General features: G+C 63.1%; 824 protein-coding genes, 13 tRNA genes, 1 other RNA gene, 5 pseudogenes and 1 riboswitch (2 of these 844 running past the window's edge). Of the genes and pseudogenes, 346 read left to right on the forward strand and 497 right to left on the reverse strand.

The annotated features are described in order from the left end of the window. The 7 genes from CPI83_RS13960 to CPI83_RS13990 all read right to left on the reverse strand — a co-directional run. On the reverse strand, window positions 1-1,445 hold the 5' portion of the coding sequence (locus CPI83_RS13960; protein ID WP_097387351.1) for a VWA domain-containing protein. The gene continues 250 nt to the left of window position 1, outside the view; the window shows 1,445 of its 1,695 coding nt (coding positions 1-1,445); the start codon lies at window positions 1,443-1,445; its stop codon lies off the left edge, out of view. A gap of 159 nt (window positions 1,446-1,604) precedes the next feature. Further along, a complete protein-coding gene (locus CPI83_RS13965) occupies window positions 1,605-3,788 on the reverse strand; it encodes a malate synthase G (protein WP_097387352.1) in 2,184 nt (727 codons plus the stop codon). A 152-nt stretch (window positions 3,789-3,940) separates the two neighbouring features. Further along, window positions 3,941-5,191 carry a saccharopine dehydrogenase NADP-binding domain-containing protein gene (locus CPI83_RS13970; RefSeq protein ID WP_070386266.1) on the reverse strand — a complete coding sequence of 417 codons (1,251 nt, stop codon included), beginning with the start codon at window positions 5,189-5,191 and terminating at the stop codon, window positions 3,941-3,943. 44 nt (window positions 5,192-5,235) lie between these two features. Further along, window positions 5,236-5,667: a universal stress protein gene (locus CPI83_RS13975; protein ID WP_020723653.1), complete on the reverse strand. Its 432-nt coding sequence runs from the start codon at window positions 5,665-5,667 to the stop codon at window positions 5,236-5,238. A gap of 157 nt (window positions 5,668-5,824) precedes the next feature. Then, complete coding sequence (locus CPI83_RS13980; RefSeq protein WP_003946151.1) at window positions 5,825-7,366, reverse strand: SDR family NAD(P)-dependent oxidoreductase; 1,542 nt, start codon at window positions 7,364-7,366, stop codon at window positions 5,825-5,827. A 108-nt stretch (window positions 7,367-7,474) separates the two neighbouring features. Continuing rightward, a tRNA-Leu gene (locus CPI83_RS13985) sits at window positions 7,475-7,560 on the reverse strand. Window positions 7,561-7,722: 162 nt separating this feature from the next. Continuing rightward, a tRNA-Leu gene (locus tag CPI83_RS13990) sits at window positions 7,723-7,808 on the reverse strand. Between the two features lie 118 nt (window positions 7,809-7,926). On the opposite strand from CPI83_RS13990, the gene CPI83_RS13995 reads away from it, so the two are divergent. Together CPI83_RS13995 and CPI83_RS14000 are read left to right on the forward strand one after the other, a co-directional pair. Continuing rightward, complete coding sequence (locus CPI83_RS13995; RefSeq protein ID WP_069146601.1) at window positions 7,927-9,279, forward strand: M20/M25/M40 family metallo-hydrolase; 1,353 nt, start codon at window positions 7,927-7,929, stop codon at window positions 9,277-9,279. 65 nt (window positions 9,280-9,344) lie between these two features. Then, window positions 9,345-9,881 (forward strand): YbhB/YbcL family Raf kinase inhibitor-like protein, encoded by a 537-nt coding sequence (locus CPI83_RS14000; protein WP_007733394.1) that lies wholly within the window; start codon window positions 9,345-9,347, stop codon window positions 9,879-9,881. 58 nt (window positions 9,882-9,939) lie between these two features. On the opposite strand, the gene CPI83_RS14005 is transcribed toward CPI83_RS14000, so the two are convergent. From CPI83_RS14005 to CPI83_RS14015, 3 genes are all read right to left on the reverse strand, one after another. Then, window positions 9,940-11,010 (reverse strand): quinone-dependent dihydroorotate dehydrogenase, encoded by a 1,071-nt coding sequence (locus CPI83_RS14005; protein ID WP_020907828.1) that lies wholly within the window; start codon window positions 11,008-11,010, stop codon window positions 9,940-9,942. A 75-nt stretch (window positions 11,011-11,085) separates the two neighbouring features. Further along, complete coding sequence (locus CPI83_RS14010) at window positions 11,086-11,334, reverse strand: DUF5703 family protein (protein WP_003946171.1); 249 nt, start codon at window positions 11,332-11,334, stop codon at window positions 11,086-11,088. Then, window positions 11,334-12,359: a hypothetical protein gene (locus CPI83_RS14015; RefSeq protein WP_019748546.1), complete on the reverse strand. Its 1,026-nt coding sequence runs from the start codon at window positions 12,357-12,359 to the stop codon at window positions 11,334-11,336. Before CPI83_RS14015 ends, CPI83_RS14010 begins: the two co-directional genes overlap by 1 nt. Before the next feature lie 183 nt (window positions 12,360-12,542). On the opposite strand from CPI83_RS14015, the gene CPI83_RS14020 reads away from it, so the two are divergent. Then, on the forward strand, window positions 12,543-12,965 hold the full coding sequence (locus tag CPI83_RS14020; protein ID WP_020969683.1) for a hypothetical protein: 423 nt from the start codon (window positions 12,543-12,545) through the stop codon (window positions 12,963-12,965). On the opposite strand, the gene CPI83_RS14025 is transcribed toward CPI83_RS14020, so the two are convergent. The 5 genes from CPI83_RS14025 to CPI83_RS14045 form a co-directional block, all read right to left on the reverse strand. Continuing rightward, complete coding sequence (locus CPI83_RS14025; RefSeq protein ID WP_097387353.1) at window positions 12,946-13,809, reverse strand: heme ABC transporter ATP-binding protein; 864 nt, start codon at window positions 13,807-13,809, stop codon at window positions 12,946-12,948. The genes CPI83_RS14020 and CPI83_RS14025 overlap by 20 nt on opposite strands. Beyond that, window positions 13,806-14,903 (reverse strand): iron ABC transporter permease, encoded by a 1,098-nt coding sequence (locus CPI83_RS14030; RefSeq protein ID WP_019748543.1) that lies wholly within the window; start codon window positions 14,901-14,903, stop codon window positions 13,806-13,808. The genes CPI83_RS14025 and CPI83_RS14030 overlap by 4 nt, the downstream gene beginning before the upstream one ends. 63 nt (window positions 14,904-14,966) lie before the next feature. Beyond that, window positions 14,967-15,974, reverse strand: a complete 1,008-nt coding sequence (locus tag CPI83_RS14035; RefSeq protein ID WP_069146600.1) for an ABC transporter substrate-binding protein — start codon at window positions 15,972-15,974, stop codon at window positions 14,967-14,969. Further along, on the reverse strand, window positions 15,971-16,657 hold the full coding sequence (locus tag CPI83_RS14040; protein WP_003946162.1) for a biliverdin-producing heme oxygenase: 687 nt from the start codon (window positions 16,655-16,657) through the stop codon (window positions 15,971-15,973). The genes CPI83_RS14035 and CPI83_RS14040 overlap by 4 nt, the downstream gene beginning before the upstream one ends. A gap of 92 nt (window positions 16,658-16,749) precedes the next feature. Beyond that, complete coding sequence (locus CPI83_RS14045) at window positions 16,750-17,685, reverse strand: aldo/keto reductase (protein ID WP_003946175.1); 936 nt, start codon at window positions 17,683-17,685, stop codon at window positions 16,750-16,752. A 228-nt stretch (window positions 17,686-17,913) separates the two neighbouring features. Between CPI83_RS14045 and CPI83_RS14050 the strand changes: the two genes are divergently transcribed. Genes CPI83_RS14050 through CPI83_RS14065 form a run of 4 tightly spaced genes read left to right on the forward strand, consistent with a single transcriptional unit; the run spans window position 17,914 to window position 20,979 of the window. Next, window positions 17,914-18,759, forward strand: a complete 846-nt coding sequence (locus tag CPI83_RS14050) for an undecaprenyl-diphosphate phosphatase (RefSeq protein ID WP_019748539.1) — start codon at window positions 17,914-17,916, stop codon at window positions 18,757-18,759. 58 nt (window positions 18,760-18,817) lie between these two features. Continuing rightward, the gene (locus CPI83_RS14055; protein WP_019748538.1) at window positions 18,818-19,513 is read left to right on the forward strand and encodes a histidine phosphatase family protein; all 696 of its coding nucleotides are present in this window, start codon (window positions 18,818-18,820) and stop codon (window positions 19,511-19,513) included. Window positions 19,514-19,568: 55 nt separating this feature from the next. Then, window positions 19,569-20,168 carry a DUF3090 domain-containing protein gene (locus CPI83_RS14060; RefSeq protein ID WP_019748537.1) on the forward strand — a complete coding sequence of 200 codons (600 nt, stop codon included), beginning with the start codon at window positions 19,569-19,571 and terminating at the stop codon, window positions 20,166-20,168. A gap of 4 nt (window positions 20,169-20,172) precedes the next feature. Beyond that, window positions 20,173-20,979, forward strand: a complete 807-nt coding sequence (locus CPI83_RS14065; protein WP_019748536.1) for an SCO1664 family protein — start codon at window positions 20,173-20,175, stop codon at window positions 20,977-20,979. Here the strand turns inward: CPI83_RS14065 and CPI83_RS14070 are convergent. After that, window positions 20,976-21,437: a MarR family transcriptional regulator gene (locus CPI83_RS14070; protein WP_003946187.1), complete on the reverse strand. Its 462-nt coding sequence runs from the start codon at window positions 21,435-21,437 to the stop codon at window positions 20,976-20,978. The genes CPI83_RS14065 and CPI83_RS14070 overlap by 4 nt on opposite strands. Window positions 21,438-21,521: 84 nt before the next feature. Between CPI83_RS14070 and CPI83_RS14075 the strand changes: the two genes are divergently transcribed. Together CPI83_RS14075 and mshC are read left to right on the forward strand one after the other, a co-directional pair. Further along, the gene (locus CPI83_RS14075; protein WP_020907821.1) at window positions 21,522-23,657 is read left to right on the forward strand and encodes an MMPL family transporter; all 2,136 of its coding nucleotides are present in this window, start codon (window positions 21,522-21,524) and stop codon (window positions 23,655-23,657) included. Window positions 23,658-23,667: 10 nt separating this feature from the next. Next, window positions 23,668-24,909, forward strand: coding sequence for a cysteine--1-D-myo-inosityl 2-amino-2-deoxy-alpha-D-glucopyranoside ligase (gene mshC, locus CPI83_RS14080; protein ID WP_020969678.1), 1,242 nt, complete (start codon window positions 23,668-23,670; stop codon window positions 24,907-24,909). 57 nt (window positions 24,910-24,966) lie between these two features. On the opposite strand, the gene CPI83_RS14085 is transcribed toward mshC, so the two are convergent. From CPI83_RS14085 to CPI83_RS14115, 6 genes are all read right to left on the reverse strand, one after another. Further along, window positions 24,967-29,142 carry a TIGR02680 family protein gene (locus CPI83_RS14085; protein WP_047888143.1) on the reverse strand — a complete coding sequence of 1,392 codons (4,176 nt, stop codon included), beginning with the start codon at window positions 29,140-29,142 and terminating at the stop codon, window positions 24,967-24,969. Then, window positions 29,139-30,581 carry a TIGR02678 family protein gene (locus CPI83_RS14090; protein WP_097387354.1) on the reverse strand — a complete coding sequence of 481 codons (1,443 nt, stop codon included), beginning with the start codon at window positions 30,579-30,581 and terminating at the stop codon, window positions 29,139-29,141. The genes CPI83_RS14085 and CPI83_RS14090 overlap by 4 nt, the downstream gene beginning before the upstream one ends. Beyond that, window positions 30,578-32,083, reverse strand: a complete 1,506-nt coding sequence (locus CPI83_RS14095) for a TIGR02677 family protein (RefSeq protein WP_019748531.1) — start codon at window positions 32,081-32,083, stop codon at window positions 30,578-30,580. The genes CPI83_RS14090 and CPI83_RS14095 overlap by 4 nt, the downstream gene beginning before the upstream one ends. 33 nt (window positions 32,084-32,116) lie before the next feature. After that, window positions 32,117-33,202 (reverse strand): hypothetical protein, encoded by a 1,086-nt coding sequence (locus CPI83_RS14100; protein WP_021333491.1) that lies wholly within the window; start codon window positions 33,200-33,202, stop codon window positions 32,117-32,119. A gap of 146 nt (window positions 33,203-33,348) precedes the next feature. Beyond that, window positions 33,349-34,464: an MFS transporter gene (locus CPI83_RS14110; protein ID WP_164840877.1), complete on the reverse strand. Its 1,116-nt coding sequence runs from the start codon at window positions 34,462-34,464 to the stop codon at window positions 33,349-33,351. 41 nt (window positions 34,465-34,505) lie between these two features. Continuing rightward, a complete protein-coding gene (locus CPI83_RS14115; RefSeq protein ID WP_223257810.1) occupies window positions 34,506-35,360 on the reverse strand; it encodes a PAC2 family protein in 855 nt (284 codons plus the stop codon). 168 nt (window positions 35,361-35,528) lie between these two features. Here CPI83_RS14115 and metH point away from each other — a divergent pair, with 168 nt between their 5' ends. The 6 genes from metH (at window position 35,529) to hisG (ending at window position 42,852) form a co-directional block, all read left to right on the forward strand. Further along, entirely contained in the window at window positions 35,529-39,098 is a 3,570-nt protein-coding gene (metH, locus tag CPI83_RS14120) for a methionine synthase (protein ID WP_020907816.1), read from the forward strand. Then, on the forward strand, window positions 39,091-39,789 hold the full coding sequence (locus CPI83_RS14125; protein ID WP_003944849.1) for an HAD family phosphatase: 699 nt from the start codon (window positions 39,091-39,093) through the stop codon (window positions 39,787-39,789). The genes metH and CPI83_RS14125 overlap by 8 nt, the downstream gene beginning before the upstream one ends. 12 nt (window positions 39,790-39,801) lie before the next feature. Next, window positions 39,802-40,662 (forward strand): rhodanese-related sulfurtransferase, encoded by an 861-nt coding sequence (locus tag CPI83_RS14130; RefSeq protein WP_003944828.1) that lies wholly within the window; start codon window positions 39,802-39,804, stop codon window positions 40,660-40,662. A 3-nt stretch (window positions 40,663-40,665) separates the two neighbouring features. Beyond that, window positions 40,666-41,580 carry a pseudouridine synthase gene (locus tag CPI83_RS14135; protein WP_021333490.1) on the forward strand — a complete coding sequence of 305 codons (915 nt, stop codon included), beginning with the start codon at window positions 40,666-40,668 and terminating at the stop codon, window positions 41,578-41,580. A gap of 41 nt (window positions 41,581-41,621) precedes the next feature. Next, window positions 41,622-41,903, forward strand: coding sequence for a phosphoribosyl-ATP diphosphatase (locus CPI83_RS14140; protein WP_020907813.1), 282 nt, complete (start codon window positions 41,622-41,624; stop codon window positions 41,901-41,903). 97 nt (window positions 41,904-42,000) lie between these two features. Continuing rightward, a complete protein-coding gene (gene hisG / locus CPI83_RS14145) occupies window positions 42,001-42,852 on the forward strand; it encodes an ATP phosphoribosyltransferase (RefSeq protein WP_003944905.1) in 852 nt (283 codons plus the stop codon). 46 nt (window positions 42,853-42,898) lie between these two features. Here hisG and CPI83_RS14150 read toward each other — a convergent pair whose 3' ends face one another. Beyond that, window positions 42,899-43,708, reverse strand: coding sequence for a thioesterase family protein (locus CPI83_RS14150; RefSeq protein WP_097387355.1), 810 nt, complete (start codon window positions 43,706-43,708; stop codon window positions 42,899-42,901). A gap of 1 nt (window position 43,709) precedes the next feature. Further along, window positions 43,710-44,771, reverse strand: coding sequence for a RecB family exonuclease (locus tag CPI83_RS14155; RefSeq protein ID WP_031333396.1), 1,062 nt, complete (start codon window positions 44,769-44,771; stop codon window positions 43,710-43,712). On the opposite strand from CPI83_RS14155, the gene CPI83_RS14160 reads away from it, so the two are divergent. Then, on the forward strand, window positions 44,739-45,662 hold the full coding sequence (locus CPI83_RS14160; RefSeq protein ID WP_007729892.1) for a tRNA (adenine-N1)-methyltransferase: 924 nt from the start codon (window positions 44,739-44,741) through the stop codon (window positions 45,660-45,662). The two genes, CPI83_RS14155 and CPI83_RS14160, sit on opposite strands and share 33 nt — an antisense overlap. A 64-nt stretch (window positions 45,663-45,726) precedes the next feature. On the opposite strand, the gene CPI83_RS14165 is transcribed toward CPI83_RS14160, so the two are convergent. Continuing rightward, window positions 45,727-46,251, reverse strand: coding sequence for a hypothetical protein (locus tag CPI83_RS14165; RefSeq protein ID WP_020907811.1), 525 nt, complete (start codon window positions 46,249-46,251; stop codon window positions 45,727-45,729). 195 nt (window positions 46,252-46,446) lie between these two features. Between CPI83_RS14165 and arc the strand changes: the two genes are divergently transcribed. Together arc and CPI83_RS14175 are read left to right on the forward strand one after the other, a co-directional pair. Next, on the forward strand, window positions 46,447-48,222 hold the full coding sequence (gene arc / locus CPI83_RS14170; protein WP_003944870.1) for a proteasome ATPase: 1,776 nt from the start codon (window positions 46,447-46,449) through the stop codon (window positions 48,220-48,222). Window positions 48,223-48,340: 118 nt separating this feature from the next. Then, the gene (locus CPI83_RS14175; protein ID WP_003944961.1) at window positions 48,341-49,018 is read left to right on the forward strand and encodes a TIGR00266 family protein; all 678 of its coding nucleotides are present in this window, start codon (window positions 48,341-48,343) and stop codon (window positions 49,016-49,018) included. Between the two features lie 50 nt (window positions 49,019-49,068). Here the strand turns inward: CPI83_RS14175 and CPI83_RS14180 are convergent, their stop codons facing one another. Further along, the gene (locus CPI83_RS14180; RefSeq protein WP_020969670.1) at window positions 49,069-49,626 is read right to left on the reverse strand and encodes an NUDIX domain-containing protein; all 558 of its coding nucleotides are present in this window, start codon (window positions 49,624-49,626) and stop codon (window positions 49,069-49,071) included. A 58-nt stretch (window positions 49,627-49,684) separates the two neighbouring features. Here CPI83_RS14180 and dop point away from each other — a divergent pair, with 58 nt between their 5' ends. The 4 genes from dop (at window position 49,685) to prcA (ending at window position 53,165) form a co-directional block, all read left to right on the forward strand. Further along, window positions 49,685-51,184: a depupylase/deamidase Dop gene (gene dop, locus CPI83_RS14185; protein WP_019748516.1), complete on the forward strand. Its 1,500-nt coding sequence runs from the start codon at window positions 49,685-49,687 to the stop codon at window positions 51,182-51,184. 147 nt (window positions 51,185-51,331) lie between these two features. Then, a complete protein-coding gene (locus tag CPI83_RS14190; protein ID WP_003944925.1) occupies window positions 51,332-51,526 on the forward strand; it encodes a ubiquitin-like protein Pup in 195 nt (64 codons plus the stop codon). After that, the gene (gene prcB, locus CPI83_RS14195; protein WP_019748515.1) at window positions 51,523-52,401 is read left to right on the forward strand and encodes a proteasome subunit beta; all 879 of its coding nucleotides are present in this window, start codon (window positions 51,523-51,525) and stop codon (window positions 52,399-52,401) included. The genes CPI83_RS14190 and prcB overlap by 4 nt, the downstream gene beginning before the upstream one ends. After that, window positions 52,398-53,165 (forward strand): proteasome subunit alpha, encoded by a 768-nt coding sequence (gene prcA, locus CPI83_RS14200; protein WP_019748514.1) that lies wholly within the window; start codon window positions 52,398-52,400, stop codon window positions 53,163-53,165. Before prcB ends, prcA begins: the two co-directional genes overlap by 4 nt. A gap of 37 nt (window positions 53,166-53,202) precedes the next feature. On the opposite strand, the gene CPI83_RS14205 is transcribed toward prcA, so the two are convergent. Next, window positions 53,203-54,621: a phosphatase PAP2 family protein gene (locus CPI83_RS14205; RefSeq protein WP_021344323.1), complete on the reverse strand. Its 1,419-nt coding sequence runs from the start codon at window positions 54,619-54,621 to the stop codon at window positions 53,203-53,205. 144 nt (window positions 54,622-54,765) lie between these two features. Here CPI83_RS14205 and pafA point away from each other — a divergent pair, with 144 nt between their 5' ends. The 7 genes from pafA (at window position 54,766) to CPI83_RS14240 (ending at window position 63,383) form a co-directional block, all read left to right on the forward strand. Beyond that, on the forward strand, window positions 54,766-56,124 hold the full coding sequence (gene pafA / locus CPI83_RS14210; RefSeq protein WP_007729869.1) for a Pup--protein ligase: 1,359 nt from the start codon (window positions 54,766-54,768) through the stop codon (window positions 56,122-56,124). A gap of 110 nt (window positions 56,125-56,234) precedes the next feature. Next, on the forward strand, window positions 56,235-57,248 hold the full coding sequence (locus CPI83_RS14215) for a YafY family protein (protein WP_046378583.1): 1,014 nt from the start codon (window positions 56,235-56,237) through the stop codon (window positions 57,246-57,248). Then, entirely contained in the window at window positions 57,248-58,225 is a 978-nt protein-coding gene (locus CPI83_RS14220; RefSeq protein ID WP_021344321.1) for a YafY family protein, read from the forward strand. The genes CPI83_RS14215 and CPI83_RS14220 overlap by 1 nt, the downstream gene beginning before the upstream one ends. Before the next feature lie 134 nt (window positions 58,226-58,359). Further along, window positions 58,360-58,635 carry a Sec-independent protein translocase subunit TatA gene (tatA, locus tag CPI83_RS14225; RefSeq protein ID WP_003944836.1) on the forward strand — a complete coding sequence of 92 codons (276 nt, stop codon included), beginning with the start codon at window positions 58,360-58,362 and terminating at the stop codon, window positions 58,633-58,635. A 73-nt stretch (window positions 58,636-58,708) separates the two neighbouring features. Further along, entirely contained in the window at window positions 58,709-59,737 is a 1,029-nt protein-coding gene (tatC, locus tag CPI83_RS14230) for a twin-arginine translocase subunit TatC (RefSeq protein ID WP_019748510.1), read from the forward strand. A 48-nt stretch (window positions 59,738-59,785) separates the two neighbouring features. After that, a complete protein-coding gene (locus CPI83_RS14235; RefSeq protein ID WP_021344319.1) occupies window positions 59,786-62,497 on the forward strand; it encodes an RNA helicase in 2,712 nt (903 codons plus the stop codon). 52 nt (window positions 62,498-62,549) lie between these two features. Next, on the forward strand, window positions 62,550-63,383 hold the full coding sequence (locus CPI83_RS14240) for a DUF4333 domain-containing protein (protein ID WP_020907805.1): 834 nt from the start codon (window positions 62,550-62,552) through the stop codon (window positions 63,381-63,383). A 4-nt stretch (window positions 63,384-63,387) separates the two neighbouring features. Here CPI83_RS14240 and CPI83_RS14245 read toward each other — a convergent pair whose 3' ends face one another. Continuing rightward, a complete protein-coding gene (locus CPI83_RS14245) occupies window positions 63,388-64,353 on the reverse strand; it encodes a 5'-3' exonuclease (RefSeq protein ID WP_029538151.1) in 966 nt (321 codons plus the stop codon). Window positions 64,354-64,390: 37 nt separating this feature from the next. Between CPI83_RS14245 and CPI83_RS14250 the strand changes: the two genes are divergently transcribed. After that, window positions 64,391-65,527 carry a Xaa-Pro peptidase family protein gene (locus CPI83_RS14250; RefSeq protein WP_021344317.1) on the forward strand — a complete coding sequence of 379 codons (1,137 nt, stop codon included), beginning with the start codon at window positions 64,391-64,393 and terminating at the stop codon, window positions 65,525-65,527. On the opposite strand, the gene CPI83_RS14255 is transcribed toward CPI83_RS14250, so the two are convergent. After that, entirely contained in the window at window positions 65,528-65,953 is a 426-nt protein-coding gene (locus CPI83_RS14255) for a PPOX class F420-dependent oxidoreductase (RefSeq protein ID WP_019748505.1), read from the reverse strand. A gap of 30 nt (window positions 65,954-65,983) precedes the next feature. Between CPI83_RS14255 and CPI83_RS14260 the strand changes: the two genes are divergently transcribed. The 9 genes from CPI83_RS14260 (at window position 65,984) to CPI83_RS14300 (ending at window position 73,277) form a co-directional block, all read left to right on the forward strand. Beyond that, window positions 65,984-66,745: an SDR family NAD(P)-dependent oxidoreductase gene (locus tag CPI83_RS14260; RefSeq protein WP_097387356.1), complete on the forward strand. Its 762-nt coding sequence runs from the start codon at window positions 65,984-65,986 to the stop codon at window positions 66,743-66,745. Next, on the forward strand, window positions 66,742-68,025 hold the full coding sequence (locus CPI83_RS14265; RefSeq protein ID WP_029255393.1) for a bifunctional cobalt-precorrin-7 (C(5))-methyltransferase/cobalt-precorrin-6B (C(15))-methyltransferase: 1,284 nt from the start codon (window positions 66,742-66,744) through the stop codon (window positions 68,023-68,025). Before CPI83_RS14260 ends, CPI83_RS14265 begins: the two co-directional genes overlap by 4 nt. Then, entirely contained in the window at window positions 68,022-68,771 is a 750-nt protein-coding gene (gene cobM / locus CPI83_RS14270; protein ID WP_029255392.1) for a precorrin-4 C(11)-methyltransferase, read from the forward strand. The genes CPI83_RS14265 and cobM overlap by 4 nt, the downstream gene beginning before the upstream one ends. Window positions 68,772-68,794: 23 nt before the next feature. Beyond that, the gene (locus CPI83_RS14275; RefSeq protein ID WP_029255391.1) at window positions 68,795-69,541 is read left to right on the forward strand and encodes a cobalt-precorrin-6A reductase; all 747 of its coding nucleotides are present in this window, start codon (window positions 68,795-68,797) and stop codon (window positions 69,539-69,541) included. Between the two features lie 166 nt (window positions 69,542-69,707). After that, the gene (locus tag CPI83_RS14280; RefSeq protein ID WP_225320034.1) at window positions 69,708-70,607 is read left to right on the forward strand and encodes a HAMP domain-containing protein; all 900 of its coding nucleotides are present in this window, start codon (window positions 69,708-69,710) and stop codon (window positions 70,605-70,607) included. 159 nt (window positions 70,608-70,766) lie between these two features. Then, entirely contained in the window at window positions 70,767-71,408 is a 642-nt protein-coding gene (locus tag CPI83_RS14285) for a ScbR family autoregulator-binding transcription factor (RefSeq protein WP_019748499.1), read from the forward strand. A 10-nt stretch (window positions 71,409-71,418) separates the two neighbouring features. Beyond that, window positions 71,419-71,778: a VOC family protein gene (locus CPI83_RS14290; protein ID WP_029255390.1), complete on the forward strand. Its 360-nt coding sequence runs from the start codon at window positions 71,419-71,421 to the stop codon at window positions 71,776-71,778. Then, a complete protein-coding gene (locus tag CPI83_RS14295) occupies window positions 71,778-72,293 on the forward strand; it encodes a DUF1990 domain-containing protein (protein WP_029255389.1) in 516 nt (171 codons plus the stop codon). The genes CPI83_RS14290 and CPI83_RS14295 overlap by 1 nt, the downstream gene beginning before the upstream one ends. Window positions 72,294-72,494: 201 nt before the next feature. Continuing rightward, a complete protein-coding gene (locus CPI83_RS14300; protein WP_037119485.1) occupies window positions 72,495-73,277 on the forward strand; it encodes an alpha/beta hydrolase in 783 nt (260 codons plus the stop codon). A 212-nt stretch (window positions 73,278-73,489) separates the two neighbouring features. Here the strand turns inward: CPI83_RS14300 and CPI83_RS14305 are convergent, their stop codons facing one another. The 11 genes from CPI83_RS14305 to cobG all read right to left on the reverse strand — a co-directional run bounded on the left by CPI83_RS14305 (window position 73,490) and on the right by cobG (window position 81,082). Next, window positions 73,490-74,248 carry a nucleotidyl transferase AbiEii/AbiGii toxin family protein gene (locus CPI83_RS14305; protein WP_029255387.1) on the reverse strand — a complete coding sequence of 253 codons (759 nt, stop codon included), beginning with the start codon at window positions 74,246-74,248 and terminating at the stop codon, window positions 73,490-73,492. Further along, on the reverse strand, window positions 74,238-75,269 hold the full coding sequence (locus tag CPI83_RS14310) for a helix-turn-helix domain-containing protein (protein WP_029255386.1): 1,032 nt from the start codon (window positions 75,267-75,269) through the stop codon (window positions 74,238-74,240). The genes CPI83_RS14305 and CPI83_RS14310 overlap by 11 nt, the downstream gene beginning before the upstream one ends. An 82-nt stretch (window positions 75,270-75,351) precedes the next feature. Continuing rightward, window positions 75,352-75,921 (reverse strand): dihydrofolate reductase family protein, encoded by a 570-nt coding sequence (locus tag CPI83_RS14315; RefSeq protein ID WP_021333484.1) that lies wholly within the window; start codon window positions 75,919-75,921, stop codon window positions 75,352-75,354. Between the two features lie 77 nt (window positions 75,922-75,998). Continuing rightward, window positions 75,999-76,238, reverse strand: coding sequence for a PLDc N-terminal domain-containing protein (locus tag CPI83_RS14320; protein ID WP_046378573.1), 240 nt, complete (start codon window positions 76,236-76,238; stop codon window positions 75,999-76,001). Window positions 76,239-76,336: 98 nt separating this feature from the next. Beyond that, window positions 76,337-76,669, reverse strand: a complete 333-nt coding sequence (locus tag CPI83_RS14325) for a toxin-antitoxin system HicB family antitoxin (protein WP_037119480.1) — start codon at window positions 76,667-76,669, stop codon at window positions 76,337-76,339. Beyond that, window positions 76,666-76,917, reverse strand: a complete 252-nt coding sequence (locus CPI83_RS14330; RefSeq protein ID WP_051636474.1) for a hypothetical protein — start codon at window positions 76,915-76,917, stop codon at window positions 76,666-76,668. The genes CPI83_RS14325 and CPI83_RS14330 overlap by 4 nt, the downstream gene beginning before the upstream one ends. Before the next feature lie 105 nt (window positions 76,918-77,022). Continuing rightward, on the reverse strand, window positions 77,023-77,427 hold the full coding sequence (locus CPI83_RS14335) for a hypothetical protein (RefSeq protein WP_060938579.1): 405 nt from the start codon (window positions 77,425-77,427) through the stop codon (window positions 77,023-77,025). Further along, complete coding sequence (locus CPI83_RS14340; protein WP_078377497.1) at window positions 77,424-77,783, reverse strand: HNH endonuclease signature motif containing protein; 360 nt, start codon at window positions 77,781-77,783, stop codon at window positions 77,424-77,426. Before CPI83_RS14340 ends, CPI83_RS14335 begins: the two co-directional genes overlap by 4 nt. A 26-nt stretch (window positions 77,784-77,809) precedes the next feature. Beyond that, window positions 77,810-79,297 carry a precorrin-3B C(17)-methyltransferase gene (gene cobJ / locus CPI83_RS14345; protein ID WP_097387357.1) on the reverse strand — a complete coding sequence of 496 codons (1,488 nt, stop codon included), beginning with the start codon at window positions 79,295-79,297 and terminating at the stop codon, window positions 77,810-77,812. Beyond that, on the reverse strand, window positions 79,294-79,920 hold the full coding sequence (locus tag CPI83_RS14350) for a precorrin-8X methylmutase (RefSeq protein ID WP_097387358.1): 627 nt from the start codon (window positions 79,918-79,920) through the stop codon (window positions 79,294-79,296). The genes cobJ and CPI83_RS14350 overlap by 4 nt, the downstream gene beginning before the upstream one ends. 19 nt (window positions 79,921-79,939) lie before the next feature. Further along, complete coding sequence (gene cobG, locus CPI83_RS14355; RefSeq protein ID WP_070797026.1) at window positions 79,940-81,082, reverse strand: precorrin-3B synthase; 1,143 nt, start codon at window positions 81,080-81,082, stop codon at window positions 79,940-79,942. Between the two features lie 74 nt (window positions 81,083-81,156). Beyond that, window positions 81,157-81,242, forward strand: a riboswitch (cobalamin riboswitch). Between the two features lie 63 nt (window positions 81,243-81,305). Between cobG and cobN the strand changes: the two genes are divergently transcribed. Beyond that, on the forward strand, window positions 81,306-84,926 hold the full coding sequence (gene cobN / locus CPI83_RS14360) for a cobaltochelatase subunit CobN (protein ID WP_029538136.1): 3,621 nt from the start codon (window positions 81,306-81,308) through the stop codon (window positions 84,924-84,926). 39 nt (window positions 84,927-84,965) lie between these two features. Here the strand turns inward: cobN and CPI83_RS14365 are convergent, their stop codons facing one another. After that, complete coding sequence (locus tag CPI83_RS14365) at window positions 84,966-86,621, reverse strand: GMC oxidoreductase (RefSeq protein WP_020907786.1); 1,656 nt, start codon at window positions 86,619-86,621, stop codon at window positions 84,966-84,968. 203 nt (window positions 86,622-86,824) lie between these two features. Between CPI83_RS14365 and CPI83_RS14370 the strand changes: the two genes are divergently transcribed. Continuing rightward, window positions 86,825-87,205 carry a PPOX class F420-dependent oxidoreductase gene (locus CPI83_RS14370; protein WP_097387359.1) on the forward strand — a complete coding sequence of 127 codons (381 nt, stop codon included), beginning with the start codon at window positions 86,825-86,827 and terminating at the stop codon, window positions 87,203-87,205. Between the two features lie 5 nt (window positions 87,206-87,210). On the opposite strand, the gene CPI83_RS14375 is transcribed toward CPI83_RS14370, so the two are convergent. From CPI83_RS14375 to CPI83_RS14390, 4 genes are read right to left on the reverse strand one after another with little or no spacing between them, the layout of a single operon-like run. Next, window positions 87,211-88,116, reverse strand: a complete 906-nt coding sequence (locus CPI83_RS14375) for a TIGR01777 family oxidoreductase (RefSeq protein ID WP_019748484.1) — start codon at window positions 88,114-88,116, stop codon at window positions 87,211-87,213. Continuing rightward, window positions 88,116-89,474 (reverse strand): metallopeptidase TldD-related protein, encoded by a 1,359-nt coding sequence (locus CPI83_RS14380; protein WP_069146584.1) that lies wholly within the window; start codon window positions 89,472-89,474, stop codon window positions 88,116-88,118. The genes CPI83_RS14375 and CPI83_RS14380 overlap by 1 nt, the downstream gene beginning before the upstream one ends. Then, entirely contained in the window at window positions 89,471-90,991 is a 1,521-nt protein-coding gene (locus tag CPI83_RS14385; RefSeq protein ID WP_029538132.1) for a TldD/PmbA family protein, read from the reverse strand. The genes CPI83_RS14380 and CPI83_RS14385 overlap by 4 nt, the downstream gene beginning before the upstream one ends. A gap of 30 nt (window positions 90,992-91,021) precedes the next feature. After that, complete coding sequence (locus CPI83_RS14390) at window positions 91,022-91,789, reverse strand: TSUP family transporter (protein ID WP_019748481.1); 768 nt, start codon at window positions 91,787-91,789, stop codon at window positions 91,022-91,024. Window positions 91,790-91,827: 38 nt separating this feature from the next. Between CPI83_RS14390 and CPI83_RS14395 the strand changes: the two genes are divergently transcribed. Next, complete coding sequence (locus tag CPI83_RS14395; RefSeq protein WP_020907782.1) at window positions 91,828-92,991, forward strand: sensor histidine kinase; 1,164 nt, start codon at window positions 91,828-91,830, stop codon at window positions 92,989-92,991. 57 nt (window positions 92,992-93,048) lie between these two features. Beyond that, window positions 93,049-93,708, forward strand: a complete 660-nt coding sequence (locus CPI83_RS14400; protein WP_003945024.1) for a response regulator transcription factor — start codon at window positions 93,049-93,051, stop codon at window positions 93,706-93,708. Between the two features lie 37 nt (window positions 93,709-93,745). Here the strand turns inward: CPI83_RS14400 and CPI83_RS14405 are convergent, their stop codons facing one another. After that, window positions 93,746-94,405, reverse strand: coding sequence for a hypothetical protein (locus CPI83_RS14405; RefSeq protein WP_003944837.1), 660 nt, complete (start codon window positions 94,403-94,405; stop codon window positions 93,746-93,748). A gap of 250 nt (window positions 94,406-94,655) precedes the next feature. Here CPI83_RS14405 and CPI83_RS14410 point away from each other — a divergent pair, with 250 nt between their 5' ends. The 6 genes from CPI83_RS14410 (at window position 94,656) to CPI83_RS14435 (ending at window position 101,372) form a co-directional block, all read left to right on the forward strand. Further along, the gene (locus CPI83_RS14410; RefSeq protein WP_003944915.1) at window positions 94,656-95,216 is read left to right on the forward strand and encodes an FxsA family protein; all 561 of its coding nucleotides are present in this window, start codon (window positions 94,656-94,658) and stop codon (window positions 95,214-95,216) included. Window positions 95,217-95,228: 12 nt separating this feature from the next. Beyond that, the gene (locus tag CPI83_RS14415) at window positions 95,229-96,863 is read left to right on the forward strand and encodes an amidohydrolase (protein WP_020907780.1); all 1,635 of its coding nucleotides are present in this window, start codon (window positions 95,229-95,231) and stop codon (window positions 96,861-96,863) included. Window positions 96,864-96,963: 100 nt separating this feature from the next. Further along, window positions 96,964-98,469 (forward strand): apolipoprotein N-acyltransferase, encoded by a 1,506-nt coding sequence (gene lnt, locus CPI83_RS14420; RefSeq protein WP_232816933.1) that lies wholly within the window; start codon window positions 96,964-96,966, stop codon window positions 98,467-98,469. Window positions 98,470-98,561: 92 nt separating this feature from the next. Beyond that, window positions 98,562-99,407 carry a hypothetical protein gene (locus tag CPI83_RS14425; RefSeq protein WP_097387360.1) on the forward strand — a complete coding sequence of 282 codons (846 nt, stop codon included), beginning with the start codon at window positions 98,562-98,564 and terminating at the stop codon, window positions 99,405-99,407. A 136-nt stretch (window positions 99,408-99,543) separates the two neighbouring features. Then, entirely contained in the window at window positions 99,544-100,197 is a 654-nt protein-coding gene (locus tag CPI83_RS14430) for a hypothetical protein (RefSeq protein ID WP_230091154.1), read from the forward strand. After that, on the forward strand, window positions 100,194-101,372 hold the full coding sequence (locus tag CPI83_RS14435) for a PrsW family intramembrane metalloprotease (RefSeq protein ID WP_020969637.1): 1,179 nt from the start codon (window positions 100,194-100,196) through the stop codon (window positions 101,370-101,372). The genes CPI83_RS14430 and CPI83_RS14435 overlap by 4 nt, the downstream gene beginning before the upstream one ends. 358 nt (window positions 101,373-101,730) lie before the next feature. On the opposite strand, the gene CPI83_RS14440 is transcribed toward CPI83_RS14435, so the two are convergent. After that, window positions 101,731-102,069 carry an RNA polymerase-binding protein RbpA gene (locus tag CPI83_RS14440; RefSeq protein WP_019748472.1) on the reverse strand — a complete coding sequence of 113 codons (339 nt, stop codon included), beginning with the start codon at window positions 102,067-102,069 and terminating at the stop codon, window positions 101,731-101,733. A 189-nt stretch (window positions 102,070-102,258) separates the two neighbouring features. On the opposite strand from CPI83_RS14440, the gene CPI83_RS14445 reads away from it, so the two are divergent. The 4 genes from CPI83_RS14445 to CPI83_RS14460 all read left to right on the forward strand — a co-directional run bounded on the left by CPI83_RS14445 (window position 102,259) and on the right by CPI83_RS14460 (window position 131,304). Then, a complete protein-coding gene (locus tag CPI83_RS14445; RefSeq protein WP_080657174.1) occupies window positions 102,259-102,615 on the forward strand; it encodes a hypothetical protein in 357 nt (118 codons plus the stop codon). A 279-nt stretch (window positions 102,616-102,894) separates the two neighbouring features. Next, a complete protein-coding gene (locus CPI83_RS14450) occupies window positions 102,895-129,471 on the forward strand; it encodes a non-ribosomal peptide synthetase (RefSeq protein ID WP_097388188.1) in 26,577 nt (8,858 codons plus the stop codon). Window positions 129,472-129,581: 110 nt separating this feature from the next. After that, the gene (locus CPI83_RS14455) at window positions 129,582-130,757 is read left to right on the forward strand and encodes a lipase family protein (protein WP_153213195.1); all 1,176 of its coding nucleotides are present in this window, start codon (window positions 129,582-129,584) and stop codon (window positions 130,755-130,757) included. A gap of 73 nt (window positions 130,758-130,830) precedes the next feature. Further along, on the forward strand, window positions 130,831-131,304 hold the full coding sequence (locus CPI83_RS14460; RefSeq protein WP_019748468.1) for a DUF5709 domain-containing protein: 474 nt from the start codon (window positions 130,831-130,833) through the stop codon (window positions 131,302-131,304). On the opposite strand, the gene CPI83_RS14465 is transcribed toward CPI83_RS14460, so the two are convergent. Continuing rightward, the gene (locus CPI83_RS14465; protein ID WP_020969633.1) at window positions 131,293-132,426 is read right to left on the reverse strand and encodes a GGDEF domain-containing protein; all 1,134 of its coding nucleotides are present in this window, start codon (window positions 132,424-132,426) and stop codon (window positions 131,293-131,295) included. The genes CPI83_RS14460 and CPI83_RS14465 overlap by 12 nt on opposite strands. Before the next feature lie 487 nt (window positions 132,427-132,913). Between CPI83_RS14465 and CPI83_RS14470 the strand changes: the two genes are divergently transcribed. After that, window positions 132,914-133,750 carry a hypothetical protein gene (locus CPI83_RS14470; RefSeq protein ID WP_232816749.1) on the forward strand — a complete coding sequence of 279 codons (837 nt, stop codon included), beginning with the start codon at window positions 132,914-132,916 and terminating at the stop codon, window positions 133,748-133,750. Between the two features lie 5 nt (window positions 133,751-133,755). Continuing rightward, a complete protein-coding gene (locus CPI83_RS31215) occupies window positions 133,756-133,896 on the forward strand; it encodes a hypothetical protein (protein ID WP_232816750.1) in 141 nt (46 codons plus the stop codon). Here CPI83_RS31215 and galE (CPI83_RS14475) read toward each other — a convergent pair. From galE (CPI83_RS14475) to CPI83_RS14495, 5 genes are all read right to left on the reverse strand, one after another. Next, on the reverse strand, window positions 133,868-134,902 hold the full coding sequence (gene galE / locus CPI83_RS14475) for a UDP-glucose 4-epimerase GalE (protein ID WP_019748465.1): 1,035 nt from the start codon (window positions 134,900-134,902) through the stop codon (window positions 133,868-133,870). The two genes, CPI83_RS31215 and galE (CPI83_RS14475), sit on opposite strands and share 29 nt — an antisense overlap. Next, window positions 134,899-136,029 carry a nucleotidyltransferase family protein gene (locus CPI83_RS14480; RefSeq protein WP_097387361.1) on the reverse strand — a complete coding sequence of 377 codons (1,131 nt, stop codon included), beginning with the start codon at window positions 136,027-136,029 and terminating at the stop codon, window positions 134,899-134,901. The genes galE (CPI83_RS14475) and CPI83_RS14480 overlap by 4 nt, the downstream gene beginning before the upstream one ends. Continuing rightward, window positions 136,008-136,829: a hypothetical protein gene (locus tag CPI83_RS14485; RefSeq protein WP_029255362.1), complete on the reverse strand. Its 822-nt coding sequence runs from the start codon at window positions 136,827-136,829 to the stop codon at window positions 136,008-136,010. Before CPI83_RS14485 ends, CPI83_RS14480 begins: the two co-directional genes overlap by 22 nt. 64 nt (window positions 136,830-136,893) lie before the next feature. Further along, a complete protein-coding gene (locus CPI83_RS14490; protein WP_020969628.1) occupies window positions 136,894-137,166 on the reverse strand; it encodes a PqqD family protein in 273 nt (90 codons plus the stop codon). 61 nt (window positions 137,167-137,227) lie between these two features. Continuing rightward, entirely contained in the window at window positions 137,228-139,315 is a 2,088-nt protein-coding gene (locus CPI83_RS14495) for a glycosyltransferase (RefSeq protein ID WP_019748461.1), read from the reverse strand. Window positions 139,316-139,373: 58 nt separating this feature from the next. Between CPI83_RS14495 and CPI83_RS14500 the strand changes: the two genes are divergently transcribed. Then, window positions 139,374-139,676, forward strand: coding sequence for a hypothetical protein (locus CPI83_RS14500; RefSeq protein ID WP_029255360.1), 303 nt, complete (start codon window positions 139,374-139,376; stop codon window positions 139,674-139,676). Window positions 139,677-140,097: 421 nt separating this feature from the next. Here CPI83_RS14500 and CPI83_RS14505 read toward each other — a convergent pair whose 3' ends face one another. Further along, window positions 140,098-140,895: a metalloregulator ArsR/SmtB family transcription factor gene (locus CPI83_RS14505; RefSeq protein ID WP_021333468.1), complete on the reverse strand. Its 798-nt coding sequence runs from the start codon at window positions 140,893-140,895 to the stop codon at window positions 140,098-140,100. A 410-nt stretch (window positions 140,896-141,305) separates the two neighbouring features. Here CPI83_RS14505 and CPI83_RS14510 point away from each other — a divergent pair, with 410 nt between their 5' ends. Beyond that, window positions 141,306-142,721 carry an NAD(P)/FAD-dependent oxidoreductase gene (locus CPI83_RS14510; RefSeq protein ID WP_019748456.1) on the forward strand — a complete coding sequence of 472 codons (1,416 nt, stop codon included), beginning with the start codon at window positions 141,306-141,308 and terminating at the stop codon, window positions 142,719-142,721. A gap of 87 nt (window positions 142,722-142,808) precedes the next feature. Here CPI83_RS14510 and CPI83_RS14515 read toward each other — a convergent pair whose 3' ends face one another. Continuing rightward, window positions 142,809-143,237, reverse strand: coding sequence for a PaaI family thioesterase (locus CPI83_RS14515; RefSeq protein WP_046378556.1), 429 nt, complete (start codon window positions 143,235-143,237; stop codon window positions 142,809-142,811). 236 nt (window positions 143,238-143,473) lie between these two features. Then, on the reverse strand, window positions 143,474-144,256 hold the full coding sequence (locus tag CPI83_RS14520; protein ID WP_097387362.1) for a hypothetical protein: 783 nt from the start codon (window positions 144,254-144,256) through the stop codon (window positions 143,474-143,476). A gap of 202 nt (window positions 144,257-144,458) precedes the next feature. Here CPI83_RS14520 and CPI83_RS14525 point away from each other — a divergent pair, with 202 nt between their 5' ends. From CPI83_RS14525 to CPI83_RS14535, 3 genes are read left to right on the forward strand one after another with little or no spacing between them, the layout of a single operon-like run. Then, a complete protein-coding gene (locus CPI83_RS14525; protein ID WP_019748453.1) occupies window positions 144,459-145,919 on the forward strand; it encodes an iron ABC transporter permease in 1,461 nt (486 codons plus the stop codon). Beyond that, on the forward strand, window positions 145,916-147,007 hold the full coding sequence (locus CPI83_RS14530) for an iron chelate uptake ABC transporter family permease subunit (RefSeq protein WP_019748452.1): 1,092 nt from the start codon (window positions 145,916-145,918) through the stop codon (window positions 147,005-147,007). Before CPI83_RS14525 ends, CPI83_RS14530 begins: the two co-directional genes overlap by 4 nt. After that, complete coding sequence (locus CPI83_RS14535; protein WP_020907760.1) at window positions 147,004-147,855, forward strand: ABC transporter ATP-binding protein; 852 nt, start codon at window positions 147,004-147,006, stop codon at window positions 147,853-147,855. Before CPI83_RS14530 ends, CPI83_RS14535 begins: the two co-directional genes overlap by 4 nt. Before the next feature lie 10 nt (window positions 147,856-147,865). Here CPI83_RS14535 and CPI83_RS14540 read toward each other — a convergent pair whose 3' ends face one another. Beyond that, window positions 147,866-150,439: a phosphatidylglycerol lysyltransferase domain-containing protein gene (locus tag CPI83_RS14540; protein WP_097387363.1), complete on the reverse strand. Its 2,574-nt coding sequence runs from the start codon at window positions 150,437-150,439 to the stop codon at window positions 147,866-147,868. A gap of 191 nt (window positions 150,440-150,630) precedes the next feature. Between CPI83_RS14540 and CPI83_RS14545 the strand changes: the two genes are divergently transcribed. The 14 genes from CPI83_RS14545 to CPI83_RS14610 all read left to right on the forward strand — a co-directional run bounded on the left by CPI83_RS14545 (window position 150,631) and on the right by CPI83_RS14610 (window position 167,494). After that, window positions 150,631-151,044 (forward strand): BlaI/MecI/CopY family transcriptional regulator, encoded by a 414-nt coding sequence (locus tag CPI83_RS14545; RefSeq protein WP_003944876.1) that lies wholly within the window; start codon window positions 150,631-150,633, stop codon window positions 151,042-151,044. A 25-nt stretch (window positions 151,045-151,069) separates the two neighbouring features. Beyond that, the gene (locus CPI83_RS14550) at window positions 151,070-152,023 is read left to right on the forward strand and encodes a M56 family metallopeptidase (protein ID WP_003944922.1); all 954 of its coding nucleotides are present in this window, start codon (window positions 151,070-151,072) and stop codon (window positions 152,021-152,023) included. Between the two features lie 261 nt (window positions 152,024-152,284). Further along, window positions 152,285-154,225, forward strand: coding sequence for a DEAD/DEAH box helicase (locus CPI83_RS14555; RefSeq protein ID WP_097387364.1), 1,941 nt, complete (start codon window positions 152,285-152,287; stop codon window positions 154,223-154,225). Window positions 154,226-154,443: 218 nt separating this feature from the next. Continuing rightward, window positions 154,444-155,901 (forward strand): NADP-dependent phosphogluconate dehydrogenase, encoded by a 1,458-nt coding sequence (gene gndA / locus CPI83_RS14560; protein WP_007730904.1) that lies wholly within the window; start codon window positions 154,444-154,446, stop codon window positions 155,899-155,901. A gap of 62 nt (window positions 155,902-155,963) precedes the next feature. Continuing rightward, window positions 155,964-157,466, forward strand: coding sequence for a DEAD/DEAH box helicase (locus tag CPI83_RS14565; RefSeq protein ID WP_097387365.1), 1,503 nt, complete (start codon window positions 155,964-155,966; stop codon window positions 157,464-157,466). Window positions 157,467-157,470: 4 nt separating this feature from the next. Further along, a complete protein-coding gene (locus tag CPI83_RS14570; RefSeq protein ID WP_020907757.1) occupies window positions 157,471-158,352 on the forward strand; it encodes a DMT family transporter in 882 nt (293 codons plus the stop codon). Window positions 158,353-158,355: 3 nt separating this feature from the next. Further along, a complete protein-coding gene (locus CPI83_RS14575; protein WP_020907756.1) occupies window positions 158,356-159,792 on the forward strand; it encodes a GuaB1 family IMP dehydrogenase-related protein in 1,437 nt (478 codons plus the stop codon). 311 nt (window positions 159,793-160,103) lie between these two features. Next, on the forward strand, window positions 160,104-161,486 hold the full coding sequence (locus tag CPI83_RS14580; RefSeq protein ID WP_019748444.1) for a hemolysin family protein: 1,383 nt from the start codon (window positions 160,104-160,106) through the stop codon (window positions 161,484-161,486). Then, entirely contained in the window at window positions 161,479-162,567 is a 1,089-nt protein-coding gene (locus tag CPI83_RS14585; RefSeq protein ID WP_070386023.1) for a hemolysin family protein, read from the forward strand. Before CPI83_RS14580 ends, CPI83_RS14585 begins: the two co-directional genes overlap by 8 nt. 3 nt (window positions 162,568-162,570) lie before the next feature. Further along, window positions 162,571-163,449, forward strand: coding sequence for a 3-methyladenine DNA glycosylase (locus CPI83_RS14590; protein ID WP_069146570.1), 879 nt, complete (start codon window positions 162,571-162,573; stop codon window positions 163,447-163,449). An 18-nt stretch (window positions 163,450-163,467) separates the two neighbouring features. Next, the gene (locus CPI83_RS14595; RefSeq protein WP_097387366.1) at window positions 163,468-164,781 is read left to right on the forward strand and encodes a CoA transferase; all 1,314 of its coding nucleotides are present in this window, start codon (window positions 163,468-163,470) and stop codon (window positions 164,779-164,781) included. 31 nt (window positions 164,782-164,812) lie between these two features. Further along, window positions 164,813-165,289, forward strand: coding sequence for an OsmC family protein (locus CPI83_RS14600; protein ID WP_097387367.1), 477 nt, complete (start codon window positions 164,813-164,815; stop codon window positions 165,287-165,289). Continuing rightward, on the forward strand, window positions 165,282-166,316 hold the full coding sequence (locus tag CPI83_RS14605; RefSeq protein ID WP_097387368.1) for a nucleoside hydrolase: 1,035 nt from the start codon (window positions 165,282-165,284) through the stop codon (window positions 166,314-166,316). Before CPI83_RS14600 ends, CPI83_RS14605 begins: the two co-directional genes overlap by 8 nt. 230 nt (window positions 166,317-166,546) lie before the next feature. After that, complete coding sequence (locus tag CPI83_RS14610) at window positions 166,547-167,494, forward strand: sulfite exporter TauE/SafE family protein (protein WP_019748438.1); 948 nt, start codon at window positions 166,547-166,549, stop codon at window positions 167,492-167,494. Between the two features lie 61 nt (window positions 167,495-167,555). Here CPI83_RS14610 and meaB read toward each other — a convergent pair whose 3' ends face one another. The 3 genes from meaB to mutA are packed head-to-tail and all read right to left on the reverse strand — an operon-like array spanning window position 167,556 to window position 172,710. Next, on the reverse strand, window positions 167,556-168,548 hold the full coding sequence (gene meaB, locus CPI83_RS14615) for a methylmalonyl Co-A mutase-associated GTPase MeaB (protein ID WP_003945003.1): 993 nt from the start codon (window positions 168,546-168,548) through the stop codon (window positions 167,556-167,558). A 17-nt stretch (window positions 168,549-168,565) separates the two neighbouring features. After that, a complete protein-coding gene (gene scpA, locus CPI83_RS14620) occupies window positions 168,566-170,818 on the reverse strand; it encodes a methylmalonyl-CoA mutase (RefSeq protein WP_019748436.1) in 2,253 nt (750 codons plus the stop codon). Beyond that, complete coding sequence (gene mutA, locus CPI83_RS14625; RefSeq protein ID WP_097387369.1) at window positions 170,815-172,710, reverse strand: methylmalonyl-CoA mutase small subunit; 1,896 nt, start codon at window positions 172,708-172,710, stop codon at window positions 170,815-170,817. The genes scpA and mutA overlap by 4 nt, the downstream gene beginning before the upstream one ends. A gap of 420 nt (window positions 172,711-173,130) precedes the next feature. Between mutA and CPI83_RS14630 the strand changes: the two genes are divergently transcribed. Genes CPI83_RS14630 through CPI83_RS14640 form a run of 3 tightly spaced genes read left to right on the forward strand, consistent with a single transcriptional unit; the run spans window position 173,131 to window position 175,058 of the window. After that, window positions 173,131-173,841 carry a TVP38/TMEM64 family protein gene (locus CPI83_RS14630; protein WP_003944944.1) on the forward strand — a complete coding sequence of 237 codons (711 nt, stop codon included), beginning with the start codon at window positions 173,131-173,133 and terminating at the stop codon, window positions 173,839-173,841. 31 nt (window positions 173,842-173,872) lie between these two features. Next, window positions 173,873-174,469 (forward strand): hypothetical protein, encoded by a 597-nt coding sequence (locus CPI83_RS14635; protein ID WP_020907749.1) that lies wholly within the window; start codon window positions 173,873-173,875, stop codon window positions 174,467-174,469. Between the two features lie 55 nt (window positions 174,470-174,524). Beyond that, window positions 174,525-175,058 carry a hypothetical protein gene (locus CPI83_RS14640; RefSeq protein ID WP_003944797.1) on the forward strand — a complete coding sequence of 178 codons (534 nt, stop codon included), beginning with the start codon at window positions 174,525-174,527 and terminating at the stop codon, window positions 175,056-175,058. Window positions 175,059-175,094: 36 nt separating this feature from the next. Here the strand turns inward: CPI83_RS14640 and CPI83_RS14645 are convergent, their stop codons facing one another. The 3 genes and pseudogenes from CPI83_RS14645 to CPI83_RS14655 form a co-directional block, all read right to left on the reverse strand. Beyond that, entirely contained in the window at window positions 175,095-176,378 is a 1,284-nt protein-coding gene (locus tag CPI83_RS14645) for an SPFH domain-containing protein (protein ID WP_003944935.1), read from the reverse strand. Then, on the reverse strand, window positions 176,378-176,809 hold the full coding sequence (locus tag CPI83_RS14650) for an NfeD family protein (RefSeq protein ID WP_019748432.1): 432 nt from the start codon (window positions 176,807-176,809) through the stop codon (window positions 176,378-176,380). Before CPI83_RS14650 ends, CPI83_RS14645 begins: the two co-directional genes overlap by 1 nt. Before the next feature lie 42 nt (window positions 176,810-176,851). Continuing rightward, window positions 176,852-177,678, reverse strand: a pseudogene (locus CPI83_RS14655) (DUF3097 domain-containing protein). A gap of 67 nt (window positions 177,679-177,745) precedes the next feature. Between CPI83_RS14655 and CPI83_RS14660 the strand changes: the two are divergent. Beyond that, window positions 177,746-178,537 (forward strand): hypothetical protein, encoded by a 792-nt coding sequence (locus CPI83_RS14660; RefSeq protein WP_042951890.1) that lies wholly within the window; start codon window positions 177,746-177,748, stop codon window positions 178,535-178,537. On the opposite strand, the gene CPI83_RS14665 is transcribed toward CPI83_RS14660, so the two are convergent. Further along, window positions 178,527-180,293: an enoyl-CoA hydratase-related protein gene (locus CPI83_RS14665; RefSeq protein ID WP_225989460.1), complete on the reverse strand. Its 1,767-nt coding sequence runs from the start codon at window positions 180,291-180,293 to the stop codon at window positions 178,527-178,529. The genes CPI83_RS14660 and CPI83_RS14665 overlap by 11 nt on opposite strands. A gap of 181 nt (window positions 180,294-180,474) precedes the next feature. Beyond that, window positions 180,475-180,966 (reverse strand): hypothetical protein, encoded by a 492-nt coding sequence (locus tag CPI83_RS14670; RefSeq protein WP_020907745.1) that lies wholly within the window; start codon window positions 180,964-180,966, stop codon window positions 180,475-180,477. Between the two features lie 77 nt (window positions 180,967-181,043). Here CPI83_RS14670 and CPI83_RS14675 point away from each other — a divergent pair, with 77 nt between their 5' ends. Then, the gene (locus tag CPI83_RS14675; RefSeq protein WP_003944783.1) at window positions 181,044-181,385 is read left to right on the forward strand and encodes a metallopeptidase family protein; all 342 of its coding nucleotides are present in this window, start codon (window positions 181,044-181,046) and stop codon (window positions 181,383-181,385) included. Window positions 181,386-181,491: 106 nt separating this feature from the next. Next, window positions 181,492-182,100, forward strand: a complete 609-nt coding sequence (locus CPI83_RS14680) for a transcriptional regulator (protein WP_084325938.1) — start codon at window positions 181,492-181,494, stop codon at window positions 182,098-182,100. Between the two features lie 17 nt (window positions 182,101-182,117). On the opposite strand, the gene CPI83_RS14685 is transcribed toward CPI83_RS14680, so the two are convergent. The 8 genes from CPI83_RS14685 to CPI83_RS14720 form a co-directional block, all read right to left on the reverse strand. Beyond that, complete coding sequence (locus tag CPI83_RS14685) at window positions 182,118-183,170, reverse strand: ferrochelatase (RefSeq protein WP_021344248.1); 1,053 nt, start codon at window positions 183,168-183,170, stop codon at window positions 182,118-182,120. Window positions 183,171-183,254: 84 nt separating this feature from the next. Next, window positions 183,255-184,052, reverse strand: a complete 798-nt coding sequence (inhA, locus tag CPI83_RS14690) for an NADH-dependent enoyl-ACP reductase InhA (RefSeq protein ID WP_003944803.1) — start codon at window positions 184,050-184,052, stop codon at window positions 183,255-183,257. 54 nt (window positions 184,053-184,106) lie between these two features. Next, on the reverse strand, window positions 184,107-184,856 hold the full coding sequence (fabG1, locus tag CPI83_RS14695; RefSeq protein ID WP_007727875.1) for a 3-oxoacyl-ACP reductase FabG1: 750 nt from the start codon (window positions 184,854-184,856) through the stop codon (window positions 184,107-184,109). Window positions 184,857-184,926: 70 nt separating this feature from the next. Further along, a complete protein-coding gene (locus CPI83_RS14700; RefSeq protein WP_019748426.1) occupies window positions 184,927-185,907 on the reverse strand; it encodes a VWA domain-containing protein in 981 nt (326 codons plus the stop codon). Then, window positions 185,904-186,896, reverse strand: coding sequence for a DUF58 domain-containing protein (locus tag CPI83_RS14705; RefSeq protein WP_003944991.1), 993 nt, complete (start codon window positions 186,894-186,896; stop codon window positions 185,904-185,906). Before CPI83_RS14705 ends, CPI83_RS14700 begins: the two co-directional genes overlap by 4 nt. Next, window positions 186,893-188,011: a MoxR family ATPase gene (locus CPI83_RS14710; protein WP_225989466.1), complete on the reverse strand. Its 1,119-nt coding sequence runs from the start codon at window positions 188,009-188,011 to the stop codon at window positions 186,893-186,895. Before CPI83_RS14710 ends, CPI83_RS14705 begins: the two co-directional genes overlap by 4 nt. Before the next feature lie 228 nt (window positions 188,012-188,239). Continuing rightward, the gene (locus CPI83_RS14715; protein WP_029255350.1) at window positions 188,240-189,787 is read right to left on the reverse strand and encodes an NlpC/P60 family protein; all 1,548 of its coding nucleotides are present in this window, start codon (window positions 189,785-189,787) and stop codon (window positions 188,240-188,242) included. Between the two features lie 451 nt (window positions 189,788-190,238). Continuing rightward, on the reverse strand, window positions 190,239-190,829 hold the full coding sequence (locus tag CPI83_RS14720) for a DUF6676 family protein (RefSeq protein WP_020969605.1): 591 nt from the start codon (window positions 190,827-190,829) through the stop codon (window positions 190,239-190,241). Window positions 190,830-191,285: 456 nt separating this feature from the next. On the opposite strand from CPI83_RS14720, the gene acnA reads away from it, so the two are divergent. Together acnA and CPI83_RS14730 are read left to right on the forward strand one after the other, a co-directional pair. Then, window positions 191,286-194,087 carry an aconitate hydratase AcnA gene (acnA, locus tag CPI83_RS14725; RefSeq protein WP_019748421.1) on the forward strand — a complete coding sequence of 934 codons (2,802 nt, stop codon included), beginning with the start codon at window positions 191,286-191,288 and terminating at the stop codon, window positions 194,085-194,087. Window positions 194,088-194,188: 101 nt separating this feature from the next. Then, window positions 194,189-194,755 carry a TetR/AcrR family transcriptional regulator gene (locus tag CPI83_RS14730; protein ID WP_003944970.1) on the forward strand — a complete coding sequence of 189 codons (567 nt, stop codon included), beginning with the start codon at window positions 194,189-194,191 and terminating at the stop codon, window positions 194,753-194,755. Between the two features lie 60 nt (window positions 194,756-194,815). On the opposite strand, the gene CPI83_RS14735 is transcribed toward CPI83_RS14730, so the two are convergent. Continuing rightward, window positions 194,816-196,447: an ABC-F family ATP-binding cassette domain-containing protein gene (locus tag CPI83_RS14735; RefSeq protein WP_020907739.1), complete on the reverse strand. Its 1,632-nt coding sequence runs from the start codon at window positions 196,445-196,447 to the stop codon at window positions 194,816-194,818. A gap of 129 nt (window positions 196,448-196,576) precedes the next feature. Between CPI83_RS14735 and CPI83_RS14740 the strand changes: the two genes are divergently transcribed. Then, complete coding sequence (locus CPI83_RS14740; RefSeq protein ID WP_019748418.1) at window positions 196,577-197,362, forward strand: SDR family oxidoreductase; 786 nt, start codon at window positions 196,577-196,579, stop codon at window positions 197,360-197,362. A gap of 10 nt (window positions 197,363-197,372) precedes the next feature. Next, window positions 197,373-198,503: a lycopene cyclase family protein gene (locus tag CPI83_RS14745; RefSeq protein ID WP_097387370.1), complete on the forward strand. Its 1,131-nt coding sequence runs from the start codon at window positions 197,373-197,375 to the stop codon at window positions 198,501-198,503. 15 nt (window positions 198,504-198,518) lie between these two features. On the opposite strand, the gene CPI83_RS14750 is transcribed toward CPI83_RS14745, so the two are convergent. Beyond that, on the reverse strand, window positions 198,519-199,490 hold the full coding sequence (locus CPI83_RS14750; protein WP_097387371.1) for an alpha/beta hydrolase family protein: 972 nt from the start codon (window positions 199,488-199,490) through the stop codon (window positions 198,519-198,521). A 140-nt stretch (window positions 199,491-199,630) separates the two neighbouring features. On the opposite strand from CPI83_RS14750, the gene CPI83_RS14755 reads away from it, so the two are divergent. Beyond that, window positions 199,631-200,479 (forward strand): Ku protein, encoded by an 849-nt coding sequence (locus tag CPI83_RS14755; protein WP_020907736.1) that lies wholly within the window; start codon window positions 199,631-199,633, stop codon window positions 200,477-200,479. 1 nt (window position 200,480) lies between these two features. On the opposite strand, the gene CPI83_RS14760 is transcribed toward CPI83_RS14755, so the two are convergent. The 8 genes from CPI83_RS14760 to CPI83_RS14795 all read right to left on the reverse strand — a co-directional run bounded on the left by CPI83_RS14760 (window position 200,481) and on the right by CPI83_RS14795 (window position 221,812). After that, complete coding sequence (locus CPI83_RS14760; RefSeq protein ID WP_097387372.1) at window positions 200,481-214,826, reverse strand: non-ribosomal peptide synthetase; 14,346 nt, start codon at window positions 214,824-214,826, stop codon at window positions 200,481-200,483. A 338-nt stretch (window positions 214,827-215,164) separates the two neighbouring features. Further along, window positions 215,165-215,587, reverse strand: a complete 423-nt coding sequence (locus CPI83_RS14765; RefSeq protein ID WP_003944963.1) for a metal-sulfur cluster assembly factor — start codon at window positions 215,585-215,587, stop codon at window positions 215,165-215,167. Beyond that, window positions 215,584-216,087 carry a Fe-S cluster assembly sulfur transfer protein SufU gene (sufU, locus tag CPI83_RS14770; protein ID WP_003944894.1) on the reverse strand — a complete coding sequence of 168 codons (504 nt, stop codon included), beginning with the start codon at window positions 216,085-216,087 and terminating at the stop codon, window positions 215,584-215,586. The genes CPI83_RS14765 and sufU overlap by 4 nt, the downstream gene beginning before the upstream one ends. Before the next feature lie 3 nt (window positions 216,088-216,090). Then, window positions 216,091-217,356, reverse strand: a complete 1,266-nt coding sequence (locus CPI83_RS14775; protein WP_003944865.1) for a cysteine desulfurase — start codon at window positions 217,354-217,356, stop codon at window positions 216,091-216,093. 5 nt (window positions 217,357-217,361) lie between these two features. Beyond that, window positions 217,362-218,168: a Fe-S cluster assembly ATPase SufC gene (gene sufC, locus CPI83_RS14780; RefSeq protein ID WP_003944795.1), complete on the reverse strand. Its 807-nt coding sequence runs from the start codon at window positions 218,166-218,168 to the stop codon at window positions 217,362-217,364. A 61-nt stretch (window positions 218,169-218,229) separates the two neighbouring features. Continuing rightward, window positions 218,230-219,450, reverse strand: a complete 1,221-nt coding sequence (gene sufD, locus CPI83_RS14785) for a Fe-S cluster assembly protein SufD (RefSeq protein ID WP_020907733.1) — start codon at window positions 219,448-219,450, stop codon at window positions 218,230-218,232. Next, a complete protein-coding gene (sufB, locus tag CPI83_RS14790) occupies window positions 219,450-220,910 on the reverse strand; it encodes a Fe-S cluster assembly protein SufB (RefSeq protein ID WP_097387373.1) in 1,461 nt (486 codons plus the stop codon). The genes sufD and sufB overlap by 1 nt, the downstream gene beginning before the upstream one ends. Before the next feature lie 155 nt (window positions 220,911-221,065). Next, on the reverse strand, window positions 221,066-221,812 hold the full coding sequence (locus CPI83_RS14795; RefSeq protein ID WP_269801274.1) for a metalloregulator ArsR/SmtB family transcription factor: 747 nt from the start codon (window positions 221,810-221,812) through the stop codon (window positions 221,066-221,068). 130 nt (window positions 221,813-221,942) lie between these two features. Between CPI83_RS14795 and mptB the strand changes: the two genes are divergently transcribed. From mptB to CPI83_RS14820, 5 genes are all read left to right on the forward strand, one after another. Further along, on the forward strand, window positions 221,943-223,697 hold the full coding sequence (mptB, locus tag CPI83_RS14800; protein ID WP_080910404.1) for a polyprenol phosphomannose-dependent alpha 1,6 mannosyltransferase MptB: 1,755 nt from the start codon (window positions 221,943-221,945) through the stop codon (window positions 223,695-223,697). After that, the gene (locus tag CPI83_RS14805) at window positions 223,694-224,635 is read left to right on the forward strand and encodes an ABC transporter ATP-binding protein (protein ID WP_007727917.1); all 942 of its coding nucleotides are present in this window, start codon (window positions 223,694-223,696) and stop codon (window positions 224,633-224,635) included. Before mptB ends, CPI83_RS14805 begins: the two co-directional genes overlap by 4 nt. Beyond that, window positions 224,632-225,486, forward strand: coding sequence for an ABC transporter permease (locus CPI83_RS14810; RefSeq protein ID WP_081051166.1), 855 nt, complete (start codon window positions 224,632-224,634; stop codon window positions 225,484-225,486). The genes CPI83_RS14805 and CPI83_RS14810 overlap by 4 nt, the downstream gene beginning before the upstream one ends. 47 nt (window positions 225,487-225,533) lie before the next feature. Continuing rightward, window positions 225,534-226,928: a hypothetical protein gene (locus tag CPI83_RS14815; protein WP_232816934.1), complete on the forward strand. Its 1,395-nt coding sequence runs from the start codon at window positions 225,534-225,536 to the stop codon at window positions 226,926-226,928. 136 nt (window positions 226,929-227,064) lie between these two features. After that, window positions 227,065-228,039 carry a heme A synthase gene (locus CPI83_RS14820; RefSeq protein ID WP_179154704.1) on the forward strand — a complete coding sequence of 325 codons (975 nt, stop codon included), beginning with the start codon at window positions 227,065-227,067 and terminating at the stop codon, window positions 228,037-228,039. Between the two features lie 63 nt (window positions 228,040-228,102). On the opposite strand, the gene CPI83_RS14825 is transcribed toward CPI83_RS14820, so the two are convergent. After that, window positions 228,103-228,465, reverse strand: coding sequence for a hypothetical protein (locus CPI83_RS14825; RefSeq protein WP_020969598.1), 363 nt, complete (start codon window positions 228,463-228,465; stop codon window positions 228,103-228,105). Between the two features lie 83 nt (window positions 228,466-228,548). On the opposite strand from CPI83_RS14825, the gene CPI83_RS14830 reads away from it, so the two are divergent. Then, window positions 228,549-229,514 (forward strand): quinone oxidoreductase, encoded by a 966-nt coding sequence (locus CPI83_RS14830; protein WP_097387376.1) that lies wholly within the window; start codon window positions 228,549-228,551, stop codon window positions 229,512-229,514. Between the two features lie 56 nt (window positions 229,515-229,570). Here the strand turns inward: CPI83_RS14830 and CPI83_RS14835 are convergent, their stop codons facing one another. Continuing rightward, complete coding sequence (locus CPI83_RS14835) at window positions 229,571-230,554, reverse strand: heme o synthase (protein WP_003944994.1); 984 nt, start codon at window positions 230,552-230,554, stop codon at window positions 229,571-229,573. A gap of 201 nt (window positions 230,555-230,755) precedes the next feature. On the opposite strand from CPI83_RS14835, the gene tkt reads away from it, so the two are divergent. From tkt to CPI83_RS14885, 10 genes are all read left to right on the forward strand, one after another. Then, window positions 230,756-232,858 carry a transketolase gene (tkt, locus tag CPI83_RS14840; RefSeq protein WP_019748403.1) on the forward strand — a complete coding sequence of 701 codons (2,103 nt, stop codon included), beginning with the start codon at window positions 230,756-230,758 and terminating at the stop codon, window positions 232,856-232,858. A gap of 5 nt (window positions 232,859-232,863) precedes the next feature. Further along, window positions 232,864-233,988 carry a transaldolase gene (gene tal / locus CPI83_RS14845; protein ID WP_046379904.1) on the forward strand — a complete coding sequence of 375 codons (1,125 nt, stop codon included), beginning with the start codon at window positions 232,864-232,866 and terminating at the stop codon, window positions 233,986-233,988. Between the two features lie 4 nt (window positions 233,989-233,992). Then, window positions 233,993-235,537, forward strand: coding sequence for a glucose-6-phosphate dehydrogenase (zwf, locus tag CPI83_RS14850; protein ID WP_020907722.1), 1,545 nt, complete (start codon window positions 233,993-233,995; stop codon window positions 235,535-235,537). Further along, window positions 235,537-236,445: a glucose-6-phosphate dehydrogenase assembly protein OpcA gene (gene opcA / locus CPI83_RS14855; RefSeq protein ID WP_097388189.1), complete on the forward strand. Its 909-nt coding sequence runs from the start codon at window positions 235,537-235,539 to the stop codon at window positions 236,443-236,445. The genes zwf and opcA overlap by 1 nt, the downstream gene beginning before the upstream one ends. Beyond that, window positions 236,438-237,175, forward strand: a complete 738-nt coding sequence (pgl, locus tag CPI83_RS14860) for a 6-phosphogluconolactonase (RefSeq protein ID WP_020969595.1) — start codon at window positions 236,438-236,440, stop codon at window positions 237,173-237,175. Before opcA ends, pgl begins: the two co-directional genes overlap by 8 nt. Window positions 237,176-237,501: 326 nt before the next feature. Further along, window positions 237,502-238,422: an SDR family oxidoreductase gene (locus CPI83_RS14865; protein WP_046378543.1), complete on the forward strand. Its 921-nt coding sequence runs from the start codon at window positions 237,502-237,504 to the stop codon at window positions 238,420-238,422. Between the two features lie 26 nt (window positions 238,423-238,448). Beyond that, a complete protein-coding gene (locus CPI83_RS14870) occupies window positions 238,449-238,793 on the forward strand; it encodes a DUF1801 domain-containing protein (protein WP_041814994.1) in 345 nt (114 codons plus the stop codon). A 32-nt stretch (window positions 238,794-238,825) separates the two neighbouring features. Beyond that, complete coding sequence (locus tag CPI83_RS14875) at window positions 238,826-239,548, forward strand: AAA family ATPase (RefSeq protein ID WP_046378541.1); 723 nt, start codon at window positions 238,826-238,828, stop codon at window positions 239,546-239,548. Window positions 239,549-239,575: 27 nt separating this feature from the next. Then, the gene (locus tag CPI83_RS14880; protein ID WP_019748395.1) at window positions 239,576-239,896 is read left to right on the forward strand and encodes a TfoX/Sxy family protein; all 321 of its coding nucleotides are present in this window, start codon (window positions 239,576-239,578) and stop codon (window positions 239,894-239,896) included. Between the two features lie 121 nt (window positions 239,897-240,017). After that, window positions 240,018-240,530: a hypothetical protein gene (locus tag CPI83_RS14885; RefSeq protein WP_223257831.1), complete on the forward strand. Its 513-nt coding sequence runs from the start codon at window positions 240,018-240,020 to the stop codon at window positions 240,528-240,530. Here the strand turns inward: CPI83_RS14885 and CPI83_RS14890 are convergent. The 3 genes from CPI83_RS14890 to secG all read right to left on the reverse strand — a co-directional run bounded on the left by CPI83_RS14890 (window position 240,517) and on the right by secG (window position 244,518). Then, window positions 240,517-241,302 carry an oxidoreductase gene (locus CPI83_RS14890; RefSeq protein ID WP_021344228.1) on the reverse strand — a complete coding sequence of 262 codons (786 nt, stop codon included), beginning with the start codon at window positions 241,300-241,302 and terminating at the stop codon, window positions 240,517-240,519. The genes CPI83_RS14885 and CPI83_RS14890 overlap by 14 nt on opposite strands. Before the next feature lie 104 nt (window positions 241,303-241,406). After that, entirely contained in the window at window positions 241,407-244,181 is a 2,775-nt protein-coding gene (gene ppc, locus CPI83_RS14895; RefSeq protein ID WP_020969589.1) for a phosphoenolpyruvate carboxylase, read from the reverse strand. Window positions 244,182-244,284: 103 nt separating this feature from the next. Then, window positions 244,285-244,518, reverse strand: a complete 234-nt coding sequence (gene secG, locus CPI83_RS14900; protein ID WP_003944946.1) for a preprotein translocase subunit SecG — start codon at window positions 244,516-244,518, stop codon at window positions 244,285-244,287. Between the two features lie 209 nt (window positions 244,519-244,727). Here secG and CPI83_RS14905 point away from each other — a divergent pair, with 209 nt between their 5' ends. Continuing rightward, the gene (locus tag CPI83_RS14905; protein WP_097387377.1) at window positions 244,728-245,558 is read left to right on the forward strand and encodes a tyrosine-protein phosphatase; all 831 of its coding nucleotides are present in this window, start codon (window positions 244,728-244,730) and stop codon (window positions 245,556-245,558) included. 141 nt (window positions 245,559-245,699) lie between these two features. Here the strand turns inward: CPI83_RS14905 and tpiA are convergent, their stop codons facing one another. The 16 genes from tpiA to fmt all read right to left on the reverse strand — a co-directional run bounded on the left by tpiA (window position 245,700) and on the right by fmt (window position 261,659). After that, on the reverse strand, window positions 245,700-246,485 hold the full coding sequence (gene tpiA / locus CPI83_RS14910; RefSeq protein WP_019748390.1) for a triose-phosphate isomerase: 786 nt from the start codon (window positions 246,483-246,485) through the stop codon (window positions 245,700-245,702). A 6-nt stretch (window positions 246,486-246,491) separates the two neighbouring features. After that, on the reverse strand, window positions 246,492-247,703 hold the full coding sequence (locus CPI83_RS14915; protein WP_019748389.1) for a phosphoglycerate kinase: 1,212 nt from the start codon (window positions 247,701-247,703) through the stop codon (window positions 246,492-246,494). Window positions 247,704-247,720: 17 nt separating this feature from the next. Next, entirely contained in the window at window positions 247,721-248,740 is a 1,020-nt protein-coding gene (gene gap, locus CPI83_RS14920) for a type I glyceraldehyde-3-phosphate dehydrogenase (protein ID WP_003944851.1), read from the reverse strand. A gap of 158 nt (window positions 248,741-248,898) precedes the next feature. Next, window positions 248,899-249,876 (reverse strand): DNA-binding protein WhiA, encoded by a 978-nt coding sequence (whiA, locus tag CPI83_RS14925; protein ID WP_021344225.1) that lies wholly within the window; start codon window positions 249,874-249,876, stop codon window positions 248,899-248,901. Then, complete coding sequence (yvcK, locus tag CPI83_RS14930) at window positions 249,873-250,937, reverse strand: uridine diphosphate-N-acetylglucosamine-binding protein YvcK (protein ID WP_019748388.1); 1,065 nt, start codon at window positions 250,935-250,937, stop codon at window positions 249,873-249,875. The genes whiA and yvcK overlap by 4 nt, the downstream gene beginning before the upstream one ends. Then, window positions 250,934-251,833: an RNase adapter RapZ gene (gene rapZ / locus CPI83_RS14935; RefSeq protein ID WP_003944872.1), complete on the reverse strand. Its 900-nt coding sequence runs from the start codon at window positions 251,831-251,833 to the stop codon at window positions 250,934-250,936. The genes yvcK and rapZ overlap by 4 nt, the downstream gene beginning before the upstream one ends. Continuing rightward, a complete protein-coding gene (gene uvrC, locus CPI83_RS14940; protein WP_060938546.1) occupies window positions 251,830-254,022 on the reverse strand; it encodes an excinuclease ABC subunit UvrC in 2,193 nt (730 codons plus the stop codon). The genes rapZ and uvrC overlap by 4 nt, the downstream gene beginning before the upstream one ends. 74 nt (window positions 254,023-254,096) lie before the next feature. Further along, window positions 254,097-254,570: a PH domain-containing protein gene (locus tag CPI83_RS14945; RefSeq protein ID WP_007727982.1), complete on the reverse strand. Its 474-nt coding sequence runs from the start codon at window positions 254,568-254,570 to the stop codon at window positions 254,097-254,099. Continuing rightward, a complete protein-coding gene (gene ribH, locus CPI83_RS14950) occupies window positions 254,567-255,064 on the reverse strand; it encodes a 6,7-dimethyl-8-ribityllumazine synthase (RefSeq protein WP_020907710.1) in 498 nt (165 codons plus the stop codon). The genes CPI83_RS14945 and ribH overlap by 4 nt, the downstream gene beginning before the upstream one ends. Further along, the gene (locus CPI83_RS14955; protein WP_003944833.1) at window positions 255,061-256,335 is read right to left on the reverse strand and encodes a bifunctional 3,4-dihydroxy-2-butanone-4-phosphate synthase/GTP cyclohydrolase II; all 1,275 of its coding nucleotides are present in this window, start codon (window positions 256,333-256,335) and stop codon (window positions 255,061-255,063) included. The genes ribH and CPI83_RS14955 overlap by 4 nt, the downstream gene beginning before the upstream one ends. Window positions 256,336-256,445: 110 nt before the next feature. After that, on the reverse strand, window positions 256,446-257,054 hold the full coding sequence (locus CPI83_RS14960; protein ID WP_003944892.1) for a riboflavin synthase: 609 nt from the start codon (window positions 257,052-257,054) through the stop codon (window positions 256,446-256,448). Window positions 257,055-257,059: 5 nt separating this feature from the next. Beyond that, window positions 257,060-258,112 (reverse strand): bifunctional diaminohydroxyphosphoribosylaminopyrimidine deaminase/5-amino-6-(5-phosphoribosylamino)uracil reductase RibD, encoded by a 1,053-nt coding sequence (ribD, locus tag CPI83_RS14965; protein ID WP_019748385.1) that lies wholly within the window; start codon window positions 258,110-258,112, stop codon window positions 257,060-257,062. Between the two features lie 8 nt (window positions 258,113-258,120). Then, on the reverse strand, window positions 258,121-258,804 hold the full coding sequence (gene rpe, locus CPI83_RS14970) for a ribulose-phosphate 3-epimerase (protein WP_019748384.1): 684 nt from the start codon (window positions 258,802-258,804) through the stop codon (window positions 258,121-258,123). A 98-nt stretch (window positions 258,805-258,902) separates the two neighbouring features. Then, window positions 258,903-259,250, reverse strand: a complete 348-nt coding sequence (locus tag CPI83_RS14975; protein WP_019748383.1) for an MmcQ/YjbR family DNA-binding protein — start codon at window positions 259,248-259,250, stop codon at window positions 258,903-258,905. A 40-nt stretch (window positions 259,251-259,290) separates the two neighbouring features. After that, window positions 259,291-260,739 (reverse strand): transcription antitermination factor NusB, encoded by a 1,449-nt coding sequence (locus tag CPI83_RS14980; RefSeq protein ID WP_019748382.1) that lies wholly within the window; start codon window positions 260,737-260,739, stop codon window positions 259,291-259,293. Next, window positions 260,736-261,659 carry a methionyl-tRNA formyltransferase gene (gene fmt, locus CPI83_RS14985; protein ID WP_020907709.1) on the reverse strand — a complete coding sequence of 308 codons (924 nt, stop codon included), beginning with the start codon at window positions 261,657-261,659 and terminating at the stop codon, window positions 260,736-260,738. The genes CPI83_RS14980 and fmt overlap by 4 nt, the downstream gene beginning before the upstream one ends. Window positions 261,660-261,947: 288 nt before the next feature. On the opposite strand from fmt, the gene CPI83_RS14990 reads away from it, so the two are divergent. Then, window positions 261,948-262,154, forward strand: coding sequence for a hypothetical protein (locus CPI83_RS14990; protein WP_003944900.1), 207 nt, complete (start codon window positions 261,948-261,950; stop codon window positions 262,152-262,154). A 57-nt stretch (window positions 262,155-262,211) separates the two neighbouring features. Here CPI83_RS14990 and CPI83_RS14995 read toward each other — a convergent pair whose 3' ends face one another. The 19 genes from CPI83_RS14995 to CPI83_RS15090 form a co-directional block, all read right to left on the reverse strand. Next, on the reverse strand, window positions 262,212-263,231 hold the full coding sequence (locus CPI83_RS14995; protein WP_097387378.1) for an alpha/beta fold hydrolase: 1,020 nt from the start codon (window positions 263,229-263,231) through the stop codon (window positions 262,212-262,214). A 94-nt stretch (window positions 263,232-263,325) separates the two neighbouring features. Next, complete coding sequence (locus CPI83_RS31220; RefSeq protein ID WP_232816751.1) at window positions 263,326-264,081, reverse strand: PadR family transcriptional regulator; 756 nt, start codon at window positions 264,079-264,081, stop codon at window positions 263,326-263,328. 103 nt (window positions 264,082-264,184) lie between these two features. Continuing rightward, window positions 264,185-266,203, reverse strand: a complete 2,019-nt coding sequence (locus CPI83_RS15010) for a primosomal protein N' (RefSeq protein WP_019748377.1) — start codon at window positions 266,201-266,203, stop codon at window positions 264,185-264,187. Between the two features lie 25 nt (window positions 266,204-266,228). After that, the gene (metK, locus tag CPI83_RS15015) at window positions 266,229-267,443 is read right to left on the reverse strand and encodes a methionine adenosyltransferase (RefSeq protein ID WP_003944827.1); all 1,215 of its coding nucleotides are present in this window, start codon (window positions 267,441-267,443) and stop codon (window positions 266,229-266,231) included. A 188-nt stretch (window positions 267,444-267,631) separates the two neighbouring features. After that, window positions 267,632-268,882, reverse strand: a complete 1,251-nt coding sequence (gene coaBC, locus CPI83_RS15020) for a bifunctional phosphopantothenoylcysteine decarboxylase/phosphopantothenate--cysteine ligase CoaBC (protein WP_198586373.1) — start codon at window positions 268,880-268,882, stop codon at window positions 267,632-267,634. 44 nt (window positions 268,883-268,926) lie between these two features. After that, the gene (gene rpoZ / locus CPI83_RS15025; RefSeq protein ID WP_003944996.1) at window positions 268,927-269,226 is read right to left on the reverse strand and encodes a DNA-directed RNA polymerase subunit omega; all 300 of its coding nucleotides are present in this window, start codon (window positions 269,224-269,226) and stop codon (window positions 268,927-268,929) included. A 98-nt stretch (window positions 269,227-269,324) separates the two neighbouring features. Further along, window positions 269,325-269,924 carry a guanylate kinase gene (gene gmk, locus CPI83_RS15030; RefSeq protein ID WP_029255329.1) on the reverse strand — a complete coding sequence of 200 codons (600 nt, stop codon included), beginning with the start codon at window positions 269,922-269,924 and terminating at the stop codon, window positions 269,325-269,327. A gap of 36 nt (window positions 269,925-269,960) precedes the next feature. After that, entirely contained in the window at window positions 269,961-270,281 is a 321-nt protein-coding gene (gene mihF / locus CPI83_RS15035) for an integration host factor, actinobacterial type (protein ID WP_003944825.1), read from the reverse strand. Between the two features lie 369 nt (window positions 270,282-270,650). Continuing rightward, a complete protein-coding gene (locus tag CPI83_RS15040; RefSeq protein WP_232816752.1) occupies window positions 270,651-271,850 on the reverse strand; it encodes a glycosyltransferase 87 family protein in 1,200 nt (399 codons plus the stop codon). A gap of 57 nt (window positions 271,851-271,907) precedes the next feature. Further along, window positions 271,908-272,729: an orotidine-5'-phosphate decarboxylase gene (gene pyrF, locus CPI83_RS15045; protein WP_021332968.1), complete on the reverse strand. Its 822-nt coding sequence runs from the start codon at window positions 272,727-272,729 to the stop codon at window positions 271,908-271,910. Further along, a complete protein-coding gene (gene carB / locus CPI83_RS15050) occupies window positions 272,726-276,082 on the reverse strand; it encodes a carbamoyl-phosphate synthase large subunit (RefSeq protein WP_019748372.1) in 3,357 nt (1,118 codons plus the stop codon). Before carB ends, pyrF begins: the two co-directional genes overlap by 4 nt. Then, entirely contained in the window at window positions 276,082-277,257 is a 1,176-nt protein-coding gene (gene carA / locus CPI83_RS15055; RefSeq protein WP_003944927.1) for a glutamine-hydrolyzing carbamoyl-phosphate synthase small subunit, read from the reverse strand. The genes carB and carA overlap by 1 nt, the downstream gene beginning before the upstream one ends. After that, on the reverse strand, window positions 277,254-277,835 hold the full coding sequence (locus tag CPI83_RS15060; RefSeq protein ID WP_020907699.1) for a hypothetical protein: 582 nt from the start codon (window positions 277,833-277,835) through the stop codon (window positions 277,254-277,256). The genes carA and CPI83_RS15060 overlap by 4 nt, the downstream gene beginning before the upstream one ends. Before the next feature lie 6 nt (window positions 277,836-277,841). After that, a complete protein-coding gene (locus CPI83_RS15065) occupies window positions 277,842-279,179 on the reverse strand; it encodes a dihydroorotase (protein ID WP_007728012.1) in 1,338 nt (445 codons plus the stop codon). Beyond that, on the reverse strand, window positions 279,176-280,120 hold the full coding sequence (locus tag CPI83_RS15070; protein WP_003944883.1) for an aspartate carbamoyltransferase catalytic subunit: 945 nt from the start codon (window positions 280,118-280,120) through the stop codon (window positions 279,176-279,178). The genes CPI83_RS15065 and CPI83_RS15070 overlap by 4 nt, the downstream gene beginning before the upstream one ends. Continuing rightward, entirely contained in the window at window positions 280,117-280,758 is a 642-nt protein-coding gene (gene pyrR, locus CPI83_RS15075; RefSeq protein ID WP_020907698.1) for a bifunctional pyr operon transcriptional regulator/uracil phosphoribosyltransferase PyrR, read from the reverse strand. The genes CPI83_RS15070 and pyrR overlap by 4 nt, the downstream gene beginning before the upstream one ends. Before the next feature lie 173 nt (window positions 280,759-280,931). Further along, a complete protein-coding gene (gene nusB, locus CPI83_RS15080; protein ID WP_007728014.1) occupies window positions 280,932-281,429 on the reverse strand; it encodes a transcription antitermination factor NusB in 498 nt (165 codons plus the stop codon). Next, window positions 281,430-281,993 (reverse strand): elongation factor P, encoded by a 564-nt coding sequence (gene efp / locus CPI83_RS15085; RefSeq protein WP_003944958.1) that lies wholly within the window; start codon window positions 281,991-281,993, stop codon window positions 281,430-281,432. 34 nt (window positions 281,994-282,027) lie between these two features. Next, the gene (locus CPI83_RS15090) at window positions 282,028-283,122 is read right to left on the reverse strand and encodes a Xaa-Pro peptidase family protein (RefSeq protein ID WP_097387379.1); all 1,095 of its coding nucleotides are present in this window, start codon (window positions 283,120-283,122) and stop codon (window positions 282,028-282,030) included. A 111-nt stretch (window positions 283,123-283,233) separates the two neighbouring features. Between CPI83_RS15090 and CPI83_RS15095 the strand changes: the two genes are divergently transcribed. After that, the gene (locus CPI83_RS15095) at window positions 283,234-283,842 is read left to right on the forward strand and encodes a B-4DMT family transporter (protein ID WP_019748369.1); all 609 of its coding nucleotides are present in this window, start codon (window positions 283,234-283,236) and stop codon (window positions 283,840-283,842) included. Between the two features lie 87 nt (window positions 283,843-283,929). Here CPI83_RS15095 and aroQ read toward each other — a convergent pair whose 3' ends face one another. From aroQ to CPI83_RS15150, 11 genes are all read right to left on the reverse strand, one after another. Continuing rightward, the gene (gene aroQ / locus CPI83_RS15100; RefSeq protein WP_003944916.1) at window positions 283,930-284,358 is read right to left on the reverse strand and encodes a type II 3-dehydroquinate dehydratase; all 429 of its coding nucleotides are present in this window, start codon (window positions 284,356-284,358) and stop codon (window positions 283,930-283,932) included. Further along, window positions 284,355-285,464, reverse strand: coding sequence for a 3-dehydroquinate synthase (gene aroB / locus CPI83_RS15105; RefSeq protein ID WP_020907694.1), 1,110 nt, complete (start codon window positions 285,462-285,464; stop codon window positions 284,355-284,357). Before aroB ends, aroQ begins: the two co-directional genes overlap by 4 nt. Window positions 285,465-285,489: 25 nt before the next feature. Next, on the reverse strand, window positions 285,490-285,999 hold the full coding sequence (locus CPI83_RS15110) for a shikimate kinase (protein WP_020907693.1): 510 nt from the start codon (window positions 285,997-285,999) through the stop codon (window positions 285,490-285,492). Between the two features lie 13 nt (window positions 286,000-286,012). After that, entirely contained in the window at window positions 286,013-287,200 is a 1,188-nt protein-coding gene (aroC, locus tag CPI83_RS15115; protein ID WP_024487252.1) for a chorismate synthase, read from the reverse strand. 111 nt (window positions 287,201-287,311) lie between these two features. Beyond that, complete coding sequence (locus tag CPI83_RS15120; RefSeq protein ID WP_020907692.1) at window positions 287,312-288,010, reverse strand: S1 family peptidase; 699 nt, start codon at window positions 288,008-288,010, stop codon at window positions 287,312-287,314. Window positions 288,011-288,235: 225 nt separating this feature from the next. Then, window positions 288,236-288,874 (reverse strand): A24 family peptidase, encoded by a 639-nt coding sequence (locus CPI83_RS15125; protein ID WP_097387380.1) that lies wholly within the window; start codon window positions 288,872-288,874, stop codon window positions 288,236-288,238. A gap of 80 nt (window positions 288,875-288,954) precedes the next feature. Next, window positions 288,955-289,794 carry a shikimate dehydrogenase gene (locus CPI83_RS15130; protein WP_097387381.1) on the reverse strand — a complete coding sequence of 280 codons (840 nt, stop codon included), beginning with the start codon at window positions 289,792-289,794 and terminating at the stop codon, window positions 288,955-288,957. Further along, complete coding sequence (gene mltG, locus CPI83_RS15135) at window positions 289,784-291,094, reverse strand: endolytic transglycosylase MltG (RefSeq protein ID WP_019748362.1); 1,311 nt, start codon at window positions 291,092-291,094, stop codon at window positions 289,784-289,786. Before mltG ends, CPI83_RS15130 begins: the two co-directional genes overlap by 11 nt. Then, the gene (gene ruvX / locus CPI83_RS15140) at window positions 291,091-291,624 is read right to left on the reverse strand and encodes a Holliday junction resolvase RuvX (RefSeq protein WP_003944838.1); all 534 of its coding nucleotides are present in this window, start codon (window positions 291,622-291,624) and stop codon (window positions 291,091-291,093) included. Before ruvX ends, mltG begins: the two co-directional genes overlap by 4 nt. 2 nt (window positions 291,625-291,626) lie before the next feature. Then, window positions 291,627-294,299 (reverse strand): alanine--tRNA ligase, encoded by a 2,673-nt coding sequence (gene alaS, locus CPI83_RS15145; RefSeq protein WP_019748361.1) that lies wholly within the window; start codon window positions 294,297-294,299, stop codon window positions 291,627-291,629. A gap of 77 nt (window positions 294,300-294,376) precedes the next feature. Continuing rightward, window positions 294,377-295,702, reverse strand: a complete 1,326-nt coding sequence (locus CPI83_RS15150) for a replication-associated recombination protein A (RefSeq protein WP_232816935.1) — start codon at window positions 295,700-295,702, stop codon at window positions 294,377-294,379. 210 nt (window positions 295,703-295,912) lie between these two features. Here CPI83_RS15150 and CPI83_RS15155 point away from each other — a divergent pair, with 210 nt between their 5' ends. Then, a complete protein-coding gene (locus CPI83_RS15155) occupies window positions 295,913-296,293 on the forward strand; it encodes a nuclear transport factor 2 family protein (RefSeq protein ID WP_019748359.1) in 381 nt (126 codons plus the stop codon). A 69-nt stretch (window positions 296,294-296,362) separates the two neighbouring features. On the opposite strand, the gene CPI83_RS15160 is transcribed toward CPI83_RS15155, so the two are convergent. From CPI83_RS15160 to aspS, 3 genes are all read right to left on the reverse strand, one after another. Continuing rightward, on the reverse strand, window positions 296,363-297,544 hold the full coding sequence (locus CPI83_RS15160) for a Kae1-associated kinase (protein ID WP_021344212.1): 1,182 nt from the start codon (window positions 297,542-297,544) through the stop codon (window positions 296,363-296,365). Between the two features lie 191 nt (window positions 297,545-297,735). Further along, on the reverse strand, window positions 297,736-298,701 hold the full coding sequence (locus CPI83_RS15165; RefSeq protein ID WP_019748357.1) for a DUF389 domain-containing protein: 966 nt from the start codon (window positions 298,699-298,701) through the stop codon (window positions 297,736-297,738). 18 nt (window positions 298,702-298,719) lie between these two features. Further along, the gene (gene aspS, locus CPI83_RS15170; protein WP_070796954.1) at window positions 298,720-300,528 is read right to left on the reverse strand and encodes an aspartate--tRNA ligase; all 1,809 of its coding nucleotides are present in this window, start codon (window positions 300,526-300,528) and stop codon (window positions 298,720-298,722) included. Window positions 300,529-300,691: 163 nt separating this feature from the next. On the opposite strand from aspS, the gene CPI83_RS15175 reads away from it, so the two are divergent. From CPI83_RS15175 to CPI83_RS15185, 3 genes are all read left to right on the forward strand, one after another. Further along, the gene (locus CPI83_RS15175; RefSeq protein ID WP_003945028.1) at window positions 300,692-301,615 is read left to right on the forward strand and encodes a neutral zinc metallopeptidase; all 924 of its coding nucleotides are present in this window, start codon (window positions 300,692-300,694) and stop codon (window positions 301,613-301,615) included. A 76-nt stretch (window positions 301,616-301,691) separates the two neighbouring features. Then, the gene (locus tag CPI83_RS15180) at window positions 301,692-302,303 is read left to right on the forward strand and encodes a helix-turn-helix domain-containing protein (RefSeq protein ID WP_021332959.1); all 612 of its coding nucleotides are present in this window, start codon (window positions 301,692-301,694) and stop codon (window positions 302,301-302,303) included. Window positions 302,304-302,305: 2 nt separating this feature from the next. Next, on the forward strand, window positions 302,306-303,022 hold the full coding sequence (locus CPI83_RS15185) for an ATPase (protein WP_097387382.1): 717 nt from the start codon (window positions 302,306-302,308) through the stop codon (window positions 303,020-303,022). Between the two features lie 4 nt (window positions 303,023-303,026). Here CPI83_RS15185 and CPI83_RS15190 read toward each other — a convergent pair whose 3' ends face one another. From CPI83_RS15190 to CPI83_RS15205, 4 genes are all read right to left on the reverse strand, one after another. After that, complete coding sequence (locus CPI83_RS15190; protein WP_019748352.1) at window positions 303,027-304,427, reverse strand: DUF2252 domain-containing protein; 1,401 nt, start codon at window positions 304,425-304,427, stop codon at window positions 303,027-303,029. A gap of 31 nt (window positions 304,428-304,458) precedes the next feature. Beyond that, window positions 304,459-304,878 (reverse strand): DUF1622 domain-containing protein, encoded by a 420-nt coding sequence (locus CPI83_RS15195; protein WP_007728052.1) that lies wholly within the window; start codon window positions 304,876-304,878, stop codon window positions 304,459-304,461. 51 nt (window positions 304,879-304,929) lie between these two features. Beyond that, the gene (locus CPI83_RS15200) at window positions 304,930-305,961 is read right to left on the reverse strand and encodes an ABC transporter substrate-binding protein (protein ID WP_232816753.1); all 1,032 of its coding nucleotides are present in this window, start codon (window positions 305,959-305,961) and stop codon (window positions 304,930-304,932) included. A gap of 101 nt (window positions 305,962-306,062) precedes the next feature. Then, on the reverse strand, window positions 306,063-306,422 hold the full coding sequence (locus CPI83_RS15205) for a zinc ribbon domain-containing protein YjdM (RefSeq protein ID WP_020907681.1): 360 nt from the start codon (window positions 306,420-306,422) through the stop codon (window positions 306,063-306,065). 113 nt (window positions 306,423-306,535) lie between these two features. On the opposite strand from CPI83_RS15205, the gene CPI83_RS15210 reads away from it, so the two are divergent. The 4 genes from CPI83_RS15210 to CPI83_RS15225 all read left to right on the forward strand — a co-directional run bounded on the left by CPI83_RS15210 (window position 306,536) and on the right by CPI83_RS15225 (window position 310,334). After that, complete coding sequence (locus CPI83_RS15210; protein ID WP_024487257.1) at window positions 306,536-307,168, forward strand: TetR/AcrR family transcriptional regulator; 633 nt, start codon at window positions 306,536-306,538, stop codon at window positions 307,166-307,168. 43 nt (window positions 307,169-307,211) lie between these two features. Next, on the forward strand, window positions 307,212-308,783 hold the full coding sequence (locus CPI83_RS15215) for an MDR family MFS transporter (RefSeq protein WP_019748347.1): 1,572 nt from the start codon (window positions 307,212-307,214) through the stop codon (window positions 308,781-308,783). A 17-nt stretch (window positions 308,784-308,800) separates the two neighbouring features. Then, window positions 308,801-309,397 carry a CHAP domain-containing protein gene (locus CPI83_RS15220; protein ID WP_021344205.1) on the forward strand — a complete coding sequence of 199 codons (597 nt, stop codon included), beginning with the start codon at window positions 308,801-308,803 and terminating at the stop codon, window positions 309,395-309,397. A gap of 208 nt (window positions 309,398-309,605) precedes the next feature. Further along, the gene (locus CPI83_RS15225; protein WP_020907678.1) at window positions 309,606-310,334 is read left to right on the forward strand and encodes an HD domain-containing protein; all 729 of its coding nucleotides are present in this window, start codon (window positions 309,606-309,608) and stop codon (window positions 310,332-310,334) included. Here CPI83_RS15225 and CPI83_RS15230 read toward each other — a convergent pair whose 3' ends face one another. Beyond that, the gene (locus tag CPI83_RS15230) at window positions 310,335-310,706 is read right to left on the reverse strand and encodes a cupin domain-containing protein (protein WP_020969562.1); all 372 of its coding nucleotides are present in this window, start codon (window positions 310,704-310,706) and stop codon (window positions 310,335-310,337) included. 89 nt (window positions 310,707-310,795) lie between these two features. Between CPI83_RS15230 and CPI83_RS15235 the strand changes: the two genes are divergently transcribed. Next, complete coding sequence (locus tag CPI83_RS15235; protein WP_097387384.1) at window positions 310,796-311,614, forward strand: AraC family transcriptional regulator; 819 nt, start codon at window positions 310,796-310,798, stop codon at window positions 311,612-311,614. A 95-nt stretch (window positions 311,615-311,709) separates the two neighbouring features. On the opposite strand, the gene CPI83_RS15240 is transcribed toward CPI83_RS15235, so the two are convergent. Further along, window positions 311,710-312,363 (reverse strand): hypothetical protein, encoded by a 654-nt coding sequence (locus tag CPI83_RS15240; RefSeq protein WP_084325911.1) that lies wholly within the window; start codon window positions 312,361-312,363, stop codon window positions 311,710-311,712. Next, on the reverse strand, window positions 312,330-313,385 hold the full coding sequence (locus CPI83_RS15245; RefSeq protein WP_228117894.1) for a LacI family DNA-binding transcriptional regulator: 1,056 nt from the start codon (window positions 313,383-313,385) through the stop codon (window positions 312,330-312,332). Before CPI83_RS15245 ends, CPI83_RS15240 begins: the two co-directional genes overlap by 34 nt. A 70-nt stretch (window positions 313,386-313,455) precedes the next feature. Here CPI83_RS15245 and CPI83_RS15250 point away from each other — a divergent pair, with 70 nt between their 5' ends. Then, window positions 313,456-314,685: an MFS transporter gene (locus tag CPI83_RS15250; protein WP_097387385.1), complete on the forward strand. Its 1,230-nt coding sequence runs from the start codon at window positions 313,456-313,458 to the stop codon at window positions 314,683-314,685. Here the strand turns inward: CPI83_RS15250 and CPI83_RS15255 are convergent. Genes CPI83_RS15255 through CPI83_RS15270 form a run of 4 tightly spaced genes read right to left on the reverse strand, consistent with a single transcriptional unit; the run spans window position 314,646 to window position 320,390 of the window. Continuing rightward, a complete protein-coding gene (locus CPI83_RS15255) occupies window positions 314,646-315,314 on the reverse strand; it encodes a class I SAM-dependent methyltransferase (protein ID WP_021332950.1) in 669 nt (222 codons plus the stop codon). The two genes, CPI83_RS15250 and CPI83_RS15255, sit on opposite strands and share 40 nt — an antisense overlap. A 36-nt stretch (window positions 315,315-315,350) precedes the next feature. Further along, window positions 315,351-317,894, reverse strand: coding sequence for a polynucleotide kinase-phosphatase (locus CPI83_RS15260; protein WP_097387386.1), 2,544 nt, complete (start codon window positions 317,892-317,894; stop codon window positions 315,351-315,353). After that, window positions 317,891-319,315 carry a 3' terminal RNA ribose 2'-O-methyltransferase Hen1 gene (locus CPI83_RS15265; protein ID WP_097387387.1) on the reverse strand — a complete coding sequence of 475 codons (1,425 nt, stop codon included), beginning with the start codon at window positions 319,313-319,315 and terminating at the stop codon, window positions 317,891-317,893. Before CPI83_RS15265 ends, CPI83_RS15260 begins: the two co-directional genes overlap by 4 nt. Window positions 319,316-319,352: 37 nt before the next feature. Further along, window positions 319,353-320,390: an Rv2578c family radical SAM protein gene (locus CPI83_RS15270; RefSeq protein ID WP_003944842.1), complete on the reverse strand. Its 1,038-nt coding sequence runs from the start codon at window positions 320,388-320,390 to the stop codon at window positions 319,353-319,355. 98 nt (window positions 320,391-320,488) lie between these two features. On the opposite strand from CPI83_RS15270, the gene CPI83_RS15275 reads away from it, so the two are divergent. Genes CPI83_RS15275 through CPI83_RS15290 form a run of 4 tightly spaced genes read left to right on the forward strand, consistent with a single transcriptional unit; the run spans window position 320,489 to window position 324,054 of the window. After that, window positions 320,489-320,854, forward strand: a complete 366-nt coding sequence (locus CPI83_RS15275) for a RidA family protein (RefSeq protein WP_019748335.1) — start codon at window positions 320,489-320,491, stop codon at window positions 320,852-320,854. Between the two features lie 53 nt (window positions 320,855-320,907). After that, the gene (locus CPI83_RS15280; RefSeq protein WP_082148459.1) at window positions 320,908-321,792 is read left to right on the forward strand and encodes a DUF5995 family protein; all 885 of its coding nucleotides are present in this window, start codon (window positions 320,908-320,910) and stop codon (window positions 321,790-321,792) included. A 49-nt stretch (window positions 321,793-321,841) separates the two neighbouring features. Next, window positions 321,842-323,275 (forward strand): putative nucleotidyltransferase substrate binding domain-containing protein, encoded by a 1,434-nt coding sequence (locus tag CPI83_RS15285; protein WP_223257836.1) that lies wholly within the window; start codon window positions 321,842-321,844, stop codon window positions 323,273-323,275. Then, the gene (locus tag CPI83_RS15290; RefSeq protein WP_092764045.1) at window positions 323,272-324,054 is read left to right on the forward strand and encodes a Fic family protein; all 783 of its coding nucleotides are present in this window, start codon (window positions 323,272-323,274) and stop codon (window positions 324,052-324,054) included. The genes CPI83_RS15285 and CPI83_RS15290 overlap by 4 nt, the downstream gene beginning before the upstream one ends. A 115-nt stretch (window positions 324,055-324,169) precedes the next feature. Here the strand turns inward: CPI83_RS15290 and CPI83_RS15295 are convergent, their stop codons facing one another. Genes CPI83_RS15295 through CPI83_RS15310 form a run of 4 tightly spaced genes read right to left on the reverse strand, consistent with a single transcriptional unit; the run spans window position 324,170 to window position 329,194 of the window. Next, window positions 324,170-326,152 carry a 5-oxoprolinase/urea amidolyase family protein gene (locus CPI83_RS15295; RefSeq protein ID WP_097387388.1) on the reverse strand — a complete coding sequence of 661 codons (1,983 nt, stop codon included), beginning with the start codon at window positions 326,150-326,152 and terminating at the stop codon, window positions 324,170-324,172. Continuing rightward, the gene (locus tag CPI83_RS15300; RefSeq protein WP_070386074.1) at window positions 326,149-326,802 is read right to left on the reverse strand and encodes an urea amidolyase associated protein UAAP2; all 654 of its coding nucleotides are present in this window, start codon (window positions 326,800-326,802) and stop codon (window positions 326,149-326,151) included. The genes CPI83_RS15295 and CPI83_RS15300 overlap by 4 nt, the downstream gene beginning before the upstream one ends. Then, window positions 326,799-327,632 carry an urea amidolyase associated protein UAAP1 gene (locus tag CPI83_RS15305; protein ID WP_069146535.1) on the reverse strand — a complete coding sequence of 278 codons (834 nt, stop codon included), beginning with the start codon at window positions 327,630-327,632 and terminating at the stop codon, window positions 326,799-326,801. Before CPI83_RS15305 ends, CPI83_RS15300 begins: the two co-directional genes overlap by 4 nt. A gap of 2 nt (window positions 327,633-327,634) precedes the next feature. After that, a complete protein-coding gene (locus tag CPI83_RS15310; RefSeq protein ID WP_042951823.1) occupies window positions 327,635-329,194 on the reverse strand; it encodes an amino acid permease in 1,560 nt (519 codons plus the stop codon). A gap of 197 nt (window positions 329,195-329,391) precedes the next feature. Between CPI83_RS15310 and CPI83_RS15315 the strand changes: the two genes are divergently transcribed. Then, window positions 329,392-330,123 carry a TetR/AcrR family transcriptional regulator gene (locus tag CPI83_RS15315; RefSeq protein ID WP_020969550.1) on the forward strand — a complete coding sequence of 244 codons (732 nt, stop codon included), beginning with the start codon at window positions 329,392-329,394 and terminating at the stop codon, window positions 330,121-330,123. 12 nt (window positions 330,124-330,135) lie between these two features. Here the strand turns inward: CPI83_RS15315 and CPI83_RS15320 are convergent, their stop codons facing one another. Then, window positions 330,136-330,690 (reverse strand): transglycosylase family protein, encoded by a 555-nt coding sequence (locus CPI83_RS15320; RefSeq protein WP_019748325.1) that lies wholly within the window; start codon window positions 330,688-330,690, stop codon window positions 330,136-330,138. A 439-nt stretch (window positions 330,691-331,129) separates the two neighbouring features. Here CPI83_RS15320 and CPI83_RS15325 point away from each other — a divergent pair, with 439 nt between their 5' ends. After that, window positions 331,130-331,777 (forward strand): hypothetical protein, encoded by a 648-nt coding sequence (locus tag CPI83_RS15325; RefSeq protein WP_097387389.1) that lies wholly within the window; start codon window positions 331,130-331,132, stop codon window positions 331,775-331,777. Between the two features lie 17 nt (window positions 331,778-331,794). Here CPI83_RS15325 and CPI83_RS15330 read toward each other — a convergent pair whose 3' ends face one another. Genes CPI83_RS15330 through CPI83_RS15340 form a run of 3 tightly spaced genes read right to left on the reverse strand, consistent with a single transcriptional unit; the run spans window position 331,795 to window position 335,876 of the window. Continuing rightward, on the reverse strand, window positions 331,795-333,477 hold the full coding sequence (locus CPI83_RS15330; protein WP_020969548.1) for an ATP-binding cassette domain-containing protein: 1,683 nt from the start codon (window positions 333,475-333,477) through the stop codon (window positions 331,795-331,797). A 15-nt stretch (window positions 333,478-333,492) separates the two neighbouring features. Continuing rightward, entirely contained in the window at window positions 333,493-335,256 is a 1,764-nt protein-coding gene (gene kstD, locus CPI83_RS15335) for a 3-oxosteroid 1-dehydrogenase (protein WP_097387390.1), read from the reverse strand. Next, a complete protein-coding gene (locus CPI83_RS15340; protein ID WP_232816754.1) occupies window positions 335,256-335,876 on the reverse strand; it encodes a TetR/AcrR family transcriptional regulator in 621 nt (206 codons plus the stop codon). Before CPI83_RS15340 ends, kstD begins: the two co-directional genes overlap by 1 nt. 158 nt (window positions 335,877-336,034) lie before the next feature. Here CPI83_RS15340 and CPI83_RS31225 point away from each other — a divergent pair, with 158 nt between their 5' ends. From CPI83_RS31225 to CPI83_RS15365, 5 genes are all read left to right on the forward strand, one after another. Further along, window positions 336,035-336,538 carry a hypothetical protein gene (locus CPI83_RS31225; protein ID WP_232816755.1) on the forward strand — a complete coding sequence of 168 codons (504 nt, stop codon included), beginning with the start codon at window positions 336,035-336,037 and terminating at the stop codon, window positions 336,536-336,538. Next, entirely contained in the window at window positions 336,535-337,590 is a 1,056-nt protein-coding gene (locus CPI83_RS15350; protein ID WP_084325901.1) for a serine/threonine protein phosphatase, read from the forward strand. Before CPI83_RS31225 ends, CPI83_RS15350 begins: the two co-directional genes overlap by 4 nt. A gap of 80 nt (window positions 337,591-337,670) precedes the next feature. Then, a complete protein-coding gene (locus tag CPI83_RS15355; RefSeq protein WP_097387392.1) occupies window positions 337,671-338,645 on the forward strand; it encodes an ATP-binding cassette domain-containing protein in 975 nt (324 codons plus the stop codon). Then, window positions 338,645-339,436, forward strand: coding sequence for an ABC transporter permease (locus CPI83_RS15360; protein ID WP_019748317.1), 792 nt, complete (start codon window positions 338,645-338,647; stop codon window positions 339,434-339,436). The genes CPI83_RS15355 and CPI83_RS15360 overlap by 1 nt, the downstream gene beginning before the upstream one ends. A 133-nt stretch (window positions 339,437-339,569) precedes the next feature. Further along, window positions 339,570-340,370: an alpha/beta hydrolase gene (locus CPI83_RS15365; RefSeq protein ID WP_080910860.1), complete on the forward strand. Its 801-nt coding sequence runs from the start codon at window positions 339,570-339,572 to the stop codon at window positions 340,368-340,370. A gap of 9 nt (window positions 340,371-340,379) precedes the next feature. On the opposite strand, the gene otsB is transcribed toward CPI83_RS15365, so the two are convergent. Beyond that, entirely contained in the window at window positions 340,380-341,168 is a 789-nt protein-coding gene (gene otsB / locus CPI83_RS15370) for a trehalose-phosphatase (RefSeq protein ID WP_019748315.1), read from the reverse strand. Between the two features lie 173 nt (window positions 341,169-341,341). Between otsB and CPI83_RS15375 the strand changes: the two genes are divergently transcribed. Beyond that, complete coding sequence (locus tag CPI83_RS15375) at window positions 341,342-341,671, forward strand: type VII secretion target (RefSeq protein ID WP_232816756.1); 330 nt, start codon at window positions 341,342-341,344, stop codon at window positions 341,669-341,671. After that, the gene (locus CPI83_RS15380; protein WP_069146529.1) at window positions 341,668-342,975 is read left to right on the forward strand and encodes a hypothetical protein; all 1,308 of its coding nucleotides are present in this window, start codon (window positions 341,668-341,670) and stop codon (window positions 342,973-342,975) included. Before CPI83_RS15375 ends, CPI83_RS15380 begins: the two co-directional genes overlap by 4 nt. Before the next feature lie 33 nt (window positions 342,976-343,008). Here the strand turns inward: CPI83_RS15380 and CPI83_RS15385 are convergent, their stop codons facing one another. From CPI83_RS15385 to CPI83_RS15400, 4 genes are all read right to left on the reverse strand, one after another. Further along, a complete protein-coding gene (locus CPI83_RS15385) occupies window positions 343,009-343,998 on the reverse strand; it encodes a malate dehydrogenase (protein WP_019748312.1) in 990 nt (329 codons plus the stop codon). A gap of 66 nt (window positions 343,999-344,064) precedes the next feature. Further along, entirely contained in the window at window positions 344,065-344,694 is a 630-nt protein-coding gene (locus tag CPI83_RS15390) for a hypothetical protein (protein WP_020969537.1), read from the reverse strand. Continuing rightward, window positions 344,684-345,955: a histidine--tRNA ligase gene (gene hisS, locus CPI83_RS15395; protein ID WP_097387394.1), complete on the reverse strand. Its 1,272-nt coding sequence runs from the start codon at window positions 345,953-345,955 to the stop codon at window positions 344,684-344,686. Before hisS ends, CPI83_RS15390 begins: the two co-directional genes overlap by 11 nt. A gap of 15 nt (window positions 345,956-345,970) precedes the next feature. Next, entirely contained in the window at window positions 345,971-346,651 is a 681-nt protein-coding gene (locus tag CPI83_RS15400) for an MBL fold metallo-hydrolase (protein ID WP_019748309.1), read from the reverse strand. 194 nt (window positions 346,652-346,845) lie between these two features. Here CPI83_RS15400 and CPI83_RS15405 point away from each other — a divergent pair, with 194 nt between their 5' ends. Together CPI83_RS15405 and CPI83_RS15410 are read left to right on the forward strand one after the other, a co-directional pair. Continuing rightward, entirely contained in the window at window positions 346,846-347,727 is an 882-nt protein-coding gene (locus CPI83_RS15405) for a peptidylprolyl isomerase (protein ID WP_047888380.1), read from the forward strand. Window positions 347,728-347,744: 17 nt separating this feature from the next. Then, the gene (locus tag CPI83_RS15410) at window positions 347,745-348,539 is read left to right on the forward strand and encodes a peptidylprolyl isomerase (protein WP_097387395.1); all 795 of its coding nucleotides are present in this window, start codon (window positions 347,745-347,747) and stop codon (window positions 348,537-348,539) included. Window positions 348,540-348,591: 52 nt separating this feature from the next. Here CPI83_RS15410 and CPI83_RS15415 read toward each other — a convergent pair whose 3' ends face one another. The 10 genes from CPI83_RS15415 to CPI83_RS15460 all read right to left on the reverse strand — a co-directional run bounded on the left by CPI83_RS15415 (window position 348,592) and on the right by CPI83_RS15460 (window position 360,195). Next, complete coding sequence (locus CPI83_RS15415; RefSeq protein WP_029255290.1) at window positions 348,592-351,003, reverse strand: RelA/SpoT family protein; 2,412 nt, start codon at window positions 351,001-351,003, stop codon at window positions 348,592-348,594. Between the two features lie 98 nt (window positions 351,004-351,101). Next, window positions 351,102-351,635 carry an adenine phosphoribosyltransferase gene (locus CPI83_RS15420; protein ID WP_029255289.1) on the reverse strand — a complete coding sequence of 178 codons (534 nt, stop codon included), beginning with the start codon at window positions 351,633-351,635 and terminating at the stop codon, window positions 351,102-351,104. Between the two features lie 41 nt (window positions 351,636-351,676). Continuing rightward, the gene (locus tag CPI83_RS15425; protein ID WP_020969532.1) at window positions 351,677-353,407 is read right to left on the reverse strand and encodes an ABC transporter substrate-binding protein; all 1,731 of its coding nucleotides are present in this window, start codon (window positions 353,405-353,407) and stop codon (window positions 351,677-351,679) included. Between the two features lie 2 nt (window positions 353,408-353,409). Beyond that, window positions 353,410-354,633: a protein translocase subunit SecF gene (gene secF / locus CPI83_RS15430; protein ID WP_020969531.1), complete on the reverse strand. Its 1,224-nt coding sequence runs from the start codon at window positions 354,631-354,633 to the stop codon at window positions 353,410-353,412. Further along, on the reverse strand, window positions 354,630-356,351 hold the full coding sequence (secD, locus tag CPI83_RS15435; RefSeq protein WP_060938516.1) for a protein translocase subunit SecD: 1,722 nt from the start codon (window positions 356,349-356,351) through the stop codon (window positions 354,630-354,632). The genes secF and secD overlap by 4 nt, the downstream gene beginning before the upstream one ends. 220 nt (window positions 356,352-356,571) lie before the next feature. Beyond that, window positions 356,572-356,919 (reverse strand): preprotein translocase subunit YajC, encoded by a 348-nt coding sequence (yajC, locus tag CPI83_RS15440; RefSeq protein WP_019748301.1) that lies wholly within the window; start codon window positions 356,917-356,919, stop codon window positions 356,572-356,574. Between the two features lie 138 nt (window positions 356,920-357,057). Beyond that, window positions 357,058-358,155, reverse strand: coding sequence for a Holliday junction branch migration DNA helicase RuvB (gene ruvB, locus CPI83_RS15445; protein ID WP_095973598.1), 1,098 nt, complete (start codon window positions 358,153-358,155; stop codon window positions 357,058-357,060). Then, window positions 358,152-358,751 carry a Holliday junction branch migration protein RuvA gene (gene ruvA, locus CPI83_RS15450; RefSeq protein ID WP_007732953.1) on the reverse strand — a complete coding sequence of 200 codons (600 nt, stop codon included), beginning with the start codon at window positions 358,749-358,751 and terminating at the stop codon, window positions 358,152-358,154. The genes ruvB and ruvA overlap by 4 nt, the downstream gene beginning before the upstream one ends. Beyond that, on the reverse strand, window positions 358,748-359,317 hold the full coding sequence (gene ruvC / locus CPI83_RS15455) for a crossover junction endodeoxyribonuclease RuvC (RefSeq protein ID WP_020907638.1): 570 nt from the start codon (window positions 359,315-359,317) through the stop codon (window positions 358,748-358,750). Before ruvC ends, ruvA begins: the two co-directional genes overlap by 4 nt. A gap of 125 nt (window positions 359,318-359,442) precedes the next feature. Further along, on the reverse strand, window positions 359,443-360,195 hold the full coding sequence (locus CPI83_RS15460; RefSeq protein ID WP_007732951.1) for a YebC/PmpR family DNA-binding transcriptional regulator: 753 nt from the start codon (window positions 360,193-360,195) through the stop codon (window positions 359,443-359,445). A gap of 145 nt (window positions 360,196-360,340) precedes the next feature. Here CPI83_RS15460 and CPI83_RS15465 point away from each other — a divergent pair, with 145 nt between their 5' ends. Together CPI83_RS15465 and CPI83_RS15470 are read left to right on the forward strand one after the other, a co-directional pair. Further along, the gene (locus CPI83_RS15465; protein ID WP_003943322.1) at window positions 360,341-360,697 is read left to right on the forward strand and encodes a GntR family transcriptional regulator; all 357 of its coding nucleotides are present in this window, start codon (window positions 360,341-360,343) and stop codon (window positions 360,695-360,697) included. Next, entirely contained in the window at window positions 360,694-361,614 is a 921-nt protein-coding gene (locus CPI83_RS15470) for a hypothetical protein (protein ID WP_097387396.1), read from the forward strand. Before CPI83_RS15465 ends, CPI83_RS15470 begins: the two co-directional genes overlap by 4 nt. Window positions 361,615-361,644: 30 nt before the next feature. On the opposite strand, the gene CPI83_RS15475 is transcribed toward CPI83_RS15470, so the two are convergent. Continuing rightward, on the reverse strand, window positions 361,645-362,346 hold the full coding sequence (locus CPI83_RS15475) for a GAP family protein (protein ID WP_019748297.1): 702 nt from the start codon (window positions 362,344-362,346) through the stop codon (window positions 361,645-361,647). A 1-nt stretch (window position 362,347) separates the two neighbouring features. Next, window positions 362,348-362,548, reverse strand: a complete 201-nt coding sequence (locus CPI83_RS15480) for a hypothetical protein (RefSeq protein ID WP_003943331.1) — start codon at window positions 362,546-362,548, stop codon at window positions 362,348-362,350. Window positions 362,549-362,659: 111 nt separating this feature from the next. Between CPI83_RS15480 and CPI83_RS15485 the strand changes: the two genes are divergently transcribed. After that, a complete protein-coding gene (locus tag CPI83_RS15485; RefSeq protein ID WP_232816757.1) occupies window positions 362,660-363,874 on the forward strand; it encodes a histidine kinase in 1,215 nt (404 codons plus the stop codon). After that, window positions 363,829-364,506 (forward strand): response regulator transcription factor, encoded by a 678-nt coding sequence (locus tag CPI83_RS15490; RefSeq protein WP_046378508.1) that lies wholly within the window; start codon window positions 363,829-363,831, stop codon window positions 364,504-364,506. The genes CPI83_RS15485 and CPI83_RS15490 overlap by 46 nt, the downstream gene beginning before the upstream one ends. A 25-nt stretch (window positions 364,507-364,531) precedes the next feature. Here CPI83_RS15490 and pdxT read toward each other — a convergent pair whose 3' ends face one another. Both pdxT and tesB read right to left on the reverse strand, forming a co-directional pair. Then, complete coding sequence (gene pdxT, locus CPI83_RS15495) at window positions 364,532-365,137, reverse strand: pyridoxal 5'-phosphate synthase glutaminase subunit PdxT (protein ID WP_003943308.1); 606 nt, start codon at window positions 365,135-365,137, stop codon at window positions 364,532-364,534. Next, on the reverse strand, window positions 365,137-365,988 hold the full coding sequence (tesB, locus tag CPI83_RS15500; RefSeq protein WP_020969525.1) for an acyl-CoA thioesterase II: 852 nt from the start codon (window positions 365,986-365,988) through the stop codon (window positions 365,137-365,139). The genes pdxT and tesB overlap by 1 nt, the downstream gene beginning before the upstream one ends. A gap of 35 nt (window positions 365,989-366,023) precedes the next feature. Between tesB and CPI83_RS15505 the strand changes: the two genes are divergently transcribed. Beyond that, entirely contained in the window at window positions 366,024-366,689 is a 666-nt protein-coding gene (locus tag CPI83_RS15505) for a hypothetical protein (protein ID WP_232816758.1), read from the forward strand. A gap of 50 nt (window positions 366,690-366,739) precedes the next feature. Here the strand turns inward: CPI83_RS15505 and CPI83_RS15510 are convergent, their stop codons facing one another. The 3 genes from CPI83_RS15510 to CPI83_RS15520 all read right to left on the reverse strand — a co-directional run bounded on the left by CPI83_RS15510 (window position 366,740) and on the right by CPI83_RS15520 (window position 369,735). Continuing rightward, window positions 366,740-367,561: an acyl-CoA thioesterase II gene (locus CPI83_RS15510; protein ID WP_019748291.1), complete on the reverse strand. Its 822-nt coding sequence runs from the start codon at window positions 367,559-367,561 to the stop codon at window positions 366,740-366,742. Window positions 367,562-367,675: 114 nt separating this feature from the next. After that, window positions 367,676-369,184: an HNH endonuclease signature motif containing protein gene (locus tag CPI83_RS15515; protein ID WP_069146525.1), complete on the reverse strand. Its 1,509-nt coding sequence runs from the start codon at window positions 369,182-369,184 to the stop codon at window positions 367,676-367,678. 128 nt (window positions 369,185-369,312) lie between these two features. Then, window positions 369,313-369,735, reverse strand: a complete 423-nt coding sequence (locus CPI83_RS15520) for an NUDIX domain-containing protein (protein WP_021332940.1) — start codon at window positions 369,733-369,735, stop codon at window positions 369,313-369,315. A gap of 161 nt (window positions 369,736-369,896) precedes the next feature. Between CPI83_RS15520 and CPI83_RS15525 the strand changes: the two genes are divergently transcribed. After that, the gene (locus tag CPI83_RS15525) at window positions 369,897-370,373 is read left to right on the forward strand and encodes a RidA family protein (protein ID WP_020907630.1); all 477 of its coding nucleotides are present in this window, start codon (window positions 369,897-369,899) and stop codon (window positions 370,371-370,373) included. Window positions 370,374-370,473: 100 nt separating this feature from the next. On the opposite strand, the gene pdxS is transcribed toward CPI83_RS15525, so the two are convergent. The 9 genes from pdxS to CPI83_RS15570 form a co-directional block, all read right to left on the reverse strand. Next, on the reverse strand, window positions 370,474-371,382 hold the full coding sequence (gene pdxS / locus CPI83_RS15530) for a pyridoxal 5'-phosphate synthase lyase subunit PdxS (RefSeq protein WP_020969520.1): 909 nt from the start codon (window positions 371,380-371,382) through the stop codon (window positions 370,474-370,476). A gap of 170 nt (window positions 371,383-371,552) precedes the next feature. Beyond that, window positions 371,553-372,575: an NUDIX domain-containing protein gene (locus CPI83_RS15535; RefSeq protein ID WP_020969519.1), complete on the reverse strand. Its 1,023-nt coding sequence runs from the start codon at window positions 372,573-372,575 to the stop codon at window positions 371,553-371,555. Further along, window positions 372,572-373,699, reverse strand: a complete 1,128-nt coding sequence (locus tag CPI83_RS15540; protein WP_003943332.1) for a glycosyltransferase family 4 protein — start codon at window positions 373,697-373,699, stop codon at window positions 372,572-372,574. The genes CPI83_RS15535 and CPI83_RS15540 overlap by 4 nt, the downstream gene beginning before the upstream one ends. Beyond that, entirely contained in the window at window positions 373,696-374,598 is a 903-nt protein-coding gene (locus tag CPI83_RS15545) for a phosphatidylinositol mannoside acyltransferase (RefSeq protein WP_019748286.1), read from the reverse strand. The genes CPI83_RS15540 and CPI83_RS15545 overlap by 4 nt, the downstream gene beginning before the upstream one ends. Then, the gene (gene pgsA / locus CPI83_RS15550; protein WP_020907628.1) at window positions 374,595-375,290 is read right to left on the reverse strand and encodes a phosphatidylinositol phosphate synthase; all 696 of its coding nucleotides are present in this window, start codon (window positions 375,288-375,290) and stop codon (window positions 374,595-374,597) included. The genes CPI83_RS15545 and pgsA (CPI83_RS15550) overlap by 4 nt, the downstream gene beginning before the upstream one ends. An 81-nt stretch (window positions 375,291-375,371) precedes the next feature. Further along, window positions 375,372-375,926, reverse strand: a complete 555-nt coding sequence (locus CPI83_RS15555) for an HIT domain-containing protein (RefSeq protein WP_019748284.1) — start codon at window positions 375,924-375,926, stop codon at window positions 375,372-375,374. After that, window positions 375,923-377,980: a threonine--tRNA ligase gene (gene thrS / locus CPI83_RS15560; RefSeq protein ID WP_007732914.1), complete on the reverse strand. Its 2,058-nt coding sequence runs from the start codon at window positions 377,978-377,980 to the stop codon at window positions 375,923-375,925. The genes CPI83_RS15555 and thrS overlap by 4 nt, the downstream gene beginning before the upstream one ends. A 133-nt stretch (window positions 377,981-378,113) precedes the next feature. Further along, window positions 378,114-378,524, reverse strand: coding sequence for a TIGR02611 family protein (locus CPI83_RS15565; RefSeq protein WP_085989954.1), 411 nt, complete (start codon window positions 378,522-378,524; stop codon window positions 378,114-378,116). A 244-nt stretch (window positions 378,525-378,768) separates the two neighbouring features. Beyond that, window positions 378,769-378,840: transfer RNA gene (locus CPI83_RS15570), tRNA-Val, on the reverse strand. Between the two features lie 293 nt (window positions 378,841-379,133). On the opposite strand from CPI83_RS15570, the gene CPI83_RS15575 reads away from it, so the two are divergent. The 5 genes from CPI83_RS15575 to CPI83_RS15595 all read left to right on the forward strand — a co-directional run bounded on the left by CPI83_RS15575 (window position 379,134) and on the right by CPI83_RS15595 (window position 379,637). Next, window positions 379,134-379,206 (forward strand) — tRNA-Gly (locus tag CPI83_RS15575). Between the two features lie 25 nt (window positions 379,207-379,231). Then, window positions 379,232-379,302, forward strand: a tRNA-Cys gene (locus CPI83_RS15580). A gap of 1 nt (window position 379,303) precedes the next feature. Then, a tRNA-Val gene (locus CPI83_RS15585) sits at window positions 379,304-379,378 on the forward strand. Between the two features lie 92 nt (window positions 379,379-379,470). Further along, a tRNA-Gly gene (locus CPI83_RS15590) sits at window positions 379,471-379,546 on the forward strand. Between the two features lie 16 nt (window positions 379,547-379,562). After that, window positions 379,563-379,637 (forward strand) — tRNA-Val (locus tag CPI83_RS15595). Window positions 379,638-379,783: 146 nt separating this feature from the next. Here CPI83_RS15595 and CPI83_RS15600 read toward each other — a convergent pair. Then, window positions 379,784-380,281, reverse strand: coding sequence for an alpha-isopropylmalate synthase regulatory domain-containing protein (locus tag CPI83_RS15600; protein WP_097387399.1), 498 nt, complete (start codon window positions 380,279-380,281; stop codon window positions 379,784-379,786). Window positions 380,282-380,455: 174 nt separating this feature from the next. Beyond that, complete coding sequence (locus CPI83_RS15605; protein ID WP_097387400.1) at window positions 380,456-381,841, reverse strand: GH1 family beta-glucosidase; 1,386 nt, start codon at window positions 381,839-381,841, stop codon at window positions 380,456-380,458. A 116-nt stretch (window positions 381,842-381,957) separates the two neighbouring features. Here CPI83_RS15605 and CPI83_RS15610 point away from each other — a divergent pair, with 116 nt between their 5' ends. Together CPI83_RS15610 and CPI83_RS15615 are read left to right on the forward strand one after the other, a co-directional pair. Continuing rightward, window positions 381,958-383,154, forward strand: coding sequence for an MFS transporter (locus CPI83_RS15610; RefSeq protein ID WP_019748279.1), 1,197 nt, complete (start codon window positions 381,958-381,960; stop codon window positions 383,152-383,154). 67 nt (window positions 383,155-383,221) lie between these two features. Next, complete coding sequence (locus tag CPI83_RS15615; protein ID WP_060938507.1) at window positions 383,222-383,755, forward strand: GNAT family N-acetyltransferase; 534 nt, start codon at window positions 383,222-383,224, stop codon at window positions 383,753-383,755. A gap of 12 nt (window positions 383,756-383,767) precedes the next feature. On the opposite strand, the gene zapE is transcribed toward CPI83_RS15615, so the two are convergent. Beyond that, window positions 383,768-384,784 carry a cell division protein ZapE gene (gene zapE / locus CPI83_RS15620; RefSeq protein WP_019748277.1) on the reverse strand — a complete coding sequence of 339 codons (1,017 nt, stop codon included), beginning with the start codon at window positions 384,782-384,784 and terminating at the stop codon, window positions 383,768-383,770. Window positions 384,785-384,827: 43 nt separating this feature from the next. Here zapE and CPI83_RS15625 point away from each other — a divergent pair, with 43 nt between their 5' ends. The 4 genes from CPI83_RS15625 to msrB are packed head-to-tail and all read left to right on the forward strand — an operon-like array spanning window position 384,828 to window position 388,935. Further along, entirely contained in the window at window positions 384,828-385,577 is a 750-nt protein-coding gene (locus tag CPI83_RS15625) for a pyrimidine reductase family protein (RefSeq protein WP_097387401.1), read from the forward strand. Between the two features lie 19 nt (window positions 385,578-385,596). Then, entirely contained in the window at window positions 385,597-387,150 is a 1,554-nt protein-coding gene (locus CPI83_RS15630) for an alpha/beta hydrolase (RefSeq protein WP_080910846.1), read from the forward strand. Window positions 387,151-387,210: 60 nt separating this feature from the next. Then, entirely contained in the window at window positions 387,211-388,494 is a 1,284-nt protein-coding gene (locus CPI83_RS15635; protein ID WP_019748274.1) for a glycosyltransferase family 87 protein, read from the forward strand. Window positions 388,495-388,503: 9 nt separating this feature from the next. Beyond that, window positions 388,504-388,935, forward strand: a complete 432-nt coding sequence (gene msrB, locus CPI83_RS15640; RefSeq protein ID WP_080910845.1) for a peptide-methionine (R)-S-oxide reductase MsrB — start codon at window positions 388,504-388,506, stop codon at window positions 388,933-388,935. Window positions 388,936-389,021: 86 nt separating this feature from the next. Here msrB and CPI83_RS15645 read toward each other — a convergent pair whose 3' ends face one another. The 7 genes from CPI83_RS15645 to hemE form a co-directional block, all read right to left on the reverse strand. Beyond that, window positions 389,022-389,942, reverse strand: a complete 921-nt coding sequence (locus CPI83_RS15645; RefSeq protein WP_080910844.1) for a hypothetical protein — start codon at window positions 389,940-389,942, stop codon at window positions 389,022-389,024. Further along, the gene (locus CPI83_RS15650; RefSeq protein ID WP_080910843.1) at window positions 389,942-390,253 is read right to left on the reverse strand and encodes a hypothetical protein; all 312 of its coding nucleotides are present in this window, start codon (window positions 390,251-390,253) and stop codon (window positions 389,942-389,944) included. Before CPI83_RS15650 ends, CPI83_RS15645 begins: the two co-directional genes overlap by 1 nt. Then, window positions 390,246-390,719, reverse strand: a complete 474-nt coding sequence (locus tag CPI83_RS15655; RefSeq protein WP_232816759.1) for a YbaB/EbfC family nucleoid-associated protein — start codon at window positions 390,717-390,719, stop codon at window positions 390,246-390,248. The genes CPI83_RS15650 and CPI83_RS15655 overlap by 8 nt, the downstream gene beginning before the upstream one ends. Window positions 390,720-390,801: 82 nt before the next feature. Further along, complete coding sequence (locus CPI83_RS15660) at window positions 390,802-393,078, reverse strand: molybdopterin guanine dinucleotide-containing S/N-oxide reductase (RefSeq protein ID WP_080910841.1); 2,277 nt, start codon at window positions 393,076-393,078, stop codon at window positions 390,802-390,804. 54 nt (window positions 393,079-393,132) lie between these two features. After that, window positions 393,133-393,828, reverse strand: coding sequence for a hydrogen peroxide-dependent heme synthase (hemQ, locus tag CPI83_RS15665; RefSeq protein ID WP_019748269.1), 696 nt, complete (start codon window positions 393,826-393,828; stop codon window positions 393,133-393,135). 4 nt (window positions 393,829-393,832) lie between these two features. Further along, window positions 393,833-395,194: a protoporphyrinogen oxidase gene (locus tag CPI83_RS15670; RefSeq protein ID WP_097387402.1), complete on the reverse strand. Its 1,362-nt coding sequence runs from the start codon at window positions 395,192-395,194 to the stop codon at window positions 393,833-393,835. Further along, window positions 395,191-396,258 (reverse strand): uroporphyrinogen decarboxylase, encoded by a 1,068-nt coding sequence (gene hemE, locus CPI83_RS15675; RefSeq protein ID WP_020907577.1) that lies wholly within the window; start codon window positions 396,256-396,258, stop codon window positions 395,191-395,193. Before hemE ends, CPI83_RS15670 begins: the two co-directional genes overlap by 4 nt. A gap of 198 nt (window positions 396,259-396,456) precedes the next feature. On the opposite strand from hemE, the gene CPI83_RS15680 reads away from it, so the two are divergent. From CPI83_RS15680 to CPI83_RS15700, 5 genes are all read left to right on the forward strand, one after another. Then, on the forward strand, window positions 396,457-397,047 hold the full coding sequence (locus CPI83_RS15680; RefSeq protein WP_019748266.1) for a DUF3000 domain-containing protein: 591 nt from the start codon (window positions 396,457-396,459) through the stop codon (window positions 397,045-397,047). A 60-nt stretch (window positions 397,048-397,107) separates the two neighbouring features. Then, window positions 397,108-398,514, forward strand: a complete 1,407-nt coding sequence (locus tag CPI83_RS15685; protein ID WP_097387403.1) for a wax ester/triacylglycerol synthase family O-acyltransferase — start codon at window positions 397,108-397,110, stop codon at window positions 398,512-398,514. A gap of 11 nt (window positions 398,515-398,525) precedes the next feature. Beyond that, window positions 398,526-399,815, forward strand: a complete 1,290-nt coding sequence (locus CPI83_RS15690) for a ribonuclease D (RefSeq protein ID WP_020907574.1) — start codon at window positions 398,526-398,528, stop codon at window positions 399,813-399,815. 161 nt (window positions 399,816-399,976) lie between these two features. After that, window positions 399,977-401,197 (forward strand): thiolase family protein, encoded by a 1,221-nt coding sequence (locus CPI83_RS15695; RefSeq protein WP_003942598.1) that lies wholly within the window; start codon window positions 399,977-399,979, stop codon window positions 401,195-401,197. Further along, a complete protein-coding gene (locus CPI83_RS15700; RefSeq protein ID WP_007732875.1) occupies window positions 401,198-403,303 on the forward strand; it encodes a 3-hydroxyacyl-CoA dehydrogenase NAD-binding domain-containing protein in 2,106 nt (701 codons plus the stop codon). It begins immediately after the preceding gene. A gap of 66 nt (window positions 403,304-403,369) precedes the next feature. On the opposite strand, the gene CPI83_RS15705 is transcribed toward CPI83_RS15700, so the two are convergent. Beyond that, a complete protein-coding gene (locus CPI83_RS15705; protein WP_097387404.1) occupies window positions 403,370-404,941 on the reverse strand; it encodes a GMC oxidoreductase in 1,572 nt (523 codons plus the stop codon). Between the two features lie 102 nt (window positions 404,942-405,043). After that, window positions 405,044-405,595 (reverse strand): TetR/AcrR family transcriptional regulator, encoded by a 552-nt coding sequence (locus CPI83_RS15710; RefSeq protein WP_029255269.1) that lies wholly within the window; start codon window positions 405,593-405,595, stop codon window positions 405,044-405,046. Window positions 405,596-405,719: 124 nt separating this feature from the next. On the opposite strand from CPI83_RS15710, the gene CPI83_RS15715 reads away from it, so the two are divergent. The 3 genes from CPI83_RS15715 (at window position 405,720) to CPI83_RS15725 (ending at window position 408,902) form a co-directional block, all read left to right on the forward strand. Beyond that, window positions 405,720-406,736 (forward strand): iron-siderophore ABC transporter substrate-binding protein, encoded by a 1,017-nt coding sequence (locus CPI83_RS15715; RefSeq protein ID WP_020907571.1) that lies wholly within the window; start codon window positions 405,720-405,722, stop codon window positions 406,734-406,736. Between the two features lie 39 nt (window positions 406,737-406,775). After that, window positions 406,776-407,246: an SRPBCC family protein gene (locus CPI83_RS15720; protein WP_020907570.1), complete on the forward strand. Its 471-nt coding sequence runs from the start codon at window positions 406,776-406,778 to the stop codon at window positions 407,244-407,246. Between the two features lie 213 nt (window positions 407,247-407,459). After that, complete coding sequence (locus CPI83_RS15725; protein ID WP_020907569.1) at window positions 407,460-408,902, forward strand: sugar porter family MFS transporter; 1,443 nt, start codon at window positions 407,460-407,462, stop codon at window positions 408,900-408,902. A gap of 88 nt (window positions 408,903-408,990) precedes the next feature. Here the strand turns inward: CPI83_RS15725 and dxs are convergent, their stop codons facing one another. Continuing rightward, on the reverse strand, window positions 408,991-410,937 hold the full coding sequence (gene dxs, locus CPI83_RS15730; RefSeq protein ID WP_097387405.1) for a 1-deoxy-D-xylulose-5-phosphate synthase: 1,947 nt from the start codon (window positions 410,935-410,937) through the stop codon (window positions 408,991-408,993). Window positions 410,938-411,189: 252 nt separating this feature from the next. Between dxs and glsA the strand changes: the two genes are divergently transcribed. Together glsA and CPI83_RS15740 are read left to right on the forward strand one after the other, a co-directional pair. Continuing rightward, on the forward strand, window positions 411,190-413,016 hold the full coding sequence (gene glsA, locus CPI83_RS15735) for a glutaminase A (RefSeq protein ID WP_019748258.1): 1,827 nt from the start codon (window positions 411,190-411,192) through the stop codon (window positions 413,014-413,016). 9 nt (window positions 413,017-413,025) lie between these two features. Next, window positions 413,026-413,691, forward strand: a complete 666-nt coding sequence (locus CPI83_RS15740) for an SIMPL domain-containing protein (RefSeq protein WP_097387406.1) — start codon at window positions 413,026-413,028, stop codon at window positions 413,689-413,691. A 50-nt stretch (window positions 413,692-413,741) separates the two neighbouring features. Here CPI83_RS15740 and CPI83_RS15745 read toward each other — a convergent pair whose 3' ends face one another. The 4 genes from CPI83_RS15745 to CPI83_RS15760 all read right to left on the reverse strand — a co-directional run bounded on the left by CPI83_RS15745 (window position 413,742) and on the right by CPI83_RS15760 (window position 419,348). Continuing rightward, window positions 413,742-415,388, reverse strand: a complete 1,647-nt coding sequence (locus tag CPI83_RS15745; RefSeq protein ID WP_019748256.1) for an MDR family MFS transporter — start codon at window positions 415,386-415,388, stop codon at window positions 413,742-413,744. A gap of 5 nt (window positions 415,389-415,393) precedes the next feature. Beyond that, the gene (locus CPI83_RS15750; RefSeq protein ID WP_003942624.1) at window positions 415,394-415,882 is read right to left on the reverse strand and encodes a MarR family winged helix-turn-helix transcriptional regulator; all 489 of its coding nucleotides are present in this window, start codon (window positions 415,880-415,882) and stop codon (window positions 415,394-415,396) included. 154 nt (window positions 415,883-416,036) lie between these two features. Further along, window positions 416,037-417,305, reverse strand: a complete 1,269-nt coding sequence (locus CPI83_RS15755) for a TRAM domain-containing protein (protein WP_097387407.1) — start codon at window positions 417,303-417,305, stop codon at window positions 416,037-416,039. A gap of 48 nt (window positions 417,306-417,353) precedes the next feature. Continuing rightward, entirely contained in the window at window positions 417,354-419,348 is a 1,995-nt protein-coding gene (locus CPI83_RS15760) for an APC family permease (protein ID WP_097387408.1), read from the reverse strand. Between the two features lie 171 nt (window positions 419,349-419,519). Between CPI83_RS15760 and CPI83_RS15765 the strand changes: the two genes are divergently transcribed. The 3 genes from CPI83_RS15765 to CPI83_RS15775 all read left to right on the forward strand — a co-directional run bounded on the left by CPI83_RS15765 (window position 419,520) and on the right by CPI83_RS15775 (window position 421,261). Next, window positions 419,520-420,185: a TrkA family potassium uptake protein gene (locus CPI83_RS15765; RefSeq protein WP_019748254.1), complete on the forward strand. Its 666-nt coding sequence runs from the start codon at window positions 419,520-419,522 to the stop codon at window positions 420,183-420,185. Between the two features lie 86 nt (window positions 420,186-420,271). Beyond that, window positions 420,272-420,934, forward strand: coding sequence for a TrkA family potassium uptake protein (locus CPI83_RS15770; protein WP_003942632.1), 663 nt, complete (start codon window positions 420,272-420,274; stop codon window positions 420,932-420,934). Between the two features lie 33 nt (window positions 420,935-420,967). Then, window positions 420,968-421,261 carry a GNAT family N-acetyltransferase gene (locus CPI83_RS15775; RefSeq protein ID WP_019748253.1) on the forward strand — a complete coding sequence of 98 codons (294 nt, stop codon included), beginning with the start codon at window positions 420,968-420,970 and terminating at the stop codon, window positions 421,259-421,261. Here the strand turns inward: CPI83_RS15775 and CPI83_RS15780 are convergent. After that, window positions 421,254-421,967: a DUF3159 domain-containing protein gene (locus CPI83_RS15780; RefSeq protein ID WP_019748252.1), complete on the reverse strand. Its 714-nt coding sequence runs from the start codon at window positions 421,965-421,967 to the stop codon at window positions 421,254-421,256. The two genes, CPI83_RS15775 and CPI83_RS15780, sit on opposite strands and share 8 nt — an antisense overlap. A gap of 52 nt (window positions 421,968-422,019) precedes the next feature. Next, window positions 422,020-422,394, reverse strand: coding sequence for an OB-fold nucleic acid binding domain-containing protein (locus CPI83_RS15785; RefSeq protein ID WP_003942613.1), 375 nt, complete (start codon window positions 422,392-422,394; stop codon window positions 422,020-422,022). Window positions 422,395-422,532: 138 nt separating this feature from the next. Here CPI83_RS15785 and CPI83_RS15790 point away from each other — a divergent pair, with 138 nt between their 5' ends. Beyond that, window positions 422,533-423,258 (forward strand): alpha/beta hydrolase, encoded by a 726-nt coding sequence (locus CPI83_RS15790; RefSeq protein ID WP_097387409.1) that lies wholly within the window; start codon window positions 422,533-422,535, stop codon window positions 423,256-423,258. A gap of 11 nt (window positions 423,259-423,269) precedes the next feature. On the opposite strand, the gene CPI83_RS15795 is transcribed toward CPI83_RS15790, so the two are convergent. Beyond that, a complete protein-coding gene (locus CPI83_RS15795; RefSeq protein ID WP_097387410.1) occupies window positions 423,270-424,100 on the reverse strand; it encodes a DUF3710 domain-containing protein in 831 nt (276 codons plus the stop codon). A gap of 3 nt (window positions 424,101-424,103) precedes the next feature. After that, window positions 424,104-424,598 (reverse strand): dUTP diphosphatase, encoded by a 495-nt coding sequence (gene dut, locus CPI83_RS15800; RefSeq protein ID WP_003942635.1) that lies wholly within the window; start codon window positions 424,596-424,598, stop codon window positions 424,104-424,106. A gap of 41 nt (window positions 424,599-424,639) precedes the next feature. Here dut and CPI83_RS15805 point away from each other — a divergent pair, with 41 nt between their 5' ends. Next, window positions 424,640-425,137, forward strand: coding sequence for a DUF3093 domain-containing protein (locus CPI83_RS15805; protein ID WP_019748248.1), 498 nt, complete (start codon window positions 424,640-424,642; stop codon window positions 425,135-425,137). A gap of 80 nt (window positions 425,138-425,217) precedes the next feature. On the opposite strand, the gene CPI83_RS15810 is transcribed toward CPI83_RS15805, so the two are convergent. After that, a complete protein-coding gene (locus CPI83_RS15810; RefSeq protein ID WP_003942593.1) occupies window positions 425,218-425,520 on the reverse strand; it encodes a DUF4193 domain-containing protein in 303 nt (100 codons plus the stop codon). Window positions 425,521-426,053: 533 nt separating this feature from the next. On the opposite strand from CPI83_RS15810, the gene cei reads away from it, so the two are divergent. Beyond that, the gene (cei, locus tag CPI83_RS15815; protein ID WP_003942618.1) at window positions 426,054-426,737 is read left to right on the forward strand and encodes an envelope integrity protein Cei; all 684 of its coding nucleotides are present in this window, start codon (window positions 426,054-426,056) and stop codon (window positions 426,735-426,737) included. Between the two features lie 16 nt (window positions 426,738-426,753). Here the strand turns inward: cei and CPI83_RS15820 are convergent, their stop codons facing one another. Further along, window positions 426,754-427,632 (reverse strand): inositol monophosphatase family protein, encoded by an 879-nt coding sequence (locus tag CPI83_RS15820; RefSeq protein WP_021344118.1) that lies wholly within the window; start codon window positions 427,630-427,632, stop codon window positions 426,754-426,756. A 156-nt stretch (window positions 427,633-427,788) separates the two neighbouring features. Between CPI83_RS15820 and CPI83_RS15825 the strand changes: the two genes are divergently transcribed. Both CPI83_RS15825 and CPI83_RS15830 read left to right on the forward strand, forming a co-directional pair. Next, complete coding sequence (locus CPI83_RS15825) at window positions 427,789-428,556, forward strand: ROK family protein (protein WP_007732834.1); 768 nt, start codon at window positions 427,789-427,791, stop codon at window positions 428,554-428,556. A gap of 178 nt (window positions 428,557-428,734) precedes the next feature. Further along, entirely contained in the window at window positions 428,735-430,093 is a 1,359-nt protein-coding gene (locus CPI83_RS15830; RefSeq protein WP_019748245.1) for an RNA polymerase sigma factor, read from the forward strand. A gap of 69 nt (window positions 430,094-430,162) precedes the next feature. Here CPI83_RS15830 and CPI83_RS15835 read toward each other — a convergent pair whose 3' ends face one another. The 4 genes from CPI83_RS15835 to CPI83_RS15850 form a co-directional block, all read right to left on the reverse strand. Next, window positions 430,163-430,972, reverse strand: a complete 810-nt coding sequence (locus tag CPI83_RS15835) for a tyrosine-protein phosphatase (RefSeq protein ID WP_047888402.1) — start codon at window positions 430,970-430,972, stop codon at window positions 430,163-430,165. A gap of 21 nt (window positions 430,973-430,993) precedes the next feature. Next, window positions 430,994-432,166 carry a cation:proton antiporter gene (locus CPI83_RS15840; RefSeq protein WP_003943778.1) on the reverse strand — a complete coding sequence of 391 codons (1,173 nt, stop codon included), beginning with the start codon at window positions 432,164-432,166 and terminating at the stop codon, window positions 430,994-430,996. 7 nt (window positions 432,167-432,173) lie between these two features. After that, entirely contained in the window at window positions 432,174-432,656 is a 483-nt protein-coding gene (locus CPI83_RS15845) for a cation:proton antiporter regulatory subunit (protein ID WP_021344116.1), read from the reverse strand. Between the two features lie 86 nt (window positions 432,657-432,742). Beyond that, entirely contained in the window at window positions 432,743-433,120 is a 378-nt protein-coding gene (locus CPI83_RS15850; RefSeq protein WP_097387411.1) for a DUF952 domain-containing protein, read from the reverse strand. Window positions 433,121-433,354: 234 nt separating this feature from the next. Between CPI83_RS15850 and CPI83_RS15855 the strand changes: the two genes are divergently transcribed. Continuing rightward, on the forward strand, window positions 433,355-433,546 hold the full coding sequence (locus CPI83_RS15855) for a hypothetical protein (RefSeq protein WP_003942643.1): 192 nt from the start codon (window positions 433,355-433,357) through the stop codon (window positions 433,544-433,546). A gap of 133 nt (window positions 433,547-433,679) precedes the next feature. On the opposite strand, the gene CPI83_RS15860 is transcribed toward CPI83_RS15855, so the two are convergent. Beyond that, complete coding sequence (locus CPI83_RS15860; protein ID WP_097388190.1) at window positions 433,680-435,458, reverse strand: DEAD/DEAH box helicase; 1,779 nt, start codon at window positions 435,456-435,458, stop codon at window positions 433,680-433,682. Window positions 435,459-435,714: 256 nt separating this feature from the next. On the opposite strand from CPI83_RS15860, the gene CPI83_RS15870 reads away from it, so the two are divergent. Next, window positions 435,715-436,962 (forward strand): YihY/virulence factor BrkB family protein, encoded by a 1,248-nt coding sequence (locus CPI83_RS15870; RefSeq protein ID WP_097387412.1) that lies wholly within the window; start codon window positions 435,715-435,717, stop codon window positions 436,960-436,962. Here CPI83_RS15870 and CPI83_RS15875 read toward each other — a convergent pair. Next, window positions 436,935-437,171: a DUF3039 domain-containing protein gene (locus tag CPI83_RS15875; RefSeq protein ID WP_003942602.1), complete on the reverse strand. Its 237-nt coding sequence runs from the start codon at window positions 437,169-437,171 to the stop codon at window positions 436,935-436,937. The two genes, CPI83_RS15870 and CPI83_RS15875, sit on opposite strands and share 28 nt — an antisense overlap. 83 nt (window positions 437,172-437,254) lie before the next feature. On the opposite strand from CPI83_RS15875, the gene CPI83_RS15880 reads away from it, so the two are divergent. The 3 genes from CPI83_RS15880 (at window position 437,255) to CPI83_RS15890 (ending at window position 440,271) form a co-directional block, all read left to right on the forward strand. Further along, complete coding sequence (locus CPI83_RS15880; protein ID WP_019748237.1) at window positions 437,255-437,614, forward strand: DUF3099 domain-containing protein; 360 nt, start codon at window positions 437,255-437,257, stop codon at window positions 437,612-437,614. Window positions 437,615-437,640: 26 nt separating this feature from the next. Continuing rightward, on the forward strand, window positions 437,641-439,140 hold the full coding sequence (locus tag CPI83_RS15885; protein ID WP_019748236.1) for a methyltransferase: 1,500 nt from the start codon (window positions 437,641-437,643) through the stop codon (window positions 439,138-439,140). Window positions 439,141-439,299: 159 nt separating this feature from the next. Further along, window positions 439,300-440,271 carry a sigma-70 family RNA polymerase sigma factor gene (locus CPI83_RS15890; protein WP_003942639.1) on the forward strand — a complete coding sequence of 324 codons (972 nt, stop codon included), beginning with the start codon at window positions 439,300-439,302 and terminating at the stop codon, window positions 440,269-440,271. A gap of 124 nt (window positions 440,272-440,395) precedes the next feature. Here CPI83_RS15890 and CPI83_RS15895 read toward each other — a convergent pair whose 3' ends face one another. Further along, window positions 440,396-443,101 (reverse strand): bifunctional GNAT family N-acetyltransferase/acetate--CoA ligase family protein, encoded by a 2,706-nt coding sequence (locus CPI83_RS15895; protein ID WP_020969494.1) that lies wholly within the window; start codon window positions 443,099-443,101, stop codon window positions 440,396-440,398. Next, on the reverse strand, window positions 443,094-444,365 hold the full coding sequence (locus CPI83_RS15900) for an acetoin utilization protein AcuC (protein ID WP_019748234.1): 1,272 nt from the start codon (window positions 444,363-444,365) through the stop codon (window positions 443,094-443,096). Before CPI83_RS15900 ends, CPI83_RS15895 begins: the two co-directional genes overlap by 8 nt. A gap of 176 nt (window positions 444,366-444,541) precedes the next feature. Between CPI83_RS15900 and CPI83_RS15905 the strand changes: the two genes are divergently transcribed. Continuing rightward, window positions 444,542-445,228, forward strand: a complete 687-nt coding sequence (locus tag CPI83_RS15905) for a metal-dependent transcriptional regulator (RefSeq protein ID WP_003942150.1) — start codon at window positions 444,542-444,544, stop codon at window positions 445,226-445,228. Window positions 445,229-445,236: 8 nt separating this feature from the next. Next, complete coding sequence (galE, locus tag CPI83_RS15910) at window positions 445,237-446,226, forward strand: UDP-glucose 4-epimerase GalE (protein ID WP_019748233.1); 990 nt, start codon at window positions 445,237-445,239, stop codon at window positions 446,224-446,226. Here galE (CPI83_RS15910) and CPI83_RS15915 read toward each other — a convergent pair. After that, window positions 446,223-447,353, reverse strand: coding sequence for a DUF4192 domain-containing protein (locus CPI83_RS15915; protein WP_070385145.1), 1,131 nt, complete (start codon window positions 447,351-447,353; stop codon window positions 446,223-446,225). The two genes, galE (CPI83_RS15910) and CPI83_RS15915, sit on opposite strands and share 4 nt — an antisense overlap. Before the next feature lie 155 nt (window positions 447,354-447,508). Next, window positions 447,509-448,264: a sensor domain-containing protein gene (locus CPI83_RS15920; protein ID WP_029255254.1), complete on the reverse strand. Its 756-nt coding sequence runs from the start codon at window positions 448,262-448,264 to the stop codon at window positions 447,509-447,511. Between the two features lie 361 nt (window positions 448,265-448,625). Here CPI83_RS15920 and CPI83_RS15925 point away from each other — a divergent pair, with 361 nt between their 5' ends. The 3 genes from CPI83_RS15925 (at window position 448,626) to CPI83_RS15935 (ending at window position 453,335) form a co-directional block, all read left to right on the forward strand. Next, complete coding sequence (locus CPI83_RS15925) at window positions 448,626-449,585, forward strand: PAC2 family protein (protein ID WP_003942198.1); 960 nt, start codon at window positions 448,626-448,628, stop codon at window positions 449,583-449,585. Window positions 449,586-449,766: 181 nt separating this feature from the next. Next, the gene (locus CPI83_RS15930) at window positions 449,767-450,804 is read left to right on the forward strand and encodes an alpha/beta hydrolase (protein ID WP_019748230.1); all 1,038 of its coding nucleotides are present in this window, start codon (window positions 449,767-449,769) and stop codon (window positions 450,802-450,804) included. 26 nt (window positions 450,805-450,830) lie between these two features. Next, window positions 450,831-453,335, forward strand: coding sequence for a DEAD/DEAH box helicase (locus tag CPI83_RS15935; RefSeq protein WP_097387413.1), 2,505 nt, complete (start codon window positions 450,831-450,833; stop codon window positions 453,333-453,335). 53 nt (window positions 453,336-453,388) lie between these two features. Here the strand turns inward: CPI83_RS15935 and CPI83_RS15940 are convergent, their stop codons facing one another. Continuing rightward, window positions 453,389-453,796: a DUF5997 family protein gene (locus CPI83_RS15940; protein WP_019748228.1), complete on the reverse strand. Its 408-nt coding sequence runs from the start codon at window positions 453,794-453,796 to the stop codon at window positions 453,389-453,391. 56 nt (window positions 453,797-453,852) lie between these two features. On the opposite strand from CPI83_RS15940, the gene CPI83_RS15945 reads away from it, so the two are divergent. From CPI83_RS15945 to CPI83_RS15965, 5 genes are all read left to right on the forward strand, one after another. Then, window positions 453,853-454,701 (forward strand): LysR substrate-binding domain-containing protein, encoded by an 849-nt coding sequence (locus CPI83_RS15945; RefSeq protein ID WP_003942255.1) that lies wholly within the window; start codon window positions 453,853-453,855, stop codon window positions 454,699-454,701. Window positions 454,702-454,820: 119 nt separating this feature from the next. Further along, the gene (locus CPI83_RS15950) at window positions 454,821-455,129 is read left to right on the forward strand and encodes a type VII secretion target (RefSeq protein ID WP_021334291.1); all 309 of its coding nucleotides are present in this window, start codon (window positions 454,821-454,823) and stop codon (window positions 455,127-455,129) included. Next, window positions 455,126-457,477 (forward strand): hypothetical protein, encoded by a 2,352-nt coding sequence (locus CPI83_RS15955; RefSeq protein WP_097387414.1) that lies wholly within the window; start codon window positions 455,126-455,128, stop codon window positions 457,475-457,477. Before CPI83_RS15950 ends, CPI83_RS15955 begins: the two co-directional genes overlap by 4 nt. Before the next feature lie 163 nt (window positions 457,478-457,640). Next, complete coding sequence (locus CPI83_RS15960) at window positions 457,641-458,285, forward strand: hypothetical protein (RefSeq protein WP_097387415.1); 645 nt, start codon at window positions 457,641-457,643, stop codon at window positions 458,283-458,285. A 77-nt stretch (window positions 458,286-458,362) separates the two neighbouring features. Beyond that, a complete protein-coding gene (locus tag CPI83_RS15965) occupies window positions 458,363-459,763 on the forward strand; it encodes an FAD-linked oxidase C-terminal domain-containing protein (RefSeq protein WP_097387416.1) in 1,401 nt (466 codons plus the stop codon). A 28-nt stretch (window positions 459,764-459,791) separates the two neighbouring features. Here CPI83_RS15965 and CPI83_RS15970 read toward each other — a convergent pair whose 3' ends face one another. Next, a complete protein-coding gene (locus CPI83_RS15970; RefSeq protein ID WP_020907545.1) occupies window positions 459,792-460,712 on the reverse strand; it encodes a hydrogen peroxide-inducible genes activator in 921 nt (306 codons plus the stop codon). 229 nt (window positions 460,713-460,941) lie between these two features. On the opposite strand from CPI83_RS15970, the gene CPI83_RS15975 reads away from it, so the two are divergent. The 3 genes from CPI83_RS15975 to CPI83_RS15985 all read left to right on the forward strand — a co-directional run bounded on the left by CPI83_RS15975 (window position 460,942) and on the right by CPI83_RS15985 (window position 462,832). Beyond that, the gene (locus tag CPI83_RS15975) at window positions 460,942-461,529 is read left to right on the forward strand and encodes a peroxiredoxin (protein WP_003942119.1); all 588 of its coding nucleotides are present in this window, start codon (window positions 460,942-460,944) and stop codon (window positions 461,527-461,529) included. Between the two features lie 2 nt (window positions 461,530-461,531). After that, window positions 461,532-462,071: a carboxymuconolactone decarboxylase family protein gene (locus tag CPI83_RS15980; RefSeq protein WP_003942122.1), complete on the forward strand. Its 540-nt coding sequence runs from the start codon at window positions 461,532-461,534 to the stop codon at window positions 462,069-462,071. Window positions 462,072-462,151: 80 nt separating this feature from the next. After that, window positions 462,152-462,832 (forward strand): PhzF family phenazine biosynthesis protein, encoded by a 681-nt coding sequence (locus tag CPI83_RS15985; protein ID WP_003942237.1) that lies wholly within the window; start codon window positions 462,152-462,154, stop codon window positions 462,830-462,832. Here CPI83_RS15985 and CPI83_RS15990 read toward each other — a convergent pair. Next, window positions 462,818-463,516, reverse strand: a complete 699-nt coding sequence (locus CPI83_RS15990) for a hypothetical protein (protein ID WP_019748222.1) — start codon at window positions 463,514-463,516, stop codon at window positions 462,818-462,820. The two genes, CPI83_RS15985 and CPI83_RS15990, sit on opposite strands and share 15 nt — an antisense overlap. A 17-nt stretch (window positions 463,517-463,533) precedes the next feature. Between CPI83_RS15990 and CPI83_RS15995 the strand changes: the two genes are divergently transcribed. Continuing rightward, window positions 463,534-463,800 (forward strand): hypothetical protein, encoded by a 267-nt coding sequence (locus CPI83_RS15995; protein WP_007732799.1) that lies wholly within the window; start codon window positions 463,534-463,536, stop codon window positions 463,798-463,800. A 2-nt stretch (window positions 463,801-463,802) separates the two neighbouring features. Here the strand turns inward: CPI83_RS15995 and CPI83_RS16000 are convergent, their stop codons facing one another. Continuing rightward, a complete protein-coding gene (locus CPI83_RS16000; protein WP_084326007.1) occupies window positions 463,803-465,026 on the reverse strand; it encodes an aminotransferase class III-fold pyridoxal phosphate-dependent enzyme in 1,224 nt (407 codons plus the stop codon). A gap of 132 nt (window positions 465,027-465,158) precedes the next feature. Between CPI83_RS16000 and CPI83_RS16005 the strand changes: the two genes are divergently transcribed. Beyond that, entirely contained in the window at window positions 465,159-465,476 is a 318-nt protein-coding gene (locus tag CPI83_RS16005; RefSeq protein WP_097388191.1) for a DUF2322 family protein, read from the forward strand. On the opposite strand, the gene CPI83_RS16010 is transcribed toward CPI83_RS16005, so the two are convergent. Further along, window positions 465,447-466,124: a Pr6Pr family membrane protein gene (locus CPI83_RS16010; protein ID WP_070797210.1), complete on the reverse strand. Its 678-nt coding sequence runs from the start codon at window positions 466,122-466,124 to the stop codon at window positions 465,447-465,449. The two genes, CPI83_RS16005 and CPI83_RS16010, sit on opposite strands and share 30 nt — an antisense overlap. A gap of 53 nt (window positions 466,125-466,177) precedes the next feature. Between CPI83_RS16010 and hrpA the strand changes: the two genes are divergently transcribed. Next, entirely contained in the window at window positions 466,178-470,083 is a 3,906-nt protein-coding gene (hrpA, locus tag CPI83_RS16015; protein WP_097387418.1) for an ATP-dependent RNA helicase HrpA, read from the forward strand. Between the two features lie 286 nt (window positions 470,084-470,369). Here the strand turns inward: hrpA and nrdR are convergent, their stop codons facing one another. Continuing rightward, window positions 470,370-470,867, reverse strand: coding sequence for a transcriptional regulator NrdR (gene nrdR / locus CPI83_RS16020; protein WP_020907539.1), 498 nt, complete (start codon window positions 470,865-470,867; stop codon window positions 470,370-470,372). Between the two features lie 195 nt (window positions 470,868-471,062). After that, window positions 471,063-471,803, reverse strand: a complete 741-nt coding sequence (locus CPI83_RS16025; RefSeq protein ID WP_047889278.1) for a LysM peptidoglycan-binding domain-containing protein — start codon at window positions 471,801-471,803, stop codon at window positions 471,063-471,065. A 271-nt stretch (window positions 471,804-472,074) separates the two neighbouring features. Here CPI83_RS16025 and lexA point away from each other — a divergent pair, with 271 nt between their 5' ends. Further along, complete coding sequence (gene lexA, locus CPI83_RS16030; RefSeq protein ID WP_020723648.1) at window positions 472,075-472,803, forward strand: transcriptional repressor LexA; 729 nt, start codon at window positions 472,075-472,077, stop codon at window positions 472,801-472,803. 91 nt (window positions 472,804-472,894) lie between these two features. Here lexA and CPI83_RS16035 read toward each other — a convergent pair whose 3' ends face one another. The 3 genes from CPI83_RS16035 to CPI83_RS16045 form a co-directional block, all read right to left on the reverse strand. Further along, window positions 472,895-474,037, reverse strand: a complete 1,143-nt coding sequence (locus CPI83_RS16035; RefSeq protein WP_019748214.1) for an acyl-CoA dehydrogenase family protein — start codon at window positions 474,035-474,037, stop codon at window positions 472,895-472,897. 185 nt (window positions 474,038-474,222) lie between these two features. Further along, on the reverse strand, window positions 474,223-475,503 hold the full coding sequence (locus tag CPI83_RS16040) for a solute carrier family 23 protein (RefSeq protein ID WP_020907537.1): 1,281 nt from the start codon (window positions 475,501-475,503) through the stop codon (window positions 474,223-474,225). 75 nt (window positions 475,504-475,578) lie between these two features. Beyond that, window positions 475,579-477,252 (reverse strand): putative PEP-binding protein, encoded by a 1,674-nt coding sequence (locus CPI83_RS16045; RefSeq protein WP_060938483.1) that lies wholly within the window; start codon window positions 477,250-477,252, stop codon window positions 475,579-475,581. Between the two features lie 191 nt (window positions 477,253-477,443). Here CPI83_RS16045 and CPI83_RS16050 point away from each other — a divergent pair, with 191 nt between their 5' ends. The 4 genes from CPI83_RS16050 to CPI83_RS16065 all read left to right on the forward strand — a co-directional run bounded on the left by CPI83_RS16050 (window position 477,444) and on the right by CPI83_RS16065 (window position 481,646). Next, window positions 477,444-478,211, forward strand: coding sequence for a DeoR/GlpR family DNA-binding transcription regulator (locus CPI83_RS16050; RefSeq protein ID WP_020969481.1), 768 nt, complete (start codon window positions 477,444-477,446; stop codon window positions 478,209-478,211). Beyond that, on the forward strand, window positions 478,208-479,203 hold the full coding sequence (locus CPI83_RS16055; RefSeq protein ID WP_020969480.1) for a 1-phosphofructokinase family hexose kinase: 996 nt from the start codon (window positions 478,208-478,210) through the stop codon (window positions 479,201-479,203). Before CPI83_RS16050 ends, CPI83_RS16055 begins: the two co-directional genes overlap by 4 nt. 18 nt (window positions 479,204-479,221) lie before the next feature. Further along, window positions 479,222-481,291, forward strand: a complete 2,070-nt coding sequence (locus CPI83_RS16060) for a fructose-specific PTS transporter subunit EIIC (protein ID WP_020969479.1) — start codon at window positions 479,222-479,224, stop codon at window positions 481,289-481,291. A gap of 97 nt (window positions 481,292-481,388) precedes the next feature. Then, entirely contained in the window at window positions 481,389-481,646 is a 258-nt protein-coding gene (locus CPI83_RS16065) for an HPr family phosphocarrier protein (RefSeq protein ID WP_003942144.1), read from the forward strand. A 39-nt stretch (window positions 481,647-481,685) separates the two neighbouring features. Here CPI83_RS16065 and CPI83_RS16070 read toward each other — a convergent pair whose 3' ends face one another. The 7 genes from CPI83_RS16070 to CPI83_RS16100 all read right to left on the reverse strand — a co-directional run bounded on the left by CPI83_RS16070 (window position 481,686) and on the right by CPI83_RS16100 (window position 488,960). After that, a complete protein-coding gene (locus CPI83_RS16070; RefSeq protein ID WP_232816760.1) occupies window positions 481,686-483,011 on the reverse strand; it encodes an alpha/beta hydrolase-fold protein in 1,326 nt (441 codons plus the stop codon). A 55-nt stretch (window positions 483,012-483,066) separates the two neighbouring features. Continuing rightward, window positions 483,067-484,074 carry a hypothetical protein gene (locus CPI83_RS16075; RefSeq protein WP_020907531.1) on the reverse strand — a complete coding sequence of 336 codons (1,008 nt, stop codon included), beginning with the start codon at window positions 484,072-484,074 and terminating at the stop codon, window positions 483,067-483,069. Continuing rightward, window positions 484,067-485,542 carry a GTPase HflX gene (gene hflX, locus CPI83_RS16080; RefSeq protein ID WP_024487621.1) on the reverse strand — a complete coding sequence of 492 codons (1,476 nt, stop codon included), beginning with the start codon at window positions 485,540-485,542 and terminating at the stop codon, window positions 484,067-484,069. The genes CPI83_RS16075 and hflX overlap by 8 nt, the downstream gene beginning before the upstream one ends. 75 nt (window positions 485,543-485,617) lie before the next feature. Next, on the reverse strand, window positions 485,618-486,487 hold the full coding sequence (gene dapF, locus CPI83_RS16085; RefSeq protein WP_097388192.1) for a diaminopimelate epimerase: 870 nt from the start codon (window positions 486,485-486,487) through the stop codon (window positions 485,618-485,620). A gap of 32 nt (window positions 486,488-486,519) precedes the next feature. Continuing rightward, window positions 486,520-487,191: a class F sortase gene (locus CPI83_RS16090; protein ID WP_020907529.1), complete on the reverse strand. Its 672-nt coding sequence runs from the start codon at window positions 487,189-487,191 to the stop codon at window positions 486,520-486,522. Between the two features lie 84 nt (window positions 487,192-487,275). Then, window positions 487,276-488,211: a tRNA (adenosine(37)-N6)-dimethylallyltransferase MiaA gene (miaA, locus tag CPI83_RS16095; RefSeq protein WP_070797205.1), complete on the reverse strand. Its 936-nt coding sequence runs from the start codon at window positions 488,209-488,211 to the stop codon at window positions 487,276-487,278. Next, entirely contained in the window at window positions 488,199-488,960 is a 762-nt protein-coding gene (locus CPI83_RS16100; RefSeq protein ID WP_097387420.1) for a class III extradiol dioxygenase subunit B-like domain-containing protein, read from the reverse strand. Before CPI83_RS16100 ends, miaA begins: the two co-directional genes overlap by 13 nt. 139 nt (window positions 488,961-489,099) lie before the next feature. On the opposite strand from CPI83_RS16100, the gene CPI83_RS16105 reads away from it, so the two are divergent. After that, window positions 489,100-490,485, forward strand: coding sequence for a DUF349 domain-containing protein (locus CPI83_RS16105; RefSeq protein ID WP_019748202.1), 1,386 nt, complete (start codon window positions 489,100-489,102; stop codon window positions 490,483-490,485). A gap of 92 nt (window positions 490,486-490,577) precedes the next feature. Here the strand turns inward: CPI83_RS16105 and CPI83_RS16110 are convergent, their stop codons facing one another. Both CPI83_RS16110 and miaB read right to left on the reverse strand, forming a co-directional pair. Then, window positions 490,578-491,168, reverse strand: a complete 591-nt coding sequence (locus tag CPI83_RS16110) for a hypothetical protein (RefSeq protein WP_020907525.1) — start codon at window positions 491,166-491,168, stop codon at window positions 490,578-490,580. Continuing rightward, the gene (gene miaB, locus CPI83_RS16115) at window positions 491,165-492,712 is read right to left on the reverse strand and encodes a tRNA (N6-isopentenyl adenosine(37)-C2)-methylthiotransferase MiaB (RefSeq protein WP_044480362.1); all 1,548 of its coding nucleotides are present in this window, start codon (window positions 492,710-492,712) and stop codon (window positions 491,165-491,167) included. The genes CPI83_RS16110 and miaB overlap by 4 nt, the downstream gene beginning before the upstream one ends. A 231-nt stretch (window positions 492,713-492,943) precedes the next feature. Here miaB and gluA point away from each other — a divergent pair, with 231 nt between their 5' ends. The 4 genes from gluA (at window position 492,944) to CPI83_RS16135 (ending at window position 496,308) form a co-directional block, all read left to right on the forward strand. After that, on the forward strand, window positions 492,944-493,672 hold the full coding sequence (gluA, locus tag CPI83_RS16120; protein WP_007735175.1) for a glutamate ABC transporter ATP-binding protein GluA: 729 nt from the start codon (window positions 492,944-492,946) through the stop codon (window positions 493,670-493,672). Between the two features lie 126 nt (window positions 493,673-493,798). Then, window positions 493,799-494,635, forward strand: a complete 837-nt coding sequence (locus tag CPI83_RS16125) for a glutamate ABC transporter substrate-binding protein (RefSeq protein ID WP_020907523.1) — start codon at window positions 493,799-493,801, stop codon at window positions 494,633-494,635. Window positions 494,636-494,734: 99 nt separating this feature from the next. Beyond that, on the forward strand, window positions 494,735-495,415 hold the full coding sequence (locus CPI83_RS16130; RefSeq protein WP_019748198.1) for an amino acid ABC transporter permease: 681 nt from the start codon (window positions 494,735-494,737) through the stop codon (window positions 495,413-495,415). Further along, the gene (locus CPI83_RS16135; RefSeq protein ID WP_007735172.1) at window positions 495,412-496,308 is read left to right on the forward strand and encodes an amino acid ABC transporter permease; all 897 of its coding nucleotides are present in this window, start codon (window positions 495,412-495,414) and stop codon (window positions 496,306-496,308) included. The genes CPI83_RS16130 and CPI83_RS16135 overlap by 4 nt, the downstream gene beginning before the upstream one ends. Before the next feature lie 115 nt (window positions 496,309-496,423). On the opposite strand, the gene recX is transcribed toward CPI83_RS16135, so the two are convergent. The 8 genes from recX to CPI83_RS31005 all read right to left on the reverse strand — a co-directional run bounded on the left by recX (window position 496,424) and on the right by CPI83_RS31005 (window position 502,949). After that, entirely contained in the window at window positions 496,424-497,002 is a 579-nt protein-coding gene (gene recX, locus CPI83_RS16140; protein ID WP_020969471.1) for a recombination regulator RecX, read from the reverse strand. 8 nt (window positions 497,003-497,010) lie between these two features. Then, a complete protein-coding gene (recA, locus tag CPI83_RS16145) occupies window positions 497,011-498,048 on the reverse strand; it encodes a recombinase RecA (RefSeq protein ID WP_007735170.1) in 1,038 nt (345 codons plus the stop codon). A gap of 305 nt (window positions 498,049-498,353) precedes the next feature. Next, window positions 498,354-498,548 carry a DUF3046 domain-containing protein gene (locus CPI83_RS16150; protein WP_003942185.1) on the reverse strand — a complete coding sequence of 65 codons (195 nt, stop codon included), beginning with the start codon at window positions 498,546-498,548 and terminating at the stop codon, window positions 498,354-498,356. A gap of 52 nt (window positions 498,549-498,600) precedes the next feature. Continuing rightward, entirely contained in the window at window positions 498,601-499,764 is a 1,164-nt protein-coding gene (locus CPI83_RS16155; protein WP_070797202.1) for a nucleotide disphospho-sugar-binding domain-containing protein, read from the reverse strand. A 12-nt stretch (window positions 499,765-499,776) separates the two neighbouring features. Next, window positions 499,777-501,327: a glycerol-3-phosphate dehydrogenase/oxidase gene (locus tag CPI83_RS16160; RefSeq protein ID WP_029255237.1), complete on the reverse strand. Its 1,551-nt coding sequence runs from the start codon at window positions 501,325-501,327 to the stop codon at window positions 499,777-499,779. Between the two features lie 2 nt (window positions 501,328-501,329). After that, window positions 501,330-501,968 (reverse strand): TetR/AcrR family transcriptional regulator, encoded by a 639-nt coding sequence (locus CPI83_RS16165; protein WP_019748192.1) that lies wholly within the window; start codon window positions 501,966-501,968, stop codon window positions 501,330-501,332. Window positions 501,969-502,041: 73 nt separating this feature from the next. Next, entirely contained in the window at window positions 502,042-502,755 is a 714-nt protein-coding gene (locus CPI83_RS16170) for a PIG-L deacetylase family protein (protein ID WP_019748191.1), read from the reverse strand. Window positions 502,756-502,772: 17 nt separating this feature from the next. After that, on the reverse strand, window positions 502,773-502,949 hold the full coding sequence (locus tag CPI83_RS31005; protein ID WP_198586304.1) for a hypothetical protein: 177 nt from the start codon (window positions 502,947-502,949) through the stop codon (window positions 502,773-502,775). A 237-nt stretch (window positions 502,950-503,186) separates the two neighbouring features. Between CPI83_RS31005 and CPI83_RS16175 the strand changes: the two genes are divergently transcribed. Genes CPI83_RS16175 through CPI83_RS16185 form a run of 3 tightly spaced genes read left to right on the forward strand, consistent with a single transcriptional unit; the run spans window position 503,187 to window position 505,072 of the window. Continuing rightward, the gene (locus tag CPI83_RS16175; protein ID WP_019748189.1) at window positions 503,187-503,783 is read left to right on the forward strand and encodes a biotin transporter BioY; all 597 of its coding nucleotides are present in this window, start codon (window positions 503,187-503,189) and stop codon (window positions 503,781-503,783) included. Window positions 503,784-503,789: 6 nt separating this feature from the next. After that, window positions 503,790-504,470, forward strand: a complete 681-nt coding sequence (locus tag CPI83_RS16180; RefSeq protein ID WP_019748188.1) for an ABC transporter ATP-binding protein — start codon at window positions 503,790-503,792, stop codon at window positions 504,468-504,470. Continuing rightward, window positions 504,467-505,072: an energy-coupling factor transporter transmembrane component T gene (locus CPI83_RS16185; protein WP_019748187.1), complete on the forward strand. Its 606-nt coding sequence runs from the start codon at window positions 504,467-504,469 to the stop codon at window positions 505,070-505,072. Before CPI83_RS16180 ends, CPI83_RS16185 begins: the two co-directional genes overlap by 4 nt. Before the next feature lie 39 nt (window positions 505,073-505,111). On the opposite strand, the gene CPI83_RS16190 is transcribed toward CPI83_RS16185, so the two are convergent. The 5 genes from CPI83_RS16190 to pgsA (CPI83_RS16210) form a co-directional block, all read right to left on the reverse strand. Then, on the reverse strand, window positions 505,112-505,957 hold the full coding sequence (locus CPI83_RS16190; protein ID WP_020907518.1) for a hypothetical protein: 846 nt from the start codon (window positions 505,955-505,957) through the stop codon (window positions 505,112-505,114). A gap of 31 nt (window positions 505,958-505,988) precedes the next feature. Next, complete coding sequence (pspA, locus tag CPI83_RS16195; RefSeq protein WP_003942098.1) at window positions 505,989-506,801, reverse strand: phage shock protein PspA; 813 nt, start codon at window positions 506,799-506,801, stop codon at window positions 505,989-505,991. 156 nt (window positions 506,802-506,957) lie between these two features. Further along, a complete protein-coding gene (locus CPI83_RS16200) occupies window positions 506,958-507,338 on the reverse strand; it encodes a helix-turn-helix transcriptional regulator (protein ID WP_097387421.1) in 381 nt (126 codons plus the stop codon). Window positions 507,339-507,428: 90 nt separating this feature from the next. After that, window positions 507,429-507,926, reverse strand: coding sequence for a CinA family protein (locus CPI83_RS16205; protein ID WP_019748185.1), 498 nt, complete (start codon window positions 507,924-507,926; stop codon window positions 507,429-507,431). Next, a complete protein-coding gene (gene pgsA, locus CPI83_RS16210; protein WP_019748184.1) occupies window positions 507,923-508,564 on the reverse strand; it encodes a CDP-diacylglycerol--glycerol-3-phosphate 3-phosphatidyltransferase in 642 nt (213 codons plus the stop codon). The genes CPI83_RS16205 and pgsA (CPI83_RS16210) overlap by 4 nt, the downstream gene beginning before the upstream one ends. A 120-nt stretch (window positions 508,565-508,684) precedes the next feature. Between pgsA (CPI83_RS16210) and CPI83_RS16215 the strand changes: the two genes are divergently transcribed. Beyond that, window positions 508,685-509,209 (forward strand): amino-acid N-acetyltransferase, encoded by a 525-nt coding sequence (locus tag CPI83_RS16215; protein WP_019748183.1) that lies wholly within the window; start codon window positions 508,685-508,687, stop codon window positions 509,207-509,209. 59 nt (window positions 509,210-509,268) lie between these two features. Then, window positions 509,269-509,553, forward strand: a complete 285-nt coding sequence (locus tag CPI83_RS16220) for a YciI family protein (RefSeq protein ID WP_097387422.1) — start codon at window positions 509,269-509,271, stop codon at window positions 509,551-509,553. Window positions 509,554-509,561: 8 nt separating this feature from the next. On the opposite strand, the gene CPI83_RS16225 is transcribed toward CPI83_RS16220, so the two are convergent. The 6 genes from CPI83_RS16225 to thyX form a co-directional block, all read right to left on the reverse strand. After that, the gene (locus tag CPI83_RS16225; protein WP_097387423.1) at window positions 509,562-510,542 is read right to left on the reverse strand and encodes a TerC family protein; all 981 of its coding nucleotides are present in this window, start codon (window positions 510,540-510,542) and stop codon (window positions 509,562-509,564) included. A gap of 45 nt (window positions 510,543-510,587) precedes the next feature. Then, on the reverse strand, window positions 510,588-513,359 hold the full coding sequence (locus CPI83_RS16230; RefSeq protein ID WP_198586305.1) for a DNA translocase FtsK: 2,772 nt from the start codon (window positions 513,357-513,359) through the stop codon (window positions 510,588-510,590). 124 nt (window positions 513,360-513,483) lie between these two features. Then, on the reverse strand, window positions 513,484-514,107 hold the full coding sequence (locus tag CPI83_RS16240) for a TIGR03085 family metal-binding protein (RefSeq protein WP_020969462.1): 624 nt from the start codon (window positions 514,105-514,107) through the stop codon (window positions 513,484-513,486). A gap of 59 nt (window positions 514,108-514,166) precedes the next feature. Further along, entirely contained in the window at window positions 514,167-516,176 is a 2,010-nt protein-coding gene (locus CPI83_RS16245) for a ribonuclease J (protein WP_019748179.1), read from the reverse strand. Further along, on the reverse strand, window positions 516,177-517,082 hold the full coding sequence (dapA, locus tag CPI83_RS16250; RefSeq protein ID WP_003942142.1) for a 4-hydroxy-tetrahydrodipicolinate synthase: 906 nt from the start codon (window positions 517,080-517,082) through the stop codon (window positions 516,177-516,179). Between the two features lie 43 nt (window positions 517,083-517,125). Continuing rightward, window positions 517,126-517,878 carry an FAD-dependent thymidylate synthase gene (gene thyX / locus CPI83_RS16255; protein WP_020907513.1) on the reverse strand — a complete coding sequence of 251 codons (753 nt, stop codon included), beginning with the start codon at window positions 517,876-517,878 and terminating at the stop codon, window positions 517,126-517,128. Window positions 517,879-518,032: 154 nt separating this feature from the next. Between thyX and CPI83_RS16260 the strand changes: the two genes are divergently transcribed. The 24 genes and pseudogenes from CPI83_RS16260 (at window position 518,033) to CPI83_RS16375 (ending at window position 540,861) form a co-directional block, all read left to right on the forward strand. Then, on the forward strand, window positions 518,033-518,512 hold the full coding sequence (locus CPI83_RS16260) for a toxin-antitoxin system HicB family antitoxin (RefSeq protein WP_019748177.1): 480 nt from the start codon (window positions 518,033-518,035) through the stop codon (window positions 518,510-518,512). Between the two features lie 86 nt (window positions 518,513-518,598). After that, a complete protein-coding gene (locus CPI83_RS16265; protein WP_019748176.1) occupies window positions 518,599-519,033 on the forward strand; it encodes an SRPBCC family protein in 435 nt (144 codons plus the stop codon). A 180-nt stretch (window positions 519,034-519,213) separates the two neighbouring features. Next, complete coding sequence (locus tag CPI83_RS16270; RefSeq protein ID WP_097388194.1) at window positions 519,214-519,606, forward strand: response regulator transcription factor; 393 nt, start codon at window positions 519,214-519,216, stop codon at window positions 519,604-519,606. 245 nt (window positions 519,607-519,851) lie between these two features. Then, the gene (locus CPI83_RS16275) at window positions 519,852-520,211 is read left to right on the forward strand and encodes an NADH-quinone oxidoreductase subunit A (RefSeq protein WP_003942165.1); all 360 of its coding nucleotides are present in this window, start codon (window positions 519,852-519,854) and stop codon (window positions 520,209-520,211) included. 80 nt (window positions 520,212-520,291) lie between these two features. Then, the gene (locus CPI83_RS16280) at window positions 520,292-520,846 is read left to right on the forward strand and encodes an NADH-quinone oxidoreductase subunit B (RefSeq protein ID WP_003942234.1); all 555 of its coding nucleotides are present in this window, start codon (window positions 520,292-520,294) and stop codon (window positions 520,844-520,846) included. Next, window positions 520,843-521,505, forward strand: coding sequence for an NADH-quinone oxidoreductase subunit C (locus tag CPI83_RS16285; RefSeq protein WP_020907509.1), 663 nt, complete (start codon window positions 520,843-520,845; stop codon window positions 521,503-521,505). Before CPI83_RS16280 ends, CPI83_RS16285 begins: the two co-directional genes overlap by 4 nt. Further along, window positions 521,505-522,836: an NADH dehydrogenase (quinone) subunit D gene (gene nuoD / locus CPI83_RS16290; RefSeq protein ID WP_019748173.1), complete on the forward strand. Its 1,332-nt coding sequence runs from the start codon at window positions 521,505-521,507 to the stop codon at window positions 522,834-522,836. Before CPI83_RS16285 ends, nuoD begins: the two co-directional genes overlap by 1 nt. Continuing rightward, window positions 522,833-523,657 (forward strand): NADH-quinone oxidoreductase subunit NuoE, encoded by an 825-nt coding sequence (nuoE, locus tag CPI83_RS16295; RefSeq protein WP_020969458.1) that lies wholly within the window; start codon window positions 522,833-522,835, stop codon window positions 523,655-523,657. Before nuoD ends, nuoE begins: the two co-directional genes overlap by 4 nt. Window position 523,658: 1 nt before the next feature. Then, window positions 523,659-524,978, forward strand: coding sequence for an NADH-quinone oxidoreductase subunit NuoF (gene nuoF, locus CPI83_RS16300; RefSeq protein ID WP_019748171.1), 1,320 nt, complete (start codon window positions 523,659-523,661; stop codon window positions 524,976-524,978). After that, window positions 524,975-527,392, forward strand: a complete 2,418-nt coding sequence (locus tag CPI83_RS16305) for an NADH-quinone oxidoreductase subunit G (protein ID WP_097387425.1) — start codon at window positions 524,975-524,977, stop codon at window positions 527,390-527,392. The genes nuoF and CPI83_RS16305 overlap by 4 nt, the downstream gene beginning before the upstream one ends. Next, window positions 527,389-528,657: pseudogene (gene nuoH / locus CPI83_RS16310) on the forward strand (NADH-quinone oxidoreductase subunit NuoH); the annotation flags it as partial. The gene CPI83_RS16305 and the pseudogene nuoH, both read left to right, overlap by 4 nt. Window positions 528,658-528,736: 79 nt before the next feature. Then, a complete protein-coding gene (nuoI, locus tag CPI83_RS16315) occupies window positions 528,737-529,309 on the forward strand; it encodes an NADH-quinone oxidoreductase subunit NuoI (RefSeq protein ID WP_097387426.1) in 573 nt (190 codons plus the stop codon). After that, a complete protein-coding gene (locus CPI83_RS16320; protein ID WP_020907504.1) occupies window positions 529,306-530,103 on the forward strand; it encodes an NADH-quinone oxidoreductase subunit J in 798 nt (265 codons plus the stop codon). Before nuoI ends, CPI83_RS16320 begins: the two co-directional genes overlap by 4 nt. Then, a complete protein-coding gene (gene nuoK / locus CPI83_RS16325; protein ID WP_003942238.1) occupies window positions 530,100-530,399 on the forward strand; it encodes an NADH-quinone oxidoreductase subunit NuoK in 300 nt (99 codons plus the stop codon). The genes CPI83_RS16320 and nuoK overlap by 4 nt, the downstream gene beginning before the upstream one ends. A 1-nt stretch (window position 530,400) precedes the next feature. Further along, entirely contained in the window at window positions 530,401-532,293 is a 1,893-nt protein-coding gene (gene nuoL / locus CPI83_RS16330) for an NADH-quinone oxidoreductase subunit L (protein WP_097387427.1), read from the forward strand. Further along, window positions 532,287-533,891 carry an NADH-quinone oxidoreductase subunit M gene (locus CPI83_RS16335; protein WP_097387428.1) on the forward strand — a complete coding sequence of 535 codons (1,605 nt, stop codon included), beginning with the start codon at window positions 532,287-532,289 and terminating at the stop codon, window positions 533,889-533,891. Before nuoL ends, CPI83_RS16335 begins: the two co-directional genes overlap by 7 nt. Further along, window positions 533,888-535,483 (forward strand): NADH-quinone oxidoreductase subunit NuoN, encoded by a 1,596-nt coding sequence (nuoN, locus tag CPI83_RS16340; protein WP_097387429.1) that lies wholly within the window; start codon window positions 533,888-533,890, stop codon window positions 535,481-535,483. Before CPI83_RS16335 ends, nuoN begins: the two co-directional genes overlap by 4 nt. A gap of 4 nt (window positions 535,484-535,487) precedes the next feature. Next, window positions 535,488-536,171, forward strand: coding sequence for a lysoplasmalogenase (locus tag CPI83_RS16345; protein WP_097387430.1), 684 nt, complete (start codon window positions 535,488-535,490; stop codon window positions 536,169-536,171). A 30-nt stretch (window positions 536,172-536,201) separates the two neighbouring features. Next, window positions 536,202-536,786, forward strand: a complete 585-nt coding sequence (locus CPI83_RS16350; RefSeq protein WP_021333584.1) for a sigma-70 family RNA polymerase sigma factor — start codon at window positions 536,202-536,204, stop codon at window positions 536,784-536,786. After that, entirely contained in the window at window positions 536,783-537,505 is a 723-nt protein-coding gene (locus tag CPI83_RS16355) for a hypothetical protein (RefSeq protein ID WP_097387431.1), read from the forward strand. The genes CPI83_RS16350 and CPI83_RS16355 overlap by 4 nt, the downstream gene beginning before the upstream one ends. Window positions 537,506-537,525: 20 nt before the next feature. Further along, on the forward strand, window positions 537,526-538,152 hold the full coding sequence (locus tag CPI83_RS16360; RefSeq protein ID WP_019748160.1) for a class I SAM-dependent methyltransferase: 627 nt from the start codon (window positions 537,526-537,528) through the stop codon (window positions 538,150-538,152). Window positions 538,153-538,255: 103 nt separating this feature from the next. Beyond that, window positions 538,256-538,326 (forward strand) — tRNA-Cys (locus CPI83_RS16365). A 121-nt stretch (window positions 538,327-538,447) separates the two neighbouring features. Next, window positions 538,448-539,239, forward strand: a complete 792-nt coding sequence (locus CPI83_RS16370; RefSeq protein ID WP_092764454.1) for an ABC transporter ATP-binding protein — start codon at window positions 538,448-538,450, stop codon at window positions 539,237-539,239. After that, window positions 539,236-540,861 (forward strand): ABC transporter permease, encoded by a 1,626-nt coding sequence (locus tag CPI83_RS16375; RefSeq protein WP_097388195.1) that lies wholly within the window; start codon window positions 539,236-539,238, stop codon window positions 540,859-540,861. Before CPI83_RS16370 ends, CPI83_RS16375 begins: the two co-directional genes overlap by 4 nt. Before the next feature lie 118 nt (window positions 540,862-540,979). Here CPI83_RS16375 and CPI83_RS16380 read toward each other — a convergent pair whose 3' ends face one another. Then, a complete protein-coding gene (locus CPI83_RS16380) occupies window positions 540,980-541,369 on the reverse strand; it encodes a hypothetical protein (RefSeq protein ID WP_097387432.1) in 390 nt (129 codons plus the stop codon). A gap of 522 nt (window positions 541,370-541,891) precedes the next feature. Here CPI83_RS16380 and CPI83_RS16385 point away from each other — a divergent pair. After that, the gene (locus CPI83_RS16385) at window positions 541,892-543,340 is read left to right on the forward strand and encodes an MFS transporter (RefSeq protein ID WP_029255219.1); all 1,449 of its coding nucleotides are present in this window, start codon (window positions 541,892-541,894) and stop codon (window positions 543,338-543,340) included. Here CPI83_RS16385 and CPI83_RS16390 read toward each other — a convergent pair. From CPI83_RS16390 to CPI83_RS16430, 9 genes are all read right to left on the reverse strand, one after another. Next, window positions 543,289-544,134, reverse strand: coding sequence for a siderophore-interacting protein (locus tag CPI83_RS16390; RefSeq protein ID WP_029255218.1), 846 nt, complete (start codon window positions 544,132-544,134; stop codon window positions 543,289-543,291). The genes CPI83_RS16385 and CPI83_RS16390 overlap by 52 nt on opposite strands. After that, complete coding sequence (gene entS, locus CPI83_RS16395) at window positions 544,131-545,432, reverse strand: enterobactin transporter EntS (RefSeq protein ID WP_007735127.1); 1,302 nt, start codon at window positions 545,430-545,432, stop codon at window positions 544,131-544,133. Before entS ends, CPI83_RS16390 begins: the two co-directional genes overlap by 4 nt. Then, window positions 545,429-546,442: an ABC transporter substrate-binding protein gene (locus CPI83_RS16400; RefSeq protein ID WP_029538034.1), complete on the reverse strand. Its 1,014-nt coding sequence runs from the start codon at window positions 546,440-546,442 to the stop codon at window positions 545,429-545,431. The genes entS and CPI83_RS16400 overlap by 4 nt, the downstream gene beginning before the upstream one ends. Before the next feature lie 40 nt (window positions 546,443-546,482). Further along, window positions 546,483-558,944 (reverse strand): non-ribosomal peptide synthetase, encoded by a 12,462-nt coding sequence (locus CPI83_RS16405; protein ID WP_232816761.1) that lies wholly within the window; start codon window positions 558,942-558,944, stop codon window positions 546,483-546,485. A 208-nt stretch (window positions 558,945-559,152) separates the two neighbouring features. Beyond that, window positions 559,153-559,605 (reverse strand): flavodoxin family protein, encoded by a 453-nt coding sequence (locus CPI83_RS16410; protein WP_019748153.1) that lies wholly within the window; start codon window positions 559,603-559,605, stop codon window positions 559,153-559,155. A gap of 47 nt (window positions 559,606-559,652) precedes the next feature. Beyond that, entirely contained in the window at window positions 559,653-560,300 is a 648-nt protein-coding gene (locus tag CPI83_RS16415) for an isochorismatase family protein (RefSeq protein ID WP_019748152.1), read from the reverse strand. A gap of 36 nt (window positions 560,301-560,336) precedes the next feature. Further along, window positions 560,337-562,001, reverse strand: coding sequence for an AMP-binding protein (locus tag CPI83_RS16420; protein ID WP_097387434.1), 1,665 nt, complete (start codon window positions 561,999-562,001; stop codon window positions 560,337-560,339). 41 nt (window positions 562,002-562,042) lie between these two features. Beyond that, window positions 562,043-562,843: a 2,3-dihydro-2,3-dihydroxybenzoate dehydrogenase gene (locus tag CPI83_RS16425; protein ID WP_021344032.1), complete on the reverse strand. Its 801-nt coding sequence runs from the start codon at window positions 562,841-562,843 to the stop codon at window positions 562,043-562,045. Beyond that, on the reverse strand, window positions 562,831-563,061 hold the full coding sequence (locus CPI83_RS16430; RefSeq protein ID WP_003942230.1) for a phosphopantetheine-binding protein: 231 nt from the start codon (window positions 563,059-563,061) through the stop codon (window positions 562,831-562,833). The genes CPI83_RS16425 and CPI83_RS16430 overlap by 13 nt, the downstream gene beginning before the upstream one ends. A gap of 201 nt (window positions 563,062-563,262) precedes the next feature. Between CPI83_RS16430 and CPI83_RS16435 the strand changes: the two genes are divergently transcribed. Further along, the gene (locus CPI83_RS16435) at window positions 563,263-564,420 is read left to right on the forward strand and encodes an isochorismate synthase (RefSeq protein WP_097387435.1); all 1,158 of its coding nucleotides are present in this window, start codon (window positions 563,263-563,265) and stop codon (window positions 564,418-564,420) included. Window positions 564,421-564,427: 7 nt separating this feature from the next. On the opposite strand, the gene CPI83_RS16440 is transcribed toward CPI83_RS16435, so the two are convergent. Beyond that, a complete protein-coding gene (locus CPI83_RS16440; protein ID WP_020907486.1) occupies window positions 564,428-564,826 on the reverse strand; it encodes a DUF1801 domain-containing protein in 399 nt (132 codons plus the stop codon). 202 nt (window positions 564,827-565,028) lie between these two features. Between CPI83_RS16440 and CPI83_RS16445 the strand changes: the two genes are divergently transcribed. Together CPI83_RS16445 and CPI83_RS16450 are read left to right on the forward strand one after the other, a co-directional pair. Beyond that, window positions 565,029-565,976 (forward strand): hypothetical protein, encoded by a 948-nt coding sequence (locus CPI83_RS16445; RefSeq protein WP_153211302.1) that lies wholly within the window; start codon window positions 565,029-565,031, stop codon window positions 565,974-565,976. A 47-nt stretch (window positions 565,977-566,023) separates the two neighbouring features. Further along, a complete protein-coding gene (locus CPI83_RS16450) occupies window positions 566,024-566,680 on the forward strand; it encodes a DUF3105 domain-containing protein (protein WP_019748146.1) in 657 nt (218 codons plus the stop codon). A 35-nt stretch (window positions 566,681-566,715) separates the two neighbouring features. Here the strand turns inward: CPI83_RS16450 and CPI83_RS16455 are convergent, their stop codons facing one another. Then, entirely contained in the window at window positions 566,716-567,180 is a 465-nt protein-coding gene (locus CPI83_RS16455; protein ID WP_042951715.1) for a hypothetical protein, read from the reverse strand. Continuing rightward, on the reverse strand, window positions 567,177-567,941 hold the full coding sequence (dapB, locus tag CPI83_RS16460; RefSeq protein ID WP_019748144.1) for a 4-hydroxy-tetrahydrodipicolinate reductase: 765 nt from the start codon (window positions 567,939-567,941) through the stop codon (window positions 567,177-567,179). Before dapB ends, CPI83_RS16455 begins: the two co-directional genes overlap by 4 nt. Window positions 567,942-568,043: 102 nt before the next feature. Between dapB and CPI83_RS16465 the strand changes: the two genes are divergently transcribed. Continuing rightward, window positions 568,044-570,083, forward strand: coding sequence for an ATP-binding cassette domain-containing protein (locus CPI83_RS16465; protein WP_097387436.1), 2,040 nt, complete (start codon window positions 568,044-568,046; stop codon window positions 570,081-570,083). Then, window positions 570,080-570,814, forward strand: coding sequence for an energy-coupling factor transporter transmembrane protein EcfT (locus CPI83_RS16470; RefSeq protein ID WP_020907480.1), 735 nt, complete (start codon window positions 570,080-570,082; stop codon window positions 570,812-570,814). Before CPI83_RS16465 ends, CPI83_RS16470 begins: the two co-directional genes overlap by 4 nt. Here CPI83_RS16470 and CPI83_RS16475 read toward each other — a convergent pair. Next, window positions 570,780-571,436 carry a TetR/AcrR family transcriptional regulator gene (locus CPI83_RS16475; protein ID WP_097387437.1) on the reverse strand — a complete coding sequence of 219 codons (657 nt, stop codon included), beginning with the start codon at window positions 571,434-571,436 and terminating at the stop codon, window positions 570,780-570,782. The two genes, CPI83_RS16470 and CPI83_RS16475, sit on opposite strands and share 35 nt — an antisense overlap. 225 nt (window positions 571,437-571,661) lie before the next feature. Here CPI83_RS16475 and CPI83_RS16480 point away from each other — a divergent pair, with 225 nt between their 5' ends. Continuing rightward, complete coding sequence (locus tag CPI83_RS16480; protein WP_029255210.1) at window positions 571,662-572,606, forward strand: metal-dependent hydrolase; 945 nt, start codon at window positions 571,662-571,664, stop codon at window positions 572,604-572,606. Continuing rightward, entirely contained in the window at window positions 572,606-573,769 is a 1,164-nt protein-coding gene (locus CPI83_RS16485; protein ID WP_019748139.1) for a hypothetical protein, read from the forward strand. Before CPI83_RS16480 ends, CPI83_RS16485 begins: the two co-directional genes overlap by 1 nt. 62 nt (window positions 573,770-573,831) lie before the next feature. Here CPI83_RS16485 and CPI83_RS16490 read toward each other — a convergent pair whose 3' ends face one another. Further along, window positions 573,832-574,881 carry a biotin/lipoate A/B protein ligase family protein gene (locus CPI83_RS16490; RefSeq protein ID WP_097387438.1) on the reverse strand — a complete coding sequence of 350 codons (1,050 nt, stop codon included), beginning with the start codon at window positions 574,879-574,881 and terminating at the stop codon, window positions 573,832-573,834. A gap of 245 nt (window positions 574,882-575,126) precedes the next feature. On the opposite strand from CPI83_RS16490, the gene CPI83_RS30735 reads away from it, so the two are divergent. After that, the gene (locus tag CPI83_RS30735; protein WP_153211278.1) at window positions 575,127-575,300 is read left to right on the forward strand and encodes a hypothetical protein; all 174 of its coding nucleotides are present in this window, start codon (window positions 575,127-575,129) and stop codon (window positions 575,298-575,300) included. Window positions 575,301-575,319: 19 nt separating this feature from the next. Here the strand turns inward: CPI83_RS30735 and CPI83_RS16495 are convergent, their stop codons facing one another. Together CPI83_RS16495 and CPI83_RS16500 are read right to left on the reverse strand one after the other, a co-directional pair. After that, window positions 575,320-576,150, reverse strand: a complete 831-nt coding sequence (locus tag CPI83_RS16495; RefSeq protein WP_232816762.1) for a MerR family transcriptional regulator — start codon at window positions 576,148-576,150, stop codon at window positions 575,320-575,322. Window positions 576,151-576,202: 52 nt separating this feature from the next. Beyond that, window positions 576,203-576,709, reverse strand: a complete 507-nt coding sequence (locus CPI83_RS16500) for a glyoxalase/bleomycin resistance/dioxygenase family protein (protein WP_029255207.1) — start codon at window positions 576,707-576,709, stop codon at window positions 576,203-576,205. A 169-nt stretch (window positions 576,710-576,878) separates the two neighbouring features. On the opposite strand from CPI83_RS16500, the gene CPI83_RS16505 reads away from it, so the two are divergent. Beyond that, window positions 576,879-577,367 (forward strand): nitroreductase family deazaflavin-dependent oxidoreductase, encoded by a 489-nt coding sequence (locus CPI83_RS16505; protein WP_020969431.1) that lies wholly within the window; start codon window positions 576,879-576,881, stop codon window positions 577,365-577,367. A gap of 31 nt (window positions 577,368-577,398) precedes the next feature. Here CPI83_RS16505 and CPI83_RS16510 read toward each other — a convergent pair whose 3' ends face one another. Then, window positions 577,399-578,580, reverse strand: coding sequence for a GDSL-type esterase/lipase family protein (locus CPI83_RS16510; RefSeq protein ID WP_097387440.1), 1,182 nt, complete (start codon window positions 578,578-578,580; stop codon window positions 577,399-577,401). A 106-nt stretch (window positions 578,581-578,686) separates the two neighbouring features. Here CPI83_RS16510 and CPI83_RS16515 point away from each other — a divergent pair, with 106 nt between their 5' ends. Beyond that, window positions 578,687-579,301 carry a TetR-like C-terminal domain-containing protein gene (locus CPI83_RS16515; RefSeq protein ID WP_080910497.1) on the forward strand — a complete coding sequence of 205 codons (615 nt, stop codon included), beginning with the start codon at window positions 578,687-578,689 and terminating at the stop codon, window positions 579,299-579,301. Here CPI83_RS16515 and CPI83_RS16520 read toward each other — a convergent pair. Further along, window positions 579,288-580,547, reverse strand: coding sequence for an MFS transporter (locus CPI83_RS16520; protein ID WP_097388197.1), 1,260 nt, complete (start codon window positions 580,545-580,547; stop codon window positions 579,288-579,290). The genes CPI83_RS16515 and CPI83_RS16520 overlap by 14 nt on opposite strands. Window positions 580,548-580,668: 121 nt before the next feature. Between CPI83_RS16520 and CPI83_RS16525 the strand changes: the two genes are divergently transcribed. After that, window positions 580,669-581,610, forward strand: coding sequence for a LysR family transcriptional regulator (locus CPI83_RS16525; protein WP_097387441.1), 942 nt, complete (start codon window positions 580,669-580,671; stop codon window positions 581,608-581,610). Here the strand turns inward: CPI83_RS16525 and CPI83_RS16530 are convergent. Further along, a complete protein-coding gene (locus CPI83_RS16530) occupies window positions 581,602-581,931 on the reverse strand; it encodes a hypothetical protein (protein ID WP_133053431.1) in 330 nt (109 codons plus the stop codon). The two genes, CPI83_RS16525 and CPI83_RS16530, sit on opposite strands and share 9 nt — an antisense overlap. A 180-nt stretch (window positions 581,932-582,111) precedes the next feature. Here CPI83_RS16530 and CPI83_RS16535 point away from each other — a divergent pair, with 180 nt between their 5' ends. Then, window positions 582,112-583,575 carry a cellulase family glycosylhydrolase gene (locus CPI83_RS16535; RefSeq protein WP_097387442.1) on the forward strand — a complete coding sequence of 488 codons (1,464 nt, stop codon included), beginning with the start codon at window positions 582,112-582,114 and terminating at the stop codon, window positions 583,573-583,575. 51 nt (window positions 583,576-583,626) lie between these two features. Here CPI83_RS16535 and CPI83_RS16540 read toward each other — a convergent pair whose 3' ends face one another. Both CPI83_RS16540 and CPI83_RS16545 read right to left on the reverse strand, forming a co-directional pair. Next, window positions 583,627-584,289 (reverse strand): GAP family protein, encoded by a 663-nt coding sequence (locus CPI83_RS16540; RefSeq protein WP_097387443.1) that lies wholly within the window; start codon window positions 584,287-584,289, stop codon window positions 583,627-583,629. A 132-nt stretch (window positions 584,290-584,421) separates the two neighbouring features. Next, complete coding sequence (locus CPI83_RS16545) at window positions 584,422-586,014, reverse strand: D-alanyl-D-alanine carboxypeptidase (RefSeq protein WP_097387444.1); 1,593 nt, start codon at window positions 586,012-586,014, stop codon at window positions 584,422-584,424. Window positions 586,015-586,100: 86 nt separating this feature from the next. On the opposite strand from CPI83_RS16545, the gene CPI83_RS16550 reads away from it, so the two are divergent. Together CPI83_RS16550 and CPI83_RS16555 are read left to right on the forward strand one after the other, a co-directional pair. Beyond that, on the forward strand, window positions 586,101-587,426 hold the full coding sequence (locus CPI83_RS16550; RefSeq protein WP_097387445.1) for a serine hydrolase domain-containing protein: 1,326 nt from the start codon (window positions 586,101-586,103) through the stop codon (window positions 587,424-587,426). Window positions 587,427-587,468: 42 nt separating this feature from the next. Then, a complete protein-coding gene (locus tag CPI83_RS16555) occupies window positions 587,469-588,107 on the forward strand; it encodes a PadR family transcriptional regulator (RefSeq protein ID WP_046378434.1) in 639 nt (212 codons plus the stop codon). A gap of 240 nt (window positions 588,108-588,347) precedes the next feature. Here the strand turns inward: CPI83_RS16555 and CPI83_RS16560 are convergent. Then, window positions 588,348-588,707 (reverse strand): annotated as a pseudogene (locus CPI83_RS16560) (VOC family protein); the annotation flags it as partial. 60 nt (window positions 588,708-588,767) lie between these two features. Between CPI83_RS16560 and CPI83_RS16565 the strand changes: the two are divergent. Further along, window positions 588,768-589,175, forward strand: a complete 408-nt coding sequence (locus tag CPI83_RS16565; protein WP_097387447.1) for a hypothetical protein — start codon at window positions 588,768-588,770, stop codon at window positions 589,173-589,175. A gap of 46 nt (window positions 589,176-589,221) precedes the next feature. On the opposite strand, the gene CPI83_RS16570 is transcribed toward CPI83_RS16565, so the two are convergent. The 21 genes from CPI83_RS16570 to CPI83_RS16670 all read right to left on the reverse strand — a co-directional run bounded on the left by CPI83_RS16570 (window position 589,222) and on the right by CPI83_RS16670 (window position 612,186). After that, window positions 589,222-589,965, reverse strand: coding sequence for a DUF6390 family protein (locus CPI83_RS16570; protein ID WP_020969421.1), 744 nt, complete (start codon window positions 589,963-589,965; stop codon window positions 589,222-589,224). After that, window positions 589,965-591,035, reverse strand: a complete 1,071-nt coding sequence (gene hypE / locus CPI83_RS16575; protein ID WP_020969420.1) for a hydrogenase expression/formation protein HypE — start codon at window positions 591,033-591,035, stop codon at window positions 589,965-589,967. Before hypE ends, CPI83_RS16570 begins: the two co-directional genes overlap by 1 nt. Further along, window positions 591,025-592,137 (reverse strand): hydrogenase formation protein HypD, encoded by a 1,113-nt coding sequence (hypD, locus tag CPI83_RS16580; RefSeq protein WP_020969419.1) that lies wholly within the window; start codon window positions 592,135-592,137, stop codon window positions 591,025-591,027. Before hypD ends, hypE begins: the two co-directional genes overlap by 11 nt. Next, window positions 592,134-592,433 (reverse strand): HypC/HybG/HupF family hydrogenase formation chaperone, encoded by a 300-nt coding sequence (locus CPI83_RS16585; RefSeq protein WP_020907459.1) that lies wholly within the window; start codon window positions 592,431-592,433, stop codon window positions 592,134-592,136. Before CPI83_RS16585 ends, hypD begins: the two co-directional genes overlap by 4 nt. A 16-nt stretch (window positions 592,434-592,449) precedes the next feature. Further along, window positions 592,450-594,738, reverse strand: a complete 2,289-nt coding sequence (hypF, locus tag CPI83_RS16590; protein ID WP_097387448.1) for a carbamoyltransferase HypF — start codon at window positions 594,736-594,738, stop codon at window positions 592,450-592,452. Further along, on the reverse strand, window positions 594,735-595,019 hold the full coding sequence (locus tag CPI83_RS16595) for a HypC/HybG/HupF family hydrogenase formation chaperone (protein WP_097387449.1): 285 nt from the start codon (window positions 595,017-595,019) through the stop codon (window positions 594,735-594,737). The genes hypF and CPI83_RS16595 overlap by 4 nt, the downstream gene beginning before the upstream one ends. A 3-nt stretch (window positions 595,020-595,022) precedes the next feature. Further along, window positions 595,023-595,517 (reverse strand): hydrogenase maturation protease, encoded by a 495-nt coding sequence (locus tag CPI83_RS16600; protein ID WP_097387450.1) that lies wholly within the window; start codon window positions 595,515-595,517, stop codon window positions 595,023-595,025. Between the two features lie 206 nt (window positions 595,518-595,723). Then, window positions 595,724-597,088 (reverse strand): hypothetical protein, encoded by a 1,365-nt coding sequence (locus tag CPI83_RS16605; RefSeq protein WP_097387451.1) that lies wholly within the window; start codon window positions 597,086-597,088, stop codon window positions 595,724-595,726. Continuing rightward, window positions 597,085-597,723 carry a DUF6084 family protein gene (locus CPI83_RS16610; RefSeq protein ID WP_019748083.1) on the reverse strand — a complete coding sequence of 213 codons (639 nt, stop codon included), beginning with the start codon at window positions 597,721-597,723 and terminating at the stop codon, window positions 597,085-597,087. The genes CPI83_RS16605 and CPI83_RS16610 overlap by 4 nt, the downstream gene beginning before the upstream one ends. Continuing rightward, window positions 597,720-598,340, reverse strand: a complete 621-nt coding sequence (locus tag CPI83_RS16615) for a DUF5947 family protein (protein ID WP_198586306.1) — start codon at window positions 598,338-598,340, stop codon at window positions 597,720-597,722. The genes CPI83_RS16610 and CPI83_RS16615 overlap by 4 nt, the downstream gene beginning before the upstream one ends. Before the next feature lie 19 nt (window positions 598,341-598,359). Then, window positions 598,360-599,262, reverse strand: a complete 903-nt coding sequence (locus CPI83_RS16620) for a NifU family protein (RefSeq protein ID WP_097387452.1) — start codon at window positions 599,260-599,262, stop codon at window positions 598,360-598,362. A 3-nt stretch (window positions 599,263-599,265) separates the two neighbouring features. After that, the gene (locus tag CPI83_RS16625) at window positions 599,266-601,059 is read right to left on the reverse strand and encodes a nickel-dependent hydrogenase large subunit (RefSeq protein ID WP_019748080.1); all 1,794 of its coding nucleotides are present in this window, start codon (window positions 601,057-601,059) and stop codon (window positions 599,266-599,268) included. Between the two features lie 54 nt (window positions 601,060-601,113). Then, the gene (locus CPI83_RS16630) at window positions 601,114-602,229 is read right to left on the reverse strand and encodes a NiFe hydrogenase small subunit (RefSeq protein ID WP_020969412.1); all 1,116 of its coding nucleotides are present in this window, start codon (window positions 602,227-602,229) and stop codon (window positions 601,114-601,116) included. Window positions 602,230-602,392: 163 nt separating this feature from the next. Then, on the reverse strand, window positions 602,393-603,220 hold the full coding sequence (gene hypB, locus CPI83_RS16635; RefSeq protein ID WP_097387453.1) for a hydrogenase nickel incorporation protein HypB: 828 nt from the start codon (window positions 603,218-603,220) through the stop codon (window positions 602,393-602,395). A 2-nt stretch (window positions 603,221-603,222) separates the two neighbouring features. Continuing rightward, entirely contained in the window at window positions 603,223-603,552 is a 330-nt protein-coding gene (gene hypA / locus CPI83_RS16640; protein WP_095970748.1) for a hydrogenase maturation nickel metallochaperone HypA, read from the reverse strand. A 155-nt stretch (window positions 603,553-603,707) separates the two neighbouring features. After that, window positions 603,708-605,339, reverse strand: coding sequence for a cutinase family protein (locus tag CPI83_RS16645; RefSeq protein WP_097387454.1), 1,632 nt, complete (start codon window positions 605,337-605,339; stop codon window positions 603,708-603,710). A gap of 111 nt (window positions 605,340-605,450) precedes the next feature. Then, window positions 605,451-606,557, reverse strand: coding sequence for an alcohol dehydrogenase catalytic domain-containing protein (locus CPI83_RS16650; protein WP_198586374.1), 1,107 nt, complete (start codon window positions 606,555-606,557; stop codon window positions 605,451-605,453). Window positions 606,558-606,585: 28 nt separating this feature from the next. Beyond that, on the reverse strand, window positions 606,586-607,944 hold the full coding sequence (locus tag CPI83_RS16655; RefSeq protein WP_019748074.1) for a pitrilysin family protein: 1,359 nt from the start codon (window positions 607,942-607,944) through the stop codon (window positions 606,586-606,588). A gap of 125 nt (window positions 607,945-608,069) precedes the next feature. Beyond that, window positions 608,070-610,340, reverse strand: coding sequence for a polyribonucleotide nucleotidyltransferase (locus tag CPI83_RS16660; protein WP_097387456.1), 2,271 nt, complete (start codon window positions 610,338-610,340; stop codon window positions 608,070-608,072). 438 nt (window positions 610,341-610,778) lie between these two features. Beyond that, complete coding sequence (gene rpsO, locus CPI83_RS16665) at window positions 610,779-611,048, reverse strand: 30S ribosomal protein S15 (RefSeq protein WP_003942254.1); 270 nt, start codon at window positions 611,046-611,048, stop codon at window positions 610,779-610,781. Between the two features lie 157 nt (window positions 611,049-611,205). Beyond that, window positions 611,206-612,186, reverse strand: a complete 981-nt coding sequence (locus tag CPI83_RS16670; RefSeq protein ID WP_019748071.1) for a bifunctional riboflavin kinase/FAD synthetase — start codon at window positions 612,184-612,186, stop codon at window positions 611,206-611,208. Window positions 612,187-612,303: 117 nt separating this feature from the next. Here CPI83_RS16670 and CPI83_RS16675 point away from each other — a divergent pair, with 117 nt between their 5' ends. Then, window positions 612,304-613,050: a metal-dependent transcriptional regulator gene (locus CPI83_RS16675; protein WP_019748070.1), complete on the forward strand. Its 747-nt coding sequence runs from the start codon at window positions 612,304-612,306 to the stop codon at window positions 613,048-613,050. Between the two features lie 10 nt (window positions 613,051-613,060). Here the strand turns inward: CPI83_RS16675 and CPI83_RS16680 are convergent, their stop codons facing one another. The 12 genes from CPI83_RS16680 to rimP all read right to left on the reverse strand — a co-directional run bounded on the left by CPI83_RS16680 (window position 613,061) and on the right by rimP (window position 624,736). Further along, a complete protein-coding gene (locus CPI83_RS16680; RefSeq protein ID WP_097387457.1) occupies window positions 613,061-613,537 on the reverse strand; it encodes a GNAT family N-acetyltransferase in 477 nt (158 codons plus the stop codon). Then, on the reverse strand, window positions 613,534-614,454 hold the full coding sequence (truB, locus tag CPI83_RS16685) for a tRNA pseudouridine(55) synthase TruB (protein ID WP_021333527.1): 921 nt from the start codon (window positions 614,452-614,454) through the stop codon (window positions 613,534-613,536). The genes CPI83_RS16680 and truB overlap by 4 nt, the downstream gene beginning before the upstream one ends. A gap of 24 nt (window positions 614,455-614,478) precedes the next feature. After that, entirely contained in the window at window positions 614,479-615,138 is a 660-nt protein-coding gene (locus CPI83_RS16690) for a 4'-phosphopantetheinyl transferase (RefSeq protein ID WP_003942126.1), read from the reverse strand. Window positions 615,139-615,151: 13 nt separating this feature from the next. Further along, entirely contained in the window at window positions 615,152-616,075 is a 924-nt protein-coding gene (locus tag CPI83_RS16695; RefSeq protein WP_003942180.1) for a metallophosphoesterase, read from the reverse strand. Then, window positions 616,060-617,397: an MATE family efflux transporter gene (locus CPI83_RS16700; protein WP_269801286.1), complete on the reverse strand. Its 1,338-nt coding sequence runs from the start codon at window positions 617,395-617,397 to the stop codon at window positions 616,060-616,062. Before CPI83_RS16700 ends, CPI83_RS16695 begins: the two co-directional genes overlap by 16 nt. Window positions 617,398-617,473: 76 nt before the next feature. Beyond that, window positions 617,474-618,466, reverse strand: a complete 993-nt coding sequence (locus CPI83_RS16705) for a bifunctional oligoribonuclease/PAP phosphatase NrnA (RefSeq protein WP_020907440.1) — start codon at window positions 618,464-618,466, stop codon at window positions 617,474-617,476. Between the two features lie 12 nt (window positions 618,467-618,478). Next, window positions 618,479-618,958 (reverse strand): 30S ribosome-binding factor RbfA, encoded by a 480-nt coding sequence (gene rbfA, locus CPI83_RS16710; RefSeq protein WP_003942248.1) that lies wholly within the window; start codon window positions 618,956-618,958, stop codon window positions 618,479-618,481. A gap of 276 nt (window positions 618,959-619,234) precedes the next feature. Then, window positions 619,235-619,525: a DUF503 domain-containing protein gene (locus CPI83_RS16715; RefSeq protein WP_003942205.1), complete on the reverse strand. Its 291-nt coding sequence runs from the start codon at window positions 619,523-619,525 to the stop codon at window positions 619,235-619,237. A gap of 113 nt (window positions 619,526-619,638) precedes the next feature. Continuing rightward, the gene (gene infB / locus CPI83_RS16720) at window positions 619,639-622,584 is read right to left on the reverse strand and encodes a translation initiation factor IF-2 (protein ID WP_020907439.1); all 2,946 of its coding nucleotides are present in this window, start codon (window positions 622,582-622,584) and stop codon (window positions 619,639-619,641) included. Window positions 622,585-622,692: 108 nt separating this feature from the next. Beyond that, window positions 622,693-623,043, reverse strand: a complete 351-nt coding sequence (locus CPI83_RS16725) for a YlxR family protein (RefSeq protein ID WP_019748063.1) — start codon at window positions 623,041-623,043, stop codon at window positions 622,693-622,695. Between the two features lie 44 nt (window positions 623,044-623,087). Further along, window positions 623,088-624,119: a transcription termination factor NusA gene (nusA, locus tag CPI83_RS16730; RefSeq protein WP_003942738.1), complete on the reverse strand. Its 1,032-nt coding sequence runs from the start codon at window positions 624,117-624,119 to the stop codon at window positions 623,088-623,090. Continuing rightward, on the reverse strand, window positions 624,116-624,736 hold the full coding sequence (rimP, locus tag CPI83_RS16735) for a ribosome maturation factor RimP (protein WP_020907437.1): 621 nt from the start codon (window positions 624,734-624,736) through the stop codon (window positions 624,116-624,118). The genes nusA and rimP overlap by 4 nt, the downstream gene beginning before the upstream one ends. Window positions 624,737-625,007: 271 nt before the next feature. On the opposite strand from rimP, the gene CPI83_RS16740 reads away from it, so the two are divergent. Further along, window positions 625,008-625,457, forward strand: coding sequence for a hypothetical protein (locus CPI83_RS16740; RefSeq protein ID WP_019748061.1), 450 nt, complete (start codon window positions 625,008-625,010; stop codon window positions 625,455-625,457). After that, on the forward strand, window positions 625,454-625,909 hold the full coding sequence (locus tag CPI83_RS16745; protein WP_080945658.1) for a ferritin-like domain-containing protein: 456 nt from the start codon (window positions 625,454-625,456) through the stop codon (window positions 625,907-625,909). Before CPI83_RS16740 ends, CPI83_RS16745 begins: the two co-directional genes overlap by 4 nt. 55 nt (window positions 625,910-625,964) lie before the next feature. Here the strand turns inward: CPI83_RS16745 and CPI83_RS16750 are convergent, their stop codons facing one another. Further along, window positions 625,965-627,389: an MFS transporter gene (locus CPI83_RS16750; protein WP_047888852.1), complete on the reverse strand. Its 1,425-nt coding sequence runs from the start codon at window positions 627,387-627,389 to the stop codon at window positions 625,965-625,967. An 84-nt stretch (window positions 627,390-627,473) separates the two neighbouring features. Between CPI83_RS16750 and CPI83_RS16755 the strand changes: the two genes are divergently transcribed. The 3 genes from CPI83_RS16755 (at window position 627,474) to CPI83_RS16765 (ending at window position 629,536) form a co-directional block, all read left to right on the forward strand. Then, window positions 627,474-628,109 (forward strand): helix-turn-helix domain-containing protein, encoded by a 636-nt coding sequence (locus tag CPI83_RS16755; RefSeq protein WP_020969397.1) that lies wholly within the window; start codon window positions 627,474-627,476, stop codon window positions 628,107-628,109. Window positions 628,110-628,202: 93 nt separating this feature from the next. Next, window positions 628,203-628,700 (forward strand): nuclear transport factor 2 family protein, encoded by a 498-nt coding sequence (locus CPI83_RS16760; protein ID WP_097387459.1) that lies wholly within the window; start codon window positions 628,203-628,205, stop codon window positions 628,698-628,700. Then, the gene (locus tag CPI83_RS16765) at window positions 628,697-629,536 is read left to right on the forward strand and encodes an SDR family NAD(P)-dependent oxidoreductase (RefSeq protein ID WP_070386732.1); all 840 of its coding nucleotides are present in this window, start codon (window positions 628,697-628,699) and stop codon (window positions 629,534-629,536) included. The genes CPI83_RS16760 and CPI83_RS16765 overlap by 4 nt, the downstream gene beginning before the upstream one ends. Here CPI83_RS16765 and CPI83_RS16770 read toward each other — a convergent pair. Both CPI83_RS16770 and CPI83_RS16775 read right to left on the reverse strand, forming a co-directional pair. Next, on the reverse strand, window positions 629,498-630,454 hold the full coding sequence (locus CPI83_RS16770) for a DMT family transporter (RefSeq protein WP_097387460.1): 957 nt from the start codon (window positions 630,452-630,454) through the stop codon (window positions 629,498-629,500). The genes CPI83_RS16765 and CPI83_RS16770 overlap by 39 nt on opposite strands. Window positions 630,455-630,545: 91 nt before the next feature. Further along, the gene (locus CPI83_RS16775) at window positions 630,546-631,841 is read right to left on the reverse strand and encodes an aromatic acid/H+ symport family MFS transporter (protein WP_097388199.1); all 1,296 of its coding nucleotides are present in this window, start codon (window positions 631,839-631,841) and stop codon (window positions 630,546-630,548) included. A 159-nt stretch (window positions 631,842-632,000) separates the two neighbouring features. On the opposite strand from CPI83_RS16775, the gene CPI83_RS16780 reads away from it, so the two are divergent. Further along, entirely contained in the window at window positions 632,001-632,426 is a 426-nt protein-coding gene (locus CPI83_RS16780) for a pyridoxamine 5'-phosphate oxidase family protein (RefSeq protein WP_097387461.1), read from the forward strand. Between the two features lie 76 nt (window positions 632,427-632,502). Here CPI83_RS16780 and CPI83_RS16785 read toward each other — a convergent pair whose 3' ends face one another. The 5 genes from CPI83_RS16785 to CPI83_RS16805 all read right to left on the reverse strand — a co-directional run bounded on the left by CPI83_RS16785 (window position 632,503) and on the right by CPI83_RS16805 (window position 638,246). Continuing rightward, on the reverse strand, window positions 632,503-633,282 hold the full coding sequence (locus CPI83_RS16785; protein ID WP_070386973.1) for a ketosteroid isomerase family protein: 780 nt from the start codon (window positions 633,280-633,282) through the stop codon (window positions 632,503-632,505). Next, complete coding sequence (locus CPI83_RS16790) at window positions 633,279-635,009, reverse strand: acyl-CoA dehydrogenase family protein (RefSeq protein WP_097387462.1); 1,731 nt, start codon at window positions 635,007-635,009, stop codon at window positions 633,279-633,281. Before CPI83_RS16790 ends, CPI83_RS16785 begins: the two co-directional genes overlap by 4 nt. Before the next feature lie 58 nt (window positions 635,010-635,067). Then, a complete protein-coding gene (locus CPI83_RS16795; RefSeq protein ID WP_070386971.1) occupies window positions 635,068-635,727 on the reverse strand; it encodes a rhomboid-like protein in 660 nt (219 codons plus the stop codon). A gap of 22 nt (window positions 635,728-635,749) precedes the next feature. Further along, entirely contained in the window at window positions 635,750-636,421 is a 672-nt protein-coding gene (locus CPI83_RS16800) for an O-methyltransferase (RefSeq protein WP_041814959.1), read from the reverse strand. A gap of 79 nt (window positions 636,422-636,500) precedes the next feature. Next, window positions 636,501-638,246, reverse strand: a complete 1,746-nt coding sequence (locus CPI83_RS16805; protein ID WP_020969391.1) for a proline--tRNA ligase — start codon at window positions 638,244-638,246, stop codon at window positions 636,501-636,503. A gap of 55 nt (window positions 638,247-638,301) precedes the next feature. Here CPI83_RS16805 and yaaA point away from each other — a divergent pair, with 55 nt between their 5' ends. Next, window positions 638,302-639,045 (forward strand): peroxide stress protein YaaA, encoded by a 744-nt coding sequence (gene yaaA / locus CPI83_RS16810; RefSeq protein ID WP_007735009.1) that lies wholly within the window; start codon window positions 638,302-638,304, stop codon window positions 639,043-639,045. A gap of 12 nt (window positions 639,046-639,057) precedes the next feature. On the opposite strand, the gene CPI83_RS16815 is transcribed toward yaaA, so the two are convergent. From CPI83_RS16815 to mqo, 10 genes are all read right to left on the reverse strand, one after another. Continuing rightward, a complete protein-coding gene (locus CPI83_RS16815; protein WP_198586307.1) occupies window positions 639,058-640,566 on the reverse strand; it encodes a YdiU family protein in 1,509 nt (502 codons plus the stop codon). Between the two features lie 35 nt (window positions 640,567-640,601). After that, entirely contained in the window at window positions 640,602-641,030 is a 429-nt protein-coding gene (locus tag CPI83_RS16820) for a CBS domain-containing protein (RefSeq protein WP_007735005.1), read from the reverse strand. A gap of 80 nt (window positions 641,031-641,110) precedes the next feature. After that, entirely contained in the window at window positions 641,111-642,511 is a 1,401-nt protein-coding gene (locus CPI83_RS16825; RefSeq protein WP_228118107.1) for an MFS transporter, read from the reverse strand. Between the two features lie 107 nt (window positions 642,512-642,618). Further along, a complete protein-coding gene (gene cobA / locus CPI83_RS16830) occupies window positions 642,619-643,845 on the reverse strand; it encodes a uroporphyrinogen-III C-methyltransferase (protein ID WP_019748046.1) in 1,227 nt (408 codons plus the stop codon). Then, window positions 643,842-644,255, reverse strand: coding sequence for a cobalamin biosynthesis protein (locus CPI83_RS16835; protein ID WP_041814958.1), 414 nt, complete (start codon window positions 644,253-644,255; stop codon window positions 643,842-643,844). Before CPI83_RS16835 ends, cobA begins: the two co-directional genes overlap by 4 nt. Further along, on the reverse strand, window positions 644,239-645,615 hold the full coding sequence (locus CPI83_RS16840) for a cobyrinate a,c-diamide synthase (RefSeq protein ID WP_020907419.1): 1,377 nt from the start codon (window positions 645,613-645,615) through the stop codon (window positions 644,239-644,241). The genes CPI83_RS16835 and CPI83_RS16840 overlap by 17 nt, the downstream gene beginning before the upstream one ends. Beyond that, window positions 645,609-646,223, reverse strand: coding sequence for a cob(I)yrinic acid a,c-diamide adenosyltransferase (gene cobO / locus CPI83_RS16845; RefSeq protein ID WP_019748043.1), 615 nt, complete (start codon window positions 646,221-646,223; stop codon window positions 645,609-645,611). Before cobO ends, CPI83_RS16840 begins: the two co-directional genes overlap by 7 nt. A 21-nt stretch (window positions 646,224-646,244) precedes the next feature. Then, a complete protein-coding gene (locus tag CPI83_RS16850) occupies window positions 646,245-648,209 on the reverse strand; it encodes a magnesium chelatase subunit D family protein (protein WP_232816764.1) in 1,965 nt (654 codons plus the stop codon). Between the two features lie 224 nt (window positions 648,210-648,433). Continuing rightward, a complete protein-coding gene (locus tag CPI83_RS16855; RefSeq protein WP_003942808.1) occupies window positions 648,434-648,910 on the reverse strand; it encodes a GNAT family N-acetyltransferase in 477 nt (158 codons plus the stop codon). An 11-nt stretch (window positions 648,911-648,921) separates the two neighbouring features. Beyond that, on the reverse strand, window positions 648,922-650,460 hold the full coding sequence (gene mqo, locus CPI83_RS16860; RefSeq protein ID WP_020907417.1) for a malate dehydrogenase (quinone): 1,539 nt from the start codon (window positions 650,458-650,460) through the stop codon (window positions 648,922-648,924). A gap of 146 nt (window positions 650,461-650,606) precedes the next feature. Between mqo and CPI83_RS16865 the strand changes: the two genes are divergently transcribed. Together CPI83_RS16865 and mtr are read left to right on the forward strand one after the other, a co-directional pair. Next, window positions 650,607-651,656 carry an alpha/beta hydrolase gene (locus CPI83_RS16865; protein ID WP_020907416.1) on the forward strand — a complete coding sequence of 350 codons (1,050 nt, stop codon included), beginning with the start codon at window positions 650,607-650,609 and terminating at the stop codon, window positions 651,654-651,656. Next, window positions 651,653-653,029 (forward strand): mycothione reductase, encoded by a 1,377-nt coding sequence (gene mtr, locus CPI83_RS16870; RefSeq protein ID WP_097387465.1) that lies wholly within the window; start codon window positions 651,653-651,655, stop codon window positions 653,027-653,029. Before CPI83_RS16865 ends, mtr begins: the two co-directional genes overlap by 4 nt. A 77-nt stretch (window positions 653,030-653,106) precedes the next feature. Here mtr and CPI83_RS16875 read toward each other — a convergent pair whose 3' ends face one another. Next, window positions 653,107-653,652, reverse strand: a complete 546-nt coding sequence (locus CPI83_RS16875) for a hypothetical protein (RefSeq protein ID WP_003942671.1) — start codon at window positions 653,650-653,652, stop codon at window positions 653,107-653,109. Window positions 653,653-653,877: 225 nt separating this feature from the next. After that, a complete protein-coding gene (locus CPI83_RS16880; protein WP_232816765.1) occupies window positions 653,878-654,531 on the reverse strand; it encodes a TetR/AcrR family transcriptional regulator in 654 nt (217 codons plus the stop codon). 102 nt (window positions 654,532-654,633) lie between these two features. On the opposite strand from CPI83_RS16880, the gene CPI83_RS16885 reads away from it, so the two are divergent. Continuing rightward, window positions 654,634-655,779, forward strand: a complete 1,146-nt coding sequence (locus CPI83_RS16885; protein ID WP_021343973.1) for a hypothetical protein — start codon at window positions 654,634-654,636, stop codon at window positions 655,777-655,779. After that, window positions 655,772-656,803 (forward strand): phosphotransferase family protein, encoded by a 1,032-nt coding sequence (locus CPI83_RS16890; RefSeq protein ID WP_020907412.1) that lies wholly within the window; start codon window positions 655,772-655,774, stop codon window positions 656,801-656,803. Before CPI83_RS16885 ends, CPI83_RS16890 begins: the two co-directional genes overlap by 8 nt. A 34-nt stretch (window positions 656,804-656,837) precedes the next feature. Here the strand turns inward: CPI83_RS16890 and CPI83_RS16895 are convergent, their stop codons facing one another. From CPI83_RS16895 to CPI83_RS16905, 3 genes are read right to left on the reverse strand one after another with little or no spacing between them, the layout of a single operon-like run. Next, window positions 656,838-657,644 (reverse strand): enoyl-CoA hydratase-related protein, encoded by an 807-nt coding sequence (locus tag CPI83_RS16895; RefSeq protein ID WP_097387466.1) that lies wholly within the window; start codon window positions 657,642-657,644, stop codon window positions 656,838-656,840. Next, entirely contained in the window at window positions 657,641-658,261 is a 621-nt protein-coding gene (locus tag CPI83_RS16900; RefSeq protein WP_097387467.1) for a TetR/AcrR family transcriptional regulator, read from the reverse strand. The genes CPI83_RS16895 and CPI83_RS16900 overlap by 4 nt, the downstream gene beginning before the upstream one ends. Window positions 658,262-658,306: 45 nt before the next feature. Next, window positions 658,307-658,768 carry a PPOX class F420-dependent oxidoreductase gene (locus tag CPI83_RS16905; RefSeq protein WP_097387468.1) on the reverse strand — a complete coding sequence of 154 codons (462 nt, stop codon included), beginning with the start codon at window positions 658,766-658,768 and terminating at the stop codon, window positions 658,307-658,309. 121 nt (window positions 658,769-658,889) lie between these two features. Here CPI83_RS16905 and CPI83_RS16910 point away from each other — a divergent pair, with 121 nt between their 5' ends. Both CPI83_RS16910 and CPI83_RS16915 read left to right on the forward strand, forming a co-directional pair. Continuing rightward, entirely contained in the window at window positions 658,890-659,759 is an 870-nt protein-coding gene (locus CPI83_RS16910; protein WP_232816766.1) for a PhzF family phenazine biosynthesis protein, read from the forward strand. 88 nt (window positions 659,760-659,847) lie between these two features. Next, a complete protein-coding gene (locus CPI83_RS16915; protein ID WP_029255162.1) occupies window positions 659,848-660,273 on the forward strand; it encodes a DUF6069 family protein in 426 nt (141 codons plus the stop codon). On the opposite strand, the gene CPI83_RS16920 is transcribed toward CPI83_RS16915, so the two are convergent. The 5 genes from CPI83_RS16920 to CPI83_RS16940 form a co-directional block, all read right to left on the reverse strand. Further along, a complete protein-coding gene (locus CPI83_RS16920) occupies window positions 660,270-661,103 on the reverse strand; it encodes a GAF and ANTAR domain-containing protein (RefSeq protein ID WP_053062015.1) in 834 nt (277 codons plus the stop codon). The two genes, CPI83_RS16915 and CPI83_RS16920, sit on opposite strands and share 4 nt — an antisense overlap. Window positions 661,104-661,179: 76 nt before the next feature. Beyond that, window positions 661,180-661,749 carry an RNA polymerase sigma factor gene (locus tag CPI83_RS16925; RefSeq protein WP_020969378.1) on the reverse strand — a complete coding sequence of 190 codons (570 nt, stop codon included), beginning with the start codon at window positions 661,747-661,749 and terminating at the stop codon, window positions 661,180-661,182. Window positions 661,750-661,833: 84 nt separating this feature from the next. Then, a complete protein-coding gene (locus CPI83_RS16930) occupies window positions 661,834-663,345 on the reverse strand; it encodes a cobyric acid synthase (protein ID WP_097387470.1) in 1,512 nt (503 codons plus the stop codon). Between the two features lie 8 nt (window positions 663,346-663,353). Next, window positions 663,354-664,211, reverse strand: a complete 858-nt coding sequence (gene map, locus CPI83_RS16935; protein ID WP_007734970.1) for a type I methionyl aminopeptidase — start codon at window positions 664,209-664,211, stop codon at window positions 663,354-663,356. 29 nt (window positions 664,212-664,240) lie between these two features. After that, on the reverse strand, window positions 664,241-664,960 hold the full coding sequence (locus CPI83_RS16940) for a transglutaminase domain-containing protein (RefSeq protein WP_097387471.1): 720 nt from the start codon (window positions 664,958-664,960) through the stop codon (window positions 664,241-664,243). Between the two features lie 53 nt (window positions 664,961-665,013). On the opposite strand from CPI83_RS16940, the gene CPI83_RS16945 reads away from it, so the two are divergent. From CPI83_RS16945 to CPI83_RS16960, 4 genes are all read left to right on the forward strand, one after another. Then, a complete protein-coding gene (locus CPI83_RS16945) occupies window positions 665,014-665,364 on the forward strand; it encodes an SMR family transporter (RefSeq protein WP_097387472.1) in 351 nt (116 codons plus the stop codon). Then, complete coding sequence (locus CPI83_RS16950; RefSeq protein WP_097387473.1) at window positions 665,361-665,687, forward strand: SMR family transporter; 327 nt, start codon at window positions 665,361-665,363, stop codon at window positions 665,685-665,687. The genes CPI83_RS16945 and CPI83_RS16950 overlap by 4 nt, the downstream gene beginning before the upstream one ends. Before the next feature lie 54 nt (window positions 665,688-665,741). After that, complete coding sequence (locus tag CPI83_RS16955) at window positions 665,742-666,560, forward strand: AraC family transcriptional regulator (protein ID WP_097387474.1); 819 nt, start codon at window positions 665,742-665,744, stop codon at window positions 666,558-666,560. Window positions 666,561-666,702: 142 nt separating this feature from the next. Continuing rightward, window positions 666,703-667,779, forward strand: coding sequence for an ABC transporter substrate-binding protein (locus tag CPI83_RS16960; RefSeq protein WP_225989566.1), 1,077 nt, complete (start codon window positions 666,703-666,705; stop codon window positions 667,777-667,779). 17 nt (window positions 667,780-667,796) lie between these two features. Here CPI83_RS16960 and CPI83_RS16965 read toward each other — a convergent pair. Together CPI83_RS16965 and CPI83_RS16970 are read right to left on the reverse strand one after the other, a co-directional pair. Then, a pseudogene (locus tag CPI83_RS16965) lies at window positions 667,797-668,057 on the reverse strand (GNAT family protein); the annotation flags it as partial. A 57-nt stretch (window positions 668,058-668,114) separates the two neighbouring features. Next, window positions 668,115-669,476 (reverse strand): PIN domain-containing protein, encoded by a 1,362-nt coding sequence (locus CPI83_RS16970; RefSeq protein ID WP_097387475.1) that lies wholly within the window; start codon window positions 669,474-669,476, stop codon window positions 668,115-668,117. 1,551 nt (window positions 669,477-671,027) lie between these two features. On the opposite strand from CPI83_RS16970, the gene CPI83_RS16980 reads away from it, so the two are divergent. Both CPI83_RS16980 and CPI83_RS16985 read left to right on the forward strand, forming a co-directional pair. Next, window positions 671,028-671,426 carry a hypothetical protein gene (locus tag CPI83_RS16980; protein ID WP_019748023.1) on the forward strand — a complete coding sequence of 133 codons (399 nt, stop codon included), beginning with the start codon at window positions 671,028-671,030 and terminating at the stop codon, window positions 671,424-671,426. A 78-nt stretch (window positions 671,427-671,504) separates the two neighbouring features. After that, window positions 671,505-672,950 (forward strand): ABC transporter ATP-binding protein, encoded by a 1,446-nt coding sequence (locus CPI83_RS16985; RefSeq protein WP_046379885.1) that lies wholly within the window; start codon window positions 671,505-671,507, stop codon window positions 672,948-672,950. On the opposite strand, the gene CPI83_RS16990 is transcribed toward CPI83_RS16985, so the two are convergent. After that, window positions 672,928-673,305, reverse strand: coding sequence for an SHOCT domain-containing protein (locus CPI83_RS16990; protein WP_020969370.1), 378 nt, complete (start codon window positions 673,303-673,305; stop codon window positions 672,928-672,930). The genes CPI83_RS16985 and CPI83_RS16990 overlap by 23 nt on opposite strands. Before the next feature lie 131 nt (window positions 673,306-673,436). Beyond that, window positions 673,437-673,688, reverse strand: a complete 252-nt coding sequence (locus CPI83_RS31230) for a hypothetical protein (RefSeq protein ID WP_019748020.1) — start codon at window positions 673,686-673,688, stop codon at window positions 673,437-673,439. A 162-nt stretch (window positions 673,689-673,850) separates the two neighbouring features. Here CPI83_RS31230 and ppk2 point away from each other — a divergent pair, with 162 nt between their 5' ends. The 4 genes from ppk2 to CPI83_RS17015 are packed head-to-tail and all read left to right on the forward strand — an operon-like array spanning window position 673,851 to window position 680,169. Beyond that, the gene (gene ppk2, locus CPI83_RS17000) at window positions 673,851-674,675 is read left to right on the forward strand and encodes a polyphosphate kinase 2 (protein ID WP_020969369.1); all 825 of its coding nucleotides are present in this window, start codon (window positions 673,851-673,853) and stop codon (window positions 674,673-674,675) included. 27 nt (window positions 674,676-674,702) lie between these two features. Then, window positions 674,703-677,465, forward strand: a complete 2,763-nt coding sequence (locus tag CPI83_RS17005) for a cation-transporting P-type ATPase (RefSeq protein WP_097387477.1) — start codon at window positions 674,703-674,705, stop codon at window positions 677,463-677,465. Beyond that, on the forward strand, window positions 677,462-679,156 hold the full coding sequence (locus CPI83_RS17010; RefSeq protein ID WP_019748017.1) for a SulP family inorganic anion transporter: 1,695 nt from the start codon (window positions 677,462-677,464) through the stop codon (window positions 679,154-679,156). The genes CPI83_RS17005 and CPI83_RS17010 overlap by 4 nt, the downstream gene beginning before the upstream one ends. A 47-nt stretch (window positions 679,157-679,203) precedes the next feature. Beyond that, window positions 679,204-680,169: an endonuclease/exonuclease/phosphatase family protein gene (locus tag CPI83_RS17015; protein ID WP_097387478.1), complete on the forward strand. Its 966-nt coding sequence runs from the start codon at window positions 679,204-679,206 to the stop codon at window positions 680,167-680,169. 36 nt (window positions 680,170-680,205) lie between these two features. On the opposite strand, the gene CPI83_RS17020 is transcribed toward CPI83_RS17015, so the two are convergent. Beyond that, on the reverse strand, window positions 680,206-681,204 hold the full coding sequence (locus CPI83_RS17020) for an Lrp/AsnC family transcriptional regulator (RefSeq protein WP_232816768.1): 999 nt from the start codon (window positions 681,202-681,204) through the stop codon (window positions 680,206-680,208). Window positions 681,205-681,340: 136 nt separating this feature from the next. Here CPI83_RS17020 and CPI83_RS17025 point away from each other — a divergent pair, with 136 nt between their 5' ends. From CPI83_RS17025 to CPI83_RS17055, 7 genes are all read left to right on the forward strand, one after another. Then, window positions 681,341-682,684 carry a DUF3100 domain-containing protein gene (locus CPI83_RS17025; protein WP_097388200.1) on the forward strand — a complete coding sequence of 448 codons (1,344 nt, stop codon included), beginning with the start codon at window positions 681,341-681,343 and terminating at the stop codon, window positions 682,682-682,684. An 84-nt stretch (window positions 682,685-682,768) separates the two neighbouring features. Further along, window positions 682,769-683,983 carry an amidohydrolase gene (locus CPI83_RS17030; protein ID WP_069145997.1) on the forward strand — a complete coding sequence of 405 codons (1,215 nt, stop codon included), beginning with the start codon at window positions 682,769-682,771 and terminating at the stop codon, window positions 683,981-683,983. Further along, window positions 683,980-685,338 carry an L-serine ammonia-lyase gene (locus CPI83_RS17035; RefSeq protein ID WP_097387479.1) on the forward strand — a complete coding sequence of 453 codons (1,359 nt, stop codon included), beginning with the start codon at window positions 683,980-683,982 and terminating at the stop codon, window positions 685,336-685,338. The genes CPI83_RS17030 and CPI83_RS17035 overlap by 4 nt, the downstream gene beginning before the upstream one ends. Window positions 685,339-685,481: 143 nt before the next feature. Further along, window positions 685,482-686,387: a hypothetical protein gene (locus CPI83_RS17040; RefSeq protein WP_232816769.1), complete on the forward strand. Its 906-nt coding sequence runs from the start codon at window positions 685,482-685,484 to the stop codon at window positions 686,385-686,387. Window positions 686,388-686,513: 126 nt separating this feature from the next. Then, window positions 686,514-687,662, forward strand: a complete 1,149-nt coding sequence (locus tag CPI83_RS17045) for a serine hydrolase domain-containing protein (protein WP_097387481.1) — start codon at window positions 686,514-686,516, stop codon at window positions 687,660-687,662. A gap of 296 nt (window positions 687,663-687,958) precedes the next feature. Continuing rightward, window positions 687,959-688,645, forward strand: coding sequence for a TetR/AcrR family transcriptional regulator C-terminal domain-containing protein (locus CPI83_RS17050; protein WP_020969360.1), 687 nt, complete (start codon window positions 687,959-687,961; stop codon window positions 688,643-688,645). Between the two features lie 9 nt (window positions 688,646-688,654). After that, on the forward strand, window positions 688,655-689,782 hold the full coding sequence (locus tag CPI83_RS17055) for an NAD(P)/FAD-dependent oxidoreductase (RefSeq protein ID WP_046378404.1): 1,128 nt from the start codon (window positions 688,655-688,657) through the stop codon (window positions 689,780-689,782). Window positions 689,783-689,805: 23 nt separating this feature from the next. On the opposite strand, the gene CPI83_RS17060 is transcribed toward CPI83_RS17055, so the two are convergent. Beyond that, the gene (locus tag CPI83_RS17060; protein ID WP_097387482.1) at window positions 689,806-690,648 is read right to left on the reverse strand and encodes an SDR family NAD(P)-dependent oxidoreductase; all 843 of its coding nucleotides are present in this window, start codon (window positions 690,646-690,648) and stop codon (window positions 689,806-689,808) included. Between the two features lie 102 nt (window positions 690,649-690,750). Further along, a complete protein-coding gene (locus CPI83_RS17065; RefSeq protein ID WP_051720809.1) occupies window positions 690,751-691,494 on the reverse strand; it encodes a GntR family transcriptional regulator in 744 nt (247 codons plus the stop codon). Between the two features lie 96 nt (window positions 691,495-691,590). On the opposite strand from CPI83_RS17065, the gene CPI83_RS17070 reads away from it, so the two are divergent. From CPI83_RS17070 to CPI83_RS17095, 6 genes are read left to right on the forward strand one after another with little or no spacing between them, the layout of a single operon-like run. Beyond that, complete coding sequence (locus CPI83_RS17070; protein WP_060939585.1) at window positions 691,591-692,718, forward strand: TIGR03364 family FAD-dependent oxidoreductase; 1,128 nt, start codon at window positions 691,591-691,593, stop codon at window positions 692,716-692,718. A gap of 25 nt (window positions 692,719-692,743) precedes the next feature. After that, window positions 692,744-693,421, forward strand: coding sequence for a phosphonatase-like hydrolase (locus tag CPI83_RS17075; protein ID WP_097387483.1), 678 nt, complete (start codon window positions 692,744-692,746; stop codon window positions 693,419-693,421). Between the two features lie 25 nt (window positions 693,422-693,446). Beyond that, the gene (locus tag CPI83_RS17080; protein ID WP_019748002.1) at window positions 693,447-694,496 is read left to right on the forward strand and encodes a 2-aminoethylphosphonate ABC transporter substrate-binding protein; all 1,050 of its coding nucleotides are present in this window, start codon (window positions 693,447-693,449) and stop codon (window positions 694,494-694,496) included. Window positions 694,497-694,498: 2 nt separating this feature from the next. Next, the gene (locus CPI83_RS17085; RefSeq protein ID WP_019748001.1) at window positions 694,499-695,674 is read left to right on the forward strand and encodes an ABC transporter ATP-binding protein; all 1,176 of its coding nucleotides are present in this window, start codon (window positions 694,499-694,501) and stop codon (window positions 695,672-695,674) included. Beyond that, window positions 695,671-696,573 carry a 2-aminoethylphosphonate ABC transporter permease subunit gene (locus tag CPI83_RS17090; protein ID WP_097387484.1) on the forward strand — a complete coding sequence of 301 codons (903 nt, stop codon included), beginning with the start codon at window positions 695,671-695,673 and terminating at the stop codon, window positions 696,571-696,573. The genes CPI83_RS17085 and CPI83_RS17090 overlap by 4 nt, the downstream gene beginning before the upstream one ends. Next, window positions 696,548-697,333: an ABC transporter permease subunit gene (locus tag CPI83_RS17095; protein WP_042951639.1), complete on the forward strand. Its 786-nt coding sequence runs from the start codon at window positions 696,548-696,550 to the stop codon at window positions 697,331-697,333. Before CPI83_RS17090 ends, CPI83_RS17095 begins: the two co-directional genes overlap by 26 nt. 57 nt (window positions 697,334-697,390) lie before the next feature. Here the strand turns inward: CPI83_RS17095 and CPI83_RS17100 are convergent, their stop codons facing one another. After that, complete coding sequence (locus CPI83_RS17100; RefSeq protein ID WP_019747998.1) at window positions 697,391-699,013, reverse strand: AMP-binding protein; 1,623 nt, start codon at window positions 699,011-699,013, stop codon at window positions 697,391-697,393. Window positions 699,014-699,191: 178 nt separating this feature from the next. Between CPI83_RS17100 and CPI83_RS17105 the strand changes: the two genes are divergently transcribed. Beyond that, complete coding sequence (locus CPI83_RS17105) at window positions 699,192-700,001, forward strand: LuxR C-terminal-related transcriptional regulator (RefSeq protein ID WP_021343935.1); 810 nt, start codon at window positions 699,192-699,194, stop codon at window positions 699,999-700,001. A 4-nt stretch (window positions 700,002-700,005) separates the two neighbouring features. On the opposite strand, the gene CPI83_RS17110 is transcribed toward CPI83_RS17105, so the two are convergent. From CPI83_RS17110 to dxr, 5 genes are all read right to left on the reverse strand, one after another. Beyond that, complete coding sequence (locus tag CPI83_RS17110) at window positions 700,006-701,820, reverse strand: penicillin-binding transpeptidase domain-containing protein (RefSeq protein ID WP_179154732.1); 1,815 nt, start codon at window positions 701,818-701,820, stop codon at window positions 700,006-700,008. A 69-nt stretch (window positions 701,821-701,889) separates the two neighbouring features. After that, window positions 701,890-702,726 carry a GNAT family N-acetyltransferase gene (locus tag CPI83_RS17115; protein ID WP_003942692.1) on the reverse strand — a complete coding sequence of 279 codons (837 nt, stop codon included), beginning with the start codon at window positions 702,724-702,726 and terminating at the stop codon, window positions 701,890-701,892. 111 nt (window positions 702,727-702,837) lie between these two features. Beyond that, complete coding sequence (gene ispG, locus CPI83_RS17120) at window positions 702,838-703,995, reverse strand: flavodoxin-dependent (E)-4-hydroxy-3-methylbut-2-enyl-diphosphate synthase (protein WP_007734888.1); 1,158 nt, start codon at window positions 703,993-703,995, stop codon at window positions 702,838-702,840. A gap of 87 nt (window positions 703,996-704,082) precedes the next feature. After that, window positions 704,083-705,303: a site-2 protease family protein gene (locus CPI83_RS17125; protein ID WP_019747995.1), complete on the reverse strand. Its 1,221-nt coding sequence runs from the start codon at window positions 705,301-705,303 to the stop codon at window positions 704,083-704,085. Between the two features lie 7 nt (window positions 705,304-705,310). Continuing rightward, window positions 705,311-706,468, reverse strand: coding sequence for a 1-deoxy-D-xylulose-5-phosphate reductoisomerase (gene dxr, locus CPI83_RS17130; RefSeq protein WP_097387485.1), 1,158 nt, complete (start codon window positions 706,466-706,468; stop codon window positions 705,311-705,313). 120 nt (window positions 706,469-706,588) lie between these two features. Here dxr and CPI83_RS17135 point away from each other — a divergent pair, with 120 nt between their 5' ends. Further along, entirely contained in the window at window positions 706,589-706,858 is a 270-nt protein-coding gene (locus tag CPI83_RS17135; RefSeq protein ID WP_019747993.1) for a DUF2631 domain-containing protein, read from the forward strand. Window positions 706,859-706,938: 80 nt separating this feature from the next. Here the strand turns inward: CPI83_RS17135 and rlmN are convergent, their stop codons facing one another. Further along, on the reverse strand, window positions 706,939-708,048 hold the full coding sequence (gene rlmN / locus CPI83_RS17140) for a 23S rRNA (adenine(2503)-C(2))-methyltransferase RlmN (RefSeq protein WP_019747992.1): 1,110 nt from the start codon (window positions 708,046-708,048) through the stop codon (window positions 706,939-706,941). A gap of 102 nt (window positions 708,049-708,150) precedes the next feature. On the opposite strand from rlmN, the gene CPI83_RS17145 reads away from it, so the two are divergent. Then, entirely contained in the window at window positions 708,151-708,561 is a 411-nt protein-coding gene (locus CPI83_RS17145) for a lipopolysaccharide assembly protein LapA domain-containing protein (RefSeq protein ID WP_180279630.1), read from the forward strand. 95 nt (window positions 708,562-708,656) lie between these two features. After that, complete coding sequence (locus tag CPI83_RS17150) at window positions 708,657-709,499, forward strand: CoA ester lyase (RefSeq protein ID WP_030244636.1); 843 nt, start codon at window positions 708,657-708,659, stop codon at window positions 709,497-709,499. Window positions 709,500-709,578: 79 nt separating this feature from the next. Here CPI83_RS17150 and CPI83_RS17155 read toward each other — a convergent pair whose 3' ends face one another. The 6 genes from CPI83_RS17155 to rpsB all read right to left on the reverse strand — a co-directional run bounded on the left by CPI83_RS17155 (window position 709,579) and on the right by rpsB (window position 714,626). Further along, the gene (locus tag CPI83_RS17155) at window positions 709,579-710,307 is read right to left on the reverse strand and encodes a class I SAM-dependent methyltransferase (protein WP_097387486.1); all 729 of its coding nucleotides are present in this window, start codon (window positions 710,305-710,307) and stop codon (window positions 709,579-709,581) included. Between the two features lie 6 nt (window positions 710,308-710,313). Further along, complete coding sequence (locus CPI83_RS17160) at window positions 710,314-711,210, reverse strand: phosphatidate cytidylyltransferase (protein ID WP_003942673.1); 897 nt, start codon at window positions 711,208-711,210, stop codon at window positions 710,314-710,316. A 48-nt stretch (window positions 711,211-711,258) separates the two neighbouring features. Then, window positions 711,259-711,816, reverse strand: a complete 558-nt coding sequence (gene frr, locus CPI83_RS17165) for a ribosome recycling factor (protein WP_003942777.1) — start codon at window positions 711,814-711,816, stop codon at window positions 711,259-711,261. A 43-nt stretch (window positions 711,817-711,859) separates the two neighbouring features. Continuing rightward, window positions 711,860-712,588, reverse strand: coding sequence for a UMP kinase (gene pyrH, locus CPI83_RS17170; RefSeq protein WP_019747988.1), 729 nt, complete (start codon window positions 712,586-712,588; stop codon window positions 711,860-711,862). 200 nt (window positions 712,589-712,788) lie between these two features. After that, window positions 712,789-713,616 carry a translation elongation factor Ts gene (gene tsf, locus CPI83_RS17175; protein WP_019747987.1) on the reverse strand — a complete coding sequence of 276 codons (828 nt, stop codon included), beginning with the start codon at window positions 713,614-713,616 and terminating at the stop codon, window positions 712,789-712,791. A gap of 152 nt (window positions 713,617-713,768) precedes the next feature. After that, entirely contained in the window at window positions 713,769-714,626 is an 858-nt protein-coding gene (rpsB, locus tag CPI83_RS17180) for a 30S ribosomal protein S2 (RefSeq protein ID WP_003942709.1), read from the reverse strand. A 313-nt stretch (window positions 714,627-714,939) separates the two neighbouring features. Here rpsB and CPI83_RS17185 point away from each other — a divergent pair, with 313 nt between their 5' ends. Further along, entirely contained in the window at window positions 714,940-715,434 is a 495-nt protein-coding gene (locus CPI83_RS17185) for a M23 family metallopeptidase (RefSeq protein ID WP_232816770.1), read from the forward strand. Window positions 715,435-715,459: 25 nt separating this feature from the next. Here CPI83_RS17185 and CPI83_RS17190 read toward each other — a convergent pair whose 3' ends face one another. After that, a complete protein-coding gene (locus tag CPI83_RS17190) occupies window positions 715,460-716,569 on the reverse strand; it encodes a MinD/ParA family protein (RefSeq protein WP_019747985.1) in 1,110 nt (369 codons plus the stop codon). Between the two features lie 122 nt (window positions 716,570-716,691). Beyond that, on the reverse strand, window positions 716,692-717,618 hold the full coding sequence (locus CPI83_RS17195; protein ID WP_020969346.1) for a tyrosine recombinase XerC: 927 nt from the start codon (window positions 717,616-717,618) through the stop codon (window positions 716,692-716,694). An 84-nt stretch (window positions 717,619-717,702) separates the two neighbouring features. Here CPI83_RS17195 and CPI83_RS17200 point away from each other — a divergent pair, with 84 nt between their 5' ends. Further along, the gene (locus CPI83_RS17200) at window positions 717,703-718,875 is read left to right on the forward strand and encodes a multidrug effflux MFS transporter (protein ID WP_097388201.1); all 1,173 of its coding nucleotides are present in this window, start codon (window positions 717,703-717,705) and stop codon (window positions 718,873-718,875) included. Here the strand turns inward: CPI83_RS17200 and CPI83_RS17205 are convergent. The 5 genes from CPI83_RS17205 to CPI83_RS17225 all read right to left on the reverse strand — a co-directional run bounded on the left by CPI83_RS17205 (window position 718,872) and on the right by CPI83_RS17225 (window position 723,689). After that, window positions 718,872-719,642, reverse strand: coding sequence for a siderophore-interacting protein (locus CPI83_RS17205; protein ID WP_097387488.1), 771 nt, complete (start codon window positions 719,640-719,642; stop codon window positions 718,872-718,874). The two genes, CPI83_RS17200 and CPI83_RS17205, sit on opposite strands and share 4 nt — an antisense overlap. 295 nt (window positions 719,643-719,937) lie before the next feature. After that, window positions 719,938-720,297 (reverse strand): Lsr2 family protein, encoded by a 360-nt coding sequence (locus CPI83_RS17210; RefSeq protein ID WP_003942721.1) that lies wholly within the window; start codon window positions 720,295-720,297, stop codon window positions 719,938-719,940. 403 nt (window positions 720,298-720,700) lie between these two features. Next, on the reverse strand, window positions 720,701-721,828 hold the full coding sequence (gene dprA, locus CPI83_RS17215; RefSeq protein ID WP_097387489.1) for a DNA-processing protein DprA: 1,128 nt from the start codon (window positions 721,826-721,828) through the stop codon (window positions 720,701-720,703). Beyond that, the gene (locus CPI83_RS17220; protein ID WP_021333044.1) at window positions 721,825-723,333 is read right to left on the reverse strand and encodes a YifB family Mg chelatase-like AAA ATPase; all 1,509 of its coding nucleotides are present in this window, start codon (window positions 723,331-723,333) and stop codon (window positions 721,825-721,827) included. The genes dprA and CPI83_RS17220 overlap by 4 nt, the downstream gene beginning before the upstream one ends. Next, complete coding sequence (locus CPI83_RS17225; protein WP_097388202.1) at window positions 723,333-723,689, reverse strand: YraN family protein; 357 nt, start codon at window positions 723,687-723,689, stop codon at window positions 723,333-723,335. The genes CPI83_RS17220 and CPI83_RS17225 overlap by 1 nt, the downstream gene beginning before the upstream one ends. Before the next feature lie 262 nt (window positions 723,690-723,951). On the opposite strand from CPI83_RS17225, the gene CPI83_RS17230 reads away from it, so the two are divergent. Continuing rightward, the gene (locus CPI83_RS17230) at window positions 723,952-724,686 is read left to right on the forward strand and encodes a hypothetical protein (RefSeq protein WP_003942731.1); all 735 of its coding nucleotides are present in this window, start codon (window positions 723,952-723,954) and stop codon (window positions 724,684-724,686) included. A gap of 115 nt (window positions 724,687-724,801) precedes the next feature. Here CPI83_RS17230 and CPI83_RS17235 read toward each other — a convergent pair whose 3' ends face one another. Beyond that, the gene (locus CPI83_RS17235; protein ID WP_097387490.1) at window positions 724,802-725,608 is read right to left on the reverse strand and encodes an AraC family transcriptional regulator; all 807 of its coding nucleotides are present in this window, start codon (window positions 725,606-725,608) and stop codon (window positions 724,802-724,804) included. Window positions 725,609-725,752: 144 nt separating this feature from the next. Between CPI83_RS17235 and CPI83_RS17240 the strand changes: the two genes are divergently transcribed. From CPI83_RS17240 to CPI83_RS17250, 3 genes are all read left to right on the forward strand, one after another. Further along, on the forward strand, window positions 725,753-726,760 hold the full coding sequence (locus CPI83_RS17240) for an iron-siderophore ABC transporter substrate-binding protein (protein WP_232816771.1): 1,008 nt from the start codon (window positions 725,753-725,755) through the stop codon (window positions 726,758-726,760). Window positions 726,761-726,842: 82 nt separating this feature from the next. After that, entirely contained in the window at window positions 726,843-727,076 is a 234-nt protein-coding gene (locus tag CPI83_RS17245) for a hypothetical protein (RefSeq protein WP_019747974.1), read from the forward strand. Between the two features lie 97 nt (window positions 727,077-727,173). Beyond that, a complete protein-coding gene (locus tag CPI83_RS17250) occupies window positions 727,174-728,355 on the forward strand; it encodes an RtcB family protein (RefSeq protein ID WP_097387491.1) in 1,182 nt (393 codons plus the stop codon). A 65-nt stretch (window positions 728,356-728,420) separates the two neighbouring features. Here CPI83_RS17250 and CPI83_RS17255 read toward each other — a convergent pair whose 3' ends face one another. The 6 genes from CPI83_RS17255 to CPI83_RS17280 form a co-directional block, all read right to left on the reverse strand. Then, on the reverse strand, window positions 728,421-728,726 hold the full coding sequence (locus CPI83_RS17255) for a DUF2469 domain-containing protein (RefSeq protein ID WP_003942715.1): 306 nt from the start codon (window positions 728,724-728,726) through the stop codon (window positions 728,421-728,423). A 37-nt stretch (window positions 728,727-728,763) separates the two neighbouring features. Further along, window positions 728,764-729,444, reverse strand: a complete 681-nt coding sequence (locus CPI83_RS17260) for a ribonuclease HII (RefSeq protein ID WP_020907294.1) — start codon at window positions 729,442-729,444, stop codon at window positions 728,764-728,766. Window positions 729,445-729,494: 50 nt separating this feature from the next. Beyond that, window positions 729,495-730,298, reverse strand: coding sequence for a signal peptidase I (gene lepB, locus CPI83_RS17265; RefSeq protein WP_003942787.1), 804 nt, complete (start codon window positions 730,296-730,298; stop codon window positions 729,495-729,497). A gap of 55 nt (window positions 730,299-730,353) precedes the next feature. Next, window positions 730,354-730,695 carry a 50S ribosomal protein L19 gene (gene rplS, locus CPI83_RS17270; protein WP_003942791.1) on the reverse strand — a complete coding sequence of 114 codons (342 nt, stop codon included), beginning with the start codon at window positions 730,693-730,695 and terminating at the stop codon, window positions 730,354-730,356. A gap of 89 nt (window positions 730,696-730,784) precedes the next feature. After that, window positions 730,785-731,672 (reverse strand): hypothetical protein, encoded by an 888-nt coding sequence (locus tag CPI83_RS17275; RefSeq protein WP_003942742.1) that lies wholly within the window; start codon window positions 731,670-731,672, stop codon window positions 730,785-730,787. A 104-nt stretch (window positions 731,673-731,776) separates the two neighbouring features. Continuing rightward, window positions 731,777-734,122 carry a Tex family protein gene (locus tag CPI83_RS17280; RefSeq protein ID WP_097387492.1) on the reverse strand — a complete coding sequence of 782 codons (2,346 nt, stop codon included), beginning with the start codon at window positions 734,120-734,122 and terminating at the stop codon, window positions 731,777-731,779. 75 nt (window positions 734,123-734,197) lie between these two features. On the opposite strand from CPI83_RS17280, the gene CPI83_RS17285 reads away from it, so the two are divergent. Further along, the gene (locus tag CPI83_RS17285; RefSeq protein WP_042951510.1) at window positions 734,198-735,184 is read left to right on the forward strand and encodes a serine hydrolase; all 987 of its coding nucleotides are present in this window, start codon (window positions 734,198-734,200) and stop codon (window positions 735,182-735,184) included. Window positions 735,185-735,210: 26 nt separating this feature from the next. Here CPI83_RS17285 and rffA read toward each other — a convergent pair whose 3' ends face one another. After that, entirely contained in the window at window positions 735,211-736,353 is a 1,143-nt protein-coding gene (gene rffA, locus CPI83_RS17290) for a dTDP-4-amino-4,6-dideoxygalactose transaminase (protein WP_021343913.1), read from the reverse strand. Continuing rightward, the gene (locus CPI83_RS17295) at window positions 736,343-737,329 is read right to left on the reverse strand and encodes a glycosyltransferase (RefSeq protein WP_019747967.1); all 987 of its coding nucleotides are present in this window, start codon (window positions 737,327-737,329) and stop codon (window positions 736,343-736,345) included. Before CPI83_RS17295 ends, rffA begins: the two co-directional genes overlap by 11 nt. Window positions 737,330-737,501: 172 nt before the next feature. On the opposite strand from CPI83_RS17295, the gene CPI83_RS17300 reads away from it, so the two are divergent. Together CPI83_RS17300 and CPI83_RS17305 are read left to right on the forward strand one after the other, a co-directional pair. Beyond that, complete coding sequence (locus CPI83_RS17300; protein ID WP_097387493.1) at window positions 737,502-739,700, forward strand: hypothetical protein; 2,199 nt, start codon at window positions 737,502-737,504, stop codon at window positions 739,698-739,700. Beyond that, window positions 739,697-740,143 (forward strand): GtrA family protein, encoded by a 447-nt coding sequence (locus CPI83_RS17305; RefSeq protein ID WP_020969332.1) that lies wholly within the window; start codon window positions 739,697-739,699, stop codon window positions 740,141-740,143. The genes CPI83_RS17300 and CPI83_RS17305 overlap by 4 nt, the downstream gene beginning before the upstream one ends. A gap of 4 nt (window positions 740,144-740,147) precedes the next feature. Here the strand turns inward: CPI83_RS17305 and CPI83_RS17310 are convergent, their stop codons facing one another. Continuing rightward, window positions 740,148-740,726 (reverse strand): TetR/AcrR family transcriptional regulator, encoded by a 579-nt coding sequence (locus CPI83_RS17310; RefSeq protein WP_020969331.1) that lies wholly within the window; start codon window positions 740,724-740,726, stop codon window positions 740,148-740,150. Window positions 740,727-740,794: 68 nt separating this feature from the next. Here CPI83_RS17310 and CPI83_RS17315 point away from each other — a divergent pair, with 68 nt between their 5' ends. Further along, entirely contained in the window at window positions 740,795-741,370 is a 576-nt protein-coding gene (locus CPI83_RS17315; protein WP_097387494.1) for a dihydrofolate reductase family protein, read from the forward strand. Here the strand turns inward: CPI83_RS17315 and trmD are convergent. The 24 genes from trmD to CPI83_RS17435 all read right to left on the reverse strand — a co-directional run bounded on the left by trmD (window position 741,367) and on the right by CPI83_RS17435 (window position 769,699). Further along, entirely contained in the window at window positions 741,367-742,071 is a 705-nt protein-coding gene (trmD, locus tag CPI83_RS17320; protein WP_021333055.1) for a tRNA (guanosine(37)-N1)-methyltransferase TrmD, read from the reverse strand. The two genes, CPI83_RS17315 and trmD, sit on opposite strands and share 4 nt — an antisense overlap. Window positions 742,072-742,080: 9 nt before the next feature. Further along, complete coding sequence (rimM, locus tag CPI83_RS17325; protein ID WP_097387495.1) at window positions 742,081-742,653, reverse strand: ribosome maturation factor RimM; 573 nt, start codon at window positions 742,651-742,653, stop codon at window positions 742,081-742,083. Window positions 742,654-742,667: 14 nt separating this feature from the next. Further along, on the reverse strand, window positions 742,668-742,910 hold the full coding sequence (locus CPI83_RS17330) for an RNA-binding protein (RefSeq protein ID WP_003939023.1): 243 nt from the start codon (window positions 742,908-742,910) through the stop codon (window positions 742,668-742,670). Beyond that, window positions 742,907-743,377, reverse strand: a complete 471-nt coding sequence (gene rpsP, locus CPI83_RS17335; protein WP_003942818.1) for a 30S ribosomal protein S16 — start codon at window positions 743,375-743,377, stop codon at window positions 742,907-742,909. Before rpsP ends, CPI83_RS17330 begins: the two co-directional genes overlap by 4 nt. A 209-nt stretch (window positions 743,378-743,586) precedes the next feature. Continuing rightward, the gene (locus CPI83_RS17340) at window positions 743,587-744,669 is read right to left on the reverse strand and encodes an amidohydrolase family protein (RefSeq protein ID WP_097387496.1); all 1,083 of its coding nucleotides are present in this window, start codon (window positions 744,667-744,669) and stop codon (window positions 743,587-743,589) included. Window positions 744,670-744,672: 3 nt separating this feature from the next. Further along, on the reverse strand, window positions 744,673-746,250 hold the full coding sequence (gene ffh / locus CPI83_RS17345; protein ID WP_003942713.1) for a signal recognition particle protein: 1,578 nt from the start codon (window positions 746,248-746,250) through the stop codon (window positions 744,673-744,675). A gap of 115 nt (window positions 746,251-746,365) precedes the next feature. After that, window positions 746,366-748,873 (reverse strand): [protein-PII] uridylyltransferase, encoded by a 2,508-nt coding sequence (locus CPI83_RS17350; protein WP_097388204.1) that lies wholly within the window; start codon window positions 748,871-748,873, stop codon window positions 746,366-746,368. Then, on the reverse strand, window positions 748,863-749,201 hold the full coding sequence (locus tag CPI83_RS17355) for a P-II family nitrogen regulator (RefSeq protein WP_003942772.1): 339 nt from the start codon (window positions 749,199-749,201) through the stop codon (window positions 748,863-748,865). Before CPI83_RS17355 ends, CPI83_RS17350 begins: the two co-directional genes overlap by 11 nt. A gap of 56 nt (window positions 749,202-749,257) precedes the next feature. Continuing rightward, window positions 749,258-750,517: an ammonium transporter gene (locus CPI83_RS17360; RefSeq protein ID WP_042450902.1), complete on the reverse strand. Its 1,260-nt coding sequence runs from the start codon at window positions 750,515-750,517 to the stop codon at window positions 749,258-749,260. A gap of 247 nt (window positions 750,518-750,764) precedes the next feature. After that, a complete protein-coding gene (ftsY, locus tag CPI83_RS17365) occupies window positions 750,765-752,213 on the reverse strand; it encodes a signal recognition particle-docking protein FtsY (RefSeq protein WP_092763627.1) in 1,449 nt (482 codons plus the stop codon). Between the two features lie 42 nt (window positions 752,214-752,255). Continuing rightward, a complete protein-coding gene (gene smc, locus CPI83_RS17370) occupies window positions 752,256-755,843 on the reverse strand; it encodes a chromosome segregation protein SMC (RefSeq protein WP_092763629.1) in 3,588 nt (1,195 codons plus the stop codon). 26 nt (window positions 755,844-755,869) lie between these two features. Then, window positions 755,870-756,154 carry an acylphosphatase gene (locus CPI83_RS17375; RefSeq protein WP_097387497.1) on the reverse strand — a complete coding sequence of 95 codons (285 nt, stop codon included), beginning with the start codon at window positions 756,152-756,154 and terminating at the stop codon, window positions 755,870-755,872. A gap of 5 nt (window positions 756,155-756,159) precedes the next feature. Then, window positions 756,160-757,083 (reverse strand): SMP-30/gluconolactonase/LRE family protein, encoded by a 924-nt coding sequence (locus tag CPI83_RS17380; RefSeq protein ID WP_092763631.1) that lies wholly within the window; start codon window positions 757,081-757,083, stop codon window positions 756,160-756,162. Next, window positions 757,083-757,535, reverse strand: a complete 453-nt coding sequence (locus CPI83_RS17385; RefSeq protein ID WP_020907278.1) for an OsmC family protein — start codon at window positions 757,533-757,535, stop codon at window positions 757,083-757,085. Before CPI83_RS17385 ends, CPI83_RS17380 begins: the two co-directional genes overlap by 1 nt. A gap of 41 nt (window positions 757,536-757,576) precedes the next feature. After that, window positions 757,577-758,446: a bifunctional DNA-formamidopyrimidine glycosylase/DNA-(apurinic or apyrimidinic site) lyase gene (gene mutM, locus CPI83_RS17390; protein ID WP_019747953.1), complete on the reverse strand. Its 870-nt coding sequence runs from the start codon at window positions 758,444-758,446 to the stop codon at window positions 757,577-757,579. An 8-nt stretch (window positions 758,447-758,454) separates the two neighbouring features. After that, a complete protein-coding gene (gene rnc / locus CPI83_RS17395) occupies window positions 758,455-759,228 on the reverse strand; it encodes a ribonuclease III (protein ID WP_019747952.1) in 774 nt (257 codons plus the stop codon). Window positions 759,229-759,247: 19 nt separating this feature from the next. Further along, a complete protein-coding gene (rpmF, locus tag CPI83_RS17400; RefSeq protein WP_007729318.1) occupies window positions 759,248-759,430 on the reverse strand; it encodes a 50S ribosomal protein L32 in 183 nt (60 codons plus the stop codon). A gap of 2 nt (window positions 759,431-759,432) precedes the next feature. Beyond that, window positions 759,433-759,993, reverse strand: a complete 561-nt coding sequence (locus CPI83_RS17405; protein ID WP_007729319.1) for a YceD family protein — start codon at window positions 759,991-759,993, stop codon at window positions 759,433-759,435. Between the two features lie 189 nt (window positions 759,994-760,182). Next, window positions 760,183-760,944 carry a DivIVA domain-containing protein gene (locus CPI83_RS17410; RefSeq protein ID WP_003942696.1) on the reverse strand — a complete coding sequence of 254 codons (762 nt, stop codon included), beginning with the start codon at window positions 760,942-760,944 and terminating at the stop codon, window positions 760,183-760,185. A gap of 131 nt (window positions 760,945-761,075) precedes the next feature. Continuing rightward, window positions 761,076-761,570: a pantetheine-phosphate adenylyltransferase gene (gene coaD, locus CPI83_RS17415; RefSeq protein ID WP_097387498.1), complete on the reverse strand. Its 495-nt coding sequence runs from the start codon at window positions 761,568-761,570 to the stop codon at window positions 761,076-761,078. Beyond that, a complete protein-coding gene (gene rsmD, locus CPI83_RS17420) occupies window positions 761,567-762,133 on the reverse strand; it encodes a 16S rRNA (guanine(966)-N(2))-methyltransferase RsmD (RefSeq protein ID WP_003942746.1) in 567 nt (188 codons plus the stop codon). Before rsmD ends, coaD begins: the two co-directional genes overlap by 4 nt. Beyond that, a complete protein-coding gene (locus tag CPI83_RS17425) occupies window positions 762,130-765,534 on the reverse strand; it encodes a pyruvate carboxylase (RefSeq protein WP_070796216.1) in 3,405 nt (1,134 codons plus the stop codon). Before CPI83_RS17425 ends, rsmD begins: the two co-directional genes overlap by 4 nt. Before the next feature lie 120 nt (window positions 765,535-765,654). Beyond that, on the reverse strand, window positions 765,655-767,916 hold the full coding sequence (recG, locus tag CPI83_RS17430) for an ATP-dependent DNA helicase RecG (protein ID WP_029255116.1): 2,262 nt from the start codon (window positions 767,914-767,916) through the stop codon (window positions 765,655-765,657). A 73-nt stretch (window positions 767,917-767,989) separates the two neighbouring features. Further along, on the reverse strand, window positions 767,990-769,699 hold the full coding sequence (locus CPI83_RS17435) for a DAK2 domain-containing protein (RefSeq protein ID WP_097387499.1): 1,710 nt from the start codon (window positions 769,697-769,699) through the stop codon (window positions 767,990-767,992). 348 nt (window positions 769,700-770,047) lie between these two features. Here CPI83_RS17435 and rpmB point away from each other — a divergent pair, with 348 nt between their 5' ends. Together rpmB and CPI83_RS17445 are read left to right on the forward strand one after the other, a co-directional pair. Then, window positions 770,048-770,239, forward strand: coding sequence for a 50S ribosomal protein L28 (gene rpmB, locus CPI83_RS17440; protein WP_003942669.1), 192 nt, complete (start codon window positions 770,048-770,050; stop codon window positions 770,237-770,239). A gap of 131 nt (window positions 770,240-770,370) precedes the next feature. After that, the gene (locus CPI83_RS17445; RefSeq protein WP_019747947.1) at window positions 770,371-771,165 is read left to right on the forward strand and encodes an enoyl-CoA hydratase-related protein; all 795 of its coding nucleotides are present in this window, start codon (window positions 770,371-770,373) and stop codon (window positions 771,163-771,165) included. A 66-nt stretch (window positions 771,166-771,231) separates the two neighbouring features. On the opposite strand, the gene CPI83_RS17450 is transcribed toward CPI83_RS17445, so the two are convergent. Genes CPI83_RS17450 through CPI83_RS17460 form a run of 3 tightly spaced genes read right to left on the reverse strand, consistent with a single transcriptional unit; the run spans window position 771,232 to window position 773,435 of the window. Further along, window positions 771,232-771,903 carry a uracil-DNA glycosylase gene (locus tag CPI83_RS17450; RefSeq protein ID WP_097387500.1) on the reverse strand — a complete coding sequence of 224 codons (672 nt, stop codon included), beginning with the start codon at window positions 771,901-771,903 and terminating at the stop codon, window positions 771,232-771,234. Then, on the reverse strand, window positions 771,903-772,424 hold the full coding sequence (locus CPI83_RS17455; RefSeq protein WP_097387501.1) for a gamma carbonic anhydrase family protein: 522 nt from the start codon (window positions 772,422-772,424) through the stop codon (window positions 771,903-771,905). Before CPI83_RS17455 ends, CPI83_RS17450 begins: the two co-directional genes overlap by 1 nt. 9 nt (window positions 772,425-772,433) lie before the next feature. Beyond that, complete coding sequence (locus tag CPI83_RS17460; protein ID WP_097388205.1) at window positions 772,434-773,435, reverse strand: thiamine-phosphate kinase; 1,002 nt, start codon at window positions 773,433-773,435, stop codon at window positions 772,434-772,436. 89 nt (window positions 773,436-773,524) lie between these two features. On the opposite strand from CPI83_RS17460, the gene CPI83_RS17465 reads away from it, so the two are divergent. Further along, window positions 773,525-774,217, forward strand: coding sequence for a DUF3515 domain-containing protein (locus tag CPI83_RS17465; protein WP_078377411.1), 693 nt, complete (start codon window positions 773,525-773,527; stop codon window positions 774,215-774,217). Here the strand turns inward: CPI83_RS17465 and CPI83_RS17470 are convergent, their stop codons facing one another. The 3 genes from CPI83_RS17470 to CPI83_RS17480 all read right to left on the reverse strand — a co-directional run bounded on the left by CPI83_RS17470 (window position 774,218) and on the right by CPI83_RS17480 (window position 777,543). Continuing rightward, window positions 774,218-775,324 (reverse strand): D-alanine--D-alanine ligase family protein, encoded by a 1,107-nt coding sequence (locus CPI83_RS17470; protein ID WP_024487352.1) that lies wholly within the window; start codon window positions 775,322-775,324, stop codon window positions 774,218-774,220. It abuts the gene before it with no gap. A gap of 72 nt (window positions 775,325-775,396) precedes the next feature. Further along, window positions 775,397-776,548 (reverse strand): cystathionine gamma-lyase, encoded by a 1,152-nt coding sequence (locus tag CPI83_RS17475; protein WP_097387502.1) that lies wholly within the window; start codon window positions 776,546-776,548, stop codon window positions 775,397-775,399. Continuing rightward, window positions 776,545-777,543, reverse strand: a complete 999-nt coding sequence (locus CPI83_RS17480) for an NAD(P)H-dependent glycerol-3-phosphate dehydrogenase (protein WP_019747941.1) — start codon at window positions 777,541-777,543, stop codon at window positions 776,545-776,547. Before CPI83_RS17480 ends, CPI83_RS17475 begins: the two co-directional genes overlap by 4 nt. Before the next feature lie 126 nt (window positions 777,544-777,669). Here CPI83_RS17480 and cofC point away from each other — a divergent pair, with 126 nt between their 5' ends. The 3 genes from cofC to CPI83_RS17495 are packed head-to-tail and all read left to right on the forward strand — an operon-like array spanning window position 777,670 to window position 781,658. Continuing rightward, entirely contained in the window at window positions 777,670-778,419 is a 750-nt protein-coding gene (gene cofC, locus CPI83_RS17485) for a 2-phospho-L-lactate guanylyltransferase (RefSeq protein WP_097387503.1), read from the forward strand. Between the two features lie 51 nt (window positions 778,420-778,470). Then, the gene (locus CPI83_RS17490) at window positions 778,471-780,714 is read left to right on the forward strand and encodes an RNA degradosome polyphosphate kinase (protein ID WP_003942685.1); all 2,244 of its coding nucleotides are present in this window, start codon (window positions 778,471-778,473) and stop codon (window positions 780,712-780,714) included. Window positions 780,715-780,731: 17 nt separating this feature from the next. After that, window positions 780,732-781,658, forward strand: coding sequence for an NUDIX hydrolase (locus CPI83_RS17495; protein WP_019747939.1), 927 nt, complete (start codon window positions 780,732-780,734; stop codon window positions 781,656-781,658). Between the two features lie 165 nt (window positions 781,659-781,823). On the opposite strand, the gene CPI83_RS17500 is transcribed toward CPI83_RS17495, so the two are convergent. From CPI83_RS17500 to leuC, 3 genes are all read right to left on the reverse strand, one after another. Then, the gene (locus CPI83_RS17500; RefSeq protein ID WP_020907264.1) at window positions 781,824-782,510 is read right to left on the reverse strand and encodes an HU family DNA-binding protein; all 687 of its coding nucleotides are present in this window, start codon (window positions 782,508-782,510) and stop codon (window positions 781,824-781,826) included. A gap of 157 nt (window positions 782,511-782,667) precedes the next feature. Beyond that, a complete protein-coding gene (gene leuD / locus CPI83_RS17505; protein WP_019747937.1) occupies window positions 782,668-783,276 on the reverse strand; it encodes a 3-isopropylmalate dehydratase small subunit in 609 nt (202 codons plus the stop codon). 28 nt (window positions 783,277-783,304) lie between these two features. Next, complete coding sequence (gene leuC / locus CPI83_RS17510) at window positions 783,305-784,726, reverse strand: 3-isopropylmalate dehydratase large subunit (RefSeq protein ID WP_019747936.1); 1,422 nt, start codon at window positions 784,724-784,726, stop codon at window positions 783,305-783,307. A 178-nt stretch (window positions 784,727-784,904) separates the two neighbouring features. On the opposite strand from leuC, the gene CPI83_RS17515 reads away from it, so the two are divergent. From CPI83_RS17515 to CPI83_RS17525, 3 genes are all read left to right on the forward strand, one after another. Continuing rightward, window positions 784,905-785,606, forward strand: coding sequence for an IclR family transcriptional regulator (locus tag CPI83_RS17515; RefSeq protein ID WP_007729342.1), 702 nt, complete (start codon window positions 784,905-784,907; stop codon window positions 785,604-785,606). 55 nt (window positions 785,607-785,661) lie between these two features. After that, window positions 785,662-786,159, forward strand: a complete 498-nt coding sequence (locus CPI83_RS17520) for a PPOX class F420-dependent oxidoreductase (protein ID WP_021333071.1) — start codon at window positions 785,662-785,664, stop codon at window positions 786,157-786,159. An 89-nt stretch (window positions 786,160-786,248) separates the two neighbouring features. Further along, window positions 786,249-786,446: a DUF5302 domain-containing protein gene (locus CPI83_RS17525; protein WP_007729345.1), complete on the forward strand. Its 198-nt coding sequence runs from the start codon at window positions 786,249-786,251 to the stop codon at window positions 786,444-786,446. Between the two features lie 139 nt (window positions 786,447-786,585). On the opposite strand, the gene CPI83_RS17530 is transcribed toward CPI83_RS17525, so the two are convergent. The 10 genes from CPI83_RS17530 to CPI83_RS17575 all read right to left on the reverse strand — a co-directional run bounded on the left by CPI83_RS17530 (window position 786,586) and on the right by CPI83_RS17575 (window position 797,366). Then, window positions 786,586-786,658 (reverse strand) — tRNA-Glu (locus CPI83_RS17530). Window positions 786,659-786,753: 95 nt separating this feature from the next. Further along, window positions 786,754-786,825, reverse strand: a tRNA-Gln gene (locus tag CPI83_RS17535). 156 nt (window positions 786,826-786,981) lie between these two features. Then, window positions 786,982-788,457 (reverse strand): glutamate--tRNA ligase, encoded by a 1,476-nt coding sequence (gene gltX / locus CPI83_RS17540; RefSeq protein ID WP_019747934.1) that lies wholly within the window; start codon window positions 788,455-788,457, stop codon window positions 786,982-786,984. A 73-nt stretch (window positions 788,458-788,530) separates the two neighbouring features. Beyond that, a complete protein-coding gene (locus tag CPI83_RS17545) occupies window positions 788,531-789,691 on the reverse strand; it encodes an alkane 1-monooxygenase (protein WP_021333072.1) in 1,161 nt (386 codons plus the stop codon). A 390-nt stretch (window positions 789,692-790,081) separates the two neighbouring features. Then, window positions 790,082-790,855, reverse strand: a complete 774-nt coding sequence (locus tag CPI83_RS17550) for a fumarylacetoacetate hydrolase family protein (RefSeq protein ID WP_020969311.1) — start codon at window positions 790,853-790,855, stop codon at window positions 790,082-790,084. 84 nt (window positions 790,856-790,939) lie between these two features. Then, window positions 790,940-791,953 carry a 3-isopropylmalate dehydrogenase gene (locus CPI83_RS17555; RefSeq protein WP_019747931.1) on the reverse strand — a complete coding sequence of 338 codons (1,014 nt, stop codon included), beginning with the start codon at window positions 791,951-791,953 and terminating at the stop codon, window positions 790,940-790,942. A 74-nt stretch (window positions 791,954-792,027) separates the two neighbouring features. Beyond that, a complete protein-coding gene (gene serA, locus CPI83_RS17560; protein WP_003944758.1) occupies window positions 792,028-793,620 on the reverse strand; it encodes a phosphoglycerate dehydrogenase in 1,593 nt (530 codons plus the stop codon). A gap of 250 nt (window positions 793,621-793,870) precedes the next feature. Beyond that, window positions 793,871-794,872, reverse strand: coding sequence for a ketol-acid reductoisomerase (gene ilvC, locus CPI83_RS17565; RefSeq protein WP_172436500.1), 1,002 nt, complete (start codon window positions 794,870-794,872; stop codon window positions 793,871-793,873). Between the two features lie 53 nt (window positions 794,873-794,925). After that, on the reverse strand, window positions 794,926-795,429 hold the full coding sequence (gene ilvN, locus CPI83_RS17570) for an acetolactate synthase small subunit (RefSeq protein ID WP_003944718.1): 504 nt from the start codon (window positions 795,427-795,429) through the stop codon (window positions 794,926-794,928). Beyond that, window positions 795,426-797,366, reverse strand: a complete 1,941-nt coding sequence (locus CPI83_RS17575; RefSeq protein ID WP_019747929.1) for an acetolactate synthase large subunit — start codon at window positions 797,364-797,366, stop codon at window positions 795,426-795,428. The genes ilvN and CPI83_RS17575 overlap by 4 nt, the downstream gene beginning before the upstream one ends. 266 nt (window positions 797,367-797,632) lie before the next feature. Here CPI83_RS17575 and CPI83_RS17580 point away from each other — a divergent pair, with 266 nt between their 5' ends. Both CPI83_RS17580 and ilvD read left to right on the forward strand, forming a co-directional pair. After that, entirely contained in the window at window positions 797,633-798,154 is a 522-nt protein-coding gene (locus CPI83_RS17580; RefSeq protein WP_021333074.1) for a PH domain-containing protein, read from the forward strand. 72 nt (window positions 798,155-798,226) lie between these two features. Next, window positions 798,227-800,068: a dihydroxy-acid dehydratase gene (ilvD, locus tag CPI83_RS17585; RefSeq protein ID WP_019747927.1), complete on the forward strand. Its 1,842-nt coding sequence runs from the start codon at window positions 798,227-798,229 to the stop codon at window positions 800,066-800,068. A gap of 109 nt (window positions 800,069-800,177) precedes the next feature. Here ilvD and CPI83_RS31010 read toward each other — a convergent pair whose 3' ends face one another. Then, a complete protein-coding gene (locus CPI83_RS31010; protein WP_047890154.1) occupies window positions 800,178-800,378 on the reverse strand; it encodes a hypothetical protein in 201 nt (66 codons plus the stop codon). Window positions 800,379-800,873: 495 nt separating this feature from the next. Here CPI83_RS31010 and CPI83_RS17595 point away from each other — a divergent pair, with 495 nt between their 5' ends. Then, complete coding sequence (locus tag CPI83_RS17595) at window positions 800,874-802,409, forward strand: amino acid permease (RefSeq protein ID WP_019747924.1); 1,536 nt, start codon at window positions 800,874-800,876, stop codon at window positions 802,407-802,409. 68 nt (window positions 802,410-802,477) lie between these two features. Here CPI83_RS17595 and CPI83_RS17600 read toward each other — a convergent pair whose 3' ends face one another. Beyond that, window positions 802,478-803,305 carry a DoxX family protein gene (locus CPI83_RS17600; protein WP_019747923.1) on the reverse strand — a complete coding sequence of 276 codons (828 nt, stop codon included), beginning with the start codon at window positions 803,303-803,305 and terminating at the stop codon, window positions 802,478-802,480. 90 nt (window positions 803,306-803,395) lie between these two features. Here CPI83_RS17600 and CPI83_RS17605 point away from each other — a divergent pair, with 90 nt between their 5' ends. Together CPI83_RS17605 and CPI83_RS17610 are read left to right on the forward strand one after the other, a co-directional pair. After that, window positions 803,396-804,526 carry a PQQ-dependent sugar dehydrogenase gene (locus CPI83_RS17605; RefSeq protein WP_097387504.1) on the forward strand — a complete coding sequence of 377 codons (1,131 nt, stop codon included), beginning with the start codon at window positions 803,396-803,398 and terminating at the stop codon, window positions 804,524-804,526. A 140-nt stretch (window positions 804,527-804,666) separates the two neighbouring features. Then, window positions 804,667-805,713: an NAD(P)-dependent alcohol dehydrogenase gene (locus CPI83_RS17610; protein WP_019747921.1), complete on the forward strand. Its 1,047-nt coding sequence runs from the start codon at window positions 804,667-804,669 to the stop codon at window positions 805,711-805,713. An 88-nt stretch (window positions 805,714-805,801) separates the two neighbouring features. On the opposite strand, the gene gatB is transcribed toward CPI83_RS17610, so the two are convergent. From gatB to CPI83_RS17630, 4 genes are all read right to left on the reverse strand, one after another. After that, a complete protein-coding gene (gene gatB, locus CPI83_RS17615) occupies window positions 805,802-807,313 on the reverse strand; it encodes an Asp-tRNA(Asn)/Glu-tRNA(Gln) amidotransferase subunit GatB (RefSeq protein WP_019747920.1) in 1,512 nt (503 codons plus the stop codon). A 25-nt stretch (window positions 807,314-807,338) separates the two neighbouring features. After that, complete coding sequence (locus tag CPI83_RS17620) at window positions 807,339-808,370, reverse strand: ATP-dependent 6-phosphofructokinase (RefSeq protein ID WP_019747919.1); 1,032 nt, start codon at window positions 808,368-808,370, stop codon at window positions 807,339-807,341. A gap of 115 nt (window positions 808,371-808,485) precedes the next feature. Beyond that, a complete protein-coding gene (locus tag CPI83_RS17625; protein ID WP_007729374.1) occupies window positions 808,486-809,148 on the reverse strand; it encodes a response regulator transcription factor in 663 nt (220 codons plus the stop codon). A 9-nt stretch (window positions 809,149-809,157) separates the two neighbouring features. Beyond that, window positions 809,158-810,432 carry a histidine kinase gene (locus CPI83_RS17630; protein ID WP_047890156.1) on the reverse strand — a complete coding sequence of 425 codons (1,275 nt, stop codon included), beginning with the start codon at window positions 810,430-810,432 and terminating at the stop codon, window positions 809,158-809,160. Window positions 810,433-810,595: 163 nt separating this feature from the next. On the opposite strand from CPI83_RS17630, the gene CPI83_RS17635 reads away from it, so the two are divergent. Together CPI83_RS17635 and CPI83_RS17640 are read left to right on the forward strand one after the other, a co-directional pair. Continuing rightward, window positions 810,596-811,270 (forward strand): hypothetical protein, encoded by a 675-nt coding sequence (locus tag CPI83_RS17635; protein WP_029255103.1) that lies wholly within the window; start codon window positions 810,596-810,598, stop codon window positions 811,268-811,270. Beyond that, a complete protein-coding gene (locus tag CPI83_RS17640; RefSeq protein ID WP_097387505.1) occupies window positions 811,267-812,667 on the forward strand; it encodes an alpha/beta-hydrolase family protein in 1,401 nt (466 codons plus the stop codon). The genes CPI83_RS17635 and CPI83_RS17640 overlap by 4 nt, the downstream gene beginning before the upstream one ends. A 57-nt stretch (window positions 812,668-812,724) precedes the next feature. Here CPI83_RS17640 and gatA read toward each other — a convergent pair whose 3' ends face one another. After that, window positions 812,725-814,203: an Asp-tRNA(Asn)/Glu-tRNA(Gln) amidotransferase subunit GatA gene (gene gatA / locus CPI83_RS17645; RefSeq protein WP_097387506.1), complete on the reverse strand. Its 1,479-nt coding sequence runs from the start codon at window positions 814,201-814,203 to the stop codon at window positions 812,725-812,727. After that, the gene (gene gatC, locus CPI83_RS17650; protein ID WP_003944747.1) at window positions 814,200-814,499 is read right to left on the reverse strand and encodes an Asp-tRNA(Asn)/Glu-tRNA(Gln) amidotransferase subunit GatC; all 300 of its coding nucleotides are present in this window, start codon (window positions 814,497-814,499) and stop codon (window positions 814,200-814,202) included. Before gatC ends, gatA begins: the two co-directional genes overlap by 4 nt. A 278-nt stretch (window positions 814,500-814,777) precedes the next feature. On the opposite strand from gatC, the gene CPI83_RS17655 reads away from it, so the two are divergent. Further along, a complete protein-coding gene (locus CPI83_RS17655) occupies window positions 814,778-815,428 on the forward strand; it encodes a hypothetical protein (protein WP_020969299.1) in 651 nt (216 codons plus the stop codon). Window positions 815,429-815,441: 13 nt separating this feature from the next. On the opposite strand, the gene CPI83_RS17660 is transcribed toward CPI83_RS17655, so the two are convergent. The 9 genes from CPI83_RS17660 to CPI83_RS17700 form a co-directional block, all read right to left on the reverse strand. Then, window positions 815,442-815,930, reverse strand: coding sequence for a GNAT family N-acetyltransferase (locus CPI83_RS17660; protein WP_097387507.1), 489 nt, complete (start codon window positions 815,928-815,930; stop codon window positions 815,442-815,444). Between the two features lie 47 nt (window positions 815,931-815,977). Beyond that, window positions 815,978-818,080 (reverse strand): NAD-dependent DNA ligase LigA, encoded by a 2,103-nt coding sequence (gene ligA / locus CPI83_RS17665; protein WP_097387508.1) that lies wholly within the window; start codon window positions 818,078-818,080, stop codon window positions 815,978-815,980. 60 nt (window positions 818,081-818,140) lie between these two features. Then, on the reverse strand, window positions 818,141-819,163 hold the full coding sequence (locus CPI83_RS17670; RefSeq protein ID WP_019747910.1) for a methionine synthase: 1,023 nt from the start codon (window positions 819,161-819,163) through the stop codon (window positions 818,141-818,143). Continuing rightward, window positions 819,160-820,272, reverse strand: a complete 1,113-nt coding sequence (gene mnmA / locus CPI83_RS17675; RefSeq protein ID WP_097387509.1) for a tRNA 2-thiouridine(34) synthase MnmA — start codon at window positions 820,270-820,272, stop codon at window positions 819,160-819,162. The genes CPI83_RS17670 and mnmA overlap by 4 nt, the downstream gene beginning before the upstream one ends. Next, a complete protein-coding gene (locus CPI83_RS17680) occupies window positions 820,272-821,501 on the reverse strand; it encodes a cysteine desulfurase family protein (protein ID WP_020907247.1) in 1,230 nt (409 codons plus the stop codon). Before CPI83_RS17680 ends, mnmA begins: the two co-directional genes overlap by 1 nt. Window positions 821,502-821,553: 52 nt before the next feature. Beyond that, the gene (locus CPI83_RS17685) at window positions 821,554-822,453 is read right to left on the reverse strand and encodes a lysophospholipid acyltransferase family protein (RefSeq protein WP_020907246.1); all 900 of its coding nucleotides are present in this window, start codon (window positions 822,451-822,453) and stop codon (window positions 821,554-821,556) included. Then, entirely contained in the window at window positions 822,453-823,289 is an 837-nt protein-coding gene (locus tag CPI83_RS17690; protein ID WP_029255099.1) for a GNAT family N-acyltransferase, read from the reverse strand. Before CPI83_RS17690 ends, CPI83_RS17685 begins: the two co-directional genes overlap by 1 nt. A gap of 135 nt (window positions 823,290-823,424) precedes the next feature. Further along, window positions 823,425-824,381, reverse strand: coding sequence for an electron transfer flavoprotein subunit alpha/FixB family protein (locus CPI83_RS17695; protein ID WP_046378376.1), 957 nt, complete (start codon window positions 824,379-824,381; stop codon window positions 823,425-823,427). Between the two features lie 48 nt (window positions 824,382-824,429). After that, window positions 824,430-825,230 carry an electron transfer flavoprotein subunit beta/FixA family protein gene (locus CPI83_RS17700; RefSeq protein ID WP_019747906.1) on the reverse strand — a complete coding sequence of 267 codons (801 nt, stop codon included), beginning with the start codon at window positions 825,228-825,230 and terminating at the stop codon, window positions 824,430-824,432. A 271-nt stretch (window positions 825,231-825,501) separates the two neighbouring features. Here CPI83_RS17700 and CPI83_RS17705 point away from each other — a divergent pair, with 271 nt between their 5' ends. From CPI83_RS17705 to CPI83_RS17715, 3 genes are read left to right on the forward strand one after another with little or no spacing between them, the layout of a single operon-like run. Continuing rightward, the gene (locus CPI83_RS17705) at window positions 825,502-826,296 is read left to right on the forward strand and encodes a class I SAM-dependent methyltransferase (protein WP_044479608.1); all 795 of its coding nucleotides are present in this window, start codon (window positions 825,502-825,504) and stop codon (window positions 826,294-826,296) included. A gap of 29 nt (window positions 826,297-826,325) precedes the next feature. Next, the gene (locus CPI83_RS17710; RefSeq protein WP_097387510.1) at window positions 826,326-827,861 is read left to right on the forward strand and encodes a glycoside hydrolase family 57 protein; all 1,536 of its coding nucleotides are present in this window, start codon (window positions 826,326-826,328) and stop codon (window positions 827,859-827,861) included. Continuing rightward, the gene (locus CPI83_RS17715) at window positions 827,858-829,102 is read left to right on the forward strand and encodes a glycosyltransferase family 4 protein (protein WP_020969294.1); all 1,245 of its coding nucleotides are present in this window, start codon (window positions 827,858-827,860) and stop codon (window positions 829,100-829,102) included. The genes CPI83_RS17710 and CPI83_RS17715 overlap by 4 nt, the downstream gene beginning before the upstream one ends. A gap of 10 nt (window positions 829,103-829,112) precedes the next feature. Here CPI83_RS17715 and CPI83_RS17720 read toward each other — a convergent pair whose 3' ends face one another. Beyond that, window positions 829,113-829,748, reverse strand: a complete 636-nt coding sequence (locus CPI83_RS17720) for a maleylpyruvate isomerase family mycothiol-dependent enzyme (protein WP_097387511.1) — start codon at window positions 829,746-829,748, stop codon at window positions 829,113-829,115. Window positions 829,749-829,845: 97 nt separating this feature from the next. Beyond that, on the reverse strand, window positions 829,846-830,601 hold the full coding sequence (locus tag CPI83_RS17725) for an acyltransferase (protein ID WP_060938655.1): 756 nt from the start codon (window positions 830,599-830,601) through the stop codon (window positions 829,846-829,848). Between the two features lie 137 nt (window positions 830,602-830,738). On the opposite strand from CPI83_RS17725, the gene CPI83_RS17730 reads away from it, so the two are divergent. Continuing rightward, the gene (locus CPI83_RS17730) at window positions 830,739-832,046 is read left to right on the forward strand and encodes a PQQ-binding-like beta-propeller repeat protein (RefSeq protein ID WP_080910886.1); all 1,308 of its coding nucleotides are present in this window, start codon (window positions 830,739-830,741) and stop codon (window positions 832,044-832,046) included. A 1-nt stretch (window position 832,047) separates the two neighbouring features. On the opposite strand, the gene CPI83_RS17735 is transcribed toward CPI83_RS17730, so the two are convergent. From CPI83_RS17735 to CPI83_RS17755, 5 genes are read right to left on the reverse strand one after another with little or no spacing between them, the layout of a single operon-like run. Next, entirely contained in the window at window positions 832,048-833,205 is a 1,158-nt protein-coding gene (locus CPI83_RS17735; protein ID WP_097387512.1) for an SAM-dependent methyltransferase, read from the reverse strand. Between the two features lies 1 nt (window position 833,206). Then, a complete protein-coding gene (locus CPI83_RS17740; RefSeq protein ID WP_003944733.1) occupies window positions 833,207-834,223 on the reverse strand; it encodes a class I SAM-dependent methyltransferase in 1,017 nt (338 codons plus the stop codon). A gap of 53 nt (window positions 834,224-834,276) precedes the next feature. Next, entirely contained in the window at window positions 834,277-835,056 is a 780-nt protein-coding gene (locus tag CPI83_RS17745; RefSeq protein WP_003944701.1) for an enoyl-CoA hydratase-related protein, read from the reverse strand. 10 nt (window positions 835,057-835,066) lie between these two features. Further along, on the reverse strand, window positions 835,067-835,885 hold the full coding sequence (locus tag CPI83_RS17750; protein WP_097387513.1) for an NUDIX domain-containing protein: 819 nt from the start codon (window positions 835,883-835,885) through the stop codon (window positions 835,067-835,069). Window positions 835,886-835,941: 56 nt separating this feature from the next. Further along, window positions 835,942-836,763: an ABC transporter ATP-binding protein gene (locus tag CPI83_RS17755; protein ID WP_003944728.1), complete on the reverse strand. Its 822-nt coding sequence runs from the start codon at window positions 836,761-836,763 to the stop codon at window positions 835,942-835,944. Between the two features lie 51 nt (window positions 836,764-836,814). Between CPI83_RS17755 and glgX the strand changes: the two are divergent. Next, window positions 836,815-838,857 (forward strand): annotated as a pseudogene (gene glgX, locus CPI83_RS17760) (glycogen debranching protein GlgX); the annotation flags it as partial. Here the strand turns inward: glgX and CPI83_RS31235 are convergent. From CPI83_RS31235 to ctaD, 4 genes are all read right to left on the reverse strand, one after another. Further along, on the reverse strand, window positions 838,770-839,564 hold the full coding sequence (locus CPI83_RS31235; protein ID WP_309599321.1) for a membrane protein: 795 nt from the start codon (window positions 839,562-839,564) through the stop codon (window positions 838,770-838,772). The pseudogene glgX and the gene CPI83_RS31235 sit on opposite strands and share 88 nt — an antisense overlap. Before the next feature lie 37 nt (window positions 839,565-839,601). Then, the gene (locus tag CPI83_RS17770; protein WP_097387515.1) at window positions 839,602-840,405 is read right to left on the reverse strand and encodes a peptidyl-tRNA hydrolase; all 804 of its coding nucleotides are present in this window, start codon (window positions 840,403-840,405) and stop codon (window positions 839,602-839,604) included. Next, entirely contained in the window at window positions 840,402-841,622 is a 1,221-nt protein-coding gene (gene serB / locus CPI83_RS17775) for a phosphoserine phosphatase SerB (RefSeq protein WP_020969288.1), read from the reverse strand. Before serB ends, CPI83_RS17770 begins: the two co-directional genes overlap by 4 nt. Before the next feature lie 116 nt (window positions 841,623-841,738). Next, window positions 841,739-843,529, reverse strand: coding sequence for a cytochrome c oxidase subunit I (gene ctaD, locus CPI83_RS17780; RefSeq protein ID WP_020907234.1), 1,791 nt, complete (start codon window positions 843,527-843,529; stop codon window positions 841,739-841,741). 349 nt (window positions 843,530-843,878) lie between these two features. On the opposite strand from ctaD, the gene CPI83_RS17785 reads away from it, so the two are divergent. The 3 genes from CPI83_RS17785 (at window position 843,879) to CPI83_RS17795 (ending at window position 846,558) form a co-directional block, all read left to right on the forward strand. Next, window positions 843,879-844,874 (forward strand): iron-siderophore ABC transporter substrate-binding protein, encoded by a 996-nt coding sequence (locus tag CPI83_RS17785; protein WP_097387516.1) that lies wholly within the window; start codon window positions 843,879-843,881, stop codon window positions 844,872-844,874. 49 nt (window positions 844,875-844,923) lie between these two features. Further along, window positions 844,924-846,018 carry an iron-siderophore ABC transporter substrate-binding protein gene (locus tag CPI83_RS17790; protein WP_020969287.1) on the forward strand — a complete coding sequence of 365 codons (1,095 nt, stop codon included), beginning with the start codon at window positions 844,924-844,926 and terminating at the stop codon, window positions 846,016-846,018. A gap of 66 nt (window positions 846,019-846,084) precedes the next feature. Next, window positions 846,085-846,558: an NUDIX domain-containing protein gene (locus tag CPI83_RS17795; RefSeq protein ID WP_019747889.1), complete on the forward strand. Its 474-nt coding sequence runs from the start codon at window positions 846,085-846,087 to the stop codon at window positions 846,556-846,558. A gap of 95 nt (window positions 846,559-846,653) precedes the next feature. Here the strand turns inward: CPI83_RS17795 and nrdF are convergent, their stop codons facing one another. Further along, the gene (gene nrdF / locus CPI83_RS17800; protein WP_003944744.1) at window positions 846,654-847,619 is read right to left on the reverse strand and encodes a class 1b ribonucleoside-diphosphate reductase subunit beta; all 966 of its coding nucleotides are present in this window, start codon (window positions 847,617-847,619) and stop codon (window positions 846,654-846,656) included. A gap of 170 nt (window positions 847,620-847,789) precedes the next feature. Between nrdF and CPI83_RS17805 the strand changes: the two genes are divergently transcribed. Then, window positions 847,790-848,707: an SPFH domain-containing protein gene (locus tag CPI83_RS17805; RefSeq protein WP_003944699.1), complete on the forward strand. Its 918-nt coding sequence runs from the start codon at window positions 847,790-847,792 to the stop codon at window positions 848,705-848,707. A gap of 12 nt (window positions 848,708-848,719) precedes the next feature. Further along, window positions 848,720-848,932: a hypothetical protein gene (locus tag CPI83_RS17810; RefSeq protein ID WP_003944723.1), complete on the forward strand. Its 213-nt coding sequence runs from the start codon at window positions 848,720-848,722 to the stop codon at window positions 848,930-848,932. A 60-nt stretch (window positions 848,933-848,992) separates the two neighbouring features. Here CPI83_RS17810 and nrdE read toward each other — a convergent pair whose 3' ends face one another. The 3 genes from nrdE to nrdH form a co-directional block, all read right to left on the reverse strand. Next, on the reverse strand, window positions 848,993-851,074 hold the full coding sequence (gene nrdE, locus CPI83_RS17815) for a class 1b ribonucleoside-diphosphate reductase subunit alpha (protein WP_228118113.1): 2,082 nt from the start codon (window positions 851,072-851,074) through the stop codon (window positions 848,993-848,995). Between the two features lie 59 nt (window positions 851,075-851,133). Further along, on the reverse strand, window positions 851,134-851,613 hold the full coding sequence (gene nrdI / locus CPI83_RS17820) for a class Ib ribonucleoside-diphosphate reductase assembly flavoprotein NrdI (RefSeq protein WP_003944767.1): 480 nt from the start codon (window positions 851,611-851,613) through the stop codon (window positions 851,134-851,136). Between the two features lie 82 nt (window positions 851,614-851,695). Continuing rightward, the gene (gene nrdH, locus CPI83_RS17825; RefSeq protein ID WP_019747886.1) at window positions 851,696-851,926 is read right to left on the reverse strand and encodes a glutaredoxin-like protein NrdH; all 231 of its coding nucleotides are present in this window, start codon (window positions 851,924-851,926) and stop codon (window positions 851,696-851,698) included. Between the two features lie 291 nt (window positions 851,927-852,217). Here nrdH and CPI83_RS17830 point away from each other — a divergent pair, with 291 nt between their 5' ends. Further along, window positions 852,218-853,045 carry a siderophore-interacting protein gene (locus CPI83_RS17830; protein ID WP_092763656.1) on the forward strand — a complete coding sequence of 276 codons (828 nt, stop codon included), beginning with the start codon at window positions 852,218-852,220 and terminating at the stop codon, window positions 853,043-853,045. Between the two features lie 72 nt (window positions 853,046-853,117). Here the strand turns inward: CPI83_RS17830 and CPI83_RS17835 are convergent, their stop codons facing one another. Continuing rightward, entirely contained in the window at window positions 853,118-853,684 is a 567-nt protein-coding gene (locus CPI83_RS17835) for an NAD(P)H-dependent oxidoreductase (protein ID WP_019747884.1), read from the reverse strand. A gap of 106 nt (window positions 853,685-853,790) precedes the next feature. Between CPI83_RS17835 and CPI83_RS17840 the strand changes: the two genes are divergently transcribed. Then, window positions 853,791-854,390 carry a TetR/AcrR family transcriptional regulator gene (locus CPI83_RS17840; protein ID WP_019747883.1) on the forward strand — a complete coding sequence of 200 codons (600 nt, stop codon included), beginning with the start codon at window positions 853,791-853,793 and terminating at the stop codon, window positions 854,388-854,390. Between the two features lie 35 nt (window positions 854,391-854,425). After that, the gene (locus CPI83_RS17845; protein WP_069145928.1) at window positions 854,426-855,205 is read left to right on the forward strand and encodes an META domain-containing protein; all 780 of its coding nucleotides are present in this window, start codon (window positions 854,426-854,428) and stop codon (window positions 855,203-855,205) included. Window positions 855,206-855,224: 19 nt separating this feature from the next. Here CPI83_RS17845 and CPI83_RS17850 read toward each other — a convergent pair whose 3' ends face one another. Continuing rightward, window positions 855,225-855,779: a nucleosidase gene (locus CPI83_RS17850; protein WP_069146074.1), complete on the reverse strand. Its 555-nt coding sequence runs from the start codon at window positions 855,777-855,779 to the stop codon at window positions 855,225-855,227. Between the two features lie 68 nt (window positions 855,780-855,847). Here CPI83_RS17850 and nadE point away from each other — a divergent pair, with 68 nt between their 5' ends. Beyond that, a complete protein-coding gene (gene nadE / locus CPI83_RS17855; protein ID WP_042951470.1) occupies window positions 855,848-856,672 on the forward strand; it encodes an ammonia-dependent NAD(+) synthetase in 825 nt (274 codons plus the stop codon). 13 nt (window positions 856,673-856,685) lie between these two features. Here the strand turns inward: nadE and CPI83_RS17860 are convergent, their stop codons facing one another. From CPI83_RS17860 to moaA, 3 genes are all read right to left on the reverse strand, one after another. Next, on the reverse strand, window positions 856,686-857,441 hold the full coding sequence (locus CPI83_RS17860) for a hypothetical protein (RefSeq protein WP_020969281.1): 756 nt from the start codon (window positions 857,439-857,441) through the stop codon (window positions 856,686-856,688). Window positions 857,442-857,755: 314 nt separating this feature from the next. After that, entirely contained in the window at window positions 857,756-858,013 is a 258-nt protein-coding gene (locus CPI83_RS17865) for a MoaD/ThiS family protein (RefSeq protein WP_003944706.1), read from the reverse strand. Further along, a complete protein-coding gene (gene moaA, locus CPI83_RS17870; RefSeq protein ID WP_020969279.1) occupies window positions 858,006-859,064 on the reverse strand; it encodes a GTP 3',8-cyclase MoaA in 1,059 nt (352 codons plus the stop codon). Before moaA ends, CPI83_RS17865 begins: the two co-directional genes overlap by 8 nt. 111 nt (window positions 859,065-859,175) lie before the next feature. Between moaA and glp the strand changes: the two genes are divergently transcribed. From glp to CPI83_RS17890, 4 genes are all read left to right on the forward strand, one after another. Then, on the forward strand, window positions 859,176-860,378 hold the full coding sequence (gene glp / locus CPI83_RS17875; RefSeq protein ID WP_019747877.1) for a gephyrin-like molybdotransferase Glp: 1,203 nt from the start codon (window positions 859,176-859,178) through the stop codon (window positions 860,376-860,378). A gap of 28 nt (window positions 860,379-860,406) precedes the next feature. Further along, on the forward strand, window positions 860,407-861,393 hold the full coding sequence (gene moaCB / locus CPI83_RS17880) for a bifunctional molybdenum cofactor biosynthesis protein MoaC/MoaB (RefSeq protein ID WP_046378366.1): 987 nt from the start codon (window positions 860,407-860,409) through the stop codon (window positions 861,391-861,393). Then, window positions 861,386-861,799 (forward strand): molybdenum cofactor biosynthesis protein MoaE, encoded by a 414-nt coding sequence (locus CPI83_RS17885; protein WP_007731311.1) that lies wholly within the window; start codon window positions 861,386-861,388, stop codon window positions 861,797-861,799. Before moaCB ends, CPI83_RS17885 begins: the two co-directional genes overlap by 8 nt. A gap of 228 nt (window positions 861,800-862,027) precedes the next feature. Beyond that, window positions 862,028-863,467, forward strand: coding sequence for a DEAD/DEAH box helicase (locus CPI83_RS17890; protein WP_097387517.1), 1,440 nt, complete (start codon window positions 862,028-862,030; stop codon window positions 863,465-863,467). Between the two features lie 15 nt (window positions 863,468-863,482). Here CPI83_RS17890 and bluB read toward each other — a convergent pair whose 3' ends face one another. The 3 genes from bluB to CPI83_RS17905 form a co-directional block, all read right to left on the reverse strand. Continuing rightward, a complete protein-coding gene (gene bluB / locus CPI83_RS17895; protein WP_019747874.1) occupies window positions 863,483-864,112 on the reverse strand; it encodes a 5,6-dimethylbenzimidazole synthase in 630 nt (209 codons plus the stop codon). Further along, entirely contained in the window at window positions 864,109-865,161 is a 1,053-nt protein-coding gene (locus CPI83_RS17900; protein WP_029255081.1) for a GTP-binding protein, read from the reverse strand. Before CPI83_RS17900 ends, bluB begins: the two co-directional genes overlap by 4 nt. A gap of 81 nt (window positions 865,162-865,242) precedes the next feature. Next, window positions 865,243-865,845: a lipocalin family protein gene (locus CPI83_RS17905; protein ID WP_021334361.1), complete on the reverse strand. Its 603-nt coding sequence runs from the start codon at window positions 865,843-865,845 to the stop codon at window positions 865,243-865,245. A gap of 178 nt (window positions 865,846-866,023) precedes the next feature. Here CPI83_RS17905 and CPI83_RS17910 point away from each other — a divergent pair, with 178 nt between their 5' ends. Then, window positions 866,024-868,558, forward strand: a complete 2,535-nt coding sequence (locus tag CPI83_RS17910) for an AMP-binding protein (RefSeq protein ID WP_060938645.1) — start codon at window positions 866,024-866,026, stop codon at window positions 868,556-868,558. Between the two features lie 11 nt (window positions 868,559-868,569). Here the strand turns inward: CPI83_RS17910 and CPI83_RS17915 are convergent, their stop codons facing one another. The 14 genes from CPI83_RS17915 to CPI83_RS17980 form a co-directional block, all read right to left on the reverse strand. Next, on the reverse strand, window positions 868,570-869,685 hold the full coding sequence (locus tag CPI83_RS17915; protein WP_097387518.1) for an FAD-dependent oxidoreductase: 1,116 nt from the start codon (window positions 869,683-869,685) through the stop codon (window positions 868,570-868,572). Window positions 869,686-869,810: 125 nt separating this feature from the next. Beyond that, window positions 869,811-869,883 (reverse strand) — tRNA-Ala (locus CPI83_RS17920). Window positions 869,884-870,028: 145 nt separating this feature from the next. Next, complete coding sequence (locus CPI83_RS17925; RefSeq protein WP_007731305.1) at window positions 870,029-870,772, reverse strand: DsbA family protein; 744 nt, start codon at window positions 870,770-870,772, stop codon at window positions 870,029-870,031. Between the two features lie 42 nt (window positions 870,773-870,814). Further along, window positions 870,815-871,303, reverse strand: a complete 489-nt coding sequence (locus CPI83_RS17930; protein ID WP_019747868.1) for a MauE/DoxX family redox-associated membrane protein — start codon at window positions 871,301-871,303, stop codon at window positions 870,815-870,817. Between the two features lie 25 nt (window positions 871,304-871,328). After that, window positions 871,329-872,582 (reverse strand): MFS transporter, encoded by a 1,254-nt coding sequence (locus CPI83_RS17935; protein WP_097387519.1) that lies wholly within the window; start codon window positions 872,580-872,582, stop codon window positions 871,329-871,331. A 42-nt stretch (window positions 872,583-872,624) separates the two neighbouring features. Continuing rightward, window positions 872,625-874,262, reverse strand: coding sequence for a phosphoglucomutase (alpha-D-glucose-1,6-bisphosphate-dependent) (gene pgm, locus CPI83_RS17940; RefSeq protein ID WP_021334357.1), 1,638 nt, complete (start codon window positions 874,260-874,262; stop codon window positions 872,625-872,627). A 97-nt stretch (window positions 874,263-874,359) separates the two neighbouring features. Continuing rightward, window positions 874,360-874,704, reverse strand: a complete 345-nt coding sequence (gene crcB, locus CPI83_RS17945) for a fluoride efflux transporter CrcB (RefSeq protein ID WP_019747865.1) — start codon at window positions 874,702-874,704, stop codon at window positions 874,360-874,362. Further along, window positions 874,701-875,078 (reverse strand): CrcB family protein, encoded by a 378-nt coding sequence (locus tag CPI83_RS17950; protein ID WP_021334356.1) that lies wholly within the window; start codon window positions 875,076-875,078, stop codon window positions 874,701-874,703. Before CPI83_RS17950 ends, crcB begins: the two co-directional genes overlap by 4 nt. A 23-nt stretch (window positions 875,079-875,101) precedes the next feature. After that, window positions 875,102-875,905 carry a DUF1295 domain-containing protein gene (locus CPI83_RS17955; RefSeq protein ID WP_047889506.1) on the reverse strand — a complete coding sequence of 268 codons (804 nt, stop codon included), beginning with the start codon at window positions 875,903-875,905 and terminating at the stop codon, window positions 875,102-875,104. Further along, window positions 875,902-877,218: a cyclopropane-fatty-acyl-phospholipid synthase family protein gene (locus CPI83_RS17960; RefSeq protein ID WP_092763664.1), complete on the reverse strand. Its 1,317-nt coding sequence runs from the start codon at window positions 877,216-877,218 to the stop codon at window positions 875,902-875,904. Before CPI83_RS17960 ends, CPI83_RS17955 begins: the two co-directional genes overlap by 4 nt. Then, window positions 877,215-878,504: a cyclopropane-fatty-acyl-phospholipid synthase family protein gene (locus CPI83_RS17965; RefSeq protein WP_092763666.1), complete on the reverse strand. Its 1,290-nt coding sequence runs from the start codon at window positions 878,502-878,504 to the stop codon at window positions 877,215-877,217. The genes CPI83_RS17960 and CPI83_RS17965 overlap by 4 nt, the downstream gene beginning before the upstream one ends. Next, complete coding sequence (locus tag CPI83_RS17970; protein WP_024487210.1) at window positions 878,501-879,244, reverse strand: DUF1365 domain-containing protein; 744 nt, start codon at window positions 879,242-879,244, stop codon at window positions 878,501-878,503. Before CPI83_RS17970 ends, CPI83_RS17965 begins: the two co-directional genes overlap by 4 nt. Then, a complete protein-coding gene (locus tag CPI83_RS17975) occupies window positions 879,235-880,515 on the reverse strand; it encodes an FAD-dependent oxidoreductase (RefSeq protein ID WP_019747859.1) in 1,281 nt (426 codons plus the stop codon). Before CPI83_RS17975 ends, CPI83_RS17970 begins: the two co-directional genes overlap by 10 nt. Next, window positions 880,512-881,144, reverse strand: coding sequence for an alpha/beta hydrolase (locus CPI83_RS17980; protein ID WP_097387520.1), 633 nt, complete (start codon window positions 881,142-881,144; stop codon window positions 880,512-880,514). The genes CPI83_RS17975 and CPI83_RS17980 overlap by 4 nt, the downstream gene beginning before the upstream one ends. Before the next feature lie 53 nt (window positions 881,145-881,197). Here CPI83_RS17980 and CPI83_RS17985 point away from each other — a divergent pair, with 53 nt between their 5' ends. The 3 genes from CPI83_RS17985 to CPI83_RS17995 all read left to right on the forward strand — a co-directional run bounded on the left by CPI83_RS17985 (window position 881,198) and on the right by CPI83_RS17995 (window position 884,469). Next, complete coding sequence (locus CPI83_RS17985) at window positions 881,198-882,013, forward strand: GNAT family N-acetyltransferase (protein WP_198586308.1); 816 nt, start codon at window positions 881,198-881,200, stop codon at window positions 882,011-882,013. A gap of 108 nt (window positions 882,014-882,121) precedes the next feature. Continuing rightward, window positions 882,122-883,387, forward strand: coding sequence for an HNH endonuclease signature motif containing protein (locus tag CPI83_RS17990; RefSeq protein WP_097387521.1), 1,266 nt, complete (start codon window positions 882,122-882,124; stop codon window positions 883,385-883,387). A 101-nt stretch (window positions 883,388-883,488) separates the two neighbouring features. Beyond that, window positions 883,489-884,469, forward strand: a complete 981-nt coding sequence (locus tag CPI83_RS17995; protein ID WP_042951448.1) for an alkaline phosphatase family protein — start codon at window positions 883,489-883,491, stop codon at window positions 884,467-884,469. Between the two features lie 89 nt (window positions 884,470-884,558). Here CPI83_RS17995 and ssrA read toward each other — a convergent pair. The 3 genes from ssrA to CPI83_RS18010 form a co-directional block, all read right to left on the reverse strand. After that, window positions 884,559-884,929, reverse strand: a transfer-messenger RNA (tmRNA) gene (gene ssrA / locus CPI83_RS18000). Window positions 884,930-884,995: 66 nt separating this feature from the next. Continuing rightward, window positions 884,996-886,534 carry an SDR family oxidoreductase gene (locus CPI83_RS18005; protein ID WP_060938636.1) on the reverse strand — a complete coding sequence of 513 codons (1,539 nt, stop codon included), beginning with the start codon at window positions 886,532-886,534 and terminating at the stop codon, window positions 884,996-884,998. 20 nt (window positions 886,535-886,554) lie between these two features. Then, entirely contained in the window at window positions 886,555-887,502 is a 948-nt protein-coding gene (locus CPI83_RS18010; RefSeq protein WP_060938676.1) for an NAD(P)/FAD-dependent oxidoreductase, read from the reverse strand. 65 nt (window positions 887,503-887,567) lie between these two features. Between CPI83_RS18010 and CPI83_RS18015 the strand changes: the two genes are divergently transcribed. After that, a complete protein-coding gene (locus CPI83_RS18015; protein ID WP_007731290.1) occupies window positions 887,568-888,152 on the forward strand; it encodes an XRE family transcriptional regulator in 585 nt (194 codons plus the stop codon). A gap of 36 nt (window positions 888,153-888,188) precedes the next feature. Here CPI83_RS18015 and CPI83_RS18020 read toward each other — a convergent pair whose 3' ends face one another. The 7 genes from CPI83_RS18020 to prfB all read right to left on the reverse strand — a co-directional run bounded on the left by CPI83_RS18020 (window position 888,189) and on the right by prfB (window position 893,839). Beyond that, window positions 888,189-889,046, reverse strand: coding sequence for a DMT family transporter (locus tag CPI83_RS18020; protein ID WP_075832889.1), 858 nt, complete (start codon window positions 889,044-889,046; stop codon window positions 888,189-888,191). An 8-nt stretch (window positions 889,047-889,054) separates the two neighbouring features. Beyond that, a complete protein-coding gene (smpB, locus tag CPI83_RS18025) occupies window positions 889,055-889,528 on the reverse strand; it encodes an SsrA-binding protein SmpB (protein WP_003942330.1) in 474 nt (157 codons plus the stop codon). Window positions 889,529-889,604: 76 nt separating this feature from the next. Further along, complete coding sequence (ftsX, locus tag CPI83_RS18030) at window positions 889,605-890,510, reverse strand: permease-like cell division protein FtsX (protein ID WP_003942367.1); 906 nt, start codon at window positions 890,508-890,510, stop codon at window positions 889,605-889,607. Between the two features lie 81 nt (window positions 890,511-890,591). Then, entirely contained in the window at window positions 890,592-891,281 is a 690-nt protein-coding gene (gene ftsE, locus CPI83_RS18035) for a cell division ATP-binding protein FtsE (protein ID WP_003942294.1), read from the reverse strand. 62 nt (window positions 891,282-891,343) lie between these two features. Further along, window positions 891,344-891,829 (reverse strand): hypothetical protein, encoded by a 486-nt coding sequence (locus tag CPI83_RS18040; protein WP_021334337.1) that lies wholly within the window; start codon window positions 891,827-891,829, stop codon window positions 891,344-891,346. Beyond that, window positions 891,826-892,710: a mechanosensitive ion channel family protein gene (locus CPI83_RS18045; protein WP_019747849.1), complete on the reverse strand. Its 885-nt coding sequence runs from the start codon at window positions 892,708-892,710 to the stop codon at window positions 891,826-891,828. The genes CPI83_RS18040 and CPI83_RS18045 overlap by 4 nt, the downstream gene beginning before the upstream one ends. A 22-nt stretch (window positions 892,711-892,732) precedes the next feature. Then, complete coding sequence (gene prfB / locus CPI83_RS18050; RefSeq protein WP_003942364.1) at window positions 892,733-893,839, reverse strand: peptide chain release factor 2; 1,107 nt, start codon at window positions 893,837-893,839, stop codon at window positions 892,733-892,735. A gap of 133 nt (window positions 893,840-893,972) precedes the next feature. Between prfB and CPI83_RS18055 the strand changes: the two genes are divergently transcribed. The 3 genes from CPI83_RS18055 to CPI83_RS18065 all read left to right on the forward strand — a co-directional run bounded on the left by CPI83_RS18055 (window position 893,973) and on the right by CPI83_RS18065 (window position 896,939). Then, on the forward strand, window positions 893,973-894,467 hold the full coding sequence (locus CPI83_RS18055; protein WP_097387522.1) for a carbonic anhydrase: 495 nt from the start codon (window positions 893,973-893,975) through the stop codon (window positions 894,465-894,467). 19 nt (window positions 894,468-894,486) lie between these two features. Further along, a complete protein-coding gene (gene hisN / locus CPI83_RS18060) occupies window positions 894,487-895,269 on the forward strand; it encodes a histidinol-phosphatase (protein ID WP_020969256.1) in 783 nt (260 codons plus the stop codon). A 137-nt stretch (window positions 895,270-895,406) separates the two neighbouring features. After that, window positions 895,407-896,939: a multicopper oxidase domain-containing protein gene (locus CPI83_RS18065; RefSeq protein ID WP_097387523.1), complete on the forward strand. Its 1,533-nt coding sequence runs from the start codon at window positions 895,407-895,409 to the stop codon at window positions 896,937-896,939. On the opposite strand, the gene CPI83_RS18070 is transcribed toward CPI83_RS18065, so the two are convergent. Together CPI83_RS18070 and CPI83_RS18075 are read right to left on the reverse strand one after the other, a co-directional pair. Then, complete coding sequence (locus tag CPI83_RS18070; protein WP_097387524.1) at window positions 896,933-897,571, reverse strand: response regulator transcription factor; 639 nt, start codon at window positions 897,569-897,571, stop codon at window positions 896,933-896,935. The genes CPI83_RS18065 and CPI83_RS18070 overlap by 7 nt on opposite strands. Next, window positions 897,568-898,713 carry a histidine kinase gene (locus CPI83_RS18075; RefSeq protein WP_019747844.1) on the reverse strand — a complete coding sequence of 382 codons (1,146 nt, stop codon included), beginning with the start codon at window positions 898,711-898,713 and terminating at the stop codon, window positions 897,568-897,570. Before CPI83_RS18075 ends, CPI83_RS18070 begins: the two co-directional genes overlap by 4 nt. Before the next feature lie 103 nt (window positions 898,714-898,816). On the opposite strand from CPI83_RS18075, the gene CPI83_RS18080 reads away from it, so the two are divergent. The 3 genes from CPI83_RS18080 to CPI83_RS18090 all read left to right on the forward strand — a co-directional run bounded on the left by CPI83_RS18080 (window position 898,817) and on the right by CPI83_RS18090 (window position 903,306). Further along, on the forward strand, window positions 898,817-900,265 hold the full coding sequence (locus tag CPI83_RS18080; RefSeq protein WP_029255064.1) for an acyl-CoA dehydrogenase family protein: 1,449 nt from the start codon (window positions 898,817-898,819) through the stop codon (window positions 900,263-900,265). Between the two features lie 27 nt (window positions 900,266-900,292). After that, window positions 900,293-901,498, forward strand: coding sequence for an acyl-CoA dehydrogenase family protein (locus CPI83_RS18085; RefSeq protein ID WP_003942363.1), 1,206 nt, complete (start codon window positions 900,293-900,295; stop codon window positions 901,496-901,498). Window positions 901,499-901,671: 173 nt separating this feature from the next. Continuing rightward, window positions 901,672-903,306 (forward strand): acyl-CoA synthetase, encoded by a 1,635-nt coding sequence (locus CPI83_RS18090; RefSeq protein WP_003942348.1) that lies wholly within the window; start codon window positions 901,672-901,674, stop codon window positions 903,304-903,306. Window positions 903,307-903,312: 6 nt separating this feature from the next. Here CPI83_RS18090 and CPI83_RS18095 read toward each other — a convergent pair whose 3' ends face one another. Genes CPI83_RS18095 through CPI83_RS18105 form a run of 3 tightly spaced genes read right to left on the reverse strand, consistent with a single transcriptional unit; the run spans window position 903,313 to window position 906,867 of the window. Next, on the reverse strand, window positions 903,313-904,641 hold the full coding sequence (locus CPI83_RS18095; RefSeq protein WP_097388206.1) for an amidohydrolase family protein: 1,329 nt from the start codon (window positions 904,639-904,641) through the stop codon (window positions 903,313-903,315). Between the two features lie 41 nt (window positions 904,642-904,682). Beyond that, a complete protein-coding gene (locus CPI83_RS18100; RefSeq protein ID WP_020907141.1) occupies window positions 904,683-905,660 on the reverse strand; it encodes a 2-oxoglutarate and iron-dependent oxygenase domain-containing protein in 978 nt (325 codons plus the stop codon). 16 nt (window positions 905,661-905,676) lie between these two features. Continuing rightward, window positions 905,677-906,867 carry a nitrate ABC transporter substrate-binding protein gene (locus CPI83_RS18105; RefSeq protein ID WP_097388207.1) on the reverse strand — a complete coding sequence of 397 codons (1,191 nt, stop codon included), beginning with the start codon at window positions 906,865-906,867 and terminating at the stop codon, window positions 905,677-905,679. Between the two features lie 251 nt (window positions 906,868-907,118). Between CPI83_RS18105 and CPI83_RS18110 the strand changes: the two genes are divergently transcribed. Genes CPI83_RS18110 through CPI83_RS18125 form a run of 4 tightly spaced genes read left to right on the forward strand, consistent with a single transcriptional unit; the run spans window position 907,119 to window position 910,559 of the window. After that, entirely contained in the window at window positions 907,119-907,901 is a 783-nt protein-coding gene (locus CPI83_RS18110; RefSeq protein ID WP_019747838.1) for an ABC transporter ATP-binding protein, read from the forward strand. Beyond that, the gene (locus CPI83_RS18115) at window positions 907,898-908,803 is read left to right on the forward strand and encodes an ABC transporter permease (protein WP_020969249.1); all 906 of its coding nucleotides are present in this window, start codon (window positions 907,898-907,900) and stop codon (window positions 908,801-908,803) included. The genes CPI83_RS18110 and CPI83_RS18115 overlap by 4 nt, the downstream gene beginning before the upstream one ends. Then, on the forward strand, window positions 908,800-909,867 hold the full coding sequence (locus tag CPI83_RS18120; RefSeq protein ID WP_097387525.1) for a 2-oxoglutarate and iron-dependent oxygenase domain-containing protein: 1,068 nt from the start codon (window positions 908,800-908,802) through the stop codon (window positions 909,865-909,867). The genes CPI83_RS18115 and CPI83_RS18120 overlap by 4 nt, the downstream gene beginning before the upstream one ends. A 47-nt stretch (window positions 909,868-909,914) precedes the next feature. Continuing rightward, the gene (locus CPI83_RS18125; protein ID WP_020907137.1) at window positions 909,915-910,559 is read left to right on the forward strand and encodes a GntR family transcriptional regulator; all 645 of its coding nucleotides are present in this window, start codon (window positions 909,915-909,917) and stop codon (window positions 910,557-910,559) included. A 4-nt stretch (window positions 910,560-910,563) separates the two neighbouring features. Here the strand turns inward: CPI83_RS18125 and CPI83_RS18130 are convergent, their stop codons facing one another. Further along, window positions 910,564-911,340, reverse strand: coding sequence for a lipase (locus CPI83_RS18130; protein WP_070796183.1), 777 nt, complete (start codon window positions 911,338-911,340; stop codon window positions 910,564-910,566). Between the two features lie 73 nt (window positions 911,341-911,413). Further along, window positions 911,414-911,487: transfer RNA gene (locus tag CPI83_RS18135), tRNA-Met, on the reverse strand. A 450-nt stretch (window positions 911,488-911,937) separates the two neighbouring features. Here CPI83_RS18135 and CPI83_RS18140 point away from each other — a divergent pair. After that, window positions 911,938-912,492, forward strand: a complete 555-nt coding sequence (locus tag CPI83_RS18140) for a transglycosylase family protein (RefSeq protein WP_019747833.1) — start codon at window positions 911,938-911,940, stop codon at window positions 912,490-912,492. 88 nt (window positions 912,493-912,580) lie between these two features. On the opposite strand, the gene CPI83_RS18145 is transcribed toward CPI83_RS18140, so the two are convergent. Next, window positions 912,581-915,502, reverse strand: coding sequence for a UPF0182 family protein (locus tag CPI83_RS18145; RefSeq protein ID WP_020969246.1), 2,922 nt, complete (start codon window positions 915,500-915,502; stop codon window positions 912,581-912,583). Window positions 915,503-915,685: 183 nt separating this feature from the next. On the opposite strand from CPI83_RS18145, the gene CPI83_RS18150 reads away from it, so the two are divergent. Next, window positions 915,686-916,273, forward strand: a complete 588-nt coding sequence (locus CPI83_RS18150; protein WP_007731266.1) for a PPA1309 family protein — start codon at window positions 915,686-915,688, stop codon at window positions 916,271-916,273. 41 nt (window positions 916,274-916,314) lie between these two features. Here CPI83_RS18150 and CPI83_RS18155 read toward each other — a convergent pair whose 3' ends face one another. Beyond that, entirely contained in the window at window positions 916,315-917,337 is a 1,023-nt protein-coding gene (locus CPI83_RS18155) for a PDZ domain-containing protein (protein WP_198586309.1), read from the reverse strand. Window positions 917,338-917,460: 123 nt separating this feature from the next. Between CPI83_RS18155 and CPI83_RS18160 the strand changes: the two genes are divergently transcribed. The 3 genes from CPI83_RS18160 (at window position 917,461) to CPI83_RS18170 (ending at window position 921,222) form a co-directional block, all read left to right on the forward strand. Next, window positions 917,461-918,861, forward strand: coding sequence for a zinc-dependent metalloprotease (locus CPI83_RS18160; RefSeq protein WP_024487215.1), 1,401 nt, complete (start codon window positions 917,461-917,463; stop codon window positions 918,859-918,861). Window positions 918,862-918,962: 101 nt separating this feature from the next. Further along, window positions 918,963-919,874 carry a hypothetical protein gene (locus CPI83_RS18165; protein ID WP_053062054.1) on the forward strand — a complete coding sequence of 304 codons (912 nt, stop codon included), beginning with the start codon at window positions 918,963-918,965 and terminating at the stop codon, window positions 919,872-919,874. Between the two features lie 4 nt (window positions 919,875-919,878). Continuing rightward, complete coding sequence (locus CPI83_RS18170; RefSeq protein WP_020907132.1) at window positions 919,879-921,222, forward strand: AarF/UbiB family protein; 1,344 nt, start codon at window positions 919,879-919,881, stop codon at window positions 921,220-921,222. A gap of 5 nt (window positions 921,223-921,227) precedes the next feature. On the opposite strand, the gene CPI83_RS18175 is transcribed toward CPI83_RS18170, so the two are convergent. Together CPI83_RS18175 and CPI83_RS18180 are read right to left on the reverse strand one after the other, a co-directional pair. Beyond that, entirely contained in the window at window positions 921,228-921,551 is a 324-nt protein-coding gene (locus CPI83_RS18175; RefSeq protein WP_003942321.1) for a WhiB family transcriptional regulator, read from the reverse strand. Between the two features lie 512 nt (window positions 921,552-922,063). Then, window positions 922,064-922,746, reverse strand: partial view of an ATP-dependent DNA helicase UvrD2 gene (locus CPI83_RS18180; RefSeq protein ID WP_097387527.1) — the 3' portion only. Its footprint extends 1,456 nt past the window's final position; the window shows 683 of its 2,139 coding nt (coding positions 1,457-2,139); its start codon lies beyond the right edge, outside the window; the stop codon is at window positions 922,064-922,066.

A 922,746-nucleotide genomic window follows, 5' to 3' on the forward strand; every position in this document is an offset into this window, starting at 1 on the left:
ACTCGTCCCGCGTCGAAACCGTCAACCGCGGCTTTGTACGAACTGGCAAGCGCCGGGTACTTGGAGGTCTTTCCGCCGGCTCGAAGCCCGTTGAGGAAATCGGTGATGGTGGCACGCCGATTCGGCTCGGACAGTGAACCGCCCGGAACCAGGATGCGCTCGGACGGTTTTCCGTCGGTGCCCGTGCTGAACTCGCGAAGGCCGATGTCCGAAGCGTCAGGGCTGCGACCCAATTGGGCGTTCACCGCCGAGGCAACATTCGCCAAGCGGGTAGTGCCACCGTCGTCGGTACCCATCGACGCCGACGTGTCCATCAGGATGGTGGCACTACGCGGAGAGACCGGATTGGCGACGATGTCACCGAGCGCAGCTGCGGTTTCGGCCGAAGCCGGTTTCAACGTGGACGAGATCTTGGCCGGAGACACCGCACCGAGATCGGGAAGGTCTTGACCCTCGACCCGGAAACCGGCGCCGACGAACAACTGTGACTGATTCGGCTCACGCATGAAATCGGCAAACTGTGCCGCTGCGCGCGAGGCGGTTTCGTCGATTCCGCTGCCCGAGACGATGACCGCCGGATAGTCCGCGACTGGCGTTGCGCCGGCGGGGGAGTACGTCGTCATCGCCGCGTTCGCGCTCTGCGCTATCGACTGTTCCGTGGCCGGAACGGCTTTCACCGAATCCGGTGTTCCGGCGCTCAGTGCTCCGAGGGCTTCGGCGGTGGACGTCGGGGGAGTCGGCAAGGATTGGAACTGCAATGCCCGCGCACTGAGCGCAGCGTTGACCTGCGCGGACTTCGCCTGATCCGTCGTGACCGGACCGGCACCCGCATCGGCGACGTCGGCAGCGATTGCCTGTGCGGCCATCGAGGTTTCGGTACTTCCGACCGGCAGGGCGACCGTCAGATCGGAAGGCAATGACTTCCAACTCGATGCTGCGCCGGCCAATGCTGCCGCGGTCTCGGGGCCGGTTGCCAGAACGATCGGGGAACTCGCGAGCGAGCGAGGATCACCGTTGATCACGGCCTTGCCCGCCAGCGGCGCGAGTTCGAACGAGCTCGTCGGGATCCACAGGGAGGGACGCGGTCCCAATGCTGCGTCGTCCCAGGATGCCGCCGGACCGGCTTCGAGTGCCGTCGAGACCGACGCGGACGGCGCACCGTGCACCACGACGGTGATGCAGTGATCGCGCACGACCGGAGAGGTCTGGGTGTACCGCTTGGCCAGTTCCTCGATCTGTGGGGCGATGGACGGATCCGCGGTGACGTCGAGTGTCTTGTTGCCTTCGACGCACGTACCTGCTGCCTGCTGGCCCTGATCGTCGATCCGGTTGCTGAGGGCCTTCCACCCGAAGAAGCCTGCAACGATCAAGACGATCAGCACGACGACGAGAATCGGCCCCTTGCTGATACCTCTGGCGCCTGACCCGCCGCGATGTTCGCCCACGTACCTTGCCCTACCTTGGTCACTCGAAGAATGTCTGCTGAACGGACTGTGTCCTCGGCCAGTCTAGTGACGAATCTTCGGGGCCTACGCGAACAGCCTCGACACCGGTAGCGGTGCCGAGGCTGTTCGGGTTCAGCTTCGAGTTCGAAGAAGGTGAAATCAGGCGTTGGCAGCCTTGTACTCGCGGCGGCGGCGATGCAGGATCGGCTCCGTGTATCCGCTGGGCTGCTTCGCGCCTTCGAGGATGAGTTCCTTGGCAGCCTGGAACGCGATGTTGGAATCGAAATCAGGTGCCATGTTGCGGTACTCGGCGTCGCCCTCGTTCTGACGGTCGACAACCGGGGCCATGCGCTCGAGTGCACTGACAACGTCGCTCTCGCTGACGATGCCGTGACGCAGCCAGTTGGCGAGCAGCTGGCTCGAGATGCGCAGGGTGGCGCGGTCCTCCATGAGCGCGACATCGTGGATGTCGGGAACCTTGGAGCAGCCGACACCCGCGTCGATCCAGCGGACGACGTAGCCGAGGATGGACTGGCAGTTGTTGTCGAGCTCTTCCTTCTTCTCCGCGTCCGTCCAGTCGGTGCTGGGAGCGAGCGGGATGGTCAGGATGTCGTCGACGCTCGCACGCGGCTTGCCCTTCAGGCTGTCCTGAACAGCGAACACGTCGACGCGGTGGTAGTGCGTCGCGTGCAGCGTTGCGCCGGTCGGCGAAGGAACCCACGCGGTGTTGGCGCCGGCCTTGGGGTGGCCGATCTTCTGCTCGAGCATGTCTGCCATCAGCTCGGTCATGGCCCACATGCCCTTGCCGATCTGCGCCTTGCCCTGCAGGCCGCAGGCCAGTCCGGTGTCGACGTTCCAGTCCTCGTACGCACCGATCCACTTCTGCTTTTTCATCTCGGCCTTGCGCACCATCGCGCCGGCTTCCATGGAGGTGTGGATCTCGTCGCCGGTGCGGTCGAGGAAGCCGGTGTTGATGAACACGACGCGGTCGACGGCTTCCTTGATGCAGGCAGCGAGGTTGACTGTCGTGCGACGCTCCTCGTCCATGATGCCGACCTTGAGCGTGTTCTCGGGAAGCCCGAGGACCTGCTCGACGCGGCCGAACAGTTCGGTGGTGAAGGCAACTTCCTCGGGGCCGTGCTGCTTGGGCTTGACGATGTAGATCGAGCCGGTGCGGCTGTTGTCGAGCGGGCCGTTGGCGTCACTGATCGAGAGGCCGTGCACTGCACAGGTGCTGGTGATCAAAGCGTCGAGAATGCCCTCGGGGACCTCGTTGCCGTCGGCATCGAGGATCGCGGGGTTGGTCATGAGGTGACCGACGTTGCGGACGAACAGGAGCGAACGACCGTGCAGGCTGAGTTCGCTGCCGTCGACGGCGGTGTACTTACGGTCGCCGTTGAGCGTACGAGTGAAGGACTTGGCGCCCTTCTTGATCTCCTCGGACAGATCACCGCGATTGAGGCCCAACCAGTTCCGGTAACCGACAACCTTGTCGTCGGCGTCGACAGCGGCGACCGAGTCCTCGAAGTCCATGATCGTGGTGACGGCCGATTCGAGAACGACGTCCTTGACACCGGCGGCGTCGGTGCTGCCGATCGGGGAGGACGCGTCGATCTGGATCTCGGCGTGCAATCCGTTGTTGAGCAGCAGGATGCTCGTCGGTGCGTCCTTCTCGCCGAGGTAGCCGACGAACTTCTCCGGCTGGGCGAGGGTGGTGACCGTACCGTCTGCCAACGTGATCTTCAGTTCGCTGCCTTCGATCACGTACTTGGTCGAATCTGCATGCGACCCCGACGCGAGAGGTGCTGCCGCGTCGAGGAATTCACGCGCCCAGGCGATGACCTTGTCGCCGCGGACCTTGTTGTAGCCGGAACCCTTCTCGGCGCCGTTCTCCTCCGAGATGGCGTTGGTGCCGTACAGCGCGTCGTACAACGAACCCCAGCGGGCGTTGGACGCGTTGAGAGCGAAGCGCGCGTTGAGGATCGGCACGACCAACTGCGGGCCGGCCGTCGAGGTGATCTCAGTGTCGACGTTCGCGGTGGTGACCGAGAACTCGGCAGGCGTCGGCAGGAGGTAGCCGATCTCCTGCAGGAACGCCTTGTATGCGGCAGCGTCGATGGGAGCGCCGGCATGATCGCGATGCCACTGATCGATCTGAGCCTGCAGATCGTCACGCTTGGCAAGCAAATCGCGGTTCTTCGGTGCGAGCTCGGTGATGACCTTGTCGGCGCCGGCCCAGAACGTCTCGGCGTCTACACCGGTGCCGGGAAGAGCCTCCTCGACCACGAAGTCGTAGAGAACCTTGGCAACCTGAAGACTGCCGACCTGAACGCGCTCAGTCATGAATAGCCTCACTTTTCCGAAAGCGGAGCACCACATATGGATGCCATGAACCAACATCAATGTTACCTGGGAGTATTCCCACCGCTGTCCGCGCCCTGAGCTGCGATAATCGGGCGCGAAGAGCTGAAACGATCAAGTGAAATTCGTTCTGTCTAGAGTTTGCGCGCGGAAATCTCGAAACCGGCCTTGCGTAGACGCTCGGCCAGGACGTCGCCGAGCGCCGTCGCTGGAGTCAAAACGCCGGTAGCCGGGGGGAGATCCTTGTGGTCCTTCGCCAATGACAACGCAGATTCGCCGAGCATTACCGCCGTCGCGCTGTATCCCGGGTCGCCCTTCGCCTTCACTCGTGAGGTGTATCGAGCGCCGGTCGTGGTCGTGGTGAACACATCGAGCGTGAAGTGCCCCTTCTTCTGGGTGCTCTCGCTCGGGCCCTCGCCGGGTGCAGGCAATACCTTGTCGAGAAGGAAACGTGTCGGAGGAAGGGCGAGTCCGGCGACCAGCGCGCCGAGGCCGACTGCGACACCGCCCGCGATTACCGGTGACACCACCGAGGAGCCGACGCTCATCACCTCGCTGTACTTGAACTTCTTGCCGTACGCCCACTCTCGTAGCGCATTGCTGCGACGGACGACTCGTGTGTTGTACGACGCCATCACGAACGGTGCCTTCCAACCCTTCAACGAAGGATCGATCTTCTTGCCGTCGACCACGCTCACGTCGCTCTGTCGTCCGAGGTCAGGCTCGCGGTCACGATCGGGGCTCAATGAATACGGCGAGGCCGCGAGTTTCCTTAGGCGCGCATCGTCTTTCGACACGTCGATCTGATTGCGAAGCGAATCGATCGTGCCACCGCTCACTCCGCCGCGCAGCGCCGTGACCACCAGCGTTGTGTCGGTGAGCTCACCGGCGCCGTCGGCAGTGACCTTCTCGTGGAGGACGTGAACTCCGAGATCGGAAGGGATGGAATCGAATCCGCAGGAATGGACGATCTTTGCGCCGGTCGAGACCGCCAGCTCATGGTTGGCGTCGATGCTCTCGCGGTGGAACAGCACCTCACCGGTGAGGTCAACGTAATGAGTTCCGGCGGAGGCGCATTCGTGAACAAGGGTGTGACCGTACTTGGCGTACGGGCCGACCGTGGTGGCGACGACCCGAGTTCGCTGCGCGAGCGCTTTCAATGCGGTGGCGTCGTCGGCGTCGGCGATGATCAGGGGGAGATCGGCAGCGGCGGTACCCAGATCGGCGCGAGTGGCTGCCAACTTCTCGAGGGAGCGGCCACCGAGGCCGATCTTCGTGCCTTCGGGAGCGTGTTTGACGAGGTAGTCGGCGAGTAGCTTTCCGACGAAGCCGCTCGCTCCGTAGACGATGATGTCGAGTTCTCGGGCGGGCGAGGTTCCAGTCATGGAGCCAGCCTACAAACGCGCACTCGAAAGTGATGTGACCGAGGTCACTCGGCGGGGAGGGGTTCCTTGACGACGAGGATCGGAGCCTCCACTTCGAGCAGGAGACGCTGCAGCGGGCGTTCGAGGAGGAACTTGCCGATGGGGGACATCCGGCGTGTTCCGACGATCAGGAGATCGACACCCGCGCCGTGGACCAGGTTGACGAGCGCGGTCACCGGATCGCCGTCGTGCTCGGTGGTGCGCAGATCCCACTTCGTCTCCGAGAATCCACCGGCGTCGAGCGCTGACTGAATCTCGCCGCGAAGAGCGGCCCGATCGTCCTCGGTGTCTCCGGTGTCGGCCGTGTCCCCGATGTTGACATCGTCCAGGACGTGCAGAACCAGCAGTTCCTCGCTTCGACCCACGGATTCCCGTGCGGCGGCCACGATTGCGGCGCGGCCTTCCGGGCTGTCCTTGTGTACGACGGCGATCGTCATGGTTCCTCCGAGTCGGTGAGCAGGTTCGCAGTCCATTATCGCCTGCAATGCTGTGCCCTACCTGAATTGAGCTACTCGACACGGGGGTTTGGCGGTGACGAGATCGCCACATCGGGGCGCCTAGGTGCTGCCTGTCACCACTACGGGGTGCCGCCCATCACCACGGCGAGGGTTTGTAATCCTTGAGGAAGCAGCCGTGCAGGTCGACGCCCAACTCGCCCTGAACGATTGGGTCGTAGACGCGGGCTGCACCGTCGACGAGGTCGAGCGGCGCGTGGAAACCTTCGTCGGCCAACCGCATCTTGGTGAAGTGCGGGCGTTCGTCGGTGATCCAGCCGGTGTCGACGGCGGTCATGAGGATGCCGTCGTCGAGCATTTCCTTGGAGCTGGTGCGGGTCAGCATGTTCAGTGCTGCCTTGGCCATGTTGGTGTGCGGGTGGCCAGGGCCCTTGTATGCGCGGCTGAACTGGCCTTCCATGGCGGAGACATTCACGACGTACTTGCGTCGCGCAGCTGCCGCGGCCATCGACGGGCGCAGGCGTGAAACGAGGATGAAGGGCGCGACCGAGTTGCAGAGCTGGACTTCGAGAAGCTCGATCGGATCGACCTCCTCGACGGTCTGGACCCAACTGTTGGTGTGCGCGAGGTCCGGCAGCAGCCCGCCGGCGTCGATGGCGATGCCCTGCTCGATGCGATCGGGTGAAGCCGACTTGGCGACGAGTGCGAGCGAACTGACCGCGTCGGCGGACAGATTTCCGGAGGTGATGCTTGCGACGTCCGACAGCGATCCGGCCAGAGCCGCGGGGTGGGCGTCGCTCGTCTTGCCGAAGGTCAGGACATCAGGGAGTTCACCGGCGGGCAGTGCTCCGGACTCGGCGTCAACCAGAGCGCCGTAGGCACCGGGGGAGCGTCGGACGGTCTGCGCGGCGTTGTTGATGAGGATGTCGAGCGGACCCTGTGCGGCAACGGAATCCGCGAGTGCAACAACCTGGGCGGGGTCGCGGAGGTCGATGCCGACGATGCGCAGACGGTGAATCCAGTCGTTGCTGTCTTCCATCGCCTTGAATCGGCGGATCGCGTCGTTGGGGAATCGCGTCGTGATGGTCAGATGTGCGCCGTCACGCAGCAGGCGCAGCGCGATGTACATACCGATCTTCGCGCGGCCGCCGGTCAGAAGTGCGCGTCTGCCGGTGAGATCAGTGCTCGCATCACGTTTGCTGCGGCTGGTGGCAGCGCACTCGGGGCACAGTTGGTGGTAGAAGGCGTCGACTGCGGTGTAGCGCTGCTTGCAGATGTAGCACGGTCGCGCCTTGATGAGCGTGCCGGCGGAAGCGCCGGCGGTGTTCGACTTGATCGGAATGCCTGCGGTCTCGTCGTCGATGCGATCGGGTGAACCTGTGGCAGTCGCGGCGACTACTTGGCGGTCCGCTTCGTTGACGGCTGCGCGCGAGGCGAGGCGGCGCTTCTTCTTGAGTCGCTTGAACAGATGGCCGACAGCGCGCTGCATGGTGATCGAATCGGGATGCTCGTCGTCGAGTTCGGCGGCTTCGGAAAGGACCTTCAGGCAGATTTCGAGTTCTGCGGGGTCGAGGCCGGTGAGTTCGGCTCGAGCAGATTCTGAATCGGCTGTTTCCAGCGAATCTGCCTGCAGTGCATCCGACTTCTTGGTGTCTGTATCCACTTCGAACTTCTGTTCCATCTCGATCGCCGCTCGCGCGGACTGTTCCCTGGTGCGGGAACTTCGCCAATTACGAGAAAAGCTCCGGTTCGATGAACCGGAGCTTTTCCTGTCTGTCTCAACACAGAGTGTCCGAGGGGGGACTTGAACCCCCACGTCCGTTAATAGGACACTAGCACCTCAAGCTAGCGCGTCTGCCATTCCGCCACTCGGACTCGGCCCCGATTTCTCGGTGCTGGGAAAGAGTATCCGATGCCATCGCCAGGTCCCAAATCGCCCCACTGCTGTGCGCCTTTATTAACCGCCGGGGGTTAATAAACGCGCACAGCAAAAAGACCCCAACCTGATCAGGCTGGGGTCTTTCTGCTGTATTCGAGTGTCCGAGGGGGGACTTGAACCCCCACGTCCGTTAATAGGACACTAGCACCTCAAGCTAGCGCGTCTGCCATTCCGCCACTCGGACTCGGCCCCGATTTCTCGGTGCTGGGAAAGAGTATCCGATTAGGTCAGCTGCCCCAAATCGCCAGGTTGCGGGGCATTCCGGTCGCCCGCGTCGTTTGATTCGATGGTAGGAAAGTGGAATGACCACAACCCCGAATAATCCGAATCCGAGCAGAGCCGAAGCAGAAGTAGTCGAACTGGTCAGTTCTCTCATCCGCTTCGACACCTCGAACACGGGAGAACTCGAAACCACCAAGGGTGAGCGTGCGTGCGCGGAGTGGGTTGCCGCGCAGCTTCAAGAAGTCGGCTATGAGACGGAATACGTCGAGTCCGGTGCGCCCGGCCGCGGGAACGTCTTTGCTCGCTTGAAGGGAGCTGAGTCGGGTCGAGGTGCATTGATGCTTCACGGTCACCTCGACGTCGTTCCGGCCGAGCCCGCCGACTGGAGCGTCCATCCCTTTGCCGGCACCGTCCAGGACGGTTACGTCTGGGGGCGCGGCGCCGTGGACATGAAGGACATGGTCGGGATGATCCTGGCCATCGCCAGACAGTTCAAGGCGGAAGGCGTCGTACCGCCGCGTGATCTGGTGTTCGCCTTCGTGGCGGACGAGGAAGCGGGCGGCAAGTACGGATGCCAGTGGCTGGTCGAGCACCGCCCGGATCTGTTCGAGGGAGTGACCGAAGCCGTCGGTGAGGTGGGCGGTTTCTCGCTGACGGTTCCGCGGCCGGACGGAACCGACCGCCGGCTCTACCTCGTGGAGACTGCGGAAAAGGGCCTCGGTTGGATGCGTCTGACGGCCAAGGGACGTGCCGGGCACGGCTCCTTCCTCCACGACGACAACGCAGTCGCGACACTCGCCGGCGCGGTCTCGAGACTCGCTGCTCATCAGTTCCCGATCGTGATCTCGGATTCGGTTGCCGAGTTCCTCACCGCCGTCGGCGAAGAGACCGGATTGGACTTTGATCCGGGATCACCCGACATCGACGGGACTCTCGCGAAGCTGGGGACGATCGCCAACATCATCGGGGCGACGTTCCGTGACACGGCGAACCCGACGATGCTCAAGGCCGGATACAAGGCGAACGTCATTCCGCAGACTGCCGAGGCAGTCTTCGACTGCCGCGTGCTGCCGGGACGTCAGGCCGAATTCGAGCGCACGGTGGACCAGCTGATCGGCCCCGACGTGACCCGCGAGTGGATCACCAAGCTGGATTCGTACGAAACAACGTTCGACGGCCACCTCGTCGACGCCATGAACGAGGCGATCCTCGCCCACGATCCGGAGGCTCGCACAGTTCCGTACATGCTCTCCGGCGGAACCGACGCGAAGGCATTCGCGAAACTGGGCATTCGCTGCTTCGGCTTCGCACCTTTGCAGTTGCCGCCCGAGCTCGATTTCAGTGCGCTGTTCCACGGCGTCGACGAGCGAGTTCCGGTGGACGCACTACTGTTCGGGACACGTGTTCTGGAACATTTCCTGCTCAATTCCTGACGAGCACGTAGATAGATCCGTGAGCTCGACGCACATCGAGCTCTCTTGTCACAGAAAGGATTCGCATGGCGCACGATCCGTACGAACCATTGCCGAAGTTGCCGAGTTTCGAGCTGACCAGTGACGACATCACTGCGGGCCAGCCGCTGAAGCTTGCTCAGGCCAGTGGAGCTTTCGGTGTTCCCGGTGGCGAAGACATCTCACCGCAGCTCTCGTGGTCCGGCTTTCCGGCCGAGACGAAGAGCTTCGTGGTGACGGTGTTCGATCCGGACGCACCGACGGCGTCAGGATTCTGGCACTGGGCCGTGGCGAACATCCCCGCTTCCGTCACCGAACTCCCGGCCGGTGCCGGCGCGGCGGACAGCGATGTCCTGCCTGCCGGAACCGTCACCCTCCGCCACGACGGTGGCGGGTTCGGTTTCATCGGCGCAGGCCCGCCTCCCGGGCACGGTCCGCATCGCTACATCGTGGCGGTGCATGCCCTCGACGTGGAGACGCTCGACGGAGTCACCCCTGACTCGTCGCCGGCGTTCCTCGGTTTCAACGTGTTCCATCACGCGATCGCGCGTGCAACCCTGACCGGGACGTTCGAGGTCGAGTAATCACTTTGCTGTGCGCCTTTATTAACCGCGGGCGGTTAATAAAGGCGCACAGCAGTTCCTAGCGAGGGTTCTCAGCTCCCACTGCCTGGGCGATCGACGAGAAGCCGGCTGCGCGGACCCGCTTGGCTATGCCCTTGTGGATGCTGCGAGCCCAGAACGGTCCGCCGTAGATGAAGCCGGTGTACCCCTGCACCAGCGTCGCGCCGGCGAGGATGCGCTCCCACGCCTGGTCGGCTGTCTCGATACCGCCGACCGAGATGATGGTCATCTTGTCGCCGACTCGGGCGTACAGGCGCCGGAGCACCTCGAGCGAGCGGTCGGCCACCGGTGCACCGGACAGCCCGCCAGCGCCGAGTGCAGCTACCTCGGCATCCGGGGTCTTCAAACCGTCGCGGCGGATCGTGGTGTTGGTCGCGACGATTCCGGCAAGCCCGAGTTCGACTGCCAGATCGGCGACAGCGTCGACGTCCTCGTCCGAGAGATCGGGCGCGATCTTCACCAGTACCGGCACGCTGACGGTGTCGAGCACGGCCTGCAGGATCGGGCGCAGAGATTCGACGGCCTGCAGATCACGGAGTCCGGGTGTGTTCGGCGAGCTGACATTCACGACCATGAAGTCGGCCAGCGGACCCAGAAGCTGGGCGCTGGCCGTGTAGTCGGCAGCGGCGTCGACAGCTTCGACGATCTTGGTCTTGCCGATGTTGGCACCGATCGGCACCGTGACGCGGCGCTGTCGCAGGAAATTCGCCGCGTGACCAGCGCCGTGGTTGTTGAAGCCCATTCGGTTGATCAGAGCGCGGTCGGCCGGAAGTCGGAAGAGACGTGGCGCGGGATTACCGGGCTGAGCTTGGGCTGTCACTGTTCCGACCTCGGCGAAACCGAAGCCCAACGGGCCCCAGGCGTCGACTCCGGTGGCGTCCTTGTCGAATCCTGCGGCCAGGCCGAGAGGTGCCGGGAACGTCAGACCGAAAGCCTGACTGCGCAGAACCGGGTCGTCGACGACAAGGACTTTTGCGACCAGCCAGCGAAGGGGAGCGAACCGTGTCACCAGTTTCATCGCGGTGAAGGCAATGTGGTGGATGCGTTCCGGTGGGACTCGGAACATCAGGCTCAGCAGCAGTTGGTACACGATTCTCCAGCTCTTCGATGGTGTGATTTTGTCAGCGGTTTCGATAGCGGCGGGTTCTGGTCGTCTGTTGAACGATCAGTGCTGAATGCCGTCCGGATCGGTCACGTGCAGCGGCGTCTTCTTTCGCTTGAGGAGCACGCGACGGCTGCCGTCGGGGTAGAGACGGACTCGGGAGAGTTCCCACCCGCCGAACTCGGCGGAGATCGCCAGGCGCATCGACGCCGTGACCCGCGAAACGTTCGGCGGTAGCCGGAGCGGCACGTAGTCGAACTTGTCGTCCGACGTCTCCCACTGCGCGGGGATCCCGCGCGTACGCTTTTCCATCAGTTCTCCCGTGACGGGATGACCTGCAGCCCGTCACCGGTTGCCGATCCGACGATCAGATTGCCGTTGGAAGAGTCTACGGCCAACGAATTCGGCTGTCGCACCGTCTTGAACCGTCCGGTCTCCACGGGGATGCCGGACGACAGATCGAAGCCGACCACTTCGTTGGTCGCCGTCAGTGTCACCCACACCCGATCCGCGGTCTCGTCGTAGGCGACGGCGTAAGGCGATTCGCCGACGGGGTAGCGCTGGTGCATCAGGAGCGGATCGGCAGTGAAGACGAGCAGTTCGTTGCCGGTGGTGTCGGTGACAAGGATGCGTCCGAAGCGATCGGTGGCCAGATGAGTTGCGCCCTCACCGGCGCGAAGAGCGACGCCGAGTTTGCCGTCTTCGAGATTGATCGCCGTCAGCGAGGTCTGACGGTGATCGAGGGCGCTCAGGTTGTCGCCGGTAACCGCAAGTTCGTCGACGGATGCAAACCCCGAAACCGTCTGTGACTGATCGGTCTTCGGGTCGACGATGTGAACTGAACCATTGTCCGTGCCGATCGCGATGCGGCCGTCGGTCAGCTCGACCGCGGAGTTCGCCTGGCCGTCGACCGGTATGGACGTCTGTTCGCCCGATGTCAGATTCAGCTTCACTACCTGGCGATCCATCGCCAGCAGAGCGCTACCGTCGGAGCCGATCGAAACGTCGCGTACGTCTGAATCCAGAGCTATCGGACGACCTGCGGAGGCGGGGTCGGCGCCGGCCAAACTGTCCGAAGGAACGACCAGCACCGATCGTGGGTCGTTGGCAACCAGAACAGCGCTGCGCGTGATCGGGTCGAATGTGATGGAATCGATCAGACCTGAATACGGGTGAACCACGCCGTCCGGGGTGCTGGTGGTGGCCGGTGAGACCGCTGCCGTAGCGGGATCGATCGTGATGAGGTCGTCTCCGCCATCTCCGGAAGAACATCCTGTGACCAGCAGAACCGCCGCCCCCATTGCTGCTGCAGTGGTGCGGATCCCTAGGCGAGCCATGTGTAGTTCCTCTTTTTCTTGTCATCTGTTCTTCACGCAGTGCGACTGTCATCGATCATCCCTGATCGCAGTCGGGCGCCGTTCATCGCGTCGAGGAACTACCGACCATTCCGCTCACACCCTTGACGCGATACCGTACGAACAGCGGTTGCGGTTGACGCTGCAATCACCGAGGAGATCATTGTGATTCCCACAGAACCCACCGATTCCGGCGCACAGCCGCCCGAACCGGCGCGGCCGGGCTTCGAGATCGAGGACCTCACCGTCGGCGCTCATGCACACGGTTTCGGCAGGTCCGACGGTCGAACTTTCGCGTTCCGCGTACGCAAGAGCGTGCTGTTCGTCGAGGTTTACGGCGAATACTGCGAGCACAGTGTGCCGACCCCTTCGGACGTTGTCGCCACGGCGGAGCGATCGGTCACCGACATCGATCTGACCGACGAGCGAAGCATCGCCGGTGTGGTTCGCGACGCAGTTCTCTCGACCGAGACTGATTGGTCACATCCGGACGTCGGTGACGGCGTTCGTCAGGGCGAGGGTCGCAGCCTGCCGACGGTGAGAGCAGTCCTGAACAGGCTGGGATCGATCATCGATTCTGTTCGGTGAATTCTCGGCGCGGGATAACCAGCGTTGCTCCGGTTGTCGGATGCGGGAACACCTCGACCGGATAACCGTAGACGCGGGTCAGAAGCTCTTCGTGTAGCACCGATTCCGGGGGACCGTCGGCGGCGATGCGTCCATTCTCGAGTACGACGATTCGGTCGGCATACGCCGCTGCCAACGCGAGATCGTGCAAAACGACGACGACGGCATCGCCGTCCGCAGCGCGAGCGCGCGCCACGGACATCACCGCTTCCTGGTGTCCGAGATCGAGTGCTGCAGTCGGCTCGTCCAGCAGGATGGTCGACGTTTCCTGTGCCAGTACCCGGGCAAGAGCGACCCGCGCCTGCTCGCCACCGGACAGCACGGCGAACGGCCGATTGGCGAACCCCTCGACATCGCAGGTCTTCATCGCCGCGGTGATAGCAGCGCCGTCGCGGTCTTCTCGGCGCGTTCCGGCCCATGGCGCACGTCCCATGCGAACGACCTGGCGAGCGCTGAACGAAAATCCGATCGTGTGTTTCTGGGGGAGAACCGCGCGTCGGCGCGCCATGTCGATCGGCGCCCACTGAGTGAGGTCGGTGCCTTCGACGTCCACCCGCCCAGCGATGACGGGCTGATCACCGGCCAACGCCGCAAGAAGAGTCGACTTACCGGCGCCGTTCGGTCCGACGAGGACGACGAGCTCGCCTGCCCGGACTTCGATGGATACGCCTTCGAGAATGTGTCGACCACCGCGTTCGACGGTGATGTCGCGCGCTTCGAGGGTGACATCACCGACGCCAGGGCTTTCCGGTTCGGGGGTGACGTGGCCGAACAGTTCGCGCCAGTTTCTTACGAGGCTGCTCATGCCCACCCGCCCTGTTGCGCGCGTGTTCGTCGGAGAAGCCAGAAGAAGAAGGGGCCGCCAACCAGAGCGGTCAGCATTCCGAGGGGCAGGTCTGCGTTGTCGATCAGCGACCGCGAGCCGAGATCTGCGACAAGCAGAACCAGTGCGCCGGCAAGGGCGCTCGCCGGAATCAGCGCGCGGTGGCCGGGGCCGACAAGAATGCGCATCAGGTGCGGAACGATCAGTCCGACGAAGAGGATGATGCCGGTGAAGGCAACACTCGCCGAGACCAGGAGAGCGACGATCAGAACCGCGAACTGGCGCAGCCGTTCGACGTTGACACCCAGGTGACGAGCTGCATGTTCACCGAGTGCGAGAAGGTCCAGACGCGGAGCGATCATGACCGTCGCGGCAATTCCGACAACGGTCATCGGCGCCACGATCATGACGGCATTCCACGACGCTCCGTTGAGTGAGCCGAGTTGCCAGAACACGATCTGATCGCGAGCGGACGGGCTGGCGACGAAGGTGAAGAACGCGATGAGTCCGCCGGCGAACGCATTGATCGCGACGCCGGTCAGCACCAATGTCACTACTTCGGTTCGGCCTTCGTGGCGCGCAAGCAGGTAGACCGCCGCGGTGGTGAACAGCCCGGCGACGAACGCTGCCGCAGCAACGGCCCAGCCGGCCACGAACGTGCCGCCGACGACGATGACAGCGCTCGCGCCAACTGCAGCGCCCGCGGACACTCCGATCACCCCGGGCTCCGCGAGTGGATTGGAGAACACACCCTGCAGGAGCGCACCGGAACATCCCAGCGCCGCGCCGACACAGATGGCGAGCACGACGCGGGGGAAGCGAACCTCCCACAAAGTCACTTCACCGCTGGGATGGGCGGGCATCGGACCGAGATCGATCCCGATGCGGTGCAGGATGCTGCCCAAAACCTCGAGAGGCGATGTCGGAACTTGACCGATGCACGCCGACAGCACTGCGACGATCACCAGGGCGAGAGTCAAGCTGACCAGAACCGCACTCACCCGCGACCGCGACGCGGGGCCAGACGCCGATTTGTCGGCGCCCCCGACGTCATGTGAATCCTCGGCTGCGGACACAGACTTACCTGCTTCGGAACTACCTGTTTCTGTACTCACGAATCAGCACTCACAAATCTTTGCTCACGATCCACCGGGCTCGTAGATCGCTTCGGCGAGTGCCGCCATGACGCGTCCGGTGTTCGGCCCGAAGCTGAGCAGGACACCGTCCTCCATGTCGACTACTCGTTTGTTCTTTCCGGCCGGCGTCTGAGCGATGCCGGGGACCTTTTCGAGGCCGTCGATTCCGCCGATCGATGCCAATCCGTCCGTCATCATCAGCAGGGCGTCAGGCGCTGCGGCGATGAGCGCTTCGCTGGTGATGGGTACGAACTGTTGTGTGATGCCCGAGGCGGTACCCGCATCTGTGGCGCCGAGGGCCTCGATCAAGGAATCGGCACCCGAACCTGCACCGCCGATCATGGTGATGGCCGATCCGCGCATGTAGAGGAACGCGATCTTCAGTGGATCGCCGTCGTTGGGAACCAGATCGCGCGCAGCAGCGATCTCCGATTCGGTTCGATCGATCAGCGCTGCGCCCTGGGCCGGAACGCCGAGCGCGTCGGCGACTGCTTGGATCTGCCCCGGCACACCTTCGAGGGTTCGGGTCGGGTCGAAGAACACCACGGGAACACCGGCGGCGCGCAACTGATCCTGGACGCTCTTGGGCCCGATGCTCGTGTCAGTGAGAACCACGGTGGGATTCAAATCGAGGATGGCTTCGGTATTGAGCGATTGGCCGCCGACCGTGACAACCGGTACGTCCGCGACCGCGGGGAACTTGGCGGCGGTGTCGCGGCCGACAAGGTTGTCACCGAGGCCGAGCGCCACCGTTGTCGTTGCGAGCGTCCCGTAGCGGTCGGCCGCAACGATCCGGCTGTTGTCGGTGATGGTCACGTCGACGCCGTCGAAGCTCTTCACCGTCACGGGCAGCGTTGCGGTCGGGTTGTCGGACACGGGAACCGGGCTGGAATCTTCGAGTACTGCGGTCCGGGCACCCTGAGATGTCGTGGAGTTGTCGCTGGATCCGCAAGCCACCAGACCGAAACCGGCTGCTGCGACCAGTGCCGCCGCGGCCAAGCGCTTCATCATTTGACGAGGTAGCTCTCGATGTCGCCTTCGAGGTCGGCGAACAGGTCACCGTTGAGGCGGTACGCCAGATTCACCTCGTCGATGAAACGCTGCTGTTCTTCGGCCGGAATCTGCAGCGCATCCAGATTCGAGCGGTAGTCGTCCTTGAAAGGCTTCGGCTTGGGGATGCCTTCGAAGATGTAGAAGCGAAGTCCGTCGGTCTCGAATCCGTAGGCGCGCTCGAGCATCCGGCGGATGATCTGTCCGCCCGAGAGGTCACCCATGTATCGCAGGTAGTGATGTGCGACGAAGCCGGCGGGCCAGTCGAACGCCACTTCCTTCAGTCGGGCGATGTAACGCTCGGTTGCCGGCAAGGCCACGAGTTCGTCGCGCCAGTTCGGTCCGCCGAGGAACTCGAGATCGGCTTCGAGCGAAGCCACCCGCAACAGATCCTCGGACAGGAACGGAGCGACCAACTCGTTGTCGGCGTGTGTGCGGCCGGCCTCTTCGAGGCTCGTGTAGACGAGGTACGTCTGTCCCAGAAGAGCGGCGTAGCCAGCCGTGGTCAGCTCACCGCCGAGAAGCGCGCCTACGAATCGGGACTGCTCCGTCTCGCGGTGTGCTGCGTCCGTCTCGGTCTTGATTCGTTCGGAGAAGGCGGGGCCTGCGTCTGCGGAAAGGCTGTCTACGTCGAGCGTGGTCATTGATTCTCCTGAGGCTGTAGTCAAGCGTTGCCTACTAGGTTAGCCTGCCCTCGCCAACACGATACCTTCGGTATTTCGATCAGCGGGACAGATCAAGCGCTCACATCGTCGAGAGCCGCGGCAATCGCTTTCGGAAGTTCCAATTCTTCGGTTGCCAGTACTCCTGTCAACTGGGCGAGATCCCGCGTGCCGACGACGGCGCTGGCCACCCCGGCGCGATCGCGCGCCCAGGCCAGTGCCACCGCCAGTGGGGAAGTACCCAGACCGTCGGCGGCGGTAACGACGGCGTCGACCACCCGGATCGAGGAATCGGTCAGATAACTCTGCACATCCTGCGAATGTGCTTCGTCGGCGCCGCGGGAATCGACGGGAATGCCGTCGCGGTACTTGCCGGTCAGAACACCGCCCGCCAGGGGTACTGCGGCGAACACTCCGACGCCGTGGTGGGCCGCCGCTGCGAACAATTCTTCCTCGACGCCGCGCGCGAGCAACGAGTACTCGGCCTGCGTCGCGGCGAGTGTTGTTGCGCCACCGGCTCCGACGGCCGTCGCGAGCTGCCAGCCGAGGTAGCCGCGCACGCCCACATACCGCACCTTGCCGCTCGAGACCGCGTAGTCGAGGGTTGCTGCAACCTCGTCGACGGGCGTGAGCGGATCCCAGGTTGCGACCTGCCACATGTCGAGGAAGTCGGTTCCGAGTTCACGAAGAGTCGCGTCGAGCTGGCGGAGCAATCCGCGCCGCGAGCAGTCGACGCGGTCGGTGCCGATCGGAGTGGGATCGATGCCGGCGCTCGAGCTGATGATGAGTTCGTCACGTGGAACGACGTCGTCGAGCAACTCGGCGAGGATCCGTTGCGCCGCACCGGCGCCGTATGCGGGCGAGGTGTCGACCAAGGTTCCGCCGGCCTCGGCGAATGCGAGCAGCTGCGCCGCAGCCTCGTCGCCGTCCGTGTCGCGTCCCCATGTCAGTGTGCCGAGCCCAAGTCGCGAGACCCGAAGTCCGCTCGTTCCGACAGATCTGTGCTTCATAACCGCCTGCATCTCGCGCCCGACTCGTGTGCGCAAGTGCGGCACCCGAGAGATCTCACCACGTGCAGACTAGTAGGCGCTCGCCTCGAGTCGGGGTATTCGGACACGGACGTGCCGGGCGCGGCGCGGCGCCGTGGGCCCCGGTAGCGTGGCGCCGGTGAAACGTGAACCCGACACACGAAACCTGTGTGCAGTAACCCCATTCGAATCAGCCGGGATCGGTGAGTGATGGGCGAAGCGATGACCTGGCTCCAGGCCGTGATCCTGGGCCTCGTGCAGGGATTGACCGAGTTCTTGCCCATCTCGTCTTCCGGACATTTGCGAATCGTGTCGGAGATATTCTTCGGCAGTGACGCCGGTGCGTCGTTCACCGCGGTGACGCAGCTCGGCACCGAACTGGCTGTGTTGATCTACTTCGCGCGCGACATCGTGAGGATCATCACTGCCTGGTTCCGGGGTGTGTTCAATGCCGAGCACCGGGGCGATCTCGATTACCGGATGGGCTGGTACGTCATCATCGGTACCATTCCGGTCGGCATCCTCGGGTTTCTGTTCAAAGACCAGATCCGTACCGGCGCACGCAATCTGTGGCTGATTGCCACAATGTTGATCGTGTTCGCGCTCGTCATCGCCGCTGCCGAGTACTACGGACGCAAGACGCGCCCGATCGAATCGCTCACAGCGCGCGACGGCATCATCATGGGTTCGGCTCAGGCACTCGCGCTCATCCCGGGTGTCTCACGTTCGGGTGGCACGATCAGTGCCGGTCTTTTCCTCGGACTCACCCGTGAGGCCGCAGCTCGTTACTCGTTCCTGCTGGCAATCCCGGCGGTTCTCGCCTCCGGTTTGTTCAGCCTCCCGGATGCCTTCGAGCCGGCCGGTGAGGGTCTGAACGCGAGCGGTCCGCAGTTGCTGGTGGCAACCGTCATCGCCTTCGCGGTCGGTTACGCAGCGATCGCCTGGCTGCTTCGATTTGTTGTCGATCACTCCATGTACTGGTTCGTGGGATACAGAATCGCTCTCGGCGTAGTCGTCCTTGCGCTGCTGGCCACAGGGGTCGTGTCCGCGACATAGAGCCCGTTTCGACGTCGACCACCCGTCCGTGCGGCCACCGCCCCATTAGGGTTGTGGAATGACAGTTGTCCTACTGCGGCACGGGCGGTCGACGTCCAACACTGCCCATACCCTGGCCGGTCGAACGCCGGGTGTGGAACTCGACGACCACGGCCGGAAACAGGCCGAAGGCGTCGTCGATCGGCTGGTCGGTCTGGACATCGCGGAGATCGTCCGCTCGCCGCTGTTGCGGTGCGAGCAGACGGTCGGCCCCATTGCCGTCGACCGTGGTCTGACGCCGGTGGTCGAGGATCGCCTGATCGAGGTCGATTACGGCGACTGGACGGGTCGCCCGCTCAAGGAGCTGTTGGAAGAACCGCTCTGGAAAGTGGTGCAGCGCCACGCTTCCGGCGCAGTCTTTCCCGGCGGTGAAGGGCTGGCCCAGGTACAGGCGCGAGCCGTTGCCGCGATCCGAGAGCACGATGCACGGCTGGCCGAAGAGCACGGCAAGGACGTCGTCTGGATCGCCTGCACACACGGTGACGTCATCAAATCGGTTCTCGCCGACGCGTTTGCGATGCACCTCGATTCGTTCCAGCGGATCGTCGCCGAGCCGGCCTCGGTCAGCGTGATTCGCTACACGGCCACACTGCCGTTCGTTCTTCGAGTCAACGACACCGGAGACGTGCTCGCAGCGATCAGTGCAGCGAAGACCGCGACCAACGGTTCGGCTCCCGCGCAGGAGTCCGTCCCCGGTGGAGAGGTCGGTGCGTGAGCTGTGACGGATAATGGGTATTCAGTGATGTTCTGCTCGAACTCGAGGAGGTGCAATGTCGCGCGCGATTCACGTATTTCGCACTCCTGACCGATTTGTCGCAGGAACGGTGGGCGAGCCCGGTGACAGGTCTTTCTATCTCCAAGCCGTGCACGATTCACGGGTGGTGAGTGTGCTGCTCGAGAAGCAGCAGGTTCAGGTCCTCGCCGATCGCATGGGCCTTCTCCTCGAAGAGGTACATCGACGCTTCGGAACCGAGGTTCCGCCGCAGGCCGACGATGTCTCCGATCTCAGCCCGCTGGTCACACCGCTCGACGCGGAGTTCCGGGTCGGCACGATGGGGCTCGGTTGGGACGCCGATGCCGGTGCGGTCGTCGTGGAGTTGCTTGCCGTCAGCGAGACGGAGTTCGACGAATCGGTTGTCCTCGACGACGCCGACGACGGTCCGGACGCGGTCCGTGTGTTCCTGACCCCGGAACAAGCGCGCGAATTCTCGCTCCGATCCGAACGCGTCATCGCGGCGGGACGCGCGCCATGCCCTCTGTGTGGTGAGCCGCTGGCGCCCGAGGGGCACGTGTGCATCCGAACCAACGGATACCGGCGCGGCGAGTCCTTCGGTTTTGCGATCGACGACGCAGACGACGACGAGGTCTGACGTCGTGTCCGAACCTGGAGTGCCGGACGTTCTGCTCGAGGGAGATCTGACCCTGATCGGCCAGATCACCACGGCAAGCAACGCCACGCTGGTGTGCGAGTCGACTCTGGGGGAGCAGTCCACCCGTGTGGTCTACAAACCGGTGCGGGGTGAACGCCCACTGTGGGATTTCCCGGACGGCACTCTGGCCGGGCGTGAGGTTGCGTCGTACCGCGTGTCCGAGGCGCTGGGCTGGGGAGTGATTCCGCGAACAGTGTTGCGGGACGGCCCTTTCGGGACAGGCATGGTGCAGCGCTGGATTGACACCGTCGATCGCCGCGCGGATGGATCTGGCGGACTCGAGATGGTCGACCTGTGCAGTCCCGGCAATGTTCCGCCAGGGTGGTTCGAGGTCCTGCAGGCCTTCGACTCGGAGGGCGAACCAGTCTCTCTGATCCATGCGGACGATCCACGGCTGCAGCGAATGGCCGTTCTGGACGTCCTCATCAACAACGCCGACCGCAAAGGTGGTCACGCCCTCGAAGGCGTCGACGGCTCGGTGTACGGCGTTGATCACGGAATCTGTCTTCACTCGGAGAACAAGCTGCGGACCGTGTTGTGGGGGTGGGCGGGGCAGCCCGTACCCGGTGCTTTGATCGCCGACGTCGCCGAATTCGCGACAACTCTCGATGGAGATCTCGGGGACGAGTTGTCCGAACTGATCACCGAAGAGGAAATCGTGGCCTTGGCGGTCCGGGCGATGCAGTTCGCCGAGTCCGCGGTAATGCCCGAACCGAACGGCCATCGAACGATTCCCTGGCCGGCTTTCTAGTCTCGAGACGTTTCCTGCTGTTCGCGAGTTGCCGTCTTCAATCCGGGTGAGCGAACCAATCGCAGTAGTTGTTCGCGCAGCGCGGCGACGTCCCCGACGCCGACGGTCAACGCCGCATCTTCCTTCTCGAGCGTCAGTAGTCGCTCGTACGTCAGTCTTCCGGCGTCGGTTATCGCGATCACGCGCCGACGCTCGTCCCGCGGATCGGTGTCACGCGTGACGTAACCCGCTCGTTCGAGACGGTCGATCGTGCGGCTCATCGTCTGATCGGTGACGCGGGCGTTCTTCGCGATGTCGCGTTGAGACGCCGCCCCACCGGCGATCGAGTGGAGCACGATCAGGCCCGCGTGCGTCATGTCCTGAGACCGCAGAACCTTCTCCCACGAGTGCTCTACCAGGCGCGCAGCGGTGGACAACAGCCGGCCGGTTGGCCAGTCGTCCAGGCCGTCGCTGCTCATGTTTTTGCCTTCCGTTTGCAATTACTCAGCATGCTGAACAAAATAGTCGGCAAGTCCTCTCTGCTGCCGATCCCTGGAGACCCAGTGAGCACACCAGTACAAAATCGTCCTGTTCGTCGCCTTCGATGGATTGTGCCAGCTCTCCTCGTGATCGGCTGGCTGGCAATCGGAGGATTCGGCGGCCCGTTCGCCGGAAAGCTCAGCACCGTGCAGCAGAACGACAACACGTCGTTCCTGCCGGCGTCGGCCGAAGCCACCGAGGTGGCAAAGCTTCAAGAGAGCTTCACGGACACCCGCTTCGTGCCGGCCATCGTCGTGGCGGAACGACCAGGTGGCCTCGAGCCCACCGACTCCACCTTCCTGTCCCAGACCGTCGATTCGTTTGTCGGTACCGAGGGATTCGGTGACGCGTCATCGCCGCCGATCCCGTCGGCCGACGGCCAGGCGTTGCAGATGTTCCTGCCGGTCGACAGCACCCTCGAGGTCAAGGACAGCGTGAAAGCGCTGCGCGCGGCGCTGGAGTCGAGCCCTGACGGACTGACAGTCAAGGTCACCGGCCCCGCTGGGCAGGTTGCGGATCTGTCGGCAGCATTCGCCGGTATCGACGGACTGCTGTTGTTGGTAGCCGGATCCGTCGTGATCCTGATCCTGATCATCGTCTACCGGAGCCCGATCCTGCCGTTCGTGGTGATCTTTTCGGCGATCTTCGCACTCGGATTGTCGAGCTTGCTCGTGTATCTGCTCGCCGACGCGGACGTCATCGCACTGAACGGTCAGAGCCAGGGCATCCTGTTCATCCTCGTGTTCGGTGCCGCCACCGACTACGCGCTGCTTCTGGTCTCTCGCTACCGTGAGGAATTGCGGATCGAGAAGGACAAGTACGCAGCAATGCGGACTGCGTGGCGCGCGACGCTCGAACCCGTCGCGGCGTCTGCCGGAACGGTCATCGCGGGCGTTCTGTGCCTGTTGCTCTCCGACCTGAACTCGAACCGCGGGCTGGGCCCGGTGGCCGCCATCGGTATCGCCGCGTCCTTCCTCGCATCGATGACGTTCCTACCTGCAGTCCTCGTTCTGTTCGGGCGGACTGCGTACTGGCCGACCAAGCCGAAGTTCGACGCCGACCGCGAGCACCACGACGAGGCGAACGATCACCGGTTCTGGGCCGGGCTCGCTGCTCGAATCGGACGGCACCCGCGCCGCTTCTGGGTGGCGTCGACGCTGGTGCTTGTGATCTTCGCGCTGATGATGCCGCAGTTCAAAGCCAGCGGCGTCTCTTCGTCCGACATCTTCTTGCTCGACGTCGATTCGGTTGCAGGCCAGGAGATTCTCGGCGAGCACTTCGACGCGGGTTCGGGTTCCCCGGCCGTGGTCATCGCGAATGCGGATCAGGTGGACGCCGTCGCGGCAGCCAGTCGCGTGGAGGGCGTCAGCGACGTGAGCGTCGTGCAGAACGGAGGAGCCCCACTGGTTGTCGACGGACGAGTCTCCCTGCAGGCGACGCTGACTGACGCTGCCGACTCACTCGAGGCCGAAGACACCATCGTGCGACTACGTGATGCAGTTCACTCCGTGGACGGTGCCGACGCGTTGGTCGGTGGCGTCACTGCGACCGACCTCGACACGAAGACCACCTCGACACGGGACCGGACACTCATCATTCCCGTGGTGATCATCGTGGTGTTCGTGATTCTCTCCTTGTTGCTGCGTTCGCTTCTCGCACCGCTGCTTCTCATGGGCACCGTTGTGCTCTCGTTTGCTGCGACACTGGGCATTTCGTCGCTGGTGTTCGACCACGTCTTCGGGTTCCCCGGCGCGGATCCGGTGGTCCCGCTGTTTGCGTTCGTGTTCCTGGTGGCTCTGGGAATCGACTACAACATCTTCCTCATGACGAGGGTGCGTGAGGAAGCGCTGAAGATCGGCACTCGGGCGGGTGCGCTGCGGGGACTCACCGTGACCGGCGGGGTGATCACCTCTGCCGGAGTTGTTCTGGCAGCAACCTTCTCGGCGTTGGCGGTGATCCCGCTGTTGTTCCTCGCGCAGATCGCGTTCATCGTGGCGTTCGGTGTCCTGCTCGACGCTCTGATCGTCCGATCCTTGCTGGTCCCGGCCCTGACCTACGACATCGGTCAGAAGATCTGGTGGCCGAGCAAGCTCGCGTCGACGCCCGAACCGGAGCAGGATCAGCCAGCACCTTCCCAGCCTCAGAGCAGTCTCCACTAGGCTCGGCAGCATGCAGTCTTGGTCCGATACCGCACTCCCGTCCGTTCCCGGTCAGGGGCCGCCGTTGCGGCTGTACGACACAGCCGACCGTCAGGTTCGCCCCGTCACCCCGGGCAAGAAGGCGACGATGTACGTCTGCGGCATCACCCCGTACGACGCCACCCACCTCGGTCACGCGGCCACCTACCTCACGTTCGACCTCGTGAACCGCATCTGGCGCGACGCCGGACACGACGTCCATTACGTCCAGAACGTGACCGACGTGGACGACCCGCTGTTCGAGCGCGCAAATCGCGACGGCGAGGACTGGATCGTCCTCGGCATGCGTGAGACCGCGCTCTTCCGGGAGGACATGGAAGCGCTGCGCGTGCTTCCGCCGAAGGACTACATCGGCGCCGTCGAATCGGTGAACGAAGTAGTCGAGTTGGTGGAGAAATTCGTGGCGTCCGGCGCCGCGTACATCGTCGACGACGCGGAGTTCCCCGACGTCTACTTCCGCGCCGACGCGACCGAGCAGTTCGGCTACGAGTCGGGCTACGACCGCGCGACGATGGAGAAGTTCTTTGCCGAACGCGGCGGAGATCCCGATCGCGTCGGAAAGCGCAATCCGCTCGACGCACTCGTCTGGCGGGCGGAGCGTCCGGGCGAGCCCTCGTGGCCCTCACCCTTCGGGCCGGGGCGCCCCGGTTGGCACATCGAGTGCGCGGCCATTGCGCTCAACCGCATCGGCTCCGGCTTCGACGTCCAGGGCGGTGGCAGCGACCTGATCTTTCCGCATCACGAGTTCTCGGCAGCACATGCCGAATCGGCAACGGGTGATCGCCGTTTCGCGCGGCACTACGTGCACACCGGCATGATCGGCCTCGACGGCGAGAAGATGTCGAAGAGTCGCGGAAACCTCGTCTTCGTCTCGAAACTGCGCGGTGAAGGGGTCGATCCCGCAGCAATTCGTCTCGGATTGCTTTCCGGCCATTACCGCCAGGATCGCGCGTGGACCGATCAGGTCCTCGAGGATGCTCAGTCGCGTCTGAAGGTATGGCGCGAGGCAGCGGCTCTCGATTCCGCGCCGTCAGCCACCGACACTGTTGCGCGGTTGCGTCAGCATTTGGCCGACGATCTCGACACTCCGAAGGCGCTCGACGCGCTCGACGGTTGGGCACGGCGCGCCATCGAGGGCGGCGGATCCGACACGCAGGCACCCGGCGAGTTCGCCGATGCCGTCGACGCCCTACTGGGTATTTCGCTTCGCTGAACCCCTGCTGTGCGCCTTTATTAACCGCGGGCGGTTAATAAAGGCGCACAGCAGTTTCTAGGCGTAGTCCAACGCACCTTCGGCTGGTGTCGGCACCCGGCGCCGTAGCGGCGAGCCCAATGCCCGCGCCAGATCCGTTCCGTCGTGCTCGGCGAGTAGTTCACCGTTCGACCACACCAGCAGCGCGGCGCTGACAGCTTGTTCGGCCGTGGAGTGCGCGAGGTCGTAGTGCGCACAGCCGGGGACGTCTGCGTACGTGATCCACAGGTCGTAGCCGGTCATGAAGAGATCCAGGTCGAACTGAACGCTCAAGCCGAGCAGCTCGCTGCGTCCGTTGTCGTCGACACCGGCGAAGGCCTCGTCCAGTGCCAGCAGACGCGGGGCGTGCGGGTCGGCCGAGTCCAGCATGACGTGCGCCGCGGCGAACAAAGGAAGGTGCAGCGAAACCGACTGCTCGCCACCGGACAGCGCGCTGTGCCGCGCGACGGTAAGGCGGTCTTCCTTGCCCTCACCGCTGATGAGGGTGAACGAGAACACGCGCCACTGCCTGTAGTCGAGCGCCGAGGACAGGATTTCCGGGTACGAGCGTTCGGGGTGCGCCGCGCGGGCGGTACGGATCTGGGTCGCGAAATGAGCTCGCAGAGTAGCCAGTTCATCGACGCCGAGGGCTGACGCGTCTCGATCCAGGAGCTTGGAGATCGCCCGTGAGCTGTCGTCGAGGTTGTCGGCGAGCACCCAGTGAACGCCGATGGTGTTGCCCGAGGACATCCGACGCTCACGCATCTCCGTGCCCATCTGTGCGATCAACACGCGTGCATCGACCGTGCGCTCGTGGATCTGCTGAGCCAATCCGGTCAGCAGGGCATCTTCGAGAATGCGACGCTCGGATTCGGTGAGCAACTGCTCCTGATCGCCGCGAGCATCGTGGATCCGCGTTGCGAATTCACCGATCGACGAATAGCCCTGATCGTCCTGCACTCGTACGACGGTCAGTCCGTCCGGTGCATCCCATTGCAGACGGTAGTCCTGTCCGGCCGCTGCGAGTTGGGCGTCGAAGTCCTGCAACGCCGAGGTCAGTGCCGTGCGGGTTGCCTTGCGGGCACCGTCGGTGACGCGTACCGCCGAGGTCGCAGCCTCGAGCGCTCGGTACAACTTGTCGACGTCTTCGGGGAGGACGGGCGGGTGGGCCGCGTCCTCGCTGCGGTCTTCGTTCTGGATGCGGTAGACCAACTGATCGGGGCTCATCCACGCCGCTGAACTTGCCGGCCAGCTCAGATGTTCCTTGACGCCCAACAACTCGAGAAGGTCCGGGCGAGCATAGGGTGCGAGTCGCTCTGCATCACTGCGGGTTTCGGTCAGGGTGTGCCGCAACGTCTCGACGGCGGTGTTGTACGCACCCTCTGCCGTGCCGATCTGGAGGACCGCAGCGTCGTATGCCTTTCGTGCTGCACGCTGTTCGACCTTGCATTCTTCGATCTTCGCGCGGGCTTTTGCCAGGTCCAGGTCGATCTGCTCGGCGCTGGCCCCGAGAGTGTCGCGCAGTGTCTCGAGGCGCTGGACCTGCTGAAGCAGACTCTCCTCGGCGATGGCGGCTTCCTCGGCGAATTCCTCCGCATTGGCGCGTGATTCGTCGAGACGGTCGCGAGACTCGCGTTCGAGTTCGACTTCCTTGGCATGTTCGCGTCGGCAGCGCAGTGCCAGTTCACCCTGCTTCTCGAAATGACGGATCGCCGCCGCGAGGGAGTCGAGTTCACGGCCGATATGCGGGGTCCGGTGCTGCGACGCCGTCGCCCGGAGTTGCTTTTCCTTCGCCGCGAGATCGGCGATCGCCGCATCGAGTTCGCGTTGCGCTGTTTCCGTGGCCTCCGAGCGAGTGCGGAGTGCACCGGCGGATTCGGTGACAGTTTTGAGTGCGCGGAGGATCGACCCTGTCTTCGGTAATTCCTTTGCCGCAGAGTTGATTCGGCTCAGCTGCTCGTTGGTCTGCGTCACCAGTGCCTTGGCTGCATCGACTGCCGCGGCAAGTTCTTCCAGAGCCGCGTCGATCTCGGTGATCCGAGCTTCGCGTCGACGCGCCCGCGCTGTCGTGCCGATGTACTCGGCGTCGGCCTTGACGTGCCGGCCACGCGCGACGCCCTGCCAGAAGCGCCCGTCGACGCCGATCGCGACGCTGGCATCGGAGTCGCCCGGTGCCTCGACGAGACTGATCGACGCGAGAATGTCCTGTACCCGAGCGTCGGGTACGTCGGCATTGCCTTCGACCTCGAGGACGTCGGCCAGCGTTCGTCCCTTCGGGCGCTGCTTGACCGGCAGAGCGGTCAGGAACTGCTCACTGACGTGATCGGGAATCGTTTCGTCGGGGCAGACCCAGCCGTCCAGCAGATTTGCCGCCTGGAGTGCGGATTCGATTCCCGTAGCCACGTCTGGTTCGACTGAATCGGCGAAGCGCACCAGCTGCCACAGCGGCGCCCCACCCAGATCACTGCGGTTGTCGGTCCGTGCGTGGAAGGCCGGCGGAGCATCGTCATGTTCCGCCGAGACGGCCTTGCGCTCGGATTTCAGAGCTGCGATGGAGGCGTGTGATGCAGATATTTCAGCTTCGGCCTCACGACGTCGCTCGCGCAGCGTCTCGGTGCCTGCCTCGGTGTGCTCGGTGAGAACTGCGGACAGCGCCGGAGCGTCCTCGTCGCCGACCTCGGCGAGCGCCGCGTCGAGAGCCTCGAACAGCGACGTGTCCGCGCCGACAGCCGAAAACAGGGAGGAGTGATCGGTCCACCACGCGCGCAGCCCGCTGGCGCACTGACTGCGTGCGAGTTCCACGGCAGCTTCGCCTTCGAGCACAGCGGCCTTGGACGCTTCGAGCAGCTCTTGTCCACGGCGCGAGCTGTTCTCGGCCCGGGTTCGTTCGGTAGCGGCCTTCTCGACGGTCGCGAGCGCAGTGCGGACGACGCGTACGTCGCCGTCACGCTCCTCTGCATGGCCACGCACTGCTGCGGTGATCTGGTCGCTGCGTGAGCCGTCGGGCAGGGGAGTCCAGACGATGCCGGCGTCCTCGGCGGCTGCCTGCAGTTCGTCCTCGGCACGTGAGAGTGCCTCGGCTGCACGCTTGACCGACGATGCAGCCTTGTCGGCTTCGTCGCCGCGCTGCGCGAGTGCAGCCTGCGCCTTCCTCGACTTGTCTGCCTGTTGCTCGGTCGAGAGCTTGAGCGTCGAGACGGCCTGAGCGAGATCGTCGAGTTGCTGTTTGCCTTCGTAGGCGCTCGAGCGTTGCAACGCCTCGACATTGGCGCGCGCGTTCTCGAGTGCCTGCTCGGCCTGGTTGAAGCGCTCCTCGGCTGCTGCCCGGGCTTCACGGCTGCGGGTCTGGGCGAGCGACGACTCGTCCATGGCGGCAACGCCTCTGGTGACTGCTGCGAGGCGGGTGCTGACCTGTTCGATCTCTCCGCGCGACTGCTGACGCAGGTACTTGGTGTAGACGCCGATGAAACTCTGCGCTGCCTGATCGGCGGCTGCGAGCCCCTCGAGAGCGCGGCCGACCTCTTCCATATCGCTGAACGAACGTGCAGCTTCGAGGACGAGTTGGTCGTCGAGTGGACGGAGGCCGTCGGTGAGCGCTTGGGAAAGGCCCTTCGGATCAAGGTTCTTCGCGAGCTGGGGACGGCGAAGCGTGAGAATGAGATTGATCAGCTGGTCGTAGCGCTGCACTCCGAGACCGAACATTCGCGCGTCGATCGCGGTGCGGTAGTCGAGGGGACGGTCGGTGATGGAATCGCTGCCGAGTTGTTCGGCCAACTGCTTCTTGGTGAGAGGACGATCGTCGTTGCCGATCAGCGAGAAGTCGACTCCGACGCGGCCGTCGGCGACGAAGTACCAGCGGGTGACCTTGTCGTTGGTGCGGGTTGCCCGCATGCCGATGCCCACGGTCACCGACTCGGGATCTTCGAGGGAGCCGCGGCAGAACTCCATCCACACGTAGGAGTGCGCGCTGTCCTGGCCCCGGTAGAGCAGGTTGGACTTCATCGTGCGCTCTTCACCGGCGAAGGGGTTGAGGCGCCGCGGTTCGATGCGGCCGTCGAAAACGAACGGGAACAAGACCTCGAGGGCCTTGGTCTTGCCGGATCCGTTTGGCCCTCGTAGGACCAGTCGACCGTCGGCGAACGAGAACTCCTGGTCTCGGTAATCCCAGAGGTTGATGATTCCAGCCCGAGTAGGTCGGAAGCGGGCGTTGCTCATACGTTCTCTACCTCTGATAGTTCGCCGTTGGTGGAAGATTCGGGGCCGAATTCGTCGACCGGATCCGGTGCGGAGTTGTCTACCGCGAAGTCGATCTGAGGATCGCGTTCGCGTACGGAGACCACGACGTCGCGGTACCGGGCAAGGACGGGCAACACCAGTACGCCGCCGTCGACCGCATGCGTCAGGCGCAGACGTTGCAGCAACCCGAGCGCCTGCTTGCGCAGCCCGTTGTGATCGGCCTGCCATTGCGCTGCGAACGTGCGACCGAACTGGTCCACCAACTCGGTGACCTTGTCGGCGAGCCAGTCGTCGTCGATCATCGGGTACGTGACGGGTTCCGGGGGCTCGGCTGGTTCGCCGGCAGGCAGCACGAAATCGTCGTCCTCGTCGGCGAGGTCCTCGAAGATCCCGGCCTCAGGGATGGCGGCATCGAGTTGTTCGATCAGGTGATCGTCCGACACGTGCGGGATCGGAAGTTTCGACAGCTCCGGAGCGTCGACGTCGAGTACGCGGTCGGCAATCTCGCCGGCGAGGAGTAGAGCTACCTGGGCGATAGTTCCGGTGCTCGGGAAGCGGACGTCGGAGAGGCGACCGGTGGGATCGATCATCGCGATTCCCTCGGCGCGACGCTCGGCCACCAACCCCGTCAGTAGTTCGACTTCCGACGCGGTCTTGGGCTGCGCCAAGGCGATCAATTCGTGCTGATCGAGTTCACCCGCCAGTACGACCGGCCGCTCGACCAGAGCCCGACGCACTCGGCGTCCGATCTCTTTCGCGTCCACAGGAATTCCGTCGTCCTCGGCAGCGCTCGAGGTCTCCGTGGCCAGGAGTCCGCGGATGGAGTGCAGGTGCTGCAGGGCGCGCGGCGGACGGAACAGGGCTACGACGACGGAACGGTCGATGTCGTAGAGCGCTTCTCCCGCTTCGGGATTGGACGCCCAGCCGTTTGCGTCACCGTCGGCGAGTGCGATGGCGCCTCTGACGCCGAGCCAGCCCACTGCGTCGACGAAGGCGTCGCGGTCCGACGCACGATCGGTGGAGAGTTCGACGCCGTCCACTTGCGCAGCGTCAGCCGCGACGTGATCCGCCAACTCCGACAACGTGATCTGGTTCCCGGCGCGGCCCAACGCGGCCAGGCACAACGCCAGGTAGGCGTAACGCGTGCGATCGAAGGTTCGCTCGGAGGCAGTTCGGGCCGGTGCCGACGGGTTGAGTCGATCCGACACCGTGAACAGGCGCGCGGTGGTCTCCGTCACCTCGAGGCGGTAGCCGAACAGTTCGAGTAGGTCGTCACGCAGCTCGGTGGCCCAACGGCGCAAGAGCGGCAACGCAATTCGATCCGGGTACGTCGAGGTAATCAGGTGGTTGGACAGGATCACTCGCGCCGCGCGTTGATACAAGTCGAGGGCAAGGGGCGTGATCTCGCGAGCTCTCATCGAACACTGACCTCGATGCCGTCGAGGTGCATACGCCCGCGGGCGGTCTTGATGGTGGTCGAACCGTCCGAGGGACTGAGCGTCAGCTTCACCCCGTTCTCACTACCGGTGGAACTCTTGACGCGTCCCACCACCGGAACACGCGCGGTCAGTGCTGCATTGAGCAGACTCAGCAAAACTTCGGTCTCCTGCTCGTTGAGTTCACGCTGATAGACGCCGTTGGACGCGAGTGATTGCGCCGCAGCGCTGCGCGTACGTTGCGCTGCCAACTGCTCTTCGCGTAGGCGGCGGATGCTGCCGTCGTTGCGGGCGACCTTGCTCGGCAATCCTGGTGAGGGCGGGCGACCGGTTTCGGCGAGTGTTCGCGCGATCTCGACCGGCGGTGCCTCCCACCACGAACGTGAGTGAGAAATGATGTCGGCGTCCGGATGCACCATCGAGAGGTGGCGTGGACGGCCGAGGTCGAACACTGCCTGGAACAGAGCATGAGCTGCGTCTTCGGACGGCGTGGCGGCGAACCAGCCGGCGAGGTGCCGGAGCTGGCTCTCGCGGCTGACGCCGCCGCGACGGGTTTCCGTGACGCGGCGAAGGAGCGCCAGAACCGCGGCGATCGCGCTCATCGTGCCCTCACGTAGACGCTCGGACTCGCTGATCCCCGATTCCGCGGAGACGAACCAGGCGGTCAATCCTCGCCAACGCGCAGCCCAGTCGTCTTCGCGTTCGGTGATCGGGACGAACACCCGTTCGTCACTGGCGGCGGCGAGGCGGATCATGCGATCGACCCCGGTGGATTCGACGTGCTCGATCGCTTCCTTGAGCTTGGGGGCGTAGCGCGCCAGATCGGAGCTGAACTCCCGCATGTGCGTGAGCAGAGCGTCCTTGTGCGTGAGGAAAGCCTGCGGAGTGATCTCCGTGGTCCGTACGAGGTCGCCGAGGGTCAGATAGAAGTGCGCGGCTCGATCGGCCATGTCGGAGAGCGTCGAGTCGAGGCGCTTGAGCTTGCGGAAGATCAGGTCGCCGTCGGAGCTTCGGTTGGCCTCGGCGAGTTCGGACATGTCTGCGAGCAGGTCCGGCAGAGCGAGGCGCGAGAGCGAGGCCGAGTCCAGGCGTGCGGCGAGTACGTCTTCGACTGATCGATAGACCTGGTATCCGGCCTGACCGAACTGGTAGACGAAGTGGCGATTGCGGTACTCGGCCAGCGTGGCCGCGCGGGTGCCGTCGTAGCTGCGCTCGAGGATCTCCCACACATGGAGCTGATCCAACAGGGGAGTGACCTCTGCTGCCGACAGATCGGCCGCCGGATCCGATCCACCGATCTTCTCGAGGATTTGCGCGACGGCTCCGGCATGCAGCAGGACGGTGTAGTTGGCGCGAGCATGGTCGAAGGCACGAAGTACCCAGAGGTACTCGGCCCGTTTTTCCGCGATCGTGAACGAAAACAGCTTCAGTCGATTGGTGTCGGCGTACGCGGCGTAATCGGGCGCACTCGTTTCTTCCACCATGACAGGGTAGGCGAGAGACGCCCCCTCTTTTTCCTACGGGCGATCCGTAGCAGGGGATGCGGCGCGTCGCCACTGCGATTCGTTCTCGATCATCCATGTGAGCAGGTGCTCGGCCGCCGCCTCGTCGGAGTCCGGGCCGACCAGCAGATCGGCGAACGCTTGGCTGGGGGCGACGATGCGGATGCCGTCGCGGGTGAGCAATCGGTCGAAGGCAGACGGTGAGAGGGGAGCGGTGATCCACACGTCACCGCCGGATTCCACACGCCGTAGTCCGAGAGCGTCGGCGAACTGATCGACGTTGTCGGCATGGAAGTGGGCACGTCGAGTGGGCGCGTACCGAGCAAAGGGTGCCGCCGCTATCGATGCGGTACCGGCGTAGATGTGACCGCTGAGCTGACGCAGTTGATCGAAGAGTGCTTCCAACCCGTCCGGCGCGTGAAAGCCGTGAGGCGTCGGCGCTTTGGCGCCGGCTTCAGCCGCCCATTCACGAAGCATCTTCGGCCAGCGGACGTCACCGATCCCACCGCGGGGGAGCCTGGTCACCAGTTCACGATCCGACAGTGTCTGAACCACCCGATAGGTTGCTCCCGTCGACGCACCGGCCAGGCGCACCAAGGCAGTGATCGCCAGTGGCGCCGCGAAATCGGCAAGCGCACGCACGACGCGAGCTGACGGATCGCCCGTCAGTTGTCCGGAAGGACGTCCGGGCCCCCGCCACGGATCGGCGTCGGCTCCGCGTCCACGCACCCAGACGGCGGGTCGATCAGCGGTCAACGACACATTGCCCGTGGCGTCTGCGTACGAGATCGCGTGGGAATCGAGCTGCCGGCGGACCGGCTCGGAGAGATATTTTGCGCACACGAAGCCGGGTTGACCGGTGGGGAAGCGATCGGCGATACCGGGAACGTCACTGCTCAGGACACCGTGAGCGGCGTAGACGCCGAATTTGGCCACCGAACCGTCAGGGGAGCGGAGGTCGAGTCGGAGTGGAGCCTCGGACAGGTCAGGGGAGCGCTGCGTCGACAAAGACCAGGTAGGAGGCAAATTTTCTTCGATGACGGCAACCGATCGCCGAAAAATGTCGATCGGCCGTTCCGGTTCCGACTCAGATTCGCTCATGTTCCAATGGTATCAATATCTGTCGACGACGGAAACACAAGATTTTCCGAATAATGTTCGACCTGAAAGCATCGCGACAACGGTGGTCGCTTTCGCCGACAAACTCACTACCTACACAACTTCAAATTCGAAACTGCCGAGACCGATCAGCGTTGCTTCGGCATGATCAGGGGAGCGACGACGGCGAGCAATAGTGCGGGGATCAGGAAGCTCGCGGCAGGCGAAGAGTCGTAAATCGGTGTCAGGGCCAGGGGAGCAAGAGCGGCGCCGCCGAAGCGCATCGCTTGGACAACGGACACGGCGCCGCCACGGTTGGGCCCCGCGGATCCGAGCACCGCCGCGTTGACGCCGACAAGGACGAACTGGCTCGCGACGCCTGCGACAAACCATGCGATCGCGATCACCGGCACCAAGCCGGCGAGGCCGACGACGGAGACCAGAACTGCTCCGCCCAGGGCGCCGATCATCACGGAGGAGCGTGCGCCGATGCGATCGATGAGGATTCCGATGCGCCGGGCCGAGAGGATGCCGGCCACGCCGAAGACGGTGAGCAGTAGGCCGCGGACGGTGGGGGACAGTCCGAACTCGTCTTCGAAGCGGAAGGCGAGCAGGAAGCTCAGTCCACCGAGGGCGCCCCAGCCGAGCAATGCAGCGATACCGATGCGGAGCACTTCGGGGCGTAATGCATCGCGGAGACGGGCGGGAGTAGTCGCTGCCGGTGCTTCGGACTTCGGAAGTCCGACGGCTCCCAGGATGCCCGCGACCACTGCGATGACGAGAAAGGCCAGACGCCAGTCGAATTCGGCCGCCAGTCCGCCGATCAACGGAGCCGACGACTGCCCTGCAGCCTGGAACGCGCCGAAGGCACCGAGGGCTCGACCCAACCGAGCCTGCGGAGTTGCGGCCGCCAACGAAGCAAGCAGCAGTGGCGTGGTGAATGCGTTCGCGGAGCCCTGCAGTACCCGGGCGGCCAGGAAGATCTCGAGTGTCGGGGCGAGGAAGCATGCCAACGACGCGAAGACATAGACGCCGTATGCGATCCGCACCGTCCGGACCTTGCCCCACCGTGTCCCGAGCGTCCCCGACACCAACATCAGAGCGGCGAAGGGGAGCAGGTACGCGGTGAGGGAGGAGGCGGCCGCCGACGGGCCGACCCCTAGATCGTCACCGATCTCGGGGAGGATCGAAGCAACCACGCCGCCGCCGAACGGGCCGAGGAACCCGCCGGCGTACAGCGCGATCAGTTGAAGCCGGAGGCGCAGTGGGCGCTGCGTACTTCCACCTTCTTCTGGAGTGTTCTTGCTCACAGTCCGAAGCTGCCGGGGCCTCGCCGTCTGAGGTAGCGCTCGAATTCCGCCGCGATGGCGTCGCCGTCGATCTTGGAGATTGCTTCGCTGATGTCGGTTTCGGCGTCTCCGCGCTCTTCCAGGGTGCGCACGTATTCGCCGATTTCCTCGTCGTCCGCGGTCATTTCGTTGACCGCTTCCTCCCAATCCTCCGACTGAGCTGGGAGTTCACCGAGGGGGACCTCGATGTCGAGAACATCCTCGACTCGTTGAAGGAGGGCCACTGTGGCCTTCGGGTTGGGTGGCTGCGAGACGTAGTGCGGAACCGCTGCCCAGAACGAAATAGCGGGTACACCAGCACGAACGCATTCGTCCTGAAGAACTCCGGTGATGCCTGTCGGGCCTTCGTATCGGGTCTGTTCGAGGTTGAATCGTGCCGCGGATTCGCTGCTGTACGCCGTGCCCGTGACCGGCACCGGGCGGGTGTGCGGAGTATCGGCGAGCAGGGCCCCGAGGATGACCACGGTCTTGACGTTCAGTTGGTCGATCAACTCGAGCAGATCCTCGCAGAAACTGCGCCACCGCATGTTGGGTTCGATCCCGCGAAGAAGGACGATGTCGCTCTCACTGCCTGGAGGCGAACAGACCGACAAACGTGTTGCCGGCCACACGATTTCGCGAGTGACACCGTCGACCTGACGGACCGTGGGACGGTTGACCTGGTAGTCGTAGTAGTCCTCGGAATCGAGTTCGGCGAGCGGCTGGGCATCCCAGATCAGCTCGAGATGTTCGACCGCACCGCTGGCTGCGTCACCGGCGTCGTTCCAGCCCTCGAAAGCTGCAACGAGGATGGGATCACGTAGGACAGGGATGTCGCCCTCGAGGCGGTCGCTGCTGTCGACGGCAAAGCCGTCAGGGCTCTCGAAGGCCGCGGAATCGTCGAAATCGACCGGGCCGTCGGGAGTGACGGGGAACTCACTTGGACTCACCCACCCAGCCTACGGCCAGAGCTTGTCGGTGCGCCCACTACTCTGGACGGCATGTCTGCCCCATTTAACTCTGCCCTGCTTGATGCGCTGAAACAGCGCGTTGTCATCGGCGACGGAGCGATGGGCACCATGTTGCAGGCCGCGGACCTCACCCTGGACGACTTCCTCGGCCTCGAGGGGTGCAATGAGATCCTCAACGACACCCGTCCCGACGTGCTCAAAGACATCCACCGTGCGTACTTCGCCGCTGGTGCCGATGCCGTCGAGACCAACACCTTCGGTTGCAACCTGCCCAACCTCGCCGACTACGACATCTCTCACCGGATCCGCGAACTCGCGGAAAAAGGCACTGCTCTCGCCCGTGAAGTAGCGGACGAGATGGGACCAGGCCGCGACGGCATGGCCCGATTCGTACTCGGCTCGATGGGACCGGGAACCAAGCTCCCCAGCCTCGGACACGCACCGTACGCAGTCCTTCGTGACGCGTACACCGAAGCTGCGCTCGGCATGATCGACGGTGGCGCCGACGCCATCCTCGTCGAAACCTGCCAGGACCTGCTTCAGGTGAAGGCGGCCATTCTCGGCAGTCAGCGCGCGATGGAGCAACTCGGACTGCGGTTGCCGATCATCACGCACGTGACGGTAGAGACAACTGGAACGATGCTCCTGGGCAGTGAGATCGGTGCGGCGCTGACGGCACTCGAGCCACTCGGTATCGACATGATCGGCCTGAACTGTGCCACCGGGCCGGCCGAGATGAGCGAACATCTCCGGCACCTGTCCAAGTACTCGACGCTGCCGGTGTCGGTCATGCCCAATGCCGGTCTGCCGCAGCTCGGCCCCAAGGGCGCCGAGTACCCGCTGACCGCCGACGAATTGGCCGAAGCCCTCAGTGGTTTCGTTTCCGAGTTCGGACTCGGCCTCGTAGGCGGCTGCTGCGGTACGACACCCGAGCACATCAGCGCGGTCGCCGACGCGGTCCGTCAGGTCGAGAAGGCCCAGCGCACCCCGATCCACGAGCCGAGTACCTCTTCGCTGTACTCGGCGGTGCCGTTCGAGCAGGACGCCAGCATCCTGATGATCGGTGAACGCACGAACTCCAACGGCTCCAAGGCTTTCCGTGAGGCAATGCTCTCCGCGGACTACCAGAAGTGCCTGGACATCGCCAAGGACCAGACCCGCGACGGCGCACACATGCTCGACCTCAACGTCGACTACGTGGGCCGCGACGGTGCCGCCGACATGTCGGAACTGGCCAGCCGTCTGGCGACGTCCTCGACGCTGCCGATCATGCTCGACTCCACCGAGCCTGCCGTGTTGCAGGCCGGTCTCGAACACCTCGGTGGCCGCTGCGCTGTCAACTCCGTCAACTACGAGGACGGCGCCGGCCCCGAATCGCGTTTTCACAAGATCATGACGTTGGTCAAGGAGCACGGCGCGGCAGTCGTCGCCCTGACCATCGACGAAGAGGGCCAGGCTCGCACCGCCGAGACCAAGGTCGCCATCGCCAAGCGTCTGATCGAGGACATCAAGGGAAACTGGGGACTCGCCGAGTCCGATATCATCGTCGACGCCTTGACCTTCCCCATCTCCACCGGTCAGGAAGAGGTGCGACGCGACGGCATCGAGACCATCGAAGCCATCCGTCAGCTCAAGGCTGCGTACCCGGAACTGCACTTCACCCTGGGTATCTCGAACATTTCGTTCGGTTTGAACCCGGCGGCACGTCAGGTCCTCAACTCGGTGTTCCTGCACGAGTGCACCGAGGCCGGTCTGGACACGGCGATCGTTCACGCGTCCAAGATTCTGCCGATGGCGCGAATTCCGGACGAGCAGCGTGAAACCGCACTCGACCTGGTCTACGACCGTCGTAGCGAGGGCTACGACCCGCTGCAGAAGCTGATGGCTCTGTTCGAGGGTGTCTCGGCTGCGTCGGCGCGCGAGTCCCGTGCGCAGGAACTCGCCGGACTTCCGTTGTTCGACCGGCTCGAGCGTCGCATCGTCGACGGCGAGCGCAACGGCCTCGACGACGATCTCACCGAAGCGATGACGGTCAAGTCCCCGATCGAAATCATCAACGAGACACTGCTTTCGGGCATGAAGACCGTCGGTGAACTGTTCGGTTCCGGACAGATGCAGTTGCCGTTCGTTCTGCAGTCCGCCGAGGTCATGAAGGCAGCAGTTGCGTTCCTCGAGCCGCACATGGAAGCGACGGACGACGACGGCAAGGGCCGCCTCGTCATTGCGACGGTCAAGGGCGACGTCCACGATATCGGTAAGAACCTTGTCGACATCATCTTGAGTAACAACGGTTACGACGTCGTGAACCTCGGCATCAAGCAGCCCATCGCGACCATTCTCGATGCTGCGATCGAGCACAAGGCCGATGTCATCGGCATGTCCGGACTGCTCGTGAAGTCGACAGTGGTCATGAAGGACAACCTCAAGGAACTGAACTCTCGCGGTGTCTCGGAACAGTTCCCGGTTTTGCTGGGTGGTGCCGCGCTGACGCGTTCGTACGTCGAGAACGATCTGCAGGAGGTGTACGAGGGCGACGTCAGCTATGCCCGCGACGCTTTCGAGGGTCTGAACTTGATGGACCAGATCATGACGACCAAGCGCGGCGGCGGCCCGGCGCCGGACAGCCCAGAGGCCATCGCTGCTCGCGAGAAGGCTGCCGAGCGTAAGGCTCGTCACGAGCGTTCCAAGCGCATCGCCGAAAAGCGTAAAGCTGCAGCGGTTCCCGTCGTCCTGCCGGAGCGTTCCGATGTCGCTACCGACATTGCGGTGCCGACACCGCCGTTCTGGGGCTCGCGCATCGTCAAGGGAATCTCTCTGTCCGAGTACTCGGGGCTGCTCGACGAGCGCGCTCTCTTCCTCGGCCAGTGGGGCCTTCGCGGTCAGCGCAAGGGCGACGGTCCGACGTACGAGGAACTGGTCGAGTCGGAAGGCCGTCCGCGGCTCCGGTACTGGCTCGATCGGCTGACGTCCGAGGGCATTCTCGCGCACGCCGCGGTTGTGTACGGCTACTTCCCGGCGATCTCGGAGGGCGATGACGTCATCGTGCTCACCGAACCGAAACCGGATGCACCTGAACGGTTCCGGTTCACCTACCCGCGTCAGCATCGCGACCGTTTCCTGTGCATCGCTGACTTCGTGCGCTCGCGTAAGGAAGCAGAAGCGACCGGCCAGGTGGACGTTCTTCCGTTCCAGTTGGTGACGATGGGTCAGCCGATCGCGGACTTCGCCAACGAGTTGTTCGCGTCGAACTCGTACCGTGATTACCTCGAAGTTCACGGAATCGGCGTCCAGCTCACGGAATCTCTGGCCGAGTACTGGCATCGACGCGTTCGTGAAGAGCTTGTGCTTCCCGAGGGGCATACCGTCGCGGAGCAGGACCCGACCGAGGTTGCCGGCTACTTCGATCTCGAGTACCGCGGCGCTCGTTACTCGTTCGGATACGGCGCGTGCCCGGACCTCGAGGATCGTGCCAAGTTGGTGGCGTTGCTCGAACCCGAGCGAATCGGCGTCGAATTGTCCGAAGAACTGCAGCTGCATCCCGAGCAGTCCACGGACGCTTTTGTCCTGCACCACCCGGAAGCAAAGTATTTCAATGTCTGAGTTGTTGACCGAGGTATCCGAATCGACCCTCGGTGGTGTCCTGTGGGACATGGACGGCACCCTGCTCGATTCGGAGAAGCTGTGGGACATCGCGCTTCGTGAGTTGTCCCTACGCCTGGGCGGACCGATGACGGAAGCGACACGCATCGCCGTCATCGGTGCGTCGAGCCCCTTCGCTCTGGCGACGGTGTTCGACGCGCTCGGCCTGGAGAAGCATCCCGATGCCGTCGCCGAGGCGAAGGACTGGATGTACACCCGCGTCGGCGATCTGTTCGAGGACGGCGTGACCTGGCGGCCGGGTGCTCGCGATGCACTGGCGACCGTGCGTGACGGTGGTCTGCGTTCTGCGCTGGTCACCAACACCGAGCGAGTACTGGTCGATCGGGCACTCGGCATGCTCGGCCGTGAATTCTTCGACCACTCGGTGTGCGGCGACGAGGTTCCCAACGGAAAACCGGCGGCGGATCCGTACCTGCGCGGAGCGCATCTACTCGGACTCGAGCCGGCGCAGTGCCTCGCCATCGAGGACTCGCCGACCGGTACTGCGTCGGCAAGCGCCGCGGGTTGCGCGGTGCTCGTCGTTCCGTGTGAGGTCGATGTCCCGGCCGGCCCTGGACGCGTGTTTCGAGAGTCTCTGGTGGACTTGTCCATTCACGATCTTCACGACGTTCACTCGAGCGCGGCACGTTAGGCGGGATTTGCTGTGGCTATTCCGAAAATTGTTCTGTTCTACCAGTTCACGCCGTTGGCGGACCCGGAAGCTATCAAGCTGTGGCAGCACAGCCTGGCCGAGTCCAACAACCTGACGGGCCGAATCATCGTCTCGCCTCACGGAATCAATGCGACGGTCGGCGGAGACATCGAGGATGTCAAGCGATACGTCCGCGGAACGCGTGGCTACGAGCCGTTCCGTACCGCTGACATCAAGTGGTCGGACGGACTCGGAAACGACTTCCCTCGCCTCAGCGTCAAGGCTCGCTCGGAGATCGTGACGTTCGGAGCCCCCGACGAGCTGAAAGTCGACGAGAACGGTGTTGTCGGTGGCGGAGTTCATCTGGCGCCCAAGGAACTACACGAACTCGTCGACAGTCGCGGTGACGACGTTGTGTTCTTCGACGGCCGCAACGCCTTCGAAGCCGAGATCGGCCGCTTCCGGGATGCGGTAGTTCCGGACGTCGCCACCACCCGCGATTTCGTCGACGAACTCGACAGTGGAAAATACGACCATCTCAAGGGCAAAGCCGTAGTCACGTACTGTACTGGCGGAGTGCGCTGTGAGGTGTTGTCTTCGCTGATGCGCTCACGTGGCTTCGACGAGGTCTACCAGTTGGACGGCGGAATCGTCCGTTACGGCGAGACTTTCGGCGACCGGGGCCTCTGGGACGGCTCCCTGTACGTGTTCGACAAGCGGATGAACATCGAGTTCTCATCCGAAGCCAAGACACTCGGCGTGTGTGTCGATTGTGGTACTCCGACACCGCGGTACCGCAATCGGATCGACGGCGACGGCCGCACCCTCGAATTGCTCTGCGAGAGTTGTTCACCAGACCTCGAGCAGGACTGAGCAGTGCCCAAGGCTCCGTTGCCGATCCGAAACGGTCTCGGACCCGACCGGTTGCGGATGCCGGCGGAGTCGTCGGCGCATACCGTCCTCGAGCATCTGATCGGCGAGCACCCGGGGGAGCGGGACCTGTGGGCGGACCTCGTGAATGCCGGAGACGTCGTCGACGAGCACGGGCGGAAGATCACGAGCCGAACGCCCTATCAGCCGACCCGTTTCGTGTACTTCTACCGCGAGCCGGCCCCCGAGATTCCGGTTCCGCACGAGATCGAGATCTTGTACCGCGACGACTCCATTCTCGTGATCGACAAACCGCACTTCCTGGCGACCATTCCACGGGGAGCGCACATCGTCGAAAGCGCCGTCGTGCGACTGCGTCGTGATCTGGATCTTCCGGATCTTGCGCCCGTTCATCGCCTCGACCGAATGACGGCGGGCGTCATCGTGTTCACGGTGACACCGGACCTACGACGGCCGTACCAGGAACTTTTTGCCGAGCAGCGGATCGTCAAGGAATACGAGGCGATTGCAGGGTTCGATCCGGAACTGACTTTCCCCCGCACGGTGCGTAGCCGCATCAACAAAGTTCACGGCGAGATGACGGCTACCGAGATCGATGGCGAGCCGAACAGTGAGACTTCGATCGAACTGATCGAGACGATCACCGACTCGGCCGGCCGGACTCTCGGCCGATACAGGTTGCTCCCACGGACCGGCCGTACCCATCAGCTTCGGCTGCACCTCAACTCGCTGGGCGTCCCGATCGTCGGTGACAATTACTACCCCGAGTACCTTCCCTCGGTGCCCGGCGACTTCTCGACTCCGTTGCGATTGTTGGCGCGGGCGTTGGAATACCCGGATCCGATCACCGGGCAGACTCGCAGGTTCGTGAGTTCGCGCAGCCTCGACGCAGGCCTGTGAACACCGCTGTTCGTGGGCGTGTGCAAACCGCTTCCGTCCTCGTGAAAGAATGTGTACCCGTGAAGACCTTCGAATCCTTGTTCGCCGAATTGACCGAGCGTGCTGCTACTCGCCCCGAGGGGTCCGGCACTGTCGCCGCCCTCGACGCCGGTGTGCATGCTCAGGGCAAAAAGGTCATCGAGGAAGCCGGTGAAGTGTGGATCGCTGCGGAATACCAGAGCGATGAGCAGCTAGCCGAGGAAATTTCCCAGCTGCTGTACTGGACGCAGGTGTTGATGGTCGGTCGCGGACTGACCCTCGAGGACGTGTACCGACATCTGTGATCGGAGCTGACCAGCGAGATGTTCGCCATCTCGCTCGTCCAGGGCTTCCGATTCATGTCGTCTCCCGTCACCCACACCTTCCGAAAGGACATCCACCATGCTGCGCGTAGCAGTTCCCAACAAAGGCTCACTGTCCGAGTCCGCCGCCGAAATTCTCAGCGAGGCCGGCTACCGTCGACGCACCGATTCCCGTGATCTGACGGTCCTCGATCCTGCCAACCAGGTCGAGTTCTTCTTCTTGCGTCCCAAGGACATTGCGATCTACGTCGGCTCCGGTGAGCTGGATCTCGGCATCACTGGTCGTGATCTCGCCGGCGACTCGGGCGCTCCCGTATCCGAGCGTCTGTCACTGGGCTTCGGCCGTTCGTCGTTCCGCTACGCAGCACCGGCAGGCAAGGACTGGGCCGTTGAGGATCTGTCCGGCCTGCGCATTGCGACGTCGTACCCGAACCTTGTCCGCAAGGACCTCACAGATCGTGGACTCGACGCCACCGTCATCCGTCTCGACGGAGCAGTGGAGATTTCGATTCAGCTCGGTGTCGCCGACGCGATCGCCGACGTGGTCGGGTCGGGGCGTACTCTCCGCCAACACAACCTCGTGGCTTTCGGTGAATCGCTCTGCGATTCTGAAGGTGTCCTGATCGAGCGCACCGGCGCTCCGCAGGACGATCCCGCACGCAACCAGCTCATCGAACGCGTACGCGGAATTGTCTTCGCGCAGCAGAATCTGATGATCGACTACGACTGCCCGCGCACCATCCTCGACGACGCCATCAAGATGACTCCGGGTATGGAGTCGCCGACCCTCTCGCCGTTGGCTGACCCCGACTGGGTCGCGGTTCGCGCGATGGTTCCGATCAAGGGACACAACCAGGTGATGGATGCCTTGGCGGAACTCGGCGCCAAGGCCATCCTCGCGTCGAACATCCGCTCGGTACGCGCTTTCTGATCACTGTCTGAATAGATTTACGCGCATTCGCGCCCGTTCCTGGAAATCAGGAACGGGCGCGAATCTGCAAAGTCTGCGCGATACGGCCGACGGCACCCTGCTCGTCGTAGAGCACTCCCGCACACATGCCGACGCCGTCCGGACCGGTCGTGGTTTCGGCGGCGACACCGACCCACTCGCCCTCGGGCACACGGAAGATATGCACCGTGAGATCGGTGTTGAGGAACGTCCAGTGCTCCGGGTCGAGCTTGGCGCCGACGCCGTTGGAGATGTCGGCCACCGCGAACAAACGCTCGAGGGCAGACATCTTCTCGCCCTCGACCAGCTCGGGCTTGGGGCGCGCCCATACCTTCCCGGTTCCCGCGCACCCGATCGGAGCAATCCAGGACCAGTCGAGGGTCTTGAGGTAGCCGACGCTCCAGAGACCCTCGAGAACGCCCGGGGTGCCGCTGTCACGGGGTTCGAGCGGGGGATCGACTACGTGGACGACCTCGCCGGTATCGACGGTCTCCATCCGCCATGCCGTACCGCGCGCAACCGCGCGGGCAGATCCGTCGGCGGTGGTTGCCCACAGCTCGGCGACGATCAATTCGATTCGGCGACCGGGGCGTTCGATCCACGACCGGACTTCGAGGTCGGCAATCGGAATGGGCCCGAGAATCTCGACGACGACGCGCGTCAGACGGGTTTCGTCGCGCGCACCGCACCGCTCGAGGGCTCGTACCAACAGCGCCGACGGGGGAGCACCGTGCTGCAGTGTCGGGCCCCAGATGCTGACAGTCGCCTGCGTGCTCGCGAACCGCTCGTGCCCTTCCTCCGTGGTTCCGAGGTAGCGGTAGTACGAACTGTCCGTCATGTTATGAATTCTCCTTTGCAGCAACAGGTTCGGTGCTCAGCAGGTCCGGCCAACCTGGATACGGCGGTGGTGTTCCGCCGAACGAGGGGCACAGTGACTTGTGATCGCACCAGTCGCACAGTTTGCCAGGCTTGGGTCTGAAGTCTCCGGTCGCACCTGCCGCGAGGATCGCCTTCCAAATGGCGGAGAGGGTCCGCTCGAATCGAATGAGCTCGTCGTGATCCGGGGCGTACGTGAGAATCGAGCCGGAGGCCAGATAGATCAGGCGCAGTTGCGCGGGAACGATTCCGCGAGTGCGCAGTAATACGAGCGCGTAGAACTTCATCTGGAAGAGCGCTTTGGACTCGGTGAACTCGCGGGGTGCCTTTCCGGTCTTGTAGTCGACCACCCTCACCTCACCGGTAGGTGCAACGTCTATCCGGTCGACGAAGCCGCGGAGTCGAACGCCGTTCTCCAACTCGGTCTCGACGTAGACCTCGCACGCCTCGGCATCGAATCGAGTGGGATCTTCGAGCGTGTAGTACGTCGCGACGAGCTTGCCGACTTCGCCGAGAAACGCGTCCAGCTCGTCTTCCGGAATCAGATCAGCTGCCTCGGGAGACTCGGCACTGACACGTTCCCACGCGGGACGGACGAGTTCGGCTGCGCGATCGGGAACCCGGTGACCGGTCGGGAGTGCAAAAAGCGCTTCCAAGGCCGCATGGACGACGGTGCCTCTGACCTGGGCTCTGGTAGGTGTTTCCGGAATTCTGTCGACCGCTCGGAACCGGTAGAGCAGGGGGCATTGCTTGTAGTCACCCGCACGCGAAGGAGAGAGCGCCGGCCGACTACGCGGGCGCTCCTGTGATGTTGCACCCGTTGGAGTGGGGGTTGGCAATTCGACAGAGCTCACACCTGGCAGGCTATGCGGTTGGTCCGACAACTCCGTCGGAGCCGGTGGCGAGGACACCGGAAACAAGCGAACAGGGATCATCTGCGCATGGCGAACGAGCTGCAACCAGAAGAAGGCACGACCGAAGTGGATGAGGTTGTGCAGTCCGCTGTCGCCGAGATTCCCGAACAAGAGCTTCCGGAAGCTGATCTCACTGCGCCGGGCAAGCGGCCGTCGGGGCCGTTTCGCGTCGGCGACCGGGTCCAGCTGACCGACGGCAAGGGACGCCACTACACGATCGTCCTCGAGGCGAACCGCGAGTACCACACCCACAAGGGCGGAATCGTTCACAACGATTTGATCGGCGCCGACGAGGGCAGCGTCGTCAAGTCGGTCAACGGCACGCCCTATCTCGCCCTGCGTCCGCTACTGGTCGACTACGTGCTGTCCATGCCGCGCGGTGCACAGGTCATCTACCCGAAGGACGCAGCTCAGATCGTCCACGAAGGCGACGTGTTTCCAGGAGCACGCGTGCTCGAAGCCGGAGCCGGCTCCGGCGCACTGACGTGTTCACTACTGCGTGCCGTCGGACCCGAGGGCAAGGTCATCTCCTACGAGGTCCGCGACGATCATGCCGAACACGCGGTTCGCAACGTCGAGACCTTTTTCGGTGAACGTCCGCCGAACTGGGAACTGACCATCGCCGATCTGGCGGAGTTCGATCCGGAAGCGCACGGCGGCAAGGTCGATCGCGTCGTACTCGACATGCTGGCTCCATGGGACGTCCTGCCCGCCGTCTCGAAGGCGCTCGTGCCAGGCGGCGTGTTGATCGTCTACGTCGCGACCGTTACTCAGCTCTCGAAGGTCGTCGAAGCGATGCGTGAGCAGGAATGCTGGACCGAGCCACGGTCGTGGGAATCGATCGTGCGCGGTTGGCACGTCGTCGGATTGGCGGTGCGTCCCGAGCATCGGATGCAGGGCCACACCGCGTTCCTCGTGAGCGCTCGTCGTCTGGCCGAAGGAACGGTCACCCCGAAGCCGCAGCGGCGCGCGGGCAAGGGCTCGAACACGGCAGCCAAGTAGTCACACGAAAACAACAAGAGCGGCGATCCGGATTCCGGATCGCCGCTCTTGTCGTAGCTGGAAGTTATGCGGTGCAGGAAGCGCGGCCCATTTCCAGGAGCACGCATGCCGAGGTGTCGGACAGCTTCCAGGAGCCGTCTTCGAGCTCCCAGGTCCACGGGGTGGCGGGTGCGGCGCCGTGCGGGCTGACGACGGCGACGTCTGCGGTTGCGGTCTGACCGTCGACCTTGACGTTGTCCACGTTGAACGTGATCGCGTAGGCCGGGTTACCGCCCAGCGCAGCACTCATCGTCTCGATGTTGGCCTGACGCTTGGTTCCGTCGACCACCAGAGCGGTCTTCTCCTCGATCGGCTTGGCCGGATCGATCAGAGCGACGAGCGAAGCGTTGAGCTCCTCGGCCGTCGGAGCCGTTGCGGCAGCGGCAGCTGACGTCGTGGCGGAAGCCGAGGCCTTGGCCGTGGTGCTCGAGGCGGCGACCGAAGTCGAGCTGGCAGCCGTCGAATCCTTGTTGTCGTCCGAGCTGCATGCGCCCATGGTCAGGACGGCAGCGACGGCACAAGCGCTGATGAGAGTCTTGCGGATGATCACAGCGTTACCTTTCGTTGTAAAGAGAGACAGGCGCTGTCTCCATCTTGTAGGCAAGGCTAACATGACCAAAACCTGGCTCGAGACCAGTCGGCACGGTCCGTACTCACGTGTGAATTCGCACTCGCGCACCGTGTCTGGCGACACTTGGGGCCTTATGCCGGTAGCGTTGATGGATCGCACTGGGAGGAGACGCACATGAGCTCGACAGAGAACCCGGATTCGGTTGCGGCAGCAGAAGAACTCCACGCGCTACGAGTGGAAGCACAAGTACTGCGCCGACAACTTGCACAATCGCCGGAGCAGGTGCGTGAGCTGGAGTCGAAGGTGGACTCGCTGTCCATCCGAAACAGCAAGTTGATGGACACCCTCAAGGAGGCCCGTCAGCAGCTCATCGCACTTCGTGAAGAAGTCGACAGACTCGGTCAGCCGCCGAGCGGTTACGGAGTCCTTCTCTCGGTACACGAGGACAAGACCGTCGACGTGTTCACGTCGGGTCGCAAGATGCGATTGACGTGCTCACCGAACATCGACACGGACACCCTTGCCCTCGGACAGACGGTGCGCCTCAACGAGGCACTCACCATCGTCGAGGCCGGCACCTACGAGCAGGTCGGTGAGATCAGCACGCTCCGTGAGGTACTCGACGACGGCTTGCGCGCACTGGTGGTCGGTCATGCCGACGAAGAGCGCATCGTCTGGCTCGCAGCACCGTTGGCAGCCGTCTTCGCCGACCCCGAAGCCGACATCATCGCGTACGACGCCGATTCTCCGACCAGGAAACTGCGTCCGGGCGACTCGTTGCTCGTCGACACCAAGGCCGGGTACGCCTTCGAGCGCATCCCGAAGGCCGAGGTCGAAGATCTGGTTCTCGAGGAAGTTCCGGATGTTCACTACGACGACATCGGTGGTCTCGGGCGTCAGATCGAACAGATCCGTGATGCCGTCGAACTCCCGTTCCTCCACAAGGACCTGTTCCACGAATACTCGCTGAGGCCGCCGAAGGGTGTACTGCTCTACGGTCCGCCTGGTTGCGGTAAGACGCTCATCGCCAAGGCCGTCGCCAACTCGTTGGCCAAGAAGATCGCCGAAGCTCGCGGTCAGGACAGCAAGGACGCCAAGTCCTACTTCCTGAACATCAAGGGCCCGGAACTTCTGAACAAGTTCGTCGGCGAAACCGAGCGTCACATCCGGATGATCTTCCAGCGTGCTCGTGAGAAGGCGTCCGAGGGGACGCCGGTGATCGTCTTCTTCGACGAGATGGACTCGATCTTCCGTACCCGTGGTTCGGGAGTCTCTTCCGACGTGGAGACAACGGTCGTTCCGCAGCTGCTCAGCGAGATCGACGGCGTGGAAGGGCTCGAGAACGTCATCGTCATCGGCGCCTCCAACCGTGAGGACATGATCGACCCGGCCATCCTGCGTCCCGGCCGACTGGACGTGAAGATCAAGATCGAGCGCCCCGACGCGGAATCCGCTCAGGACATCTTCTCGAAGTACCTGGTGGACGGTCTGCCGATCAATGCGGACGACCTTGCCGAGTTCGGTGGCGATCGCACCGCATGCTTGAAGGCGATGATCGTTCGCGTCGTCGATCGCATGTACGCGGAGAGCGAAGAGAATCGTTTCCTCGAGGTCACCTACGCCAACGGCGACAAGGAAGTTCTGTTCTTCAAGGACTTCAACTCGGGTGCGATGATCCAGAACATCGTCGACCGCGCCAAGAAGTACGCGATCAAGTCGGTACTCGACACCGGTGCTCCTGGCTTGCGTGTGCAGCACCTCTTCGATTCCATCGTCGACGAGTTCGCCGAGAACGAGGATCTGCCCAACACCACCAATCCTGATGACTGGGCACGTATTTCGGGCAAGAAGGGTGAACGGATCGTCTACATCCGCACTCTCGTCACCGGTAAGAACGCCAGTGCCAGCCGCGCGATCGACACAGAGTCGAACACGGGCCAGTACCTGTAACGAAACGAACACCGATCGGGCCGGCCACTCCACGGGAGTCGTCGGCCCGATCTGTGCGTCGCTGCCGTTCCCTCCGTTGCGATTGGACCGGTCGGTCGCGCTGGTTTAGAGTCCCGCCGTGCAGATACATCTTCGACACAATCCGTCGTCCACTGTCGCTCGCTGCTACCTCGCGCCCGGCGAACCGCTGCGCGTGGAGAGCGGGGCAATGCTCGCGCATTCCGCCGGCGTAGTTCTCGAAGCGAAGGCGCAGGGCGGCGTCCTGCAGGGACTCAAGCGGTCGATGCTCAGTGGGGAGTCGTTTTTCGTCACGACGTATACCGCTCCGCCGCAAGGTGGTTGGGTCGACGTGACCGGCGTGCTTCCCGGCGATCTGATCCCACTGACCATCACGTCCGATCGCCCGTTCTTCCTCAACCGTGGAACCTGGTTGGCCAACTCCTACGGCGTGACCGTCGAGTCCAAGTGGGGAGGCATGTCCAACCTCTTCGGCGGTGAGGGTGGATTCGGTCTGCGGGCAAGTGGCGACGGTGAAGTAGTGCTGGCCGTCTACGGCGCGATCGACGTCATCGACTTGCAGCCAGGCGAGACGGTCACGATCGATACCGGTCACGTGGTCGCCTACGACCTCGGGATGAACTTCAACATGCGGCGCGCCGTTCAGGGGCGCACCATTCAGTCGATGAAGTCCGGTGAAGGATTTGTCTTCGACTTCACCGGCCCAGGACGCGTTCTCGCGCAGACCCGCAACCCCAGCGCGTTTGCTGCTTGGCTCTCGGCGATCACCCCGGGCTGATCACGGTCGCAGCAGTGTTCAGTCGCAGCAGTGTTCAGCTCCAGCAGTGTTCAGCTCCAGCAATAGTCGGCCAGCAGCGCGCGTGAGTCCGGAACGAACGGCCACGACGGGTCCTGCAGGTGGGCGCCGAGTTCTTTCGGCGTCCACCACCAACCTTCGGCGATCTCGCTGGGTTGATGTGCCATCGGCCCGTCGTATCTGAGTTCGAACGCAAACAGGTGACAGCGCAACGGAGAGTTGTTCCACTCGCCGTCCCAGGAGATTCGAGCGATCTCCGTCAGTTGGAGTGGCTGATCTGCTGTTCCGAAGATTCCGAGTTCTTCACCGACTTCACGGATCGCGGTTTCCTGCGGCGTCTCACCTGGATCAACGACACCTCCGGCAAGACAGTCGTGATAGCCCCCGAACACCGCTTTTGTATCGGTTCGGCGATGGACGTAGATGCGGGAGCCGTCCCCGGTGCGAACCAGGACGCCCGCACTCGCGTGCCAGAGCCCACCCGAGTAGACGACGGAACGTGGTGCTCGGCCGATCGGATTACCCGTCCGGTCGTACACGGCGACTACCTCGTCCGCGGGATTCAGGTCTGCGGTGAGAGGTTGGTGCATTCCTCCAACTGTGCCACGCCTGTGGGTGCCGCGCCGCAATCACATAGGCTCTTGTGTCATGCAGCGGATCATCGGTGTCGAGGTCGAATACGGAATATCTTCACCCAGTGAGCCGTCGGCGAATCCGATTCTCACTTCAACCCAGGCGGTGCTTGCCTACGCCGCCGCAGCGGGCGTGCCACGGGCCAAGCGCACACGCTGGGATTACGAGGTCGAATCTCCGCTGCGAGATGCCCGAGGCTTCGATCTGGGGCGAATGAGCGGGCCCGCACCGGTCATCGACGCTGACGAGATCGGCGCCGCGAACATGATTCTCACCAACGGGGCACGGTTGTACGTCGACCACGCCCATCCGGAGTATTCGGCCCCCGAGGTCGCCGACCCGCTCGATGCCGTGATCTGGGACAAGGCCGGCGAACGAGTGATGGAGGCAGCTGCGCGGCACGCCTCCAGCGTGCCGGGTGCCCCACGGTTGCAGTTGTACAAGAACAACGTCGACGGCAAGGGTGCGTCGTACGGCACGCACGAGAACTACCTCTGCTCGCGTGACACCCCGTTCGCCTCGATCGTGACCGGCTTGACGCCGTTCTTCGCGTCGCGGCAGGTGATCTGCGGTTCCGGTCGTGTGGGTCTCGGTCAGTCCGGCGACGAGGCCGGATTCCAGCTTTCGCAGCGATCCGACTACATCGAGGTCGAAGTAGGCCTCGAGACCACGCTCAAGCGCGGAATCATCAACACCCGCGACGAACCGCACGCGGATGCGGACAAGTACCGCCGGCTGCACGTCATCATCGGTGACGCGAACCTCGCGGAGATGTCGACCTACCTCAAGGTGGGAACAACCGCGCTGGTACTCGACCTGATCGAGGCGGGCGTCGACCTCACCGATCTGCAACTGGCACGTCCGGTCACCGCCGTCCACCACATCAGCCACGACCCCACTCTTCGCAAGACCGTTGCGCTGGCCGACGGTCGTGAACTGACGGGGCTTGCGCTGCAACGTATTTACCTCGAACGTGTCTCGAAGTTCCTCGATCGCGAGGCGGATCGTGATCCGCGAGCGGACGATATCGTCGCCAAGTGGGCGATGGTTCTCGATCTCCTCGAGCGTGATCCCATGGAGTGCGCGAACATCCTCGACTGGCCGGCCAAACTGCGTCTGCTCGAAGGTTTCCGCAATCGTGAGGGACTCGCGTGGTCGGCGCCGCGATTGCATCTGGTGGATCTGCAGTACTCCGACGTGCGACTCGACAAGGGCCTCTACAACCGTCTGGTTGCTCGCGGCTCCATGGAGCGGCTTGTCACCGAACAGCAGGTTCTCGACGCGGTCACGAACCCTCCCACCGACACTCGCGCATACTTCCGTGGCGAGTGCTTACGCCGATTCGGGGCCGATATCGCGGCCGCGAGCTGGGATTCGGTCATCTTCGATCTCGGCGGCGAGTCGTTGATCCGCATCCCCACCCTCGAGCCGCTTCGAGGTACCAAAGCGCACGTCGGAGCGTTGCTCGACTCCGTTGACAGCGCCGCGGAACTGGTTGATCAGCTCACTCACTGAAACAGCCGATGCGGCTCGCCGTCGCGTCTCTCCACACCTGACGGTGCCGCTCGGTAGGGTGAAGGTCCGAGCGGGATCAGTTACCGACTCTGCTGGGCCGAACAGGATGCTCGCGAGAGCTCCCTTCACACAAGGAGGTCGACGGCGATGGCTCAAGAACAGACGCAGCGTGCCGGTGGCGGCGAAGACGACGAAACCACTGGTGGCGACGGCAGTGCCGGCCAGGAACGTCGTGAGAAGCTCGCTGCAGAAACCGACGACCTGCTCGACGAGATCGACGACGTGTTGGAAGAGAACGCCGAGGACTTCGTCCGTGCCTATGTCCAGAAGGGCGGCCAGTGACGGTGGATCGCGCGCCCCGGATCACCGACGGGGACACACGGTTGAGCTTCGGCTCGAATCTGTCGTCATTCTCGGAATACCTTCGGGTGCATGCACCGGAGCATCTTCCGCAGAACCGCTTCGCCGACACAGGAGGTGTTGTCATGGGCGGGGGAGACGTAGCTCCGCACGGCACCACCATCGTCGCGATCAGCTATGCGGGTGGAGTTCTGCTCGCGGGTGATCGCCGAGCGACGATGGGCAACCTCATCGCCAGCCGTGACGTGCAGAAGGTGTACGTCACGGACGACTACTCGGCTGCGGGTATCGCCGGTACGGCCGGGATCGCAATCGAACTGGTCCGGCTCTTCGCGGTCGAGCTCGAACATTACGAGAAGATCGAAGGCGTCCCACTCACGTTCGACGGCAAGGCTAATCGACTTTCGTCGATGGTTCGAGGAAATCTCGGAGCAGCGATGCAAGGTTTGGCGGTCGTGCCATTGCTCGTGGGTTACGACCTGGACGCGGTCGATCCGTCGAGGGCAGGTCGCATCGTCTCCTACGACGTCGTCGGTGGGCGATACGAGGAGCGCGCGGGCTATCACGCAGTCGGATCCGGTTCCCTGTTCGCGAAATCGGCGCTCAAGAAGCTGTATTCCCCGGGAATCGACGAGGACACCGCGCTTCGGTTCGCAGTCGAGGCGCTGTACGACGCGGCAGATGACGATTCGGCTACCGGTGGTCCTGATCTGACACGCGGGATCTATCCGACAGCGGTCACCATCACCTCGGCCGGTGCCGTGGAGTTGTCGACGGCCAAGGCTGCCGAGATCGCAAGGGAGATCGTCGCGGCTCGTACTGCGACAGCGAGTCCGGAAGGGGAGTCTGCGCTATGACGATGCCGTACTACGCATCAGCCGAACAGATCATGCGCGATCGTTCGGAATTGGCGCGCAAGGGAATTGCCCGCGGACGCAGCGTCGTCGTTCTCACCTACCGCGACGGAGTGCTCTTTGTCGCCGAGAACCCGTCGAGGGCGCTGCACAAGGTCAGTGAACTGTACGACCGTCTCGGATTTGCGGCAGTGGGCAAGTACAACGAGTTCGAGAATCTGCGCCGCGCGGGCATCGTCCACGCCGACATGCGTGGGTACTCGTACGACCGTCGGGACGTCACGGGGCGTTCCCTCGCCAATGCGTACGCACAGACCTTGGGAACGATCTTCACCGAGCAGCCCAAGCCGTACGAGGTCGAGATCTGCGTTGCCGAGATCGGCCGTTTCGGGAGTAGTACGCCGGCTCAGCTCTACCGGATCACGTACGACGGTTCCATCGCGGACGAGCAGGAATTCGTGGTCATGGGCGGTACAACCGAACCGATCGTGACGGCGATGCGCGAGTCCTACCAGCGAGACCTCGACCTCGAATCCGCGGTGCGGCTCGCGGTTGGGGCGCTTCAAAAGGGCGGTCCGGCGCCGGCCGGAACTACTGAGGCGGAACCGCGAACACTCGATGTGAGTGCACTCGAGGTTGCCGTTCTCGACAGCAACCGTCCACGCCGTGCGTTCAAAAGAATCGCTGGTTCGGCATTGGAAGAGATGCTTCCAACTCCGGCAGCAACTGAGGACGCGCCGCCGGCAAACGGCGACGCACCCTCGTAGTTGCTGCGTCGGTCTGGGAGTTACTGCAGGTCTGGAGTTACTGAGTGATTCTGTAGACGGCCACCGCGCCCGGTTCGGTGTCGAAATCGAACCGGCGCGCGTCTGCCACCACTTCACCGTCGGTGGCGATGGCTACCGGTGAATCGGCCACTCGAACCGACATCGAGGACACGAGTTCGCGAACGTAGACCCGCGAGCTGCCCAATGTTCCTGTGGCAGCAGCAAACAGCAGGCGTGAACGCGAGAACTTCTTGTCCGCGCGCAAGTAGCGGACGTCCAGCAGTCCACGGTTCATCTCCGGACGCGACATCGGCACCTGATCAGCGGGGGAGTATCGCCCGTTTCCGACGAACAGCATCCAGATGGTGGTCCGCTTCCCGTCGATGGTGACAGTCATCGGCTCTGCCGCTGCGAGAACCCGGATCATTGCAGCACCAGCGGCCGGCCACTTACCGAAACGCGGTTCCCACTTTTCCCTCAGACGCACAGCGTCCGGGTATCCGCCCAGGCTGGCTGTGTTGAGAAACCGTGCAGTCACTCCGGAATCCGTGCGCACCACCGCGTGGTCGACAAATGCCGCCTGACCGGACTCGACTGCCTGTGCGGTCTCCTCGACATTCACCGCCCCGACGTCGCGGGCGAAATGGTTCAACGTTCCGCCGGGAAAGACGGCAAGTGGTAGCTCGTGCTTTGTCGCCGCGGTCGCGACCGTGACCACTGTTCCGTCGCCGCCGCATACTCCTAACGCTTTCGGCGAGAGTTCGGGGATCTTGGCATCGATCTGCATGTCGAAGTCGATGTCCGCGTCGAACTCGTAGACGATGGCCTCCGGTAGCAGTTCTCGAATCGATTCCACGATCCCGTCGTCCTCGGAGCCTGAACCAGGATTGGTGAAGACCAACAAGCCTTCTCCGCGCGCGAGCGCGGGAACCACGCACTCGGGTCCGAGTTCGGCGGGTTCTTCGTCCCGCACCGCCCACCAACGACGCGTGCCGGCAGCGATTGCGCCGCCGACCGCGAGGCCTGCGAAGACGTCGGACGGCCAGTGCACTCCGTTGTGAACGCGTGAGTACGCCACTGCTGCGGCCAGTGGTGCGAGTGCGGCGCCCGCCGCCGGGGACTCCATGGCCACTGCCGCGGTGAATGCCGCGGCCGAAGACGAATGCCCGGAGGGGAACGAGGACGACGTCGGAATGTCGACGCCTCGCTTCGGGCTCAGCCAGACACGCGCCGGTGGGCGCCGGCGGGGGAAGAGGGGCTTGAGTATGCCGTTGGCCAGCGCGCTCGAACCTGCCAGCGCGAGCATCCCACGTGCCGCTGCCCTCCTGGGGCGGCCACCGATCATCGCGAGCAAGGCTGCGACAACCATCCACAAAACGCCGTGATCGGCAGCTCTGGAGAGAAACCGCATGGTCGGGTCGAGCACGGAAGGGCGCAGTGCTCCAGTGCTTTCCATGACTTTGACGTCGCTTCGGACAACTTTTCGGCGAATAAGGCTCACACCGTCACACTATGCCGCCGCCCGACGTTGTCGAGTCGTGACTTACGACGCGATCGAAGTACACGGGTGAACCTGGCATTCTGGTTGTAGTGTCGAAGTGTGCAGAGACGAATCATGGGTATCGAGACGGAATTCGGCGTTACCTGCACCTTTCACGGGCACAGGCGACTGAGCCCCGACGAGGTTGCTCGTTACCTCTTCCGTCGTGTCGTGTCGTGGGGTCGCAGCTCCAATGTCTTCCTCCGTAACGGAGCCCGCTTGTACCTGGATGTGGGTTCGCACCCGGAGTACGCGACCGCAGAGTGCGACAGCCTCATCCAGTTGGTCAATCACGACCGTGCCGGTGAGCGAGTGCTCGAAGAACTGCTGATCGACGCCGAGGCGAGACTCGCCGAGGAGGGGATCGGCGGCGACATCTACCTCTTCAAGAACAACACCGACTCGGCCGGAAACTCGTACGGATGCCACGAGAACTTTCTCGTCGCGCGCGCCGGTGAGTTCTCCCGCATTTCGGATGTCTTGTTGCCGTTCCTCGTCACGCGCCAGTTGATCTGCGGCGCCGGCAAGGTGCTGCAGACTCCCAAGGCCGCGACGTTCTGCCTCTCGCAGCGCGCGGAACACATCTGGGAAGGTGTCTCGTCGGCGACCACTCGCTCGCGTCCGATCATCAACACCCGCGACGAACCGCATGCCGACGCCGAGAAGTACCGCCGACTGCACGTGATCGTCGGCGATTCGAACATGGCCGAAACAACGACGATGCTCAAGGTCGGTTCTGCAGCACTCGTGCTCGAGATGATCGAAGCCGGGGTTTCGTTCCGCGATTTCGCTTTGGACAACCCGATTCGTGCCATCCGCGAGGTCAGCCACGACGTGACGGGTAAAAAGCCTGTCCGTCTAGCTGGTGGTCGTCAGGCCAGTGCCCTCGATATTCAACGCGAATACCACGCCAAGGCAGTCGAACACCTGCGTAACCGCGAACCGGACCCGCAGGTCGAGCAGGTAGTCGACCTGTGGGGTCGCACCCTCGATGCCGTCGAAGCTCAGGATTTTGCGAAGGTCGACACGGAGATCGACTGGGTCATCAAGCGCAAGCTGTTCCAGCGTTACCAGGACCGTCACGGTTTCGACCTGTCCGATCCCAAGATCGCGCAGCTCGACTTGGCGTACCACGACATCAAACGCGGCCGGGGTGTCTTCGACGTGCTGCAGCGCAAGGGCTTGGTCAAGCGGGTCACCGAGGACGAGACGATCGACGATGCCGTCGAGAATCCGCCGCAGACCACGCGCGCCAAATTGCGAGGCGACTTCATCACTGCAGCCCAGGCCGCAGGCAGGGACTTCACGGTCGACTGGGTTCACCTCAAGCTCAACGACCAGGCGCAGAGAACGGTGCTGTGCAAGGATCCGTTCCGTTCCGTCGACGAGCGTGTCGAGCGTTTGATCGCTTCGATGTAGGTCACCCATTTTCACGATTGACAACACGGCAGGTCTGTTTTGCGGCGACGCGCCGGGCACGAAAGTGTCCGGCGCGCGTTCGGTTATCGGATAGCCACTAGGATTTCGGCGTGGCGACATCAAAAATCGAGCGGTTGATGAACCTGGTGATCGCATTGCTGTCCACCAGACAGTTCCTCACGGCGGAGAAAATCCGCGACAGTGTGGCCGGGTACAACGATTCCGCGAACTACGAAGCGTTCAGTCGCATGTTCGAACGCGACAAGAACGAACTTCGTGACCTGGGTGTCCCGTTGGAAACCGGTCTGGCAGGACGGTTCTCGACGGTCGAGGGTTATCGGATCAATCGCAACGCTTATGAGCTTCCGGACGTGGACCTCACCAGCGAGGAATCTGCTGCGGTTGCTGTCGCCGTGCAGTTGTGGGAGTCGCCGGAACTGATTTCGGCAGCCCAGAGTGCACTACTCAAACTCCGAGCGGCCGGCGTCCAGGTCGACTCAGAAGTCAGTGCCGCGCCGGTCACGGCGATTCCCGCGCGCACCCGCGGTTCGGAGCCCGCGCTCGGCAAGCTGCTTGCAGCCGTCGACGCCGGACGAGCAGTTCATTTTCAGCACCGCGGCGCGTTGAACGAACCGTTCACCGAGCGCACCGTCGAGCCGTGGGGCGTAGTCACGCACAACGGCAAGTGGTATCTGGTCGGGCACGACGTCGACCGTGATGCGGTGAGGACCTTCCGGCTCTCCCGGATCGGTGACGATGTCAGGGAGTTCGGCCCGGCCGGTTCGGTTCACAAACCCGAAGGTGTTGATCTTCGCGAGGTCGTCGACCGCGTGACCGGATCGGGAGTCGTCACCGGAACCGCCACGGTCTGGGTCGCCGACGGCCGCGCACATGAGCTTCGGCGGCTTGCGACGTCGTCGTCCGATCGGCGGCTGACCGATCGTGATGGCAGCGTGCTGGCCATTCCCGTCCGATCCTGGGAATGGACCGCTCGGTTGATCGCCGGTCACGGTTTGGATGCACTGGTGTTGGACCCACCGGATTTGCGTGCTGAGGTCGTCGCGAAGCTTCGCGCCGCCGCGGCGAGCCTGGCCACCAGCAATGACGGACAGGGGGACAACTGATGAGCAATCGACTGTCATCGCGGTTGGCACGGCTGCTCAACCTCGTGCCGTACTTCATCGCGAATCCGGGCATCAGTCCCGCCGAGGCGGCCGAGGAACTCGGCGTCAGCACGACTCAACTGATGACCGATCTGAATCAGCTGTGGGTGTGCGGACTGCCCGGGTACGGTCCCGGCGATCTCATCGACCTGTCCTTCTCCGAGGAAAGTATCGAGGTCACGTTCTCGGCCGGGATCGATCGCCCGCTGCGCCTCACCTCTACCGAAGCGACGGCATTGCTGATCGCCCTTCGGTCGTTGGTGGAAATGCCGGGCATGGTCGATCCGTCGTCGGCCCAGCGCGCTATCGCGAAGATCGAGGACGCAGCAGGCTCGGCCGCGGCACGAGCTATCGGTCAGGACCGGGATACATCGCCGGCGCCGGACATCGCCGAAGACCCGATCGCCGCGACGGTCAGAGCCGCGCTCGCAGACAAGACCGCCCTGCGATTGACGTATTATTCGGCCTCGCGTGACGCGGTCTCCGAGCGCATCGTCGATCCCGTTCGTATCGTGTTGGTCGACAACTACAGCTACCTCCAGGCCTGGTGCCGTCAGGCCGAGGGTGTGCGGTTGTTCCGATTCGATCGGATCGATGCCGCCGTCCAACTCGACGAGCCCGCCGACCCGCCGCCGCAGGCCCTCGAGGAAGATTCGAATCTCGAGTTGTTCAGCGGCGACGGTTCCCTTCCGGAAGCACGGTTGTTCATCACCAAAGAGTGGGTGTGGATGCTCGACTACTACCCGATGGACGTCGAGCACGTGAACGACGACGGGTCGGTCGAGGCGACGATGAGTTTCGGAACACTCGAATGGATGGCAAGGCTGGTGTTGGGATTCGGTGAGGGAGTTCGGGTCCTTCATCCGCCGGAACTGGTCTCCGAAGTCCATGATCGGGCCGTTGCGGCACTCGACGCCTACGACGTAATCGGTTCGTAAAAGTTGGGGAAACTCCGCGTTCAGTGGGTTCGCAGGAAACAAACAGGTAAAAGGTAGCTGAAGTAAGTGCTTTGACACCTCCGAGCGCCGGTTGTGTCCGGTAGCATCGAGGAATCTGATCATGGGAGGTCGTTATGGGTGCAATGCAGCCGATGCATTGGCTGATTGTCGCTGTTGTCGTCGTAATTCTGTTCGGGTCGAAGAAGCTTCCCGATGCAGCACGCGGTCTGGGTCGTTCACTCCGCATCTTCAAGAGCGAAGTCAAGGAAATGCAGAACGACGATGCGGCGCCCGCAAGCGCGCCGGTCGCACAGCCTGCTCCGGCACAGTTGCCGACGGCCAACACCGCGGTGGTCGCAAACGGTGCAGCAGCACCTGTTGCGCAGCCGACCGAAGTCAAGCCGCTCTAGTACACACTGCGTTCTAGCCGGGGTGAAATATTCGTTCACCCCGGTTGTCTGCTGACCAAGACCAGGATGCACAGTGCGTATTCCGTTAGATCCGCGTAACCGCAAGCGGAAGGTCAACCCAGACGGCACCATGTCGTTGGTCGACCACCTGTACGAATTGCGGACTCGTTTGTTGTTCGCATTCCTCGGCGTGATCATCACCACGGCGTTCGGCTTCTTCTGGTACTCACACTCGATACTCGGTCTCGAGAGTCTGGGCGATCTGCTTCGTGGACCGTACTGCGAGCTTCCGTCCGAGAGTCGCGCCAACCTCAGCACCGACGACGCGTGCCGATTGCTGGCGACCGGGCCGTTCGAGCAGTTCATGCTGCGATTCAAAGTGGCGCTCACCGCCGGCATCGTTCTTGCCTGCCCGGTGTGGCTTTACCAATTGTGGGCATTCATCACCCCGGGCCTCTACGCCAAAGAACGTCGATACGCGGTCGGATTCGTCACCGCCGGTGCCGCTCTCTTCATTCTCGGCGCGATCCTGGCGTACCTCGTCGTGGCGAAGGCTTTGCACTTCCTCCTGACCATCGGTGACAACGTCCAGATCACCGCGCTCAGTGGTTCGGAGTACTTCGGCTTCATCATCAACCTGCTGCTCATCTTCGGTGTCAGCTTCGAAATTCCACTGCTCGTCGTCGTGCTGAACTTTGCCGGCATTCTGACGTACGAGCGTTTGAAGGCCTGGCGTCGAGGATTGATCTTCGGGCTTTTCGTATTTGCTGCAGTCGCCACGCCGGGTTCGGATCCGTTCTCGATGCTGGCGCTCGCGCTGGCCCTGACGCTTCTCTTCGAGGTCGCTGTTCAGATCGCTCGCCTCAACGACAAACGTAAGGCCAAGCGAGCCGGTGAAGACTGGGGCGCACTGTCCGACGAGGAAGCGTCCTCCATCTCGTCTCCGTCCGATCTGAACGAGGCTTTCGACAATCCGACCAAACCCAAGGCCGAATCGAGTGGATTGTTCGGACGTAAGTCCAAGTCCAAGGCTCCGGTTGCGGAGAAATCCGACACCGGCGGCGACAACGCGCCCGGTCAGGATTTCACTGACACCCTCTGAGCGCCGTGCCACCACGTCGGCGGCGTGTGAAACCCTGACGAGGTGGTTATGAACAAGAGTGAACTGAGCACGTTTGCGTCCAGCCTGAAGTTCGAACTCGATCCATTCCAGGTGAAGGCATGCGTTGCGCTCGAAGCGGGCCACGGAGTCCTTGTCTGCGCGCCGACCGGTGCAGGCAAGACCGTGGTCGGCGAGTTCGCTGTCCACCTGGCTCTCGCGGCGGGCCGCAAGTGTTTCTACACGACGCCGATCAAGGCGTTGAGTAATCAGAAGTACGCAGAACTCGTCGAGCGGTACGGCCCGAGCGAGGTCGGCCTGCTGACGGGTGATTCGAGTATCAACTCCGACGCACCGGTGGTCGTCATGACCACTGAAGTCCTGCGGAACATGCTCTACGCAAATTCCGAGGCACTGCGCGGGCTTTCGCACGTAGTCATGGACGAAGTGCACTACCTGGCGGACCGGTTCCGTGGTGCGGTGTGGGAGGAAGTGATCCTGCACCTGTCCGAGGATGTTCGGCTGGTGAGTTTGTCGGCGACCGTGAGCAATGCCGAAGAATTCGGCTCCTGGATGGAAACCGTCCGCGGCGACACCACCGTGGTCGTCGACGAGACGCGGCCGATCCCGCTGTGGCAGCACATCATGGTCGGTCGACGGATCTTCGATCTCTTCGACAGCCGCAGTCATCCTGCGGCTGGGCCGAAGACCGTGCTCGTCGACCAGGATCTGGTTCGCCACGTCAAGCAGCGTCAGGCTCTCGAACGCGTCGAGAGCTGGCAGCCGCGTGGCCGCGGGCGTCGTGGCAGCTACCAGAGTTCCAACGATTTCCGGCCCTTGCCACGCCCCGACGTCATCGCGCAGCTGGACCAGTCCGGACTGCTCCCGGCGATCACCTTCATCTTCAGCCGCGCCGGTTGTGATGCGGCTCTTGCACAGTGCCTGCGGTCCCGACTGGATCTGACTTCGCCGGAGCAGGTTCGCGAGATCGACACCATCATCGAGAAACACACCGGGGAACTACCCGAGGAGGATCTCGAAGTTCTCGGATATCGGGACTGGTGCAAGGCACTGCGACGCGGACTGGCCTCTCACCATGCCGGCATGTTGCCGGCATTTCGCCAGACAGTCGAGGAACTGTTCGTCAAGGGTCTCGTGCGTGCGGTCTTCGCGACCGAGACGCTGGCCCTCGGCATCAACATGCCGGCACGCACGGTGGTCCTCGAACGTCTGGTCAAGTACAACGGTGAATCGCATGCCGAACTGACACCGGGGGAGTACACGCAGCTGACCGGTCGGGCAGGCCGACGCGGCATCGACGTCGAAGGGCACGCTGTGGTCCTGTGGCAGCCCGGGGTCGAGCCCACGGATGTCGCCGGCTTGGCGTCGACCCGGACGTTCCCGCTCCGCAGTTCGTTCCGCCCCTCGTACAACATGTCGATCAACCTCGTCGAACGCATGGGCGCGGCCGATTCACGGAAGCTGCTCGAGCGTTCCTTCGCACAATTCCAAGCGGATCGCTCGGTGGTCGGCCTGGTGCGTGGCATCGAGCGGAACGAAGAAGCGCTGAAGGGTTTGCAGGAGAAACTCGGCGGTGCGGACGGCGAATACTTCGAGTACGCGTCGTTGCGTGAGCGGCTCAGTGCGCGCGAGCGCGCGCTCGAACGTAAGGGCCGCGAAGACCGACGCGGAGATGCGGTGGAGTCCCTCCGTGCACTCGCCCGCGGTGACGTGATCGCAATTCCCATCGGTCGTCATTCCGGGGTGGCAGTGGTCCTCGTCCCGGACAACGATCCGAAGGACCCGCGTCCGCTGGTTTTGACTGCCGATCAGTGGGCCGGCCGACTCTCCTCGGGTGATTTCCCGGAAGCAGCCGACGTTCTGGGAAAGATGCGCCTGCCCAAGCATGTCGATCACCACACCGCAAGGATCCGGCGCGATCTGGCCTCGGCATTGCGTAGTACCGGGATCAGTGCCCCCCGGCGGAAGAAGCGCCACAAGGCGGGCGCGTCCGAAGACGCCGAGGTCGCTACTTTGCGACGCGCTATTCGCTCGCATCCGTGCCACAGCTGGCCCGATCGTGAACATCTGAGCCGGATCGGTGAGCGCTACAACCGACTGGCCCGGGAAACGCAGTCGATGAGGGAAAAGGCAGCGGCCACCACCAACTCGTTAGCGCGGACGTTCGACCGCATCATTGCGCTACTCAAAGAGCGTGAGTACATGACTGCCGAAGCAGCGCCCGAAGTCACCGAATCCGGACGACGACTCAGCCGCATCTACTCGGAAAGCGACCTTCTGGTCGCCGAGTGCCTGCGGACCGGGGCGTGGACAGGTCTCAGCCCGGCCGAGTTGGCGGCCGTCGTCTCCTCGGTGGTCTACGAATCACGTCGGGACGGCGACACCGTTGATCGGGTGCCGACAGCGGCGCTTCGTCACGCCCTCAACGACACTCAACGATTGTGGAGCGAACTGCGGTCGGACGAGATTCGTCACAAGCTGCCGCCGACGCGGGAACCGGATCTCGGATTCGTCACCGCCGTTTATCACTGGGCGAGTGAGAACTCGCTTGTCGACGCACTGATCGCGGCCGGAGTGCAGGGCCGTGCGTTGTCTGCGGGTGACTTTGTACGTTGGTGTCGTCAGGTGATCGATCTCCTCGATCAGGTCCGCCTGACATCGACGGATGCCGACGTCGCGAAGACTGCGGCGCGGGCGGTAGCTGCAATTCGTCGCGGGGTAGTTGCTGTCGACGCAGCATGACCGCAACTATGTGGTTTGATTCGCAGACTGGTATTTCGAGTGGGAGGCGAACATGAGCGGGCCTTACGGACCGAACGATCCGAATCGGCAATGGGGTCCTGGTGATCAGCAGCAGCCGAACGAGCAGCAGTGGGGGCAGAATCCTCAGCAGCCGGGCGGTCAGCAGCAGCCTGGTCAGCAGCCCGGCCAGCAGCAGCCGTGGGGTCAGCCTGGTCAAACACCGCAGCCCGGTCAACAACCCGGCCAGCAACAGCCGTGGGGACAACCTGCCTACGGCCAGCCCGGGCAGCCTGGTGGTCAGCCTGCGTACGGTCAGCCGCAGCAACCTGGACAAGGACAACCCGGCCAGCAACAGCCGTGGGGACAACCTCAGCAGCAGCCTCCCGCTCAGCCGTGGGGTCAGCCGGGGCAACAGCAGGCACCTGACGCAACCCAGGCCTGGGGTCAGCCGCCTGCTGCCGCACCTCAGCAGGCATGGGGCGCCGCCGCTCCCGGCCAAGCGCCGGGACAGCAGAATCAGTGGAACCAGGCTCAGCCGTTCCCGAGTCCCGGTGCGCCCGGAAACCAGTCGGGTAAGTCGAAGAAGCCCTTGATCTTCGGTGCGATCGGTGTTCTCGTCGTTCTTGCTGCTGTCGTGGTGGCCCTGGTGTTCGGTGTCTTCGGCAAGAACACACTCGATCAGAGCGCGGCTCAGGCCGGCGTCGAGAAGATCGTCACCGAGTCCTACGGGGCAAAGAACGTGAGCAACGTTCAGTGCCCCGCGGACCAGGAAGTCAAGTCAGGCAACAAGTTCACCTGCACGCTTTCGATCGCGGGTGTGAAGTCGAACGTGACTGTGACGTTTGTCGACGACAACGGCACGTACGAGGTCAGCCGCCCGAGCTGACGCTCTACTGGTCGGAACGGCCTGCCGCCGCAGCCTCGAGCGCGGCGGCAAGTCGTCCGGCCGAACGCTCGATGTTCAGCGAGGCCGCCACTTCCTCGAAGCGTGCGGGATCGACGGGGGCCGCCGGGAGTTGGTCGTCCTTCGAGAACTGAACGTCCGCGTCGCGAACCACTCGTACTACCGGCAACGCAGCATCAAGGTAAGCGATGGCCTCTGGTGAGGTGAGTTTTGCGCGAATTCCCTTGGCCATGTCGGATTCCGGATCAGCTGCGGCCGCGCGAAGTCCGGCCAACGAGCCGTAGCGCAGCATCAGCGTCGACGCAGTCTTCTCACCGACACCCTTGATGCCGGGTAGACCGTCGGAGGCGTCTCCGCGCAGTACCGCGAGTTCGGCGTATGCCTCGCCCGCACGGTCACCGGGTACTCCGTACTTCTCGGCAACCTCGACCGGTCCGAAGAGTTCGGCCTTGGACAAGCCACGGCCCACGTAGAGGACACGAACGGGCACGTACTCGTCGGTGACGACCTGCAAAAGGTCTCGGTCACCACTGACGACGACGGTGAGATCTTCGCGCTCGGTGGCGGCGAGCGTTCCCAGCACGTCGTCGGCTTCGAGTCCGACGGCACCCGCCGTCGCGATTCCTGCTGCTGCGAGCACGTCCATGATCATGTCGACCTGAGGCGTCAACGTGTCCGGAACTTCTTCGGACGAACCGTCAGAGCCTTCTTCGACGCGATGCGCTTTGTACGTCGGGACTGCATCGACGCGGAACTGCGGTCGCCAATCCAAGTCCAGGCACACCGCGAGACGACTCGGCTGGTGTTTGGTGATCAGGGAAGCCACCATGTCGGTGAAACCGCGCACGGCATTGACAGGTCTTCCGTCGGGGTCGACGAATGACTCGGGCAGCGCGTAGAACGCACGAAACCACAGGCTGGCACCGTCGAGGAGAAGCAATGGCCCACTCATGGTCACCATCCTGCCAGTCGGCACTAACCTGTAAGCCATGACGTCTCCAGCCGAACAGGATTCCCGATTCTCCAGCGCCGTGTACGGCGCACGTATCGCTCGCGCCGCGGAGTTGGCTCGATCAGCAGGGCTCGACGGTCTGGTGGTGACTCCAGGCCCGGATCTGCGGTACCTGACGGGTTCTCGGGCCGACTCCTTCGAGCGCTTGACCGCGTTGGTCATCGCTGCGGATACGGCGAAGGCGTCTGTCGTGCTTCCTCGCTTGGAGTTGGCGTCGTTGAAGGAATCGGCGGTGGGCGATCTCGGGCTGACCGTCCTCGACTGGGTCGACGGTGTCGACCCGTATGCGATTGTGGCGGCGCAACTCCCGACCGGCGCCAAGGTTGCGGTGACGGATGCGATGCCTGCATTGCACCTGATCCCGCTCGCAGACACCTTGGGCGCGTTGCCGATCCTCGCTACCGGCGTCTTGCGTGAATTGCGGATGGTCAAGGACGACGCCGAGATCGAGGCGTTGCGACGGGCCGGTGCGGCGATCGACCGTGTTCACGCCCGCATGGCCGAGTTCTTGATCGTCGGCCGTACGGAAGCCGAAGTGGGCGAGGCGATTTCGGAGGCGATTCTCGAAGAGGGGCACACCGAGGCCGCGTTTGTGATCGTCGGATCAGGCCCGCACGGCGCCGATCCGCACCACGAGGTTTCGGACCGGGTGATCGAGAGCGGCGATGTCGTCGTGATCGACATCGGCGGACCGGTCGAGCCCGGCTACAACTCGGATTCCACCCGCACGTACAGCATGGGACAGCCGTCCGCCGAGGTATCAGCGCAGTTCGCGGTACTCGAAGCGGCACAGCAGGCTGCCGTCGATTCGGTGCGGCCAGGAGTATCCGCAGAATCCGTCGACGTTGCCGCCCGCGAAGTGCTTGCCGCACAAGGTCTTGCGGAGGTCTTCGTTCACCGCACCGGTCACGGTATCGGGCTGTCCGTGCACGAGGAGCCGTACATCGTCGAGGGCAACACCATCGAACTCGTCGAAGGTATGGCCTTCAGCATCGAACCGGGAATCTACTTCCGCGGCAGTTGGGGTGCCCGTATCGAGGACATCGTCGTCGTGACCGCGGACGGTTGCGAGTCGTTCAACAACCGTCCGCACGGCCTGACTGTCCTCGGCTGATCAGCTTTCCTTGAACGCCGCGGACCCGAGGATGCGGGTGACGTCGATTTCGATGACCACGCGCGCTGGGTTGACCCGTGGCTGGCGGTACCGCTCGGCATAGCGCCGAACGGCGTCGGCCACGGAGTCCTCGTCGGCGAGCACGCGTGCCGGCCCTTCGAGCGTGAGCCAGCGACCACCGTCGACCGAACTGACTGCGGCGTATCCGCCACGCGCTGCGTTTATCGCCTTCTGTGAACCACCGCTGGTGATCACGCGCGCCTTTCCGGCTTCCTGGTCCCAGGTGAACCCGACGGCCACGACGTGTGGGGTGCCGTTCGGACGCAACGTCGTGAGTGTCGCGAGGTGGTATTCACCGACGAACTTCAGCCCGTCTTCGGTGAGAGTCTGCTGTGCCGATGGCGTGGTGGAGGGGGTGAGCGTCATGCCACGACGGTAATCCAGGACACTGGAGCGGTGACTGCGGGTGCGAACGTGAATGACATCGAGACGGTACTGCTCCTCGGCGGACGAAGTGAGATCGGCCTCGAGATCGCGGTCAGGCTCGCGCCGGGCCGCAACATCGTTCTGGCTGCCAGACGCAGCGGCGAGCTGTCGGAGCAGGAGCAGATGCTCAGGAACGCCGGAGTGGTCGGCGTCTCCACCGTCGAGTTCGACGCCGACGCCGTCGACACGCACGGAGACCTCCTGGACGCCGTAGTCGCCGAGCACGGTCGGATTTCGGTTGCAGTGCTGGCCTTCGGAATTCTCGGCGATCAGGCGCGTGCCGAAACCGACGCGGCGCATGCGGTCGCGGTGGTGCACACCGACTACGTGGCGCAGATCAGCATCCTCACGCACCTCGCGGAGATCATGCGCCGACAGGGAACCGGAAAGATCGTGGTGTTCTCGTCCGTCGCCGGCGTTCGGGTTCGCCGCGCCAACTACGTCTACGGGAGCGCAAAGGCCGGCTTGGAAGGTTTTGCCAGCGGTCTGGGCGACGCGCTGCACGGTTCGGGCGTGCAGTTGATGTTGGTACGGCCAGGGTTCGTCATCGGGAAGATGACCGAGGGAATGTCGCCTGCCCCGATGTCGAGCACTCCGTCGCAGGTCGCCGACGCCGTCGTACGGGGACTGAACTCCGGGGCGACTCGGGTGTGGGTTCCGCGAATTCTGCAGCCGGTGTTCTTCGTCATGCGGCTTCTGCCTCAGACGATCTGGCGCCGGATGCCGCGATGACCGCACACCCGGTGGTGATCGTCGGCATCGGCGCCGACGGCTGGGAAGGGCTGTCCGAGAGCGCGCAGGGTGCAATCCTCGGTGCGGAGGTCCTGATGGGGTCGCCGCGCCAGCTGGACTTGGTCCCGGCGGCACATCTCGGGGCACGGCGTGCGCCCACCCGGCTCACCTGGCCGTCTCCGATGATTCCGGCGTTGCCGTCGATGTTCGCAGAGAACGCGGACCGCAAAGTATGTGTGCTCGCCAGCGGTGACCCGATGTTCCACGGCCTCGGTGTCACGTTGGTCCGGCTGCTCGGCGCGGACAACGTGCGAGTGATCTCGCACCCGTCGTCGGTGGCGTTGGCGAGCGCGCGAATGGGATGGGCATCGGCCGAGGTCGACGTCGTGAGCCTGGTGAACCGAGACTCGGCGACCGTCTTGGCGGCAGTGGTCGATGGCGCACGCCTGTTGGTTCTGAGCAACGGGCGCTCGACACCGGGGGAGGTGGCTCGTCTGTTGTCCGCCGCGGGCTTCGGACGATCGACTCTGACTGTGCTGGCCCAGCTGGGCGGGGCCGAGGAATCGCGGACCGTCACGGTGGCAGACGAGTGGGACCACGCGGACGAGGACGTGGACGCGTTGAACGTTCTGGCCGTCGAGTGCATCTCGGTCGATCATCCGTTGCGGCTGACTCGAATCCCGGGTCTACCGGATGCTGCGTTTGTCGGCGACGGTCAGATGACCAAGCAGGAGATCCGCGCATTGACGTTGTGTGCACTCGCACCGGCGCCGGGAGAACACCTCTGGGACGTCGGCGGAGGGTCGGGAACCGTCGCCATCGAGTGGATGAGAACCCACCCGCGTTGCACTGCAACAGCATTCGAGAAGGTGGCGAGCCGGGTATCGCAGATCGGTGCCAATGCACTCAATCTCGGCGTGCCTGCGTTGGCAGTGAAAGGGACCGCGCCCGAGGCGTTTGCGGAAGAGGTTCGGCGTCCCGATGCGGTGTTCGTCGGCGGCGGCGTCACGCAACCGGGAATGCTCGAAGCGTGCTGGGAGCAGTTGAGCGTGGGCGGGCGTCTGGTTGCCAACGCCGTGACTGCCGAGTCCGAATCGTTGCTGCTCGGCTGGATGAGTCGCCATGGTGGGACGCTGCGACGCTTTCAGGTGCAGCGCGCCGAGCCTTTGGGCGCGTTCAACGTTTGGCGACCACAACTTCCGGTGGTCCAATGGTCCGTCACAAAAAGTCAGCCGTCTGCAGGCGCAGACACAGATACGCCGGAGGAATCCACACAATGACCGTTCATTTCATCGGTGCGGGTCCCGGTGCGGCAGATCTGATCACTGTCCGCGCGCAACGCATCATCGCTGCGAGCCCTGTGTGCTTGTACGCCGGCAGCCTTGTCCCGGCGGAGTTGCTCGAGTGGTGCCCGGTCGGAGCGCAGGTCGTGGACACCGCTCGCCTGAGCCTGGACGAGATCACTGCAATCCTTGTCGAAGCGGATTCCGCCGGGCTGGACGTCGCGCGTCTGCATTCCGGTGATCCGTCGATCTTCAGCGCGGTAGCCGAGCAGGCTCGTCGCCTGGACGCCGCGGGTGTCGATTTCGACATGATTCCCGGTGTTCCTGCATTTACCGCGGCCGCCGCCGCGCTGAGGCGTGAGTTGACCGTCCCAGGCGTCTCGCAGACCATTGTTCTCACCCGAGTCTCCACCTTGTCGACGGCAATGCCGGAGGGCGAGGATCTGCGGTCCCTGGGCCGCAGCGGCGCCACGATGGTGATTCACCTCGGCGCTCATCGCATCGAACAGATCGCATCCGAGTTGGCCGACAATTACGGCGAGGACTGCCCGGTGGCGGTCGTCGCCTTCGCCTCGCGGCCCGAGGAGATCGTTGTTCGAGGCACTTTGAAGACGATCGTCGAACTTGTTCATACAGCCGGCATCACGAAGACGGCCGTTGTGATCGTGGGCCGAGTGTTGACTGCTGAAGGATTCCCGGACAGCTATCTCTACTCGGCGGCGCGTGAGAGAAGCACACACTGACCCCGACGGGTACTCGTCGTCGCGTGCTCCTGCTCGGCGGCACGGGTGAAGGTCGAGTGATCGCTTCTCGGTTGGCCGGTTCAGCCGACCTCGAAGTTGTCACATCGCTGGCCGGCCGGGTTCGTGATCCTCGATGGCAGGAGGGGGAAGTGCGCATCGGTGGGTTCGGGGGAGCCGAAGGACTCTCGGAGTGGTTGTCGAACAACGATATTCGTGCAGTGCTGGACGCCACACATCCGTTTGCCGCTCGCATCACCAAAAATGCATTCGACGCGTGCCTCGCGAATTCCGTTCCGTACGCCATGTACCGACGCCCCCCGTGGCGCGAGCAACTCGGCGACACTTGGCTTCCCGTACGCAGTCTCGATCACGCCGCAGAATTGGTGCCGACGGTCGGCTCACGCGCTTTTCTGACGATCGGGAGGCAAGGAGTTTCGGCGTTCGACCGTGTGAAGGACGTCTCGTTTCTCGTGCGTTCCATCGATCCGCCTTCAGGGACATTGCCGCCTCACTCGCAATTGCTGCTCGCACGTGGCCCATTCGACGTCGAAGCGGAAGTCGATCTGATGAGAACTCACGGCATCGACGTCGTGATCACCAAGAACAGTGGCGGCGAGCAGACGTACGCAAAGATCGCCGCCGCCAGGCAATTGTCGATCCCGGTGATCGTCGTCGAACGACCACCGATCCCGGCGACCGCTCCGGCATTCGACACCGAAGCCGGGGCGGTGGACTGGCTCACGGCTTTCGGTAGTGGAACGGCGCTGTGAGGCCGACATCGCGTTCGCTTCAGGTTCGTCTAAGGTTCCGTGACCATACTGGAGGGATGTTGGGATCTTTCGACGCCGCACTGCGGGACCGCGCATGAGAGTGTCGGTTCCCGGAATGAGCCGTCGAAAACCATCGGGAATTCACGTGCGGACGCTCCATGCGCGCGTGAAATTGCTGACTGCAGGCCTGGTGGCGATCGCGGTGATCGTGTCGGCATCGGCGGTGTACATCGTGTTCAACGCGTATTTGCAAGGCAACGTCGATCGACAACTCGAGCGCACGAGTGACGCGATCACCGACACCGTCAATTTCGGCGGTGTCACACCGGTTCTGGGATTGACGGCCGGCGCGGATACAGCGGTCATCCAGGCGGTGGGGCTTCTCACTGCCGACGGCGCATTGGTGACGGCGACTCCCGGTCTGCCACCGTTCAGCACCAGCGCAGACGCCATCAGGTCGATCGCAGACGGCAATTCGTCGCAGACGATCGCAACCGTCGATGCGTATCGAATTCTTGTCGAGCCCTCGGTTGCGGGCCAAACTTTGGTTGTCGCGCAATCCTTGGGGCCGACACGTTCGGTCCTCAAGCGACTCGCAGTGGTGTTGGCGGCACTCGGGGCGGCCGGTATCGCACTCGCTTACGCGGCCGGAGATGCTGTGGCACGCACAGGATTACGGCCAATTGCGCGACTCACTGCGGCAACGCGGCGGGTTGCCGAAACGGATGATCTTGCGCCGATTCCGGTGACCGGCGACGACGAGTTGGCGTCGTTGACAGTCAGTTTCAATCGGATGCTCGGGACGTTGTCGGAATCGCGGGCGCGCCAGAGAAGTCTGATCACCGAAGCGGGCCAGGACCTTCTGGCTCCGTTGACTGCACTTCGCACCAATATCGAGTTGTTGATGTCTTTCGATACCAAGTCCGGCGCGATTTCCGAGGCAGATGCAACGCAGTTGCGTGAGGAAATCACGGACCAGATGATGGAGTTGACGCTCCTCGTCGGAGAGTTGGTGGACCGTGCGCGGGTTGACGAAAGCACGTTGGGGAGAGGAGATTCCCTCTAAATCGGACGTCTGACCAGCGCCTTTGTTGCATTCGTAATTGAAGCAATGGAAGGAGCGCTGGTAATGTGGGGCAATTGTGAAGTTTTTGGGTATAGCTGGAGTGTGGCGCGAACCGTGGGGTTTGCTGGGCGGGGGCCTTTGGAGGACGAGAGGGATTCAGTGGTCAAGCAAGCACGCGCCGAGCTGACTCGGCAGCAAATCGTTGCCGGCGCGGCCGCGCAGTTCGAGAAGACTGGTTACGGCAGCACCAGCATGGCCGACATAGTCTCGGGGGCCGGTACTACCAAGGGCGCGTTGTACTTCCATTTCGCGTCGAAGGACGAGCTCGCGCAATTCATCATTGCCGAACAGCATCGGCTCTCGATCGAATCGGTGCAGGCGATTTCCGCGACGGGCAAGGACCCGTTGGAACAGATGATCATGCTCACGCACGAAATGGCACGTCAGATTGTCGACGAGCCGATCGTTCGCGCGGGCATTCGCCTGACGCTGGAACTGAGCACGTACGAGGGGCCGGTGGAACCGTACGCCGAATGGATCTCGGCAATCACGGATCTCACCGCCAGAGCTCAGGCGGAAGGTGAAATCCGAAAATCGGTCAGCGCAGAATCGTTCGGCAGGTTCATGCCCTCGGCATTCACCGGGGTACAGCTGGTTTCGAATGTTCTCACCCGACGCTCGGACCTTCCGGATCGTGTCGACGAGATGTGGCAGATCCTGCTTCCGGGAATCGTCAGCGACGAACTTTCCGGTGACATCGAGCGCCTCGTCAAGTCGCGGTGGACTCCGGCGGCGGCGTAGCCTCCGGGACATGGCCGTCACGCGGATAGTTTCGGATCTGTCGAGTAGTTCGCTCGAGGCCGCGCAGCGCTTCTACACCGAAGTGCTGGGCCTCGAAGTTGTCATGGATCACGGGTGGATCGTGACGTTGGCTTCGCCGACGGATCCGTCCTTGCAGATCAGCATCATGACGCACGACGCTCATGCCCCCGTCGTGCCGGACGTCTCCGTCGAGGTGGACGATCTCGATGCGGCGTACGAGGCCGCAGTGCAACGCGGCGACACGATCGTCTATCCCGTCACCGAGGAGCCGTGGGGTGTGCGCAGGTTCTTCGCCACCGACCCCGACGGTCACGTGATCAACATCCTCAGCCACCGACGCGAGCAGTGATGGCGTCCGGCCCGAGCGGACTGACGTACCTCGAGGTGGGCGCGACGGCAGGCGTTCTCCCCGCTGGCTATCACCACGTTCACGAGATCGCGACGGTCGGATCCGGACGTGAAGATTTCGCGGTTGCAGCTCGTACCGTCCTGGAATGGGGAATGCACCGCGGAGCCGGTCTTACCGTCCGCTCGGCAGCCCCGACCGCGGTGGCAGGTCAGGATGCGACTTTCGGACTCGGTCCGGTGACTATTCCGGTTCGGATCGTCTATGTCGTCGACGACCCCAATCGCAAGGGCTTCGCGTACGGAACCCGCGCAGGCCACCCCGAATGCGGGGAGGAATTGTTCGCCGTCCAGTTCGACGAGACCAGCCAAGCGGTTCGTATCGAGATCGTCGCATTCTCCAAGCCTGGAACGTGGTGGGTGCGTCTCGGCGCTCCGATCGGACGTCGAGTTCAGGCGTTTGTGACGCGCCGCTACATCCGTGCCGTCCGCGAGAGCGTCGACCGATCGCGGGTATGACCGCGGTCGGGCGCGCTGGAAAAATGATTGGACGAGCTTCGGTTCGGATTGATAGCTTGTGCGAGACCGTGACAACACGCCAGGAGGTGAGACCCATGAACGCTGTAACCATGTGGGTGCTCCCACTCGTGTTCACGGATCGGCGATTGACGTAGGTGTCGCCGGGAGCGCCTCGAGTAGGCAATCCCGAAAGGTAACACCATGCAATCCAATTCTCAGACCATCGAATTCACTTCCGAGACGACGTTGAACGGGGTCGTCGAACGCCATTTCATTCTGGATGACATCACCGGTGTGCTCTGGTCACCCGCGTCCGGATCTGTCGAATCACCCCTTCTGCTGTCCGGGCACTCCGGCGGCATGCACAAGAAGGCACCCGGACTGATTGCCAGCGCACTCCACAGTGTGAGCTCCCACGGGTTCACAGTCGCCGCGATCGACGCGCCCGGACACGGCGACCGGCCGCGGAGCACACAGGACGAACAGTGGGGCGAGGCAATCCGCCAGGCTAGGGCGGCCCACGAGCCGATCGCCCCGATCGTCGTCGAGTACAACCGATCGTTGGCGGAGCGTGCAGTGCCGGAATGGCAGGCGACCATCGACGCTCTGCAAACGCTGCCCGACGTCAACGCCGACGCTCCGATCGGCTTCGGCGGCGTGTCGCTAGGGGTCGTGACCGGGCTCATGTTGGCCCCGGTCGAATCCAGGATCGCTGCCGTGAGCTTCGGGGGAGTTTTTGTGGACAGCTCCCTCCTCGAGGCAGCGCGAAAGCTCACGGTCCCGGTCGAGTACCGGATCCCTTGGGACGACAAGGATTACGACCGCACGTCAGGGGTGGCGTTGTTCGATGCCTTCGGCTCGAAGGAGAAGACGCTGCACGCCTACTCGGGCAGGCACTATCCGGTGCCCGACTACGAGCGCGACAGTTCGGCTCGGTTCTTCGCCCGCCACCTCGGCGGGAGCGTTGGCGTTTCCGCGAGCTGACGTGAACACGTATCGGCGTCCGGCGGTGTCGGACGCCGATACGAAGTCGAACAGTATGGCGTGACCGCCCGGACTCCGCGACGCGCTCAGAACGGGGAGGACACAGGCCCAGTCGGTGAGCAGATCGTCGAACACGTCGACACCGTACTTACGGGAGTTTTTCACTAATGTCACCCGGGCCGGTTCCCGCGTCCGACATAGCCCGTTTGTGGTCAGCGTTGATGATCTGTTGCGTCAGTTAGCAATTCGGCGACCAGATCGAAGTCGTCGGCGGCGATATCTCGGTCGCCCGCTGCTCGGATCCGCTGGAGAGATTGCTCTCGTCTCTCCTTGAACCACAGATTGACGTGAAGGGCGATGTCGCGGGCAACGGCAATATCGACGGAGCTGATTTGCGCCATCGCCGCGGGGCGGGTGGCTGCGTCGAGCGCGAGGTGCACGATGTCGAGAAGGTCAGTGCCTTGTTTGTCTCCGGAACGATTCATCACCGCCTGAAGTTTCATCGCGATAAGTGGGCCCGGCTCGGCAACTGGGGTGGTGACCTCGACAAGATTGCCGTGGGCCCGGATCACCGCGATGGTCATGTCGCTGGCGGTGTCGTTGGCCCACGCGTGCGCTGAAGCGTGGAGACGATCGCCAGGATCGTCGCTGGGGTGGTCGATCTCGATCTGACGGACTTCGAGCACGTCGACCTTCACTGATCCGTACGGCGTGGGCAGTAAGACGGCTGCCGGCTCGACAGGCTCAGCGCCGTTGGCAGAACGCAGGACTTCGAGTTGGGGGATATCGCCGAGAAGTCGATCCACAAGATCGAGGTCGACCGTGGCTCGGTGGGGATTCGACAACCGCGACAATACAGCGAGTCCGCCTACGATGACAGGCGGCCCCCCGAGCAGTGACCGGACCTCGATAATACCCTGAACTACGGCGGCCATCGCATCACCGGCAAAGGTAACTCGGCTACCAGACACGGGTCCACCGGACGTCGGGTGTCCATGCGTCCAAGATCTCCCGGCCGCGTCCGGCGTCTTGGGCGAGATCGAGTGCGACGAACAACGGATGTGTCAGTGGCCATTCGAGCGCATTGGAGTCGAAATTGACGCGGTGATTCACGGCTGCGGGTACAGGCGCGACCCGCAACGTGGCCTTCGCCTGCATCGCAGAGGCTGAAGTTCCCAGCAGGGTAGTAGCGCGCCGGAGGGTCGGAGGGTCGGGGACAAAGAAGTCGAGGGTTTGGTCTGAGCGGAATGCCAAGGGCGCACCGTACATAGCGGCCGCCGCAGAGTCGGTCAAAGCCCAACCCGGTTCCTTCTCGATTGTGTCGAGATTGAGCCGCAGTGGTCGCATCAAAGTTGCATCGTCCCGAGACGGGAGCGCAGCTAAGTGAACGCGGGGTTTCGGCCAGCGCTCGGCGACCTGCCAGAACAGGTCGGTGCTCGTCGGCATATTCCTCGCATCGACGAAACCGTCGCGGCGGAGGGCAGCCAGTATCTCCGAGACCGTGCTGGGGGAACGACCCAACTCCCGCGCGAGCTCACGCACCGCGAAAGTTCGCTCGGGATGCATGAGCACTGAAACTGCGACCTCGAGGCCGGCCTTGCCGCCGAGTGCTTCCGACCGTTCAAGGCGTTTCTGGAGCGTCTTTACTTCGGCGTCTATGACCATGCTGCCTGTACGTATGGCAAGTCGTCCGCGGAGATCGAGGTAGCCGCAGCGTCGCTGGACGAGGATCGCGCGCGCGGTTTCGGTGAGGCGGTCCGATACGACAAACAATGTCGTGTCCGTGGACTGGTTTTCGGTGAGTAGTCGTTCGGCAACCTGGTCGGTGACCAGAGAGCGGTACTTCATCTGGATTGGGACGGCAAGACCGTCTGGGTCCAGCACAAGGTCGATGCCGGTGCCGGGTTCGCGGATTGGTGGTTGGGCGTCGATGCCTAATTCTGCGAAGGCGTCGATCACGAAAGCCTCAACGGCGGAAGCCTGGTTGTTCACGCGTGTATCGTTTCAGCATGTTCGGTGTTCGGTCAATACCGAACACCGAACATGGTTGATTGCAGCTCTTCGCGCATTCACGTCATGTCGGTACTTGAGCGGGCCGATATCGCACGGCGACTGCACCCGACTGGAACTCGTGGCGGTCTACGAGCTCGAGTTGGATGCGCTCGCGCAGGCCCGCGAGCAACGTCGGTCCGTGTCCGGCGAGGACCGGTTGAACAAGGAACTCGTACTCGTCGATCAGTCCCAGGTCTGCCAATGCCAGGGGGAGTGTCACTCCGCCAACCCACAGGCCTTCGCCGGGCTGCTCCTTGAGTCGCTGAACTGCTGGCCCCAAGTCGCCCGGCACCAGCTCGGCATTCCAATCGACCCCGCTCAGCGTGCTCGACACGACGTACTTCTTCGCCTCGTCGATGGTCTCGGCGAACGGGATCTCCCACTCGTCCATCCAGTCAGGCCATGTGCCCGTTGCGGGCCGCCGCCACGCCGACTCCATCATCTCGTAGGTCGCCCGGCCGAATACAAGGGCGTCGGCTCGTTCCATCTGGGCGGTCCAGTAGCGCATCGACTCCTCGTCGGGTGGGAGCCCCGCCTCGTGATGGCAGCAGCCGTCGAGGGTGACGTTGATCGAGTATCGAAGTGGTCTCATCTCGTTGTTCTCCCCTGATATGCGCAGAGTGACAGCACCGGACCGTACTCAGACTACTGCCGGGCCGTCGGTGTAGATCAGGTTCGGGACCTGGAGTCACGCGGGGGTCGTCCGAACAGCAACCAGACGAGCGCACCGAGTACAGGCACCGCGATCACCAGTGCCGACCACCAGAATTTGCCGCCCGAGCGGTCGAAGTCGGTGCGCACGATCGCCACGAGCACGCTAATCGTGATGAAGATCCAGGCAAGAACGAAGACGGTGAAGGTGATGTCCACCCAAAGCGGAATGGTGGGGTTGTGGATCGATTCGTTCACGCTTACAAATCCCTTTCAACCGCTGTGACTTGATTGGAACAACACGCTCCAGCGCTCGGGCTTACTGCGAGATCGACGTTCCCTCGGTGCCCCGTTGATTACGCGGACGCGAGACGTTCGGAGACCAACGCGTTGAGGGAAACCCCTTCCTCGGCGGCTGCTCTTGCCAGCTTGCGGTGCAAAGTCGGGGTGATCCGGACCTGGAACTTGCCCGAATATCCGCGCTCGCTCAGCGGTTCGGGGATCCGCTCACCTGTCTCTGCCATGTCCGCGAGCGTCTCGGCCACCGCTGTACGGATGCCGTCGAGGGCGGCTGCTTGAGTATCCGCGAGCCACGACAGGCCAGGGAACTCCGTGCAGGTTCCCAGGAACTCTCCGTCGGGTTCGTACCACTCGACTCGGTATGTGTAGTGCTCCACTGCGGGGATCACGGCGAGTCTCCTTCCATGCGTTCGATTGCTGCCAGAACTTGCCCTACCTGGTACTGCTTGGCCTTACCGCCCGAACCCTTTTGAATGTTGATGCGTGGTCCCGGCCACGGCGTCTGGAACTTGGCGTGAGACCCGGCGTTCTGCCTGGCCTGACCGAAGACATCGATGCAGAGTGCGAACAGTTCGTCGTAGGTGACGTTCTGCGGCGCGGTCCGCATTTGCGCGAGCAGCTTGTCTCTCTTCCCCATGCAATATTGATACTGCATCTAGTATCACCGTGGGTCAGCGGAGTGCGCAAGGTGTAAGTGCCCACACCGTGCAATTCTCTCTCCCGAGGCGGAGTCGGGAGCTGTTCACGCTTCCAGACCACTTTCTACGACTGTGCCTTGATGAAACAACACGCTCCATCGATTCTCGGCGAACCGCCAGATGGATGATCGCTCGGTGACACGATGCGCCTGCGCCAGCCGGTACGTCACCAGATACGTGTCAGGCGCGATCCTGCTCAGTGCTGGCCGGTCAACCCTCCACCCGAGTTCGGCGGCGTCGTTCACCTCGCCGCGGAGTCGCCGGCTCGCGACTACCGACTGCGCGTAGTCGCGGGTGTATCGAGCGCCGGAGGCTCCGATCTCCCGGAACTCCGGGTCGACGACCGCATCGAACTCGTCTCGTGACATCGCTACTCGAGTTCGGTGAAACAGAGGTTCGAACTCCATCAACTCGTCGAGGATCGGGCGAAACTCGTGCGGGGTCGTCACGACTGCTCCGAGAACTGCGCCCTCATCTCGATACCTATCTCCGCGTGACGCAGGAGGAAGGCCTTCTCGTCATACCCCTTGCGTCGCAACCAGAGAGTGACCTCGCTGTTGCATTTGCTTGCATTGCACGAGCGACACGCCGGTGCGATGTTGTCGAGCGTGTAGCGCCCACCGCGGGAGATCGCCAGCACACAGTCACGCTGCGGCGACTCGTCCGGCTCGCCGCAGTACGCGCAGCCACCCCAGGCCGCTTTGAGCGCGGACCACTGCTCGACGGACAGGTCGTGCTCCACCAGATCCATTCGGCGTTTGCGTTTGCGCGCGTATCTGGCTTTCCGGGTCCGGTTGACGGGCATGACGCCATGCTATCGCCGAGTGGTGGTTACTCCGGGTAGCGCCGCGGGGTGAACACTTGACGGCCCGAACCGGTTTCGACGACCGTGGTCATCGACGATCCAACGATCAGCAGAGTCCGCATGTCGATTTCGGAAGGCTCGAGCTCGCCGAGGGTTACGACGCGAACTGATTCCTCGGCGCCGGCAACATCGCGCCCGATGACAACAGGAGTCTCGGGGGAGCGGTGCTCGAGCACGAGGTCCTTCATGGCTTGGACCTGCCACGTCCGGGACTTCGACGCCGGGTTGTAGACCGCAAATGCCATGTCTGCGGCTGCAACTGCCGAGATACGGCGAGCGACGACATCCCACGGCTTGAGGCGATCGGAGAGGGAGAGCACCGCATAGTCGTGCCCGAGGGGAGCGCCGACGCGACTGGCGACAGCGTTTGCCGCCGTCATGCCGGGAAGGATGCGCACCGGGACGCCGCGCCACTGGTCTTCGGCGGCAACTTCGAGAACTGCTGCAGCCATGGCGAATACGCCGGGATCTCCCGACGAGACGACAGCTACACGGGCGCCGTTCTTCGCCAGGTCCAACGCCATCGCGGCGCGTTCCGCTTCGACGCGGTTGTCGCTGGAATGGCGCCGCTGGCCCGGACGCGTCGGCACGCGATCGACGTAAGGGCCGTAGCCGACGAGGTCGGTTGCCAACGAAAGCTCATGCGCCACTTCGGGTGTGGTCCAGGCGGTGTCGCCCGGTCCGAGTCCGACCACGACCACCTCGCCGCGGGATTCGGTTGCAGGTCGAGGGTTGTTCGACGGGCTCGGAACGATGGCGATCGAGAAGTACGGAACTCCGTCCGGGTCGACCTCGGCAGCGGATTCGACGCGTTGACGTGTGGTGCTCGCGCGCTCGACGTAGTGCGTTTCATCCAAGCGGCCGGAATCCTCGAGCGATTGCAGGACAGGCGGGAACGTGCGTCCGAGCTTGAGGATGGCAGCGGCGTCGGTTTCCTTGAGCCGCCTGGTCAGCTCGGCCTGCGGCAATGTTCCGGGCAGGATCGTCAGGATTTCTTCACCCTCGACCAGCGGCTTTCCGAGTGCAGCAGATGCCGCGCTGACCGAGGTCACACCGGGAATCACCTCGGCGTCGAAGCGATCGGCCAGCCTCTTGTGCATGTGCATGTAGGAGCTGTAGAAGAGCGGATCGCCGGCGGCGAGCAACGCGACGGTTCGACCGGCCGCGAGGTGAACTGCCAACCGTTCGGCAGCCGCTTCGTAGAATTCGTCCATCGCGCCCTGGTATCCGCCGGGATGATCAACGGTCTCGGTGGTCACGGGGTAGACGAGGTGTTCTTCGATCTGTCCTTCGCGCATGTACGGCGCTGCAACTCCGCGGGAGATGCTCTTGCCGTGCCTCGCGGAGTGGAACGCAACCACATCGGCCTCGCCGATGACGCGAGCGGCTTTGACGGTCACCAATTCGGGATCGCCGGGGCCGATACCGACACCCCAGAGCTTGCCTGCACTCATTCGACCTCGCTCGCAATCGCATTGACGACGGCCGCGGTGATCGCGCTACCGCCGCGTCGGCCGCGGAGAACGAGATGATCGATCCCGCTGGCGTGTTCGATGAGGGCTTCCTTCGACTCGGCAGCGCCGATGAAGCCGACCGGACCTCCGACGATGGCGGCCGGACGGGGTGCGCCGGCTTCGATGAGGTTCAGGAGATGGAACAGTGCGGTGGGTGCGTTTCCGATCGCGACAACAGCGCCCTCGAGCTTGGCTCCCCACAGTTCGAGAGCAGCCGCCGAGCGAGTGTTGTCGATGGTCGACGCCAGCACGGGAACCCGCGGATCGCCGAGGGTGCAGATGACGTCGTTACCGGCGGGCAGACGCTTGCGCGTGATGCCGGCAGCCACCATCTGAGCGTCGCAGAAAATCGGCGCGCCGTCGCACAGAGCTGCGCGCGCAGCCGAGACGACACCGGGTGTGAAGGCGACGTCGTCGACGAGATCGACCTGGCCACTTGCATGAATCATGCGCACTACAGCTTGCGAGACATCCGCCGGGAAACGGCTCAGGTCGGCTTCGGCCCGAATGGTGGCAAAGGACTGGCGATAGATTTCCGCGCCGTCACGGATGTACTCGATCATGTGCCACACGATAGAGGCATCACCGATCGGCCGGATTCACCCGGTAACCGTCACCCGTCGCAATCACATCCGCTACGTCCCCGCGGGGACGTCCGCAGCTGCGGTCGCACCCGGCCCAGTGCTGGCGCCCGACGACAGGCAGTTCTGCCTGCTCGACGGCGGTGATGGCGTCGGTGCGCACATCGGCGAGCGACTTCTCGCATCCCGGGCTTCCGGTGCAGGCGGTGACGTCGAGCCACGGTGAGTTCTCGTCGAAGATCAACCCCATCGGCGCCAACACCCGGACTACCTGCTCGGCAGCCCATTCGTCGAGGTCGAAGATGTGCACCGATCGCCACGGCGTCACGACAACGGGCTTGTCGACGGCGGCCAGGAACTCGGCCAGCCGAGCGTCGAGCAGCCCGAATCGCAAGCCTCCGCCCAGGGCTACGGTCCCGTCGCGCTGCTCGAGCCAGCCGATGGTGGGTCGTGCATCCGGCGTGAGGTCCGCCGCACCGGTGGACTCGGCGCTCAGACCCAGCTGCTCGAGGGTGCGTTCGATTCCGTCCGGAACCTCGGCCAGGCGCCAGTGCTTGTCGCGGACGTCGAGGAATGATCGAGCCGCCTCGAGGAGCAATTCGACGGCGTCGTCCGCCTGGACGAGATGAGTGGTGTGGTGACCGGCGAGCACCAGTGAATGCTCGGTGGCGCTGCGCGCATGGAGTCCGAAATCGCCCCGTAGCCCGGTGATGTCTCCGCGCCCGTCGTCGAGGGTGAACAGGGTTCGCCCTGGCAGATCCGCCAATGCGTGATCCGCTTGGATCGCCGAATCGAGACGGTGGACCAGTTCACGAATGTCGGCTACGCCTCCGATACGGCCGGACAGTGGGGACGCGAGGATGTTGCGCACTCGCTCGTGCGTCGCTGACGGCAGCAGACCGGCCGACGCGATTCGCGCTGCGAAGGCTTCGGGGTCCGAGACCGAGCGCAGTTGGACATTGCCCCTCGAGGTGAGTTCCATCTGCCCGTTGCCGAGATCGCGCGCTGCGTCGGCGAGCGTCTGCAATTGGACCGGGGTGAGGAGTCCGCCGGGTAGGCGCACGCGTGCCAGTGCGCCGTCGGCGGCGTGGTGAACTTGCAGTGCACCCGGGCACGCGTCTGGCTGTGAACGGTCCGTGGGCATGGCTCCAGGGTACGACCTGTCATGAGTGCCTTCTGCGGACCGGTAGCATCACCACCACCAGTGACGGCAGTTGAGGAAACCGGTGAAAGTCCGGTGCGGTCGCGCCACTGTGAGTGTTGCTCGAGCGGGACGTGTTTCCGCTCGGAAACACAAGTCAGACCCTCAACCGCCGTCGATGACAGATCTGTGCCACGGGGCGCGAAACCCCAGGAAGGCTTCACCCGTGATTCTTCTGCTCTCCACGTCCGACACCGATCTGCTGAGCGCCCGCGCCAGCCAGGAAGCCGGCGACGGCGTCTCCTATCGCTGGGCCAACCCCTCACGCTTGCTGGTCTCGGAGGACTTGCCGCCCTTGCTCGACGGCGTCGACCTCGTGATCGTTCGTATCCTCGGCAGCCGTCGCAGCTGGGAAGACGGCTTGGAGATGGTCCTCGCCTCCGGACTCCCCGTAGTCGTTCTCGGCGGCGAGCACGCGCCGGATGCCGACCTCATGGAGTGCTCGACGGTCTCCGCCGGTGTTGCTGCCGAGGCGCACAACTACCTGGCTGAGGGTGGCACGCAGAATCTGGCACAGCTGCACCACTTCCTCTCCGACACCGTCCTGCTCACCGGCCACGGTTTCGAGCCGCCGGCTCACCTGCCTTCCTGGGGCATCGCTGATTTCGCGCCCGATCTCGACTCGGCGAGCGGTCCGGTCATCGCAGTTCTGTACTACCGCGCCCAGCATTTGGCCGGAAACACCCGGTACATCCAGGCGTTGTGCGACGCGGTCGCCGAGGCCGGTGGCACCGCGCTGCCGATCTACTGCGCATCTCTGCGAACCGCAGAAGCCGAACTTCTGAGTACGCTCCGCCGCGCCGACGCCATGGTCGTGACAGTTCTTGCTGCCGGCGGCACCAAGCCCGCCACCGCGTCCGCCGGTGGCGACGACGAAGCCTGGGATGTCGCCGCACTCGCTGCACTCGACGTCCCGATCCTGCAGGGGCTGTGCCTGACCAGTAGCCGCGCCACCTGGGACGAGAACGACGACGGACTGTCGCCTCTCGACGTCGCGACGCAGGTGGCGGTGCCGGAGTTCGACGGTCGCATCATCACCGTCCCGTTCTCCTTCAAGGAAATCGACTCCGACGGGCTGTCCACGTACGTCCCCGATGTCGAGCGCGCTGCCCGTGTCGCCGGCATCGCAGTCCGTCACGGCAAGCTTCGTCACATTCCGACCACCCAGCGTCGCGTTGCTCTGATGCTCTCGGCGTACCCGACCAAGCACGCCCGTATCGGCAATGCCGTCGGCCTCGACACTCCGGCGAGCGCAATCGATCTGCTCACCGAAATGCGTTCTGCCGGTTATGACCTCGGTCCGGTCGACGGTCCTGACGCAGTTCCCGGTCTGGCAGCCAAGGACGGCGATGCGCTGATCCACGCCCTGATCGCGGCCGGCGGACAGGATCCCGACTGGCTCACTGCCGAGCAGCTCGAGGGCAATCCGATCCGCATCTCGGCAGCGAAGTACCGCGACTGGTTCGCCACTCTGCCCGAAGAGTTGCGCAGCGGAGTCGAGGAACACTGGGGCACAGCGCCCGGCGAGTTGTACGTCGATCGCTCGCAGGATCCGGACGGCGAAATCGTCATCGCGGCACTGCGATTCAACAACATCGTCCTCATGGTTCAGCCGCCGCGGGGATTCGGTGAAAAGCCTGTCGCGATCTACCACGACCCGGATCTGCCGCCGAGCCACCACTACCTCGCGGCCTACCGCTGGATCGCTGCCACCCCGGACAACGGCGGATTCGGCGCCGACGCCGTTGTGCACCTCGGCAAGCACGGCAACCTCGAATGGTTGCCGGGCAAGACACTCGGCATGTCCAGCAACTGCGGCACCGACGCAGCGCTCGGCGACCTGCCGCTGATCTACCCGTTCCTGGTCAACGACCCGGGCGAAGGAACACAGGCCAAGCGTCGTGCTCACGCGACGCTCGTCGATCACCTGATCCCGCCGATGGCCCGTGCCGAAAGCTACGGCGACATCTCCCGCCTCGAGCAACTGCTCGACGAGCACTCCAACATTTCCGCACTCGATCCGTCCAAGCTCCCGGCTATTCGCCAGCAGATCTGGACACTGATGCGTGCCGCCAAGATGGACCACGACCTCGGCCTCGCCGAGCGGCCTGAAGAAGACGTGTTCGACGACATGCTCCTGCACGTCGACGGTTGGCTGTGCGAGATCAAGGACGTCCAGATCCGCGACGGTCTGCACATTCTCGGCCGTGCACCCCAGGGCGACGCCGAAATCGAACTGGTCCTCGCCATGCTGCGTGCCCGTCAGATGTGGGGCGGCGAACAGAGCGTCCCCGGTTTGCGTGAAGCACTCGGGCTCAGCGAAGACGGCGACGAGTCGCGCAGCCGTGTCGACGACGTCGAGGAAAAGGCGCACGCACTGGTTCGCGGCATGTACGACGCCGATTGGAACCCCGCTGCGGCAGAACAACTCAGCGACGACGAGACCGTCGTGAAGATCCTGCAGTTCGCGGCCACCGAAGTGGTTCCGCGTCTGCGGCAGACGGACAACGAGATCAAGCAGGTCCTGCACGCGCTCGACGGCGGATTCATCGCCGCGGGTCCGAGCGGTTCGCCGCTGCGCGGCCTGATCAACGTTCTTCCCACTGGTCGTAACTTCTACTCCGTCGACCCCAAGGCAGTTCCTTCACGTCTGGCGTGGGAGACCGGTCAGGCGATGGCCGAGTCGCTCGCCGCTCGCTATCTCGCCGATCACGGCGAATACCCGCGCTCGGTGGGTCTGTCGGTGTGGGGAACCGCCGCCATGCGTACCTCCGGCGACGACATCGCCGAAGTGTTCGCGCTCCTCGGTGTTCGCCCCGTCTGGGACGAAGCAAGCCGACGCGTCGTCAACCTCGAAGTCATCGATCTCGAAGAACTCGGCCGCCCGCGCATCGACGTCACCGTCCGCATCTCCGGATTCTTCCGTGATGCGTTCCCGCACGTGCTCGCACTGCTCGACGACGCCGTTCAGCTGGTCGCGGCACTGGACGAGACGGACGAGCAGAACTACGTGCGCGCCCACGCACAGGCCGACCTTGCCGAGCACGGCGACGCCAGGCGTGCGACCACCCGTATCTTCGGTTCGAAGCCCGGAACCTACGGCGCCGGACTGCTGCAACTCATCGACTCCAAGACCTGGCGCGGTGACGACGACCTCGCCGAGGTGTACACCAACTGGGGCGGCTTCGCGTACGGCCGTGGGCTCGACGGAATCCCGGCAGCCGACGACATGCGCAGTGCTTACCGTCGAATCAACGTGGCGGCCAAGAACACCGACACACGTGAGCACGACATCGCCGATTCGGACGACTACTTCCAGTACCACGGCGGCATGGTTGCCACCGTCCGCGCGCTGACCGGAAAGTCGCCCGAGGCATACATCGGCGACAGCACTAGGCCGGAATCGGTTCGCACACGCACACTTTCGGAAGAGACCGCACGTGTCTTCCGGGCGCGCGTGGTCAATCCCCGCTGGCTCGACGCGATGCGCCGTCATGGGTACAAGGGTGCCTTCGAGATGGCAGCCACGGTCGACTACCTCTTCGGGTACGACGCCACCACCAACGTGGTCGCGGACTGGATGTACGAAAAGCTCGCCGAGACCTACGTTCTGGACGAGCAGAACCAGAAGTTCATGACGCAATCCAATCCGTGGGCACTACACGGAATCGCCGAGCGGCTCCTCGAAGCCGCCGAGCGCAACATGTGGGAGCACCCCGAGCAGAAGACACTCGACGGCTTGCGTCAGGTGTACCTCGAAACCGAAGGCGAACTCGAGGGGGAGTAAACCTCGAGAATCATCAGCAGGTCCGGGCGCTGAAGTGTTTCAGCGTCCGGACTTGATGATCTGAGCGATGTTCCGCTCCGCCAGAGCAGTGATGGTCAGTGACGGATTGACGGTGCCGGTGCTGCCCGGAATGGCAGCGCCGTCCATCACGTACAGGCCGTCGTAGCCCTTGACTCGCCCGTAGCCGTCGGTTGCCTTGCCGAGAACCGCACCGCCGAGGGGATGCGCGGTGAACGAGGAATTGACGTCTTTCGCGAACGGCAAGGCGGACGGCAGCGTGGTGCCGGCGAAGGCCATCTTGTTCTGGACGGCGCGCAGGGCCTCGACGGTGGCGTCGTTGCCGTTCTTCGGCCAGTTCAGCACCACCCGATCGTTGCCCCCGTCGTAGGCGAAGTCGGCGCGCTGCGAATCGAGGGTCATACCCAAGGTTCCGAGCATGCCGATGTTGACGGGTAGGCCGGGGACGTACCAGTTTTCCAGGGAGAGTGGCATTCCCGACTCGTCGACGATCCGTGATGCCGACGGTGCGGCTTGCGCAGTGCCGTCACTGAAGCCGAACGAGCGCACCATCCCGGCGTCGCCGTTCGTTCCCCAGCCCTTACCGACGTGTTCGTTGAGGTTCGGCAGCGCGCCCGTCGCCTGGGCGCGTACCAGCAGTTCGGAGGTGCCGATCGAGCCGGCGCCGAGGAACAGACGGTCACAGGTAAGAGTCTTCCGGGCCAGAACGCCACCCGTCGGATCCGTCGATTCGACGTCGACGACGTAGCGTCCATCACGTTCGCGACTGATCGCGAGCACCTGATGTCCGTAACAGACGGTGGCTCGTCCGGTGGCTTCGGCGGCGGGAATGTAGTTCTGTGTGAGGTCGAACTTCGCGCCGTTGGAGTTACCCATGTTGCTGTCACCGACAGTGGCCGAGGCTCGGGTTCGGCCGTCGAGTTCTGAGCGCACCACGTCCCAGTTCCAGATCCCGTCGATCCGCTGCGGATCGAATCCGGCACGACGAGCGTCCTGATCCCAACGACGCGAGTGACCGAAATTCGGGGTTTGGTAAATGTCTTCGGGCAACGGGCTCAGACGCAGCATCTGGCGCACCTTGGGGTACCAGGTGGACGCCATCTCGTCGTAGTCGAGGGAGTTGCCGAAGACTGCGTCGAAGAATCGGCGCTCGGGCGCGATCATCACGCCGGTGAAGATGATGGAACCACCGCCGACTGCAGCGCCGCGCCAGACCGAGATGTGTTCGTAGTCGGTGGCATCGAGGACGCCGCTGAAGTAGTCGCACACCACCGGGAGTCCGGTGAGGTTGGTGAACGATGTGCGCCGGAAAACTCCGCGGCCGTCGGCCAGCATGTCGGAGGTGTGAATCTCCCGCTGCGGATCATGCGGCCATCGGAGTCCGCGTTCGAGGATGGTGACCTGGGTGCCGCTCTGCGCCAACCGGAGAGCGGTCGCGCTGGCGCCGAAACCTGACCCGATGACGATGGCTTCGGAATGTTCCGGGGGAGTGGGCGAGGGTACGAACAACTCGGGGACGAGTGCGCGGTAGTGATCGGCACCCATCGGTAGCGCACGCAGAGGCGCGGGGGCGGCGTGGCTGATCGAGGTCGACATGAGCGGTGTCGCGGCTGCAACTGCTGCCCCCACTCCGGCCGCTTTGAAAAAGTCACGACGCTGCATGTCACGACGCTGCATGTGTTTGTTCGACTCCCCAGTTCGATGATTTGCCTCAGAATAACTCGAGATGGAGTTTGCGGACGAAACGGCATGTTGAATGCGCGCAGAAACCGGATAAAACGTGCATAAGTGGCGTGTGTCAGCCGATTGCGGAAGGTCGCCGGATGGTCGCGGAAGCTCATCGGTGTCCAGTGAGAGGTTCCCGCCCCTATCCTCGAGGAGTGAACTCCGACTTCAAGCGTGTCTCCGAGGCCAAGTACGTCCTACTCACGACCTTCCGCAAGGATGGAACTCCGGTGGCGACTCCACTCTGGGCCGCGCCGGACGGCGACAAGATCTTGATGTGGACCGTCACCGATTCCTACAAGGTCAAGCGCATCAGGCGAAACCCGTCGGTCACAGTCGCCGCGTGTGACGCGCGGGGAAATCCGAAGGGTGAACCGGTTGCCGCCGTCGCCGAGATCCTCGACGCGCCGGGCACCGATCATGCTCGCGACGCGATCGCGCGTCGCTACGGAATCCTTGGCTGGATCACCATGAAAGGCAGTCTCCTGCGCCGCGGCAAGAACGGAACGATCGGACTTGCCATCACTGCAGCTTGACCGCGTCAGTTGCCGAGCAGATCGTCCAACGCTGAATCGAACCGCGGATAGGTGAAGGGGAAGCCGTTGTCGGTCAGCACTTTCGACACGGCATGACGACCCGTCAGGCCCAAGGCAGCGTCGCTGCGCAGCAGGAACGCGCCGAATCTGACCATGACAGCGGGCGTCGGCGGCGCAGGTGGCCGGTGAAGGTGCTTGCGCAGCCCGGCCATCAATTCTGAATTGCGGACGGGATCCGGGGCAGTCGCGATGACCACGCCCGAGGCAGCCGAATCGGGTTCGAGGGCCCAACGAACGATCGACAGCCAGTCGTCGATGTGAATCCAACTGGTCCATTGTCTACCCGAGGCAACGCGTCCGCCCAGACCGAGACGTACGAGCAACAGGAGTCGCTCGAGCGCCGGTGTGCCCTTCTCCAACACGACACTGGTTCGCAGGATCACTACTCGTGACGTGTTTGCTCCCTCGACCGCTGCCTCCCAGTCCTTTGCTACGTCGGTCATCTGAGGTGGTCCGTCAGCGAGTGGGGAAGCCTCGTCGAGTCGGGTCTCTCCGGCGTCGCCGTAGATTGCGAGCGTGCTCGCTTGGATCCACACCGGAACAGGGTGCGCCAGTAGTTTCGACGCTTCGACCAGCGCGCGGGTCGGACCGACTCGGGAGTTGGTGAGCAGTGCGATGTTTGCCGGGGTGGGTCGGCGATCGACCAACTCGCCGGCCAGATTGATCACCGCGGCGCCGTCGAGTTCTCCTGCCCAGTCGCCGACCGTGACACCGTCCCACTGAACCTGCCTGTGCCTGCCGGGTTTCGGTGACCGAGTCAGGACCACGACGTCATACCCACGGTCGGCGAGATCGTCGCTGATTCGGCGGCCGAGAGCGCCGGTGCCGCCGGCGATCACGACCTTCGTCATCACTGCGCCTGGCTGACCGAGGACATGTGGAAGTCGGGAATCCGCATGGGCGGCATGGCCGTGCGGGTGAACCAGTCTTTCCACTCGCGGGGAAGCGTGATCTCGGTGCGTCCAGCCTCGGTGACCCGCCGCAGGAGATCGAGCGGGCTCTCGTTGAAACGGAAGTTGTTGACGGCGCCGACGATCTTGCCGTCCTCGATCAAATACACCCCGTCACGGGTGAGTCCGGTCAACAGCAGCGTCGTCGGATCCACCTCACGGATGTACCAGAGGGTTGTGAGCAGTAGACCCTTCTCGGTACCTGCGATCATGTCCTCGATCGAGGTGTCGTCACCACCGGTCAGGATGAGATTGTCGCCGGGAACTGCGACAGGTCGACCGAACTCTCGTGCAGCGTGGCGTGGGTACGCCAGTGCATTGACGACGCCGTCTCGGACCCAGTCGACGGGTTCGATCTCCATACCGTTGTCGAACAGTGAGACGGATTCACTCGACGACGTCGTGATCACGAACGGCGCGGACTGCAAGCCCTCGGCGCCGGGGTCGGAGGTGAGTGTCAGTGGCAATCCGAGCTTCTCGCCGATCCGGGTACCACCGGTGGTGGAAAGTGCGGTGTGGCCCTCTTCGGCGCCGCGCCCCTCCATGGTCCACATCAGATAGATCATCAGGTCCGCGACAGCCGAAGGCGGAAGAATCGTCTCGTAGCGGCCGGCGGGCAGACTGACCGAATTTTCCGCCCAGTCGAGTCGAGTGGTCAACTGCGACAAAAGGTTCGGCACTGAAATGTCAGTGAAATCGACAGTTCCGGATCCGACCCAGGCGCTGGCGTCGCCGCGCTTGCCGTTGATCTCCACGGAGCCGGTGGCCTGAGCCGTTCTGCGTCGCACGCCTGTCGAAGTTCCGAGCCAGGTGGTGTGCAACTGGTGGTGAGCGAAGCCGAACAACTGGTCGTCACCGTCGAAGGCCGTGGACAGGTCGGCAGCCAACGGCGCAAAGACACCGATGTCGGTCAGGGCGGCCGGCAGGTCCCAGTCTGTCTCTGCCGCCGACTGCGTGATCAGGTCGGACGCGTCGTCAGCCGGAGTGGCTGTGCGCGCAGCCTGTTCGCTTGCCTGGACGAGCGCAGAAATCTGCTCCGGATCGACACTGCTGGAACTGACAGTGCCCACCTTCGCGATGTCATCCTCGCGCACGATCGAGATCACCGTCCACGTCCGGGACAGCGAGACTCCGTTGGTGGTCATCGAATTGTTGGCCCACCGTAGCGACGCCTCACTCGCATCGGTCACGATCACCAACGATTCGTCTACCGTCCTCGCGGCCAATGCACGCTCGACGACCTGCTGCGGATCGATCACTGCTGAGCCTCCGAACGAGTATTGAGGATGTTGACTCCGCGGAACAGAGCGGACGGGCAGCCGTGGCTGACCGCCGCAACCTGACCGGGTTGCGCCTTGCCGCAGTTGAATGCGCCCTGCAGGCGCCAGGTCGACTCACCGCCAACGGCCTCCATCGAGCCCCAGAAATCCGTCGTCGTCGCCTGATACGCCACGTCACGTACCTGACCGTCGAGCTTTCCGTCACGGATCTTGAAGAACCGCTGACCGGTGAACTGAAAGTTGTAGCGCTGCATGTCGATCGACCAGGACTTGTCACCGACGACGTAGATGCCGTTCTCGACTCGCGAGATCAGGTCTGCGGTCGAGGTGTCCGTAGAAGGGTCGGGGGAGAGCGAGACGTTGGCCATTCGCTGGATGGGAACGTGATGTGCGGAGTCGGCGTACGAGCAGCCGTTGGAACGAGTCAGCCCCAGCCTCGGCGCGAACACGCGGTCTAGTTGATACCCGACCAGTGTTCCGTCTGCCACCAGATCCCACCGTTGAGAGGCGACGCCGTCGTCGTCGAATCCGACGCTGGCCAGGCCGTGCTCTTCGTTACGATCGGCGGTCACGTGCATGAGTGGCGTTCCGTATTTCAGCGTTCCCAGCTTGTCCGGCGTCGCGAACGACGTACCGGCGTAGGCCGCTTCGTAGCCGATCGCGCGGTCGTATTCGGTGGCGTGTCCGATGGATTCGTGGATCGTGAGCCACAGATTGGTCGGATCGATCACGAGGTCGGTCGGACCCGCTTCGACGGTCGGTGCCTTCGTCTTCTCGGCCAGCCACTCCGGGATCTGCGCGAGCTCATCGCCCCAGTTCCACGTGCTCTGCGCCCCGAGGTACTCCCATCCGCGACCTACCGGCGGCGCCAAGGTGCGCATCGATTCGAAGCTGCCGGCCGACTTGTCGACGGCGGTCGCCTCGAATTCGGGGTGCAGACGCACCCGTTGCTGGGTGATCGACGAACCGGCCAGATCCGCGTAGAAAGTCTGCTCCTTGACCTGGAGGACACTCGCCGTGACGTGATCCACACCGTCAGCGGCTTGAAGCCGTCCGGAGTAGTCGACCAGCAGCGCTACCTTGTCGGCCGTCGGTGTCGCGAAGGGATCTTCGAGGTACGGGGACACCCACGTCGCGTCGGCGTAGACGGGTTCGTCGGCGAGGGTGACCGGATCCCGATTGAGCGAGCGTAATGCCTTCGCAACCTCGACCGCTTGGCGTGCCAGCGCAGCCGCGACGTCAGGGGATACCTCGGCGTGCGAGGCGAATCCCCACGTGCCGTCGACGATCACGCGGACGGCGACCCCGATCTCGTCTCCGTCGGACACCGCCTGAACTACGCCGTCGCGCAAGCGGATCGACTGTGTGAGCACGCGGTGGACACGAACATCGGCGTGCTGGGCGCCGGCTGTTCTCGCTGCCGACAGCGCTGCATCAGCGACGGCTCGCAGCGGGAGGGCGAGGAAATCTGCATCGACATCTCGGGTGACGGTCACGCACACGACGCTAGCCGACGACCGCCGATCTCAACCGAACTGCTGCCATCCGAGGCGAATCACCATGGCGATCACGACCACCAACAGCGTGATCCGGACGAATCCGGATCCCTTGCTCAGCGCCATCCGCGAACCGATGACCGCGCCGAGAACGTTGCACACCGCCATCGCCAAACCCAAACTCCACCAGACATGCCCGGTGACGGCGAAGTAGGCGAGCGCGCCGAAATTGGAACCGAGATTGATCACCTTCGCCATGGCCGCGCTCCGAACGAATTCGGTTCCGAGGAAGGTGGCGAAGCTGATGATGAGGAATGTGCCGGTGCCGGGTCCGAGCAGACCGTCGTAAAGCCCGATGAGTCCGGCGGAGAGCAGCAGGACGAGGACGGTCTTGCGCTGCGTCGGACGATGAGTGGCGATCGTGGTGCCCAGCGTCGGCCGCATTGTCACGAAGACGGCGACAGCGACGAGTACGACCATCACGATCGGAATGAAGTACTTCTTGTCGATCAGTGAAACGGCCGCCGCCCCGCACGCGGACGTCACCGCAGCCAAGGCGGCTGCCGGCGCCATCTGCCGCCATTCCATCGGGATTCGACGCGAGAACGTGTACACCGCAGCACTCGTCCCGGTGAATGCCGTCAGTTTGTTGGTGGCCAGTGCGGCCTGCGGGGTCAATTGCGGGGCGACCAGAAAGAGCGCGGGCAACAGAATCAATCCGCCGCCGCCGACGACGGCGTCCACCCAACCCGCCGCCGTTGCTGCCGTCATCAGCAGTCCCCAATCAGCAATATCCACGGCGGTGACTCTTTCACAGCTGTGACACTCTTGAGCACATGCGGAGGTTCAGCCTGTGGCTGCGAGGAAAGCCGATGATCGCGGACAGCGCGCTGGCGCTCGTGTTCTTCGCGCTCGAGGTAGTCACGTTCGTCAGTTCGCCGCGTGAGGAGCGGTGGCCTCAGCTCGTCGTCGGATTTCTGATCTGCCTTCCCGTCGTGTGGCGTCGCAAATATCCGCGTGTGTCCGCTGCGTCCATATTGTCGATGTCGTACTTCGCGACCCTGATGATGTGGGCGACCGGGGATCCGGCTGCGGAACATCCAGGCCTGCTGGCGCTCGGAGTTTCGCTCTACACACTCGTTGCGTACGTCGATCGGCGTACCGGGGCGATATTCGCGTGCTTCCTTGCCCTGGACATGACTTTCTCGTTGCTCGTCATCCGCCAAGACGTGATCCTGACGATCATCATCGCGACGCTGCTCTATGCGCTGGCCTGGATCACCGCCGAGTTCTTGAGCGCGCGACGTGCCTACGACGAGGAAGTGGCCGCCAGACTCGAAGTGGCCGAATACGAACGAGACCGCCGCGCCGAGGATGCGGTGGCGACGGAAAGAACCCGGATCGCCCGCGAACTCCACGACGTCGTTGCCCACGCGGTCAGCGTGATGATCGTTCAAGCGGACGGCGCCTCGTACGCCGTCGATTCCAATCCGGCGTTGGCGAAGAAGGCGCTCGGCAACATCTCCAGCACCGGACGTGACGCGCTTGCCGAGCTTCGCCGGACCGTCTCGCTTCTGCGCACCGAGGTCAGTAGCGATTTGATGCCGCAACACGGAACGGCCGGCCTCGCCAAGGTCGTCGAGATGATGCGGGCTGCCGGTCTCGGCGTGCGCCTCGAGCTGACCGGCGAGCTCGACGACGTCAGTCCATCGGTCAGCCTGGGCATTCATCGCCTCGTTCAGGAATCACTGACCAATGTCCTCCGCCACGCCGGCGCGAACCCGAAGGCCCGAGTCACCGTGCGCCGCACCGAGACCGCGGTACTGCTCGAGGTCGTCGACAACGGAACGTCGAGCTCGACCTTCGCTCACGGTTCGGGCAACGGACTGGTCGGCATGCGTGAGCGGGTGGCGGTACTGCACGGGACACTCGAGACGGGACGACGCCCCGACGGCAGTTGGCGTGTGTACGCAGAGTTGCCGCTCGAGATCCACGATTGATACCGGCTCGCCGCAATCGCATTGGCACCGACGTCTCAGGCCCGATAGGTTTACGCCGTGCCCATCACCGTGCTGCTAGTCGACGACCAGGAACTCATGCGGATGGGCCTGAACATGGTGCTCGAAGCACATGAGGACATCTCGGTCATCGGTGAGGCCGGTGACGGAGCCGCGGCGGTCGCAGCGGCGGTAGCGCTGAAGCCTGACGTCGTGTTGATGGATGTGCGGATGCCGATTGTCGACGGTGTGAAAGCGACGGAGCAGATTCTTGCCTCCGGGATCGAATCCAGGGTCCTGGTCATGACGACGTTCGACCTGGACGAACACGCGCTCGGCGCCCTGCGTGCCGGAGCGAGTGGGTTTCTACTCAAAGACACCCCGCCCGAGGACCTCGTGTCGGCTATCCGCAGCGTGGCGGCCGGTGATGCGGTTGTTTCCCCGAAGGTGACACGTCGTCTGCTGTCGAGGTTCATCGTGGACGGTCCGGCGCCGCGACGCGATCCGGTGGTTCTCGACGTCCTGACCGAACGCGAACGCGAAGTCCTCGGGCACGTGGCCACGGGACTGTCGAACATCGAGATCGCACAGCAGCTGTACCTGTCCGAATCGACGATCAAGTCGCACGTCGGACGCATTCTGACCAAACTCGATCTGCGTGATCGTGTGCAGGCGGTGGTGCTGGCCTACGAGACCGGACTGGTGACTCCGGGCGCGTAGGCCAGCCGCCTGTCAGGCAGCGAGCGTTTCGCTCTGCTCAGGCATCAAAAGCGCCCACTGTCGGCAGCACGATGCAGGTCTTCCCGTCTGCGTAATCGACATTGCCGAACAGAGCGGCAAACACCTTGCCGTCGCCGGTGTCGACGACCTTCGAGAGCAACGGCGTATCGAGTACGGGCAACTTCTCGTCCAACGGGACGATGCCACCCTTGAAGGTGCCGACGTTGATCCAGGCAACACTCAACCCTGAGGTCTTGGGTATGCCGACGTAACCCGGGATTGCCTGGAACCGGAGATGGTCGGCCTCGACCCACGGCGGCAACGGGAAGTTCGGACCGGCCTGTGCGGAGCTGAGGGTGACGGTGACAGGTTCACCGGCCACGCCACACCCGACCGTCGGTGCGGGGTACATGAACGACTGCGGCTTGGTGACGCCGATGTCCGGGAGATCGAGGGCGGTCGTGATCTGATCAGCGCCTGCCGTGCCGATCAACTGCTGAACAGCAGCAGAGGCTTCGGGGGAGATGGCTGCGGCCTGCGCGATCAGCGCGGCAATTCCTTCGGGTACTACCGGTTCTGCGGCCGCGGTTCCCGCGCTGATCATCGCGCTGCCGGCCGTGAGTGCCACGACGGCGGCAGTGCCGGCGATGGCAGCGGGAATGCGTCGGGCGAGTGTCTTGCCGGGGAGTCGGCTCATGTCGGGCTCCTTCATTTCATGAGGCCGGGAAATGCGGCCCGAAGTGACTTGACCATGCGCATAGTCTCAACGTCAACTTGAGGTTTAGAATCGTTAGCGGAGCGTTAGTTAACGCCAGGCAAGTCGCACGTGCGCGAGAGAAAGCCCGTGTGACTCACGGCACTCGCCTGTTTTGCACCTCTACGTCGTTGTCGGGAGAAAATCCGGCCCCTCGAGCGTTGAACGGATAGACCGTCTGAAAGGGGACGTCATGATCGCCGCCGTATTCCTCCTCTACGTGATCGTCGAGATCGCCGCATTGGTCATCGTGGGCAACGCCATCGGTGTCGCCTGGACAGTGCTGCTGTTTCTCGCCGGTTCGCTTGTCGGATTGATCCTCATGCGTTCGCAGTGGCGACGAGTCATGGACGGATTCCGCAAGGCAACGCGAGGTGAGGGATCGCCGTCTCTGGCGGTCGCCGACGGCGCCTTGGTCGCGGCGGGCTCCGCGTTGATGTTCGTACCCGGACTCGTGACTTCGGTTCTGGGCCTTCTGCTTCTGATTCCGCCGACCCGGTGGGCGCTCCGCCCGCTTGCGGTGCTCCTGGCAGGCAAGCGCGCAGCAGCATTTGCCGCCGGTGGTGACGCCTTCGCCGGAACCGTCGGCTACGCGGCGCGCATGCGCGGAAACGGCGAGGTGATCGACGGCGAGATCATCGTCGAGACACCCGAAACCACCGAGTACGTAGCAAGCAACGGCAAGGAACTCGTCCTCGAGGGTGAGATTCTGGACACGGATACACCCACCCGTTCGCGGGGGCCGCAGTACTAACAGGCAGACTGGGTGCTCGTGACTACTCGTCTGCTGGTCAACGGCCGGATCTACAGTTCATTTGCACCTGACGCGACCTCGATCGCCATTACCGACGGCACCGTCGTGTGGGTCGGCGACGAGCGCGCCGGACGGGCGTTGCACCCCGCCGCGGAGATCGAAGACCTGGGCGGTGCGTTTGTCACTCCCGGGTTCGTCGACACCCACGTCCACATCACTGCATTGGGACTCAATCTCGTCGGTCTCGATCTCGTGGGCGCGCCCTCACTGGACGAATGCCTCTCGCGAGTACGAACATTCGCAGCGGCAAACCCCGAAACTGCCCATCCCGACGCAGTCATCTGGGGACACGGTTGGGACGACACCGAGTGGGCAGATCAGACGCCGCCCTCGACCGCGGATCTCGACGCGGCTGCCCCTGGCCGCAAGGTGTATCTCTCGCGGATCGACGTTCACTCGGCCGCGTGCTCGAGCGCATTGCGCGACGGGATCTCCGGCCTCGCCGACACTGCCGGATACTCGGCCGACGGCCCGCTGACCTTCGACGCACACCACCTGGCGCGCAATGCGGCTCGGAACCTGCTGACCGAATCTCAGCGCGCGTCTGCTCGTACCGCGGCGCTCGATCTGTGCGCCTCCCGCGGGATCGTCGCAGTGCACGAGTGCGGCGGACCGGACATCTCGGGACTGACCGATTTCCAGGAACTGCTGGCCCACGACCACGGAGTGGAGGTTCGGGGTTACTGGGGTGAGCGCGTCGACACCGAAGAGGATGCTCGCGCACTCCTCGACAAAACCGGAGCAGACGGACTCGGCGGAGATCTCTTCATCGACGGTTCGCTCGGTTCGCATACCGCGTGGCTGCTCGAACCCTATGCAGACCAACCTGATTCGACGGGCAACGCCTATCTCGACGTCGACGCGATCGCCGCACACATCCGGGCCTGCACCCTCGCGGGTGTCCAGGCCGGCTTCCATGCCATCGGCGACGGTGCCGTCTCGTCGGCAGCGGCCGCGTTCCGCAAGGTCGCCGACGAACTGGGTGGCCCCAAGGTCGCCGCGTTGGGTCACCGCCTCGAGCACGCGGAAATGATGTCGATGGCCGACGCGGAAACCTTCGCGGCCTTGGGTGTCATCGCGAGCGTCCAACCGGTGTTCGACGCACTGTGGGGCGGTACCGACGGTCTGTACGCCACGCGCCTGGGAGTCGACCGCGCAGCAGCGTTGAATCCGTTTGCACCTGCTGCCGGTAAGGGTGTCTCGCTCGCATTCAGCTCCGATGCCCCGGTCACCCCCATCGAGCCGTGGGCGATGCTGCGCGCCGCTGTCCAGCACCGCACCGACGGAAGTGGAATCTCACCGCGTGCGGCCTTCTCCGCCGCAACGCGCGGCGCCTGGCGCGCGGGCGGAGTGCGGGACGGCGCCGCGGGAACGCTCAATCCGGGTGCACCCGCCTCCTACGTGTTGTGGGCGGCAGGCGAACTCGAAGTCAGTGCACCGGCCGATTCGGTTCAGCGATGGTCTACCGATCCGCGCTCGCGAGTACCCGCTCTGCCCAGGCTGGCGGAAGATGCGCCGATTCCGGTCTGCATCAAGTCGGTGCATCGCGGACGCGTCGTCTACCAGCGCGGCTCGACGAGTGAGTGAGGCCGGCGCAGAGGCGCCCAGCAGTGATCGCTCCCGCGTGAGCGCTGTGCTCACCGGTTCGGCATGGCTACGTTCGCTGTACGCAGCCGCAGGCGGATTCATGATCTTCGCCGGGTTCCCACCTCGTCCGCTGTGGTTTCTGGCGCCAGTCGGGATCGCTCTTCTGACGTGCGTGTTGACGAACTTCGGTCGAGGCGGATTGCGTCTTCGTGCCGGCTTCGGTTACGGGTACCTGGCCGGTCTCGGATTCCTGGTGCCGTTGCTTCCGTGGATCGGTGTGTTCGTGGGCGCGGTCCCGTGGATCGCGTTGGCCGCGGTGGAGTCGTTGTTCATCGGACTGTTCGGTTTGCTGGCGGTACTGGTGGCGAGGTTGCCTTGGGCGCCTTTGTGGATTGCCGCGACCTGGACGCTTACCGAGTGGCTTCGCTCCAGCGTCCCTTTCGGCGGATTTCCTTGGGGCAGGCTCGCATTCGGTCAATCCGAAGGGTGGCTCCTCCCACTCGCGAGTATCGGCGGTGCGCCGCTGCTCAGCTTCGCGGTGGCCCTGACCGGTACCGGCTTGGCAGCAGTCGTCGTCGCTGTCGCGGCAAAACGATGGGACCGAGGATTCTTCGGAGCCGTTGCCGCCGCCATCGTGCCCGTGATCGTTGCTCTCGTGGTGTCGCCGTTTCTTGCCACCATGGATTCCGGCGACCGAACGATCACCGTCGCCGCGATCCAGGGCAGCGTTCCGCGGTTGGGCTTGGACTTCAACTCGCAACGCAAGCAGGTCCTCGACAACCACGTCACCGAAACCGTGAAACTGGCAGCCGAGGTGGACGCGGGCCGCGTCGATCAGCCTGACGTCGTGATCTGGCCGGAGAATGCCTCGGACATTGACCCACTGCGAAACGCCGATGCCGCGGCCGACATCACCCGAGCCTCCGAAGCGATCGGAGCCCCGATTCTTGTCGGCACCGTACTCGTGAATGCCGATCGTACGACCACCAATTCAGTGATCGTGTGGGACGGCGCCAATGGTCCTCAGGAACAGCACGACAAGAAGATCATCCAGCCGTTCGGTGAATACCTGCCATACCGAAGCTTCTTCCGGAACTTCTCCTCGTACGCCGATCGTGCGGGCAATTTCGTGCCCGGCGAGGGCAACGGCGTTGTCCACGCAGCGGGTGTACCGATCGGCGTCGCGACTTGTTACGAGGTTGCGTTCGACCGGGCGTTCCAGGAATCGGTGCGCAATGGTGCGCAGCTGCTGGCAGTACCGACCAACAACGCCACCTTCGGGGACACCGAGATGACGTATCAGCAGCTGGCAATGTCCCGTGTGCGGGCAGTCGAGCACGGCCGTGCCGTCGTTGTGGCCGCAACCAGTGGTGTCAGCGCCATCATCGCTCCCGACGGGGCAGTGACGTCGCAGACCGACCTGTTCGTGCCGGCGGCACTTGTGGCCAAGGTGCCGCTCTCGACCAGCTCCACCCTCGCTAGCCGAGTAGGTCCGGCGCCGGAGATCGTGCTCAGCATCATCGCGGTCGGTGCGATTGCCATGGCGCTGGTAGCCCGGCGCCGAGATCGGGCCGAGCAATCACCTGAGGAGACTGCGGCAATCTGACCCGAGCAACGGATATCGGGCTGCCGATGTTCCGAGGGGCGCCTACGCGGGTACTCGCTGTGCCACCCGTTCCTGCGTAAAGGCGGCCTCCTGTGACCGAGCCAGACAAGACCGAGCCAGACAAGACCCAGCCTGAGAAGACCGGGCCCCAGACTGCAGTTCGCAAGACCAGTGTCGTCGACGCGGTGCTGCAGTCACCGCTCGCGGGGCTGTCACCGTGGATCCTGCTGTCCTTGCTCTCCGGGCCGGGAAGGTTCGAGGAATCCGCGGCCGCCGCGCTCGGGTTGTCACTGCTGATCTTGGCGGCCAGTCACCGGCGCGGCGGCACGGTGAAGCTGTTGGAGGTCTTCGACGTCGTGTTCTTCGGCGTTCTGGCGGCCATCGGCCTCCTCGCGTCGGCGAACACGATTCGGTGGTTCGAACTCTGGGGAGGCGAACTGACCAACATCGCGCTGGTGGTCTTTGCCTTCGGATCGATCCTGCTCCGCAATCCTTTCACTTTGCAGTACGCGAAAGAGTCGACGCCTGAAGAGTATTGGACGACGCCACTGTTTCTGCGCATCAACTACGTCATCACCGCAGTGTGGGCGCTCGCCTTCACATGGTCGGCCGCAGTGGGCCTGTTCGGAGACGCACTGCTGCACGACGGAGACAACTTCTGGACCGGATGGATTCTGCAGTTGCTCGGAACCTTCTTCGCCATCTCCTTCACCGAGTGGTACCCCGAGTATGCGCCGAACAAGGCCGCTCAGGCTCAGGGCCTCGAAACCGAACCACCGCAGTCGATTTTCAGGCTGTTCGACTTTTTGCCGGTGTTCGTAGCCGTGACCGGCATCGCGGGGTTGGTGACCGACTCCGTTTCCGTGACCGAAGGCGTCACGTTGATTCTGGTCGGCGTGTTCGGACATCTGGCGATGCGACGGTTCACCGTCGACTAGGAGCTCTCGGTGATCTCGCGCCGACGGGAACTTGGTGCACGATCGTCTCGATGACCGGCAGGTGCCGGCTGATGCACGAAATTTGTCCGTTTCTGCGATAGTCAGTGCACCTGCCGTGCAATGGAAACGAGGGAAATTGAGCGTTATTTCGAGTACTGCACACAAGCACGAGCCCATACACGGACGACGTCCACCAGCGGATCACCGCTTCCTCGGACTCGACACACGCGTCTTCCCACACGCCCTCGCGATCTTGGGGGTGTGGATGCTCTGGACCGTGATCGTGCCCGCCATCGATTCCGCTGTCTCCTCCGAAGATCCAACCGGCGCCGGAGACCGAATGGCCGTGACCGAAACGGTCTCCTTCGCCGCACCTGCGGGCTGGAATGTCGAGAGTGGTTTCCGAACCGACCAACATGGCGCGTCCGATTCGCTCCCACGTGTGACGTTGACCGGCGGCACCGTCACCGTGAGCGTCGACGCCGACACATTCAGTGGAACTGCCGACGAGCTCCTCTCCCAAACAGATGCCGTGAGTCTTGCGACGAACGGCAGTTCCGTGCTTGCGGTCTCCGGTACACGCCAGCCGATCAGCACCGACGGGGGTCTGAGCGGCGTCCAGGTCAGCTTTGACACTCCGCGGTCCGCCGGATCGGTGACCACATTCGTCACCGACGGCGAGGGAATTCGGGTACAGGTAGTCGGCCCACCCGATCAGATCGCCGCCCGCGGTCGAGAAATCACCGACATGATCGCCTCCATCGGCACACATGAGGGAGACACCAAGTGAGCAGCGATCTCCTCGAAACCCGCTCCCGCGCATTCGATACGACGGCCTGGGGCGAGAAATTTCACTTCTTCCAACCACGCAACGTCGTGTTCTGGATATACCTGTGGATGTGCGGATTCGGCCTCGTCAAAGGCTGGCAGATGTTCGCCCCCTTCGCCGGATACTTCGGGCGCGCACTCCTCGTTGCCGGCATCGTCGGCATCATCAGTGCCGCGGTCTGGACATGGTGGTTCCGGCACATCGACCGCTACGAACGCCAACCCGTAGGACTAGTGGTCACCGGCTTCATCTGGGGCGCCACCGCAGCAACGTTCACTATCGCAGTACCCGCGAACGGAGCAGTCGGCTCGCTCTACACGAAGATTTTCGGGCAGGTATGGGCTCAGGACTGGCATGCGGGCCTCTCTGCACCGTTCGTGGAGGAAACCGCCAAAGGCATCGGCATCGTCGTCCTCCTCGCGCTTGCACCGCGACTGGTGCGCACCGCAACCGACGGCCTGCTCCTCGGCGCTTTCATCGGCTTGGGATTTCAGACCAGCGAAGACTTTCTGTACTCGATTGCCGGCGCGACGCAGGGCTTCGGCGCCCACCAAACCGACGGCCTGATCGGTTCCATCGCCACCCGCACCTACTCCGACATCGTCTCTCATCCCCTCTTTACAGCCCTTTTCTGCGCCGGCGTGATCTATCTGATCGGCACCCCGGCCCAGCCCCGGCGGATCGGACGCGGATTGGCGTTGATCGTGGCACCCATCCTGATCCACGGCGTGTGGGATTCGATGCTCGCGATCGCCGGCGGCAGCAGTTCGCTCGTGTTCGTCATCATGATCGGCGACATCGTCTTCGCTTTCACTGCCTTGTGGATCGCGTTCGTCTGGGCGCACCCACGTGAGTCCCACTTCGTCCGTGACATTCTCGCCCCGGAAATCGAGTCCGGCGTCCTGACCGACGCCGAGGTGACAGCCGCCGGCGGATGGCGACAACAACGCACTTACGCGAAAGCCGCACCCACTCGCACCGAACGTCGCCAACGACGACATATCGTTCGTGCCGCGCTGGATCTGTGCAGCGACCTTGCTGTCAGCAAGGGCGACGACAGCTCCCAGGTCGTCGAATCACGCAACGAAATCACCCGCCTCCGCCAAGGAACCGCGGCACAGAGCATCGCTCGGTGACCGCGAAGTAGCGGAAGTACCGTTCAGCACCGTAAGTCATTTACCCACACCCCAGTCGGCGTGAGTGGGGTACCGAAGTTTGGTGTGTCGCGGGGTGGGGGATACAGCTCACACTGGTGCACGAAGCAGTGCCGATGGTTCTCCAGCGCGAATCGCGAATCCGCGCACTGTCGGCTCGCGAGTGCGCCTGGATGCTGAATGACGTTGTCCTGAAGTGCCTTTGAGGACCGCGAAGCATCCTGAAGTTGCCACGTCGAAGAAGGGCCGAAGTATGACGTCGACTTGTGAACGATCACTCCCCGTAGAACGAGAAAGACCGCCCGGTGTAGAACCGGACGGTCTTGATCGAAGTGCTAGTTCATGCGCCGCGACGCTTGGCCTTCAGCAAATCGAGACGCTCTTTGAGCAGCTCTTCGAGTTCCTCGACCGAGCGACGCTCGAGCAGCATGTCCCAGTGGGTGCGGGGAGGCTTGACCTTCTTGGCTTCGGGGGCAGTTCCCTCCATGAGGGCGCCTTCGAGGCCGTTGCGGCACAACCAGGTGCCGGGGATCTCGGCTTCGTCCGCGAACGGGATGTCGAAGATCTCGCCGTTCTCGCACTTGTACTTGGCCATACGACGGGGCGCGAGGTCATGGTCACGGTCGGTCTCGTAGCTCACAGCTCCGAGACGGCTACCTCGAAGTACGCGATCTGCCATGGTGGTGTCCTCTCTTCGTTCGTCACCGCTGGTGGGCGCCCTGACTTGGGGAGTAGACGCTCACACTCATCTACAACGCCACGAGCACCCGATTGGTTCCCGTGTGGCGAGAAGACGCAACCTCTCCATCTTACCGGGTACCGCGCGCGTTCATCGAAGGCGTCCGAATCTCGAGTACAGTGTCGACTCATGGCTGAGAGCACACGCGTCGGATCACCGCAGACTGCGCGTTCCGGAAACCCGTGTGTGTGGTGCGGCCGCGAGGTCGCGGTGACGGGAGTGGGTCGTCGTCGCCGGTACTGCAGCCAGTCTTGTCGCCAGCGCGCGTACGAGCAGCGCAATGCCGTCAAGGGCACGTCCATCCCGGCTGACGCCGTCATCTTGACCGCCGTCGAGGCCGTCGAACTGGTGGATCGGATGTTCGAGGTCCGCTGCGCCGCCGAAGATGTGGCGACTGCTGTTGCCGAGGGAGCCGAAAGTTCGGAACTCGCACAGTTGTGTGAACGGTTGACCGAACTTGCCCGTGAAGCCGAACGTTTCCGGTGAAGCAGGTGTGGGCAACCGGTTTCTAGCCTTGCGTTGAGCACCGCAGCACTGCGGTGCGCCTGACGCCTGACGACGACAAATTCTGATCCTGAGTTCGGACCTTCGGGGAGGTTCGGACTTCGAAGCGACCCTTCGTCGAGGTCGATGACCTTCGGCTGCGCTCTCGCAGGATCGCCACATGGTTTCCACTCGATATCGAGGCGGTGCGATGTTTCTCTTCAATCCCCGAGCCACAGTTCCCGGCGCTGATCGTCACAACGCTGTGTGGGGGTGGTCGTGATGGATACCGACAAGAGGATCGATCCGCTGACCGGATCGCGAAGCCTGCCGGCAGGGGCGTTTCCCCTGTCAGCGGTGCAGCGCAGTATGTGGTTTGCGCAGCAACTTCACCCGACGGTGCCGTATTTCATTGCGCAGTACATCGAGTTCCACGGCGACCTGGACATGCAACTGCTCAGCCGCGCTGCAGTGGAGGCCGCCCACGAGTTCGAGTCGCCATTTCTGCGGTTGATGTACCCCGATGGTGAGCCGTGCCAGATCGTGGACTTCACGATCGATCCGGGTATCGACTACTTCGACTTCCGCGAGCGTGAGAACCCTCGGCAGGCTGCGTCGGAGTGGATGGACAACGATTACGCGACGACGCTCGACTTGACGCGTGATCGTCTCGTCGAGATGACAATTCTCCAAACTGACGATCGAGACTACTTGTGGTACACCAGGATTCACCACGTTGCTCTCGACGGATACAGCGGAATGACGATAGTGAATCGAATTGCCGCGATCTACACCGCAGCAGTCGAGGGCCGGGAGCCTGCGGTAAACAAGGCGCTCGACGTCACGACGCTGTCCGAACTCGATCAGAAGTACCGCGAATCGAGTCGGTTCGAGGCCGACCGCGAATACTGGGCCCAGCGAGTGTCCGGCGTCGAGCACGGTTCTACGTTGGCAACGCGTGAGGGACCTCCGACTGCGCGTAGCGAACTCGTCAGTGCCGCGATGTCGGCGAACAGCCTTGCTGCCTTGGACGAGTGGAATTCGCGTTCCGGTGCCACTGCGGCGGCGGTGCTGATTTCGGCACTGGCGTGCTATTTGTCTCGCAACACCGGCTACGACGACGTTCTGATAAATCTGCCGGTCTCGGCGAGGACCACGGCACCGCTGCAACGCTCCGGCGGAATGCTGGTCAACGTCGCGCCCCTTCACATCCACGTCGACCCCGACGAAAGCGTGGACGATCTGGTCGGGCGGGTCCAACTCGAACTCCTCGGCGCGCTTCGTCATCAGCGATGCAGTCTCGAAGACATCAGGCGCGATGCGGGCTTGGCGGTCGGCGATGCACGACTGTCCGGTCCGATGATGAATGTGATGCTCTTCCGGCAGGAGATAACACTGGGATCACTGACCGGCGAGTTTCACATCGTCACGTCGGGGCCCGTCGAGGATCTCCTGGTCAACGTGTACCAGAGTGGCGACCCAGCTCAGACGTTGATCGACTTTCGTGGCAACCCCAATCGCTACGGTCACGACGAACTGGTTGAACACCACCGGGCGTTCACCGAGTTGGTCGCAGAACTGACAGCAGCACCGGCCGGTACGCCGATGAACCGGATTCATCCGGCAAGCGCCGAGGCCGGGGCACGCAGTGCGCAGCGGAGGGAAACCGAAAGGTTCTGGGCTGGATATCTGGGGGACTCCGACGAGGGTTCGGCGCTGGGGCTCGAGCGAATCGACGCAGAATCGGAGCCGACCACTACGAATCGGCTCAGCTTCCCGCTCGATCCCGCGGTCGCCGAACTTGCACGTACGGAAGATGTCTCACTCTTTGCCGTTGTCCACGCGGCCATTGCGGCATTGTTGTCGAGATCGACCGAGCGCCGTGACGTGTTGATCGGAACGAGGACCGAATGGGGGACTTCGCCGCTGCGCTGCGAGGTCGATCCGGCGGCGCCGTTCGACGAGTTCGTGAGTTTTCTTGCTCGAGAACGCGACACGTTGTTGGTTCGATCGGCGGCAGGTATCCCCGAGCTGCCCGAGTTGCACGTCCATCTCAACGACGGCTCGCAGGAGACCACGATTGCCGGCCTCGATGTGGCGATAGACGTCCACGCGGATACCGGCGCCCTCGAGGTGGCGTACTCCACGCAGCACTACGCCGAATCCACGGTCCAAGCCTTCCTCTCGCGACTGGTGCGGATCCTTGCGGGCGCAGCGGCAGCCCCGCGAACGTCGGTCGGAGATCTCGATCTTCTCGACGAGTTCGAGCGTGAGTCCCTGGTGCCGGCACGGGGAGCGACCGCGTCCGCGCCGTTGACCCTGCCCGATATCCTCCGCCGGGCCGCGGCTGTGAACCCCGATGCCCCGGCGCTCGTTTTCGGTGATCGTGAGGTGAGCTACCGGGAACTCGACGCCGAGTCGAACACACTCGCCCGCGAACTGATCAACAGGGGAGTCGGCCCAGGCACCTACGTCGCCCTTGCACTGTCGAGGTCGATCGAATCGGTGACCGCGACGTGGGCAGTGGCCAAGACCGGCGGCGCCTTCCTTCCGATCGATCCGCACTACCCCGAGGATCGTATTCGGCACATGCTCACCGATTCGGGAGCTGTTGTCGGAATCAGCGTGGGGGAGCACCATGCCGGGCTCGCCGATTCGGTGGACTGGCTGCTTCTGGACGAATTCAGCACCGACGAACCGAACGCGTACCGCTCGGACGCACCGCTCGACGATGGCGAACGTCGCTCACGCGTTCGCTACGACGACCCGGCTTACCTGATCTACACCTCGGGATCTACCGGCGTCCCCAAAGGCGTCGTGGTCAGTCACCGCGGGCTGAGCAGCTTCGCCGACGAAGAACGAATCAGGTTCGGAGTCGAACCAGGCGACCGCACCCTGCATTTCTCGTCGCCGAGCTTCGACGCTTCGGTACTCGAACTTCTCCTTGCCTTCGGCGGCGCGGCGACGATGGTGATAGCGCCGCCCACCGTGTACGGCGGCGACGAACTGGCCCAGGTGATGCGCGTCGGCCGGGTGACACACGCTTTCGTCACCCCGGCCGCGCTGGCAACTGTTGATCCCGCCGGCCTACCGGATCTACGAGTGGTCGTGACCGGCGGCGATGCCTGCTCGCCCGCGCTGGTAGATCAGTGGTCACACGGACGCTCGATGTTCAACGCGTACGGACCGACCGAAACCACCGTCGTCGCCACCCTGACCGGACCGCTGAGCAGCGATGTTCCCGTCACGATCGGAAAGCCGATGCGCGGCGCCGCGGCCGTCCTCCTGGATTCGCGGCTTCAACCGGTGCCGATCGGTGTCGCCGGCGAACTCTATGTGAGCGGTATCGGTTTGGCGCGTGGATACCACGCGCGAGCCACGATCACGGCCGAACGATTCGTCGCCGACCCCAACGGCGTTGCGGGAGAGCGCATGTACCGCACGGGCGACCTCGCGCGGTGGAACGGCGCGGGTGAGCTGGAGTACCTCGGACGGAGCGACTTCCAGATCAAGATCCGCGGTTTCCGCGTCGAACTCGGCGAGATCGACGACGTACTGCGCCGCCATCCGAGCGTCGCGCAGGCCGTCACCGCCGGAGTTTCGGGCCCGAGTGGGGAAACACTGTTGGCGGCGTACGTCACGGCGGCTGAGGGCACGCACATCGACAACTCCGAATTGATCGCCCACGCCGGATCCTCGTTGGCAGCGCACATGGTTCCGTCGCGGATCGTCGTACTCGATTCCATTCCACTGACTCCCGCCGGAAAGATCGACAGGAAAGCATTACCGGACATCGATTCGGCTGGCGGCACGGCCGAATACCGTGCCCCCGAGACCTCGACCGAGAAGCGAATTTCTGCGGTGTTCTGCGATCTGCTCGGCATCACCAGGGCAGGAGCAGACGACAGTTTCTTCGACCTCGGCGGTGACTCGCTGATCGCGACCCGAGTCGTGTCGAGGGTCAACGGAGCACTCGGGACGACGCTGAGCGTTCTCGACCTCTTCGAGGCGCCGACCGTCTCCGCTCTGGCTGCTCGCGCAGACCTCGCGGACTCGCGGAACACGCGCGCCCCAGCACTGACGCGTATCGATCGCCCTGACCGGATACCGGTATCTCTGGCTCAGCAACGTATGTGGCTGACCAATCAACTCGATCCGAGTTCGCCGGCGTACAACATTCCGATCGCGGTTTCGATGACCGGCGATCTCGACGTCGACGCACTGTTCACCGCACTGCGGGACGTGATCGTTCGGCACGAGGTCTTGCGGACCGTTTTCCCCGAGAGCGCCCGTGGTCCGGTCCAGCACGTTCTCGGTGTGGACGAGATGTTCGATCATCTCGAGGTGGAAACGGTGCCTGCCGCAGCGGCCGCAGCGCGGGCGAGCGAACTGGCACGAACGGGATTCGACGTCAGCGAATCGGTGCCGATCCGCGCCACTCTGCTCGAGGTGAACGAACGCGAGCACACGCTGGTCCTCGTCGTTCACCACATTGCAGCGGACGGCCTGTCGATGGCGCCGCTGGCTCGTGACGTGATGGTCGCTTACGCGTCGAGGGCGAGCGGGCGTGTACCGGCGTGGTTGCCGCTCGAAGTGCAGTACGGCGATTTCAGCGAATGGCAACGAGGAGCGCTCGGCGAAGCGTCCGACCCGGATTCGATTCTCGCCGAGCAGTTGCGGTTCTGGTCGCACACGCTCGCCGAACGCGGTGAGCTCGCGGAACTGCCGATGGATCACCCGCGGCCTGCAGGTGTCTCGCTGCGCGGTGGAGATCTCGATTTCCGGATCGACTCCGCGACGTACCGCCGGGTCGGCGAGATCGCGGCGCGATGCGACGTCAGCGTGTTCATGGTGATCCACGCCGCGCTGGCCGTCCTGCTCAGTCGAGAATGTGGAGCGAACGACATCACGATCGGCACCCCGGTGGCCGGGCGTAGCGAGCGCGCCCTCGACGACGTCGTCGGAATGTTCGTCAACACGGTGGTGCTGAGGACGGTTCTCGACGGGGGACTCACCTTCGGTGAAGTTCTCACCCGCGTCCGGGACGTCGACGTGGCGGCCTTGCAGCACACCGAAGTGCCGTACGACGTACTCGTCGAATCCCTCGCAGAGCGCCAGGCACCGCTGTTCCAGGTCATGTTGGTGATGCAAGGCGCTGCTCCCGCCGAGGTCACCTTGCCCGAGCTCGACGTCACTGTTGACGAACTGTCCACGGGTGCAGCGAAGTTCGATCTTCAGGTCATTCTCACCGACCGCGGCGACCATCTCGACGGCCAGTTGAACTATGCCAGCCAACTTTTCGACTCGGACACCATGTCGGGCCTCGCTGATCGCTTCACGATGCTCCTCGACGCGGTAGCGGCCGACCCCGAATCAATCGTCGGCGACGTCGATCTCACAGCTGTGGGCGAGGCGGAACTGGTCCTCGAGCGCTGGAATGCCACCGAACACGCCGTACCGATCACCACCCTCTCCGACCTGGTGGCGGAGCAGGCAGCCCGGACGCCCGAGGGGGCCGCGCTCATCTACGGCGAGCGGACACTGACGTATGCGGAGTTCGACGCGAGGGTCAGTGAACTTGCCAGAACCCTCATCGCCCACGGTGTCGGCCCGGACATGCGCGTCGCGGTGTCGATTCGCCGGTCACCCGAACTACTCGTCGCGGTCCACGCCGTGATCCGTGCCGGCGCGGCGTATGTCCCGGTGGACCCCGACCATCCGGCCGAACGTATCGCGTACGTCTTCGACATCGCCGCACCGATCTGTGTGCTGAGCCGGCCCCAGGACCACGGCGCACTTCCCGCGCGAGTCCCGATCGTCGACGTCGATCTCGATCGTCCCGTGTCCACGACGGTGCCGATCACCGACGCTGATCGGATCCGACCCCTCCTCCCGGACAATGCTGCATACGTGATCTTCACGTCCGGATCGACCGGTCGGCCGAAAGGCGTTGCAGTATCACACCGTTCGATCGTCAATCGCCTTCTGTGGATGCAAGACGCGTACCCACTTCACGCGTCGGACGTGGTGCTGCACAAGACTCCGGTGACCTTCGACGTCTCGGTGTGGGAACTGTTCTGGCCCCTGCAGACTGGTGCGCAGTTGGTGATCGCGGAACCGGAGGGGCACCGTGATCCCGGGTACCTGTCGGCGTTGATGGCCGAAAAAGGCGTCACGACGGCGCACTTCGTTCCGTCGATGCTCGCGGAATTCGTCGCGGTCGCGACTGCCGGGCAGTGCGCAAGCCTGCGTCAGGTGTTCTGCAGCGGTGAAGCTCTCGCTCCCACCACCGCGGAGGCGTTCACCCGTCTGAGTTCTGCAGGATTGTTCAACCTGTACGGACCCACGGAGGCTGCCGTCGACGTGAGCGCCGCCGAATTCACCCCAGACATGACCGTCACCGTTCCCATCGGTGCGCCTGTGTGGAACACCCAGCTCTATGTCCTCGACGGGCGGCTGCATCCCGTTCCGGTCGGCGTTCACGGCGAGCTGTACCTGGCGGGAGTGCAACTGGCGCGTGGATACCTCGGGCGCAGCGATCTCACCGCCGACAGATTCGTGGCCGATCCGTACGGCCCGGCTGGCACCCGGATGTACCGAACCGGTGATGTCGTCCGGTGGCGCGCCGACGGGCTACTCGACTACGTCGGTCGACGCGATTTCCAGGTCAAGATCCGCGGCCAGCGCATCGAGCTCGCCGAGGTCGAAGCAGCGTTGCTCAGGCTGCCCGGTGTCACGCAAGCTGCTGCTCTCGTCCATCACGACGACGTGGTCGGTGACAGCTTGGTCGGCTACGTCATCGCCGAGACAGGCACCTCGATCGACACGGACGGCATGCGCGCCGAGTTGAGAGGTCTCCTTCCCGCCTACATGGTTCCCGCAGTGGTCATCGCCCTCGACGTGTTTCCGCTCGGCTCGACCGGCAAGCTCGATCGGAAAGCTCTGCCCGCGCCCAGCTTCGACAGTTCGCAGACGTATCTGGCGCCGAGAACACCGCTCGAAGCACAGTTGGCGGCGATCTTCGAGGAGCTTCTGGAATCCGGGGCAGTCGGTGTTCACGACAACTTCTTCGAGATCGGCGGAAACAGTCTCGTCGCTGCCCGAGCCGTGGCGCGCGTAAACGATTCACTCTCGTTGAACCTGTCGATCAGAGAGTTGTTCGACGCGCCGACCGTTGCGCAGTTGGCGGTCGAGTGCGCAACGGCGCGAGGGGGAGCAGCCGTTCTTCCGCTCGAGGCGTTGCCGCGGCCGCAGTCGATTCCGCTGTCGCTGGCCCAGAAGCGCATGTGGTTCGTCAATCAATTCGACGTCACCTCCGCGGCGTACAACGTGGCCATAGCGATCAGGCTGAGAGGCCGGTTGGACGTTGCGGCCTTGGAAGGCGCGATCACCGATGTGCTCGATCGCCACGAATCGCTGCGCACGCTGTTTCCCATGATCGAGGGAGTGCCGGCGCAGGTAATCGTGGAACCCGGTGAAGCGTTGGGGTCGCTACCGATTGTCGGCGCGAGCACCGAAGCGGTACTCGGGGAGATCGAACGCGTCACCTCGAGGGGCTTCGACGTGACGCAGGCTCCACCGATCAGGGCGGAACTGATCGAGGTCGACGCAGAAGAGCACGTCCTGGCTGTGGTCGTCCATCACATCTGCGCCGACGGATTCTCGATGGCACCGTTGGCGTTCGACGTGATGAGCGCGTACTCGGCACGGCATCGAGGTGAGGCACCCGACTGGTCTCCTCTCCCGGTCCAGTACGCGGACTTCGCGATCTGGCAGGAAAGGGCTCTCGGACGGATAGACGAAGCGGAGAGCACCCTCGCCGGCCAGCTCGAGTACTGGACACGTCAGCTGGCAAGTGTGCCCGAGCTTCTCGCGCTCCCCGCAGATCGTCCGAGGCCGCGTGTACAGGATCTCTCGGGCGGCGTCGTTCGATTCGACATCGATGCCGGCATTCATCGTCGTCTGAGCGAAACCGCGATCGAACACCGAAGCAGTATGTTCATGGCGATACACGCCGCGTACGCGGTGCTCGTGGCCAGATTGTCCGGCATGGAAGACATCACGATCGGCTCACCGATCGCCGGACGCGGAAATGCCCTTCTGGATCCGATGGTCGGTATGTTCGTCGGAACGTTGGTCCTGCGCGCCGATGTCGACCCCGCAGCCTCTTTCACCGATCTGTTGGCCAGAGTTCGCAGCACCGACCTCGACGCCTTCGCTCACGCAGACGTCCCCTTCGAGCGCGTCGTCGATGCGCTGGCTCCGGAGCGGTCGACTTCGCATTCACCGTTGTTCCAGGTGATGCTGGAGTTCAAGAACACCAGTCGACCAGCAGTTCGTCTGACGGACCTCGAGGTCGAGGTCCTCGAACTCGAATCCGCCGTTTCGAATTTCGATCTGCAACTCACGCTTGCCGAGACATTCGACGAGGAGGGCCGGCCGGCGGGAATCGAGGCCGGGTTCACCTACGCGAGCGCCCTGTTCGACGAGTCGACGGTCGAAGGCTTCGCTCGATATCTAGTTCGGATCCTCGGTGCGGTGACCGAATCACCGCACACGCCGGTCGGCGACATCGATCTCGTGGTCGACACCGACACGATCAGCGTCGTGCCTGCACCGGAACTTCCCGGCCAGGTTCACTTCTCGATGTTGCTCGAGCGGAAGTACGTCGACGAACCGCAGAGAACTGCACTGATTTTCGGCGACCGACATCTGACGTACTCCGATCTGGACCGCCGGGCCAATCGGCTTGCACGACTGTTGATCGGACGCGGGGCAGGTCCGGAATCCGTTGTCGCCCTGGCATTGCCACGCTCACTGGAATCCGTGGTCGCGATCTGGGCGGTTGCTCGGACCGGCGCCGCATTCGTACCCGTCGACCCGGCGTACCCCGTCGACCGCGTGCACCACATGATCAACGACTCGGGAGCGGGCGTCGTCCTCACCACCGCCGAGCATGTGGGTGTCGTCCCCGACGAGGCAGACGCAGTTCTGCTCGATCAGGCCGAGACACTGGCAACCCTCGAACAGTTCGGAGATCAGCGGCTGGAGGCCTCGGAACTGGCGGGAACGGTGTCTCTGGACAATCCCGCCTATGTCATCTACACCTCCGGTTCCACCGGCGTCCCCAAAGGTGTCATGGTCACTCACCGTGGGCTTTCGGCACTCGCCGAACAGGAACGTACTCGATTCGGGGTGGAATCGACTTCGCGCACGCTGCATTTCAGCTCACCGAGCTTCGACGCCTCGATTCTCGAACTCCTGATGGCCGTTGGTGCCGGGGCCACGATGGTCATCGCTCCACCGAGCATCATCGGCGGAACCGAACTGACGAGCCTGATCGCCGATCAGCACGTCACGCACGCCTTCATCACCCCGGCCGCTCTGGCCACGGTCGATCCGAGCGAACTGAACGAGCTGGTTTGCATCGGAACCGGTGGCGACGTCTGCCCGCCCGATCTCGTCGCCGCCTGGGTCAGTGATCACCGGATCATGATCAATGCCTACGGACCGACCGAATCGACAGTCGTCGCCAGCATCACCGAGCCGATGTCCCCGGCCGATCGAGTGACGATCGGTCGCCCGTCGACAGGCATCACTGCGTGGGTCCTCGACAATCGCCTGCACCGCGTCCCGGTCGGAGTGACGGGGGAGCTGTACGTCAGTGGCGACGGACTCGCCCGCGGTTACCGCAACCGCGCCGGCACCACCGCCGAACGTTTCGTGCCCAATCCCGCGGGCAGTGCGGGCACACGGATGTACCGCACCGGCGACCTCGCCAGGTGGAACAAGAACGGCGAACTCGAGTACCAGGGCCGAGGTGATTTCCAGGTCAAGATTCGTGGGTTCCGCATCGAACTCGGCGAGATCGAAGCAGTTCTGGCTCGCTATCCCGGGGTCGCGCATTCCGTGGTGACCACGCTCGAACGTGACGGAGGCGCCGCGCGAATCGTCGGATACGTCGTGCCCGCCAACGATGCTCAGACTGTGGATCCCGAGGCCGTCATCGCGTTCGCGGGCTCGGCTCTGGCCCCGTACATGGTTCCTGCGGCGGTGGTCGTTCTCGACGAACTGCCGATGACTGCCAACGGAAAGCTCGACCGCCGAGCCCTGCCGGTTCCCGACCTGCGAGCAACCCAGGCACGCTCGCGGGCTGCCGAGTCCGATACCGAGCGCACGCTGGCCGCCTTGTTCGTCGATGTCCTCGGTGTCGAATCGGTGGGCGTCGACGACTCGTTCTTCTCGATGGGCGGCGATTCGATCATGTCGATTCAGCTCGTCGCCCGTGCCCGCGACGCCGGGCTCGTGTTCACCCCGCGTGACGTCTTCGAGGTGAAATCGGTCGCCGGTCTTGCGGTTTTGCTGGCATCGACCAAGGACGACGAACCCGAGGTGCTCGAGGAACTTCCCGGAGGCGGCGTCGGCCACGTGCCGTTGTTGCCGGTGGCACAGTGGTGGCTCGACCGGCTCGGCTCCGATCTCCAGGGGCTCGATTCGTTCTCCCAAGCGACCCTTCTCAATGCGCCGCACGGGCTTCGCAGTGTGGAGCAGTTGACCGCAGCGCTTCAAGTCGTTCTCGATCGTCACGACATCCTTCGCGCGCGCCTCGAACTCGACGGCGAGCGCGGGCTCATAGTCGGCGATCCGGGATCTGTTGCAGCCGAGGACATCTGCCGGGTAGTCGAGGTCGAGGCCGAGCCGGGCACCGCCGTGTTCGACGCGGCGATCGTCGCCGCCCTGGGTGATGCACGTCGAGAACTCGACCCCGTCCGGGGCGAGATGGTGCGGGTCGTCTGGTTGTCCGGCGTACGCAACACCGGCCGGTTGCTCCTGGTGATCCACCACCTCGCGGTGGACGGCGTGTCCTGGCGCGTGCTCGTACCGGAACTTGCGTCCGCTTTCCACCGGATCGACGCCGGCGAGGAGCCGGAGCCGTCGTATTCGGGCACGTCGGTTCGTCGTTGGTCGCATGCGCTCCGTGACATCGCGCCCGATCGAAGAGTCGAATTGCCGCGGTGGCGTTCGATCCTCGAAGGTGACGACCCCCTGATCGGAACCCGGCCGCTGGACCCGCGGCTCGACACGTTCGATTCGGTCGGCCGAGTTGTCGCCGACGTGCCCGTCGAACTGTCCGACACAGTCCTGACCACGCTTCCCGCGCTCTTCGGTGGATCCGTCAACGACGGTCTCGTTGCTGCTCTCGCGCTGGCACTGACGCAGTGGAGGCAGGCACAGGGCATACGAACCGACAACGTGCTCGTCTCGATGGAAGGTCACGGACGCGAGGCTCACGTGGTGCCCGGTGCGGACGTCCTGCACACCGTCGGCTGGTTCACCAGTGTCTTCCCGATGCGAATCGACCTCGCCGACATCGACATCGCGAACGTGATGAGCAGCGGCCCCGAGGCAGCGGTGGTTCTCAAGCGGGTCAAGGAAGAACTGTTGGGAGTTCCGGACAGTGGCATCGGGTACGGAGTTCTGCGTTATCTCGACGAGGTGGGCCGAGCGGAACTGGAAGATCTCCGCCAACCGCAGATCTCCTTCAACTATCTCGGTCGTTTCTCCGGCACCGAAGCAGGAGAGTTGCTGGGGGATTGGGCACTGGCCCGTGACGTCGATCTGGAAGCGGCAGCTCGGTCCGAGATGCCCGTGGGTTCGGTCCTGGACGTCAATGTCGTCACCACCGAAATCTCGGGTGCACCGCACATCGGTGCCACTATCGCCTATCCCACCGGCGTGCTGGCAGAGCGCGATGCTCGCGCCATCGCCGAACTCTGGGTGCAGTCGTTGCGCGCTCTGGCCACCTACGCCGAACACAGCGAACGCGGGGGACTCACACCGTCGGACATCGACCTGATCGAACTGGACCAGGAGTCCATCGACCACCTCGAGCGCGAGTTCCCGACACTGACCGACGTCTGGTCCCTTTCACCGCTGCAATCCGGACTGCTCTTCCACGCCCGCTACGCCGAACACACAGTCGACGCGTACACCGTCCAACTCGCACTCGAACTCGACGGCGTCGACGCGTCCAGGTTGCACCGCGCCGCACAGGCGTTGCTCGACCGTCATGAGAACCTGCGCGCGGCGTTCACGACCGACACCGGTGGGCGATCGGTGCAGGTGATCAGCGCCGACGTGGACGTGCCGTGGACCGAGATCGACATCTCTCCGTTGGCCCCCACCGAACAGGCAACCGAGATACGCGAGCTCCTCCATGCGGATCGGGTGCGAGGCTTCGACATGGCCACGCCGCCCCTGCTGCGGTTCCTGCTTCTGCGAACCGGAGACGACGCGTATCGGTTGATCCTGACCAACCACCACATCCTCCTCGACGGATGGTCGATGCCGCTGCTGGTCCGTGACCTACTGACGCTCTACGCCACCGACAGTGATCACAGTGCCATCCCACGCGTGCACCCCTACCGGGACTATCTGAGCTGGATCAGCACTCGCGACGACAGCGAGTCGATCGAAGCCTGGGGCGAAGCACTCCGCGGACTCGACGACCCGACGCTGCTGACCGGAACTCACGCCGTCGACGAGGACGGCGCGACCTCACGCTCGACCACCACAGCCCTCGGAGAACGTGAGACGGAACTTCTGCGTGGATTCGTCCGCTCCCGTGGCCTGACGACAGCCTCCTTGATCCAGGTGGCTTGGGGAATCGTGCTCGCCGAACTCCTCGGCCGCGACGACGTCGTCTTCGGTGGAACCGTCTCCGGCCGACCACCCCAGGTGTCCGGCGTCGAGTCGATGGTGGGTTTGTTCATCAACACTGTCCCCGTCCGAGTTCGCCTTGACCCGCGAGAGTCACTGGCAGCGCTGTGCGTTCGTGTCCAAGCGGAACAGGCGCGGTTGTCCGATCACCATCATGTGGGGCTTTCGCACATCACTTCGGCAGTGGGGGCCGCTGCATCGTTCGACACGCTGACTGTGTTCGAGTCGTATCCCGTTGACCGCGGTGGACTCTCCTCGGGCACCGACATCGCCGGAATGCACGTTCTCGACGTCCACGACGCCGAGGATGCCGCGCACTATCCACTCGCGATCGTTGCCTCTGCGGCAGACGGGCGACTGCGGCTCAAATTCGAGTATTTCCCGGGAGTCCTGGGCGATCACGACATCGACGCGATCGCGGACCGGCTGCTCCGCACCCTCGAACTGATCACCGCACAACCGGATCTTCCGCTGGCGAAACTGCGTTTGATGCCGGATTCGCAAGTGCAGCAATTGGTTCCCGCGCGCGGCCGGCAAGGCCGCTCGGTAAGGACACTCGATCGCATCTTTTCGGACACCGCGAGCAGATTCCCCGAACGGGTCGCACTGTCCTGTGGTGACAGAAAGATGACCTATCGAGAGCTGGACGAGGCGTCGAATCAGTGGGCGCGCGTGCTCATCTCGGAAGGCGCGGGCCCGGACTCACGGGTGGCGATCTGTGTGGAACGGTCCTTCGAATCCGTCGCAGCGGTCTGGGCGATCACCAAGACCGGCGCCGCCTTCGTGCCGATCGATCCTCGCTACCCGAGTGACCGGATCTCGTTCATGCTCGAGGACTCGGCATCATCGCTCGGAATGACCACGGCTGCACACGCACCGGCCGGCGGTGGCGCAACGAAGTGGCTCGAACTCGACGACCCGGAGAACGCCACTCGGCTCTCCGGAGTGTCCACGTCACCGCTACGCGAAGACGAGCGCCGGGGAACCCCGCGGCTGGAGAACACTGCCTACCTCATCTACACATCGGGCTCGACCGGCCGGCCCAAGGGTGTCGTCGTCACGCACACCGGTCTCGAGAACTTCGCCGACGAACAGCGTCATCGCTACGGTCTCACGGAGAATTCACGCGCACTGCATTTCGCCTCGCCGAGTTTCGACGCCTCCGTTCTCGAGTATCTGCTCGCCTTCGCCGTCGGCGGCGAACTGGTCGTAGCTCCCACCACCGTCTACGGAGGGGCCGAACTGGCCGACGTTCTCCGAGAGGGACATGTCACGCACGCGTTCATCACGCCCGCAGCGCTGACGTCGGTGGATCCCGAGGGACTCGACGAACTGACCACCATCACGGTCGGTGGCGAGGCGCCCTCGGCGGACCTGGTGCGCACCTGGGCGCCGGGAAGATCGTTCGTCAACGTCTACGGACCCACCGAAACCACCATCTCCTGCAACCTCAGTGACCCCATCCCAGCCGGTGAGAAGGTCTATCTCGGGCCGCCGAACCGCGGCTTCAGCGAGGTCGTCCTCGATCGCAGACTTCAACCGGTGTCCGTCGGAGTTCCGGGCGAACTGTATGTCGCCGGAGTTGGACTCGCGCGCGGCTATCACGGGCGTTCACCGCTGACGAGCGAACGATTTGTCGCCAACCCGTACGGCGAGCCGGGGGAGCGGATGTACCGCACCGGAGACGTGGTGCGCTGGCGCAGTGACCGCACCATCGAGTACCTCGGACGCAGCGACTTCCAGGTCAAGATCCGCGGGTTCCGTATCGAACTCGGCGAGGTCGACACGGCGTTGGGTCAGCTGCCCGGTGTGGAGTACGCGGTCACATTGGCGGTGCGCGGACCCTCCGACGAGCAGGCCTTGGCGGCATATGTCGTCTGCGACGACGAACGCCCGGTGAGCGCCGAGGACATCCGGGCGGCGGCACGGGAGCTACTGCCGGCACACATGGTGCCAGCGAGCGTCGTCGTGCTCGACGAGCTACCACTGACCGGCGTCGGCAAGGTCGATCGGGCTGCTCTTCCGGCGCCTCGCTTCGACACCGATCCCGAAACACTCGCTGCACCGGCGACCGAGCTCGAACGGCTGGTGGTGGGCGTTTTCGAGGACGTGCTCGGAGTGTCCCCGATCGGTATCGACACTCACTTCTTCGACATCGGCGGAAACTCACTGACCGCGACCCGCGTCATCGCCCGCGTCAACGCACTTCTCGGCACCGACATCGGCGTTCGAGGATTGTTCGAGTCTCCGACAGTTCGGCAGCTGTCTCGTCTGGCGGAGAGTGTCGGCCGCGGCGAGAACCCCAGACCACCGTTGACTCGGCGATCTCGCCCGGATCCACTGCCCGTGTCATTGGCACAGAAGCGGATGTGGTTCCTCAACCAGTTCGACGTGACCTCGCCGGCCTACAACGTTCCCCTGGCAGTGCGCCTCGACGGCGATCTGGACTTCGCCGCATTGCAGGCCGCGGTAGCGGACGTATTGGGTCGCCACGAGAGCTTGCGGACGAAGTTCCCCTCGATCGACGGACAGCCGGTGCAGCAGGTGATGTCCAGCGACGAGGTCATGCCGATCCTGGAGCCGGAAATCGTCACTGCTGCCAGAGTGTCCGATCGAATCCTCGAGCTGGCCTCGGCAGGCTTCGACGCCTCGGCCGAAGTTCCGATCCGCTGCGCGGTCCTGCGCGTCGACGGGGACGAGCGCAGGCACGTACTCGTGATCGTCGTCCACCACATCGTCGCCGACGGGTTCTCGATGAACCCCCTGGCAGCGGACGTGGCAGCGGCATATGCGGCCCGCAGCGCCGGCAGTGCGCCGAGCTGGTCGGAACTGGCCGTGCAGTACGGCGACTTCGCTGTGTGGCAGCACGAAGTGCTCGGCTCCGAGGAAGATCCGGACTCGGCTCTGACCCGTCAGCTCGATTACTGGAAGGACCGACTCGCGGGACTGGGCGAGCCGATCGCCCTGCCGACGTCGTTCCCACGTCCGGCAAAGCCGTCCATGGTCGGCTCTGTTCACCGGTTCGCGGTATCGCCGCAGACCCATCGGGCGCTGACCGATCTGGCCCGCGAGCACGGCAGCACCATGTTCATGGTCGTGCACGCAGCACTGGCGGTACTTGCGGCACGCCTGGCGGGTACCGAGGACATCGCCATCGGTACACCTGTCGCCGGACGCGGCGAGGCCGAACTCGATCACCTGGTCGGAATGTTCGTCAACACTCTTGTGCTGCGGACACAGATCACGCCCGACGCGTCGTTCGAGGACGTACTCGCCCAGGTTCGCGAAGGCGACCTCGGCGCGTTCCAACACACCGACTTGCCCTTCGAAAGGTTGGTCGACGCACTCGCCCCGGAACGCTCGACGTCGCACACTCCGTTGTTCCAGATCCTCATCGAGTTCCGTAACAACGCGCTACCGCAACTCGAACTGCCAGGGCTGTCGGTCTCGGGAGTCGAGTTCGACCTACCCGTCGCCAAGTTCGATCTGCAACTCTCGGTCACCGAGCGTTACGACGCGGATGGCGGAACGGATGGAATCGACGCCGAATTCATCTACGCCACAGACCTGTTCGACGGTAAATTGATCGAATCGTTCTCACGCAGGCTGCTCACCCTCCTCGAGGCGGTCTCCCGAGAGCCGTCGACTCCTACCGGTGACATCGACGTCGTGGGCGCCGGCGAGCGTCGACAGATGCTGACCGAGTGGAACACTCACGCCGAACCGGCTCCGGCCGACAACATCGCGGACCGATTCTTCGAAGCTGTTGCAGCAAATCCGTCGTCGACCGCGGTCAACGACAGCGACGGCGCCATGACGTACGCCGAACTGGACGGGCGCGCGAACCGCCTGGCGCGGCTCCTGATCGGCCGCGGTATCGGTCCGGAATCCGTGGTTGCCGTTGCGATGCCCAGAACCACCGATCTCGTGCTCGCCCTCGTCGCCGTCATCAAAACCGGGGCGGCATATCTGCCGGTCGACATCACCTACCCGGCCGAGCGCATGCGATTCCTCTTCGACGACGCGCGGCCGGTATGCCTGGTCACGACCGGAGACTTCCGAAGCGACCTACCTTCGGAGATCATCGAATCCGGCATCGACATCGTCGAACTCGGATCGCCGGAGATCGCGGTACGCCTCGATCACTCCGCGCCACATCGCATCACCGACGCGGACCGGACGACACCACTTCTGCCCGACGCGATCGCGTACATCATCTACACCTCCGGATCCACAGGGCGCCCCAAAGGTGTCCAGGTCAGCCACCGAAACGTTCTGACTCTGATGGACAACACCTCCCCGACATTCGGGTTCGACAACACGGACGTGTGGACGATGTTCCACTCGTACGCATTCGACTTCTCCGTCTGGGAGCTGTGGGGGCCGCTGCTGCACGGTGGCCGGTTGGTCGTCGTCGACTACTACACGACCAGATCGCCGGACATGTTCCACGAACTGCTCCGCCGTGAGCGAGTGACGGTGCTGAACCAAACACCCACCGCCTTCTACCAACTCGCCGAAGCCGACCGTGCGTACTCACCGAACGGCACCGGTCCCGACCTTGCACTGCGCTACGTCGTCTTCGGTGGAGAAGCGCTCGATCTCGGGCAATTGCGCAAGTGGTACGACCGGCGGGCCGACACGGCGCCGACGCTGGTCAACATGTACGGGATCACCGAGACGACAGTGCACGTCAGTCGAATCGCGCTCGACCGCAACGACAGCGAGCACGCGTCGGCGAGCATCATCGGGCGAGCAGTACCAGGATTGTCCGTCTACGTACTCGATCGGCGACTGAACTTGGTGCCACCAGGTGTTGTCGGCGAAATGTACGTCGCCGGTGACCAGGTGACTCGGGGATACCTCGGGAAACCCGCATTGACTTCGGTGCGGTTCCTTCCCGGTCCATTCGGTAGTTCGGGGGATCGAATGTATCGGAGCGGGGACCTGGCGAGGTGGAACGACGCGGGGCAGTTGGAGTACGTGGGCCGCAGTGATTTCCAGGTGAAGGTGCGTGGTTTCCGCATCGAACTCGGAGAGATCGAAGCCGCAATGCTCCGCTGCCCCGGCGTCGCTGCCTCGGTAGCACTTGTTCGCACAGAGGGAGCGTCACCGCGGATCGTCGGGTACGTGGTCGCCGAAACAGGCAGTACCGTCGATTCAGCGACGGTGACCGACTTCGTCGCCGCCGAACTCGCGGAGTACATGGTGCCCACCGCGATCGTCGTCCTCGAATCGCTTCCACTGACGGTCAACGGAAAGCTCGACCGACGCAGCCTCCCGGCTCCGGACTTCACCGTGACGGGAACAACCGAGGCGACGCGGGCACCAGCCACCGCCACCGAAGCGGTCCTCGCGGACCTCTTCGGAGAGGTTCTGGGGCGGGGCGGTATCGGAGTGGACGATTCCTTCTTCGGCCTCGGCGGCGATTCGATCATGTCGATCCAACTCGTCTCACGGGCGAAGTCCGCAGGCCTCATCTTCACTCCGCGGGACGTCTTCGAAGCGAAGACCGTGGCCGGCCTCACCAAGGTCCTCCTCATCGAATCATCGGAAACGGCAACGGTTCTCACCGAGCTACCCGGCGGGGGAGCCGGCCCGCTACCGCTCACACCGATCATGGAGTGGCTCGTCGAACGTAGTCGCGGCGACCTGAGCGCGATCCGCAGTTACAGTCAGAGCGCGCTGATCGCACTGCCCGCGGATGTGTCCGGCCCCGCGCTGGAGCGCGCACTACAAACGATCCTCGACCGCCACGACGTACTGCGGGCACGTCTGGAGGCCGCGACTCACCAACTCGAGATCAGCGAACCCGGCACCGTCGCAGCCTCCGACATCTTGCACCGAACCCCCATCGTGTCCACCGGCGGCGAAGAATTCCTGCGCGCGGCAGAAGCCGCGATGCAGGACGCATCCAGCCGACTCGATCCCGAGCACGGCAAGATGATCAGCGCAGTCTGGTTGGATCCGGTCAGCGCGAACGGCAACCGGCCTGAGGCGGGACGGTTGCTCCTGGTACTTCATCACCTCGCGGTCGACGGTGTGTCCTGGCGAATGCTGGTCCCCGGCCTGGTCACGGCATATGCGTCGGCGTTCGACGGCGAAACACCGATTCTTCCGCCCGGCGGAACGTCGATACGTCGCTGGGCGACAGCGCTCGCCGAGACCGCCGCAGATCGACGCGACGAGATCGACCTGTGGTCGAGGATGCGGACCGACGAACCAATGCTCGGAACGCGCGGGCTAGACCCCGCGGTCGACGTCGGAGCCACCGTCGACCGCGTCAGCGTCGACGTACCGACCTCGGTGACCGAGAACATCATCTCGGCGGTGCCACGACATTTCGGAGGCTCGGTGAACGACGGGCTGCTTGCTGCTCTCGCGATTGCCGTCACCGCCTGGCGTCGATCGCGCGGACAGCGCAGCGGGGAAGTGCTCGTCAATCTCGAGGGACACGGGCGCGAGGAGAACGCAGCGCCTGGCGCAGACCTCTCGCGCACAGTCGGTTGGTTCACCACCTTGTTCCCCGTCCGGATCGATCTCACCGGACTCAATGTCGTCGATGCACTGTCCGGGGGATCAACCGCGGCCTCCGCTGTGAAAGTCGTCAAGGAAACGCTGCTCGGTCTGCCGGACAACGGCATCGGGTTCGGGATGCTCAAGTACCTCGACCGGAACGAAGAACTACAGGAGTTGCCCACACCTGAGATCTCGTTCAACTACCTCGGACGTTTTGCCGGCTCGGACCCCGAGCACGGCGAGGTGCCGTGGCTGCCGATCTCGGAAGTGACGCTCGACGAAGCGCACAGCGGAGATCTTGCCGCCGCGTCGGTGCTCGACATCAATGCCGTCACCACCGACACCGCGCACGGTCCGATTCTGCGCGCTACGTGGTCCTTCCCCCGCGGCATCCTCAGCGAGGACGAAGTCACGGAACTGGCGGAACTCTGGTCCCGAGCACTCGGCTCGTTGAGTGAATACGTGGACGAACACTCCGAGCGCGAGCTCACGCCCACCGATCTCGATCTCGTCACCGCGGATCAGCAAAGCATCGAACAGCTCGAGCGTAGGTTCCCCGACCTGACCGATATCTGGTCACTGTCACCGCTGCAGTCGGGCATGCTCTTCCACGCCCAGTTCGACGAAACGGAAATCGATCCATACATGGTGCAACTGACCCTCGAGCTCGGGGGTCGAGTGGAGGCACCGCGCCTGCGTCGCGCCGCGCAGGCCTTGGTTGATCGTCATCCGAGCTTGCGCGCGGGATTTGTCTCCGCGCCGGGAGGGCGGGCGCTGCAGGTAATCCGTTCCGGTGTCGAGATCGGCTGGGCCGAGATCGACCTGTCCGGGACCGAGGACAGTGAAGTCGCGTTCGCTCAGCTGCTCGAGCGTGATCGCGCTCAGCGTTTCGACATGGAAACAGCACCCCTGATCCGGTTCATGCTCGTACGATTCGGACCGGACACAGCACGCTTCGTCGTGACGAACCACCACATCCTGCTCGACGGCTGGTCAACCCCTCTGTTACTTCGAGACCTGCTCACTCTCTACGCAACCGACGGCGACCCCGAGATTCTGCCCAGGGTTCAGTCGTATCGCGACTACCTCACCTGGATCTCGAAGCAGCACCCCGACTCTTCTCTGCGAGCCTGGCAGGAAGCGCTACGAGGAGTGGACTCATCCACCCAACTCTCGCAAGCGAGCACCGCCGCCGAAACCGTTGCCAGTGACATTCACTCGTACTCGCTGCCGACCGCACGAGCCGAGACCCTTCGGGCGTTCGCGCGAAGCCGCGGATTGACCATGGCAACCCTGGTCCAAGTGGCCTGGGGAATCGTGCTCGCCGAACTCCTCGGCCGCGACGACGTCGTATTCGGTGGAACCGTTTCCGGACGCCCACCACAGGTGCCCGGTGTGGAATCGATTGTCGGCTTGTTCATCAACACAGTGCCCGTGCGAATCCGCCTCGACGCCCGAGAAACCCTCGCGGAACTGGCCATTCGCGTCCAATCCGAGCAAGCGTCACTACTCGACCACCACCACATCGGACTGTCGGACATCGCGGGAGCAGTGGGCGCCGCCGGTTCATTCGACACCCTGACGGTATTCGAGTCGTATCCCGTCGACGAGGCAGCCCTGACCGCCGAAACCGACATCGCGGGAATGCACGTCCTCGGCATCGACGGACGCGACTCGGCGCACTATCCGATTGCCGTTGTCGCGTCGGAAAGTGACACGCTGAACCTGAAGATGGAATACTTGCCGACGCACTTCTCCGCCCGCGAAGTCGCGAAGATCACCGAGCGCGTGGGCATCGTCCTCGAGCAGCTGGCGTCGGCGCCGGATCAGCCGCTGGCCCGCCTGCAGGTTCTCACGGAGTTCGAGAGCCGTGATCTTGCGCCGGTCTTCGGATCCCCGGGTCGCTCCGCTCGTACGCTCCCGGAAATACTCGCCGACGTCTCCGCCACATATCCCGACCGCATCGCGCTCTCGGCCGGCAGCCGTTCCATGACCTACATCGAACTGGACCGACGCTCGAACCAGTTGGCCAGAGCCATGATCCGCCGCGGCGCCGGGCCCGAGACGTCGGTGGCCATCGGCATCGAAAGATCCGTCGAATCAGTACTCGCGGTGTGGGCAGTGGCCAAGACCGGCGCAGCGTTCGTCCCCGTCGACCCCACCTATCCGGCCGACCGAATCGAACACATGCTCAGCGACTCCGAGGTGTTGTTCGGGTTGACCGTCGTCGACGCCATCGACACATTGCCACCCATCGTGTCCTGGTTGGTGCTCGGAGAGGAAGCATTCGACGACGACGTCGCCACAAGCTGCACGCTGCCGATCGCCCAGGACGAACGGCTTGCACCGGTGGTCATGGACAACGCCGCCTACGTGGTCTACACCTCGGGATCCACCGGCCGACCCAAGGGAGTTGTCGTCACCCACACCGGACTCGACAGCTTCGCGCTCGATCAGCAACGTCGATTCCACGCCGATCACCACTCTCGGACCCTGCACTTCGCCACCCCCAGCTTCGACGGAGCCATCTTCGAGTACCTGCAGGCATTCGGTGTCGGAGCAACCATGGTGATCGTCCCGACCGACATCTACGGCGGCGCCGAACTGGCAAGTCTGATCCGCCGCGAACACGTCACTCACGCGTTCGTCACCACGGCGGCACTCGCCACCGTCGATCCGGCCGGCCTGGACGAATTCCGGCACGTCGTCGTCGGGGGAGAGGCTCTGCCACCGCACCTCGTCGGTCTGTGGGCACCCGGGCGGGAATTCGTCAATGCCTACGGCCCCACCGAGACAACCGTCATGGCAGACATCAGCGAACCCATGACAGTGGGTGCACCCATCACGATCGGTGGCCCGATCCGCGGTGTGCACGAAATGATCCTCGATTCGCGGCTGCAACCGGTGCCCGTCGGAGCTCCCGGTGAGCTGTACATCGCCGGCATCGGACTGGCTCGCGGCTACCACCGGCGTCCCGGCTTGACCAGCGAGCGATTTGTCGCCGACCCCTTCGGCAAGCCAGGCGACCGGATGTACCGCACCGGTGACATCGCCTCCTGGCGAAGCGATCACACCATCGAGTACGTCGGGCGCAGCGACTTCCAGGTCAAGATTCGCGGATTCCGTATCGAACTCGGTGAGGTGGACGCCCAGATCACCGCAATGGCAAGTGTCACGAACTGCGTGACACTCGGCGTCGACGGACCGGCCGGCGCAACCGTTCTCGCGTCTTACCTCACCGTCGAGGAAGGGTCGACGCTGACCGGCGCAGAGATCACCGCGCACCTCGCCGGACGTGTTCCCTCGCACATGGTTCCGGCCAGCATCATGATCGTCGACGAGCTACCGCGAACCGCGGTCGGCAAGCTCGATCGAAAAGCGTTGCCGACCCCGGAGTTCACCGGAACCGGCGTGGAATTCCGGGCTCCCGGCACCAGCCTCGAGCGTCGGATCGCCGACGCCTTCATCGATGTACTCGGCGTCGCGCAGGTAGGCGTCGACGACAACTTCTTCGAACTCGGCGGCAACTCGCTGATCGCCACTCGCGTGGTCTCGCGGCTCAACTCCGCACTGAACATCGACGTCGGGGTGCGCGTGCTGTTCGAGGCACCGACGACAGCTCAGCTCGCCGAACGGCTTGCCGACGCTGTCACTGCCGTCGGCACTGTGCCGCTCACTCCCATGGAGCGCGACGGTAACGTCCCGCTCTCGTTGGCGCAGCAGCGCATGTGGTTCCTGAACCAGTTCGACACACGCTCAGCCGCGTACAACATCCCACTAGCTGTTCGCCTCACCGGTGACCTCGACGTCACCGCCATGCAACAGGCGATCGCCGACGTCGTCGAGCGGCACGAAACCCTGCGGACGGTGTTCCCCGCCGTCGGCGGCGATCCGATTCAGAAAGTGCTCACCGCCGACGAGGCCGTACCGCCGGTTCGTGAAATGACGTTGGGGGAGCACGAACTGGCAGAGCGCATGCAACGACTCGCCACGACCGGCTTCGACGTGTCGGTGGACCTGCCGCTGCGCGTCGCGCTCTTCCGGCTCGACACCGATGAACCCGTTCACATTCTGTTTGTCGTGGTCCATCACATCTGCGCCGACGGTTCGTCGATGGCGCCGCTCGCACGCGACGTGATGACGGCCTACCTGGCGCGCACGGCAGGAACCGAACCCACCTGGGCGCCACTCGAAGTGCAGTACGCGGACTTCACGTTGTGGCAGCACCGCGTCCTCGGATCGGAAGACGATCCGGAATCCGTCATCAGTCGCCAATTGCGCTACTGGAGTGAGCAACTCGCCGGCCTCGACGACGTCATCGCACTGCCCACCGACCACCCGCGGCCCGTGCAACAGACCTTCCACGGCGACCGATTCACCTTCGACATCGACGCCAACACCCACCGCGCCCTCGCGGACCTCACCAGGGCAAACGGAGTGACGATGTTCATGGCTCTGCACGGCGCACTGGCCGTGCTGATGTCGAAGCTGTCCGGCGCCGAAGAGGTCACCATCGGCACACCGATCGCCGGCCGCGGTCAGGCAGCGCTCGACCATCTCGTCGGAATGTTCGTCAACACGCTGGTCCTGCGCACCGGCGTCGACCCCGACATCACGTTTGCCGAACTGGTGGAACACATCCGGGAAATCGATCTGGCCGCATTCCAGAACTCGGATCTGCCATTCGAACGGCTCGTCGACGTCATCAATCCGACCAGATCCACGTCGTACTCACCGTTGTTCCAGGTCGCCCTCGAACTTCAGAACAACGAACCAGCGCATTTCCACTTGCCCGGCCTCGATATCGAAGGCCTCACCGTGGAAACCGAATACGCGAAGGAAGATCTCGAACTGATCGTCGACGAGAAGTTCGACGAGTCCGGCGCCCCGGCCGGGATGTCCGCTGCCTTCGACTTCGCAACCGATCTCTTCGAACCCGCCACCATTCGGCGCTTTGCCGACCGCCTGCGTCTGATCCTCGACACTGTCGGACGCGAACCCGCAACACGTATCGCCGACATCGGCATCCTCGCCGCCGACGAAACAGCAGCCCTGGTGCCGGCATCCGGTGCAGCAGCGACTCGCGTGCAGGTGTGGCCGGAGATCCTCGCCGAGGCAGTCGCCTCGAACCCGGATGCTCCAGCTCTCTCGAGTCGCGAGGGGTCGATGACCTACCGCGAGCTCGACGAGGAATCGACGAAGCTGGCTCGAGCGTTGTGCCAGCGCGGTGTCGGACCCGAAGATTTTGTGGCGCTGGGTCTGCCGCGGTCCACGGCGGAGATCGTCGCCATCTGGGCGGTTACGAAAACCGGAGCAGCATTCTTGCCGGTCGACCCGAACTATCCAGACGATCGCATCAACCACATGCTCGACGATTCGCGGGCCGTACTCGGCATCACCGACGACGCTCACCGCAGTCAACTTCCCGACACGGTCGAGTGGATGGTCCTCGATGAAACGCAGACCGTCGACGAGATCGACGGCCAGAGCGCCGCCGCGATCACCGACCTCGACCGCACGATCCCCTTGCATCACGGGCATCCCGCGTACCTGATCTACACCTCGGGTTCAACCGGGAAGCCCAAGGGCGTCATCGTCACCCACCTCGGTTTGTCCAACCTCAACGCCGAGGAACATCAGAGATTCAACGTCCAGCCCTATTCGCGTATCTCTCACTTGGCATCACCGAGCTTCGACGCCTCGGTCTTCGAACTCATGATGGCGTTCGGCAGCGGAGCCTGCCTGGTCGTCATCCCACCCACGGTCTTCGGCGGATCCGAGTTGGCCGAAATCTTTGCCGACGAACACGTCTCACACGCGTTCATCACGCCGACCGCGCTCAGCTCCATCGAAAGCTCCGCGCTGCCAGAACTCCGCGTGCTCGCAGTCGGTGGCGAAGCCTGCCCACCCGAACTCGTAGACATCTGGGGCCGAGACCGCCGCATGTTCAACGGATACGGACCTACCGAATCCACCATCCAGGCCAGCGTCAGTGAACCCATGCGGCCGGGCAAGGACATCAACATCGGCCGACCGGCCATCGGCTTTGCCGGCCTGGTCCTCGACGGGCACCTCAAGCCCGTGCCAGTGGGAGTCATCGGGGAACTGTACGTGACCGGCCCCGGACTCGCCCGCGGGTACCACAATCGTCCCGACCTCACCGCCGACCGATTTGTCGCCGATCCGTTCGGCGAACCCGGCCAGCGGATGTACCGCACAGGCGACCTGGTGCGCTGGCGCTCCGACAGCACACTCGAATACCTCGGCCGCAGCGACTTCCAGATCAAGGTCCGCGGATTCCGCATCGAGCTGGGCGAAATCGACTCAGTCCTGATGGCACACCCATCCGTCTACTTCGCCGCAACACTTGGGCACGAAGCGCCGTCGGGGGAGACGATGATCGCCTCCTACATCCAGCCTGTGGAAGGACAGACCGTCGACGAGTGGGAGCTTCGCCGCCACCTGTCTTCTCGCCTGCCCGCGCACATGGTTCCCGGCGCGATTGTCGTCGTCGACCGAATTCCGGTGACACCGGTCGGCAAGCTGGACCGTAAAGCACTGCCGACGCCGAGCTTCGAGCGTCGTACAGTCCCGTACGCGCCGCCGACCAACGACACCGAACGAACGGTCGTCGACATCTTCGAGACCGTGCTCGGTCACGAGCACATCGGCGTCGACGACGACTTCTTCGAACTGGGAGGAACGTCGATCGTCGCCACTCGAATAACCATCGAACTCGAGAAGCGCCTCGGGATGCGAGTGCCGTTGCAATCGCTTTTCCTGGATCCGACACCGGCCGGTGTCGCCCGGGCGGCTGACGGAATGGACGCACACTCGCCGGACGATTCTTCGGATCTGCTCGCCCCGATGATCACGCTGCGCGCCGGATCCGATCGAGCACCACTGTTCTTCGTCCATCCGGGTATCGGATTGTCCTGGGGTTATGCAGAATTCGTCAAGCACCTCGAGCTGGATCAACCCGTATACGGTCTTCAGCTACCGTCCCTGAGCGGCGGACCCAGCTTCGACTCGCTGACCGAACTCGCCGACGACTACGCGAATCGCATTGCAGCCGTGGTACCGACCGGCCCGATCCATCTGGCCGGCTGGTCGCTCGGCGGCGTCATCGCACACGCCGTGGCGCACAGTCTCACTCGGAGCGGACGTGACGTGACGTTGTCGATCCTCGACAGCTATCCGTCGTCGGATTCCGATCAGCCCGCAGAACTCTCGGTCTCCGAACTACTGGCCGGGCTCGCGATGCCGGCGGGATCCAAGCCCGTCGAAACCTTCGAAGAAGCGGCGGAATTGCTGGAGCAGACCCTGGGCGCCGGAATCGGAATCGAAGCGGAGCATCTAGCGCGGATCAGTCGCGGTTACTCCCACTCCGTCGAATTGACGAATCGGCACCAACCGCCTGTCCACCTTGGAGCCATCGACTTCTTCGTAGCCGGAAGATCTACGGAGAACGGACACGACGTGGCCGAATGGCGAAGGTTTGTGCAAGGCGACATTCGAGTCACCGAAGTCGATTGTGAACACAACCAGATGATCGAACCGGGTCCGGCGGCAAGCATAGCTGTACGATTGCGGGAAGTTATCGCTCAGTGGGGTGTCTGAACCAGGTTCGACATGGGTATGAGTGAAACACACAGGGTGATGGACCCCGGGTGGGTCCGGACGAGGGGAAAACGTTGAAACTGCGAACCAGACGCGTGTTTACCGGATCGATGCTGACTGCTGCTGCACTGACTGCCGCACTTCTCTCCGGGTGGACTGCACAAGCAGATCCCGCATATCCGGCGCCTGACCCGGACCCGTTCTATTCGCAAGCAGCGGCCGAGGGGACCGCCGGCACGCCGATCTCCGTGCGCCGGGCCCCTGACCTGATGACCTTTCCCGGCGTCGCGATCTGGCAGGTCAGTTACAGGTCCACGAACTCCGAGAACAAGCCGATCGCCGCGGTCAGCACGATCCTGGTCCCGCCGAATCAAGCGCAAGACGGCCCGTTGCTCTCCTATCAGCACATCGTCAACGCACTCGGAACGGGATGTGCGCCATCTCGCGCGCTTTACGCATCGGATCCCAACATCGTCATCCGTGAAGCGCCCATCCTCAACGTCGCGCTTCAACGTGGATGGACCATTGCCCTTCCCGACCATCTCGGACCCAACAGCGCCTACGGCGCCGCACGCCTGGGAGGACAGATCACGCTCGACGGTATCCGCGCCGTTCAGAAAATCCCCGAATTGCGTAGTGCCGCCAGCCCAGTCGGTATGGCCGGTTACTCCGGCGGCGGAATGGCCACCGCCTGGGCGGCCGCACTGGCCCCGACCTACGCACCCGAGGTCAACCTCGTCGGTGTAGCCGAGGGCGGCGTTCCGATGAATCTGTCCAAGATGGCCAACGGCCTCGGACAGGATCCGCACCCGGCATTCGGCCTCGCGTTCGCCGCAGCAATGGGCCTCGAACGCGAGTACCCCGATCTTCTTCCGCTGAGTAATCAACTCAACGACCTCGGTCGGTCGATGCGGACCGAACTCACCAACGCGTGCACCAACGACATCCTGAGAGTTGGCGCAGGACGCAGCGCTTCCCAGGTGTCGACGTCGACTTCCCTGTTGTCCAGCCCCGAAGTGCGAAAGGTTATGGACGACAACAGCGTCGAGCTTTATCCGGGTGTGCCGACTGCCCCGGTATTCGAATGGCACACGCCCGACGACGTCCTTATCCCCATCGATTCGGTGGTCAACACGATTTCTCGGTACTGCGCCGCCGGAGCCACGGTTCAATCTCAGCTGTTCCCCAGCCCGGACCACCTCACCACTGCGGTCCTCGGTCTGCCCACCGCGTTCGAGTACCTGCAGGACCGGTTCGACGGAGTGCCGGCCCCGCGTTCGTGCTGAATGTCTCCGGAGTGATGTATCGAGCAGGCGCGGCACATGGCCAACTCGGTGTGCCCGTGGCATCGTTGATCGTATGAGCGACACGGATGACACCGGCGCGGCCGGCAATGGCGATTACAGTCTCGATCCCGACGACCAGCTTCAACCCGAAGACACCCTGATCGATCGAGGCGTGGACGACATTCTCGACGAGGGAATCTCACCACCGGAACGCCCATTGGGCCTGGACGCCCACGGGTTGACCGGCAGTGAAGAATCGGCGGGGGAGACCCTCGACGAGCGCCTGGCCGAGGAAGAACCTGATCCGTACGCGTCACTGGGAGATCCCCTGAAGGATCCGGCAGATGCCGACGAATTCGAACGGGAAGAAGAATTCCCGAACGGTGACGAAGTCGGAAATCGCCGCGTCGGGCGTCTCGTTGCCGAAGACGAGGGCCGATACGAGGACGAGGAAAGCGAACTCATTGCCGGAGACGTCGGAATCGACGGCGGCGCAGCGTCGGCGGAGGAAGCCGCGATGCATCTGATCGAAGAATCAGACGACTGACCGACCGCCTGACTGTTGTGGCTGTTGATCGGTGAGAACGATGGAGTGGACGTGATTTCCACCCATCCTCTTGCTTTCGTACATCGCCGAATCGGCTAGGCGATGTAGATCGTGAACGCCACTTTCTGCTGCTTGCACGTCTGGCCAGCCGCCGTTGTGTATGGCTATGCCGATGCTTGTCGTCGAGAGTGGTTCGCCCGTAGGGGAGTTCATGATGGGGGCGATCCGTGCGAGCAAGTCGCCGACGTACGGCAACGGCATGATCTGAACGACGACGAACTCGTCACCGCCGATACGAGCGATCGCTGCGTCCGATCTGGCCCAGTCGTGGAGTCGATACGCCGTGCGCAGGATGACGCGGTCGCCGACGTCGTGACCGTAGGTGTCGTTGAAGTGTTTGAAATTGTCGATGTCGATCACCACCACCAGCAAGGACTGGTCGAGGCTGGATTTCGCTTGCAGGAGTTCGGAAGTCCGGCGTGAGAGTCCGCGCCGATTCAGCAGGTCCGTCAACGGATCGAGTTCGGAGCTTTGAGCGTCGTTGCTCAGGAGCGCCAGAGCAATCTGCGTGACCACCGGTATGACGGTGATGACAGGGATGGCAAAGGCAATGCGTCCCAGGACGTCTGAGAGGCCGGAAGGTACATCGGTGAACACGCCAATGCTGGCGATAACGATGACCGCCCCGGAAAACAGCAGGTGCCACAGCTGCGCTCGAAGATTGTGAAAGAACGCTATATACGAGCCGACGAGTCCGAAGACGAGGCACCCCAGCAGCCTTTGATCCGGATTGGCCTCCGCCAGCACGATCACCGCGACAGCGAGGTCGCCCGCGATGACAAAAAGGTACGACCGTTCCCGGGTCGTCGCGGTGAACGGCAGCGCTGTTCCGCCGATCATCACGAGCACTGCGATGACGACGTCCAACGGAAATCCGATGGTCTGTACCGAATGGGTGCCCAGTCGCTTCAGCAGAATCGTGACTCCCAGGAGGAAAACCAATATGCCGATGCCTATCCGAGTCGGCATCAGAATTCCGTTGTCGCGCAAGAATCGCGTGAATCGGTCGAACTGGTCTGGCACTGCAAGCCAGCGGTGCACGGCCTTGGGTGTGTCACTCATCGCGGCCACTGATCATTCGAAGCGACCGGTCGAAATAAAACACATGCGGCGATAGTAGTCCGTGGCGATGACAATGGAACTGCACCCGCTCGCAGCCTGTCGTCCCCAATACGTCACAGTGACGAATTGGGGACGGGTGGCTGGGAGTGGGCGAGACTCATCCATCAACATCAACCCGCGTCAGGCGGCCTGCCGCGCGGCCTGAACACCTGAGCGGCAGGGTTGCTCGGTGGCCGGCCGGGGTCGGACGGCGATCGACGATTGATTGTCCGACGACGGGCACGCCAAGATGATCAGCTGACGCAATGCGTCCAGCGGTTCAGGGCGGAAGCACGCGAATGGTCGACAGATACATCTACGGATCAACGACGCAGGAAACGGATCATGAGCCGATATCGCCAGGTCGACAATTTGCCGATAATCTACATTATGTCAAGTAATGGTTATTCGAACGTCCCCCGTCAGCCTGTCCGCTAGCTTTACCCACATGGATTCCGTTGCACTCGTCCTCGGTTCACCACGTGGCCGTCGCTTCTGTGCGAACGTCGGGCACGCGTGCCGCGCCAGCGCAAGCAACTCCGGTGGACACTGGCCTCAATCGCCGGAACATGCGCTCGAAGTTCTCGGCGCTGTTGATATCCGGGCAATCGCCGAGATGTCCGAACTCGAGATTCTGCACTGTCTTGCGTATGCCGTAGATTGCGCACGCTACTGGGAGCCGCCGGACGAAGAAGACCTGATCTTCGTCCGGCCGGATGTCGCAGCGGCGCTGCGACCGATTGCCGGAGCACTACTCGACTCGCCACACACCGCATGGTGGACCGAGCCGATCGACCGCCTGAACCAGAATCTGGTTGAAAAGCGAAACCCCATTTACGGCTGGTCGGGCCTACCCCTGCGGATTTACCCCACGAAGGACGGCCTCGAACAGTGGCGCGATGAGGCACTCGATACCGAACGCCGGTTTCTGGAATACCAGATCGAAGATCCGGACGGTAACATCGGAGGCGAATGGTGGTCTACCCCTTTTGCCAACGGCACAACCGAAACAACCAGGGCCCGCGACGGTATCGGGGCCCTCGGGGTGTTTCTCGAAGAAGACAGCTCCTCGAACGAGGCGCGGGTGCAGCCGGTAAGGATCTACGGCGCGCCCCGCATCTACGAGATCACCGGTCCGCAGGACTGGGCGAATCTGGTCGATACCTATCCCCTGCCAGTGCCCGCTTCACGTCGCTTCGTTTGGTACGACACGACCGGTGAATACCGTGACTGGTTCATTCCGGACTGGTTTCGGTGGCCGCAGATTACGACGCCGTCCACTTGACCTTGATGGCTTATCTGACCACGCCAGGCATCGCGATCCCGTTGTCGGCCAACTCGGGGGCCACCGTGCTCGCCGGGTGGGATCCGGACGCCACATTCTGGCTACGAAGCAACAACATCACCGTCGAGGGCGAGCCACCAAGCTGACGCTCAGCGGCGCAGAATTCAGCCGGTGCGCCCGTACGGCCAGCCACCGTGCAGTGTCCTCGATCCCCTGTTCCAGGGTGAACGTCGGAACCCACCCGAGTAGTCGTAACGCACGATCGTTCGACGCATAGGCACCGGCAGTGTCACCGGTGCGTCGGTCGGCAGCGACCACGTCGACGTCTTCGCCGAGCACGTTCTCGAATGTGTGTACCAATTCCCACACCGTCGTCCCCCGCCCGCTGCCCAAGTTGACCACAGTCATGCGTGATGAATCAGCGGTGACCCGGTCGAACCTTTCGAGTGCTCGAACATGAGCGTCTGCAAGGTCCCAGACATGAACGTAGTCACGCACTCCCGATCCGTCGCGCGTCGGCCAATCCGTCCCCGTAACCCTGAAAGGCGTTCCTGTCGAATATGATTCGAACAGCTTTCCGAGTGCGTGGGTCGGGCGCGCCGACGCTGGTCCGCTTCGCAATTCCGGATCTGCCCCGACAGGGTTGAAGTAGCGTAGAGATATTGCCGATAATCCTGTGGCTGCCACGATGTCGTCAAGCATCGTTTCGAACTGAGCCTTGCTGTGCGCGTAGGGACTCTGCGGTGCGATCCGCCAATGTTCGTCGACACACCCACCGTCGCTCGGCGCGTACACCGCAGCAGAGGAACTGAACAAGAAGCGCTCACAGCCGTTCCGAAGGACACTCGATACCAGTGTCAGTGACTTGGATACGTTGTTCTCGTAGTACCGCGCCGGGCTACTCACGGAATCTCCGACCACGATCAAGGCCGCACAGTGAACTGTGGCAACGATATCGGGATGATCTGCGAATATCCTGTCGAGCAGTTTCTCGTCCGCGATGTCGCCGCAGTAGAACGGGAATCTGTGCGCAAATTCGGCACGGCCGGTCAGCAGGTTGTCGAGAATCACGACATCGATCCCGGCGTCGACGCACTTCGACGCCACGGTGCTTCCGATGAATCCCGCTCCGCCGGTGATCAGTACTTTCACGCTGCTCCCCCGGCATCTTCGACGGCAGCCCTCGCACGACGGACGAAGTGGGATACGCGTGAGCGTGCCAAGTCCCATCCACGTAGGTCGCGCCCGTCCCGGATGGAAAGCCGATCACGGTCGAGAAAGAGCGGCACCATGACCAGATCGCGGTAGAGCGAGTGCAGACGTGGGCGATCGGCCAACCACAGCGTGCATTGCCACCACCAACGCGCCGACGTAGTCGTCACCCCGGTATTCACTCCGAAGATCGATTCCACCGCAGCCCAGTGGACGTTCACCGCGCGACGGACATCGCGCGGCAATCGGCGTCGCGCGAGCATCGCCGGGAGTGACGGCTCGGAGTCGAACAGGTACCCCACGTCGAAGACGCTGTTCAACGCCAGATCGGCGCGAATCAAGGCCCGATCGGCAAGCCGCGCGTGAGCGATGACATGAAGCGTGACATCGGAAAGGGCAAGCCTGGATCCTTCGGTCTCCGCGCTGAGTCCTCGGACCACGGACTCGCGGGTCAACGCGTGACGGGCGAACCGCGGAAGCAAGTGTGAATGGATTTCGACGGAGCCGTGACGGTCGTCGCGAAGGAGCGCTGGTTCCTGATGATCGTCGTGATCGATGGAATCCCCTGCCACCTCGTCCGGGCGAACCATTCGATAGCCGAAGTCGATGATCGCGTCGTTGGCTGGAACGGCGTGTGCGGGATCTACGACCAAGAGGTCGATGTCCGTCATCCGTCGTGCCGCCGGGTTCGGCCAGATTCTTCGCTCGAGAAGGGCAGCACCTTTCAGCGCGACAGTCGGAAATCCGCTGCTGTGTAACAACTCTTGCAGTTCTACGCGCTGCGCATCGAGGTCCGCGATACGAAGCGCGTTTCGGTGATGGACAAGGCTCAGCGTCAATTCCGGACTCGACGCGCTAGCTGCGGATTCCGACAGCATATCGGCGAAACTCGCCGGCAGGACCGATGCGAAGCCGGCATCGACTGCGCGGGCGGCCAGCAGCGGCAGCACCTTGTGCCTGGCAGCGGCGTCGATGACTCGCGGCCAATCTTGCTGCGAACACGAACGGATGACGTCGGCCCCGCGCTCGGGTTCCAACATGGAAATCAGGTACCGGGTGTCACGCATGACGCCACCAGTTCCTCCACGGTGTCGGCGCCGGTGTCGCCGTGGTGCCGGATCATTCTGTAGCACGGGGCATTCGAGAGCAGGGCAGCGATGTTTCTCAGGGTCAGTCCGTGATTGTCGGACCACAGAGCGGATTGCTCGGCCAGCGACTGTATCGCCTGGGGTGCGGGCATCGGCGCGACACGAGTAGGACCCCCGTCCCATTTATCGAGAATCAGCACCAGATCGATTCCGCGAACCGCCGAATCGACGTTGGGAGTAGCGGGCAATGTCGACGGGTCCAGTGCCCACACCGAAGGGGTATACGGGAGATACAGCGAATCGTGCGCCTTGATGTCCGGGAGAACGTCGAACGTACCGGCTTTCAGGTGGACCCGGCGCGGCAAGCCCACCGCTTCGGTACCGCGAATGAAGACCCCTTCGTCAGCTCGCAGTTGTGCACCCCGTAAGGCAAGGGCAAGCGCCAAGGTGGTTTTACCCGCCCCGGAGTGCCCGGCGATCGCCACTCTCACACCGTTGCAGTCGACCAGAGCGGCATGCAGGCGTGTCCACAGTTCGGTATCTGCGGCCGTCATGACATCCCGGTGCACAGTGCGGTAAACGTTCTCCGCGAGGTGGAGTCCGTCGAGACCGATCAGCGGTTCCTTTCTGCCTCCGATGGTCGAGTCGATGGTGGCGTCCCAGCGACCGAACGTCGATCGATTCCGCTGAATCCGAACTTCGATGTTGTGGTCCGCAGGCCAGGGGCTGGCAATTCGATGCTCGATGACACCGAGTTCGGGTATGGCAGGGCCGCGCACGATCGCATCAACCCATAGGTAGTGCGTTCGGAATTGTGGTACGTGGCTGCCTGTCACGGGATTCTCACACCAGCAGACGCGAGGCGCTCAGCTGTCCATAGGTCTCGCTGACCACCGACTCCGCGTCATGGTCAGGGATCTCGAGTACCTCCGACACCGCCTGGACGATGTCACTGACGGTCCGGCCGTCACACAGTTCCCACACCAAAGTCGCGACGGGGTTGAGGTGATGGGCAACCTCGCTGGAACTGTCGTACAGCACGACACCGTCGGTGAGATCATTGCTCTCCACCGTCTGTGAGCGCTGAGGCCTCGCGTCTTCGAGTAGTTCCGTCAAGATATCTCCTTGTTCCAACCAGTCCGATATTCGTGTTGAGCTATTTGCGTTTGGGGTGGTGTCAGAGCGAGAAGCGTCGTGAGTATTCGGATTCGATTGCGCCCGAACGAATCAGGCTGCGTGTGGAGGCGATGCCGGGTGCGAGCGTCAGACACGTGAGCGCTCCCCCGGCGTTCGCATCCACCAGGTAGTTGCCCAAAGTTTGGTAGTGGCCCGCCCATTTTTCGAATGCTTCGGGGTCTACCTCCGGATCCGCAATCGCGTCCAGAATTCGTTCGAAGGCGCGCGAATGAACGAGGACGGCGTGAACTCCACGGTTCTCCGGACTGGTGCGCAAGAGCGCCGAACCGTCGATCAGCGCTCCGTCGGCCGATTTCGCGTCGTGTCCGAGTTGGACGACATCCCAATCGCGGTGATCGAGGTCTTCACGTGCGTGGTCCAGGATCGACGCAGCCGCATCCAGCAAACTCACGTCGTCAGCTGCAATGAGGACCGAATCCCAGCTCTTCTCGGTCGCCCGAGAAACCGCGCGACGCCATGAGACGGCAAAGGCCGCTTCCTGATTCATCACGTCCTCGAAAGCTGATTCTCTCTCCACCGCTGTTACGCGCGGCAAGCGAATGAATCGATGCCAGGACGCCTTCCATCTGTCGATATCGAGGTCAAGATTCACGACGACAACACCGAGGTCCGACTTCGAATCCTCGACAGCCGGGGTGGGTTCTCCCCCTACTCGGGCAGGCGACAGTGGGCGATCGAGCACAACGTCGACTGCGCCCCGCTCGAGCAGATAGGTCGCCAGTGAAAAGTCGGACCGCACGGGTCCGTCCATGCTCCGAGAGAGTTCGTCTCGCAAGGTTCGGTATGCCGCGGCGCGAACAATCAGTGCAGCCCCGACCAGGTCTTCGCCGTGTGCGTGGATGACGGCCGCATCGGCTTCGGCGGGGAGGTCGTCTGTTATGTTCCGCAGCTTGTACATAACCGCGGGTTCGATCACGCGAGCCTCGTCCAGGAAGACCACCGACTTCCAGCCCAGCAGAATCGCCTTGTCGAGTCCGGCGACGAACGCTGAGGCCGTCCTCCACCCATCCGGACCGTCGTCCTCCGCCGGAATGGCACGGTGAACGGTCAGTTCGATCGACTCGGCCTCCGCCAGGCATGAACGCCACGGAGCTACTCGGCCGTCGTCGCTGAGAACGATCACCCCGCCGAAGACCAACTCGGGTCGCTGGACGCTCAGTTCGGCACGGCGACGAATCTCGGGATACGAATCACCGAGGTACCTGGAGAACTGACGATGGAGTGAGTCGAGATCCCATCCGACCTCACTCCAACCGAGCAGGTAATTGTGAACGCGATCTTCCCAATTTATTCGATACGGGACACCCGCCGGGCGCTCGAATCGATGGTGCCAACCAAATGTCGGAAGGCAGACGACCTTTCCGCCGTTGATCCGGAACTTCTCGTGGATGTATCCCTCCTCACCGCCGAATCCGGTGAAGTGCGAGTTCAATCCCGGCCATGCCTCACGCCTGCAGGCAAATGAGCCGAGGCCCTGCATGATGATCTCGAAAGGCACGTCCGGGTGTTGCTTCGCTCGCGGATCAACTCCCCAGGAGCCGAACATTCCGTTGCGCCACTTGGGGTCCATGTGGGTGGCCGCGATGTGCGAGGAATCCTGGGAGAGCATCGGTCCCTGGATCAGATCGTCAGTTTCCGGATTTGCATCGAAATACGCCAGCAACGCCGACAACGATCCCGGTGCCAGGATCACGTGGGAGTCGAGGACCAGGACATACTTTCCGGTGGCCTTGCGGAACAGGACGTCCCGCACCGCAGTCGATCGAACGTCGGTGAACGGGATGTAGCGGAACCGATCGATGTAACCGGCAAACGATTCGAGCATCGGCGCCGGCAACCCCTCGGGGTTGTTGTCCAACAAGACGAATTCGACTCTGTCCAGAATCTCGCGATGATGGACCAGGATCGAGTGGATCGTGAAGTATGCGCCGTCGAAATCGTCGTAGGTCGCGATTGCAATGGTGAGGTCGGCAGATTCTCCGTGCGGCGGAGTTTCTTTCACCTGTACTGGCACCGCGCTCTGAAGCCTCTTCAGAGCGCGGTGCAGGGCGTCGTCGAACTCGGGCATCGGTGTGCTCCCTGGGAACCCGTGGCGTTGTATCGATTACGTCGGTTACGCAGGTTCCGTGGGATCTGTCGGCTTGGTCGGGCTGGTTGGGAACGTCGGCTCGGTGCGAGTGGTCGGCACAGTTGGGACAGTTGGGACGGTCGGCTCTGTCGGCTCCGTCGGCCCGGTGGGCTTGGCGGTCGTCGTTCCACCCGAACCTGACGAGCTACCGGTTGATCCGGAACCTGTGGAACTTCCAGACGATCCCGAACTCCCGGAACTACCCGAACTTCCCGACGATCCCGAACTTCCCGACGATCCGGGGTTGCCCGGCTCGTTTCCGCCCGGCTGGTTCCCTCCCGGAGTATTACCACCGGGCTGATTCCCGCCTGGTTGCTCGCCTCCTGGTTGATTCGGATTCTGCTGGCCTCGAGTAGGAGCTCCGGAGAGGTTCGGCGTGTCACCGGCCGCGAAGGCCGGTGCCGCACCACCGAGGCTGATCGACGTCACGACCGGAACAGTTACCGCCGAGGCCGCTAGAACTGTCTTGACGAACTTGCGTCGATCAACCGGAACATTCTGAAAAGCGTCGCCGCCCATAGCGTTTCTCCCATGCGTCCGAGACGAGGTCGTCCTCACTCGATGTCGGGCAAAACGCTAGCATCCTTCCGGCAACTTTACAGACTGAACGCGCCGATATTTGACGGGTATGCGAATTTGAGTCCGGACTGCGCCGACTGTTCGGACAGAAGTACGGCGATCTCCTCCTGTTCAGGGGACTCGTTTGTCCCGGTCGACAACCGTCAACCAACCGGCATCTCCCACGGCGCCACCGGAAGAGTATTTCCGGTCTCGAGGTAGGACTTCAGATTCGACAGCACCGCCGACCATCCGCCCGCTACCTCCATGCGAGCCGATTCGTCCGCTAAATCGGTGTGCTTGACGGTCAATCGCACGATCGCGCCGAAGGCTTCGATGTCGAAACTCACCCGCGAGATATCGACGCCCGGTTCACCGTTCGGATCAGCCCAGGTGGTGACCAACCTCGACGGTGGGCTGCTTTCGACTACGGTGCCGACTACATCCGCGATGTTCGAACCGTCGATCCGGCGGTGCTCCCACGTCGATCCCGGCTGCCAGTCGGAGACGTTGCTGTGTCCCCAATACTCTGCAGTGGCCCCCGCGTCCGTGAGTGCTTTCCAGACGTTCTCGGCCGTACTGGCGATGTAGGTGACATATACAAAACTGGGCTTGTCGGTCATGGCTTCCTCCGCGAGTTTCTTGACGGCACTGAGCGCATGCAGGCGCGGTACCTCGAACTTGTTGATCCATCGCTCTCGAATCTCCTCGAGCGCAACGGGATTGAGATAGTGAAGTTTCGTTCTCCCCTGCCGTACCGTGCTGATCAGATTTGCATCCTCGAGCGCCGTGAGGTGTTGCGTGACAGCTTGGCGACTCATCTCGAGGCTCTCGCACAGCTCACCGAGCGACTGCCCGTTGGCTACGAACAGGCGGTCCAGCAGAAGTCTTCGCGTGGGATCGGCAAGTGCTTTGAAGGCTGCATTCATCCGGTCGTTCACAACTTCACGATATGCAAGCATTTGCTTGCATGTCAATGGTTGGGCGTGCCGGGTTTCGGAAGTGGGGACAAATAGGGTGTGATGTCTTCAGGCAGATGTGATCTGAATCCCGGATCGCACCGTAAGAGAGGTTGGGCACATGGACTGGGCAGCAATTGGAGTGGGTGTCGGGTATGCCTCGGTGGCTCTGTCGATCCTGGTTTTCGTCGGCGGGTGCATCGCACTGTTCATTTTGTCGGTCCGCCAGTAGTTGACACCTCGACAAAGTGGTGAACACCCCCGGCGCGACGATCACACGCGTCTCGGGGTGATCGCCGCCGGAGGCTGCTTGATCGATTCGGACACACCGGCGCGCGTCGGACTGCTCGCAGAGAAGCTCGGCCGCGGTGGGACTACCGTAGGACTGTCGCCTAGAACTCGAGGAGTACGGAATGAGCATCCAGTCGGTTGAACCGCACCGCCACCGCGTAGTGGTGATCGGTTCCGGCTTCGGAGGATTGTTCGGCACTCAGGCTCTCAAAAAAGCCGATGCCGACATCACGATGATCGCGCGTACAACCCACCATCTGTTTCAGCCGCTCCTCTATCAGGTTGCGACCGGCATCCTCTCGGTCGGTGACATCGCTCCCGCCACGAGACTGGTGCTGCGCAAGCAGAAGAACGCCCAGGTGTTGCTCGGTGAGGTCGAGACCATTGATCTCGAGAATCAGACCGTGACCTCGCGTCTGCTCGAACGCGTCACGGTTACGCCGTTCGACAGTCTGATCGTGGCAGCAGGTGCCGGTCAGTCGTACTTCGGCAACGATCAGTTCGCGGAGTTCGCCCCCGGAATGAAAACGATCGACGACGCCCTCGAACTGCGCGGACGAATCCTCGGGGCCTTCGAACAGGCCGAACTGTCGGACGATCCCGCCGAGCGCGCGCGCTTGCTCACCTTCGTCGTGGTCGGCGCCGGCCCCACCGGGGTGGAGTTGGCCGGGCAGATCGCCGAGCTTTCCCGTCGAACGCTGGACGGCGCCTTCCGCAAGATCGATCCTCGTGAAGCGCGCGTCGTGCTCCTCGACGGCGCCCCTGCCGTGTTGCCCGTGTATGGCGGGAAGCTCAGCCGCAAGGCTGCCGAGACGCTCGAGAAGCTCGGCGTCGAGATCCAGCTCGACGCAATGGTCACCGACGTCGACAACGACGGTCTGATCATCAAGGAAAAGGACGGCACTCTTCGCCGCATCGAGTCGCAGTGCAAGGTCTGGTCCGCCGGCGTGCAGGCCAGCCCCCTCGGCAAGCAGCTTGCAGAGCAAAGCGGCGGAGAAACCGACCGCGCCGGCCGAGTGATGGTCAATCCTGACCTGTCGCTTCCCGGACACCCCAACGTCTTTGTCATCGGCGACATGATGTCGCTCGACAAGCTTCCAGGACTGGCTCAGGTCGCCATGCAGGGCGGCAAGTATGCGGCCAAACAGATCAAAGCGTCACTGGATGGAAAGTCCCCGTCGGAACGAGTTCCGTTCAAGTACTTCGACAAGGGCAGTATGGCGACGATCTCGCGCTTCAGCGCGGTAGCCAAGGTGGGCAAGCTCGAGATCAGCGGCTTCATCGGGTGGGTTGCCTGGTTGGCAATTCACCTCCTGTACCTCGTCGGATTCCGTTCACGCGCCTCGACGCTCTTGTCGTGGGCAGTGACGTTCTTCGGGCGTGGCCGTGCTCAGATGGCGTCCACCGAGCAGCAGGTCTTCGCGCGAAACGCGATGGGCGAGTTGGAGAAGAAGAACAAGGAAGCGACGGAGTCCGGCAGCACTTCGAATGGCGAAGCCAAGAAGGCTGCCGGCAAGCAGCAGAAGGCCGCCGGCTGATCGATCAGTACCTGGGCGAATAGCGAAGGGCGGCTGTGGAGTTGAACTCCACAGCCGCCCTTCGTTATTTGATCGACTGCCGCGTGGTCAGTTTCCGATCTTCGCCACCTCGGTGATGTTCGCGAGGCGAACCTGTCCCTTGGAAACGAGTCGGCCGTTCTCGTCGGTGATGCGAACTTCCCAGAGTTGCTGGGTGCGTCCGCGATGAATCGGAGTGGCTTCAGCGGTGAGAGTGCCCTCCCGCGTTGCGCGCAGGAAGTCGGTGTTGTTGTTGACTCCGACTACGTGTCCTCGGTCGCCCAGCCACACGGTGCCGCCGACGCTGGCGAGAGACTCCACCACCGAGCAGTACACACCCCCGTGCTGTATCCCGGCGGGCTGGTGCAGCGTGGGCTTGACCGTCCATTGCGCCTTCACACGGTCTGGGCTCAGTTCGGTGTATTCCAGGCCGATGGTGGCGTCGAAGCCCGTCCCGAGCCGTTTCATCATCTCTGCGGTCTCAGCAGTGTCGACCATGCCATCTCCATCTGTGATTCTCTGGCGCCGGTGTGGCTGCCACTCCCTACCTGATTACACGAGAGGTAACTCGAGCTTGGAATCAGGTCTGGAAAAAGAACCGGCGGGTTTCCCATCATTCGATGGGAAACCCGCCGTGGGAAGGACCGGGAGTCTCTGCAGCCCTCAGGACTCCGGCGCGGTCCGGCAGTTTCGTCACTCTCGCGTCGTGTAGCTCTCTGCGAGGTGTTCCACAATCATAGGCAAGGCTGACCTAATTTAGCAAGCCCTTCGTCGAACTGGTTCCAACGAGGGCGTAGCGAGACCTTGCGGCGCGCACGAACCGGCAGCCCGGCGGCGACAAAGGCGTCCAGCAGTCCTTGCCCTCGACGCTGAGCGGCCGATTCGCCCTCACCGGCCAAGATGGGGACGTAGGCCGCTGCACCCAGGATCGACTCCCCTACCAGGCCCCAGAATCTGAACTGGTCGACGGGCGCACACCTGGCGACGGCGTCATAAATGGCTCGGAGTGAAGTCAGGCAACGGTGCGCGGTCCAGACAAGGAGCGCTTCTTCACACGGCATGTCGACGACGCCGTCACTGCCGGACTCCCGTCCGTTGGGCGCAACGCGCAGCGTTTCGTCGACCACGCCGGCCCAGTCGATCCCGCCGTCGCTGTCCATGTGGATGAACAGGTTCTCGAGCCCCGGGTCCCATGCGGACCCCTCGGAGACGATCGACGCGGCCACCCTGCCGACCACGGCGTGAATAAGTGACGTGGCAACCTGGATCGCCGCAGCTTCGGCGCTGTCGAGATCTTGAAGTGAACGGGCGAACATCTGATGCACCCGATCCCCGCACAGGCCGTCGCTCAGTTGCCACCAACGCCGTTTACCTTCGCCCGCCATGGCGGCAACCGCGTAGACGCGCGGATAGTCAGGGTTGAGTGCTCGTAGGCGAACGCTGGTGCGGCTCAATGCGTTCGACCGGAGTTCGAATTCACGAACATCCGCATGCTGGGTGGTCAAGGTGATGGTCACCGTGCACTCCAATCGGCCGAAGTTGTCTTGTGGTTCTTAATGTAGGTTAGCCTCACCATAATTCAAGAGTAAAGAACTGTGACGCTGGGCACCGCATATTCACAGGAACGTCCCCCGCAGGAAGCGCACCCGCATAGGGTTCCGTAACCTAAGATGCGAATTCCCTGCGCACCAAGACCAGGAGCTCGAACCGCCAGTGACGATGATCAAATCTCTCGGGAACGGACATCCCCGAGGACCCAGCGAGACGTACGGACGGCGCATCGTGCCGCGCGGCCCCGCTCCTGTCCGAATGCGTGTCCTGGCTGGACTTTTCGACGCGGCGGTGTTCCTACTTCCGTTGATCGTCGGCTGGTACATCGTCCAGTCGCTCCGTGACGACAACGGTGGCGGCGAGGCCGATCGAGCAGTCTTCGGCGGGACAGCAATAGCCATCGCCGTCGGTCTCCTTGTGTGGAACCTCGGATTCCGTGAGGGGGCAACCGGTCGGACCTCGGGGAAGGGATGGGTTGGCCTGGTCACGCGTGACGCGACCACCAAACAGCCCATCGGTGTCCGCCGGGCTCTGCGCAGACCGTTCGACCGAAGCGGCATCGAGGTGGTCCGAGAAAGCACGGCCCGCGACGAGGGCTTCGAAGAACTCGCACGCGACAACAGCGTCGGTGCAACTCGCCGGCGCCGCCTGATCGGACTCGCGGTCCTCACCGTGCTGCTCGCGCTTGTGATGCTCGCGAGTATCGCAGTGGGTGCTCGTCCACTGACGTTCGCCGAGATCTTCCACGCGCTCTTCAATTCGGACGGAACTCAAACGGACATCATCGTGCGGACGTTGCGCGCCCCACGAACGATTTTGGGTCTTGTTGTCGGAATTGCACTCGGTATCGCCGGTGCCTTGATTCAGGGACACACGCGCAACCCGTTGGCGGATGCCGGTCTACTCGGCCTCAACGCAGGCGCGGCGTTCTTCGTGGTCATGGCGATCTACCTCTTCGGCTTTACGGCACCGAGTCAATACCTCTGGTTCGCGTTCGCAGGATCCTTCGTCGCCAGCATCGTCGTTTTCGGCTTGTCTTCCATCGGAAACGGCGGCGCAAGTCCTCTGAGTCTGGCTCTGGCGGGCGCGGCCGTCGCATTCTTCCTGCAAGCCATGACCAACGCCGTGATAATCCTCGACCAGACGAGCCTGGACGCCTACCGTTTCTGGGTTGTCGGGTCGGTGTCCGGTCGCGGGTTCGACGTCCTCTGGCAGGTCCTGCCGTTCCTGATACTCGGATTGGTCATCGCCTTGGCAAGTACGCCGGGGCTCAACGTCCTCAGCCTGGGTGAAGACGTCGCAAAAGCACTGGGAACTAACATCGCGTTCAGTCGCACACTCGGCATCGTCGCGATCACCCTGCTGACCGGCGCCGCCACCGCGGCGTGTGGTCCGATCGCGTTCATCGGTTTGGTGGTCCCTCACGTGGCCCGGGCCATCACCGGACCCGACTACCGCTGGCTGGTCCCGTACGCGGGCTTACTCGGCGCGGTCATGTTGATCACCGCGGACATCATCGGCCGCGTGGTCGTGCGCCCTGGTGAGTTGCAGGTCGGCATCATCTTGGCCCTGTTCGGCGCTCCGTTCTTCATCGCTCTCGTACGCCGCAGGAAGTTGGCAAGTCTGTGACGCTCAAGCAGGAACTCCGGGTACTCCCCCGGACCGTCCCCTCACGTAAGTCGATCCGCCTCGGTGGATTCTCGCTCGTCTACCGCCCACTCGCGGTGTCGGTGAGCATTGCCCTCGCAGTTGCGCTGTTCCTTCTGCTTTGCATCAACATCGGGCGAGGCGACTATCCGATCTCGATCCCCGATGTCATTTCGGTCCTGCTCGGCAATGGCAGCAAGACACAGAACCTGATCGTCTTCGACCTTCGACTTCCTCGGTCGCTCACCGCGCTCTTCATCGGTATGGCACTCGGCATTGCCGGTGCGGTCACCCAGACGATTGCGCGCAATGCCCTCGCCAGCCCCGACATCCTCGGAATCACGGCTGGATCGAGTGCCGCCGCAGTGGCACTCATCGTACTCGGCGGGGGTGGCTCGTTCGTGGGACTGCTTGCCACACTGGGGATTCCGTTGGCTGCACTCTGCGGCGGCCTACTGACAGCAGTGGTGATCTACGCCTTGGCGTGGCGCAAGGGCGTCGAGGGGTTCCGCCTCATCCTGATCGGTATCGGCATCAACGCCATGCTGGTGGCAGCGACGGGATGGCTCCTCATCTCGGCGGACATCAACGACGCTTCTCGCGCACAGGTCTGGCTCAACGGTTCACTCAACGGTGCCACCTGGAATCAGATGTGGCCGGTCGCAATCGCCGTCGCAGTAGTCGGCGGCTACGCGGTGATCGCATCGTTCACCATGGGAGCGCTGCGGTTGGGCGACGACAACGCAACCTCACTCGGTGTTCGCTTGCAATCATCACAGGCCAAGTTGTTGCTTTCCGCCGTGGCACTGGCCGCCATCGCGACCGCAGCAGCAGGTCCGGTCGGCTTTGTCGCCCTGGCTGCGCCACAGGTCGCCATGCGTCTGGTGCGCTCCGCCGGCCCGCCCATCGTGGCTTCCGCGCTGACCGGTGCTGTACTGGTGGTGGGCAGCGACGTCATCGCTCGAACAATTCTGCCTGTGGAACTCCCCGTCGGAATCGTGACTTCCGCACTGGGCGGCCCGTTCCTGCTCTACCTGTTGGTTCGTAACAATCGGAAGGTCACAGCATGACCACCATCGCCCAGTCCACCGATGCTCCTTCGCGTCTCGTCGCGCAGAATCTGACGCTCGGGTACGGGGATCGCATCATCGTCGACGGACTCGATCTCGAGATCCCCACCGGCGTGATCACGACGGTCATCGGACCCAACGGTTGCGGCAAGTCGACGCTCTTGCGCGCGCTCGGTCGTCTGCTCAAGCCAAAGGGTGGATCGGTCATCCTCGACGGCAAGGCGATCAGTTCGATGAAGACCAAGGAAGTCGCGCGGGTGCTCGGAATGCTCCCCCAGACTCCGGTTGCGCCGGAAGGGCTCACCGTCGCCGATTTGGTCTCACGTGGGCGCCACCCGCACCAGTCGTGGATCAGGCAGTGGTCCGCGGACGACGAGGGCGAGGTCGCCGAAGCGCTCGAGCTGACCGGTGTCTCGGATCTCGCCGATCGGCCCGTCGATCAATTGTCCGGCGGTCAGCGTCAGCGAGCCTGGATCTCGATGGCTCTCGCCCAGGGAACCGACATCCTGCTTCTCGACGAACCGACTACCTATCTGGACCTCGCGCACTCGATGGAAGTCCTCGACCTGGTGGATCAACTCCACGAGGAAATGGGGCGCACCGTGGTGATGGTTCTGCACGACCTCAATCTCGCGGTCAGATACAGCGATCATCTGATCGTGATGCGCGACGGCGCCGTCGTCGCTTCTGGTGTCCCCAAGGACATCATTTCCGCGGAACTTCTGCTCGAGGTGTTCGGTCTCGAAGCCGCGGTCATCGACGATCCCGTCTCGGATCGGCCGCTGATCGTTCCGATCGGAACCCGGCACGTGTTCGGCGCCGTCGGCGGGCCGGCAAAGCCTGCGTGACGATCGCGAATCAGCGACCCAGAATCGTCCGAACGAGTTTGAATCCCTGACCGATCGTCACGGTCGGCAGGTATGCCCGTCCGACCGCGTTGCCGATGCTTGGCAACGCGGCTGGATCGGCGAATGTCATGTGCATCGGCACGTATCGCGGCTGGAACTTCGATTTGAAGGCCAGCAGCGATCGAAATCCGTACACCGGTTCAAGGGTGCGACCGACTAGGTCGAGCACGCTGTCCATCATCGCCGAGAAAGTCGTGGCCTCCGGTTCGTTCGCATTCCTCTCGGAGTCACCGGCGATTGTTGCCAGCGGTGCACCGGACAGACTGAGGAACTCGACGCCCTCCTCCTCCAATTTCAGTGCAGCGGAAGCGATGAGGAACTCCATCGCGGGACGGAACCCTTCGGAGCGTCGCCTCATGAAGTCGAGTGTCCACCCGACGACTTTGCCGTCGCGGTACACCGGTAGCCACGATGTGACACCGTGCACGGTGCGATCCTCGTCGACCGCGATCAGGCATCGCACTTGTTCGTCGTCGACCTCGTCGAGTCCGCCGAGGGTGAATCCCATCTCGGGCATCCCCTTGTCCGCTACCCACTCCTCCGAGATGGCGACTATCTGATCCTTGATCGCGAGAGGTGCATGAGGGAAGGAAATCCACTCGGCGGTGATACCGGACTTCTTCGCCCGGTTCAGTGCTGTGCGCACGTCCTGGAACCGCTTTCCTGTGAACGCGACTTGTCCCAGGTCGAGCACGGTTTCCTCGGCGACCTGTAGACCGCTCCAGCCCATCGAATCGGTGATGGTTCGGGCGTCGTCGGTCACGGAATAGAAGCAGGGAATCCAACCGTTCGACGACGCGAACTCGGCGAACCCCTCGATCGCCGCGCGCATGCGATCTGGAGGACCGACCGGATCACCTGTGGTGAGAGCAACGCCGGCGATGACGCGATACGCGACGTAACTCGAACCGTCCGCGCTGAACCAGTACGTGTTCCCCTTCCACGTCGTCATCCACGACAACGGGCTGCCGGTACCGGCGATCAACATGGATCGCGCTCGTTCGGCGGCTTTGGGATCGGCGGTCTTGACCGGCTTGAGGAAACTCACGAATACCAACACGGCGGCAACGCCCCAGAACACGACGCCGGTCCACTCGAAGAGCAACGTCGACTCGATGTCCACGGGAAGCAGGCGCGGGTCGATCAACTGCAGGTACACCGGCGGTACAAGGCGCTGTGGGAAGTCCGCGAGCAGCAACGTGACCGTGGGCTCGCGGTCGAACCCGTGCCTGGCGAGCATTCCGCCGCCGACGTAGATCACGGCGAGGACCGCGAGCAAGGTCACGATCGCAGCACCGAGACGTCGATACGTCTTGGCCGGGGCCGCGACGTCGAAGTATCGACGTGTGGCGATCAGCAGGATCAGCACGAAGAGCGGTGTCAGGAACGGCACCAGAGTTCGGTACACGTTCGGATCGCTGATTCCGTAGAACAAGCTGTCACTGTCGACGGCGTCGACGAACCTGATGACGAAGTTCCCGATCGAGAGGACGAGTAAGACGACCTGAGCACAGACAGTCGCAATCCAGGCGAATCTGCGGCCACGACGGAGCCCATCGCTCAACACCAGCACAAAAATCGACGGCATCAACGAGAGCAGAGTCGGACCGATCCCCGAGAGTCTCAGCTCGAGGAGGCCGCGTCGGCAGTCCGGATCCGACGCGGATTCGGCGCACAGCTCACGTACTTCTGCGACAGTCCAGGGAACACCACGGAAGAGATCGCGGAGTACGGCGAGTGGGCCAACCGCCTGTGGGGACAGCGCGGCGATCATCGGGCCGATCGCACTTGCCGCGACGACGATGGCGACCAGGACTCGGCCCTCTCGCTGTGTCCCGGCGATGCGTTCACCGCGAGCCGATCGTCCGACGATCCACTGTCCGATCACCAAACCCACCACAGCGGCAAAGAATCGGATGACATCTTGCAGCTGACCACTGAACAAGGCCAAGGTGATGGTCAAAGCCAGGGTTCCGACGCGGATGCGGCGACGCCACAATGTCCCCATGTTCGAGCTGGCGGCCATCGCGGCGCCGACGATCCACGCGCTCGCGCCGACAGCGGAGCCGACATGGAGGCGGAACCCCCAATTGGAGTCGAACACTTTCACGAAGGACGCCCAGCCGAGCCCGAGCAGAACTCCCAAGATTTGAGTGCTTGCGCCGGCGATCGCCAGCTTGATCGTTCCCATCCGCCGTTCGAGAGGTGCAGCGACCGCAATCAGGAGCACGCTCGCGCCGATGTACCCGAGCAGGTTTCCTGCCCACAGCGCGGAGCTCAGTGGAATCCAGACATGTCCGTGCTGGATCGAGCCCATTCCCGCACCGATCGTGTGCTCGAGATCGCGGGACGGTCCGTGAACGAGGCTGCCGGTTGCGGCGCCCAGTATCCACATAGTGAGAAGTAGGACGACCGTCAAGGGTGCGTCGCGAATGCCGAAACGGATGATGCCGGCAGCTTTCTGCGTGACTACCCGCGCCCGTGATGTCGATTCTTCGGTGCCCGGCGAACTGTCGATCGTCATCTACGTGCGGCTACTTTCTGCGGATCGACTGTTGGCTTGCAATTATCGGGCATCGTCATTGTCGGGACTTTGGTCGTCTCACACCACCGTAACCGTCACGCAGATCACTATGGCCAATACCACACCCCCACCGAGGTGGTTACTACTACCAGTAGTACGTATTTCGTCGTGGAAGTCCGTAGAATCGAAGAATGGCAGGTCTAGGTGAACTCGAACGCGCGGTGATGGATCATTTGTGGTCCACATCGGAACCGCAAACTGTGCGACAGGTGCATGAAGCACTCGCGACGCATCGCGAATTGGCGTACACGACGGTAATGACCGTTCTGCAGCGCCTGGCGAAGAAGCATCTGGTGATTCAGCAGCGTGACGATCGCGCCCATCGCTATCTTCCCGTCAACAAGCGCGAAGAACTGGTCGCGAGTCTGATGGTCGACGCGCTGGCCCAGGCCCCGGAGTCCGGCGGTCGCGCTGCGGCACTCGTCCACTTCGTGGGACAGGTCAATGCTGACGAAGCCGATGCTCTCCGCGAAGCGCTCGCTGCCCTCGAGGTGCGCGAGTCCGCGAAAAAGGCTGCGCAGCCCGGAATTTCTAGGCCGAACTGATTTCGTCGTGCATGATGTGTAGGACATGAACGCCACTACTGCACTGGTTTTCGGACTGCTTGCCTTGTTGCTGGCCGGTCCGGTTCCCGCACTCCTGAGCCGCTCCACGTGGCCTTACCGCGCTCCACGCGCGGCGTTGGTTCTGTGGCAAGCCGTCGCAATTGCTGCGGTGCTGTCGGCATTCAGCTCGGGCCTGGCCATTGCCAGCCAGCTGCTCGTTCCCGGCGCTGACGGTAGGCCGACGACGGCCCCGACCGCCGAAATCGATGCACTCGGGCTCCCGCTGTGGATTCTGTACGTGGTTGTTTTTGCCCTGACGCTTCTGATCGGCGCGAAGCTGATCTTCTCGATAATCCAGGTCGCTGTGAGAACCCGACGTCGCCGTGCACGTCACCGCGTGTTGGTGGACCTTCTCGACGACTGCGCCATGCCCGCGTCGGTGGAACGCACACCCGATCTGCGGGTGCTGGACGTGGACGAACCGATCGCATACTGCCTGCCAGGTCTGCGCCAACGCGTGGTTCTCAGCCAAGGCACTCTGCAGAACCTCGATCATGCCGAGGTCAAAGCAATCCTGACCCACGAGCGTTCACACCTGCGAGCTCGTCACGATCTTGTCCTCGAGGCTTTCACGGCCGTCAACCACGCCTTCCCCCGTTTCGTCCGTAGCAAGTCGGCTCTGGGATCGGTACAACTGCTGGTGGAGTTGCTCGCCGACGATTCAGCTGTGCGGGCTACCGGTCCCACTCCCCTCGCGCGGGCACTTGTCGCGTGTGCCGGATCGACGGCACCCCGCGGAGCGATGGCAGCGGGCGGCCCGTCGACGCTCATCCGAGTGCAGCGCCTCTCGGCCGACGATGCAGATCCCCGCATCGCAGTTTTTGCGTATCTCGGGGCGGTCGCGATTCTCGTGGTTCCCACGGTTGCGGTGGCTGTGCCCTGGCTCACCGAACTTCGACTGCTTTTCAACGCATACTGAGTCTTGACCTGCGCAACCCCGTGTAGTAGTGCAGGTCACAGGCGGGGCTACCTGACTTCGGTGTCCCCGGTGGCGTAGAGTGGACCACGGCCACCATCGTGGTCCGTCAACATATAACGGCACACAGCCCAATTCCCCGCAGTATGCGTTCGGATTGCCAGGTGACATGTGCCCTGGCTCGTCCCTTTGCGAACTGTGTCGTGTATTTCAGCATGGCTTCTTCCGCTCCGCGACGTGCCCGTAGTCCGGAGAGGTTTCCGCGTGACCAACGCTGTCCAAATGTCGTCTTCCGAGAACATCGAAGACCCCACCGTCAACACCCCCGCTGCCGAAGAAGCAGTCGCCACCGAGCCGGGTATCACCTTCGCCGAGATCGGCCTGCCCGAGCAGCTTGTTGCCGCATTGGCGCGCAACTCCATCACCGTCCCGTCCCCCATCCAGGCGCAGTCCATCCCGGACGCGCTCGCCGGAACCAACGTTCTCGGCCGCGCACAGACCGGATCGGGTAAGACCCTCGCCTTCGGCCTGCCGATGCTGACCCGCCTCTCACGCCACGAAGATCGCCCGGCCGCAAAGCGTCCCCGCGCACTCGTGCTCGTCCCCACCCGTGAGCTTGCTTTCCAGGTGGTCGACTCCCTCAACTCCTACGCCGGCGCACTCGGACTCACGGTTCGTCCCGCTGTCGGTGGAACGCCGTTCGCCAAGCAGGTCGATCAGCTTCGCCGCGGCGTAGACGTCCTCGTCGCAACGCCGGGTCGCCTGGGCGATCACCTGCGTCAGGGCACCTGCATCCTTGACTCGGTGGAAATCACCGCACTCGACGAAGCCGATCAGATGGCGGACATGGGCTTCCTGCCCGAGGTTCGCTCGATCCTCGGCGAGACCCCCGCAGACGGACAGCGTCTGCTGTTCTCGGCAACCCTCGACCGTGAGGTGCAGTCGCTGGTTCGTCAGTTCCTGGCCAACCACGTCACCCACTCCACCGAAGACGGCCGCGCAAGCGTCGACACGATGGAGCACTACGTCCTCCTCGTCGATCGTGGGCAGAAGGATTCCGTCCTCGCCGAGATCGGTGCCCGTGACGGACGCACCATCATGTTCGCCCGCACCAAGCTCGGTTGCGAGGGAATCACCGATCGCCTCCGCGCCGTCGGCATCGCTGCCGAGTCGCTTCACGGCGGCAAGGCACAGAACCAGCGCACCCGCGTCCTCGAGCGTTTCAAGAACGGCCGCACCCCGGTCCTCGTCGCAACGGACGTCGCAGCACGCGGTATCCACGTCGACGGCATCGACCTCGTCGTTCACGTCGATCCCCCGGCCGACCACAAGGACTACCTGCACCGCGCTGGTCGTACCGCTCGCGCCGGCGAGAAGGGCACCGTTGTCGCCATCGTGCTGCCCAACCAGAAGCGTCAGTTCAAGCGTCTGACCGGAATGGCCGGCGTCAATGCCGCAGCCGTTGCCGTCACCCCGGGTTCTGCTGAACTTGCTCGCATCACCGGCGCCAAGAAGCCGACCGGAGAACCCTTGCGCGAGAGCTCTTCTCGTGGCGAGCGTTCCTTCGGCGATCGTGGCGGAAGCCGTGGCGGCTACCAGGGCAACCGCTCTTCCGGCGGCTACCAGGGCAACCGTGACGGTGATAGCCGCGGCGGATACCAGGGTGATCGCTCCAGCGGTGGTTACCAGGGCAACCGCGACAGCCGCCCCTCGACCGGCTACCAGGGCAACCGCTCTTCGGGTGGATACCAGGGAAGCCGCGACGGCGAGAGCCGCGGCGGATACCAGGGCAACCGCTCTTCCGGTGGATACCAGGGTGATCGCTCCAGCGGTGGTTACCAGGGCAACCGTGACAGCCGTCCGTCCTACGGAGACCGCGACAGCCGCCCGTCGACGGGTTACCAGGGCAACCGCTCGTCGGGCGGATACCAGGGAAGCCGTGACGGCGAGAGCCGCGGCGGATACCAGGGCAACCGTTCGTCCGGTGGTGGATACCAGGGCAGCCGCGACAACAACCGCTCGTACGGCGATCGCGACAGCCGCCCCTCGACCGGATACCAGGGCAACCGCTCTTCCGGTGGCTACCAGGGCAACCGCGACGGCGGCGACAACCGTGCAGCCTCGACCAGCGGTGGCGGCTTCCGCAGCCGCACCGACCGTCGTAGCTATGACGGATTCGACGGCCCGAAGCGCGATCAGCGGTAATACCTGCGCTGAGCTGCGGCTCGACAACTGAACACTGAGAACCTTCCGGCTGTGCCGGAAGCTGTATCGAGACGGATGCAGGTCACTGCAATTAAAGTGATCTGCATCCGTGTTTTGTATGCACGGTCTGAATGTTCACGCGCGTCGCGGCCGCACCGTTTTCGGCTGCGCACAGCGCAGGATTTCACAGCCGCGGACCGAGAGGGAAAGCTGTAAGTATGTCAACCACTAGCACCGAATCACCCCGAGCTCAGATCGGCGTCACCGGCCTGGCCGTCATGGGTTCGAATATTGCCCGCAATTTCGCCCGCCACGGTCACACCGTTGCCCTGCACAACCGCAGCATCGCGAAGACCGATGCCCTGATCGCCGAGCATGGTTCCGAGGGCGATTTCGTGCGCACCGAGACCGTCGAGGAGTTTGTTGCCGCACTGCAGAAGCCGCGACGCGTCCTGATCATGGTCAAGGCCGGTGCCCCGACCGACGCCGTGATCGAAGAGCTCGCGAACGCCATGGAGCCCGGCGACATCATCATCGACGGTGGCAACTCGCTCTACACCGACACGATCCGTCGTGAAGCAGCGATCCGCGCCCGCGGTCTGCACTTCGTCGGCGCTGGAATCTCCGGTGGCGAAGAAGGCGCACTCAACGGTCCGTCGATCATGCCCGGCGGCCCGAAGGAGTCCTACGAGGCTCTCGGCCCGCTTCTCGAGTCCATCTCCGCTCACGTCGACGGCACCCCGTGCTGCACGCACATCGGCCCCGACGGCAGCGGTCACTTCGTCAAGATGGTGCACAACGGCATCGAGTACGCCGACATGCAGCTCATCGGCGAGGCGTACAACCTCTTCCGCGACGCACTCGGTTACGACGCCGGTCAGGTCGCAGACGTCTTCACCGAGTGGAACAAGGGCACGCTCGAGTCCTACCTGATCGAGATCACCGCCGAGGTGCTCCGCCAGGTCGACGCCGAGACGGGCAAGCCGTTGGTCGACGTCATCGTCGACGCTGCCGAGCAGAAGGGCACGGGCCGCTGGACGGTCAAGTCCGCTCTGGATCTGGGCGTGCCGGTCACCGGTATCGCCGAGGCCGTTTTCGCTCGCGCACTGTCCGGTAGCCGCAATCAGCGCGCCGCAGCTCAGGCGCAGGGTCTGGCCGCCGGCTCTCTCGGCGACAAGCCTGCTGACGCCGAGCAGTTCGCCGCCGACATCCAGGCCGCGCTGTACGCGTCGAAGATCGTGGCGTACGCGCAGGGCTTCGATCAGATCGCTGCCGGCAGCGCCGAGTACGACTGGAACCTCAAGCCTGCCGACCTGGCGACGATCTGGCGCGGTGGCTGCATCATCCGTGCGCAGTTCCTCAACCGCATCAAGGACGCGTTCGACGCGGATCCGAGCCTGCCGAGCTTGATTCTGGCACCGTACTTCCGCGAGGCCATCGAGGCAGGCATCGACAGCTGGCGCCGCGTGGTCGCCACCGCGACGATGCTCGGTATTCCGGTACCGGCGTTCGCGTCTTCGCTCTCGTACTACGACGGTCTCCGCGCGGAGCGTCTGCCGGCCGCCCTGACTCAGGGTCAGCGCGACTTCTTCGGCGCGCACACCTACGAGCGCATCGACAAGCCGGGCAAGTTCCACACACTGTGGAGCGGTGACCGCAGCGAAATCGAGGCCTGATTCACAGCGGGTATCGGTAGATGCGGTCATCTGCGTCTACCGATACCCGGTAGCCTGGACAAATGCAGGAATCGACGATCGACTCGCCCACCTCGACCGAAGGGCGTTCGTTCGTCGACCTCGGAATCCCCGCCGTGATGGTGCACGCGTTGCGCCGTAGCGGCATCGATGCCCCCTTCCCCATTCAGTCGGCCACCATCCCCGATGTCCTCGCCGGCCGCGATGTCCTCGGGCGCGGCGCGACGGGTTCCGGAAAGACTCTGGCCTTCGGGCTTCCGATGCTGGTGCGCCTCAAGGGCGGGGCGAGCAAGCGGAATCGTCCGCGCGGTTTGGTGCTCGCTCCCACCCGTGAGCTGGCGATCCAGATCCACAAGGCACTCGACGACGCTGCTACCGAGATCGGTTTGCGTGTGGCAAATGCGGTCGGTGGCGTTCCGATCAAGCGTCAGGCCGACATCCTTGCCCGCGGCGTCGATCTGCTGATCGCGACCCCAGGGCGCCTACTCGACCTACTCGAGCAGAAGTCGGTGATTCTCGACGACGTCGTGATCACGACCATCGACGAAGCCGACCACATGGCAGACATGGGTTTCATCGACGAGGTTGCGAAAATTCTCGACACGACACCGAAAGACGGTCAGCGCCTTCTCTTCTCGGCAACACTCGACGGCAAGGTCGACGATCTGGTCGCGGGTTACCTGCGCAATCCGGCGTCGCACTCGACTGCTCCCCCGGTTGCCACCGTCTCGACCATGGAGCATCACCTGCTCTTCGTCGACCGCGACGACAAGAGATCCGTTGTCGCACATATCGGTTCACGGGCGGGGCGGACCATCATGTTCGTCAAGACCAAGCACGGTGTGGATCGTCTTGCGCAGCAACTACATTTGATCGGTGTCTCGGCCGGCGCCCTGCACGGCGGCAAGACGCAGAACAATCGGACCAAGACCCTCGCGTCGTTCTCCGACGGGACGACACCGGTCCTGGTCGCCACCGATGTCGCCGCGCGCGGAATCCATGTCGACGACGTGACGCTCGTCGTTCACGTCGATCCCCCGGCGGAGGCGAAGGACTACCTGCACCGGGCCGGCCGGACGGCACGCGCCGGGGAATCGGGTGTCGTCGTCACCATAGTCACCGACGACGAACGTGATTCGGTCGAGAAGTTGACCAAGCAGGCAGGCATCAAGGTTCACGGCGTGCGGGTTCGTCCTGACGATCTGGAGCTCACGCGCATCACCGGCGCGATGGAGCCGACGGGAATACCGGTCGAAGCTCCCGATACGACGGTCGCCGTCAAGCACACCGCCAAGCGCGGCCGTCAGGAACACGACACTGCAGGCCGGACCGCTGCCGGAGGACGGATGAAGAAGGACGGCGACAAGCGCGCGGCTTCCTCGCGGCGCGTCACCGATCCGAAGAGTGTGAAGAAGATCCGTGCGGACGGCACTCCGGTCCCGACCCGTTCGGAGCGTCTGGCGTCCAAGGGCTTGACCCCGCGTCGCGGCGCACCCGGCGCAGGAAAGCCGTCTGCCGGAAATCGGGCAGGCAAGCGCGCACACTGAGGGAATGGGTGATCTTCCACTGATCTCTGTTCTCTGCGCACTCGTCGCCGCGCTTCTCTTCGCGTGTGCCTCCGTCGCTCAGCAGCGCGCCGCGTCTGCGGTTCCGGAGGGCGAGGCGTTGGTGGCGTCGTTGATTCGCAGTCCTCGGTGGTGGGCCGGGCTGATCGGTGACGGCGGCGGTTACGTCATGCAGGCCGTTGCACTGTCGTTGGGTTCGGTGTTGGTGGTGCAGCCGCTGATCGTGACCTCGCTGCTGTTCGCGCTGCCACTTTCGGCCAGGTTCTCGGGAATTCGCATCACCCGTTCTGCGTGGTCATTGGCGATCATGCTCGCGATTTCCTTGGCGATCTTCCTCGTCGTCGGCGATCCCACCGAGGGAGACAGCAACGCTCCGTGGTCGGATTGGGCTGTGCCCCTGACGATCACGGTCGCAGTGGCCGTGGTCGCAACTATCGGCGGCTTGTCCAAACTCGACGGTGGCTGGCGCGCTCTGCTTCTCGGCTCTGCGGCCGGAATCTTCTACGGCGTGGCCGTCGCATTCACCAAGTACGTCACCGACCTACTCGGGCACGGTGTCGTCGGGGTGATTTCGGCATGGCAGACGTGGGCGCTGATCGCCTCGGGCGCAATCGGGGTCTACCTCCAACAGCGCGCTTTCCAGGTCGGGCCCCTGTCGGCGTCGCTACCCGCCCTGACGATCGGCGAGCCGATCGCGGCCATCTTCCTGGGGATGACGGTTCTCGACGAACGCCTCCGCGTCGACGGTCCCGGAATTGCTCTCATCGGGTGCGCCGTCGCCGTCATGATCATGACCACGATCGCCCTCTCCCGCTCACAAGCGCGCGATACCGAGGGCGCTACGGCGGAATCGACGGTAGGCTCGTGAAACGTGCAGTTCCTCGAAGGGCAACGCCCCCCATACGACCTGACCTACGACGACGTCTTCCTCGTCCCTAACCGGACCGAGGTCACCTCTCGGTTCGACGTCGATCTCAATTCTTCCGACGGATCCGGAACGACCATTCCCGTCGTCGTCGCCAATATGACCGCAGTCGCCGGCCGCCGCATGGCGGAGACTGTCGCCCGCCGCGGCGGACTGGTCATCATTCCGCAGGACGTCCCCACTGACGCTGTCGCCGAGACCGTGGCGTTCGTCAAGAGCCGCCACCTCGTCGCTGATACGCCGGTCACGCTGAGTCCGGACGACGCCGTCTCCGATGCGCTGGCGCTGCTACCCAAGCGTGCACACGGCGCAGTCGTGGTGGTCGAGGACGGCAAGCCTCTCGGTGTCGTCACCGAGGCTGCCTGCGCGGATGTCGATCGGTTCACTCGCCTACGTACCGTCGCGATCACCGACTTCGTCACCGCCCCGGTCACCGCCACACCGCGTGAGGTCTTCGAACTGCTCGAAACCAAGCACGATCCGTTGGCCGTCATCGTCAACGAGGACGGAACCCTCGCCGGCGTCCTCACCCGCACCGGCGCGATTCGTGCCGGCATCTACGACCCCGCAGTCGACGATCGCGGCGCACTCCGGGTCGCTGCGGCGGTCGGTGTGAACGGTGACGTGGGCGCCAAGGCCAAGGCACTCGTCGACGCCGGTGCCGACGTGATCGTCGTGGACACGGCTCACGGTCACCAGCAGAGAATGATCGATGCGCTCACCACCCTCAAGGCGCTCGACCTCGGCGTCCCGTTGGTTGCAGGCAACGTGGTGTCCGCACAGGGAACCCGTGATCTGATCGCCGCAGGCGCGGACATCGTCAAGGTCGGCGTCGGCCCCGGAGCCATGTGCACGACTCGCATGATGACCGGCGTCGGACGCCCACAGTTCTCGGCCGTCGCGGAATGTGCTGCAGCAGCACGCGAGCTCGGCAAGCACGTCTGGGCCGACGGCGGTGTTCGCCACCCTCGCGACGTTGCACTCGCCCTCGCGGCGGGCGCGTCGAACGTCATGATCGGCTCGTGGTTCGCAGGCACGTACGAGTCCCCCGGCGATCTCAAAGTCGATCAGGCGGGCAACGCGTACAAGGAGAGCTTCGGTATGGCCTCCAAGCGCGCCGTTGCCGCTCGCACCGCCACCGAAACGGCTTTCGATCGCGCCCGTAAGGGATTGTTCGAGGAAGGCATCTCCAGTTCGCGGATGCGTCTCGATCCCGAGCGTCCCGGAGTCGAGGACCTGATCGATCAGATCTGTTCCGGCGTACGCAGTACCTGCACGTACGCGGGTGCGCGCTCACTCGAGGAGCTGCACGAGAAGGCAGTTCTGGGAGTGCAGTCCGCCGCCGGATTCGCCGAAGGACGGCCGCTTCCGTCTGGTTGGTGAACCACGTTTTATGACAGTCGGCGGGTGCTCGGGTCCCTACTCCCGGGCACCCGCCGGTATCATTGGATCCGTAAACAGGAAACAAAACTCGGTCGGGTGCCCATCGGCGACCCGACCGAGCCCGCTACAGCCGAGAAATACTCGGCTTCGACGAGAGGAACCCGGTGCCCGAGGCACCCACACACTTACCCGGCGCTACACCCGTCGTTTTATCCGAGGAATCGTCTGATTCCGCTGGTTCGGAGGGCTCCTCTAGCGAGCCGGGAGACAAACCCGGCGGCCCCCGTGCACACCTCAGGTGGCGATGACACATGGACATCGTTTTCACCATTCTCAGCCTGGTCGGCTTCATCGCGCTGACTGCAGGCACCGCCCTCTTCGTGGCGGCCGAATTCTCACTGACCGCGCTCGAACGCAGCACCGTCGACGAAGCTGCTCGTGGCGGCGACCGACGTTCGCGGCAGGTTCAACACGCGCACAAGACTCTCTCGTTCCAGCTCTCCGGCGCTCAGCTGGGTATCACGATCACAACCCTGATCACCGGTTACCTGGCCGAGCCCGTTCTGGCACGGTTCATCACACCGGTCACGAAGGCCGTCGGGCTCAGCGAATCCGCTGCCTCGACAACGTCTTTGATCCTGGCGCTCGTGATTGCGACCTCGTTCTCCATGATCTTCGGTGAGCTCGTACCGAAGAACCTCGCAATCTCCAAGCCGATGCCCACCGCCCGCGCGACTGCGGGCCTGCAAGCGGGCTTCTCGCTGATCTTCCGGTGGGCCATCAACGGCCTCAACGGAACCGCCAACTGGATTGTGCGACGCCTGGGCATCGAACCCGCGGAAGAATTGCGCTCGGCGCGATCACCGCAGGAACTCGGGTCCCTCGTGCGGACGTCCGCGCAGCGCGGGTCCATCGACAAGGGCACGGCGATGCTCGTCGACCGTTCGCTGCAGTTCGGTGACCGCACCGCAGAAGAGCTGATGACTCCGCGAGTGAAGATCGAATCGCTGGAACTCTCGGACACCGTCGCAGACCTGATCGTGACGGCGTCGCGAACTGGCTACTCGCGCTTCCCCGTCGTTCGCGGCGATCTCGACGACACAGTCGGCGTCGTACACATCAAACACGCGTTCACCGTTCCGGCCGAGCGCAGGCGCACGACGCGCGTCGACAGTCTGGCTCAACGTGTTCCCGTCGTGCCGTCGAGCCTGGACGGAGACACCGTCATGGAGCGGATCCGCTCCGACGGCATGCAGGTCGCGCTTGTCGTCGACGAATACGGCGGAACAGCCGGCATCGTCACGATGGAAGACCTCATCGAGGAAATCGTCGGTGATGTGCGCGACGAACACGACGAACCCGAACTCGACGTACAGCGCGTCGGCGACGGCTGGTCGTGCTCCGGTCTCCTGCGCATCGACGAGGTCACCTCGGCAACCGGATACACCGCGCCCGAAGGCGACTACGACACGCTCGGCGGTCTGGTGCTCACCGAACTGGGCCGAATCCCCGACGAGGGTGACGAAGTGGAATTGCCCGACGTCGACTCGTCCGGTGATTCCCGCGGCAAGTGGATCGCCCGAGTGACCAGTATGGACGGCCGTCGTATCGACCGAGTGACCATCACGCCGGTACCGGCACATGTCGAACCCGAATCCGCAGACGACGACACGAAGGAGTCCGACGATGAATAACCTCTTCGGTGTACTCCTCACCGTCGTGCTGCTCGCCGGTAACGCATTCTTCGTCGGTGCGGAGTTCGCGCTGATCTCCGCACGACGCGACCGCCTCGAGGCACTTGTCGCGCAGGGTAAGAAGCGGGCACTCACGGTCATCAAGGCCGGTGAGAACCTCTCGCTGATGCTTGCGGCAGCTCAGCTGGGCATCACGATCTGCTCGATCCTCCTCGGTAAGGTCGCCGAGCCCGCCATTGCGCATCTCCTCGAGGTGCCGATGAAAGCTGTCGGCCTTCCCGACGGATTGCTGCACCCGATTTCGTTTGCGATCGCGCTCTCACTGGTCGTCGTGCTGCACATCCTGCTCGGCGAGATGGTGCCCAAGAACATCGCGTTGGCGGGCCCCGAGAAGACGGCCATGCTGCTCGTTCCCGTGCATCTGGCGTTCATCAAGATCGCTCGCCCGATCATCGCGTTCTACAACCTCTGCGCCAACGGAGTGCTCAAGCTCCTGCGCGTCGAGCCCAAGGACGAACTCGACGTCACTGTCTCGGCGGTGGAGTTGTCCGCGATGATCGGTGAATCGCGGTCCGAGGGTCTGATCGACGCCGAAGAACACCGGCGGTTGAAGCAGGCACTCGAATCGACGGATCGCACCGTCTCCGAGGTCCTGATCACTCTCGACAAGGTGCGGACCATTCCCCTCACGCCGTCGGGAACAACACTGGGTGAGATCGAGCGTGCGGTCATCGAGACCGGATACTCGCGTTACCCGGTCCGAGCGAGCGATGGATCGCTGGCCGGGTACGTGCACCTCAAGGATGTGCTCGACGAGGTGCTCGACGAAGCTGCCGGGCCGGACACCGTCGTTCCGACATCGGATATCCGCCCGTTGCCCATCGTTCCGCTCAGCACGCCGCTGGCCGAAGCGTTGGCCGGCCTTCGTCGGGCCAGCTCGCACCTCGGCGCAGTCACGGACGCCGACGGAGTCGTGATCGGTATCGTCGCGCTCGAGGATCTGCTCGAGGAGTACGTCGGAACGGTTCGCGACGGCACGCACCGCGGCACAGATGCTGTTCCCGGACAAAGAAACAGCTGATCGATGACACGTTCGGTGCATTCACTCGCACTCGCGCAGAGCGAGTGGACGGCTCGGCGGGCACTTCACCTCGAGGAGGTGGAGAAGCTCGTCGAGCCGCACCGAGCGCGTCGTAGCGCCGGTATCTCTCACCCGGTGCACGACTTCCTTTTCACGTACTACAACTTCAAGCCCGCCCAACTGCGCCGCTGGCACCCCGGGTACGGAGTCGCACTCGAGAACGCCGGCGAATACGCAGCCTTCTCCGGCTACCGCGTCGACGATTCGGGTACTGCGACGGTCGAGGCCGCCGTGCTGGAGCGTCGGCGTCACACAGTCGAATTCGTGTGGAATCTGTTGAATCAGACGTCTGCGCGGCCCGCTGTGCTGGGCTGTTTCGGCCTCCACGAATGGGCGATGGTCTATCGCGGCGGCGAGGACGCGATCCGTCACCAGTCAGTGCCGCTGCGGCTCGGGTTCGCCGGTACCGACGCGGTCGTCGAATCCCTGCCACTCAAATGCACGCACTACGACGCGTTCCGGTTCTTCACACCGGACGCGGCCCCCAAGAACTCGCTCCCGCTTGCACGCGAAACTCAGATCGATCACGAACAGCCGGGCTGCCTGCACGCCGGTATGGATCTGTACAAGTGGAGCTTCAAGTTGTTGCCACTCGTGGATTCCGATCTGGTGATGCGGTGCTTCGAACACGCGCTCCTGGCCCGTGAACTCGACATGCGCGCGAGCCCATACGACCTCGCCGAGTACGGGTACTCCCCCATTCGTATCGAAACTCCCGCGGGCCGCGCCGAATACGTGCGTCAGCAACAACAGTTGGCGGATCGTGCTGCGCCGCTCCGCGATACGCTGGCAGAGAAGTGCCGGGAGCTTCTCGGCCACTGAACTGCCGAAAGGCGCCACATGGATCACGGGTACGGGTTCTATCTCGACGAATACCAACGTGACGTCGGGGTGCACACCGACGACCGACGCGGCCACATCGAATGCCCGGACTCGGCGGGCTTCCTTGCGGCGCACTTGCCGGTGTTCGACCTCGCTGCAGGCTCAGTCGCGGCCCTCGCCTCGGCAATTCATCGGTCAACCGGCCCGGGCGACGGACACTGGACCCTCGATCCCGAGCGCATCGCCGCGTCCTTCTCGAGCGATCGACTGTTCCGGATCGGCGGCGAACCGATCAACGGATTCTCCGAATACTCGGGGTTCTTTGCCGCCCGCGACGGTTGGGTCCGCACGCACGGCAACTATCCACACCATCGCGACCCCCTGCTCGCCATCCTCGAGCTCGACCATGGATCACCTAAAGATGCAGTGGCGCAACGGATATCCGAACTCAGCGCCATCGAGATCGAGCAGCAGGCCGCCGAGATCGGCGCCATCGCGGTCCGTGTTCGTACCGAGACCGAGTGGCGCCTGAGTGAGCAGTGCGCAGCTGCGAGGTCTGAGCCTCTGGTATCCATCCGAGTACGCGACGAGGGAAAACCTCGCACGCATCCGACGCGCCCACGTGTTCTCGACCTGACCCGCGTCATCGCCGGCCCGGTCGCGACCCGTGCCCTCGCGCTGGTCGGCGCTGACGTTCTGCGGATCGACCCTCCGGCGATCCCCGAGATCGGATGGCAGCACCTCGACAGTGGCCAGGGCAAGCGGTCGGCGCTTCTCGACCTGAAGTCCTCGGCGGAAGCGGCAGCATTCCGCGAACTCCTCGACACCGCAGACGTACTGGTCACCGGCTACCGTCCGGGCGCACTCGAAGCACTCATCGGGCAGGATCTTCCCGCCCACCTGATTCACGGGCGCGTCAGCGCATGGGGATGGGAAGGTCCGTGGGCGAATCGCCGCGGCTTCGACAGCATCGTGCAGGCCGCATCCGGTATCTCGTTCCTCGAGGGCGACGAGAAACCGGGCGCACTTCCAGCGCAGGCCCTCGACCACTCCACCGGATACTTCTTGGCAGCTGGGATCCTCGACGCGTTGACGCTGCGCTCGCAGGACGGCCGTGGCCGCGATGTCGACGTGTCATTGGCCAGCACCGGCGCCCGTCTTCTCGACGCACCCGGCCGAACCGTCCATCCCGGTCTACCGACCGCTCCCGGCCTGAATGTTGTTGTCAACCATGCCGACGTGACCACCGCACGACCCGCGCTGGCAGAGTTCGAGGACTACCCCGAACCAGCCCATCCGTGGGGATCGGATCGCGCGGAGTGGGCACACTGAGGGACCGGCACATTCAGGGCAAGATGGACCTGTGAAGTCACATACCTACACACTCGACCTTCAGTGGACGGGCGATCTGGGAACCGGAACGTCCAGCACGCAGGGATATTCGCGCAATCATGCAATATCCGCGGTCGGAAAGCCGGAACTTCTCGGCAGCTCCGATCCCTCGTTCCGCGGTGACGCGCAGCGATGGAACCCCGAGGAACTGCTCGTTGCCTCCCTCGCCCAATGCCACATGCTCTGGTACCTCGGTCTGGCAGCTGCCGCTGGGGTCGTCGTTCTCGACTACAGCGATCAGCCGGTCGGCAGCATGATCGAGGAATCCGATGGCGGCGGCCAGTTCATCGAAGTGACGTTGAATCCGACGGTATTGGTCGCGGAGGCGTCGATGGTCGAGGAGGCCGAGGAGCTTCACGGCCCCGCACACACGAAGTGCTTCATCGCTCGGTCGGTCAACTTCCCTGTCCTGCATTCACCGACGATCCTGGTGGCCACCGATGAGTGATACGCACAAGCTCATCGTCGACGTCGACACCGGCATCGACGACTCGTTGGCGCTTCTCTATCTCCTTGCCAGCCCCGAAGCCGAGATTCTGGGGATAGCGAGCACCGCCGGCAACGTTCCGGTGGAACAGGTCGCGGCCAACAACTTGAACTGGCTTGCGCTCTGCGGCGCCCCGCACATCGAGGTTGCACTCGGCGCCCGCGAGCCACTGGTCATCCCGTTGCGCACCACCGAGGAGACTCACGGTCCGCAAGGGATCGGGCATGCCGTCCTCCCCGATTCGGGTCGCAAGCGCTCGGTCCGAACGGCCACCGACCTCTGGGTGGATCTCGTCCGGGAGTACCCCGGACAACTCACCGGATTGGTGACGGGGCCGCTCACCAACCTTGCGCTGGCGATCAGACGTGAACCCGATCTGCCGTCTCTGCTGAAGCGACTGGTCGTGATGGGTGGGTCGTTCAACTATCCGGGCAACACGACGCCGACCGCGGAGTGGAACGTCTCGGTGGATCCGCACGCCGCCAAGGAGGTGTTCGACGCGTTCTCCGTCGTACCCGCGCACCGGCGCCCGATCATCTGCGGCCTCAACGTCACCGAATCCATCGAGATGTTCCCCGAACATGTGCGTCGGCTCGCCGACGCTGCCGGGAGCACTCCGGAAGAGATCATCTCGCCTGACGACGGCCCCGACGTCCGCAGTTCCGCGTCCAACAGCGTGATCAGGCATATGTCCGACGCGATCCGGTTCTACATGGAATTCCATCGTGAATACGACCAGGGCTTTCTTGCTCACATGCATGATCCCTTTGCTGCTGCCGTCGCGCTCGATCCGAGCTTGGCGACGCTGAAGCCGGCAACGGTAGATGTCGAAACCGAGAGTCCACTGCTGATCGGAACGACGGTCGCGGACTGGGTCGGGCACTGGAAGCGTGAGCCCAACGCGGATATCGCGGTCAGCACCGATCCGGCGGAATTCTTTGATCGACTTGTCCACCGAGTGGGAAATTACGCCCGCGTCGTGGGTTGACCGAGCCGGGCACCGGCTATGCTCGCATGGACAGAACACCAACGAACGAGAACAAAGGACCTGACGTGCAGATTTCCAGCCACGATGCCTCCCCGGCATTTGCGCTCGGATTGATGGCGTTCTGGCCCACTCGTCGTAGCGCATGCTTCGATCAGGCGTGTTGCTGAGCGGCGATTCTGTCTGCCTGCACCCCTGACTTTGTCGCTTCTTCGCTCGGAGTCTGTCTTCTCATGTTCAACCTTCTTTTGTTCACCCTTGTCGGCGTCGGCGCCCAGCTCGTCGACGGCGCCCTCGGTATGGCCTTCGGTGTCACCGCAACCACTCTGTTGATGATCGGTGGCCTCGGTCCGGCTCAGGCCAGCGCCGCTGTTCACCTGGCCGAGGTCGGCACCACCCTCGCTTCGGGCGTGTCGCATTGGAAGTTCAAGAACATCGACTGGAAGCTCGTCGCCAAGCTCGGTGTGCCCGGCGCAGTCGGTGCATTCATCGGCGCAACCGTGCTCTCGGGTCTGTCCACCGAAGCGGCAGTCCCCATCACGGCGACGATCCTGCTGGCCATCGGTATCTATGTGGCACTTCGCTTTTCGGTCCGCCCACCGGCCGTCGCGGATGCTCGTACCACTCCGCACACTGCACGTTTCCTGTCCCCACTCGGCCTGTTCGGTGGTTTCATCGATGCATCCGGCGGTGGTGGTTGGGGTCCGATCACCACCAGCACGCTGCTCTCGCGGGGCAAGACCGCGCCGCGCACCGTGATCGGCTCGGTCAGCGCCTCGGAGTTTCTGGTCGCGTCAGCCGCGTCGCTGGGATTTCTTGTCGGATTGGGTCGTGAGTCTGCTGGAAACCTCCTCGTTGTCGCCGGTCTCGCGCTCGGCGGTGTCATCGCTGCCCCGTTCGCGGCGTGGCTGGTCAGCCGCGTGCCTGCAACCTTGCTCGGAACGGCGGTGGGCGGCGTCATCGTGTTGACCAACGCACAGAAGCTGTTCAAATCCTTCGACATCACCGGGGCGGTCACAGTGGCCGGCTACCTGGCCATTCTCGGCGCGTGGGCAGCGTTGCTGTTTTACGCGTGGAAGCGGTCCACGCTCACCCCAGCCGAGGCAGAAGGCGATTTCACGGGAGTCGAACTCGCTGTCGAGAACGAACTCACCGAGCCTGCGGTCAAACGCGAACGATAGCTCGTCACAGAAGAAATCCCGGGTATCCGCGCTCGGATACCCGGGATTTTGTTTTTTCGCCCTAGTTGCTTCCGTCGAACGCGTCGAGAATTCGCCCCGCCGCCAACGCTGCTGTCAGCGAACCGTCACGCACGCTCTGCTCGACGTCGGCCCGGATCGCACGCACCCGATCGTTGCTCGAGAGCCTGCGTAGCAGCTGATCGTTGACCATCGTCCAGGTCCAATCGACCTGTTGCTTGCGACGCTTCTCCTCGAACTGTCCTGCTTCGGTGAGCACCTCACGGTGTTTGGTGACAGTTCCCCAGAACTCGTCCAGCCCGACACCCTCGAGGCCGCTCATCGTGATGACGGGCGGCTTCCAGATGGCGTCGTGCGGGTAGATCAGGCGAAGCGCTCCGGCCAATTCGCGGGCAGCACCCTTTGCCTCGCGCTCATGCTTTCCATCGGCCTTGTTGACCGCCACCAGATCTGCGAGCTCGAGGACACCCTTCTTGATGCCCTGGAGCTGATCACCGGTACGAGCGAGGGTCAGGAACGTAAAGCAGTCCACCATGTTGGCAACAGTGACTTCGGACTGGCCGACACCCACTGTCTCCACCAGGATGACGTCGAAACCGGCAGCTTCGAGAAGCACGATGGTCTCTCGGGTTGCCTTGGCAACACCACCGAGCGTGCCGGACGTCGGTGACGGCCGGATGTACGCATTCGGTTCGACGGTGAGCCGAGCCATGCGTGTCTTGTCGCCGAGAATCGAGCCGCCGGTGCGGGTGGACGACGGATCGACCGCCAACACCGCAACCCGATGTCCCTTGCCCAGCAAGTACATTCCGAGCGCGTCGATGAACGTCGACTTGCCGACGCCGGGAACGCCGGTGATGCCGATCCGGTGCGCTCCCCCGGCCTCGGGCAGCAACTTCAGTAGAAGCTGCTGCGCAAGGGCCCGGTGGTCGTCGCGAGTGGACTCGACGAGGGTGATCGCCCGAGCGAGGCCGGCACGCTGATTCCCGCGTACCGCCTCGGCGAGGGAATCAATGTCGATGGGCTGACGTGCCATCTTCAGTGACCCCCTTCTCAGCTGTGGTCGTGACCCAGTTGGGCGGAGAGCTTCTCCAACAATCCGCTGGCAGCGTCGGCGATGACGGTTCCGGGCGGGAAGATGGCAGCAGCGCCGGCCTCGTAGAGTTCGTCGAAGTCACCGGGCGGAATGACGCCGCCGACGACGATCATGATGTCGGGACGACCGGCCGCAGCCAGAGCCTCCCGCAGCGCCGGCACCAAGGTGAGGTGACCGGCTGCCAACGACGACACACCGACTACGTGGACGTCGTTGTCGGCCGCCTGATTGGCGACCTCTTCGGGAGTCTGGAACAGCGGTCCGACGTCGACGTCGAATCCGATGTCCGCGAAGGCCGTGGAGATGACCTTCTGGCCACGGTCGTGACCGTCTTGGCCCATCTTCGCGACGAGAATACGGGGACGACGTCCCTCGTCCTCGGCGAACTTCTCGACCAGTTCCATCGCCTTGCTGATGTTGCTCACCGTTCCTGCCTCGTCGCGGTACACACCACTGATGGTGCGGATCTCGGCCTGGTGGCGTCCGTACACCTTTTCGAGGGCGTCGGAAATCTCGCCGACCGTAGCCATCGCACGGGCGGCGACAACAGCGAGGGCGAGGAGGTTGTTCTCCATGCCGCCTTCGGTGGATGCGGCAGCGCGGGTGAGGTTCGCGAGTGCGGCCTCGACGGCTTCCGGATCACGTTCTGCGCGAAGGCGAACCAGCTTCTCGAGCTGTTCCTTGCGGACCTTGGAGTTCTCGACCTTGAGAACTTCGATGGTGTCGACCTCGTCGGGAACGTACTTGTTGACGCCGACGAGCGGCTGCCGACCGGAGTCGATGCGTGCCTGGGTGCGGGCGGCAGCTTCCTCGATGCGCAGCTTCGGGATGCCTTCGTTGATGGCCTGAGCCATTCCGCCGGCTTCCTCGACCTCTTCGATGTGCTTACGAGCCCGGTTGGCGAGTTCGTTGGTGAGCCACTCGACGTAGTACGAGCCGCCCCACGGGTCGATGGGACGCACTGTGCCGGATTCCTGCTGCAGCAGCAACTGGGTGTTACGGGCGATGCGGGCGGAGAAGTCCGTCGGCAGTGCGATGGCCTCGTCGAGTGCGTTGGTGTGCAGCGACTGAGTGTGGCCCTGGGTCGCAGCCATGGCTTCGACGCAGGTACGCGGAACGTTGTTGAAGACGTCCTGCGCGGTCAGAGACCAGCCCGAGGTCTGCGAGTGGGTACGCAGCGAGAGCGACTTCGCGCTCTTGGGATCGAACTTCGCAACAAGCTCGGCCCACAGGAGGCGTCCGGCGCGGAGCTTGGCGACCTCCATGAAGAAGTTCATGCCGATGGCCCAGAAGAAGGACAGGCGCGGTGCGAACTTGTCGATGTCCATACCGGCGTCGAGGCCGGCGCGGATGTACTCGACGCCGTCGGCGAGGGTGTACGCCAGTTCCAGATCGGCCGTCGCTCCGGCTTCCTGGATGTGGTAGCCCGAGATGGAGATGGAGTTGTACTTCGGCATTTCCGCGCTCGAGTACGCGAAGATGTCCGAGATGATCCGCATCGAGGGCTTCGGCGGATAGATGTAGGTGTTACGAACCATGAACTCTTTGAGGATGTCGTTCTGGATCGTTCCGGCCAGCTTGTCCGGGGTGACGCCTTGCTCGCCTGCCGCAGCGACGTACAGCGCGAGAATCGGCAGCACGGCGCCGTTCATCGTCATCGAGACCGACACCTGCGAGAGGTCGATTCCGTCGAAGAGCTGACGCATGTCGAGGATGGAATCGATTGCGACACCGGCCATTCCGACGTCACCCGCAACGCGAGGGTGATCGGAGTCGTAGCCGCGGTGTGTGGCGAGGTCGAAGGCGACCGAGAGGCCCTTCTGACCGGCCGCGAGGTTACGACGGTAGAACGCATTCGACTCCGCGGCAGTGGAGAATCCGGCGTACTGGCGAATGGTCCACGGCTGGTTCACGTACATGGTCGGGTACGGACCACGCAGGAACGGCGCTGCGCCCGGGAAGCTGTCGAGCGGGTAACCGGACTCGGCGGCGGCCGTGCGGTCCGCACCGGTGTACACCGGCTTGACGTCGATGCCTTCCGGGGTGGACCAGACAACCTGCTCGGCGGCGTAGTTGTTGGCGTTTGCGCCCTCTTCGATGAGCGCCTGTGCCTGCTCAACCGACGGCGGTGTGGGTGCCGGAGACTGCGGGTCCTCGAGTGGGACCTCGGCGAAACTGCCGATCACGTGCTTGACCTCTCGTGTCGTCACTTGGAGCTTCCCGTCTCGATGAAGTCGAGCAGTTCGGTCAGAGCCGACACTGCGTCGATGCGGGCTGTGAGGAATCCGTCCGGGCGAGAATCGCCGGTCGCGTCGGCGACTGCCTTTTCCGGTCCTGCGAGCAGCACCTTGGTGATGCCGGCAGCGCGAAGTTCGGCGACGGCCGCTGCGGCGCTCTCGCCGTAGCGCTTGTCCGTGCCGCACAGCACCGCGACGGTGGCACCGGAAGCCTTGACGGCTGCGGAGATGGCTTCTGCGCCTACCTCGAGGGGGCCGGGGTTGACTGCGTCGATACCACCCGAAGCGAGCAGGTTGGACGCAAACGTGGTGCGCACGTTGTGTTCTGCAACCGAGCCCAGCGGCGCGAGAAGCGCAGTGGGACGGGCGCCGCCGGCGGCGAGGAACGCGTCCGAACGGTCACGAAGCGCTTCGAATGCAGCTGCGTAGCGGGCGACGGACTGGCCGGGCTCGACGGCTTCGGCAGACAGCGGCGTTTCGCCGAGGTTCGGGAACTCGTTGACACCGGTGACCGTGGTCTTGCGGTGTGCGATGTCGGAGTCACGCTTGGCCTTCGTGGCAGCGATGCGGCCGGAGACGATTCCCGCTTCGAGTGCCGCCAGATATCCGCCGGCTGCTTCGATTTCCTGGAAGAACTCCCACGCGGTGGCGGCGATCTGCTGCGTCAGGTCCTCGACGTACCAGGAGCCCGCCGACGGATCGAGCACGCGGCCCAGGTGCGACTCCTCGAGGAGAAGCAACTGCGTGTTGCGCGCGATGCGCGAGGAGAAGGACTTGCTGACACCAAGGGTGCCGTCGGCCAGGGCGACGTCGAACGGAAGAACAGTCACTGCATCTGCTCCGCCGACGCCGGCGCCGAATGCGGCGAGGGTCGTGCGCAGCATGTTCACCCAGGGATCACGCTGAGCCATCATCGCGGCGGAGGTGACTGCGTGCTGCGGCGCTCCACCGAAGTCGGAAGCTCCACAGACCTGAGCGATGCGGGCCCACACGAGACGTGCGGCGCGGAACTTCGCGATGGTCTGGAACTGATCGTCGGTTGCCGAGTAGCGGAAAGCCAACTGCGACAACGCAGCACCGATGGTCAGACCGCTCTCTGCGGTGAGTGCGCGGAGGTATTCGAGTCCGGCGGCAATCGCGGCTCCGAGTTCCTCGGCGTCGCCGGCACCCGCGTTGTGGAAGGCCGTGCCGTCGACGGTGATCGCGTGCACGGTTTCCGCGCGAGCTGCAGCGAGGGCGGCCAACTCGACGGCGCCTGCAAATTCGACGTCGGCTGCGCCTGAGAACCAACTGGTCAGCGGCGCTGCACCGAGGTGAACTCGGATACTGCTGCGATCACTGACGCCGTCGCCGGCTTCGCCGCGAGCATCGAGGAGAGAGAAGAGTGCGCGGGCTGCATCGTTCACCTCGGCGCCTGCGTCGAGCGTGAGCGGTGCGAGGTCGAGAAGAACGCCCTCGAGCGCAGCGGCGAGGTCGGTGACCGGAACGCCGTCGGCGCCCACCTTCAACCAGAGTGCGCTGACTCCGTTTTCGAGGGCGTCCAGGATGGCGCGATTAGTCTCGGCCGCCGAAGCGGTTCCGAATGCAGCGGAAACCAACCAACCGGCATTGACATCACGGTGAGCGTCGACGCCACGCACGTACGGAAACGTGCCCGGCAAGCTCTGCTCGGGACGCTCGTCGCGTGGGCTGTAGAGCGGTGCGACAGTGACACCGTCGTAGGTGACGGTTTCGAGCAGTTTCTGTGGCTCGGGGCCCAGCTCTGCCGCATCGACTCTGCGGGACTTGGCGAGCACACCGGCTACGGAGCGCTGCCACTCCGCGTACGCCTGCTCGACAGCCTCGGCTTCTGAAGCTAATGACACTGTGTCCGCTCCCTCTCATTTTTTGCGTGAGCGCTTTACCGATAATCGGATTTGTTCGTTAGTTCTGTGATGCTAACCCGCGGTTGAGCCCAGATATCGTGAGGATCACGTCATGTTCTTCACAGGGCTGTTCGCGGCCACTTTCCGACCGGTCAGACGACGTGCAGATTCGGTCGTTCGTGCACGTGTGACCGGCCCTTACCTAGCGATTGTTCAGCATGTTTACGGGTTACCCGCGAGTTCGTTTCACTGGCCGGGACTACAGGTGAAGGCCACTCCGAAAGCCTAGTGGTTTTCGTCACAGTGCCGTTTCATTGTCGCCTGGAGCACGTCGCTTTCCCGCCCCCGTGGCAATGTTCGACTCACGATTGCGGGTCGGCAGTCGGCCCGGTTCACCGTTCGCAGGTAGCCTTGTGACCTGTGATGGGACGCCTGCTGGACCGAAGATTGATCGCAATAGTCCTGGTAGTGCTCGCTTTGTTCCTCGCAGCCCTCCTCGCCCCACATCCCACGGTGTCCCAGGTGCGAGAGTGGGCGGACTCGGTTGGCCCGGCGTTTCCCCTCGTGTTCTTCCTGGTTCATTCGATAGTCACCGTCGCGCCGTTCCCGCGCACCGTCTTCACCCTCAGTGCGGGGGTTCTTTTCGGCTCGGTGACCGGCATCGCTCTTACCGTGGCGGCAACGACTGTGAGCGCCGTTCTGGCCCTCTACCTGGTCCGCGCCATCGGCCGTGACGTCGTGTGGCAACGGATTTCGAGTCCGACGATCCGGCGGGTGGACGAGCGGATCGAAAAGCGGGGGTGGCTGGCCGTCGGCTCTCTGCGCTTGATCGCGTTTGTCCCCTTCTCGGTGGTGAACTACTGCTGCGGCATTTCGTCGATCCGGATCGTGCCCTACATCCTTGCCACCGTCGTCGGCATCTTGCCCGGCACTGTTGGGATTGTCGTTCTGGGCGATGCGCTCTCCGGCGAAGCCGATCCTCGTCTCCTGATTCTGTCCGGGATCTGCATTGCGATCGGCATCGCCGGTCTGGTGTTCGACGCTCGCCGTCAGCCTTCACCGGGCGAAACCATCGTTGACAACGGTCAACCTCAAGAGGTTGATTTGATTGAGTCAACCCAAAACGATTGACTATTGAAAGTCAACTATCTAGCATTGACTAATGTTCGTACTGACAGTGGATCAGCGAGGTAGCCGACGCGATGTCGACCGCGTCGGGGACATCATCGACGACATGGTCGATCGCAGGCTCCTGCGGCCGTTCGAGCGCACTGCGGGCGACGAGATTCAAGCGGTGACCGACGATCCGGCGCTACTCGTCCTCGTCGCACTCGAGCTGATTCGGCGCGAGCACTGGAGTGTCGGGATCGGGATCGGTCCCGTCGAGCAGCCTCTCCCACGGCAGACCCGGGCCGGACGCGGACCGGCATTCGAAGCTGCTCGGATCGCCGTCGAGCGAGCCAAGCGAGCTCCGGCCAGAATTGCCGTCGAACAGGCGCCGGCCGACAGCTCACGCGACGAACTCGCCGCCGATGTCGATGCCGCGTTCACCTTGCTCGGAACGATTGTCACGAGACAGACGAAGGACGGACGCGAAGCCATCGCTCTGATGGACAGCGGACTCACTCAGGTCAGCGCGGCGGCCCACCTCGGAATCACCAAACAGGCCATGTCCAAGCGACTCCTGACAGCCGGGTGGCACGCAGAACTCGCGGGGCGCAGACTCGCAGAACGACTTTTGGTCAGACTCCAGCCCTAGACTGCTCACGCTCGCACCGGTACAAACTCGTCGACACAGCAGGGGGCTCGAATACATGGTCGTTCTGGCGTTGATCGCGCTCGCCGTCGCCGCCGCGGCACCAGCAGTTGCAGCGGCACTGGGACCGCTCAGTCGTGGTCGACTGGAAGTCCCCGAATGGGCGTCGTCCGTGGTGGCTCTTCCGGCGCTGGGTGTTGCCGCACTGGCATCGACCCGAACGACCCCGGTCACCGGTTTCGCTCTCGGGGCGACGCTTGTCCTGTGCGTACTTGCCGCCGCCACGGCCGGTGCACCGTTGGTACTTGCCACCTTCAAGATCGCTCGTCGCCAACCGGACGGGAGCCCGGCACCGGACGCCGGACCTCTTCGCGGCGGACGTGTGATCGGCATCCTCGAACGGCTCGCGGTGGCGGCGTCGATTCTCGCAACCTGGCCGGAGGGGATCGCGATCGTCTTGGCAGTCAAGGGGCTCGCACGATACCCGGAACTTCGCGAACCTCACGCGTCCGAGCAGTTCATCATGGGAACTTTCGTCAGTGTCCTCTGGGCGATCGCTGTATGCGGAACGGGACGGGCACTCATCACGTAGGTGACGAGTGCCCGTCCCGATTACTACGAGAGGAGCCTACCGGCGCTGGCCGCCCTCCGGCGGCTGATCCTGGTAGGGGTACTTCTGCTGGAACTCTTCGCGTTCGGACGGCAGCGGTAGCTGACCGGGCCAAGGATTTTCACTCTGCTGCGGCAGCGCGGGATCTACGAATCCGGGCTGCTCGGGCGCACTTTCACGGAGGTGCCTGACCGCAGCTGCCGGATCTTCGACGGGAGTACGTGCAGCAACTTCAGCAGCACGGACTGCTTCTGCGATAGCCGGATCGGATTTCGTTTCGAACCACTCCGCCACCTCAGCTGAATCGTCCTCAGGGTTGGGAAGATTCTCTTCGGCGGCCGGCGGCTCGTAACGGAAGACACCGTCCTGCCCCTGCGCGCCAAGCGTTTTCGCAAATCCCTTCAGTGCGTCACCGAAGTCGCTGGGCACGAGCCACACCTTGTTCGCATCGCCTTGCGCCATCTGCGGCAACGTCTGAAGATACTGGTATGCAAGCAATTCCGGAGTCGGCTTACCGGACTTGATAGCAGCAAAGACCTTCTCGATGGCCTTGGCCTCGCCTTGGGCCTGCAAGTACTTGGCCGCGCGGTCACCTTGAGCCCGAAGAATCTGGGACTGACGCTCACCCTCGGCGTTGAGGATCGAGGCCTGCTTGTTGCCCTCGGCGGAAAGAATCTGGCTCTGCTTGGCACCCTCGGCTGTCTTGATAGCGGATTCGCGGTGGCCTTCAGCCGTCAGAATCATCGCGCGCTTCTCGCGGTCCGCCTTCATCTGCTTTTCCATCGACTCCTGGATGGAGGGCGGAGGATCGATGCTCTTGAGTTCGACGCGGGCCACTCGCAGGCCCCAGCGACCGGTCGCCTCGTCGAGGACACCTCGAAGCTGACCATTGATGGAATCACGCGAGGTCAGCGTCTCTTCGAGGGTCATTCCGCCGACGACGTTTCGCAGCGTCGTGGTTGTCAACTGCTCGACGGCAGCGATGTAGTTGCTGATCTCGTACACCGCAGCTTGCGGATTGGTGACCTGGAAGTACACCACCGTGTCGATGGACAGTGTCAGGTTGTCCTGGGTGATCACCGGTTGCGGTGGGAAGGAGACCACCCGCTCACGAAGATCCACCTTGGCGCGCACACGATCGGCGAACGGGATCAAGAATGTGAGCTGACCGGACACCGTCTTCGAATACCTACCGAGCCGCTCGATCACCGCGGCTTCTGCCTGCGGTACCAGTGCTACCGACTTCGCGACCACCAAGATCACGAATAGCACCAACACACCGAGCACTATGAGTGCTGCCATTAAGGTCCCCTCCAGACGACTGCTGTTGCGCCGTTGATTTCCATCACCGTCACCTTGGTGCCCGGCGGGTACACCTCGGTGGTGTCGTACGGCCTGGCAGTCCACACCTCGCCGTTCAACTTGACCTGCCCGGAATGCTCGCCCACTTCTTCCAGAACCAGAGCGTGTTTACCTTCGAGTGCCTGAATTCCGGTCGGGGTCGGTGGCGGACTACCGAAGCGACGCAACATGATCGGTCGCACACCCAGGACGAGGGCGGCGGAGAACACTCCGAACATGACGGCGTCGACCCACACCGGGAAGTCGGTGACAGCACTGACACCGGCAGTAGCGAGCGCCCCACCGGCGAGCATCAGCAGGAAGAAATCCCCCACCAGCGCTTCGGCCCCGGCGAGCACCAGTGCTCCGATCAGCCAAATAAGTGCAGCCACAACACCATCTAACCAGAATGTGTGACCCAGGCCGCCGCTACGTCAGTTCGGCTCGGTAACGAAATCGACAAGTTGTTCGACGGCACCGATCAAGGGAGCTTCCAGATCGCGGAAGCTCTCGACCGAGTTGTAGACCCGCCGCCAGCCCTCCTGAGGTGTCCCCCAGCCCAGTTCGCGGCAGATTCCCGTCTTCCAATCCTCGCCGCGTGGAATCTTCGGCCAGGAGGCGATTCCGACAGATTTGGGACGAACGGCCTCCCACACGTCGATGTACGGGTGTCCGGTCACCAACACGTTCGGGCCGAGGCCCTGAGTCAGTTGGGTTTCCTTGGAACCGGTGACCAGGTGGTCGACGAGGACACCGACACGGCGGCCGGGGCCCGGCCCGAATTCGGCAAGCCGCTCCCCCAGATTGTCGAGCCCTTCGAGATGTTCGACGACAACACCTTCGACGCGAAGGTCATGGCCCCACACCCGCTCGACGAGGGCAGCATCGTGTACTCCCTCCACCCAGATCCGGCTGGGCAGTGCCGTGCGTGCACGTAAGCCTTCGACTCGGGTCGAACCCGAAGCCGATCGTGCGGGTTTGGTGGACGCGGGCTTGGGGCCGGGCGAACGAGGGTGACCGGTGAGCCGTCGATGAGGAAGGCCGCCTCGCGCATCGCGAACAACCGCGTCCGGGAACGCCCGTCCTCGAGTCGCACGAAATCGCCGTCGTACGTGCGCTCGAAACCGACTACCGCACCGCAGAATCCTGTCGCCGCATCCTCGACGACAAGATCACGTTCGGCCGCCACTTCAGGCGTCACGCGCTTCTGTTTGCGGGTATGACCCGCAAAAATGTCACCGTATCCGTTGCCACCGCTCACGCCGGATCACGCTAGGTCACAACGCCGGGGCCGCGCATGTCGCCACGCCGAACTAAACTTCACGGTCATGAGTTCTCCCAGCGCAACCCTCACCGTGTGGGCAGCGTCATGGCTCGCCGGCGACGCTGCGCCGGACGACGTCATCGACGCCCTTGCCGCGTGGGCGCCGATGCACCTGATCGGCGCTGCCGATGCGGAAACCGCGGTCCGTCACGATCTCGAGTGGCCGGGAGTCACGGCTTCGGGTGTGTCCACCCTGTTGAGAATCGCCCGCTCGGAGGCTGCTGAAGTCCGCCTGGTCCTTCCTACGGCCGGCGATGTACGTGGCCTGCCCACTGGCACCGAGTTCGCGCGCGCTGCGATCGCAACGGGTGAAGGGATACAGATCGGCGCCGTCGGGAAGCCGGGAGTCGGCCTCGTGCCGTCGAAGGAAGGTCCGGACGTCTTACGGTGGACGGTTTTCTCCATTCCCACTGTGGCGGGCAGTGCCGAATCGATCGGACTCCGTGAAGCCGAATACGAACTGCGCCAGGCTGTTCGGGACGCAGCGGAGGTGCTCGGCGGGCTTCCGGCCGTAGCCACCGGAATGCCTGGGGGCGACGCTCGTACGCTGGTCGCCGAAGCGCTGCAGGCCCAGGCCGGGTACCGCTGGCCGTCGACACTGTCACCTCGGCATCTACAGGTGATCGACACCGCCGACAACGTGGCAGCCATTCTTACCGTCGCTGCGTCGGTCTCGACCAATCAGGCCCCGAGCGTGTCCACTGCGCAGAGGCGTGACGACCTGCTGCGACGACTGTGGGACGTCGTTCGCACTGCCCGTGTCGCGTCGGCGAACAGCGTGTCGATCAGAGCTTGAGCACGAAGTTCCGGCGTTTCTCGGCAAACCCGTTGCGGTCACCGAACATGTCGATCTTCATCTCTTCGAGCTCACGCTCCTCGTAGGGCTCCACCGGATCACGTTCCAGTCGAAGACGTTTGCGCTCCAGCATCGATTCCATCCGATCTCCTTCGAGCAAGTCGGTGGCGACCTCGTGCAACCACGCCTCGAACAGATCCGGCCGTCTGGGGCCGATCGCGTCGACAAGTCCGATGTCCAAGGCTCGACGGATACCGATCGCACTGCACTCGGCCAGCAGGCTGCGGGCCTGCTCCTCGCCGACCCGAGCCGGAAGTGTGTACGTGTGCAGTTCCGAGCCGAACAGGCCCATCGTGGCGTAATGAGGATTGAGAACCACACCGTCCCTGGCCACGACTACGTCGGCTCCAAGCGGAAGCATGACCCCGCCGGCACCGGCGTTGCCTGTGAATGCCGCCACCACAACCTGTTCCGTACAGGTGACGATCGCTTTCGCGATCTCGTTGATGGCTTTGATGTTGGCCCACGCTTCTCCGGCTTGATCAGACGCGGCCTCGATGACGTTGAGGTGGATACCGTTGCTGAATCTGTCGTAGTCACCCGTCAGGACAAGGATCCTGGTGTCCTGCGCGATCGCCCAGCGGAGCCTGGCGGCCAGTCGGGCGCATTGCTTCGTACTCATCGCACCGTTGTAGAAGCGGAACGAGAGATATCCGATTTCGCCGTCGCGGTGATAGTCGGTCTCGGGGTAACGACTCTCCCAGACCTGTGGAACGAACACGTCCGGACGTACGACCGCGGTCGACGGAAGTTTGACATTGCCGGCGCCGACGAGCCGCGCATGTCCGATCCATACGGAGCCCGCACCGGTGGCGACACGTATCGCCTGGTGGAAGTACTCGACGATGGTGCCGGGCGCTGCATCGACGTGGGTATCGGGGTGAGCGTCGTAGACGTAGACCCGGTCGAGCCCCAACTGAACGGCGACGCCGGGAAACCCGTCGGCGGCGTTGACGGCGCGGACGATGCTCGACGCGTCTTCCTCCCAGCTGAAAACGCGATCGGCCTGTTTCATGCTGGGCCTCGATCGGGCCGATGCCACGGGCCGCGCAACTCGGTCCGATGGGATCGCCTGGAAGTCAGGAGTACGGAAATGTTCGACGACCTCCGTAATGCACTCCATCGCCGCGTCGGTGACTGCCTCGTTGTATACCGAAGATTTGGTTGCACCGCTCTGGAGTTCGAATGTCCGCCACGCCCACACCGCTCCGGCATCGAGTTCCTCGGCGGCCTGCAACGCGGTCACTCCCCAGATCGGTTCGCCATCCGTTATCGCCCAGTCCAGCGACGACGGTCCGCGATCGCCGGGCGGGCCGGGATGGATGATGATCGTTGTCCACCGCTGCCAAATAGATTCCGGTACATAGGCTTTCAGAAACGGGCAGATGATGAGATCGAAATCTCCCGCAGACGTCGCGGCCAGCGCTGCGTCCGCGTCGGCGACGACGGCGGTGCGGACTTGGTGCCCCGCCTCGCGAAGAACAAGACCAGCCCGCTGCGAGAGACCATTGTCGGAGGTGACGAGAAGAAGCACGCTCAACGGTGGCGCGGAAGCCGCGCGTGGGCGTGAGCGCCGGAACAGCGCCGCCGTCGCCGCTCGCAGACGGCCCCTGCCCGTTGCATCTTCGCGTAGCTTCGTCGTTGCTCCAGCGCTGGAAATAGCCACAGAAGTCGTGAATGCGGCCGATTTGGGCATCGGTCTAACTTCGGGGGTCGAAACCATGGATTCCTGCTCGCATGCTCGGGTATCTGCAGCGCAGACCGAACTCCCCCCAGAGCAGGGCCGACGCACCGATAGATTGATTGAGGTATTTAGGGACTTTATACCTACCGTCGGTTTGTTTCAATAGCTATTTTCAGGCAAACCGTTTGATCGGTCAACCCGCAGTCTTGTGATTGATCGCAATATGGCGGTCGATGCGAATATGTTCGTCCAGCGTCGGGTAGCGCAAACCGGTGTCCTGGCTGTACCCCTGACGGCGCAACCAATCCAGAACATCGCCCCAGAACCAGATCCCCCCGGCGACCGAGTTGTACGGAATCGGGAAGGGAGTGGCCGCCTGCCGGACCCCTCGCACCCATTGTCCGACAGCCTGCCTCGTCACCCCCGCACGGTCGGCAATGTCCTGACGTGACACCAAATCGGGATGCGTCCGCTGGGGACGCACGCCTGCAGCCACCAACTGGTCGACCACGGTGATAGCCGTCGTCGCCGCTCGCATACCTTCCGAGGTGAGCGTCAGCAACTGCAGTCCACGCCGGTCCTCGACCCTTCCGCCCAAGCTCTCTTCGATCGCCTGCTCTTGCGAGACTGTCAGCATCTGAACGATGAATGTGAATTCGTAACGGTGATAGAGGTCTTCGGCCACGCAATGAACATAGCCGTAAGCTGCACTGTTTCCACATGGACACACCCGGATCCCGCCCTCGCACGCACAATGGGCAGATGATCGACGTGGACGACAGTCAGTTCGAGGACATGGTCAAGCGGGCGCTCGACAGTCTGCCCCCGAAGTTGGGAGCGGAGATGGCCAACGTCGCGGTGACCGTTCAACTCGAAGGTGGACGACCGGGGCTGCTCGGGTTGTATCAGGGCATCCCACTGACCAAGAGAACCACCACGTACGCCGGCGTCCTCCCCGACCGCATCACGATCTACCGCAGGGCCATCTGTGCGATCTGCAGCACCGAAGACGAGGTGATCGAGCAAGTTCGCCGAACCGTGATCCACGAAATCGGCCACCACTTCGGGATCGGAGATCCCCGGTTGCGTGAACTCGGATGGTGACAACCGACTCATCTACAAGTCGAAAATCAGCTAGAGGTTGATAATCGGCGAATTGTCATGTCAGCTGTACCAAACCCGCAACAATTGAACACTTACAGGAGTTCGCATGGTCAATTTGATCCAGATCGCCCCGAAGAATGCCCCGACGTTTGCGATGAGCCGACAGAAGGCCGCCGACCTGCTGGGCATCTCGGTCGACAGCGTTGCGTTTCTCCTCAAGTCTCGCTATCTCCCGGATCTGGACGCCGGCCGGTTGATCGCGATGGCCAACCAACCCTGGTTGTACTCGGACGGCGACTTTCCCGTGCTACAGCAAGGTGCATCCGAACTTGCACCGAAGAAGATGCTCCCCGCCCGTAAGTACATCGGCGAGAGCGCAATTCACTCCGACGCCGAATGCGTGGAAGCCAACCAGGGACAGTGGGCGGGATTCAACGTCGACCATGTGCTCGGCGCCCGCTTCCTGCCTGTGACGCTGCGCAAGTTTCCGGTGTCAGTGCTGCAGATCCACGACGTCAACGACGACGACGAAGAACGAGTGTCATTTGTAGCGACCCTCGCCGGGCGAGTCCGCGAACTGGGGGCGCCCAAGCTCAACTACATCGACCCGTCACTGAGCCCCGAGGATCGACAGATCGTCGAGACGCTCCTCACCTCACGCAGCACGTCCACCGTTCCGGGACCCTGCGGAAAGCTGAAGCAGCCGAACTCCTGAGCGTCGGAAAGCTTCCGTCAGCGGGGGCGCTGAACGGCGGCGCAGCAGTTCACCGCACACGAGAGACCGTTGGTGGTCGAGCCGAGCAGCGGCTCGACCCCCAATCGCAGTGGCTGCTCGGCGTCGGCCAGTTCCCGAACGAGCGTGGGCACCAGCTGCGCAAAACGCTGATCGCGGCCAGGTGTCGCGGCGCGCACGAAATCCATACCGAGTTCGGCCGCCTTGTCCTTGGCCTCGGTGTCCAGGTCCCACACCACTTCGAGGTGATCGGAGACGAAACCGACAGGACACACGATCACGGCGCGAACGTCCTTGGCGGACAGCGTATCCAGGTGATCACAGATGTCGGGGTCGAGCCACGGAACCTGCGGCGGGCCTGATCGCGACTGCCACACCAGATCAAAATCTTCGACGCCGACGGCCTCGGCAACCAACTTCGCAGCCTCGGCAACCTGTCGGCTGTAGAGGTTTCCGCCCTCTGCCGGCGGCCCTGCATTGCGGTCTGCGGCACTCGGGACCGAATGCGCCGTGAACACGAGGCGCGCGGTATCGCGAGTCGCTTCGGGCAACTCTGCGCGGGCCGCGCGCACGCCGTCGGCGAACGCGCCGACGACGAGCGGATGGTCGTAGTACTGGCGAAGTTTTGTCAGCGTCGGTGCGCCGTCACCGACGGCTTCACGGGCACGGACGATGTCCTCGTGGTACTGCCGACATCCCGAGTAACCGCCCCACGCCGACGTGGCGAACACGGCGGCATTGCGGACACCGTCCTCGCGCATCTTGGCAACGGTGTCTTCGACCATCGGGTGCCAGTTGCGGTTGCCGAAGTACACGGGCAGGTCCACGCCGGCTGCTGCCAACTCACCTTCGACCCGTTCGATCAGGTCTCGGTTGAGCGCGTTGATGGGCGAAACTCCACCGAAATGCATGTAGTGCTCGACAACGGCGTCGAGCCGCTCCGGTGGCACTCCCCTACCGCGCGTGACGTTTTCGAGGAACGGCCGTACGTCTTCGGGTTTTTCGGGACCGCCGAACGACAAAACGAGAAGAGCATCGAACTGCATGTCCATACTTGCGGTCATGAGTTCAATCTTGCGTGATGCCGTTCGGCGGGGGTCACCCGGGTACTCACCTGTGTAGTAGAAGGGGTGCTACTAGCCGACCATCGCGTGGAAGCCGCCGTCGACGTAGATGATCGACGCGGTCGTGCCGGGCAACCAATCCGAGAGAACGGTGCAGACCGTTTTGGCGACCGGCTCGCGATCGTCGACGTCCCAGCCGATGGGCGCAGCACCGTCCCATGCGGTGTTCAGCTTGTCCAACTCCGCGCCCGGACCGGTGCTGTCGCCGGCAATGGCCTTGGCGGCCAGGGTCTTGATCGGGCCGGAGGACACCAGGTTCGAGCGGATACCGCGGACGCCCACCTCTTTGGCCACGTACCGATTGACGGCCTCGAGGGTTGCCTTGGAGACACCCATCCAGTTGTAGAAGGGCATAGCGCGTGCCGGATCGAAATCCATTCCGACGATGGACGCGTTGTCGTTGAGCACCGGCAGCAAGGCCTTGGCCAGTGCGCTGTACGAGTATGCGGACACCTCGAGTGCGACCGCCACGTCTTCCCACGGCGCGTCCATGAACGGGCTTCCCAGGCAGGAGCGGGGAGCGAAGCCGATCGAGTGGACCACGCCGTCGATACCCTCGGGAGCCAGCTCGCGCACACGCTCGGCGAGAGATGCGAGATCCTCCGAGCTCTGGACGTTGAGCGAGATTGCCGGCGGCACGGGCTGCGGCAGTCGCTGGGCGATGCGATCGATGAGGCGCAGACGATCGAATCCGGTGATCAGCACCTTCGCGCCCTGCTCCTGCGCGACCTTGGCCACGTGGAACGCGATCGACGAATCGGTGATGATGCCGGTGACAAGAATGGTCTTACCCTCGAGCAAACCGCCCATGAGATGTCCTCCTGATTTCAGACGTACGAGAAAGGTGTGTGTGCGAAAAGCGGGTCAGTGCCCCATGCCGAGTCCGCCGTCGACGGGGATGACTGCACCCGAGACGTATGCCGAATCGTCGGAGGCGAGGAAACTGACAACTGCTGCAACATCTTCCGGCTTTCCGGTCCGCTGCAACGGGATGAACTCGGTGGCCTTGTCCTTCACGTCGTCGCCCAGTGCTGCCGTCATGTCGGTCTCGATGAAACCCGGTGCGACGACGTTGGCGGTGATCGAACGCGAGCCGAGTTCCCTTGTCAGGGAACGAGCGATACCGACGATGCCTGCCTTGGACGCGGCGTAGTTGACCTGGCCGGCTTGTCCCGCCAGACCCACCACCGAACCGAGGAAGATGAAGCGTCCGAAACGCGCGCGCAGCATCGACCGGGTCGCACGCTTCGAGAGGCGGAACGTACCGGTGAGGTTCGCGTCGACGACGCTCGTGAACTGCTCTTCGCTCATTCGCATGATCAGTGTGTCGTCGGTGACGCCGGCATTGGCGACGATGACCTCGACCGGCCCCTGGTGCGCTTCGACCTCTTTGAATGCACGGTCGATCGACTCGGTGTCGGTGACGTCGCAAACGACGCCGAACAACCCTTCGGGGACACCGGAACCGCGGTGCGTGACGGCTACCTTGTGGCCGTCTGCGGCGAGCCGCTGAGCGACGGCCAAGCCGATTCCGCGGTTACCGCCGGTGACGAGCACCGAGCGCGGTGTGGTGACGGTCCGTTCGGAAACCACTGTCGTGGGAGGGGTAGACATGGCGATCAACCTATCAATTCTCTGCGGGCCGCGTACCAGCGGTATTTGGACAATTCGGAACTGCTCTCGATCAGGGCAGACGCTGCCTGCGTACCAGGGCAATCGTCAGACCAGCGGTCGCGAACACGACGCCGAGGACCAACCACGGTCGACTTGCATCGCCTCGTGTCGTCTCGAAACCGATCTGCTCTTCGAGCGTGTCGTACACCTGGCGCAGTTCTTCGAGGCTCGATGCCGTGAAGAAACTTCCGCCGGACAGGTTGGCGATCTCCTTCAGTGACGCATCGTCGACCGGGACGGGGATTCGGTCTCCTTCGATCTCGACTCGCCCGTATGTCGTTCCGAAGGAAATGGTCGAGATCGGAACGCCCTTGTCCTTGGCCTGACGGGCAGCGGTGAATCCGCCCCTCGGATCGTCCGAGTTCTCGGGAACGGTCTGCTTACCGTCGGACAGCAACACGATGCGCGCCGGTGGCGCCTGATCGCTGCCGCCGAGAACAGCCGACAGCGTGTCGATCGACTGCAACGAGGTGAAGATCGCCTCGCCCGTCGCCGTTCGCTCACTGAGCTTCAGGTTGTCGATGGCGACCTTCGTCGCGTCACGATTCGTGGTGGGCGACACCAGAACCGAAGCGGTTCCGGCAAATGCGACCAACCCGAGGTTGATGCCGGGAGTCAGACCGTCGGCGAACGACTTCGCAGCTTCCTGCGCTGCTGCCAATCGCGTCGGCTCGACGTCGGTGGCCTGCATCGACAGCGACACGTCGATCACGAGGATCACCGTGGCACGGTTTCGCGGGACCTTCTTGTCTGCCGTCGGACCGGCAAGGGCGACGGTGAAGAACACCAACGCGACGACCATCAGAATCGCCGGAATATGACGCCACCGCCCGGGCCGCGAAGGCGCGACCTTCTCCAGTAGCGCGAAGTTCGTGAACCGAAGTGTGTGCTTGGCCCGCTGCTTCTGCACGAGTACGTAACCGACCACCAACGCGGCGATGACAGCGAGGAACAGCAGCCACCACGGTGCGGTGAATTGAGAAAGACTCACGAACGAACGCCCCCAGTTCCGGCGCCGGCACCATAACTGTGTCGGCGTGCCGAGATGAATCTCACGACGTCGGCGATCCAGTCCCGATCGGTGTGCAGGGACATGAGCGGTGCGCCGCAACGACGTAGAGCTTGCCTGACCTCGACGCGGTGCTCGGCGGCGACTCTGGCGAAGTCGGCGCGCAGTTGCGGCGTCGTGGTGAATTCTCTGGTCCGGCCGGACTCGGGATCGTGGAGCACCACGTCGCCGACGTCCGGAAGTTCGAGGTCGCGCGGATCTACCACCTCGACGCCGAGCACGTCGTGCCGTCCCGAAATGGCGCGCAGCGAGCGTTCCCAGTCGATCGGCCCGAGGAAGTCGCTGATGACGACCGCGAGTCCGCGCCGACGCTGTGGGCGTCTGAGCGCTTCGATCGCGCCGACCAGATCACCGCGTACCCCGTCCGGAGCGTGCGGAGTCGTCGCGATCTTGCGGAGCATCGCCTGTGCGTGAATGCGCCCACCGCGGGCCGGAATTCGAGTTGTCTGGGCGCCCGTCGAGATGATGGCGCCGACGCGGTTACCGCCCGAACTGGTCAGGTGAGTGATCGCCGCGGCTGCGGCGACAACCAGGTCGCGCTTCTCGCATCCGGCGGTCCCGAAGTCGAGACTTGCAGACAGGTCGATGACAAGCCACGTCTCGAGCTCACGATCCGCGACCGACTGGCGCACGTGTGGGTGCGTCGTCCGCGCGGTCACGGACCAATCCATCTGCCGCACGTCGTCGCCCGGCTGATACTCGCGGGCGTCACCTGGTTCCGAACCCGGGCCGGGAATCAGGCCGAGGTGATCGCCGTGCAGCACACCGTCGAGGCGACGACGAACCGTCAGCTCGAGGGTGCGCAGCGCAGCGGTGAGTTTGGGATCGCTGAGCTCGCCGGATCGGAACGACGGCGGAGAACCGGTGGATCCGGCGGGTGTCGCCTGGCCACCGTCGCGGCCTTCGGTCACTGCGGGCGACTCATCGTCTCAGCGGTCGCGATCGGCGCGCCGTTTCCCTGTGGATTGACTGTGCCCTGTGGATTCGCGGTGCCCTGTGCGTTGAACTGAGGTGCCTGCGGTGCGCCCTGCTGAGGCGGACCGGGAACGGTGGGAACCGGCCGCGCGGCGATCTGCGGCAGTCCGACGGTCTGCAGCACCCGGGCGATGACGGCGTCGGGAGTCACCTCGTCGGCCATGGCGTCGTAGGAGAGAACGAGGCGGTGGCGCAACACGTCCGGGATCACCTCGATGACGTCCTGCGGCACGACGTAGTCGCGGCCGCGGACGAGAGCGAGAGCCCGCGACGCGGCGATGATGCCGAGCGTCGCGCGGGGTGAGGCGCCGTACGCGATCCAGCCCGCGACGTCCTCGAGTCCGACCTCACGCGGCGTACGCGTAGCGGCGATGACCCTGACCACGTAGTCGACGAGCGCGTGGTGGACGAAGACGTTGCTGGCGACGCGTTGGAGCCTGACCAACTCCTCCGGACCGAGGATCTGGTGCGGCTCCGGGGCTGCCACACCCATCCGGTAGACGATTTCGCGTTCTTCCTCGACAGTCGGGTAGTCGACGAGGATCTTGAACAGGAAGCGGTCGCGCTGCGCCTCGGGGAGCGGATAGACACCCTCGTTCTCGATGGGGTTCTGCGTCGCCATCACCAGGAACGGATCGGGCATGTGGTACCGCTTGCCACCGATCGAGACGTGGCGTTCTGCCATCACCTCGAGGAGCGCGGACTGCACCTTGGCCGGGGCACGGTTGATCTCGTCGGCCAACACGAAGTTGGCGACGACGGGTCCGAGTTCGGTGTCGAACTCCTCGCGGCCCTGACGGTAGATGCGCGTGCCGATGAGGTCGGTTGGCACCAGGTCGGGGGTGAACTGGACGCGGGAGAACGAACCGCCGACGACCTTCGCGAAAGTCTCGACGGCCAGCGTCTTGGCGACACCGGGTACGCCTTCGAGGAGGACGTGCCCCTTGGCGAGAAGTCCGACGAGAATGCGCTCGACAAGCCGGTCCTGCCCGACGATGACTCGCTTGACCTCGTAGATCGCTCGTTCCAAGGTCTGAACGTCGGCTGCCAGGGAAGGTGCTGCTCCGTCCGCACTTCCGCTCGCCTTGCTTACGTCGACCGTTCCGACCGAATCTTCACGTGAGGTCACCAAGAATCCATCGCTTTCACCTAGAAAAGTACCGACAGTAACGTGTTCCCCGTCAACTATTCCAGGTAGTTGCGCTCGATGCCGTAACACCACGTCGGGAACTTGATAGTTCCCTGACAATGCGGGTGTCAGCGGCATTTCCTCTGACGGTCAGGACACCAATCGGACGGCGTACGGCGTCATTCCGCCCCAGCGAACCGGGGAGACCATGACACTCGAACCGGATTGTGGTGCCTCGAGCATCTGCCCGTTACCGAGGTAGAGCGCCACGTGCTGGCTGGCGTTGGGGCCGTAGAAGATCATGTCGCCGCGTTTCATCTCCGAAGACGGAACCTGCGTGCCCGCGGTGTACTGATAGCCGGTGTAGTGCGGCAGCGAGATTCCGATGCCGGCGAAGGCGTAGATCATCAAGCCCGAGCAGTCGAACCCGACTTTGTTGAAGTCGCCGTAACTGTCGGCGACGCCGCCGTCACGGATGCCTCGCGTCGGACCGTTTTCGTCGCCTCCGCCCCAGGCGTACTGCACGCCGAGCTGAGACATTCCGCGGTCGATGACGGATTCGATTGCAGCGCTTCCGGTAACGGAAGGCTTCGGCGTGCTGGGCTTCGGCGTCGTCGGCTTGGGGGTGGTGGGCTTGGGCGTCGTGACCGTTTCCTCTTCGGTACCGGTCTCTTCGTCCGTGCCTGTTTCCTCGTCGGTCCCGGTTTCCTCGTCAGTCCAGGTGTCGTCGTCGTCCGGGATGACGGTCGGAGTCGGGTCTTCCACAGCGGTGTGCGGACGCTGAGCCGCTGCCAGTGCTGCAGCTCGATCCTTGGCGGCCTGGTCGGCAGCTGCGCGGGCAGCAGCCTGTGCGGCAGCTTCCTTGGCGGCAGCTTCGAGAGCCTTCTGATGAGCTTCCTCGGCGCGACGCTGCTCGTCCCACGTCGCATACGCCTGGCGTTGGCCCTGCAAACCTGCGACTGCATTGCGGGCGGCGTCGAGCTGAGCCTGAGCGGAGTTCCGCTCGGCTTCGATCGCGGCCTTCTTGGCAACCTGCTGATCGAGAGCGTTGCGCGCGATCTGAATCGCCTGCTCGGCCAGATCCTTCAGTTGTGCCGCGACCTCGGCGGCGGCGTCGGCCTGCTGCTTTGCCTGGCGGGTCGCGGAGTCCTTGTTCGCCTGCTCGGTACGTGCTCGTTGGAGACCGTCAAGCACTGCGCTTTGCGTATTGGCGAGCAGTTTGAGGACCTGCGCGCGGTCGAGGACATCGCCCGGGCCCTTGGCGTCGAGGAACGACGAGATGGACGCGGTGTTGGTGCCCTTGACGTAGCTCGAGCGTGCGTACTTGTCGAAGTCCGTCTGAGCGACCTCGATCTGCGCCGACGCGTCCTTAAGAGCTTGTTTGGTGACGCCGACGGCCTGCGCTGCGGTGTCTGCGGCGCCGCGAGCGTTCTGCAGATCCACGAGCGTCTTGTTGACGTCTTCACGCTTGATCGCAACTTCGTTGTCGAGTGCCGACAACTGTTCGTTGGCCGATGCGACTTGATTGATGAGCGCGCTGACGGTGCCGACGCTCGACGAGACCTGCGAATCGGCCGCAGCGATGTCCGAGTCACTCGGATTCGGCGGCGGCGGTGGTACGGCCGAGGACATGGCGGGCGTACCGACGATCAGGGACCCGACAACGCCGAATCCGATGACCAGTTGCGCCAGGCGCATCGACTTACGGGAAGGACCACGACGGGACTCGCCGCCACGTGTTACTTGCCTCACAAATAACTCTCCCTCGCGTGTAACGCCACGGCCCGCTGGGTCGCCGATCCGTGCGGGGAGGGAATGCGCAGACCAAGCACCGGTCGCCCACAGCCCGAGAGCTGCTCGTCGACCTGGACGTGCCGTACGAACGCCACCGTCGACACCTCGAGAACAAGGCAACCGACAAGTACGCGTCGAACAACATCAGCCTGTCTGCGACACTTCTTCCCCAAAAAGTGCCAGTTGTACCGTACGACACTCAAGCGTTCTTTGGAAACTTTAGCCACAAATAACACAAAAGGTATTTGAGCTGGTCGAATGGCATGCAGGTACCAAAAAGGGCAGGTACTCACCGCAAACAGCGGTGAGTACCTGTTTTCGACGAGTTACTGAAAATCTCGCAAAAGGACCAAGGTCAGACGGAATCGGCCCGGTGGTCGGAAGATGTCGCCGTTTCTGAAGTCGAAGCGATATGTCTGGTTTGCGCGTTTTCCGGCTCTCGCCGCCACTTGACGGCAAAGGTAATTCCGGCAATAACCGCAACCAGTGCGATCACAAGGACCGTGTAAAGCGTCCACGGCGGACCCGGCGCCACGATCTCGTGCGAGAAGCGGTCCGCGGTCACGCTCGCGCTTTCTCCGAAAGATCGGTCCTGCGCGGTTTCGAGCTGCACACGACTGATCGAGTCGCTGTAGCTACCCATCCAGTCTGGGCTCAGAACGAGAACCGTGCCGCCTTCGGTTTTGCCGACCGTCGTAGCCAGGTCGCGAAGATCGGACGGCCGGCCCGGATTTGCGTCGACCACTACGACGCTCAAGTCGACACCACGTTCACGGGCGTCGGTCACCACCGCAGTCAGCCCCACAACATCGGACTCCGGGGCGGAGACGCCGTCCGTCGAAAGGTCCGCGAGCACGTCGTCGAGATCGACATCCGACGGAACAGCGACGTGCAACGGGGACTTCACGTGCACAGGCGCAAAAGCGTGATTGGTAGGAGCAGACATCTCTCATCCGGGTGCTGTTCGGATTCCGTCCACCGCTGAGATGCGGGGAGTTCTTCCGAGGTCGTTTTTCGGCGGCCGACCCGCGACGGGCCTGCATGCAGCCTACTTCAGGTCGACTGCCACCAGGCGTCACACGCAACCGCCGCGCGTGCCGCCCGAGCGGTAACTGTGGGTGTGGTCACCCAGCCAAGCCTGCGTTGCGCAGGCCCGCAGTCTGCATGAAGATTGTTTCGGTCAACTTGCCCTGAATTCTCACAGGACAAGCGTACTGTTAGACTTGGACCAAGAGGTACCACCGGTCAGGACAGGTTCTACTGCAGCTCCGATGTTCGGACAGTTCTCACGCGAACTGTGCGATTGGCGTGAGCTACGGAGGGTCTTCCCGGCCGAAGTACCTCGCTTCAGCTGCCGACACAGCCCCGTCGGTAGCGACCCTCATAGACGAGTGGAGCAGACGTGAGCACCAGTATCGATTCATTCGGAGCCAAGGGAACCCTCGAGGTCGGTGAGAACTCTTACGAGATCTTCCGCCTCTCGGCCGTCCCCGGCACCGAGAAATTGCCCTATTCCTTGAAGGTTCTCGCCGAGAACCTTCTCCGCACCGAAGACGGTGCCAACATCACCGCGGATCACATCCGCGCAATCGCGAGCTGGGATCCCTCAGCCGAGCCGAGCATCGAAATCCAGTTCACGCCTGCCCGCGTGATCATGCAGGACTTCACCGGTGTTCCCTGCATCGTCGACCTCGCCACCATGCGTGAGGCCGTCACCACCCTCGGCGGCGACCCGAACAAGGTCAACCCGCTCTCCCCCGCCGACATGGTCATCGACCACTCGGTCATCCTCGACGTCTTCGGCCAGGCCGACGCACTCGAGCGCAACGTCGACCTCGAATACGAGCGCAACGGCGAGCGTTACCAGTTCCTCCGTTGGGGCCAGGGCGCATTCGACGACTTCAAGGTTGTCCCCCCGGGAATGGGCATCGTTCACCAGGTCAACATCGAATACCTGGCGCCCACCGTCATGTCCCGTAACGGACAGGCATACCCCGACACCTGTGTCGGCACCGACTCGCACACCACGATGGTCAACGGCCTCGGCGTGCTCGGCTGGGGCGTCGGCGGCATCGAGGCCGAGGCAGCAATGCTCGGCCAGCCCGTCTCCATGCTGATCCCCCGCGTTGTCGGCTTCAAGCTCTCCGGTGAGATCAAGCCCGGCGTCACCGCAACCGACGTCGTGCTCACCGCCACCGAGATGCTCCGTAAGCACGGCGTCGTCGGCAAGTTCGTCGAGTTCTACGGCAACGGTGTTGCCGAGGTTCCGCTCGCGAACCGCGCAACGCTGGGCAACATGAGCCCCGAATTCGGTTCCACCGCAGCGATCTTCCCGATCGACGCCGAGACCATCGAGTACCTGCGCCTCACCGGCCGCAGCGACGAGCAGCTCGCTCTCGTCGAGGCGTACGCCAAGGAACAGGGCCTGTGGCACAACCCTGACAAGGAACCCGTCTTCTCGGAGTACATCGAGCTGGATCTGGGAACCGTTGTTCCCTCGATCGCCGGCCCGAAGCGCCCGCAGGACCGAATCCTGTTGTCGGAGTCCAAGACTGCGTTCCGCAAGGACATCCACAACTACGTGGAAGAGAACTACCCGACCGAGCACACCCAGCTCGACGAGGCCGTCGAGGAGTCCTTCCCGGCTTCCGATCCCGCGGTTCTGTCGTTTGCCGACGACGGAGCGGTCGACGTTCTCTCTGCTGCCAACGGTGCAGAAGGCCGTCCGAGCAAGCCGGTCGTCGTCAAGTCCGACGCCGGTGAGTTCGTTCTCGACCACGGCGCCGTCGTTGTTGCCGGTATCACCTCCTGCACCAACACGTCCAACCCGTCGGTCATGCTCGGTGCTGCACTGCTCGCACGCAACGCCGTCGAAAAGGGCCTCGCCACCAAGCCGTGGGTCAAGACCAACATGGCTCCCGGTTCGCAGGTCGTCACCGATTACTACGAGAAGGCCGGCCTGTGGCCGTACCTCGAGAAGCTCGGTTACTACCTCGGCGGTTACGGCTGCACCACGTGCATCGGTAACACCGGACCCCTGCCCGAGGCAGTCTCGAAGGCCATCAACGACAACGACCTCTCGGTCACCGCGGTGCTCTCGGGTAACCGTAACTTCGAGGGACGTATCTCCCCCGACGTCAAGATGAACTACCTGGCTTCCCCGCCGCTCGTGATTGCATACGGCCTCGCCGGAACCATGGACTTCGACTTCGAGACCGATTCGCTCGGTAACGACACCGACGGAAACCCCGTCTACCTCAAGGACATCTGGCCGTCCACGCAGGAAATCGAAGAGACGATCAAGTCCTCGATCGACCAGGACATGTTCCGCAAGTCGTACGCAACCATCTTTGCGGGCGACAGCCGCTGGCAGAACCTCGAAACCCCGAAGGGTGACACCTTCGAGTGGGACGTGAACTCCACCTACGTGCGGAAGCCACCTTACTTCGACGGCATGACGATGGATCCGGCTCCGGTCAAGGACATCAAGGGCGCTCGCGTCCTCGCACTGCTCGGCGACTCGGTCACCACCGACCACATCAGCCCGGCAGGTCCGATCAAGGTCGGTACCCCCGCTGCGCAGTACCTCGACTCCCACGGCGTTGAGCGTGCGGATTACAACTCGCTCGGCTCGCGTCGCGGTAACCACGAGGTCATGATTCGCGGAACATTCGCGAACATCCGTCTGCGCAACCAGCTCCTCGACGACGTCTCCGGTGGTTACACCCGCGACTTCACGCAGGAAGGCGCACCGCAGGCATTCATCTACGACGCGTCGCAGAATTACCAGGCAGCCGGCATCCCGCTGGTCGTCCTGGGCGGCAAGGAGTACGGCTCCGGATCCTCGCGTGACTGGGCAGCCAAGGGCACCAGCCTGCTCGGCGTCAAGGCCGTCATCACCGAGTCGTTCGAGCGCATCCACCGCTCCAACCTCATCGGCATGGGCGTTGTCCCGCTGCAGTTCCCGGTCGGCGAGTCCGCAGGTTCGCTCAAGCTCGACGGCACCGAGACCTTCGACATCGAAGGCGTCGAGAAGCTCAACGAGGGCGTCACCCCGAAGACCATGAAGGTCACGGCGACGCGCGAGAACGGCGAGAAGGTCGTGTTCGACGCAGTCGTACGCATCGATACCCCCGGCGAAGCGGATTACTACCGCAACGGTGGCATCCTGCAGTACGTGCTTCGCAACATGATCCGGGGCTAGTCAACCGAGCCCTGCTCTAACCCACGTGGCGGACTCAGCGAGGTGCTGAGTCCGCCACGTGCGTTCAGAGCACAAAGAAAGCGCGAGACGAGGACAACAACGTGCCCAAGGTCAGTGAAGACCATCTCGCGGCACGGCGCAGTCAGATCCTTGACGGCGCCCGCCGCTGCTTTGCGGAATACGGCTACGACGGCGCCACAGTTCGCCGTCTCGAAGAAGTCACCGGTTTGTCCCGAGGAGCGATCTTTCATCACTTCAAGGACAAGGACGGCCTGTTCCTCGCTCTCGCAAGCGAGGATGCGAGCCGGATGGCAGATGTCGTCGCCGAAGAGGGACTCGTCCAGGTCATGCGGGACATGCTCGCGCAGCCCGATCAATTCGATTGGCTGGGAACGCGACTGGAGATAGCGCGTCGACTGCGCAATGACGCCGACTTCCGCGAGAAGTGGTCACAGCGCTCCGTAGAACTGACGGAAGCGACCAGTGCGCGCCTCGCCAGACAGAAATCGGCCGGGCGGCTCCGTGACGACGTTCCCACCGAGATTCTGATCGGGTATCTGGATCTGGTGATGGACGGCCTGGTCGCGAGAATCGCCTCCGGCCACGGCGTCGACAACCTGTCAGCTGTTCTCGATCTGGTCGAGGAATCGGTGCGGCGGCGAGATTGAGGGGCTTCGCCCCTGTGAGTGGTTGAGGAGTGCGGGGACTCCCTAACCACTCACAGGGGGTTAGGCGAGCTGGATCAGCTCGAGGTATTCCTGCGACCAGTGGTCCTCGTTGCCGTCGGGCAGGAGGATGACCCGCTCGGGGTTGAGTGCCTCGGCAGCGCCCGGATCGTGGGTGACCAGGACGACGGCACCGGTGTAGCTGCGGAGCGCGTCGAGCACCTGCTCGCGTGAGATCGGGTCCAGGTTGTTGGTGGGCTCGTCGAGAAGCAGAACGTTGGCAGCGGACGACACCAGACCGGCCAGAGCCAGACGCGTCTTTTCACCACCCGAGAGCGTTCCGGCCGGCTGTTCGAGCTGTGGGCCGGTGAACATGAAGGCACCGAGCAGAGAACGCAGTTCCTGCTCCCCTGTATCCGGCGCAGCGTGGCGGATGTTCTCCCACACGGACGCGTCGTCGTCGAGGGTGTCGTGCTCCTGAGCGAAGTAGCCGACCTTGAGTCCGTGACCGGCGATCAGCTCACCCGCGTCCGCCTTCTCCGCGCCCGCGAGGATGCGGAGCAGTGTGGTCTTACCTGCACCGTTGAGTCCGAGGATAACCACACGAGACCCACGATCGATCGCGAGATCGACACCGGTGAAGATCTCGAGCGAGCCGTACACCTTGGTGAGGTTCTTGCCCATCAGCGGAGTCTTGCCACAAGCGGCGGGCTCGGGGAAACGAATCCGCGCAACCTTGTCCGAGACACGTTCGGCATCGAGGTTCGCCATCAACTTGTCGGCTCGCTTGGCCATGTTCTGAGCCGCGACGGCCTTGGTTGCCTTTGCACCCATCTTCGCAGCCTGAATCCGCAGCGCACCGGCCTTCTTCTCGGCGTTCGCGCGCTCGCGGCGACGACGCTGCTCGTCCGTGGCACGAGCGTCGAGGTACTTCTTCCAGTTCATGTTGTAGACGTCGGCCTCACCGCGGACGGCATCGAGGAACCACACACGGTTGACGACGTCGTTGAGCAGGTCGACGTCGTGACTGATGACCACCAGTCCGCCCTCGTGGTTCTGGAGGAATCCACGCAGCCAGGTGATGGAGTCGGCGTCGAGGTGGTTGGTGGGCTCGTCGAGCAGCAGAGTCGTGTCCGAGCGGGCGCCGCTGCCGTCGGAGGCGGCAAAGAGGATTCGCGCCAATTCGACACGACGACGCTGACCGCCGGACAGCGTGCTGAGCGGCTGCCCGAGAATACGGTCTTCGAGGCCGAGGCTGCTGGTGATACGTGCGGCTTCGCTCTCGGCTTCGTAGCCGCCGAGGGCCGAGAATCGATCCTCGAGCTGGCCGTACTTCTTGACCGCGCGGTCCTGAGATTCCTGATCGAGCACCTCGCCCATCAGGATCTGCTGCTTCTCCATCTCGCGGAGCATCGTGTCGAGGCCGCGGGCAGAGAGAACCCGGTCCTTGGCGAGGATGCTCAGGTCGCCCTCTTTGGGGTCCTGCGGGAGGTATCCGAGTTCACCGGTGCGTACGACGCTTCCCGCATATGCCTCACCTTCACCGGCGAGGATGCGCAGAGTGGTCGTCTTTCCGGCTCCGTTGCGTCCGACGAGTCCGATCCGGTCGCCCGGCTGGATGCGCAGCGAAGGCCCGGGAGCTGTGAGAAGGGTGCGGACACCGGCACGAACTTCGAGGTCAGTGGCGGTAATCAAGCAAACTCCTCAGGAAAAACGACGAATACGGGTAAACAAGGCCTGACTACAGACACAAGAACTATCGATTTTACCGTGACCTGACGGTCGTTCCGACCAGGAGCGTGTGAGTCCGCTAACGTTCGGGACATGACTAGCGAAAACAGCACTCGTCCTCGCGACCTCGAAGGCCGCGCCGCCATCGTCACCGGCGCAAGTCGCGGAATCGGCAAAGCTGTCGCCGCCGAACTCCTCGCTCGCGGCGCCGACGTCTTGATCACAGCCCGCAAGCCGGAGCCCCTCGAGGCTGCTGCATCCGAACTGTCCGATCTGGGGCACGGCGGCAAGGTCGTCGCATTCGCGGGCAACGCAGCCGATGCCGAGGCCCGATCCGGTGCCGTCGACCGCGCCGTCGCCGAGTTCGGTTCGCTCGACATTCTGGTCAACAACACCGGAATCAATCCCGTCTTCGGTTCGCTCATGGAGGCGGACCTCGACGCCGTGCGCAAGATCTTCGACGTGAACGTGGTTGCCGCCCTCGGTTACGTCCAACAAGCACATCGGGCGTGGATGGGCGAACACGGTGGAGCCGTCGTGAACCTGGCAAGTGTGGCCGGGATCCGGTCGACGGGCGTCATCGCGGCGTACGGCGCGTCGAAGGCTGCGCTCATCCGGTTGACGGAAGAACTGGCCTGGCAACTGGGACCGAAGATTCGTGTCAATGCCGTAGCTCCCGGGATCGTCAAGACGCAGTTCGCGGCAGCCCTGGTCGCTGCCGGCGAGGACAAGGCGTCGGCGGGCTACCCGATGAAGCGGCTCGGCACCCCCGAGGACGTTGCCGGCTTGGTCGGCTTCCTCGTCTCCGACGCGGCGGCATGGATCACCGGCGAAACGGTCCGGGTCGACGGCGGTCTGCTCGCAACGGGATCGATGTAGTGCGCCGATCATGAGCACACTCGACTCCTCCGCCGACGTGGTGATCGTGGGCGGAGGGCCGGCGGGGCGGGCACTCGCGACGCGCTGTATCGCCCGGCAACTCACCGTTGTCGTTGTCGATCCGCATCCTCATCGGGTGTGGACGCCGACGTACTCGGCGTGGGCAGACGAGTTGCCGTCGTGGCTGCCGGGCGAGGTGATCGCGAGCCGGATCGAGCGCCCGAGCGTGTGGACCAGCGGGCAGAAAACGCTTGATCGCATCTATTGCGTATTGAATACATCTTTACTGCAATCATTTCTCACCGGCACATCCATAAAGGTCAGAGGCTTACGTGCTCAAACACTGTCCCCTACCACCGTCGTGTGCGTGGACGGATCGCAGCTGACGGGATCCGTCGTCGTCGACGCCCGAGGCACCGATCTGGCAGTGACAACCGCGCAGCAGACGGCCTTCGGAATGATCGTGGACCGAGCTCTGGCCGATCCGATTCTGGGCGGCAGCGAGGCCTGGTTCATGGACTGGCGAACAGACAACGGCACCTCCGACGCCGACACTCCGTCGTTTCTCTACGCGGTCCCGCTCGACAACGAGCGAGTCCTCCTCGAGGAGACCTGCCTCGTCGGCCGGCCGGCGTTGGGGTTGCGTGAACTCGAAACACGTCTGCGCACCCGACTTCACAATCGGGGCTGCGAAGTCCCCGACGACGCGCCGATCGAGCGAGTCCGTTTTGCAGTCGAAGGCCCGAGGGACTCGTCCCCGGACGCTGTCCTCCGGTTCGGCGGGCGAGGCGGTCTGATGCATCCGGGAACCGGATACAGCGTTGCCTCCTCACTCGCCGAGGCCGACACTGTCGCGAAAGCAATCGCCGACGGTGAGGATCCGAACGCGGCACTCTGGCCTCGCTCGGCCAAGGCGGTATCCGCTCTCCGCCGCGTTGGTCTGAACGCACTTCTCACCCTCGCCTCGGGCGAAGTCACCACATTCTTCGACAAGTTCTTCGATCTACCGGTCGAGGCTCAGCGGTCATACCTTTCCGATCGGCGGGACGCGGCCGCGACGGCGAAGGTGATGGCAACACTGTTCCGATCGTCACCGTGGCACGTGAGAAAGACGTTGATGCGCGCGCCGTTTTTCCGGTAACTAGATCCGCACCGACTACTGCGCTGCCATCGAGCTGGCGATCATCGGCCAGGAGTTGTGGAGGTCGTCCTGCCAGTAACCCCACGAGTGGGTTCCGGTCGGCTTGAAGTCGAAGGTCGCGGGGATGCCCAGTGCGTTCAGTCGGTCCGCCAATCCGTGTGTGCACCCGTTGACCGCGGATTCGATGATGCCGCCGACGATGATCTGATTCAGGAGTGCTCCGGGATTTCCGTTCACATCGGGCGCCTGAAGGTTGTCGTGCGGACCTGGCAGCCCGGATCCGGTGGAGACGTACAGTTCGGTCCCCCGCAGCTTCTCCGCGTTCACGACGGGATCGTTCTCGCGCCATCCCGGACCGTCGAACGGTCCCCACATGTTTGTCGGATCAGCGCCACCCCGCGCACCGACCACCAGTCGCACGTAGTCCTGACCCGGCTGGGTGGAAGTCTCCGCGCACCCACTGTAGGCCCCGACACTCCGATACAGCCCTGGGGCTGAGATCGCGAGATTGAGTACCGAGGTCGCGGTCATCGAGATCGCCGCGATGGAGTTGACCCCGTTGGTACCGAACTGCGCATCGATGACTGGCGGCAGTTCGCGAGTGAGGAACGTCTGCCACTTGTTGCGTCCGAGTGCGGGATCGTCTTTCTGCCAGTCGGTGTAGTAGCTGAACGCTCCTTCCAGCGGCGTCACGACGTTGACGTTCTTGTCGGCAAAGAAGTCCAGGACATCGGTCCGTCCTTCCCACGTCGCACTGTCCTCGCCACCACCGGCGCCGTTGAGCAGATACAACGTGGGCCGTGGGGCGCTCGTGTCGGCGGGGAGGATCACCTCGAGTGGAATGTCGCGGCCCATCGCATCGGAGTGGACGCTGATGGTTACGGTGCGTGCCGGATCTGCGTTCGCGGGCCAAGGCGCAAACAGCAGTGGAACCAGTGAAATTGCCAGCGCTGCTGCTAGGTGTCGACGGTAGGTTCGGATACTCATCGGAGTATGCCCCCAGGTGTGCGAGTCGGATTCTCGGAGCGGATACCCGCTCGCCGCGCCTCGAACCGGCCCACCCGGACGCAACGGTTCGGGATCAACCGTGAGCGTTTGCCTCGCGCAATCGGCTGGGGGCGACCATCATGGGAGGCATGCGCTCGATTTGGAAAGGCTCGATAGCCTTCGGCCTGGTCAACGTTCCGGTCAAGGTGTACTCGGCGACCGAGGACCACGACATCCGATTTCACCAGGTCCATGCAAAAGACGGTGGCCGCATCAAGTACAACCGTGTGTGTTCCGAGTGCGGAAACACGGTTCAGTTCGCGGACATCGACAAGGCGTACGACTCGGAAGACGGATCGCGCGTCATCTTGAGCGACGAGGACTTCAACAAACTCCCGGCCGCGGAGAAGCACGAGATTCCGGTGCTGGAATTCGTGCCGAACGATCAGATCGATCCGATCTTGTTCGAGAAGAGTTACTTCCTCGAACCGGATTCGGCGTCGCCGAAGGCGTACGTCCTGCTTTCGACTGTGCTCACCGAGAGTGATCGAACGGCACTGGTGCATTTCACTCTGCGACAGAAGACGCGCCTGGCCGCGATGCGCGCTCGCGACGGCGTCCTCGTGATCCAGACGTTGCTGTGGCCCGACGAAGTTCGCGCAGCAGAGTTCCCTTCACTCGACGACGTGGAGAAGCCGAAGGCCAAGGAACTGAAGATGGCGCAGACGCTCGTCGAGAGCATGGCGGGCGATTTCGATCCGACCGAGTTCACCGACGACTACCAGCTCCAACTGCGGCAGTTGCTCGACGAGATGATCGAGAACGGCGGCAAGAAGGTCATCCCCGCCGCCGAGGTCGACCAAGAGGGCACCGATGCAGAGGTGGTCGACCTCGTTGCCGCACTGCAGCGCAGTGTGGACGAAGCGAAGTCGAACGCCTCCAAGGCCGGCTCGTCGAAGTCGACGACGCCGAGGAAGAAACGAGCCTGAGTCAGCCGCGCACGTCTTGGATCTCGATCAGAGCGTCCAACTCAGCGTCGACGTCCGGGGCCGCGTGACGACCGGTTCCGACCGCCAGGTTGATCACGGGCCCGATCGCCTCCAGACCTGCCTCGGTGAACATTTCGGCGTGTGACGTGGGCACCGGACGGTCGATGATCACCCCGGACACGAACGGTCGCCACGCCGACGCCGTTCGCAGCGGGTCAAAGGTGTCGGTCTGTGCCGAGAAGAACAGCAGATCGCCCACGAACTTGCCCGGGCGGTACCGGTGGGCAAGCTCCGCGCCTGCGGAGTATTCCTCGAACAGTCGCTCGATCCGATCGCTCGAGACCAAAGGGTGATCGCCGATGGCCTCATGCAAGAGCGCTTCGGCGTCCTCCGGTGTCAGATCACGCTCGTCGGCGTCCGGGACCGAGATCCCCAACCCGCCGATCAGTTCGGCGAGAGAAGGCTGCGCGCCCGCCATCGTCGGGTCTTCGAGAACGAAGCTGTCGAGCAGAATCAGGTCGGCGACGCTCTCACCCGCTGCTTGCAACTGCACCGCCGCCGCGTGAGCGATCAATCCCCCGATCGACCACCCCAGCAGGTGATACGGACCGTGCGGCTGAACTCCGCGAATTTCCTCGACGTACCGCGCCGCGAAGTCCTCGATCAGCTCCGCCCGGAATTCGGGGTCCGTCAGAATCGGCGACTGCAGGCCGTAGAGCGGCCGGCTGGAATCGACGTACCGATCGAGTGCCCCGTAGCACCAGGCCAAACCGATGGCCGGATGGATGCAGAACAGTGGCTCGGCGCGGCCTTCCGGGCGTAGTGGCAGGACTACCGCAAGTGCGGAGGTATCCGCGTCACTTGTCATAACTGTTGCCTCGAGTTCGAAGAGTCTGCGCGCCAATGCCTCCGGTGTCGGGTCGGAGAATATCCACGCGACGGGGACGGCCATACTGGTGCGTTCCTTGATGGCAGCGACCAAACGCGTTGCCATGAGCGAGTTTCCGCCGAGTTCGAAGAAGCTCGAATCGGCGTACGTGTCTGCGTCGGCGAGATCGAGGACCTCCGCGAAAGCAGCGCAGATCGCAATCTCGTCGCTGCCTTCCGGACTGCGTCCACTCGGCGACTCCCAGAGGGGCGCAGGCAGAGCTGCGCGATCCAGCTTGCCCGCCGGTGTGGTCGGGACTGCACCGATCGTGACAAAAGCGGACGGGATCATGTGCGCAGGCAGGGATGTGCCTGCGTGGCGTCGTAGTGCGGTGACGTCGACGTCCCCGTGTGCCGGGACGACGTACGCGACGATCCGAGCGTCGACGCCGTCGCCGACGACCACGCTCACAGCCGAATGCACGGACGCCTCCGACGCCAGCACCGCGTCGATTTCACCGAGTTCGATCCGGAACCCTCGGACCTTGACCTGGTGGTCCGCGCGTCCGAGATAGACAAGCGACCGTGCGCGATCTTCACGCACAAGATCTCCGGTGCGGTACATCCGAGAGCCTTCGGGTCCGTGCGGGTCGGCGACGAACCGCGCTGCCGTGAGCGCGGGGTTGCGGAGGTACCCGCGGGCGAGACCGTCGCCGCTGACGTAGAGCTCACCGACGACCTGTCCGGGGACCGAGTGCAGTCGGGAATCGAGAACCTTCGCATCCACACCGCGGATCGGACCGCCGATCGTCACAGACTCCCCCGCGACGAGTGAATCGCTGATGGTGACTGCGACGGTGGCCTCGGTCGGGCCGTACGCGTTGAACATTCGGCGCCTCGGCGCCCACCGAGATACGAGGTCGGCGGTGCAGGCGTCGCCACCGACAACGACGGCCTCGAGATGGTCGAGACCGGCGGGATCGACAGTCGCCAGGGCGGCCGGAGTCACGAATGCATGGGTGATCATCTGCTCGTCGAGCAGTTCGTGCAATTCGACACCGCCGAGAACCGTCGGAGGCGCAATCACCATCGTTGCGCCGGCGCCGAATGCCAGAAGGAGCTCGAGGACTGACGCGTCGAAGCTCGTCGAGGCGAAGCTCAGAGCGCGAGAGTGCGCGGTGACGCCGAAACGTTCCCGCTGTTCGTCGGCAAACGCGGCCAATCCCGCGTGAGTGACCAATACGCCCTTGGGTTTTCCGGTCGAGCCCGAGGTGTAGATCAGGTAGGCCGGGTTGTCGAACTCGAGTGGCGCGTCCGGCAGTGTCTCGGAATGGACTGCCTCGATTTCGGTGGTGAATTCGACCGCGTCGAGCTCGATCCACGACGTGGCGGCCGGAAGGCCGGCCACATACTCGCCCCTGGTGATACCGAGTACCGCCCCACTGTCGGTGAGCATGTGCTCGATCCGCTCGGCGGGGTACGCCGGGTCCACGGGAAGAAACACTCCGCCGGCTTTCGCTACGGCCCAGAGCGCGATCACATAGTCGGCCGACCTCGGAAGCGCGAGTGCCACAATCATTTCCGGCGCAATCCCGCGAGCGATCAACGCAAACGCCATTGCGTCGGAGCGTCGGTCGAGTTCGCCGTACGTGAGCGTGGCGGAAGCCGCGACGTCGACGATTGCCGGAGCATGCGGATCGGCCGCGCCGCGAAGCAGCAACTCCGGCAAGGTCAAAGCATCGCCGGCCGGACGTCCGGGCAACGCACGCAGGCCACGTCCCGCAAGATCCACGTCACCGACGACGGCGGAGGGCTGGGCAGTCAGTGTCTCGATGATCGTTTCCAGCATCACCGCAAACGACTCCGCCGTATCGGTGTCGAAGAGGTCCTTCGCGTATGTGAGGGAGGCCTCGTATCCGCCGCCTTCCTCCGCGGTCTGTTCGACAACGGTGAACTGCAGGTCGTACTTGGCGATGTCCGGTGTGATCTCGTGGGCACGAACGGCAAGTCCAGGCAGGTCCCACGTCGTCGGGTGGGCGCCGTGGAACGAGATCATCGTCTGGAACACCGGATGACGGTCGGTGGTCCGGGTCGGCGCCACAACGTCCACGACCTGCTCGAACGGAATGTCCGCGTGGGCGAAGGCGTCGAGATCGACGGAGCGGACAGTACGCAGAACGTCGACGAACGTCGACCCGGGATCGACCGTCGTGCGCAGTCCGACCGTGCCCACGAACATTCCCACGAGGTCGTCGAGAACTCGGTGTCCTCGCCCGGCGACCGGAGATCCGATCACGATGTCCGTGCTTCGACTCAGCCTGGACAGCAGCACGGCATAGGCAGCGTGCAACACCATGAACGGCGTCGCCGCATTCGAGCCGGCGACCGCCTCGACCGCGATCCGGGTGTGCGCCGGAAGCGAGACCGCGGTGTGGCCGCCGCTCAACGACTGGGTGAGCGGGCGCGCTCGATCGCTCGGAAGGTCGATCAGCTCAGGTGCTCCCCGCAACGTCTCCCGCCAGTACGACGCCTGTGCCCCGAGCACGCTCTCGGATTCGTTCACAGAGCCCAGCGCTTCCCGCTGCCAGATGGCGAAGTCCGCGAAGTGCACCTCAAGCGGGGTGAACTCGGGAGCGCGTCCCGAACTTCTCGCGACGTAGGCGGTGAGCACGTCCTTCATCAACGGCGCGATCGACCATCCGTCCGCCGCGATGTGGTGGATCACGATGACAAGTGTGTGGTGCTGCGGCGTCGACTCGAGCAGGAGCGCGCGAACGGGAGATTGGGTCGTGATGTCGAATCCGCGCGACGCGAATTCTCTGGCGAGCTCTGCCGGTTCACGGGTGTCCGCATTTGCGTACTCCAGCGAGGTGAATGCATCCTGGATCACCTGGTGTGGGCCGGTGTCGGAGTCGGGGAACACCGTGCGCAGAATTTCGTGCCTTTCGATCACGTCGAGGACCGCAGCTTCGAGGGCTGGGACGTCGAGTGCACCGTCGAGGGAGATCGCCGCAGGGACGTTGTACGCGGGTGAGCCAGGATCCATCTGGTTGAGGAACCAGATGCGGGCCTGCGCGTAGGACAGCGGAACTTGCTCGGGGCGGTCGACGGCGGTGATCGGTGGTAGCGCCTTCGCCCCGGCGGATGTGTCGAGCACGGTGGCAAGTTCCCGAATTTCGGGGTGCTCGAACAGCATTCGGACAGGTACCTGCCTGCCCAACGATTCGCCGAGTCGCTGGGCCAGTCTGGTGGCGAGCAGTGAGTTGCCGCCGAGTTCGAAGAAACTGTCCGACGCACTGATCTGTTCGATACCCAGCAGTTCCGCCACGACGCCGGCAACCTGGAGTTCGGTCGCGGTGGTCAGCGGCTCGACACTCCGCTCGGACGAACGCAGTGTCGGCGCCGGCAGCGCCGCTCGGTCGAGTTTCCCGACGGGGGTCAGCGGAACGTGCTCGATCGGGGTGATCGCCGACGGCACCATGAAGCCGGGCAGTGAGCGGCGCGCATGGTTCAGCAGTTCGTCCATCTCGACCGCATCGGCGCCGAGCACGACGTACGACGCCAACATCGTCTCACCGGAAGCTGCGTCGATGCCCACGGTGACCGCGAACTCGACGCCGGGGTAAGCGCTGAGCACGGAGTCGATCTCGCCCAGTTCGATGCGGAATCCGCGCACTTTCACCTGATGATCAGAGCGTCCGACGTATTCGATCGTCTCGAGCGGCGTCCACCGAACCAGGTCACCGGTCCGGTACATTCGGGCGCCGGCCGGGCCGAACGGCGCTGCCACGAATCGCGTCGCCGTCAACGCGGGTTGGTCGAGGTAGCCGCGGGCAAGTCCGAGGCCGGCGATGTAGAGCTCACCGGTGACCCCGACGGGTACCGGCTGAGCCGAGCCGTCGAGAATTACCGCGGACACGCCGCGGACGGGTCCGCCGATGGTCACGGTCTCCCCCACCGTCAGGGCATCGCTGATGCACACCATGACCGTGGTTTCCGTCGGCCCGTAACCGTTGAACAACCGGCGACCCGGTGCCCACTTGCGGACCAGTTCGGGTGAACAGGCCTCGCCGCCGACAACGATCGACTGCAAGACGTCCAGCCCGGTGGGATCGACCGAGGCCAGCGCTGCCGGCGTGATGAACGCGTGGCTCACCTGCTGATCGGTGATCAGTTTTGCGAGGTCCTCGCCGCCGTACACATCGGGAGATGCGATCACCATCGTCGCGCCCTCACCCACGGCGAGCAGCAGTTCGAGGATGGATGCGTCGAAGCTCGGTGAGGAGAAGTGCAGCGTCCTCGACTGCGCCGAGATGCCGTAGCGCGCCGTCTGCTCGGCGGCCAATGCGCTCAGGCCACGGTGAGTGACGCTGACACCCTTGGGCTTTCCCGTCGATCCGGAGGTGTAGATGATGTAGGCGAGGTTGTCGATTCGGATCGGCGCGGCAGGAACCGGCTGCCAGACACCGTCGCCGTGGATGTCGTCCATCGTCATCCACGGAACCGGACGGGGCAGTGATTCGATCACCGCTTCCGTTGTCACTCCGCGAGTGGCTCCGGAGTCGGTGAGCATGTGCAGAATGCGATCGGCTGGGTATCGCGGATCGACCGGAACGAACGCGGCGCCGGTCAAGGAAACGCCCCACAACGCGACGATCGAGTCGATCGAACGCGGAATCGCTATCGCCACAATGTCTTCGGCGCCGATACCTTCTGTGGTCAAACGGCGGGCAAGCGCCGATGCACGGGCGAAGAGATCTCGGTAGAGCACGGTGGTGTCACCAGATCGAAGGGCCACCGAATCGCCTGAACGGGTGGCGGTCCGCGTCAATATTTCGGCCAAGGTGCGCGAACTGGTCCACGCCGGACCGCGTACCGGCATCAGCGACGCACGCTCGAGGGTGCTGAGGAATTCCATGTCGTCGATTGCGGTGTCCGGGTCTGCGGCGACGGCGCGGGCCACCGACTGCACACGTGCGGCGATCGTTTCCGCAGTGGAAATGTCGAAGAGCGCCTCGGCAAACCTGAGCGACCCGGTGATCTCCGCGTTCTCGGAATCGCCTGCCAGCAGTGTGAACTCGAGGTCGAACTTCGCGACGGACGGTTCGAGCGCTTGCGCCTCGAGATGCGCGTCGTGGACGGTTACCTGCGGCGAGACCACATTCTGGTGGTACGACAGCATGACCTGAAACAGCGGGTGTCGCGTAGTTGACCGGTCGAGATCGAGGGCGTCGACCAGCACCTCGAATGGCAACTCGGGGTGCGCGAGGGCGGCAAGGTCGCGTTCACGGACGACCTCGAGCAGGGAGGTGAACGACGCTCGGTGATCGACCGGTGTGCGAAGCGGTACCGAATTGACGAACATCCCGATCAGGGAATCCAGTTCGGGTCGGCCGCGGCCAGCCACCGGAGTGCCGACCACCACGTCGTCGGTAGCACCGAGACGCGCCAGAACAACCGTCAAGATCGCGTGTACGACCATGAATTGCGTCGTGCCACTGCGCCTTGCCAAGGCGGCGAGCCGCTCCCCGGTCGCCGCGTCGATGACGATCGGCACCGATCCGACGGCGGTCGTGGTGACAGATCCGCGTGGGCGATCCACCGGTAGCAGTACCTCGTCCGGGGCACCAGCCATGGCAGCGGTCCAGAAGGTCAGCTCGCGGGCAACCAGAGACTCCTGGTCGTCGATCTGCCCGAGCGAATCTTGCTGCCACACCGCGTAGTCGGCGTACTGCACGTCGAGCGGTGTGAAAACCGGGGCGTCTCCGACGACGCGTGCGGAGTACGCCGCGACGAAATCTGTCGCGAAGGGAGTCAGGGACCAACCGTCGAAGGCGATGTGATGGATGACGACGACCAGTACGTGAGCGAAAGTGTCCTCGCGCACCAGCATGGCCCGAATCGGCAGATCCGAACCGAGATCGAACCCACGCGCCGCGAACTCCGTCGTCGCGGATTCGATACCTTCGGATCCGCGGTAGCGCTCGACGGAGAACTGCACGTCGGAAATTGCTCGGATGACCTGGCTCGGGCCGTCGGCGCTGTCGATGTAGATCGTTCGAAGCACCTCATGGCGTGCAATGACGTCCGCAAGCGCCTCCTCGAGTGCATCGCCGTGGATGTCTCCGGTGATCCGGATCGCGAACGGAATGTTGTAGACCGCGGACTGCGGGTCGAAGCGATTGACGAACCACAGCCGCTGTTGCGCAGCGGAGAGCGGTAGTCGGTCCGGGCGAGCACCGGCGCTCAGGGCAGGTCGATCGTCTGATTCTTCGGCGCTCGCCGCCAGACGTGCAGCGAGCGCTTCGACGGTCGGCGCTTCGAAGATCGAGCGCACGTCCACAGCGAGTCCCGTCGCTGCGCTCAACCGCGCGGACACCTGCGTCGCGACGAGGGAGTTGCCCCCGAGATCGAAGAAACTGTCTCCGGCCCGGACCTCGGGTACGTCGAGCAGTGAAGCGAACACGTCGGCGACGGTGCGTTCGAGCCCGGTCTCGGGTTCACGACCCGTACCGAGGACTTCGCGCGGTATCGGCGTCGGCAATGCTCTCCGATCGAGTTTGCCGACCGGAGTCAACGGAATCGCGTCGATCGGGGTGATCGACGACGGAATCATGTACCGCGGCAGCGTGTCGGCGAGTGCCGCAAAGAGCGACTCGATATCAGCGTCGCCGCTGAGCAACACGTACGACGCCAGAGTGGTGCCTGCGGCGGATTCGACGGGAATCGTCGTGGCGAAGTGAACGAGAGGGGAATCCATCAGAGCAGCGTCGATCTCGCCGAGTTCGATGCGGAACCCGCGGATCTTGAGCTGATGATCGCTGCGGCCCACGTAGCGGAGGGTCAGGTCCTTGGTCCAGCGGACCAGGTCACCGGTTCGGTACATCCGGGCACCGGGCGTCGAGTACGGATGCGCGACAAAACGATCCGACGTCAGCGCGGGACGAAGGTGGTAACCACGTGCAAGCCCCGGCCCACCGATGTACAGCTCGCCGACGCCGCCGATCGGGACCGGTTGCAGCCGAGCGTCGAGCACCACGGCGTCGATTCCGCGGATGGGACCGCCGATGGTGATCGGCTCGCCCGGTGAGAGTGGGTCACTGATGGCAACCATGACAGTGGTTTCGGTCGGACCGTATCCGTTGTGCAGTCTGCGCCCGTTGCCCCAGCTCGAGACCAATTCCGGGGTGCACACGTCGCCGCCGACGACTACGCATTCCAGTGCCGTCACGCCCGCCGGATCGACGGTCGCCAGAGCAGCCGGAGTGATGAAGGCATGAGTGACCTCGCGGCTTCGGAGGAACTCGCTCAACGCCTCCCCTCCGTAGATGTCGGGAGGGGCGATCACCATCGTCGCGCCGGTCGAACCGGCGAGCAGTAGCTCGAGTACGGCGCCGTCGAAGCTCGGTGACGCAAAATGCAGAGTCCGCGACCCGGCGGTGATCCGGTACCGATCCTGTTGTTCGCGAGCGAGATTGGCCAAACCTGCGTGAGTGACGACGGTGCCCTTCGGCACTCCGGTCGAGCCGGAGGTGTAGATGACGTACGCAGCCGACGCCGCAGTGATCGACGCTGTTCTGTCCGCGTCGTCGATGGCAGCGTCGTCGATGGCAGCGTCGTCGATGGCAGCGTCGTCGATGGCAGCGTCGGAGTAGGCGGCACATTCTGCAACCGTGTCCGCGTCGCCGAGGTCGATCCAGGCTGCGACGTTCCCGCCGGTTGCCGGACCGGCCGCAACCTCGGCGGACCGAATTCCGATCCGCACACCCGAATCCTCGAGCATGTGCGCAACTCGATCTGCGGGATAACGGGGATCGACCGGGACGAAAACGCCACCGGCTTTGGTGACCGACCAGACTGCGAGCACGGAGTCGACCGATCGGGCGACGGCCAATGCGACCGGTGTCTCGGGGCCGACGCCCAGGTCCATGAGGTATCGAGCGATCCGATTCGATCGACGCTCCAGCTCCCCGTACGAGAGTGAGCGCTCGGAGTCTTCGAGGGCGATCGCGTCGGGATACGTCCTCGCGGTATCCCCGAGGATCTGCGCCAGCGTCGATTCGCCCACCGAAGCCACGCCGCGCCGCGGCAATATCGCGGCACTCTCCCGGGATCCGAGTACACGAAGGTCACCAATCGGTGCAGTCGGTTCCGACACTGCCGATTCCACGAGGGTCACGAAGTTTCGCGCCAAGGCTTCGACGGTCGCGTTGTCGAACAGGTCGGTGGAATAGGTGAACGTGGCATCGATTCCAGCTGCGGTCCCGGACTCGTGACGTTCGGTGACGGTGAGCTCGAGGTCGAACTTGGTCAGCCCCGTCTCGACTGCCCGCGCCGTCATCGACACCCCGGCCAGTTCGGCTGTGTGAGCGGTGGTTATCCGAGAGGTGATGGCAGCTTGAAAGACCGGATGGTGCGCAGGCGAGCGGTCCAGTTCGAGCGCGTCCACGACGACGTCGAAAGGCACGTCCGCATTGTCGAAGGCATCCACGTCGACGGCCCTGACTTGCGACAGGTGCGCGGCGAACGTCGCGTCCCGATCGACGACGGTCCGCAAGGCCAGAGTGTTGACGAACATGCCGACGAGCAGATCGAGAGATCTGTCCCCTCGTCCTGCCACCGGTGTTCCGATGACGATGTCGTCCGTGCCGCTGTACCTGGCCAAAAGCAGGGCGAAGCACGCATGCAGGGCGATGAACGGCGTGGCGTCGTGATCGCCGGCAAGTACAACGAGCTTCTGATGAGTGGAAGCGCCAATTCTGATGTCGACTCCGGCCCCGCGCATGGTCGGGTCGAGTGGGCGCGGACGGTCCGTCGGCAGGTGGAGTTGCTCGGGCGCTCCCGCCAGCTGCTGCTTCCAGAACGCGATCTGTGAGTGGGCAAGCGAATCGGTGGATGCCGCGTCGCCGAGGTGTTCTCGGTGCCAGAGCGTGTAGTCGGCGTACTGCACCGGAAGGGGCGCCCACTGCGGGCTGTTGCCGCCGACGCGGGCGGCGTAAGCGCCGGTGAGATCAGCAGCCAACGGCGCGAGCGACCAGCCGTCGGCCACCATGTGGTGCAGAACTACGACGAGGACTGCTTGCCCGTCATCGCCGTCCTTGCCATCGCCTTCCTCATCGTCGGCGACAGTGATCAGCAGGTAGCGGACCGGGCGTTCGCGGACCAGATCGAAACCCGCCGAGGAGAATTCGAAGATCACACTTTCGAGATTCTCGCGTTCCACTTCGATCGACTCGAGCCCCGCGATACCCTCGCCCAGGCCCAGAACCTTCTGCGTTGCGTTGTCCCCGATTTGAGGAAACACGGTGCGTAGTGACTCGTGACGTGTCACGACGTCCACGATCGCGGCGCTCAGTGCGTCGGGATCGACGTCGCCGCGCAACGACACCGCCAACGGAATGTTGTATGCACCTGATTCCGGTGCGACGCGGTTCAGGAACCACAGTCGCTGCTGCGCGGGAGCGAGAGGTAGTACCGCCGGCCGGGCCACGACCTGGATACCGTCAGCGTCCGGGGTCTGGGCGGCACGCTCGATCGTCGCCGCGATCCCGGACACCGTGGGATGGTCGAAGAGCGCACGCAGTGGCATACGAACTCCGGTGGCTTCGGTCAAGCGCGCCACAGCCGTCGTCGCTACCAGCGAGTTTCCGCCCAAATGAAAGAAATTATCGTCGAGCCCGAGCGGTCCGCTACCCAGGATGTCAGCCAGAACCGCGGCTACCTTGCCCTCGGTCGGGGTCGTCGGGGGCCGGAAGACCCTGGTGGAGGCGAGGATCGGCGACGGCAGCGCACGCCGGTCGAGTTTTCCGTTGGTGGTCAACGGAATCGAATCGATGACCATGAAGGCATCGGGAACCATGTAGGTCGGGAGGGCTTCGGCGGCGTGCGCGCGAAGGGCTTCGGCGTCCACGGCGTCCGAAGCGGTCACATAGGTCACGAGAGCGCCGCCGGCCGGCGTCGGAGCCACGACGGTCACGGCGTCGTCGATTCCCGGCGCGCCGAGGATGACGGAGTCGATTTCGCCGAGTTCGATCCGGAATCCGCGGATCTTGACCTGCGCGTCGCCGCGTCCGAGGTACTCGAGTTGTCCAGGCGCAATCCATCGTGCGCGGTCACCGGACCGGTACAACCGTCGTCCGCCGGCATTGAACGGATCGGCAACGAACCGGCCCGCGGTGAGGTCTGGTCGGCCCAGATAGCCACGGGCGAGTTGACCGCCGGCGACATAGATCTCCCCCGCAATCCCCACCGGGACCGGGGAGAGATGCTCGTCGAGCAGGTACACACGAAGTCCGTCGATCGCGTCACCGATCCGGCTGCCGGTAACCGCACTCGCGCTCGCCCGGTCGATTTCGAGATGGGTGACATGCACCGTCGTCTCGGTGATGCCGTACATGTTGACGAGTGCGGGCCCGGATTCCGTGTGATCGTCGTAGCCCGCGTGATTGTCATACCAGCGCCCGAGGCGACGAAGATCCAAGGCTTCGCCACCGAAGATCACGTACCGGAGCCGGGTCGCCGAATCGGCCCGAAGGTCGGCTTCGATGTACTGGTAGAAGGCCGAGGGCGTCTGATTGAGCACGGTGACGCCTTCTGCGGCGACGAGCGCGCGGAAGGCATCGGGGTCGCGTGAGACTTCGTGATCGACCAGAACCAGCGTTCCACCGTGGAGCAGCGCGCCCCACATTTCCCACACCGAGAAGTCGAAGGCGAACGAGTGGAACATCGTCCACACGTCGTTGCCGTCGAATCCGAATTCGACCTGCGTGTTCTCGAACAATCGCACCACGGTGGCGTGGGTAACCGAGACGCCCTTGGGTCGGCCCGTCGACCCCGAGGTGTAGATCACGTACGCCAGATTGTCGGCTCCGTGCCCGCGCGGGCACTCATCGGTTTCCAGACCCTCACCGGAGTACTCGTCGGAGTCGACCCCGACGACCACCACGTCAGAGTTCGGGAAGGCGGAGTTCGGGAAAGTGGAATCGGAGATGACGCACACCGGTTGCGCATCCTCGACCACGTATGCCAAACGCTCGGCGGGGTGCGCACGATCGAGTGGGAGGTATCCGCCGCCGGCCTTCACTACCGCGACAGCGGCAACGATCATGTCCACCGATTTCGGCAGCATGATTCCGACCAACGACTCGGATTGCACGCCATGCTCGACGAGCTTGCGCGCCAACTGATTCGATCGTCGATCGAGTTCGCGGTACGACACGCGCTCGCTACCTGCGACAACGGCGATCGCTTCCGGGGTCGCCCGAATGCGGTCGGAAAGGATGTCGGAGAGTGTTCGGACCGGGGTAATCGGCAGAACGGGCGGCACCAGCGCCTGGCGCGCGTCCGGGCGGAGTAGATCCACTGAGCCGAGTGCCGAGTGCGGAGCACCGACCATCGCGGTCAAGATTCGTAGATAACGGTCGGCGAGGTCCTCGGCTTGCTCCTTCGTGCCGAGCCAATCCAGAACACCGGAGATCGGCTGATCGAATTCGGCATGCTCACCAGTCGGAATCGCCAGGGAGACAAACAGTTCGGGCACGGTGGCCAGATCCGATCCGATAGGCGCACCGACCATGAGCCCCGGAAATCTCGGGTGAGCATCCAGCGGCTCCTCGAAGCAGACCATCGCCCGGAACAACGGGCCCGTCTCCACCCAGCGGCCGTCACCGAGTGCGGCGGTCACCGAAGACAGAAGAATGTCTGCGTGTTCGAAAGCTTCGATTGCGACGGTGTCCACCGCACCGACCAGGTCGTTGAGCGTCATGGTGTTCGACACCGTCGAGCGAAGCACCAACTGGTTGGCGAACATCGAGACGAAATCGTCCGGGTTCGAGGCACCGTACCCGCGGACCGAGACGCCGATCGACACCTCGTCAGCCGAACCGACGCGGCGCAGCAGTCCCGCCATCGCAGACTGGAACAGCACGAACAGACTCGTGTTCATCGTCGTCGCCATCGTCTCGAGGCGGCGGCAGAGGTCGGCCTCGATCTCGAGGGGCGTGGACGTCCGACCGGATCCGGCGACGACCGGCAAACCCAGATCCTCGGCGGGGTTCGACAATGTCGAAGACCAGTACTCGACGTTGCGGGCGTGTTGAACTTCGGCGATCCACTTCCCCGCGGCGTCCGGGTCGATGTCCATCAATCGAGTTCCCGATTCCGCAGCGCAGAACAATTCGAGGAATTCGAGGAAACGTCGGTGGTGACGCGTGATGTCCTCGTTGGTGTAGAGGTCTGGGTTCGCGGCGAAGTCGATCTGGATCTCTTCGGCTGCGGAAGTCTGATAGACGTTGACCGAGAGGTCTTCGATCGGCCCGGTCGAGATCACGTTCAGTTCGCCGTGCGCGTCCCCGAGAGTGATTCCCGAGTGGAACAGCATGAGGTTGATCAACGGCCCGTGGAAGCCGCGTCCGTCGGCGATGCTGTGATCACCGGCGTTGAGGTCGCGTCGCAGGTCCTCGTGGCGGTACTTCTGATGACGCAGTGCGCCGGTGAGTTCGATCTTCACCTCGTGCAGCAAGTCTCCCACCGCGAAGTGCGGATCGACACTCGCACGTATCGGGACGACGTTCGACATCATTCCGCCGGACCGGCGAGCAGCTTTTGTCGTCCGCCCCGAGACCGGCAAGCTGAGGACCACGTCGCGGGTCCCGGTGGCCCGGGCGAGGTAAGCCGCCAGTGCACCGATCACCACTGACGACGTAGTCACGTGGTGAGCGACGGCAAGCCTTTCGAGGGAGCTTCGCAGTTCCGTAGGTACCGTCGCCGACCGTAGGCGTGACCATGCCTGCGACGGAGCAGTCGAGGACGCGAGCGAGGTTCCGCCCGGCTTGTCGGCCATCTTGGTGTTCCAGTAGTCGCGATCGCGTTCCCACCGGGAAGAGCCCAGATAGTCGGCCTCTGCCTTCACCAACGATTGGAGGGGGGCAGTTACCGCTGGGGGAACTGGCAGATCCCGCACCGCGGCGGTGTAGATCTCGGCTGTGCGGTTCATCATCGACATCGCGCCGAAACCGTCGAGCGCCACATGATGAATACGGCTGTACCAGTAGTAATGGTCGTCGCGAAGCACCAGGACTGCCAGCCTGACCAGGCGATCGGTGAACGGATCGATGGCAGCAGTGTGCTCTTTGCGCATCCATTCTCGCGCCGCCGATTCCGGATCGGATTCGGCGCGCAGGTCGACCACGTCGAGGGAGTCGTCCATGTCGAGATCGAGCCACTGACGCGCAACCCCGTCCACCTCGACCAGGCGCAGGTATCCGGAGCCGATCTCACGGCCGGTCTGTTTACTGGCAGCGGTCAGCAGCTCGATGTCGAGCGGGCCGTCCACGTCGACGTACTGAGCGATGCTGACGGGAATCTCGGGTCGAAGCTGTTGTGCGACAAGCAGGGAAAGTTGCGCGGCAGAAAGAGGGAAGGTGAGTTCGTCGTCCGGACGAGCTGCGGAAACGATTCCTCGGTCGGGACTGCCATCCACACGAATCTCCCTCTTACAACTTGATCATGATGCAAACAGGTATATGCGTCCGCTGGACGCTTCGAACTGATCGGGGCACTTCGAAATGAGACGAATACATTGGAAAGCTCGGGTGGAAACTGGCAAATCGCCCGCCGGAGATCACATCGTGACAATCAGCTGCGATGTTACCGATCAGTCAGCTTCCAGCAAATATTCATCAAACAACCATTTGGGACTATTGTCCTGAATATCATGGCTAAAACGGCCCTATATAACAAACCGAAGCGCCGGTACCCGACGAACGGGCACCGACGCTCCGGTGAAATGTATTCAGTTGATCGTGCCGAGGTTGCTTGTCAGACCGTGAAGCCGAGTGCGCGCAGTTGCTCGCGTCCGTCTTCGGTGATCTTGTCCGGTCCCCACGGCGGCAACCACACCCAGTTGATCTTCATATCGGTACACAGATCGCTACGCACAAGTGCGCCGCGCGCCTGGTCCTCGATCACGTCGGTCAACGGGCACGCCGCCGACGTCAAAGTCATGTCGATCGTGACGACACCGTCGTCTTCGAAGAGTCCGTAGACCAAGCCGAGATCGACGACGTTGATTCCCAGTTCGGGGTCGACGACGTCGCGCATCGCTTCTTCGAGTTCGTCGAGTCGCTCAGGCGACGGGACAGTGCCACTGCCCTGTGCGCCACCGAATTCCGCAGTGGAATCGGGATTCGGATTCACCGGAGCGCCGACCTCGGCGTCCTGCACTGGTTGTGTCTCGGTCATGATCCCTGTCCTTCAGTCGTGTCGACCAATTCACTGCTGCTGTCCGCCGTCGTCACAGCACTGCCGTCGACAATCTGGACTACAGCATCCTTGAATGCCATCCATCCGAGCAAGGCGCACTTCACGCGTGCCGGGTACTTCGAGACACCGACGAACGCGATGCCGTCGCCGAGAACGTCCTCGTCCCCCTCGACGGTGCCCCGACTGCTCACCATCTCGTTGAACGCCGTCACCGTCTTCAGTGCGTCGGTGACCTGCATCCCGATGACGAGGTCGTTCAGCACCGACGTCGACGCCTGGCTGATCGAACAACCCTGACCGTCGTACGAGACGTCGGAGACCGTTCCGTCCTCGGAGATCTGGACGCGCAACGTCACCTCGTCGCCACACGTCGGGTTGACGTGGTGCACCTCGGCGCCGAACGGCTCACGGAGTCCGCGGCCGTGCGGATGTTTGTAGTGATCGAGGATCACTTCCTGATACATCTGCTCCATGCGCATGATTCAGTTCAACTCCCCTGCGACACCGAAAAATTCCTGCGCACGCTTGATCGCTGCAACGAGAACATCGATTTCCGCGGTGGTGTTGTAGAGCGCAAACGACGCACGGGCCGTCGCAGCGACACCGAACTTACGGTGCAGCGGCCACGCGCAATGGTGTCCGACGCGGATCGCGACACCCTCGTCATCGAGGATCTGTCCGAGGTCGTGGGCGTGAATACCGTCCACGACAAAGGAAATCGCTCCGCCGCGGTTCTCGGACGTCTGCGGTCCGATGATGCGCAGACCTTCGATCGCCGACAACTTTTCGAGAGCAGCCTCCACCAACACGTGCTCGTGCGCGGCGACGGCGTCCATCCCGAAGGTGTTCAGGTAATCCACGGCAGCGCCCAGTCCGACCACCTGTGAGGTCATCGGGACGCCGGCTTCGAAACGCTGAGGCGGCGGCGCGTAGGTGCTGACCTCCATGGTGACCGTCTCGATCATCGACCCGCCGGTGATGAACGGAGGCATCGCTGCCAGCAGTTCACGACGGCCGTAGAGAACTCCGACCCCCGAAGGGCCGAGCATCTTGTGGCCCGAGAACGCCGCGTAGTCCACTCCCAGTTCGTGGAAGTCGACGGCCATGTGAGGCACCGACTGGCACGCGTCGAGCACGACGAGTGCACCGACGGCGCGTGCTCGTCGCACCAATTCCTCGACGGGCGCGATCGCGCCGGTCACGTTGGACTGGTGGGTGAACGAAACGACCTTCACCGCGTCTGTCAGCTCCAGCGAATCGAGATCGATCCGGCCGTCGTCGGTGACGCCGTACCACTTGAGCGTCGCACCGGTTCGGCGCGCAAGTTCCTGCCAGGGAACGAGGTTGGCGTGGTGTTCGAGTTCGGTGATGACGATTTCGTCGCCAGGACCGACATGGCGGTCGAAGCGATCGTCACCGAGAACGTAGGTCACCAGATTGAGAGCCTCGGTGGCGTTCTTGGTGAACACCAACTCGTCCGAATCCGCGCCCACGAAAGAAGCGATGGTGGCGCGAGCATTCTCGTACGCGTCCGTCGCCTCTTCTGCGAGCTGATGAGCACCCCGGTGTACTGCCGCGTTACACGTGGTCAGGAAGTCCCGTTCGGCATCGAGAACCTGGACCGGACGCTGCGAGGTAGCGCCGGAATCCAAGTACACCAAAGGTTTTCCGTCGCGCACGGTTCGCGCCAGGATCGGGAAGTCGGCCCGAACCGCTGTGACGTCGAGCTCGCGCACCGAGGTGGTCATCGTGATTACGCTCCCTGGGTAGCTGCGGTGTCCGCGGTGAAACGAACGTAGCCGTTGGTCTCGAGCTCGTCGGCCAGCTCCGGTCCACCCGACTCGACGATGCGGCCACCGACGAACACGTGAACGAAGTCGGGGTTGATGTAGCGCAGAATGCGCGTGTAGTGCGTGATCAGCAGAACGCCGCCGTTCTCGCGCTCCTTGTAGCGGTTGACGCCTTCGGAGACGGTGCGCAGAGCGTCGACGTCGAGGCCGGAGTCGGTCTCGTCGAGGATCGCGATCTTCGGCTTGAGCATGCCCAACTGCAGGATCTCGTGGCGCTTCTTCTCGCCACCGGAGAAGCCTTCGTTGACCGAGCGCTCGATGAACGAGGGATCGATCTCGAGCTCGCTGAGGGCTTCCTTGACTTCCTTGACCCAGTGGCGCAGCTTGGGAGCCTCGCCTCGCACGGCCGTGGCGGCGGTGCGCAGGAAGTTGGACATGGAAACGCCGGGAACCTCGACGGGGTACTGCATCGCCAGGAAGAGCCCGGCACGTGCACGCTCGTCGACGCTCATTGCGAGGACGTCTTCACCGTTGAGGGTGATGGAGCCGGACGTGACCTGGTACTTGGGGTGACCGGCGATGGCGTACGACAGAGTCGACTTGCCGGAGCCGTTGGGGCCCATGATCGCGTGGGTCTCCCCCGAGCGGACCGTCAGGTCGACGCCCTTGAGGATCTGGATGGGCTCGGCGTTGGCATCGGAGTTGGCGACCTCGACGTGCAGGTCACGAACCTCGAGGACCGAGGTGGTGGTGTTGTCACTGGTAGACATGAAATTCCTTCAAGATGAGGCGGGCGAGCGTAGCGACGGGGTGGTGTCGCAGGCGGGGCGGTCAGGAGCCGACGGCTGCGAGTTCGGCTTCGACTGCGGCTTCGAGGCGATCGCGCACCTCGGGAACAGCGATCTTGTTGATGATTTCGTGGAAGAACCCACGTACGACCAGACGACGAGCCTGATCCTCCGGGATACCACGAGCACGCAGGTAGAACAGCTGCTCGTCGTCGAAACGTCCCGTTGCACTTGCGTGGCCGGCACCGACGATCTCACCGGTCTCGATTTCGAGGTTCGGAACCGAGTCGGCGCGGGCGCCGTCGGTCAGCACCAGGTTGCGGTTGAGCTCGAACGTGTCGGTGCCCTCCGCTGCGGCGCGGATGAGAACGTCGCCGATCCACACGGTGTGCGCGTCGGGCTTGCCGGATCCGGGATCGCCCTGAAGCGCACCCTTGTAGACCACGTTGGACTTGCAGTTGGGCTGCGAATGATCCACCAGCAGACGCTGTTCCAGATGCTGGCCGGCGTCGGCGAAGTACAGGCCGAGCAGTTCGGCGTCGCCGCCCGGTCCGTCGTACTTGACGGTGGCGGACAGGCGAACCAGGTCGCCGCCCAGGCTGATCGAGGTGTATCGAAGCACTGCGTCGCGATTCAGGCGAGCGTGGTGTGACGTCACGTGAACTGCGTCGTCCGCCCAGTCCTGGATGGCCACCACGGTCAGCTGCGAACTGTCACCGAGAACGAATTCGATGTTCTCCGCGAAGGTTCCGCTGCCGCGCTGGTCGATCACGAACGTCGCCTTGGCGAACTGTGCCAGGTGAATCTGGGTGTGTCCGTAGGCGACGTTGTCGACTCCGGGGCCGGTCATGGTGACCACGACTGGCTTCTCGACCTCGACCTCGGCGCCCACCGAGATGACCGTTGCAGTCTCGAAGCTCGAATACGCCTGCGCTGCAATGCGATCAGCGGGAACGCCGGCTTTGCCCAGACGCGCGTCGTCACGGCCGACGGTCTCGACGGTGATGTCACTTCCCCCGTCGACCTCGACGGTGACCTGTCCGTTGGCGACGGCGCTGCCGTCATGCAGTCCCCGGAGACGACGCAGCGGGGTGAACCGCCAGATCTCGTCACGTCCGCCGGGAACCTCGAATGCATTGACGTCGAACGAGGAGAACTGCTCGCCCTTGTTCGTGATAGGTGAGCCTGTGGCTGCACCCTTTACAGGAGCGGTCGGGTTCTCCCCGGCAACAGCTCCGATGACTCCGGTCTCTGGCGTGGTCACTAACCCACAGCCCCTTCCATCTGAAGTTCGATAAGGCGGTTGAGCTCGAGCGCGTACTCCATCGGGAGTTCCTTCGCGATGGGCTCGACGAATCCACGCACGATGGTGGCCATCGCCTCGTCCTCGGTCAGTCCGCGGCTCATCAGGTAGAAGAGCTGATCGTCACTGACCTTGGAGACGGTGGCCTCGTGACCCATGGTGACGTCGTCCTCGCGGATGTCGACGTACGGGTAGGTGTCGCTTCGGCTGATCTGGTCGACCAGCAGAGCGTCACACTTGACGGTCGACTTGGAGCCGTGGGCACCCTTGTTGACCTGCACCAGACCGCGGTACGACGCACGTCCACCACCACGGGCGACAGACTTGCTGATGATGGTCGAGGACGTGTGCGGCGCGAGGTGGAGCATCTTGGCGCCGGTGTCCTGGTGCTGGCCCTCGCCGGAGAACGCAACGGAGAGAACCTCACCGCGGGCGTACTCGCCCATCAGCCACACGGCCGGGTACTTCATGGTGACCTTGGAGCCGATGTTGCCGTCGACCCACTCCATGGATCCGCCTGCCTCGACCTTGGTGCGCTTGGTCACCAGGTTGTAGACGTTGTTGGACCAGTTCTGGATGGTCGTGTAGCGGCACTGGCCGCCCTTCTTCACGATGATCTCGACGACGGCCGAGTGCAGTGAATCGGACTTGTAGATCGGCGCGGTGCAACCCTCGACGTAGTGCACGGAGGCATCTTCGTCGACGATGATCAGGGTGCGCTCGAACTGACCCATGTTCTCGGTGTTGATGCGGAAGTACGCCTGCAACGGGATGTCCACGTGGACTCCCGGCGGAACGTAGATGAACGAGCCACCGGACCACACGGCGGTGTTCAGCGCGGAGAACTTGTTGTCGCCGGCCGGGATGACCGATCCGAAGTACTCCTTGAACAGCTCCGGGTGCTGCTTGAGACCGGTGTCCGTGTCGAGGAAGATGACGCCCTGCTCCTCGAGGTCCTCACGGATCGAGTGGTAGACGACCTCGGACTCGTACTGAGCTGCGACGCCGGCAACGAGGCGCTGCTTCTCCGCCTCGGGGATGCCGAGCTTGTCGTACGTGTTCTTGATGTCCTCGGGCAGGTCTTCCCACGACTCGGCCTGCTTCTCGCTGGACCGGACGAAGTACTTGATGTTGTCGAAGTGAATACCTTCGAGGTCGCTGCCCCAGTTCGGCATCGGCTTCTTGTCGAAGGTGCGCAGCGCCTTGAGGCGGATGTCGAGCATCCACTCGGGCTCGCTCTTCTTGGCGGAGATGTCCCGCACGACAGCCTCGGACAACCCGCGCTGCGCGCTGGCTCCGGCTTCGTCGGAATCGGACCAGCCGTAGCCGTAATGACCGAGGGACGCGATGGTCTCTTCCTGCGTGAGCGGCTCGGTGCCTGCTGCCGCAGTGGTAGTCGCCTGGTCTGATGTGACGGTCATGCGAGCTCCTTCCGGAGTCTTGTTTCTTGACGGCTGCTCGGGTTCAGCGAGGGCTGGTCGCTGTGGTCGAGCAGTTCTGACTTTGAAGAACTAGCTGAAAAATCTCTATTCGAACGCTGCACGGTGGCAACGCTCTGTAGAACACTGTGGTCCGGTCATCTACTCCCGGTGGACACGAGGGGCACGTGCGTCGTGCAGGCGCAGTCACCGTTGGCGATGGTCGCCAGACGCTGAACATGAGTCCCGAGCAATTGCCGGAATGCTTGCTGCTCTGCCTCGCACAGTTCCGGAAACTCTTCTGCCACATGGGAAACCGGGCAATGGTGTTGGCAGATCTGCACGCCGTTGCCGACCGGCCGGGTCGACGCTGCGAACCCCACCGAGTTGAAGGCTTCGGCGATTGCGTCCGCTGTCGCCTCGACGTTGTCGACATCTGTCGGATCAGCCGGTTCGACGTCTCCGACGATCGCCTGGACCCGACGCTTGGCGAACTCCTCGATTGCCGCGTCTCCGCCGATTTCACGGAGTTGCCGCATCGCGGCTCCCGCCAGATCGTCGTAGGTGTGGCCGAGGCGGCCGCGACCGGTCGCGGTGATCTGGAACTGCTTGGCGGGACGACCTCGTCCGCGCTGACGCAGCGACGACGCCGAAGCGGTACGGGCTTCGCCCGACTCGATCAACGCATCCAAGTGACGTCGGACACCTGCGGCACTCAAACCGAGGCGTGTGCCGATTTCGGAGGCGGTAATGGGGCCTTCTTCGAGTAGCAGCTTGACCACTGCCGCCCGCGTCTGACCTTCGACGCTCACCGTAACCGGATTTGCGGCAGCACTCGGCGAGGCCGCTACAGTGGGCTGACCTGCAACTTCCTTGCTTCGTGGGTCTGACGCATTTCTTTTCACAACACAAGTGTGACGGAATTCTTTTCGCAGGTCTACTAAGGGCAACCTGCATTACATTCGGGAATATCCGGACAACGTACGTTGTTTGTGCTTGTCTGTCCGGCTGGATGGAGCAGCTACGCTGCCTGGTGTGCCGCAGACCCCCGAGAAGACGACGACCGCGCGATCGGCGCGCGCGATCCTGCTGGAAAAACCCAAGGCACTCGCGCTTTCCACAATCGGCGTTCGACCTTTCGGATCCGCTCCCCGGCAGAGTATGGCCGCGGTGCTGCACGGCGACGAGGACGAGCGCCCGGGCCTGAACGCGAAGGAAACCGCACAACTGCGAGGGATCCGCCGATTCGGCGCGACCGGCGCGGTCTTGATGGCAGTCGGAGCGCTCGGCGCCGGCGCACAACCCGTCCTGCAGAATCCGACCGCAGGACTTCGAGTCCTCAGCCTTCCCGGACGTATGCCGACGGTCTCACTCACCATGACGATGACCGGAACCGTGCTCGTCGTTCTCGCCTGGCTGATGATGGGCCGATTTGCAGTCGGGGACATACGCAGCCGTTCCGGCGCACCGCGGCGCATGACCCGTTCCCAGTTGGACCGCACACTCCTGCTGTGGATCCTGCCGCTCTCGGTCGCACCGCCGATGTTCAGCCGCGACGTCTACTCGTATCTGGCACAAAGCGAAATCGCGGCCCGTGGACTCGATCCGTACGCCATCGGCCCCAAGGCGGCACTGGGCGTCGACCACGTTCTCACCCGCACGGTTCCGACGATCTGGCGCGACACCCCGGCTCCGTACGGTCCGTTCTTCCTGTGGCTGGGACGCGGGATCAGCTCACTGACCGGCGACAACATCGTGGCCGGAATCTTCTTGCACCGCTTGCTCGCATTGGCCGGCGTCGCGCTCATCGTGTGGGCGATACCTCGACTGGCCAAGCGATGCGGTGTCTCTGCCGTCAGTTCGCTCTGGCTCGGTGCCGCGAACCCGCTGTTGCTCTTCCACTTGGTGGCCGGCATCCACAACGAAGCCCTCATGCTCGGGTTGATGCTCGCCGGAATCGAGATCGCCCTCCGCGCAGTCGAAGGGTCCGGGCCGATCCGTGGGCGAGCGCTGTTCTATCTCATTGCGGGATCTGGATTGATCGCGTTGTCGTCGACGGTCAAAATTCCGTCCTTGCTTGCGCTGGGATTTGTCGGCATGGCCTTGGCTCGGCGTTGGGGTGGAACCTGGAAAGCCCTGGCGGGAGCCGCGATTCTCCTGGGCGTCGTTGCCGCTGTCGTCACGTTTGTCATCAGCGTGGCCAGTGGGCTCGGTATGGGTTGGATCAACACCCTCGACACCGCCACCGCAGTCCGGAGTTGGATGTCCATCCCGACGCTCCTGGGCGTCGGCACGGGATTGGCCGGTGTACTACTCGGACTCGGCGATCACACGACGGCGATCCTCACGATCACGCGGCCCATCGCAACTCTCGTCGCCATGCTCGTCACCGCACGGATGATGATCTCGGTGTACATGGGCCGCATACACCCGGTCGGTGGACTCGGCATCGCACTCGGAGCGATCGTTCTCCTGTTCCCCGTCGTTCAGCCGTGGTACCTGCTGTGGGCGATCCTTCCGTTGGCGGCGTGGGCCACCGCACCGATTTTCCGCATCCCTGCCGTCGTCTTCACCTCGATCGTCAGCGTCATGTTGATGTCCAACGGCGCCGAATACCTTCCGTTCATGATCGTGCAGGCCGTCATCGCGACCATCCTCACCGCCGGAACGCTCATCGTCTTCACCCGCAATTCACTCCCCTGGCGTAGCGACAAGCCAGTAGCGGAGATCACGAAAGGCGGACCGGTAGACGAAGACAACTCGGCGGGGGCTTACGCTGATTCCCCGTGACCTCGAGAGCCTCCAGATCGTCTACGCCGGCGGTACAGATCCAGGGTGTCGTCAAGTCCTTCGACGGTGTTCGAGCCGTCGACGGTATCGATCTCACTGTCGAGACGGCCCAGGTCGTTGCCCTGCTCGGCCCCAACGGAGCCGGTAAGACAACCACCGTCGAGATGTGCGAAGGGTTTGTCACCCCCGATGCCGGCACGGTTCGAGTGCTCGGTCTCGACCCCATCGCCGACTCCGGTGAAGTCCGCTCGCGAATCGGCGTCATGCTGCAGGGCGGCGGCGCGTACCCCGGGTCCAAGGCCGGGGAAATGCTCGACCTCGTGGCCGCATACTCGGCCGACCCGCTCGATCCCGCCTGGCTCCTTTCCAAACTCGGCCTCACCGATGCGCGCAAGACCCCGTACCGCCGTCTCTCCGGAGGCCAGCAGCAACGACTGTCACTGGCGTGCGCGCTGGTCGGCCGCCCCGAATTGGTATTTCTGGACGAACCCACCGCTGGGCTCGACGCTCAGGCGCGCCTGCTCGTGTGGGAACTCATCGACGCTCTGCGACGTGACGGCGTGAGCGTCCTGCTCACCACACACCTCATGGACGAGGCCGAAGCACTCGCCGACGAACTGGTCATCATCGACCACGGCAAGATCGTCGCGTCGGGAACGCCGGCCGAGGTCACCAGCAAGGGCGCCGAAGGACAACTCCGTCTGACGACGGTTCCCGGTTTGAGCCTCGATTCGCTGGCCGGTTCACTCGCCGGGTTCCGCATCGAGGAATCCAACCCAGGCACCTACGTCGTCGAAGGTGCAATCGATCCGGCAACCGTGGCAACAGTTGCGACGTGGTGTGCCGATCAGGACGTGCTGATCAACGACATTCGCGTCGATCAACGGAGTCTGGAAGACGTCTTCCTCGAATTGACGGGCCGGGAACTGAGGGGATGACGGAGATCAAGGTCATGAACGAAACAGCGTCGAACGGCCAGAGCAGTCCCATCAGCGTTGCCCGAGACCGGCGGCTCGCCGAGAACCGCTTCGAGCCAGGCACCTTCTCGCCGGATCCCCGCCCCAATTCGGCGGCCAAGATGCTGGCGGCGCAGACCAAACTGGAGCTGACACTTCTGCTCCGCAACGGTGAGCAATTGCTGCTCACCATGTTCATCCCGATCACCCTGCTCATCGGACTGTGTCTACTTCCGATCGGCGATTTGGGCGATTCTCGGGTCGATACCGTGCTCCCTGGTGTCATGATGGTTGCCGTGATGTCGACGGCGTTCACCGGACAGGCCATCGCCGTCGGATTCGATCGCCGATACGGCGCGCTCAAACGACTCGGTGCAACTCCGCTACCGCGGTGGGGAATCATCGCAGGCAAGAGCGCTGCCGTCATCATCGTCGTGGCGCTGCAGTCGCTGTTGCTCGGCGCTATCGGTTTGGCGTTGGGGTGGCGTCCGTCGTTCGTCGAACTTGTACTCGGCGCAGTGGTCATTGCCATCGGTACTGTCACATTTGCCGCGCTTGGCCTCCTGCTCGGCGGTACTTTGCGAGCAGAAATCGTTCTCGCGCTCGCCAACATCCTGTGGTTCATCATGGTGGGCATCGGCAGTGTGGTCTTCGCCAGCGGTGAACTCCCGACCGCTGTTCACACGCTGGTGCGCATTGTTCCGTCCGGCGCACTGGCACACGCACTCGAAGCGGCCCTCGACACCTCGATGGACTGGTTCTCGATTCTCGTACTTCTCGTCTGGGCCGCAGTGGCCGGAGTCTGCGCAGCAAGGTGGTTCAAGTTCACGTGAGTACACGACGGACAGCTCAGATCGTCGGCTGTGTGGCCGCAACAGTGATGTTGTGTGCCGGACCCGCAACGGCGACCCCTTCGGTGTCCGGTCCACTCGCACCTGCAAATCCGCACCTCGGTCCCGTCGGTACTTCCACCATGCACGGTGACGCGGGCTCGTCCGACGTCACGCCGCTGCCTGGTCCAGGAGCCGGCCCACACGAGGTGACAGCTTTCCCGATGATGGCCGCCTGCCCGACGGTCCTCCAGGGGTCCGACGGCATGATCGTCTCGCTCTGCACGACGATGATCGGCCAGATCCCGACCATCCATTTGATCGATCCGAAGGCCGACGCCACACCCTTGGGACGGTCGGTCGCGCAACTGCCGCTCGCGAAGGGCAGCCTGCTCGGCGGCGTCTACGCCTACCTCGACAACGAGAACCGTCTCGTAGCCGTCGACGGAAACCGTCAACTGGTCCGTATTTCCCATGCGCAGAATCCGGACGGCAGTTGGCGGCTGGAACTCGCGGATGTCATCGATCTCAGTGGTGCGGTTGCCGCCGACGACAACGTCACCGGTCTCGCCCCGGATTGGGACGGCAATGTCTGGTTCGCCACCGGGCACGGCACCGTCGGGTATGTCGGCACGGATCGAATCGCGCACAGCATTGCGCTCCCCGAGGGTGAGCAGGTGCAGAACAGCATCTCCACCTCCCCGACGGGCACTGCCGTCGCAACGACCCACGCGCTCTACCAACTGAAGCGAAGTGGCGACGAGGTCGTCATCGACTGGCGTCAGCCGTACGACCGCGGGCCGGCCCGCAATCCGGGTCAGCTCAGCTGGGGAACCGGATCGACTCCGACATACTTCGGCCCGTCGACGGGCAGCGATTTCTTGACCATCGTCGACAACGCCCACCCGACAGTGAGCTTGCATGTCTATCGCGCTGACACGGGCGCCGAGGTGTGCACGCAGCCGGTGTTGTCCGCGGCCAGCAAGGACGGCTCACCGAGTGGCAGCGAGAACTCCCCCGTCGGCATCGGTCATTCGGTCTACGTGGCCGGTACTTACGGATACCCGTACCCCACGACTCCTGACGGTGCCGGTCCAGCGGTCCCCGCCACGGCACCCTTCAACGGCGGAATGACCCGGGTCGACATCGATCCGGTCGGCTGCCATGTCGTGTGGGACAACACGATTCGTAGCTCCGCGGTACCGCACCTCTCGACGGCGGACGGCTCGATCTACACCGTCACGCGGGACGGTAATCCGAGCACCTCTCCGCTCGACGGGTACTCGTTCGCGGTGATCGACTCGAAGGACGGGTCACAGATCGGTTCGACTCCCCTGCCGTCGACGATCCTCAACGACACCCTGCAGATGTCGGCACTCATCACCGAGTCTGGCGAGTACTTCCAGGGAACGATCTCGGGAATCGTGCGCGTTCGCGCGAACTGACGCGAGCTGGTCCCGACGACGCGGGGCAGCTCGCTTCGCGCCTGCTTCAACGCCTGCCCTTAACGACGCGGGGCAGGCGCGGAGCGAGCTGGCCCCAACGACACTGTGTAGTTGATGGGGAACTACGATTGTTGGCGTGGTGAATCGTGTGTATGCCGGATTTTTACGCTTGGTGGATCGACTACCTCTCCCCTCGCTGAAAACGCAGAAAATCATCGCGTTCATCGTGATCCTGACGCAGGGCGGCATCGCTGTCACCGGCGCGGTGGTTCGCGTGACCGCGTCTGGGCTCGGTTGCCCGACGTGGCCGCAGTGCTTCCCCGGCAGCTTCGTCCCGGTCGGCCATGGCGAGGTCGCAGTACTTCACCAAGCCGTCGAGTTCGGCAACCGCCTGCTGACCTTCCTGGTCGTCATCGTCGCCGCCGCGATCGTGCTCGCGGTGACTCGTGCTCGTCGACGGAATGAAGTCCTGATCTATGCCTGGATGATGCCGCTCGGCACTGTCGTTCAGGCAGTGATCGGCGGTATCACGGTCCGAACCGGTCTGCTGTGGTGGACCGTCGCCATTCACCTGGTGGCGTCGATGCTAATGGTCTGGGTTGCCACGGTGATGTACGCGAAGATCGCGGAACCCGACGAGGCAACAACGCTGATCGTGATGCCGAAGCCGCTTCGCTGGCTGACCGCGCTGTCCGCAGTCGCGCTGGCCGGCGTGCTGGTCGCCGGCACCCTCGTAACGGGTGCGGGCCCCCACGCGGGTGACAAGAATATGGATCGGATTGTGCCTCGCCTTGAGGTCGAGATCGTGACCCTGGTTCATCTGCACTCGCAACTGTTGGTCGGCTATCTGGCCTTGGTGGTGGGCCTGACCTTCGGCCTGTATGCAGTCGGGACATCCCCGGCTGTGAAGATCCGCCTGAAGGTCTTGCTGGCTCTCATCGTCGCTCAGGCACTCATCGGTGTCGTTCAGTACTTCACCGACGTACCGGCAGTGCTGGTCGTCTTTCACGTCGCCGGTGCGGGACTGTGCACGGCTGCGACCGCGGCAGTTTGGGCTGCGGGTAAGACCCGCCAGTACACGCCGACCGATTCGCCGATACCGGCTCTCTGACGCTTCAAGACACGTGTGGGGCGTAGGAACACCAAGAAGTGTTCCTACGCCCCACACGTCATTTCAGGCTTCGTTGCGTGCTTTCGGGAACCGAGTCTGGTTGGCGACCCAACCGGCCATCTTCTTGAAGTGACCTTCCTGGGGGGTGACGATGCTCGTCAGCTCACGCTCCCACTCGGCAACGGTGACGGTGTCGAAGGACGCAACGACGGCATTGGCCGTGGCGAGGTCCTCGACGACCTGATCACCGAGGATGCCGTCGGCACCCACGAGAGTGATGCGAACGCCGGCCAGGCCGACCGGCTGAATGACGGCGCTGGCGGTACCGCCGTGCTCGGCGACGAACTTGGTGATGGCGTTCACCGTGGACTTCGGCAGTTCCGGCGCGGACGGGGTGGCGTCCGACTTCTCGGTATCGGTGCTCATGACTCGACAATACTGGTCGGTAGCCCGGAAGCGACACCAGGCATGGACTGAGCGTCGGCCGTCTCGGGTGTAGAACAGAAACCATGCGAGCCATCTACGTGACCGAGACCGGCGGACCAGGGGTTCTGACTCTGACCGAACAACCCGAACCGACACCCGGCCCAGGCGATCTACTCGTCAGGACCGAAGCGATCGGCATCAATTTCATCGACACGTATTTCCGAATGGGCCAGTACAAGCGTCCGCTCCCCTACATTCCCGGCGACGAAGGCAGCGGCGTGGTCGAAGCTGTCGGTTCCGACGTCACCGAATTCGCCGCTGGTGACCGTGTCGCGTGGGCGGCCGCCACGGGCAGCTACGCCGAGAAGGTGGCTGTTCCCGCCGCAGTCGCCGTGAAAGTGCCCGACGGTGTCCCGGCATCGGCCGCAGCGTCGGCGCTCCTGCAGGGGATGACGGCACACTACCTCGCTAAGTCGACGTATCCGATCCAGAGCGGCGACACCGTGCTCGTGCACGCAGGCGCGGGCGGCGTCGGGTTGATCCTGACGCAGATGGCCGTCAGCCTCGGGGCGAAGGTCATCACGACTGTGTCGTCGGATGCGAAGGAAGAACTCTCGCGCGGCGCCGGTGCCTCGGAGGTCCTGCGGTACGACGAGGACATCGCAGCGCGAGTCCGGGAGTTGACCGGCGGCGAAGGAGTAGCGGCGGCATACGACGGCGTCGGCGCGACAACTTTTGATTCGAGCCTGGCTTCCGTCCGTATTCGCGGCACTGTCGCATTGTTCGGTGCGGCCAGTGGACCCGTTCCGCCCGTAGATCCGCAGCGGCTCAATTCATCGGGTTCGCTGTTCCTGACGCGTCCCACGCTCGCGCATCACATTCGCACTCGTGAGGAACTGACCTGGCGTGCCGGTGATGTCTTCGACGCCATTGCGGCCGGGAATCTCGATATTCGCGTCGGCGCCGAGTATCCCCTCGCCGACGCGGCAACAGCCCATCGGGATCTGGAGGGTCGAGCAACGACCGGGTCGATCGTTCTGATTCCCTAGCGAAGTGCTGTGCGCCTTTATTAACCGCCCGCGGTTAATAAAGGCGCACAGCAGAATCAGCTGAGCATGTCGCTGATCGTCTGGAGTCCGAGAACCGAGTCGACAGCGAGGCCGACGAAAACGATCGCAAGATAGTTGTTCGACTGCAGGAACAGGCGCAGCGGCTTGACCTGAGCACCGCCGCGAACGCTGCGGTACAGCTGATGAGCCATGAGCAGGAACCACGCACCGGCGACGATGGTGATTGCGGCGTAGATGACGCCCGACGCAGGGACGAGGACAAGCGTCGTGACGACCATCGCCCAGCTGTAGAACAGGATCTGCTTGGTGACGTGCTCCTCGGTGGCGATCACCGGAAGCATGGGAACACCTGCCGCCTTGTAGTCCTCTTTGTATCGCATCGCGAGCGCCCAGGTGTGCGGCGGCGTCCAGAAGAAGATGATCAGGAACAGCACGACGGGCTGCCAGCTCAGAGACCCGGTGACAGCGGCCCAGCCTACGAGGACGGGCATACATCCGGCTGCGCCACCCCAGATGACGTTCTGCCAGGTGCGACGCTTGAGAACCATCGTGTAGATGAGGACGTAGAACGCGATCGTGATCACGACGAGGATGCCGGCCAAGAGGTTGGCTCGCCACCACAGCCACAGGAACGACGCGAGTCCGAGAAGAAGTCCGAAGACGAGTGCGTTACGGGTCGGCACCGCCTCGCGGGCCAACGGACGCTTCGCGGTGCGCTTCATGACCTTGTCGATGTCGGCGTCGACGACGCAGTTGAGCGAGTTCGCACTCGCTGCGCCCATCCAGCCACCGAAGAGGGTGCTGAGGATCAGAACGATGTCGACCGTTCCGCGATCGGCCAGCAGCATTGCCGGAATGGTTGCCACCAACAACAATTCGATAACTCGCGGCTTCGTGAGCGCGATATAAGCCAGAACCTTGCCCGTTGCGCGACCCCACACCGTATCGGTATTGGTCGCCCGCGGGGCGGCACCTGGGCTGCCGAAGCCATGTCCGCTCGGCTGTTGCCCTGTCCGCACGTTCTCTCCTTGCACCACGCGTTACCGCACTAACTGTTCACGACACACTGCTGACACTGTCCTCTACTACGAACGATGGTAGACCGCAGCCATTGAGGAACCGAATCGACCCGGACAGCCAGGACCATTAGGCTGGGTTACGCAGTGGAGGGACACCCCACCCTCGCAATCCACGTACACCATGTCAGGAGACATCTGCCAGTGTCGATCACAGACGAGATCCACGTCCTCACGCAACCCGTCCACCCCTCGGACTGGACCGACCTGGACACCAAGGCTGTCGATACCGCCCGCGTGCTCGCCGCCGACGCGGTTCAGAAGGTCGGCAACGGCCATCCCGGAACTGCAATGAGCTTGGCGCCGTTGGCATACACCCTCTTTCAGCGCATCATGCGCCACGATCCTTCGGATGCAGAATGGGTCGGCCGTGACCGCTTCGTTCTTTCCTGTGGCCATTCGTCCTTGACGCTGTACACCCAGCTCTACCTGTCGGGCTACGGTCTCGAGCTTGCTGACCTCGAAGCTCTCCGCACATGGGGCGCACTGACCCCCGGTCACCCCGAGGTCGGCCACACCGTCGGCGTCGAGATGACCACCGGTCCGCTCGGCCAGGGCCTTGCGTCCGCAGTCGGCATGGCCATGGCTGCGCGTCGTGAGCGCGGGCTGTTCGATCCGGAGACCCCGGTCGGCTCCTCCCCCTTCGACCATCACATCTACGTGATCGCGTCCGACGGTGACATCGAGGAAGGCGTCACCTCCGAGGCGTCGTCACTCGCCGGTGTCCAGGAACTGGGCAACCTGATCGTCTTCTACGACGACAACAAGATCTCCATCGAGCACGACACCGCCATCGCTCTCGGCGAAGATGTCGGAAAGCGCTACGAGGCGTACGGCTGGCACGTTCAGCACGTCGATGGCGGCGAGAACGTCTCCGGCATCCTCGACGCGGTTGCCGCAGCCAAGGCCGTCGTCGATCGTCCGTCCATCATCTTGCTCCGCACCATCATCGGTTTCCCGGCGCCGAAGAAGATGAACACCGGCGACGTTCACGGCTCCGCACTCGGTGCCGACGAAGTCGCCGCGGTCAAGGAAGCCCTCGGGTTCGATCCGAGCAAGTCCTTCGACGTCGACGCCGACGCTCTGGCTCACGCCCGTGAGGTCGTCTCGCGCGGAGCCGACGCACACAAGGCATGGCAGGTCGAGTTCGACGCGTGGGCCGCACGTGAGTCCGAGCGCAAGGAACTCTTCGACCGCCTGTTCGCCGGTGAGTTCCCCGCCGGCTGGGCCGACGCTCTCCCGACCTACGAAGCCGACGCCAAGGGCGTTGCGACTCGCAAGGCCTCCGGTTCGGCACTCAACGCGCTCGGACCGATCCTGCCCGAACTGTGGGGCGGTTCCGCCGACCTCGCCGGCAGCAACAACACCACCATCAAGGGCGCAGATTCGTTCGGCCCCTTCTCCATCTCCACCAGCGACTGGACTGCGCAGCCTTACGGCCGCACGCTCCACTTCGGTATCCGTGAGCACGCGATGGGCTCGATCCTCAACGGCATCGCGCTGCACGGGCCCACCCGTCCGTACGGCGGAACCTTCATGGTCTTCTCCGACTACATGCGTCCGGCGGTTCGCCTGGCTGCACTGATGAAGACTGCCGTCACCTACGTCTGGACCCACGACTCGATCGGTCTCGGCGAAGACGGCCCGACTCACCAGCCGGTCGAGCACCTCGCTGCTCTTCGTGCGATCCCGAACCTCGCCGTCGTCCGCCCGGGTGACGCCAACGAGACCTCGTTCGCATGGCAGGCAGCACTCGAGAACAAGACGGGCCCGACGGCTCTGGCGCTCACCCGCCAGGACATCCCGGTTCTCGAAGGCACCAAGGAGAAGGCTGCCGAAGGCGTCAAGCGCGGCGCTTACGTCCTCGTCGACGCTGCCAACGGTTCGCCCGAGGTCATCTTGCTTGCGACCGGTTCCGAACTGCATCTGGCCACCGAGGCTCGCGAGACCCTCGAAGCTCAGGGCGTCGCAACCCGCGTCGTTTCCGTGCCGTGCCTCGACTGGTTCCTCGAGCAGGATCAGGCGTACCGCGACGAGGTCATTCCGCCCGCCGTCCGCGCACGCGTGTCCGTCGAAGCCGGTATCGCAATGCCGTGGTGGCGCATCCTCGGCGACGCCGGTCAGGCCGTCTCGCTCGAGCATTACGGCGCTTCCGCCGATTACAAGACCTTGTACCGGGAGTTCGGCATCACTGCCGACGCGACTGTCGAAGCCGCGCAGCGCTCCCTCGCATCTGTGAAGGGATGATCTCGATGACACAGAACGTGAATACCGAAAAACTCTCCGCTGCAGGCGTTTCCATCTGGCTCGACGACCTCTCGCGAGATCGCATCCAGTCCGGCAACCTGCAGAACCTGATCGACACGAAGTCGATCGTGGGTGTCACGACCAACCCGTCGATCTTCCAGGCGGCACTGTCCAAGGGCTCCGACTACGACGCTCAGGTTCGCGAGTTGGCCGAGCGCGGCGCCGATGTCGACGCCACCATCACGGCCGTCACCACCGACGACGTGCGCGCTGCGTGCGACATCCTGGCCCCGCAGTTCGAGGCCTCGAACGGCGTCGACGGCCGCGTGTCCATCGAGGTCGATCCTCGTCTGGCGCACGACACCGACGCGACTGTCGCGCAGGCGATCGAGCTGCACAAGATCGTCGACCGCCCGAACGTCCTCATCAAGATCCCCGCAACGCTGGCCGGTATCCCCGCCATCGCCAAGGTGATCGGTGAAGGCATCAGCGTCAACGTCACTTTGATCTTCTCGGTCGAGCGCTACGAAGCTGTCATGGGCGCCTACCTCGACGGTCTGGACACCGCCAAGGCTGCCGGCCGCGACATCTCGTCCATCGAGTCGGTCGCCTCGTTCTTCGTCTCCCGTGTGGATTCCGAGATCGACAACCGCCTCACGGCGATCGGCACGCCGGAAGCTCTCGAGCTTCGTGGCAAGGCTGCACTCGCAAACGCTCGTCTGGCGTACAACGCGTACCAGCAGATCTTCGAGGTGCAGCCGCGCTTCCAGGCTCTCCTGGCCGATGGCGCCAAGGCTCAGCGCCCGCTGTGGGCGTCGACCGGCGTGAAGAACCCGGATTACCCGGACACGCTCTACGTCACCGAGCTGGTTGCGCCCAACACGGTCAACACCATGCCGGAGAAGACGCTCGACGCTCTCGCCGACCACGGTGAGATCACGGGCGACACGATTTCGGGCACCGCTCAGGACTCGCAGGTCGTCTTCGATCAGCTCGCAGCTGTCGGCATCGATCTTGCGGACGTGTTCAAGGTCCTCGAGACCGAGGGCGTCGACAAGTTCGAGGTGTCCTGGAACGAGTTGCTCGACGCAACTGCCGAGCAGCTTCGCGCAGCAACCCAGAAGAGCTGAGCCTGTGAGCGATTCCGCGGCGGCATCAGATTGGGTGAATCCCCTTCGGGACAGCACCGACAAACGGCTTCCGCACATTGCGGGGCCCTGTGCCCTGGTGATCTTCGGTGTTACCGGCGACCTCGCCAGGCGCAAGCTCATGCCAGCCATCTACGACCTCGCCAACCGTGGACTGTTGCCGCCCGGATTCGCTCTGGTCGGGTTCGCCCGGCGTGAATGGACGGACGAGGACTTCGCGAACGTCGTCCTCGAAGCAGTCAAGGACGGTGCTCGCACCAAGTTCCGTCAGGACGTCTGGGAGAGGCTCGCCGAAGGTATCCGGTTCGTGGAGGGCAGTTTCGACGAGGCCGAGGCCTTCCAGAACCTGTCCGAGACGTTGGCCACCCTCGACAACGAACGTGGTATCGGCGGCAATCACGGGTTCTACCTTGCGATTCCGCCCAACGCGTTTCCTCAGGTGCTCGAGCAACTGTCGGCGTCGGGCCTCGCGCAGGCCGAGGACGGTCAGTGGCGACGAGTTGTCATCGAGAAGCCGTTCGGTCACGACCTCGAGAGCGCTCGCGAACTGAACGCCGTCGTCAACAAGGTGTTCCCCGAGGACACGGTCTTCCGTATCGACCACTACCTCGGCAAGGAAACGGTCCAGAACATCCTGGCTCTGCGCTTCGCGAACCAGTTGTTCGATCCGATCTGGAACGCGCACTACGTCGACCACGTCCAGATCACGATGGCCGAGGACATCGGCCTCGGTGGGCGTGCCGGGTACTACGACGGCATCGGCGCGGCCCGTGACGTGATCCAGAACCACCTGCTCCAATTGCTCGCGTTCACGGCGATGGAAGAACCCATCAGCTTCGAACCGCTCAATCTGCAGGCGGAGAAGATCAAGGTTCTTTCGGCAACGCGTCTGGCCGAACCACTCGACGAGACCACTGCCCGCGGACAATACGAAGGTGGTTGGCAGGGCGGGTTGCCGGTGGTCGGACTCCTCGAAGAAGAGGGCTTCGCAGCGGACTCCACGACGGAGACCTTTGCCGCCATCACCCTCGAGGTCGACACCCGTCGCTGGGCGGGCGTGCCGTTCTACCTGCGCACGGGCAAGCGTCTCGGCCGCCGCGTCACCGAGATCGCGGTGGTCTTCAAGCGCGCACCACACCTGCCGTTCGACAAGACCATGACCGAAGATCTCGGCCAGAACGCACTCGTGATCCGCGTGCAGCCTGACGAGGGCGTCACCATGCGGTTCGGCTCGAAGGTTCCCGGATCGAGCATGGAAGTCCGTGACGTCAACATGGACTTCTCGTACGGTCAGGCTTTCACCGAGTCGTCACCGGAGGCGTACGAGCGACTCATCCTCGACGTGTTGCTCGGCGAGCCGTCTCTCTTCCCCGTCAATGCCGAAGTCGAATTGTCTTGGGAAATCCTCGATCCCGTCCTCGAACACTGGGCAGCCGGCGGCAAGCCGGAACCCTACGAGGCTGGAACGTGGGGACCACCGTCTGCGGACGAAATGATGCAACGCACCGGACGCGAATGGAGGCGACCCTAGTGATTCTCGATTTGCCCTCCACCACCACGGTCCAGGTCAGCAAGAAACTGGTCGAGGTACGTAAGACCGGCGGCGCTGTCACCTTGGGACGTGTGCTCACGCTTGTCGTCTGCACCAGGGACACCGGGAACGCCGAGGCCGCAATCGAGGCCGCCAACGAAGCAAGCCGTGAGCACCCCTGCCGCGTCATCGTGCTTCTGCGTGGCGACGAGCAGAGCGAGCCTCGGCTCGATGCTCAGATCCGCGTCGGTGGGGATGCCGGCGCCTCTGAGGTCGTGGTGCTGCGCCTCTACGGTCCCCTGGCGGACCACGAGAGCAGCGTCGTCATCCCGTTCCTGCTCCCCGACACACCGGTAGTCGCGTGGTGGCCCCTCGAGGCACCCGAGATTCCGGCGAAGGACCCCGTCGGAAAGCTTGCGATCCGTCGTATCACCGACGCCACCGGTGCCCCGGATCCGACTGCCACCATCAAGGGACGACTCGCGTCGTACACCGCCGGTGACACCGATCTCGCCTGGAGTCGCGTCACCTACTGGCGCGCACTGCTCGCGTCGGCTCTCGATCAGCCGCCGCACGAGAAGATCACCTCAGCGGTGGTCTCCGGTCTCAAAACCGAACCGGCACTGGATATTCTCGCCGGTTGGTTGGCTGCCAAGATCGACGGTCCGGTCATCCGACGTACGGGTGAGCTCACCGTCGAGCTGAAGCTGGAGACTCGCAGCATCTCCATCAGCCGCCCACAGGAGGGTACGACCGCAACCCTGATCCGCACCGGTCAGCCCGACTCGCTGGTCTCGCTCGGTCGTCGAGAGACGCGCGATTGCCTCGCCGAGGAATTGCGTCGGCTCGATCCGGACGAGATCTACGAAGAAGCTCTGGCTGGGTTGGACAAGGTGACCTATGAGTGATGTTGTCGTAGAGAAGTTTCCCGACGCCGGCCAACTGGTCGATGCCGCTGCCGCACGCCTGGTCACGACAATCGTTGATGCCCAGAAGGCTCGCGGGTTCGCATCCATCGTGCTGACGGGTGGCGGAACCGGGATCGCACTTCTCGAGAAGTTGCGTGACGCTCCCGGCGACATCGACTGGTCGCAGATCGATCTGTACTGGGGCGACGAACGGTTCCTGCCGTCCGGCGATCCCGAGCGGAATGAAGTCCAGGCTCGTGAGGCGCTTCTCGATCACGTGCCGGTCGATCCCGACAGGGTGCATGCGATGGCCGCCTCCGACGGTATCTACGACGGTGATCCGCACGGGGCGGCGACGGCGTACGAACAACTGCTGGGCGCTCAGGCACACGGCAATCAGGTTCCGACGTTCGACGTGCACCTGCTCGGCATGGGTGGAGAAGGACACGTCAACTCGTTGTTCCCGCACACCGACGCCGTTCGCGAGGAAGCTCGTTTCGTTGTCGCGGTGACGGACTCCCCCAAGCCGCCACCGGTACGGATCACCCTGACGTTGCCTGCTGTTCGGCGTGCCAAAGAGGTCTGGCTGCTCGTCTCGGGTGCTGCAAAGGCCGAGGCCGTTGCCAAAGCTGTCGGAGGTGCTTCGTCCGAGGACTGGCCGTCCGCCGGCGCCACCGGTTTGGTGGCGACGCGTTGGTTCCTCGATACGGACGCTGCCTCGCAGCTCTGATCTGATTTCACGGATCTGATTTCACACCGGGCCGGGAATCGTCTTCAGGCGATTCCCGGCCCGGTGGTACATCGAGGACATTTTCACAGTGGCGAGTCATGACTACCCGCTGAGTCCGGATCCGATGCGAATTTCCTTTTGACGGAACGGAACTCAATCCCGAGATCCCTTGTCTCCAACGGGCACTCTGCCCTGCACAATGATTCATCTCTCCCCCTGTCTCGTTCTTTCGAGCGATTACTACCTTGGACGCCGCGAAGTAGGGTTCGGTTCCGCAGACCGCTTTCACTCTTGAACGAAGCAATCCAGGCGAGAACAATCGAACAATGTCGTGGACACCGAATCCGGATGCACTTCGCGGGCGAGTGGCTGTTGTTGCCGGGGCGACGAGGGGCGCCGGACGCGGAATCGCCGCAGCCCTGGGTGAGGCCGGTGCAACCGTCATCTGCACTGGCCGGAGCACATCTGCCGGAATACTTCAGTCGGACTATCCGCGCGGCGAAACCATCGAGGAGACGGCAGAGCTTGTCACCGAACTGGGCGGCGTCGGCGTGCCGATTGCCGTCGATCATCTCAAGAGCAAACAAGTGGCTGATCTCGCCGAACGCTTGCGCGCCGACTATCAACATATCGACATCTTGGTCAATGACATCTGGGGCGCGGAACTACTCAAGGGTGGGCCGGCGGAGTGGAACACGCCGGTGTGGGAACACGATCTGGACAAGGGCTTTCACATTCTGCGCCTGGCGATCGACACCCACATCACCACGTCGCACCACCTCCTGCCGCTGATGATCGATCGGCCAGGCGGACTGGTCGCCGAAATAACCGACGGCACTACCGAATACAACGCATCGAACTATCGCATCTCGGTGTTCTACGACCTGGCGAAGGTATCCGTGAACAGGCTTGCATTTTCGCAAGGCCACGAACTTGCCCCGTTCGGCTGTACTGCCGTCGCCATCACTCCGGGGTTCCTGCGATCGGAGATGATGCTCGACAATTTTGGTGTCGGCGAATCGAATTGGCGTGACGCTTTGTCGCCGGAGCGGGATGGGCCGACTGCACCTCCGGATTTTGCCCGCTCCGAGTCACCAAGATTCACAGGACGTGCGATCGCCGCCCTCGCCGCCGATTCGAATCGGAAGCGATGGAATCAGCGATCGGTCAGTTCAGGCGAACTCGGAACGGCATACGGGTTCACCGACACCGACGGCAGCCGCCCCGATTTTTGGCGAGCCAACTGAATCCGACAGTGATTAAGATCCGTTTCATGGCCGAATTCGCGACGATCGACGATTACATCGCGTCGTTTCCCACCGACGTGCAGCGATCCCTCGGGAGCATCCGCGAGACGATCCACAGCACTGTTCCCGGCCTCGATGAAACCATCAGCTATCAGATGCCGACCATGACGGTGAATGGGAAGAACCTGGTTCACTTCGCAGGCTGGAAACACCACATCTCGATGTACCCACTCCCGGCAGGTGACGCAGAGTTCGAGAAGTCCGTCGACCCGTACCGGGCTGCGAAATCAACCGTGAAGTTCCCGCTGAACAAACCGATCCCCCTCGATCTCGTGGCTCGAATCGTCGAATTGCTCGCGCAGCGCCACTAACCTCAGTTCCCGTCGGAGCCTTGTGAGAGCGTATGGCCGTGCAGAGACAACCCATCCGACGCATCAAGGCCGGGACATCGTCGGGCGCTGACGTAGGCAGCTGGCCGATGACGGTGCCCGCGGTTGCGCAGATCATTCAGGACGGTCTTGAACTTCCACCGGGTGTCACCATTCTGGTCGGCGAAAACGGAGCGGGGAAGTCGACCGTCATCGAAATTCTTGCCGCCGTTCTCGGTCTCAATGCCGAAGGCGGGTCGACCAATACGCGACATCAGACCAGATCGAGTGAACCGAGCGCCCTCGACCTTGTGGTCGAGCGGAGCCCCGGCGCGTCGAAGTGGGCGTACTACCTCCGAGACGAAACCTTGCACGGGTTGTACACGTATTTGGAGGACAACCCCAATCCCACGCGACCTGAACCGCTTTACCATCACCTCTCCCACGGTGAGGCGCTGCTCGAGATCTTGTCGTCGAGGACCTCCGACGGCGGCTTCTATCTGATCGACGAACCCGATGCCGCACTCTCATTCCAAGGGACCTTGACGCTGGTCGCGCTGCTCGGTGAGCTGGTGGAATCTGGCGCGCAGGCGGTGATCGCGACGCACTCGCCGATCATCGCGGCACTGCCGAACGCCAATCTGCTCGAGATCGGCGAATGGGGAATCCGAGCCGCGAGCTGGGAGGACCTCGATCTGGTCTCGAACTGGCAGCGGTTCCTTCACGACCCGCAGACGTACCTGCGCCACCTGATCTAACCTGGAACTCCACCCCAGGAGGCATCCATGGCATACGACAAGGCGCTGGCTGAGCGTATCCGCGATGCGCTCTCGGGCGAGAGCGACGTCGAAGAAGTAAAGATGTTCGGTGGGCTGAGCTTCATGGTGAACGGGAAGCTGGCCGCCAGTGCGAACTCACACGGCAACATCATGGTTCGGTGTGACCCCGATCGAGTTGACGAACTCCTGACGCACAAGGGTGCAAGTTGGCCCGAGATGCGGGGTAAGCCGATGAGCAAGGGATGGATCGTCGTCGACCGAACCGGGACGAGTTCGAACGTCGAGTTCAATGCGTGGATCAAGGAAGCTCTGGACTTCGTGCACTGACTGGTACTGCCGGTTCGATCAATTTCGCTCGATTCGGCAAAAAGTGAAGTGGGCGGCCCTAGACTCCGAAAAAGCATTGGATTGGGCGCCACGACGGCGCGGAGGAAAGGTGGTCCGTCGCGTGACGTTCACACCCAATCAGCCGGATCACCAACGCGCCTTCGGGTTTCAGCCGCCGTCGACCCGCGCAATTCCCTCCCTCATGCCCGACCGTTTCGGACCTAGCCTCATCGGCTCGCTGTGGGCGTGCGCCGGGATCGTCGCCGGAAGCCTCGGCCCGTGGACGTCGTCCTCCGCCCTCGACCACAGTGGTATCGACGAATGCGGAGTGATCACACTCGTCCTCGCTCTGGGCTCGGTAACCGCGCTTATCACCCTCATGGTTCGAGACGTCACGCCCGAGATGAAGAATCACTGCACGGGACCGCTGGTGGGAATCGCCGTCTTGATCGTTGCCGTCGGAAACGCCGCGTCCATTGTGCGACGTAGTACCGAGGTCGCAGGGCACACCGCCGGACCGTCCATCGGGTGGGGACTGTGGGTGGTCATCGCGTCTGCAGTGATCCTGTGCATCATGTCGTCGTCCGTCGCGCACATGATCAGGTTTCAGGCAGCAATGATCACAAGGTCTTGATCAGCCCGCCGTCGATCACGAAATCCGCGCCCGTCACGTTCCCCGCGCGATCGCTGGCGAGGAACAACACCAGGTCCGCTACCTCTTCGGGAAAGGTGAAGCGGCCCGTCTCGGCGCCGGCGGCGGCACTTTCGACGATATCGTCGGCCGCTGAACCATTCGCCTTCGCCAGCGTCGAGGCCACTCCGTGCTTGCCGAGCCACAACTCCGTCTGCACCGGACCAGGGCTGACGGTATTGACGCGGATCCCCTTCCCTCCCAGTTCTTTCGACAACGACTTCGAGAAGTTGGTCAACGCCGCTTTGGCGGCGCTGTAGTCGATCACCGTGGGATCAGGCAAGAATGCGTTGACCGAACTGATCGTCACGATGCTCCCGCCACCTCTGCGGATCAACTCCGGCAGCGCAGCGCGAACAGTGCGTACAGCCGACAAGAACGTCAGATTGAACGACGACGCCCACTCTTCGTCCGTGATAGCCGCGAAGCCGCTCGTTCTCGGAGTGACGGCGCCGACGTTGTTGACCAAGATGTCGACGCCGCCCCTCGCTGCTGCAACCTCGAGCAGTCGGGTAGATCCTTCGACACTCGCGAGGTCGACGCCGACAAAGGTGACGGCGCCGCCGGACTGCAGCGATTCGAGTTCCGGCGAGAGCGTCCGCGAGCCCGCGACGACGTGGACTCCCTCGGCCACCAAGGCCCGAGTGATCGCCAACCCGATACCTTTTCCCGCGCCGGTAACCACGGCAGTTCGTCCGTCCAATTGCAGATCCACTGCGGTCCCCGTTCGGTCCGGTGCGCAGCGTTGGGTGTGCGTGCGACAGCTCTAGAGTCGCCGCACGCACACCCTGGTAAACCTGCAGAACCAGCCGCTGTTACCTAGCCACTGTTACGAAGCGCAGTGGCCAGGCCGTTCATCGTCAGCTGGATACCCCGACGCACCTGATCGCTCTCGTCGCCGGAACGGTACCGACGGATCAGCTCGACCTGTAGATGGTTGAGAGGTTCGAGGTACGGGAACCGGTTGTGGACCGAACGCTCGAGGCCCGAGTTGTCGGCAAAGAGGTTCTCGTTGCCTGTGATTGCCTTGTACATGCGAATTGTGCGTTCGTGCTCGTCGGTGATCATTCCGAAGACTCGATCGCGCAGTTCGGCGTCGGGCACGAGGTCCGCGTAGCGGGCCGCCAAACCGAGATCAGACTTCGACATCACCATGGCCATGTTCGAGAGCACGGTTCGGAAGAACGGCCACTTCTCGTACAGGCCCGTCAACGTGGCAAGCCGAGTGTCGTCTCCGTCTATCCATCTTTCGAACGCGGCGCCGGTTCCGTACCAACCCGGAAGCATCACGCGAGACTGACTCCACGAGAGCACCCAAGGAATGGCACGCAGATCGGAAATCGCCTTGGTCTGCTTGCGAGAGGCCGGACGAGAGCCGATGTTGAGTGCTCCGATCTCGGCGACCGGCGTCGACGCTTCGAAGTACTGCACGAATCCTGGTGTGTCGTGCACCAATTCGCTGTACGCGGTGCGGGCGAGTGCCGCCAACTCGTCCAACACCGCGTAGGCCGCATCTGCGTCGCTGCCAAGACCTTCGACGTCGAGCAACGTCGACTCGATAGTCGCGGCGATGAGTGTTTCGAGGTTGCGGTGCGCCAGACGCGGTTCGGCGTACTTGGCCGCAATCACCTCACCCTGCTCGGTGATTCGCAGAGAACCAGCGACGGCACCGGGGGGCTGCGCGAGAATCGCTTCGTAGCTCGGTCCGCCGCCACGTCCGACGGTTCCGCCGCGGCCGTGGAAGAGCCTCAACCTGATTCCGCTCTTACGCGCGGCATCGACGAGGTCGAGTTCGGCACGGTACAGCGCCCAGTTGGCGGCCAAGTACCCGCCGTCCTTGTTCGAGTCGGAGTACCCGAGCATCACTTCCTGACTGTCACCGCGCGAACGGACGATCGCACGATAGATCGGGATGTCGAGCGTCGCCAGCAATGTGTCGGCGCCGCCCTGCAGATCCTCGATCGTCTCGAACAACGGGACGATGCCGATCGGGCAGGAGGGTTCGCTACCGACGCCCGGATCGAGCACCCCGACCTCTTTGAGCAGCACCGCAGCTTCGAGCATGTCGCTGACCGAGGTACACATGCTGATGATGTAGTTGGGTACTGCGCCCGCTCCGAGAACCCGCACTGCCTTGGCGCCGGCCGCCATGATGGCCAGTTCCTTGGTGGTCAATTCGCTGAACTCGGCGTCCGGCGAAGTCAGTGGTCGCCGCGTCGTCAACTCGGCCGACAGCAGTTCGACTCGATCGGCTTCCGGCAAGGACGTGTAGTCCGGGTGAACTCCGGCCCACGCCAGAAGTTCTGCGACGACGCTTTCGTGTACCTCGGAGTTCTGCCGCATGTCCAGACCGGACAGGTGAAAGCCGAACACCTCCACCGCTTCTCGGAGCCGATCGAGTCGATCGTCGGCGATGGTCTCGTCGCCGAAACGACGCAACGAGGTGTCAATGATTCCGAGATCCCGCTGCAGTTGTGCCGGGTCGGTGTACGCCTCGAGTCCGTCGTCGGAGCCGTGGGCGGGCAACTCCCCCAGTACCGTCAGTGCGGTTGCGCTCAATCGCCCGCGGATGCCGCGAATCGCGCGACGGTAGGGCTCGTCGGCCCGGAATGCAGAATCGTCGCCGGAGGTAGACGCCAGCAGATCGAGTTCGGGCGTGACGGACACCAACCGCGCCGACATCGACAGTTCACGCTCGAGATGTTCGAGTTCCTCGAGGTGATGCTCGAGAGCAGTCGCCGCAGCGCGCGACGTGGCGCGCTGGACGATTTCGCCGGTCACGTACGGATTGCCGTCCCGGTCACCGCCAATCCACGAACCCGGCCTCAGGATCGGTTCCGGCAGGAGCCCGGCGTCCGGCCAACGCGTGCGCAGAGCTTTGCGGACCTCGGCATTGATCTTCGGAATCACCTCGAACAACGCCGCGTCGTAGTAGCGCAGGCCTACCTCGATTTCATCCTGGATACGGAGGCGGCTGAGCCGGATCAGAGCCGTCTGCCACAGGGTCAGGATCTGACGGCGCAATTGCAGATCGACATCAGCGGTTTCTGCGACGCTCAGCGCCGTGCGCTCGCGGTATCGCATCAACTCGGTGATCCGACTCTGCGTCTCGAACACCGTGCGGCGTCGAGTCTCCGTCGGGTGAGCGGTGATGACGGGTGAGACCAGGGCGCCCCGCAGCGCTTCTTCGACGGTAGCCGAATCGATATCGGCTGCATCGAGTTTGGTGTACGTGGCGGCGAGAGTGCTGTCGCGGGGCGGTTCACCCGCGTTGACGTGGATGGCCCGTCGACGCTCGCGGTGGATGTCCTCGGCCAGGTTGGCAAGCAGCGCGAAGTGACTGAACGCACGAATGACGGGAATGGCGTCGTCCGTACTGATTTCGGCGAACAGCGACACCAGTTCGGCGCGGTCGATCTCCGACCGACGGACTCGGAACGACTCGACACGAGCTCGCTCGACCAGATCGAAAACATTGTCGCCGGCTTGCTCTCGCACTATTTGTCCGAGTATTCCGCCGAGAAGCCGGATGTCTTCGCGCAGCGGCTCGGTGGCCTCTCGCGGTGTTTCTCGATGCGACGCGGTTTCAGTCATCACTCAATTATCGACCGAAACAAAGAACCCCGCTCGATAGGCGGGGTTCCGTGTCTGAAATTCGTGTGTGAAAAACTACCGGCTGCAAGTCATGAGCCGAGAATCAGGCGAACTTGATCTCCAGGCCGATGCCGACGATCGAGATGAGCCAGATCAACGCGGTGAAGACCGTCAACCGGTCGAGGTTCTTCTCGACAACAGTCGATCCGGACAGGCTGGACTGGACACCGCCACCGAACAGACTCGACAAACCGCCGCCCTTACCGCGGTGCAGGAGCACCAAGGCGATGAGGAGCAAGCTGGTGATGACCAGCAGGATATCCAGGAACAGTTTCATGTCTGTCTACGTCCACCAATCCAATAGGGACAACTACAACCGATAACACCATACAGGCGCGCACAGATAGCCTGACCACATACCCGCCTCGCACATGACTTTGCACCCGGCCAGGCACGACTCTTGGTCAGTGGCATCGATCACACTGTCGAGATACCGATTCAGTAGTTTTTCAGTTGACGCGACTCTACCTCCGAAAGGCCGGCTCCATGCTTTCCGACACTGCCCTGCCCGACACTGCCCTGCCCGACACTGCCCTGCTCGACACTGCCCTGCCCGACATACCCTTGCCTGACACACCACGTCTTGCTTCGATTCACAACTTCCGCGACGTGGCCGGCCCCGGGTACGTCACGACCAGCGGACAGGCGATGAGCCGCGGAGTTTTCTACCGCGCAAACGTGCTGACGCCCTCGCCTGAGGATCTTGCAATCGTGGAATCGCTGGGGCTGACCGCCGTCTACGACGTGCGCTCCGAAACCGAAGCGAACGAAACTCCCGACACCGTGCCTGCGCCAGCGATGTACGCCCACATTCCCATCCTGTCCGGCAACATCCACGCCGAAGCGATGGCTCTCCGAACAGCGGACGCTGCAACAGCTTTCATGCAGAACATCAATCGCAGCTTTGTCGCAGACCCCGTCACTCGCAGCGGATTCTCGCAGTTGTTCGCCGCCCTGGCCACTACCGCCGGGCCGCAACTCTTCCACTGCACGGCAGGCAAGGACCGAACAGGCTGGGCAGCAGCACTACTGCAGACACTCGCCGGTGTACCGCGCGAAACGATCATGGCGGACTACCTGCTCACGAATACGTACTCGGCCGAGTACATCGATGCGACGGTCGCAACGATCGCCGCCGCCACAGATGCAGACAAGGGCGAGGTGATCCGGTTGCTGCTGTCCGTCGACGCAAGTTACCTGGGCGCTGCCTTCGAGCAGGTGGAGCACCACTACGGGACCGTCGAGAACTATCTGACCACCGGGTTGGACCTTGCTCCCGAACTCGTCGGCGCTTTGGAAACCAAACTCGTGAGCTGAATCCGGCGAATCAAAAAACTGCGGGCGTGTGACCTACTCGGTCACACGCCCGCAGTTCAGTGTCTTGCAGTTCAGTGTCATGCAGTGACAGTGTCCTGCAGTGACAGTGTCCTGCAGTTTCCAGCTCACTACCCGATCACATCACGGGAGTGGACCGCCTGCAGCGATCGCAGACAGTGTCGCGAACTCGTCAGCCTTGAGCGACGCGCCGCCGACCAGAGCGCCGTCGACGTCAGTCTGGCCGACGATCTCTCCGACGTTCTTGGAGCTGACGCTGCCGCCGTACAGAACGCGAACGCCGGCTGCGACCTCGGCGTCGGCAAGTTCGGCAACTGTTGCTCGTACCGCAGCGCACACTTCCTGTGCATCGGCGGCAGAAGCGACCCGGCCGGTGCCGATGGCCCAAACAGGTTCGTACGCGATGACGATCTTGGAGATCTCCTCCGCGCTCAGGCCCGCCAATGAACCCTTGAGCTGGTCGACGTTGTAGGCAACGTGATCGCCCGCTTCGCGGATCTCGAGGCCTTCACCGATGCACACGATCGGCGTGAGGCCGTTCTTGAGAGCGGCCTTGGTCTTGGCGAGGACGGTCTCGTTGGTCTCACCGTGAAGGGTGCGACGCTCCGAGTGGCCGACCACGACGAAGGTGCATCCGAGCTTGGCCAGCATGGAGCCGCTGATCTCACCCGTGAACGCACCCGAGTCCTGAGCCGAGACATCCTGCGCGCCGTACGTGAGGAGGAGCTTGTCGCCCTCGATCAGCGTCTGGACGCTACGGATGTCGGTGAACGGCGGGATGACCGTGACGTCCACTTTGTCGAAGTACTTCGCAGGCAAGGAGAAAGCGATCTTCTGCACCAGGGCGATAGCCTCGAGGTGGTTCAGATTCATCTTCCAGTTGCCGGCGATCAACGGCTTACGTGCCATGTCGGATCAGCCTTCCAGTACTGCGATGCCAGGCAGCTCTTTGCCCTCGAGGTACTCGAGGGAAGCGCCACCACCGGTGGAAATGTGCGAGAAGCCCTCGTCCGGGATACCGAGCTGACGAACGGCTGCTGCAGAGTCGCCGCCACCGACGACGCTGAAGGCGCCCTTCTCGGTTGCCTCCACGATTGCCTCGGCGACACCGCGGGTGCCTGCCTCGAACTTCGGGAACTCGAACACGCCCATCGGGCCGTTCCAGAACACCGTCTTGGCGCCGGTCAGGATCGCGGCAAAGCGCTTGACCGACTCCGGTCCGATGTCCAGTCCCATCCAGCCGTCGGGAATCTTGTCGAACGGAACGATCTTCGACTCGGCATCGGCCGAGAAGGAGTCCGCGACGACAACATCCTGAGGGATGTGGATGACGTCGGCGTACCGGTCGAGGAGACCCTTGCAGGTCTCGATCATGGACTCTTCGCACAGCGAATTGCCCACGGAGACACCCTGAGCCGCGAGGAACGTGTAGAACATTCCGCCGCCGATCACCAGAGTGTCGACCTTCGGTGCCAGTGCCTCGATGACGGCCAGCTTGTCCGAGACCTTGGAGCCACCGAGCACCACCGCGTACGGACGCGCAGCGTCCTGCGTGAGCTTGGCGAGCACCTCGACCTCGGCGCCGACCAGGTAACCGGCGTAATGCGGGAGCAGCTTCGCGACGTCGAAGACCGACGCCTGCTTACGGTGAACAACACCGAATCCGTCGGAGACGAATGCGCCGTCGTCACCGACCAACTCGACGAGAGCCTTGGCGAGCTTGACCCGCTCGGCTTCGTCCTTGCTGGTCTCGCGAGGGTCGAAACGGATGTTCTCGAGCATCAGGACGTCACCATCGGTGAGTCCTTCGGAACGAGCCAGCGCGTCCTGTCCCACGACGTCACCGGCGAGTTGCACGTTGCGACCGAGGATTTCGGCCAACTTCGCGGCAACCGGTGCGAGGGAGAACTTGGGATCGGGCTGACCGTCGGGGCGCCCGAGGTGCGCGGTCACGATGACCTTCGCTCCACCCTCGGCAAGTGCCCGCAGGGTGGGAGCGGACGCGACGATGCGGCCCGGGTCCGTGATTTCTCCGCCATCCAACGGGACGTTGAGGTCGGAACGCACCAGTACGGTGCGCCCCTCGACCCCAGCGTCCAGCAGATCCTTCAGCGTCTGAACTGCCACTGTTATCGAAACTCCGCTCAGAGAGACTTGGCGACGAGGCCGATGAGGTCGGCGAGGCGGTTGGAGTAGCCCCACTCGTTGTCGTACCAGGAAACGATCTTGACCTGGTCGTCGATGACCTTCGTCAGACCCGAGTCGAAGATCGACGAGTGCGGGTCGGTGACGATGTCCGAGGAGACGATCGGTGCGTCGGTGTACTTCAGGATGCCCTTGAGGGGTCCTTCGGCAGCAGCCTTCATCGCGGCGTTGATCTCGTCGGCGGTGGCCGACTTCTTCAGGTTCGCGGTCAGGTCGGTGACCGAGCCCGTGGGGATCGGCACGCGCAGTGCGTAGCCGTCGAGCTTGCCGAGCAGCTGCGGGAGAACCAGGCCGATTGCCTTGGCTGCACCGGTGCCGGTGGGAACGATGTTGAGGGCAGCTGCGCGGGCGCGACGGAGGTCTGCGTGCGGAGCGTCCTGCAGGTTCTGATCCTGGGTGTACGCGTGGATCGTGGTCATCAGACCCTTGACGATGCCGAACTCGTCGTCGAGAACCTTGGCGATGGGGCCGAGGCAGTTGGTGGTGCACGAGGCGTTGGAGATGATGTTCTGGCTGCCGTCGTACTTGTCGTCGTTGACGCCCATCACGATGGTGATGTCTTCACCCTTGGCCGGAGCCGAGATGATGACCTTCTTGGCGCCGGCTTCGAGGTGTCCCTTGGCCTTTGCGGCGTCGGTGAAGATGCCGGTGGACTCGACGACGACGTCGACGCCCAGCTCGCCCCAGGGAAGCTCGTTCAACGGGCCGCGGTGTGCGAGGGCCTTGATGCGCTGATCGCCGACGACGATCGTGTCGTCACCGTCGAGCGACACGTCGTACGGCAAACGGCCGAGGATGGAGTCGTACTTCAGCAGGTGAGCGAGCGTCGCGTTGTCAGTCAGGTCGTTGACTGCCACGATCTCGATATCGGTGGTTCCGAGCGCCTTCTGCGCATCCACCGCCCTGAAGAAGTTACGTCCGATACGGCCGAAACCGTTTACGCCAACCCGGACAGTCACAATTCGCTCCTTTGACCATGATTCTGGTGTGCAACTTGACCCACGCATACTCCGAATCCGTGTGTGCACGACGCGGACGTGGGGTTCATCGGTCGATGTGACTCATACCCTAATGCGCGTGGCCCGAACGTGCGCAGCCCACCCTGACGGAGGGCAGGTCACCCCTCTTCGAGTAGCTCCACATTCACTGCGGATTCGGTGTCGGGTATGCCCGTTTCCTTGGCCTTGCGATCAGCCATGGACAGCAGGCGACGGATACGTCCGGCAACGGCGTCCTTGGTCATCGGCGGGTCGGCCAACTGGCCGAGTTCTTCGAGGGACGCCTGCCGATGCTCGACGCGCAGTGCGCCCGCCGCCGCGAGGTGATCGGGCACGTCCTCGCCGAGGATCTCCAACGCACGCTCGACGCGCGCAGCAGCCGCAACGGCAGCGCGAGCAGAGCGTCGCAGGTTTGCGTCGTCGAAATTGGCGAGACGATTGGCGGTGGCGCGGACCTCGCGTCGCATCCGTCGCTCCTCCCACACCAGGCGTGTGTCCTGGGCTCCCATTCGGGTCAGGAGATCGCCGATGGCCTCACCGTCGCGGATCACCACACGATCCGTTCCGCGAACCTCACGTGCCTTCGCCGAGATCCCCAGACGCCGCGCAGCTCCGACCAGAGCAAGTGCAGCTTCCGGGCCGGGGCAGCTCACTTCGAGCGCCGACGAACGGCCGGGTTCGGTCAGGGAACCGTGCGCGAGGAACGCACCGCGCCAAGCTGCTTCGGCGTCGCCGACACTTCCGCCGACGACCTGCGCAGGCAAGCCGCGAACCGGGCGCCCGCGAAGATCGAGCAGTCCCGTCTGGCGCGCGAGGGCCTCACCCTCCTTCGCCACACGCACGATGTAGCGAGCGGATTTTCGAAGCCCGCCCGCACTGAGTACGTGAACATCGGCACTGTAGGTGAACAGGTCGAATATCTCCCGACGCAGACGTCGCGCCGTAGAGCCCAGATCCACCTCTGCTTCGACGACCACCCGGCCGCCGACGATGTGGAGCCCACCGGCAAAGCGCAGCAACGCGGAGACCTCTGCCTTGCGGCAGCTGACCTGAGTCACCACTAACCGGCTCAGTTCGTCCTTGACCTCCGCTGTCATTGCCACGAAGCGTTCTCCCTCTGTTCTTCGGATTGCTGTTCTTGCAGGGAAGACTGTGTCGAATCCCCTACTGCCGCACTGCTCGACAGTTCAGCCAGTACATCGGCCAGTTTTGCCGGATCGTGTACATGCGCTGCGCCCGGTGAGGTGTCCGCGACATCCGCGTACCTGACTTCGGCTGAAAATTGATCCGCCGCACGCTGCAGATGTTCACGTTCACGCCCGGCCGGTACCGACGCCGAGTCGACCACCACGTAGTCGACCCGAAAATCGGGCACGTGTTGGGAGAGTACGTGCAGGTGACGCTCTGCGGAGAATCCGGCGGTCTCCCCCGGCTCGGGTGCGAGATTGAGCACCAGCACCTTTCGAGCATTCGTCGACGACAGTGATTCGACAAGTTCGGGTACCAGTACGTGCGGGATCACGCTCGAGAACCACGATCCCGGGCCGAGAACCACGAGATCGGCACGATCGATCGCAGTCACAGCCTCGGGACACGCGGGCGGATTGGACGGGAGCAGTCTCACACGCCGAACCTTGCCCGGCGTGGTCGCGACGGCGACCTGTCCACGAATGCAGCGGCTGACGCGTGGGTCCTCTTCGAGTCCTTGAACGTCGGCTTCGATCTCGAGCGCGATCGGCGACATCGGCAGCACGCGGCCACGGATTCGCAGCAGTCGCGCCATCTCGTCGAGCGCGACGACCGGATCGCCGAGCACCTCGGTGAGTCCGGCCAGGATGAGATTGCCCACCGAGTGCCCGGCAAGTGCGCCGACACCGCCGAAGCGATGCTGAATGGTCCGAGTCCAGTCGACTATCTCGGGTTCGTCCGACGCGAGAGCCGCGAGCGCCATCCGGAGGTCACCGGGCGGGATGACGCCGAGTTCGGCGCGCAGCCGGCCCGACGAACCACCGTCGTCGGCGACCGTGACCACTGCGGTGACGTCGACCGTCAGGCGTCTGACGGCCTGGAGCGTGGCGAACAATCCGTGCCCGCCGCCGAGCGCGACGATGGCCGGCCCATCTGGCTTCTCCCGCGAGCTATGTGTCGGTTCACTCATTCGCGCCCCAGATCCCGGTGCACGATGCTGACCGAGATGTCGTCCTCGGAACCCAAACGCCTCGCGAGAGCTTCGGACATGGCCACGCTTCGGTGCTTACCGCCGGTGCACCCGACCGCAATTGTCATGTAGCGCTTTCCTTCTCGCCGATATCCGGCGATCGTCAAATCGACCAGATGTCGGTAGGTGTCTAGGTAGTCTTCCGCGCCCTCGCGGGACAACACGTAGTCGCGGACGTCGGCATCCTGACCGGTGTGCGGGCGAAGTTCAGGGATCCAGTGGGGATTGGGCAGGAATCGAACGTCACAGACGAGATCGGCGTCCATCGGCAGGCCGTACTTGAATCCGAACGACTGGACCGTCACCTTCATCGTGCGGTTGGCATCGTTCCCGAACGCCGTTTCGATCTTCTGACGCAACTGATGTGCCTTCAGCGCCGACGTGTCAATGACCAGATCGGCGGCCGCCTTCACCACGGCCAACTGCCGACGCTCGGCTGCGATCCCTTCGGACAACGTGCCGTCGATGCCGTCGTTCTGCAACGGATGACTGCGGCGAACCTGTTCGAACCGTCGGATCAACACGTCGTCGGACGCTTCGAGGTACAGCACCCGAGTGTGGATCGGCTCCGCCTCGAGTTCGGTGAGCACCCACCCGAGATCGCCGGTGAAGAGTCGACTCCGCACGTCGATCACGACGGCGAGACGATCGACCGGCGGATCGGAGGTCAAGCTCAGACCGACCATCCGGGAAATGAGCTCAGGTGGCAAATTGTCCGCGACATACCAGCCGAGGTCTTCGAGCACCTTGGCAGCGGTACTCAAACCGGCTCCGGACAATCCCGTCACCAGCAGGAAATCCATCGTTCGACTGTCTTTGGCGCTGTCGGTAGTCACTGTGCACTCGGCCCCGTCGTCGGCATGGACAATTCTCGCGACTCGGAGCCCTCGTCACCGCTACCGGATTCGGCGCTTGGCGCGTCAGCAGAGGTAACAGACGATTCGGATTCCTTGTCCAGCTCATCATCCCCTACCGCGGCTGGCAGCGCTCGAGCTTCAGCACCCGCATCGGTTGCAGCCGAATCCGTGCCGAGTGCGGCCAGAACTGCTGTGGCTGTGGTCTCACCGATACCGGGGACCTGCATGATCTCCTCGACCGTTGCCGTTTTCAGCTTCGCCACGGAACCGAAGTGAGCCACCAGAGCAGTACGGCGAGTTTCACCGAGCCCCTTGACCGAGTCCAGAGCCGAAGCCGTCATCCGCCTCGAGCGCTTGCTGCGATGGAACGTGATCGCGAAGCGGTGGGCTTCGTCTCGGATGCGTTGCAGGAGGTACAACGACTCGCTCGTTCGGGGAAGGATGACCGGATCTTCTTCCCCCGGTACCCACACCTCTTCGAGTCGCTTGGCCAAGCCGACTACCGCGACGTCGGTGACCCCCAGCTCGTCGAGGACCGCCGCTGCGGCCGTGACCTGGGGGGCGCCGCCGTCCACGACGAACAGATTGGGTGGATAGGCGAACCGCCGAGGCCGGCCCGTCGCCGGGTCGATCGCCGCTTCGGGAGCCAGATCCCCACCGTCCGCGTCCATGGTCGACGCCGACGCAGCGAGAATGCCCAGGTCGCGGTTGTGTCGGAGGAACCGCCTGCGAGTGATCTCGGCGATACTCGCCACGTCGTCGGAATGACCGTCGCCGGCAGCTTCCTTGATCGCGTAATGGCGGTAGTCCGACTTACGCGGGAGCCCGTCTTCGAACACGACCAGTGACGCCACGACGTCGGTTCCCTGGACATGACTGATGTCGATGCATTCGATTCGTAGCGGAGCCGAGTCCAGGTCCAGTGCTTCCTGGATGCCCTGAAGCGCCGCAGAACGCGAGGTGAAATCACCGGCGCGTTTGAGCTTGTGCTGCGCCAGAGCCTCTTTCGCGTTTCGCTGGACCGTTTCGGCGAGGTCTTTCTTGTCGCCGCGTTGCGGAACCCGCAGTTGCACTTGCGATCCCCGAAGCTTGCTCAGCCACGCCTGGATCTCGGTCGCGTTGGCGGGCAGGACCGGCACGAGAACTTCCTTGGGGACGGCGCTGATCCCGGCCTCGGAGCCCGCTCCCGGGTCGAGTGCCGCCTGCTCACCGTAGAACTGGGTGAGGAACTGTTCGACCAAGATCGGCAGGTCGGACTCGGCGTCGAGTGCGGCCCAGTCGATGGCATCGCCTGCCTTCTCCACGACCCATCCACGCTGACCCCGCACGCGTCCGCCGCGCACGTGGAACACCTGAACGGCGGCTTCGAGATCATCGGTGGCAAAGGCGACGAGATCGGCGTCGGTGCCGTCACCGAGTACGACGGCCTGCTTCTCGAGCGCCTTGCGCAAAGCGCCGATATCGTCACGCAGACGGGCCGCGGTCTCGAAGTCGAGGTCCTCGGAAGCCTGCTGCATGCGCTTTTCGAGATCTTTGACCAGCTTGTCCGTGCGGCCGGCGAGGAAGTCGCAGAAATCTTCGACGATCTGACGATGCTCCTCGGCGCTGACTCGCCCGACGCAGGGCGCCGAGCACTTGTCGATGTAGCCGAGCAGACACGGCCGGCCGATCTGGTTGTGTCGTTTGAAGACTCCGGACGAGCACGTTCGTGCGGGAAACACTCGCAGCAGCAGATCGAGTGTTTCGCGGATGGCCCAGGCATGGGAGTAGGGACCGAAGTAGCGGACGCCCTTGCGCCGCGGACCGCGGTAGACGAACAGCCGCGGGAACTCTTCGTTGAGCGTCACGGCGAGAACCGGATACGTCTTGTCGTCGCGGTACCGCACGTTGAACCGCGGATCGAATTCCTTGATCCAGTTGTACTCGAGCTGAAGCGCTTCGACTTCGGTACTGACGACGGTCCACTCGACGCTGCCGGCGGTGGTCACCATCTGCCGAGTACGGGGATGAAGTGTCGTGACGTCCGCGAAGTACGAGTTCAAACGTGAACGGAGGCTTTTCGCCTTTCCGACGTAAATGACCCGACCATGCGGATCGCGAAATTTGTAGACGCCCGGCGCAGCCGGAATGGTTCCGGTAGCGGGGCGGTAAGTCGAGGGATCCGGCACGGTTTCAGGTTAGTCGCCGCCACCGACCGACTCGGAAACGCGCAGGATGCGGGCACCGAACCGGTCGGAAGACGTCAGTTGCTCTTGTGCGCGACCGGTGCGTAGCGGTCGGCCAGTTCGCGGAACTTGCCGACCGTGTCGACGGCGTACTCACGGTCGTTGGACTGGATCGCCATCACTGCCATGTACTCGTCGTCGGGCAATTCGATGCGTGCCCAGGCGGCGCCGTCGGGGAACGAGAGTCCCTCGAACAGATCCCAGTCGACGATCTTCTCGCCCAAGATGTTTCGTACGGCGATTCCCTGCTTGCCCACCTTGACCCGGGGCCGCGTCAACATCAGTACACCGAGAGCCAGAATGGTGCCGATGCCTGCCATCGCAAGTTGGTCCGCGGCGCGGAAGTACACGCCGGTGGACCCCTGGCGGAGCAGGAGTGCAAGTGTGACGTGAACGATCACCAGGAGGACAGCAACTCCGATCGCGTATCGCGTCGACTTACGCGGTGACGCAATCAGTTCCCAGTTCTCGTTGTCGCCGGGTGTACTCATCGAAACGAATCCTCGGTCCATGGTGCTCGGAGATGGCGCAGGGTCACTGCGGTGTCCAGTGCGGCGGCGCAGGCCTGTGCGCCCTTGTCCTCGACGCTACCCGGCAGCCCCGAACGGTCAAGAGCCTGCTGCTCGGTGTCGGTGGTCAGGACACCGTTCCCCACGGGAGTGCTTTCGTCGAGCGAGACGCGTGTAAGGCCCGCGGTGACCGCGTCGCACACGTACTCGAAGTGCGGCGTGCCGCCGCGGATGACAACACCGAGTGCGACGACGGCGTCGTGCGTGCGAGCCAATGCCTGCGCAACGACCGGCAGTTCGATCGCGCCGGCGACACGGACCAGTGTCACGTCCTTGATCTGTGCCTCCTGCGCGACGCGCTGCGCGCCGGCGATCAGAGCCTCGGAGATCGTCGCGTGCCACTGCCCGGCAACGATCGCCAGCTTCAGGTCCTTGGCCTCGGCGATCGCGAGCTTCGGCTGACCTTCGCCGCTCACAGTGCGGTTCCCGGCTGTGCGGTGTTCTGGTTCGCCTCGTACTCGTCCAGTCCGATCAGATCGTGACCCATCCGATCGCGCTTGGTGCGCAGGTAGGTGAGGTTCTCCGCATTCGCGCGCAGCGGCATCGGAACGCGATCGGTGATCTGCAGGCCGTAGCCGTCCAGACCCACACGCTTGGCCGGGTTGTTGGTCAGCAGACGCATCGACGAGATCCCCAGATCGACGAGGATCTGCGCACCGATGCCGTAGTCGCGGGCGTCCGCCGGTAGCCCGAGTTCGAGATTGGCGTCGACTGTGTCGGAACCGGCGTCCTGGAGCTGGTAGGCCTGCAGCTTGTGCATGAGGCCGATGCCACGACCCTCGTGTCCGCGCATGTACAGGACAACGCCGCGGCCTTCCTGGGCGACCATGTCCAGTGCGGCGTCGAGCTGCGGGCCGCAATCGCACCGCAGCGAACCGAAGACGTCGCCGGTGAGGCACTCGGAGTGAACGCGGACGAGTACGTCGCTACCGTCTCCGTCGGGGCCTGCGATGTCGCCGCGCACCAGCGCAACGTGCTCGACCTCGTCGTAGATGCTGGTGTAGCCGACAGCGGTGAACTCACCGTGGCGGGTGGGGATGCGCGCCTCGGCGATGCGCAGTACGTGCTTCTCGTGCTTGCGACGCCACGCGATGAGGTCCGCGATCGAGATCAGAGCAAGGTTGTGTTCGTCGGCGAAGACTCGCAACTCGTCGGTCTGAGCCATCGCGCCTTCGTCCTTCTGGCTGACGATTTCGCAGATGACGCCGGCGGGACGCAGGTCCGCCATGCGGGCGAGGTCGACTGCAGCTTCCGTGTGGCCCGGACGACGCAGCACTCCGCCTTCCTTCGCGCGGAGCGGAACGACGTGGCCGGGACGAGTGAAATCGTTGGCACCGGATTCGGGGTTGGCGAGCAGACGCATCGTCGCAGCGCGGTCCGACGCCGAGATGCCGGTACCGATTCCCTCACGGGCGTCGACGGTCACGGTGTAGGCGGTGCCGTGCTTGTCCTGGTTGGTGGCGTACATCGGGGGCAGGCCCAGCCGATCGCAATCGTCACCGTCGAGCGGCACGCACAGGTAGCCGGAGGTGTACCTGACCATGAACGCCACCAGTTCCGGGGTGGCTTTCTCGGCGGCGAAGATGAGGTCGCCCTCGTTCTCGCGATCCTCGTCGTCCACGACGACAACAGCTTTACCTGCAGCGATATCTGCTACTGCGCGCTCGATACTGTCGAACCTGGTCACGTGCTCGCACTCCAAAGTCTTGACTTTTAACATCATCGAATACAACAAGTGCATCCGACGGATGCACTGACAACCCTACGACCAATCGGACGGGTCCGATCAGCCTGGTCCTACCGACCGGCAGAGTGAAGCCGCTCGACGTACTTGGCGATCACGTCCACCTCGAGGTTGACCGGCGTACCGACCACAGCGGTTCCGAGCGTCGTCAACTCGAGCGTTGTCGGGATCAGCGAGATCTCGAAGTACTCGAACCCGCGGTCGCCGCCCAGCGCGGAGACCGTCAGCGAGACTCCGTCGACGGTGATCGAACCCTTCTCCACCACGTATCGGGAAATGGAGTCCGGCAGTGCGATCCGCACTACCTCCCAGTTCTCGGAAGGCGAGCGGGAAATGACGTGGCCAGTTCCGTCGACGTGCCCTTGAACCAAGTGTCCGCCGAGTCGACTGTTCAGCGCCGCGGCACGCTCGAGGTTGACGCGAGAGCCGACGTCCAACTTCGCCAGGCTCGAGCGGTTCAGCGTTTCCTGCATGACGTCTGCGGTGAACGAACCGTCGGCAAGCACATCGACGACCGTCAGGCACACGCCGTTGACCGCGATCGAATCGCCGTGACCGGCGTCGGAGGTGACCAGTGGCCCGCGCACCGTGAAGCGTGCAGCATCGACCAGTTCTTCCTTGGCGACAATTTCGCCGAGTTCTTCCACAATTCCTGTGAACACGCGCCCTACTCCTCGTTCCCCGGAGCAGAACTCTCCGGAACCAGACTCAACAAAATATCGGGGCCGATCGTTACCGCGGACTCCAAACGGAATCGGTGGGCGTCGGTGATGGTGTGCACTCCGGCATCGACGAGCGCGGAAGCGCCCGCGCCGAGCAGTATCGGAGCGATGTACGCCTCGATGACGTCGACATATCCGGCGGCGAGGAATGCTCCGGCCAGACGGGGCCCACCCTCGAGAAGTACGTCTGTGTACTCCCCCAACGCCTCGACAACTTCGTCGATGTTGTCGGTGTTGAGCACCAGAGTCGGTGCGGTGTCATCGAGAACGCTTGCCGTCGAAGGTATTTCACGCTTTCCGACGACAACGCGTACGGGCTGATGCGCCGCGAGCTCACCGGTGGGCTGACGCGCCGTCAGCCACGGATCGTCGGCGAACACGGTGCCGGTGCCGACCACGATCGCATCGATCTGCGCCCGCTGAGCATGCACGCGCGCCCTCGCCTGCGGACCGGTGATCCACTGACTCGTTCCGTCCTCGGCGGCGCTGCGTCCGTCCAGACTGGCCGCGTACTTCCACGTGATGTGCGGGCGACCGGTGCGCTGTTTGTGCAGCCAGGCCCGCAGTGGACCAGCTTCCACCTCGGGTGCTCTCAGTCCGGCCGTGACGCTGATTCCAGCTCGCATGAGCGTCGCTGCGCCGCCGGAAGCCTCGGGATTGGGATCACCGACTGCGTAGACAACCGCCGAGACTCCGGCGTCGATCAATGCCTGCGAGCAGGGCCCGGTTCGCCCCTGGTGATTGCACGGTTCCAGTGTCACCACGGCCGTACCGCCACGTGCCGCATCGCCGGCCTCGTCGAGAGCCACGACCTCCGCGTGCGGTCCACCGGGCGGTTGCGTCATACCGACGCCAGCGATGGTGCCGTCGGCGGCGAGGATGACAGCGCCGACCGGCGGGTTGGGGCTGGTGAATCCGCGCGCAGAATCGGCTGCGGCCAGCGCAATCTGCATCGCGGCGTCAAGATCAGCCGTCGACGCCTGTCCACCCTTTGCCATCGAGCGGCTCAGACCGACAGCGTCAGGTGCGGCGACGCCGAGGCGGCCTGCGCGCGCAGCTTGCGCACCGCCTCACCGGGATCACTCGCTCCGTACACCGCCGAACCGGCGACGAAGCAGTCGATCCCTGCTTCAGCGGCCTGCTCGATCGTGGAAGCGTTGATGCCGCCGTCGATTTCGACGAGGAGCGTCAGCTCACCCGAGTCGACGAGCTTTCGAACTGCGCGTGCCTTGTCGAGCACCTGAGGCATGAAGGACTGACCACCGAATCCGGGTTCGACGCTCATGATCAAGAGGGTGTCGAAGTCCTTGAGGATTTCCAGGTAGTCGTCGATCGGGGTTCCAGGCTTGATGCTCAGCCCCGCCTTGGCACCAGCTGCACGAATATCGCGGGCAACCGAACGCGGGTCGTCGGTGGCCTCGGCGTGGAACGTGACGTTGTACGCACCGGCCTCGGCGTACGGCGGCGCCCAGCGCTCCGGGTTTTCGATCATGAGATGGCAGTCGAGAGGAATGTCCGTCGCCTTCAGCAGACTCTCGACCACCGGCAGACCCAGCGTGAGATTGGGAACAAAATGCGCGTCCATCACGTCGACGTGAAGCCAGTCGGAGCCGGACACGGCAGTCGCTTCATCGGCGAGTCGAGCAAAATCTGCGGACAAAATGGACGGTGCAATCATCGGGGAAGCCACGCCGCCGAGTTTAGCTGTGACTCATCGCCGACCGTGCATGCACATCGGCTGTGACTCATCGCCGACCGTGCATGCACATCGGAGCCGCTGAATTCCGATCAGTTCTTGACGACGGTGCGGAGCTTTCGCACCTTGGCGGGCGCCTTGATCCGCCACGCATCTTCGAGCATCTCGCCCAACTGCACCTCGTCGATCAGTTCGAGGTGCACGAGGATCGATCCGTGCCCGTGATAGTGATCTGTGGTGAAGAAAGCGGCCTCGCCACTGGCGAGTAGCGCCTCCTTCTCGTCCAGACCGCACATCACGACCAAAGCGCCCTCCGCTTCGGTGCGGAGCCGCGCAAAAGTTTTACCTGCCACCTTGAGTGCCGGGGTGTTGTACGAGGTCGACTCTTCCACGGAGGGAAGAGCCGAACCCAGTACTACAACCTGTTCCCACGTAACCATGTAGGCACCATACGACTACCGATGCCCTGAAGTCATCCGATCAGGCCAGCGGCTTGCGCAAAGCGGCCATGAACATAGCGTCCGTGCCGTGTCGATGCGGCCACAACTGAACCGACGATCCGTCTCCGACGTCCGGGACACCTGGCACCAATTCCTTGGTGTCGAGTTCCACGACGCCATGACGCCGCACCGCATCGGCGACCACTGCCAGCGTTTCCGACAAGTGCGGCGAGCACGTGGAGTACAGCACCACTCCGCCGGGGCGAACCAGTTCGATTGCGGCAGCAAGCAATTCACGCTGCAACTTCACGAGCGGAGCCACATCGGACGGCTGGCGACGCCAACGTGCCTCCGGGCGCCGACGCAGCGCACCCAACCCGGTGCAGGGAGCGTCGACGAGGATGCGGTCGTATCCGGGTTCGAGCCCGGATTCGCGGCCGTCCGCCACGTGTACGTCCACGGGAAGCTCGCGAGTGGTCTTGCGAATCAACTCGGCACGGTGTTCGACCGGCTCGACGGCGTCGAGTCGACCACCTTCGATGCCGGCAAGAGCACCGAGAAGTGCCGCTTTTCCTCCTGGACCTGCGCAGAGGTCGAGCCAGCGTCCGGAGTCTTCACCTTCGAGAGGAGCAATGCTGAGGGCGCGGGCAACCAGCTGACTGCCCTCGTCCTGCACTCCTGCCAGGCCTTGGCGGACCGCCTCGAGTTGTCCGGGGTCACCGCCGTCGAGATGCACGGCGTACGGCGAGTACGGCCCGATCTCGCCGCCGGTCACCAGTGCGAGCTCCTCGGCGGAGATCTCACCGGGGCGGGCGACGAGGTGCACGGCGGGGCGGGCGTCGTCGGCGATCAGGACGTCTTCGAGCTCTCCGGCTGCGGCGCCGAGCGAGTCGGCAAATACCTGCGCGATCCACAGGGGATGCGCGTGCTCGAAGGCGAGTCGGCCGACCGGGTCCTTCGGCGCCAGCAGCTCGACCCACTCGTCCTGGGTGCGTTCGGAAACACGGCGCAGGACCGCGTTGACGAATCCTGCTCGGCCCTGGCCGTTTTCGGCGCGGACGAGGTCGACCGAGGTGGCAACAGCAGCGTGCGGTGCGACACGAGTACGCAGTAGTTGGTACGAGCCGAGTCGGAGTACATCGAGCAGGGTTCCGTCGATCTCTTCGATCGGCCGACCCGCTGCATGGGCGATCACCGCATCCAGGAGGCCCTGAGCACGTGCCGCGCCGTACGCGAGTTCGGTTGCCAGCGCCGCATCGCGTGCGTCGAGTTTGCGGTCACGCAGGAGCCCGGGCAGAACCAGGTTCGCGTATGCGTCACGTTCACGGACCGCGCGCAGGACGTCGCGCGCAGCCAGTCGCGGCTGATCGAGCCCGGCGGTTGCCGGATCCGGCCGCTTGGCCTGCTTCGGCTTGGTGTTCTTGCCACCGGTTGCATTCTTGGCTCCGGGACCCTGTGTCCGCCGTGCCGGTCGTCGTGATTCGGTCACTGTGCTCGTACCTCCGCGTCGAGTCGGGCACCGCGTGCCCAGTCCCCTGCCGACATCAATTTCTTGCCCGGGGGCTGAATCTGCCCGAGTCGTACCGCGGTGGTCGCGGTACCGATGTACAGACCATCCTTGCGTACCGAGATCTCACCGACTGCCAGGGTCTCGTCCGTAACGGTGACCGGGCCGACCTTGACTCGAAGATCACCGATCATCGTCCATGCCCCAGGCGCGGGTGTGACTGCTCGGATGTGCCGGTCCACCGTGCGAGCGGGCAATTCCCACCGCACGCGGGCCGCGTCCACAGTCACCTTGGGGGCGTACGAGACGCCGTCGGCAGACTGCGGAACCGCGTTGATCTCTCCGGCCTCCAGGCCGTCGAGTACCGATTCGAGCAGGGCAGCGCCGTTTTCCGCCAGACGCCCGAGCAGGTCGCCTGCCGTATCGGTGTCGCGAATCCGCTCGGTCATCACTCCGTACACGGGGCCGGTATCCATGCCGGCTTCCAAACGGAACGCACTGGCGCCCGTCACTTCGTCACCGGCACTGATCGCGGCCTGCACCGGCGCGGCGCCGCGCCACGCCGGAAGCAGCGAGAAATGCAGATTGACCCAACCGTATTTCGGAATGTCGAGGACGTTCTGCGGCAACAGGTTTCCGTAGGCGACGACGGGTGCGCAGTCCGGTTCCAGGCGGGCGAGTTCGGCTGCGAAGTCGGGATCGGACGCCTTGACCGGTGTCAGGACCGGGATGCCGTGCTCGTCGGCAAGCAGACCGATCGGCGAGCGGGTGACTTTGCGACCGCGGCCCGCCACAGCGTCCGGACGCGTGACGACGGCTACCACTTCGTGGTTGGCGGACTCGATGAGACGCCGCAGCGAAGGAACCGCGGGTTCGGGCGTTCCGGCGAACACGACGCGCATGTCAGCTCTCCCGTTTCGTTGGGCTCTTCGGACTCTGATCAGCCGATCGGCCTGTCGAACGCGGTGGACTGCAACTCACGAAAATGCTCCCGGATGTGTCGGTGGGTGGAACTGTCAGTCTAAGGACTGCGGGAGCTACGACCTACCTCGCGCCACACCGAACCACTTTCTCAGCAATTTCTTTGATCAGAACCCTGCAGATTCACCGGTCCTCGGTATTGACTGTCTCTGTCGTCGCCACTCGGCGGAGGCTGATACGGGATACACCGATCACACGGAGGAACTTAGATGGCAGGCATCGACAGTAAGTTCGACAAGGCCTACGCAGGAAAGTCCGTCGAAGAATTGGCGGACGCCCCGGTCGCGGCACTCAACGGCGTAAGCGATTCGGACGCAGAACATTTGAAGGCAGCGTTCAACATCAAGACCGTCCGCGACCTCGGAACGAACAAGTTCTTCCTGTGGGCGCAGGCCACTGCCAAGCTCGCCGAGTAAACATCCCGACCCACGTGGTCTCGGTGCTCACGAGTTAGCAGCTCACGAATTTGCAGCTCACGAATTTGTGTCGATGACCACTTGCGGAATATCCGTGCCGAGCGGCACCGCGCTGCACGAAGCGTGCCGCTCGGCATCGGGGTCGAGGACCGTCCGGATGACGTCGATCACGTAGGGGTCGTACGGCATGCGGAAGTGGCCGGTCAGGTTCGACGGGCACAGATCCTGGAGGACGATGTTTTCTGCACCGGCGTCACGGAGCGCGATGTTCGAGGACGGCTGGATCATCTCGTCGACAGCGGACCCGATAGTCGTGTAGCGCACTCCGGGTACGGTGTCGCCGCCGTCGTTGAGGGCGTTCAACGTATCCGACCCCTGCATCTGCTCGCGGACAGCTCGCGAAAAGACATCTTCGACAAAGTCTTCTCCGCCGGGGATCGCACGGACGATGGGAACCAACCCGAACATCACCCCGCCGTAGGTCGGCGAAGCCAAGCCGACCCAATGATCGACGTAGGCGTCGCCGCCCATTTTGTTGACGTAGTACCGCGTCACCGTCGCGCCTTGGGAGTAGCCGATCACGTCGACCTTGTCCGCTCCGGTCGCGGTCAGCACCTGATCGACGAAAGAACCGAACGCGGTGGCACTACCGACTATGTCGCCGACGCCGTAAGTCTCGTGTGCGACGTCCCCGTCTTCTTCTTCGATCGCACCGCCGTAATTGAGGGCGAAGACGCAATAGCCGTCAGCTGCCAGTGCCGGCGACAGGGCCGCCCAATCCGCGTACGCCTCGGTGTCGGTTCCGTGGGCGAGTACAACTGGTCGGGGATGCGTGGCGGAAGGCTCACAGGCGAAATCGTTCGACCCGGCAGGTGCGGATCCTGGATGAGCATGCGCATATGCCGTGGCAACGGAACGAGTCGCCTGACCCGGACCGATGTCGAGAGGAACGTCCATCGCGTCGGCACTCGCAGACGGGAGTGTCGGTGCGGCAGCCGATATCGCCGGCGGTGCTCCGATCAGCAGCGCCACTGCTACCGAAAATGTCAGTCCCACAGACCGTTTGACGCCAGCCATTGTTCCTGCTCCTGCTCTGATCCTACGAGGGAGCTGACCGTAACACCAGAAACTTCGGGGCGCATACCCTACCGAACAGTAGGTATCCGACGTCTCAATTGCCGCCTTCATCGGCGTCATCACCGGCAAGCACTCGGTAGAGCGACTTGCGCGCCTCGACAAGCACGTCGGCTGCGGCCTTGACCTGCGCGGGTGTGCCTACAGCGGCCACTTGACCGGCCGCGCCCATCAGCTGGCCGATCAGTTCACGAAGGTCCTGCTCCGGCTCCCCTACGCTGAGACGAACGTCATCCCACGGTGCCCCGAGATCGGCGCGATGCTCCTCGACGTACGCGAGGCCTTCCTCGGTCAGCTTGGCGGTCTTGCGGCCGGCAACCTTTTCGATGATGACCAGTCCCTCGTCCTCGAGTTGGGACAGCGCGGGATAAATGGAACCCGGACTTGGCTTCCAGACGCCGCCGCTGCGCTCGACGATCTGTTGAATCAATTCGTAGCCGTGCATCGGCTCTTCCGCGATCAACAACAGAATCGCAGCGCGCACATCTCCACGACGACCTCGTCCGCCACGTCCTCGCCCGCGACCGAACTGAGCGCCCGGACCGAAGCCGGGGCCGGGTCCGCCGTCTGGACCGAAACGCCCCCGCCGATGGCCTCTGCGTGGCATGTCACCGAAGCCCGGCCGCTCGTGCGGTCGACCGCGTCGTCCACCGTCTCGATCGCCGGGACCATCGCCCGGCGCGCCGTCGTCCGTCGGCACCCACATCACAAATGGTGGCCGTTGCTCACGGCCGAAACCGCCGAAGAAACCGCGTCGGCCGAACATCCCCTCGTTCGGGAAACTTGCATCCATCGTCGAACCTCCATCACTATCGTTGATAGTTCGACGATATATCGCCATATCGGGTTGCGCAACATTTTTGCTGCACACAACCAGGCCTTGGAGAACTCGAAAATCAGCCGATGCGGCGTGGGTCGATCTGAATGCGGACCGGACCCGATGACTTCCGCGCACTGCGCGCGGCCCTCGCATGTGCCAGAGCGTCCGCAAGGCCTCGACCGTCCTTGCGTGGAACGCGGACCAGCATTCGCTCCGGCGCGACACCGCTCTCGTCCTCACCGGAATACGGAAGCCTCTCCCCCGCAGGCAATTCCACTGGTCCGAGTAGTACAGCACTTGCCGGCAGATCAGCTGAGTCCACCAACTCCGCAATTGCTGCGGATCCACCGTCGATCGCAGCCATGTGAACGGCCGGAGGAAAGCCGACCTCGTCCCGTTCCTCGAATTGAGACTGTGCGTGCCCCACTGGATCCCATCGGACCAACGCCTGCACCGTCGGGATACCCGAGTCTGCGACAACCACAACTTCACCGCCTTCGGACAGCGGAATCACCATGGCAGCAGCCGACATCCAGCGTCTGAGTGTTTCCTCGGCGGCGCGAAGATCTGGCCGGCCGAGCAGTGCCCAACCGTCGAGCAAGAGCGCGGCGCCGTAGCCGCCGGTCATCACCGGCTCCGCACCCACTGTCGAGACCACCAACGCGGGCCCGTGTGGCAGTTCCTTGACCACATCACCGCCCCCTGACAGAACAACTTTCACACCGGGAAACGCCCGCCCGAGTTCTTCGGCGGTCCGGCCGGCACCGACTACCACCGCGCGCAACGCTTTCGCCCCGCACGCGTGACATCGGTAGGCGGCATCGGCAACCCCGCACCAGCGGCACGCCGGTGTCCCGGCGCCGTCGGGACCTGCCGCAGCGGGAAGAGCCAGTGGGCCGTTGCACCGACGGCACCGTGCCGGGGCACGGCACTTTCCACAGGCCAGGGTCGGTACGTACCCCCGCCGAGGCACCTGCACCAGGACTCCGTTGCCCTCACCCAGAGCGCGCCGGGCGGCCGCGAATGCAATAGCGGGCAAACGAGCCGCTCTGGCTCCCGGATCGCGGGCCAAGGCTTGATCGCTGTCGGCAAGCGCGGTGATCTTGGGTGCGTGAGCACGAACGACGTCCCGCGTAGCGACCAGATCGTGCGCCCATCCCGAGTCGACGAGTACCTGCGATTCTGCCGTACGGGAGAACCCACCGATCACGACGGCGCACCCGGCGACGTAGCCACGCAGGACGGCAACTTCGCGGGCATGTGGATACGGCGACCGCGGCTCGGACAAGTTGTCGTCGCCGTCGTCCCAGACGACGACAAGACCGGTCTCGGGCGTCGGCGCAAAAACTGCACTGCGCGTGCCGACGACGATCCTGGCGGTCCCGCGCAGTGCAGCGAGCCACCTTCGGTATCGCATGGCCGGCCCCAGGCCTGCGGACAGACCCACCACTGCATCCGCTCCGGAGAGTTCGGTACATGCGGCGACGACGCGGTCCAGGTCGCGTTGATCGGGCACAACCAGAATCGCGGATTTACCACTTGCCGCTACAGCCCCGGCCAATTCGGCCAGGCGCAGTGGCCAGTTTTCACCAGGCAACGCCTGCCAGACCGCACGCGGGCTTTTCGACTCGCGAATCGCGGACAGAAAGGCGTCACCGAATCTGTAGAGATGCCAACCATTTTCGATCGGTTCAGGAGCGGACGGCGGCTCGGCGGGCTCCCACGGTTCCGCCTCGACCTTCGCGTGGCGCGGCGGTACCGCCAAACGGAGAACATCGGCGCGGGTTCCGGCATAACGCTCCGCCACACGATCGACGACTTGCGCGATTTCTGCCGTCAGGACCCGCTCGGACGAGATGACGCGTTCGAGCCAGCCGAACTTCCCCTGATGGTCACTGGTCGCCTCGCGCGAGACGATGAAACCGTCCACCAGACGACCAGCGAAGCGGATGCGCACCCGGACTCCGGGCTGCGCATCCGCTTCGAGTTCACGAGGAACGAGGTAGTCGAATTCACGGTCGAGGTGAGCGAGCGGGAGCATCGGCAGCACCCGGGCGACCGGATCGACTTCTGCCGCTACTCTTTCCGCGCCCACCCGCGCCCCGTCTGTACGTCAGTGATCAGAGACCAGCTGCGCTACGCAGCTTGTCGGCACGATCGGTGCTCTCCCACGGGAGGTCGATGTCGGTGCGACCGAAGTGACCGTATGCCGCCGTCTGCGCGTAGATCGGACGCAGCAGGTCGAGGTCGCGGATGATCGCTCCCGGACGCAGGTCGAAGATCTCGGTGATCGCCTTCTGGATCCGTGCCGGATCGGTCTTCTCGGTGCCGAAGGTTTCGACGAAGAGTCCGACCGGAGCTGCCTTGCCGATGGCGTAGGCGACCTGAACCTCGATGCGGTCGGCCAGACCTGCGGCAACAGCGTTCTTGGCCACCCAACGCATGGCGTAGGCAGCGCTTCGGTCGACCTTTGACGGGTCCTTGCCGGAGAACGCGCCGCCGCCGTGGCGAGCCATTCCGCCGTAGGTGTCGACGATGATCTTGCGGCCGGTCAAACCGGCGTCACCCATCGGGCCACCGAGGACGAACTTGCCCGTCGGGTTCACCAGCAGACGAACATCGGAGGTGTCGAGATCGGTGAGGTTCACGTCGGTCAGCACCGAGTGAAGCACCTTCTCGCGAAGATCGGGCGTCAACAGGTTGTCGAGGTCGATGTCAGCGGCATGCTGGGTGGAGATGACCACGGTGTCGAGACGGACAGCCTTGTCACCGTCGTACTCGATGGTGACCTGGGTCTTGCCGTCCGGGCGCAGGTACGGCAGCACGCCGGACTTACGGACCTCGGTCAACCGGCGAGAGAGACGATGAGCCAACGCGATGGGCAGCGGCATCAGTTCCGGCGTGTCGGTGGTGGCGTAGCCGAACATCAGGCCCTGGTCGCCCGCACCCTGACGGTCGATCTCGTCGTCGCTGATTCCGTCGACGCGAGCCTCGTGCGAGTGATCGACACCCTGCGCGATCTCGGGCGACTGCGCGCCGATCGCGACGTTGACGCCGCAGGAGTTACCGTCGAAGCCCTTTGCCGAGCTGTCGTAGCCGATCTCGAGGACCGTGTCGCGCACGATCTTCGGAATGTCTGCGTACGCAGTGGTCGTGACCTCGCCGGCGACGTGAACCTGGCCGGTGGTGACCAGAGTTTCGACGGCCACGCGGGCGCGCGGGTCCTGGGTGAGCAGCGCGTCGAGGATCGAGTCGCTGATCGCGTCACAGATCTTGTCCGGGTGCCCCTCGGTGACGGACTCGCTGGTGAATAGCCGACTGCCGGACTTGCTCACAGATCTCCCTCTCGACGACTGAGTTCTTGACTACAGCTTATTGAAGTATCCGAATCACCGTTCGGTGACCGTTTTGTCATGCTTTGTTAGCTGGGGGCTGAGCCGACGATAACGGTTGGACCGCCTGCGCAACACCCTTGTGCTCACCCGATTATCGTGGGGTAACTCTCACCACCGGGCGCGTGTCGCTACTCGGGGAAGAGCTTGACCAGGGCGTCGAGTACTCGACTGGCCATCAAAGCCTTGGATCCGTGCTCGAGCGCGGACTCCGAGCCGTCGGAACCGAGCAGCCAACCGTCGTTGTGATCGACCTCGAACGCCTTGCCCTCGCCGACCGCATTGACCACGAGGAGGTCGCAACCTTTGCGGGCAAGCTTGGAGCGGGCGTAACTGAGAACGTCACCATGGGCGTCACCGGTCTCTGCGGCGAATCCGACGATCACCGTTCGAGCGTCCAAATCGCCGTCACGACGCTCTTCGACGAGACCGGCGAGGATGTCGGCGTTTCTGGTGAGGCTGATCGAGTCGGGTTCGTTTGCGCCCTTCTTGATCTTGCTGCCTTCGACGGTGGTGGGGCGGAAGTCCGCGACAGCTGCAGCCATGACGACTCCGTCGTGTCCCGGTGCGTGCTTCTCCACTGCCAACCGGAGATCTTCGGCCGTCTTGATGTGCACGACGTCGACAGCGGCGGGGTCGGCAAGATCGGCCGTGTAACCGGCGATCAGCGTGACGTGAGCGCCGCGTTGGGCGGCCAGACGGGCGAGCGCGTAGCCCTGTTTGCCGGAGCTGCGATTACCGAGAAAGCGCACCGGATCGAGCGGCTCGCGAGTACCGCCGGCGGTGACCAGAATGCGGCGACCTTCCAGGTCGCGCGGCAACGCGTCCGAGCGCTCGAGGAGCAACGATGCCAACCCGACGATCTCGTCGGGTTCGGGAAGTCGACCGGCTCCGGTGTCTTTTCCGGTCAAACGCCCGGAGGCAGGTTCGATCACGTGGACGCCGCGCGAGCGCAGTGTCGCCACGTTGGACACCGTTGCGGGGTGCTCCCACATCTCGGTGTGCATTGCGGGGGCGAAGACGACCGGACAGCGTGCGGTCAACAAGGTGGCTGTCAACAGGTCGTCTGCGCGGCCCATGACAGCTCGCGCCATCAGATCAGCGGTTGCCGGCGCGATGACAACGAGATCGGCTTCCTGTCCGAGGCGGACATGCGGAACCTGCGGGACGTCGTTGAAGACGCCGGTGTGAACCGGGTTGCCGGAGAGTGCTTCGAACGTGGCGCGGCCGACGAACTCCAGAGCGGATTCGGTCGGAATCACGCGGACGTGATGACCGCTCTCGGTGAAGCTGCGGATGATCGAGCACGCTTTGTACGCGGCGATACCCCCACCGACACCGACGACAATGCGCTTACGTATCGATGTGGGCGCGTCGGACACTCCCCCGACACCCGAACGAGGTTCGGGTGCGGCAGACGTGGTGCTCACTCGCCTTCGGTGTGCTCGAGGAGATCAGCGTGGATTTCACGCAACGCGATGGACAGCGGCTTTTCCTGCAGACCGGGCTCGACCAGAGGTCCGACGTATTCGAGGATGCCGTCACCGAGCTGGTTGTAGTAGTCGTTGATCTGGCGCGCACGCTTGGCCGAGTAGATGACCAGGGCGTACTTGGAAGAGGTGCGTTCGAGCAACTCGTCGATCGGCGGGTTGGTGATGCCGAGCGGGGTGTCGTAGGCAGGCAGAGCGCCCTGACCTGCTGCGGACGCGGCTGAAGTGCTGCTCACTCTTGTGTCTCCTGAATTAGATCTTCATTGAAGAACTAGTTTTATCGATCCGGATATCTGAGAAACGGGGCGGAAATCGGTTCCCGAAGGGTGCGGAATCAGTTCCCAACCAACAAGGATACCAACTCATCGCAAGCACGGCTTACATCCTCGTTCACGATGACCGTGTCGAACTCGTCCTGTGCGGCCAATTCCACTCGGGCCGTCTCGAGTCGGCGTGCCACGACGTCTTCCGTTTCGGTTCCCCGTCCGGTCAGCCGTTGCACCAGAACGTCCCAGCTCGGTGGAGCCATGAACACCAACAGAGCTTCGGGCATCGCCTGGCGGACAGCTCGTGCTCCGGCGAGATCGACCTCGACGAGTACGGGCTTTCCAGCTTCGAGCGCTTCTTCGATCGGAGCTGCGGGGGTGCCGGAGCGCTGTAGACCGCCGTGGATTTCCGCCCATTCGAGAAGTTCACCGGAGTCGATCATCCGTTGAAATTCTTCACGGGAGGTGAATCGGTAGTCCTTGCCGTCCACTTCACCGGGACGGGGATCGCGAGTGGTCGCCGAAACGCTGAAAACGAGTTCAGGCAACCGAGTTCTCAGCTCGCGAACGACGCTGGACTTACCGACAGCCGAAGGGCCGGCCAGTACAACCAGCCGACCCCTCCGCACTGCGGTCTTGCTCTCTGACACTGTTGCGTCAGCAATCATCAGACACTGCCGCGTCAGCAATCATCACTTGTCGGCTCAGGCCTCGAAGTCAAACTTGGTGAGCAGAGCCTTGCGCTGCCGATCACCGAGGCCACGAAGGCGACGGGTCGGTGCAATCTCCAGCTCGGTCATGATCTCCTGAGCCTTGACCTTGCCCACCTTGGGCAGCGCCTCGAGCAGTGCCGAAACCTTCATCTTGCCCAAGATTTCGTTGTCTTCGGCGTCCTTGAGGACCTGCTTGAGGTCGGTGCCGCCACGCTTCAGGCGCTCCTTGAGCTCAGCCCTGGCCTTGCGGGCAGCAGCTGCCTTCTCCAAAGCAGCAGCGCGCTGCTCATCAGTCAACTGGGGAAGGGCCACGGTTCCTCCGTCTCGTCGTGTGCAAATTTTGTCTATTCCGCTGATAACCAGCAGCGATAGCGACCGTACTCACGCCTGGCGCGAATTGCTAACCCACCCCCCGCGGTCCGATGCAGATCGCGGTGGGTTATGCGCGTCGAATCGATGTCACACATCGTCGCCGTTTTCGGCTGGATCGAGACGGATTCGACGCAACACGAACGTGCGTACAGTACCGAAATAGACTGTAACACAAAGCATTTCGATACATCGGGTGCGACGTCCCCATGCGTGTGTGCGAAATCGTTACCTGCGGGAATGAACGTGGTCGCCGACACATCCAAAAATTTCGAGCATTTTCGACGCCCATGCGCGTGTCGCGGCCTGTTTTCAGGTCGGCATCGACGATTTCGGATCGTCGGCATCGACCGTGTCCGGTTCGGTGCGGCTCACGCCGGGGGCGGCCAGAGCGAGTACTACCGCGAGGCTCGCCCAGAGCAATGAATTCTCCAGGACGAAGCCGACGACCGGGATATCCATGTCCGCGCCGACCCGAGGAAGCCGAAACAGCACGACCGCAGCGGTGAGGCCGATCGCGATCCAGGACCACGCGGGTACCGATCGGGTGTCCTCCCCCACGCCCGACTTGATCGGAACGAGGAGCACACCCACCGCCGGCACCAACCACACGAAGTGGTGGGTCCAGGCAATGGGAGTCACGATTGCCGCCAGCAGAGCCACCACCGTGAAACCGGCAAGATCACCTCGCAGGCGCTGAGCGCGCCGCGTCGCGACAATTCCGAGGACACCCAACACTGCACAGGCGACGAGCCATGCCGGACCCACCAGGCCCTCGGGGAGTAGCCGTAAGGCCATTCCACGCACGGACTGGTTACCGAACACAGACGGGTCACCGACCGCGACGCGCCCCGAGAGTGAGGCGATGTCACCGAAGTAGTCGATCGTCTGGCGCGGGAGAACGGCAAAGCCGAGTGCCGTGGCGCCGAGGAAGCCGGCGAGGGCGCCCGCAACCGCTTTCCAACGCCCGGTGATCACGTAGTAACCGATGTAGACGAGAGGCACCAGTTTGACGGCCCCGGCGATCCCCACCAGCACACCCTCGGGAATCCACCGTGGTCGAGCCAGCACGTCGATCAGGCACAGGAGTGTCAGGAACAACCCGACCTGCCCGTACCCGAGGTGATCGGAGATCGGCGATGCCGCCGTCCACAGGACCAGGAAACCCACGTAGACGACGACGGGCCGCCTACGTGTGAACGGGACCTCGCGATAGCTGAGCACGATGATCGCGGCCAGCATCAGGAGGCTGACGAAACTCCATCCCCACTGGACCGCACCCCAGGAACCCAAGGCGACCGGAACGGCGACGAGCGCAGCGAAGGGCGGATAAGTGAACGGCAGTCTCGCGTTGAACGACTCGTCGTACAGGTTCGAGCCGTCGAGGACGGCTTGACCTGCCGTCCGGTACACGGCGAGATCGTCGCCGTGTACGCCGGTGACGGATTGGAACCCGGTGGCGAGCAGCGCGCACGCCGCGACGAGAAGTCCGATCTGCCACCAACGATTCACCGACGGACGGTACCACCGGGTTCCACCGCTCGAACGAGCCTCGAGGTCACTCACGGATCAGTGCGCCAATGCGGCTTCGATCTCGTCTCGGTCACGCATTGCTGCCTCCCGAAGTGCCGATACCGAAGGACCATGCTTGAGCACCCCACGGGAAGTGTTCGGCAGCAGGAGCTCGGTCGATCCCGCGAAGATGTCTGCGAGATCCGCTGCCGTCGCACCCTGCGCGCCGAGCCCCGGAGCGAGAATCGGGCCGTTGAACTGCGACAGGTCCAGACCGTGGTCCCGAGTTGCACCGACCACCAGTCCGACGGTGTCGCGTCCGTCGGCGTTCGCGTCGACCGCAGCGTTGACGATCGACTGAGCCACGCTCACACCGTCGGCCGACGACTGTTGAAGTACGCCGCCTTCCGGATTGGAGGTTCGCGCCAGCACGAAGATCCCGCGTGCGTTCTGCCTTGCCAGTTCGAGTGTCGGAGCCAACGCCCCGAATCCCAGGTACGGCGAAACGGTGACCGAGTCGGAGGCCAACGGCGAATCACCCAACCAGGCTTGCGCGTACGCGTCCATCGTCGAACCGATGTCACCGCGCTTGGCGTCCGCGACGACAAGCGTTCCAGCATCGCGAAGAACCGAGATGGTCCGCTCCAACACGGCGAAGCCGGCGCTTCCGTACGCCTCGAAGAACGCAACCTGAGGTTTGACGAGTCCAACCTCACCGGTGAAGGCCTCGACGCAGATCTCGGCGAAAGTCTCCAGACCTTCGGCGGTACGTGGCAGTCCCCACGCGTCGAGAAGCGCGGGATGCGGGTCGATACCGACGCACAGCCGCCCCCGGTCCGCGATCGCGGACCGGAGACGATGCCCCCAACTGTGACTCACGACTGCTGTGCCGGCTGACGAAGACCTGCGTGCAGTTCCTGCAGGGAGTGAACTCCGATGTCGCCGCGGATGGCCGCTTCGATGCCCTGCACGGCGGCCGAGGCGCCCTGGACCGTCGTGATGCACGGGATGTTCGACGCGACTGCTGCGCTTCGGATCTCGTAGCCGTCGACACGCGGACCGTTGTTGCCGTACGGGGTGTTGATGACCATGGCGACCTCGCCGCTGCGGATCTGGTCGACGATGGTCTCGGCACCGGCCGGAACATCCTCACCCGACTGCTTGTACACCTGCTTACACTCGATACCGTTGCGCCGCAACACATCTGCGGTTCCTTCGGTGGCAAGGATGGTGAATCCGAGATCTGCCAGGCGCTTGACCGGGAAGATCAGCGAACGCTTGTCCTTGTTGGCGACCGAGACGAACACCGCGCCTGTGGTGGGCAACGACCCGTAGGCGGCAGTCTGCGACTTGGCAAAAGCCGTACCGAAGTCGAAGTCGATTCCCATGACTTCACCGGTGGACTTCATTTCCGGGCTGAGCAAGGTATCCACGCCGGTACCGTCGGCGCGGCGGAAGCGGTTGAACGGCAGCACAGCTTCCTTGACCGCGATCGGTGCACCGGCCGGGGTGTTTCCACCGTCGCCGGTCGCCGGCAGGATGCCGCTTGCGCGCAGGTCGGCGATGGATTCGCCGAGCATGACGCGGGCGCATGCCTTGGCCAGCTGGACGGCCGTCGCCTTGGAGACGAACGGAACCGTACGGCTGGCGCGGGGATTTGCTTCCAGCACGTAGAGGATGTCGTCCTTGAGTGCGTACTGGACGTTGAGCAGGCCCTTGACGCCGATGCCCTTTGCGAGAGCCTCGGTGGAGCGGCGGACGTTCTCGAGATCCGCCCGGCCCAGAGTGATGGGCGGGAGCGCACACGCCGAGTCACCGGAGTGAATGCCGGCTTCCTCGATGTGCTCCATGACGCCGCCGAGGTACACCTCGGTGCCGTCGCACAGAGCGTCGACGTCGATCTCGACCGCGTCTTCGAGGAAGCGGTCGACCAGGACCGGACGATCGTCGGAGATCTCCGTGGCACGCGAGATGTAGTCGGCGAGTGAAGCCTCGTCGTAGACGATCTCCATGCCGCGTCCACCGAGCACGTACGACGGACGCACCAGCACCGGGTAGCCGATGCCTGCTGCGATCTCGCGGGCGCCGTCGAACGTGGTGGCGGTACCGAACTTCGGGGCAGGCAGACCGGCTTCGGTGAGCACGCGACCGAATTCGCCGCGGTCCTCCGCCAGGTCGATGGCTGCGGGGCTGGTTCCCACGATGGGAACGCCGGCAGCTTCGAGGCGCTTCGCCAATCCGAGCGGGGTCTGGCCGCCGAGCTGGACGATGACGCCGGCAACGGTGCCCGACTGCGCCTCCGCGCGGTAGACCTCGAAGACGTCCTCGAATGTCAGCGGCTCGAAGTACAGGCGATCAGCAGTGTCGTAGTCCGTGGAGACGGTCTCGGGGTTGCAGTTGACCATGACGGTCTCGTACCCGGCTTCGGACAGCGTCTGGGCAGCGTGGACACACGAGTAGTCGAACTCGATGCCCTGGCCGATGCGGTTGGGGCCGGATCCGAGGATCAGAACCTTGGGTCGCTCGGTCTGCGGAGCAACTTCGGACTCGGCCTCGGGATCAAGCTCGTAGGTCGAGTAGTGGTACGGCGTCTTGGCCTCGAACTCTGCGGCGCAGGTGTCGACGGTCTTGTAGACGGGGCGCACGCCCAGCTGATCACGCAGAGCGCGAACGGCGTCCTCACCTGCGTGCGTGTCACCACCGAGTTCGGGGCGCAGAGCCGCGATCTGGCGGTCCGAGATGCCGTGGTACTTGGCCTGACGCAGGGCAGCCTCGTCGAAAGACTCTGCAGCGCGAAGCTTTTCACCGAGCTCGTGAATCTGCTGGAACTGGTCGAGGAACCACGGATCGATCTTGGTGGCGTCGAAGAGCTGCTCGACAGTTGCGCCGAGGGCGAATGCCTTCTCGATGCCGTACATGCGGCCGTCCTGCGGAACGCTCAGATCGGCGAGCAGGGCGTCCAGGCTCTCCGTCTCGATGTCGGCGCCGGTCCAGTAACCCGCACGCTTGGTCTCGAGTGAACGCATGACCTTGCCGAAAGCCTCGGTGAAGTTGCGGCCGATGCTCATGGCCTCGCCTACCGACTTCATCGTGGTGGTCAGGGTTCCGTCGGCACCGGGGAACTTCTCGAAAGCGAACCGCGGAGCCTTGACGACGACGTAGTCGAGTGTCGGCTCGAAGCAAGCCGGGGTTTCCTTGGTGATGTCGTTGACGATCTCGTCGAGCGTGTAGCCGATGGCAAGCTTGGCGGCCATCTTGGCGATCGGGTAACCGGTCGCCTTCGACGCCAGCGCCGACGAGCGGGAAACGCGCGGGTTCATCTCGATGACAACCAGGCGGCCGTCCTTCGGGTCCATCGCGAACTGGATGTTGCAGCCGCCGGTGTCGACGCCCACCTCACGCAGAATATCGATGGAGAGGTCGCGCATCGCCTGGTACTCGCGGTCGGTCAGCGTCATCGCGGGAGCGACGGTGACCGAGTCTCCGGTGTGGACACCGACCGGGTCGACGTTCTCGATGGAGCAGACGATCACGACGTTGTCGCGACTGTCGCGCATCAGCTCGAGTTCGTATTCCTTCCAGCCGAGGATGGATTCCTCGATCAGGACGTTCGCCGTCGGCGACGCGGCCAGACCGCCACCGGCGATGCGGTTGAGATCGTCGACGTCGTACGCCATGCCGGAACCGAGGCCGCCCATGGTGAAGGACGGACGCACGACAACCGGGTAACCGAGTTCGGCGACCGTGGCGTGTACTTCGTCCATCGTGTAGCAAACTGCGGACTTCGCGGATTCGCCACCGACCTTGGCGACGATGTCCTTGAACTTCTGGCGATCCTCGCCGCGCTGGATGGCGTCGAAGTCGGCGCCGATCAGCTCGACGTCGTACTTCTCGAGGATGCCCTGCTCGTGCAGCGCCACAGCGGCGTTGAGAGCGGTCTGACCGCCGAGCGTCGCGAGGACGGCGTCGATCTTGTTGCCCTGCAACGCTTCCTTGGCGATGACCTTCTCGAGGAACTCGGCCGTGATCGGCTCGACGTACGTGGCGTCGGCGAACTCGGGGTCCGTCATGATGGTGGCCGGGTTGGAGTTGACCAGGCTGACGCGCAGGCCCTCCTCCTGGAGGACGCGGCAAGCCTGGGTGCCCGAGTAGTCGAACTCACAGGCCTGACCGATGACGATCGGACCGGAGCCGATTACCAGGATGTGCTTGAGATCTGTACGGCGTGGCATTAGTTCTTGACTCCGGTTTCTTTCCGTGCGGAGAGCAGGCTGGTGAAGCGGTCGAAGAGGTACGCAGCGTCGTGCGGGCCGGCTGCCGCCTCCGGGTGGTACTGCACCGAGAAGGCCGAATCGTCCAGCAGGCGAACACCTTCGACGGCTCCGTCATTGGCGCAGGTGTGGCTTACCACGGCGCGACCGAACGGGGTGTCGAATTCCTGGCCGGCTTCACCTTCGAGTGCGAAGCCGTGGTTCTGCGCGGTGATCGCGATGCGACCCGTCTGATGCTCGATCACCGGGATGTTGATGCCGCGGTGGCCGAACTTCATCTTGTACGTGCTCAGGCCGAGTGCGCGGCCCAGGATCTGGTTGCCGAAGCAGATACCGAACAGCGGCAAGCCCTGTCCGATGACCTCTTTTGTCAGGTGCACTGCGCCGTCGGCGGTGGCCGGGTCACCGGGACCGTTGGAGAGGAACACTCCGTCGGCCTTCAGGTCGAGGATCTGTTCGAGACTCGCATTGGACGGCAACACGTGGACGCGGATACCGCGCTCGGCGAACATACGCGGGGTGTTGGTCTTGATACCGAGGTCGATGGCGGCAACCGTGTACAGCGCCTCCCCGCCCTTCGGCTCGACGACGTAGCCGCTGGTGGTGCTGACTTCACCGGCAAGATCGGCGCCGAGCATGGTCGGCTGATCCTGAACCCGTCGGACCAGTTCGTCATCGGCGGCGATGGCTTCACCGGAGAAGACGCCTGCCTTCATCGAACCGCGAGTACGCAGGTGGCGAACCAGGGCACGAGTGTCGATCCCGGCGATTCCGACGATGCCCTGCTCTTCGAGCTTGGCCTGCAGCGAACCGGTTGCACGCCAGCTCGAGGTGACGCGCGAGGGGTCACGAACGACGTACCCGGCAACCCAGATCTTGGCGCCGGCACTCTCGCCGGTCGGTCCGACCGACTCGTCGTCTTCGTCGTTCCAGCCGGTGTTGCCGATCTGCGGCGCGGTGGAGACCACGATCTGGCGGTGGTAGCTGGGATCGGTGAGCGTTTCCTGGTAGCCGGTCATGCCGGTGCTGAACACCGCTTCGCCCAGGGTCTGTCCAACCGCACCGAAGGTGGTTCCGCGGAACACCCGTCCGTCTTCGAGGACCAGTACTGCGGGGCTGTTGCCAAAGCCGCTCATGCGTTCTTTCCGTTCTGCTCGATGTCGCCAGAGCTTGCGTCTTCGTTGTCATTCGTCTTGTTCGAGGCAGTCTTGTTCGAAGCAGTCTTGTTCGAAGCAGTTACCGGCTTGACCCAGTCCGGATAAACCGTCTTGTCGTCACCGCGCACGCCCGTGTCGATCTCGGTTCCGCTCGGCAATTCCCAGCGAATCACCAGGACGCCGTCCTTGCTCATGACCTTGCCGGCAAGACCGTTCTCCGTGCGGATCGCGCGGATCGACTTCTCCGGAATCCAGATGGCCGACGCACCGTCACGCTCGACCAGAATTCCGCCGCTGTAGCGGCTGATCTCGCAGGTGGCGCGGAAACCGAGGTCGCCGACGGCGATGCGGTCCTGCCAACTGGGTGCGATGGTGCTACCGACGTACAGGCCGGTGGTCGGCAGGACGAGCAGTTCACCCAGGGTTGCCGGTACCGTCGGCAGTTCGCCGATCTTGTCTTTCTGGCGTCGAGCGCGTCCACGCCAACCGACGTACATCAGGCCGATCATCGCGACCCAGAAGATCGCCAGACCGATGATCCACAGTGCTCTGTCCATGACGCGCTACTCCTCGCTACTCCGCAGCCGCACATTCCCGTCGTGTGCGGTGATGCGGCCACGTAACAGTGTGGTCGTGACCCGTGCGGGCAATGTCATCGACTCGTACGGAGTGTTATGCGCGACACTCGCCAGGTCGGGTCCGTGGACCGTCCACTCGGCCGACGGATCGACCAATGTCAGGTTGGCGGGCTCCCCCACCTCGATGGGACGGCCTTGATCGTCGAGTCCGACGATCGCCGCCGGGCGCTCGCTCATGACCCGCGCAACACCGCGCCAGTCCAACAGGCCGGGCTGGACCATCGTCTGCACGATGATCGAGAGCGCGGTCTCGAGGCCGAGCATTCCGGGGCGGGCGGCCGCGAATTCGCAGCACTTGTCCTGCTCGGCGTGCGGTGCATGGTCAGTCGCGACGCAGTCGATGATGCCCTCGGCCAGACCCTTGCGCAGGGCAGCAACATCGCTGGCCTCACGCAACGGCGGGTTGACCTTGTTGATCGCGTCGTACGTCTCGAGACGTGAATCATCGAGGAGCAGGTGATGCGGGGTGACCTCGGCGGTGATCGAAATCCCTTGGCTGCGAGCCCACTTCACGAGTTCGACGGTTCCGGCGGTGGATGCGTGGCAGATGTGAACGCGGGCGCCGGCGTCACGCGCGAGCAGTGCGTCACGGGCCACGATCGATTCTTCGGCTGCTCGCGGCCATCCGGCCAGGCCGAGACGCGCGGCCGTGGGGCCCTCGTGGGCGACCGCACCGACCGTCAAACGCGGTTCTTCCGCGTGCTGCGCGATCAGGACGCCCAGTGAGCTGGAGTATTCGAGCGCGCGACGCATGATCAGTGGGTCGTAGACGCAGTGACCGTCGTCGGAGAACATCTTGACCTTGCCGACGCCTGCGGCCATGGTCGCCATCTCGGCGAGCTGCTTGCCTTCCAGGCCTGCGGTGACTGCGCCGACGGGGTGGACGTCGACGAGGCCGACTTCCTGTCCGCGTCGCCAGACGTGATCGGTGATGACCACCGAATCGGCGACGGGGCTCGTGTTCGCCATCGCGAAGACCGCGGTGTATCCACCCAGAGCGGCCGCGGAGCTTCCGGTTTCGATGGTCTCGGTGTCTTCGCGACCAGGCTCACGTAGATGGGTGTGCAGGTCCACGAAGCCGGGAAGCAGGATCTGCCCGCCGGCATCGATCACCTCGGATGCCGTGGCCGGATCGAGGTCCACGCCGATCTCGAGGATCGTGCCGTCGCCGACGAGTACGTCGGTGGGCTCACCTTCTCCGTAGATCAGGACTCCGCGGAGCAGGACACTCACGGGTGATTCTCCGTTCTCGTTTCTGGTCACAGCGCACCGTCCTCCGACCCGACCAGCAGTCGGAACAAGACAGCCATGCGCATGTGTACGCCGTTGGTAACCTGTTGCAGTACAGCAGTTTTCGAGGAATCGGCGACGGCGGATGCGATCTCCATGCCGCGCAGCATCGGACCGGGGTGCAAGACCACCGCGTGGTCGGCCAGCATCGCCAGTCGCTTCTCGGACAGGCCGTAGTTGATCGAGTACTCGCGCTGCGAAGGGAAGAAGCCGCCGTTCATGCGTTCGGCCTGAACCCGCAGCATCAGCACCGCGTCGAGTCCGGGCAGTTCGGCGTCGAGCGAATGCGAGACCGTGACCGGCCACGTGTGCGCGCCGACCGGCAGCAGTGTCGGAGGCGCCACCAAGACGACCTCCGCGCCGAGCATCGAGAGCAGCAGCGCGTTGGACCGGGCCACACGGCTGTGCAGAATGTCGCCGACGATCGCGATCCGCTTGCCCTCGATGTCGCCGAGGCGCTGGCGAAGGGTCAAAGCGTCGAGAAGCGCCTGAGTTGGATGCTCATGCGTGCCGTCACCTGCGTTGATGACTGCCGGGCCACCGTCGTCGGCCGCTCCGGTCCACTTGGCGATCTGATGGGCGGCACCCGAAGCCGGATGCCGCACGATGAGGGCGTCAGCACCGGCCGCGCGCAGGGTCATCGCGGTATCGCGCAGGGATTCGCCCTTGGACACCGAGGAACTCGATGCGCTGACGTTGATGACGTCCGCGCTCATCCACTTACCGGCCACCTCGAAGGACACCCGGGTGCGCGTCGAGTTCTCGAAGAACACCGTCATGACCGTGCGTCCGCGCAGCGTCGGGAGTTTGCGTACTTCGCGGCCCAGCAGCGCCTGCTCGAAGCGTTCTGCCTCGTCGAGAAGTTCTACCGCGGACTCACGATCGAGGTCCGCGATGGAAAGAAGGTGCTTCACGCGCTCTTACCTCCGGAGATGACTACCGCTTCCCTGCCGTCGTGTTCCTGGAGGAGAACCTTGACGTCTTCTGACCTCGCGGTCGGGACGTTCTTGCCGACGTAGTCGGCGCGCAGCGGCAGTTCGCGATGACCGCGATCGACCAGCACTGCGAGTTGGACGGCCCGGGGGCGACCGAGATCGCGCAACGCATCGAGGGCGGAGCGCACGGTGCGACCGGAGAAGAGGACATCGTCCACCAGGACGACCAGAGCATTGTCGACGCCACCTTCGGGGACGGACGTGCGCTCGAGCGGGCGATGCGGCTTGGTGCGGAGATCATCACGGTAGAGCGTGATGTCGAGAGATCCGATGGGAAGACGCACACCGGAGAATTCTTCGATCTTGGCGCGCAGTCGCGTGGCGAGGGTGGTTCCGCGCGTCGGGATGCCGATCAGGACCACACGAGGGGCTGTTCCCTCGGGTCCGTCGAGTGCGGTTTTCTCGATGATCTCGTGAGCGATCCGCGCGATGGTCCGGCCCACATCCTGGGCGGACAACAATTCACGGGTCTCACTACTTGCCTCGGCACCAGCGGATGCCTTGGCGCTGCCTGGACCTGCAAGATCGGATGGGCGAGACCCTTCGGGCACGCTCATACAGCGACCTCCTTCTCCGCCTCACTGGACGGATCGTTAAAGGATGTCTGACGGTCCCCACCCTATCAGCCGACAGACCTGATCCCGCCGTGCGAGCAGCGACTTCGACCGGTTGTGTGCAGACACACAACGCGCACGGTGACACTCGCACGGCGGTGGTGGAACAGAACTTGCTACTCGGTACCCGAATCCGATTCCTGCGCGCGCTGCGAGGTCGCAGCTGCAGCCGATCGAACCTGCGGCGCAACGAGAACGACCTGACCGAGGATTCCGTTGACGAATCCCGGAGAGTCGTCCGTCGAGAGCTGCTTCGCGAGTTCGACGGCCTCGTCCACGGCGACAACCGGCGGAACGTCCGTCGCATGGAAGAGCTCCCACACGGCGATACGCAGAATCGCACGGTCGACGGCGGGCAGACGCTCGAGCGTCCAATCCTGCAGATGCGAGGAGATGACCTGATCGATCCGGTCCAGATTCTCCGCGACGCCGGACACCAACGTGACGGTGTAGGCCGCGACGGGTGCTACCGCGTCGTCCTTGACGGACAGATCGGAACGCTCCGATGCGAGCGCGACCGGATCGAGGTCACGTGCCTCGGCTTCGAAGAGGAAGTCGACGGCACGCTTGCGCGCCTTGTGGCGTGCACCGAGTTTCTTATGTGTGCCGGACACTCAGGAATTCACACGCCCGAGGTAGTTGCCGTCACGGGAATCGACCTTGAGCTTGTCACCGGTGTTGATGAAGAGCGGCACGTTGATCTCGGCACCGGTCTCGAGGGTGGCAGGCTTGGTGCCGCCGGTGGAGCGGTCGCCCTGCAGGCCCGGATCGGTGTGCTTGACGACGAGCTCGACCGTGACCGGAAGCTCGACGAAGAGGGGAACGTCTTCGTGGGTCGCGACCTGGACGGCCATGTTCTCGAGCAGGAAACGCGACTGGTCGCCGACGGTGGATTCACTGATCGACACCTGGTCGTAGGTGTCGCCGTCCATGAAGATGTAGTCGCTGCCGTCGTGGTACAGGTAGGTCATGTCACGACGGTCGACCGTGGCGGTCTCGACCTTCACACCGGCGTTGAACGTCTTGTCCACTACCTTGCCCGAGAGCACGTTCTTGAGCTTGGTGCGCACGAAGGCAGGGCCCTTGCCGGGCTTGACATGCTGGAACTCGATGATCGTCCACAGCTGGCCTTCGATCTGCAGAACCAGACCATTCTTGAAATCACTGGTGGAAGCCACTTGCTTCGCGTCTCCTAGGGGTCGGGAAACCGTCTCAGACGACGGTAAGGTCTTTTGCGGTCAGTGTGAGCAGCTCTGGCCCCTGCTCACGAACAACGAGCGTGTCCTCGATCCGTACACCTCCGCGCCCGGAGAAGTACACGCCCGGCTCGACGGTCACCGCCGCGCCGGAAAGAAGTGTACCGGTGCCGAGCTTGCCGATTCCCGGTGCTTCGTGGATTTCGAGGCCGACACCGTGGCCGAGGCCGTGCAGGAACAACTCGCCGTAGCCTGCATCGTCGATCACCGAACGGGCGGCGGCGTCCACGGCCGCACATTCGACACCCGGAGCGAGGGCATCGCAACCGGCAGCTTGTGACCGCGCGACGAGTTCGTAAATCTCCCGTTGCCAATCGGAAACGGACTCGAGCACGTACGTCCGGGTCATGTCCGAGTGGTACCCACCGACCTGTGCGCCGAAGTCGAGTTTCACGAAGTCGCCCGACGCCAGGATCGCGTCGGTCGGTCGGTGATGCGGAATCGCCGAGTTGACGCCTGCCGCCACGATCGTCTCGAAGGAAATACCGTCTGCGCCGTTGTCGAGCATCAGGTTTTCCAGTTCACGACCGACCTCTCGTTCGGTTCGGCCAGGTCGCAGACCGCCGCGAGCGATCAACTGCGCCAACGCGACATCGGCTGAAGTGCATGCGGCGCGCAACAAGTCCACCTCGTGCTCGTCCTTGACCATGCGCAACTGTTCGACGAGTCCACTCACCGGTTCGAACCGGATCTTCGGTGCTGCCTCGGTCCATGCGCGATGTTCGGCGAACGTCGCGACGTGTGACTCGAACGCGAGAACGGGCATCGTCGACTTCTCGATCAAGTGCGCAGCACTCGAACGGGCGATTTCAGCGCGCAGGTCCGGAACCTGCTCCGCCACCTGCGTCACGTAACGACCGTCGGTGCAGATCACCGTCGCGCGTTCGTCGGACTCCGAATCGGACGCACTGACGACGAGCGCAGCATTGGAACCGGTGAAACCGGTGAGGTACCTGATGTTGAGGAGATCTGTGACGAGAATCGCGTCGAGTTCGCGCTCCGCGAGGAGGCGTCTGAGGGATTCACGGCGTGTTCTGAAGTCGACCGGCATCCCTCGAACCTACCGCCCTCGCAGACCTGCCGATCAACTCGAAACTCACGGTTACAGCAATAAGTGTGGGTTAGGCCACAAGGTGTAATGGGTTCTAGTTAGGCTGTACCCATGAATGCGTGGTTGGTACGTGGCCTCGGCATGGCCCTGATACATGTTGTGTTTCGTGCGTTGCTCGGTGCAGCAATCGCACAGTGGCCACTTCAGGGGTCCACCCTGCGCTGGCTGTCCCTGTTGATCGTCATCGTCTTCGCCGCGATCTGGGGTGGTATCGACGGCATTCGCGACCGCCGAAACTTCCCCGAACCCGAGGACGGCGCCGATCTGACCATGCTGTGGCTCAAAGCTGCTTTGGTCGGCGGATTCGTCGCCGGCGCTGCCAGCTGGGCACTCAGCCTGGTCCCCTCCCTCGAACTCACTCAGCAGGGCTTGTTCTTCGAGGTGACCTCCGGTGCGGCGTTCACGATCCTTCTCATCTTCGTCCCTGCCATGATCGCCATCACCGTCGGACGTTTCTTCGTCAGTCGTGAGCAGCGCAAGAACGGAACCGCTCCGCAGACCCCGTCCCACGAGCGTCACCACGAACCGGTGCCCGTCAGCGAGGGCTACGACTCCCCCACCGAGCAGCACGCATACAGCGGAGCCGCCATGTCCGTCGAGGAATCCGACGCCGATACCGCGGTCTTCCCAGCGATCGATCTGGGCAAGCGCGAGCAGTAACGCCCGCCGTCTACACAATCGAATGCGGCCCCGAGGAAATTTTCCTCGGGGCCGCATTCGTGTGGTCGGCTTTTCGACTTCCCTCGTTCAGCCTCGCTCGGCGAGGAACCTGATCGCCAGCGGATACGCGGCGACGCCGAGTCCGACGATCACGCCGGTCGCAATCGGACTCAGGTAGGAATGGTGCCGAAACTCTTCTCGCGCATGAACGTTCGAGATGTGCACCTCGACGAGACCTGCGGTCAGTTCGGCGCATGCATCTCGCAGGACCACCGACGTGTGCGTCAAGCCACCGGCATTGAGGATCACCGGTTCCCCCGCGTCCGCCGCGTCGTGGATCCAACCGAGCAGATCGCCTTCGTGATCGCTCTGACGGACGATCACCTCGACGCCGAGCTCCTTACCTGCCGCGACGCACAATTCGATCAGATCGTCGTGTGTGGTCGCGCCGTAGACCTCGGGCTGACGCTTACCCAGACGCCCCAGATTGGGTCCGTTGACGACGTTGATCCTCACAGCAGGACCGTTCCGCCGGCCGGCCTGGGATCACGGGCGATCGCCGAGTACGCCGCGACCAGCAGGCTCGGATCCGGCCCTTCGAGGCGGCCCGGCTTGGCGAGGCCGTCGAGGACCACGAAACGGAGCAGCCCGGCACGGTTCTTCTTGTCGGTCTGCATTCCCTTCATCAGATCGCCGAACGCATCACCGTCGTACGACGTCGGCAGCCCGACGAGATCGAGGATCGACTTGTGACGATCGGCGGTGGCGTCGTCGAGTCGGCCCGCGAGCCGTCCGAGTTCGGCAGCGAAGACCAGCCCGACGGAGACGGCAGCACCGTGGCGCCACTTGTAGCGCTCACGACGTTCGATCGCGTGGCCGAGGGTGTGGCCGTAGTTGAGGATTTCGCGCAGATCCGACTCGCGCAGATCCGCGGCCACGACCTTGGCCTTGACCTCGACGGAGCGCCGAATCAGCTCGGGCAGAACAGTTCCCGACGGATCGAGAGCAGCCTTGGGATCGGCTTCGATGAGGTCCAGGATCACCGGGTCGGCGATGAATCCGGTCTTGATGACCTCGGCCATGCCTGCAACGATCTCGTTGTGCGGCACAGTCTCGAGCGTCGCGAGATCGATGAACACCGCTCCCGGCTCGTGGAACGAACCGACGAGGTTCTTGCCCGCTTCGGTGTTGATACCGGTCTTGCCGCCCACTGCTGCGTCGACCATCGCGAGCAAAGTGGTGGGGACGTGAACAACCTTGACACCACGCATCCACGTAGCCGCGACGAAGCCGGTGAGGTCGGTCGCCGCTCCCCCGCCCAAGCTCATGATCGCGTCGCTGCGAGTCAGGCCGATTCGGCCGAGCACGTCCCAGCAGAAGCCCGCGACGGCAAGATCCTTACCGTCCTCGGCGTCGGGGATTTCGATGCGGTGAGCGTCGATTCCCTTCTCCGCCAACGCAGCCCGTACAGCCTCCGCGGTCTCTGCCAGCGGCGGCTGATGGAAGATCGCGACAGTGCGCGCGCCGTCGAACTCGGCAACAAGGTCACCGAGCAGGCCGCGGCCGATCACGACCGGGTAGGGACTTGCGGTCTTCACCTCTACACGTACGGGTTCGGTCACTGCTCCACTACTCCGCTCCGGTTGTTCATTTGTCTTGAAGTTTCGACACCAATTGCCCGACGACACGCGCCGGGCTTCGGCCGTCGGTCCGAATCCGAATCGTGGCCGAACGCCGGTACAGCGGACGACGACGCCTCATCAGCTCCTGGTACTTGACCTTGGGATCTCCGCCGGCCAGCAGCGGACGATGATTGTTCGCCCCCGTGCGGCGAAGCCCTTCGGCGACACTGATCTCCAGGTAGATGACCGTGTGACCCTGGAGCAGTTCGCGCGTGCGATCGGACAGGATCGCACCACCGCCGAGCGAGACGATTCCGTCGGTGGCCTGCAACGCGTCGCGAACCACCGATTCCTCGATCTCACGAAACCGAGGCTCTCCGTCGTGGGTGAAGATCTCCGGGATCGTTCTACCCGTGGTCCGTTCGATCTCGGCGTCGGTATCGACCAATTCGAGTTCGAGTGCCTGCGCGAGACGTCGACCGATGGTCGATTTGCCGGCACCGGGCGGACCGATGAGTACAGCCTTCGGCTTCATCGATACGTGAGTCCTATCGAGGCGGTCGGGCTGCGATGCCCTCGGCGTAACGACGGTAGTTGGCAGTGGTTTCAGCAATGGAATCACCACCGAACTTTTCGAGTGCGGCCTGAGCCACGACAAGCGCAACCATCGATTCGGCGACGACGCCGGCGGCCGGAACCGCGCACACATCGCTGCGCTGGTGGATGGCAACCGCTTCCTCGCCGCTCTCCATGTCGACCGTCGCCAGAGCGCGCGGAACCGTCGAGATCGGCTTCATCGCGGCGCGAACTCGAAGGGCCTCACCATTGGTCATGCCACCTTCGATACCGCCTGCGCGGTTGGTGGAACGCACGATGCCGTCCGGGCCCGGGCGGATTTCGTCGTGAGCTTCGCTGCCACGACGACGCGCGGTCTCGAAGCCGTCACCAACCTCGACACCCTTGATGGCCTGAATTCCCATGAGAGCTGCGGCAAGTCGTGAATCGAGACGCTCGGCGCCACTGACGAAAGTGCCGAGTCCGACCGGCAGGCCGTGGATGACGACCTCGACGACGCCACCGAGGGTGTCGCCGTCCTTCTTGGCCGATTCGATCTCGGCGATCATCGACTCTTCTGCAGCCTTGTCGAATGCGCGGACCGGGCTCGCGTCGATCGCGTCCAGGTCCTTGCCATCCGGCACGGGCCCGACGTAAGGCTCGGAAGCACCGATGGAAATGACGTGTGAAACGACCTCGGCACCGAATACCTGACGCAGGAACGACCGTGCGACTGTTCCGGCGGCTACACGGGCTGCGGTCTCGCGAGCGCTGGCGCGCTCGAGGACGGGACGCGCGTCGTTGAAGCCGTACTTGAGCATGCCGCTGTAATCGGCGTGACCGGGACGCGGGCGCGTCAGCGGGGCATTGCGAGCCTGATCGGCGAGCAGGTCCGGGTCGACCGGGTCGGCGGACATGATGGTTTCCCACTTGGGCCACTCGGTGTTGCCGATTTCGATGGCCACGGGGCCACCGAGCGTAAATCCGTGGCGGACACCACCGATGATGGTGACCTTGTCGGCCTCGAACTTCATCCGCGCGCCACGGCCGTAACCGAGTCGACGACGGGCAAGTTCGGACGAGATGGCCTCAGAGGTCACTTCGACCCCCGCGACCATGCCCTCGAGCATCGCGACGAGGGCGGGACCATGGGATTCTCCGGCAGTTATCCAACGCAGCACGCCGACCATCTTTCCACGTCGCAGACCTCAGTTGTCACAGTGGCCCTCCGGGTGAACGCAGATGGCCCACACGCACGATGCGTGTGGGCCATCTCAGAGGTTCCTGCGGGTCTAGAACAGGCGGAATCCTCCACCGTTGGCATTGATGTCAGCCAAACCGATGTTGATGTCCGCCGAGTTGTCGGGAGCATGGAACGGCGGCGGGAGCGGCTCGAAGCAGTACGGTTCGAAGCCGTTGCTGATCAAGCCCACCAGGCGATCGCCGACGACGAGTGGTCCACCGGAGTCTCCGGGAATCGAGCACGTGTGCTCGACAATTTCACCGTAGACGGAGTCGTAGCCCCAGGTGATACCGCACGTGTTGCCGGTCGAACGGCCTTCCTTGCACACGATCGTGCCCGGTGCCGGCGGAGCGCCGATTCCGTTGATCGTCGTGCCGCCGACGGTACGTAGCGGGGCTACCTTCGCGTCGTCGAGATCGATCACCGCGATATCCGAGACCGGACTCGAGTAGGAGAACCGACCGATGGGGCCGGCTTCGGGCAGGTATTCGGCGAACACCCGGTCCCCGACAACTCCGCAGTGTCCGGCGGTGAGTGCCACGAGCGAGCCGGCGTTGTCGTATCCGACCGCGGTCAACGTGCACGCCGCAACTTGCTCCGGATCGGAATGATCCACGTCCGGCAGCAGGATTCCTGAGCCCCCGCCCAGTGCCACCGACGAAGGTGCAGGCGCGGCGCCGGCGACGCCCGCCCCTGCAGCCACAGCCGCCAAACAGGCTGCCGCAGCGACGAAAAGCCTTGTGCGCATAGGTTCCCCCGATAATCGAGTGCGAAACGAGATTCGTTTTGTCCCATTTCCGAAGCCTCAGTCAACGTCAGGGAGTGGACATTCGGCAAGTCCGACTCGCCGCATGCTGGGACTGCGCGCCTGCGATACCCGCCTTTATGAAACCGACGGTTACGTCTTTCCTGCAGATCACGGTCCGTCGTTGAACAGTCAATAACGCAAGGTTTTCCGCGGATGTTGCACTCGTCACGTCAACCAGGCAAACGCCGTCGAACCGCAGGCTGCCAGGCACATCGAGGGACCGTGCGCGATGGGCGAATTGTGGGCTACCGGCCCCGACTGTCGCCGGCCCAGTTTTCGCAGTTCGATCACGACACCCAGGGTTGCGGTGAGCACCGATGCAGACACCAACGACCACAGCCAGGCGTCAGCGCCCACCAATCCGGTCAGAGCGCCCAACGGAAGAGAGAGCTTCACATCGCCGAGACCCATGGAACCAGGCGACATCACGTGCGCCAGGAGGTGGATTCCGGCGAGCAGTGCCGATCCCACTGCAGCAACCCACACCGTTCCCGACGCCGCCGCGTAGACCATCACGACGACGTAACCCGGCAGCGTGAAACTGTTGGGCAGCCGGCGCACGGCCAGGTCGACAGTCGAGATTGCGACGCACCACCACACCACGGCAAGACCTGAGATCAGTTGCACCACCGAGGTATTCAGTGCGCCGACGGCAACCCAACCTGTGGCGACACCGCACTGGGGCACACAACAGAGAGCCACGACTGGTCGATAACCGTGTCGTCGCAACCAACTGTCGACGATCGCCCGAGCACCGACACCACCGACTACCCCAGCGCCTGCCAAGACCACCAACGTCCACATGGTTTCGAGCTTGGTGTCTGGCGTTCACCAGCGGCACTCTACGAATCGTCTTGTGGACTACCTCGACACTGTGAACAGAGCTAAGCGATAGCGGCTGCCATCGCCTCTCGCGGAGCGGGCTTGCCCGTGAACTGCTCGACCTGCCCGAAGGCCTGATTGAGCAACATCTCGAGGCCACCGATCACCGTGCCACCAGCCGCCTCGACAGCCGAAGCGAGTGGCGTCGGCCAAGGGTTGTAGATCGCGTCGAGGACAAATCGTGCCCTCCCCAGTTGCTGGGCGAAAGGCGCGGCCGCTTCTGCGGGAACGGTGCTGACCAAGACCGAGGATTCGGCACAGATCCCACCGAGTCGTGCGTCGTCGAAGGAGACCAGATCAATGTCCAACCCGACAGCACTGCCGCATTCGATGGCACCGGATGCTCGCCCCGGATCACGCGCGACCACGGTGACTGTCCGAACTCCCATGTCGGCCAACGCGACCAGTGCCGGCCGCGCGGTGCCTCCCGCGCCGACAACTACCGCCGAAGTGCCGCTGAGATCGCCGACGCCGCCGGCGATCAACGCACCGCTGACTCCGTCGACGTCCGTGCAGTCGGCACGCCAACCGCCGTCGATGCGAACCAAGGTGTTGGCCGAGCCGATGGTCACCGCTCGCGGTGTGCGTTCGGTGGCATATTCGAGTGCTGCGATCTTGCCCGGCATCGTCACGGAGAGGCCGACCCATTCGGGGCCGAGTGAGTCAACGAGGGCAGGCAACTGCTCGCCGGTGCATTCGATCCGCTCGTAGGTCCAATCGCTCAGCCCCAAAGCCTCGTACGCGGCCAGATGCAGCAACGGCGACTTCGAGTGAGCGATCGGACTTCCGAGAACTGCCGCCTTACGCGGCGTCGCGAGCGAAGTCGCGGTACTACCGTCCACTGTCGAGAATCCCACTTTGCTGTGCCAGTTCGATGTTGGCCAGATGCTCCTCGTAACTCTTGGTGAAGAGCGTCTGGCCTTCCTTGTTGATCGTGACGAAGTACAACCAGTCACCGGCCGCCGGCGATTCCACGGCCTTCAGCGCGTCGATGCTCGGTGAAGCAATAGGCGTCGCAGGCAGACCGGGCATTGCGTACGTGTTCCAGGGCGTGACGCGCTCACGGTCCGCATCGGTCGTGGCGACCTCGGTGGTGTCGAGTGAGTAGTTGACCGTGGAGTCGAACTGCAAAGGCTGATCGACTGCGAGTCGGTTGACGATCACCCGCGCGACCTTGGCCATGTCGCCAGGCAATGCCTCACGCTCGACCAGCGACGCTGCCACCAACAACTGGTACGGCGACATTCCGACTCCGCTGCCTGCTGTCAGGATCCCGGTGGCCTCGTACTTAGCGGCGCTGCCCTCGACCAACGAACGCAGGATCTCGGTCGGCGTCGCAGTGGGGTCGAAATCCCAACTGCTGGCGGCGATCAGGCCTTCGAGCTGACGGTCCTTGTCCGGCACGCTCTTGACCGACGACATCGCCCAGTCCGGCACGCCGAGCGAAGCCAGATCGGAAGACGCTCCCGCAGTGTTCAATTCGTCCGTCGAGACGCACTTCTGAGCGGAAACCGGGCCGACACAACTCGCCTCGGAAATGAGGTTGTAGATGCCCTTCTTGAGCGAGCCCGTCTGCGCGTCCGAACTGTCGTGCAGCTGACGCCCTTCGGCGATGACAACACTGCCGACTCGGGAGTCCGGGGCAACCAAACTGTCGAGTGCGCTCGCGGCACTACTCTGCACCGGCACCTGGTAGAAGCCGGGTTGTACCTTCTGGATCTCCGACGGATTGGCGATCGCAGCGTTGTAGAAAGCAGCGGAACTCGCGACGACGTTCTTCGCCTCCAGCGTCGCACCGATCTCCGATGCGGTTTCTCCACTGTTGATCTGGATGACCACGGGTGCGCCGCCCGGGCCGGCGAAGTCCTCCGCGGCCTTGTTGCGATCCATGTACCAGAGGGCACCGTATGCACCGACACCGAGAACCGCGATCACCAACACCAGGAGAGCGAGAACACCAACCTTCTTCCCTCGCTTGGCGCGCTTGTTGCGCGCTTCGCGTTGCTTGCGTGCCTCCGCTCGCGACATATGCGGCGGATCGATGTTCTGCGGCAACGCACGCATGACCATGGTCTCGTCGTTGTCGAAGTCGAACGAACTGGTGGGCCGGCTTCCGCCGCCCTCATCCCACCGCGCGTTCACAGATCGCCCTCCAGTGCAGCGTCCTTCGACGACTCCCCTGGTTTCACAGCTCTACTCCGCTCGTCCAGCCAGCCTTGCAGGATTTCCACCGCCGCAGCCTGATCGATCATCGGCCGCTGGCCGCGTGCCTTGACTCCACTTTCGCGGAGGTTGCGCGCAGCCGTGACGGTCGTCAGTCGTTCGTCGGACAATCTCACCGGGATCGGTTCGACGGCCCGCTGCAGTCGTTTGGCGAATGCAGTCGCGATACCGGCGGCTTTACCTTGCTCACCGCGCAGCGTCTGTGGCAGTCCGACGATAACCTCAACGGCCTCGTATTCGGACACGATGGCGATAATGCGCCGGATATCCGGCGCGTCGGGCCCACGCTCCTTCGAGCGTGGAACCGTTTCCACCGGTGTCGCGAGGATGCCGTCGGGGTCGCTTGACGCGACGCCGATGCGAACACTGCCGACGTCGATGGCGATGCGCCGCCCGCGACCAGGGTCGTCGATGCCGGGGCGATCGGGACCCTGCTGCGTAGCCACCACCGTCAGCTGCCGCCCGCCAGCTCTCCGACTCTGTCCCGGATCGCATCGAGCGCTGCCGGGATTCCGGCGGAGTCCGAACCCGAGCCCTGGGCCATGTCGGGCTTTCCGCCGCCACGGCCACCGATCTTGGGACCGAAGGACGCGACAAGCTCGCCGGCCTTCACACCGAGACCCTGGGCTGCCTTGCTGGATGCGACCACGAACGGGACCTTGCCGTCGACGTCACCGAGGAGAGCTACAACGGCAGGTTCGGAGCCGAGTCGGCCCTTGATGTCCGTGACGAGGCTGCGCAGATCGTTGCCGCCGACTCCCGCGGGAGCAGGCTCGGCAATGACCAGGACGCTACCGATGCGCTTGGCCTTGGCGACGTACTCGCCTGCCGACGCCAGCACAGCCTTGGCCTTGGTCTGCTCGAGTTCCTTCTCGGCCACCTTGAGTCGCTCGACGAGAGCCTCGACTCGGGCAGGCACCTCTTCCGAAGGAACCTTCAGCGAGGAGGAGAGCCCGGCCAGCAGCGCGCGCTCCTTGGCGAGGTAGCGGTAGGAGTCCAAACCGACGTACGCCTCGACGCGTCGGATTCCGGAGCCGACCGACTGCTCACCGAGCAGCGTGACCTGACCGATCTGGGCGGAGCTTCCGACGTGAGTACCGCCGCACAGTTCCATCGAGAAGGGACCGCCGATTTCGACGACACGAACCTCGTCCCCGTAGTTCTCACCGAAGAGTGCCATCGCACCCATCGCCTTGGCCTTGTCGAGATCCGTGACAAATGTGTTGACCGCGTAGTTGGACGCCACGGCTTCGTTGGTGAGTGCCTCGATGTCCTGCTTCTGGGAGTCGGACAGCGCGCCCTGCCAGGAGAAGTCGAAGCGGAGGTAACCCGGCTTGTTGAGCGAACCCGCCTGAACGGCGTTGGGGCCGAGCACCTGACGCAGCGCCGCGTGCACCATGTGGGTACCGGAGTGCCCCTGGGTTGCACCCTTGCGCCACTCGGCGTCGACGTGCGCGAGCACGACGTCGCCCTCGGTGATCTCGCCCTTCTGCACCGTCACCTTGTGCGTCCAGACCTTCTTGGCGATCTTCTGCACGTCGTTGACCTTGGCTTCGAGGCCCGGCGCGGTGAGCGAACCGATGTCGGCGATCTGTCCACCGGACTCGGCGTAGAGCGGGCTGCGGTCGAGGATGACCTCGACGTCCTGACCGGCCTTCGCGACCGGCACGCGGACACCGTCGACGATCAGTGCGAGGACGTGAGCCTCGGAGACGAGCTCGTCGAAACCGGTGAACTCGGTGGCACCTCGATCGAGCAGTTCCTTGTAGACCGTGAGGTCCGCATGCGCGTGCTTACGCGCTTGAGCGTCGTCCTTGGCGCGCTTGCGCTGCTCGGCCATGAGCGTGCGGAAACCGTCTTCGTCGACGGTGAGACCGGCCTCGGATGCCATTTCGAGCGTGAGGTCGATCGGGAAGCCGTAGGTGTCGTGCAGTGCAAACGCCTGATCGCCGGCGATGACCGACTTTCCGGACGACTTGACCGTCTCGGCAGCATTCTCGAACAGGGCCGAACCCGACGCCAGCGTCTTGAGGAACGCGGTCTCCTCACCGACGGCAACGTTCTCGATGCGCGTGAAGTCGGTTTCCAGAACCGGGTACGACGGCGCCATCGTGTCGCGGACGACGATCATGAACTCGCGCATGGTGGGCTGCTCGCTGCCGAGCAGTTTGGCCGAGCGCACGATACGACGCAGCAACCGGCGCAGGACGTATCCGCGGCCGTAGTTGCCGGGGTTCACACCGTCGGCGATCAACATCGCGGCGGTGCGTGCGTGGTCGGCGATGACGCGGAAACGGACGTCAGAAGTGTGATCGGTCCCGTACACGCTGCCGGTCAGTTCGGCGGCCTTGTCGATGACGGGGCGGAGAAGGTCTGTCTCGTAGACGTTTTCGACGCCCTGCAGGAGGAACGCAACGCGCTCGACGCCCATGCCGGTGTCGATGTTCTTCTTCGGCAGCGGTCCGAGGATCGGGTAGTCGCCCTTGTTGGTGCCCTCGCCGCGCTCGTTCTGCATGAACACGAGGTTCCAGATCTCGATGTAGCGATCCTCGTCGGCTTCCGGGCCACCCTCGACGCCGTACTCGGCGCCGCGGTCGTAGAAGATCTCCGAGCAGGGGCCGCACGGTCCGGGAATGCCCATGGACCAGTAGTTGTCCTTCATGCCGCGGCGCTGGATGCGCTCTTCGGGCACACCGACCTCGTCGCGCCAGATCGAGAACGCTTCGTCGTCGTCGAGATAGACGGTTGCCCACAAGCGCGTGGGATCGATGCCGTATCCGCCGTCCTCGACCGAACCTGTCAGCAACTGCCAGGCGTGGGAGATGGCTTCCTTCTTGAAGTAGTCACCGAAGGAGAAGTTGCCCGCCATCTGGAAGAAGGTGTTGTGGCGGGTGGTGATGCCGACCTCTTCGATGTCCAGGGTGCGGACACACTTCTGCACAGACGTCGCGCGCGAGTAGGACGGCGTCTGCTGCCCGAGGAAGAACGGCACGAACGGAACCATGCCCGCGTTGACGAACAGAAGGTTCGGGTCGTCGAGAATCAGCGAGGCGCTGGGCACCTCGGTGTGGCCGGCCTTGACGAAGTGGTCGAGGAATCGCCTGCGGATCTCGTGGGTTTGCACTAACCGGTCCTTACCTTCAAGAGCGTCGAGCTATGGGTGTCCAGACTAACGCGTCGACCGGTGGAACCTGGCAGGCGTCAGCCACGAACGATTCGGCGGAGTTTGCTCACCCGATCGGCGATCTCTCGCTCGTTGCCGTGTGCGGTGGGCTGGTAATAGTCGACACCCACCAGATCGTCCGGTGGATACTGTTGCCGCAGAACACCATCACGTGTGTCGTGCGGGTACTTGTATCCGACTGCGTTGCCCAATTGCTCGGCGCCCTTGTAGTGCCCGTCACGCAGATGCGGCGGTACCAGTCCGGATTTTCCGGCGGCCACGTCGGCCATGGCTGCACCGAGAGCGGCGATCACCGCACCCGATTTGGGAGCCGTCGCCAGATGAATGGTGGCCTGTGCCAGCGCCAGACGAGCCTCCGGCATACCGATCAGCTGCACTGCCTGGGCAGCGGCGGTGGCAGTCTGCAGCGCCATCGGGTCCGCCATGCCGATGTCCTCGCTGGCATGAACCACCAGACGCCTCGCGATGAAACGAGGGTCTTCGCCCGCGGTCAGCATCCGAGCGAGGTAGTGCAGGGCGGCATCGACGTCGGAGCCGCGAATGCTCTTGATGAAGGCGCTGATGACGTCGTAGTGCTGATCTCCGGCACGGTCGTACCGAACCGCGGCCTTGTCGACACTGGCCTCGACGGTCGCGAGGTCGAGCACCACCGGGCCCGAAGAGTCACCGGCCGTGTCCAGTGCAGCTCCGGCAGCGGCCTCGAGTGCCGTCAGGGCTCGGCGTGCGTCACCGGCCGCCAGACGAACGAGGTGTTCCATCGCGTCGTCGTCGATCGCGATCGCTCCCCCGAACCCGCGCTCGTCGGTGACCGCACGCTCGAGCAGTTCCTGGACATCCGCAGCGGTGAGCGATTGCAGTTGCAGGACCAACGAGCGCGACAACAGCGCGGAGACGACCGAGAAGGACGGGTTCTCGGTGGTCGCGCCGACCAGGAGCACGATCCGGTTCTCGACCGCGGCGAGCAAGGCGTCCTGCTGGGTTTTGGAGAAACGATGGACCTCGTCGATGAACAAGACGGTCTGTTCGCCGTTCAGCAGACGACGGCGGGCAAGTTCGATGACACCGCGGACTTCCTTGACGCCGGCGGACAGGGCAGACAATGCCTCGAACCGACGGCCGGTAGCGCCCGAGATCAACGACGCGAGCGTGGTCTTGCCGGTGCCGGGAGGTCCGTACAGAAGTACCGATGCAGCGCCGGACCCCTCGACCATTCTGCGCAGCGGAGCACCAGGGCCGAGCAGGTGCTGTTGACCGACAACTTCACCGAGAGTGAGGGGGCGCATGCGGACAGCCAGAGGAGCACCAGGCGGCACCGAGGACAATGCGCGCTCGGCGACAGACACGACATCGGGTTCGTCGACGATCGCGGATTCCTCCGGAGTTGCCTCGAACAGGCCGTCTTCCGCCACCACGCCGTCTTTCGCCCCCACACTGTCTTCCGCTTGCCAATCGCTCACGAATCGACGCTACTAGAGACCACCGACGCTTGACACAACCCGCAGTTCCGCCAGCCCTCACGTCCTCGGCAAAGGCGCTGTAATAGCGTTGTCGCCATGAGCACCTCCGAGATCGCCACCGTCCTCGCGTGGCACGATGCACTCAACTCCCAAGACATCGACACACTTCTGCAGTTGTCGAGTGACGACATCGAGGTAGGCGGCCCCAAGGGCGCGAGCCAGGGACTCGCTGCCCTGCGCGAGTGGGCCACCAACGCCGGCATCACGCTCGTCCCCGGGAAGATGTACGTCCACCACGGCGTGGTCGTCGTCGAACAGACCGCAACGTGGGCGGCCGAACCGGACAAGTCCGCGACCCTGGCCTCGGCTTTCCGAGTCGTGGCCGACCAGGTGACGTCGACGTTCCGCCATCCTGATCTGGCGACGGCCCTCGCGGCGACGGACCTGTCCGAGAACGATCTGGTCTCCGACAACTGAGCGGACTACCGAAAAAGGGCGCTCGTGCTGCATGCACGGGCGCCCTTCTGCGTGTGATCAGTCAGAGACTCAACTGAACTCGGTGCGCAGCGCCGCCACGACGTCGCGGGCGTGTGCCTCGACGGCGTCGTTGCCGGCGAGCTTCGCCGAACGCGCGAGCCTTGCCCAGCGGCCCACCAGTGCGTCGGCGCGTGGAATCGAGAGATAGTGCTCGCGGACGGCGGCGATACGTGAATGATCCTCGGGCAGGTACAGATAGGTGCTGAGCCAGACCCAGATGAGTTGGGCCTCGACGATCCTGCGCCCCAATTCGGCCTCGTCGGCCAGGGCCGGCCACATCCCGACGACCTCGGCCCGCCAGGCATCGACCATCGCCGACGCCCGCTCTTCGGTCAGGTCGATGTTGCACAGGCAACCGGGGAACGACACCAACGCGTAGGTGATGTCGAGGAGGGCGTCGCGGTAGCCACCCCACTCGTAGTCGAGGAACTGCACGCCGTCGTCGTTGACGATGATGTTGTCTGGGCACAGGTCCGACGGGCTGAAGGCGCGGAATCGACCGCCACTGAACAGTGTCTGCGCGTGCCGAACCTGCTCGAGAATGTCCGAACTCACATCGATGCCGAGACTTTCCACCAACATCGCGGGAACACCGGCCACTGCGCGTCCCACCTGATCCGCCACTTCATCGGAGCAATGGGCGACCTCGGCGCGACGCAGCAGTGCAGTGAAGTCGTCCTCACGGCCGACGGTCGCGGCGTGCATGCGCCCCATGGCCTGCGCCATGGCCATCAGCGTGTGAGTGACGGTGTCCGGGTCGGAGTCTTCGAGTCGGACGCTGATTGCGGTGGCGTCGCCGAGATCACTCAGGATCAAGAGGCGAGCATCGAGGTCGGACGCCAACAGTTCGGCGCCGGGGCGTGCGTCCTTGGCAAGCGCGTTGGCGAACTGATACGACACCGCTTCACGAAGGAAAGCCGTCTCGACGTCGAAGTCACCTTCAGACGCGGCGGGGAGCGCAATCGCGGTTTTGGTGGCTCCCTGAAAGTTGTCGCGGACCTGCTTGATCACCAGCGTTCGAGGCAGCGAGAACGGGTTCTCGGCGACACGTACGCGCAGCACGACGGTGCGGCCACTCCCCCCGAGATCGACTGGATCCACCAGGGTTACGGGTGCCCCTGTGCGGCGTGTCAGCAACTGCTCAGCAGCTGCGACGACTTCGGAAACGGGGTCTGCCAGTAATGCGGTCATCACCGACCAACTTACCCGTTAGTGACTCCGATCATGCCCAGCTCATCCACTCACAGCGGCGAATTCAAGCTCTCACAGCGACAGAAATTGCCGTCTACCTGCGGTGATGACAAAAGTCCCTAATCGCCACACCGGCACACAGTTCTCGCGAGAATTCTGCTGTCGGTGAGCAGAACTCCGAACCGGCGATGTCATGGAGTTTTGTCCTCGTCGACAAATCGAGAAATGCCTTTCAACGCTGCTTCGAATTCCTCGTCGGCCCGGGTTCTGACCCAGAGGACGAGCACGCAGGCAGTGACGATCCCGACCAGGTTGACAGCCAGTTGCAGCGACGACAACCCGGCGATCCGCCATTCTCCGTTTGCTGCCGCAACCACCGCGAAACCGGCGGCAGGAACCGTGGTGACGGAGATGAACACTCCGACCAAGGCAGCGGACTTCGACGAGACGAGTGCCAGCATCCCAGCCGCACCGGCAAGAAGCGCGACGACAAACGAGATGGGCCCGACCTTGTAGACGAAATCGACCTCGTGGAGCGATTCGAGACTCACGACGTCCATCCACCCGAAGAACTTCACCACGAACGTTGCGGCGAGAGTCACGCCCATCGCGATGGGGAATCCGACGGCAAGCGCGAGAATCGAACGTCGACGCAACCGTCGATCCCGCCGTACGAGTGCCACAGCCAGCGCGGCCAGCGGCCCGAACTCCGGGCCGACGACCATGGCTCCCACGATCGTGATCTGAGAGTCGGTGACAACGCCGATTGCCGCGAGCAGACATGCGATCGTCAGGAACGCGACGAACAATCCGTTGAGAGTTGATTCTTCCCGAGTGCGGGACAGCAATTCCTCCCACACGACGGAATCCGCGGGATCACCCGGCACGTCGCGCTCGGCTTTGCGTGCCGCCGCCGACAACACCGTCTCGACCGGTACGAGCGTCATTCCGCCGTCCTCGGCGACGCCGAGAGCGGTCAGAGCATCGACGACGTCGTTGGCCGCCTCACGGGCGACGTCGGCCTCCACCATGTCACCGGCGGGATGAACCGCGACATCACGTAATACGACGATGTGTGTCGCGCCCCGCTGCGACGCGAGCGCACCGAGAACTTGCTCGGTGCGCTCGGTCGGGCAGATCACCCGCAAATGCAGCATGGCGATCCGGTGTCGGCTCTACTTGGCTTCGGCGGTGTCGCCTTCGGACTTCTTGTCCTCTGACTTCTTCTCGGGCTTCGCGTCAATACCCGATTCCTTGCGCTGCTGCGCAGAAATCGGTGCCGGAGCATCCGTCAGCGGGTCGACGCCGCCACCGGATTTCGGGAACGCGATGACCTCACGGATGGAATCCATGCCGGCGAGGAGAGCGGTGATGCGGTCCCAGCCGAAAGCAATTCCGCCGTGCGGAGGCGCGCCGAAGGCGAAGGCGTCGAGAAGGAAGCCGAACTGCTCCTGCGCCTCTTCCTCGGAGATACCCATCACCTTGAACACTCGTTCCTGAATGTCCTTGCGGTGGATACGAATACTGCCGCCGCCGATCTCGTTGCCGTTGCAGACGATGTCGTAGGCGTAGGCGAGAGCGGAATCCGGATCGGTGTCGAACGTGTCGAAGAACTCCGGCTTCGGCGACGTGAACGCATGGTGCACGGCGGTCCAGGCGGAGTGGCCGAGAGCAACGTCACCGGATGCAGTGGCGTCGGCGGTCGGCTCGAACATCGGAGCGTCGACGATCCACACGAAGGCCCACGCGTCGGGATCGATGAGATCCTTCTTGCGGGCGATCTCACCACGGGCAGCGCCGAGGAGAGCGCGCGTCGACTTGGTCGCGCCCGCTCCGAAGAAGATGCAGTCGCCCGGCTGGGCTCCGACGTGAGCGGCCAGGCCCTCACGCTCGGCGTCGGTCAGGTTCTTGGCAACGGGACCACCGAGAGTGCCGTCTTCGCCGACCAACACGTACGCCAGGCCCTTGGAGCCGCGCTGCTTCGCCCACTCCTGCCAGGCATCGAGCTGCTTGCGCGGCTGGCTTGCACCACCGGGCATCACGACGGCGCCAACGTATTCGGCTTGGAAGACGCGGAAGGTCGTGTCCTTGAAGAACTCCGCGCACTCGACGAGTTCGATACCGAAACGCAGGTCCGGCTTGTCGCTGCCGTAACGACGCATTGCCTCGTTGTAGGTCATGCGATCGATCGGCGTCTTGATCTCGTGGCCGACGAGCTTCCAGAGCGCCGTCAGGATTTCCTCGGCAAGCAGGATGATGTCGTCCTGGTTGACGAAAGCCATCTCGATGTCGAGCTGAGTGAACTCGGGCTGACGATCGGCGCGGAAATCCTCGTCGCGGTAGCAACGCGCGATCTGGTAGTAGCGCTCGATGCCGCCGACCATGAGTAGCTGCTTGAACAGCTGCGGGCTCTGCGGCAGTGCGTAGAAGCTACCGGGCTGCAGGCGTGACGGTACGAGGAAGTCACGGGCACCCTCTGGCGTCGAACGCGTAAGCGTCGGAGTCTCGACCTCGACGAACTCGTGGTGCGCGAGAACGCCGCGCGCTGCGGCACTTACCTTGGAACGCAAGCGAATTGCGGATCCGGGCCCTTCACGACGCAAGTCGAGGTATCGGTACTTGAGGCGTGCTTCTTCGCCGACCTGATCGTCGAGCTGGAACGGCAGCGGTGCGCTTTCGTTGAGAACCTCGAGTTCGGTGGCGTTGACCTCGATTGCTCCGGTGGGGATCTCGAAGTTCTGGTTGCCCTCGGGGCGAACCTCGACCGTTCCGGTTACGCGAACGCAGTATTCCGCGCGCAGACGGTGCGCCTGCTCGGCCACGTCACCTGCCCGGAAAACTACCTGCGCAACTCCGGATGCATCACGGAGATCGATGAAGATCACTCCGCCGTGATCACGACGCCTGGCTACCCAACCGGTGAGCGTTACGGTCTGCTCTGCCTGCTCGGGTCGCAATGAACCGGCGAGATGTGTGCGCAGCACGGGATTCCTTTCGAACTACTTCCAATAACCGATGACCGACTACTTTGCCTGCGATCCTACGGAGCGAACTGCGCAGAGCGGAAACGCGGACCCGCATCGCATGCGAAGCTATCTCCAGAAGTGACGGCAAGCACTTGTTCACGACAGCAGAAAGCGGACATAGATGACCTTCAACGAGGGGGCCCGCGGCGAAGCGGGACGCGTTCAGGTTCAAGGCGGCGGGGGCGGCGGTGGCCGCGGCGGCAAGATCGCGATCGGCGGTGGCGCGGGCGGCATCATCGTTCTGATCCTGGCGCTGTTGTTCGGCGGTGACCCCGGCTCACTACTGGGCACGTCCACCGAAACTTCGAGTTCGTCGACCGGACTGTCGTCGGTCGACGAGTGCACCGGCGCTCAGGCAAACGCCGATGTGAACTGCCGCGTCACACTGACCGTCGGAAGCCTCGACGACGTTTGGGAACAGCAGTTGGTCAAGCAGACCGGCACGGCGTACGTGCGACCTGAAGTCATTCTGTTCAGCGGTTCGGTCAACACCGGTTGCGGCCAGGCGTCGAGTGATGTCGGTCCGTTCTACTGCCCGGCGGACCAAACGGCGTACTTCGATACGAGCTTTTTCCAATTGCTCGTCGACCGTTTCGGTTCCAGTGCCGGACCGCTCGCACAGGAGTACGTGGTCGCTCACGAGTTCGGACATCACATCCAGAATCAACTCGGCGACATCGGCCGCGCGCAGGCCGACCCGCAGGGTGAGCAGTCGGGTGCGGTTCGCACCGAACTCCAGGCCGATTGCTACGCCGGCGTCTGGGCGCATTTTGCCGACACGATTCCCGATCAGGCGACCGGTCAACCGTTCCTGAAGCCCTTGTCAAAAGACGACATTCGCGACGCGTTGTCCGCCGCCTCGTCGGTGGGCGACGACCGTATCCAGAAGTCCACGACCGGTCGGGTCAACCCTGAAGGCTGGACACACGGTTCCTCCGCACAGCGTCAGGCGTGGTTCATGACCGGATACCAGACCGGCCAGATCTCGTCGTGTGACACGTACTCGGCGCGGGATCTGAACAATCCGCCCGATCTGAAGCGTTAGAGAACCTCCGAAATAACATCCCGCCGACAATTTCTTCCGTCTTGACAGATTTAGTTGTCGGTGGGATGGTTTTCTCATGTTGGAAGTCGCAGTCATCGATCGTCCCGCAGCTGCCGAGGCCTCGCTCGATCCGATCCGCCAACGGATTCTGGCTGAACTGGCAGTCCCGGCATCAGCATCCTCGCTGGCACCCCGGGTGGGCTTGACGCGCCAGAAGATCAATTACCACTTGCGCACTCTCGAGGAACACGGACTCGTCGAACTCGTCGAGGAGCGCAAGCGGGGAAACATGACGGAGCGGATCATGCAGGCCAGCGCCGCGTCGTACGTCATCTCCCCCGCTGCAATGTCCGCGCTCGCGCCGGACCCGAGCCGGTTCCCGGATCAGCTCTCGGCGCGCTGGCTCGTCACTCTCGCGGCGCGGATCGTCCGAGAGGTCGGCGAACTGATCGCCGGCGCAACTGCGGCCGGAAAACCGTTGGCGTCCTTTGCCATCGACAGCGACATCACCTTTGCCACGGCGGCCGACCGCGCCGCCTTCGCCGGCGAACTCGGCGAGTCGGTCAACTCACTCGTGGCCAAATACCACGACGGCAATTCCGAAGCCGGGCGCAAACACCGCTTGGTTGTCGCCCTGCATCCCAGTCTCACCACACCCCACGTCACCACACCCGAAACGGAGCAGTAGCGATGTCCGAGAAATTCGAAATCCGCCGCGAGGTGGTCGTCCCCGGAACTCCCGAGCAGATCTGGGCCGCGATCTCGGCAGAGACGGCCGGCTGGATGTTCCCGTCCCCGCCCGAAATCCCTGCGGACGGCAGTAGTCCGGACAGCCCGATCATCGCGACGTGGGAGCCGCCCCGCGAGCTAGCCATCCACATGCAAGGCCCCGACGGCTGGTTCAACAACCTCGAGTACGTCGTCGAGGCCCGCGACGAGAGCACCGCCGTTGTCCGCTACGTCCACGCCGGAGTGTTTGCCGAGGACTGGGACAACCAGTACGACGGCGCGAGTAAGCACACGGACTTCTACCTGCACAGTCTCGGCCAATACGTGCGGTACTTCGCCGGCAAACCCGTCACCTATGTCTCAGCCGAAGGCCCGGAATCCTCTTCCTCGCCGCAAGCGATGGGAACGCTTCGCAGCGCCCTCGGAATCACCTCGGGCACCGCTGTCGGTGAAGCCGCGTCGGTGGAAGTCCCCGGAATCGGAACCGTCGACGCGATTGTCGACTACATCAACGACTGGTTCATCGGCTTGCGTACCGAGGACGCATTGCTGCGGTTCTACGGACGAAACGCCTTCGGCGGCACCGTCGACGCGGCCCATCACCTCTTCGCAGAGGGCGCTGACGGTGGATCAGCAACGGCAGCGTGGCAGGCCTGGCTCGACGGCGTGTTCGCCTGAGTCGTCACACTCCCCGCTCTGCTGACACGCGACCGTCGTCGATCGCGGTCAGCAAAGCGGCATGATCGCGTGCGTTGCGTTTGGCGTAGGCAGCCGCGAACTCCCCGATCGCGAAATCGAATTCGGTTCCGTCACCGAGATATTCGGCGATCGCAATCCGATCGGACGAGCGAGCATGCGCATAGGCCAGGACCCTCGCGCATAGTCGCCCGTAGAGTTCCATCCCTTCAGGTTTCATGGTTTCGATGACCGCTGATCCCTTGCCGTCCCGAAGTTGGCGGATGTAGAAGTCGTGCTCATCCTCGTCGAGTCCCGGTCCGCGCTCCCACCCCAGGAAGATGTCACTGGTGGCCTGCATCAGGCGCTGCCCGTTCACTACTCGTTCGCCCTCGTTGGAGAAGGTGGGGCCATCGACGTACGCCGAGAGAACGGACGGCTGCGCCTCCTTGACCTGCAGGATCAACGGATCGTCGTCGTCGACGCCTTTCATCAGGATCATCCACGCGCGCGTTCCGACGCTCCCGACACCGACAACTTTCCGCGCGATGTGCGTCATCTCGAAGCTTTCGAGCAACACCCGACGGTCCCACTGCAACGTGCTTCGATAGGAACGAACGCGCTGACGTAGCAACTCCTCGATCTGAGTGAGGTCGGTGCCCGCGAACAATTCCTCTGCCGGCACGATCAGCGGCGGGTCACTGATGAACCGCCTTCTCCCGTCGACGATTTCGGTGAATTTGCCGGCAGCCTGAGCGCTGTCTCGGCGACGAGCCTTGTCCAACGTCGCCTGGGTCCGCTCGAGCATTCGCTTCTTCAAATCGACGCGAAGTTCTTCCAGTCCGTCTTCGGGTGCGATGTGCGCGTACCAAACTGCGAGGTTCCCCAATCCTGCCTGAGCGATCAGGGTTTCGCGATACTCGGCCGCACACCCGCGAACGATCTTCTTACGCTCTTTGCCGGAGTATCCGTTGTCCTTCGCTGCGATCGCCAAACTGGCGGCCAGCCGTTTCACGTCCCATTCGAACGGCCCCGGGTACGTTTCGTCGAAGTCGTTGATGTCGAACGCGAGCTTTCGCTCGGGCGTCGCATAGATACCGAAGTTGCTCAGGTGTGCGTCGCCGCAGAGTTGGCTGTTCAGGCCGGAATCAGGGCTTCGGGACAAGTCGTCCGTCATCACCAGGGCAGCACCACGGAAGAACGAGAACCGGGACGCCGACATGCGCCCGTATCGGATGGGCACCAGGTCCTGTACCCGCGACTTCGCCTGCAATTCCAGCAGTGATATCGGATCGCGGTCACTCTCTGTCAGATCCGCGAGCGCGGCCAATGGCGTATCTCTACGCGCCTGGCGGCCGCGCGCCCGCCTCTCGTCGACAGTGGGATGCTCGGTACGCACTGCTGTCATCTGCCCGACCTTTCACTCGCAACGGCTATCGCTACGAACTCGACGCGTCGGGCGTCGTTCGGCCTCCTGATCCGCGCGCTGCGCGTACCAGGAGTTCCGGACTTGACACCAACGCCTTGCGCCACGGAAGTACCCCGTCGATCTCGATCTGAATCGACAGGCTCAACACGGTCCGAATCAGAACGATCATGCCCAGAACTGCGGCGTCGGTCAGCGACGGTGAAGACGTCACAGTCTTCACCAGATCAGCGGCGACAAGGATCTCGAGCCCGAGAAGGATGACCGCACCCATCGTCTCGCGCAGAGTGCGAAACGCTGAACTACCGTCGCGCGTTCGACTCCAGGCGCGCCCCGCGATCACGAATGCGAACACGAACCCGAGGACCATGGCGACAACACCGAGTACTTCGAACCATTCGGTGACAAGCTCGAAGAACCTGATTTTGTCCATGATCATGATTCTCGAGGTAATGCACCGATAAGTCGAGGTGACACGACGGAGTCAGCTGAAGATCCGCTCGATGTCGTCGAGTCGCAGCTCGGTCGCGCGAGGAGAATAGCCCGAGCCCCACAGGCTGTCGTCGACGTAATGGACGTTCCCCGAGCGGACAGCGGGAAGACGCTCCCAGAGCGGGTTCATTGCCAACTGCGCGCGGACGTCCTGCTGGTCCTGGAATGCACCCACGATGATCACGTCGCTGGTCACCTGATCGAGTTGCTCCGCTGTGAGTGTGCGGGTGAACTCCTCCGATGTAGCTCGATCGCCCGGGAAACCGAGAGCATCGAGAAGAGCGTCGACCTGGTTGTAGACGACACCGTTTTCGCCGGTACGCAGCAGCGTCACCGACGGTAGCGAGCCGAGGGCCGAGAGCCGATCCTTGATTGTGAGGAGGCGCTCTTCCGTTCTCGCGTTCAATTCCGCAGCAGCTTCTTCCCGTCGGACCGCGACGCCCATCGAGGTGACCAACTTCTTCATCTCGTCCCACGTGAGGTACCCGTTGAAGCCGGCGAACACTGGAACACCGGTCGCAGAGAGTTCGTCGTAGGACTTTGCCGCATAAGCATTTCCGGCGGTCAGGAGCATGACGATCAGATCCGGCGACGCGCCGATGATCGCTTCCTTGTTCCACGTTCCCGCCGTGCCGAGGTTCGGGATGTTCGCCGCCTCCGGCATCGTGCGCAACACCGCGTCGCCGCCCACCCCTTCGAGACCGAAGAAGCCGCCGACGATCTTCTCCGGCGGCACACCGAGGTCGAGGACCGTCGCCATGGCGCTGACGTGGGCGATGACCATTCGCTGCGGATCCGACGGAATCTCGACACTGCCCGTCTCATCCTGCACTGTGACGAGACCACTTGGCGCCGAGCCGTTTTCGTCGCTGCTGCACGCTGCCAGCAATGTCGCAGCCGCGACACCGAGCCCGGCGCCGAACAATCCCCTGCGTGTCAGCGCATCGACGATGCGTTCCCACTGCTCGTCTGTATCGAGTGTGGTGTTATCGAGTGCGGGCGCCAGGCAGATCGAGTTCGGCACAGTTCGGTCCATTCGTTCGAGCGGTCGAAGATCTCCTCGATTGTGGCTATCGAACCGTCGAAACTGAACAGGATTTCGAGCCGACATCTATCGCTGTCCGGTCACACCTTCTTGACGACACTCGACTTCAATTGCATCGGTCCGATGCCGTCGACCTTGCAGTCGATGTCGTGGTCGCCAACGCCCTGAACAAGGCGGATGTTGCGCACTTTCGTACCTGACTTGATGCCGGTCGGACTGCCCTTCACCTTGAGTGTCTTGACGACCGTCACCGTGTCTCCGTCCGCAAGGATGTTTCCTACGGCATCTTTCACCACACCCAGTTTCACCACACCCGAGTCCTCGCCGGCACTACCGGTCGGCGCCCACTCGTGCGCGCAGGACGGGCAGACCATCAACGCGCCCATCTCGTAGGTGTATTCGCCGGCGCATTCGGGGCAAGGGGGCAAGGTGTCTTCCACGCGGTTCATCTTATCCACCAGGCACCCGATCCCCATTTTTGCATTTCATGAGGCATTCTTGGGCGAAATATTGCATTCGATGAAACTTTGCACTCTGTGCAATTATGGATGAAATGGGAACCGAAACTCTCGGATTGCGCGAACGAAAACGAATTGCGACGAGGCAGTTGATCGAGCACACTGCCGTCGAACTCGTCCTCGACCTGGGCTATGACGAAGTGACCGTCGAGAAGATCTGCGAGGCCTGCAATCTGTCGACCCGCACGTTCTTCAACTACTTCCCCACCAAGGACGCGGCGATCGGTGGGCTCATGCTCGTCGTGCCAAGTGAGGCAACCATGCTCACGCTCATCGGCGAGCACCCGGACGATCCGCTGCGCGGCGCCCTCGCGGTCTTCGAGGCGGCGATGCAGATCGTCGACGAGCGACCCGATCTGCTCGCGCATCGACGCGAATTGTTCGAACGTCATCCCACGCTGTTGCAACAACATCTGGCCACCTTCCACGATCTTGAAGACACGCTCACCCGGATCCTCACGCGGGAGTTGTCGCACAGAACCGAGTATCGCCGCCTGCACTCGGATACAGCCGCTGCCGACGAAGCCACGGCAACGGTCATCACCGCAGGCGCCGCGATGCGTTACGTCTTCCGAAAATGGCAGAACAGTGAACGGGCAAGCCCCAGAACCGACTTGCTTGATCCGGCACTACTCCTGATGGCTCGAATACTCAGGTCCGAGAGCTGATCCACACTCTCTCGCACCAGCTGTCACTCAACTAAGGAACTACATGTCCACTCGAGAAGCTGCGACCGTCGAGCCCGACGGCACGCATACCGATACCGAGGCCGCGCCGGACAAACGGTCGATCATCCTCGTTTTTGTCGGGCTTATGATCACGATGCTTCTGGCATCGCTCGACCAGATGATCTTCAGCACCGCGCTCCCGACCATCGTGGGCGAATTGAACGGCGTCAACCACATGGTCTGGGTGACGACGGCATACATCCTCGCCTCGACCGTCATGATGCCGGTGTACGGAAAACTCGGTGACCTGATCGGGCGCAAGGGCCTCTTCATCGGCGCCATCAGCATTTTCATCGTCGGTTCGGTGATCGGCGGTCTGTCCCACGACATGACCACACTCATCGCTGGTCGAGCCGTGCAAGGACTCGGCGGCGGCGGATTGATCCTGCTGTCCCAGGCGATCATCGCCGACGTCGTCCCGGCCAGGCAACGCGGCCGGTACATGGGTGCGATGGGCGGCGTGTTCGCACTGGCTTCGGTTGCCGGCCCCCTTCTCGGTGGATGGTTCACCGAGGGCATCGGCTGGCGCTGGGCATTCTGGATCAACATCCCCCTCGGGCTCCTCGCAATCGCGAGCGCAATGGCATTCCTTCACCTGCGGAAGCCGAACCTCGGCAAACCTCGCATCGACTATCTGGGAATGATCCTCGTCGCAACGGCCGCAACCTGTCTGATCCTGTTCACCACCTGGGGCGGCAACACCTACGCCTGGGGGTCAGGCGTCATCATCGGGTTGATCATCGGCTGCATCGTGACCGCAGTGGCGTTTGTCTTCGTCGAGAAGCGTGCTGACGAACCGGTAATTCCGATGCACCTGTTCGCTCAACGAAACTTCGTGTTGACCACGGTCGCGGGTCTGATCATCGGCATCGCGATGTTCGGTGCGCTCGCATACCTGCCGACCTACATCCAGATGGTGACCGGTAAGAACGCCACCGAAGCAGGACTGATGATGATTCCGATGATGGCAGGCCTGCTGGTCGCCTCCATCGGATCCGGTCAGCTGGTCAGCAAGACCGGCCGCTACAAGATCTTCCCCATCGTCGGAACATCCATCGTCGCAGTCGCTCTTGTCCTGCTCTCACGTCTGACGCCGTCGACCTCACTGCTGGTCTTCGGTTGCTACATCGCACTCATGGGTATCGGCCTCGGCCTCGTCATGCAGATCTTGATCTTGATCGTGCAAAACACCTTCCCCGCGGCCGAAGTGGGAACGGCCACCGCGTCGAACAACTTCTTCCGTCAGATCGGTGCGTCGTTGGGCAGCGCGATCGTGGGCAGCCTGTTCGCCTCGCGTCTGACCAATCTCCTGGCCGAGCGACTCCCCGCGAATGGCGGCGCGGTCGGTGGTGACGAGAACTCCTTGACCCCGGGAATCCTCTGGAAGTTGCCCAGCCAGGTTCGCGAGATCATCGTCGGTGCGTACAACGACGCGCTGGCGCCGATCTTCCTGTACCTCGTCCCCTTGGTCATCGCGGCAGTTGTCCTGTTGCTCTTCGTCAAGGAGAAGCCACTCGCGACGACGATCGATCGCTCGGCACCCCCGCTCGAGTAATTGACTATCGTGGCGTGATGTCGCACGCACCGAATACGCCCAGACGCACTCTCGCTGTTCTGGGCGTATTCGGCGTTGTGGTGGTCGTAGCTGTCGCCGGCGCACTGTGGTGGTTCGCGCGCGGCGACGACGCTCTTGCCGGCGAGAATCTCGATTCGTTCCCGGCCGTCGACCACGGCATTCTCAGCGCTCAGCAGAGTGCGCTACTGGGCGTCCTCGAGCAGGAGTGGGAGTCAGGGAGTCCCGGCACCAAATACGCCGAGGGTGTCGAAGAATCGTGGTGTGCCGATTTCGTGAGCTGGTCGATGAACCAGATCGGCACGCCGTTCTCGAACCCCAACTCAGGGTCGTGGCGCATCCCCGGGGTGTACACGCTGCAGGAGTATTACGAGTCCGTCGACGCGTTTGTCCCCTACGGTCAGGACTACCAGCCCAAGGTCGGCGACACGATCCTGTACGGCGACTCGAGCCCCTTCGGCCAACACGTCAACGTCGTTCTGGTCAACGACGGCGGCACTCTGACGACCGTCGGCGGCAACGAGAACAACAAGGTCATGCTCCATCGCATCGTCCCGTCGGAAGTCCCGGGGATCGTCGGGTTCGGCGTCATCTGAGCCACCCCCGCCGTCTTTGCGTGATGAAACTTGATTGTTGCGAGCGGTGAGATTTCCGAATTGGTTCAACCGTTGATTGGTGCAAACTGATCGACATTGTTCGGATAATTCAGTGTTTCCGTCGTCGACAGATATCTATATCGAACGAAGGATCTGACCTGACAACTAGATTCATATCCAGCTGCCCCCTACCTCAGACAGGAATTCGATGCGCCCTGGTGAGCTGACCACCCTCGAGCAGATACAGCTCATGGCCCGCGCGGCTGCTGCGCAGGCCATGAGCACGCCGTCGATGCTCCGGCTGCGGCTCGGCCGCTACCCCACTCGCACACCCGAGCTGCGCAAACGCCCACTCCCGGACACCAAGCTGTGCAGCGAAGCGCTCGATCACGCCAGAGGAACCCTCTCCCCCGCGGTCTTGAACCACAGCCTGCGCTGCTGGATCTGGGCCGACGCCTTCGCGCAGATCGATGCGATCGAGTACGACCCCGAAGATCTCTTCACTGCGTGCGCCCTTCACGATGTCGGACTGGGCGCAGAAGGATCGGCCGAGCACGGGTGTTTCACCTACATCAGTGCCGCAGACGCAGAAGAACTCGCGACCCGAGTGGGAACTTCGGAGAGGTCGGTACGGCGAATCGGCGAAGCGATCCGTCTACACATGGATCTGACCGTCGACCGCGGCGCGGGCGCTGACGCCTATCTATTGCATGCCGCAGCGCATTTCGACGTTGCCGGTCGGCGTGCGCCCGAAATTCCGCGAGCAACTGTTGATGCAACAATCGCGGAGTACCCGCGAACAGGGTTCACCGACGAGTTCGCGCAATCGATGCGGCGCGAGGTCGAGCTCCGTCCGCACTCTCGCGCGGCGACGCTCTGGAGATCGGGAATGGCCCTGCCGTTGCGTACCAATCCCCTGGATTGGAAGAGCCGGTAACTACGAAAAGTCCTCGAGCACTGCAGTTCGCGGTCCTCCGACGTTCCCGGTATTCACCACGCCGACGGGTTCGATCAACATCACCTCCGCTTCTTCCTCGGCGATCGGGCAATGTTCGACTCCGCGAGGTACCACGAACAGTTCACCGGGCCCCAGTGGAACATCTCCGTTTCGGAGTTGGATTCGAATCTGCCCCTTCGTCACCAGGAACATTTCGTCGGTGTCGGTGTGGGAGTGCCAGACGAATTCACCTTTGATCTTGACGATCTTGATCTCGTAATCATTGAGGACCGCAATCTTCTTGGGCGACCAGTGCTCGGTGAACTGACCGAACTTCTCGCGGAGCGATACCGCTGTTGCCGAACTGTTCATGTTGTTCCTCCCTCGGGCGCGCCACCACCGCGATGACGACCCCGCCACTCTTCGTCACCCGCGGCAGCTGCGTCTTGTACGTTTCTGACATGGATCCCCGCGGCGCACAGATCACCGCGTGGGCACCGGGCCTCGCGGGAATCACCGAGGTCTTCCATGCCGATTTCGTCGGACACGCCTATCCCAAACACACGCACGATCAGTGGTCTCTGATGCTCGTCGACCGCGGCACGATTGCATACGACCTCGATCATCGCGCTCATGGCGCAGCACCCGAGATCGTGACTCTGTTGCCGCCAGGCATCGCACACGACGGAGTTCCGGTCACCGAGGCCGGATTTCGTCAACGAATCCTTTACCTCGACACGTCAGTTCTCGGCGAGGTCCTCATAGGCCCGGCGGTGGACAGCCCCGAGATTCGAGACCCTCTACTGCGCCACCGCATCGATCAACTGCACTCTGCACTCGGCCCGGACGGCGAATCACTCGAAGCCGAAAGTCGCCTGAGGTTCCTCGCTGAAAGATTGAACAAGATCCTCACACCGGCCACAGGTCGATCCCTTCACACGCCGACCGTTGACGAACGCGTTGCCGATCAACTTCGGGACCTGCTCGATGCGCGACTCACAACGGGAATCACGATGCGGGAAGCGTCGAACATCCTGCAACGGAACCCCACGTATCTGATCAAGAACTTCGCGAAGCATTTCGGGCTTCCGCCTCACAAGTACGTGACGGGACGTCGGATCGATCTGGCGCGACGCGCAATCCTCGCCGGTCGCGAATTGGCGGACGTGGCCGTCGACGTCGGATTCCACGATCAATCCCACCTGTCGCGGCACTTCGTCAAGCATGTCGGGGCGCCGCCCGGTAAATACGCACTGAACGTGGTCGGCAGAGCGCGCTAGTCGAAGCACCTGGCACCGGTTTCGTCGAGCAGACACTGGTTCCGATCAGCTGGAGTCTGTGTCCACTGAATGAAAACGGTGTCAGGTCCCAACGATCAAGCAGCCGTCTCGAGGTCGACCAGGAGGAAGTCCTCGCGCCGCGGCCCGTATTCACGATCGGTCAGCTGATACGAGCGCAACGCGCGAGGCGCGCGGGCCAACTCGTAGAACCGCTCGGACCCGGACACGAACTGCCTCGATGCCCAACCCCAGTTCGGGCCGTGCGGAAACTTCGGGTCGGGCAGCATGTCGGACTCCATCGACATCACCCGTAGACGGCGAACCACTCCGGTAGTTGAGGCATTCTCGTCGAAATCGGTCCACGCCTGACGGGCATTTGTGTCGTCACGAGGAGTTCCGGCGCGTAGTTGCAAAGCGCCCGCGGCTTCGATCCGAGACGGCAACGGTGGTTCGGCGTCGAACATGAATTGCAGTGCACCGACGCGACCGACCGCCGGCTGGACCGGCTCCCGGATGTCTGACCCGTCGCGAGGCAGTCTCCACATCAATGGTTTCGAACTCGTTCGCACTTCCGCCGTCAAGAGCCACGCCGGCTCGACTACCGCCCACCTGCTCGGGCTGTCGACATTCCAGGAGAGTCCCCACCGGACGGTCTCCCCCAATTCAGGAGGAACGAACCACCGAAGACGCAGAGCGTCGACCACTACCGGCGTGATCATCGTGTCGAAGTTCGCCGACGCACCGACCACTCGACCGGCTCCACCGCATCGTCCAGCCCGAGAACCACGCGAGCTGCATTGCGTCCTTGATCGAACAGGGACTGGCGAACTGTGGTCAAGCCGGCGTCCGATGCGGCTGTTGTGTCGTCCCATCCGACGACTGCGACATCGTCGGGCAGCGCGAGGCCGAGTTCACGGATCGCGTCCAGAACCCCCAGCGCCAGTTCGTCACTCATCGCCAAGATGACATCGGGCCTTCGGCTCTCGGGAACGTCGAGCAGGGACCGAGCCATCCGCGCACCCTCGCTCCGCTCGTTGACGGTGACGACCCCCACCCGCACCGAGGGCCAATCGAGGCCCGCGTCGCGGACGGCGCGCTCGTAGCCCTCGAGCCGATGGCGGGACACCGGAAAGAAGGCTTCACTTGAAACCACGTCCATCCGAATCTCGGACCGACGCTCACGATCCCACGGAAGGCTGATCACCGCGGGCCGCTGCGCCCCCGACAACCCGACTGCCGCGATCGCAACGGCGCCGGCAACATCGTCCATCCCGACGAGATCCACACCCTCGTGCAACGGCCCACCCTGGATGCATGCGGGTTTTCCGGTGCCGACAATCGCGTCGAGGATGGGATCGTCGAAGACGGTGGTCCAGACGACAAAACCGTCTACTGCCGCGTCGCGAACTCTGTCGACGTCTCCCGGTTTCCCCGAGTTCGGCAGCATCATCAGCCCGGCGTTCGCATCCAGGCACGCTTCGGCGACTCCCGAGAGGAATCGCCGAGCTACTGCGTCTTCGAAGGCGTACGTCAGCTTCTCGCTGAAGACGACCGCGATGTTGTTGAATTTCCCGCTCCGCAAGGACTGCGCCGCCCGGTTAGGGCCCGCGTACTCGAGCTCTTCGGCGGCGGCGAACACCTTGGCTCGCGTTGATTCAGACACGCGCTCGGGCTGAGCGAAGGAGTACGACACCGACATCACCGACACGCCTGCGGCCTTCGCGACGTCGGCCATCGTCGGTCGACTCGAACGCTGCGCACGTATGGCCATGAGCATCAGCATAGCGAGTGCAGAATATCCATTGCGCAGGTGTGTATCGATACATGTATCGTTACACAACATGACTGTTCGACTGCCGAAGGCAACCACGCTACGGCTGATGACACTGGCCGGAGCAGCCTTCGCCTACGTGACGGCCGAAATGCTCCCCGTCGGACTGCTCAGCGAAATCTCGACGGACCTCGACGTCACCGAAGGGCGTGTCGGCCTACTGCTGACCTTCTACGCATACGGTGTCGCGGTCTTGACGCTTCCGCTGATCGGAGCGGTCAAAACCTGGCCGCGCCGACGTGTTGTCGTTCTGACGGTGGCCACCCTCGCGGTGTCGCAACTGGTCGCAGCATTGGCCGTCAACTATCCGATGCTGGTGATCGGACGATTGCTCTGCGCTGCGACGCACGGAGTGTTCTGGGCTGTCGTTGCCCCGGTCGCAGCCACTCTGGTTCCGCGCGGACAACAGGGCAAGGCAATCGCGATGGTGTATGCCGGAACGTCTCTCGCATTTGTTCTCGGAGGTCCACTGTCTTCGGCGATCGGCCAATCCTGGGGTTGGCGGACTGCGTCGGCGGCAATCGGTGTGGTGGCAGTGGTCATCGCTTTCTCACTGCATCGTGCGTTGCCCGAAATGTCGGTCGATCAACACAATCGGAGCAAGCGAGACAAGCCGAAGCCGACACCGGAGATGAAACGGGCACTCGCCGTCATCTGCGCGGCAACGCTGTTTGCCGCCCTGGGGCAGTTCGCTTCGTACACGTTCTTCACACTTCTGGTGGAGGAAAGCCTCGGCTCGTCCGGTGGCATCCGTACCGCGATGCTTCTGGTCTACGGCGCCGCCGGCGCAGTCGGAGTGTGGGTCGCCGGCAAGTACTACGACCGCCGACCGCGTCTCTTCACGCTCATCTCGATCGCGACGGTGGCAGGCGCGCTGGCCATCTTCTGGCTCTTGGCGCCGTCGATGGGAGCGTTCGCAGTTGTCGCCACGATCTTGTGGGGTGCGGCGTTCACCACCGTTCCGATCTGCCTCCAGTCCTCGGTTCTGCGCGCCGTCCCGATCGGGACCGACCGAGCCTCCGCCGTCTACGTGGTCGTTTTCCAAATCGCGATTGCTACGGGTGCCTTGCTCGGCTCTGCCGTCGTCGACGGTGGCGGGCTCTCACATCTGGCGGGCATCGGGGCCACTCTGATGATCGGTTCGTTGGTGATAGTCGGGTTCGGCCGACGCGCATTTCCCCGCGAACCGCAGCGGTCTACTCACTCCCCCACCGACGCGGCAGCGACGGTCGCGTCGTAGATCAGGGTGTATCGCCAGAACAGTCGTCTCCTGATCCGGCTACCTGGCAAATACAACGCGGCCGCGCGTCGGACGTCAGCCATCGACTCACTCGGTTCCGCGGTGGGAACCGTCATCGCCTTCAGTGGCTCGGAGGCAACCCGTCGATGCTTGACGACGCCGACGACGGGATTGCACACGGTCGCCAACACCGACAGGAGTGCGTCGGTGGCTGTGGTCGATCGATAACACCCGACCACGACGAGCCGGCCGCCCGGTTCGAGCAGGCCGCTCAGCCGCTTCATCGACTCTTCGAGTGGAAGATGATGCAACGCCGCGACGACTGTGATCGCGTCGTACTTCGCCTCGGATGCAAAGTCCTCGATCCGCCGTGCTTCGATGATCACGTTCTCGTCGTCGACAAACCTTGCGCGCACGGCGGCAGACGTCGTCAGGTCAGGTTCCACACCGACCACCACGTCGAACCGCCGCCGCAAGAGGTCGATCAGATTGCCGGTCCCGCTCCCCACGTCGAGAGCGCGACCCGACCTGACTCCGCGCAGATTACGTAGAACCCACCGGCCGTAGTGATCGTTGTGACTCCACGGATGGCGTCGGTTGAAACCGTCCAAGCGCGCAATCACACCCATACCCGACGGTATCAATCCGAGCCCGGGCACCGGCCGTCACAACCGCGGGTCGACCGGCTCCGATTCGAGAGCCAACACTGCGAACACGGCCTGGTGCGCTCGCCACAATGGTTCACGGTCGACGAGCCTGGATACCGCCTCCATGCCGAGCGCGTACTCGCGCAGCGCCATCGACTGCTTGTGTCCGAGGTTGCGGTTACGCAATCTCGCAAGCGTCGACGGTTCGAGGTAGTCGGCACCGTAGATCAATCGCAGGTACTCCCGGCCGCGAACCTTGATCCCCGGCTGAACCTTCGCGTTGTACCCCCGCGGTCCGTGAATCTGATTCGCCAGCGGTTTGACGACCATCCCCTCACCACCGTCACCGGTGAGCGACTCCCACCACTTCGTCGCTTCGGACACCGAGTCTTCGGAACCGAGATCGACCACCAGGCGACGTGTAGTGGTAAATCGACTCGGGTCGGCCGCGGCCAGGCGGTCCGAAATACCCAGGTGCCATTCGTGATCCCGTTCCCCGTACGACTTGTCCTCGGCCGCCAGAATCTGGAACGGCGCGATGGTGACGCCGTCCAGTCCGTTCGTCGGCCACACGTACCGTCGGTACGCCTCGCCGAAGCGCTCGATACTGGCGGCCCGAACAGTTGTCTGTTCGAACATCTCCGCCACGTCCAGGCCCCGCGACCCGGCCTGCGCCAACACGGCCTCGCGAGCTGTGAGGTCTGATCGCCCGGCCGCCGCGACCGACGCGTACTGCGAGCGCAACAGACCTTCCGCTTTGACGTTCCACGGCAACAGTTCGCAGTCGAGGAGCAGCCAGTCGGTGCCCAGCTCTTCCCACAACCCAGCGGAGGTGACTGCGGCGGCGATGTCATCGATCAACTGCTGAGTCAGGTCGTCGTCGAAGAACTGGCGGCCGGTGCGGGTGTGCACCATCCCGGTGAGCGCATCCGGTGCGTCGAAGCGGGACTGAGCAACCGATCGATCACGGCACACGAGCACCACTGCCCGCGAACCCATGTGCTTCTCTTCGCAGATCACTGTTCCGATTCCGCCGGCCCGGTATGCGTCGAACGCGGTCGACGGGTGTTCCAGATAGTCATCGGATTGGGCGCTCGCGCAGGGCGCCATGGTCGGCGGTAGGTACCTCAGCCATTGCGGCGCGACCGCGAATCGGCTCATCACTTCCAAGGCGCCGGCAGCGTTGTCGGTGCGAACGGACACTCGACCGCGCAGTTCGGTGTCGACGCCTGTTGTTTCGAGGACGTCGGCGAGATCGAGCACGTCCGGATCGCGAGTCGGCGGTGCCAGCGGTACCACCGGCTCGTACCAAACCTGCTCCGCCGGAACCGACACGATCTCTCGTTCCGGGTATCGAAGGGCGGTGAGGGATCCACCGAACACACAGCCGGTGTCGAGGCACGCGGTGTTGTTGATCCATTCCACCTCGTGCACCGGCGTGTGACCGTAGAGGACCATGGCTGATCCTCGGTAGTCCTGCGCCCACGGGTATCGAACGGGCAAGCCGAATTCGTCCGTCTCACCGGTGGTTTCACCGTAGAGCGCAAAGCTTCGCACTCGGCCGGACGCCCTGTTGTGGTAGTCCTCCTTGAGACCGGCGTGCGCGACAACGAGTTTGCCGTCGTCCAGGACGAGGTGCGCGACGAGACCGTCACAGAAGTCGACGACGCTTTCGCGGAACTCCGCCGACTCGGTGGCCATCTGCTCGAGGGTCTCGGCGAGTCCGTGACTCGGCGTGACCTTCTTACCGCGCAGCGCCTTGACGAGTTTGTTCTCGTGGTTACCCGGAACCGCTATCGCATGTCCCGCCGCGACCATCCCCATGACCAGACGCAGCACACCGACCGAATCCGGACCTCGATCCACGTAGTCACCGAGGAAGACGGCAGTTCGCCCGTCCGGCGGCACCGCATCGACAGCTCTGCCATCCGTCCCGAAGTCGACGGTGTAGCCGAGTTTCACGAGGAGCGTCTCGAGCTCACTTCGACATCCGTGGATGTCACCGATGACGTCGAACGGACCACGCTCGACACGCAGATCGCTGCGGAGCGGGTGGCGCAAGAATGTGGCTTCGGAAACCGCGTCCTCACCTCTGAGGATGTGAACCGAACGGAAGCCTTCCTTACCCAACCCGCGGAGCGAGCGAGTCAACTGTTGGTGCTGGCGGCGAATCACGTCGCGTCCGAACGTCCGATCAGAGCGAGCGTCGTTTCGTGCAGAACAGACCGATTCCGGAACATCGAGCACGACTGCCACCGGCAGTATGTCGTGCTCGCGAGCCAACGCAACGAGTCGCTTGCGCGCAGCGGGCTGCACGTTGGTCGCGTCGACCACCGTGAGGCGTCCGCGTCGCAAACGCTTGGCCGCGACGAACTCCAGCACTTCGAAAGCATCGGACGTCGACTCCTGTGAGTTCGGATCGTCACTGACCCACCCTCTGAATGTGTCACTCGAGAGGGTTTCGTAGTCACCGAAGTGGCGCGCCGCAAAGGTCGACTTTCCCGAGCCACTGACGCCGATGAGTACTACCAGGGCGAGATCTGGAATCTCGTACACTGTCATGACGTTCGTGCCTCCTTCGTGAAGATTGCCATCTGTGTCGGCCCGCCGAGGACCGGATCAATTGCTCCGATAAATTCGAACTCCACGCAATAGCCGTGGACTCGGGCCGTTTCGGTTGCCCAGTCGTCGAATTGGGTCCGTGAGAACTCGAACCTGTGATCGGGGTGCCTGAACTCTCCCGCGGCCAATGCCGGATACAGCACGTTGTAGTCGGCATTCGGAGTAGTCAGCAGCACATACTGCGGTGCTGCGTCCACGAAGACCGATCTGACCAGCGCCGGCAGGCGCGCCGTGTCGACGTGCTCGACCACCTCCATCAGCACGGCTGCGTCGAAGCCTTTCAAGCGTGCGTCGCGGTACGTCGCGGACGACTGCATCAAAGACACACGTTCACGCTGGACGTCGGACATTTCGGTGAACTTCAATCTGCGTTGCGCCCGTGTCAGTTCGCGCGCGCTCACATCGACGCCGACAAGTTTCTCGAATCGAGCGTGCGGCATCAGCGCCTCGAGCAATTTACCTTCGCCACAACCGATATCGACAATTGTTCTCACGTGCAGTCGCTGAAGCGTCGTCAAAACTGCGTCGACGCGAAGGCGTGCCAGCGGCGGATCCGGTCTCGGTGCTTCGATCTGCGCCTCGGCTTGTTCGGGAATCAGTCGATCGACCACCGATTCGACCAGGTCGCGTCGACGAGCCAGGTAGCGGGACATGATCAGCGCGGAATCCGGATGCGACGCCAACCACTCTCCAGCGACGCGGATCAATTTGTCTGCCTCGTCAGGTCCCACCCAGTAGTGCTTCACATCGTCGAGGACGGGCAACAGCACGTAGAGGTGCCGTAGGGCACTCTGCACCGTGTGTTCCCCGGTCAGTGTCAGCGACACGAAGTCGGAGTTTCCCCACGTCGGTAGGTGCGGATCAAGCTGCACCGGTATCGCGGTCACGTCCCAGCCCAGCGGCTCGAACAGCCGACGAGGCAATTCCGCATCGCCGCCACACGGAACCACCGGAATCGAGACGGTCAACGCGAGTTCGGCTCCGACGAGTTCCGGGTGCGACTTGCACGTTCCCGTCAACGCCGTGCGAAACAGCTTCGATAGAGCAACCGAGAGTATGGACGACGCCGCATACGGCCGATCGTTGACGTACTCCCCCAGCGAAAAGTTGTCGCCACTCTTGCCTCGTCGATACCTACTCTGCACAAGTTCGATGGGGTCGACGTCCACAATCACTGCCACCGTGGTCTTTTCGGCCGAGGCCTCCGGGTACAGAACCGTGGCGGTGCCGATCGCCAAGTCGAAGGTTTGCACGCGGTCGGGATGTTTGTGCAGCAGGTAGCTCAACGCGGTCGCATCAGGAGTCTGCGGGGTCGGGGTGGACGTCAGTGTGAGTAGCACCAGGCGAATGTAGCCCGGCAAACGTCCGGGGCGCCTCCGATTTACGCGCCCGCCGCCGTCAGAACAAAGTGAGAGCTGCTCCCGCACCCACCAGTTCCCGAGGCGCCTCACGCGGTTCACTGCCAGCCGCACTGACGTCTCGATGCTCCGAACGACCACCCAACCCATGACGCTCGACCAATGGCTCGACACGGCTTGCGAGCCAACGCTTGTATTCGGGAGTGACATACGCACCCCGCCCGTACAGCTCGCGGTAACGACGGATGAGTGCCGGATGTTCCTGAGCGAGCCAATTCATGAACCAACCCCGAGTACTCCCCCGCAGGTGCATCGGGAAGACCGTCACACTCGTCGCACCGGCTTCGGACAGTGCCTCGAACAGACCGTCGAGGTGACTGGTGGAATCGGTGAGGAACGGAATGACCGGCGCCACCATGACATTGCACGAGAATCCCGCGTCGGTGATGGCCCGGATCATCTCGAGACGCGCCCGCGGTGACGGGGTACCAGGCTCGATCTGCTTCTGAAGTGCAGCGTCGTTGATCGCCAACGACACTCCGATTCCGACGTCGACCTGCGCCGCCGCCATTTTCAACAACGGCAGGTCCCGTCGGAGCAGAGTTCCCTTCGTCAAGATCGAGAAGGGAGTTCCGGATTCGGTCAACGCGCGAATAATGCCGGGCATCAAGCGGTATCGGCCCTCCGCTCGCTGATAAGGATCAGTGTTGGTACCCAGTGCCACCGCCTCCCGTTTCCAGGACTTTCGCGCCAATTCCTTGCGGAGCACCGCGGCAATGTTCGTCTTCACGACCACTTGGGAATCGAAATCCGCGCCGGCGTCGAGGTCGAGGTACTCGTGACTCGGTCTCGCGAAGCAATATCGGCATGCGTGCGAGCAACCACGAAAAGCGTTGACGGTGAAGCTGAACGGCAACGTCGACTCTTCGGGCATCTTGTTGAGCGCGCTCTTGCAGAGCACCTCGTGAAACGTGATTCCCTCGAACTCGGGAGTCTGCACGGAGCGAACCAACCCGGCCCGTTCGAGTCCGGGTAGCGCTCCGTCATCTGCATCCAATGCCTGACCCGACCACCTCATGGCCCCAAGTCGAACACTTGTTCTAAGGTATGTCAAGATGGAGCGAATACCCGACCGTGCCTCACCACGGCCGGGAAGTTGTTGGCAGAATTCGGTGCATGTCGAACAGAATCAATATTTCGTCCGGTTCCGAATGGGAACCCAAGATCGGTTACTCCCGTGCCGTGCGCATCGGTAACCAGATCGCAGTCTCTGGTACCACCGCTCCTGGCGAGACCCTCACAGATCAGACCCGCGCAGCGCTCGAAACAATCAAGGCAGCACTTGCCGAGGCCGGCGCCTCGCTCGACGACGTCATCCGCACTCGCATGTACCTGCGCGACATGACGCAGTGGGAGCAGGCCGCTCTCGCGCACGGTGAAGTGTTCGGCGAGATTCGTCCCGCCACGACCATCCTCGAGGTCAGCTCGCTGATCGACCCCGCTCTGCTCATCGAGATCGAGGCCGACGCGGTTCTCAGCTGATCGTCAATCCGGACATTTGTGAAAGTGGCGCCTAGTCTGAGCCGATGAAACCGATGCGGCTGTATCCGTTGACGCTCGCGCTCGGCATCACCGCCGCTTTCCTCTCGCCCGGTTCTGCACTCGCAGATCCGGGCGAGAGTCTTTCGACGGCTTGCGGTAGCCCTCTGAGCAATGCCGAGGTGGGCCGGATTGCCGAACTCAGCGACGTCACGACGCTGACCGGCACTGGACTACCTCGGCTCGAGACCGCTGTAGAACGTCATCGTGAGATCACGTCGATCCTCGTCTCACACCACGATTGGCGAGGCTTGTTCTCCATCGGCCTCGACGCTGTCGAACACGAGGCGGTGATGCCGCTGCAGCGAGACCCTGCAGCCTTCGCCGATGACGAGTGGGCCCATTCCGTCAGCTTCGAATTGCTGCGCAGGTACCTGGTGAACGTCCATGCGGAGTTCACCGGTACTCCCACCGATCCGGCGTGGAGCAACTACTTCGCCCTGACACGTCAGTGCGACGCCAGTCCAGCACGGGTCGCCATGGCCGGCTACAACGCGCATCTCACCGTCGACCTCGCTCACGCCGTCGCCACGTCCGGAACCACTGCGGAGGATGTCACCGATTTTTACAAGATCGTCGATTCCATTGCCGTCAAGGGTGGTTCGATCGTGACCCTCACCAAGGCCGAGTACGACGCCGATCTGGGGCCGCTCTGGCGGTTCTACTTCGTCGGCGAAGGACTCGACCGATTGGCCGGAAACTCGCAGCCCTCGGAACTGTTGCTCCGCGCCGCCGACAGCGGATACAACACCATCACACTGGCCAACGGATTCGCCCTCCAGAATCCGCAGACACGTCCCGGCGCAGAACAGGAGATCGACGCACTCTGGCGTACTACAGATTCCGCTCTCGACGTACTCTCGCGACTCGGCGGTCTCTGACATCTCACCCTCCGCTGCCTGAAACGGACACACCTGCGACAATGACCCCATGACGGGGCACTCGGCGGGGCAAGGCATCCAGAGTCCCGCCATGCGCCGGGTGCGAGACCTGTTGCGCGGGCCCGCAATTGTCTGCGACGGCCAGGCAACCATCCGCGAGGCCGCGAAGTTGATGACCGATGCGGGCCGCCGTGCTGTTGTGATCCCGACGGAGACAAGCGGTTTCGGAATCTTCACCGAAGGTGACCTACGCGCTCGCGTGGTAGTCGGTGGTATCGACAGCAATCAGCCGGTATCAACAGTGATGACGCCGTCAGCAGTGACAGTCGATCCGGATCGATTGGGCGCCGACGCCGTGACCGACATGCTCGAGTACGGATTGCGCCATCTCCCGGTCGTGACCGAGGCAGGCGCACTGATGGGTGTGCTCGAACTCAGCGACCTCCTGACTTCGGCCACCAATCAGGGTTTCGAACTGCGCGCAGCGCTCGCCACAGCACAGGACGACGCCCACCTCGTCGAAACAGCCCGCGCGGTCCCTGTTCTGGTGACGGAATTGGTGGCGTCACGGGTCTCACCGCTCGACATCGGCGCGACGCTGGCCGTGCTGATCGACGTGACGGTCAGGCGAGCCATCGAATTGGTGGTGGGCGGAGACGAGCGACCGGATTTCGCGTGGCTGTCGCTCGGCAGCGTCGCCAGACGTGAAGCGCTCCCCTCTTCGGATATCGACAGTGCGCTGGTGTGGGGCGGCGAATCTCATCACGAGGGAGCCGACGCCGCGAAGACCATCCACGACATCCTCGATCTCTGCGGGTTCCCTCGCGACACCAAGAACGCCGTCGCAACCCAGGCCAGGTTCGCTCGGACGCTCCCACAATGGCGCACTGCGCTGCGGAAATGGGTATCCAATCCGTACCAGGACCAAGCCCTGGTCATGTTGTCGATGCTGGCGGATGCCCGTGTCGTCGCAGGCGATCCGGCGTTGGATCCTCGTCCCGCGGCGTTGGATCAACTGCGACTGCACCCGGCCGTCATGCGACTGCTCCTTCGCGAAGCGGTCGGCGACAAGGCAAAGCTCCATTCGTTCAAGGACGTGATGACGCGTCGGACCGGAACCGTCGACCTCAAAGCCAGCGCCGTCCAACCGATCGTGAACATCGCTCGATGGGCGGGGATTTCCGTGGGCGCCCGCACGAGTTCGACACTCGAACGCCTCAAGGCTGCAGCAGGAAGCGGTTTCCTACTCGACGACGACGCCCAGGTACTGATCGAATCTTTCGAAGTGTTGCAGCAGATTCGTGTCCGCCACCAGACCGATCAGTTCGCGGCAGGTCGGCCACCGACCGACGAAGTCGTGATCTCCGAACTCACTCCGCTCTCGCGGAGCTTGCTGAGCAATGCAGTGCGCGAGGTCGCAGGTGTGCAACGACGACTCGAATATGCCGCGTCCGCGTCGGCGCTACCCGACATCGACCCGTGAATCGCACTGCGCTCGAACAGGTTCTGGCGGCGGAGCGCCTCGAAGGCTGGGATCCGAGTAACGAGCAGATCGCGGAACTCGAGGCCGTCATGATCGGGATGCTCTCTCGGCGTGAGTATTTCGAGCAGGAATTAGCGCGAGCCGTCGGCCTGTCGTCAGCAATTCCCCCGCGGATCCGCTGGCGAAGATCAGCGCCGTACGTCTATCGCGGTACATCGGTGCTCGAGAACAATTTCGACGTGCGAGATCCCGCCGCACTGCAATCACTCGAGTTCGCGGCGACCGCGCTTCGTCTGGGTGAGGCGCATCTCGGCGGCGACCTCGTACCGCACACGCGAGACACAGCCGAACTTCTCCTACTTCACCAGCACGTTTTCCAAGATCTGTACCAGTGGGCCGGACACATCAGAACCGTCGACATCAGGAAAGGTGCGGCAACGTTTGCTCCGGTCTCGGCGATTCGGAACTACCTGTCCGAGGTGGAAGAGATCATCGCCGCCGTCGATTGGGTAGCGCTCGATCACGGCGCTGCGTCGTTCGCGCTCGCATCGGTGTACTCGACGCTCAATCATGCCCACCCGTTTCGGGAAGGAAACGGGCGAACCGGAACACTCTTCCTGCACCGACTCGCCGCCGACACCCGATATCAGCTCGACTTGTCGCGGGCGAGCAGAACCGAGTGGGTATCCGCGTCGAGGGATTCTGCGCCTTTCCGGCCCACCGGAACCCCGTCGCCTCGCCCGTTCATCGATCTGTTCAATCGCGCTCTGACTCGCTGACGCAAACATCTGCTGCCCGTTCCAGGCGGACTGAACACCGTTACTGCTGAGTGAGCACCACTTCCGACACGCTGGAAGCGGTGCTCACTCGAAGACCACTGTGCTCACTCGACCATCAACCGGGTAGCGCGAACTCTCCTGCGTCGGACCAGCGCTGACGCTCGGCTCCGAATGCGACGGACTGCATCGCGCGGAACTCCTCGATCGAGCGCGAGTTCGACGCGAGGAACTCCTGATGCTCGGCCAGCGAGAAGCTGCCGTCCTCGATCTCGACTCCCCCGCCGCGGCCGGCCGCGGTGTCCGCGCGCAGATCCATCAGCTCTTCCGGCTCGACGGGGTACCAGGAGATCCGGTCGAAGAATCGCAGCAACCAGGGGGTGCCCTCCTCGAACGGGCCCGACTTCGCGGGGTGGCGGTGATTCCACACCTGCGTCGTACGTCCGACGAACTGGTACCCACCTGGGCCTTCCATGCCGTAGATGCAGAGGTAAGCCCCACCGATCCCGACGGCGTTTTCGGGGGTCCAGGTACGGGCGGGGTTGTACTTGGTCGTGACAAGGCGATGACGTGGGTCGAGCGGCGTCGCGACCGGAGCTCCGAGGTAGACGTCGCCGAGTCCGAGCACCATGTATTCGGCGCCGAAAACGGTGTCGAATACGTCGTTCACGGATTCGAGACCGTTCATCCGGCGGATGAACTCGATGTTCCACGGGCACCACGGCGCGTCCGCGCGCACTCCGTGCATGTACCGCTGGATCGCTTCGCGCGTAGCCGGGTCGTCCCACGACAGTGGCATCCGCACAGTGCGACTGGGCACAACGAGTTCGTTGGCCGCAGGCAAGGTGTCCTCCGCCTCGGCGAGCATTCCCATCAGTTTGCCGACGGGCAGCACGTCTGGGTCGACGCGGACCTGCAGGCTACGGATTCCCGGGGTGAGATCGAGTAGTCCGGCCGGCTTCTCGGCTTCGAGTCGCTGATGCAGTGCATGTGCACGCGCACGTAACGCCAGGTCGAGATTCATGTCGCCGTATTCGACCAACACATTGTCATCGCCTGAGCGCCGGTACGTGACCGCGGTGTCGCCGTCACGGCGGGCTATGACGCCGTCGTCGCCGTCACCACCGGAGGAATGCACAACCGAATTGGACGCTCGACGCGATACTCCGAGGTCACGCCGGGAGGCTGCCCGTTCGGCGCGGACCGGCACGAAGCGAATCTTGTTCCCGGGAGCCAACTGTCCAAGCTTCCAGCGATCAGCAGACACCACCGTGATCGGGCAGACGAAGCCGCCGAGGCTCGGTCCGTCGGGCCCGAGGAGGATGGGCGTGTCGCCGGTGAAGTCGAGTGCACCGATCGAATACGCGTTGTCGTGGATGTTCGAAGGGTGAAGTCCCGCTTCGCCGCCGGTGGTTCTGGCCCAGTCAGGTTTCGGACCGATCAACCGGACTCCGGTGCGGTCGGAGTTGAAGTGGACCTCGTACTCGGTCGCGTACAGCGTGTCGATGTCGGAGCGGGTGAAGAACTCCGGCGCCCCGTGCGGGCCCTCGGTCACCGCAAGTTCCCAGCACGTGTGTATCGCCGGAACATGCTCGGCGGGAACACCTCCCGCTGCCCCGGTCGCCTGTCCGAGTTTGAGAACGTCCCCCGCCCGCAAAGTCCTACCTTCGTGTCCACCGAACCTGCCCAGGGTGAAGGTCGACGCACTGCCGAGATAGTCGTCGGTCTCGATTCCGCCCTGTACGAGTACGTAGATGCGCAGTCCTGGGCCGCTGAGCGTCCCGACGTCGAGCACCGCTCCAGCGGGGACGAAAACAGGACGCCACTGACCGTGGGCGATGCCGTCGACGGCCACAGACACCGGAGCGCCCGTGACGCACACCGTGGTGTCCTCGTCGAACGTCATCGCAGGTCCGGCCATCGCGCATTCGATGCCGGGTGCGCCTTCGGGATTTCCGAGTGCGGTGTTTCCCAACCGAAACGACAGGTCGTCCATCGGGCCCGACGGTGGGACACCGATCTGCCAGTACCCGACGCGCCCTGGATAGTCCTGAACCGTCGTCAACATTCCGGGACGCACGATGGTCAGTTTTGCATTCATTCGTCTGCCTCCGGCCGTGTGACGATCATGCGGACGGCCGTCGGATCGAAGCCGTTGCACGGGTTGTTGATCTGCGGGCAGTTGGACACGAGGACGAGCGCGTCGCGTTCGGCACGCAACGCGAGCCGCTTGCCTGGCGCAGACAGTCCGTCGACGATTCCGAGTGTGCCGTCGGGGTCGACCGGGACGTTCATGAAGAAGTTGATGTTGGACACCAGGTCCCGCTTACCGAGCCTCCATTTGGCGCCCTCGACGAGGAAGTTCTCGACGCACGCGTGCTGGTGCTTGGTGTGGTGGCCGTATCGCAGGGTGTTCGATTCCTGTGAGCACGCGCCGCCGACGGTGTCGTGGTTTCCGACCTCGTCCGCGACCAGGGTCATGAGCGGAGTTCCGTCGTCACTGCGGAGCACGGATCCTGTGGTCAGAAACAGATTCTGCTGCGCTGTGACCGTCGCTGCTGCCGAGTACCGAACGCTGTGATCGTCACTGGCATAGACGAGTGTGTCGACGGCTTGATTTCCGTGCAGATCGACGATGGTCAGGACGTCGCCGGCGCGTACAACTGCGGACCACGGCCCGAACGCGTCAGCAATCTCGTCGAGGATCACCGTTCCGGGAACGAGGGCGGGGACATCCAGGGTGGTGGTCATGCGATCTCCTCCAGGTTCGAAGCCGTCCAGGCGTCTCCGGTATTGAGCACTGCGCGTTGGTATTCCGGCCCGAGATCGTCAAGGCTGCCGAGTTCGTCGGCCGCGTTCCACGCGAGCACTTCGAGGGACGTGGTGGGAAACTCCAGCGCCGGATCGAGTGGGTGCGCGGTGTTGGCGATCATCACGATGACCGGCAGGTGGATCAGAAGGTCGACCGTCGCGCCGGCGCCGGCGGAACCCGTACTGGTGAGAGCGCCGTCCGCCTCGACGCGGACACCATGGAAGAAGGACAACGGCGGCGCAATGTCCTGCGGCCCGAGTCCGTTCTTCGCGGCAGCGACGGTGAACAGTTCACGACCGGCGGGTGAGGCACTGTGCAGCGAACCCTGCCCGTACTTCGCCTCGTTGGTAGCGCGTGACGTCGTTCCGCAGAACGCGTCGTGGTGACCCGACGTGTCGGCGACCACCGTCGCGAGTACTCGCCCCTGATCGGAGAGCAACGGGTGCCCGACACCGAGATAGGCCTGCCATGGCACCTTGACGGTATCGGCGACGTTGAGACGCTCCCAGGGGGCGTCGGCGCGGTAGAGCAAGATGTTTGCACAGGCGCTGCCGACGACGTCGCGAAGTCGCAATCGGGTTCCACGGGCGAGAACCTTGGTCGTGTATCGCCCACCTGGCACTGTTTCAGCCCAGGTCAGACGTTCGGGAGCGACGTCGTCGGGCGGGTTCGGCCAGCGGGTGGCCGGCAACACCGGCATGGAGTCTGTGATTGTTCCGGCCTGGGACCGGGCATGCTCGCGCGCTCCGGCGGTGGTCTGAGTACTCATGGTCAGGCTCCGATCGTGACGGGATTCGGGGTGGCGCGGCCACGTGGGAAGCAAGCGACTCCCAGCCCCACGACCAGCGCTACCGTGATGGGCGCGGCCCACTGCAGAATGGGGTACTCCCCGGTGGGGTTGAAGATCTCGGCTCGTGGCCATGACAGGTTGATCACCATCAGCGCGCCGTACACAACCGCGGCGATGTTGACCGGAACTCCCCAGATGCCCAGGGAGAAAAGCTTTTTGCCTTCGGCGTCGAACTTGGGGCCGACTGCCGTGCGAGGCCATCCCTTGAGACGCTGAACTAGCAGCGGCACGGTCACCATGAGGTAGGCCAAGTAGATCAAGATGATGCATACGCTGGACAGGGTTGCGAAAATTGCCGAGTTGCCCACGTTGACGGCCAGGACGGCAATGCAGACCAGACCGATGAGGACGGACGGCGCGATAGGTGTTCCGGTGCGGGGGTTGACCTTTGCCAGTACCTGCGAGGCAGGAAGCCGCCCGTCGCGGGCCATGGAGAACATCAGCCGTGAAGCAGCAGTCTGAATGGCCAAGGTGCACACGAACACTGCGATCGAGACGTCGATCAACAAGACCGTGCCCCACGGCGAACTCAGAATAGAGGTCAGTACGTACGGCAAACCTTCCGTGGCCAGGCGTCCGTCGGTGAGTGAGGGCGCTGCCATCAACGCGCCGAGGATCATCAAGCCGCCGCCGAGTGCGGAAGCGGAGAGTGCAAGGCGGATCGTACGAGGTGCGACGCGTCGGGGGTTGCGGGTCTCCTCGGCCAGTTCGCCTGCCGAACCGAAGCCGACCATGACGTAGGCAGCCATCAGTCCGGACATGATCCACGCCCAGGCGTATCCGGGCTGACCGCCGGCACTGCCGGTGTCGAAGACGACGTCCGGTCCGCGCTGAGCGTGGGTGAAGAACATCCCGATCACCGCGATGACACCGACGATTTCGCAGGTCACGCCGATGTTGTTGATACGCGACATCCAGTTGACGCCGATGCAGTTGATGAAGGTGGTCAGAACCAGAAGTACCGAACCGAGCAGCACGGCATTGGCAGCACCGCTCGAGGAGGTGAGTGCACTGTCCTCACCGATGATCTGGAACCCGCTCCACACATTGGGGAGCACGACCTGCAAGGCGATCGCGGCGGCGGACGCGGTGACGATCTGAGCGAGAATCATGAACCAACCGGCGAACCAGCCGACGATTTCACCACCCATCCGCCGCGACCACTGGTAGATGGCGCCCGAAATCGGATATCTGGCAGCAAGTTCCGCGAAGTTGAGAGCAACCATGAACTGACCGATGAAGACGACGGGCCAGGTCCAGAAGAACGCCGGACCCGCGAAACCGAAACCGAGGCCGAACAATTGGAAGATCGTGGTCAGGATGGAAACGAAGGAGAAGCCCGCGGCGAACGACGCGAACTTTCCCAGCGATCGATGCAGCTGCTGCTCGTAGCCGAACTCCGCGAGGTCACCGTCGTCGTGAGGCGAAGAGGCGAGTGCGGATGCGGTGGTGGGCTGCGCAGCCGGGGTGGTTGCACTCAACGGCGTACTCCTTCGGCGAAGCGATTCAGGGGCGAATAACTGTCGATTGATAGTTTTCGCGAAATCCACTCGCCGCAGGTGACGCCCGCGTATACGATTCGCCTGATTCTGTAACAGGCTCGTTGAGTACGTTTCGAGCACGTGACCGAATGCTCACAGCGACGGCCACCCCGCATGTAAGGCCAGAGCCTGCCACTATGGAAGGCGTGACCAACGCCGGCCCCGGACGACCCCGCCTGACCGCTCGCCGACGCCCGGGTGGGACTGCCCGGGCGGAGATCTTGGATGCAGCCGCTGAACTGTTCACCACCCGAGGCTTCGCCGCGACGTCGACACGCCACATCGCCGAAGCAGTCGGAATGCGTCAGGCGTCGCTGTACAACCATTTCGCCACCAAGGACGACATCCTGGTTGCACTGCTCGCCGACACCGTGACTCCGGCGCTCGACTTCGCGGAGAATCTCAGGCCACTCGGCACCTCACCCGAGGTGAAGCTGTACGCGCTTTCGTACATCGACGCGGCCCAACTGATCACCGGACGGTGGAACCTCGGCGTCCTCTATCTCTTACCGGAACTGAGAAGCGACAGGTTCATGTCGTTCCGAGCCGATCGCGATCGGCTTCGCGAGCAATACCGGGCCCTCGCCCAGGCAGTGCTCGACGCGATTGACGATCCAGCATCAACTCACCTGGCCGAGCTTCCGTTTCGCCTGGTGGAAAGCGTGATCAGCGCGCGAGCCGACGCACTCGAAGGCACCCCGATCCCCAACGCCGCCGTCATCGCCGGGTCGGCACTGCACATTCTGGGGTGGCGCCAGGATCTTGATCCCATCCACACGGAAGCGGCAGAGCTAATTGCGAACGCAGAAACGCCGAAATTGTCCGGGGCTGCATCAGCTCCGGACAATTTCGACGCAATGAGGACCTAAACGGCCACGAGACTAGACCGAGAGGGACTGTCCCGGGAAGATCAGGTTGATGTTCGGGACCTGGCTGGCGAGGTTCTCGAGCGAGATGCCGTGTGCAGCAGCGATCTTCGACAGGGTGTCGCCTGCCTTGACCACGTAGTTGCCGCTTCCGGTGCTTGCTGCCGGAGCCGACTCGACGGAAGCCTCAGCGGTGACGGGGGCTGCTGCGGCCTCGTAGTTCCCTGCGGTGGTGCCGGTGGTCAGGTACTGACCGCAGACGGGCCATGCGCCGACGCCCTGGCCTGCGAGAACGTTCTCGGCGACACGGATCTGCTCAGACTGGCTGGCGTTGGCAGCGTTGCCCGATCCACCGAACGCGTTCCAGGTGCTCTGCGTGAACTGCAGTCCGCCGTAGAAGCCGTTTCCGGTGTTGGCGGCCCAGTTACCGGAGGACTCGCAGTTTGCGACTCCGGACCAGTCGTGGCCGGCTGCCGAAGCGGTGCCGGTGCTCATGGCGAGCGGGATTGCGACGACTGCGCCTGCGGTTGCAACTGCGCCGAGGGCGCGCTTGAAGGTGATGCTGGTCATTGGGTAAATCCTCTCCGCTACCGCGGACGAGGTCGGCCCGGACGCTTTCACGTCTCGTCGATCGACTCGCCTGTTTCACTCCTGCCCCGCGAAGGTTTCGGGAGTACCGGACCCGCGGGGCAGAAGCACGCAGTTGCGGGTCGGTGTTTGCCCGGTAGTTTCGGGCTGTCAACGACCGTAGGCGATGGTCACGGATTGGTCACGGGGCAGTTTTCCGGCGCTGCCGTACCAGATTCAGTCGAGATTCAAAGAATAACCACAGGTCAACTAGTTGATTCGAGCTTCAACCATACCGATCGTTATCCGTCCGTTATGTGGCAACCGTCACTGCGATTTTGTGACCCACCGCACCGAAACGGGCGTGTCGGAACGCAAAACAGCCCCATTCAAATGTTAAGAGAGTCCTGGCAACGAGCAAAAACCAACCGCCCCAATCATTATGGAGAATGAACTGGTGATCGTCGCAGTAGAAGGACCCAGCGCCGCCGGCAAGACCACCTGGTGCCGAACCCAACTCGGTGGACAAACCGCAGCGGAAGGATTCGTCGCCGAGTATCAGCCCACGCGGCGCGAGCCGGACGGCACGGATCTCGACGTCCAGGCAAGTTACTGGGCAACGGTCAATTCGAAGCGATGGTCGCAAGCGGAAGAACTCGAATCGAGAACCGGGATCGCGCTCTGCGACAGCGACCCGCTGAAACTGCACTACAGCTGGTGTCTCGCCGCGGTGGGCGCCGCACCTCGGGAGCGATTCGAGTACGAGCTCGAGGCAGTCGAGACGGCTTTTACGCGCCTCGAACTGGGTCTCGCGGATCTGACCGTCATCTCGATACCGTCACCGAAGCAACTTCGGCTGCAGCGCGAAGGAGACCCCAGCCGCCGACGACGGCATTTCGAGCTTCACGCGGCGCTCGCCGAGCCGCTCACCCACTGGTACTCGGCGGTGGACAGGGTGGATCCAGGTCGCGTTCTGTGGGGCTTCCCGACACTGCTCGATCTTTCGCGCTGTCCCCCACCTCGATCGGATCGCAGCGATCCGGGCCTCCTGCGCGCGATGCTCAACGAGTTGCCGCCACTCCCCAGATAGCAAGCGGCTACTCGATCTCAGCGCGCTCGTTCGACCCTGGCCTCGTCCCACACCGGAGACTCGCTCTCGTACACGTTCCCGTCCGATCCGAATACCAGGAACCTGTCGAACCCGCGCGCGAACCAACGATCGTGGGTTACCGAGATGACGGTGCCGGCAAACTGTGCGATGCCCTGTTCGAGCGCGTCAGCCGAATGAAGGTCGAGGTTGTCGGTCGGCTCGTCGAGCAGCAACATCGTGGCGCCGGAAAGCTCGAGGAGCAGAATCTGCAGGCGCGCCTGCTGTCCGCCGGACAGGTCGTCGTACTTCTGTTCGGCTGCTTGGGACAATCCGTAACGGTCGAGCGCGCGGCTCGCCGCTTCACGCCCCATTCCGTTTCGGTGTTCGTCGCCCATGTGCAGGATCTCGAGCAGCGTGTTCCCGGTCAGATCAGGCCTGGAATGGGTCTGCGCAAACAATCCGGGACGTACCCGGGCACCCAGCGTCGCAGTACCCCCGTGCTCGACCGGCGCGATGTCGAGCGCCTCGACGGGCAGATGCTCGGTCCCCGGATCGGTCCCACCACCCGCCAAGAGACGAAGGAAATGTGACTTCCCGGATCCATTGGAGCCCAGCACGGCAACCCGATCTCCGTACCAGATCTCGGTGTCGAAAGGCTTCATCAATCCGGTCAGCTCGAGATCCTGACATACCAACGCGCGCTTGGCGGTTCGCCCGCCCGCCAGCCGAACTGTCACCTTCTGCTGAAGTGGAATCGCTTCGGGTGGCCCTGCCTCCTCGAACTTCGCCAACCTGGTTTGCGAGGCGTGATACCGCGCAGCGACGCCGTCGTTGAACTTGGCCTTTTCACGCAATCGCAGAACCAGGGCACGCAGTTTCGCGTGCTCCTCGTCCCAGCGTCGACGCAGTTCTTCGAATCGAGCGTTGCGATCCTCGCGGGCCTGGTGGTAGCTGGCCAGCCCAGCGCCGTGGGTCCACGACGTTGCGCCGCTGATTCCGGGCTCGAGCGTCACGATGTGGGTGGCCGCGTTGGCGATCAGTTCGCGGTCGTGGCTGACGAACAAAACCACTTTCGACGATTCCGAGATCGTCTTTTCCAGCCATCGCTTGCCCGGAACATCGAGGTAGTTGTCCGGCTCGTCCAGCAGGAGTGCGTCGTCGGGCCCAGCGAACAGTGCTTCGAGAACCAACCGTTTCTGCTCGCCACCGCTGAGCGAGTTGGCCGCGCGCCACTTCGCACGGTCATAAGGAACACCGAGAGCCGCGGTAGTGACCTTGTCCCAGAAGTCTTCGGTCTCGTAGCCGCCCACATCGGCCCAATCGGCCAGCGCATGCGAATACTTCATTTGAGTTGATTCCTCGTCGCGCTCGATCATCGCGTTTTCTGCCGTATCGAGCGCCAGTGCTGCATCCCGGATCCGCGCCGGAGAGACGGACAACAAAAGATCGCGCACGGTGGACTCGTCGCGAACCTGGCCGACGAATTGCCGCATCACGCCCAGTGTTCCGGATCGAGTGACAGCTCCCTCGTCAGCGACGGCGTCTCCGGCGACAATCCGAAGCAATGTCGTCTTACCAGTCCCGTTGGGCCCGATCAGTGCAGTTTTTGCACCGTTTCCGACCCGAAAGCTGACACCGCTGAGCAGTTGTCGACCATCAGGAAGGAAGTAGTCGACGTCGGCGATGTTGAGGTGGGTCACGCTCTCAAGGGAACCCTACCCACGGCGATCTGCCAAACCATTATTCCTGCCTTCGGTGTCGAGTTCACGACCGTTATGGGATCGTCCGACCGCATCGAGCGCGGCCAGATATCCGAAAACCATTGCGGGACCGATAGTTGCACCTGGACCGGCATAGGTATGACCCATGACCGGCGAGCTGGTATTACCTGCTGCGTAGAGCCCGTCGATGACCGAACCGTCGGCGCGCAACGCTCGCGCGCGAGCGTCCGTGTTGATGCCGCCCTTGGTCCCCAGGTCTCCGGGCACCATCTTCGCGGCATAGAACGGACCCTTCGTGAGTTCTCCGAGGCTGGGGTTGGGCTTGTTGGTGCAGTCGCCGTAGTAGTGGTCGTATCTGCTTGTCCCACGGCCGAAGTCGCGATCGACTCCGTCGCGCGCGTGACTGTTGAATCGTGTGATGGTCGCGGACAGCGCATCGCCCGGCACTCCGATCTCGGCAGCGAGTTCGGCAATCGATCCAGCTCGCACGATCGCACCCGATTCGATCCACGACCGAGGTATCGGCCTGCGCGCCGGCACTCCCGCGAACAGGTAACGGTCACGGTACGTCTGATCGAAGATCAGCCAAGCGGGGATGTTTTCAGCGGGTCCTTCACCTCGGCCGTACTTTCCGCCGAACATGGCGTGCGCGGCTTCGACGTAGGGAAGCGACTCGTTCATGAAGCGCTGACCGCTGGCGTTGACCATCAGGCTTCGAGGCAACGAGCGTTCCGCCAAGGCGAACCACGGGCCTTTGGGCAGCGGAATCGACGGGGCCCACCACGCGTCGTCCATGTACGAAATTGCCGCGTCGACGCGTAGAGCTGCACGGATACCGTCTCCGGTATTGGTCGGTGCCCCGAGAGTCCACTGCGCACTACTCGGCCGGCGCTGATACTCGCCTCGCATGTCGTCGTTGTTGTCGAACCCGCCGCACGCGAGGATGACACCGCATCGAGCGTGCATGGTTCTCTGCACTCCCCCGGACTCGAGTCGCGCACCCACGACACGATCATTGTCGGTAACCAAATCCACAAGCCTCGTTCCGAGCTCGACCGTCACTCCGGCGTCCCGAACTCCGAGCATCAGTTCCGCCATGAGCGCCGGCCCGAGCCCGATCAGCTTCTTCTTCCGAGCTTTTGCGACCAGGGATCTCATGCCCACCCGAAGCATTCGCACCGGCCCCCGCCAATGCCGAACCCCCGTGCTCAGCCAACGGTAATCAGATTGTTGGACAACCATGTTGAGCGGCACCTTCATGTACGGCGGATGAAGGGTCGCGAGATCGTCGCCCAGAGCTCGCGCGTCGAACGGGCGCGGCTCGCACGAGCGGCCGCTTGCAAGTCCGCCGGGTGCCTCGGGAAAGTAGTCGGAGTAACCCTTCACCCATTCGAGCTCGAGTGCAGAGTGCCGAATCAGGAAATCGAGGGCTTCCGGGCCTCGATCGATATACGTGTCGATGCGGTCGGTGTCTGCATCCTCTCCGACAATGCTCTTCAGATATGTTCGCGCAGAGTCGATATCATCCGCCGGCGCCTCGTGGCGAAGTATCGAGTTTCCCGGAATCCACACTCCGCCCCCGGACCGGGACGACGAACCGCCCCAGTACTCCGACTTCTCCACGAGAATTGTCGAGAGTCCGTTGCGGGCTGCAGTGATGGCTGCGGACATGCCGGCAGCCCCCGATCCCACAACGATCACATCCACCACTGGCACATCCACTACCGAGCGCTCGGAGTTTCGAGAGTTCTCGTTCATCACTGGTCACGACCTTTCGTGTCATCGTCATCCTGCGTGCGCCACCGGGATCCCTGAACCGCGTCGAGTGCCCCCTCGACGCACACGGGAAGTGATGCCCCACGCTTCTGGGGGTTACGTATCCATTGCCGATAGCCGAACTCCGCCGCCGCCAACATCAAGTGAACGAGTAGTCCTGGTCGGCTGTCATTTTCAGGATCGAGTTGCATTCGTTGTGCCACCAACTCCACCAACCGATCACGATGCTCGGGCGCGATCAGCGCGACTCGATCCATCAGGTGCGGCGCGGTGCGGAACGCTGCTCGCCACTGATCGATCTCCGCGGACTCGAAAGCATTGGAACGCTCGAGGATTGCCCGCGAGATCGCAAGATCAGCCGACTCAGCTGCCGGGCGATCCTCGAGCAGTGTCACGATCCCGGCACCGCCCTGCCTGACCGGGTCCAACAGCAGATCCTCTTTGTTACGAACGTGCCGGAAGTACGTACTCGCCGACACCCCCGCTGCTGCCGCAATCTGCTCGGTGGTCACATCCTCGAAACCGTCACGCGCGAACAGATCGAATGCCGCACGTTGAATGTCTGCTCGCACCTGCAACCGTTGTCTCTCCCGTAGTGACATCAGCAACGTCCTCCCGCCTCGGCCGAGATCCGGCCATTCTCGATAATGCGAGTCTCACCTATTGTGACAGTCACTGTCAATATCCAATTCTCTGTCAGATATCAGCAGACCCCGGCATTTCGTTGACAGGGCATTCGATGCCACGACAAGCTTCGAAGATGAAACGATGGTTCGCGGCGGGCTTCGGAACGGCGATCGTCTCGCGATCACTTCTGCGCAAAGCACTCATCTTCAAGTTCCGACGCGACGTCCGTGCACTCAATTCCGGCAACTACCGGCCGCTGTTGAATTCCTATCACCACCACGCGGTGCTCAGATTCGCCGAGGGTGATCATCGGTGGGCAGGAGTGCATGCCGGACGGGACCAAATCGAGACGTTTCTCCAGGAATTTGTCGACGCGGGGCTTCAAGGCGCGGTCACCGAAGCGCATTTCGGTGGTCCGCTCTGGCGCATGACACTGCTCGTCCGATTCGACGACCGAGCCCTAGGCCCGGACGGCGCCGTCATCTATCAAAATCGAACAGTGCTTCTCGTTCGAACCAAGTGGGGAAGAATCGTCGAGCAGGAGGACTACTACGAGGACACCGCCAGAATCGGTGACTTCGACAGACGGCTCCGCGAAATCGAAGCCGGACGAGCCTGTGGCACAGTCGCGGAATGACGGACGTCAGGATTGACCGCCACCGGAAACTATCAGCATTCCTGTCTTCCCAGAACGATGTCGAACTGGCCCGACTGGTCGACACCGCTCGAGTCTCGAGCGTAGGCGTGGGCGGCGCCGCAGGACTCGTCGGTGTCTGCGAAAACGGGTTCGACAGCGTTCCGGTATTCACCAAACGCATCCCACTGACCGAACAGGAACTCGCCGACGTGGGCTCTACTTCCAACCATTTCGACTTGCCGACGTTCTGCCAGTACGGCATTGGGGGCCCGAGCTTCAACGCCTGGCGAGAGCTGGCCGCGAACGTCATGGTCACCGAGGCCGTTCTGGCCGGCGAAACACAGTCGTTCCCAATGCTTTACCACTGGCGGGTGCTGCCCGGTCGATCGCCGGTTGCACCCGAACACGCCGACATCGCTTCCGTTCCCACCGCCTGCGCCAGTAGTGAAGCGCGGGTCCGCCTCGAAGCACTCGCCACTGCGCCGTGCAGCCTCGTACTGTTCTGCGAGTACATCGCACACCCGATCTCGGATTGGCTGCAAGACAACCCGGCCGCCAAAGCTGCCGAAGTCGAGCGACAGTTTTCGGAGATCGTGGCGTTCTTACGCGATCGACAGTTGCTGCACATGGACGGACATTTCGGCAACATGCGCACCGATATGGAGCGGATCTATCTCACCGACTTCGGACTGGCCACATCCCCACACTTCGACCTGTCGACTACCGAACATGACTTCGTCCGGCGCCATGCCACCCATGACGCCGACTACGCCGCCATGCTTCTGGTCAACTGGCTGGTCACCGAGGTCTGCGGAGTGCCGAGACCGAAATACGGCGGACCAGTCGCCCGCAACCAGTACGTACGACGATGCGCCACAGGTCATGTCCCAGGTGATGTGGCACCGGAGGTGGCCGCGATCTTGACCCGGCACGCGCCCGCCGCTGCGAGAATGAACGACTTCTACTGGCGATTGTTCGACGGCGACTTCGACGCGCCCTACCCTCATGCCGCGGCAGTTCCGACTTCCGGTCGAGGACAGGGTTTTCCCTGAACTGCCGTCTCCACATCTCAGGGTCCATGTCATCCTCCGGACCGATGTGCTGGTCAGCGCCGTAGGGCACAGTTCTCCTCATGATTGAACTGAGGGGATTGACCAAGGTTTACGGACCGACGAAAGCGGTGGACGATTTGTCGTTCACGGTCAAGCCGGGCATCGTGACGGGCTTTCTGGGCCCCAACGGTGCGGGTAAGTCGACGACGATGCGGATGATCCTGGGTTTGGATCAGCCGACGTCGGGTGCGGCGTTGATCGACGGCAAGCCGTACCGCGAGCTCAAGACGCCGCTGCGGACGGTGGGCGCGTTGTTGGATGCGAAGTGGGTGCATCCCAATCGCAGTGCGCGGGCGCATCTGCAGTGGATGGCTGCTTCGAACGGGATCCCGAAGTCCCGCGTGGACGAGGTGCTCGGGTTGGTCGGGTTGTCCGAGGTGGCGGGCAAGAAGGCCGGCGGGTTCTCGTTGGGTATGTCGCAGCGTCTCGGGTTGGCGGGTGCGTTGTTGGGTGATCCGAAGGTGTTGTTGTTCGACGAGCCGGTCAACGGTCTCGATCCGGAGGGCATCGTCTGGATTCGTAAGTTCATGCAGCGGTTGGCGGCCGAGGGTCGCACGGTGCTGGTGTCGAGTCACCTTCTCTCGGAGATGGCGTTGACGGCGGAGCAGTTGGTGGTGATCGGTCGGGGACGGTTGATTTCGGATTCGACGGTCGCGGAGTTCGTGGATCGCTCGTCGGAGTCGACGGTGCGCGTGCGCAGCCCACAATTGGACGCTCTCCATGCCGCATTGACTGCCCACGGACTGACTGTCCGCGAAGAGCATTCAGGATCGGAGCCGGTGTTGGTGGTCGTGGATTCGACCACTGATGCGATCGGCAGTCTGGCTGGTTCGCAGGGAATCGTGTTGCACGAGTTGGCGTCTGTGCAGGGATCGCTCGAGGATGCGTTCATGAAGTTGACCGGAGACGATGTCCAGTACCACGCATCCGGTATCGATCCGGGTGCCGGAGCCCACCACACAAACACACAGCACGCTATGGGAGGTGCACTGTAATGGCTGTTCTCAGTGCTGAACGTATCAAGATCACCACGACCAAGTCGCCGCTGTGGTGCACGATCACAATCATCGTCCTAGGGTTGGGCGTCGCCTGGATGATCGGGCGTTCGTCGAGTTCGAGCATTCAGGCGTACAACGACGAAGCCGCATCAGGAACTCCTGATTTCGAGAAGTTCCTCCCCACGTTCAATGAAGCGGGACTGGGAGTTTCCGGCTTCGGCGTCATGGTCCTGATGATCATGGCGGCCCTCGCGATTACCAGCGAATACCGCTTCGGCATCATCCGCACCACCTTCCAGGCCATCCCGAGCCGGGCTTCGGTCCTGATCGCCAAAGCCGGCCTGATCGGCGCCTTCGGCGCGGCGCTGTCTTTCGTTCTCATGCTCGGCGCGGTATTCATCACCAAAGCTGCTGCAGGCTCTGAAGGTTCCACCAATCTGGCACTCGACAACGCCGATGCCTGGCGCGCCGTCTACGGCGTACCGATCTTCGCCTTCCTCTGCGTTGTCCTTGCCATCGCCGTCGGAGCACTCCTCCGGCAATCTGCCGGCGCTATTGCATTGCTCCTGCTCTGGCCGCTGCTCATCGAGAGCCTGTTCGGCATGTTCGGATCCTTCGGTAGAAACGTCACACCGTTCCTCCCGTTCGCCAACGCCGACCACTTCCTCTCTTCGGGTTCGAGCACCAATTTCCATTGGGGCCCTTGGGGAAGCCTGTTCTACTTCGCAGCATTTGTGCTGGTGGTTTTCGGAATCAGCATCGCCGTCGTCAACAAGCGCGACGCCTGACCTAACACCAAGACTGGTCGTACCGGAGATGTTCCGGTGCGGCCAGTTTCTTGTTGCCACAACCGCGGTCAATAGAAGTTAGGATAGGCTCACTTCCATCTGATTCGGCAACGAACTGAGGCAACGGACAGCGATGCAGACTCTGACAACCCAGACTATTTCCACTCCGGGCACCGAAATGCGTGTGTGGCGCACGCCGGCGCTCGATCGGAAATGCGTGGTCTTTCTGCATGGCGCCGGAGTTGATCATCGAATGTTCGACGACCAGGTCGCGGAACTCGCGGGCGCCTATTCCCTGGTGCTGCCCGACCTACGCGGTCAAGGGCTGTCGATTCTCGAGGAAGGCCACCGCGCCACTCTCGACACTGTGATCGACGACGTGAAGGTCATGCTCGACTCGCTCGGAATCGATCGCGCAAGCATCGTCGGACACTCGTTCGGCGGAAACATCGCGCAGGAGTTCACCCATCGTCATGCGAATCGAGTAGACAAGCTCGTCATGATCGGCAGCCCTGGCCAGCACCGGGAAATGAGTGGAGCCGCTGCCTCGGCGATCAAAATCGGCACGCATTTGTATCGACGGATTCCGTGGGGTCCCTTTGCCTTTTACAGTGGCCGGTGGTCGAGTCGAAATCCCGCAACTCGCAGGTACGTTGCAGACTGCATGCTGGCCGCCGGACGGCAGACCTGGCTGGATCTGGGAACAAGCGGGTTCGCGTCACTCTGCCCGGTGGATACGGCACCCCGAAAGGAGACCCTCCTGATGCGGGGAGAGGTCGACATGCCGCGCCAACTCGATCGAATCTACGACGCCCTGAGCGATCAACTACCGGACCTGACTCGCCGGGTGGTGATCACCGGCGTCGGACATCAATGCACACAGGACAATCCGGAAGAGGTCAACCGCGCGCTGGTCGAGTTCTTGGCAGACTGACCTCACGTGTCAGCGTTCCAGGTGCGCGGCAAGCTCTTTCATCCAATCGAGGAATGCCGGCGGGCCGTCGAACTGGACGCCGTCGACAGCAGCCACTTCCGGTGCAATGTCATCGCCCTTGACCACCAACGCTTCTCCACCCGAGGCAAGGACAGCAGCAAAGGCAGGTAGGTCACCACGGTCGTCGCCCGCGTACGCGACGACGTCGACGCCTGCGGTGGCGATCGCGCGAAGGAGGCCTGTCCCCTTGTCCTCCTCAACGGGTGGACGCAATTCTTCGACCAACTTGCCGGGCTCACGCCGCAACCCGGTCCGGCTCGCGATTTCTGTCGTCGCTGCTTCCACCAGGCGCTGCGCGACCGCTCGATCCGCGGCCCGACGCCAATGCACAGCCACCGCAAGGCCTTTGCTCTCGACGTGGATGCCAGGAACTGACTGAGAGTCGAACAGGCGACGCAGTTCGGCTTCTGCTTCGGCGACGGCATCACTGAACGCAGCGACGGCCGGAAGCACTTCGATTCCGTTCTCCGTCCAGGTCTCGACGCCGTAGGAACCCATGAGAACAACCGAATCCAGACTCAGTCGTTCTCGCAAGAACGACGCCGGCCGTCCCGAGAGCAAGCCCACCACGCCGAAGTGCCTCGACAAAGTCGCGAGCACCTCCTCGGCACCGGGCAGGAGCGCACTGGCCGACGGATCGTCGACGATAGGTGCAAGCACGCCGTCGAAATCCATCACCAGCCCACACCGAGCTGGATCGGACGTGAGTCGGAGGATGACGTCCGAAGCGGTTCGCATGGTTCGAGTGTGCCAAATCGATCGCACCCGCATAACCAACACCGGATCAGAATGTAATCTCTGCCACTTCGTCCAGGTTGTCCGGAAAGCGCAGGGTGAGCCGTGTCCACTCCCCTCCGGCGCCGCTTCTCTCCGATACAGTTCTCACGACGCTTACCAACTGGGGGGTAATGATGAGCGAATTGACTGTCGTCACTGACGACATCCGAAGGTACGGCTCGACGTCGGCCGAAGCTGCAGGACACATCGCGCAGGCCGCCGCCGTCGATCTGGGCGCCAACATCGCGACAGTCGCACCAGCCGTCGGTCCTGTCGGCATCGAGTTTCTCGCGGCATTCGCGCGCGCCCAGGCAACTCACACCAAAGATGTTGCAGCACTGGCGACCTTCTACGCCGGCAACGCAGCAACGGCGAGTGCAGCCGCTCAGGCCTACGACACCACAGATCTTTCAACCGCGTCAGATCTCGCCGGCATCGCTGGATCGACGGACGTGACCGCGTGAACAGCGATCGCGTCGACACCGATCGCATGAACACCGAAGACGACTCGACGACGGTCCTCGAATTCCTTCAAAGTGGTGCTCCGGCCCCGGCATTGCCGAACAACACGGTCGAATCGATGCTCGCCGGCATACCGGTTCCGGCATTACCCGGAATCGAAGATCTGTTCGCGCCGTTGATCGAACTCGGGAAGAGCCTCGGCACCGGCACTTTTGCCGGCACCGATCCCGTCGGCATCTTCAACCAGGCGTCCACTCTCATCGACCAAGCCATGGGATTGTCCCAAAGGGCGGTCGCCGAGGTGGGCCAGACCTGGAACAGCACCGGCAGTGAAGCCGCGACCGAACTGTCGCGATCCGCCCAGAACAGCGGCGCAGAATTGAGCGAACGCGGAACCGCGATATCGAAAACCGCTGCTGCCGCCGCGGAATCGGTGCAGCGAGGCAACGCGAATCTCGCGGCGATCGCGCAGTCCTTCGCGACCACGGTTGCAGCTGCTGCACCGATCGCGTGGACACCACCAGGACAGGCGATGCTGATTGCCTCCGCAGCCGAACACATGCAGGCAGCCGTCGCGGCGGTGACACAGACTCGCGGGGAAATGCTCGGGCACACCGCTGCCATGAACGCCCTTGCCGGGTCGATCCCCGTGCCGACTCCACCGATCGGTGAGGCTCTCGCCAACCTTGCCACTCCGGGGGCGCTCGCCGACGCCGCCCGTCAGATCGCCCAACCTCTGGCGGCATCAGCCGCGTCGGCATCGCCGCTGTCTGGATCGCAGCTGTCTGGATCGCAGCTGTCTGGATCGACCGATGCCGGCGACGCACCGTTATCCGCGCACTCAGGAACCGATGCCGTTCGGACCGCGGCAGCGCAGGCAGGCGCCGGACTTCCGACCGGCGTCGACAAGCTGTGGGGCGCAGGCAATTCGTCGACGTCACTCGCAGCCGGCGGGTCGCCGTCGCCCAGTGCGACAGCGAGCTCCGGCGGAGCATGGGTGGGTGGAAGCGGCACTACCGGTGGAACGATGAGAGGCGCAGCGGGAGTTGCTGCAGTTCAACCGGTTCCGGTAGCAACGCCCGGCCTGGGTGCACCATCTTCGGCGGTCGGCAGTAGCGGCATATCGCCGGGCGGCATGATGGGCGGCGGTCCTCGCGGAACGCGGGACGACGAGTCGTCACGCACGACTCCGGGGTATCTCGTCAGCGCCGGTGACGAAAACTCGATGGTCGACGATCTACCGATGGTGTCACCGCCCGTGCTCGGTGCCGAGAATCCCGATCAGTACCTGTTCCGAGATCTCTGATCGGGACTCCCCGGCCGGGGCGGCATTACAACCTCAAACGAAGCCCAACTCCCGTACCGCCGCACGCTCCTGCTCCAATTCGCTGACGGACAGGTCAATCCGTTCGCGTGAGAAGTCGTCGATCGCGAGATCCGGAACGATAGCGAATTCACCATCGGCACAGGTCACCGGGAAGGACGAGATCAATCCTTCGGGCACCCCGTAGGAACCGTCCGAACAGACGGCCATGGATACCCAGTCGTCCTCGGCCGTTCCGATCACCCAGTCACGGACGTGGTCGATCGACGCGCTGGCCGCACTTGCCGCAGAGGACGATCCACGCGCAGCAATGATGGCGGTGCCTCGCACCTGCACAGTCGGGATGAAATCGTTCTCCACCCAGTCTCGGTCGTTGATCACCGCGAGCGCAGGCTCACCCGCGACGGTCGCGTGGGACAGGTCCGGGTACTGCGTCGCCGAATGGTTTCCCCAGACGGACACCTTGCGCACCGACGACGCACGAACGCCGGTCTTCTTCACCACCTGCGCAATCGCTCGGTTGTGGTCGAGGCGCGTCAGCGCACTGAACCGAGTATCGGGTACATCCGGCGCGTTGTTCATCGCGATGAGAGCGTTGGTGTTGGCCGGGTTTCCGACGACCAGCACCTTGACGTCCGAGGCTGCGTTGTTGTTGATCGCCTTCCCATGCGCTGTGAAAATAGCGCCGTTCGCGCTCAGCAAGTCGGCGCGCTCCATCCCCTTGCTCCGCGGACGTGCACCGACCAGCATCCCGACGTTCGCGCCGGAGAAGGCGACATCGGGATCGTCGGTGATGTCGATGGAGCTCAGCAAGGGAAATGCGCCGTCTTCGAGCTCCATCGCTACGCCTTCGGCAGCGGACACGGCGGCGGGAATCTCGAGCAGTCGAAGTTTGATCGGTACGTCAGCGCCGAGCATCTCCCCCGCAGCTATGCGGAAAAGCATGCCGTAGGCGATCTGACCCGACGCTCCGGTCACCGTGACGGTTACGGGCGCAATACTCATTGCCGACTCCTCACCTGCCGTTTTCACGACTGTCCGTTCTACAACGCTGTAAGAACGGTTTCCACGCTAGTCGAGTAATCCGGCCACTTCGTGGTCTGTCAGTGTGGTTCTCGGCACTCGTCCCTCCGCCGTCACGAGTTCGACGGCGCGGTAGAGCGGACGCTCGGCCAGTCCGGCGCCGCGGGCTTCGGCACGCAACTGTTCGATCAGCACCGAGGACAACGCGGCAGCCGGTACCAACTCACTGGCCGCCAGGGCGTCGGCGAGCTTGCGGAGTGCAAGGATCTCTAACTCGCGCCCGCCCCCTGCCGTGTAGAGCGCCAGCGGTATTCGCACGGTGGACCGACCGTCGCCGAGTGTCAGGCTGACCTCGCTGATCCGGCCGGATCGCACCGTCAACGCCGCCGTGAGCACCTCGGCCACGTCGACGTCGTTGGTGCGAAAACCAGCTTGTGCTCGAATCCTGTTGCCATACAGGGTGATATGCCGGCGCAGCGTCATCAGAATCGCCAGTGACGTCGGAACCGCGATGACGGCACCGACGATCACTCCGACCGTCACCGTCGAGAACACACTGACGATCAACCCGACGACCACACCGAAGACCACAACAACAACGGCGAACTTCTTCAGCCGCGGCGCGATCAACGCCACGGGAACCAGATCGAGCGAAACCGGTTCAGCCTCAGTGCTCAACGAGATCCCCGAGCTTGTCGACAACTTGGTCGAGCGGCACCGTCTCCTGCTCACCCGTCGCCAATTGTTTGACAACGACAACGCCCTCCTCGAGCTCGCGCTCGCCGAGAACCAACGCGACTGCGGCGCCCGAGCGATCGGCCGCTTTCATCGAGCCCTTGACGCCACGATTTCCGTACGCCAGGTCGACGCGAATCCCATTGGCACGCAACTGGTGTGCGATCTTCACCAGTGCCGCCTTCGCCTCGGCTCCCATCGGTACACAGAAGACGTCGACACGTGCCGGTGGCGCAACCGACTTACCCTCGGCCTCGAGCGCGAGAACCGTGCGGTCGACGCCGATTCCGAACCCGATCCCCGAGAGCGGCTGTCCGCCCAGCTGTTCCATCAGTCCGTCGTAACGACCACCACCACCGATTCCGGACTGCGCGCCCAGTCCGTCGTGCACGAATTCGAAGGTCGTCTTGGTGTAGTAGTCGAGGCCGCGGACCATGCGCGGGTTGACGACGTAGGGAACTCCCAAGGCGTCGAGGTGCGCTAGTACCTCGTCGAAGTGCGCCTTGCAGCTCTCCGAGAGGTGATCGAGCATGAGCGGTGCGCCGGCCGTCATCTCGCGTACATCTGGGCGCTTGTCGTCGAGCACCCGAAGCGGGTTGATCTCGGCGCGTCGACGCGTGTCTTCGTCGAGCGGGAGTGCAAAGAGAAACTCCTGCAGCAGTTCGCGGTACTGCGGTCGGCAGGTGTCATCGCCGAGAGAGGTGATTTCGAGGCGGAAGCCGTCGAGCCCCAACGACCGGAATCCGGCGTCGGCGATCGCGATGACCTCAGCGTCGAGCGCGGGGTCGTCGATCCCGATGGCCTCGACGCCGACCTGCTGCAACTGGCGGTAGCGACCGGCCTGCGGGCGCTCGTAGCGGAAGAACGGGCCCGCGTAGCTGACCTTGACCGGCAACTGTCCACGATCGAGGCTGTGCTCGATGACGGCACGCATGACACCGGCGGTTCCCTCGGGACGCAACGTCACCGAACGGTCACCGCGATCGCCGAACGTGTACATCTCTTTGCTGACGACGTCGGTCGACTCGCCGACACCGCGCGCGAACAGGCCGGTGTCCTCGAAGATCGGCAATTCGATGTGGCCGTACCCGGCCAACCTGGCGGCGCGCGTCAAACCGTCACGAACGGCGACGAATTCGGCTGACTGCGGCGGAACGTAGTCCGGAATTCCCTTGGGTGCAGAGAAGGTGCTGGCTTTACTCACGAGAGGTACTTTTCCTTATTTCTGTGCGCTGAGTCCAACGAGAAACGGGTTCGAGCTTCGCTCGGCGCCGATCGAACTGTTGCCACCGTGCCCGGGCAGGACCACGGTCTCGTCACCGAGTACCAGTAGCTTGCGGGCGATCGAAGCGAGCAGCTGCTCGTGATTTCCGCCTGGCAGGTCGCTGCGCCCGATGGAACCCTGGAACAGGGTGTCACCTGTGAACGCCAAGTCCACGGGCCCGCTCTCGGTGTTCGCCTGGGTGCGGAACACCACCGATCCCTGCGTGTGCCCGGGTGTGTGGTCCACGACGAACGTCATTCCGGCCTCGGTGATCTTGTCTCCGTCGCTCAGTTCGATCACCTCGTCCGGCTCCACGAACGTCATACCCTGAATGAATTCCTTCATCGTCGGGCCGATCCCCCGTGCCGGATCGCTGAGCATGTAGCGATCCTCGGGATGGATGTAGGCGGGCACGGAGTACCGCTCACAGACCTCGCGGGCCGACCACACATGATCGAGGTGACCGTGGGTCAGAAGTACTGCATTGACCGACATGTCCTTGGAGTCGAGATATTCGAAGAGCGGCTCGGCTGCATCCTGACCCGGATCGACGACTACGCATTCGCACGCGTCGTCCTGAGCGAGTATGTAGCAGTTGGTTTGGAACATCCCGGCCGGAAAACCAGTGACGAGCACGGGGGCAACTCCTCTTCGAAGGGTGGAAACGAACAACACGCTGTCGGTTACAGCCTAAGCTGCTGCCCCGCCAGTAAGTTCTCAGGTTGCAATGGGAGACTCTGACGACGAGTAGAGCCGCTTGCCGAAGCCGACCCCAGGGTGTCGCTCGGCGGGCCGACCACGATCCACCCGCGATACGGAGGACTACAGCAGTGCCGAGTAACGAGCAACGCCGCGAGGCGGCGAAACGCAAGCTCGAGCGTCAGCTCGAACGTCGCGCAGAACGTGCCCGCAAGCGCAAGCAGATGACGATAGCCGGAACTGCGCTCGGCGTGGTCGTCGTAGTCGGTGTCGTCGGTGGACTCATCTGGTTCAGCAATCGCAGTGACGACGACGCGAACACCACCAACACTGCTGCCGACGATTCGAGCCTCACGCCGCAGACCGCGGGTGCAATGCCGGCCGGTCTGTCGACGCCGCTGGCCGACACGGTTTCCTGCTCGTACCCGGCTGACGGCGCTACCGCGTCCAAGGCCAACAACCCTCCTCGTACCGACGGGATTCCCACCACCGCGCCGGACGCGACGCCGAGCATCAGCGTCGAGACCTCGCAGGGAAACATCGGGCTCACGCTCGACGGAACGAAGTCTCCGTGCACGGTCAACAGCTTCGTGAGCTTGGCGCAGCAGGATTACTTCAACGACACCACCTGCCACCGCATGACGACGAGCCCCTCGCTCCAGGTGCTGCAGTGCGGTGACCCGTCGGGCACAGGCACCGGCGGACCGGGCTACGGATTCGACAACGAGTTCCCCACCACGGCGTACGCCACCACCGACCCGGCAGCGCAAGAGCCCGTCACCTACGCGCGCGGCACGGTTGCGATGGCCAACACCGGGGCACCCGGTAGTAACGGCAGCCAGTTCTTCCTCGTCTACGGCGACTCACAACTCCCGCCGCAGTACACGGTTTTCGGCACGATCGACGAGACCGGTCTCGCCACTTTGGACAAGGTCGCGGCCGGCGGATCGACACCAGAGGGTGACGGCAAGCCGAATCTGACCACCGACATCAAGACAGTAAGGCTCGACTGATGCGACGTAATCCTGTGATGCGCTTTCCTGTAGTTATTGCCGCTGCAAGCGCCGCAGCGCTGCTTCTGGCTGGTTGTTCCAGTGATTCCGGTAGCTCGGACTCGCCGTCCAGCACCTCCAAGGCGAAGACGACAACGGCTGCCATGCCGCCGCTCGACATGTCACAGTTCGACGCACTCCCGCCTGTCCCGACTCCGGCGTCGGCGACTGTCGACTGCTCGTACCCGAGCGCGGCGGGCGCTGCAAAGACCGTCAATCCGCCGAACTCCACGGGCGTGTCCACCGAGGGAACCGTCAACGTCGCGCTCACGACTACGGCCGGCCCGATCGGGATGGAACTGAATCGCGCAGCAGCCCCCTGCACTGTCAACAGCATCGTGAGCCTGACCGAGCAGAAATTCTTCGACGACACCCCGTGCCATCGACTCTCGACGATGCCGGGTCTGCAGATTCTCCAATGCGGCGACCCGTCGGGTAAGGGCACCGGTGGACCGGGGTACCAGTTTGCAAACGAGTACCCCACGACCACATACGCTGGGAACGACCCGGCGCTGTCGCTGCCGGTCGTCTACCCCCGTGGCACTCTGGCGATGGCTCATTCGTCCGTACCTGACAGCAACGGCAGCCAGTTCTTCCTCGTCTACGAGGATTCGATGCTGCCGCCTGACTACACGGTCTTCGGAAAGATCGACGACGCCGGCCTGGCGACGATCGAGAAGATCGCAGCCGACGGCGACGACGGAGGCATGGGCGCAACCGGTGGCGGCGCACCCAACACCCCGATCACCATCGAGACTGCAGTAGTCGCCTAACCGACTGTGCGCCTTTATTAACCGCCCGCGGTTAATAAAGGCGCACAGCAGTTTACGAAGCAGAGGTCACGCGGTAGACGTCGTAGACGCCTTCCACATTGCGAACCACGTTGAGCACATGACCCAGATGCTTCGGGTCACCCATCTCGAAGGTGAACTTGCTGATCGCCACTCGGTCACCTGAGGTGGTGACCGAGGCCGACAGGATGTTCACCTTCTCGTCGGCTAACGCCTTGGTGACGTCGGAAAGCAACCGATGACGGTCGAGCGCCTCGATCTGGATCGCGACCAGGAACACCGACGTCGCTGAGGGCGCCCATTCGACGTCGATGATTCGCTCGGACTGATCGTGGAGCGAGTTGGCGTTGGTGCAGTCGGTACGGTGCACGCTGACCGCCCCGCCGCGCGTGACGAAGCCCAGAATCGAATCGCCCGGAACCGGCGTGCAACACTTTGCGAGTTTTGCCACCGTGCCGGGTGCTCCGGGAACCAGAATTCCGGAGTCGCCCGTGCTGCGGGTGCGCACCGGCATGGTCGACGGCGTCGAACGCTCGGCCAGTTCCTCCTCGACGGCGCCGACGCCGCCCAGATGAGCAACCAGTCGCTGCACGACGTGGTGCGCCGACACCTGGCTCTCGCCTACCGCCGTGTACAACGCCGAGACGTCGGGATAGCGAAGTTCGTGCGCGATCGTGCTCATCGATTCGGCATTCATCAACCGCTGCAACGGAAGTCCCACACGGCGGACTTCCTTCGCGATCTGATCCTTGCCGGACTCGAGCGCCTCTTCGCGGCGTTCCTTCGCGAACCACTGACGGATCTTCGCCTTGGCACGCGGCGAGACGACAAACGTCTGCCAATCTCGGCTCGGCCCGGCGGTGGCAGCCTTCGACGTGAAGACCTCCACCACTTCGCCGTTTTCGAGAGTTCGTTCCAGCGCGACCAGTCGGCCGTTGACCCTGGCACCGATGCATCGGTGCCCGACCTCGGTGTGCACCGCATACGCGAAATCGACGGGAGTCGATCCGGCAGGCAACGTGATCACGTCACCCTTCGGCGTGAAGACGAAGATCTCCTTGACCGCGAGGTCGTAACGCAACGATTCGAGGAACTCCCCCGGATCGGCCGCTTCACGTTGCCAGTCGAGTAGCTGACGCATCCACGCCATGTCGTCGACCTCGGCGATGTCGCCCGCGTGTTTGCCCTTGGTCTCCTTGTACCGCCAGTGCGCGGCGATACCGAACTCCGCGGTCCGGTGCATGTCCTGGGTCCGGATCTGGACCTCCAGGGGCTTGCCTTCCGGTCCCACGACGGTGGTGTGCAGTGACTGGTAGACGCCGTAGCGCGGCTGTGCGATGTAGTCCTTGAAGCGTCCGGCCATCGGCTGCCACAGTGAGTGGACAACGCCGACCGCGGCGTAACAGTCACGCACTTCTTCACACAGGATGCGGACGCCGACCAGATCATGGATGTCGTCGAAATCGCGGCCCTTGACGATCATCTTCTGATAGATCGACCAGTAATGCTTGGGCCGGCCTTCGACGATGGCGTTGATCCGCGAGGCGGACAGAGTCGAGTTGATCTCGGCGCGAACCTTGGCCAGATAGGTGTCACGAGAAGGCGCGCGATCGGCGACCAGTCGAACGATCTCGTCATACTTCTTCGGGTGCAGGATAGCGAACGAGAGATCCTCGAGTTCCCATTTGACGGTCGCCATTCCAAGTCGATGTGCAAGTGGCGCAATGACTTCGAGAGTCTCTCGCGCCTTACGTGCCTGCTTCTCGGGCGGCAGGAATCGCATCGTGCGCATGTTGTGCAGACGATCCGCAACCTTGATCACGAGCACGCGCGGGTCCCGCGCCATCGCGATGATCATCTTGCGGATGGTTTCGCCCTCGGCGGCGGTGCCCAGAACGACCTTGTCGAGTTTGGTGACTCCGTCGACGAGGTGAGCGACCTCGTCACCGAAGTCCTTGGTCAACTCTTCGAGTGAGTACCCGGTGTCCTCGACGGTGTCGTGCAGCAGGGCTGCGACGAGGGTGGTGGTGTCCATACCCAACTCGGCCAGAATGCTTGCGACGGCCAACGGATGCGTGATGTACGGATCGCCGGACTTGCGACGCTGGCTCGAATGTCTGTCCTCGGCGACGTCGTACGCACGCTGGAGCAGCGCGAGGTCGGCCTTCGGATACAGCTCACGGTGGAGGCTGACCAACGGCTCGAGCACCGGGCGGATGGTGGCGTTGCGCTGACCGGTGATGCGCCGAGCAAGCCGAGCGCGCACCCTACGGGAGGCGGAAGCGGGCACGGCCAGGTTCTGCCCACCCCGATTGCCGGCAGTTTGCGCAGATCCCGAATCGTCGGGCACCGCGGACTTCGATGGTGTCGTCTCCGGAGCCGGATCTGCACCCGTCTCCTGCGACACTGCACCCGAGTTCTGTGATCGATCAAGATTCGACGTCATGTCGCCACCTCCTACCACCGAGTTGGTTGAGGCAACCGCCCTGCATCGGGTAATTGCCCTGGAGGTCTAACTCGACCCCCAGGAGACAACTTTAATACTCAGACCTTCACCAGGGATGTCAGTGGGTACTTCAAGAAGCGATCTCGACCGCGCAGTTCCTCGATCTCGAGCACCACTGCGACGCCGACGACGTTCGCTCCACCCAACTCAACCAACTGTACAGCCGCCTCGAGTGTCCCTCCGGTAGCCAGAACGTCGTCGATCACCAGAACATTCCGCCCGGTGAGATCGAAGCCGTTTGCAGGAATCTCGAGCGTCGAAGATCCGTACTCGAGGCTGTACGAACGAGATAGCACCGGCGGCGGCAGTTTGCCGACCTTCCGCACGGCCACCACCCCAGCACCCATCTTCGCAGCCGCGCCGGCACCGAGCAGGAACCCGCGAGCATCGACGGCGGCAATCGTGTCGGCGTCCGGAGCACAGGCGACAAGGGCGTCGAGCACAGCCCCGAACCCCTCGGCGTCGGCGAACACCGGAGTCAGATCGGCGAACCGAACCCCGGGCCCGGGAAAGTTGTCCGCCCAACGGGTCAGCCGAACAACGGCGTCTCCGGCAGCCCGGTGGATTGCGATCAATTCTTCAGGCGTGTGCAAGGCAACACCATTCGAGACGCTCATCTGCGTAATACCCATCTGTCCATGTTCCAGCCGGTAGCGGCCCGAGTCGGATTGACCAACACTGCCGACATGCCTGGAGCTACAGCGACAGTTCGTAGTTGATTGAACAGTGGAATCGTAGGCACCTGTGTCCACAGGATGTTCTCCGCCTCCACCGAGAGTCCCAATTGCGCACTGGTGCTCGCATCCACGTTCAACTGATCGATGATCTGATCGATCCGTGCATTTCCGTACGTACCGAGGTTTGCGCCGTTGCCCGATCGCAACGCTCCGCGCGCGTCGATCATGCTCGCTGTTCCGCCTGCCCCGACTTTGCCTGCCATGCCGGAAAGCACAGCGTCGACTCCCCCGGACTGCAGACTCGCAGGATCGAAGCTGTCGGTACTCGCGTCCTCGATCGTGATTCCCGCCGGAGCACACGCGGCTTTCGCTTCAGAGACGATCTGCGCCCGCACCGGGTCCGGTGCGAGGTACCCGACCCGGACGGTCAACTGGTCGAGATCGGCTTCCGACAACGACGTCTTCGCGGCATCGACGTCGGCATTGGCGTACCGGTCACCGTCGACCGCAGCGGCGTCGCTGTAAACGAGTGAATCCGGCGCCATCAGTCGCGAATCGACCACGCCGGAACCCAGACCAGCCTGCGGCGCGTTATCCGTCTGCCCGAACTTCTCGAACAGAGTTGTCCGCGGAACACAATGCGCGAACGCTCGACGGGCGGCTTCGTCGCCCAGCGAACCAGACGTCGCGAGAACGAACTGCTCGATCGACCGCGACGGAATCTGTTGGACGTCGAACCCGGACGGAGTACCGAGCTCGCCGGCCGACCCGGAAGCGACGTCGACGACCTCGATCGAGTTCTTGTCGAGATCCTCGGTCAGATTCACACCACGTGGCCAGACGACGATGCGATCGGTCGCGGGCTTGTTGCCCCACCACCGCTCGTTCGCGACCAGCACCAGGCCGTCGTCGGCGCTGTACGAGTCGATTCGATACGGACCAGCGGAAGGCAGTACGGAGGTGTCCACCTGACCTGGAGTCAGGTTCCACCCGGTGTTCCAGAAGTCGGCGATCTTCGACAACGCTTCGGTGTCACCGGCATTCACCGCGCTCACCACGTCGCCGACTCCGGCGCGCTGCGTCACGATGTGTGAAGGCATCAATGCAGTCGCACCGAACAACGATCGCCAATCGGTGAACGATCGTCCGGGTTTGAAGAAGACAGTCGCGTCCTTCGACCCGCTCTGGCAGTCGATCCGGTCGATGTCCGCGTAACCGAGATTGTTCGCCGTGTCGAACATGGGCTTCGCAGCACCATCGACGTCTTTGGTGAACTTGCCACTCGACGCCGCCCAGGTGAGAACCAGATCGTCACAGGACATCGGAATCCCGTCGGAGTACACCGACGCCGGATTGAGCTTGTACGAGACCGTGAGCACGTCACCGGGCAACTCCGACGCCGTTCCGATGTCGGTGTCCGACACAGGTGCTCCGGCCGGGCCGGTGAACGTGAAGCCGGGAAGCACCCGGCCGAACGCAGCCATCGCCCCGGACACCGATCCAGCTGTCGTGTTGGCGTTGTACGTGGAGATGGAGTTGTCGATGGCATATCCGATGGACGGAACCTGCTCGGCGCTTTCCGAGCAGGCCGCCAACGAACCGGCAGCCACAGCGGTGGCCGCAACGAACGTCATCGATCGAACCAGTGTGCGTGTTCTTGGGAGCATGTTCAGTGCCCCTTCTTGTTTCGCTTTCCGGTCGGCCGCACACCCGGCTGCGGAGCAACCGGCGCACGGCGTGCAACTGGTGCGCCGACGGCAACCGTCTGCGTACCCTTCTCGGCCAGCGTAGCCCGGCGCGAGAGCACCTTACGAGTGTGCGCGGCAACGGGTCCCCAGCGTTCCTTCATCGACACCAGGAGCGGCGTCGCAAAGAAGATCGAGGAGTACGCACCCACGATGATGCCGACGAGCTGAACCAGCGCAAGGTCCTTGAGCGTGCCGACGCCGAGCATCCAGACCGCGACAACCATCAGAGCGATCACCGGGAGCACACTGATGACGGTCGTGTTGATCGATCGCATCAAGGTCTGATTCACCGCGAGGTTGGCCTGCTCGCCGTACGTCCGGCGCGTCAGATGCAGAACACCGCGGGTGTTCTCTTCGACCTTGTCGAACACCACCACTGTGTCGTACAGCGAGAAACCGAGAATGGTGAGCAAACCGATCACCGTCGCGGGCGTCACCTCGAAACCGACGAGCGAGTAGACGCCGGCAGTGACGATGATGTCGAAGAACAACGCGACGATCGCAGCTACCGCCATGTCCCGCTCGAAGCGGATGGCGATGTAGATACTCACGATCACCAGGAACACAATCAGCGCGATCAGCGCCTTCTTGGTGATCTGGCCACCCCAGGTTTCACTCACGTCCGCAAAACTGATGGCTTGCGCAGACGGGTTCCCGTTCTTGTCCTTGGGCTGGAACTCGTCGAAGAGAGCCGACTGAAGATCGTTGATCTGCGTCGCGTTCAACGTCTCCGACCGAATCTGTACGGTGGCGCTGGCACCCGAGCCGACCGTCTGCACGCTGACCGGCTCGAACCCGAGTGTGTCGGAGTAGACGGTTTCCACCTCCGACGTCTCGACTCCACCGTCGGCCGGGAACTGAATGCGCGATCCGCCCTCGAAATCGATACCGAAGGTGAAGCCGCGAAGGATGATGCTCAGCAGCGCAATGGCGACCAGAGCGCCGGTCAGTCCGTAGTAGAAGCGACGCCTACCGACGACCTCGAACGCACCCGTACCCGTGTACAGCCGCGAGAGCCAACTGTGCTTGGGCATCGCGCCCTGATCGACGCCGGAGTCGGTGATCTCCGACCGGGCTGCGGCATCGGCGGACTCGGCCGAGGAACTGTTGTTGGACCCCACCGGGGAGTTGTTGGACTCGCTCATGCTCGTGTCTCCTTAGCCGACGCAGCGGCGGCAACCTTACGTTCGCGGGCAACCTCTTGCACTGCGCCGAGACCGTTGACGCTGGGCTTGGACCAGAACGCCGAACGGGACGCCATGCTGACCAGTGGCCACGTCACGAGGAACACGACAATCACGTCGAGAATGGTGGTCAGACCCAAGGTGAAGGCGAAGCCTCGCACCTGTCCGACCGCCAGCACGTACAGAACTGCAGCGGCGATGAAGCTCACCGCGTTGCCGGACAGAATTGTTCGGCGCGCTCGCGCCCAACCGCGTGGCACCGCGGAGCGGAAGCTACGGCCCTCACGCATTTCGTCCTTGATGCGTTCGAAGAACACGACGAACGAGTCGGCGGTCATACCGATACCGATGATCAGACCAGCCATGCCGGCCAAGTCGAGTGTGAAGCCGATGTATCTACCGAGCAGAACCATGATCGCGTAGACCATGACTCCGGAGAGGATCAGCGACAACGCCGTCAGGACGCCGAGCATCCGGTAGTAGACGAGGCAGTACAGCAGAACGAGAACGAGACCGACCGCGCCGGCAATCAATGCCGCCTGAAGTGAGGCCAGGCCGAGCGTTGCCGAGACCGTCTCGGCCTCGGAGGCTGCGAACGAGAGCGGAAGCGAACCGTACTTCAGAGTGTTGGCAAGTTCTTTGGCGCTCTCCGCAGTGAAACTGCCCGTGATCGAGGTCGCGCTACCCGCAGGCGTTGCACCTTGAATCGTGGGAGCGCTGACGACCTTCGAGTCGAGCGTGAACGCTGCCTGCTTGCCGATGTTGGCTGAGGTGAACTCGGCCCAGGTGTTGCTGCCGGTCGTCTTGAACGAGAGGCTGATCTCGTGGCGCGACTGCTGCGAGTTGAAGACCGAAGACGCGTCGGCAATCTCCTGGCCGTCGATGATCGAAGGACCGAGAAGATAGATGTTCAGTCCGTCTTGCGAGCACGCGACCAGCGGAAGAGTCGGGTCGTCGTTTCCACGGAGCGGATCCGCGACGGAGCAGTCGAGGTTCGCCACTGCTTGCTGCTGCACCGTCGGATCGCTGCTCTGTCGGAGGGCGCGCGCTGCGGCGATTTCCGCTGCTGCTGCGTCGCCTTCGTCGGTGCCGTCACTCGATGCGTCCGCGGGGGGAGCCGGTGTTGTCGTCTCCGGCGCCGGGGTTGCCTCCGGAGTGGTCGGGTCCTGAGCCAGGAACGGGCGGTTCTGCGGCGTCTGGGTCCCGTCGGCCGGTACCTCGGGAGCCGGAGCATCAGTGGCCGGAGTTTCGGCCGCCGGCGCCTCAGGGGTAGCTGTCCGATTCGCGTCACGGGTGGCGACATCGATCGAACCCGTCACAGGGCGGATGTACAGACGGGCGGTCTGGCCGAGCGAGCGAGCCTGCGCACTGTCGTCGCCGGGAACGGTGATGACGAGGTTGTCACCGTCGACGACGACCTCGGAGCCGGAAACGCCGAGACCGTTGACGCGGGTCTCGATGATTTCCTGAGCCTGCTTGAGACTGTCCTGACTGGGAGCGCTGCCGTCCGGGGTACGAGCGGTCAACGTGACGCGCGTTCCACCCTGCAGGTCGATGCCGAGTTTCGGCGTGGCCGACTTGTCTCCAGTGAAGAACACCAGGGCATACAGTGCCACCACCAGGACCCCGAAAAGGGCCAGGTAGCGGACCGGATGCACCGTTCCGGTGGAAGGTGCCACGATCTTTAAGTCTCCTCAGTAGGTGCAGAGCTTCAGTAAATGCAGGGCTCGGGCGGTCGACGACCACCCGAGCTGCGGCGTTCGAACTGCAACGATTGATCAACGGGATGAACTGAGCTGCTGGTGAAAGAACTACTCCGATGAAAGAACTACTACAGACCAACCGATCTGGACGTGTGTCCGAGTTCACAACTCTAGAACACGTGCCAGGTCGACGAAGTCAGGACTCCTTGGTGAGCCGGATTTCGGTGTCAGCAGCTGATTCTTCGATCTCGGAAACCGAGTCGTCGTCGTACTCGTCGGTTTCGGTCGTCTCGACAACGCGCTCACGGATGACCAGACGCGACCAGGTGGTGATGACACCGTCGGCGATCTCGAGGTCCACGGTGTCGTCGTCCAGAGAAGCAATCGTGGCATAGAGCCCGGCCGTGGTCTGCACTCGATCGCCGACCTGCAGCGAGTCCTGCATCTCGGAAGTGGCAGCCAAAGCCTTCTTCTGCTTGCGCATGCCCAGGAACATGGGCACCAGCAGTGCGAGGATCAAGAGTGGGAAAAGCAAACTCGACATGTGTTGATCAACCTCGGTTGTGTTGCACGTTTTACGCCGCGATGGTCCCGGATGGACCTACGCAATACACCAGTGTGCCATTAGTTGCTGAGGATTCCTGACAGATCGGCCGTTCAAGTAGGCCTTTCCAGTCGAAATTCACTCTCCGTTCGGATCGAACAACGTGGCCTGCGGTTCGTTGACACGAACCTCGATACCGCCCGCTGCGGCATCCGGCGGCGGTGTCATTCCGAGTTGAGTCCAGGCAGCGGCGGTAGCCACGCGTCCTCGCGGCGTCCGGGCGATCATCCCGGCCCGAACCAGGAACGGCTCGCACACTTCTTCCACCGTCGACGGTTCCTCGCCGACGGCCACCGCAAGCGTCGACACGCCGACGGGCCCGCCGCCGAACGACCGCACCAACGCACTCAGTACGGATCGGTCGAGACGGTCCAAGCCCAACTGGTCCACGTCGTAGACAGCCAAGGCCGCCTGAGCGACGTCCATCGTGACGATTCCGTCGGCGCGAACCTCGGCGAAGTCACGAACCCGGCGCAGCAATCGGTTCGCGATACGCGGCGTCCCTCGCGAGCGTCGTGCGATTTCGGCCCCGGCGTCAACTTCGAGATTGACTCCCAGAATTCCGGCCGAACGCATCAGAATCTGTTGCAGCTCTTCGGGTTCGTAGAAATCCATGTGAGCGGTGAACCCGAAGCGGTCGCGCAACGGACCGGTCAGCGCACCTGACCGCGTAGTCGCACCGACCAGCGTGAACGGTGCAACCTCCAGAGGAATCGACGTGGCACCCGGCCCCTTACCGACGACGACGTCGACACGGAAGTCTTCCATCGCCAGGTACAACATCTCCTCGGCCGGACGAGCGATTCGGTGAATCTCGTCGATGAACAGCACGTCACCCTCGACGAGGTTGCTCAGCATCGCGGCCAGGTCTCCGGCGCGTTCGAGCGCCGGTCCGGACGTCAACCGTAGAGAAGAGCCCAACTCCCCCGCGATGATCATCGCCATCGACGTCTTGCCGAGCCCGGGGGGACCGGACATCAGGATGTGATCAGGTGTGCTGCCGCGAAGTTTTGCTCCGGTGAGCACGAGCTGCAGTTGTTCGCGAACACGGGGTTGCCCGATGAAGTCGTCGAGACTCTTGGGACGCAAACTCGCTTCGACATCGCCGTCTCCCGCCACCAATTCGGCAGAGACCTGCGACTCGTCTTCGAAATCGTCGATCGGGTCGAAGTTCATCGAGTCTTACCGAGCAGCGACAGAGCAGAACGCAGTGCTACCGACGTAGTGGCCTCGGGCGATTCCGCCAGGACCGAATCCGTGGCCTGCTCGGCCTGCTTGATCGGGAAGCCCAGACCTTCGAGAGCCTCGACGATCTGATCACGGATCGAACTGCCGACGACGACACCGGAAGCCGCGCCGGCCGTCGTCGCGACGGCGTCGACCTTGTCGCGCAGTTCGACGACCATGCGCTCGGCGCCGCGTTTCCCGATACCGGGGACCCTCGTCAACGCCGTCAGGTTGCCTTCCGAGAGTGCCCGCCGCAATGCGTCCGGTTCGAGCACTGCAAGAGTTGCCATCGCCAGGCGCGGTCCGACTCCGGAAACCGTCTGCAAGAGGCTGAACAGGTCCTTCGACTCGGTATCGGAAAAACCGTAGAGCGTCATCGAGTCTTCGCGAACGATCATCGTCGTGAACAGTCGCGCTTCGCTTCCCCGGTGCAGTGCACCGAGAGTCACCGGGGTGGCATTGACCCGATAGCCGACACCTGACGCTTCGATGACCGCGTGGTCGAGCGCAATATCGAGTACCTCGCCGCGTACCGACGCGATCATCGTGAACCTGCCTTCTTCATCTCGGCCAATTTTGCCTGATACTTACGCATTTGTTCAGCGGCCATCGCCTCGGCCCGGGCCATTCGCTCGATCATCGGTGCTCGCCAGCAGTGACAGATCGCGAGCGCCAGAGCGTCAGCGGCGTCAGCCGGTTTCGGCGCCGTCTTCAAGTTCAGGATTCGCGTCACCATCGCGGTGACCTGCGCCTTGTCGGCGTTACCGCTGCCGGTAACGGCGGCCTTCACCTCGCTGGGCGTGTGGAAACACACCGGGATGCCGCGTCTGGCGGCAGCGAGCGCGACAACTCCGCCTGCTTGCGCCGTGCCCATCGCGGTACTGACGTTGTGCTGCGCGAATACACGCTCGATCGCGACGACCTCCGGCTTGTACTGCTCGATCCACAGCTCCGCCGCATCGGAGATTCGCAGTAGCCGAGACCCGAGGTCCATCTCGGGCGGGGTCCGCACCACGTCGACGGCAATGGGGCGCACTTTCCTGCCGTTGCTCCCGTCGACCACACCCAAACCGCAGCGAGTCAAGCCTGGGTCCACTCCGAGCACGCGCACTTTGTCACACCTCTCCATACCGAACAGCTGTTCGATAGCTTAGCGGTGCGCGGGCCTACTACCCCGCATCAACACGCAACCCGGCCGAGACGCGGACGTCAGGGCCGGGTTGAGTTGAAAAGCAATCAGTCTTCGAGAGCCGCGAGAACCTCGTCGGACAGATCGATGTTGGTGTAGACGTTCTGCACGTCGTCAGAGTCTTCGAGCGCGTCGACGAGCTTGAAGATCTTGCGTGCGCCGTCGACATCCAAGGGAACCTCGACGGAAGCGCGGAAATCGGCTTCAGCGGAGTCGTAGTCGATGCCGGCTTCCTGAAGTGCCGAACGGACGGCAACCAGATCCTGTGGCTCACTGACGATTTCGAAGGTTTCACCGAGATCGGTGACCTCCTCGGCACCGGCGTCGAGCACAGCCATCAGGACGTCGTCCTCCGACTGGCCGTTCTTCTCGAGCGTGACGACGCCCTTGCGAGCAAACAGGTAGGAGACGGAACCCGGGTCAGCGAGGTTGCCACCGTTACGGGTCATCGCGGTGCGAACTTCACCGGCTGCGCGGTTGCGGTTGTCGGTGAGGCACTCGATCAGAACGGCGACGCCGTTGGGTCCGTAGCCCTCGTACATGATGGTCTGCCAGTCTGCGCCGCCCGCTTCTTCACCGGCGCCGCGCTTGCGCGCACGCTCGATGTTGTCATTGGGAACAGACGTCTTCTTCGCCTTCTGGATGGCGTCGTACAAGGTGGGGTTGCCCGTGGGATCGCCACCGCCGGTTCGTGCCGCCACCTCGATGTTCTTGATCAGCTTCGCGAAGGATTTGCCACGACGTGCGTCGATCACAGCCTTCTTGTGCTTGGTGGTGGCCCATTTTGAGTGGCCGCTCATGCGATTCAAGCCCCTTTCCTGCTGCGTTGCGCACGCCGAATGCGCGTCTTTCAGCTCTGCCGATGTTACCCGTCCCACGTCACAACTCGCTGCATCCCCCGACACGAATTAGTCAAACCGCGCATTGTTTGCATAGAATGCAAACATGTTGGTCCGAATAGATCACGCCTCCACAACTCCACTCGCGGAGCAGATCGCAGCCGGGGTTCGTGGCTCGGTCATCCGCGGTGAGATCGGTCCAGGTGACCGCCTGCCGTCCGCTCGCGCTCTCGCCGAGTCGATCGACGTCAATCTCCACACGGTTCTTCGTGCGTACGCAACACTCCGCGACGAAGGCCTGATCGACCTCCGACGCGGACGTGGCGCCGTCATTCGCGCCGAATTCGACTCGGGAAGAACAGCTCTCAACGAATCTGCGCGCGAGTTCGTACGGCAGGCCCGAAATCTCGGACTCGACACTGCGCACATGCTCGACCTCATCAAGGAGACCAGCACACAATGACGACCAGCAAGATCCGACTCTGGACAGCAGCTTCGCTGACTCTGATCCCGACCCTGATTCTGGTTCTCGCACGCTTCGCGTGGGGTGACCGCCTACCCGAAACCGTCGCGAGCCATTGGTCCGGATCGACCCCGGACGGGTTCAGCACCACGACGACATTTTTCTCCATCGCGCTGGTGATTTCACTGGTGGCAGTCGTTTGCGCGTGTGTCGTCGCGGCCCGTTCGAGCGACAACGCGCCCTTGTTTCTCGCCGTAACCTCGATCTCGAGTGCGACACTGGCGACGATCTGGATTCTGAGCGTCGCCCTGACGATCGACGCCGGGTCGCCGGAAGACGCGCGTATCGGCTGGTGGATTCTTGCGCCGATCGCGGCGGTACTCGTAGGAGTTCTGGCATACGCGCTGCCTGACCAGCAACGAAGCCGCCGGGAGTCGCCACTGCCAACCCCGACGCTCGATACTCCGCTGACGGCCTCCGAACGTGCAGTGTGGGTCGGGCAGGTCCGCAGCGTCTGGCCGTGGATCGTTACCGCCGGCCTCGTAGTTCTCGTGATCGCGACTGCCGCGTACTCGGATTGGTGGGTTGCCGTGATCCTGGGTGTGTCCACCCTCGCCGTCACAGCATTCGCGTCGGTCACCGTGCGCGTCGACCGTCATGGTGTCGGCATCAGTTCCTGGGGCGTTCGATGGAAGAAGATCCCCATCTCGAAGGTGAAGTCCGCATCAGTCGACGCGATACGTCCGGCCGAATGGGGTGGATGGGGTTACCGAATGACACCGCGCGGAACAGCCGTCACTCTCCGCTCGGGTGAGGCCATCGTGGTCACTCTCGAGAACGGACGACTGTTCGCCGTAACCGTCGATCACCCGGAAGACGGTGTGAAGCTGATCAATTCGTTGGTTCAGGCTGGTTGATTCACGAACAACGTCAATTTACGAACAACGTCAATTCACGAACAACACGGCAGCGGCATTGCCGGCGAGGTAGAAGCCGGCAATGCCGAACACCCAACCCATCGCGCTGTCGCCGTGGCGTGAAATGAACGAGTCCACCCCGCTCAGCGGCTTGTCCAGTCGGTCGCCGGCCACGATCCGCCCGCACAACAGAAGCACTGCCGGAGTGGCCATGATCAGGCAGTATCCGGCAAGTATCGACGCAGACGTGACTGCGGACAGCCCAGCAGCGGTGATCATCGCGATCGCCGCCAAGTAGGGCAGCATCGTCACCAATTCGGCGGTCCCGGCAGCAATTGCCAGAAGTACAACACTTCTCGCGGAACTGGCCGAGCCGAGCACCCGCTCTCGCCAAACATGGGTTCGATCGGCTTGACCGGATGTGCGCCTCTTCTCGGAATCGAATCGAAAGCTCCACGCGAACAACGCGATACCGAGTATCAACTGCGCACCGCGGGCGGCGGGGGTTTCGAGCAGCGGGGCGACGACAGGCATACCTGCCCGTGCCGTCGTCCAGACTGCCACCCCGACAACAAAATAGAACGTCGTGATGACCACCAGATACGTCAGCAGCCTGCGAACCTGCGGTCGTCCCGGCATCAACAACATCCAGACCGGGACGACCAAAGTTCCGATGCTCGTACTGTCCAGCAGGGCGAGCCCGCCCAGCGTGGTGAGCAGGACGAGTTCCACGTCAGTCGTTTCGGCGCTCGGGTATCGCTGTCTCCCTCGTTCGGACTGCATTCACGATGTCGAAGGCACCGATGATCGCGAGGATCACGCCGAGTGGTCCGCCGCGAAACCAGAAGAACTCGGCGTCACGCGCGAACAGCCACAGACAGCCGCCACCGACGACCAAGAGAATGCCGATCATCAACTCGAAGCGAATTTTCATACGTCGAGCCTGTCTTCTCTATCGAATCCGCACATCAGCCATCAGAACAACGCCGACCTCATCATTTGGTATGACAAGTCAGGCGCCCCGATGTGCTCTGATAAGTCTGTGGTGACCAGAAGTCGGAGTGTCGGCAAGTGGAACGATCCGCTCATCGCCTTCGGCCTGTTCGCGATCGGGGTACTCCTCTACCTGGTCGGCCTGTACCAAATGTGGACCGATGTCGGAGGTGTCGCCGACGTTCCCGCCGGGGTTCGGATCGGGATGCTGGCTCTGCTGTGTGCGATCGACTCGTTCCGACGGGTGCGTCCGGCAACGGCCTTGGCGGCGGGGGCCGTCATCGTCGCGGTCGACGCCGCCCTGGGACCCACTCTGCCGATGTGGCTGGTCCTCTCGGATCTCACCTACGCCGCAGTTCTGTACGGGACGGCGCGGCTGGGCCGAGTGGTGTGTTCTCTGACCGCGGTGACGGTTGCCGCGCTCACCGCACTCGTCTACCTGTCCACCCAGGACGTCCGCGCTGCGGCTGGGGCAGGCGTCGTGACCGCTCTGTTCTTCGGTACACCGGTGTGGTGGGCACTGGTCATCCGTCGACAAGTCGAACTGACCGAGGCCGAACGCGAGCGTTCCAGAGTCCACGAAGCACTCGCCACTCTGGACCGCGAGGCCGCAGTCGCTCACGAACGAGCAACCATGGCGCGCGATCTTCACGACGTCATCGCAAGCCACCTCTCCGCCATCGCAATCCACTCGGAGGCAGCACTGTCCACCTCAGCTCTCTCCGGTGAACGGGGCGAACCAGACGACGGCTTGCGGGAGATGATCGGAGCGATCAGATCGAGCAGTCTCGCGGGCCTTTCCGAGATGCGGTCGATGATCGAACTGCTCCACGCCGGGGACGACGAGACCCCGGACCCGCGTTCCTCTCCCCCGCGGCTGACCGAGTTGCCCGTCGTCCTGGACGCAGTTCGGGCAGCCGGCGGCACTGTGCACGTTGCGATCGACGTCGATGCTGCCGACCTGCCGAGCGTGGTCGATCACACGGCGTATCGGATCACCCAGGAAGCCTTGACCAACGCACTCAAACATGCGCCCGGTGCGCCGATCTCGATGTCGATCTCTCTCCAGCACAATGCATTACAGATCGAGATCCGAAACCCCGTCGGTCCCGACACATCCCATCCGCGAGCAGGAACGCGCGGACTTGCAAACATGCGTCACCGCGCCGAGCTGCTGGGCGGTTCACTCGACGCACTTCCGGTCGACGGAGAATGGACGGTATGCGCACAGCTACCGGTCCCCGCACCGAACGGAACGGATCGGTGATCACCGTCGCCCTGGTCGACGACCACGCCGCGATCCGCTCCGGCCTGGCGATGATCCTGCGGCAGCACGACGACATCGATGTCGTTGCAGAAGCCGGTGACGGAGCGTCGGCGATCACCGTCACCCGCACGCATCAACCCGACGTCGTACTCATGGACGTCCGGATGCCAGGCACCGACGGCATCGAGGCGACGCGTCAGATCATCGGGACGACCCGCAGCCGGGTTCTGGTGTTGACCACCTTCGACCTCGACGAATACGTCTTCGCGGCCTTGCGCGCCGGCGCGTCGGGATTTCTGCTCAAGACTGCGACCGCGGACGAGCTGACCAGCGCTATCCGCAACGTCGCGGCCGGAGATGCAGTGCTCGCTCCTCGCGCGGCGCGTGCACTGATCGGCGAGTTCGTGCAGCGTGCACCCAAACCCACCGAACCGCTGGGATTGAGCGAGCTCACCGACCGAGAACGCGAGGTGCTCGCGCTGTTGGGGACGGGTATGTCCAATGCCGAACTGTCGCGTGAACTCGGTGTCGGTGCTCCGACGGTGAAGTCGCACGTGTCGCGAGTTCTGTCGAAGTTGCACCTCACCTCACGCGTACAGGCGGCGATCCTTGCCCGCGAACTGGAGCTGTAGGTTCGGACGAGGCTGACTACTCGAGTTATCCGCGAACCAGATCGACGAACATCTCGTGCACTCGACGGTCACCGGTTACCTCGGGATGGAAAGAAGTAGCGATCACCGAGCCCTGCCGAACCGCGACGATCCGGCCCGCGGCCTCCCCCGCGGCGGCGGGAACCTGCGCAAGGACCTCCACGCCCGGTCCAACTCGCTCCACCCACGGCGCGCGGATGAAGACGGCGCGGATGGGATCTCCGATGATGCCCTCGAACTCCAGGTCGGACTCGAAAGAATCGACCTGTCTGCCGAAAGCGTTGCGGCGCACCGTCATGTCGATGGCGCCGAGATGTTCGGCGTCCGGCCGGGTGTCGAGTACCTCGCTCGCCAGCAGAATCATGCCGGCACACGAACCGTAGGCCGGCAGACCGCCGCGAAGACGCTCACGCAGCGGATCCAACAGTTCGAACACCTGCAGAAGCCGGCTCATGGTGGTGGATTCGCCACCCGGAATCACGATTCCGTCTACCTTGTCCAGCTCCTCCGGCCGACGGACACCCACGGCATCCGCACCCGAATCATCAAGTGCAGCAAGGTGCTCGCGAACATCACCCTGGAGAGCGAGTACACCGATCAACGGACGCGTCATCACACAGTTCCTGTCTTGTTCTCACGGCTGTCGGGTTCGCGTTCCAGACGCGTCAAACCCTCCTGAACCACCGCTGCCACCATGTTGCCATCGCGATCGTAGATACGCCCTTGAGTGAGCGCGCGACCGAAACCTGCCGACGGCGATGTCTGGTCGTAGAGCAACCACTCGTCGGCCCGGAACGGACGCAGGAACCACATCGCGTGATCGAGCGAAGCAGTCTGCGTCTTCACGCCCCGGTGCGGGACTTTCGAAGTTCCGAGCAGGGTCATGTCACTGAGGTACGCAAGCGTGCAGATGTGCAACAGCGGACGATCCGGCAGAGCCTCGCGGTAGCGCATCCACACGCGCTGTTGTGCGGCGAGATCCGGCGCTGACGCACTCTGCTCGGCCGGCACAATTCTGATGTCCCAGTTCTTCCACTCTTGGTAGAACTGCGATTCCGCCAACTTGGGAACGGTCTGCGCGTCCTGCAAGTCCTCCGGCGCCGGAACGTAAGGCATCCGATCCTGATGCTCGATACCTTCGTCCTCGACGTGGAACGAGGCCGACATCGTGAAGATCGTCTTGCCGTCTTGGACTGCGTTCACCCGGCGGGTGCAGAACGAGCGCCCGTCGCGGATGCGGTCCACCAGGTAGACCGTCGGAATCTTCGGGTTGCCCGGGCGCAGGAAGTATCCGTGCAACGAGTGCACGTGGTAGCTCTCGTCGACGGTGCTCACGGCAGAAACCAGAGACTGCCCGGCAACCTGCCCGCCGAACGTCCGTTGAAGTGCGGTGGGATGGACCGCACCACGGAAGATGTCCTTCTCCAGGTGTTCGAGCGCGAGGATCTCCTCGATACCAACCATGAGTCCTCCGGAAATAGACCGCCGCAGTGGGCGCGATGACGGTTCACAATATCGCCTCGGCGAGCGGGCACGGCACCATGGTGGGCGTGAGCACATTCATCCCGTCCACTCCCCTCGCCCTGGCCGAGCAGATCGCAACGCTGACCGGATCATTTCCGTCGGTGGCGGTAGTAGCGATCGACGGACCTGATTGTGCGCAGCCGTCTCGGCTCGCGGAACTGGTCCGGGCCGCCGTCGAGTCGCACAGCAGGCCGAGTGCTGTTGTGTCACTGCACGACTACGTGCGGCCGGCTTCGCTGCGATACGAGTTCGGTCACGAGGATGCGCTGAGTTACCGCACCATCTGGTTCGACTATCCGGCACTCGATCGTGAAGTGATCACCGCCGCCCGCACCAAACGAGCGTTCTTGCCGAAACTCTGGGACGAACCCACCGATCGATCGGCTCGCTCGACCCGCGTCCCCGTCCATGAGCGCGCGGTCATCGTGATCGCCGGTCCGATGTTGCTCGGGCGTGGGCTGGAGTTCGACGTCAGCGTCCGCCTGGACATGAGCGAAGCTGCCATGCGGCGGCACACACCGGAGGCGGATCTGTGGACCGTCGACGCACTCCTCGAACACCGATCAGAGGTGTCCGAGGAGGTCGATTTCGAGGTCAGGTACGACCATCCGGCCCGGCCTGCGGTGCGGTCTCGCCCCTGAAGGTCTCACTGCGATTGATCTCACTTCAGGCGACCTCAATTCGGCCGACCTCACTTCGGGCGATACAGCCTGGTCAGGCCTTCCTGGACGACTGCAGCAACCATGTTTCCTCGGCTGTCGAAGATCCGTCCCTGCGTCAATGCGCGACCGAAGCCCGCTGACGGCGACGTCTGGTCGTACAACAGCCACTCGTCGGCCCGGAACGGCCGCAGGAACCACATGGCGTGATCGAGCGAGGCGCTTTGCATGGCGACGTCCATGTGAGGGCCTCGGGAAGATCCGAGCAGCGTCATGTCGCTCATGTACGCAAGCGTGCACACGTGAAATACCGGGTCGTCCGGGAGAGCCTCGCGGGAACGGAACCATACTTGCTGCTGTGCGGCAGCGCCTGGACGTTTGTTGATGTCGGCCTTCGGCACCATCCGGAGGTCCCAATCGGACCACTCGCGAGCCAACCACGCAGTCTCGGGATCTTCCGAATCCTGGGCGATGGCCAAGGTCTCGGGGTCAGGGACCGGTGGCATCTCGTCCTGGTGCTCGATGCCTTCGTCTTGGACGTGGAAGGATGCCGACATCGTGAAAATGGCTTGCCCGTCTTGAATTCCGGTGACCAAGCGGGTCGCGAACGATCGACCGTCCCGAACACGATCGACCAGAAAGACCGTCGGCTCCATCGGATTGCCCGGACGCAGGAAGTATCCGTGCAACGAATGAACTGAATAGGCCGGATCGACCGTGCGTACCGCCGACACCAATGCCTGGCCGGCGACCTGGCCGCCGAAAGTGCGGGTCAGGGTGGTCTCCGCGATGATTCCTCGAAAGATGTCACGCTCGAGGCGTTCCAACTCCAGAATTTCTTCGATCCTCGCCATCGATGCTCCACATCTTCCCGTGTACCGACGTCTACCGACCTTCACACAATGCCTGACGCACCCCCGGCCACCAAAGTGGGCATCCGAAAACACTGAGCGACGGGGCGCATCGACTCAGAACGGCGGTGGATCGTCTCCGCCGTCGAAGGTCCTCCTCTGTGCCTTCTTCATCCGCCGGTGCATCCGTATCCGCTGACGCCGGCGCTCACCCCGCACACGAGAGGCCTTGTTCTCCAGACGTGTGCGCCGACGCCGACCACCCTCGGGCAGTACAGGCTCGAGCATTCCCGCCAGCAGACCTGACGGCCTGGTTCGGTAGCAATGTCCGGTCGGCGAGGTCAGCATGACACTCCGGTCCGGGTTCGAGATGTGCAACCACTGACCGGAATGCTTGAGGCGGTGATGGTTTCGACAATACGCACTCATATTCGACGCCACGGTCTTTCCACCACGAGTGGGATCGCGATGATCAAAGGGCTCCGTGTGATCAAGATCTGAATTCCATGCAGCGACATCGCAGTGCAACCACTGGCAGCTTCCTGCGATCACCCGCACCCAGGTGTCGAGGACAGCGCCTGGGCGGTAGACCGACGCCGAAGGAACAACGGGCGGAGGTACTGGCTCGCCCTCACCGGAAGACTCGAGCGCGGCATCGACTGGTACTTTCACCTTCCGAATCAGCGCACCCGCGGCGATGTCACGCGCATGCTCTGCACTGATCACTCCATAACCGTCAAGGTGAGCGGGTTCGTCTGCACCTGGTGCGTCACCGCCCTGAAGAGTTGATTCCAGCATGACCACGTGAACCAACGGCCGACGCACCACCACAATCCCGCTTCGATCTTGTGGGCACTCGTCCCGGCCGCAATCACACGGCAGAATCGTCGACCCGGATACCAACGCTCCCAATGCGTCAGCTCGTCGTTGCTCGTACTTACGGGAATCGTGTCGACACACCGACATTGCCAACTCCCGCAACCGACGGTCGAAAGCCCGTGCTTCCTCCGCCGGAATACTCCCCAATATCCGCGCCATTCCGTCCTCGGCAGCGCTCACACCCACGAACCGATCAGCCAAGGCGCGGCGTCGACGTTCGCGTATCCCCTCGGGATCCACCACGGCGACGATCCGGTCGATAGCCGCTGTCAATCGGCGACCGGTCAAGCCGGTACCGCCAGGCATCGGTGGCGCCGAGATCTTTTCGAGGAGTTGCCGTTCCACCTCGTCGATCAAATCGTCAGCGACGTTGGCCGTAGCGGAGTCGATCAATCCAACTCGATACAGATCCAGTTCTCCGCGCGCCATGGCGGCACGCGTGCGATGGAGCCGAGACTTGAGAGAAAAGCCGAGACCGATCAACTTTCCCGCTGAGGCACGGCCCATGGTCAATGCCGCGCCGAGCTCGGCCTCAGCCAGTTCGTGAGCGGTAGACGACCAAGCACCATTATCGGTGTGGTCAGCGCTGCGACGCTCGAAAAACTCGGCAATGGCAGCCAGTTTCCGTTCCACGAGCATCGATTCGCGCGCATGCAGATCGGCGATGAGATCGATGAGGGCGCAGTCGGATTCGGCACCGGACAGCAGCGCTGCGGTACCCGAACTTCCTGCTCCGTCATCGAACATTCCTCAACATTATTCGAATATACGTTCGATAGCCATGATTTCCAGGAATCAGTCCGAACAATCCCGATTGACCGAAAATTGTTGCGGAGCAACCTTTGCGGCCACTCGTGTTCCGGCAACGGATTCCCCTACTGAACCAGGGCGTTGATAATGCGGGCAGCTTCGGCCGGGTAGATAGGGCGGTCGGACCCACCACTCAATACCCAGTGGACTGGACTACCTTCGTCGAGGACTCGGAGTTGCACGTCGAGCGGAAACGCATCGATGTCAGCTGAGTCGACTGCAAAGACATGGACAATCTCATGCCCAGGTCGCCCCTCGAACTCGAAGATGTTCTCGACGACCTCGAGCAACTCGACGCTTCCCAACCTGACACCGAGTTCCTCCGCGAACTCGCGTCGCAGCGCTGCCTCGGCCGTCTCACCGAACTCGATACCGCCACCGATCAATCGATGAAAGTTCTCCCCCGTGACAGAGTCCGTGCCGTCGAGCATGAGTACATGACCGGAACGGACAGGTATCCCCAGTGAGATGTTACGAATTGACGACATACGACACAGTTTAGGTGGCCAACTCGAACACCATTTGAATCCGACGACGGCGAATATCACCAAAAGTGATGGGGTGGGCGCAAATACGACTTGGACTTGCCGAGACTCCCGATGACAGACTCGAACACCATTCCCGGACAAAAGAACCCATTGAGGAACCGATGAACGACGCAAATACCTGGACCGCACGACTCGCCGCACTCGACCTGACCCTCCCGCCTGTTGCCACCCCCGCAGGCTCATACCTCCCCGCCGTTCAGACGGGGTCATACGTCTACACATCGGGGCAATTGCCGCTCGTCGACGGCACTACGACGTGCATCGGCAAGTTGGGCGAGGGCGTCTCCGTCGAAGACGCCGCCCAGGCGGCGCGGTTGTGCACTCTCAACGGACTCGCGGCCGTTGATGCCTTGGTCGGTCTCGACCGCATCGTTCGGGTCGTCAAGGTCGTTGGATTTGTTGCTTCGGGATCCGGATTCTCGCAGCAACCCCAGGTGATCAACGGTGCGTCCGACCTGCTGGCCGAGATCTTCGGTACCGCTGGACAACACGCCCGCTCTGCGATCGGCGTGGCCGAACTCCCCCGAAACAGTGCCGTCGAGGTCGAGTTCGTGTTCGAGGTATCGGACAGCATCTGACGGTCCGCCACACCCCGAAGGGGCGGCGGTTGCCAATGCAACCGCCGCCCCTTCTTGTGTAAAGACTTTCAGGCACTGAGCCCGGTCATTGGACCTGCTGTCACCAACCACGCTCTGCGAGGCGGTGTCCGACGGGCAGGTCGTCGACGTTGATGCCGACCATTGCCTCGCCGAGTCCGCGCGAGACCTTGGCGAGCACGTCCGGGTCGTCGTAGAACGTGGTGGCCTTGACGATGGCCTCGGCGCGCTGCTTCGGGTTGCCGGACTTGAAGATGCCCGATCCGACGAACACGCCTTCGGCGCCGAGCTGCATCATCATCGCAGCGTCTGCCGGGGTGGCGATGCCGCCGGCGGTGAACATGGTGACAGGCAGCTTGCCTGCCTTGGCGACCTCGACGACCAGTTCGTACGGGGCCTGCAGTTCCTTGGCGGCTACGTACAGTTCGTCCTCGCTCAGCGAGGTCAACCGGCGGATCTCGCCGCGGATGGTGCGCATGTGTGTGGTGGCGTTGGAGACGTCTCCGGTGCCGGCTTCACCCTTCGAGCGGATCATGGCCGCGCCTTCGTTGATGCGACGGAGCGCTTCACCGAGGTTGGTGGCGCCACACACGAAGGGAGCGGTGAACTTCCACTTGTCGATGTGGTTGGCGTAGTCGGCCGGGGTCAGGACCTCGGACTCGTCGATGTAGTCGACGCCGAGGCTCTGCAGGATCTGCGCTTCGACGAAGTGACCGATGCGTGCCTTCGCCATGACGGGGATGCTGACGGTGGAGATGATGCTGTCGATCATGTCCGGGTCACTCATGCGCGAGACGCCGCCCTGTGCGCGAATGTCTGCGGGGACCCGCTCGAGTGCCATGACGGCGACGGCGCCGGCGTCTTCGGCGATCTTGGCCTGCTCAGCGGTGACCACGTCCATGATCACACCGCCCTTGAGCATTTCAGCCATGCCGCGCTTGACGCGGGCGGTGCCGATGGCGGTGGCGGGGGCAGAGTCGGGGGTGCTCACAGCAAACTCCTGCAGTAGTGGCGTGACGAAAGAAACGAGGCACGGCGAACACACGAGTTCATTCGCTCGGGGGCCTCTGGCCAAAACTCTAGGACTAACCGGCCTTCGATTCCGTATCCAATTTGCCATTGCTGGCCTTAAACGGCCGCGAGCACTGAACGACCGAACGATCAGCGGATGGAACGCACTTCCGGATCCTCGGAGCCGTCCGCAATCGTCGCGGCCTCCACCAGGAGGTTTGCCAGATCCAACGGGTAGACGGGCTCACCGGACTTGGCCAGTCGGCGGATCTCGTCGGCGCTGCACCAGCGATGGCCGGTGATGGCACGCTGTTCCAATTCCGTGTGGCCTTGGAAGACCGGCTCGAAGCCGTGAGTGCGCGTAGCGAAGAACAGCTCTTCCGAACGGATCAGCTCACCGTCGAACGGGAAGATCGCCACCCGACGCCAAAGCGGACCTCGCAGATTCTCCGGCGCCACGACGAATCCGGTCTCCTCCTCGATCTCACGAACTGCGGCCGCTCGCAGATGTTCGCCGCGTTCGAGCCCGCCGCCGACGGTGAACCAGAAGTAAGTGTTCGGGATCTTGGGATCGTGCCCGCGCAACAGCAGCACCCGATCTTCCTCGTCCAGCATCACCACGCGGGCAGAGGTCCGTGACGTATCCACGGTGATTCCCTCGGGCACCGCCGCCGCGGTCGTGCGCTCAGAGATCTCGAAGTATTGAGGCAGTGGCGCCGTTCCGCCGAGATGTAGCCATCGAACAAGTCGTCGGGTACGCAACGCGAGAGTGTCTCGCACCGCGTCGTTGTGGAACCGCCGGGCGATCAGCACGCGCGCCTCGGCATCGGCCAACTCGGCCACCAGTTGAGGTCGCAGCGACGTCGTGCCGTAGGCAGCGAGAGCATTGGACAGCCGGTTCTCGGCAAGCTCGCGATCCTGACGATCCGCCCGTTCGGCGGCGTCCGCCAAGGTGACGAATCTGCGGGCGTCGTCGGCGCTCATGTCCACAGCCGCCGCGCGGACAACCGCGGCACGACGGGACAGAGCCGCATCGAGCGCCAACCACGACTGATCCGAACGCACATGCAGTCGATCGAGTCGGTTCGCCGTCCCGTACGCCCACAGTCCGACGACCAGGACGACGGCAGCGACGAGCCCGAGAATGAAGATCGTCAGAGCGGAGAAGGTCATGACCCCACCACGCGTACGCCGGTGCCGCCAACCGTGACGGTCTCGTAGACACGCAGGATCTGTTCGGCCACCACCGGCCAGTCGTATTCGGCAACAACACTTGTCGCGGTGTTGACCAGCGCGCGTCGTCGATCCGGGTCACCGAGAACGGAATCGATTGCCTCGGCCAAGGCATCGGAGTTCCCGATGGGGACCAGCAAGCCGGCCTGACCGTCGCGAAGAACACGGCGGAAAGCGTCCAACTCACTGGCCACGACGGCAGTGCCAGCCGCCATGGCCTCGACCAGCACGATCCCGAAGCTCTCACCGCCGAGATTGGGCGCGCAGTAGACGTCCGCACTGCGAAGCGCCGACGCTTTCTCCTCGTCACTGACCTGCCCGAGCAGGCGGAGATGCTTGAAGTACTTGCCCGCCTCTTTGCGGAGTTTCTCCTCGTCGCCGCGTCCGACCACGATCACTTCGAGATCCGGGTGACGCTCGACCAACTCCGGCAACGCACCGAGTAGTACGGCCATCCCCTTGCGCGGTTCGTCGTAGCGACCGAGGAACAGAATGGTTCCACCTTCGCGCGGGTAGCCGGGCAACAGATCGGCCTCGGCAAACGCTGCGACATCGACGCCGTTGGGGATCTCGACGGCGTCGGATCCGAGGGACTCGACCTGCCAACGACGCGCCAACTCCGAGACTGCGATCCGGCCACTGATCTTCTCGAGATACGGAGCCAAGACACCCTGAAAAGTGCTCAGCACCAACGACTTCGTGGTCGACGTGTGGAAGGTGGCGACGATCGGGCCTTCCGCGATACGCAACGCGAGCATGGACAGACTCGGCGCATTGGGTTCGTGGATATGTAGAACGTCGAAGTCACCTTCCGCGATGAACTTGCGGAGGCGGTTGTTCGCCGTCGGGCCGAAAGACAACCGCGCAACAGAACCGTTGTAGGGAATCGCGACGGCTTTACCTGCGGAAACCACAAAATCCGGCAACTCGTCGTCATCGGACGACGGCGCAAGCACACTCACTTTGTGACCACGTTCGATCAGCACCTCGGCCAGATCCACCACGTGCGCCTGCACGCCACCGGGGACGTCGAAGGAGTACGGGCAGATCATGCCGATCTTCATTCACCCTCCATGCGGGCGAGCCGCGATTCGGAGAGGTCGGAGCGCCACAGCGGCTGAAGCATGTGCCAGTCAGCGGGGTGCGCTGCGATGTTGACGGCAAAACGGTCGGCAAGTGCCTGCGTGGCTGGGCCGACTCCGCCGGATACGTCGATCGGTGGGTCGATCTTGAAACCCCAACCGTCGGGAGTGAACCAGCAGTGGACCGGAAGTAGCGGCGCGCCGGTGTCGATCGCGAGCTTCGCCGGGCCGGCGGGCATGCGAGTAGGTTCGCCGAAGAAGGTGACGGGCACACCCTTCTTCGCCAGATCGCGCTCCCCCAACAGGCACACGATCTTGTTCTCACGCAGATGCTTGGAGAGTTCGACGAACGGTGGATGCTCCCCGCCGCTCAGCGGGAAGATCTCGAAACCGAGACTCTCGCGGTATTCGACAAACCGTTCGTACAGGGATTCGGGCTTGAGCCGCTCGGCAACGGAGGTCAACCCACCCCATTGCTGAACACACCACACGCCGGCCATGTCCCAATTACCGCTGTGGGGCAGCGCCAATACCGCGCCATGACCTGCCGCCATTGCTTTTTCCAGATGTTCCTGGCCCTCGACCAGCGCATGCAGCGCTTTACCTGTCGCGACCAGGTCCATCGACGGAAGACGGAACGCCTCACGCCAGTACCGGGCGTACGAGCGCATCGAATCCTTGATCAACTGATCCGGAACTTCCGCCGGCGTCGTGCCCAGAACTCTCGCGAGGTTCTTCCTGAGTTGTTCGGGTCCGCCCTTGCGTACCGCGAAATCCGCTCCGGCGTCGAACAGCTTGACCGCCACCGATTCCGGCAGGCTTCTCACCAACCGCCAACCCGCGGCATATCCCAGATCGGTTGCGCGCTCGGAAAAACTCACTGCTCTGCCTCACCTTCAGGCTTGGGATCGCCCTCGGTGCCCGCCGCGCCTTCGACCGTCGATGCCGCCGGGGCGATCGGCAGAAGTTCCCGGGCGCCAGGCGAATTGCGCACCGCGAGCACTCGTTGGAAGACCGTCACGATACTTCCGGCGGCAAGTACCCACATCGCAATGTGAATCGCCCACGGTAGACCCATACCTGTCAGGCCAGATCCGACCAACACGATGATCAGTCGGTCCGGGCGCTCGATCCACCCGCCGTCCGCAGTCAGCCCGCTCGCCTCCGCGCGCGCCTTCGCGTACGAGATGACCTGCGAGGTGACGAGGCAGATGAGAGTCGCGACGAGCAGCCACTTGCTGTTCTCGTGGTAGACCGCCCACCAGGCCAGGCCGGCAAAAATCGCGCCGTCGGCCACGCGGTCGCAGGTCGCGTCCAGTACCGCCCCGTACCGCGTTCCGCCGCCGCGAGCACGAGCCATTGCGCCGTCGAGCATGTCGAACATGACGAAGAACCAGATGAACAAGGTTCCCCAGAACAGATGTCCGGACGGAAACAGCGTCACCGCACCGGCGACGCTTGCCACCGTGCCGATCACCGTCACCGAGTCCGGCGTCAGACCGGTCTTGACCAGCGCCTTCCCCATAGGTGCCGTCACCTTGGACACCGATGCGCGCCCGAAGAAGCTCAACACCGCAGGAACCCTCCCCGTCGTGAGTTCCGGTTCGGAACTCGTTGCAGCAATGCATCCTGCCATGAAGCCGGATGCATCAACCTATTGTTGCCAGGCACCGGCGAGTAGTCCCCTGGTCTCCCGCAGCAATTGCGGCATCACCTTGACCCCACCGAGCACGGTGATGAAGTTGGCGTCGCCGCCCCAACGTGGCACTACGTGTTGGTGAAGGTGCTCGGACAGCGAACCGCCCGCGGCAGCACCGAGATTCAGACCGACGTTGAATCCGTGCGGATTCGACACGCTCTTGATCACCCGCAACGCACGCTGGGTGAACGCCATCAACTCGGCGCTCTCCTCCGGCGTGAGGTCTTCGAGGGCCGCGACCTTGCGGTACGGCACCACCATCAGGTGACCCGGGTTGTACGGGTACAGGTTCAAGACCGCGTAGACGTGTTCACCGCGGGCGACGATCAACCCTTCCTCGTCCGACATTTTCGGAATGTCGATGAACGGTTCACCCGTCGTACCCGGGGTGTTGGGCGCCTCGGTGATGTACGACATCCGATGTGGCGACCAAATACGCTGCAAATGATCAGGATCGCCGACGCCGTGGTCGATCAGCGAACCCGGACCATCGTCACCGGGGGCGCTCACTGCGCCACGCTTGGCTGCACCAGTTCGGCTGTCGGCGAGGCATTCTCGCGGCGGCCGATCCACTCGGTGATGATCCGGACGGCGTCGTCGACGGGAATTCCGTTGATCTGGGTGCCGTCACGGAAACGGAAGCTGACCGCGCCGGCTTCCACGTCACGCTCGCCCGCGAGGAGCATGAACGGGACCTTTTGCGTGGTGTGGTTACGGATCTTCTTCTGCATCCGGTCATCACTGAAATCGACCTCGGCGCGAACACCGGCTGCCTTGAGCTTCTTCGTGACGTCGAACAGGTGATCGGCGAAAGCCTCGGCCACCGGAATTCCGACGACCTGTACCGGCGCCAGCCACGCCGGGAACGCGCCCGCGTAGTGCTCGGTCAAGACACCGAAGAACCGCTCGATCGAGCCGAACAGCGCGCGGTGGATCATGACCGGACGAGTCTTGACGCCGTCGTTGCCGGTGTACTCGAGTTCGAACCGCTCGGGCAGGTTGAAGTCGAGCTGGATGGTCGACATCTGCCAGGTGCGGCCGAGTGCGTCCTTGACCTGAACGGAGATCTTGGGACCGTAGAACGCGGCTCCACCCGGATCCGGCACCAGAGTCAGGCCGGAAGCTTCGCCGACCTCGGCGAGCGTTGCGGTCGCCTCTTCCCAGACGTCGTCGCTACCGACGAACTTGTCCGGGTTCTTGGTGGACAGTTCGAGGTAGAAGTCGTCGAGGCCGTAGTCCTTGAGCAGGTTCAGAACGAACTGCAGGGTGGTGGTCAGCTCGTCGCGCATCTGCTCACGGGTGCAGTAGATGTGAGCGTCGTCCTGGGTCATGCCGCGCACGCGGGTCAGGCCGTGGATGACGCCGGACTTCTCGTAGCGGTAGACCGAGCCGAATTCGAAGAGCCGCAACGGCAATTCACGGTACGAGCGTCCGCGAGCACGGAAGATCAGGTTGTGCATCGGGCAGTTCATCGGCTTGAGGTAGTAGTCCTGGCCCGGCTTGCGCACGGTGCCGTCCTCGTTCAGTTCCTCGTCGACGTGCATCGCCGGGAACATTCCGTCGCGGTACCAGTCGAGGTGACCCGAAACCTCGTACAGATGTCCCTTGGTGATGTGCGGAGTGTTGACGAACTCGTAGCCCGCCTCGATGTGGCGGCTGCGCGAGTAGTTCTCCATCTCGGTGCGGATGATGCCGCCCTTGGGGTGGAACACCGGCAGACCCGAACCGAGCTCGTCGGGGAAGCTGAAGAGGTCCAGTTCGGTACCGAGCTTGCGGTGATCACGACGCTCGGCCTCGGCGAGCAGTTCGAGGTACTCGTCCTGAGCCTCGGTGGACTCCCACGCGGTGCCGTAGACACGCTGAAGATCGGCGTTGTCCTGGTTGCCACGCCAGTAGGCGGCGGAGCTTCGGGTCAACTTGAAGGCCGGAATGTGCTTGGTGGTCGGAATATGCGGGCCGCGGCACAGATCGGACCAGATCTTGTCGCCAGTGCGCGGATCGAGATTGTCGTAGATGGTCAGCTCGTTGCCGCCCACCTCCATGATCTCGGGATCGTCGATGCCGGACTTGTCGTCGATCAGTTCGAGCTTGAAAGGCTCGTCGGCCAACTCGACCCGAGCGTCCTCGATCGAATCGACCACTCGACGCGAGAAGCGCTGTGATCCCTTGATGATCTGCTTCATACGCTTTTCGAGCTTGGCCAGATCCTCCGGAGTGAACGGACGATCCACTGCGAAGTCGTAGTAGAAGCCATCCTTGATCGGCGGACCGATCCCGAGCTTCGCGTCGGGAAATTCTTTCTGGACCGCCTGCGCGAGGACGTGAGCCGCGGAGTGCCGGATGACGCTGCGGCCGTCCTCGGTGGATGCTGCCACCGGCTCGACGTCGACATCGACCTCAGGTGTCCACGACAGATCCTTGAGCGTTCCCTCGCCATCGCGGACAACGACGATCACGTCGGGCCCCTTCGTGGGGTATCCGGCTTCGCGCACTGCAGTCCCGGCGGTCGTCCCCGCGGGCACCCGAAGTGGGGCGGCTGAGTGCTCTGGCGCGGGACTGGTCACGGCGATGTGCTCCTAAAGGTATTGCGACAAGTTAGACAGGCGTCGTACCCACTGCGAGCACGCGCACGATCATGTTATCGGCCCTACCGACATGGTGAGACAACCGAGTGAAGGAAACCGGGCCGCGTTCAGCTCACAGTGGCGACTCGAGCCACGAGTAGTCCAGGCCCACCCATGTCCCGATCAGGCCGAAGGTGCCGAGCACCCACAACGTCGCCAGGACGATCACTGTGGTGAACAGAACGCCCAACCCCTTGACGAACAGCGACTGCTTGCCGAACCATTCCATGAACCTGTCGTATCGAGCCTTCGCGAAATGAAGGAGTCGATGTGCCCACGCGAACTCCGACGCCAGTATGCCGAGGCCGGCGAAGACGATGAGCCAACCGGGCCCGGGGTACGGAATAGCCACGATGCCTGCGGCGAACACGATCGTGCCCACGACTCCCACGCCGATGCGGTACGCAAGATTGAGGGTGGGCCGCGCGGCGATTCCAGCGCGCCACCGCTCCCAGCGGGACTCTGCGTCTTGGAAGACGGACAGGTCTGAATCGTCGACGGGAGAATCGACCTTTTCGGTACTCAAGTCGGTCACCTTTTCGGTCGCGAAATGTCTCTTCGACCAGGCTACCGAAATCGTCGGCCGGCGACCTGCGACGACGGTCTGCATGCCGAAACAACCGTGCCCTCGAACAGCTGTGCTCTCAAACAGCTGTGCTCTCAAACAGCTGTGCTCTCAAACGACTGAAGGCGTCCCCGATGATCGGGAACGCCTTCAGTGTTTTCTGTGGTCCCGGCTGGGATCGAACCAGCGACCTTCCGCGTGTGAAGCGGACGCTCTCCCACTGAGCCACGGGACCGTAAGTCGTTCGAACGCATGCGCTCGAACGAGTTGGAACATTAACACGGCTGCGCGATGAATACGAATCACCAGGTTGGCATTCGTTTTGCTCCAGGCGACCCCGAAATCTACGAATTCGAGCTGATTTCAGACCGTATTCATCGCCAAGACGGACAGTTGCAACGCGCGCGACGGGCCGATTCGACTCCGAACACGCCACTGAGCTGGTGATTTGTGTGTATCCGACACGGTCGGCTAATGTTTCCAACGCACCGAGGAGAGCGAGCAGCTCCCCAAGCAACACGGTGCGATGCGGACGTGGCGCAGCTGGTAGCGCACAACCTTGCCAAGGTTGGGGTCGCGGGTTCGAATCCCGTCGTCCGCTCGAGAGGTGTGACTCAACCTTTTACGGTGGAGTGGCCGAGTGGTGAGGCAACGGCCTGCAAAGCCGTGCACACGGGTTCGATTCCCGTCTCCACCTCGCGCGATTAGCTCAGCGGGAGAGCGCTTCCCTGACACGGAAGAGGTCACTGGTTCAATCCCAGTATCGCGCACCACGTCAGGCCCTCGGGCCTGATGGTCAAGACCTGCTTGCAGGTCTGATAAGTTAGAAAAGTACTGAGTTCCGGTAACGGAGTTCATTGCTCATGCGGACGTGGCGCAGCTGGTAGCGCACAACCTTGCCAAGGTTGGGGTCGCGGGTTCGAATCCCGTCGTCCGCTCCATTTTTCTCCAGAACCCGCGCGATTAGCTCAGCGGGAGAGCGCTTCCCTGACACGGAAGAGGTCACTGGTTCAATCCCAGTATCGCGCACCATTTGAAATTGCAAGAAGCCGGAACCTCAGGGTTCCGGCTTTTTGCGTTCGAGCGCCGAACGCATCAATCGCAGTACTGACGCAAGCCCCCTCGGGAATCCACGTCAGTACTGCGGTTGATGTAGCTGATCAGATTGTTGTAACTGATCAGTGAGAGAAGCGGTTCGCTGCCGAAGTCATCGCGCGCAGCGAGGACTCAGTCGACGACTCCGCAATCCCCATCGCCCAGCTCCGACGGCCGTCGCACTCGGTGAAGATGAACGTCGCCGTGCGGTGGCCGATCTGGTGCTGATGGAAAGACAGGATCTCGAGCGAGATTCCCGCGTCGTGCAGCATCGACGTCATGGCCGAGATCGCGCCAGTCGAGGTGGCGGAAGCCTTCTGGATGCGCTCCCCCAGACCGAGAGTCGCTTCGAAAGTCCAACGACCCGGCGCAATCTTCTCGGAGGACCACGCGCCCAAACGGATCGGGCCGCTCATAGCCGCATACGTGGACTCGAACTCGGTCCAAGACATCGCTGAGCATTCGGCGCGCAGGCCGGCTGGCAGAGATTTTCCGTGACGCGTCGCGAAAGGATCAGCAGCGGTAGAAGAAAAATCAGAAGCGAAGGCAGAATCAGAAGCGAAGGCGAAGTTGTAAGTCATGATCGTGGTCTTCCTGGAATGAAGTGGAGGACCAACTGGTAGCAAGACGACCCGCAGCGAGGGGTCGGTCCGATTCAGACCCCGCTACGGCGGCTTACTACGAGAATTCGCTTCATGAGAGACGAGGCTAGGCGGCCCGGTTCGAGAATGCAACCCGGACCGCCTCCGCACAGGTCAGACCTGAGCCGATTTGTGCCCGGCGATCAGGGCGCGATACCACTCGAACGAGGTCTTCGGTGTGCGCTTCTGGGTATCGAAATCGACGTGGACCAGGCCGAATCGTTCCTGGTAGCCGGCTGCCCACTCGAAGTTGTCGAGGAGTGACCACACAAAATAGCCACGGACGTCGACACCGTCGTCCATTGCCGATCGGAGGGCGCGAAGGTGCGCATCGTGGTAGTCGATTCGCGCTTCGTCCTCGACGACGCCTGCGGCATCCGGTGCGTCGTGGAATGAACATCCGCTTTCCGTGATGTAGATCGGCGGCAGTGCGTCACCGAACCGAGCTCGGAACGTCCGCAGGATCTCACCCAGCCCTTCGGGAACGATCGGCCATCCGAAATCGGTTGTGGGATAACCGGTAATCGCGACAGGCGCAAAGGGCAGGCCCGGCGGTAGGTCGACCTCGAGCACACCTTCGGTCCCCTGGCCTTCCACCGGAGCGGCAATCATCGTCGGCTCGTAGTAGTTGATCCCGTACCAGTCGAGCGGCGCCCCGATGATTTTCAAGTCCTCGTCGACGGGACCGCTGAGCAGCTGGGCGAATTCGTCGGCGGGGTACTTTCCGACCAATACCGGGTCGGCGAACATCCAATTGACGACGTGGTCGTAGATGTCGGCAGCCATCACGTCTTCCGGGGAATCGGAAGCGGCCCGCACCGGTGCATGGTTCGAGGCAATTCCGATGTTCGTGCATCCGGTTGCCCGAAGCGCTTCGACAGCGAGGCCGTGCCCGAGCAGCTGGTGATGTGCGGCTTGGAAAGCCTCGAACCCCAAGGCCAGGCCGGGGGCATGAACTCCCAGGGCATGACCGTAGAGCGTATGCACTACCGGTTCGTTGAGCGGCATCCACATTCCGACTCGATCGGACAACCGTTCGCCGACGACCTGGGCGTACTCCCCCAGCCGGTACGACGTGTCTCGGTTCATCCAGCCGCCCTGCTCTTGCAGTGCGAGGGGCAGATCCCAGTGAAAGAGAGTGACGGCAGGAGTAATTCCCACCGAACACAGTCGATCGATCAGGCGGTCGTAGAAGTCGAGCCCTTTCGCATTCACAGCCCCCGATCCGGTGGGAAGAATTCGCGACCACGACAGGGACAGCCGACAAGCGTCGAGCCCGAGGTCTTTCATCAACTCGATATCCGATTCCCAGCGGTGATAATGATCGGCAGCAACCGCTCCGGTGTCGCCCCCGACGACTACACCGGGGCGGTCACAGAACTCGTCCCAAATCGACGGTCCGCGACCGTCTTCGGCCACAGCTCCTTCGATTTGGTAGGCCGCGGTGGCGGTTCCCCAGACGAAGGAAGACGGAAATTCTGGTGTCGGCTGCCGAGTCATGTCGGTCAGTTAATCAAAGAACCGTGCAAAACACGCAGCTTTGTTGGACACTCGACCAGTATCAAGATCCAGTACCGTTCGGCCTAACCGAACGAACGAGACAAAGGCCCTGCTTGATGACGGATAACACCCGCACCCTGACGAGGGCTCGGATCGCCACTTCGGTGGCCTTCGGACTTCAAGGATTTCTGCTCGCCGCCATTCTGACGCAGCTGCCGCAGTACAAGGACTTGTTCGAGCTGAGCGAGACACTGGTTGTGGTTGCGGTTGTCACCGTGTCCGTCATCGCCGGGCTCGGCAGCGTGCTCGCCGAGATTCTGGCCGTGAGAACGTCGAGCAAGATGACTCTGCGAACCGGACTCGCCGTCATCGCAGTCTTCGGCGGGGCAACCGGAATTGCGCCCAACGCGGCGATGTTCTTCGTCTTCCTGGCGATCTACGGCATCGGACTCGGCATGGTCGACGCGGCCGCCAACATGCAGGCAGTCTCGATCCAACACGCCAAGGGCCGCTTCATCCTCTCCTCGTTCCATGCTTCCTGGAGCGTCGGAGCGATTGTCGGCGCTCTGTTCATCTCTGCTACCGCAAGCCTCGACATCTCGATCCGCATAACGCAGGTGATCGCGGGAGTTGTTGTCGGACTGATGCTTCTGGCCTTCGGCCCGCAACTGCTCGATCGCTCCGAGTCTCCGGTTGCCGATGCAAACATCACGAGCACCGCGAAATTCACCGTACCCACCCGCGCCTTCGTCCTGCTCGGCGTCGCGATGGCATTGTTCTATGCGGTCGACTTCAGCGTCGGAAACTGGTCGACGCTGTACGTCAAGGACGAACTGCTCGCCGACGCCGGGACGGCCGCCCTTTCCGTGGCGGCGTACCAAATCGCGGCATTGGTCGCACGACTGACCGGCGACTACTGGGTCGGCAAGTTCGGTGAGACCACCGTCGTGCGGATCGGCTCTCTCATCGGCGTGGTCGGCATGACGATCGTTGTCCTCGCGCAATCTCCCGCCGTTGCCATCGCCGGCTTCCTGATCGTCGGCCTCGGCGTACCGGTAATCGCCCCGATCTGCTTCAGCGCCGCCGGACGGATGGCTCCCCCGGATCAGGTCGACGCGGTGATCGCACGCATCAACCTCTTCAACTACGTCGGCACGGTGGTCGGCGGCGGCATCGTCGGCGCGGTCGCTGCCTTCAGTGACCTTCGAATCGGGTTCCTGATTCCGCTGGCGTTCTGCGCGATCTTGATAGTCCTTGCTCCCGCGTTCGCACCGAAACGAGCCACGACGCCGGTCGCCGAGAACGCCGCTTGAGCATCACGCTCGACGAAGGTGGTGTACTTGATCAACCGAATCATGTGCGCGAGAGGTAGAAACTGACGTGACGATCACCGTTGACCGGGCCGGAATCTGGGATTCCGAAGCAATCGCCGACGTGGCAGCGGTGACGTTTCCGCTGGCTTGTCCGCCGGGCGCATCCGACGACGACATCAGTGCCTTCATCGACAACGTTCTCTCGGTCGACAAGTTCTCCGAGTACCTGACGGACCCGACACGAACCGTTCTCAAGGTCATTCGCGACGGCTCGATCGTCGGCTACGCGATGCTCGTCGACGACGAGCCCGCCGACCCGGACGTCAAAGCTGCTGTGACACTTCGCCCGACGACGGAACTGAGCAAGTTGTACGTGCTTCCGGGAAACCACGGAACCGGCGCGGCAGCATCCCTGATGGACGCGGTTGTCGACCATGCACGACGCAGCGGAAGTGCCGGGATCTGGCTGGGTGTCAATCAGGAAAATCTGCGCGCCCAGAAGTTCTACGCCAAACACGGCTTCACCCAGGTCGGCACGAAGACTTTTCTCGTGGGGGCACAACTCCACCACGATTTCGTGATGGAGCGTCCCGTCAGCTGACAGGCCTGCTGATCAGCCGGCCGCGACCTCGAAACGAGAAAGTGCGAGCAGACGCGAGGTCGCGCGCAGGTACTTCTTCTTGTACCCACCGGCGAGCATCTCGGGAGTGAAGATCTCGTCGAGGCGTGCGCCGGAAACGGTGACCGGGATGCTCGCGTCGTACAAGCGGTCGGCGAGAACCACGATGCGCAGTGCAACAGACTGATCCGTGGCCGGGTGAACGCCGTCGATGAAGACCGCCTTCACCCCCTCGACCAACTTGTTGTAGCGCGACGGATGCAGTGTGCTGAGGTGCTTGCACAGCTCGTCGAAGTTGTCGAGCGTGGCGCCGTCGATCGCCTCGGCCCGAGAGACCAATTCCTCCGAGGAGATGGGCTCCGGTGCGGGCGGGAGATCGCGGTGACGGTAGTCGGGGCCGTCGACGCGAATCGTCTCGAAGATCGAGCCGAGCTTCTTGATCTCACGCAGGAAGTCCTGAGCCGCGAAGCGACCCTCACCGAGCTGGCCGGGAAGCGTGTTCGACGTCGCGACGATGGACACGCCGCGCGCGGAAAGCTCCGAAAGGAGGCGAGAGACGAGCATGGTGTCGCCCGGATCGTCGAGCTCGAACTCGTCGATGCAGAGAACGCTGTGGTCGGCGAGCGCTTCGACCGCTTTGTTGAAGCCGAGAGCGCCGACGACGTGTGTCAGCTCGACGAAGGTTCCGAAAGCCTTCGGCGACGGGACGCTGTGGAAGATCGACGCCAGCAAGTGAGTCTTACCGACACCGAACCCGCCGTCGAGGTACAGGCCGGCGCCGGTCGCCTGGGTCTTCTTGCCGAACAGTCCGCGGCGTCCACCACTACGGATCTTGGTTACGCGCTTGGAGAATTCCTCGGCCTTGGCGACAGCAGCTGCCTGGCTCGGTTCCTTCGGATCAGGAATGTAGGACGCAAAACTCACCTCGTCGAACATTGCGGGAGGCACCATTTGAGCTACCAATTGATCGGCGGGTACCACCGGGCTGCGATCGACAAGACGTTCATGCATCCGTCAAGGGTATCTACGTGATGTGATCTCTCATGTGCACCGTATGGATATTGCGACCTACTTCACACCAGTCCACGAAGACGAACTCCGCGGCTTGTACGCCTATCCGGAGAACCTCTCCCAACCCTGGATGCGCGTGAACTTCGTTTCCAGCATCGACGGGTGCGTCTCCGTCGACGGAGTGAGCCATGGACTGGGCACCCCTGCAGACAAGTCGGTATTCGGGATCTTGCGCGAACTTTGTGACGTCGTCGTGGTCGGCGCAGGCACAGCGCGAGCCGAGAACTACGGGGGTGTGCAGATCTCGGACGCAGCCCAGGCGCGACGAAAGGCGGGCGGCCTCGCTCCGGTCCCACCGATCCTCGTCGTCTCGGCGCACGCGTCGATCGACCCTGAAAGCCGGCTCCTACGAGATACCGAAATTCCGCCGATTCTTGTTGTCGGTAGCGCCGCGGACAGCGCAGCGATTTCAGCGCTGAGATCGGCCGGATCGCAGGTGGAGGTGACGGACTCACCGAATGTCAGCAGCGGCGACATCGACAGGGCCTTGTCGGCTCGCAAGCTCCGTCGCGTGCTGTGTGAGGGCGGGCCGTCACTTTTCGGGCAGTTGATCGAGGACAATGCCGTCGACGAACTCTGCATCACCACTTCACCTCAACTGGTGGGGAGCAAAGTCGGCCGAATCTCGCTCTCCCCCAATGCAATGCCCACGTCGATGCGTCCCGCTCACATTCTCGGCGATTCGGACGGCACGATCCTCACTCGATGGGTTCGTCAGCAGCCACGTCGGTGAACCTGGCACTCTGGTCGGCATGCGCAGAGTTGCTTTGATGGCCGTCGTCCTCGCGACGTGTTGTGCGTGCGGCGCCGGGCCGTCGCTTCGGCCCGCCGTCGCGGTCGAAGGCCGCACCGACGGCAGCCCTGCCCAGAGCGAGGTACCGTCACCCGATGCGCCGCCGGTTGACCCCGGCGTCCCGACCGACGACATACCGTGGCGAGACTGCACCGGCACGTCACTCGCCGACCAGGCTCTCGCAGCGTCGAGCGCCGGCGTCATCCTCGAATGCGCGGAATTCAGTGCCCCCATCGACGTGACCGGCGCCATCGACGGCAACTTCACTGCCGGCTTGACCCGCGCTCGGACATCCTCGACGCCTGCCAACGCGTATCCGATCGTGTTCACGTCCGGCACCGACCGTTCGTCGGGAAACTCTCTGGCCATGCTCGCTACGTCCGGCTTGACGACGGTGCTCGCGGACCACCCCGTCGTTGCCCTGGATCGACGCGGAATCGACAGGTCCACCGCAATCGACTGCATGACGCCGGAGATTCGGCGCGGCCTTCACGATCTGGGCCAGTTCGACGCAGACTCCACCGGCGACGCCGCCGACGCGGTCGCCGCTCTCGGTCACGATGCAACCATCGCCTGTACCGACTATCTCGATCCTCAAGAACTGAAGTTCGGCGCGGACTCCGCTGCCGAGGACATCGACGCTCTACGTACGCGGTGGGGCGTCGAGACCATCGCTCTGTGGTCGGCAGGGTCCGGCTCTGACATCGCGCTGAGCTACGCGGCAGCCCACCCCGACAACCTCGCGAGGTTGATCCTCGATTCTCCCGCTCCGGTGGCCACCGACGCTGCCACCGAGGCGGAGAGCCGCGTGCAGGGCGAGGAAGCGGCGTTGACCGCATTCGCTCAGCGATGTGTGGCGCTGGGGTGCTCTCTCGGACCTGATCCGAAGAAAGCGGTCACGGACCTGATGGAGCGCGCTCGGGCCGATGAATTCCAGCCGCTGTCCGCCGCTGCGGTGTCGAACGCGATTTCGGCGAGCCTGTGGACTGCCGGAACCAACCGTGAGCAAGAGACCCGCTCGCTCTCAGACGCTCTGTCCGCGCTCGGTACCGGCAACGCTTCGCCGATTCGAGAGCGCGCCGCCCGGGCAGAGAACGAGGTGGACGGTGACGGCCAGTTCATCGGACGATGCACCGACGGCATGCAGTGGCCGGGGATCGGGCGCGTCCGCGAACTGGCGGACACCTGGGGCACCAACTATCCGGTATTCGGTCGAGAAGCCGCGCTCGGTTTGCTCGCATGCGCCAGCTGGCCGTCGACCGCCAACTCTCCCCTGCCGAATCAGTTGAAGCCCGCCGTCCTCGTGCTGAGCGGTCAGGGCGACCCGGCCGTCGGGAACTCCGGACTCTCGACCGTCACCGGCGTCGTGACCAACGCGGGGTCGCGCTTCGCAACCCTGGACTGGCAGGGTGCAGGTCACCCCGCGGCACAATCCACCTGCGCGCAGCAGGCGATGAGGGCATACCTCACCGATGCCTCCCTGCCCAGCAACGGAAGCGTGTGCCCGGCCTGACTCGGGCGCTTGTCCACCACGACGGAAAAGGGGTGCATCCCCCGATCACACCCTGCTCCGGTGTACCGTGCCGAAGTGTTCCTTCGACAGCTCGAGCCGCGTACCGGGCGGACAACCCAACAAGTCGTCAACTTCGTTTTGTGGCCGATCGCCGTGATGACCGTGCTCAATCGTGTCATCGTCACAGCAGTCAACGGCGCCATCACCGATGACTTCCGACCGGTCTACAACGCCGCGCTGGCGTTCTGGAACGGGCGCGACGTCTACACCGCAGATTTCAACTCCGTAGACCCCCATTATCTGTACCCACCATCGGGTTCCTTGTTGATGGCACCCCTGGCGATCCTCGATCCCGAGCGCTCGCGGTGGCTGTTCATCGGTGTCAATGCCGTCGCCATTCTCGTGGCTCTCTACCTGCTGTTGCGCTTGTTCGACCTGACGATCAGTTCCATCGCGGCGCCGATTCTGGTGCTCGGTGCTTTCATGTCGGAGACGGTCACCAACACGTTGGTGTTCACCAACATCAACGGCCTCGTACTGCTCGGCGAAGTTGCCTTCCTCCTGCTGCTGATGCGCAAGAAGGATCTGTGGGCCGGCGCCGCGATCGGTCTCACCATCGCAGTGAAACCCACTCTCGCGCCACTGCTCCTGCTGCCGCTCGTTCGCGGTCAGTGGAAGGTGCTCGTCACCGCCCTGGGCATCCCGTTCATTCTCACGGTCGTGGCATGGCCGCTTGCGTCGGATCCGATGGACTTCGTCCGCCGCACCGTGCCGTACCTGCTCGAATCTCGTGACTACTTCAACAGTTCGATTGTCGGAAACGGCGCTTACTTCGGTCTGCCCGAATGGTTGATCCTGCTGTTGCGCGTCGTGTTGGCCGCCATGGTCGTCGTCTCTCTGTGGCTTCTGTACCGCTATTACCGCAACGACGAACTCTTCTTCCTCACCACCGCGACCGGTGTGATCATGACCGCGTCGTTCCTGCTGCCATCGCTCGGCCAGATGTACTACTCGATGATGCTGTTGCCGCTGTTGATGTCCGTGGTGCTCAAGAACTCGGTCATGCGGAACTGGCCGGCGTGGCTCGCCGTCTACGGCTTCATGACGTTCGACAGCTGGTGGTCGAACCGCTGGCCGACCTTCGGCCGGGCAGCCGAATACACCAAGAGCACCCTCGGCTGGAGCCTTCTGCTGATCGTGATCTTCTGTGTCCTCGGATACCGGTATCTGGTCGCGCGTCGCGAGGGCCGCTTGGATCGCGGAATCGATCCCGCCTACCTCCTCGATCCCCCGCTCGATACCGTCTCACCTGCCGACGAAGCCGAAACGGCGACAAAGCATTAGCGTGGAGGCATGAGTTCTTCACACGATGGTATCGACAGCACACCTGAGGTCACGTACACCGAGAGCGAGTGGCGCGAAAAGCTGACTCCGGAGGAGTTCGCCGTCCTGCGCCAAGCCGGCACCGAACGCCCCTTCGTCGGCGAGTACACCGACACCACCACGGAAGGCGTTTACTCCTGCCGTGCGTGCGGAGCCGAACTGTTCCGCAGCACCGAGAAGTTCGAATCGCACTGCGGGTGGCCGTCCTTCTTCGATCCGGCGGATTCGGATGCCGTGATCCTGAAGGAAGACAGCTCACTCGGGATGCGCCGTATCGAGGTCATCTGCAAGAAGTGCCACAGCCACCTCGGTCACGTCTTCGAGGGCGAGGGATACCCGACGCCGACCGATCAGCGGTACTGCATCAACTCGATCTCACTGGTTCTCAAGCCCGCTCAGTAGCCAGGTCGTGGGCTACCCCGTGTCGCTCAGTAGCCAGGTCGTGGGCTACCCCGTGTCACTGGTAGCCCACGATTCGAGACTTCAACTCAGAAGTCCCAGTTCAGCGCAGTCGGGCTCAGACCAGCCGCGTTCAGGTCCTCGTTTCGAGCGACAAGACCGTCCTTGACTGACCCGATCCCACCACCGATCGCGCCGGAAGTGATGTCCGTCAACGAGGCATCACCGCCCGTGACTTCCTTCGTCACGATCGCAGCGGACGCTCCCGATACCGCATCGTCGAAAGCCCCCCGCGCGATTTGCTGCAATCTCGAACCGGTCGGGAGCGGGTTCGGGTCAGGGCCGACACGATCCGGCGTCGTCTTCAACCCTCCGTTCGCAAGTCCCTTGATGAAACCGTCGCGGCCCTCGGTCACGACCTTGCCACCGTCGATCGACTGGCGATGATCCATCGTCATCTGCCCGAGTTGAATGGCGAGGCCGGAGAAGACGGCAGCGGCAGCTTCCACTGCTGCAGCCTCGATCACTCGTATCAACAATTGCTGCAACAGCATTCGGACCGTGAGTGTTGTTGCCACCTCAGCCGCCACGATTCCGGCGGTACTCGCACCCAGTGTCGGGACAGCGGCCGCCAGCATGGCGGCAATCTCGAGCGCCAGTGCGCCCAGCGCCGCGAGGATCGACAGTTTGGTGTACTCGATGTCCGTGCCGGTATCGGTGCATGACTGACCCAGTTCGGCCGCGGCAGAGGACAACCGCTCGAAGACCTCCGCAACTCCCCCGGCCTCCGACCAATACCGAGACAACGAGTCGCCGGCTCGACCGTCGATCGATGCCAGTACAGTTTGCAATCCGTAACCACCGGCAGCGGCCGAAGCCTCGATCCGATCAGCCGCGCCTGACCAGGCATCACCCAACCTCCACAGTGCCGTTTCGTCTCCTTGCGGCCAGTCACTGCCCACCGCGACCGACGCAACCGCCTGTAACCAGCCCGGAATCTCGAGTCCCATCAGAGCCCACCCGCCATGTCGTCGGCAAGCGAGGTGTCGATCGATTCGAAACGATCGGTGATCTCGATCAGCGTGGCGGTCAATTCGCGGAGCGCGCCCGCGACCAGTGTCATCCCACCGACTGCTGACTCCGCACCGGGAACATACGCGTCCGAGAATGCGGTTCCGAACTGGTCAGCGCCCCAGCGCCCCTCTTCGGCGCCGGCCACTGTTTCCAGAGCACTCCGTGCCTCGTCGAGATCGGCAGCGACCACCTCGAATGCTGGTGCAGCACTTCCCATCGCGGCCACGTCCACGTCCAGTTCAGACATTGCCGGAGCTCCTCAGAACGGTGCGGTCCCAGTGCTCGTCGCCGCCGACCGGCACCGACGCCGGACGAGGCGCGAGAATCTCACGCAATCCGAGCACACCGGGAACGAGGTCAGGCAAATCGATCCTGGCCGCTTCGGTGAACGGCCTCGACATCTCGGCAACCTGTCGGCGCATGTCCTCCGCCGCAGATGTGGCCGTGGCCAGGATCAGATTTCCCAACGCTACCGGCGAATGCTTGCCGTAAGCGCTCCCGGAGAGGGTGACTCCCACGGTCGCCCCCGAAGCGTCTACGACGACTTCCACGCTGCCATCACTCGAGCGCGCGCTCGCCGTCGCTCGTGCGATCTTCTCCTGCATATCCGCCAGCGATCGCGTTCGCTCCAACAGATCAACCTGCATCGAATCGATCTGAGCCCGAAGAACTTCGACCTGTCCCCTCATCGAACCAACATCCGCCCCACTCACGATGGCCCCCACCTTCGATAGATCGTGACACCTGATTCAGGCGCTCACGAGGTTCGACGCGGGAGGTCGCCGATCGGTTCCGTCAGCGCGAACGAAGCACGGGCGGATCGAACGCCTTGACCAGCGGCAGAACCCCTTGGAATTTCTCGATCTGCACCAGAACGTGCTGGCCGGTGCACCCGTGCGAAAGCGAAGACGTGCCGACGTCTGGCGTCAGAACGTTGGGATTTCCGTGAACACACAGCGAATCGGGATCGGCAGGATCGAGCGGGTCGTACCACGCCCCGGTCGACAACTGGACGACGTCGCTCCGCAAATCCGAATCGACGATCACACCAGCCAGGCACGCCCCGCGATCGTTGAATACGCGCACCACGTCCCCAGCCGACACGCCGCGCGCGGCCGCTGCATCCGGGTGCATACGAATCGGCTCGCGTCCCTGAATCTTCGATGCCTGGCTCGCAGCGCCGTGATCGAGTTGGCTGTGCAGCCGCGTCTTGGGCTGGTTGGCGATCAAGTGAAGCGGGAATTGCGTGGCCCGTGGTCCACCCAGCCACTCGTCGGGCTCGTACCAGCGCGGATGGCCGGCGCAGTCGTCGTAGCCGAAAGACTCGATGGTCTCGGAGAAGATCTCGATCTTCCCACTCGGAGTCGAGAGCGGATACTTCTCGGGGTCCTCGCGGAAGTCACCGAAGAGCACGAGGTTGTCTTCGGTTCGCATCCGGTAGTGCCCATCCGACCAGAAATCCTCGAACGTCGGTGTGTTGCCGCCGTCTGCATCGACGAACGGCCGCCATTGACCGTAGAGATGCTCGATCCACTCCTGTGAGGATCTCCCCTCGGTGAACTGCTCCCCGAATCCGAGCGCAGAAGCCAGAGCGGCAAACGTGTCGTAGTCGTCTCGCGAATTCGCGAAAGGTGGAACTACTTGCTGCATCGCGACCAGAAGTGGATCATTTCGTGTGCAGCTCAGGTCATTTCGTTCGAGCGACGTTGTCGACGGGACAACGATGTCGGCATTGCGAGCCATCGGCGTCCAGTAGGGATCGTGAACGACGATCGTGTCCGGACGCGCAAATGCCCGTCGCAGCCTCGGGAGATCCTGGTGGTGATGAAACGGATTGCCACCAGCCCAGTAGACCAACCGAATATCCGGATAGGTCAGGCGCCTGCCGTCGTAGTCGAACTCCTCGCCGGGCGAGAGCAAGAGATCGGAGATCGCGGCCACCGGAATGAAATCGGGCACCGGATTCACACCTTGTGAGAAGGTCGGCAACGGATACGGCACCGGAGCCAGACCCGGCTCGTTCATCGAACCGTAGCCGTGGCCGAAACCGCCACCCGGAAGCCCGAATTGGCCGAGCATCGCGGCGAGTGTCACGCCCATCCACGGAGCCTGTTCACCGTGTTTGATGCGTTGCAACGACCACGTGACGGTCACCAGCGTCCGGCCGGACGCCATTCTCCGAGCCAGGTCGGTGATGAACTCCGCCGGCACCCCGGAGATCTTCTGCGCCCAGCGCGGATCCTTCGGTACACCGTCGGCACGTCCGAGCAGGTAATCCTCGAAGCGTTCGTAGCCGACGCAGAAGCGGTTCAGGAAATCGCGATCGTGCAGGTCCTCCGACGCCAGGACAAACGCCAGGGCAAGCATGATTGCCACGTCGGTTCCCGGAACGGGTGCGATCCACTCGCAGTCGCCATCGACGTCGTCGCGCAACGGACTGAAGGAGACGATCTTTCCGCCGCGGGCACGAAATGCGTCGAGCGCCCCGCGCGTCGGATGATCGCTCGTACCACCGGCATTGACGCCGGTGTTCTTGATCGGTACTCCCCCGAACGAGACGAGAAGATCGGAGTGCTTGGCGATGACGTCCCACGACGTGGAGCGCGCGAACAACTTCCAGTGTGTTCCGACCACACGCGGCATGATGACACCGGTGGCACCGAGCGAGTAGCTGTGGACCGACTTGGTGTATCCACCCAGCTGATTCAGAAATCGGTGAACTTGGCTCTGCGCGTGATGGAATCGACCGGCGCTGGCCCAGCCGTACGAGCCGCCGAAGATCGCTTTGTTCCCGTGCGTGTCGACCACGCGACGCAACTCGCGGGAGAGGAGTTCGGTCAGTTCGTCCCACGAGACCGAGACGAACTCGTCCGCTCCACGTCGGTCGCTGGGACCAGGCCCGTTCTCGAGCCAACCGCGGCGCACCGCCGGGCCCGAAACGCGAGCCCGACTGCGCACCGAACCGGCGAGGTTCCCGAGCATCGGCGAGGGATTCGAATCACCCTCGTACGGATGCACGGCGGTCACCTCGCCGGCGACCGATTCGGCGGTGAACATTCCCCAATGGGACATGTGTTGACGACGCCGGTTCGGTGCAGTTGTCACAGAAACTACTTTCGAAGTAGATCAGGGAAGGGAAAGGACCAGCTTCTCGATGTCCACGCGCGGCCCGGTGAAGAACGGCACCTCTTCGCGAACGTGCAAGCGAGCTTCGGTGGCACGCAGATCGCGCATCAGATCGACGATACGGATGAGCTCAGGCGCTTCGAACGCGAGAATCCACTCGTAGTCCCCCAGAGCGAAGGCCGGGACCGTGTTGGCGCGAACGTCCTTGTACGAACGAGCAGCCATACCGTGATCGGCGAGCATCTTGCGACGCTCCTCGTCGGGGAGCAGGTACCACTCGTACGAGCGGACGAACGGGTAAACGCAGATGTAGTCGCCGGGATCCTCACCCGCGATGAACGAGGGCACGTGGCTCTTGTTGAACTCCGCGGGGCGGTGCACCGCCGAGTTGCTCCAGATGGGAGCACTGGCCTGTCCGAGGACGGTGGTGCGGCGGAAATCCGCGTACGCGGCCTGCAGTTCCTCGATGCTGGCCGCGTGGGTCCAGATCATGAAGTCCGCGTCGGCGCGCAAGCCGGCGACGTCGTAGATGCCGCGAACCACGACGCCCTTGTCTTCGAGACCCTCGAAGAACAAGCGGGCGTCCTTGACCGCAGCTTCCCGATCATCGCCCAGCACACCGGGTTCCACCTGGAACACGGAGAACATGAGGTAACGGATTTCAGAGTTCAGTTTGTCGAAATCAAGGCGTGCCATGGGTCTATCGTGCCACTCGCTCGAATATCCGTGTAGCCGCCGTCGTGCCGACTGCGACACACGCCGGAACCCCGACGCCGTGCAGCCACGACCCGGCCACTTCGAGGCCGTCGAACTGCGTCATCCCGGACTCGATTTCAGCCACGATTTCCGTGTGACCTGGGGAGTACTGGGGAAGACCGCCGTGCCACCGCTGTACGAAGCTCGCTCCTGGCTCCTCGGTGATTCCGGTCACGGTCTCGAGATCGGCGCGCGCAAGTTCGATCAGTTCACCATCCGGCCGGTCGACGATCTCCGATGCGCCGAATCGACCGAACGACACCCGAACGAGATGCTCGCCGCGATCAGCGAGGTGCGTCCACTTTCGGCTCGACAGCGTGAACGCCTTGGCGGTCAGGTCGGCGTCGGTGGCAACCAGGATCCCCGAATTCTGCGGAAGGTCGACCTGACCGGGCAGGCGGAGCGCCACCACCGCGGACGACGCCAGTTCGATCCGCGACGCGATACGCGCAATATCCGCATCGACGCCGGCCAACAGCACCGCTGCGCGCGGCGCCGGAACAGCCAGAATCACCGCGTCGACGCTGCCGAGCGGATCGACGTTCCAACCTTTCCCGTCCCTGCGTAACTCGGAAGCCTCGCCGCGGACGAACGTCGCGTCGGCGGCCTGCCGCAGCGCATCGAGCAAGATGCCGTAACCGTCCCTGAGCGCTCCGAACACTGGTCCGGGTGCAGGTGTCGGCACTGCGGCTGCAACTGCATCCGTGAGGCTCTGAGCGCCCGCATCGAGCGCCGCAGCGAGTGTCGGCAAAGCTGCACGCACTCCGATGGTCTCCGCCAGGCCCGAGTACACCCCGCCGAGAAGGGGATCCACCGATCGGCTGACCACCTGATCACCGAATCGCTGTGAAACCAGTTCGGCAACACTGCAATCGGAACCGCGGGTCCACTCGAACGGAGCGCCTGGTTCGGCAGCTATGCGCGACAGTGTCTGCTCGTCGACTAGATCTCTCACCGACTCGGACGATGCCGGGATTCCCATCAGGGTTCCGGCAGGAAGTCGATTCAGTGAGCCCTGGGACCAGATCAACGGGCTCAACCCCGCGGGGTAAACGATCTGATCGGTCAGTCCCAGCTCGGCGAGAAGCGCAGGGACTTCGGGCCGACGGGCGATGAACGCCTCGGCGCCGATGTCGATCGGGCCACCGCCAAGATCAATCGTTCGCAGCTTCCCGCCCAGTCGCGGAGAGTCGTCGACGACCGTGATGTCGGCAACGGAGCCCAGACTGCGCCGAAGCCGGTACGCGGCAACCAGACCGGAGATTCCGCCTCCGATCACCGCGACCGACGGCCGAGTGGTTGTCACAGCGAGTGCACCAGCTCCACCGCCGAGGTGATCGCCGTGGGATCGGTGTCGGGAAGAACTCCATGGCCGAGGTTGAAGATGTGGCCGATGGCACCGGCTTCGATCGCGCGGTCACCTTCAGCGGCGATCCGGCGCACCTCACGATCGATCACCTCGGGGCCCGCGAACAGTACAGCGGGATCGAGATTGCCTTGCAGCGCCTTGCCCGGACCGACACGACCGGCCGCGACGTCGAGCGGAATCCGCCAGTCGACACCCACGACGTCGGCACCTGCCTCCCCCATCGCGCCGAGAAGTTCACCGGTTCCGACACCGAAGTGGATACGCGGAACGCCGGCAGCGGCAACCTCGGCAAACACCCGTTCGGAATGCGGGAGAACAAATTCCCGGTAATCGGCCAGCGAGAGCGCGCCGGCCCACGAGTCGAACAGCTGAACCGCGTCGACACCCGCCTTGAGCTGCGTCTGCAGGAAGCAGATCGTGGTGTCTGCCAGGCTTCCCAGCAACGCGTGCCAGGTCTTCGGATCGGAGTGCATGAGCGCCTTGGTCTTCTCGTGGTTCCGGCTCGGACCACCCTCGACCAGATACGACGCCAAGGTGAACGGCGCTCCGGCAAAGCCGATCAGCGGAGTCGAGCCCAACTCGGTGGTGAGAAGTCGAACGGCCTGCGCGATCGCCCCGACCTCTTCGGGGACCAACCGCGGGAGGGCTGCGACGTCGGCGATGGAGCGAATCGGATTGGCAACCACCGGTCCGACGCCGGCAACGATGTCGAGATCGATTCCCGCAGCCTTGAGCGGAACAACGATGTCCGAGAACAGGATTGCCGCGTCCACGTCGTGACGGCGCACCGGCTGCATCGTGATCTCACAGACCAGCGCCGGATCGAAACACGACTCCAACATGCCGATCCCCGCGCGGATCTCGCGATACTCCGGCAACGAACGTCCGGCCTGGCGCATGAACCACACCGGCCGTCGACTCGGAGTGCGTCCGGTCGCCGCGGCGAGCAACGGTGCGTCGGGCAAAACTCGCCGAGCGCTGTATTCCGCCGACCCGGTCATGCCTGAATTCATGTTGTCCAACCCGCTCATCAGTCCTCGCGCTCTCCGCCAACGTGTGTCTTCGATCGACTCAATGCTGCCATGTCCCACACTCGGGATCGGACACCCGAGCGGTTCGTGAGCGGCCACACACCCGGACCACACTCGGTCGGCGCGCCTCCACCTACCCGCCCTTATCCCCGACTAACGTCCTGACCTGTGACGACATCCGGATCGACAGCCGACCCGGCCGAGTTCCGTGCCGCCGTGGAGGCGATGACCGCTGCGCGGGTTCGGCCCGAGATAGAGGTCGGTCCCATCCGTCCGCCGCAGCGTCTCGCTCCGTACAGCCACGCAGTGGGAGCCGAGGTTCTGCACCCGGACTCCGACGTCGTGGCCGAGCAGTCCGAAGGCGACGCTTTCGGCCGCCTGATCCTGTTGTTCGATCCGGACGGCGACGAGGCGTGGAACGGCACCATGCGGTTGGTGGCCTACATACAGGCAGATCTTGACGAAGCCGTCGCCGCGGATCCACTACTTCCCGAAGTAGCCTGGAGTTGGCTGGTGGACGCACTCGAAGCCGGACCGGAACCTTTTGTGGCCCTGGGCGGTACGGTCACAGCCACAACTTCCGTGCGATACGGCGACATCGCGGGCCCGCCGCGAGCCCACCAACTCGAGTTACGAGCATCCTGGACTGCAACGTCATCGGAATTGGCTCACCACGTCGAGGCTTTCTGTGAAGTTCTCGCGTACGCGGCAGGACTTCCGCCTGCCGGGATAACCACGCTGTCGCGGCAGGGCGACTAACTCCACTACTCGTTTACGCATTCCCCCGGAAAAATACTAGAACCTGTTCTAAAATGAGTCATGCAACGTCTCAGCGGACTCGACGCGACCTTCCTCTACTTGGAAACACCGACCCAGCTATTGCACGTTTGTGGACTCGTACTGCTCGACCCCTCGACCATTCCGGGCGGTTACGACTACCGGAAGCTGCTTCGCGAGTTGGACTCGCGGATGGCCACGATGCCGACCTTCCGGCGCAAACTCAAAGATTCCCGCCTCAATCTCGACTACCCGGTATGGGTCGACGATCACGATTTCGACATCGAGCGGCACTGCCACCGGACCGCGGTACCTGCTCCGGGCACACACGCGGAACTGGCAGAACTCGCCGGACACATCGCGAGCCAACCGCTGGATCGTTCCCGCCCACTGTGGGAGATGTGGGTCATCGAGGGACTTGCCGACGGACAGATCGCTGTCATGTCGAAGATCCATCACAGCGCTGCCGACGGTGTCACCGGTGCGAACATCCTCGCTCAGCTGTGCAGTCTCGAACCGGATTCACCGGCGCTCGTGGATCCCACCGCACAGGGTGCGGGCGACGCGGGAACGCTGGACATCGCGATCGGCGGACTCATGGCCGTCATCGCCCGACCCGCACGAATTGCCCGTCTGGTCCCCGGCGGAATCGCCATGCTCCCCAAGTGGGTGACACGCGCGCGCAAGGGTGAAGCGATGCCTGCTCCGTTCACCGCGCCACGGACCTCGTTCAACGGCGCGATCACCGGTCACCGCAACGTCGCCTTCAGCCAGCTCGATCTCGCGAAGGTCAAAGCCGTCAAAGACCGTCACGGCGTGAAGGTCAACGACGTGGTTCTCGCGCTGTGCGCGGGTGCTTTGCGGACCTACCTCAAGGACCGCGACGAACTGCCGGAGGACTCACTCGTCGCGATGGTCCCCGTATCGGTCCACGGTAAATCCGATCGGCCGGGCACAAACCAGATCTCGGGCATGTTCACGCAGCTGGGCACCCAGATCGGCGATCCGGTCGAGCGTCTGCACGCGATCAGCGATTACAACGCCACCTCGAAGAACCACAACGAGGCTCTGGGTGCGAACATGCTCCAGGACTGGTCCCAGTTCGCATCGCCGGCGGTGTTCGGCGCCGCCATGCGGGTGTACTCGTCGCTCAAACTCGCCGAGCGTCACCCCGTCGTGTCCAACCTGGTCGTCTCGAACGTGCCCGGGCCGCCGGTCCCGCTCTACTTCCTCGGCGCCCAGATCAAGGGAATGTTCCCGCTCGGCCCGATCTTTCACGGGGCAGGACTCAACGTGACGGTGATGTCACTCGACGGAAAACTCGACGTCGGCATCGTCAGTTGCTCCGATCTGGCACCCGAATTGGACCAGCTCGCGCAAGGTTTCGGAGCCGCACTCGACGAACTGTTCGACGCTGAGGTGACAACCCCGGCCCCGACTGCGACGTAGAGTCAGTGACCATGTCCGAAGTCACCGATGATGCAACCGAGCCCACCTCCGACGTAGTTCCGCTGCTCGTTCCGCGTGACGGAGTTCCGGACGTCATCACCACTGCCGCCGGTGTCGCCGACGCCGCGGCCGCGCTGGCCTCCGGCCACGGCCCGCTCGCCGTGGACGCCGAGCGGGCATCCGGATTCCGTTATTCGGCACGGGCGTACCTGATCCAGCTCCGACGCGAAGGAGCGGGATCGTTCCTGCTCGACCCGATTCCGACAGCGCAGGACCTGCAGCCGTTGGCCGAGGCGATCAACCCGTTGCAATGGGTGCTGCACTCGGCCGATCAGGATCTCCCCGGCCTCGCCGAACTGGGCCTGACACCGGCCGAGCTGTTCGACACCGAACTGGCCGGTCGACTGGCCGGGTTCGAACGAGTCGGACTCGCCGCGATAGTGGAACGAACCCTGCGGGTGGAACTTCGCAAAGGTCACGGGGCCGCGGACTGGTCGACACGTCCGCTCCCGGACGCCTGGTTGAACTACGCTGCCCTCGACGTCGAAGTGCTTCTCGAACTGCGCGACGCCATGGAAGCCGAACTCGAATCCCAGGGCAAGCTCGAGTGGGCGAAGGAGGAGTTCGAGTACATCCGTCTGGCCGGCCCGCCCAAGCCCAAGCCCGACCGTTGGCGTCGTACATCGCACATCACCTCGCTCAAGACCACTCGGCAGTTGGCGGCAGTACGGGCGCTGTGGCAGGCGCGTGAGGATCTCGCGCGCAAGCGCGACGTGTCGCCGAGCCGGGTTCTCCCTGACTCCGCCATCATCGACGCCGCTCTCAAAGATCCTCAGTCGCTGGATGCGCTCCGTTCGCTTCCCGTGTTCGGCGGACCACGTCAACGCCGGTATTCGCGTGTGTGGATGGACGCGCTGGAAGCTGCGCGCAGGCTCCCGGACAGCGAGCTTCCGCCGAAGACCCCGCCGATCGTCGGACCCCCTGCCGCCGGTCGGTGGGCTCGCCAGGACCCGGCTGCGGCCGATCGACTGACGGCGGCTCGGGCAGCACTGTCGGACCTGAGCAAGGAAGTGTCGGTGCCCGTGGAGAATCTGCTCCAACCCGACCTGGTCAGGCGCCTGTGCTGGGACTGGAAGTTGGAACCCGACTCCGACATCACCGAGGTCGAGAGCGCAATCGAGACCAAGCTCACTTCCGGTGGCGCACGTGGCTGGCAACGCACTTTGACGGTTCCCGTCCTCGCCGAGGCACTGAACTCCGTGGTCCCGGCCGAGCCCGAAGCGGAAGAGCCTGAATCCTGACCTGACCCCGGTGTGAGGTTGGAGCAATTCGGCACGTTAAGTTACCGGTCAGTAATGGGCAGTAGTACGCTCGATACGAGGCCGGACGCCTGGCCGTGATCGCCGAACCAACGTCTCACCGCACTTCGGAGTGGTGGGCAGCTCCATCAGGAGGAATTCGCGTGGCTCCATCCACAAACAACCAACGCAACGTCGTCTTCGTCGACGGCATTCGCACCCCGTTCGGCAAGGCCGGCCCGAAAGGCATGTACGCCGACACGCGCGCAGACGATCTCGTCGTCAAGGCGATTCGTGAGCTGCTTCGCCGTAACCCGCAACTCGATCCCGCACGGATCGACGAAGTGGCTGTCGCAGCCACCACGCAGACCGGTGACCAGGGCCTGACCATCGGCCGCACCGCTGCGATCCTCGCCGGTCTCCCCGAAACCGTTCCCGGATTCGCCATCGACCGCATGTGCGCCGGCGCGATGACCGCCGTCACCACCACCGCGTCGGGCATCGGCTTCGGCCAGTACGACGTCGTGATCGCCGGTGGCGTCGAGCACATGGGCCACCACCCGATGGGTGAGGGCGCAGACCCCAACCCGCGCTTCCTCGCCGACCGCCTGGTCGACCCGAGCGCCCTCGTGATGGGTAACACCGCCGAGAACCTGCACGACCGGTTCCCGACCATCACCAAGGACCGCACGGACGCCTACGCCGTCAACAGCCAGAACAAGTACGACGCTGCCAAGAAGGCCGGCTTCATCGCCGACACTTTGGTCCCCGTCGCCACCCGCAGTTCCGCGGGCTGGGGTCTGGCCACCGAAGACGAGCCGCCGCGCCCCGGAACCACCGTCGAAGATCTCGCGAAGCTCAAGACGCCGTTCCGCCCGGCCGGACGCATCACCGCCGGTAACGCCGCCGGACTCAACGACGGTGCCACCGCAGCACTGCTCGCCGGTGAGGACACCGCAGCCGAGCTCGGCCTGCCGGTCGGCATGCGCATGGTGGGCTTCGCCTACCAGGGCGTCGACCCCGCCGTCATGGGTATCGGCCCGGTTCCCGCCACCGAGAAGCTCCTGGCACGCACCGGCCTGAAGATCGAGGACATCGGACTCTTCGAGATCAACGAGGCGTTCGCCGTTCAGGTCCTCGCGTTCCTCGAGCACTACGGAATCGCCGACGACGACCCGCGCGTCAACCAGTGGGGCGGCGCCATCGCGTGTGGCCACCCCCTCGCTTCCTCGGGCGTTCGCCTGATGACGCAGCTCTCCCGCCAGTTCGCGACGCGTCCCGACGTGCGCTACGGCTTGACCACCATGTGCATCGGACTCGGCATGGGCGGCACCGTCATCTGGGAGAACCCGAACCACGCTGACTACCAGGCAGGGGTTAACTAAATGTCTGATATTGCAACAGCATTCGCCGACGAGGTCGTGACGAACGCCTACACGAAGATCATCTCGGTCCCCGGCATCGAGGGCCCGTTTGCACTGATCACCCTCGACAACGGCTTCGACCACACCAAGCCGTCGTCCTTCGGTCCCGGCGGACTCGCAGCATTCGACGCCGCCCTCGACGAAGCCTTCGCAGCCAACCCGGTTGCCATCGCCGTCACCGGCAAGCCGTTCATCTTCGCCGCCGGCGCGGACCTCAAGGGTGTTCCCGCGATCACCTCTCGCGAGCAGGGACTCGAGCTGGGCCGCTTGGGTCACAAGGTGTTCCGACGCCTGCGTGAGTCGTCCGTTCCCACGTTCGCCTTCATCAACGGTGTCGCTCTGGGCGGCGGCCTCGAAGTCGGCCTGCACAGCCACTACCGCACGGTTGCCGCCAATGCGGGCGCACTGGGTCTTCCGGAAGCATTCCTCGGTCTGGTCCCCGGTTGGGGCGGAACGCAGTTGCTCCCCAACCTCGTCGGCCCGTCGAACGCCGTCACCGTGGTGATCGAGAACTCGCTGAACCAGAACAAGGTGCTCTCCCCCAAGAAGGCACTCGAACTCGGCGTCGTCGACGTCGTTCTCGATTCCGCCGACTTCATCGAGCAGTCCCTCGCCTGGGCGTCGCAGGTCCTCGCCGGCACAGTGACCCCCGCTCGCCCCGAGATCGACCGTGGCCAGGGCTGGGACGACGCGATCGCTCGTGCGAAGGCGATCGTCGACGGCAAGACCAAGGGCAACGCTCCCGGCGCCGTCAAGGCCGTCGAGCTGCTCGAACTGGCTCGCAGTACCGACATCACCGATGCCGCTTCGCTCGACAAGGGCTTCGCGGCCGAGGACGAGGCTCTTGCCGATCTCCTCCTGACCGACGAACTCCGTGCAGGTCTGTACGCCTTCGATCTGGTGAACAAGCGCGCCAAGCGCCCCGCCGGAGCACCCGACCGCTCGCTCGCCCGCAAGGTCAGCGGCGTCGGCATCGTCGGTGCCGGTCTCATGGCCAGCCAGCTCGCGCTGCTCTTCGTCCGCCAGCTCAAGGTGCCGGTCATCCTGACCGACATCGACCAGGAGCGCATCGACAAGGGTGTCGGCTACGTCCACACCGAGATCGAGAAGCTCCAGGGCAAGGGGCGCCTGTCCCCCGACGCTGCGAACCGTCTCAAGGCGCTCGTCTCCGGTTCCCTCGACAAGGCCGCGTTCGCCAAGACCGACTTCGTCATCGAAGCCGTCTTCGAGAACATGGACGTCAAGAAGAAGGTCTTCGCGGAACTCGAGCAGTTCATCGCTCCCGAAACCATCCTCGCCACCAACACCTCCTCGCTCTCCATCACGGAGATGGCGTCCGGCCTCGAGCATCCCGAGCGTGTGGTCGGCTTCCACTTCTTCAACCCGGTTGCCGTTCTTCCTCTCCTCGAGATCATCAAGGGCAGCAAGACCGACGATGCCACTCTCGCAACGGCTTTCGCCACCGCGAAGTCGCTGAAGAAGTCCGCCGTCCTCTGCGGCGACAAGGCAGGCTTCGTCTTCAACCGCCTCGTCACCCGCACCTTGGGTGAGGTCATGTCCGCCGTCGACGAAGGCACCCCCTTCGACGTCGCGGACAACGCCATCGCCGAACTCGGCATGCCCATGTCGCCGTTCACCTTGCTGGCCCTCGTCGGACCCGCAGTGGCTCTGCACACCGGTGAGACCCTGCAGGAGTCGTACCCGGACCGGTTCAAGAGCTCACCTGGACTCGAAGCACTCGTCGAGGCTCGCAAGCCCGGCGTGTGGACCTGGGGCGAGAACGGTCAGGCCGTCGATCCCGAGGTCGCCGCACTGTGGCCGCAGGGTGACAAGGTGTCCACTTCGGAAGAGGTCCTCGAGCGCACACGTCGTGCGTTTGCCGAGGAAATTCAGATCATGCTCGACGAGGGCGTCGTAGCGGCAGCCGAGGACATCGACCTCTGCCTGCTGCTCGGCGGCGGGTTCGGATTCTGGAACGGCGGCATCACGCCGTACCTGGACCGGACCGGTACCTCCGAGGCTGTCAACGGCAAGCGCTTCCTCGCGCCTGGTGTTGCCAGCGTCTGAGTCAGTCGATCGACCCGTCACGGACGGCGTGCCTTCGGGTACGCCGTCCGTGGCGTTTGCGCAGGTTCAGAATAGGGTTCCCACATCGTCTTTCACGATGTTCTCGAGCGCACGCTCCGCGACGGCGGCGATAGTCATCGACGGATTGCACGCAGCGGAGTTTCCCGGCAACAGAGCGCCGTCGAGCACGTACAACCCCCGCTGGCCCAGAACCCGACCATCAAGATCGCACACCGAGTTCATGCAGGCACCGCCAAGGGGATGCCAGGTGGACGGCAGTAACGCGTTGGTGTCGGTGAGCAGTCCTCCTGCCGCGATCCGCTGGGCCGCAGGTCCGATGTGGCCTTGCTGGATCGCAGAGTCGCCATCCCTCGGCCAACGGAGCACCGCCTCGCCTCGCGCTGAGTCGTACACGAACCGACCTCGGTCGCTGCTGACCCCGAATCCGACCATCACCGTGCTGTGAGCGTCGAACGCCACCGGCGGGAACGACGCCTGAATGACGGTGAACGCGTTATGCGGGTCGCCCCAGTTCCGGCTGCCGTAGACGACCGGCCCGCCCTGTGTCGCACCGAAATTCTCCGCGAGATCCGACCAGATGTAGATCCGGTCGGCATTGGTCCCCCATCCCGCGCCGAGTTCGTCGGGCAAATCCGTGATCCGCCCCGTTGCTGCGGCGCGGACCAGGAGTTTGGTGGTGTTCATGCTGCCGGCAGCCATCACGAGCGCATCCGTCGTCAAAATCTTGTTCTCGAGAATCTTGCCGGAAATGTCGGTCCGGTCCACGTACACACGCCACCGTCCGTCGGCCGCCCGCTCGACATCGGTGACCTGGTGCAGAGTCTCCACATTCACCAATCCGGTCGCTTCCGCTGCCGCAATGTAGGTGACATCCACCGAATGCTTGCCCCCGTTGTTGACACCGAGCGCGCCGTCACCGTTGGTGTACGACGGCTTCATCTCACCCCGCAGTTCGGCCAACGCGTAGTTCCAGTCGATCGGCATCGGAATCTTCGACACGGGTAGACCGGAACGCGTTGCGTTACGCGCGAATACACGTGCCGCCTCGTAGTTCGGGCTGGAAATCAGTTCGTCGGGTGCAGTTTCCACTTGCAACATCCGCGCCACCCGCGGGTAATGGACGCGGTCCATTCGTGCGTAATCGAGCTCCTCCGGAAAGTGCGTGTTGAAGACCGCTTCTTCCGGTTGCAGCGTCATCCCTTGGTACACAAGCGATCCGCCGCCCACCCCGGCTGCGCAGATCGCGGTCATGTTCTCACCGGTCACCGTCTCCAACAAACCCGCGTATGGCTCGAAGATCGCCGGCCTGCCGAACAGAGTCGGGTTGGACTGATGCCAGAGGATACGCTTGTCCGGACTGGCGGGATGCGGAAAAGTTTCGGCATTCGGCCCGGTCTGCCACCGAATCCCTCTCTCCAGCAGGGTGACCGGAACCCCGGCCTCGGCCAAGCGAAGTGCCGTCACCCCTCCGCCGAACCCCGAACCGATAACCACGACACGGTGCACTTCACGTGTCAGCGGAATCCCTGTTGCAGCCTTGGCAGTGCGTGGCGCCATCATCGCGACTCCCACGGCGGCCGTACCGGCCAAGAACGATCTACGTTTCACTCCGGACATGACTGGTGCTCCCTCGAAGAATGTCGCCAGAGAATTCCGGGCACGCCAAAACTAGACACTCTAACGCTCGAGTGTCAAGGTTTTGGCGGAGCAGGCGAGGAACTACGAGGTCGACCGGATTGCGGGCCCGAGCCACCTCGAGAGAAAGGCCCGCAAGGAGTCATCGGAATGGACGAGGTCACTGTCGAAGGCAACAACCGAAAGCCCCAGTCGCACGGCAATTTCCACTATCTCATCCAACTCCGCCTCCGTGGCGAGGCCACGTTCGACCATAGGGGCGAGCATCTGACCAGCGAAAGGTATTGCTCGACTCATCATTTCGAGATCGAAGACAGGGTTTCCCCGCTCGGCGAGGAGCAGAGTCGCGAGCACCGGGTGAGCACGCACGGCAGTTCGCGCGGCAACGATGAATTCGACGACATAGTCGCACGCCGTGTCGACCGACTCCACCTGTGCCGTGATCTCCCCGAGAACCTCGACAGCGAGACCGCCCATCGCCTGGGAGACGACCTCTTCACGTGTACCGAAAATCGAGTACACCGTCTGGCGCGAGACACCGGCCGCGGTGGCAACTGCGGCAATGTTCACAGCCTCGAATCCGCCACCTTCGATCAGTCCGAGGGCGGCGCCGAGAATCTTCTGCTGTGATCGCACGAGGAAAGTATCGCCCACCGAAACGGCGCCCTGAGAAACGCGGTCCAGATCCGACTCCCACCTGCATAAACGGCACAATCGGTTTCGTTTGGCTGCCGAAATTCAGTAGGTTAGGCTGCCCTTCATGAAAACATCTGTTCGGGGCTTCACTGCCCTCGGTGCGGCTGCAATCGCGGTCACCGCACTTGTCTCGTGCTCCTCGGATTCAGGCACATCCACGACATCCCAAGGTACGGACGGATTCCCCGTCAGCATCGAGAACACCTTCGGCACCACGACCATCGACTCGAAGCCCGAGCGCCTCGTCACCCTCGGATGGAACGCGCAGGACATCCTGTACGCACTCGATCTGACTCCGGTCGGACAGCCCAAGTACACCTACGGTGCGGACGACAACGGCGTCATGCCCTGGGCCCAGGACTACTTCGACGCGGACAAGACAACGCTCTTCGACATGCCGGCCAGCGGAGAACCGCCGATCGAGTCCATCGCGTCGTTGACCCCCGACGTCATCCTGGCGCCGTACGAGGGCTTCGAGGAATCCGTCTACAACCAACTGAGCAAGATCGCACCGACGGCCGCTTATCCCGGCGCAGCGTGGCAGACGTCCTGGCAGGACCAGACCCGCATCGTCGGCAAGGCAGTCGGCAAGAGCGAAGAGGCCGAGAAGCTCGTCGACGGCCTCGACGCGACTCTCGCCGATACCGCCGCAGCCCACCCGGAGTTCGCCGGAAAGACATTGGCAGTGGTCAACTTCGATACCGATTCGAGCAACATCAACGTCTATCTGCCCACCGACCCGCGGGTCCAGGTGCTGACGGAACTCGGATTCGTCAACGCGCCGGGCGTCGAGAAGCTCGCCGCGGACAATGCAGGTGGATCGTTCTTCAAGACGATCTCCTACGAGAACATCGCCGACATCGACGCCGACGTGATCGTCGGCTTCACCGACGGCTCCGGTGATCCGTCCGGCATACCCGCAGTCGGTGGACTCGACGCGGTCAAACGCGGATCCACCGCATTCCTCAGCGACACCCGCGTCATCGGCGGACTGAGCAACGTCAACGTCCTGAGCACGCCTTGGGTCCTCGGCCAGATCACACCGACGTTGAGTGAAGCCGCAAAGCGCACGACCGCCTAGAAAAGTTGCAGTGTCGGCCACGGTCTTTATGCTCACCGCATGGCTGAACTTTCGATCTCCGTAACCAGGCACGTCAACGCACCGGTGGACACCGTGTGGCAGGTCCTCACGGACCTCGACAACGCTGCTGACACCCTCTCCGGTGTGACAAGTATCGAACGGCTCGCCGGAGAGGGCTACGCCGTCGGCACCAAGTGGCGTGAGACTCGGAAGATGATGGGCAAGGAAGCAAGCGAGGACATGTGGGTGGCCGAAGTCGACGCTCCCACCCGCACGGTCGTCAAAGCCAACTCCCACGGCATGAACTACACGAGTGGGTTCACTCTGAAGCCTGACGCCGCAGGCACGATCCTCGAGATGTACTTCTCCGGGGAATCCGAATCCACTTCACGTATCTCGAAGATCTTCACAGCGGTATTCGGTCGATTGGGCGCGCGAGTGACCCGGAAATTCATGGCGAAGGATCTCGAGGACATCGCAGCCAAAGCCGAGAGTCTCGCGGGTAAGTAAACCACCCTCACCTGCACCGACATTATTGTTTGCATAATCACTGCAATCAATACCTTGCCTCTGCGTCCGGTTGTTTCGACCTGCGAATGGACTCAGCTGGATAACGGCGCGTGAGTCCCCGCCAAATCTCGTCCGGTGGGCGTAGCGTGCAGAGTGCTCGCGGATGGATCGACGCATCGGGGTGTCGACCGTAGGGCCTTTGAGGGGGCAGGAATGGCATTCAGCGGAACCGCCTCCGGCGGTGGATCCGGCGCTACTCGCGCCGACGTCGGACATGCAGTGCTCTTCGCCGGCGCCGCCGCGCTCGGCGGTTTTCTGTTCGGATACGACACCGCTGTCATCAACGGGGCAGTCGGTGCGATCCGAGACAAGTACGACATCGGCGCCTCGGGCACCGGGCTCACGGTCTCACTGACTCTGCTCGGCGCAGCACTCGGCGCCTGGATCGCAGGCACACTCGCAGATCGCCTCGGCCGCATCCGCGTCATGCAAATAGCCGCGGTGTTGTTCATAATCGGCGCCGTCGGTTCCGCAGTTCCGTTCAGCGTCTACGACCTCACGTTCTGGCGCGTGGTCGGCGGCCTGGCCGTCGGTTTCGCATCGGTCATCGCTCCGGCGTACATCGCGGAGATCTCTCCCGCTGCGATTCGCGGCCGTCTCGGTTCGATGTACCAATTGGCGATCGTTCTCGGAATCGCTGTGTCGCAGTTGGTCAACTACGCACTCCAGGCCGCGGCCGGCGGTGATCGCAATCAGATCGCGGGCCTCGAGGCCTGGCAGTGGATGTTGATGCTCGAAGCCGTTCCCGCAGTTCTGTATCTGATCATGACGACCACGATTCCCGAGTCGCCGCGATTCCTCGTAGCGCAGGGCAAGGACGATCGCGCTCGCAAGATCATCTCCGACCTGGAAGGCGGCGATCACGACGCCGTCACCGAGCGGATGAACGAGATCCGCGACTCGCTCAGCGAGAAGCAAGCCAAAACCACGGTCCGCCAACTCTTCTCGAAGCGGCTCGGCGTCTCCCACCTGGTGTGGGTCGGCATCGCACTCGCCGCACTGCAGCAGCTGGTCGGCATCAACGTGATCTTCTACTATTCCAGCACCCTCTGGCAGGCAGTGGGATTCGGTGCCGACCGCTCCCTTCTGATCAGCGTCGTGAGCGCCTTGGTCAACATCGTCGGTACGTTTGTCGCCATCGCCGTCATCGACCGGGTCGGTCGAAAGCCGCTGTTGTTGGTCGGTTCCGCCGGTATGGCCATCTCACTGGGCACCGCGGCGTTCTGTTTCCATTCGGCAACAGTGACCAAGAACGAGATCGGCGAATCTGTGGCCACGCTGACCGGAGCCAACGCGACTATCGCACTTATCGGTGCGAACGCATTCGTGTTCTTCTTCGCTCTGTCCTGGGGCCCGGTGGTCTGGGTGTTGATCTCCGAAATGTTCCCCAATCGCGTGCGTGCTGCAGCAGTAGGAATTGCGACCGCCACCAACTGGGTCGCGAACTTCCTGGTCTCCTGGACGTTCCCGGCACTGGCCGATTGGAATCTGTCGTACACCTACGCCGGCTACGCCGTCATGGCAGCGTTGTCACTGTTCGTCGTCCTGCGATTCGTGAAGGAAACGCGAGGCAGCACACTCGAATCCGTCCAGTAGCGAGATCTCACGGTTTCACACCGAAAAGCGGTGGCCCTCGGATTGATCCGAGGGCCACCGCTTTTCGAGATTATCGTGAGACGAGCCGTCAACCTTGCGCGACTTCGCCCTGAGCCGAAGCCGACGACGCGTCTTCCTGGACGTGGACGCCGACGCTGCCCATCCCCGCCACCCAGCCGGTGATCTTGCGGGAGAGGTCCTGAGCCGTGAGTCCGAGTTCCTTGTGGATGGCTTCGCGGCTGGCGTGATCGAGGAACTGCTGAGGAACGCCCATGTCGCGGCACGACGTGTGCACTCCGGCGGCACGCATCGCGGCCGAGACCGTCGAACCGATGCCGCCGTGCAGACCGCCGTCTTCGATGGTGACCACGAGGGCGTACTTGTCCGCCATCTTCACCAGCGAATCCGCGACCGGCAGAACCCAACGCGGATCAACGACGGCAACCGAGATGCCCTGCTTGTCGAGCCGCTCGGCAATCTCGAGTGCCAATGATGCAAACGGGCCCACCGCGACGAGGAGCACGTCGCCGCGCTCACCCTCGCTGGCTTTGAGAACGTCGACCATTCCGTCGAGTCGCTTCACTGCCGGAATCGCTTCGGGTACAGCACCCTTCGGGAACCGTACGACCGTTGGACCGTCGTCGACGAGAAGCGCCTCGTCCAACTCTTCCCGCAGTGTGTCTGCATCACGCGGTGCCGCGACGCGAATCCCCGGGATGATTCCGAGCAGCGAAAGATCCCAGACGCCGTTGTGGCTGGCGCCGTCGACTCCGGTGACCCCGGCGCGGTCGAGCACGACTGTCACCGGTTGTTTGAGCAGTGCGACGTCCATCAACAACTGGTCGAAAGCCCGATTGAGGAAGGTCGAGTAGATAGCAACGACGGGGTGAAGGCCGCCAAGTGCAAGACCGGCGGCCGAGGTCATCGCATGCTGCTCGGCGATACCGACGTCGAAAATCCGATCGGGGAACTTCTCACCGAAGGCCGCGAGGCCGGTGGGCCCGGCCATCGCCGCGGTGATGGCGACAATGTCCTCACGACGCGAAGCCTGCTCGATCAATGCGGCCGAGAAGACCGACGTCCAGTCCGGCGCGGACGACTTGGTGCCGCGACCGGTGACGGGATCGATGACGCCGGTGGCATGCATCTGGTCGGCCACGTCGTTCTCGGCGTGTGCGTAACCGTTGCCCTTACGAGTGACGGCATGCACGATGACCGGTCCGCCGTAGGCCTTCGCCCGGCGCAACGCCGATTCCATGGCGGCTTCGTCGTGTCCGTCGACCGGTCCGAGGTACTTGATACCCAGATCGGTGAACATGACCTGAGGGCTGACCGCGTCCTTGAGACCCGCCTTCATTCCGTGCAGGACGGAGTACGCGGTGCGCCCCACCCAGGGCAGTCTCTTGACCAAGCGTCGGCCACTGTCGAGGGCGCGCTCGTAACTCGGCGCGGTGCGCAGTGCCGAAAGATGGTCGGCGAGGCCGCCGATGGTCGGCGCGTACGAGCGACCGTTGTCGTTGACGACGATCACCACCGAACGGTCTTTTCCGGCTGCGATGTTGTTGAGGGCTTCCCAACACATTCCGCCGGTCAGGGCGCCGTCACCGACGACGGCGACAACGTGGCGATTCTGGCCCGTGAGCGCGAAGGCCTTCGCGAGGCCGTCGGCATAGGACAACGCGGCGGAAGCGTGAGAGGACTCGACCCAGTCGTGTTCGCTCTCGGCGCGGCACGGATACCCGGACAGTCCGCCCTGCTTACGCAGAGTGTCGAACTGATCCTGACGACCGGTGAGGATCTTGTGCACATAGGCCTGATGGCCCGTGTCGAAGATGATCGCGTCCTGCGGCGAGTCGAAAATTCGGTGCAGTGCGAGGGTCAACTCCACGACGCCCAAGTTGGGCCCGAGGTGACCACCGGTCGCAGCGACCTTCAGCACGAGGAACTCACGAATCTCGTCGGCCAACTCCGTCATCTCGGCGTGGCTCAACTGACGTAGATCGTCAGGACCCTGAATGCGGGCAAGAACACCCAACGAGATCGCTCCCTCCGTGCTTCACAGCTGCACCGGTGCGCGCCGCGGCTGTCTTCGCGACAGTGCTGCCAGTCTACGGAGCGTTCCGGCGAACCGACACGCGGACTCGGCCCGAATCCGGTGTGACTTCGCGTAACAGCGAAATCCCACGGATCGCTCGTGATCGCAATCACAGACAAATGGGATCCGTCGCAATCGACTCGACAACTCTTGTTCCACAAAACGACCGCCATGTCGGCTTAAGGTCGACATATGGGAACTGTGGTCGAAGACCTGATAACGCGAGTGTTCGACGAAGTCCGATCACTCGACGAGGGCGAGTTGGCCGACTACATCCCCGAACTCGCGGCGGTCGCCCCCGATTCGTTCGGAATCTGCATCGCCACCGTCGACGGTTACGTCTACGAGATCGGCGACTCGCGAATCCCGTTCACCATTCAGTCGATCTCGAAACCCTTCACCTACGCCTTGGCTCTCGCCGATCGGGGAAGCGAGGCGGTTGCCGCGAAAATCGACGTCGAACCATCCGGCGAGCCGTTCAACGAAATCAGCCTCGACCCGCTCACCGAACGGCCACGAAACCCCATGATCAATGCCGGGGCGATCACCGCTGCATCACTGGTCGCCGGCCCGAATCCCGAGGCCCGCTTCGAGCGCATCCGCTCGGCGTACTCGAGGTACGCGGGCCGCGAACTGGCATTCAACGAGTCGGTCTACACCTCCGAGGCGCGCACCGGTCACCGCAACCGCGCGATCGGACACATGCTGCGATCCTTCGACGTCATCACCGGCAATCCCGACGAGGCCGTCGACCTGTATTTCCGTCAATGCTCGATCGACGTGACCTGCCGCGACCTGAGTCTGATGGCTGCGACGATGGCGAACAACGGTGTCAATCCGCTCACCCACGAGCGCGCGCTGGCTCCCGCGGGCGTCGAACAGGTCCTCAGCGTCATGGCTACGTGCGGAATGTACGACGGCGCCGGCAAGTGGCTGGTAGAGGTCGGATTGCCGGCCAAGAGCGGCGTCGGCGGCGGAGTCCTGGCGGTTCTGCCCGGCCAGATCGGCATCGCGGTGTACTCCCCCAGGCTCGACGTTCACGGAAACAGCGTTCGCGGAGTTGCGTCTGCCCGTGCACTGTCGAAGGAACTCGAACTGCACTTCCTCCACGTGACGCGGGCGTCACGCTCGTCGATCCGGGCCAGATACAGCGTCATCGAAGCACCGTCGCGAGTACGACGCACCCCGACCGAACAGGCTGTGCTCGACGACGTCGGCAAGCGCAGCCGGGTCTACGAACTGCACGGCGATCTCCTCTTCACCGGTGCCGAATCGGCGGTCCGCGAAATCGGCTCGGTGGACGAGGGCCTCGAAGTTGTCGTCATCGACGTCCGCCGTGTCGACGACGCCAGCGACGTCGCAGTACGCATGATCACTGCGCTGCAGGTTCAACTGGCCGAGCAGGCTTGTGCGGTGGCCGTCGTCGATCCGCAAGGACTGCTGGGACAACGAAGTTCGAGCATCGACCCCGCCAGAAGAAGTGGTCGGGTTTTTGCGGATCTCGATTCCGCCATGCAGTGGTGCGAAGACACGTTGCTTGCGGTGCATTGTGAGGCCGAACGGCAGGCGTCGACGATCTCGATCGAGGACCACCCAGTTCTCGATGCTCTGTCAGCGGCACAGATCGAGGGATTCTCGGCAGAGTTGGAGACTCGTACCTATGCCCGCGGCGAGAAGATCGCCCGCCGAGGTGAATCGGCGTCTGGCTTCTACCTGATTCTCAGTGGCCAGGTCAGCACCATGTTCACCGACGCGCACGGGGTCGAGCACCGCATCACGACGCTCTCCGCCGGAATGACGTTCGGCGAGATGACGATGTTCCTCGACACTCCGTTCCTCAACGACATCCGCGCCGATTCCACGGTCACCGTGGCCGTGCTGACTCCGGAGCGATATGCAGAACTGACCGCGCAGGCACCCGAGTTGAAACTTGCGCTGCTCGAACGACTGGCTGCGGGAGCCTACGAGCAATTGGACCTGATGTTGCGGAGTGTCATATCCGCCGGACGAATCGGATAGGAAGTACACATGCCGACCACCGCCCTCACCTCGGGGCCGTCCACTGTCACGGTGACCGGAACTGCCACTGCAACAGCTGTTCCCGACATCGTGCGGCTGACGATCGGAGTTTCGGCGACGCAGACGGCCGTTTCCGACGCATTCGACGCCGTCGCGCGTCTGTCCACTGCTCTGACCGAGACCCTGCACGCGCGCGGTGTGCGCGGAGCGGACCTCACCACCGCCGGGCTGAGCGTCCATCCGCAGACTCACTGGAGTGACGGAGGCCGCCAGGAGACAACAGGATTCACCGCATCGACAACTTTCCGAGTCGTACTGCGAGAGCTGGAGCCGGAAGCGGCGAACTCCCCCGCCGCCGTCATCGCGGCGTGTGTATCGGTGGGCGGCGACGCGATTCGGCTCGACGGGCTCGAGTTCGACCTCGACGACCGCAGCGATCTGGCGACAAAAGCACGCGAATTGGCATGGACGGCAGCCGAATCGAAAGCCAGACAGTTCGCAGACCTGGCAGACAAAGATCTGGTCGAAGTTCTCGAGGTGCTCGAGGACTTCGACCAGATCGTGCCGATGCGCGGACGTGTCGCGGCGATGAAAGCGGATTCGGCCCCGATAGCCGTCGAACGCGGAGAGATCGAAGAATCGATCTCTGTCCGCGTTCGATGGGCTATGGCGTGACAGAACTGTTCAGAAGACGCGGCCGGCGGTAGACCAGCCGGGCATGCGGATCAGCGAGTGAGGTTCTTTTCTTCGTTCTTCTCTTCGCGCTCTTCTTCGTACTTCTGCTCGGCGTCAGGAGTCGCGATGTCGATCGTGGTGCGCAGCGGACGGTTCGGGATGAAGATGACCGACACGAGCGTGACCACAGCGACGACGGCTGCGACCAGGAAGATCCGTCCTGTTGCGTCGCCGTAGGCGAACCGAACGATCTGCGAGACGAAGTCAGGCATATTGCTCAGGTCGAGGCCGTCCTGGAGGCTCTTTCCAGCTACTGCCTGCTGCTCGGGCGGCAAGGTGGAGACCGAATCGACTGTCAGTGTCTTGACGCGAGTCGCAAGAATCGAACCGAGCACCGACACGCCGATCGCGCCGCCGAACGTGCGGAAGAACGCCACGATACTGCTGGCCGCACCGATGTTCTCGACGCTGACCGTGTTCTGCACCGCGAGCACGATGTTCTGCATCAACATGCCGGTACCCAGACCGACGATGGCGATGAAGATTCCGATGGTCCAGAGGCTGGTGGCGTGGTCGATCGTCGACAGCAGCCCGAAACCGACCAGCAGCAGTACCGCGCCGGCGACGATGAAGGGCTTCCACTGACCGAACTTGGTGATCAGCTGTCCCGAGCCGACGGAGGCGACGAGCATGCCTGCGACCATCGGAATGGTGAGCAATCCGGCTTCGGTGGGATCGAATCCGCGTGCGGTCTGGAAGTACTGCGTCAGGAAGGTCGTCGCGCCGAAGAGGCCGACACCGACTGCGATCGAGGCGATGATCGCGAGAGCAGTTGTGCGCTCGGTGATGATCTTGATCGGCAGGATCGGATCCTTGACCTTGGATTCGACGAACATCGTCAGGCCGAGCAGGGCCAGACCACCGATGACGAAGAAGGCCGACTCCTTCGAGAACCAGGCGTAGTAGTCGTCCTGACCGGCAAACGAAACCCAGATCAGCAGGACGCTGACACCGGCGGTGAGCAAGGTGGCGCCCATCCAGTCGATGGAGACGTTGTCCTTCTTCACTGTCTCGACGTGCAGTGTGCGCTGAAGCAGGAACAGTGCGATGACTGCCAACGGAACACACACGTAGAAGCACCAGCGCCAGCCGGCAGTGTCCACGAGGACGCCGCCGAGGATCGGCCCACCGGACATCGAGACGGCCATTGCCGCACCCATGTATCCGGAGTAGCGACCGCGATCTCGCGGCGGGATGATCGTGCCGATGATGGCTACGACGAGAGCGGTCAGGCCGCCCATGCCGATGCCCTGGATGACACGTGCACCGAGCAGCAACGGAACATTGTGCGCCGCGCCGGCGATGACCGAGCCGATCACGAAGATGACGATCGCGGTCTGGACCAGGACCTTCTTGTTGTAAAGGTCGGCCAGTTTGCCCCAGATCGGCGTCGATGCCGCGGTGGCGAGCAGTGCCGTGGTGATGATCCAGGCGTACTGCGTCTGAGTTCCGTGCAGTTCACCGATGATCGTGGGAAGCGCTGTCGAAACGATGGTGCTGCTGAGCAGCGCGGTGAACAGCGCTGCGATGAGTCCGGTGAGTGCTTCGAGAATTTCGCGGTGAGTCATCGCGCCCGCTTCGCGAGCCGATCCGTCACCTCCGGTACTTGCCCGGGTTTCTCCTACTGTTGCTGCCATGTGCCTTATCTCCCAATACTTTCTACGCCCGTGTGCGGAACTGCCGGTGAGGCCTGCCGATTCGATGCGCCGAACGTCTCGTTGAGACGTTGCAGCGATGTCACTGCGGCCATGGCCTCTTCCTGGCTCCAGTCTTCGAGCATGTTGCGCAAACGCGCCGCACGCCGCTGCGTGGTTCTCCGTAAAACGTCGTGTCCCTCTTCCGATACTCGGATGCGGAACGCCCGCTTGTCAGCCGGATCGGGATTTCTCTCGACATACCCCGCGTCGACCAGATCCGACATTTGTCGGCTGAGCGACGACTGACTGACACATAGATCGACGGCCAATTCGTTCTGTCGGCACTCCCCACGCGCTGCCAGCATGAACAACACACTGACCAGCGCAGGCGGCAGCAGGCTGTCTGCACCGGTGGTGACCGCGGCTCGCAGCGATCTGCCGAACATGAAGATCGTGTCGACGAGCGCCTGGGCCGTCTCCGGCTGTACCGACATTGCCTACCCCTGAATTCGAGCGGCCCGAACGAGCCGTGACTTGAAAACGGAAAACTACTTGCAGAACGAAACTATACGATTAGTTGCGTAATGCAAGCAACTGTTCTGAACGCGAGAAGCGTCACACCGTTTCAGGGAAAGACTTCGGGACGCGTCAGCGTTCGAGGAGCGCGATGCACTCCATGTGGTGAGTCTGAGGGAAGGCGTCGAACGCCCGGAGGCCGCCGATTCTGAAGCCCTGCTCCAGGTAGAGACCGATATCGCGGCCGAACGACGCCGGGTCGCACCCGATGTGCACGATCCGTTCAGCGCCCGTTGCGGCGAGAGCTTCCACGACCGGACGGCCGGCTCCCGCACGTGGCGGGTCGAGCACGACGACGGCAGGCGAACGCTCCAGATCCGCGATGACGTTCTCGACGCGGGCGCTGTGGAAGCGCACCTGACCGAGATCGGAAAGAGCTGCCCGCCCGTCCGCGACTGCGCGCGCCGAAGATTCGACTGACTCCACCACGCCGGACGGCCCGACAAGGTCGGCGAGCACGGATGCGAAAACCCCGACTCCGCCGTAGAGATCCCACGCCGTGTCCGCGGTAGCGGCTCCGGCCCACTCCCCGACCACCTGTGAGTACGCGTTCGCAGCGCCGCGATGGGCCTGCCAGAAACCGGTCGCGGCCAGCGCCCATTCTCGATTGCCGACGCGCTCGATCACTGTGTCCGATCCGATGGCCACTCGGGTCTTTCGCGGGCCGCCGCTCGCCGCTCGGCGTGCCATCGCGCCGCGACGCCCCGGCGTCCGCCGTCCTGTCTTGGACACCGCGGGTGCGGCAATTTCCACGACGTGCCGCTGACCGGCAGCGTCGAGAACGACCTGCAGCTCGCTCCCTGGCACCCATTGCGCACCGCCGAGACCGTCGTACGCGCTCTGATCGATCTGGGTGCAGCGCAAGTCCGTGACGATCCGGTTGCTCCGGTACGCGTGGTATCCCGCGACCCCGTGCCCGTCCACCGCCAACCGGACTCGCGTGCGCCAACCCGTTCCGTCTCCGGTTCCAGGTAGTTCCTCTACCGCGACGTCCGATTCGACACGAGCGAGTCGCAGAAGCTGCTCACGCACGACCGAGGTCTTCATCTCACGTTGGACACTCAGATCCGCATGCGAGTAGTCGCAGCAGCCCGCCCCGCCCGGGCCGGAGATCGGGCATGTCGGATCGATGCGATGCGGAGATGCGTCGAGAACTGTGATCGCGTCGGCGCGGCAGAACGATCCGCCCTTGTCCTCCGTCACCCGGACCAGCGCCCGCTCCCCCGGCAAACCGTGACGGACGAACACGACCCGTCCCTCGTGCCGGGCGACGACGAACCCGCCGTGACCGGGGTTGCCCAGATCGACCTCGAAGGTCTGCCCGGTCCAATTCTCACTCAACGAACTACGCCTGCCATTTCGATGTTGCCGATCATTTTTCGCCGGTAATCATTTCTCGCCGGTGTCGTAACCGCGACGCGTGGCGCCTGCGGTCTTCTCGATGTCCAGCGGCTTTGCCTTTGCCGACGAACTCAGCTGCCACGGAACGCTGGTCACCATCACGCCGGGCTGGAAGAGCAGACGACTCTTCAGACGAAGCGCGCTCTGATTGTGCAGGATCTGCTCCCACCAGTGTCCGACGACGTACTCGGGAATGAAGACGGTGACGACATCACGCGGAGCATCGCGTCGTACACGCTTGACGTAATCGAGAACCGGCTTGGTGATTTCGCGGTACGGCGACTCGATCACCTTGAGCGGAACCGTCACGTCGCTCTTCTCCCACTCACGCACGAGTGCACGGGTGTCGGGCTCGTCGACGTTGACCGTGATGGCTTCGAGGGTGTCCAGTCGCGTGGCTCGCGCGTAGGCGAGAGCTCGCATCGTCGGCATGTGCAACTTCGAGACGAGCACGATCGAGTGCGTGCGGCTGGGAAGTACGCCGTCCCACTCCTGCTCCTCGAGCTCGGCTGCGACGCTGTCGTAGTGCTTGCGGATCATCTTCATCACGATGAAGATCGCGACCATCGCGACGATGGCGATCCAGGCGCCGGCAGCGAACTTGGTGATCAGAACGATGATCAGGACGGTGGCGGTCATTGCGAGACCGATCGAATTGATCACTCGCGAGCGCTGCATCCGGGCCCGCTGTGCCTTGTCGGTCTCGGACTTCAGATGCCGAGTCCAGTGCTTGATCATGCCCGTCTGGCTGAGCACGAACGAGACGAAGACGCCGACGATGTACAGCTGGATGAGCTTGGTGACCTCGGCGCCGAACACCACGACGAATGCGATCGCAGCACCGGAGAGGAAGAGGATTCCGTTGCTGAATGCCAGTCGGTCGCCGCGCGTGTGCAGCTGACGCGGTAGGTACCGGTCCTGCGCCAGGATCGATCCGAGTACCGGGAATCCGTTGAACGCGGTGTTCGCGGCCAGAACCAAGATCAGTGCCGTGACGATCGCCATGAAGAAGAATCCGATCGGGAAACCACTGAACACGGCTTCGGCGATCTGCGCGATCAAGGTCTTCTGGTGGTAACCCTCCGGCGCACCGACCAGCTGTTCCTGCGGATTGTGTGCGTAGACGATGCCGATCTTCTGAGCCAGGATGATGATGCCCATCAACAGGACGATGGCGATCGATCCGAGCAGCAGCAAGGTCGTGGCCGCGTTGCGCGATTTCGGCTTCTGGAACGCCGGTACGCCGTTACTGATGGCCTCGACGCCGGTCAATGCAGCACAGCCCGAGGAGAAGGCGCGCGCGATCAGGAACGCGAAGGCAATTCCGTACAGATGCGAATCCTCGGCGTTGAGCGTGAACGACGACGATTCCGCGTGCACGTCCTCGCCGAGGACGTAGATCCGGAAGAACCCCCACCCGAGCATCAGGAACATGCCGACGATGAATGCGTAGGTCGGAATTGCGAACGCGGTACCGGATTCACGGATACCGCGAAGGTTGACCGCGGTCAGCAACACGATCGCCGCAACCGCGAACAACACCTTGTGCTGCGCGACGAACGGCAGAGCCGAGCCGATGTTCGACGCCGCCGACGAGATCGACACGGCGACCGTCAGCACGTAGTCGACCATCAGCGCACTACCGACGGTCAGACCGGCGGTCGGGCCGAGGTTGACCGTTGCAACCTCGTAGTCGCCGCCACCGGACGGGTATGCATGGACGTTCTGGCGGTAGCTCGCCACCACCACAGCCATGACGATGGCGACGGACAATCCGATCCAGGGCGTGTACGCATACGCGGAAATACCCGCGACGGAGAGAACCAGGAAGATTTCTTCGGGGGCATACGCGACGGACGACATCGCGTCGGACGCGAAGACCGGTAGTGCAATTCGCTTGGGTAGCAGCGTGTGCCCGAGTTTGTCGCTTCGGAACGGCCGACCGAGCAGGAGCCGCTTGGTAGCGGTCGAGAGCTTAGACACGTGCAAAGCGTAAGCCGTCTCGCCCGATTCGGAGTCATCAGAGCCCCAACTTCACCTTTTGTCGTGACACCCGGCACGCAGGCGACCGTTGTACTTGCTCTTCCCGTGAGGGGCTGTACCGTTCGATTCGGCGTGCAATCGCGCCATGAGGGTCCATGAACGGAGTAGGGCGTGTATGTCGTCATCATGGGGTGCGGTCGAGTGGGTTCTTCCCTCGCCGCGTCTCTGACCAGGATCGGACATGAGGTCGCCGTCATCGACCGCGATCAGAGTGCGTTTCTGCGTCTCGATCTCGACTTCCCGGGAACCAAGGTTCTGGGAATGGGGTTCGACCGTGACGTGCTGGTCCGGGCGGGCATCGAGCGGGCCGACGCCTTCGCTGCGGTGTCCTCGGGAGACAACTCCAACATCATCGCGGCGCGAGTCGCACGCGAGACTTTCGGCGTCGAACGCGTCGTCGCGCGTATTTACGACGCCAAGCGTGCCGCTGTTTACGAGCGCCTCGGCATCCCCACCGTCGCGACCGTGCCGTGGTCGACGGATCGCTTCCTTCACACGCTGACCAAGGAAAGTCAGACCGCGAAGTGGCGCGATCCTTCGGGCACTGTTGCGATTACCGAACTTGCCCTGCACGAGGATTGGGCCGGCAAGCCGATCGCACTACTCGAGAGCGCGACCAGTTCGAGAGTCGCCTTCATCATCCGATTCGGAACCGGCGTGCTCCCCGATCGCAAGACCGTCATCCAGGCCGACGACCAGGTCTACATCGCCGCGGTATCGGGAACTGTCGCCGAAGCGATCGCACTGGCCGGCAACCCGCCGCCGAGTGACGACTGACGGAGGCCGCAGATGACTGATCCGAACGCCGCCCCTCACAACAAGCCTGCGACTGTGTTGCACTACAACGTGATTGGAAGTTCTCGATGAAGGTCGCCATCGCCGGAGCCGGCGCCGTAGGCCGCTCCATTGCGCGAGAGCTGATTCGAAGCTCACACGACGTCATGCTGATCGAGCGCAAACTCGATCACATCGAACCGGAGTCGGTGCCCGAGGCGAAGTGGGTACACGCGGACGCGTGCGAACTCAGCCGCCTCGAGGACGCGTCGATGGAGTCCTACGAGGTCGTGATCGCCGCAACCGGAGACGACAAGGCCAACCTGGTCCTCAGTCTGCTCGCGAAAACCGAGTTCGGCGTTCGCCGAGTTGTCGCCCGCGTCAATGATCCCCGCAACGAATGGCTCTTCGACGAGTCGTGGGGCGTCGACGTCGCCGTCTCGACACCGCGGATGCTCGCTTCGCTCGTCGAAGAAGCCGTCTCCGTCGGTGACCTGGTCAAACTGATGACACTGCGGCAGGGGCAGGCCAATCTCGTCGAGATCACGTTGCCCGACAACACACCTCTTGCCGGAAAAGCCGTCAAGAAGCTCGAACTTCCGCGGGACTGCGCACTGGTCACCATTCTGCGGGGTGGGCGTGTGATCGTCCCGCAGATGGACGATCCCATCGAAGGTGGAGACGAACTCCTGTTCGTCGCGGCCGTCGACGCCGAGGATCAGTTGCGCGTTGCACTCCGCCTGGAGAATTGACCGACGAACACACTGACGACGAAAGGGAATCACATGGCACAAGCACCCGAAAACACCGTAGTCACCGACAATCCAGCCCAGAGCCGGTACGAGATCCATGCAGACGGCGACCTCGCCGGCATCGAGGACTACACCACGTCCGGTGACGTCGTCTCGTTCAACCACACCGAGATCTACCCGGCCTTCGAAGGTTTCGGGCTGGCCGCGATTCTGGTCCGCCAGGCTCTGGACGACCTACGCGCCCGTGGTCTCAAGGTTCACCCGGTCTGCCCGTACGTCGTGAAGTTTCTCGACAAGCACCCCGAGTACCAGGACCTGATCAGCTGAGATCGCGGTCTTCGCGCGGCTTCGTCAGATTCACCGAGCCCACCTCTTCGGACCCTGCGTCCGTTGCGGTGGGCTCGCTGCTTTCGGGCTCCACAACCGGTTCCGGCTCGACGATGCGATCGGCCTTCCGCACAGCCCAGACCGTCACGAGCAGCACCAAACCGGTCAATGGCCAACCCATGCCGATACGCGCGACTGCGAGCCATCCGGTGTGGTCGGTGTCGTAGAGCTGTGACTGAACGAGATACCGTGCACCGAAGACCAGCGCCCACGCCGCCGTCGCGATGTCGTAGAGCCGGACGGCGGAGCTGTGCTTGCGCCACAGATTGCCGTGCCCGTTGAGATAACCCCAGATGATTCCGACGAGGGGCCAGCGCACGAGGATGGAAATCAGGAAGACCGCACCGTAGGCGAGGCTCGTGTAGATACCGAAGAGGAAATATCCTTTGGCATCGCCGGTGCGATAGGCGATGAACGCGGAAACTCCGACTCCGAGAAACCCGGAAATTGCGGGTTGGAGGGAATCCTTGCGGAAAAGGCGCCAGGCCGCGATAGCGACAGCGACGCCCAATGCGGCCCAGATTGCCGCGGTGAGGTTCCAGATGCTGTTGACCGGGACAAAAATCAGAATCGGCAAAGACGAATAGATCAGACCACTCAGCCCGCCGAGTTGGTCGATTACCGATCGCTGTTGTGTTTCAGTCACCTGTCGAGGGTGCCACAGTCACCGAGTTGCACGGTAAATGCGGGAAACGCGCCTATTCGCCGCGCAGTTCGTAGTAAGGGTTGAAGATCGCCTTGCGACCGTCACGCTCGCCCACACGACCGCGGATCAGCAGGGTCTTACCGGTCTCGATTCCCGGGATCCGGCGACGCCCGATCCAGACGAGATTGATCACCTCGGTGCCGTCGAAGAACTCGGCCTCGATGCTGGCATTTCCCGACTTGGGACACGCGTCGACGCTGCGGAGTCGGCCCACCATCGTGACTTCTTCACCGCGACGACAATCGCAGGCCTTCTGACCTCCGGAAGCCTTGTTGGACTCGGCCATCTCCTGGGCGTCCAACTGGTCGACGTCCTCGGTCAGACGCTGGGTCAGTCGACGAAAATATCCTGCGGCGGCGGGTGCCATTGCGCGCTCCTGCGAACATGTGTGACGCAAGGGTTTCGCGTCACGTGAAGGGCTGTGTGATCGCCACTGTAGACCCATTACGAGCGTGTAACCACACCGGTCAGTCCGCGTCTCGGGGGCACCGGGCAAGATCAAAAGATGCAGAACTCAGAATCGGCGACCGTTGCCGTCGTTCTCCCAGGTACAGGCTCTGACGCCCACTTCGCAGACCGCGCATTCCGGGCGCCGCTAGCGGCTCTGGGTGTGCGCATCGTCGCAATTGAACCGGACCCTCGGCGTGTCGTGGACGGCTATCTGGACGCGATGGACCGAGCCGCGGACACGCACGGCCGAATCATCGTCGGAGGCGTCTCGATCGGGGCCGCCGTGGCGCTCCAGTGGGCCGCCGAGAACCCCGATAGAACCGTGAGTGTGTTGGCAGCGCTTCCGGCCTGGATCGGGTCGGCGGACGACGCACCCGCTGCAGCGAGCGCGAGGTTCACCGCAGCACAACTGCGCTCCGAAGGATTGGAGGCGGTGATCGCAGCGATGCTCGCGTCGAGTCCGGCGTGGCTCGGAGCCGAACTCGAGCGCTCCTGGCGCTCTCAATGGCCCGATCTCCCGGCCGCGCTCGACGAGGCGGCGTCGTACCACTCGCTCAGCGAGAGCGCGTTACAGGCGGTGGGCATTCCGGTCGGCATCGCTTCGGCGGTGGACGATCCGGTTCATCCCGCGGCAGTGGCGAAGGCCTGGGCGAATGCACTCCCCCGCGGCGCAGTCGCCACGACGACGCTCGACATGATCGGGCGCGACCCCGCGGTTCTCGGGGCCACCTGCATCAAAGCGCTCGCGGCGATCGAATCCGATACCACCGCGAGCGCCTGAAAGAAACCCTGCTACTGACCCAATTGCTGCATGGCAGAACCGGATTCGCCGCTACGCGGCGGCGGGGTCGGTCGCGCTGGAGGTGCCGGCGGAGCTGACTGCTGTTGCTGCTGGGCGGCGACCTGTTGCTGCTGCGCTGTCGCCAACTGCTGCTCGTGTGCGGCCGCCAGCTGCTCGGCGAGTACCTGCGGGAGCACGACGGGCAGCGGTGTCCGCACCGGATGCGGCTCTGATCCTCGGTTGACGACGGTGTCGCGCAGGATGTCGCGTGCGATTGCCACCAAAGGGGTGTTCGCGGCGGTGGATCCGCTCGGACCCGCAACCACGCAGCGGACCATCCACCGCGGACCGTCGACGCCGATGAACCGCAGGTCCATGTTGGCCGTCACGGCAGCCAGTTCCCGGCCCCAAGGGCCGTTCTCGACGCTCACCGCAGAATTGTCGTCGCGAAGCGACTGCGCGAGCTCGGCAACGACCTCACGCCACTGACCGGGTGATTTCGGGGCGGCGTATGCAGCAACCGTGATGCGGCCATGTTCGGTGACCAGGTGCACGGCCTGCGGCGAACCGTTGGGTGCCATCTCGACCTGCAACTGTCCGCCGGTCGGCATCGGCACCAGAACGGAACCGAGATCCAGGCGCTGACCGTCACGGCCTGCCGTCGGATCATCGGAATCGATCTCCGTGATGTCGTAAGGGCCTTCCGATTCGTCGCCGAACTCGTCGCCGGCGACATCGAGATCGTCTTCGACCTCGTCGATCTCCACCGACTCGTCGTTCTCGTCACCGAAGAAGCTGGTGGGTTCCTCGTCGACGTCTGTCTTCTTCTTGCGTCCGAACATGATTCAGACTCCCTCTCCGACGACCGCGCCAGGCGCATCGGTATCGAGTATCGCGTGACCGCCGCTGGAACCGTAGCCTCCGGTTCCTCTGGTCGTGTCGTCCAGCGACTCGACTTCCTCGAAAACCGGAAGTTCGACTCGTTGAACCACGAGCTGAGCGATTCGGTCACCGCGGCGGATGTCGATGGCTGTGGCCGGATCGAGATTGATCAAGCAGACCTTGAGTTCGCCCCGGTATCCCGCGTCCACGGTTCCGGGCGCGTTCACGATCGACAGTCCCGATTTTGCGGCAAGTCCGGAACGCGGATGGATCAACCCGACGGTGCCCACCGGCAAAGCGATCGCGATCCCCGTTCCGACCAGTGTTCGGTGGCCGGGTTCGATGGTGACATCGCTGGTGGAGCACAGATCCACACCCGCATCTCCGGGATGCGCACGCTGTGGAACGGGCAGGTCTGGATCCAGTCGCTTCAAGGCGATGGAGAGATGGTCGCTCACGTGGGCCAAGACTACTCGTAGCGACGGACTATCCTTGACAGGTGCCCGAAACATCTCGACCTGACGTCGCCACCACAACGCCCCCGTCCACGACGCTGTTCTCCGAGCGCCTGTGGGTGCCGATCTGGTGGTGGATCGCCGGGCTGGCCGTAGCCGGACTCCTCGCGGCCGAGGTCCACATGGGCCGCCCGGGGCTTCTCTCGTACCTGGCGTACGTCGTGCTGCTCCCCATCCCGATCTGGGCGGCATTCTGGCTCAGCCGGATGCGCGTCGAGGTGGTGGAGACAGCAGGGGTGAAAGAACTGCACGTGGGTCGAGCCCACCTGCCGGTCGAACTGATTTCGCGGGCGGCAGCAGTGCCGGCTTCCGCAAAGAGTGCGGCGATGGGGCGCCAACTCGATCCGTCGGCGTTCGTCCAACATCGCCCATGGGTCAAGACAATGGTGTTGATCGTGCTCGACGACCCGGAGGATCCCACGCCGTACTGGCTGGTGAGCACACGTCGTCCCGCCGATCTGCTGGCTGCGCTGGATCGCTGACCAGCGCGGTCACAGCAAAGCAGTACTTCCCGACCCTTGGTCGACCCGCGAGCTGACGGGTCGACCACCGGGAAGGGAGATCAGGCAGCGCAGTCCATGCATACGAGCTGTCCGTTGGCATCACTGGCCAGGCGGCTGCGGTGATGAACCAGGAAGCAGCTCGAACACGTGAACTCGTCTGCCTGCTTCGGAACAACTCGAACCGAGAGTTCCTCGCCGGAAAGGTCGGCACCCGGCAGCTCGAAGGACTCCGCGGTGTCCGTCTCGTCGATGTCGACGACGGCTGACTGCGCTTCGTTGCGTCGCGCCTTCAGCTCCTCGAGAGAGTCCTCCGAAACCTCGTCGGACTCTGTACGCCTCGGTGCGTCGTAGTCAGTTGCCATCTCGTCTACCCCATCCTCTTCGTGTATCCCGGTCCCGTGTGCGCCGAGAATCCGGTAGATCCTTGATGCGCATGGAAACCGCCGTGGCATCCAGATCATTCCCTGTCGCTGCATAACGCTGCAGGACTGGAATTAGTGCCCGGAAGTTCCTTCCGAGAACGTGATCTGCGCCTCATTTGGTTGTCATTTCGGCGTCCGGCCGATGCCCAGTTGAACGACCTGGGCCGCCAGACAGTAGCCGACGTGAGCACGAAAGTAGTAACCGAATCGGAAATTTCCGAAAAATGACTGCGAATTGTCACCAAGGCAAGAGCAAGCTGTGACCTTTCGGCGACATTTTCAGACCGGATCCGGGTAGAAACTGGCCGCTAGTTGCCCAACTACCGTTGGGCGATCGCCAGCGGCCCGACGCGTCGAGCCGCGCTTCGGCTGTGTCGTCACACAAGCCCTCTAAGGTAGGCACCGAACGTCATGCCGGCGCCGCTCGGCCCGATGGCGAATTAGAAGTTTCGTCAAGAAAGTCGAGGGATACCGTGGTTTCTCTGATCACCGAAGGCAGCTCTACCGATGACCAGGGACGTCCGTTCCGCCGTCGGCGCGCGTGGCCGGTGATCGCCGTGTTCGCGGTACTCGCATTGATCGGCAGTGTCTTGTGGGTCCGCATCCTGAGCGCCGAGGCAGAAGTCAGTGACACCGTCGCCTGCAACCTCCCGCAGCCTTCCTCCGATCCCTCGGCAGCGGCGCCACTACCGCTGGGAACCGTCGTCGACCGTTCGAAGCTGCTCGACGTGGATCCCGCTCCCCTGGCGGCCACCAAGGTTCGTGTGTTCAACGCCAACGGCGAACACGGTCAGGCCGCCCAGGTGGCAGCGCAACTGAGCGAGTTCGGCTTCTCCAGCGCGCCGGACGTCCAGGTCGGAAACGACCCCGTCTACGTCGACCAGAACATGGAGTGCCAGGGTCAGATCCGCTTCGGAGCGAACGGCCTCGCCGCCGCCAGTTCCGTCTGGCTGGTCGCCCCCTGCGCCGAACTGGTCCAGGACGGCCGCGGCGACGACACCGTCGACCTGGCTCTCGGCACCTACAACAAGGGCGCCCTGACCCCCAACACCGACGCCACCGCGATCCTGCATGCTCTGGCCGAGCAGCCCGCAAACGCCGAAGTCGCTCCGATGGACATCGCACTGCTCAAAGCAGCGCGCACGGCGCGCTGCTGACAAACCCGGTTCGGCCTCAGCTCGGAATCGGCTGATCTGCGCCGATCGAACTGAGCATGTGCGCGAACTGCTCGGCGATCGCCGGAGCCACCGCATAGACGACATCGCCGTCGGCCGACGTGGAATTGGGCGCCGGGACGTTGATCACGGCGCCCGCTTCGGAAGCGATCAGGGAGCCCGCGGCCCAGTCCCACGGACTCAGCCCGTGCTCGAAGTGAGCGTCGACCCGGCCGGTGGCAACCATGCACAGATCCAAAGCAGCCGAACCTATGCGTCGGATGTCGCGAACCTGCGGCAGGATCTGCCCGATCAAGGTGCCCTGCACCTTTCGGCGGTCCGCTCCGTAGCCGAAACCGGTGGCCAACAGAGCCATTGACAGTTCGGTCACCTCATTGGCGTGCAGTTCGCTGACGACGCCGTCGGCCGTGGCCATGGTTGCGCCGCCGCCCCGGTGCGCGGAATACGTTGTTTCCAGCGACACGTCGACGACAGCCCCGGCCACTGAGATCCCGTCGATCTGTACGGCCACCGAAATGGCGAACGCGGGGATTCCGTAGAGAAAATTCACCGTGCCGTCGATGGGATCGACAACCCATCGAACTCCCGCGGAATCGTCCGTGTCTCCGCCACCTTCCTCACCCAAGATCGAATCTGCAGGGCGCAATTGCGCCAGAAGGTCGCGAATCACCTGTTCGGTTTCGGTATCGACCACCGTGACGGGATCGGTCGGCGTGCTCTTCGCAGCAACCGAACCACCCTCGGAGGCACCGGAACCCACCAGGCCGAATACCTCGGGCCGACGCACGCGGACGTGTTCGGCTGCGCGTTCGGCGACGGCTACGGCAACTGCCCGCAATTGTGCGGGGTCCAGAGAATCGGCGGAAAAGTCGGGCAACGTTCTTTCTGAAGGGCGCACCGGACCATCGCAACACATCTCTACCGAGGGGCACCACTCGAACGCCTGGAGTCGCACGCGCCCGAGTCCTTGTTCGGGTTAGTGTTTGCAACGGTAGATCGTGACCTCGAATTCGACACTCAGGAGCGCAGGACGATGACAACCACAGGTTTCGGGATCGACGTCGGCGGCAGCGGCGTCAAGGGCGGCACGATCGACCTGAGCACCGGGGAAATGATCGGTGACCGCATCAAGATCCTGACCCCGCAGCCGTCCACTCCCGATGCGATCGCGGGCACTGTGGCCGAGATCGTCGAGCAAGCAAAGTGGACCGGGCCGGTCGGCATCACGTTGCCCGCTGTCGTGACCGGCGGCGTCGCGCGCAGCGCCGCGAACATCGACAAGTCCTGGATCGACACCGACGCGGCCGCGCTCTTCGGCAAGGCCCTGGGCGGGCGCGAAGTCACCGTCCTCAACGACGCCGACGCCGCCGGAATTGCCGAGGACTCGTTCGGAGCGGGCAAGGACACCTCCGGCGTCGTGATCCTCTTGACCTTCGGCACCGGAATCGGATCTGCCGTGTTGCACAACGGAGTTCTGTTGCCCAACACCGAGTTCGGCCACCTCGAGGTCGACGGCAAGGAAGCCGAGCATCGAGCGGCGTCGTCGGTGAAGGAAAAAAAGGACTGGAGCTACAAGGAGTGGGCGGTCGAGGTCTCCCGAGTTCTGACCACCTTCGAGAACCTGCTGTGGCCTGATCTCTTCATCGCCGGAGGCGGAATCAGCCGCAAGCACGAGAAGTGGATTCCGCACCTGACCAACCGCACGAAGGTCGTCCCCGCCACCCTCCTCAACACCGCGGGAATCGCCGGAGCTGCGCTCGCGTCGGTCGGACTGACCAGGCCGGCCCCCGTCGCCGGATGAGAAAACCTGCACGTGAAAAGCGGAAAATCTACCTGTTACGGCCCGCCGTGACGTAAGAGTTTCCTGAGAGTCGTTACAATGGTGAAGTCCGGCTGCGCGCCGGCCAACAACCATTGACCTCTCCGCCGGATCACCACTCTGGCGTGACGCCGCACGACACCGTCACGAAAGGGCGTACGTGGCAGCCACCGATACACGTCAGACTGCTGATTCTCCATCAGAGTCAGAGCCACAATCTCCAGCCGTGGAGGCGGCCACCGTCACCGCTCCGGCAGCCAAGAAGGCTCCGGCGAAAAAGGCTCCCGCCAAGAAGGCAGCAGCAAAGAAGGCTCCGGCCAAGAAAGCTCCGGCCAAGAAGGCAGCAGCTAAGAAGGCCAGCCCCAAGAAGGCCGGCGATCCTGATGCCGAAGACGGCGATGTCGAGTTGGAAGACATCGACATCACGGACGGCGACCTTGCCGAGGTCGAGTCCGATGTCGTCGAGGTCGTAGCAGTCGGCGAAGACGAAGAGACCGCTGCAGAGCCGTCCGAGAAGGACAAGGCTTCCGGCGACTTCGTCTGGGACGAGGAAGAGTCCGAGGCTCTCCGCCAGGCACGCAAGGACGCCGAACTGACGGCGTCCGCCGACTCGGTTCGCGCTTACCTCAAGCAGATCGGCAAGGTCGCACTCCTCAACGCCGAAGAGGAAGTCGAACTGGCCAAGCGCATCGAAGCCGGCCTCTACGCCGTGCAGATCATGCAGGATCTTGCTGACAAGGGCGAGAAGTTGCCTGCAGCTCAGCGACGCGACATGAGCTGGATCTGCCGCGACGGCAACCGCGCCAAGAACCACCTCCTCGAGGCCAACCTTCGCCTGGTCGTCTCGCTGGCCAAGCGCTACACGGGCCGCGGCATGGCGTTCCTGGACCTCATCCAGGAAGGCAACCTCGGTCTGATCCGTGCAGTCGAGAAGTTCGACTACACCAAGGGTTACAAGTTCTCGACCTACGCTACGTGGTGGATCCGTCAGGCCATCACCCGCGCAATGGCCGACCAGGCTCGCACCATCCGCATCCCGGTGCACATGGTCGAGGTCATCAACAAGCTCGGCCGTATCCAGCGTGAGCTGCTCCAGGACCTGGGCCGTGAGCCCACGCCGGAAGAGCTTGCCAAGGAAATGGACATCACGCCGGAGAAGGTGCTGGAAATCCAGCAGTACGCGCGTGAGCCGATCTCTCTCGACCAGACCATCGGCGACGAGGGCGACAGCCAACTCGGTGACTTCATCGAGGACTCCGAAGCTGTTGTCGCAGTCGACGCCGTCTCGTTCACTTTGCTGCAGGATCAGCTGCAGTCGGTACTCGAGACGCTGTCCGAGCGCGAAGCCGGCGTGGTTCGCCTGCGCTTCGGCCTCACCGACGGCCAGCCGAGGACTTTAGACGAAATCGGACAGGTCTACGGCGTCACGCGTGAGCGTATCCGTCAGATCGAATCGAAGACGATGTCGAAGCTGCGCCACCCGTCGCGTTCGCAGGTTCTGCGCGACTACCTCGACTAGTCACACCAGCTACGCGAAGAAGAGCCGCTCTCCGGATTTCCGGAGAGCGGCTCTTCTTCGTTTGCCGCCTCAGGCCAAGAGTGTGTCCCGGAGTTGTGCGATGTCCCCGTCGCTCAACTGCAGGCCGTCCCGGACGTAGTTGTCGAAGTTGCCGTACACCCGATCCACCGTGGCGAAAGACGTGTCCAGCCACGACTGTTCGACGCCGTCGATGAACGCACTCCCGGTGCGAGGTCCGGTGAGGTACTGGTTGCTGAGCATGTAGTCGGCGTTCACGTCGGCGCGGCTCACGCCGAGGAGGGTCAGTAGAACCGCAGTCATCCAGCCGGTACGGTCCTTGCCCGCCGAGCAGTGGTAGAGGACTGCACCCTCGGTGTTCGCGACGTTCACCAGAGCATCGTGGAATGCGCGGCTCGCCCCCGGATCGGTCGCCATCAACGCGTACATCGTGGGCATGTCCACCAGGGCCGGGAGGTTGGCGGGGTTGGTTCCGATGACGTCGAACCAGTTGGTTCGTGCCCCGTTCGGAATGCGGTCTTGCGAGAGCGTCCGTTCGACGACCGTGCGGAAGTCGTCCACCGATTCCACTCCGCGTTCGCTCAACGACGCGAGATCCGACGGCGTCAGCTTGTCGAGGGCATTCGAGCGAAACACCTTCCCCCACCGAACGGTCCGCCCCTCCTCGGTGACGTAGCCGCCGATGTCACGTGCGTTCGACGCACCCTCGAGATGCAGCGATCGGTCTGCGGCAACCTGCGCAGCTGCAGGTCCGGCTTGTTCGAGCGCGGGTATTCCCCCGGCGAGCGCCGGCACCGGACCGCACGAGAGGATCACCGCGCACAGGACTGTCGCGGCGGGACGGGCGATTCTGTTCGACATCCGGACAGAATAGGGCCGCAATCAGGACTTCGTACGAACCTTGATGTACAACGAGGCAACCGGTTCGATAACTCTTGCCGCCACTGGACCGATGACCGCCATCAGGAGCACGTAAGCCGTTGCCAATGCCGCCAGTTCGGCGTCGACCGCACCCGCGGACACCGCCAGCCCGGCGATGATGATGGAGAACTCACCGCGGGCGATCAGGGCGGCACCGGCGCGGGCTTGACCCATTCGCGCGACACCCTGACGTCTGGCCGCCCAGGCGCCGGTGATCAGCTTGGTGATCGCGGTGACGACGGCCAGGATCGCAGCCCACCCGAGGACGGGCGGAATGGAACTGGGATCGGTGTTGAGACCGAAGACCACGAAGAACATTGCAGCGAACAGATCTCGAAGGGGCTCGAGCACGCGACTGGCATTGTGCGCCGTCGACCCCGAGATCGCGATCCCGAGGAGGAACGCGCCCACCGCCGCCGACACCTGCATCGCCGAACTGATGCCGGCAACCAACAGTGCGGCACCGAGCAGCTTGAGCAGGAGCGTCTCACTGTCGGGACTGTCGAGGAGCGCGGAGACGTACCGCCCGTATCGCAGGGCCACAACAAGAACCACGGTGATGACCAACAACGAGATCCCGACCGCTTCGAGCCCGCCCATGAAGCTGACGCCCGCAAGCATCGCGGTCAGAATCGGCAGATACAGCGCCATCGCCAGGTCTTCGAACACCAGAATCGACAGCACGACCGGTGTTTCGCGGTTACCGAGGCGCCCCAGGTCGCTGAGCACCTTGGCGATGATTCCCGAAGACGAGATGTAGGTGACGCCGGCCATGACCGTCGCCCCCACGACGCCCCAGCCGAGAATCAAGCCGACCACCGCGCCGGGAGTCGCGTTGAGGACGATGTCGACGATGCCCGCTACGCGTGAGCGTTTGAGACCGGTCACGAGCTCGGCTGCGGTGTATTCGAGCCCCAACAGCAACAAGAGCAGGACGATCCCGATCTCACTTGCCAGATGGGAGAACTCGCCGATGTCTCCGAGTTGGATGAAACCGCCCTGTCCGAAGCACAGGCCGCCGATCAAGTAGAACGGGATCGGCGACATCCCCACGCGAGCAGCGAGTCGTCCGAGCAGTCCGAGCGCGAAGAAGACCGCGCCGAGTTCGATCAGTGCGAGGGTGGTTGTGTCCACGCGCCAGTCAGCCGTTGGCCAAGATTTTTGCCGCTGCGGCCAAACCGTCCGGCGTTCCGACTGCTACGAGAAGATCTCCCCCGGTGAAGGTGAAGTCGGGGTTCGGGGACGGGCTGACCTGTCCGGCACGCATGACGGCGACGATGGAGACTCCGGTACGCGTGCGCATGCCGGTGTCCCCGAGGGTCTGCCCGTCGTAGCGCGAACCGTCCTTGATGTAGAGCTGTTTGGTTCGAATGCCCGGAAGGTCACGGTGCTCTTCTTCGAGCTGCGCAACGAGCTGTGGGGCACCCAGGAGATTGCTGAGCGCTGCCGCTTCCTCTGTGGTCAGAGGCAGCGAGGCAGCACACGCGTCAGGGTCGTCTGCCTTGGACACGATGAGGTCGGTATGACCGTCCCGATGGGTGACGACACCCACGCGACGACCGGAAGACAGAACAAAATCCTTGCGCGTCCCGATCCCCGGTAGTGGGGTGACTTCTACGTTCATATACCAACGGTAGCGCCGATCGGCGACCTGCATCGCGTGAGGGCCACAATCCGCCGGGAGCACTTCGCGGCGAGCGAACCGGCGACCTACCGAACCGGCGAAAACACGCCGTTCTCGTCCGGAAGATACTCGACGACAGCGGTGACGGCTGTGACCGGAATCGGGGCGTACAGATGCGGGAATCGCATCGATTCCGGGTCAGAAGGGACGCCCGGTTCGTACTTGACCTGACCACCGAGCAGGGCCGGATCGATGGCGAGAAGGACTATGTCGTCGCGGCCGGCGAAGATCCGATTCGCCGGGAGATGAACTTGCGCCGGAGTCGACATGTGAACAAATCCCTCCGCCTCGAATCCGTCGGGGATACGTTCGCCGTGCTGTTGTGCCCGCGCCCATTCCTCGCGCGTGCACATGTGGAGCAACTCGACGCTCTCGTCGACAAGTGGTTCGCGTCCCGGGTTCATCCGCCCAGAATATCGGGCTGAGGTCGGCGATTCGAATCAGCTGTCAGCGAACAATCTTCACCCGAGAATGCCTGTCCAGCGCATTTCCAGTGAGACACAACACTAAGAAACGCCTTCGGGAACAACCCGTAAACCCCAAACGTCTGTAAGAGTGGATCTACCGCGCCATTCCGACGCGGCGGACCAGGCCCCAGGCACGCGGCCCGAATGCCGCAAAGCCAGTACGGAGGAGTCATGCCCGGAACACTGACCAGCCCACAGTTGACCGCTGCCGACCGGTGCGACCGGTGCGGTGCCGGAGCACGCGTACGCGCCGTGCTTCCCACCGGCGGCGAGCTTCTCTTCTGCGGACACCACGCAACCGAACACGCGGATCGACTTCGCGAGATGAATGCCGTCGTCTCCGAAAGCGAACCCGCAATCTGACCTGTCAGCCGGGGGTGGCCTCTTCACGAGGCGCGCCATGAACGCCAGAACGGGCGATCACAGTTACTGTGATCGCCCGTTCTGCCGTTCCGGGGCCGCAAGCACGCGAAGCGTACGGGACCGGTATCGGCTGCTACCAGCTGCGTAGGATCGCGATGCGCTCGGTCAGCTGATCGACAGTCGCGATGGCCGTCGGCGGGCCTCCGCACACTCGGCGAAGTTCCGCGTGAATGATGCCGTGTGGTTTGCCGGTGCGGTGAACGTTCATCGCCACCAACCCGTTCAGCTCTTTGCGGAGCGCTCCGAGCTGATCTGCCGTGGCCGCTCGATCGGATACCACTGCCGCCGTGGGTTGCGGTGCGGCGGCCTTGGCCGAGTTGGCCTCGACCTGTGTCTGCTGGCGTTGACGCAGCAATGCCCGCATCTGATCGGCGTCGAGTAGGCCTGGCAGACCGAGGTAGTCGGCTTCCTCGTCACTTCCGGCGAATGTCGCGGTACCGAAGGACGATCCGTCGTAGATCACCTGGTCGAGTTCGGCATCGGCGCCCAGGGACGTGAACGCCTTCTCCTCCTCGCCCAGCTCGTCCTTCTGCTTGTTCGCATCGGCGAGCAGGTCGTCTTCGAGGCCGTCCTTCTCACGATGCGGCTTGCCGAGTACGTGGTCACGCTGAGCCTCGAGCTGTGCAGCAAGGTCGAGAAGCACCGGCACCGACGGCAGGAAGACGCTGGCAGTTTCGCCCTTACGACGCGAACGCACGAAGCGCCCGATCGCCTGAGCGAAGTACAGCGGGGTCGACGCGCTGGTCGCGTACACACCGACCGCCAGACGGGGAACGTCGACGCCCTCGGACACCATGCGCACCGCGACCATCCATTTCTGGTCGCTCGCACCGAATTCGGCGATTCGCTTGGACGCGGTGGGGTCGTCGGACAGCACGACGGCCGGCTGTTCGCCGGTGATCGCTGTCAACGCCTTCGCGTACTCGCGGGCCACCGTCTGGTCCGTCGCGATGACAAGTCCACCGGCATCGGGCATACCCGTACTGCGCAGCTGCGCCAAACGGGTGTCTGCTGCTTGCAGCACGGCAGGAATCCAGTCGCCGGCAGGGTCCAAGGCCGTACGCCATGCCCGAGTCGTCTGCTCGGCGCTCAGCGGCTCGCCGAGCCGAGCGGTGAATTCCTCGCCGGCGTTGTTTCGCCACCGCGCCTCGCCCGAGTAGGCGAGAAACACGACGGGGCGAACCACGCCGTCCTTGAGGGCATCCGAATATCCGTAGGAGTGATCGGCTTTCGAGCGGAGCAGACCTTCCTTGTCCGGCTCGTACTCGACAAAAGGAATGGCACTGTCGTCACTGCGGAACGGAGTTCCGGTCAGTGCGAGACGCCTGGTCGCGTCGCCGAACGCCTCACGAATGGCGTCGCCCCAGCTCTTGGCGTCGCCGCCGTGGTGGATCTCGTCGAGGATGACCAGCGTCTTGCGGCCCTCGGTGCGCACACGGTGCTTCGACGGGTGCGAGGCAACCTGGGCGTAGGTCAGCACGACGCCGTGATAGTCACTCGAGGTCTGGCCGGTCGAGTTGGAGAACCGCGAGTCCAATGCCAGGCCGGATCGCTGAGCGGACTCCGCCCACTGGTGCTTGAGGTGCTCGGTCGGCGCCACGACGGTTATCTGGTCGACCGTCCGGTCACGGAGCAATTCCGAAGCTACCCGCAGAGCGAAGGTGGTCTTACCTGCTCCAGGCGTTGCGACCGCCAGAAAGTCACGCGGACTGCTGGAAAGGTACTTGGTCAGTGCACGGCGCTGCCATGCACGAAGGGAACCGGTAGGGGCGCCAGGTTGGGTTCCCGCGGATTGAGCTCCGGCGGGTTCGGACGAATTGCCGAACTCGGCTGCCACGGTCTCAGACGTCATAGGCCGCGCCTCCACTGGAATCGCACTGTTGTCTCGCGCTCCTCGAATTTTCATCAATGTCCGGCGACGAGCCTAGCCGCCGCCACCGACGAAAGCCGCACTCGAAGCGCGTACTCATGGCCGTTCTCACTCCGGCCGGCGAGGTTTCGCTGTTCTCGCATCCTGCCGACCTGCACGCGAATTGTCTCAGAAATGTGCGACACGTCGGCGCCATGGTTGGGCAACCGGGTGTGTCGTCAGGGATGCTGGAGACATCATGAGTGAAGCGCGAGGCGAGAAGTCGAGCGGAAGTGATCTGCACCACCGCAGATGGCATCCGCTACGCCGCACCGGGCAGTTGATCGGTCGCACACTGAGCAAGGCCTGGGACGATTCCATCTTCGGAAAGGCGGCTACGGCCGCGTTCTGGCAAACGCTGTCACTGGCTCCCCTGCTGCTGGGCCTTCTCGGAATGATCGGCTACATCGGTGGGTGGTTCGGACCCAACACCGTCGAGATCATCGAATCCAAGATCGTCACGTTCAGCGGAACGATCTTCAGCGAAAGCGTCGTCGACCAGATCATCCGCCCGACGGTGACGGACGTCCTTCAGCGCGGACGACCGGAGATCATCTCGGTGGGCTTCCTGCTCTCCCTGTGGGCGGGATCGTCGGCGATCAGTACGTTCGTCGACTCGATCGTGGAAGCACACGGTCAGCAGGATGCACGCAATCCCATCTGGCAGCGCATCTTCGCCCTGCTGCTCTACGTGATGTTCCTGGTGATGGCTGTGTTCATTCTGCCGCTGGTAGCTCTCGGGCCGACGCTCGTCGGGCGAGCACTGCCGGCCTCCTGGTACGTGGTCGGCTCGAATCTGGTCGACACGTTCTACTACCCCGCTGTCGGTCTGCTGGTGATCATCGGCCTCACGACGCTCTACAAAGTCGCTCTACCGAAGTCGCTGCCGTGGCATCGGCTGCTCGCGGGCGCGCTGGTCGCCGGTGTGTTCTTCATGGCCGCCAGTACCGGATTGCGCTGGTACCTGGGATTTGTCACCAGCACCGGCTACACGTACGGCGCACTGGCAACGCCGATCGCATTTCTGCTCTTCACGTTCTTCCTCGGTTTCGCCGTCGTCCTCGGCGCCGAGTTCAACGCGACGGTTCAGGAGTTCTGGCCGGCTCGTGCCACTCGGATGGAGCAGATGCGAGAGTGGCTTGCGGCTCAGAACACCGACGACGAGACCGGTCCGGTCACCAACCTGACCTGGCACCTGGCCACCAGCCCGATCCGCATCTCGGGCGACAAAGCGGATCCGGCCACAGTCCCCTCGTACGGGCGGCCCCGCAGCAGACAAACGGAGTCGCGCCAGAACTCGTGCGCCGACCAAGATCCCTGCGATGAACCGCACGCAGACGCGAAGAGCCCGGCGGCCGACTGCGTCGAGGCTGTCGATCCGCCGAGCTCCGGAAGTACTCCCGCTCGCGTGACCCGAGGTCAGTCGCCCTTACGGAGTCCTTCGTAAATCTTCTTGCAGTCCGGGCACACCGGTGATCCCGGCTTGGCGGACTTCGTCACGGGAAACACCTCGCCGCACAGCGCGACGACATGGGTTCCCATGACGGCGCTCTCGGCGATCTTGTTCTTCTTCACATAGTGGAAGAACTTCGGGGTGTCGTCGTCGGTCGTTTCGTCGGTGGAGACGTCGGGACGTTCCTTGGTTTGAGTGCTCACCCCTCCAATAATGCCGTCTCCGTCACAGCGGTGCGACCCACGGGTCGTGTGCAATTGTCGGCCGAGAGTGGAACAGTGGAGTCATGGCACGAAATGGCGCGTTCGGCAGGTCCGACGAGGCCGGGACTCCCGATAATCCCGTACTGATCACCGAAGCGCAGAAGTCCGTCGAAGAACAGCACAAAGCCCGAGTGCGCAAGTACATGATCATCATGTCCTTCCGGTTCCCGGCGTTGATCCTCGCGGCGATCGCGTACGGCATCTGGGCCAACGCCTGGATCTCGATGCTCATCATCGGTGCATCCATTCCGCTTCCCTGGATCGCCGTCCTGATCGCCAACGACCGACCACCGCGCACCAAGGACGAACCGAGCCGATACGACGGACGAAAGAAGACCGCAGGCGAGATCGAATCCGCGACGCACCACACCATCGAAGGCTGACAAGTTCCGCCTGCGAGAATGACGGGGTGAGAAGCGAAACGCTCCTGTCCATCACCCCTGCGCTGCGTGAGGCCCTGCTTCGCAATCGATTCGACACGGGAACCATGCTCGAGGCATTGGGTCCCGAAGTTCACGCCGCTCTCGGCCGAAGTGAGCCGGTACCCGTGCGCCGCGCCACCCGAGAACTCGGGGACCTGGGCGTTCTCATCAGACTGTTCCTTCTCGCCGATGATTGCCCAGCAGGCGACGTCGCCGCGGCGTTGACTCCGCTGACAATTGCGCAGTGCGTCGACGCCGGCCTGCTCGAAGGTGAAAACTTCGACAGCGAGAATCCGCTCGTGCGGGCCGCGGTCGATCTTCGCCCCATCGACGTCGGCGACGGCGACCGTTGGGTGATCTCGGATCTCGACGGCGGAATCCGTCCCAAGAAGGCCACGGCCGATCACGTGCTGGGAGTCGGACATGCGTCACTGTCCTTGCTGCAGGCCACGCCCACCGCGAAGGTCGGCAGCGTGCTCGACCTCGGTACGGGATGCGGCATCCAAGCCCTGCACGCGAACACATACGCGGATTCGGTCACCGCAACCGACATCAATCAACGCGCCGTCGACCTCACGGCCGCAACCATGGCGCTCAACGGACTGGACGTCGAACTGCTTCAGGGGTCCTGGTTCGAACCCGTCGAGGGTCGAACCTTCGACCAGGTGGTCGCCAATCCCCCGTTTGTCGTCGGCGAGGCACGCGTCCATCACACGTACCGCGATTCCGGCCTCGATCTCGACGGTGCGAGCGAATTGATGATCTCGCGCTCGATCGACTATCTGAACCCCGGCGGCACGGCAGCACTGTTGGCCTCGTGGGTGCACATCGAAGGACAGGACTGGCGTTCGCGGATCGCGTCGTGGCTGCCGGCGCACGGCGTCGACGCCTGGGTGGTGCAGCGCGACGTGGCGGACCCAGCTCTGTACGTCGGCACGTGGCTCAAGGACGGCGGGCAGGATCCGCGAGATCCGGAATCGGCATCGAGAGCAAACGCCTGGCTGGATCACCTCGAAGAAGCCGATGTCGAGGGCGTCGGCTTCGGTTTCGTGTTCCTTCGCCGCACCGACTCCCCCACCGACCTGATGGCCGAGGACCTCATGCACGGCTTCTCGGACCCGCTCGGGGCCGAGGCGCTCGCTTACTTCGACCGTCTTGCCTGGTTGCGTGAACACGACGTCCTCGAGGAGCGATTCGTCCTGGATCCGGACACGGCTCTCGAACGCGTCTACCTCCCCGGCGACGAGGGATGGCAGCAAGTGGTCACGCGTGTGCACCGCGGCAACGGACCGCACTGGCAGCACGAGATCGACGAACTCGGTGCTGCGCTGCTGGCCGGGCTCCGAGCGGACGGACTGGTGGTCGACGAACTGGTCGAACTTCTCGCCGCGGCGAACGGCGAAGACCCGGACCAGCTACGTGAGGCCGTCGTCACATTGCTGGTCTCGCTTGTCCGGCACGGGTTGGTGCTTCCCGTCACGAACTGAGTTCCCGGTGAGTTGCAGATTTTTGTGTTCTCAGCAACTTCTCAGGACGACTGGGAAATAACTGCAGGTCACGGCGTTTTAGCGGAAATCGGCGCGGGAACTTTCCCGGAACTCTCACACGTTGAACTGTGTGAGAGACCGCCGATAGGGAGGCAAGTCATGACAAGCCCCAGCACCACTACTCGCATTCGTCCGAGCGCCGCAGATCTGGACGCCCAGAGCCCGGCCGCAGACCTGGTCCGCGTCTACCTGAACGGGATCGGTCGTACTGCACTGCTGACAGCAGCAGACGAGGTCGAACTGGCGAAGCGAATCGAAGCGGGGCTGTACGCCAGCCACGTCCTTGCCACGGGAAAGCGCCTGACAGTCGCCAAGAAGAGGGATCTCGCAACGATCGTTCGCGAGGGACAGTCGGCGCGTAGCCACCTCCTGGAAGCGAACCTGCGACTCGTCGTGTCGCTGGCCAAGCGCTACACCGGCCGCGGAATGCCGCTCCTCGATCTCATTCAAGAAGGCAACCTCGGACTCATCCGTGCCATGGAGAAGTTCGACTACGCCAAGGGCTTCAAGTTCTCGACGTACGCCACCTGGTGGATCCGTCAGGCGATCACCCGCGGAATGGCTGATCAGAGCCGCACCATCCGGCTCCCAGTCCACCTCGTGGAGCAGGTCAACAAGCTCGCCCGCATCAAGCGTGAACTGCACCAGCAGCTCGGGCGCGAAGCGACGGACGACGAGTTGGCCGAAGAGTCGGGCATCCCGGCGCACAAGATCGCGGACCTGCTCGACCACAGCCGCGACCCGGTAAGCCTGGACATGCCCGTCGGTAACGACGAAGAAGCACCCTTGGGCGACTTCATCGAAGATTCCGAGGCGACTTCGGCGGAGAACGCCGTCATCGCCGGTCTGCTGCACAGCGATGTGCGCAGCGTGCTCGGGACGCTCGACGAGCGCGAGCAGCAGGTCATCCGACTTCGCTACGGTCTCGACGACGGCCAGCCTCGCACACTCGATCAGATCGGCAAGCTCTTCGGCCTCTCGCGTGAGCGGGTTCGTCAGATCGAGCGTGAGGTCATGGGCAAGCTCCGCGTCGGCGATCGCGCCGAGAAACTGCGTTCCTACGCGAGCTGATCAAACAACACAGCACGTGCGTCAGCGCGCCACACCACTCGCGCTGACGCACCGCACAAAGCACCGGCCACCGCTTATTCCCTCCCCCTCGGGAATGTGCGATGGCCGGTGTTGTTCGTTGTACCTACCGCAGACGCCTGGGCCCCAGGTCGATTGCGCTCGGCTCTGGCCCGATGCGTACTCGCGAATCGGTGATCTCCGCGCCGGTAGCCGAAGCAAGTACCGGCTCACAGGCCAGTTCGCGGACTTCCGGAATGTCGTCGGCCAGCGCCGAGATCCGCTGGACCAGATCGACCAAGGCACCCTTGTTGACCGGAACGGCGTTGCGATATCCGGAGAGCAGCGGCGCTGCCTTGGGTGCGTCGATCAACTCCGTAGCAGCGTCTTCCGTGAGCGGCAGTACGCGATAGGCACGGTCCCCGAGGAGATCGGAGATCACACCGGCGAGACCGAATGAGATCAGCGAACCGAACGACGGGTCGTCTTGGACACCAACCACACACCCGATGCCCTTGGTTGCCATTTTCTGCACGTGCAGCAGCGGTTCACCCGATGCGGCCGCAAGATCTCGGTAAGCGAGGCGCACCGATTCCGGCCCACTCAGATCCAGCCTGACGCCGCCCAGATCCGGTCGGTGGCGCCACATTTCGCCGGTTGCCTTGACCGCGACCGGGTAGCCGACAGCATCCGCTGCCTCTACAGCTTCGTCTTCGCTCAGGACCGAACGGAATTCGACGACTGCAACCCCGTAGCACTCGAGAAGAGCTGCTGCTTCGACGTCCGAAAGCCAACGGCCAGGCGAGTTTTCAAGCCAGGCGGCCACCATCTTCTGGGCTCGTTCGGAGTCGATTCCCGCGGGGCGAACAACCTTCGACGCAGGCTTGCTACGCCACTCCGCGTAACGCCAGGCCCTCGCCAACGCCAGTGCGGCGCGCTCCGGCCCTGGGTAGGACGGCACCGAACCGCGGGTCGGGTTTCCGACTTCGTCGCGGACCGCCAGGACGTCCGGCACACCCTCGGCTGCGAGGAACGTCGTGAGAATCGGCTTGTCCGAGCCGGCGACGGCGTCTTTGAGTGCTTTCGCGAACGGCTCGACCGGAATGGCAACCGGAGGAACGAAGACGGCGATGACGGCATCGACGTCGAACGACGCCAACGCGTCGCGCACGGCAGCGGCGAACAGTTCCGGACTCGCCTGGGCACCAAGGTCGACCGGGTCGCTGACCTGCAAACCTTCACTGCGGGCGGCGTCCGCGGCAAGGACACCGAGCGCGGTCGAGTTGCCGATGACAGCAAGCCGCGGACCCGCCGGCAACGGCTGGTATCCGAAGAGCAAGGCACAGTCGAACAATTGTGAAATGGAGCCGACCTGGATGACGCCCGCCTGTTCGAAGAGGGCGCGGACGATCGAATCGTCGATCTCGACTCCGGTGGCGGCGAGAACCGGCGGAACCGCGTGCCGACCGCTCTTGACCGCGACGATCGGCTTCTTCCGCGCAACTCGGCGGGCGATCCGGGAGAACTTTCGCGGGTTGCCGAAGCTCTCCAGGTAGAGAAGGACCACTTCGGTGGACTGGTCGGAATCCCAGTACTGCAGAAGGTCGTTGCCCGAGACGTCCGCACGGTTGCCGGCAGAAACGAAGGCGGACAACCCGATTCGGCTGCGCGCGGCTTCGTCGAGAATGGCGATACCGAGCGCGCCGGACTGACAGAAGAAACCCACGTTGCCTGCCACCGGCAAGACCGGCGCGAGAGTCGCATTCAACGAGATCGCGGGGTCGTTGTTCGCGACACCCAGCGCATTCGGACCGATGAGGCGCATTCCGTGAGCGCGTGCTGCATGGACCAGTTTGCGTTCGGACGAGCGTCCGTCCGGACCGCTCTCACTGAAGCCCGACGAGACCACCACCAGCGCTTTGACGCCCTTGTCGAGGCAGTCGTCGAGTACCGAATTGATCGATTCCGCAGGTACAGCCACGACGGCGAGATCGACGTCGTCAGGAATGTCACGAACAGTTGGGTACGCCCGCACCCCGTGAACCGAACGATGCTCAGCGTTGACGGGGTAGACCGGTCCGGTGAATCCGCCGCGCAGCAGGTTGGTCAACACCGCGTTACCCACCTTGGCGGGGTCCGCTGATGCGCCGATCACTGCCACCGATCGTGGACTCAGCACGTTTCCCATGCTGCGGGCCTCAGCTGCCCGCTCACGCGAATTACGCACTGAAACAAGCGCTTCCGTCGGGTCGATCGCGAATTCGAGTCGCAGCACGCCACCGTCGAACGAGCGGCTCACCTGATACCCCGCCTCACGGAACACCGTCACCATGTTGCGGTTCTCGGACAGGACCTCGGCGACGAACATCGTCAGGCCGTTCTCAGCCGCTGCTGCTGCCAGGTATTCGAGCAGGATCGGGCCGAGGCCGCGCCCCTGGTGTGCGTCGGCGACGACGAAGGCGACCTCGGCAGACTTTCCGTCACCGACGTCGAGGAGTCGCTCGTAGCGACCCACCGCGATGATCTCGTCTCCGAGCATCATCACGAAGGCGACGCGGTTGTGGTGGTCGACCGTCGTGAAGTTCTTCACGTCGCGCGCCGACATCGTGGGATACGGGCCGAAGTAGCGCAGGTACCGAGTGCGCTCGGAGAGTTTGCCGTGGAATTCGACGAGCTTGTCCGCGTCCTCGGGAACGATGGGTCGCAACGCCACCGCGCCGCCGTCGGAGGCGAGAACGTCGACTACCCACGAATGGGGATAGGTGTGAGCGGGGTCGGTCTTCGGCGCCTGGTCGCTCGCGCCGCCGGCATCGGTATCGGACTGTTCAGTCACGGGGATCCTCCGGGTCGAGTCCGAGTAGCGGGAACGAAGCGCGGCGTGTGGCGATGATCGCCGAGTCGATTCGGGTGAGTGCACGATCTACCGAGGCGACACCTGTCTCCGGTGTACCACCCGGGCCGTCCCACGGGGTGTATGCGACATCTCCGCCGTCGCCCATGGTCGGCGGGAGGTCGACGCTCGGCGCTCGCAGCTTCGTCGATTCCTTCCACTCGTCAGGCACAGCTGTGTCGACGTCGACCTCGCGATCGAGCGCGGCAGCGATCAGGTGAGTCCATGCCCTCGGCACGACGCGAACCAGTCCGTATCCGCCGCCGCCGACTGCCAGCCACCGGCCCTCGGAGTAGCGGTCGGCAAGATCGCGCATTGCCAGGAACGCTGCGCGCTGGCCGTCGACGGTCAGAGCGAGGTCCGCGAGCGGGTCCTCGCGGTGCGAGTCGACTCCACACTGGCTGATGATGATCTGCGGGCGGAAGGCAGCAATGGCCCCCGGTACGACGGCGTGAAATGCGCGCAGCCACAACGCGTCGACGGTTCCGGGAAGCACCGGGATGTTCACTGCAGTGCCTTCGGCGGCCCCGTCGCCGACCTCGCTCGACCATCCGGTGTTCGGCCACAAGGTTGCCGGGTGCTGATGCAGCGAGACCGTGAGCACCCGCGGGTCCCCGAGGAACGCATGTTGCACTCCGTCGCCGTGGTGAGCGTCGACGTCGATGTAGGCGATGCGGTCGTAGCCGTTGTCGAGCAGCCACGAAATCGCAACCGCCGCATCGTTGTAGACGCAGAATCCAGAGGCCCAATCCGCCATCGCATGGTGCATGCCGCCGCCGATGCTGACCGCGCGCCTCGTACGTCCCGAAGCGATTTCCTGCGCTGCGGCCAGCGAGCCGCCGGCGAGGATCGCACTGGCTTCGTGCATGTGCGGGAAGACCGGGTTGTCCTCGGTACCGAGCCCGTGGGGAACATCCTGGCCGCTCACACCGTTGTTCGCAGAGTTACCCGCGTCTTTGACCGCTGCAAGATATGCCGGTGTGTGGATTCTGAGGAGGTCGGCATCGGACGCGGCGCTCGGTTCGAGAAATTCGATGCCCTCGAGAAGTCCGAGGCTTCGCGAGAGTGCCATCGTGAGATCGAGGCGAGTGGGATTCATCGGGTGATCGGCGCTCCACCGATAGCTCAGGTACTCCGGACTCCACACCACGACTCGATTCGCTCGAGACGCCGCGGGGTCCCCGTCAGATCTGATCGACGCGGTCATGGGATCACGCTACTTCCTTCTCGTTTCGTGCCGCACACCACACTCGCGGCCCGCTTCGGAGACCGAGATCGAGTGACACGAATCCAATTCGGACACGCGCTGGACTCGCCGCAGTGGAGGCGGCACCGGAACCACGAACTGAACGGTAGAATGATCAACTGACGAAGGGGTTGAGTGTGAAGGATCTAGTCGACACCACGGAGATGTATCTCCGGACGATCTACGACTTGGAAGAAGAGGGCGTAGTCCCACTCCGGGCGCGGATCGCCGAACGGCTCGAACAGAGCGGACCCACCGTCAGCCAGACAGTTGCGCGTATGGAGCGCGACGGCTTGCTGATGGTCGCCGGCGATCGACATCTGGAACTCACCGACAAGGGTCGCGATCTCGCGATCTCTGTCATGCGTAAGCACCGGTTGGCAGAGCGCCTACTGGTGGACGTCATCGGTCTCAAATGGGAAGACGTACATGCCGAGGCATGCCGTTGGGAGCACGTGATGAGCGAGGAGGTCGAGCGTCGGCTCGTCGTCGTTCTGAACAACCCCACGACGTCGCCATACGGCAACCCGATTCCGGGCTTGGACCAGTTGGGACTCGACGGCCCGGTTGCCACCACCGAAACGTTGGTGCGCCTGACCGATATTCCGCACGGCGCACAGACAGCTGTGGTCGTTCGGCGACTCGCCGAGCACGTGCAGTCCGATCCCGAGGTGATCGCGCAGCTGCGTGACGCCGGCGTCGTTCCCGACGCCAGGGTGACGGTCGAAACCCGTCCGGGCTCGGTGACCATCATCGTGCCGGGTCACAGCGGGTTCGACCTGTCCGAGGAAATGGCTCACGCCGTTCAGGTCAAGCAGGTCTGAGGAACTAGATGAAACTCCTGGTCACCGGCGGCGCCGGTTACGTCGGCAGTGTGTGCAGCACTGTGTTGCTCGAGCGTGGACACGAAGTTGTCGTCATCGACGACCTCTCCACCGGAAATGCCGACGCGGTGCCTGCCGGTGCCGAGTTCATCGAAGGGGATGTGGGGGCGCTGGCCGCCGACATCCTCGGCAATGCGGGTTCTCCGGTTTTCGACGGCGTACTTCACTTCGCTGCGCAGTCGCTGGTCGGCGAATCCGTGCTGCACCCCGAAAAGTACTGGCGCGGAAACGTCGTCACGACCATCGAGCTGCTCGAGGCGATTCGTGTCTCCGGCACTCCCCGGCTCGTGTTCTCTTCCACCGCGGCAACGTACGGCGAGCCGGAGCAGTCCCCCATCGTGGAAACCGCTCCGACCCGCCCTACGAATCCGTACGGCGCGACCAAGCTCGCGATCGATCATGCGATCACCTCGTACTCGATCGCCCACGGCCTCGGCGCTACCAGCTTGCGCTACTTCAACGTCGCGGGTGCGTACAAGTCCGCCGGCGAGAACCGGGTGATCGAAACCCACCTGATTCCGCTCGTCCTTCAGGTCGCACTCGAGCAGCGAGACAAGATCTCGGTATTCGGAACCGACTGGCCCACGCCGGACGGCACCGCGGTACGCGACTACATACACGTGCTTGACCTCGCCGAAGCGCATCTGCTGGCGCTCGAATCCTCGGTTCCCGGCGAGCACCGTATCTACAACCTCGGAAGTGGTGCCGGCTTCAGCGTGCGCGAGGTGATCGCTGCCTGTGCGCGGGTCACCGGCCTGCCGATCAACGTCGAAGACGCGTCACGACGGCTGGGTGATCCGGCCGTACTGATCGCATCGAGCGACAAGGCGATTGCCGAGTTGGGTTGGACGCCCACGCGTACCGATCTCGACGTCATAGTCGCCGATGCATGGCAGTTCCTCCAGGATCTGGGCGACCGCTCACACGCTGCTCGCTAGCTTCCACTCGGCAGTGCCGGCGGCAAACCGGCAATTCCGAGCGATTCCCCGATGGACAATCCGACGGCCGCAAGGTCACGGATCCCATCGGGGTGCACACCGGATTGCAGCGATAAATCCAGCAATCCGGCCAAGGTATGTTCCGAATCGGCCGACAGTGCGGCCGACAGCGCAACACCTGCCAGGGGCCCGTCGCCGCGCACGTATGCAAAGAACCCGAGAAGTGTTGCCGGCCAAGCTCGTTCGGGAGACGGTACTTCATGGGTAAGTACGAGCCACAATTGCTCGGCATGTGCGGCAACCGACGTGATCGCCAGACCCAACACCACGTCGCGCACGTGAACGTCCGTCAAAGCGACCACCAGATCGGCGCATTCCTGCAGGTCAGGGTAGTAAGTGCCTGCCTCCACACGGCGGACATGTTCCAACACCAGATCGACCCGGCGCTGAACTGCTGCATCACGGCCTGATCCCCCGCTGTACTCACCCGATTCTCGGCGGCTCGCGATCAGTCGGGCAATCGCGTCGTGATTACGAGCGGCACCGTGTACCCACCGGACCAGTTCCTCACGCGAACGGCGAATGACCCTCCCGCCCAACACCTGCGCCGCCGCGACCGACGAAGATGCCGGGTCTGGCAGGGTGCCGCAGTGAATCGAACGCGTGACGCTCGTCCACGGCTGGCCAGATTCTATTGCGGCCGTGCACAATACGTCAGCCAGCTCGACGCAGGTTCCGCCGAGCACGTCTTCGAATACCTCGGCCAGCTCGATGGTTTCGTCGATGAGAGTTTCAGCTGTCGAGCAATTGGTGATCACCACGAGAACGACCGCACGCGCTCCTTCCCCGTCACACACGGCGGCGAACTGGCGCAGCGCCACGCTCATCTGCCTCGCAGGCTTTCCCTTGACGCTGGGAAAGTAGTCGTGTCGCATTACCGGGCCGAGCGTCGAGGCGGAGGCGCCCATCAGAGACAGCGCAACGACGGAGTTGGACGGATGGAATCCCAGGAGGGCGGGTATTGCCGCGATCAATTCGCCTGGATCGGAAACACGTTCAACGCGTCCGAAAAGGGCCAGGTCGTCGTCGGAGAATTCGAATTCTCCTGGAAGAGGTGATGTGGTCATGCACAGACCCTCGCCGATCGCCCCGATGCCGCCATCCGCTCGACCAGGGAAAACAGCGACGTCGAAGTCGTCTGTGGATTATCGAGTCAGTTGGGGACGAATTATCGCGCCGCACCGAAAAGGTCCGCTCTGTGTCGGACCCGTGTGCTGCGAAATCACTTGCCTGCTTTGACCTTCTGTACGGCTGCGGTGAACGCTTGATCCAGAGGTGCCGTCGAGGGCGTCGCAGAACCGAACGTCATCAGTGTTGTTGCTACCCGTACGTCGCCGACCTGCGCGATCAATGTCAGCATCGTCTGATCGCCGGCTGCGGCTTTGGGGGACACGACGGTGCGGCGAAGTGACATCGTCTTGTCGGCATCGATCGGCGACGGCGGAAGAATTTCCGTCGTCACTGTAGTGGTGACGCCGTTCGCAGTGACCGTCATGGACGGGCACTGGCGAGTTTGCGCTTCCAACTCGTCCAAGGGCGCGTCGACCTTCGTGAGTTCGACCGAAATCGTTGCCCTCGTCGCATTGTCGGTCCCGACCGCCATCACGGTCCCGTTCGGACCGTAATCCTGTTCCGGTGGCTCACATTCGGATGGATCGACGGTGGCACCGCGTGGGACGCCGACTAGATCCGGCGCTGCCATGGGAACGGCCTGCGGGGGCAGCACAACAGCGCCGAAGGGCTCGGGAAATTCCTCGGGAGTCAGCAGCAGTTCGGACAACGGTGCCGCCGTTTTCGGAGAGGTGGATTTCGGCGTCGAGGATTTGGGTGCAGTCGTCGTACTCGGCGCCGCTGAGCCGCTGTCGGTCGCACCGGCAGTCGCCGGCGCGGAGTCCGGAACGGGTGCACCTTGGACCGACCCGGAGCAGCCCGCGAGTAGTGCAACGGCGGCCACCGCAGCAAGGGAGCATGCGGCCACTCGCCTGGACGATCGTGGACACACCCGCATGTAAGCCTCCGCACTCGACCTCGACCGATCCCGACAATCGACCAATGCATTTCGGACAAATCGGCCGTGCCGACCTTTTCTTCCACTCTGCCATGTCCGAAGCCGCGCACCCGACATCTAGCGAACGCCCAGGCCAAGTGTCGAAAGATACCGCTCGGCTTCGCTCTCGGCGAACGTCCGTCTCGTCGGATCGGGAATGATCGGTCACCGACTCGGTGTTCTTACCGATGAACGTCTGATCCAGTGCTGTCAGGCACCTGACTCCGATGCTGTCGAGCGTGCGCCGATAGTGGACACTTGAGATCAAGACCGAAGAGCGAAGGGGACTGCGATGGACGAACAGTCGAGGATGTACGAGCTGGAATTTCCGGCGCCCCAGTTGGCGGCTGCCGACGGCCAGGGACCGATCCTGATTCACGGACTCGAGGGTTACTCCGACGCCGGTCACGCCGTGAAGTTGGCGACGACGCATCTGCGCGAAAGCCTGGAAACCGAGCTTGTCGCGTCGTTTGCTGTCGACGAGCTGATCGACTACCGCTCACGTCGACCAACGATGACGTTCAAGGCCGATCATTTCTCCGATTACGACGCTCCGGCGCTCAATCTGTACGCACTGCGCGATACGGCCGGCACGCCGTTCCTGCTGCTCGCAGGGATGGAACCGGACCTCAAGTGGGAGCGGTTCACCACAGCCGTTCGTCTGTTGTCCGAACAGCTGGGAGTGCGTCGAACCATCGGGCTCAACGCGATTCCGATGGCAATCCCGCACACCCGACCGCTGGGTGTGACAGCACATTCGACCAACAAGGACCTGATCCAGGACCATCAGCGTTGGTCAGGTGAACTGCAGGTTCCCGGCAGCGCATCGTCACTCCTCGAGCTTCGTATGTCTCAGCACGGGCACGAGGCGATGGGCTTTTCGGTGCATGTCCCCCACTACCTCGCGCAAACGGACTACCCGGGCGCCGCAGAGACTTTGCTCGAAAACGTTTCCGAGGTTTCGGATCTGGAATTGCCCTTGGTTGCACTGGGTGAGGCCGCGGCGCGCGTTCGGGAACAGGTTAACGAGCACATAGCCGGGAACGAAGAAGTTCAGACTGTAGTCCACGCTTTGGAGCGTCAATACGACACTTTTGTCGCCGCTCAGGAACAACAGTCGTCCCTTCTGGCCGGCGAGGCCGACCTTCCCAGCGGTGACGAGATCGGCGCAGAGTTCGAAAAGTTCCTGGCCGAACAGGCAGGAAATGACGACTTCGGCTCAGCTGGAGACCTCGATCGAGGCGACAACTGACGAAAATGTGACGGGCGGGGCGCATAATTCGACATTGTGCGCATTCCGCAACCCCTCCGTTACCTGGGCTGTTGTTCAGGACACATCCGTCGGATAGCCTCAAACTCTGTGTGATTTTCGTTGACGGCTCAACAACTGGAGCAGACAGTCAACGTGGTCACACGCCGAGCCAGGAGGCGACATGAGCAGACCACGGAACCGTCAGCTCCGACCGGTCCCCGACGAGGAACCGCGGATGATGTTCCGGACGATTCACGGCTACCGACGCGCATTTCGGATAGCCGGCGAGGGTCCGGCAGTACTGCTCCTGCACGGAATCGGCGACAACTCGTCTACGTGGACCGAGATCATTCCCCACCTCGCCAAGAAGTACACGGTCATCGCACCTGACCTGTTGGGTCACGGCCGCTCCGACAAGCCGCGCGCCGATTATTCGGTAGCCGCGTACGCCAACGGCATGCGTGATCTCCTGTCGACACTCGGCATCGAGCACGTCACCGTCATCGGGCATTCGCTCGGCGGCGGCGTCGCGATGCAGTTCTCCTACCAATTCCCACACATGGTGGATCGCCTCGTGCTGGTCTCGGCCGGTGGCGTCACCAAGGACGTCCACCCGCTGCTGCGCCTCATGTCCGTTCCGGTGGTCAACGAGGTCGTCAAACTGCTCCGGATACCTGGCGCGATGCCGCTCGTCCGGATGGCCGGAAACCTTGCCGGTGTCGTTCACGGTTCGAATCTGCGCCCCGGCACCATGCTGCACGACACGCCAGACCTGATTCGAGTGCTCGCTGATCTCCCCGACCCCACTGCCTACGAGGCCTACCTTCGTACGCTGCGGGCAGTCGTGGACTGGCGCGGACAGGTCGTCACGATGCTCGACCGCTGTTATCTGACCGAGAATCTGCCGGTTCAACTGATCTGGGGCGACGACGACTCCGTCATTCCCGTCTCCCACGCTCACCTCGCGCACGCAGCGATGCCGAACTCACGTCTCGAAATCTTCCGCGGCTCGGGCCACTTCCCGTTCCGCGACGATCCGATGCGTTTCCTGCAGATCGTCGAAGATTTTCTTTCCAGCACCGCACCACTCGTCTTCGACGAGGCCCGCTGGCGTCACATGCTGATCTCCGGCGTCGGCGAGAACACCATCACCGGAACGTCGTCCACCCGCATGGCAGTGCTCGACGCCATGGGCTCGGACGAGCGAAGCGCAACCTGATCCGCGGTTGCGGCTAGCCTGTACGAGTGCTGCTGACGGAACTTCTCCCCGACAACGCGGATCCTGATTCCGTTTTCGACGCCTTCTCTTCGTGGACCCTCGAACGAGGTTTGACGCTCTATCCTGCCCAGGAAGAGGCCGTCATGGAGTTGGTCTCGGGCGCAAACGTGATCCTTGCGACGCCGACCGGGTCCGGCAAATCGATGGTAGCGATCGGCGCGCATTTCTATGCGATGTCGCTCGGCAAGCGCACCTATTACACAGCGCCGATCAAGGCCTTGGTGAGCGAGAAGTTCTTTGCGCTGTGTGAGGTCTTCGGTGCCGAGAACGTCGGCATGATGACCGGCGACGCCGCCGTGAACTCGTCGGCGCCGATCATTTGTGCGACGGCAGAGATCGTCGCGAATCTCGCACTGCGAGAGGGCCCGAACTCCGATATCGGCCAAGTCGTGATGGACGAGTTCCATTTCTACTCCGAACCCGATCGAGGTTGGGCGTGGCAGGTTCCGCTCATCGAGTTGCCGCACGCGCAGTTCCTCTTGATGTCGGCAACTCTCGGTGAGGTCGACTTCTTCTCCGACGATCTGACGCGTCGCACCGGGAAGCCCACCACCGTCGTCTCCGGCACGGAACGCCCTGTGCCTTTGATGTTCTCGTACGCGACCACGCCGGTCGGCGAAACCATCGAAGATCTGGTGACCACCAACCAGTCCCCCGTCTACATCGTGCATTTCACGCAGGCGGCCGCGCTCGAGCGCGCCCAGGCACTGACGAGCGTCAACTTCTGTTCCAAGGCCGAGAAGGAAGCGATCGCCGAAGCGCTGGGCGGTTTCCGCTTCACCACGGGGTTCGGAAAGACACTCTCGCGCCTGGTCCGGCACGGCATCGGCGTTCACCATGCTGGCATGTTGCCCAAGTACCGACGGCTCATCGAAGTTCTCGCGCAGGACGGGCTTCTCAAGGTGATCTGCGGTACCGACACTCTGGGCGTCGGAATCAACGTCCCGATCCGCACGGTGCTGCTCACCGGTCTCGCCAAGTACGACGGCGTCCGCACACGGCATCTGAAAGCCCGCGAGTTCCATCAGATCGCCGGCCGCGCGGGTCGTGCAGGCTACGACACGATGGGCACCGTTGTCGTCCAGGCACCGGAACACGAAGTGGAGAATCTGCGGGCTGTCGCCAAGGCCGGCGACGATCCGAAGAAGATCAAGAAGATTCAACGCAAGAAGGCTCCCGAGGGGTTTGTGTCCTGGAGCGAAGCGACGTTCGACCGCTTGGTCGCGGCATCGCCCGAACCGTTGGTGTCGCGATTCTCGGTCAGCAACTCGATGCTGCTCAATGTCATTGCCCGCCCGGGCAACTGCTTCGACGCGATGCGGCATCTGTTGGAGGACAACCACGAATCGCGTCCGGCGCAACGCAAGCACATCCTCAAAGCGATCTCGCTGTATCGCGGATTGCTCAGCGCCGGCATCGTGGAACGCCTCGACGAACCCGACGAGTACGGCCGCATGGCTCGGTTGACGATGGACCTGCAACGCGACTTCGCCTTGAACCAGCCACTCTCACCGTTCGCCTTGGCGGCATTCGAACTTCTCGACGTCGAATCCGACAGTTACGCACTCGATGTCGTCTCGATCATCGAGTCGACGCTCGACGATCCGCGTCAGGTTCTGATGGCGCAGCAGCACTTCGCACGCGGCGAAGCGGTGGCGCAGATGAAGGCGGACGGCATCGAGTACGAGGAGCGCATGGAGCTTCTCGAAGAGGTCACCTGGCCGAAACCGTTGTCGGACTTGCTGTTCCCGGCTTTCGAAATGTACCGGGGTGGCCACCCGTGGATCACCGAGTTCGCCCTCTCCCCCAAGTCCGTGGTGCGCGACATGATCGAACGCGCCATGACGTTTGCCGAATTGATCAGCCATTACGGACTTACCCGGTCCGAGGGCCTCGTCCTGCGCTACCTCGCCGACGCCTACCGCGCGCTGAGGCAAACCGTCCCGACCGAAGCGCGCACCGAGGAACTCGAAGACATCATCGAGTGGTTGGGCGAGCTGATCCGTCAGGTCGACTCGAGCCTGCTCGACGAGTGGGAGTCACTCACCGACCCCGGAGCCGAGGCAGACACGGAAGAGGTTGCGTTCGGTGCCGACATTCCCCGTCCCATCTCGGCGAACCCGCGCGCATTCCGCGTCATGGTGCGCAATGCGATGTTCCGACGCATCGATCTCGCGTCGCGTCGACAGTGGAACGAGCTGGAAAACCTCGAGGACGGTATCGAGGCCGCCGAGTGGGAAGAGCAACTACTGCCGTACTTCGAGGAGTACGCAACCATCGGAACCGGGCCGTCGGCGCGCGGTCCGGCGCTCTTCCAGGTCACTGAGGACGGAGAGTTCTGGCGGGTGCGGCAGGTGCTCGAGGATCCGGAGGGCGATCACGGATGGGCGCTGCTTGCCGTCGTCGACATCCCGGAATCGGATGCCGCGGGTGAAATCGTGTTCGACGAGCTGAGCGTCGTAGAAGGCTAGCGCCTGTGCGCCTTTCTGGTAGTCATCGCTACCGGAAAGGCGCACAGGGGGCGTCAGCCCCTTCGAGCCTTCCGCGGCTGGTTACGACGCGCAGCGCGCTTTTCCTTGATGCGAACGTTTTCGGCCCGCACGTCGGCCTGAACAGCGCGTTCCTTTTCGAGCCAATCAGGCTTCTCTTCGAGGAGTGCGGCGATCTGATCCGTGGTGAGTGCTTCTTCGACGCCGCCGCGGGCCAGGCCGGCGATCGATACGCCCAGCTTGGCGGCGATGACCGGGCGAGGGTGCGGTCCGGTGCGTCGCAGCTCCAGCAGCCACTCCGGCGGATCGGTCTGCAGAGCGGTCAGCTCGTCTCGAGTCACGTCGCCTTCCTGGAACTGCGCAGGTGTTGCTTCCAGGTACACACCCAGCTTCTTGGCAGCCGTCGTCGGCTTCATCGTCTGGGGAGTTTTGTTCGACGTCATGCAACAAGAGTAACCAGCCGATACGGGTGCTTTTACCAAGGCGGTAGCCTTGCCTGGTGACAGACGCGGATAGTCAGGCAATTTTTCGACTCGCGTACGCCCCGGGGGTGACGCCCACCAAGTGGGTCCGGGTGTGGCACGAGCGGCTCCCCGAGGTGCGTCTGGAACTTGTTCAGTTCCCGGTTCTCGAACTCGAAGCTGCACTTCGCGCAGGTGAAGCAGATGCAGGGTTGGTTCGCCTGCCGATCGACCGGACCGGCATCAGCGCCATCTCGCTGTATGCGGAAACCCCGGTGGTGGTGGTACCGAAAGATCACGTGTTCACTACTGTCGATCAGATTTCCGTCGACGATCTGGCCGACGAGATAGTGCTCGATCCGCTCGACGACAGACTCGACTGGCCGACCCGTCCCGGAAAGACCGCCGCCGAGCGACCCGCGACCATCGCCGACGCCATCGAGTTGGTGGCCGCCGGCGTCGGAGTTGTCGTGGTTCCCCATTCGCTGGCGCGGTTCCACCATCGCAAGGACCTGACCTTCCGTCCGGTGGACGGTGCGCCCGAGGCTCCTGTGGCTTTGGCATGGATGGAGTCCAAGACCACAGATCTGGTCGAGGAACTTATCGGCATCGTGCGGGGCCGAACGGCGCAGAGTTCCCGCGGCCGAAACGGTGAGCCGGCGGAGAAGATCAAGGGCTCCGTCAAGGCCAAGATCGCGGCCCGCGAGCGTCGCGCAGAAGCTGCCAAGAACGGGCAGAAAGCTAAGGGCGCCGGCACCGCAAAGAACATATCCGGACGCAACGCCGGTTCCGGTAAGGCCAAGGCGGGCGGCAAATCAGGCAGCGGCAAGTCCGGTGGGACCAAGAGTTCGGGTGGCCGGTTCTCCGGAAAGCAGAAGGGCCGCTAGGGCTTTCACACAACCCCCTCGACCGCGAGGACGATGACGCACCCCTCGAGGTCGGGTCATCTGGCATGCTCTATCCTCGATTCACTGTGATCTCGCAGATGAATTCGGGGGATTCGTTCATGGGTGTGGATACTTTTTCAGCTGATCCAGCCGAATTGGCAAGTGCTGCGGAGGGGCTGACGGCATCTGCCGAGGAACTCGGTGGATTCTCGGCTTCGGAGGCCGCTACCGCCGCATCGGCCGGAGCCGCCGGGTCGGCGTTCGCTGCAGCCATAGCCGACAACGTCGTCACCGTCGACGAACTCGGCCGCGCGATCGGTGCGGGGATCACTGCTACCCGCACGAAACTGGAAAACTCCGCACGAGTGTTCGCCCGGGTCGACATCGCCAACGGCGCACGGATCGAGGATTCGGGAGACGTGCGATGACACTGTCGATCTCGCAGATCCGATCCTGGAATCTGGACGCCCTCGACAACTATGCCGGCTCCCTGGGCCGCGGACATGACGTATTCGACAGCAACGTCGACATCGCGCACCGCATCATGGACACCGCAACCAGCGATTGGAGCGGCAGCGCGGCGACCGCAGCATGGGATTCGGCAACCCAGCAGCATGCCTTCGGGCGAGACGCCGTCGCGATAGTCGGAGACGCCGGGCGCTGTGTCGCAGCGCAATCGGCAAACCTCCGGTACACCCGCGAAACACTGGTCAGCCGCGTCGACGACGCGAGCGCCGACGGTTTCACCGTCTCTGACGACGGCTCCGTCACCGCGACGCCCGCAACTCTGGCGAGCACAGATCCGCGCGGGGTAGAAGCCCGCCTCGAATATCACTCGTGGCGCATCGGCACGGCACTCACGGACGTCGACGAGACTGACGCGAGCGCCGCCAGAATCCTCACGGAGATCACCGCCGCAGGCACCTCGCTCATCGACCGCAAGGCCGATTTCGGGATCCCCGATGCAGCGTCGACCACCCCTTCACATCACGTTCGGTTCGATGGTCAGGGAGCCCACGACTCCGACATTCTCGCGCAGTCCCCGGGCGAAACACCCGAGAGCGAGGCGGCCAAGCAACGGTTGATCGCCGCGACGACTTTCACTCCGGAACAACAAGCGCAACTCGCTGCCGGCGGGCCCGTGGTCGTCGACCCGGAACAACTCGCCTACCTACGTGAGTTCTACGCGGATACCAACCTCGACGAGCTGAAGAATATCGGTGCAGGAGCCGAAGGATTCCGCACGGTCAACTTCCCCGATGCGAATGTCCCCGCCGACGCGCGAATCCCCAGCGCCCTCGCCTCGGGCATGTTCACCGTCTCCAATCCCAACGTCACCGACGGCAACGGCAACGCGGGCAGCCTCGACAACCTTCCGCCAGACGTCCGCAGAATCTTCAGCGACCCCGCGTACAGCTCGCAACTCCAACCCGGTGGGTACTCCACCACCGTGAACGTCAACCATTTCGACGATTCGAATGCACTCACGGACATACTTCGAAATGCAGACCCGGCGACACAATCCGGCAGCGCTTTGAGTTCTGCACTGCTCGATCGCAGCGCAGATCTCGCCCCTCTCCAATCGCAAACTTCATCGAGCGCCCCGATGCGATTGGTCTTCGACGACGACGGCCAGCCCGTCAGCAACGATGAGCTCGACTCCAGCCTCACCAAAGCCCTCGACGTTGCCACTCGGGACATACCTTCGAACGCCGACTTCCTCACCACCCCTGCTCATCAGGACGACGTGGTGAATCTGTTCACCCGCGAATGGAACGATGACGGACGAGCCGTCAGCGGCCTCACCGATTGGATCGGACCCGACGCCACCAACTCCAACCCAGCTGTTGCCGAACGGGCCGGCGCCTCTGCCCTTGCACTCGCCCACAATCTCGCCGACAACAAAGGTGCCTACCTCGACATCGCCGGCCTGGACAACAGATCCATCGGAGAAGTGAATCCCGCGTTGACGCAATCCATTGGTTCCGCGGTGACCCCGTACATCGGGAATCTCGTCGGATTGGAACCCGATCAAACCGGTACCCTCGGTTTCGAAAATCTCGATGCCTACGACGACAGATTCGCCAATGCAAAATCGGTGATCGCGATCATCGACAGCGACCCCCACGCAGCCGCAAGTTTCAATTCGAACATGCTCGGAGCCGCGGGCCAACTCCAAGGGACCTTCGTCGAAACCAGCATGAGCGGAGACATCGCCGCGGGTTCTTCGCAATATGCAATATATGCGGGACGCGTCCAGGCACTGATGGACGGCGCTCTGGAGGAAGAAGCCTTCAACCGAACCGGTGACGCTGCGGCGGCGCAACAGGACATCATCAGCAGACGTGGGAAAACATACGACGAACTCGGTTGGCTGATTTCCGGCGGTGCCGCCATGATCCCAGGCTTCGGACCACCGACCAGCGTTGCAGTCAGCATGCTGGGAGTCGAACTCAAAGATCACGTCCTGGGCTCCCCGGTCGAAGTTCCTCCGGCACAACTCAACTTCACAGACCAGCGTTCGGCTTCGACGACCCTTCTCGATTACCGATTGGTTCAGGCACTCGACAACGCCTACGGAAGAGAACACTTCGAGCAACTGAACGGTTTTCGAGTCAATGGCGATCCGAGCGAATCCCTCAGACCAGTCGATCTGGAGACCCTGGGTCTAAACGGCAAATTCGACAGCACGCTGCAGGACTATTTGACGTTTCGGGGATTCAATCGCGATACGTTCATGACCAACATGAGAGACGGACTCGACGATGTCGGTTAGATTTCCTGCGTTTACAAGGCGAAACCACCGCGCCGCAACCGCTCTTGCACTGGCATTCAGCATGGGATCATGTATCGCGGGTTGCGCGGCACCCAACTCAACCGAAAACGTCAGCGCCACAACCACGCCCGCCGCGTCAAACGTCTATGTACTACCGAGCTACATGACCGACTATCACAACCAATGGCTCGCAGACCCCGGCATCGACCTCTTCAGCGAAGAGGCCACCATAATCCGAGCATTCATAGAATCCGACTACATCGTTGACAGTGGTGGCGATCGCAGCGACGCCTACCACGGGTTCTCGAGAATCACTGCGAACACTCGTGGAACGGTCGCGAGCGATCGCCGCTACGGAGAACCCGCAGACACACCACCACGCGTCTACCGAGGTACCAGCATCAACCGGATCTTGAGTATTCAAACAATTCCCGCCGGATACCCTGGCGATTCGACCGTCGTCGCTTACGCCTGCTCCGACGCCTACGATACCGATTACGACGGCCGCAAACCGGATTCGTCGCGACTCCCGAGCAGTAGTTACGAGATCTGGATGCACAACACCGCTTCTACGGCTACCCCCTACCCTCGATTCGAAGGGCCCCGCAATGCACCGGAAGGGGACGTCTTCGGCGGCTGGATCGTCGACAAATTCACCAGCTCCACCAGCGACCGTGTGCAACAGGAGACTTGCTCTGACTGGTTCAAATCGCGTCACGACGGGAATCGACTCCGGATGAGCACCGACTTCGCCCCACCCCTCGTCCTCCCCAACTACCCCGGCTGGCCAGAAGATGCGGCCCGGTAGGGGCCAGGGCAACGGTGCCGCGCCCAAATCTGACCAAGTCAGGACCTCAGCGGCGCTGCCGGACGCATGATGGAGTGATGACGGTCGAAAATTCGCACGCCTTGGACGAACTTGTAGCAGCGCTTCCCGAGGGAGCCGTCCTGCTGGATCCGGATGTGACCGCGGGCTACCGCCAGGACTGGGCCGCCGACCCGACCGCCGGCCATCCCGCTGCCGTGGTTCGCGCAACGTGCACCGAAGACATCCAAGCAGTCATGCGATGGGCAACCGCCAACCGCGTGCCGGTGGTTCCCAGAGGTGCAGGCTCGGGCCTTTCCGGTGGATCCAGCGCCGTCGACGGTTGCATAGTGGTCAGCACCGAGCGAATGCGACAGATCACGATCGACCCGGTCGCCCGTGTGGCGGTTACGCAGCCCGGCTTGATGAATGCGGAGGTCAAGAAAGCCGCTGCAGAGCACGGACTCTGGTACCCACCTGACCCGTCGTCCTTCGAGATCTGTTCCATCGGCGGCAATGCAGCCACCAACGCCGGCGGACTCTGCTGCGTCAAATACGGAGTTACCACCGACTACGTTCTCGGACTCCGGGTCGTACTGGCAGACGGGACAGCTGTCAGCCTCGGAGGTCCACTTCTCAAGGACGTCGCCGGACTCTCCCTCACCAAACTGTTCGTGGGCAGCGAGGGCACTCTCGGCATCATCACGGAAATCACGTTGCGTTTGATTCCCGCGCAGCCGCCCGCATCAACCGTCGTCGCGTCGTTCGACTCGGTACAAGAAGCTGCGGACGCGGTCTTGGCGATCACCAGCAACATGCGTCCGGCGATGCTCGAGTTCATGGATCATGCCAGCATCAATGCCGTCGAGGATTCGGTACGCATGGGTCTGAACCGCAAGGCTCACGCACTGCTGCTCGCGCAGTCCGACGCACCCGGCGCGGCCGGCGTGCTGGAAATCGAGACGATTGTTCAGGCGTGCGAAAACAACGGAGCCACCGAAGTATTCGCCACCGATGACCAGGCCGAAGGTGACGCTTTTGCGGCGGCACGGCGGGCAGTGTTCCCGGCAGTGCTCGCGATGGGAAGTCTGCTTCTCGAAGACGTGGGCGTTCCCATGCGCGCACTCCCCCAGCTGGTAACCGGGGTCGAAGCCATCGCCGACGACCTCGACGTCCTGATCTGCACGGTGGCGCACGCCGGAGACGGAAACACACACCCGCTCATCGTCTTCGACCCCGCAGACCCGGACATGTCCGAACGCGCACAGATCGCATTCGGACGGGTGATGGATCTCGCCATCGCGCTCGGCGGCACGATCACCGGCGAACACGGGGTCGGTCGACTCAAGCGCGACTGGCTGCCGTCACAGTTGGGTGAAGACGTCATGGCCCTCAATCGCAAGGTCAAGGATGCGCTCGACCCGCTGGGAATTCTCAATCCCGGAGCCGTCATTGCCGTGAAAGAAGGCTCTCTCGACTAGCTTTCACGTCGACGTCGAACGAGTTACGTCATCGAGGAACCGTCGGGCTGACCGAACGGACCAGCTCGGCCAGCTGACGGAATCCTTCTGCTCGGCCACTCGACGAGCGGAACACGACGCCGATCGTGCGACCTGGAGCCGGGGAAGCGAAATGCGCCGTCGACAAGTCCCCGCGTCGAACCTCCACTGCAACCGCCGATTCCGGGACCAAAGTCACCCCGAGTCCCCCGGCCACACATTGCACGACTGTCGCGAGAGAGGTAGCCCGCGTGTCGCCGGCAAGCGGATGGGCGTCTACCGAACGGCACAGATCCAACGTCTGGTCGCGCAGGCAGTGGCCGTCGTCGAGCAAGAGCAACGGCAGCGCGTCGAGCACGTCCGCCGTGAGATCGACACGTCCGGCCAAGGAATGATCGTTCGGCACGACCATCACAAAATCCTCTTCGTACACAGGAACTTCCACCAGGCCAGGTGTTCCGGCAGGAAGCGCCAACACCGCGACGTCGAGCGCTCCCGATCGCAGGGCATCAAGCAAGCGCGCCGTTTGATCCTCGACTATTTGCGGCGCCAACGACGGTAGCTTCTCGCGCAGCTCCGGCAACAACCCCGGAAGAATGTACGGCGCAACGGTCGGGATCAACCCGATGCGTAGCGGTCCGGTCAGAGAGTCGCCGGAGCCGGCCGCGCTCGCGACGAAACCGTCGGCAGCCTCGAGGATTTGCTTCGCCTGACCGAGCAAGCGCTGTCCGTCCGCGGTCACGAGCACGCGCCGCGTACTACGTTCGATCAGTTTGACCCCTAGTCCCGCCTCGAGAGCCGCCAGCGCCTGCGACAGTGTGGGTTGGCTCACACCGGAACGTGCTGCGGCAGTACCGAAGTGCCGGTACTCGGCCACCGACACAAAGGCACGCAGCTGTGACAAGGAAGGTTGATAAGTCTGATCAGACATGCCTATCAGTGTAGTGCCACCCATCACCTTTACCTTTTGAACGGTTTGATGCAGAATGGACTCATACCAAAAAGCGCCGGTCACAACCTCGACACTCCAGTCGAAACCGTCCGACCCGCTGACGGTGACAAACCCTCTCGATCCAGCACGTTCGGCCGTCACAGTCCGAACAGCCGGATCGTGTGCGCAAGAAATTCCTGTTCACGAGACACGTAGGAGAATGAGACACATGGCTCTGCTCACAATCGGCGACCAGTTCCCCGCTTACAACCTCACGGCTGTCATCGGCGGCGACCTGTCCAAGGTCGATGCCCAGCAGCCCGATGACTACTTCACCACCGTCACCAGTGACGACTACGCAGGCAAGTGGCGCATCGTCTTCTTCTGGCCCAAGGACTTCACCTTCGTGTGCCCCACCGAGATTGCTGCATTCGGCAAGCTCAACGAAGAGTTCGCAGACCGTGACGCTCAGGTTCTCGGCGCTTCCGTCGACAACGAGTTCGTGCACTTCCAGTGGCGTGCACAGCACGAAGAGCTCAAGACCCTCCCCTTCCCGATGCTCTCGGACCTCAAGCGCGAGCTTGCCGAGGCCACCGGCGTCCTCAACGCCGACGGCGTTGCAGACCGCGCGACGTTCATCGTCGACCCCAACAACGAGATCCAGTTCGTCTCCGTCACAGCCGGTTCCGTCGGCCGTAACGTCGACGAGGTTCTCCGCGTCCTCGACGCTCTCCAGAGCGACGAGCTGTGCGCATGCAACTGGAAGAAGGGCGACCCGACCATCAACGCCGGCGAGCTCCTGACTGCGAGCGTCTGAGTATGAGCGTCGAGAACCTCAAGAACTCGCTTCCCGAGTACGCGAAGGACCTCAAGCTCAACCTGAGTTCCATTGCGCGCACGACGGTCCTGAACGAGCAGCAGTTGTGGGGAACGCTCCTCGCAACGGCCGCAGCCACCAAGTCTGCGTCCACGCTCAAGGAGATTGCTTCCGAGGCTGCCGACAACCTGTCGGCAGAGGCATACAACGCCGCTCTCGGCGCAGCGTCGATCATGGGCATGAACAACGTCTTCTACCGCACCAAGGGCTACCTCGACGGTAAGTACGACGACCTTCGTGCCGGCCTGCGGATGAACATCATCGGCAACCCGGGCGTCGACAAGGCCGACTTCGAATTGTGGTCGCTTGCAGTGTCCGCGATCAACGGCTGCAACCACTGCCTCGAAGCTCACGAGAACACCCTCCGCCAGGAAGGTGTCGACCGCGAGGTCATCTTCGAAGCGATCCGCGCCGGTTCCATCGTCGCGGGCGTCGCACAGGCTGTCGAAGCCAACGAGATCCTCTCTGCCGCACAGGTCTGATCACCCGGACCTGAGTGCAGTTCGACGAGCCCTCCCCACCGTGAAGGTGGGGAGGGCTTTTCGCGCGCTAGGGTGGACCGATGGGTATCGAAGTGAGTGTGGTCCGGGTCTTCACGGACGAGAACGGCAAGCACGGGAATCCGTTGGGAATCGTCGACGCGTCCACGGTTGCAGAATCGGATCGACAAGCCGTCGCGAAGGAACTCGACTACAGCGAGACCATCTTCATCGACGTTCCGGATGACGGCGCCTCGCGTGCGCGGGTCCAGATCTTCACTCCGGCAGCAGAACTCCCCTTCGCCGGACACCCGACCGTCGGTGCCACGTGGTGGCTGGGCGAACAGGGCCGTCGCGTGAGCGCCCTCGACGTTCCTGCCGGCAGTGTCGACGTCCGCCAATCCGGCGCTTTGACGTGGGTACGCGCGCGTGCCGAATGGGCACCGGAATTCGCGATCTATCCGATGGACACGGTCGACGACGTCATCGACGCAGATCCGTCCGACTACGAGGCGGATCATTCGTATCTGTGGGCATGGCAGGACAAGCTCGAAGCTGCCATCCGCGCACGCATGTTCGCACCGGTGATGGGAATCGCCGAGGACGAGGCGACCGGATCTGCAGCGCTGCGCATCACGGACCGATTGAGGAAATCACTGCTCATCACCCAGGGACGCGGATCGGTGCTTCACACCACCTTCTCTCCGGAAGGGTGGCTCGAAGTCGGCGGCCGCGTCGTCGCCGAGCCGTCACGAACCTTGTGAGTACCCGGCGGGATTGCGTCCGGCCTCGAGGTCACGTGCGCTGAGTGACACCGAGATCTCGTCACCGAGCGCAACTCCCGGCGCGAGGGGCAACTGATCTCCACTCCAGAACTTGCCCGGATCGAACCAGTTGATACGACGGTTACCGACAAGCAGACCCATCGCCTCATAGGTCTTGGCAACCACTTCGGCGCAGTAGGCGCTCTCGACGGCCACTGCGGACACGTCGGACTTCTTGCGCAGCTTCGGGATTCGGCCTCCGAACCAGCGTGAGGCAAGCTTGGCCGTCGACGGGAACGGCGTACCGTCCAGCCGTGCGATCGTCTTGAGCAGAGCGTCTTCCTGCTCCCGGGTGACTTCGTGGTCGAGCTGGCGCAACCATCCACGCTGCCCGTACTTGGCGCCCCAGACCTGAACCGCCGATCGCAGATCGTGCAGTTGGACACCACGCTGAAAGCGTCCGGTCCACATGTCCTGCAGCGAGTGACCGAGTTCCGCATGCCACATCAGCGGCGGAAGGTCGTCGATCACGACCGACATTCCGACGTGGTTGACCGGGCTGTTGGTCAGCGTCTGGATGGCCCGGTCCGCCGTCGACTCTCCGCGGAAGATCCAGATGTCGCCCGTGCGGGTCGCCGCGGCGGCCTCCTCGAGACTCACCTGCGAAAGCAATCGTCGGTCCATGCCTCTAGCGTAGAGGGATGAAACTCCCTACTCCTCTGCGCGCCTCGCACGTTTGGAAACTGGTCGGCCTCGCCGGTGCAATGGGCGTTGCCGCCACCGGGGTTCTCGTTGCGCGCGGCGAACGCCAGCGTCGGGCCTACTCTCCGGACGAAATTCGCTCGGTACTGCACGAGCGGTACACCCAGGCCTACGCCAAGCAGTCGGAACAAGAGGTTCTGGAACTCGAACCTGCACCCAACGCTGTGCGGCGCCGAATCGAGAAACTCTTCCGGCGCCGCAACTGAACTCATCCGAGAGCTGCGAGGATCCCTGCTGCCATCTCCGCGACCTGATCGTCGGTCATGACGAACGTCGGCGAAATCTGCATCGCACCCTGACCCGCCGCGCGACCCGAAATACCGTGCTCACGCAACGTCTTCACGAACGGCAACGCCTCCGCCGGATCAGCCAACTGCACCGCAGCAACCGCACCCAGTCCACTACGAACCTCCGCCACCCGCGGATGCTCCGCCAACGGCTGCAGATGCGTATGCAACGACGCCTCCAGACGCTTCGACTCCCCAAGCAAATTCTCACGCTCGAGAATGTCGAGGTTCGCCATCGCCGCCGCAGCAGCACCGGCATGCCCGCCATACGTGTAACCATGACGCCACCACGAACCCGCATAGAACGGCTCCGCCACCCGCGGCGCGATGAACACCGCACCCATCGGAACGTAACCGGACGTCAAACCCTTTGCCGTGGTCATCATGTCGGGCTGCAAATCGAAACGAGTAGACGCGAACCACTCGCCGCCGATACGACCGAAACCGGTCACGACCTCGTCGACGACAAACAGAATGTCGTGCTCGCGGCAGATGTCGCGCACCTCGGCCAGGTACCCCTCCGGCGGAAGATACACCCCACCCGCACCGATGATCGGCTCCGCGAAGAACGCGGCGATCTTGTTCGCACCGATCCTCTCGATCAACTCGAGCAGACTCTTCGCATCATCCCAGCCGACCGTGGCCGCATCCGCCATCAGCTCGCCGTACCCCTCACGGTTCACCGCAATACCCGCCAGAGCCGTTCCCGCAACATGCATTCCGTGGTACGCCTTCTGACGACCGACGATGATCGCCTTCTCCGGCTGCCCCACCTCGTGCCAGTACCGGCGAGCGAGCTTCGCCGCAGTGTCCACCGAATCCGAACCACCCGAAGTGAAGAAGATCTTGCTCCCGGCAACCGGCGCGATCGTCGCCAACCGCTCCGCCAACACCTGCGTGGTCTCGGGAACAAAATCACCGAAATTCGAGAAATGAGCGATCTTCGACAACTGAGCCGCCACCGCATCCGCGATCTCCGTGCGCCCGTGCCCGACATTGGTGAACCACAGGCCCGCCGTCGCATCCAGATACCGAGTGCCCTCGCGGTCCCAGATGTACGCGCCCTCACCGCGAGAGACGACAAACGCGCCGTTCTTCTCCACAGCGCCCATGTCCGCGAACCCGTGCCACAATGCCGAAGCCATCATTGTCCCCTTCGAATACAAACGATGCTGGTGTGCAAACGATGTGCTGCGACTATATCGACACCGGGAATCGGCGCACGACGGCGCTCGCCGGGCACCGGCATTTCCGGGTACACACGTAATCTGTCGACCATGACTTTTGCCGACAATCTCGCCGCACTGCCCCCCATCGATCATCTGGCCGCCATCGAGGTACTCGACGCCGACGGAACCGTCATCGACACCGTCGAGAACAAGCCCGGAAAGTCCGGCTCGGTCAAGGTGTACAACCATCTCGCTCAGGTCTACGGCGCGCTCACACCCGAAGCCGCCTCGGCAGGACTGACGATCTTTGCCGAACACACCGAGGACGCGCGGGCGAACCCCGGTAAGCACCCGAACGTGGACCGCCTCGAGCAGGTGCTCGCCTCCGGCAATCCACTAGGACTTCGCAGCGTTCCGTCCGCGTAGCCCGGCTCCCAGCCGTCCGACGGCATTGACCGCCAACGCCATCAGGGCCATCGCGATGCCCAGTACGACAAATCCGATGAACAGGGCCAGATAGCCCTGGTGGCGAGGATCCATGAACGGATACGGATACCAGTCGACGATCGGCCCTCGAATCAACGTGTACACCGCGTAGATCACTGGAAACAGCAGCCACTGCAGCGAGCGGATTTCGGAGATCCTGTGCCTCGAAGCGAAGAACACCCAGTCGAGGAGCATCACCAGCGGAAGAATGCGGTGGAGCGCCGAGTTGATCCACGCGTCGTTCAAATTGACGTCGATGTTCGCCAGTAGAACGGCGTAGATGATTCCGGTGATCACCATGTAGAGCGTCACCGCACCGCGAACCGACTGCCATGTCCGAGACTGCGGATCCCGAAGGGCGCCGACCAGCAATACGATCACCGCAAGGATGTTGCTCTCGATGGTGAAGTAGCTCAGATAGTTCGACAACGAGAATCCGTCGGCGTTTCGAATCGGAATCCACAGCAGCGCCGTGAGTCCGTAGATCGCGAACAACAAGCGAAGTACTCGCACGGCAACAGGCGTCGACGCGACCGGTGTAACTGCCTCATTTGCGGTATTTGTCGTCACTGGTCGATATTTGCACATCAAAACGATCTGCGAGCGGTAGTTGTGAACGCGTTCGATAGGCTGTCATCAGCATGTCTACAACACCACCGGCCCCACTCTCCCCCAAGCGGAGTGACCTGAAGAGCGCGCTGGCGCAGGTCTCACTCCGCGACGAGAGTCGACTCCGTCGCAAACTCGACCGTGCCCGCACACCAGACGCTTTGGTGGCGCTGGCCGAGGAAATTGAAACGGCGCGCGCACGGTTGGCGGCACGCTCCGCCAATGTTCCCGCAGTCTCGTATCCGGAAGCTCTGCCCGTCAGTCAGCGCAAGGACGACATCGCGACCGCGATCTCGGAGAATCAGGTTGTCATCGTCGCCGGCGAGACCGGCTCGGGTAAGACAACTCAGATCCCGAAGATCTGTCTCGAACTCGGACGTGGCGTCCGCGGCCTGATCGGACATACACAGCCTCGCCGACTGGCAGCACGCACCGTTGCCGAACGTATCGCCGAAGAACTCGACACCGAACTCGGCGACGCCGTCGGATACACCGTGCGGTTCACCGACCAGGTCTCGGACCGCACCTACGTCAAGCTCATGACCGACGGCATTCTCCTCGCCGAAATTCAGCGCGACCGTATGCTCCGACGCTACGACACGCTGATCATCGACGAAGCGCACGAACGCAGCCTCAACATCGACTTCATCCTCGGTTACCTGGCTCAGCTGCTCCCCCGCCGACCCGATCTCAAGGTCATCATCACGTCGGCGACCATCGATCCCGAACGCTTCGCCAAGCACTTCGCTGTCGACGGTAAGCCTGCGCCGATCGTCGAGGTATCCGGTCGAACATTCCCCGTCGAAATGCGTTACCGGCCACTGACCGTCGAGTCCGGCGACATCACCTTCGACCGCGATCCCGTCGACGCGGTCTGCGAGGCGGTCGACGAGCTGAGCGCGGAGGGCGAAGGCGACATCTTGGTCTTCCTCTCCGGCGAACGCGAAATTCGCGACACCGCAGACGCTTTACACGATCGGCGTCTTCGCAACACCGAAATCGTCCCGCTGTACGCGCGGCTGTCTGCTGCCGAGCAACACAAAGTGTTCTCGCCGCACACCGGCCGACGCGTCGTCCTTGCCACCAACGTGGCCGAGACCTCGTTGACCGTTCCCGGCATTCGGTACGTCGTCGATCCGGGAACCGCACGCATTTCGCGATATTCGGTGCGCACCAAGGTTCAGCGGTTGCCGATCGAGCCCATTTCGCAGGCGTCAGCTCGTCAACGTTCCGGGCGTTGCGGCCGCGTCGCCGAAGGAATCTGCATCCGCCTGTATTCCGAGGAGGACTTCGAGTCACGGCCGGCGTTCACCGAGCCGGAAATCCTGCGGACCAATCTCGCATCCGTCATCTTGCAGATGACGGCCCTCGGTCTGGGCGACATCGCCGCCTTCCCCTTCGTCGAACCGCCGGACCAGCGCGCCGTCAAGGACGGAATCGGACTGCTCGAAGAACTCGGCGCCATCGCGCGAGGTTCCGAGGCAAGCCACCCCGAACTGACGCCGGTCGGCCGCGAGCTGGCCCAGATTCCGGTGGATCCGCGGATGGCACGAATGCTGGTGGAAGCCAAGAACAACGGTTGCCTTCACGAAACCCTTGTCATCGTCGCGGCGTTGTCCATCCAGGACGTTCGCGAGCGGCCCGCCGAGTTCCAGCAGGCCGCCGACGAAAAGCACGCCAGGTTCAATGTCGAGAACTCCGACTTCCTGGCATACCTGAAACTGTGGGACTACTTACGCGAACAACGTAACGATCTGTCCTCCAACCAGTTTCGCAAGATGTGCCGGAACGAGTTCCTGCACTGGCTCCGCATCCGCGAATGGCAGGATTTGCACGGGCAACTCCGGCAGATCACCCGCGGCCTCGGCTGGACGGTGGGTGAGACACCCGCAAGCGAGAACGCGATCCATCAGTCACTCCTCGCCGGTTTGCTCTCACACATCGGGCTACGCGAGGGCGAGAAGCGGGACTACCTGGGCGCCAGGGGCAGCCACTTCGCGATCTTCCCCGGATCAGGACTGTTCAAGAAGCCACCACGCTGGGTCATGGCCGCCGAACTCGTGGAAACGTCGAGACTGTGGGCTCGCATGTCCGCGCGCATCGAACCCGAGTGGGCTGAAAAGCTCGCCCCGCACCTGGTGAAACGGACCTATTCCGAACCTCACTGGTCCTCCAAGCGCGGCTCGGCGATGGCATACGAGCGGGTCACTCTCTACGGAGTTCCTCTGGTGACCGGCCGCGCAGTGACGTACTCACGAATCGATCCCGAGGCCTCTCGCGATCTCTTCATCCGCCATGCGCTCGTGCAGGGCGAATGGCAGACGAACCACAAGTTCTTCCACGAGAACCGTGCACTGCTCGACAACGTCGAGGAACTCGAGAACCGCGCGCGCCGCCGCGACATCCTCGTCGACGACGAAACTCTCTACGAGTTCTACGACGAACGTATCGGCCAGGAAGCCGTATCCGCCAAGCATTTCGACCAGTGGTGGAAGACCGAGCGGCGCAAGAATCCGAGTCTGCTGACTTTCACGCCGGAAACGGTGGTCAACTCCGACGCGGCTGCAGTACTGGGCGGCGAGTACCCGGACGCCTGGCGCCAGGGCGACATGCAGTTTCCGCTCACTTACCAATTCGAGCCCGGAAAGGACGACGACGGCGTCAGCGCGCACATCCCGGTCGGCCTGCTCGCGCAACTTCAGCCGGTCGGCTTCGACTGGTTGGTCCCCGGTATGCGCGTCGATCTGGTTACTGCTCTGATCAAGACGTTGCCCAAGAACATCCGACGCGCTGTCGTACCCGCACCTGACTACGCCGCCGCAGCATTGGCAGCAGTCAAACCTCGATCCGAGCCGTTGATGACCGCAATGGCCCGCGAACTCTCGCACTTGGGCGGGATCCAGATCGACGCCAAGGACTTCGATCCCGCCGCGCTGCCCGACCATCTTCGGATGACATTTGTCGTCGAGGACGAATCGGGCACGGTTCTCGCGAAGGGTAAGGATCTGGCGCAGCTACGACGCACGCTCGCCCCGCGCGTACAGAAGGAAGTGGCCAAGGCGGCAACCGGTACCGAACGGGCAGCGGCAACCGTCTGGACATCCGAAACGCTCGGCGCACTGGAACCGACCATCACTCGCTCCATCGGCGGACAGCAGGTAACCGGCTACCCAGCACTGGTGCCGGAAAACGGCGGAGTTGCCGTTCGTGTCCTGAGTACGCCGGCTGCGCAGGCGCAGGCGATGCGGGAAGGCACTCGGGCGCTTCTTCTCGCGGCCGTTCCCACCCAACTCAAGGCCGTGACCGCCGGCTTGTCGAACACTCAGCGTCTGGCTCTCGGCCAGAATCCGGACGGCGGCTTGGAGGCCCTCGTCGAAGATTGCCGGGTGGCAGCTGCCAACGAAGTGATAGCTGCCCACGGCGGACCGGTACGCACGCCTGAGGCGTTCGACGCCCTGGTGAAGATCGCACGCTCCGAACTGGCCGGACGCGTCTCCGCGATCCTGCGCATGATTGTTCCGATCCTCGAACAAGCACACCAACTGAGCGTCGTTCTGGACCGCTCCCGCGGCGAAGCAGCAGACGACGTCCGAGAACAGTTGACCTCACTGCTGTTTCCGGGATTTGTCGCCGAATTGGGCTCGGCCCGCCTACGCGATTTACCGCGGTATCTTGCCGCAGCAAAATTCCGTCTCGAAGCTCTACCCGCAAGTGCACAACGAGATCAGCAGGCGATGGACGTCCTCGACCGGGTGTACGCAGCGTACGACCGGTTGTTGAGTTCACTTCCCGAAGAGCGTCGCACTGCTCGAGATGTCGACTCGATCAGCTGGATGATCGAAGAACTGCGCGTGAGCCTGTTTGCGCAGTCCCTCGGTACACCCACACCGATTTCCGAAAAGCGAGTCCTGAAAGCTATCGAAGCGATCAAGCGTTGACGTTCGGCGAGAATTGCGCGATCAGTAGATTGTCTGAATGTTGACGTTGGTGAGGAAACCACCAAAGGTGGCAACAGTGTTGGCGAACCCGAGGGTTACCAGGCTGTTCACGACTCCGAGAACTGCAACTAAGTTCATAACGCCTCCGTGAAGATCCGAGATGCGGACGAACGTACTTGGTCGACACTAAGCGAATAACTTGCCCGATTTGTTCGATTGTTCGCTTTGTGTTCTCAGCGTTACCTACGGCCGCTTTGTGCTCTCAGCGTTATCTAAGGCAAAGGCCTCAGTCGACGGATACGGTCTCGGCGCCGGAAGCCTTGTCGGCAGCACGGGTCTCGGCATGTTCGCGCATGTCGGTGATCTCACGTTCGAAATCCGCGGCAGAACTGAAGGACTTGTACACCGATGCGAATCGCAGGTATGCAACCTCGTCGAGATTTCGAAGCGGATCGAGAATCGCGAGCCCTACCTCGTTGCTGGGAATTTCGGCAGAACCCGAAGCACGTACGGCATCTTCGACCTGTTGGGCCAGCAAATTCAGCGAATCGTTGTCCACTTGGCGGCCCTGGCATGCGCGACGCACTCCTTTGACCACCTTTTCTCGGCTGAACGGCTCCGTCACGCCGCTGCGCTTCACAACCGAGAGAACTGCCGTCTCAACCGTGGTGAATCGGCGGCCACACTCGGGGCACGAACGGCGCCGCCTGATCGCCTGGCCCTCGTCGGCCTCGCGCGAATCGACCACTCGGGAATCAGGGTGCCGGCAGAACGGGCAATGCATCGGGGTTCCTTCGTTGTCGCCGAAATGGCCGCAACTCAGATTCGCTACCGACTGCAAATCCTCCGACGATTTACAGAGCAGATCCACGTACTCAACGCGACCACCCGAGGTGGTGGGACTGTCAAGTGGACAGCTTACTCGCTGTGAACCGACTGCTCTCACGCTCGGTACGCCCCCGCCTGGCACGGGGTACGGTCAGCGGCCCGAGGCCGGCACGATCAGCGTTTGCCCAACGGACAGTCCGGAACTCGACATCGCATTGAGATCCATGATCTGCTCGATCACCGAGCCGACAGCCTGGCCAGGCGCAACCTTGGCAGCAATATCACTGAGGGATTCACCCGCAGCAACACGAACCACTTCGGTCGCACCGTTTGTCGCAGCGACATCACCACTCGACAAAGCGCCGATCCCCACCAACGCCAACACTGCCAGTGCAGTGAATACGGCGCCAAGGAACACTGTCTTCCAACTGACGTCCTCGGCAGCCACTTCATGTTCGACCCGTGAGACACCGACTCTGTTTCGGTGCGCGAAACTTCCTCCGTACGGGCGTGACGAATCGTGCTCGCCGTCCCACCGGCGAGGAGATTCACGCAATGAACGCGAACCTGAAACCGCGCCAACCGCCGGAACACGACGAACGACGGCCGCCTGCGGTTCGTTGTCGACATACCTGGCCACGCCCCGCATTTCGGCCGTGCCGCGCCGTTCGAACGACACACCGTCAGCGTCGGATCCACCATCGGGCCCATAGAACGAGGGGTGGTACTTCAACGCCGACGTGCCGTCGAAACCAATCGCGTCATCACCAATCGCGTCGTCACCAATCGCGTCGTCGAAAACCCTGTTGCTTCTCAGTGCTGCGTTACCCATCGTGACCTCCGCTGGTCGACACCGATCGATGTGTTCGATCATGCGTTCGATGGAACGCATGTTCGAATTTCTACCACGCCTGGCCGACAATGTCTCTACTTCGAGCGACACGAATCGAACAGATGTTTGAAACCGCGAGCAAATCCGGCTAGATTCGTGTCAGACCACACAGCGGGAATTGCGAAAGCCTCCGTGTTTGTCGACAGCTCGAATGTTGGCAGGAGGCACCGACAGGTTTCTGCGCGATTTGCACCAGGCACTTTTTCAGACACAGCTTTTTCAGACACGACTTCTTCAGACACGACTTCTTCAGACACGGAGGCAACAGGCCATGAAGGACGATCGCTCCAGCACAGCCGCGGAGGCAGGAGCTTCTGCAGTTCCGTCTCCGTCGAGCGAGACGCTCACCGAGCGTCAGCGGCGCGTTCTCGAAGTCATCCGCGATTCGGTGACGGAGCGCGGGTATCCGCCGAGCATTCGCGAGATCGGTGATGCGGTGGGGCTCACCTCCACGTCGTCGGTCGCACATCAACTGCGAACGTTGGAGCGCAAGGGCTTCCTTCGACGCGATCCCAATCGCCCTCGCGCAGTCGATGTTCGAGGTCTCGACGAGGTTGCGGCCGATACCGCCATCGCGTCGGTGTCAAAGCATTCCGGCGAGTACAACAGTGCCGACCCGCTACCGGAGCCGGCGTTCGTCCCCATCCTGGGTCGCATCGCTGCCGGCGGACCGATCCTTGCCGAGGAAGCGGTAGAGGACGTGTTCCCACTCCCCCGCGAACTCGTCGGCCAGGGTTCGCTCTTCATGCTCAAGGTTGTCGGCGAGTCGATGATCGATGCAGCGATCTGCGATGGCGACTGGGTTGTCGTCCGTCAGCAGAACGTCGCGGAGAACGGTGACATCGTGGCCGCCATGATCGACGGCGAAGCCACCGTGAAGACGTTCAAGCGTACGAAGAAGGAGGTGTGGCTGATGCCGCACAACGAACTCTTCGAGCCGATTCCCGGCAACAACGCCGTCATCCTGGGCAAGGTTGTCACCGTCATGCGGAAGATCTGAGTTCGCTCGCACCTCGATCACAAAACTCTGGGCCCCGGCATCAGCTGGGGCCCAGAGTCTTTTCGTGACGATCAGCGGTCCATCACCCGAATCAGAGGTTCAGCGAACGTCCGATGATCTCCTTCATGATCTCGGTTGTGCCACCGTAGATGGTCTGCACACGAGAGTCCATGTACGCCTTGGCAACCGGGTATTCCTTCATGTAGCCGTAGCCTCCGTGCAGCTGGAGGCAGCGGTCGATGAGCTTGACCTGGGCTTCGGTGGTCCACCACTTCGCCATCGCAGCTTCCTGCACGGTCAGCTTCTCGGCATTGAGCTGCTCGATGAACTTGTCCACCAGGATGCGCACTGCCGTGGTCTCCGTTGCCAATTCGGCCAGTACGAATCGGGTGTTCTGGAAGCTGCCGATCGACTTGCCGAATGCCTTGCGGTCGCGGCAGTACTGGATCGTGCTCTCGAGAACCGATTCCATTGCGGCAGCGGCAACGACGGCGATCGAGAGTCGTTCCTGGGGAAGGTTCTTCATCAAGTAGAAGAATCCCATTCCCTCTTCGCCCAGCAGGTTGGCAGCGGGAACGCGTACGTCGGTGAAGCTGAGTTCGGCAGTGTCCTGAGCCTTCATGCCGATCTTGTCGAGGTTGCGTCCACGCTCGAAGCCAGGCATGTCCCGCTCGACCACGAGGAGGCTGAAGCCCTGAGCACCCTTGTCCGGGTCGGTGCACGCGACAACGATGATGATGTCGGCGTTGATTCCGTTGGTGATGAAGGTCTTCGAACCGTTGAGGACCCAGTGGTCCCCGTCGCGAACCGCTTTCGTCTTGATGCCCTGCAAGTCGCTACCGGTACCCGGTTCGGTCATCGCGATCGCCGAGATCAGCTCACCCGACGCGAATCCGGGTAGCCAACGCTGCTTCTGCTCCTCGTTGCTCAACTCCAGGAGGTACGGTGCCACGACGTCGTTGTGCAGCGTGAAGCCGATACCACTGAACCCACCCTTGGTGGTTTCCTCGGTGATGATCGCGTTGTAGCGGAAATCCTTGACACCGCCGCCGCCGAATTCCTCAGGGACCGCAGTTCCCAGGAAGCCCTGCTTTCCGGCCTCGACCCAGACGTCACGATCGACGATGTTCTGCTCTTCCCACTTCTCGTGGTTCGGTGCCACGTGCTGTGCCAAGAACTTCTGGTACGACTCCCGGAAGAGTTCATGTTCCGGTTCGAACAGGGTGCGCTCCACGCCGACTCCTTGCAATTCGATATATGGCACTTCAGTGATGTACCCGCTGGGGATATACCCGCTGGGGTGTATTCGCTGAGACTGGGCACGCCGAAGTGCGCGGGCCCACGTCACTGCCTCCGACGGTAGAACCTGTTGCGATACCCGTCGATGACCCGAACGATCACGATTCGTGACTGTAGCGGTTATCTGTTACTCGAAGTACGGAATTTGGCGAGATATCGCATGATCGGGTACGCGACGAGGATGCCGATCGATCCCCAGGCGATGCCGCCCAACTCGACCGAACCGATGGTCAGCGTCAAGTTCCCGATGCCGGCGACCAACGCCGCCGCGGCGACCGTGAGGTTGACCGGATCGGTGAAGTCGACCTTCGCTTCCATCCAGATGCGCACACCGAGAATGCCGATGAGGCCGTAGAGAACCATCGTTGCGCCGCCGATGACGCCGTTCGGAACCGTGAAGACCAGTGCGCCGAATTTGGGCGAAAATGCCAGGATCACAGCGGTAGCGGCGGCTACCCAGTACGCGGCGGTCGAGTACACACGCGTCGCTGCCATGACACCGATGTTCTCGGCATACGTGGTGGTTCCGGATCCGCCACCGGCGCCCGCCAAGGTAGTGGCGAGACCGTCGGCAAACAGTGCATTGCCGGCCAGATCATCGAGGGACTTACCAGTCATGGCGGACACCGCTTTGACATGTCCGACGTTTTCGGCGACCAGAACGATCACCACGGGGAGCGCGAGCACGATCACCGACCAGTCGAACGACGGTCCGTGCAGACTCGGCAGCCCGAACCAGTCCGCTTCGCGCAGAGCGGACACTCGTTCACTGTCGAGTCCGCCGATGACCGCGGCGAAAACCCAGCCGATCACGACGCCGACCAGAATGCCCAGCCGGCCGAGCAACCCGGGACCGACGACCGTGACCAGCAGGATCGAAACGAGCGTCACCGTGGCGATCAGCGGCTGCGATTCGAAGGAGCCGACCGCCGTCGGAGCGAGGTTGAGACCGATCAGCGCGACGACAGCGCCCGTCACCACCGGCGGCATGACGGCGTCGATGACCCGGCTGCCGATCAGACGTACGGCGACGCCGATCAACATCAACACGATGCCGACGGCCATGACGGCACCGAGTTGCGCGGCCGGGCCCGATCCTGCCGACGCTGTCAGCGGGGCGATGAACGCGAAGGACGAACCGAGATAGCTCGGGATCCGGCCCCGGGTGATGAGCAGGAACAGCGCGGTGCCGATACCCGAGAACAACAGCGTCGTCGTGACGGGGAAGCCGGTGATGGTCGGAACGAGCAGTGTCGCTCCGAACATCGCGATGACGTGTTGCATCCCGATTCCGATGGTGCGCGGCCAACTCAGTCGTTCGTCCGGCGCCACGACGGCTCCGTCGGCGATCCGCTTGCCGTCTCCGTGGACAGTCCAGCCGATTCCGCCGGCCCCGGTCATTGTTTCTCGTTCGATCACAGGTCGAAATACTAGAGGTCAGGCGCTCGGTCTCCGACCGAGACCAACGAAACCAGTTCAGCTGATTGCGTCAGCCGCCGCTTTGCGCGCTGCCACCGGATCACCGGTTGCCAGCACCGCTGCCGCAGCCGCCTCACATTGCGCCATGGTGACGGATCCGACCTTCGCGCCCACACCCGCGACCGACGCCGCAGCACAGGAGAGCGAGGAAACTCCGAGTCCGGCCAGAACACACGCCAACAGTGGATCGGCGGCCGCCTCACCGCAGACGCCGACGCGCTTGCCTGCCGCCTGACCGGCCTGGGCCGTACGTGCGACAAGGGCGAGCACCGCGGGCTGCCACGGATCGGTCAGGTCGGCGAGTTCGGAGGACATCCGATCAGCGGCCATCGTGTACTGAGCGAGGTCGTTGGTACCGATCGAGAGGAATTCGACGTGTTCGAGAATCTGGTCGGCCAACAGCGCCGCCGCCGGGATCTCCACCATCACACCGGGAACAAGATCGCGTGCCCGCACCGCATCGGCAAAACGTTTCGCCTCGGCCGGGGTGGCGATCATCGGTGCCATCACCCACGGCGACGAGTTGGTCGACGCCGCGGCTGCCGCGATCGCGTCGAGCTGCCGGTTTAGAATTCCCATGTCCTGCCAGGCGATTCGGACCCCACGAACGCCGAGTGCCGGATTCGCTTCCTCTTGATGGTTGGCGAATTTGAGCGGCTTGTCCGAACCCGCGTCCAACGTGCGAATGATGACCTTCTTTCCTGCGAAGGCCTCGAGAACCTCGGCGTAGATCGCCGCCTGCTCGTCTACGGTCGGTTCGGTCTCACGGCCGAGGAAGCAGAGTTCGGTCCGGAAGAGCCCGATGCCCCCCGCAGCAGTCGACGCCGCGGCGCGAGCGCCCGCGCCGTCTTGAACGTTGGCGAGAACGTCTACCGGCCGGCCGTCCGCCGTCTGGCCCGGTCCGGTCCAGGTGCTGACGCGTTCGCGATCGATCCGGGATTGTTCGACCAGTTCACGCGCGTGCCCGGGATCCGGCTCCGCGATCACGTCGCCGGTTGTTCCGTCGATCAGAATCGGTATTCCTGCCGAGATGGATTCCAATTCCTTCGCGGCGACGATGCACGGGATGCCCAACTGCCTCGCGATGATTGCCGTATGGCTGGTCGGGCCGCCGTAAATGGTCACGAGTCCGATGATCTTGGTTGCATCGAGGCCCGCGGTGTCTGCAGGAGCCAGATCGTCCGCGCACAGCACCGACGGTGTCTCTGGCATGGGAACTCCAGGTTCGGGTAATCCGGAGAGTTCGGCGATCACGCGATCGCGGATGTCCTCGAGGTCGGTGACGCGCTCGGCCATCAAACCGCCGACCTTGGTGAACAGCACCACGAACTGCTCCGTCGCCGCGATCGCAGCCTGCACCGGGGGCACTCCGCCGGCGATCGACTTCTTGGCCGCCCCGATCCAGCCACGATCAGCTGCCATCGCCGCGTTGGCCTGCAAGACCTCTGCGGCCGCGCCGGTAGCTTCGGCGGCCCGTCCGAGAAGGCGGTTCTCGACAGCCTTCGCCGCTCCGACGAAGGCGTCTACGGCGGCCTCTCGATCGGCCTCGTCGAGTGCCGGCGCATCGGTGACGAGTTCTGGTCGGCTGGACGGCCAGATCGCCGGTCCGTAGGCGATTCCAGGCACCACGGGGGTGCCGTGCACGGTGATTCGGTTGAGCTGTTCGGTCATCTGTCCTCCTTGAGCGATGGGCCCGGTGTCACACCGGATCACCTCGAGCGCGTAAAGCCCTCACCTTCGTTGTGACGAAGATTACTCCCAAGTCTTGACATGTCAACACACTCGGGCGTAAAACAACATAAAGCAACATTCACTGTGATCCACAACGCACCGTCGGATCACACTTCGGAATCGGAGAGCACGTGTACGCGGAAGAACGCCAACAAGCGATCGGCACCATGGTGTCGCAGCGCGGACGCATGTCCGTGGCGGCTCTGTCGGAGACCTTCGGTGTGACCACCGAGACCGTGCGTCGCGATCTGGCCTTCCTCGAGCGGATCGGACAGATCAGGCGTGTACACGGCGGCGCCGTTCCCACCGGATCCCTCCACGTCACCGAACCGGGCATGGCGGAACGCGATCAGACCCGCGCGCAACAGAAGGACCGGATCGCCCGCTGCGCGGTCACCTACCTCCCTCCCACCGGCGGCAGCGTGATCTTCGACGCGGGCACGACCACGGGCCGCATGATCCCCGAACTGCCGACCGAGAACGACTTCACAGCCGTCACCAATTCCGTCCCGATCGGCGCACGCCTGGCATCGATGAACTCGATTTCCCTGATACTGCTCGGCGGTCGAGTACGCGGGGTGACTCAAGCCGTGGTCGGCGAGGACGCCCTACGCCTGCTGAGCACGTTGCGAGTCGACGTCGCCTTCATCGGAACGAACGCGATCAGCGTCGGGCACGGACTCTCCACTCCGGACAGCGAAGAGGCCGCCGTCAAACGAGCAATGGTCAAAGCCGCCAATCACGTTGTGGTGGTGGCCGATTCCACCAAAGTCGGCCGCGAGCACTTGATCAGCTTCGCCCCGCTCGACAGCATCGACGTCCTCATCACCGACGAAGAGATCAGTCCCACAGACACATCCGAGTTCCACGACCACGGAATCGAGGTGGTGATCGCATGATCGTCACACTGACAGCCAACCCGAGTATCGATCGGACCGTGCAACTCGAGCAACGGCTCGAACGAGGCTCCGTCCTACGCGCCCACTCCACTCGCAGCGACCCCGGCGGCAAGGGGGTCAACGTCGCGCGTGTTCTCGCCGCAGCCGACCTCGACGTTCTCGCGGTACTGCCGGGAAACGGTGGTGACCCTCTGCTCTCGGCGCTGGCAGCCGGTGGGATTCCCCACATCGGTGTCGCCACAACGGGTCTGGCTCGCACCAACATCACCATTGCGGAACCGGACGGGACAACGACGAAGATCAACGAACCCGGCGCAACGCTGTCCGGTTCGACGCTCGACGCCCTGGCACAGGAGTTGATTGTCCGCGCCGATACCGCACTGTGGTTCGCGCTGTCCGGCTCACTGCCCCCCGGCGTTCCGCTCGGGTGGTACGGCGAACTCGTCGCGGCGCTGCGCGATCACCCGTGCAAGGTGGCGGTCGACACCTCGGACGCCCCGCTGACGGCACTCGCCGGAGCGTTCCCCGGCGCGGCACCCGACCTGCTCAAACCCAACGGCGAGGAACTCGCACAACTGACCGGCGTCGACGGCCACGTCCTCGAACGTGCTGCCGAGAACGGTGATCCCGGGCCTGCAATCACGGCGGCGCAGCGATTGGTCGACCGCGGCGTCGGCAGTGTGCTCGCCACGCTCGGCGCAGCAGGTGCTGTCCTCGTCACCGCCGACGGCGCGTGGATCGCCACCGCTCCCCCGATTGTCGCAGTCAGTACCGTCGGCGCAGGCGATTCTTCGCTGGCCGGCTACATCCTCGCCGAAGCGGGAGGCGGCTCGGAATCCGAGCGGTTACGTCACGCGGTCGCCTACGGAAGCGCCGCTGCCTCCCTTCCCGGCACAACTCTTCCCACGCCCGAACAGATCGATCTGGCAGCGGTTTCGGTATCTGCAGCCGATGCCTCCTCTCCCATCCCCGTCCCCACCGAACTCGCCTGACGCCCTAAGGAACCTGACATGTCCGATACCAACGCAGCCGGCGGTTCCGGCCCCGAGATCATCAGTCCCGAACTGATCTCACTCGACACCGACCTGGGTACGACCAAGGAAGATGTCATTCGTTCTCTCGCAGCGCGACTGACTGCAGCGGGACGAGCGAGCGACGCCGCGGGGCTGGTCGATGCCGCACTCGCTCGCGAAGCGCAGTCCGCGACCGGACTGCCGGGCGGAATCGCCATTCCCCACTGCCGCGCCGAGGCCGTCTCGTCCGCGTCCCTGGGATTTGCTCGACTGGATCCGAAGGTCGATTTCGGTGCACCCGACGGCCCCGCCGATCTGGTGTTCCTGATCGCGGCACCCGAAGGCGCCGGAGCCGAGCACATGAAGCTGCTCTCGTCCTTGGCCCGAGCGCTCGTCCGACCCGCGTTTGTCACGTCGCTTCGTGAGGCGTCGACGCCGAACGAGATCGTGAGACTGGTCGACGAGGTACTCAATCCCGCGCCGAAGGATGCTCCAGCAAAAGCTGCGGCAGCCACACCCACTCCTCCTGTTTCCACCGGGAAACACGCCACCGAGGAGGCCCCGGCTCCAACGCCCGCGGAGCGTCACATCGTCGCGGTCACCGCGTGCCCGACCGGAATCGCTCATACCTACATGGCTGCGGACTCGCTCGTCGCCGCGGGTGAACGCGCCGGGGTCAAGGTTCACGTCGAAACGCAGGGCTCGAGCGGAAGCACCCCGCTTGACCCTTCGGTCATCGCCGGAGCCGCCGCGGTTATCTTCGCCACCGACGTCGGAGTGAAGGGCCGCGACCGGTTCGCCGGCAAACCCGTTGTCGCTTCCGGTGTGAAGCGGGCGATCAACGAGCCGGACAAGATGCTTGCAGAAGCGTTGCGCGCCTCCGAGAATCCCGCCGCCGCCACCGTGGACGGCACCGCCGCCGCGGCTGCGGATTCCGATGCCGGTTCCGTAGGGTTCGGCACCCACCTCCGTCAGGTCCTCCTGACCGGTGTCAGCTACATGATCCCGTTCGTCGCGGCCGGCGGTCTGCTGATCGCACTCGGCTTCCTGCTCGGCGGATACGAGATCTCCGGTCCTGCCAAGGACATCGTTCTCAACAACTCGATCACCAACCTTCCCGACGGTGGTCTGGCCACCTATCTCGGCGCAGTGCTGTTCCAGATCGGTTCGTTGGCATTCAGCTTCCTGGTGCCCGCGTTGGCCGGCTACATCGCCTTCGCTATCGCCGACCGGCCTGGCATCGCTCCCGGCTTCACAGCCGGCGCGGTCGCCGTGTTTGTCGGTGCCGGATTCATCGGCGGCCTGGTTGGTGGTCTCATCGCCGGTGTCGTCGCGCTCTACATCGGCCGGATCGCCGTCCCGCAGTGGCTGCGGGGCCTGATGCCGGTGGTGATCATTCCGCTGTTCGCGACGCTGGTTGTCGGAGCACTGATGTTCATCGTCCTCGGTCGTCCGCTCGCCGCGATCACCTCCGGTCTCACCGACTGGCTCAACGGACTGTCCGGCAGCTCGGCCATCTTCCTCGGCATCATTCTCGGCCTGATGATGTGCTTCGACCTCGGCGGACCGGTCAACAAGGCGGCTTACGCCTTCGCTGTAGCCGGACTCAACGTCAACGACCCGGCCACTTTGCGCATCATGGCGGCAGTCATGGCTGCCGGTATGGTTCCGCCGCTGGCCATGGCACTTGCCTCGACGGTGCTGCGTCCCAAGCTCTTCAGCGAAGCCGAACGTGAGAACGGAAAGGCTGCCTGGTTGCTGGGCTCGGCATTCATCTCCGAGGGCGCGATTCCGTTCGCCGCTGCCGACCCGCTTCGCGTGATCCCCTCGATGATGGCGGGCGGTGCCGTCACCGGTGCGCTGATCATGGCTTTCGACGTCACTCTCAGCGCCCCGCACGGCGGGATCTTCGTCTTCTTCGCAGTCGGCGGAATCGGCTGGTTCCTGGTCTCGCTCGCCGCGGGAACCGTGGTAGCTGCGCTCGCCGTCGTCGGAGCCAAGGAGTTCTTCCGCAAGGGGCCGTCCGATGCCGAACTCGACCCCGAAATCGTGCCCGCTGCGGCATGATCGACAGCAAGCAACGCTGCAGTCACCACTGTTGTCACCAAATCCGCCCAAAGACCCCACAACGTCCGCACCGATAGATTCACAACGAGGAGATCCCATGCCCAGCAAGACAGTTGCCGTCGGTTCCGCAGTCGGCCTCCACGCCCGCCCCGCCGCTCTCATCGCCGAAGCAGTCGGAGCCTCCGGCGCCACGGTCACCCTCGCAGTCGCCGACGGCGAACCGGTGGATGCAGGTTCGGCACTGATGATCATGACGCTCGGAGCCGCCAAGGACACCGAAGTCACCATCGAGTCCGACGACGCCGACGCACTCGCCAAGGTCGCCGAACTGGTAGCCGCTGATCTCGACGCCTGACCTGATGTCAGTCGGTGCTGTGTAGCGGGCCGGACACTCTCACGGAGTCAGTGCGAGTGTCCGGCCCAGCCAGTCCATTTCGAGTTCCAGAGCAGTGCCCCACACATCACCCGAGTGCCCGCCGGGAAGGGTGTAGTAGTCCACGTTCATGTCGGCGGCGCGCGCAGCCTCGAACATGATCTCCTGCTGAGGGCGGTAGATGTCGTCGTCTTCACCCGCGACGAATACACCAGACAACTGCGGATACCGATTCTGCGCCATCAGGTCTCGGGCGTTGACCGCGTCGAAAGCGTCTTCGTCGCCGTTGAACATCGCAGCCACAGTGTCCTCGTGGTCACCGGTCGACGGTTCGTCCTGGCCGGAGAAGTCCAGGAACGACGGGTATCGGTCCGGGAAGTTCACGGCCATTTCGATCGCGCATGTCCCGCCGTACGAAAACCCACCGATAGCCCATTGCGCAGCGTCCGGATTCACTTGAAGGTTCGATTCGATCCAGTTCGGGACGTCCTGGTCCAGATACGTCGCGACGTTGCCGAGCGCCGAATCCATGCAGCCGGGGTTGGCGTCGTAGTCCCCCAACGCATCGGGCACCACCACCACGGGGGCAAGCCCGGAATGCCTCGATGCATAGGCGTCGACTGTGGTCGCGAGACGGCCACTGTCCAGCCAGTCACTGGGGCTGCCGGGCTCACCCGCCACCAACACCAGGACGGGCAACTCCGCACGTGGATCGGCAAGATAGGCCGGCGGGAGATACAACGTCGCCGGCCTCGCGTCGAAACCCGAGATGTTTCCCGGAATCGACGCTTCCGTCACGACGCCGTTGCTCGGCATCCGCACCGGAACCTCCCAATGAGTTTCGGTGGGAAGTCCCCGCTGTAGCCGAGGTTCGGCCCCGGGGAGTGAATCGAAAGCAACGTGCTCGACCGAGCCGACCGGCCAGTGCCCGACCAGTGATCCGAGCGTGGGGTAAGTGCCGGTCTGGGCATTGACCTGACCCACCGCGACGATCGCGGCCAGACCGGCCAACACCGTCACGGAAAGGCCGCGGGCCAGTCCTGGACGCCGAAGGAGAACAAGCGCCGCGCCGATGACTCCGAATATCGCCAACGCTATCCACACAAAACTCGACAGGGGTAGCTGCGCGGGCAACGGTCGATAACTGAGCCACACGAACATCGCGCCGCTCGCGGACCCGACCACTGACAAGCCCAGTGCGACAAGCACGGCCCGACGCGGCAACCAACGAAGCAAAAGCAGCGCGCCGACGCCGACGCCGACGGAACCAACGAGCAGCGCTGCGGTGATGTGTCCGTGCTCGAGTGAGATACGCGAGAGCCGCGTCAGGAGTTGATGCCCGTGCATTCGTTCCAGTATCCACATCTACCGGCAGTCTGCGAATTCGTGGAATTGGTGGGAATCAGCGGCGTCGTCGAGATCTCACGAACGCCACACCTCCGAGCGCGCATCCTGCCGCGACCAATCCGGCCCACACGAATGTCCATGGATCGACCCCGACGCCGACCGAATCGCCAGACGAGACTGCCGTCGATTCGGTCGCTTCCACGAGCGCGCGCATCACGTGAACCGGCGGCAAAGCTCCACCCGCAGATTCCGATCCGATCAGAACATCGCCCGCGTCGTTGAACGCCACGGCCTCGCCCTGAGGCTCCGTCGGGAGCGGGATCCGCAACGGTTCGGTATCGGTGAGCGTCGCGCCGATTCCGCCGTCCACGACCTCGTACAGGTACAGATCGGAGTAACTCCGAAGCGCGATCGCCGAACCGTCCGACGACACCGCTCCCCCGGTGAACATCACCGACACGGGCTTCTCCGGTCCGAGAGATACGGCTCCGACGCGCTCGAGCGGCGTCGGGCCGGGTTGCGCCAAGTCACTCAGTTTCTGATCCCCGACGGGTGTGTAGACACTGCTGGAGCCGAACAATTCCTTGGTCACGACAAACACATGGCCGTCAGGGTCGAGCAGAATCGATTCGGTGTCGTGCGCGCCGTCCGGGTACGTGAGGCGGTGCAACGTACCGTCACCGGAATCGAGGTCCATCGTGATGAACGCCACCGTGTCGCGGGTTCGGAGGTTGTCGCCGGTATCCGACAGAACGAGCGTTCGACCACTCACCGCAAGATCTTCGACGTCGTATGGATCGATCGGAACCGGAATCTGTTTCTGGACAACACAGTTCAGGTCCATTTCGAATACGAAGTCGTCACTGCCGCCGTCACCCATCGCGTAGATCCGATCGTCGACGACGACCATCCCCGACAACTCCTGGAGCGCAGGATCGGTAGGTGTACAGAGTGGGGCGAACTCGCTCGGCTCGAACGACGACGCCTGTGCGAGCGCTCCGGGAAGCAGTGCGGTTGCCGTAGTCGCAGCAAGCACCGCGACCACGACCCCGAAACTACGCACTAGGTGCGTACTCCACCAATGCCGAGGCCAACATCTGTGGCACGCGTGCGTGCACCCGCGTTCCCGCCTCTTCGTGAGTCGATTCCAAAATCGTTCCGTCCGAGTGGATTCGAGCCATCAGATCACCGCGCGTGTACGGCACCAGCACGTCGACCTCGACCTCCGGCCGAACCAGCACCTCGCTGAGTTGTGCTCGTAGTTCAGCGATTCCTTCACCGGTCCGCGCCGAGACGAACACGGCACCAGGCAACAGACCACGTAGTTGCGTCAAGGTAACCGGATCTGCCGCGTCGATCTTGTTGACCACGATCAACTCCGGCGGAGCCTTCGAATCCGTCTCGCGCAGAACATCGGTGACGACTTCCCGCACAGCCTTGATCTGTTCTGTCGGCAACGGATCCGAACCGTCGACGACGTGCAGAAGCAGATCCGCGTCGGTCACTTCCTCGAGAGTGGACCGGAATGCCTCGACCAACTGAGTCGGAAGGTGTCGCACGAAGCCGACCGTGTCGGTGAGTACGTACTCGCGGCCGTCGTCGAGTGCGGCGCGGCGAGTTGTCGGGTCCAAGGTGGCGAACAACGCGTTCTCCACGAGCACACCGGATCCGGTGAGCGAATTGAGCAGACTCGATTTGCCCGCGTTCGTGTATCCGACGATGGCGATCGACGGGATGTCACTCTGCAGTCGACGGGTCCGCTTGGTGTCGCGGGCGGCCTTCATGCCCTTGATCTCGCGGCGCAGTTTTGCCATGCGCTCACGAATACGGCGACGGTCCGTCTCGATTTTCGTCTCACCGGGACCACGCAGGCCCACACCTCCGTTACTGCCGGCACGGCCACCGGCCTGGCGCGACATCGACTCGCCCCAACCACGCAGACGCGGGAGCATGTACTCCATCTGAGCGAAAGCCACCTGGGCTTTACCCTCACGAGACGTGGCGTGCTGAGCAAAGATGTCGAGAATCAGAGCCGTCCGGTCGATGACCTTGACCTTGACGATCTTCTCCAGCGCCGTGAGCTGCGCCGGCGTCAGCTCACCGTCGCAGACGACGGTGTCGGCGCCGGTCGCCAGGACTACTTCGCGCAGTTCCTGAGCCTTGCCGGAACCGATGTAGGTGGCAGCGTCGGGTTTGTCGCGGCGCTGAACCAGTCCTTCGAGGACCTCGGAGCCGGCCGTCTCTGCCAGTGCGGCCAGCTCGGTCATGCTCGCCTCGGCCTGCTCGGCAGTTCCCTGCGTCCAGACGCCGACCAGGACAACTCTTTCGAGTCGAAGCTGGCGGTACTCGACTTCGGTGACGTCCTCGAGCTCGGTCGACAGACCGGCCACGCGGCGCAGGGCGCCGCGATCTGCGAGTTGCATCTCACCGGTCGACGGGTTGCCCGATGCGGACGCTGCCGTGTATTCGGCTTGCGCGTACTCGGACTGCTCGTGAGCGGTGGACTCTTCGTTTTCATGTGTGTTCGTCATACAAGATCCATGGTCCCACGAAACCTGGCCACGGTGCATCCGTATTTCCTGCAGGCGTATTTCCCGCGGGCGATATCACACGAGCGATTGCCACCAGACATCGCTGATCGTCCCGTTCGCCACCAGAACCGAGGGCCCCCGCAACGACCCTTCGCCGCCTTCGACGGTGACCTGCACTTCGCCGCCGAGCACGCGCACCAGCACCGAGCCTTCGTCGCGGCCGTCGAACTTCAGCGCCGCGGCCGCAGCTGCGACCGTTCCGGTTCCGCAGGAACGAGTCTCGCCCACACCACGCTCGTGTACGCGCATGTGGACCCCACCGTCGTGGATCGGCGTCACGATCTCGATGTTGACCCCGTGCGGGAAGAACCCGGGATCGAAGCCCGGAGAAACACTCAAATCGAGCGCACTCAAAACTTCTGCCGTCACGTGCTCGTCGACACACGCCAAATGCGGATTACCGACGTCGATGCCGACGCCGGCGAAGACGCGGCCGTCGATTGTTGCCGAACTGGTGCCGAGGTCCTTGATCGGGCCCATCGCCACGGTCACGTCACCATGTGTGGCGTCGTAGCCGTGCACCACGACCGGACGCGCTCCGGCACGACTGCCGACCACGAACTCGTCCTTGCTCTCCAAGCCCGAGGCCTTGAGATAGTGGGCGAATACGCGAACTCCGTTTCCGCACATCTCCGCGATGGAGCCGTCGCTGTTGCGGTAGTCCATGAACCAGTCTTCGGCAGCGACGCCGTCGGGCAGCGCACCGAGCACGCCCGCGTCCGCAAGTGCGCCTGCCCGGGCAACACGAAGGATGCCGTCGGCGCCGAGGCCACGCTGACGATCACACAACGCTGAAACTCGCGCCGGCTCGAGATCGACCCGAACGTCGAGGTCAGGGAGAACAACGAAGTCGTTCTGCGTGCCGTGGCCCTTACTGAAATCCATGGTCGCCATCCTATCCGGACCTACCGACCGACTCACGCAGGTGACGCGGTGACCACGACGTTCTGTTCGTACGTGAATCCGGACGGCAACGAGGGGTCGGGCACGGTTGCGCCGCCGCAGGTCACGAGGACCAGCCTGGGCGCACCCGTTTCGGAAAAGAACTCGGCCGGCAAAGCCACCTTTTCGTACAGCTTCAGGCTCGCTGCGTGATAGGTGAACATCGTTCCGGTGTCGTCGCTCACGTAGATCGGGGTTCCGGGCTTCATCTGGTGCAGCGCCCACAAGGCGCCGTGCGTGCGATCACCGTCGTCGACGTGGCCGGCAACAAGATTGGTGCCCTCCGAAGATCCGAACTGCACACCGTTGGTGAAATGCGAAACCTTGTCAGGATGCGGAAGGATCATTCCGCGGTTGGCGCCGAACCCACTGGTCACGATGTCGGCTCGCACATCGAGATCGGGAATCGCGAGCGTATTCGGCGGCAGATCCGTTGGCGCAGGCGCCCAACTCGCCCCTGGATCGGTTGGAGCTCCCACGTCGAAGGGTGCTTCGGGAACAGGTGCGCTGATGGGCTTCCCGGCCGCACTCACCGCAAAATAGACGAGCACCCCGCCGACCGCGAGAAATGTGACGAGCAGTAGGAGAAGCGGCAGCCGACCCGCGCGTCGGCCTCTCGGTCGCGCGTGTGTCCCGGTCTGCGCCATGTTCGTTGTCCTCCAGTCCGTCGATCGCGAAACGAATGGATCGCGAAAGAGCTAACTGTAAGATAGCTGATCGGCACGATCGTGTTACAGGCCGCGATCTGCAAGGGCAGCGAAGGCCGAGCGAGCCAGCTCCGGATCGGCACCGTCGAGCCAGTGCACGCGTGCGTCACGACGGAACCATGATCGTTGGCGGCGAACGTAGCGCCGCGTCCCGATGAACGTCCGTTCGAGTGCTTCGGCCAGATCGTATTCACCGTCGAAATGTGCGAGCACCTGTGCGTAGCCGATGGCTCGCGGCGCTGTGACGCCCTCACGCAATCCTTGCTCGACGAGTACGGCGACTTCGTCGACAAGTCCGCCTGAAAACATCAGCTCGGTTCGCAACCGAATCCGGGCGTCGAGTTCTTCCGTATCCCGATCCACGCCGAGAATGCGGGTTCCCCAACGAGGGTCACCGATCTGCGGAGCTGAGGCCGCGAACGGCAGACCTGTCAGCTCGACGACCTCGAGCGCCCGAACCATCCGCCGGCCGTCCGTCGGCAGTATCGACGCCGCCGCTACCGGATCAGCAGCAACAAGCGCCGTATGCACCGCACCGACCCCACCGTCGGCCAGCACTGCCTCCCACTTCGCACGAACTTCGGGATCCGTTGCCGGAAAGGACCATTCGTCGAGTAGAGACTGGACGTACATCATGGATCCGCCGACGATCACCGGAACCTTGCCCGCCGCGATCAGATTCTCGGCGATCGCGATCGCGTCGCTTTGATAACGCGCGACGGTGGCGGTCTCCTTCACGTCGAGAACGTCGAGCAGGTGATGCGGAATCCCGCGACGCTCGGCCGGCGTCAGTTTGGCAGTCCCGATATCCATGCCGCGATAGAGCTGCATCGCGTCGATGTTGATGATCTCACCGCCGAATTCCTCGGCCAGTGCCAACGCGAGATCGGACTTTCCCGACGCGGTCGGACCGACAACTGCGATCGGGCGAAGTTCTTCAGGGACGTTCACGGCCGCCACGTCCCGACGTGGTAAGCGACGCCGAACGGCGCATCGCTGTAGTCGACCACCGAACGTGTCGTGGTTGACCGAGACGAGTCCATGAAGACACCGGCCAGGACCTGCCACGCCGCGCGTCCCTGGGCTCCGACACTCCGGCAGAGCTGCGGATCGAGAGCAAGAAGCGCCTCCGGATCACCGGCGGTCAGGGCATCGTCGATGGCCGATTGCACGCCAGCGGCGCGCTCGTCGAAGCTTCCGGGCGCCTTGGCCGTCAGCGTGGACGCACCGTCAGCCACGATCAGAAGCCCATGCGGTCGGTTGTCGCTGTCGAGTTGCTTGCGCAGCTGCTGTCCGAATTCACGACATTCATTCACCGACGCCTCTGCACTGACGACGTGCATGTCGACGGTGATCTCCACGTCCGCTCGGGCACGCAGCCAGCCGGCAACAAGGGCGCACAGTTCGAGAGATGGCATCGGTTCACCTGCCGCATCCGCGTCCAGGGACGTCCGGACATCGGCGCCGAATCCCGCGAAAGTACCGATCTGCCCACGTCCGACGCCCGATCGCCAGAGTTCGCCTGCTGCATTCTCGGGTTCTGCATTCTCGGGGCCGACACCGACGCCCACCCAGTGAACCGCCTCGTGAGAGAGCCGGCGCACGGCGGCTATCGCTGCAGCGCGCACCTGAGCGGACTCGGCCGAATCACCGGACAATTCCGGCACGAGTAACGGCGCCGAGGGGACGAGAACAGCGGAAGTCAACACAGTTGCCACGCTAGTCGACCCCGAGGTGGCGACCTCACACCCTCTTACCTGATTCAATAGTCGGAGAACGTGAGTACCGGGTTCAATGGAACCAGGAATGCGATCAGGCAGCCGTGACGCGCGGCAGAGACGAGGACCGATGACCGAGAACAGTGAACCCACCACCGGCGCCGACAGCAGTTCGGCCAGCCCGAGCCCGGCAGCACCCAAACCCGGTGCTCCCAAACCTGGTGGACCACGCCCCGGTGCGCCCCGCCCCGGAGCACCTCGCCCCGGCCCGGCAGCCTCGCATGCCGTCACCGCCGCGCCGGCCAGCGACCCGAGCAAGTTCGGCCGCGTCGAGGAAGACGGAACCGCCTGGGTGAAGACCGCTGACGGTGAACGCCAGATCGGTTCGTGGCAGGCCGGCGACGCCACCGAGGGCCTCGCCCATTTCGGTCGTCGCTACGACGACCTCGCGACGGAGGTCTCACTACTCGAGGCTCGACTGACGTCGGGCGCCGGAGACGCCAAGAAGACCAAGGCTGCCGCCATCGCTCTATCCGAATCCCTCTCCACCGCTGCCGTGATCGGGGACCTCGACGCTCTGGCCCGCCGACTCGACGTGATCGTTGCCGGGTCCGACGAGGCCGCAGCACACGCGAAGGAAGAGAAGGAACAGTCTCGCGCCGCGAGCACCGCCCGCAAGGAGGCCCTCGCAGTCGAGGCCGAACAGATCGGTTCGGAGTCGACCCAGTGGAAGACCGCGGGTGATCGACTGCGCGAGATTCTCGACGAGTGGAAGACGATTCGCGGAATCGACCGCAAAGTCGACGACGCACTGTGGAAGCGGTACTCCAAGGCTCGCGAGTCCTTCAACCGACGGCGTGGAGCGCATTTCGCCGAACTCGATCGTGATCGTGCGAGCGCACGTTCTACGAAGGAAGAACTGGTCGAGCGCGCCGAGAAGCTGTCGACCTCCACTGAATGGGGACAGACCGCTGGAGAATTCCGCGATCTGCTCAGCGAGTGGAAGGCTGCCGGCCGCGCACCGCGCGAGGCCGACGACAACCTGTGGAAGCGCTTCAAGGGCGCTCAGGACGTGTTCTTCGCCGCGCGCAACGCTGCTGCATCCGAGCGCGACGCCGAATTCGAGCAGAACGCGGTTGCAAAGGAAGAGCTGCTCGCAGCGAACGCGAACATCGATCCGGCGCACGGACTCGAGAACGCTCGTGCAGCGCTGCGCGACCTGCAGGAGAAGTGGGACGCGATCGGCAAGGTGCCGCGCGACCGGATGCAGGAACTCGAAGCGAAGCTCCGGGCCATCGAAACCAAGGTGCGCGACGCCGTCGACGCCGAGTGGCGTCGTACCGATCCGGAAGCACTTGCCCGGGTCGCGCAGTTCAAGGAGCGGGTCAGCCAGTTCGAGGAGCAGGCCGCCAAGGCTCAGGCTGCCGGCAAGACGAAGGACGCCGAGAAGGCTCTCGCTCAGGCAAAGCAGTGGCGTGAGTGGGCCGAAGCAGCCGAGAGCGCTGTCAGCGAGTAATCGACGACGAGCTGCTTTGACAACAACGCCGGCTGACTCCGAAAGGAGTCAGCCGGCATTGTCTTGCGCTATTGGCTAAGAGAACTTCCGTGTCAGCCGACGTTCCATTCCTGATGCTTCTCGGCTTCAGCCGCAGCGATCCGGCGTTGTTCCTCGGCAGCGAGCTGAATGTTGGTTCGGGTCCAGACCACCTTGAGCCAATGGAACGTCAAGAACACGACGGCAAACCATCCGATGACCAGCCCGATCGACGGTCCTGCCACGTTGAATCCGGCGGGAATGGTCTGACGTGACCAGACGGCCATCATTCCCAGCGCACTCGCCACGGCACTACCGGCCAGCGCGACCCACGCCAGACTCCAGCGCCGCGTCACGAGTGCGAGCATCGAGAATCCGATGCCGAAGATGACAACGAACCACACGAACAAGCGTGAGAACAGTGCAATTCGTTCACTTTCCGCATCCTGGTTGTACGCGAGCACATCCCAGCCGTTCGCAACTCCCGCATGGGGCAGTGCAAGTGTGCCGACCAGCACGAGCACCGCAACCGCGACAACCATGGCGCGCGCACCCGGATCGATTTCCCCCGCGACCTTGCGTTCCGCGTCGTCGAGGTCCTTGCGGTAGCCCTCGAAGGCGTCGTCGCCCGGCTGAGGTGTCTTGTTCTCGTGTTGCGAGGTCATGCGTTGCATCCCATCTGGACGGGTTGTGGGGCTGGGGCACCGATCTTCGGTAGTCCGAGACCTACGCCGATGGGCGGGGTCTTGGGTGTGATGCCCTTTTCGAACGAATCACCGGCGCGGGTCCGACGGTGTGTGAGCACTCCGTCATCTGCCACGAGGTGATGGGGGGCTCCGTGGGTGACGACGACCGTCACCACGTCGCCGGGTCGGATTGTGCCGTCGAGGTTTCCTTCGGGTCGGAAATGCACCAGGCGGCCGTCTCGCGCGCGACCACTGAGACGGTGAGTCGCTGCGTTCTTGCGGCCCTCCCCCGCGGCCACCAGTAGTTCTACCTCGGTGCCGACGAGTTTGCGATTTTCCTCGATGTTCACTTCTTCCTGAACCGCGAGCAATCGCATGTAGCGTTCCTGGACAACCTCTTTGGGAAGTTGATCAGCCATCTCCGCCGCCGGCGTGCCCGGGCGCTTGGAGTACTGGAAGGTGTAGGCGTTGGAGAATCGCGCCTTACGCACGACGTCCAGCGTCTCCTCGAAATCCTCTTCCGTCTCCCCCGGGAACCCGACGATGATGTCCGTGGTGATGGCGGCGTGCGGCATTGCGGCGCGCACCTTCTCGATGATCCCGAGGTACTTCGACTTGCGGTACGAGCGCTTCATCGCCTTGAGAACCTTGTCCGAACCGGACTGCAACGGCATGTGCAGTTGCGGGCAGACGTTGGGAGTGGTTGCCATAGCTTCGATGACGTCATCGGTGAACTCTGCCGGGTGCGGCGATGTGAACCTGACCCGTTCGAGGCCGTCGATGTGTCCACATGCCTTCAAGAGGGAGGCGAAGGCTCCGCGATCGCGCGGTTGTTCCGGATCGGCGAACGACACGCCGTAGGCGTTGACGTTCTGTCCGAGCAGGGTCACTTCCGAGACACCCTCGTCGACGAGTGCCTGCACCTCGGCCAGAATGTCGCCGGGACGTCGATCCACTTCCTTGCCACGCAAGGCCGGAACGATGCAGAACGTGCACGTGTTGTTACAGCCCACCGAGATGGAAACCCAACCCGCGTAGGCGGATTCGCGCTTGGCTGGCAGTGTCGACGGAAACGCCTCCAGCGCGTCGAGGATTTCGACTTCGGCGCGCTGATTGTGGCGCGCGCGGTCGAGCAGCGCGGGCAGCGAGCCGATGTTGTGAGTGCCGAAGACGACATCGACGAACGGCGCCTTCTTGACGACGGTGTCACGATCCTTCTGCGCCAGGCACCCACCGACCGCGATCTGCATGTCGGGGTTCGCCTCCTTGTTGGGGGCGAGCTGGCTGAGGTTGCCGTACAACTTGTTGTCCGCGTTCTCGCGGACCGCACACGTATTGAAGACGACAAGATCAGGATCGGTTCCGGTCTCCGCCTTCGAATACCCGGCGTCCTCGAGCAGACCGGACAGTCGCTCGGAATCGTGGACGTTCATCTGACAGCCGTACGTCCGCACCTCGTAGGTGCGAACAGGCGTAGCAGTTGCCTCCGGAACTGCAGTCGGCTCCGGAAGTGCAGGGGACATTTCGTCGATCAGTGACACGCTTCAGCCTAGCTCACGTCCACTACGACGTGTAATAACGCCCTGATAAACAGCCGAAACGCGACATAAACGTCGTCACAGTAAAATTTCCATTACATATGGCAAGAACCATGGCGAAATCACGGGCGTCGACGCAAACTACGCCTAAGGTTCTCGTTTATGACCCAAGCCGACGATGCGACGACGCCGACCACCTCCGGCGATTCCACATCCATGATTTCGATGACCTCGGTGAACAAACACTTCGGGGAACTTCACGTCCTGCAAGAGGTCAATCTCGAGGTACCCAAGGGCCAAGTGGTGATCGTCCTCGGTCCGTCGGGCTCCGGTAAATCGACTCTGTGCCGCACCATCAATCGCCTCGAACCCATCGACTCCGGCACCATCGCCGTCGACGGCAAGACGCTCCCTGAAGAGGGCAAAGCACTTGCCGCGCTTCGTGCCGACGTCGGGATGGTCTTTCAGTCTTTCAACCTGTTCGCGCACAAGACGATCCTCGAGAACGTCATGCTCGCACCGATGAAGGTCCGCAAGGCAAAAAAGGACGAAGCCAAGAAGACCGCGCAGGCGTTGCTCGAACGTGTCGGTATCGCCAATCAGGCCGACAAGTACCCGGCGCAGCTTTCCGGCGGTCAGCAACAGCGTGTCGCCATTGCTCGCGCTCTTGCGATGCAGCCGAAGGTGATGTTGTTCGACGAGCCCACCTCCGCTCTCGACCCCGAGATGGTCAACGAAGTCCTCGACGTCATGACCTCCCTCGCGAAGGAAGGCATGACCATGCTCGTGGTCACGCACGAGATGGGCTTCGCGCGCAAAGCCGGCGATCGTGTGCTGTTCATGGCTGACGGCCAGGTCGTCGAAGACACCACGCCCGAAGAGTTCTTCACCCATCCCAAGTCGGATCGGGCCAAGGACTTCCTCGGCAAGATCCTCACGCACTGATTACAGTCTCCCCTCCGACAGTCCTGTCCTCGTCCACAAGACAACTTGCTCGACTGCACCGTTCACCTCGGCTGCACCGTTCATCTCGACTGCACTGTTCGTGTGTCGACAACTGAGAGGATCTTCATGAAGATCAATCGTTCCGTCCGTTTCGGAATCGGAATCATGGCCATCGCGTTCGCTGCCACGGCCTGTGGCGGCGGCGAGGAGAACAAGTCGATCACCGAGAGCGCTTCCGACGGCACTCTCACCGTCGGCATCAAGTTCGATCAGCCCGGCCTCGGTCAGCGCAACCCTGACGGCACCTTCTCCGGCTTCGACGTCGAGGTAGCCCGTTACATCGCAAACGAACTGGGCGTAAAGCCCGAAGGCATCACCTTCAAGGAATCTCCGTCAGCCCAGCGCGAGACCCTGATCCAGAACGGCGAGGTCGACTACATCGTCGCGACATACTCGATCACCGACACGCGCAAGGAAAAGGTCAGCTTCGGCGGCCCGTACTTCATCGCAGGCCAGTCGCTGCTCGTTCGCTCCGACAACACCGACATCACCGGCCCTGATTCCCTGACCGGCGGCAAGAAGCTCTGCTCGGTGTCGGGTTCGACTCCGGCGCAGAACATCCAGGACAACTACGCAAAGGACGTCCAGCTCCAGCCGCTCGACACCTACTCCGCTTGTGTCGAGGCTCTGCGCAACGGCGCTGTCGACGCTGTCACCACCGACGACATCATCCTCGCCGGCTACGCTGCCCAGTACCCGGGCGAGCTGAAGGTCGTCGGAGAACCGTTCACGACCGAAAAGTACGGTGTCGGCCTGGCCAAGGACGATTCCGAGGGTCGCGGCAAGATCAACGATGCCATCGAGAAGATGATCTCCACCGGCGCGTGGGAAGAAGCCTTCAACAACACCGTTGGTGCTTCGGGCTACCCGATCCCGGCCCCGCCCACCGTTGATCGTTACTGACCTGCTTTTTTCACCGTCAATCTCGCTGCGGCTCCCCACTTCGGGAGCCGCAGCGCATGACGCCACCAACGGAGATCCCGTGATCTGGGGAGACGGCAAGTGAACCTTCTGAGCAAGTACGGCGACCAGATTCTGGAAGCCTTCTGGACCACGATCCAGCTGACGTTCTTCTCCGCGATCGGCGCCGTCATCATCGGTGTCCTGATCGCGGCCATGCGCGTGTCACCGGTTCCGGTCGCCCGATTCCTGGGTACCGCGTACGTGACCGTGTTCCGCAACACCCCCCTGACACTGATTCTGCTGTTCTGTCTGTTCGGTCTGTCGCAGACGCTCGGAGTCAATCTCGCCAAGTCGGACTCACCGACGTTCTTGACAGACAACAACTTCCGACTCGCAGTACTCGGCCTCAGTGTCTATACCGCCGCGTTCGTGTGTGAGTCACTTCGATCGGGAATCAATACCGTTCCGGTCGGCCAGGCCGAAGCGGGCCGATCACTCGGTCTGTCGTTTGCACAAAATCTTCGGCTGATCGTCCTGCCTCAGGCATTTCGCGCGGTCACAGCACCGCTGGGTAGCGTGCTGATCGCACTGACCAAGAACTCGACCATCGCCGCGGTGATCGGCGTATCCGAAGCGTCAGCGCTGATGAAGAAGATGATCGAAAACGAAGCGGCGATCTTCGTCGTCGGTGGAATCTTCGCTGTCGGTTTCGTGATCCTGACACTTCCCATGGGCTTGATCTTCGGCAAGCTGAGCAAGCGATTCGAGGTTTCACGATGAGCAACCGCGCAACAGTCCTCTACGACGCGCCAGGTCCCAGAGCGCGAAATCTCTACCGATTCGCATCCCTTGTCGTCGCTGCACTCATGGTCGCAATCGGTTACGTCATCTACCGCGCACTCGACGAAAAGGGCCAGCTGACAGCAGCGAAGTGGGATCCGTTCCTCGAATCCACGTCGTGGACAACGTATCTGATACCCGGCATCCGGGGAACGCTGATCGCGGCTGCGATGTCCATCGTCTTCGCGCTCATCCTCGGTTCTGCCCTGGGTATCGGCCGACTCTCCGAGCACAACATCATTCGGAAGATTTGCGGCGTCATCGTCGAATTGTTCCGAGCAGTACCGGTTCTGATTCTGATGATCTTCTCGTATCAGGTGTTCGCCGAATACGAGGTCTTCAAGTCCAAGTACCTCGCACTCGCGGCAGTCGTCGTGGGTCTGACTCTGTACAACGGGTCAGTGATCGCCGAGATCGTCCGTGCCGGAATCAACTCACTCCCACGAGGGCAAAGTGAGGCCGCCAAGGCACTGGGCATGCGCAAGACGCAGATCATGGTGACGATCCTGCTCCCCCAGGCGGTTACCGCCATGCTCCCGGCACTGATTTCACAGATGGTCGTGGCGTTGAAGGACTCCGCCCTCGGTTACCTGATCGGGTATGTCGAGCTGGTGCGTCAGGCCCAACAGCTCGGCACCTTCTACGGAAACTTCCTGCCGGCGCTCATCGTGGTCGCCGCGATTATGATCGCTCTCAACTCGGCTCTGACCTTCCTGGCAACCAAGGTGGAGAAGCGCCTGCGTTCCGGAAAGCGAAAGGGCAAGGGCCCCATCGCGGCTCCGTCCGCCGACCCAGCCGTTTCGGTTCCGGGCATGGACCTGACCAAGCCGTGAATCAGATGGAGCCGTGAGTCGAATCCAGCCGCGTTAGCGCGAATACACAGCAGGGCGGGGGTACCACCGAATTTCGGTGGTACCCCCGCCCTGTTGTTCTGAATGCTGCACTTCGCTACAAGTCGGTGACCGCCGCCATCTCGGCTTTGACCACCTCGTACGACATCCCAGCTGAATATCCCTTGCGTGCCAGCATCGAGACCAGTCGACGCGTGACCTTGTCACGATCATCGACGGGCTTGTTCTTCAGCTTCCGCCGAACCAGCTCCGCTGCTCGCTCGCGCTCATCTTCCGGATCGATCTGCGACAACGCTTCGGAAGCGACGTCCTGGTCGATTCCTTTGAGCCGCAACTCGACTGCAAGCGCACGCTTTCCCTTGCCCGAGTACGTATGCCGCGAATGAACCCATTGGTTCGCGAAGTCCGCGTCGTCGATCAACCCGATTTCCTGGAGTCGATCGAGGACCTTGGTAATGATCTCGGGTTCGAAGCCGCGTCCGCTCAGCTTGGTTTCCAGTTCGGAGCGGCTGCGCGCCCGGTCGGTCAGAAGGCGCAGGCAAGCATCTTTGGCCTGCGCCTCTGTCCCACCTTCTGCGCGTTGCGACGGCTTCTCGGATCGTTGACGGGATCGACGCCGAGGAGCGCCGTACTCTTCACGAGCATTCTCGCCGTTGTCACCGTCGTCGAAGCTCATGACTGAACTCAGAAGTCGGCGGGAGCTTCGTCGGTTGCAGTGACGTCAGCACCGATACCGAGCTTTTCCTTGATCTTCTTCTCGATCTCGTCACGGATATCGGTGTTCTCCAGCAAGAACTTACGAGCATTTTCCTTGCCCTGACCCAACTGGTCACCTTCGTAGGTGTACCAGGAGCCGGACTTGCGGATGAACCCGTGCTCGACACCCATATCGATGAGCGAGCCTTCCTTGCTGATGCCCTGGCCGTAGAGAATATCGAACTCGGCCTGCTTGAACGGCGGCGCGACCTTGTTCTTGACGACCTTGACTCGAGTGCGGTTACCGACTGCGTCGGTACCGTCCTTGAGAGTTTCGATACGACGGATGTCGAGGCGGACCGAAGCGTAGAACTTCAGTGCCTTACCACCGGTGGTGGTTTCGGGAGAACCGAACATCACGCCGATCTTCTCGCGAAGCTGGTTGATGAAGATGACGGTGGTGCCCGAGTTGTTCATGGCACCGGTGATCTTGCGCAGTGCCTGACTCATCAGTCGAGCCTGCAAACCGACGTGGCTGTCACCCATCTCGCCTTCGATCTCGGCGCGAGGAACAAGAGCGGCCACGGAGTCGATCACGACGATGTCGAGGGCGCCCGAACGGATCAGCATGTCGGTGATTTCGAGAGCCTGCTCACCCGTATCGGGCTGCGAGACCAGGAGTGCATCGGTGTCGACGCCCAGCTTGGCTGCATAGTCGGGATCGAGTGCGTGCTCCGCGTCGATGAACGCCGCGATGCCGCCGTTGGCCTGAGCATTGGCAACTGCGTGCAGTGCCACGGTGGTCTTACCCGAAGATTCCGGGCCGTAGATCTCGATGACGCGGCCACGCGGCAGTCCGCCGATACCCAGCGCGACGTCGAGCGCGATGGAACCGGTGGGAATGACGGCGATGGGCTGACGAACACCCTCGCCCAGGCGCATCACCGAACCCTTGCCGAAGTTCTTGTCGATCTGCGCCAACGCGAGGTCGAGTGCCTTGTCCCGATCAGGTGCCTGTGGTGCCATCGTGATCCCCATCCTTGTTTCAGTCTTCAGTGCCTGCCTGAGCAGACTCCGTCTCTTCAGCGCCTGCCTGAGCCGACCCTGTTGGTGTGTTGCGATCAGAGTAGATCCGGCCACCGACAGACTTTTCGATCTTGCTTTCGCGCTTGTCGATCACTGTGCTTGTCGATCACTGTGCTTGTCGATAACCGTGCTTGTCGATAACCGAAAGTTCGCAGTTACGAAAGGAGCGTCACCACCGAACAGCTTCAGCATAGACGAACACGTGTTCGAACAGAAGATGGGAGACGTTCGACACGCCGAAAAAATCAGCGGCGGGCGGGCGGTACGTCGAACTCCACACAGAGCGCACGCCACACTTCGCGAGGCTCCCAACCTGCTTCGACGGCCTCCGCAGCAGTCATTCCGTCGAGACTCTGGAGTACATGGTCGATCAGCATCGAGTCGCCTCGTACCTGCCCGAACTCTTCGCGCACCATTTCATGAAATTCGGTCAACCGCACAGCCGCCACCGTAGTCCACAGAGCGGTGCACCTGCATTCAGGCGCAACATGCTCACGCCGTCACACCGCCGTTGACCACCTGTCGGCACACCGCCACCGGATCGGTGACCTGCGACGCAGTCGCGGCAGCGGACATCGCAGCTTCCGCGAATCGTTTGTCGGAGAGCACCTGCAGTACGGCATCGCGAATCGAGCGGGCATCTGCGGGCCGCACGATCACCGACGTCCCTGCCCGCGCAGCGCGATTGGCCAACTCCCACTGGTCCCCACCCCCGGGAACGACGACCGTCGGCACGCCGGCCAGCAAGGCCTTCGCCAACATGCCGTGCCCGCCGCCGCACACCAACACCGACGCGTCACGCAGCATCGCGTCCTGGCGTCCGAGACCTGCACGAACCCAATCGGGATGCTCGCCTTCGGCTCCGTCGAGCATCGACGCGATCAGCCGCACACCGGCTCCGCCGAGTCCTTCGACCGTGCCCTCGAACATTCCCACTGCGCCGGTGTGCGCCGTGGAGGGCGCCACCATAACCAGCGGTTCGTCACCTGGCGGTGGATCCAGAATCACCTCGGTCGGCTCCCAGAGAAGCGGGCCGACGACGTGAGCGTGCTCCGGCCAGTCGGGACGTGGCACTTCCAGTGCCGGAAGTGTTGCGATCAGGCGAGCATGCGGGCCTGGATCCAGGGCGGGTAGCCCGATGCCGACACGGGCCTGCGAGCGCTGCGCCAACCCTTGCTTGATCGAACGTCCTGTTGCGGCGCGCATCAGGGTGTCGCGAAGTCGACCACGAATTCCGATGCCGGGCGCGAGCCCACTGCCGATCGGCGGTAACCCCCGCGACGGTGAGTACAGCGGGTGAGGCGAAAGTTCCACCCAGGGGATGCCGAGTCGTTCGGCGGCCAATCCGCCTCCGGCAGTGAGGATGTCGGAGACGACGAGATCCGGGGAGACGGATTTCAGGTCGGGAAGCAGTTCGGTGGAAATATAGGCGGCGCGCGAATGAATCCGAGCGCCTGCATCAAGATCGTCGTCTCCCGGCCGCGGGGCCAAGCCCTTGAGAGGCTCGGATTCCACGCCGGCCGCTCGCGCTGCCTCGACCCACCGGGTCCCCGTGTACAGAATCGGGTCGTCGCCGGCCTGGATCAACGCCAGCGACAACGCTATTGCGGGAAAAGCATGACCCGGGTCCGGCCCGGCAACAACGGCTACACGCACCGGATCAGAGTGTCACACCGAGTGAAAGGCCTGTTCCGCCGCACCCAGTGCGCGTTCGCGATCCGAAGCCACCAATCCGATTCTCGTCCTGCGATCAAGGACGTCGTCGACGTCGAGTGCGCCTTCATGCGATACCGCGAAATCGAACTCGGCGCCGCAGATCTCCAAGTCCGCAACCGATCGGAGTCGATCGCTGCTCGCCGCGGCCACGACCTCGGCCTCTGTGCCGTATCGCGCCACCAACGACGCCGGTGCCTTGATCTTTTTCAATTCCACCGGTGATGCAGCGCCTACCAGCGGCAACGCGCGTGTCCGACACGCCCCGGCGCTCAGCGATCCGACCTCGACCGCGGCGTCGACGGCGTCTTCGGCCATCTTGCGGTACGTCGTGAGTTTTCCGCCCACCACCGTGACCAAGCCCGAGTCCGAACGGACTACAGCGTGATTGCGCGAGAGGTCGGCCGTCGAGCCTTCACCGGTGTCCAGCAGCGGACGCAGACCCGCGAAGGTCCCCAAGACGTCCTCACGGGTCAGCGGAACTTCCAACGCCGTGTTCACGGTGTCGAGCAGGAAGTCGATCTCGTCCTCGGACGCCGTCGGTACGTCGGGCACCGGTCCCGGCGCTGCTTCGTCGGTCAACCCGAGGTAGATCCGGCCGAGCTGCGCGGGCAGCGCGAAGACGAAACGGTTGGTCTCGCCGGGAATCGGCACGGTCAGTGCTGCCGTGGGGTTCCCCAATCGCGCTGCATCGAGCACCAGGTGCGTCCCGCGGCTGGGGCGCAGGGTGATGCTGGAGTCGACCTGATCAGCCCAGACACCGGTCGCATTGACCACGACGCGGGCACGCATCAAGAACTCGGACCCGGTCAGCTCGTCGCGCAAGGTGGCCGACGTTCCGGATACGTCGTATGCACCGACGCGGGTCAGGATTCGCGCGCCGTGGGACGCTGCGGTTCGGGCGATGCCGACGACGAGGCGGGCGTCGTCGATGAGCTGCCCGTCGAACGCGGTCAAGGCGCCTCGTAGGTTCTCCTGCTTGACCGCGGGAGCCAATTCGCGCGCCCGCGCAGCGCTGACCGTCCGTGATCTGGGTAAAACCGAAGCCGGGGTTCGCGCCGACATGCGCAGAGCGTCACCGGCCAGGAAACCGGTACGCACCAGGGCCTTCCCGAAGAACGACGTTTCGGGCAACAGCGGTACGAGTTGAGGCATGGCGCGAACGAGGTGCGGCGCGGTGCGCGTCATGAGAATGCCGCGCTCGACCGCACTTTCACGCGCTATACCGACATTGCCGGAAGCCAGGTACCGAAGGCCGCCGTGTGCCAGTTTCGAACTCCAGCGGCTGGTGCCGAACGCGAGGTCGTGCTTTTCGACCAGCGCAACACTGAGCCCACGAGTCACGGCGTCGAGAGCGACACCGACACCGGTGATTCCGCCGCCGATGACCAGGACGTCAACCGAATCGCCGTTCGCCAACTGCTCGAGCTCACGAGTACGCCTCTGTGCATTGAGAGCTGAATCGCCGCCTGCTGAATCACTGCCTGCTGAATCTCGAGGGTCCACAGCTATTCTCCCGAATTCTTTGCAGGTGCCAGATACGCAGCGACCGCATGTCTGAGTTGCTCGACCGACGCGTCGGCGGAAAGTTCCGGCTCGAGAGTCGGTGCGGAGATGACGACGGACTGAGCCATCAGTAGAACCATCGCCGCAATCTCGTTGACGCTTCCCTCGCGAATCGAACCGTCTTGTTGACCGGCAGCTACGACGGAAGTGATCAGTTCGAGAATCGACTTCTGGCTCGCGCCGAGTCGGTCCACGATGTAGGTGGTGAGCAACTCTTGATCAGCGTGCCGAATCTTCACGAAGAGCGGATGGTCGCGAATCTGGCCGACGACGTCCCCGATCGCTTCCACGAGCAATGTGGCCGCAGACCCGGTGAAGGTCACCTCGGGCAGCACCGATCGAATCTCCCGGGTGAGCAGATCCGCGACGACGGCTCGCGTGTCCGGCCATCGCCGGTAGACGGTCGGCCGGCTCACGCCGGCGCGACGCGAAATCTCCGCAAGTGTGGTTCGCTGCATTCCGAAATCGAGGACACACGACCTTGCTGCGTCGAGAATCACGTCGTCGATCTCGCGGCTGGGGATGCGCTGACCGTCTGCCTTGCGAGGGACAATTGGGCCATCTGCGTTACGGATTACCATCGTGTGTAACACAATACCGGACAAGTCACCGGTAATCCCGTCGGGACTTGCGAGTTCTCTCGCTCAGAGATCATCAGAAATAGTACAACTCGAAACCAACTGCGCGCTCGGCGTCGAATCCAGGCTTCGGTCCGCTGACCATGTCGATCTGTGCGCGCGCCTGTTCCCGGATCGGCGTGGAACTCAACGCCGCCAGATATCGCGCATGTTCTGCGAGCGAATCCACGGCGCGATCGACAGTCGACGTCACGTCGACGCAGTGGGTAGGAGTCATCGTGTTGACCGCAACCCACCGCACACCGGACCACGGCGCCAGTCCCTGAGCCGTCAATGACGGAAAGATCCATTCGTTCGCCGCATCAGCGGTCGCGTCCAGGACGCTGATCCCGAGTGCTCGGTGATCCGCGCTGTTGAGGTAGCCGGGACCCCAGGTATGGGAGAAGTTCATCGTCACCACCAATTCCGGGCGGTGACGACGAATTGCTGCGGCGAGAGTCGAGCGCAACTCCAAGCCTTCCACGAGACGACCGTCGGGCAGGCCGAGGAACTCCACCTCACTGACACCGACGATCGCGGCCGAGCGACGCTCTTCTTCCTCGCGGACCGGGCCGGACTCCTCGGGCGACAGACCGGCAATTCCGGCCTCGCCGCGCGTGGCCAGGACATATCGCACGTCTTTGCCGCGATCGGTCCACTGCGCCACTGCTGCGGCTGCGCCGTATTCGATGTCATCGGGATGCGCCACGATGACAATCGCGCGCTGCCAGTCCTCGGGGAAGTTTTCCATAGGGCAGATCTTGCCCGTCAGAACCGCGAAGCGGGCGAATTGTCCTCACTTCCCGACATCGCCTTCACCAGGAAATAGATTCCGAAGCCGACGGCGCCAACCACCAGAACCCAGAAAAGCCCCTTGATCAGGGCACCGACCACCGCGAGTGCGACCCACACCAGTACGACGGCCAAAACGATCTTCCAAAACATGCTTACCTCCAACGTGCCGTTGAATAATCAGTCGAATCGGACAGGTGCTGCGTCGTCCGTAGAACCAGCCTGACAGGTCTGGCGTGACAAAGCAGCAGCTCAGCGGCAAGTTCAGGTAAAGATCAGGGTTCACCCCGAGACCGGCCCTCACGCAGGTCAGGTGTCCAACCCATCGGAGCTTGCTCCTGGCGTAAACTCGCGAAGTTCGATCCCGTATGCCGAAGGAGCACGTCCGCAGTGTCTACGACCCGTTTCCCCGCTCGCGATCTCGCGCATGTAGCCGTCTTCGCCGCACTCATCATCGCGCTGGGCCTACCCGGGTCGATCAACATCGGCATTTCCGGCGTGCCGATCACACTTCAGTCCATGGGCGTCATGATGGCCGGCGCTCTACTCGGACCGCGCAAGGGTGTTCTCGCCGTCCTGACGGTCATTGCCCTGGGATTGGTCGGTCTACCGGTCCTTGCCGGCGGTCGCACCGCACTCGTGTCTCTCTCCAGCCCGACAGCCGGATTCCTCATCGGTTGGATCCCGACGGCGTTTGTCATCGGATGGCTGACTGCCAAGATGCTGCCCAAGTACCGGATCATCGCGGGCATCGGCATCAACCTTCTCGGCGGCGTGGTCATTCTCTACGCGTTCGGCATCGTCGGAATGATGGTCCGCGGACACATGAGCTTCGTTGCCGCATGGTCGGCCAACGCCGCCTTCATTCCTCTCGACGCCGCAAAAGCGGTCGTCACCGCGTTGGTCGCGTCCCAGGTTCATCGGGCATACCCAGCACTGCTGCGCGACTCGGTGATCTCGTCGAACAAGACCGTGGTGGCGAATTAATCTCCGATGAGTGAGATCGTCTTCGAGAACGTCGGACACAGCTTCGGTGAACGAACGGTCCTGCAGCAGATAAATCTGCGACTGAGCGAGCAGCGAATCGGAATCGTGGGTGCGAACGGAAGCGGCAAGTCGACCCTCGCTCGCATGATCAACGGACTGGTCGTTCCAACGGAAGGACACGTCCACGTCAACGGCTTGGACACGGCGAAGAAGGGCCGCGACGTACGCAAGCAGGTCGGATTCGTCTTCACCGATCCCAACCACCAGATCGTGATGCCGACGGTTGCCGAGGACATCGAATTCTCGCTCCGCCGTAGCGGATTGGGCAAAGCCGAGCGTGCCGCAAAGGTGGCCTCGGTGCTCGAACGCTACGGCCTCGCCGGGCACGCCGACCATCCCACCCACCAGCTTTCGGGCGGGCAGAAACAGCTCCTCGCGCTCGCGGCCATCATGGTGACGGAACCGAACGTACTGGTCGCCGACGAACCCACTACGCTCCTCGACCTTCGCAACTCTCGGCTGATCAGCTCGGTATTCGAGTCACTCGATCAGCAACTGATCGTCGTGACCCACCAACTCGATCTCCTCGAATCCTTCGAACGGGTGTTGGTCGTCGACCAAGGCCGCGTCGTCGCTGACGGCTCCCCCGCCGACTCCATCGATCACTACCGGTCGTTGGTCTCGTGACCACTCTCGGCGTCTACCGACCGGGCTGCTCACTCCTGCACCGGATGCCGACGGGGATCAAGCTCTTCGCCTTGGTCGTGGCCATTCTCGCCGTCTCGATCTTCGTGCGTGAGCCGTGGCAACTGGCAGCTCCCACGATCGTCGTTGTGGCCCTGTACGCGATTGCGCGCATTCCTCCGATGACTGCAATCCGGCAGCTGCGTCCGGCGCTGTGGATGTTGCTCTTCATCGGGGCGTTCCAGCTGGTAGTCGCGGGATGGCAGCGAGCGGCCGTCGTTTGCGGGGTTCTGATCATTTCGATCGCCTTCGCGGCGATCATGGGTCTGACCACACGGATCTCCGAGATGCTCGACGCGATCACCAGATTCCTGACACCCTTGCGACGCTTCGGCGTCAATCCCGAACGGATTGCTTTGCTCCTCGCAATGACGATCCGGTGTATCCCGCTGATGTTCGAGGTCATCACACAGGTGTCCGAGGCACGCAAGGCGCGAGGCCTCGGATTCTCGCTGCGATCCTTCGCAGTGCCGGTCATCGTCGGCACCCTGATGACCGCGGACGCAATGGGTGAAGCATTGGCGGCCCGCGGCGCCGACGACTGAGATTTCGAACAGTGTGCATCGATCAGGCGCGAGAGCCGATCAGTTGTACTTGCGGGTGATGTCGTCCACCTCGCCGATGGCGTCGGCAAGCGCCGAGAGCCGCTCGGCGGCCGCGTGCAGCGCCGAAAGCTCTCGGTTGAATCCCACGAGCGCCGACGGGCTGTGAGGCGCTGTCAGAGCAGCTGCCGAAGTCACCAGATCCTCGTACTGATCCAAGCCCGACTGCAACTCACGGACTGCGCCGTCGATGGTGGGATCAAGAGGTTCGGTTACCTTCGGCGTCGCGGCCACGGCGCGTTCCATCGCGACGACATCCGAAGACACCGCGAACATCGCTCTCAGTGCCGAATCGGCGGTAACAGTGATTTCGTCCAACTCACCGGGGTCGATGGTGTCGGCGCGTCTGAGCACACTCAAGATCTCGAACAGCGAAGTCTCGGCGCCGATGAGGCGCGACATCGGGATGAACGCGCGAGACGACGACGGTGGCAACCGCCGGCGAATCGGCGCGGACGGCGGTGGGCCGGAACTCATCGAACGGTAGCGGCCGACCGCGATCACGGCGGGAACCGCGAACAGTGCCGCTCCCCCGCCTGCCACGACCACCGACCACTCTGGAGCCGACGCGACGGCGAGGCCGGCCGTGCCGACCACGGATCCGCCGGACATGAAACCCCAACGCTGAGCGCGTCGGCGCGCACGGGCACGCTTGCGCTCGAACTTGGCCCGCGGGTCCTGCCACCGCCGAGCGGCATCCGCCGCCGAAAGCCCGACCTCGCGCAATGTATCCGCGGTGCGTCCCAAGGCTCCGAAAGCGCCGGATACGGAAACGGGAACGGCCGACCGGGGCTCACGCCCAGATCGACCGTCTCGTGAAGAAAACATCAGAGCATCACTGCCGATATCGAGGATTCGGCTACTGCCCGGTCTGACCGGCAGCCGGGGGCTGCTTCTCGACGGACGGAGTCGCGGGAGTGGCTGCTGCGCCGCCGGACGGCAGCGCCTCGCCCTTCATGGATGCACGAATCTGCTCGAGGCGACTGTGCCCTGCCATCTGGACCGAGGCCTGCTGGACCTCCATCATGCGGCCCTGAACGGAGTTCTGGGCGAGCTCGGCAGAGCCGAGTGCGTCAGCGTAGCGACGTTCGATCTTGTCGCGCACAGCATCGAGGCTGGGTGTGTTGCCCGGAGCCGACAGCGTGCTGTCCATGGAACGAAGGGACTCGCTCACGCGCTCCTGCATCTTGGCCTGCTCGAGCTGGCTGAGCAGCTTGGTGCGCTCGGCAACCTTTGCCTGCAGAGTCATCGCGTTCTGCTCGACGGCCTTCTTGGCCTGAGCGGCTGCCTGCAAGGACTGGTCGTGCAGTGCCTTCAGATCCTCGACGCCCTGCTCGGCCGTCACCAACTGGGCCGCAAAAGCTTCTGCAGCGTTGGTGTACTGAATCGCCTTGTCGTTGTCGCCGGCAGCAGCGGCCTGATCGGCGAGGTTGACTGCCTGGCGCGCGTTGGCGTTGAGCTTTTCGACCTCGTCGAGTTGACGGCTGAGCTTCATCTCGAGTTGACGCTGATTACCGATCACCGACGCAGCCTGCTGGGACAACGCCTGATGCTGGCGCTGTGCGTCCTCGATCGCCTGCTGAATCTGAACCTTTGGATCTGCCTTCTCATCGATCTTCGAATTGAAGAGCGCCATCAGGTACTTCCAGCCCTTGACGAAAGGATTAGCCATTGGTTTGATCCTGCCTCCATCTGATGCGCCGCGCCGAACGCGACCCGGAGCGCGACCGTCGCGCACCGAAACAAGGGCTGCGCCCTATCTGCTCTGACCCCACCTGCTGGAAACCGGCGGTTACGTACAAAATCTATCGGTTACGGCCGGTAGTGGCTACGCCGCCGCCAACCTTCGAGCGTTCGGTGCCGGAATCACGACGCGGGTATCGCGTGCGATAGTCGGCGAACCGGAAGCCGAGACAGAGCCGGAAGCCGACACGGCAGGTTCGGCAACCTGCCGACCAGCTACCTGAGCGCTCTTCTTCGTGGCCAGGGTCTCGCTCACGTCGACCAGCACGTCGGACAGTGGGACTGCGAGCGCATCACAGATCGCCGCCAACAATTCGCTCGATGCTTCCTTACGTCCACGTTCCACTTCGGACAGATAGCCCAAGCTCACACGCGCGCTGTTCGACACCTCACGTAGCGTGCGGCTCTGCGAAACGCGCGTACGCCGGAGACTGTCACCGATTGCCTCACGCAATAGCAGCGCCATCTCGCTCCTCCTTCATCCGTGACCTCATCGTGCATGGTCGTACGTCTTCACAATCGTCAACGTCCGAACACATCCGATTGGTTCCCGAGCCTATCGTGCCGCACGCTCTACGACACGATCACGCAACCGCGACACGGCAGTCGCGACCGCGGTTGTCCGAATCTCCCACCGTTCGCCGCCGAGCGCGAGCGGTTCGCATTCGGTTCCGTCAGGGCCGGCGATACCGAGAAACACTGTTCCGACCGGGTGTCCGTCCTGCTCACTCGGACCGGCGACTCCGGTCAGACCGATACCCCAGTCCGCACCGCACTTCGTCCGGGCACCGAGCGCCAATGCCACCGCCGTGCTCTCGGACACGGGGCCGTCCGTTGCCAGGCGGCCTGGATCCACACCAGCCAGTGTTGCTTTCAGGTCGGTCGCGTACACGACCAGGCCCCCGCGCAACACCGCGCTCGACCCCGGCACCGACGCGACTGCAGCCGTGAACAACCCTGCTGTCAGAGATTCGGCGGCGGCGACAGTCTGCTTCGCGGCGCCGAGGGCCTCGACAAGTTCGACAACTCCGAGTCCGAGCAGCGGATCGGTCATGACTCGACTGCGCGAACTCCGGCGCGAAGCCTGATCGCCTGCACGATGTATTCGATTCCCGTCGCCACCGTCAGCACGACGGCAGCAGCCATCAGCAGCCCGCTGACGATGTCCCAACTGCTCGGCAGCGGGCAGAGGTAGAACCCGATCGCAACGGCCTGCACGAGGGTCTTGAGCTTGCCGCCCTTGCCCGCCGGGATGACCGCGTGCCGCAGAACCGCGAACCGCAGCAGCGTGATTCCGAGTTCCCTGGCGATGATCACTCCGGTCACCCACCACGACAGATCGCCGAGAACCGAGAGCCCGATCAGCGCGGCTCCGATCAGCGCCTTGTCCGCGATCGGGTCCATGAGTTTGCCGAAATCGGTGACCAGACCGTACTTCCGAGCCAATTGGCCGTCGATCCGATCCGTGATCGCGGCGACGATGAACACGCCCATCGCCCCGAGACGCCACCACGTCGAGTGTCCGCCGTCGACGAACAGAACAACGAGAAACACCGGAACGAGAACCATTCGGATCATCGTGAGAATGTTCGCGATGTTCAGCAACGGAACCGGGTTGTCCGCGACAGGTGTGCCGTCGGACGGGCCGACGGCGGCGCGATGGGCGTCGGTCTGATCGCGCGGGGTACTCATCGGATCACCGCACAGGCGGTGAGCCGAACCCGGGATACAGCCGAGCGGCGCGGGAATTGCGTGGGGCGGACAGGCACGCGACTTAGAATATCGGTAGGGCCATTGACTAATGTGCACCACATGACTTCGACCGCGCCGACCTATACCGAGAGCCAGTTGATCGTGCGTCGCGCGCGAACGTCGGACATCCCCGAAATCAAGCGTCTGATCGACATCTACGCCGGCAAGATCCTCCTCGAGAAGAATCTCGTGACGCTGTACGAGGCAGTCCAGGAGTTCTGGGTCGCCGAGCGGGGCGACCAGGTAATCGCTTGCGGCGCACTGCATGTGCTGTGGGCGGACCTGGGTGAGATCCGCACCGTCGCAGTCGATCCGACTGCGAAAGGGCAGGGCGCAGGTTTCCACGTCGTCGACAAACTCATCGAGGTCGCCAAGGAATTGGAGTTGGAACGGTTGTTCGTTTTGACGTTCGAGACCGAGTTCTTCCACCGTCACGGATTCGCGGAGATCGACGGCACTCCCGTCACCGCCGAGGTCTATGCCGAAATGTGTCGGTCCTACGACGCCGGCGTCGCCGAGTTCCTCGATCTGAGCTATGTGAAACCCAACACACTCGGCAATACTCGCATGCTCCTGACTCTCTGAACCGTTCAGACTCTTCAAACACACCTGTCTCGATCACCAGCCTCCGAAAGCGGTTCACGATGTCGTTGTTCCTCGTCGAATACACCTACGCACCCGAGAAGACCTCTCAGCGCGACGAAGTCCGCAGCGATCACCGCGCCTGGCTCGCGGATCTGGTTTCCCGCTCGATCGTTCTGTCATCTGGCCCGTTTGCAGATGGAAACGGCGCGCTGATCATCGTCGACGCCGCTGACGCCGACACCGTTTCACTCCTCTTCACCCACGACCCGTTCGCGATCGCCGATTTGATCGAGAAGGTCCGGATCACCGAGTGGGTTCCGGTGTTGGGTCAGTTCAGCGCCTGAGCGTCGGCCTACTCCCCGGCCCGGTCGCGAGTCTTCAACAGGCTCGCGACCGTCGTCACCGCCAATACTCCGATGATCACTCCGAGTGAGAGTGCCGTGGAGATTTCCGGCACGGAGACGTGTTCACCTCCGTTGACGAACGAGAGGGTGTTCTCGTGCAACGCGTGAAGTACCAGTTTCACACCGATGAACGCCAAGATTATCGAGAGCCCGTACGAGAGATAGACCAGCCGTTCGAGCAACCCGCCGATCAGGAAGTACAGCTGCCGTAGGCCCATCAGCGCGAAGGCGTTGGCGGTGAAGACCAGATACGGTTCCTGGGTCAGACCGTAGATCGCCGGAATCGAATCGAGCGCGAAGAGCACGTCGGCAAAGCCGATTGCGATGAGCGCCAACAACAACGGAGTCACGACGCGCTTGCCGTCGATCCGGGTGATCAGTTTGTCGCCGTCGTATTCCTCGGTAGTCGGCAGCACCCGTTTCACGAGCGAGATGATGCGACTGTCGCGCTTCTCCTCGGCTTCCTTCTCATGCCCGTGATCGCGGATCAGGGTGTACGCGGTGTAGATCAAGAACGCACCGAAGAGGTAGAACACCCAGCTGTATGCGTTGATGGCGGCGGCACCGACACCGATGAAGATTCCGCGCATCACCAACGCGAGGACGATGCCGATCAGCAATACCTTCTGCTGGAACTCTCGTGGCACCGCGAAGGTCGACATGATGATCACGAAGACGAACAGATTGTCGACCGAGAGCGCCTTTTCCGTGACATAGCCTGCGAAGTACTCACCGCCGTACGTGGTGCCCCAGATCCACATCACGACGAGGCCGAAGACGATGGCGATCGAGATGTAGACCGTCGACCAGAATGCGGACTCCCGGAAGGTCGGCGCATGCGGCGTGCGGACGTGGGCGAAGAAGTCGAAGACGAACAGGCCGAGGATCACCACGACCGTGATTCCCCAAGCCAACGGCGTCACATGCACGGGTTCCTCCGGTCGTCTGTCGACGGCTTGTCCGCCGAGGTGTCCCTACTCGTCTGCGGGTGCCTCATCCGGGTCGCCGCCGCGAATCGACCACAGCAGACCGTCGAGTTCCTCAGGCTTCATGAGTACCTCGCGGGCCTTCGAGCCCTCGCTGGGTCCGACGACGCCACGATTTTCCATGAGGTCCATCAGTCGGCCGGCCTTGGCGAACCCGACTCGCAGCTTGCGCTGAAGCATCGACGTCGAACCGAACTGGCTGGTGACCACCAATTCCACGGCCTGCAAGAGGACATCCATGTCGTCGCCGATGTCGGGGTCGACGTCCTTCTTCTCCCCGGCCTTCTGCGCGGTGACACCTTCGGTGTACTCGGGCTCCGCCTGGTTCTTCGCGAAGTCGACGACCGCCGAGATTTCTTCGTCGGTGATGAACGCGCCCTGCATACGGGTCGGCTTACCCGCACCCATGGGCAGGAAGAGGCCGTCACCCATACCGATGAGCTTCTCGGCGCCTGGCTGATCGAGGATGACTCGCGAGTCCGTCAGTGAAGACGTCGCGAACGCCAGACGAGACGGCACGTTGGTCTTGATCAGGCCGGTGACGACGTCGACGGACGGGCGCTGCGTTGCCAGCACCAGGTGGATACCGGCAGCACGGGCTTTCTGCGTGATGCGGACAATCGCTTCTTCGACGTCGCGGGGAGCGGTCATCATGAGGTCGGCCAGCTCGTCCACAATTGCCAGGATGTACGGGTACGGACGGTAGACGCGCTCGCTGCCCAGCGGGGCGGTGATTTCGCCGGACTTGACCTTGGAGTTGAAGTCGTCGATATGACGCACCCGGTTGGCCTGCATGTCCTGGTAACGCTGTTCCATCTCCTCGACCAACCAGGCCAGCGCTGCCGCGGCCTTCTTCGGCTGAGTGATGATCGGCGTGATCAGGTGCGGGATACCTTCGTACGGCGTGAGCTCGACCATCTTCGGGTCGATGAGGATCATCCGTACTTCTTCCGGCGTTGCTCGGGTGAGCAACGAGACGAGCATCGAGTTCACGAAGCTCGACTTACCCGAGCCGGTCGAACCTGCCACCAGGAGGTGGGGCATCTTCGCGAGGTTGGCACTGACGAAGTCACCTTCGATGTCCTTGCCCAGACCGATCACCAGTGGATGGTGATCGCGTCGGGTGCTCGGCGCGTTCAGCACGTCGGCGAGGCGAACCATTTCGCGGTCGGAGTTCGGTACCTCGATGCCCACGGCGGATTTACCCGGAATAGGGGCCAGTAGACGGACGTTGTCGGTAGCCACTGCATAGGCGATGTTGCGGGCGAGCGCGGTGATCTTCTCGACCTTCACGCCTGGGCCGAGTTCGACCTCGTACCGCGTCACTGTCGGGCCTCGGGTGAATCCGGTAACGGCGGCGTCGATCTTGAACTGTTCGAGGACCTCGCTGATCGCTTCGATCATCGCGTCGTTCGCAGAACTGCGGAGCTTGGGCGGGTCCCCTTCGATCAGCAACGTCGTCGGAGGGAGGTTGTAGTCGCCGTCGGTGACCCGATCGGTGACGAAGTGTTCCTTCTCCTCCGGCTCCGGTTCGGGTTTCGGCACAGGCTTGGCGATAGGGACGGAACGGGCCGGCACCTTGGGGCGCGGCGCCGGAGTCTCCACGACGGGCGCGGCAGCAGCCACGACGGGCTCGTCGGGTACTGCGGTGTCGTCGGCGTTCCACAGACCGAGTACTTCGGTCTTCTTGTCGCCGGATTCGAACTCGTCCGTCGGGTAGTTGTCGATCGGTGCGCGTCGGCTGGTCCGCTTGGCGGGCTTGAGCGGTGGCTCGGCGTAGGTGTCGACCGGGTAGCCGTCGGCGTCGAACAGTGAAGGATCGTAAGCAGATTCGCCGTAGTGGTGCTCGCCGTCCTCGTCGAATTCGGATCCGTAGTCGCCGTATTCGTCCGAGCGATACGAGGCACCGAAGAAGGACTGGAACTTGCTCGGCACCTCACGCAGCGTGGTTCCGGTCAGAAGGAGGATTCCGAATCCGGCGGCGATGACCAGCAGCGGCGCAGACAGCCAGACGGTGAGCCCGTTGGTGAGCGGGCCGCCCACGACGTACCCGACGAACCCTGCTCCGTTGGAGCGACCGGTGGAGTCTGTCGGTGAACCCGAGATGATGTGCCAGAGGCCGAGCGCCGGCAGACCGACCAGCAACGATCCCATGATCAGTCGGGGGCGGATCTCAGGTTTCGGTTCTGTGCGCATCAACAGGATCGCGAGGCCGACGCCGACGATGGGGAGCACGGCCGAGGCCGCGCCGAAGATAGCGCGCACAAGGGTGTCGATGCCGCCGCCGATCGGACCACCGGCCTTGAACCAGACGCCGCCGGCGATGACGACGCTGAATGCGATCAGGCCGAGCGCTATTCCGTCGCGGCGGTGGCCGGCTTCGATCTCGCCGACCTTACTGACGGTGCGTGTGGTGGCGCCGACGCCGCGGGCAGCCAGGGACCACCCGGCTCCGATTCCCTTGCCGACAGCCGCCAACGGGCTGGCCCGCTGTGACGTTTTCGATACCGGGCGGCGCGCGGCCGACGACGTACCGGAGGCCTTCTTGGGCGCTGGCTTGGAGCCTTTGCCCGAGGCCGGGCGCCCACCAGCCCTGGCCGAAGTCGTGACGTTCCGAGGAGTCGACACGGTCCGTGTGGTGCGCGAGGTGCGAGGTTTTGCGGTCGTGCGCGCACTCGGAGTGGAGGCTGACGACCTGGTCGATGCCCTGGACGTGGACGTGCTTGTACTGGATCCCCGGGCGCTCGACTTACCTGCCATGGAGTTCAGGCTAGTCTGTGCGACCCCATCTGGACCATCCGCAACACCAGCAACACTGGTCGCGAGTGCGAAACGTGATCTTCGCAACCCGTCGGTCGAGCGCCACTCAGGTTGAAAAAGGCAATCAGAAACTGCGATCGAGCGCCATCACGGATTGGACGTCGGCCAGTTCACCTTTGGCTTCGATCTTCACTTCGTTGCGACCGAAAGCATGCAGCAGCAACTCGGCGGGTTCGCCCTGCAAGACAACACTGCGAGAGCCGGATTTATGGACGACCGCACTCTCGCCGGAGGGAAGTTCGAAAATTACCTCGACAGCGGCCTTGCGGTAGCCCATCTTGCCGATCTGGCGTGCGTACTTCCACAGTTGAGCCTGCCGACCCTCCGACAACGGACGCGGCGCCCAGTTCAGATGTGCGCGGCGTACGTCTTCGTGGTGAACGAACATCTCGGTGGTGTTGACCTGCGCGTCGAGCCAGTACATCGGCGACCATCGCGGCGGCCCGCTCCGAACGTCGTCGAGGATCTCGTCCCACGGACGCGCCGCTGCGGCCTTTCGCACGCTCTCGGTGTGACCGGCAAGAGGGCTCAACATGATTCCGGGAGCGGCGTCGAGACGCCGCTCCCGGACAATCAGATGTGCTGCCAGGTCACGATTGGTCCACTCCCCACACAGTGTCGGAGCATCGGGGCCGAACTCGACCATGCTGTCCACCAGGGCGAGTCGTTCGTCATGAGCGAAGGTCACCTTCGCCAAAGTACTCGAACCGGACCGCGTTCGAGCGGAAGCGACCTGCTGTGCCGAATCTACGGAACCGCGATGACCGTCGGAATGATCATCGGACGGCGGCGGTACTTGTCCGCGACCCAGCGTCCGACGACGCGGCGCACGGACTGCGCGATGCGATGAGCGTCGATGACGCCTTCGCTCGCCAACCGGGCCAGGTCCGATTCCACGAGATCCGCGGCGGCCTTGAGTGCCGTCGGATCGTCGGAGAAACCGCGACCGGACACCTCGGGAGTGCTGACTGCGCGTCCTGTCGACTCGTTGATGACGATGGTGATGGCGATGAAGCCGCCTTCACCGAGTACGAGGCGATCGGAGAGCGTCGGCTCGCCGACGTCACCGACGGACAGACCGTCGACGTAGACGTGTCCGACCGGTACGCGTCCCACGATCTCGGCGAGGCCGTCGACCATGTCGACCACGACGCCGTCCTCTGCCAGCACGATGCGCTCTTCCGGAACGCCGGTGGCCTTGGCCAGGGCGGCGTTGGCACGCAGGTGCCGCCATTCACCGTGGACGGGCATGGCGTTGGTGGGCCGAACCGCGTTGTACAGGTAGAGCAGCTCACCGGCGGACGCGTGGCCCGAGACGTGAACCTTGGCGCTCTGCTGGGTCACGACGGTGGCACCGCGCTTGGCCAAGCCGTTGACCACGGCAAAAACGGAGTTCTCGTTACCCGGAATCAGCGAGGATGCGAGAACGACCAGGTCGTTGGCACGGATGTTGATCTGGCGGTGTTCGCCGCGTGCCATCCGCGAGAGCGCTGCCAACGGCTCACCCTGCGAACCCGTCGAAATGAGCACCAGGCGATCGTCGGGAAGGGTGGCGGCGGTGTCGATGTCGACGACCAGTCCGTCTGGCACCGTGAGGTAGCCGAGATCCTGGGCGATCTGCATGTTGCGGACCATCGAGCGGCCGACGAAGACGATGCGACGGTTGTACCGAGCGGCAACGTCGACGACCTGCTGGATGCGGTGCACGTGGCTGGCGAACGATGCCACGATGACGCGCTGCTTCGCCTTGCCGATGACGTTGTCGAGCACTCCCCCGATTTCACGCTCGGGCGTGACGAATCCCGGGACCTCGGCGTTGGTCGAGTCCACGAGGAACAGGTCGACCCCCTCGTCGCCCAGACGGGAGAAACCGGCGAGGTCGGTCAGGCGGCCGTCGAGAGGCAGCTGATCGAGCTTGATGTCACCGGTGTGCAGTACAACTCCGGCGTCGGTGCGAATCGCGATTGCGAGCGCGTCGGGAATCGAGTGGTTGACGGCGAAGTACTCGCAGTCGAACGGGCCGTGAGTGGTGGTGTTTCCTTCGACGACCTCGACGAGGTTCGGTCGCAGGCGATGCTCGCGGCACTTGGCGGCAACGAGGGCGAGAGTGAACTTCGCGCCGATGACCGGTATGTCCGCGCGCAAGCGCAGCAAGAACGGCAGAGCACCGATGTGGTCCTCGTGGCCGTGAGTCAAGATGACGGCTTCGACGTCGTCCATACGGTCTTCGATGTAGCGGAAGTCCGGGAGGATCAGGTCGACGCCGGGCTGCTGGTCCTCGGGGAACAGCACACCGCAGTCGACGATCAGCAACTTGCCGCGGTGCTCGAACACCGTCATGTTGCGACCGATTTCGCCGATGCCGCCGAGAGCAACGATGCGCAGACCTGATGCCGGCGCCTTCGGGGGTGTTCCGAGGCGACCGGTGGGATCGACGGCCGGACGGTTCTCGGGGCGCTTGTTTCCGCGCCCGTTGCCCGCCTTCGACGCTGCCGGACGGTTGCCGCCGGCAGATTTGCGTGGCGACCTGTCTTCGGTCGATTTCTTGGGTGCAGCAGATTTAGTGGCTGCGGACTTGGTCGCTGCAGATTTGGCTGCTGCGGCCTTCTTGGGCGGGGCGGCTGCGGCGGGGGCCGCTTCTGCCGCCGGCGCAGCTGGTGCCTCTACCGGTGCGGCCTTCGCGGCCGTTTCGGGAGCCGGAGGCGAAGGCGGACCGGCTTGACGACTGGCACTACGACGTCGGGGGGGACGGGTCATTTACAAAACTCCTGCCGCATGCAGATCGGCGGCAAGACCGTCGATCTGCTCTTTAGTGGGTGCAACCTGCGGAAGGCGTGGTTCTCCGACATCGATTCCGATGAGTCGCAGACCCGCCTTCGAAGCGCTGACACCGCCGAGGCGGGCAACGGAACGAATCACAGGGATCAAACTGAGGTTTATTTCGCGTGCGCGGGCGATGTCGCCGGACACGAACGCGGTGTGGAGGTCGCGGAGGCGACCCGGAACGAGATGGCCGATGACGCTGACGAAGCCGGTAGCACCGACAGCCAGCCACGGCAGGTTCAGCGGGTCGTCACCGGAGAAGAACTGAAGCTCGGTGGTGCCGATCAACTCTGCGCCGGCGTTGAGGTCACCCTTGGCATCCTTGACGGCCTTGATCCGCGGGTGCTCGGCGAGTCGGCGGATCGTTTCGGTCTCGATGGGGACGACGGAGCGGGGCGGAATGTCGTACAACATGACGGGCAGGTCGGTCGCGTTGGCGACGGCGGTGAAGTGTGCAAAGAGTCCGGCCTGGGGCGGACGCGAGTAGTACGGGGTGACGACGAGCAGACCGTGCGCTCCGGCGCGAGCCGCGTCACGGGCGAGTTCGACACTGTGGGCGGTGTCGTTGCTCCCGGCGCCTGCAACGATCTTCGCGCGGTTGCCGACGGCGTCGATCACTGCGCGGAGCAGGTCGAGCTTCTCGGACTCGGTGGTGGTGGGAGACTCACCGGTCGTGCCGGCAAGAACGAGGCCGTCGCAGCCGTTGTCGACGAGATGGGCTGCGAGGCGCACTCCCGCGTCGACGTCCAACTTCCCGTCGGCAGTGAACGGGGTCACCATCGCAACGGAAATGGTGCCGAACGGACGCTCGACAAGAGAAGCGGAATCACCGTAGGTCATGGTCAGAAGGTTACCCGGTTCAGCTCTTACTTCTGCACACGAGTCACGACTCGGCCGCAAATGCACTGACGGCGATTTCCGATCCGTCACTTCCGCGGAGAATCTCGTAGTCCCCGAACACATTTGGCGCGACGTCACGAAGCTGACGTAGGCACTCGATCGCGACTCGCCGGATCTCGACGTCGGCATGTTCGGTGGCGCGCATCTCGACGAAGTGCCGCCAGGCCCGATAGTTCCCGGTCACGACCAAGCGCGTCTCGGTTGCGTTGGGCAGCACCGAGCGCGCAGCTTGCCTGGCTTGCTTCCCACGCATCGGGGCACCGGGCACTGATTGCAATTTCCCCTCGAGGGCGGTCAGCAGTTCGCCGTAAGCGCGACGGCTCTCGTCGGTGGCAGACAGAAACAGTGCTTCGAGCTCGGGATCACCTTCGACCGCGGGAGGCACGACAACGTTCGCATCATTCTCGCGAACGAATCGCTGCGAGAGTTGCGAGTACGAGAAGTGCCGGTGACGAATCAATTCGTGAGTGCACGAGCGCGAGATACCAGTGATGTAGAAGCTCACCGTCGCGTGCTCTAGCACCGAAACGTGTCCGACCTCGAGCAGATGCCTGAGGTAGCCGGCGTTGGTTGCGGTTCGCGGATTCGGCTTGGACCAACTCTGGTAGCAGGCTCGGCCGGAGAACTCGACGAGCGCTTCGCCGCCATCCGCGTCCGTCTCCCACGGAATGTCCTCGGGCGGGAAGAACTCGGACTTCGCCACCAACTGCACTTTCAGCGACACCGTGTTCGGCACAACCCACTCCTCGACAAGCACGAAACGACCAGCACGAAACCCGGGCGCCGTTCGCCTCAGGTGCTGGGCAACTCTATAGCGGTTGCGCTCCCCCGAGATCGAGTGACGTCACCACACCCTTGACTGACGTCACTTTTGACGCCACTCTGGTGTCATGGACATTTCGGAGTACACCGCGAAGCTGCAGAATGACCTCGTCACCGCAGCCGAACTCGGCGACGATCACACGCGCCGGATTGCGGCGTCGTTGTCCGCCGCCATCGAACCCTCGGTCCGCCTGGTCTTGTTGGCCGCGGCGACGGAGTTGGCCAAGGAGATCGGGACCAAACTCGACGGCCGCGAGGTCAGGGTCAATCTCGACGGCAACGAGATCGTGACCGACGTCGTCCGCCCGACGAATTCGACCGGCGGCGAGGGCGGAAACGAGAAGGCAGACGACGAGAAGAAGGACTCCACTTACTCGTTCGACGACGTCAGCGGCGATATCAGCCGAGTGACGTTGAGGATGATGGAGCAGATCAAAGCCCGCGCCGAGGAGGCAGCCAATCAGAACGGAGTCTCCCTCAACTCGTGGGTTTCACAAGCCGTTCAGGGCGCATTGCGGGACCAGATGCGCAAGAACGGCATGGACTAGTTCGACGCCACCCTGATCGCCGATGATCTAATTGCGCAACTGCAGTAATCACGAACCGTTGCCGCAAGGCGAGAAGGAGCACGTTCATGGCCGTTTCGGGCGTCAAGGAATTCGAGATCAAGGCTGATCCGGCGACGGTGATGAAGGCCGTAGCTGCAGTCGATCGGCTGCCGGAGTGGTCGTCTGCGCACAAGAAGATCACCATCGAGAGCACTCACGACGACGGTCGCCCCCATCGCGTTCGCATGGCCGTGTCCATTCTGGGAATCAACGACGAGCAGGTAGTCGACTACACCTTCGAGGGCGACGACAAGGTGACCTGGACACTCGTCGAGAGCGGCCAGCAGAACCAGCAGGACGGCTCGTACGTCTTGACTCCCACCGACGGTGGAACCAAGGTCACCTTCGAACTGACCATCGATCCCAAGATCCCGCTGCCGGGCTTCCTGGTGAAGAAGGCGCAGAAGACGGCCCTGGAAACTGCAAGCAAGGGCCTGACGAAGTTCGTCGAAAACTTCTGAGCGCACACGCAATTCAGGCGGCCCTTACTTCGGCGTTCATCGCCGGGTAGGGGCCGTTTGCTGTGAAGCCCAGCTGCGATTTCTCGGAAGTTCTTGCCGATGTTGAACATTCGCCGGTAGCCGTGGACCGCCCGGAGTAACGTCGGCCGCGTGTCCGCCGAGACCGCAGAGCCCAACTCCATGGCACCCGTGCGCATCCTCGTCTACAGCGACGACGCACACACCCGCGAGCAGGTTCGGCTCGCTCTCGGAGAGCGCCCACACCCTTCGATGCCCACCATCGATTACGTCGAGGTCGCGACGGCGCCGATGGTCGTCGACAAGCTCGATGCCGGCGGAATCGATCTCGCCATCCTCGACGGCGAGGCGAGTCCGGCGGGCGGCATGGGCGTCGCGAAACAACTCAAGGACGAGATCGTCGACTGTCCGCCGATCCTCGTACTGACCGGTCGACCCGACGATGCGTGGCTGGCGTCGTGGTCGCGAGCGGAAGCCTCAGTGCCGCAGCCGATAGATCCGATGGAACTCTCTTCCACCGTCATCGCGCTTCTGCGTCGGCAACTGAGCCGGTGAGCACCCGTTGCAGCGGTGATTCGTTGCGGCGCCGACTACTTCGGACTTTCGAGAGCGAAACTCGGCACCTCGAAAATCAACCCAATGTCGGAGGCCTCCCCTAGTGTGGGTGTCGCAGGTCACATAAGTGTCGAATTGCTGGCAGTATCGAAATCGAACGGCACCTTCGGGTTAACGGCACCTTCGGGTTAACGGCACCTTCGGGCTAGGCGGACATCCGCACAGCGGAGAGGAGTTCGGGTGAGATGAACGCTTACATCCCCATTCTCGTTCTCGGGGTCATCGCGATGGCCTTCGCTGTGGTGTCGGTTGTTCTCGCGTCCGTGGTGGGCCCGAAGCGGTACAACAGGGCGAAACTCGAAGCCTACGAATGCGGAATCGAACCGGCACCCCGTACCGCTGGTGGCGGACGGTTTCCCGTCAAGTTCTATCTGACGGCAATGCTGTTCATCATCTTCGACATCGAGATCGTTTTCCTCTATCCGTGGGCGGTGCATTTCGATTCGCTCGGCTTGTTCGGCCTCGCGGCGATGGGCCTTTTCATAGTCAACGTCTCGGTGGCATACGCATACGAATGGCGACGAGGCGGTCTCGGTTGGGACTAGCTCAGCGAACACAGGAACAGCACACACGAGTCAGACAAAACCGGTCACACCGCAGCTGTTACGACTGAAAAGAGTCGGATATGGGTCTCGAAGAAAAGCTCCCCAGCGGATTTCTACTGACCACGGTCGAGGGCCTGGCAGGTTATGCCCGCAAAGGATCACTGTGGCCTGCCACCTTCGGGCTTGCGTGCTGCGCCATCGAGATGATGGCAACCACGTCGGGTCGCTTCGACCTGGCGCGGTTCGGTATGGAGGCATTCCGCGCGTCGCCGCGACAGGCAGACCTTCTGATCGTGGCCGGGCGGGTCAGTCAAAAGATGGGCCCGGTACTTCGTCAGGTCTACGACCAGATGGCCGAGCCGAAATGGGTTCTGGCCATGGGTGTATGCGCGTCGTCCGGCGGAATGTTCAACAACTACGCAGTGGTTCAGGGCGTCGACCACATCGTGCCGGTCGACATCTACTTGCCCGGCTGTCCACCGCGGCCGGAGATGCTCCTGAACGCGATCATCGAACTGCACCGAAAGATCCAGGAAATGCCCCTCGGCGTGAACCGCGAAGAGGCACGCGCGGCAGCCGAGCGCGCCGCACTGGCATCCACCCCCACCATCGACATGAAGGGGCTGCTGCGATGACCTCGGGTAACACCGGCGCGAGAGGGATGTTCGGGGTCCGCGGCACTGGCGACACCTCGGGCTACAGCAGGCTTGCCCCTCCGATCTCTCTAGAGGACAAGGCTTCTCGACCCTTCGGCGGTTATTTCGATGCAGTCGCGGATTCGTTGGACGCGGCATTGAGCAGCGCGGGTGGCACTTTCGCCGCTGCAGTCGAGCGTGTGGTGATCTTTCGAGACGAGATGACGCTGCACGTCGAACGCTCCCACTTGCCGCAGGTTGCGCGAAGACTGCGCGACGAACCGGACCTTCGCTTCGAGCTCTGCCTGGGTGTCGACGGAGTGCACTACCCGCAGGACACCGGTCGTGAACTGCACGCCGTGTATCCACTTGCCTCGATTACGCACAACCGCCGAATCAGGCTGGAAGTATCTGTGCCGGATTCCGATCCGCATATTCCGTCCATCGTCGGGATCTACCCGACCAATGACTGGCATGAACGCGAGACGTACGACTTCTTCGGGATCGTCTTCGACGGTCATCCGGCCCTGACCCGCATCGAGATGCCCGACGACTGGAAAGGCCACCCCCAGCGGAAGGACTATCCGCTCGGCGGTATCCCGGTCGAGTACAAGGGCGCCCAGACTCCGCCTCCCGACGAGCGTAGGTCGTACAACTGATGAACGAGACGACAGGAAGCAACTCCGGTGCCACGACGGAAACCGTCGTCACGGCATCGGGTCAGGACTGGGACGACATCGTCACCGCGGCCGCCCGCCAGCGAACCGGCGAGGCGGAACGGATCGTGGTCAACATGGGCCCACAGCATCCGTCCACTCACGGGGTCTTGCGCCTCATTCTCGAGATCGAGGGTGAGACGGTCGTGGAAGCTCGATGTGGAATCGGGTACCTGCACACCGGAATCGAGAAGAATCTCGAATTCCGGAACTGGACGCAGGGTGTCACTTTCGTTACTCGAATGGACTACCTGTCACCGTTCTTCAACGAAACCGCGTACTGCCTCGGAGTCGAGAAACTTCTCGACATCACCGACGACATTCCCGAGCGAGCCACCGTCATTCGCGTGATGATGATGGAACTCAATCGGATCTCCTCACATCTCGTGGCCCTGGCGACCGGCGGAATGGAACTCGGCGCCGTAACGGCGATGCTGTTCGGATTCCGCGAACGCGAATTGATTCTGGACGTGTTCGAGACGATCACCGGACTGCGGATGAATCACGCCTACATCAGGCCTGGTGGTCTCGCTCAGGATCTACCCGACGGGTCGGTCGCGAAGGTTCGGGAATTGTTGAAGGTCCTACCGAAACGGTTACGTGACGTCGAACTGATGCTCAGCGACAACTCCATCTGGAAAGCACGTACCCAGGGAATCGGATATCTCGATCTCACCGGCTGTATGGCGCTCGGGGTGACGGGTCCGGTCCTTCGCGCCACAGGTCTCCCCCACGATCAGCGTCGAGCGCAGCCGTACTGCGGCTACGAAAACTACGAGTTCGACGTAGTGACACACGACGGATCCGATTGCTACGGAAGGTACGTCATCCGCGTCGAGGAGATGAAGGAGTCCCTCAAGATCGTCGAACAGTGCCTCGACAAGCTGCAACCGGGCCCGGTCATGGTGGACGACAAGAAGATCGCCTGGCCTGCCGATCTCGCTGTCGGACCGGATGGCCTCGGCAACTCGCAGAAGCACATCGCCAAGATCATGGAGTCCTCCATGGAAGGTCTGATTCACCATTTCAAACTGGTCACCGAGGGTATCCGCGTGCCGCCAGGTCAGGTGTACGTCGCCGTCGAGTCTCCGCGTGGCGAACTGGGGGTGCACATGGTCAGCGACGGGGGAACCCGCCCGTACCGCGTCCATTTCCGGGACCCGTCGTTCACCAACCTTCAAGCGGTCGCCGCGATGTGTGAGGGAGGCATGGTGTCCGACGTGATCGCTTCGGTTGCCAGTATCGATCCCGTCATGGGCGGAGTGGACCGATGACCGGCCCCAACGGCTCGTCACGCGTGTTCATCGAACTCGGGCCGCGCCCGGAGGAGCCCACGCAATTGGTACGCCCTGGCGCACGATCGAGCTATCCACCCGACGTACTCGCCCGACTCGACGCCGACGCCGAAACCGTCATCGCTCGTTACCGTGAGCCTGACGCCGCCGCGACCACCAGCCGATCCGCCCTCTTGCCGCTCCTTCATCTCGTGCAATCCGAGGACGGGTACATCACCCCGGCCGGGATCGATTTCTGCAGTGCCAAGCTGGGTTTGACGGGCGCCGAGGTCGCCGCAGTTTCCACCTTCTACTCCATGTATCGCCGGGGGCCGACGGGTGAGTATCTGGTCGGAGTCTGCACCAACACGCTGTGCGCGATCATGGGCGGCGACGACATCCTCGCGGCACTCGAAGAGCACCTGGGCTCGACAGGCTCCAGAGACGAAGGTGGACACTCCATCTCGACGTCCGACGGTAAGATCACCCTCGAACACATCGAGTGCAATGCGGCGTGCGACTACGCCCCCGTCATGATGATCAACTGGGAGTTCTTCGACAATCAGACTCCGGAATCGGCGCGCTCACTCGTCGATGCGCTCCGCGCCGGAGAGCGCGTGACACCCGATCGCGGTGCCACGCTGTGCTCGTTCCGGCAGACTGCGCGCACTCTGGCTGGTTTTCCGGATACGCGAATCGAGGCAGCCGAAGCTCAGACCGTCGGCGATGCAACTCTTGCCGGACTACGTATCAGCCGATCTCTCGACGACAACCCACCCGGCTCGGCCTCCGCGGCCGACGCTCCCGGCGAAGGGAAGTGACATGACACTCGCCCCCGTCCTGAGTCGATACTGGGATCAACCGAATTCATGGACCCTCGACAGCTACCTTCGCCGCGACGGCTACCAGGCGCTGCGCAAAGCGCTGGCCACGCCCCCCGACGCCGTGATCGAAACCGTCAAGGACGCGGGCCTGCGCGGACGTGGCGGCGCGGGCTTCCCGACCGGCCTCAAGTGGAGCTTCATCCCCCAGGTCTCCGAAGACAAGCCAGGAGACGGCAAGCCTCACTACCTCGTCGTCAATGCCGACGAGTCCGAACCGGGCACATGCAAGGACATGCCGTTGATGATGGCGACCCCACACACGTTGGTGGAGGGAGTGATCATCGCGGCGTACGCAATTCGAGCAGCAAAGGCGTTCATCTACGTCAGAGGTGAGGTTGTCCCGGTTCTGCGGCGCCTACAGACCGCTGTCGCCGAGGCTTACGCGGCTGGATATCTGGGCCGCAACGTCCTCGGTTCGGGTTTCGATCTGGATCTCGTCGTCCATGCCGGAGCCGGCGCCTATATCTGTGGGGAAGAGACGGCCCTCCTCGATTCGTTGGAGGGACGACGCGGTCAGCCCCGACTGCGGCCGCCGTTCCCCGCTGTCGCCGGTCTCTATGCCTGCCCGACCGTCGTCAACAACGTCGAGTCCATCGCGAGTGTTCCGTCGATCGTCCTGGGCGGCCCGGAGTGGTTCCGGTCGATGGGAAGTGAGAAGTCACCGGGATTCACGCTGTATTCGCTCTCGGGTCATGTCACCACACCCGGCCAGTACGAGGCTGAACTCGGGATCACCTTGCGCGAGCTGCTCGAATACGCAGGCGGGGTCCGCGCTGGACACACCCTCAAATTCTGGACTCCCGGCGGATCCTCGACACCGATCTTCACCGACGAACATCTCGATGTCCCACTCGACTACGAAGGCGTCGGCGCCGCGGGATCCATGCTCGGCACCAAGGCCTTGCAGATATTCGACGAGACAACCTGCATCGTGCGTGCGGTGTTGCGATGGACCGAGTTCTACGCTCACGAATCCTGCGGTAAATGCACGCCGTGCCGCGAGGGCACGTACTGGCTGGTGCAGATCCTGCGACGACTCGAAGGCGGAACAGGAACCGAGGCCGATCTCACCAAACTTCTCGATATCTCGGACACGATCCTCGGAAAGTCCTTCTGCGCGTTGGGTGATGGAGCGACCAGCCCGATCATGTCTTCCTTGAAGTACTTCCGCGAGGAATACGTAGCGCATTTCGACGGTAACGGATGCCCGTTCGATCCTCACCGGTCCGTTCTCGCGACAGGAGCGTTCGTCTCATGACTGCAGCCGACGCCGCCACTGGAACCGATGCGGCACCGCCGACCGATCTCGTCACCCTCACCATCGACGGCCGGGAACTCCAGGTCCCCAAGGGCACGTTGATCATTCGCGCTGCGGAGATGATCGGCACCCAGGTTCCGCGGTTCTGCGATCATCCTCTTCTGGACCCGGTCGGTGCTTGCCGCCAGTGCATCGTGGAAGTCGAGGGTCAACGCAAGCCGGTGGCGTCCTGCACGACACCGGTTGCGGACGGAATGGTCGTCACCACACAGCTCACGTCGCCTGTGGCCGAGAAGGCGCAACGCGGGGTGATGGAACTCCTGCTCATCAACCACCCTCTGGACTGCCCCGTGTGCGACAAGGGCGGCGAGTGTCCGCTCCAGAACCAGGCGATGTCGACCGGTCGCACCGAATCCCGGTTCGGTGAGGAGAAAAGGACCTACCCCAAGCCCATCCCCCTCTCGTCCGAGATCCTCCTCGACCGCGAGCGTTGTGTCCTCTGCGCCAGGTGCACGCGATTCTCGAGTCAGATCGCCGGCGACCCGTTCATCGATCTCCTCGAGCGCGGCGCGCTTCAACAGGTCGGGATCTACGCCAACGAGCCCTTCGAGTCCTACTTCTCGGGCAACACCATCCAGGTTTGCCCGGTCGGCGCGCTCACCAGTACGGCATATCGATTCCGGGCGCGACCGTTCGATCTGGTGTCCAGCCCCAGCGTGTGTGAACACTGCGCCGACGGATGTGCTCAGCGCACCGACCACCGTCGCGGAAAGGTTCTCCGTCGTCTCGCCGGGGACGACCCCGACGTCAACGAGGAATGGAACTGCGACAAGGGGCGCTTCGCTTTCACGTACACGACCCAAGGTGATCGGATCACCACTCCCCTGATCCGCAATGCTGACGGCGAATTGATTCCGGCGTCGTGGCCCATGGCACTCGACCTCGTTGCGCGATCCTTCGCGCAGGCCCGCGGTGACGCAGGCGTACTCGTCGGCGGACGCTCTACCTTGGAGGACGCCTACGCCTACGGTAAGTTCGCGCGAGTTGCTCTCGCTACCAACAACATCGACTTCCGAATCCGCGCTCACTCAGCCGAAGAGGAAGATTTCCTCTCAGCTCACGTCGCTGGCCGCACACTTGAAGGGTCGGTGACGTACCAGGACCTCGAATCTGCCCCGACCGCGTTGCTGGTAGCTCTCGAGCCTGAGGAGGAGTCACCGATCATCTTCCTGCGACTGCGCAAGGCCGCACGTTTCGGCAAGACGACGGTGCTCTCCAGCGCGCCATTCGCTACGCGCGGCCTGCAGAAGATGGGCGGTGGTCTACTTCGGACCGTACCCGGAAGTGAAGCAGCTCTGATGGATTCGTTGTCCCACCCCAGCAGTGAGGAGGGTCAGCTCCTCCGGCAGCCCGGTGCTGTGATCCTGCTGGGTGAGCGACTGAGTGCGGTAGCAGGCGGCTTCGCCGCGGCGCTGCGACTCGCCGAATCGACGGGAGCTTCTTTGGCCTGGGTACCACGCCGCGCTGGTGATCGCGGCGCCGTCGAGACCGGCGCGCTACCGGGATTGCTTCCCGGCGGACGCCCCGTTGCGGACCCGGCAGCACGTCAGGAGGTGGAATCAGTGTGGGGGGCCTCCATCCCGGCATCCGACGGTCGCGACGCCGCGAGTCTGCTGGATCCGGGGCAGACGACTGCTGCGCTTCTTGTCGGCGGCGTCGAGTTGAGTGATCTCCCGAACCCGGCGAGGGCAAGGGCCGCGATCGAAGCCGCAGGGTTCGTTGTGAGTTTGGAGATCCGTCACAGCGGAGTCACCGAACTCGCCGACGTCGTCTTCCCGGTGGCACCGGTCGCCGAGAAGCCCGGAACCTTCCTCGACTGGGAAGGCCGCGAGCGCGTGTTCGACACCGCGTTGAGAACGACAGGAGTAATGCCGGATCAGCGCGTTCTCCACGCGATCGCAGCCGAGATGGGCATCGATCTGGGCCTACCCGACGCAGATTCCGCACGCTCGGAGATACACCGCCTCGGCGCTTGGTCCGGATCGCGCCCCACCTCGCCTCAGGTCCCGTCAGGCACCATGCCCACACCGGCACTGGGCGAGGCAGTGTTGTCGAGTTGGCGAATGTTGCTCGACAACGGCCGATTGCAAGACGGCGAGCCCAACCTGGCGGGTACGGCACGGCCGTCGCTCGTGCGTTTGTCGGCCGAGACCGCTGCCGAGATCGGCGCCGACAACGGCGATCACGTTGCGGTGTCGACTGAATCCGGTTCCATCACATTACCGTTGGAGATCACCGACCTCCCGCCTCGAACAGTCTGGCTCCCGCTCAATTCACCGGGTAGCACGATCTACGAAACGCTCTGCGTCACCGCGGGGTCCGTGGTGAAGATTGCGAAGGCGGGAGCGCAATGAACACCCACGAGTACGGGACGGTCGCAGCTCCGGTCGACCTGTCGGCGTTCGGGCACGACCCGTGGTGGTTGGTGATCGGCAAGGCTCTCGCTATCTTCGTGTTCCTCGTACTCACCCCGCTGGTGGCGATCTACGCGGAACGAAAGGTCATGGCACGCATGCAGATGCGTGTCGGACCGAACCGCGTCGGCCCCCGTGGAATGCTCCAGAGCCTCGCTGACGGAATCAAGCTCGCCCTCAAGGAGGGCATCACACCGACCGGCGCCGACAAACCGATTTACCTCCTCGCGCCCGTCATCGCGGTCGTGCCCGCCTTCATGGCGTTTGCTGTCATCCCGTTCGGTCCACAGGTGTCGATTTTCGGAACCCGGTCACCCTTGCAACTGACCGATCTACCGGTCGGCGTTCTGTACATCCTGGCCGTCACTTCTATCGGTGTGTACGGGATCGTCCTTGCCGGCTGGTCTTCGGGATCGACGTATCCCCTACTGGGCGCACTTCGATCGACCGCTCAGGTCATCTCGTACGAGGTAGCGATGGGCCTGTCTTTCGCTGCCGTTTTCCTCTACGCCGGCACGATGTCCACGTCCGGCATCGTCGACGCCCAACAGGGAGCCTGGTACGTCTTTCTCCTCCTGCCGTCCTTCCTGATCTACGTGACAGCCATGGTCGGCGAAACCAACAGGGCTCCCTTCGACCTTCCCGAGGCCGAGGGTGAGCTGGTAGGTGGGTTCCACACCGAGTACTCCTCCCTCAAGTTTGCGATGTTCATGCTGGCCGAGTACGTGAACATGGTGACGGTGTCCGCTCTGGCCACCACGCTGTTTCTGGGCGGGTGGCACGCACCGTTCCCGTTCAATCTTTGGGACGGCGCCAATTCCGGTTGGTGGCCGGTGCTGTGGTTTGTCGCGAAAGTGTGGGGCTTCCTCTTCGTCTTCATCTGGTTGCGCAGCACGCTTCCTCGATTGCGCTACGACCAGTTCATGAATCTCGGCTGGAAGGTTTTGATCCCAGCAGCTTTGGTATGGGTGATGGTGATCGCGACCGTTCGTGCGTTCCGCAACGAGGGCTACAACACCTGGGTCGTACTTCTCTGCGTCGCACTGGTTCTCGGAGCTGCGCTCCTGATCGTGTTGGCCGGGATCTACCGCGGCCGACGCCGAACTGCCGCGTTGGTCACCGCTTCGGGGACCTTGCCTTTCGATGCAATGTCGGGCGGCTTCCCGGTTCCACCGCTGCCTGGTCAAAAACTGCCTGGTCAAAAACTGCCTGGTCAAAAACTGCCTGGTCAGAACGTGCCACCGCCGCGACGCACAGATGTTTCCGACACATCGGAGGACTCCCATGCCTGAATTCCTCGGACCTATCGCGGGTTTCGGAGTGACGCTCTCGACCATGTTCAAGAAACCCGAGACCGAGTTCTATCCGGAGGAGAAGCGCCCCACCGCGCCCGGATACCACGGTCGCCATCAACTCAACCGGTATGCGGACGGACTCGAGAAGTGCATCGGTTGCGAACTGTGTGCCTGGGCCTGCCCCGCCGACGCGATCTATGTCGAGGGTGCTGACAACACCGACGAAGAACGGTTCTCCCCCGGAGAGCGCTACGGGCAGGTGTATCAGATCAACTACCTGCGGTGCATCGGCTGCGGCCTCTGCGTCGAGGCCTGCCCCACTCGGGCACTCACGATGACCAACGAGTACGAGATGGTCGACGACAATCGAGCTGGATTGATCTACGAGAAGGACCGATTGCTCGCGCCCCTGAAACCCGACATGACAGCGCCACCACACGCGCTGCGTCCCGGCACAACTCAGGACGACTACTACCGCGGCGACATCACAGCAGCACCCGAACAAGCAGCACCCGAACAGCCAGCACCCGAGAGAGAGCCGAACCCGGAGACCGAGAAATGATCGCGGCGGTCACGACCACGATCCTGGCGGAGGGAACGATGACATCGACCTCCACCGGCGAGGCGGTGCAGTTCTGGATCCTCGGAACCCTTGCGGTGATCAGCGCTTTGGGTGTCGTCGCCGCTCCCAAGGCCGTCTACTCTGCACTCTTCCTTGCGATGACGATGATCATTCTGGCCGTGTTCTACATCGTCCAGGGCGCGCTGTTCCTGGGTGTCGTCCAGATCGTCGTCTATACCGGCGCGGTGATGATGTTGTTCTTGTTCGTCCTGATGCTGGTGGGCGTGGATTCTTCGGACTCCCTGGTCGAAACGCTACGCGGACAACGAGTCAGCGCGATCGTGATCGGCGTCGGATTCGGGCTACTCCTTATCGGCGGCCTCGGAAATGCGTCGATCTCGGGCTTCACCGGATTCACCGGACTCGACCAGGGCAACATCGACGCTCTCGCCGATCTCATCTTCATCCGCTACGTCTGGGCCTTCGAACTGACCGGCGCACTGCTGATCACGGCGACACTCGGCGCAATGATGCTCGCACATCGGGAGAAGATCGGAGCCACACTCAGCCAACGCGAACTCTCGCAGCAACGATTCGCGTACCTGGGCAGCGATGAAGACAATCCCGAAAAGGGCTCGGCCACTCCACTCCCCAGTCCCGGCGTGTACGCACGTCACAACGCAGTGGACATGCCGGCCTTGTTGCCGGACGGAACGTTCTCGACGCTCTCTGTCAGCAGCGCGCTCACTCCACGTTCCCCGGATCCGAGCACCGGTGAGGAGACTCAGCGATGAATCCCGAGAACTATCTGTATCTGTCCGTCCTGTTGTTCACGATCGGAGCTGCAGGAGTCCTCCTGCGCCGCAACGCCATCGTGGTGTTCATGTGTATCGAATTGATGCTCAACGCCGCCAACTTGGCGTTCGTGACCTTCGCGCGCATGCACGGCAATCTGGACGGCCAGATCTTCGCCTTCTTCACGATGGTGGTCGCTGCGGCCGAAGTAGTCGTCGGCCTGGCAATCATCATGATCATCTTCCGATCTCGGCGTTCTGTATCCGTCGACGACGCAGACCTGCTGAAGTACTGATATGTCAGGAGGAATCACGTCCGCCATCTGGTTGCTCCCCGCCCTGCCGCTGTGCGGCGCCGCTGTCCTTTTGCTGGCCGGTCGTCGCACGAACACGTGGGGTCACCTGCTTGCCTGCGTCATGGCTATTGCGTCGTTTGTCGTCGCAGTGGTGTTTTTCATCGCCATGCTCGGCCGTGACACCGCCGACCGCACCGTCACCGAGCACCTGTTCAGTTGGGTCCCGGTCGACAGTCTTCAGGTCGAGTTCGGACTGCAACTGGACCAACTGTCGATGTGTTTCGTTCTGCTCATCACCGGTGTAGGTTCGCTGATCCACATCTACTCGGTCGGATACATGGCGCACGACCCCGAGCGTCGTAAGTTCTTCGCGTACCTCAATCTTTTCCTCGCTGCAATGCTGCTTCTGGTGCTCGCCGACAACTTCCTCGGACTCTACGTCGGCTGGGAAGGCGTCGGGTTGGCGTCATACCTGCTGATCGGCTTCTGGCAGCACAAGCCGTCGGCGGCGACTGCCGCCAAGAAGGCTTTTGTCGTCAATCGGGTGGGCGACATCGGATTGATGATCGCAATGATGTTGATGTTCAGCACATTCGGCTCGCTCTCGTTCAGCAATGTCTTCGGCGACGCGTCCGGCGCAAGCGAAGGTGTCCTGACGGCGATCGGTCTGATGCTCCTCCTCGCTGCGTGCGCGAAGTCGGCGCAAGTGCCGCTGCAGTCGTGGCTCGGCGACGCGATGGAGGGCCCCACCCCCGTTTCGGCTCTGATTCACGCGGCCACGATGGTCACCGCCGGCGTCTACCTGATCGTGCGCTCCAATCCGATCTTCGATCTCGCGCCCGACGCTCAACTCGTGGTTGTCATCGTCGGTGCCGTGACGCTCCTGTTCGGTGCGATCATCGGCTGTGCGAAGGACGACATCAAGAAAGCGCTCGCCGCATCGACCATGAGTCAGATCGGATACATGGTCCTGGCCGCGGGTCTCGGACCAGCCGGATACGCCTTCGCAATCCTTCATCTGATCACCCACGGATTCTTCAAGGCGGGCCTGTTCCTCGGCGCCGGCTCCGTGATGCACGCGATGAACGACGAAACCGACATGCGGCGCTACGGCGGACTCCGAGCGTTCATGCCACTGACTTTTGTCACGTTCGGGCTCGGATATCTTGCCATCATCGGTGTTCCGCCGTTTGCCGGGTTCTTCTCCAAGGACAAGATCATCGAGGTTGCAATCGGCGAGGGCGGCGTCAAGGGTGTTGTGCTTGGCATCGTCACGCTCTTGGGTGCGGCGCTCACTGCCTTCTACATGAGCCGCGTGATGCTGATGACCTTCTTCGGGAAGGCCCGCTGGGAGAACCAGAAACCTCACGAATCTCCGGCGGTGATGACGTCTCCGATGATCATTCTGGCGGTGGGATCCGTCGGGGCCGGCATGCTCCTGACCATCGGGTCCAGCTTGCAGAACTGGCTGGAACCGGTAGTCGGCTCCCATCACGTCGAACCGCCGATACCCGCATGGTCGATCACCGCGCTGGCGCTGCTCGCAGTCGCCGCCGGCGTCGCGATTGCTTATCGCGAGTACGCCACCCGGGAGATTCCCGTGGTGGCACCGACTCCGGTTTCTCCGTTGACCGTTGCGGCTCGCCGTGATCTGTACGGTGACGCCTTCAACGAGGCGGTGTTCATGAAGCCGGGACAACAACTCACCAAGTCGCTGGAAGTGGTCGACACCAAGGGAATAGGCGGCGTCGTAGGTAGCTTTGCGGTGGTCGTCACCGGGTTGTCCACGCTCACGCGGAAGCTACAGACCGGGTTCGTTCGTTCGTACGCGCTGGTGATGTTTGTCGGAGCAACACTCGTGGTCGCGACAATGATGGCGGTGACACTGTGGTGATCGAAGCGGCGGTGAGCGACTCTGTGAACAATGCCGGCTTCCCTGCGCTGACGGCGCTCTGGCTGCTTCCGCTCATCGGAGCGGGTGTTGTCCTCGCTCTGCCTGCACGGTCGTACCAATTTGCCAAATCTCTCGCGCTGGCAGTGTCCGTGGCAGTCCTGGTGATCGCCGCCGGTCTCGGAGTTGCGTTCGACCGCGGCGGCGAGCAGTTTCAGTTCGTCGAAAGCCACAGCTGGATACCGGCTTTCGGTACCAGCTACACACTCGGACTTGACGGAATCGCACTCGTTCTGGTTCTTCTCACCGCAGTGCTGGTGCCGTTACTACTGATCGCGGGCTGGAACGACGTCCCCGCGGACCCGGCATCACCCAAGCGGATGCCGCACACCTATTTCGCGCTGATCCTTGTTGTCGAGTCCATGGTGATGATTTCGTTCAGCGCCTTGGACATTCTCCTGTTCTACATTTTCTTCGAGGCAATGCTGATACCGATGTATTTCCTCATCGGCGGGTTCGGCGGAGTGGGCAGATCTCGCGCAGCCGTGAAGTTTCTGCTCTACAACCTCCTCGGCGGCCTGATTATGCTCGCTGCGGTCATCGGCCTGTACGTGGTCACCACGCGCGACGAGAGTCCCTTCACCAGCGGCACTTTCGACTTCCGAGCGATCGCGTCCGCGGCGAGCAGCGGTGAACTCGGCGTCGGACCCGGGGTGCTCAACGCCTTGTTCCTCGGATTCATGTTCGCGTTCGCGGTCAAGGCACCGCTCTGGCCGCTGCACAGTTGGTTGCCGGACTCCGCGGTGGAATCGACTCCGTCGTCAGCAGTGTTGATGATGGCGGTCGTGGACAAGGTAGGCACCTTCGCGATGATTCGCTACTGCCTGCAACTGTTCCCGGAGTCGTCGTCGACTTTTGCACCGTGGATCATCACGCTCGCCGTGATCGGAATCGTCTACGGCGCAATACTGGCGATCGCGCAGACAGACGTCATGCGACTGATCGCCTACACGTCGATTTCACACTTCGGCTTCATCATTCTCGGAATCTTCGCGATGACCAGCCAGAGCCAGGCAGGTTCCGCGCTGTACATGGTTAATCACGGAATCTCCACTGCCGCGCTGTTCTTGATTGCGGGCTTCCTGGTCTCGCAGCGAGGTACACGATCGATCGCAGCGTACGGCGGCGTCCAGAAAGTCGCACCCGTCCTGGCCGGCACATTCCTCGTTGCGGGGTTGGCAACACTGTCTCTGCCGGGTCTCGCTCCGTTCGTCAGCGAGTTCCTGGTGCTGATCGGAACGTACTCGCGCTACCACGTGGCCGCTATCGTGGCGACTGTCGCGCTTGTACTGTCCGCGATCTACATACTCTGGCTCTATCAGCGCATGATGGGCGGACCGGTGAAGGAAGGGCAGGGAACGATCCGCGACCTCGCGCGACGCGAACTCGTGGTGGTCGCCCCTCTGATCGCACTCCTCCTGCTTCTCGGCATCTACCCCAAGCCTGCCTTGGACGTCATCACTCCTGCAGTGAGCCACACGGTCGTCTACGAGGCACCGACGCCGCTCGTCGCCGACCACGAAGGAGGTGCCCACAAATGAGTTCCTTCAACGACGTGACCATCCTCGGCTCGGCCGACGCGGCATCACCCAGTATCGAATACAGCCTGCTCGCACCGATGTTGATCGTGTTCGGTGTTGCGGTGGTCGGGGTACTCATCGAAGCCTTTGCACCCCGGCGTATTCGGTACCCAGTGCAACTCGTCCTCGGTGTCGGAGGTTTGGCGGCTGCGTTCGTGGCAGTGCTTCTGCTCGCCGGCACGCGGTCGACGGCGATGATGGGTTCTGTTGCGGTCGACGGACCGACGCTGTTCTTGCAGGCCACGATCCTTCTTGTGTCGATCCCCGCGGTACTGCTGATTGCCGAGCGAGGCTCGGGCAACACCGCCGAAGTGATTGCGCAACATGACGCGCTCAGCAGTTTCACCCCTCAAGCGTCGAGCGTCCCGGGAAGTGTTGCGGAGCAAGAAGCAGTGAAGGTCGGTATCGCCCAGACCGAAGTCTTTCCGCTCACGCTCTTTGCGGTCGGCGGTATGTTGCTGTTTCCGGCTTCGAACGATCTACTGACGATGTTCGTTGCGCTCGAAGTGTTCTCACTGCCTCTGTATCTCCTGTGTGGTCTGGCACGCAGACGTCGCCTGCTCTCCCAGGAAGCTGCGCTCAAGTACTTTCTGCTCGGGGCATTTTCGTCGGCGTTCTTCGTTTTCGGAATTGCGTTGCTGTACGGCTATGCCGGGACGGTCACGCTCTCCGGTATCGCCGACGCAGCACGCATCGGGTCGGGCACCGACGCCTTCCTCTGGCTCGGAACGGCCCTGGTGGCAGTGGGGTTGCTGTTCAAAGTCGGTGCAGTGCCGTTTCATTCGTGGATTCCCGACGTCTATCAAGGGGCGCCGACGCCGATCACCAGTTTCATGGCGACTGCGACCAAGATTGCCGCGTTCGGCGCCATCCTTCGCGTCTTCTACGTGGCCCTGCCCAATGAATACGTGAACTGGCGCCCGCTGATGTGGGCGGTCGCGATTCTCACGATGGCTGTCGGATCGATCGTTGCAGTGACGCAGACCGATATGAAGCGAATGCTGGCCTATTCGGCGATCGCGCACACCGGATTCATTCTGACCGCCGTGGTGGCGGACTCGGATGCCGGCCTCGCCTCGGCGATGTTCTATCTTCTGGCTTACGGATTCAGCACCGTGGGTGCGTTCGCCGTCGTCAGTGTGGTCCGGGACGCTGACGGTGAGGTCGCTGCGCTGTCGCGCTGGGCCGGATTGGGCAGACGCTCACCATTGGTCGGCGTTGTGTTTGCACTGTTCCTGTTGGCTTTCGCCGGGATTCCGTTGACCAGTGGGTTCATCGGAAAGTTCGCGGTGTTCAGCGCGGCCGCCGAGGGTGGGGCCGCGCCTCTCGTGATCGTCGGCGTCCTGTGCAGCGCGATCGCCGCCTACTTCTACGTGCGAGTGATCGTGTTGATGTTCTTCACCGAATCGGCGGAAGACGCACCGACCGTCGTGGTGCCGAGTGCACTGACCAGCAGTGTGATCGGCCTCGGCGCCGGTGTAACGCTCATCCTCGGCATACTCCCCCAGCCGGCGCTCGATCTCGCCGAGCGTGCAGCGGACTTCGTGCACTGAGCCGATGCGTGAATCTGTTCGCGACGCCGGACTGCCGAGTACCTTCCGGTCGCCATGGTTTGTCGGGTTTTCCGCGGTAGCGATTCTTCATCTGATCCTGAATGCCGCTGATGCTGCGCCCTGGGACGGGATCACCAAGGTCATGCTCGCGCCGATTCTGGCTGCCTGGGTTGTCGACCAAGGCGGGCCGAGGATTGTTGCTGCTGCGCTGATTGCCTGCGCTTTCGGAGACCTGTTCCTGATCTGGGACTCCACGTTTGTCATCGGGATGGCCGCCTTCGCGATCGGTCACGTCTGTTTCATCCGATTCTTTCTCTCGCACGGCGCGCTTCGGGAGATACGAAGGCGGCCATGGTTTTTGTGCGCGTACGCCGTTGCCGGAATTGCCCTTGTGTCGTACGCCTGGACCGGTCTCGAACCGGCACTTCGGATTGCCGTCCCTGTGTACGCCGCAATCCTGGTGGGAACCGCGTCCACCGCACTGGCCTACAACACGATCACCGGTATCGGCGGCGCACTGTTCCTCACCTCTGACGCCCTGATCCTGCTCGGTCAGGCGAACAAGTGGCAGCCTGCCGCTGCCGGCATCTCGATCATGACGCTGTACATCCTTGCGTTGTTGCTCCTGACCGTCGGAATCCTCGGCCGGAGTAACACGGCATACCGTCCATTGGCGCCCACGCTGTAAGGATCAGCAACCAGCCGGACATCTCTTCTTATGACGCCGAAATCCGAGGACGGGCCACCACCGAGCGACGAAGAGCGTTTCACCGTCCTGTGGGACGCCTACGCCGGTCGGGTGTTCGCCTATACCTGCCGCCACGTTGATCATCACAGCGCACAGGAAGTTGTCTCCGAGACGTTCCTCGTTGCCTGGCGACGCTTGGACGACGTGCCCGAACAGGCACTTCCATGGCTGTTGGTGGTGGCTCGAAACACCGTGAACAACAACCGTCGAAGCGTTCGGCGACACGATGCGTTGACCGAGAAGATGCGACGAATCGAGCAGATCGCGGCATCGACGCCGGGCGCCGACGTCACTGTCCCCGACCGCACAGAACTGCTCGAAGCACTGACAACACTCACCGTCACCGAGCGTGAAGCCCTACTCCTGACTGCCTGGGACGGATTGACCGCCACCGAAGCAGCGCGGGTCGCCGGGTGTTCGGTTCCAGCCATGCATGTTCGACTCTTTCGCGCTCGTCGTCGATTGAGCACCGGGCTGGCTTCAGAATCCGACACCGCGATCCCGATGAACACCGCCCGACCTTGCGCTGCCGCCGAACACGGGAGTACTCCATGAGCAAAGATCTGCTGACCACCCTCGAGAAGCTGCGGCCGACCGATTCACTTTTCGCCGAGCTCTGGCCCGAGAACGTCCAGGTTGCCGCTCGCATCCGAATCATCGCTGACGAAAACAACATTGGAACGCCCAAGGTTCCACGCCGCCGAGTTGGCGCCGTAGCTCTCGTCGCGATGCTCTGTGCAGCGGGAATGGTGGGCTGCGCCGCTGCCACGGCGATGATGCCAAAACCGTTTACGGATATGTACTCGGGTTGGCAGACCATGCCGGGAACCAACGGCGGAATAGATCCGTCCACCGCCGAGCGGGTCGGGTCCATCCCCGGACCTGACGGAACCCGGTTCAGCGTCTTCGTTGCCCACGGCGCTGATGGCTGGAGGTGCGTCGCCCCGGTTTTCGAGACGTCAGCCGAGACCGACAAGGTTGGTCCGTCAAAATTCATCAGCCTCGGCCACGGCTGCAGATCGAACGACGACTTGTACGGCGCAGATTCATTCGGAGGCGGAGCCGGGATCATGGTTGCTGGTCCGCACGAGGCGACCTACGACGCAGGGGCAGGAGGCGCCGTTCGGGCCGAACTTCACACCGCAGACGGCCAAATCTATCCAACAGTTCTTGCCGAAGACCGCTTCTACGGATGGATTCCCCTCTCACTCACCTCCCCTCGTCCAACCCTCGTCGGATATGCCGCAGACGGGACGGTCGTCGGCACCCGGTGAACTGTCGGTACCCTCGAAAGATGACTGCACAGGCCCCGAACGAGCGCATCCCCAGCCAGTGGGAAGAGATCACTGCAGCCGACTCGACGCATTCCACACGATATGTCGAGCGTTTCCGTTCCATGAGAGCGGACGGCAAGGACATTGTCGGGGAAGCACGTTTGATCGACGCGATGCTCGGACGCGGTGGCCGGGTTCTCGATGCAGGGTGCGGGCCGGGCCGACTCGGCGGTTATCTGCACGACGTCGGGCATGTGGTTGTCGGAGTCGACGTTGACCCGGTTCTCATCGCTGCCGCGGAGGAGGACCACCCCGGCCCTACGTGGCTTGTCGGCGATCTCTCCGAACTCGATCTACCGGCCCGCGGTGTCGAGGCGAATTTCGACGTCATCGTGTCGGCAGGCAACGTGATGGCGTTTCTCGCTCCGTCAACCAGGCAAGCAGTATTGTCAGGATTTGCTCGTCATCTCGCTCCGAGCGGCCGAGTGGTCATCGGATTCGGTGCCGGCCGTGGCTACGAGTTCCCCGAGTTTCTCGCCGACGCGGCCGCGAGTGGCCTCGAGGCTGATCTGCTGCTGTCCACGTGGGACCTGCGCCCGTTCAAGGACAATTCCGAATTCCTGGTCGCGGTGTTCTCCCGCGCCTAGCCCGCCAGTACACCGCCTTCCCCACAATCCGTCACATGGCGATCAATTCACCCTGATCACAATCCTGGCGACTGTTGTTCACTACGAACATAATTGGATCAATGCGGGTGTGGCCGAGCGGCAAGGCAGCGGTCTGCAAAACCGTCCACGCAGGTTCGACTCCTGCCATCCGCTCAGCTTGCGAACCAGCGACTCATGCCGCGACCAACCACCTACCAATGACATTCGGTGCACGCAGCCTGCATCGCTCCGCTCTGTCTCCGCGCACAGGGCTCCGGACAGTTACCCTCGATCGATGCACCCTCTCCCCGAGACAGGCCAGTTGCCTCCCGGACCGATGGCCTTACAGGTGGAACACCTCTGCATGGCGTTCGGCGCGAAAGTTGCTGTGAACGACCTTTCCCTCGCGGTGCCCTCAGGTTCGTTGTTCGGCCTGGTGGGCCCTAACGGTGCGGGAAAAACGACCACACTGTCGATGGCTGTCGGATTGCTTCGCCCGCACTACGGTCGCAGCCTGGTGTACGGCTACGACGTGTGGGACGACCCTGTCGCAGCGAAGAGTCTGCTCGGCGTTCTACCCGACGGTCTGGCGCTACCCGCCCAGTTCACCGGCCATGAACTACTCACCTATTTCGGACGCCTGCGCGGCATGCCAGAGGACGTCATCGCGTCACGACGCGACGAACTGTTGGCCGCGCTCGATCTCGCCGATGCAGGTGGAACGGTCATCGCCGACTATTCAGCGGGCATGACGAAGAAAATCGGGTTGGCCTCGGCCTTGTTGCACGGCCCTCGCTTACTGGTACTGGATGAGCCGTTCGAAGCTGTCGACCCCATTTCTTCGGCCGGAATTCGGAGCATTCTGCTCTCGTTCGTCCACTCAGGTGGCTCGGTCATTCTTTCCAGTCACGTGATGGCCCTTGTCGAACAACTGTGTACTCACATCGGAGTCATCGCAGACGGGCGCGTCGTGGCTTCAGGAACGGTCGACGAGGTGCGCGCAGGCAACACACTCGACGAGGCATTCGTTCGCCTTGTCGGCAGCCGCAGTCCCAATCCCGACGGACTGTCATGGATGCGCGCATGACCACCACCAGCTTTTCACCGACACACTGGAACACGTCGGACTCTGTGTGGCGCACGGTCCTTCGAATGCGCATGACCCTCTACAAACGTCAATTCACCGGCGGCAGAGCCGTCATCAAAGTCGTGGCAGCACTCTTCGGCGTTCTGGGGGCGGCTCTGCTGTGCCTGCAAGCCTCGGGGACGAGCGCGGGCTCTTCCGAACTCGTCAGCGGCACAACCAGTCTCGCACTGTCGGCTATCGGCGTGATGTGGATCTTGATGCCGATCATGTCTGGTCTGTCAGATGACAATCTTCACCCCAGACAGTTCCAACTACTCCCCCTGGAACCCGTCCGACTCGCCAGAGCACTGTTCTCGACGTCGCTGGTCGGTATGACCGTGCCGATTACCGCGTTGACTGCAGCAGCGATTCCAATTTATGCCGCTACACACCACCCTGCCGCACTGCCATTGGCCATTATCGCTTGGCCCGCAACGGTCCTGCTCATTGTCGGCACCTCACGGGTCGCGATGCTGGCGATGTCGCAGCTCCTGCGGAGTCGTCGCAGCCGCGAACTGGGACTGTTGGTATTCGGCACGTTCTTCGGCGGACTGTATCTGCTGCAATTTCCGCTGCAGAGTCGCCTCGGCACGGTCGTGGACGGCGACGTCACGTGGCCGCTCACGGTCGCGCATTCGATACCGTTCGCGTGGGGAATCACCAGTGTCGACGCAGCAGCAGGAGGCGTCTGGCTCCTCGCCGCCGGAGCAGTCCTCGCCCTGGTGCTGGTCGATCTCGCACTGCTGTGGTCATGGCAACGCCTGGTCGTTCGCTACTTCAACGGGAAGGTCGCAGAATCAGCGGGCGCCACTTCCGTGCAATTGAAGAACCAGGGCCGCGACATTCGAACCGGTTGGCGCGCATCCCGACTGGGCACCGTCATCTCTCGCGAGCTTTCGCTCTGGCACGGAGACATGCGCCGACGAACACAACTGCTCTCCGTTGCCATCATGACCTTGGTCTCCGGCTTCGGACCGCTGATCTCGTCATCGATCCCCTTCTCCGCCGCATGGGGTGCCTGGTTCCTGATCTACCTGGCAATGGCAGCCGGATCGAATCTGTACGGATTCGACGGCGCATCGATCTGGCATCTGGTGATGATCCCCGAAGCCGCTGCCGCTGACGTCCGGGGCCGACAAATCGCGTGGGCAATCGTGATGACACCCTTCGTGGTCGTCGCAACAGCTGCTGTACGGATCTTCGGGGACCTCGGGACCGACCGACTGGCCGTGCCGATCGCCGTCGGCATTTCGATGATGGGAGTCGGTGCAGGATTGGTAGTGGCGATATCCGCCAAAGCGCCCTACCCGGTTCCGGAGATGAAGAAGACGTTCTCCTTCAACACCCGCGGGTCCTTCAACGGCTCGTCCTTCGGACTGATCATCCTCGCCATCGTCATCTTCGCCGCGACAACGGCGCCCGGCGTTCTACTCGGGGCGCTGCTACCGAACCCGGTGAACTATTTCGCCATCCCTGTCGCTGTTGCGATTGGTGCACTTGGTGCTTGGATCGGGGGCCGCGTCGCGATCACCCGTATGCAACGCGAGCCGGATCGGATTCTGTTCGCGGTTACCATCACATGATCGTTGCCCAGATAGTCCGAGAATTTCTGGGCGTCAGCGCAGTAGCCGCAGCTTGCACCAAAAAAACTCAGTCTGGGCAATCGGATTATCAGGGAGCCAGGTAGCCAGGTAGCCAGCCTCAACGCGTTCGGTCCTCGCATATCGCCGCCGGCGCTTTCGTGACATAGCTTCCGCTCGAGCCGGACCATTGCCCTGGAAACATCGCACCACCAAGATGTTTGGCATGCCCCCGGAGCACCACGGTTCCGTACGTGTCGCCGAACGTCCCGGCCGATGCGGGAACTGCGCGCACCCGGCCCCTTCGCTCGAGCGCGGCTGGATCGAGCGCTGCCTCAGGTTCGCGCCCCAACCCGCTCGGTGCGCAGAAATCCTGGTGATGGACCACTACACCGGAGCGATGGAATTCTGCCGGTGCCGACATCCGTTCCACGGGTCCTGATCGCGCCGGATCCTCGAGATCCGCTGCCGAGCCGAGTCCCTCGGCGCCCCGGCTCGACAGCGAAATCACACCTGAATCAGCTCAGCGAACTCAGCAGCGGCTCGAGCAGCTTGTAGAGCTCGAAGATGCCGATGATCGTTGAAATAGAACCCATGATGATCCTCCGTGATTCGTGAACTTTCCGTGACGTCGCGTCACAGGCAGAAAGCTAACAAACCCGGCATTCAAACGGGGACCTTGGATGTGTCCGGCAGATGAACTCCCTGCTGGCAGAGCCCTTTTGGTGACCAGCGTCATGTTCGACGAGAAATACGCCTCATCGTCACATCACCTGACCCTGACCGACCACAACAGCGAAAGTCTGCCGGTTGTGGTCTCGCGATACTTCGCGCCAATTCCGCCCCATCCGGCTCTTGCTTTGTGTGCTGAATCCGATTACATTTCTCCACAATAACGGTACGCGTAACGAAATAACAAGACGCTCTACCGCACTGACCTATATACCCAGTGCCACAACCCTTCCGGACTCTTGCTGGGGCGGCGCTTCGTCGTGTCCAGAAGCCCCTCACTCCCCGATCGAAAGAGAGCACGATGACCACAGAGAGCATCTCCGGAAATCAGCCGCGACCGGTAGCAACTATCGCAAGCCTGACCCTGCTGATCGCTGCCGTCGCCGCGCTCGAAAGCATCATCGTCCCCGCACTCCCCCTGATACAGAGAGACTTCGGAGTGACGGCCGACGTCGGAGCGCTCGCATCCGTCGCTCTGACGTTGAGCACTGTTCTCGTCACACCGATGGCCGGGCGAATAGCCGACGTGTACGGCGCCCGCCCCACCTTGCTCGCGATCACGACAATCGTCGTCCTGGGCGGCAGCGTGTCCGCTCTTGCAACGATCTTCCCGCTGTTCGTCCTCGGCCAGTTTCTCCAGGGATTCGGGCTCGGGTTGCTTCCCGTGAGCTTCGTGGTCCTACGACGCACTTTGTCCTCGGACCGACTCAAGACGGCCACGGGTTTGCTCGGGGCTGTCGTCGTGGCCGGCGGCGCTCTGGGAGTCGTATTGGCCGGGCCCGTCGCGGAAAACGTCTCACGCAGCGCGATGTATGCAGTTCCGACCGCGTTCGTTTTGCTCGGGGCAATTGCTTTTGCCGTGAGCGCACCACGAGATCACATGTCGAACGTCGGCGGCCGCCTCGATTGGCCGGGAGCGGGCGGATTGGCGCTGGGGTTGTTGACGCTGACGGCGTGGCTGGCGAGCGCATCGAGCAACGGGTGGGGCGCACCGACGTCGATGCTGCTGCTTCTCGCTTCCGCTGCCGTGTTCACGATCTGGGCCAGGTATCAGAGCCGGACAACCGAGCCGATGGTCGACCTGACGATGATGCGGCATCGTTCGATGTGGAGCGCCGTGGTCGTCGGCGTGGTTTTCGGGTTCACTTACGGCGCTGTTGTCTATCTACTTCCGCAACAACTCGCCGTGCCGGAGGAGAGTGGATTCGGCCGCGGTGCGTCGACCAGCGCCATCGGCTTCCTGCTGTGCGTCGGCTACGGCGCAGCGGTCATCGCGTCGGTGATCTCCGGAAAGCTCGCACAACGGGTCGGCACGAAAGCCATTGCGGTAGCGGGAGTTGCCTTTCTCGGCCTCAGCGGCGCCGTCGGGGTCTTTGCAACCACGATGTGGCAGATCGTTGCGGTGCTGATCCTTGCGGGTACCGGCGTTGCCGCCGCGTCGACGGCAGTGTTCGTCATCTCCGCCGACAGCGCACCGGCAGACCGCGTAGGTGTCACGACGGCAATAGTCACGATCGCCAGATCGCTGGGTTCTGCTGTGGGAACCCAAATTGCCGCCGGGATCATCGCGAGCGCGACTTCATCCGGCGGCCTTCCCCAGCACTCGGCATTCGCCACGGCTTTCGGAGTAGCGGCAATCGTTGCGATTGTCGGACTCGTTGTCGCGGTGACGATGCCGAAACCGGCGTCAACCGATGTTCAGTGGTCGTCGTCGTCCTCGTCGAAGTCTGCGACTCCGCGCTTCCAGTAGCCCGTGATCAGGTGGTCGCCCGAACTCAGGCCGAGTTCGTCGCGTACGAATCTGCGAATCGGCTTGAGACTGGTGGCCTCACCGGAGATCCAGGCGTACAGGCGCTCACCTTCGGGCACGGTGACCGTCCGGACTGCCTGCTCGAGCAGATCCGAGTGACCGGCTGGGACGTCACCGCGGTGCAACCATCGCACCTCGACTCCTTCCGGAACAGTGAGTTCGATTTCCTGTAAAGGGTCGGTGATCTCGACGAACACCCACCCGGCGGCAGCAGCGGGCATCATCTCGAGCCAACGAGCAATGGCAGGAAGGGCGGTGATGTCACCGGCCAGCAGATAGCGGTCGTAAGTCCATGGAACTACGACGCCGCCGGGCGGACCTGCCACGTGCACCCGAGTGCCGACGGTGGCCGCCTGAGCCCAATCAGAGGCGTACCCACCTTCGTGGAGCGCGAAGTCGAGGTCCAGCTCCCCCGCCTCGGCGTCGTATCGACGGACGGTGTACTCACGCGAGATCGGCAATGGACGAGGCCACTTCAGGCTGAATCCGTCGCGTTCGGGTAGACGCAAAGTTCCGTCTGCATCCGGGTAAACCAGGCGGACATGCTCGTCGGGAGCGTGCGATTCGAAGCCCGCCAACTCCGGTCCACCCAAGGTCAGACGCAACAGTCCGGTCCCGACCATTTCGCTGCGAACAACTTCGAGTTCGCGAATGCCGATGGGGTACGGCACTTTTGCGCCGGTGGTTCCCGCCAGAACTTCGGCGATGGTCGCGAGGTGGTCTCCTCGGTTCATGAACTACCTTCCTTTTCCGGCGGAGCATTCCCCACCGGCACAGTGTTTTCGGAGAGATCGACTTCGTTGATCTCCGAAGTTACCCGGCGCACCGAACCCAATGCTGCCAGGAGCACCAGGCCCAGTGTCACACCGGCGAGCCCCAAGACCAGTAGCGCGGCGCCAGGCTCGAGCCACTGCCCGAGGAACCCGGCTGCCATCGAACCGATCGCCGTACCCGTGACGGCTTGCACCATCCACAGACTGGACACGCGTCCGCGCAATTCGTCCGGCGTGTTCTGTTGAAGGACTGCAAATCTCAGAATGTCGTTGAGTGCGCGGCCGAGGCCGAATCCGGCCAGGCCCAGGAACGCGACAATCGCTGCTCCCGACGCACCCAGTACCACCAGGCCGAGAGGCATCAGCGCAACAGAGATCAACATCGCGGCGCCGTTGCGGTGGACTCGTCCCGTCCACCCGCTGGTGAGGGAACCGACCACAGCGCCGACAGCGGGGGCGCCGTAGAGCAGACCGAGCATGGTGGGTCCGCCGCCGAGAACCTGGTCGACGAAGGCAGGCAGCAACACCATCGGCCCGCTGACGAACATGACCAACAGTCCGCTGATCAGGATGCCGCGAATGACTGTGTGCGTGCCGGCGAATTTCACGCCGGTCACAAGCGCGCGCATCGGGCTTTCGTGATTCGTGCCCGGTGCGGGGGAAGGGCCGATGGCTTGGAACAACGTGACAGTTGCTGCGGTGGCCACCGCAGCAACAAAGTATGTCGCGGGGATGCCGCCGGAGGCGATGATCACGCCGGCGATTGCCGGCGAGATCATCGTCCCGATGTCGGTGGTCAGCGCTACCAAAGCGCCGGCCGCAGCCATCTTGTTGCGCGGCAACAACGTCGGCATCAAAGCCATCAAGGCCGAGCTGCTGACACCGCCCGCCAAGCCGTCGACAGCTGCCGCGACGTAGATGACCCACATCGACGGGTGTGGCAAGAGCGCATTGCACCCGAGAATGACAAAGCCGAGACCCGCAGCACTGCGGGCCAACTGGATGGTGCGTCGCCGGTCGTAACGGTCAGCGAGCACGCCGCCGAACAGGCTGCCGAAGAACATGGCGATGGCCATCGCCGTGGACACTCCGGCAACCTGCAAGGTCGAGCCGGTGAGCTGGTACGTCTGCGCGGGAACGGCTACGACGAGCAGTCCGATCCCGAGCAGCGAGATCAATCGCGCGGAAAACGCGTACCTGAATGGACGGCTGGTCCGCAACGGTGAAACATCGATCACCAGCCCACCGAATCGAGTCATGCGAAGGTCTGGCCGATCAGGTCGAGCGTAGCCATTGCGCCGTCATAGTCAGGACGGTAGCTGGTGGCGGGGAGCTCGAACGTCGTGCCTGCCTTGAAGGACGGCAGCTGCGAGTAGAGCGGATCGGTGGCAAGTTCGGCCATCGGGCGACCGGACACCGGAATCACAAAGGCGACAGGAGCATCGGCGACCTGCGAGAGCAGTTCCGGGCTGACCTCGAACGAGTCACCCGAGCCGAAGAGCTGCGGGTTGCCGGCCTTGGCCATGACGTCGTCCGCCTTGAAACCGAGCTCGGCGAGCATTGCGGGGAGCGCTGCCGTCGGCGGCACGAGGTACGGCTTGTTGTTGGCGAGCGAGAGAATGTAGACGACGTTGCCCTCGGGAACCTTGATCTTGCCCTTGACCTCTTTGACCTTGTCGTCGTACGCGCTGATCAGTGCCGGAACCTTGTCCGAACGACCTGCGGCATCGGCGACGATCTCGAGCTGCTTGTCCCAGTTGGCAACCGTCTTGGGGACCAACACGGTGGGTGCGATAGCAGTCAGCTGGTCGTAGAGTTCCTCGGCCTGAACCGAGGTGATGCCCTGTCCACCGCCGATGATCAGGTCGGGTTCAGCCGCCGCGACGGCTTCGATGTTGAGCTGCTCGCCGGCCGGCAATTCCTTGGTGCCCTGCGCCTTTGCGGCATCCGACCATGCCGGCGGGAATCCACCGTCGAGGTTCGTGACACCGAGGACGCGGGTATCGGTGGCAACCACCGGTGCGTCCAGGGCGTACAGGTATCCGGCGAGACCGCCGCTCAGAACCACGATGCGCTCCGCCGACGCGGGCACGGTGACCGAGCCCTTTTCGGTTTCGATCACGCGCGTCGTGGGCTCTGCAGCCTTGGTCGGTTCGTCGTTCGAATCGCTACTGCAACCGATCATCGCCACGAGTGCGACGATCAGCAACCCTGCGATGGCGACGAATCGTCGCCAACTCCGTATCGCGAGGGGCGGTGTGGACTTCATCATTGAGCTCCCATTGTGTTTCAACTGTGTGGTTTTCAAACTATGTGGCCGTGCGTTTCGACAAATGGCTGTCGAGCAGCGGGGCAATTGCCGCCCACCCGGCTGGGGTCACCAATCCGGCGTGGTCGTACGGCAGATGGTGTACTGCCATGTCCCGGTCCCCGCGGACTCTGCGCCAGCGATCGGCCAGCAGCTGTCCGGACGCCTCGGCGTCGGCGGTGATCAGAGTAACCGGTCCGTCGTAGGTTGTGTCAGTCGAGCGGGCCACGAGCAAACGAGTGGCATCAAAACCCGCCCGAACAGCCTCGACCAGTCCCGGTGCCTGAGTGAGGATCTCGGGTGGCAGGGCGGCGGCCAGATCTCGGTCGTCGGCATCGTCGCGACCGCGATCGTCACGATCTCCCAGTGGATGAGTATCGATCAGACCGGCGAACTCCACCCTCTCGCCGGTACCGACCAGCTGAGCCGCCATCGCGGCAACGACGTTGCCACCGAACGAGTAGCCGAGCAGGTGGTACGGCCCGCTCGGCTGAACGCCCCGAATCGTGTCGACGTACATCGCTGCCAGTTGGTCCACGTTCGTCGGTTCGAGTGGCTCACCGGCAACTGTGGGAAGTTGCAGGCCGAACAGTGGACGGTCAGCCTCGAGGACACCGATCAAAGGTGCAAAGGGCCAAGCGAATCCACCGGCCGGATGCACGCAGAACAGTGGTTCTTCGCTGCCTTCGGCTCGGAGTGTCAGAAGGCGATCGCGACTTAAATCGATTTCGGACGCCGACTCGCCAAGGTGTGCTGCAAGTTCTGCAACTGTCGGACGGGCCATCAGCGTTCCCACACCGACGCTCACCGACAGGTCGTGCTCCATCTCCCCCACCAGTCGCATGGCTCGAAGCGAGTCGCCGCCGAGATCGAAGAAGCTCTCTTCGGGATCGACGGCCTCGACGCCGAGTACCCGCGCAAAGACCTGGCACAGTTGCCTTTCCATCTCGGTTCGCGGTGCTCGGGCCGCTGCTCGGGCGGGGGGTGCCGGCAACGCACCGCGGTCCAGTTTTCCGTTGGGCGTCAGCGGGATCGAATCCACGACGACGATGTCCGACGGAACCAGGTGTGCCGGTACGCGTTCCCGCAACGCAGCTCGCAGATCGACTGCATCAGCGCCGGGTTCTTCGATGACGTACCCGACCAGTCGCGGCGGCCCACCGCCTTCGCTACGGACTGACGCTGCCGCTCTCAACACTCCCGGCAACGACGCCAGCGCGGATTCCACTTCACCCAATTCGATCCGAATGCCTCGGATCTTGACCTGATGGTCTGCGCGACCCAGATATTCGAGTTCGCCATCGCGGCGACGCAGAACGACGTCACCCGTGCGGTACATGCGGTGACCGACCGAGTAGGGATCCGCGACGAATACGGAAGATGTCAGCGCGGTCCGGTGAAGGTAACCCATCGCCGTTCCGTCACCGGACATGTACAGCTCGCCCGCCGCTCCGATCGGAACCTCCCGCAGCCCCGAATCGAGTACCCGCGCGGACGCGTTCAGAATCGGACGACCCAAGCACGGTGTCTCGCTCCCCTGAACCGGGGATCCCATCGCGTTGATCGTGAACTCCGTCGGCCCGTAAAGGTCGTACCCGTCGACACCGTCCTGATCGCGCAATCGCGACCACAGTTCGGCAGGTACAGCTTCTCCTCCGAGCATCACCAACACAGGCGTCCGCTCCCCGTCGAGGAGACCGGCGGCCATCAGTTCCCGTGCATACGAGGGGGTTACATTTACGACGTCGATACCGACTTCGCGGTAATGCTTCACCAGAGACGCGGGGTCCAGTCGCGCCTGCTCGTCGATCACGTGAACTTCATGCCCCGCGAGCAACCAGAACAGTTCCTCCCACGACATGTCGAACGAGAACGAGACTGTGTGCGCGATGCGCAAACGTCGGCCACCCACACTGTTTTCGGTCGGAGTGAAGATCTCGGCCTTGTGATTGTGATACATCGTCGTCAACCCGCGGTGACCCACCACAACGCCCTTGGGTTTTCCGGTACTGCCCGAGGTGTAGATGACGTAGGCAGGCTGGTCCGGTGAGGTCGGCCCGCACACCGCGGCCTCGTCGACTACAGGTGCCGGAGACTGCCCGTCGAGTACCCCGGTTACGTCCGGGTCGTCGAGGACCAGACATACCTGTCCATCCGGAACAACGAGGTCACGCGTCTGAGTCGTGGTGATCACCAGCGCCGCATCGCTGTCGAGGATCAGTTCGCGCAGGCGTGCCGGCGGGTGAGCCAGATCCAAGGGAAGGTATGCCGCTCCAGTTCTCATGACGGCGAAGATCGCTACGACGTGATCGGCGGTACGCGGAAGTGCGAGCGCCACAACACGGGTCGATCCCGCGCCTGGCACCGACTGCCCCAGCGCCGAAGCGAGTATCCGTGCCAGCCTGTCCACTCGAGTGTTCATCTCGGCTGCGCTCAGTGTGACGTCTCCGAAGACCAGCGCCGTCTCGTCCGGAGTTGCCGCTGCCCTTTCGCGGAGCAAGGCGTCCACGCTACCGCCTGCCTGGTCCGGCCGCGGCATCACAATGTGCTCCGAAGCGAATTCCGCGGGGGTGTGCGAAAGCGGAACCGCCGTTTCCGCCACCGTGGCGGTATCGGAATTCGCCATCACTTCGAGGATCGTGATGGTGCGTGAAAGAACGTCCCGAGCCACGTCGTGGGGAATCAGGTCGGGACGATTTTCGAGAGTGAGCGCCATCGGCGCATCCCCGACCCCCGGATCCACGTCGAGCGTGAGCGCATAGTGGGTGCCGTCCACTGCGTCGAACCCGACGATTCCACTGCGCCCGAACGTGTCTCGACGTGCCTGTTCGTCACGAGGCGTGTTGCGGAAGACGTAGAGCGTGTCGAACAGTGTTGCGAACCCAGCGCTTCGCTGCACGTCGCCGAGCCCGAGCTGGTGATGCCCCAGCAGCGAACCCTGTTCACGGAACAGGCGTCCGAGCAACGCCGAGATCTCCTCGCCTGGCCGGACCCGGACACGCACGGGAATGGTGTTGAGCGCCAAGCCCACCATGCGGTCGGCGCCCTCGACCTCGGGTGAACGTCCCGAAACCGTCGATCCGAAGACCACGTCGTCACGCCCCGTCACGGCGCGCAATGCCAGGCCCCACGCCGCAGAGACGACGGTGGACACCGTCACTCCGCTACGTCTGGCCAGCTCGCGAACGTGCTCGGTGATGCTCTGTTCGAGCTGAACCCGGGTGAACACCGGCAACGGAGCGCGTCCGCCTGATCCCGTACCACCCACGAGTGTGGGTTGCCCGAGATCCGCGAGGTAGTCCTTCCAGGACGAGAGGGCGTCCGTGCGATCCGCTTCGGCGATCCATCGCAGGTGATCACGGAAGTCCGCAGGCTTGTCGAGCGCGCCGTCGAGTCCAACCGGGTCCGTGCCGTGAGTGCGAGCAAACTCGTAGAGCGCAAACAACTCCGCGTACATCAAGGTCTGCGACCAACCGTCGGTCAGCAGGTGGTGCTGAGTGAAGACGAGATGCGCTCCCCCACCCGGTAACCAGACCAGCACCATTCGAATGAGTGGTGGTGCACTCAAGTCGAAGAGCGTACCGAATTCGGCCTCGTCGACGGCGCGAACCTCGCGATCGATGTCCTCGGTCGCAACTGCGCTCAGATCGATCTCGCGGAAAGGCATTTCGGCTGCCCTGGGCACGAACTGCACCGGAGTGTCGAAACCGGCGTGTGTGAAGCCGGCCCGCAGGTTCGGATAGCGCCGCAAGAGCGCATCCCCCGCTGCTCGGAGTGAGCGAACGTCGACGGCAGCATCGGCGGAGAACTCGAATCGCGGCTGCATGTGATAGACATCCGTACCGCCCGCGCCGTCGAGAACCGACTGGAAGTACATGCCTTCCTGCAAGGGACCGAGTGGCAACACGTCCTGCCAGCCCGGGCTCAGCGACTCGAGCCGTGCCCGACGATCCGCATCGACGTTTACGAGTGGGCTCGGCACACGATCCGGCGCGGTGTCGGGCAATGCCTTTCGGTCCACCTTGCCGTTGAGGGTGAGCGGGAGTGCTTCGAGCACCGTGATGCTCTGCGGCACCATGTGCTCAGGGAGCAGCCGCGCAATCTCCTTGCGCACCAGTACCGAATCGAGCGTGGTTCCACCTTCGGGAACCACATATCCGTGCAGACTTCCGGTGCCCGCCGCATCGACACGGACGGTGGCTGCCGCGCGGAACACACCGGCCACCGATCCGAGCGCGCCTTCGACCTCGCCGAGCTCGATACGGAAACCGCGAACCTTCACCTGATCGTCCGCACGACGAAGGAAGTGCAAAACCCCTCGCCTGCGTCGGACCAGATCGCCGGTGCGGTAGAGACGTGCCCCCGGCAGAGAAGGATCGGCAACGAACCGAGCGACGGTCAGATCGGGGCGATTCAGGTATCCGCGGACCACCTGCGCACCACCCAGATACAGCTCGCCCGCAACGCCTTCCGGAACCTCACGCAGGTCGTCGTCGAGGATTCGCACGTGCACGTCGGTCCAGGGCTGACCGATCGTGACTCGGTCGCCGGTCGTGATGACCGAAGATGTCGCCCACACCGTGGCCTCGGTGGGTCCGTAGACATTCCGGACCGAAGCAGCGTTGGCCACCAGATCGTCAGCCAGATCCTGAGGGAGGGCTTCCCCTCCCACCAGGGCTCGCACCATGGCGAGTCCGACTGCGTTCTCGTGTTCGGTGACCACTCGCCACAGCGCCGGCGTTGCCTGCATCACTGTCGCATCGCTTGCGATGATCAACGCCGACAACGCATCCGGATCGCGAACCGTCCTGCGGTCTGCGATCACGACAGTCGCGCCCGCTGCGAGCGGGCACAGCAACTCGAGTGCGGCGATGTCGAACGACACCGTTGTCACCGCGACGATGCGATCGCCCGGCCTGATCCAGCAATCCTCGAGTACCGTGTCCGCGAAGGCCGCGAGGTTGCCCGTCGAGACCATCACGCCCTTGGGGCGACCCGTCGAACCGGAGGTGTGGATCATGTAGGCGAGGTGATCACCCGCCGCGGGCGGCGAAGGAAGCACAACGCCCGAGTTGGTGAACTCACCGTCCACGAAGACACTCGTGGCGACCGTCGACGGAAGTTGCCCGGCGCTGTCGATACTGGTCAGGACACACACCGGAACCGCGTCCTCGATCATGAACTCGAGCCGCTCACTCGGGTAGTCGACGTCGAGTGGCAGGTACGCCGCACCAATACGCAGTACCGCGAGCAGTCCGGCCACCAGATCCGCATCTCGATCGAGCGCGACGGCGACTACCTTCTCGGGTCCGGCGCCGGCCGCGAGAAGTTCGCGGGCCAGCTCGTCGACGCGCGCCGACAGTTCCCCGTAGGTAATTCCGACCTCGCCGGAGATCACCGCGACGTCGTCGGGGTGGAGACTGGCATGTCGAGCGAACAACTGCGAGATCCCCGACGGCGGCGTCGCGCGTCGGCCCGGGTCGCGATCCGACTTGCTTTCCGACAATCGCAGATCCGCGACGACAGTGCTGTTTTCGTGACCGAGGACCGCGATCACACCGTCGAGCAATGCGTCCGCAGTCGCGGCGTCGAACAGCCCGGCATCAACCGTCAATCGAAGTTCTGTTGCGGTTCGGACGAATTCGAGGTCGACGCTATTTCCGGGCGAGTGACCGACACGGGCAGCGAACAGACTACTCGTCGGACGCCCGAGTAGATCGGCGATTCGGTCGAGGCTGACTTCGGAATGCGCAAGTGACTCAGAGACAGCGTTTTCGACTCGTCGAACGACATCGGCAATTCTCGGCCGACCGGACAGATCGACCCGAATCAGGCTGTCAGTCCCTTCCGAGAAGAGTCCGACCGCAAGGTCCCGACCACCACCGAAGCCGTTCAGCGTCGCCGCCACTGCGGCCAACAGCACCGCGTCGAATCCTGATCCGTCACCGAACCGAGCATCGCGTAGCTGACGAACGTAGGTGTGCGGGCGGTACTCTTCGCCGCGCGGGCGATCGTAGGGAAGGTCCGTTTCGAGGGGCAAGCCCGCGAGCGTGCGAACCCAATACCGCTCGTGATCAGGATTTCCCGCCGCCGCCGGGGCGCGGAACGTCGCCACGGTCACGGCGGGTCGATCGACGACAGCAACCGAATCCGGCGAGAACTTCTTCTGATCGACGCGTGCGGCCACGGCAAGACCGAGGGGGGTCGGGGTGTCGAAGACATCGGAGACGACGACGCGAATTCCCAGCTTCCGCAGACTTCCCACCAACCGCATCGCAGTGAGCGAGTGACCGCCGAGAGTGAAGAAATTGTCACCCGGATCGACGTCGGGAATCTCCAACACCGTTGCGACACAGGCGCACACTGCATCGACGACCGCGGGATCGACATCGATCGCAGGATCGGACGCGGCCACCTTTTTCGTGACAGCCACATTTTTCGTGACAGACACCGCATCGCCAACGGACGCTGCCTGTCGGGCAACCGTGAGCACCGCGGATGCGGGAGCTGTCGGCTCGGTCAGCAACCCACGCAGGATCTCCGCGAGCCGTGTGACCATTCGCTGCGCCGTGGCTTCGGAGACAACTGCCGGATCGTGGTACAGGACCAGATCCAGACCGGTGCTCGGCGGCGCCATCAACGTCATCGGATAGTGCGTGACTCCGCGGTTGGTGAATCCCTCGACTCGAAGTGTGTGCGATGCAGGCTGTCCCGCACCGGAGTTCGGGAAGTTCTCGAACACCAGGAGCGTGTCGAACAGTTGACCGATCCCGGCGATGCGTTCGATCTCGGCCAAACTGGTGTGCTCGACGTCCACGATGTCGAACTGCGCGTTCTGCAGACCGACGAACTGATCCAGCAAGGGCTGATCCGCGACGATGTCGAGGCGGGCCGGAATCGTGTTGCTGAACAACCCGACCATTCCCTCCACCCCGGAGAGTTCGGCAGGTCGGCCGGACACCGTGGCCCCGAACACGACGTCCCACTGTCCCGACGCTTCGGCGAGCGCCGCTGCCCACGCACCCTGAACCAGGGTGTTGACCGTCAGCGCTCGCGCACGACCGAGTTCGATCAGCGCTTCGGCGTCCGATGTCGCGAGAGGAACCTCGAGCGCGACGGGCACACTTCGCGGCGCCCCTGCGTCGGCAACGAGAGTCGGCGCGGTGAGCCCACGCAGACGCTCACTCCACACTGCGCGGGCAGAGTCCTGATCACGGCCGGCGATCCATGCCAAGTAGTCGCGATACGGCGTCGGCGCAGGAAGGTGCGCATCGCCGTCGTGGTAGACGTTCATCAGCTCGCGCAGGACGATCGGAGTCGACCACCCGTCGGTGAGCAGGTGATGTGCATTGAGGACCAAACGGTGCACCCCGCCGGGCAGCCGAATCAGCAGCGCACGCAGCAGAGGCGGTGTACTGACATCGAAGACGTAATCGGCGGCCTCGTCCTCGAGCTGATCTGCAGAGCGGAATGCAGTGTCAGCTGGAACGGAGGTCAGGTCGACCGAACGCCACTCGACTTTTGCACCGCGCGGAATGATCTGAACGGGCCGTTCGAACTGCTCGTAGTGGAAAGCTGCGCGTAGGTTCGGGTGCCTGTCGATCACGGTCTCGAACGCGTCGGCCAACTTCACCTCGTCCAACGGGCCGGAGAGGTCGAAGCGTGCGGTAAGGGTATAGACGTCTGCTTCGCCGTCACGGACCGCGTGGAACAGGAGGCCTTCTTGTAGCGGCGACAGCGGAAGTACATCGGCAAGCGGTCCGTGGACGGCTTCGAGTTCGTTGATCCCGGCTTGATCGACCACCGCGCCCTGGCCGAAGATCGTCGCCGAGCAATCGGAAGGCGTCAAACCACCCTCGAAGAGCGCGGCATGCGCGGTCAGGGCAGCGAGCGCACGTTCCCAATGCTCTTGCAGCGCGACGATCGTTTCGCCGTCGAGCACTGAACCCGCCGCAGTCCACTCGACTGCCAGCGTCGGTGCTCCGTCCTCACGGACAAATGCGTTGAGCGCCAGCACTTCCGACATTGCCTTGCTCGCCGGTTCGATGACCGCGAATGGATCCTGCTCCGGCAATCGCCATCCGGTTCCGGGTAGGGACGGGAAGCGGCCGAGATAGTTGAGCAACAGTTCAGGTGTAGCGCACGCGGAAAGGTCAGGTGCGGTGTCGCGATCCAGATGCCGCAGAACTCCGTAGCCGACTCCACCTCCGGGTACGGCGCGTTTTGCTTCCTTCACCGCACGAAGCAGATGCCCGGCAGCTGCTCCGCCGCTCAGTGCGTCGGCAAGATCGTCTGCGGTGAGCAGTGCATCGGTGGGAACCCGGACGGGGAACTCACTGGTGAACCACCCGATGGTTCCGGCGAAGTCGGTGTCGCTGGTGAGCGCGTCGCGGCCATGGCCTTCGACGGTGACTGTCTGCGCGGGCAGGCCGATGAGGCCGCGGCCGTGCTGCCATGAGCGCAAGGCAAGCATCAAACCCGCGAGTAGCACTTCGTCGGCCTTGGCTCGATACGCCGCCGGAAGCGTGGTCAACAGCGCGTCGGTGACGGCCGGGGGTGCAACAGTTGTCGTGCGAGAGGCGGTTGCGGTGACGTCGACTTTCGGGTCGAGACGACGACTGCCGATCGGCTCGTCGTCCGCCTGTACCGACGCGGACTTCCAGTACTCGAGCTCTGACGCCCTGCTGCCCGAGGCCCCGAATTCTGCGAGCAACCCCGCGTATCGGCGCCACGAACTTCCGCCAGCACCCAGCCGGGCCGACCTACGCTCGCGCGCTGCATCGGTAGCTTCGTGGAGGTCTGGAAGCAGAATTCGCCAGGACACACCGTCGACGATCAAATGGTGAGCCACGACGATCAAGTGGTCGGGTCGACCGGCCGCGGTATTGACCAGTACGACTCGCAGGAGTTCACCGGCGCGCGGGTCGAGACTCGCCGCCGACGCCTCCGCGAGCTCTCTGATCCGGGGCAGCTCCGAGGTGTCGGACACCTCGCGAACGAGTCCCTCGCTGCGCACCGCGCCGGCGTCCCGGACGATCAATTCGGTAGTGCCGCTGTCATTGTCACGGCGCAGGAGCAGACGTAGAGCGTCATGGTGATCAAGGATCGTCTGCACGCCGGACTGCAGGTCGCCCAGCGAGAGGCCGTCGTCGATGCGCACTGCGGTCCACTGCGCGTAGCCCGCAATTGCCTCGTCTGTCGGATTCTTGTCGATCAGTGCCCGGACGATCGGCGGAGCGATCACGGTGCCGGTCGCCACGTCCGCAACCGAGGCTACCGCGTCGGCGTCATCGGCAATCTCACGCGCCGCAGCGGCGATGGTTCCCAGATCTCGCTGTGCAAGTAGCTCTTTCGGAGCGACGACCAGTCCGCGCACCCGCAGGCGACTGCTGACACTGATTGCCGTGATGCTGTCACCACCGAGGCCGAAGAAATCCTCGTCCACGCCGACGCGCTCGCGGCCGAGCACCTCGGCCACCACGTCACAGAGGATTTCCTCGTGTGGTGTCGATGCAGCGCGACCTTCCGATTCGGTAGCCGGCGCAGGTAGTGCCGCACGATCGAGCTTTCCGTTCACCGTGACGGGCAGTTCGTCCAGAACGACGATTGCGGCCGGAACCAAATGATCCGGTACGCGACCGGCGAGGTCTCGGCGCAATTCTTCCTGCGGCGGAAGCGTCGTACCGGCGGCGGCTACAACGTAGCCGACCAGGCTGGGCCGTCCTCCATCCGTACGGATCAGCGCGGCGGCCGCGCCGATTCCGGGCACCGATCCGAGAACAGCCTCGACCTCGCTCAACTCGACGCGATGTCCGCGGATCTTCACCTGCTTGTCGCTACGACCGATGAAGTCGTATCCCCGCCCGGGTACCCAGCGCGCGACGTCCCCGGCGCGGTACATCAGATCCCCCGGAGCCCCGAAAGGATCTGCGACAAAACGCTCGGAGGTCGCTCCGGCGCGACCGAGGTATCCCCTGGCCAATTGCGGTCCGGCCAGATAGAGCTCACCTCGTTCACCGTCGGCGACCGGTTCGAGCGCGCTGTCGAGCAGGTACGCACGGGTTCCCGCGAGCGGGTACCCGATACGCGGTCCGGCACCTTCGACCGTGGTCGCGATCGCGTCGACCGTCGTTTCGGTGGGGCCGTACAGGTTTCGAGCGGGAACACCGGATTCGATGATTGCGTCCCACAGTGCGGGCGGTGCCGCCTCGCCGCCCACGACGAGGAGCTGCAACCGCTGCGTACGCAGCAATCCGTTGTCCACCATCGCTGCCGCCATCGACGGCGTCGTGTCGACCACGTCGACGCAATCTCGCTCGAACGCCGCGACCAGGGCAACGGCGTCCTTCTGCAGTTCTTCGTCGTATACGTGCACCCGATGACCACACAGCAGCCACAGCAGTTGATCGAGAGACGCGTCGAAGGCGAACGACGCCGTATGCGCGGTGTGCAGTTGGCGGTTCCCGACGCGCTCGGCGGTGTCCCGGTAGATGGTGGCGCGGTGGTGGTGAAGCAGGTGCGCCAATCCACCGCTTCTGACCAGCACTCCCTTGGGCTTGCCTGTCGATCCCGAGGTGTAGATGACGTACGCCAGGTGATCACCATGCCGCGCCGTCGCCAGTTCACCGAGTTCGAGTGGAAGCTCGGAATGGGCACGGAGTTCTTCGCGCACTGCGGCGGAATCGAGTACGAGCGGGTCGGGTCGAGAATCTCCGACGAGTTGCTCAGCCAGCGCGGAAGTGGTGAGCACCACCTTCGGTTGCGCGTCGTCGATCAGATCCCGCAATCGCTCGGCCGGGTGCTGCGGATCCAGGGCCACGTACGCTGCGCCCGCGTTCAATGTCGCGAGCAGAGCCACCACTATCTCGGAGGTACGCGGAAGTGCAAGTCCGACAATGTCGTCCGGGCCGACATCGCGAGCCCGAAGCAACCGGGCGAGTTTGTGGACGCGACCACCGAGTTCTGCGCCTGTCAGACGTCCCTCACCGCACACCAGGACCGTGTCATCCGCATGATCGGCGACGATGCGGTCGAAGACGTCCGGGACGAGGGCGACGGAGCCAGGCACAGGTTCAATTTCACGGCCGGCAAGGATCCGCGCAGCTTCGGGTGCCGGCATCATCTGCACCTGTCCGACGGCAGGGTCTCCCTCCCCCACCATCGCGTTGACGATGCTCACGAAACCAGCGAGGCGACGCTGAACCGAATCCCGAGTGTTGGTGCGCGCGTCCACTTCGAACCCGAGGAGAACTTCGCCGTCCGCGATGGGGGTGACCGTCAAACCCAGGTCCTCGGGCGGACCTCCGGCGACGTTACGCAGTACACCCACAGCGCCGGCGAAATCGAGGGCGAAGTCGAAAGCCTTGAGATTGATTCCGATCCCGTGAAGCAGTGCGCCCGTGCCGGCGACGCCCAGGTCCCGAGCAAGATTCTCACCGCGGTAGCGCTGGTGTGCGCGCAGGCTTTTCATCGTGGCGGCCACCTGCTTGCTCAGGTCACCGAGTCGATCGTGGCTGCGAATCGTCAACCGGAGAGGCAGAACGTTGACTGCCATGGCCGGGGTCTTGAGTGCCGTGCGCCCCACGCGCGCCATGAGTGGCATCGCGACGACAACATCCGTCTCACCGAGCAACCGGTGGAGAAACGCGCCGTAGCAGGCGATCAGCGCCTCGGCCCACGTTGTTCCCGTCGCGTCTGCCACCTCTTTGAGGCGGCCGAGGGCGTCGGCACTGATGACCTCGCGAACCTGGATCGTTCGTTCCGCCGGACCGGTGACCTGCTGGCCGCGTCCGTCCAACGCGGGCAAAGGCGTCAGGACATCACGCCAATAGTCACGATCTTCGACGAACTGGTTGCCCGCCCGGTACGCCTCGTCCTCGGCGACCAACGCACTCATCGAACCGAATCGCGTTGGTGCGACGTCGGTTCCCTTCTTCGCCGCCGTGTAGTGCGCGGCGACACGACGCGAAATCATGGCTGCGCTGTATCCGTCGACGATCAGGTGGTGATAGAGCTGGATGCACCAGATCTCGCGATCGGACAGCCTGATCAGCGAGTATGTGTACAGAGGGCGCTCCACCATCAAGCGGCAGTACTCGGACGCTCGGCTGCGCTCGGCGTCGACCAGTGCGTGCGCCACGGCTACGGGATCGCGCTCGTCACGGACGTCGGTGATCGGGATGACGCCAACCGGCTCGTCGGAGATGTACTGACGCGGGCCGTCCGCCGTCTCGATCATCCGCAGCCGCATGGTTTCGGCTTCGCCGATCGTCGCCCTGATGGCGGCCGTCAGAAGTTCGGTGTCGATCGGTTCGTCGCCTGAGATTTCGAGCACCTCGCCGACGAGATAGCTCCGAGATTCGGGATCAAGCCTCTGTGCGTTCCAAATCCCGAGTTGAGCTCCTGTGAGAGCAAACGTAGCTTCGTTTGCCGCTCCGGAGTTCGAACCTGGAAGAACGCTCACACTGATCCCCTCGTCTGTGGACACACGTCACCCAAGGGTGACCTAACGTCGTTTTGGGTAGCCTAAACTAAATGTCGATGAATCGGGGAATCCGCCTCGCCGGTGACCCGAGAACCGACGGCTCCCGACGCGTTCACCAGAGGACACGCGCTTCTACAACCGCTTGCGGGACAGTCTCTTTCGTGAACCGAAACGAGAAAGTGGAAGGCTAGTCCATCAGCGTTGCTGCGACGGTTCCGCCCAGTTCATAACAACCATCGCGGACAGATTTGTCCACGCTCACAGTCACTTCGAGCGGATCCGCCACCGCGACCAACCCGAGCCCTGTCGCGAGTTTGCGCACCGACGACACGGCACCAGCAGTGTCGTTGTTGCCGTGAACCCACAGGCCGTACGGCCGATCCGACACCGCACCGAGACATTGGTAGTACGTGGTGTCGAAGAAGTACTTGAGCGCACCCGACATGTATCCGAAATTGGCGGTGGTACCGAAAAGATAGCCGTCAGCAGCGAGTACGTCGGGCACCGTCGCCGCCAACGCCGGCACCACCTTCACCTCGACGCCCTCGATCTCCGGATCGCGAGCACCGGCAAGGACTGCATCCAACAATTCGTGGGTTGTCGGCGAGGGCGAGTGGTGAACCACCAACAAAGTCTTCACACACCTGACAATACGGCGACGGGTGGCGCACCCGTCGCCGTTCACGCCTACGCCGAAACCGTTTCCGCGCTCATCGCCTTGACCAGGTCATCGGTTCGGGTGACCGAGGCGCAGCGCCCGGCCGCGTACTCGAGGGCGCCGACATGCTCGCCCAGGGAGAAGTCGGCCACCGCGTCGCCCACGAAGAAGATCTGCACGTCTTGCATGAACCCGTCCAAAGCGGTAGTCAGGCAACCGATGTGGGCATAGATTCCGGTGATGATCAGCTGGTCACGCCCACTCTCGCGCAGCCGCTCACGCAGATCCGTTTTGATGAAGGCGCTGTAGCGCCATTTTGTGAGCATCACGTCGTCCGGATGCGGAGCCAACTCGGCGATCACGTCGGTATGAGCGGGATCTGCCTTCAGACCCGGTCCCCAGAAATCCGACAGCAACGCACGCTCCTCGGGATCCTGATCTCCGGGTTGCGCGGTGTAGACGATCGGGATTCCGGCAGCTCGCGCCGACGAACGAAGCCGGTCGATGTTCGGAACCACGGTTTGGAGCGGGTCGACGCTTCGGTCGTACGCATTCACGAAATATTCCTGCATGTCGTGCAGAAGCAGCACCGCTCGGGAAGGATCGAGAGTCCAGTCGACCCGATTCTGCGGAAACTCGGTGGGCATCTCGTATCGCACTGCTGTGGGTAGCGCCATGATGAATCTCCTCGAAAATGTGGGGGTGGGAACCGATCAACTCGACAGAGTCTGTGCGGCAATCGATTCGCTGAGAACACGGCGCAAGGCCGCCTTGCTGGTCTTTCCGACGCCGGTGACGGGGAACTCGGTCACGAACTCCACTCGATCCGGAACCTTGTACGCCGCAACGCCTCGGCCTCGTATGTATCGCTTGATCTCGCCGACGGTCGGTGCATCTCCGGAAATCACCAGAACGGCGCAGGTTCGCTCGCCCAGGTACTCGTCGGGAACAGCGACGACGGCCGCATCGTGGACAGCAGGATGCGAGAGCAGGTGGTTCTCGATCTCCTCGGCGGCCACCTTCTCGCCGCCGCGGTTGATCTGGTCCTTTGCGCGGCCCTCGACAATCAGGTGTCCCGTATCGGTGACGCTGACCAGATCGCCGGTGCGATAGAAACCTTCGGCGTCGAAGACCTCGGCATTGTGCGCATCCGCCCGGTAATAGCCACGGATCGTGTACGGCCCCCGAGTCAGTAAGTGCCCCGTGGTTCCGGGCTCGACGAGCGCGCCATCGTCATCGACTACACGAACCTCGTCGTCCGGTGAAATGGGCCGGCCCTGCGTGCTGACGATCAAATCTTCCGTATCGTCGAGGCGGGTGTAGTTGACCAAACCCTCAGCCATGCCGAACACCTGCTGAAGGGTGCAGCCCAGCTCCGTGGGTACGCGTGCGGCAGCTTCGGCGCTGAACTTCGCTCCGCCGACGCCGAGAACCCGCAAGCTCGACAGGTCGTGATCTGCCTTGCTGGGGGCGGCCATCCAGGCCAATGCGATCGGTGGAACCAGCGACGCGTGCGTGACTCGCTCTGATTCGATCAGACCGAAAGCTGTGGACGGCATGGTGTCCGGCGCCAGAACCACGGTGCCGCCCGCGTGGAAGACACCGAGAATGCCCGGCGAACTCATCGGAAAATTGTGCGCAGCAGGGAGAACCACCAACATGCGCGTCGAATCGTCGACGCCGCAGATCGGGTTGGATGCCCGCACCGAGTAGAGGTAGTCGGCGTGCGTTCGCGGAATCAGCTTCGGAACACCGGTCGTGCCACCGGAAAGCTGAAGAAAGGCGACCGACAACGGATCGACGTCGGCAAGAACGGGAATCTCGTATCCGCGTAGCGAATCGAAACCGACAAACTCTTCGGGCTCGCCGGCCACGATCACAACAGGCGGAGTCTCGAGGCCTTCGTTCACCTCACGCGCCAGTGCGCGGTAGTCGAACCCGCCATGACGCTCGGCGACGATATAGGCAGCGACATCAGCGAACTGGCAGAAGTATCCGATTTCGGTTCGGCGATGCGCCGGCAACCCGAATACCGGCAGGGCGCCGAGCTTCAACACACCGAACAATGCTTCGACGTATTCCACGATGTTCGGTAGCTGCAGAAGCACACGGTCACCGGCGCGAACACCCAACCCGGACAGGCCTCCGGCCACTGCCGAACTGCGACGATCGAGGTCGCAATACGTCAGCCGTGTTTGTGCCCCGGTGGCATCGCTGCCTACTACCGCTTCGTTGTCGGGATGCCGTGCGGCCGCGGCCGTGATGAATCCGGCCAACGTCTCGTCAGTCCAGTAGCCTCGTTCCCGATAATGCGTCACCACTTCGGGTGGATACTGTGCGACAGGCGCCAAGGGCTCGCGAGCGATCCTCGATGTCATGCAAGTGACTCCTCTTCGAAAGTACTGTCAGCAAATACATCTCACGCTTTGAGCGTCGCTCCGCCGTCGACGTACAGCGCCTGCATGGTGATGTGGGCCGCCCGGTCGGACAGCAGGAAGTGCACCGAGTCCGCGATATCGTCTGCGGTGGCAAGTTTTCCGAGCGGAATGCCCAGGCGATAGCCCGCCAGATTGCCTTCGATGACCGCGTCGGCACCCGAATCGTCGGAAGGGTCCGACCACAATGACCGCTGCATCGCTGTGTCTGTGGAACCCGGAGCGACAACGTTGACACGAATCCCGTCGACAGCCAACTCCAGGCCCGCGGTTCGAACCAACATGGTGGCAGCAGCTTTGGACGAACCGTAAGCACCCATCCCGATACGTGGGACACCGGCCGCGTTGGACGAGACCACCACGATCGACCCGGCCCGACGGCGACGCATTTCCAGTCCCACACTTTGCAGCACGTTGAGCAATCCGAAGACGTTGACGCCGAATATCTTCCGCCACTGGTCTGGATCGGAGTCAAGCACCGATCCGGTGTCCAGAATTCCGGCGACGTGCGCGAGCGCGTCGATCCGGCCGAACGTGTCCATCGTGGAGGCCACTGCAGCGTCGACTGCCTGCCGATCGGTCACGTCCACGACGTGACTCTCGATATCGGCGCCTTCGACGATTGTTTCTGCCAATTCCGCAGTTACCCGCTTCAGTTCGACGTCGTCGCGATCGAGAAGCGCCAGCGAATACCCGTCGCGCGCAAGAGTCCGGGCAACTGCGGCGCCGATCCCCGCCGCAGCACCGGTGACCACGGCAATTCGGCGATCGCTCACTGCGGGCACAGCACCTGAACCCAGGCATTGATCGTCGGTTCTTCTGCCAACTCCGCGAAGTCGGCATCCGCGCCCGCTCCTCGCCAACGTTCGACGAGCGTCATCAAGCGAACCGAGTCCAGGCCTTCGTCACCCAGGTCCGCGTCGTCGCCGAGTTGTTCTGCCCTCATCGACAGAACCTCGGCGACGTCGCGCACGATCTGGTCACGGTCCACGGTGTTGCTCATCGGTCTCCTCGAGTAGTGGTCGACGCGCTCAGATCGAGCCAACCCACCCCTCGTGTCGACCCCGTCCGCACGCCATTACTTTAGGCCAGCCTAACCATAACGGTACGGAAGTACACAACCCGGATGCTCACGACACAAATTCATCCGAACTAAGGCTAGCCTCAACATAGCAAGTAATCCTGTCGAACTGGAAGGGTGTCCATGTCAGCACTCGCCGAAGTCTCCGAATTCCCGTTGCGCAACAACCGGACTGACGATGAAACGGACTCCGTTTTCCTGCTCTCACGTAGGCAAACGTCGATCCGCACTTCGGGAGTAGTCGAAGAATTCGACTCGGCCTTCGACGCCGCTGAAGCCCTCAAAACGGGGCGCATCGACTCGGTCGTCGGAGCCCTGCCGTTCTCACCGGAGACGGCGTCCGCCCTCACCGCGCCACTGAGTTTCACACGAGTCCGCGGTGATCTATATCACTCGAACGTACCGACGCTACCCACTTCGCGGGTAGCCGGATTCGAACCCAGCGCGCAGATCCACACCGACAGAGTCCGCGGCGCCATCGAACGTCTTCGAGCAGGCGAACTCGACAAAGTTGTCCTCGCACGCTCCCTGACCATCGAGGCCGAGTCCACGATCTTTCCCGCCGCTCTGGCCGAGAAACTGATTGCACTCGATCACGCGCACAACGGTTTCTGCGTCGACTTGTCCCCCGCCGGAGGAAAGTACCGCGGGCGTTCGCTGGTCGGCTCGACGCCCGAGGTTCTGATCGAACGGCGAGGCGACGTCGTCACCTGCCACCCGTTGGCGGGCTCGATTGCACGGCACCCGAATTCGGATCAGGACGAGGCGAATGCCGAGCAACTCCGCGCGTCGACCAAAGATCTCGCCGAACACGCGTTTGTCGTCGACTCCATCAGCGCGATACTCGGACCACTGTGCACATCATTCACTGCACCCAGCGCACCGGAACTCCTTCGGACACCGCAACTGTGGCACCTCGGGACCAAGATCGAAGGTGTCCTGGCCGATCCGAGCCTGACCTCGCTCGAGCTGGCAATGGCGCTGCACCCGACCCCCGCCGTCTGCGGAACACCGACGGGCGCCGCACGCGAGCACATCACCGCGACCGAAGGGGACCGCGGGTTCTACGCCGGTGCCGTGGGCTGGTGCGACCGAACCGGAGACGGCGAGTGGATGGTGGCTATTCGTTGCGCCGAGATTGCAGCAGACGGCCTCTCGGCGCGGGCGTACGCAGGCGGCGGAATCGTCGCTTCCTCCGATCCGGAAATCGAGCTGAGAGAGACCAGTACAAAATTCCGCACGTTACTCAGTGCGTTCGACCTCGCTGAACATCAGCTCTGACCAGGCATCACTTCTTCGAGGTGTTCAGGGCAATCGCGGCGTGAACGAGTGCCTTGAACGCCTTTTCGTCGACGGCTTCACCTTCGTGAAAATCGATCGCCCGTCTCGTATTGCCCTCGAGGCTGGAGTTGAAGAGACCTGAGGCGTCGTCGAGTGATGCGCCTTTGGCAAAAGTCACCTTCACTGCACTCTTGTAAGTCTCACCGGTACAGATCATTCCGGCGTGGTACCACACGGGAACTCCTCGCCACTTCCATTCCTCCACCACATCCGGATCCACCTCTTTGATCAGAGTTCGTATCCGGGAGAGCATCTCGCCCCGCCAGTCTCCGAGTTCCTCGATTCTCTGGTCGATCAACTGAGACGGGGAATCTGCGCCTTGCTTTTCGGAATCACGCTTCGCCATCGCTTCGTCACTTCCTGCTCGTTGCCGCCGATCTCCGGTGAGTCGAGTATCCCCTCCTGCACCAACATTCACTCAGCGAATCACTGACGCATCACGACGTCTCGGCAAGCGCGATTTCTTGGAATTCGGACAAAGTGAGACGGACGTCCAGTATTCTCTGGGCACTGAGTCCCGATTCTTCGGCCCGGAGGACTGCATCGTGATGTGGAATCGCCCGCTCGCCCATTCAGTCGCTGCGGCTGCCGGATCGGTTCTTCTCGCCGCCGCAGTCGTCGGCGTTCACACTGTTCCGGCGGCGGCGCAACAGGCCCCGCGCGTCTTCGACGTACTGTGCACACCCACCGATGAAGGCCTTTCCGAGCTGTCCGGACTCACCGTCACCGCGGCCGGGATATACGCAATCGGCGACAGCGGCTCCGATGATCGAGTCGCCGAACTCGATTCGAACTGCCACGTTCAGCGCTGGATCAGCGTGGGCACCCCTCGTGTCGATGTCGAGGATCTCTCGTCGACTCCCGACGGCCACCTGTGGCTGGCAGACATCGGCGACAACAACGCGGTACGAACGTCGATCGGGCTGATCGAACTCGATCCGACTTCAGGTGCCGCGACCTCCTACCCCCTGGTTTATCCGGACGGGGCGCACGATGCCGAGACACTGCTGATCCAGAGCAACGGGCTTCCCGTCATCGTCACCAAGGATTACCTGGGCGCAAGCGTGGTCTACACAACCGCTGAACGACAGCAGGTTCAGGATCTGAGTGCGGCGTCGCCGACCATGTTGGCCAAGGTAGGTCAGCTCAGATTTACTCCCACCCTCACTTCCGGTGGACCGGTCCCCCACGCCGGAACGATGGCTGTCACCGGAGGCGCCGTGAGCAAAGACGGCACGGTGGTAGCGCTGCGCACCTACACCGATGTCTACCTCTACACAGCTCCCGACGGTGATCTCGCGAAAGCCTTGACCACCAAGCCGATTCGTGTGCCCCTTCCCGACGAGCCACAAGGTGAAGCGATCGCGTTCGACGCGGCCGGTGATCTGATCAGTGGCTCCGAGGCATACCAAGGGCCGCTGCCTCCGCTCCGAATTCTTCGAGGCGCCAGTGACATCGCGCTCTCGGGCGGAACCACAAGCTCTCTCGGGTCGTAGTCGATTCACGTCTCGGGAAAGCGGACAGGCGCCGCTATCATGGCCGAGTGAACAAACAACTTCGAGCAACAGTGGCGATCTCGACAGTTCTCGCGCTGGCTTCGTGCGCGAATTCTCTCGAAGGAACACCTCGACCGGATGCGTTTGTTCCGAGCGTAGACAATCCGGATCCGTCCGAATCCATCGACGGAGTTGTCACGGTCGACTACCCGGCAGCTCAACACGTACGGCCGAACGAACGTGTGGCGTACACACATTCACCGCCCTTCGGTGGTCGCCATGATTCGGTCTGGGCAAACTGCACCGGAGTTGTCTACCCGCAAGCCATTCGAACCGAGAATGCGGTCCATTCCCTCGAGCACGGTGCAGTGTGGATCACGTACAACCCCGACCTGGTCTCGAGTGAGGATCAGGCGCGCTTGGCACAGCGAGTCGAAGGCATGAGCTACACCTTGATGTCGCCGTATCCGACCCTGGATTCGCCGATTTCGCTGCAGTCCTGGGGCCGTCAACTCAAACTCGACAACGCTGAGGACGCTCGCATCGATCAATTCGTCTCGGCGCTACGAGTCAACCCGAACACGTATCCCGAAGTGGGCGCGACGTGTTCGGTGCCGATGACTAGCTTCGACCCGAACAACCCGCCGCCATTCGACCCCACCACTCCGGATCCGTCTTCTCCCGCAACAGTTCCGGAGCGGTAGCATCCCAGCAGACCCCTGTTCCTAGCAGGGAGAAACTACTTGCCTCGCGACCGACGTTCCAGTTCCACTGCGCGGCGCATGGTTTCCCGCGCCCGGCTTCGGTCACCGGCATAGTCGTAGGCGCGAGCGAGTCGGAAGTTCTGCTTCCAGTTGTCCGGGTCTGCTTCCCAGTCGACCTTGATCTGAGCGAACAACTCGTCGGCAGCCGCCCGCTCGATCCGGCCCGAAGGCAATTTCGGAAGTGAAGACGCATCGACAGCGAGGCCCTCGTCGTAAATCTGCTGTGCGAGGCGTTGGTGTGTGAAGCCGGCACGAAGAGTGGCGATGACGAGCCACAGCCCCAGGAACGGCAGGATCAGCACGCCGATCCCGAGACCGATCGCGGCGCCGCCTCCGTCTTGGATGAGCTGGATTCCGCGTTGGCCGAGCAGCACGAAGTACACCGCGAGCGCGATACAGATCGCAACGATCAGCGCGAGGGTGCGGGTGGTCTTGTTCATAGATCGAGGAAGGAATCGATACCGACCGTCAGGCCTGGACGCGAGCCGATCTGGCGGACACCGAGCAGAACGCCCGGCGCGAACGAATTCCGGTCGATCGAGTCGTGGCGAATGGTCAGCGTCTCGCCCTGAGTTCCGAGAATCACTTCCTGATGCGCGACCAGTCCGGCCATCCGCACGGAGTGAACCCGGACGCCGTCGACGTCGGCGCCGCGCGCACCCTCGAGCTCGGTCGTGGTGGCGTCAGGGCTGCGTCCGACGCCTGCTTCCGCGCGAGCTTCGGCGATCATGGCGGCCGTTCGGTATGCGGTGCCCGAGGGAGCATCTGCCTTGTTGGGGTGGTGAAGTTCGATGACCTCGACGGAATCGAAGAAGCGCGCCGCGGCAGCCGAGAAGCGCATCAACAACACAGCACCGATAGCGAAGTTCGGGGCGATCAGAACACCCGTTGCAGGCTGCTCGTCGAGCCAGGACTGCACAGTCGCAAGCCTGGACTCGTCGAAACCGGTGGTGCCGATCACGGCGTGAATTCCGTTGGCCACGAGGAATTCCAGATTTCCCATGACGACGTCGGGGTGCGTGAAATCGACGACTACCTGAGTGCGGGTGTCGACGAACGTCTCGATGCGATCACCGGTATCGACCTGAGCGACAAGTTCCAGATCGGGAGCAGCTTCCACTGCCTCGCAGATCGCTCGACCGACCTTGCCCTTGGCTCCCAGAACCCCGACCCTGATGGGTGCTGCACTCACGTCTTCCACGCTCCGTCCGATGCATTGTTTGAGGTGAAGCCTACGCAATCGTGCCGATGCGCTCACCATCAGTCGGGCAGGAGTTATGTCACCACTGGCACACTGGACGTAGTGAGCAACCGTCCGCAAGTCCGCGAAACCGGCAACCTTCGACCACTCGAGTTGGCAACGGGTGCCGTCATGGCCGGATTCACGGTCGCGTTGTCCGTCATTGCCACGGTCATCCCCATGGCCAGCGCCCTCAACCTCGTGGCCGCCGTTCCGATGGGAATTGTTGCCCAGCGCTTTCGAGTCCGCGCCGTGATGACGGCCGGCGTCTCGGCTACTGCGGTCGCTTTCGTCGCAGCGGGTTCGGGATCTGCGGCGGCGGTCGCGCTGAGCGCTCTCCTCGGCGGAATCATCGGTACGGTCAAGCGGCGCGGTCTCGGCTTCATCTCCGCGTTGCTGTCGTCGCTTGTCATCGGACCCGCGCTGGCGTTGTTCTCCATAGTCCTGTTGCTTGTTCTCGCGCCCCTGCGCACCTTGTTGTTGACCTCGCTGGAGAACACCGCGCTGGGCGTGGCCGCAATCTTGAAGCGTGCCCCGACGCTGGTCGGCGCAGCCGAATGGATCGAGAACAGCATCGGCTCGATCATCGACTACTGGTGGTTGTGGATCGGCCTGTCGATCAGCTCCGGAATCGTCCTCAGCACCGTCGTCTCCTATTTTGTCCTCGGTGCCGTCCTCGATCGATTGGCCGCACTCCCCTCGGCCGACCCGCTCCAGACAGCTCCCGACGACCGTCCGATCGACCCGCTACCGGTCACTTTCGATCACGTGGGCTTCACCTATCCGGGTGCATCGACGCCGGCGCTCGTCGACGTCAACTTCACGGTCCGACGAGGAGAGTTCGTCACCGTCGTCGGCCACAACGGCTCGGGCAAGTCCACACTCACCCGGTTGCTCGCCGGTCGCGCACCGACCGTCGGGACCCTGACGAGGCCCGGGTCCGCCGGTCTCGGTCGACACGGAGGAACCGCCGTCGTCCTCCAACGTCCCGAGAGCCAGATCCTCGGAACCCGCGTCGCCGATGACGTCGTCTGGGGGCTTCCGCCCGAGTCGCATCCCGACGTCGATGCACTGCTGGCCGAGGTGGGACTCGCGGGCATGGGCATGCGCGAGACCTCAGGGCTGTCCGGCGGCGAGATGCAACGTCTGGCGGTTGCTGCCGCTCTGGCTCGTCGCCCCGCTCTGCTGATCGCGGACGAAGCCACCGCGATGGTCGATCAGGCCGGCCGGGAGGAATTGGTCTCGCTCCTCGCCGAACTGCCCCGGCGCCATCCGATGGCCGTGGTTCTGGTCACCCATCACCACGCCGACACCCGCAACTCAGATCGGGTGATTCAACTACAACGCGGACGGCAGATCGATCACCAACCCGGTTGGATGACGTCGACGTTCGCGGGTCCGCCGTCTGCGCCGTGGCCGGCCGGCACTCGAACGGTCCTCCAACTCACCGATGTCACCCACACCTACAACGACCGGACTCCGTGGTCGCGGCGCGCACTCTCGGACGTGAATCTGACCATCGGAGACGGGGACGGACTACTGGTCCTGGGCGGCAACGGTTCCGGTAAATCGACCCTGGCCTGGATCATGGCGGGCTTGATCGCACCGAGCCGGGGAACCGCGGTCTTCGACGGCAAACCCGTCTCGCGTCAGCTCGGCACTGTCGGTCTGACGTTCCAACACTCGAGGCTGCAGCTGCAACGCCGAACCGTCGCCGAAGACATCGAGGCCGCCGGTGGTCCGGAGATCGGATCGGTGCAAGTCTCCTGGGCGCTCGACGCCGTCGGACTCGACCGTCACATCGCCGGCCGCAGTATCGACGAGTTGAGCGGCGGACAGATGCGACGCGTCGTACTGGCCGGTCTCCTCGTCCGCCAACCCCGAGTACTCATCCTCGACGAACCATTGGCCGGGCTCGATCCACCCGGCCGACACGAAATCCTGAACGTACTCAGGTGGATTCGTCGGAACGGAACCGCAGTAGTCGTCATCTCCCACGATGTCGACGGCATGGACGCCGTCTGCAGCAGAACAATTCGACTGTCGCAGGGTCGCATCCTCGACCCTGCCGCCAGCAGCGCCTTGGAAGGATCGACGACGTGACAACACTTCTGCGCGAAGTCCCGACTTCATCGCCGATCCACCGATTGTGGGCCGGAACGAAGATCGTTGCCGTCGTTCTCGTCAGCATCGTGGTCGTGGCCGCGCCGTCCTGGCCGGCGATCGGCGTCGTACTGGGATTGTTGTTGCTGACCGCGGTGATCGGACGCATCCCCCCGACTGCAGTTCCCCGACCTCCGTGGTGGTTGTGGGCGCTGATCCTGCTCGGCGCGTTGATCAACCTTCCGATCGGCATCGACGCGGTGTTCATCTACCTGCAAGCTGTGACGTTCGGTCTTGTATTGCTCTGCGTCTCACTGATGTTGGCGTGGACCACGTCGATGAGCGACGTGGCGCCGGCACTGGCAACGCTCGGTAGACCGCTGCGAATATTCAAGATCCCGGTCGACGAGTGGGCCATCGCGACCGCCCTCTGCATTCGTTCACTTCCGCTGTTGATCGACGAGATGCTCACCCTGGTAGCGGCGCGACGACTGCGCCCGAAAGCTGTGGTGAACAGCGCGGCCGACAATTCGATAGTCGACCTGATCACCACAACCATGTCCGTGGCAATTCGGCGGTCTGCCGAAATGGGCGAAGCAATCTCCGCTCGCGGGGGCACTGGACTGATTGCGGCGTACCCCAAGCGCCCTCAGCTCGCCGACCTGTTCGCACTGACCGTCGTCATCGCCGCGTGCGTCAGTGCCGTTGCTTTGACGATAGTCCTGCGCTGATCGGGTCATCGCTGACAGAATTTGCCTGGGCGATGATCGCAGAACCCATCCAGCGCCTTAGGTATCGCCGCAGTTCCTCATCGCTCCGCGGTGGGTCGCCAGGCGCGAGGAAAAACGACTGCATCGTCCGCAGGACGTATTCGACCAGTTCCTGAAGTGACGCGTCGTCGTAGCCGTAATGCACCCAGTCCACGTCGAAGCGGTTGATCATCGCCATTCCGAAGGCTTGCGCCTCCTGCGAGGTCAGACCCTCCGGGTGCAGACTCGTATTCGTGCTTGTGAGAAGGATGCCGAGATGCGGTGTTCGGTGGACCTGAGTCAGTGTGTAGAGAACACCCTCGGTCATCGCCTCGACGGGATCTTCGATGCCGCTCACGTGTGTGGTGAGTCGATCGAGGTAGCCGTCGACCGACGCGATCGCCGCTGCCCGCATCAGAGCGTCGGCGCTGGGGAAGTATCGATACACGGTCTGCCGGATCACGCCCAGTGACTCCGCGACGTCGCCGATGCTGATTTCCGAACTCGTCCGTCCGATCAGCTCGACTGCGGCCTCGACAATTCGACGTGACGCATCTTCGTCGTTGTCCGGTGGATTGCCGCCCCACCCACGCCTTCGTGCCACTGCCCACTTCCTCGCTCGAACGAGGCTCGAACCATGTCTTTGCGCTCGAAGTCCAAGAGCCACAGGCTAACACAGGCAGGTTTTGCATCTGCGTCCCTCGAATTCACGTTCGTCATCGAAAGTGAACATACAACTGCACACCAATATGTATGATTACTGCCACAAGTGGCTTCGAGTGCCAGAGCGGCCACCTGACCAGCCCCTCCGAAAGACGAGGTTCGACAAGTGACCAACCTTCAGCCCCGAAAGATGGATTTCGGATTCGAGGATCATGACGTTCCCTTCCTGTGGAACCCGGAGAATCCGGCCTGGTCGAGCATGTCCAACGCGGTCTCGTTCCTGGCCATCGGTTTCGAGAAAATGATCGTGAAGATGATCATGCAAACCAAGTCGCGGATCAGCGATCCGGAGGTCGCCGAGGAAGCCGTGGCATTCATGCGTCAAGAAGGCCACCACTCGACCGCCCACCGCCAACATGTGAAAGCTCTGATCAGGCGATACCCCGGACTGCAGAACACACTCGACGCCGTGATCGGTGAATTCGATCTGCTCACCGAGGCGACCTCGTTGAACTACCGGCTCGCGTACACCGCAGATCTGGAGGCGACCTTCACACCGGTGTTCAAACTGATGCTCGACAACGAGGCGACCTTGTTCCGTCCGGGAGACGACCGCGTCGCGTCACTGTTCATCTGGCACTTCGTCGAGGAGGTCGAGCATCGCAGCTCGGCACTGATCATCTTCAATTCCGTTGTCGGAAGCGAGCTTTACCGGATGCGAATGGCGCCGTCGATCTTCGCGCACGTCATGAAGGTGATTCGCATCGCCTGTGCAGGGTTCAACCAGCACGTTCCACTCTCCGAACGGCAAGTCGACTCACTGTCGATGTTCGCCATGCACCGCACCAAGCAGAAGATTCTGACGTCGTTTGCGCCCTACCTGACCAAGGGCACCATGCCCCGCGCCTTCGATCACCTACAACTCGGCGAACAACTCGTCGCGCTCGGCGGTGTCTTCCGCAGCCAGATGCCCAATCACAACCCGGACCACGAGAAGCTCCCCGCACTGGCCGACCAGTGGTTCAAGCGTTACGACGACGGCTACGACTGCACACGCTGGTACACCGCTGAATCTCAGGCACAAGAGTCGATCACGTCAGGGGCCAACTGATGGCAGAGCACTGCTCCCCCACGTTTGCCCAACTGGCAACAGAACTCGGTTTCTCCTGTCAGGAAGCAGGTGGACTCGTCGAGTTCCGTAACCCGGCGGCCCTCGAGAACTGGACCCTGCCCGTACTCGAATGGACGATCATCGTCGGCTCGGTACTCGCACTGGTCTTGGCGATCGTGCGACTGCGCCGCAACGGCGACCCCACCAACCTGGTCCTTTGGTTCGGCGCCACCGCCTACCTGTTCATCATCGAGCCTCCGCTGTACTTCCCGGCAGCCTTCGGCATCGAAGAACAAGTGGACACGATGTTCGCGCACAACGTGTTCACCGTCGACTTCATGTGGGGTCGACTGCCGCTGTACATCATTGCCATCTACCCGCTCATGGCGACGTTGGCCTTCGAAATAGTCAGAATGCTCGGCGTTTTCCGCAAATACGGTCCACTGCTGGGCGCAGTCTGCGTCGGCTTCGTCCACCATGCGTTCTACGAAATCTTCGATCACCTCGGACCCCAGTTGCGGTGGTGGGAGTGGTCGACGTCGAACCCGATCAACCAACCCATGTTCGACGCGGTTCCACTCCCCAGCGTGGTCGTCTTCGCCGCTCTGTGGCCGATGTCGTTGGCATTCTGCGTCCAGTACTTCGTCGGACGGCATGTCGATGCCGGCAAGCACTTCTCCGGGCTTCAGTTGGTTTGGCGCACCATCGTGATCGGCCTGCTGGCATCGCTGGGCACGTTCATTCTCCCGCTCCCGGCGACGGTCTTCGGGATGGGCAGTGACACCGTTCGTGGGTTCCTCTATGCGGCAGAACTCGCCGTCCTCACAGTGGTCGCGATCGTGGTTCTCGTCCGCCAGTGGAGAAACCTGCGCTCGGCAGAATCGAACGCTCCTGCACACACCAACAGGTTCGTCCAGATTTACAGCGTGGTGTACCTGGTTGTCATGGCCGTACTGTGGGCGAGTGCGCTTCCGGACTTCTTCGACGCAGTCGAAGGTTCCACCAGCGCTGGAGATCCCATCGGGAACCTGTGGTACACACTGGCGTGCTTCGTCATCGCAATCCTGTGTGTGAGCGCAACTTTCACCATTCCGAAGAGGAACTCCGTCGTCGACGACGACGCTGAACTTCTCGGGGCAAACTCAACGACTCCGGCCAGCTAGGTCGACCGGGACGAGACCTCTCGGGTCTCGTCCCGGTTTGTCGGTATCCCGAGACAACGGCGTCACGGGACGCGGTGAGTCCACGCTTCGGTGCTGAACTTCGTGTCCACCAGCTTGCGCGCCTGCTCCAACTCCGAGTCCGTGTAGTCGCTGTCACGGGTGTCGTACTGGCCGCGGAAGTGCTGCGCAAACGACTCCAGGATCGCTGCACGCGTCATTCCGGTTTGAGAACGCAGCGGATCGACCCGCTTGGCTGCGCTCTTGGTTCCCTTGTCCGACATCTTCTCTCGCCCGATTCGCAGCACCTGCGTCATCTTCTCCGCATCGATGTCGTAGGCCATGGTCACGTGATGGAGCACGGTGCCGGACGCGAATCGCTTCTGAGCGGCGCCGGCTATCTTGCCCTTGTCCGAGGCGATGTCGTTGAGCGGCACGTACCGAGCGTTGATACCCACCTCGGCCAGCGCTCCCATCACCCACTGATCGAGAAACGCGTAGGACTGCTCGAAACTCAAACCTTCGACCAACGACGCCGGTACTGCCAACGAGTACGTGATGCAGTTGCCAGGTTCCATGAACATCGCGCCGCCACCGGAGATTCGGCGCACCACGCCGATGCCGTGCCGCTCAGCAGCCTCGGAGTCGACCTCGTTACGCACGGATTGGAACGATCCGATCACGACCAAGGGCGAGTCCCAGTCCCAGAATCGCAGTGTCGGCGGACGCTCACCCGATGCCACCTCACGCGCGATGACCTCGTCCAGCGCGACGTGCATCGCTGGGTCCAGAACCACCGGTGGGATGAGGTCGAACGTGTGATCCGCCCAACTCGTGGCGTGACCGAGTGCGCGCCGGATCGCAATACCGACCGACTGCGGCGTGAAGCCGATCATCGAGACGGACTCGTCGAGCGCACTGGAGATAGCTTGTGCCAACTGTTCTGCATCCGAGTCGGCTGGCATTCCGCGCAACGCCGCGTTGATGTCGTCGAGCGCACTGTCGGGCTCGAGGAAGAAGTCCCCCGAGACTGCGACTTCGGCCAGCCGACCGTCCGCCACCTCGACGTCGACCGCGACCAGTTTTCCACCAGGAACCTTGTACTCTCCACGCATTCGTCCAGCCTATCCCTGTGCGATTCTCTGCGGTGAGCGCCGTCGAAGATCACACCGCGCGCGCAGTGCGCATCGGTTCGGCCGGAAGGGTGATCAGGCTCTCACACCTGTAAACCGCTGTGCGGCTCCATGATCGCGCGGCGAGGACAGCAGGTGTCGGCCCCCGCCTTGACACGTGCTTCTTCCGACAGGCGAGATGATCGCTGGGGTGGGAGGATTACCGCAACGAGCCAACTCTCTGGCGAGTGACAACGGAGGTAGACATGAAGGTCCCGGCGTTCCACTCGACGGTTCCTTCGGATCTCGACGTCTATCACGACAACGAAAGCTGCATCTTGGCCGCGCGCATCGCAGTACCCCATCGTGCCCCCGGGGTCGACGGCCGACCGTGGTGCACTGCCTGCGCGTCTTTGGACTGACGAGCGACCACCAGCTCACTCACACCCATGTCGCCGATTCGGGGACAACTCCATGGGCCAGAGCGTTCGCATCGATGACAGCGCGGAGCCACGCGGTCAGACCGGCCTCGACCGTCTCGTAGAACAGCGCGTCGTAGAACTCGGAGAATCCCGGATCGGCCACGTACATCCGCCCCAGACACACCTGCATCGAATGTGTGCAGTCGAAGTAGACCCCGATCGACGCTCGGTGGCGTTCTGCCAGCGAATTCGCCTCGGCGCTTCCCGGTTCGACACCCGCGCGGCACGCCAACGCCAGATCTTCGTTGAGCGTCTCGACGCAGTCGGTGATCTTCTGCCAATCCTCAGCGGTCCTACCCGCCGACCGTTCCGCGTGCTGCGCCCACTGCGCACTGTCACCCCAACGCTCGTGCGCCTCCGGCCCCCATGACGGCTGCCAGTGTCGGCCGAAGATCGACACCTGCTCGTCTGCCGGCAACAGCACACCGGACTTCCTGGCATCGATGATGCGATCCAAGGACTCGCCCCGTTGCTCCAAGTCGGCAATCCGTTGTCGCAACTCGGCGCGCTGCCCGCGCAGTGTTTCATCCACGTGGGCTGCCGGCGATTCGAGCAATATCCCGATCTCGTCGAGCGACAAGCCCACGTCGCGGTAGACAAGTACGCGACCAATTCGGCCGAGGTCGGCGTCGGTGTACAGCCGGTAGCCACCGTCACTGCGCCCGGACGGGCACACCAAACCGATTGCGTCCCAATGATGAAGGGTACGTACAGTTATGCCCAGCCGAGATGCGGCAGCACCGACGGTAAGAGCATTGTCTGCCTCGTCGCCGAAGAGTTGATCCGTCACGGCATCCAGTTTGACAGACGCGGCGCGCGAGACCACCGCGTCAGACTTCTGTTCAGTCGTCGGGTCCGTCAATTCCCATACCTCGCAGATGCTCGGCCTCGGCACTGTTCGGGTCGTACGGACGAGCGGCCGTCATGATCACACGCGCGTTCTCCGGTGTCACGATCTCCAACTCCAGTGAATTCCACGGCTTCAGGTCTGGACCGCTGGTGCATCCGGGCCGCAATTCCTCACACGCCTTTGCTATCTGGTCGATCTGACTCAGCACACACGCAAAGCTCACGCTGATGGACGGTGGTGAATCTGCTCGCTCGCCGGGCACGAGCAGAACGTCTTGAAATGCCCAGCGCCGCAGATGCGTCAGTCGATCAGGCACCGAAAAGAAGTCGAAGAAACCGAGCCCGCGGATCCAGAAGTCTGCCGATTCGGCCAGATCCGAAGTCGGAACAGACACGAACATCGGCATACCGTAGAGACCTCGGAACTGTTCCGGAGGCACGGCATCGGTCGTAGGGACAGGGACGGGGCTGATGTCGAATGCAGGGTAGGTGTCGGTCATGAAGTCATCGTGAGCCCTCACGCTACGTCAGGGTCAAATCGTGTGAACTCCGATCAGAAAACACAGTGACCGGAAAACACAGTGATCAGAAATCGAGAAGCACCGAGCCCGCAATCCTCATAGGTTTGTCAAAACGACGCTCACGCCGACAAACTGGAGGTAGCCGACCATGGCACAGACGGATCCAACACCGAGAGATCCCATCGGGAATCACAGCGAACCGAAGTCTGGCGGTCCCGGCGCACTGTCACGGTGGATGCAGCGGAACGCGAACGCCCGCACGAATCGCAAGATTCGGCGCGGGAAAGGCACGTTCATGGGAATGGAAGTCCTCATCCTGCACACGGTAGGCCGACGCAGCGGGCAACCCCGAGAGACTCCGCTGATGCACCTGTCCGACGGCAGGGGCGGTCTGTTGATCGTGGCTTCGGGCGGCGGCGGTCGAAACCCGGACTGGCACTCGAATGTGGTGGCGCATCCCGATCGAGTGTCTATCGAGATGCCCGGCCGAAATGCCGTACCAGTCACAGCTCACGAACTCGAAGGCGACGATCGCGAGCAAGCGTGGCACCAAGTGGCCACCGCCCAGCCCCGAATCGCCAAGTACCAGAGCAAGTCCGATCGCAAGTACCCGCTGATTCGGCTCACCGTGATGTGAGTGGTGGTGTGAGCCGAATCAGATTGCGCGATTACACCTCGCCGGCGAATACACCGCCGTCTGCGAATACACGTTGGGCAAAGCGTTCGCCGATGAGACGATGCGTTGCAGCGTCCGGATGGAGCTGATCGGGAAGCGGCAACTCTTCGTTCTCCGCGGCACCGTAGAGATCACACCCGTCGACGTAATGCAGATTGGGATCATCGACTGACCGCTGGGTTACGATGCGCGCCAACTCTTCCCGAATCGAGCGCAGCGTCAGCTTCCCGGATGCCCGCTCGGCGGGATCTCCGGTGGCAACGAATCGCATTTCGCCTCTGGCAAGAGCGTCGAAGTCGAAGGCACCAGGCCCCGGTGTGTCCTCGTGGATCGGGCAATAGACGGGCGAAACGACCAACAGCGGAGCCACTGGATGACCGTCGCGAACCGTGTCGAGGAAGCCGTGCATTGCAGATGTGAAGGCCCGTAGGCGCATCACGTCTGCGTTGACCAGATTGATGCCCATCTTGATGCTGATCAGGTCAGCAGAAGTGTCGCGCATCGCGCGGGCGGTGTACTGGTCCAGCAGAGCACTGCCACTGAACCCGAGGTTGATCAGATCCACGCCGCCGACGGAGGCTGCAAGAGCAGGCCAAGTGCCGGAGGGACTTTCAGCGCCGGATCCTTGACTGATCGAGCTTCCGTGATGGAGCCACACGCGGCGCTTCGTATCAACCGCGAGTTCGAGTGGCGCGTCGGTTCGCAATGCGACAAGTTCGGTGGTCTCGTTGTGTGGCAACCAGATCTCGACGGTCTTGGATCGCGCGGGCAGCTCCGCGAAACGGATGATACTGACAGGTCCGGACTGCCTCTGAGCGGTACCGGTAGCCATGTCGATCGTCACCGTATTGCCGCCCGTAGCGCTTGCTTGCCCGGCCAGTTCGCCGTCGACGAGCAGGTCGTACACCCCTTGCGGCCTCGGCGGAGCGCCGGTGTAGATCATTTTCGTGGGCAGAGTATCGAGTTCGATGCTCGTGGCGCTGGTTCGGAATACTAGCCGCACTCCGGACGGTTGTGATTGCGCCATTGCCATCTGCCCGTCAGCGAATTGCGTGCGAGCCGTGGCAGGTAGGCGGTGCGTCAGCACACCGCGTTCGGTCCGTTCGATTTCGAGGGCTCCGCGCACGATGTCCTCGGAAATTTCGGTAGTAATCCAGCTGCTCTGGCTGTGCATTTCATTCACCTGAAAATCGTTTACGGAAGTTTGCTACTGCTGATAGTAATTTGCCTATATTCTTTAGGCAACTGGTTTACCCTCCCAACGAACAGGACCGATTGACATGCCTCGCGCAGGACTCACAGCCGACCGCCTCGCGATGGCGGGCGCGGAATTGGCCGACGAGGTCGGCTTCGAGCACGTGACCGTATCGGCAGTCGCCAGGCAGTTCGACGTCAAAGTCGCAAGCCTGTACTCCCACGTGAAGAGTTCGAACGACCTCAAAACCAGAATCGCGTTGCTCGCTTTGGAGGAGATGGCAGACCAGGCTGCCGACGCCGTGGCCGGTCGGTCCGGCCGCGACGCTTTGACCGCCTTCGCGAACGTCTATCGCGACTACGCGAAGGCACACCCCGGCAGGTACGCCGCGTCACAGATGCGCCTCACCCCGGAGGATGCAGCAGCGAGCGCGGGCTTCAGACACTCGCAGATGATGCGATCGATTCTGCGCGGATACAACCTCACCGACCTCGACCAGACTCACGCAGTTCGGTTGCTAGGCAGCGTTTTCCATGGATATGCCAGCCTGGAGTTAGGTGGATCGTTCAGCCACAGTGCGCCGGACAGCGCCGAAAGCTGGTCCAGGATCCTCGAGGCTCTCGATTCGATGCTGACCAATTGGCCCGCTCCGCAGAATCGATTTTCGGTCGAAGCAAACACCTCCATCAGCGAGGCGTAGCGTCCTGCGTTTCCTTCTCCCCAGGCAATCGTCGAGGTTCGGGAGCGCTGCGGACGAGCAAGATCGGCGTAACAAGTAGCAGTACACCGGAAATGACGATTGCAGCGTGTGTGCCAGTGAACACCGCCATTACACCCCACCCTGCGGTCAACAGCGCAATGACGGCTTTGTTGGTCACTGACCAGGCCGTCAGAACGCGGGCAACACGATCAGTCGCAACCCTTTCGAGTCGGTAGGTCGCGAAGATCGGATTGAAAACTCCCATGCAGGCGATCAAGAGGAATTCAACTGCGATGACAACCACGAGTCCGCCGACACCTGGGGCGACGAACACAAGTCCAACTGGCCAGCAGGCTCGCAGGACACCGGAGACGGTCATAACTCTGCGTCGCCCGTAACGCGCGACTAGCCGCGGAGCCAACCGAGCGCCGATCAAGCCACCGAGGCATGGAAGGCCGAATGCAAGGCCGTACTGCCAAGGCGAAAACCCGAGTTCGCCCACGAGCAGAACAACCAGTAGTGGTTCGGTCGCCATTATGAGGGCGTTGACCAACACCGTGTTGAAAAAGAGTGGCCGCAGTTCGGAGTCAGCGAGGATGAATCTCCAACCGTCGAACATCGCCTTCAGATTCGGCGTCGGCTCGTCGCGCCGATCGGGGCGAACCTCCTGTCCTCGGATGGCATACAACCCGACTGCCGAGACCAGGAATGAACCGGCGTTGGCGATCACCGTGACAACCGGACCCAACATTCCGATTGCTCCACCACCCAACGGCGGACCAACTGCGGTGGCGGCCCAAGTCGTGGATTCGAACCGCCCGTTGGCGACCAGAAGTTGCGATGGTTTCAGCAGGTGCTTGAGATAGGCGCCGCTCGCTGCCACGAATGCGATATCGGCTGCCGCAACAACGATCGAGACCAACAGCAGCAGCGTGAATGTCAACCAACCCATGACAAATGCCACCGGGACGCAAATCAGTACACAAAACCGCACAAGGTCCGTCGTGATCATCACTGGCCGCTTGCGGAGGAATTCGACTTTCCCGCCGAGAGGTACTGCAATCACGGCACCGACTGCCAGCCCGGCGGCCGCGAGCATGGACACCTGGAAGGTGCTGACATCGAGAACCTGGATCGCGATGAGGGGTAGAGCACCGAATCCCACCCAGGTGCCGACAGTGCTGGAGACGTACGCGAACCACAACCACCCGAATTCTCGACCAAGTCGCGCGTTTTGAGCTTCCACGTCCACCCCCTGTGACCACCGATATTCGACAACGAGGATCGAATCACAGCTGTGTGACCTGTAGCAATCAACTGCGAGGCGTCCGTGCCACAACCATCGGTGGTGTACATACGATCGGGAGATGGACTTCGACACCGTGCGAACTTTTGTCGTGGCAGCCGATCTCGGGCAGTTTCAAGCAGCAGCAGACGAGCTGTCGATCAGCCAGCAGGCAGCATCCAAGCGGATCATCGCGCTGGAGCGAGAATTGGATGTCCGACTGTTCAATCGCACGCCGAGGGGCGCACAGATCACGATCGACGGGCAGGCGCTTTTGCCCCATGCACGCGAATTCCTTCGAGTCCACGAGCGAGCCGTCGCCTCTGTGCATCCGGGCCGGCGCGCACTGCGGGTCGATGTCCTCAACCGTCGGATCGCGCCCGCCGTTCTGATCCAGGACTTCTACCGCGCCAACCCTGGAATCGACCTCGACGTCGTCACTCTGTCTACCTCGAACGCTGTCGCCGCGATCGCTGCCGTCAGATCCGGCGAGATCGACGCGACCATCCGCGCGGTGATGAAGACGAGCGGTGAAGTACCTGACGGCATCAGAATTACCGGCCTACTCGAGGATCCGCTCCAAGTCTTAGTCGGACCTTCGCACCCCTTCGCCGGCTCACCGTCCGTCACCCCGACTCAACTCGCCGATCACCGGATCTGGATTCCCGGCATCGTCCCAGGCACCGAGTGGTCCGAGTACTACGAGCAACTCTCGTCCACATTCGGTCTCACGATTGATGCGATCGGCCCAAACTTCGGAACCGAGGCACTCCTCGACGCAATCGCCGAATCTACCGAGTTGGCAACACTTGTCGGCCAAGGAGATCGATACCTCTGGCCCGCCGGTTACGACTTGCGACGCATTCCGCTCCGCAACCCAACGCCCGTCTACCCACACTCGCTGATCTGGCGCGAGGACAATGCGCATCCGGTGCTCGGCATTCTTCTCGCCTATCTCGAGAGTCAGCACGAAGCCCGTCGGACAACCGACTCATGGATGCCGACGCCTGCTGCCTCACACTGACCGTTGGGCCTCATCGACGGATTGCGCAAAGGCAGCAAAGACTCGATCGATGTTCTTTCGGTGCTTCCCCCAATCGAGGAACTGCGTACTGAGCGCCGAACTACTCGTGACCGCAACCGCGGACCCACCTGGCGCCGGACGCACCTCGAGCACGACGTGCTCACCCCAGCTCGACAAGCTGATCTTCGAGCTTGACTGCAGTGCTGTTGGACCGATCTGCCTCACGTTGCCGAAGATGGCCGTCAAAGTGTTGTGCCCCAACGCGAAAGCCGACTCGGCCGGAAGGCGAAAGGTATAGATCTGTGTCCGGGAGAGTGCCACGCGCTCAGTGTAAATCACCGCCAGTCCCGCCCAGGCGACGCCTCGTGGGCCAAATTCCAGGTGGAGCGACTCACGTACGCGACAAACTTGCCTATTCAGCACGGTGCAAAGCGCCCCGGAGGAGGCGTTCTCACGCTACCCTCATCTCCGAATTGGACGTTTGTCTAGAAAGGTCACCGGATGCGCGCGCTGTTGCTTGCCACCCTTGCAATCCTGGCTATCCAGATTGCAGCCCCGGCGGCAAACGCTTCACCTCCGGATCCGGGCTGGACTCTCCCCCAACTGACCGTCGCAGATCGAACGATCAAGGACGTCGACGGACGAACGGTGTTGCTCCGCGGCGTGAACGCCAACGGTCTCAATGACTACGCAACCAACGGCACCGGTCTACCCACCGTTACGCCGCTGGGAAGAACGGACTTCGCGCAGATGGCCGCGCTGGGCTTCAACGTCGTCCGACTCAACGTCGCGTGGTCCCTCCTCGAACCGACCCGCGGTGCATTCGACACTGCGTATGTCGACCGGATTCGAGGCGCAGTCCAGAACGCGAAAGATCACGGCATTTACACCGTTCTCGACATGCATCAGGACGCATGGGGCCCGTACGTCGGCACCCCGAGCGACCAGTCGTGCCCGTCTTTCATGGAGCCGGGAGTCGGCTGGGACGGCGCACCGGAGTGGGCAACCCTGACCGGCGGATGGACGACCTGCAACATCGGTGGACTCCGGGAAGCCGCACCGGCGATCGCCCATGCCTTCCAGGCGTTTTACGACGACGAGCAAGGAATCCAGAGTCGCCTCGTGGCTACGTGGGCGCGGTTGGCCGCCGAGTTCAAAGACGAACCGGCGGTGGCCGGATACGACCTGTTGAACGAACCGAATCCCGGCCTGCGCGATCCATTCACCGCCGCTGATCAGATCGGGCAGTTCTACAAGCGGGCCACCGACGCCATCAGACAGGCCGAATCAGGCGGATTTCCGCACCTCGTGTTCTTCGAGCCCAGCGCGATCTGGTCGGCATTCGGCTTCGACGCGCTGCCCCCACGCCAGTACCTGACCGATCCTCTGGTGGTCTTCTCGCCACATCTCTACAGCGAATCGATAACAGTCAGTAGCGAATTCCCCGGAATCGAAGACGGGTTCAAGATCGCCGACCGCGCTGCCGCCTGGTACGACGCCCCGTTGTGGACGGGTGAATGGGGTTGGTTCGGGGATGCCGGCGAGCAGGGAGCAGACGTCGACCGCTTCGTCGACGCCACCGACAAGTACCGGATGGGCGGCGCGTGGTGGTCGTGGACACAAGCGTGCGGTGACCCCCACCCGGTTCGGGACGGCAATACCCACAAGCCGCAAGGAAATTTGAATCGCATCGACTGCCCTTCCGGCGAATCACTCGGGCTCGTAGAGGGATTTGCCGGGCCTCTCTCGCGTGCTTATCCGCGAGCAGCGCCCGGCACACTGACGGAGTTGTCGCGCAACGGGTTTACCGGGACCGGTACCGGACAGGTCGAAGCCTGGTACCCCGGCACCGACCGGCCACAGCTCGAGACCACGAATCTCTCCGACGTCCGACTGTCCCCGATAGAGGGCGGCTGGCAACTGATCGGCCACGCCGATGGCGACTACGCGGTGAACTTGGCCTGATAGGACACCCACCTCGGCGGTCCGCGTTCACACCACGTGAAAGAGGGCTTATCAGAAGATTCCGCCGATTCCTTTGCCGATCAGAACAACTCCGACGACCAAGATCAACACGCTCATCACCGTGGTGTTGTTGTCTTGGAGCCAGACCTTGAGCTTGGCCAACGGCTCGCGCAGACGATCAGCAGCCACCAGGTATCCGATGACCGGGATCGCGACCGTTGAACTGGCGATGATCGTGAAGACAAGGACAGAGGCGATCACTCCACTGGTCGCCAGCGACGCCGAGCCGATCGACACTCCCGCCGCGATGCACATCAGCAGATTCTTCGGGTTGATCGCGGCGAGCGCGAATCCTAGGCCCAACCCCTTGACCGCGGTCATCTCGTCGATGGCTTGCATCCACTTCGGTGTTTCGTGTTCGCCGCTGCGCCCTCGCCACTGCTTGACCCCGACCGCCAACAGGAGGACACCGAGAGCGAGTTTGATCCACGATACCGTGGCAGACGGTCCATTGCCCGAGGCGCTGAGGGCACTGGACAGGATGACAAAAAGAACTGTGGCAATGAAGATTCCGAGCAGCCAACCCAACGCGAACCCGATGCTGGTGCTACCCGCGCGCTTGGAGAGCAACATCAAGATCGTGGCGATTACGGCTACCGGAGACACGGCGATACCGACAGCTATGGGGAGGAGATCTCCGATAACGGAACCCATGTCAAAACTCGTTTCTCATCGGGACGCAGTCGATACCGCTGCGCGCCAATGCTGACACTCTGTGCGCCTACATCGTTCGTGCCTCATTCGAAAGGGATGAGCGCCCGAACGCCGGACCTCCGTCTCGCCCCGTCAATTCGTCTGTGCTTGTTGGAATGCAGCGGCAACACCACCGACGTCTCCCCCGACTTGGAACACGCCCCTAGGCAGGTCGGGAAACACTGCATCGCTGACGGCGACGACAAACAGAAGTCGGCGATCGTCCGGGGTGATCATGTAACCCGACAACGCTTGAAGAGTGACTATCAACCTGCCGGTGTCAGATTCGACGTCGGCGGATGTTCCCGTCTTACCGATGACCTTCCCCTTTGCCGGACTGTCGGTTCCCACGCCCGACAACGAGCCTCGCTCACCGAGTACGGGTTGACCTGCCCAGAACGTATCGGCCCATGGCTGCTGGTCCACCCAGTCGAGCCACTGGAGGACGGCTGCGGGCGTCGATTGTGACGGGTCTCCGCCCTGACCGTCCATGACCACCAGGTCGGATGCTGCAATACCAGCCTTCTCGGCGAGTGCCCGCACGGTGGGCAGACCGTCGCTGCACGACGACGATCCTGTCGCTACTGCCAACAGACACAAGAAAGTGTTCGCGCCCGTGTTGTAGCTTGTCGCGAGAATCATCCCTCCCGACTCCGAAATTGGTGCCGATTGCAGGCTCGCAACCTGTCGACTTCCTGAATATGTCCGATCGACAGGCAGGGCAGCCGTGCTGTTCGTACGAGATACCGATGCAACCTCGATTCCATTGCGTCGCAGTGCTTCTACGAACAGCTGACGCGCCCACGTCGGCGCGTCGGTAATGCGATAGACAGTCAGTGATGTCTTTCCAGCCGGTACCGACCCGGTTACGTTGATCTGGGTGGGATCGGACGGATCGGCCGCAACCTTCAGAGTCGAGTCGCTACCTTCCTCACCCGTGGTGACCTGAGCATCGACGCGGAACAGGCCGTTGCCGGGAAGCATGTCGATGGTGGCGGGCTCACCTACCGCACCCGGACTCGCCTGGATATCGACGAGGTTGTCGTTGACGAAAATCGACGGGACCAGGCCTTCGACTGTCGAGTATGTGTCCCACAGACGAGGGTCCACCAGAACGTCGCCGTTTACCCGAGTGATGCCGGCGTCGGCTACTTGTCGTGCGAGATCGTTCAGGCCTGCCAGCGGATCACCGGGCGCGAGAACGGCTCCTGGCAGGGCATCGGCGTAGACGTGGTCGATGCCGTCGGTGGCGAAATCGAATCGGCCTTGTGCGGCGTTGCGCCCACCGAGCGCGAGGTCACCGGAGCCGACCAGCACCAGATCACCGGTAAGGGTGCCCTCGACAGGGAGAGAAGTGGCATAGACGGGGGTGGTGACAGTGTGGTCTACACCAAGGGTGTCGTAGGCGGTGCCGACGGTGAAATGTTTGGTCTGGGAAGCCAAAAACATCGAGCTATCAGCATTGTTGCTGTAAATCACCTCGTCGGTGGCGGGGTCGACCAAGAGATAGGACCACCGAGCCATGGCGTACGGATCGGTGGCCATGATGCGGGCTGCCTCCTCTGGAACCTGTTGCGCCGGAGCCGATGCGGAATCGGAATTCGACGGCTTCGCCGAACATGCGGTGAGGACTACTCCGACGCTGATCAACGCAGCGACGGCGCGAACTGATGTGGTGTGCGGCATGGACGCTCCTGAGGATGCATGACTGATTTGTCGTAATTTACTGCAAAGTGCAGCATGCAGAGTGCAGTATCGCTTAAAGTCCCTCTATGAACCCTTTTGGGAAGTCGACGTCCTTTCACAACGTCAAGACCCGCAAAGTGGCTGTGGCCTGCGTCGCTACGGCATTGCTGCTCTCAGCCTGTTCGTCCGCAACCGATCCCGAGTCCCCCTCATCGTCCCCGCCGACCTCCGCCGGGTCTGCGGACAGCGCCGTCTTGTCTTTCGACAGCGCCGCAATGGATTCCGTCGTCTCCGAGAAGGCAGAAGAGTTCCGTGAGATCGCAATGGTGGTCATGGTCACGACGCCGACGCAGAAGTACGTCAACACATGGGGTTCGGTCAAGGAAGGCGTGAACGAGCCTCCCACTCTGGACACCAAGGTTCGCGTGGGCTCGAACACCAAGACCTGGACCGGTACGGCCATCCTGCAGTTGGTCGACGAAGGCAAGGTTGCGGTAACCGATCCGGTCAGCAAGTTCCGCCCCGATGTCCCCAACGGCGACAACATCACCATCGGCGACCTGCTCGACATGCGTAGCGGCCTGTACAACTACACCGAAACCCTCGAACTCAACCGGGCGCTCGACGAGCAACCGGAGCGAGTGTGGACACCCGAGGAACTGCTGGCAATGGGGCTGAGCCAGCCGCCGTATTTCGCGCCCGACACCGGTTATCACTACTCCAACACCAATACCGTTCTCCTCGGCTTGATCGCCGAGCAGTTGGACGGCAAGCCGATTCAGCAGATCTTCGCGGACCGATTCTTCGGGCCACTCGCACTGGCAGGGACATCGTTTCCTGCGAACACCGACACCAGCATCCCGACTCCGTTTGCAGACGGCTACACCTACAGTGGCAACGTCGAAACGCTCGGCGAAGGCAAAGAGGCCCTCCCACAATCTCGCCTCGACGCGATCGCCGCAGGCACCGAAAAACCGACCAACACCACTAGGCACAATCCCTCGTGGACATGGTCTGCAGGTCAGGGAATTTCGACTGCAAACGACATGGCGACATGGGTCAAAGCTCTGGGAACCAGTTCGCTCCTGAGTCCCGCCACACAAGAGTTGCGTTTGAACAGTGTGCAACCCACAGATGGCGAAGGATCCGCAGGATACGGATACGGTATCGCTCAAATGGGTCCGATGTACGGCCACATCGGCGAACTGCCCGGCTACAACTCGTTCATGGGGTACGACCCGGTCAACGACGTGACCTTGGTGGTGTGGGGAAATCTGGCACCCACGGCCGATGGTTTCGCCCCGGCCTCTGCCGTCGCTGCAGCGCTCGTCCCCTTCATCTACGGCAAGCCCGCTCAGGACACATCCGACGACATCGCCGACACCGAGGATGCAAACGGTGAAGGGAAGTAGCACTTGTAAGCTCGGATGTAACCGCGGAACGAAGGGAGCCATGTGGCTCAGCGTGATCTCACACCTACCTCGTACATGATCCTGGGACTGCTGACGGTCAAGGACTGGTCGGCATACGAGATCGCCGAACAGGTCGGACGCGGGGTCGCCGAGTTGTGGCCCAGCGCCGACCGACAGCGATACAACGCCCCCAAGATCCTGCTTGAACGCGGTCTGGTCACGGCGAGCACGGTAACGAAAGGCACTCAGCGCTCGCGCACGGTCTACTCCATCACCGACGAAGGTCGCACAGCGCTGAGTGACTGGCTCGCCACCCAGGCCACACCCCCCGCCTTGCAGTTCGAAGGCATGATCCGCGTGATCTTCGCCAACCAAGGCACGATTGCCGACCTGCGGACCAACCTGACCACCATGCGCGAACAGGCAACTCGGTCCCGAAGTCTGTTCGTCTCACACGCACAACGGATTTCGGCCCCCGAAGCCGGCACACTCCCCCAGCAGAATCATCTGATGGCACTGGCCAACCGGTTCATGATCGGCCACTTCAACCACATCGCAGAATGGGCCGACTGGGCGCTGGAAGAAACTGCTGACTGGCCCGACACAGTGCAACCGGCAACAACCCACCGAAAGCGCACCGTCTCCACCCTCGCTCACTCGATAGAAGACGGAAGTAGCTAGATCCCCCTCGAAAGCCATCGGACGTCGGTCCGACACCTTCTCGAAACCAGTTCGATCAGCGATCTGGAAGAGAACAGTCCGACGGACGCGCACCGCGGGCGACGATCAGAGAAGCGGGACCCGCAAAGTCCGGTGACGAACGAGAATTCCAAGTGCACGGCGGGGAAGGATGTCGACAGCCGGCGGAGGCAGCACTGGACGACATTGAATCTGGAGTAATTTCTCCTCGAAGTGGTTAGTTCACGGGTAGACGGCGATCTCGATAAGGTTTACGTCGGGGTCGCGACAATAGTGCGAGACCATCTCGCCGAGGGCACCCAGATTGGTCACGGGCCCGTCGAGCACCTCGACCCCACAGTTCTCCAGGTGCTCACGGACAGTTCCGGGTGACGCAAGAGTGATGAAGCACAAATCCTCGGAACCTGCTGCCTCGACGGCGCCGGCGGTCCAGGCCGGGTCTTGCTCCGCCGATCCGAGAGTCCTCGGATTGATCTTCTGATCTCCGAACTTCAGTGCAGTGCGTGCCGTGGGGCCGAATATCTCGATCGTCATTCCGAGTACCTTCGCGTACCACTGGGCGGTGGCGTCGACGTCACCCCGCCACCGATTGAAACGCGAAACGGCACCGAATCGCCGGACAAGCGACTAGCGTCGAATCGTATGACTGCACTCAACGCTTTTGCACGTACCGGTGCCGCGGTCTTTGCGGCCCTTGCGATCTCCGGCGTGATGATGCCGGGTACCGCGGCAGCGGCGCCGAGCACGGTTCCGTTCCAGGTCGACCCTTACGTCCCGCTCGTCGACTTGCCCACTCCCCACCTTGCAGCGATCGTCGGCGAAGAACCGGGCGTCGCCGTGCTGAACGTGCAACGCGCACCCGGAGACGGAAACCCCCACTCCGCGGTCGTCCACTGGCTCAGTCTCGGCACCGGAGCGTACGGATCCGCATCATTTCCGACACTGGATGCACAACCCGTCACCATTCGTCCGGGCTCGGGTCAGGTCGTCGCATACGTCGATCCCCAGGCGATCGGAACACCGGGCCTCGGAACCTTTTTCGTGCCCTGACACCTGCGTATCCTCCAGACCGTGGTCCCTGCTCTGACAGGGCCTGTCACGTCGACAGCATCCGGGTCGCGATCCGCAATGCCGAGTCTTCCGCGGCATCCAATGCCCGTGATTGCTCTGACGTGATGTTGTCACACAGCCAATCCCAGTGCATCGTCACCAAGGCGCCCTGGACTGGCGTCGGTGCGAGTGAGCGGCCGTCAACGCTCCATCGCACTCGCTGCGTCACCGGCGTGCCGCGTACGAGTTGCTCACCGTCGAACTCGAGCGGGGACGAAACCACCAACGCGTGCTCCTCACTCACGTCCTCGACCACTCCCCATCTGATCCGGCAGTTCTGGAGGACGGACAGTGGGACCGCACCGCGCTTCCGAAGAAGCTTGACCCACGGATACACCAGAAATACGTGAAAACTGTGGTGCGCGAGCGCGCGGTCCCGATCCCCGAGGGCAGGGAGAAACCCGGTGTTCTCGCGTTCACCGAATGCTGCTCTCAAGTGCTGCAACAACGCCCCCGAATCAAGCGAGTCGAGGAGATCACCTCCTACCCAATAGGCTTCGATCACTCGTGGATCGAGAGGATCGTCGATGCCCGCACTTGCGGCCAATGCCTCGAGGTACGGCCACGCACCGTCGAATTGACGAGCGCGATCACGGTCGCCGCTGCCCGAGTTGCCGCTGGCCAGACGAAGCAGCACTGAAGGATCGTCGGGTCCGCAGTAACCCAACTCGTTCGGCGGATACGCGTAGCGGGCAAACAATGCCGGCCCGTTCATACCGACGGCAGTCATCAGCAGATCCGCGGAAGTTGTTCACCTGCCGGCAAATCCACTACCCGATTGCCTCCCAATGCCGTACGCGCCACCACCATTCCGCGATGTTCGGCCACGCACTCCCCGATCACGGCAGCTCCCGCACTCAGCGGATTACCGCGCATCGCTTCCAGAATTCGGTCGGAGTCTTCTCGCGGAACGAAGGCGATCAACTTACCCTCGTTGGCGACGTACAAAGGATCCAAACCGAGTAGCCCACAGGCGTCGCGCACGTCAGCGGGAATCGGCAGATCTCGTTCCACCAGCGCAACACCGATGTTCGACGCTTGAGCGATCTCGTTGAGGGTGGCGGCAACTCCGCCCCGGGTAGGGTCGCGCAAGACATGGATGTCGACGCCGGTGGCAATCATGTCGGCGACCACGCCGTTGAGCGACGCGCAATCACTGCGCACCTCGGTCCCGAATTCGAGACCTTCGCGACAACTCATCACGGCCACCCCGTGAACACCGATGTCGCCGCTGACGATCACGACGTCACCCACTTGTGCGCGAGTGGGGTTGATGTCCACCCCGTCGGCGACAATCCCGATTCCCGCGGTGTTGATGAAGACTCCGTCGCCGTGACCGGCATCGACAACTTTGGTGTCACCCGTCACCAGTCGAACGCCGGCAACGTGCGCAGCCCGCCCGAGCGCCTTCGCGATCCCCGCGATGTCGGTCAACGCGGTCCCTTCTTCGAGGATGAATGCCGTCGACATCACCAAAGGTTGTGCTCCCGCCATCGCCAGGTCGTTCACCGTTCCGTTGACCGCAAGATCGCCGATCGTTCCGCCGGGAAACACCATGGGTTTCACGACGTACGAGTCCGTCGAGAAGGCGAGCCGCACCCCGCCGATGTCGAATACAGCCGAGTCGCCGAGCTCGGCATCGGCAGCGCTTCCGAACGAGGGCAGGAACAGATGCTCGATGAGCTCGGCGGACATCGCTCCCCCACCGCCGTGTCCCATGACGATGTTCGGCGAATCACGCAGCGGCAGTGGGCACACCCATGCCGACAGGTCCACGACAGCGGTCTCCTCAGCCGGCATGACCCGCCTCCTGCAGTTCCAGGCGTCGGTACAGGTAGTACGCAGCGCACGCCCCCTCGGACGACACCATCGTGGCACCGAGTGGATTCCGCGGAGTGCATTCCTTCCCGAAGGCACTGCACTCGTGTGGCTTGATCAAGCCTTGCAATACTTCACCGGACCGGCAGACACTCGACTCGTCGGTGTGGATATCGGTCACCGAAAAACGTTCTTCCGCATCAAAATACGCATACTTCGGCGCCAGCTGCCAACCACTGTCCGGGATCGATCCGATGCCGCGCCACGTCCGGTCCGACACCGCGAACACATCCTCGAGCATCGCTTTCGCTGCGGTGTTGCCCTCCGCCGTGACAGCACGGGCGTAGGCATTTTCGACCTCGTGTCGACCCGATTCCAACTGCAGCACAGTCTTTCTGATGCCCTCCAGGAGATCCAGCGGCTCGAATCCGGTGACGACGATCGGGACCTTGTACTTCTCGGCGAGGGCCGGGTACTCCGACGTTCCCATCACACTGCACACATGCCCGGCCGCCAGAAATGCCTGCACGCGGCACTCTGGCGAGTCCATTATCGCGGCCATTGCCGGCGGGACCAGAACGTGCGAGACGAGCAGCGAGAAGTTCTTGATACCCAGGCGATTGGCCTGATAGACGGTCATGGCGTTGGCCGGCGCTGTGGTCTCGAATCCGATCCCGAAGAACACCACTTGCCGGTCCGGATTCTCCTTGGCAATAGTCAGTGCATCCAACGGTGAGTACACCACGCGAACGTCGCCGCCGGCGCTCTTGATCCGGAACAGATCCGACGAACTCCCCGGAACTCGCAACATGTCCCCGAATGAACAGAAAATGACATCGGGCTTTGCCGCGATTTCGAGAGCTTTGTCGATGATCTCGAGCGGCGTGACGCAGACCGGGCAACCAGGTCCGTGAATCATCTCGATCTGCTCTGGGAGTAGTTGATCGATGCCGTGCCTGATGATCGAATGTGTCTGACCACCACACACTTCCATGATCGCCCATCGGCGCGTGGCCAGCGCGCGGATCTGATCCAGCAGTTTGCCGGCCAGTTCCGGATCGGAGAACTCGTCCAGATACTTCATGATTCCGTCTCCTTCGGTTCGATCCCGGCGGCCCGGGCAGCCCTGGCGAACCCGTCACCGAATTCCTCTTCGAGTACGCCGAGGTGTTCGAATTCCGCCAGCGTGCTGCGTGCGGATTCCTCGTCGAGTCGTTGGATCGCGAATCCGACGTGCACCACGACGTACTCGCCGACTCGGGCGCCCGGAATGTATTCGAGGCACACTTCTTTTCGGACGCCACCGAAGTTCACCACCGACATCGTCGTTCCGTCGCGTTCCTCCAAGGACTCGATACGTCCTGGTACGGCTAGGCACATGGCACAACTCCTGACCTCATGACGAACTCCCGACCAGCACTTGGCCGTAGGCGAGACCACCGTCGTTCGGTGGTAACTGCAGTCCTGTCAACGGCGTGAATCCGGCTTCTCCGAGCAGGGCACACGCCCGGACGAGCAGGAGAGGGTTCTGAAACACGCCTCCGGTGAGAACTACCTCGTCCACTCCCGCCAGTTCCCGGCCACGGATTGCCCACTCGAGTACGAGGTGCGCGACGGATTCGTGGAAGCGCGCGCCGATCACGTCGGCGGGCACCTTCGCCCGGAGATCACGGACAACGGCCCGAATGACCGACCGTGGATCAGCTGTCCACGAATCATCGTCCGACTGCACCCAGTCGAAGGTGTACCGCGACGGGGCGCAGTCGACTCCCCTCGAAATGCCCTCCAGTTCGATGGCGGCCTGCGCTTCGTAGTCGACGCTCTGACGAACCCCGGTCAGCGAGGAGACTGCATCGAACAACCGCCCCATGCTCGAGGTGTCCACACACCCGAAACCGGTTGCCAACTGGTGAAGTAGGACCGACTGCTCTCGTGGCGGACAGGCTGCCACCGGCGCCAGGTCGGATTCCCAGTCCAACCCGGCATGCCAGAGGTGGGCGAGCGCCATTCGGTACGGTCGTTCCACTCCGGCATCGCCCCCTGGCAGCGGTACGTATCCCAGATGCGCGAGACGGCGATAACCCTTGTACGTCGCCAGCAGCAATTCCCCTCCCCACACTGCGCCGTCCGCCCCGTAACCGGTGCCGTCGAACGCTATTCCGAGAACCGGTTCGCTCCCGTCCCGGCCGTTCTCCCCCATCACGGAAGCCACATGTGCGTGGTGATGCCCGACGACGCGCACCGGTCGGTCGCCACTACGACTGCGAGCCCACGAGGACGAGCGATACCGAGGATGCTCGTCACAGGCAATCTGGTGCGGCACTACTCCGGTGATCGACTCGAAGTGACTCTCCGAGGCAGCAAAACTGTCGATGACAGCGAGGTCGCCCATGTCTCCGATGTGCTGACTCGGCCAGACATACGCACCCTCGGCAAGACAGAAGGTGTTCTTCAGATCCGCCCCGACCGCCAAGGTGGGCGGTAGATCGAACGGCGCCGCAACGGGCAGCGGTGCATATCCGCGCGAGCGACGAAGCAACTGTCGTCCACTGCCGAATATTCGCATCACCGAGTCGTCACACGGCATCAAGATCGGACGGTTGTGGGTCAACACCCCGTCGGCCAGGTCACCCACCCGTTCGAGATCGTCGTCGGAGTACAGAATTGGCTCGCCACCGATGTTCGCCGACGTCATCACCAACGCCGCGGGGCCCGCAGCGTCTCCCGCCAACCCGAGAAGAAGATGCTGAATCGGGTTGTAGGCCAACATGATTCCGATGTCCGGAATGCCTGGGGCAATCGAGGGAGACAGCGTGTATCCAGACGCTTTGGCAACCAGCACTATGGGACGCTCGCGCGAGGACATGGCATCAGCCTCGGCATCCCCGACCACACCCAGCGCTCTGGCTTCTCTCACATCGCGCACCATCACCGCCAACGGCTTGCTCGGTCGATGCTTGCGTTCACGCAAATCGTGAACCACGCGATCATCACGCGCATCGCAGGCCAAGTGGAATCCTCCAATTCCCTTGACAGCAAGAATCTTCCCGTCTCGTAGCAGCGATCGGGCTCGTAGCAGTGCACCCTCGCCGGTCACCGCGGGCGCGTCGCCTTCCACGAACGAAAGCGTTGGACCGCACTCCGGGCAGGCAATCGGTTGCGCGTGAAACCGGCGGTCGGAGGGATCCACGTACTCTGCCGCACAATTCGCGCACAACGGGAACCGCTTCATCGTCGTAGCGGCCCGGTCGTAGGGCATGGACTCGATGATCGTGAATCGTGGACCACAATTGGTGCAGGTGATGAAGGGATGACGATATCGCCGATCGCTCGGATCAGTCAGCTCCCGCAGGCAGTCGTCGCAGATCCCGACGTCGGCCGGCGCCAAGGTTCGCCCGACCGCCCCCGCATCCGTCTCGATGATGCAAAACCCCTGACGACCTAGCGGCGGCGAGTCCTCGCGCTCTATCGACTCCACTCGCGCCAGCGGTGGGGGGCGGTTTCGCACCCGAGCGACAAATGCATCGATTGCCTCTCCGTCGCCTTCGATGTCGATCACGACCCCGAGAGCAGAATTTCCCACCGAACCCGACAGTCCCAGTTCGGTCGCAGTCGCGTGAACGAACGGCCGGAATCCCACACCCTGGACTACGCCACGAACGATGACACGACTGGCGATCATCATGTCCCGACCTCGCCGGTACGAGTATCGAATTCGTCGATCTCACCGTCTTGACCACGGCCCATCAGTTCGAGGCCGGCCCGAGCGCGCTGTGCTCCCTGTTCGTCGACCTTCTCGACTGCAAAGCCCATGTGGATCACCACCCAGTCACCTGCCGTGACGGTGCCTTCGTCGAGCATTCCGATGTTGACCTTGCGCGGTGCACCTTCCACGTCGACGAGGGCGAGTTGACCGCCGTATCCGTCCAGTAGTTCGCGTACCCGTCCCGGAATCCCCAGACACATGACTCACACCTCCGGCCCCAAAGTGGTGGCATCACAATCCACGTCGATCGACCGGACGAGTGCCATCACCGCAGAGGCGGCTTGCCCTACCGAATCACGCATCTCTGCACTCAATCCGATTCCGTCGCCGACCGATTTCGCGTGTGCCCCCACCACGAACGTCCGCGGGAGTGCTCCGCCGAGGGCCTGCAGGCTGGCAAACACCGAACTCGGATGCATCGAGTGTGCGTCGAAACCTCCTTGCGAGCCTTCACTTTCGGGATCCACTTCGATGATCGCAAGCTTCCCCGGAACTCCGGTTACCGGTAATGCGTCGATCAGCACCAGCGCGTCCCACGACTCCAACAAGTCGTATGCCAGATGCACACTACGAATCCCGTAGTCGACCAGGCGAACCCCCGTCGGGAGATTCTCATGCTGCAACGCTCGAACAACTTCGGGGCCGAATCCGTCGTCTTCGAGAAATATGTTTCCGACGCCTGCAATCAGCACGCGCACAGTGCTTTACATCTTTCGCATTCGCAGATAGCGCTGGATGTCCGGCATCGACACCACCAGAACGATCGCGGCTGCGATCGCGGTGGCGCCGAGAAGTGCCGTCGACAGCAATCCCATGCTCCTCATGGCGGGTTCTCCTCTCGATAGCAGTGAAGTCCGAAAGCTGTGAAGTCCGATAGCTGTGAAGTCCGACAGCGTGAAGTACGTCAACTCGCGCCGTCTCGCGGCACCGGCTCTATCTCGTCCGGCGCGAAATACAGGTAGCGGCCGTACCAGTTGTGCAGATCGGCGGCCGGGTCGTCCAAGAGCGTCACCCCAACATGAATGTCGCCGTCCACGTCTTCATGAATGGTGGCGACGTGGGCGATCCGGCCGTCGAAGAACAGGTCCTGAGCATCAGCGCGACGTGAGGGGTGAAGCCGAACCGTACTTCCACCACAGACGCGGACGCCGTTGATCAATACTGCGTCGGTGCGTGGTTGAACACTGGTGTCGGCTTCCGGCGTCCACCAGTCCACGCCGTCAGGCACCTCGGGTATCAGATCAGAACCGGCAATCGAATCTCGCAGCACGCCGTGCAGGCCGGCTAGATCGTCGGCCGTCAAGCTCTCACATCGATCGATGATGTCGGCAGCTTTCGAGTCGGTAGCCCGCGCCCGCGCCTTTTCCTCTTCGGTCATGGCGAGAATTCTCAGGGTGAGAATTTCGTCGATCTCCGTCGAGTCGAACAGGGATCCTTCGCTCTGCGGCGCAATCTCGGGAAAGTCGTACAGGATGATCGGTGACACCAGAACGGTGTGCGATGTACCGGGGTGAGTCGGATCCTCGGTCCCCGCAAGCACGGGATAACAGCGATTTTGCCGCAGCGGCTCCGAGTGATCTGGTTCGTCGAACAACGACACGAACCTTGAGCCTGCGCAGGTCAAAATGACGTGAGTGCCGAGCATCGACTGCGCCGTGGCCGTGCCCTTGTCCCTCATGTCGACGCTCGTGTCGTTCATGATGCTCACGGAGATCACCCTGCGTCTGTCCCCTGCGGAGGCGTTCAATTCCAAGCGGCCAGTCACCGGAAGCCGTGTCCGAACGACCCGTCCGACTACCCGGCCCCGAGAATCCGCCAGAGTCTCTCCGTCGACAACTCCCGCCGCACAGAAGGATTCTTCGACGCCGGCCTCGAGTTCGTCCAGACCCCACGGACCCAAGACGATCTCGGATTCGGTGGCTTCGTCCCACGAGATCGCCTCGTGCCCGTCGACTACCAACCGATCCACCGGAATCCACGCGCCGCCGGCGCCGAGTCGTTCAACCGTCCGCGACTGGTGGTGCAAAAATCTCACCGTCGCCGTTACTTCGGCGCCGTTCCGCTCGGGTTCGCCGAGCAGACATTGGGCGGACATCGACGGTTCCTCGCCGACTCCGTCACCGGCGGCGCCGGGCGGTCCGAGAACCCCGAACTGCCAACGGGATTGATTCTTCGCCGAGCCGGCCCGGTAAGGATAGAGAAGATATCCCTCGTACAGGACAGCGTCGGCCACGGCCCGAACGTCGTGATCCATCTCAGTTCGGGTCATCGGGGCACCTCGCTCGCCGTCAGCAACTGCCGCACGGCTGATTCGAGGTCCGTGAGGCCGTGCGCTGCCTTGAATCGCACGAGATCGGCAATCGTCTCATGGTCGAGGCGTACCCACCCAGAGGCCGGATAATGCGTGGCCATCAGCTGTTTCCACACGTCGACCGGCAATTCGTAGGCAGCAGATCTGTCCCACGGGATCTGCTGTACCGAGAAACCGCGCTGCCCGTCGGTGAATACGGTTCCGCTCAGTAGAACCACGATCGGAATCGTTCCGTCACGGAGTGCGTGCATGTACTTCGACGCCGTCACCGAGAAGTCGTACGTACACGCCATGGGTAAGGCCGCGACCGTTGTTTCCGTGAATCCCTGAACGACCGCGGAACACTCCATCCACAAGAAGGTTCGCAGCGTACTCGACCAACGCTCCCGCGGACCGAACAAATCGCGCAGGGCGTCGCCTTCCTCGTCGGAGTACGGCCGGCGGTGCGGTTCGATTCGAACCTGTGCGCGTAGAGCGACTGCTCGGACGGTCGCGCCGGTAGTCTCCGACATCCTCAATCTCACCGTCAGATTTGGTGTAACCGCATACGGTTCCACCTCCACGTTGTCGACCGAGAAGTCGAGGACGGTCATGCCGACCTGCTTCGCGCCTCGACGCGCCCGAAGAACTCGTCCACCGCGCGTGCGGCATTCTGGCCACCGTCGAATCCGCGCCACACGGTGCGCAGCCTGCCCACCAGTTCGTAGCAGGCGTCGATGGGAACAACGAAGCATCTCGGCGATTGTCCTGACGTGGGCACCGAGACAATCAACGCCTCGACGTCGGCCCGCATCTGCGAGAGCCCCGGATTCTCCGCGAGCACAGTCTCGAACGAGTCGATGGGCAGCTCGGATTCGGTAGCTCCGGCAGGTCCCGGATAGAAGACTATGTACTTGTCGAGGAGTGAGTTCCGAAAGAAGAATGCCAGTCCGACGGGGATTTCCAGGGACTCCCACCGGCCAGGGCCGAGGTCGAAGTCCGGAAATTCGAGATACCGATCGGGAACCGCCTTGTATCGAAGATCCGCGTCGACCGGCGCAAAGAGCAGATAGCAGGGACGGCACACGCACATCAGGCTCCGGACCTGTACGTCCACGACGTGTTGGTGTTCGTCACCTATGCCCGCCGCGCACATCTCACACAGCGGCCCGGTCGGAACGGCGCGCGTCGAGGCGATTCGCGTGAGTACCTCTCCCACAGTGGTTTTCATGACCAGGCTTCGTCCACGGCTAGGTCACCGGCAACACGGAATCGTCGGCAAGCGCGACCGAGAGCACACCGTCGCGAATAAGCACCGGCAGAGGCGCCAGGTGCTCGGAGCCGGTGCCGACCCGCGCACCCGCTCCGTACACGCTGAAGTGGGCAGAGCACGTCGGACAGGTAAGGACGGCGGCGTCTCGGACAGGAAGGCCCATCATGCGTTCGAGCACAGCCCCCGCCATCGAATGGTCACATACGGGGCAATAGTCGCGATACGCGTACAGATCGTCACCGGAGCGGCAGACCAACAGATCGGTATCCGATACCCGGAAACCCGCGACCTCACCCGCGTCGACTTCGGCAAATTCGGGGACCTCCACCCAGTGCGCGCCTCCCCCTTCGGCGTGTACGTGCGAGAACAGGGACTCGACCGAGATCACACCCGACTTCAGCTCGTGCGAATCCGGTGTTTCGACGTCGATTCCGGTGGTCTCGGGTGCCGCCGCCTGCACCGCGTCCTGGACCGCGGTTTCGAGGGTCACCGACGACGAAGGGCAACTGTTACAGCTTCCGAGAAGCCGTAGCCGCACCACGCCGTCCGCCACCTCGATCAGTTCGACGTCCCCGCCGTGCGAGCCGAGGTACGGACGCACGCTGTCGAGCGCAGTGCGTACGCGGGTCTCGACGTCGTGCGGGTGAAGTCCGTGCACCAGTAGGAGGCTCGACACCAGATCGTCGCGTACCATCGCATCCATCATGGCCGGATCCGCCAGTGCGACGGTGCGTTCGAGTGCGGCGCCGTACAACTGCACGACCTCGCGGACCAGTTGCTCGGCGCGATCCCTGGCCACCGGGCCTGCACCGGCATTGGCCTGTAACAACGTCTCGATGCGCTCACCTGCTCCGCGCCAGTAGTCGGCCGATTGCTCCATCGATCACTCCCCGGTCACGGACTGCGTCGGAGAGTGCAACTTCTCCAGGGTCTTACCGCCGCCGAGATACATGTGAACACCACACGGCAGACAGGGATCGAAACTACGCACGGTCCGCATGATGTCTATGCCCTTGAAGTGGTCTCGATCGTTCTCCTCGAAGATCGGCTGACCCTGCACGGCATCCTCGTACGGACCGGGGGTTCCGTAGCTGTCGCGCGGGCTCGCATTCCACGGGGTCGGTGGGTACGGGTGATAGTTCGCGATCTTGCCGTCACGAATCACCATGTGATGTGAGAGAACTCCGCGGACGGCTTCGGTGAATCCGCAACCGATTCCCTCGTCCGGAACCTCGAACGACTCCCACGTCTTGGTACGGCCTGCCCGGATCTCGACAAGCGCCTTCTCTGCGAAGTGAAGGGCAGCCGCTGCTGCGTATGCCTGGAAATACGTTCGCGCACGGTTCCTTTCGAGAGTATTGCTGCCATGCTCTGGAATCTTCCACTCGAGCGAGACAGGACCCTTCAGTGCTGTTTTCGGAAGATTGATCTTCACACTGTGTCCGGTCGACTCCAGGTATCCGATGTCGACCAGGCCGGCAAGAGCGGTGCTCCACAGACGAGCCAATGCTCCCCCGCCGGTATCCAGAGCGAGGTTGTCTTTTCCGTCGAACCATCGCGGTGACATGACCCAGCTGTACTTGTCCTCGAGGTTCCGCTTCTGCGGGTGAGGGTTGGTGTGTTGATTCCACGGGTGCCGGCGATCGACCGGGTTACCCAGCGGATCGGTCTTGACGAACATCTCCTGATCACTCCAGTCCTCGTAATACGAGGACCCCAGCATGATTCGGATACCGAGGTTGATGTCCACCAGATCCGTGGTGACCAACTTTCCGTCGACAACCACACCGGGAGTGACAAACATCTTCCGGCCCCAGTCGGTCATGTCCTTGTACGAGAAATTGCAGTACTCGGGGTCTTGGAACGATCCCCAACAACCCAGCAGGGTCCGCCGCAGGCCAACCTTTTCGTAACCAGGCAGCGCCTGGTAGAAGAAGTCGAACAGGTCGTCGTGCATCGGCACGACCTTCTTCATGAATTCGACGTACCGCATCAGCCGCGACATGTAGTCCGTCATCAGTTCGATCGTCGCGACGGTGCCGACGCCGCCGGGATAGAGCGTCGACGGGTGGACGTGCCTACCCTCCATCAAGCAGAACATTTCGCGAGTCGAACGCGAGACTTGCAACGCTTCGCGATAGAACTCACCCGTGAACGGATTGAGAGTCCGCATGATGTCCGCGATCGTGCGATAACCGTGCTGCTCCTCGTGCGGGCAGCGCGTGTTCTCTGCCTGCGCCAGCACACCGGGATTCGTCTCGGAGACCATCTTCTCGCAGTAGTCGACTGCGACCAGATTCTCTTGAAAAATGTTGTGGTCGAACATGTACTCGGCGGCCTCGCCGAGATTGACGATCCACTCGCCTAGATGCGGCGGCTTGACGCCGTACGCCATGTTTTGTGCGTAGCACGAGCACGTGGCGTGATTGTCACCGCAGATGCCGCAGATACGACTGGTGATGAAATGCGCGTCGCGCGGGTCCTTCCCCTTCATGAACAGGGAATACCCACGAAAGATCGACGACGTGCTGTGGCACTCCACCACTTCGCGATTGGCGAAGTCGATCTTGGTGTAGATACCCAGACTGCCGACGATTCGGGTGATGGGGTCCCACGCCATCTCGACAAGACCGTCGCGGTCCGCAGTCGAGGTGGGTTCGGGAACGATGGCCGTCATTGCAGTGCCTCCCAGAGACGTTGCTCACGAACTGATTTGAAGGTATCCGGTCGGTCACCACGTACGCGTTGCACCGGTGAGCAACTTCGACCCGCGCTCGCGCCAGTGCGGTTCCTTGTCCAACGTGTGACCGGTGATCCGGCGCAGACTGTGGATCACGGACCCGTACATTCCCACCGCATTGGTGGAGAGTTTGCCGCCAGGTGGTTCATCCATGAACGGCATGAATTTGTCCGGGAATCCCGGCATCGTGCAGCCGATGCAGATCCCGCCGACATTAGGGCACCCGCCGACTCCGTTTATCCAACCACGTTTGGGGACATTGCATTTCACGACCGGTCCCCAACATCCCAGCTTGACGATGCACTTCGGCGACCCGTACTCCGTCGCGAACTCGCCCTGCTCGTAGTACCCGCCACGGTCACAGCCCTCGTGAACGGTGGCACCGAAAAGCCACTGCGGGCGGAGGGATTCGTCCAAGGGAATCATCGGCGCCTGATCAGTGGCCATGTACAGAAGATAGGTCAGGGTCTCGGAGAGGTTGTCCGGCTGAATGGGACACCCGGGAACGCACACGATCGGGATGCCCGCCTTCGATTTCCAGGTCCACCCGAGATAGTCCGGCACGCCCATCGCACCGGTCGGATTGCCGGCCATCGCATGTATGCCGCCGTAGGTTGCGCACGTGCCGACCGCAACTACCGCAGTGGCTTTCGGTGCCAGCTTGTCGAGCCATTCGCTCGTGGTGACCGGTTGGCCGGTTTCGCGATTGTTCCCGAAACCACACCAGTACCCCTCGTCGTGAAGTTTCTCGTTCGGTATAGATCCTTCGACAACAAGAACAAAGGGTTCCAATTCTCCTCGGTCGGCTTTCCAGAACCATTCCAGGAAATCGTCAGCGCCGCCCTGCGGTCCACATTCGAAGTCGATGAGCGGCCAATGAACCGCCACCTGAGGCAGGCCGGGCAACGCACCGAGCGCGATCTCCTCGATACTGGGTTGCGTGGCCGCGGTGAGCGCCACCGAATCACCGTCGCAACTGAGACCGGCATTGATCCACAGCACGTGGATCAGAGTTTCTTCCGCTTTGGCCGCTGCGCTTTCGGGGGTAGCTGCGCTTTCGGAGGCAGGTTCCGCCGTGGTGCCAGCAGTCGATTTTTGTGTGTCCATGTCAGCCGCTTTCACGGGTGCACTTGCGCCTGATTCTCGGCGCCGCTACTGCCTGACACGCTATGGCCTCAAATTGCTGCGGCACCGAAACGCTGACGCCACCGGAGTCGAACCTCGGCCCACTTGCGTGGCACCCACTCATTTCATTAACTACCCGAGCAGATCAGTTGTCAACGGCCACCGGAGAAATCGCCGAACGACTACCGATCCACTCGTACCACTCGTCCATGCCTTCACCTGTCGTGGCCGATAGAACAACAACGCGCACAGCAGGATTGAGAATTTTCGCTTGCGCGACACAGGCATCGACGTCGAACTCGACGTACGGGAGCAAGTCGATCTTGTTGATCACAACGAGGTCCGCGACGGCAAAGATGTGCGGGTACTTTTTCGGCTTGTCGCCCCCCTCCGGCGTCGATATTAGGACAACCTTGCCTTCCTCGCCCAGGTCGAAGAGCGCGGGGCACACCAGGTTTCCTACGTTTTCGATCAGAAGCAGCGACTCGTCCGCGGGGTCCAAGGCGCGCAGCGCGCGGTCGATCATCTCGGCATCGAGGTGACAGCCCGCCCCCGTGTTGACCTGGACCACTGACGCGCCGGCGTCACGAATCCGCTCGGCGTCGAGCCGGGTTTCCTGGTCACCTTCGATCACGGCAATCGGTCGTTGTCGTCCTAGTTCCCGGATCGTTCGCGCCAGCAATGTGGTCTTACCCGCGCCGGGCGAACTCATGATGTTGAGCGCCGTGATTCCGCGGCCCCGCATCCACTCACGATTGTGAACCGCAATGCGGTCGTTCTTGGCAAGCACCTGCTGCTCGAGAATTACAGTGTGGTCGGAGTGACCGTGCCCAAGGTCATGGTCATGGTCGTGGTCGTGGTCGTGGTCGTGGTGGTGACCGTGCCCATGGCTGTCGTCCTGCTCGTGTTCTCCGCCGGCGACGACCGACACCCGAGGTCCCGTGGTGTCCCCGCACCCACACGTCGCGCACATGCTCAGCTCACTTCCATCGACAGGATCCGCAACTCGCGGCCGGCAAGCACCTCGACATCAGCACTGCCGCACCCACACAACAAGAACATGTCGGGCGGCGAGAAAGTCACGCCACAGCTTTTGCATCGCGCGCTGGTTGCAATCTGATCGATGTGCAAGCTGGCACCCTCGGCGTGAGTACCCGCAGTGACAACGTCGAAGCAGAACAGCAGAGAGTGTGGAACCACCGCGCAGAGTTGCCCTACTTCCAGCCGCACGCTCGATACTCGTCGCTCGCCGGCACGCTCGCACACGGCTTCGACCACACTCTGCGCAATGGACAGCTCGTGCACGGTGAAACCCACGATTCGTGATCCGGAAACCTCCCTTCCACGATAAGCACCAACCGTCGCCGTACGTAACCCGTACATACAAAACAGGCTGCGATCCGCAACTACTTGCGGATCGCAGCCTGTGACAGCGTTTTTGACGAACGGAAACGTCTCGGCTAGCCGGCCGCAGCCTGTGTCGTTGTTGTTGATGATGTTGTCGTTGTCGTGGTCGCGGCGGGCGGTGCACTCGACTCGACTGAAGTCGACGGCGCCACGGTTGAAGTCACACTCGGCGTCGCGGCCGGCGCAACGGATGTCGTCGTCGGAGCCGCGGGTGCCGGTGCTGCAGATTCCGAACCTTCGGGTGCGGGTTGTACCGCTTCGCCCGTGGTTGTTGTGGGCTTGGCCGAGTCGGTAACCGAAGGCGAAGCAGCCAAGGCGTCGATGGCATCCGCCATCTCTTCGGCGGTCGGCTTCGCCGACGAATCGACCGGTTTGCCGTCCTGCGCCTGCTTGGCCAGATAGGTCAGCCACGCCGCTGCGTACTCCGCTGATGTCAGGGGCTTGCCGTTTGCAGCATCCGAATCGCGCCAGTAGTCGAAGTGGTGACCGACATCCGGGCCCAAGGTCAGGCCGTACGGATCGTTCATGACTACGGGGATGGTGTTCTGGTTCGTGGCGATGAGGCCGACGATTTCCTTGAACAGCTTCTGCGGCAGGTACGCCAACGGCGACACTTCCTCAGTGGAAACCGAGTCCTTTGCGACCGGCGTCGTGGTGGCCTCGCTCGGCTTGTACGCCGGGTCGGAGACCTTCAGCAAGACATCGAGGAAGGTTTCGTCGCTCTGCATCCAGGTGGGATTGCTCGAGATGTCGTTGAAGGCGTCGAACATCACGCGTCCCATCACGACCGCGATGTCCATGCCGGTGGCGGGCGTCAGATTCTGCGCTTGCAACTGGTCGACGTTGAGCTGCCGACCGACGTTTGCCGCCAGAATCAGGAGTGAAATGTTCTCGGGAGCTGCGCAGGTGAGGTCGCCGTCAGAGCAGAACGACGCAATCTTGCCGTTCAGGGCCCCGAAATCTCCGCTGGTGCCTGGAAGTGCCCCGGATCCGGAAGCGGTGTTCTTTCCGTTCTGATATTGCTGGTTGAAACCGTTCGGGTTCGCGTACGGGTTCTCGGCGCCGGGGAACGGCCCCTCGCCCGCGAGTCGACCAGCGTCGGCGAAGATCACCACACCGACGACGTTGTCCGGATTGATGCCGGAGGTGCTCGACTCCGACCCGATGTCCATCGCGACGCGGCGCACTACGTCAGCGCCTTCGCTGTAGCCGACAATCGAGAACTTCGTGTTCGGGCAGGCCGCGCTGATTGCCTTCATCACAGCGCGGGTGTTGTCCGCGCCCGTCGTCACGGCCTCTTCGTAACTGTCCATGTTTGCGGGATACGCGATGTAGACGGAGGCGTACGAGCCGTCCTTGACCGAACCGGCGGGCGCCTTGAGTACCGGGTCGACCCAGTAACTGCTGTAGTCGTCTGTGAGCGCCGCCGGGAGGAGTGTCGTTCCATCCGCACCGACGAGCATCTTCGTTGTGCCCTCGACCGGCGTGTCTCCGCGACCGGCAACACCGATCCCGACCGTGTCGTGGCACTCGGTGACAGACGCGGTCAACTCGGTCTCGATCGTCTGCGATTGCGGAGAATCCACGGCAACTGCGACCGCCACCAACGCGGCCACGCCGAGCGCTGCGGGCGCTACTGCACCCGCCAGTATTCGATGTCGCGAAAAGAACCCACGAACCGGCATATCTTCTCCCCAATCAACTTTTGGAAAACGTACGACCGACCCCCGGGGCGTCACGCAACGTCATTCGAGTAGTCGTCCAGTATGAGAGAAGCGTTACAGGAGGTAACGATTTCAGTCGAAAATAATGACCTGTCGGATTGCTTTTCCGTCCGCAAGTTCGTCCATGCCGGAATTGATGTCGTCCAACTCGATTCGCGAGGAGATGAGCTTCTCGACCGGTAGCTTCCCGTCCCGCCACAATTGCGCGTAGATCGGGATGTCGCGGGCGGGGACCGCGGATCCGAGGTAACTGCCGATGATGGTCCGCGCTTCGGCCACCAGCCCGAGCGGCGAGATCGACGAGCGCGCGTCAGGCGCAGGCAACCCGACCGTGACGGTCGTGCCACCCGCTGCCGTCGCGGCCACGGCTGTCTCGAACGCCCGAGCATTTCCCGCAGCTTCGACGACGATGTCTGCGCGAACGCCACTCTCGGACAGGCCGGACGGTGTGAAGACCTCGGTCGCGCCCAGTTCCAGCGCCTGAGCCAGCTTGGACTCCAGTGCGTCGACGCCGATGACGTTCTCGACCCCGAGTGCCCGCGCCGTCAGGATTGCGGCCATCCCGACGCCGCCCAAGCCGACCACCATCACGGTGTCCGCCGGGCGAGGCTTGGCCGCGTTGAGTAGCGCTCCCCCGCCGGTCAACACCGCGCAACCGAGTACGGCTGCAATCTCGGCCGGAATATCGTCTTCGACGGCAACTACGGACTTGGCGTTGACCACCGCATGCGTCGCGAAACCCGAAACGCCGAGATGATGTTTGACGCTCTCGCCGGAGCGCCGCAGTCGTTGCGCGCCACCGAGCAAACTGCCGTCGTTGTTGGCGGCGCTACCCACCGTGCACGGCATCCGGCCGTCAGTGGCGCATCCCGCGCACTCGCCACACCGCGGAAGAAAAGTCATCACGACGCGGGTGCCCACCGACAACGAATCAACGCCGCCGCCGAGTTCGACGATTCGACCAGCTGCCTCGTGGCCCAGCAACATCGGCACGGGGCGAACGCGATTCCCGTCGACCACGGAGAGGTCGGAGTGACAAAGCCCGGCAGCTTCGATCTTGACGAGGATCTCACCCGGGCCCGGGGATTCGAGGTCGAGTTCCGAAATCGAAATCGGAGTCGACTCCGCAAAGGGACGCTCCCGGCCGATCTCTTCGAGCACTGCACCACGGATCTTCAACTGCACACCCCGATTTCGATAGTTCGAACTACTTGCCCACGATCCCGCGTACCGACGCAGGGAGGTCACGAACCCGCTTGTACGGGCCGACGACGGCGGCCGCAAACGGCCTGGTCAAGAGCACCTGCGCCACCTCGAGCACCTCTTCGGAGGTAACCGCGTCGATGGTCGCGAGCGTCTGCGCAACACTGCGATGGTTGCCGTAATTGAGTTCACTGCGACCGATACGGTTCATGCGTGAACCTGAATCTTCCAGTGCCAGAACCAATCCGCCGCGCAGCGATCCCTTGGCGCGGGCGATCTCGGCATCGGTGATTCCGTCCGTCGCCACGTTCGCAAGTACCTCGCGGATCACTGTGGCAACCTCCCCGAGGTTCTCCGGCTGGCAACCCGCGTACACGGAGAACGCTCCGGTGTCCGCGAAGGTGTCTACGCCGGAATAGACGGAGTACGCAAGCCCCCGCTTCTCGCGAATCTCTTGGAACAGACGAGAACTCAGCCCGCCGCCCACTGCGGCGTTGAGAACAGACAGGGCCCAGCGATGACCCTCGTGCCGACCGAACGCGCGTACTCCGAGCGCAAGGTGGACCTGCTCGCTGTCGCGGTGGGTCAAGCTCAGTTCAGGCATCGTTCGCAAACGCAGAGTGCCTTCGCGCCGCGGCGCCGGCTTGACTCCACGCTCGAGATGCCCGGCGAAGGCGCGGCGAGCCAGCGTCACAACCTGCTTGTGGTCGACGTTCCCCGCTACTGCCAGCACCATCCGCTGCGGCGTGTAACGCCGAACATGGAAGGAATGCAACTGATTGCGCGACATCGACTCGATCGATTCGACGCTACCGATGATGGGACGACCGACAGGATGATCTCCGAACAACGCGGTCAGGAAGGCGTCGCCGAGCAGGTCTTCCGGATCGTCGTCTCGCATCGCGATCTCTTCGAGCACTACTTGCCGCTCGACGTCGACATCCGCAGTTCTGCAGCGCCCACGCAGTACGACGTCGGCAACAAGGTCCACCGCCATCGGGAGGTCCTCGTCGATCACGTGCGCGTAGAAACAGGTGTGTTCCTTCGACGTGAATGCATTGAGTTCGCCGCCCACACCATCCATGACCTGCGCGATGTCCAACGCGGTCCGTGACGGCGTCGACTTGAACAACAGATGCTCGAGAAAATGCGCGGCACCGGCCACACTCGGCTGCTCGTCGCGGGAACCGACTCCGACCCACACGCCGACGGAGGCGGAACGCACACCGGGGATGAATTCGGTGACGACGCGCAGGCCGCCGGGAAGGACCGTGCGCTGCACTCCCGATTCAGGAGTCGCATCGATCGGCGATTTCAGCACAGCGCTGCGGCTGCGCGTGGTGTTGGGAGTGGTCTTTGCCATGAAAAGGTTCAGCAGTCCTCGGTGCAAGTGTTGAATCAGGTATCTACAGGCTCGTGTCTACAGACAGTACAGATGCGGCCCCGCACGGAAATCCGCGCGGGGCCGCATCAGAGTACGAGTGAGATCTACTCGGAAGCAGCCTCGTCGGCGGCCGGAGCGGCAGCCTCGTCGTTGCCCTCTTCGACCGGGATCAGCGAGATCTTGCCACGTGCATCGATGTCGGCGATCTCGACGCGGATCTTGGATCCGACGTTGACCACGTCTTCGACCTTGGCAATGCGCTTACCGCTGCCCAGCTTCGAGATGTGCACCAGTCCGTCGCGTCCCGGCAGGAGCGAAACGAAGGCACCGAAGGCGGTGGTCTTGACGACCGTGCCCAGGAACCGTTCGCCGACCTTGGGGAGCTGCGGGTTGGCAATGGCGTTGATCATGTCGATCGCGGCCTGTGCAGACGGTCCATCGGTGGCGCCGACGAACACGGTGCCGTCGTCTTCGATGGAGATGTTGGCACCGGTCTGCTCGGTGATGGAGTTGATCATCTTGCCCTTGGGGCCGATGACCTCACCGATCTTGTCGACGGGGACCTTGATGGCCGTCACGCGGGGAGCGAACGGGCTCATCTCGTCCGGGGTGTCGATGGCCTCTGCCATGACCTCGAGGATCGTGGTACGAGCATCCTTGGCCTGCGCGAGTGCGCCGGCGAGGACCTTGGACGGGATGCCGTCGAGCTTCGTGTCCAGCTGCAGGGCCGTGACGAAGTCCTTGGTGCCTGCGACCTTGAAGTCCATGTCGCCGAAGGCGTCTTCGGCGCCGAGGATGTCGGTCAGAGCGACGTAGCGGGTTTCACCGTCGACCTGGTCGGAGACCAGACCCATGGCGATACCGGCAACCGGAGCGCGAAGCGGCACACCGGCGTTGAGCAGTGCGAGCGTGGACGCACACACCGAGCCCATCGAGGTGGAACCGTTGGAGCTCAGAGCCTCGGAGACCTGGCGAATCGCGTAAGGGAACTCTTCGACGCTGGGTAGAACGGGCATGAGAGCGCGCTCGGCGAGTGCACCGTGACCGATTTCGCGACGCTTCGGCGAACCGACGCGACCCGTCTCACCGGTGGAGTACGGCGGGAAGTTGTAATGATGCATGTAGCGCTTGGTGGTCTCGGGACCGAGCGAGTCGACCTGCTGAGCCATCTTGACCATGTCGAGAGTGGTGACACCCAGGATCTGGGTCTCGCCGCGCTCGAACAGTGCGGAGCCGTGTGCGCGCGGGATGATCGCGACCTCGGCGGACAGCGAACGGATGTCCGTGACGCCGCGGCCGTCGATGCGGAACTGATCGCGCAGGATGCGCTGGCGAACCAGCTTCTTGGTGAGCGAGCGGAACGCTGCTCCCAGTTCCTTCTCGCGGCCTTCGAAGTTGGGTGCAACCTGCTCGAGAACCTCGACCTTGACCTCGTCGGTCTTGTCGTCGCGTTCCTGCTTGCCGGCGATTGTCAGTGCGGCATTGAGCTTTTCGGACGCAGCAGCCTCGACGGCAGCAAAAACGTCGTCCTGGTACGCCGGGAAGACCGGGTAGTCACCCGTGGGCTTTGCAGCCTTGGATGCCAGTGCTGCCTGAGCAGCGCACAGGCGTGCGATGAACGGCTTGGCGGCCTCGAGGCCCTCGGCGACGATGGCCTCGGTCGGTGCCTGAGCGCCGTCGGCGATCTTCGCGATGACGTTGTCGGTGGCCTCGGCCTCGACCATCATGATCGCTACGTCGGCGTTGTCACCGCTGCCGGACACGACGCGGCCGGCTACGACCATGTCGAAGACGGCGTTCTCGAGCTGATCGACCGTCGGGAATGCAACCCACTGGCCGGCCTTGTTGTCCTCGGAGACGATGAGTGCAACACGCACGCCACCGACGGGTCCGGAGAACGGCAGGCCCGCGATCTGCGTCGACGCAGAAGCGGCGTTGATGGCCACGACGTCGTACAGATCCTGCGGGTTGAGGCTCATGACCGTGACGACGACCTGGATCTCGTTACGGAGACCGTCGACGAAGGACGGGCGCAGCGGCCGGTCGATGAGGCGGCAAGTCAGGATCGCGTCGGTGGAGGGGCGTCCCTCACGACGGAAGAACGAACCGGGGATGCGGCCCGCTGCGTACATACGCTCTTCGACGTCCACCGTCAGGGGGAAGAAGTCGAAGTGCTCCTTGGGGTGCTTGCTGGCGCTCGTGGCGGACAGCAGCATGGTCTCGTCGTCCAGGTAAGCAACGACGGCGCCGGCGGCCTGCTGAGCAAGGCGTCCGGTCTCGAAACGGATGGTACGGGTACCGAAGGACCCGTTGTCGATCACGGCGGTGGATTCGAACACGCCTTCGTCGACCTCTACTACGGAATTCTCTGTCATTCTTTTCTCTTCACTTCCCTCTCGTCTTCGCCGTACCCGCGCGGGCGTTTCCACCCTCCTGGTGGAAACTGCGCACCGAGGGACGTCCCCCTCTTGAATTGCAGACGCTCCTTGCGATGCGAGCGATTTCTGCTTCGGGACGTCACGACGTTCGGGCGGCCGTCGATCGAAGTCCGCCGGAGCTTTCGGGCACTTGCCCGGTCCGGAGAACCACTACCGACAACCGACACCACGTTCTCTGGTGCATACGGTGTGCTGGCGGCGCACTGCACAACTGTGCGTAGACAACTGTGCATAGCGCCGACAGCGGAAACTGCCTTGCGGCAGCTAACGCCGAAAGCCAGCGAAGCCCAGTATATGCGTGGCTTCGCCGGCTAACGGAGTGTTCGGCAAACCGAAGCGTGCCGTGTTGCTTTCGATCAGCGTCGTGAGAAAAATCTAGCGACGCAGGCCGAGACGCTCGATGAGCGTGCGGTAGCGAGCGACGTCAGTCTTTGCCACGTACTTCAGCAGACGACGACGGCGACCGACCATCAAGAGCAGTCCACGACGCGAGTGGTGGTCATGCTTGTGGGTCTTGAGGTGCTCGGTGAGATCGGTGATGCGCTTGGTGAGCATTGCCACCTGAGCTTCAGGCGATCCCGTGTCGGTCTCGTGCAAGCCGTACTCGCCGAGAACGACCTTCTTTTCTTCCGTGGTCAATGCCACTTGATTCACTCCTGTGATGACGTTTGCGTGAAAGGAACTAGATCGGTGCGGCCACCGCAAACCGCAGCACGCACCGAGAGAAGATCCTACCAGCAGCAATGAGGCGCTTTCGCCCACCTGGAGCGAATGTGGCCGCCGCCACTAGTGCAGGACGAGCTCAACCCACGCTGCGCTCTGCATCCTCACTCAGGATTTGGCGTGCGCGTTCGACGTCTCGGTTCATCGCCGTGATGAGCGACTCGATCGAGTCGAACTTCTCCATGCCCCGAATCCGCGAAACCAGGTCGACAGCGACGTGTTGTCCGTACAGGTCGGCTTCGGTGTCGAGAACGTACGCCTCGACAGTTCGGGTCCGGCCGGAGAAGGTCGGGTTGGTCCCCACAGACACTGCGGCTTGGTATCGACGACCGGGAACGACAGTTCCGAGTTCCTCGCCGGCGCCGAGCACCGTGAACCACGCTGCGTAGACGCCGTCGGCCGGAATCGCCGAAAACATCGGCGGTGCAACATTGGCCGTCGGGAATCCCAACTCGCGTCCACGCTTGTCACCGTGGACGACCACACCTTCGACACGATGTGGACGGCCGAGAGCTTCGGTAGCCGCTTCCATGTCGCCTGCGTCGACGCACGAGCGGATGTAGGTCGACGAGAACGTCACCGCATGCTCGGCGAGCAGCTGGACGCCGTCGACCGCAAAGCCGAAGCGAGCGCCCATCTCACGAAGAAGATCGACGTTGCCGAGCGCCTTCTTGCCGAAGGTGAAATTGTCCCCCACCACCACCTCGGCGACATGCAGACGTTCGACGAGAATTTCGTGGACGTAGCGCTCCGGCGTCAGCTTCATGAAATCAGCGGTGAACGGCATCACGCAGAACACGTCGATGCCCAGATCCTGAGCCAATTCCGCACGCCGTTGCAGCGTCGTCAACTGGGCTGGATGACTACCCGGTCGCACAACCTCCATGGGATGCGGGTCGAACGTCATCAACACGCTCGGAACACCACGTTTGCGCGCAGCGGTAACCGCTCTCGCTATCAATTGGGCATGCCCACGATGCACACCGTCGAACACACCGATAGTGAGCACACAACGACCCCAATCGGCCGGAACTTCGTCGAGACCACGCCATCTCAGCACGATTGGCAGCCTACGGGTCCACCGGCGGCGGGTCACGTTCGGACCCGCCCAGCGAATCACCACTGTGCTGCCGCTCACGTACGGAAGTTCCGGATTTCGTAGCCTAAGCTAAGCGTTGTGGCAGCTCACAAGACCGGAACCTCGGAAGCATCATCGACGTCGGATGGCGACAGCACTTCGGCGCACGGCGCGGCAATCGACACGCTCGCACTCTCGTCGGTGGCTCAGGACTACCTCAAGGTCATTTGGACGATCCAGGAGTGGTCCCACGAGCGGGTGTCCACCAAGCTCCTGTCCGAGAAGATGAACGTCTCGGCTTCGACGGTGTCCGAGGCGATCCGCAAACTCTCGGACCAGGGCCTCGTCGATCACGCCCGCTACGGTTCCATCGCTCTGACGGACAGTGGCCGCGCGGCTGCTGTGTCCATGGTCCGGCGCCACCGGTTGATCGAGACCTATCTGGTTCAGGAACTCGGCTACGGCTGGGACGAAGTCCACGACGAAGCCGAAGTCCTCGAACACGCCGTTTCCGATCTGATGATCTCGCGGATGGACGCCAAACTGGGCTTCCCCGAACGTGACCCGCACGGCGATCCCATTCCCGCCACCGATGGTTCGGTGCCGACTCCCCCGGCCCGTCAGCTCAGCGACTTCGCCAACGGCGAGCGGGGCCGCGTTGCCCGGATCTCCGATTCCGATCCCGAAATGCTTCGGTACTTCGATTCCGTCGGCGTCAGTCTCGATGTCGACATCACTGTCGAAGAACGCCGTGATTTCGCCGGAACAGTGTCCGTTCGACTCGGCGACAGCCCCGACACCATCGACCTGGGAAGCCCAGTCGCTCAAGCAATTTGGCTCGTGTAGTCGAGGCCGCTCAGAGCGGCAGACGATATCGCCGTTCTACAGGCCGGACGCCGTCGGTCCGGGTCCAGTCGGCGAGCCTCTCGTCGACGTACACCCAACCTCGACGCTCGTACAGCGCGATCGCCGGCAAAGCGTCCTCGACGACGTCGAGCACCAGTTCCAACTGACTTTCTGCTGCGAAATCCGTGACAGCGTCGAGTAGCGCACCGCTGAGGCCGTTTCCGCGGGCATGGGGATGAACGAACAATCGCGACACGGCAATCGATCCCGCGGTGGTGGGCGCGCCTCCGACCTCGCGGTCGACGGCCACATGACCGACAACACGGCCGTCGCTCTCACCGACCCACGCCTTCACCACCGTGGGCGAACGAAGCCAGCGGTGCGGGTTCTGTGGCCACGTGTTCGGATATCCGTCGCACTCGTGGACCTGTGCCAGCGCATCGACGCAACCGTCGAGGTCGCCGTCGACACGCTCGCGGACGATCACCCGCGAAGCGTCGCCGGTCGCACGACCATCACCGAACTGGCGCGTCGACCCTTCTCCTGCAGAAGCGCAATCGTGTGACCGGTGGGATCGATCGCCGCACAGATCCCCTTCATCCCGATCGGCTCGAGCCAGCGCCCCTGGCTGATCGCCTCGGCTTCCTCCGCCGTGATCTGCCGATGCGGAAAAGCCGTCTGCGCGGCCTGATCGATGTCGAGGCTCACACCCGGCTGTTCCGCGAGATCTTCGAGCGTGCGCGCATGTTCGAGAGTGAACGGCCCGACGCGGGTGCGGCGCAATGCCGTCAGATGACCACCGACGCCCAATTCACGACCGAGGTCGCGTGCAAGCGAGCGGATGTATGTTCCGGAAGAGCACTCAACGTCTACATCCAGATCGACGAAGCCACCAGGGACATCTCGCCGAGCCAGAACTTCGAAAGTCGACACCGTTACCGGGCGCGGCGCCAGCTCGACGGTTTCTCCCGCACGCACCAGGGCATGTGCGCGTTGACCGTCGACCTTGATAGCGCTCACGCTTGCCGGGATCTGCTTGATGTCTCCGGTCAGCGTTGCCACGATGGCAGCGATCTCCGCGTCCGTCACCTGCGAAGCGTCTGCGGAAGTCAGGACCTCCCCTTCGGCATCGTCCGTGTCCGTCGCTGCACCGAGGCGAATGGTCGCCGAGTACGCCTTGGTTGTCAGTGCCAGGAGTCCGAGCAACTTGGTCGCACGCTCGACGCCGAGAACGAGGACGCCGGTCGCCATGGGATCAAGAGTCCCGGCATGTCCCACCTTGCGGGTGTTCAACAATTTGCGGCACCGAGCGACCACGTCGTGGCTGGTGATGCCCGCCTCTTTGTCGACAATCAGGATTCCGGCGCCGACAAGACCGGAGGAAGGCTTTTCACGAGCTGACACGTGTGCCGATTCTGCCAGTCGCGCTCACTGCACCGAAATTGCCGTCAGAATGAGCCCGTCCGACACCAACCACCTGCCGTCGAAAGAGGTGAGCGGCGGACCAGACGTCGCCTCACCGGGGACCAGCAGACGCGAGTTGAAAGTTCCGGAAGTTTCCGACTCCGCCTCGAATGTGATGTGGGCGTCCTCGAAACCCAACCAGCGCCCGGTGAGCGGAAACCACGCCTTGTACGTGGCTTCCTTCGCGCAGAAGAGCACTCGATCCCAGTGCACCGGACCGCCGGTTTCCTGAGTGTCCAGCCACGTTCGTTCCGCTTCGATGCTGACCGCGGGCAATACCCCGTCCGGCAGCGGGCCGTGCGGCTCGGCGTCGATACCGAGTGAGCGGACCTGCATGGAGTACGCCAGGACAGCGCCGCGGTAGCCGTCGCAATGGGCGAGGCTTCCGACTACTCCCTGCGGCCAGAGTGGGGCACCACGCTCGCCGCGCATGACAGCGGCAGACGGAACACCGAGCTTGCCCATCGCCTGACGCGCGAGGTGCCGGGTAGTCACGAACTCGCGACGGCGCTTCTCGACCGCGCGGCCGATCAACGCCTCCTCGCTGGGGTGCGGAACCAGACCGGGCGGATCCACGAAGGCCTCGGCCGTCGCAACTCCACCGGGAAGAATCTGTTCGATCACGTAGCGATACCTCTCAGCGTCCGGCGCGCATGCGCTCGACTTCGGCTTCCTGCTCCGGCGTGACCTTGAAGTGGCCACCCCACTTGTTGAGCGTTCCCGGCGGGTACTCCGGAACGGGAAGAATCTGACGCAACAACTTCTCCGGCAGTCCACGCCGACGCCATTCGCGCGGGTATCCGAGTGAGACTTCCTCGAAGCGGACGCCGTCGTAGTACGTGGTTCGAGGAATGTGCAGGTGCCCGTACACCGAGCACACCGCGTTGTACTTCACATGCCAGTCGGCGGTCGCGGTGGTTCCGCACCACAACGCGAACTCCGGATACATGAGCACGTCCGTGGGCTGCCGGACCATCGGGAAATGGTTCACCAGAACGGTTTTTGTGCCTTCGGGGAGCGCGTCCAGCCGTGCCTGGGTGTATTCGATTCTCGCCCGGCACCACGCGTCGCGCGTTGCATACGGCTGCGGCGAGAGCAGGAACTCGTCGGTGGCGACGACGTTCTTGTCCCGCGCGATCTCGAGCCCGTGTTCCTTGTCTCGCGCGCCTTCCGGCAGGAAGGAGTAGTCGTAGAGAAGGAACATCGGGACGACCGTGACCGGGCCCTCGTCTCCCTCCCACACCGGGAACGGGTCCTCGGGCGTGATGACGTCGAGTTCGCGGCACATGTTGACCAGGTACTCGTACCGCGGCGCTCCGTGAATCTGAACCGGATCCTTGGCGGTCGTCCACAGTTCGTGGTTGCCCGGAATCCAGATGACCTTTGCGAATCGGCTGCGAAGGAGCTTCAACGCCCACCGAATGTCGTCAGTTTTCTCGGAAACATCTCCGGCGAGAATGAGCCAGTCGTCAGGCGAATCCGGGAACAGTTCCTCCGTCATCGGCTTGTTGCCGTTGTGACCGACATGAATGTCGCTCACCGCCATCAGCTTTGCTGCCACGATCCCTCTGCTTCCTCAGTTGAACTTCCGCGCTTCGCCGTCGCCGGACCTGTCACTGCCCACTTGCCGGAAAACGCTCGCCACGACACCGCGACCATCCGAAGTACTACGAACACGGTAAGCCCTGCCCAAATTCCGGCCAGCCCCCAGTCGTAGGCGAGGGAGAGCCAGATCGCGGGCAGAAATCCGAGAACTGCGCAGAGCATGGTCGCGTTGCGCAGAAACACCACGTCCCCGGCGCCGAGCAGAACACCGTCGAGTGCAAACACGATTCCCGCTACCGGCATGATCGCGACGAAGAACCACCAGGCGATCGACATTTGACCGAGGACCTCGGCGTCGGACGTGAAAAGTCCGGGGATCACGGAGTGGCCCGCGGCGAAGAAGATCGCGAGTACCACGGCAAATACCGTCGACCAGGCAGTGATCCGCCAGGTCATCCTCTTCGCGGCGGCTGCGAATCCACCGCCGAGGGCAGCTCCGATGAGCGTTTGGGCGGCGATCGCCAAGGAATCGAGAAGGAGCGAAACCAGGTTCCACAGTTGGAGGACAACTTGGTGTGCACCGACTACGGCTGCACCGAACCTCGACGCCACCGCGGCCGCCGAGACGAAACACGCTTGGAATGCGAGGCTGCGCAGAATCAGGTCACGGCCCATCAGCATCTGCGCCCGCATGATTGCAAAATGCGGTCGAGCCGAGACCGGTTCACGAAAGAGTGCCCAGGCGAACAGGACACCCGAAACGCTCTGGCCGACCAGATTCGCGACAGCTGATCCTTCGAGTTCCATCCGGGGAGCACCGAGCAAACCGTGCACGAGAATCGGGCACAACACCGCCGAAATACCCAGGCCGACCAGGACGAACCGAAGCGGTCGCACCGTGTTCTGAACCCCGCGCATCCAGCCGTTGCCGGCCAGGGCCACCAGGATGAGTGGAACACCCAATACCGCTATCCGAAGCCAACTTTCCGCAGCCGCGGCAATGTCGGGAGTCCCGGCCACCGCCGAAGTCAGCGGGCCCGCGATCACCTGCACGATCACTACCAAGGCCAAGCCGATCGCGGCCGCCAGCCAGGTCGCCTGAACACCCTCGCCCACCGCGTCGCGCTCGCGGCCCGCCCCGTGCAGCCGTGCGGAGCGCGCCGTCGTGCCGTACGACAAGAAGGTCAGCTGCGTACTCACCAACGACAGGATCAGACCACCGACTGCCAATCCGGCCAGCGGAAGCGCCCCGAGTCGGCCGACCACGGCGATGTCGAACAACAGATAGAGGGGTTCGGCCGCCAGTACCCCGAGTGCCGGAAACGCCAGGGAAAAGATTCGACGTCCAGTGACGTCGAAATCAGCTGCCGAAGATCCCGCCGAGGTGGCGTCAGATTCGCTCAATGCCGCGGATTCAGCCGAGTGCCGCGACGAGCGCGGCAACAATCTCGTCGCTGGAAGTGGTCGACGTATATCCGGCCGACAGCCGGTGCCCGCCGCCACCAAGACTTTCAGCGACCGCCGACACGTCGATCGCCGACTTTGCACGCAACGAGATCGACCAGCTTCCGGAAACCGACTCTTTGAGTACTGCGGCAACTTCGGCTTCCGAAGTAGTTCGCACGATATCGACGACGCTCTCGATCTCCTCGGAGCGAAGATCGCCGATGTCACTGCGTCGGATCACCGCGTACACCAGCCCACGGCCGTCCGCGGCTTCCGGGACCAGCACCGCGGACCCGAGTACCGAAGCCAGCATCGGCAACCACCCGAACGGATGGGTGTCGAGCAGCTTTCGCGCAATCGCGTCGCCGTCGATGCCGGTCGCCAGCAAACGCGCGGCGAGCACGTGCGGAAGCGGACCTCCCCACCGGAAGGAGCCGGTGTCGGTGACCAGTCCGGCATAGAGACAGTGCGCGATATCGCGATCGATCGCGACTCCCCACGCATCGAAGAATCGTGCGATGAGCGCCGTCGTCGAAGCCGCGGTTTCGTCGACGACGTTGATGGTTCCGAATTCGGAATTGGAGCGATGGTGATCAAGGACGATTGTGCGATGCGCGCCGGCGAGTCGACTCGCCAACTCACCGAGGCGGCCCTCGCTGCCGACATCCACGGTCACCAGAACATCGACGCTTTCCCGAACATCGGCGGGCGCCGTGAGCAAGTGAACACCAGGGAAATCACACATCGACTCGGGCAGCGCCGACGGCCGACTGAACGCGACCTGCACCGAAACACCCCGACGCTCGAGAACGAGACCGAGCGCAAGTCCGCTGCCGATCGTGTCCGCATCCGGCTGCACATGGCAGAGAATTGTCACCGTGTGCGCCGATTCGAGAACCTCGGCCACCTGAGCGAACTTCGCCTCGCAGGGGTCGACGTCCGAAAGTGCGGTGATCGTCATTCTCGGTGCGCGTCAGTCGGCTTCACGAACATCTGGCGACGCCTCGTCTTCGTCCGAAGCCACTCGCGGCTCCTTGTACGGATCTGCATCTCCGGCCGGCTGTGCATTCTCACGCGCCTTGGCGACCTCGTCGTCGGCGGCCTTGGCACGGGCCAGCAGTTCTTCCATATGACGCGCGGTGTCGGGAACGGTATCGGCGACAAACGTCAGAGTCGGTGTGAAGCGAACGCCAGTTCCGGCACCGACCTTCGAGCGGAGAACACCCTTGGCCTTCTCGAGTCCTGCGGCGGCGGCTTCCACATCGGGTGCGGAATCGACCTTCTCGCCCATGACTGTGTAGTACACCGTCGCGTCGTGCAGATCGTTGGTGACCTTGGTGTCCGTGATGGTCACGAATGCGAGTCGCGGATCCTTGATCTCGTGATCGATCGCGGTCGCGACGATGGTTCCGATACGCTTTGCCAACTTGCGTGCCCGGGCTGGATCTACCATGACTGTCAGTCTCCTCTACCTGGCCACTCGAATCGAGGTGACTCGATCGATCAAAGATCTGGTTAACAAGAATTATTACCGACAACAGTCTCGTCCATCGGCTACCCGGCAACCAAATCACCATCGGTAGAGGTCTTCGGCCACAAGCCACCGTGCACATCGAGCGTGAGTACAGACACCGTCACACTTGGTCCCCTGGACGCCGAATCCTTTGCCAACCAACTCGATTCGGTATGCCGTCCGGAAGAGTGGCTCAGCGACACAGATCGGTGACACTCAGTCTTCCGGGCCGAAGATTCGCCTTCGCACAGCCAGCAACTGAATCTCCGGACGCTCGGCGACCGCTCGCTCACAATGATCGAGAACATCGTGCAGGTGATCGACGGACGAACTGACCACACCGACGCCCACGAGCGCACGACGCAGGCGTCCCTGCTCCCCCGCCTCCGCTGCACTCACGCCGAATCGACGGAGTTCCGTCAGGATCGGCGACAGCATCGAACGCTTTTCCTTGAGTGAGTGGACATCGCCGAAAAGAATGTCGAACTCCAGTGCCCCTACAAACATTTTCCCCCTAGACAGAGCCGAATGGACTCTTCCGGACTTGTATGTTCAAGTCCGGAAGAGTCCATGTCAGCTAGTACTCACGTGCGTCCGCCCCAACGCCCGTGTCGACATAATCAGTCGCGCGGCTTCTCGCGAAGCTCGTAGCACTCGAGAACGTCACCGATCTTGATATCGGAATAGGTGACGGTCAAACCACATTCGTAGCCTTCGCGAACCTCGGTAGCGTCTTCCTTCTCCCGCTTGAGCGAGGAGATGGTGACCGTCTCGGCGATGACCTTGCTGTCGCGGATGAGACGTGCCTTGGCGTTGCGACGGATGCTGCCCGACGTGACCAAGCAACCGGCAATGTTGCCGATCTTGGACGAACGGAACATGGCGCGGATCTCTGCCTTGCCCAGCTCGACCTCTTCGTACACCGGCTTGAGCAGACCCTTGAGTGCCTTTTCGACCTCATCGATGGCCTGGTAGATCACCGAGTAGTAGCGAATGTCGACGCCCTCGCGGTTCGCCAGCTCCGTTGCCTTGCCTTCGGCGCGGACGTTGAAGCCGATGATGATCGCGTTGGACGCAGCAGCCAGGTTGACGTTGGTCTCCGTGATGCCACCGACACCGCGGTCGATGACGCGCAACTGCACCTCGTCGTCGATCGGAATTCCGAGGAGAGCCTCTTCGAGGGCCTCCACGGTTCCCGAGTTGTCACCCTTGAGGATCAAGTTCAGCTGTGAATGTTCCTTCAGAGCTGCATCGAGATCGTCGAGGCTGATGCGCTTACGACTCTTCGCTGCAAGCGCGTTGCGCTTACGTGCGTTGCGACGGTCCGCGATCTGGCGAGCGATACGGTCCTCGTCGACCACGAGCAGGTTGTCACCTGCACCGGGGACCGACGTGAAGCCGATGACCTGGACCGGACGTGAAGGCAGTGCCTCGTGGACGTCCTGACCGTGCTCGTCCACCATGCGGCGGACGCGGCCGTAAGCATCGCCGGCAACGATCGAGTCGCCGACCCGCAGCGTTCCGCGCTGGATGAGCACGGTAGCGACGGGGCCGCGGCCACGGTCGAGGTGCGCCTCGATGGCAACACCCTGAGCATCCATGTCCGGGTTGGCGCGCAGATCCAGGGAAGCGTCCGCCGTCAACAGCACTGCTTCGAGCAGTGCGTCGATGTTGAGACCCTGCTTCGCCGAGATGTCGACGAACATGGTGTCTCCGCCGTATTCCTCGGCCACCAGTCCGTACTCGGTGAGCTGCTGCCGGATCTTGTCCGGGTTCGCGCCTTCCTTGTCGATCTTGTTCACCGCGACCACGATCGGCACGTCGGCCGCCTGGGCGTGGTTGATCGCTTCCACCGTCTGCGGCATGACGCCGTCGTCGGCTGCGACAACAAGGATCGCGAGGTCTGTGGCCTTGGCACCACGAGCACGCATGGCCGTGAAGGCCTCGTGACCCGGGGTGTCGATGAACGTCACGAGACGCTCGTTGCCCTCGAGCTCGGTCAGCACCTGGTAGGCACCGATGTGCTGCGTGATGCCGCCGGCTTCGCCCTCACGGACATTCGCCTTACGGATCACGTCGAGCAGACGGGTCTTACCGTGGTCGACGTGGCCCATGACGGTGACCACAGGCGGACGGGACTCGAGGTCCTCTTCTCCGCCGGCGTCCTCGCCGTAGGTGAGGTCGAAGCTGTCGAGCAGCTCGCGGTCCTCGTCCTCCGGGCTGACGACCTGCACGACGTAGTTCATTTCGCCGCCGAGCAGCTCCAGCGTCTCGTCGTTGACCGACTGAGTTGCCGTGACCATCTCACCGAGGTTGAACAACGCCTGCACGAGTGCTGCGGGGTTCGCATCGATCTTGTCCGCGAAGTCCGACAGCGATGCGCCGCGAGCGAGACGGATGGTCTCACCGTTGCCGCGTGGCAGCCTGACGCCGCCGACTGCGGGAGCCTGCATGCTTTCGTACTCGGCGCGCTTCGCCCGCTTCGACTTACGTCCACGGCGAACTGCTCCGCCGGGACGACCGAATGCACCTGCCGCTGCGCCGCGCTGACCGGGACGGCCACCGCCGCCGGGACGACCGCGGAATCCCCCGGCCGGAGCTGCTCCACCGGGAGCACCTGCACCAGCACCGGCGCCGGGAGCGCCGCCGCCGCGGTATCCACCGCCGCCGCCGCCCGGACGACCACCGGGAGCGCCACCGGGACGACCCGGACGTCCGCCGCCACCGGGCGCGGGACGAGCGGAACGAGCAGGCATTGCACCCGGGTTCGGGCGAGGAGGCATGGAGCCGGGGCTGGGACGGGGTCCGCCCTGACCTGCAGGCGGACGAGGTCCACCCTGGCCGGGAGCCGGACGGGGACCGCCCTGACCCGGAGCCGGACGAGGTCCACCCTGGCCGGGAGCCGGACGGGGACCGCCCTGACCCGGAGCCGGACGAGAACCGCCCTGGCCTGCACCCGGACGCGGTGCGCCGGGAGCCGGACGAGGTGCCGGACGCTCGGCGGGTGCCGAGGAGTACGGGTTGTTACCGACGCGAGGTGCCTTCGGTCCCGGACGCGGTCCGCCGGGCTTTGCGCCGGTGGACGGTGCCGCCGGAGCCGCGGGGGCTGCCGGTGCCGATGCTGCGGGAGCAGCCGGAGCCGGGCGTGCCGGCTGTGCCGGCTTCGGAGCGTTGAACGTCGGGGTGGGGACCGGCGCCGACGGTGCTGCCGGAGCAGCGGCTGCGGGAGCCGCGGGGGCTGCCGGTGCCGGAGCTGCGGGAGCAGCCGGTGCGGGTGCGGCCGGCTTGGGGCCGGGACGCGGGCCACCGGGCTTTGCAGCTGACGGCGACGGTGCGCCGGGCTTTGCCGCGGGGCGAGCCGCCGGAGCGGCTGCGCCGGTCTCGGACTTGGTTTCTGCTCCGCCTGCCGACGGGAATGACTCCCGCAGACGACGGGCGACGGGCGCCTCCACTGTGGATGACGCAGACTTCACGAACTCGCCTTGCTCCTTGAGCGTTGCGAGTAGTTCCTTGCTGGTGACACCGAGTTCTTTAGCCAACTCGTGCACGCGGGCCTTGCCTGCCACTGCTCTCCTCACTGATGAGGTCGAGCAGGAGGCATCCCACAGATGTGGGTCCCGCACGACCTCGGGTTATCGCCGATGGACGTTCATCGTTGGTGCTTCACGGTGTGCTCATGAGTGCTTGTGCCTGTTCTTCTCGAGAGGTACTGCTTTTGTGTGAACTGCGTCGACCAGCTGGTCGACAGCGGACGTGTCCAGATTTCCGGACACTCGCAGTGCTCTGCTGAATGCTCGGCGCCGCTCTGCCAGGCTCAGACAACTCGGATCCAGGTGCAGCCATGCACCTCGACCGGGGAGTCTTCGCGATACGTCGGGGACGAGCGGGGAACCCTCCGGCCCCTGCTCACCAACCACGACCCTCAACAGATCGACAGCCGACCCTTGTTCCCTGCACCCCACACACGTTCTGACCGGCGAACCGGGTTTCACGCGCGCAGAATCCGAGGACTCACGTCGAACCATTGTCCACTCTACCGCCGAACCGTCTCGATCACTGCATTCCACCGTTATCCGTTGGACGTGGCGGGCCGGTCGGACGCGTCGCCAACGGGTGCCGCATCGCTCCGAATGTCGATACGCCAACCCGTCAACCGTGCAGCCAGGCGGGCATTTTGACCCTCTTTTCCGATGGCCAACGAAAGCTGGAAATCGGGCACGATGACACGGGCCGCACGAGCCTCGGGATCGACGACAGTGACGGAGACCACTTTCGACGGGGAAAGTGCGTTGCCCACAAACGTCGCGGGATCTTCGTCGAAGTCGATGATGTCGATCTTCTCCCCCGCAAGTTCGCTCATGACGTTGCGGACGCGCTGACCCATCGGGCCGATGCATGCACCCTTTGCGTTCAGCCCCTGCACGCGTGAGGCAACGGCGATCTTGGAACGGTGTCCCGCTTCGCGCGCGACGTTGATGATCTCGACGCTGCCGTCCGCGATCTCCGGAACCTCGAGTGCGAACAACTTGCGAACCAGGTTCGGATGGGTCCGCGAGAGGGTGATCTGGGGGCCACGGGCGCCGCGAGCAACCCCGACGACGTAGCACTTGATGCGCTCGCCGTGTTCGTAGTTCTCGCCGGGAACCTGTTCTGCGGGCGGCAACAATCCTTCGGCGCCATTGGATTCGCTGCCGATTCGAACGACGACCATCCCGCGAGAGTTTGCACGCGTGTCGCGCTGAATGACACCGCCGACGATTTCACCCTCATGGGTGGAGAACTCACCGAAACTGCGCTCGTGCTCGGCGTCGCGCAAACGCTGCAGGATGACCTGGCGTGCGGTGGTCGCCGCGATTCGACCGAATCCTTCGGGAGTGTCGTCCCACTCCTCGCCGATCATGTTGCCGTCGGCATCGGTGTCGTGTGCCATCACTCGCACCGAACCGGTCTTGATGTTGACATCGATCCGAGCGTTCTGCTTGTGCCCCTCGGTGTGGCGGTACGCCGTCAGCAGCGCGGTCTGGATCGTGGCGATCACAGTTTCGATCGAAACGCCCTTTTCGGCTTCGATCGCTCGCAACGCTGCAATGTCGATATTCACTTGTCGAACCCTTCTTCGTTTTCTACGTCTTCTAATTCTGCTTCGTCGTCTTCGACACTGTCCACGCCCGAGTCATCGGTGAGGTCAACCGCATCCGAGGGAACTGCGCGCCCCTCCGGGATGCCGCCCGCGAGTTCCAACTCCGCCTCACTGGGCTTCGAGAACTCCACCTGAACTACGGCCTTCTGAACGTCGCCCAGTGCAATCTCTCGCACGGTCAGTCCGCCACGGCCACCGATGACAACCGCCACGGAATCGTCGTTCAACGTTCCGATACGGCCGACCACGGTCTCGCCGGCCAGATCGATACGCGCTTTGCGTCCACGAGCTCGACGCCAGTGACGCTCGAGCGTCAGTGGACGATCGATTCCCGGGGAGGTCACCTCGAGGGTGTACGGCGTTTCACCGATTTCCTCGAGGCTGTCGAAAAGTTCCGAAACGAGTCTGCTGATCTCTGCGGCGGCATCGAGTTCGATCCCGGCATCGCTGTCGACCATGATGCGCACCGCGCTGTGCTTGCCCGCACTGGTCACGACAACGTCTTCGACGTCGTAACCCTGGGCGTGCACGAGTTCGGAGATCAGCTCGATCACCCTCTCCCTGGATGGCACCGGCATCTCGCGAACTCCTCATTTCAGTTGTCGTCGATTGTCCGACTTGTGTCGACTGTCGACGTGGGCGGCTGCGAGCATGAAAGGACACCAGGTGCCTCATGCTGCAAGCATCCAAGAGTACCGCTCATTACGCGTCTCCGTGACCAGAGTGCCCGACGCACGTCACACTTGAACACGTGCCGCGGATTCGAACGATCGGCCGACCACCTGGCACGATGGACTGGTGCTGACGCCCATGACTACTACCCCACTCTCCCGGCGGAGTGCGCTCAAGATGACGGGAACCGCAGCAGCGTTGGGCGCTGCAGCCTTCTCGTTGTCCGCCTGCACCGACAACGGCACAGCGGAGGCGGCTGCAGAAGTCGACCAGTTGACGGCCCAGGCCGAGCGAGCTCGCTCCGACGCGGCAGCCGCAACCGCCGCCATCGCTCTTGCGCCGGACAAGTCGGCATCACTGACCACGATCAGCGCCGAACGCACAGCGCATGCACTCGAACTCGACGCCGAGATTGCGCGAGCAGCAGGCGGCGGCGCTACGACCACTGCGCCCCCGTCGACCTCGGTCGCAAACGCTCCGACGGGCGTTGACACCTTGAGGACCTCGCTTAACGATTCGGCGCGCAGTGCCGCGGATCTCGCTCGCACGATGTCCGGCTATCGCGCGGGCTTGCTCGGTTCGATCAGCGCGTCGTGCTCGACCCAGGTTGCGGTGTTGCTTCCATGATCACTTCGCACACCCGTCGAACCGAGAGTTCTGCCTTGCTGACCGCAATCGAATCAGAGAATGCCGCGATCTTCGCTTACGGAGTGGTTGCCGCGTTTTCGAATCCTGCCCGTGTCAACGAAGTTGCCACACATACAGCCGCGCACCGCGCGCGACGTGATGCGCTGGTTGCCCTGTCGACCGACGCGGGCGAGACCCCGCCGACAGCCGCGGCAGCCTACGAGATCCCGTTCCCGGTGACGGACGCCGTTACCGCGGCACAACTGGCAGCACAGATCGAATCCGACACCGCCGTGACCTACCGGGCATTCGTCGAACAGGTCGATACCGACCAACTCCGCACGTTCGGAATCGACGGCCTGACCGATGCGGCAATCCGCGGCGCCGGATGGCGGTCCGCGCTGGGAACCGCTCCGTCCACATCAGCGTTCCCAGGGGACCCGGCTTCGTAAACTGCTGTGCGCCTTTATTAACCGCCGGCGGTTAATAAAGGCGCACAGCAGTGGCTCAGGCCTTGCGATGTGAGGGCACGAACCAAGCCGCAACCACGGCCACCAATACGAAGCAACCGCCGACGCGCAGTGCAGGTGTCAGCGCATCTCCGTAACCGAGTGGCGTGAGCGCACCCCCGGCCGCAAGGAAGACTGCGGTAAGAACCGCGATTCCCAGCGCAACACCGATCTCGCGAAGCGTCGAGTTGGTCGAACTGGCCGTTCCGTGATCAGGCTCATCCATGTCGACGAGGACAGCGGTGGAACTCGGCGCGAAGGTCAGGCCCATGCCGATGCCCGCCATCAGTAGCGCCGGAACCAGCGAACCGTACGTCACGTCGGGACCGATCAACGCGGCCAACCAGAACAATGCTCCGGCCTGGAGCAGCAGACCGGTCAGCAGAAGTGAACGGAGCCCGACCTTCGGCGCCAGAAAACCGGCGAGAGGAGCGAAGATCATCGGCGCCGCCGTCCACGGAAGCGTCCGCAGGCCTGCTTGGAACGGGCTGTAGCCCATCACGATCTGGAGGTACTGCGACAGCAGGAACACCGCTCCGAAGATCCCGATCGAGAAGGTCAAGCCGATGACGTTCGCCATCGAGAAGCTGCGTGAACGGAACAGACGTAGGGGCATGACCGGATGTGACGTCTTCATCTCGCGAAGAACGAACAGCGCCAACGCGACTGCGGAACCGACCAACGACGCAACCACTCCAAGCGATCCCCAGCCGTCGTCGTTGCCGTGAACGATCCCCCACACCGCCAGAAACACACCGAGTCCGGCGAGTGCGACACCGGGAAGGTCGAGAGGTTGTGTGCGACCGGTCGATTCACGCAACGCATACAACGCGAGAGGAACGGCAACGATCGCAACCGGCACGTTGATCCAGAAGATTCCCTGCCACGAGAACCCGTCGACTACCGCTCCACCGACCACGGGACCCATCGCGATTCCCAGTCCGGAGACGCCACCCCAGACACCGATTGCCATGGCGCGCTTGGCTTCCGGTACCGCTGCGACGAGGAGGGTCAGCGAGAGCGGCATGATCGCGGCTGCGCCCGCGCCTTGAAATGCCCGGGCCGCAATCAGCAGGCCGGGAGTTGTCGACAGCGCCGAAGCGATCGATGCAGCCGTGAACAGCCCGATTCCGAACACGAACATCCGGCGGCGTCCCCACCGATCGCCGAGCGTCGTCGCCGAAAGCATCAGCGTCGCAAAGCAGAGCGTGTACGCATTCATGAACCATTGGAGCTGCCCGACGGACGCGTTCAGTTCCTTCTCGATCACCGGCAGCGCGCTCGTCATCACGAGGTTGTCGAGGGTAGCCATGAACATGGGCAGAGAAGCAGCAACCATCGCTATCGCGATCGGAACCTTACGTCCTCCACTGTTTTCCGACCCGGATGCGGCGTCCGATCCGGACTTCGTCAAAACGGTCATCGTGATTCCTCGATGTGAAGGTGCCTTAAGGCATCGATTGATTACTTAAGTCGAAACTAAGCTATCCGGTGATAACGTGTCAATATGTCGATCGGTGCAGCTGAACCACGTACCCGCAGGATGAGCGCACCGGAACGTCGCGCACTGGTCCTTGCCGCGGCAACGCGGGCATTTGCAAAGGGCGGATACTCCGGCACCAGCACGGACGCCGTCGCCAAGGAAGCCGGCGTCTCGCAGCCCTACGTCGTGCGCATGTTCGGAACCAAGGCAGATTTGTTCCACGCGGTGTTCACGCGTGCGCTCGACGAAATCGTCCGCACCTTCAACGACAAATTGGACACCGTCACAATCGATCCGAGCAATCCGCAGTTCTGGGCCGAACTCGGATCCGCCTACGGCGAGCTGGTCCTCGATCGAGATCTGCTGCTCGTCATGTTGCACGGCTTCGCAACCAGCACCGACGACGTCGCCGCCGTGTCCCGGACCGCCATGTCCGGCATCTACACCTTGCTGCGCGAGCGCACCGGTTGCACGCCCGAGCAAGCCCGCTTGTTCATCGCGAACGGCATGCTGATCAACAATCTGCTCGCAATGATGGCACCCGAACACGCCGAAGAAGATCCGGCCCTCGGCGAACTCTGGGGCAGCGTCTTCAGCGACTCGACTGCAATCACTCTCACCGGCGACGAATCCTCGAGCGAAACCGACACCGTTTCCTGACCGGTCACTGGGAAAAACTACACACATGTGACTGAGGACACCCTACAGTCGATCCGACATGTCTCCGGGAAACCCAGACGAAAAGGACCGACGGTGGATCTCGCACAACGCCTCGACGCGCTCGAACAGATCGAGGAAATCAAGAAGCTCAAACATGGCTACTGGCGAGCATGTGACGCCAAGGATCCGGTTCGGTTCCGCAGCAGCTTCATCCGTTCAGGAGCGTCGATCGACTACGGCCGTCTCGGCGCGTTCGACGACGCCGGGCCGATGGCGGACATCTTCGAGAAGATCGCTCTTCGCAAGGTCGACGGCCGGTACGCGGTACTCGACATGCATCACGGATTGCATCCCGACATCACACTGACCTCGGAGACGGCGGCGGTGGGGCGATGGACCCTGCAGTTCCGCCAGGTCGACACTGTCGGACGCACCGAGAAGTTGATGACCGGCGAATACGACGACAAATACGTGATCGAGGACGGTGTGTGGAAAATGAGTCAATGCCACTTCACGGAGACGTGGTCGATCACCACTCCCCTGTCCCCCGACACTGATATCGCCGAGGGTTCGTTGGGAGGTCCCCGATGACCACGTCGACAAACGGCAAAGTAGCGCTCGTGACCGGCGCGAGTAGGAGCGTCGGTAAAGGCATTGCACTCGCACTGGGAAGCGACGGCTGGACGGTGTACGTGACGGCGCGAGGAACCGTCGGCGCCGACGGCCCACTCGATCGCACCGCGGCGGAGATCACCGAGCGCGGCGGTCACGGCATTGCCGTGCAGTGCGATCACGCCGACGATCAAAAGATCGTCGACCTGTTTGCACGCATCGCCGAGGAACAGTCAGGCCGCCTCGATCTTCTGGTCAACAACGTCTGGGCCAACCCGGCGGGCTATGCCGGCTTCGCCGATCCGTTCTGGAAGAGGCCGATCGACGATTGGGATTCGCTGATCGGAATCGGACTGCGCGCCCACTACGTTGCTTCGGTAGAAGCGGCGAAGTTGATGGTCCCCCGGGGCAGTGGAGTGATCGGCAATATCTCGTCATTCGGCACCCGCGGGTACCTGCACTCTGTCCTGTACGGGATGTCGAAGGCAGGTTTGGACAAGATGGCCGCCGACATGGCTGTCGAATTGAAGGGAACCGGCGTCACCGCACTTTCCTTCTGGCTCGGGTTGATCCGCAACGAGCGGATGGAGGCGAGTGGGATCGAGAGCTTCGAAGGCTTCTCACTGGCCGAGGCCGAAACCCCGGAATTCGTCGGCCAGGTCATCACTGCATTGGCCAACGATCCAGAAGTGAACGCGCGCAGCGGTCACACACTGATCACCGCCGAGACGGCCGTCGAGTACGGAATCACCGACGCCAACGGGAAACAACCTGCGTCACACCGCAGTGCCTTCGGTGGCGGCCCGCTTTTCTGAATCATCGGTGGCAGTGGTCGCGTCGCGTGCCGGCACAGCACGCGGCGCTGACACTCGCGCCTTCAGGGCAAGCCAGGCACACCCGATGACGACGACGCCGCCGGCCACGATCGAGGGTGACAACGCCTCACCGAGTATCAGCGCCGACCAGGCAATGCTGAGCACCGGTTGAACCAACTGTGTTTGGCTCACAGTGGAAATGGGACCGATCGCCAGACCCCGGTACCAGGGAAAGAACCCGAGAAACATACTCACGCATCCCAGGTAGGCAAACGAAAGCCACGAATTCACATCGGCAGAAACCGGAGCCTGGGCCATGGACGCCACCGTCAACGCAATCGTGACCGGCAGTCCGAGAATCAATGCCCAGGCAATCGTCTGCCACGACCCGATCTCGCGGGCCAGCAACGCACCTTCCGAATATGCCAGCGCTGCACACACAACCGCGGCGAACAGAAGAAGATCAGCGAGATGAAACGAGCCGAGTCCGCCGTTTGCGACGGCCACGAACCCTACGACCGATACCGCGCCGGCGGCGCTTGCCCACCAGAATCCCTTACTGGGACGCTCTTTTCCTCGGACGACGGCAAATACCGCGGTCGCAGCGGGAAGTAGTCCGATCACGACTGCCGCGTGACTCGCCGGCGATGTCTGCAACGCAAACGTGGTGAACAGTGAAAACCCCAGTACCGCGCCAACGGTCACGAGTGCGATGCGAAACCACTGCCGAAGCGTCGGAAGCGTCGCGCGAGTAACCGACAGCATCACAATCGCAAGGGCCCCGGCAACGACGGCGCGGCCCGCGCCGACGAACAGGGGGTCGAGATCCGCGACGGCGACCCTCGTGAGCGGAACGGTGAACGAGAACGCCAGAACACCGAGCAAGCCCCACCACAAACCGGATCGAGACGATGGCATCGGTAGCGGTGCCCGTGACGTGACGATAGCGCTACTCTTCATACTCATATTCAACGATAGCAGTAGCGCACCAACCTGCGAAACTGGTATTTCAGGTGCGAACCCGTGTGCAGGAGATCGAAATTGCACCGAGCAGTCCGACGAGCGCGAAAGCGTAGAAGCCCCACGGCACGGCGTAACCCGCACCCAGGAGAACTCCGCCCAGAATCGGGCCACAGATCGCACCGACCCGGCCGACACCCGCCGACCATCCGAGCGCTGTCGCGCGAATCTGCGGTGGGTGATTGGCGCTCGTGAAGGCGTAGACCAGTACCTGTGCACTGAAAACGAAGCATCCGGCGAGGAAGACCATCACGTAGATTCCGAACGACACCTTCACACTCAGAAGCGCCAGGAACAACGCTGCTCCCGTGAACCACACGATTGCTGCGGTACGCGGGCCGATCTTGTTCGCGACGCCCCCGGCGATCAACAGCCCGACGACGGCTCCGGCATTGAGGATCAGAAGGAACGTCAACGAGGCTCCGAGGTTGTAACCGGCCTCGCGCATGATCGTCGGAAGCCACGTGTTCAATCCGTAGACGAGCAGCAAGCCCATGAAACTGGTGATCCAGATGGCGATGCTGTTACGCAGGAACTTCGAAGAGAACAGTGCGCGAATGGGATTGGCGGCTTCGGCACGCCCAGCTTCGGACGTAGGCGCAGCCTCGAGCTCGACACCGTAACGGGCAGCGATTTCCTCGGCCTCGGCACGCTTTCCGTGAGCGAGAAGGTACGACGGGGATTCCGGCAGATACCGCAGCATGAGTGGAATCAGGACGACGGCAGGAAGTGCGCCGACAACGAACATCGCTCGCCAACCGAAAGGTTCGATCACGACGAGCGCCAGCGCGGCGGTGGCAACGGCGCCGACGTGATAGCCGGTCATCAGCATGGTCGACGCAGATCCACCGCCTTGTTTCTTCGAGAATTCGTTGACCAGAGCCAATGCCGTCGGAAGGGCGCCACCCAGTCCCACCCCGGCGAGGAAGCGCAGCAGACCGAAGATGAACGGATTGGGCGCAATTGCGCACAACAGAGTCAGAATCGAGAATGCGGCAACGGCGTACAGCAGCGCGCGGCGTCGACCGATGACGTCAGTGAGAGTGCCGATGACGAGGGCTCCGATGGTCATGCCGATGAGCCCGAAGGTCGAGATCATCGTGATCGTGCCGGTACTCAATCCCCACGCGTCGTAGTCGAGAAGTGAAGGAATGACCGCGCCGAGTACGACCAGATCGAATCCGTCCAGAAGCACAGCTATCCAACACAACGGTGCTACCCACATTGCGGCACGCGCCCCAGGCGAACCGGTGATTGAACTCGATTGCGTATGCGGTGCGGTCATCGGATCCTCGACATTCACTGCTTGTGGGCGTTCGCTACCGGTTCAGATCCAGTAGTCCAGATCGAGATCTGTTCGCATTGCGAACGCATGTTCATAATGAGCACATCGATTGTGTACGGAGTCACAACGCCATGTCAAACGTCGCGGTAATCTCGAGGAATGGCACTCTCCGAAAATGAGCGTGAACAGTTCCTGGCCGAACCCCACATCGGGGCGCTGTCCGTAGCGGACGGCACCGAACGCGGTCCGTTGACCGTCCCGATCTGGTACCTGTACTCGCCCGGTGGCAAACCATGGATCCTCACCGGCAAGGATTCACGAAAGGCTCGACTCATCGAGTCGGCCGGGCATTTCTCGTTGATGGCCGAAAGGCTCGATCCGACAATCCGTTACGTCAGCGTCAGCGGATCCGTCGACAAGATCGTTCCGGGCACCGACGAGATGCTGGTCGAAGTCTCGCGGCGATACCTGACCCCGGACAAGGTCGACGGATATCTCGAATTCGCGCGATCGCAGTTGGGCGAGCAGGTAGGGATCTACATGAATCCGCAGCACTGGCTGTCTGCGGATCTCGGGGCGATCTGACACTTCACCGAAAAGCGAAGGCTCGGCGCGCCGGAGTGGCGCGCCGAGCCTGACCTGCATTCGAGTGTTCTCGGTATCAGCTCTCGGTGAAGAAGCGCACCCGATTGAGGCGATGACCGCTCGCCTCGAAGCCGAACAGGGCGATGGCCGGTTCCCCGCACACGATTACGCTCGCCGTCACAGTTCGACCGGCAACCAGCATCTTGCTCTTCGTCACGCCGGTGAGCAGAGCGTTGACGTCGGCTTTGGACAACTGCGTTCCCGCCGGAAGCTCGACGGGTACCGGCGGCGTTCGACCGACAGCGGCCGCATCGAGGAACCGCGAAGCCGCCTTCTTGCCTTTGTCTCCGACTCCGAAGATGCCGCGCGAGAATCCGAGCGCTCCGCCGATCCCCTGGTTCGAGAGCAGCTGCGGGGTCAACTTCGCGGCAGCCTTCACCCCGGCAACGCCGGCGGTAGCGAGCTGGCTCAGCATCGTTGCCAATTCCCAATGCGCATAGAGGGTTCCGATCCGCAAGGAATCGGGCTCCCCCACCAAGTCGTAGCGCAAATGCATCGGCACGTCGAGGACGACTCCGGTCGACATCTCGGTAGCGAGGCTCAGATCGCGCCACACTGTGCGGCCGCACACGATATCGCGCTCGACGTGGAAGGTGATCGAATTGGGGGCGATGAACGTGTCGTAAAAACTCTCGATCGCCGCCTGCCCGTTATGCGGACGTGAACCTACAGGGTCGTTGATCTGGCCCTCTTCGGCAAACAGCGCAACCCAGGTCGAGCGATCATGCGCGCCGACGGCTTTCGGGGATCCCTCCACGACGGCCATCAACTGCTCACGTACCACCGGCGCGGTCATGCGCGCATCTCGTATGCACCGTCGTACGCCTTGACCTGCTGCCACACCCGGTCGAAGCGTTCACTGTCCACAACAGGCTTCCGCACTGCGGCCAAGGCCCACTTCTGCTGCTCCGGCGTCGACGACGGCTTTCCGTGCAGTGCGATCGCGTATCCCGAGAAGTCGCGAATCTGGAAGTCGAAGATCTGATCGACAACGTCGGCGTCGAGTCCGCTGATCTCGGCCTGCTCGAGAATCAGATGACCGTAGACGACGAGGGAGAACAGGTGCCCGACATTGAGCATGAAATCGAGATCCTTCTGCTGCTGCGCGTCCGGCGCTGCGGCAGTGAGCAATTCGGTGAGTGCGATCGCCTGCTCGTAGAAACGAGCGACGTTCGGGATCGAAGAGTGCTTCTCGTAGACGGGCTTCCACTCGTGGAACTGGATCTTCGCAGCGCCGCGGGTCGGTCCCTGATTCCAGAAGAACTCGTCGTCGGCTGCGTCGTCGCGCGTGACGATCTCCGGGAACGCCGCGGGGTTGAACAGGTAGTTCGGCAAGAACTTGAGGATCAGGCCGACGTTGACGTGGACGGTGCCCTCGAGCTTGGGCAGCGTGCCGATCATCTGCGCTGCTTCACGGAAGTACGTGGACTTCTCGTACCCCTTTGCCGCGATCACGTCGTGCAGCAACCCGACGACCTTTTCACCTTCCGAGGTGACCTTGGCCTTGGTCATGGGATTGAACAGCAGGTAGCGACGGTCTTCGAGGCTGGCGCTGCGGAAGTAGTCGACCGCCCGCGCGCTGAACTGTTTCATCGCGATCAGACGTGAGTACGCGTCGACGAAGGCGGCGCGTACATGGGCGAAGTCGGTGACCGGATTACCGTAGAGAATTCGATTCTGCGCGTGAGTGATTGCTTCGAAGAACGCATGTTCGGTGATCCCGATGGAGCCGGTGCACAGGTTGAACTTTCCGACGTTGACCGTGTTGAGCGCGGCCTCGAATGCGGCGACGCCGGTGTGCAGAATGTCTTCCTCGCGCACCGGGTAGTCGTCGAGGCGGAAATTGCTGACGTACATTTGCCCGCGCAGGACATTGTCCACAAGCTGATAGTTCGGATGTGCACTGTCGGCGACGAAGAACACGTAGCCTTCGGGACCCTCGACGTCGGTACGACGCCCGAACACAGACACCATTCCGGCTACGTTGCCGTTTCCGATGTAGTACTTCTCGCCGCTCGCGCGGAAGGCGACGTCGCCGGCGGTGGGAGTGAGAAGCATGTCAGTGGAGTACACGTCGGCGCCGTGGTCGCGCTCGGAGAGGCCGAACGCCATGACGCCACCGTCGGCAAGTTCCTGCGCTGCACGCTTCTTCGCTGCGTCGTTGTCACTCATCCAGATCGGTCCGAGTCCGAGGATCGTGACCTGCCAGGCGTACCAGTACGCCAGCCCGTAAAAACCGAAGATCTCACTCAAGGCCGCGTTGCGGGCACCGTCCCAACGACGGTTCTCGTCACCGCCGGCGAATGCCGCCGGAGTCTGGAACGTCGCGAACAACTTCTCCTTGCCGACGAACTCGAGAAAGTCGGAGACCCACACGGCGTCGAGGTCGTCCTGAAGCAGTTGCTTCTTGCCGCGGCTCTCGAACCATTCGATGGTGGCTCGCAGCAAACGGCGGGTCTCCGGATCGAACTGAGCGGGGTCGTAAGTATGGGGGTTGAAGAGCAATCCATCGGTGCCAGACACGTCATTACCTTTCGTCGATGACGCTAAACTACCAGCGGGTAACTTTCCGCGGTGCGATTCATGGAAGACCTGCGATTCTTCGCGAATGCCACAGGTCCATCGGATTCCACGTGCCCGCCCGAGCACGCGTGATCGGATAGCACGCCAATCCCAGCAACAACGCAGACATGTGGCCGATGGCGGTGAAATTGGTGGCGAAAATCAGAGGTACACCGTAGAAGACCAGCAGCCCCGCGAGATAGACGTATCGCCACGGATCGACGATGCGGTACACCAGAATCCCCATGATGCCGGCCAGACCGTAGCTCACTCCCACGTCGAGAGTGTTGACCGCCGACTCCGCCACGTATCCGTGCCGAATACCTTCGTACAGAACACCTTCGCTGATGTACGTGGCTCCGACGTGGGCGATGACGACAACACACAGCCACCGCCACGTCCCGAGCCAACGCTCAGCCGTTGCATGAAAGATGGTGAAGAGAACCAGGTATCCCAACCAACCGCCACCTTCGAGCCAGAAGGCACTCGAGAACAGGACTCGTAGCGGGTCTTCGGCCAGGTGATGCAGATTGGTCGAGCGCTTGCCGAGAAAACGCTCCTCGACATTGTCAGGCAGATGCCGCAGGAACAGTGTGGTGAACAGCAGGGCAAGCAACCAGACGTAGGTACCGGGAGCACTGCGCACCCATCGCCATGCCGCCTTTGCTGCCCCCAGCATCCTCACCGCTTCGAGTCTGCGCTCACTCGTTCACTACTGCAACGGCAAACCCGTCCCATCCCTTCGAACCCACGGTTTGAATGGCGGTGCCGTCGAGTTTCGGCTCGGCCGCGATCATCTCCAACACCGCTCGGCTCGCTTTGACGCGCTCGTCGTCGATATCCGGGTTGGACACATGTCCCCCACGCACCACGTTGTCCACGATGATGACGGTTCCGGGATGCGAAAGGGCCAACGCCCACCGCACGTACTCGGTGTTGTTCTCCTTGTCGGCGTCGATGAAGACCAAGTCGAAAGGTCCCAACTCTTCCTTCGCGATCGACGGGAGGCTGTCGAGCGCAGCCCCGACGCGGATGTCGACACGGTCAGCCAAGCCGGCGCGCTCGATATTCGCCCGAGCGACATCCGCATGGGTGGGATCGAATTCCAGCGTGATGACTTGGCCCGAGGGGCCGACCGCGCGAGCGAGCCAGATCGTGCTGTATCCGCCGAGCGTTCCGATCTCGAGGACATTGCGCGCCAAGCACATTCGCGCCAGAAGGTTGAGGAGCTTGCCCTGGTTCGGCGCCACGTCGATCGGAGGGAGGCCGGCCTCGGAGTTGGCGGCGAGTGCCGCGTCGAGAACCGGATCTTCACCTACCAACGTGGAGACAAGGTAACCGTCGACTTCTGCCCAATCCGGTTCGCGTTCCATAGCCACGATTGTGGCAGAAAAGAAGGGCCGCCGCAGACACCTCGGAAGGTGGCTGCGGCGGCCCAGACGACTATTCGAATCAGCCGCGAACTGCGCTGATGATCTCCTCGATCGCCGAGTCGGCGTCGATCTCACGGCTCTCGCCGGTGAAGCGGTCGCGAATCTCGACCTTGCCGTCGGCCCAACCACGGCCGACGACAACGATCAGCGGAACGCCGATCAGCTCGGAGTCCTTGAACTTCACGCCCGGCGATGCCTTGCGGTCGTCGAGGATTACTTCGAGTCCGGCACGGTCGAGTTGCGCGGCGAGGCCTTCGGCGCCTTCGCGTGCAGTCTCGTCCTTGTTCGCGATGACGAGGTAGACGTCGGCCGGTGAAACTTCGGCAGGCCAGCGCAGACCCTTCTCGTCATGGTGCTGCTCGGCAATGACGGCCACCAGACGCGAGACGCCGACGCCGTACGAACCCATGGTCGGGCGGACGGGCTTGCCGTTCTCGGCGAGGACGTCGACGGTGAAGACGTCGGTGTACTTGCGGCCGAGCTGGAAGACGTGCCCGATCTCGATACCGCGAGCCGAGACCAGCGTGCCGGCTCCGTCGGGAGAGGCGTCGCCGTCACGAACCTCGGCGGCTTCGATGGTTCCGTCAGGGGTGAAGTCGCGACCGGCAACGAGGCCGACCACGTGCTTGCCGTCTTCGTCGGCGCCGGTGATCCAGCTGGTGCCGTCGACGACGCGCGGGTCGACAAGGTAGCGAACACCGTTGGCCTGCAGAGCCTTCGGGCCGATGTAACCCTTGGCCAGGAACGGGTTGTTCTTGAAGTCGGTCTCGGTGATCATCACGAACTCGGCCGGCTCCAGTGAAGCTTCGAGGCGCTTTTCGTCGACCTCACGGTCGCCGGGGATGCCGATACCGAGCAGTTCCCACTCGCCGCCGGGCAGGCGGGTCTTGACCATGATGTTCTTGAGAGTGTCGGCGGCGGTGATGGTGCGGCCGAGGTCGGCACCGTTCGCCCAGTCCACGAGGGTGTCGATGGTGGGTGTGTTCGCGGTGTCGTACACCTTCGCTTCGGGTAGCCCGTCGAACGGAATCGAGTCGGGAACAACAGTCTTGACGGCCTCGACGTTGGCGGCGTAGCCGGATTCGAGGCAGCGCACGTACGTGTCTTCGCCGATCTCGCTCTCGGCAAGGAACTCCTCGGACGCGCTGCCGCCCATCGCACCGGAGGTCGCCGAGACGATGACGTATTTGACGCCCAGACGCGTGAAGATCTTCTCGTAGGCACCGCGGTGCGCCTGGTACGACTCCGTCAGGCCTTCGTCGCTGAGGTCGAAGGAGTACGAATCCTTCATGAGGAACTCGCGACCACGCAGAATGCCCGCACGCGGACGCTCTTCGTCGCGGTACTTGGTCTGCACCTGGTACAGGGTGACCGGGAAGTCCTTGTACGAGTTGTACTCACCCTTGACCGTCAGAGCAAAGAGCTCCTCGTGGGTCGGGCCGAGCATGTAGTCGTTGCCCTTGCGGTCCTTGAGGCGGAACAGGTTGGGGCCGTACTCGGTCCAGCGGTTCGACGCCTCGTACGGATCGCGCGGGAGCAGAGCAGGCAGCAGAATTTCCTGCCCACCAATGGCATTCATTTCTTCGCGGACAACACGCTCAACCTCGCGCAGCACCCGCAATCCCAGCGGCAACCACGAGTAGACGCCTGGAGCGATACGACGCACGTAGCCGGCACGAACCAGCAATTTGTGGCTGGCAACTTCGGCGTCCGAGGGATCGTCACGCAGGGTACGCAGGAACAGGTGGGACAGACGGGTAATCACGAGGTGTAAGGATAGTCGCCGCAGTCGGCCGAGCGGGCCTCGGTACGGTTACAGCGTGCTTGTACTGCTGCCTCCCTCAGAAACCAAGTCCGACGGCGGCAAGGATGCGCCCCTCGATCTGGCCGAACTGTCGATGCCACAGTTGACCGAAACGCGCGAATTGCTGGTTCAGACGCTGGTCGATCTGGCCGCTGACGTCGAGGCGTCGTGCGAAGCGCTCGGGCTCGGTCCGACGCAAGCAGACGAAGTGGAACGCAACGCCAAGCTGTGGGTGTCCGCGACGCGGCCCGCACTGCAGCGCTACACCGGGGTGCTCTTCGACGCCCTCGACGCCAAGTCGTTCACCCGCGCCCAGAAGGCCAAGGCTCTCGATCGGATCGCGATCGGCTCCGCTCTGTTCGGTGCAGTCCGTGCGGGAGATCTGATCCCCGCCTACCGCCTTTCCGGCGGGTCCAAGCTGCCCGGGATGGGCACGCTCCGCTCACTGTGGAAGCCGGAGTTGCCGAAGGCCTTGGCGGCCGAAGCCGACGGCCTTGTCATCGATCTACGGTCCGGCACCTACCAAGACCTCGGACCGGTTCCGGACGCACTGATCGCAACGGTCCTCACCGAGAAGCCGGACGGCACCCGCACTGTCGTCAGTCACTTCAACAAGCACCACAAAGGTCTGCTCGCCCGTGCGCTGGTGGTCTCGCGTGCCGAACCGACCGACATCAAGGGTGTTGCGCGGGTGGCGTCGAAGGCGGGCTTGCGCGTCGAAATCGCGTCGGAGCGTGAATTGATCATCCTGACGGATTGATGGCTTCATCTGTCAAGTGCCACAGAAGGTTTGGAATGTTTCGCTGAAAGACTGCGGAGCCGCCTCGGTGTAGTCAGCCCACTCGTCGCGTCGGTCGAATGGATGCGTGACCACCTCCAGCAGCTTCTCGAAGGGAGCGAGGTCGCCGTCGGTCGCGGCGCGCAGGGCAGCGTCGAGCCGATGATTACGCGGAATGTACAGGGGGTTGACGCGATCCATCGCGCTCGCGGTCTCCGCGGCCCCGTGTCCGTTTTCCGTCAGGGCACCGTGCCACCGCTGCAACCAGGGCGCGATGTGCTCCCGTGGCACGAGGTTGTCGAGAGGCACCGAATTTCCGCGCAATTCGTCGGCGAGAGCACGGAAACTGCCCGTCCAATCAGCACCGTGTTCCGCCAACAACGTCAGCAGATCGTCGACGAGCGCCCGATCGACAAACGGCTGGGCCAGACCGAGCTTTGCCGCGAGACCGGCCGCGTGGTGACCCTCGTAGCGCTCGTCGAAGGTCTCGAGAACTGCTGACGCCGCGGAAATTGCTTCGTCGGGTGTGGAATCGATCAGTGGCAACAGTGTTTCTGCCAAGCGCGCCAGGTTCCACTTCAGTACAGCGGGCTGATTGCCGAATGCATAGCGCCCCCCGTGGTCGATCGAGCTGAACACTGCCGCCGGATCGAACGCGTCGAGGAAGGCGCACGGACCGTAATCGATGGTCTCCCCCGAAATTGTCGTGTTGTCGGTGTTCATGACCCCGTGCACGAAACCGATGAGCATCCACCTCGCCACCAGTGATGCCTGCGCCTCAACCACCGCCTCGAGGAACTTCAGGTAGCGATTGTGTGTACCCGTTGCCGGAAGTTCGGTCAGCTCCGGGTAGTGCCGGGCAATCGCGTAATCAGTGAGCGGCTGCAATACCTCGCCCTGCCGGGCCGCGAACTCGAAGGTCCCAACGCGTAGGTGACTCGACGCGATCCGTGCAAGCACGGCACCGGGTTCTGCGCCGTTGCGGCGAACGTCTCGGCCCGTCGCCACCACCGACAGCGCGCGCGTAGTGGGGACACCGAGGGCATTCATCGCCTCACTGACGAGATATTCGCGCAGCATCGGCCCTACGACCGCATACCCGTCGCCGCCCCGAGAGAACGGCGTGCGCCCGGAGCCCTTCAGATGCAAGTCCACTCGCTGCCCGGCGCTGCTGACGAGTTCGCCGAGTAACAAAGCCCGACCGTCCCCGAGAATTGGTGCGTACCCACCGAACTGATGACCCGCATATGCCATCGCCACCGGTGTGGCCCCGACCGGCACCGTCGAACCGGACAGGACGCAGATCCCGTCCACACTTCGCAGCGCTGCTACGTCCAATCTCAACGACGCAGCCAGCTGCTCGTTCAGCACGAGCAACTGCGGGTCGGGCGCGGCAGCACCTTGCCACGGCACCGTCAGAGCGCCGAGTTCGTCGGCGAAGGTGCTCTCGAGGCCGGCCACGATGGTGACCGTGCCTGCTGTGGATTCCTGGAATGCGGCCATCACACGAGAGTAGTCACCGTGCGACAACCTATCGATCAGCCCTGATCGATGTACGACTCGAGCTGATCGCGTTCGCTCTTGAGCTCGTCGATGCGGCTCTTCACCACGTCACCGATACTGACGATGCCGAGGAGGTTGCCGTCCTCGATCACCGGCAGATGTCGGATTCGACGCTCGGTCATGATCGCGGCAATGCTGTCCACCGCGTCTGCCGGAACGCACGTGTACATCAGAGCGGTCATGACCTCGGAAACCTGGATCCCGAGAAGGTCCGGGCCACGCTCGTGCAGGCGTCGAACGACATCGCGTTCGGAGATGATGCCGACCACCGCGTCGTCGTCGACCACCACCATGGCTCCGATGTTGTGGCGGGCAAGATCGCACAGCAACCCGTTGACCGTCGTATGGGCGTCGATCGTGACGATGCTGTTGCCCTTGTTTCGCAATATGTCCGCGATCCGCATCACGGCACCCCGATTCGTCGAGACTCTCGGCACGTCCTGCAACGATCGTATCGGCTAGCGAAGCGGAAAAACAGGACTGATCAGGCGATTCCCTGAGCAGCCTTCTCCGCAGCCTGAGCCTGGGCTACCTGAGAAGGTGTGAACCTGATGCACAGCGCCGCGATACCGGCGAACACCGCGCAGACCGCGCAGCCCACGAGTGCGAAGGTGTATCCCTCTCCGAGTGCGATCAATTGCGCCGGATTCATGTCCGCTGCCTTGCCCGAAGTGCCGCCGAGCGAGAGCGTCTTCGACGTCGCCATCGCACCGATCACCGACAGCGCCAGTGGCCCACCGAGCGTCTGGGCAACCTGAGCGATGGCCGTCAGCGGGCCGATCTCGGTCTCCGGCACACCGGCGATCGCGCACAGTGGCAAGGGCACCATCGCGAGGCCGATACCGAATCCGATCCCGATCACGGGCACGAACAAGTTGGCCAGGTAGGTGGAATCGGAATCGAGAGTAGATCCGTAGAGGAGTCCGACGATCATGATCACGACGCCGGTGAGGACCAGCCAACGGGGTTGAACCTTCACGGCGAGCTTGGAAGCAACCGACGCGGCGGCGCCCAATCCGAACGCGAACGGAATGAACGCGATACCGGCACGCAACGGCGAATACTGCATGATGTCTTGCACGAACAGTGCGACGAAGGCCGTCATGCTGAACATCGCGCCACCGACGAAGAAGATGGCGAGGAACGTCGCGACACGGTTGCGATCGGCGAACAACGAGAAGGGCAAGAGCGGGTTGTCCGCAGTTCGCTCGACGAAGAGGAAGGCAGCGAGGGCGACCAGTCCGGCCGCCAATGCACCGATGACGGCGATACTCCCCCATCCCATTTCCGGGCCTTCGGTGAGAGCAAAAACAACACCGGTACAACCGAGGGTCGCGAGGATCGCGCCGGGGACATCCAAAGCCAGACGCGTCTGATTCGTCTCGCGAAGGGCGCGGAACGCCATGCCGACGAGCGCGATCCCGATCGGGACGTTGATGAGGAAGATCAGTCGCCATGACACCTCGGTCAATGCGCCGCCGATGATCAGACCGGCGATCGATCCGACGCCCGTCATGGCGGCAAAAATCGCGATGGCCTGATTACGAGCCGGACCCGCGGCGAAAGTCGTGGCAACAAGGGCGAAGGCGGTGGGCGACGCCACGGCTGCGCCGACACCTTGAAGCGCCCGCGCCGCGATCAACATGCCCTCGTTCAGGGCGAGACCACAGAGCAACGACGCCACCGTGAACAGCGAGACTCCCGCGATGAACATCTTCTTGCGCCCGTACGCGTCACCGAGGCGACCACCGAGGAGCATGAGCCCACCGAACGCAAGCGCGTACGAGGTCAACACCCAATTACGACCACTGTCGCTCAGCCCGAGGTCTGCCTGCAATGGCGCCAGCGCGAGGTTCGCGACGGTGCCGTCGAGCACCACCATCATCTGCAAACCACTCAGGACGATGATGGCGAGCCCGATGACTCGAGTCGCTACCGGGGCATTCGCCGAAGCGGTTTCAGATGTTGGGGAATCAGACACAAGACTTCACGTTACCCAGCGTCGACGGAAAAGCCCGCGACCGGCCCGATCACGATGATCGCCGGAGGCTTGATCTCCTCGTCTTTGACGCGCTGAGCAACGGTCGCCAGATCGGCCCGAAGTTCACGCTGGGTGCGCAGAGTGCCCTCTTGGATCACGGTGACCGGCGTTGTTGACGGGCGTCCACCGTCGACGAGCGCCCTCGCGAACTGATCGATGCGCTCGACCGCCATGAGCAGCACGATCGTGCCGCGCAACTTGGCCAGTGCCGACCAGTCGACCAGCGAATCCGGATGATCCGGAGCCACGTGACCACTGACGACGACGAACTCGTGGGTGACGCCGCGGTGGGTCACCGGGATGCCTGCGGCCGACGGGACCGAGATCGCGCTCGTGATTCCGGGCACTACGGTCACCGGAACGCCGGCAGCGGCACACGCTTCGAGTTCTTCGTATCCCCGCCCGAAGACGTACGGGTCCCCGCCCTTGAGGCGGACCACGAACTTGCCTGCCTTCGCGTTGTCGATCAGCGCGGCGTTGATGGCCTCCTGAGCCATGGCACGGCCGTACGGGATCTTCGCGGCGTCGATCACCTCGACGTCCGGACCCAGTTCGGCGAGCAACTCCGGCGGAGCCAATCGGTCGGCCACGACGACGTCAGCGCGTGCGAGCAAACGGCGTCCACGCACGGTGATCAGGTCGGGGTCACCGGGGCCACCACCGACGAGAGCAACGCCCGCAGCGGCCGGCTCGGCCGTATCGGCGAGCACGCCCGACTGAAGACCTTCGACGACCGCGGTGCGGACTGCTGCCGAACGACGGTGATCGCCGCCGGCAAGAATTCCGATACTCATACCGTCGTACTCGGCGCTGGCGGGAGTTACCGCGGTACCGTGCTTCGCGTTGTCGGCGCGCACGCAGAAGATGTGGCGACGCTCCGCCTCGGCGACGATCGCCGCATTGGTTTCCGGCTCGTCGGTCGAGGCGATGGCATACCACGCACCTTCGAGGTCGCCGTCGGCGTACGGGCGCTCTTCGACCGTGATCTGCCCGGCCGTGGCCATACCTTCGACGGCTGGAGTGAACGCGCGACTGATGACGTGAACACGGGCACCAGAGGCGACCAGCAGTCCGAGTCGGCGCTGAGCCACAGTGCCGCCACCGAACACGACCACGCGTCGATCGGTCAGGTTGAGGCCGACCAAGTAGTTGGTCTCGTCTGCGGTGGACTCGCTCACTCGCACTCCGTTTCGTCGTCAGAATTGTTCAAGCTGGAGGGAACTTTACGGGCCGCCGCCACGGTCACTCCATCCCTGGCAGTCTTGGCCACTAGGAGCGGGCCGCCCCCGGAGGCGAGGATCGCCGCCGCTTCCGCGACGCTTGCCGTCCCGATCGCGTGCTCGACGCGAGTCGACGGTGACGGAACCTGAACTCGCCCAAGTACGTCCGGGTCGAAACTCACAATCGGGACGTTCAGTTCATCGGCGGCAGCGAGCAGAGCTGCAGACGCCGCCTTGCCGGTCGCAGTGGCGAGGACCACGATCCTCGCTCGCTCCTGCAGCACCGCGTTCACCGCAGCGACGATGTCCTTCGCGGTGGCGCTCGTCGTGAATCCAACGCCTATACAGAGGTCATCCCCGTGCGGCATCGACGAACTTCGCGATCGATTCGGGCTGCCCCACCGGATGAGTGTGGAGATACGACGCGTGGACGCCGCCGCGAACAAATCCTTCGCGGACACTGCCGCCGTCCCAGGGCCGCCACCCCCACGCACTTCCGCAACCGTCCGCGTCTGCCGAGACGAGAGACGTTCGGTGGAACTCGTGACCGGTGACGCGGAAGCCTGCTTCGAAGAGGCTGGAGTCGCTGATCGCCACTGCTTCGCGGTACCCGAGGGTCAGGCGTTTCCCGAATGTGGCATCCACCCCGACAACACCGGCCATGCTGTGACCGTCCAAGCTGCGAGCGAGGTAGAGCAGACCGGCACACTCGGCGTGGATCGGCGCACCGCCGTCCGCCAGGTCACGAACCTGCTGCAGCAGAACGGTATTGGCCGCGAGGTCCACCGCATGCTCTTCCGGGAACCCGCCAGGAAGGACAAGAGCAGCAGTTCCCGCGGGAAGCTCGTCACGCAACGGGTCGAACACCTGCACGTCCGCGCCGGCGGCAGTCAGGAGTTCACGGTGCTCGGCATAGCCGAAGGTGAAGGCCGGGCCGCCCGCCATGGCAACCACAGGGCGAGACTCTGCGTGTGCGCCGACCTCGGCAACCGGATCCCATGCAGCTGCACCCACGTTCGAGGCGGCCAGTGCACGAACAGCGTCCAGTTCGACGTGCGAGGCAATCAAGTCGGACATCGCGTCCACTGCGGCCACAGCGGCGGCGCCGTGCTCGGCCGCCGGAATCAGACCGAGGTGCCGGGAGGGAACTTCGAGTTCCGTCAACCGTGGCACAACTCCGAGCACTGCGACGCCGACCTTGTCGCACGCATGACGCAACACCTGCTCGTGACGAGCGCTCCCGACGCGATTGAGAATGACGCCGCCGATGCGCACACCTGCGTCGTAGGTCGCGAAGCCGTGGAGTACGGCGGCCAGACTCTGACTGTGCCCACGGGCGTCGATCACGAGGACTACCGGCGAACCGAGGATCGACGCGACCTGCGCCGTCGATCCCTCCGCCGACGGCTGCGAGTTGGCCTCGTCGATCTTTCCGTCGAACAGACCCATGACACCTTCGACCACGGCGATGTCGCAGCCGGCGGTTCCATGCCGGTAGAGCGGTCCGATGCGATCCGGGCCGACCAGGACAGTGTCGAGGTTGCGTCCGGGCCGCCCTGCCGCGAGTCCGTGATAACCCGGGTCGATGTAGTCCGGCCCCACTTTGAAGGGTGCAACGCTGCTTCCGGACCGTCGCAGCGCGCCGATCAATCCCGTTGCCACCGTGGTCTTTCCGCTACCCGAGGCAGGAGCGGCGATCACCACGGCCGGAGTGGAAGGACTTACCATTCGATGCCCCGTTGACCCTTTCGGCCGGCATCCATCGGGTGCTTGATCTTCGTCATTTCGGTCACGAGGTCGGCGGCGTCGATCAGCGCCTGCGGGGCATCACGCCCCGTGATGACAACATGCTGGTTGCCTGGGCGATCGCGCAGTGTCTGCACTACCTCGTCCACGTCCACCCAACCCCACTTGAGCGGGTACGTGAACTCGTCGAGGACGTAGAATCGATGCTCTTCGCCTGCAAGCCTTCTCGCGATCTCCTGCCAACCCTCCGCAGCGGCAGCAGCATGATCTTCCTCGCTACCGGCCTTGCGTGTCCATGACCAACCTTCGCCCATCTTGTGCCACTGCACCGGCCCACCGACGCCGGTTTCGTCATGCAGGTTTCCGAGCGCGCGGAACGCGGCTTCCTCGCCGACCTTCCACTTGGCACTCTTCACGAACTGGAACACGCCGATGTCGAACCCTTGATTCCAGGCACGCAGCGCCATGCCGAAAGCGGCGGTGGACTTACCCTTTCCCGGGCCGGTGTGCACGGCAAGTACCGGCGCGTTACGACGCTGACGCGTGGTCAGACCGTCGTCGGGAACTGTCTCGGGAACACCCTTGGGCATCGTGAACTCCTGAGCTGGGATCTAGGCTGCGGCGCGGACGACACCCGCGACCTGCTGCGCTGACAATTCGGCAAGGCGGACGTAACCGCCACGTAGTTCTCGGGCCAACTCGGCTGCCAGCCCCAGACGCACGAGGCCGGTCTCGCAGTCGACGACGATGGAAGCGACGGACGCGTCGGCAAGAAGATGCGCGGCGACGCGGGCGCGGTGCAGCGCGTCCTTGCCGCCGGTAGCCCGGCCGTCGGTGAGCGTGACGACGAGGGCGCGGCGCTGCGGGTCACGAAGCCGTTCACGCAGAACCACTTCGCGAGCACGCAGGAATCCCTCTGCGAGTGGGGATTTGCCGCCGGTCCGCATCGACTGCAGGCGACGGACGGCGATGTCCACCGAAGAGGTCGGCGGCAGTACGAGCTCTGCTTCACGACCACGGACAGTGATGACCGCGACCTTGTCGCGGCGCTGATAGGCGTCGCGGAGCAACGAGACAACCGCACCGGTGACCGCGGAGAGGCGGTCGCGTGCTGCCATCGATCCCGACGCGTCGACAACGAAGACGATCAGATTGCCTTCTCGCCCTTCACGAATCGCGCCGCGGAGATCAGCAGGTGCCAGCCGCAGCCGTCCAGCAGTGCGACCACGGGCAACTTGAGACTCGGCCGCGGCGAAGACCGTGCTCGTCAGATGCAATCCGTGGCCACGTTCCCGCGTGGACCGCACGACTCGTCCACGCGGCGACATGGACCGCGAGCGGCGTCCCGGTGCACCTTCGCCGACACCAGGAACCTCGAGGAGCTTGGCCTTGAATTCGCCGGCCGGTGGCGCCGAGGGGCGATCGGTAGCGCGTACTCCCCCACCAGGTCCGTCAGGGTCTTCCGGGCCGTCGTCGTCCGGACCCTCGTCTTCAGGACCGCCGTCTTCGGGGCCACCATCTTCCTGGCCACGGTCTTCGTCAGGGCCATGGTCTTCGGGATTCTCGGGAGGTTCGGGCTCTCCGTCGCGCGCGTCGTCCTCTACCTGCGACTGGGCGTCCTGATCGGCCTGCTCGAGTGCATCGTCCAACTGCTGCTGATCCAAGCCGGGCTCGTCGAACGGATCGCGGCGGCGGCGATGCGGCAGCGTCAGTTCCGCAGCCACTCGCACGTCCTCCGCAGTGACCTCGCTGTCGCCTCGCCAGGCAGCGTGGGCGGTCGCGGTGCGCGCCAGCACCAGGTCCGCGCGCATACCGTCGACGTCGAACGACGCACACAGTGAGGCGATACGACGCAGCTCGCGGTTGCTCAGCTCGACCGAGTCCAGTTTCTCACGCGCCGTGAGGATTTCGGCCGCGAGCTCCTCATCGGCGGATTCGTACCGAGCGACAAACGCCTCGGGGTCGCGCTCGTAGTCGAGCCGGCGACGCACGACTTCCATGCGTACGTCGACGTCGCGGGAAGCTGCGACATCGACCGCCAGTCCGAAACGGTCCAACAACTGTGGACGCAGTTCTCCCTCTTCGGGATTCATCGTGCCGACGAGTACGAATTTGGCCGGGTGCGAATGGGAGATTCCGTCACGCTCGATGTGAACGCGACCCATCGCCGCGGCGTCGAGAAGCACGTCGACCAGGTGGTCGTGAAGCAGATTCACCTCGTCGACGTACAGAACTCCCTGGTGAGCGGCGGCGAGCAGTCCAGGTTGGAAAGCGCGCTCACCGTCGCGGAGAACCTTCTCGAGGTCGATGGACCCGATCACTCGGTCCTCGGTGGCGCCGACGGGCAGTTCCACCAAGCGGGCCGGTCGTGTCGTTCCGGCGTCGTCGACGGCGGGCAGCAGCGCAGTCAGCGCGCGCACGACCGTCGACTTGGCAGTTCCCTTCTCACCGCGGACCAGGACTCCACCGATCCCCGGATGCACAGCACACAGAATCAGCGCCAACCGCAATTGATCCTGGCCGACCACAGCACTGAACGGGAAGCCCGCCACTGGTCGATCTTCTTCACTTCGCACGTCGATATCCCTCCACCTCTCGGTTTCCTCGCCGAGAATTTGGCTGCACTCGAATGTCGCGGCAACCTGGCTGAGATCTCCCGGTCAGTCGGTAGAGGAGAGATCTTTCACAGTGGCGGGACCGCGCCTGGATCGAACAGGACTTCCCCGCGAACATTCGGTATCGAAAAAACCCTAGTCGGCTCGCTTTTCCACGAGCCGACCAGGGTCAAATCTCCGACAAACTAGCTGACAGCCACGAAAGGCTCTCCCCCGCCACGGCGCATCGGGGTGTGCGGGATGCCGTCTTCGATGAACTCTTCGCCGTCAGCCTTGAATCCGTGCTTGGCGTACATCTCGACCAGGTAGGTCTGGGCGTTGATCCGACACGGCGCTTCGCCGACCTCGGCCAGTGCGGCCTGCAGGAGGCGGGTCGTGTGGCCCTGGCCGCGAGCCTGACGCGACGTGCAGAGGCGTCCGATTCGGAAGCTCTTGTTTCCGTCGTCGTGCTCTTCGAGCAGACGGAGTGTGCACACCACCTGGCCGTCCTGCTCGAGCCAGAAGTGGCGTGTTTCCGTCAGCAGGTCCCGCCCGTCCAACTCGGGATACGGGCAGGCCTGCTCGACGACAAAGACCTCCACTCGAAGCTTCAACAACTCGTAGAACGTCTTGTTGTCGAGGTCGAGTGCCCATGAACGCTTCAAAGCTGCTGTTGCCGTCATGGGTTGGACTATCACACAGTCGCGACGGTATCCGCGACCGGAGCCGATTCGGAAGCACCAGCGGAATCGAGCTCGAGAACCTTCGAGGACCAATCCCAGACCTGGTTGAACAGGCCTTCGTTGTCAGTGAGTTTGACGCCGATGGACGGAACCATCTCACGAAGCTTGCCCTTCCAACCCTGGAACTCGGTCGGGAAGCAGCGCTCTAGTACGTCCAGCATCGCCGGGACGGCCGTGGACGCACCGGGCGAAGCGCCGAGCAGGCCGGCGATGGAGCCGTCCTCAGCGGCGACCACAGCGGTACCGAATTCGAGGACGCCGCCCTTGCCCTTGGCACGGCGGATCACCTGGACGCGCTGGCCCGCGGTGATGAGCTCCCAGTCCTGAGCCTGCGCCTTGGGCGCGAATTCACGCAGATCCCAGATGCGACCGGCTTCGTTCTTGGCGAGTTCGCTGACCAGGTACTTGACCAGGCCGAGCTCGCTGACGCCGACGCCGAGCATCGAGAGGATGTTGTTCGGCTTGACCGAGCCGGGCAGGTCCGTGACGCGACCCTGCTTGAGGAACTTCGGCGACCATCCGGCGTATGGGCCGAACAGCAGTCCCGGCTTGTTGCCGATGACACGGGTGTCGAGGTGCGGCACCGACATGGGCGGGGCGCCGACGGCAGCCTTGCCGTAGACCTTGGCGCTGTGCTGGTCGATGAGTTCGGGGTTGGTGCATCGCAGGAAAGCACCGCTGACCGGGAAGCCACCGAAGCCCTTGGCTTCCTTGATGCCGGACTTCTGCAGCAGGTGCAGGGCGCCGCCACCGGCACCGACGAACACGAAGCGCGAGCGAACGGTGCGCTTTTCACCGGTGCGACGGTTGGTGACCTTGACGGTCCAGGACTTGTCCGAGTTCTGGGTCAGGTTGGTGACCTCGTGGCCGAAGTACATCTTGCCGCCGGTCTTACCGATGTAGCCGATGAGCTGCTTGGTGAGCGCTCCGAAATCGACGTCGGTGCCGTCCTGGCTCCAGTTCAGGGCGATGGGATCGGAGAAGTCGCGTCCCTTGGCCATGAGCGGCAAACGCTCGCTGAACTCGGCCGGATCGTCGATGTACTCCATGCCGCGGAAGAGCGTATGGCCGGCAAGTGCGTCGTAGCGAGCACGCAGGTACTTGGCGTTGGCCTCACCGTGAACGAAGCTCACGTGTGGGATGGGGTTGATGAATTCCTTGGGCTGGGTCAGGACGCCCTGCTCGACCGCGTGTGCCCAGAACTGGCGGGACACCTGGAACTGCTCGTTGACGTTGACGGCCTTCTTGATGTCGACCGTGCCGTCGGAGTTCTCCGGGGTGTAATTGAGCTCACACAGGGCGGAGTGACCGGTTCCCGCGTTGTTCCAGGGGTCGCTGCTCTCGGCTGCGACGGCATCGAGCCGCTCGAAGGTCGAGATCGACCAATCGGGCTGCAGCTGGCGCAGCAATGCACCCAGCGTGGCGCTCATGATGCCTGCGCCCACGAGCACTACATCCGTCTTCGTCTCTACCGCGTTCTGATTCGACACTGGAGAATCGACTTCCTTGTCATTAGCCGTGCGCGCATCCGCCTGCTGTGTTACGCCGAATAGGTTACCCGTGCGTACTCGCGCGGTTCACCACCCCCAATTGTGCTCTACAACGCGCACCCGAAACGACGATTAGATTGTGATTTGTGACTACTTGGGTTCCAGACGTCCTCGGTGACGGATATCAGCAGCTGACGATCCCGCTCGGAACGGATCCGGACGGCGAAGGCGAGGTGGACGCAACACTGGTCCGCTACCAACCGCGGAAGGAGGCGGTGAAGACACGTCGTGCCGTCTTGTACGTGCACGGATTCACCGACTACTTCTTCCAGAAGCACCTGGCCGAGCATTTTGCCGAGCAGGGCTACGCATTCTTCGCACTCGACTTGCGCAAGTGCGGGCGATCCCTCAAGCCGGGACACACGGCGCACTACGTCTCCGACCTTGCGCTCTACGACGCCGAACTGAACGAGGCGCTGCGCATCGTCCGCAGCGAGACCGACGGGAGCGAGGTGCTGCTCATGGCGCACTCGACCGGCGGTCTGATCGTCCCGCTGTGGCTGAACCGTTTGCAGCGCAAGCCCGGTGGCAGCGACGGTGCCGGAATCTGCGGGCTGGTGCTCAACAGTCCCTGGTTCGATCTTCAGGGCCCCTCGGTGGTGCGTAACGTGGGAACCACCGCGATCGACGCCCTCGGACGGGTATCGGCGAAGACGGTGATCCCGGGAACCGGACTACCGACTTACGGTTCCAGCCTTCATGTTTCGGCAAACGGAGTGTGGGACTACAACCTCGACTGGAAGCCGCTGGCCGGCTGCCCCGTCACCTTCGGCTGGATGCGGGCCGTCCGAGCGGGTCACGCGAAACTTCACCGCGGCCTCGACATCGGAGTGCCTGCGCTGATTCTGCGCTCGAAGAAGTCGCAGTTCGCCAAGGCGTACAACCCGAGCGTCGACCTCGCCGATTCCGTTCTCGACGTCAAGCAGATCGCACGCTGGGCGGGTTGCCTCGGCGATCGCACCACCATCGTCCCGATCGACGGCGCCCGTCACGACGTGTTTCTTTCGACCGAGAAGCCCTTGGCCACAGCCTTTTCCGAACTCGACCTGTGGCTGGAGTGGCTCGACGGCCACCTCACTCCGGCCGCAGAAAGTTCGGCAAGCACAGCAAGCAACACACAGGAGATCGCGCAGTGACGCACTACGACCTTGCAATCATCGGCAGCGGATCCGGAAACTCGCTGCCCGACGAGCGGTTCGACGGCAAGAAGATCGCAATCCTCGAAGAGGGCACCTTCGGCGGAACGTGTCTCAATGTCGGGTGTATCCCGACCAAGATGTTCGTCTACGCCGCCGAGGTGGCACGCACCATCACCACTGCCGAGAAGTACGGCGTCGACGCCACGCTCGACGGCGTCCGTTGGTCCGACATCGTCAAGCGCGTCTTCGGCCGCATCGATCCCATTTCCGCAGGTGGTGAGCGGTACCGCAGCGAAGACAGTCCCAACACCACCGTCTACCGCGGCCACGCCACGTTCACCGGCGACAAGACGATCGACACCGGAACCGGCGAGACGATCACCGCCGACCAGGTGGTCATCGCTGCCGGTTCGCGTCCGATCATCCCGGAAGAGATCGCGTCGAGTGGTGTGAAGTACTACACCAACGAAGACATCATGCGACTGCCCGAACTTCCCGAGCACCTGGTGATCGTCGGCTCAGGATTCATTGCCACCGAGTTCGCACACGTGTTCTCCGCGTTGGGTTCTCGCGTGTCGATCATCGGTCGCAGCCAGAGACTGCTGCGGCACCTCGACGACGAGATCTCCGAGCGCTTCACCGAGTTGGCCGAACAGAAGTGGGACGTCCATCTGGGCTCCCCCCTCACGTCGGTACGCGGCGACGGCGACAACATTGCCGTCGAACTGGCAAACGGCACAGTCGTTTCCGGTGACGTTCTCCTCGTCGCGGTGGGTCGTCAGCCGAACGGTGACCTACTCGGTCTCGACAAGGCCGGCGTCGAACTCGACGACAAGGGCTCGGTCGTGGTCGACGAATACCAACGCACCACCGCCGAGGGCGTCTTCGCACTCGGTGACGTCTCGTCGCCGTACCAGCTCAAGCACGTCGCCAACCATGAAGCGCGCGTTGTTCAGCACAACCTGCTTCAGGACGCTTGGAAGGACACGTCCGGGCTTCGCAGCACCGATCACCGCTTCGTGCCGGCAGCCGTGTTCACCGACCCGCAGATCGCCGACGTCGGAATGACGGAGAAGCAGGCTCGCGACGCCGAACTCGACATCACCGTCAAGGTGCAGGCATACGGCGACGTCGCGTACGGCTGGGCGATGGAGGATCAGGAGGGCATCTGCAAGGTGATCGCCGAACGCGGCACCGGACGCATCCTGGGTGCCCACGTCATGGGTACGCAGGCTCCGACCGTCATCCAGCCGCTCATTCAGGCGATGAGCTTCGGTTTGTCGGCTCAGGACATGGCACGCGGCCAGTACTGGATCCACCCGGCCCTGGCCGAAGTGGTCGAGAACGCGCTGCTCGGCCTCGACATCTGAGCCCCGCAGCCCTAATGACGCCGAAAAGGCGGGCACTCCGCGCAGTGGGAGTGCCCGCCTTTTCGTAGGTCAGAGTTTCACCAGGGGCTGGTACGCAGCACGATCTCGGTTGCGAGTTCGGCCGGTGCCGACTTGACGACGTCGTCGACACCCGGAAGTTCCGTCACGCGGAAGTCGGAGTACACGAAACGACCGCTGGCGTCGGCGATGGCCCGACCTCCACTGCCCACGACTACGGTGGTCGGAACCTCGACCGGCGGTACGCCGGCAATATCGCTCGCCGACGGATGTCCACGGTCCACGGCGATCAAACTCGCGAAGCGGCCGAACTGACGTGCAGCCAACAGCCACGCGAGATCGGCGCCCTCCCGGTGACCGACCAGATTCACCCAGGCGATGTTCAACTCGTCCAGAAGTACCACTGCCGAGGTCTCGTCGAGATTCTCGATCGATTCCACCGCGACGGTCCGCAGATCCGAATGGTGCAGTCGCTCACACACATCGTCGTACAAGTCGACGGGGTCGCCCTTGCCGGGGAGCAGGAGTACCGCATGCTTGCTGACCGGCCCGTCGATCCGAACGGTGCACGAACCACTGCCCACCGCTACTCGAGTCAATTCCATGTCTGGAAACGGTACGCGATCCACACTGTGGAGGACCCTGGAGTCGACAGAAGTATGACCACTCATACATTCTCACCACCGCCGGCGAGTCCGATTTGTTCGCTCTGCACCGCCTCTCCCCTGAGCGAAAGTGGCTTTCGGCGCATCTGAGGCGACCGATGTACCGTTCGCTCGAGGTGGGGGGTGGGCGAAGCGCCGAGCGCCTGACCGGAGGAAGCGCCTCGGTCAGCCCCTCATTGCCGGCTGATCTCGGTGCCGGCTGATCTCGGTTCCCGTCGACGTAACCAGCAGAACCAGTGCGTCCGCAGTGCGCGCGCAGAACGCGTCACCGTCGGCGAGGCCACTCGTGAGGCCCCGCACGATGGTGGTTGCAACGAGAATGTCGAAGGCCACATCGGCGGTCGACGCGATTTCCGCGTCGGACCGCTCGGGAAATTCGACACGCACGCGCTCGGCGAGCGCGAGCCGGGCCGGGTCTTCCGATCTCCGAACCAGTTGTTCGTAGGCGCCGTCTTCCTGATGGTAGGCCGACAGCAGGCCGGGAATCGCTGCGCGCGTTGCCGGTTCGGCAACTCTCGCGAGGAACCATCTCGTCCAGGCCTGCATGTCGTCACGCAAATTCGACGTGGTCACCGGTAGCGCAGCATCCTGCATTCCGAAGACCGCATCCTCGATGATGGATTCCTTGGTCGCCCAGCGCCGATAAATTGCGGCAGTGCCCAGTTGAGCCCGTCGCGCGATGGCTGTGATCGTGGTCTTCTGGTAACCCTGCTCCGCCAGCAACTCGCGGGCGGCGGTGAGAATGGCGTCGTCCACCTGCGGATCTCGAGGGCGCCCCACTCCGACGGTGCCGATACGTCGATCTCTGCGTTCGTCCACAACTGCGGACAGTACCCGACCTGTTTCGCCGAAAACCATTACGTTGCGTAGCGCTCCGTAATAGATTGTGGACACCCCACTCCGTCGACACAAGGACCGACTGTGATCACACCGCACGACGAACTACTCATTCATCAACTCCCGACGACACTCGACCACGTCTCCCAAAGTGACCTGCGCTGGACCGAACGCATCGTGATGTACGGCTTCGACAAAACGGGCGAGATCAGCATCATGACGGGACTGGCCAAATACCCGAACCGCAACGTCCTCGACGCCTACGCGATGGTGACGCGCAAGGGTGAGGAAGCCCGCGTGGTGCGCCTGTCCACCGAGTTGAACCCTCAGACCGGAGGACTGGCAGCGTGGAGTGTGGGGCCGTACACCTATGAAATCGTCGAACCACTCCGCCAGGTACGTTCCACGGTCGACGCAAACGAACACGGATTGAGCCTGCAACTCGACTTCCACGGCGACTTCCCGGTGTACGAGCAGACGGCAGCGTTCCATCGCACGCGCGGCCGCGTTCGCGAAGACGCCCGACGCTTCTACCAGAACGGCACCATCACGGGTTGGATCGAAATCGACGGCACCCGCATCGACATCGATCCCGACAACTGGTGGTTCGGCCGCGATCACTCGTGGGGCGTACGACACGGCGGTGGCGGCGGCAGTCTGTCCGAGGGCGCGAACCTGCAGCCGTCCGAGGTTCCGGACGGAGTCCTCTATTACATGGGGATATTCCAATTCGACGACGAGGTAGTGCATTTCGCGCAGCGCGAAACCAGTACCGGCGCGCGCTGGCAGTTCGAGGGCGAGGTGCTCTTCCCGATCGGTTCCGGCAAGGACGCGCTACCGATCATCGACGTCGAGCACGACCTGAAATTCCGTGACGACATGCGGGTGGTCGAATCCGGCACTTTCACCGTGCACCGAGCGGACCGGACCACCGATGTGATCGAGGTGAATCCAGTGTGCGATTTCTGGCCCGGACTGGCCGGTTACGACGAGTACCGGGGGTACGCCTCCGGCATGTACCGCGGCAAGGACTTCAGCGACAGCTTCACCGTCGACATCACGAACCTCGATGAAATCCGGCAGGTGAGCATGCTCAGCGAGACGCTGTGCGAGGTCCGCATGGGAGACAAAGTCGGATACGGGCTCGTGGAAATGGTCTTCATGGGCGTGAATCCCCGCTACGGGTACACCGATTGGAGCAACACACGGACAGGTACGAACAATGACTGACCGAACAGCCGCAGAAGACATCGCACCCGCCCTTGAACCACTTGTCCGGGAGCACATTCCGGGTACTCGGGGCGCCAAGATCGTCAACTTCAAGCGCACCGAACGCGGATTCTCGACGGAGACATACCTGTTCGACCTCGATGGCGCCACTGGCGAGTCGAGTGGTTTTGTTTTCCGGCGTCCACCGGAGGTTTCGCTGTTCCCCGACTACGATCTCCGCCGCCAGTTCCTCGTGACACAAAGGCTCGCGAAGTCCGACCTCGCAGTCCCCCACGTTCGGTGGATCGACAGCGGCGACAACCCACTCGGCAGCCCCTACTACGTCATGGACCGCATCGGTAATGCCGAGGCGCCCAGCGACTTTCCGTCGTATCACAGTGCCGGAACATACTTCGAAGCCGATGAGGCAGGCCGAGCGAAGATGTGGTGGGGATGCGTCGAGACGATTGCGCAGATTCATCGCTTGGACCCGGACAAGCTCGAACTCGGATTCCTCGCCTACCCCAAGTTCGGCACCCATCCGGTCGAACAGGCGGTGAACTACCTCGACTGGGCCGTTCGTTGGGCATCGCCGGACCTACCGCCGATATTCGACAAAGCACTGGCCTGGCTGAGGGAGAATATCTACCAACCCGAACATGTGACACTGTGCTGGGGCGATGCCCGGATGTCGAACATCCTCTATGGTCCGGACCAGTCGATCGCCGGGGTTCTCGACTGGGAGATGGCCTACCTCGGCGATCACGAGGCCGACCTCGCCTGGCTGTTGTTTCTCGATTGGGCGTGTAGCGAATTCGAGGGACACACACCTTTGCCAGGCACTCCCAGCCGAGAAGAGACCATTGCCCGCTACGAGGAACTGACCGGCTGGAGGGTCGAGAACCTTTTGTTCAACGAGGTACTCGCTGCGGTTCTACTCGCTGTTCCGCTCCTGCGCCTGTCCACGCATCTCCAACTCGGCGAACATACGGATATCACCGCGTTCTGCAAACATCGTCTCGAACAGTTGCTGCGAGACGCGTAGTCGTCCGCGTGTGATTTTCCGCAAGGCTCCCGAATCATTCCGACGGGATTTCCTGCCACTCGGCGGACAAGCGCGAAACCCACACAGGCGTGCGCCGTTCCATTAATGCACGAACACCTTCCACCGCGTCCGGCTTCCCCATGACGCGTAGATGCAGGTCCGTTTCGATGGCCGCCACCGTCTCTGGTCGACAGCTGCTGCTCTGGCTCTGCCAGAGCAGTCGCTTCGAGAGCGCCACCGACATCGGTGCAGTGTTCGTCGCAATGTCTCGGGCGATCACCAACGCCGCCGAAAGCACTTCGTCAGCGGGCAGGCAACGGCTACCCAACCCGAGCGCGATTGCCTCGGCTCCGTCGAACGTCCTTCCAGTCAAAAGGATGTCGGCGGCCACAGCCGTTCCGGCGACGCGCGGAACCGTCCAATGCGCCATCGCATCCGGCAACACACCGAGGCGAACCTGCGGAATTGCATACTTGGCGTCAGCTGCAAAGATTCTGATATCGGCCTGCATCGCGATGGTGAGGCCGATTCCGATCGCATGTCCGTTCACCGCTGCGATGACCGGCTTTCGCAACTCGAACGCCGGCGGATCCACCGGTGATGACGAAAACTGCTCGCCGTCAGGTGAATCGAAGGTGCCGGCGCCGTCGCCAAGATCTGCACCCGCGCAGAATGCTGGTGGCGCACCGGTCAGCACGATCACGCGAACGGAATCGTCTTCGTCGAGCTTTCGGTACGCCTGCCCCAATTCTCGACCCATGTGCTTGTTGAAGGCATTCCGTTTGTCAGGCCTGTCGAGGGTCACGACGGCAACGCCGCCGTCCACCGAAACCGAGATCATTGCCCCACCGCTTCCGTCCCGACGGCGTCGGCCGGATGCGCAGCCAGGACGTACAGAGATCGTGCGAGGGCATCTACAAAGCCGTCCTGACCCTCGAGCCCACGGGTCAGCCCCTGCATTGTCGTCGTTCCGGCCAGCAGATCGAACAAGAACATCGCATCTGCACCTGCCGGGATCTCACCACGCCTCACCGCGTCGTCCAGCAGATCCTGAAACGCTGCACGAACCGGCGCACCGATAGCCAACAGACGTTGTCGCGCCTCCGCCGTCCGCGAATCGGCAAGCAGGCCAGGAACTCCGGCCCGCGCTGCGGGGCGGGCAGCGCGGACCAGGAAGATGTGCACCCACGTCGTCAGATCCACCCGCAAATCACCGGTCGACCGAGGCAATGGATGTCCGCCCGGTCCATGCACTGCTTCTTCGATCAGGGCTTCCCGTGACGACCAGCGACGGTAGATGGCCGGCGTATTGACACCGGCAGTCCTGGCAATCGCCGAAATGGTCGTCTGCTGATACCCGACTTCGGCCAGCAGTGTGCGAGCTGCAAGCAGCACAGCCTCGTCCTTGCCTGGGTCGCGCGGTCGTCCGATACGGGCGGGAGACTCGGTTTTCACCATTACATATTAACTCGTAACGTTATCTCCTACCTGAACGAACGCAGTTCAGGTGCCGGATGGCTTGGGGAGCCTCGTCATTCCGTAGACGTGATCAGCGCGCACCGTGAGGATCTGTCGACGCTCCGCAACCATTGCTTCGCGGTACTCCTCCCAATCAGGATGCTCCTGGCCGCTGATGTCCCGGTACAGTTCGACCAGTGCATCAGACACTTCGTCGTGAGGATCGGCCGCGACGGGTGTCACCACGGCAAGTCCTTCGATCACGGCGTAGCTCCAGAAGTCGGGCGCGCTGACCTGGAGGGAAACCCGCGGATCGCGGATCGCATTTTTACTCTTGGCGCGATCGGCTGTGATGGACACGGAAGCCGTCTTCGACTCGACGTCCCAGCGGTAAATGATGTTGGACAACTGTGGGCGGCCGTCACGCTTGACGGTTGCCAGCACGCCTTGTTTTCCCTGGGCCACGAGTGCGAACAACCCGTCGTCGGTGTCTGTGTCATTGCTCATATCTGCACCAACGACGCCGTGCGGCCGGTTTGTTCCGGAGGCAGTCCAGTTCGAAGATCGCGGACCGCAATCGCGCGATGTCTCTTCCCCCGATGGACGACAGCGGACAAAGATGGTCGACATGGCAACTTCTCGCGACATCCTCCGGCTGACTGCGTTCAGTTCGGATCCGGCCGGCGGTAACCCGGCCGGCGTGCTGCTCGACGCCCGCGGGCTCGACGACTCCGAATTACAATCCGTTGCAGCCGAAGTCGGGTATGCCGAGACGGCGTTCCTCATCGAACCGGTACTCGGAGGCAACCCGCGCCACAGCCGGATCCGGTACTTCTCCCCTATCGCCGAAGTACCGTTCTGCGGTCATGCCACTATTGCGACGGCCATCGCTCTCACCGAGCGAGACGGTGACGGAACCTTCACATTCGAAACACCGATCGGACCGGTATCCATCGACACGGCGACCGACGAGGACGGAAGGTCCACCGCGACCTTCACCAGCGTCGAACCGTCGGTCTCGCCGATCGATCATGCTGTACTGACAGCGCTGCTCGGGCTCATCGGCGTCGATTCGTCTGCGCTCGACGCGCGGTATCCCGCAATGCTTTCGTACGCCGGCAACACTCACCCGATCGTCGTACTTCGTGATCAGTCGACATTCGACGAGTTCACCTTCGATCCATCCGCAATGCGAATTCTGATGGACGCGCAGGGGTGGGCCGGCACGGTGACAATCCTGCACCCCCTCGACGACAACACCTTCGAAGCCCGAAATCTGTTTCCGGTGGGAAACATCGTCGAGGATCCCGCAACCGGGTCCGCAGCGGCGTCGACCGGCGGTTACCTGCGCAAACTCGAACCCGCGGCCACTCCGCGGCGGATCACCATCCACCAGGGCCGACACGTCGGGCGTCCCAGTGTGCTCGAGGTCGACATCCCAGTCGACGGCGGTATCTCGGTCACCGGCACCGCAGTGCCCGTCGTCGACGGGCAATAGTCAACCTCAGCGATGAGTTTCTGCCCGCCGGCGGGTCTATTCACCAGAGCGACGTCACAAGACCATCGCATCGAGCCGGGAGAACACCATGTCTGCAATCACGTCAACCGCACACAACCTCCACGTCACCAAGCCACGTGCCGTACTCGGCGCCACGGTAATTGCTCTCGTCGTCAATCTGATCCTGTGGTTGATCGGCCTCGCATTGGGCGGATCCTTCGAGATGACAGATCAGGGAAAGCCGGCGAGCGTCGCGCCTGGTGGGGTCATCACATTGACGGTGGTGCCACTGCTGGTCGGTTTGTCGGTCGCAATGTTGATCTCACTGAAGTGGGAGCCGATCATCCGCATCGCCCAGATCGTGGGTGCAGTCGTGGCGCTCGGCACCATCGCTTTGACCATTGCCGCGGACTTCGACGCCGCCAGCACGGTCATGCTCGCGCTGATGCACGTGGTTGTCGCCGCCGGCGTCGTCGTCGCGCTCGAGGCTGTACGTCGGTCCCCCTCGAACTAGACAGCGGTAGGCGGCGCCGAATACGTCTCGACGATCTCGGCTGCCACGTCGCGCAACCGGGTATTCGTCGTCTGAGACTGCTTGCGCAGCATGTGAAATGCGGTGTCGGCGTCGATCCGATGGATGGCCATCAGCATGCCTTTGGCCTGTTCGATCGGCGCCCGGGTCTCGAGCGCACGTTGCAACGCATCAGCCACCGCCTTGGCGGACTTGAAACGAGAGAAGTCGCCGATCGCGCGTGACACCGTTGTCGTGAGAATCTCCATGACATCCGCGTCGACGCGGTCGAATGCCGCTGGGGCGCGTCCGTACAGGTTGAACGAACCCAGTCGCTGATCCGGTGTGAAGAGCGGCGCCGCGAGAAAGGACTTGATCCCTTCGTCCTTCGCCGCCGCCGCGAACCGCGGCCAGCGTTCCGCGCTGGTCTCGGCATCGACGACAACGGTTTCACCGGTTCGAGCGGCGTGCAGACATGGTCCGTCGCCGGCGTCGTATTGCTCGATGTCGACACGCAGAGTCCGCGAATCGGTATGAACCGCGGTGTAGGTCTGCCCGGCCAGATCGATGGTGACGCCGATGCTGTCGGCGCCCTCGATGGCGTCGTTCGCGATTTCGACGGCGCGCTGGAGCAAAACCACGAGTTCGTCCTCGTCGCCGATACTTCCTCCGAGCGCTGCCAGCAACTCCCGGACCGCGCTTGCAGTCAGCCGAGTTTCCGCAGCCTCGACGGCGACGTCAGCACCCGTTGCCGTCGCATCGTCCGGCATTACCGACGGCACCGAATCCTCGGTTCTCGGGTCGAAGCCTCTGGGGTCGAAAGCGGTATCCACGACGAAGCATTCTTCCAGCTACCCGGGCCGTCAGGAGAGTGAGTTCGGTGACAGAACCCGGCAAACCGCCGAGTCGTCATCGCCATCGGTCGAGCGCGAGACCCAGATTCCGCCTCGCCCGAGTGTGTTGGCCACGAACCGCGTCCGGACTCAGTTCCAGGACAACTGCGATCTGTGGATACGTCATGCCCTCCACTTCCCGCAAGACCCAGGCGGCGCGCTGACGCAGCGGTAGACGATCGAGTTCGGCTTCAAGAGCGTCGAGAAATGCTGTGCCGCATACTTCCTCGCTCGGATCGCGCAATCGAGTATCGACTTCGTCCCGAAGTCCGTCCACATCGGCGGCGCAGGAGCCGACTTTTCGATGGACATCCGCGATCTTGCGAGAGCAGATCGCGAACAACCAGGTCTTGATGCTCGAGCGCCGCTGAAACCCCGGAAGTTGGCGCCAGGCGGCAACGCAGGTTTCCTGGACGATGTCGTCGACGTCACTCTCACTGGTGACGAGTCGACGGGCAAATCGATACAAGTGCGGGCCGTATCGGCGGACGATGACGTCGAAGGCCGCATGATCGCCGAGCATTGCCGAGTCGACCAGCACCTCGTCACTGAAGTCGGTAAGCAAGCCGTCGAATTGATCTGTCACCGCGCACACTCCTACTAGGGAGCCGTCGCGGGAGTGAGGCCTGGCTATTCTACCGCGTCCACGTCGACGCCCGCGGGAGCGCTCTCAGGCTTCGAGTGCGGAGGCAATGACGGGAAGCCCGATCGGCGCCCCACCGTTGATCAGTTTCTCGAGTAGATCCTGGTCGAGGTGCTGCTCGACGAGATCAGCGAGAAGGTCGAGTTGCTGTTCTCGCACCGCGGCAACCGAGGTGCCGGGTGCAGCAACAAAACCGGGAACCGCGATCTCACGCAGCAGGCTGCGCCGAAAGTCGTCACTTTCCAGGAGACCATGCCAGTGTGTCCCTCGAACAGACCCTCGCACACTGCCTTCCGGCACACCGCCCGAGTCCGCCAGCAATGGACGGTCCCCGTTGTGCACGACGCGTCCGTGATGAATCTCGTACCCCGACACCGAGATACCGTCGGCGGAACCGGTTACCTGCGCCAGCACTTTGTCCGAAGCGAATTCGATGTCGAGGTCCAGCAGACCGAGTCCTGCGGTGATCCCTGATCCTGATTCGACGTCGTCGACGATCGAATTACCCAGCATCTGGTATCCGCCGCAGACTCCCAGCACTGCCTGCCCGCGGCCCGCTCGGGCGATGATCTCGTCAGCCAGGCCGGTACTCCGCAACCACTCGAGGTCACTCACGGTGGACTTACTACCGGGGATCACCACGAGGTCTGCGTCGCGGATCCGCGACGGATCGGTCACCCACGAAACTGCCACGCCCGGTTCACATGCCAGCGCCTCGACATCCGTCGAGTTGGAGATGCGGGGGAGCCGAACCGCAGCAACGGTGAGCCAGGCCGAACCGACGGGTGGGCCAGGGCGCCCTACCGGGGCGTTGCCGGTGACGCCAAGCGAATCCTCGGCGTCGAGCCAAAGATCGTCGGCAAACGGGATCACTCCGAGAGTGGGTCGACCGGTGAGGCTGCGCAGTTGATCCAGTCCGGGTTCCAACAGTGCAACGTCACCGCGGAATTTGTTGATCACAAATCCCGCGATCAATGCCTGGTCGCTCGGCGAGAGCACAGCAACGGTCCCGAACAGATGGGCCAGGACGCCGCCGCGATCGATGTCACCGACGACGACGACCGGAATCTGCGCAGCCTCAGCCAATCCCATGTTGGCAAGATCCGTTGCGCGCAAGTTGATTTCGGCCGGTGAACCGGCGCCTTCACAGATCACGACGTCGAACTCGGATCGAAGCGATTCGAGATCTTCGGCCACGACGGCGCGAAGCCACTGCCGATGCTGCATGTAATCGCGAGCACCCACCGTGGTCATCGCCTTGCCCCGAACGACCAGTTGCGAAGTGCGATCACTCCCCGGCTTGAGCAGCACGGGATTGAATCGAACACTCGGCTCCAGACCGCATGCCCGCGCCTGAAGTGCCTGCGCACGGCCGATCTCTCCGCCGTCCAGCGTGACCACGGAGTTGTTCGACATGTTCTGTGCCTTGAACGGCGCCACTCGGACGCCTCGACGCGCCAACATGCGACACAATCCGGCTACCAGAACGCTCTTGCCTGCGTCGGAAGTAGTGCCGGCTACCAGCAGAGCGCCGCGCATCGCCGAACTCAAGGCAGGGTGAGAATCTCTGCACCGGTCTCGGTGACCACCAAGGTGTGCTCGAACTGCGCCGTCCACTTACGGTCCTTGGTGACGACGGTCCAGCCGTCCTCCCAGATCTCGTAGTCGATACCACCGAGGTTGATCATCGGTTCGATCGTGAAGACCATGCCCGGTTCGATGATCGTCTCGACCGCGGGCTCGTCGTAGTGCAGGATCACGAGGCCGTTGTGGAAGGTCTCGCCGATTCCGTGTCCGGTGAAGTCCCGGACGACGCCGTACCCGAACCGATGGGCGTAGGACTCGATGACGCGTCCGATCACGTTGAGCGCGCGGCCGGGCTTGACGGCTTTGATGGCCCGCATCGTTGCCTCGTGTGTGCGCTCGACGAGCAAGCGGTTCTCTTCGGACACGTCACCGGCGAGGAACGTCGCATTGGTGTCCCCGTGCACTCCGTTGATGTACGCGGTGACGTCGATATTGACTATGTCTCCGTCCTGGATCACGGTCGAGTCGGGGATTCCGTGGCAGATCACCTCGTTGAGAGACGTGCAGCACGACTTCGGAAAGCTCTTGTAGCCCAACGTCGACGGGTATGCGCCGTGGTCGAGCATGAACTCGTGTGCGATGCGGTCGAGCTCGTCGGTCGTGACACCGGGAGCGACAGCCTTGCCGGCTTCCTGCAGCGCGCCGGCAGCGATCTTGCTGGCGATGCGCATCGCCTCGATCGTCTCCGGCGTCTGAACCCAGGGCTCGTTGCCCTCTTTGGCGGTCGGCTTCCACGCGTACTCGGGCCGCTCGATCTTCGAGGGCACAGCGAGGACGGGAGAGACGGTTCCAGGGACCAATGGGGTACGCACAGACATGCAGAACAGCCTAGACCTCGCGTCGCGCGTCAGCCGGATGCACTCCAGTTCCGGAAAACCGGATCGACGAGAATTCTGATGGGGGTCGACATCGTCTGTCCGAATTCCTCGAAGAGCTTGTCGCGAGATTCGAAGGTGCCCAGATCACGGTCGACGAATTCGGAGAAGTCCAAGCAATCGCACGAAATTGATTTGCCCCAACTGATCGGAGCGCGTCCGATCGCGTCGAACAGTGTCTCCTCGCCGGTGTTCGTGAACGGTTCGAGCGCTGAGACCACCGCAGGTGAAACGATCTCGGAGATGTCCTGCCAGCGTCCGTCGACCAGAAATTCCGGCCACGCCAGCAGCACTGACTTCGGAATCACCGCATGTAGACGCCGAAATCTCGGGTACCAGAACTCCCCACGAAGTACGAGACCGCGAACTCGCGTGGCGATATCTCGGCGGCGAGCCAACGCTTCGACGACAGCCAGTCTCTGACTGCAGGATCCGCGTCCTCGGCTCAATGTCACCGAGACGGGTTGCCGGTCGTCGAGGCCGTACACCGGCCGAATATTTGCAGCGACGCTGCGATGCGCCGACACCAGGAACTCCTGCGCCGACTGGATCGCACCTTCTGCAATGTCCTCGTAGAGGCGAGCCACGTCATCGTGGCCCCAGTCGAGAATCGGCGTCGCGGTTATATCGCCACCGGACACATCGTGGCGGATGTCACCTTGGCGGATTCCGCCGAGCAGCACGCACGTCATGTCTCAACCGTAGTGCGCGACCGGAATCGGTGGAGCCTGACAGAATCCGAACCGTGAAGAAATGGCTCCTGTTGATCACCGCGATCCTGACCGAGGTGTCTGCGACTCTGTCTCTGCGCGCGGCCCTCGATCACCCCGCCTGGTACGTCGTGGTCGTCGGCGGATATCTCGCAGCATTCACCGCGTTGTCGTTCGTCCTGCGGGAGGGCATGGGACTCGGTGTTGCATACGGAATCTGGGGCGCAACCGGAGTTGTCCTGACCGCGGTGTTCGCGACTTTCCTTTTCGGCGACCCGCTGACAGCCACCATGGGCGTCGGCATTGCCCTGGTCATCGGCGGAGTCCTGTGCGTTGAACTCGGTTCCCAGGTTGCTGCCGACAGCGGGCCGGTGGACCCGGCATGACCTTCGTATTTCTGATCGCTGCAATTATTTCCGAGGTCACCGCGACGTTGTCACTACGGATGGCGTCGCAGGACGGCAGCGACAAACGATGGCTCGCGGTTGTCACCGTGGGGTACCTCGCCGCTTTCGCTTTCCTCACGCTCGCACTCGACGCGGGCCTGACGATCGGCGTTGCGTACGGCATCTGGACTGCTTGCGGGGTGGCGCTGACTGCAATCGCATCCCGCATTCTCTTTCGCGAACCGCTGACCAAGCTCATGATCGTGGGGATCGGCCTTATCGCGGCAGGCGTGCTTCTCATCGATCTCGGTGCGGGCCACTGAGCCCAGCAAACAGGGTGTAAGGTTTACCTAACTTTGCTTTGGAGGTAGTCCGCGGTGCCGATCCCTGCCCTTCGTGAAATCGACGGTGGCCTCCACCTGTCGGATTCCGACCGCCACACTCCGATGGCGCGCGCCGTCCCGGCGCCGTTCCAACTGACGACGTACATCGTCGAGACCGACCACATCACCCAGTGGCCACAGCACGCTCATGCCGAGCACGAACTCATCTGGTCCGACCGCGGCGTCGTCAACATGATCATCGACAATCAACTCTGGACCGTCACGCCCGGCGTCGGCCTGTGGATCCCTCGCGGGGTCCTCCACGAAGGTCAGGCCAATCCCCACGTCGCATTCCGCGCCACTCTCTTCACCCCCGAGTTGTGGACTCCCACCTGGAACGAACCGTGCATCGTGACCTTGAGTGAGGCAGCCCGGGTACTGCTGATACACCTCGCCCATACCGGAATGCCTGCAGAACAACGCCTTCGGGCACAGCAGGTCTGTGTCGATCTCCTCACCCCGGCATCGGTACCTCACTTCGACGTACCGATCCCCCGCGATCCCCGGCTTCGACAACTCGTCGACAAAGTGTTGTCGGATCCCGCCGACGATCGGTCACTCGACCAGTGGGCGCACGTTCTCAACCTCAGCCGACGCACGGTCACCCGGATTTTTGCCGCGGAACTTGCGCTGAGTTTTGCGCAATGGCGCACTCTGGTTCGCATGAGCACAGCACTGGGCATGCTCGGGACCGGGATGAGTGTGAACGCCGTCAGCCGTCGAGTCGGGTACGGGACGTCGAGCTCGTTCATCGCTGCTTTTCGTAAGACGGTCGGCTACACCCCTGGCAATGCGCTCGCCGCTGTCAACTGACTCGAGCCTGACCTGTTGTCGACATCTGCTGGCCCCTTCGCTACACGCACGCGCCCTACATTCACTTAGGTAAGCCTGCTCTCATGTGCGTACCGCGCTGAGTCGTGCAAGCACTTCCCCGATCAATCCCGAGGAGTTTCGCGTGTTCAGATCTGCCCGTCAGAGAATTCGTCCCCAACGGAAGAGGCGAATTGTCGTTGCGCTGATGGTGGCGGCCGCACTGCCTCTGACCGCCTGCACGCAGTCGTCATCGGACGCCCAGGAAAATAGTTCGTCGGCATCTGCTGTCGAGGACGGCGCATACCCCGTCACGATCGAGCACGCATTCGGCGGCACCACCATCGACAAGGAACCGACCAGGATCCTCACCCTCGATTCCGCAGCGGCCGACACTGTCATCGCCCTCGGCGTCACTCCGATTGCAATGCAGAAGGACTCGTGGGCCGGCGACGCCGACGGCTTCCTCCCTTGGACGCGCGCGGAACTCGAGAAGTCGGGCCAGCCGCTGCCCACACCGGCGCCGTACTACTCCGACAGCGGTGAGCTTCTGTTCGAGCAGATCCTCAATGCCGCACCCGACCTGATTCTGGCCCCGTACTCCGGTTTCTCCGAGCAGGACTATTCGCGTCTGAGCTCGATCGCCCCGACACTCCCCTACGACACCAAGCCGTACCAGCCGAGTTCGTGGCAAAACCTCGCCACCGATGTCGGCAAGGCCTTGGGGCGCCCGGCCCAGACCGCGGATTTGATCAAGTCCGTCGAAAAGACGGTGGAAGAGTCGAAGACCAGCCATCCTGAATTCAATGGAGTCACGTTCGCCTTCGGGTCCTACATCCGCGAAGGCGAAACCGAGACCGCCATCTACGGCCCGGACGATCCGCGCGTGAAGTTCGTCGAAAACCTCGGGCTCACAGTCGCTCCCGACGTGGTCAACGGTGCCAAGAACTTTGCAGGCGACTCGTTCCTGTTCGGCATCAGCATGGAAAAGCTCGACACGATAAACACCGACGTATATCTCGGATGGGCAAGCGATCAGTCGGAAGTCGACAGCACGTTGGCCAACACCCTGTTCGCACGGTGGCCGGTTATCGCCAACGGGAAGGACTTGTGGATCACCGACAATCGCCTGACAGCCGCCACCATGTACGTCAGCGTTTTGAGCGTTCCATGGGCAACTGACGAGCTGGTCCCCCAGTTGACCGAACTGGTTGCGAAGTAGCAGCTCGGCCCTCCTGATCAGAGACTTGTAGGCCACTCACTGCGCAGCGTTGCAAAAACCACAGTGTCGGTCCACTCGTTCTTGATCCACGCGTTCTGCCGAAAATGTGCCTCTCGCCGCAACCCGATTCGCCGCGCGAGTCGCGCCGAGGATTCGTTTCTCGCATCCATCTGCGCGACCACGCGGCGCAATCGGGGTGTTGCGAACACCAGGTCGATCAGAGCGGTCACAGCTTCCGTCGCGAATCCTCGGCCGCCGTACTCGGGCGAGAATGCCCACCCGACTTCTGCTCAAGCTCCAAAACTGTTCGAAAACGATCAGTCTTCCAAAACGAGTCAGGTGAGGGGCGGAACCGTTTTTCCGCCTACGTCTAGGGGACCAGTCGTATACAAATCGGTGCGGTGCGCCTTCTCGTCTCGCAGGCTTCGATCTTCGTTCTTCATTCTGCGACGCTCCGCCCGCGCTTCCCGCAGTTGCATGATTACTTCTGCAGGGATGCCACGGTCAATCAATTCACTCATGCGCATTGGCTTAGGATCGTTAACGATATCCGCTATTTCCCAACTTGCCAGTCTCCCATACGGTCGCGTCGGTGAGTCCTCGACTGCCACTGTGGTGCCGCCAACGTCTCTTCGCTCTGACGACAATTCGTACAGCAGTTGCTCGACTTGCGTGGGCTCAGACTCGATCGATGTGATGGAGACCGCCATGATTGAAGCCGTCGCATTCAAGTTCGCCACGCCAGCCAAACCCAGACGTCGCGTTTGTTGGAAGGCACGCAGGGAGTCTTCGCCAAGAATTGTAGCTTTGATTCCGACTCCCGCTAACGCCGTAAATCGCGCGACAAAACCTCCATCGCCGTCACCAGCTAGACTTTCCCACTCCACGTCCTCAAGTCCCGTTACGAAGCGAACTTCCGCAAAGCTCATATCCCCCTCGATACTCGCTTGCTTAGAATCGAGCTTAAAACCAACCAACTCGGCTGACACGTAGCCGAAAAGTTCCTTCACCAGGATCTTCGCAACAAACTTCTCCTTTTCTGCATCAGCCACCGGAGCAGTTCTCTCCGCGATCTCCGACAGCAACGAAGCCACATCGTGGGCCCAATTCACACGATCACTTAATCCACGCTCGATGAGCTCTGCACCTATATGGTCATGCCACTTGGTGGGGTTTTGCTCGTCATCGCCCGCGCCAAAATCCTTGGAGTTCTGAGAGATCCACCAAACCTCGTGCCCAGCGTTGCGGTCAGCAATAGACAAGACAGTCAACCAATTCAGGGTGTCCCGATACCCGTCCTTCCGCTCCTCACCATCCCAGGGCTTACGGAACGAAACCGCACGGTTCACAAGCTCAAGATGATCGATGGCGGGTGGGGCAACTAATTCTGCACCCAGAACCGAAAGGTGACCTCGAAGTTCTCGTTCAAACCCGACAGTCTTCGTGTCGATTGCAGCACCGATGGCCTCACAAATAGAATCGACACCGAAGCGTTTTTCTCTCTGCGTTGACGTCTTCAGCTTGTCGGACAGTGCCTCAAGGTTTCGTTTCTGATTCGCAACCGCTTCAACGACAACGACTTCCGGAACCATGATTCGCGCACCATTGCGCTTAGCTGTTTCTTTGAGCGTTTTCCACCATGCTGCCCGCAACTGCGGGTCCGAGAGCACGACTGTTGTGTCAAGAACGATAATCATGGGGAGATTGTCGCCTATTGGAGGCCACTTCGGATGGTTAGGGTCGAACTCACCCACGATGGCTCATCGGAACTGCAAGTCTCGTAGATTACTTGTCGTCGAGCAGGTCGAACGCTGACATCTGATCACCGAATTGGTAACTCTCCAAATTCTCGGGAGATAGGACAGGCCCGCCCCACCTCGCGGCCACTCCATGCTGCGTTTCCCACTGCTCAGCACTCTGGAGGTCGTACCATTCGTCTCCATCGTCAGTAGGACGGGGACCTCCACGTCGACGCGAACAGATTCGGAAACTGATCGCACACGCTGTGCGACATCACAACTGACTCGTCGTCGCGCCGCAAAAGCAACGCCTCCACCTGCTGCCATCCCGACTGCTGCCGCAGGACGCGTCCCGCGCGCCCCATCCCAGGTGTTCCCCTTCGCCACGGGCGTAGATCTCGCACTGGGTGTGCAGTCGCGCCACGAGCCGCAATGCGTCCGTTCCCTCGTCCAGGACTAGGTTGAGGACCACTTCCCAGGAATCGACCGGCACGCCGTCTCAGACGATGATCGGCTTGTCTCCGAGCCAGAGCGCGCTCATCGCAAGCCGAAGGGACTCCCGCCACTCAGCTAGGGCTGTCCCCGGTTCTCAAAGGGTGCGTCGGGTCGATCAGTTCACTGACCCACTGCTCGCCGACGACGGCGAAGGACGTAGAGAGTCCAACCCGGTCGGTAACCGAACCGGCGTGGGGTTCGACTCCGCGCAGTTCGGCGGTTTGGGTTGGCGAGTGAAAGTAGACTCGGCTCATCGGAGTCCTTGGTCTTGTTCGAAAAGATTGGTCGGATGTCGAAGTCAGGGTGTTTGTGAGCGAACTCGAGGAGAACGAAAGCGTGCCAGGCCACGGCCAATATGTGAGGTGAGCCGGTCCCCTCGTTGGTATCCACGCCGTGCAGAAGCCTGTTCAGCGCAGCATTCGAGAAGTGCAATCCGTAGCAGTGTTCCCAATGTCGCTCCGCTTAGTTTTCAGCCCCGCGGCCGTAGTGTCGGAGGAGTCGTAGTGGTTCGGCCGGTGTGAGGTCGTCGCGTTTGAGTTTGGAACACTTTTCGGCACCGTTTGAAGAGATGAGTCGCGTCGCGTAGGGCTCGGCCATCGAGTCTCGTTGAGGTCGGCATTGATCATTCCTTGGTTCGGCAGTAGTTCTACTCGTGGAGGTACGCGGATTTGAAAGCGCGACGCGTCGTGGCGGCATCCGGAACCTTGGTAGGTGCTGACTTTTCCATAAGGCCAGGCGTGGCGGTACGGTCGCCCGTAGCGGAGTAGCCGTTCGCGGTGACGGCGCAACGCTCTCAACTGGTTGCGGATCTGCGGGGTGTACGGCAGCGCGTTGAGGCGCGCAAGTTCGGGTGTCATTTTGCTGCCATCGAACCACGATTCGAGGTGAGCGAATATGGCGAGGACGTCGGCGCGCAATGTTTGATTTGCGCTGCGACGGGCTACTTCACCACCGTAAAAGGTCGGAATACGGAGTTATGCCAGGCAATTTCGCACTTGAAATCTAGGGGCGGTCATGGCCGAGGAATCACTGGTCAAGCAAGGTGTGGCAAAAGGAAGTGCGCTGGGCGGAGCCGTTCTTCTCGTCACCGTTGGCGTGCTCGAAATTCTCCAAGGCATCTCGGCGATATCCAAGGACGATGTGACCGTCGTCGGCCCTGAATACGCGTACCAATTCGACCTCACCTCCTGGGGATGGATTCACCTCGTACTCGGCGTGCTCGTCACCGCTGTCGGAATCATGCTCTTCACCGGCGCGACGTGGGCACGGGTAGGCGCGATAATCTTCTGTTCGCTGTCAATCCTCGCGAATTTCCTGTGGCTACCCCACTCTCCGTGGTGGTCGATCACCATCATCGCGCTCGACGTATTCGTCATCTGGGCTGTCGCGACATGGAATCCCGACGTGATCTGAGGTCTCGACTCCGGATCCACCCATCGAATTCAGCGTTTTCATCTGTGCGGCAGCAGTTTCCCTCCGGAGAGGAACATGATGGCAAACGGCACGAACGACGGCCCACTCCAGGAGGACGAACGTGCCGAACTATCCAGGTTGCGGCAAGAGGTTGCAACGCTCCGCGAGCAGACTCCCAGCGCCCGCGAAACGACCGTCGAGCAAGTCTCCCGGCCACCTCGACACGGACTGCGGTGGACTGCCGTGGCGATACTGCTGGTGTTGGTCGCGCTCCTTGCCGTCTTGTCCGTGACCACCCGCTTCACCCGTAGTCAGATACTCGACACGGACCGCTACGTCAGTACGGTCGCGCCACTGGGCGAGAACCCCGCCGTTCAGGCCGAGATCACGAATCAGATCACCGACGAGATCTTCGATCGTGTCGACGTCGAGGGGCTCACCACCGACGCACTCACCGCACTGACCGACGTGTCGAATCTTGCGGCCAACGCGCCGCGTCTGGATCAAGCCGTAGTGGGGTTGGCACCGGTGATCGCCGGCCAGGCAAAGAGCTTTGTTCATGACACGGTGGGCTCGCTCGTTCGGTCACAACAGTTCGAGGACTTGTGGATTCAAGCGAACCGATCGGCGCACAACGCACTGGTCTCGGTCATGACCGGAGATTACGGCCCCAATTCCGTCGAAGTCGATCAGAGCGGAACCGTCAGCATTTCGCTCAGTACGATCATCGACAGGGTCAAAGCAGCTTTGATCGACCGCGGCTTCGCCTTCGCAGACAAAATCCCCTCCGTGGACAAGGAATTTGTTCTCTTCCAGTCCCCCGAGCTGGTGAAGGCTCAGCGAGCCGTCTCGGCACTCGACAAGGTCTCAGCGGTGCTGCCGTGGTTGGGAATCGCTTGCGCGGCAGCCGCTGTCGCCGTTGCGCCAACCGGTCGCAGGCTCCGCGCACTGTCCCTGGTCGGCCTGTCGATTGCGTTGGGAATGCTGGTTCTCGCGATCGGAATTCTCATCGGACGCGCAATCTACCTCGACAGTGTGCCCACCGATATCCTCTCGCCAGACGCCGCGACTGCCGTCATCGACACAGTTCTGGTACCACTGCGCACGAGCCTGCGAGCGGTCGCGGTCCTCGGCGTGGTGATAGGGCTCGGGGCCTACCTGGTCGGTGGGTCGTCGTCGGCGATCGCCGTTCGACGAGGCTACGGGCAGGCATTGGACTTCGTCCGGCATTCTTCAAGCGGCCGTACGCCGAATCAGGTGGAGCGGTGGGCCAATCAGCTTCGTGTTCCGCTGCGCTGCGCCATCATCGGCATCGCCGCACTGTTGCTGCTCTTCTGGCGCTACCCCACCGGTCTGGTCGTGGGTTGGATCGTCATCATTGCGCTGGTTGCACTCGTAGCTCTCGAAGTGCTGGTTCGTCCCGCACGCGCCGCCGCGCAGGACGCCCGGCCTGACGACGCCGGAACCGACGACGCCAGGCCTGGGGCAGAAGATACAAAAACTACGCCAGCGCCTTTGCCTTGATTGCCTGGAATTCCTCTTCGTTGATCGCGCCGGAGTCGAGAAGCTCTCTGGCGTCGGCAATCTGCTGAGTCGGAGACCTGCCGGCGACGGTTCGAATGTAGTCACTCTGCGCGTGTATGTGCTGTTGAGCGGCCTCCATCGACCGCCGAGTCATTCCGTCATTCTTGACAACCACGTAGATCATCGCGGACAAGAATGGAATGACGAAGAGGAAAATCATCCACAACGCCTTGGCCCAACCCGAAGTCTCGTGATCACGGAACAAGTCGGTGATGATCGAGAACAACACGCTCAAATACGCCACAAAGGCAAAGCAGACGAAGATGAACCAGAAGAATTCCCAGAAACCTTCCATGTCAACGCTCCCTGTACTCGGTTTACACATAAGGAGTTCGGGAGGCTGACATTCCGCGCCTGAAATCTGCAGTCGGCCAAAACTCCCTGGTCCAAGGTCATTTCAGTATGCGCCGACGACGTCCGTTCCGGCTACAGTTCGAGAGGGTTCAGCACTGCGGACCGTTCATCCATTATCGGAATCACGATCATCCGGTTCGAGATCTCGTGTCTGGCCGCCTTTTCGACAAGGAGAGGCACGAAATCACGTATCCGACACCCCGCAAAACGTTGGTGAATTGTTCGCACTCTGTTTTCGATCTCCGGTGGAGGAACATTCGGATACCGGGAAATCAGGCGAGTGATCACCCGCTCGACGTGGAGCAACTCTTCGTCGCCAGTCATCAATTAATACTCGCGCCGATCGCTGACACCGTCAAGACTCGAAACGGGCTCGAAAACAACACGATTCGAGTCGCGATCCCGGAGAGAATAGGTTGACCGAATACGGGGCATACACATACGAGCGGACGATGCCCCGCGCGCTCACGTCTCCAAGGAGTGGAAGTGGGAAAGAACGCTCGGATTCTTCACGACGACGCGGCACTCGTCGCAGAAAAACCGATGAAGAACAAGGTATACCGCCACGAACTCAAGCCGATGCACGGTGAGCTCGTGGCTTTGCAGGAGTGGGTCAAATCGTCTGGCGCCAAGGTCTGCATCGTGTTCGAAGGCCGAGATACCGCGGGGAAGGGCGGAGTAATCAAAGCCATCACCGAACGCGTGAGTCCACGAGTGTTCCGGGTGGTTGCTCTACCGGCGCCGACCGAGCGAGAGCACTCGCAGATGTATGTCCAGCGTTACGTCCCACATCTCCCGGCGGCGGGCGAGATCGTCATCTTCGACCGAAGTTGGTACAACCGTGCCGGAGTCGAACGAGTGATGGGCTTTTGCACCGAAGAACAGGCTCATCAATTTCTCCAGCTCATTCCGACCGTCGAACGCGCGATCGTGGAATCGGGAGTCATTCTGCTCAAGTACTGGCTCGAGGTCAGCGAAGAACAGCAGCTCTTACGTCTGCAGAGCCGGATCGACGACCCTCGAAAGATCTGGAAGCTGTCGAATCTCGATCTGAAGTCGTTCAGTCATTGGTACGACTACTCGCGTGCCCGCGACGAGATGTTTCGCTTCACCGACACCGGCTGGGCGCCCTGGTATGTCGCGAACAACGACGATAAGAAACGCGGACGACTCAACATCATCAGTCACATTTTGAGTCAGATCCCCTACGAGCCCGTGCAATCCACTGACATCACCCTGCCGAAACGGCAGAAGGCCCACGGCTACCAGACGCCCAAACAACCGCTTCACTGGATTCCGACCCGGTATTGACGATCGCCAAGGAAAGGACGTGCGGTCATGAGCCCCACGCCGTGGCATGCGCAGAGTGGCGAATCAGTCGTGTCCGTACTGCAGTCGGACCAGCAGCGCGGACTGCAATCGAGTGAGGCCGACCAACGTCGACAACGCTACGGGTCGAACGAAATCACCTCGACGCCACCGCCGTCGACGTGGTCGATCGCACTGTTGCAACTGAAAGATCCGATGAACTTGATGCTCGTCGCCGTGGCCGCGGTCAGCATCGCCATCGGTGAAGTGCCGACAGCGATCGTGGTGGCGGTGCTCGTCGTGCTCAACATCGTCCTCGGAACTCGACAGGAGTTGAAGGCACGGGCCAGCGTCGACGCGCTCGCCAAGATGCAGACACCCCAAGCACGGGTCATTCGTGACGGGAACCTGATTCAGCTCGACGCTACCGAACTGGTGCCGGGTGACGTCGTCCAAGTCGAGGCCGGAGACATCATCGCTGCCGACGGGCGGTTGCTCGCCTCGACCACCCTGGAGACACAGGAAGCCGCATTGACCGGGGAAAGCGCGCCGATCCCGAAGGACCCGAAAACGCTGAGCAATGAGGATATTCCACTCGGAGACCGCAGCAATCTGGTGTTCCAGAACACCTCGGTCACCCGCGGCACAGCGACCATGGTGGTCACCGAGACCGGAATGCAGACGCAGATCGGCCAGATCGCGTCGATGTTGTCGGCCGTCGCCCCTGGCAAGTCGCCACTGCAACGAGAATTGGATTCTCTCACCAAACTTCTCGGCATCATCGCGTGGACAGCCGTGATCGTCATCGTCGTCATCGGACTCATTCGTGGTCAGGACCTGACAACGCTTCTGCTCCTTGGTATCGCGATGGGAGTGTCCGCGATTCCGACCGGCCTGCCAACCTTCGTCCAGGCAATGCTGGCCTACGGGGCCCGTCAACTGGCCGACGCCAAGGCCGTCGTGAAGAACCTGACCGACGTCGAAACTCTCGGCGCGACCAGTGCAATCAACTCGGACAAGACCGGCACGCTGACCATGAACCAGATGACCGTCCGATCGCTGTACGTCCACGGCCGTTGGTACACAGTCGACGGCGAAGGCTACGCCAAAGCGGGAAGGATCACGCAGGTTGCCGGCGAGGCACCGCCCGACTTCACCCTTCTCGCATACGGACTGTGTCTCGACAGCGATGCAACGGTTTCCGATTCCGGGGAAGTTGTCGGCGACCCGACCGAGGCCGCACTCGTGGTGCTCGCGGCAAAGATCGGTGCCGACGCCCCACTCACCAGACGGACCTACCCGCGGGTGGCGACGGTTCCGTTCGATTCCGCGTACAAGTTCATGGCCACGTACCACCATCTCGAAGTCGACGGCTCAAGTCAGTTCGTCGGATTGGTCAAGGGCGGACCCGATGTCGTCCTCGCTCGTTGTTCTTCGGCCTTTCTCCCCGGCCGCCGGCAGGTACCGATCGAGGAAGTCCGAGACGAACTCACGGCAGCAAATCAGTCCATGTCCGAGAAGGGTCTTCGGGTGCTGGCATTCGCGGTCAGACGACTCGACGGACGGGAAGACGCTGTCGTGGCGGACCCTATGTCCTTTGTCGAGGATCTGACGTTTGTCGGTATGGCAGGCATCATCGACCCGCTGCGTCCGGAGGCGGTCGATTCGGTGCGAACCGCACACCGGGCCGGCATCGAGGTCCGCATGATCACCGGCGACCATGCCATCACCGCCGCCGCGATCGGTGCCGAACTCGGACTCGGCCCGGGCGCGGTCGGCGGAGCCGAATTGCAAGCGATGACCGATGACGAACTCTCGGCCGCGTTGCCGAACCTGCACGTGTTCGGCCGAGTCACTCCGCAGGACAAACTTCGCTTGGTCGATGTCATGCAGAGCGGTGGCGCCGTGGTCGCGATGACCGGAGATGCTGTCAACGACGCCGCCGCGTTGAAGAAGGCCGATATCGGCGTCGCCATGGGCTCGGGCAGTGAGGTAACCAAACAGGCGGGCAAGATGGTGCTCACCGACGACAACTTCGGAACCCTCATCACCGCGATCACCCTGGGCCGCAACATCTACGGGAAGATCGTCTCGTACATCCGCTACCAGATGTCGAAACTCTTCTCGTTGGTACTCCTCTTCCTCGCTGCGAGCATCTTCAACATCAACGAGGGTGTGGCACTGACACCGCTGATGGTGCTGTTCCAGCACTTCTTCATCACACTGTTCCCCGTCGCCGTGATCATGCTCGACCCGCCGCCACCGGATCTGATGAACAAGCCGCCACGCGATCCCAAGATGCCGATCGCACATCGAAGCGCAGTCGCTCAGTGGCTCGCGTACGGCGTCTTGCAATTTGCCGTGACACTCGCAGCGATGCTTCTCGCACCCGGCGAAATGAGCACTACTGAGGCGAATGTCCCCATGACCACCGCATTCGTAGTGCTCTCTCTCGGTTCGATATTCGCTGGGTTGACCATGCGGCGTGATCCCGAGTCCGGACTTGTTCCGCCGGTTCTCGGTGCCATCAAGATCTTGACCATCCCCACGGTCGTGACCGTATTTGCCGTCGAGGCGGGTGTTCTCCAGGATCTCCTCATGACAACCTCACTGACCGGCGCCCAGTGGCTCGTCTGCCTAGGCTGGTCGCTGATCATCCCGGTTGTCGTCGAGTTGGAAAAGGCGATCCGACGCCGCCGCCTCTCACCGACACCTGTCGCCATCACCGCGACCACTGCAGTTGCCCCCGAGCGCGCCCGTCACTCCGCTGAGGGAGGGACAATCACACGATGACGTGGACGGAGGGTCTAGGTCGGCTACCGGGGATCGCGACTGCCCGCGGGTACCGCCGCGAATGGCTGCGAACCGACATCACAGCGGGGCTCGTCTTGACGGCCCTGCTGATCCCGGCGGGGATGGGCTACGCCGAGGCCGCCGGATTGCCCGCGTACGCCGGTCTGTACGCAACCATCGTGCCGTTGCTCGCGTATGCGGTAGTCGGACCGTCGAAGATTCTTGTACTCGGACCTGATTCGTCGCTGGCACCGCTCATCGCCGCCGCAGTCATACCGCTGGCGGTGGTCGGCGATTCGGAGAACGCGCTTGCACTAGCCGGAGTTCTCGCCGTTCTTGTCGGGCTCATCCTGGTGATCGGCGGATTCCTGCGTCTGGGTTTCGTGACCGAACTCCTCTCGAAACCGATCCGCCTCGGCTACCTCAACGCCATCGCGCTCGTCGTCGTAATCGGTCAGATTCCCAAGCTGCTCGGTTTCTCCGTCGACGCGTCCGGCCTCCTCGGTGAAATCGGTGAGATCGGAAAGGCTCTGGCCGGTGGAGATGTCGATCCCCTCGCTGCCGTCATCGGCGTGGGTTCGCTCATTGTCATTGTGGTCTTCCGGCTCTGGGTACCTGTTGTACCCGGTGTGCTGGTCGCCGTCGTCGCGGCAATAGTCTTGTCCGCCGCCGCCGGTCTCACCGATGACATCGGCATGGTCGGCGCACTGCCGGAAGGACTTCCCCTCCCCTCTCTCGGTGGAGTCACCTGGCAGGACGTCGGGCACCTGATCGGACCGGCGGCAGGTATCGCGCTGATTGCCTTCGCCGACACCGGCGTTCTCTCGCGCACCTTCGCCGCCCGCCACGGCGAGGACGTGAACGGCAGTACCGAGATGAAGGCGATCGGTGTCGCGAACGTGGCCGGCGGACTGTTCGGCGGATTTCCGATATCGGCGAGCGGATCACGGACGCCGGTAGCCGAACAGAGTGGGGCGCATACACAATTGGCCGGTGTCGTCGGAGCACTCGCCGTCCTGGTGTTTGTCCTCGTCGCTCCCGGACTGACGGCATATCTGCCCGATGCAACACTGGCCGCCGTCGTCATCGTCGCCGCGTGTGCACTGATCGACGTGGGCGGCATGGTCCGCATGTGGCGCATGAGCACCGTGGAATTCGGCCTCGCCGTCGCGGCGTTTCTGGGCGTTGCCCTGGTCGGGGTGCTTCAAGGCATCCTTGTTGCGATCGGACTCTCCTTCGTAGCGGTCATCGCGCAGGTATGGCAGCCACATCGAACCGAACTCGTCGAGACGGGCGAACCCGCGGGATTCCACGACGTCGAACGCCACCCGGACGGACATCGCATCCCCGGCCTCGTGTTGGTGAGATTTGACGCACCACTGTTTTTCGCGAACGGCGAGATCTTTGACGAGTACGTTCGCTCCGTCGTCGCCAAGGCACCCGACCCGGTCGAATGGGTGGTCATTGCCGCCGAGCCGATCACCGGACTCGACACGACCGCCGTCGACGAACTCGTCGATCTGGATACATTTTTGGAGGGCAAAGGAATTCGATTGGCATTCGCGGAGATGAAAGGTCCGATCAAGGATCGACTCATCCGATTCGGGGTCGGCGACAGGTTCGATTCGACGCACTTCTACCCGACCATCGAAGCGGCCGTGAACGCATTCCGCACCCGAACCGGCGACTGACAACGCCAGGCGATCGGGAGCCTAAGCTGCATTAGGTACCGTTTGGTATGGGATTCACGACGGACAACGTTCCGGCTCGCCGTATCGCTCAGGTCGCCGGGGTGGGTGGGATTGCCGTCGGTGTCATTGCGCTGATCTCGTTGTACTCCACCAAGCCGATCAACCCGTTGATCGCCGTGGCCTCCTTTGTCCCGATGCTGCTTGCAGTCACACTCGCAGCGTCCCTGATATGCCTGGTTTTTCGCCGCTGGATCCTGCTGGCGATTTCGGTGGTACTGATAGCGGTGGGCGCGTCGGTGATCAGTCCACTGTATGTAGCAAACAGTTCCGAAATCGACGGGCCGTCTCTGCGTGTAATGCAAGCGAACCTTCTCTTCGGGCAGGCAGACCCCGTCAGTTTGACTGCGACGGTGCGTGAGAAGGCAGTCGATGTCCTGACGGTTCAGGAACTGACCACATCACTCGAAGGCTCTCTGAGAGATCAAGGGCTCGAGCAACTGCTGCCGCATCACTACTTGGTACCGGACGAGGCCGGCGGGGGTGGCGCAGGTATTTACAGTCGTTATCCGCTGACGGAAACTCGGGAATTGAACGGCTTCGGACCTACCAATCTTGTTGCTGAAGTGGGATTCTCAACCGCGTTCACCCTTCTGGCGGTTCACCCCGGACCGGCGTACGTGACCCCGCCCGACGTGTGGACTGCCGAGCTGAGCACTTTGCGAAACGCGCTCGACGCCGCTGCCGCGGAGGGAACCGTCGTCGTCAGTGGCGATTTCAACACGACCTTCACGCACAAGCAATTCCGTGACCTTCTCGACGTCGGCTACTCCGATACCGCAGACCAATTGGGAGTCGGCATCGTTCGCACCTACCCGGCGGACAAAAAATTTCCCGCGATCGTCGGCATCGACCATGTACTTCTGCGGGGTGCACAGGCGAAGTCTCTCGAGCGCATCGAGATCGAAGGTTCCGATCACTACGGCTTGATCGTCGACGTGGCGATCCCCCAGTAACCGGAGAGCACCCGATCCGCGCGAACGCGTTGCGGATCACCCGTGCTTCGGCATGCTTCGACCCGACACATCGATCGTTCGATGTAGATGATGCGGCGTACGCAGGACGATCGACCGGTCCACCACGGATACGCCCGGAAACTGCTCGGCGAGATAACCTTCCAAACGCTGCACGTCGTCGATCGAGCGCAGCCACACCGCCAGTGCGATGTCGTAGCTGCCGATCGTCGAAGCAACAAGCCTCGCCTCACGCAGGAGGGAAAGGCGCTGAGCAATGGCTTCCTTTCGCCCCTCGAGACGTAAGAAATACCAGGCGTAGACCGGCCAGCCGGAGTAGGGCCGAGCAATCTCCGTACGGACGACCAGGCGCCCCGTCGACAGCTCGTGAGAAAGGAGCGCCCCGGCGCGAGCCGGCGTGACTCCGAGGGCTGCAGCGAGGGCCGAGACGGTGATTCGTGGTTCGCGAGAAAGGATGTCGAACAGCTTCGACTGTTCGTCTTCGCTGGCGCGTACCCCACGACTCTTCGCCGCCGGGGCCGACTCGAGAGCGGCAATTTCTTCCGCATCGAGAGCACGTAGACGCCAGTTTCGTGCGTCGGAGTTCGCCGAGGACACGATCTGAGTTCGCATCGCAGTGACCATCGGCAGCGATCGTGTTCGTTCCAAGACATACCTGGACAATTGATCGAGGTCAGTGCAGGTGAGCGTGACGAGTAGATCCCGATTGCCGGTTGTGAGATCGACTGTGAGAACTTCGGGATCGTGCGCGATCTGTTCGGCCACGCTCAACGTCTGTGCCGGTGCGCATTCGATCTCGAGCAGTGCGGTCGCCGACACGATGGGACCCCCACGGTACGCAGCGATCCACGCGATCCCTTGCGAGTGCAGACGCTCCCAACGCCTGGTCAGGGTGACCGGATCGGAACCGATCGCGCGTGAAAGCTCGGACCACGAGGCTCGCGGCCTGATCTGCAGTGCGTTCAACAGCCGAAGATCTTCGTCCTTGAGCACCTGATCCTGCACCGAGGACCTCACTTTCAAAAGAATGCTGCACCGAAACAGGATCGAAACGCATCGATCCTAACTTCATCACATCAATAGTCCACCAAATCCTGAACCTCGAGAACGCTTGCTTCTTGCGTTCGTTCGCCCCCTCGAGAAAGACACCGACATGACCGAAGCATTCCCTGTCTCGCATGACGATTCTCCGGTCAGCGATCAAACCCCGACGCAAAAGATCGTTTTCGCCTTGAGGTCGCCACGGCTGTGGATCGTGGCGATTCTGCTCCTCGCGCTTGCGGCAGGCGCTCAACTGATCGGCCCCGCAGTGATTCCTGTCGGCGCTGCCGCCATCACGATCTTGCCCATGGTGTGGGGACTGATTGCCGGCGGTGCCGTCTCGAGTCAGAAGTGGAAACCTCTCGGCCTCGATCTTCAGGCCGCAGCCTCGGCAATCATGGGGCTGGCTGTTCTCTTGCTTTGCGCGAGACTGTCTTTCACCATCGGCCCGAACATCCAACTGTTGTTCGAGGCGGGCCCCGCCCTGCTACTGCAGGAACTGGGGCACTTGTTCGGCACTATCGCTCTCGCACTCCCGTTGGCGGTACTCCTTCGGATGGGACCGGCCACCGTCGGAGCCACCTTCTCCATCGACCGCGAGGGGTCCTTCGCGATGGTCAGTGAACGCTACGGTCCCGATTCCGACCAGTACCGTGGTGTCCTGTCGACGTACGTCTTCGGCACTCTGTTCGGTGCCGTGCTGATCAGCCTGATTGCGTCGCTGGCGACATCCTTCAACATCTTCGACCCCCTTGCATTGGCGATGGGTGCTGGGGTCGGATCCGGCTCGATGATGGCTGCCGCTGCCGCCAGCGTCGTTTCGGCGCACCCCGAGATGGCCGACCAGGTACTCGCCGTAGCGGCAACATCCAACATCATCACCGGCCTCCTCGGCGTGTATGTCGGCATGTATGTCGCACTCCCCCTTGCCGATCGAATCTACGGCGCACTCACCAAGCGCTCGAAGACGACCAGCGAACGGAAAGCCGACACTGCCCCACGAGCGGTTGCGCCGAGCGTCACCGTGCCGCTGACCACCATCGTTCCCATTCTGTTCGTCGGTGGGGTCATCGTCTCCTCGATCGCAGCGGGTGGCGTATCTCGATCGATCATCGTCGGTTACCTGATCCTCACCGGATTGTTGCTCCTGGGCGTCGGCGTGGCCCGCCTGACGCGCGGCAAGATCGCGGCGATGATCGCAATCATCACCATCGGCGCCTTGGCGACAACACCGTGGTCCCCCATCGGTGATTTCGTCTCGAGCACCGTCGGGACTGTCGACTTTCTCTCGATCTGCACCCTCACCTTGACTGTCGCAGGTCTCAGCCTCGGCAAGGACCTTCCCTTGCTCAAGACGATCGGCTGGAAGATCGTGCCCGTCGGAATCGTCGCGATCCTCGCCTCTTACCTACTTTCCGTGGTCGTCGCGGAGTTCGCGCTGGGCCTCTGGCACTAGAACTGCACCCGAAGACGCTCAGAACTGAAGACACCGCGATCCGAAGACACAGAGAACCAAAGATGTTGAAAGGAAGCAATACCCATGTCCATCGCTGACACCCTCACCCACACAGACTCGGTTTCGAGCACGATCGAGAAGTGGGCATCACGCCTCATCGATGTCAGCCACACGATCCATGCTCACCCAGAGCTGGCATTCGAAGAGCATCGGGCGTCCGCCCTCTTGGCGGACGCCGCACAGGAAGCCGGCTTCACGGTTACTCGCGCCGCCTACGGCCTCGAGACGGCATTCGAAGCTGTGCGAGGCTCCGGCCCCTTCCGCGTCGTAGTCTGCGCCGAGTACGACGCCCTTCCCGACATCGGTCATGCGTGTGGACACAATGTCATCGCCGCTGCCGGACTGGGAGCAGCTATCGCGCTCGGAGAGGTCGCGGAGGAACACGGCCTGACCGTCGTCCTTCTCGGTACGCCGGCCGAAGAACATGGCGGCGGGAAAGTCTTGCTGCTCGAACGTGGCGCATGGGAGGGCGCGGCGATGTCGATCATGGTCCACGGCGCTGCAGGTGAAGACGTCAGTTGCACCGTCACCGGAACGCAGGCAGTCGATCGGTTCGACGTGACCTACACCGGACGAGCCGCACACGCGGCCGCTGCGCCACACAAGGGCATCAACGCAGGTGACGCCGCCACGATCGCCTTGGTCGCCATCGGACTTCTCCGTCAACAACTTCCGTCCGACGTCAGGCTCAACGCCTATGTCGAGCACGGCGGCGAAGCAACAAACATCATTCCGGCCTCGACGTTGGTGCGAGCGGAAGTTCGGGCCGCAGAACTCGACGTGCTGTTGGACGCCAAGCGTCGCATGCTCTCCTGCTTCGAGGGCGCAGCTGTGGCCAGCGACTGCTCCTGGTCGACCGAACGCGCCGAACCGCGCTACGAGGAGCTTGTTCAACATCGCGTGCTGGCGACGATCTGGGACGAGGAGATCGCGAGCCTGGGCCGCACCGCGGCCGCCCGAACTCCCCTGACCGGCGGCTCGACGGACATGGGCAACGTGTCGAAGGTGGTCCCCTCGATCCACCCGATGATCGCGTTGCGCGGCGTCACCGGAGTTCCTCACACTATCGAGTTTGCCGCTGATGCCCGCTCCGCAGCGGGCGACGAAGCTGTTCTGCACGGAGCAATCGCAATGGCGCGCACAGTGATCCGAGCCGCCACCGGGGACTCGCGCTCCAATCTCCTGACGATTGCGGCCCAGCGCGAGTCAGGAGCGACCACCGTCACGAGCGCCGAATGAGCACCACCGGCGTCTATGTTTCCGCTCTCGAATTCTTCTCCATCGGCATCGGACCCTCCAGTTCACACACGGTCGGTCCGATGCGCGCCGCTCGCACTTTCGGCGGCGAGCTCTCCGCCGCCGGCTTGAACGCGTCGGTCGACCGAATTCGCTGCAACCTGCACGGCTCTCTCGCCGCCACCGGAATAGGTCACTGCACTCCCGACGCGGTGATTGCGGGACTTCGTGGGTTGGATCCTGAAACGTGCGAGCCGACCGACGTTCACGGGCGATGGGCCGAACTGTCGGACGGCGGATCGGTGATGCTAGTCGGCGGTTCACTCGGACATGTTGTGTTCACTCGCGAGGACATGGTGTTCGAGCCACTCGTTCGCCGTCACGGGCACCCCAACTCGATGACACTGACAGCCTTCAAGGGTAACGAAATCGTCTGTACGAGTACATATCTGTCGATCGGTGGCGGATTCGTACTGCGCGCCGGAACGGAGACGCAAGCAAGCACGCATTCGATCAACTCAGGCTATCGAACCGCGAAAGAGCTACTGGCGGAATGCGGCTCCGGAACCATCGCCGAACTGGCACTGTCGGACGAAATCGCGATACACGGCCAGGATCGAGCATTCAACGGCATCGACGCGATCTGGTCCGCGATGCGCGTCTGCATCGAGCGCGGTACCCAGACCGAAGGTGTATTGCCCGGGCGTCTCGGAGTTCGCCGAAGAGCACGGTCTGCGAACATTCAACTGGAACAACGTAACTGCGCACCATCCTCACGCGAGTGGCTGACCGTCTATGCCATGGCGGTCAACGAAGAAAATGCAGCAGGTGGCCGCGTGGTAACGGCTCCGACGAACGGTGCCGCAGGCATCGTGCCTGCGGTGCTCTACCACCACATACGTGCGACGGGCGCCGGCGCTCACGACGTTCGAACCTTTCTCCTCACCGCAGCCGCAATCGGATCGATCATCAAGGCGAATGCCTCGATCTCGGGTGCGGAGGCGGGGTGCCAGGGTGAAGTCGGAGCTGCCTGCGCGATGGCGGCAGCCGGCTTGTGCGCTGTCATGGGCGGATCACCACGACAAATCGAGAATGCAGCTGAGATTGCCATGGAACACCATCTGGGGCTGACCTGCGATCCGGTTGGTGGCCTGGTCCAAATCCCCTGCATCGAACGAAATGCCGTAGCCGCCTCGACTGCAGTCACCGCAGCTCAGCTCGCATACCTGGGTGACGGGACGCATGTGGTGAGCCTCGATACCGTCATCGAAACCATGCGCCAAACCGGAAACGACATGTCCGTGCGTTACAAGGAAACCAGTGAAGGCGGACTCGCCGTCAATGTCGTCGAGTGCTGAGGGGATGTCGAGTGCTGAGGGGATGTCGACGGCAGCGGCGACGGCGGGCGGACGCCATCGCCGGAAATATCATCCTCTCGAACGATGAAGTCCGGTGTACCGATTTCTACACTCGTTGACATGACTTTGTGGACGGTGACCAGATGATCGCTCATCACGCTGGAGGAATCCCACTGCACAACTCTCCACTGCACAACACTGCGGGGCCGTCGCGCTCGACGCAGTCCTCCGGTCGCAAGATCGCCGCGTTGATCGCGTTGGTCGCCGGTTTCTCCGCTGCCTTCGTTCTCGCCCCGGGCATGCTGACGAGTAGGCCGGGCGATGGGTACGCAGGCGAGGGGGAACTCGTCGAGACGGTTCGCGCCGCGTTCGTCGAATACTGGAGTTCCGGTGTCCAAGACTTCTCTCCGAGCTTGGAGTCCGCTGTCGACTACTGGCTGCGTTACCACGTGGCCAAGGCTGTGATCGCGGTAATCCTGCTGACGGTTCTGCTCGCACTCGGCCGCATGCTCAAGGCGTCGTTCGTGAATGCCGGCCCTCTGACGACTGGAAAGAAACTCGCATTCGTCTCGGCGGGAGGCCTGGTCGCGCTCCTCGCACTGTTCTCTTCGGTACTCGTGATGGCAAATGTCCAGGGTGTTGTCGCACCCTTCTCTTCGCTGATCTCGATGTTGCCCGTGGCCCAGACGGACGGGGCACTCTCCGAAACTGTCGGGCAGGTCCGACAACAGCTCGCTCAGTCGACGGGCACCGGAAATCAGCAAAGTCCCGCCCTCGAACTGATGATCAGCGACTTCGCGCGGTATCACTTGGCCATGGCGGTGATCGCGCTGATCGCGGCAGCAATATCACTGGCCGTGACTGTGGTCGTGTGGGCACGCCTCGCGAGAACGGCACGATCCGAGCGACGGACGAGATTCATGTCGGGGTCGATAGGTCTTCTCACTGCACTGTTCACGCTGGGATTGATCGTTGTCGGCGTAGCAAATATGGGCACCGCGGCAGACCCCGCACCGGCCCTGGCGGCGTTCTTCGACGGCGGGCTCTGACCCAAGTCAAGGGTTCAGACCAGGGTTCCGTAGTCCCCCGGTACGGGTTGAGGAGGTACCTGGGGACTGCGTCTGCCGTACCCGGGGTCGATGTGTGAGTGCCCTCGGACAGGCAGAGTTCGACTCATGAAAACCGGAGCAAGACGCATCATGCTTGTCGGCCTGTGCAGCGCCATCATTGCCGGCGCTGTAATCAGCTGCAGCACGGACAATCCCACATCCACCACTGACAAGGTCATGGACTCTGCCATCACCGGCCAGCTCGATTCGATCATCGACGCTGCGGTGAATTCGACGGGGATTCCCGGTGCGATGGTGGGCATTTGGGGACCCGACGGCAACTATGTGAAGGTTGCAGGAGTCGCCGACACTGCAACCAAGGCACCGATGGAGACCGACTTCTACCACCGGATCGGTAGCGTCACCAAGACATTTACCGTCACCGCCCTGCTGCAATTGGTCGACGAGGGAAAGATCGGTCTCGACGATCCGATCTCCCAGTACGTCGACGGGGTCATGGAAGGTGATGCGATCAGCTTGCGTCATCTGGCAGGGATGCGCAGCGGCCTCGTGGACTACACGACGTCTGAACAGTTTGTGATGGAATATCTTTCGGATCCTCGCCGAACTTTCACACCGGAGGAACTCGTCGGATACGTCAAGGACCTCCCACTCCAACTTCGACCAGGGACCACCGTCGACTACTCGAACACCAACACTATTCTGCTGGGAATGGTGATCGAAAAGGTCTCCGGCTCAAAACTGTCGGACGTCATCGACACCAAGATCACGACACCACTCGGCATGGAGCACACCAGCTTTCCCACGACCAACGCGTTCCCGACACCACACGCACAGGGTTACACCAACCAAACGCTCGACGAATCCGTGACCGCGGCGACGGACTGGAATCCGTCGTGGGGCGGCGCCGCGGGTGCAATGATCTCGTCGTTGGACGACATGCGCATCTGGGTTCCGGCGCTGGCCAAGGGCGATCTCCTCACCGACGACACTCAGAAGCAGCGCCTGCAGACCGTGAACTTGAGCGAAGGGGACGACAGCTCCGGCTACGGACTCGGATTGTTCAACAGCGGTGGCTGGATCGGTCACAACGGAAGCCTGCCCGGCTACAAGACAGTCTCGGTCTACTTGCCCGAGAAGGACACCACCCTGGTCGTCTTCATCAACACCGACATCGACGGCGAGACTGATCTGACCAGCGCGTTGATGGTACCGATCACCAAGTTGATCAGCCCCGACAACGTCTACGGCTGATCACCTCAGGTCCGATCGACAATTCAGACAAAAGTGCCATATCGGGTTCGATCTGTCGATAAGCTCGACCGTCGGCAGATCGAAACCCGAAAGAGGCGCTCATGGGATCGTTGAACGACTGGCTACTCAACAGCGACAGCCCGCTCGTGGGCATAGTCGGCGGCATCCTGCTGACGATCGCAATGCTCTCCGGCGGTACGGGCATGTAGCCCATTAACATCAGCATGTGATTCGTGACATCTTCACGTGACTCAACGAACATGTTCGTTACGAACATGTTCGTGTACGGTGAAAGCATGCCCAACCAGCCAGCAAGTCCATCGAGCCGACGCAATCGTCCGGCCAAACCCGCTCTGACACGCGAGGGCATCGTCAGTACCGCGGTGGAAATCTTGCGGTCGGAGGGGTTGCAGAAGTTGACCATGCGTCGACTCGCCCTCGAACTCGACACCGGGCCGGCGTCGCTGTACGTGTACGTTCAAAATACCGCCGAATTGCACGCCGCCGTTCTGGACGAACTGCTCGGAGTCGTGGACCTCGCCGAAAATTCCTCCGGCACTTGGCAAGCGCGCCTCGAACGGGTGCTGACGTCCTACACGGCCATACTGTTCGATCATCCCGGCCTTGCCCAGTCGGCTCTCGTTTCCCGGCCCAGCGGAGTTCACTACGTACGCCTGCTCGAGCGCCTGCTGGCATTGCTAGACGAAGGCGAAGTCCCTTCGGGTCAAGCCGCGTGGGGCGTGGACTTGCTGCTGCAGTACGCGACGTCCACTGCTGCCGAACACTCGGCGCCGAACAATTCCGCCGACTCGGATGCCCAATGGAGCGCGTTGACCGACGCAATCCGGAACGCAAACCCGCAGACGCACCCACTCGTCGCAGGCCATGCAACAGCTCTACTTGCCGGTGAACCCACCGCGCGCCTCTCCTGGGGATTCCGCACGCTCATCACGGGCATCGAGAACACCCCACTCACTTCTTAGGAACCCACCATGAACCACTACCCCATCGCAATCATCGGCGCCGGCCTCGGCGGCCTCACCCTCGCCCGAGTCCTCCATCTCCGCGGAATCGATTCGGCGGTATTCGATTTCGAATCCGGACCAACAGCTCGGACCCAAGGCGGGATGCTCGACATCCACGAAGACTCGGGCCAGATCGCGCTTCGTGCCGCAGGCCTCTACGACGAGTTCCGCGCACTCGTTCATCAAGGCGGCGAAGAGACACGCGTCCTCGATCGAAATGCCGTCGTGCACCTGAGCGAGCAGGACACCGGAGACGGCGACCGCCCGGAAATCGACCGCGGCCAGCTGCGTGACCTACTGCTCAGCTCAATTCCGAAAGAAACAATCCGCTGGGGAGCAAAGGTCCGCAGTGCCCATCCGTTGCCGGACGGTCGGCATGAAGTCCACCTCGTGGATGGCACCCACTTCACCACCGATCTCCTGGTCGGCGCCGACGGCGCGTGGTCGAAAATTCGCCCACTGGTTTCAAACGCCACTCCTGCCTATACCGGAGTATCTTTCGTGGAGTTCGACCTTCACGACGCCGACAACCAGCACGCGAAGGCCGCTGAAACAGTCGGCGGCGGAATGATGTTCGCGCTCAGTGCCGACAAGGGCTTCCTTGCCCACCGTGAGACCGACAACAGTCTGCACATCTATGCCGCCCTGCGAGTTCCCGAGAACTGGTCAGCGAGTGTCGACTTCTCCGACGATCATATTGCGAAGAAGATTCTGCTGGAACACTTCTCGGACTGGGACGAGTCGCTGCGGTCACTGATCGTCGAAGCGGACAGCTCGCTGACCCCTCGCCCCATCCATGCTCTTCCCATCGGGCACAGTTGGAGCCGTACTCCCGGGGTCACTCTGCTCGGGGACGCAGCGCATGTCATGTCGCCGTTTGCCGGAGAGGGCGCGAACCTGGCAATGCTCGACGGCGCCGAACTCGGCGAGGCGATCGCGTCACATAGCGGCACGGAGGAAGGACTTGCTGCCTACGAAGAACGACTCTTCCCACGCAGCGCCGCATCGGCACAACAGTCGGCTGACGGTCTGGACATGTGCTTCGGCGAGAACGCACCCCAGGGGCTCCTGGACATGTTCAACTCACAACCGTGACCTGACGAATTCGGATCAGGTCGTCATGCCTCGAGGGCAAGCGACGAAGACAAACCACGGTGGGCTTCGACTTCATCGAGCAGTTGGTGGGCTTTCTGCTCGACCACGGACAGTGCATCGGCGCCGGCGACCCACCGACGCGGGGGTAGCGGCGAATCGACAAGTGCCACAAGTGCCGCGGCAAGTTTCACCGGATCCCCACCCTGGGCACCGTTCATGCTCTTCCACGCTTCGACGGTCTTGCCAGTCCGGGCGTCGTAATCGTCTATCGACAATTCAGGCCAGATCGACGACGCACCCTCGACAAGCAGTTCGGTCCGGAAGAATCCCGGCTCCACGATCGTCGTCCCGATTCCGTACGGTTCGACGTCGAATCGCAATGATTCCATCCAGCCCTCCAGCGCAAATTTCGACGCGGCGTAGGCTGCGCAAAACTCCTGACCAACCAGGCCCGCAAGCGAACTGACAGTCACGATATGTCCACTCCGTTGCCTACGCATCACCGGCAACACCGCCCGTGTCACATTGATCGGCCCGAAAAAGTTGGTCTCCATCTGAGCGCGAAGTTGCGCCGGACTGACAACCTCGAAGAACCCGGCGTAGAAGTTTCCGGCGTTGTTCACCAGCACATCGATTCCACCGAATCGTGCAACTGCCGTGTCCACCGCAGCATATGCGGCTTGTTCGTCGGTGATGTCCAAGGCAATCACCAACAGGTCGTCATGCTCACCGATTGCTGCAGAAACACGGTCCGCATCACGCCCCGTTGCCACCACCGCGTGCCCGCCGGCAAGAGCCGCCTGCGCAATGTCGACTCCCATGCCCCGGCCTGCGCCGGTTACGAACCAGACCTTCTTGTCACCCATGTTCACTGTCCTCCCGTTTGATGGAGTCCAGTACAGAACAGATTCCACGGGCCTGGGAGTGCCTATCGTTCCCGGTAACAGCAGACCCCCTCGACGCCCCTCCTACTCGCGAAGAGTCGTCAAGAAGGCAATACGGTCACCACGGTAGAGCGAACGAACGCGCTCGATCGGCACACCCTCCGGATCGACAGACGTGCGGTGCAGCAGAAGCATCGGCATCGAGGTCGTGGACTCGACGAGCGTTGCCTCACGCGGTGACGCGAGCACCGTCTCGATCCGTTCGGTTGCGGAGGCGAAGACCACGCCGATGGAACGGATGGCCGCGTACAGCGACGTCGTGGCATCGAAAGCGTCGAGCATTTCACCGAACCTGCTGTCCGGCAGGAAGGTTGATTCGAGTCCGATCTTCTCACCGTCGGCAAAGAGGACACGCTCGAGATGAACGACGCTGTCGCCCACCTCGATACCCAACTCCGTGGCGAGACCGTCGTCGGCCGACATTCGTTCGAACGTCACAACCTTACGACTGGGCACTCGCCCAGCACTCAGTGCGCCTTCGGTATAAGAACGAATCGAGAGCGGCTGAACCAACTTCGGACTCGCGACGACAGTGCCCCGCCCCCGCCGCTCGATCCGTCCTTCGACAAGGAGATCACGAAGCGCTTGACGGACCGTCTCGCGAGCGACAGTGAACCGTGCCGCCAATTCCCGCTCGGACGGGACTGCGTCGCCCTCCTCGAGCCCACTGAGAATGGTCTCGATCTCGGTGCGCACCCGGTAGTACTTCAGCTCCGGTTCGATCACGACGCTCGAGGTCCCCGGCCCGGTGGACGTCTGCTGATTCATGGCGCAAGCGTACAAGAATTCGGTCTATACCAATTGTTAACCTGGAGTTCGTCTCGATTCCCCCTATTGGTCTAGACCAAACGTCACTATCTCTACATGCGAATTTTGATTGTGGGCGGAGGAATCCTCGGAACGGCGCACGCCGACGAGGCAATCCGCCGGGGACACGACGTCATCCATCTCGAACGCGAGCCCGAAGCCCGCGGTGCAACGGTACGGAACTTCGGATTGGTCTGGGTATCCGGGCGTGCTCCGCACGAACTCGAAGCCGCGCTGCGTTCGCGCGAGCTGTGGGCGGACCTTGCCGCCCGTGTCCCCGGCGTCGGATACCGCCCGGCCGGCTCCATCACCCTCATGCGCACCGAGGAGGAGGTCGCGGTCGCGCAGGAAGCATTCGCTCGGCCGGACGCCGATAACCGAGGGTTCGCACTTCTCGATCCCGACGCCGTTCGCGTCGTCAACCCCGCGCTCCGGGGCAAGTTTCTCGGCGGACTGCACTGCACCCTGGACGCCGCTGTCGAGTCACGGCAAGCGCTCCCCGCCATCCGTTCTTACCTCGAATCCACCGGCCGTTACACCTTCCACGCCGGAACGGAAGCCCGCGAGCTCACGACGAACACCCCCGGCGTACACATCCGCGACGATCACGGTCGCAACTTCGACGCCGATCTCGTGATCGTCTGCCCCGGAGCAACACTCGGCGGATTGGCCCGCGATCTCGCCGGCGATCTCCCGTTGCGACGTGTGCGCCTGCAGATGATGCAGACCGCCCCACTCGGCGAAAAGCTCACCACCGCAATCGCTGACGGTGACAGCTTCCGCTACTACCCCGGTTTCGCCGGATCTGCCCTCGATCACCTTCGCACGGTGCAGCCACAGGAACCGACTGCCGAGGAGCACCGCATGCAACTCCTGTGCGTGCAGCGCTTGCACGGCGGTCTGACCATCGGTGACACCCACGAATACGAGGAGCCCTTCGACTTCGACGTCGACGAGGCGCCCTATCGCCATCTGTCCGGAGTCGTGGAAACACTTCTGGGACGCGATCTTCCGCCCATCGTCAAGCGATGGGCGGGCGTCTACAGCCAGTGCCTCGACCCCTCACAACTTGTTCACCGCGCACAAGCCGCCGACAACGTCTGGGTGGTTGCCGGTCCCGGTGGCCGCGGCATGACGCTCGGCCCGGCACTGGCGGAACAAACCGCCGACCAGCTCGGTCTCTGAATCCTTCCGACAAGAAAGACTTCTCATGTCTCCCATCACCCTTGCCGTTCTCGACATGGCCGGCACCACCGTCGCCGACGACGGACTGGTTCTTCGCGCGTTCGCCGCCTCTGCCGAAGCCGGCGGACTGCCTGCCGAAGGCCCGGAAGCCGACGCCGCTCGCCAGTACGTCCTCGACACCATGGGCCAGTCGAAGATCGTCGTGTTCCGGGCGATCTTCGGTGACGAAGACCGTGCCCAGGCCGCGAACGCCGCATTCGAAACCACTTACGATTCCCTCATCGACCAGGGCCTGGCCGAGCCGATCCCTGGCGCGGAGAAGGCGATCACCACACTGCGCGAGGCCGGCATCAAAGTTGCCTTGACCACCGGATTCAGCCGATCGACACAGGACAAACTTCTCGTCGCGCTCGGCTGGGAAACCCTCGCCGATCTCACCCTCTCCCCCGCCGAGGCCGGTCGCGGTCGACCGTACCCGGACCTGATTCTGACTGCCCTGCTCAAACTTTCGATCGACGACGTCCACCAGATCGCCGTACTCGGCGACACGTCCAACGACGTGCTCAGCGGCATTCGTTCCGGCGCATCCATCGTCGCCGGAACTCTGACCGGCGCACACGACGAGCAACAGCTTCGCGACGCCGGAGCCACCCACATCGTCCCGTCGGTGACGGAGTTCGCCGAACTCCTCACCCACTCCTGATCTCACCTCCGAAAAAGGAATCGTCATGCGTCTACGCCCGAGCATCGCTGCGGCCGCTCTCGCCGTGTCCGTCCTTTCGTTCACCACCGCCTGCGGTGGCACCGGCACTGCTGCCGGATCAGACACCGAAACCGTCACCGTCTACAGCGCCGACGGTCTGTCCGGTTGGTACAAGGGAAGATTCGACGCCTTCACCGCGCAGACCGGTATCGCCGTCAACCTCGTGGAAGCCGGATCCGGCGAGGTCGTCTCGCGGGTCGAGAAAGAACAGTCCAACCCACAGGCGGACGTGATCATCACGCTGCCGCCGTTCATCCAGAAGGCCGACGCCCAAGGTCTGCTCGAGCCCAGCGGAATCGACACCTCCGCCGTTCCCGCGGACGAGAAGGACGACGCCGGCAAATACGTACCCGTCGTCGAGAATTACCTCTCGTTCATCGCCAATCCGACTGCGTCACCCGCCCCACAATCTTGGGACGACCTGCTCACTGATCAGTTCAAGGGCAAGTTGCAGTACTCCACGCCCGGCCAGGCCGGCGACGGTACCGCGGTGTTGTTGCTGCTCCAGCATCTGATGGGCAAGGAAGGCGCACTCGACTACCTCGGAAAGCTCCAGGCCAACAACGTCGGTCCCTCGTCCTCCACCGGAAAGCTCCAGCCCAAGGTCAGCAACGGAGAACTCCTGGTCGCCAACGGTGACGTCCAGATGAACCTCGCCTCCATCGCCGACGACGGCTCGAAGTTCGACATCTTCTTCCCCGCGGGAGCCGACGGCGCTCGCACCACCATTGCACTGCCCTACGTGATGGGCCTCGCCAAGAGCGCACCGAGCAGCGAACAAGCCAAGAAGTTGATGGAGTTCCTGCTCTCCGAAGAATCCCAGAAGACCGTCGCCACCGATGCACTCGGCGTATCGGTCCGCGAGGACGTCCGAAGCAGTGCCGGTGAATCGACCGACAAGAACACGCCGTCGGGAGTTCTGCAGGGCGTCAACGTGTGGACCCCGAACTGGAACGACGTCCTCAGCTCGCTCGACGCCGACATCGCCGCTTACCAGAAAGCCACCGGGAGCTGATCATGGCAAGAACCAGACTGGGGCGGACGCTCCCCGAGACCGTCGGTGTTCACGGAGCGATCGAACATTCCGCTCCGGCCATCACCTTCGATCGCGTCAACGTCGCCTACGGCCGCGGGAAGACCGCAACCCATGCACTCGTCGATTTCAATCTGCGAGTGGCACCGGGTGAAACTGTGGCACTGCTGGGGCCCAGTGGATCCGGCAAGTCGACCGCTCTGAAGGCCCTCGCGGGATTTGTCCGCCCCACGTCCGGTTCCGTCAAGCTCGGCACCCGAGACGTCACCAATCTGCCTCCCGCACAACGCGGTATCGGCGTCGTCGTTCAGTCGTACGCACTCTTCCCGCACATGCGAGTTTCCGAGAACGTAGCCTTCGGACTCCGAGCCCATCGCGTGCCGCGGTCGGAGATCGGCCCTCGCGTAGCCGAAGCCCTCGACATGGTCGGGATGTCGGCGTACGGAAAGCGCCTTCCCCGTGAGCTTTCCGGCGGTCAACAGCAGCGAATCGCAATCGCCCGAGCCTTGGCAATTCGCCCTGGAGTACTCCTCCTCGACGAACCACTGGCCGCCCTGGATGCGCAACTTCGCGAGAGCATGCTCGGCGAACTGGCGAGACTGCGCGCCGCACTACCTGACACAGCCATGCTCTATGTGACGCACGATCAGAGTGAAGCCCTGGCGCTCGCAGACCGAATCGCAGTGATGCGCAACGCCAGACTCGCGGACATCGACACCGCCGAGGCCTTGTGGAAACGCCCGCCGTCCAGCTTCACCGCGGCCTTCCTCGGGGGTGCCAACCTGCTGCCCTGCACCGTCACACGCGTCATCGGCACCTCCGCACTGGTCTCGATCGGTGGCACGCCGTTCACCGCTCACGCCCCGCAGCCCGAGATCGGGCACATCGAATGGGAGTCCGACATGGACGCCTACCTGTGTGTTCGTCCACACGCGGTAGGCGTAACCGGCGTCGGCGCACGAGGATCATTCCCGGCGCGCATCGTCTCGAGCGTCTGGCGCGGTTCCACGACGCGACTGACGCTGGCTGTCCGTGGCCTCGACGACGTCCGCGTCGACGTGGATGTTCCAGGGCACGACGAACGACCGGTCGACACCGAAGTGGGCGTCGTCTTGCCCACGGACGGCAGTGTCCTGGTGCCGGCGGATCGCCACCCATGACCACAACCTTGGAACGCCCTGAAACCGCTGTGCCCCAGCACAAAGACCCCATCCCGTGGCGCCGGATCGGGTGGGCGCTACCGCCACTGCTTCTTGTCCTCGTGTTTGCTGTCTATCCCACTGCGCGTGTCCTCACGGAATCGCTGAGCACCGGAAGCGGCACCGGGTTGTCCACGTGGTCCTCCGTGCTCGGTTCGGAACTGTTCAGGACCGCACTCTGGCGGACCATCCAGATCTCCGTTGCGTCGACCCTGGGGTGCCTGATCCTGGGAACCTTCCTCGCCTTGGTGCTTGCCTTCGTTCCATTCGCCGGATCCAAGGTGGTGGGGCGATTGATCGACACGGTGCTCGCCCTGCCGTCATTCCTGATCACGCTGGCGTTCACGTTTCTGTACGGCACGGCCGGCGCCGTCAACGCCTTGATCATCCGCATCACCGGCGACGCGAGCGGCCCGCTGAACTTCCTGAACACTCCGTTCGGAGTCATCGCGGCCGAAATCACCTTCTTCACACCCTTTGTCGTGCGTCCACTGTTGGCCGCGTTCACCCAGATTCCGCGTGAACAGCTCGACGTTGCAGCCAGTCTCGGCGCGTCACCCGTCCGAGTTCTGCGGCAGGTGGTGATGCCGGAAGCGTGGCCAGCCCTCCTGGCCGGTGGATCGCTCGTACTTCTGATGACACTGAATGAATTCGGCATCGTGCTCTTCACCGGAGCAAAAGACGTCGTAACGCTTCCGGTCCTCATCTACACCCGCGGCATCGTCACCTTCGACTTGCCCGGCGCGGCAGTGATCGCGACGGTCCAGGTCGCACTCTCACTCGGCCTGTACTGCCTCTACCGATTCACCTTCAACGGATTGATGGGAGGCAGCCGTGCTGCTGTGGACACGAAGCTCTAGGGCTCTCGTAATCGGATTCTTCACCCTCGTCGTCGCGGTGGTTTTTGTCGCGCCCATCGCCACCGTCGTCGCGGCTGCCTTGGCCGGATCGTGGACCGGTCCACTTCCGTCGAATCTCGGCGGCAAGAACTTCTCCACGGCGCTGTCCGACGAGAACTTCGCCAGCCTGATCGTCAGTTTGCAGACTGCATTCATCGCGGGGGCATTGGCATTGATCGTCGGAACGTGGGCCGCGCTGGCCTCTCGTGAGGCACCGATGTGGCTGCGGCGCATCACCGATGCCGTATTCCATTTACCGATTGCGGTTCCGTCGGTCGCGATCGGCCTGGGTCTGCTCATCACTTTCAACGAGCGCCCACTACTGCTCGGCGGCACCAAATGGATCGTGATTCTCGCTCACACGGTTTTGGTGCTTGCCTTTGCCTTCAGTTCCGTATCGGCCGCGCTCGAACGGCTCGATCCCGCCTACCGTCAAGCTGCCGAATCACTCGGCGCCGGCCCAGTGCGGGTGCTGACGCGGGTGACGCTACCGCTGCTGCTCCCGGCGTTGGGTGCGGCCGCCGGGCTTTCCATCGCACTGTCGATGGGTGAGCTGGGCGCAACGGTCATGGTCTACCCGGCGACATGGAAGACCTTGCCGGTCAGCATCTTCGGACTCACCGACCGCGGCCAGGTATTTCTTGCCGCAGCAAATACGACACTGCTGCTTGCAGTTACCCTGATCGCCCTCATGGTGGTCGGCAGAATCCGTCGGCGCTGACCTTGCTGTGCGCCTTTATTAACCGCCGGGGGTTAATAAAGGCGCACAGCAAGGGGTTTAGCCCTTCCTCAAGATGTACCGCTGAACCTTGCCGCTCGGGGTCTTGGGAAGGTTCGGAACAAAGTGCACTGTGCGTGGGTACGCGTGCGCTGCAAACTTCTTCTTCACCAGGGTTTGCAGTTCCTTCTCGAGTTCGTCGTCACCGTCGACACCTTCGCGAAGTACGACGAACGCTTCGAGGACCTCACCGCGCAACTCGTCGGGCATGCCCACCACTGCCGCCTCGATGACGTGCTCGTGCATGACCAGCACGCTCTCGACGTCGAAGGGACCGATGCGGTAGCCCGCCATGATGATGACGTCGTCGTCGCGCGAGGAGAAGAAGAAGAATCCGTCCTCGTCCGTCATTCCGGCGTCACCGGTGATGTACCAGCGACCGTCTTCGCTGAATCGCTGCTTCGTCTTCTCCGGCGCATCGACGTATCCGGTGAACCACATCAACGGGCTGTTGTGAGTATCGATCGCCACGCGTCCCTGAGTGCGAGCCGGTGCGATGTCATCCGAATTGTCCTCCAGCACAGCGGCAGACCAGCCCGGCAACGGACGACCCATGGATCCTGGACGGACGTCCTCGCGGAGTCCGTCGGCCCAGGCGTTGACGATGAACATGCCGTGCTCGGTCTGGCCGTAGTGATCACGAACCTCGACGCCCAACGAGTTCTTCGACCACGCAACAACATCCGGAGTCAAGGGCTCACCGGCCGAGGACGCGCGGCGAAGCGAGATGCCTTCCGGAACGGGTGCCTTGTCGGCACGCAGACTGCGGTACACGGTCGGAGCAGCGGCAAAATTGGTGACACCGAACTTCTCGATGATCTGCCACGTAAGCGGCGCGGAGAATCCGGCGTGCAGCAGAATGCTTCGCGTTCCCGCGGCAAGCGGACCGAGCAACGCGTAGTACAGCCCGTACGCCCAGCCCGGGTCTGCGGCGTTCCAGAACACGTCGTCCTGACGGACGTCGAGGCCGAACTCCTGGTAGGCGTGGAACGACGCGAGCGCGCGCACCGGAACCGGCACGCCCTTGGGTGTCCCCGTGGTGCCACTGGTGAACAACTGCACCATCGGTGCGTTGCCGCCGACTGCCTGAGCAGCGCCCTTCGGGTCTTCTGCATCCTGAGCTGCGACAAGTGCATCGAAGTCCAACTCGTCACCGGCCGCGCCGCCCGCGACGATGACCTGCCACGCTGCGTCGGCGGGGATGTCCTCGCCCGGCGCGAGCTTGTCGAGCTGATTGGCGTCGGAAACGACCACCTTCGCGCCACTGGCCGTCAAGCGGAAAGCGATGGCCGGCGAAGCGAACGCCGTGAACAAGGGCACGTGGACCGCGCCGCGGCGCCAGATTCCGAGGAGCGCGACCACGAGGTCCGCAGACTTGCCCATCAAGGTCGCGACGTTGTCACCCGGCTCGACTCCGAGGTCCGCCAGAGCTGCCGCGAAACGCGCGGACTGCTCACGTAGATGACCGTATGTGAGGTCCACCGAGCTAAGGTCTGCCTCGACGACGGTGAATGCAACGCCATCCGCGGGATGCCGATCGCAGAGCAATTCTGCGGCGCTGGCATGCGGGGTGTCGTACTGGTCCAGCAGCTCGCGCACCCGTGCGGTGGGATCGGTGCTCATCAACTTGCTCCTTATCGATCGTCGTATGGTTGGCCCGACCGGTTACGTTGGCGGCTCGTCATACGTACTGTTCACCCCCTATGATCTAGCTCACAAGAGAACTTCACTACCCCCAGAAAGGGGTACCTGCGTGAATCGACATGCTTCGTCACTTCTGCGTCCCCGCGACGGGGACGCTATGCGAGGTGAACTCCGAACGATCGCAGCTCAGGGCGTTGTTCCCGTGCTGTTCGGAGGCGAGGTCCAGGACGGAACCCTGCACCTGAGCGAATTCGTCGGCACCCGCACCAACAATCTCAAGGGCTTGGCCATCCCGCCGCGCTCGGGCATGGGCGGACGCGTCGTCGCCCAGGGTTCACCGATCACCGTCAACGATTACGGCAATTCGCAGTCCATCACTCATCACTTCGACCGGCCTGTTCTCAGCGAGGGCCTGCATTCGATCATCGCCGTTCCGGTCATCGTGTCCGGCAAATCGCGCGCTGTCCTCTACGCCGCGATCCGTGATTCCGCGCCTCTCGGCGATCGCACAGCAGACGTCATGGTCAGCGCATCCCGGCGTCTCGGGATGGAGTTCGCCATCCGCGACGAGGTCGATCGTCGCCTGCAACTACTTCAGGCCGCCGCCGCGACCACCGCCGACGGTATGTCTTCGGAAGAGATCCGCGGAGTCCACGCCGAACTACGCAGTGTCGCCCAGACCGTGACCGACACCGACTTGCAGACCAAGCTCCGCGGACTTTCCCAGCGTTTGGCCAACCTGCTGCGGCCTACCGCCGACGCCGAATCCGACGTCGCGCTCACCCCGCGTGAAGTGGACGTTCTCTCGCAAGTCGCACTCGGCTGCACCAACATCGAAGCCGGCCAAAGGCTTTCCCTTCGACCTGAAACAGTCAAGAGCTATCTGCGAAGCGCGATGGGAAAGCTGGACGCGAGCTCACGCCACGAAGCCGTGGTGACCGCCCGCAGGTTGGGACTGCTCCCCTGACGGGTCAGTAGCCTTCCGGCAGGGCGGTGAGCATGTCGCGGGTGACTGCGACGGCGTTGTCCGAACTTCCGCCCCGCACAACCAGAGTGGCGAAGGCCAGGTTGCCGCGATAGCCGACGAACCACGCATGCGATCCCCCGTCGACCTCGGCTTCACCGGTCTTGCCGTACACCTCACCCTGATCTTCGACGCGTTCTGCAGTACCGCTCGTGACCACGAGTCGCATCATGCCGCGCAGACCGTCGACCATGGCCGGCGTGATCGCCGGGCGCTCACCGTCGATGGTGGTTTCGCGCCCCGAAATCAGTTGCGGCACCGGAGTCGAACCGTTCGCGACCGTCGCAGCTGCCATCGCCATTCCGAACGGACTGACCACGACCTTGCCCTGACCGAACCCGTCTTCGGTCCGCTGGACCAGGTCCGACGCCGGCGGCACCGAACCGGAATCGATCGGCAATCCCACCACGTTGTAGTCCTGGCCGATGCCGAACTGCGCTGCGGCAGTGGTCAACGTGTCTGCCTGCATCTCGCTGGCCAACTTGGCGAAGGACGTGTTGCACGAACGCGCGAAGGCCGTTGCCATCGGCACCGTGCCGAGTGCGAACTCGTTGTAGTTGGGGACGCTGCGCTCGCCGATCTCGATTCGGCCCGGGCATGGCACCATCGTGTCGGGGGTCGCCTGACCGGTCGAAATTGCCGCACCTGCCGTGATGATCTTGAAGGTCGAACCAGGCGGGTACTGACCCATCGTCGCGACCGGCCCGTCGCGGTCAGCTGCCTTGTTCTGCGCGACGGCCAGGATCGCGCCACTCGACGGTTCGATCACCACCATCATCGCCTGATCCTTGTTCACGTTCACCGCGCGCTGAGCAGCGATCTGGATGTTGCGGTCCAGACTGATACTGAACGACGGAACCGGTTGTGGCGCAGTCTCGGTCAACACGTCGGTGTCGACGCCGTTCTGGTTGATCGTGACGACACTCCAGCCGGCTTTGCCGTCGACCTCGTCGATGATCGTCTTCTTGATCTGCCCGAGAAGGTCAGGCGCGAACTCCGGGTCGGTCGACACGAGATCCGATTCGTCCGATACCGATACTCCCGATATCGCACCCAACTGCGCCGAAACTTGGTCGTAGTCATCACTGCGCAGCCGCGTCACCAGATAGTCACCCTTGACGGCCGTCGAGGATTCGGCGATCGACTGACCGGTCAGCGACGCATCGAACCGCCCGAGAACACTTGCGAGACTGTTCGCGGAACCGATGATGTCGTTGCTCTTGGAGCGATCGAACTTCACTCGGTAGACGATTCCCGGCACCAGGACGTCGGTCCCCGAATGCTCGTTGACCCGCGCTCGCGGCGCCGCGGTTGCCCGCAACGACATCGTCTGCTTGTCACCGAGGCGCGGATGAACGTCCGTCGAACTCCAACGGACGGACCAGTCGCCGTCCTTGCGTCCCATCTGCAGCTCGCCGTCGTACGTCCAGACGCGGTCTTTCGGCAGGTGCCACTCGTAGGTGTAGCCGACCGTCGCAGTGTCACCGTTCATCTTCACCGACGTGGTCTCGGCAGTCATCGACTCCGCTTGAAGCGCATCCCAGGTGTCACTCAATACAGGACCCGCGGAATCAGGCCGGTCCGTCATTTTTGCTGCCTCGTCGATGTCCCTGTCACCGAACGCACTCAGGAACTGCTGCGCGACGGGCTCGGGGCCGGCGGGTTTCGGAGTACACGAACTGATCCCCACCGCCAAAAAGATCACGGTGCAGGAGGCCAACAGTTGGGCCGAGCGACTACGAGAGAAATGCCGAGTGTTCATCGAGCCCCATAGTAGGGCGACAAATGCTCCACCCAGCGTAGGCGCGACCATTGCACGCAGCTTGGACGCTCAGTCGAGCAGCACCGTCGAGAAGGTCGCGACCTGCCGGAACCCCACCCGCGAATAGGTCGACCGCGCAATCGTATTGAAGCTGTTGACGTACAGGCTCGCAATGCGACCGGTCGCCATGATCGACTCCGCTACAGCCGCTGTACCGGTCACGCCGAAGCCCTGCCCACGAAATTCCGGGTTGACCCACACGCCCTGAATCTGGCCACAGCGAGCAGACATCGAACCGACCTCCGCCTTGAAGACGACCTGGCCGTCCTCGATATGCGCCCACGCTCGACCAGCGGCGATCAGGCTTGCCACACGATGTCGATATCCGCGCCCACCGTCGTTTGCACGCGGATCGACGCCAACCTCTTCGATGAACATCGCAATCGCGGCAGGCAGATAGATCTCGAGTTCGTCCGAGCGAACCTGCCGGACCAGTGGATCCGACGGGCATGCCAGCGGCTCGGATACCGCGAGCAACGGCTGTTCGGGGCGAACCTCCCGCGCAGTTCCCCAATCGAGCTCGAGCATCTCCCACAGCGGCAACGCCAATTCGGCGCGGCCGACCACCGACGAGCACATGCGCGGAATCCGACAGGCGCGGTCAGCGAATGCCCGAATGTCATCCGGATCGCCTCGAAGTGGAACCAGATTTGCCCCGGCAAAGCACAGCGAGGACAACGGCCCGCCTCGACTCCACAGCTCGCCGTGAATCATTCGTGGGTCGACACCGCATTCTTCGACGCGCGCGGCAATCATGCAGGCGGCCACCGGATCGGCGTCGAGTACCCGTCGGACGTCTTCGAGATCTCGACTTCCGACCTGCTTGGCTCCGAGGAGTTTGAGCATCCGTCAACCCCCTCGACTCGACTGCGCGTCCACGAATATCACTACCCGATCATGATGCACTCAGATTGCCACGAACCTGACACCGACGGGGAAGATTCATCCGGCAATCACTCAACTCACGGTGACGACCGGCGCACCCTCCGAAGCGTCACCCTCCATGCTTTCGGCGATTTTCATCGCTTCTTCGATCAAAGTCTCGACGATCTGCGCCTCGGGCACCGTCTTGATGACCTTGCCCTTGACGAAGATCTGGCCCTTGCCGTTGCCGGACGCCACACCGAGGTCAGCCTCACGTGCTTCACCCGGTCCGTTCACGACGCAACCCATGACTGCCACGCGCAGCGGGATCTCCATGCCTTCGAGGCCGGCAGAGACCTCGTCGGCAAGTGTGTAGACATCGACCTGTGCACGGCCACACGAGGGGCAAGAGACGATCTCGAGCTTGCGGGGACGCAGGTTCAGAGACTGCAGAATCTGGTTACCCACCTTGATTTCCTCGGCCGGCGGAGCCGAGAGCGAAACCCGGATGGTGTCGCCGATACCCTCCGCGAGCAGCGCACCGAAGGCGACCGCGGACTTGATCGTGCCCTGAAACGCCGGCCCTGCCTCCGTGACGCCGAGGTGCAACGGGTAATCGCACTTCGCGGCGAGTTGTCGGTAAGCCTCGACCATGATCACCGGATCGTTGTGCTTGACGGAGATCTTGATGTCACCGAAGCCGTGCTCTTCGAACAACCCGGCCTCCCACAGCGCGGACTCGACCAACGCTTCGGGCGTCGCCTTGCCGTACTTCTCCATCAACCGAGGATCGAGCGATCCCGCGTTGACACCGATACGAATCGGAATGCCTGCATCACCGGCAGCCTTGGCCACCTCTTTGACACGGCCGTCGAATTCCTTGATGTTGCCCGGATTGACGCGCACCGCAGCGCATCCCGCATCGATTGCCGCGAAGATGTAGCGCGGCTGGAAGTGGATGTCGGCGATAACCGGAATCTGGCTCTTCTTCGCAATGATCGACAACGCGTCCGCGTCTTCCTGACGCGGGCAGGCGACACGGACGATGTCGCAACCGGACGCGGTCAGTTCCGCGATCTGCTGGAGCGTTGCATTGACGTCGTGCGTCTTCGTGGTGCACATGGACTGCACCGAGATGGGGAAATCGCTGCCCACACCTACCGTGCCGACCTGCAGCTGCCGTGTCTTGCGTCGAGGGGCAAGAATCGCTGCGGGTGCCGAGGGCATTCCCAGTCCGATAGGGATGGTCACGTCTGTGCCTTCTTTCATAGCTTCACTGCAAGTTTAGCCGGGCGATCGCCGCACTACCGCGCGGCAACCGTCGCCATGCTCACACGGTCAGAAGATCTTGATCGGATTGACGATGTCAGCCGTGAGTGTCAGCAACATGAACGCGCCACCGATCACGATGAATACGTAAGTAATCGGAAGGAGTCTCGTGTAGTCGACGGGACCGCCCGGAATCAAGCCGCGGCGAGCGCGGAACCAATCGCGGATCTTCTCGTAGAAGACCACCGCGATGTGACCGCCGTCTAGCGGCAACAGCGGCAGGATGTTGAAAACACCGAGGAAGAAGTTGATCGACGCGAGCAGTCCGACGAACGTCGCCCACTGTGCACGGTCCGCCGCTTCACCGCCGATAACGCTGGCACCAACCACGCTGATAGGTGTGTCCTGGGCGCGTTCGCCGCCTGTCACCGATTCCCACAACGCACCGACCTTTGCCGGCAGATCAGCCATGGCCTTGACCGATTCGACCAGAGTGAAGCCGGTGAAACTCAGGGTGCCCGGAACTGCGCTGAAAGCGTTGAACTGGAGCAGGGGTGGAGACACGGTACCCAGGCTCATTCCGACCGCGCCCACTGTCGCCGAACGCAAATCACCTGTTGCCGGATCCGTCACCCACCGCTGTGCCTGTTCTACGACGACTGGAATCGTTAGATCCTGCCCGTCGCGTTCGACGCTGAGCACTGCAGTCCCGGTGACCGGCTGCAATTTGGCCACCACATCGGCCGATGTCGACACCGGTTGCCCATCAACGGCTGTGATGACATCCGACGGCTCCAACCCAGCCCGTTGCGCCGGACCGTCACCGGAGCACGTCGCCAGAGTTCCGTCTTCTGTCTGCGTCGGTGCGACGCACGACAGGCTTCCCACCTTTGCCAACGTATCGCCGCTGCGATCCGGCAGGCCCCAGCCGAGAGCCAGCCCGTAGAGCAGCGCAAAGCCGAGAATGAAGTTCATCGCGATACCGCCGGACATGACGACGACGCGCTTCCACGCCGCCTTCTTGTACATCGCGTGCGGCTCTTCTTCGGGTGTCATCTCGTCGAGAGCCGTCATACCGGCGATGTCGCAGAATCCACCGAGCGGCAGCGCCTTGAGGCCGTACTCGGTCTCACCTCGACGGAACGAGAAGATCTTCGGTCCGAAGCCGATGTAGTAGCGGCGAACCTTCATTCCCAAAGCCTTGGCCGTCCACATGTGGCCGGCTTCGTGCAGGGCGATGGACACGCCGATGCCGAGGGCAAACAGCACTACGCCCAGTGCAAAAACCATGAAAGCTCTAGCCCTCCTGCTTCACGAGCTGACGCGCTCGTGTGCGTGCCCAGCCGTCTGCGGCCAGAACGTCGTCCACGGTAACCGGTTCCGCGGACCATTGACCTGCATCGTCGAGAACAGCGGCCACCGTGCGGACGATCGCCGGGAAGGAAATGACACCGTCGAGGAATGCCTGAGCCGCCACTTCGTTGGCCGCGTTGTAGATCGCGGTGAAGCAACCGCCGGATTTGCCCGCGCTTCGCGCCAGATCGACGGCGGGGAACACCGACGAATCGAGCGGCTCGAATTCCCAGGTGGAGGCGGTGGTGAAGTCGCATGCCGACGCAGCACCTTCGATGCGGTCCGGCCAGCCTAGAGCGAGAGCGATCGGGAGCTTCATGTCCGGCGGGCTTGCCTGCGCCAGCGTCGACCCGTCGAAGAAGGTGACCATGGAATGCACGATCGACTGCGGGTGCACGGTGACGTCGATGCGGTCGTAGTCGATCCCGAACAGCAGGTTCGTCTCGATCAGCTCGAGGCCCTTGTTGACCAGAGTTGCCGAATTGAGGGTGTTCATGGGCCCCATCGACCAGGTGGGGTGCGCTTTTGCCTGAGCTGGATTCACACTTTCGAGATCCTCGGCGCTCCAGCCACGGAACGGTCCACCCGAAGCGGTGAGAACCAACCGAGTCACTTCGTCGCCTGTTCCACCACGTAGACACTGGGCAAGCGCCGAATGCTCCGAGTCGACCGGCACGATCTGACCGGGTGCGGCGGCTTTGGTCACCAGCGCTCCGCCGGCGACAAGCGATTCCTTGTTCGCCAGCGCAAGGCGCGCTCCCGAGTTCAGCGCCGCCAGAGTCGGTTCGAGTCCCAACGAACCGACGAGTGCATTGAGGACAACATCGGCACCGCTGTCCCGAACCAGTTCCGTCACGGCGCTCGGTCCCGAACGGGCGGTTACCGACTGCAGCGCCGATGCCGCTGCAGGATCGGCGACGGCGACGTCCGTGACGCCGGTTGCACGAATCTGTTCGCCCAACAACTCGACGTTGTTGCCGCCCGCTGCGAGACCGACTACTTCGAAACGATCGGGGTTGGCTGCGATGACCTCCAGCGCTTGGGTACCGATCGAACCGGTACTGCCGAGGAGGAGGACGCGGGTACGTGTGGTTTCCTGCACTCGCCCATTGTTCCTGATAACACCTGAGAACAACCTTATCGACGCCCAACTACGTACGACAGGCAGTCGTATGTCACCATATTGGGCAGTAGTGCAACCGAATGAGCAGGAGGATCGACCGTGGCCGATACCCAGTTGGACGTCAAGTCCAGCGCCCCCGTCGTGGTCTCGCACGTCGATGAGGCCGAGGTCCCCTCTGCCGCATGGGGGTGGAGTGGTGAAGGACTCAAGTTTTTCCGTTTCCTCGGATGGTTCTTCGCAATATTCCTGCTTCTGATGATGATCGGAAACCATCACGGCAAGGTCGAGGATCTGTGGCTCATCGGCACCGCCGGATTGATGATCTTCGTTCTGGTCCGCGACATCGTCATCCGTCGCCGCCCGCGCTAGAGACCTGACAAAGAGAAGGCCTCCACGAACGAAAGTTCGTGGAGGCCTTCTCTTTATGTGTTTTTCAGGCCTGGAGGGTTTCAGTTCTCGGCTGCCAGCTGGCCACAGGCTGCGGCGATTTCCTGACCGCGCGTATCGCGCACGGTGCACGAGACGCCCTGGGCGATGACCCGACGCACGAACTCACGCTCGACGTCCTTGGGGCTCGCGTCCCACTCGCTACCCGGAGTCGGGTTGAGCGGAATCAGGTTGACGTGCACCAACCCGCCGAGCGCTTTCTTCAGCTTCTTGCCCAGCATGTCCGCGCGCCACGGCTGATCGTTGACGTTCTTGATCATCGCGTACTCGATGGACACACGCCGACCGGTCTTGTCTGCGTAGTACCGGGCAGCCTGAAGTACCTCCGACACTGACCAGCGATTGTTGACCGGCACAAGTGTGTCGCGCAGTTCGTCGTCCGGTGTGTGCAGCGATACCGCCAGCGTGACGCTCAGGCCTTCGTCAGCGAGCTTGCGGATAGCGGGAGCGAGGCCGACGGTCGAGACCGTCACGGACCGCTGAGACAGGCCGAGCCCGTCGGGTGCGGGCGAAGTGATGCGTCGTACCGCTGCCACCACGCGCTTGTAGTTCGCCAAAGGCTCGCCCATACCCATGAACACGACGTTCGAGAGGCGTCCGGGTCCGCCGGCAACATCACCGTCGCGCATTGCGGCCGCTGCCTCGCGAACCTGATCGACGATCTCGGCGGTCGAAAGGTTGCGGTCGAGGCCGCCCTGACCTGTCGCACAGAACGGGCAGGCCATTCCGCAACCTGCCTGACTCGAGATACAGAGCGTCGCCCGATCGGGATAGCGCATCAGGACGCTTTCGAGCAGCGTTCCGTCATGCGCCTTCCACAGGGTCTTGCGAGTGTCGCCCGAATCGCACGCGAGGTGCTTGATCGGGGTCAACAAGGTCGGGAACAGCGACTCCCCCACCTTCTCGCGCACCGATGCGGGGAGATCGGTCATCTTCTCCGGATCGGCTTCGAGCCGCGCGTAGTACTGACGCGCGAGCTGATCGGCCCGGAAAGCCGGAAGGCCGAGCTCTTTCACCGCTTCTTTGCGCTCGGCGGAATCGAGATCGGCGAGGTGCCGTGGAGGCATTCCGCGCTTGGGTGCAGTGAAAACGAGGGGAAGAGAGGCAGCCATAGTTACACCATTGTCCCATTGTTTTGGGGTGCTACCCCACTGCCACCCGATTGTGGCCGGATTACCCGTGCAACTTTGCGCAGGTTGCGTGATGATCATGTCATGTCAACCACACCAGAGGATCCGTCGAACTCCCCCGTGTACGGCCCTGCCGACGGTTTCGGTCCCGACCCGGAACTTCCGAAGGTGGGCGAGGACAAGGCAGTCGAAAAACACGATCCCGAACCGAACCCGACGCCTGAACCGGTGCCGACCGGAACCGCGGTAACCGACCGAACCAGGGCTGCGACGACGTGGGTTGGCCTGGTCATCGGCGCAATCGTGCTGATCATGCTGCTGGTGTTCATCTTGCAGAACCTCGAGAGCGTCTCCGTCAAGATCCTGGCCTGGCAAATCGACTTTCCGCTCGGAATCACGATCCTGCTCTCCGCGATCGCGGGCGCATTGATCATGGCGTTGGCAGGCGGGGTTCGCATCATTCAGATCCGGCGCGCAGCGAAGCGGCAGATGTGACTGAAATCTAGTTACGCAATTGGGTCTACCCGCGAGTAAGCAGGCATCATTGTTGTCGTGGAAATCACCCGAAAGGCCCCGATGTGACTACTCACATGGAGAGACCTGTGACCTCGCGTATTGCCCCGCAACAGGCAAGATCCTGGCTCCTCGTCCCCGCGTCCAAACCGGACACCTTCGACGCCGCACTCGCGAGTGCGGCCGACGCCGTCATTCTCGACCTCGAGGATGCCGTCACCGCACCCAACAAACCGGCGGCCCGCCGCGATGTCGCCGCATTCCTGAGCGAACACAATCACGCCTGGGTTCGGATCAACGACGCCACGACACCGTTCTGGGAAGAGGATCTGGCCGCACTCGCGGGCCTCCCCGGACTCGAGGGTGTCATGCTCGCAAAGACCGAAAGCGGTCAGCAGGCCGACGCCACGGCCGAGCGACTTCCCGAAGGCACCAAGATTCTTGCTCTCGTCGAATCCGCGGTAGGACTCGAGGCTGCGCCCGAGATCGCACGCACTGACGGCATCTTCCGTCTCGCATTCGGCAGCGGCGACTTCCGGCGCGACACTGGGATGGACGACTCCCCCACGTCGATGTCGTACCCGCGTTCGCGGCTCACCATCGCCAGCCGCGCGGCACGCATCGCTCCGCCGATCGACGGTCCCACGCTCGGCCCCGATCTGGATCTGCTCGCCCGAGACTGTGCGATCACCTTGTCACTCGGTATGGCCGGCAAACTCTGCATGACCACCGCGCAGACTGCCCCCGTCAACGCGGGACTGAGTCCCTCCGTGGCCGACGCGATCTGGGCTCAGAATGTCATCGACGATCTCGGCGAAGACGGTTCACGCGTGCGCGATGGCAGCGACCTGCCCAAGCTCGCCAAGGCGAAGAAGATTCACAAGCTCGCCACCCTGTTCCACATCCCCACCGATCACTGATTTTTTTACTACTGAATCGGTGCAGAAAACGTCAGGCGCTCAAGTCGGAGCGCCTGACGTTCGTCTTTCGAGCCCGCTTTCACGCAAGTTCGAGTGATCGTGGTTTGGACCGAACATGGATCCGGTATCGCACCGTGAAGCCCAATCCCGTTACTTGCGAGAACGCACGCTCGGCAGTCTTCTCGGTGAACTCGATTCCGAGTACCCGCCGCAAGTCGTCTCGATTCTCGAACTCCCACCGGGCGTCGACACGCGTGAGCGAGAACCCTTGAGCCTCGAAGAATCCTTCGACCGCCGCGGGATCGTATTTGGGCAGATCCGCCCTCATCCACTCTCCGTACGGGCCGGCGCTCACATCGAGATCCACGATCAGCAGAGCTCCCCCGGGCCTCAGGATGCGCATGGCTTCACGAATTCCCGGGCCGCAGCCTTTGCCGAAAAAGTACGCTGTACGGGCATGAACGAGATCGACTGAAGCATCCACCAGACCCGTGGACTCTGCTGAACCCTGGACTACGTCGATCGACGCCGAATCGCGGGTTCGTTCCCGCGCGGCCTTCACCAGCGGTGCGTGCGGCTCCACTCCGACAACACGACGGGCAGTACGAGCGAACTCCGGTAGATGGAACCCCGCCCCACAGCCGACGTCGACGACGTCGCGTCCAGACCAGTCGACCTGGGCTCGCATCGCGGCCCAGATGGAACCGTCGACGTCCTGCGCGCGGTTCTCGATTTCGTACACGCCCGGCCAATGCCAGATGTTCGGGCTGGGGATCGGCTTGGAACGGCCGGAGAAGAAATCACGCACGCGAAATCAGACGAGTGCGTACAGAATCAGCCAGGTGACAAATGCCGACGGCAGGAGTGAATCCAGGCGATCCATGATTCCGCCGTGGCCGGGAAGCAGGGTTCCCATGTCCTTGATGCCGAGTTCACGCTTGATCTGCGATTCGATCAGGTCTCCGACCGTCGCGACTACCACCAGGACGACACCGAGCAGGACGCCGATCATCGAGTTCGCGTCGAGGATCAACGTCACCGAAAGCAGGCTGCCGATGACGCAGAAAATGAGGGAGCCGACAAATCCTTCCCAGGACTTCTTCGGGCTCACAGCCGGCACCATCGGGTGCTTCCCGAACAGCACTCCGGCCGCGTAGCCACCGATGTCGGAGCACACGACACCGATCATCAGGACGAAGACGCGACCCGGTCCGTCGTCTTCGAGCACCATCAACGCACCGAATGACGCCAACAGCGGGATCCACGCCAGAACGAACACCGTGATGGAGGTGTCTCTCAGGAAGTTCTTCGGGGTCGCCTTGAGCCCGTGGTCGAACAACCGCCACACCATGCACACCAGGACGGTCGCGGTGAATCCGCTGAGCACCCCGACCGGTCCCCACGGCCAGCCGAGCCAGATCGTGGCTTGCCCTCCGACGAGAAGCGGAATTCGCGGCACCTCGATGTCGGCTTCACGAAGTCGCGTGGTGACCTCCCACGTCGCGATGAACATCGCGATCGCGACGACAGCGATCCATCCCGGGGGCAGGAAGATCAAAGTGCCGATGACCAAGGCTCCGAGACCAGCTCCGACGCCGATGGCGGCAGGTAGGTTCCTGCCCGCCTTCGACTTCGGCGGTTGCGCGCCCTCAGCGCCGCCCGTAGGCCCGTCCGTGACGGGACCACCGGCGGTTCCCTCTTGTGCGTGCACCCAAACTCCCTGATCTACTCCCGACGACAAACACTGCAAATGAGGAGGCTATACCTCCATCAACTCTGCTTCCTTGTGCTTGACGAGTTCCTCGACCGTGTGCACGTACTTCGCCGTGGTCTTGTCGAGTTCTTTCTCTGCGCGACCGACCTCGTCCTCGCCGGCTTCACCGTCCTTCTGGATCCGGCCGAGTTCGTCCATCGCCTTGCGGCGGATGTTGCGCAGTGTGACCTTCGAATCCTCGCCCTTGGACTTGGCCTGCTTCACCAGTTCACGACGACGCTCTTCAGTGAGCTGCGGAACCGAGATGCGGATGATGCTGCCGTCGTTGGACGGGTTCACGCCGAGATCCGAGTTGCGGATCGCCGTCTCGATCGCGTTGAGCTGCGAAGCCTCGTACGGCTTGACGATGACCATGCGGGCCTCGGGGACGTTGATGCTCGCGAGCTGCGTGATCGGCGTGATCGAACCGTAGTAGTCGATCACGATGCGCGAGAACATACCGGGGTTCGCGCGTCCGGTGCGAACCGAGCCGAGATCGTCCTTGGCTACCGTGACAGCCTTTTCCATCTTCTCTTCTGCCTCGAAGAGCGCTTCATCGATCACGGCTGTTCCTCCATGTTGTTCTGCATCATTTTTTGGGTGTCACTCACGACTTGATCAGGGTGCCGATCTTCTCACCGGACACCGCGCGAGCGATGTTTCCTTCGGTGAGGAGGTTGAACACCATCATCGGCATCGAGTTGTCCATGCACAGGCTGAACGCCGTCGCGTCCGCGACCTTGAGCTCACGTTCGATGACCTCGCGGTGCGTGATCTGTTCGTACATCGTCGCGTCCGGGTCGATACGCGGGTCGGCCGAGTAGACGCCGTCGACGGCCTTGGCCATCAGCACTACCTCGGCACCGATCTCCAGCGCGCGCTGCGCAGCAGTGGTGTCGGTGGAGAAGTAGGGCATACCCATCCCGGCACCGAAGATGACTACTCGCCCCTTCTCGAGGTGTCTACGTGCGCGAAGCGGAAGGTACGGCTCGGCGACCTGTCCCATGGTGATTGCCGTCTGCACTCGAGAATCGACGCCGGCCTTCTCCAGGAAATCCTGCAGAGCGAGGCAGTTCATGACGGTGCCGAGCATGCCCATGTAGTCGGAGCGCGCGCGATCGAGGCCACGCTGCTGCAGTTCCGCTCCGCGGAAGAAGTTTCCGCCGCCGATGACCACTGCAACCTGTACGCCCGATCGAACGACCTCTGCGATCTGCTCAGCCACCTTGGTGACCACGTCGGGATCGAGACCGACTTTGCCGCCTCCGAACATTTCGCCGCCGAGTTTGAGCAGGACCCGCTTGAATCCTGGACGTTCGTTGGCTGGTTCGGACATTGTTCTCCTCAGTTCGATACAAGACCTTGTAGGTCCTTCATTCTTCTTCTGCCGCCGAATCGGACACCGCGACATAGGAAAGCCCCCGGGACTCGTCCCGAAGCACTCTTATCCTGCCTCATCGGAGGCCCCAGGTACACGTAGACCCCGCCGGTAGAGCAAATGCTCTTCAGGCGGGGTCCATGTGTACGGGCTCCGAATTAAGCGGAGGCGCCGACCTCGAAACGCACGAAGCGCTTGATGGTCACGCCTGCCTCGTCGAGGATCGCCTTGACGGTCTTCTTGGAGTCCGTGACCGAAGACTGCTCGGTCAGAACGACGTCCTTGAAGAAACCGTTGACGCGGCCTTCGATGATCTTCGGCAGAGCCTGCTCGGGCTTGCCTTCTGCGCGGGCGGTCTCCTCGGCGATGTGACGCTCGGAAGCGACGATTTCAGCGGGAACCTCGTCACGCGTGACGTACTTTGCCTTGAGTGCTGCGACCTGCATTGCAGCGCCGCGAGCGGCCTCAGCGGCGGCATCGCCTTCGCCGGTGTACTCGATGAGAACGCCGACAGCGGGCGGCAAGTCGGAGCTGCGCTTGTGCAGGTAAACGGCAACGGGGCCGTCGAAGGAAGCGACGCGGCTCAGTTCGAGCTTCTCGCCGATCTTCGCGGACTGCTCCGCAATGACGGTGTCGATGGTCTTGCCGTCGAGCTCGAGCGCCTTGAGAGCGTCGAGGTCCGCAGGCTTGCCAGCAGCAGCGACGGTCACGATCTCGTCGGCCAGCTTGATGAACTCGTCGTTCTTGGCGACGAAGTCGGTCTCGCAGTTGATCTCGATCATGACGCCGTCCTTGGCGACGACGAGACCCTCAGCGGTGGTGCGCTCTGCGCGCTTTCCGACATCCTTCGCGCCCTTGATGCGCAGCTGCTCGACGGCCTTGTCGAAATCGCCGTCTGCATCTGCGAGTGCGTTCTTACATGCCATCATTCCGGAGCCGGTGAGCTCACGGAGCCGCTTGACGTCAGCGGCGGTGTAGTTCGCCATGATTAGCGAGCCTCCTCATGTGTCTGTTTCGGACCTAGGACTAACGGTGAAGCACGGCCTAGCGGTGAAGCACGGCCTGACGGTGGTGCTCGGGCCTAACGGTGAAACGGCCCTGACCAAAAGAACTCTTGGTCAGGGCCGGTTTCAACGAATCAGGCCTCGGTGGCCGGTGCCTCTGCGGCGGGGGCTGCCTCAGCCTCTGCAGCCGGAGCTGCCTCAGCCTCTGCAGCCGGAGCTGCCTGCGAGAGCAGTTCCTGCTCCCACTCGGCGAGGGGCTCGCCTGCGCCGGCTTCGGGCTTCGCGTCCTTGTCGGCGCTCAGTCCTGCACGTGCCTGCACACCTTCGGCAACCGCGGAAGCGACAACCTTGGTCAGCAGTGCTGCGGAACGGATGGCGTCGTCGTTGCCCGGGATCGGGTAGTCGACGAGGTCGGGGTCGCAGTTGGTGTCCAGGATCGCGATGACCGGGATGTTCAGCTTGCGAGCCTCGGCAACTGCCAGGTGCTCCTTGTTGGTGTCGACGATCCACACCGCGGAAGGAACCTTGGCCATGTCGCGGATACCACCGAGGGTGCGATCCAGCTTGGTCATCTCACGCGTGAGCATGAGGATTTCCTTCTTGGTGCGACCTTCGAATCCACCGGTCTGCTCCATTGCCTCGAGCTCCTTGAGGCGAAGCAGACGCTTGTGAACAGTGGTGAAGTTGGTGAGCATGCCGCCGAGCCAACGCTGGTTGACGTAGGGCATTCCAACGCGAGTCGCTTCGGAAGCGATGGACTCCTGCGCCTGCTTCTTGGTGCCGACGAAGAGGACGGTGCCGCCGTGGGCAACGGTCTCCTTGACGAACTCGTACGCCTTGTCGATGTACGTCAGCGTCTGCTGGAGGTCGATGATGTAGATGCCGTTGCGGTCGGTCAAGATGAATCGCTTCATCTTCGGGTTCCAGCGACGGGTCTGATGTCCGAAGTGGGTTCCACTATCGAGCATCTGCTTCATGGTTACGACAGCCATGGCTGTGTACCTCAAACTTTCAATCCGGTTGATGCAGGCGATCGGGTGATCCCTGCCCTGGCACCCGCACGGCCGTCGGACCTGTTTCGTGAGAACCAGGACCAGCCGAGGCCGGAAAACGTGCGCGGGCGCGCGAAGTCGGACTGTGCGAGCACAGACCGCTCGACAAGTGTACGTCCTCGTCCGCCGATGCCATAACCACCCTGTAAGCAACAGACCGAACCGGCGGTTGTGGATCGGCGATCATCTTGTGGATTACCCGTCTGATCTGCATTGAAGCGCGCGTGGCTCCACGCAAGATCAAGGAATGACGATGTTGCTCGGAGCTCGACGAGGAGTGGTCGTTGCCGTGATCTCCTGCTGTGTCGCCGTAGGCACGGCGTCGGCAGACACGCGTTTCGACTGGCCGCTCGCTCCCCGGCCGCACGTGGAACGCGCTTTCGACAAACCGGCCAAGAATTGGCTGCCGGGTCATCGCGGGGTCGATCTCGGCGGCAGTGCCGGCCAATCCGTCCTCGCGGCCGGCGACGGCATTGTGGTGTTCGCGGGAGTGGTCGCCGGAAAGCCGACGGTGTCGATAGATCATTCCGGCGGCCTACGCACGACCTACGAACCCGTCGTGGCAGTCGTTCGCGCAGGTCAACGCGTCGCCGCCAGGGCCGTGATCGGAACCCTCGAAACCGGGCACGAAGGGTGTGCTGTCGAAGCATGTCTGCACTGGGGCTTGCGCCGTGGACGCGAGTATCTCAATCCACTCGGACTCGTTCGGACGCAACCGCTCAGGCTCAAGCCATTGAAAGGAGGCTGACCGGTCGCAGAAATCGGTCGCAGAATCAGTGCCACTCGGAAACGGCGTGCCGACCCACAGCGTCCGCGAAGTCGTCGGCCACCATCGCTGCCAGTTCCATGAACGCTCGTCTGGTGGCCGGTCGCATCAACTCGAGGTCCATCACCGACCCCTCCGCGAGATGCTCGTCGAAAGGAATGACCTCGACGGCGCGGCATCGACGCATGAAATAGTCCACCAAAGCGTCCATGTCGATCACGCTCGACCCTGGTCGGGCGGCGCTGATGACGACGACGGTCCGTTCGACCAGATGGCCGTATCCGTGCAACTGAAGCCAATCGAGCGTTGCCGCTGCGCTGCGCGCTCCGTCGATTGCCGGCGAACTGACGAGAACCAACGAATTGGCAAGATCGAGAACGCCGTTCATCGCCGAGTGCATGATCCCGGTACCGCAATCAGTGAGGATGATGTTGTAGTAGACCTGCAAGATGTCGATGACCTGGCGATAGTCCGCCTCGCTGAATGCCTCCGAAATCGCCGGATCCTGCTCACTCGCCAGGACCTCGAGACGACTCGACGACTGGGATGTGTGCACTCGAACGTCCGAATAGCTCTTTATGTCCGGTCTAGCAGCAATCAGATCGCGCACCGTCGAATTGGTCTGCAGCGGAACACGTTGCGCCAAAGTTCCGAAATCGGGATTGGCGTCAACCGCCACGACGCAGTCACCACGAAGCGAAGCAAATGTCGCACCGAGTCCGACCGTGACCGTCGTCTTGCCCACGCCCCCTTTGAGCGAGAGCAAAGCGACTCGGTAGTCGTTACGGATCGGCTGCTCGATTCGGGCGGCCAGTGCACGGTTGCGCTGTTCGTTGGTCGAATCCCCCAGATTGACCACACCTCCGGTCGCACGATGCAATCCCCTACGCCATCCGCCACGCGGCGTCCGTTTAGGGCGTTTCAGTAAAGCTTCGGCAACCAGATCCTGGTTTGTCACCTGCTGTTGGCTCGACGGTGGCGGTGGCGTGGTCCAGACCTCTTGCAGTCGTGCCACAGGCTCCGGCGTCGGCGCCGGCTCGGGAGCCGGTTGCGGCGCTTCGGACAGCCAGGCCGGTTGGCCGCTGTTCGGCAGGTGCTTCACATCTTGGCGGTTCACGAATCCCCCGGATTTCGCATGTCATCGAGTGTCTCGACACGACGATCGAACTTGCCGATTGTTCACTCTTCTGAGCTGCGACGCTACCAAATACCGGCCGAGAACTCGCGTCGCTTCACAATCTAGGCGCGTGGATGGGCCTGATCGTGGACCGATCGAAGGCGTTCGACCGACACGTGCGTGTACAGCTGAGTGGTCGCCAAACTCGCATGCCCGAGGAGTTCTTGGACCACACGAAGGTCTGCACCACCCTCCAGCAAATGTGTCGCAGCCGAGTGCCGAAGCCCGTGCGGACCCATGTCGGGAGCCCCTGGAATTGCAGCCATGGTTTCGTGGACCACCGAACGCGCCTGACGCTGATCGAGCCGGCCGCCTCGAACTCCGAGGAGCAATGCTCGCCCGGACCTATCCGAACTCAGCGCGGGTCGTCCGTGCTCCAGCCACCCGTTCAGTGCCGATTCTGCAGGCAGGCCGTATGGCACTGATCGCTCCTTGTTCCCCTTGCCGAGGACACGAAGCAAACGTCGATCAGCATCGACGGACTCGACGTCCAGTCCACACAACTCGCCGACGCGAATTCCGGTGGAGTACAACAATTCCACGATGAGTCGGTCTCGCAGGGCGAGCGGCTCTTGTTGCTGCGCACCGCTTTCCGCTGCATCCATTGCGTCGAGTGCCTGGCTCTGACGCAGCACCGTCGGCAGCGTGCGACGAGCAGGTGGAGCCGCCAGACGTGTGCCCGGGTCGACGGAAATACGTCCGGTCTGCGCGAGCCACGCAGTGAAACCACGCGCCGAAGAAGCCCGTCGAGCTACCGTCGTACGGGCTGTTCCTACGGCATTCTGGGCGGCCAACCACGAACGCATGACACTTAGGTCGAGGCGGTCGAGATCTGCATTCTCCGAACCCGCGGAGAAATGGGCCAGCAATGCCCGCGCGTCACCGACGTAGGCGCGGATCGTGTGTTCCGACCGGCCTCGGCTCAGTCGGAGGTGCTCGGCATACGCATCGAGGTGAACGCTCAAGCTCGCCGGCAATGCGTCAGTCATGAACACACGCTCGCTCGCCGCGATTGAAACCGCAAGCTGCCTCGCCGATAGGGTTGATCGGTGAATCGAGCAATTCCTCTGAAGATGTTGTGTGTACTGGCACTGATTTCCGCAATCGCTCCACTGTCCATCGACATGTACCTGCCCGGCCTACCTTTGATGGCGGATGCACTCGACACTACTGCGGCCAGCGTTCAACTCACGCTGACCACCTTCATGGCAGGCCTCGGAATCGGCCAGCTGATCATCGGTCCCATCTCCGACGGACTTGGCAGGCGACGAATACTGCTGGCCGCGACAATCGTCACGGCACTGAGCGGCGCGGCATGCGCTGCGGCGCCGAACATCGAGTTTCTCATCGGTGCACGACTCGTCCAAGGCTTGAGTGGAGGCGCTGCCATCGTTCTTGCCCGCGCTTGTATTGCCGACCGAGCGCGTGGCGACGACGCAGCGAAGCTCTTCAGCATCATGATGATCATCGGCGGTATCGCTCCCGTGGTCGCGCCACTGATCGGCGGCGCACTTCTCGGCCCCGTCGGATGGCGCGGAATCTTCTGGGTCCTGGCTGTCGCGGGCGCCGTGATGGTGGCTGGTGTCGTTTTGCTCGTTCCCGAGACACTTCCACCCGAGCGACGCCATGGCGGTGGTTTGAAGGCCCTGATCTCGAATCTGCAGTACGTGGTCCGAAACCGGCACTACCTCGGATATGCGCTCGCATTCGTCTTCGGATTCGGCGCCTTGTTCGCGTACATCTCCGCGTCACCGTTCGTCGTTCAGAATGTTCTCGGGCTGAGTCCGTCACAATTCTCGATCGTGTTCGCAGTGAACGCCACCGGAATGGTCACGGCAGCGATGATCACCACTCGCCTGCTCGGTCGCGTCGGAGCTCGCACGCTGCTGCGTTTCGGGGTGTGCCTGCTCCTCATTGGCGGCGCCGTATTGTTCTGTACCAGCGTGGTTTTCAGTTCCACGAATACATGGCTGATCTTGGTCCCGCTGTTCGTGGCGATTTCGAGCATCGGGTTCATCATGGGCAATGCAACCGCTCTCGCCCAAGGAGAGGTCACCAACGCGGCCGGAACTGGTTCAGCCCTGATGGGAGCGGGCCAGTTCGGCTTGGCAGCGCTGGTTTCGCCGTTGGTGGGAATTGCGGGAGAAGACACTGCCGTGCCGATGGCAATCGCAATTCCCACCTTCGGAGTTCTCGCGGCCGTTGCGCTCGTGTTACTGACTCGCGGCAAGGCCACCGCGAGTTAGTTTTCGGCCGCGGCGAGTTCGGACTTCCAGACCCGGAAGCCTTCTTCGGTGCGACCACGACGCCAATAGCCGGAAATAGAAGCAGCCGCCGCCGGGACATTTCGTTCCTTGCGAATGTACGGCCGGAGGTTGTGCATGACGGCTTGTGCTTCACCGTGAATGAACACGTGCGGTTCGCCCGGCAACCATTCGAGTGCCTTGACCGCGGCGACAACCGGAGCGTTGTCGCCAGCTAATTCTTCGCCGACCGCATCGGACGATGCTCCGCGATGCAGCCAGGTCACGGCAATACCTTCTGGGGCATCGAGCGCGATTTCGTCTTCCGGCCCCCCGACTTCGACGACGGCGTAGCCGACCGCATCCGGCGCCAATCTCGCTATCGAAGCAGTAATAGCAGGTATTGCGGTCTCGTCTCCGACGAAGAGATACCAATCAGCGGATGGTGACGGCGAAAACGCGCCACCCGGTCCACGCAGGGTAATCTCAGCGCCCGGCTGAACGGACGCGGCCCACGGACCTGCAACTCCCATGTCGCCGTGGACGACAAAATCGATTGCAATCTCTTTGACATCAAGATCGTACGAACGAATCGTGTAGGTGCGCAGTATCGGCTGATCAGGAGTGCCGAATTCGATCTTTACATAGGAATCGCTGTATTCGCTGGGAGTGAAGGACTCGAAGCCCGGTCCCCCGAGAAACACTCGCACCATATGGGGAGTCAATTGTTCGGTCCGCAGAACCGTCAATGCAGTTGTCGGCTTGGCCACAGAAAGATCCTTCCAAAAGTTAGTGTTACCTAACTAAGGTACACGACAATTGCAGCGCATGGACAAAATGCCTCCCCCGGCACATCCGCCCCGCGCGCGACAGACCACGGTGCGCAACGAAATAAACCGACCACTCTGCCGGGTAAATTCGTCGGTGGCAGCCAAATTTCCGAATCAGAACTCGTGCATGATCAGGCAGCACATCGCTATCGGAGAAATTCAGCAAAGCAATAGTAAAATACGCCTCTGGCCCCCGGCGAGGTTCGCCAGGGGCCAGAGGAGGTATTAATTCAACCTAGTGTGCAGCGTCGAAAGCGTCGATGATTTCCGCTTTGATACGCCCGCGCGGAGCAACTTCGTAACCGTTCTTACCCGCCCAATCACGAATGGCCTGGAGCGTCTCCTTGGAGCGGCCAGAACCCGACGTGGCCTGCGGAGATGCAGCCTGCGCCTTCTTGCCACGCTTCCCGCTCACCTTCGCCGCCGCCTCGACGAACGGCTTCACCGCAGCGTCGAACTTCTCTGCATTGGTGGCGCGCAGATCGATCACGTAATCCGTTCCCTGGTAAGAGAACTCAATTCGATCACCGAATCCATCGTCAATCGGCTTACCGTCAAGGTCGTCGATGAGTTGCCGAATCAGCTTCTCAGCCATTGCACTCCTCTTTCAATGATCGATTCAATTCTCCTTCACAATACACAGATAGAGCGTTGATGAACAAAAGAAGTCCGGAAACCTGTGCCATTTCCGAACAGACTCAATGGTCCGAATTAGCAGCGGGTTAACGACGCACCAATCAATACCCGCACTCAGGGGATCCAGACTAATCAGACTTCAAAGCACATTGACCTGAGACTTTCCTGAGGCCCGTTAAATTCACGGCCAGGTCTGCAAAGCTGGGTCGAGAATAACGCTGCACACAGGCCGATCGAGTTCACGAAAAGCAGTCCTGACGTGCAATTACCAGCATCGCGAGGGTATTCGAGTTTCGTTCTCGCCGGAACGGTTAGTGGGCATCGCCACCCGCCCACCGGACGAGCACAATCAAGTTCACACGCTACCGCGTCCGAAACCATCCACTCGAATCAGAACTCGCAAACCCCTCGAGTTCGAGCAGAGGAAGAGTTGCACGAACCTGCGTTATGAGCAATCCCGATTCCTCGGACAGCTCACGCGTACTACGTGAACCTGTTCCCGGCAATGCTTCGTATACCAATCGAGAATTGCCCCGCAATGCGTCGATGTCACGTGTAGCGGCTGCATCCTCCGCGGAATCCCCGACACCAAATGGACCTGACGCTTCGACTACATCCACGGCATTGGAAACGAGTTGCGCTTCACCTTCGCGGATCATCCGGTGACATCCGGTCGACGATGCCGAAGTAACCGGCCCGGGCACCGCCATTACCGGGCGGCCCAATTTCCGGGCCCAATTGGCGGTATTGCGTGCACCACTGCGCCAACCCGCCTCGACCACCACTACTCCGTCCGACAACGCAGCTACCAGTCGATTCCTTGCCAGAAACCGGAACTTTGCAGGTGTTGTGCCCGGTGGATACTCACTTATCACTGCACCCGAACTCGCTATCTGTTTGAGTAGTCGCGCATGCCCTGACGGATACGCTCGATCGACCCCACAGGCCAAGACAGCCAGTGTGTTTCCACCTACGCCCAATGCAGCGCGGTGCGCGGCCCCGTCGATACCGAAGGCCGCCCCGGAAATCACGGTCCATCCGTCGACAGCGAGGTCACCGGCAATCTCTGCCGTCACGTGTTCGCCGTACGCAGTAGATGCTCGCGTGCCGACAATCCCAACCGATCTCTCGGTCAGATCAACCAAATCCCCGGACCCCAACACCCACAACACAAATGGCGCCGTCTCACCCCCGGAGGCATCGAGTCCGTCGAAGGAAAGCATTCGCCACGCCGGCCAATCGGCGCAGTTCGGTGTTACGAGCCTGCCACCCATCGCCTCCATCAGGTCGAGGTCTCGTTGGGCTGTGTCGATGTGAGCGCGGGCTCGCGTCTTGTCCTCGATCGCGGGTGGCAGATCGCCGTTGCGGACCGCCCTCGCAGTTTCTTCGACCCCGAGCTCGTCGATCAACATGGACATATACGCGCTTGGGCCCTGCACGACGCGGGACAGATATGCCCAAGCGAGTAGTCGCGGATCGTGTGCAGTCATTGGAATCCCCTGTCTCGGAAGTCGAGTGCGGTGACAACTTGGTCTGGTCCGGGCATCGCCTCACCTGCCAGATCGGCGACACTCCAGGCAACCCGCAACGCTCGGTCCGCCCCACGAGCAGTGATGACACCTTTGCGCAGCGCCCGTTCCACCGGCGCCAGCGCCGCACGCGAGAGTCTGAACTTCTGTCTCAACGCCGGCCCTGGTACTTCCGCGTTGGTCCGCCACCCGTACTCACTCCACCGCTGGGCTGCAGTGTCCCGAGCCGCCGCCACGCGCGCACGAACATCGCCGGTACTTTCCCCTACTTCGTCGATCAGCGCTCCGGTTGCAACGGCCTGCATCCGGACCCTGATGTCGACTCGGTCCAAGAGCGGGCCGGACAATTTCCCCAGGTAACGGCGACGCGCCGCGGGTGCACATACACAATCCGCGTCTCGCGGCGGCGCGCATGGGCAGGGATTGGCGGCCAGGATCAGCTGGAACCGCGCCGGGTACCGCGCAACTCCGTCCCGCCGGGCGATTCGTACTTCCCCGTCTTCGAGTGGCGTGCGTAGCGCTTCGAGCACCTTCACCCCGATCTCGGCACATTCGTCGAGAAACAGCACGCCGCGATGGGCGCGGCTGACCGCACCAGGACGAGCCATCCCACTACCACCACCCACCAGCGAACTGACCGACGAACTATGATGCGGCGCAATGAAAGGCGGCATATCTATCAACGGCCGATCCTCCGGCAACACCCCCGCCACCGAATGAATCGCCGTCACCTCCAACGACTCCCCCTCCGTCAACGGCGGAAGAATCCCCGGAAGCCTCTGCGCCAACATCGTTTTCCCGATCCCCGGCGGACCCGTCAACATCAAATGATGCGCACCCGCCGCAGCAACCTCGATCGCCCACCGAGCATCCGTCTGCCCGACAACCTCACTCAAATCACGCACCGTCACCACATCCGCACGCTCGAAAACATCAGGAACAGCCAGCGCCAACTCACCACGCAACCACCCGATCACCGCAGACAGATCGTCAGCTCCCAGCACTTCGATCCCCTTCACCAGGCCCGCCTCAGCCAACGCCCGAGCTGGAACCACCACAGTCCCCCACCCCGCCCGCTTCGCCGCAAGCACCGCAGGCAACACACCACGCACCGTCCGCAAACGCCCGTCGAGCGCCAACTCCCCCAAAAACACAGTCTCCCGCAACAACTTCCGCGGCAACTTCTTCGCCGCATCGAGAACCGACAACGACAAAGCCAAATCGTAAACACTGCCCACCTTCGGCAACGTCGCCGGCGACAACGCCAAAATCACCTTGCTGTCCGGCCACTCCTCACCAGAATTGGTCACCGCGGCCCGAATCCGATCACGCGACTCGTGCAACGCAGTATCAGGCAGCCCCACCAGATGCACCGCAGGCAACCCGCGCCCGATATCCGCCTCGATCTCCACGATCTGCCCGTCCACGCCACTGACCGCAACAGAATGCGCCCGCCCCAACGCCATCAGAACGCATCCACAAAATGCTCGACCGAAGGTACGCCGTCGCGGCCGATCAACACGGCCACCACATCAAAACGCACCCTCGACCACGACCGACCCGAGTCAGTGAGCCACTGCATCGCCAACACTCGAATCCGACGCTGCTTCGCGAACGTCACCGACTCCGCCGGACTCCCGTACCCGACACCCGACCGAGTCTTCACCTCCACGAACACAATCCGATCACCGGACGTCGCAACAATATCCAACTCGCCGTACCGACAACGCCAATTGCGCTGGACAATCTCCAAACCAGAATCGATCAGGAACTCGACAGCCACATCCTCGCCCCGAGCCCCCAACGCCATATTCCTCGCCATCACAGCCCCCACCACTCACACCCCGCGCCCGCCCCATACGAAACGCGTCCCAACCACCACCCTCGATCCACCACCACAAAACCAAGCCACCCGAAAACAACCTGTTGACAACTCAGAACCTGTGGAATTCGGCAGCGCGACACACCAACGGCGACCCGAACCGTGACAATTTTCTGAAATCCCCACAATTTGGACGAAAGTCCAGTAGAACTAGTTACAGTTTTGCTCAAACCGTCACGCACCCCGCTGAATGGAGTTCTACATGGCCCGCCGCTCACTTCGCCACGCAGTAGCAACCACTACATCCCTCGTTCTCATCGCCGCCGGCGTCACTGTTGGACTTGGAGCCTCGGTGGCGCAAGCAGCACCGGCATGCGCGCTCAACCAGTCGGTCACCGACAGTTGGGCCGGTTCCCTCGGGACGCCGTACACCGTCAGCAAGGAGGTTGTCGGCGATGGCAAGGTCGCCGCGGGTCAGACGGTCACCTACATCACCAAGGTTTCCGGTTCCGGAGCCCTCGTCAATCAGATCCGCGATTTCCACCCGGCAGGATTCCAGCTGGTCAAGGCTCGCCTGAACGTCAAATGGCTTATCGGCGACCAGAAGTGGGACGACGTCACCAAGACCGTCGTTGTCGGCAACAACTCCGTGGTGGCAAAGGGCGGCGGATGGACCACTGCGGGCGGCGGCGTCATCGCTTTGGAAACCACCTACAAAGTTCCCGATAACGCAGTTGTAGGCACGCAGCTCGACAGCGGCGCCGGCACCAACATTGTGCTGGCGGCGGGCGACTGGAACATCAATCCGATGGGCGTCTGCGTCACCATCCGGCAGCCGAACCCCGTCGAGGCGGGCGCCGGAAGCCTCGAGGACATGGGCTTCGGCTCACTCAACTCCGGATCAGGCCAGGTATTCGGCTCCCTGACCGACCCGCAGGGGTCGATGACCAATGTCATCAGCGGTGTCTTGGGCAATGTGCTCGGCAACATGAGCTGATTCAGTTCAGATTAGTAAATGGGCCGAGCTACCAGCAGATGCTGGTAGCTCGGCCCATTTCTACTTTGCCGAACAAAGCTTTGCCGTCAACCGAGTTCAAGAAATCATCAGCAAATCACCGCATCAGCTTTCCGCCGTACCGGGCCGGCGTCGTACCGAAGGTTTCCCGAAATGCGGCGATGAACCCACTGCTGGTGCGGTAACCAACCTGCGGGGCAACGTCATTGACACCCTCACCCCGCGCGAGCATCTCGAGTGATGCGTACATGCGTGCTCGAGTTCTCCACTGCCCGAAGGTAATCCCGGTATCGGCGACAAAGGCTCGCATCAAGGTCTTGGAACTGACCCCGAGTTCGCCCGCCCACTCCCCCAGCGTCCGTGAGTCTGCCGGATCGGCAAGGATGCGGGCAGAAACCGAACTCGCCGCAGCATTGCGAGGAACCGCGAGGACGTCGTGCCGTTCGGGCGCGGCAGCAAGAATGTCGTAGAGCAACTCCTGACTCATCAACCGCCGAGCATCGTCGATGGTCCGGTCGGCGAGATGGCGCAGCAATTGAGCGGACAGAGCATCGACTTCGAGAACAAGTGGCTGAGTCCACCGCGGCCCGGCAGGGCGTAGATCCGGACGCGCATAGGTCGCAATCATGCACCCCTCCGTCAGAAGTGTCATGTCGTGGAGAACGGTGCCCGGCAACCAGACCAAGTGCTCGCTGTGCAGGTGCCACACATTGCCTCCGGCAGCGATCTGCATCGTCCATTCACTCATCCAGGCGATCTGATGCTCGGGGTGTCGATGAGCTCCGTACGCAGTCACTCCGTCGACGACGTTGGTGTAGACCTGAAAATCTTTGAATGTCCGACCGCGACTATCGGGCAGCGCTAGCAAGGACTTTGGACGAGTCGAGTACTCGATAGTGGACATTTTGCGTCTTTCTGGGCGTATCCGAGTCCATTCTGAAGGATGGACCGACGATGCTGCAAAGGTTAGCCTCACTTTATTGCTGACGCGACCAGTTCAGCACTTCACGCGGAACTCAGATCACTTCGCCCACCACTTCGAAGGAGCATGCACGTGCCCTCACGTAGCACCCGAATCCTCGCCGCCTTATTCACGACGGCCGCGATCATCGGGTTCTCGACCGCCTGTGGAACTTCGCAAGGCGTCGACACCGCATCAGCGACCCAGAGCAACGACGCATTCCCCGTGACGATCGAGCACGCACAGGGTTCGACGACCATCGATGCCGAACCGCGGCGGGTAGTGACACTCGGATACACCGATCACGAACCACTGCTCGCCTTGGGAGTCGAACCCGTCGGCATGGCCGAATGGTGGGGGTCCGGCATGGATGAAAGCTGGCCGTGGACGAAGGACTACTGGAAGGGGAAAACTCCGACCTACATCAACAGCGGCGGAGACTTCAACTTCGAGCAAATCGCCTCCCTCGCACCAGATCTGATCCTAGCGCTGTACGCCGACATCGACACGGAGACCTACAAGAAGCTGACCTCGATTGCGCCGACTGTCGCGCAGAGCAAGGACTACGACGCATACACAACGCCGTGGACCGACATGACACTCACCGCCGGGCGCGCCCTCGGCAAAGAACCACAAGCTCAGCAACTGATCGCGGATACCGAAAACGCGTTTGCCACCGCTCGCGCTGCACACCCGGAGTTTTCCGGGCAAACCGCAACGATCGTCAACCTCGACACTCCCGAGGGATACGTGTTCTCGTCGCACGACCCACGCGGCATCTTCCTCTCGTCACTCGGATTCACCCTCCCCCCGACGGTCGACGCATTCGTCGGCGACCAGTTCGGCGACTGGCTGCCGAACGAGCGATACGACATCCTCGAACCCGTTGATCGTTTGATCGTGATGGCCGATCCGGAGGGAGAGAAGGCCCTCCCCGGCAACACTCTCTACCAGCGGCTACCCGCTGTGAAAAACGGAAATGCGATAGTCGTGCGATACACCGCAGATCCACCCGTCGGCGCGGCGATGTCCGGCAATACCGTCCTGAGCATTCCGTACGCCATAGACCAACTGTCCGCCACATTGTCGAAGTAACCAACAATTCCAGGTATCGAAAATATGTTCGAATGATGCTAGCCTCAAACCCAGGAAGCACTCACGGACATCGAGGATCACCATGGACGAGGTACCGGAGACAGCGCTAGATCTTGCACGACTCGATCTAGCTCGGCTGGTCGACGAGTTGACGGTTCTCGACCAGCGACGCGTCGACATCGGCGAGAGCTTGGTTCAACTCGAGTACCTCTACGCCAGGATGGGCGCACGGCAACAAGCAGATGCTGCCCGAAAAGCCTTCCAGGAGAAGTACGTCGGACGAATCTACGAACTCGCAGACGGTCTGCGCACCTGAAAAGAGGTTGCACACAACCACTGACGGAGCGCATGGTCATTCCTGCACGACACACCGGACCGATCGGTTCGGCTGTGAACTATGTGGGAGAAATCTGATGGAGAAGATCACCAAGAGGCTGTGGAACTGGGCATCGATACTCGACGAGAACACTCGCGAGCAAGCGCTGCGTACGTCCCAGATGCCTTTTGTCCGTCCACATCTGGCACTTATGCCGGATGCGCACCTCGGTGCGGGAGCGACGGTGGGTTCGGTCATTCCGACGGAAGGCGCAATCATGCCCGCCGCCGTCGGAGTCGATATCGGCTGCGGAATGATCGCGGTCAAAACCCAGTTCAGTGCACGCGACCTTCAAGGCCGCGACCTGAGCGTTCTTCGCCACAGCATCGAACGCTCCGTTCCGCTCTCGGCAGGTGTCTACAACAAGACGCTGAGCGACACGGCGCAAATCCGCATCGCAGAACTCGAGGCAATTGCGGGCGATCGCCTGGCCTTCTACGACAAGTTCAAGAACAACTGGAGGTTTCAGCTCGGAACGCTGGGTTCTGGCAACCACTTCATCGAGGTGACGCTCGACGAGAGCGACGGCGTCTGGCTGTTCCTGCACTCGGGCAGCCGCGGTATCGGAAACAAGCTCGCACAGCATCACATCAAGATCGCCAAGGACTTGTGCGAGCGGTGGTACATCAACCTTCCCGATCCGGATCTTGCCTACCTGGTCGAGAAGACGCCCGAATTCGACTCGTACATCACCGATCTCAACTGGGCTCAGCACTTCGCTCTGCTCAACCGCGAAGAGATGATGGACCGCGTGGTGAAGGACTTCGCGCACTTCATGGGTGACGGCAAGCCCGCGATCATCGACGAGGTCGAGCGGATCAACTGCCACCACAACTTCACCCAGAAGGAGTTCCATATGGGCCGGGGTGTGTGGCTGAGCCGTAAGGGTGCGATCAAGGCAGACGAGGGCACGCCCGGGCTCATCCCCGGTTCGATGGGGACGGCGAGTTACGTCGTCGTCGGGAAGGGAAACGTGCCGTCGTTCAAGTCCAGCCCCCACGGCGCGGGTCGGGTGTACGGACGTAACCAGGCACGCAAGACCTTTACGATCGAAGATCTCGACAAGGCGATGGTCGGCATCGAATACAAGCGTTCCGCGGCGTTCCTCGACGAGATCCCGGGTGCGTACAAGGACATCGACGTCGTGATGGACGACGCGAAGGACTTGGTCGAGATTCGACACACGCTGCGTCAGATCGTGAATGTCAAGGGCGACTGACCCCGCGCAACTCCGCGAAATGCAAAGTGCCCCGCCGCTATCGGCGGGGCACTTCGTTGTCAAGATCAGTCAGGAAGGCGCAGATCCGGCTTGTCCAGCTCTTCGATGTTGACGTCCTTGAACGTCACGACGCGCACGTACTTCACGAATCGCGCCGGGCGGTACATGTCCCACACCCAGGCGTCGGACATCCGCAGTTCGAAGTAGATCTCCCCGTCTGAATTGTGGGGCAGCAACTCGACCGTGTTGGCCAGGTAGAAACGTCGTTCGGTCTCCACGACGTAGGAGAACTGTCCGACGATGTCCCGGTATTCACGGTAGAGCGACAGCTCCATCTCGGTTTCGTACTTCTCGAGATCCTCGGCACTCATCGGTTTAGCCAGTCCTCCCAGTTCGTCTGAACGTCCATCATCCCGTACGGCCCGCGCGTTGTTCCAACCGGACTCCCGCAGCCACCACGTTTGCGTACGTCATGCGATGCTCGGGGCACGGCCCCAACTCGTCGAGAGCGTCCATGTGCAGCGGCGTGCTGTATCCCTTGTGAATCGCGAAGCCGTATCCGGGATGAGTCTCGTCCATCTCGGTCATCACACGATCTCGGGTCACCTTCGCGAGAACGCTGGCCGCGGCGATACATGCAGCGGCGCCGTCACCGCCGATGACCGGTAGCGACGGAGCCGTCAGTCCCGGAACCCGGAAACCGTCGGTGAGGACGTAGCCCGGTTCGAGATCGAGGCCCGCGACTGCTCGACGCATCCCCTCGATGTTGGCGACGTGGATACCGATCTGATCGACTTCCGCAGCGGGTACCGAAACGACACTCCACGCCAACGCCAAGCGCTTGATCGCCGGGAAAAGCTCCTCACGCGCACGTTCGGTCAGCTTCTTCGAATCGTCGAGCCGCGCCAGTGCCGCTTGCGGTTTCGGCGCCAGGACACACGCTGCAATGACGAGTGGACCAGCGCACGCTCCGCGCCCGGCTTCGTCGACGCCGGCGACCGGACCGAGTCCGGTTCGCGCCAACGCAGACTCCATCGTCCGCAGACCTGCCGATCTGCGAATGACAACGCGAGGGGGCCAACTACTCACTGTCTCTGCCTACTCGAAACTACGCGAATCCATGTGTGCGGTACGACAACTCAATTGCCCTGAATATCAGGCGCATCGATGCCGCCCATTCGCGACGGGGGAAGAACGATGAATCGAGCTTGACCGATGATGTTGTCGATCGGGACGGTTCCCTGGAACTCGTCGTCGACGTGGTAGCGCGAGTCGGCGGAATTGCTGCGGTTGTCACCCATGACCCACACGTGGCCCTCGGGAACGGTGATCGGTCCGAAGCAGCGGCCCGACTTCAATTCGGTGTCACACGTTTGTGTTCCCGGAGTGAACGGGAAATCCATCTTGATGTACGGCTCGTCGAGCGGCTTGCCATCGACCAGGACTCGGCCCTGATCGTCACAGCATTCGACGGTCTGGCCGCCGGTAGCGATCACTCGCTTGACCAAGTCGTTCTCGTCCGGCGGAACGAGGCCGACCCACGAACCGACCTCTTGAATGCCGCGAACGACAACGTTGTCGGACCGATTGGACACATATTTCGTGTTCCACGAATCGGGTCCCTTGAAGACGACGACGTCGCCGGGTTCCGGATCGCCGAAGCGGTATCCGATCTTCTCCACCACGATGCGGTCACCGGTACATCCCGCACAGCCGTGCAGTGTCGGTTCCATCGACTCGGATGGGATGAGAAAAACTCTGAAGACAAATGCCTGAAGGACGATGCTGAGTACCAGCGCTACGCCGATCAGAACAGGGAGTTCTCGCAGGAACGATCGCTGTTTCTTCTGCGGCCGATGTGAGGTCGGTTCCGCGGAACCGCTTGATCCCTCGTGATTCTCGGGTCCGGACGACAATGCCTGCTCCTTCGAAGAATCTGCCACAGAAACCAGATTAGCCCGACACCGCGCGTACGCGGTGCCGGGCTCATCGGAAAGATCAGCGCTTTTCCTTGATCTTCGCCTTCTTGCCACGAAGCTCACGGAGGTAGTACAGCTTGGCGCGACGGACGTCACCGCGGGTCAGAACCTCGATGGAGGCCAGCGTGGGGCTGTGAACCGGGAAGGTGCGCTCGACGCCGACGCCGAAGGAGACCTTACGGACGGTGAAGGTCTCGCGAACGCCGCCGCCCTGGCGACGAATAACGACGCCCTTGAAGACCTGCACGCGCTCCTTGGAGCCTTCGATAACCTTGACGTTCACGTTGAGCGTGTCGCCGGGACGGAACTCGGGGATGTCGTCGCGGAGCGACTTTTTGTCCAGGAAGTCCAGGGTGTTCATATGTCATCCTTGTATTTCGCAGGAGCAGAGGAACCGAGCGGCACGCGTTTCGGTCTCCCGAAACGGCGCTCGTCTGGTTCGTGCCCAGATCAAGTGCTGCTGCCTGGTCCAGGCAACCCGTCCATTGTGCCAGACGCGGACACCAGCGGGGAAATCGGTGGCGGCGGAGCCGCGTGAATGGTGTGGTCCAATTCCTGCTCAGCCGCCGTCATCGCATGCTCGACGCTCGGTGATCCGGCAATGAGATCCTGGACGTAGATCTTGGCCCTGATGACCGGTCGCCGCCACTTCCGCTCACGCTCGAGCGCGCGGTTCATCCGTTTCGGCTTACGCGTGTACCGCCAACGCGCCCACGGCGCACCCGGCCGGCTCAGGCGAACCGCACCGATTACCAGCAACGGGAAAACGAACAGGCCGACGAGCCCCGTCCAGATCTTCCCTTTGAGAATCACGATGGCTGCCAAGGCGAAGTTGATCAACGCGACAAAAACGAAGACCAACTTGATCCACGGATCCCGTTCTTCACGGAACCCGGCGACGTCGAGAAGTTCGAGCGGGCGGAAACCCAACAGCACCAGACCGGTCACGGCGATTGCGACGAAAACCGCATCCACCGAGGTCCGACCTTGCTCGGACCAGTACACATCCTTCAGATAGAAGATCAGTGCGAACTCGTCGAGCACCAATGCCGCACCCATACCGAAGATCGCCGCCAGGACAGCACCGGTGGTCTGCGAACCATCGACGTAGACCGCGATCAGCGCACCACCGGAGATCATCATGGCGATCACACCGAACACGACGTGATGCACGTGCTGACCTCCGGGCGCGATGTTGCCCGGCCACCATTTCACCTGCGCGCGGATCATCCGGACGCTGAGACGGATGAAGAGGAACGCAGAGAGGAACCCGAGCAGGAAGAACAGCAACGGCAATCGGCCATGGGCGATGATCTCGCGCTCGAGCCACTCCCGCATCACTGTCCTCCCTTCACCGAATTCATGATCCGGCCCTGATCGGATTCATACCGCCAACCGACTCGATTGTGACGATACGGACTTCGAAAACCCGGCGGACGGATTTACTTGCCGAAGCCCGCCTTGCGCAGAGCCTCAGCCATCGACCCGGCAGCAGGCGCGCGGTTGTCCGGACGCGACTCGCGTCCACCCTGACGTCCGCCACTACCTCGTTGCTGACCCTGCCCCTGCCCCTGACGCTGACCCTGTGGCTGGCCCTGACGCTGAGGTTGCCCACCTCGCGGGCCTTCGGACTTGCGGGGTGCGCCCACCTCGTCGTCGAGACGAAGCGTCAGCCCGATGCGTTGGCGTGCCTCGTCCACTTCGAGGACCTTCACCTTGACGACGTCACCTGACTTGACGACCTCGCGTGGGTCCTTGACGAAGTTGTGTGACATCGCCGAGACGTGAACCAGACCGTCCTGATGAACTCCGATGTCGACGAAGGCACCGAAGGCTGCGACGTTGGTGACCACACCTTCGAGAGTCATACCGGGCTTGAGATGCGCGACTTTCTCGATGCCTGCGGCAAAGGTCGCGGTCTTGAATTCGGGTCGTGGATCTCGTCCCGGCTTCTCCAACTCGGAGATGATGTCGGTGACGGTCGGTAGACCGAATCGCTCGTCGACGTAGTCGGACGCCTTGACCGATCGAAGTGCCTGCGAGTTTCCGATCACGGTGCGCACGTCCCCGCCGGCACTGGCAACGATCTTGCGAACCACCGGATATGCCTCCGGGTGGACGCTCGACGCGTCGAGAGGGTCGTCGCCGTCGGTGATCCGCAAGAAGCCTGCGCACTGCTCGAAAGCCTTGGGTCCCAGTCGGGAGACGTCCTTGAGTCCCTTGCGGGACTTGAACGGACCGTTCTGGTCCCGATGGGCGACGATGCTCTCCGCTAGGGAACCTGCGATTCCGGACACCCGAGCGAGAAGTGGCACGGACGCGGTGTTGACGTCGACGCCGACCGAGTTGACGGCATCCTCGACGACGGCGTCGAGGGAACGTGAGAGCAGCGATTCGGTGATGTCGTGCTGGTACTGACCGACACCGATGGACTTGGGATCGATCTTGACCAACTCCGCCAACGGATCCTGCAGGCGACGCGCAATGGACACCGCACCGCGAATCGAGACGTCGAGGTCGGGAAGTTCCTGCGACGCGTAGGCCGAAGCCGAGTACACCGATGCGCCTGCCTCGGAGACGACGATCTTGGTCAGGTTGGGCGCGCCGGTCTTCTTGATCAGTTCGGTAGCGAGCGTGTCGGTCTCGCGTGAGGCCGTGCCGTTGCCGATGGCGATCAGTTCGACGCCGTGCTTGGCGACCAGCCCGGCAAGCGTCGCAAGCGCCGCGTCCCACTTGTTCTGCGGCTGGTGCGGGTAAATCGTCTCGTATGCAACAACTTTGCCGGTTCCGTCGACGACGGCAACCTTAGTTCCGGTGCGAAATCCGGGGTCGAGTCCCATGGTGGGTCGGGCGCCGGCGGGGGCCGCGAGGAGTAGATCCTTGAGGTTGGTGGCGAAGACGTCGACGGCGTCCTTTTCGGCCGACTGCCGCAGACGCATTCGAGTGTCGATACCGAGCGTGACGGCGAACTTCGTCTTCCACGCCCACTTGACGGTGTCGAGAAGCCACCCGTCGGCGGCCCGACCACGGTCGGCGATCTCGAACCGCGACGCGATGCGGCCTTCGTAGACCGTGCGCTCCCCCGGCGCGAGTTCTTCGGTGTCGGCCGCCATGTTGAGCGACAGCACTTCTTCCTTCTCTCCGCGCAGGACGGCGAGGATGCGGTGCGAGGGCAATTTGGAGAACGGTTCCGAGAACTCGAAGTAGTCAGCAAACTTCGAGCCATCGGTTTCCTTGCCCTTGCGGACCGATGAGACGACCTGGCCGCGACTCCACATCAGCTCGCGCAATTCACCGACCAGATCGGCGTCCTCGGCGAAGCGCTCCACGAGGATCGACCGGGCACCGTCGAGTTGCTCGTCCGAATACTGCGCGGGATCGGTGGTGGGATCTCCGATGAGAGCGTCCGCGACGGGCTCGTGGCCGGCCTCGCGGGCGATCTGCGCCTTGGTGCGCCGCTTCGGCTTGAAGGGGAGGTAGATGTCCTCCAGCCGCGCTTTTGTCTCGGCCAGCATGATCTGACCGCGCAGTTGATCGTCGAGTTTGCCCTGAGAGTCGATCTCCGTGAGCACGGCGTCACGACGGTCGTCGAGCTCGCGGAGATACCGCAGCCGCTCGTCCAGGAGTCGCAACTGGGCGTCGTCGAGCGTGCCGGTGACTTCCTTGCGGTACCGGGCGATGAAGGGCACCGTGGCTCCGCCGTCGAGAAGGTCGACTGCTGCTGCAACCTGGCCTTCGCGGACGTCGAGTTCCTCGGCAATGCGCTGGTTCACGGTCTTGAGAATCACGAGATCCGACCCTACCGCTATCCTGAGACAAGAAGATCGGCAACAGTGCCGTGTCAGGGCTACCGGGGGAAACAGATGAGTACGCGGTACGTCCGGATTGCCGCAATGGCGGCCGCAGTTACTTTTGCGGCTTCGTGCAGCGGTGGACAGAACCCGGATGATTCGATGCAGACCCCCGCCTTCCCCGACACCAATGTTCCGGTCGCGGAGACTCTCGACGGCCGACTGGCTCAAGCTCAGGTGGCGGCGCTCGGGCGTGGTGCGGACGTCTCCATCGCCGTCCTCGATCGGTCCTCGGACAAGTACCTCGATGTTGCCGGCGACCAGCAAATCGAAACTGCCTCGGTGGCAAAACTTTTCATCGCCGAGGATCTACTCCATCAGGACGCTCGCGGCGAGCGGCCCATCACGGACGACGATCGCACCCTCATGGCGGCGATGCTCGAATCCTCCGACGACACCGCAGCCAACCTTCTGTGGGACGAGGTCGGCGGTCAGGAGGTGATCACCCGGGTTGCCGAGCGTTACGCACTGACCGCGACGACGCCGCCGTGGGACGGAATGTGGTGGAACACCGAGACCACGACGCACGACCTGGTCACTTTCTACAACGGCGTCCTCGACGACTCCGACCAGCTCGGACCTGAGCGGGTCGAGCAATTCGTCGAGTACCTGCGGCAATCCACTCCCGAAGGAACCGACGGCTACGACCAGAGGTTCGGATTGCCCGAGGCCTTGTTCGGCGAGCCGGTCATCGGAGTCAAGCAAGGCTGGATGTGCTGTGTCGAGGACAAGTGGATCCATCTGTCCACCGGCATCGTCGGTGACGACAACCGATACATCATCGCAATCGGTTCGCGAGAAGACGTCCAGTACACGGACGAGGACAGCTTCTATCCCGACACCTCGTTCACCGACGCCGTCGACGACGAAAGCGCACTGCACGCACGTGACACGGTCACCGGCGTCACACAGATTCTCTTCCCGAGCGGAAGCATCGACGACTGGGCGGCGGCATCCACGACCGCGGATTCGGTGATGCCCGAAGCTTCCGGGCCCTGATTCGATCCACGCGGTCGTGTTCGTCCTCAAGCCTGCTTGTACTCGAGGACCGAACCGATGACCCGTTCCTGTTGTTCGGACGTGAGCATGGGCCACAGCGGCAGTCGAAGGATCGACGCGGAGAACTCGGCGCTACGCACACACGGCTCCGGTGTTCGTCCGTAGCGCACACCGGCCGCGCTCGTATCGAGCGGAATGTAGTGGAACGGCGCCACGATTCCGTCGGCGGCAAGATGCCGAATCAAGCCGTCGCGGCTCTCTTCGGTAGGCATCTTGAGATAGAACAGGTGCGCGGTGTGCTCGCGATCATCGGGAACCGCCATGGGAACGACACCGTTCTCGGACGCCCACTCGCCCAGACTCACGCTGTAGGCATCCCAGACGCGATGCCTGGCCGCCTGAATCGCGTCGAACTCCGAGAGTTGTGCGTCGAGGACAGCGGCATTGAGTTCACTGGGCAGATAACTCGACCCGATGTCCTGCCACGAATACTTGTCGACCTGGCCGCGCAGGAAACGCGCACGGTCGGTCCCCTTCTCACGGATGATTTCGGCGCGGGTCATCAACTGATCGTCGGAGAGCAACAGCGCGCCACCCTCACCGCAGTGAACGTTCTTGGTGTCGTGAAAACTCTGCGTACCGATAGTTCCGATGGTGCCGAGCGCCCGCCCGCGCCACTTTCCGCCGAGCCCGTGAGCGTTGTCTTCGATCAACGCGACGCCGTGGAGTTCCGCGAGGTCGAGGAGAGGTTCCATGTCGGCGGCGACTCCGCCGTAATGCATGACCAGTACAGCTTTCGTGCGTTCCGTGATCGCCGCTGCGACGCAGTCGGGATCGATATTGCCGGTACTCGGATCGATGTCGACGAAAACAACAGTGGCACCGCGCAACGCGACGGCGGTTGCCGCCGAACTGAACGCGAAGCTCGGGACGATCACCTCGTCACCTGGGCCCAATTCGAGTAGCAGCGCACCCAATTCGAGTGCGTGCGTGCACGAGGTCGTCAGCAGAGCATGCGTGGATCCGGTGATCGCCTTGAGCGCTGCAGTCGCGGACTTGGTGAAACGTCCGTCACCGTGAATGTGATCGGACTCCAGAACCGTTGCCAGATTCGACAATTCGTTCGATGCCCGATAGGGGCGGGAGAAGATGATGCGATCAGTGCTCACGACTGCGCCGATCGATCGAGGTTCCGGGCCGCGGTGAATCGACAGTCAGATACAGAGGCTTTCCGACAAGGACGTGCAGTGCCACGCCAAGGTATTCGGCGATGAGACCGAGCGAGAAGAGGATCGCACCCGAACAGACCAGCAGCGCCATGATGATCGACGCCCATCCTTCCGGGTCGTTGTTGTCACCGGTCATGGCTTGGACGAAGATCACCGCAGCCATGATCACACCGGCCGACGCCAGGGTGACCCCGAGCAGACTCACCAGTCGCAGACCGCGTGTTCCGCTACACAACACCATCTTCCAGAACAACGAGAACAAACGGCGATAGTTGTACCCCGATTCCTCGCGGCCTTCCGCTCGAAGTGTCACCGGCGCCGTGGCGGTATTGCCGACAACCCACGTCAGCGCGACGTCCAGATACACACCGTTGGCGGCGACGCCGGCCAACTGTCGGCCGATGTCACCTCGGATCAGGCGGTAACTTTCGAATCTCGTCGAATCAGGGAACGCGAATACCGTCGCCAAGACGATCTTTGCGCCGCGCGAGGTCAGGTTCCGCAAGAATCCATGCGGGCGGGTGTTCGTGGGTTTGGAATACACGAGATCGGATCGCTCCGTCAGCGCGGTGTCGAGGAAAGCCCCGATGTGCACCGGGTCGTGCTGGCCGTCTTCGTCCATCGTCACGATCCACTGGCCACGTGCAACGGCCATACCGGCGATAGTCGCCGCGTCCTGGCCGTAGTTGCGACTGAGCCACACGACACGCACCTGATCGAAACGGCGCTCCAATTCGAGTAACACGACGTCGGAACGGTCCGGACCGTTGTCGTGAACCAGCACGATCTCGTCGACGGTGAACTGCGCTCCACCGGGCGTCGAACTCGGTGCGCACAGGCCGTCCAACTCCTCGACGAGCGCCGTGATCGTCTTTTCGCCCTGATAAACGGGCACTACGACGGAAATCGAGTGCACTCGCTTCCACTCCCTTCAGGGGGCTCGACTGGCGCCGAGAGACAGGCACGATCGGGCCCACACCGTCGCGAACTTTAACACGCAGAGATGTCCGGACTTCGGATGCCGACGGCGCGTGATGCGCTCGCGTCTCCGCGCGCCCCACCTGCCCTGTTAAGGTCTGGAACTCGTGGTGGAAACTCGCACTCTCGCCCGGGCAGACGTGTACAAGTGGGGCGCCGTCACGGCGGTCGGTGTCGTCGCCGGCTACCTGGCCGTGGTGCTCGCGAACGCTCGTCACTTCTACACCGACGACACCGAGTCCCAGTACGCGCCGCTGTGGGTCATGCTCGGCCGTAGCCTGCGAGAAGGACACCTACCGGTACTCGTCCCCGAGAACTGGATGGCGGGCAACTACGCGATCGAGGAAGCGGGCCTTCTGAATCCGCCACAACTTCTGATCGACCTGATCGCACCGTCCTTCGACAACCTGGCGCTGTACGCGACGATCGTGAAATTGATCTTCGCGATCATCCTTGCGCTGGGCGTCTATCGGATCTGCCTGGAGTACGGCTCGAAGCCCACGTGGGCTGCGGTCGCCGGAGTCTCGATTCCGTTCACCGGTTTCCTCCTCTTCTTCGACTCGGCCAGTTGGATGACAGCCTTCACCGGCACTGCCTGGATGGTTCAGGCGTGGGCCTCGGCAATCCGCTACGCCAGAGGCAAGAGCGGTCCGATCCCGACCTTCGTGTTCTTGTATCTCGCGATGTCGGTGCAATATGTTTTCCCCGCAGTCGAATCCGGCTTGATGATCGTCGCAGTCGCGATCGGCGAAGTTGTCTATCAGCGGCGTTGGCTGCCGTCGCTGCGGCTTCTGGCGGTGTCTGCCTGTGCCGCCCTCGCCGGTCTCGCGACGTATCTGCCGAGCCTGCTCACCGCCGACGTCACCTGGCGCGGTGCATCCGAAGTCAAGAACGACGCATTCCTTGCCGTTCCCTGGTCGGAATCGCTGAACGCGAGCCTGCCGAGCACGATGCCCGCATTCTCCTCGTGGTGGGGATACATCCAGACCATGCCCATGGTCTACGTCGCGTGGTTCCTCATTCCGGCTCTGGCGTTCATCGACTGGGGCAAGGCACGCGCCGCGGCACGCGAATTGACCGCCGTCGGGATCTTCACGGTCGCCGTCCTCATGTGGACTGCCGGGCCGAGCACGATCGGCCCACTGCGGTGGCCCGCGCGCGTGCTTCCGATGGTGGCCATCGGACTCCTGCTTCTGGTGTGCATCCTGCTCGGGCGTTACGCCACGACCGACAAGTTGCGCGGACGCTGCGTTGCAGCGGGAATCCTCGTGGGCCTGCTTTTGATCAGGTCCGCCTCGGCAGCTCCCGGGCTCGCGAAATGGCATGTGATCTCAGCCCTGGTCGTTGCCGCACTCGGCGCTGCGATGGTGTGGCTGGGCCGCACCAAGGGCACCGCGCTCGCATGCCTGTTGGCAATCGCCGCGGTCTCCCCCATCGCCTACGCCCAGGTTCGGGCCGCGCAACCAACCCCGATGAGCTGGGACCTGCCCGAATCCCGCTCGGAGATGAAAGAGGCCTTCCCCGACTTCGAAGGCACGACACTGCAACTGGGCGACCGTGCACTCATCGCACCCGGGGACAAAACCCTCGACGGAGCGTACGGTTCCCTGGCTTTCGGCAACTACCCCAAAGACCTCGAACTGACCTACACCAGCGGCTACACCCCCAACGGGCACTTCTACTTCGGTGATCTGCTCTGCATGCGCTGGGACATGAGCGTCTGCCCCGACGCCTTCCGACGGGCATTCACCGTCGAACCCACCACCGGCCGCACCGTCGTCGACCTGATGAAGGTGGACCGCGTCGTACTGCAGAACGCCCTCTACCCCGATGCACGTAAGAGCCCGGCCCCCGACGGGTGGACATGGGTGGACTACCCCGGTCACGAGAACTACATCTCCGTGCTCGAACGCGTCGACGGCCCCGTCTCGACACGAAACGGCCGCATCGCCGATACCCGTGGCGTCGAAGCTGTTTCGACCGCGGAATCGAACATGTCGAGCACCCTTCGTGTCAGTTCGGAGACCGGCGGCAAGGTTGTGTTCGCACGGCTCGGCTGGCCCGGGTATCGAGCTAGCCTCGACGGCCAGCCTGTCCCGATCGACGTCGTCGCGAAGTCCTTTGTCACCGTGGACATCCCAGCCGGGACGAAGGACGCTGAACTTGTCCTCACGTGGCGACCCCCGGGATGGAAGGTCGGCGGCGCTTCGATGGTCGCCGGAATCCTCGGCCTCGGCGTGCTCGAGTGGATGTATCTGCGGACACGACGCAAGGACCGGATCAACACCGTGAAAACCGAGTCTTCATGACCGAAGACATCGCATCACCCGAGAACCCCGGCCCACTGCTGCGGGTGGTCAAGCATCAACCCATCGCGTTTGCCATTGTCGGAGTGGCCAATACGGCGATCGGATACGGGCTCTTCGTGATCTGGTCACTGATCCTCGACAACAAGGATCTGTATCAAGTGGCTGTGATCGGTGCGTACTCCATCAGCGTGCTCATCGCTTTCGTTCTGCATCGGACGTTGGTTTTCCGCGTCCGCGGACATGTGGCACGCGACCTGGGCGCGTTCATCGTCGTCAATTCCGGTGGCCTGGTGCTGAATCTGATACTCGGAACAATCGCGGTGTCGATTCTGCATGCCCCGCCGCTTCCCGCCCAGGCGGTTGTCATGTTGATCGTTGCCGGGGTGAGTTTCTTCGGTCATCGATACTTCTCGTTCCGCCGCAAACCTGCCGAGCGGCACTGACCTTCTACGATTCGCGGGGTAGCGCTCGATCCACCGCGGCCTCGACGATCGTACGAATATCTTCCTCCCCGAACAGGTTCGGCAATGTCAGTCGATCCAGGACGAGCCAGTTCAGCGACAAATAGAGCAGGCGAACGGTCATCGCATCACCCGGCACGCCCGACGCCAGATGATTGGCTACGTTCAGATCGAAGTCTTCTCGAATACGGACGGTCAGGACCGCTCGCAGGTCCGGACGACGTATCGCCTCCAGTCGCAACTCCATGAGCGCGAGGAAACCCGTTCCAAACGAGGTGACCCGCTCGACCACGTCGAGCATGAGCGTCACCAGTCGCTCACGATCGGTGCCGTTGACGGGATCGATCAACCCCTCGAGGTCGTCCGGAATCAGTCGCTCGTAGATCCGGCCACCGGCTTGCGTGAGTAGGTCGTCGCGATTGGAGAAGTAGTTCGACGCTGTCCCGTTCGGCACGGCTGCCTGGGTGTCGACGGCTCGAAAGGTCAAGCCTCGAGCACCCTCTCGGGCCAACACCTCGATTGCCGCGTCGATCAGGGCAAGCCGTCGTTCCGGGTTCTTTCGCACTTGACATCACTCCTGACACGCCTCTAAGTTAAACCACTACAAACATAGTACTACGAACGGAGCGTTTCATGCGAAAGCTTGTGTACTACGTGGGAGCTTCCCTCGACGGCTACATCGCGGGACCAGACGGCGAATTCGATTTCTTCCCGGTTTCCGAACAGATCACGGCCTGGATATGCGATCGATATCCCGAGACCGTGCCAACGCATGTGCGGCCCGCTCTCGGAATCGAGGACGCACCCAACAGAACCTTCGACACGGTCGTCATGGGCCGCGGCTCTTACGAGCCCGGGCTGAGCCTCGGCGTGACCAGCCCCTTTGCGCACCTGCGCCAGTTCGTCGTCTCCAGCACCCTCCCTGACGCCGAGGATCCTGCGGTCACCATCGTTCGCACCGATCCACGTGCGGTCGTCAGATCCCTCAAAGAGGAAGAAGGACAAGATATCTGGCTGTGCGGCGGCGGAACTCTCGCCGGCGAACTACTACCGGAGATCGACGAGTTGATCGTCAAAAGGTATCCGGTTGTCGCCGGCGCGGGCATACCGATGATCAGAGGTAACTTCGAGCCGACACTGTTCACACCGACTGCAACCGAATCGCTCGACGACGGCGCAAGCATCACCTGGTTGAAGAGAAATACCTAAGGAAGTAGATCCGGTCGACGCTCGGCCGTGCGCTGCAGCGACTGTTCATGGCGCCAGGCTTTGATCTTCGCGTGATCTCCGGAAAGCAGAACAGGCGGAACCTCGAGATCACGCCACACGGCGGGGCGAGTGTAACTGGGCCCTTCGAGGAGCCCGTCGGAGAACGAATCCTCTTGGTGTGACAGCTGATTGCCGAGAACACCGGGCATCAGTCGCACAACAGCCTCGACCATCACCAGCACGGCTGCTTCACCGCCGATCAGAACGTAATCGCCGATACTGACTTCTTCGACGCGAACCCGCTTGGCGGCGTCGTCGAAAACCCGTTGGTCGATACCTTCGTATCGGCCGCAGGCGAAGACAAGGTGCTTGGCGGTGGCCCAGCGATGTGCGGTCGCCTGAGTGAACGGGACGCCGGCGGGAGTCGGCACCACCAAGATCGTCTCGGCATCATCCGGGCCGGAAGTATCGGAGCGACCGATCACGTCGTCGAGCGCCGGGCCCCAGACGGTGGGTTTCATGACCATGCCGGGCCCGCCGCCGTACGGGGAATCGTCGACGGCTTTGTGTACGTCATGGGTCCACGACCGAAGATCGTGGACGTCGACCGAGATCAAGCCACGTTCGATTGCCTTGCCCAGCAAGGCAGCACGAAGCGGTTCGAGATACTCGGGAAAGATGGTGACGACGTCGAGACGCATGACAAACGATCAGTCGTTGTCTGAGTTCGAATTGTCGCTGTTCGACTTGTCGCCGAAATCCGGGTCGAGCAGTCCCTCGGGAGGCTCGATCACCACGACGCCGTCGGCAATCGACACCGAGGTGACGATGGCGGCGACAAACGGGATCAGCAATTCACCGGACGCCTCACCGGTACGGCGAATCGAAAGCAATTCGCCTGCGGCGGAATGCAATACCTCGATGACCGAACCAACCTCGGTACCGTCCGTGAGGACGACCTTCAGTCCTTCGAGTTCGTGGTCGTAGAACTCGTCCGGATCATCCGAAGGCTCGAGTTCGGAACTGTCGATGACAAACAGTGTGCCGCGCAACGCATCTGCGTCGCCACGGTCACTGACGCCTTCGAGGCGCAGCAGAAGCCGCCCGGAATGATCCCGGGCGGCTTCCACTGTGTACGACTTCAGTGTGGACTCGCGCGGCTTGCGCCCACGCAGCACAGAACCTACGGCAAAACGATCTTCGGGCTCGTCTGTACGAACCTCGACTACCAATTCACCTTTGATGCCATGCGACTTCGCGACACGACCGACTACGAGTTCCACCTGTTTACTGCCGTCTACTGATCGGTGTCGACGACATCAACACGGATACCGCGGCCACCGATGCCGGAGACCAAGGTCCGCAGAGCGGTCGCCGTGCGACCACCCCGACCGATGACCTTGCCGAGATCGTCGGGGTGCACATGCACCTCGACGGTCCGTCCCCGACGTCCGGTGATCAGCTCGACACGCACATCGTCGGGATTGGCGACGATGCCACGCACGAGATGCTCTACCGCATCAGCGACGACGGCACTCACTTGTCAGCAGCCTCGGCGTCTGCAGCGGGAGCCTCGGCGTCAGCCGCGGTGTCTTCTGCCTTGGCCTCGTCAGCCTTTGCAGCCTTCTTCTTCTTGGGGGTGATTGCTTCTGCAACCGGCTCGTTCTCGGCCTGCGCGAGTGCAGCCTGGAAGAGCTCGAGCTTGGTGGGCTTGGCTTCCTTGACGCGCAGGGTGCCTTCGGTGCCCGGCAGGCCCTTGAACTTCTGCCAGTCACCGGTGATCTTGAGGAGTGCCTCGACGGGCTCGGTGGGCTGTGCGCCCACGGACAGCCAGTACTGAGCGCGCTCGGAATCGATGTCGATCAGCGAGGGCTCTTCCTTGGGGTGGTACTTGCCGATGGTCTCGATCGCACGGCCGTCACGACGGGTGCGCGAGTCGGCGATGACAACGCGGTACTGAGCGTTGCGGATCTTGCCGAGGCGGGTGAGCTTGATTTTGACAGCCACAGCTGCAGTTCTCCTTCAGCGCGCACAACAGTGCTGCGCATGTCACGTGCAATTCAGCGACCCACACGATTTGTGAGCCCGGTTTTGCCTCTATCCTGTGACCGTCGCAGCGGTACGTAACCGGTTGCGACGAACAATGGTCCATTGTGCCAGATGGGTGGGCTCGTTCGGAAACCACCCTGTGCGCGCTTCGAGAGTGCAGGGACTCCCTAACCACTCACGGGAGTGCCGCGGAGGATCACACGCATCGGCTTCGCGAGCACATCGGGGTTTCCGCGCGGATCTTCGGAATAAACCACCAGGTCGGCGGGCGCTCCCTCTTCGATGCCCTGGGCACCCAACCAACTCCGCGCATCCCAGCTGGCTGCGCCCAACGCCTGGTGAGCTGTCAATCCGGCAACTTCGAGTTCGGCGATCTCGTCGGCGATCCGCCCGTGCCTGATCGAACCGCCGGCATCCGTTCCGGCATAGATCGGAATCCCGGCCTCGTGAGCGGCACCGATTGTCTGGTGCCGACGAGCGTGCAAATCGCGCATATGCGCCGCGTAGATCGGATACCGCGTGGCGGAGTCCGCGATCTCGGGGAAAGTAGCGATGTTGATCAGCGTCGGAACCAGGGCCGTGCCGTGCGCGACCATCGACTCGATGGTCGCGTCCGTCAATCCGGTGCCGTGCTCGATGCAGTCGATACCGGCGTTGATCAGGCCGGGCAAAGCGTCTTCGGCAAAAACGTGAGCGGTGACCTTTGCGCCTTCGGCGTGGGCGGCAGCGATGGCCTCGACCAGGATCTCGTCGCTCCACAAGGGAGCCAAATCGCCGACGGAACGATCGATCCAGTCGCCGACGAGCTTGACCCAGCCGTCACCAGCGCGTGCCTGACGCACTACCTCGGCCGGCAACTGAGATTCGTCGTCCAGGTCGACCGGCAAGCCCGGGATGTACCGCTTGGGTGCCGCGATGTGCTGACCTGCGCGAATGATTCGCGGCAAATCGAGGCGCTCGTCGATGAACCTGGTGTCGACCGGTGATCCGGCGTCGCGGAGCAACAGCACGCCCGCGTCACGTTCGGTCTTCGCCTGCTCCAGCAAGCCGTCGACGGTTTCGCCCCCGCCACCGCCGTAGCGGATACCGACGTGACAATGCGCATCCACGAGACCCGGTGTGATCCAACCCGATTCGACGATCGTCTCCGCACCGGACACCGCCTCGAAGGAAATCAGCCCGTCGACGATCCACAATTCGATCGGCTCGGCATCGGGCAGACCGATACCCCGCAGATGAAGCGCAACCACCGACTACTTCTTGGGCAGCTTGAGCTGGGAAAGATCGATGCCTTCCAGTCCGGGCGGCAACTGATCGAGACCCTTGGGCATGTTCGACAGGTCGGGCATACCGGCCGGCATTCCGCCGGGCATACCCGGGAATCCGCCCATGCCGGGGAATCCTCCGCGCATCTTGGGCTGCGTCGGGCCCTTGCCGCCCTTCTTGCCCTTCTTGCCCTTCTTGCTGCGAACCTGCTTACGCGCGCCGGGCATGCCCATACGGCCGGCCATGGCAGCCATCATCTTGCGGGCTTCGAAGAAGCGATCCACCAACTGGTTGACGTCGGAAACCTTGACGCCCGAACCGTTCGCGATGCGCAGTCGGCGTGAGGCGTTGATGATCTTCGGATCGTCGCGCTCGGCCGGCGTCATACCGCGGATGATGGCCTGAATGCGATCGAGTTGCTTCTCGTCGACGTTGGCCAGCGCGTCCTTCATGCCGCCGGCACCCGGCAGCATGCCGAGGAGGTTGCCGATCGGGCCCATCTTGCGGACGGCCATCATCTGATCGAGGAAGTCTTCGAGGGTGAGCTGACCGGAACCGATCTTCGCTGCGGTCGCTTCGGCCTGATCGGCGTCGAAAACCTGCTCGGCCTGCTCGATGAGGCTCAGGACATCGCCCATACCGAGGATCCGGCTGGCCATGCGATCGGGGTGGAAGACGTCGAAATCTTCGAGCTTCTCGCCGGTGGACGCGAAGAGGATCGGCTGGCCGGTGACCTCGCGGACGCTCAGTGCGGCGCCACCGCGGGCGTCGCCGTCGAGCTTGGTGAGGACGACACCGGTGATGCCGACTCCCTCACGGAACGCGTCGGCGGTACTGACCGCGTCCTGACCGATCATGGCGTCGAGAACGAAGATGGTCTCGTCCGGGTTGACGGCGTCACGGATACCGGCGGCCTGCGCCATCAGCTCCGAGTCGATACCGAGGCGACCGGCGGTGTCGACGATCACGACGTCGTAATGCTTGTTGCGTGCTTCTTCGACGCCGGCGCGGGCGACCTCGACGGGGTCGGCTGCGGACACGCCCAGTGCGTTTTCGCCGCCGCCGATGGAGGTACCGGGGTGCGGCGCGAAGACTGCAGCGCCCGCACGCTCACCGACGATCTGAAGCTGAGTGACGGCGCCGGGACGCTGAAGGTCGCAGGCAACGAGGAGGGGCGTGTGCCCCTGGTCCTTGAGCCACTTGGCCAACTTTCCGGCCAGCGTGGTCTTACCGGAACCCTGCAGACCGGCCAACATGATGACCGTCGGCGGAGTCTTGGCGAACTGGAGTCGACGAGTTTCGCCGCCGAGAACCTCGACCAGCTCTTCGTTGACGATCTTGACGACCTGCTGAGCGGGGTTCAGTGCACCCGAGACCTCGGCGCCCTTGGCGCGTTCCTTGATCTTGGCGATGAAGCTGCGCACTACGGGAAGCGCGACGTCGGCCTCGAGCAGGGCAAGGCGGATCTCGCGGGCCGTAGCGTCGATGTCGGCGCCGGACAGACGACCCTTGCCACGCAGATCCTTGAGAGATCCGGTCAATCTGTCGGAAAGGGATTCGAACACCGAGTGCGCTCCTGAAGGTCGTGCGAGTTAGCCGTGGATATTCTCGGGCACCAGCCTAGCCGCTACGCCCGCACCGATCCCAGCCGATGCGGGCGTAACTGCCGAAACCGGTCCGTCAATCCTCTTTCTTCTTCGGTTGTGGCACCGGAACCACCGCCAGCACCGCCTCCTCGACGCGCTCTCGCGCCGCGCGGGTATCGGCCTCACCGAAGTCGAGGCAGAACGCGTCGACCACCGAGGAACCCAACGTGGCGACCTTCGCCCACCGGATGTCGGCACCACTGTGTTCGAGTGCTGCGGCCAGTCGGCAAAGCAGGCCGACGCGGTCTTCGGTACGCAATTCGAGGATCGCGTGACCGTCACCGGGCGCGTCGAACCAGATGACCCGCGGCGGTGCCTGCGAATAGAGCACCGGAACCGCCGAATCCTTGTTTGTCTGGATCGGGTCGTCCCACTGCTCTGCCCGTGCCTCCTCGTCCTTGGCGTCGAGAAGTTCGAGCAGATTCAGTTCACCGGCCGAAGCGCGGATCAATTCCTGCCTGAGCAGCACCGCCTGCGGCGGTGTGCCGAACCTCGGTGTGACGACAAACGAATTGACCGCCGAACCCGCATGCGACCCCAGCGAAGCGGAATGCACCCGCAACGACTGCAGCGCCAGAACGCCGGCAGCCCGAGACAGCAACCCGGGCGCGTCGGGCGCGATGACGGTCACGACGTAGGTGTGCGGATTCTCGGCCGGTACGAGCGAGACGTGAACCCCGCCATCCTCGGCAATGGCCAACTGCTCGGGAGCGAGTGGGTCGGGTTGTGGGAGTTCCTCCCCCGCCATCAACAAACGGCAACGACGCACGAGCTCACCGATCAGAGACGACTTCCAGTCGCCCCAGACGCCAGGCCCGGTGGCCAGCGAATCCGCCTCCGCCAACGAATGCAGGAGATCGAGAAGCGTCCCGTCCCCTTCGAGTGCGTCGACCACTCGCTGAACCGTTGCCGGATCGTCGAGGTCGCGACGGGTCGCCGTTTCCGGCAGCAGCAAGTGATAGCGCACCATCGCCGTCAACGTCGCGACGTCGGAAGGCCAGAGCCCCAAGCGATTTCCGATCGCGGTGGCCAATTCGGCACCGACGACGCTGTGGTCTCCCCCTCGCCCCTTCCCGATGTCGTGGATCAACGCACCGAGCATGAGCAGATCCGGCCGAGCGACGCGAGTGGTGAATCCGCTTGCATACGCGGCGGTTTCGACCAGGTGGCGATCCACCGTCCACGTATGGACGGCGTCGCGCGGCGGAAGATCGCGAATGGTCCCCCACTCCGGCAGGAGGCGACCCCAGAGCCCGGTCCGGTCCATCGCCTCGATCACCGGAACGGCACGCGATCCCGAACCGAGCACGACCAAGAGATCGTTGACCGCATTTTTCGGCCACGGCTCACGCAGTTCCGGGGCGTTGTCGGCCAGGCGATTGAGCGTCGACGCGGAGATCGGCATGCCGTTGGTGGCCGCCGCTGCCGCGACCCGCATCACCAGACCGGGATCCTTCTTCGGCCTCGCATCGCGCGCCAGGACAACTTCGCCGGCATGCTCGACGACGCCCTCGTCCAGTGGTCGCCGCACCGGCGCGCGACGCAGCCGCGACAAACCACGCCGGGGCAAGGAGTTTCCGGCGGTACGGATACCGACGTCCACCGAATAGCTGATGGTGCGCGCCGATTCGCTGAGAAGGCGGGCCAGATCGAATCGATCACCGATCCGCAGCGCCGCACCGATTTCGTCGGCGTCCTGCGCTCGCAGTTGATCGCGGGCGCGGGCGGCAACGCGGTGAAGTTCGGTGCGCACGTCGAGCAACCGCCTGTGCGCGAGTGCCAGACCGCCGCCGGGCGAGTTGGGTCCCAGCCCTGGCATCCCGTCGGTCAATTGCGCGATGGACAAGGCGTTGAGCAGTTGCACGTCACGCAGCCCGCCACGGCCGCTCTTGAGATCCGGTTCGGCGCGATGGGCGATCTCGCCGCTGCGCTCCCACCTCGTACGGGTCTGGGTGATCAATTCGTCGAATCGGCTGCGGATGTCCATGCGCCACTGTCGACGGACACCACTGATCAACAGGTTGCTCAGCTCCACGTCGCCGGCAATGTGGCGTGCTTCGAGCATTCCGAGTGCCGCCGTCATGTCGGTGGCCGCAACCTGAAGCGCCTGCGGAAGCGTCCGCACGCTGTGGTCGAGTTTGATGTGCGCGTCCCACAGCGGGTACCACAGGCTGTCCGCAACCTGGGCCACGACTGCCGGGTCCATGTCGTCGTGCAGCAGAATCAGATCGAGATCGGAATACGGCAACAGTTCGCGTCGGCCCAGACCACCCACGGCGACGATGGCAAACCCACAATCCGGTTTGATGCCCAGTTCGGTCCCCTTGGTGGTCAACCAGAATTCGTGCAGATCGACCAGTGCATGTCGCAGTGAGGGGGCGTCGAGCCTCCTGTTCTTGACGCCTCCGGTGAGTAGGGCCTTGCGTGCGCGGGCCAGGTCCGCAGCTTCGTCGGATCCCCCTGACGAGACCGGCCCTGGCCCCGTCGCTTTCGCGACGGAACCAGGGCCGAGGTTCTCGGACCCTTTCGGGTCAGAGTGCATCGCCACCGCGTTCCCCGGTGCGAACCCGGATGACCGACTCGACTGGCGAGACCCACACCTTGCCGTCACCGATCTTGCCGGTTCGAGCTGCCTCGACGATCACCTCGACGACCTTGTCCACGGCCGCGTCGTCGACGACGACCTCGACCCGGACCTTGGGTACGAAGTCCACGGAGTACTCCGCGCCTCGGTACACCTCGGTGTGGCCCTTCTGTCGGCCGTAGCCCTGAACTTCGCTGACTGTCATACCCAGCACTCCGGCCTGCTCGAGTCCGGTCTTGACGTCCTCGAGCGTGAACGGCTTGACGATTGCTGTGATCAGCTTCATGTGCTCATCCCTTTCCAAACTCTGAAGTGCCTGAATTCACTTTAATCACGTGCTGATCACGCGAGGTCGTATGCGGTCTCTGCGTGTTCGGTCTCATCGATGCCGCGTGCCTCGTCCTCGGCCGAGATTCGCCAGCCCAGGGGCTTGAGTGCGAAGCCGATGATCGTCGTCAGAACGCCGGTGAAGACGAGTGCTGCGAGTGCGATCACGATCTGAACCACCAGTTGCTTGTAGTCGCCGCCGTAGAAGAGGCCGGTTGCGGTGCCGAAGAATCCGATACCGATCGTGCCCCACAGGCCGGAGACAAGGTGAACACCGACGACGTCGAGCGAGTCGTCGAAGCCGAAGCGGAACTTCAGGCCGACTGCGAGAGCGGACAGGATGCCGGCTACTGCGCCGAGGAAGATGGAACCGACGGGGTTGAGCGCACCGGCAGCAGGGGTGATGGCGACCAGACCGGCGACCGCACCGGAAGCTGCGCCGAGGCTGGTGGCGTGACCGTCACGAATACGCTCGGTGGCGAGCCAGGCCAGGACTGCGGCACACGTCGCGGTGGTCGTGTTGACCCAGGCGAGGCCGGCGTTACCGTCGGCGGCGAATGCCGAACCGGCGTTGAAGCCGAACCAACCGAACCAGAGAAGTGCGGCGCCGAGCATCACGAAGGGCAGGTTGTGCGGACGGAAGGCGGTCTTGCCGAAGCCGAGACGCTTGCCGACGATGAGGGCGAGGACCAGACCGGCCATACCCGCGTTGATGTGAACGACTGTGCCACCGGCGAAGTCGATCGGAGCGACGTTGGCGACGGTGACTCCGTCGTCGTTGACCGTGGTGCCGAAGAGCTTTGCCGCGATGCCGTCCTCGGAGCCCGAGAGGAGTCCGCCGCCCCACACCATGTGTGCGAGGGGGAAGTAGACGACGGTGACCCAGATACCCGAGAACAGCAGCCAGGTGCCGAACTTGACCCGCTCGGCCAGGGCACCACTGATAAGGGCGGTGGTGATGATCGCGAATGTCACCTGGAACGCGATGTCGATGACGTTGGGGTAGCCCCACGCGCCGGCGATGAAGTTGCCGTCAGCATCGGTGATGCTGTTCTTGAGGCCGAAGAACTCGAACGGGTTGGCAAAAATGCCCCCGATGTTCTCGGTGCCGTAGGACATCGACCATCCCCACAGAACGTAGATGACGCCGATGACGGCCATGGCCCCGAAGGACATCATCATCATGTTCAGGACGGACTTGGACCGAGACATCCCGCCGTAGAAGAAAGCGAGGCCGGGTGTCATCAGCAAGACCAGAGATGCAGCCATCAGCATCCATGCGGCGTTACCGGAGTTCGCCAACAAATCGTCGGTACTCACTTACTACCTCCTAGTCGCACGTGCCGGGCAGCACGTCGTTAAGGAGAAGAGTGCTGGGCTGGTGTTTCGTCCATGGCGCTGTCGCGTTTCGCAGACGTGAACCAATTGCCCAACTTTGTTGCAAACAGGTTTCGCCAGGGGGTTCTACCGACCCTGTGCGCCTTTTTGGTAGTTCGCGCTACCAAAAAGGCGCACGGGGGCGTCAGCCCAGCAGGGCGTCGACGAACGCACCCGGCTCGAAGGGCGCCAGGTCGTCGGCACCTTCACCGAGACCGACCAACTTCACCGGCACACCCAGTTCATGCTGAACCTGGAAGACGATTCCGCCCTTGGCGGTTCCGTCCAGCTTGGTCAGTACGACGCCGGTGATGTCCACGACCTCCGCGAACACTCGAGCCTGCGCCAGTCCGTTCTGGCCGACCGTCGCATCGAGAACCAGCAGAACGTCGTCGACCGACGCCTTCTTCTCGATGACCCGCTTGACCTTGCCGAGCTCGTCCATCAGACCGGTCTTGGTGTGCAAACGGCCGGCGGTGTCGATGAGGACCACGTCGACGCCGTCCGCGATGCCCCGTGAGACCGCGTCGAAGGCAATCGCAGCGGGATCGCCACCCTCCTTGCCACGAACAACTTCAGCGCCGACACGCTCGGCCCACGTCTGGAGCTGATCGGCAGCGGCGGCGCGGAACGTGTCCGCGGCACCTAGCACGACGCGACGACCGTCGGCGACGAGCACGCGAGCCAGCTTGCCGGTGGTGGTTGTCTTGCCGGTTCCGTTGACGCCGACGACGAGCAGAACAGCCGGGTGATCATCGTGCGGCAATGCGCGGATGGAGCGGTCCAGTTCGGGACGCAGTTCGGCGATCAACACCTCGCGCAGTAGGGCGCGGGCGGCAGCCTCGGTCCGGACGCTGCGGGCCGCCATCTGCTCACGAAGCTTCGTGACGACCTTTTCCGTGGTCGCGGAGCCGAGGTCTGCGATGAGGAGGGTGTCCTCGACTTCTTCCCACGAGTCCTCGTCCAGATCGCCGCCACCGAGCAGACCGAGCAAGCTCTTGCCGACCGCTGACTGCGAGCGGGAGAGGCGCCCGCGCAGTCGGTCCAACCGACCCTCGGTCGGGTCGATCTCGTCCAGCACGCGCGGTGCAGGCTCGACGGGTTCGGGAACTACGACAGGTTCGGGAACTACGACGGGCTCGGGTACGACTACAGGTTCGGGAACGACAGGTTCTTCGACAACAGGTTCTGCTACTGGTGGTTCTTCTACGACCGGCTTTTCGATTACCGGCTCTTCGACAACCGGTTCCTCGACAACAGCGGGTTCTTCGACAACCGGCTCCTCGACGACGGCCGGCTTCTCAGCAACAGGTTCTTCGACGACCGGTTTTTCGACGACAGGCGGCTTCTCCGCGACCGGCGGCGTCGGAACCACCGGAGGTGGCGCCGTTGCCGTCGAGCCTTGACTGAAGTTGAACCCGCCGCCGGCCTTGTAGCCGCCTGACTTGTCCTTCTCGGGGGTGCCGAGCTCCGGCTTCGTCTCGGGCGCCTTCAGCGACACCTGCCCCTTGCGGTAGCGCAGGAATCCGGCAACGAGAACGACGAGTAGTACGGCCGCTACAGCCGCGATGATGATCCAAGCCTGGGTAGTCACCGGCCCATTGTTTCAGGCTCCGACCCGGAAAGTGAGCAGGGCTTACGTCGAGGCCATGTCTTGACCGCGAAGTCGCTGCGAAATCACGGTGGTGATGCCGTCGCCGCGCATGCTGACTCCGTACAACGCGTCGGCGATTTCCATCGTCGGTTTCTGGTGAGTGATCACGATCAACTGCGACTTCTCCCGCAATTGTTCGAAGAGTCCGATCAGCCGCCGCAGGTTGGTGTCGTCCAACGCCGCCTCGACCTCGTCCATCACGTAGAACGGGGACGGGCGTGCCCGGAAGATCGCGACCAGCATGGCCACCGCGGTCAAGGACTTCTCGCCGCCTGACAGCAACGACAACCGCTTGACCTTCTTACCGGGCGGACGCGCCTCGACTTCGATGCCTGTGGTCAGCATGTCCGACGGATCGGTGAGAACCAGTCGTCCTTCTCCCCCGGGGAACAATTTCTCGAACACGCCCACGAACTCACGCTCGACGTCGGCATAGGCCTCGGTGAACACCTGCAGAATTCGTGCGTCCACGTCTGCGACCACAGCAAGAAGGTCCTTGCGTGCGGTCTTGACGTCTTCGAGCTGAGTGGAGAGGAAGGTATACCGCTCCTCGAGAGCTGCGAATTCCTCGAGCGCCAGCGGATTGACCTTGCCGAGGGTGGCGAGGTCTTTCTCCGCCCGCTTCGCGCGCCGTTCCTGAGTCGCACGATCGTACGGAAGCGGAGCGGGGGCGGTTACCTGCTCGCCGCGCTCCTTGGCCTGCTCGTACTCCTCGATTTCGAGAGCGGTCGGCGGCAGTTCGACGTCGGGTCCGTACTCGGCGATCAGATCATCGAGGCCGATACCGTACTGATCGAGGATCGACTCCTCGAGTTGTTCGATGCGCAGCGCTGCCTGAGCCTTCGCAACCTCGTCGCGATGGACAGCGTCGGTGAGTGAAGCGAGCTGTCCGGCCAGTGCCCGGACGATCTCGCGGACCTGATCCAGCTTGGCCGTGCACTCGGAGCGGGCCCGAGCCAACTCGTCGCGATGAGCAAGAGCTGCAGCGACGACGGCCTCGAGTTCGGCCGCCACGCGCTGCCCCGACTCGGCGACGGCAGCTGCAACCTCCGCAGCGTGCGCTCTGGCGCGCAGAGCCCGCTCGGCGCGAATTCGTGCCTCTCGTTCGGCAGCAGCGGCGCGGCGAAGCGAATCAGCCTTTCCGCGTACGGATTCCGCACGTTCTTCGGCGGTGCGCACGGCAAGGCGAGCATCCATTTCGACTATGCGCACTTCGGCCAGCGCTGCTGCGGCCATTTCGCGATCGGCAGCGGTCGATTCCGCACCGTGTCCCGGTGCACTGCCGTCGGTTTCGGCCACACGCAGACGTTCTTCCAGGTCCGCCAGCTTTGTCAGCGACTCACCGCGGCCCTCCTCGGCACGCACTCGCTGGGCGGTCAACCGCTCGGATTCCGCGTGGGCGACTCGTGCTGCCTGCCCCAATCTGCCCAACTGCTCGTAAATGGCGGACATGGCGGCGTCCGACTCGTTGAGCGCCGCCAAAGTCTGCTCCGCGGTCTCGCGTCGAGCGGCCTGTTCGGCCAGAGCGCCGGACAGCGCCGCGTCGAGTTCCTCGGATCGGCTCTCCGTTGCCGCCAGTTCCGCTGCTGACGCGTCGATCGCCGCCTGTACCTCCAGCGTGCTGGGTTGCCGATCCGAGCCACCGATCATCCACCCCGAACCGTGCAGATCGCCGGAACGGGTCACTGCACGAATTCCCTTGTGGTCAGCAACAACTCGAATCGCGTCCTCGAGGGTCTCGACCAGGACAACGCCATCGAGTATTGCGGTCAACCCCGCACGCAACTCGTCAGGGCAGTCGATGACGTCGACGGCAGGACGACTGCCCGGTGCGATCTCGGCCTCGCGTTTGATCACCGGTTCACCGCTCACGATCAGCGACGCACGCCCACCGTCCTGATCGGCCAGCGCTGCAACAGCGGAGCGAGCAGAGTCCAGCGACTGCGCCACGACGGCGTCCGCCGCCGGCCCCATCGCGGCAGCGATGGCAGCTTCGTAGCCGGGTTCGACGTGAATCAATCCGACCAGCGAGGTGATGCCGTCGTCGCGCCGATGTTCGAGCAGCCAGCCGCCACCGTCCTTGCGCTGCAAGCCCATCGACAGCGCCTCGACGCGCGCACGGAGCGAAGCTATGCGTTGCCCGCTCGTCTTTTCTTCCTCACGAAGTTCTTCGACACGTGCGTCGATCATCTCGAGAGCTTCGACGGCGCGTTCATGATTGGTGTCGAGGCCTACTTCACCGGCGTCGAGGTCCCCGATGCTTTCCTGCACCGTGTCGAACTCGGCTTGTGCGGCATCCCCACGCAGACGAGCCTCGTCGATGGCCTCGGTCAGTCGCGAAACTTCCGCGTCGACGGATTCGACGCGGGTACGCAAAGTGTCGACCTGACCGGAGAGTCGAGCAAGACCTTCACGGCGGTCGGCGACGGCACGAACTTCCGCCATGTGCGCCCGTTCCGCTTCTGCTGCAGCATCTTCGGTGGCTGCCAGCTGGTCCCGAGCAGCTTCCGACGCCGCTCGCGCGATTTCGACGCCTTCGAGGAGTTCGGCCTCCTCGGCCGCAAGACGTTCGGCGCGCGCTTCCATCTCGTCCGGGTCCTGGCCGCGGTTGCCGACGGGTTCGGAGTCGAGATGTCGTGCACGCTCGCGGGCGATGCGCACGGTGGCGTTGACTCGTTCGGCAAGCGCGGAGAGCTGGAACCAACTCTGCGCTGCCGCTTCCGATCCCGGAGTCAGACGAGCGAGAGCTTGCTCCTGGCGCCCGAGTTCGAGGTTGGCCTCGTCGAGCGCGGACGCCACCTCGTTGTGCTGTTCGCGGGCCGCTTTCTCGTCCTGCGCCTGGTCGTTCAGTTGGGTTCGACGGGTCACCAGGTCGTCAGCGGCCAGCCGCATCTTGGCATCACGCAGGTCAGCCTGGACCGTCTGTGCTCGCCGAGCAACCTCGGCCTGGCGTCCCAGCGGTTTGAGTTGCCGACGCAGTTCCGCGGTGAGGTCACTGAGTCGAGCGAGATTGGCCTGCATGGAATCGAGCTTGCGTACCGCTTTTTCCTTGCGGCGGCGATGTTTGAGGACTCCCGCGGCTTCTTCGATGAAGGCGCGTCGATCCTCGGGGCGGGATTCGAGGATCGCGGCGAGCCGTCCCTGCCCGACGATGACATGCATTTCGCGGCCGATACCGGAGTCGCTGAGCAGTTCCTGGACGTCCATCAGACGGCAGGACGAGCCGTTGATCTCGTACTCCCCCGCGCCGTCGCGGAACATCCGGCGCGTGATCGACACCTCGGAGTACTCGATCGGGAGCGCGCCGTCGGCGTTGTCGATGGTCAAGGTCACCTCGGCGCGGCCCAGCGGCGCGCGGCCGGAGGTGCCGGCAAAGATGACGTCTTCCATCTTGCCGCCGCGCAGAGCCTTGGCGCCCTGCTCGCCCATCACCCAGGTCAACGCATCGACGACGTTGGATTTACCCGAGCCGTTCGGCCCGACGACACAGGTGATCCCCGGCTCGAACCGAAGAGTCGTTGCCGACGCAAAGGATTTGAATCCCTTGAGTGTCAGACTCTTGAGGTGCATGGGGGGAAACTTTACCGCCAAACCGGTCAGCGTTCGACGAACCCTGTCAGGTCGCCCCTGGCGGGGTCCCAGCTGTCGACCACGAGATCCACCGTGCCCGGTGTTGTTCCCGAGCGAAGCAACTCCAACAATTTCTCGAGCTGCGTGCGTTCGCCTTCCGCCACGACGAGCACTCGACCGTCACGCTGATTCGACGCATATCCGATCAACCCGAGTTCGAGGGCGCGGGCCCTGGTCCACCACCGGAACCCGACGCCCTGAACATATCCGTGAACCCACGCCGTCAACCGCACAGGCGGTGTCTCAGACATGACGTTCAGCCCGCCACACGTTCGAGACGGTGGACGTCGCCGAGGAAACCGGTGGTGTAGAGCGAGTTGGGGTCCCAGCCCGGGCCGGCACCGAACTTCACCGCGGATGTGAACGGCAGACCCGAGGCGATCTCACACGAAGATCCCGAATCCGGATCGACGCGAACAACTTTGCCGCCGACATTGAATGCGACGTACAACGCGCCGTCCGGTCCGACGGTCAGATCGTCCGCCATGTTTGCCGGACCGAACCCGGGGAGCGTGATCGTTCGCACCGGCCCGCCCAGATCGTGTGCGTCGAGGACGTGGACCGCGGTCACCATGTCGAAAGTGGTCGTCACGTAGATCGTCGAACCGGAGCGTGCGAGGCCGTCGACGGTGCCGAGATCCTCACGAACGATCGAACTGGTTCCGTCACTGTCGATGACCGTGAGCCCCGGCCGGGTCAGGGTGCGAGCTGTGAGGAAACGGTTACCGTCCAGCGGCACAAGCCCGTTCGGCATCACCAGACCGTCGGCAATCGTTGTCACCGATCCGTCTGCGACGTCGACCTTACGAAGGCTGCCGTCGGCGATTCCGAACAGACCCGAGACAGTCGAGTTGCCCGTGGTGAAGTACACGGAACCGTCACGCGCGACCAGCCCTCCAGGTCCGGTGACATCACCGACCAAAGTTGTCCGTGTTCCGTCCGGCGCCACTTTCAGCAGTGCACCCGGCCCGATCAGAGCCGACTGCGACAACACCATCGATCCGCTGCCGTCGAATTCGAGATTCTCGAGCATTCCGGCACCAGTCGTCACGACGCTCGACGTCCATTTGCCGCAACCACCGTCCGAGCCGTCGGCCGGGACCGATGCCTGTGCCGGAGCACTCACCGCCACAACGGAACCCAGTGCGATCGCAGCGACAACACTGCCGGCGCGGGACATCAGGCTTCCGTGTCGAACGACAGCGTGACCTTGGTTCCGGCCTTGAGAGTGCGCCCCACCGTGCACACCTTGTCGACGGAACGCTCGACGAGAGTGATGAGGCGCTGCTGCGCTTCGGCATCCAACTCACTGAGGTCGAGTTCGAGAACCTCGTCGAGCTGCGGGTAGACCTCGTTTTCACGATCGGCGGCACCGGACACTCGAACCGTCGCGTCGTAGTTGTCACCGAGGCGGCGAGAGATCGGGAAGTCTGAGCTCATCCCGGTGCATGCAGCCAGTGCAATTTTGAGGAGTTCGCCGGGCGTGAAGACTCCTGGCACCGATTCGGAGCCGATGAGAACCTCTGCGCCACGCGAACTCTTGCCGGTGTAGAGGCGGGTTCCTGTGCGTTCCACCCAAAGCTCCGTGTGAGCTGGGGCGGTTGCAGTGTTGTCTGGAGTCTGTTCAGCCATGACGCAATCTTGCCACTCCGCCGAACCGAAGGGGCGGAGACCTAGGCGATTCGCCGTGCCCTCGGGGTCGGCTGACACCGCGGGCAACTGAACGACGATCGATTCATGAACTTCTCACGCTTGATCGGCGCGCCGCATCGCGGGCACGGAAGATTCTCCTGCCCGTACGCCGACAGCGACCGGTCGAAGTAGCCCGATTCCCCGTTGACGTTCACGTACAGCGCGTCGAAGGACGTACCGCCCTGATCGAGCGCCTCGCCCATCACCGAGTGCGCCGCGGTCAACAGTTCTCGAAGTTTGGGCCTGGTGAGCGATTCGGCGATTCGGTTGCCGTGAATCTTTGCACGCCACAATGATTCGTCGGCATAGATGTTTCCGATTCCGGAGACCACTGTCTGGTCGAGAATCGCCCGCTTGATCTCGGTGTGCTTGCCCCGCAGGACTTTCACGACGGATTCGAGATCGAACGCAGCATCCATGGGATCGCGAGCGATGTGCGCCACCGACTCGGGCAGCATCGTTCCGTCGACCTCGACGAGAGGTGAAATCGACCAGCCACCGAAGGTCCGCTGGTCGACGAATCGAAGATCAGCCCCGGAATCGAGGGCCAACCGAATGCGTAGGTGCTTTTCCCAGTCGACTGTCGGGGGTTGGACCAACATCTGTCCGCTCATCCCGAGATGAACCACCAGTCCGACACCGGCAGGCTCGAGAACCAGCCACAGATACTTGCCGCGACGCTCTGCCGAAGCGATGGTCTGCCCGGTGAGTTGGCCGATCAAGTCCTCGGAACCGAGAATGTGGCGCCTGATCGCGCGGGGATGGAGGACCTCGACGGCCTCGATCGCCGCACCTACAGCATGAGACTGTAGGCCGCGGCGAACGACTTCGACTTCGGGAAGCTCAGGCAAGAGTGAACTCAGCCGGCGAGATCAGACGGGTTGTCAGCAGCGACTGCGCTAGCAGCGGCATTCTCCGACATCGTCTTCCATGCCGAACTTGCTGCCTTCTGCTCGGCTTCCTTCTTGGAACGACCGACACCGACGCCCAAGGGCTTGCCACTGATGAGAACTGTGGCCGTGAATTCCTTGTCGTGATCGGGTCCGGTAGCGGTGATCTCGTAGACGGGAACTCCGGCACCGTGTTCTGCGGTCAGTTCCTGCAGACTCGTCTTCCAATCCAGACCCGCGCCGAGAAGCGGTGCGCGAGTGAGTAGATCGTCGAACAGATCGAGAACAACACGTCTCGCAGTATCGATGCCGTGCTGCAGGTGTATGGCGCCGAGAATCGACTCCATACCGTCGGCGAGGATGGACGGCTTGTCACGGCCGCCCGTCATTTCCTCGCCCTTACCCAGCAGCAGGTGAGCTCCGAGTCCACCTTCACCCAGAGTCCTGGCAACCTCGGCGAGTGCATGCATGTTGACCACGCTGGCACGAATCTTCGCCAGATCACCTTCGGATTTGTCCGGGTGGGACAGATAGAGATTTTCGGTCACCGTGACGCCGAGAACGGAATCCCCGAGAAATTCGAGGCGCTCGTTCGTGGGCAGACCGCCGTTCTCGTACGCGTACGAGCGGTGCGTGAGAGCCAGGGTCAGAAGACCGGGCTCTATATCTACGCCGACAGCGGCGAGGAGCTTGTCGTGATTGCCCTCGCCGCCGGCGGCTGAAACTGTATTTTCGCTCGTCATAGTCTTTCTCCGGGGAGAACTAGACAGCAGCGGTTACCTGGCGGCCCTTGTAAGTACCGCATGACGGGCATGCGATGTGGGGAAGGGTCTGCTCGCCACAGCCACGGTTGGGGCAGGTAACGAGGGTGGGCACAGTGGTCTTCCACTGGCTACGACGCGACCGCGTGTTGGATCGCGACATTTTGCGCTTGGGGACAGCCACTTCTACTTCTCCTCGGCTTCGGTGATCACAAGATTTTCGCTGGTGTTTGATTCCACGCCAAATTTGGCCGCGAGACCAGCCCAGCGAGGATCAAGTATGTCATGCCCATGCCCAGATTCCGCAATCGCCAGGCGAATGCCACATTCTGAGCACAATCCCAGGCAATCGTCACTGCACAGAGGCTGGAGCGGAAGCGCCAGACCGACTGCATCGACGATAACCGGTTCGAGGTCGATTTCGTCGTCTTCGACCGCGTAGACCTCTCCCTCTTCCGTCGTCTCCTCGGTGGTGCTGTCCGGGTAAGCGAACAACTCCGTGAGATAGATGTCCACGGTGTCGGTGAAAGGTTCAAGGCACCGCGAGCATTCACCCTTGGTGGGTGCGTGCACGTTTCCGGTGACGAGAACGCCTTCGGACACTGCTTCGAGACGAAGATCGAGATCTATGTCCGCGCCCGCTTCGATCGCGATCAGATCGAGACCGATACGGTTCGGGGACTGAATTGTTCTCTCGACGGTACGCATCGACCCTGGACGACGACCGAGCTTGACCGTGTCCAGCAAAAATCCCGCATCACTTGACTGATGCGACGAACTACGACGATGCGTTGACAAAGAGAACTCACCTAACTGTTGAAACTGGTATGGGCAACCACTCCACAATACGGCAGCTACAACGCAAATCCCAATTCCGTCCACGAAAAAGTGGGCCGCCCCATATCGGACGACCCACCCTCGACTGTCTCGTTCGCTCTAGCGACGACGCTCCGAACGACGATCGTCGTCCTGGTAGTCGGGGACTCCCGAACCTGTTCGAAGCTGTTGACGACCACGCCCGACCGATCGAACCGTTCCGGTGAGGAACTCTTCGAACTCGGCCAACTTGGTGTCCACGTACAGGTCACACTCCGAACGCATCCTGTCGGACTCGGCATGAGCGGCGTCGATCACTCGCGCGGATTCCGCGTGAGCTGACTGGACAACCTCGGTCTGCGACACCAGACGAGCCTGCTCCGCCGTTCCCTCCGCCACTGAATGTTCGTACGAGGCCTGGCCGGACTCGATCATCCGATCGGCCTCGGCACGCGCCCGTCCGGTGACGGCCTCGTACTCACGACGGCCGTCGGTGACGGTCCGTTCCGCTTCTGCTTCGGCGTCCTCGACCAACTGATCGGCGTGCGCGCGTGCTTCGGCAACCATGCGATCGGCCTGAGCCTTGGCATCGGACAGAATCCGGTCGGCGTCGTCGCGTGCGTTCTCGACAGTCGAGGTTGCCTCGGCATTGGCGCTGCTGACTGTCTTCTCGGCGTTTGCTCGCGCGTCACCGACCAATTTGTCGCGATGATCGAGGACGTCCTGAGCGTCGTCCAGCTCGCTCGGAATTGCGTCCCGGACGTCGTCGAGTAGCTCGAGTACGTCACCGCGAGGCACAACACACCCCGCGGTCATGGGAACACCGCGCGCCTCTTCGACAATTGCGACCAGTTCGTCCAGTGCCTCGAATACGCGGTACACAAGCAACCCCAATCTCTACCGGCCGAAATCGGCCCACATCGTCACCGGTCCACTCGGACCTGTGCCCGTTCCTGTCCAAGTTTGCCGGAAGAACGGCCAACGGGGTGTCGTCGTGGTCGGTGTGTCGGGGATCAGCTGTTTTCGGCTGCTCGTTCGGCGATACGCGCGAGTAGCCGAGAATGCACCTTGGCCGGGAGCATGTCGGAGACGTCGCCGCCGAAGGTCGCAACTTCCTTCACCAAAGAACTCGACAGGTAGCTGTAGGTCGGGTTCGTGGCAACGAAGAGCGTGTCGACGCCCGTGAGCTTCTGATTCATCTGGGCCATCTGCAGCTCGTAATCAAAGTCGTTCGCGCCGCGCAGACCCTTGACGATCGCGCTGAGTCCTTCTTGTTTCGCGTAGTCGACCAACAATCCGTGCCACGACGTGACGCGAACGTTGGGCAGGTGGGTCGTCGCGTCTTCGAGCATCTCGATCCGCTCGTCGATCGTGAACATGCCACGCTTGCTCTTGTTGATCAGCACGGTGACCACGACCTCGTCGAATTGCGCAGCAACTCTTCCGATTACGTCGAGGTGACCGTTGGTCACAGGGTCGAAGGATCCGGGGCAGACGGCGCCAGTCATGAGTCCAGACCGTAGCAGGTGGCCAGCTCGATGCGGGCTTCACCGTAGTTCTTGGCCTTGATCGGCTCGTAGCCCTGAGGCCACACGGTCTCCGGCGAGCGCGACGATCGTTCGAGTACCACGATCGTGCCCTCCCCCACCCATTTGTTGGCCTGCAGATCAGCGAGCATGGACACGACGGCCTCGTCGGTTACCGCATACGGCGGGTCCGCGATCACGATGTCGTATTCACGCGCGCTCGGACCCGAGACCACGGCCGCAACCGGAGCGGCGCGAACCGTCGCCCCCGGCAACGCGACAGTGCCGATGTTCGCCTTGATGACGGCAGCAGCCTTGGCATCGGATTCCACGAGAACAACGTGCTCGGCTCCCCGCGAGAGCGCCTCGAGGCCGAGAGCACCCGAACCCGCAAAGAGGTCGAGAACCGCGCACCCTTCGAGATCGATGCGCGCTTCGAGAGCACTGAACAGCGCCTCACGAACCCGATCCGACGTCGGACGGGTGCCGCTCGGCGGGACTCGCAGGCGTCGACCGCCCGCGAGTCCCGAGATGATGCGTGTCACTCTGCGGCGCTCTCCCCCGTCGAGACGACTACCAGCAGGTCTCCGCCCTCGACCTGTTGGACGGCGCTGATCGCGATCCGCGAGACGACGCCGGCGCGCGGCGAGGTGATCGCCGCTTCCATCTTCATCGCTTCGATCGTGGCCACGGTGTCGCCGGCCTCGATCTTCTGGCCTTCCTTGACCGCGAGCGTCACGACGCCCGCGAACGGTGCAGCCACGTGGCCCGGGTTGTTCTTGTCGGCCTTCTCCGCCACCGGTACGTCACTGGCAATGGAGCGATCGCGGATCGAGACCGGGCGCAGCTGGCCGTTCAGGATGCACATGACAGTGCGGTAGCCGCGCTCGTCGGGCTCGGAGATCGCCTCGAGACCGATGATCAGTTCCACGCCGGGAGCCAACTCGACCCGGTGCTCGTCGCCGCGCCGCAAACCGTAGAAGAACTGGTTTGCCGAAAGCCGCGACGTGTCACCGTACTTCTCGCGGTGTTCGAGGAATTCCTTTGTCGGGCCGGGGAACAGCAGACGGTTCAGCGTCGCCTGACGGTCCTTCGACGAGCCCTCTAGCAGTACCTCGTCCTCAGCGGACAACGTCGCTTCCGGCTTGGCCTGGCCACGTCCTTCGAGTGCCTTGCTGCGGAACGGTTCCGGCCAACCACCGGGAGGCGTACCGAGTTCACCGCGCAGGAAGCCCACCACGGAGTCGGGAATGTCGAACTTCGCCGGATCTGCGGCGAACTCCTCCGAAGGCACACCGGCGCCGACAAGATGGAGCGCGAGGTCGCCGACGACCTTCGACGACGGCGTCACCTTCACGAGATGCCCGAGCATGCGGTCTGCGTCGGCGTACTTGGCTTCGACCTCTTCGAACCGGTCGCCGAGACCGAGAGCAACGGCCTGGGTCCGGAGGTTGGAGAGCTGGCCGCCCGGAATCTCGTGCGTGTACACGCGACCCGTCGGCGCAGGCAGTCCGGATTCGAACGGCGCGTACACCTTTCGCAGCGCCTCCCAGTACGGCTCGAGGTCGCACACGTTCTGCAGGTTCAGTCCGGTGTCGAACTCGGAGTGCGCGGCAGCGGCGACGATGGCCGAGAGCGCAGGCTGGCTGGTGGTTCCGGCCAGTGCCGCGGAAGCACCGTCGACTGCGTCGGCGCCCGCCTGCCACGCTGCGAAGTACGTGGCCAGCTGTCCACCGGGAGTGTCGTGCGTGTGAACGTGAACCGGCAGATCGAAGTTGCTGCGTAGCGCCGTCACCAGCTTGGTAGCTGCCGGAGCGCGCAGCAGGCCTGCCATGTCCTTGATCGCGAGCACGTGAGCGCCGGCATCGACGATCTCTTCGGCCAACTTCAGGTAGTAGTCGAGCGTGTACAGAGTTTCGTTCGGATCCGACAGATCACCGGTGTAGCTCAGCGCCACCTCGGCGAGGGCCGTTCCGGTTTCACGCACCGCGTCGATGGCGGGCCGCATCTGGTCGACGTTGTTGAGCGCGTCGAAGATTCGGAAGATGTCGATACCGGTGTCGGTGGCTTCCTGAACGAATGCGCGCGTGACCTTTTCGGGATACGGCGTGTAGCCCACGGTGTTTCGGCCGCGAAGAAGCATCTGAAGGCAGATGTTCGGGATCGCCTCGCGGAGTGCGGCGAGCCGGTACCACGGATCCTCGTGCAGGAAGCGAAGTCCCACATCATAGGTCGCGCCGCCCCAGGCTTCGATCGAGAGCAGTTCCGGCGTCAACCGCGCAACGTGCCCGGCTACTCCGAGCAGTCCGCTGGTTCGAACTCGCGTGGCCAACAACGACTGGTGCGCGTCACGGAAGGTGGTGTCGGTGACGCCGACGGCCTTCTGCTCACGCAGTGCCTTCGCGAAACCTTCGGGTCCGAGTTCGAGCAGTCGCTGACGGCTACCGGCAGGAGGAGGCGTCGAGAGATCGATCTTGGGCAGCTTGTCCTGCGGGTACACCGCCGAGGGCCGCTCACCGTGAGGCTTGTTGACCGTCACATCCGCGAGGTAGGTCAGGATCTTCGTGCCGCGGTCTGCCGAAGAACGCAGAGTCAGCAGCTGAGGACGTTCCTCGATGAAGGAGGTCGTCACGCGTCCGGCACGGAAGTCCGGGTCGTCGAGAACCGCCTGCAAGAACGGAATGTTGGTCGAGACGCCACGAATGCGGAACTCGGTGACCGCGCGGCGAGCCCTCGCGACAGCGGCTTCGAGGTCACGACCACGGCAGGTGAGCTTGACCAGCATCGAGTCGAAGTACGCGCCGACCTCGGCTCCGAGCGTGGCGCCGCCGTCCAGGCGGATACCGGCTCCGCCCGGGGTGCGGTACGCGGTGATGCGGCCCGTGTCCGGGCGGAATCCGTTGGCCGGATCCTCGGTCGTGATGCGGCACTGCAGCGCCGCGCCGCGAAGCTTGATCGTGTCCTGTGACAGACCAAGCTCTTCAAGCGTCGAACCGGATGCGATCTTGAGCTGCGACTGGACCAGGTCCACGTCCGTCACTTCTTCGGTGACGGTGTGCTCCACCTGAATTCGCGGGTTCATCTCGATGAAGACGTGATTGCCGCGCGTGTCGAGGAGGAACTCGACGGTGCCTGCGCACGTGTACCCGATCTCCTTCGCGAAGGCGACGGCGTCGGCACAGATCTTGGCGCGCAACTCTTCCGAGAGATTGGGCGCCGGAGCAAGTTCGATCACCTTCTGGTGGCGACGCTGCAGCGAGCAGTCACGCTCGAAGAGGTGGATGACGTTGCCCTGCTCGTCGGCGAGGATCTGCACTTCGATGTGCCGGGGGTCGATGACGGCCTGCTCGAGGAAGACCGTCGAATCGCCGAAGGCCGATTCCGCTTCGCGCGCTGCGGCTTCGATCGATTCCTTGAGCTGTGAGCGCTCCGCAACGCGGCGCATTCCGCGTCCACCGCCGCCTGCAACGGCCTTGACGAAGATCGGGAAGGTCATGTCCTCGGCGGCCGCGAGCAACTCGTCGATGTCCGCTGACGGCTCCGAGGACGCGAGCACGGGGAGACCGGCGGCCTTTGCCGCTGCGATGGCCCGAGCCTTGTTACCGGTCAACTCGAGGATCTCGGCGGACGGGCCGACGAACTTGATGCCTGCCTCGGCGCACGCCGCCGACAGATCCGGGTTCTCGGAAAGGAAGCCGTAACCGGGGTAGATGGCGTCGGCTCCGGCACTCTTGGCGGCGGCGACGATTTCCTCGACTGAGAGATACGCCCGAACGGGGTGACCCTTCTCCCCGATCTGGTAGCTCTCGTCTGCCTTGAGACGGTGGATCGAGTTCCGATCCTCGTACGGGAACACCGCGACGGTTCCGGCACCTAGTTCGTAGGCGGCGCGGAAGGCACGGATCGCAATTTCGCCGCGGTTCGCGACGAGCACTTTGGAGAACATTCGAGAAAACTACCCCGATTTCATCTTGCGTCTACATGCGGAGTCTCATATTTCGGACTGAATCGAGAAACCAACCCGGCGGTCCTCGTGCTATTCGATTTCAGCTTGTCGTCATACCTGTCACGACTTCTCGAGGTACTCGATCCGGTCGGAGTCCAGGGCAGCGGTCACCATGGAAGCGAGGGCGGGATGATCCTCGAGCGACGGATCGGAGTCGACAATTCCCTGAGCGAACTCCCTGGCGGACTCGAGGATGTCTCCGTGGGCCATGAGGGAAAGCAGCCGCAGATTCGAGGTTGTGCCAGACTGCGCCGCACCGAGAATGTCTCCTTCACGTCTGGTCGCGAGGTCGAGTTGCGCCAGTTCGAACCCGTCGTTGGTCGCTGCCACCGCCGAGAGCCGCTCGTACGCCGGTCCGCCGGGATTGCTTCCGGTGACGAGGATGCACAGCCCCTGGTGCTTGCCTCGACCGACTCGTCCGCGCAGCTGATGGAGCTGACTGACGCCGAACCGCTCGGCGTCGACGATCACCATCACCGTCGCATTCGGAACGTCCACACCGACTTCGACGACAGTCGTACAGACGAGGACGTCGATGTCACCGACGTTGAACGCGCTCATCACGACGTCTTTTTCGTCGGAAGGCAGTCGACCGTGCAGCAACCCGACTCGCAGATCAGCCAGCGGGCCACTCGACAGCTCTTCGAAGACGTCGACTGCCGACTTGGTCTCGGGCTGCTTCTCCTCGGTGAACTGGTCCTCACCGGCACCCTGCTCACCGTCGCCGATGCGTGAGCACACGACATACGCCTGACGACCAGCGGCAACGTCCTCACGGATTCGTTCCCATGCGCGATCCACCCACTGCGGCTTCTGCTTCGCGGGCACGACGCTGCTCTTGATCGGGGTTCGCCCACGCGGTAGTTCCCGCAGAGTCGAGACCTCGAGGTCGCCGAGCACCGTCATGGCGATGGTTCGCGGAATCGGCGTTGCCGTCATCACCAGCAGATGCGGACTTAGACCTTCACGCGCTCGTGATCGCAACTGATCACGTTGCTCGACGCCGAAGCGGTGCTGCTCGTCGACGACAACCATGCCGAGGTTGAAGAACTCCACGTTGTCCTGGATGAGCGCATGGGTACCGATGACGATCCCGGCATCGCCGGTCACGGCTTCGAGCAGCGCTGCGCGCTTCGCAGCGACAGGCAGCGAGCCGGTCAGAAGGGCGATACGGGTGGAATGTTCGGCCGAACCGAGTTCACCACCTGCCGCCAACGGACCCATCATCTTGCGCAGTGATCGCGCATGCTGATTTGCCAGGACCTCGGTCGGTGCGAGCAACGCGCACTGATAACCGGCGTCGACGACCTGCAACATCGCGCGCAGAGCCACGATCGTCTTGCCTGACCCGACCTCGCCCTGAAGAAGCCGGCTCATCGGGTGTGGGCGAGCGAGATCGCTGGAGATCTCCTCCGCGACCGCTTGCTGTCCCTCCGTCAAAGTGAACGGGAGCATCTCCTCGAACTGGTCCGCGATCCCGCCGGCAACCGGAGCGCAGGCCGGCGCCACACGCTCGGAATTGTCGTGACGACGCATCGCGAGGACCAACTGCAGAGACAGCGCCTCGTCGAAACGCAGACGATCCTGAGATCGTTCGATGTCCTCCTTGGTATCCGGGAGGTGAACGGTGCGCAGTGCCTCGTCCAAACCGATGAATCCGTGCTCGGCCCGAGTCTCGGCGGGCAACGGCTCCTCGATCGGATCGAGTTGATCGAGCACTTGCCGCACGCACCGCATGATGGTCCAGCTCTCGACCTCGCGGGTCGCCGGGTACAGCGGGATCAATGCGCGGTCGAAGACGGACAGATCGAGTTCGGCGCCGGGATCCTGGTTTGCGCGAGCCAGACCGGCAAGGTCACCGGCCCCCTTGATGGATGCAAGCGGAACTACCGAATCCTCCTCGCCGACACGAGGTTCCGGGAGGATCAGGTAGCTCGGGTGGGTGAGAGACCACTTGCCGCGGAAGTACTTCACCGTCCCGGAGAACATCGCGCGCACGCCGGGCTTGATGACGTGCCGCACCTTCTGCGGATTGAAGAACGTGACGTCGACGGTCTGCGAATCAGTCGCGAGCGATACTCGCAACATCTGCCCCGGACGGTTCTTCATCTTCACGACCGCCGCCGACGCCACCCGCGCGATGATGGTGATGTGCTCACCCTCGGGCGGCTCCTTCTCGGCAAGTTCCTTGCCTGCCGACGCGTACCGGTGCGGGTAGTGACGCAGCAGGTCCTCGACCGTCCGAATCTCGAATGCCTCGTCGAGCGCGTCCGCGGTCTTCTTTCCCAGCAGCCGATCGAGTGGGTCGGCGAGCGTCGCCATCAGTTCCTCCAGCACAGTGTCGCGGTAAGCACATGTGTTCGTATATCAGTAGTCACCGACAGACCCGGTTCGATCACTCCACACCCAATTGGAACAGGTCACCCGGCTGATCACCCTGATAGACGAGCACGTCGACGCCCGGATGGTGCGCGATGACGTGCGCCTCGAGCTGCCCGGCCAGGTTGTCCGGCGCGTCGGCGCCCATGAGTAGGGTCACGAGTTCGCCACCGGATCCGAGCGCGAGGTCGACCAGTCGCGCACTCGACTCCGCGACGTCGGGACCGATGAGCACCACCTCGTGCCCCATCAGACCGATCGCGTCACCCGGATCACACGTCCCGACGTACGTCAGCGAACGCTCGACCGCAATTCGCAATGATCCCCAGCGTGTCGCAGCCGCCGCCTCGGACATCGTGAAGCCGTCGTCGGCGACGTTGCGTTGAGCGTCGTGAACGGCAAGTGCGGCCAAGCCCTGAACCATCGACGATGTCGACAGCAGCAGAACCTGGTGAAGCGGATCGCGTGCAGCGGCACTGACTGCGACCAGTTCCTGAGCCGTCAAGGCTCCGTTCGGCAGCACCAGAACTTCGCTTCGCTCCATCTGACGAATGCGGCCGAGCAGTTGCGCACGTGTCACCGGCGCGTCGTCGCACCGAAGAACCGTCGCACCCTCACTCTCGAACAACGCCGCCGCACTCTCACCGGCGACGACGGCCAGAACGCCGCGGGCACCGGCACCCGGGAATCGCCTCTCCGCCCGTGCCACCAACTGGTCGCGTTCGTCGACGAGAAAACTGCTTATGCGAATACCGTGGACCTTCCCGGCTTCGAGGCCGGCTTCGACGGCTGCACCGGCATCGCAGCAATGCACGTGCACCGACCAGCCACCGAAGCCGTCGCTGACGATGACCGTCGAATCTCCGAGGACGGACAGCCGCGTGCGCAGCGCCGTCATGCGATCGTCGTCCGAGTCGTCGACGAGGTACATGACCTCGAAATCCTGTTCCGAGTGATCACCACATTCGATCGGGCTCTTGTGAGCCCAATCGTGATCGAATGCGCTGACGTCGACAACTGCGCTCGACCTCGGGTCCGGCGTCCCCAGATCCTCGCGAACCTGCGACTTCCCGGTCACCACCTCGACAAAAGCGTCGAGGATCAGAACCAGACCGAATCCCCCGGCATCGACCACCCCGGCCGACGCCAGAACGTCCAGTTGCTCCGGGGTCTTGTTCAGCGCGATCGCAGCCGCATCGGCAGCGGCGGCAACCACGGAAGCAAGATCCTCGCCGCTCGGCGTCTTGGTGTCGACGCACTCCTGCGCTGCCTCACCCGACGCGCGCAGAACCGTGACGATGGTGCCTTCCACCAGATCGGAGACAGCCCGAGAAGCCAGCCCCGTCGCCGTGGTCAGTGAGTTCGCAAAGCTCCGGCCGTCGATGTGCTCGCCTTGAACGCTCTCCGCGATACCCCGGATCACCTGGGAGAGGATCACTCCGGAATTACCGCGTGCACCGGACACTGCGCCCCGAGCCAGCGCGTTCGCGACGCGGCCTGCACTGCGGACGTCGTCCTCGATCGTCTCGGCGGAATCGAGCGCGGCCCGCATCGTGAACAACAGGTTGGTGCCGGTATCCGAATCAGGGATGGGAAAGACGTTGAGGCTGTTGATCTCACCGCGACGTTTCTGGAGGCTGTCGACCGCCCGGCGGGCCCAGCGCCGCAGCAGATGTCCGTCCGCGACGGATTCCGCTTCTTCGGCGACGCGTTGCACTTCCCCCACTGACGGTTCCCCTCCACGATGGACAGACAGACGATGGAAAGACTGACGATGAAAAAGAGATCGGTGATCGGTGCAGTCGAGGGTAGTCCGACGCTTCTGCGCAACCGTCATTACCGGGCGGTTTGGCCATTCGGGCCGGAAGCGGTTACTCTTACACGGTTGCCTCGAACGGGCTACACGAAATAATGCTGCACTTTGTTTGTTGCTGATTGACTGTTTTCACGTTCGACTGCACAGTGAGCGGTCAAGGATCGGTTCGAAGTCGAGTATATTCGGATTGTAATTCTGGCTGCCCTACCGTGTAGGGTAACCACTTCAATATTCATTTCTAACAAGGAGTTCGCGACTATGGCTGCCGTCTGCGACGTATGCGCCAAGGGGCCCGGCTTCGGTAAGTCGGTCTCGCACTCGCACCGGCGTACCAATCGTCGCTGGAACCCGAACATTCAGTCTGTTCGTACCGAGGTTGCCCCGGGTAACACCCGTAAGGTCAACGTGTGCACCTCCTGCCTGAAGGCAGGCAAGGTCGCTCGGGGCTGATTGCCCGAGCACAAACTATTGCAGGCTCTGCCCCCGTCACTTCGGTGACGGGGGCAGAGCTGTTTCTATGTGTCTGTATCTATGTGTCCCCGTGTTTCGTATGGCTGTCCGACACCCGTAATGTGCGTTGAGTGACTTCCATCGATGACCTGAGCAAAGTGACCCTCGACGAGGGCGTACTCCGCATCACCATTTCCACCGCCGCCAACGGCACCTCCCTCGACGACGAAGGACTGGTTCAGGGCGCGCAGGCGCTCGAGACAGTCGGAAACGACATCGGGAGCATCCTTCTGGTCGGCGAAGGCGCAAACTTCTGTGCCGGCGGCAACGTCCGTGCGTTCGCCGCAGCCCCTGACCGCGGCGAGTATGTCGCCGAGGTTGCCCGTGTCTTCCACGTGTTCGTTCGCGCGCTCGACGCCGCGACCGCTCCAGTGGTGGCCGGGGTCCACGGATGGGCTGCCGGCGCCGGAATGAGCCTGGTCTGCCTCGCCGACGTCGCAATCGGCGGCACCGGCACCAAGCTCCGCCCCGCGTACCCCTCCATCGGTTTCACCCCGGACGGCGGAATGTCGTGGACACTCCCCCGCATCGTCGGCGTGGCACGCGCTCGCGAGATTCTTCTCAACGATTCGGTGATCGGTGGCGACGAAGCCGTCCGGCTGGGGATCCTCACCCGACTCGTCGGCGACGACGAGGTCCAGGAAGAGGCAGCTCGCCTCGCACGCGCCTTGGCCAACGGGCCGAGCACGTCGTACTCGGGAATCAAAGCGCTGCTGCGTTCGTCACGGACGAACTCGCTCGCCGAGCAACTCGACGCCGAGGCTGCGTCCATCGCCCTCGCGGCGAACAGCCCGATCGGGCGCGAGGGTGTCGACGCATTCGTCGACAAGCGTCGCCCCGATTTCACTTCCGCAAAGCAGGCCTAGTCAGCTGGCATGCCGAATGTCGTGTCACGACGTTCGGCATGCCGGGTGAGTGCAGGCGCAGTTCGATCAGCCCAGATTCCAGTCGACCGGGTCGGCCCCGAGTCCGGTCAAGAGTTCGTTCGCACGACTGAACGGGCGCGAACCGAAGAAGCCGCGCGAAGCCGAAAGCGGTGACGGGTGCGCTGATTCGATGATCGGTGTGTCGCCCAGCATCGGCGCGAGAGTGGCCGCGTCACGACCCCACAAGATCGCCACCATCGGTGACGACCGCGCGACCAGAGCGCGGATAGCCTGCTCGGTCACCGGCTCCCAGCCCTTCTTACGATGAGAAGCGGCTTGACCCGGCTGCACGGTGAGTACGCGATTGAGAAGCAGCACACCTTGTTTCGACCACGGCGTCAGATCGCCGTTCGGCGGTATCGGCAACCCGAGATCCTGGTGATACTCCTTGTAGATATTACCGAGACTTCGTGGAACCGGCCGCACGTCCGGGGCAACCGAAAAGCTCAACCCGACAGCATGACCGGGCGTCGGATAGGGGTCTTGACCGACGATGAGCACCCGAACGTCGTCGAACGGATTCGTGAATGCACGCAAGACGTTCTCTCCCGCAGGCAGATACTCCCGTCCCGCAGCGATCTCTTTGCGCAAGAACTTACCCATCGCGGAGATCTGCTCCGAGACCGGTTCGAGTGCCCGCGCCCACCCTGGATCGACGATCTCTGCAAGCGGCGCCATCAGTCGAGCCTGCGCAACGCGTCGCGGTAGTACGCCGCATTGGCTGCGTACATCTTGACGTTTCCGTCGAGGTGTCCGAGCGGAACTTCGTATCCCGCACGGACCTTGGCGGGCACACCGAGTGCCATGCTGCGCGGGGGAACTTGCATCTTGTTGGCCACCACCGCACCCGCGGCGACGATCGACCCCGTCCCGATCACCGTTCCGTTGAGAACCACGGATCCCGATGCGATCAGGCAGTGGTCCTCGATGGTCGACCCCTCGATGTGCGCGTTGTGGCCCACCACGCAACCGGAACCGATGACAGTCGCATCGATGGCGGTGCAATGGATGACACTTCCGTCCTGGATGTTGGATCCGATTCCCACCGAAATGGTTCCGTAGTCACCACGCAATACCGCCTGCGGCCAGATCGAGGTGCCTGCCGCGAGAGTCACGGCGCCGATCACCACCGCGTCCGGGTGAACGTATGCGTCCGGATGAATGTCCGGAACTCTGTCTCCAAGTGCATATACAGCCATGAAAGCAACCTATACCGCGGTGGTGCCGGTGGTCGAAAAGCTGTGCCAGCCCCCACCGCTCTCGCGAAGCGAACCGTCGACGCTCACGCCGGAACCGGCCGCAACCTCACCGATCACAGTCCAACCCGACGGAATCTCGACCTCAGGCCCGAAAGTTGCTGCAAATCCGTGATCTTCACCACCGGAGAGGATCCAGTCCAGCGGATCGACGTCGAGCGCCTCGGCCGCCGATGCGACATCGAGTGAGGTGGGAACCGCGGCCGAGACGATGTCGAACCGCACGTGCGAGGCCTCTGCGAGATGTCGAAGGTCCGCGATCAATCCGTCGGATACGTCCGTCATGGAATGTGCTGATTCTGCGGCGTCCCATGCCGATTGATACGGCGGATTCGGAACACGATGAGCGGCAAGCAAGTCTGGAAAGCTTTCGGCTTCGTCGAGCAATACGGCTTCGTCGAGCAGTAGAGCCAACCCTGCTGCCGAGCAACCGAACAACCCGGCGACCGCGATCTTGTCACCGATCTTTGCTCCCGAACGCAGAACTGCCGGACGGCCACCGAGATCGCCGAGCACGGTCACCGACACCACGATCACCGGCGACTGGACCAGGTCACCGCCGACCACACCGGCCCCCAGATCGGTTGCCGCGTCCCAGATTCCCGCGGAGATTCCGTCGATCACGTCGACCGGAGTCGAAGGCGGGCACCCCAGAGACACGGTGAATGCCGTCGGCCGCGCTCCCATCGAGACGACATCCGCAGCGTTCTGTGCCACTGCCTTTCGGCCGATGTCGCGTGGCGAAGACCAATCCATTCGGAAATGCCGACCTTCGACCAGCATGTCGGACGAGACAACCACACGGCCGTCTCCGGACGTCACGATCGCGGCATCGTCACCCGGCCCCAATTCGGTGGTGACCGGTTGGATTCGGCCGACCAGAGATCGCGCGATCACGTCGAACTCCCCCACCTGCTCGACAGTGTGCTCTGACCCGAACCCCGATGATGCGATGAGTGTCTCCAATGCCGACGCAATTCGCTCGTAAGCGGCCTGCGGTACCTTCTAGCTGTGGTCGTGAATGCTTCTGCAAGCTCACGCGTGTGTCGGCAATCCTACCGATTCACCGACGTGCCCTGCGAAGTGACGAGACCGCTGATCGACTGGACCAGGACCCGAGCGAAGAACTGAGCATGGCAGAAAACACCTCCACCGCAGACAACGCCGACATCGACCCCGATAGCGACGACGATCCGTCCGAGCGCCGCAGTCCGGCGCTGATCGCCACCGCCATCGCGCTCCCGGTAGCCCTGATCGTCGGAGTGGTGATCGCGGCCGTCGTCGCGGGAAACAACCCTGAACTCTCGCCGGTAGCGCTGGGACCCGTACCGGCACCGGCAGCGGAGTCGGAGGCCTGCGTTTCCCTCCTTGGTGCGCTCCCCGACAAGATCGACGACTTCACGAAAGCCGAGTTGGTTGACCCCGCTCCGGCTGGAGCGGCAGCTTGGCAGCGCAGCGAAGGTGAGCCGATCGTGTTGCGCTGCGGGCTCGACCGTCCGACCGAGTTCGACCAGGCTGCAGCACTACAGGTTGTGAACGGTGTCCAATGGTTCCAGGTCTCGGGAACCGACGTCGGTCTGGCTGCGAGCACTTGGTTTGCCGTAGACCGCGGTGAGTACATCGGTATCACGATCCCCGACGGGACCGGCCCGACGCCGATTCAGGAGATATCCGACACCATCACTGCGACTCTCGAACAGAAGCCTCTCGACCCGGCGCCGGTCGCGGTTCCCTGATCAGCGAAGTCCGGTACCGCGAGCGATGGCGGTGTCGACCAGTGTCGAAATCAAAGTGCGGTAATCGATTCCGGTGGCGTTCCACATCTTCGGATACATCGAGATGGAAGTGAACCCAGGCATCGTGTTGATCTCGTTGATCACCGGGCCGTCAGCCGTGACGAAGAAATCGACCCGCGAGAGTCCCTGGCAATCGAGTGCCTTGAACGCGCGGACTGCAAGCTCCCTGATCTGGTCGCTCACCGACTCGTCGAGTTTCGCGGGGATGTCGAATTCGCAGACGTCGTCGAGGTACTTGGTGTCGAAGTCGTAGAACGCGTCCGAATCGGTGTCGGAATCCGGCATCCGGATCTCAGCGACCACACTCGCCTTGACGTCGCCGTTCGGGAATTCGAGGACGCCGCATTCCACCTCACGGCCGATGATCGCGCCTTCGACGATCACCTTGGGATCGTGCAGGCGCGCATGAGCGATCGCCCCGTCCAGACCGTCCCAATTGCTCACCCGGGTGATGCCGATGGACGAACCACCACGAGCGGGCTTCACGAACACGGGAAGGCCCAACTCCGCCTTCTGCTCTTCGGTCAGCGTTGCGATTCCCGGTCGAAGCACGACCTGCACTCCGACGGGAAGCCCTTCAGCGGCAAGAAGCTTCTTCGTGAACTCTTTGTCCATGCCGGCGGCGCTGGCCAGGACTCCGGGTCCGACATACGGAACCCCGGCAAGTTCGAGCAATCCCTGAATGGTGCCGTCTTCGCCGTAAGCCCCATGCAGAACGGGGAAAACGACGTCGACCGACGCGAGCACAGCACCGGCGTCGGAGCCGTCGAAGGAGATGACCTCGCCCTCGCGGGTGGGGTCCGCGCTGAGGACCACCGACGTTCCGTCTTTGTCGACCGACGGCAACGCGCGCCCGCTGATCGCGAGGGAGCTGGGGTCGCTCGACCCGAGGACCCAGGAACCGTCGACGGTGATGCCGATCGGTACGACGTCGTACCGATCCGGGTCGAGGTTGCTCAGGACGCTTCCGGCGGAAACACAGGACACTGAATGCTCATTGCTCCGGCCACCGAAGATCACGGCCACGCGGGTACGGCTGCTGTTCACGCGTCAAACCGTACCGCCGAATCGACTTCGGCACGCGATCGGGCCGGGCCGGAAATCATCGACGTGGTCCGCTCACGCGTCGAGCGCGCGCTCGATGTCGGCCAGGAGATCGGCGGTGTCCTCGATGCCACAAGCGATTCGGACAAAACCCGCACTGACCGGATCGCCCCAGCGCGCACGGCGATCCGCCGTCGTGTGGATCCCACCGAAGCTGGTGGCGGCCGTGACGAGATTGCTCGCTTCGACTAACGAGTGGAATGCTTGAGCCGAACCCAACTCGACGCTCACCAATCCGCCGAATCGTTTCATCTGACCGGATGCCGTTGTGTAGGACGGGTCACCGCGAAGGCCGGGATAACGAACGGACCGGACCGCTTTGTGTCCAGCCAACATCTCGGCCAGGGCCAGCGCGTTGTCGCACTGACGCCCGAATCGCAGGCCTGCCGTGCCGAGACTCCGGTGCGCAAGCCACGTCTCGAAGGGGCCGAGCACTGTTCCCGAAAGAAGTCGCTCACGCTCGATCCGCTGACTCACCACCGCATCGGAAGTAGCGACGTAACCCATCAGGAGGTCACTGTGCCCGCTGAGTGCCTTGGTACCGCTGGCCACCACGACGTCGGCACCCAATTCGAGCGGGCGCTGCCCCAGCGGTGTTGCAGTCGTGTTGTCGACGATCAGCAGCGCACCCGCTCGGTGGCACACGTCGGCGAGCACGCGAAGGTCGACCACGTCCAGCACCGGGTTGGACGGCGTCTCGGCGACGACGACCACGCGACCCGGTGACGCGTCGAGCAGTTCCCCGAAACTCGCGTCGCCCATCTCCAGGGTCGAGACTTCGCGAACGGTGATTCCCAACGGAGCCAACCGTTCGTTCGCGTACAACCGCACCTGGTAGTACCCGTCCGAGGGCACGACGACGGTATCCCCGGCGACGAGCACGCTGCGCAAGGTCGCGGTGATCGCAGACATCCCCGACCCCATGACGAGTGCGTGGTCCGCTCCTTCGAGCGCCGCGAGCGCCGATTCGAGTCCGCGCCAACCCGGGTTCGACGCACGAGCATAGGTATCGGACTCGGAGCCCTCGTCCACCGAAAGTTGGTACGGCGCAGCAAATATCGGGCCCATCTGCATGGGCTGACCCACAACGTGTTCGCGCGCAACGGCGCTCACACTGCGCGTCGAATCCCCGTAACCCTCGAAGTCACTCACACCGATTTCACTCATTCCGGCTTCGTCCGGCGTCCGAGCAACTGACCGATCGCATCGCTGACGGCCATGCCTTCGTGGCACACCCGATGGACCGCGTCGGTCAACGGCATCTCCACGTCGTAGCCGGCAGCGAGTGCGCGTACCGACGTGCACGACTTCACACCCTCGGCGACCTGACCGTTGGTTGCCTTCTGTGCTGACTCCATCGACCCGCCCCGTCCGAGTCGCTCTCCGAACGTCCGGTTTCGCGACAACTCGGACGTGCAGGTCGCGACCAGGTCACCGACGCCCGCCAAGCCTGCAAGCGTCGACGCCTTGGCGCCGAGCGCGACACCGAGCCGAATCGTCTCGGCGAGACCACGGGTGATGATGCTGGCAACCGTGTTGTCGCCGAATCCACTACCGGCGGCCATGCCGCAGGCCAGCGCGATCACGTTCTTGCACGCGCCACCGATCTCGCAACCGATGACGTCGGAGTTGGTGTACGGCCTGAAATAGCCGGTAGCGCAAGCATCCTGGAGAGCGAGGGCACGCGAGGAATCCGAGCAGGCGATCACCGTGGCCGCTGGCTGCCCGCTGGCGATCTCGTGTGCAAGATTCGGGCCCGAGAGCACCGCGACGCGCCCCGGTTCCACGCCGGTCACCGACACGATGACCTGGCTCATGCGCATGAGCGTCCCGGTCTCGATTCCCTTGGCCAGACTCAGCAGAGTCGCATCGGGTCCGATCGAGCCTTTCCACTGCTCCAGGTTTCCCCGTAGCGACTGCGAGGGAACCGCCAGCACGATGAAGTCAGCGCCTGCCATCGCCTCCTCGTGGTGATGGGTCGCGCGAATCGACGAAGGCAAAGCAATGCCTGGCAGATAGTCGCTGTTCTCGTGCGTGGTGTCGATGCGCTTCGCGACCTCTTCACGCCTGGCCCACATCGTCACGTCGGTTCCGGCCTCGGCCATCACCTTGGCCAACGCTGTTCCCCACGAACCTGCGCCCAATACAGCTGCCTTACTCACACGCTCACCCCGTCTACCCGGCGAAGCGGGTCGCCGCCAGAAAAATCGTCTGCACAGAGTATCGCCTGTGGTGCACTGCGGTGGGCAGCCGCGGACACCGAGCGTGATGACTGGCAAGATCGAGGGATGGACAGCGCGGAACCCCCGTACCCACACGTCGTGGAGACACCGCATGCGCGCACGGAGATCGAACGCCCCATGCATGCGATAGTGGCCGTCAAGTCCTTGAGATCGGCCAAGTCCCGGCTCGCGGGCGAACTCGACGCGGACGCACGTGCAGACCTCGTGTTGGCCATGCTTCACGACACCCTCGCGACCGTTGCCGCCGTCTCTGCCATCGACACCGTCACAGTGGTCACCCCAGACCCGACCGTTGCCGCTCTTGCGTATTCCGTCGGCGTGACGGTCTACGCCGATCCAGCTCCCCACATCTCGCTGACCAACGGCGCCTCACCGCGCGCGGAGGAAACCCTCAACGCAGCGTTGAGTGCAGCGGCCGCCGATATCCGAGCCAAACGCGGAGTGGTCGACCTCGTTGTGCTGCAAGCCGACTTGCCCGCGATGCAACCGAGCGAACTGACGGAGGCCGTGGCCGCCGCCCGAAGCGGTGGACGTTCAGTCGTCGTCGATCACCACGGCACCGGCACTTCCGCATTGTTTGCGTGTGGCGAGAGTGCGCTCGACCCCCAATTCGGTCCGGAATCCGCACGGGGACATGCTAATTCAGGTGCTCGTCCACTCAACGGCCAATGGCCGGGACTGCGCACCGACGTCGATACCCACGCCGATCTCGACACCGTGCGCGCACTGGGAGTAGGCCCCGCGACATTGGCTTCGTTGACCAGACTCAAGGCCACGCCGTCGAACAGTCGATGAATTTTCTTTCATCGATTGTCGGACCGCGCGATTGTGGGGGATGATCGACGAGTGAGCAATGGCGAAGCACTCGAAAACCGTATTTCCGAAGACCAGTCGGACGGAGACCACAGCTCCGGCCGACACGAGAACGGCGCGGCCACCTCGCCGCGATCTCAGGCCGTCGCGGTCGCCACCAACATCCCGGGCGCTCCCCCTGCAGCTACCAAGGCAGAGCTACCCGAATTGCTCGTCGGACTTCCCGAGGATCGTTACCTAAACCGCGAACTCAGCTGGCTCGATTTCAATGCCCGTGTTCTCGCATTGGCTGCCGACGAGTCACTGCCGTTGCTCGAACGCGCAAAGTTCCTCGCCATCTTCGCTTCCAATCTCGACGAATTTTTCATGGTCCGGGTCGCCGGACTCAAGCGCCGCGACGAGACGGGACTGTCGGTCAGGTCCGCCGACGGCCTCTCCCCACGCGAACAATTGGCGCTCATTGCGCGTCGCACCCAGGAACTCGCCGACAAGCACGCACACGTGTTTCTCGACTCGGTCCGCCCTGCCCTGGCGGCAGAAGGCATTTCAATTGTTAGATGGGCCGACCTCAGCGCCGACGATCACGGCCGGCTATCGGCGCATTTCCACGAGCAGGTCTTCCCGGTACTGACGCCGTTGGCAGTCGATCACGCCCACCCGTTCCCCTACATCAGCGGACTGAGCCTCAACCTCGCCGTGACCGTGAAGGACTCCGTCACCCGCGGCGAACACTTCGCTCGCGTCAAGGTCCCCGACAACGTCGGCCGGTTCGTGCGAGTCAAGAGCACGACGTCTTCGTCCACCATCGATTCGTTCCTCCCGATGGAAGAACTGATTTCGGCTCATCTGGACGTGCTGTTCCCCGGAATGGAAATCGTCGAACATCACGCCTTCCGAATCACACGCAACGCCGATTTCGAGGTCGAAGAGGATCGGGACGAGGATCTGCTGCAGGCACTCGAACGTGAATTGGCGCGTCGTCGTTTCGGTTCGCCCGTTCGCCTCGAAGTTGCCGACGACATGACCGAGCACATGCTCGAACTGCTTCTGCGTGAACTCGACGTCGATCCGGCCGACGTGATCGAGGTTTCCGGGCTCCTCGACTTGTCCTGCCTCTGGCAGGTTTACGCCGTCGACCGCCCAGCACTCAAGGACGCGCCGTTCGTCCCGGCGACGCATCCGGCGTTCGGCGAGCGTGAGACACCGAAGAGTGTGTTCTCGACCCTGCGCGAGGGCGACGTGCTCGTCCACCACCCTTACGACTCGTTTTCCACCAGCGTTCAACGCTTCATCGAACAGGCCGCGGCCGACCCGCAGGTGCTCGCGATCAAGCAGACCCTGTACCGAACTTCGGGCGACTCCCCCATCGTCAACGCACTGATCGACGCCGCCGAGGCCGGCAAGCAAGTTGTTGCCCTCGTGGAGATCAAGGCGCGCTTCGACGAGCAAGCCAACATCAAGTGGGCACGCAAACTCGAGCAGGCCGGCGTTCACGTCGTCTACGGTCTCGTCGGTCTCAAGACTCACTGCAAGACCTGCCTCGTCGTCAGGCGCGAAGGTTCGACAATTCGTCGCTACTGCCACATCGGCACCGGCAACTACAACCCGAAGACCGCGCGCATGTACGAGGACGTCGGATTGCTCACCGCAGCACCGGAGATCGGTGCTGACCTCACCGACCTCTTCAACTCGCTGACCGGATACTCCCGAAAGACGAGCTACCGCAACCTTCTCGTTGCGCCGTACGGGGTTCGCCGCGGGATCATCGAGCGGATCGACAACGAGATCGCTCACAAGCTCGCAGGCCGCGATGCCGGTATCCGCTTGAAAGCCAACGCATTGGTCGACGAGCAGGTCATCGACGCGTTGTACCGCGCGTCCAAGGCCGGTATCCCCGTCGAGATCGTGGTCCGCGGAATCTGCGCGCTCAAGCCGGGTGTTCCGGGCCTCAGCGAAAACATCGAAGTACGTTCCATTCTCGGGCGGTTCCTCGAACACTCGCGAATGTTCCATTTCCGCTCGGCCGACGAATTCTGGATCGGCAGCGCAGACATGATGCACCGCAACCTCGATCGCCGCGTCGAGGTCATGGTGCAGGTCAAGGATCCGAAACTGTCGAAGCAACTCGGTGACATCTTCGATTCCGCTCTCGATCCGCGAACTCGCTGCTGGGTACTGCATCCGGACGGCAGTTGGGTCGCTGCACCCGAACGCGGTGAGGACGTACGTGAGCATCAACAGTCGTTGATGCGCAGCCGCACCGCCAGCGGGTCTTGACGGGCTCGGATCACACCATGAGCGACAAGCCGGTCAAAGCCAACATCTTTGCCGCAGGCGCGGTTCTGTGGCGGAAGGCTCCCCAGGATCCTTCCGCCATCGAGATCGCCGTCGTACATCGACCGAAGTACGACGACTGGTCATTCCCCAAAGGAAAGCTCGATCCAGGCGAGACCTTCTTGACCGCAGCAGTTCGCGAGGTCCGCGAAGAGACCTCGATCACCGGACGTTTCGGAAGGCACCTCGGTGGCGTGACGTACCCGATCCCGGGACATCGCAAACTCAAACGAGTCGAATACTGGTCGGCCGAAGCAGTCGACGGAGATTTCGGGCCGAATAACGAAGTAGATGTTCTCTATTGGCTTCCGGTCGCCGAGGTCGCCGATCATCTTTCCTACCCGATGGATCGAATGATTCTTCGCCGCTTCGTTTCCATTCGGCCTGACACGAAAACGGTATTACTCGTCCGCCACGCAAAGGCTGGAAGCCGTAAGCGGTACAAGGGCGACGACAATTTGCGTCCACTCGACGCCAAGGGCAAAGAACAATCCGCCGCCTTGGTCGAACAGCTGAAAATCTTCGGAGCCGATTCGGTTTTCGCGGCTGACCGTACGCGCTGCATCGACACCGTAATGCCGTTGGCGGAGGCATTGGGTGTCGAGATTTCGACGGAACCTCTTCTGACCGAAGAAGGTTACGAGGCCGATCCCGACGCCGCTCGGGCACGTGCGCTGCAGATTGCCGCACTGGAGGGCACTCCAGTGATCTGCAGCCAAGGAGGCGTCATCCCCGATTTGATGCGCTGGTGGGCTGATACGGCCGGTGTAACACTGCCCTCTGCACGCAACCGTAAGGCGAGCACTTGGGTGCTCTCGTTCCTCGACGGCCGTCTCGTCGCCGCCGATCACCTCGACAGCCCGCTCCCCAAAGTCGCCAACTCCTGAGGGATTTGGACCAACCGGCCCCAGCTCGATTCGGTAGTTTTGCAAAGCACTGAAACACAGGAGAATTCACACTTCTCCCAGACAGCAAAAAGAGGTGCAGCCGCGGATCAGATCCGCGGCTGCACCTCTTTGTCTTACGGCATCGGGTTTTTCACCCGAACGCGACTACTTTCCGCGCTTGGCCGGAGCCTTCTTGGCCGGAGCCTTCTTGGCTGCGGTCTTGGCCGGAGCCTTCTTGGCCGGAGCCTTCTTGGCCGGAGCCTTGGCTGCGGTCTTGGCCGGAGCCTTCTTGGCGGGAGCCTTGGTGGCAACCGTCTTCTTGGCTGCGGTCTTGGCCGGAGCCTTCTTGGCGGGAGCCTTGGTGGCAACCGTCTTCTTGGCTGCGGTCTTGGCCGGAGCCTTCTTGGCGGGAGCCTTCGCGGCAACCGTCTTCTTGGCTGCGGTCTTGGCCGGAGCCTTCTTTGCCGGAGCCTTCTTGGCTGCGGTCTTCTTGGCAGCAGCCTTCTTGGCTGCAGCCTTGGTGGCCGGTGCTGCTACGCCACGCTTGACTGCCGGGCCGGTGGCCGGAAGCTTCTGTCCACCAGCGATAACAGCCTTGAACTGCGCACCCGGACGGAAAGCCGGAACCGACGTCGGCTTGACCTTGACGGTCTCGCCCGTACGCGGGTTGCGTGCAACACGTGCTGCACGACGACGCTGCTCGAAGACTCCGAAGCCGGTGATGGTCACGCTCTCGCCACGGTGGACGGCGCGGACGATGGTGTCCACGACGTGCTCCACTGCGTCGGTCGCTGTGCGCCTGTCCGAACCCAGCTTTTCAGTCAGAACATCGATGAGCTCTGCCTTGTTCATTGAAATTCCTCCGCTAATTGTGGTCCACCGTCGGACCGACTGAGAACCACGGTAAACCTGATAACGGCAAGAGTCTATGTGCCACGCCAATTCTCATTCAACGTGACTGCGAAATGGTGACCTATTTCTCTTCCCGCGCGGAGTTGCGGATTTCGGTTCAGCCCTGCGAAATTCGGGCTGGAAGGGTAGTCGGTTTCCATGAAGGCCTTGACTTTTCGAACTCGGAAATCGCTTCTACCTGCCGCAATGTCAGTCCGATGTCGTCGAGACCCTCCAGCAGACGCCACCGTGTGTAGTCGTCAATATTGAACGGCACCACCGTAGTTCCGGCGCTCACGGTCCGATTCTCGAGATCTACTGTCAATTCCAGTCCGGGCTGCTCTTCGAGCAACTTCCAGAGCAATTCGACGTCGCTCTGCTCGACTTGTGCCGCTACGAGACCGGCTTTTCCGGCGTTCCCACGGAAGATGTCGGCGAACCGGGAAGCGATGACGACCCGAAATCCGAAGTCGGAGAGAGCCCACACGGCATGCTCACGCGAAGAGCCCGTGCCGAAATCGGGACCGGCTACGAGGACACTTCCCTTGTCGTACGGAGCCAGATTGAGAATGAAGTTGGGGTCGGTGCGCCAGCCTGCAAACAGCCCGTCCTCGAATCCCGTGCGCGTCACCCGTTTCAGGTACACGGCAGGGATGATCTGATCGGTATCGACATTCGAGCGTCGCAGCGGGACGCCGATACCCTTGTGCGTGGTAAAGGATTCCATCGAAATTCTCCTCGAGATGGTAAGTGGGTCAGACCAGATCGGCCGGTGCCGAGAGCGTTCCGCGGACCGCAGTGGCAGCCGCGACGAGCGGGGAAACCAGATGGGTCCGACCGCCTTTACCCTGTCGGCCTTCGAAATTCCGGTTGGACGTCGATGCCGAACGCTCGCCGGGAGCAAGCTGGTCAGGGTTCATTCCCAAGCACATCGAGCAACCGGCCTGGCGCCATTCGGCCCCTGCCGCCGTGAAGATTTCACCGAGACCTTCACTTTCGGCTTGAGCACGCACCCGCATCGAGCCGGGAACGATGAGCATCCGAACACCCTCTGCCACATGGCGACCCTCGAGCACCTCGGCCACCGCGCGCAGATCTTCGATGCGCCCGTTGGTGCACGAACCGACGAAGACGGTGTCGACAGCAACATCCCGAAGCGCCATGCCGGCGTCGAGACCCATGTAGGTGAGCGCCTTCTCGGCAGCCTGACGCTCGCTCTCGTCGACGATCAGTTCCGGATCGGGAACACGGTCACCGAGCGGTGCACCCTGTCCCGGATTGGTTCCCCACGTGACAAAGGGCGTCAATGCGCTTGCGTCGATGTGGACCTCGTTGTCGAATTCGGCGCCCTCGTCGGTCTTGAGCAACTCCCACGCGGCGACGGCTTCGTCCCACTCTGCGCCCGACGGTGCATGCGGACGGCCCTTGATGAACTCGTAAGTGGTCTCGTCCGGTGCGATCATGCCAGCACGGGCTCCGGCCTCGATCGACATGTTGCAGATGGTCATACGAGCTTCCATCGACAGTTTGCGAATGGCCTCGCCGCGGTACTCCAGGACGTAGCCCTGGCCGCCGCCGGTGCCGATCTTGGCGATGACTGCCAGGATCAAGTCCTTGCTCGTGACGCCAGGAGGCAGCTCGCCGTCGACCGTGATCGCCATGGTCTTGAAGGGGCGCAACGACAATGTCTGCGTCGCCATCACGTGCTCGACCTCGCTGGTGCCGATTCCCATTGCGAGCGCACCGAATGCGCCGTGCGTCGACGTATGACTGTCGCCGCACACCACGGTGGTTCCCGGCTGAGTCAGGCCGAGCTGCGGTCCGACCACATGCACGATGCCCTGATCGAGATCGCCCATGCGGTGCAAGCGAACTCCGAACTCCTCGCAATTTCGGCGCAAGGTGTCGACCTGAGTCTTGGACACGGGATCGGCGATCGGCTTGTCGATGTCGATCGTCGGAACGTTGTGGTCCTCGGTGGCGATCGTCAGGTCGGGACGGCGCAACGGGCGTCCGGCCAAGCGAAGTCCGTCGAATGCCTGCGGGCTCGTCACTTCGTGAACGAGGTGGAGATCGATGTAGATGAGGTCGGGATCCTGCCCCTCCCCTTTCACGACAACGTGGTCGTCCCACACCTTCTCGGCGAGAGTGCGTGCTTTCTGTGCCATGTCTTCCACCTCTGTACGTAGCCTCGCGTCGGCGGACTACGGGCTGGCCCGCCGCGCGTGAAGTAGGTCCCCAGCCCTCGCAGCAGATGCAGGCTGCCCCTAGGAAATGCACTAGCCCTTCTGTAAATGCGCTAGTCCACCAGGAAATGCGCTATCATCCCACTATGCGAGAAACTGGTATCGACCTATGAGACAGCATAGCGGCATCGGCGTCCTGGACAAAGCAATGGGCGTTCTTCATGCAGTAGCTGAGGAACCGTGCAGCCTCACCGAACTCTGTGCACGAACCGGTTTGCCGCGCGCGACCGCCCATAGACTCGCCGTCGGTCTCGAAGTCCATCGACTCCTCACACGCGACTCGGATGGTCAGTGGTGCCCAGGGCCCGGACTCGCCGAACTCGCTGCCACCGCTAATGATCCACTCATTGCTGCGGCCGGACTCATCCTCCCCCGCCTTCGCGAAATCACCGGCGAAAGCGTCCAGCTGTACCGCCGGGAAGGCACCCAACGCATCTGCGTTGCGTCGATGGAACCGCCCACGGGCCTTCGCGACACAGTTCTCGTCGGGGCCAGGCTGCCGATGAATGCCGGTTCCGGCGCCAAGGTCCTTCTCGCATGGGCAGATCCACAAACCCAACGGACCGTTCTCGCCGATGCGTCGTTCGGCGAACGAGTGCTCCTCGAGGTTCGCCGGCGCGGCTGGGCACAGAGTGCAGCCGAACGTGAGCCGGGTGTCGCCAGCGTCGCGGCTCCCGTCCGAGACTCGGCAGGCGCTGTCATTGCCGCGATTTCGGTCTCCGGCCCCATCGATCGGATGGGTAGACGACCGGGAGCCCGCTGGGCGGCGGACCTTCTCGCAGCTGCCGAAGCGCTCCACAAGCGTCTGTAATTCGTGACACAGTAAGGCCTTCAGATCCTCGAGCACGTAGGAGTACGACGCGACCATGGCGGGAAAGCAGCGTAGTCAGATCACGATGACCGAGGCCGAAATTTCGAGCTTCGTCGAAAAGAGCCGTACGGCAACGATGGCGACGTTGAGCGCCGACGGAATGCCTCACCTGATCGCGATGTGGTTCGCGATAGTCGACGGCGAAATCTGGTTCGAAACCAAAGCCAAGTCGCAGAAGGCGGTCAATCTTCGCCGGGACACCCGTATGTCCGTCCTGATCGAAGACGGTCTGACGTACGACACGCTGCGAGGAGTCTCGATGGAGGGCACCGGAGTGATCGTCGAGGATCCGGAAGCTCTCTTTGCCGTGGGAATCAGTGTCTGGGAGCGATACACGGGCCCGTACACGGAAGATCTCCGCCCGGCCGTCGACGCGATGCTCCACAAGCGCGTCGCGGTACGGTTCGTTCCCGATCGAACTCGTTCGTGGGATCACCGCAAGCTCGGGATGCCGGCGATGCCTCTTTCCGGTTCTACTGCACCATCGCCGTAGACCCCGAGATTCGTGAAGCGAAATTCACGAGCTTTCGAATTCGGGCCGGCGTAGTTTCACCAACAGGCCCAACAACAAGGAGTGAGCATATGAGCGATCTCGACAGCAACACCCCGTCGGAACCCGAATCCCAATCGGAGGAAACCAAACGAAAGTTCCGTGAAGCCCTCGAACGGAAGAATCATCAGAACGCCAAATCGACCGACCATCGCGACGGACAGTCCAAGGTCCACAACACGCATGGCCCGGCCGATCACAAGCGAGAGTTCCGCCGCAAGAGCGGATAGCCGATCGCGGACAACAGAGTGAGATGACGATCACCCCCAGTCGAATTCGACTGGGGGTGATCGTTTTTCGCATCGCCGGAGACATTTCCGGCACATACGAAAAGACCCTCCGATCGATGATCGGAGGGTCTTTCCTTTGTAGCCCCGACGGGATTCGAACCCGCGCTACCGCCTTGAGAGGGCGGCGTCCTAGGCCGCTAGACGACGGGGCCAGGACACGCTTTTAAACGTGGTATTCAGTCTTGCTCTTGGATGCTCAGCAAGCTTAGCTTGTCTGAGTCCGGCCACAAAATCGACCGGATTTCCGCTGGGGTACCAGGACTCGAACCTAGAATGGCGGTACCAGAAACCGCTGTGTTGCCAATTACACCATACCCCAATGTCTTGCTCACCAGCCTTGCCCGATCCGCTTCGCTGTTGTGCTCGGCGGCTCGTCTCCGGCCGAAAAGAAGATTACCAGTACCCCTGCCCCAAATACCAAATCGTATGGTCACGGGAGGTTTTTGCTTCATTTTCGGCCGGAAGACCGTCCGATCTAGGCGGTTACCGCTGCCCTACCGGCGCGCAACCGAGCAATCGAGACCTCACGACCGAGCAATTCCATCGACTCGTACAGCGGAGGGCTGATGTGAGAGCCGGTGATCGCGACCCGAACCGGAGCGAAGGCCTTACGCGGTTTGAGCTCCAGATCCTCGATGAGGGCCTTCTTGAGTGCTTCCTCGATACTGGCCGCAGTCCACTCCGAGGTTGCCTCGAGTGCCGCAAGAGACGCATCCAGAACCGGACCAGCGTCTTCCTTCAGGTTCTTTGCCGCCGCGGCCGGATCGAGAGCAAACGACGCCTCGTCGACGAACAGGAACTTCAGCAGATCCCACGCGTCGGACAGGACGACGATGCGCGTCTGCACGAGGTCCGCCGCAACAGTGAACGTGGCTTCATCGACGTCGGCGCTGATGTGGCCGTGCTCCACCAGGAACGACTTCAGGCGGGCCGCGAAGTCGGCCGGCTGGAGCAAGCGAATGTGCTCGGCATTGATCGCGTCGGCCTTTTTCTGGTCGAAGCGGGCAGGGTTGGAGTTGACCTTCGAAACGTCGAAGGCCGCAACCATCTCGTCGAGTGAGAAGACATCGTGATCGTCGGCAATGCTCCACCCGAGCAGAGCCAAGTAGTTCAGCAGTCCCTCGGGAATGAAGCCCCGATCGCGGTGAATGAAGAGGTTGGACTCGGGATCGCGCTTGGAAAGCTTCTTGTTGCCCTGACCCATCACGAACGGCAGGTGCCCGAACGACGGTGTGAAATCGGCGACACCGATGCGGATCAAAGCCTCGTACAACGCGAGCTGACGCGGGGTCGAGGAAAGCAGGTCCTCACCGCGCAGTACGTGAGTGATCTTCATCAACGCGTCGTCGACGGGATTGACCAGCGTGTACAGCGGAATACCGTTCCCGCGAGTCAACGCGAAGTCCGGAACGGTGCCTGCCTTGAACGTGGTCTCGCCGCGAACCAGGTCGTTCCACGTCAGGTCGTGATCGGGCATCCGGAGGCGGACGACCGGCTTGCGCCCCTCGGCGACGTAGGCAGCGCGCTGCTCGTCACTGAGGTCGCGATCGAAGTTGTCGTATCCGAGCTTCGGGTCGCGTCCGGCCGCCTTGTGTCGGGCTTCCACTTCTTCGTTGGTCGAGTAGGACTCGTAGGCCTCGCCCGCGGCCAGCAACTTGGCAACGACGTCGAGATGCAGGTCGCGACGCTCGGACTGGCGATACGGTGCGTGCGGCCCACCGACCTCCGGGCCCTCGTCCCAATTGAGCCCCAACCAGCGGAGGGCGTCGAGGATGGCCTGGTAGGACTCTTCACTGTCGCGCTGCGCATCGGTGTCTTCGATACGGAACACGAACGTGCCGCCGTGGTGTCGTGCGAATGCCCAGTTGAACAAGGCGGTGCGCACCAAACCTACGTGCGGGGTTCCGGTGGGTGACGGACAGAAACGGACGCGTACTTCGCTGTTGGTCATGGCTCACTTGGCTCGGCGATGATGGATGGTCGTACTACAGGTTAGTCCCGCAGCGCTTCCTCCATCCCGCCGATCACTTACCCGGCAAGACGTTGATACGTGTCATGTCACCGTCGTAGTAGGCGAGTAGTCGCTTGTCCATGACCTTTCGCCACAGCGGCGGCACCCACGCGCACACGATCATGACCGCGTAACCCGCTGGAAGTTGCGGCGCTTCGGCCGCACTGCGCAGGCTCTGGTACCGCAGACGCGGATTCGCGTGATGGTCACTGTGACGCTGAAGTTGATAGAGGAACAGATTGCTGACGACGTGGTCGCTGTTCCAGCTGTCCTCGGGCGAGCAGCGAACGTACGAGCCGTCAGGCCGCTTCGCACGTAGCAAGCCGTAGTGCTCGAGATAGTTGGCGGTCTCGAGGAACGTGAATCCGGCAATCGCCTGAACGGCCAGCCACGGTGCGATTTCCCACCCGAACACCGCGATCAGGCTGCCGAACAGGACAACACTCATCGCCCACGCGTTCAGGATGTTGTTCCGATAGCTCCACGTCCGTCTGCCTTGACGCTGAAGGCGAGCGCTTTCGATCCGCCATCCCGAGCGCAAGCCGCCGATGACACTGCGCGGCAAGAAGAACCAGAAGTTTTCCTTGTATCGCGAACTGGCCGGATCCTCCGGCGTCGCGACACGGACGTGGTGACCATGGTTGTGCTCGACGTAGAAATGGCCGTAAAAGGACTGTGCCAGCGCTACTTTCGCGAGCCACTTCTCGAGCTTTTCGCTCTTGTGCCCCAATTCATGCGCCGCGTTGATCCCAACACCGGCAACCACGCCGGCAGTCATCGCGAGCGCGAACTTCTCCCCCGCCGCCATCGGCGCGTTCACCCAGCACCAGGCGACGAATACGAGACCGACGTACTGGAGGGGCAGGAACAGATACGTGCACCAGCGGTAGAAACGATCCTCTTGCAATTCAGGGATCGCTTCGTCCGGTGGGCTGTTACCGTCCTCGCCCGCCAGTAGATCGATCAGGGGAATGACGATCACGATGAGCCAGGCCCCGATGGCCCAGAAGAGCCCGAGACTGAATTTGTCGACCAGGAACCACGCAGCGAACGGACTGAGAGGAACCAGCAAACCCAGTGGCCACAGGTAGCGCTTCTTGTCTCGCCACACCGGCCGCTGCCCGTTCCGCGCGTGCGCTGCCGCTGTCCGGGATGCTTCCGCGAAGGTCGTCATGTATCACCACGTTTCTGCGCAATCCACTCGATTGCCCCATCGGCTTCTATCCAGTTATCGGCCACCCTACTGCTCAGCGTTACATTTCAGGGAATTTGGTCTGTTACGAGCCGCGGCAGCAAACCGCGGGGCGAACCCTCCCAACCTCACCAAATCAGACATAACGCCAGGAGGATCATGGGTGAAGCTTCGCCTGGCTCATGAAACCCGCAGGTCAGTCCCAGGGCCTGATTACCTCGAACCGGAAGGCAACCCCAATCGACCATCCGACGTTAGTTACCATCTTGCAACTTTTCTTTGACAGACACCTCTCGACTCACACCACGACGGAGGCCCCATCCGGTGGGGATGGGGCCTCCGTAGTCACATGACGGAACGAACCGGGTCAGATCAGTTCTTGGCGGTCACCGGGTTCGTGAGCGTGCCGATCCCCGAGACCGTGACCGACACGGAATCGCCGTCGACGATCGGGCCGACTCCGGCGGGGGTGCCGGTGAGGATGACGTCGCCGGGCAGGAGGGTCATCACCGCCGAGATCCACTCGATGATCTTCGGAATGTCGTGAAGCAGGAAGGCGGTGCTGCTGTCCTGCTTGACCTGACCGTTCACCTCGGTCTTGATGTCGACGTCGGACGCATCGAGGCTGGTTTCGATCCACGGACCGAGCGGGCAGAAGGTGTCGTGGCCCTTCGCGCGGGTCCATTGCCCGTCGTGACGCTGATGATCTCGCGCCGATACGTCGTTGGCGATCGTGTAGCCAAGGACCACGCTCAACGCCTTCGCCGCGGGTACGTCTTTGCAAGGCTGACCGATGACCACCGCGAGTTCACCCTCGAAATGCACCTCGTTGGACGTCGGAGGCAAGACGATCGGGGCGCCCGGGCCGACGATGGACGTATTGGGCTTGAGGAAGATCACCGGATCAGCCGGCGCCTCGCCGCCCATCTCCGCGATGTGATCTGCATAATTCTTGCCGATACAGATCACCTTGCTGGCGAGAATCGGAGCCAGCAGACGAACATCGGCGAGCGGCCAACTACGGCCGGTAAAGGTGGGGTTCCCGAACGGGTGCTCCGCAATTTCCTTGGCGACGAGGGCATCCTCTTCACCTTCGATACTGACGAACGCAACACCATCGGGACTGGCAATTCGACCAAGACGCATACTGGCCAGTCTATCGGGGTGTCGGAAACGACTGACGCGCGCAAGCCGTAAGGCTTACGCGCGTCAGTCTCGTGAAAGAAATCCTTACAGCGCTGCGGTGATCCGGTCGCCGATCTCGGTCGTGGAGATGGGGCCTTCGCCGCGCGTTGCCAGGTCGGCAGCGACCACAGCCTCGACGCGAGCGGCGTCGTCCTCGCGTCCGAGATGGCGAAGAAGCAGTGCGGCCGAGAGGATCGCGGCGGTGGGATCTGCGATTCCCTTGCCGGCGATGTCCGGAGCACTGCCGTGCACGGGCTCGAACATCGACGGGTTGGTACCGGACGCGTCGATGTTTCCGCTTGCGGCCAAACCGATTCCACCGGTCACGGCACCGGCCAGGTCGGTGATGATGTCACCGAACAGGTTGTCCGTGACGATGACGTCGAACCGCGACGGGTCGGTCACCATGTAGATGGTGGCAGCGTCGATGTGGCAGTACGCGGTCTCGACGTCCGGGTACTCGGCCCCGACTGTCTCGATCGCACGCGTCCAGATTGCTCCCGCATTGGAGAGCACATTGGTCTTGTGGATCAGTGTGAGGTGCTTGGAACGTGTCTGCGCCAACGCAAATGCGTAACGAACAACACGCTCGGCGCCGAACCAGGTGTTGATCGACACTTCGGTCGCGATCTCGTGATCGGTGCCGACGCGAATGGCGCCACCGTTACCGGTGTACGGGCCCTCGGTGCCTTCACGAACCACGACGAAGTCGATCTCCGGCTGGGCCGCCAACGGCGACAGCGCACCCGGGTACAGCTGTGCGGGGCGAAGATTCACGTGATGATCGAGCTGGAAACGCATGTTCAGCAGCAGACCACGCTCGAGGATGCCGGGGGCGACGATCCGCGGGTCACCGATGGCGCCCAACAGGATTGCGTCGTGCTGACGGATCTGGTCCAGCTCTTCCGCCGGGAGCAACTCGCCGGTGGCGTTGTAGCGACGGGCACCGAGATCGTATTCGGTGGTTTCCAGATCCGGAACCAACTTGCCGAGCACCTTGAGTGCTTCGGCTGTGACCTCGACACCGATTCCGTCGCCCGGAATGACCGCAAGCTTCATGGAGTCCTCATCTCAGTAGAACTGTGCGCCTTTATTGACCGCGGGCGGTTAATAAAGGCGCACAGCAAAAACAATCAGGAAAGGTCGACCTGGGCGACGCGAGCGTCGAGCTGCGAGACGATTGCCTCGACCTCGGCGTCTCCGACGACGCGATCGACGCGCAAAATGACCGTTGCGCCTTCGCCTTCGGCATCCTGGCTCAGTGCTGCGGCGAGGATGTCCACGCCCGCGTTGCCGAGAACGGTGCCGAGGACACCGAGAACGCCCGGGCGATCGCTGTAGTGAACGACGATGTTGTGACCCTCGGCGCGCAGGTCGAAGCTGCGTCCGTTGATGTTGACGATCTTCTCGACCTGCTGCAGACCGGTGAGTGCGCCCGTGACCGACGTGACCGTGCCGTCCGCGGCAACTGCGCGAACCTCGACCGCGCTGCGGTGAGCAAGAGCCTCGGAGTGCTTCTCGACCGATACGGTCACGCCGCGCTGCTCGGCCAGTGCCGGAGCGTTCACGAATGTGACAGCCTCGTCGCTGCTGGCGGAGAACACGCCGCGCAGTGCAGCCAGGCCGAGGATGTCGACGGTTTCGGCAGACAGCTCGCCGGTGGCGACAACCTGCACGGTCTGCACAGCTTCGGGCGACAACGTCGCAGCGAGGAGACCGAGCTTGCGGACCAGCTCGAGCCACGGAGCAACTTCTTCTCCGACGGGGCCGCCGGAGACGTTGACAGCCTCGGGAACGAATTCGCCCGCCAGAGCGAGGAGAACACTCTTCGCCACGTCGATGCCCGCGCGGTCCTGAGCCTCGGACGTCGATGCTCCGAGGTGCGGGGTGACAACGACGTTGTCGAGCTCGAAGAGCTTGGAATCGGTGCACGGCTCGGTGCTGAACACGTCGAGACCGGCGCCGCGGACCTTGCCGGAGACCAGTGCGTCGTAGAGCGCGTCTTCGTCGATCAGACCACCGCGGGCGGCGTTGACGATGATGACGCCGTCCTTGGCCTTGGCGAGACGCTCGGCGTTGATCAGGCCGGCCGTTTCCTTGGTCTTGGGCAGGTGCACGGAGATGAAGTCGGCGCGCTCGACGAGCTCGTCGATGGTGACCAGTTCGATGCCGAGCTGCGCGGCGCGAGCTGCGGGCAAGTAGGGGTCGTACGCGATGATGGTGGTTTCGAACGCGGCGAGACGCTGCGCGAACAGCTGGCCGATGCGGCCGAGTCCGACAACGCCGACGGTCTTGCCGAGGATCTCGACGCCGTTGAACTTGCTTCGCTTCCAGGTGTTCTCACGCAGGGTCTTGTCTGCTGCGGGAATCTGGCGAGCGGTCGACATGAGCAGAGCAACTGCGTGCTCGGCTGCCGAGTGGATGTTGGAGGTCGGTGCATTGACGACCATCACGCCGCGCTCGGTGGCTGCGGGGATCTCGACGTTGTCCAGGCCGACACCGGCGCGACCGATGATCTTCAGCTTGGTGCCTGCGGCCAGAACCTCGGCGTCGACGGTGGTGGCGGAACGGACGAGAATCGCGTCGGCCTCGGGTACCGCGGCGAGCAGCGCCGGGCGGTCGGGTCCGTCGACCCAACGCACCTCCACACCGTCACCGAGCGCCTCGACTGTGGACGGCGCGAGCTTGTCGGCGATCAGAACAACGGGACGGCCAGGCTGGCTCACGTGCAAACTCCCTGATTAGGTGGGTGTGAAGGTGGTTTAACCACCGATAGTTTAGTGCGCGCTCACTTCGAATCCACAACGCGGTAGGCGATACCACATAGTGGACACTTTCGCGGGCGAATTCTCGATGGAATATGAATCCGGACTCAGCCGGCCCGGAAAACGACTCCGGCCCAATGCCGCGCTGGTTCAACGTAATTGAACCGGCGCGACATCAGGCCAGTGGAGACGTGGAGCGTGAAACTACGAATTACGCGGTTTCGGTGATCGGACGATCGACCCAGCTCATCAGGTCGCGCAGCTTCTTGCCGGTGACCTCGATGGGGTGCTCGGCGTTGGCCTTGCGCAGGCCTTCGAGCTCGGTGTTGCCGTTCTCGACGTTGGCAACCAGACGACGGGTGAACTCGCCGGACTGGATGTCGGCCAGGATCGCCTTCATGCGCTCCTTGGTGTCGGCGTCGATGACGCGCGGACCGGAGAGGTATCCACCGAACTCAGCGGTGTCGGACACCGAGTAGTTCATGCGGGCGATGCCACCCTCGTACATGAGGTCGACGATGAGCTTGAGCTCGTGCAGAACCTCGAAGTACGCCATCTCGGGTGCGTAGCCGGCCTCGACCATGACCTCGAAACCGGTCTTGACCAGTTCCTCGGTGCCGCCGCACAGCACAGCCTGCTCGCCGAAGAGGTCCGTCTCGGTCTCTTCCTTGAACGTGGTCTTGATGACGCCTGCGCGGGTTCCGCCGATGCCCTTGGCGTAGGACAGAGCGAGAGCCTGGCCTTCACCCTTGGGATCCTGGTCGATGGCGATGAGCGCGGGAACGCCCTTGCCGTCGACGAACTGACGACGCACCAGGTGGCCCGGCCCCTTGGGGGCAACCATGCCGACGGTGACGAACTCCGGAGCCTTGATCAGGTCGAAGTGAATGTTCAGGCCGTGACCGAAGAACAGCGCGTCGCCGTCCTTGAGGTTCGGCTCGATGTCGTTGGTGAAAATGCTGGCCTGAGCGGTGTCAGGTGCGAGCACCATGATGACGTCGGCCCACTCGGAAACCTCGGCCGGCGTACCGACTGTCAGGCCCTGCTCCTGCGCCTTCTCGCGGGACTTGGAGCCCTCCTTGAGGCCGATGCGCACATCGACGCCCGAGTCACGCAGGCTCAGCGAATGGGCGTGGCCCTGGCTTCCGTAGCCGATCACAGCAACCTTGCGGCCCTGAATGATCGACAGATCGGCATCGTCGTCGTAGAACATCTCGACTGCCACAGTTCTCAACCTCTCCTTGGATTTTTACGTGTCTAAAAGTACTAGCGGGTGGCCGTGATCGACTTCGGCCCTCGACCGACTGCCACGACCCCGGACTGAACGATCTCCCGGATACCGTACGGATCAAGCATCCGCAGCAGTGCATCCAGCTTGGACCGAGTACCGGTCGCCTCGATGGTGACGGACTCCGGGGAGACGTCGATCACCTTGGCGCGGAACAGGTTCACCGTTTCGATGACCTGCGTGCGCACGCTTGCATCTGCGCGCACCTTGATGAGCACGAGCTCGCGAGCGACGGATGCTTCACCGTCCTGCTCGACGATCTTGATGACGTTGATCAGCTTGTTGAGCTGCTTCGTCACCTGCTCGAGAGGGAACTCGTCGACCGTGACGACGATGGTCATACGTGAGATCTCGGGGATCTCGGTTCCGCCCACCGCAAGGGATTCGATGTTGAATCCGCGGCGGGAGAAAAGTGCGGAGACGCGGGCCAGCACGCCTGGCTTGTCCTCGACGAGAACACTGAGGGTGTGACTGGTGCTCACTTCTGATCCTCCCCTGTGCCCGCGGCGGGTCCGGCTTGCTCGCGTGACATGGCTTCGTGGATGACGGCGGGCTCGGCAACTGCCTCGTCGTCGTCGAACAGCGGCCGGATGCCCCGGGCCGCCATGATTTCGTCGTTGCTCGTTCCGGCAGCGACCATCGGCCACACCTGTGCGTCAGCGGTGACGATGAAGTCGATCACGACAGGCTTGTCGTTGATGGACTGCGCCTCACGGATCGCAGCTTCGACGTCTTCTTCACGCTCGACACGAATTCCGTGGCAGCCCAATGCTTCTGCGAGCTTGACGAAGTCCGGGATGCGGATGGCGCCGTGCGTTCCGAGGTTGGTGTTGGAGTAGCGCTCTTCGTAGAAGAGTGTCTGCCACTGACGCACCATGCCGAGGTTGCCGTTGTTGATGAGGGCAACCTTGATGGGGATACCTTCGAGTGCGCAGGTTGCGAGTTCCTGATTGGTCATCTGGAAGCAGCCGTCGCCGTCGATCGCCCACACCTCGGTGTCGGGCATGCCCATCTTGGCGCCCATGGCTGCGGGAACCGCGTACCCCATGGTGCCCAGTCCGCCCGAGTTGAGCCACGTGCGCGGCTTCTCGTAACCGACGAACTGCGCGGCCCACATCTGGTGCTGGCCGACGCCGGCGCAGTAGATGGCATCCGGTCCGGCGAGCTTGCCGACGGTCTGGATGACGTACTCCGGGCTCAGCTGACCGTCGGTGGGACGGTCGTAGCTCAGCGGGTAGGTACGACGGATGTCGTTCAGGTACGCCCACCATTCCGAGAGCTCGAACGTGGTGCCCGTGGCCATGTCGGCACGGATAGCCTCGATGAGTTCGGTGATGACCTCTTTGCAGTCGCCCACGATCGGGACGTCGGCGTAACGGTTCTTGCCGATCTCGGCCGGATCGATGTCGGCGTGGATGACCTTGGCATCGGGCGCGAAGGAATTCAGCTGACCGGTGACGCGGTCGTCGAAACGCGCGCCGAGGGTGATCAGCAGATCGCTGCGCTGCAGAGCGGCGACTGCGGCAACGGTGCCGTGCATTCCCGGCATACCGCAGTTGAGGTCGTGGCTGTCCGGGAACGCGCCGCGGGCCATCAGCGTGGTGACGACGGGGATACCGGTCAGCTCTGCCAATTCGAGCAGCTCCGGCGAGGAGTCCGACTTGATGACGCCGCCACCGACGTACAGAACCGGCGACTTGGCGTCGGCGATCAGACGTGCAGCTTCACGAACCTGCTTGCCGTGCGGCTTGGTGACCGGGCGGTAGCCCGGCAGACGCATCTCCGGCGGCCACGAGAACGTGGTCTGCGACTGCAGGATGTCCTTGGGGATATCGACCAGGACGGCGCCGGGGCGACCGCTGGCCGCGAGGTAGAAGGCTTCGGCCATGATGCGCGGGATGTCGATCGCGTCGGTGATCAGGAAGTTGTGCTTGGTGACCGGCATCGTGATGCCTGAGATGTCGGCTTCCTGGAAGCCATCGGTACCGATCAGCGAGCGCGCCACCTGTCCGGTGATCGCGACGATCGGAACGGAGTCCATCTGCGCGTCGGCCAGTGGCGTGACCAGGTTGGTCGCACCGGGACCCGAGGTAGCCATGCAGACGCCGACCTTGCCGGTCGCCTGGGCGTAACCGGTGGCAGCGTGGCCTGCACCCTGCTCGTGGCGCACGAGCACGTGGCGGACCTTGACCGAATCGAAGAGTGGATCGTAAACCGGGAGCACGGCACCGCCGGGAATGCCGAATACCGTGTCGACCTCGAGCTCTTCGAGGGCTCGAACCACAGACTGCGCGCCGGTTACCCGCTCAGGCGGGAGCTGGCGACGGTTGGCCGTCTGGGTTGCGGCAGCCGCGGTTGTCGGGCTCGGTGTCCCTGACTTGCGCGGCGTGGGTTGAGGCCGTGCTGTTGGTGCGCTCACTGGGAAATCCTCTGATTCTGGCTCCGGGCAACAAAAAACCCCCGTCAGCATCTGCTGAGCGAGGGTGGCGCGTCGTTATCTGGTGAGTTGAAAAATCGACTCAGGCGACGACGCGCCGGCCGATTACGAGCAACTCATTCTGTTTCACGCACTCGACAGTAGAGGCGCTAGTCGCGAACGGCAAACTTGGTGAGTCGACCGTCCCAGAATCTGAGATACATCGGCTGCAATGCGAAGATGTAGAGGTGTCAACTTCGCAGCAGCCCGTGCCACCGGCTCAATCATCCCACACGCCGAAACCACTTCGGCACGTCATCCGCATTTCGCAGCTCGCTTACATGGCGTGCGCGTTCCTCCTGTTCGCGGTCAGCTTCCCGATCTTCGGGTGGCCCGTCGCCTTCAGCTGGTTGCTGATCCTTCCGATCATCGCCGTGTATCTCGTCGCGCGACTGCGCACCACCGTCAGCCCTGACGGCCTCGAGGTCCGCTCGACGTTCTCCAAGCGCACCCTCGCCTGGGACGATGTCAAGGGTTTCCGCTTCCCGAAGCGCAGCTGGGCGCGCGCGGAACTCACCGACGGAACCGAGGTGACCCTGCCTGCGGTCAGCTTCGTCAGGCTTCCCGAGATCGCGATCGCCAGCGGCGGCCGCATCACTGATCCCTATGCATCGGCGGCAGAAGCCTTCGCCGCCAAGGAAGCCGAAGAGGAAGAAGCAGCTGCAGAAGCAGAAGCAGAATCCGAGGTCGCCGAGAACTCACAGGACCAGCCCGAAGAGAAGCGCCCGTAGCACGCGAGTAGCGTTGAAAGGCCCTCGCTTCTATTTGAGTGGACCAGCAACGATCACATAAGGAACACGCCCATGCCCCCGTTGAGGTCACGCACCACCACCATCGGACGTAATGCTGCCGGAGCCCGATCCCTGTGGCGCGCCACAGGAATGACGGATTCCGACTTCGGAAAGCCGATCGTCGCCGTAGCGAACTCGTACACCCAGTTCGTACCCGGCCACGTGCATCTCAAGAACGTGGGCGAGATCGTTGCCGAGGCCATCAGTGCGGCCGGCGGCGTCGCTCGTGAGTTCCACACCATCGCAGTCGACGACGGCATCGCAATGGGCCACGGCGGCATGCTCTACTCGCTCCCGAGCCGCGAGATCATCGCCGATTCGGTCGAGTACATGGCAAACGCCCACACGGCCGACGCACTGGTGTGTATCTCCAACTGCGACAAGATCACTCCCGGCATGCTCAACGCCGCGATGCGTCTGAACATCCCGACCGTGTTCGTCTCCGGCGGTCCGATGGAGGCAGGCAAGGCAGTGGTCGTCGGCGGCGTGGCCCAAGCCCCCACCGATCTCATCACCGCGATCTCGGCCTCTGCCAACGATGCCGTGTCCGACGAAGGCCTCGACGAGGTCGAGCGCAGCGCGTGCCCGACGTGCGGGTCGTGCTCGGGCATGTTCACCGCCAACTCCATGAACTGCCTGACCGAAGCCCTCGGCCTCGCATTGCCGGGCAACGGCTCCACGCTGGCAACTCACAAGGCTCGTCACGCACTCTTCTCTCGTGCGGGCACCACCGTGGTCGAGGCTGCCCTCAAGTACTACCGCGACGGCGACGAGTCGGTGCTGCCGCGCAACATCGCGACCCCGGCAGCGTTCCGCAACGCGATGGCTCTCGACGTCGCCATGGGCGGTTCCACCAACACCGTCCTGCACACGCTGGCTGCGGCACAGGAAGGCGAGGTCGACTTCGACCTCGACACCATCGACGCGATCAGCCGCAAGGTGCCGTGCCTGTCCAAGGTCTCCCCCAACTCGGACTACCACATGGAGGACGTCCACCGCGCCGGCGGAATCCCCGCGCTGCTCGGTGAGCTTCGCCGCGGCGGACTCCTCGAAACCGACGTGTCCACCGTGCACACCAAGAGCTTCGACCAGTGGCTCGACGACTGGGACATCCGCTCCGGCAAGGCAACCGACGAGGCAATCGAGCTTTTCCACGCGGCTCCCGGCGGCGTGCGCACCATCGAACCGTTCTCCACGGACAACCGTTGGTCTGCTCTCGACACCGATGCGGCCGGCGGCTGCATCCGCGACGTCGAGAACGCCTACACCGTCGAAGGCGGCTTGGTTGTCCTGCGCGGCAACATCGCACTCGACGGCGCAATCCTCAAGACGGCCGGCATCGACGAGGAACTGTTCTCCTTCCAGGGCCCGGCGCTCGTCGTCGAATCTCAGGAAGAAGCCGTCTCGGTCATCTTGCAGAAGAAGATCAAGGCCGGCGACGTTCTCGTCGTGCGTTACGAAGGCCCCAAGGGTGGCCCCGGCATGCAGGAAATGCTGCACCCCACTGCCTTCCTCAAGGGCGCAGGCCTCGGCAAGGAATGCGCACTGATCACCGACGGTCGTTTCTCGGGCGGAACCTCCGGACTGTCCATCGGTCACATCTCCCCCGAGGCTGCCGCAGGCGGAGTCATCGGACTCGTCCAGAACGGCGATCAGGTCCGCATCGACGTCGCCTCGCGCACGCTCGAGATCCTGGTCGACGACGACGTCCTCGCCGAGCGACGCGCGAAGATGGAGGCCTCCGAGCGCCCGTGGCAGCCGGTCGATCGTCAGCGCACCGTGACGACAGCCCTGCGCGCCTACGCCGCTCTGGCAACGTCCGCCGACAAGGGCGCGGTTCGCTACGTTCCGTAAATTCTGCCACGAACGGACATAGATCCCCGGCCGCTTCGGCCGGGGATCTTTTCTGTCAGCGTGCGAGATGAATCGGGATCAGATCCGCGCCAGTTCCTCCGGAAAATCTTCATCCGGTGTTGTACGAGCATGCACCACAACCCAATCCGATCATCGCGTCGGTTTGGTACGCATCGTCGGCAGCACATTCGACAACCACGCCGACACGTAGGAACTTGCGCATGGCGACCTTGAGCCGGCGCAGCGTCCAGGGACTTCTTTCACACGAGAACGGATGAAAGGTCAGCGCCCATACGGAATTCCGCGACATCGCACATCCGGTCGAGTTCGGAAGCGTCGAGAGACGTCGGAGTACCACCACCGAACGCCACTGCGTCGTAGTGGGTTCAGTGGCCTGTCAGCCGTCTTGCGCGGATACACATATACATAATTCTGGTACGGCCGTACCGCAACGGTGAGACTCATCGACCACAAGACCGACCGACAGGTACCGAATAGTCGGCCGACACGCGGAGCACGAACGGAACGATATGAGCTATCAGACATTTCAGACTGAATCGCGCGTCCGGCTCGTGAGCGAATTCACTTGGACGTAGGGTTCCAGACACCAGCTGATCAATTCAGATACATGAGGGGGGATGACTTTCAGTCAGGTGATCATTTCGGTCAGTTCGAGCGAGCTGACTTGCACACGGCGCTCACCAGTGGTTCCCTCATCAGGTCGCTGAGACGCACATCACAACGACGACAGTCAGCCACCGCCCGCCACCCACAAGGTCGACGGGAAACAACCAAGGAGCAATACATGCCCGGAGTCGGCATATGGCGCACCAAATCCGTCGAGCAATCGATCGCGGACACCGACGAGCCTGAGACAAAGCTCAAGAAGGAACTGACCGCGAAGGACCTCACGGTATTCGGAGTCGCCGTCGTCATCGGCGCAGGCATCTTCACGCTGACTGCTCGAACCGCAGGCAATGTCGCAGGACCCTCGATTTCACTGGCATTCGTTCTCGCTGCGATCGCCTGTGGCCTTGCCGCGCTGTGTTACGCGGAGTTCGCCTCCACCGTTCCAGTCGCAGGCAGCGCATACACGTTCTCCTACGCGACGTTCGGTGAGTTCGCAGCCTGGATCATCGGCTGGGACCTCATCCTCGAGTTTGCTCTCGCCTCCGCCGTCGTCGGCAAGGGTTGGTCGCTGTACCTCGGCAACGTCATCGGGGCGAGCGGCAGCACTACCGCCCACATCGGGTCGATCAGCTTCGACTGGGGCGCACTGCTCATCATCGGCGCGATCACTCTGATTCTCGCGATCGGCACCAAGGTTTCCTCGCGAGTCTCCGCGATCATTACCGCGATCAAGATCGCAGTAGTCCTGCTCGTCATCGTCGTGGGCGCGTTCTACATCAAGAAGGAGAACTACTCTCCCTTCATCCCGCCGTCCGAAGGATCCGAGAGCTCTGCAAGCGGAATCCATCAGACCTTGTTCTCCTGGCTGACCGGCGCAGGCGGAAGTAGCTACGGCGCCTACGGATTGCTCGCCGCAGCCAGCCTCGTGTTCTTTGCATTCATCGGCTTCGATGTCGTCGCCACCACGGCCGAGGAAACCAAGAACCCGCAGAAGTCGTTGCCACGCGGAATCTTCGGCTCGCTCGCCATCGTCACCGTTCTCTACGTTGCCGTCACACTCGTCCTGACCGGCATGGTCAAGTACACCGAACTCAAGGACGGCAGTCCTCTGGTCGGCGATTCCAGCGCCACCCTCGCAACCGCATTCGAGGCCAACGGAATCGGTTGGGCACAAACCGCCATCAACTTCGGTGGCCTGGCCGGCCTCACGACAGTTGTCATGGTCATGATGCTCGGCCAGACCCGCGTCCTCTTCGCAATGTCCCGTGACGGCCTCATGCCGCGCAGCCTGGCCAAGACCAACGCCAAGGGCATCCCGATGCGCATCACGTTGATCGTCGGTGGCATCGTCGCCGTCCTGGCAGCCTTCTTCCCGATGGGCACGCTCGAAGAGATGGTCAACATCGGAACGCTGTTCGCATTCGTCCTGGTTTGTGTCGGTGTCATCGTCCTACGCCGCACCCGCCCCGACCTGCCGCGCGGATTCCGCGTCCCACTGGTGCCCTTCGTGCCGATCGTCGCCGTGCTCGCCTGCGGTTGGCTGATGCTCAACCTCTCGGTCGAGACCTGGATCCGGTTCCTCGTCTGGATGGCCATCGGTGTGCTCGTGTACTTCGCCTACGGTCACCGCAAGTCGGTCCTCGGTCGCAAGCTCAAGGACGGAACAGCCATCCCGTCCGCGAACGCCGACCCGGTACTCGTCAAGGACTGATCCTTCACAGACGAACCGCCGCTCTCCGATTCGGAGAGCGGCGGTTCGTTTGTTCGACGGCGCGAGTTTCAGATGAGCGGATTGGCACCGTTCAGGAAGATCCAAGTGCAGACGCCGGCAGCGATGCCGAGGATCAAGACCACGAGCGATCCGACGAACGGGCGGGTTGCCCAGCCACGACGACCGTCGAGCGAAATACGGCCAGGACCCGTCAAAATGATGACGCCCGCACAGATTCCGAGCAGCATCTCGTACTCGGTACCGGCCGGGGCGAAGTACTCCAGTCCAGGTGCGCTCGCCTGACGCAGCGCCCACGCATTGATCATCACGGCCAGAACCGATGCTGCCGCAACGGGAGTCAGCAACCCCAGGATCAGGAGGGCGCCACCTGCGACCTCACCGACGGCGCCGAGGATCGCCATCCACTTCGCCTGCTGGAACCCGGCATCCGCCAGCATCGTCTCGAAACCGCCCAGACCCGGCCCGTTCCAGATACCGGTCAACTTCTGCAGACCGTGCACCAGTGCTGTTCCGCCGACGGCCAAACGCAGTGCAAGCAAACCGAGGTCGAGAGTGCCTCGGCCCCGCGGAGTCTCGGTGGTCCCTGCCACGGCTTCGGCGGTGGGGACGGCGGTGATCGGAGCGTCGTACGCCGTCTCTCGCTCGAGAGCCACTGTCGGCTGATCCGCGCCCGGCGCTCGGTATGTCGGTATCTGTTCGGTCAGCGAGTTGGCGTTCGTGGAACCGAAATCGAGATCGTCGTCGGTCCGCGGCAACGGATTCTTGGCGCTCACCGTCGGAAATTGTTCGGTGGGCGAGTCATACGGACTGGACACGTTGCCCGTCGGCTTGTCCGCATCCGACAACTCGCTGGGATCTTTTCGCTCGTCAGTCACGTAGGTGAGCCTATGACCGATTCACGAACTCGACGGGGAACCTTGGTCCGGCGTGGCGGCATCTGCCGTGGGTTACGTAACGTCTTGGGCATGACTACGGGTAGGCATGCAGCGCTGGGCGCACTGGCTCTGGTGCTCGGGACATCGTTGCTCGCAGGTTGCGCGGACTTCGACGAATCGACTGCCTCGCCGTTCACACCCGAACCGACCAACCAGGCAAGCGCCGAAGTGCAGCCGGAGAATCCGCCGCCGTCGACCACGCCGCCGGCGCCGCGGACCGGCCCCCTCGGGCCGTGTCAGGACGCCGACACCGCCGTGATCGCAACCTGTCTCGACACCACCGGCGGCCTCGTCACACTCCCGGACGGGAACTCCGGGCTGGTGGCCGAACGGCGAACCGGCCGAATCATGCAGGTAGCCCCCAACACGACACCGGTCGAGGTTGCCAAGATCGATGTCGACGGCAGCGGCGACGGCGGACTGCTCGACATCGCCCTCTCCCCCACATTTGTCGAAGACAACCTGATCTATGCCTACGTCACCACCGGAACCGATAACCGGGTGGTCCGCATTGCTCCCGGTGACACCGCCAAGGAGGTCCTCGGCGGAATCCCGCGCGGTGCAAGCGGCAACGGCGGATCACTCGAGTTCGCGGCCCCGGACCAGCTCATGGTCCTGACAGGCGATACCGGCAACCCTGCGGTTGCTCAGGATCCCGGCTCGTTGGCGGGGAAACTGTTGCGAGTCCGATCGTTGACGCCAAACGCTTCGCCGCCTCGCCCGGAACTTGTTCTGTCCGGAATCGGTAACGGCGGCGGCGTGTGTGTCGATCCCGGCATCGCGACCTGGGTCACCGACCGAACCACTCTCGAAGATCGCCTCCAACGCGTCGGCTCCGACGGCACAGTGACGTCGCCCGCTTGGACCTGGCCCGACCGGCCCGGCGTCGGGGGGTGCATTGCGGCGCAGGGAGTGGTAGCTGTCGCGTTGGGGGCCGGCAAAGCGATCTCCGCAATGGCCGCTGACCCCGGAACGGGAGCGATCACCACCGCGCCGTCGGCAGTGGCGAAAGACACGTACGGCCAACTGGGCGGTTTGGCGCTCGGATCCGACGGTTTGATGTGGGCGAGCACGATCAACAAGACCGCGGGCGAGCCGGGGCCGAACGACGACAAGGTGGTCAAGATCCCGATGCCGAGTGGCAGCGGCGGGATCGACTGAACCGCGATCGCCGAAGCGCCATGTCTGTTCGGTCACGGATCCCGTGACCGAACATGCACAGATGCGTACTCTTTTGTTAGCGGGGCTAAACACCCCGCACTTGCCAGGAGCGGTTGGCCAACCACGACAAAGGAGTCGGTATGAAGGCAATCCAGTACACGAGAATCGGCGCGGAACCCGAACTCACGGAGATTCCCAAACCCGAGCCCGGTCCAGGTGAAGTGCTCCTGGAAGTCACCGCTGCCGGCGTCTGCCACTCGGACGACTTCATCATGAGCCTGCCCGAAGAGCAGTACACCTACGGCCTTCCGCTCACGCTCGGCCACGAAGGCGCAGGCAAGGTCGCCGCCGTCGGCGAGGGTGTCGAAGGTCTCGACATCGGAACCAATGTCGTCGTCTACGGGCCTTGGGGTTGCGGCAACTGTTGGCACTGCTCACAAGGACTCGAGAACTATTGCTCTCGCGCCCAAGAACTCGGAATCAATCCTCCCGGTCTCGGTGCACCCGGCGCGTTGGCCGAGTTCATGATCGTCGATTCTCCTCGCCACCTTGTCCCGATCGGTGACCTCGACCCGGTCAAGACGGTGCCGCTGACCGACGCCGGTCTGACGCCGTATCACGCGATCAAGCGTTCTCTGCCGAAACTTCGCGGAGGCTCGTTCGCGGTTGTCATTGGTACCGGCGGTCTCGGCCACGTCGCTATTCAGCTCCTCCGTCACCTCTCGGCGGCAACGGTCATCGCTTTGGACGTGAGCGCGGACAAGCTCGAACTGGCAACCAAGGTAGGCGCTCACGAAGTGGTTCTGTCCGACAAGGACGCGGCCGAGAACGTCCGCAAGATCACTGGAAGTCAAGGCGCCGCACTGGTTCTCGACTTCGTCGGCTACCAGCCCACCATCGACACCGCGATGGCTGTCGCCGGCGTCGGATCAGACGTCACGATCGTCGGGATCGGGGACGGCCAGGCCCACGCCAAAGTCGGGTTCTTCCAAAGTCCTTACGAGGCTTCGGTGACAGTTCCGTATTGGGGTGCCCGCAACGAGTTGATCGAATTGATCGACCTCGCCCACGCCGGCATCTTCGACATCGCGGTGGAGACCTTCAGTCTCGACAACGGTGCCGAAGCGTATCGACGACTGGCTGCCGGAACGCTCAGCGGCCGTGCGGTTGTGGTCCCTGGTCTGTAGACCGACAGCGGCAAAACGACAGCGGTAAATACTGATGCCCGGCCGAATTCGATTCGGCCGGGCATCAGTGTCAGAAATTCGGTGTGCGCTAGCTGCACGCCTCGATGACAAGTTCCTTCACACGAGCCGCGTCTGCCTGTCCTCGGGTGGCCTTCATGACGTCGCCGACGATCTTTCCGGCGGCCTGGACCTTGCCACTGCGGATCTTGTCCGCGATGTCGGGGTTGGCTGCGAGTGCCTCGTCGACGGCTGCCTTGAGCTTGGTTTCGTCACGTTCGACGACCAGCTCCGGGTGGGCCGCGACAACCTGCTCCGGGTCACCCTCGCCGTCGAGGACGTGATCGACGACCTGGCGAGCGACCTTGTTGTTGAGCTTGCCGCTGTCGATGAGAGCTACGACCTGCGCAACCTGCGCCGGGGTGATCGGCAGAGCGCCGAGTTCGACGCCGCGGGTGTTGGCCTGCTGCGACAGGTAGGACAGCCACCAGGAGCGCGCTGCCTCGGGCGAAGCACCGGCCTCGGTGGTCGCGATCACCAGATCGATGGCGCCGGCGTTGACGAGGTCACGCATGACCTCGTCGGAGATTCCCCAGTCCTTCTGGATCCGCGCGCGGCGAATCCAGGGAAGCTCCGGCAAGGTGCCGCGCAGTTCTTCGACCCACTCTGCGCTCGGAGCAACAGGCTCGAGATCCGGTTCCGGGAAGTAGCGGTAGTCCTCGGCCGTTTCCTTGCGGCGTCCGGCGGCCGTGGTGCCGTCGGCTTCCTGGAAGTGGCGGGTCTCCTGGATGACCTCGCCGCCGGCGTCGAGAACTGCTGCCTGACGGCGCATTTCGTAGCGAACTGCGACCTCGACGCTCTTGAGGGAGTTGACGTTCTTGGTCTCGGTACGCGTTCCGAGTTCCTTGGCGCCGATCGGCATCAGCGAGATGTTGGCGTCGCAGCGCATCGATCCCTGATCCATCCGCACGTCCGAGACGTCGAGAGACTTGAGCAGATCACGAAGCGCCGTCACGTAGGCGCGGGCAACCTCGGGAGCGCGCTCACCGGCACCGTGGATGGTCTTGGTGACGATCTCCACCAGCGGCACACCCGCACGGTTGTAGTCGAGCAGTGAGTGGCTCGCACCGTGGATACGGCCCGTAGCGCCACCGACGTGGAGGGACTTACCGGTGTCCTCCTCCATGTGCGCGCGCTCGATGTCGACACGCCACGTCGTCCCGTCGTCGAGGATCACGTCGAGGTATCCCTCGGTTGCGATCGGCTCGTCGTACTGGGAAATCTGGTAGTTCTTCGGCTGATCCGGGTAGAAGTAGTTCTTGCGTGCGAATCGGCCCCAAGGCGTGATGGAGCAGTTGAGAGCAAGGCCGATCCGGATCGCGGACTCGACAGCGGCTGCGTTCACCACCGGCAACGAACCGGGCATGCCCAGACAGACCGGGCACACCTGGGTATTGGGTTCGGCACCGAACTCGGTGGGGCACGGGCAGAACATCTTGGTCGCGGTGCCGAGTTCTACGTGCACCTCCATACCCATCACAGGCTCGTACTTGGTCAGTACTTCGTCGTAATCGAGGATGTCGGGCGCATCGACAGCAGTCATGGTGATCAGTTTATGCGTCTGCGGCTCAGCCGAAGAATGCGGCTGCCTCCTCGTAGCGCTCCTTGGGCACCGTCTTGAGTTTGCGGGTCGCCTCGGCGAGCGGAACGAGGTCGATGGACGTTCCGTGCAACGCGACCATCTGACCGAAATCTCCGCGGTGAGCTGCGTCGGTGGCATGAACGCCGAAGCGAGTGGCGAGGATGCGGTCGTGCGGCGTCGGGGTGCCACCGCGCTGGATGTGTCCGAGGACGGTGGTGCGAACTTCCTTGCCGATCCGGCGCTCGATCTCGTTTCCGAGCTGCTGCGCGACACCGGTGAAGATCTTGTGGCCGAACTCGTCTATGCCACCTTCGCGCAGAGTCATCGACGCGGGATCGGGCATCGCACCTTCAGCCACGACGCAGATGAAGTGGGAGTCGCCACGCTGGAAGCGCTTCTTGACCATCGCGCACACCTCGTCGACGTCGAACGGCTGTTCCGGAACCAGAGTCAGGTGTGCCCCCGACGCCAGTCCGGCTTGCAGCGCGATCCAGCCCGCGTGCCGGCCCATCACCTCGACGAGCATGACGCGCTGATGCGATTCAGCCGTGGTGTGGAGTCTGTCGATGGCGTCGGTGGCGACGGCCAAGGCGGTGTCGAACCCGAAAGTCACGTCGGTGCAGTCGATGTCGTTGTCGATCGTCTTGGGCACACCGATCACGGGTACGCCGCTCTCGGAAAGCCAACTGGCCGCGGTGAGTGTGCCTTCGCCGCCGATCGGGATCAGGACGTCGATCCCGTTGTCGTCGAGGGTCTGCTTGATCTGATCGAGGCCCGCACGGAGTTTGTCGGGGTTCACGCGAGCGGTGCCGAGGATCGTGCCGCCGCGGGTGAGGATGCGGTTGATGCGGTCATCGGAGTCGAGCGGGACCTTGCGGTCCTCGAGCAATCCTCGCCAGCCGTCCCGGAATCCGACCACGGTACTGCCGTAACGACCGGCCGACGTACGTACGACGGCGCGGATGACCGCGTTCAAGCCCGGGCAGTCGCCGCCGCCCGTGAGGATTCCGATTCGCATAGTGCAGCACCTCTCGTGACCGGATTGTGGATCTTGGTGTCCATCTTCCCCCAGTCACCGTATTGCCGCAGGATAGCGGCGTTGCCGAGCCGCAACGCCGCGCCGCACTGGGCCACTAACCCGGCGTGACGAGCCCGCTTTCGTACGCCAACACGACTGCCTGGGCGCGATCGCGCAGATCGAGCTTGGACAGCACCTTCCCGACATGGGTCTTGACGGTCTGCTCGGCGACGAACAGCCGCTCGGCAATCTCGACGTTGGACAATCCGCGGGCGATCAGTTCGAGGACCTCGCGCTCACGCGGGGTCAGCGCATCGAGCGCTGCGGGCCGTGCGCGCGGTGCGGCCCGCCGGCTGGTCACATCGGCAATCAGGCGACGCGTCACCGTCGGCGCCAGCAAGGCCTGCCCTTCGGCGACGACACGCACCGCCCGAATCAGTTCCTCAGCCGGTGCGTCCTTGAGCATGAACCCGCTCGCTCCGACGCTCAGGGCCTCGTAGACGTAGTCGTCGATGTCGAAAGTGGTGAGCATGAGGACTCGCACCGGCGGTTCCCATCCGGCGGACAGAATCTGGCGGGCAGCGTCGAGTCCGTTCATCTCGGGCATACGAACATCCATCAACACCACATCCGGACGCAATCGCGCGACCTCGGCGACGGCGATCTTGCCGTCCGGCGCATCGCCGATCACGCTGATGTCTGGCTGAGCGGAGAGTAGGGCTCCGAACCCTTGTCGAACCATCGCCTGGTCGTCTGCGATGAATACTGTGATGGGCACTCGGACAGCCTAGGCGGGCATCGACGGCAACTCGGCCCGGACCTCGAACCCTCCGTCCTCGCGCCGGTTTGCCAACAGCATGCCGCCCACGGCCGAAGCCCGCTCACGCATTCCGCGTATTCCGTTGCCACCAGTGGTTTCCGACGCCGAGTGCTGATTGCCACCCAATGGCGAAGGCCCGTTGTTCACGAGCGCGCTCACCGATTGCGGGCCGAACGCCACGGCGACCTCGATGGGTCCGCCTGGTGAATGCCTGGCCGCATTGGTAATCGACTCCTGAATGATCCGGTAGAGCGCAAGGCCCGTGGATTCCGAGACCGACGCTCGATCTCCGTCGACTCGCCACGACACCGGAAGTCCCGCACGGGTACTGCCGAGCAGCAGTTCGTCCAACTGGTCGACGCCCGGTTGCGGGGCCGTCACCACGGAGTCACCGTCGCTGCGCAGCACTCCGAGGAGACCACGAATCTCGTTGAGCGCTGCTCGCCCTGTCTCACTTATCGATTCGAATTCGGTCCGGATCTCGGGAGTGACCGCATCGAGTCGGTACGGCGCACTCTGCGCTTGCACGACCACCATCGACATGTGGTGGGCCACGATGTCGTGCAAGTCGCGGGCGATACGCGCCTTCTCCTCGAGGATCGTGCGCCGTGTGCGTTCGAGTTCGCTGACTTCCTCCTGCTTGGCCAACTGACGGCGCGAGAGAACCAACCAGCGGATCAGCAGGCAGAAGACCACCAGGGCGCTCAGCCCGACGGCCCAACCGGCTCCGTCGCTTCCCGGAGCGTTGCCGAGGAAAAGCAGCACCGTGGCGATCCAGGCGACACCGACAACCTGAATGGGTGCTCGCAGACTCACCGCGGCCAGCAACGACATCAGCACGATGATGTGGACGACCTGCCACGGGTAGTCGTAACCAGTCGTGTTGTCGAACACCAACGGGATGATCAGTGCCGACACCGCCGACACCGCCCATCCCAACGGAGCGTTGATCCGGATCAGGACAAACGGAAAGGCGGCCAACGCGGCGACGAAGGGCATGATCGGCGGCGAAACATGATGCGTCAGTTGCAGTGTCGGCCAGGCAATCGAATAGAGGATCAGAGTGATCACTACGATGACGATGTTCCAGAACTGACCGCGGGCCACGAAACTGGTTGCCCGGCGCACCTTCTCCGAATGTACGACCGCCCCGTCGAGGCCGGACAGCACCGACCCGGCAGTGGTGTATGTCGGCGCGGGCACACCCGGTGCGCCTCTGTTCTTCCTTCGGACCTTGATCACCCGTCAAGCCTATGAAGGCGAACCCCGAAAGTCCTCATACTGCAGAGTGAGATCCCCCTACCTCCGAGGTATCACAGGGGGGGAATTCTCACCCGATCGCACGTCGGAGAACCCCTCTCCAGAGCGATGACCGCCAGGATTGTCCGTTCATAGCGTGAACGGCATGCGGATCACACGAGTGAAAGACCTCTCTCGAAGCGCCGGCACCTGGGCTGCCCTGGCGCTGGCGGCAACGGCAGCGATCACCGTCACTGCCGGAGCGAGCGGAGCCGAGCCGCCGCGCACCGAGAATTCGAACGCATCCAGGGCGATCGCCACTGTGACTACCGCGGATGCCTCTGATGCTGCGACCACCATCCCGTCGGATTTCGCCGCATTTGCCGGCTACACGCCTACCGTCGTCGACGGATACCTCGCCAACCCCCACGGCGACTGCTCGTCACCGATTCCGCTTCCCGACGAATTCGACTCGGCCTGCAAAGCACACGATCTCGGGTACGACCTACTCCGCTACGCGCATTCGCACGGAACGGAACTGGGGCCGTGGGCCCGCCAGGTCCTCGACGGTCAGCTCGACGAGCGAATGCATGCGGCCTGTGAAGACCGCACGTCCTTTCTCTCACGTGGGTATTGCTTCGCGATGGCCGATGTCGCCGTCACAGCGGTGAACGGAAACTCTTGGCGCCAAAGCTATCTGACTCCGGTCGCGGAATCGGGGTTCGGTTACGGCACGGCCGGAGTTCTGGCAGTTTCCGCCCTCGGCTTCACCCTGATGCGATCGCGGCGCCTCGATCCGTCGAACGAGTTCTCCTTCTCCCCGAAAGCGATTGCAGCATGAGCGTTCTGAATGCGTCACGGACCCCCGTTCTCGCCCGAGTCGGGGCGCTCGCACTCCCCCGGGTGTCCACGAGCGTCGCCGTGGCAGCGATGTCCGCCATCTCGCTAGCTCCCGGACTCCTGCCGAGATCAGCCGTACTCCAAGGGGTATTCAGCGGTCTGCTCGTCGCGGTCGGGCTACTGGCGATGTGGGCGTTCTCCGCGGTAGCCCGTCGGCTCGTCCCCGACCGGGTCAAGGCCCGATTCGACGAACGTCATTGGCGCATCACCGCGTTCGGGTTGTCGACTGCCGGCACCGCAGTTGCGATGTTCGCCGCCGCCGGTTGGCAGAACTCGCTGCGAGCAGCGATGGGCGCACCGCCTGCCGGGCTGATCCACTGGGCGGAGGCGGGGTGCATTGCCTCGCTGACCGCCCTTGCACTCTGGGGCCTCGGGGTCGGACTTTCGAAGGCGCTGCGGTGGATGGGTTTCGCGCGGAGCGTGGGCGCACTGGTCATGGGAGTCCTCGGCGTGCAGTTGGTCGTCGGTCCCGCCGTCTGGAACGGTCTCGCCGATTCGTTCGACAAGTCCAACGCGTACATCGACACCGCTCTGACACAGCCACTTTCGGCCTCTGCGACAGGCAGCTCCGAATCGCTCATCTCGTGGACCTCGATGGGCGCGGAGGGACGCAAGTTCGTTGCTGCAGGCAAAGACTCGGTGCGCGTCTACGCCGGTGTGGATTCCGCACCCGATGCCGCATCGCGTGCCGCTCTCGCCGTGAACGAACTCGATCGCGTCGGTGGCTTCGCCCGCAACAGCGTCGTGGTGGCCGTTCCGACCGGCTCGGGCTGGATCGACACCCACGCAGTCGACGGTATCGAGCAACGGTTCGGCGGAGACGTCGCGATAGTCGGGCAGCAATACTCCGACGCACCCAGTTGGGCGACATTCCTGTTCAGCCGCGACGACGCCGAAGAATCAGCCACCGCCCTGTTCAAGGCTGTCGGTAGCCACATTGCCGCGATGCCGGCCGAAGAGCGACCGGACCTGTTCCTCTACGGACAGAGCCTCGGCGCCGTCGGCGGCAGCGCCGCACTGACCGACGCTCTGTCCGAGGGCAGTCCCATCGTCCCGTGCGACGTGTTGTGGGCCGGTCCCCCGGCCGGCGCGACACGAACGGACGGCGCAACCGTCCTCGCGAATACGTCCGACCCGGTGGTGTGGTGGTCCCCCGCCCTCGCGACGCAGAAGCCGGATCTGAGCCGTGCCGTGCAGGACGGCCCGATCCCGCAGTGGATCCCGGGCGTCACGTTCTTGCAGACCACCGTCGACATGCTCGGTTCGCTCGGTGTCCCCGCCGGTCACGGCCACCGCTACGGAACCGATCAGGGAACGGCTTTGGGGGCTTGCTCCTGAAACTGCTGTGCGCCTTTATTAACCGCGTGGGGTTAATAAAGGCGCACAGCAAACAGGTCAGACTGCAGTTGCAATCGGGCCGCGAGCAGCTTCGTAGGCGGCACCGACACGGTAGAGGCGCTCGTCAGCCATGGCGGGCGCCATGATCTGCAAGCCCACCGGCAGGTTGTCGTCCGCGGACAGACCCGATGGCACCGACATCGCGCAGTGTCCGGCCAGGTTGGTCGGCAGCGTGCACAGGTCGGAGAGGTACATGGCCAACGGATCGCCGACCTTCTCCCCCAACTTCCACGGCGTGAACGGGCTGGTCGGCGAGACCAGTACGTCTACCTTCTCGTAGGCCCTGTCGAAATCGCGTGCGATGAGGGTACGAACCTTGAGCGCCGAACCGTAGTAGGCGTCGTAGTAGCCCGAGGACAGTGCGTAGGTACCGATCATGATGCGGCGCTTGACCTCCGGGCCGAAACCGGCGGCGCGGGTTGCCGCCATGACCTGGTCGGCACTCATGTTGCCTTCGTCGACGCGCAGTCCGTAGCGCATGGCGTCGAAGCGGGCCAGGTTGGACGAGACCTCACTGGGCAGCACCAGGTAGTACGACGCGAGCGCGTGCTCGAAGCTCGGGCACGAAACCTCGACAACTTCGGCGCCCAAAGCCTTGAGTTGCTCGACAGCAGCGTCGAAGGAAGCGATGACGCCGGGCTGGTAGCTGTCGGAGTGAAGTTCCTTGACCACACCGACTTTGACGCCACGCAGGTCGCCGACTGCACCTTCACGTGCCGCAGCGACCACCGGACGCACGGGGGCGTCGATGGACGTGGAGTCACGCGGATCGTGCCCGGCGATGACCTCGTGCAGCAGAGCGGTGTCGAGCACGGTGCGACCACAGGGGCCACCCTGATCGAGCGAGGAGGCGCACGCGACGAGCCCGAAGCGCGAGACAGTTCCGTACGTCGGCTTGGTTCCGACCGTCGCGGTGACCGCAGCGGGCTGACGGATCGAACCGCCGGTGTCGGTGCCGATGGCCAACGGGGCCTGACGGGACGCGAGCGCTGCAGCGCTACCACCACCGGATCCGCCGGGGATGCGGGTGACATCCCACGGGTTACGCGTCGGACCGAATGCGGAGTTCTCCGTGGAGGAGCCCATCGCAAATTCGTCGAGGTTCGTCTTGCCGAGGATCGGGATGCCCGCAGCGCGAAGCTTGCTCGTCAGGGTCGCGTCGTACGGCGCAACCCAGCCTTCGAGAATCTTCGACGCACAGGTGGTCGGCATGTCCGTCGTGGTGAAGATGTCCTTCAACGCAATCGGAACTCCGGCGAGTGCCGAAGCGGGTTCGTTTCCGCCTGCGAGCGAGTTGTCCACTGCTGCGGCGGCTTCGAGAGCCTGTTCACCGGCAACGTGCAGGAAGGCGTGGTACTCGGTGTCGACGGCAGCGATGCGGTCGAGATGCGCCTGCGTGACCTCTACCGAGGACACCTCACGCGAGTGGATCTTGCCGGCCAGCTCAGCGGCGTCCAGCGTGGTCAGATCGGTCATTCGCCCTCTCCAAGGATCTGCGGAACCGCAAAGCGATCCTGTTCGACTGCGGGTGCTCCGGACAATGCCTGCTCGGGGGTCAACCCGGGCACGATCACGTCGGGGCGCGTCACGTTGGTGACGGCATTGGGGTTCGCCATGGGCGGGACGTCGTCGGCCGCAACCTCGGTGACCACCTTGACGTGGTTGAGAATCGAATCCAACTGACCGGCGAACTCGTCGAGTTCGGCATCGGACAGGGCGAGTCTGGACAGCCGCGCGAGGTGCGCGACCTCGTCACGGGAGATGGCAGGCACCGCGGGGCCCCTTTCGGAAGAGGACGTGAACATTGCCGGTCCAGCCTAGTTCCTCGCCGCGACAGACCTGTAAGCACGCCTGCTGTGTCGACCGGTACGCACGCCTACTGTGTCCACCGCCACGTCGAATCCACCTCGTGTTTCGCTCGTGTGACAAGCATGTGCACCCGGTGTGACCCCGCCGCGGCGCCCACCAACGCGTGCTGAGCAAGTGCAAAGATGGGTGTGGCCCGGGTCGACGTGATCCGGGCGAGAACCGATCAGCGAAAGGCACGCACGTGTCGTACCTGCTTCGCGTCCAACTGCCCGACCGACCCGGCAGCCTCGGCGCGCTCGCCGTAGCTCTCGGATCCGTGGGCGCAGACATCCTCTCCCTCGACGTCGTGGAGCGAGGCGACGGTTTTGCCATCGACGACCTCGTGGTCGACGTCGAACCCGGAGCACTGCCCGACACCTTGATCACCGCAGCCGAGCATCTGCCCGACGTGCTGGTCGATTCGATCCGCCCCTACGCCGGGATTCTCGACACCCATCGTGAGCTCGAACTCATCGATTCCGTTGCGACAGCCCGAAACGATCGACTACAGGTCCTCGTCGACGGCGCGCCGCGTGTACTGCGAGTCGGCTGGTGCGTCGTCGCGGACATCGGCAAGCACGGTGCGTACCGCGTCGTCGGTAGCGCCGGTGCGCCGGAAACCCATGCCACCGACATTCCGTGGATGCCACTGGACAAGCCAACCGCCCTCGACGGCGAGGCCGACTGGGTTCCGGACGTCTGGCGTGAGATGAACACCAGCCTCGCTGCCGCACCGCTCGGCTCCGGCAATCGCGTCCTCATGCTCGGTCGTCCCGGAGGACCCGAATTTCGCCCTTCGGAGATAGCCCGCCTCGGCTATCTCGCCGGAATCGTCGCGACAGTGCTGGGTTGACCAGGCCGGGTAATCAGGCCAGACCGCGAACCATGACCGTCAACTCCATACCGCGAATCGGCTCCCACGCGCGCTCCGGATCGGGGACGAACCCGTTGCGGTCGTAGATACGACGAGCATCGACCATCTCGGGCTGCGTCGAGATGACCACCGAGTGATCGCCTCGGTCGTAGGCTTCGGCGATCACTGCGCGAACCAATGCGGTTCCGGCGCCCGATCCCCGAGCCTGCGGCGAGACCGCGAGCATGCGGAACTCGAGTTCGCCCTTCTGCGCAACATCCGCGAAGGGCGTGCCGGGTTCGGCGATCGTCAAAGAACCCACGACCTCTTCGCCGAGAACGGCAACCAGCACCCGCCCCTGCTCCACCCGAGTTGCGGTGTCTCGCAGGAGCTCCGCGTACGGCGATCCGCCGGCGACAAATCCGCCACCCACGTACGACTGCACAGTCAGTTCCCCGACGGTCTCGAACTCAGCCGGTAGAACTTCACGAATCTCGATCATGGCGTCACTATCGCACCCAGCACACCAATCTCAGAAATCGGACAAAGTCACTCTGATTCGTCCAAATCGGTGGGAGCGACCGCATCCGGGCCATCTTCGAGCAACCGCCGGAAGCCGTCTTCGTCGAGCACCGGCACACCCAATTCGACTGCCTTGTCATGCTTGGAACCGGGCGCTTCACCGACGACGACAAACGCAGTCTTCTTCGAGACCGACCCAGCCGCCTTACCGCCGCGCACCAGAATCGCTTCCTTCGCCTGATCTCGCGAGTACGTCTCGAGCGAACCGGTGACGACGATCGAGAGACCCTCGAGATTGCGCGGAATCGAGTCGTCTCGCTCGTCCTCCATGCGCACCCCGGCCGAAGCCCACTTGTCGACGATCTGCTGATGCCAGTCGACGGAGAACCACTCCACGACAGCGGCGGCGATCGTGGATCCGACACCGTCGACTGCAGCCAACTCGTCGACCGACGCTTCCCGAATACGTTGCAGCGAACCGAATTCGCCGGCCAACGCCCTCGCGGCAGTGGGGCCGACGTGCCGAATCGACAGTGCCACAAGCACTCTCCACAGCGGCTTGTCCTTGGCCGAATCCAGGTTGGCCAGCAAGCGTTTTCCGTTGGCAGACAGCGCTCCCGCATTGGTGCGGAAGATCGGAACCTCGATCAGTTTCTCGGCGTCGAGTGAGAAGAGGTCTCCCTCGTCACCGATGACCTTCGCCTCCAGCAGTCCGGTCGCGGCCTCGTAACCGAGCACCTCGATGTCGAATGCTCCGCGCCCCGAGACGTGGAACACACGCTCGCGCAACTGCGCCGGGCAGTGTTGCTGATTAGGGCATCGCACGTCGACGTCGCCCTCTTTCGCGGGTGCCAACAACGTGCCGCACTCGGGGCAATGCGTCGGCATGACGAACTCGCGCTCGGTACCGTCACGAACGTCTGCCACGGGACCGAGAACCTCGGGGATGACATCTCCAGCCTTGCGCAACACCACGGTGTCGCCGATCAGCACACCCTTGCGCTTGACCTCCGAGCCGTTGTGGAGGGTGGCCAAGGACACAGTGGAACCCGCCACTGTGACGGGTTCCATGTACGCGAACGGCGTCACGCGACCCGTGCGGCCGACACTGACCCGGATGTCGAGGAGCTTGGTCGTGACCTCTTCCGGCGGGTACTTGTACGCGATCGCCCACCGTGGTGCGCGGGACGTGGTGCCCAGACGTCGATGCAACGACATCTCGTCGACCTTGACCACCAACCCGTCGATCTCGTGCTCGACGTCGTGGCGATGTTCTCCCCAGTACTTCATCTTTTCGACCACGGCGTCGGCGCCGACCACCCGCGAGGTGTGCGTGGACACCGGCAGCCCCCAGGCGGCGAGGGCCACGTAGGCGTCGTACTGCGAAGCCGGCTCGAAACCTTCCATGCGCCCGAACCCGTGGCAGATCATGCCGAGGCGACGACGCGCGGTGACGGCAGGATTCTTCTGACGCAGGGAGCCCGCCGCAGAGTTGCGCGGATTGGCGAACGGCGCCTTACCCTCCTCCACGAGGGAGGCATTGAGTGCCGCGAAGTCCTCGAGGCGGAAGAACACCTCTCCTCGCACCTCGAGCAAGCTTGGAATCGGGAATTCGTCCGTAGCGGTGAGCCGCTCCGGGATGTCGTTGATCGTCAGGGCATTGAGAGTGACCAACTCGCCCGTACGACCGTCGCCGCGGGTTGCCGCACGCACGAGTTTGCCGTTCTCGTAGACGAGATTGAGCGCGACACCGTCGATTTTCACTTCGCAGAGATAGTGCAGTTCCGGCCCGGTTTCCTGCTCTACCTTGGCGATCCATCCGCGGAGTTCGGACTCGTCGAAGACATTGTCGAGGCTGAGCATCCGCTCGAGGTGATCGACGGACGTGAAGTCCGTCGCGAATCCGCCGCCGACGAGTTGCGTCGGAGAGTCGGGAGTTCGCAGATCCGGGTACCGCTCTTCGAGAGCATTGAGCTGCCCGAGCAATGTGTCGAATGCACCGTCCGAAATGACGGGCGCATCACGAACGTAGTAGCGGAACTGATGCTGGCGTACCTCTTCGGCCAGCTCCGTCCACTGCTCGCGCGCCTCGTTGGGCGCTGGCTGCATTGCATCCGCGGTTTCAGTCACAGCTAGAAGATTATCGGTTCACACCGACACACCACACGACTCACGTCAGAACGCAACACATCAGAACGCCGACGGATCGTCCACCAATGCCTTGCCGACGTCTGTGCACAGCCGAAGGGCTGCTCGACTCCACTCGAGGCTCGCACCCGCAAGACCACAGCTTGGGGTTACCGCGACCTGGTTCTGCAGGAGTTCACGCGAGAAGCCGAGACGATCGATCAGGGTGACGGCCGGCATCGCGCACTCTTTCCACGTCACCGGCTTTTCCGGCGGGGCGGAAGGAACCAGACCGAGCGCCAATTCCTTGCCGGCGTCGAACAACTGGCCGATGCCGTCCAGATCACGTGAGCCTATGAGCGACATGTCGAAGCTCACGCCGAACGCCTGGCTTCGCCTCAGTAGATCCCACGGCATGTCGGCGCCGCAGCTGTGGACGATTGTGGGCAATCCGCAACCGCTGATCGTCGAGTCGAGAACGGCGAGCGCCTCGGGTTCCGGCAGAGCCGGAACGCTCTCCATCTTGGTGCGCCCGGGTAGTGAACCGGCCAGCACTGCCGCGATCTGCGGCTCGTCCAATTGGATCACCACCCGGGCACCGGTACGACGAGTGACCTCGGCGGCGTGGCGCGCGAGCCCCTCACCAAGTGATTCGGCGATGTCCCGGAGTGCCCCACGGTCGACGAGAACTCGCGAACCGTTTGCAACCTCGATCTCGGCGCCGAGTGTCAGCGGGCCGGCAGCTTGGAGCTTGACGACGTGGTCTCCGCCGACCAGACGGGCCGATTCCCAGGCTTCCTCGAGTGCGTCGAGATCCTGATTCAGGAAGTCCTCGGCTCGCTTCGCGACGTTGCCCCGCCGAGGCACGACACGATAGGCGCGGGTCGAGGCGTCGAGGTTGATGTCGACCAGAATGGCGCCTGCTCGGCCGACCATGTCAGCGCCGAGACCGCGGCTCGGCAACTCCACCAGGTGTGGGAAACCGCCCAGTTCGCCAAGGATGGTTGCGGCGCTTTCGCGGGCGTCCGTGCCCGGCCAGGATCCGATTCCGGTGACGAGGCCACCGATGGAAACCTGCTGTGTCACAGTGTGTTCGGCTCGGATTCGGTGCCGGAGATGGTGCCACTGCCGAGAACCTGGTCGCCCAGTTCGCTGTCGGGGCGATACAGCACGACGGCCTGGCCCTTCGCGACGCCGGTCAGTGGTTCGCGCAACGAAATGGAGATGCTGCCGCCCGAAGTACCGTCGTCGACGGCCTCCGCAACGGCCTGCGCCAGTCCGCCGTGCGCACGAACCTGCACCATGCACTCGACGGGGCCCTCCGGCGCCTGGCCCGAGGTCCAGATCGCGCGCTGGGCCGAGATGGCCCAGACGTCGAGATTCTTGGCCGAACCGACTCGCACCGTTCCGGTTTCGGGCTCGATCGCGGTCACGTACCGCGGACGGCCGTCACCTGCGGGACCTTCGACGCCGAGGCCCTTGCGCTGTCCGATCGTGAAGCCGTGTACGCCGTCGTGTGCAGCGAGGACCTCACCCGAATCGGCGTCGACGACGCTTCCGGGACGAACGCCGATGCGTGCACCCAGGAATGCTCGGGTATCGCCGGTCGGGATGAAGCAGATGTCATGGCTGTCAGGCTTGTTCGCCACAGCCAGACCGCGCTCGGCGGCTTCCTCGCGGATCTGTTCTTTCGGTGTGTCACCGATCGGGAACATCGCTCGCGAAAGCTGATCGGCCGTCAGCACACCGAGGACATACGACTGGTCCTTGTCCGCGTCGACCGCCCGGCGTAGGACGCCGTCTTCGAGGCGCGCGTAGTGACCGGTCGCCACGGCATCGAAGCCGAGAGCGACCGCACGGTCGGCCAGTGCGGTGAACTTGATCTTCTCGTTGCACCGCAGGCACGGATTGGGGGTCTCACCCGCTGCGTACGACGCCACGAAGTCGTCGATCACGTCTTCCTTGAAGCGATCGGCGAAATCCCAGACGTAGAAGGGTATTCCGAGGACGTCGGCAGCGCGCCTGGCGTCGCCGGCATCTTCCTTCGAACAGCATCCACGCGAACCCGTCCGCAATGCACCCGGCGCCGTGGACAGCGCAAGATGAACGCCGACGACGTCATATCCGGCGGCAACAGCGCGGGCGGCGGCGACAGCGGAGTCGACACCTCCGCTCATGGCTGCGAGTACTCGCATCAGCGATCCCCTCCACGCGAACCGGCACCGGCAAGACCGGCGGCCCGAGCGCGCTCTACTACTTGTGGAAGCGCAGCGATCAGCGCGTCCACATCGGTGACACTCGACGTATGTCCGAGCGAAAATCTCAGTGAGCCACGCGCGACGGGCGATTCGACGCCCATCGCGATCAAGACATGGCTGGCTCTGGCCACACCGGCGGTGCAGGCCGAACCGGTGGAACATTCGATACCGGCGGCGTCGAGCAGCATCAGCAACGAATCGCCCTCGCAGCCGGGGAAGGTGAAGTGCGCGTTACCGGGAAGCCGATCGGATCCGGTCGGGCCGTTGAGCACCGACTCGGGAAGAATCTCCAGGACTCCGTCGATCAAACGGTCACGCAACTGCGCCAATTCCCTTGTGCTGGAATCGAAGTTCTCGACGTTTGCGCGCAGCGCCGCAGCCATCCCGACAACGCCCGCAGTATCCGGAGTGCCCGAACGCAGATCACGTTCGTGTCCGCCGCCGTGAAGGAGCGGCACACACGGAACCTGGCGTCCGAGCAGCAGTGCGCCGACGCCGTGCGGACCACCGAACTTGTGCGCCGCGATGCTCAGCGCGGACAACTTGCTCGCCGCGAAATCGACCGGCAATTGCGCAACGGCCTGAACCGCGTCGCTGTGCATCGGAATCTCGAACTCAGCCGAAATCTCCGCCAACTCCACGATCGGCATGATGGAGCCGACCTCGTTGTTGGCCCACATCACCGTCACGAGTGCTACCTCGTCGGCGTGGACGGAAAGCTCGTCGCGCAAGGTCTGCGGGTCAACGACACCGTTCTCGTCGACCGGCAACCACGTCACGCGCGCGCCCTCGTGCTGCTCGAGCCACTCAACGGCGTCGAGCACCGCATGATGCTCGACGGAGCTCGCCAGGATGCGAGTGCGTCGCGGATCAGCGTCACGGCGAGCCCAGTAGATGCCCTTGACCGCGAGATTGTCGCTCTCGGTTCCGCCGGAGGTGAAGATGACCTCCGACGGCCGCGCACCCAGGCTGGCGGCGATCGATTCGCGCGATTCCTCGACGCGGCGCCGGGCCGCACGGCCGGAACCGTGCAGCGAGGACGCGTTGCCCACGGTTTTGAAGGTATCGGTCATCGCCTCGATAGCGGCTGCCGACATCGGAGTCGTGGCGGCATGATCGAGGTACACCGGAAATCCGGCGTGGGCACTGGGTGCAGGCAGAGTCATGGCTTGACAAGGATAGCCCAGCACGAGAGTTCGCCCAGCCTCGCTCAGCAGGCTAAGCGGTCATTGCCGGGGAGGTATCGATTTGTCCCACGGCTTGTGTCACGAGTTCCGGTGCGGGGTCGAAGATGTCGTGAGCTGCCAAATCGATGGTTTCGACGCCACGTACGGCTCTCTCGCATCGCTGCGCGAGGTCGACTCGACACTCCCCTGCCTCCTCGAGCGGAGCCAGCCTGACCTTCACCTCGACGTTCTTCTGACGCAGGATCCGACGGATGGACTGACCGATAGTTTCGGTGCCGACAAAGCACGGTCCGGTGCACAGGGAACCGTCGGCGTTCTCGTAGCGGATCGCCATCGGCTGAACCGGGCATTCGGCGTCGACGGCAGCTTGGAACATCGCCGGGCGAAAACCTCCGTACGCCCGCCCGCACCAGGTCGTTCCCTCGGGAAACACCATTACGCGGACACCACGCTGAAGTCGTTCGCGAACGACGTCGACGGTTCCGGGAAGTTCACGCAGTCGGGCGCGATCGATGGGCACTACGCGCATCCGGCGCGCGAGACCACCGAGCACTGCCCAGTCGAGCAGGTCGGCACGGGCGACGAAGTTGGCCGGGGCAACGGCACTCGCGACGAGGACGTCGGTCCACGACACGTGACCGGCGACAACCATCACGCCCGCCGGTTCGGCGCGCCCCAACCGCTGATCGTCGACCGTGAGCTTCATTCCCAGACAACGCAGCAACGCGCGCGAGTATCCGCGTTGCATCTCCGTACGCCAGGTGCGCGGGAGCAGCCAGCCGGCCGAGAGCACCGGCGCAGTCACCAGTGCGGCGCCGACCATGACCCCGCGGGCCATCACGGTGATACTCGACACACCGGGTGCGTCCGTAGGTAGGCACCCGTCGCCGCAGGGGCTCGTCGGCACCCAGTACGGCACCGTCGCGGTCATCAGCCGATCCCCGATTCGTGTGCGGCGGCCGCCGATCGCAGCCGTTCCAGATAGCGCTTGTTGGCGGAGTGAAGGCCTTGCAGCGCAACAAAATCGGCCACACCGAACTCGGGATCGTGAGCAGGTTCCCCGCAGATCATCGCGCCCATCCGCAAGTAGCCACGGAGCAACGGCGGCATCGTCACGCGTTCCGGTGCGGCAATCTCGTCGAGCGTCAGACCGCCGAGGACCACCGGGTTTCGTGGCGTCACCCGCCGCGACCCCGGACTGGCGTGTTTGTTCATCACGAAGTCACGGACGCCGCGGACATCGGCGCCGGCAATTGAATCGGGGCTCGGCAAGATGGGCACGGAGACGCAGCCCATCACCCACTCGTATCCGGTCAGTTCGAGATAATGCAGGATGCCCGACCACATCAGGCTCAGGACGGATCCGGTGCGGTGCGCGGGATCGACGCACGCGCGACCCATTTCGACGATCCTGTTCGACACCGGATCGAGCGCGGAGATGTCGAATTCGGTTGCGGTGTAATACCCACCCGCCGCCGCAGCGGAATCCGGCGGCAGCATTCGGTAGCAGCCGACGTACTCCTCGGTGATGTTGTCACGAACGAGTAGATGATCACAGAATTCGTCGAAGCCGTCGGCGTCGAGTTCGAAGACCCCGGCCGAGGCCGGGAGGGAGAAGCCTGGCTCGGAGGCGAACACTCGGTATCGAAGGCGCTGCGCTGCGACACGATGCTCGCGGTCGGAGGAGACGATCAGAGAATATCTCGGCTGGGCGACCTCACGGCCGAGATTGTCACTCGCGGAGCGAAGGACTGACGTAATTGTCATGCGCAAGGTTTATCGAGCGCGAACGGCGTCTCGGTATCGACGAAGTGACATGCCGATGCAGGCCGGGTGAATAAAGCACTGTGCGCCTTTATCAACCGCGGGGGGTTGATAAAGGCGCACAGCAGTTTGTGCTTTTTAGCCCTTGTGGGACTTCACAGCTTCGGTGAGCTGCGGTGCGACGTTGAACAGGTCGCCCACGATGCCGAAGTCGGCGATCTCGAAGATGGGTGCCTCTTCGTCCTTGTTGACCGCGACGATGGTCTTGGACGTCTGCATGCCGGCGCGGTGCTGGATGGCACCGGAAATGCCGAGCGCGATGTACAGCTGCGGGGAGACCGTCTTACCGGTCTGACCGACCTGGAACTGTCCGGGGTAGTAACCCGAGTCCACAGCGGCACGCGAAGCACCGACTGCAGCACCGAGGGAATCGGCCAGCTCTTCGACGACGGAGAACTTGTCCGCGCTGCCGACGCCACGTCCACCGGAGACGACAACCGACGCCTCGGTGAGCTCGGGGCGGTCGCCGCCGACAATGGGCTCACGCGAGGTGACCTTGACGGCACTCTCGTCCTGAGCCGGAACCTCGACGGTGATCTGCTCGCCTGCGCCGGCCTGCGGAGCAGCCTCGACTGCACCCGGACGAACCGAGTAGACGGGAACGTCGCCGTTGGCCTTGGCTTCGACGGTGAACGCGCCACCGAAGATGGAGTGGACGCCGGTGCCGTCAGCCTTGATCTCGATGACGTCGGTCAGCAGTCCGGAGCCCAGACGTGCAGCCAGACGACCGGCAACCTCTTTGCCCTCGGTGCCGGCTGCGGTGATGACTGCTGCCGGGCTGGTGGACTCGACCAGAGCGGCGAGAACGTCGACCTTGGGGGTGACGAGGTAGCCGTCGATGTCGTCGGACTCGGCGACGTAGATCTTCTCGGCTCCGGCTGCTGCCAGAGCTTCGGCGAGCTTTGCTGCGGTGCCCGCGGGGCCGGCGACAACTGCCGACGGCTCACCGAGTGCGCGTGCAGCGGTGATGAGTTCGGTGCTGACCTTCTTCAGCGCACCCTCTGCGTGCTCTACGAGCACAAGTACTTCTGCCATGACTTAACTCTCCCTGAGTTCTTCTGCTGGATGTCTAGAAGGGCGCGATCAGATGACCTTGTTGCTGACGAGGTAAGCGGCAATCTTGGTGCCACCGTCTCCCTCGTCGGCGATGCGCTCACCAGCGGTACGGGGGGGCTTCGGGGTGGAGGAAGTCACCGTGGTGCCTGCGTTGGCAACTCCGACGGTCTCCGGGTCGACTCCGAGGTCGGCCAGCGTGTAAACGAGAACTTCCTTCTTCTTCGCGGCCATGATGCCCTTGAAGGACGGGAAGCGCGGCTCGTTGATCTTCTCGGTGACCGAGACGATCGCGGGCAGCGAAGCCTCGAGGCCGAAGACGCCCTCGTCGGTCTCGCGCTCACCGGTGATCTTGCCGTCGGCGACGACGACCTTGCGCAGCTGCGTGAGCTGCGGGATGCCCAGGTACTCGGCGATGATGGCCGGAACAGCGCCGACGCGGCCGTCGGTGGCCTCGTTGCCGGCGATGATCAGGTCGGCAGGCTCGTCGTTCTCGAAGGTGATCTGTCCGAGAGCAGCAGCGAGCGTCCATGCGGTCTGGATCGCGTCGGAGCCGTGCAGTGCCGGGTCGTTGATGTGGACGGCCTTGTCGGCGCCCATCGACAGAGCCTTGCGGATAGCGTCGGTGGCGCGGTCGGGACCTGCGGACAGCACCGTTACCTCACCGCCCTGAGCTTCCTTGATGAGGAGTGCTTCTTCGACGGAGCGCTCGTTGATCTCGTCGAGGACTGCGTCGGCGGCTTCACGGTCAAGCGTGTAGTCGCCGTCGGTCAGCTTGCGCTCGGACCATGTGTCGGGGACCTGCTTGATCAAAACAACGATATTCGTCATGGGTCTTCGTCGACCTCCTGTGTGTAATTCACCTGATAAATCGTCTGTGGTGCTCGCGCAGTCCGAGCGTCCGAAAAGAGAGTCCGACAGGTCTCCCCACGGGCGAATTTCTCGGTTCACGTCGGCTGTGCGTTAGATTACCCCACGTTAAGTTACCGGTGGGTAACTTAACGTGGAACCTCGTCCACCATAACGGCACGAACAGGAATTGACAGCAGTGATCTGGACCACGGCGAACACGTTCTACTCGGATGGCACTAATCTCGCACGGGTGAGTGAAACGAGTGTCAGCAACCACGAGGACGCACCCCTGCCCTTGACGGGCGAACGAACCGTGCCAGGAATCCCCGAGGAGAACTACTGGTTCCGACGCCACGAAGTGGTGTACCGCGCACTTCTGGAGCGCTGCACGGACCGCCGAGTCCTCGAGGCCGGATCCGGAGAAGGCTACGGCGCCAACATGATTGCGGACGTCGCAACGAAGGTCACCGGCCTCGACTACGACGTCTCCGCGGTCGAACACGTTCGTGCGCGCTACCCCCGCGTCGAGATGCTCCACGGCAATCTCGCCGAGCTTCCACTGGCCGACAACTCGGTTGACGTCGTCGTCAATTTCCAGGTGATCGAGCACCTGTGGGATCAGGGTCAGTTCCTGCGCGAGTGCTTCCGAGTTCTCGCTCCCGGCGGTGAACTTCTGATCAGTACCCCCAACCGGATCACGTTCTCGCCCGGCCGCGACACGCCGCTCAACCCTTTCCACACTCGTGAGCTCAACGCCGCCGAAATGACCGAATTGCTCGAAGACGCCGGATTCCGCGTTCAGTTGATGACCGGCGTCCACCACGGTTCACGCCTGAAGGAACTCGACGCCAAGCACGGCGGATCGTTCATCAACGCGCAGATCGACCGCGCGTTGGCCGGTGAGCCCTGGCCCGAAGATCTCACCCGCGACGTCGAGGGCATCACCGTCGACGACTTCAGCATCAGCGAACCCGACATCGACGACAGCCTCGACCTCGTCGCTATCGCCGTGAAAGAAACTGCCGTGAAGGAATCCGGCGAGTGAGTAACGCAACACCCGTCACCGAACCGGGGATGTTCGCCCTGGTTCTGCACTCCCATCTGCCGTGGCTCGCCAACCACGGCAGATGGCCCGTCGGCGAGGAATGGATCTACCAGTCCTGGGCTGCGTCGTACATTCCGCTCGCCGCCGCGCTACGACGCCTGGCCGACGAGGGCCGATCGCACCTGCTGACGCTGGGAATCACGCCGGTGCTCGCGGCCCAGTTGGACGATCCCCACTGCCTCGCCGGTATGCATCACTGGCTCGGCAACTGGCAGATCCGTGCACACGAGGCCGCCGGCATGCCGGACGCAGCGCACCGCGAACTCGGAGCGCGCGAACACCGAGCGTCCGCAGCGGCTCTCGAAGATTTCGAGACTCATTGGCAGCACGGCGCCTCACCCGTGTTCCGCGACCTCATCGACCGCGAGGCCTTCGAGCTTCTCGGCGGGCCGCTGGCCCACCCGTTCCAACCGCTGCTCGACCCTCGCGTGCGTGCGTTCTCCCTCCGCGAAGGTCTCGCCGACGCGCATGCCCGGTGGAACCACACTCCGACCGGGATCTGGGGGCCCGAGTGCGGGTACACCCCGGGCATGGAGCGCGGGTACGCCGAAGCGGGTGTCACCCACTTCATGGTCGACGGTCCCGCCTTGCGCGGCGACACGTCCCTCGGTCGCCCGGTTCGAGAATCCGACGTGGTTGCCTTCGGCCGCGACCTTCAGGTCAGCTACCGCGTCTGGTCCCCGAAATCCGGATATCCGGGTCACGCTGCTTACCGCGACTTCCACACCTACGACCACGAGACGGGCCTCAAGCCGTCGCGGGTCACCGGCCGGACCGTCGACTCCGCCGACAAGTTGCCGTACGACCCCGAACTCGCCGCCGCCGCCGTCGACAAGCATGTTGCCGACTTCGTCGAAACCGTTCGGGCGCGTCTGCGCAGTGAATCCACCCGCATCGGCCGCGACGCCCTCGTGGTCGCAGCATTCGACACCGAACTGTTCGGGCACTGGTGGCACGAAGGCCCGCAGTGGCTCGAGAAGCTCCTGCGCGCGCTTCCGGAAGCCGGAATTCGCGTCGGCACCCTCGCCGACGCCAAGGAATCGGGATACGTCGGCGAACCCGTTCAGCTCGAGGATTCGTCCTGGGGATCGGGCAAGGACTGGCGCGTATGGGCCGGCGATCAGGTGTCCGACCTCGTGCAATTGAACTCCGAAGTGGTCGATACCGCCCTCACCACCGTGGACAAGTCTCGCGGCCGCGACAACGCACCCGGCCGACCGGAACTGCGAAACCGGGTCAACGATCAGGTCCTTCGCGAGACACTGATGACAGTTTCGAGCGATTGGGCATTCATGGTGAGCAAGGATTCGGCCGCGGGGTACGCCCGCGAACGCGCACACAAGCACGCCCACGCGACCCGGGAAATCTCCGAAGCGCTCGTTTCCGGCCGCGATGCCGTGGCCGAGCGGCTGGCCGAAGGCTGGAATCGCGCCGACGGATTGTTCCCGGGGCTGGATGCTCGCCGTCTGCCTGACACAGAACTGGTGAACGGGAGCGCGTCGTGAAGATTCTCATCGTCTCGTGGGAGTACCCACCGGTCGTTGTCGGCGGCCTCGGCCGACACGTCCACCATCTCGCCACCGAGCTTGCGGCTGCAGGCCACGAAGTCGTGGTTCTCTCGCGCCGCCCCTCCGGCACCGATGCGTCGACGCACCCGACGGTCACGCACATCTCCGAAGGCGTACTGGTCGTCGCAGTGGCCGAGGACCCGGCACACTTCGTCTTCGGCGAGGACATGCTCGCGTGGACCCTCGCGATGGGTCACGCGATGGTCCGTGCCGGGATGGCGCTGCACAAGCCAGGAGTGGGCGAGGGCTGGCAACCGGACGTCGTGCACGCACACGACTGGCTGGTCGCACATCCGGCGATCGCATTGGCCGAATTCTATGACGTCCCACTGGTTTCCACGCTTCACGCCACCGAGGCGGGTCGCCACAGCGGCTGGATCTCCGGACGCATCAACCGCCAGGTCCACTCGGTCGAGTGGTGGCTGGCAAACGAATCCGACTCTCTCATAACCTGTTCGGCGTCCATGCAGGAAGAAGTGACCGAACTCTACGGTCCGACGCTGCCGCCGATCACTGTCATCCGCAACGGAATCGACGTGACCACGTGGAGCTTTCGCGAACGTGGACCGCGGTCAGGGCCGCCGAAACTCCTCTTCGTCGGCCGCCTGGAATACGAGAAGGGTGTGCAGGACGCTATCGCGGCACTCCCCCGAATCCGTCGTAGCCACCCCGGCACGACCCTCGCGATCGCGGGCGAAGGCACCCAGTTCACCTGGCTCTACCAACAGGCGCGCACACATCGCGTCGCGCGGGCAGTGGACTTTCTCGGCAACCTCGATCACACGGAACTGCTCAGCTGGCTGCACGGAGCGGACGCCATCGTCCTGCCGTCGCGCTACGAGCCGTTCGGGATCATCGCCCTCGAAGCGGCGGCAGCCGGCACTCCGCTGATCACGTCCACCGCAGGCGGACTGGGCGAAGCGGTAGTCGACGGGGTGACCGGGATGTCGTTCCAACCGGGTGACATCGCCGGGCTCACCTCGGCGGTCCGCGAGGTTCTCGACGATCCCGCCGGGGCGCAGGAACGGGCAGTGGCCGCCCGGGCACGCCTGACGTCGGACTTCGACTGGCATCAGGTCGCCGAGGAGACTGCTCACGTCTACGCGGGCGCAAAGCGTCGGGTGCGGCAGCCGTTGGCGCGGCCGCAGATTCCCGAGCGGCCGCTCCCTGGTCGCTGAAGCGCTGACCTCAGCGGGTCGGGAGGGGCGCGGTGAAGCGAGAACTCGCATCCCCGAGCAGATGGCCCGGTGGCAACATCCGGCCACACAACACCAGCAACAAGTCCTGCGCCGCTCCGTGAACCTCGGCGCCGGCACCGTACGTCCAGTCTCGGTCGTCGGCGCGCAACCGAGCGCCGTCGAGGTCAGTCCCGAAATACTTCACGGTTTTGGGCGAGAGTCCGCTGAGCACACGAGTGAGCCGGTCTTCGGGCACCACGTAGTCGTCGCCGAGTGCCACGCGAATGTCCTGACCGTGGATCACGTCGTGTGAGAGTGCACCCTCGAAGCCACCGCCCGGCGGCTTCCACGGGTGTGCGACGTTGTCGCGAAGCGAGGCAAGCAGTTGTTGCTCAACGACTTCCGACGCGTCGGCGAGCGCTCGCCGATTCGACATCTTGTTGAAGTTTCCGCGTGACTTGACCATTTCCACGACGAATCGCGGCGCCGAGTATCGGTAGGGCATGGTGATGTGCGCGATCACTTCGCGGACCCGCCACCCGTCGCACAGGGTCGGCGCGTTCCACTGCTCCGCGCTCAGGCCTTCGAGAAATCCCACCAGTTCGCGGCGCTGCGCCACGACCCATTCGGGTGTCTGTTCGCTCATGTCGGCACTCCTTTCACCGGCGCAGACTTTCGGCGCCGATACCGATACAGACCGGTGGCGGCGCCGAAAGTAATCGCTGGTTCTGCCAAAAAGTGAGCTACGACGCGTCGGCAGCGTCCGCAGCAGCCTTCTTGCGTGCGATGTCCTCGAGCGCCGCGATGTACTTTGCACGATCGGCAGCGCCGGCTTCCCAATCGGACTTGCGGTTCTTGACCGCCTTCGCGGGCGAGCCGACCGCGATGCTGTAGTCCGGGATGTCTCCCTTGACGACGGCGTGCGCACCGAGGACACAACCGCGTCCGACGCGGGTATTTCGCAGCACGGTGACCTTCGCTGCCACCCAGGTGTCCGGGCCGATACGGACGGGGCCCTTGACGATGCCCTGGTCCTTGATCGGTGTGTTGATGTCGTCCATGCGGTGGTCGAAGTCGCAGATGTAGCACCAGTCGGCTACGAGCGTCGACGCACCGATTTCGATGTCGAGGTAGGTGTTGACGACGTTGTCCTTGCCGAAGACGACCTTGTCGCCGATGCGCAGCGAACCTTCGTGGCAACGGATCGCGTTGCCGTCGCCGATGTGTACCCAGCGCCCGATCTCGAGGCGGGACAGGTCTGGGGTCGAATGGATTTCGACGTTCTTGCCGAGGAACACCATGCCGCGCAGGATCACGTGCGGGTTGGCCATCTTGAACTTGGCGAGACGGTAGTACCGCACCAGATACCAGGGTGTGTACGCCTTGTTCGCCAGAACCCATTTGAGGGAATCGACCGTCAAGAACTTGGCCTGATCGCTGTCGCCTCGGCGTGATCCCCGCCATCGAGTGCGCAACGGTGCGCCCCACATGCTCGTCATGAGTGTTCAGCCTACGTGGGGCCGACTCACCGACCCTCGGGGTGTGCCCCGTCACGTTGCCCCGGTCGGGATAGTCTCTGGTCCGGGCTTGTGCAGTTACCGAGGGCTCTTGATCAAGTGAAGGCAGGGAGATTGTGATGCGGCGGGTCCTACGGTCGTCCGTGATGGTGTCGACGGCGATCGCTGCGGCCCTGATCGCCGGTTGCGGCAGCGACGACGGACGGGTGGACCGGTACGCGTCGGCGGGTTGGCCGGCCATGCATGCCGACGCCCGCAACAGCGACACGAGCCCGGTCACCGGATCACGCGATGTCGAGTTCGCATGGTCACGCCCTCTCGGCGGTCCGGTTGCCGCGTACGCCTCGGTGGCCGCGAACGGCCAGAGCTTCGTCACCGCCCGCACCGAGAACGGCTGCAATCTCTTCTCGTTCCAGATGGATACGGGTCGCAAGAAGTGGTGCGCTCGACTCAACGACGGAGTAGTCGCCTCGACGCCCGTCGTCGACACGGCCACCAATGTCTACGTCGGCGAGAGCGGCGCGATGATGTCCTTCACCGAGACTGGTCAATTGCGTTGGCGCACGCTCGTTGTGGGCACTCCTCTCTCGTCACAGTTCACCGGCGACGGAAACCTGTTGTTCATCACCCAATTGGGTCAGATCAACGTGCTCGACCCGCAGACCGGCGCCAAAGTGGTTCCGTCGTTCGACCTGATCCCGCCGCCGTCGATCGACCAGGGCGCAAATGCAGAACTCATTCCCGACAACAAGGGTTTGAACGAGTGCTTCCTCGGCACGTCCGGCTGCCCGGTGGCCAATACCCCGGCGGTGGACCTGGGCACCGGCAAGTTCTACTTCACCTTCTACGGACCCAGTTCTCGGGCAGCCGATCTGGTCGCCATGAAGTACACGGGCGGCGACAATCCGTCCATCACCCGCGAGTGGTCCACCGACGCGCTTCCCGGTGGGACGGCGTCGAGCCCGGACCTGTCGAAGGACGGCAAGACCGTGTACGCCACCGACAACAACGGATCTCTCTGGGCAGTGAACGCCGAAACCGGTGACACCAGGTGGAGTTACGACATCGGCTTCAACTCGGCCGGTAGTGCCTCGACGTCCGACGACGGTTTGATCATTCCCGCCGGCGGCGACAAGGGCCACCTCCTTGCCGTGCGCGACGAGGGAGATCACGCCGAACTGGCCTGGGAACGTAAAGACCTTCTGCAACTGGGCGTTCCGGCGCAGACCGCCGGCAACACCGGATACACCGTCGTCCGCGAGGGTGAGAACGGACTGAGCCTGATCACCTTCGACACCGAAACCGGTGAGACGGTGGATCAGGACACGTTGCCGGGAGCGGTCGGCTTCACCGTCGGCACCTCGATCGGCCCCAAGGGCGAAGTGTTGACGCCCAGCGCAATCGGTGAGCTGTTCGTCTTCAAGTGAGCTAGCGGGAAGCCTCACAGATGAAGGCCGACGCCGATCGTCCGATCCGCACGATCACGACGCTCAGTGCACGCGAGCCCTTGAGCTTGAGCCGTGGACGCAGCACTGCCGGGTCCACGTCGACTCCTCGCACCAAAATTTCGGCCACACCGCAGTCCCGCTTGGACAGTGTCTGTTTGAGCAGTTTCTCCGAGTACTTGATCTGCTCGAGGATCCGGAATCCGCGAACTCCCTCAGGGACGCTGTCACCGGTCAGATATGCGATGCGTGGATCGAGCTGCCAGAGGCCGTGTCTGGCCGCGTAGTGGCGCACGAGGCCTGCTCGCACTACCGCTCCGTCCGGGTCGATGATCCACTCCCCCGGAGCTTGCTCCGGAATCACGTCGTCCTCGGCGTCGGTGATCGCCCACGCGCTCCCGTCGGAGCGAAGCACCGAAGCTCGACGCGTGACGCCGGACTCGGCCAGTCCCGTCGACCACAGGCATGCTTCCTTGACGCCGCCGTCGAGCGAGACGACCTCGACTTCCCCGTCCCAGCCCAGATTGTCGAAATCGAGTCCGGGAGCACACTTCACCGCGAGATCACGGCCGGAGTACGCCTCGATGAGGTCCGGTAGCGGCGGCATCAACGCTGCCGGATCGTGAGTGCGGCGACCGCCCGATCGCCGGGCGGGGTCCGCCAGTACGACGGTGTCGCGTGTCGTCGGGCGGAGCGCGTCGGCCCGCAACAACGCTGCGCTCGGCACATTGCGCTGTGCCATCGCCAGGCGAACGGAATCGATGTCGCTGCCGATCACGCGATGCGCAACTCCGGTCAAGGCATGCAGTTCGGCGCCGATTGAGCACGTCACGTCGTGGACGTCGCGCCCGATCAGACGCTGCGCGCGGTGCGCCGCCACAACACCGGGAGTGGCCTGCTGCATCGCGTCGTCCGTGAACAACCACTGATCACTGCCGGGCAGTTTCGAAGCGGCCTTGCGTCGAAGCAGGACGGTGTCCACGAGCGCAGGCATGTGATCACCGAAACGCGTACGCGCCCGGCCGATGTCGGCCAGACGCGTACGCGTGGACAGTTCGAGCTGATCCACCTCGGCCAAGGCAGCTACGCCGGAATCACTTCCGAGATAGTCGACGTCGCCGAGGGTGAAGTCATAACCCAATTCAGTTGCCGGGCTTCACGCCGGTGATCATGACGTTGTAGAAGAATCCGCGAGGAACGACGTGGCGGAGCACCTTCTCGTCGACCCAGCTGAGCGTCTTCCAACCACCGAAAGCGAAACGTCCCCAGCCCCAACCGAGCTTCTCCGGCGGAACAGCTGCTTCGAAGGTACGGACCGGCCATCCGAGAAGCGCCGCGGCGAATTCCTCGGTGGCAGCGTGGACCTGATCGGCTCCGGCGGACTTCGCCATGTTCTCGAGGTCGGTGGGGTCGAACGTGTGGATGTCGACGACTGCTTCGAGCGCTGCTGCGCGAGAGGACTCGTCGAGCTCTTCCTGCGGGCGACGCCAATCTGCCAGGAACGGCAGCTTGGTCACGCGTGTGGTTGCTTCCCACGTCGCGCGGCCGAGCCAGCGGGCGTAGAAGTTACCGACAGTCGTGGGCTCACCGGCGAAGACGAAACGGCCGCCGGGCTTGAGGACACGAAGGACCTCGCGCAGCGACTTCTCGACGTCGGGAATGTGGTGCAGCACGGCGTGGCCGACGACCAGGTCGAAGGTGTTGTCCTCGTACGGAATGGTCTCGGCATCGGCAACACGGCCGTCGACCGGAAGGCCGAGGCTTTCTGCATTGCGCAGTGCGACCTTGACCATGCCGGGCGAGAGGTCGGTGACCGAACCGGTCTTGGCGACTCCACCCTGCATCAGGTTCAGGAGGAAGAATCCGGTGCCGCAACCCAGTTCGAGGGCGCGCTCGTACGGGAGCGGCTGATCGCCCGCGACGGCGTCGAAACGACCACGTGCGTAGTCGATGCAGCGCTCGTCGTACGAGATGGACCACTTGTCGTCGTAGGTTTCGGCTTCCCAGTCGTGGTAGAGCACCTGGGCGAGCTTGGTGTCCTTACGAGCGGCCTCGACCTCTTCGGCCGTGGCGTGCGGCCGCGGCGCGGGGTCGACTACCGAGGTGTCGGTAGCGGCGGGCGGCGTGACGGTTGCGTCGTCATTCGGGCTGGCTGTCATGGCGGCTATCCTACTCGCTGGTAAGAGATGAACAAGTTCTAGTTTAGGGGAGCCTACTCGCCCGTGAACTCGGCCTTGCCCGGACCGTTGGCGATGAACGACTCCATGCCGATCGCCTGATCCTTGGTCGCGAACAATCCGGCGAACAGATGCTGCTCGATCTTGAGCCCGGATTCCAGGTCGGTGTTCAGACCCTCGTCGATGGCTGCCTTGGCAGCAGCCAACGCACGTGACGCTCCCCCGACGAACTGCGAGGCCCACGTGCGAGCGGCGGTGTACACGTCGTCGGGAGCGACGACCTCGTCGACCAAACCGATGGCCAACGCCTCGTCAGCCCCGACGAAACGGCCGGTGAAGACCAGATCCTTGGCCTTGGCCGGTCCGATCAGACGAGCCAGGCGCTGCGTTCCGCCGCCACCGGGAATGATTCCGAGCAGAATCTCCGGAACTCCGAGCTTGGCGTTGTCTCCGACGATCCGGCGATCGGCCGAGAGTGCAACTTCGAGTCCGCCACCGAGTGCGTATCCGGTGATCGCGGCAACGGTCGGCTTCGGGATCGACGCCACGGCGCCGAGCCCGGCCTGCATGCCGCCGATCGCGTCACGGATCTGGCCGTAGTCCATCTCGGCCATTTCCTTGACGTCGGCACCGGCTGCGAAGACTTTCTCGCCGCCGTAGACGATGACGGCCTTGACTGCCTTGTCGACGGTCGCAGCGTGTGCGGCAGCAGCCAACTCGTCCTGGACCTGACGGTTCAGAGCGTTCATGGGCGGGCGCGCCAGACGGATGGTGCCGATGCCTTCGGAAACCTCGAGAGTCACAAATTCAGCCATGATCGAGAGGTTACTTTGCCGCCTTGACCGACCACGGATGCGGCCCGGCGACGTAGTAACCGTCCTGATTCGGGAACTCGACGCGCAGAGTCTCCTCGTCGGTGATCAACGTAGGCAGGATGACGGGAATCTCCGGCTCGGCTGCGAGTATCTCCGCCACCGAACTGAACTTGGCCAATTCGGTCAGCTGACTCCACGTCGGCGGCAACAGGATGCTGCCACCCTCCCACCAATGCGCCAGCGCGTCCTGCGGGCTCTGCCAACGCACCTCGGCCGCCTCGGAGGTGACCCCGTCCGCGATCTGTCCGGTCGGTGACGCTGCGACGAAGAAGCGCGTGTCGTAGCGGCGGGTCTCGCCCACCGGCGTGATCCAGTTCGCCCACGGCCGCAGCAGATCCGTTCGCAGGACCAGGTTCTCCTTCTTCAGGAAATCGCTGAACGACAGCTCGTGCTTTTCGAGAGCTACTCGGTCCTGGGCGTAGCCGGCCGTGTCCGCGACGACGGTGTCCGCGGTCGGTCCGGCGAGTAGGACGCCGCACTCCTCGAACGTTTCCCGCACCGCAGCCAAGACGAGAGCCTTCGCCCGAGCCACATCCGTGCTGAACCGCTCGGCCCACCACTCGACCGACGGTCCGGCCCACTCGACCTCTGCCGTCGCATCGGACTTGTCGACGCCTCCGCCGGGGAAGACCGTCATGCCCCCGGCAAACGCCATCCCCTGTACTCGTTGAAGCAGGAAGATCTCGATCCCGGATTCGGCATCGCGCACCAAGATGACGGTCGACGCATCCTTGGGCTCGGGGACAGCGTTTGCATTCTCGTTAGCCATGCTTCGCGAACCTACGCGATCTGTGATCTGGGCCGCATTTCAGGTCCCACTGAAGCTCACGCGCGATGAGCTCCTGACGGCCTCGCACGTCGTGCGAAATATCTGCCGTCCGCCTTGTCAAGGCTGATGGACTGGCTGAATGCCGCGCTCAGATTTTCGGCGGTGATGACGTCGTCCAGAAGGCCCTGAGAGACGACCTCCCCTTCCTTGAGAAGGAGTGCGTGAGTGAATCCCGGCGGGATCTCCTCGACGTGATGGGTGATCAGAACGGTTGCCGGGGCGTCCGGATCGGCAGCCAGTTCGGCGAGTCTGGCCACAAGTTCCTCACGTCCACCGAGATCGAGCCCGGCGGCGGGTTCGTCCAGGAGAAGAAGTTCGGGATCGGTCATCAAGGCTCGCGCGATGAGGACGCGCTTGCGCTCGCCTTCGGAAAGCGTCCCGTACGTCCGATCCGCCAGGTGCTCGGCGCCGAGGCTTTCGAGCATCTCCACAGCGCGCGAGGTGTCCATGGATTCGTACTCCTCGCGCCACCGACCGAGAACGGCGTAGCCCGCCGACACGACGAGGTCGCTGACCTTCTCGTCGCCGGGCACGCGGTTCGCCAACGACGACGAGGACAAACCGATTCGCGGGCGCAACTCGTTGACGTCGACCTTGCCGAGAACTTCGCCAAGGAGGTGGGCAGAACCACTGGTCGGGAAAGTCTCACCGGCCGCGATGCGCAGCAGCGAGGTCTTGCCGGCACCGTTGGGTCCGAGCACCACCCATCGCTCGTCCAGCTCCACTTTCCAGGTGACGGGCCCCACCAGAGTGGACCCTCCCCGACGGATGAGTACGTTGTCGAAATCGATGAGCAGATCTGGATCAGGTAGCGGCACCCGAACATCTTCCCGCACATTCTCCGGCCGTTCACGGCAGGATCATCTTGCGTGTCGCCTCTCATCGAAACTCGCACCCCGACGCCCGGGTCTCCGTTCCCACTCGGCGCCAACATCGTGGACTCCGGAACCCAGTTCGCGGTCCACGCACCAGCTGCGTCGAGCGTCCAGATCTGCCTGATCGACCAGGACGGAAACGAAGATCGCGTCGAACTCCGGCAACACACGTACGGAATCTGGCACGGGATCATCGCCGGGATCGGTGCGGGGCAGCGATACGGAATTCGGGCAAGCGGCCCGTGGAATCCGCGCGCCGGACTGAGACTGAACCCACACAAGCTGCTCATCGATCCGTGGGCGTGCCGCATCGAGGGGGAACTCGGTGACCACCGTGCCCTCCTGTCGTACGCCGACGATCCTTTCGGCGACCCGTCTACCCTCGACTCGCTCGGCCACGTGCCGCTGTCCGTGGTGACTCCCGGCCTCGTGCCCGCCGGAGCCCGCCTCGAGACGCCGTGGGAGGAAAGCGTGATCTACGAACTGCATGTGGGCGCGTACACCGCCAGTCATCGAGGAGTACCCGCCGCCCACCGCGGAACGTACCTCGGCCTGACGGCACCGGCCGTGATCGATCACCTCGTCTCACTCGGCGTCACCGCCGTGGAACTGCTTCCCGTACAGGCGTTTCTGACCGAACAGAGCGTCCGCGAGCGAGGGATGCGCAACCACTGGGGATACTCGACGGCGTCGTACTTCGCCCCGCATCCCGGATACGCGGCAACTCCGGGCGGCGAAGTCACCGAGTTCCGGATCATGGTCGACGCACTACACGCGGCAGGCATCGAGGTCATCCTCGACGTCGTCTACAACCACACCTGCGAGCAGAGTGTCGACGGAATCAGCGTCAGCTGGCGAGGTTTGGACGGCCCCGGCTACTACCTTCTCGACGGCGACGGCCGCGACATCGACCTGACCGGGTGCGGCAACACGGTCGACGCCTGCTCCCCCATCGCCGTCCGCATGATCACCGACAGCCTCCGTTACTGGGCCACCGAAATGGGTGTCGACGGCTTCCGATTCGATCTCGCGAGCGCGTTGGGTAGGCCGCGCGGCGGCGGCTTCGACCAGCGGGCGTCCATCTTGTCGGCCATCTCCTCCGATCCGGTACTGACCCGGTGCAAGCTCATCGCCGAACCGTGGGATGCCACTGCCGACGGTTACCAGGTCGGAAACTTCGGACTCCAATGGTCGGAATGGAACGACAAGTACCGCAGCACTATTCGCCAGTTCTGGAACGGCGGCTCCAGCGTCCGGAAGGTCGCGTCGCGCCTCGCCGGTTCCGAGGACATCTTTGCCGGCAGCGGCCGTCGCCCATGGGCGTCGATCAACTTCGTCACAGCGCACGACGGGTTCACCGCCGCCGATCTGGTCGCGTACAACCACAAGCACAACGAAGCCAACGGTGAAGACAATCGTGACGGCGCCGATCACAACGATTCGTTCAACCACGGAATCGAAGGCCCCAGCACCGATCCCGAGATTCAGGACGCCAGGGCACGTCATGTACGGGCGCTACTGGCCACGCTCGTGCTGTCGACAGGCACACCGATGCTCACCGCCGGAGACGAGTTCGGCCACAGTCTCGGCGGAAACAACAACGCGTATTGTGTTCCCACACTTGCCTCCCTGGCCGATTCGTGGGCCCTGGACTGGACGGCGGCCGATCAGTCGTTGGTGCAGTTCGTCTCCCGAGCGTTCGGATTACGCCGAGCGGCACCGGCGTTGCGTCAGCCCGAATTCTTCGAAGGCAGAAGAAGACTGGAGCACCCGGACCTCGTCTGGTTCGACGCTGCCGGCGTCGAGTTCGACGACACCGCATGGTACGACGAGAGTCACCGAACGCTGCAGGCCTGGATCGACGGAGCCGACGTTCGGTCTCACACTCGGACCGGGCGCCCACTCGGTGACGACAGTTGGCTCCTGATCCTGCATTCCGGTGGACCGGTTCAGGTCACCGTCGGCACTCCGGAATGGTTCGACGGCACATTGACTGCATCGTTCGATTCGGCGTCACCGACCGGCGAACCCGCCTCCACGGCCGAAGTTCCCGTCGGCACGGAGATCTCATTGACCGGACCCACGGTCTTGGCCTTACGTTCCGTGACACGTCCGCCGGTAACCGCTGCTGTCATGGAATCCGGCAGCACCTTGATCAGTAATTGAATGGTCGGCCCGATCCCGAAGGCGTACAACACTGTTCCGACGCCAACCGTTCCACCGAGGAGCCATCCGGTAGCGAGGACCGCGATTTCGATGCTGGTACGCACGAGCCTGACCGACAAGCCGGTGCGCGCCACCAGTCCTGTCATCAACCCGTCGCGGGGACCCGGCCCCATGCCTGCCCCGATGTAGAGAACGCTGGCCAGTCCGTTGAGGAGGATTCCCGCGACCATGATCGCGGCGCGAACTGGCATGGAATCAAAGACCGGCAAGAAGGCCAGTGAAGTATCCACCGAGATTGCAATGATCACGACATTGGCGACCGTGCCGAACCCTGGCCGCTGACGGATCGGAATCCAGAGCAGCAGTACCACCGCACCGGTAATCGCAGTGATCACGCCGAAACTGAGCGAAACATGCTCGGCCACGCCCTGATGGAACACATCCCAGGGGTCCAGTCCGAGGCCGGCTGTGATCATCATGGCCATCGAGAAGCCGTACAACCACAGACCAACGAACAGCGAGGCGAATCTCCGTATCAACACTCGACTATCTTGAAGGCCACTGGACTGTTCATCCATAGCCAAGTTGTCGATACTGGACTGGTCGGTTAGGTCTCTAAGGAACCGCAATGACTGTCATGGAGCCTGGTGCCACTTCCGTGAAGCCCGCATCACGAACCGCGACAGCCTCCGACCGCTTCAATCGGTCTACTGCCTCGGCCCACTGTTTCGGACTTGCGTCGCGTACCGAGCAGCGAAAGTCGTTCTGCGCCCATACCCAGCACTGTTTCTCGGACATGGCCGCTGCCAACAACATCGAGGCATGCCCTACCTGTGCCGACGCCTTGCCTACCGTCATCTCGAGCTCCGAGTCGATCCACAGCACCGGAAGACCGGGCTCGGGCTGGCCAGGCTCGTCGTGCTCCAGGTCGGTGCCACCGATCTGCAACTTCTTGATTCGCGGGTCCAGTTCTCCGACCGGCCCGGGAACCAGAGCCCGCGCCTGGGCGCCATCCACGTCGACGGTGATTCCCGGTACCTCTTGCGCGGCGAGCCACTGGGCTCCACGCGCTCGGCGAGACACTTTCCGGATCCGGGCACCCACCCACGCCGAATAGTCCTCGTGCCACGGGCCGGGCTCCCCGTCTTCGGTGAACCCGACGCGTTCGTCCAGGCACAGCGCCACTGCCGCCGTTGCGGCAGCCTCGAGCAGTGCAGTGCGCTTCGGCGGGTCTGCCTTCGGGATGTGGAGAATGATCGGCATCGCCAACACCAGTGCCGGATCCGCGGGATCGTCTCGCCCACCGTACCCAGCGGCCAACACCGCGTGGCGCTCGCTCCAGCGAGAATCGGGGCCGGACTTCACTGCTGGATCGGAACTGACTGCTGGATCGGAACTGACTGCTGGATCGGAACTCATGGAATCGGTACGCGTCGTACGCCACCGTCGACGGCGTCCGCAGCCTCGACCTCGTCGCGGGTCACACCGAGAATGAACAGCACAGCATCGAGGAAGGGATGCGACAAAGCCGCGTCCGCGACCTCCCGCAACGCGGGCTTGGCGTTGAACGCCACACCCAGTCCCGCGGCGTTGAGCATGTCGATGTCGTTGGCACCGTCACCGACGGCGACGGTCTGTTCCATCGGCACACCGACCTGATCGGCGAACTTGCGCAACGCGACGGCCTTCGCAGCGCGGTCGACGATTTCACCGATCACACGTCCGGTCAGCTTGCCGTCGACGATCTCGAGGGTGTTGGCGTGCACGAAGTCCAGTTCGAGTTCGTGTGCGAGGCCTTCGATGACCTGGCGGAAACCGCCGGACACCACGCCGCAGTGGAATCCGAGGCGGCGCAGGGTGCGAATCGTGGTGCGCGCACCCGGCGTCAGTTCGATGCTCTCTGCCACCTCGTCGATGACGGAGGCGTCGAGACCGGCGAGTGTCGCCACACGCTGGTGCAGTGATTCGGTGAAGTCGATCTCGCCGCGCATCGCAGCTTCGGTGACGGCGCGGACCTCGTCCTCGACGCCGGCCTTCGCGGCGAGCATCTCGATGACCTCGCCCTGTACGAGCGTCGAGTCCACGTCGAACACGATCAGACGCTTGGCCCGGCGAGCCAGTCCTGCGCGCTCGACTGCGATGTCGACGTTTTCGAGAGCGGCGACCTCGGCGAGTCCGGTACGCAGCTTCGCGTCGCCGTCGACAGTATCGGCTGCGCTGACGCTGAGTTCGAGGCCGGTGACCGGATAGTCGGCGACACCACGGATGGAGTCGATGTTGGCGCCCTGCTTCGCGAGTTCGCGTGCCACCGAGCGCATTGCGCGGGCATTGACGGGGCTGCCGAGAACAACGACCGCGTGAGTGGACACTGCAGGTCGACCTGGATCGGCACCGATTTCGATGTCGACGTTCATTCCGACCGTCGCCATCGCCTGTTCGAGCTCTTCCTGAAGGGCTTCGGGATCGTTCGGGCAGGCCACCATGACGCCGAGTGTCAGTCGACCTCGAATCACCACCTGCTCCACGTCGAGCAGACGCACATCGTGCCGCGACAGCGCCGCGAACAGTACCGAGGTGACGCCAGGGCGGTCCGGCCCGGTCACAGTCACCAGAACAGTGGTGTCAGAGGCACCCACCGAAAACTCCGATCGTTTCTTCGTTCGCGTCTTGATCGTCACTATTGTGCCAAGCGAAAGGCCCCACCCGTTACTCGGGCGGGGCCTTCGCTGATTACTTCAGTGTGTTACTTCGCTCAGGAGCGGCTGTCGGTGCCGGGGTCGCCTTCGTCCCCGACTGTGAGCGGCTCGTGACGAGCATCTTCGAGCACGGTGCTGGCGTTCTTCCCACCGTGACCGGGGCCGACGTGCGCTTCTGCGCGCATTCGCTCCACCATGTGCGGGTAGTGCAGCTCGAAGGCCGGACGCTCGCTGCGGATGCGCGGCAACTCGGTGAAGTTGTGACGCGGCGGCGGGCAGGTTGTCGCCCACTCCAGCGAGTTTCCGTAGCCCCACGGATCGTCGACGGTGACCACTTCGCCGTAGCGGTAACTCTTGAAGACGTTCCAGATGAACGGGAGCGTCGAGGCACCGAGTACGAAGGCGAAGATCGTGGACACCGAGTTCAGCACCGTGAACCCGTCCGAGGGCAGGTAGTCGGCGTAACGACGCGGCATACCTTCGGCACCGAGCCAGTGCTGGACGAGGAACGTGCCGTGGAAGCCGACGAACGTGGTCCAGAAGTGCCACTTGCCGAGGCGCTCGTCCATCATGCGGCCGGTCATCTTCGGGAACCAGAAGTAGATACCGGCGTACGTGGCGAACACGACCGTACCGAAGACCACGTAGTGGAAGTGGGCGACGACGAAGTAGCTGTCCGTGACGTGGAAGTCGAGCGGCGGGCTCGCGAGGATGACGCCCGACAGACCACCGAAGAGGAAGGTGATCAGGAAGCCGATCGAGAACAGCATCGGTGATTCGAAGGTCAATTGCCCCTTCCACATCGTTCCGATCCAGTTGAAGATCTTCACACCTGTCGGCACAGCGATCAGGAATGTCATGAACGAGAAGTACGGCAGGAGAACAGCGCCGGTCGCATACATGTGGTGAGCCCACACAGCGATCGACAGAGCGGCGATGGCCAACGTTGCGTACACCAGGCCGCTGTAGCCGAAGATCGGCTTACGGCTGAAGACCGGGAAGATCTCCGAGACGATGCCGAAGAACGGCAGCGCGATGATGTACACCTCGGGGTGACCGAAGAACCAGAACAGGTGCTGCCACAGGAGCACACCGCCCGTTGCCGGGTCGAAGATGTGCCCGCCGAGATGGCGGTCGACGAACAGGCCCATGAATGCAGCGGTCAGCAGCGGGAACGCCAGCAGGATCAGGATGCTGGTGATGAAGATGTTCCAGGTGAAGATCGGCATGCGGAACATGGTCATACCGGGTGCGCGCAGGCAAATCACGGTGGTGACCATGTTGACGCCACCGAGGATGGTGCCGAGGCCGGCGACAGCCAGACCCAAGACCCACAGGTCGGCGCCGACGCCGGGGCTGTGCAGCGCGCTGGTCAGCGGCGTGTATGCCGTCCAACCGAAGTCTGCTGCGCCACCGGGCGTGACGAATCCGGCCGTCGTGATGATCGCGCCGAACAGGTACAGCCAGTAGCTGAACGCGTTCAGACGCGGGAACGCGACGTCGGGTGCACCGATCTGGAGCGGAAGAATGTAGTTCGCGAAGCCGAAGACGATCGGGGTCGCGTACAGCAGCAGCATGATCGTGCCGTGCATGGTGAACAGCTGGTTGAACTGTTCGTTGGAAAGGAACTGCATGCCGGGTACAGCAAGTTCGGCACGCATCATCAGTGCCATGAGGCCACCGATGAGGAAGAAGGCGATGGAAGTCGCCAAGTACATGATTCCGAGCACCTTGGGATCGGTGGTCGTGATCATCTTGAAAATGAATGAGCCCTTGGGTCCCTGCCGCGGCGGGTAAGGCCTGGCCGGCGCTATCGTGGGGACTGGCTGGGGCGCTACGGCAGTCACTGATCCTCCTGAATGTGCCTTTGGTCGCTCCGCAGACTCCGTCAAAGAGCCCTTGGTTGCGCCCGCAGGGTCCGTCGCCCGGGCTGCGGACAACGGCTTCTGGCTTGCGCTCATCGAATCGTAGACCGTGACTCCGAGGCACCGCGACCCGGTCCTACTCTGCGTCGTACTCGAGCATCCGTTTTTCACGGCACCGAACGAACGACCTGCGGTTTATGTTCCCCCGGGAGTCCGAACCCACTTCCGAATCGGCGTGTCGTGCGCGTCGAAGAATTCGGTCGGTGTCCGTTTTCGGCCAACTCCTCCACTGATAAGGTCACCCTCGCCTAACTCACCTCAGGAGTATTCAGTGAAATTCTTTCCCCGCCGCGCCGCGCTGGTAGCCGTCGCAGCCTCGATCGCCTTGGTCGTTCCAGCCTGCTCGAGTAACGACGAGCCCGCTGCAACCACCACCTCGACCGAGTCGGGCGCATTCCCCCGCACCGTCGAGCACTTCCGCGGAAGCACCGAAATCCCGGCCGCACCCCAGCGGATCGTCGCGCTCGACAACAGCTTCACCGACGCCGTCCTTCTCCTCGAATCCCCGCTCGTCGGCTACGTCGACTACCGCGAGCCCGGTCTGCCCGACTACCTCGGATCCTCGCGGGAGGAATTCGCCGCGGACGCCGTCTCGGTCGGCACGGTCAGCAGTGCAAGCCTCGAGAAGATCGCCGCACTGCAGCCAGACCTCATCATCTCCGCCGAGGTCCGCGACGGGAAGAACTACGAACAACTGTCCGCAATCGCACCCACCGTCTTCACTCAGACGACCGGCCCGACGTGGAAGGACAACATCCGCCTGGTCGGTCAAGCGCTGGGCAAGGAGTCACTGGCCGAGGCGAAGATCACCGAGTACGAAACCCGCGCAGCCATCGTCGGCAAGGAAATCAACGAGAAGGCGAACAACCCGGTCATCTCGGTAGTCCGATTCGCCGGTGAACCGACGGCACGCCTCTACCGCACCACCTCGTTCAGCGGCATCGTCCTCCAGGACGCCGGATTGAAGCGCCCGGACAACCAGGGACCTGACCCCGCCGATGCCGGAAACATCATGATGAAGATCAGCCCCGAGCTGATCAACGAAGCCGACGCGGACGTCATCTTCATCAGCACCTGGCAGGACGCCGAGGGCAAGAGCGCCGAAGCCGCGAAGCCGTTCCTCGAGAGCCCGCTGTGGCAGACCCTTCGAGGACGCAAGGTCGACGTGGACGATTCACGTTGGATGTCGCCGGTCAGCATCCAGGGCGCCCACATGATCCTCGACGACCTCTCGGACACGTTCGAGGTGGACAAGCAGAACAGCTGAGTCGAACAGCTAACCTGAACGGCGCCCGCTCACACAGGAAGCCGTCGACTTGTCTGTTCTCTCACGCACGTCTGTTCTCTCACGCACGACCGCCCGCACGTCCATTCGTCGTGTCTCGATCCTGGGGATCGCCGCCACGATGCTCGTCCTCGGTGGTTGCTCGTCCGACTCGTCGGATGATCCCGCGAGCACCATCGTCCGGACCACTACGTCGATCGCCGGTGCCGGCGTGATGGGCATCGAACGCGACACCGCCACCGCGTGCCCGACGCCGACGCAAGCCGACCCGGGAGCGGGCCCCGGGGTGAAGCGTCGAGTCGTACACACTGCGGGTGAAACCGAGGTTCCTTCCGATCCCCAACGGATCGTGGTCCTCGACAGTGTCTCGATGGACGCCGTGTGCGCCCTCGGTCTGTGGGAGCGGGTAGTGGGCGCCGCAACCGGTGTCGACTCGCCTCAACCGTCGTACCTCGGTTTCGGCATCTCGGAGATTCCGAGCGTCGGCCCCGTGAGCGCACCCGACGTCAACGCCGTGAAGGCCGCCGCGCCGGACTTGATTCTCGGGTCCAGTCCGGCGTCCGACGGTTTGTACGGGCAACTCGACGCCATTGCCCCCACCGTGTTCGCCGGCTCGGATCCCGTGTACTGGAAAGCGCAGTTCGCCCTCGCCGGCCAGGCACTTGGCCGTTCGTCCGCGGCTGCGACGGAGCTGGACCGCTACCAGCAGGACGTCGTGCAGCTCGGCGACGCATTGAATGCATCACAGACGCAGGCATCAGTGGTTCGGTTCGGTTCGAAGGACCTGCAGATCGAGGGTCCCGCATCCTTCGCCGGACAAATTCTCAGCGACGTCGGCGTCCGGCGCCCACCGGCGCAGCGATTGACCGATGCGACCACAGCACCGATTCCGGCCGACGATCTCAGCGCCGCCGAAGGTGACTTGATCTACGTACTCTTCGACGGGCCGAACGGTCGTACCTACGGCACCGAGATCATGAAGAGCGACCAGTGGCAGGACCTCGCCGCCGCCACCGACCGGCGTGTGTTCGTCGCTGAAGACGAAATCTGGAACGGAAACGGGATGACTGCCGCCCGTGCCGTATTGGCGGACTTGAAGGGAACCTTGAACGGATATGCGAGCTGACCGGAACGAACCACTACTCCCACATTCGAGGCGGCTCGCCACAACTGTGACGGTCGGGTTCTGATCATGCCGATCCCGGAATTCATTGTCGCTTTGCGCGAGAAGGTCGGTCATGCGCCGCTCTGGCTGTCCGGCGTGAGCGTCGTGATCCGCGACGACGACGGCCGGGTCCTGCTCACCCGCCGCGCTGACAACGGTCAGTGGGCCGTCGTGTCCGGCGTTCTCGAGCCCGGAGAGGAACCGTCGGCGGCGGCGGTGCGGGAGGCGAAGGAAGAAACCGGCGTCGACGCCGAATTGATTCGGATCACGAGTGTCGATGTCACAGAACCCATTACGTACCCCAATGGTGACGTGACCCAGTACCTCGACGTCTGCTTCCTGGCCAGGTGGACCGGCGGAGATGCACACGTGGCGGACGACGAAAACCTCGAGGTCGCGTGGTTCGCGCCGAGCGAATTGCCTTCGGACATGACGGAAACCTCGCGTCTGCGCCTCGCAAAAGCATTGCTGGACAAGCCGGAAGCGTGGTTTCTGCGCTGACCCACTCCCCCATCGACGACCGAAGCCCGATTCCCGCGTGTGCAGGAGTCGGGCTTCGGTATATAGGTCGCTCTAGAAATCCCGAGCGGGTCGCTCTAGAAATCCCAGTCGTCGTCTTCGGTGTTGACGGCTTTGCCGATGACGTAGGAGCTTCCCGAGCCGGAGAAGAAGTCGTGATTCTCGTCCGCATTCGGTGAAAGTGCCGACAGGATAGCCGGATTGACGTCCGTCTCGTCCTTCGGGAAGAGGCCTTCGTAGCCGAGATTGTTGAGCGCCTTGTTGGCGTTGTAGCGCAGGAACTTCTTGACATCCTCGGTCAGGCCGACGCCGTCGTAGAGGTCCTGCGTGTAGTCGACCTCGTTCTCGTAGAGCTCGAAGAGCAGCTCGAACGTGTAGTTCTTGAGCTCTTCACGCTCGGCCTCGGTGAGCTGTTCGAGGCCCTTCTGGTACTTGTAGCCGATGTAGTACCCGTGCACGGCCTCGTCGCGGATGATGAGGCGGATGAGGTCTGCGGTGTTGGTGAGCTTGGCTCGCGAGGACCAGTACATCGGCAGGTAGAAGCCGGAGTAGAAGAGGAAGCTCTCGAGGAGCGTCGAGGCGACCTTGCGCTTGAGCGGCGACTCGCCGTTGTAGTAGTCGAGAACGATCTGCGCCTTGCGCTGCAGGTTGGGGTTCTCCTCCGACCAGCGGAACGCGTCGTCGATGTCCGGGGTGGAGCACAGCGTCGAGAAGATCGAGCTGTAACTCTTCGCGTGCACCGATTCCATGAAGGCGATGTTGGTGTACACCGCTTCTTCGTGGGGAGTGATCGCGTCCGGGATGAGGCTGACGGCGCCGACCGTTCCCTGGATGGTGTCGAGCAGCGTCAGGCCCGTGAAGACGCGCATGGTGAGCTGCTGCTCCTGCGCGGTCAGCGTTCCCCAGGACGGGATGTCGTTGGAGACCGGCACCTTTTCGGGCAGCCAGAAATTGCTGACGAGGCGATCCCATACCTCGGCGTCCTTCTCGTCCTGGACGCGATTCCAGTTGATGGCGGAAACGCGACTGACCAGCTTGACCATAATTCCTACCTAGCGAGAGAGATACTGCCGAATGTTGGCTTGCCTGAACACTACCCGTTGTGTCGGGTCCGCGATGCCAACACAACAACATGTGTCGCACGCGCCCCTCCGCGAGCACAAAAAATGTGATATCAATTAAATATCACTTACCGATGGAAAGCGAGTCTCGCATGACCAGCACACCCACCGTGGCCGAGAAACCGACCGGAGTCGCCACCACAACGATCGCCGAACGCCCAGGCTGGGACCTGTCCGGCAGCTGGATGCTCCTCGGCGGCGTCCTTCTCTTCCTGGCCGGAATCGCGCTGTCCGTCGTTGGCGGAGTTCTGGGACTCTTCGCCCTGATTCCGGTCGGTGTGGTGCTGTTCATCGCGTCACTCCCCCTGCTGATGGGCCTGACCTTGGTGCAACCGAATCAAGCCCGAGTCCTTCAACTCCTGGGAAGCTCGTACAGCGGCACCCTGCGCACGCCGGGCCTGCGATGGACAAATCCGCTGACTGTCCGTCGATCGATCTCGACGCGCATCCGAAACCACGAGACCGGTCAGGCGAAAGTGAACGACGCCGACGGAAATCCCATCGAGATCTCGGCGGTGGTCGTCTGGCAAGTTGCCGACACAGCGCTCGCTTCATTCCAGGTGGACGACTACGAGGAGTTCGTCTCGGTGCAGACCGAGGCGGCCGTCCGCCATATCGCCGGCAGCTACCCGTACGACGCCGAAGGCCGAGTCTCGTTGCGCGAGAACGCCGATATCATCACCACCACCTTGTCGGAGGAGGTTCACGCCCGCGTGCGTGCGGCGGGTGTCGAAGTTATCGAGACACGCATCAACAGGCTCTCGTATGCACCCGAGATCGCCAGCGCAATGCTTCGGCGCCAGCAAGCGGGTGCAGTGATCGCCGCCCGCAAGCAAATCGTCGAAGGTGCGGTGTCCATGGTCGACATGGCACTCAAGCAACTCGAGGAAAAGCACGTCGTCGAACTCGACGAGGAACGCAAGGCCACGATGATCAGTAACCTTCTGGTCGTGCTGTGCGGCGACCGCGACGCACAACCGGTGCTGAACACCGGTTCGCTCTACCAGTAAAGGAAAGGCCACATGGCCACGGATCCAGCTCCGAGATCGGAGCGTAAGAAGATCCTGCTTCGGTTGGACCCAGCGGTGCACGACGCGCTTGCCCGCTGGGCCGCCGACGATCTCCGAAGTACCAACGCCCAGATCGAGTTTCTTCTTCGGCGCGCACTCACCGAGCACGGTCGAATGCCGAAGAATGCCGGCAAGATGCACGGTCCAGGCCGTCCGCCGGCCTGATACCCCTGTGCGCCTTTTCGGTAGTAACCACTACCGAAAAGGCGCACGGGGCAGAGCCCTTTACAGCATGCAGGAAACGCAGCCCTCGACCTCGGTGCCTTCGAGTGCCATCTGACGCAGACGGATGTAGTACAGCGTCTTGATGCCCTTACGCCACGCGTAGATCTGCGCCTTGTTGATGTCGCGGGTGGTGGCGGTGTCCTTGAAGAACAGCGTCAGCGACAGGCCCTGGTCGACGTGTTGCGTTGCGGCAGCATAGGTGTCGACGATCTTCTCGTACCCGATTTCGTAGGCATCCTGGTAGTACTCCAGGTTGTCGTTGGTCAGGTAGGGCGCCGGGTAGTAGACGCGACCGATCTTGCCTTCCTTGCGGATCTCGATCTTCGACGCCACCGGGTGGATAGAGCTGGTGGAGTAGTTGATGTACGAGATCGAGCCGGTCGGCGGGACGGCCTGAAGGTTCTGGTTGTAGATACCGTGCTTCTGAACCGAAGCCTTCAGCTCACGCCAGTCGTCCTGGGTGGGGATGTGCAGCTTCGCATCGGCGAAGAGTCCGCGAACCTTGTCGGTTGCAGGCTCCCAGACCTGGTCGGTGTACTTGTCGAAGAATTCACCCGAGGCGTACTTCGACTCCGGGAAACCCTTGAAGTACGAGCCGCGCTCGATGGCGATCTTGTTCGACGCACGCAGTGCGTGGAACAGCACGGTGTAGAAGTAGATGTTCGTGAAGTCGATGCCTTCTTCGCTGCCGTAGAAGATCCGCTCACGAGCGAGGTATCCGTGCAGGTTCATCTGACCGAGGCCGATGGCGTGAGAGTCGTTGTTGCCCTGCTCGATCGACGGCACCGAGTAGATGTGCGTCTGGTCGGACACTGCCGTCAATCCGCGGATCGACACTTCGATGGTCTTGGCGAAGTCGGGCGAGTCCATGGTCTTCGCGATGTTCAGCGAACCCAGGTTGCAGGAGATGTCCTTGCCGACCTTCGAGTAGGACAGGTCGTCGTTGAACAGTGAAGGCGTCGAAACCTGCAGGATCTCCGAGCACAGGTTCGAGTGAGTGATCTTGCCTTCGATCGGGTTTGCCCGGTTCACCGTGTCCTCGAACATGATGTAGGGGTAGCCCGATTCGAACTGCAATTCGGCGACGGTCTGGAAGAACTCGCGAGCCTTGATCTTGGACTTGCGAATTCGCTTGTCGTCGACCATCTCGTAGTACTTCTCGGAGACGTTGATGTCGGAGAACGGAACTCCGTAGATGCGCTCGACGTCGTACGGCGAGAACAGGTACATGTCCTCGTTCTTCTTCGCCAGTTCGAAAGTGATGTCCGGGATCACGACGCCGAGAGAGAGCGTCTTGATGCGGATCTTCTCGTCGGCGTTCTCACGCTTGGTGTCGAGGAAGCGGTAGATGTCGGGGTGGTGCGCATGGAGGTACACGGCGCCGGCGCCCTGACGCGCACCCAACTGGTTGGCGTAGGAGAACGAGTCCTCGAGAAGCTTCATGATCGGGATGACACCCGAACTCTGGTTCTCGATCTTCTTGATCGGGGCGCCGTGCTCACGAACATTGGTGAGCAGCAAGGCAACTCCGCCACCGCGCTTGGACAGCTGCAGTGCCGAGTTGATGGAGCGGCCGATGGACTCCATGTTGTCTTCGATACGAAGCAGGAAGCAGGACACGGGCTCACCGCGCTGCTTCTTGCCCGAGTTCAGGAACGTCGGGGTGGCGGGCTGGAAGCGTCCGGCGATGATCTCGTCGACGAGTTCGACGGCCAGGTCTTCGTTGCCTGCGGCCAGGGTGAGCGCAACCATGCAGACACGATCTTCGAAACGCTCGAGGTAGCGCTTACCGTCGAAGGTCTTGAGCGTGTAGGAGGTGTAGTACTTGAATGCACCCAGGAACGTCGGGAAGCGGAACTTCTTGGCGTACGCGTGATCGATCAGGAACTTCACGAAAGTACGTGAGTACTGATCGAGAACCTCGGGCTCGTAATAGTTTTCCTCGACGAGGTAGTCCAGCTTCTCGTCGAGGTTGTGGAAGAACACGGTGTTCTGGTTGACGTGCTGCAAGAAGTACTGACGGGCTGCAGCGACATCCATCTCGAACTGGATCTCACCGTTGGCGCCGTACAGGTTGAGCATGGCATTGAGTGCGTGGTAGTCGAGACCGTTGGTGGAATCGCCGCCGCGTGCATCACGCTCTACGCTTCCTGCCGCGATCGTGTCAGTGATGGTTGGCGCCACTGCCCGTGCTCCTTCTCTGTTTCGAGATGATTCCAGAACTCCCCCAAGCCTTCTCGTACTCGGTCGACATCCTCGGCAGTGCCCATGAGTTCGAACCGGTACAGAAAAGGAACGTGGCATTTCTGGGAAATGATGTTTCCTGCATAGCAAAAGGACTCACCGAAATTGGTGTTTCCCGCCGCGATCACTGCTCTGATCAACGACCTGTTGTGTGGATTGTTCAAAAAACGAATGACCGGCTTCGGCACATAACTGGTGTCGCGCCCTGTCACGGTGACCCCGCCACCATAGGTGGGCAGAATCAGCACATAGGGCTCGTCTACACGAAATGAGCCGTCACGGTCATGGATAGGTATACGTGTCGCAGGCAGGCCGAGACGTTGAACGAATCGGTGGGTGTTCTCCGACACGCTGGAAAAATAGACCAGCGAAGTCATCGGTTGTCACCATTTTCTTGTACGGTGCCCGGAACTACTCAGATGTGTCGGCGGAGGTGTCCACCGCCGACACTGCGGCGCTTCAAGCAGCGACGGTCAGGGTCTTGATGCGATCGGGACGGAAACCCGACCAGTGATCTTCACCGGCAACCACGATGGGCGCCTGGAGGTACCCGAGAGCCATGACGTAGTCGCGGGCTTCGGCATCCTCGGTGATGTCGATGATGTTGTATTCGAGACCGGCCTTGTCGAGGGCGCGGTAGGTGGCATTGCACTGAACGCAAGCGGGCTTGGTGTAGACGGTGATGCTCATGAGAGTCCCTCTTTCGCTTAGCCAACAAAGGCCGATGTAGTGATGTTCAGCACCGATTCGACCGATTGCCGGAGTCTCGCTCGAGGCGTTCCGCGTTGTGGTCTCTCAGTGCTCAAGACACTACACCTAGTGGCCGACAGAAACACATAACGCGAGATGTTGTGAGTCACATCGTTGAAATTCCCAGGTAGCCCCAGTTCAGCGCACACATCTTCCGGCGCGTCGGCGTGTCGCCCGTCACATTTCGGCCGCAGGCCCGACAGCATCTGAAAACCACTACTCGGACCTACCATGAGCGTCGTGGAAACACCCCCGAAGGACGAGGCTCCGCGCCACCAGGCAACCGTGACGAGAACGCAGCAGGTGACACCTAAGATGCGCAGAATCACCTTCGGCGGTGCGGGCCTGAGCGACTTCGAGACGAGCGGGAGCCCCGACGAACGGGTGCTCGTCAGATTCCCCCTCGACCCCCCTCACGCCCGTAGTTACACGGTCCGGCGCTGGCAGCCCTCGAAGAACGAACTGGAGATCGACTTCGTTCTCCACGGCCACGGCGGAGCTGCGCTCTGGGCCGAGAATGCGCAACCGGGCGAGACCGTCCATCTTTCGACTGCGAGCGGGTGGTTCAAGCCGCCAGCAGAGTGCGACTGGCTGCTACTCGTCGCCGATCACGCCGCGCTGCCTGCGATCGGGCGGATCTTGGAAGAAGCACCCGACGATCTACCGATCCACGTCATTGCACAGGTGCCCGCGCCGAGCGAACAGCAGACGTTCACGACGCGCGCCGACGCTCACTACCGATGGATCGACGAAGCAGACTCACTACTCGCCGAATTGGCCGCCATTCCCCTGCCTCCCGGCGAGGGCTACATCTGGTGCGCAGTCGAGGCCGCGACCGCCAGACGCATCCGCGCCCATCTGCGTCGAACATGGGAAATCCCGGCACCCCGCATGCACGTGATGGGTTACTGGCGGGAGGACAAGGAGAACTGGGAGCGTCGGTACGCCGTCGTCGCCGACCGTATCGACGCCGCGATGGGCGAAGCGATGATGGCCGGCAAGGATTTCGAAGCGGTTCGCGACGCCGTCGACGACGCTATGGAACGCGAAGGGCTCTAGCGCACATACGGGCGCGAATCGCATACGAGTGAGGGCCATACCTTCCGGCATGGCCCTCGCTCGTGAAACGGATTACGCGTTGACGAGCTGCTTGCTGGCGTCGACGAGGTCGGAGACGACCTTGGAGACCTGAGCGAGCACCTCTGCGTTCTCACGCGGGTGCAGCTCACCGAACAGTGCGCCGGTTCCACCGATGCTCAGTGCGGTGTCCTCGACGACCTTGCCGCCGGCGATGCGGACTGCCTTGGTGGTGTCTTCGTGTGCCCACTTGGCGCCGTTGCCACTGGGCGAAGCGCTGATGACTGCGACGGCCTTGTCCTTGACGGCACCGACACCGTACGGACGCGAGATCCAGTCGATGGCGTTCTTCAGAACTGCGGGGATGGTGCCGTTGTATTCGGGGGTGACGAGCAGGAACGCGTCAGCGTCGCTCGCAGCGGCGCGCAGTGCGTCGACAGCGGGAATGGAAGCACCCTCGACGTCGATGTCTTCGTTGTAGAAGGGGACGTCGGCGAGGCCTTCGAAGACCGTCAGCGTTGCACCCTCGGGTGCGGCGGACACAGCCGTCTCGGCAAGCTGGCGATTGACGGATCCGGCGCGCAGGCTGCCGACGAGAACGAGAACATTGGTCTGTGACATAACGAGATTCCTTCGAGAGTGGTGCGGTTGGTGGCTCCGGTTGAAAGTTATATCAACTAAACGGACCGCGGTCCACTTACATTCCCCGGCCCTGTAACCTGATCCCGTGAGCGCAATCCCCCTCCCCCAGATCGGCGCCGTACCCGTCGAGCGCGGTGACGCAGCACGTAACCGCGTACTTCTGCTCGACGCCGCAGCCCTCCTCGTCGCCGAGCGAGGTGTCGACGCGGTCACGATGGATGCCGTTGCGTGCCGGGCCGGTGTGGGCAAGGGCACAGTTTTTCGGCGCTTCGGCAATCGATCGGGACTGATGCAGGCACTGCTCGATCACACCGAGCGAGAACTGCAGCAGGCATTCATGTTCGGCCCCCCACCGTTGGGTCCGGGCGCGCCGCCGATCGAGCGCCTCATCGCGTTCGGACGAGCCCGGATCGCCATGGTGGAAGTACAGGGCGAAGTCCTCCGAGCGGCGGAAAACGCTCCTGAATACCGCTTCGGCGGTCCGGCACGAGCACTCGGCATCGCTCACGTCATCGGACTTCTTCGAGGAGCCGGCGTCGAGGGCGACCTCGATCTGCTCGCTTCAGCACTGTTGGCACCGCTCGAAGCGTCACTTGTCCTTCATCAGGTGCGCGATCTCGGGATGACCACCGAGCGCCTGGCCGCCGGCTGGGAAGACCTTGCCCGGCGCGTTACTCGATGTTGACTCCCCAGATCCGTCCCACCACTTAATGTGAGCCCATGCGCATCGCAGCTGCCGTCATCGGCCTCCTGATCATCGCCGCGGTAAGCGGTTGCTCCGCTTCGTCCGACTCCCCCGAGGACAAGACGGACCCCTCCGGCCGCGTCTTCATCTCGACCTCCGTCGACGGAACACAAATTCCCGGCGGCGGCCCGCTGACTCTCGATTTCAGCCAAGCGGGTCGAGTGTCCGCGAGCGCCGGATGCAACACGGCAAACGGCTCGGTCGAGTTCACCGAAGGCAAGCTGACCACCGGCACCATGGCGTCGACCATGATGGGCTGCCCTCCCGGCATCGCCGAATCCGACGCCTGGACAACAACATTGCTGACCTCCGCGCCGACGTGGAGCCTCGACGGCGACACCCTCACCCTGACATCGGACGACGCCACAGTGACTCTGCAGGACAAGAAGATCGTCACGCCGGATCGAGCGCTCCAGGGCACGACGTGGACCGTCACGTCACTCATCGGTCCCGATGCGATCAGTACGAGCCTGGCTCTGGAGACGTCAGCTCCCGAACTCACGATTGCCGCAGACGGTTCTGTCAGCGGAACCACCGGATGCAATCGCATGACCGGAAGCGCCCAGGTATCCGACACCACAGTCACGTTCACGCCGATGGCAACCACGCGAATGGCCTGCCCCGAGGAGAACATGGACATCGAGCGTCAGATCCTGGCGCTACTCGACGGTGAAGTGAGCTACACCGTCGACGCCGACACACTGACCCTGCGCAAGCCCGACAACACCGGATTGATACTGACTGCGCAGGCTTGACCAGACGCTGCAGGCTCGATCAGACGTTGTCGAGCAGCCAGCGCCCCAATTCGCGGGCGCTGGCATCGATCATCGCGGGCCAGTCCAAGGCCGAGTCGTCCGCGTGATCGCTGACATGTTTGACGAGTCGGCAGGTAGCACCCGCAGCCTGCGCGGCGAATGCGATGGCAAACCCCTCCATGTCGACCAGATCGGCTCGCTGAGCGAGAGCGTCCCGGGTCGCAGTGTCGGCGATGAATGCGTCGCCGGTCGCCAACACCGAGTCGTCACCGCCGGCGAGCACCAAACGGTCCGCGACGTCGTGCCCCAGCGCTCGGATCGCGGTGCTGCTGATGTCGTGATTGATGACAACCCCGGGAACATAGAGGCCACCGTAGTGCGCGTGCAGCGCACCGGCGGTCCCGATGTTGACGACCAGCGGCAGATTCTCCCGCTCGTACCGCGCGAGAGCAGAGGCGACTGCTGTTGCAGCACTGACCTTTCCAATCCCCGTGATCAGCAGTTCGTATCCTTGCGGCACGTATGCCGCTTCCGACTTCGTCGCACTGACCACCAGAACGTTGTTCGCACTCATGTGCGCGACCGTACCGCCCCGGATACGGTGGCACTGCACGCGCCTGCTCACATCGCTAGAGTCCATTCATGGCCACACTGCGTGAAAGCATCATCGAAGAACTCGGCACAAAGCCGACAATCGACGCCGCAGCGGAGGTTCGCGCGCGAGTCCAGTTCCTGAAGGACTACGTGCGCTCGACCCCCGCCAAAGGGTTCGTTCTGGGAATCAGCGGCGGTCAGGACAGCACGCTCGCCGGAGCCCTCGCCCAACGCGCGGTCACTGAACTTCGTGAAGAAGGCCACGAGGCCGAGTTCGTCGCCGTTCGACTCCCCTATGGCGCGCAGGCCGACGAATCCGATGCTCAGATCGCACTCGGCTTCATCAAGCCGGACCGCTCTCTCACGGTCAACGTCAAGCCTGGCGCCGACGCCACAGCCCGTGAGGCCTCTGAGGCGTTGGGGAACGGCGAACTACGCGACTTCGTCCGTGGCAACATCAAGGCGCGCGAACGAATGGTCATTCAGTATGCGATTGCCGGTCAGCTCGGCTACCTCGTGATCGGTACCGACCACGCCGCAGAAGCGATTACCGGCTTCTTCACGAAATTCGGTGACGGCGGCGTCGACATCACGCCGCTCACCGGCCTGAGCAAACGTCAGGGCGCTGCGCTACTGCAGGAATTGGGCGCACCCGAGAGCACGTGGCGCAAGGTGCCGACCGCCGACCTCGAGGACGACCGACCCGCGCTGCCCGACGAAGTTGCCCTCGGCGTCACGTACTCACAGATAGACGACTACCTCGAAGGAAAGGACGTTTCCTCCGAGGTAGCCGAAAAGCTCGAGAAGATGTTCGCCAACACTCGTCACAAGCGCACGGTGCCGGTCACACCCCTGGATGACTGGTGGAAGTAACTCTTACCAGCGACTAGCTACCGAACAGGCTGCCGAAGACGTCGCCCAGCGAACCCGTTCCCGAAGCCGGATCCTTCTTCGCGAAGTTGGTGGTGCATCCGTTGAACTGCACCGCATCGACCAGCGTCGAGGTGGCAGCGGAACCGGTCCCGACACTGACGCCGTAGTGGTCGACTACCGCTTTCGGGTTCGCGGCGACGATGTCAGCCAAAGGCACTGACACGCGGTCCTTGGCGCCGTCGATGTTCTGAGTGCTCCACCACACGCCCTTCTGGAGATCCGCGTGAACGCCGCCGTCAGCCGTCGGCGTCGCGTCCGGTCCCGGGACCCACACCAGGGTGGTGAATCCGTTCTCGAACTTTCCGCCGGTGGTTCCGGTGAGGCGGAGCTGGAACGCCGCAGTCGGCGTGGCGGCGCGCTCGGCGAAACCGATCGCCTTGCTGACTGCGTCGGACAGCTTGATACCGCCGGCCGAATGGTAGGAAACCGAACGATCGCCGGTACCGTCGACGGCCAGCTTCAGTGAACCGTCCTTGTCGAGAACGTTGTCGGCCGAGTACGACGCGGTCTGATCCTTCTCGTCGGTGAACGGGATGCCCCACCCGTTCGGCGTCGCTTCGGTGGACAGGGTCGAGCACGAGGCTTCCGGCGCAGAAGAGCCGAGAGAACCGGTGGACGGAAGCGCAGTAGCAATTGCCGGAGCGGTGAGTGCAGCTGCCCCGAGGAGCGCTACGACGACTCCGACACGGCGCGTGGAATTAATCGACATTGAAATACCTTTCACATATCCCGAGTGGAATTGCGCCAAAATTAACACATGTCGAAAATTACCAACAGCGAAGGTATTTCTTTTGTCATCCAAACAGATGACAATTCACCTGGGCAATTAGAAGTGCATTTACTCCCCCAAAAGTAGGAGAAACTAAACAAAACGACCAATGCTGGACAATTGACCAACAATGGAGAAAACGGAGATAGATGCCACTTGAGCTGGAGTGATCAAGATATAAATATTTGGACCGGGAAACCGAAAAAGGACAATACGACGGCAGCCCACAAATAGCTACGCCGGCAATTCTCGGACTAGCCTCCAGCGAAAGGCGGAAGAATATCGACAGCGCTACCGGAGGCTCGAGAGACGTCGCGGGTCAACTCGTCACCGACGAGGAAAGCCGAGACCGACAGCACTCGCTCCATCTCCGGTCCGTATCGCCCGACCAAGACCGCCACCAACTCGGCAAGTGTGTTGTCGGGCGAAATGGCGACTACCTCGCTACGGCAACCGGATACATCCGCTGCAGCAGCAAAGTAACGAACCGAGATCGAATGCGGATCAGCCACCAATCGCTCCCATACTTCTTTCCGGCGGAACGAAGTCCGCGGCGTCGATGCCGTGCCCTGCCCACTTGTTCCACATCGCACCGCGCCACAAATCCGCAAGTTCGTCGTCACTTGCTCCGGCCCTGAGCGCGGCACGCAGATCAACTTCACGGTCACTGAACAAACATGACCGAATTGTCCCCTCTGCAGTCATTCGCGTCCGATCGCAATCACTGCAGAACGAGCGCGTCACCGAAGCGATGATCCCCACCGTCATTTCAGTCCCGTTGACACGCCATTCTTCAGCAGGAGCCGACGGGTCTTCGCGACCGATTGCGGCCAATTCGAAACGGTCACTCAATACCGACAGCAATTCAGCCGCAGTCACCATGTTCTCGCGCGCCCAAGCATGGTCTGCATCGAGAGGCATTTGTTCGATGAACCGCAATTCGACTCCGGCGTCGAGGCACCACTGTAAAAGGTCCGCCGCGCCATGGAGCGTTTCGCGCATGAGAACGGCATTTACCTTGAGCGGCGCAAGGCCAGCCACCGCGGCCGCTCGGATTCCCGCGAGAACCGAAGGCAACCTGTCTCGACGCGTCAATTCCGCGAAGTGCGCGCGATCAACCGAATCCAGGGAAACATTGACGCGGGTCAAACCAGCTGCAGCCAGCTTTGCGGCACGATGTTCGAGCCCAACGGCGTTGGTGGTCATGGCAAGTGGAATTCCTGGCACGCGCGCGGCGCACCCCGCGATGATCTTTTCGAGGTCACTACGCATCAGCGGTTCGCCGCCGGTGAATCTCACCTCGCGAATACCGACTCGTTCGACACCGATTCCGACTACTCGAACGATCTCGTCGGCACTCAGAAGGTCTTCCGCAGCAATGGCCGGCAAGCCTTCCTCCGGCATGCAATACGTGCAACGAAGTGAACACTTCTCGGTGATCGAGACTCGCAGATCTCTGGCAACACGCCCGAACCTGTCGACCAGGAGATCCGTCTCGGGACGACCGGCGAGGGAGGCAGCGTCAAACCGCACGGTGGGAATTCCCATCGAGACCACTGTCATCACTTCACCAACTTCCGTATTGCTCCAGTATGACCGAAAGCCGTACTCCGTGTGTCGGACGGACCACACCGCCTAGGATCAAAACATGTCGAGGTTGTCGAGGTTACTGTCATGAGCGCGCGTTCGGTCGAGGAACACGCTGCGCACATCTCCGGATTGCTCACCGGCCTGCACACCCTCTCTCCGTCGGCGGTTCCGACGGCAGAAGCGTTGGGGCGCATAACTTGCTCGGATATCGCATCGCCGGTGGACCTGCCCCTCTTCCGCAACTCACAGATGGACGGATATGCGGTCGATGCTGCTTCTGTGGCCTCGGTTCCGACCACACTGACGGTTCGAGGCGTGATCGCCGCTGGAAGCGGAAAACCACCGAAACACCTTCCAGGATCGGCATTTCGCATCATGACCGGTGCGCCGCTCCCCGAGGGTGCCGACGCCGTCGTTCCCGTCGAGGACACCACGGGCGTCACCGAACACGTGGTCACCATCGAACGGGGCAGGTCTGTAGGCGAATTCGTTCGCGAACGTGGCAGTGACATCACTGCCGGAATGCTACTGGTCACGGCCGGAACACACTTGGAACCTCGCCATATCGCCGCGCTGAGTGCTGTGGGCCTGGCCTCGCTCGACACGTACACGAAGCCACGGGTCGCGATAATTACGACGGGCGCCGAACTGAAAAGTGCCGGAACAACTCTCGAACCCGGCGAGATCTACGATTCCAACGGCCCAGCTTTGGCAACATTGGCCGAAGCCAACGGCGCCGATGTCGTCTCCGTCGCCCGAAGCAGCGACGACCCCGCCGAGTTCCGCGAATTACTCTCGTACGCAACCTCGGTCGCCGATCTGGTTTTCACCTCCGGTGGGGTGTCCATGGGCGACTTCGAGGTGGTGAAGGAAACTCTCACCCCTCTGGGTGCACACTTCGGCCACGTCGCAATGCAACCTGGTGGCCCGCAAGGCACTGCAGTCGTGAACGAAGTGCCGGTCCTGAGTTTCCCGGGCAACCCGGTCAGCACGATGGTCTCGTTCGAGGTCTTCGCCCGCGGCGAACTGCGCCGGGCCGCGGGTCTGCCCGAGATCCCGCGCGAACGGCTGCCACTTACTGCACCGCTGCGTTCGGTGGATGGCAAGCGCCAGTTCCTGCGCGCGCGTAGAACTGCGGACGGTATCGAACTCGTGGCCGGACCCGGCTCGCACCTCGTTGCAGCAATGGCGTGGGCCGACGTCCTGATCGACGTCCCCGCTGCCGTGACCGAACTCGGAGCGGGCGATCTCGTCGATGTCCTCCCGCTCTCGACTTCCTCGATTTGATTCACTCGATCTGATTCAAAGGACACTCATGACCGAATTGACACACGTCGACAGCGAAGGCCGAGCGCGCATGGTCGACGTCAGCGCCAAGGCCGAGACGACGCGCATCGCCGTCGCTGCCGGTGAACTCGTCACGACCGCCGAGGTAGTTCGCCTCGTCCGCGCCGACGGCATGCCCAAGGCCGATGTCCTCACCACCGCGCGCATTGCCGGAATCGCCGGTTCAAAAAAGACGTCCGAGCTGATCCCGTTGTGTCATCAGCTCGCGCTTTCGTCGGTCAAGGTGGAATTCGGGTTCACCGAAACCTCGATCACCGTCGAAGCGACGGCAAAGACTCGCGGACAGACCGGCGTCGAGATGGAAGCACTCACCGCCGTCGCGGTAGCCGGCCTGACCTTGCACGACATGGTCAAAGCGGTCGATCCCGGAGCCACTATGAACGGTGTTCGCCTGCTCACCAAAGACGGTGGTAAACACGGACATTGGACCCGCGACACTCAGAACTCACAGACATCTCCGGCGCACGCCTTCGCCTCGCCACGATCCGCAACCGTCCTCGTCGCTTCGACCGGTGGCGCGAACGGAACCAGACCCGACACCACCGGACCGACGATCGCAGCCTGGCTACGCGAGCGGGACTTCGAGGTGCGTGGACCGCTTGTGTACGCCGACGCAGACATCGCGGCAGGCATCGCTGACGCCAAGGAGGGCTCCCCGTCGCTTGTCATCAGCACCGGCGGCACCGGTGCTTCCCCCACGGATGCAACGCCGGAAGCTACCCGGGCAGTCTTGACCCGTGAGTTGCCCGGGGTCGCAGAAGCGATCCGAACCAAGGGCCTCGAGAAGACCCCGCACGCGTCACTGAGCCGTGGTGTGGCAGGTCTCACAGGTACGACGGTCATCGTCAATCTTCCGGGTTCTCCCGGTGGAGTGAAGGACGGTCTCGCCGTCCTCGAACCCATCATCGATCACCTGCTCGCGCAGGTCGCAGGCGGAGGAGCACACGATGAGTGAGCTACTGGCTCGGATCTCCGAGCAACCGATTCACGCAGACACCGTCGACGCCGCCGTTGCCGGTCCGAAGAACGGCGCTGTTGTGGTGTTCACGGGAACGGTGCGCAATCACGATGGAGGTCAAGCAGTTTCAGCGTTGGAGTACCAAGCGCATCCGGATGCCGAACGCTTCCTCCAGACGTGCTGCCAAGAGGTTGCAGCCTCGACCGGCCTGCCGGTTGCTGCGATCCATCGCGTCGGTCACCTCGAGATCGGTGACCTCGCACTGGTCGCCGCCGTCGCCGCCCCGCATCGAGCGGAGGCGTTCGCCGCGTGCGCCGAACTGGTGGAGCGCATCAAGCACGAGGTACCGATCTGGAAGCGGCAACACTTCGCGAACGGCGTCTCCGAATGGGTCGGGTTGTAGGTCGAACGCTCCGAGAAGGTAGAGTTGCGATCACTAGGTGCCTGAAATCGGGCATCCAGCGTCGTAGAACGCAAATTTTCTTGCTGAGTGCTCAATGCACCCGCTCTTCTTACGGCGAAGAAGCCTGCCGACCGGCAGCGCCGCCACCACTGTGCTTGATTGTTCGACCGGTTAATTCCCGTGTCGGCATCCGGGCACGAACACGTGCCCGAAAGGCTCTGAACACACTTGTCTGACATCTCTACGCCCGCTACCACCTTCGCAGCCCTCGGTGTGCGCGCACCGCTGGTGAAACCTCTCGAAGACGGCGGAATCACTTCTCCGTTCCCGATCCAGATCGACACCCTCCCCGACACTCTTTCGGGGCGCGACGTACTGGGCCGCGGAAAGACCGGAAGCGGCAAGACCCTCGCGTTCTCCATCCCCATGGTCTCCCGCCTCGCCGGCGAACTGTCCGGAGGCAAGCGTCGTCCGGGTCGACCGCTCGGCCTGGTGCTCGCACCGACGCGTGAGCTCGCCACCCAGATCACCGCAACCCTTGAACCGTTGGCCGCCGCATACGACTTGCGCGTGACCACGATCTTCGGCGGCGTCTCGCAGCACCGCCAGGTTCAGGCCCTCAAGGCCGGGGTCGACATCGTCGTCGCCTGCCCCGGCCGCCTCGAAGACCTCATGAAGCAGAAATTCGTCAGCCTCGACGCCGTCGAGATCACCGTGCTCGACGAGGCAGACCACATGGCCGACCTCGGCTTCCTGCCCGTCGTCACCCGCATCCTCTCGTCCACCCCGCAGGACGGGCAGCGCCTTCTGTTCTCGGCAACGCTGGACAACGGCGTCGACAAGCTCGTCAAGCGTTTCCTCAAGAACGAGGTCATGCATTCGGTCGACGAGGCCAACTCCCCCGTCGCCGCGATGACGCACCACGTGTTCGACGTCGACGGCGTCGAAGCCAAGAAGGCTCTGGTCGAGAAGCTCGCTTCCGGTACCGGTCGTCGCATCCTGTTCATGCGCACCAAGCACCAGGCACGCAAGTTGGCTCGCCAGCTCACCGAGTCGGGCATCCCGTCAGTGGACCTGCACGGCAACCTCTCTCAGGCCGCTCGCGACCGTAACCTGGCGGCATTCTCCGCCGGTGAAGCGCGCGTCCTCGTCGCCACCGACGTCGCAGCGCGCGGCGTCCACGTCGACGACGTCGAGTTGGTCGTCCATGTCGATCCGCCGGCCGAGCACAAGGCGTACCTGCACCGCAGTGGTCGCACCGCTCGCGCAGGCAGCGCCGGCGACGTGGTCACCGTGGTTCTGCCCGAGCAGCGTAAGGATCTCGCGATCCTCATGCGTAAGGCAGCCATCAAGGTGACCCCGGTTCGTTCGACTGCCAACTCCGAGCACGTCGTCAAGTTGGTCGGCGACATCGCACCGCACGTCACGCCGGCTCCGAAGGCTCCGGCCCAGCCGAACGGTGGACGCGGACAGCGTCCCGCCGGCCAGGGTGGACGCGGCGGCGCAGCACGTTCGGGTCAGGCTCGCTCCGGACAGGGCGGTCAGTCACGCGGTGCTCGCACCGGCGGAGTTGCCCGTCAGGAACATGCAGGCGGCGGCGCTCGCCGTCCCCGCACCGGCGGCGGCGCTCGCACCGCAGGCTCCACCGGGGGCCGTCCCGCGCGCTAGGCCACCCGGTACAACTCAATAGGTTTCGTAGTGGACAGCGTCGGCCAATGGCCGGCGCTGTCGCCATCCGAAGCGCTCGAGATCCGGAACCTGTTGAAACTCAGTCACCTTCCCGACGCACAGCCACGCAATGGGGCGTACGGGCGACGGAATGCCCATGAGTTCGGTGAGGTACTTCTCGTCGTAGAACGAAACCCAGCCGATGCCGATCTCCTCGGCCACTGCGGCGAGCCACAAATTCTGAATGGCGAGTACCGCCGAGAACAGTCCGGTGTCGTCGACGGTATGACGGCCGAGGATGTTCGGGCCACCGCGTGACGGGTCGTAAGTGACGACGATGCCGGTACCGCTCTCGGCGATTCCCTCGATCTTGATGGGGTCGAACGTCGATCGGCGATCCTCGGGCAAAGACTGTGCGAACTTCAGCCGGGCATCGGCGACGTGTGCCGCGAAGGTATTGAGCGTCTCCGGATTACGAACGACGACAAAATCCCACGGTTGCGTGTTTCCCACGCTCGGCGCGCGATGGGCGGCGTCGAGAATGCGCATCAGAGTTTCGTCGGGGATGACCTCTCCCGAGAACTCGGCGCGAACGTCTCGCCGTCGCCGAATCGCTTCGTACACGGATACATCTGATTCACTCACGCCCCGACGGTATAGCGGTGCAATCCCAGCATGGCGTCGGGGTGCGGTTCGACCGTTTCCTCGCGCACGCAGGCGCGGAGTGCGCTGCCGACCACTCCCGAATCCATCCCGGTACCGATCACAACCAGTTGCGTGGTTCGAGGTTCGCCCGACTTCCACCGCAGCGGCGTGATCCGAACATGATCACCCACCGATTGGATCTCGAATTTTCCTGTGTAACCCGGAATCTCGAAGTTCACGAATCCTTTGATGCGGTACACCCCCGGCGGTTGATTCTCGAGGAAATGCGTCAGAGCCCTGGCATCGAGTGGCATCTCCGACGTGAAATCAACCGATTCGTAGCGGTGGTGCAGGTGATCGTGGTGACACGAGCCGTCCTCGTGATCGTCGTCGTGCCCCTCGCGCAGGAGCTCGTCGAGGCTCAGTTGATCGCCCGGAGCGGGAGGGGTCACCTCACCGGAATCGAACAGCAGAGCAGGGTCTATCCGTGAATGCGCCGTCTCCACTATCGGCGCTCGCGGATTCAACTCGCGAATTCCGGCCGTGAATCTCTCACGCTCGGAGACCGGAACGCTGTCGATCTTGTTGACTACCACCAGGTCTGCCAGGCGGACATGTTGATCGAGCTCGGGATGTTCGCGGCGAACGGTGGAGAAATTGGCTCCGTCGACCAGGACCACCAGGCCGCCGTAGACGACAGACGGGTTCTCACTTCCGAGGACGAGTCGAATCATGTTCCGCGGCTCAGCAAGCCCGCTCGCCTCGATGACGATGACGTCGATCCCGGATTGCCGGTGCGCCAACTTGTTCAGCATCTCGTCCATGTCCGAGACGTCGACAGCGCAGCACAAACAGCCGTTACTGAGAGAGACCATCGAATCGACCTGACCGGCGACCATCATCGAGTCGATGTTGACGGAGCCGAAGTCGTTGACGATCACGCCGATGCGTACACCGTCGTTGTTGCGCAGAAGATGGTTGAGCAGCGTCGTCTTTCCCGAACCGAGAAAGCCTGCGACGACTATTACGGGAATCTGCTTCTTCGCCACCACGCAACCTTCCGAAACCACACGTACCGATCAGTGATCGTAGTGGAGTGTGGCTCCGGAAGGTTCACGCTGACAGCAGACTCACACCGTGCAGAGCGGACGGATGTCCGACGTGCCCTCGGTGGTCGGTGACGTCAAGATCGTGCACGCGTTGTATCCACGGGATTCGGCGACCCGACGGATCTCACTCCAGCCGGCCGCGTCGACAATCGGGGACCGTGAGAGCACGAACCCGGAAAGCCTGAGTGGATCGCCCACCAGTGCCCACGAATAATCGTCGGCGATATACGTGACGATGTAGTTGGGCGGACCGTCCAAACTCTCCTGCGAGGGCACCCCGGGGAAGCTCACATGCAACTGGGCACCCGTTGCTGGATCGGTAACTCGGGCATTCCCGACGATCTCGTTGGCTTGGCCGGTCCACGTCGTACACGTGTTCTTCACGCTCACGTTCGACGAATCGACGATCCCGTAACTCGCCCGGGTGTCCTTCGCGCACGCGAGGTTGAAGGGCTGAGGAATCGCCGCCACCTGGTTCCATTCCCCTACGTAGCGCGCGGCGTCCAGGTTCGCCACCGGCTGCAGAGGTTCCCAGAGTGGGCTCGCCTGCGCGGTTCCCGAAAACAGCGTCGCTGCGGCGCACACTCCCGCAATCGCAATCGCACTTCGCCCCGACCACTTCATGTCATTGCTCCTCGTCTGTACAACGCTCGATCGGCATTGGTTCCTCAAGGTATTCGGAGCTGACGGACTGGAGGATGGGGACGTATGTAAAACTACTTTCGGTTTGTTATGGACCTACTTCACAAACCTTATGTAGTCTTTGCTCAAAGATAGCTGAAAGTCGGACGGAGCTACTGTGATGAAGGTTGTCGACTTAGGTCTCGAGCGCACTCGCTATGCAGTCATCGACGAGACGATCGAGTCGAGGTGGCGCCGAGTCACCTCGATGCAGCACGACAGCGTTGCCGTCGTGACTCCACGCGACCGGATCACTTTCGCCGAACTCGAACTCCGGACCGATGCATTGGTCCGCGAACTTCGCCTGCGTGGGTCACACGGGGCTCGCCCGGTTGCGGTCGATCTCGAACCAACCGCCGAGTCGGTGCCCGCCATCCTCGCTACTCTGATTTCCGGTCGGCCCTTGGTCATGATCGACCCACAACTCCCCGAGGCCCGGCGAGCGCACATCATGAGCGCCTCGGGCGCCGTCGCGCTGCAGTCGATCCTCGACGAATCGGCCGCAACCGGCTTCCGTTTCGACAACGCGCTGGAACCATCGAGTTCCGACCCTGCCATGATCGCGTTCACATCAGGGACCAGTGGAGCGCCCAAGGGAGTCGTGTTGAGCCACTCCATGTGCCTGAACAAAGCCGACGAACTTGCCGCAGCAATCGACCTGCGCCCCGATGATCACATCGGAAACCTGTTGCCCGTCAGTTTCGGAGCCGGAATCACGGCCCTGATCATGGGACTGATGAACGGCGTCACGGTCTTCTGCTGGGATCCACGCGTAGACGGAGTTTCGGGAATCGACGACTGGCTGATCGAGAATTCGATCACGACCGCGCACTGCGCGCCGTCATTCCTGCGGGCATGGTCAAGCCTCGAATCCGATGAAGCACCGGATAATTCGCTCGGATCGCTGCGGGTCGTCGTGACGTACGGGGAAGCAGTGCACGGCGAGGACTACGCGCGCCATCGCAGTCACGGCTTCGCTCGCGTCACGTACGTCAACTGGCTGGCCACCACCGAGACCGGTGTCGTCGCGTACAACGCGTTCCCACCACATTCCGAACTACCCGTCGGAGTGGTTCCGGCCGGACGTGCTCGCGACGGCAAGGATGTACAGATCGTCGATGTGAACGGCGTGCCTCTCCCCGACGGAGAGATCGGCGAGATACAGGTTGTCTCGAGCGATCTTGCCGATGGATACCACGGTGACCCGGATCGCACTGCGGCACGATTCACGCGCCTCGGCGACGGAGTGAGCATCTACCGGACCGGTGACCGGGGCCGTATCGACGAACGCGGCGAACTACAACTGCGGGGACGCGTCGACGACGCCGTCAAGATTCGGGGCTATTTGGTAGAGCCGATGGAAGTCGAGGCGCATATTCGTCGAATTCCCGGCGTCTCCGATGTTTTCGTGGCTGTCGTCCTCGAGAACGATCGACCGGAGATTGTCGCCTACGTGGTCCTGACCAAAGCCGTGATGGCACGGTCGGGCGCCGAGATGCGGCGCGAATTGGCGACATATCTGCCGGCCTGGATGCTCCCCCGACATTTTGTTCTGATGCCAGCGTTGCCGCGCAACGAAAGAGGAAAGGTCGATCGAACAGCGCTGCCCTCCGTCGAGGTGCGGTCCACTCCACCGACTCTCGCCGGGCCCGCCGAATTGTGGTTGTCCTCGATCTGGGAGTCGATTCTCGGTATCGACTCCATCGACCGTGATGACGACTTCTTCGAACTCGGTGGCGATTCGCTTGCTTCAACCGAAGTGGTGGCAAAGATTCACGACATGTTCCGGATCCGGATCACGGCGGCGGAGTTCGCGGCCGCCAGCACCGTCAAAGACCTTGCAGCGCTGGTGGATCGGTGCAGAATCGATCCCGATGATCGTGTCTGTCACAACACGATGGTTCCGCTGAAGCTCGAAGGGTCCGGGCGACCGCTGTTCATCATGAACGGAGCGGGGTGCCCATCGACGACGCTGTCCACCTTGTCGAAAGCGCTTCACACCGATCGGCCGGTTTACGCACTTCAGCCACATGGCTTCGAATCTCGCGGACTACCCGACCGGTCAGTGAAAGCAAGCGCCCGCCGTTTCATATTCGAAATCAAGAAGATTCAGCCCACCGGGCCATACCTCCTCGCCGGTTACTCGTACGGCGGCTACGTGGCGCTGGAGATGGCGTCACAGCTGTCCGAGTCCGGTGACACTGTCGAGCACGTCACCGTTCTCGACACCAGAATCTCCACGGAGACTGCCACACGACTGGCCGGTCGAGCGGGCATCAGTTTGGATCCGTCGATCGTCGACCTCGCACCACAACCATCCACCAATACCCGGTGGAAGCCGACCAGGCGCACCGTCGCGGCGATGTGGATCCGCACGCTCTTCGCCGGCATTCTGCAGTACCCACCGGCCACCCAGTGGACGGTGTTCCTCTACATCGGCGGCCAGGCGCTCCGGAAGCATCGGATGCGAACGTGCGCCGCGCCTGTCACGGTGATCCGTGGAGCCACCAACAACCGTGGACGTGAGATCTGGTCACTCATCGCCACAGGCTCCCTCGATTTCGACGACGTCGACGCGTGTCACGAAGACGTCGTCCGTCAACCGTACGTCCGCAAGACTGCGGCGATCATCGACCGAATCTGCGATCGAGCGTGACCAACTGCGGCTCATGTCCAGCTGTAGAAGAGAGAGCGGCGCGGAGTGACAGCCCATTCGGTCGTCGACGAACAGACCCTTTCCTTGACGAATCCACCCGCCCTGCCCGCAATGACCACTCCCGTTGACTCGTCGACACGAGTGGTCCGCTGGAACACACCTCGCCGCCTCCCGAGACTGATGCACCGGCCTGCGAACTTCGGAGTCACCGGGCGCGGCGCGGAACCTTCGAGTCGATGCAGGATCGTTTCGGCCGCATGGACTCCCAAGGGGATCGCGGCCTGACAACTCATCCTCAGTGAAAGAGCACCGACTGCGACCGCATCACCCGCACCAAAGATGTTGGGGTGGGACGAGCATTCCAGTCGATCGTCGACCTTCAGACGACCGAGATCGTCGACCGGGAGGCCACTTCGGCGCGCCAGCTCGGGGACACCGAATTCTGTCGCGAGAATCGTGCAATCGGCCTCAACCCGTACACCTCCCGCTAGCTCGCAGGACGAACCGTCGATCCGAGTCACCCGGGATTCGGTGACAATATCAACCCCAAGGTCGGTCAATGTTCTGAGAATTGCCGATCGAGCATGCTCTGACAGGTCCGGGGCCAAGATTCCTCCGGTCACCAAAGTGATTCGGCTGCTTCGCTGCTCAGCCAATTCTGCGGCAGTCTCGATTCCGGTGAGACCGCCGCCGACAACGCAGACCGCAGCCTTCTCGTCGAGAGTCGCCAGCCTGGACGAGAGGCGGACCGCGTCCTCGAATTCGGCGACGCCGAACCCGTGCTCGTCCGCCCCGGCGATCGTGCTGGGTAACTGCCTACTTCCGACTGCGTAGACCAAGTAGTCGTAGTCGAGCACGATGCCGTTGTCGAGCGTAAGCCTGCTGACCGCGGCGTCGATGTCCGTCACCGTTCCGAATACTCGGTGTGCCGTACGCGGTAATGCGCTGTCGAACGAGACCGTCGCGTCGTAGCCAGCTGCGATCATCTGATGGAGCCTGATTCTTTGCACGAAGTGTGGGCGCGGATTCACGACGCTCACCGTGATGTCCGACCGAGTTCGCAGCAGTCGCTTCGCTGCCATGACGCCCGCATATCCTGCCCCGATTATCGCCACGTGTGCACTCATGGTTCTCCGTTCCGCCGACGGTCCCCATGCCGAGAATGCACGGGATGATCAAGCCTCACCGCGGACAGTATTGCGCACGAAACAACAAATGCTCTGCACCGATTGGTGCAGAGCATTTGTTCGGGTGGAGCTAAGGGGACTCGAACCCCTGACCCCCACACTGCCAGTGTGGTGCGCTACCAGCTGCGCCATAGCCCCGTATTCAATTAACTCTAACAGTCGAACTCGCAGCGGCTTTTCTGCTTTCCGCTTGCTGGAAGAAAGTTACACCACTTGACTCCTGGGCAACAAATCGCCTGGTCAGAGCGAAGCGGCCGCTCCTCGTCCGAGCGGCCGCTTCAGCTCAGGAGGAGAGCTTGGAAACCCAGTCGCTGCTGCCCGTGTCAACGATCTTGCCGTTCGCCACTACCGTGGGCGTCCCGTTCGACCCGACATCCTTGAGCGCCTGGCTGGCGGCTGCGGCATTAGCCGCGGCGGCTTCGACGTTGGTGCCGGAAGAGATGCAGGTTGCCACGTCCTCGGATGCGCCCGCATCACGAGCGATCTGGGCGAGGTCGTCGTTGGTGTGATCGCTGCTGCCGCCCTCGGCAGGCTGCGTGTCGGTCGCGAAAAGCTTGTTGTGGAATGCGGAGTACGCGATCGCGTCACCACCCTGAGCGACGCAGAGCAGAGCGGCGCCGGCCCGTGTGGAGTAGTCACCGCTGCCCGACGCCCGGTTGAGGAAGTTCAGCATGTGGTACCGCACGGCGACGTCACCGTTGTCGACGGCGGCCGCGAGAGCCTGGCCACTGAGGTGCTCGAGAGCAGCGCAGGCCGGGCACAGCGGATCCTCGAAGAGATCAATGGTCGTCGCGGCGGAGGGCTTGCCGAGCAGCACCACTCCGTTGTCCTGCACCGTGACGGCAACTTCGGAACTCTGCACGGAGCCGTAGCCGTCGTTCTGGGGCTTGTTCTTGCTGTTCGTCCACAAGACACCGCCGATGACGAGGGCCGCGATCACGAGCACCGCGAGGCCACCGATGATGTAGGTGGAGCGGCTCGAGACCGGTTCCGGCGAGTATTTGTTCTTGCTGCTCTTGGTGCTCACGCTGATGCAGTCCTTCGTGCGTCGAAACGATTTACCGATTGCTTACCTTGCCACTGAAGACTGAGTATCCACTGAGAACGCCGCGCGTGATCCGGGCCCCAATGCGAGCGGCGAACGCGGGAACACGAGCAGCCAGACGGCAAGTGCCAAGAAGCCGAGGTCCCGGAGAATCTCCTTCAGATAGTCCCAAGCGCCGACGTCGGCTGCACCTCCGCCGCCGAAACATCCGCAGTCGATGGACAATCCCCTGGCCCACACCGAAATGATCACCGCAATGAGAACCGTGAGGATGACCACCGAGACCGCAGCGGATACGCGCACCGCCAGCCCGACGAGGATCAGCAGGCCCAGCACTATTTCGACCAGGGGAAGAGCCGTCGCCACCGGACCTACCAGCGACTCGGGCAACAGTTGATAGGCGCGCACCGCGATCTTCGTCTGCACGGGATCAAAGAACTTGAGTCCCCCGGAAATCAGCCAAACGGCCGCCAAACCCAATCGGGCCACAAGACTCACGATGCGAATTGCCACCCGATCGAGAGTACAGAATGCCCGGTCAGTCCAGGTTTATCCGCGCAGGAGTATCCGTTAGCACCGTCACATCAGTCAGATCTTCGACGACGGATTCGACGGGCTTCGTTCGCGACGGAACGAACAACCAACCCGTCGCCGACACGACGACTACGGCTCCCATCACCGCGAAGGCCGCCGAGTACGACACATGCTGGGCGATCAGCCCGGCACAAATCGGCGCCACTACCCCACCGATGTCGGACATCATCTGGAATACCGCCAGAACGGGTCCGCCTCGGGCCGTCGATCCGACAACATCGGCAACCGCGGCCTGCTGGGCCGGACTCATGAGCCCGGAGCCGACACCAGTCACTGCGGCGATGGCGAAGAACACCACAAGGTTGTCGGTGAATCCCATTGCGATGGTTCCCAGACCGCAGATGAGCAGACCGCTCACGACAAAGGGCTTGCGTCCGAAGCGGTCCGAGAGCCGTCCGGACACGATCAACACCAACGCGTTTCCGACGGCAAAGATCGTGAGAGCGTAGGCCGCTATCGACGGGTCTCGGTCGAGGAACTCCACGACGAACAGAGGGACCATGGCAACGCGAACTCCGAAGATCACCCCGCCGAAGGCGAGGTTCGATCCGAGCGCTGCCCGGTACACCGGCGACTGGAGCCCTTCTGTGAGAGTCATCGACTTCACATCGACAGCCTTGTCCGGTGACGCCAGGTGAGATCCACGCAGGCTCACGAAGACAACGAGCGCGGCGATCACCAGCGCAACTGCGTAGATGATGAACGGCATCCGCAGACCGAACTGCAACAGCGCACCGCCGACCAGCGGGCCGCCGATCGATCCCATGAGAAAGCTTGTCGCGTACAGCCCCGAGACGCGGCCGCGACTGTCCGGCGGTGACATGCGAATGATCAGCCCGAGAGCCGACACCGTAAACATGGTCGACCCGATACCGCCCAACGACCGGAACAGCAGAAGTTGCCAGTACTCCCCCGCGAAAGCGCACGCACCGGTCGAGACCGCGACGATCAAAAGGCCGACGATGTAGACCGGACGCTCACCGAGCTTCTGTACCAAAGTGCCGCTCATCGGCGCGAACACCAATCGCATGAATGCGAAAGACGAGATCACGATCGTGGCGGCGGTGACCGATACGTCGAAGCTGCGCGCGAACTGCGGTAGAGCCGGAGCGACCAACCCGAACCCGAGGGCGATGACGAAGCTGGCGGCGACCAGTACCCAAATTTCCTGTGGCAGCTTGGCTGCACGAGTTTTCATGTCGCCCGGAATTCTAGCCGGGCGACACGAGCGGTCCGCGAGCTAGTTCGCCTTCAAGACGCCGGACACCAAGTCCTTGGCCGCTGCCTGAACCTGAGCCAGATGATCGGCGCCCTTCATCGACTCGGCATAAATCTTGTACACGTCCTCCGTGCCGGACGGCCTCGCTGCAAACCACGCGTTCTCTGTCGTCACCTTGAGACCACCGATCGCCGCGCCGTTTCCGGGCGCCGCGGTCAGTGTCGCCGTGATCGGTTCACCCGCCAGTTCGGTCGCACTCACCTGATCGGGAGACAGTTTCGCCAAGACTGCCTTCTGTGCGCGTGTCGCGGGCGCATCGATCCGCGCGTACGCCGGGCTCCCGAACTTCTCGGCCAACGCGTCGTAATGCGCTGACGGAGACTTTCCCGTCACCGCGGTGATTTCCGACGCGAGCAACGCAAGGATGATGCCGTCCTTGTCCGTCGTCCAGACGGAACCGTCGTGGCGGAGGAAGGATGCACCGGCGCTTTCCTCGCCGCCGAATCCCACCGACCCGTCGAGCAGACCGGGAACGAACCACTTGAAACCGACTGGAACCTCGAGCAATTCGCGGCCCACACTGCTGACCACGCGGTCGATCATCGAGGAACTCACGAGTGTCTTGCCCACCTTGGTGTCTGCGCGCCACCCTGGCCGGTTCGCGAAGAGATACTCGATGGCAACGGCGAGATAGTGATTCGGGTTCATCAAACCGCCGTCGGGTGTGACGATGCCATGGCGGTCGGAGTCTGCATCGTTTCCGGTCGCGATGTCGTAGCGATCCCGAATTCCGATCAGCGACGCCATCGCGTCGGGCGACGAGCAGTCCATGCGGATCTTGCCGTCAGTGTCGAGCGTCATGAATCGCCAGGTCGGATCGACGAGCGGATTCACCACTTCGAGGTCGAGTCGATGAGTTTCGGCAATCGCGCCCCAGTAGTCGACGCTTGCCCCGCCGAGGGGATCTGCACCGATCCTGATTCCGGCATCGCGGATTGCATCGAGGTTGAGGACGGAGGGGAGGTCTTCGACGTAGTACCGGAGGAAGTCGTAGCGTTCGACGCGGTCCAGCGCCTGCGCCGCCGTGACACGCCGTACCCCGGAAAGCCCCTTGCGTAGTAGCTCGTTCGCTCGATCGGCGATAACCGACGTCGCATCCGTATCCGCGGGTCCGCCGTGTGGCGGGTTGTATTTGAAGCCGCCGTCACGCGGCGGATTGTGTGAAGGCGTCACGACGATGCCGTCGGCCTTTGCCTCCGGTCCCGTCGAGTTGTACCGCAAGATCGCGTGACTGACCGCCGGGGTGGGCGTGTAGGCATCACGTGAATCGACGAGGACGACGACGTCGTTGGCGACCAGAACCTCCAAGGCCGACAGCCAGGCAGGCTCCGAGAGCGCATGTGTATCGCGGCCGATGAACAGTGGTCCGTCGATGCCCTGCGAAGCGCGGTACTCGACGATCGCCTGGGTTGTCGCCAGGATGTGAGCTTCGTTGAACGCCGCGTCGAGACTGGAACCGCGATGTCCTGAAGTGCCGAAAAGTACCTGCTGCATCGGGTTCTCGGGATCCGGGGTGCGCGTGTAATACGCGGTGACCAGATGAGGAACGTCGATCAGATCCTCTGGCAGAGCCACTTGTCCTGCTCGTTCGTGCGCCACGAATCCCCCTCGGCCCGGTGGTCGACCACTGTGTCGACGCGACTGTGGACAATTGTCTACCCTGGCCGCGTGGCGTGCACGCTCGACGCCGGATCGGTCAATCCGTGATCTGGATTCCCAACCACGCAGCGGACAGTCCGACGATCAAACTGACGACGATGTAGATCAGCGAGAGGGCCGTCTGGCGCCTCTCGACCATCCCGACATTCTCGTTCGCAAAGGTCGAGTAGGTGGACAAGCCACCGCAGAATCCGGTCGCCAGAAGTGCGGCCATCTCGGTGGAAAGAGCTGCCCCGGTGAACAATCCAAGGAGGAAGCAGCCGATCACGTTGGCGGCGAACGTCGCAGCCGGGAATCCCTTGTACGCGGGTACATACCGCGCCAACAGGTACCGGCCGCTCGCACCAGCGCCGCCGCCGAGTGCCACCAGGAGAACTGTCATGCCGGCGCGCCGTCCCGCGCGCGGATCCAGCGTTCACCGAGCCCTTTGCCCAGTGCAGCGGCGAGGATCGCGGGAATCAGCGTCCCGAGAACATAGAGAATCGATCGCCACGGACTCTCCGTCACGGCGTGAACCGCGAAGGACGAGAAAGTGGTGAAGCCGCCACAGAACCCGGTGCCGAGAAAGAGGTACCCAACCTTGTTGTGGACGAGGAGGGCCGCGAGAACACCCAGAACGAACGAGCCGACGACGTTGATGACCAGTGTCGTCCAGATGTGGGGAAAGAGCTCCCCCAGCCCGTATCGACTCAGTGCCCCCAATGCTCCGCCGACGGCAACCGCTCCCACCGCACCTGGCAGCTTCAGATCACCCATGCTCTCGCCTCACCCGAAAGAGCCTACGTCCCGGATCGGGCTTTCGGCGGGCGCGGAATGAAGTAACTTGTCCGCTGCTGATACTCGCGATAACCCGGACGCTGTTCCATATGTCGCTCGAGCAACCGCGCACCGGTGGCGAAGACCAGGAAGTACGTCATGGCGATCGGCGAGAGGACAGTCAACACTCCCGGCCACACGGACGCCGAGACGAGGAAGATCCCCCACCAGACGCATGCGTCGCCGAAATAGTTGGGATGCCGCGTCCACGCCCACAAGCCTTGATCCATGATGTGGCCACGGCTACCCGGATCGGATTTGAATTCCTCCATCTGCCGGTCGCCGACCGTCTCGAACGTGACGCCGACAATCCACAGCACGATTCCGAGCACAACAAGAAGCCCGAAGCTACCGTTCGATACTGCTGCGACCTGGATAGGCAGGGAGACGAACCACAACGAAATCCCCTGCGTGAGATAAATCTTGCGGAGCGCATACAGCGTTCGATTACCCGTCGCTCGTCCGAGCATTTCTTCGTACCGCGGGTCTTCACCCTTGCCGCGGGATCTGATCGCCATGTGCGTCGCCAACCGCAGACCCCAGATCGCCACCAGCGCAAGCATCAGCAACCGGCGCCAGAGGTCGCCGGTTCCAACTACCGCGGAAACGAGCGCGATCAGAACGAAGCCGGCGCCCCACGACACGTCGACAACATTGTGCCGCCCGATCCGTACACCGATGGTGGCTGTCACTGCCATTCCGACGGCGATCGCCAACAGGCTCGTGAGCGTGACCACTCCGAATGCGCCCCAGTCGAATCCGTTCATCGCCGCGACACCCACTGCGGCCGGACCGATTCCATATCGGATCGACCATCACCGTGCGGCCGGACCGACAGAATCTGATCGACGCCCATCCTGCCGTCCCGAAATGCCATTCCTCCGCCGACGAGGTAGAGACGCCACACCCGAGCGACTTCGACACCCACGAGATCCACGACGCGATCCCAGTTCGATTCGAAGGTCGCGATCCACGCGTCGACGGTCCGCACGTAGTGCTCGCGCAGGGCGTGCACGTCCCGGACTTCGAGTCCACCTTCCTCGATCATCGCAACAGTGCGACCGACCGGCCGCATGTACATGTCCGGCGCGATGAACGACTCGATGAACGGACCTCCCCCGGGGTGCGCACCGGTGCGTGACATCTGCTGAATCAGCACACGGCCACCGGCAATAACGTTGTCGTGGAGCGCTTTCACGTATGTCGGATAGTTGTCCTCACCGACATGCTCACCCATCTCGATCGACGCGACCGCATCGAAGGGCCCGTCCGGAATCTCACGATAATCTTGGAGCCGGATCTCGACCCAGTCTTCCAAACCGAGTTCGCGGATCTTCGCGTCGACAAAAGCCTTCTGCTCCGCTGAGATCGTGATGCCGACCACCCGAGCGCCGTACTCACGCGCTGCATGCAGGCTCAGCGAGCCCCAACCACAGCCGACATCGAGGAACCGTAGGCCTCGCGCCCGATCGAGACCGACCTTGCGGCACACCAGATCCAGCTTGTCTGTCTGTGAGTCTTCGAGCGTGTATTCCGGCGCATCGGAAGTCCAATAGCCCGAGGAGTACGCCATGTTCTCATCGAGGATCAGTTGGTAGAAATCGTTCGACAAATCGTAGTGGTGCCCGATCGCCTCGCGGTCGCGCGCGAGACTGTGCAAGCGGCCCTTCACCTGAGCCTGCGACGACGGTGGAGCCAAAGGTCTCCCGAAAGCACCGAAGGATCGCGCAGCCTTGACCGCGGCCAGGACGAGAGACGGGGTCGGGGTGATCGACCCGAGCCCCCGCTCGGCAGAGACCTTCCACACGTGTGTGAGCGCATCACCGAGATCGCCTTCGACGTCGAGTTCACCGAGAACATATGCCTGCGCCGCTCCCAACTCGCCGGGATTCCAGAGCAAGCGTCGCAGCACATTCGGGCTGTAGAGCGTCACTTTCGGAGCATCTTCCGGACCTGCTGTGCTGCCGTCCCAAGCAGTCAATCTCACCGGAAGTTCGCCGCCGACAAGTGGACTGAGGATGTCCGAGAGACGGCCCGCAACGCCGGCATCTTGCGCCGTTCGATCCATCGTGGCGGTCATCGCTGGTTCCTCCGATCGAGAACAATTTGCTGGACGTCGAGATATCCCGAGCGAAACCCTGCCTCGGAGTAGCAGAGATAGAAATGCCACATGCGCGCGAACACTGCGTCGAACCCGAGCGCGGACGCTTCGTCGGTGCGAGCACTGAAACGCTCGTCCCACAGCCGCAACGTCTGCGCGTAGTGATCGCCCATCGACATCCGCTCACGCACCCGAAGGGTTGTCATGCGTTCGGTGACGTCCTCTATCGCCCGCACCGACGGGAGAAATCCGCCGGGGAAGATGTACTTGTGCACCCAGGTGTAGGTGTTGCGGGTCGCGAGCATCCGATCGTGCGGCATCGTGATGGCTTGGATCGCCGCGCGCCCACCCGGCGCCAGCAGGGCGTCGATCGTCTGGAAGTAGCTTCCCCAGTACTGGTGGCCGACAGCCTCGATCATCTCGACCGACACGACGGCGTCGTACTCCCCCTGTACTTGCCGATAGTCGAGAAGGTCGACCTGAACGCGATCTGCCAGTCCCGCAGCGCTTATCCGCTTCGCCGCCAATTCCTGCTGTTCGACCGACAGTGTCACTGAACGCACCGTTGCTCCGCGCTCGGCTGCTCGGATCGCCAATTCTCCCCAGCCTGTGCCGATTTCGAGCACTCGCGAACCGGGACCGACACCCGCACCGTCCAGCAGGCGATCGATCTTCCGATGCTGAGCCGCTGCGAACGCGTCCCACGACGGGGTAGCTCCCATCGACAGATCCTCGAAGAGAGCACTGGAATACGTCATGGTGTCGTCGAGGAACAGTTCGAACATCTCGTTCGAGAGGTCGTAGTGCCGGGAGATGTTCGAGCGCGTGTTCTGCGTCGAATTCCGCTCACTGCGAGGCTGCTTCGGAATGTAGAGGCCTCGTAGCCGCTGCAGGAAGTCGGGAATCAGCGTCGCCACCCGGGAGGCGAAGACTTCCAGGACCGCGGTGAGGTCGGAGGCTTCCCAATCGCCCGCCATGTACGACTCGCCGAATCCGATCAACCCACTGTCGCCCACACGAGCAGCGAAGTCGTCTGGACGGTGGATGACCATCAACGGCGAATCCGGACTACCTCCACCGGAGAACTCACCGTTGGGCATCTGAACGCGCAGCGGCAAGCGCGCGACCGCCTTGTGGAACAGAGCGCGGGCAACCGGCGACGCAACCCTCACTTTGAAACCGCTGGGCACCGTGGCAACGCCCGGCCACCGCTCGGATTCGATCGTGTGAGCGGAAGGTTCGGTGCCGAGAGTGGTCGTGGTCATTGCACTGCCTCCTGCGGGTGATGTTGCGGTCGGGGAACGATAGGTAAGCGCCTGGCCCACAGCCGGATTCCTTGAAATCTGATCTGCGCGGCGACTCGCAGCGGAGCCAGCGGGATGGAGAGCGCACTGCGGACGATCTCGCGCGTCGTCGCCGGCACACAACGACCGGACACCGTGGCTACGAATGGCGCCTTGCCGTCACGGGCCAGAACTATCGAGAGCGCGAGCGCGGTGTCGGGTAGCGGAAGTCGCATCCGGTACTCGCCGTCCAGATCGTTGAATGGAGACACGTAGAACTCTTTGGACGTGCGAGCCCCGCCGCGTTCGTCGGTTTCGAGCAGGTAGCAATGCCGCTCGCCGTAGGTGTTGTGAACCTCGGCAACGACGCACCGCTGACTGCCGTCGTCGTTCAGACACCAGAACACACTCAGTGGGTTGAACACATGCCCGAGAACACGTGCGTTCGCAAGCATGAGGATGCGGCCGCCGGCGAACTCCAATCCGTTAGTTGCCAGAAAAGACTCGACATTGGCACGAATCGATCGGGTGGGGTCGCCGAGGTGATCTCCGGCGTCGAACTTCGCCAAGGATCGCAGTGCCTTCGGGAGCTCGGGCAGATCGTCGACGTCGACGAGCCAGCTGTAGCTTCGGTACTCGAACTCGTTGTGCAACGGCTCCGTTCGTACGTGTCGGATGCTCGTATGAACGATGGACGGCGTGATGGGTGCAGTCACGGCCACCGACCTCCGACGCGTTCGGCGGCACGCAGGCCAGACAGTGCACCGTCCTCGTGGAAACCCCATCCGTGGTACGCACCGGCAAACGCGAGCACATCCGAGTCCAACTCGGGAAGCCGCGCTTGAGCGGCGACGGAGGTGGGTGTGTACTGCGGATGCTCGTAGGTCATCTGATCGATCACCGAGTCCGGGGACACCATTTCGTCTCCCCCCAACGTCACCAGGTAGCGCCGACCGGTCTCCGGCAGCCGCTGCAACCTCGTCATGTCGTAGCTGACCAGAACGTGATCCGGCTTCGCGTTGCATTCAGGGATGTAGTAGTTCCACGACGCGCGCGCATTGGTGTTGCCGGGCAGCACATTTTCGTCCGTGTGAAGTTGGGTGTGGTTGACGGAGTACGGCATTGCGCCGAGGACCTGGGATTCGGCAGGCGTCGGATCCGCCAAAATCTTCAGTGCTTGCTGCGGATGCGTTGCGACCACAACTGCGTCGAAGGTCTGGATCTGGTCGTCGCCGTCACGAATGTCGACGCGATCGTCGAACCGGTGGACGGCGCGAACCGGCGTGTTCAGGCGGATATCCCCGATGCTTTTGGCGACGAGACGAACGTATTCGCCCGATCCACCGGTGACTGTTCGCCAGGTCGGCGATCCAGTGACGCTCAGCATTCCGTGGTGATCGAGGAACGAGAACAGGTACCGCGCGGGATATTTCAGCGCCGAGCCGGGATCACACGACCAGACTGCCGACACGAGCGGAGTCATGAAGTGAGCGGTGAAGTAGTCGGAGAACCGGCCGCTGCGCAGAAACACTCCCAGTGTCTGGTCGGGTGCCGACGGATCCGTGTTGTCGAGCAGGGCGCGGGCACGGCGATGGAAGCGCTTGACCTCCATCAACATCGACAGAAAGCTGCCGTTGACAAGGAGCCCCGGCGTCGGGAGAACGCCGCGCAACCCTTGGCCTCCCGAGTACTCGAGACCGCAACCCCCACACCTGACCGACATACTCATGTCGGATTCCTGCGTAGGCACATCGAGTTCTGCGAACAATCGCAACAATGTCGGATAGGTGCGATCGTTGTGAACGATGAACCCCGTGTCGATGGCGAGGCTTCGCCCTTCCGGGTCGGTGACCGAATGGGTGTCCGCGTGCCCGCCGAGCCGTGAATCCGCTTCGTAGAGGGTGACGTCACTGTCCTTACTGAGCACCCACGCCGCTGTCAGACCTGCGACACCACTACCGACGACGGCCACCTTGCGCTTGTCGGAACTCATCGTCGTTCTCCCATCTTTGTTGCGGCTACCCCGCGACTCATTCGTGCGATTGCATCCGCGACGAGGCGATGCCAGGTCGCCGCTCGACGGAGCATGAAGTGGCCTGCGCCGTCGATGCCGATCCATTCAGCGCTCTTACCCGACTTCTGCAGTTCGTCAACTTTCCGACGAGACGCTGCCGGGTCGGTCCACGAGTCGGCCGTGCCGTGGAGCACAACCAGTGGTGTGTCCGAACGCAGATTCACCGACGTTCCATCGGGCCACCACGGCGCCAGCGCAACCACACCGACCACCGCCGGATCGCCACACAGTTCGGCGGCGACCCGTCCGCCCATCGAGTGGCCCAGCAAAATCACCCGAGCTTGTGCATTACATTTCGTTATCACGTCGAGTGCGGCTCGAGCGTCGGCGACCGGACTGCGCTCGGCACCGTTCCAACCACGCACCCGATAGCGAGCCTGCACCGCTCTCACACCGGAGCGGCGAAGCTGAGCGGTGAACGGGCGCATCCGAAGGTTGGACAGATGCCAGGCGCGAGCCGGGCGATGGCTCGAGACCTTTCCTCCAGGCAGCACGAGCACCACCAGGTGCTGGTCACCGTCCTGCTGTTGCCGTCGGTTGGGCGTCATGCATGGCATTCGGAGCCGAAAACCATTTGGATGGGGTTCGTAGAATTTCTTTTGTGAATCGTGAAGCACTCGTCGGTGACGTCCTCGACGCCATGGACGCCAACTTGTTTTCCCATGCCTGCCACCTGCATGAACACTTGCCGACTGCATCGGTCACGGTCACTGCGGATGTTGTCGTCGCAGACAGCGGCCTCGCCGACGACACTTTCAACATCATCGCTGGTGCTCGCTTCGCCGTACCTGCCGACGGGCCCGAAGATCGGCGACTGATCGACATCCTCGCCTCGATTCGAGCAACCGGACGTCCGTTCTCCTGGTGGACCGGACCCCGCGATAATCCCTCTGACCTCGGGGCTCGCCTGTCCGCCCTCGGCTGCGTGCGCTCCGAGGAAGAACGAGCGATGACGGCGGACCTTGACGTCGTCCCTCATCCGACGCCTGTCCCAGAACTCTCCGTTCATCGGGTGACTACTCGTACCCAGCTCGCCGACTATGCCGCCGTGATGGCCGCCAACTGGTCGCCGCCCTCAGCCGCAGTAATTGGATTCTTCGAAGACACCGCTGATGCCGCCCTCGATGAGCGTTCGCGGAGTTCGTTTGTCGTGGGGTACGCGAACTCCCAGCCTGTCGCCGGAGCCGAGGTCCACTTTGCCGCCGGCGTCGCCGGACTGTATGGCGTCGTCACACTCGAAACGGCTCGCCGACGCGGATTCGGCTCGGCGGTCACCCTTGCCGCACTCGACATCGCCCGCGAGCGAGGTGCCCGAACAGCAGTACTTCAGGCGTCCAGCGACGGCGCACAGCTCTATCGAAACCTCGGCTTCAAGGATGTCGGCACCTACGCCGAGTACTCGATCGGAAGCAGTTAGACGTCCCCGCGGGGACGCTTTCACCCCGTATCCGTGAAGGTGTCGGCACCCACATCTATCATCGAACGTACATTCGAAATGATGTCGGACGCGAGCCGGGGGGCAACCATGAACGCAGCACTGATCGATGAAGAAACGCAGGGTTCCAACCGAGACGACGTGGATCAGCTCGGCTCGGAAATCTGCGCCCTCGCCGGCCAGATCGCCGCGGCCACGGCTCGATTCCTTACCCTCCTGTCGAAATTCGACGAAGACCGCGGATGGACCGGTCCGGGACTTCACTCGTGCGCCCACTGGTTGTCGTGGAAGTGCGGAATGAGCCTGCACACCGGCCGTGAATACGTTCGCGTCGCCAAAGCGCTCCGACCTTTGCCCGAGATGCGGAAGGCCTTCGAGCAAGGCCGCCTGTCCTACTCGAAGGTTCGCGCCCTCACCCGGGTCACCACGCCCTCCAACGAAAAGCAGATGGTTCGGTTCGGATGTGAGGCGCCCGCAGCCCAGATCGATCGTCTCGCCGCAGGTCTGCGTAAAGCAACCGACAACGAATCCGGCAAAACCAAAGCGGTCGAACATCTTCAGGTCCGCTGGCATTGGGACCCGGATACGGGCGAATTTGTCATCAAAGGACGCCTGCCTGCGCAGGACGGCGCCCGAATCCTCGCAGCGTTAGCTGTGGCGGAACGTGAACGCACCCGAATCGCCGCCATCCGCCCCGTCGACGAGAAGGCCGCAAAGAACCCGGTCGGAAATATCGGGCCAGGTCTCGTCGCGATGGCAGAGCTCGCCACCGCCGCAGTCACGGACCGCACGCCCAAGGCCGCCGCGAACGAAGTTGTGTTCTTCCACGAAGCGAACACCGTCCGAGTGCCGAGCGGACCCGCATTGCCTCAAAATGCCGCTGAGGAAGTGCTCTGCAACGCCAAGCTTCGACTGGGAACGACCAAGGAAGGATGCGTTCTGAATCGAGGTCGGCGGACTCGCGTCGTCAGCGCTAAACAAATGTTGGCATTGAACTACCGCGACGGATGCTGCCGCACACCAGGATGCGGACGGACCCGCTTCCTGCACGCACATCACGTGAAATTCTGGGGACGCGGCGGCAATACGGACTTGGACAATTTGATCATGCTTTGCGGTACCTGCCACCGCGCGCTGCACGACGGCAAGTTCACGATCTCTGCACTCGGCGAGCAGAAGTTCGAGTTCCACTACGCCAATGGAGACGTCATCGACCCAGCACCGCCAACAGAGGGGTTCGCCGATGACCTATTGCGCGGAGACGTACCCGACGACGCGATCGTACCGGCGTGGAGCGGAGAGCCCCTCCACCTCGATCACGCGGTCAGCGTCATCCTTGACGGCTGGGCCGCGTGAGCAAACATTGGTCTAGTCCAATCTGAATCCGTCGTGAACAATCGGACAACCCTCGCATTCAGGTAGTGCAATTGGTCTAGTCCTATCGCAATATCTTTAGCGTGACCAAGAAAATCGCACGCACCTCAGCCGCTATCACACTCCTCCTCGCCGGCGCTGTTGCTGCCGGAACTGCAACTGCTGCAGCAATTCCCGGATCGTCCGACCTCAATCCGTCGGCCGCCGAGAAGACAGTTGTCATCGGCCTCGACGGCACCATGCTCAGCCACATCAAGACCGCCGACGCTCCCCGTCTCCAGAAGCTGATCGCCGAAGGAACCAGCGGAGAATCTTCCATCCTCGGCCACACCACCATCTCCGGACCGTCGTGGTCGACCATCCTGACCGGAGTCTGGGACACCAAGCACGGTGTCAAGGACAACACGTACGCAGGCGCCCGCTTCGACCTGTACCCGAGCGTGTTCACACGGTTGGAAACTGCACAGCCCTCTCTGCTCACCGAGTCGATCTCCACCTGGGGCGGCATCGACAACATCGCATCCAGCGGCACGCCGAAAGCCGACGTTGTCGTCACCACTGCCGATGCAGGTTCCGGAGCGGCCACCGATAGTGCGACCGCTGAAGCCGTCGCCCGCGACATCACCGACAAGGGACCTGACCTGATCTTCACCCAACTCGATCAGGTGGACGGCGCGGGGCACAGCGGCGGGACCAACGGCGCTGCGTACGAAGAGTCCATTGCCTCGGTCGACGCTCAGGTGGGCAAGATTGTCGATGCCGTTGATCAACGCGCAGCGAAGACCGGTGAGAAGTGGACGGTTCTGGTCACTTCGGATCACGGCCACAAGCCTGCCGGAGGGCACGGCGGCCAGACGCCGGCGGAAGCAACGACATTCGTCATTGCACGCGGTGCGGGATACGCGGCCGGCAAGACCACCGACGCGTACACGATCGCCGACATCACGCCGACCATCCTCCAAAGCCTGGGCGTTGCATTGCCTGCCGATCTGGACGGTAAGCCGCTGGCCAAGGAAGCTCCCGGCTTCGTCGGCTCGGTCGACCTGGGATTCTTCGGCTCCTGATCGCAAGAAGACCCGGGCGCTCAGCAGAGTGCCGCAGCAAGACCGCAAAAAGGTCGGGCCGGAGAGCGTGTGCTCTCAGGCCCGACCTGTTGTGGAGCTGCCGGGAATTGAACCCGGGTCCTACGTTGAATCGCTAGGGCTTCTCCGTGTGCAGTTCGCTAAGTCTCTACTTGGATCTCCCAGTCTCGCGAACAAGCCAGGATGACGATCCCAGTCACTGTTTGATGTCCCATTCGACTCCGTGACCGAGCCGAACAGTAAAGCCCTCTAGCTGATGCCAGGAACCGGGTCGAGGGCAACCCCGGGCTGACAGACACGCTTCGCTACTTAGGCAGCGAGAGCGTAGTCGCGCTGATTGGAATCGGCGCTTATAGGTTTGCAGCGACGCTTACGGTGGTCTCTTGCCTGCACCGACACGCTTCCCCTAACTCAACACACGCAGTCGAAACCGTTCAGCCCCGTGTGTGCCCCGCGTCTTTCGTGGGGCTATTCACTATAACGCGCCGAAGTTCGGAAGTCATACCAATTAATCGGCGGCACTTTCCGTGTCCTGCGCCGCAGCTGATTCCCTGATTGCTGCGGTCTCACGCTCTGCAGCACCGGTGATGTTGGTGATCATCCCCTGGAAGACCACTCCGTGGAAAGGCAGGATCGAGTACCAGTACGCCCGGCCGGCGAGCCCGCGAGGGAAGAAGACCGCACGCTGATCGAGATGCGAACCCACCGGCCGTCCATCCGCACCCGCCGGACCTTCCGACACTCGCAACTCCAACCATGCTCCGCCCGGGACCTTCATCTCGGCGCGCAATCGGAGCAACTTGCCTCGATCGATTTCTTCGACCCGCCAGAAGTCCAGGGCTTCACCGGTGTTGAGCCGACGTGGATCCCGCCTACCCCGGCGCAGTCCGACCCCGCCGACCGCGCGGTCCATCCACCCCCGGATGGCCCACGCCAAAGGGAATGAATACCAACCATTCTCGCCGCCGATCGACTCGACGACCGACCAGAGGGTTTTCGGATCCGCAGCACAGTCACGTTCGCGGTGGTCTACGTAAACTGCCTCCCCTGCCCAGTCCGGGTCGGACGGAAGAGGATCGGACGGCGCTCCCGCGATCGTCGCACCGGACCACGCCGTCTCCACCTCACCGGTCTCGATCTTGCGAAGCGCCAAACGCACAGCTTCCCGGTACGGTGTGAGGCCACCGGCCGGAGGCGGGATGAAGTCGTCGATGTCGTGGTTGTGCATCACCGCGTCGTTCTGCAGTGATTCGATCAGTGGCATCGCCAAGCCCCGCGGGATCGGCGTGACCAATCCCACCCAGTGACCTGCCAGACGCGGGGTGAGGACGGGCAAGACGAGGATGCGTCGGCGTACCAATCCTGCGACGTCGGCGTAGGTGTTCATCATCTCGCCGTACTGCATGACATCTGGCCCACCGATGTCGAAGGCGCGGTTGACCTCCGGCGTTGTCGCCGCGGCTGCGATCAAATAGTGGAGTACGTCACGCACCGCGATCGGCTGAATGTTGTTGTGCACCCACTTGGGTGTGGTCATCACCGGAAGCCGATTGGTCAAGTGGCGCACCATTTCGAAGGACGCCGAACCCGATCCGATCACCACCCCAGCTTGAAATACAACGGTCGGAACCTCGGAGTCGAGGAGGATCCGACCGACTTCGAGCCGAGACTGCAAGTGAGTCGACAACTCTCGGTCGGACGGATGAAGCCCGCCCAGGTACACGATCCGGCGCACCCCCGCATCGCGGGCAGCGGCGGCGACGTTCTCCGCGCTTCGCTTGTCGATATCCGAGAACGACCCTCCACCGCCCATGGCGTGAACGAGGTAGTAGACCACGTCGATATCGTCGAAAACACCTGAGAGGGAGGCACTGTCGGTCAGATCCCCACGCTTGATCTCCACGGAATCATGCCAGGGAACATCGCGTAGTTTCTCCGGGCTGCGCACCACAACTCGAACTAGATGGCCCTCTTCGACCAGACGAGGGGCAAGACGTCCGCCGATGTATCCGGTCGCACCCGTGATCAACACTCTCACTGCGTCCATCACCCCACGCTACGCACAATTCAACTGCGAAGCGCCAGTGCAACCTCGAGGTCGTCGTTGGTCAACATCATGTTGATCCCCGCTCCAGCCTTCGCCCCGGCGGCTGCGGCCATGATGACCTGGGCACCCGGGTCGACGACGTTGCCCGCAGCGAACACGCCGGGCACGCTCGTCGCCCCCATCATGTCGACTGTGACGAAATCGCCCATCATCGTCTCAGCGCGCTGCGCGCCGAATGCGCGCAAGATCGCATCGTTGGGGTCCATCGTGAGAGCGCCACCGACAAAGACCGCCGAACGCGCGACCACAGTGCCGTCTGCCAACCGCACGCCCACCAACCGATCATCCTCGACGACGGGACCAGCGACCTCACCCTCGACGATCGAAATATCGCGAGCTGCAAGCTTTTCCCGATCTTCGGAACTCAGTTCGGTGATTCGATGGAGGAAGAGAACTACGTCGTCGGACCACTGGCGAACCATGAGGGCCTGGTGCATCGCAAATTCCGCGCTCTTGGCGATCACGCCAAGCGGCTGATCGCGCACGCTGTACCCGTGGCAGTACGGGCAGTGCAACACGTCGCGGCCCCAACGCTCGCCGAAGACTTCGAGTTCGTCCGGCAGGCGGTCCGTCAGACCCGTTGCAACGAGGACCTTGCGCACCTGAATCTTGCTGCCGTCAGCCAGTTCTACCGAGAACTTCTCGCCGTCCCGTGTCACGGAGACAACGGTGCCGTCATGGAACTCGCCGCCGAATTTGCGGACCTCACCTCGGCCGATGGTCAACAATTCGGCGGGGTTCATGCCGTCGCGGGAGAGGAATCCGTTCATGTGATCGGCGGCCGCGTTCCGTGGTGATCCGTTGTCGAAGACGATCACGGACCTGCGTGCCTGACCAAGGATGAGTGCGGCGTTCAGCCCTGCCGCGCCGGCTCCGATTACTGCTACGTCGAATGAGTTCTGCGTCATGAATCCAGAATGACAAGAGACCGCGTTCTTGACAAACACTGTTGCCGCTTTGGCAAAATAGATCCATGACCGAAACATCGTTCGAAGCCGTTCTAGCCGGCATCGGCCCTCGCCTACGTGCGTTGCGCCAGCAGTCCGACATGACCCTGGCCGACCTGTCGGAGACCACCGACATCAGCGTAAGCACACTCTCGAGACTCGAATCCGGTACTCGCCGAGCCAACTTGGAGTTGCTGCTGCCGATCGCCAAGGCACACGGCGTCCCGTTGGACGACCTGGTGAACAGCAAGATCAAGGACCCCCGCGTTCGAGAAGAACCGCGAACGGTCGGATGTATGACGGTCATTCCGCTGACCAGTCAGCCCGGCAACCTCCAGGCCTACAAGATGATCATCTCCCCCACCGACGACGATCGCGAACCGGGATCCCACGAGGGCTACGAGTGGGTCTACGTTCTGTCCGGGCGCATCCGACTCCAACTCGGCGACCGAGATTTCATCATGGGGGCAGGTGAGGCCGCCGAGTTCGACACCCACATTCCGCACCGCATCAGCGCTGCCGACGGCCGACCTGCGGAGGCGATCAGTCTCTTCGGGAAACAGGGCGAGCGTGTTCACCTACGCGCAGCGCCGGCCGACAGACGCGGCTGAAACACTAGGACTGAAAACGCTGGAACTCGAAAGAATCTAGGCGCCCGCGACGGCAATCATGCCGACTGCCGCCAGCGCCAACAGCATTCCCGCTTGTTGCACGCGGCTTACTCGCTCGCCCAGCATCACCATGGCGAGCAGAACCGTCGCAGCCGGATACAGCGAACCGATCACGCTGACCAGTGAGAGCATTCCGCCTTGGAAGGCGTAGATCATCGTCCCGTTCGCGACGACGTCGAGGACGCTGACGTACACCGCGAGTTTGAGTGGCTCGCCTCGTGGGAGAACGAAGTGACCGGCCGCCAGCGCGACCAACCACACCACGACGGTCGCGGCGCCGCGAGATACGGCCAACGCCCACAGCCCGCTGCCCTCGCCGATCTGGTGAAGTGCGATGAACGAGAGAGCAAATGCGCCACCGCTTCCGACGGTCAGAAGCGCCACTTGCCTGGTGAAGCGGAGAGTGATTCCGCCGGCAACCTCACCCGCGGTGTCGTCAGGCGACTCGCGGCTGACCAGGACGACGGCGACCAGCGCGACGGCAATACCCAGGTACGCGATCAACCCCGGCCGCTCACCGAAAGCGAATCCGACGAGGACCGGAATACCCGCCACCAGAACAGCTGTCAGCGGCGAGACCACCGACATTGGGCCAGTTGCCAGCGCGAGATAGAACCACCACACCGCCAGACCACTCGTGACGCCCGCGATCGCGCCCCAGATCAAACCGTTCAGCGTCAGCGTCCCGGATACGAAAGGTGCTGCGATCAGAACGATGACGAGCGAGAGCGGATACGAGACGATCACCACGCGCAGTGCGGCAACTCGTCGTGATGCAACTCCCCCGACGAAGTCGCTGACTCCGTAGGCAACTGCCGCCACGAGGGCAAGCAGGATGGAGGTCAGCGCATGCCCTTGATACGACGACCGAGCTCGCGGGTCACCTCGCGCTCGGCGGTCCGCTTGGCCATGTCCTGGCGCTTGTCGTAGTCCTGCTTACCCTTTGCCAGCGCGAGTTCGACCTTGACCTTGCCGTCGTTGAAGTACATCGAGAGCGGAACCAGTGTCTGGTTTCCCTCGCGGGTCTTGCCGACGAGGTGCTCGATCTCACGCTTGTGCAGCAGGAGCTTTCGGGTGCGGCGCGGTGAGTGGTTGTTCCACGTGCCTTGCGTGTACTCCGGAATGTGCAACGAGCGCAACCACACTTCGCCGTTGTCCACGGTGGCGAACGCATCGACGAGCGACGCCTTGCCTTCACGCAGACTCTTGACCTCGGTCCCGACGAGCGCGATTCCGGCCTCGTAGGTGTCGATGATCGTGTAGTTGTGGCGTGCTTTGCGATTGGTCGCAATGACCTTGCGGCCCTTTTCCTTCACTGTCCGGGCCTCTCAGTCCGCTGTCTTGCTGTCGAATGGTTCTTGCTGTTCCAGCATAGAAGCTCGTGCAAACCGATTATTCGCGGACGTACAGACGCAGTGTCACGTACGCCGTCACCGCGGCCATTCCGACGCCGGCAAGCACGAGGATCGGCGAGACGAACAGCACGTCACTGTTGGAGATCCGCGCCACGATGTTGGCTTCGTAGACATCGGACAGGACCCCGTCGATGAAGACGTTCTTCGCCGTGAACAGTCCGGCAATGGCGAGCACCGCACCGATCAAGGCCGCCACGACGGCTTCGAGGAGGAACGGGAGCTGGGTGTACCACCGCGTCGCGCCGACCAACCGCATGATGTTGACCTCGGTACGACGCGTGAACGCGGCGATCTGGACCATGTTGGCGATCAGCAGGATGGCCGCGATCGCCTGGACGATCGCGATCGCGAACGCTGCGTTGCGCACGCCGCCGAGGACGCTGAACAGTCGGTCCACCAACTCGCGCTGATTGAGCACACTCTCGACGCCGGGCCTCGAACCGAAGGTGTCGTTGATGACACCGAATCGCTCCGGGTCACTGAGCTTGACCTTGAACGACGCCGGGAAGCTGTCCGGGCTCACCAGCGCTGCCAGCTCGGGCTGGTCCTTGAACACGCGCTCGGTGGCATCCTTCACGGCGTCTTCGCGGTTGAGGTACTGAACCGCGACGACGGACGGAGTCTGCTCGAGTTCCTTGCGCAACGAACTGCAGATCTCCTGCTCGCAACCAGGATCAGCCGAAGAGATGTCGTCGGTCAGGAAGATCTGCACCTCGACACGTTCGAGGAAGATCTGCTGGGTCTTGCCTGCCATCTGCACGACCAGCAGACCACCGCCGAAGAGACCGAGGGAGATTGCCGTCGTCAAGATCATGGCGATGGTCATCGTGATGTTGCGGCGTAGGCCGGTCAGGACTTCGCTGAAAATAAAGCTGGCGCGCATCGGGGAATCCGATTCCTTTTCGAGAGGCCGGTTGTTTCACGACAACCGGTGGGCGTACGGGACGTGTGGTCGTAGTCGGCGCTACCTGCCGACGCCGTACACACCCCGCGCTTCGTCTCTGGTCACCTTGCCGAGATCGAGTTCGATGACGCGTCGACGCATGGAGTCGACGATGTGGTGATCGTGGGTCGCCATCACGACGGTGGTGCCTGTGCGGTTGATCCGCTCGAGCAGCAACATGATGTCCTGGCTCGTTTCGGGGTCCAGGTTGCCGGTGGGCTCGTCGGCGAGCAGCACGAGCGGGCGGTTCACGAATGCGCGGGCGATGGCGACGCGCTGCTGCTCACCGCCGGAGAGTTCGGTGGGCAGTCGATCGGCTTTGCCGGCCAGACCGACCATGTCGAGAACCTCGGGCACAGTGCGCGCGATGACGTTGCGGGGCTTGCCGATGACTTCCAGCGCAAAGGCGACGTTCTCGGACACCGTCTTCTGCTGAAGCAGGCGGAAGTCCTGGAAAACACAACCCATGCTTTGGCGAAGCTTCGGCACGCGGCGGGCCGCCAACTTGTTGACGTGGAAATCCGCGACCTCGATGTCACCGGACGTGGGCGACTCCATCTTGAGCAGCAACCGCATGAACGTCGACTTGCCGGAGCCGGAGGGGCCGATGAGGAAGACGAACTCCCCCTTCTCCACCTCCACGCTGACTTTGTCGAGCGCCGGCCTGGTGGAGGCCTTGTAGGACTTCGACACATTCTTCATGCTGATCACAACTAGCCAGTCTAGCCGTTATCTAACGGTGACCTTGGCGCCACGCGCGAGCACCCTCGTCCTTATCCGGTACCGGTGGTCGCAGGTGACTGTGGCACCGACGTCGGTGCCTGCATTGCCGCGCCAGGTTGCGGGACGGTCGTCGTCGCAGGAGTCGTCGGCACTGTGGTCGCAGACTGTTCGGCGTTTCCCGGAGCAGGCGCTGGACCAGAAGTCGGCGTCGGAGAACCGGAGCTGCCCGTACTCGATTCCGAGGACGGAGCGTCGGAGGTGGTCGTCTGCTCGGTCGAGGACGGCACGGGGGTCGTCGTCGACGGTTGTTTGACCGAAGGCGCGACGTACGGCTCGGTCTGCGACGTGTCGACGCTCGGCGGCGGGTTTTCTGCCGTTTCTTCCGGATTGAGGTACGTGTGCAGCAGATACGTGAGGATCCAGGCGACCACGAGAATGAACGTCGAGGTGCGCATCCGGCCACCGAAGATCCGTGACGGAAGCCAGTCCAGGTGAATCAGGCGGTCGAGTCCGCGGCGCGGTTCCTGATCGGTCATTCGCTCGCCTCCTCGGTCCGTGCGGTGTGCAGATCCGGTGACACCGTGATCCCCTGACGTCGCAGTGCCGCGGCGACGCGGACACGAAGTGCTCGTCCGACCTGGAATTGTTTGCCAGGCAGCGTGCGCGCAACCATCCGCACGTTGACCTGATCGACCTCGAGGCTTTCGACGCCCATGACAGTGGGCTCGTCGAGCAGCAGTTTCTTGAGTCCACGGTCAGCCATCGCGTCGACTCCGACCTGACGAAGTACCTCGTTGACCCGGGTGAGGTCGGCAGTCGCCGGAACCGGAACGTCGATGACGGCGCGTGCCCAGTCCTTGGACAGGTTGGTCGCTTTCACGATCTGGCCGTTGGGAACGGTGATGACCTCGCCGTCGGAGTTTCGCATCCGCGTCACGCGCAGGGTCACGTCCTCGATGACACCTTCGGCGTCGTCGGAGGAGCCGGTGATCGCAAGCCGGACGGTGTCACCGAAGCCGTACTGGCGTTCGGTGATGATGAAGAAACCGGCAAGAATGTCCTGCACGACGCGCTGTGCACCGAAACCGAGCGCCGCACCGAGAACAGTTGCCGGCGCCACGAGACTGCCGATCGGCAAATTCAGTTGGTCGAGAACCTTCAGCGTCGCGATCACGTAGATGAACGTGATGACCACCCAGGTGATGACCTGCGCGACCGAGTGGCGATGCTTGGTCGCCTCGGAGCGAACCAGCGCATCGCCCAACTGATAGTTGGAGTCGATCTGGTCGGTGACCTTGTTGCCGCCCCAACTGACCAACCGGGCGAGAATCATCGCGCCGAGCACGGTCATGAGGACGGACAAACCGGTGGTTTGAAGCCAATCGAGCAGGTTCTGCCCAGGTCGAAGTAAAGTCATCGTGCCTTTCGGTATCCGAACGCTATGCGGACTGGTTCTCGCTCATGCGCCAGCGGATGCCGGCCTCGAGGAACCCGTCGATGTCGCCGTCGAGCACTGCCGACGGGTTGTTGACCTCGTACTCGGTACGCAGGTCCTTGACCATCTGGTACGGATGCAGAACGTAGGAACGCATCTGGTTGCCCCACGAGCTGCCGCTGTCGCCCTTGAGCGCATCCATCTCGGCGCGCTCTTCCTGACGCTTGACCGCGAGCAGCTTGGCCTGCAGGACGCGCATCGCCGACACCTTGTTCTGGAGCTGCGACTTCTCGTTCTGACAGGTGACGACGATTCCCGTCGGGATGTGTGTGAGTCGAACGGCGGAGTCAGTGGTGTTCACGGACTGACCACCCGGACCGGACGAGCGGTAGACGTCGACGCGGATGTCGTTCTCGTTGATCTCGATGTGGTCGGTCGTCTCGACGACCGGCAGGACCTCGACCTCGGCGAACGACGTCTGGCGACGCCCCTGGTTGTCGAACGGGCTGATTCGGACGAGCCGGTGGGTGCCCATCTCGACGGACAGCGTTCCGTAGGTGTACGGGCCCTTGATCGCGAACGTCGCGCTCTTGAGTCCGGCTTCTTCGGCGTACGACGTGTCGTAGACCTCGACGCCGTAGTCGTGCTTCTCTGCCCAGCGGATGTACATACGCATGAGCATCTCGGCCCAGTCTGCGGCGTCGATTCCGCCGGCGCCGGAGCGGATGTTGATGAGTGCGTCGCGCTCGTCGTACTCGCCCGACAGCATGGTCTTGACTTCCATCGCCGCGATGTCGTCACGCAGGCTCGCCCGCTCGGCGTCGGCATCTGCCACCGCGTCGGGGCCTTCGTCTTCTGCCAGTTCGTAGAGGATCGGCATCTCGTCGAGCCGCTCGCGCAGTGCAACGATGCGGCGAAGCTCCGCCTGGGCGTGGGAGAGCTGGCTGGTGACCTGCTGGGCGTGTTCCTGGTCGTTCCACAGACCGGGGTCGGCCGCCTGGTGCTCGAGCTCGTCGATGCGTCGGCGCAGCTCCTCGACGTCCACAACCGATTCGCAGGTGCGAAGGGTGGTGTCGAGGGCGTTCAGGTCTGCAATTACGTCGGGATGCACGGTTCTCAAGGCTACCGGGTGCCGACCTGGGCTCTGCTGTGCGTCACCCTGTCCGCTCCCCCGTGCGTCACCTATTGGGATCACCGCGACTGGAAGCCTTGCCAACCAGGGTCCGAGGGAACCTACTGGAGTGATGACTGTCACCGACGAATACCTGCAGAACAACGCCGCCTACGCCGAGCAGTTCACCGGTCCGCTCCCCCTCCCACCCAGCAAGCACGTTGCCGTTCTCGCCTGCATGGACGCCCGCATCGACGTCTATCGGGTGCTGGGGATCCAGGAAGGTGAATCGCACGTCATCCGCAATGCGGGTGGAGTCGTCACCGACGACGAGATCCGATCCCTCGCCATCAGCCAGCGTCTGCTGGGAACTACCGAGATCATCCTCATCCACCACACCGACTGCGGAATGCTGACGTTCACCGACGACGACTTCAAGCGATCCATCCAGGACGAGATCGGCATCAAACCCAACTGGGCTGCCGAATCGTTCCCCGACATCGACGAGGACGTCCGTCAGTCGTTGAAGCGCATCGAGAACAGTCCGTTCGTCACCGCGACGACCTCCCTACGCGGATTCGTCTTCGACGTCGCCACCGGAAAGCTGAACGAAGTCTTCCCCGTTTGAGCCGGTAGGTTGTGTATCCGTGACCGATCGCGCATCCGACCTCGCACTCGCCCTCCGTATCGCCGACGAGGCTGACGCGATCACTCGCGCCCGCTTCGGTGCGCTCGATCTTCGAGTCGACGACAAGCCGGACCTCACCCCTGTCTCCGACGCCGACCTCGCTGTCGAGCGTGCAGTGCGCGCGACACTCGGTGAGCACCGACCGGAGGATTCCGTACTGGGCGAAGAATTCGGCGGCGACGCAGTCTTCGAGGGCAGGCAGTGGGTGGTCGACCCCATCGACGGGACCAAGAACTTCGTCCGCAACGTACCGGTGTGGGCCACGCTGATCAGCTTGCTCGAGGACGGCGTCCCCGTTATCGGCGTCGTGAGCGCACCCGCCCTGAATCGGCGATGGTGGGCTGCAACAGGTTTGGGCGCACATACGTCTTTCGGAGACGGTGACGCTCGGGCGATCCAGGTATCCGCCGTCGATCGCAGCGAATCGGCGAGCCTGAGCTTCTCGAGCCTCTCGGGGTGGAAGGACCGCGGAATTCGCGATCAGTTCGTCGAACTCACCGACCACGTATGGCGCGTGCGCGGTTACGGGGACTTCTTCTCCTACTGCCTCGTGGCCGAAGGCGCCGTCGACATTGCTGCCGAACCCGAGGTTTCCCTGTGGGATCTGGCAGCGCTCGACGTATTGGTCCGTGAGGCCGGCGGCGCGTTCACCGATCTGGACGGCGGCGCAGGTCCGCACGGCGGCAGCGCGGTCGCCACCAACGGACTGCTGCACGAAGACGTTCTGGCCCGCCTGCGGTAACCACCCGGGTACCAGAACATCCCACCCGCCGCAAGGGTCCGAGGGAGGAGTTCCGACCGGCCCGTCGGCAGGATTCGGCCCGACATCTCGGCCCGTTGACTGGAAGTAGTTGATCACGCACTACTTCCAGGAGAACGATGAACCGGATTTCCAGGCGCACGATTCTGTTCGGTCTGGCCGCAGCGCCCCTCGGGCTCGCGGTGGGCTGCGGCGCCGACCCGGCAGCGAAGAGCGCCACGTTGGCGGTGGCCGGAACTTCGCGTCCGCTACCGATTCCGCCGCTTGCCGAATCCACCGTCGACGACGCTGGTGTTCGCCACTTCACACTTCGTGCCGGTGCCGGGACCACCGAGATCGTCGCGGGAAAACTCACCGACACTTGGGGTTTCAACGGATCCATTCTGGGGCCGACCGTCCGCGCCGAACGCGGAGAATCTGTCGCATTCACGATCGACAACACACTGGCAGAGCCTACGACCGTCCATTGGCACGGCATGCATCTGCCCGCCAGATACGACGGTGGCCCGCACCAGACCATCGAAGCCGGCGGACGCTGGGAACCGGCGTGGACGATCGGTCAGCCGGCGTCGACGCTGTGGTATCACCCACACCCGCACGGATCCACCGAACGGCACGTGCAGCGCGGTCTTGCCGGACTGTTCCTGATCGACGATGCCGACACCCGGGCGTTGGACATCCCCAAAACCTATGGTGTCGACGATGTTCCGCTGATAATCCAGGATCGTCGATTCCTCGCCGACGGCAGCTTCGACGAATCAGATCCGACCGACATCGGCCTGCTCGGCGACACGATCGTCACCAACGGCATCTCCGACGCCTACCTCGACGTCGCCACCGGGGTCGTCCGGTTGCGCATCCTGAACGGCTCTTCCGGCCGTCTCTACAACCTGGGGTTCCCCGACGACCGCACGTTCGATCTGATTGCCACCGACGGCGGACTGCTCGAATCACCGATTGCGATCAAGCGGATTCAGCTCAGCCCCGGCGAACGAGCCGAGATCGTGGTTCGCGTCGACCCCGGTGCGACGACCACACTGGTGTCGTTCCCGATCGAGGACGGCGGTGGCGTGAGTTCCTCCGACGCCGAGAACTTCGGCATGAACGACCGCTTCGACATCATCGAGCTGCGGGGGGTTGCCAGCCGCGCGTCACGGTCGACTCTCCCGGCGCAGTTGGCCGCACTGCCGCGTCTCGATCCGTCGAAGGCAAGCGTTTCCCGAACCTTCGATCTGCAGTGGTACATGATCAACGGGCAACGAATGGACATGAACCGCATCGACTTCGAGGCGGAGGTCGGCGCGACCGAGGTGTGGACGATCACCAACAAGGACAACTGGCCACACAATTTCCATGTCCACGACGTACAGTTCCAGATCCTCGACGTCGACGGTCGCACTCCCCCGCCGCACTTGCGCGGACTCAAGGACACCGTCTACACACCGCCGGGCAGCAGGGTTCGCGTCGCACTGCAGTGGTCCGAGTACACCGATCCCACGTTCCCGTACATGTTCCACTGCCACCTGCTGATGCACGAGGACCAAGGGATGATGGGCCAATTCCTCGTCCTCGAACCGGGACAGAAGGCGGCTCCGATGCAGATGGACATGCCGATGGACATGCCGATGCCTGGTTCGCACTCCGGTCACTGAAAGTTCTGCAAGTAGTACACAGCGAGGCGAACCCGATTGTCGCAACCGGTCTTCGACATCAGGTTCGCCACGTGCGTCTTCACCGTGGTCACACCCAGATGCAGCGTGTCCGCGATCTCCTGATTGCTCTTCCCTTCTGCCACCAGTGCGAGGACCTGCGATTCGCGATCGGTCAGCGGAACGCTCTCTGTCACCGCAGTGTCTGCGATACCACCGATCACCGCTCGATCCACAACGCGGCGGAGAAGTTCCGGAGTGAACACCATCTCGCCCTCGGCGATCCGCCGAATGGCACCGAGCAGCTCGGCGGGTTCGGTGTCCTTGACGAAGAACCCCGAAGCCCCCGCGGCGAGTGCGGGATACAGATGATCGTCGTCGTCGAAGGTGGTCAACACGAGAATGCGCGCTCGTCGACCGGCCTTGACGATCTGCTGCGTGGCACCGATCCCGTCCAGCCCGGGCATTCTCAAGTCCATCAGAATCACGTCGGGATCCAATTCGGCAGCGAGTGCCACCGCCTCGACGCCGTTCGACGCCTCACCGGCCACGGCCATGTCCTCGGCTGCCGCGCACAGCATCCGCAAACCGGCGCGCACCAGTCGCTGGTCGTCGACGATCAGCACGCTGATCACGAGACACCGCCCGAGACAACCAGTGGAATACTCACGTGCACTTCCCATTTCCCGTCACTGTTCGTGCCGGCGGTCATCTCGCCGCCGACCAACTCCGCGCGCTCCTGCATTCCCACCAGGCCATGACCTGCATTCCGGGGCGATCCTTCGACGTCGTTGACAACCCTGACATGCACCCGGTTGTCATCGCGACCGACCGAGACCGATACCAGCCCCTTCTTGTCGCCATGCTTCATGACGTTGGTCAGTGATTCCTGAATCACCCGCAACAACGTCAGCCTCCCGATTGCATCGAGATCGGCTGCGCCTGACTCGACATTCTCCTGGGTATCGAAGACCGACTGCACCTCGAAACCCGCCGCACGCACACGATCTATCGCCGCCCCGATTTCCGCGTCTACGGCATCCGGCTCGACCAGAGCGACCTCACCGAGCGAAGGATCACGAAGTGCGACCAGAAGCCGACGGATATCGGCCAACGCATCCGACGCCGTCGCACGCACATCCGCGAGGACCTCACGCACGGCCTCGTCCTGGGGCGCCAAGACATGTTGAGCCACGCCGATTCTCAGGACGATCGATGCCATGTGGTGTGCAACCAGGTCGTGCAGTTCGCGGGCGAGCGCACTGCGCTCCGCAGCGCGGGTCTGCGCAAGATTGTTCGCGGCCAATTCACGCTGCGAGCGCAGATACAGTCCGAGCAGCAGTGGCAACCCCACGTACGCAAGCACTTTCACAGCCGTGGTGACAGAGAAGAATGCTTCGTGAGATTCGAACCAGATCCCCGCGAGCACCGAACCGCACCATCCTGCTGCCGATACGGCAACCATTTCTCTGCGCTCGGCCCGCATCGTGACGTCGACGACGGCGACAGCCCCGAGATACGGAACAAGTTCGGACAGCCCCCAGGCGTCGGCGACGAACATCGGAACCGCGAGCGCCGAGATGGCCAGGGACGCGAAGACCGGCCATCGACGGCCGGCGACGAAGGCGAGCGCCGACAGCATCGACAGTATCCAGTAGGTGACGGGAACTCGATACTCCCCCGGATACGTGCTGGCGATCAACAGGCACGGGACCACCACCAACGGCGCGTAGCGCATATATCGCTGTATCCGATCTGGCACCTCTGTCCGGCTCACCCCTCGAGCCTATGACGCGCATCATTTCGCGGTTTCTCGACAACAGACCTTACTGATGAGTAAGATAAAAATCGTCCAACGCCCCAACACCGAGAAACAGCTGGTGATCATGACCAAGCAAGACAGTGTTGCCCCCGACAAGAGCGCTCAGCGCAGCGAATCGGGCGCGCAGCGCGGCGGCGCCAAGGGTGCGCCCCGCGACACGTCCGCCGTCGGCCTGAACCCGATCAAACGCGACGCCATGGGCGCAGCCATGCGTGTGCTTACCAAGATCACCGGTTCGGAACTGGCCGAGAAGTTCAATCTGCGTCAGACCATCGATCGCGTGACCTACGAGGGCACCAAGACGGGCTTCAAAACCCTGGGTGCCGCCACTCGAGGATTCCAGAAGGTTTCGGGCAACGGTGCACCCAAGCGCCTGCCCGACAACCCGAGCAAGAACGCCGACTACTTCGATCTCACCCCGGACGACGACCAGAAGATGATCGTCGAGACGGTGCGTGAGTTCGCGGCCGAAATCCTGCGTCCCGCGGCCTACGACGCCGACGGCGCAGCTCAGGCCCCCGCCGATCTCTCCAAGCGCGCGGCCGAGCTCGGTATCACGCTGATCAACGTTCCCGAAGAACTCGACGGAGCAGCCGCCGATCGCGGCGCAGTCACCAATTCTCTTGTTGCCGAGGCACTTGCGCACGGGGACATGGGACTTGCACTTCCGATCCTCGCACCGAGCGGTGTTGCAGTTGCACTGACGCAGTGGGGCACCGACGCGCAGCAGAAGACCTACCTTCCGGCCTTCACCGGCGAGCAGGTCCCCGGCGCAGCAGTGGTGGTCAACGAACCACGCGCACTGTTCGATCCGTTTGCCCTGCAGACCAAGGCAGTGCGCTCCCCCAGCGGCTACAAGCTCAACGGCGTCAAGAGCTTGGTGCCCGCCGCGGCTACGTCCGAACTCTTCGTCATCGCCGCAGAACTCGACGGCAAGCCGTCCTTCTTCATCGTCGAATCCGACACCAAGGGACTCGTCGTCGAAGCAGATCCCAGCATGGGTCTGCGCGCCGCCGGCCTGGGTCGCCTGATCCTCACCGACGTCGCTGTGTCGGAGTCCGCACTGCTCGGCGACGGTGACGCCGAGCAGCGCAAGGCCGAATACGCCGACGCGATTCGCCTGGCTCGCCTCGGTTGGGCGTCCATGGCCGTCGGCACCAGCCAGGCAGTTCTCGACTACGTGATTCCGTACGTCAACGAGCGCGAAGCGTTCGGCGAGCCGATCAGCCACCGCCAGGCGGTTGCCTTCATGGTCGCCAACATCGGCATCGAACTCGACGGACTGCGTCTGGTCACGCTTCGCGGCGCTTCACGCGCCGAGCAAGGCTTGTCCTTCGCTCGCGAATCCGCTCTGGCCCGGAAGCTGGCTTCCGAGAAGGGCATGCAGATCGGCCTCGACGGTGTGCAACTCCTCGGTGGACACGGGTTCACCAAGGAACACCCGGTCGAGCGCTGGTACCGCGACCTCCGTGCCATCGGCGTTGCCGAGGGCATCGTCCTCATCTGACGCCGCTGAACTTCCAGGAGAACCACGATGATCAACCTCGAACTTCCCAAGAAGCTCAAAGCATCAGCGAACCAGGCACATCAGGTCGCGGCGCAGATCTTCCGACCCATTTCGCGTAAGTACGATCTCGCTGAGCACGAGTACCCCGTCGAGCTCGACACCATGGCCGCCATGGTCGAAGGCCTCTCCGATTCCGGTGGAGACATCGGCGGTGCCAGCGGCGGACGGTCCGACGCGAGCGCCAAGGGTGGCAACGCCAACGGCGGCAACATGTCTGCGCTCCTCAACTCGCTCGAAACATCTTGGGGCGACGTCGGACTCATGCTCTCGATCCCCTACCAGGGGCTCGGCAACGCCGCGATCGCCGCAGTGTCCACCGACGAACAGCTCGAACGTTTCGGCAAGGTGTGGGCCTCGATGGCCATCACCGAACCGAGCTTCGGTTCCGACTCCGCCGCAGTGACCACCACCGCCGTTCTCGACGGCGACGAGTGGGTTCTCAACGGCGAGAAGATCTTCGTCACCGCCGGTGAGCGTTCGACGCACATCGTCGTGTGGGCGTCGGTCGACAAGTCGAAGGGCCGAGCGGCCATCAAGTCGTTCGTCGTTCCGCGTGACGCACCGGGCCTGAGCGTTGCTCGCCTCGAGCACAAGCTGGGCATCAAGGCATCCGACACCGCAGTACTCCTGCTCCAGGATTGCCGCATTCCCGCGGACAACATTCTCGGCAGCCCGGAGGTCAACGTCGAGCAGGGCTTTGCCGGCGTCATGCAGACGTTCGACAACACCCGGCCCCTCGTTGCAGCCATGGCCGTCGGCGTCGGACGCGCGGCTCTCGAAGAACTGCGCGGCATCCTGACCGAAGCCGGTGTCGAGATCTCCTACGACACACCGGTCTACAACCAGCATGCAGCTGCAGCCGAGTTCATCCGTTTGGAAGCCGACTGGGAGGCCGCGTACCTGCTGTCTCTGCGCGCGGCGTGGATGGCGGACAACAAGAAGCCGAACTCGCTCGAAGCGTCCATGTCCAAGGCGAAGGCCGGCCGCACCGGCACCGACGTGACGCTCAAGGCAGTCGAGTTGGCCGGAACTTACGGCTACTCGCAGCGCCCGTTGCTCGAGAAGTGGGGCCGCGACTCGAAGATTCTCGACATCTTCGAGGGCACCCAGCAGATCCAGCAGCTGATCGTCGCACGCCGCCTGCTCGGAAAGTCGTCCGCCGAACTGAAGTGACGGTCGAATTGAAGTGACGGTCGCACAGACCCGATCCCGAAACACTCCGCCCCGCCACCTTTCGAGGTGGCGGGGCGGACTGCTCGGTCGCCATCGTGAAACTTCACCACCGAAACCTGATTGCCCATTAGTGTGTAATCAGTCCTACAACGACGCTCGGAAGAGGTTCACGTATGCCCGGATTGGTCACCAAGGTCACTGACACCATCGGCGCGGCGGGGGTCATGTTCCGAGCCGGACTCGTCCCGTTCCCTCGCCTCGATCGCGGGCTCAAATCCATTGCAGCCGTGGACAAGTACGGACCCTTTGCCGGGCCGGTCCATGCACACGCCGAGAACGGCTACGACGCGGTGGCGATCATCGACGAGCGCGGACCCATCACCTATGCCGAGCTAGAGCGTCAGAGCAACGCGTTGGTCCGGGCGTGGCAGGCCGACGGCATCACGTCCGACTCCGTCATGGGTGCGATGTGCCGTAACCATCGAGGCTTGGTCCTGACCATGCTGGCGGCAGCGAAGAACGGAACAAAGCTCGTTCTCATGAACACAGGTTTCGCACGGCCCCAACTCGTGGACGTCGCCGCGCGTGAGAAGGTGGTCGCCTTCGTCTACGACGACGAGTTCGCGGACATCGCCGATGCCTTGCCGGACGACGTCGTCGTCTATCGTTCCTGGCCAGAGGGCACGGCCGCGGACGGTTCCACGGCAGCTACTCTCGACGAGGCCATCGCCGGACGCACCACGTCGTCGGTGCCGGCACCCGAGAAGAACGGTGGCTTCGTCCTCCTCACCAGCGGCACAACGGGAACTCCCAAGGGTGCGCCGCGTGGCCACACCTCCCCTCTCGCGTCGGCGCAGTTCCTCGACCGCGTGCCGTTGCGCCGCGGACAGACCATGATGATGGCGGCCCCTGCCTTCCACGGAACCGGCGTCTCGCAGTTCGCTCTCGCGTTGGCGCTCGGCCAGACCGTCGTCATGCATCGAAAGTTCGACCCGGAGAACACGATCAAACTTGTCGCACAATACAAGTGCGACAGTCTGGTCGTGGTCCCGACGATGCTCACTCGCATCATCGACCTCGGTCCCGACGTGCTGTCCAAGTACGACACGTCGAACCTGAAGATCATCTTCTCGGCAGGTTCGTCACTCTCACCCGACCTGTGCAAGCGAGTCACGGCCTCGTTCGGCTACGTCCTCTACAACCTGTACGGATCCACCGAGGTCGCGGTGGCAACAGTCGCGACTCCCGAGGATCTGACCATTGCGCCGGGAACCGCGGGCCGCGCGCCGGTGACCTGTCACGTCGAACTGTTCGACGAGAACAACAAGAAGATCACCACCCCACACACGATCGGCAGAATCTTCGTCGCCAGCGGGCTGAGCTTCGAGGGATACACCGACGGGCGTGACAAGGAACGTATCGACGGACTTCTCTCGACCGGCGACGTCGGACACTTCGACGCCAACGGCCTCCTCTTCGTCGACGGCCGCGACGACGACATGATCGTCTCCGGTGGCGAGAACGTCTACCCGCTCGAAGTCGAGAACCTGCTCGCCGATCGCGAGGACGTCTTGGAAGCGGCAGTCATCGGAGTCGAGGACGCCGACTTCGGGCACCGCCTGCGAGCGTTTGTCGTCGTCGCCCACGGCGCCGACCAGAACTCCGACGAGCTGAAGGATCACGTCCGGTCGAATCTCGCGCGCTACAAGGTTCCCCGCGAGATCGTCTTCATCGACGAACTTCCCCGCAACGCCACCGGAAAGCTGTTGCGCCGCGTCCTGATCGAGATGGAGATCAGCGAAGACTGAGCACAGTCACAAAGCGCTGAGCGTCCGGATCAATTCCGCCTCGTCGACGCGAGTGGAGTGCCCGTCGCGGAGCACGACCTCGCCCGCAACCAACACCGTGTCCACGATCTGACGACTGCCCGTCGTGAGAATGGACGCGCCCGGATCTCGCACCGGGAGGCAACCGAAGTCGCGTTCGAACCGAATCATGGTGAGGTCGGCGGGATCGCCCACGGAGATCCCGCCAGACCTGGCCGGCAGACCGAGTGCTGCGTTTGCACCGCCGGATGCGATGTCGATCATGGCTTCGAAGCCGAACAGGTCGGCGCGGCCGCGCGCGGCTCGCTGCACGTAGGCGCCGGTGCGCAGCGTCTCGAGCATGTCCTGAGTGTCGTTGCTGGCTGCGCCGTCCACACCCAACCCCACCCCGATCCCCGCGTCGAGGAAACTCGGGACGGGCGCGATTCCGCTACCGAGGCGCATGTTGCTGACGGGGTTGTACGACACTCCGACGCCGCGCTCCGCCAGCACCTTCTGACCACGGTCGTCGAGTTCGACGCAGTGGACCGCCAGCACCCGGTCCCACAAGAACCCATGGGAATCGAGGTAGTCGACCGCGTTCATGCCCGCGTGTTCGGTACACATCGTGTTGTCGGTCTGCGTCTCGAGCAGGTGAATCGAGACCGTGAGGTCGCGAGCCTGCGCGAACTCACGCACTTCCGACATCCCGTCCGGGGTCAGCGAACGTGGGTTGGGTACCGCGACTGCCACGTCAATGCGGGAACCGGCGACGTCGCGCATCATCTGATCCGTATGTGCGAGAACATCTCCGAGTGGTTGCATGAGCCGCGGATCGAAGCCCCACTTCCTCGTCTTGTCCGCCCGGTCTGCGGTTCCGCGTCCCAGCACCGCACGAATCCCGGTGTCGTGCAACGCCCGGATCACAGCGTCGTGAACCTCGCTGGACGGGTGCGGCCACATGTGTTCGACCAGGGTCGTCGTACCGCTGCGCAATGCCTCCAGCGAGGCTGCGACAGTGGCCGTGTATGCGCGCTCCGGCGTGATCTGAACCGACTCTTCTGCGACCGCGAGTAGCCATTCGAGAAGCGGTGTCCCTTCGGCGATCCCACGCATCAGTGACTGCTGAAGGTGCGTATGGGTGTTGACGAACCCAGGGATCAGATACGCCCCCGATCCGTCCACACTTCCAGGTGTGGCGGTGCCGGTCGACTTCTCGATCGATTCGACCACCCCATTCGAGACGACGACGTCGCGGCCGGTCAGCCATTGCCCGCCGCTGTACAACGTCACGTCCCGGATGATCGCGTCGGTCATGTTCTTGGGCGCGGTAGTCATCGCCAGTTCTCCTGAAAAGTGTGTGACGGAAGGGATACGGATCAACGCGCGAAGTTCGCGCGTACTCGCTGGTCGATGTAGTCCTCGGCAGTGATCGGCGGGTACTTGCCCGCCGGCCCCTCGATGGTCACGTCGCGGTTCGCCTGAGCGAAGAACGCGAGGCTGTAGCGGGCTCCCCGATAATCGGTGACTCCGGGACTCTTGACTCGATGAAAATTCGACGGCAGGACATCATCACTCCATCTCATCAGCATGTCGCCGATGTTGCAGGTGATCGCTTCCTCGGCCGGCACCACCGACGTCCATTCCTGGGTGTCCATCTCCTTGCCCGGGCACAGTTGCAACCCGCCCTGACCGTCACGCTGGAAAAGCAATGTCAGGCAATCGAAATCGGTGTGCGCTCCGGCACGCCACATCCCTTCGACATCTGCGTCGGCGGCAAGGGGGAAGTAGTGGAGTAGTCGCAGTGTGCTCTGGTAGGTGGCCACCGACGGGTCATGTGCCCTGGTGAAGAAGTCTCGTTCGAATCCCAGCTTCTCGGCGAAGCACGACAACAGGTCCATCGCAATGCCCCAGCACTTGGCTTCGAAGTCCAGGATCGTTTCGCGGAATCCACCCAATTCGTCTGCAGTGGGCCACAGATCACCCATATGCGGGCGGGTCACCTGGTAGGACTCTTTCTGATCAGGTGTTCCGATGGACGGACGCACCTGCGTCATGCTCTCCCAGCCGGAGTTGAAACCCTTCTTGAGCGGGTACTGCGCTTTCACCTCAGTGGGCAGTGCAAAGAATCGCTCGGCCGCCGCGAAAGCCTCGCGGACCTGGTCCAGATCGATTCCGTGATTGACGATTTGGAAGAATCCGATGTCGGTCGCTGCCGACCACAACTCCTCGGCGATCTCGCTGCGCCGGTTCTCGAAATCCGAGAGATCGATTCTTCGGACCTCGCGGTCGGTGGTCTCCGTGCCCAGGCCACCCATGCGGGTCTCGCGGTTGAGTTCTGTCATGTCGTACGTCATTTTGCTGTGAGCTCCTTCAGCGGATTCCGATGGACCGATCGGTGAATTTGTCGGTGTAGATCTCTTCAGCAGTCAATGACTGCGGTATCGCCGCACCCCCGGCGTTGAGAATGGGCTTCAGTTCTTCGACGGTGTGAGCGACTCGCGTCATGTCGAACGTGCCGACGGATCCGTCTGCCTCGTTCGCGATCAGGCCTTTCTCTTTCAGGAGCTGGGCACTGAACGCTGCTTCACCCTCGGTGTAGGGAGAGAACGACACGTCCTGCGAGACGACGTCGACAATGGCAGCATTCGCCGCATCCGGCGCAGTGATGTAGTCCGCGGTGGCCTGCTGAATGATCGGAACCAGCTTGCTCAAACACGGCGAGAGTGTCTCGACCTTGTCGGCACGAACGGAAACATTGGACGCGTAGATGTCGAAACCCGAATCTTTCAGCAGGTCATAGGAAACCGGCTTGTCCCACGCCGGCGTCTCCTTCTCGTACGTGTACGGTTCCGAATTCGCGAATCCTTGCTGAGCGATGGTCGGGTCACCGACAAATCGCGAGGGAGCTCCGTCGTAGCTCGTGTCGAGCTGAGACTGCTTCAGTAGTCCTTTCGCCACGAGCCACTGCGGAAAGAGTTGCTCCTTGGAAACGACGACACTCGCGTCGGACTTGCCGATATCGGCAACACTCGTCCAGTCCGGATGAGACTCTTTGTCCCACATGAGGATTGCCGGGCTGTATTTGAGCAATGGCGTGACGGCCACAACGGGCTGACTTGCCGCTGCCGCGATCACCTGATCCCCGTGCACCAAGCCGAGAGTGATGGAATCGTCGACGTACATCTGGGAGCTGACGGATTGGAACCCGATTGCCGGTCCCCCGGCCCGCAAGGTCAGGTCGACTCCGGTGTCCTTCCCTCCGGCGACAAGAGTCCCACTGACGGACTTGTCGTCGGTGTCGACCGAATAGCCGGGACCGAGCATCTCGAAGAGCGCTCCCATATCCGACTGTGGCTGCCATTGGAGTTGAACCACAACGTTTTCCGGACAGAGACCCGCAAGGTTCTGCGCCTCGGCAGCTGGTTCGAGAGATTCGGCTTTCGCCGTCTCAGCCTCACTGGAACTGCACGCAGTCAATCCGATGGCTGCACAGATGGCCAGTGCCGCGCCCGCCGCTCCCACACTTCTGCGATTGGGATGCACCTTGCGATTTGAATACACAGCGTCTCCTTCGTGAAAACAATTGGGATGTGGGCGAACCAAGAAGGGCGATCCGATGAGCACACTCTGCAGCACGTGGATTACATGCAATCGCCTCGTTGTTTCCATCAGGTAACGCGCGCCAGGATTCTCGCTTCACCTGCAATGTCACCTCACATTTACATTCAGCAATCTAGGCGACATACATGCAATTCAAGATAGTTCCTACATATTGAAGAACTTTTGCATGCATTACCGAACCGGAGGCTCAGATGGAACTCGCGAACACGATGCAGGATGCCGACGCTCGCAAGCTCACCGCGCCGATGCAGATGGTCTTTTCCGATGTCGTCAAGAAGTTCGATACCGGCACTGTCGCGCTGGACGGCATCGATCTGGACGTGGAGCGAGGAGACTTCGTCGCCGTGGTCGGACCCTCCGGCTGTGGCAAGTCGACTTTGTTGCGCATGGCGGCCGGCCTCGAGCGACCGACCAGTGGTGCGGTTGCCCTCGACACCGAATCAGTTGGCTTCATCTTCCAGGAGCCGACTCTCCTCCCCTGGCGAACCGTGCAGGCCAACGTCGAATTATCGGCCGAACTCGGTGGCGGCGACAAAGCAGCGCGAAAGTTGCGCGCCGACGAGGCAATCCGCGCAGTCGGCCTTGCGGACTTTGCGAAACAACTGCCCAATGCGTTGTCAGGCGGAATGAAGATGCGTGTCTCGTTGGCGCGTGCGCTCACCCTCGCACCCGCTGTGATGCTGCTCGACGAACCTTTTGGTGCGCTCGACGAGATGACACGACTGGAGATGCAGGTAGAGCTCCAAAGGCTCTACACCGACAAAGGGTTCACCTCGATGTTCATCACGCACTCGGTATCCGAGGCCGTGTACCTCGCAAACAAGGTGGTCGTCATGACCGCCAGGCCTGGACGAATACATTCGGTCGTGGACATCGATTTCCCGTACCCGCGTAGCCCGGAACTGCGCTACGACGCCCGATACACCGAACACGTCGCCGAGATCTCGGCCAGCCTCCATGGGAGCTCACGATGACCGAAGTCCTTGCAGTACAACAGGGCACCACCGTACGCAATACCGCCGTTCGTACTGATTCTGCGACCACGGCGCAAGCACAGGCACAGTCCGGACGGCCCTCTCGAATGAGAGCGCTCGGCACCTTCCTGCTCTATCCGCTGCTCTCACTTGCCGGCGCGGTCGCAGCGTGGTCGATCGTCAGCTACCTCGTTCTCTCCCCGGAACGTCGATTTCTCCTTCCGCCGCCGAGTCAAGTACTGACGAAGTCGCTACTCGACTGGAAACACCTCTCTCCCATGCTCGAAGCCCTCGCAGTGACGGCACAGGTTGCGCTGGTCGGCTTCGTCGTCGCGGTGGCAGTCGGCGTCGGAACCGGCGTGCTGATGAGCCAGGCCAAGTGGATCGAGCGGATCGTCTATCCATATGCCGTTGTGCTGCAGGTCATTCCCATCCTCGCCATCGTCCCCCTCATCGGGCTCTGGTTCGGCTACGGCATGACCGCGCGCACCCTGGTTTGCGTTCTCATCGCGGCCTTCCCGATCATCACCAACACACACTTCGGGTTGCAATCGGTCGATCGCGGACTGCACGAACTCTTCACCCTCGGCCGCGCCTCGCGTTGGGATCGACTGGTGAAACTCGAACTGCGAGCGGCAATGCCGGCCATTCTCACCGGCATCCGCACCGCCTCCGGCCTTGTTGTCGTCGGTGCCATCATCGGCGACATGTTCTTCGCCAAAGGACAACCCGGGATCGGGACCCTGCTCGACGTCTACCGAAGCCGCCTTCAGTCCGAGGATCTGATCGCCGCGATCGTGATCGCGTCGGTGTTCGGCGTCCTCGTCTTCTCTGCCTTTGGATTCCTCTCACGTGTGCTCGTCGGTAAGTGGCACACGTCCGGCCGCAAGGACTTTAAATGACCCACGAAATTCCCGCCTTCGAAATCCCTACGATCGATATCAGCCCGTACCTCCGCGGCGAGGCAGCTGCAAACGCCACCAACAGCACTGCCTGTGCGGAAGTGGCAGCTCAACTCGATCGCGCGTGCCGGGAGGTCGGATTCATACAGATTGTCGGACACAGCATTCCACGATCGGCGACCGACGGACTGGCCGACGCTCTCGACGAGTTCTTTGCTCTCCCATTGACGGTGAAGAACAACTATCGCCGTCCCTCGTCCGAGAACCGTGGCTACTCGCCACCGAAGTCGGAATCACTCAGCATGAGCCTGGGCGTCGCCGCTGCGAACCAGATGAACGATTTCTACGAAGCAATAGTCGTGGGCACGCAGGTGAGCGACTATCCGGGCGTCGACCTACCCGAGTCCAGCTACGCCGCCAACACTTGGCCCGAGGCCGCGCCCGGATTCCGACCGGCAATCGAAGAGTATTTCCGTCATGCCCAGGGCTTGGCACGAATCCTGATGTGCGCCTTTACCGACGCCCTCGGATTGCAGCCCGAGTACTTCGATTCGATGCTCGACCATTCGATCGACGCGATGAAGATGAACAACTACGCACTGCCTGAGGGCGAGATCCGCATCTCCGGCGACATGACGGGAATGGGCGCTCACACCGACTTCGGAATCTTGACCATCCTGTGGGCAGATCAAGTTCCGGGCCTTCAAGTTCTGAGTACCGATGGCATATGGCACGACGTCCAACCTGCCGACGGCGCACTCTTGATCAACCTCGGCGACGCGATGGCACGATGGACGAACGACCGATGGCGCTCGACAGTGCACCGAGTCGACCCACCTATCGTCGATGGTCAGATCATCCGACGTCGCTCTGCCGCATTCTTTTTCGACGGAAACTACGACGCCGTCATCGAAGCACTGCCAGGGACTCTCGAACCGGGCGAGGTGGGATACCCGCCGATCACGATCGCCGAGAACATCGCGGCCAAAGTGGCCGGACTGAAAGGCGCGACGGCGCCCGACGTCGACAGTCGCAGCGCTGACCGGGTGCGCGCCGCCGGATAGCGCTCCCGGGTACCGTCGATATCGTGCAGGATCGAAGTGAGGACAAGATGACCACCACCGAACGAGCTTTGCTCACCGAGTCCGTGCACGAGACGCTTCGCGAACTGATCTTTTCGGGAGAGCTGGCGCCGGGGACACCACTGAGTGTTCCCGCGCTGGCGAGCAAGCTCAATGTCAGTCGAACGCCGGTCCGCGAGGCCGTGCAGCAGTTGATCTACGAGGGCATCGCGGTCCACACCCGAAATGCGGGTGCAAAAGTCGATTCGCTGGACGCAGAGTCTCTGCGCGCGGTCTTCGAGGTGCGTGAGGTACTCGACGGTCTCGCGGCGTTCAACGCGACGGCCAATGCCACGCATGAAACCGTGTCACAGCTGAACAAGATGGTGCAGGTGCAACGCGAACTTCTCGAGAGCCCGCCGGATCAGCGTCGCGATTCGACGCTGGACCTCGAGTTCCACACCTTGATTCGTGAGACTGCATGCAATCACCCGCTCAGTGAAGCCCTACATCGTCTCGACGGACAGTCACATCTCTACCGTTCGGACATGTGGAGCCTCGAGCTCAATCGGCGGATCGCCGTCACCGAGCACGCTCGTATAGTCGCGGCCATCGAATCGGGTGACGCCTTGGGGGCCAGAACTGCCGCGAGCGCACACGTAGCCGGGCTACTCGTCCGAACAACCCGGACCTGAAGCTTTACCGAAATGACGGGAACAACGTGTCAGGCCAGGTGATGTCGCCGTCGTTCTCGTCCACGAACGTACCGACACAGTCGCGCCCCAAAGCGCTGATCGCTCCCGAGATGACCTCTGGATGCTCGAGCTCGGTGAGATGGTCTGCTCCGGTTCCGGCCCCGGGAACGCCATCGACGTACACCCGGCACTGGCCCCCGTCCAACCGACCGTCCGCCCACTCGCCTGAGCTCTGCACCACCGAATAGTAGGCAGATCCAGGAGTGTCCTCACCGGCATTGAGCTTGGTGAGAACTTCGGAGAACATGCAGGTGTCGTAACCGTCGGCAGGGCCTTGTACGCAGCCACCGGGGCTACCGTACTGCGGAGCACCGATGGCGACGAATGAATCCACTACTTCGGAGCCACCGAGGAACTTCGCGTAGTACCGGGAGCTCAGTCCACCCGCACTGTGCGCGATCACCCCGACGGAGTCAGCGCCGGCAGCGTAGGAGCGAATCGAATCGGCAATCAGCTCGGCGTCGGCCGCAATCATCTTGCCGGGTGCGTCGACGAAGTGTGTCTCGTAGCCCGCAGCGCTCAGTGCCTCGGCGAGGGCGCGGTAGGTCGCCTGGTGCGTTTCTCCCGAGTTGTAGAGCTGCTGCCCTGGAACGATGAAGACCACGCGCTTCGCATCGGTGATCCGCCCACCGGCGGCAGCGCTTCCTGCCGAGAACGCCAGAGCGGTGGCCACCAGCGAAGTAGTCACCGCCATCGCCAAAAGAATCTTCGAGAGTCGCACGTCGCCACCCTACGACGGCTGCGCACAAAAAAGGACCGCCGCACTGGAATCCAGTGCGGCGGTCCTTTTCTAGTAGCGGGGACAGGATTTGAACCTGCGACCTCTGGGTTATGAGCCCAGCGAGCTACCGAGCTGCTCCACCCCGCGATGCATTGACAAAGTTACACGAGCAGATGAACGGAACGCAAATCGCCTGCGCTGGAGCGAAATACACGCCTGAAAGTCGAAGAATCGGGTGACTGGGTTCACAAAATGCCCGTGAGCATCAACACATAACAAGCATGTAACGAACGTACCTCGAAACGGCATCGGAAAGGCTCTACCAGCATAAACGCCGAAAATCCTGGATGGGAGAAGACCAGGTGGTCCGGAAAATCGCGAATCGACCCTCGTTCAGCGCTCCCGTACGGTCGGTCCCGGCCCGAATCAACCGGGCGAACGCCGACCCGCCGCTGCTCCACTCTGCCCCGCGGGATCGGAACCCCCGAAACCTTCGAGGGGCAGAGACACGGAGAGACAAGCGCCCGGGAAAGTCAGCATCATCGCCGACCCGCAGGCCCGCCGATGTCAGCAAGCGCGGAGAGGATTTACCCCGACATGACGTACACCAGCATCAGCAAGCGTGCATTCGGCACATTGGCAGTAGCCGGCGCACTTGTCGCAGTGCCCCTCACCATGAGCACCGGCACCGCTTCCGCAGCCACCCACAACTGGGACGGCGTCGCACAGTGCGAGAGCGGTGGCGACTGGAACATCAACACCGGAAACGGCTACTACGGCGGCCTGCAGTTCTCGCAGAGCACCTGGACCGCCAACGGTGGCACCGGCTCGCCCGCCAACGCTTCCAAGGAAGAGCAGATCCGCGTCGCCGAGAACACCCTGCAGAGCCAGGGCCCCGGCGCATGGCCCGTCTGCGGCCAGCGTCTGACCGTCGCAAGCGAGCCGGCAGTCGAAGAGGCTCCCGCCGCAGCACCGGCTCCCGTCGCCGAGGCACCCGCAGTTGCTCCCGCCGTCGAAATCCCGGCCGAGCTCAAGCCCGCCGCACAGCAGGCTTACGACACCGCTCGTGACCTCGCCGGCCAGTACGGATTCGCCGCACAGTTCCAGCAGCTCTCCGATGCCAACGCACCGATCGTTGCAGCACTGCGCTGATTCAGCTCATACAGCTTCACTGAGCACACAAGAAGGCCCACCATCCGATCGGATGGTGGGCCTTCTGCTGTTCATGAACTGACGCCGCTTACCTCGGCAGCGCCTGGTACGCGTCAACAGCCTTCTGCAGGCGGTCGAGCGCAGCACCGTAGCTGGTGAAGTCACCGCTCTGTTGCGCCGACTTCAATGCCGCCATTGCCGAATTGACCTCGGCCAGCGCCTTCGTGACGTCATCCGAAGAAGCCGGCGGGGCCGGTGCCGTCGGAGTAGTCGGCGTTTCCGGTTGCGCTCCGGTATCCGGATCGGGTGCCGGCTGGGTGACAGTCGCTGCCGAACCTGCGCCCGGCCAAATCTGACTGATCGCCTCGGAGACGGTCGGTGCATAGCCGATCCGAATGCCGTTGGTGTCGCTGAAGCTCACCAGTACACGCGCCAACTGAGGGAACGCGTTCTGCGAGTTTCGCTGCGAGTACAAAGGCTCGACATAGAGGATTCCACCCTCGGCAATCGGCAGAGTCAGCAGGTTTCCGTACTGAATCTTGTTCGACTGCTTGAGCAGTGACACTTCCGAAGCAACACGCGAATCCGACGTCATCGCAGACTGAGCCTGCTGTGGACCCTGAGTCTGCGTATCGGTCGGCAACTGCAGCACCGTGAACTTGCCGTAGTTCTCCTTGTCGTTCGCCACCGAGATGTAGGCCGACAGCAACTCACGACTGAACCCGACCATCGGACTGGTCAGACGGAAATCCGCCTTCGCGGTGTCCTTGTCGCCCACCAGCACGTAGTACGGCGGTTGGTTGGCCGACGTGTCGATCGTCGGATCACTCGGAACTGACCAGAACGCGTTGTTGGTGAAGAACTCACTCGGATCGTCGACGTGGTACTTCGCCAGCATCTCTCGCTGAACCTTGAACATGTCTTCCGGGTAGCGGAAGTGTGCCTGCAGGTCGTCCGAGATTTCGCTCTTCGGCTTCACCGTGTTCGGGAAGACTCCCATCCACGCCTTCAGAACCGGATCCTGCTCGTCGACCTGGTAGAGCGTGACCGTGCCGTCGTAGGCGTCGACCGTGGCCTTCACGGAGTTACGGATGTAGGAGAACTCCTGACGCGGAATGAGGCGCCCGGTTGTCTGGTCGATACTGTCCTCGACCAACCCGTCGAGCGAACTGCGCTGCGCGTACGGGTAGTCCTGGGCGGTGGTGTAGCCGTCGATGATCCACTGCATCTTGCCGTCGACCACTGCGGGGTAGGCAGCGCCGTCGGTCGTCAGCCAAGGCGCGACCTCCTCGACCCTTTCCTTCGGATCACGCTTGAAGATGATCTTCGAGTTCGAGCCGATTGCACTCGAGAACAAGATGTTGCGCTCGGTGTACTTCGCCGCGAATGCAAGACGGTTGAACCAGTTGCCGATCGAGACACCACCCGAACCGGTGTAGGTGTACTTCGAGGTGTCGGTGTCGTACTCACGAGGTCCCTCGCCGTCGACGGAACCGACGATCGAGTAATCGGCGTCCGACTGGCTGATCACCTCGCCGTAGTACGACCGAGGATTGTCTACCTTGAGGTTCTCGTTCTCGGGCGTGGTCGTCAGGTCGCTGACCGAGTAGATCGGGTAACCACCGGTGTTGTTCTGACTGTCGCCCTGCACGGCCGTGACTTCGTTCGCCTGGGCCGCGACGAAACCGTTGCCGTGCGTGTAGACCGTGTGCTTGTTGATCCAGTCCGTCTGGTTCCCGGAAAGGTTGTTCGGCGACAGCTCACGCGCGGCGACAACGAAGTCGCGCAGCTGGCCGTCCTGTTCGTAGCGGTCGACGTTGAGCGTCTGCGGGAACCCGTAGAAGTTCTTGAGCTGACGCTGAGCGGTGAACGTCGGCGACAGGATCGTCGGATCCAGCAGTCGGGTGTTCGCGATCGTGGTCCGGTCGGCCGGAACGTCCTGGGGCTGCTTGGTGCCAACTCCCGGATAGTCGACGTAGTCGACGTTTTCTTCCGTGATCCCGTACGCCTGACGGGTCGCTTCGATGTTTCGTTCGATGTACGTGCTCTCCTTCTGCGCCGCATTGGGCTTGACGGAGAACTGCTCGACGATCATCGGGTAGACCGCACCGACGAGCACCGACGAAAGAACCAGTAGAGCGACTGCCATGGCCGGTATCCGAAGATCCCGCGTGAAGATCGAGGCGAAGAACGCCAAGGCGCAGATGACCGCAATGGACAACAGAATCAGCTTCGCCGGCAGAACCGCATTGATGTCGGTGAAGCCCGGACCGGTGAACGTCGGTTCCTTACGACTACTCGACATCAACGAGTACCGATCGAACCAGTACGCCACCGCCTTGAGGAGCACGAAGGTGCCGGCGATGACAGCCAGTTGAACACGTGCGGCAGTCGTGAATGTCCCAGCGCGCCCGGCCAACTTGATCCCACCGAAAACGTAGTGGGTAACCAGGTTTGCCACGAAGGCAAGCAGAATCGAGACGAACAACCAATTCAGAACGAAGCGGTAGAACGGCAGATCGAACGTGTAGAAGCCGACGTCCAAGTTGAACTGAGGATCGGTGATGCCGAACGGCTGACCGTTGAGGAACAACTGGATCGTGACCCAGTTGGCCTGCGCGATGAGACCGGAGAGAATGCCGATCGCGACCGGAATGATCACGCCGAACAGACGAAGTCGCGACATGACGGTCGTGCGGTAGCGCGCGATCGGATCATTGGGTCCGGAGACCGGAACGAACACCGGACGTGCGCGGTACGCGAGAAGCATCGCGAGCCACACGATGGCTCCGACGACAATTCCGACCACGAGGAAGAGCACGAATCGCGTCAGCAGAACCTTGGTGAAGACACCGCGGTAGCCGACTTCTCCGAACCACAACCAGTCCGTGTACATGCCGATCAGTCGCGGCCCCACGAGCAGCAAGGCCGCCACTACGACAGCCACCACCAACAAGATTCGACTGCGTCTGGACAGAGAGGGTAAACCTGCGGGGGGCCGCATGCCCACGTGCCACGCTCCAAGATTTGGCGACGCCGTGGCGTCGCAACCGATTGCATCGATCACTGCGGCCACGCCCGAGTGGACTTGGCCGTTTCCGACCACTCTACGTAACAACGGTCACGGGTTGACAACACGGAGAGCAGGGAGCCGGACAGAAGGTGGGAGGATGAACGTGTGAGTGAAGAGAATATGAGCAGATCACCGAGTGCCCTCGCCCGGTGCGTTCATGAAGTTGTCGACCACATCGACGCCGAAGGCTGGGATCAACCGCCGAAGCTGTACGCGTTGGTGCCTACCGAAATGCTCGCCGCGGCCGAACCAGGACTGCTCGACCAACTCGCCGAGGGCGCCGAATACACACCGATCGAACAGGAATCGCTTCCCGAGGACATCATCGGCGGTTCACGGGCACTCGACGAGTTCCTGGCAACGACGCATTGGCCCGAGTCGGTGCAGGGTTGCATCCTGGTTCAGGAGATCGTCGTCCTGCCGCCCGAGGCGGAATCGGATCTCGATCACGCCACGGCGCCGGTATTGACCGATCAGCATGCTGCGGACGAGGTCGCGCGACTGACGGCCAACGCGCATCCCGATCGACGCGAGGCTCGACTGTTCGTCGGCGTGCTCCGTGACGGTCCTTCGCTGTCGCTTCTGCAGATGCGTCCCGACGAGGATGCGGATCCGTACGGCGACCTGGAACTGCTCACCTACGACGGTCTTGCACCTCACCTGGTTCACGCGTTGTATGCGACGCTCGACGAGGTCGAAGAAGACTGAAAGAAGAAGACTGACCGAGTCTGTCTTCGGCAAGGCAGGTTTCAGCAGCGGGGTGCGTCGCCGCCCGTGTTGAGGCTTTCGAGTGAGTCCACTGCGCCGGGCAGGTTGTCGACCTTGACGAGTCGAAGCCCGTCCGGCGCATTCTGTTTCGCCTCGTCACAGTTCTGGGCCGGCACGAGGAAGGTCTCAGCACCGGCTTCGGAGGCGGCGATCAACTTGTACCTGATACCGCCGATCGGACCGACCTCGCCGTCGGAGTCGATGGTGCCCGTTCCGGCCACGAACTTTCCGCCGTTGAGCTCCCCTGGAGTCAGCTTGTCCACCAACGCCAGTGTGAACATCAGTCCGGCAGAAGGACCGCCGATGTCGGCAAGGTTGAACTGCACGGTGAAGGGAACGTCCGGGACCTCGTTGGGCGTGACGCCGAGGTAACCCGATTCGGGCTTGTTGGGCCGCGCCCCAACGGTGACCGGTACAACGGTCTCCGCACCCTCGCGAAGGACGGTAACGTCGATCGCGGTGCCGGGCGCGATCGCACCGACCGTGTCCTGAACGCCGGTGATGGTGGTTACCGGAGTGTCGCCGATCTTGACCAGGACATCGCCTTCTTGCAGGGCACCCGCGGCAGGGCCGTCCGGGGTCACCTTCGAAACAGTGAGTGCCACCGGCTTACCGAGAAAGTGCAGTGCAGCCAACTCGGCACTGTCCTCGGACTGCTGGAAGTCGGCGGTGTTGGCCTGCTGAATCTCTTCCTTCGACTTCTCGGGCGGATAGATCTCCGAGCGTGGGACGAGTCCGTTGCTGCCACTCGCCCACAGTCCGAACGCTTCGAAAATGTTGAGGCCGTCGCGAACCGACACCGTTGTCATGTTGAGGTTGCCGTCGGTGGGATCGACTTCGGTCCCCTGGATGTCGACGACAGGCTTACCGTCGACGTCGCCGAGGGTGTTGAAGGTGGGGCCAGGGCCGAGTGCGACATAAGGAACAGTGACCATTGTTCCGACGACTCCCAACACGACGATGGGTGCGAGTGCGGCCAAGAGCGTCACTATCCGTCGATTCACCTGATCCAGAGTAAAGCGCGAAGGCGCCGGAGCACCGATCGCACCGCCTGAGCGCCGTGCGTGTTCGCCGTCAGCGTGACTCGGAGGGCGACTCCGACCGCTCGAGCCTTGTACCGTTGAGGTATGAGCAATATGCCGTTCGGCTTCTCCAACTCCGACGACGATCCCGATCGCGACAAGAACGCGGCGGGTGGCAATCCGTTCGGGGGTGGTGACACGCCGTTCGGGTTCGGCGCGGGCGGTGAGGGATTCGATCCGGCTCAGCTCGGCCAGATGCTCACCCAGTTCGGTCAGATGCTGAGCGGGATGGGCTCGTCGATGGGCCAGGGCGGTACTTCCGGCCCGGTGAACTACGACATCGCCAAGAAGCTGGCACGCCAACAGATCGGATCGGTTACACCGATCACCGAGGGCAATGTCAAGGCGATCGCCGACGCCGCACATCTGGCCGAGATGTGGCTGGACGCCGCAACGACGCTTCCGGCCGGAGCGAGCCGCACTCTCGCCTGGACTCCGAACGACTGGCTCGACAACACGATCGACACGTGGAAGCGACTCTGTGATCCGGTGGCCGAGAAGGTGGCGGGCATGTGGGTCCAGGGACTTCCCGCCGAAGCACAGCAGATGGCGGGCCCGATGCTGGGCATGCTCGGCCAGATGGGTGGACTCGCGTTCGGCTCGCAATTGGGCCAGGCACTCGGCCAACTGTCCACTGAGGTGCTCTCCTCCACCGACATCGGCTTGCCCCTCGGACCAGAGGGCACCGCGGCCCTTCTCCCCGCTGCGGTTCAGGCGTTCAGTGAGGGTCTCGAACAGCCGCATCAGGAAGTTCTGGTGTTCCTCGCCGCGAGGGAAGCAGCTCATCAGCGCCTTTACAGTCACGTTCCGTGGCTGCGACAGCGTGTTCTCGCCACAGTCGAGGAATACGCCCGCGGGATCACGATGGACTTTTCGGCAATGGAAGAATTTGCCAAGGACCTCGACCCGTCCGCTCTCACCGATCCGAGCAAGCTCGAAGCGCTGATGCAGCAGGGCACGTTCGAGCCGCAGAACACCCCGGAGCAGAAAGCCGCTCTCGAACGGCTCGAGACTCTGCTTGCGCTGGTCGAGGGTTGGGTGGAGACGGTCGTCACCGCCGCACTCGGCGAGCGACTGCCCGGTGTTGCCGCGATGAGCGAGACGTTGCGGCGTCGCCGTGCCACCGGCGGCCCCGCCGAACAGACCTTTGCGACGCTGGTCGGACTCGAACTTCGTCCTCGCAAGGTCCGTGAAGCGGCCGGGTTGTGGCAGAAGCTCACCGCGGAAGCCGGTATGGACACTCGTGACGGCGTCTGGTCACATCCTGACCTCATGCCCGATTCGAGCGATCTCGACGCACCGGACGGATTTGTCGCCCGGGTCCTCGGCGGCGGCGAAGCCGGCAATTTCGACGACCCGATCGCCCAGCTCGAAGCCGTCGAGGCAAAAGAGCGTGCGGCCGAGGCAGCGATGGACAAGACCCGCGAGGACGACGAAGAGAAATAATTCCTTCTCGACACATTTTCGCAGTTCAGCCATGCTGACGTCCTGTGGATAACTGTCACTGACGCGGACTCGCCGACGGCCCGCCGTGCCAGCATCGAACGATGACCGGTGACACGCAAGACGACACCACACAGAACAGCACGTCACAGCGATCCGCGGGACCCCGATGGGACCCGCGGATCGCTGTTCTGTCGCGCCCGGACGGTCGGCTGCAGCTGGGATGGACACCCGGACGTGCCGTCCTGCTGACGCTGCCTGTCGGGGTCGATGCGCGCGCGGTGAAGTCGATCCTCCGCAAAATGGACGGCTCCAGATCCCGCGCGACCATCCTGTGGGAAGCATCGACGCGCGGGATTTCGACGTCGGTGACGGAGAAGTTGCTCGAGCAACTCACCGATTCCGGATTCGTCCACACTGCCGCCAGGAGGACCGTGTCCGTCCGGATCCACGGTGTCGGTCCACTCTCGGACGCCGTCGAGCGCGCCCTGGTCACCGGCGGGGTAAGCACGCGTCGCTCGCGCGGGTATCGCAACACCGACGTCGTGCGCACGTGGAACGAACAACTGGTGGTCCTGGCCGACGACGTTGTCACTGATCCTCGCCTGGTCAGCGATCTCGTTCGCTGCGGACTCCCCCACCTTTCCGTCCGCATCCGCGACGGCAACGGCGTGATCGGTCCTCTTGTCGTGCCGGGCCAGTCGAGTTGCCTGCGATGCGCCGACATCATCCGATCCGAACTCGACCCTCATTGGCTTCATCTGTCCGCGCAGCTACTCGGCAGCGCCGGCCACGCGGAATCGGCGATGATCCATGCAAGTGTCGCGCTGGCCCTGGCCGAGATCGACTCCGCATTATCCGAGACAGCGGCGACGCATGCGGCGAGTCTGTCGTCGACGCTCGAGATCGCGCTCCGTCCGTATCGGATCACAACCAGGCGCTGGCCTCGGCAAATATCTTGCAGTTGCCAATACCTGGCACCTGTTTCGGGCAAAGGACGCCCCAGTCAGACATGATGGTGTGGTGTCCGAGATCCCACGCAAGAGTTCTGCCCGTACTGCCAAACTCGCGAGCATCCCCCTGGGGATGGCCGGTCGCGCCGCCATGGGCTTCGGACGCAAGCTCGCCGGCGGCGACAAAGGCGAGATCGACGCGCAATTGAGCGCGAAGGCCGCCGAGCAACTGTTCGCGGTGCTGGGCGAACTCAAGGGCGGCGCGATGAAGCTGGGCCAAGCGCTCAGCGTCATGGAGGCGGCGATTCCGGAGGAATTCGCGGAGCCGTACCGCGAGTCGCTGAACAAGCTCCAGGCCGCCGCCCCGCCGCTGCCGACCAAGCAAGTACACAAGATGCTCGATCAGCAACTCGGAACCAAATGGCGCGACCGATTCCAGTCGTTCGACGACGAACCGACCGCGTCGGCAAGCATCGGGCAGGTTCACCGTGCGGTCTGGGCGGACGGCCGCGACGTGGCCGTGAAAGTTCAGTACCCCGGCGCCGACGAAGCTCTACGCGCCGACCTCAAGACCTTGGGCAGATTTGCCGGTCTCTTCGGTTCGGTCATGCCCGGTGTCGATGTGCGCCCCGTGATCGAGGAGTTCACCGCGCGCACCGAGGAAGAACTCGACTATCGGATCGAGGCGAACAATCAGCGAGCTTTTGCAAAAGAATTCGACGGCGATCCCCAATTCGTGATCCCGCACGTCGTGGCGAGCGCGCCGAAAGTGGTCGTGACCGAATGGATGACGGCAACCCCGTTGACCAGAATCATCGAAAGTGGAACGCCGGAGCAGCGCAATGCTGCCGGTGCATTACTCGCCGAATTCCACTTCGCGTCTCCGGCCCGTGTCGGCTTGCTCCACTGCGACCCGCACCCCGGCAATTTCATGCTTCTGGAGGACGGCCGACTCGGCGTCATCGACTTCGGTGCTGCTGCGCCGTTCCCGAACGGACTGCCACGGGTTCTCGGCACGATGGTGCGCTTGGCTGTCGAGGAACAATTCGACGAATTGACGGAGTTGTTGCGCGCCAACGGTTTCGTGATTCCCGGACGCACGGTGACCGACAAGGAGATCGCGGATTACCTGCGACCCTTCACCGACCCGATCCAGACCGAGTCATTTCACTTCACTCGGTCGTGGCTGCAAAAGGCCGCCGGAACCGCCACTGACTTCAACAGTGCGCAGTTCCGAACGGCCCGTGCACTCAACCTTCCGGCCGAGTATTTGATGATCTTCCGAGTTCTTCTCGGTTCGGTCGGCATATGCGCCCAGTTGGACGCATATGCCCCGTACATGGAAATCCTGACTCGTTGGTTGCCAGGGTTCGCGGAGCCGGTTCTGGATGACACCGGCTCCGCCGAATAGGGCTCTCACGCGCACACGAGTTGCTTGCGTGGGCGCCCCCTCGGTCTCTTGCGCGCTATGACGGCCCCCTGATCGAGGATCTCGCCTCCCCACACCCCCCACGGCTCGGCGCGGTCGAGAGCCGCACTGAGACAACGGGAACGGATGGGGCACTGCGCGCACAGTGCCTTCGCCTGCTCGAGTTCGGCCGGAGCTTCGGCGAACCAGAGATCGGGGTTGGATGCCCGGCACGGCAGGTCGCGGCGGGTTGACGCGACCTCGATGAACGTGACTGCAGCCGAAGTGACGTCGGTGGAAGTTACTGCAGTGGTGGAGTTTTCGGATTCCACGCGGATTGTCTGGGCAGACAACTCGGTCTCCTAGTGCTCGGATGCGAAACTGTGTCGCACGATATGGGTTCGATGGGTGCGAACCTGAGCCGAGTCGGAAACCGGATAAAGAGGGGTATCCAACACAAAGGCCACGGTCCGCAGGGGCTGCGGGTCCGTGGCCGTAAGTGAACGGATGTGTCCTACCGAGAAATACCTCGATGGCTTAAGAACACGGACTCGACAGCTGCTTTCTTTGCTGCTGCTTGAGGGCGCAGGCGGAACGCATGCTGCGCCCATCCCGCTGCACGCGGCAGCATGGGGGCGGCAACAGCGAACTTTGCGCTTGCGCACGCTTCATACGAGATCAAGTTCGTCATTTTTTTGCCACCTCCATTTCGTGTCGGTCCGGATAGTTTCTGCGCACAGGTTGCCCCGTAACACTGAAAACCAGAGTAGAGAATTCGTCGAATCTGCACAACCTATTTTTGACCTGCGGTTATGTAACTCACCGTTGTCGATTCGGATGCATTTCAGATATCGAGTGTTGCCGCACGCAGTTCGCCGCGAATGACAGCTAGTACGTCTTCTCCGAAGTTGTCGAGTTTCTTCGGCCCGATTCCAGGGATCGAAACCAGTCCACGATTGTCTTGTGGTCGTTGTTCGGCAATAGCCATCAGTGTGTTGTCACTGAAGACGACATAGGCCGGAACTTTGAGTTCTCGGGACTTGTCCAGACGCCAGGCCTTGAGGTGCTCGAGCAATTCCAGGTCGACATTGGACGGGCATTTTTCGCAGCGCCCGAGCATTGTCGCCGACGTCCCGATCAACGGTTTGCCGCAGACGCGGCAGCGCGGACGCTTCTTGTTCCCCGACGACGGCGCGGCAACGCGCGAAGCCGGTGAGTCCTCGGGGATGAGCCCGTTGAGGAACCTCGACCGGCGACGGGACTTGCGTCCACCCTCATTGCGAGCCAATGCCCAAGACAGCTGCAGATGCTCGCGGGCGCGGGTAACCCCCACGTACAGAAGCCGACGCTCCTCCTCCACCGCGACGTCGTCGGCGCCCGAATTGGCGTCGCCGAGAACGTGTTGGATCGGCAGGGTGCCGTCGTTGAGGCCGACCAGGAACACCGCATCCCATTCGAGCCCCTTGGCCGCGTGAAGCGAAGCCAGCGTCACGCCCTGCACGGTCGGTGGGTGCCGCGCCTCGGCTC

Source organism: Rhodococcus sp. H-CA8f, from assembly GCF_002501585.1.
Lineage (GTDB): Bacteria > Actinomycetota > Actinomycetes > Mycobacteriales > Mycobacteriaceae > Rhodococcus_F > Rhodococcus_F erythropolis.

What these genes read in the sequence shown, in the direction of transcription:
- CPI83_RS13965 (WP_097387352.1), bottom strand. Translation starts at nt 3,788, where the DNA reads ATGACTGAGCGCGTTCAGGTCGGCAGTCTTCAGGTTGCCAAGGTTCTC.
- CPI83_RS13970 (WP_070386266.1), bottom strand. Translation starts at nt 5,191, where the DNA reads ATGACTGGAACCTCGCCCGCCCGAGAACTCGACATCATCGTCTACGGA.
- CPI83_RS13975 (WP_020723653.1), bottom strand. Translation starts at nt 5,667, where the DNA reads ATGACGATCGCCGTCGTACACAAGGACAGCCCGGAAGGCCGCGCCGCA.
- CPI83_RS13980 (WP_003946151.1), bottom strand. Translation starts at nt 7,366, where the DNA reads ATGGAACAGAAGTTCGAAGTGGATACAGACACCAAGAAGTCGGATGCA.
- CPI83_RS13995 (WP_069146601.1), top strand. Translation starts at nt 7,927, where the DNA reads ATGACCACAACCCCGAATAATCCGAATCCGAGCAGAGCCGAAGCAGAA.
- CPI83_RS14000 (WP_007733394.1), top strand. Translation starts at nt 9,345, where the DNA reads ATGGCGCACGATCCGTACGAACCATTGCCGAAGTTGCCGAGTTTCGAG.
- CPI83_RS14010 (WP_003946171.1), bottom strand. Translation starts at nt 11,334, where the DNA reads ATGGAAAAGCGTACGCGCGGGATCCCCGCGCAGTGGGAGACGTCGGAC.
- CPI83_RS14015 (WP_019748546.1), bottom strand. Translation starts at nt 12,359, where the DNA reads ATGGCTCGCCTAGGGATCCGCACCACTGCAGCAGCAATGGGGGCGGCG.
- CPI83_RS14025 (WP_097387353.1), bottom strand. Translation starts at nt 13,809, where the DNA reads ATGAGCAGCCTCGTAAGAAACTGGCGCGAACTGTTCGGCCACGTCACC.
- CPI83_RS14035 (WP_069146600.1), bottom strand. Translation starts at nt 15,974, where the DNA reads ATGATGAAGCGCTTGGCCGCGGCGGCACTGGTCGCAGCAGCCGGTTTC.
- CPI83_RS14040 (WP_003946162.1), bottom strand. Translation starts at nt 16,657, where the DNA reads ATGACCACGCTCGACGTAGACAGCCTTTCCGCAGACGCAGGCCCCGCC.
- CPI83_RS14045 (WP_003946175.1), bottom strand. Translation starts at nt 17,685, where the DNA reads ATGAAGCACAGATCTGTCGGAACGAGCGGACTTCGGGTCTCGCGACTT.
- CPI83_RS14050 (WP_019748539.1), top strand. Translation starts at nt 17,914, where the DNA reads ATGGGCGAAGCGATGACCTGGCTCCAGGCCGTGATCCTGGGCCTCGTG.
- CPI83_RS14055 (WP_019748538.1), top strand. Translation starts at nt 18,818, where the DNA reads ATGACAGTTGTCCTACTGCGGCACGGGCGGTCGACGTCCAACACTGCC.
- CPI83_RS14060 (WP_019748537.1), top strand. Translation starts at nt 19,569, where the DNA reads ATGTCGCGCGCGATTCACGTATTTCGCACTCCTGACCGATTTGTCGCA.
- CPI83_RS14070 (WP_003946187.1), bottom strand. Translation starts at nt 21,437, where the DNA reads ATGAGCAGCGACGGCCTGGACGACTGGCCAACCGGCCGGCTGTTGTCC.
- mshC (WP_020969678.1), top strand. Translation starts at nt 23,668, where the DNA reads ATGCAGTCTTGGTCCGATACCGCACTCCCGTCCGTTCCCGGTCAGGGG.
- CPI83_RS14085 (WP_047888143.1), bottom strand. Translation starts at nt 29,142, where the DNA reads ATGAGCAACGCCCGCTTCCGACCTACTCGGGCTGGAATCATCAACCTC.
- CPI83_RS14090 (WP_097387354.1), bottom strand. Translation starts at nt 30,581, where the DNA reads ATGAGAGCTCGCGAGATCACGCCCCTTGCCCTCGACTTGTATCAACGC.
- CPI83_RS14095 (WP_019748531.1), bottom strand. Translation starts at nt 32,083, where the DNA reads ATGGTGGAAGAAACGAGTGCGCCCGATTACGCCGCGTACGCCGACACC.
- CPI83_RS14100 (WP_021333491.1), bottom strand. Translation starts at nt 33,202, where the DNA reads ATGAGCGAATCTGAGTCGGAACCGGAACGGCCGATCGACATTTTTCGG.
- metH (WP_020907816.1), top strand. Translation starts at nt 35,529, where the DNA reads ATGTCTGCCCCATTTAACTCTGCCCTGCTTGATGCGCTGAAACAGCGC.
- CPI83_RS14125 (WP_003944849.1), top strand. Translation starts at nt 39,091, where the DNA reads ATGTCTGAGTTGTTGACCGAGGTATCCGAATCGACCCTCGGTGGTGTC.
- hisG (WP_003944905.1), top strand. Translation starts at nt 42,001, where the DNA reads ATGCTGCGCGTAGCAGTTCCCAACAAAGGCTCACTGTCCGAGTCCGCC.
- CPI83_RS14150 (WP_097387355.1), bottom strand. Translation starts at nt 43,708, where the DNA reads ATGACGGACAGTTCGTACTACCGCTACCTCGGAACCACGGAGGAAGGG.
- arc (WP_003944870.1), top strand. Translation starts at nt 46,447, where the DNA reads ATGAGCTCGACAGAGAACCCGGATTCGGTTGCGGCAGCAGAAGAACTC.
- CPI83_RS14180 (WP_020969670.1), bottom strand. Translation starts at nt 49,626, where the DNA reads ATGCACCAACCTCTCACCGCAGACCTGAATCCCGCGGACGAGGTAGTC.
- dop (WP_019748516.1), top strand. Translation starts at nt 49,685, where the DNA reads ATGCAGCGGATCATCGGTGTCGAGGTCGAATACGGAATATCTTCACCC.
- CPI83_RS14190 (WP_003944925.1), top strand. Translation starts at nt 51,332, where the DNA reads ATGGCTCAAGAACAGACGCAGCGTGCCGGTGGCGGCGAAGACGACGAA.
- prcA (WP_019748514.1), top strand. Translation starts at nt 52,398, where the DNA reads ATGACGATGCCGTACTACGCATCAGCCGAACAGATCATGCGCGATCGT.
- CPI83_RS14205 (WP_021344323.1), bottom strand. Translation starts at nt 54,621, where the DNA reads ATGGAAAGCACTGGAGCACTGCGCCCTTCCGTGCTCGACCCGACCATG.
- CPI83_RS14220 (WP_021344321.1), top strand. Translation starts at nt 57,248, where the DNA reads ATGAGCAATCGACTGTCATCGCGGTTGGCACGGCTGCTCAACCTCGTG.
- tatA (WP_003944836.1), top strand. Translation starts at nt 58,360, where the DNA reads ATGGGTGCAATGCAGCCGATGCATTGGCTGATTGTCGCTGTTGTCGTC.
- CPI83_RS14235 (WP_021344319.1), top strand. Translation starts at nt 59,786, where the DNA reads ATGAACAAGAGTGAACTGAGCACGTTTGCGTCCAGCCTGAAGTTCGAA.
- CPI83_RS14240 (WP_020907805.1), top strand. Translation starts at nt 62,550, where the DNA reads ATGAGCGGGCCTTACGGACCGAACGATCCGAATCGGCAATGGGGTCCT.
- CPI83_RS14245 (WP_029538151.1), bottom strand. Translation starts at nt 64,353, where the DNA reads ATGAGTGGGCCATTGCTTCTCCTCGACGGTGCCAGCCTGTGGTTTCGT.
- CPI83_RS14250 (WP_021344317.1), top strand. Translation starts at nt 64,391, where the DNA reads ATGACGTCTCCAGCCGAACAGGATTCCCGATTCTCCAGCGCCGTGTAC.
- CPI83_RS14255 (WP_019748505.1), bottom strand. Translation starts at nt 65,953, where the DNA reads ATGACGCTCACCCCCTCCACCACGCCATCGGCACAGCAGACTCTCACC.
- CPI83_RS14265 (WP_029255393.1), top strand. Translation starts at nt 66,742, where the DNA reads ATGACCGCACACCCGGTGGTGATCGTCGGCATCGGCGCCGACGGCTGG.
- cobM (WP_029255392.1), top strand. Translation starts at nt 68,022, where the DNA reads ATGACCGTTCATTTCATCGGTGCGGGTCCCGGTGCGGCAGATCTGATC.
- CPI83_RS14290 (WP_029255390.1), top strand. Translation starts at nt 71,419, where the DNA reads ATGGCCGTCACGCGGATAGTTTCGGATCTGTCGAGTAGTTCGCTCGAG.
- CPI83_RS14295 (WP_029255389.1), top strand. Translation starts at nt 71,778, where the DNA reads ATGGCGTCCGGCCCGAGCGGACTGACGTACCTCGAGGTGGGCGCGACG.
- CPI83_RS14300 (WP_037119485.1), top strand. Translation starts at nt 72,495, where the DNA reads ATGCAATCCAATTCTCAGACCATCGAATTCACTTCCGAGACGACGTTG.
- CPI83_RS14315 (WP_021333484.1), bottom strand. Translation starts at nt 75,921, where the DNA reads ATGAGACCACTTCGATACTCGATCAACGTCACCCTCGACGGCTGCTGC.
- CPI83_RS14330 (WP_051636474.1), bottom strand. Translation starts at nt 76,917, where the DNA reads ATGGGGAAGAGAGACAAGCTGCTCGCGCAAATGCGGACCGCGCCGCAG.
- CPI83_RS14340 (WP_078377497.1), bottom strand. Translation starts at nt 77,783, where the DNA reads ATGCCCGTCAACCGGACCCGGAAAGCCAGATACGCGCGCAAACGCAAA.
- cobJ (WP_097387357.1), bottom strand. Translation starts at nt 79,297, where the DNA reads ATGAGTGCAGGCAAGCTCTGGGGTGTCGGTATCGGCCCCGGCGATCCC.
- CPI83_RS14350 (WP_097387358.1), bottom strand. Translation starts at nt 79,920, where the DNA reads ATGATCGAGTACATCCGTGACGGCGCGGAAATCTATCGCCAGTCCTTT.
- cobG (WP_070797026.1), bottom strand. Translation starts at nt 81,082, where the DNA reads ATGCCCACGGACCGTTCACAGCCAGACGCGTGCCCGGGTGCACTGCAA.
- CPI83_RS14365 (WP_020907786.1), bottom strand. Translation starts at nt 86,621, where the DNA reads ATGCAGCGTCGTGACATGCAGCGTCGTGACTTTTTCAAAGCGGCCGGA.
- CPI83_RS14375 (WP_019748484.1), bottom strand. Translation starts at nt 88,116, where the DNA reads ATGACGAAGGTCGTGATCGCCGGCGGCACCGGCGCTCTCGGCCGCCGA.
- CPI83_RS14395 (WP_020907782.1), top strand. Translation starts at nt 91,828, where the DNA reads ATGCGGAGGTTCAGCCTGTGGCTGCGAGGAAAGCCGATGATCGCGGAC.
- CPI83_RS14405 (WP_003944837.1), bottom strand. Translation starts at nt 94,405, where the DNA reads ATGAGCCGACTCCCCGGCAAGACACTCGCCCGACGCATTCCCGCTGCC.
- CPI83_RS14410 (WP_003944915.1), top strand. Translation starts at nt 94,656, where the DNA reads ATGATCGCCGCCGTATTCCTCCTCTACGTGATCGTCGAGATCGCCGCA.
- lnt (WP_232816933.1), top strand. Translation starts at nt 96,964, where the DNA reads ATGATCTTCGCCGGGTTCCCACCTCGTCCGCTGTGGTTTCTGGCGCCA.
- CPI83_RS14440 (WP_019748472.1), bottom strand. Translation starts at nt 102,069, where the DNA reads ATGGCAGATCGCGTACTTCGAGGTAGCCGTCTCGGAGCTGTGAGCTAC.
- CPI83_RS14445 (WP_080657174.1), top strand. Translation starts at nt 102,259, where the DNA reads ATGGCTGAGAGCACACGCGTCGGATCACCGCAGACTGCGCGTTCCGGA.
- CPI83_RS14450 (WP_097388188.1), top strand. Translation starts at nt 102,895, where the DNA reads ATGGATACCGACAAGAGGATCGATCCGCTGACCGGATCGCGAAGCCTG.
- CPI83_RS14455 (WP_153213195.1), top strand. Translation starts at nt 129,582, where the DNA reads ATGCTGACTGCTGCTGCACTGACTGCCGCACTTCTCTCCGGGTGGACT.
- CPI83_RS14460 (WP_019748468.1), top strand. Translation starts at nt 130,831, where the DNA reads ATGAGCGACACGGATGACACCGGCGCGGCCGGCAATGGCGATTACAGT.
- CPI83_RS14465 (WP_020969633.1), bottom strand. Translation starts at nt 132,426, where the DNA reads ATGAGTGACACACCCAAGGCCGTGCACCGCTGGCTTGCAGTGCCAGAC.
- CPI83_RS14470 (WP_232816749.1), top strand. Translation starts at nt 132,914, where the DNA reads ATGGATTCCGTTGCACTCGTCCTCGGTTCACCACGTGGCCGTCGCTTC.
- CPI83_RS31215 (WP_232816750.1), top strand. Translation starts at nt 133,756, where the DNA reads ATGGCTTATCTGACCACGCCAGGCATCGCGATCCCGTTGTCGGCCAAC.
- CPI83_RS14480 (WP_097387361.1), bottom strand. Translation starts at nt 136,029, where the DNA reads ATGCGTGACACCCGGTACCTGATTTCCATGTTGGAACCCGAGCGCGGG.
- CPI83_RS14495 (WP_019748461.1), bottom strand. Translation starts at nt 139,315, where the DNA reads ATGCCCGAGTTCGACGACGCCCTGCACCGCGCTCTGAAGAGGCTTCAG.
- CPI83_RS14505 (WP_021333468.1), bottom strand. Translation starts at nt 140,895, where the DNA reads ATGCTTGCATATCGTGAAGTTGTGAACGACCGGATGAATGCAGCCTTC.
- CPI83_RS14510 (WP_019748456.1), top strand. Translation starts at nt 141,306, where the DNA reads ATGAGCATCCAGTCGGTTGAACCGCACCGCCACCGCGTAGTGGTGATC.
- CPI83_RS14515 (WP_046378556.1), bottom strand. Translation starts at nt 143,237, where the DNA reads ATGGTCGACACTGCTGAGACCGCAGAGATGATGAAACGGCTCGGGACG.
- CPI83_RS14525 (WP_019748453.1), top strand. Translation starts at nt 144,459, where the DNA reads ATGATCAAATCTCTCGGGAACGGACATCCCCGAGGACCCAGCGAGACG.
- CPI83_RS14535 (WP_020907760.1), top strand. Translation starts at nt 147,004, where the DNA reads ATGACCACCATCGCCCAGTCCACCGATGCTCCTTCGCGTCTCGTCGCG.
- CPI83_RS14540 (WP_097387363.1), bottom strand. Translation starts at nt 150,439, where the DNA reads ATGACGATCGACAGTTCGCCGGGCACCGAAGAATCGACATCACGGGCG.
- CPI83_RS14545 (WP_003944876.1), top strand. Translation starts at nt 150,631, where the DNA reads ATGGCAGGTCTAGGTGAACTCGAACGCGCGGTGATGGATCATTTGTGG.
- CPI83_RS14550 (WP_003944922.1), top strand. Translation starts at nt 151,070, where the DNA reads ATGAACGCCACTACTGCACTGGTTTTCGGACTGCTTGCCTTGTTGCTG.
- gndA (WP_007730904.1), top strand. Translation starts at nt 154,444, where the DNA reads ATGTCAACCACTAGCACCGAATCACCCCGAGCTCAGATCGGCGTCACC.
- CPI83_RS14565 (WP_097387365.1), top strand. Translation starts at nt 155,964, where the DNA reads ATGCAGGAATCGACGATCGACTCGCCCACCTCGACCGAAGGGCGTTCG.
- CPI83_RS14570 (WP_020907757.1), top strand. Translation starts at nt 157,471, where the DNA reads ATGGGTGATCTTCCACTGATCTCTGTTCTCTGCGCACTCGTCGCCGCG.
- CPI83_RS14580 (WP_019748444.1), top strand. Translation starts at nt 160,104, where the DNA reads ATGGACATCGTTTTCACCATTCTCAGCCTGGTCGGCTTCATCGCGCTG.
- CPI83_RS14585 (WP_070386023.1), top strand. Translation starts at nt 161,479, where the DNA reads ATGAATAACCTCTTCGGTGTACTCCTCACCGTCGTGCTGCTCGCCGGT.
- CPI83_RS14590 (WP_069146570.1), top strand. Translation starts at nt 162,571, where the DNA reads ATGACACGTTCGGTGCATTCACTCGCACTCGCGCAGAGCGAGTGGACG.
- CPI83_RS14595 (WP_097387366.1), top strand. Translation starts at nt 163,468, where the DNA reads ATGGATCACGGGTACGGGTTCTATCTCGACGAATACCAACGTGACGTC.
- CPI83_RS14605 (WP_097387368.1), top strand. Translation starts at nt 165,282, where the DNA reads ATGAGTGATACGCACAAGCTCATCGTCGACGTCGACACCGGCATCGAC.
- CPI83_RS14610 (WP_019748438.1), top strand. Translation starts at nt 166,547, where the DNA reads ATGTTCAACCTTCTTTTGTTCACCCTTGTCGGCGTCGGCGCCCAGCTC.
- meaB (WP_003945003.1), bottom strand. Translation starts at nt 168,548, where the DNA reads ATGGCACGTCAGCCCATCGACATTGATTCCCTCGCCGAGGCGGTACGC.
- CPI83_RS14635 (WP_020907749.1), top strand. Translation starts at nt 173,873, where the DNA reads ATGTTCGTACTGACAGTGGATCAGCGAGGTAGCCGACGCGATGTCGAC.
- CPI83_RS14640 (WP_003944797.1), top strand. Translation starts at nt 174,525, where the DNA reads ATGGTCGTTCTGGCGTTGATCGCGCTCGCCGTCGCCGCCGCGGCACCA.
- CPI83_RS14645 (WP_003944935.1), bottom strand. Translation starts at nt 176,378, where the DNA reads ATGGCAGCACTCATAGTGCTCGGTGTGTTGGTGCTATTCGTGATCTTG.
- CPI83_RS14660 (WP_042951890.1), top strand. Translation starts at nt 177,746, where the DNA reads ATGAGTTCTCCCAGCGCAACCCTCACCGTGTGGGCAGCGTCATGGCTC.
- CPI83_RS14665 (WP_225989460.1), bottom strand. Translation starts at nt 180,293, where the DNA reads ATGCCCAAATCGGCCGCATTCACGACTTCTGTGGCTATTTCCAGCGCT.
- CPI83_RS14675 (WP_003944783.1), top strand. Translation starts at nt 181,044, where the DNA reads ATGATCGACGTGGACGACAGTCAGTTCGAGGACATGGTCAAGCGGGCG.
- CPI83_RS14680 (WP_084325938.1), top strand. Translation starts at nt 181,492, where the DNA reads ATGGTCAATTTGATCCAGATCGCCCCGAAGAATGCCCCGACGTTTGCG.
- CPI83_RS14685 (WP_021344248.1), bottom strand. Translation starts at nt 183,170, where the DNA reads ATGGACATGCAGTTCGATGCTCTTCTCGTTTTGTCGTTCGGCGGTCCC.
- inhA (WP_003944803.1), bottom strand. Translation starts at nt 184,052, where the DNA reads ATGGGCGGTTTGCTCGAGGGTAAGACCATTCTTGTCACCGGCATCATC.
- fabG1 (WP_007727875.1), bottom strand. Translation starts at nt 184,856, where the DNA reads ATGTCTACCCCTCCCACGACAGTGGTTTCCGAACGGACCGTCACCACA.
- CPI83_RS14715 (WP_029255350.1), bottom strand. Translation starts at nt 189,787, where the DNA reads ATGCGCCTGGCGCAACTGGTCATCGGATTCGGCGTTGTCGGGTCCCTG.
- CPI83_RS14720 (WP_020969605.1), bottom strand. Translation starts at nt 190,829, where the DNA reads ATGTCTGCTCCTACCAATCACGCTTTTGCGCCTGTGCACGTGAAGTCC.
- CPI83_RS14740 (WP_019748418.1), top strand. Translation starts at nt 196,577, where the DNA reads ATGACTAGCGAAAACAGCACTCGTCCTCGCGACCTCGAAGGCCGCGCC.
- CPI83_RS14745 (WP_097387370.1), top strand. Translation starts at nt 197,373, where the DNA reads ATGAGCACACTCGACTCCTCCGCCGACGTGGTGATCGTGGGCGGAGGG.
- CPI83_RS14750 (WP_097387371.1), bottom strand. Translation starts at nt 199,490, where the DNA reads ATGAGTATCCGAACCTACCGTCGACACCTAGCAGCAGCGCTGGCAATT.
- CPI83_RS14755 (WP_020907736.1), top strand. Translation starts at nt 199,631, where the DNA reads ATGGGAGGCATGCGCTCGATTTGGAAAGGCTCGATAGCCTTCGGCCTG.
- CPI83_RS14765 (WP_003944963.1), bottom strand. Translation starts at nt 215,587, where the DNA reads ATGACCGAGACACAACCAGTGCAGGACGCCGAGGTCGGCGCTCCGGTG.
- sufU (WP_003944894.1), bottom strand. Translation starts at nt 216,087, where the DNA reads ATGCGCATGGAGCAGATGTATCAGGAAGTGATCCTCGATCACTACAAA.
- CPI83_RS14775 (WP_003944865.1), bottom strand. Translation starts at nt 217,356, where the DNA reads ATGACCACCTCGGTGCGCGAGCTCGACGTCACAGCGGTTCGGGCCGAC.
- sufC (WP_003944795.1), bottom strand. Translation starts at nt 218,168, where the DNA reads ATGTCTACCAGTGACAACACCACCACCTCGGTCCTCGAGGTTCGTGAC.
- sufB (WP_097387373.1), bottom strand. Translation starts at nt 220,910, where the DNA reads ATGACCGTCACATCAGACCAGGCGACTACCACTGCGGCAGCAGGCACC.
- CPI83_RS14810 (WP_081051166.1), top strand. Translation starts at nt 224,632, where the DNA reads ATGACGGAGATCAAGGTCATGAACGAAACAGCGTCGAACGGCCAGAGC.
- CPI83_RS14815 (WP_232816934.1), top strand. Translation starts at nt 225,534, where the DNA reads ATGTTGTGTGCCGGACCCGCAACGGCGACCCCTTCGGTGTCCGGTCCA.
- CPI83_RS14825 (WP_020969598.1), bottom strand. Translation starts at nt 228,465, where the DNA reads ATGAGCACCGATACCGAGAAGTCGGACGCCACCCCGTCCGCGCCGGAA.
- CPI83_RS14830 (WP_097387376.1), top strand. Translation starts at nt 228,549, where the DNA reads ATGCGAGCCATCTACGTGACCGAGACCGGCGGACCAGGGGTTCTGACT.
- tal (WP_046379904.1), top strand. Translation starts at nt 232,864, where the DNA reads ATGACACAGAACGTGAATACCGAAAAACTCTCCGCTGCAGGCGTTTCC.
- pgl (WP_020969595.1), top strand. Translation starts at nt 236,438, where the DNA reads ATGAGTGATGTTGTCGTAGAGAAGTTTCCCGACGCCGGCCAACTGGTC.
- CPI83_RS14865 (WP_046378543.1), top strand. Translation starts at nt 237,502, where the DNA reads ATGTCGTGGACACCGAATCCGGATGCACTTCGCGGGCGAGTGGCTGTT.
- CPI83_RS14870 (WP_041814994.1), top strand. Translation starts at nt 238,449, where the DNA reads ATGGCCGAATTCGCGACGATCGACGATTACATCGCGTCGTTTCCCACC.
- CPI83_RS14875 (WP_046378541.1), top strand. Translation starts at nt 238,826, where the DNA reads ATGGCCGTGCAGAGACAACCCATCCGACGCATCAAGGCCGGGACATCG.
- CPI83_RS14880 (WP_019748395.1), top strand. Translation starts at nt 239,576, where the DNA reads ATGGCATACGACAAGGCGCTGGCTGAGCGTATCCGCGATGCGCTCTCG.
- ppc (WP_020969589.1), bottom strand. Translation starts at nt 244,181, where the DNA reads ATGACTGAAACCGCGTCGCATCGAGAAACACCGCGAGAGGCCACCGAG.
- secG (WP_003944946.1), bottom strand. Translation starts at nt 244,518, where the DNA reads ATGAAACTGTTCCTGGATATCCTGCTGGTCATCACCAGCTTGCTCCTC.
- CPI83_RS14905 (WP_097387377.1), top strand. Translation starts at nt 244,728, where the DNA reads ATGCTTTCCGACACTGCCCTGCCCGACACTGCCCTGCCCGACACTGCC.
- tpiA (WP_019748390.1), bottom strand. Translation starts at nt 246,485, where the DNA reads ATGGCACGTAAGCCGTTGATCGCCGGCAACTGGAAGATGAATCTGAAC.
- whiA (WP_021344225.1), bottom strand. Translation starts at nt 249,876, where the DNA reads ATGACAGCGGAGGTCAAGGACGAACTGAGCCGGTTAGTGGTGACTCAG.
- yvcK (WP_019748388.1), bottom strand. Translation starts at nt 250,937, where the DNA reads ATGAGTGAACCGACACATAGCTCGCGGGAGAAGCCAGATGGGCCGGCC.
- CPI83_RS14945 (WP_007727982.1), bottom strand. Translation starts at nt 254,570, where the DNA reads ATGAGTACACCCGGCGACAACGAGAACTGGGAACTGATTGCGTCACCG.
- ribD (WP_019748385.1), bottom strand. Translation starts at nt 258,112, where the DNA reads ATGGCAAAGGGTGGACAGGCGTCGACGGCTGATCTTGACGCCGCGATG.
- CPI83_RS14975 (WP_019748383.1), bottom strand. Translation starts at nt 259,250, where the DNA reads ATGGTTACGTGGGAACAGGTTGTAGTACTGGGTTCGGCTCTTCCCTCC.
- fmt (WP_020907709.1), bottom strand. Translation starts at nt 261,659, where the DNA reads ATGCGCGTCGTGTTCGCCGGAACGCCCGAACCCGCGGTTCCTTCGCTG.
- CPI83_RS14990 (WP_003944900.1), top strand. Translation starts at nt 261,948, where the DNA reads ATGGCAGGCATCGACAGTAAGTTCGACAAGGCCTACGCAGGAAAGTCC.
- CPI83_RS14995 (WP_097387378.1), bottom strand. Translation starts at nt 263,231, where the DNA reads ATGGCTGGCGTCAAACGGTCTGTGGGACTGACATTTTCGGTAGCAGTG.
- CPI83_RS31220 (WP_232816751.1), bottom strand. Translation starts at nt 264,081, where the DNA reads ATGGATGCAAGTTTCCCGAACGAGGGGATGTTCGGCCGACGCGGTTTC.
- gmk (WP_029255329.1), bottom strand. Translation starts at nt 269,924, where the DNA reads ATGATTGCTGACGCAACAGTGTCAGAGAGCAAGACCGCAGTGCGGAGG.
- carB (WP_019748372.1), bottom strand. Translation starts at nt 276,082, where the DNA reads ATGCCACGCCGTACAGATCTCAAGCACATCCTGGTAATCGGCTCCGGT.
- carA (WP_003944927.1), bottom strand. Translation starts at nt 277,257, where the DNA reads ATGAGCGGCTTTGGCAACAGCCCCGCAGTACTGGTCCTCGAAGACGGA.
- CPI83_RS15060 (WP_020907699.1), bottom strand. Translation starts at nt 277,835, where the DNA reads ATGGACAGAGCACTGTGGATCATCGGTCTGGCGATCTTCTGGGTCGCG.
- pyrR (WP_020907698.1), bottom strand. Translation starts at nt 280,758, where the DNA reads ATGAGCGTGCCCGAAGGGTCTCGCCCATCCGATCTTGCAGGTCCAGGC.
- CPI83_RS15090 (WP_097387379.1), bottom strand. Translation starts at nt 283,122, where the DNA reads ATGCCGGTCGACTTCAGAACACGCCGTGAATCCCTCAGACGCCTCCTC.
- CPI83_RS15095 (WP_019748369.1), top strand. Translation starts at nt 283,234, where the DNA reads ATGAATGCGTGGTTGGTACGTGGCCTCGGCATGGCCCTGATACATGTT.
- CPI83_RS15110 (WP_020907693.1), bottom strand. Translation starts at nt 285,999, where the DNA reads ATGAAGCCGAAGGCTGTACTCATCGGTCCGCCCGGTGCCGGCAAATCG.
- CPI83_RS15120 (WP_020907692.1), bottom strand. Translation starts at nt 288,010, where the DNA reads ATGCGCACAAGGCTTTTCGTCGCTGCGGCAGCCTGTTTGGCGGCTGTG.
- CPI83_RS15125 (WP_097387380.1), bottom strand. Translation starts at nt 288,874, where the DNA reads ATGTGGACGTTGGTGGTCTTGGCAGGCGCTGGGGTAGTCGGTGGTGTC.
- CPI83_RS15155 (WP_019748359.1), top strand. Translation starts at nt 295,913, where the DNA reads ATGAGCACCTCCGAGATCGCCACCGTCCTCGCGTGGCACGATGCACTC.
- CPI83_RS15160 (WP_021344212.1), bottom strand. Translation starts at nt 297,544, where the DNA reads ATGACCGCATTACTGGCAGACCCCGTTTCCGAAGTCGTCGCAGCTGCT.
- CPI83_RS15165 (WP_019748357.1), bottom strand. Translation starts at nt 298,701, where the DNA reads ATGCTGCATTTGCGGGTGATCTGCCCGACCGAGCGCACCGAGCAAGTT.
- CPI83_RS15175 (WP_003945028.1), top strand. Translation starts at nt 300,692, where the DNA reads ATGACCTTCAACGAGGGGGCCCGCGGCGAAGCGGGACGCGTTCAGGTT.
- CPI83_RS15180 (WP_021332959.1), top strand. Translation starts at nt 301,692, where the DNA reads ATGTTGGAAGTCGCAGTCATCGATCGTCCCGCAGCTGCCGAGGCCTCG.
- CPI83_RS15185 (WP_097387382.1), top strand. Translation starts at nt 302,306, where the DNA reads ATGTCCGAGAAATTCGAAATCCGCCGCGAGGTGGTCGTCCCCGGAACT.
- CPI83_RS15190 (WP_019748352.1), bottom strand. Translation starts at nt 304,427, where the DNA reads ATGACAGCAGTGCGTACCGAGCATCCCACTGTCGACGAGAGGCGGGCG.
- CPI83_RS15195 (WP_007728052.1), bottom strand. Translation starts at nt 304,878, where the DNA reads ATGGACAAAATCAGGTTCTTCGAGCTTGTCACCGAATGGTTCGAAGTA.
- CPI83_RS15210 (WP_024487257.1), top strand. Translation starts at nt 306,536, where the DNA reads ATGGGAACCGAAACTCTCGGATTGCGCGAACGAAAACGAATTGCGACG.
- CPI83_RS15215 (WP_019748347.1), top strand. Translation starts at nt 307,212, where the DNA reads ATGTCCACTCGAGAAGCTGCGACCGTCGAGCCCGACGGCACGCATACC.
- CPI83_RS15220 (WP_021344205.1), top strand. Translation starts at nt 308,801, where the DNA reads ATGTCGCACGCACCGAATACGCCCAGACGCACTCTCGCTGTTCTGGGC.
- CPI83_RS15225 (WP_020907678.1), top strand. Translation starts at nt 309,606, where the DNA reads ATGCGCCCTGGTGAGCTGACCACCCTCGAGCAGATACAGCTCATGGCC.
- CPI83_RS15230 (WP_020969562.1), bottom strand. Translation starts at nt 310,706, where the DNA reads ATGAACAGTTCGGCAACAGCGGTATCGCTCCGCGAGAAGTTCGGTCAG.
- CPI83_RS15235 (WP_097387384.1), top strand. Translation starts at nt 310,796, where the DNA reads ATGGATCCCCGCGGCGCACAGATCACCGCGTGGGCACCGGGCCTCGCG.
- CPI83_RS15245 (WP_228117894.1), bottom strand. Translation starts at nt 313,385, where the DNA reads ATGGCCATACGTGCGCAGCGTTCGAGTCGACCGACGATGGCCGACGTC.
- CPI83_RS15250 (WP_097387385.1), top strand. Translation starts at nt 313,456, where the DNA reads ATGACTGTTCGACTGCCGAAGGCAACCACGCTACGGCTGATGACACTG.
- CPI83_RS15255 (WP_021332950.1), bottom strand. Translation starts at nt 315,314, where the DNA reads ATGGGTGTGATTGCGCGCTTGGACGGTTTCAACCGACGCCATCCGTGG.
- CPI83_RS15260 (WP_097387386.1), bottom strand. Translation starts at nt 317,894, where the DNA reads ATGACAGTGTACGAGATTCCAGATCTCGCCCTGGTAGTACTCATCGGC.
- CPI83_RS15270 (WP_003944842.1), bottom strand. Translation starts at nt 320,390, where the DNA reads ATGAGGTGGTCGGGTCAGGCATTGGATGCAGATGACGGAGCGCTACCC.
- CPI83_RS15275 (WP_019748335.1), top strand. Translation starts at nt 320,489, where the DNA reads ATGTCGAACAGAATCAATATTTCGTCCGGTTCCGAATGGGAACCCAAG.
- CPI83_RS15280 (WP_082148459.1), top strand. Translation starts at nt 320,908, where the DNA reads ATGCGGCTGTATCCGTTGACGCTCGCGCTCGGCATCACCGCCGCTTTC.
- CPI83_RS15285 (WP_223257836.1), top strand. Translation starts at nt 321,842, where the DNA reads ATGACGGGGCACTCGGCGGGGCAAGGCATCCAGAGTCCCGCCATGCGC.
- CPI83_RS15295 (WP_097387388.1), bottom strand. Translation starts at nt 326,152, where the DNA reads ATGAATGCAAAACTGACCATCGTGCGTCCCGGAATGTTGACGACGGTT.
- CPI83_RS15300 (WP_070386074.1), bottom strand. Translation starts at nt 326,802, where the DNA reads ATGACCACCACCCTGGATGTCCCCGCCCTCGTTCCCGGAACGGTGATC.
- CPI83_RS15305 (WP_069146535.1), bottom strand. Translation starts at nt 327,632, where the DNA reads ATGAGTACTCAGACCACCGCCGGAGCGCGCGAGCATGCCCGGTCCCAG.
- CPI83_RS15315 (WP_020969550.1), top strand. Translation starts at nt 329,392, where the DNA reads ATGGAAGGCGTGACCAACGCCGGCCCCGGACGACCCCGCCTGACCGCT.
- CPI83_RS15320 (WP_019748325.1), bottom strand. Translation starts at nt 330,690, where the DNA reads ATGACCAGCATCACCTTCAAGCGCGCCCTCGGCGCAGTTGCAACCGCA.
- CPI83_RS15325 (WP_097387389.1), top strand. Translation starts at nt 331,130, where the DNA reads ATGGAGAATGAACTGGTGATCGTCGCAGTAGAAGGACCCAGCGCCGCC.
- kstD (WP_097387390.1), bottom strand. Translation starts at nt 335,256, where the DNA reads ATGAACGAGAACTCTCGAAACTCCGAGCGCTCGGTAGTGGATGTGCCA.
- CPI83_RS15340 (WP_232816754.1), bottom strand. Translation starts at nt 335,876, where the DNA reads ATGTCACTACGGGAGAGACAACGGTTGCAGGTGCGAGCAGACATTCAA.
- CPI83_RS31225 (WP_232816755.1), top strand. Translation starts at nt 336,035, where the DNA reads ATGAAACGATGGTTCGCGGCGGGCTTCGGAACGGCGATCGTCTCGCGA.
- CPI83_RS15350 (WP_084325901.1), top strand. Translation starts at nt 336,535, where the DNA reads ATGACGGACGTCAGGATTGACCGCCACCGGAAACTATCAGCATTCCTG.
- CPI83_RS15355 (WP_097387392.1), top strand. Translation starts at nt 337,671, where the DNA reads ATGATTGAACTGAGGGGATTGACCAAGGTTTACGGACCGACGAAAGCG.
- CPI83_RS15360 (WP_019748317.1), top strand. Translation starts at nt 338,645, where the DNA reads ATGGCTGTTCTCAGTGCTGAACGTATCAAGATCACCACGACCAAGTCG.
- CPI83_RS15365 (WP_080910860.1), top strand. Translation starts at nt 339,570, where the DNA reads ATGCAGACTCTGACAACCCAGACTATTTCCACTCCGGGCACCGAAATG.
- otsB (WP_019748315.1), bottom strand. Translation starts at nt 341,168, where the DNA reads ATGCGAACCGCTTCGGACGTCATCCTCCGACTCACGTCCGATCCAGCT.
- CPI83_RS15375 (WP_232816756.1), top strand. Translation starts at nt 341,342, where the DNA reads ATGAGCGAATTGACTGTCGTCACTGACGACATCCGAAGGTACGGCTCG.
- CPI83_RS15385 (WP_019748312.1), bottom strand. Translation starts at nt 343,998, where the DNA reads ATGAGTATTGCGCCCGTAACCGTCACGGTGACCGGAGCGTCGGGTCAG.
- CPI83_RS15410 (WP_097387395.1), top strand. Translation starts at nt 347,745, where the DNA reads ATGCGCTTTCCTGTAGTTATTGCCGCTGCAAGCGCCGCAGCGCTGCTT.
- CPI83_RS15415 (WP_029255290.1), bottom strand. Translation starts at nt 351,003, where the DNA reads ATGACGTCGAATCTTGATCGATCACAGAACTCGGGTGCAGTGTCGCAG.
- CPI83_RS15425 (WP_020969532.1), bottom strand. Translation starts at nt 353,407, where the DNA reads ATGCTCCCAAGAACACGCACACTGGTTCGATCGATGACGTTCGTTGCG.
- secF (WP_020969531.1), bottom strand. Translation starts at nt 354,633, where the DNA reads ATGAGCGAGTCCAACAACTCCCCGGTGGGGTCCAACAACAGTTCCTCG.
- yajC (WP_019748301.1), bottom strand. Translation starts at nt 356,919, where the DNA reads ATGTCGAGTTTGCTTTTCCCACTCTTGATCCTCGCACTGCTGGTGCCC.
- ruvB (WP_095973598.1), bottom strand. Translation starts at nt 358,155, where the DNA reads ATGAACTTCGACCCGATCGACGATTTCGAAGACGAGTCGCAGGTCTCT.
- ruvA (WP_007732953.1), bottom strand. Translation starts at nt 358,751, where the DNA reads ATGATCGCGTCGGTACGCGGCGAGGTACTCGATATTGCGCTCGACCAC.
- CPI83_RS15460 (WP_007732951.1), bottom strand. Translation starts at nt 360,195, where the DNA reads ATGAGCGGCCACTCAAAATGGGCCACCACCAAGCACAAGAAGGCTGTG.
- CPI83_RS15465 (WP_003943322.1), top strand. Translation starts at nt 360,341, where the DNA reads ATGTTGGTCCGAATAGATCACGCCTCCACAACTCCACTCGCGGAGCAG.
- CPI83_RS15470 (WP_097387396.1), top strand. Translation starts at nt 360,694, where the DNA reads ATGACGACCAGCAAGATCCGACTCTGGACAGCAGCTTCGCTGACTCTG.
- CPI83_RS15480 (WP_003943331.1), bottom strand. Translation starts at nt 362,548, where the DNA reads ATGAAAATTCGCTTCGAGTTGATGATCGGCATTCTCTTGGTCGTCGGT.
- CPI83_RS15490 (WP_046378508.1), top strand. Translation starts at nt 363,829, where the DNA reads ATGCGCACAGCTACCGGTCCCCGCACCGAACGGAACGGATCGGTGATC.
- pdxT (WP_003943308.1), bottom strand. Translation starts at nt 365,137, where the DNA reads ATGACGCGTCCGTTGATCGGTGTACTCGCTCTCCAGGGTGATGTTCGC.
- tesB (WP_020969525.1), bottom strand. Translation starts at nt 365,988, where the DNA reads ATGGTTGGTATCGAGGAGATCCTCGCGCTCGAACACCTGGAGAAGGAC.
- CPI83_RS15505 (WP_232816758.1), top strand. Translation starts at nt 366,024, where the DNA reads ATGACGGTTCACAATATCGCCTCGGCGAGCGGGCACGGCACCATGGTG.
- CPI83_RS15510 (WP_019748291.1), bottom strand. Translation starts at nt 367,561, where the DNA reads ATGGCGAGGATCGAAGAAATTCTGGAGTTGGAACGCCTCGAGCGTGAC.
- CPI83_RS15515 (WP_069146525.1), bottom strand. Translation starts at nt 369,184, where the DNA reads ATGTTCGATGACGGAGCAGGAAGTTCGGGTACCGCAGCGCTGCTGTCC.
- CPI83_RS15520 (WP_021332940.1), bottom strand. Translation starts at nt 369,735, where the DNA reads ATGTCGTCAATTCGTAACATCTCACTGGGGATACCTGTCCGTTCCGGT.
- CPI83_RS15525 (WP_020907630.1), top strand. Translation starts at nt 369,897, where the DNA reads ATGAACGACGCAAATACCTGGACCGCACGACTCGCCGCACTCGACCTG.
- CPI83_RS15535 (WP_020969519.1), bottom strand. Translation starts at nt 372,575, where the DNA reads ATGACCTTCTCCGCTCTGACGATCTTCATTCTCGGGCTCGTCGCTGCC.
- CPI83_RS15540 (WP_003943332.1), bottom strand. Translation starts at nt 373,699, where the DNA reads ATGAAGATCGGCATGATCTGCCCGTACTCCTTCGACGTCCCCGGTGGC.
- CPI83_RS15600 (WP_097387399.1), bottom strand. Translation starts at nt 380,281, where the DNA reads ATGACTTACAACTTCGCCTTCGCTTCTGATTCTGCCTTCGCTTCTGAT.
- CPI83_RS15605 (WP_097387400.1), bottom strand. Translation starts at nt 381,841, where the DNA reads ATGACTCGGCAGCCGACACCAGAATTTCCGTCTTCCTTCGTCTGGGGA.
- CPI83_RS15610 (WP_019748279.1), top strand. Translation starts at nt 381,958, where the DNA reads ATGACGGATAACACCCGCACCCTGACGAGGGCTCGGATCGCCACTTCG.
- zapE (WP_019748277.1), bottom strand. Translation starts at nt 384,784, where the DNA reads ATGCATGAACGTCTTGTCGATCGCAGCCCGGTGGTACCCGCCGATCAA.
- CPI83_RS15625 (WP_097387401.1), top strand. Translation starts at nt 384,828, where the DNA reads ATGGATATTGCGACCTACTTCACACCAGTCCACGAAGACGAACTCCGC.
- CPI83_RS15630 (WP_080910846.1), top strand. Translation starts at nt 385,597, where the DNA reads ATGCGCAGAGTTGCTTTGATGGCCGTCGTCCTCGCGACGTGTTGTGCG.
- msrB (WP_080910845.1), top strand. Translation starts at nt 388,504, where the DNA reads ATGAGTTCTTCACACGATGGTATCGACAGCACACCTGAGGTCACGTAC.
- CPI83_RS15645 (WP_080910844.1), bottom strand. Translation starts at nt 389,942, where the DNA reads ATGGGACTCGAGATTCCGGGCTGGTTACAGGCGGTTGCGTCGGTCGCG.
- CPI83_RS15650 (WP_080910843.1), bottom strand. Translation starts at nt 390,253, where the DNA reads ATGTCTGAACTGGACGTGGACGTGGCCGCGATGGGAAGTGCTGCACCA.
- CPI83_RS15660 (WP_080910841.1), bottom strand. Translation starts at nt 393,078, where the DNA reads ATGTCCCATTGGGGAATGTTCACCGCCGAATCGGTCGCCGGCGAGGTG.
- hemQ (WP_019748269.1), bottom strand. Translation starts at nt 393,828, where the DNA reads ATGGCACGCCTTGATTTCGACAAACTGAACTCTGAAATCCGTTACCTC.
- hemE (WP_020907577.1), bottom strand. Translation starts at nt 396,258, where the DNA reads ATGACCGGGTCGGCGGAATACAGCGCTCGGCGAGTTTTGCCCGACGCA.
- CPI83_RS15685 (WP_097387403.1), top strand. Translation starts at nt 397,108, where the DNA reads ATGCAACGTCTCAGCGGACTCGACGCGACCTTCCTCTACTTGGAAACA.
- CPI83_RS15690 (WP_020907574.1), top strand. Translation starts at nt 398,526, where the DNA reads ATGTCCGAAGTCACCGATGATGCAACCGAGCCCACCTCCGACGTAGTT.
- CPI83_RS15700 (WP_007732875.1), top strand. Translation starts at nt 401,198, where the DNA reads ATGTCTGATATTGCAACAGCATTCGCCGACGAGGTCGTGACGAACGCC.
- CPI83_RS15705 (WP_097387404.1), bottom strand. Translation starts at nt 404,941, where the DNA reads ATGTCCGGAGTGAAACGTAGATCGTTCTTGGCCGGTACGGCCGCCGTG.
- CPI83_RS15715 (WP_020907571.1), top strand. Translation starts at nt 405,720, where the DNA reads ATGAAAACATCTGTTCGGGGCTTCACTGCCCTCGGTGCGGCTGCAATC.
- CPI83_RS15720 (WP_020907570.1), top strand. Translation starts at nt 406,776, where the DNA reads ATGGCTGAACTTTCGATCTCCGTAACCAGGCACGTCAACGCACCGGTG.
- CPI83_RS15725 (WP_020907569.1), top strand. Translation starts at nt 407,460, where the DNA reads ATGGCATTCAGCGGAACCGCCTCCGGCGGTGGATCCGGCGCTACTCGC.
- glsA (WP_019748258.1), top strand. Translation starts at nt 411,190, where the DNA reads ATGGGAACTGTGGTCGAAGACCTGATAACGCGAGTGTTCGACGAAGTC.
- CPI83_RS15740 (WP_097387406.1), top strand. Translation starts at nt 413,026, where the DNA reads ATGCCGACCACCGCCCTCACCTCGGGGCCGTCCACTGTCACGGTGACC.
- CPI83_RS15745 (WP_019748256.1), bottom strand. Translation starts at nt 415,388, where the DNA reads ATGGCAGCAACAGTAGGAGAAACCCGGGCAAGTACCGGAGGTGACGGA.
- CPI83_RS15750 (WP_003942624.1), bottom strand. Translation starts at nt 415,882, where the DNA reads ATGTCGGTACAGCCGGAGACGGCCCAGGCGCTCGTCGACACGATCTTC.
- CPI83_RS15770 (WP_003942632.1), top strand. Translation starts at nt 420,272, where the DNA reads ATGAAGGTCGCCATCGCCGGAGCCGGCGCCGTAGGCCGCTCCATTGCG.
- CPI83_RS15775 (WP_019748253.1), top strand. Translation starts at nt 420,968, where the DNA reads ATGGCACAAGCACCCGAAAACACCGTAGTCACCGACAATCCAGCCCAG.
- CPI83_RS15785 (WP_003942613.1), bottom strand. Translation starts at nt 422,394, where the DNA reads ATGGCACCCGCCGCCGCAGGATATTTTCGTCGACTGACCCAGCGTCTG.
- CPI83_RS15790 (WP_097387409.1), top strand. Translation starts at nt 422,533, where the DNA reads ATGCAGAACTCAGAATCGGCGACCGTTGCCGTCGTTCTCCCAGGTACA.
- CPI83_RS15795 (WP_097387410.1), bottom strand. Translation starts at nt 424,100, where the DNA reads ATGTTCGGACGCAAGAAGAAGACAGACGTCGACGAGGAACCCACCAGC.
- CPI83_RS15810 (WP_003942593.1), bottom strand. Translation starts at nt 425,520, where the DNA reads ATGGCAACTGACTACGACGCACCGAGGCGTACAGAGTCCGACGAGGTT.
- CPI83_RS15825 (WP_007732834.1), top strand. Translation starts at nt 427,789, where the DNA reads ATGACAACCACAGGTTTCGGGATCGACGTCGGCGGCAGCGGCGTCAAG.
- CPI83_RS15835 (WP_047888402.1), bottom strand. Translation starts at nt 430,972, where the DNA reads ATGTCGAACAGAATCGCCCGTCCCGCCGCGACAGTCCTGTGCGCGGTG.
- CPI83_RS15845 (WP_021344116.1), bottom strand. Translation starts at nt 432,656, where the DNA reads ATGAACGTAGAAGTCACCCCACTACCGGGGATCGGGACGCGCAAGGAT.
- CPI83_RS15850 (WP_097387411.1), bottom strand. Translation starts at nt 433,120, where the DNA reads ATGAACCCGGGACGCGAACCACTTGTCGACGAGAGCGTCGAGTTGCTC.
- CPI83_RS15855 (WP_003942643.1), top strand. Translation starts at nt 433,355, where the DNA reads ATGCCCGGAACACTGACCAGCCCACAGTTGACCGCTGCCGACCGGTGC.
- CPI83_RS15860 (WP_097388190.1), bottom strand. Translation starts at nt 435,458, where the DNA reads ATGACGTCTGAGACCGTGGCAGCCGAGTTCGGCAATTCGTCCGAACCC.
- CPI83_RS15870 (WP_097387412.1), top strand. Translation starts at nt 435,715, where the DNA reads ATGAGTGAAGCGCGAGGCGAGAAGTCGAGCGGAAGTGATCTGCACCAC.
- CPI83_RS15880 (WP_019748237.1), top strand. Translation starts at nt 437,255, where the DNA reads ATGGCACGAAATGGCGCGTTCGGCAGGTCCGACGAGGCCGGGACTCCC.
- CPI83_RS15890 (WP_003942639.1), top strand. Translation starts at nt 439,300, where the DNA reads ATGACAAGCCCCAGCACCACTACTCGCATTCGTCCGAGCGCCGCAGAT.
- CPI83_RS15900 (WP_019748234.1), bottom strand. Translation starts at nt 444,365, where the DNA reads ATGACCGCGTCGATCAGATCTGACGGGGACCCCGCGGCGTCTCGAGCG.
- galE (WP_019748233.1), top strand. Translation starts at nt 445,237, where the DNA reads ATGAAACTCCTGGTCACCGGCGGCGCCGGTTACGTCGGCAGTGTGTGC.
- CPI83_RS15915 (WP_070385145.1), bottom strand. Translation starts at nt 447,353, where the DNA reads ATGACCACATCACCTCTTCCAGGAGAATTCGAATTCTCCGACGACGAC.
- CPI83_RS15925 (WP_003942198.1), top strand. Translation starts at nt 448,626, where the DNA reads ATGGACGAACAGTCGAGGATGTACGAGCTGGAATTTCCGGCGCCCCAG.
- CPI83_RS15930 (WP_019748230.1), top strand. Translation starts at nt 449,767, where the DNA reads ATGAGCAGACCACGGAACCGTCAGCTCCGACCGGTCCCCGACGAGGAA.
- CPI83_RS15940 (WP_019748228.1), bottom strand. Translation starts at nt 453,796, where the DNA reads ATGACGTCGAACAAAACTCCCCAGACGATGAAGCCGACGACGGCTGCC.
- CPI83_RS15950 (WP_021334291.1), top strand. Translation starts at nt 454,821, where the DNA reads ATGGGTGTGGATACTTTTTCAGCTGATCCAGCCGAATTGGCAAGTGCT.
- CPI83_RS15955 (WP_097387414.1), top strand. Translation starts at nt 455,126, where the DNA reads ATGACACTGTCGATCTCGCAGATCCGATCCTGGAATCTGGACGCCCTC.
- CPI83_RS15960 (WP_097387415.1), top strand. Translation starts at nt 457,641, where the DNA reads ATGACCGACTATCACAACCAATGGCTCGCAGACCCCGGCATCGACCTC.
- CPI83_RS15965 (WP_097387416.1), top strand. Translation starts at nt 458,363, where the DNA reads ATGACGGTCGAAAATTCGCACGCCTTGGACGAACTTGTAGCAGCGCTT.
- CPI83_RS15970 (WP_020907545.1), bottom strand. Translation starts at nt 460,712, where the DNA reads ATGTCTGATCAGACTTATCAACCTTCCTTGTCACAGCTGCGTGCCTTT.
- CPI83_RS15975 (WP_003942119.1), top strand. Translation starts at nt 460,942, where the DNA reads ATGGCTCTGCTCACAATCGGCGACCAGTTCCCCGCTTACAACCTCACG.
- CPI83_RS15980 (WP_003942122.1), top strand. Translation starts at nt 461,532, where the DNA reads ATGAGCGTCGAGAACCTCAAGAACTCGCTTCCCGAGTACGCGAAGGAC.
- CPI83_RS15985 (WP_003942237.1), top strand. Translation starts at nt 462,152, where the DNA reads ATGGGTATCGAAGTGAGTGTGGTCCGGGTCTTCACGGACGAGAACGGC.
- CPI83_RS15990 (WP_019748222.1), bottom strand. Translation starts at nt 463,516, where the DNA reads ATGGACCGACGATTGCTTTCGCAGGTGAGTCTCGAGGAGGCCGCCGCG.
- CPI83_RS15995 (WP_007732799.1), top strand. Translation starts at nt 463,534, where the DNA reads ATGAAACTCCCTACTCCTCTGCGCGCCTCGCACGTTTGGAAACTGGTC.
- CPI83_RS16000 (WP_084326007.1), bottom strand. Translation starts at nt 465,026, where the DNA reads ATGGCTTCGGCATTGTGGCACGGGTTCGCGGACATGGGCGCTGTGGAG.
- CPI83_RS16005 (WP_097388191.1), top strand. Translation starts at nt 465,159, where the DNA reads ATGACTTTTGCCGACAATCTCGCCGCACTGCCCCCCATCGATCATCTG.
- CPI83_RS16010 (WP_070797210.1), bottom strand. Translation starts at nt 466,124, where the DNA reads ATGTGCAAATATCGACCAGTGACGACAAATACCGCAAATGAGGCAGTT.
- hrpA (WP_097387418.1), top strand. Translation starts at nt 466,178, where the DNA reads ATGTCTACAACACCACCGGCCCCACTCTCCCCCAAGCGGAGTGACCTG.
- nrdR (WP_020907539.1), bottom strand. Translation starts at nt 470,867, where the DNA reads ATGCATTGCCCGTTCTGCCGGCACCCTGATTCCCGAGTGGTCGATTCG.
- CPI83_RS16025 (WP_047889278.1), bottom strand. Translation starts at nt 471,803, where the DNA reads ATGCGTTCCATCGAACGCATGATCGAACACATCGATCGGTGTCGACCA.
- lexA (WP_020723648.1), top strand. Translation starts at nt 472,075, where the DNA reads ATGAAGGACGATCGCTCCAGCACAGCCGCGGAGGCAGGAGCTTCTGCA.
- CPI83_RS16040 (WP_020907537.1), bottom strand. Translation starts at nt 475,503, where the DNA reads ATGACCGGGGCCGGCGGAATCGGCTGGACTGTCCACGGAGACGGCAAG.
- CPI83_RS16045 (WP_060938483.1), bottom strand. Translation starts at nt 477,252, where the DNA reads ATGACCGAACAGCTCAACCGAATCACCGTGCACGGCACCCCCGTGGTG.
- CPI83_RS16055 (WP_020969480.1), top strand. Translation starts at nt 478,208, where the DNA reads ATGATCGTCACACTGACAGCCAACCCGAGTATCGATCGGACCGTGCAA.
- CPI83_RS16060 (WP_020969479.1), top strand. Translation starts at nt 479,222, where the DNA reads ATGTCCGATACCAACGCAGCCGGCGGTTCCGGCCCCGAGATCATCAGT.
- CPI83_RS16065 (WP_003942144.1), top strand. Translation starts at nt 481,389, where the DNA reads ATGCCCAGCAAGACAGTTGCCGTCGGTTCCGCAGTCGGCCTCCACGCC.
- CPI83_RS16070 (WP_232816760.1), bottom strand. Translation starts at nt 483,011, where the DNA reads ATGCACGGGCATCAACTCCTGACGCGGCTCTCGCGTATCTCACTCGAG.
- hflX (WP_024487621.1), bottom strand. Translation starts at nt 485,542, where the DNA reads ATGACGAACACACATGAAAACGAAGAGTCCACCGCTCACGAGCAGTCC.
- dapF (WP_097388192.1), bottom strand. Translation starts at nt 486,487, where the DNA reads ATGGATTTCAGTAAGGGCCACGGCACGCAGAACGACTTCGTTGTTCTC.
- CPI83_RS16090 (WP_020907529.1), bottom strand. Translation starts at nt 487,191, where the DNA reads ATGGCGCAGACCGGGACACACGCGCGACCGAGAGGCCGACGCGCGGGT.
- CPI83_RS16105 (WP_019748202.1), top strand. Translation starts at nt 489,100, where the DNA reads ATGACCGAGAACAGTGAACCCACCACCGGCGCCGACAGCAGTTCGGCC.
- CPI83_RS16110 (WP_020907525.1), bottom strand. Translation starts at nt 491,168, where the DNA reads ATGACCTCGCAACACGAGAACAAGACACCTCAGCCGGGCGACGACGCC.
- miaB (WP_044480362.1), bottom strand. Translation starts at nt 492,712, where the DNA reads ATGTCCCCTGCACTTCCGGAGCCGACTGCAGTTCCGGAGGCAACTGCT.
- gluA (WP_007735175.1), top strand. Translation starts at nt 492,944, where the DNA reads ATGATTTCGATGACCTCGGTGAACAAACACTTCGGGGAACTTCACGTC.
- CPI83_RS16125 (WP_020907523.1), top strand. Translation starts at nt 493,799, where the DNA reads ATGAAGATCAATCGTTCCGTCCGTTTCGGAATCGGAATCATGGCCATC.
- CPI83_RS16135 (WP_007735172.1), top strand. Translation starts at nt 495,412, where the DNA reads ATGAGCAACCGCGCAACAGTCCTCTACGACGCGCCAGGTCCCAGAGCG.
- recX (WP_020969471.1), bottom strand. Translation starts at nt 497,002, where the DNA reads ATGAGCTTCGACGACGGTGACAACGGCGAGAATGCTCGTGAAGAGTAC.
- recA (WP_007735170.1), bottom strand. Translation starts at nt 498,048, where the DNA reads ATGGCACCACAGGCACCTGATCGGGACAAGGCACTCGACCTCGCGTTG.
- CPI83_RS16165 (WP_019748192.1), bottom strand. Translation starts at nt 501,968, where the DNA reads ATGGTAATCCGTAACGCAGATGGCCCAATTGTCCCTCGCAAGGCAGAC.
- CPI83_RS16170 (WP_019748191.1), bottom strand. Translation starts at nt 502,755, where the DNA reads ATGGAAAACTTCCCCGAGGACTGGCAGCGCGCGATTGTCATCGTGGCG.
- CPI83_RS31005 (WP_198586304.1), bottom strand. Translation starts at nt 502,949, where the DNA reads ATGTTTTGGAAGATCGTTTTGGCCGTCGTACTGGTGTGGGTCGCACTC.
- CPI83_RS16180 (WP_019748188.1), top strand. Translation starts at nt 503,790, where the DNA reads ATGAGTGAGATCGTCTTCGAGAACGTCGGACACAGCTTCGGTGAACGA.
- CPI83_RS16190 (WP_020907518.1), bottom strand. Translation starts at nt 505,957, where the DNA reads ATGTTTTCTTCACGAGACGGTCGATCTGGGCGTGAGCCCCGGTCGGCC.
- pspA (WP_003942098.1), bottom strand. Translation starts at nt 506,801, where the DNA reads ATGGCTAATCCTTTCGTCAAGGGCTGGAAGTACCTGATGGCGCTCTTC.
- CPI83_RS16200 (WP_097387421.1), bottom strand. Translation starts at nt 507,338, where the DNA reads ATGGCGCTGCTATTGCGTGAGGCAATCGGTGACAGTCTCCGGCGTACG.
- CPI83_RS16205 (WP_019748185.1), bottom strand. Translation starts at nt 507,926, where the DNA reads ATGACCGATCCGCTGCTCGGACTCGGAGTTGTCGAACTTGTCGAGGCC.
- pgsA (WP_019748184.1), bottom strand. Translation starts at nt 508,564, where the DNA reads ATGAGTACCCCGCGCGATCAGACCGACGCCCATCGCGCCGCCGTCGGC.
- CPI83_RS16215 (WP_019748183.1), top strand. Translation starts at nt 508,685, where the DNA reads ATGACTTCGACCGCGCCGACCTATACCGAGAGCCAGTTGATCGTGCGT.
- CPI83_RS16220 (WP_097387422.1), top strand. Translation starts at nt 509,269, where the DNA reads ATGTCGTTGTTCCTCGTCGAATACACCTACGCACCCGAGAAGACCTCT.
- CPI83_RS16230 (WP_198586305.1), bottom strand. Translation starts at nt 513,359, where the DNA reads ATGGCAGGTAAGTCGAGCGCCCGGGGATCCAGTACAAGCACGTCCACG.
- CPI83_RS16245 (WP_019748179.1), bottom strand. Translation starts at nt 516,176, where the DNA reads ATGACCCGTCCCCCCCGACGTCGTAGTGCCAGTCGTCAAGCCGGTCCG.
- dapA (WP_003942142.1), bottom strand. Translation starts at nt 517,082, where the DNA reads ATGACCTACGGTGATTCCGCTTCTCTTGTCGAGCGTCCGTTCGGCACC.
- CPI83_RS16260 (WP_019748177.1), top strand. Translation starts at nt 518,033, where the DNA reads ATGGACATTTCGGAGTACACCGCGAAGCTGCAGAATGACCTCGTCACC.
- CPI83_RS16265 (WP_019748176.1), top strand. Translation starts at nt 518,599, where the DNA reads ATGGCCGTTTCGGGCGTCAAGGAATTCGAGATCAAGGCTGATCCGGCG.
- CPI83_RS16270 (WP_097388194.1), top strand. Translation starts at nt 519,214, where the DNA reads ATGGCACCCGTGCGCATCCTCGTCTACAGCGACGACGCACACACCCGC.
- CPI83_RS16275 (WP_003942165.1), top strand. Translation starts at nt 519,852, where the DNA reads ATGAACGCTTACATCCCCATTCTCGTTCTCGGGGTCATCGCGATGGCC.
- CPI83_RS16280 (WP_003942234.1), top strand. Translation starts at nt 520,292, where the DNA reads ATGGGTCTCGAAGAAAAGCTCCCCAGCGGATTTCTACTGACCACGGTC.
- CPI83_RS16285 (WP_020907509.1), top strand. Translation starts at nt 520,843, where the DNA reads ATGACCTCGGGTAACACCGGCGCGAGAGGGATGTTCGGGGTCCGCGGC.
- nuoD (WP_019748173.1), top strand. Translation starts at nt 521,505, where the DNA reads ATGAACGAGACGACAGGAAGCAACTCCGGTGCCACGACGGAAACCGTC.
- nuoE (WP_020969458.1), top strand. Translation starts at nt 522,833, where the DNA reads ATGACCGGCCCCAACGGCTCGTCACGCGTGTTCATCGAACTCGGGCCG.
- nuoF (WP_019748171.1), top strand. Translation starts at nt 523,659, where the DNA reads ATGACACTCGCCCCCGTCCTGAGTCGATACTGGGATCAACCGAATTCA.
- CPI83_RS16305 (WP_097387425.1), top strand. Translation starts at nt 524,975, where the DNA reads ATGACTGCAGCCGACGCCGCCACTGGAACCGATGCGGCACCGCCGACC.
- nuoI (WP_097387426.1), top strand. Translation starts at nt 528,737, where the DNA reads ATGCCTGAATTCCTCGGACCTATCGCGGGTTTCGGAGTGACGCTCTCG.
- CPI83_RS16320 (WP_020907504.1), top strand. Translation starts at nt 529,306, where the DNA reads ATGATCGCGGCGGTCACGACCACGATCCTGGCGGAGGGAACGATGACA.
- nuoK (WP_003942238.1), top strand. Translation starts at nt 530,100, where the DNA reads ATGAATCCCGAGAACTATCTGTATCTGTCCGTCCTGTTGTTCACGATC.
- nuoL (WP_097387427.1), top strand. Translation starts at nt 530,401, where the DNA reads ATGTCAGGAGGAATCACGTCCGCCATCTGGTTGCTCCCCGCCCTGCCG.
- nuoN (WP_097387429.1), top strand. Translation starts at nt 533,888, where the DNA reads ATGAGTTCCTTCAACGACGTGACCATCCTCGGCTCGGCCGACGCGGCA.
- CPI83_RS16345 (WP_097387430.1), top strand. Translation starts at nt 535,488, where the DNA reads ATGCGTGAATCTGTTCGCGACGCCGGACTGCCGAGTACCTTCCGGTCG.
- CPI83_RS16350 (WP_021333584.1), top strand. Translation starts at nt 536,202, where the DNA reads ATGACGCCGAAATCCGAGGACGGGCCACCACCGAGCGACGAAGAGCGT.
- CPI83_RS16355 (WP_097387431.1), top strand. Translation starts at nt 536,783, where the DNA reads ATGAGCAAAGATCTGCTGACCACCCTCGAGAAGCTGCGGCCGACCGAT.
- CPI83_RS16360 (WP_019748160.1), top strand. Translation starts at nt 537,526, where the DNA reads ATGACTGCACAGGCCCCGAACGAGCGCATCCCCAGCCAGTGGGAAGAG.
- CPI83_RS16370 (WP_092764454.1), top strand. Translation starts at nt 538,448, where the DNA reads ATGCACCCTCTCCCCGAGACAGGCCAGTTGCCTCCCGGACCGATGGCC.
- CPI83_RS16375 (WP_097388195.1), top strand. Translation starts at nt 539,236, where the DNA reads ATGACCACCACCAGCTTTTCACCGACACACTGGAACACGTCGGACTCT.
- CPI83_RS16385 (WP_029255219.1), top strand. Translation starts at nt 541,892, where the DNA reads ATGACCACAGAGAGCATCTCCGGAAATCAGCCGCGACCGGTAGCAACT.
- CPI83_RS16390 (WP_029255218.1), bottom strand. Translation starts at nt 544,134, where the DNA reads ATGAACCGAGGAGACCACCTCGCGACCATCGCCGAAGTTCTGGCGGGA.
- entS (WP_007735127.1), bottom strand. Translation starts at nt 545,432, where the DNA reads ATGACTCGATTCGGTGGGCTGGTGATCGATGTTTCACCGTTGCGGACC.
- CPI83_RS16400 (WP_029538034.1), bottom strand. Translation starts at nt 546,442, where the DNA reads ATGAAGTCCACACCGCCCCTCGCGATACGGAGTTGGCGACGATTCGTC.
- CPI83_RS16415 (WP_019748152.1), bottom strand. Translation starts at nt 560,300, where the DNA reads ATGGCGCTACCCACAGCAGTGCGATACGAGATGCCCACCGAGTTTCCG.
- CPI83_RS16420 (WP_097387434.1), bottom strand. Translation starts at nt 562,001, where the DNA reads ATGACATCGAGGATCGCTCGCGAGCCCTTGGCGCCTGTCGCACAGTAT.
- CPI83_RS16430 (WP_003942230.1), bottom strand. Translation starts at nt 563,061, where the DNA reads ATGAGCAACACCGTGGACCGTGACCAGATCGTGCGCGACGTCGCCGAG.
- CPI83_RS16435 (WP_097387435.1), top strand. Translation starts at nt 563,263, where the DNA reads ATGTCAGCACTCGCCGAAGTCTCCGAATTCCCGTTGCGCAACAACCGG.
- CPI83_RS16440 (WP_020907486.1), bottom strand. Translation starts at nt 564,826, where the DNA reads ATGGCGAAGCGTGATTCCGAAAAGCAAGGCGCAGATTCCCCGTCTCAG.
- CPI83_RS16445 (WP_153211302.1), top strand. Translation starts at nt 565,029, where the DNA reads ATGTGGAATCGCCCGCTCGCCCATTCAGTCGCTGCGGCTGCCGGATCG.
- CPI83_RS16455 (WP_042951715.1), bottom strand. Translation starts at nt 567,180, where the DNA reads ATGAACAAGACCACCCGCACCCTCGCGCTGATCGTTGCGATCTGTATC.
- CPI83_RS16485 (WP_019748139.1), top strand. Translation starts at nt 572,606, where the DNA reads ATGGCAGAGCACTGCTCCCCCACGTTTGCCCAACTGGCAACAGAACTC.
- CPI83_RS16490 (WP_097387438.1), bottom strand. Translation starts at nt 574,881, where the DNA reads ATGCGTGGAGAGTACAAGGTTCCTGGTGGAAAACTGGTCGCGGTCGAC.
- CPI83_RS16500 (WP_029255207.1), bottom strand. Translation starts at nt 576,709, where the DNA reads ATGACCGACACCTACCCTGCATTCGACATCAGCCCCGTCCCTGTCCCT.
- CPI83_RS16505 (WP_020969431.1), top strand. Translation starts at nt 576,879, where the DNA reads ATGGCACAGACGGATCCAACACCGAGAGATCCCATCGGGAATCACAGC.
- CPI83_RS16510 (WP_097387440.1), bottom strand. Translation starts at nt 578,580, where the DNA reads ATGCACAGCCAGAGCAGCTGGATTACTACCGAAATTTCCGAGGACATC.
- CPI83_RS16515 (WP_080910497.1), top strand. Translation starts at nt 578,687, where the DNA reads ATGCCTCGCGCAGGACTCACAGCCGACCGCCTCGCGATGGCGGGCGCG.
- CPI83_RS16525 (WP_097387441.1), top strand. Translation starts at nt 580,669, where the DNA reads ATGGACTTCGACACCGTGCGAACTTTTGTCGTGGCAGCCGATCTCGGG.
- CPI83_RS16535 (WP_097387442.1), top strand. Translation starts at nt 582,112, where the DNA reads ATGCGCGCGCTGTTGCTTGCCACCCTTGCAATCCTGGCTATCCAGATT.
- CPI83_RS16540 (WP_097387443.1), bottom strand. Translation starts at nt 584,289, where the DNA reads ATGGGTTCCGTTATCGGAGATCTCCTCCCCATAGCTGTCGGTATCGCC.
- CPI83_RS16545 (WP_097387444.1), bottom strand. Translation starts at nt 586,014, where the DNA reads ATGCCGCACACCACATCAGTTCGCGCCGTCGCTGCGTTGATCAGCGTC.
- CPI83_RS16550 (WP_097387445.1), top strand. Translation starts at nt 586,101, where the DNA reads ATGAACCCTTTTGGGAAGTCGACGTCCTTTCACAACGTCAAGACCCGC.
- CPI83_RS16565 (WP_097387447.1), top strand. Translation starts at nt 588,768, where the DNA reads ATGACTGCACTCAACGCTTTTGCACGTACCGGTGCCGCGGTCTTTGCG.
- CPI83_RS16570 (WP_020969421.1), bottom strand. Translation starts at nt 589,965, where the DNA reads ATGACTGCCGTCGGTATGAACGGGCCGGCATTGTTTGCCCGCTACGCG.
- hypE (WP_020969420.1), bottom strand. Translation starts at nt 591,035, where the DNA reads ATGCCGGCTGAGGAGACCGCTGTCGTGGACCTGTCGGCATGGGTGTGC.
- hypD (WP_020969419.1), bottom strand. Translation starts at nt 592,137, where the DNA reads ATGAAGTATCTGGACGAGTTCTCCGATCCGGAACTGGCCGGCAAACTG.
- CPI83_RS16585 (WP_020907459.1), bottom strand. Translation starts at nt 592,433, where the DNA reads ATGTGCCTAGCCGTACCAGGACGTATCGAGTCCTTGGAGGAACGCGAC.
- hypF (WP_097387448.1), bottom strand. Translation starts at nt 594,738, where the DNA reads ATGATGATCGCCAGTCGTGTCATCGTTCGTGGCGTAGTCCAGGGTGTG.
- CPI83_RS16595 (WP_097387449.1), bottom strand. Translation starts at nt 595,019, where the DNA reads ATGTGTCTGGGGATTCCGGGACGGGTACGCGAACTACTGGACGGATAC.
- CPI83_RS16605 (WP_097387451.1), bottom strand. Translation starts at nt 597,088, where the DNA reads ATGACCCGAACTGAGATGGATCACGACGTTCGGGCCGTGGCCGACGCT.
- CPI83_RS16610 (WP_019748083.1), bottom strand. Translation starts at nt 597,723, where the DNA reads ATGACCGTCCTCGACTTCTCGGTCGACAACGTGGAGGTGGAACCGTAT.
- CPI83_RS16615 (WP_198586306.1), bottom strand. Translation starts at nt 598,340, where the DNA reads ATGAAAACCACTGTGGGAGAGGTACTCACGCGAATCGCCTCGACGCGC.
- CPI83_RS16620 (WP_097387452.1), bottom strand. Translation starts at nt 599,262, where the DNA reads ATGGAGCAATCGGCCGACTACTGGCGCGGAGCAGGTGAGCGCATCGAG.
- CPI83_RS16625 (WP_019748080.1), bottom strand. Translation starts at nt 601,059, where the DNA reads ATGACGGCCATCGTTCCCGAACCCACCTCGACTGCGGACCGCGACGGT.
- CPI83_RS16630 (WP_020969412.1), bottom strand. Translation starts at nt 602,229, where the DNA reads ATGGACACACAAAAATCGACTGCTGGCACCACGGCGGAACCTGCCTCC.
- hypB (WP_097387453.1), bottom strand. Translation starts at nt 603,220, where the DNA reads ATGTGCGCGACGTGTGGGTGCGGGGACACCACGGGACCTCGGGTGTCG.
- CPI83_RS16645 (WP_097387454.1), bottom strand. Translation starts at nt 605,339, where the DNA reads ATGCCGGTTCGTGGGTTCTTTTCGCGACATCGAATACTGGCGGGTGCA.
- CPI83_RS16655 (WP_019748074.1), bottom strand. Translation starts at nt 607,944, where the DNA reads ATGGCAAAGACCACTCCCAACACCACGCGCAGCCGCAGCGCTGTGCTG.
- CPI83_RS16660 (WP_097387456.1), bottom strand. Translation starts at nt 610,340, where the DNA reads ATGACAGAGAATTCCGTAGTAGAGGTCGACGAAGGCGTGTTCGAATCC.
- CPI83_RS16705 (WP_020907440.1), bottom strand. Translation starts at nt 618,466, where the DNA reads ATGACGATCACCGCACTTTCGGACGTCGACCCCTGCGAGGCGAAGTTC.
- rbfA (WP_003942248.1), bottom strand. Translation starts at nt 618,958, where the DNA reads ATGGTAGATCCAGCCCGGGCACGCAAGTTGGCAAAGCGTATCGGAACC.
- CPI83_RS16715 (WP_003942205.1), bottom strand. Translation starts at nt 619,525, where the DNA reads ATGTTTGTAGGGGCACTGGAGTTCGACATTCTTTTCGGCGATGTCCAC.
- CPI83_RS16725 (WP_019748063.1), bottom strand. Translation starts at nt 623,043, where the DNA reads ATGGTTCGACGTGAGTCCTCGGATTCTGCGCGCGTGAAACCCGGTTCG.
- rimP (WP_020907437.1), bottom strand. Translation starts at nt 624,736, where the DNA reads ATGCCGGTGCCATCCAGGGAGAGGGTGATCGAGCTGATCTCCGAACTC.
- CPI83_RS16740 (WP_019748061.1), top strand. Translation starts at nt 625,008, where the DNA reads ATGACGGGAACCGCAGCAGCGTTGGGCGCTGCAGCCTTCTCGTTGTCC.
- CPI83_RS16745 (WP_080945658.1), top strand. Translation starts at nt 625,454, where the DNA reads ATGATCACTTCGCACACCCGTCGAACCGAGAGTTCTGCCTTGCTGACC.
- CPI83_RS16750 (WP_047888852.1), bottom strand. Translation starts at nt 627,389, where the DNA reads ATGACCGTTTTGACGAAGTCCGGATCGGACGCCGCATCCGGGTCGGAA.
- CPI83_RS16755 (WP_020969397.1), top strand. Translation starts at nt 627,474, where the DNA reads ATGTCGATCGGTGCAGCTGAACCACGTACCCGCAGGATGAGCGCACCG.
- CPI83_RS16765 (WP_070386732.1), top strand. Translation starts at nt 628,697, where the DNA reads ATGACCACGTCGACAAACGGCAAAGTAGCGCTCGTGACCGGCGCGAGT.
- CPI83_RS16770 (WP_097387460.1), bottom strand. Translation starts at nt 630,454, where the DNA reads ATGCCATCGTCTCGATCCGGTTTGTGGTGGGGCTTGCTCGGTGTTCTG.
- CPI83_RS16775 (WP_097388199.1), bottom strand. Translation starts at nt 631,841, where the DNA reads ATGACCGCACCGCATACGCAATCGAGTTCAATCACCGGTTCGCCTGGG.
- CPI83_RS16780 (WP_097387461.1), top strand. Translation starts at nt 632,001, where the DNA reads ATGGCACTCTCCGAAAATGAGCGTGAACAGTTCCTGGCCGAACCCCAC.
- CPI83_RS16785 (WP_070386973.1), bottom strand. Translation starts at nt 633,282, where the DNA reads ATGACCGCGCCGGTGGTACGTGAGCAGTTGATGGCCGTCGTGGAGGGA.
- CPI83_RS16795 (WP_070386971.1), bottom strand. Translation starts at nt 635,727, where the DNA reads ATGCTGGGGGCAGCAAAGGCGGCATGGCGATGGGTGCGCAGTGCTCCC.
- CPI83_RS16800 (WP_041814959.1), bottom strand. Translation starts at nt 636,421, where the DNA reads ATGGAACGCGAACCGGATTGGGCAGAAGTCGACGGTTACCTTGTCTCC.
- CPI83_RS16815 (WP_198586307.1), bottom strand. Translation starts at nt 640,566, where the DNA reads ATGGCCGCATTCCAGGAATCCACAGCAGGCACGGTCACCATCGTGGCC.
- CPI83_RS16820 (WP_007735005.1), bottom strand. Translation starts at nt 641,030, where the DNA reads ATGCGGATCGCGGACATATTGCGAAACAAGGGCAACAGCATCGTCACG.
- CPI83_RS16825 (WP_228118107.1), bottom strand. Translation starts at nt 642,511, where the DNA reads ATGATGGTGGTGCTCGACGGCACCGTCGCGAACCTCGCGCTGGCGCCA.
- CPI83_RS16835 (WP_041814958.1), bottom strand. Translation starts at nt 644,255, where the DNA reads ATGCCGCACGGGGATGACCTCTGTATAGGCGTTGGATTCACGACGAGC.
- CPI83_RS16840 (WP_020907419.1), bottom strand. Translation starts at nt 645,615, where the DNA reads ATGGTAAGTCCTTCCACTCCGGCCGTGGTGATCGCCGCTCCTGCCTCG.
- cobO (WP_019748043.1), bottom strand. Translation starts at nt 646,223, where the DNA reads ATGCCCAAGGGTGTTCCCGAGACAGTTCCCGACGACGGTCTGACCACG.
- CPI83_RS16855 (WP_003942808.1), bottom strand. Translation starts at nt 648,910, where the DNA reads ATGACGGCAACAGCAGCTTTGAAGCGTTCATGGGCACTCGACCTCGAC.
- CPI83_RS16875 (WP_003942671.1), bottom strand. Translation starts at nt 653,652, where the DNA reads ATGGAATTGACTCGAGTAGCGGTGGGCAGTGGTTCGTGCACCGTTCGG.
- CPI83_RS16890 (WP_020907412.1), top strand. Translation starts at nt 655,772, where the DNA reads ATGACTGACCGAACAGCCGCAGAAGACATCGCACCCGCCCTTGAACCA.
- CPI83_RS16895 (WP_097387466.1), bottom strand. Translation starts at nt 657,644, where the DNA reads ATGATCTCGGTTTCGGTGGACGGCGGCGTTGCCGTCGTGACCCTCGAC.
- CPI83_RS16900 (WP_097387467.1), bottom strand. Translation starts at nt 658,261, where the DNA reads ATGGTGAAAACCGAGTCTCCCGCCCGTATCGGACGACCGCGCGACCCA.
- CPI83_RS16905 (WP_097387468.1), bottom strand. Translation starts at nt 658,768, where the DNA reads ATGAGCAATGACACAGACACCGACGACGGGTTGTTCGCACTCGTGGCC.
- CPI83_RS16910 (WP_232816766.1), top strand. Translation starts at nt 658,890, where the DNA reads ATGGCAACTTCTCGCGACATCCTCCGGCTGACTGCGTTCAGTTCGGAT.
- CPI83_RS16915 (WP_029255162.1), top strand. Translation starts at nt 659,848, where the DNA reads ATGTCTGCAATCACGTCAACCGCACACAACCTCCACGTCACCAAGCCA.
- CPI83_RS16930 (WP_097387470.1), bottom strand. Translation starts at nt 663,345, where the DNA reads ATGCGCGGCGCTCTGCTGGTAGCCGGCACTACTTCCGACGCAGGCAAG.
- map (WP_007734970.1), bottom strand. Translation starts at nt 664,211, where the DNA reads ATGTCTGTGCGTACCCCATTGGTCCCTGGAACCGTCTCTCCCGTCCTC.
- CPI83_RS16940 (WP_097387471.1), bottom strand. Translation starts at nt 664,960, where the DNA reads ATGACGTGCGTGCTGCTCGGCGGAATCCGCCAAGGTGACATCCGCCAC.
- CPI83_RS16950 (WP_097387473.1), top strand. Translation starts at nt 665,361, where the DNA reads ATGACCTTCGTATTTCTGATCGCTGCAATTATTTCCGAGGTCACCGCG.
- CPI83_RS16970 (WP_097387475.1), bottom strand. Translation starts at nt 669,476, where the DNA reads ATGATTATCGTTCTTGACACAACAGTCGTGCTCTCGGACCCGCAGTTG.
- CPI83_RS16980 (WP_019748023.1), top strand. Translation starts at nt 671,028, where the DNA reads ATGGCCGAGGAATCACTGGTCAAGCAAGGTGTGGCAAAAGGAAGTGCG.
- CPI83_RS16985 (WP_046379885.1), top strand. Translation starts at nt 671,505, where the DNA reads ATGGCAAACGGCACGAACGACGGCCCACTCCAGGAGGACGAACGTGCC.
- CPI83_RS16990 (WP_020969370.1), bottom strand. Translation starts at nt 673,305, where the DNA reads ATGGAAGGTTTCTGGGAATTCTTCTGGTTCATCTTCGTCTGCTTTGCC.
- CPI83_RS31230 (WP_019748020.1), bottom strand. Translation starts at nt 673,688, where the DNA reads ATGACTGGCGACGAAGAGTTGCTCCACGTCGAGCGGGTGATCACTCGC.
- CPI83_RS17005 (WP_097387477.1), top strand. Translation starts at nt 674,703, where the DNA reads ATGAGCCCCACGCCGTGGCATGCGCAGAGTGGCGAATCAGTCGTGTCC.
- CPI83_RS17010 (WP_019748017.1), top strand. Translation starts at nt 677,462, where the DNA reads ATGACGTGGACGGAGGGTCTAGGTCGGCTACCGGGGATCGCGACTGCC.
- CPI83_RS17015 (WP_097387478.1), top strand. Translation starts at nt 679,204, where the DNA reads ATGGGATTCACGACGGACAACGTTCCGGCTCGCCGTATCGCTCAGGTC.
- CPI83_RS17025 (WP_097388200.1), top strand. Translation starts at nt 681,341, where the DNA reads ATGACCGAAGCATTCCCTGTCTCGCATGACGATTCTCCGGTCAGCGAT.
- CPI83_RS17030 (WP_069145997.1), top strand. Translation starts at nt 682,769, where the DNA reads ATGTCCATCGCTGACACCCTCACCCACACAGACTCGGTTTCGAGCACG.
- CPI83_RS17035 (WP_097387479.1), top strand. Translation starts at nt 683,980, where the DNA reads ATGAGCACCACCGGCGTCTATGTTTCCGCTCTCGAATTCTTCTCCATC.
- CPI83_RS17040 (WP_232816769.1), top strand. Translation starts at nt 685,482, where the DNA reads ATGATCGCTCATCACGCTGGAGGAATCCCACTGCACAACTCTCCACTG.
- CPI83_RS17045 (WP_097387481.1), top strand. Translation starts at nt 686,514, where the DNA reads ATGAAAACCGGAGCAAGACGCATCATGCTTGTCGGCCTGTGCAGCGCC.
- CPI83_RS17050 (WP_020969360.1), top strand. Translation starts at nt 687,959, where the DNA reads ATGCCCAACCAGCCAGCAAGTCCATCGAGCCGACGCAATCGTCCGGCC.
- CPI83_RS17055 (WP_046378404.1), top strand. Translation starts at nt 688,655, where the DNA reads ATGAACCACTACCCCATCGCAATCATCGGCGCCGGCCTCGGCGGCCTC.
- CPI83_RS17060 (WP_097387482.1), bottom strand. Translation starts at nt 690,648, where the DNA reads ATGGGTGACAAGAAGGTCTGGTTCGTAACCGGCGCAGGCCGGGGCATG.
- CPI83_RS17065 (WP_051720809.1), bottom strand. Translation starts at nt 691,494, where the DNA reads ATGAATCAGCAGACGTCCACCGGGCCGGGGACCTCGAGCGTCGTGATC.
- CPI83_RS17070 (WP_060939585.1), top strand. Translation starts at nt 691,591, where the DNA reads ATGCGAATTTTGATTGTGGGCGGAGGAATCCTCGGAACGGCGCACGCC.
- CPI83_RS17075 (WP_097387483.1), top strand. Translation starts at nt 692,744, where the DNA reads ATGTCTCCCATCACCCTTGCCGTTCTCGACATGGCCGGCACCACCGTC.
- CPI83_RS17080 (WP_019748002.1), top strand. Translation starts at nt 693,447, where the DNA reads ATGCGTCTACGCCCGAGCATCGCTGCGGCCGCTCTCGCCGTGTCCGTC.
- CPI83_RS17085 (WP_019748001.1), top strand. Translation starts at nt 694,499, where the DNA reads ATGGCAAGAACCAGACTGGGGCGGACGCTCCCCGAGACCGTCGGTGTT.
- CPI83_RS17090 (WP_097387484.1), top strand. Translation starts at nt 695,671, where the DNA reads ATGACCACAACCTTGGAACGCCCTGAAACCGCTGTGCCCCAGCACAAA.
- CPI83_RS17100 (WP_019747998.1), bottom strand. Translation starts at nt 699,013, where the DNA reads ATGAGCACCGATCCCACCGCACGGGTGCGCGAGCTGCTGGACCAGTAC.
- CPI83_RS17105 (WP_021343935.1), top strand. Translation starts at nt 699,192, where the DNA reads ATGCGAGGTGAACTCCGAACGATCGCAGCTCAGGGCGTTGTTCCCGTG.
- CPI83_RS17110 (WP_179154732.1), bottom strand. Translation starts at nt 701,820, where the DNA reads ATGAACACTCGGCATTTCTCTCGTAGTCGCTCGGCCCAACTGTTGGCC.
- CPI83_RS17115 (WP_003942692.1), bottom strand. Translation starts at nt 702,726, where the DNA reads ATGCTCAAACTCCTCGGAGCCAAGCAGGTCGGAAGTCGAGATCTCGAA.
- CPI83_RS17125 (WP_019747995.1), bottom strand. Translation starts at nt 705,303, where the DNA reads ATGGTTTTTGCACTGGGCGTAGTGCTGTTTGCCCTCGGCATCGGCGTG.
- rlmN (WP_019747992.1), bottom strand. Translation starts at nt 708,048, where the DNA reads ATGGCTGCCTCTCTTCCCCTCGTTTTCACTGCACCCAAGCGCGGAATG.
- CPI83_RS17145 (WP_180279630.1), top strand. Translation starts at nt 708,151, where the DNA reads ATGTCAACCACACCAGAGGATCCGTCGAACTCCCCCGTGTACGGCCCT.
- CPI83_RS17150 (WP_030244636.1), top strand. Translation starts at nt 708,657, where the DNA reads ATGGAGAGACCTGTGACCTCGCGTATTGCCCCGCAACAGGCAAGATCC.
- pyrH (WP_019747988.1), bottom strand. Translation starts at nt 712,588, where the DNA reads ATGTCCGAACCAGCCAACGAACGTCCAGGATTCAAGCGGGTCCTGCTC.
- tsf (WP_019747987.1), bottom strand. Translation starts at nt 713,616, where the DNA reads ATGGCGAACTACACCGCCGCTGACGTCAAGCGGCTCCGTGAGCTCACC.
- rpsB (WP_003942709.1), bottom strand. Translation starts at nt 714,626, where the DNA reads ATGGCTGTCGTAACCATGAAGCAGATGCTCGATAGTGGAACCCACTTC.
- CPI83_RS17185 (WP_232816770.1), top strand. Translation starts at nt 714,940, where the DNA reads ATGTTGCTCGGAGCTCGACGAGGAGTGGTCGTTGCCGTGATCTCCTGC.
- CPI83_RS17195 (WP_020969346.1), bottom strand. Translation starts at nt 717,618, where the DNA reads ATGACTGACGCATTGCCGGCGAGCTTGAGCGTTCACCTCGATGCGTAT.
- CPI83_RS17200 (WP_097388201.1), top strand. Translation starts at nt 717,703, where the DNA reads ATGTTGTGTGTACTGGCACTGATTTCCGCAATCGCTCCACTGTCCATC.
- CPI83_RS17210 (WP_003942721.1), bottom strand. Translation starts at nt 720,297, where the DNA reads ATGGCTGAGAAGCTGATTCGGCAACTCATCGACGACCTTGACGGTAAG.
- dprA (WP_097387489.1), bottom strand. Translation starts at nt 721,828, where the DNA reads ATGACTGCACACGATCCGCGACTACTCGCTTGGGCATATCTGTCCCGC.
- CPI83_RS17220 (WP_021333044.1), bottom strand. Translation starts at nt 723,333, where the DNA reads ATGGCGTTGGGGCGGGCGCATTCTGTTGCGGTCAGTGGCGTGGACGGG.
- CPI83_RS17225 (WP_097388202.1), bottom strand. Translation starts at nt 723,689, where the DNA reads ATGGCGAGGAATATGGCGTTGGGGGCTCGGGGCGAGGATGTGGCTGTC.
- CPI83_RS17230 (WP_003942731.1), top strand. Translation starts at nt 723,952, where the DNA reads ATGGCCCGCCGCTCACTTCGCCACGCAGTAGCAACCACTACATCCCTC.
- CPI83_RS17235 (WP_097387490.1), bottom strand. Translation starts at nt 725,608, where the DNA reads ATGTCCACTATCGAGTACTCGACTCGTCCAAAGTCCTTGCTAGCGCTG.
- CPI83_RS17240 (WP_232816771.1), top strand. Translation starts at nt 725,753, where the DNA reads ATGCACGTGCCCTCACGTAGCACCCGAATCCTCGCCGCCTTATTCACG.
- CPI83_RS17245 (WP_019747974.1), top strand. Translation starts at nt 726,843, where the DNA reads ATGGACGAGGTACCGGAGACAGCGCTAGATCTTGCACGACTCGATCTA.
- CPI83_RS17250 (WP_097387491.1), top strand. Translation starts at nt 727,174, where the DNA reads ATGGAGAAGATCACCAAGAGGCTGTGGAACTGGGCATCGATACTCGAC.
- CPI83_RS17255 (WP_003942715.1), bottom strand. Translation starts at nt 728,726, where the DNA reads ATGAGTGCCGAGGATCTCGAGAAGTACGAAACCGAGATGGAGCTGTCG.
- rplS (WP_003942791.1), bottom strand. Translation starts at nt 730,695, where the DNA reads ATGAACACCCTGGACTTCCTGGACAAAAAGTCGCTCCGCGACGACATC.
- CPI83_RS17275 (WP_003942742.1), bottom strand. Translation starts at nt 731,672, where the DNA reads ATGCGGGAGTGGCTCGAGCGCGAGATCATCGCCCATGGCCGATTGCCG.
- CPI83_RS17285 (WP_042951510.1), top strand. Translation starts at nt 734,198, where the DNA reads ATGAGTACGCGGTACGTCCGGATTGCCGCAATGGCGGCCGCAGTTACT.
- CPI83_RS17305 (WP_020969332.1), top strand. Translation starts at nt 739,697, where the DNA reads ATGACCGAAGACATCGCATCACCCGAGAACCCCGGCCCACTGCTGCGG.
- CPI83_RS17315 (WP_097387494.1), top strand. Translation starts at nt 740,795, where the DNA reads ATGCGAAAGCTTGTGTACTACGTGGGAGCTTCCCTCGACGGCTACATC.
- trmD (WP_021333055.1), bottom strand. Translation starts at nt 742,071, where the DNA reads ATGCGTCTCGACGTCGTCACCATCTTTCCCGAGTATCTCGAACCGCTT.
- CPI83_RS17350 (WP_097388204.1), bottom strand. Translation starts at nt 748,873, where the DNA reads ATGCACTCTGACCCGAAAGGGTCCGAGAACCTCGGCCCTGGTTCCGTC.
- CPI83_RS17355 (WP_003942772.1), bottom strand. Translation starts at nt 749,201, where the DNA reads ATGAAGCTGATCACAGCAATCGTCAAGCCGTTCACGCTCGAGGACGTC.
- CPI83_RS17360 (WP_042450902.1), bottom strand. Translation starts at nt 750,517, where the DNA reads ATGCTGATGGCTGCATCTCTGGTCTTGCTGATGACACCCGGCCTCGCT.
- smc (WP_092763629.1), bottom strand. Translation starts at nt 755,843, where the DNA reads ATGCACCTCAAGAGTCTGACACTCAAGGGATTCAAATCCTTTGCGTCG.
- CPI83_RS17375 (WP_097387497.1), bottom strand. Translation starts at nt 756,154, where the DNA reads ATGTCTGAGACACCGCCTGTGCGGTTGACGGCGTGGGTTCACGGATAT.
- CPI83_RS17380 (WP_092763631.1), bottom strand. Translation starts at nt 757,083, where the DNA reads ATGTCCCGCGCCGGCAGTGTTGTCGCTGCGATCGCACTGGGTTCCGTT.
- CPI83_RS17385 (WP_020907278.1), bottom strand. Translation starts at nt 757,535, where the DNA reads ATGGCTGAACAGACTCCAGACAACACTGCAACCGCCCCAGCTCACACG.
- rnc (WP_019747952.1), bottom strand. Translation starts at nt 759,228, where the DNA reads ATGACGAGCGAAAATACAGTTTCAGCCGCCGGCGGCGAGGGCAATCAC.
- coaD (WP_097387498.1), bottom strand. Translation starts at nt 761,570, where the DNA reads ATGACTGGCGCCGTCTGCCCCGGATCCTTCGACCCTGTGACCAACGGT.
- CPI83_RS17425 (WP_070796216.1), bottom strand. Translation starts at nt 765,534, where the DNA reads ATGTTCTCCAAAGTGCTCGTCGCGAACCGCGGCGAAATTGCGATCCGT.
- recG (WP_029255116.1), bottom strand. Translation starts at nt 767,916, where the DNA reads ATGGCGACGCTCGCCGACCCACTCGATCGGCTGCTGGGAAAGAAGACC.
- rpmB (WP_003942669.1), top strand. Translation starts at nt 770,048, where the DNA reads ATGGCTGCCGTCTGCGACGTATGCGCCAAGGGGCCCGGCTTCGGTAAG.
- CPI83_RS17450 (WP_097387500.1), bottom strand. Translation starts at nt 771,903, where the DNA reads ATGGCGCCGCTTGCAGAGATCGTCGATCCAGGGTGGGCGCGGGCACTC.
- CPI83_RS17455 (WP_097387501.1), bottom strand. Translation starts at nt 772,424, where the DNA reads ATGGCTGTATATGCACTTGGAGACAGAGTTCCGGACATTCATCCGGAC.
- CPI83_RS17475 (WP_097387502.1), bottom strand. Translation starts at nt 776,548, where the DNA reads ATGAGTGAAATCGGTGTGAGTGACTTCGAGGGTTACGGGGATTCGACG.
- cofC (WP_097387503.1), top strand. Translation starts at nt 777,670, where the DNA reads ATGGACAGCGCGGAACCCCCGTACCCACACGTCGTGGAGACACCGCAT.
- CPI83_RS17495 (WP_019747939.1), top strand. Translation starts at nt 780,732, where the DNA reads ATGAGCGACAAGCCGGTCAAAGCCAACATCTTTGCCGCAGGCGCGGTT.
- CPI83_RS17500 (WP_020907264.1), bottom strand. Translation starts at nt 782,510, where the DNA reads ATGAACAAGGCAGAGCTCATCGATGTTCTGACTGAAAAGCTGGGTTCG.
- leuD (WP_019747937.1), bottom strand. Translation starts at nt 783,276, where the DNA reads ATGGAATCCTTTACCACGCACAAGGGTATCGGCGTCCCGCTGCGACGC.
- CPI83_RS17515 (WP_007729342.1), top strand. Translation starts at nt 784,905, where the DNA reads ATGAGACAGCATAGCGGCATCGGCGTCCTGGACAAAGCAATGGGCGTT.
- CPI83_RS17520 (WP_021333071.1), top strand. Translation starts at nt 785,662, where the DNA reads ATGGCGGGAAAGCAGCGTAGTCAGATCACGATGACCGAGGCCGAAATT.
- CPI83_RS17525 (WP_007729345.1), top strand. Translation starts at nt 786,249, where the DNA reads ATGAGCGATCTCGACAGCAACACCCCGTCGGAACCCGAATCCCAATCG.
- gltX (WP_019747934.1), bottom strand. Translation starts at nt 788,457, where the DNA reads ATGACCAACAGCGAAGTACGCGTCCGTTTCTGTCCGTCACCCACCGGA.
- CPI83_RS17545 (WP_021333072.1), bottom strand. Translation starts at nt 789,691, where the DNA reads ATGACGACCTTCGCGGAAGCATCCCGGACAGCGGCAGCGCACGCGCGG.
- CPI83_RS17550 (WP_020969311.1), bottom strand. Translation starts at nt 790,855, where the DNA reads ATGCGTCTTGGTCGAATTGCCAGTCCCGATGGTGTTGCGTTCGTCAGT.
- CPI83_RS17555 (WP_019747931.1), bottom strand. Translation starts at nt 791,953, where the DNA reads ATGAAGCTTGCGGTCATTCCGGGCGACGGAATCGGTGTCGAGGTCACA.
- ilvC (WP_172436500.1), bottom strand. Translation starts at nt 794,872, where the DNA reads ATGTTCTACGACGACGATGCCGATCTGTCGATCATTCAGGGCCGCAAG.
- ilvD (WP_019747927.1), top strand. Translation starts at nt 798,227, where the DNA reads ATGCCCCCGTTGAGGTCACGCACCACCACCATCGGACGTAATGCTGCC.
- CPI83_RS31010 (WP_047890154.1), bottom strand. Translation starts at nt 800,378, where the DNA reads ATGTCGCGGAATTCCGTATGGGCGCTGACCTTTCATCCGTTCTCGTGT.
- CPI83_RS17595 (WP_019747924.1), top strand. Translation starts at nt 800,874, where the DNA reads ATGCCCGGAGTCGGCATATGGCGCACCAAATCCGTCGAGCAATCGATC.
- CPI83_RS17605 (WP_097387504.1), top strand. Translation starts at nt 803,396, where the DNA reads ATGACTACGGGTAGGCATGCAGCGCTGGGCGCACTGGCTCTGGTGCTC.
- CPI83_RS17610 (WP_019747921.1), top strand. Translation starts at nt 804,667, where the DNA reads ATGAAGGCAATCCAGTACACGAGAATCGGCGCGGAACCCGAACTCACG.
- gatB (WP_019747920.1), bottom strand. Translation starts at nt 807,313, where the DNA reads ATGACTGCTGTCGATGCGCCCGACATCCTCGATTACGACGAAGTACTG.
- CPI83_RS17620 (WP_019747919.1), bottom strand. Translation starts at nt 808,370, where the DNA reads ATGCGAATCGGAATCCTCACGGGCGGCGGCGACTGCCCGGGCTTGAAC.
- CPI83_RS17635 (WP_029255103.1), top strand. Translation starts at nt 810,596, where the DNA reads ATGCGGATCACACGAGTGAAAGACCTCTCTCGAAGCGCCGGCACCTGG.
- CPI83_RS17640 (WP_097387505.1), top strand. Translation starts at nt 811,267, where the DNA reads ATGAGCGTTCTGAATGCGTCACGGACCCCCGTTCTCGCCCGAGTCGGG.
- gatA (WP_097387506.1), bottom strand. Translation starts at nt 814,203, where the DNA reads ATGACCGATCTGACCACGCTGGACGCCGCTGAGCTGGCCGGCAAGATC.
- CPI83_RS17660 (WP_097387507.1), bottom strand. Translation starts at nt 815,930, where the DNA reads ATGATCGAGATTCGTGAAGTTCTACCGGCTGAGTTCGAGACCGTCGGG.
- mnmA (WP_097387509.1), bottom strand. Translation starts at nt 820,272, where the DNA reads ATGCGAGTACTCGCAGCCATGAGCGGAGGTGTCGACTCCGCTGTCGCC.
- CPI83_RS17680 (WP_020907247.1), bottom strand. Translation starts at nt 821,501, where the DNA reads ATGACTCTGCCTGCACCCAGTGCCCACGCCGGATTTCCGGTGTACCTC.
- CPI83_RS17685 (WP_020907246.1), bottom strand. Translation starts at nt 822,453, where the DNA reads ATGACCGCGACGGTGCCGTACTGGGTGCCGACGAGCCCCTGCGGCGAC.
- CPI83_RS17690 (WP_029255099.1), bottom strand. Translation starts at nt 823,289, where the DNA reads ATGACAATTACGTCAGTCCTTCGCTCCGCGAGTGACAATCTCGGCCGT.
- CPI83_RS17695 (WP_046378376.1), bottom strand. Translation starts at nt 824,381, where the DNA reads ATGGCAGAAGTACTTGTGCTCGTAGAGCACGCAGAGGGTGCGCTGAAG.
- CPI83_RS17700 (WP_019747906.1), bottom strand. Translation starts at nt 825,230, where the DNA reads ATGACGAATATCGTTGTTTTGATCAAGCAGGTCCCCGACACATGGTCC.
- CPI83_RS17710 (WP_097387510.1), top strand. Translation starts at nt 826,326, where the DNA reads ATGTTCGCCCTGGTTCTGCACTCCCATCTGCCGTGGCTCGCCAACCAC.
- CPI83_RS17720 (WP_097387511.1), bottom strand. Translation starts at nt 829,748, where the DNA reads ATGAGCGAACAGACACCCGAATGGGTCGTGGCGCAGCGCCGCGAACTG.
- CPI83_RS17725 (WP_060938655.1), bottom strand. Translation starts at nt 830,601, where the DNA reads ATGACGAGCATGTGGGGCGCACCGTTGCGCACTCGATGGCGGGGATCA.
- CPI83_RS17730 (WP_080910886.1), top strand. Translation starts at nt 830,739, where the DNA reads ATGCGGCGGGTCCTACGGTCGTCCGTGATGGTGTCGACGGCGATCGCT.
- CPI83_RS17740 (WP_003944733.1), bottom strand. Translation starts at nt 834,223, where the DNA reads ATGACAGCCAGCCCGAATGACGACGCAACCGTCACGCCGCCCGCCGCT.
- CPI83_RS17745 (WP_003944701.1), bottom strand. Translation starts at nt 835,056, where the DNA reads ATGGCTGAATTTGTGACTCTCGAGGTTTCCGAAGGCATCGGCACCATC.
- CPI83_RS17750 (WP_097387513.1), bottom strand. Translation starts at nt 835,885, where the DNA reads ATGGCTAACGAGAATGCAAACGCTGTCCCCGAGCCCAAGGATGCGTCG.
- CPI83_RS31235 (WP_309599321.1), bottom strand. Translation starts at nt 839,564, where the DNA reads ATGGATGAACAGTCCAGTGGCCTTCAAGATAGTCGAGTGTTGATACGG.
- CPI83_RS17770 (WP_097387515.1), bottom strand. Translation starts at nt 840,405, where the DNA reads ATGAGTTCCGATCCAGCAGTCAGTTCCGATCCAGCAGTCAGTTCCGAT.
- CPI83_RS17795 (WP_019747889.1), top strand. Translation starts at nt 846,085, where the DNA reads ATGCCGATCCCGGAATTCATTGTCGCTTTGCGCGAGAAGGTCGGTCAT.
- nrdF (WP_003944744.1), bottom strand. Translation starts at nt 847,619, where the DNA reads ATGGTCAAGCTGGTCAGTCGCGTTTCCGCCATCAACTGGAATCGCGTC.
- CPI83_RS17805 (WP_003944699.1), top strand. Translation starts at nt 847,790, where the DNA reads ATGACCAGCACACCCACCGTGGCCGAGAAACCGACCGGAGTCGCCACC.
- CPI83_RS17810 (WP_003944723.1), top strand. Translation starts at nt 848,720, where the DNA reads ATGGCCACGGATCCAGCTCCGAGATCGGAGCGTAAGAAGATCCTGCTT.
- nrdE (WP_228118113.1), bottom strand. Translation starts at nt 851,074, where the DNA reads ATGCTCAACCTGTACGGCGCCAACGGTGAGATCCAGTTCGAGATGGAT.
- nrdI (WP_003944767.1), bottom strand. Translation starts at nt 851,613, where the DNA reads ATGACTTCGCTGGTCTATTTTTCCAGCGTGTCGGAGAACACCCACCGA.
- nrdH (WP_019747886.1), bottom strand. Translation starts at nt 851,926, where the DNA reads ATGAGCATCACCGTCTACACCAAGCCCGCTTGCGTTCAGTGCAATGCC.
- CPI83_RS17830 (WP_092763656.1), top strand. Translation starts at nt 852,218, where the DNA reads ATGAGCGTCGTGGAAACACCCCCGAAGGACGAGGCTCCGCGCCACCAG.
- CPI83_RS17835 (WP_019747884.1), bottom strand. Translation starts at nt 853,684, where the DNA reads ATGTCACAGACCAATGTTCTCGTTCTCGTCGGCAGCCTGCGCGCCGGA.
- CPI83_RS17845 (WP_069145928.1), top strand. Translation starts at nt 854,426, where the DNA reads ATGCGCATCGCAGCTGCCGTCATCGGCCTCCTGATCATCGCCGCGGTA.
- CPI83_RS17850 (WP_069146074.1), bottom strand. Translation starts at nt 855,779, where the DNA reads ATGAGTGCGAACAACGTTCTGGTGGTCAGTGCGACGAAGTCGGAAGCG.
- nadE (WP_042951470.1), top strand. Translation starts at nt 855,848, where the DNA reads ATGGCCACACTGCGTGAAAGCATCATCGAAGAACTCGGCACAAAGCCG.
- CPI83_RS17860 (WP_020969281.1), bottom strand. Translation starts at nt 857,441, where the DNA reads ATGTCGATTAATTCCACGCGCCGTGTCGGAGTCGTCGTAGCGCTCCTC.
- moaA (WP_020969279.1), bottom strand. Translation starts at nt 859,064, where the DNA reads ATGACAGTGGTCTCGATGGGAATTCCCACCGTGCGGTTTGACGCTGCC.
- glp (WP_019747877.1), top strand. Translation starts at nt 859,176, where the DNA reads ATGAGCGCGCGTTCGGTCGAGGAACACGCTGCGCACATCTCCGGATTG.
- moaCB (WP_046378366.1), top strand. Translation starts at nt 860,407, where the DNA reads ATGACCGAATTGACACACGTCGACAGCGAAGGCCGAGCGCGCATGGTC.
- CPI83_RS17885 (WP_007731311.1), top strand. Translation starts at nt 861,386, where the DNA reads ATGAGTGAGCTACTGGCTCGGATCTCCGAGCAACCGATTCACGCAGAC.
- CPI83_RS17905 (WP_021334361.1), bottom strand. Translation starts at nt 865,845, where the DNA reads ATGAAGTGGTCGGGGCGAAGTGCGATTGCGATTGCGGGAGTGTGCGCC.
- CPI83_RS17910 (WP_060938645.1), top strand. Translation starts at nt 866,024, where the DNA reads ATGAAGGTTGTCGACTTAGGTCTCGAGCGCACTCGCTATGCAGTCATC.
- CPI83_RS17915 (WP_097387518.1), bottom strand. Translation starts at nt 869,685, where the DNA reads ATGAGTGCACACGTGGCGATAATCGGGGCAGGATATGCGGGCGTCATG.
- CPI83_RS17935 (WP_097387519.1), bottom strand. Translation starts at nt 872,582, where the DNA reads ATGAAAACTCGTGCAGCCAAGCTGCCACAGGAAATTTGGGTACTGGTC.
- crcB (WP_019747865.1), bottom strand. Translation starts at nt 874,704, where the DNA reads ATGACAGTTCTCCTGGTGGCACTCGGCGGCGGCGCTGGTGCGAGCGGC.
- CPI83_RS17950 (WP_021334356.1), bottom strand. Translation starts at nt 875,078, where the DNA reads ATGGGTGATCTGAAGCTGCCAGGTGCGGTGGGAGCGGTTGCCGTCGGC.
- CPI83_RS17955 (WP_047889506.1), bottom strand. Translation starts at nt 875,905, where the DNA reads ATGAACGGATTCGACTGGGGCGCATTCGGAGTGGTCACGCTCACGAGC.
- CPI83_RS17960 (WP_092763664.1), bottom strand. Translation starts at nt 877,218, where the DNA reads ATGACCGCCACGATGGATCGAACGGCGCAAGATGCCGGCGTTGCGGGC.
- CPI83_RS17965 (WP_092763666.1), bottom strand. Translation starts at nt 878,504, where the DNA reads ATGACCACGACCACTCTCGGCACCGAACCTTCCGCTCACACGATCGAA.
- CPI83_RS17975 (WP_019747859.1), bottom strand. Translation starts at nt 880,515, where the DNA reads ATGAGTTCCGACAAGCGCAAGGTGGCCGTCGTCGGTAGTGGTGTCGCA.
- CPI83_RS17980 (WP_097387520.1), bottom strand. Translation starts at nt 881,144, where the DNA reads ATGACGCCCAACCGACGGCAACAGCAGGACGGTGACCAGCACCTGGTG.
- CPI83_RS17990 (WP_097387521.1), top strand. Translation starts at nt 882,122, where the DNA reads ATGAACGCAGCACTGATCGATGAAGAAACGCAGGGTTCCAACCGAGAC.
- CPI83_RS18005 (WP_060938636.1), bottom strand. Translation starts at nt 886,534, where the DNA reads ATGGACGCAGTGAGAGTGTTGATCACGGGTGCGACCGGATACATCGGC.
- CPI83_RS18010 (WP_060938676.1), bottom strand. Translation starts at nt 887,502, where the DNA reads ATGACGCAGAACTCATTCGACGTAGCAGTAATCGGAGCCGGCGCGGCA.
- CPI83_RS18015 (WP_007731290.1), top strand. Translation starts at nt 887,568, where the DNA reads ATGACCGAAACATCGTTCGAAGCCGTTCTAGCCGGCATCGGCCCTCGC.
- ftsX (WP_003942367.1), bottom strand. Translation starts at nt 890,510, where the DNA reads ATGCGCGCCAGCTTTATTTTCAGCGAAGTCCTGACCGGCCTACGCCGC.
- CPI83_RS18040 (WP_021334337.1), bottom strand. Translation starts at nt 891,829, where the DNA reads ATGACCGATCAGGAACCGCGCCGCGGACTCGACCGCCTGATTCACCTG.
- CPI83_RS18045 (WP_019747849.1), bottom strand. Translation starts at nt 892,710, where the DNA reads ATGACTTTACTTCGACCTGGGCAGAACCTGCTCGATTGGCTTCAAACC.
- CPI83_RS18055 (WP_097387522.1), top strand. Translation starts at nt 893,973, where the DNA reads ATGACTGTCACCGACGAATACCTGCAGAACAACGCCGCCTACGCCGAG.
- CPI83_RS18065 (WP_097387523.1), top strand. Translation starts at nt 895,407, where the DNA reads ATGAACCGGATTTCCAGGCGCACGATTCTGTTCGGTCTGGCCGCAGCG.
- CPI83_RS18085 (WP_003942363.1), top strand. Translation starts at nt 900,293, where the DNA reads ATGATCAACCTCGAACTTCCCAAGAAGCTCAAAGCATCAGCGAACCAG.
- CPI83_RS18090 (WP_003942348.1), top strand. Translation starts at nt 901,672, where the DNA reads ATGCCCGGATTGGTCACCAAGGTCACTGACACCATCGGCGCGGCGGGG.
- CPI83_RS18095 (WP_097388206.1), bottom strand. Translation starts at nt 904,641, where the DNA reads ATGACTACCGCGCCCAAGAACATGACCGACGCGATCATCCGGGACGTG.
- CPI83_RS18100 (WP_020907141.1), bottom strand. Translation starts at nt 905,660, where the DNA reads ATGACGTACGACATGACAGAACTCAACCGCGAGACCCGCATGGGTGGC.
- CPI83_RS18110 (WP_019747838.1), top strand. Translation starts at nt 907,119, where the DNA reads ATGGAACTCGCGAACACGATGCAGGATGCCGACGCTCGCAAGCTCACC.
- CPI83_RS18115 (WP_020969249.1), top strand. Translation starts at nt 907,898, where the DNA reads ATGACCGAAGTCCTTGCAGTACAACAGGGCACCACCGTACGCAATACC.
- CPI83_RS18120 (WP_097387525.1), top strand. Translation starts at nt 908,800, where the DNA reads ATGACCCACGAAATTCCCGCCTTCGAAATCCCTACGATCGATATCAGC.
- CPI83_RS18125 (WP_020907137.1), top strand. Translation starts at nt 909,915, where the DNA reads ATGACCACCACCGAACGAGCTTTGCTCACCGAGTCCGTGCACGAGACG.
- CPI83_RS18140 (WP_019747833.1), top strand. Translation starts at nt 911,938, where the DNA reads ATGACGTACACCAGCATCAGCAAGCGTGCATTCGGCACATTGGCAGTA.
- CPI83_RS18150 (WP_007731266.1), top strand. Translation starts at nt 915,686, where the DNA reads ATGAGCAGATCACCGAGTGCCCTCGCCCGGTGCGTTCATGAAGTTGTC.
- CPI83_RS18160 (WP_024487215.1), top strand. Translation starts at nt 917,461, where the DNA reads ATGAGCAATATGCCGTTCGGCTTCTCCAACTCCGACGACGATCCCGAT.
- CPI83_RS18165 (WP_053062054.1), top strand. Translation starts at nt 918,963, where the DNA reads ATGACCGGTGACACGCAAGACGACACCACACAGAACAGCACGTCACAG.